This is a genomic window from Pseudomonas sp. MH9.2, from assembly GCF_034353875.1.
GTDB lineage: Bacteria > Pseudomonadota > Gammaproteobacteria > Pseudomonadales > Pseudomonadaceae > Aquipseudomonas.
Window position 1 is genome coordinate 1,090,199 of record NZ_CP133784.1, and the last position, 922,746, is coordinate 2,012,944.

The 922,746-nt window shown below is 56.9% G+C and carries 855 protein-coding genes, 17 tRNA genes, 1 other RNA gene, 17 pseudogenes and 2 riboswitches (2 of these 892 only partly in view); of the genes and pseudogenes, 326 read left to right on the top strand and 564 right to left on the bottom strand.

What is annotated here, in order from left to right; all coding sequences use genetic code 11:
* Positions 1–19, bottom strand: partial view of a 4-phosphoerythronate dehydrogenase PdxB gene (gene pdxB, locus RHM55_RS04995; protein ID WP_322179866.1) — the start only. It extends 1,124 nt beyond the left edge of the window; the window shows 19 of its 1,143 coding nt (coding positions 1–19); the start codon lies at positions 17–19; its stop codon lies beyond the left edge, outside the window.
* 139 nt (positions 20–158) lie between these two features.
* Here pdxB and RHM55_RS05000 point away from each other — a divergent pair, with 139 nt between their 5' ends.
* Positions 159–1,559: an MATE family efflux transporter gene (locus RHM55_RS05000; protein WP_322179867.1), complete on the top strand. Its 1,401-nt coding sequence runs from the start codon at positions 159–161 to the stop codon at positions 1,557–1,559.
* A gap of 36 nt (positions 1,560–1,595) precedes the next feature.
* On the opposite strand, the gene tusA is transcribed toward RHM55_RS05000, so the two are convergent.
* Positions 1,596–1,850 (bottom strand): sulfurtransferase TusA, encoded by a 255-nt coding sequence (gene tusA, locus RHM55_RS05005; RefSeq protein ID WP_219060542.1) that lies wholly within the window; start codon positions 1,848–1,850, stop codon positions 1,596–1,598.
* A gap of 80 nt (positions 1,851–1,930) precedes the next feature.
* Positions 1,931–2,995 carry a 23S rRNA (cytidine(2498)-2'-O)-methyltransferase RlmM gene (gene rlmM, locus RHM55_RS05010; protein WP_322179868.1) on the bottom strand — a complete coding sequence of 355 codons (1,065 nt, stop codon included), beginning with the start codon at positions 2,993–2,995 and terminating at the stop codon, positions 1,931–1,933.
* 222 nt (positions 2,996–3,217) lie between these two features.
* Between rlmM and acnA the strand changes: the two genes are divergently transcribed.
* The 4 genes from acnA (at position 3,218) to RHM55_RS05030 (ending at position 10,104) form a co-directional block, all read left to right on the top strand.
* Positions 3,218–5,959 carry an aconitate hydratase AcnA gene (gene acnA / locus RHM55_RS05015; protein ID WP_322179869.1) on the top strand — a complete coding sequence of 914 codons (2,742 nt, stop codon included), beginning with the start codon at positions 3,218–3,220 and terminating at the stop codon, positions 5,957–5,959.
* Between the two features lie 256 nt (positions 5,960–6,215).
* Complete coding sequence (locus tag RHM55_RS05020) at positions 6,216–7,007, top strand: CPBP family intramembrane glutamic endopeptidase (RefSeq protein ID WP_322179870.1); 792 nt, start codon at positions 6,216–6,218, stop codon at positions 7,005–7,007.
* A gap of 124 nt (positions 7,008–7,131) precedes the next feature.
* Positions 7,132–8,697: a PAS domain-containing methyl-accepting chemotaxis protein gene (locus RHM55_RS05025; protein WP_322179871.1), complete on the top strand. Its 1,566-nt coding sequence runs from the start codon at positions 7,132–7,134 to the stop codon at positions 8,695–8,697.
* A gap of 756 nt (positions 8,698–9,453) precedes the next feature.
* On the top strand, positions 9,454–10,104 hold the full coding sequence (locus tag RHM55_RS05030) for a hypothetical protein (protein WP_322179872.1): 651 nt from the start codon (positions 9,454–9,456) through the stop codon (positions 10,102–10,104).
* Between the two features lie 87 nt (positions 10,105–10,191).
* Here the strand turns inward: RHM55_RS05030 and RHM55_RS05035 are convergent, their stop codons facing one another.
* A complete protein-coding gene (locus RHM55_RS05035; RefSeq protein WP_322182746.1) occupies positions 10,192–11,730 on the bottom strand; it encodes an autotransporter outer membrane beta-barrel domain-containing protein in 1,539 nt (512 codons plus the stop codon).
* Positions 11,731–12,850: 1,120 nt separating this feature from the next.
* Between RHM55_RS05035 and RHM55_RS05040 the strand changes: the two genes are divergently transcribed.
* The 4 genes from RHM55_RS05040 to RHM55_RS05055 all read left to right on the top strand — a co-directional run bounded on the left by RHM55_RS05040 (position 12,851) and on the right by RHM55_RS05055 (position 19,913).
* Positions 12,851–13,741, top strand: a complete 891-nt coding sequence (locus tag RHM55_RS05040) for a hypothetical protein (RefSeq protein ID WP_322179874.1) — start codon at positions 12,851–12,853, stop codon at positions 13,739–13,741.
* Positions 13,626–14,702, top strand: coding sequence for a hypothetical protein (locus RHM55_RS05045; protein WP_322179875.1), 1,077 nt, complete (start codon positions 13,626–13,628; stop codon positions 14,700–14,702). The genes RHM55_RS05040 and RHM55_RS05045 overlap by 116 nt, the downstream gene beginning before the upstream one ends.
* Before the next feature lie 261 nt (positions 14,703–14,963).
* A complete protein-coding gene (locus tag RHM55_RS05050; protein ID WP_322179876.1) occupies positions 14,964–16,823 on the top strand; it encodes an addiction module component in 1,860 nt (619 codons plus the stop codon).
* A gap of 69 nt (positions 16,824–16,892) precedes the next feature.
* Positions 16,893–19,913, top strand: a complete 3,021-nt coding sequence (locus RHM55_RS05055; RefSeq protein ID WP_322179877.1) for a hypothetical protein — start codon at positions 16,893–16,895, stop codon at positions 19,911–19,913.
* Between the two features lie 61 nt (positions 19,914–19,974).
* Here the strand turns inward: RHM55_RS05055 and RHM55_RS05060 are convergent, their stop codons facing one another.
* Positions 19,975–20,664: an alpha/beta family hydrolase gene (locus RHM55_RS05060; RefSeq protein ID WP_322179878.1), complete on the bottom strand. Its 690-nt coding sequence runs from the start codon at positions 20,662–20,664 to the stop codon at positions 19,975–19,977.
* Positions 20,665–20,753: 89 nt separating this feature from the next.
* Here RHM55_RS05060 and ccoN (RHM55_RS05065) point away from each other — a divergent pair, with 89 nt between their 5' ends.
* The 15 genes from ccoN (RHM55_RS05065) to hemN all read left to right on the top strand — a co-directional run bounded on the left by ccoN (RHM55_RS05065) (position 20,754) and on the right by hemN (position 34,939).
* Entirely contained in the window at positions 20,754–22,178 is a 1,425-nt protein-coding gene (ccoN, locus tag RHM55_RS05065; protein WP_322179879.1) for a cytochrome-c oxidase, cbb3-type subunit I, read from the top strand.
* Between the two features lie 10 nt (positions 22,179–22,188).
* The gene (gene ccoO, locus RHM55_RS05070) at positions 22,189–22,797 is read left to right on the top strand and encodes a cytochrome-c oxidase, cbb3-type subunit II (protein WP_322179880.1); all 609 of its coding nucleotides are present in this window, start codon (positions 22,189–22,191) and stop codon (positions 22,795–22,797) included.
* 3 nt (positions 22,798–22,800) lie between these two features.
* Positions 22,801–23,004: a cbb3-type cytochrome c oxidase subunit 3 gene (locus RHM55_RS05075; protein ID WP_322179881.1), complete on the top strand. Its 204-nt coding sequence runs from the start codon at positions 22,801–22,803 to the stop codon at positions 23,002–23,004.
* The gene (gene ccoP / locus RHM55_RS05080) at positions 23,001–23,951 is read left to right on the top strand and encodes a cytochrome-c oxidase, cbb3-type subunit III (RefSeq protein WP_322179884.1); all 951 of its coding nucleotides are present in this window, start codon (positions 23,001–23,003) and stop codon (positions 23,949–23,951) included. The genes RHM55_RS05075 and ccoP (RHM55_RS05080) overlap by 4 nt, the downstream gene beginning before the upstream one ends.
* A 189-nt stretch (positions 23,952–24,140) precedes the next feature.
* The gene (locus tag RHM55_RS05085; protein ID WP_322179886.1) at positions 24,141–24,320 is read left to right on the top strand and encodes a hypothetical protein; all 180 of its coding nucleotides are present in this window, start codon (positions 24,141–24,143) and stop codon (positions 24,318–24,320) included.
* A gap of 136 nt (positions 24,321–24,456) precedes the next feature.
* Complete coding sequence (gene ccoN, locus RHM55_RS05090) at positions 24,457–25,899, top strand: cytochrome-c oxidase, cbb3-type subunit I (RefSeq protein WP_322179887.1); 1,443 nt, start codon at positions 24,457–24,459, stop codon at positions 25,897–25,899.
* On the top strand, positions 25,899–26,507 hold the full coding sequence (ccoO, locus tag RHM55_RS05095; RefSeq protein ID WP_322179888.1) for a cytochrome-c oxidase, cbb3-type subunit II: 609 nt from the start codon (positions 25,899–25,901) through the stop codon (positions 26,505–26,507). The genes ccoN (RHM55_RS05090) and ccoO (RHM55_RS05095) overlap by 1 nt, the downstream gene beginning before the upstream one ends.
* A 5-nt stretch (positions 26,508–26,512) precedes the next feature.
* Positions 26,513–26,704 carry a cbb3-type cytochrome oxidase subunit 3 gene (locus RHM55_RS05100; RefSeq protein ID WP_219060523.1) on the top strand — a complete coding sequence of 64 codons (192 nt, stop codon included), beginning with the start codon at positions 26,513–26,515 and terminating at the stop codon, positions 26,702–26,704.
* A complete protein-coding gene (gene ccoP, locus RHM55_RS05105; protein ID WP_322179890.1) occupies positions 26,701–27,678 on the top strand; it encodes a cytochrome-c oxidase, cbb3-type subunit III in 978 nt (325 codons plus the stop codon). Before RHM55_RS05100 ends, ccoP (RHM55_RS05105) begins: the two co-directional genes overlap by 4 nt.
* Positions 27,679–28,061: 383 nt before the next feature.
* A complete protein-coding gene (ccoG, locus tag RHM55_RS05110) occupies positions 28,062–29,477 on the top strand; it encodes a cytochrome c oxidase accessory protein CcoG (RefSeq protein ID WP_322179891.1) in 1,416 nt (471 codons plus the stop codon).
* Positions 29,478–29,489: 12 nt separating this feature from the next.
* Complete coding sequence (locus RHM55_RS05115) at positions 29,490–30,029, top strand: FixH family protein (protein ID WP_322179892.1); 540 nt, start codon at positions 29,490–29,492, stop codon at positions 30,027–30,029.
* Between the two features lie 9 nt (positions 30,030–30,038).
* Positions 30,039–32,486 (top strand): heavy metal translocating P-type ATPase, encoded by a 2,448-nt coding sequence (locus RHM55_RS05120; protein WP_322179893.1) that lies wholly within the window; start codon positions 30,039–30,041, stop codon positions 32,484–32,486.
* A 25-nt stretch (positions 32,487–32,511) separates the two neighbouring features.
* Positions 32,512–32,742, top strand: a complete 231-nt coding sequence (gene ccoS / locus RHM55_RS05125) for a cbb3-type cytochrome oxidase assembly protein CcoS (RefSeq protein WP_322179894.1) — start codon at positions 32,512–32,514, stop codon at positions 32,740–32,742.
* Positions 32,735–33,418, top strand: coding sequence for a sulfite exporter TauE/SafE family protein (locus RHM55_RS05130; RefSeq protein WP_219060517.1), 684 nt, complete (start codon positions 32,735–32,737; stop codon positions 33,416–33,418). The genes ccoS and RHM55_RS05130 overlap by 8 nt, the downstream gene beginning before the upstream one ends.
* 138 nt (positions 33,419–33,556) lie before the next feature.
* Positions 33,557–34,939, top strand: a complete 1,383-nt coding sequence (gene hemN / locus RHM55_RS05135; protein WP_322179895.1) for an oxygen-independent coproporphyrinogen III oxidase — start codon at positions 33,557–33,559, stop codon at positions 34,937–34,939.
* 48 nt (positions 34,940–34,987) lie between these two features.
* On the opposite strand, the gene RHM55_RS05140 is transcribed toward hemN, so the two are convergent.
* Positions 34,988–35,413 (bottom strand): hypothetical protein, encoded by a 426-nt coding sequence (locus RHM55_RS05140; protein WP_322179896.1) that lies wholly within the window; start codon positions 35,411–35,413, stop codon positions 34,988–34,990.
* Between the two features lie 155 nt (positions 35,414–35,568).
* Here RHM55_RS05140 and fnr point away from each other — a divergent pair, with 155 nt between their 5' ends.
* Both fnr and RHM55_RS05150 read left to right on the top strand, forming a co-directional pair.
* The gene (gene fnr / locus RHM55_RS05145; RefSeq protein WP_219060514.1) at positions 35,569–36,303 is read left to right on the top strand and encodes a fumarate/nitrate reduction transcriptional regulator Fnr; all 735 of its coding nucleotides are present in this window, start codon (positions 35,569–35,571) and stop codon (positions 36,301–36,303) included.
* Positions 36,304–36,368: 65 nt separating this feature from the next.
* Positions 36,369–36,917: an adenine phosphoribosyltransferase gene (locus tag RHM55_RS05150; protein ID WP_322179897.1), complete on the top strand. Its 549-nt coding sequence runs from the start codon at positions 36,369–36,371 to the stop codon at positions 36,915–36,917.
* Between the two features lie 45 nt (positions 36,918–36,962).
* Here the strand turns inward: RHM55_RS05150 and RHM55_RS05155 are convergent, their stop codons facing one another.
* The 5 genes from RHM55_RS05155 to dnaX all read right to left on the bottom strand — a co-directional run bounded on the left by RHM55_RS05155 (position 36,963) and on the right by dnaX (position 42,685).
* Positions 36,963–38,111 carry an acyl-CoA dehydrogenase family protein gene (locus RHM55_RS05155; RefSeq protein ID WP_322179898.1) on the bottom strand — a complete coding sequence of 383 codons (1,149 nt, stop codon included), beginning with the start codon at positions 38,109–38,111 and terminating at the stop codon, positions 36,963–36,965.
* 109 nt (positions 38,112–38,220) lie between these two features.
* Complete coding sequence (gene recR, locus RHM55_RS05160) at positions 38,221–38,823, bottom strand: recombination mediator RecR (RefSeq protein WP_322179899.1); 603 nt, start codon at positions 38,821–38,823, stop codon at positions 38,221–38,223.
* A gap of 61 nt (positions 38,824–38,884) precedes the next feature.
* Entirely contained in the window at positions 38,885–39,919 is a 1,035-nt protein-coding gene (locus tag RHM55_RS05165) for an NADP-dependent oxidoreductase (RefSeq protein WP_322179900.1), read from the bottom strand.
* 204 nt (positions 39,920–40,123) lie between these two features.
* The gene (locus RHM55_RS05170; RefSeq protein WP_219060509.1) at positions 40,124–40,450 is read right to left on the bottom strand and encodes a YbaB/EbfC family nucleoid-associated protein; all 327 of its coding nucleotides are present in this window, start codon (positions 40,448–40,450) and stop codon (positions 40,124–40,126) included.
* 66 nt (positions 40,451–40,516) lie between these two features.
* Positions 40,517–42,685 carry a DNA polymerase III subunit gamma/tau gene (dnaX, locus tag RHM55_RS05175; RefSeq protein ID WP_322179901.1) on the bottom strand — a complete coding sequence of 723 codons (2,169 nt, stop codon included), beginning with the start codon at positions 42,683–42,685 and terminating at the stop codon, positions 40,517–40,519.
* Positions 42,686–42,850: 165 nt separating this feature from the next.
* On the opposite strand from dnaX, the gene RHM55_RS05180 reads away from it, so the two are divergent.
* The gene (locus RHM55_RS05180; RefSeq protein ID WP_322179902.1) at positions 42,851–43,621 is read left to right on the top strand and encodes a transporter substrate-binding domain-containing protein; all 771 of its coding nucleotides are present in this window, start codon (positions 42,851–42,853) and stop codon (positions 43,619–43,621) included.
* Positions 43,622–43,762: 141 nt separating this feature from the next.
* Positions 43,763–45,463, top strand: a complete 1,701-nt coding sequence (locus RHM55_RS05185; protein ID WP_322179903.1) for an acid phosphatase — start codon at positions 43,763–43,765, stop codon at positions 45,461–45,463.
* A gap of 29 nt (positions 45,464–45,492) precedes the next feature.
* Here the strand turns inward: RHM55_RS05185 and RHM55_RS05190 are convergent, their stop codons facing one another.
* Both RHM55_RS05190 and RHM55_RS05195 read right to left on the bottom strand, forming a co-directional pair.
* Positions 45,493–45,732 (bottom strand): DUF2789 domain-containing protein, encoded by a 240-nt coding sequence (locus tag RHM55_RS05190; protein ID WP_322179904.1) that lies wholly within the window; start codon positions 45,730–45,732, stop codon positions 45,493–45,495.
* A gap of 62 nt (positions 45,733–45,794) precedes the next feature.
* Positions 45,795–46,256, bottom strand: coding sequence for an aminoacyl-tRNA deacylase (locus tag RHM55_RS05195; RefSeq protein WP_219060504.1), 462 nt, complete (start codon positions 46,254–46,256; stop codon positions 45,795–45,797).
* Between the two features lie 255 nt (positions 46,257–46,511).
* On the opposite strand from RHM55_RS05195, the gene RHM55_RS05200 reads away from it, so the two are divergent.
* Positions 46,512–47,093 (top strand): Spy/CpxP family protein refolding chaperone, encoded by a 582-nt coding sequence (locus tag RHM55_RS05200; protein WP_322179905.1) that lies wholly within the window; start codon positions 46,512–46,514, stop codon positions 47,091–47,093.
* 31 nt (positions 47,094–47,124) lie between these two features.
* Positions 47,125–47,571, top strand: a complete 447-nt coding sequence (locus RHM55_RS05205) for a hypothetical protein (protein WP_322179906.1) — start codon at positions 47,125–47,127, stop codon at positions 47,569–47,571.
* Between the two features lie 121 nt (positions 47,572–47,692).
* Here the strand turns inward: RHM55_RS05205 and ffs are convergent.
* Positions 47,693–47,789, bottom strand: an RNA gene (gene ffs / locus RHM55_RS05210) — signal recognition particle sRNA small type.
* Between the two features lie 211 nt (positions 47,790–48,000).
* Between ffs and RHM55_RS05215 the strand changes: the two genes are divergently transcribed.
* On the top strand, positions 48,001–48,510 hold the full coding sequence (locus tag RHM55_RS05215; protein ID WP_322179907.1) for a GNAT family N-acetyltransferase: 510 nt from the start codon (positions 48,001–48,003) through the stop codon (positions 48,508–48,510).
* A gap of 17 nt (positions 48,511–48,527) precedes the next feature.
* Here the strand turns inward: RHM55_RS05215 and RHM55_RS05220 are convergent, their stop codons facing one another.
* From RHM55_RS05220 to RHM55_RS05240, 5 genes are all read right to left on the bottom strand, one after another.
* On the bottom strand, positions 48,528–49,694 hold the full coding sequence (locus tag RHM55_RS05220) for a zinc-binding metallopeptidase family protein (protein ID WP_322179909.1): 1,167 nt from the start codon (positions 49,692–49,694) through the stop codon (positions 48,528–48,530).
* 114 nt (positions 49,695–49,808) lie between these two features.
* Positions 49,809–52,169: an NAD-dependent DNA ligase LigA gene (gene ligA / locus RHM55_RS05225; RefSeq protein WP_322179911.1), complete on the bottom strand. Its 2,361-nt coding sequence runs from the start codon at positions 52,167–52,169 to the stop codon at positions 49,809–49,811.
* Positions 52,170–52,290: 121 nt separating this feature from the next.
* The gene (zipA, locus tag RHM55_RS05230; protein ID WP_322179913.1) at positions 52,291–53,145 is read right to left on the bottom strand and encodes a cell division protein ZipA; all 855 of its coding nucleotides are present in this window, start codon (positions 53,143–53,145) and stop codon (positions 52,291–52,293) included.
* 274 nt (positions 53,146–53,419) lie between these two features.
* Positions 53,420–56,908 carry a chromosome segregation protein SMC gene (gene smc / locus RHM55_RS05235; RefSeq protein WP_322179915.1) on the bottom strand — a complete coding sequence of 1,163 codons (3,489 nt, stop codon included), beginning with the start codon at positions 56,906–56,908 and terminating at the stop codon, positions 53,420–53,422.
* A 4-nt stretch (positions 56,909–56,912) separates the two neighbouring features.
* Entirely contained in the window at positions 56,913–57,572 is a 660-nt protein-coding gene (locus tag RHM55_RS05240; RefSeq protein ID WP_322179917.1) for a GntR family transcriptional regulator, read from the bottom strand.
* A 278-nt stretch (positions 57,573–57,850) separates the two neighbouring features.
* Between RHM55_RS05240 and xdhA the strand changes: the two genes are divergently transcribed.
* From xdhA to guaD, 4 genes are read left to right on the top strand one after another with little or no spacing between them, the layout of a single operon-like run.
* Positions 57,851–59,305: a xanthine dehydrogenase small subunit gene (gene xdhA, locus RHM55_RS05245; RefSeq protein ID WP_322179919.1), complete on the top strand. Its 1,455-nt coding sequence runs from the start codon at positions 57,851–57,853 to the stop codon at positions 59,303–59,305.
* The gene (gene xdhB, locus RHM55_RS05250; protein WP_322179921.1) at positions 59,298–61,730 is read left to right on the top strand and encodes a xanthine dehydrogenase molybdopterin binding subunit; all 2,433 of its coding nucleotides are present in this window, start codon (positions 59,298–59,300) and stop codon (positions 61,728–61,730) included. Before xdhA ends, xdhB begins: the two co-directional genes overlap by 8 nt.
* A 10-nt stretch (positions 61,731–61,740) precedes the next feature.
* A complete protein-coding gene (gene xdhC / locus RHM55_RS05255; protein ID WP_322179923.1) occupies positions 61,741–62,580 on the top strand; it encodes a xanthine dehydrogenase accessory protein XdhC in 840 nt (279 codons plus the stop codon).
* Between the two features lie 7 nt (positions 62,581–62,587).
* Positions 62,588–63,940, top strand: a complete 1,353-nt coding sequence (gene guaD / locus RHM55_RS05260) for a guanine deaminase (RefSeq protein ID WP_322179925.1) — start codon at positions 62,588–62,590, stop codon at positions 63,938–63,940.
* On the opposite strand, the gene RHM55_RS05265 is transcribed toward guaD, so the two are convergent.
* The 4 genes from RHM55_RS05265 to uraH form a co-directional block, all read right to left on the bottom strand.
* Positions 63,937–64,701 carry a GntR family transcriptional regulator gene (locus RHM55_RS05265; RefSeq protein ID WP_322179927.1) on the bottom strand — a complete coding sequence of 255 codons (765 nt, stop codon included), beginning with the start codon at positions 64,699–64,701 and terminating at the stop codon, positions 63,937–63,939. The genes guaD and RHM55_RS05265 overlap by 4 nt on opposite strands.
* 278 nt (positions 64,702–64,979) lie before the next feature.
* Positions 64,980–66,038, bottom strand: a complete 1,059-nt coding sequence (locus RHM55_RS05270) for a hypothetical protein (protein ID WP_322179929.1) — start codon at positions 66,036–66,038, stop codon at positions 64,980–64,982.
* Positions 66,025–69,060 (bottom strand): dermonecrotic toxin domain-containing protein, encoded by a 3,036-nt coding sequence (locus tag RHM55_RS05275; protein WP_322179931.1) that lies wholly within the window; start codon positions 69,058–69,060, stop codon positions 66,025–66,027. The genes RHM55_RS05270 and RHM55_RS05275 overlap by 14 nt, the downstream gene beginning before the upstream one ends.
* Positions 69,061–69,210: 150 nt before the next feature.
* Complete coding sequence (gene uraH, locus RHM55_RS05280) at positions 69,211–69,564, bottom strand: hydroxyisourate hydrolase (protein ID WP_322179933.1); 354 nt, start codon at positions 69,562–69,564, stop codon at positions 69,211–69,213.
* Positions 69,565–69,939: 375 nt separating this feature from the next.
* On the opposite strand from uraH, the gene puuE reads away from it, so the two are divergent.
* From puuE to RHM55_RS05320, 8 genes are all read left to right on the top strand, one after another.
* Positions 69,940–70,872: an allantoinase PuuE gene (gene puuE, locus RHM55_RS05285; RefSeq protein ID WP_322179935.1), complete on the top strand. Its 933-nt coding sequence runs from the start codon at positions 69,940–69,942 to the stop codon at positions 70,870–70,872.
* Positions 70,869–71,384, top strand: a complete 516-nt coding sequence (gene uraD / locus RHM55_RS05290; protein WP_322179937.1) for a 2-oxo-4-hydroxy-4-carboxy-5-ureidoimidazoline decarboxylase — start codon at positions 70,869–70,871, stop codon at positions 71,382–71,384. The genes puuE and uraD overlap by 4 nt, the downstream gene beginning before the upstream one ends.
* 43 nt (positions 71,385–71,427) lie before the next feature.
* Positions 71,428–72,423: an allantoicase gene (alc, locus tag RHM55_RS05295; protein ID WP_322179939.1), complete on the top strand. Its 996-nt coding sequence runs from the start codon at positions 71,428–71,430 to the stop codon at positions 72,421–72,423.
* A gap of 49 nt (positions 72,424–72,472) precedes the next feature.
* Complete coding sequence (locus tag RHM55_RS05300) at positions 72,473–72,997, top strand: ureidoglycolate lyase (protein ID WP_322179941.1); 525 nt, start codon at positions 72,473–72,475, stop codon at positions 72,995–72,997.
* Between the two features lie 26 nt (positions 72,998–73,023).
* Complete coding sequence (locus RHM55_RS05305) at positions 73,024–74,217, top strand: urate hydroxylase PuuD (protein ID WP_322179943.1); 1,194 nt, start codon at positions 73,024–73,026, stop codon at positions 74,215–74,217.
* A 246-nt stretch (positions 74,218–74,463) separates the two neighbouring features.
* Positions 74,464–75,072, top strand: coding sequence for a TetR/AcrR family transcriptional regulator (locus tag RHM55_RS05310; RefSeq protein ID WP_322179945.1), 609 nt, complete (start codon positions 74,464–74,466; stop codon positions 75,070–75,072).
* A gap of 225 nt (positions 75,073–75,297) precedes the next feature.
* A complete protein-coding gene (locus RHM55_RS05315) occupies positions 75,298–76,131 on the top strand; it encodes an ion transporter (RefSeq protein WP_322179948.1) in 834 nt (277 codons plus the stop codon).
* A 111-nt stretch (positions 76,132–76,242) separates the two neighbouring features.
* Entirely contained in the window at positions 76,243–77,241 is a 999-nt protein-coding gene (locus RHM55_RS05320) for a sulfate ABC transporter substrate-binding protein (protein WP_322179950.1), read from the top strand.
* 56 nt (positions 77,242–77,297) lie between these two features.
* On the opposite strand, the gene RHM55_RS05325 is transcribed toward RHM55_RS05320, so the two are convergent.
* The 10 genes from RHM55_RS05325 to ccmA form a co-directional block, all read right to left on the bottom strand.
* Positions 77,298–77,705, bottom strand: a complete 408-nt coding sequence (locus RHM55_RS05325; protein WP_322179952.1) for a hypothetical protein — start codon at positions 77,703–77,705, stop codon at positions 77,298–77,300.
* Between the two features lie 12 nt (positions 77,706–77,717).
* Positions 77,718–78,959, bottom strand: a complete 1,242-nt coding sequence (gene ccmI / locus RHM55_RS05330) for a c-type cytochrome biogenesis protein CcmI (RefSeq protein WP_322179954.1) — start codon at positions 78,957–78,959, stop codon at positions 77,718–77,720.
* Positions 78,956–79,426: a cytochrome c-type biogenesis protein gene (locus tag RHM55_RS05335; protein ID WP_322179956.1), complete on the bottom strand. Its 471-nt coding sequence runs from the start codon at positions 79,424–79,426 to the stop codon at positions 78,956–78,958. The genes ccmI and RHM55_RS05335 overlap by 4 nt, the downstream gene beginning before the upstream one ends.
* Positions 79,423–79,959, bottom strand: a complete 537-nt coding sequence (locus tag RHM55_RS05340) for a DsbE family thiol:disulfide interchange protein (protein WP_322179958.1) — start codon at positions 79,957–79,959, stop codon at positions 79,423–79,425. Before RHM55_RS05340 ends, RHM55_RS05335 begins: the two co-directional genes overlap by 4 nt.
* The gene (locus RHM55_RS05345; protein WP_322179960.1) at positions 79,956–81,929 is read right to left on the bottom strand and encodes a heme lyase CcmF/NrfE family subunit; all 1,974 of its coding nucleotides are present in this window, start codon (positions 81,927–81,929) and stop codon (positions 79,956–79,958) included. Before RHM55_RS05345 ends, RHM55_RS05340 begins: the two co-directional genes overlap by 4 nt.
* Before the next feature lie 4 nt (positions 81,930–81,933).
* The gene (gene ccmE, locus RHM55_RS05350; RefSeq protein ID WP_219060474.1) at positions 81,934–82,401 is read right to left on the bottom strand and encodes a cytochrome c maturation protein CcmE; all 468 of its coding nucleotides are present in this window, start codon (positions 82,399–82,401) and stop codon (positions 81,934–81,936) included.
* Positions 82,398–82,574, bottom strand: a complete 177-nt coding sequence (ccmD, locus tag RHM55_RS05355; protein WP_322179963.1) for a heme exporter protein CcmD — start codon at positions 82,572–82,574, stop codon at positions 82,398–82,400. The genes ccmE and ccmD overlap by 4 nt, the downstream gene beginning before the upstream one ends.
* A complete protein-coding gene (locus tag RHM55_RS05360; protein WP_322182748.1) occupies positions 82,571–83,356 on the bottom strand; it encodes a heme ABC transporter permease in 786 nt (261 codons plus the stop codon). The genes ccmD and RHM55_RS05360 overlap by 4 nt, the downstream gene beginning before the upstream one ends.
* Before the next feature lie 79 nt (positions 83,357–83,435).
* Complete coding sequence (gene ccmB, locus RHM55_RS05365; RefSeq protein ID WP_219060472.1) at positions 83,436–84,107, bottom strand: heme exporter protein CcmB; 672 nt, start codon at positions 84,105–84,107, stop codon at positions 83,436–83,438.
* Positions 84,104–84,739, bottom strand: a complete 636-nt coding sequence (gene ccmA, locus RHM55_RS05370) for a cytochrome c biogenesis heme-transporting ATPase CcmA (protein ID WP_322179965.1) — start codon at positions 84,737–84,739, stop codon at positions 84,104–84,106. Before ccmA ends, ccmB begins: the two co-directional genes overlap by 4 nt.
* Positions 84,740–84,936: 197 nt before the next feature.
* Here ccmA and RHM55_RS05375 point away from each other — a divergent pair, with 197 nt between their 5' ends.
* The gene (locus tag RHM55_RS05375) at positions 84,937–86,514 is read left to right on the top strand and encodes a flagellar hook-length control protein FliK (protein ID WP_322179967.1); all 1,578 of its coding nucleotides are present in this window, start codon (positions 84,937–84,939) and stop codon (positions 86,512–86,514) included.
* Positions 86,514–86,837, top strand: coding sequence for an EscU/YscU/HrcU family type III secretion system export apparatus switch protein (locus RHM55_RS05380; RefSeq protein WP_322179969.1), 324 nt, complete (start codon positions 86,514–86,516; stop codon positions 86,835–86,837). Before RHM55_RS05375 ends, RHM55_RS05380 begins: the two co-directional genes overlap by 1 nt.
* Positions 86,838–86,854: 17 nt before the next feature.
* Here the strand turns inward: RHM55_RS05380 and RHM55_RS05385 are convergent, their stop codons facing one another.
* The 66 genes from RHM55_RS05385 to RHM55_RS05710 form a co-directional block, all read right to left on the bottom strand.
* A complete protein-coding gene (locus RHM55_RS05385; protein ID WP_322179971.1) occupies positions 86,855–87,283 on the bottom strand; it encodes a DUF2802 domain-containing protein in 429 nt (142 codons plus the stop codon).
* A complete protein-coding gene (locus RHM55_RS05390) occupies positions 87,284–87,763 on the bottom strand; it encodes a chemotaxis protein CheW (protein ID WP_322179973.1) in 480 nt (159 codons plus the stop codon). It lies immediately after the preceding gene.
* 54 nt (positions 87,764–87,817) lie between these two features.
* Entirely contained in the window at positions 87,818–88,636 is an 819-nt protein-coding gene (locus tag RHM55_RS05395; protein ID WP_322179975.1) for a CheW domain-containing protein, read from the bottom strand.
* A 105-nt stretch (positions 88,637–88,741) separates the two neighbouring features.
* Positions 88,742–89,530 (bottom strand): ParA family protein, encoded by a 789-nt coding sequence (locus RHM55_RS05400; protein WP_219060466.1) that lies wholly within the window; start codon positions 89,528–89,530, stop codon positions 88,742–88,744.
* A 44-nt stretch (positions 89,531–89,574) separates the two neighbouring features.
* Positions 89,575–90,462 (bottom strand): flagellar motor protein MotD, encoded by an 888-nt coding sequence (motD, locus tag RHM55_RS05405; protein ID WP_322179978.1) that lies wholly within the window; start codon positions 90,460–90,462, stop codon positions 89,575–89,577.
* 10 nt (positions 90,463–90,472) lie between these two features.
* Positions 90,473–91,213 carry a flagellar motor protein gene (locus tag RHM55_RS05410; protein WP_322179980.1) on the bottom strand — a complete coding sequence of 247 codons (741 nt, stop codon included), beginning with the start codon at positions 91,211–91,213 and terminating at the stop codon, positions 90,473–90,475.
* Positions 91,213–92,355, bottom strand: a complete 1,143-nt coding sequence (locus RHM55_RS05415; protein ID WP_322179982.1) for a chemotaxis response regulator protein-glutamate methylesterase — start codon at positions 92,353–92,355, stop codon at positions 91,213–91,215. The genes RHM55_RS05410 and RHM55_RS05415 overlap by 1 nt, the downstream gene beginning before the upstream one ends.
* Positions 92,356–92,406: 51 nt before the next feature.
* Complete coding sequence (locus RHM55_RS05420) at positions 92,407–94,623, bottom strand: chemotaxis protein CheA (RefSeq protein ID WP_322179984.1); 2,217 nt, start codon at positions 94,621–94,623, stop codon at positions 92,407–92,409.
* A 33-nt stretch (positions 94,624–94,656) separates the two neighbouring features.
* Positions 94,657–95,445 (bottom strand): protein phosphatase CheZ, encoded by a 789-nt coding sequence (locus RHM55_RS05425; RefSeq protein ID WP_322179986.1) that lies wholly within the window; start codon positions 95,443–95,445, stop codon positions 94,657–94,659.
* Between the two features lie 19 nt (positions 95,446–95,464).
* On the bottom strand, positions 95,465–95,839 hold the full coding sequence (locus RHM55_RS05430) for a chemotaxis response regulator CheY (RefSeq protein WP_322179988.1): 375 nt from the start codon (positions 95,837–95,839) through the stop codon (positions 95,465–95,467).
* A 263-nt stretch (positions 95,840–96,102) separates the two neighbouring features.
* Entirely contained in the window at positions 96,103–96,843 is a 741-nt protein-coding gene (gene fliA / locus RHM55_RS05435) for an RNA polymerase sigma factor FliA (protein WP_322179990.1), read from the bottom strand.
* On the bottom strand, positions 96,840–97,673 hold the full coding sequence (fleN, locus tag RHM55_RS05440; protein WP_322179992.1) for a flagellar synthesis regulator FleN: 834 nt from the start codon (positions 97,671–97,673) through the stop codon (positions 96,840–96,842). Before fleN ends, fliA begins: the two co-directional genes overlap by 4 nt.
* Before the next feature lie 111 nt (positions 97,674–97,784).
* On the bottom strand, positions 97,785–99,107 hold the full coding sequence (gene flhF, locus RHM55_RS05445; protein ID WP_322179994.1) for a flagellar biosynthesis protein FlhF: 1,323 nt from the start codon (positions 99,105–99,107) through the stop codon (positions 97,785–97,787).
* Positions 99,108–99,118: 11 nt separating this feature from the next.
* Entirely contained in the window at positions 99,119–101,248 is a 2,130-nt protein-coding gene (flhA, locus tag RHM55_RS05450) for a flagellar biosynthesis protein FlhA (protein WP_322179996.1), read from the bottom strand.
* 112 nt (positions 101,249–101,360) lie between these two features.
* Positions 101,361–102,497 carry a flagellar biosynthesis protein FlhB gene (flhB, locus tag RHM55_RS05455; RefSeq protein ID WP_322179998.1) on the bottom strand — a complete coding sequence of 379 codons (1,137 nt, stop codon included), beginning with the start codon at positions 102,495–102,497 and terminating at the stop codon, positions 101,361–101,363.
* A 1-nt stretch (position 102,498) separates the two neighbouring features.
* A complete protein-coding gene (gene fliR, locus RHM55_RS05460; RefSeq protein WP_322182750.1) occupies positions 102,499–103,227 on the bottom strand; it encodes a flagellar biosynthetic protein FliR in 729 nt (242 codons plus the stop codon).
* Between the two features lie 61 nt (positions 103,228–103,288).
* On the bottom strand, positions 103,289–103,558 hold the full coding sequence (gene fliQ, locus RHM55_RS05465) for a flagellar biosynthesis protein FliQ (RefSeq protein ID WP_219060453.1): 270 nt from the start codon (positions 103,556–103,558) through the stop codon (positions 103,289–103,291).
* A 19-nt stretch (positions 103,559–103,577) separates the two neighbouring features.
* The gene (fliP, locus tag RHM55_RS05470; protein ID WP_322180000.1) at positions 103,578–104,336 is read right to left on the bottom strand and encodes a flagellar type III secretion system pore protein FliP; all 759 of its coding nucleotides are present in this window, start codon (positions 104,334–104,336) and stop codon (positions 103,578–103,580) included.
* Positions 104,336–104,779 (bottom strand): flagellar biosynthetic protein FliO, encoded by a 444-nt coding sequence (fliO, locus tag RHM55_RS05475; protein WP_322180002.1) that lies wholly within the window; start codon positions 104,777–104,779, stop codon positions 104,336–104,338. Before fliO ends, fliP begins: the two co-directional genes overlap by 1 nt.
* Positions 104,780–105,244 carry a flagellar motor switch protein FliN gene (fliN, locus tag RHM55_RS05480; RefSeq protein ID WP_322180004.1) on the bottom strand — a complete coding sequence of 155 codons (465 nt, stop codon included), beginning with the start codon at positions 105,242–105,244 and terminating at the stop codon, positions 104,780–104,782.
* 63 nt (positions 105,245–105,307) lie between these two features.
* Positions 105,308–106,276: a flagellar motor switch protein FliM gene (gene fliM / locus RHM55_RS05485; RefSeq protein ID WP_322180006.1), complete on the bottom strand. Its 969-nt coding sequence runs from the start codon at positions 106,274–106,276 to the stop codon at positions 105,308–105,310.
* Between the two features lie 9 nt (positions 106,277–106,285).
* Complete coding sequence (fliL, locus tag RHM55_RS05490) at positions 106,286–106,780, bottom strand: flagellar basal body-associated protein FliL (RefSeq protein WP_322180008.1); 495 nt, start codon at positions 106,778–106,780, stop codon at positions 106,286–106,288.
* Between the two features lie 210 nt (positions 106,781–106,990).
* Positions 106,991–108,406, bottom strand: coding sequence for a flagellar hook-length control protein FliK (locus RHM55_RS05495; protein WP_322180010.1), 1,416 nt, complete (start codon positions 108,404–108,406; stop codon positions 106,991–106,993).
* 65 nt (positions 108,407–108,471) lie between these two features.
* A complete protein-coding gene (locus RHM55_RS05500) occupies positions 108,472–108,786 on the bottom strand; it encodes an Hpt domain-containing protein (RefSeq protein WP_407074674.1) in 315 nt (104 codons plus the stop codon).
* An 81-nt stretch (positions 108,787–108,867) separates the two neighbouring features.
* Positions 108,868–110,574 (bottom strand): fused response regulator/phosphatase, encoded by a 1,707-nt coding sequence (locus RHM55_RS05505; RefSeq protein ID WP_322180014.1) that lies wholly within the window; start codon positions 110,572–110,574, stop codon positions 108,868–108,870.
* 3 nt (positions 110,575–110,577) lie between these two features.
* Entirely contained in the window at positions 110,578–110,883 is a 306-nt protein-coding gene (locus RHM55_RS05510; RefSeq protein WP_322180016.1) for an STAS domain-containing protein, read from the bottom strand.
* A 91-nt stretch (positions 110,884–110,974) separates the two neighbouring features.
* Complete coding sequence (gene fliJ, locus RHM55_RS05515; RefSeq protein WP_322180018.1) at positions 110,975–111,424, bottom strand: flagellar export protein FliJ; 450 nt, start codon at positions 111,422–111,424, stop codon at positions 110,975–110,977.
* 6 nt (positions 111,425–111,430) lie between these two features.
* Positions 111,431–112,789, bottom strand: coding sequence for a flagellar protein export ATPase FliI (gene fliI, locus RHM55_RS05520; RefSeq protein ID WP_322182752.1), 1,359 nt, complete (start codon positions 112,787–112,789; stop codon positions 111,431–111,433).
* On the bottom strand, positions 112,779–113,615 hold the full coding sequence (gene fliH / locus RHM55_RS05525; RefSeq protein WP_322180020.1) for a flagellar assembly protein FliH: 837 nt from the start codon (positions 113,613–113,615) through the stop codon (positions 112,779–112,781). Before fliH ends, fliI begins: the two co-directional genes overlap by 11 nt.
* Positions 113,616–113,625: 10 nt before the next feature.
* Entirely contained in the window at positions 113,626–114,645 is a 1,020-nt protein-coding gene (gene fliG / locus RHM55_RS05530; RefSeq protein ID WP_322180023.1) for a flagellar motor switch protein FliG, read from the bottom strand.
* Positions 114,638–116,422, bottom strand: a complete 1,785-nt coding sequence (gene fliF / locus RHM55_RS05535) for a flagellar basal-body MS-ring/collar protein FliF (RefSeq protein ID WP_322180025.1) — start codon at positions 116,420–116,422, stop codon at positions 114,638–114,640. Before fliF ends, fliG begins: the two co-directional genes overlap by 8 nt.
* 14 nt (positions 116,423–116,436) lie before the next feature.
* Positions 116,437–116,763: a flagellar hook-basal body complex protein FliE gene (gene fliE / locus RHM55_RS05540; RefSeq protein WP_322180027.1), complete on the bottom strand. Its 327-nt coding sequence runs from the start codon at positions 116,761–116,763 to the stop codon at positions 116,437–116,439.
* A gap of 188 nt (positions 116,764–116,951) precedes the next feature.
* Positions 116,952–118,397, bottom strand: a complete 1,446-nt coding sequence (locus RHM55_RS05545) for a sigma-54 dependent transcriptional regulator (RefSeq protein ID WP_322180030.1) — start codon at positions 118,395–118,397, stop codon at positions 116,952–116,954.
* Positions 118,397–119,593, bottom strand: coding sequence for a sensor histidine kinase (locus tag RHM55_RS05550; RefSeq protein WP_322180032.1), 1,197 nt, complete (start codon positions 119,591–119,593; stop codon positions 118,397–118,399). Before RHM55_RS05550 ends, RHM55_RS05545 begins: the two co-directional genes overlap by 1 nt.
* A gap of 139 nt (positions 119,594–119,732) precedes the next feature.
* Positions 119,733–121,208 (bottom strand): transcriptional regulator FleQ, encoded by a 1,476-nt coding sequence (gene fleQ / locus RHM55_RS05555; protein WP_322180034.1) that lies wholly within the window; start codon positions 121,206–121,208, stop codon positions 119,733–119,735.
* A 172-nt stretch (positions 121,209–121,380) separates the two neighbouring features.
* Positions 121,381–121,677 (bottom strand): flagellar protein FliT, encoded by a 297-nt coding sequence (fliT, locus tag RHM55_RS05560; protein WP_322180036.1) that lies wholly within the window; start codon positions 121,675–121,677, stop codon positions 121,381–121,383.
* Positions 121,678–121,700: 23 nt separating this feature from the next.
* Positions 121,701–122,084: a flagellar export chaperone FliS gene (gene fliS, locus RHM55_RS05565; RefSeq protein WP_322180038.1), complete on the bottom strand. Its 384-nt coding sequence runs from the start codon at positions 122,082–122,084 to the stop codon at positions 121,701–121,703.
* Positions 122,085–122,212: 128 nt separating this feature from the next.
* The gene (gene fliD / locus RHM55_RS05570) at positions 122,213–123,628 is read right to left on the bottom strand and encodes a flagellar filament capping protein FliD (RefSeq protein ID WP_322180040.1); all 1,416 of its coding nucleotides are present in this window, start codon (positions 123,626–123,628) and stop codon (positions 122,213–122,215) included.
* 81 nt (positions 123,629–123,709) lie between these two features.
* Complete coding sequence (locus RHM55_RS05575; protein WP_322180042.1) at positions 123,710–124,060, bottom strand: flagellar protein FlaG; 351 nt, start codon at positions 124,058–124,060, stop codon at positions 123,710–123,712.
* A 73-nt stretch (positions 124,061–124,133) separates the two neighbouring features.
* The gene (locus tag RHM55_RS05580) at positions 124,134–124,982 is read right to left on the bottom strand and encodes a flagellin domain-containing protein (RefSeq protein ID WP_322180044.1); all 849 of its coding nucleotides are present in this window, start codon (positions 124,980–124,982) and stop codon (positions 124,134–124,136) included.
* Positions 124,983–125,270: 288 nt separating this feature from the next.
* On the bottom strand, positions 125,271–126,428 hold the full coding sequence (locus tag RHM55_RS05585) for a flagellin (RefSeq protein ID WP_322180046.1): 1,158 nt from the start codon (positions 126,426–126,428) through the stop codon (positions 125,271–125,273).
* A 388-nt stretch (positions 126,429–126,816) separates the two neighbouring features.
* On the bottom strand, positions 126,817–127,077 hold the full coding sequence (locus tag RHM55_RS05590; RefSeq protein WP_322180048.1) for a hypothetical protein: 261 nt from the start codon (positions 127,075–127,077) through the stop codon (positions 126,817–126,819).
* Positions 127,074–128,366 (bottom strand): motility associated factor glycosyltransferase family protein, encoded by a 1,293-nt coding sequence (locus tag RHM55_RS05595; protein WP_322180050.1) that lies wholly within the window; start codon positions 128,364–128,366, stop codon positions 127,074–127,076. The genes RHM55_RS05590 and RHM55_RS05595 overlap by 4 nt, the downstream gene beginning before the upstream one ends.
* A gap of 81 nt (positions 128,367–128,447) precedes the next feature.
* Positions 128,448–129,374: a ketoacyl-ACP synthase III gene (locus RHM55_RS05600; RefSeq protein ID WP_322180052.1), complete on the bottom strand. Its 927-nt coding sequence runs from the start codon at positions 129,372–129,374 to the stop codon at positions 128,448–128,450.
* 228 nt (positions 129,375–129,602) lie between these two features.
* Positions 129,603–130,655 (bottom strand): pseudaminic acid synthase, encoded by a 1,053-nt coding sequence (gene pseI / locus RHM55_RS05605; protein ID WP_322180054.1) that lies wholly within the window; start codon positions 130,653–130,655, stop codon positions 129,603–129,605.
* Complete coding sequence (gene pseG, locus RHM55_RS05610; RefSeq protein WP_322180056.1) at positions 130,648–132,156, bottom strand: UDP-2,4-diacetamido-2,4,6-trideoxy-beta-L-altropyranose hydrolase; 1,509 nt, start codon at positions 132,154–132,156, stop codon at positions 130,648–130,650. Before pseG ends, pseI begins: the two co-directional genes overlap by 8 nt.
* The gene (pseF, locus tag RHM55_RS05615) at positions 132,153–132,863 is read right to left on the bottom strand and encodes a pseudaminic acid cytidylyltransferase (protein ID WP_322180059.1); all 711 of its coding nucleotides are present in this window, start codon (positions 132,861–132,863) and stop codon (positions 132,153–132,155) included. The genes pseG and pseF overlap by 4 nt, the downstream gene beginning before the upstream one ends.
* Positions 132,860–133,480, bottom strand: coding sequence for a pseudaminic acid biosynthesis-associated methylase (locus RHM55_RS05620; protein WP_322180061.1), 621 nt, complete (start codon positions 133,478–133,480; stop codon positions 132,860–132,862). The genes pseF and RHM55_RS05620 overlap by 4 nt, the downstream gene beginning before the upstream one ends.
* A gap of 37 nt (positions 133,481–133,517) precedes the next feature.
* A complete protein-coding gene (gene pseC / locus RHM55_RS05625; RefSeq protein WP_322180063.1) occupies positions 133,518–134,687 on the bottom strand; it encodes a UDP-4-amino-4,6-dideoxy-N-acetyl-beta-L-altrosamine transaminase in 1,170 nt (389 codons plus the stop codon).
* Positions 134,684–135,685: a UDP-N-acetylglucosamine 4,6-dehydratase (inverting) gene (gene pseB / locus RHM55_RS05630; protein WP_322180066.1), complete on the bottom strand. Its 1,002-nt coding sequence runs from the start codon at positions 135,683–135,685 to the stop codon at positions 134,684–134,686. Before pseB ends, pseC begins: the two co-directional genes overlap by 4 nt.
* A 29-nt stretch (positions 135,686–135,714) precedes the next feature.
* Positions 135,715–138,645 carry a TIGR00180 family glycosyltransferase gene (locus tag RHM55_RS05635; RefSeq protein WP_322180068.1) on the bottom strand — a complete coding sequence of 977 codons (2,931 nt, stop codon included), beginning with the start codon at positions 138,643–138,645 and terminating at the stop codon, positions 135,715–135,717.
* A 55-nt stretch (positions 138,646–138,700) separates the two neighbouring features.
* Positions 138,701–139,429: a cephalosporin hydroxylase family protein gene (locus RHM55_RS05640; RefSeq protein ID WP_322180070.1), complete on the bottom strand. Its 729-nt coding sequence runs from the start codon at positions 139,427–139,429 to the stop codon at positions 138,701–138,703.
* A 29-nt stretch (positions 139,430–139,458) separates the two neighbouring features.
* The gene (locus RHM55_RS05645) at positions 139,459–140,124 is read right to left on the bottom strand and encodes an acetyltransferase (RefSeq protein WP_322180072.1); all 666 of its coding nucleotides are present in this window, start codon (positions 140,122–140,124) and stop codon (positions 139,459–139,461) included.
* Complete coding sequence (locus RHM55_RS05650; RefSeq protein ID WP_322180074.1) at positions 140,121–141,248, bottom strand: DegT/DnrJ/EryC1/StrS family aminotransferase; 1,128 nt, start codon at positions 141,246–141,248, stop codon at positions 140,121–140,123. The genes RHM55_RS05645 and RHM55_RS05650 overlap by 4 nt, the downstream gene beginning before the upstream one ends.
* A complete protein-coding gene (locus tag RHM55_RS05655) occupies positions 141,245–142,471 on the bottom strand; it encodes a class I SAM-dependent methyltransferase (RefSeq protein ID WP_322180076.1) in 1,227 nt (408 codons plus the stop codon). Before RHM55_RS05655 ends, RHM55_RS05650 begins: the two co-directional genes overlap by 4 nt.
* Positions 142,468–143,028, bottom strand: a complete 561-nt coding sequence (locus RHM55_RS05660; protein ID WP_322180078.1) for a dTDP-4-dehydrorhamnose 3,5-epimerase — start codon at positions 143,026–143,028, stop codon at positions 142,468–142,470. Before RHM55_RS05660 ends, RHM55_RS05655 begins: the two co-directional genes overlap by 4 nt.
* Positions 143,025–144,107 carry a CDP-glucose 4,6-dehydratase gene (gene rfbG / locus RHM55_RS05665; protein WP_322180081.1) on the bottom strand — a complete coding sequence of 361 codons (1,083 nt, stop codon included), beginning with the start codon at positions 144,105–144,107 and terminating at the stop codon, positions 143,025–143,027. The genes RHM55_RS05660 and rfbG overlap by 4 nt, the downstream gene beginning before the upstream one ends.
* Entirely contained in the window at positions 144,089–144,862 is a 774-nt protein-coding gene (gene rfbF, locus RHM55_RS05670; protein WP_322180083.1) for a glucose-1-phosphate cytidylyltransferase, read from the bottom strand. The genes rfbG and rfbF overlap by 19 nt, the downstream gene beginning before the upstream one ends.
* 214 nt (positions 144,863–145,076) lie before the next feature.
* On the bottom strand, positions 145,077–148,664 hold the full coding sequence (locus tag RHM55_RS05675) for a glycosyltransferase (protein ID WP_322180085.1): 3,588 nt from the start codon (positions 148,662–148,664) through the stop codon (positions 145,077–145,079).
* A gap of 116 nt (positions 148,665–148,780) precedes the next feature.
* Entirely contained in the window at positions 148,781–150,373 is a 1,593-nt protein-coding gene (locus tag RHM55_RS05680; protein ID WP_322180087.1) for a flagellar hook-associated protein 3, read from the bottom strand.
* Positions 150,374–150,386: 13 nt separating this feature from the next.
* Positions 150,387–152,429: a flagellar hook-associated protein FlgK gene (gene flgK / locus RHM55_RS05685; RefSeq protein WP_322180089.1), complete on the bottom strand. Its 2,043-nt coding sequence runs from the start codon at positions 152,427–152,429 to the stop codon at positions 150,387–150,389.
* A gap of 10 nt (positions 152,430–152,439) precedes the next feature.
* Entirely contained in the window at positions 152,440–153,735 is a 1,296-nt protein-coding gene (gene flgJ, locus RHM55_RS05690) for a flagellar assembly peptidoglycan hydrolase FlgJ (protein ID WP_322180091.1), read from the bottom strand.
* Positions 153,736–153,745: 10 nt separating this feature from the next.
* A complete protein-coding gene (locus tag RHM55_RS05695) occupies positions 153,746–154,855 on the bottom strand; it encodes a flagellar basal body P-ring protein FlgI (RefSeq protein ID WP_219060415.1) in 1,110 nt (369 codons plus the stop codon).
* Positions 154,856–154,868: 13 nt separating this feature from the next.
* Complete coding sequence (flgH, locus tag RHM55_RS05700) at positions 154,869–155,582, bottom strand: flagellar basal body L-ring protein FlgH (RefSeq protein ID WP_322180094.1); 714 nt, start codon at positions 155,580–155,582, stop codon at positions 154,869–154,871.
* Positions 155,583–155,675: 93 nt separating this feature from the next.
* Positions 155,676–156,464, bottom strand: a complete 789-nt coding sequence (gene flgG / locus RHM55_RS05705) for a flagellar basal-body rod protein FlgG (protein WP_219060413.1) — start codon at positions 156,462–156,464, stop codon at positions 155,676–155,678.
* Positions 156,465–156,510: 46 nt separating this feature from the next.
* Positions 156,511–157,251, bottom strand: coding sequence for a flagellar basal body rod protein FlgF (locus RHM55_RS05710; protein ID WP_322180096.1), 741 nt, complete (start codon positions 157,249–157,251; stop codon positions 156,511–156,513).
* A gap of 293 nt (positions 157,252–157,544) precedes the next feature.
* Here RHM55_RS05710 and RHM55_RS05715 point away from each other — a divergent pair, with 293 nt between their 5' ends.
* Positions 157,545–157,754 (top strand): hypothetical protein, encoded by a 210-nt coding sequence (locus RHM55_RS05715; protein WP_322180098.1) that lies wholly within the window; start codon positions 157,545–157,547, stop codon positions 157,752–157,754.
* Positions 157,755–157,793: 39 nt separating this feature from the next.
* On the opposite strand, the pseudogene RHM55_RS05720 reads toward RHM55_RS05715, so the two are convergent.
* From RHM55_RS05720 to RHM55_RS05750, 7 genes and pseudogenes are all read right to left on the bottom strand, one after another.
* Positions 157,794–159,606, bottom strand: a pseudogene (locus RHM55_RS05720) (flagellar hook-basal body complex protein).
* A 329-nt stretch (positions 159,607–159,935) separates the two neighbouring features.
* Entirely contained in the window at positions 159,936–161,255 is a 1,320-nt protein-coding gene (gene flgE, locus RHM55_RS05725; protein ID WP_322180100.1) for a flagellar hook protein FlgE, read from the bottom strand.
* A 28-nt stretch (positions 161,256–161,283) separates the two neighbouring features.
* The gene (locus RHM55_RS05730; protein ID WP_322180102.1) at positions 161,284–161,982 is read right to left on the bottom strand and encodes a flagellar hook assembly protein FlgD; all 699 of its coding nucleotides are present in this window, start codon (positions 161,980–161,982) and stop codon (positions 161,284–161,286) included.
* A gap of 15 nt (positions 161,983–161,997) precedes the next feature.
* The gene (gene flgC, locus RHM55_RS05735; protein ID WP_322180104.1) at positions 161,998–162,441 is read right to left on the bottom strand and encodes a flagellar basal body rod protein FlgC; all 444 of its coding nucleotides are present in this window, start codon (positions 162,439–162,441) and stop codon (positions 161,998–162,000) included.
* A gap of 3 nt (positions 162,442–162,444) precedes the next feature.
* Positions 162,445–162,852 (bottom strand): flagellar basal body rod protein FlgB, encoded by a 408-nt coding sequence (flgB, locus tag RHM55_RS05740; RefSeq protein WP_322180106.1) that lies wholly within the window; start codon positions 162,850–162,852, stop codon positions 162,445–162,447.
* Positions 162,853–163,118: 266 nt separating this feature from the next.
* Entirely contained in the window at positions 163,119–163,946 is an 828-nt protein-coding gene (cheR, locus tag RHM55_RS05745) for a protein-glutamate O-methyltransferase CheR (protein WP_322180108.1), read from the bottom strand.
* Between the two features lie 54 nt (positions 163,947–164,000).
* Positions 164,001–164,930, bottom strand: coding sequence for a chemotaxis protein CheV (locus tag RHM55_RS05750; protein ID WP_322180110.1), 930 nt, complete (start codon positions 164,928–164,930; stop codon positions 164,001–164,003).
* Positions 164,931–165,009: 79 nt separating this feature from the next.
* On the opposite strand from RHM55_RS05750, the gene flgA reads away from it, so the two are divergent.
* From flgA to RHM55_RS05770, 4 genes are all read left to right on the top strand, one after another.
* Positions 165,010–165,771, top strand: coding sequence for a flagellar basal body P-ring formation chaperone FlgA (flgA, locus tag RHM55_RS05755; protein WP_322182756.1), 762 nt, complete (start codon positions 165,010–165,012; stop codon positions 165,769–165,771).
* 142 nt (positions 165,772–165,913) lie between these two features.
* Positions 165,914–166,237, top strand: a complete 324-nt coding sequence (gene flgM, locus RHM55_RS05760) for a flagellar biosynthesis anti-sigma factor FlgM (RefSeq protein ID WP_322180112.1) — start codon at positions 165,914–165,916, stop codon at positions 166,235–166,237.
* 49 nt (positions 166,238–166,286) lie between these two features.
* On the top strand, positions 166,287–166,754 hold the full coding sequence (locus RHM55_RS05765; protein ID WP_322180114.1) for a flagellar protein FlgN: 468 nt from the start codon (positions 166,287–166,289) through the stop codon (positions 166,752–166,754).
* Positions 166,755–166,838: 84 nt separating this feature from the next.
* Positions 166,839–167,588, top strand: coding sequence for a flagellar brake protein (locus tag RHM55_RS05770; RefSeq protein WP_322180116.1), 750 nt, complete (start codon positions 166,839–166,841; stop codon positions 167,586–167,588).
* A 108-nt stretch (positions 167,589–167,696) separates the two neighbouring features.
* Here RHM55_RS05770 and RHM55_RS05775 read toward each other — a convergent pair whose 3' ends face one another.
* From RHM55_RS05775 to RHM55_RS05800, 5 genes and pseudogenes are all read right to left on the bottom strand, one after another.
* Positions 167,697–169,055: an MFS transporter gene (locus tag RHM55_RS05775; RefSeq protein WP_322180118.1), complete on the bottom strand. Its 1,359-nt coding sequence runs from the start codon at positions 169,053–169,055 to the stop codon at positions 167,697–167,699.
* Positions 169,056–169,136: 81 nt separating this feature from the next.
* Positions 169,137–169,792, bottom strand: a pseudogene (locus RHM55_RS25850) (hypothetical protein).
* A gap of 244 nt (positions 169,793–170,036) precedes the next feature.
* On the bottom strand, positions 170,037–170,948 hold the full coding sequence (locus RHM55_RS05790) for a class I SAM-dependent methyltransferase (RefSeq protein ID WP_322180122.1): 912 nt from the start codon (positions 170,946–170,948) through the stop codon (positions 170,037–170,039).
* A gap of 76 nt (positions 170,949–171,024) precedes the next feature.
* Complete coding sequence (locus tag RHM55_RS05795; RefSeq protein WP_322180124.1) at positions 171,025–171,747, bottom strand: TylF/MycF/NovP-related O-methyltransferase; 723 nt, start codon at positions 171,745–171,747, stop codon at positions 171,025–171,027.
* On the bottom strand, positions 171,744–172,610 hold the full coding sequence (locus RHM55_RS05800) for a hypothetical protein (protein ID WP_322180126.1): 867 nt from the start codon (positions 172,608–172,610) through the stop codon (positions 171,744–171,746). The genes RHM55_RS05795 and RHM55_RS05800 overlap by 4 nt, the downstream gene beginning before the upstream one ends.
* 633 nt (positions 172,611–173,243) lie before the next feature.
* Between RHM55_RS05800 and RHM55_RS05805 the strand changes: the two genes are divergently transcribed.
* The 11 genes and pseudogenes from RHM55_RS05805 to RHM55_RS05855 all read left to right on the top strand — a co-directional run.
* Entirely contained in the window at positions 173,244–174,275 is a 1,032-nt protein-coding gene (locus tag RHM55_RS05805; RefSeq protein WP_322180129.1) for a glycosyltransferase, read from the top strand.
* Positions 174,275–175,399: an FAD-dependent oxidoreductase gene (locus tag RHM55_RS05810; RefSeq protein ID WP_322180131.1), complete on the top strand. Its 1,125-nt coding sequence runs from the start codon at positions 174,275–174,277 to the stop codon at positions 175,397–175,399. Before RHM55_RS05805 ends, RHM55_RS05810 begins: the two co-directional genes overlap by 1 nt.
* Entirely contained in the window at positions 175,383–176,873 is a 1,491-nt protein-coding gene (locus RHM55_RS05815; protein ID WP_322180133.1) for a hypothetical protein, read from the top strand. Before RHM55_RS05810 ends, RHM55_RS05815 begins: the two co-directional genes overlap by 17 nt.
* Complete coding sequence (locus RHM55_RS05820; protein ID WP_322180135.1) at positions 176,866–177,669, top strand: pyridine nucleotide transhydrogenase; 804 nt, start codon at positions 176,866–176,868, stop codon at positions 177,667–177,669. Before RHM55_RS05815 ends, RHM55_RS05820 begins: the two co-directional genes overlap by 8 nt.
* On the top strand, positions 177,666–178,502 hold the full coding sequence (locus tag RHM55_RS05825) for a sugar phosphate isomerase/epimerase family protein (protein WP_322180137.1): 837 nt from the start codon (positions 177,666–177,668) through the stop codon (positions 178,500–178,502). The genes RHM55_RS05820 and RHM55_RS05825 overlap by 4 nt, the downstream gene beginning before the upstream one ends.
* Positions 178,499–178,855 (top strand): EamA family transporter, encoded by a 357-nt coding sequence (locus RHM55_RS05830; protein WP_322180139.1) that lies wholly within the window; start codon positions 178,499–178,501, stop codon positions 178,853–178,855. The genes RHM55_RS05825 and RHM55_RS05830 overlap by 4 nt, the downstream gene beginning before the upstream one ends.
* 14 nt (positions 178,856–178,869) lie before the next feature.
* On the top strand, positions 178,870–179,676 hold the full coding sequence (locus RHM55_RS05835; protein WP_322180141.1) for a glycosyltransferase family 2 protein: 807 nt from the start codon (positions 178,870–178,872) through the stop codon (positions 179,674–179,676).
* A gap of 176 nt (positions 179,677–179,852) precedes the next feature.
* Complete coding sequence (locus RHM55_RS05840; protein WP_322180143.1) at positions 179,853–180,920, top strand: diguanylate cyclase; 1,068 nt, start codon at positions 179,853–179,855, stop codon at positions 180,918–180,920.
* Positions 180,921–181,090: 170 nt separating this feature from the next.
* The gene (locus tag RHM55_RS05845; protein WP_322180145.1) at positions 181,091–181,444 is read left to right on the top strand and encodes a hypothetical protein; all 354 of its coding nucleotides are present in this window, start codon (positions 181,091–181,093) and stop codon (positions 181,442–181,444) included.
* Between the two features lie 116 nt (positions 181,445–181,560).
* Positions 181,561–181,890: a DUF6388 family protein gene (locus RHM55_RS05850; protein WP_322180147.1), complete on the top strand. Its 330-nt coding sequence runs from the start codon at positions 181,561–181,563 to the stop codon at positions 181,888–181,890.
* 79 nt (positions 181,891–181,969) lie between these two features.
* Positions 181,970–182,089: pseudogene (locus RHM55_RS05855) on the top strand (methyl-accepting chemotaxis protein); the annotation flags it as partial.
* A gap of 46 nt (positions 182,090–182,135) precedes the next feature.
* Here the strand turns inward: RHM55_RS05855 and RHM55_RS05860 are convergent.
* On the bottom strand, positions 182,136–183,632 hold the full coding sequence (locus tag RHM55_RS05860; RefSeq protein WP_322180149.1) for a succinate CoA transferase: 1,497 nt from the start codon (positions 183,630–183,632) through the stop codon (positions 182,136–182,138).
* Positions 183,633–183,863: 231 nt separating this feature from the next.
* Entirely contained in the window at positions 183,864–185,642 is a 1,779-nt protein-coding gene (locus RHM55_RS05865) for an acyl-CoA dehydrogenase (protein WP_322180151.1), read from the bottom strand.
* Between the two features lie 606 nt (positions 185,643–186,248).
* Here RHM55_RS05865 and RHM55_RS05870 point away from each other — a divergent pair.
* The 5 genes from RHM55_RS05870 (at position 186,249) to RHM55_RS05890 (ending at position 191,283) form a co-directional block, all read left to right on the top strand.
* Positions 186,249–187,268: an AraC family transcriptional regulator gene (locus RHM55_RS05870; protein WP_322180154.1), complete on the top strand. Its 1,020-nt coding sequence runs from the start codon at positions 186,249–186,251 to the stop codon at positions 187,266–187,268.
* 199 nt (positions 187,269–187,467) lie between these two features.
* Positions 187,468–188,145: a GntR family transcriptional regulator gene (locus RHM55_RS05875; RefSeq protein ID WP_322180156.1), complete on the top strand. Its 678-nt coding sequence runs from the start codon at positions 187,468–187,470 to the stop codon at positions 188,143–188,145.
* 84 nt (positions 188,146–188,229) lie between these two features.
* Complete coding sequence (locus tag RHM55_RS05880) at positions 188,230–188,964, top strand: SDR family oxidoreductase (RefSeq protein WP_322180158.1); 735 nt, start codon at positions 188,230–188,232, stop codon at positions 188,962–188,964.
* Positions 188,957–190,021: a phosphotransferase gene (locus RHM55_RS05885; protein ID WP_322180160.1), complete on the top strand. Its 1,065-nt coding sequence runs from the start codon at positions 188,957–188,959 to the stop codon at positions 190,019–190,021. Before RHM55_RS05880 ends, RHM55_RS05885 begins: the two co-directional genes overlap by 8 nt.
* The gene (locus RHM55_RS05890; protein WP_322180162.1) at positions 190,018–191,283 is read left to right on the top strand and encodes an aspartate aminotransferase family protein; all 1,266 of its coding nucleotides are present in this window, start codon (positions 190,018–190,020) and stop codon (positions 191,281–191,283) included. Before RHM55_RS05885 ends, RHM55_RS05890 begins: the two co-directional genes overlap by 4 nt.
* Before the next feature lie 254 nt (positions 191,284–191,537).
* Here RHM55_RS05890 and RHM55_RS05895 read toward each other — a convergent pair.
* Positions 191,538–191,614, bottom strand: a tRNA-Arg gene (locus tag RHM55_RS05895).
* Between the two features lie 324 nt (positions 191,615–191,938).
* Between RHM55_RS05895 and RHM55_RS05900 the strand changes: the two genes are divergently transcribed.
* The 3 genes from RHM55_RS05900 to RHM55_RS05910 all read left to right on the top strand — a co-directional run bounded on the left by RHM55_RS05900 (position 191,939) and on the right by RHM55_RS05910 (position 193,193).
* A complete protein-coding gene (locus tag RHM55_RS05900; protein ID WP_322180164.1) occupies positions 191,939–192,181 on the top strand; it encodes a hypothetical protein in 243 nt (80 codons plus the stop codon).
* 41 nt (positions 192,182–192,222) lie between these two features.
* Positions 192,223–192,408, top strand: a complete 186-nt coding sequence (locus RHM55_RS05905) for a PA3371 family protein (protein ID WP_219060380.1) — start codon at positions 192,223–192,225, stop codon at positions 192,406–192,408.
* Positions 192,409–192,863: 455 nt separating this feature from the next.
* Positions 192,864–193,193 (top strand): Arc family DNA-binding protein, encoded by a 330-nt coding sequence (locus RHM55_RS05910; protein WP_322180166.1) that lies wholly within the window; start codon positions 192,864–192,866, stop codon positions 193,191–193,193.
* A gap of 130 nt (positions 193,194–193,323) precedes the next feature.
* On the opposite strand, the gene mgtE is transcribed toward RHM55_RS05910, so the two are convergent.
* Positions 193,324–194,766, bottom strand: coding sequence for a magnesium transporter (mgtE, locus tag RHM55_RS05915; protein WP_322180168.1), 1,443 nt, complete (start codon positions 194,764–194,766; stop codon positions 193,324–193,326).
* 309 nt (positions 194,767–195,075) lie between these two features.
* Between mgtE and RHM55_RS05920 the strand changes: the two genes are divergently transcribed.
* Positions 195,076–195,603, top strand: a complete 528-nt coding sequence (locus RHM55_RS05920) for a cell envelope protein SmpA (protein ID WP_407074657.1) — start codon at positions 195,076–195,078, stop codon at positions 195,601–195,603.
* A gap of 19 nt (positions 195,604–195,622) precedes the next feature.
* Here RHM55_RS05920 and RHM55_RS05925 read toward each other — a convergent pair.
* The 7 genes from RHM55_RS05925 to ltaE all read right to left on the bottom strand — a co-directional run bounded on the left by RHM55_RS05925 (position 195,623) and on the right by ltaE (position 201,583).
* Positions 195,623–195,699 (bottom strand) — tRNA-Arg (locus tag RHM55_RS05925).
* Positions 195,700–195,772: 73 nt separating this feature from the next.
* Positions 195,773–195,849 (bottom strand) — tRNA-Arg (locus RHM55_RS05930).
* Between the two features lie 107 nt (positions 195,850–195,956).
* Positions 195,957–196,047, bottom strand: a tRNA-Ser gene (locus RHM55_RS05935).
* A gap of 62 nt (positions 196,048–196,109) precedes the next feature.
* Positions 196,110–196,298, bottom strand: coding sequence for a carbon storage regulator CsrA (gene csrA, locus RHM55_RS05940; RefSeq protein ID WP_020290522.1), 189 nt, complete (start codon positions 196,296–196,298; stop codon positions 196,110–196,112).
* A 183-nt stretch (positions 196,299–196,481) separates the two neighbouring features.
* Positions 196,482–197,717, bottom strand: coding sequence for an aspartate kinase (locus RHM55_RS05945; protein WP_322180171.1), 1,236 nt, complete (start codon positions 197,715–197,717; stop codon positions 196,482–196,484).
* A gap of 96 nt (positions 197,718–197,813) precedes the next feature.
* Positions 197,814–200,432 carry an alanine--tRNA ligase gene (gene alaS, locus RHM55_RS05950; protein ID WP_322180174.1) on the bottom strand — a complete coding sequence of 873 codons (2,619 nt, stop codon included), beginning with the start codon at positions 200,430–200,432 and terminating at the stop codon, positions 197,814–197,816.
* A gap of 146 nt (positions 200,433–200,578) precedes the next feature.
* Positions 200,579–201,583: a low-specificity L-threonine aldolase gene (gene ltaE, locus RHM55_RS05955; protein ID WP_322180176.1), complete on the bottom strand. Its 1,005-nt coding sequence runs from the start codon at positions 201,581–201,583 to the stop codon at positions 200,579–200,581.
* 216 nt (positions 201,584–201,799) lie between these two features.
* Positions 201,800–201,969, top strand: a riboswitch (FMN riboswitch).
* Positions 201,970–202,099: 130 nt separating this feature from the next.
* On the opposite strand from ltaE, the gene RHM55_RS05960 reads away from it, so the two are divergent.
* Positions 202,100–202,612, top strand: coding sequence for a 6,7-dimethyl-8-ribityllumazine synthase (locus RHM55_RS05960; protein WP_322180178.1), 513 nt, complete (start codon positions 202,100–202,102; stop codon positions 202,610–202,612).
* A gap of 93 nt (positions 202,613–202,705) precedes the next feature.
* On the opposite strand, the gene astE is transcribed toward RHM55_RS05960, so the two are convergent.
* The 14 genes from astE to acs form a co-directional block, all read right to left on the bottom strand.
* Entirely contained in the window at positions 202,706–203,716 is a 1,011-nt protein-coding gene (astE, locus tag RHM55_RS05965) for a succinylglutamate desuccinylase (protein ID WP_322180180.1), read from the bottom strand.
* A gap of 33 nt (positions 203,717–203,749) precedes the next feature.
* Positions 203,750–204,037 (bottom strand): topoisomerase II, encoded by a 288-nt coding sequence (locus tag RHM55_RS05970; protein ID WP_219064507.1) that lies wholly within the window; start codon positions 204,035–204,037, stop codon positions 203,750–203,752.
* A gap of 56 nt (positions 204,038–204,093) precedes the next feature.
* A complete protein-coding gene (gene astB / locus RHM55_RS05975) occupies positions 204,094–205,440 on the bottom strand; it encodes an N-succinylarginine dihydrolase (RefSeq protein WP_322180182.1) in 1,347 nt (448 codons plus the stop codon).
* Positions 205,441–205,670: 230 nt separating this feature from the next.
* Positions 205,671–207,140 carry a succinylglutamate-semialdehyde dehydrogenase gene (astD, locus tag RHM55_RS05980; RefSeq protein ID WP_322182760.1) on the bottom strand — a complete coding sequence of 490 codons (1,470 nt, stop codon included), beginning with the start codon at positions 207,138–207,140 and terminating at the stop codon, positions 205,671–205,673.
* Positions 207,137–208,162, bottom strand: coding sequence for an arginine N-succinyltransferase (gene astA / locus RHM55_RS05985; RefSeq protein WP_322180184.1), 1,026 nt, complete (start codon positions 208,160–208,162; stop codon positions 207,137–207,139). Before astA ends, astD begins: the two co-directional genes overlap by 4 nt.
* Before the next feature lie 80 nt (positions 208,163–208,242).
* A complete protein-coding gene (gene aruF / locus RHM55_RS05990; RefSeq protein ID WP_322180187.1) occupies positions 208,243–209,259 on the bottom strand; it encodes an arginine/ornithine succinyltransferase subunit alpha in 1,017 nt (338 codons plus the stop codon).
* Between the two features lie 152 nt (positions 209,260–209,411).
* Positions 209,412–210,632, bottom strand: a complete 1,221-nt coding sequence (locus tag RHM55_RS05995) for an aspartate aminotransferase family protein (RefSeq protein WP_322180190.1) — start codon at positions 210,630–210,632, stop codon at positions 209,412–209,414.
* Positions 210,633–210,911: 279 nt separating this feature from the next.
* A complete protein-coding gene (gene argR / locus RHM55_RS06000) occupies positions 210,912–211,892 on the bottom strand; it encodes a transcriptional regulator ArgR (RefSeq protein ID WP_322180192.1) in 981 nt (326 codons plus the stop codon).
* A 140-nt stretch (positions 211,893–212,032) separates the two neighbouring features.
* Complete coding sequence (locus tag RHM55_RS06005) at positions 212,033–212,797, bottom strand: ABC transporter ATP-binding protein (protein ID WP_322180194.1); 765 nt, start codon at positions 212,795–212,797, stop codon at positions 212,033–212,035.
* A gap of 26 nt (positions 212,798–212,823) precedes the next feature.
* Complete coding sequence (locus tag RHM55_RS06010; protein ID WP_322180197.1) at positions 212,824–213,936, bottom strand: succinylglutamate desuccinylase/aspartoacylase family protein; 1,113 nt, start codon at positions 213,934–213,936, stop codon at positions 212,824–212,826.
* A 3-nt stretch (positions 213,937–213,939) separates the two neighbouring features.
* The gene (locus tag RHM55_RS06015) at positions 213,940–214,638 is read right to left on the bottom strand and encodes an ABC transporter permease (RefSeq protein WP_322180199.1); all 699 of its coding nucleotides are present in this window, start codon (positions 214,636–214,638) and stop codon (positions 213,940–213,942) included.
* Positions 214,635–215,324, bottom strand: a complete 690-nt coding sequence (locus RHM55_RS06020; protein ID WP_322180201.1) for an ABC transporter permease — start codon at positions 215,322–215,324, stop codon at positions 214,635–214,637. Before RHM55_RS06020 ends, RHM55_RS06015 begins: the two co-directional genes overlap by 4 nt.
* A 96-nt stretch (positions 215,325–215,420) precedes the next feature.
* The gene (locus RHM55_RS06025) at positions 215,421–216,197 is read right to left on the bottom strand and encodes an ABC transporter substrate-binding protein (protein WP_322180203.1); all 777 of its coding nucleotides are present in this window, start codon (positions 216,195–216,197) and stop codon (positions 215,421–215,423) included.
* Between the two features lie 620 nt (positions 216,198–216,817).
* Entirely contained in the window at positions 216,818–218,773 is a 1,956-nt protein-coding gene (acs, locus tag RHM55_RS06030; RefSeq protein WP_322180205.1) for an acetate--CoA ligase, read from the bottom strand.
* A 407-nt stretch (positions 218,774–219,180) separates the two neighbouring features.
* Here acs and RHM55_RS06035 point away from each other — a divergent pair, with 407 nt between their 5' ends.
* Positions 219,181–219,447: a DUF2790 domain-containing protein gene (locus tag RHM55_RS06035; protein ID WP_322180207.1), complete on the top strand. Its 267-nt coding sequence runs from the start codon at positions 219,181–219,183 to the stop codon at positions 219,445–219,447.
* Between the two features lie 236 nt (positions 219,448–219,683).
* Here the strand turns inward: RHM55_RS06035 and RHM55_RS06040 are convergent, their stop codons facing one another.
* Complete coding sequence (locus RHM55_RS06040) at positions 219,684–221,234, bottom strand: sigma-54-dependent transcriptional regulator (protein WP_322180209.1); 1,551 nt, start codon at positions 221,232–221,234, stop codon at positions 219,684–219,686.
* 267 nt (positions 221,235–221,501) lie between these two features.
* Between RHM55_RS06040 and phhA the strand changes: the two genes are divergently transcribed.
* The 6 genes from phhA to RHM55_RS06070 all read left to right on the top strand — a co-directional run bounded on the left by phhA (position 221,502) and on the right by RHM55_RS06070 (position 225,910).
* On the top strand, positions 221,502–222,293 hold the full coding sequence (phhA, locus tag RHM55_RS06045; RefSeq protein WP_322180211.1) for a phenylalanine 4-monooxygenase: 792 nt from the start codon (positions 221,502–221,504) through the stop codon (positions 222,291–222,293).
* 14 nt (positions 222,294–222,307) lie between these two features.
* Positions 222,308–222,664 (top strand): 4a-hydroxytetrahydrobiopterin dehydratase, encoded by a 357-nt coding sequence (locus RHM55_RS06050; protein WP_322180213.1) that lies wholly within the window; start codon positions 222,308–222,310, stop codon positions 222,662–222,664.
* Positions 222,664–223,854 carry an amino acid aminotransferase gene (locus RHM55_RS06055; protein WP_322180215.1) on the top strand — a complete coding sequence of 397 codons (1,191 nt, stop codon included), beginning with the start codon at positions 222,664–222,666 and terminating at the stop codon, positions 223,852–223,854. Before RHM55_RS06050 ends, RHM55_RS06055 begins: the two co-directional genes overlap by 1 nt.
* Positions 223,855–223,959: 105 nt before the next feature.
* Entirely contained in the window at positions 223,960–224,217 is a 258-nt protein-coding gene (locus RHM55_RS06060) for a hypothetical protein (RefSeq protein WP_322180217.1), read from the top strand.
* Between the two features lie 146 nt (positions 224,218–224,363).
* The gene (locus tag RHM55_RS06065) at positions 224,364–224,552 is read left to right on the top strand and encodes a hypothetical protein (RefSeq protein WP_322180219.1); all 189 of its coding nucleotides are present in this window, start codon (positions 224,364–224,366) and stop codon (positions 224,550–224,552) included.
* Between the two features lie 149 nt (positions 224,553–224,701).
* Positions 224,702–225,910: an MFS transporter gene (locus RHM55_RS06070; protein ID WP_322180220.1), complete on the top strand. Its 1,209-nt coding sequence runs from the start codon at positions 224,702–224,704 to the stop codon at positions 225,908–225,910.
* Positions 225,911–225,961: 51 nt separating this feature from the next.
* Here RHM55_RS06070 and arfB read toward each other — a convergent pair whose 3' ends face one another.
* The 7 genes from arfB to RHM55_RS06105 all read right to left on the bottom strand — a co-directional run bounded on the left by arfB (position 225,962) and on the right by RHM55_RS06105 (position 232,935).
* Positions 225,962–226,375, bottom strand: coding sequence for an alternative ribosome rescue aminoacyl-tRNA hydrolase ArfB (gene arfB / locus RHM55_RS06075; protein WP_322180222.1), 414 nt, complete (start codon positions 226,373–226,375; stop codon positions 225,962–225,964).
* Between the two features lie 7 nt (positions 226,376–226,382).
* Entirely contained in the window at positions 226,383–227,792 is a 1,410-nt protein-coding gene (locus RHM55_RS06080) for an amino acid permease (protein WP_322180224.1), read from the bottom strand.
* 270 nt (positions 227,793–228,062) lie between these two features.
* The gene (gene rluB, locus RHM55_RS06085; protein ID WP_322180226.1) at positions 228,063–229,472 is read right to left on the bottom strand and encodes a 23S rRNA pseudouridine(2605) synthase RluB; all 1,410 of its coding nucleotides are present in this window, start codon (positions 229,470–229,472) and stop codon (positions 228,063–228,065) included.
* Positions 229,473–229,763: 291 nt separating this feature from the next.
* On the bottom strand, positions 229,764–230,537 hold the full coding sequence (gene scpB, locus RHM55_RS06090; RefSeq protein ID WP_322180228.1) for an SMC-Scp complex subunit ScpB: 774 nt from the start codon (positions 230,535–230,537) through the stop codon (positions 229,764–229,766).
* Positions 230,538–230,612: 75 nt separating this feature from the next.
* A complete protein-coding gene (locus tag RHM55_RS06095) occupies positions 230,613–231,311 on the bottom strand; it encodes a ScpA family protein (protein ID WP_322182762.1) in 699 nt (232 codons plus the stop codon).
* A 120-nt stretch (positions 231,312–231,431) separates the two neighbouring features.
* Complete coding sequence (locus RHM55_RS06100) at positions 231,432–232,061, bottom strand: L-threonylcarbamoyladenylate synthase (protein WP_322180230.1); 630 nt, start codon at positions 232,059–232,061, stop codon at positions 231,432–231,434.
* Between the two features lie 13 nt (positions 232,062–232,074).
* Positions 232,075–232,935 (bottom strand): PHP domain-containing protein, encoded by an 861-nt coding sequence (locus RHM55_RS06105; protein WP_322180232.1) that lies wholly within the window; start codon positions 232,933–232,935, stop codon positions 232,075–232,077.
* 66 nt (positions 232,936–233,001) lie between these two features.
* On the opposite strand from RHM55_RS06105, the gene RHM55_RS06110 reads away from it, so the two are divergent.
* The 11 genes from RHM55_RS06110 to RHM55_RS06160 all read left to right on the top strand — a co-directional run bounded on the left by RHM55_RS06110 (position 233,002) and on the right by RHM55_RS06160 (position 241,326).
* On the top strand, positions 233,002–233,598 hold the full coding sequence (locus RHM55_RS06110) for a septation protein A (RefSeq protein ID WP_322180234.1): 597 nt from the start codon (positions 233,002–233,004) through the stop codon (positions 233,596–233,598).
* A 2-nt stretch (positions 233,599–233,600) separates the two neighbouring features.
* Positions 233,601–233,900, top strand: coding sequence for a YciI family protein (locus RHM55_RS06115; protein WP_219064536.1), 300 nt, complete (start codon positions 233,601–233,603; stop codon positions 233,898–233,900).
* 124 nt (positions 233,901–234,024) lie between these two features.
* Positions 234,025–234,438, top strand: a complete 414-nt coding sequence (locus RHM55_RS06120; protein WP_322180236.1) for a translation initiation factor 2 — start codon at positions 234,025–234,027, stop codon at positions 234,436–234,438.
* Positions 234,439–234,445: 7 nt separating this feature from the next.
* Complete coding sequence (locus RHM55_RS06125) at positions 234,446–235,123, top strand: response regulator transcription factor (RefSeq protein ID WP_322180238.1); 678 nt, start codon at positions 234,446–234,448, stop codon at positions 235,121–235,123.
* A 132-nt stretch (positions 235,124–235,255) separates the two neighbouring features.
* Positions 235,256–235,675, top strand: coding sequence for an LTXXQ domain protein (locus tag RHM55_RS06130; protein ID WP_219064539.1), 420 nt, complete (start codon positions 235,256–235,258; stop codon positions 235,673–235,675).
* A 69-nt stretch (positions 235,676–235,744) separates the two neighbouring features.
* Complete coding sequence (locus RHM55_RS06135) at positions 235,745–237,082, top strand: HAMP domain-containing sensor histidine kinase (RefSeq protein WP_322180241.1); 1,338 nt, start codon at positions 235,745–235,747, stop codon at positions 237,080–237,082.
* A 391-nt stretch (positions 237,083–237,473) separates the two neighbouring features.
* Entirely contained in the window at positions 237,474–237,677 is a 204-nt protein-coding gene (locus RHM55_RS06140; protein ID WP_322180243.1) for a DUF3304 domain-containing protein, read from the top strand.
* Positions 237,662–237,982 carry a hypothetical protein gene (locus RHM55_RS06145; RefSeq protein ID WP_322180245.1) on the top strand — a complete coding sequence of 107 codons (321 nt, stop codon included), beginning with the start codon at positions 237,662–237,664 and terminating at the stop codon, positions 237,980–237,982. Before RHM55_RS06140 ends, RHM55_RS06145 begins: the two co-directional genes overlap by 16 nt.
* Entirely contained in the window at positions 237,891–238,217 is a 327-nt protein-coding gene (locus RHM55_RS06150; protein WP_322180247.1) for a DUF3304 domain-containing protein, read from the top strand. Before RHM55_RS06145 ends, RHM55_RS06150 begins: the two co-directional genes overlap by 92 nt.
* A complete protein-coding gene (locus RHM55_RS06155; protein WP_322180249.1) occupies positions 238,202–238,759 on the top strand; it encodes a DUF3304 domain-containing protein in 558 nt (185 codons plus the stop codon). The genes RHM55_RS06150 and RHM55_RS06155 overlap by 16 nt, the downstream gene beginning before the upstream one ends.
* The gene (locus tag RHM55_RS06160; RefSeq protein ID WP_322180251.1) at positions 238,744–241,326 is read left to right on the top strand and encodes a DUF2235 domain-containing protein; all 2,583 of its coding nucleotides are present in this window, start codon (positions 238,744–238,746) and stop codon (positions 241,324–241,326) included. Before RHM55_RS06155 ends, RHM55_RS06160 begins: the two co-directional genes overlap by 16 nt.
* Positions 241,327–241,390: 64 nt before the next feature.
* Here the strand turns inward: RHM55_RS06160 and RHM55_RS06165 are convergent, their stop codons facing one another.
* Entirely contained in the window at positions 241,391–241,951 is a 561-nt protein-coding gene (locus RHM55_RS06165) for a nitroreductase family protein (protein ID WP_219064195.1), read from the bottom strand.
* Positions 241,952–242,129: 178 nt separating this feature from the next.
* Here RHM55_RS06165 and RHM55_RS06170 point away from each other — a divergent pair, with 178 nt between their 5' ends.
* Positions 242,130–243,584 (top strand): TrkH family potassium uptake protein, encoded by a 1,455-nt coding sequence (locus RHM55_RS06170; RefSeq protein ID WP_322180254.1) that lies wholly within the window; start codon positions 242,130–242,132, stop codon positions 243,582–243,584.
* 2 nt (positions 243,585–243,586) lie between these two features.
* On the opposite strand, the gene RHM55_RS06175 is transcribed toward RHM55_RS06170, so the two are convergent.
* Positions 243,587–244,588 (bottom strand): AraC family transcriptional regulator, encoded by a 1,002-nt coding sequence (locus RHM55_RS06175; RefSeq protein ID WP_322180256.1) that lies wholly within the window; start codon positions 244,586–244,588, stop codon positions 243,587–243,589.
* Between the two features lie 134 nt (positions 244,589–244,722).
* Between RHM55_RS06175 and RHM55_RS06180 the strand changes: the two genes are divergently transcribed.
* A complete protein-coding gene (locus RHM55_RS06180) occupies positions 244,723–245,034 on the top strand; it encodes a DUF962 domain-containing protein (protein ID WP_322180258.1) in 312 nt (103 codons plus the stop codon).
* A 124-nt stretch (positions 245,035–245,158) separates the two neighbouring features.
* Positions 245,159–245,752, top strand: a complete 594-nt coding sequence (locus RHM55_RS06185) for an HD domain-containing protein (protein WP_322180260.1) — start codon at positions 245,159–245,161, stop codon at positions 245,750–245,752.
* Between the two features lie 14 nt (positions 245,753–245,766).
* Here the strand turns inward: RHM55_RS06185 and RHM55_RS06190 are convergent, their stop codons facing one another.
* Positions 245,767–246,612: a UDP-2,3-diacylglucosamine diphosphatase gene (locus RHM55_RS06190; RefSeq protein WP_322180262.1), complete on the bottom strand. Its 846-nt coding sequence runs from the start codon at positions 246,610–246,612 to the stop codon at positions 245,767–245,769.
* Between the two features lie 175 nt (positions 246,613–246,787).
* Between RHM55_RS06190 and RHM55_RS06195 the strand changes: the two genes are divergently transcribed.
* Positions 246,788–247,678: a DMT family transporter gene (locus tag RHM55_RS06195; RefSeq protein ID WP_322180264.1), complete on the top strand. Its 891-nt coding sequence runs from the start codon at positions 246,788–246,790 to the stop codon at positions 247,676–247,678.
* 4 nt (positions 247,679–247,682) lie between these two features.
* On the opposite strand, the gene RHM55_RS06200 is transcribed toward RHM55_RS06195, so the two are convergent.
* From RHM55_RS06200 to recQ, 4 genes are all read right to left on the bottom strand, one after another.
* Positions 247,683–247,973, bottom strand: a complete 291-nt coding sequence (locus RHM55_RS06200; protein ID WP_322180266.1) for a SelT/SelW/SelH family protein — start codon at positions 247,971–247,973, stop codon at positions 247,683–247,685.
* 85 nt (positions 247,974–248,058) lie between these two features.
* The gene (locus tag RHM55_RS06205) at positions 248,059–250,212 is read right to left on the bottom strand and encodes a FimV/HubP family polar landmark protein (RefSeq protein WP_322180268.1); all 2,154 of its coding nucleotides are present in this window, start codon (positions 250,210–250,212) and stop codon (positions 248,059–248,061) included.
* 152 nt (positions 250,213–250,364) lie between these two features.
* The gene (locus RHM55_RS06210) at positions 250,365–250,799 is read right to left on the bottom strand and encodes a MarR family transcriptional regulator (protein WP_322180270.1); all 435 of its coding nucleotides are present in this window, start codon (positions 250,797–250,799) and stop codon (positions 250,365–250,367) included.
* A gap of 120 nt (positions 250,800–250,919) precedes the next feature.
* Positions 250,920–253,049 (bottom strand): DNA helicase RecQ, encoded by a 2,130-nt coding sequence (recQ, locus tag RHM55_RS06215; RefSeq protein WP_322180272.1) that lies wholly within the window; start codon positions 253,047–253,049, stop codon positions 250,920–250,922.
* 222 nt (positions 253,050–253,271) lie between these two features.
* Between recQ and RHM55_RS06220 the strand changes: the two genes are divergently transcribed.
* Positions 253,272–253,859, top strand: coding sequence for a YecA family protein (locus RHM55_RS06220; protein WP_219064205.1), 588 nt, complete (start codon positions 253,272–253,274; stop codon positions 253,857–253,859).
* A 218-nt stretch (positions 253,860–254,077) separates the two neighbouring features.
* On the opposite strand, the gene RHM55_RS06225 is transcribed toward RHM55_RS06220, so the two are convergent.
* On the bottom strand, positions 254,078–255,262 hold the full coding sequence (locus RHM55_RS06225; RefSeq protein WP_322180275.1) for a thiolase family protein: 1,185 nt from the start codon (positions 255,260–255,262) through the stop codon (positions 254,078–254,080).
* A gap of 103 nt (positions 255,263–255,365) precedes the next feature.
* Positions 255,366–256,865 (bottom strand): polyphosphate:AMP phosphotransferase, encoded by a 1,500-nt coding sequence (pap, locus tag RHM55_RS06230; RefSeq protein WP_322180277.1) that lies wholly within the window; start codon positions 256,863–256,865, stop codon positions 255,366–255,368.
* A gap of 182 nt (positions 256,866–257,047) precedes the next feature.
* Here pap and mnmC point away from each other — a divergent pair, with 182 nt between their 5' ends.
* Positions 257,048–259,027 carry a bifunctional tRNA (5-methylaminomethyl-2-thiouridine)(34)-methyltransferase MnmD/FAD-dependent 5-carboxymethylaminomethyl-2-thiouridine(34) oxidoreductase MnmC gene (gene mnmC / locus RHM55_RS06235; RefSeq protein ID WP_322180279.1) on the top strand — a complete coding sequence of 660 codons (1,980 nt, stop codon included), beginning with the start codon at positions 257,048–257,050 and terminating at the stop codon, positions 259,025–259,027.
* Positions 259,028–259,133: 106 nt separating this feature from the next.
* Here mnmC and aceK read toward each other — a convergent pair whose 3' ends face one another.
* A complete protein-coding gene (gene aceK, locus RHM55_RS06240; RefSeq protein ID WP_322180281.1) occupies positions 259,134–260,867 on the bottom strand; it encodes a bifunctional isocitrate dehydrogenase kinase/phosphatase in 1,734 nt (577 codons plus the stop codon).
* Positions 260,868–261,007: 140 nt separating this feature from the next.
* On the opposite strand from aceK, the gene RHM55_RS06245 reads away from it, so the two are divergent.
* A complete protein-coding gene (locus RHM55_RS06245; protein ID WP_322180283.1) occupies positions 261,008–261,916 on the top strand; it encodes a DMT family transporter in 909 nt (302 codons plus the stop codon).
* Between the two features lie 44 nt (positions 261,917–261,960).
* Here the strand turns inward: RHM55_RS06245 and RHM55_RS06250 are convergent, their stop codons facing one another.
* Together RHM55_RS06250 and cysK are read right to left on the bottom strand one after the other, a co-directional pair.
* Positions 261,961–262,899 (bottom strand): aspartyl/asparaginyl beta-hydroxylase domain-containing protein, encoded by a 939-nt coding sequence (locus RHM55_RS06250; protein WP_322180285.1) that lies wholly within the window; start codon positions 262,897–262,899, stop codon positions 261,961–261,963.
* Between the two features lie 192 nt (positions 262,900–263,091).
* Complete coding sequence (gene cysK / locus RHM55_RS06255) at positions 263,092–264,066, bottom strand: cysteine synthase A (RefSeq protein ID WP_322180288.1); 975 nt, start codon at positions 264,064–264,066, stop codon at positions 263,092–263,094.
* Positions 264,067–264,191: 125 nt separating this feature from the next.
* On the opposite strand from cysK, the gene RHM55_RS06260 reads away from it, so the two are divergent.
* The 3 genes from RHM55_RS06260 (at position 264,192) to RHM55_RS06270 (ending at position 267,510) form a co-directional block, all read left to right on the top strand.
* Positions 264,192–265,262, top strand: a complete 1,071-nt coding sequence (locus RHM55_RS06260) for a DUF748 domain-containing protein (RefSeq protein WP_322180290.1) — start codon at positions 264,192–264,194, stop codon at positions 265,260–265,262.
* 202 nt (positions 265,263–265,464) lie between these two features.
* Positions 265,465–266,310: an AAA family ATPase gene (locus tag RHM55_RS06265; protein WP_219064215.1), complete on the top strand. Its 846-nt coding sequence runs from the start codon at positions 265,465–265,467 to the stop codon at positions 266,308–266,310.
* A 21-nt stretch (positions 266,311–266,331) separates the two neighbouring features.
* Positions 266,332–267,510 (top strand): VWA domain-containing protein, encoded by a 1,179-nt coding sequence (locus RHM55_RS06270; protein ID WP_322180293.1) that lies wholly within the window; start codon positions 266,332–266,334, stop codon positions 267,508–267,510.
* A gap of 46 nt (positions 267,511–267,556) precedes the next feature.
* Here RHM55_RS06270 and RHM55_RS06275 read toward each other — a convergent pair whose 3' ends face one another.
* The 6 genes from RHM55_RS06275 to RHM55_RS06300 all read right to left on the bottom strand — a co-directional run bounded on the left by RHM55_RS06275 (position 267,557) and on the right by RHM55_RS06300 (position 271,992).
* On the bottom strand, positions 267,557–268,477 hold the full coding sequence (locus RHM55_RS06275) for a biotin-dependent carboxyltransferase family protein (protein ID WP_322180295.1): 921 nt from the start codon (positions 268,475–268,477) through the stop codon (positions 267,557–267,559).
* Positions 268,474–269,178 carry a 5-oxoprolinase subunit PxpB gene (pxpB, locus tag RHM55_RS06280; protein WP_322180297.1) on the bottom strand — a complete coding sequence of 235 codons (705 nt, stop codon included), beginning with the start codon at positions 269,176–269,178 and terminating at the stop codon, positions 268,474–268,476. Before pxpB ends, RHM55_RS06275 begins: the two co-directional genes overlap by 4 nt.
* On the bottom strand, positions 269,175–269,927 hold the full coding sequence (locus RHM55_RS06285; protein ID WP_322180299.1) for a 5-oxoprolinase subunit PxpA: 753 nt from the start codon (positions 269,925–269,927) through the stop codon (positions 269,175–269,177). The genes pxpB and RHM55_RS06285 overlap by 4 nt, the downstream gene beginning before the upstream one ends.
* Positions 269,928–270,101: 174 nt before the next feature.
* Complete coding sequence (locus tag RHM55_RS06290) at positions 270,102–270,626, bottom strand: DUF2937 family protein (protein ID WP_322180301.1); 525 nt, start codon at positions 270,624–270,626, stop codon at positions 270,102–270,104.
* 13 nt (positions 270,627–270,639) lie between these two features.
* Entirely contained in the window at positions 270,640–271,413 is a 774-nt protein-coding gene (locus RHM55_RS06295; RefSeq protein WP_322180303.1) for a class II glutamine amidotransferase, read from the bottom strand.
* Between the two features lie 84 nt (positions 271,414–271,497).
* A complete protein-coding gene (locus RHM55_RS06300; RefSeq protein WP_322180305.1) occupies positions 271,498–271,992 on the bottom strand; it encodes an MFS transporter in 495 nt (164 codons plus the stop codon).
* Between the two features lie 153 nt (positions 271,993–272,145).
* Here RHM55_RS06300 and RHM55_RS06305 point away from each other — a divergent pair, with 153 nt between their 5' ends.
* The gene (locus RHM55_RS06305; RefSeq protein WP_322180307.1) at positions 272,146–274,221 is read left to right on the top strand and encodes a S9 family peptidase; all 2,076 of its coding nucleotides are present in this window, start codon (positions 272,146–272,148) and stop codon (positions 274,219–274,221) included.
* A 78-nt stretch (positions 274,222–274,299) separates the two neighbouring features.
* Positions 274,300–274,773, top strand: coding sequence for a cyclic nucleotide-binding domain-containing protein (locus RHM55_RS06310; protein ID WP_322180308.1), 474 nt, complete (start codon positions 274,300–274,302; stop codon positions 274,771–274,773).
* A 3-nt stretch (positions 274,774–274,776) separates the two neighbouring features.
* On the opposite strand, the gene RHM55_RS06315 is transcribed toward RHM55_RS06310, so the two are convergent.
* Positions 274,777–275,085, bottom strand: a complete 309-nt coding sequence (locus tag RHM55_RS06315; RefSeq protein ID WP_322180310.1) for a hypothetical protein — start codon at positions 275,083–275,085, stop codon at positions 274,777–274,779.
* Between the two features lie 97 nt (positions 275,086–275,182).
* Here RHM55_RS06315 and RHM55_RS06320 point away from each other — a divergent pair, with 97 nt between their 5' ends.
* The 4 genes from RHM55_RS06320 to RHM55_RS06335 all read left to right on the top strand — a co-directional run bounded on the left by RHM55_RS06320 (position 275,183) and on the right by RHM55_RS06335 (position 277,336).
* Positions 275,183–275,869 (top strand): spermidine synthase, encoded by a 687-nt coding sequence (locus tag RHM55_RS06320; RefSeq protein WP_219064226.1) that lies wholly within the window; start codon positions 275,183–275,185, stop codon positions 275,867–275,869.
* 58 nt (positions 275,870–275,927) lie between these two features.
* Positions 275,928–276,302, top strand: a complete 375-nt coding sequence (locus RHM55_RS06325) for a YajD family HNH nuclease (RefSeq protein WP_219064227.1) — start codon at positions 275,928–275,930, stop codon at positions 276,300–276,302.
* Between the two features lie 89 nt (positions 276,303–276,391).
* Positions 276,392–276,859 (top strand): RNA methyltransferase, encoded by a 468-nt coding sequence (locus RHM55_RS06330; protein WP_219064228.1) that lies wholly within the window; start codon positions 276,392–276,394, stop codon positions 276,857–276,859.
* Between the two features lie 99 nt (positions 276,860–276,958).
* Positions 276,959–277,336, top strand: coding sequence for a DUF2892 domain-containing protein (locus tag RHM55_RS06335; protein ID WP_322180313.1), 378 nt, complete (start codon positions 276,959–276,961; stop codon positions 277,334–277,336).
* A gap of 105 nt (positions 277,337–277,441) precedes the next feature.
* On the opposite strand, the gene RHM55_RS06340 is transcribed toward RHM55_RS06335, so the two are convergent.
* Together RHM55_RS06340 and RHM55_RS06345 are read right to left on the bottom strand one after the other, a co-directional pair.
* Positions 277,442–278,659: a hypothetical protein gene (locus RHM55_RS06340; RefSeq protein WP_322182764.1), complete on the bottom strand. Its 1,218-nt coding sequence runs from the start codon at positions 278,657–278,659 to the stop codon at positions 277,442–277,444.
* An 80-nt stretch (positions 278,660–278,739) separates the two neighbouring features.
* Positions 278,740–279,189, bottom strand: coding sequence for a YcgN family cysteine cluster protein (locus tag RHM55_RS06345; protein ID WP_219064230.1), 450 nt, complete (start codon positions 279,187–279,189; stop codon positions 278,740–278,742).
* Between the two features lie 239 nt (positions 279,190–279,428).
* Here RHM55_RS06345 and RHM55_RS06350 point away from each other — a divergent pair, with 239 nt between their 5' ends.
* Positions 279,429–280,022 (top strand): nitroreductase family protein, encoded by a 594-nt coding sequence (locus RHM55_RS06350; protein WP_322180315.1) that lies wholly within the window; start codon positions 279,429–279,431, stop codon positions 280,020–280,022.
* 70 nt (positions 280,023–280,092) lie between these two features.
* Here RHM55_RS06350 and RHM55_RS06355 read toward each other — a convergent pair whose 3' ends face one another.
* The 6 genes from RHM55_RS06355 to RHM55_RS06380 all read right to left on the bottom strand — a co-directional run bounded on the left by RHM55_RS06355 (position 280,093) and on the right by RHM55_RS06380 (position 286,681).
* A complete protein-coding gene (locus RHM55_RS06355) occupies positions 280,093–281,025 on the bottom strand; it encodes a D-2-hydroxyacid dehydrogenase (protein ID WP_322180317.1) in 933 nt (310 codons plus the stop codon).
* A 112-nt stretch (positions 281,026–281,137) separates the two neighbouring features.
* Positions 281,138–281,431 (bottom strand): YcgL domain-containing protein, encoded by a 294-nt coding sequence (locus RHM55_RS06360; RefSeq protein WP_219064233.1) that lies wholly within the window; start codon positions 281,429–281,431, stop codon positions 281,138–281,140.
* Entirely contained in the window at positions 281,428–282,561 is a 1,134-nt protein-coding gene (rnd, locus tag RHM55_RS06365; protein ID WP_322180320.1) for a ribonuclease D, read from the bottom strand. Before rnd ends, RHM55_RS06360 begins: the two co-directional genes overlap by 4 nt.
* 129 nt (positions 282,562–282,690) lie before the next feature.
* On the bottom strand, positions 282,691–283,383 hold the full coding sequence (locus RHM55_RS06370; RefSeq protein ID WP_322180322.1) for a class I SAM-dependent methyltransferase: 693 nt from the start codon (positions 283,381–283,383) through the stop codon (positions 282,691–282,693).
* Positions 283,384–283,456: 73 nt separating this feature from the next.
* The gene (locus tag RHM55_RS06375; RefSeq protein WP_322182766.1) at positions 283,457–285,106 is read right to left on the bottom strand and encodes a phosphoethanolamine--lipid A transferase; all 1,650 of its coding nucleotides are present in this window, start codon (positions 285,104–285,106) and stop codon (positions 283,457–283,459) included.
* A gap of 207 nt (positions 285,107–285,313) precedes the next feature.
* Positions 285,314–286,681, bottom strand: a complete 1,368-nt coding sequence (locus RHM55_RS06380; protein WP_322180324.1) for a glutamine synthetase family protein — start codon at positions 286,679–286,681, stop codon at positions 285,314–285,316.
* A gap of 522 nt (positions 286,682–287,203) precedes the next feature.
* On the opposite strand from RHM55_RS06380, the gene RHM55_RS06385 reads away from it, so the two are divergent.
* Positions 287,204–287,545 carry an FKBP-type peptidyl-prolyl cis-trans isomerase gene (locus RHM55_RS06385; RefSeq protein WP_322180326.1) on the top strand — a complete coding sequence of 114 codons (342 nt, stop codon included), beginning with the start codon at positions 287,204–287,206 and terminating at the stop codon, positions 287,543–287,545.
* 487 nt (positions 287,546–288,032) lie between these two features.
* Positions 288,033–289,325: a putative porin gene (locus RHM55_RS06390; protein WP_322180328.1), complete on the top strand. Its 1,293-nt coding sequence runs from the start codon at positions 288,033–288,035 to the stop codon at positions 289,323–289,325.
* A gap of 161 nt (positions 289,326–289,486) precedes the next feature.
* Here RHM55_RS06390 and RHM55_RS06395 read toward each other — a convergent pair whose 3' ends face one another.
* The gene (locus RHM55_RS06395) at positions 289,487–291,109 is read right to left on the bottom strand and encodes a GMC family oxidoreductase (protein WP_322180330.1); all 1,623 of its coding nucleotides are present in this window, start codon (positions 291,107–291,109) and stop codon (positions 289,487–289,489) included.
* Positions 291,110–291,237: 128 nt separating this feature from the next.
* The gene (locus RHM55_RS06400) at positions 291,238–292,926 is read right to left on the bottom strand and encodes an NAD-dependent malic enzyme (RefSeq protein WP_322180331.1); all 1,689 of its coding nucleotides are present in this window, start codon (positions 292,924–292,926) and stop codon (positions 291,238–291,240) included.
* Positions 292,927–293,429: 503 nt separating this feature from the next.
* Here RHM55_RS06400 and RHM55_RS06405 point away from each other — a divergent pair.
* Together RHM55_RS06405 and RHM55_RS06410 are read left to right on the top strand one after the other, a co-directional pair.
* Positions 293,430–293,711 carry a hypothetical protein gene (locus tag RHM55_RS06405; protein ID WP_219064245.1) on the top strand — a complete coding sequence of 94 codons (282 nt, stop codon included), beginning with the start codon at positions 293,430–293,432 and terminating at the stop codon, positions 293,709–293,711.
* A gap of 232 nt (positions 293,712–293,943) precedes the next feature.
* Positions 293,944–294,192, top strand: coding sequence for a hypothetical protein (locus tag RHM55_RS06410; RefSeq protein ID WP_322180333.1), 249 nt, complete (start codon positions 293,944–293,946; stop codon positions 294,190–294,192).
* A gap of 57 nt (positions 294,193–294,249) precedes the next feature.
* On the opposite strand, the gene RHM55_RS06415 is transcribed toward RHM55_RS06410, so the two are convergent.
* Positions 294,250–294,495 carry a hypothetical protein gene (locus RHM55_RS06415; RefSeq protein WP_322180335.1) on the bottom strand — a complete coding sequence of 82 codons (246 nt, stop codon included), beginning with the start codon at positions 294,493–294,495 and terminating at the stop codon, positions 294,250–294,252.
* Between the two features lie 750 nt (positions 294,496–295,245).
* Here RHM55_RS06415 and RHM55_RS06420 point away from each other — a divergent pair.
* Positions 295,246–296,118, top strand: coding sequence for an undecaprenyl-diphosphate phosphatase (locus tag RHM55_RS06420; RefSeq protein WP_322180337.1), 873 nt, complete (start codon positions 295,246–295,248; stop codon positions 296,116–296,118).
* A 152-nt stretch (positions 296,119–296,270) separates the two neighbouring features.
* On the opposite strand, the gene RHM55_RS06425 is transcribed toward RHM55_RS06420, so the two are convergent.
* The 5 genes from RHM55_RS06425 to dapA all read right to left on the bottom strand — a co-directional run bounded on the left by RHM55_RS06425 (position 296,271) and on the right by dapA (position 299,984).
* Positions 296,271–296,360 (bottom strand) — tRNA-Ser (locus RHM55_RS06425).
* A 93-nt stretch (positions 296,361–296,453) separates the two neighbouring features.
* Positions 296,454–297,164, bottom strand: coding sequence for a phosphoribosylaminoimidazolesuccinocarboxamide synthase (purC, locus tag RHM55_RS06430; protein WP_219064249.1), 711 nt, complete (start codon positions 297,162–297,164; stop codon positions 296,454–296,456).
* 49 nt (positions 297,165–297,213) lie between these two features.
* Entirely contained in the window at positions 297,214–297,972 is a 759-nt protein-coding gene (locus RHM55_RS06435; RefSeq protein ID WP_322180339.1) for an MBL fold metallo-hydrolase, read from the bottom strand.
* Positions 297,973–299,088, bottom strand: a complete 1,116-nt coding sequence (gene bamC / locus RHM55_RS06440) for an outer membrane protein assembly factor BamC (RefSeq protein WP_322180341.1) — start codon at positions 299,086–299,088, stop codon at positions 297,973–297,975.
* Positions 299,089–299,105: 17 nt separating this feature from the next.
* Positions 299,106–299,984, bottom strand: coding sequence for a 4-hydroxy-tetrahydrodipicolinate synthase (gene dapA, locus RHM55_RS06445; RefSeq protein ID WP_322180343.1), 879 nt, complete (start codon positions 299,982–299,984; stop codon positions 299,106–299,108).
* Positions 299,985–300,310: 326 nt separating this feature from the next.
* Between dapA and RHM55_RS06450 the strand changes: the two genes are divergently transcribed.
* On the top strand, positions 300,311–300,874 hold the full coding sequence (locus RHM55_RS06450; protein WP_322180345.1) for a glycine cleavage system protein R: 564 nt from the start codon (positions 300,311–300,313) through the stop codon (positions 300,872–300,874).
* A gap of 10 nt (positions 300,875–300,884) precedes the next feature.
* On the top strand, positions 300,885–301,358 hold the full coding sequence (locus RHM55_RS06455) for a peroxiredoxin (RefSeq protein ID WP_322180347.1): 474 nt from the start codon (positions 300,885–300,887) through the stop codon (positions 301,356–301,358).
* A 67-nt stretch (positions 301,359–301,425) separates the two neighbouring features.
* Here RHM55_RS06455 and RHM55_RS06460 read toward each other — a convergent pair whose 3' ends face one another.
* Both RHM55_RS06460 and RHM55_RS06465 read right to left on the bottom strand, forming a co-directional pair.
* Positions 301,426–302,496 carry an AI-2E family transporter gene (locus RHM55_RS06460; RefSeq protein WP_322180349.1) on the bottom strand — a complete coding sequence of 357 codons (1,071 nt, stop codon included), beginning with the start codon at positions 302,494–302,496 and terminating at the stop codon, positions 301,426–301,428.
* Between the two features lie 66 nt (positions 302,497–302,562).
* Entirely contained in the window at positions 302,563–302,814 is a 252-nt protein-coding gene (locus RHM55_RS06465; protein ID WP_322180351.1) for a sulfurtransferase TusA family protein, read from the bottom strand.
* Between the two features lie 153 nt (positions 302,815–302,967).
* Here RHM55_RS06465 and RHM55_RS06470 point away from each other — a divergent pair, with 153 nt between their 5' ends.
* Entirely contained in the window at positions 302,968–304,401 is a 1,434-nt protein-coding gene (locus tag RHM55_RS06470) for a M48 family metalloprotease (RefSeq protein ID WP_322180353.1), read from the top strand.
* Between the two features lie 80 nt (positions 304,402–304,481).
* Here the strand turns inward: RHM55_RS06470 and nadA are convergent, their stop codons facing one another.
* The 17 genes from nadA to RHM55_RS06555 form a co-directional block, all read right to left on the bottom strand.
* Positions 304,482–305,540, bottom strand: a complete 1,059-nt coding sequence (gene nadA / locus RHM55_RS06475; RefSeq protein ID WP_322180355.1) for a quinolinate synthase NadA — start codon at positions 305,538–305,540, stop codon at positions 304,482–304,484.
* Between the two features lie 126 nt (positions 305,541–305,666).
* A tRNA-Lys gene (locus RHM55_RS06480) sits at positions 305,667–305,742 on the bottom strand.
* A 58-nt stretch (positions 305,743–305,800) separates the two neighbouring features.
* Positions 305,801–306,475: a 7-cyano-7-deazaguanine synthase QueC gene (gene queC / locus RHM55_RS06485; protein ID WP_322182768.1), complete on the bottom strand. Its 675-nt coding sequence runs from the start codon at positions 306,473–306,475 to the stop codon at positions 305,801–305,803.
* Between the two features lie 16 nt (positions 306,476–306,491).
* Positions 306,492–307,139 (bottom strand): 7-carboxy-7-deazaguanine synthase QueE, encoded by a 648-nt coding sequence (gene queE / locus RHM55_RS06490; RefSeq protein WP_322180359.1) that lies wholly within the window; start codon positions 307,137–307,139, stop codon positions 306,492–306,494.
* A 190-nt stretch (positions 307,140–307,329) separates the two neighbouring features.
* Complete coding sequence (gene ybgF, locus RHM55_RS06495) at positions 307,330–308,157, bottom strand: tol-pal system protein YbgF (RefSeq protein ID WP_322180360.1); 828 nt, start codon at positions 308,155–308,157, stop codon at positions 307,330–307,332.
* Between the two features lie 6 nt (positions 308,158–308,163).
* The gene (gene pal / locus RHM55_RS06500) at positions 308,164–308,664 is read right to left on the bottom strand and encodes a peptidoglycan-associated lipoprotein Pal (RefSeq protein WP_322180361.1); all 501 of its coding nucleotides are present in this window, start codon (positions 308,662–308,664) and stop codon (positions 308,164–308,166) included.
* A gap of 52 nt (positions 308,665–308,716) precedes the next feature.
* Positions 308,717–309,967: a Tol-Pal system beta propeller repeat protein TolB gene (gene tolB / locus RHM55_RS06505; RefSeq protein ID WP_322180362.1), complete on the bottom strand. Its 1,251-nt coding sequence runs from the start codon at positions 309,965–309,967 to the stop codon at positions 308,717–308,719.
* A 47-nt stretch (positions 309,968–310,014) separates the two neighbouring features.
* A complete protein-coding gene (tolA, locus tag RHM55_RS06510) occupies positions 310,015–311,106 on the bottom strand; it encodes a cell envelope integrity protein TolA (RefSeq protein WP_322180363.1) in 1,092 nt (363 codons plus the stop codon).
* Positions 311,106–311,561: a protein TolR gene (gene tolR, locus RHM55_RS06515; RefSeq protein ID WP_219064274.1), complete on the bottom strand. Its 456-nt coding sequence runs from the start codon at positions 311,559–311,561 to the stop codon at positions 311,106–311,108. Before tolR ends, tolA begins: the two co-directional genes overlap by 1 nt.
* Before the next feature lie 23 nt (positions 311,562–311,584).
* Positions 311,585–312,280 carry a protein TolQ gene (gene tolQ, locus RHM55_RS06520; protein WP_219064264.1) on the bottom strand — a complete coding sequence of 232 codons (696 nt, stop codon included), beginning with the start codon at positions 312,278–312,280 and terminating at the stop codon, positions 311,585–311,587.
* Positions 312,270–312,737: a tol-pal system-associated acyl-CoA thioesterase gene (gene ybgC, locus RHM55_RS06525; RefSeq protein ID WP_322180381.1), complete on the bottom strand. Its 468-nt coding sequence runs from the start codon at positions 312,735–312,737 to the stop codon at positions 312,270–312,272. Before ybgC ends, tolQ begins: the two co-directional genes overlap by 11 nt.
* Positions 312,738–312,877: 140 nt before the next feature.
* Entirely contained in the window at positions 312,878–313,933 is a 1,056-nt protein-coding gene (ruvB, locus tag RHM55_RS06530; protein ID WP_322180382.1) for a Holliday junction branch migration DNA helicase RuvB, read from the bottom strand.
* Positions 313,934–314,542, bottom strand: a complete 609-nt coding sequence (gene ruvA / locus RHM55_RS06535; RefSeq protein WP_322180383.1) for a Holliday junction branch migration protein RuvA — start codon at positions 314,540–314,542, stop codon at positions 313,934–313,936. It lies immediately after the preceding gene.
* Positions 314,543–314,657: 115 nt separating this feature from the next.
* The gene (gene ruvC, locus RHM55_RS06540) at positions 314,658–315,182 is read right to left on the bottom strand and encodes a crossover junction endodeoxyribonuclease RuvC (RefSeq protein WP_219064268.1); all 525 of its coding nucleotides are present in this window, start codon (positions 315,180–315,182) and stop codon (positions 314,658–314,660) included.
* A gap of 128 nt (positions 315,183–315,310) precedes the next feature.
* Positions 315,311–316,057 (bottom strand): YebC/PmpR family DNA-binding transcriptional regulator, encoded by a 747-nt coding sequence (locus tag RHM55_RS06545; RefSeq protein ID WP_322180385.1) that lies wholly within the window; start codon positions 316,055–316,057, stop codon positions 315,311–315,313.
* A gap of 123 nt (positions 316,058–316,180) precedes the next feature.
* On the bottom strand, positions 316,181–317,956 hold the full coding sequence (gene aspS / locus RHM55_RS06550; protein ID WP_322180387.1) for an aspartate--tRNA ligase: 1,776 nt from the start codon (positions 317,954–317,956) through the stop codon (positions 316,181–316,183).
* Positions 317,957–318,193: 237 nt separating this feature from the next.
* Positions 318,194–318,541 carry a ribbon-helix-helix domain-containing protein gene (locus RHM55_RS06555; RefSeq protein WP_322180389.1) on the bottom strand — a complete coding sequence of 116 codons (348 nt, stop codon included), beginning with the start codon at positions 318,539–318,541 and terminating at the stop codon, positions 318,194–318,196.
* A 1,156-nt stretch (positions 318,542–319,697) separates the two neighbouring features.
* Between RHM55_RS06555 and RHM55_RS06560 the strand changes: the two genes are divergently transcribed.
* Positions 319,698–320,303, top strand: coding sequence for a cold-shock protein (locus RHM55_RS06560; protein ID WP_219061295.1), 606 nt, complete (start codon positions 319,698–319,700; stop codon positions 320,301–320,303).
* Positions 320,304–320,377: 74 nt separating this feature from the next.
* Here the strand turns inward: RHM55_RS06560 and RHM55_RS06565 are convergent, their stop codons facing one another.
* Positions 320,378–320,584, bottom strand: a complete 207-nt coding sequence (locus tag RHM55_RS06565; RefSeq protein WP_219061294.1) for a SlyX family protein — start codon at positions 320,582–320,584, stop codon at positions 320,378–320,380.
* Positions 320,581–321,012: an HIT domain-containing protein gene (locus RHM55_RS06570; protein ID WP_322182771.1), complete on the bottom strand. Its 432-nt coding sequence runs from the start codon at positions 321,010–321,012 to the stop codon at positions 320,581–320,583. The genes RHM55_RS06565 and RHM55_RS06570 overlap by 4 nt, the downstream gene beginning before the upstream one ends.
* 990 nt (positions 321,013–322,002) lie before the next feature.
* Between RHM55_RS06570 and RHM55_RS06575 the strand changes: the two genes are divergently transcribed.
* The 3 genes from RHM55_RS06575 (at position 322,003) to RHM55_RS06585 (ending at position 326,291) form a co-directional block, all read left to right on the top strand.
* Complete coding sequence (locus RHM55_RS06575) at positions 322,003–323,343, top strand: OprD family porin (protein ID WP_322180393.1); 1,341 nt, start codon at positions 322,003–322,005, stop codon at positions 323,341–323,343.
* A 188-nt stretch (positions 323,344–323,531) separates the two neighbouring features.
* Positions 323,532–325,247 (top strand): proline--tRNA ligase, encoded by a 1,716-nt coding sequence (locus RHM55_RS06580; RefSeq protein WP_322180395.1) that lies wholly within the window; start codon positions 323,532–323,534, stop codon positions 325,245–325,247.
* An 87-nt stretch (positions 325,248–325,334) separates the two neighbouring features.
* Positions 325,335–326,291 carry a hypothetical protein gene (locus RHM55_RS06585; RefSeq protein WP_322180397.1) on the top strand — a complete coding sequence of 319 codons (957 nt, stop codon included), beginning with the start codon at positions 325,335–325,337 and terminating at the stop codon, positions 326,289–326,291.
* On the opposite strand, the gene dinB is transcribed toward RHM55_RS06585, so the two are convergent.
* The gene (gene dinB / locus RHM55_RS06590) at positions 326,288–327,349 is read right to left on the bottom strand and encodes a DNA polymerase IV (RefSeq protein ID WP_322180400.1); all 1,062 of its coding nucleotides are present in this window, start codon (positions 327,347–327,349) and stop codon (positions 326,288–326,290) included. The genes RHM55_RS06585 and dinB overlap by 4 nt on opposite strands.
* Positions 327,350–327,598: 249 nt before the next feature.
* On the opposite strand from dinB, the gene RHM55_RS06595 reads away from it, so the two are divergent.
* From RHM55_RS06595 to RHM55_RS06610, 4 genes are all read left to right on the top strand, one after another.
* Positions 327,599–327,675 (top strand) — tRNA-Met (locus tag RHM55_RS06595).
* Between the two features lie 253 nt (positions 327,676–327,928).
* Positions 327,929–328,005, top strand: a tRNA-Met gene (locus RHM55_RS06600).
* 257 nt (positions 328,006–328,262) lie between these two features.
* Positions 328,263–330,905 carry a bifunctional lysylphosphatidylglycerol flippase/synthetase MprF gene (gene mprF / locus RHM55_RS06605; RefSeq protein WP_322180402.1) on the top strand — a complete coding sequence of 881 codons (2,643 nt, stop codon included), beginning with the start codon at positions 328,263–328,265 and terminating at the stop codon, positions 330,903–330,905.
* Positions 330,905–332,194, top strand: a complete 1,290-nt coding sequence (locus tag RHM55_RS06610; RefSeq protein ID WP_322180404.1) for a virulence factor family protein — start codon at positions 330,905–330,907, stop codon at positions 332,192–332,194. The genes mprF and RHM55_RS06610 overlap by 1 nt, the downstream gene beginning before the upstream one ends.
* 91 nt (positions 332,195–332,285) lie before the next feature.
* Here the strand turns inward: RHM55_RS06610 and RHM55_RS06615 are convergent, their stop codons facing one another.
* Positions 332,286–334,184 carry a potassium transporter Kup gene (locus tag RHM55_RS06615; RefSeq protein ID WP_322180406.1) on the bottom strand — a complete coding sequence of 633 codons (1,899 nt, stop codon included), beginning with the start codon at positions 334,182–334,184 and terminating at the stop codon, positions 332,286–332,288.
* Between the two features lie 269 nt (positions 334,185–334,453).
* On the opposite strand from RHM55_RS06615, the gene rimO reads away from it, so the two are divergent.
* The 5 genes from rimO (at position 334,454) to RHM55_RS06640 (ending at position 342,679) form a co-directional block, all read left to right on the top strand.
* Positions 334,454–335,791 (top strand): 30S ribosomal protein S12 methylthiotransferase RimO, encoded by a 1,338-nt coding sequence (rimO, locus tag RHM55_RS06620; protein WP_322180408.1) that lies wholly within the window; start codon positions 334,454–334,456, stop codon positions 335,789–335,791.
* A gap of 158 nt (positions 335,792–335,949) precedes the next feature.
* Positions 335,950–336,822 carry a DUF4123 domain-containing protein gene (locus RHM55_RS06625; protein ID WP_322180410.1) on the top strand — a complete coding sequence of 291 codons (873 nt, stop codon included), beginning with the start codon at positions 335,950–335,952 and terminating at the stop codon, positions 336,820–336,822.
* Complete coding sequence (locus RHM55_RS06630) at positions 336,819–340,355, top strand: toxin VasX (RefSeq protein ID WP_322180412.1); 3,537 nt, start codon at positions 336,819–336,821, stop codon at positions 340,353–340,355. Before RHM55_RS06625 ends, RHM55_RS06630 begins: the two co-directional genes overlap by 4 nt.
* A gap of 1 nt (position 340,356) precedes the next feature.
* The gene (locus tag RHM55_RS06635; RefSeq protein WP_322177723.1) at positions 340,357–341,550 is read left to right on the top strand and encodes a hypothetical protein; all 1,194 of its coding nucleotides are present in this window, start codon (positions 340,357–340,359) and stop codon (positions 341,548–341,550) included.
* Positions 341,551–341,887: 337 nt separating this feature from the next.
* Positions 341,888–342,679 (top strand): hypothetical protein, encoded by a 792-nt coding sequence (locus RHM55_RS06640; protein ID WP_322180414.1) that lies wholly within the window; start codon positions 341,888–341,890, stop codon positions 342,677–342,679.
* Between the two features lie 36 nt (positions 342,680–342,715).
* Here RHM55_RS06640 and RHM55_RS06645 read toward each other — a convergent pair whose 3' ends face one another.
* Positions 342,716–344,788: a type VI secretion system Vgr family protein gene (locus RHM55_RS06645; RefSeq protein ID WP_322180416.1), complete on the bottom strand. Its 2,073-nt coding sequence runs from the start codon at positions 344,786–344,788 to the stop codon at positions 342,716–342,718.
* Positions 344,789–345,087: 299 nt separating this feature from the next.
* Between RHM55_RS06645 and RHM55_RS06650 the strand changes: the two genes are divergently transcribed.
* Entirely contained in the window at positions 345,088–345,543 is a 456-nt protein-coding gene (locus RHM55_RS06650) for an acetyltransferase (RefSeq protein WP_322180418.1), read from the top strand.
* A 28-nt stretch (positions 345,544–345,571) separates the two neighbouring features.
* Here RHM55_RS06650 and RHM55_RS06655 read toward each other — a convergent pair whose 3' ends face one another.
* The gene (locus RHM55_RS06655) at positions 345,572–346,567 is read right to left on the bottom strand and encodes an alpha/beta hydrolase (protein WP_322180420.1); all 996 of its coding nucleotides are present in this window, start codon (positions 346,565–346,567) and stop codon (positions 345,572–345,574) included.
* A 194-nt stretch (positions 346,568–346,761) separates the two neighbouring features.
* Here RHM55_RS06655 and RHM55_RS06660 point away from each other — a divergent pair, with 194 nt between their 5' ends.
* The 3 genes from RHM55_RS06660 (at position 346,762) to tsaA (ending at position 348,766) form a co-directional block, all read left to right on the top strand.
* Positions 346,762–347,472 (top strand): rRNA pseudouridine synthase, encoded by a 711-nt coding sequence (locus RHM55_RS06660; protein ID WP_322180422.1) that lies wholly within the window; start codon positions 346,762–346,764, stop codon positions 347,470–347,472.
* Positions 347,473–347,549: 77 nt separating this feature from the next.
* Positions 347,550–348,014: a DUF1456 family protein gene (locus tag RHM55_RS06665; protein WP_219061277.1), complete on the top strand. Its 465-nt coding sequence runs from the start codon at positions 347,550–347,552 to the stop codon at positions 348,012–348,014.
* A gap of 53 nt (positions 348,015–348,067) precedes the next feature.
* A complete protein-coding gene (tsaA, locus tag RHM55_RS06670) occupies positions 348,068–348,766 on the top strand; it encodes a tRNA (N6-threonylcarbamoyladenosine(37)-N6)-methyltransferase TrmO (RefSeq protein ID WP_322180424.1) in 699 nt (232 codons plus the stop codon).
* A 74-nt stretch (positions 348,767–348,840) separates the two neighbouring features.
* Here tsaA and fpr read toward each other — a convergent pair whose 3' ends face one another.
* The gene (gene fpr, locus RHM55_RS06675) at positions 348,841–349,620 is read right to left on the bottom strand and encodes a ferredoxin-NADP reductase (protein ID WP_219061275.1); all 780 of its coding nucleotides are present in this window, start codon (positions 349,618–349,620) and stop codon (positions 348,841–348,843) included.
* A 121-nt stretch (positions 349,621–349,741) separates the two neighbouring features.
* Between fpr and RHM55_RS06680 the strand changes: the two genes are divergently transcribed.
* Positions 349,742–350,668: a LysR family transcriptional regulator gene (locus RHM55_RS06680; protein WP_322180426.1), complete on the top strand. Its 927-nt coding sequence runs from the start codon at positions 349,742–349,744 to the stop codon at positions 350,666–350,668.
* Between the two features lie 23 nt (positions 350,669–350,691).
* On the opposite strand, the gene RHM55_RS06685 is transcribed toward RHM55_RS06680, so the two are convergent.
* Both RHM55_RS06685 and erdR read right to left on the bottom strand, forming a co-directional pair.
* Positions 350,692–351,057, bottom strand: coding sequence for a diacylglycerol kinase (locus tag RHM55_RS06685; RefSeq protein ID WP_322180428.1), 366 nt, complete (start codon positions 351,055–351,057; stop codon positions 350,692–350,694).
* Between the two features lie 84 nt (positions 351,058–351,141).
* Positions 351,142–351,789 carry a response regulator transcription factor ErdR gene (gene erdR, locus RHM55_RS06690; RefSeq protein ID WP_219061272.1) on the bottom strand — a complete coding sequence of 216 codons (648 nt, stop codon included), beginning with the start codon at positions 351,787–351,789 and terminating at the stop codon, positions 351,142–351,144.
* Positions 351,790–352,012: 223 nt separating this feature from the next.
* Here erdR and RHM55_RS06695 point away from each other — a divergent pair, with 223 nt between their 5' ends.
* Entirely contained in the window at positions 352,013–352,909 is an 897-nt protein-coding gene (locus tag RHM55_RS06695; RefSeq protein ID WP_322180431.1) for a DMT family transporter, read from the top strand.
* Here RHM55_RS06695 and RHM55_RS06700 read toward each other — a convergent pair.
* Positions 352,904–353,614 carry a tRNA-uridine aminocarboxypropyltransferase gene (locus tag RHM55_RS06700; protein ID WP_322180433.1) on the bottom strand — a complete coding sequence of 237 codons (711 nt, stop codon included), beginning with the start codon at positions 353,612–353,614 and terminating at the stop codon, positions 352,904–352,906. The genes RHM55_RS06695 and RHM55_RS06700 overlap by 6 nt on opposite strands.
* Positions 353,615–353,868: 254 nt before the next feature.
* Here RHM55_RS06700 and RHM55_RS06705 point away from each other — a divergent pair, with 254 nt between their 5' ends.
* Both RHM55_RS06705 and RHM55_RS06710 read left to right on the top strand, forming a co-directional pair.
* Complete coding sequence (locus RHM55_RS06705; RefSeq protein ID WP_322180435.1) at positions 353,869–354,279, top strand: quorum-sensing-regulated virulence factor family protein; 411 nt, start codon at positions 353,869–353,871, stop codon at positions 354,277–354,279.
* Positions 354,280–354,579: 300 nt separating this feature from the next.
* Entirely contained in the window at positions 354,580–355,698 is a 1,119-nt protein-coding gene (locus tag RHM55_RS06710) for an LOG family protein (protein ID WP_322180437.1), read from the top strand.
* 42 nt (positions 355,699–355,740) lie between these two features.
* On the opposite strand, the gene recX is transcribed toward RHM55_RS06710, so the two are convergent.
* The 3 genes from recX to RHM55_RS06725 form a co-directional block, all read right to left on the bottom strand.
* Positions 355,741–356,208, bottom strand: coding sequence for a recombination regulator RecX (gene recX, locus RHM55_RS06715; RefSeq protein ID WP_322180439.1), 468 nt, complete (start codon positions 356,206–356,208; stop codon positions 355,741–355,743).
* 8 nt (positions 356,209–356,216) lie between these two features.
* On the bottom strand, positions 356,217–357,308 hold the full coding sequence (gene recA / locus RHM55_RS06720) for a recombinase RecA (protein ID WP_322180441.1): 1,092 nt from the start codon (positions 357,306–357,308) through the stop codon (positions 356,217–356,219).
* An 85-nt stretch (positions 357,309–357,393) separates the two neighbouring features.
* Positions 357,394–357,894 (bottom strand): CinA family protein, encoded by a 501-nt coding sequence (locus RHM55_RS06725; protein ID WP_322180443.1) that lies wholly within the window; start codon positions 357,892–357,894, stop codon positions 357,394–357,396.
* Positions 357,895–358,395: 501 nt separating this feature from the next.
* Here RHM55_RS06725 and mutS point away from each other — a divergent pair.
* Both mutS and fdxA read left to right on the top strand, forming a co-directional pair.
* Positions 358,396–360,963 (top strand): DNA mismatch repair protein MutS, encoded by a 2,568-nt coding sequence (gene mutS, locus RHM55_RS06730; protein ID WP_322182773.1) that lies wholly within the window; start codon positions 358,396–358,398, stop codon positions 360,961–360,963.
* A 237-nt stretch (positions 360,964–361,200) separates the two neighbouring features.
* A complete protein-coding gene (gene fdxA, locus RHM55_RS06735) occupies positions 361,201–361,524 on the top strand; it encodes a ferredoxin FdxA (RefSeq protein WP_322180445.1) in 324 nt (107 codons plus the stop codon).
* Positions 361,525–362,118: 594 nt separating this feature from the next.
* Here the strand turns inward: fdxA and rpoS are convergent.
* The 8 genes from rpoS to RHM55_RS06775 form a co-directional block, all read right to left on the bottom strand.
* On the bottom strand, positions 362,119–363,123 hold the full coding sequence (gene rpoS / locus RHM55_RS06740; protein WP_219061263.1) for an RNA polymerase sigma factor RpoS: 1,005 nt from the start codon (positions 363,121–363,123) through the stop codon (positions 362,119–362,121).
* 106 nt (positions 363,124–363,229) lie between these two features.
* The gene (locus RHM55_RS06745) at positions 363,230–364,075 is read right to left on the bottom strand and encodes a peptidoglycan DD-metalloendopeptidase family protein (RefSeq protein WP_322180448.1); all 846 of its coding nucleotides are present in this window, start codon (positions 364,073–364,075) and stop codon (positions 363,230–363,232) included.
* Between the two features lie 186 nt (positions 364,076–364,261).
* Positions 364,262–364,897 carry a protein-L-isoaspartate(D-aspartate) O-methyltransferase gene (locus tag RHM55_RS06750; protein WP_322182776.1) on the bottom strand — a complete coding sequence of 212 codons (636 nt, stop codon included), beginning with the start codon at positions 364,895–364,897 and terminating at the stop codon, positions 364,262–364,264.
* Positions 364,898–364,938: 41 nt separating this feature from the next.
* The gene (gene surE, locus RHM55_RS06755) at positions 364,939–365,688 is read right to left on the bottom strand and encodes a 5'/3'-nucleotidase SurE (protein WP_322180450.1); all 750 of its coding nucleotides are present in this window, start codon (positions 365,686–365,688) and stop codon (positions 364,939–364,941) included.
* Positions 365,676–366,734 carry a tRNA pseudouridine(13) synthase TruD gene (gene truD, locus RHM55_RS06760; RefSeq protein WP_322180453.1) on the bottom strand — a complete coding sequence of 353 codons (1,059 nt, stop codon included), beginning with the start codon at positions 366,732–366,734 and terminating at the stop codon, positions 365,676–365,678. The genes surE and truD overlap by 13 nt, the downstream gene beginning before the upstream one ends.
* Positions 366,731–367,204 (bottom strand): 2-C-methyl-D-erythritol 2,4-cyclodiphosphate synthase, encoded by a 474-nt coding sequence (gene ispF, locus RHM55_RS06765; protein ID WP_219061259.1) that lies wholly within the window; start codon positions 367,202–367,204, stop codon positions 366,731–366,733. Before ispF ends, truD begins: the two co-directional genes overlap by 4 nt.
* A 52-nt stretch (positions 367,205–367,256) precedes the next feature.
* Complete coding sequence (gene fghA / locus RHM55_RS06770; protein ID WP_322180455.1) at positions 367,257–368,102, bottom strand: S-formylglutathione hydrolase; 846 nt, start codon at positions 368,100–368,102, stop codon at positions 367,257–367,259.
* Between the two features lie 8 nt (positions 368,103–368,110).
* Entirely contained in the window at positions 368,111–369,223 is a 1,113-nt protein-coding gene (locus RHM55_RS06775) for an S-(hydroxymethyl)glutathione dehydrogenase/class III alcohol dehydrogenase (RefSeq protein WP_219061257.1), read from the bottom strand.
* Positions 369,224–369,328: 105 nt separating this feature from the next.
* Here RHM55_RS06775 and RHM55_RS06780 point away from each other — a divergent pair, with 105 nt between their 5' ends.
* Positions 369,329–370,225: a LysR substrate-binding domain-containing protein gene (locus RHM55_RS06780; RefSeq protein WP_322180458.1), complete on the top strand. Its 897-nt coding sequence runs from the start codon at positions 369,329–369,331 to the stop codon at positions 370,223–370,225.
* Between the two features lie 16 nt (positions 370,226–370,241).
* Here RHM55_RS06780 and ispD read toward each other — a convergent pair whose 3' ends face one another.
* The 23 genes from ispD to rpsB form a co-directional block, all read right to left on the bottom strand.
* On the bottom strand, positions 370,242–370,949 hold the full coding sequence (gene ispD, locus RHM55_RS06785) for a 2-C-methyl-D-erythritol 4-phosphate cytidylyltransferase (protein ID WP_322180460.1): 708 nt from the start codon (positions 370,947–370,949) through the stop codon (positions 370,242–370,244).
* Positions 370,946–371,224: a cell division protein FtsB gene (ftsB, locus tag RHM55_RS06790; RefSeq protein WP_219061254.1), complete on the bottom strand. Its 279-nt coding sequence runs from the start codon at positions 371,222–371,224 to the stop codon at positions 370,946–370,948. The genes ispD and ftsB overlap by 4 nt, the downstream gene beginning before the upstream one ends.
* A gap of 165 nt (positions 371,225–371,389) precedes the next feature.
* Positions 371,390–372,679 (bottom strand): phosphopyruvate hydratase, encoded by a 1,290-nt coding sequence (eno, locus tag RHM55_RS06795; protein WP_322180463.1) that lies wholly within the window; start codon positions 372,677–372,679, stop codon positions 371,390–371,392.
* A gap of 153 nt (positions 372,680–372,832) precedes the next feature.
* Positions 372,833–373,678 (bottom strand): 3-deoxy-8-phosphooctulonate synthase, encoded by an 846-nt coding sequence (gene kdsA / locus RHM55_RS06800; RefSeq protein WP_322180465.1) that lies wholly within the window; start codon positions 373,676–373,678, stop codon positions 372,833–372,835.
* 5 nt (positions 373,679–373,683) lie between these two features.
* Positions 373,684–375,315 carry a CTP synthase gene (locus RHM55_RS06805; protein ID WP_322180467.1) on the bottom strand — a complete coding sequence of 544 codons (1,632 nt, stop codon included), beginning with the start codon at positions 375,313–375,315 and terminating at the stop codon, positions 373,684–373,686.
* A 268-nt stretch (positions 375,316–375,583) separates the two neighbouring features.
* Positions 375,584–376,921: a tRNA lysidine(34) synthetase TilS gene (gene tilS, locus RHM55_RS06810; protein ID WP_322180469.1), complete on the bottom strand. Its 1,338-nt coding sequence runs from the start codon at positions 376,919–376,921 to the stop codon at positions 375,584–375,586.
* Positions 376,922–377,002: 81 nt separating this feature from the next.
* Positions 377,003–377,950, bottom strand: coding sequence for an acetyl-CoA carboxylase carboxyltransferase subunit alpha (locus RHM55_RS06815; protein WP_322180471.1), 948 nt, complete (start codon positions 377,948–377,950; stop codon positions 377,003–377,005).
* 136 nt (positions 377,951–378,086) lie between these two features.
* Positions 378,087–381,608: a DNA polymerase III subunit alpha gene (gene dnaE, locus RHM55_RS06820; RefSeq protein ID WP_322180473.1), complete on the bottom strand. Its 3,522-nt coding sequence runs from the start codon at positions 381,606–381,608 to the stop codon at positions 378,087–378,089.
* A gap of 99 nt (positions 381,609–381,707) precedes the next feature.
* On the bottom strand, positions 381,708–382,316 hold the full coding sequence (gene rnhB, locus RHM55_RS06825; protein ID WP_219061247.1) for a ribonuclease HII: 609 nt from the start codon (positions 382,314–382,316) through the stop codon (positions 381,708–381,710).
* A gap of 11 nt (positions 382,317–382,327) precedes the next feature.
* A complete protein-coding gene (gene lpxB, locus RHM55_RS06830) occupies positions 382,328–383,467 on the bottom strand; it encodes a lipid-A-disaccharide synthase (RefSeq protein ID WP_322180475.1) in 1,140 nt (379 codons plus the stop codon).
* Positions 383,467–384,243, bottom strand: coding sequence for an acyl-ACP--UDP-N-acetylglucosamine O-acyltransferase (gene lpxA, locus RHM55_RS06835; protein WP_219061245.1), 777 nt, complete (start codon positions 384,241–384,243; stop codon positions 383,467–383,469). Before lpxA ends, lpxB begins: the two co-directional genes overlap by 1 nt.
* Entirely contained in the window at positions 384,240–384,680 is a 441-nt protein-coding gene (fabZ, locus tag RHM55_RS06840) for a 3-hydroxyacyl-ACP dehydratase FabZ (RefSeq protein ID WP_322180478.1), read from the bottom strand. The genes lpxA and fabZ overlap by 4 nt, the downstream gene beginning before the upstream one ends.
* A 113-nt stretch (positions 384,681–384,793) precedes the next feature.
* A complete protein-coding gene (gene lpxD / locus RHM55_RS06845; RefSeq protein WP_322180480.1) occupies positions 384,794–385,849 on the bottom strand; it encodes a UDP-3-O-(3-hydroxymyristoyl)glucosamine N-acyltransferase in 1,056 nt (351 codons plus the stop codon).
* Positions 385,850–385,851: 2 nt separating this feature from the next.
* Positions 385,852–386,355 (bottom strand): OmpH family outer membrane protein, encoded by a 504-nt coding sequence (locus tag RHM55_RS06850; protein ID WP_322180482.1) that lies wholly within the window; start codon positions 386,353–386,355, stop codon positions 385,852–385,854.
* 45 nt (positions 386,356–386,400) lie between these two features.
* Entirely contained in the window at positions 386,401–388,773 is a 2,373-nt protein-coding gene (bamA, locus tag RHM55_RS06855) for an outer membrane protein assembly factor BamA (RefSeq protein WP_322180484.1), read from the bottom strand.
* A gap of 74 nt (positions 388,774–388,847) precedes the next feature.
* Positions 388,848–390,200 (bottom strand): sigma E protease regulator RseP, encoded by a 1,353-nt coding sequence (gene rseP, locus RHM55_RS06860; protein ID WP_322180486.1) that lies wholly within the window; start codon positions 390,198–390,200, stop codon positions 388,848–388,850.
* Between the two features lie 92 nt (positions 390,201–390,292).
* Positions 390,293–391,483, bottom strand: a complete 1,191-nt coding sequence (gene ispC / locus RHM55_RS06865; RefSeq protein ID WP_322180488.1) for a 1-deoxy-D-xylulose-5-phosphate reductoisomerase — start codon at positions 391,481–391,483, stop codon at positions 390,293–390,295.
* Positions 391,480–392,295 (bottom strand): phosphatidate cytidylyltransferase, encoded by an 816-nt coding sequence (locus RHM55_RS06870; protein ID WP_322180490.1) that lies wholly within the window; start codon positions 392,293–392,295, stop codon positions 391,480–391,482. The genes ispC and RHM55_RS06870 overlap by 4 nt, the downstream gene beginning before the upstream one ends.
* Positions 392,295–393,050, bottom strand: coding sequence for a polyprenyl diphosphate synthase (gene uppS / locus RHM55_RS06875; RefSeq protein WP_322180491.1), 756 nt, complete (start codon positions 393,048–393,050; stop codon positions 392,295–392,297). Before uppS ends, RHM55_RS06870 begins: the two co-directional genes overlap by 1 nt.
* Before the next feature lie 15 nt (positions 393,051–393,065).
* The gene (gene frr / locus RHM55_RS06880; RefSeq protein WP_322180492.1) at positions 393,066–393,623 is read right to left on the bottom strand and encodes a ribosome recycling factor; all 558 of its coding nucleotides are present in this window, start codon (positions 393,621–393,623) and stop codon (positions 393,066–393,068) included.
* Entirely contained in the window at positions 393,620–394,363 is a 744-nt protein-coding gene (gene pyrH / locus RHM55_RS06885; protein ID WP_322180494.1) for a UMP kinase, read from the bottom strand. The genes frr and pyrH overlap by 4 nt, the downstream gene beginning before the upstream one ends.
* Positions 394,364–394,566: 203 nt before the next feature.
* The gene (tsf, locus tag RHM55_RS06890) at positions 394,567–395,436 is read right to left on the bottom strand and encodes a translation elongation factor Ts (RefSeq protein ID WP_322180496.1); all 870 of its coding nucleotides are present in this window, start codon (positions 395,434–395,436) and stop codon (positions 394,567–394,569) included.
* Positions 395,437–395,621: 185 nt separating this feature from the next.
* Positions 395,622–396,365, bottom strand: coding sequence for a 30S ribosomal protein S2 (gene rpsB, locus RHM55_RS06895; protein WP_219061233.1), 744 nt, complete (start codon positions 396,363–396,365; stop codon positions 395,622–395,624).
* Positions 396,366–396,685: 320 nt separating this feature from the next.
* On the opposite strand from rpsB, the gene map reads away from it, so the two are divergent.
* The 4 genes from map to RHM55_RS06915 all read left to right on the top strand — a co-directional run bounded on the left by map (position 396,686) and on the right by RHM55_RS06915 (position 402,380).
* Positions 396,686–397,483 (top strand): type I methionyl aminopeptidase, encoded by a 798-nt coding sequence (gene map, locus RHM55_RS06900; protein WP_322180498.1) that lies wholly within the window; start codon positions 396,686–396,688, stop codon positions 397,481–397,483.
* Positions 397,484–397,530: 47 nt separating this feature from the next.
* Complete coding sequence (locus RHM55_RS06905) at positions 397,531–400,230, top strand: [protein-PII] uridylyltransferase (protein WP_322180500.1); 2,700 nt, start codon at positions 397,531–397,533, stop codon at positions 400,228–400,230.
* Positions 400,231–400,318: 88 nt separating this feature from the next.
* Positions 400,319–401,512: a succinyldiaminopimelate transaminase gene (gene dapC / locus RHM55_RS06910; RefSeq protein WP_322180502.1), complete on the top strand. Its 1,194-nt coding sequence runs from the start codon at positions 400,319–400,321 to the stop codon at positions 401,510–401,512.
* A 118-nt stretch (positions 401,513–401,630) separates the two neighbouring features.
* Entirely contained in the window at positions 401,631–402,380 is a 750-nt protein-coding gene (locus tag RHM55_RS06915) for a M12 family metallopeptidase (RefSeq protein WP_322180504.1), read from the top strand.
* Between the two features lie 8 nt (positions 402,381–402,388).
* On the opposite strand, the gene RHM55_RS06920 is transcribed toward RHM55_RS06915, so the two are convergent.
* Positions 402,389–404,035: a Na+/H+ antiporter gene (locus RHM55_RS06920; protein ID WP_322180507.1), complete on the bottom strand. Its 1,647-nt coding sequence runs from the start codon at positions 404,033–404,035 to the stop codon at positions 402,389–402,391.
* A gap of 738 nt (positions 404,036–404,773) precedes the next feature.
* Between RHM55_RS06920 and arnB the strand changes: the two genes are divergently transcribed.
* The 5 genes from arnB to RHM55_RS06945 all read left to right on the top strand — a co-directional run bounded on the left by arnB (position 404,774) and on the right by RHM55_RS06945 (position 412,335).
* Positions 404,774–405,922 (top strand): UDP-4-amino-4-deoxy-L-arabinose aminotransferase, encoded by a 1,149-nt coding sequence (arnB, locus tag RHM55_RS06925; protein WP_322180509.1) that lies wholly within the window; start codon positions 404,774–404,776, stop codon positions 405,920–405,922.
* Positions 405,919–406,935 (top strand): undecaprenyl-phosphate 4-deoxy-4-formamido-L-arabinose transferase, encoded by a 1,017-nt coding sequence (arnC, locus tag RHM55_RS06930; protein ID WP_322178223.1) that lies wholly within the window; start codon positions 405,919–405,921, stop codon positions 406,933–406,935. Before arnB ends, arnC begins: the two co-directional genes overlap by 4 nt.
* Positions 406,932–408,923, top strand: coding sequence for a bifunctional UDP-4-amino-4-deoxy-L-arabinose formyltransferase/UDP-glucuronic acid oxidase ArnA (gene arnA, locus RHM55_RS06935; protein ID WP_322178222.1), 1,992 nt, complete (start codon positions 406,932–406,934; stop codon positions 408,921–408,923). The genes arnC and arnA overlap by 4 nt, the downstream gene beginning before the upstream one ends.
* 247 nt (positions 408,924–409,170) lie before the next feature.
* The gene (gene arnT, locus RHM55_RS06940; protein WP_322180511.1) at positions 409,171–410,820 is read left to right on the top strand and encodes a lipid IV(A) 4-amino-4-deoxy-L-arabinosyltransferase; all 1,650 of its coding nucleotides are present in this window, start codon (positions 409,171–409,173) and stop codon (positions 410,818–410,820) included.
* 144 nt (positions 410,821–410,964) lie between these two features.
* Positions 410,965–412,335 (top strand): UDP-glucose/GDP-mannose dehydrogenase family protein, encoded by a 1,371-nt coding sequence (locus tag RHM55_RS06945; RefSeq protein ID WP_322180513.1) that lies wholly within the window; start codon positions 410,965–410,967, stop codon positions 412,333–412,335.
* Positions 412,336–412,585: 250 nt separating this feature from the next.
* Here RHM55_RS06945 and RHM55_RS06950 read toward each other — a convergent pair whose 3' ends face one another.
* Positions 412,586–413,185, bottom strand: coding sequence for a phosphatase PAP2 family protein (locus tag RHM55_RS06950; RefSeq protein WP_322180515.1), 600 nt, complete (start codon positions 413,183–413,185; stop codon positions 412,586–412,588).
* Between the two features lie 488 nt (positions 413,186–413,673).
* On the opposite strand from RHM55_RS06950, the gene RHM55_RS06955 reads away from it, so the two are divergent.
* A complete protein-coding gene (locus RHM55_RS06955; RefSeq protein ID WP_322180517.1) occupies positions 413,674–415,224 on the top strand; it encodes an ArnT family glycosyltransferase in 1,551 nt (516 codons plus the stop codon).
* A gap of 271 nt (positions 415,225–415,495) precedes the next feature.
* Here RHM55_RS06955 and RHM55_RS06960 read toward each other — a convergent pair.
* Positions 415,496–415,572, bottom strand: a tRNA-Asp gene (locus tag RHM55_RS06960).
* A 19-nt stretch (positions 415,573–415,591) separates the two neighbouring features.
* Positions 415,592–415,667, bottom strand: a tRNA-Val gene (locus RHM55_RS06965).
* 161 nt (positions 415,668–415,828) lie between these two features.
* Here RHM55_RS06965 and rdgC point away from each other — a divergent pair.
* From rdgC to sugE, 3 genes are all read left to right on the top strand, one after another.
* On the top strand, positions 415,829–416,749 hold the full coding sequence (rdgC, locus tag RHM55_RS06970; RefSeq protein WP_219061542.1) for a recombination-associated protein RdgC: 921 nt from the start codon (positions 415,829–415,831) through the stop codon (positions 416,747–416,749).
* A 68-nt stretch (positions 416,750–416,817) separates the two neighbouring features.
* Positions 416,818–417,783, top strand: a complete 966-nt coding sequence (locus tag RHM55_RS06975; protein WP_322180519.1) for a bile acid:sodium symporter family protein — start codon at positions 416,818–416,820, stop codon at positions 417,781–417,783.
* Between the two features lie 125 nt (positions 417,784–417,908).
* A complete protein-coding gene (gene sugE / locus RHM55_RS06980; protein ID WP_322180521.1) occupies positions 417,909–418,223 on the top strand; it encodes a quaternary ammonium compound efflux SMR transporter SugE in 315 nt (104 codons plus the stop codon).
* A 21-nt stretch (positions 418,224–418,244) separates the two neighbouring features.
* On the opposite strand, the gene RHM55_RS06985 is transcribed toward sugE, so the two are convergent.
* Both RHM55_RS06985 and RHM55_RS06990 read right to left on the bottom strand, forming a co-directional pair.
* Complete coding sequence (locus RHM55_RS06985) at positions 418,245–420,116, bottom strand: MFS transporter (protein WP_322180523.1); 1,872 nt, start codon at positions 420,114–420,116, stop codon at positions 418,245–418,247.
* Between the two features lie 138 nt (positions 420,117–420,254).
* Complete coding sequence (locus RHM55_RS06990) at positions 420,255–421,433, bottom strand: TDT family transporter (protein ID WP_322180525.1); 1,179 nt, start codon at positions 421,431–421,433, stop codon at positions 420,255–420,257.
* A 269-nt stretch (positions 421,434–421,702) separates the two neighbouring features.
* On the opposite strand from RHM55_RS06990, the gene RHM55_RS06995 reads away from it, so the two are divergent.
* The 4 genes from RHM55_RS06995 (at position 421,703) to RHM55_RS07010 (ending at position 429,503) form a co-directional block, all read left to right on the top strand.
* A complete protein-coding gene (locus RHM55_RS06995) occupies positions 421,703–425,179 on the top strand; it encodes a PAS domain-containing hybrid sensor histidine kinase/response regulator (RefSeq protein ID WP_322180527.1) in 3,477 nt (1,158 codons plus the stop codon).
* A gap of 89 nt (positions 425,180–425,268) precedes the next feature.
* Positions 425,269–425,937 (top strand): ABC transporter ATP-binding protein, encoded by a 669-nt coding sequence (locus tag RHM55_RS07000; protein ID WP_322180529.1) that lies wholly within the window; start codon positions 425,269–425,271, stop codon positions 425,935–425,937.
* 1 nt (position 425,938) lies between these two features.
* Positions 425,939–428,419 carry an ABC transporter permease gene (locus RHM55_RS07005; RefSeq protein ID WP_322180531.1) on the top strand — a complete coding sequence of 827 codons (2,481 nt, stop codon included), beginning with the start codon at positions 425,939–425,941 and terminating at the stop codon, positions 428,417–428,419.
* Positions 428,409–429,503: a lipocalin-like domain-containing protein gene (locus RHM55_RS07010; RefSeq protein ID WP_322180533.1), complete on the top strand. Its 1,095-nt coding sequence runs from the start codon at positions 428,409–428,411 to the stop codon at positions 429,501–429,503. The genes RHM55_RS07005 and RHM55_RS07010 overlap by 11 nt, the downstream gene beginning before the upstream one ends.
* Positions 429,504–429,593: 90 nt before the next feature.
* Here the strand turns inward: RHM55_RS07010 and RHM55_RS07015 are convergent, their stop codons facing one another.
* Positions 429,594–434,219, bottom strand: coding sequence for an NEL-type E3 ubiquitin ligase domain-containing protein (locus RHM55_RS07015; protein ID WP_322180536.1), 4,626 nt, complete (start codon positions 434,217–434,219; stop codon positions 429,594–429,596).
* Positions 434,220–434,462: 243 nt separating this feature from the next.
* Here RHM55_RS07015 and RHM55_RS07020 point away from each other — a divergent pair, with 243 nt between their 5' ends.
* Complete coding sequence (locus RHM55_RS07020) at positions 434,463–435,041, top strand: DUF4337 domain-containing protein (RefSeq protein ID WP_322180538.1); 579 nt, start codon at positions 434,463–434,465, stop codon at positions 435,039–435,041.
* 121 nt (positions 435,042–435,162) lie between these two features.
* Here RHM55_RS07020 and RHM55_RS07025 read toward each other — a convergent pair whose 3' ends face one another.
* The 8 genes and pseudogenes from RHM55_RS07025 to RHM55_RS07045 form a co-directional block, all read right to left on the bottom strand.
* On the bottom strand, positions 435,163–435,399 hold the full coding sequence (locus tag RHM55_RS07025) for a hypothetical protein (protein WP_322180540.1): 237 nt from the start codon (positions 435,397–435,399) through the stop codon (positions 435,163–435,165).
* Positions 435,400–436,126: 727 nt separating this feature from the next.
* Positions 436,127–436,549, bottom strand: a complete 423-nt coding sequence (locus tag RHM55_RS07030; RefSeq protein WP_322180541.1) for a hypothetical protein — start codon at positions 436,547–436,549, stop codon at positions 436,127–436,129.
* 351 nt (positions 436,550–436,900) lie between these two features.
* Positions 436,901–437,020: pseudogene (locus tag RHM55_RS25855) on the bottom strand (hypothetical protein); the annotation flags it as partial.
* A gap of 234 nt (positions 437,021–437,254) precedes the next feature.
* Positions 437,255–437,425 (bottom strand): lysis system o-spanin lipoprotein Rz1, encoded by a 171-nt coding sequence (rz1, locus tag RHM55_RS25860; protein WP_416152013.1) that lies wholly within the window; start codon positions 437,423–437,425, stop codon positions 437,255–437,257.
* Complete coding sequence (locus tag RHM55_RS25865; protein WP_416152014.1) at positions 437,400–437,510, bottom strand: lysis system i-spanin subunit Rz; 111 nt, start codon at positions 437,508–437,510, stop codon at positions 437,400–437,402. Before RHM55_RS25865 ends, rz1 begins: the two co-directional genes overlap by 26 nt.
* Positions 437,507–437,833: a hypothetical protein gene (locus tag RHM55_RS07035; protein WP_322180543.1), complete on the bottom strand. Its 327-nt coding sequence runs from the start codon at positions 437,831–437,833 to the stop codon at positions 437,507–437,509. Before RHM55_RS07035 ends, RHM55_RS25865 begins: the two co-directional genes overlap by 4 nt.
* Positions 437,834–437,888: 55 nt before the next feature.
* Positions 437,889–438,971, bottom strand: coding sequence for an HD domain-containing phosphohydrolase (locus RHM55_RS07040; RefSeq protein WP_322180545.1), 1,083 nt, complete (start codon positions 438,969–438,971; stop codon positions 437,889–437,891).
* The gene (locus RHM55_RS07045; RefSeq protein ID WP_322180548.1) at positions 438,961–441,864 is read right to left on the bottom strand and encodes an ATP-binding protein; all 2,904 of its coding nucleotides are present in this window, start codon (positions 441,862–441,864) and stop codon (positions 438,961–438,963) included. The genes RHM55_RS07040 and RHM55_RS07045 overlap by 11 nt, the downstream gene beginning before the upstream one ends.
* Before the next feature lie 1,979 nt (positions 441,865–443,843).
* Between RHM55_RS07045 and RHM55_RS07050 the strand changes: the two genes are divergently transcribed.
* The 7 genes and pseudogenes from RHM55_RS07050 to RHM55_RS07080 all read left to right on the top strand — a co-directional run bounded on the left by RHM55_RS07050 (position 443,844) and on the right by RHM55_RS07080 (position 450,007).
* Positions 443,844–445,382, top strand: a complete 1,539-nt coding sequence (locus tag RHM55_RS07050) for a cryptochrome/photolyase family protein (protein WP_322180550.1) — start codon at positions 443,844–443,846, stop codon at positions 445,380–445,382.
* Positions 445,379–445,519, top strand: coding sequence for a DUF2256 domain-containing protein (locus RHM55_RS07055; RefSeq protein WP_322180552.1), 141 nt, complete (start codon positions 445,379–445,381; stop codon positions 445,517–445,519). Before RHM55_RS07050 ends, RHM55_RS07055 begins: the two co-directional genes overlap by 4 nt.
* A 118-nt stretch (positions 445,520–445,637) precedes the next feature.
* A pseudogene (locus RHM55_RS07060) lies at positions 445,638–446,108 on the top strand (hemerythrin domain-containing protein).
* Between the two features lie 558 nt (positions 446,109–446,666).
* Positions 446,667–447,431 carry a hypothetical protein gene (locus RHM55_RS07065; RefSeq protein ID WP_322180554.1) on the top strand — a complete coding sequence of 255 codons (765 nt, stop codon included), beginning with the start codon at positions 446,667–446,669 and terminating at the stop codon, positions 447,429–447,431.
* Positions 447,432–447,460: 29 nt separating this feature from the next.
* Positions 447,461–447,898: a hypothetical protein gene (locus RHM55_RS07070; RefSeq protein ID WP_322180556.1), complete on the top strand. Its 438-nt coding sequence runs from the start codon at positions 447,461–447,463 to the stop codon at positions 447,896–447,898.
* Between the two features lie 106 nt (positions 447,899–448,004).
* Positions 448,005–448,670 carry a response regulator gene (locus tag RHM55_RS07075; protein WP_322180558.1) on the top strand — a complete coding sequence of 222 codons (666 nt, stop codon included), beginning with the start codon at positions 448,005–448,007 and terminating at the stop codon, positions 448,668–448,670.
* Positions 448,646–450,007, top strand: coding sequence for an ATP-binding protein (locus RHM55_RS07080; RefSeq protein ID WP_322180560.1), 1,362 nt, complete (start codon positions 448,646–448,648; stop codon positions 450,005–450,007). The genes RHM55_RS07075 and RHM55_RS07080 overlap by 25 nt, the downstream gene beginning before the upstream one ends.
* Here the strand turns inward: RHM55_RS07080 and RHM55_RS07085 are convergent.
* Positions 449,997–450,959, bottom strand: a complete 963-nt coding sequence (locus RHM55_RS07085) for an IS30 family transposase (protein ID WP_322178783.1) — start codon at positions 450,957–450,959, stop codon at positions 449,997–449,999. The two genes, RHM55_RS07080 and RHM55_RS07085, sit on opposite strands and share 11 nt — an antisense overlap.
* 169 nt (positions 450,960–451,128) lie before the next feature.
* Between RHM55_RS07085 and RHM55_RS07090 the strand changes: the two genes are divergently transcribed.
* On the top strand, positions 451,129–451,347 hold the full coding sequence (locus tag RHM55_RS07090; protein ID WP_322180563.1) for a hypothetical protein: 219 nt from the start codon (positions 451,129–451,131) through the stop codon (positions 451,345–451,347).
* A 946-nt stretch (positions 451,348–452,293) separates the two neighbouring features.
* Here the strand turns inward: RHM55_RS07090 and RHM55_RS07095 are convergent.
* From RHM55_RS07095 to RHM55_RS07305, 43 genes are all read right to left on the bottom strand, one after another.
* Positions 452,294–452,602, bottom strand: a complete 309-nt coding sequence (locus tag RHM55_RS07095) for a hypothetical protein (protein ID WP_322180565.1) — start codon at positions 452,600–452,602, stop codon at positions 452,294–452,296.
* 285 nt (positions 452,603–452,887) lie between these two features.
* The gene (locus tag RHM55_RS07100) at positions 452,888–453,145 is read right to left on the bottom strand and encodes a hypothetical protein (protein ID WP_322180567.1); all 258 of its coding nucleotides are present in this window, start codon (positions 453,143–453,145) and stop codon (positions 452,888–452,890) included.
* Complete coding sequence (locus RHM55_RS07105) at positions 453,142–453,516, bottom strand: hypothetical protein (RefSeq protein ID WP_322180569.1); 375 nt, start codon at positions 453,514–453,516, stop codon at positions 453,142–453,144. Before RHM55_RS07105 ends, RHM55_RS07100 begins: the two co-directional genes overlap by 4 nt.
* The gene (locus RHM55_RS07110) at positions 453,513–453,848 is read right to left on the bottom strand and encodes a DUF6527 family protein (protein WP_322180571.1); all 336 of its coding nucleotides are present in this window, start codon (positions 453,846–453,848) and stop codon (positions 453,513–453,515) included. The genes RHM55_RS07105 and RHM55_RS07110 overlap by 4 nt, the downstream gene beginning before the upstream one ends.
* Positions 453,845–454,282 (bottom strand): cell wall hydrolase, encoded by a 438-nt coding sequence (locus RHM55_RS07115; protein WP_322180573.1) that lies wholly within the window; start codon positions 454,280–454,282, stop codon positions 453,845–453,847. The genes RHM55_RS07110 and RHM55_RS07115 overlap by 4 nt, the downstream gene beginning before the upstream one ends.
* Before the next feature lie 243 nt (positions 454,283–454,525).
* On the bottom strand, positions 454,526–455,314 hold the full coding sequence (locus RHM55_RS07120) for a DUF2793 domain-containing protein (protein ID WP_322180575.1): 789 nt from the start codon (positions 455,312–455,314) through the stop codon (positions 454,526–454,528).
* Complete coding sequence (locus RHM55_RS07125; RefSeq protein WP_322180577.1) at positions 455,311–456,927, bottom strand: phage tail protein; 1,617 nt, start codon at positions 456,925–456,927, stop codon at positions 455,311–455,313. Before RHM55_RS07125 ends, RHM55_RS07120 begins: the two co-directional genes overlap by 4 nt.
* Positions 456,924–457,502 (bottom strand): hypothetical protein, encoded by a 579-nt coding sequence (locus RHM55_RS07130; protein ID WP_322180579.1) that lies wholly within the window; start codon positions 457,500–457,502, stop codon positions 456,924–456,926. Before RHM55_RS07130 ends, RHM55_RS07125 begins: the two co-directional genes overlap by 4 nt.
* A complete protein-coding gene (locus tag RHM55_RS07135) occupies positions 457,502–458,434 on the bottom strand; it encodes a hypothetical protein (protein WP_322180581.1) in 933 nt (310 codons plus the stop codon). Before RHM55_RS07135 ends, RHM55_RS07130 begins: the two co-directional genes overlap by 1 nt.
* The gene (locus RHM55_RS07140; RefSeq protein ID WP_322180583.1) at positions 458,434–459,447 is read right to left on the bottom strand and encodes a hypothetical protein; all 1,014 of its coding nucleotides are present in this window, start codon (positions 459,445–459,447) and stop codon (positions 458,434–458,436) included. Before RHM55_RS07140 ends, RHM55_RS07135 begins: the two co-directional genes overlap by 1 nt.
* Positions 459,444–459,851: an NlpC/P60 family protein gene (locus RHM55_RS07145; RefSeq protein WP_322180585.1), complete on the bottom strand. Its 408-nt coding sequence runs from the start codon at positions 459,849–459,851 to the stop codon at positions 459,444–459,446. The genes RHM55_RS07140 and RHM55_RS07145 overlap by 4 nt, the downstream gene beginning before the upstream one ends.
* Entirely contained in the window at positions 459,848–460,765 is a 918-nt protein-coding gene (locus tag RHM55_RS07150) for a DUF2163 domain-containing protein (RefSeq protein WP_322180588.1), read from the bottom strand. Before RHM55_RS07150 ends, RHM55_RS07145 begins: the two co-directional genes overlap by 4 nt.
* Complete coding sequence (locus tag RHM55_RS07155) at positions 460,762–461,355, bottom strand: DUF2460 domain-containing protein (RefSeq protein WP_322180590.1); 594 nt, start codon at positions 461,353–461,355, stop codon at positions 460,762–460,764. The genes RHM55_RS07150 and RHM55_RS07155 overlap by 4 nt, the downstream gene beginning before the upstream one ends.
* The gene (locus RHM55_RS07160) at positions 461,355–464,696 is read right to left on the bottom strand and encodes a phage tail tape measure protein (protein ID WP_322180592.1); all 3,342 of its coding nucleotides are present in this window, start codon (positions 464,694–464,696) and stop codon (positions 461,355–461,357) included. Before RHM55_RS07160 ends, RHM55_RS07155 begins: the two co-directional genes overlap by 1 nt.
* Positions 464,697–464,705: 9 nt before the next feature.
* The gene (locus RHM55_RS07165) at positions 464,706–464,963 is read right to left on the bottom strand and encodes a hypothetical protein (RefSeq protein WP_322182778.1); all 258 of its coding nucleotides are present in this window, start codon (positions 464,961–464,963) and stop codon (positions 464,706–464,708) included.
* 23 nt (positions 464,964–464,986) lie between these two features.
* Positions 464,987–465,343 carry a phage tail assembly chaperone family protein, TAC gene (locus RHM55_RS07170; RefSeq protein ID WP_322180594.1) on the bottom strand — a complete coding sequence of 119 codons (357 nt, stop codon included), beginning with the start codon at positions 465,341–465,343 and terminating at the stop codon, positions 464,987–464,989.
* Positions 465,343–465,840: a phage tail tube protein gene (locus tag RHM55_RS07175; protein ID WP_322180596.1), complete on the bottom strand. Its 498-nt coding sequence runs from the start codon at positions 465,838–465,840 to the stop codon at positions 465,343–465,345. Before RHM55_RS07175 ends, RHM55_RS07170 begins: the two co-directional genes overlap by 1 nt.
* Positions 465,841–465,898: 58 nt before the next feature.
* Complete coding sequence (gp17, locus tag RHM55_RS07180; RefSeq protein WP_322180598.1) at positions 465,899–466,264, bottom strand: tail completion protein gp17; 366 nt, start codon at positions 466,262–466,264, stop codon at positions 465,899–465,901.
* 8 nt (positions 466,265–466,272) lie between these two features.
* Positions 466,273–466,737: an HK97-gp10 family putative phage morphogenesis protein gene (locus RHM55_RS07185; protein ID WP_322180600.1), complete on the bottom strand. Its 465-nt coding sequence runs from the start codon at positions 466,735–466,737 to the stop codon at positions 466,273–466,275.
* Positions 466,730–467,068 (bottom strand): phage head closure protein, encoded by a 339-nt coding sequence (locus RHM55_RS07190; protein WP_322180602.1) that lies wholly within the window; start codon positions 467,066–467,068, stop codon positions 466,730–466,732. The genes RHM55_RS07185 and RHM55_RS07190 overlap by 8 nt, the downstream gene beginning before the upstream one ends.
* Positions 467,068–467,409: a head-tail connector protein gene (locus RHM55_RS07195; RefSeq protein ID WP_322180607.1), complete on the bottom strand. Its 342-nt coding sequence runs from the start codon at positions 467,407–467,409 to the stop codon at positions 467,068–467,070. The genes RHM55_RS07190 and RHM55_RS07195 overlap by 1 nt, the downstream gene beginning before the upstream one ends.
* 1 nt (position 467,410) lies before the next feature.
* Positions 467,411–467,671 (bottom strand): hypothetical protein, encoded by a 261-nt coding sequence (locus RHM55_RS07200; RefSeq protein WP_322180610.1) that lies wholly within the window; start codon positions 467,669–467,671, stop codon positions 467,411–467,413.
* 64 nt (positions 467,672–467,735) lie between these two features.
* Positions 467,736–468,929 (bottom strand): phage major capsid protein, encoded by a 1,194-nt coding sequence (locus RHM55_RS07205; protein WP_322180612.1) that lies wholly within the window; start codon positions 468,927–468,929, stop codon positions 467,736–467,738.
* Between the two features lie 69 nt (positions 468,930–468,998).
* Entirely contained in the window at positions 468,999–469,862 is an 864-nt protein-coding gene (locus RHM55_RS07210) for a head maturation protease, ClpP-related (protein ID WP_322180615.1), read from the bottom strand.
* 2 nt (positions 469,863–469,864) lie between these two features.
* A complete protein-coding gene (locus RHM55_RS07215) occupies positions 469,865–471,166 on the bottom strand; it encodes a phage portal protein (protein ID WP_322180617.1) in 1,302 nt (433 codons plus the stop codon).
* Positions 471,159–471,320, bottom strand: coding sequence for a hypothetical protein (locus RHM55_RS07220; RefSeq protein ID WP_322180619.1), 162 nt, complete (start codon positions 471,318–471,320; stop codon positions 471,159–471,161). Before RHM55_RS07220 ends, RHM55_RS07215 begins: the two co-directional genes overlap by 8 nt.
* A complete protein-coding gene (locus RHM55_RS07225) occupies positions 471,317–473,005 on the bottom strand; it encodes a terminase large subunit (RefSeq protein ID WP_322180621.1) in 1,689 nt (562 codons plus the stop codon). Before RHM55_RS07225 ends, RHM55_RS07220 begins: the two co-directional genes overlap by 4 nt.
* A gap of 58 nt (positions 473,006–473,063) precedes the next feature.
* Positions 473,064–473,249 carry a hypothetical protein gene (locus RHM55_RS07230; protein ID WP_322180623.1) on the bottom strand — a complete coding sequence of 62 codons (186 nt, stop codon included), beginning with the start codon at positions 473,247–473,249 and terminating at the stop codon, positions 473,064–473,066.
* Positions 473,250–473,738 (bottom strand): terminase small subunit, encoded by a 489-nt coding sequence (locus RHM55_RS07235; protein WP_322180625.1) that lies wholly within the window; start codon positions 473,736–473,738, stop codon positions 473,250–473,252.
* 159 nt (positions 473,739–473,897) lie between these two features.
* Entirely contained in the window at positions 473,898–474,218 is a 321-nt protein-coding gene (locus tag RHM55_RS07240; RefSeq protein WP_322180627.1) for an HNH endonuclease, read from the bottom strand.
* Positions 474,211–474,402 carry a hypothetical protein gene (locus RHM55_RS07245; protein ID WP_322180630.1) on the bottom strand — a complete coding sequence of 64 codons (192 nt, stop codon included), beginning with the start codon at positions 474,400–474,402 and terminating at the stop codon, positions 474,211–474,213. Before RHM55_RS07245 ends, RHM55_RS07240 begins: the two co-directional genes overlap by 8 nt.
* A 198-nt stretch (positions 474,403–474,600) precedes the next feature.
* Positions 474,601–474,882, bottom strand: a complete 282-nt coding sequence (locus RHM55_RS07250) for a phage holin family protein (protein WP_322180632.1) — start codon at positions 474,880–474,882, stop codon at positions 474,601–474,603.
* Positions 474,883–475,257 (bottom strand): putative holin, encoded by a 375-nt coding sequence (locus RHM55_RS07255; RefSeq protein ID WP_322180634.1) that lies wholly within the window; start codon positions 475,255–475,257, stop codon positions 474,883–474,885.
* Positions 475,258–475,498: 241 nt separating this feature from the next.
* Entirely contained in the window at positions 475,499–475,840 is a 342-nt protein-coding gene (locus RHM55_RS07260) for an antiterminator Q family protein (protein ID WP_322180636.1), read from the bottom strand.
* 10 nt (positions 475,841–475,850) lie between these two features.
* Entirely contained in the window at positions 475,851–476,165 is a 315-nt protein-coding gene (locus RHM55_RS07265; RefSeq protein ID WP_322180638.1) for a hypothetical protein, read from the bottom strand.
* Positions 476,166–476,169: 4 nt separating this feature from the next.
* Entirely contained in the window at positions 476,170–477,450 is a 1,281-nt protein-coding gene (locus tag RHM55_RS07270; RefSeq protein ID WP_322180640.1) for a tyrosine-type recombinase/integrase, read from the bottom strand.
* Complete coding sequence (locus tag RHM55_RS07275; RefSeq protein ID WP_322180642.1) at positions 477,447–477,818, bottom strand: endodeoxyribonuclease RusA; 372 nt, start codon at positions 477,816–477,818, stop codon at positions 477,447–477,449. Before RHM55_RS07275 ends, RHM55_RS07270 begins: the two co-directional genes overlap by 4 nt.
* On the bottom strand, positions 477,815–478,120 hold the full coding sequence (locus RHM55_RS07280; protein WP_322180644.1) for a DUF1364 domain-containing protein: 306 nt from the start codon (positions 478,118–478,120) through the stop codon (positions 477,815–477,817). The genes RHM55_RS07275 and RHM55_RS07280 overlap by 4 nt, the downstream gene beginning before the upstream one ends.
* Positions 478,117–478,326 carry a hypothetical protein gene (locus RHM55_RS07285; protein WP_322180646.1) on the bottom strand — a complete coding sequence of 70 codons (210 nt, stop codon included), beginning with the start codon at positions 478,324–478,326 and terminating at the stop codon, positions 478,117–478,119. Before RHM55_RS07285 ends, RHM55_RS07280 begins: the two co-directional genes overlap by 4 nt.
* Positions 478,319–479,011: a replication protein P gene (locus tag RHM55_RS07290; RefSeq protein WP_322180648.1), complete on the bottom strand. Its 693-nt coding sequence runs from the start codon at positions 479,009–479,011 to the stop codon at positions 478,319–478,321. The genes RHM55_RS07285 and RHM55_RS07290 overlap by 8 nt, the downstream gene beginning before the upstream one ends.
* Positions 479,008–479,793, bottom strand: coding sequence for a helix-turn-helix domain-containing protein (locus RHM55_RS07295; RefSeq protein WP_322182780.1), 786 nt, complete (start codon positions 479,791–479,793; stop codon positions 479,008–479,010). The genes RHM55_RS07290 and RHM55_RS07295 overlap by 4 nt, the downstream gene beginning before the upstream one ends.
* An 11-nt stretch (positions 479,794–479,804) precedes the next feature.
* Positions 479,805–480,554: a phage antirepressor KilAC domain-containing protein gene (locus RHM55_RS07300; RefSeq protein ID WP_416152003.1), complete on the bottom strand. Its 750-nt coding sequence runs from the start codon at positions 480,552–480,554 to the stop codon at positions 479,805–479,807.
* Between the two features lie 121 nt (positions 480,555–480,675).
* Complete coding sequence (locus RHM55_RS07305; RefSeq protein WP_322180650.1) at positions 480,676–480,924, bottom strand: helix-turn-helix transcriptional regulator; 249 nt, start codon at positions 480,922–480,924, stop codon at positions 480,676–480,678.
* Positions 480,925–481,033: 109 nt separating this feature from the next.
* Here RHM55_RS07305 and RHM55_RS07310 point away from each other — a divergent pair, with 109 nt between their 5' ends.
* The 8 genes from RHM55_RS07310 to RHM55_RS07345 all read left to right on the top strand — a co-directional run bounded on the left by RHM55_RS07310 (position 481,034) and on the right by RHM55_RS07345 (position 486,317).
* The gene (locus RHM55_RS07310) at positions 481,034–481,681 is read left to right on the top strand and encodes a LexA family transcriptional regulator (RefSeq protein ID WP_322180652.1); all 648 of its coding nucleotides are present in this window, start codon (positions 481,034–481,036) and stop codon (positions 481,679–481,681) included.
* 160 nt (positions 481,682–481,841) lie between these two features.
* Complete coding sequence (locus RHM55_RS07315; protein ID WP_322180654.1) at positions 481,842–482,093, top strand: DUF1654 domain-containing protein; 252 nt, start codon at positions 481,842–481,844, stop codon at positions 482,091–482,093.
* Positions 482,094–482,571: 478 nt separating this feature from the next.
* Entirely contained in the window at positions 482,572–482,928 is a 357-nt protein-coding gene (locus RHM55_RS07320) for a helix-turn-helix domain-containing protein (protein WP_322180656.1), read from the top strand.
* 66 nt (positions 482,929–482,994) lie between these two features.
* Positions 482,995–483,429, top strand: a complete 435-nt coding sequence (locus tag RHM55_RS07325; RefSeq protein ID WP_322180660.1) for a tellurite resistance TerB family protein — start codon at positions 482,995–482,997, stop codon at positions 483,427–483,429.
* A gap of 991 nt (positions 483,430–484,420) precedes the next feature.
* A complete protein-coding gene (locus RHM55_RS07330; protein ID WP_322180662.1) occupies positions 484,421–484,708 on the top strand; it encodes a hypothetical protein in 288 nt (95 codons plus the stop codon).
* On the top strand, positions 484,705–485,019 hold the full coding sequence (locus RHM55_RS07335; protein ID WP_322180664.1) for a hypothetical protein: 315 nt from the start codon (positions 484,705–484,707) through the stop codon (positions 485,017–485,019). Before RHM55_RS07330 ends, RHM55_RS07335 begins: the two co-directional genes overlap by 4 nt.
* 94 nt (positions 485,020–485,113) lie before the next feature.
* Complete coding sequence (locus RHM55_RS07340; RefSeq protein WP_322180666.1) at positions 485,114–485,461, top strand: hypothetical protein; 348 nt, start codon at positions 485,114–485,116, stop codon at positions 485,459–485,461.
* Between the two features lie 40 nt (positions 485,462–485,501).
* Positions 485,502–486,317, top strand: coding sequence for a DUF2303 family protein (locus tag RHM55_RS07345; RefSeq protein ID WP_322180668.1), 816 nt, complete (start codon positions 485,502–485,504; stop codon positions 486,315–486,317).
* Positions 486,318–486,407: 90 nt separating this feature from the next.
* Here RHM55_RS07345 and RHM55_RS07350 read toward each other — a convergent pair whose 3' ends face one another.
* Positions 486,408–486,620 carry a hypothetical protein gene (locus RHM55_RS07350; protein WP_322180670.1) on the bottom strand — a complete coding sequence of 71 codons (213 nt, stop codon included), beginning with the start codon at positions 486,618–486,620 and terminating at the stop codon, positions 486,408–486,410.
* A gap of 96 nt (positions 486,621–486,716) precedes the next feature.
* Between RHM55_RS07350 and RHM55_RS07355 the strand changes: the two genes are divergently transcribed.
* Complete coding sequence (locus tag RHM55_RS07355) at positions 486,717–486,971, top strand: hypothetical protein (protein ID WP_322180672.1); 255 nt, start codon at positions 486,717–486,719, stop codon at positions 486,969–486,971.
* Between the two features lie 392 nt (positions 486,972–487,363).
* Here RHM55_RS07355 and RHM55_RS07360 read toward each other — a convergent pair whose 3' ends face one another.
* Positions 487,364–487,846 carry a hypothetical protein gene (locus RHM55_RS07360; RefSeq protein ID WP_322180674.1) on the bottom strand — a complete coding sequence of 161 codons (483 nt, stop codon included), beginning with the start codon at positions 487,844–487,846 and terminating at the stop codon, positions 487,364–487,366.
* Positions 487,847–487,893: 47 nt separating this feature from the next.
* Here RHM55_RS07360 and RHM55_RS07365 point away from each other — a divergent pair, with 47 nt between their 5' ends.
* Positions 487,894–489,825, top strand: a complete 1,932-nt coding sequence (locus tag RHM55_RS07365; RefSeq protein WP_322180676.1) for a DNA cytosine methyltransferase — start codon at positions 487,894–487,896, stop codon at positions 489,823–489,825.
* Positions 489,826–489,883: 58 nt separating this feature from the next.
* Here the strand turns inward: RHM55_RS07365 and RHM55_RS07370 are convergent, their stop codons facing one another.
* Positions 489,884–490,162, bottom strand: coding sequence for a hypothetical protein (locus tag RHM55_RS07370; protein WP_322180678.1), 279 nt, complete (start codon positions 490,160–490,162; stop codon positions 489,884–489,886).
* Positions 490,163–490,257: 95 nt separating this feature from the next.
* Here RHM55_RS07370 and RHM55_RS07375 point away from each other — a divergent pair, with 95 nt between their 5' ends.
* Positions 490,258–490,896, top strand: coding sequence for a hypothetical protein (locus tag RHM55_RS07375; protein ID WP_322180680.1), 639 nt, complete (start codon positions 490,258–490,260; stop codon positions 490,894–490,896).
* 58 nt (positions 490,897–490,954) lie between these two features.
* On the opposite strand, the gene RHM55_RS07380 is transcribed toward RHM55_RS07375, so the two are convergent.
* Positions 490,955–491,233, bottom strand: coding sequence for a hypothetical protein (locus RHM55_RS07380; RefSeq protein ID WP_322180682.1), 279 nt, complete (start codon positions 491,231–491,233; stop codon positions 490,955–490,957).
* A gap of 127 nt (positions 491,234–491,360) precedes the next feature.
* Between RHM55_RS07380 and RHM55_RS07385 the strand changes: the two genes are divergently transcribed.
* The 6 genes from RHM55_RS07385 (at position 491,361) to RHM55_RS07410 (ending at position 499,231) form a co-directional block, all read left to right on the top strand.
* Positions 491,361–492,659: a hypothetical protein gene (locus tag RHM55_RS07385; RefSeq protein ID WP_322180684.1), complete on the top strand. Its 1,299-nt coding sequence runs from the start codon at positions 491,361–491,363 to the stop codon at positions 492,657–492,659.
* 261 nt (positions 492,660–492,920) lie between these two features.
* On the top strand, positions 492,921–494,111 hold the full coding sequence (locus tag RHM55_RS07390; RefSeq protein ID WP_322180686.1) for a tyrosine-type recombinase/integrase: 1,191 nt from the start codon (positions 492,921–492,923) through the stop codon (positions 494,109–494,111).
* A 36-nt stretch (positions 494,112–494,147) separates the two neighbouring features.
* On the top strand, positions 494,148–495,920 hold the full coding sequence (locus RHM55_RS07395; RefSeq protein ID WP_322180688.1) for an N-acetylglutaminylglutamine amidotransferase: 1,773 nt from the start codon (positions 494,148–494,150) through the stop codon (positions 495,918–495,920).
* A 3-nt stretch (positions 495,921–495,923) separates the two neighbouring features.
* The gene (ngg, locus tag RHM55_RS07400) at positions 495,924–497,672 is read left to right on the top strand and encodes an N-acetylglutaminylglutamine synthetase (RefSeq protein ID WP_322180690.1); all 1,749 of its coding nucleotides are present in this window, start codon (positions 495,924–495,926) and stop codon (positions 497,670–497,672) included.
* A 25-nt stretch (positions 497,673–497,697) separates the two neighbouring features.
* Positions 497,698–498,894, top strand: a complete 1,197-nt coding sequence (locus RHM55_RS07405; protein ID WP_322180692.1) for an osmoprotectant NAGGN system M42 family peptidase — start codon at positions 497,698–497,700, stop codon at positions 498,892–498,894.
* Positions 498,895–499,003: 109 nt separating this feature from the next.
* Complete coding sequence (locus RHM55_RS07410) at positions 499,004–499,231, top strand: YheU family protein (RefSeq protein ID WP_322180694.1); 228 nt, start codon at positions 499,004–499,006, stop codon at positions 499,229–499,231.
* Positions 499,232–499,237: 6 nt separating this feature from the next.
* Here RHM55_RS07410 and csrA (RHM55_RS07415) read toward each other — a convergent pair whose 3' ends face one another.
* The 4 genes from csrA (RHM55_RS07415) to RHM55_RS07430 form a co-directional block, all read right to left on the bottom strand.
* Positions 499,238–499,432 (bottom strand): carbon storage regulator CsrA, encoded by a 195-nt coding sequence (gene csrA / locus RHM55_RS07415; RefSeq protein WP_322180696.1) that lies wholly within the window; start codon positions 499,430–499,432, stop codon positions 499,238–499,240.
* Between the two features lie 178 nt (positions 499,433–499,610).
* Positions 499,611–499,943 carry a YnfA family protein gene (locus tag RHM55_RS07420; RefSeq protein WP_322180698.1) on the bottom strand — a complete coding sequence of 111 codons (333 nt, stop codon included), beginning with the start codon at positions 499,941–499,943 and terminating at the stop codon, positions 499,611–499,613.
* 99 nt (positions 499,944–500,042) lie between these two features.
* Complete coding sequence (locus RHM55_RS07425) at positions 500,043–500,858, bottom strand: SDR family oxidoreductase (RefSeq protein WP_322180700.1); 816 nt, start codon at positions 500,856–500,858, stop codon at positions 500,043–500,045.
* Positions 500,859–500,964: 106 nt separating this feature from the next.
* Positions 500,965–501,342, bottom strand: coding sequence for a DUF2784 domain-containing protein (locus RHM55_RS07430; RefSeq protein ID WP_322180702.1), 378 nt, complete (start codon positions 501,340–501,342; stop codon positions 500,965–500,967).
* A gap of 146 nt (positions 501,343–501,488) precedes the next feature.
* On the opposite strand from RHM55_RS07430, the gene RHM55_RS07435 reads away from it, so the two are divergent.
* Positions 501,489–501,647, top strand: coding sequence for a DUF3309 family protein (locus RHM55_RS07435; protein WP_322180704.1), 159 nt, complete (start codon positions 501,489–501,491; stop codon positions 501,645–501,647).
* Between the two features lie 122 nt (positions 501,648–501,769).
* Here RHM55_RS07435 and RHM55_RS07440 read toward each other — a convergent pair whose 3' ends face one another.
* The 3 genes from RHM55_RS07440 to RHM55_RS07450 all read right to left on the bottom strand — a co-directional run bounded on the left by RHM55_RS07440 (position 501,770) and on the right by RHM55_RS07450 (position 504,843).
* A complete protein-coding gene (locus tag RHM55_RS07440) occupies positions 501,770–503,428 on the bottom strand; it encodes a cation acetate symporter (RefSeq protein ID WP_322180706.1) in 1,659 nt (552 codons plus the stop codon).
* Positions 503,425–503,736 (bottom strand): DUF485 domain-containing protein, encoded by a 312-nt coding sequence (locus RHM55_RS07445; RefSeq protein WP_322180708.1) that lies wholly within the window; start codon positions 503,734–503,736, stop codon positions 503,425–503,427. Before RHM55_RS07445 ends, RHM55_RS07440 begins: the two co-directional genes overlap by 4 nt.
* 252 nt (positions 503,737–503,988) lie before the next feature.
* Positions 503,989–504,843 (bottom strand): glycine betaine ABC transporter substrate-binding protein, encoded by an 855-nt coding sequence (locus tag RHM55_RS07450; RefSeq protein WP_322180710.1) that lies wholly within the window; start codon positions 504,841–504,843, stop codon positions 503,989–503,991.
* Positions 504,844–505,212: 369 nt separating this feature from the next.
* Here RHM55_RS07450 and RHM55_RS07455 point away from each other — a divergent pair, with 369 nt between their 5' ends.
* Positions 505,213–506,766 (top strand): glycosyl hydrolase family 17 protein, encoded by a 1,554-nt coding sequence (locus tag RHM55_RS07455; RefSeq protein ID WP_322180712.1) that lies wholly within the window; start codon positions 505,213–505,215, stop codon positions 506,764–506,766.
* A gap of 572 nt (positions 506,767–507,338) precedes the next feature.
* Here RHM55_RS07455 and RHM55_RS07460 read toward each other — a convergent pair.
* Positions 507,339–507,710, bottom strand: coding sequence for a hypothetical protein (locus tag RHM55_RS07460; RefSeq protein ID WP_322180714.1), 372 nt, complete (start codon positions 507,708–507,710; stop codon positions 507,339–507,341).
* Positions 507,711–507,949: 239 nt separating this feature from the next.
* On the opposite strand from RHM55_RS07460, the gene RHM55_RS07465 reads away from it, so the two are divergent.
* The 3 genes from RHM55_RS07465 (at position 507,950) to RHM55_RS07475 (ending at position 511,114) form a co-directional block, all read left to right on the top strand.
* Positions 507,950–509,248: a serine/threonine protein kinase gene (locus RHM55_RS07465; protein WP_322180716.1), complete on the top strand. Its 1,299-nt coding sequence runs from the start codon at positions 507,950–507,952 to the stop codon at positions 509,246–509,248.
* Positions 509,241–510,044 (top strand): VacJ family lipoprotein, encoded by an 804-nt coding sequence (locus RHM55_RS07470; protein WP_322180718.1) that lies wholly within the window; start codon positions 509,241–509,243, stop codon positions 510,042–510,044. The genes RHM55_RS07465 and RHM55_RS07470 overlap by 8 nt, the downstream gene beginning before the upstream one ends.
* A 215-nt stretch (positions 510,045–510,259) precedes the next feature.
* Positions 510,260–511,114, top strand: a complete 855-nt coding sequence (locus tag RHM55_RS07475) for a pirin family protein (RefSeq protein WP_322180720.1) — start codon at positions 510,260–510,262, stop codon at positions 511,112–511,114.
* 126 nt (positions 511,115–511,240) lie between these two features.
* Here RHM55_RS07475 and RHM55_RS07480 read toward each other — a convergent pair whose 3' ends face one another.
* The 7 genes from RHM55_RS07480 to RHM55_RS07510 all read right to left on the bottom strand — a co-directional run bounded on the left by RHM55_RS07480 (position 511,241) and on the right by RHM55_RS07510 (position 519,764).
* Positions 511,241–511,423, bottom strand: a complete 183-nt coding sequence (locus RHM55_RS07480; protein ID WP_322180722.1) for a hypothetical protein — start codon at positions 511,421–511,423, stop codon at positions 511,241–511,243.
* 169 nt (positions 511,424–511,592) lie between these two features.
* Positions 511,593–512,759 (bottom strand): lactonase family protein, encoded by a 1,167-nt coding sequence (locus RHM55_RS07485; protein ID WP_322180724.1) that lies wholly within the window; start codon positions 512,757–512,759, stop codon positions 511,593–511,595.
* 111 nt (positions 512,760–512,870) lie between these two features.
* Positions 512,871–515,300, bottom strand: coding sequence for a glucose/quinate/shikimate family membrane-bound PQQ-dependent dehydrogenase (locus RHM55_RS07490; protein ID WP_322180726.1), 2,430 nt, complete (start codon positions 515,298–515,300; stop codon positions 512,871–512,873).
* A gap of 92 nt (positions 515,301–515,392) precedes the next feature.
* Complete coding sequence (locus RHM55_RS07495; protein ID WP_322180728.1) at positions 515,393–515,707, bottom strand: DUF5629 family protein; 315 nt, start codon at positions 515,705–515,707, stop codon at positions 515,393–515,395.
* Positions 515,708–515,812: 105 nt separating this feature from the next.
* Positions 515,813–517,396, bottom strand: coding sequence for an aldehyde dehydrogenase (NADP(+)) (locus RHM55_RS07500; RefSeq protein ID WP_322180730.1), 1,584 nt, complete (start codon positions 517,394–517,396; stop codon positions 515,813–515,815).
* A gap of 12 nt (positions 517,397–517,408) precedes the next feature.
* A complete protein-coding gene (gene araD1 / locus RHM55_RS07505) occupies positions 517,409–518,401 on the bottom strand; it encodes an AraD1 family protein (protein WP_322180732.1) in 993 nt (330 codons plus the stop codon).
* Positions 518,402–518,426: 25 nt separating this feature from the next.
* Positions 518,427–519,764: an MFS transporter gene (locus tag RHM55_RS07510; RefSeq protein ID WP_322180734.1), complete on the bottom strand. Its 1,338-nt coding sequence runs from the start codon at positions 519,762–519,764 to the stop codon at positions 518,427–518,429.
* 196 nt (positions 519,765–519,960) lie between these two features.
* Between RHM55_RS07510 and RHM55_RS07515 the strand changes: the two genes are divergently transcribed.
* Entirely contained in the window at positions 519,961–521,703 is a 1,743-nt protein-coding gene (locus RHM55_RS07515; protein ID WP_322180736.1) for an IlvD/Edd family dehydratase, read from the top strand.
* A gap of 106 nt (positions 521,704–521,809) precedes the next feature.
* Complete coding sequence (locus tag RHM55_RS07520) at positions 521,810–522,532, top strand: FadR/GntR family transcriptional regulator (RefSeq protein WP_322180738.1); 723 nt, start codon at positions 521,810–521,812, stop codon at positions 522,530–522,532.
* Between the two features lie 71 nt (positions 522,533–522,603).
* Here RHM55_RS07520 and RHM55_RS07525 read toward each other — a convergent pair whose 3' ends face one another.
* The 10 genes from RHM55_RS07525 to RHM55_RS07570 all read right to left on the bottom strand — a co-directional run bounded on the left by RHM55_RS07525 (position 522,604) and on the right by RHM55_RS07570 (position 536,763).
* The gene (locus tag RHM55_RS07525) at positions 522,604–524,991 is read right to left on the bottom strand and encodes an RND family transporter (protein ID WP_322180740.1); all 2,388 of its coding nucleotides are present in this window, start codon (positions 524,989–524,991) and stop codon (positions 522,604–522,606) included.
* Positions 524,992–525,018: 27 nt separating this feature from the next.
* On the bottom strand, positions 525,019–526,116 hold the full coding sequence (locus tag RHM55_RS07530; RefSeq protein ID WP_322180742.1) for a WD40/YVTN/BNR-like repeat-containing protein: 1,098 nt from the start codon (positions 526,114–526,116) through the stop codon (positions 525,019–525,021).
* Positions 526,117–526,435: 319 nt separating this feature from the next.
* Positions 526,436–527,794: a DUF1329 domain-containing protein gene (locus RHM55_RS07535; protein ID WP_322182783.1), complete on the bottom strand. Its 1,359-nt coding sequence runs from the start codon at positions 527,792–527,794 to the stop codon at positions 526,436–526,438.
* 32 nt (positions 527,795–527,826) lie between these two features.
* The gene (locus RHM55_RS07540) at positions 527,827–529,836 is read right to left on the bottom strand and encodes a DUF1302 domain-containing protein (protein ID WP_322180744.1); all 2,010 of its coding nucleotides are present in this window, start codon (positions 529,834–529,836) and stop codon (positions 527,827–527,829) included.
* Between the two features lie 416 nt (positions 529,837–530,252).
* The gene (gene pepN, locus RHM55_RS07545; RefSeq protein ID WP_322180747.1) at positions 530,253–532,910 is read right to left on the bottom strand and encodes an aminopeptidase N; all 2,658 of its coding nucleotides are present in this window, start codon (positions 532,908–532,910) and stop codon (positions 530,253–530,255) included.
* Between the two features lie 10 nt (positions 532,911–532,920).
* The gene (locus RHM55_RS07550) at positions 532,921–533,751 is read right to left on the bottom strand and encodes a DUF2797 domain-containing protein (protein ID WP_322180749.1); all 831 of its coding nucleotides are present in this window, start codon (positions 533,749–533,751) and stop codon (positions 532,921–532,923) included.
* Positions 533,748–534,008 carry a YeaC family protein gene (locus tag RHM55_RS07555; protein WP_219061586.1) on the bottom strand — a complete coding sequence of 87 codons (261 nt, stop codon included), beginning with the start codon at positions 534,006–534,008 and terminating at the stop codon, positions 533,748–533,750. Before RHM55_RS07555 ends, RHM55_RS07550 begins: the two co-directional genes overlap by 4 nt.
* 27 nt (positions 534,009–534,035) lie before the next feature.
* Positions 534,036–534,905, bottom strand: a complete 870-nt coding sequence (locus tag RHM55_RS07560; RefSeq protein WP_322180752.1) for a rhomboid family intramembrane serine protease — start codon at positions 534,903–534,905, stop codon at positions 534,036–534,038.
* Positions 534,902–535,873: a metallophosphoesterase gene (locus RHM55_RS07565; RefSeq protein WP_219061588.1), complete on the bottom strand. Its 972-nt coding sequence runs from the start codon at positions 535,871–535,873 to the stop codon at positions 534,902–534,904. The genes RHM55_RS07560 and RHM55_RS07565 overlap by 4 nt, the downstream gene beginning before the upstream one ends.
* A complete protein-coding gene (locus RHM55_RS07570) occupies positions 535,873–536,763 on the bottom strand; it encodes an NAD(+) kinase (RefSeq protein ID WP_219061589.1) in 891 nt (296 codons plus the stop codon). Before RHM55_RS07570 ends, RHM55_RS07565 begins: the two co-directional genes overlap by 1 nt.
* 144 nt (positions 536,764–536,907) lie before the next feature.
* Here RHM55_RS07570 and RHM55_RS07575 point away from each other — a divergent pair, with 144 nt between their 5' ends.
* Positions 536,908–537,897, top strand: a complete 990-nt coding sequence (locus tag RHM55_RS07575; RefSeq protein WP_322180754.1) for a DUF1853 family protein — start codon at positions 536,908–536,910, stop codon at positions 537,895–537,897.
* 33 nt (positions 537,898–537,930) lie between these two features.
* On the opposite strand, the gene RHM55_RS07580 is transcribed toward RHM55_RS07575, so the two are convergent.
* The 4 genes from RHM55_RS07580 to RHM55_RS07595 form a co-directional block, all read right to left on the bottom strand.
* The gene (locus RHM55_RS07580) at positions 537,931–539,148 is read right to left on the bottom strand and encodes an MFS transporter (protein ID WP_322180756.1); all 1,218 of its coding nucleotides are present in this window, start codon (positions 539,146–539,148) and stop codon (positions 537,931–537,933) included.
* A 187-nt stretch (positions 539,149–539,335) separates the two neighbouring features.
* On the bottom strand, positions 539,336–540,679 hold the full coding sequence (locus RHM55_RS07585; RefSeq protein WP_322180758.1) for an MFS transporter: 1,344 nt from the start codon (positions 540,677–540,679) through the stop codon (positions 539,336–539,338).
* Between the two features lie 150 nt (positions 540,680–540,829).
* On the bottom strand, positions 540,830–541,759 hold the full coding sequence (locus RHM55_RS07590; RefSeq protein ID WP_322180760.1) for a 1-aminocyclopropane-1-carboxylate deaminase/D-cysteine desulfhydrase: 930 nt from the start codon (positions 541,757–541,759) through the stop codon (positions 540,830–540,832).
* Between the two features lie 102 nt (positions 541,760–541,861).
* A complete protein-coding gene (locus tag RHM55_RS07595) occupies positions 541,862–543,898 on the bottom strand; it encodes an NADPH-dependent 2,4-dienoyl-CoA reductase (RefSeq protein WP_322180762.1) in 2,037 nt (678 codons plus the stop codon).
* 241 nt (positions 543,899–544,139) lie between these two features.
* Between RHM55_RS07595 and RHM55_RS07600 the strand changes: the two genes are divergently transcribed.
* Entirely contained in the window at positions 544,140–545,285 is a 1,146-nt protein-coding gene (locus RHM55_RS07600; protein WP_322180764.1) for a carbon-nitrogen hydrolase family protein, read from the top strand.
* Between the two features lie 4 nt (positions 545,286–545,289).
* On the top strand, positions 545,290–546,330 hold the full coding sequence (locus RHM55_RS07605) for an AraC family transcriptional regulator (RefSeq protein ID WP_322180767.1): 1,041 nt from the start codon (positions 545,290–545,292) through the stop codon (positions 546,328–546,330).
* 3 nt (positions 546,331–546,333) lie between these two features.
* Here the strand turns inward: RHM55_RS07605 and RHM55_RS07610 are convergent, their stop codons facing one another.
* Positions 546,334–546,471, bottom strand: coding sequence for a hypothetical protein (locus RHM55_RS07610; RefSeq protein ID WP_322180769.1), 138 nt, complete (start codon positions 546,469–546,471; stop codon positions 546,334–546,336).
* 582 nt (positions 546,472–547,053) lie between these two features.
* Here RHM55_RS07610 and ilvA point away from each other — a divergent pair.
* Positions 547,054–548,568: a threonine ammonia-lyase, biosynthetic gene (ilvA, locus tag RHM55_RS07615; protein ID WP_322182785.1), complete on the top strand. Its 1,515-nt coding sequence runs from the start codon at positions 547,054–547,056 to the stop codon at positions 548,566–548,568.
* A 77-nt stretch (positions 548,569–548,645) separates the two neighbouring features.
* Here ilvA and RHM55_RS07620 read toward each other — a convergent pair whose 3' ends face one another.
* Positions 548,646–549,455 carry a DUF2242 domain-containing protein gene (locus tag RHM55_RS07620; protein WP_322180771.1) on the bottom strand — a complete coding sequence of 270 codons (810 nt, stop codon included), beginning with the start codon at positions 549,453–549,455 and terminating at the stop codon, positions 548,646–548,648.
* A 318-nt stretch (positions 549,456–549,773) separates the two neighbouring features.
* On the opposite strand from RHM55_RS07620, the gene RHM55_RS07625 reads away from it, so the two are divergent.
* Positions 549,774–551,015, top strand: coding sequence for an FAD-binding oxidoreductase (locus RHM55_RS07625; RefSeq protein ID WP_322180773.1), 1,242 nt, complete (start codon positions 549,774–549,776; stop codon positions 551,013–551,015).
* Positions 551,016–551,058: 43 nt separating this feature from the next.
* Here the strand turns inward: RHM55_RS07625 and RHM55_RS07630 are convergent, their stop codons facing one another.
* From RHM55_RS07630 to RHM55_RS07705, 16 genes are all read right to left on the bottom strand, one after another.
* Entirely contained in the window at positions 551,059–552,153 is a 1,095-nt protein-coding gene (locus RHM55_RS07630) for a sensor histidine kinase (protein ID WP_322180775.1), read from the bottom strand.
* Positions 552,146–553,306 (bottom strand): FIST N-terminal domain-containing protein, encoded by a 1,161-nt coding sequence (locus RHM55_RS07635; protein WP_322180776.1) that lies wholly within the window; start codon positions 553,304–553,306, stop codon positions 552,146–552,148. The genes RHM55_RS07630 and RHM55_RS07635 overlap by 8 nt, the downstream gene beginning before the upstream one ends.
* 224 nt (positions 553,307–553,530) lie before the next feature.
* Positions 553,531–553,607 (bottom strand) — tRNA-Asp (locus tag RHM55_RS07640).
* Between the two features lie 129 nt (positions 553,608–553,736).
* Positions 553,737–553,813, bottom strand: a tRNA-Asp gene (locus RHM55_RS07645).
* Between the two features lie 47 nt (positions 553,814–553,860).
* A tRNA-Val gene (locus RHM55_RS07650) sits at positions 553,861–553,936 on the bottom strand.
* A 201-nt stretch (positions 553,937–554,137) separates the two neighbouring features.
* Complete coding sequence (locus RHM55_RS07655; RefSeq protein WP_407074659.1) at positions 554,138–554,902, bottom strand: SDR family oxidoreductase; 765 nt, start codon at positions 554,900–554,902, stop codon at positions 554,138–554,140.
* Between the two features lie 11 nt (positions 554,903–554,913).
* Positions 554,914–556,125, bottom strand: coding sequence for an O-succinylhomoserine sulfhydrylase (locus RHM55_RS07660; RefSeq protein ID WP_322180780.1), 1,212 nt, complete (start codon positions 556,123–556,125; stop codon positions 554,914–554,916).
* A 15-nt stretch (positions 556,126–556,140) separates the two neighbouring features.
* On the bottom strand, positions 556,141–557,646 hold the full coding sequence (gene purF / locus RHM55_RS07665; protein ID WP_322180782.1) for an amidophosphoribosyltransferase: 1,506 nt from the start codon (positions 557,644–557,646) through the stop codon (positions 556,141–556,143).
* A 12-nt stretch (positions 557,647–557,658) separates the two neighbouring features.
* Entirely contained in the window at positions 557,659–558,246 is a 588-nt protein-coding gene (locus RHM55_RS07670) for a CvpA family protein (protein ID WP_219061602.1), read from the bottom strand.
* Between the two features lie 86 nt (positions 558,247–558,332).
* Entirely contained in the window at positions 558,333–558,959 is a 627-nt protein-coding gene (locus tag RHM55_RS07675; RefSeq protein ID WP_322180785.1) for an SPOR domain-containing protein, read from the bottom strand.
* Positions 558,943–560,250: a bifunctional tetrahydrofolate synthase/dihydrofolate synthase gene (gene folC / locus RHM55_RS07680; RefSeq protein ID WP_322180787.1), complete on the bottom strand. Its 1,308-nt coding sequence runs from the start codon at positions 560,248–560,250 to the stop codon at positions 558,943–558,945. The genes RHM55_RS07675 and folC overlap by 17 nt, the downstream gene beginning before the upstream one ends.
* Positions 560,247–561,167, bottom strand: a complete 921-nt coding sequence (gene accD / locus RHM55_RS07685) for an acetyl-CoA carboxylase, carboxyltransferase subunit beta (protein ID WP_322180789.1) — start codon at positions 561,165–561,167, stop codon at positions 560,247–560,249. Before accD ends, folC begins: the two co-directional genes overlap by 4 nt.
* Before the next feature lie 279 nt (positions 561,168–561,446).
* Entirely contained in the window at positions 561,447–562,067 is a 621-nt protein-coding gene (locus RHM55_RS07690) for a phosphoribosylanthranilate isomerase (RefSeq protein ID WP_322180791.1), read from the bottom strand.
* A 63-nt stretch (positions 562,068–562,130) separates the two neighbouring features.
* On the bottom strand, positions 562,131–562,955 hold the full coding sequence (gene truA / locus RHM55_RS07695; protein ID WP_322182787.1) for a tRNA pseudouridine(38-40) synthase TruA: 825 nt from the start codon (positions 562,953–562,955) through the stop codon (positions 562,131–562,133).
* A gap of 240 nt (positions 562,956–563,195) precedes the next feature.
* Positions 563,196–563,921, bottom strand: a complete 726-nt coding sequence (locus RHM55_RS07700; protein WP_322180793.1) for an alpha/beta hydrolase — start codon at positions 563,919–563,921, stop codon at positions 563,196–563,198.
* A gap of 37 nt (positions 563,922–563,958) precedes the next feature.
* Entirely contained in the window at positions 563,959–564,111 is a 153-nt protein-coding gene (locus RHM55_RS07705; RefSeq protein WP_322180795.1) for a hypothetical protein, read from the bottom strand.
* Between RHM55_RS07705 and arsA the strand changes: the two genes are divergently transcribed.
* Both arsA and RHM55_RS07715 read left to right on the top strand, forming a co-directional pair.
* Positions 564,110–565,867: an arsenical pump-driving ATPase gene (arsA, locus tag RHM55_RS07710; RefSeq protein ID WP_322180797.1), complete on the top strand. Its 1,758-nt coding sequence runs from the start codon at positions 564,110–564,112 to the stop codon at positions 565,865–565,867. The genes RHM55_RS07705 and arsA overlap by 2 nt on opposite strands.
* Positions 565,868–566,092: 225 nt before the next feature.
* Positions 566,093–567,133, top strand: a complete 1,041-nt coding sequence (locus RHM55_RS07715; RefSeq protein WP_322182790.1) for an acyltransferase — start codon at positions 566,093–566,095, stop codon at positions 567,131–567,133.
* Between the two features lie 126 nt (positions 567,134–567,259).
* Here RHM55_RS07715 and RHM55_RS07720 read toward each other — a convergent pair whose 3' ends face one another.
* The 6 genes from RHM55_RS07720 to RHM55_RS07745 form a co-directional block, all read right to left on the bottom strand.
* Complete coding sequence (locus RHM55_RS07720) at positions 567,260–570,028, bottom strand: FimV/HubP family polar landmark protein (protein WP_322180799.1); 2,769 nt, start codon at positions 570,026–570,028, stop codon at positions 567,260–567,262.
* Between the two features lie 88 nt (positions 570,029–570,116).
* The gene (locus RHM55_RS07725; protein WP_322180801.1) at positions 570,117–571,127 is read right to left on the bottom strand and encodes an aspartate-semialdehyde dehydrogenase; all 1,011 of its coding nucleotides are present in this window, start codon (positions 571,125–571,127) and stop codon (positions 570,117–570,119) included.
* A gap of 106 nt (positions 571,128–571,233) precedes the next feature.
* A complete protein-coding gene (locus RHM55_RS07730; protein WP_322180803.1) occupies positions 571,234–571,794 on the bottom strand; it encodes a DUF1285 domain-containing protein in 561 nt (186 codons plus the stop codon).
* Between the two features lie 10 nt (positions 571,795–571,804).
* On the bottom strand, positions 571,805–572,407 hold the full coding sequence (locus tag RHM55_RS07735; protein WP_322180805.1) for a DUF4823 domain-containing protein: 603 nt from the start codon (positions 572,405–572,407) through the stop codon (positions 571,805–571,807).
* 128 nt (positions 572,408–572,535) lie between these two features.
* Positions 572,536–573,504, bottom strand: a complete 969-nt coding sequence (locus RHM55_RS07740) for a GTP 3',8-cyclase MoaA (RefSeq protein ID WP_322180807.1) — start codon at positions 573,502–573,504, stop codon at positions 572,536–572,538.
* 135 nt (positions 573,505–573,639) lie between these two features.
* Positions 573,640–574,281 carry a TetR/AcrR family transcriptional regulator gene (locus tag RHM55_RS07745; protein ID WP_322180809.1) on the bottom strand — a complete coding sequence of 214 codons (642 nt, stop codon included), beginning with the start codon at positions 574,279–574,281 and terminating at the stop codon, positions 573,640–573,642.
* Positions 574,282–574,359: 78 nt separating this feature from the next.
* On the opposite strand from RHM55_RS07745, the gene RHM55_RS07750 reads away from it, so the two are divergent.
* Positions 574,360–575,493, top strand: a complete 1,134-nt coding sequence (locus tag RHM55_RS07750) for an aminotransferase class V-fold PLP-dependent enzyme (RefSeq protein ID WP_322180812.1) — start codon at positions 574,360–574,362, stop codon at positions 575,491–575,493.
* 250 nt (positions 575,494–575,743) lie between these two features.
* Here the strand turns inward: RHM55_RS07750 and RHM55_RS07755 are convergent, their stop codons facing one another.
* The 13 genes from RHM55_RS07755 to RHM55_RS07815 all read right to left on the bottom strand — a co-directional run bounded on the left by RHM55_RS07755 (position 575,744) and on the right by RHM55_RS07815 (position 586,154).
* Positions 575,744–576,529 (bottom strand): TatD family hydrolase, encoded by a 786-nt coding sequence (locus RHM55_RS07755; RefSeq protein WP_322180814.1) that lies wholly within the window; start codon positions 576,527–576,529, stop codon positions 575,744–575,746.
* 13 nt (positions 576,530–576,542) lie between these two features.
* Positions 576,543–576,899 carry a PilZ domain-containing protein gene (locus RHM55_RS07760; protein WP_322180816.1) on the bottom strand — a complete coding sequence of 119 codons (357 nt, stop codon included), beginning with the start codon at positions 576,897–576,899 and terminating at the stop codon, positions 576,543–576,545.
* Positions 576,900–577,200: 301 nt separating this feature from the next.
* Positions 577,201–578,187 carry a DNA polymerase III subunit delta' gene (locus RHM55_RS07765; protein ID WP_322180818.1) on the bottom strand — a complete coding sequence of 329 codons (987 nt, stop codon included), beginning with the start codon at positions 578,185–578,187 and terminating at the stop codon, positions 577,201–577,203.
* Positions 578,180–578,812 (bottom strand): dTMP kinase, encoded by a 633-nt coding sequence (tmk, locus tag RHM55_RS07770; RefSeq protein WP_322180820.1) that lies wholly within the window; start codon positions 578,810–578,812, stop codon positions 578,180–578,182. Before tmk ends, RHM55_RS07765 begins: the two co-directional genes overlap by 8 nt.
* Positions 578,813–578,831: 19 nt before the next feature.
* Positions 578,832–579,971: an endolytic transglycosylase MltG gene (mltG, locus tag RHM55_RS07775; RefSeq protein ID WP_322180822.1), complete on the bottom strand. Its 1,140-nt coding sequence runs from the start codon at positions 579,969–579,971 to the stop codon at positions 578,832–578,834.
* 3 nt (positions 579,972–579,974) lie between these two features.
* Entirely contained in the window at positions 579,975–580,790 is an 816-nt protein-coding gene (gene pabC, locus RHM55_RS07780; protein WP_322180824.1) for an aminodeoxychorismate lyase, read from the bottom strand.
* Positions 580,790–582,034 carry a beta-ketoacyl-ACP synthase II gene (gene fabF / locus RHM55_RS07785; protein ID WP_322180826.1) on the bottom strand — a complete coding sequence of 415 codons (1,245 nt, stop codon included), beginning with the start codon at positions 582,032–582,034 and terminating at the stop codon, positions 580,790–580,792. Before fabF (RHM55_RS07785) ends, pabC begins: the two co-directional genes overlap by 1 nt.
* A 110-nt stretch (positions 582,035–582,144) precedes the next feature.
* Positions 582,145–582,381 carry an acyl carrier protein gene (gene acpP / locus RHM55_RS07790; RefSeq protein ID WP_219061625.1) on the bottom strand — a complete coding sequence of 79 codons (237 nt, stop codon included), beginning with the start codon at positions 582,379–582,381 and terminating at the stop codon, positions 582,145–582,147.
* A 193-nt stretch (positions 582,382–582,574) separates the two neighbouring features.
* Positions 582,575–583,318, bottom strand: a complete 744-nt coding sequence (fabG, locus tag RHM55_RS07795) for a 3-oxoacyl-ACP reductase FabG (protein ID WP_322180829.1) — start codon at positions 583,316–583,318, stop codon at positions 582,575–582,577.
* A 15-nt stretch (positions 583,319–583,333) separates the two neighbouring features.
* Positions 583,334–584,272: an ACP S-malonyltransferase gene (gene fabD, locus RHM55_RS07800; RefSeq protein WP_322180831.1), complete on the bottom strand. Its 939-nt coding sequence runs from the start codon at positions 584,270–584,272 to the stop codon at positions 583,334–583,336.
* A gap of 146 nt (positions 584,273–584,418) precedes the next feature.
* Positions 584,419–585,426, bottom strand: a complete 1,008-nt coding sequence (gene plsX, locus RHM55_RS07805) for a phosphate acyltransferase PlsX (RefSeq protein ID WP_322180833.1) — start codon at positions 585,424–585,426, stop codon at positions 584,419–584,421.
* Positions 585,427–585,430: 4 nt separating this feature from the next.
* A complete protein-coding gene (gene rpmF / locus RHM55_RS07810) occupies positions 585,431–585,613 on the bottom strand; it encodes a 50S ribosomal protein L32 (protein ID WP_219061629.1) in 183 nt (60 codons plus the stop codon).
* Between the two features lie 13 nt (positions 585,614–585,626).
* Complete coding sequence (locus RHM55_RS07815) at positions 585,627–586,154, bottom strand: YceD family protein (protein WP_219061630.1); 528 nt, start codon at positions 586,152–586,154, stop codon at positions 585,627–585,629.
* Between the two features lie 245 nt (positions 586,155–586,399).
* Here RHM55_RS07815 and RHM55_RS07820 point away from each other — a divergent pair, with 245 nt between their 5' ends.
* Positions 586,400–586,978 (top strand): nucleoside triphosphate pyrophosphatase, encoded by a 579-nt coding sequence (locus RHM55_RS07820; protein WP_322180836.1) that lies wholly within the window; start codon positions 586,400–586,402, stop codon positions 586,976–586,978.
* Positions 586,979–587,038: 60 nt separating this feature from the next.
* On the opposite strand, the gene sppA is transcribed toward RHM55_RS07820, so the two are convergent.
* The 3 genes from sppA to rluC are packed head-to-tail and all read right to left on the bottom strand — an operon-like array spanning position 587,039 to position 589,653.
* Positions 587,039–588,031: a signal peptide peptidase SppA gene (gene sppA, locus RHM55_RS07825; RefSeq protein WP_322180838.1), complete on the bottom strand. Its 993-nt coding sequence runs from the start codon at positions 588,029–588,031 to the stop codon at positions 587,039–587,041.
* Between the two features lie 19 nt (positions 588,032–588,050).
* Positions 588,051–588,707, bottom strand: coding sequence for an HAD-IA family hydrolase (locus tag RHM55_RS07830; RefSeq protein WP_322180840.1), 657 nt, complete (start codon positions 588,705–588,707; stop codon positions 588,051–588,053).
* Positions 588,697–589,653 (bottom strand): 23S rRNA pseudouridine(955/2504/2580) synthase RluC, encoded by a 957-nt coding sequence (rluC, locus tag RHM55_RS07835; RefSeq protein ID WP_322180842.1) that lies wholly within the window; start codon positions 589,651–589,653, stop codon positions 588,697–588,699. The genes RHM55_RS07830 and rluC overlap by 11 nt, the downstream gene beginning before the upstream one ends.
* Before the next feature lie 709 nt (positions 589,654–590,362).
* Between rluC and rne the strand changes: the two genes are divergently transcribed.
* Positions 590,363–593,560, top strand: a complete 3,198-nt coding sequence (gene rne / locus RHM55_RS07840; RefSeq protein WP_322180845.1) for a ribonuclease E — start codon at positions 590,363–590,365, stop codon at positions 593,558–593,560.
* 112 nt (positions 593,561–593,672) lie between these two features.
* On the opposite strand, the gene RHM55_RS07845 is transcribed toward rne, so the two are convergent.
* From RHM55_RS07845 to RHM55_RS07895, 12 genes and pseudogenes are all read right to left on the bottom strand, one after another.
* The gene (locus tag RHM55_RS07845) at positions 593,673–594,281 is read right to left on the bottom strand and encodes a nucleotidyltransferase family protein (protein ID WP_322180847.1); all 609 of its coding nucleotides are present in this window, start codon (positions 594,279–594,281) and stop codon (positions 593,673–593,675) included.
* Positions 594,278–595,264, bottom strand: a complete 987-nt coding sequence (locus tag RHM55_RS07850) for an XdhC family protein (RefSeq protein ID WP_322180849.1) — start codon at positions 595,262–595,264, stop codon at positions 594,278–594,280. The genes RHM55_RS07845 and RHM55_RS07850 overlap by 4 nt, the downstream gene beginning before the upstream one ends.
* On the bottom strand, positions 595,264–596,883 hold the full coding sequence (locus RHM55_RS07855) for a xanthine dehydrogenase family protein molybdopterin-binding subunit (RefSeq protein WP_416152015.1): 1,620 nt from the start codon (positions 596,881–596,883) through the stop codon (positions 595,264–595,266). Before RHM55_RS07855 ends, RHM55_RS07850 begins: the two co-directional genes overlap by 1 nt.
* A 204-nt stretch (positions 596,884–597,087) precedes the next feature.
* Positions 597,088–597,519, bottom strand: a pseudogene (locus tag RHM55_RS25870) (molybdopterin cofactor-binding domain-containing protein); the annotation flags it as partial.
* 62 nt (positions 597,520–597,581) lie between these two features.
* Positions 597,582–598,052, bottom strand: a complete 471-nt coding sequence (locus tag RHM55_RS07860; protein ID WP_322180853.1) for a (2Fe-2S)-binding protein — start codon at positions 598,050–598,052, stop codon at positions 597,582–597,584.
* Positions 598,053–598,320: 268 nt separating this feature from the next.
* Positions 598,321–599,346: a UDP-N-acetylmuramate dehydrogenase gene (gene murB, locus RHM55_RS07865; protein ID WP_322180855.1), complete on the bottom strand. Its 1,026-nt coding sequence runs from the start codon at positions 599,344–599,346 to the stop codon at positions 598,321–598,323.
* On the bottom strand, positions 599,346–600,110 hold the full coding sequence (gene kdsB, locus RHM55_RS07870; RefSeq protein WP_322180857.1) for a 3-deoxy-manno-octulosonate cytidylyltransferase: 765 nt from the start codon (positions 600,108–600,110) through the stop codon (positions 599,346–599,348). Before kdsB ends, murB begins: the two co-directional genes overlap by 1 nt.
* Positions 600,107–600,292: a Trm112 family protein gene (locus RHM55_RS07875; RefSeq protein WP_058437370.1), complete on the bottom strand. Its 186-nt coding sequence runs from the start codon at positions 600,290–600,292 to the stop codon at positions 600,107–600,109. Before RHM55_RS07875 ends, kdsB begins: the two co-directional genes overlap by 4 nt.
* A 26-nt stretch (positions 600,293–600,318) precedes the next feature.
* Positions 600,319–601,332, bottom strand: coding sequence for a tetraacyldisaccharide 4'-kinase (gene lpxK, locus RHM55_RS07880; RefSeq protein WP_322180861.1), 1,014 nt, complete (start codon positions 601,330–601,332; stop codon positions 600,319–600,321).
* Positions 601,332–601,763, bottom strand: a complete 432-nt coding sequence (locus RHM55_RS07885) for a biopolymer transporter ExbD (RefSeq protein ID WP_322180863.1) — start codon at positions 601,761–601,763, stop codon at positions 601,332–601,334. Before RHM55_RS07885 ends, lpxK begins: the two co-directional genes overlap by 1 nt.
* Positions 601,760–602,395 (bottom strand): MotA/TolQ/ExbB proton channel family protein, encoded by a 636-nt coding sequence (locus RHM55_RS07890; RefSeq protein WP_322180865.1) that lies wholly within the window; start codon positions 602,393–602,395, stop codon positions 601,760–601,762. The genes RHM55_RS07885 and RHM55_RS07890 overlap by 4 nt, the downstream gene beginning before the upstream one ends.
* An 83-nt stretch (positions 602,396–602,478) precedes the next feature.
* The gene (locus tag RHM55_RS07895) at positions 602,479–604,695 is read right to left on the bottom strand and encodes a DNA internalization-related competence protein ComEC/Rec2 (protein WP_322180867.1); all 2,217 of its coding nucleotides are present in this window, start codon (positions 604,693–604,695) and stop codon (positions 602,479–602,481) included.
* 137 nt (positions 604,696–604,832) lie between these two features.
* Here RHM55_RS07895 and RHM55_RS07900 point away from each other — a divergent pair, with 137 nt between their 5' ends.
* A complete protein-coding gene (locus RHM55_RS07900; protein WP_322180869.1) occupies positions 604,833–605,348 on the top strand; it encodes a DUF2062 domain-containing protein in 516 nt (171 codons plus the stop codon).
* 79 nt (positions 605,349–605,427) lie between these two features.
* Here RHM55_RS07900 and RHM55_RS07905 read toward each other — a convergent pair whose 3' ends face one another.
* From RHM55_RS07905 to RHM55_RS07915, 3 genes are all read right to left on the bottom strand, one after another.
* A complete protein-coding gene (locus tag RHM55_RS07905) occupies positions 605,428–606,219 on the bottom strand; it encodes an ABC transporter permease (protein WP_322180871.1) in 792 nt (263 codons plus the stop codon).
* Positions 606,216–607,148 (bottom strand): ABC transporter ATP-binding protein, encoded by a 933-nt coding sequence (locus RHM55_RS07910; RefSeq protein WP_322180873.1) that lies wholly within the window; start codon positions 607,146–607,148, stop codon positions 606,216–606,218. The genes RHM55_RS07905 and RHM55_RS07910 overlap by 4 nt, the downstream gene beginning before the upstream one ends.
* Positions 607,149–607,281: 133 nt before the next feature.
* Positions 607,282–607,905, bottom strand: coding sequence for a glutathione S-transferase (locus RHM55_RS07915; protein ID WP_322180875.1), 624 nt, complete (start codon positions 607,903–607,905; stop codon positions 607,282–607,284).
* A gap of 260 nt (positions 607,906–608,165) precedes the next feature.
* Here RHM55_RS07915 and RHM55_RS07920 point away from each other — a divergent pair, with 260 nt between their 5' ends.
* Together RHM55_RS07920 and RHM55_RS07925 are read left to right on the top strand one after the other, a co-directional pair.
* Entirely contained in the window at positions 608,166–610,613 is a 2,448-nt protein-coding gene (locus RHM55_RS07920; RefSeq protein WP_322180878.1) for an acyl-CoA dehydrogenase, read from the top strand.
* 74 nt (positions 610,614–610,687) lie between these two features.
* Positions 610,688–611,098 carry a PA2817 family protein gene (locus RHM55_RS07925; protein WP_219061650.1) on the top strand — a complete coding sequence of 137 codons (411 nt, stop codon included), beginning with the start codon at positions 610,688–610,690 and terminating at the stop codon, positions 611,096–611,098.
* 144 nt (positions 611,099–611,242) lie between these two features.
* On the opposite strand, the gene RHM55_RS07930 is transcribed toward RHM55_RS07925, so the two are convergent.
* The 4 genes from RHM55_RS07930 to RHM55_RS07945 all read right to left on the bottom strand — a co-directional run bounded on the left by RHM55_RS07930 (position 611,243) and on the right by RHM55_RS07945 (position 611,652).
* Positions 611,243–611,318 (bottom strand) — tRNA-Gly (locus RHM55_RS07930).
* Positions 611,319–611,321: 3 nt separating this feature from the next.
* A tRNA-Glu gene (locus RHM55_RS07935) sits at positions 611,322–611,397 on the bottom strand.
* A gap of 101 nt (positions 611,398–611,498) precedes the next feature.
* Positions 611,499–611,574: transfer RNA gene (locus RHM55_RS07940), tRNA-Gly, on the bottom strand.
* A 2-nt stretch (positions 611,575–611,576) separates the two neighbouring features.
* Positions 611,577–611,652, bottom strand: a tRNA-Glu gene (locus RHM55_RS07945).
* Between the two features lie 277 nt (positions 611,653–611,929).
* On the opposite strand from RHM55_RS07945, the gene RHM55_RS07950 reads away from it, so the two are divergent.
* Positions 611,930–612,688 (top strand): hypothetical protein, encoded by a 759-nt coding sequence (locus RHM55_RS07950; RefSeq protein ID WP_322180882.1) that lies wholly within the window; start codon positions 611,930–611,932, stop codon positions 612,686–612,688.
* A gap of 82 nt (positions 612,689–612,770) precedes the next feature.
* Here the strand turns inward: RHM55_RS07950 and RHM55_RS07955 are convergent, their stop codons facing one another.
* Positions 612,771–613,256: a GAF domain-containing protein gene (locus RHM55_RS07955; protein ID WP_322180884.1), complete on the bottom strand. Its 486-nt coding sequence runs from the start codon at positions 613,254–613,256 to the stop codon at positions 612,771–612,773.
* Complete coding sequence (locus RHM55_RS07960) at positions 613,253–614,143, bottom strand: ATP-binding protein (RefSeq protein ID WP_322180886.1); 891 nt, start codon at positions 614,141–614,143, stop codon at positions 613,253–613,255. Before RHM55_RS07960 ends, RHM55_RS07955 begins: the two co-directional genes overlap by 4 nt.
* Positions 614,144–614,229: 86 nt before the next feature.
* On the opposite strand from RHM55_RS07960, the gene RHM55_RS07965 reads away from it, so the two are divergent.
* On the top strand, positions 614,230–616,560 hold the full coding sequence (locus RHM55_RS07965) for a response regulator (protein ID WP_322180888.1): 2,331 nt from the start codon (positions 614,230–614,232) through the stop codon (positions 616,558–616,560).
* A gap of 19 nt (positions 616,561–616,579) precedes the next feature.
* Here RHM55_RS07965 and RHM55_RS07970 read toward each other — a convergent pair whose 3' ends face one another.
* A complete protein-coding gene (locus tag RHM55_RS07970; RefSeq protein ID WP_219061655.1) occupies positions 616,580–617,062 on the bottom strand; it encodes a glutathione peroxidase in 483 nt (160 codons plus the stop codon).
* Between the two features lie 112 nt (positions 617,063–617,174).
* Positions 617,175–617,570 carry a peptide-methionine (R)-S-oxide reductase MsrB gene (msrB, locus tag RHM55_RS07975; RefSeq protein ID WP_322180891.1) on the bottom strand — a complete coding sequence of 132 codons (396 nt, stop codon included), beginning with the start codon at positions 617,568–617,570 and terminating at the stop codon, positions 617,175–617,177.
* A 192-nt stretch (positions 617,571–617,762) separates the two neighbouring features.
* Between msrB and RHM55_RS07980 the strand changes: the two genes are divergently transcribed.
* The 3 genes from RHM55_RS07980 (at position 617,763) to RHM55_RS07990 (ending at position 620,828) form a co-directional block, all read left to right on the top strand.
* On the top strand, positions 617,763–618,974 hold the full coding sequence (locus RHM55_RS07980; RefSeq protein ID WP_322180893.1) for a pyridoxal phosphate-dependent aminotransferase: 1,212 nt from the start codon (positions 617,763–617,765) through the stop codon (positions 618,972–618,974).
* Positions 618,975–619,204: 230 nt separating this feature from the next.
* The gene (gene htpX, locus RHM55_RS07985) at positions 619,205–620,095 is read left to right on the top strand and encodes a protease HtpX (RefSeq protein ID WP_322180896.1); all 891 of its coding nucleotides are present in this window, start codon (positions 619,205–619,207) and stop codon (positions 620,093–620,095) included.
* A gap of 76 nt (positions 620,096–620,171) precedes the next feature.
* Positions 620,172–620,828 (top strand): DUF2959 domain-containing protein, encoded by a 657-nt coding sequence (locus tag RHM55_RS07990; protein ID WP_322180898.1) that lies wholly within the window; start codon positions 620,172–620,174, stop codon positions 620,826–620,828.
* Here the strand turns inward: RHM55_RS07990 and RHM55_RS07995 are convergent.
* A complete protein-coding gene (locus RHM55_RS07995; protein WP_322180900.1) occupies positions 620,805–621,470 on the bottom strand; it encodes a thiopurine S-methyltransferase in 666 nt (221 codons plus the stop codon). The genes RHM55_RS07990 and RHM55_RS07995 overlap by 24 nt on opposite strands.
* Before the next feature lie 103 nt (positions 621,471–621,573).
* On the opposite strand from RHM55_RS07995, the gene RHM55_RS08000 reads away from it, so the two are divergent.
* A complete protein-coding gene (locus RHM55_RS08000) occupies positions 621,574–622,341 on the top strand; it encodes a class III extradiol ring-cleavage dioxygenase (RefSeq protein WP_322180902.1) in 768 nt (255 codons plus the stop codon).
* 240 nt (positions 622,342–622,581) lie between these two features.
* On the opposite strand, the gene RHM55_RS08005 is transcribed toward RHM55_RS08000, so the two are convergent.
* On the bottom strand, positions 622,582–624,297 hold the full coding sequence (locus tag RHM55_RS08005) for a DEAD/DEAH box helicase (protein WP_322180904.1): 1,716 nt from the start codon (positions 624,295–624,297) through the stop codon (positions 622,582–622,584).
* 385 nt (positions 624,298–624,682) lie between these two features.
* Between RHM55_RS08005 and RHM55_RS08010 the strand changes: the two genes are divergently transcribed.
* Positions 624,683–625,474: a crotonase/enoyl-CoA hydratase family protein gene (locus RHM55_RS08010; RefSeq protein ID WP_322180906.1), complete on the top strand. Its 792-nt coding sequence runs from the start codon at positions 624,683–624,685 to the stop codon at positions 625,472–625,474.
* A gap of 13 nt (positions 625,475–625,487) precedes the next feature.
* Here RHM55_RS08010 and RHM55_RS08015 read toward each other — a convergent pair whose 3' ends face one another.
* The gene (locus RHM55_RS08015; protein ID WP_322180908.1) at positions 625,488–626,243 is read right to left on the bottom strand and encodes a spermidine synthase; all 756 of its coding nucleotides are present in this window, start codon (positions 626,241–626,243) and stop codon (positions 625,488–625,490) included.
* Positions 626,244–626,640: 397 nt separating this feature from the next.
* On the opposite strand from RHM55_RS08015, the gene RHM55_RS08020 reads away from it, so the two are divergent.
* On the top strand, positions 626,641–627,987 hold the full coding sequence (locus tag RHM55_RS08020; protein ID WP_322180912.1) for a class II 3-deoxy-7-phosphoheptulonate synthase: 1,347 nt from the start codon (positions 626,641–626,643) through the stop codon (positions 627,985–627,987).
* A gap of 172 nt (positions 627,988–628,159) precedes the next feature.
* On the opposite strand, the gene RHM55_RS08025 is transcribed toward RHM55_RS08020, so the two are convergent.
* Positions 628,160–628,396, bottom strand: coding sequence for a DUF1127 domain-containing protein (locus RHM55_RS08025; RefSeq protein ID WP_322180915.1), 237 nt, complete (start codon positions 628,394–628,396; stop codon positions 628,160–628,162).
* Positions 628,397–628,490: 94 nt separating this feature from the next.
* On the opposite strand from RHM55_RS08025, the gene RHM55_RS08030 reads away from it, so the two are divergent.
* Positions 628,491–629,345 (top strand): LysR substrate-binding domain-containing protein, encoded by an 855-nt coding sequence (locus RHM55_RS08030; protein ID WP_219061668.1) that lies wholly within the window; start codon positions 628,491–628,493, stop codon positions 629,343–629,345.
* Here RHM55_RS08030 and RHM55_RS08035 read toward each other — a convergent pair.
* On the bottom strand, positions 629,335–630,081 hold the full coding sequence (locus RHM55_RS08035; RefSeq protein WP_322182792.1) for a sulfite exporter TauE/SafE family protein: 747 nt from the start codon (positions 630,079–630,081) through the stop codon (positions 629,335–629,337). The genes RHM55_RS08030 and RHM55_RS08035 overlap by 11 nt on opposite strands.
* 210 nt (positions 630,082–630,291) lie before the next feature.
* On the opposite strand from RHM55_RS08035, the gene RHM55_RS08040 reads away from it, so the two are divergent.
* Positions 630,292–630,762, top strand: coding sequence for a MarR family transcriptional regulator (locus RHM55_RS08040; protein ID WP_322180918.1), 471 nt, complete (start codon positions 630,292–630,294; stop codon positions 630,760–630,762).
* A 111-nt stretch (positions 630,763–630,873) separates the two neighbouring features.
* Here RHM55_RS08040 and RHM55_RS08045 read toward each other — a convergent pair whose 3' ends face one another.
* Complete coding sequence (locus RHM55_RS08045) at positions 630,874–631,443, bottom strand: elongation factor P (RefSeq protein ID WP_322180920.1); 570 nt, start codon at positions 631,441–631,443, stop codon at positions 630,874–630,876.
* Positions 631,444–631,490: 47 nt separating this feature from the next.
* The gene (gene earP, locus RHM55_RS08050) at positions 631,491–632,624 is read right to left on the bottom strand and encodes an elongation factor P maturation arginine rhamnosyltransferase EarP (protein WP_322180922.1); all 1,134 of its coding nucleotides are present in this window, start codon (positions 632,622–632,624) and stop codon (positions 631,491–631,493) included.
* 125 nt (positions 632,625–632,749) lie between these two features.
* Between earP and RHM55_RS08055 the strand changes: the two genes are divergently transcribed.
* The 4 genes from RHM55_RS08055 (at position 632,750) to RHM55_RS08070 (ending at position 634,628) form a co-directional block, all read left to right on the top strand.
* On the top strand, positions 632,750–633,127 hold the full coding sequence (locus RHM55_RS08055; RefSeq protein WP_322180924.1) for a hypothetical protein: 378 nt from the start codon (positions 632,750–632,752) through the stop codon (positions 633,125–633,127).
* A 17-nt stretch (positions 633,128–633,144) separates the two neighbouring features.
* On the top strand, positions 633,145–633,627 hold the full coding sequence (locus RHM55_RS08060; RefSeq protein WP_322182794.1) for a GreA/GreB family elongation factor: 483 nt from the start codon (positions 633,145–633,147) through the stop codon (positions 633,625–633,627).
* A 122-nt stretch (positions 633,628–633,749) separates the two neighbouring features.
* On the top strand, positions 633,750–633,947 hold the full coding sequence (locus RHM55_RS08065) for a hypothetical protein (RefSeq protein ID WP_219061673.1): 198 nt from the start codon (positions 633,750–633,752) through the stop codon (positions 633,945–633,947).
* Between the two features lie 111 nt (positions 633,948–634,058).
* The gene (locus RHM55_RS08070; protein WP_322180927.1) at positions 634,059–634,628 is read left to right on the top strand and encodes a DUF1003 domain-containing protein; all 570 of its coding nucleotides are present in this window, start codon (positions 634,059–634,061) and stop codon (positions 634,626–634,628) included.
* A gap of 145 nt (positions 634,629–634,773) precedes the next feature.
* Here RHM55_RS08070 and mgtA read toward each other — a convergent pair whose 3' ends face one another.
* The 5 genes from mgtA to RHM55_RS08095 all read right to left on the bottom strand — a co-directional run bounded on the left by mgtA (position 634,774) and on the right by RHM55_RS08095 (position 642,862).
* Positions 634,774–637,539: a magnesium-translocating P-type ATPase gene (gene mgtA, locus RHM55_RS08075; protein WP_322180929.1), complete on the bottom strand. Its 2,766-nt coding sequence runs from the start codon at positions 637,537–637,539 to the stop codon at positions 634,774–634,776.
* Positions 637,540–637,732: 193 nt separating this feature from the next.
* A complete protein-coding gene (locus RHM55_RS08080; protein ID WP_322180931.1) occupies positions 637,733–639,010 on the bottom strand; it encodes a serine/threonine transporter in 1,278 nt (425 codons plus the stop codon).
* A 187-nt stretch (positions 639,011–639,197) separates the two neighbouring features.
* Entirely contained in the window at positions 639,198–640,688 is a 1,491-nt protein-coding gene (locus tag RHM55_RS08085) for a DASS family sodium-coupled anion symporter (RefSeq protein ID WP_322180933.1), read from the bottom strand.
* A 156-nt stretch (positions 640,689–640,844) separates the two neighbouring features.
* Complete coding sequence (locus tag RHM55_RS08090) at positions 640,845–642,176, bottom strand: ATP-binding protein (protein WP_322180935.1); 1,332 nt, start codon at positions 642,174–642,176, stop codon at positions 640,845–640,847.
* A complete protein-coding gene (locus RHM55_RS08095) occupies positions 642,173–642,862 on the bottom strand; it encodes a response regulator (RefSeq protein WP_322180937.1) in 690 nt (229 codons plus the stop codon). Before RHM55_RS08095 ends, RHM55_RS08090 begins: the two co-directional genes overlap by 4 nt.
* A 186-nt stretch (positions 642,863–643,048) precedes the next feature.
* Here RHM55_RS08095 and dsbD point away from each other — a divergent pair, with 186 nt between their 5' ends.
* The 3 genes from dsbD to dsbG are packed head-to-tail and all read left to right on the top strand — an operon-like array spanning position 643,049 to position 646,412.
* Positions 643,049–644,812 carry a protein-disulfide reductase DsbD gene (dsbD, locus tag RHM55_RS08100; RefSeq protein WP_322180939.1) on the top strand — a complete coding sequence of 588 codons (1,764 nt, stop codon included), beginning with the start codon at positions 643,049–643,051 and terminating at the stop codon, positions 644,810–644,812.
* A complete protein-coding gene (locus RHM55_RS08105) occupies positions 644,812–645,648 on the top strand; it encodes a prolipoprotein diacylglyceryl transferase family protein (RefSeq protein WP_322180944.1) in 837 nt (278 codons plus the stop codon). The genes dsbD and RHM55_RS08105 overlap by 1 nt, the downstream gene beginning before the upstream one ends.
* Complete coding sequence (gene dsbG / locus RHM55_RS08110; protein ID WP_322180946.1) at positions 645,645–646,412, top strand: thiol:disulfide interchange protein DsbG; 768 nt, start codon at positions 645,645–645,647, stop codon at positions 646,410–646,412. The genes RHM55_RS08105 and dsbG overlap by 4 nt, the downstream gene beginning before the upstream one ends.
* A gap of 273 nt (positions 646,413–646,685) precedes the next feature.
* Here dsbG and RHM55_RS08115 read toward each other — a convergent pair whose 3' ends face one another.
* Positions 646,686–647,639 (bottom strand): AraC family transcriptional regulator, encoded by a 954-nt coding sequence (locus RHM55_RS08115; RefSeq protein WP_322180948.1) that lies wholly within the window; start codon positions 647,637–647,639, stop codon positions 646,686–646,688.
* 242 nt (positions 647,640–647,881) lie between these two features.
* Between RHM55_RS08115 and RHM55_RS08120 the strand changes: the two genes are divergently transcribed.
* The gene (locus RHM55_RS08120) at positions 647,882–648,445 is read left to right on the top strand and encodes a TetR/AcrR family transcriptional regulator (RefSeq protein ID WP_322180950.1); all 564 of its coding nucleotides are present in this window, start codon (positions 647,882–647,884) and stop codon (positions 648,443–648,445) included.
* Between the two features lie 18 nt (positions 648,446–648,463).
* On the opposite strand, the gene fabF (RHM55_RS08125) is transcribed toward RHM55_RS08120, so the two are convergent.
* The gene (gene fabF, locus RHM55_RS08125) at positions 648,464–649,738 is read right to left on the bottom strand and encodes a beta-ketoacyl-ACP synthase II (RefSeq protein WP_322180952.1); all 1,275 of its coding nucleotides are present in this window, start codon (positions 649,736–649,738) and stop codon (positions 648,464–648,466) included.
* Between the two features lie 1,362 nt (positions 649,739–651,100).
* Positions 651,101–651,436 carry a helix-hairpin-helix domain-containing protein gene (locus tag RHM55_RS08130; RefSeq protein WP_322180954.1) on the bottom strand — a complete coding sequence of 112 codons (336 nt, stop codon included), beginning with the start codon at positions 651,434–651,436 and terminating at the stop codon, positions 651,101–651,103.
* A gap of 319 nt (positions 651,437–651,755) precedes the next feature.
* Between RHM55_RS08130 and RHM55_RS08135 the strand changes: the two genes are divergently transcribed.
* Complete coding sequence (locus RHM55_RS08135; RefSeq protein ID WP_322180956.1) at positions 651,756–652,112, top strand: hypothetical protein; 357 nt, start codon at positions 651,756–651,758, stop codon at positions 652,110–652,112.
* A gap of 161 nt (positions 652,113–652,273) precedes the next feature.
* On the opposite strand, the gene tnpB is transcribed toward RHM55_RS08135, so the two are convergent.
* The 22 genes from tnpB to RHM55_RS08245 all read right to left on the bottom strand — a co-directional run bounded on the left by tnpB (position 652,274) and on the right by RHM55_RS08245 (position 673,597).
* The gene (tnpB, locus tag RHM55_RS08140) at positions 652,274–652,441 is read right to left on the bottom strand and encodes an IS66 family insertion sequence element accessory protein TnpB (RefSeq protein ID WP_322180958.1); all 168 of its coding nucleotides are present in this window, start codon (positions 652,439–652,441) and stop codon (positions 652,274–652,276) included.
* Between the two features lie 256 nt (positions 652,442–652,697).
* Positions 652,698–654,692, bottom strand: coding sequence for a nucleoside-diphosphate sugar epimerase/dehydratase (locus RHM55_RS08145; protein WP_322182796.1), 1,995 nt, complete (start codon positions 654,690–654,692; stop codon positions 652,698–652,700).
* 73 nt (positions 654,693–654,765) lie between these two features.
* Positions 654,766–655,785 carry a glycosyltransferase family 4 protein gene (locus tag RHM55_RS08150; RefSeq protein WP_322180960.1) on the bottom strand — a complete coding sequence of 340 codons (1,020 nt, stop codon included), beginning with the start codon at positions 655,783–655,785 and terminating at the stop codon, positions 654,766–654,768.
* Entirely contained in the window at positions 655,782–656,750 is a 969-nt protein-coding gene (locus RHM55_RS08155; RefSeq protein WP_322180962.1) for an SDR family oxidoreductase, read from the bottom strand. Before RHM55_RS08155 ends, RHM55_RS08150 begins: the two co-directional genes overlap by 4 nt.
* Positions 656,747–657,658, bottom strand: a complete 912-nt coding sequence (locus tag RHM55_RS08160; RefSeq protein ID WP_322180964.1) for a glycosyltransferase — start codon at positions 657,656–657,658, stop codon at positions 656,747–656,749. Before RHM55_RS08160 ends, RHM55_RS08155 begins: the two co-directional genes overlap by 4 nt.
* A 55-nt stretch (positions 657,659–657,713) precedes the next feature.
* On the bottom strand, positions 657,714–658,619 hold the full coding sequence (locus RHM55_RS08165; RefSeq protein WP_322180966.1) for a glycosyltransferase family 2 protein: 906 nt from the start codon (positions 658,617–658,619) through the stop codon (positions 657,714–657,716).
* Positions 658,616–659,776: a hypothetical protein gene (locus tag RHM55_RS08170; protein WP_322180968.1), complete on the bottom strand. Its 1,161-nt coding sequence runs from the start codon at positions 659,774–659,776 to the stop codon at positions 658,616–658,618. The genes RHM55_RS08165 and RHM55_RS08170 overlap by 4 nt, the downstream gene beginning before the upstream one ends.
* Positions 659,773–661,230: a hypothetical protein gene (locus RHM55_RS08175; protein ID WP_322180970.1), complete on the bottom strand. Its 1,458-nt coding sequence runs from the start codon at positions 661,228–661,230 to the stop codon at positions 659,773–659,775. The genes RHM55_RS08170 and RHM55_RS08175 overlap by 4 nt, the downstream gene beginning before the upstream one ends.
* On the bottom strand, positions 661,227–662,501 hold the full coding sequence (locus tag RHM55_RS08180; protein ID WP_322180972.1) for an O-antigen translocase: 1,275 nt from the start codon (positions 662,499–662,501) through the stop codon (positions 661,227–661,229). The genes RHM55_RS08175 and RHM55_RS08180 overlap by 4 nt, the downstream gene beginning before the upstream one ends.
* Positions 662,498–663,625 carry a DegT/DnrJ/EryC1/StrS family aminotransferase gene (locus tag RHM55_RS08185; protein WP_322180974.1) on the bottom strand — a complete coding sequence of 376 codons (1,128 nt, stop codon included), beginning with the start codon at positions 663,623–663,625 and terminating at the stop codon, positions 662,498–662,500. Before RHM55_RS08185 ends, RHM55_RS08180 begins: the two co-directional genes overlap by 4 nt.
* Positions 663,622–664,086, bottom strand: coding sequence for an acyltransferase (locus RHM55_RS08190; protein WP_322180976.1), 465 nt, complete (start codon positions 664,084–664,086; stop codon positions 663,622–663,624). The genes RHM55_RS08185 and RHM55_RS08190 overlap by 4 nt, the downstream gene beginning before the upstream one ends.
* Positions 664,079–664,483, bottom strand: coding sequence for an FdtA/QdtA family cupin domain-containing protein (locus RHM55_RS08195; protein WP_322180978.1), 405 nt, complete (start codon positions 664,481–664,483; stop codon positions 664,079–664,081). The genes RHM55_RS08190 and RHM55_RS08195 overlap by 8 nt, the downstream gene beginning before the upstream one ends.
* Positions 664,480–665,046 (bottom strand): dTDP-4-dehydrorhamnose 3,5-epimerase, encoded by a 567-nt coding sequence (gene rfbC / locus RHM55_RS08200; protein WP_322180980.1) that lies wholly within the window; start codon positions 665,044–665,046, stop codon positions 664,480–664,482. Before rfbC ends, RHM55_RS08195 begins: the two co-directional genes overlap by 4 nt.
* On the bottom strand, positions 665,043–665,936 hold the full coding sequence (gene rfbA, locus RHM55_RS08205) for a glucose-1-phosphate thymidylyltransferase RfbA (protein WP_322180982.1): 894 nt from the start codon (positions 665,934–665,936) through the stop codon (positions 665,043–665,045). Before rfbA ends, rfbC begins: the two co-directional genes overlap by 4 nt.
* Positions 665,933–666,826, bottom strand: a complete 894-nt coding sequence (gene rfbD, locus RHM55_RS08210; protein WP_322180984.1) for a dTDP-4-dehydrorhamnose reductase — start codon at positions 666,824–666,826, stop codon at positions 665,933–665,935. The genes rfbA and rfbD overlap by 4 nt, the downstream gene beginning before the upstream one ends.
* A 1-nt stretch (position 666,827) precedes the next feature.
* Entirely contained in the window at positions 666,828–667,898 is a 1,071-nt protein-coding gene (rfbB, locus tag RHM55_RS08215) for a dTDP-glucose 4,6-dehydratase (RefSeq protein WP_322180986.1), read from the bottom strand.
* 218 nt (positions 667,899–668,116) lie between these two features.
* On the bottom strand, positions 668,117–669,628 hold the full coding sequence (locus RHM55_RS08220; RefSeq protein ID WP_322180988.1) for an MBL fold metallo-hydrolase: 1,512 nt from the start codon (positions 669,626–669,628) through the stop codon (positions 668,117–668,119).
* 84 nt (positions 669,629–669,712) lie between these two features.
* On the bottom strand, positions 669,713–671,071 hold the full coding sequence (locus tag RHM55_RS08225) for a Wzz/FepE/Etk N-terminal domain-containing protein (RefSeq protein WP_322180991.1): 1,359 nt from the start codon (positions 671,069–671,071) through the stop codon (positions 669,713–669,715).
* A 247-nt stretch (positions 671,072–671,318) separates the two neighbouring features.
* Positions 671,319–672,368, bottom strand: a complete 1,050-nt coding sequence (locus RHM55_RS08230) for an LPS O-antigen chain length determinant protein WzzB (RefSeq protein WP_322180993.1) — start codon at positions 672,366–672,368, stop codon at positions 671,319–671,321.
* Between the two features lie 221 nt (positions 672,369–672,589).
* Positions 672,590–672,829, bottom strand: a complete 240-nt coding sequence (locus tag RHM55_RS08235) for a LapA family protein (RefSeq protein WP_322180995.1) — start codon at positions 672,827–672,829, stop codon at positions 672,590–672,592.
* 24 nt (positions 672,830–672,853) lie between these two features.
* Positions 672,854–673,150 (bottom strand): integration host factor subunit beta, encoded by a 297-nt coding sequence (gene ihfB / locus RHM55_RS08240; RefSeq protein WP_322180997.1) that lies wholly within the window; start codon positions 673,148–673,150, stop codon positions 672,854–672,856.
* A gap of 165 nt (positions 673,151–673,315) precedes the next feature.
* Positions 673,316–673,597 (bottom strand): hypothetical protein, encoded by a 282-nt coding sequence (locus RHM55_RS08245; RefSeq protein WP_322180999.1) that lies wholly within the window; start codon positions 673,595–673,597, stop codon positions 673,316–673,318.
* Between the two features lie 497 nt (positions 673,598–674,094).
* On the opposite strand from RHM55_RS08245, the gene RHM55_RS08250 reads away from it, so the two are divergent.
* The gene (locus tag RHM55_RS08250) at positions 674,095–675,633 is read left to right on the top strand and encodes an IS3 family transposase (protein ID WP_322177118.1); all 1,539 of its coding nucleotides are present in this window, start codon (positions 674,095–674,097) and stop codon (positions 675,631–675,633) included.
* Between the two features lie 178 nt (positions 675,634–675,811).
* Here the strand turns inward: RHM55_RS08250 and RHM55_RS08255 are convergent.
* The 9 genes and pseudogenes from RHM55_RS08255 to mtnA form a co-directional block, all read right to left on the bottom strand.
* Positions 675,812–676,269, bottom strand: a pseudogene (locus RHM55_RS08255) (REP-associated tyrosine transposase).
* A 170-nt stretch (positions 676,270–676,439) separates the two neighbouring features.
* Entirely contained in the window at positions 676,440–678,131 is a 1,692-nt protein-coding gene (gene rpsA, locus RHM55_RS08260; protein WP_219063883.1) for a 30S ribosomal protein S1, read from the bottom strand.
* Between the two features lie 121 nt (positions 678,132–678,252).
* The gene (gene cmk / locus RHM55_RS08265) at positions 678,253–678,942 is read right to left on the bottom strand and encodes a (d)CMP kinase (protein WP_219063884.1); all 690 of its coding nucleotides are present in this window, start codon (positions 678,940–678,942) and stop codon (positions 678,253–678,255) included.
* Entirely contained in the window at positions 678,939–681,146 is a 2,208-nt protein-coding gene (locus RHM55_RS08270) for a bifunctional prephenate dehydrogenase/3-phosphoshikimate 1-carboxyvinyltransferase (RefSeq protein WP_322182798.1), read from the bottom strand. The genes cmk and RHM55_RS08270 overlap by 4 nt, the downstream gene beginning before the upstream one ends.
* A 28-nt stretch (positions 681,147–681,174) precedes the next feature.
* Entirely contained in the window at positions 681,175–682,287 is a 1,113-nt protein-coding gene (gene hisC / locus RHM55_RS08275; protein ID WP_322181001.1) for a histidinol-phosphate transaminase, read from the bottom strand.
* 15 nt (positions 682,288–682,302) lie between these two features.
* A complete protein-coding gene (pheA, locus tag RHM55_RS08280) occupies positions 682,303–683,397 on the bottom strand; it encodes a prephenate dehydratase (protein ID WP_322181003.1) in 1,095 nt (364 codons plus the stop codon).
* Entirely contained in the window at positions 683,397–684,482 is a 1,086-nt protein-coding gene (gene serC / locus RHM55_RS08285) for a 3-phosphoserine/phosphohydroxythreonine transaminase (RefSeq protein WP_322181005.1), read from the bottom strand. The genes pheA and serC overlap by 1 nt, the downstream gene beginning before the upstream one ends.
* 309 nt (positions 684,483–684,791) lie before the next feature.
* On the bottom strand, positions 684,792–687,566 hold the full coding sequence (gene gyrA, locus RHM55_RS08290) for a DNA gyrase subunit A (RefSeq protein ID WP_322181007.1): 2,775 nt from the start codon (positions 687,564–687,566) through the stop codon (positions 684,792–684,794).
* Between the two features lie 339 nt (positions 687,567–687,905).
* Positions 687,906–688,982: an S-methyl-5-thioribose-1-phosphate isomerase gene (gene mtnA / locus RHM55_RS08295; RefSeq protein WP_322181009.1), complete on the bottom strand. Its 1,077-nt coding sequence runs from the start codon at positions 688,980–688,982 to the stop codon at positions 687,906–687,908.
* Positions 688,983–689,119: 137 nt separating this feature from the next.
* Here mtnA and RHM55_RS08300 point away from each other — a divergent pair, with 137 nt between their 5' ends.
* The 5 genes from RHM55_RS08300 (at position 689,120) to RHM55_RS08320 (ending at position 693,898) form a co-directional block, all read left to right on the top strand.
* A complete protein-coding gene (locus tag RHM55_RS08300) occupies positions 689,120–690,466 on the top strand; it encodes a TRZ/ATZ family hydrolase (RefSeq protein ID WP_322181011.1) in 1,347 nt (448 codons plus the stop codon).
* Positions 690,467–690,526: 60 nt separating this feature from the next.
* A complete protein-coding gene (ubiG, locus tag RHM55_RS08305; protein WP_322181013.1) occupies positions 690,527–691,225 on the top strand; it encodes a bifunctional 2-polyprenyl-6-hydroxyphenol methylase/3-demethylubiquinol 3-O-methyltransferase UbiG in 699 nt (232 codons plus the stop codon).
* Between the two features lie 4 nt (positions 691,226–691,229).
* Positions 691,230–691,901 (top strand): N-acetylmuramic acid 6-phosphate phosphatase MupP, encoded by a 672-nt coding sequence (mupP, locus tag RHM55_RS08310; RefSeq protein WP_322181015.1) that lies wholly within the window; start codon positions 691,230–691,232, stop codon positions 691,899–691,901.
* A 70-nt stretch (positions 691,902–691,971) separates the two neighbouring features.
* A complete protein-coding gene (locus tag RHM55_RS08315) occupies positions 691,972–692,712 on the top strand; it encodes a YciK family oxidoreductase (RefSeq protein WP_322181017.1) in 741 nt (246 codons plus the stop codon).
* Between the two features lie 259 nt (positions 692,713–692,971).
* A complete protein-coding gene (locus RHM55_RS08320; RefSeq protein ID WP_322181019.1) occupies positions 692,972–693,898 on the top strand; it encodes a GGDEF domain-containing protein in 927 nt (308 codons plus the stop codon).
* Between the two features lie 35 nt (positions 693,899–693,933).
* Here RHM55_RS08320 and RHM55_RS08325 read toward each other — a convergent pair whose 3' ends face one another.
* The 7 genes from RHM55_RS08325 to RHM55_RS08355 all read right to left on the bottom strand — a co-directional run bounded on the left by RHM55_RS08325 (position 693,934) and on the right by RHM55_RS08355 (position 702,107).
* Complete coding sequence (locus tag RHM55_RS08325; protein WP_407074664.1) at positions 693,934–694,749, bottom strand: TenA family transcriptional regulator; 816 nt, start codon at positions 694,747–694,749, stop codon at positions 693,934–693,936.
* A gap of 21 nt (positions 694,750–694,770) precedes the next feature.
* Complete coding sequence (locus RHM55_RS08330) at positions 694,771–697,236, bottom strand: EAL domain-containing protein (protein ID WP_322181023.1); 2,466 nt, start codon at positions 697,234–697,236, stop codon at positions 694,771–694,773.
* Positions 697,237–697,469: 233 nt separating this feature from the next.
* Positions 697,470–699,269: an ABC transporter ATP-binding protein gene (locus tag RHM55_RS08335; protein WP_322182800.1), complete on the bottom strand. Its 1,800-nt coding sequence runs from the start codon at positions 699,267–699,269 to the stop codon at positions 697,470–697,472.
* A 10-nt stretch (positions 699,270–699,279) separates the two neighbouring features.
* Positions 699,280–699,882, bottom strand: coding sequence for a DsbA family protein (locus RHM55_RS08340; protein ID WP_322182802.1), 603 nt, complete (start codon positions 699,880–699,882; stop codon positions 699,280–699,282).
* Between the two features lie 36 nt (positions 699,883–699,918).
* A complete protein-coding gene (locus tag RHM55_RS08345; protein ID WP_322181025.1) occupies positions 699,919–700,857 on the bottom strand; it encodes a rhodanese-related sulfurtransferase in 939 nt (312 codons plus the stop codon).
* Positions 700,858–701,249: 392 nt separating this feature from the next.
* Positions 701,250–701,549 carry a BolA family protein gene (locus RHM55_RS08350; protein WP_322181027.1) on the bottom strand — a complete coding sequence of 100 codons (300 nt, stop codon included), beginning with the start codon at positions 701,547–701,549 and terminating at the stop codon, positions 701,250–701,252.
* Positions 701,550–701,576: 27 nt separating this feature from the next.
* Positions 701,577–702,107 (bottom strand): DUF2059 domain-containing protein, encoded by a 531-nt coding sequence (locus RHM55_RS08355; RefSeq protein ID WP_219063900.1) that lies wholly within the window; start codon positions 702,105–702,107, stop codon positions 701,577–701,579.
* 173 nt (positions 702,108–702,280) lie between these two features.
* On the opposite strand from RHM55_RS08355, the gene RHM55_RS08360 reads away from it, so the two are divergent.
* Together RHM55_RS08360 and RHM55_RS08365 are read left to right on the top strand one after the other, a co-directional pair.
* Complete coding sequence (locus tag RHM55_RS08360; protein ID WP_322181030.1) at positions 702,281–703,675, top strand: class II fumarate hydratase; 1,395 nt, start codon at positions 702,281–702,283, stop codon at positions 703,673–703,675.
* Positions 703,668–704,282 carry an NAD(P)H-dependent oxidoreductase gene (locus tag RHM55_RS08365; RefSeq protein WP_322181032.1) on the top strand — a complete coding sequence of 205 codons (615 nt, stop codon included), beginning with the start codon at positions 703,668–703,670 and terminating at the stop codon, positions 704,280–704,282. The genes RHM55_RS08360 and RHM55_RS08365 overlap by 8 nt, the downstream gene beginning before the upstream one ends.
* 58 nt (positions 704,283–704,340) lie before the next feature.
* On the opposite strand, the gene RHM55_RS08370 is transcribed toward RHM55_RS08365, so the two are convergent.
* Positions 704,341–705,300: a DMT family transporter gene (locus RHM55_RS08370; protein WP_322181034.1), complete on the bottom strand. Its 960-nt coding sequence runs from the start codon at positions 705,298–705,300 to the stop codon at positions 704,341–704,343.
* Positions 705,301–705,532: 232 nt separating this feature from the next.
* Here RHM55_RS08370 and RHM55_RS08375 point away from each other — a divergent pair, with 232 nt between their 5' ends.
* On the top strand, positions 705,533–705,736 hold the full coding sequence (locus RHM55_RS08375) for a DUF6316 family protein (protein WP_322181036.1): 204 nt from the start codon (positions 705,533–705,535) through the stop codon (positions 705,734–705,736).
* Between the two features lie 11 nt (positions 705,737–705,747).
* Here the strand turns inward: RHM55_RS08375 and RHM55_RS08380 are convergent, their stop codons facing one another.
* Both RHM55_RS08380 and RHM55_RS08385 read right to left on the bottom strand, forming a co-directional pair.
* Complete coding sequence (locus RHM55_RS08380) at positions 705,748–706,353, bottom strand: tRNA-uridine aminocarboxypropyltransferase (RefSeq protein ID WP_322181038.1); 606 nt, start codon at positions 706,351–706,353, stop codon at positions 705,748–705,750.
* Between the two features lie 10 nt (positions 706,354–706,363).
* Positions 706,364–707,257: a LysR family transcriptional regulator gene (locus tag RHM55_RS08385; RefSeq protein WP_322181040.1), complete on the bottom strand. Its 894-nt coding sequence runs from the start codon at positions 707,255–707,257 to the stop codon at positions 706,364–706,366.
* Between the two features lie 169 nt (positions 707,258–707,426).
* On the opposite strand from RHM55_RS08385, the gene speB reads away from it, so the two are divergent.
* The 5 genes and pseudogenes from speB to RHM55_RS08410 all read left to right on the top strand — a co-directional run bounded on the left by speB (position 707,427) and on the right by RHM55_RS08410 (position 711,321).
* Positions 707,427–708,377 carry an agmatinase gene (gene speB, locus RHM55_RS08390; protein ID WP_322181042.1) on the top strand — a complete coding sequence of 317 codons (951 nt, stop codon included), beginning with the start codon at positions 707,427–707,429 and terminating at the stop codon, positions 708,375–708,377.
* Between the two features lie 9 nt (positions 708,378–708,386).
* Positions 708,387–708,731, top strand: a pseudogene (locus tag RHM55_RS08395) (DUF4440 domain-containing protein).
* 25 nt (positions 708,732–708,756) lie between these two features.
* A pseudogene (locus RHM55_RS08400) lies at positions 708,757–709,258 on the top strand (hypothetical protein); the annotation flags it as partial.
* Between the two features lie 147 nt (positions 709,259–709,405).
* Positions 709,406–710,800, top strand: a complete 1,395-nt coding sequence (locus tag RHM55_RS08405; RefSeq protein WP_322181045.1) for a sodium:solute symporter — start codon at positions 709,406–709,408, stop codon at positions 710,798–710,800.
* A gap of 260 nt (positions 710,801–711,060) precedes the next feature.
* Complete coding sequence (locus RHM55_RS08410) at positions 711,061–711,321, top strand: hypothetical protein (protein ID WP_322181047.1); 261 nt, start codon at positions 711,061–711,063, stop codon at positions 711,319–711,321.
* A 128-nt stretch (positions 711,322–711,449) separates the two neighbouring features.
* Here RHM55_RS08410 and RHM55_RS08415 read toward each other — a convergent pair whose 3' ends face one another.
* From RHM55_RS08415 to rmuC, 3 genes are all read right to left on the bottom strand, one after another.
* Positions 711,450–711,572 (bottom strand): PA1414 family protein, encoded by a 123-nt coding sequence (locus RHM55_RS08415; protein ID WP_306823067.1) that lies wholly within the window; start codon positions 711,570–711,572, stop codon positions 711,450–711,452.
* A 210-nt stretch (positions 711,573–711,782) separates the two neighbouring features.
* Positions 711,783–712,706, bottom strand: coding sequence for a DMT family transporter (locus RHM55_RS08420; RefSeq protein ID WP_322181051.1), 924 nt, complete (start codon positions 712,704–712,706; stop codon positions 711,783–711,785).
* A 171-nt stretch (positions 712,707–712,877) separates the two neighbouring features.
* Positions 712,878–714,242, bottom strand: coding sequence for a DNA recombination protein RmuC (gene rmuC / locus RHM55_RS08425; protein ID WP_322182805.1), 1,365 nt, complete (start codon positions 714,240–714,242; stop codon positions 712,878–712,880).
* Positions 714,243–715,372: 1,130 nt separating this feature from the next.
* Between rmuC and RHM55_RS08430 the strand changes: the two genes are divergently transcribed.
* The 3 genes from RHM55_RS08430 to RHM55_RS08440 all read left to right on the top strand — a co-directional run bounded on the left by RHM55_RS08430 (position 715,373) and on the right by RHM55_RS08440 (position 717,864).
* Positions 715,373–715,597, top strand: a complete 225-nt coding sequence (locus RHM55_RS08430; protein WP_322181053.1) for a hypothetical protein — start codon at positions 715,373–715,375, stop codon at positions 715,595–715,597.
* A gap of 358 nt (positions 715,598–715,955) precedes the next feature.
* Complete coding sequence (locus RHM55_RS08435) at positions 715,956–716,435, top strand: hypothetical protein (RefSeq protein ID WP_322181055.1); 480 nt, start codon at positions 715,956–715,958, stop codon at positions 716,433–716,435.
* Positions 716,436–716,583: 148 nt separating this feature from the next.
* Complete coding sequence (locus tag RHM55_RS08440; protein ID WP_322181057.1) at positions 716,584–717,864, top strand: OmpP1/FadL family transporter; 1,281 nt, start codon at positions 716,584–716,586, stop codon at positions 717,862–717,864.
* Positions 717,865–717,974: 110 nt separating this feature from the next.
* On the opposite strand, the pseudogene RHM55_RS08445 reads toward RHM55_RS08440, so the two are convergent.
* From RHM55_RS08445 to cobO, 13 genes and pseudogenes are all read right to left on the bottom strand, one after another.
* Positions 717,975–718,181, bottom strand: a pseudogene (locus RHM55_RS08445) (glutathione peroxidase); the annotation flags it as partial.
* Positions 718,182–718,186: 5 nt separating this feature from the next.
* Positions 718,187–718,309, bottom strand: a complete 123-nt coding sequence (locus tag RHM55_RS08450; protein ID WP_322183158.1) for a hypothetical protein — start codon at positions 718,307–718,309, stop codon at positions 718,187–718,189.
* Complete coding sequence (locus RHM55_RS08455) at positions 718,306–719,514, bottom strand: MFS transporter (RefSeq protein ID WP_322181059.1); 1,209 nt, start codon at positions 719,512–719,514, stop codon at positions 718,306–718,308. The genes RHM55_RS08450 and RHM55_RS08455 overlap by 4 nt, the downstream gene beginning before the upstream one ends.
* 275 nt (positions 719,515–719,789) lie before the next feature.
* Positions 719,790–720,527 carry an adenosylcobinamide-GDP ribazoletransferase gene (locus RHM55_RS08460; RefSeq protein WP_322182807.1) on the bottom strand — a complete coding sequence of 246 codons (738 nt, stop codon included), beginning with the start codon at positions 720,525–720,527 and terminating at the stop codon, positions 719,790–719,792.
* 2 nt (positions 720,528–720,529) lie between these two features.
* Positions 720,530–721,099 carry an alpha-ribazole phosphatase family protein gene (gene cobC / locus RHM55_RS08465; protein ID WP_322181061.1) on the bottom strand — a complete coding sequence of 190 codons (570 nt, stop codon included), beginning with the start codon at positions 721,097–721,099 and terminating at the stop codon, positions 720,530–720,532.
* Positions 721,096–722,148 (bottom strand): nicotinate-nucleotide--dimethylbenzimidazole phosphoribosyltransferase, encoded by a 1,053-nt coding sequence (gene cobT / locus RHM55_RS08470; RefSeq protein ID WP_322181063.1) that lies wholly within the window; start codon positions 722,146–722,148, stop codon positions 721,096–721,098. Before cobT ends, cobC begins: the two co-directional genes overlap by 4 nt.
* The gene (gene cobU / locus RHM55_RS08475) at positions 722,145–722,666 is read right to left on the bottom strand and encodes a bifunctional adenosylcobinamide kinase/adenosylcobinamide-phosphate guanylyltransferase (RefSeq protein ID WP_322181066.1); all 522 of its coding nucleotides are present in this window, start codon (positions 722,664–722,666) and stop codon (positions 722,145–722,147) included. The genes cobT and cobU overlap by 4 nt, the downstream gene beginning before the upstream one ends.
* A 1-nt stretch (position 722,667) precedes the next feature.
* Entirely contained in the window at positions 722,668–724,143 is a 1,476-nt protein-coding gene (locus tag RHM55_RS08480) for a cobyric acid synthase (RefSeq protein ID WP_322181068.1), read from the bottom strand.
* The gene (gene cobD, locus RHM55_RS08485) at positions 724,140–725,147 is read right to left on the bottom strand and encodes a threonine-phosphate decarboxylase CobD (protein WP_322181070.1); all 1,008 of its coding nucleotides are present in this window, start codon (positions 725,145–725,147) and stop codon (positions 724,140–724,142) included. The genes RHM55_RS08480 and cobD overlap by 4 nt, the downstream gene beginning before the upstream one ends.
* Positions 725,140–726,048, bottom strand: a complete 909-nt coding sequence (cbiB, locus tag RHM55_RS08490; protein ID WP_322181072.1) for an adenosylcobinamide-phosphate synthase CbiB — start codon at positions 726,046–726,048, stop codon at positions 725,140–725,142. Before cbiB ends, cobD begins: the two co-directional genes overlap by 8 nt.
* A complete protein-coding gene (gene bluB / locus RHM55_RS08495) occupies positions 726,045–726,695 on the bottom strand; it encodes a 5,6-dimethylbenzimidazole synthase (RefSeq protein ID WP_322181074.1) in 651 nt (216 codons plus the stop codon). The genes cbiB and bluB overlap by 4 nt, the downstream gene beginning before the upstream one ends.
* Positions 726,692–727,987: a cobyrinate a,c-diamide synthase gene (locus tag RHM55_RS08500; protein WP_322181076.1), complete on the bottom strand. Its 1,296-nt coding sequence runs from the start codon at positions 727,985–727,987 to the stop codon at positions 726,692–726,694. The genes bluB and RHM55_RS08500 overlap by 4 nt, the downstream gene beginning before the upstream one ends.
* Before the next feature lie 10 nt (positions 727,988–727,997).
* Entirely contained in the window at positions 727,998–728,609 is a 612-nt protein-coding gene (cobO, locus tag RHM55_RS08505; RefSeq protein WP_322181078.1) for a cob(I)yrinic acid a,c-diamide adenosyltransferase, read from the bottom strand.
* A 104-nt stretch (positions 728,610–728,713) separates the two neighbouring features.
* Positions 728,714–728,937, bottom strand: a riboswitch (cobalamin riboswitch).
* Positions 728,938–729,157: 220 nt separating this feature from the next.
* On the opposite strand from cobO, the gene RHM55_RS08510 reads away from it, so the two are divergent.
* Positions 729,158–730,483 carry a sorbosone dehydrogenase family protein gene (locus RHM55_RS08510; protein ID WP_322181080.1) on the top strand — a complete coding sequence of 442 codons (1,326 nt, stop codon included), beginning with the start codon at positions 729,158–729,160 and terminating at the stop codon, positions 730,481–730,483.
* A gap of 45 nt (positions 730,484–730,528) precedes the next feature.
* Here RHM55_RS08510 and RHM55_RS08515 read toward each other — a convergent pair whose 3' ends face one another.
* The 6 genes from RHM55_RS08515 to RHM55_RS08540 all read right to left on the bottom strand — a co-directional run bounded on the left by RHM55_RS08515 (position 730,529) and on the right by RHM55_RS08540 (position 735,739).
* Positions 730,529–731,074 carry a C40 family peptidase gene (locus RHM55_RS08515; protein WP_322181082.1) on the bottom strand — a complete coding sequence of 182 codons (546 nt, stop codon included), beginning with the start codon at positions 731,072–731,074 and terminating at the stop codon, positions 730,529–730,531.
* An 84-nt stretch (positions 731,075–731,158) separates the two neighbouring features.
* Complete coding sequence (locus RHM55_RS08520) at positions 731,159–731,812, bottom strand: C40 family peptidase (protein WP_322181084.1); 654 nt, start codon at positions 731,810–731,812, stop codon at positions 731,159–731,161.
* A gap of 76 nt (positions 731,813–731,888) precedes the next feature.
* A complete protein-coding gene (locus RHM55_RS08525) occupies positions 731,889–732,653 on the bottom strand; it encodes an NAD-dependent deacylase (RefSeq protein WP_322181086.1) in 765 nt (254 codons plus the stop codon).
* A 7-nt stretch (positions 732,654–732,660) separates the two neighbouring features.
* Complete coding sequence (gene hda, locus RHM55_RS08530) at positions 732,661–733,365, bottom strand: DnaA regulatory inactivator Hda (RefSeq protein WP_322182809.1); 705 nt, start codon at positions 733,363–733,365, stop codon at positions 732,661–732,663.
* Positions 733,366–733,560: 195 nt separating this feature from the next.
* The gene (locus RHM55_RS08535; RefSeq protein ID WP_322181089.1) at positions 733,561–734,634 is read right to left on the bottom strand and encodes an AI-2E family transporter; all 1,074 of its coding nucleotides are present in this window, start codon (positions 734,632–734,634) and stop codon (positions 733,561–733,563) included.
* A 52-nt stretch (positions 734,635–734,686) separates the two neighbouring features.
* Entirely contained in the window at positions 734,687–735,739 is a 1,053-nt protein-coding gene (locus tag RHM55_RS08540; protein ID WP_322181091.1) for a DUF2066 domain-containing protein, read from the bottom strand.
* A gap of 349 nt (positions 735,740–736,088) precedes the next feature.
* Here RHM55_RS08540 and purM point away from each other — a divergent pair, with 349 nt between their 5' ends.
* The 4 genes from purM (at position 736,089) to RHM55_RS08560 (ending at position 738,999) form a co-directional block, all read left to right on the top strand.
* Entirely contained in the window at positions 736,089–737,147 is a 1,059-nt protein-coding gene (purM, locus tag RHM55_RS08545; RefSeq protein WP_219063933.1) for a phosphoribosylformylglycinamidine cyclo-ligase, read from the top strand.
* Positions 737,148–737,158: 11 nt separating this feature from the next.
* The gene (gene purN / locus RHM55_RS08550) at positions 737,159–737,809 is read left to right on the top strand and encodes a phosphoribosylglycinamide formyltransferase (protein WP_322182811.1); all 651 of its coding nucleotides are present in this window, start codon (positions 737,159–737,161) and stop codon (positions 737,807–737,809) included.
* A gap of 8 nt (positions 737,810–737,817) precedes the next feature.
* Positions 737,818–738,531 carry a DUF3108 domain-containing protein gene (locus RHM55_RS08555; protein WP_219063934.1) on the top strand — a complete coding sequence of 238 codons (714 nt, stop codon included), beginning with the start codon at positions 737,818–737,820 and terminating at the stop codon, positions 738,529–738,531.
* A 288-nt stretch (positions 738,532–738,819) separates the two neighbouring features.
* Positions 738,820–738,999, top strand: a complete 180-nt coding sequence (locus RHM55_RS08560) for a hypothetical protein (RefSeq protein ID WP_322181094.1) — start codon at positions 738,820–738,822, stop codon at positions 738,997–738,999.
* A gap of 212 nt (positions 739,000–739,211) precedes the next feature.
* Here the strand turns inward: RHM55_RS08560 and RHM55_RS08565 are convergent, their stop codons facing one another.
* From RHM55_RS08565 to cysM, 5 genes are all read right to left on the bottom strand, one after another.
* Positions 739,212–739,751 (bottom strand): DUF2058 domain-containing protein, encoded by a 540-nt coding sequence (locus RHM55_RS08565; protein WP_219063936.1) that lies wholly within the window; start codon positions 739,749–739,751, stop codon positions 739,212–739,214.
* Positions 739,748–740,572, bottom strand: a complete 825-nt coding sequence (gene mazG, locus RHM55_RS08570) for a nucleoside triphosphate pyrophosphohydrolase (RefSeq protein ID WP_322181096.1) — start codon at positions 740,570–740,572, stop codon at positions 739,748–739,750. The genes RHM55_RS08565 and mazG overlap by 4 nt, the downstream gene beginning before the upstream one ends.
* A gap of 34 nt (positions 740,573–740,606) precedes the next feature.
* Entirely contained in the window at positions 740,607–742,850 is a 2,244-nt protein-coding gene (gene relA, locus RHM55_RS08575; RefSeq protein WP_322181098.1) for a GTP diphosphokinase, read from the bottom strand.
* Between the two features lie 161 nt (positions 742,851–743,011).
* On the bottom strand, positions 743,012–744,367 hold the full coding sequence (rlmD, locus tag RHM55_RS08580; RefSeq protein ID WP_322181100.1) for a 23S rRNA (uracil(1939)-C(5))-methyltransferase RlmD: 1,356 nt from the start codon (positions 744,365–744,367) through the stop codon (positions 743,012–743,014).
* Positions 744,367–745,269: a cysteine synthase CysM gene (gene cysM / locus RHM55_RS08585; RefSeq protein ID WP_322181102.1), complete on the bottom strand. Its 903-nt coding sequence runs from the start codon at positions 745,267–745,269 to the stop codon at positions 744,367–744,369. Before cysM ends, rlmD begins: the two co-directional genes overlap by 1 nt.
* A gap of 310 nt (positions 745,270–745,579) precedes the next feature.
* On the opposite strand from cysM, the gene RHM55_RS08590 reads away from it, so the two are divergent.
* The 4 genes from RHM55_RS08590 (at position 745,580) to RHM55_RS08605 (ending at position 750,290) form a co-directional block, all read left to right on the top strand.
* Entirely contained in the window at positions 745,580–748,333 is a 2,754-nt protein-coding gene (locus RHM55_RS08590; protein ID WP_322181104.1) for a response regulator, read from the top strand.
* An 86-nt stretch (positions 748,334–748,419) separates the two neighbouring features.
* Complete coding sequence (locus RHM55_RS08595) at positions 748,420–749,409, top strand: 2-hydroxyacid dehydrogenase (protein WP_322181106.1); 990 nt, start codon at positions 748,420–748,422, stop codon at positions 749,407–749,409.
* A 42-nt stretch (positions 749,410–749,451) separates the two neighbouring features.
* Entirely contained in the window at positions 749,452–749,889 is a 438-nt protein-coding gene (locus RHM55_RS08600; RefSeq protein WP_322181108.1) for a hypothetical protein, read from the top strand.
* On the top strand, positions 749,886–750,290 hold the full coding sequence (locus RHM55_RS08605; RefSeq protein ID WP_322181110.1) for an META domain-containing protein: 405 nt from the start codon (positions 749,886–749,888) through the stop codon (positions 750,288–750,290). The genes RHM55_RS08600 and RHM55_RS08605 overlap by 4 nt, the downstream gene beginning before the upstream one ends.
* A 106-nt stretch (positions 750,291–750,396) precedes the next feature.
* Here RHM55_RS08605 and RHM55_RS08610 read toward each other — a convergent pair whose 3' ends face one another.
* Positions 750,397–750,864, bottom strand: a complete 468-nt coding sequence (locus RHM55_RS08610) for a TlpA disulfide reductase family protein (protein ID WP_322181112.1) — start codon at positions 750,862–750,864, stop codon at positions 750,397–750,399.
* Between the two features lie 115 nt (positions 750,865–750,979).
* Between RHM55_RS08610 and arsC the strand changes: the two genes are divergently transcribed.
* The 3 genes from arsC to RHM55_RS08625 are packed head-to-tail and all read left to right on the top strand — an operon-like array spanning position 750,980 to position 752,344.
* Positions 750,980–751,333, top strand: coding sequence for an arsenate reductase (glutaredoxin) (arsC, locus tag RHM55_RS08615; RefSeq protein ID WP_322181114.1), 354 nt, complete (start codon positions 750,980–750,982; stop codon positions 751,331–751,333).
* Positions 751,330–751,935, top strand: a complete 606-nt coding sequence (gene wrbA, locus RHM55_RS08620; protein WP_322181116.1) for an NAD(P)H:quinone oxidoreductase — start codon at positions 751,330–751,332, stop codon at positions 751,933–751,935. Before arsC ends, wrbA begins: the two co-directional genes overlap by 4 nt.
* Complete coding sequence (locus tag RHM55_RS08625) at positions 751,928–752,344, top strand: DUF2069 domain-containing protein (protein ID WP_322181118.1); 417 nt, start codon at positions 751,928–751,930, stop codon at positions 752,342–752,344. Before wrbA ends, RHM55_RS08625 begins: the two co-directional genes overlap by 8 nt.
* 32 nt (positions 752,345–752,376) lie before the next feature.
* Here RHM55_RS08625 and RHM55_RS08630 read toward each other — a convergent pair whose 3' ends face one another.
* Both RHM55_RS08630 and ttcA read right to left on the bottom strand, forming a co-directional pair.
* On the bottom strand, positions 752,377–753,048 hold the full coding sequence (locus tag RHM55_RS08630; protein ID WP_322181120.1) for a DNA-3-methyladenine glycosylase I: 672 nt from the start codon (positions 753,046–753,048) through the stop codon (positions 752,377–752,379).
* Between the two features lie 87 nt (positions 753,049–753,135).
* A complete protein-coding gene (gene ttcA, locus RHM55_RS08635; RefSeq protein ID WP_322181122.1) occupies positions 753,136–753,960 on the bottom strand; it encodes a tRNA 2-thiocytidine(32) synthetase TtcA in 825 nt (274 codons plus the stop codon).
* Between the two features lie 285 nt (positions 753,961–754,245).
* Between ttcA and RHM55_RS08640 the strand changes: the two genes are divergently transcribed.
* On the top strand, positions 754,246–754,848 hold the full coding sequence (locus tag RHM55_RS08640) for a Yip1 family protein (protein WP_322181124.1): 603 nt from the start codon (positions 754,246–754,248) through the stop codon (positions 754,846–754,848).
* A 132-nt stretch (positions 754,849–754,980) separates the two neighbouring features.
* Positions 754,981–755,475, top strand: a complete 495-nt coding sequence (locus tag RHM55_RS08645; RefSeq protein ID WP_219063952.1) for a SprT family zinc-dependent metalloprotease — start codon at positions 754,981–754,983, stop codon at positions 755,473–755,475.
* Between the two features lie 170 nt (positions 755,476–755,645).
* On the opposite strand, the gene RHM55_RS08650 is transcribed toward RHM55_RS08645, so the two are convergent.
* Both RHM55_RS08650 and RHM55_RS08655 read right to left on the bottom strand, forming a co-directional pair.
* Positions 755,646–756,827 (bottom strand): CaiB/BaiF CoA-transferase family protein, encoded by a 1,182-nt coding sequence (locus RHM55_RS08650; protein WP_322181127.1) that lies wholly within the window; start codon positions 756,825–756,827, stop codon positions 755,646–755,648.
* A 171-nt stretch (positions 756,828–756,998) separates the two neighbouring features.
* Positions 756,999–758,354 carry a dicarboxylate/amino acid:cation symporter gene (locus tag RHM55_RS08655; protein WP_322181129.1) on the bottom strand — a complete coding sequence of 452 codons (1,356 nt, stop codon included), beginning with the start codon at positions 758,352–758,354 and terminating at the stop codon, positions 756,999–757,001.
* A 341-nt stretch (positions 758,355–758,695) separates the two neighbouring features.
* Here RHM55_RS08655 and RHM55_RS08660 point away from each other — a divergent pair, with 341 nt between their 5' ends.
* Positions 758,696–759,694 carry an AraC family transcriptional regulator gene (locus tag RHM55_RS08660; RefSeq protein WP_322181131.1) on the top strand — a complete coding sequence of 333 codons (999 nt, stop codon included), beginning with the start codon at positions 758,696–758,698 and terminating at the stop codon, positions 759,692–759,694.
* A 50-nt stretch (positions 759,695–759,744) separates the two neighbouring features.
* On the opposite strand, the gene RHM55_RS08665 is transcribed toward RHM55_RS08660, so the two are convergent.
* The 3 genes from RHM55_RS08665 to RHM55_RS08675 all read right to left on the bottom strand — a co-directional run bounded on the left by RHM55_RS08665 (position 759,745) and on the right by RHM55_RS08675 (position 762,155).
* The gene (locus RHM55_RS08665; protein ID WP_322181133.1) at positions 759,745–761,091 is read right to left on the bottom strand and encodes an ATP-binding protein; all 1,347 of its coding nucleotides are present in this window, start codon (positions 761,089–761,091) and stop codon (positions 759,745–759,747) included.
* Entirely contained in the window at positions 761,088–761,765 is a 678-nt protein-coding gene (locus tag RHM55_RS08670; RefSeq protein ID WP_322181135.1) for a response regulator, read from the bottom strand. Before RHM55_RS08670 ends, RHM55_RS08665 begins: the two co-directional genes overlap by 4 nt.
* 126 nt (positions 761,766–761,891) lie before the next feature.
* Positions 761,892–762,155, bottom strand: a complete 264-nt coding sequence (locus RHM55_RS08675; protein ID WP_322181137.1) for a hypothetical protein — start codon at positions 762,153–762,155, stop codon at positions 761,892–761,894.
* Between the two features lie 183 nt (positions 762,156–762,338).
* On the opposite strand from RHM55_RS08675, the gene RHM55_RS08680 reads away from it, so the two are divergent.
* A complete protein-coding gene (locus tag RHM55_RS08680) occupies positions 762,339–763,127 on the top strand; it encodes a dienelactone hydrolase family protein (protein ID WP_322181140.1) in 789 nt (262 codons plus the stop codon).
* 232 nt (positions 763,128–763,359) lie between these two features.
* Complete coding sequence (locus RHM55_RS08685) at positions 763,360–764,088, top strand: 4'-phosphopantetheinyl transferase (RefSeq protein ID WP_322181142.1); 729 nt, start codon at positions 763,360–763,362, stop codon at positions 764,086–764,088.
* A 1-nt stretch (position 764,089) separates the two neighbouring features.
* On the opposite strand, the gene RHM55_RS08690 is transcribed toward RHM55_RS08685, so the two are convergent.
* Positions 764,090–765,700 (bottom strand): ATP-binding protein, encoded by a 1,611-nt coding sequence (locus tag RHM55_RS08690; protein WP_322181144.1) that lies wholly within the window; start codon positions 765,698–765,700, stop codon positions 764,090–764,092.
* A 4-nt stretch (positions 765,701–765,704) separates the two neighbouring features.
* Complete coding sequence (locus tag RHM55_RS08695) at positions 765,705–766,445, bottom strand: response regulator transcription factor (protein WP_322181146.1); 741 nt, start codon at positions 766,443–766,445, stop codon at positions 765,705–765,707.
* A gap of 723 nt (positions 766,446–767,168) precedes the next feature.
* Here RHM55_RS08695 and RHM55_RS08700 point away from each other — a divergent pair.
* Together RHM55_RS08700 and RHM55_RS08705 are read left to right on the top strand one after the other, a co-directional pair.
* Entirely contained in the window at positions 767,169–770,057 is a 2,889-nt protein-coding gene (locus RHM55_RS08700; protein ID WP_322181148.1) for a ribonucleoside-diphosphate reductase subunit alpha, read from the top strand.
* Between the two features lie 191 nt (positions 770,058–770,248).
* Positions 770,249–771,496 (top strand): ribonucleotide-diphosphate reductase subunit beta, encoded by a 1,248-nt coding sequence (locus RHM55_RS08705; protein WP_322181149.1) that lies wholly within the window; start codon positions 770,249–770,251, stop codon positions 771,494–771,496.
* Between the two features lie 289 nt (positions 771,497–771,785).
* Here the strand turns inward: RHM55_RS08705 and RHM55_RS08710 are convergent, their stop codons facing one another.
* Positions 771,786–772,076, bottom strand: a complete 291-nt coding sequence (locus RHM55_RS08710) for a hypothetical protein (RefSeq protein WP_322182813.1) — start codon at positions 772,074–772,076, stop codon at positions 771,786–771,788.
* 163 nt (positions 772,077–772,239) lie between these two features.
* On the opposite strand from RHM55_RS08710, the gene RHM55_RS08715 reads away from it, so the two are divergent.
* Both RHM55_RS08715 and RHM55_RS08720 read left to right on the top strand, forming a co-directional pair.
* Entirely contained in the window at positions 772,240–772,971 is a 732-nt protein-coding gene (locus RHM55_RS08715; protein ID WP_322181151.1) for an HNH endonuclease, read from the top strand.
* A gap of 187 nt (positions 772,972–773,158) precedes the next feature.
* On the top strand, positions 773,159–774,412 hold the full coding sequence (locus RHM55_RS08720; protein ID WP_322181153.1) for a ferredoxin reductase family protein: 1,254 nt from the start codon (positions 773,159–773,161) through the stop codon (positions 774,410–774,412).
* 108 nt (positions 774,413–774,520) lie between these two features.
* Here RHM55_RS08720 and RHM55_RS08725 read toward each other — a convergent pair whose 3' ends face one another.
* Together RHM55_RS08725 and RHM55_RS08730 are read right to left on the bottom strand one after the other, a co-directional pair.
* The gene (locus RHM55_RS08725) at positions 774,521–774,961 is read right to left on the bottom strand and encodes a DNA-binding protein (RefSeq protein ID WP_322181155.1); all 441 of its coding nucleotides are present in this window, start codon (positions 774,959–774,961) and stop codon (positions 774,521–774,523) included.
* Between the two features lie 2 nt (positions 774,962–774,963).
* Complete coding sequence (locus RHM55_RS08730; protein ID WP_322181158.1) at positions 774,964–775,554, bottom strand: nucleotidyltransferase domain-containing protein; 591 nt, start codon at positions 775,552–775,554, stop codon at positions 774,964–774,966.
* 150 nt (positions 775,555–775,704) lie between these two features.
* Here RHM55_RS08730 and RHM55_RS08735 point away from each other — a divergent pair, with 150 nt between their 5' ends.
* Positions 775,705–776,625, top strand: a complete 921-nt coding sequence (locus RHM55_RS08735; protein ID WP_322181160.1) for a restriction endonuclease — start codon at positions 775,705–775,707, stop codon at positions 776,623–776,625.
* A gap of 351 nt (positions 776,626–776,976) precedes the next feature.
* Here RHM55_RS08735 and RHM55_RS08740 read toward each other — a convergent pair whose 3' ends face one another.
* The 6 genes and pseudogenes from RHM55_RS08740 to RHM55_RS08765 all read right to left on the bottom strand — a co-directional run bounded on the left by RHM55_RS08740 (position 776,977) and on the right by RHM55_RS08765 (position 782,654).
* Positions 776,977–778,176 carry a hypothetical protein gene (locus tag RHM55_RS08740; protein WP_322181162.1) on the bottom strand — a complete coding sequence of 400 codons (1,200 nt, stop codon included), beginning with the start codon at positions 778,174–778,176 and terminating at the stop codon, positions 776,977–776,979.
* A gap of 137 nt (positions 778,177–778,313) precedes the next feature.
* Entirely contained in the window at positions 778,314–778,685 is a 372-nt protein-coding gene (locus RHM55_RS08745) for a cupin domain-containing protein (RefSeq protein ID WP_322181164.1), read from the bottom strand.
* 207 nt (positions 778,686–778,892) lie between these two features.
* Positions 778,893–779,600 (bottom strand): hypothetical protein, encoded by a 708-nt coding sequence (locus RHM55_RS08750; RefSeq protein WP_322181166.1) that lies wholly within the window; start codon positions 779,598–779,600, stop codon positions 778,893–778,895.
* Positions 779,601–779,913: 313 nt separating this feature from the next.
* A pseudogene (locus tag RHM55_RS08755) lies at positions 779,914–780,158 on the bottom strand (LuxR C-terminal-related transcriptional regulator).
* Positions 780,159–780,654: 496 nt separating this feature from the next.
* Complete coding sequence (locus RHM55_RS08760; protein WP_322181168.1) at positions 780,655–781,125, bottom strand: VOC family protein; 471 nt, start codon at positions 781,123–781,125, stop codon at positions 780,655–780,657.
* Positions 781,126–781,334: 209 nt separating this feature from the next.
* Positions 781,335–782,654 carry an MFS transporter gene (locus tag RHM55_RS08765; protein WP_322181170.1) on the bottom strand — a complete coding sequence of 440 codons (1,320 nt, stop codon included), beginning with the start codon at positions 782,652–782,654 and terminating at the stop codon, positions 781,335–781,337.
* 1,938 nt (positions 782,655–784,592) lie between these two features.
* On the opposite strand from RHM55_RS08765, the gene RHM55_RS25875 reads away from it, so the two are divergent.
* Positions 784,593–785,246, top strand: coding sequence for a methyl-accepting chemotaxis protein (locus RHM55_RS25875; protein WP_407074617.1), 654 nt, complete (start codon positions 784,593–784,595; stop codon positions 785,244–785,246).
* Positions 785,247–785,291: 45 nt separating this feature from the next.
* On the opposite strand, the gene RHM55_RS08775 is transcribed toward RHM55_RS25875, so the two are convergent.
* Positions 785,292–785,786, bottom strand: coding sequence for a GNAT family N-acetyltransferase (locus RHM55_RS08775; RefSeq protein WP_322181174.1), 495 nt, complete (start codon positions 785,784–785,786; stop codon positions 785,292–785,294).
* 202 nt (positions 785,787–785,988) lie between these two features.
* Between RHM55_RS08775 and RHM55_RS08780 the strand changes: the two genes are divergently transcribed.
* Positions 785,989–786,294 carry a PepSY domain-containing protein gene (locus RHM55_RS08780; RefSeq protein WP_322181176.1) on the top strand — a complete coding sequence of 102 codons (306 nt, stop codon included), beginning with the start codon at positions 785,989–785,991 and terminating at the stop codon, positions 786,292–786,294.
* Here the strand turns inward: RHM55_RS08780 and RHM55_RS08785 are convergent.
* A pseudogene (locus RHM55_RS08785) lies at positions 786,280–786,732 on the bottom strand (PQQ-dependent sugar dehydrogenase); the annotation flags it as partial. The gene RHM55_RS08780 and the pseudogene RHM55_RS08785 sit on opposite strands and share 15 nt — an antisense overlap.
* Before the next feature lie 63 nt (positions 786,733–786,795).
* On the bottom strand, positions 786,796–787,161 hold the full coding sequence (locus RHM55_RS08790; protein WP_416152004.1) for a hypothetical protein: 366 nt from the start codon (positions 787,159–787,161) through the stop codon (positions 786,796–786,798).
* A gap of 251 nt (positions 787,162–787,412) precedes the next feature.
* Between RHM55_RS08790 and RHM55_RS08795 the strand changes: the two genes are divergently transcribed.
* The gene (locus RHM55_RS08795) at positions 787,413–788,243 is read left to right on the top strand and encodes an AraC family transcriptional regulator (protein ID WP_322181179.1); all 831 of its coding nucleotides are present in this window, start codon (positions 787,413–787,415) and stop codon (positions 788,241–788,243) included.
* Between the two features lie 6 nt (positions 788,244–788,249).
* On the opposite strand, the gene RHM55_RS08800 is transcribed toward RHM55_RS08795, so the two are convergent.
* The 4 genes from RHM55_RS08800 to RHM55_RS08815 form a co-directional block, all read right to left on the bottom strand.
* Complete coding sequence (locus RHM55_RS08800; protein WP_322181181.1) at positions 788,250–788,837, bottom strand: LysE family translocator; 588 nt, start codon at positions 788,835–788,837, stop codon at positions 788,250–788,252.
* 197 nt (positions 788,838–789,034) lie between these two features.
* Positions 789,035–789,472: a nucleoside deaminase gene (locus tag RHM55_RS08805; protein ID WP_219064643.1), complete on the bottom strand. Its 438-nt coding sequence runs from the start codon at positions 789,470–789,472 to the stop codon at positions 789,035–789,037.
* Positions 789,473–789,559: 87 nt separating this feature from the next.
* Positions 789,560–790,063, bottom strand: a complete 504-nt coding sequence (locus tag RHM55_RS08810) for a hypothetical protein (protein ID WP_322181183.1) — start codon at positions 790,061–790,063, stop codon at positions 789,560–789,562.
* Positions 790,060–790,617 carry a GNAT family N-acetyltransferase gene (locus RHM55_RS08815; RefSeq protein ID WP_322181185.1) on the bottom strand — a complete coding sequence of 186 codons (558 nt, stop codon included), beginning with the start codon at positions 790,615–790,617 and terminating at the stop codon, positions 790,060–790,062. Before RHM55_RS08815 ends, RHM55_RS08810 begins: the two co-directional genes overlap by 4 nt.
* A gap of 463 nt (positions 790,618–791,080) precedes the next feature.
* Between RHM55_RS08815 and RHM55_RS08820 the strand changes: the two genes are divergently transcribed.
* Entirely contained in the window at positions 791,081–791,500 is a 420-nt protein-coding gene (locus tag RHM55_RS08820) for a GNAT family N-acetyltransferase (protein WP_322181187.1), read from the top strand.
* 111 nt (positions 791,501–791,611) lie between these two features.
* Positions 791,612–792,481, top strand: a complete 870-nt coding sequence (locus RHM55_RS08825) for a methyltransferase (protein WP_322181189.1) — start codon at positions 791,612–791,614, stop codon at positions 792,479–792,481.
* 20 nt (positions 792,482–792,501) lie between these two features.
* Here RHM55_RS08825 and def read toward each other — a convergent pair whose 3' ends face one another.
* The 3 genes from def to RHM55_RS08840 form a co-directional block, all read right to left on the bottom strand.
* Positions 792,502–793,041 (bottom strand): peptide deformylase, encoded by a 540-nt coding sequence (def, locus tag RHM55_RS08830; RefSeq protein WP_219064638.1) that lies wholly within the window; start codon positions 793,039–793,041, stop codon positions 792,502–792,504.
* Positions 793,042–793,088: 47 nt separating this feature from the next.
* Complete coding sequence (locus tag RHM55_RS08835; protein ID WP_322181192.1) at positions 793,089–794,048, bottom strand: YihY/virulence factor BrkB family protein; 960 nt, start codon at positions 794,046–794,048, stop codon at positions 793,089–793,091.
* A gap of 246 nt (positions 794,049–794,294) precedes the next feature.
* On the bottom strand, positions 794,295–794,486 hold the full coding sequence (locus RHM55_RS08840; protein WP_322181194.1) for a CsbD family protein: 192 nt from the start codon (positions 794,484–794,486) through the stop codon (positions 794,295–794,297).
* A 257-nt stretch (positions 794,487–794,743) separates the two neighbouring features.
* Here RHM55_RS08840 and RHM55_RS08845 point away from each other — a divergent pair, with 257 nt between their 5' ends.
* Positions 794,744–795,124 (top strand): hypothetical protein, encoded by a 381-nt coding sequence (locus RHM55_RS08845; RefSeq protein ID WP_322181196.1) that lies wholly within the window; start codon positions 794,744–794,746, stop codon positions 795,122–795,124.
* 127 nt (positions 795,125–795,251) lie between these two features.
* On the opposite strand, the gene RHM55_RS08850 is transcribed toward RHM55_RS08845, so the two are convergent.
* Positions 795,252–796,088: a S1 RNA-binding domain-containing protein gene (locus RHM55_RS08850; RefSeq protein WP_219064633.1), complete on the bottom strand. Its 837-nt coding sequence runs from the start codon at positions 796,086–796,088 to the stop codon at positions 795,252–795,254.
* A gap of 361 nt (positions 796,089–796,449) precedes the next feature.
* Here RHM55_RS08850 and RHM55_RS08855 point away from each other — a divergent pair, with 361 nt between their 5' ends.
* The 3 genes from RHM55_RS08855 to RHM55_RS08865 all read left to right on the top strand — a co-directional run bounded on the left by RHM55_RS08855 (position 796,450) and on the right by RHM55_RS08865 (position 798,208).
* Positions 796,450–796,638: a hypothetical protein gene (locus tag RHM55_RS08855; protein ID WP_219064632.1), complete on the top strand. Its 189-nt coding sequence runs from the start codon at positions 796,450–796,452 to the stop codon at positions 796,636–796,638.
* A gap of 183 nt (positions 796,639–796,821) precedes the next feature.
* On the top strand, positions 796,822–797,319 hold the full coding sequence (locus RHM55_RS08860; protein ID WP_322181198.1) for a hypothetical protein: 498 nt from the start codon (positions 796,822–796,824) through the stop codon (positions 797,317–797,319).
* A 163-nt stretch (positions 797,320–797,482) separates the two neighbouring features.
* Positions 797,483–798,208 (top strand): TorF family putative porin, encoded by a 726-nt coding sequence (locus RHM55_RS08865; RefSeq protein ID WP_322181200.1) that lies wholly within the window; start codon positions 797,483–797,485, stop codon positions 798,206–798,208.
* Positions 798,209–798,325: 117 nt separating this feature from the next.
* Here RHM55_RS08865 and RHM55_RS08870 read toward each other — a convergent pair whose 3' ends face one another.
* Positions 798,326–799,672 (bottom strand): DEAD/DEAH box helicase, encoded by a 1,347-nt coding sequence (locus tag RHM55_RS08870; protein ID WP_219064628.1) that lies wholly within the window; start codon positions 799,670–799,672, stop codon positions 798,326–798,328.
* A gap of 201 nt (positions 799,673–799,873) precedes the next feature.
* Here RHM55_RS08870 and RHM55_RS08875 point away from each other — a divergent pair.
* The 5 genes and pseudogenes from RHM55_RS08875 to RHM55_RS08895 form a co-directional block, all read left to right on the top strand.
* Positions 799,874–800,578, top strand: a pseudogene (locus RHM55_RS08875) (mechanosensitive ion channel domain-containing protein); the annotation flags it as partial.
* Between the two features lie 75 nt (positions 800,579–800,653).
* The gene (locus tag RHM55_RS08880; RefSeq protein WP_322181202.1) at positions 800,654–802,102 is read left to right on the top strand and encodes a site-specific integrase; all 1,449 of its coding nucleotides are present in this window, start codon (positions 800,654–800,656) and stop codon (positions 802,100–802,102) included.
* Positions 802,062–803,975 carry a hypothetical protein gene (locus RHM55_RS08885; RefSeq protein WP_322181204.1) on the top strand — a complete coding sequence of 638 codons (1,914 nt, stop codon included), beginning with the start codon at positions 802,062–802,064 and terminating at the stop codon, positions 803,973–803,975. Before RHM55_RS08880 ends, RHM55_RS08885 begins: the two co-directional genes overlap by 41 nt.
* Positions 803,972–805,945 (top strand): integrase, encoded by a 1,974-nt coding sequence (locus RHM55_RS08890; protein ID WP_322181206.1) that lies wholly within the window; start codon positions 803,972–803,974, stop codon positions 805,943–805,945. The genes RHM55_RS08885 and RHM55_RS08890 overlap by 4 nt, the downstream gene beginning before the upstream one ends.
* Positions 805,946–806,020: 75 nt before the next feature.
* The gene (locus tag RHM55_RS08895; RefSeq protein WP_322181207.1) at positions 806,021–806,461 is read left to right on the top strand and encodes a hypothetical protein; all 441 of its coding nucleotides are present in this window, start codon (positions 806,021–806,023) and stop codon (positions 806,459–806,461) included.
* Positions 806,462–806,893: 432 nt separating this feature from the next.
* On the opposite strand, the pseudogene RHM55_RS08905 reads toward RHM55_RS08895, so the two are convergent.
* Together RHM55_RS08905 and RHM55_RS25880 are read right to left on the bottom strand one after the other, a co-directional pair.
* A pseudogene (locus RHM55_RS08905) lies at positions 806,894–807,289 on the bottom strand (transposase); the annotation flags it as partial.
* A 229-nt stretch (positions 807,290–807,518) separates the two neighbouring features.
* On the bottom strand, positions 807,519–807,803 hold the full coding sequence (locus tag RHM55_RS25880; RefSeq protein ID WP_416152005.1) for a helix-turn-helix domain-containing protein: 285 nt from the start codon (positions 807,801–807,803) through the stop codon (positions 807,519–807,521).
* Positions 807,804–807,897: 94 nt separating this feature from the next.
* Here RHM55_RS25880 and RHM55_RS08910 point away from each other — a divergent pair, with 94 nt between their 5' ends.
* Both RHM55_RS08910 and RHM55_RS08915 read left to right on the top strand, forming a co-directional pair.
* On the top strand, positions 807,898–808,347 hold the full coding sequence (locus RHM55_RS08910) for a hypothetical protein (protein WP_322181209.1): 450 nt from the start codon (positions 807,898–807,900) through the stop codon (positions 808,345–808,347).
* 521 nt (positions 808,348–808,868) lie between these two features.
* Entirely contained in the window at positions 808,869–809,168 is a 300-nt protein-coding gene (locus RHM55_RS08915) for a hypothetical protein (RefSeq protein WP_322181211.1), read from the top strand.
* A 355-nt stretch (positions 809,169–809,523) separates the two neighbouring features.
* Here the strand turns inward: RHM55_RS08915 and RHM55_RS08920 are convergent, their stop codons facing one another.
* From RHM55_RS08920 to RHM55_RS09000, 16 genes are all read right to left on the bottom strand, one after another.
* The gene (locus RHM55_RS08920; RefSeq protein ID WP_322181213.1) at positions 809,524–810,765 is read right to left on the bottom strand and encodes an MFS transporter; all 1,242 of its coding nucleotides are present in this window, start codon (positions 810,763–810,765) and stop codon (positions 809,524–809,526) included.
* 103 nt (positions 810,766–810,868) lie between these two features.
* The gene (locus RHM55_RS08925) at positions 810,869–811,123 is read right to left on the bottom strand and encodes a heavy-metal-associated domain-containing protein (RefSeq protein ID WP_322181215.1); all 255 of its coding nucleotides are present in this window, start codon (positions 811,121–811,123) and stop codon (positions 810,869–810,871) included.
* Positions 811,124–811,174: 51 nt separating this feature from the next.
* Positions 811,175–811,723: a general stress protein gene (locus tag RHM55_RS08930; RefSeq protein WP_322181217.1), complete on the bottom strand. Its 549-nt coding sequence runs from the start codon at positions 811,721–811,723 to the stop codon at positions 811,175–811,177.
* 57 nt (positions 811,724–811,780) lie between these two features.
* Complete coding sequence (locus RHM55_RS08935) at positions 811,781–812,278, bottom strand: TPM domain-containing protein (RefSeq protein WP_322181219.1); 498 nt, start codon at positions 812,276–812,278, stop codon at positions 811,781–811,783.
* A 2-nt stretch (positions 812,279–812,280) separates the two neighbouring features.
* A complete protein-coding gene (locus RHM55_RS08940; protein ID WP_322181221.1) occupies positions 812,281–813,132 on the bottom strand; it encodes a YgcG family protein in 852 nt (283 codons plus the stop codon).
* Positions 813,129–813,761 (bottom strand): LemA family protein, encoded by a 633-nt coding sequence (locus RHM55_RS08945; RefSeq protein WP_322181223.1) that lies wholly within the window; start codon positions 813,759–813,761, stop codon positions 813,129–813,131. Before RHM55_RS08945 ends, RHM55_RS08940 begins: the two co-directional genes overlap by 4 nt.
* A gap of 774 nt (positions 813,762–814,535) precedes the next feature.
* The gene (locus RHM55_RS08950; RefSeq protein ID WP_322181225.1) at positions 814,536–816,932 is read right to left on the bottom strand and encodes a heavy metal translocating P-type ATPase; all 2,397 of its coding nucleotides are present in this window, start codon (positions 816,930–816,932) and stop codon (positions 814,536–814,538) included.
* A 22-nt stretch (positions 816,933–816,954) separates the two neighbouring features.
* Entirely contained in the window at positions 816,955–817,830 is an 876-nt protein-coding gene (ppk2, locus tag RHM55_RS08955; protein ID WP_322181227.1) for a polyphosphate kinase 2, read from the bottom strand.
* 312 nt (positions 817,831–818,142) lie between these two features.
* Positions 818,143–818,805 carry an isoprenylcysteine carboxylmethyltransferase family protein gene (locus RHM55_RS08960; RefSeq protein WP_322181229.1) on the bottom strand — a complete coding sequence of 221 codons (663 nt, stop codon included), beginning with the start codon at positions 818,803–818,805 and terminating at the stop codon, positions 818,143–818,145.
* Positions 818,806–818,807: 2 nt separating this feature from the next.
* Positions 818,808–819,077 (bottom strand): DUF2933 domain-containing protein, encoded by a 270-nt coding sequence (locus tag RHM55_RS08965; protein ID WP_322181231.1) that lies wholly within the window; start codon positions 819,075–819,077, stop codon positions 818,808–818,810.
* Between the two features lie 134 nt (positions 819,078–819,211).
* Positions 819,212–819,616: a DUF411 domain-containing protein gene (locus RHM55_RS08970; RefSeq protein ID WP_416152016.1), complete on the bottom strand. Its 405-nt coding sequence runs from the start codon at positions 819,614–819,616 to the stop codon at positions 819,212–819,214.
* Positions 819,617–819,767: 151 nt separating this feature from the next.
* Positions 819,768–820,706 carry a copper resistance protein B gene (locus tag RHM55_RS08975; protein ID WP_322181235.1) on the bottom strand — a complete coding sequence of 313 codons (939 nt, stop codon included), beginning with the start codon at positions 820,704–820,706 and terminating at the stop codon, positions 819,768–819,770.
* Between the two features lie 12 nt (positions 820,707–820,718).
* Positions 820,719–822,587 carry a copper resistance system multicopper oxidase gene (locus tag RHM55_RS08980; RefSeq protein WP_322181238.1) on the bottom strand — a complete coding sequence of 623 codons (1,869 nt, stop codon included), beginning with the start codon at positions 822,585–822,587 and terminating at the stop codon, positions 820,719–820,721.
* Between the two features lie 221 nt (positions 822,588–822,808).
* Positions 822,809–823,015 carry a co-regulatory protein PtrA N-terminal domain-containing protein gene (locus tag RHM55_RS08985; protein WP_322181240.1) on the bottom strand — a complete coding sequence of 69 codons (207 nt, stop codon included), beginning with the start codon at positions 823,013–823,015 and terminating at the stop codon, positions 822,809–822,811.
* Positions 823,016–823,621: 606 nt separating this feature from the next.
* Complete coding sequence (locus RHM55_RS08995) at positions 823,622–825,895, bottom strand: heavy metal translocating P-type ATPase (protein WP_322181244.1); 2,274 nt, start codon at positions 825,893–825,895, stop codon at positions 823,622–823,624.
* Positions 825,896–825,978: 83 nt separating this feature from the next.
* The gene (locus tag RHM55_RS09000; RefSeq protein ID WP_322181247.1) at positions 825,979–826,242 is read right to left on the bottom strand and encodes a DUF2933 domain-containing protein; all 264 of its coding nucleotides are present in this window, start codon (positions 826,240–826,242) and stop codon (positions 825,979–825,981) included.
* A gap of 356 nt (positions 826,243–826,598) precedes the next feature.
* Here RHM55_RS09000 and RHM55_RS09005 point away from each other — a divergent pair, with 356 nt between their 5' ends.
* The 6 genes from RHM55_RS09005 (at position 826,599) to copD (ending at position 832,698) form a co-directional block, all read left to right on the top strand.
* Positions 826,599–827,288 (top strand): heavy metal response regulator transcription factor, encoded by a 690-nt coding sequence (locus RHM55_RS09005; protein ID WP_322182820.1) that lies wholly within the window; start codon positions 826,599–826,601, stop codon positions 827,286–827,288.
* Positions 827,285–828,673, top strand: coding sequence for a heavy metal sensor histidine kinase (locus RHM55_RS09010; RefSeq protein ID WP_322181249.1), 1,389 nt, complete (start codon positions 827,285–827,287; stop codon positions 828,671–828,673). The genes RHM55_RS09005 and RHM55_RS09010 overlap by 4 nt, the downstream gene beginning before the upstream one ends.
* A gap of 313 nt (positions 828,674–828,986) precedes the next feature.
* Complete coding sequence (locus tag RHM55_RS09015) at positions 828,987–829,397, top strand: hypothetical protein (protein WP_322181251.1); 411 nt, start codon at positions 828,987–828,989, stop codon at positions 829,395–829,397.
* Positions 829,398–829,408: 11 nt separating this feature from the next.
* The gene (locus RHM55_RS09020; RefSeq protein ID WP_322181253.1) at positions 829,409–830,893 is read left to right on the top strand and encodes a multicopper oxidase family protein; all 1,485 of its coding nucleotides are present in this window, start codon (positions 829,409–829,411) and stop codon (positions 830,891–830,893) included.
* A gap of 473 nt (positions 830,894–831,366) precedes the next feature.
* On the top strand, positions 831,367–831,750 hold the full coding sequence (copC, locus tag RHM55_RS09025; RefSeq protein WP_322181255.1) for a copper homeostasis periplasmic binding protein CopC: 384 nt from the start codon (positions 831,367–831,369) through the stop codon (positions 831,748–831,750).
* 3 nt (positions 831,751–831,753) lie between these two features.
* Complete coding sequence (copD, locus tag RHM55_RS09030; protein ID WP_322181257.1) at positions 831,754–832,698, top strand: copper homeostasis membrane protein CopD; 945 nt, start codon at positions 831,754–831,756, stop codon at positions 832,696–832,698.
* Positions 832,699–832,734: 36 nt separating this feature from the next.
* On the opposite strand, the gene RHM55_RS25885 is transcribed toward copD, so the two are convergent.
* Positions 832,735–832,893, bottom strand: coding sequence for a hypothetical protein (locus tag RHM55_RS25885; protein WP_416152006.1), 159 nt, complete (start codon positions 832,891–832,893; stop codon positions 832,735–832,737).
* A 313-nt stretch (positions 832,894–833,206) separates the two neighbouring features.
* On the opposite strand from RHM55_RS25885, the gene RHM55_RS09040 reads away from it, so the two are divergent.
* From RHM55_RS09040 to RHM55_RS09065, 6 genes are all read left to right on the top strand, one after another.
* Complete coding sequence (locus tag RHM55_RS09040) at positions 833,207–833,584, top strand: hypothetical protein (RefSeq protein ID WP_322181260.1); 378 nt, start codon at positions 833,207–833,209, stop codon at positions 833,582–833,584.
* Positions 833,585–834,067: 483 nt separating this feature from the next.
* Positions 834,068–834,409, top strand: coding sequence for a hypothetical protein (locus tag RHM55_RS09045; RefSeq protein WP_322181262.1), 342 nt, complete (start codon positions 834,068–834,070; stop codon positions 834,407–834,409).
* 99 nt (positions 834,410–834,508) lie between these two features.
* A complete protein-coding gene (locus RHM55_RS09050; protein WP_322181264.1) occupies positions 834,509–835,765 on the top strand; it encodes a TolC family protein in 1,257 nt (418 codons plus the stop codon).
* Positions 835,762–837,246 carry an efflux RND transporter periplasmic adaptor subunit gene (locus tag RHM55_RS09055; RefSeq protein ID WP_322181266.1) on the top strand — a complete coding sequence of 495 codons (1,485 nt, stop codon included), beginning with the start codon at positions 835,762–835,764 and terminating at the stop codon, positions 837,244–837,246. Before RHM55_RS09050 ends, RHM55_RS09055 begins: the two co-directional genes overlap by 4 nt.
* Positions 837,243–840,401, top strand: coding sequence for an efflux RND transporter permease subunit (locus RHM55_RS09060; protein ID WP_322181268.1), 3,159 nt, complete (start codon positions 837,243–837,245; stop codon positions 840,399–840,401). The genes RHM55_RS09055 and RHM55_RS09060 overlap by 4 nt, the downstream gene beginning before the upstream one ends.
* The gene (locus RHM55_RS09065) at positions 840,398–840,760 is read left to right on the top strand and encodes a copper-binding protein (protein ID WP_322181270.1); all 363 of its coding nucleotides are present in this window, start codon (positions 840,398–840,400) and stop codon (positions 840,758–840,760) included. The genes RHM55_RS09060 and RHM55_RS09065 overlap by 4 nt, the downstream gene beginning before the upstream one ends.
* 91 nt (positions 840,761–840,851) lie before the next feature.
* Here RHM55_RS09065 and RHM55_RS09070 read toward each other — a convergent pair whose 3' ends face one another.
* Both RHM55_RS09070 and RHM55_RS09075 read right to left on the bottom strand, forming a co-directional pair.
* Entirely contained in the window at positions 840,852–841,325 is a 474-nt protein-coding gene (locus RHM55_RS09070; protein ID WP_322181272.1) for an antitoxin Xre/MbcA/ParS toxin-binding domain-containing protein, read from the bottom strand.
* Positions 841,326–841,481: 156 nt separating this feature from the next.
* Positions 841,482–842,156 carry a DUF5710 domain-containing protein gene (locus RHM55_RS09075; RefSeq protein WP_322181274.1) on the bottom strand — a complete coding sequence of 225 codons (675 nt, stop codon included), beginning with the start codon at positions 842,154–842,156 and terminating at the stop codon, positions 841,482–841,484.
* Between the two features lie 320 nt (positions 842,157–842,476).
* On the opposite strand from RHM55_RS09075, the pseudogene RHM55_RS09080 reads away from it, so the two are divergent.
* Positions 842,477–842,737 (top strand): annotated as a pseudogene (locus RHM55_RS09080) (transposase domain-containing protein); the annotation flags it as partial.
* A gap of 218 nt (positions 842,738–842,955) precedes the next feature.
* Here RHM55_RS09080 and RHM55_RS09085 read toward each other — a convergent pair.
* On the bottom strand, positions 842,956–843,198 hold the full coding sequence (locus tag RHM55_RS09085) for a hypothetical protein (protein ID WP_322181276.1): 243 nt from the start codon (positions 843,196–843,198) through the stop codon (positions 842,956–842,958).
* A gap of 14 nt (positions 843,199–843,212) precedes the next feature.
* The gene (locus tag RHM55_RS09090) at positions 843,213–845,060 is read right to left on the bottom strand and encodes a hypothetical protein (protein ID WP_322181278.1); all 1,848 of its coding nucleotides are present in this window, start codon (positions 845,058–845,060) and stop codon (positions 843,213–843,215) included.
* Between the two features lie 568 nt (positions 845,061–845,628).
* On the opposite strand from RHM55_RS09090, the pseudogene RHM55_RS09095 reads away from it, so the two are divergent.
* The 3 genes and pseudogenes from RHM55_RS09095 (at position 845,629) to RHM55_RS09105 (ending at position 847,563) form a co-directional block, all read left to right on the top strand.
* A pseudogene (locus tag RHM55_RS09095) lies at positions 845,629–845,848 on the top strand (hypothetical protein).
* A 241-nt stretch (positions 845,849–846,089) separates the two neighbouring features.
* On the top strand, positions 846,090–846,998 hold the full coding sequence (locus tag RHM55_RS09100; RefSeq protein WP_322181280.1) for a hypothetical protein: 909 nt from the start codon (positions 846,090–846,092) through the stop codon (positions 846,996–846,998).
* A gap of 361 nt (positions 846,999–847,359) precedes the next feature.
* Positions 847,360–847,563, top strand: a complete 204-nt coding sequence (locus tag RHM55_RS09105; RefSeq protein ID WP_322181282.1) for an AbrB/MazE/SpoVT family DNA-binding domain-containing protein — start codon at positions 847,360–847,362, stop codon at positions 847,561–847,563.
* Positions 847,564–848,264: 701 nt separating this feature from the next.
* Here the strand turns inward: RHM55_RS09105 and RHM55_RS09110 are convergent.
* Positions 848,265–848,783 (bottom strand): hypothetical protein, encoded by a 519-nt coding sequence (locus RHM55_RS09110; RefSeq protein ID WP_322181284.1) that lies wholly within the window; start codon positions 848,781–848,783, stop codon positions 848,265–848,267.
* A gap of 140 nt (positions 848,784–848,923) precedes the next feature.
* On the opposite strand from RHM55_RS09110, the gene RHM55_RS09115 reads away from it, so the two are divergent.
* From RHM55_RS09115 to RHM55_RS09125, 3 genes are all read left to right on the top strand, one after another.
* Entirely contained in the window at positions 848,924–850,111 is a 1,188-nt protein-coding gene (locus RHM55_RS09115; RefSeq protein ID WP_322181286.1) for a DUF5710 domain-containing protein, read from the top strand.
* Between the two features lie 909 nt (positions 850,112–851,020).
* A complete protein-coding gene (locus RHM55_RS09120; protein WP_322181288.1) occupies positions 851,021–851,836 on the top strand; it encodes a Hachiman antiphage defense system protein HamA in 816 nt (271 codons plus the stop codon).
* Positions 851,826–854,936 (top strand): DEAD/DEAH box helicase, encoded by a 3,111-nt coding sequence (locus tag RHM55_RS09125; protein ID WP_322181291.1) that lies wholly within the window; start codon positions 851,826–851,828, stop codon positions 854,934–854,936. Before RHM55_RS09120 ends, RHM55_RS09125 begins: the two co-directional genes overlap by 11 nt.
* A 115-nt stretch (positions 854,937–855,051) precedes the next feature.
* Here RHM55_RS09125 and RHM55_RS09130 read toward each other — a convergent pair whose 3' ends face one another.
* Complete coding sequence (locus tag RHM55_RS09130) at positions 855,052–855,330, bottom strand: hypothetical protein (RefSeq protein ID WP_322181293.1); 279 nt, start codon at positions 855,328–855,330, stop codon at positions 855,052–855,054.
* Positions 855,331–855,930: 600 nt separating this feature from the next.
* On the opposite strand from RHM55_RS09130, the pseudogene RHM55_RS09135 reads away from it, so the two are divergent.
* A pseudogene (locus RHM55_RS09135) lies at positions 855,931–856,497 on the top strand (mechanosensitive ion channel family protein); the annotation flags it as partial.
* On the opposite strand, the gene RHM55_RS09140 reads toward RHM55_RS09135, so the two are convergent.
* The 3 genes from RHM55_RS09140 to RHM55_RS09150 form a co-directional block, all read right to left on the bottom strand.
* Complete coding sequence (locus RHM55_RS09140) at positions 856,481–857,359, bottom strand: carboxylate/amino acid/amine transporter (protein ID WP_322181295.1); 879 nt, start codon at positions 857,357–857,359, stop codon at positions 856,481–856,483. The pseudogene RHM55_RS09135 and the gene RHM55_RS09140 sit on opposite strands and share 17 nt — an antisense overlap.
* Before the next feature lie 139 nt (positions 857,360–857,498).
* Complete coding sequence (locus RHM55_RS09145; RefSeq protein ID WP_322181297.1) at positions 857,499–858,098, bottom strand: FMN-dependent NADH-azoreductase; 600 nt, start codon at positions 858,096–858,098, stop codon at positions 857,499–857,501.
* A 168-nt stretch (positions 858,099–858,266) separates the two neighbouring features.
* Positions 858,267–858,581, bottom strand: a complete 315-nt coding sequence (locus RHM55_RS09150; RefSeq protein ID WP_322181299.1) for a 3-phosphoglycerate kinase — start codon at positions 858,579–858,581, stop codon at positions 858,267–858,269.
* Between the two features lie 48 nt (positions 858,582–858,629).
* Between RHM55_RS09150 and RHM55_RS09155 the strand changes: the two genes are divergently transcribed.
* From RHM55_RS09155 to RHM55_RS09170, 4 genes are all read left to right on the top strand, one after another.
* Positions 858,630–859,553 carry a LysR family transcriptional regulator gene (locus RHM55_RS09155; protein WP_322181301.1) on the top strand — a complete coding sequence of 308 codons (924 nt, stop codon included), beginning with the start codon at positions 858,630–858,632 and terminating at the stop codon, positions 859,551–859,553.
* 14 nt (positions 859,554–859,567) lie between these two features.
* Positions 859,568–860,368 carry an alpha/beta hydrolase gene (locus RHM55_RS09160; RefSeq protein ID WP_322181304.1) on the top strand — a complete coding sequence of 267 codons (801 nt, stop codon included), beginning with the start codon at positions 859,568–859,570 and terminating at the stop codon, positions 860,366–860,368.
* Positions 860,369–860,525: 157 nt separating this feature from the next.
* A complete protein-coding gene (locus tag RHM55_RS09165; RefSeq protein WP_322181306.1) occupies positions 860,526–861,095 on the top strand; it encodes a peptidylprolyl isomerase in 570 nt (189 codons plus the stop codon).
* Positions 861,096–861,209: 114 nt separating this feature from the next.
* Complete coding sequence (locus RHM55_RS09170) at positions 861,210–863,042, top strand: ABC transporter ATP-binding protein (protein WP_322181308.1); 1,833 nt, start codon at positions 861,210–861,212, stop codon at positions 863,040–863,042.
* Between the two features lie 27 nt (positions 863,043–863,069).
* On the opposite strand, the gene RHM55_RS09175 is transcribed toward RHM55_RS09170, so the two are convergent.
* The 5 genes from RHM55_RS09175 to fadD2 form a co-directional block, all read right to left on the bottom strand.
* Complete coding sequence (locus RHM55_RS09175; protein ID WP_322181310.1) at positions 863,070–864,194, bottom strand: GNAT family N-acetyltransferase; 1,125 nt, start codon at positions 864,192–864,194, stop codon at positions 863,070–863,072.
* 194 nt (positions 864,195–864,388) lie between these two features.
* A complete protein-coding gene (locus RHM55_RS09180; protein WP_322181312.1) occupies positions 864,389–865,510 on the bottom strand; it encodes a beta-ketoacyl-ACP synthase III in 1,122 nt (373 codons plus the stop codon).
* Between the two features lie 265 nt (positions 865,511–865,775).
* On the bottom strand, positions 865,776–869,687 hold the full coding sequence (gene hrpA / locus RHM55_RS09185) for an ATP-dependent RNA helicase HrpA (protein WP_322181315.1): 3,912 nt from the start codon (positions 869,685–869,687) through the stop codon (positions 865,776–865,778).
* Between the two features lie 186 nt (positions 869,688–869,873).
* Positions 869,874–871,565, bottom strand: a complete 1,692-nt coding sequence (gene fadD1, locus RHM55_RS09190; protein ID WP_322181318.1) for a long-chain-fatty-acid--CoA ligase FadD1 — start codon at positions 871,563–871,565, stop codon at positions 869,874–869,876.
* A gap of 382 nt (positions 871,566–871,947) precedes the next feature.
* Positions 871,948–873,636, bottom strand: coding sequence for a long-chain-fatty-acid--CoA ligase FadD2 (gene fadD2, locus RHM55_RS09195; protein ID WP_322181320.1), 1,689 nt, complete (start codon positions 873,634–873,636; stop codon positions 871,948–871,950).
* Between the two features lie 201 nt (positions 873,637–873,837).
* On the opposite strand from fadD2, the gene RHM55_RS09200 reads away from it, so the two are divergent.
* Together RHM55_RS09200 and RHM55_RS09205 are read left to right on the top strand one after the other, a co-directional pair.
* Entirely contained in the window at positions 873,838–874,782 is a 945-nt protein-coding gene (locus RHM55_RS09200; RefSeq protein WP_322181322.1) for an alpha/beta hydrolase, read from the top strand.
* Between the two features lie 64 nt (positions 874,783–874,846).
* Positions 874,847–875,317 carry a MaoC family dehydratase gene (locus tag RHM55_RS09205; RefSeq protein ID WP_219064124.1) on the top strand — a complete coding sequence of 157 codons (471 nt, stop codon included), beginning with the start codon at positions 874,847–874,849 and terminating at the stop codon, positions 875,315–875,317.
* A gap of 112 nt (positions 875,318–875,429) precedes the next feature.
* Here the strand turns inward: RHM55_RS09205 and ccoM are convergent, their stop codons facing one another.
* From ccoM to RHM55_RS09220, 3 genes are all read right to left on the bottom strand, one after another.
* On the bottom strand, positions 875,430–875,540 hold the full coding sequence (gene ccoM, locus RHM55_RS09210) for a cytochrome c oxidase subunit CcoM (protein WP_322181324.1): 111 nt from the start codon (positions 875,538–875,540) through the stop codon (positions 875,430–875,432).
* Positions 875,541–875,694: 154 nt separating this feature from the next.
* The gene (locus RHM55_RS09215) at positions 875,695–875,913 is read right to left on the bottom strand and encodes a hypothetical protein (RefSeq protein ID WP_322183160.1); all 219 of its coding nucleotides are present in this window, start codon (positions 875,911–875,913) and stop codon (positions 875,695–875,697) included.
* An 86-nt stretch (positions 875,914–875,999) separates the two neighbouring features.
* On the bottom strand, positions 876,000–876,338 hold the full coding sequence (locus RHM55_RS09220; RefSeq protein WP_322181326.1) for an aspartate-semialdehyde dehydrogenase: 339 nt from the start codon (positions 876,336–876,338) through the stop codon (positions 876,000–876,002).
* A 219-nt stretch (positions 876,339–876,557) separates the two neighbouring features.
* Between RHM55_RS09220 and rapA the strand changes: the two genes are divergently transcribed.
* Positions 876,558–879,404, top strand: coding sequence for an RNA polymerase-associated protein RapA (gene rapA, locus RHM55_RS09225; protein ID WP_322181328.1), 2,847 nt, complete (start codon positions 876,558–876,560; stop codon positions 879,402–879,404).
* A gap of 108 nt (positions 879,405–879,512) precedes the next feature.
* Here the strand turns inward: rapA and RHM55_RS09230 are convergent, their stop codons facing one another.
* A complete protein-coding gene (locus RHM55_RS09230) occupies positions 879,513–880,859 on the bottom strand; it encodes an MFS transporter (protein WP_322181330.1) in 1,347 nt (448 codons plus the stop codon).
* Positions 880,860–881,428: 569 nt separating this feature from the next.
* Here RHM55_RS09230 and RHM55_RS09235 point away from each other — a divergent pair.
* Positions 881,429–883,510: a hypothetical protein gene (locus tag RHM55_RS09235; protein WP_322181332.1), complete on the top strand. Its 2,082-nt coding sequence runs from the start codon at positions 881,429–881,431 to the stop codon at positions 883,508–883,510.
* A 214-nt stretch (positions 883,511–883,724) separates the two neighbouring features.
* Here the strand turns inward: RHM55_RS09235 and RHM55_RS09240 are convergent, their stop codons facing one another.
* Complete coding sequence (locus RHM55_RS09240; protein WP_322181334.1) at positions 883,725–884,030, bottom strand: DUF2288 domain-containing protein; 306 nt, start codon at positions 884,028–884,030, stop codon at positions 883,725–883,727.
* 339 nt (positions 884,031–884,369) lie between these two features.
* Here RHM55_RS09240 and RHM55_RS09245 point away from each other — a divergent pair, with 339 nt between their 5' ends.
* The 5 genes from RHM55_RS09245 to RHM55_RS09265 all read left to right on the top strand — a co-directional run bounded on the left by RHM55_RS09245 (position 884,370) and on the right by RHM55_RS09265 (position 889,371).
* Positions 884,370–885,497, top strand: coding sequence for a branched-chain amino acid ABC transporter substrate-binding protein (locus tag RHM55_RS09245; RefSeq protein ID WP_322181336.1), 1,128 nt, complete (start codon positions 884,370–884,372; stop codon positions 885,495–885,497).
* Between the two features lie 225 nt (positions 885,498–885,722).
* Complete coding sequence (gene livH, locus RHM55_RS09250; protein ID WP_322181338.1) at positions 885,723–886,652, top strand: high-affinity branched-chain amino acid ABC transporter permease LivH; 930 nt, start codon at positions 885,723–885,725, stop codon at positions 886,650–886,652.
* Positions 886,649–887,905 (top strand): high-affinity branched-chain amino acid ABC transporter permease LivM, encoded by a 1,257-nt coding sequence (locus RHM55_RS09255; protein ID WP_322181340.1) that lies wholly within the window; start codon positions 886,649–886,651, stop codon positions 887,903–887,905. Before livH ends, RHM55_RS09255 begins: the two co-directional genes overlap by 4 nt.
* The gene (gene livG / locus RHM55_RS09260; protein ID WP_219064133.1) at positions 887,902–888,669 is read left to right on the top strand and encodes a high-affinity branched-chain amino acid ABC transporter ATP-binding protein LivG; all 768 of its coding nucleotides are present in this window, start codon (positions 887,902–887,904) and stop codon (positions 888,667–888,669) included. Before RHM55_RS09255 ends, livG begins: the two co-directional genes overlap by 4 nt.
* Positions 888,670–889,371, top strand: coding sequence for an ABC transporter ATP-binding protein (locus tag RHM55_RS09265; protein ID WP_322181343.1), 702 nt, complete (start codon positions 888,670–888,672; stop codon positions 889,369–889,371). It begins immediately after the preceding gene.
* 71 nt (positions 889,372–889,442) lie between these two features.
* Here RHM55_RS09265 and RHM55_RS09270 read toward each other — a convergent pair whose 3' ends face one another.
* Positions 889,443–890,351: a LysR family transcriptional regulator gene (locus RHM55_RS09270; RefSeq protein ID WP_322181345.1), complete on the bottom strand. Its 909-nt coding sequence runs from the start codon at positions 890,349–890,351 to the stop codon at positions 889,443–889,445.
* A 106-nt stretch (positions 890,352–890,457) separates the two neighbouring features.
* Here RHM55_RS09270 and RHM55_RS09275 point away from each other — a divergent pair, with 106 nt between their 5' ends.
* From RHM55_RS09275 to RHM55_RS09285, 3 genes are all read left to right on the top strand, one after another.
* The gene (locus tag RHM55_RS09275; protein ID WP_322181347.1) at positions 890,458–891,057 is read left to right on the top strand and encodes a short chain dehydrogenase; all 600 of its coding nucleotides are present in this window, start codon (positions 890,458–890,460) and stop codon (positions 891,055–891,057) included.
* 59 nt (positions 891,058–891,116) lie between these two features.
* Positions 891,117–891,788 (top strand): hypothetical protein, encoded by a 672-nt coding sequence (locus RHM55_RS09280; protein WP_322181349.1) that lies wholly within the window; start codon positions 891,117–891,119, stop codon positions 891,786–891,788.
* A 96-nt stretch (positions 891,789–891,884) separates the two neighbouring features.
* Positions 891,885–893,495 (top strand): NAD(P)/FAD-dependent oxidoreductase, encoded by a 1,611-nt coding sequence (locus RHM55_RS09285; RefSeq protein ID WP_322181351.1) that lies wholly within the window; start codon positions 891,885–891,887, stop codon positions 893,493–893,495.
* Between the two features lie 26 nt (positions 893,496–893,521).
* On the opposite strand, the gene RHM55_RS09290 is transcribed toward RHM55_RS09285, so the two are convergent.
* Entirely contained in the window at positions 893,522–894,616 is a 1,095-nt protein-coding gene (locus RHM55_RS09290) for a PLP-dependent cysteine synthase family protein (protein WP_407074616.1), read from the bottom strand.
* A 301-nt stretch (positions 894,617–894,917) separates the two neighbouring features.
* Between RHM55_RS09290 and nhaA the strand changes: the two genes are divergently transcribed.
* The gene (gene nhaA, locus RHM55_RS09295) at positions 894,918–896,099 is read left to right on the top strand and encodes a Na+/H+ antiporter NhaA (RefSeq protein ID WP_322181353.1); all 1,182 of its coding nucleotides are present in this window, start codon (positions 894,918–894,920) and stop codon (positions 896,097–896,099) included.
* 81 nt (positions 896,100–896,180) lie between these two features.
* On the opposite strand, the gene RHM55_RS09300 is transcribed toward nhaA, so the two are convergent.
* Positions 896,181–896,645 carry a glycine zipper 2TM domain-containing protein gene (locus RHM55_RS09300; protein ID WP_322181355.1) on the bottom strand — a complete coding sequence of 155 codons (465 nt, stop codon included), beginning with the start codon at positions 896,643–896,645 and terminating at the stop codon, positions 896,181–896,183.
* 173 nt (positions 896,646–896,818) lie between these two features.
* On the opposite strand from RHM55_RS09300, the gene RHM55_RS09305 reads away from it, so the two are divergent.
* Positions 896,819–897,085, top strand: coding sequence for a hypothetical protein (locus RHM55_RS09305; protein WP_322181357.1), 267 nt, complete (start codon positions 896,819–896,821; stop codon positions 897,083–897,085).
* Here the strand turns inward: RHM55_RS09305 and pdxH are convergent.
* From pdxH to dinG, 5 genes are all read right to left on the bottom strand, one after another.
* A complete protein-coding gene (gene pdxH, locus RHM55_RS09310) occupies positions 897,082–897,729 on the bottom strand; it encodes a pyridoxamine 5'-phosphate oxidase (protein WP_322181359.1) in 648 nt (215 codons plus the stop codon). The two genes, RHM55_RS09305 and pdxH, sit on opposite strands and share 4 nt — an antisense overlap.
* Before the next feature lie 42 nt (positions 897,730–897,771).
* On the bottom strand, positions 897,772–898,812 hold the full coding sequence (locus RHM55_RS09315; RefSeq protein WP_322181361.1) for an OmpA family protein: 1,041 nt from the start codon (positions 898,810–898,812) through the stop codon (positions 897,772–897,774).
* Positions 898,813–898,934: 122 nt separating this feature from the next.
* Positions 898,935–900,080 carry a serine hydrolase domain-containing protein gene (locus RHM55_RS09320; RefSeq protein ID WP_322181363.1) on the bottom strand — a complete coding sequence of 382 codons (1,146 nt, stop codon included), beginning with the start codon at positions 900,078–900,080 and terminating at the stop codon, positions 898,935–898,937.
* 128 nt (positions 900,081–900,208) lie between these two features.
* Positions 900,209–902,536 (bottom strand): beta-agarase, encoded by a 2,328-nt coding sequence (locus RHM55_RS09325; protein WP_322181365.1) that lies wholly within the window; start codon positions 902,534–902,536, stop codon positions 900,209–900,211.
* A 119-nt stretch (positions 902,537–902,655) separates the two neighbouring features.
* Positions 902,656–904,800, bottom strand: coding sequence for an ATP-dependent DNA helicase DinG (gene dinG / locus RHM55_RS09330; protein ID WP_322181367.1), 2,145 nt, complete (start codon positions 904,798–904,800; stop codon positions 902,656–902,658).
* A gap of 111 nt (positions 904,801–904,911) precedes the next feature.
* On the opposite strand from dinG, the gene RHM55_RS09335 reads away from it, so the two are divergent.
* The gene (locus RHM55_RS09335) at positions 904,912–905,376 is read left to right on the top strand and encodes a CopD family protein (RefSeq protein WP_322181369.1); all 465 of its coding nucleotides are present in this window, start codon (positions 904,912–904,914) and stop codon (positions 905,374–905,376) included.
* A gap of 67 nt (positions 905,377–905,443) precedes the next feature.
* On the opposite strand, the gene RHM55_RS09340 is transcribed toward RHM55_RS09335, so the two are convergent.
* Positions 905,444–906,202, bottom strand: a complete 759-nt coding sequence (locus RHM55_RS09340; protein WP_322181371.1) for a collagen-like protein — start codon at positions 906,200–906,202, stop codon at positions 905,444–905,446.
* Complete coding sequence (locus RHM55_RS09345; RefSeq protein ID WP_322181373.1) at positions 906,195–906,470, bottom strand: DUF1145 domain-containing protein; 276 nt, start codon at positions 906,468–906,470, stop codon at positions 906,195–906,197. The genes RHM55_RS09340 and RHM55_RS09345 overlap by 8 nt, the downstream gene beginning before the upstream one ends.
* Before the next feature lie 400 nt (positions 906,471–906,870).
* Between RHM55_RS09345 and RHM55_RS09350 the strand changes: the two genes are divergently transcribed.
* Together RHM55_RS09350 and RHM55_RS09355 are read left to right on the top strand one after the other, a co-directional pair.
* On the top strand, positions 906,871–907,368 hold the full coding sequence (locus RHM55_RS09350; RefSeq protein ID WP_322181376.1) for a DUF6231 family protein: 498 nt from the start codon (positions 906,871–906,873) through the stop codon (positions 907,366–907,368).
* Positions 907,369–907,371: 3 nt separating this feature from the next.
* The gene (locus RHM55_RS09355; RefSeq protein WP_322181378.1) at positions 907,372–907,845 is read left to right on the top strand and encodes a YchJ family protein; all 474 of its coding nucleotides are present in this window, start codon (positions 907,372–907,374) and stop codon (positions 907,843–907,845) included.
* Positions 907,846–907,852: 7 nt separating this feature from the next.
* On the opposite strand, the gene RHM55_RS09360 is transcribed toward RHM55_RS09355, so the two are convergent.
* Positions 907,853–908,389 carry a hypothetical protein gene (locus RHM55_RS09360; protein ID WP_322181380.1) on the bottom strand — a complete coding sequence of 179 codons (537 nt, stop codon included), beginning with the start codon at positions 908,387–908,389 and terminating at the stop codon, positions 907,853–907,855.
* Between the two features lie 69 nt (positions 908,390–908,458).
* Complete coding sequence (locus RHM55_RS09365; protein WP_369124883.1) at positions 908,459–909,586, bottom strand: cation diffusion facilitator family transporter; 1,128 nt, start codon at positions 909,584–909,586, stop codon at positions 908,459–908,461.
* Positions 909,587–909,905: 319 nt separating this feature from the next.
* Here RHM55_RS09365 and RHM55_RS09370 point away from each other — a divergent pair, with 319 nt between their 5' ends.
* The 7 genes from RHM55_RS09370 (at position 909,906) to RHM55_RS09400 (ending at position 917,327) form a co-directional block, all read left to right on the top strand.
* On the top strand, positions 909,906–910,115 hold the full coding sequence (locus RHM55_RS09370) for an SEC-C metal-binding domain-containing protein (RefSeq protein ID WP_322181382.1): 210 nt from the start codon (positions 909,906–909,908) through the stop codon (positions 910,113–910,115).
* Between the two features lie 229 nt (positions 910,116–910,344).
* Positions 910,345–912,810, top strand: coding sequence for a penicillin acylase family protein (locus RHM55_RS09375; RefSeq protein WP_322181384.1), 2,466 nt, complete (start codon positions 910,345–910,347; stop codon positions 912,808–912,810).
* Between the two features lie 311 nt (positions 912,811–913,121).
* Entirely contained in the window at positions 913,122–913,904 is a 783-nt protein-coding gene (locus RHM55_RS09380) for a transporter substrate-binding domain-containing protein (protein ID WP_322181386.1), read from the top strand.
* Between the two features lie 81 nt (positions 913,905–913,985).
* Positions 913,986–914,714, top strand: a complete 729-nt coding sequence (locus tag RHM55_RS09385) for an ABC transporter permease (RefSeq protein ID WP_322181388.1) — start codon at positions 913,986–913,988, stop codon at positions 914,712–914,714.
* A complete protein-coding gene (locus tag RHM55_RS09390; RefSeq protein WP_219064159.1) occupies positions 914,711–915,421 on the top strand; it encodes an ABC transporter permease in 711 nt (236 codons plus the stop codon). Before RHM55_RS09385 ends, RHM55_RS09390 begins: the two co-directional genes overlap by 4 nt.
* Positions 915,422–915,431: 10 nt before the next feature.
* Positions 915,432–916,550, top strand: coding sequence for a succinylglutamate desuccinylase/aspartoacylase family protein (locus RHM55_RS09395; protein ID WP_322181391.1), 1,119 nt, complete (start codon positions 915,432–915,434; stop codon positions 916,548–916,550).
* A 12-nt stretch (positions 916,551–916,562) separates the two neighbouring features.
* A complete protein-coding gene (locus RHM55_RS09400) occupies positions 916,563–917,327 on the top strand; it encodes an ABC transporter ATP-binding protein (RefSeq protein WP_322181393.1) in 765 nt (254 codons plus the stop codon).
* Positions 917,328–917,399: 72 nt separating this feature from the next.
* On the opposite strand, the gene RHM55_RS09405 is transcribed toward RHM55_RS09400, so the two are convergent.
* Both RHM55_RS09405 and dcd read right to left on the bottom strand, forming a co-directional pair.
* On the bottom strand, positions 917,400–917,633 hold the full coding sequence (locus RHM55_RS09405; RefSeq protein WP_322181395.1) for a hypothetical protein: 234 nt from the start codon (positions 917,631–917,633) through the stop codon (positions 917,400–917,402).
* A gap of 108 nt (positions 917,634–917,741) precedes the next feature.
* Entirely contained in the window at positions 917,742–918,308 is a 567-nt protein-coding gene (gene dcd, locus RHM55_RS09410) for a dCTP deaminase (protein WP_219064163.1), read from the bottom strand.
* A 320-nt stretch (positions 918,309–918,628) separates the two neighbouring features.
* Here dcd and RHM55_RS09415 point away from each other — a divergent pair, with 320 nt between their 5' ends.
* Positions 918,629–918,838 (top strand): cold-shock protein, encoded by a 210-nt coding sequence (locus tag RHM55_RS09415; protein ID WP_014336857.1) that lies wholly within the window; start codon positions 918,629–918,631, stop codon positions 918,836–918,838.
* Between the two features lie 124 nt (positions 918,839–918,962).
* On the opposite strand, the gene apbC is transcribed toward RHM55_RS09415, so the two are convergent.
* A complete protein-coding gene (apbC, locus tag RHM55_RS09420) occupies positions 918,963–920,057 on the bottom strand; it encodes an iron-sulfur cluster carrier protein ApbC (protein WP_219064164.1) in 1,095 nt (364 codons plus the stop codon).
* Positions 920,058–920,244: 187 nt separating this feature from the next.
* On the opposite strand from apbC, the gene metG reads away from it, so the two are divergent.
* Together metG and RHM55_RS09430 are read left to right on the top strand one after the other, a co-directional pair.
* Complete coding sequence (metG, locus tag RHM55_RS09425; RefSeq protein WP_322181398.1) at positions 920,245–922,287, top strand: methionine--tRNA ligase; 2,043 nt, start codon at positions 920,245–920,247, stop codon at positions 922,285–922,287.
* Positions 922,288–922,415: 128 nt separating this feature from the next.
* On the top strand, positions 922,416–922,746 hold the 5' portion of the coding sequence (locus RHM55_RS09430) for an Rnf-Nqr domain containing protein (RefSeq protein ID WP_322181400.1). 257 nt of this gene lie beyond the right edge of the window; only the first 331 of its 588 coding nucleotides appear in the window; it begins with the start codon at positions 922,416–922,418; the stop codon falls past the right edge of the window.

Genomic DNA, 922,746 nt, shown 5'->3' on the forward strand with positions numbered 1-922,746 from the left:
CGTCGGCAACAATTCGCATGATGAGCTCCTGAGGTCGGCGGCAGTGTAGGCGCTAGGCCCCTCACTAGGCCAGTCATGGTCTTGCACAACTTCGATTCCTGACTCTTGTGTCAAGAGTGTAGAATGGCCGGCTTTCTGCGTCAGCTTCTGGATTTATTGTGAACTCTGCAACAACACGCTCCCCCGCCTTGACCCGTCCGGCGAGGGTACGCCTGGAACTGCGCACGCTGCTGGCGTTGGCGCTACCGATCATGATCGGGCAGTTGGCCTACACCGCCATGGGCTTCGTCGATGCCGTGATGGCCGGCAGTGTCGGCCCGCGAGATCTGGCCGCCGTGGCCTTGGGCAACTCGATCTGGGTCCCGGTTTACCTGTTGATGACCGGGATCCTGTTGGCAACCACGCCCAAGGTTGCACAGCATCATGGTGCGGGTCATACCGCAGAAATCGGCGCGTTGGTGCGTCAGGCATTGTGGCTGGCGTTGGCGGTCGGACTGATCGCGTCGGCGTTATTGCTGAGCGCCGAACCGGTACTGCACCTGATGAAAGTCGACCCGGTGTTGATCGAACCCTGCATGCAATACCTGCGAGGGATTGCCAGCGGTCTGCCCGCTACAGCACTGTTCTACGTGCTTCGCTGCTTCAGCGACGGCCTGGGCCGAACCCGACCAAGCATGGTGCTCGGCCTGTGCGGTCTGGCACTGAATATTCCGCTGAATTACATCTTCATCTATGGTCATTTCGGCATGCCAGCCTTGGGCGGTGTCGGTTGTGGCTGGGCCACGGCCATTGTGATGTGGGCCATTTTACTGGGCATGACCGGCTGGGTGCGGCGCGCAGTGGTATACAAAGCCAGCGAAGTGTTCAGCCGTTTCGAGTGGCCGCAATGGGCCGCGATCAAGCGCCTGGTCGATATCGGCCTGCCCATTGGCATCGCCGTGTTCGCGGAGTCGAGCATTTTTGCAGTGATTGCACTGCTGATCGGCAGCCTCGGTTCCAACGTGGTGGCAGGGCATCAAATCGCCCTGAACTTCAGCTCGCTGGTGTTCATGATCCCCTTCTCGCTGGGCATGGCCGTGACCGTGCGCGTCGGCCAGGCATTAGGGCGTAACCAGCCTCGGGAAGCGCGCTTCACGGCCGGGGTCGGGATGGCGACAGCCTTGGCCTATGCGTGCTTTTCGGCCAGCTTGATGATGCTCTCGCGTGAGTACATCGCGACGATCTATACGGCCGACCCGGTGGTGATCAAGATGGCTGCGTCGCTGATTGTGTTTGCTGCTTTGTTCCAGTTTTCGGACGCAATCCAAGTCACCGCCGCGGGTGCCCTGCGTGGTTATCAAGACACTCGCGTGACGATGATCCTGACCTTGTTCGCGTACTGGGGGATTGGTCTGCCCGTGGGTTATGCCTTGGGCCTGACCGACCTGCTCGGTGCCGCCAGTGGCCCAGCCGGCCTGTGGCAAGGGCTGATCGTCGGCCTGACCTGCGCAGCACTGATGCTCTCGATCCGCCTGACCGGCAGCGCGCGCAAGCGGATTCGGATCAGTTCAAACGCTTGAAAGCCGGCCGAATTTGTAATCGCAGGCGGTTACACATCAATCGAGCTTTTTGCGAATCCAGTACAGGTAAGTGCCGCCGTCTGCCTGTTGCTCGACCAGTTCATGCCCGAGAAACACGCAAAACTTGGGGATATCGCGACGGGTCGATGGATCCGTGGCGATGACTTTGAGCAAACCACCCGCCTGCAGGTCCCGAACCTTTTGGTGCAACATCATCACCGGTTCCGGGCAATTAAGGCCGCTGGCGTCGAGGATAGCGTCAACCGGCAAGGTATCGATGGGTTCAGACATAAAACACTCCAAAAACAGGCGGCCATTGTCGCTCAATTCATTTGATTCAGCCAAACCCTGTGGAAACCCACAGGGCTAATTCAACGCCGCTTGCCATCCAGACGCCGCAGATGGCACGTCACTTCTTCACGGTCGTGGTACAGCTGCTTGCAGCCGATTTCGACCCTGATGCCCCGCGCCTCGAAGCCTTCTTCAATGCGCAGCAGCAAGCGCCGCACTTCGGCATAACGCTGCTTCATCGGCAACTTCAAATTAACCACCGCCTCGCGACACAAGCCTTCGCCCAGCCAGGTCTCCAGCAACGCAGCGTTGCGCGCAGGCTTCTCGACAATATCGCAGACCATCCAGTCCACCGGATGACGCGGTTTGAAGGTAAAACCGTCCGCCATCAAATGCTGCACGAGCCCGGTGTCCATCAAGCTTTCGGCCATGGGACCGTTGTCGATGGCCGTTACCAGCATGCCGCGCCGGACCAATTGATAGGTCCAGCCACCCGGTGCGGCCCCCAGATCGACGGCGGTCATCTCGCCAGACAAGCGCTCATCCCACTGATCGCGGGGGATGAAGTGGTGCCAGGCTTCTTCCAGTTTCAAGGTCGAACGGCTAGGCGACTCCCGGGGGAACTTCAGGCGCGGAATACCCATGGGCCACATCGCCGAGTTGTCCGCGTCGGCCATCCCGAGAAATACTTCGCGTCCACTTTTGAAGGTCAGCAGCAGTCGCGGTTTATTCGCGTCTTCCACCAGCTTGCCGGCTTGGGTCAACGCCTTGCGCAAAGGTGCTTCGAATTTGCGACAGAAGTTCGACAACTCTTTGCCATCATTGGTATCGACCACCTCCAGCCACAGACTGCCACAGGTCGGGAAGTTCGCGAGCTGAGCCAGAATCACGCTGATGCGGTCGGTTTCCGGCAAATCGAGAAAAACGCCACGCGCCCATTGCCGGGGAAAGATCAACTGAGCGAAGCGCTGCCCTTTCATCAAGCGCTCGGCGCCATCGTCTTCGGTACAGACGAACTCGGCACAGGCGGCGTTGGTTTTGGCTTTGGCGTAACCCGCCACGTTCAGACGGGCAGCGTGCTCGGCGATCTCGGAACAGACTTCACCTTCGAAGCCTGGCCGGCAGTGCATAAACAGGGTGTTCATTCAATTCTCCTGGGCAGCGGCGAGACATTCAGCCACTGCGCGGCGCTCGGGGTCAGCCCCAACGCTTAAAACCGGCGCATGATAGCGGAATCAGGAACCACTGGCTCCGCTCTGCGGTCCAGTAATACTCATGTCATTAGCCAGAACCACCAATCAGAGCTAGTTTTAGATTCTGCTCGATTCCCTGGTCCGTACCGTGCGGACTCGTAAAGGAGTTATTTCATGCCCTCCCTCGATAGCCTGAAAAGCCTCAAAACACTAGAAGTCGACACTAAGACCTACCACTATTTCAGCTTGCCGGAAGCCGCTAAATCTCTCGGCGACCTGAGCAAGCTGCCGATGTCGCTCAAGGTGCTGCTGGAAAACCTGCTGCGCTGGGAAGACAACAAGACTGTCACCGGCGCCGACCTCAAGGCCATGGCTGCCTGGCTCACCGCGCGACGCTCGGATCGCGAGATTCAATACCGCCCGGCGCGGGTGCTGATGCAAGACTTTACCGGCGTGCCAGCAGTGGTCGATCTGGCCGCGATGCGCGCGGCCGTCGCCAAGGCCGGTGGAGACCCTCAGCGCATCAACCCGCTGTCCCCGGTGGACCTGGTGATTGACCACTCGGTAATGGTCGACAAATTCGGCGATGCCAGCGCTTTTGGCCAGAACGTCGACATCGAAATGCAGCGCAACGGCGAGCGTTATGCCTTTCTACGGTGGGGCCAGAACGCGTTCGACAACTTCAGCGTGGTGCCGCCGGGCACCGGAATCTGTCACCAGGTCAACTTGGAATACCTCGGGCGCACGGTCTGGACCAAGGATGAAGATGGCCGCACCTACGCCTTCCCCGACACCTTGGTTGGGACCGACTCCCACACCACCATGATCAACGGCCTCGGCATACTTGGCTGGGGCGTCGGCGGGATCGAGGCGGAGGCCGCGATGCTCGGCCAACCGGTGTCGATGCTGATTCCTGAAGTGATCGGCTTCAAGCTGATCGGCAAGCTCAAAGAAGGCATCACCGCCACCGATCTGGTGCTGACCGTCACCCAAATGCTGCGTAAAAAAGGTGTAGTCGGTAAGTTCGTCGAGTTTTATGGCGACGGACTGGCGGACCTGCCATTGGCTGACCGCGCCACCATCGCCAACATGGCCCCGGAATATGGCGCCACCTGCGGCTTCTTCCCCGTAGACGATGTAACCCTGGATTACTTGCGCCTGTCCGGCCGCCCGACCGAGACCGTGAAACTGGTGGAGGCCTACAGCAAAGCGCAAGGCTTGTGGCGCCTGGCCGGTCAAGAACCGGTATTCACCGACAGCCTGGAATTGGATATGGGCAGCGTCGAAGCCAGTCTCGCCGGGCCGAAGCGTCCACAGGACCGAGTCTCACTGCCGAATGTTGCTCAAGCATTCACCGATTTCCTCGGCCTGCAAATCAAACCCAACGGCAAGGAAGAAGGCCGCCTGGAAAGCGAGGGCGGCGGCGGTGTTGCCGTTGGCAGCGCGGACCTGATCGGTGAAGCGGACTACGAACACGAAGGTCAGACCTATCGGCTAAAAAATGGCGCAGTGGTAATCGCCGCGATTACCTCCTGCACCAATACATCCAACCCCAGCGTGATGATGGCTGCCGGGCTGGTGGCGAAAAAAGCGGTAGAAAAAGGACTGACCTGCAAGCCTTGGGTCAAGACCTCGCTGGCACCCGGCTCGAAAGTGGTCACCGACTACTACAAGGCCGCAGGTCTGAACCAGTACCTCGATAAACTGGGCTTTGATCTGGTCGGTTATGGTTGCACCACCTGTATCGGTAACTCCGGGCCACTGCGCGAGCCTATCGAGAAAGCCATTCAACAGTCAGACCTGACCGTCGCGTCAGTCCTGTCCGGCAACCGCAACTTCGAGGGCCGTGTGCATCCGCTAGTAAAAACCAACTGGCTGGCCTCCCCGCCGCTGGTAGTGGCTTACGCCTTGGCCGGCACCGTACGTATCGATATCAGCAGCGAGCCGCTGGGCAACGGCTCGGATGGCAAGCCGGTTTACTTGCGCGATATCTGGCCCAGCCAGAAGGAAATCGCCAAGGCGGTGGAAAACGTCAACACCAGCATGTTTCACAAAGAATATGCCGAGGTATTCGCCGGTGACGCGCAATGGCAAGCCATTGCAGTACCGCAGGCAGCAACGTATGTCTGGCAGTCTGACTCCACCTACATCAAGCACCCGCCTTTTTTTGACGATATCGACGGCCCTCCGCCCGTGGTCGAGGATGTAGCTGGCGCACGCATCCTGGCGCTACTCGGCGACTCGGTGACCACCGACCACATCTCCCCCGCAGGCAATATCAAGGCCGATAGCCCCGCAGGCCACTACTTGAGCGAAAAAGGCGTAGAGCCAAGGGACTACAACTCCTACGGCTCTCGTCGCGGCAACCATGAAGTCATGATGCGCGGCACCTTCGCCAACATCCGCATCCGCAACGAAATGCTCGGAGGCGAAGAAGGAGGCAACACCCTCTATGTGCCGACCGGCGAAAAACTGTCGATTTACGATGCAGCCATGCGTTATCAAGCCGACGGCACGCCGCTGGTGGTGATCGCAGGGCAAGAATATGGCACGGGCTCAAGCCGTGACTGGGCGGCCAAAGGCACCAACCTGTTGGGGGTCAAAGCCGTGATTGCCGAAAGCTTCGAGCGGATTCACCGCTCCAATCTGGTGGGCATGGGCGTATTGCCGCTGCAGTTCAAGAACGGTCAGAGCCGCAAAACGATGAAGCTGACCGGCAACGAAAAAATCGACATCACTGGCCTGACCAAGACCGAACTGCAACCGGGAATGAGTTTGAAACTGAACATCACCCGTAACGACGGCAGCCAGGAAACCCTCGACGTGCTTTGCCGGATCGACACGCTGAATGAGGTTGAATACTTCAAGGCTGGAGGGATTTTGCACTACGTGCTGCGCCAGCTGATTGCTTCGTAGCTGAACAGTCCTATTAGCAGGAAGACGCCTGGCGGTAACCCTGCTTTATAGAACACATCACGTGACTGATTGCGCTCCGTCTTCAATGGGGCGCAATCGCTCGGTAATCCTTCTTTCAGAAGCTCCTTACGGAAAAACTGGAATCCCCCTCCCCTAATCATCAGAAATATCCTTGCTGCGTCTGACAGGCTTGCGCACCATTCAGCGGTAGAATCCGCGCCTAAACGGATTTTGAATGGTCACAAGGAGCTTCCCCATGCCTGCATTGCGCTGGACAGGATTAACGTTACTCACCCTCGGATATGGCATGGCGCTGGCATACGGTTATCTGAACCTGTTTGCCTCGCTGTCAATCGCCCTGCTGATCATGGCCGGCCTGTGCGTCTCGCAGTTCAGCGACACCTATGTCCGCGCGTTCGGCCACGGGCTATTTCTCCTGCTGGCGTTGGCGCTGGCCACCCATTGGTTGCCGGGTTTTTACAGCGCGCGCGTGATCGCCGGTGTGCGGTTCACGCCCGAGGCAGCACCCTTTTCGATGTACCTGAACCTTGACAAGCCGCTCATCGGCTTCTGGATTCTATGGATATGCCCGTGGGTGCTGACCCGCACAGGTTTCACCCGATCAGCCATCGTCAGTACCATCGCGCTGGTTGCCACCAGCACCGCTTGCATGCTGGCCGCCGTGTCACTGGGCATGATCACGTGGGCACCGAAATGGCCGGCGCAAAGCGGGCTGTGGATAGTCAATAACCTGTTGTTGGTGACCTTGACCGAAGAACTGCTGTTTCGCGGCTATATCCAGGGCGGCTTTCACCGTCTATTCAAACAATTGCCCTACGGCAGTGGGCTGGCCATCGCCGCAGCAGCGACAGTATTTGGTCTGGCTCACATGGGGGCGGGTTGGCAATGGGTGCTACTGTCAGGGTTTGCTGGCATAGGCTATGGTCTGGCCTACCGCTTTGGCGGTCTCCAGGCAGCGGTCATCACTCACTTTGGTTTGAATCTGGTGCATTTCAGCCTGTTTACCTACCCCATGTTTGATCGATAATGACGGCCGCTATCAAAGACCGGCTCATGTCAAAACCTGCGACTCGTCGGTCATTAAAGAAACCTGCTCAATTTATCAATGCCTTGGCCGATACCCCGTCAAAGCCCAGCGGACTCGAAAGCTCATGCGTAATAACCAGCCCATCACCCAGCGCGAACGGACGTTTCCCGCTCAACAGCGGTTGATCTCCACCACCGACGCCAAGGGCGTGATCACCTATTGCAACGACGCCTTCGTTGAAATTAGTGGTTACACCTCAGAGGAACTGGTTAGAGCGCCGCACAATATCGTCCGCCACCCTGACGTGCCCTCGGCGGTTTTCGCCCACATGTGGAACACCCTCAAGCAGGGTCAGCCATGGATGGGAATTGTCAAAAACCGCAGCAAAAACGGCGACCACTACTGGGTTAACGCCTATGTAACACCCATATTTGAAAACGATCAGGTGGTGGGCTATGAATCGGTGCGGGTCAAACCGACCGCCGAGCAGATCCGTCGCGCTGAAGCCTTGTACACCCGTATCAATAACGGAAAATCGGCGATTCCTCGTCGGGACAAATGGCTACCCGTCCTACAGGACTGGATACCGTTCATCCTGGTCAGCCAATTAAGCTTCATGATCGGCGCTTGGCTTAACTCCAATTGGGGCTTCGCCCTCGCCGCTGCATTGTCAGTCCCCTTGGGGTTGCTCGGCTTGAGCTGGCAGCAACGTGGTATCAAGCGATTGTTGAAGCTGGCCGAACAAACCACCTCCGACCCGCTGATCGCCCAAATGTATACCGATAGCCGTGGGCCGCAAGCGCGCCTGGAAATGTCGATCCTCAGCCAACAGGCTCGCCTGAAAACCTGCCTGACCCGCTTGCAGGCTTCCGCCGAAGACCTGAACGACCAGGCCCGCCGATCCGACACCCTCGCCCACGCCAGCTCCGATGGACTTGAGCGTCAGCGTGTCGAGACCGAGCAAGTGGCCACCGCCGTCAACCAGATGGCCGCCACCACTCAGGAAGTCGCCAGCCACGTGCAACGCACGGCCGATGCCACCCAACAAGCCAACGAACTGACCCGTCGCGGCCGTGATATCGCAGGTGAAACCCGCGAAGCGATTCAGCGCCTGTCCACCGCCGTCGGTGAAACCGGCCTGACCGTGACGCAACTGGCCAAAGACAGCAACGAAATCGGCAGCGTCGTCGACGTCATCAAAGGCATCGCCGACCAGACCAACCTGCTCGCGCTCAACGCCGCCATTGAAGCGGCACGCGCCGGGGAAATGGGCCGGGGCTTTGCGGTGGTCGCCGATGAAGTCCGCCAACTGGCACAACGCACCACCGAGTCCACCGGGCAGATTCATGGCCTGATCGCCAAACTGCAAAAAACCGCCAACAATGCCGTGCAAACCATGGACGCCGGGCATCGCCAGGCCGAAGAAGGCGTCGCCCGGGTTATGGAAGCCGACAAAGCGCTGGTGGGCATCAGCGACGCAGTGGCCAACATCACTGACATGACCACCCAAATCGCCGCCGCCACCGAAGAGCAAAGCGCCGTCGCCGAGGAAATCAGCCGCAAGATCACCACCATCGCCGAACTGGCCGATAAAACCTCAGACGAAGCCCGCCGCTCGGCCGTACTGAGCGAAGAGCTGACCAGCACCGCGCGGTCTCAGTATTCGCTGGTGGAGCGTTTTAATCGGTAATAGGTAATTTGTTGTAAAAAGACCCTGACAGACTTTGTTTGTCGGGGTTTTTTATTGGGTGGCGTTTGGGAAATGTAGGATGCTTCTGAAATACGGCATTTGAACGGCTTGCAGACCACAACAACACGACAGGCCCACCCGAACAGCTTGACAGAACCTTGCCACCTCTATTAGTTGATTTGAAGGCAGCGAAAACAATAACTAATTACCACCCAATAATGATAATAAAACAACAATTGACTACTTCGTCACTGACCGCGCAGGCAACACATCCATCGCCTCGCACTGTGTAACCTTAACGCTGCAACTACAAGACACTCCTTCTCCCTCCATTTCCTCCACGCACCAACAAAACCCAGGCGGATTATCCGCCTGGGTTTTGTTTATTATAAAAAATAAGTACTCTCCTTTAAATATGTAGGAATTAATCCATACCTGTAGGTTGCATCCTACACTCCTTGCGCCTTCCCATCTAATTGACTATCCGAACGGGCCACTCTGATTGACAACCCGGCGAATACCCTATTACGTCGACATGCACCTAGTTAACACTAACGAGTCACACACAGCATCAATTGTTCACAACATGAAATCAATGGCAGAAAACCAAGCAACAACCGTGTAGTCTTCCGACCAACCCCGAGCCTCGTTACACGAAGCAATGTAATTCTCCAGGAATAAATCGCCATTGCAGCTTATAAATATTGTGTCGCCGCACTATCAACATTTATGTCCGCACTGTAAGGAGTATTGAATATGGATGATCAAAAGCCGCCTGGCTCTCCTCCCTTCAAGCCTGAAAAGCCTACGACGCAGGTTACGCGTCCGGCTCGGCGAGACAGCCCCACCAAACCGGGCGCTCCTCTGGGAACGCACTTGCTGGCAGAACGTTCGGACGGCGCTCCGAAGACCTCGTCAACCGGGGAAATGGCCTTTACCTACGCCCGCGTACTACGGGCTGAAGATAACTCGTCGGGCGAGCTTACCATCCTCATTTCCACCCACCTGGAGCCACCCTCCCTGGAAGGGATCAACCCCAAGTCAGTCTCGGAAGCGCAGATGAAAGCCGGGATCAACGTACTGATACCTGGCTCGTCCTATTTGCAACCCGGGGATGAATTCCACCTGCTGTGGGGCAGCAGAACCTACCCTATCCAGACGCTGGATGAAGAACACATCAACGATCCGATCATTGGGATGCAATGGGTCTCGTACAGTACAGATAATGTTGCCCCGCAGGGCAAAGTCGAAGTGTGTTACGACATCAATCGCGACGGACAACGGATTGGCACCTCCGCGATCCTCTATCTGAACGTGCATAGCTGTTACCGATCCAGCGCCAAACAACGCAACCGAGGACGATCCATCAGACGCAAACAGCAGCGACGCCCACCGCCGCAGCATTGAGGGTGTAAAGAAAAACCCCCGATGAGTGATCACCGGGGGTTTTTCTACGCTGGGCTTCAGAACCCCGAAGCGCTTGGACTCACCTCATCAAAAAGCAAACCGCACACCCACGTTTGCCCCCCACGGCTGCTCGACGTTATTGCCCTTCATGTAGTCGAAGTCCGCGTGCACTTGCAGGCGCTTCGACAGCGATACCGCCACCCCTGCACCCAACTCTGCACGCGAGCCAAATAGCTCATTGTTGAAACGGGTGTCGTTGACCGTCACCTCGTTGCTGCGCGCAAATTCGTGAGCGACAGCGACACGCACATAGGGCTGGAGTACACCGCCATCCTTAAGCGCGATGTTACGGCCGACCGAAGTACCCACCTTGCCCAGTACCGACTGAGTGCGGTTGTTCTTCGCTTCCAGGCCGTTGTCCAGAGTGTAATGGTCGCCCTGAATCACCACCGCCGCCATCTGCGCAAAGGGTTCAAGGAAGAAGTCATCGGCCAACTTGATGTGCTTGCCGACCTCCACCGAACCACCGATACCCGTGTTTTTATAACTGCCCTTGGCTTGAGTCTGGTCGCTCATCGCCACCTCCGACTCGTTGTTGAAGGTGTTGAGCTTGAGCACACCATCAACGTAATAGCCCTCCTCCGACAGCCAAGTACCGTAAGCGCCGACGTAATAGCTGTCGACATTGCCCGAGGTGCCGCGACTCAAGTCCAGATCGGACTTGCTATACCCACCGAGCAACCCTATCAGCAACTGACCGTTACTCACCGGAACCGGCGCATCCGCACCGAACGACATACCGCTCTGTCGCTGCTCATAATCGACACCTGCGCCGGTCGTGGCGTTGAAGCGATTGCCATACGCCCGAATCCAGCCGCCACCCTCGCCGCTGGTGCGCACTTCACCCATGCGACTGCGCAACGTCGACAGCTCGCTCATCCAGATATTGGGTGCAGCATTGAACAAGGCCAGCACACTCTGCGTCGAGGGGCTGATGGTTTTGCCCGAACCGACGATGAACCAGTCGGTGCCCTGCTCTTCCAGTTCGTAGGAATAGACGCCCAAATCCACCCGATTGCCCAGCAGGATGAACTGCGCATCGCCACCTTCGGTGTGGACCACCTGCAATGGCTGAATGTCGGGCGACACCGGTTCAACGCCCGTGTTCTTCACTTTGAGCGTGAAGTCGCCATTGGCCTCGCCGTTGACCTCCAATAAGTCACCGACACCAGCATCCAGATCAATGTTCATGGCAAATGCACCGCTACCGGACAACTCACCCAGCGACAGCGTATGAAACCCGTCCGCACCAAAGTTCACCCCGCCGCCGTTGAGGTTCAGCGTCTTGACTGCGTTATCACCCACCATCTGCCACTGCGCACCGGAATTGATCGACAAATTGTTGCCGTTGATCACATCGCCGGTGAGCTGCGCGTTGTTTTGCAGGGTGACATTCAGCGTGCTGGTGTCATCGGCGACCAGATTGCCAGTAAGGGTACTGTCGTCGACGGTGAATTTTACGGTGCTGTCGCCGTCGACTTCCAACAGATTGCCGTTACCGGACAAAAGGGTTGAGTGGTTTTGAAAGGTGATGTCGGCGACGGCACCAATAGGCTCGCTCACCATAGAGGGCGGTGTTGCTGTGACCTTGATTGCGGGACCGTTCAAACCCTGAACTTCAGACCCATCTATAACGACTACACTATTGATCGATTTAGGCACATCCGTAGCATTTCCCACATCAATGGAAATCAATAGGCCATTATTACTGCCCACAATTAAACTACCATTCGATGCGTTTACTGTAGCACCTGCAAGCACTACACCCAATCCACCAAAACTACCCCCACCAACCCCTGCCAATTGACTATTACTAACATTCAGTTCACTTCTACCACCAACATTGGCGCCAACCCCACCAGAAAGTGAACTATTGCTCACATTTGCCACGGAAATCGCATTACCACCCCTAATCACGGTCAACGCTTCTCTATCGCTGACAACAACGGATTGATTAATATTTACCACCCCACCAAAAGATTTAACGTCACCGCGGGCAGTGCTTGACTCCATATTAAGCGTACTGCCGTTAATATTAATATAACCAGTAGTAGCACCGCTAACGTTCAACACACCGCCATTCTGGACATTATATGAATCTTGCGGCGTCGCCCCATCCACATTCCATACAATGCCATCAACTAAAAGCCTCGATGTTTTAGGGTCTCTCGCCAACACTTGATTTCCATTAGGCGCACTGGGAAAACGGACTAACGCAGCATCAGCCATAGCGTCCTCAGCGACAGCGTACAGGCTCAACGAAGCGCCCAATGAAACGCCTACCGCCCCCAGCCCTATCCGAAAAATCGGGCGGCACGAACCAATCCTTTTCAATATGCAACTCCTTCATAAAATGAACTGACCCTATTTTAGAGTTCGCATTCAGTCCTGAAGAGCGTTATGGATATTATCCTTGTAGGACGCATCTGAAGAATTTGAAATATGAGTCTTACAGACAGCGGGTATTCCGTTTGGGCGCCTGAGACGAGCTCTATTAAATAAAATTCGAGCGATTGACAATCACCTTCAATTGCTATTGGTTCGATTTTAGACAGCACCCCCATAACTATGTACCACCCGATGGCTGTGGGGCCTGTTTCCAACGCAATGCTTTCAGACGAACGCTTATGAGCCGCTATCGATGACGCGACAGCGACAGGTGTCTCAAACCATCAGGAGAGTCAACATGCAAAACTACGACAACCAAACAGCTGGCACTAGAGGAACTTCCATGGAGCTGCCCACCATTTCAATTGCTGACCCTGTGGATGGACTTTTACAGCGTCGGGATTTAGAGAGCACTATCACTGTCAGCTTTCCAACTTGGCCGGATGCGATGGAGGGTGATTATTACCAACTGCTCATTAATAATGCTCTGAAGGGGGAACAAAAGCAGCTAGGGAGCAATCCGACGCCCGGTGAAATACTGACGTTTGAAATTTTTATTTCTGATCGCTGGGAAGAGGGTGCTCATACGCTGGCTTACCACACCAAGCGCTTCATCGGCGGCACCCCCAATGTATCTGCCTCCACCCCCGTCATCATTGACCGTACCCCTCCCGGCGGCGGCACACTCGCACCGCTGATGTTCCCGAGCGAAAGTGAAAACGGCCTGACCTCCGCCGAACTGTCGGCCATGGGCAACGTGCTGGTGGCGAACGTGCCGGGGTATTTCGACATGAAATGGGGGGATGTGATTCGCAGCTATTGGGCGGGCCAGCCAGGACCGGTCCATACGGTGCTGGCGGAAGAACTGACCGACCCGGCCATCAGCCTGAGCTTCGACCGCACCTATCTGGAGTCGCTGGAGGATGGCGAGGTCGCAGTGACCTACACCGTGACCGACCGCGCAGGCAATACCTCGGTGGTGTCGCAAGCGGCCAGCGTTGTGCTGCGCATCAAAAATACCCCGACCGATCTGCTGCCACCCATGGTGCCGCAGGCCGACGATGGGCTGATCGATGACACCGATGGTGCGGGTGGATATTCCGGCGTACACCCATGCCGAGGCCGGGGACGCCATAACCCTGCTATGGGGCAGCGTAGCCTTACCCGAGTATCGGCTGACTGCCGCTGAGCTCGGCCAAGCGGTGCTGTTCTCCATGGCGGTGGCCTATCCGAGTCTGGTGCAGGCCGGCGATGGCAAGATCGAGGTTCGCTATGAAGTACGCCGCGAAGGGCAATTGCTCGCCACCTCGCCGAGCCTGGAGGTGCAGGTGTTTCTGACAGTGCCGGGCCCGCAGGACGACTCGCCGCACACCTTGATCAACGAAGCGCTGGCCGCGCCGGTCATTAAAGGCAGAAGCGATAACGCCAATCGACAGGACAACGTCCTTGATGAAGACGATTACCTGCTCAGCGCCGACACGGTGATTGCCTGGCGTGGGGGGTTCAAGCGCTGCGACCTGATCAATCTGTTCTGGGGCGCCTCGACCGTGCCGGTGGTTCGGCCAATCAATCAGAACGACGTTGATACAGCAACCGATCTGCTGATCTGCCTGCCCAATCGGGTCATCACCGCTGAAGGCGTGTGCAAGCCGGTTTCAGTGCGTTACACCGTGACGCATGCGGGCAACCCCAACACCTCATATTCGCCAAGCCAACCGGTGAAGCTGGTGTCGAAAGGACAATTGCCGGGCGGTGAAACCGGCCTCGGTGCGCCGCTGTTTATCCAGGCCAATGCGTATTGCACGCTGGAACCGGCAGGCAGCCCGGACGGCAGCCCGAACGGCACCGCAGTGCACATCAACCCCTACCGGAACATGCAGGTCGGCGATGTTATTCAATTGTCGTTCACCGGGTTCGACGCCATGAGTGGCGGTGATCCGGTGGTGGCCGCGTCGGACCGTCAGGAACAGGTGGTGAGCGACAATGACCTGCTCAAAGGCTGCCGGTTCATGATTGCCCACACCTGTTTGATGGCCATCCAGCGGGGTCGAGCGGAAGCGCGCTACGAGGTGATCAATACCCATGGGCAGGCGAGTTCATTAAAGGCAGGCACTTATGTCGATATGCGCACGCCTGCGCCGGGGTGCTGAACGCGCTTGCTCGTTCAACAGATAAGAAAAAACTATTTATTTACCACCCACTGTTGACAGGTCACGAAAACCTCTATTAGTTCAATGACAGATAAAGCGTTTACACCGTTTATCTAACCGCCATTATCCCGCGTGATAACGGGCCCTATACATCGATAACCACGCAACTTTAACCCTAAAAGTTGTCGGGCTTTTATTGCCAAAAAAACGCGGAAAACTGCTCTTCAGCAGAATACCGCGCATTCACTCAGGAGAATAACCATGTGTACTTCAAATGCTTTGATTCGCCGTCATTCACATCGCGCACCGCGTGCATTAGTTCCACCGGTACTGCCCACTGCATTGGTCGACGGTCTTTTACCCGCTGCACTATTGACCGCACCAATCCCTGTAACATTCCCTGTATGGGACGATGCTGTCGAGGGTGACTACTACCAATTGCTGCTGGATAACGTACTTGTCGGCGTGCAAGGACAACTTCCGGCGAACCCGATCCCGGGCACTGAACTGACCCTGGATATTCCAGTTGATAGTTTGACCGGCGCGCAGGACGGTAACCACACGCTGGCGTACCTCTCTCGGCGTTTTATTGGTGGTACGCCCAATGTGTCGGCAGCAACTCCGATCGTGTTCGACCGACAGGCGCCAGGCGGTTCGCTGCTGTCGCCGCTGATTTTCCCGAGGGTCGTCAATGATGGCCTGACCTCGGACGAACTGACCGCGATGGCGGATGTGTTGGTCGGTGAAGTACCGGCCTACTTCGACATCAAACTGGGTGATGTCATCCAGACTTACTGGGCTGGCCAGAAAGGTCCGGAACATACCGTGCAACAGGCCGAAGTACCCGGCGGTGGCACGCAGCCTGAGCGGATCATGATCGGGTTTACCCGCGTATATCTGGAAGCATTGGGCGATATCAAAGAGGACGTGTACTACGTCATCACTGATCGTGCCGGTAACATTTCAGTGGATTCAGAACCGGTGGCGTTCCAACTTGCACTGCATGAATCCGCAGTCGATCTGCCCGCGCCGATTATCGCTCAAGCCGATGACCGTGTTATCAGCGATGCCGACGCGAAGCAGTCTGTGAGCGTAGACATTCCTGCGTACGACGGTGTGCAACCGGGTGATGAGGTCACGCTGTATTGGGGTGCCAATAGCCTGCCGATGCAGTCTGTTGAGGCAGGAGACGAAAACGAAGACCCTATTTTCACCCTGCTGGTGAACTACGCCACCGTCGCATTAACACCTGATGGCGACGTAGACGTGTACTACGAAGTGCGTCGCAACACCCTGTTGTTTGGCACTTCCGCAGTGAAGACCGTCAATGTCGTGCTGGATCTTCCAGGTCCTGTGAGTCCTGAAAAACCGATCATCCGTGGGGCCAGCACCAACCCCGACGATACCGACAACGTAATCGACGAAAACGATTACCTGCAACCGGCCACTGCCATCATCGCCTGGAAAAGCGGGTTTATTGAGGACGATCAAATCAGCCTGTTCTGGGGGCAGCAGCCGGTGCCGGTGCTATATCGGATCAAGCTTTCCGATGTCACGGCAGCAGCAGACCTGTCGTTGACGGTTCCTAACGCGTTGATCTCTAACGAAGGCACCGGCACGGACATTCGGGTCAATTACACCGTGACGCATACGGGTAATCCCAAGACAACCTACTCGGCGTCTCAAAGCGTGATTGTGAGACGCAAGGGCGAGTTGCCAGGCGGCGAAAACGGGCTGCAGCCACCGGAATTCCAGCGGGTGACTGAAAACGGCGGTATTGGGGCGATCCTCAACCCCGATGGTGCCACTTTATTGGTCAAGCCTTACGAGAATATTAAAACGGGCGACGTATTGAACTTTACATTCCTGGGATGGAAAGGTTTGTTCGAAGGCCCGCAAGTTCCAGAAGCAACGTACACCTTTACCACTGAGCCACTGACCGAACAACAAACTCGCGAAGATTACGAGTTCACCGTGCCGGATGCGAACCTGCGTCTGATTTGTTTCGGTCGCGCCGAAGCCATGTTTAAAATCAACAGTATTACCGGCCCTGCTACTTCCGGTATTGCAAAAGTCTTTATTGACATGGTCACCCCTGGCGAAGGCTGTGCAAAGCCTTGATCTCGCGTGTGGGCCGCCGAACAGCGGCCCACTTTCATTGTGACTAATACTGACCCTGTGAGTAACGACATGGATTCTTTAAAACAGACAACATTGCTGGCAAAACCAAAGCTGCACAGCACTAACGACCCCAGTGGCATCGGTCACCTCGATACGCTAGATCCTTCGGTCCCTGTACTGATCCGGATCGGTCCCTATATTGGCATGATGGACAGTGACTACATCGAGTTGTTTTGGGGCGACCAGGAAGGATCGATTGCTAATTACACAGTTAAACCTGGCGATACTGCCGAAGGGACGGGCTCTTTTGTCACGCTGCCGGTGGATCAACGGTACATCGTGCCACCTGCGGACATTAATCCACACTATCGGGTAGACACTTGGTATACGGTAAAAAGACTGGTGGGCGGCACGTTCAATAAATCCGAACGCCTGCCAATAACCGTAAAACTGACGGTCCCCGGCGGCATTGATAACACGCCTGACACGCCTTATATCAATGAGAACCTGAGCCTGTGCACGATAACGCCCGAGGGCACTATCGGTAACGGAGACCTCGATCAGGTGACGGTCAATATCGCAGCCTATCAAAACATGGAGATCAACGATGCGATCACCGTTTTCTGGCACGGAACACCCGTGAGGCACTCGCTGGATGAGCTTCCAGCGGCGGATCAACTCATTAGCGTGTCGATCCCCCGAGAAACCATTATTGGCGCGGGTGACTCCGACACACTGGTGGGAATGTACGAAGTTCGTGACACCGTAAACAACTGGTCGCGCTTTTCCCTCCCCACGTATGTCGAAGTCGAAGCTGGCAACTCCACCCTTCCCGCCCCGGTCGCACCACAAGCGGCCAATATGGAGTTGGACCTTGCATCCCTTGCCGGGGCCGATGTGCAGGCGCTGGTGCTGTCTTATCCGGGGATCAATGCCACGGACGAAATCACTTTCACCGTCGAGCGCAACACGGCGGAAGGGTTGGGGCTGGACCCTTATGTCGCGATGAAACCGGTGGGCACGTCCATCGGGTTTGTGCAGTTCCTGATTCCCAATGAACAATTCGAGCCGATTGCCCAAGGCCGGGCGCGGCTCAAGTACAAGGTCAGGAAAGTGTCCGGCGAGGAGCAGCGCTCCAAGAGCCTGCCGCTGACCATCGTGGGTGAGGCTCAGGTGCTGGCGCCACCGAAGTTGCCTGCTGCGGAGGAGAATAACGGTGTGCTCGACCCGACGGCGCACAATGTCATCGCCCAAGTGCCAGCGTATTACTTCATGGCCGATGGCAATGACGTCACTCTGGTGTGGATGGGCAAGACCGCCAGCGGTGCCAATGTGATTCATGAAGAGGTGAAAAACCTCAACAGTGATGACGTTGGGCAAACGGTGGCGTTCTTGATCCCTGACGATAAAGTCAGTGCGCTGGCGGGCGGTACGCTTGAACTTTATTACACGGTGACTACATTCGCCCGGGCGTTTTTCAAATCGCCTTCGCTGCAGGTGCAAGTCGGCACTGACGGGGGCGCATTGTTACCGTCCCCCTCTGTCGATGGCGCAAGTGCAGATGGTGTGCTTGATCCGGCGGACATCGTGCTAGAAGCCGTGGTTCGTGTCAGGCCATACGCGGGCATGGCGCCGCTGGACAAGGTCACGTTGCATTGGGATGGCAGCACGCCGGACGCCAGCTACAGCACTAGCACAACACTCAACAGCGGCATGTTGGGCAAGGACGTCATTTTCCGGGTCAAAAAGCACTATGTGGACGCCAACCTCGATGGCAGCGTTGCTGTGCGGTATGAGGTGGTGCGTGGTAATCGCACGCTTGCCTCGGAAACGCTGCTACTCAAAATCGGCGCCACGGTCATCACTCCCCTGCCCGATCCAACGGTCAAGGAAGCCAAAGAAGATGGCACCCTTGACCCTGTCGATACGTTCAATGGAGCAACAGTGGTCATTGACGCCAGCGCGAATCTGAAGGAAGGCGACTTCGTGACCGTGTCATGGCAATCGCCGGGCGGGAGGTACGCTAAAGATAAAGCCATCTCCGCCAGTCAAGCAGGACAAGAGTTGTTGGTGATTTTTTCGGGAACGATAGTTGCCAATGACCTCGGCAATAAGGTGCAGATTTATTATGTAGTCACCCGCGTCGACGGCACGATTGAACAGTCAAACGTCCTTGATCTGCTGATCGACACAGCCCTCTCTCACCTTCCCAAGCCGGCTGTCGCAGGTGTAGACGTTAATAACATCATGAACCTGGAAAACGTACCTGGTTATGGCGTACTGATAACAGTCCCCCGTTACACCGGCATCGATGAAAAAGACAGCATCGTCGTTAAATGGGACGGACCTCAAAACCACGTAACCCCTGCGAAAGAGGCTGGCACTGCGGCTAATATTGAATTCGTCGTGCCCAAATCCGTTGTGATCGGCAGCGCCGATGGTGCCGTTCAGGTCACTTACGAGGTGACTCGTAATAATGCTTTGCCGCTGGTTTCGCCGGCGACTGCGTTCAAGGTCGTGGCCGGCGCCAAGCCTCCGTTGATCATCGACACCTCTAAACTGGTGCTGAGCGCTCGGCACTTGCGAGCAGCGGCCACGCCTAAGTTTCCACCTGCCGGAGCGTTCGCGCAGCGAGTGGCCTCGGGTGGGGTCGCACCTTACCGTTACGAGTCCAGCGCACCAACGATTGCGGAGGTCGACGCAACGGGACGAGTCATCTCGGTCAGCAATGGCGCTGCCGCCATCATCGTCACTGACAGCGCGGGTCAACGCGTCAGCTATAACGTAAAAACCTCAAATGTCCTGACGTTTGTGTATTTCATCTTCCACACCTACACCGAAGCTATGAAACCGGTAAACAGCGCGGGTGCGCACATGCCTTCGTTGGCCGACTGGAATACATTACGTGCCAATTACGGCGGTGATCCGGGACTCAGCTACGAAGCAGGCCGAGATAGCCGCGCTTGGGCTGCGGACGTTGCCGGTTTAGGTAAACGCTGGGCGATTTTTCCCCGGGATGGCCGAACGTTAGCACTCAAAGACGTCGGTTTTGGCGGGGAAGCGGCTCACGCGTTCGGCATGAAGGGCTGATTGAACGACTAAGTTCCAAGTACTAAGCCTGCGATGCCGCAGGCTTAGTACTTTAAACGGACTACTTCATCAAAAAATCTACCAGCCTTTCGGCCGCTTGATCCAACACCGCATCGCTACTCACACCCGCCGACTTCAACGGTTTCAGGTCGTGATTGCCTGTCGGCACCCAATAAATATCGATAGCGCTGGATAATTCATACCCGTCTACCGCCTCCCGATTCCCCAACGCGTCCCTTTCCCCCTGCACGATCAAGGTTGACGTCTTCAATTCAGCCAAATGCGCCACCCGAGGTTTTTCCGGTTTGCCCACGGCATAGAACGGGTAACCCAGACACACCAGCGCATCTGCGCCCAGCTCATCAGCCACCAGACTGGCCATTCGTCCGCCCATGGACTTACCCCCGACAGCCAGGCGTCCAGCGACGTGTGGTCGCACCTGGGCATAGACCTGCCGCCAGCAGTCGAGCAATTGCGCTTGAGGGTTGGGGGGACGTTTGCGGCCGTCGAGGCGTCGTTGAGCCATGTAGGGAAACTCGAAGCGCATCACGTTGACACCCCGCACGGCAAGGCGTGCAGCCATGTCGGTCATAAATTCGCTGTCCATGGGTGCGCCTGCGCCATGGGCCAGGATCAGGGTCGGCGACGTGTCAAAAAACCTCTGAGGAGCGGGACTCCATAACCAGCCATTAGTTCGCGCCAGTAGTTCGCATTGATCCCCGTCAATACCGGCACTTAGTCCTTCTCTCATGCTTACCTCGCTTTTGATTAGTCTGCCTATAACTCGGTGCTATGACTCGGACCTCTGATCCGGACCAAAGAAGATGGGAACACACCTAAATGAACACAACTAACAGTACCGCCTACAACTATAAGGTGGTCCGCCAATTTGCCATTATGACGGTGGTGTGGGGCATCGTCGGAATGGGGCTCGGCGTTTTTATCGCCGCGCAATTGGTTTGGCCTGAACTCAACTTCAACTTGCCCTGGACTACGTTCGGTCGTTTGCGTCCACTGCACACCAATGCGGTGATTTTCGCGTTCGGCGGCTGTGCGCTGTTTGCCAGCTCCTACTACTCGGTGCAACGCACCTGCCAGACCCAACTGTTCGCGCCCCGACTGGCGGCGTTTACGTTCTGGGGTTGGCAACTGGTGATTCTGTTGGCCGCCATTACCTTGCCGCTGGGTTATACCAGCTCCAAGGAATACGCCGAACTGGAATGGCCGATCGATATTCTGATCACCATCGTCTGGGTCAGCTATGCCATCGTCTTCTTCGGCACGCTGAAGAAGCGCAACACCAAGCACATCTATGTCGGTAACTGGTTCTTCGGCGCCTTTATCATCACTGTGGCGATTCTGCACCTCGTCAACAACATGGAGATACCCATCAGCCTGACCAAGTCCTACTCCGTGTATGGCGGGGCGACTGATGCGATGGTGCAGTGGTGGTACGGACACAACGCCGTAGGCTTTTTCCTGACCGCAGGCTTTTTGGGGATGATGTACTACTTCGTTCCTAAGCAAGCTGAACGGCCGGTGTATTCCTATCGCCTGTCGATCGTGCACTTCTGGGCGCTGATCACCCTGTATATCTGGGCTGGCCCGCACCACCTGCACTACACCGCGCTGCCGGACTGGGCTCAGTCACTGGGTATGGTTATGTCACTGATTCTGCTGGCACCAAGCTGGGGCGGCATGATCAACGGCATGATGACGCTCTCGGGCGCCTGGCATAAATTGCGCGACGACGCGATCCTGCGCTTCCTGGTCGTGTCACTGGCGTTCTACGGCATGTCGACCTTTGAAGGTCCGATGATGGCGATCAAGACCGTCAACGCCCTCTCCCACTACACCGACTGGACCATCGGTCACGTGCACGCGGGCGCTCTGGGTTGGGTGGCGATGATTTCCATCGGTGCGCTGTACCACATGATCCCGAAAATCTTCGGCCGGCCACGTATGCACAGCGTCGGCTTGATCAACGCCCACTTCTGGCTGGCAACTATCGGCACCGTGCTGTACATCGCCTCGATGTGGGTCAACGGTATCGCTCAGGGCCTTATGTGGCGCGCAGTCAACGAAGACGGCACGCTGACTTACTCGTTCGTCGAAACCCTGGTGGCCAGCCATCCTGGCTTTATCGTGCGGCTGGTGGGCGGCGCGATCTTCTTCAGCGGTATGTTGCTGATGGCCTACAACACCTGGCGCACCGTACGGGCCTGCGTGCCTGCCGAAGCTGCCGCCGCAGCGCAGATGGCCTGAGGAGTTCGCCATGAAACACGAAACAATCGAGAAAAACGTCGGCCTACTGATGTTGTTGATGGTCTTGGCTGTGAGCATCGGTGGCCTGACACAAATCGTCCCGCTGTTCTTTCAGGACGTGACCAATAAGCCGGTTGAAGGCATGAAGCCCTACACCGCGCTGCAGCTGGAAGGTCGCGATGTCTACATCGCCAACGGCTGTGTGGGTTGTCACTCGCAGATGATCCGTCCGTTCCGTGCTGAAACAGAACGCTACGGGCACTACTCGGTCGCCGGTGAAAGCGTCTGGGACCATCCGTTCCTGTGGGGCTCCAAGCGTACCGGGCCTGATCTGGCACGGGTCGGTGGGCGTTACTCCGATGACTGGCAGCGCGCGCACTTGTACAACCCGCGCAACGTGGTGCCTGAGTCGAAAATGCCTGGCTATCCATGGATGGTGAACGAGCCTGTCGACAGCAGCCACACCGTAACCAAGCTCAAAACCATGCGCAGCCTCGGCGTGCCTTACACCGACGCCGACATCGCCGGGGCCGTTGAAACGCTCAAAGGCAAAACCCAGATGGATGCACTGATTGCCTACTTGCAGGTACTCGGCACCTCGATCAAGAGCAAGAGGTAAGCCATGGATATCGGAGACTTACGCGGTCTTGGCACGCTGGTGGTGGCAATCGCATTTATCGGGTTGGCCTTTTGGGTCTTCAACAGTAAACGCAATCCGGAGTTCGCTGAAGCGCGCATGGCGCCTTTCGCGGACGAACCGCTGCCATCTCACGCTGAAGAACAATCTGTTGTAGAGCACCCTGTTGAGCGGAGTACCCAGCCATGACCACATTTTGGAGTACCTACATCTGTGTACTGACCATCGGCAGCCTGATCGGCCTTACGTGGCTGCTGATCGGCACCCGTAAGGGCGAAACCAAAGGCAGTACCGATCAGACCATGGGGCACAGCTTCGACGGCATTGAGGAGTACGACAACCCACTGCCCCAATGGTGGTTCATGTTGTTTGCCGCAACTCTGGTGTTCGCGGTCGGCTACCTGATCCTCTACCCAGGCCTGGGCAACTGGAAAGGCATTCTCCCCGGCTATGCGAATGGCTGGACCAGTGTCAATGAGTGGCAAAAGGAAATGGACAAGGCTGACACCAAGTTTGGGCCTATTTTCGCCAAATTTGCTGCCATGCCCGTGGAAGCAGTCGCCAAAGACCCACAAGCGCTGAAGATGGGCGGACGACTGTTCGCCTCCAACTGCGCCGTCTGCCACGGTTCGGATGCTCGGGGGGCCTATGGCTTTCCCAACCTGACAGATACCATTTGGCGATGGGGCGGCAGCGCCGACACTATCAAGACCACCATCATGGGTGGCCGTATAGCCGGCATGCCAGCCTGGGGTCCGATTCTCGGTGAGGAAGGGGTGAAAAACGTCGCAGCGTATGTACGTCACTCCCTCGCAGGACTGCCATTGCCAGCCGATGAAACCGCCAATGTCGAAGCCGGACAGCAAGTGTTCAACACCAATTGCGTAGCCTGCCACGGCGCAACAGGTCAAGGCACGCAAGCGATGGGGGCGCCGAACCTGACGCAACCGACCGGTTTCATCTACGGCAGCAGTCTGACCCAGTTGCAGCAGACTATCCGTTATGGTCGTCAAGGTCAGATGCCAGCGCAGAGCGAGCAGCTGGGCAATGACAAGGTGCAGTTGTTAGCCGCCTATGTTTATAGCCTGTCACAGGGTACTGCTCAGCAAGAGGCGCCAACAGCCAAGGCACAATAACGATTCAGCAACCCGGACAATCTCTGGGCTGTGCGTGAATGCCGCTCCTGTTACAGGAGCGGCAACTCCTTTCCCTCCGCGACCAAGTGTCGCACCCGTCGTTAGTACACCTTCCCACTCCCGACATTCAGGACTAAGCTTGCCGGCATAGTGGACTGCCAACAGTGGGCCACAGGTCAAGTGATACGAATGTTTTCGGCGATTGTGCTCGATAACTTGCGCAAAAAGCTCATCTACAGCGGCTATGGTCCGCGGGTTGTTGGTTTTGCGTTTTGTTTCGTCCTTTTCCCGCTGCATTCCGCCAGCCTGGAACCCTCACTTTTTTTCGTCCACTGCGGCATTTCGTCACTGCGCCTGACAGCTCCCTGACCGTGCTGAAATGACCGCAGAATCAGCTTCAGGAAGCGGTTGCAAGGCGTTGATCGCATTGCAATGGCAACTCGCTTTCTCCATACTGCGGCCGCTTTTTTATCCCTAAAAAACACCCAAACCGTGGAACCTTAGAATGAGCACAGCAATCAGTCCGACTGCTTATAACTATAAGGTAGTCCGCCAGTTCGCCATCATGACGGTGGTCTGGGGGATCCTTGGCATGGGGCTTGGTGTCTTTATCGCCTCACAGCTTGTTTGGCCCGAGTTAAACCTCGGCCTTCCGTGGACGACTTTTGGACGCTTACGCCCGCTGCACACAAACCTGGTGATCTTCGCCTTCGGTGGTTGTGCACTGTTTGCCACTTCTTACTATGTCGTGCAGCGAACCTGCCAAACGCGACTGATCTCCGACAGCATGGCCGCCTTCCACTTCTGGGGATGGCAAGCAGTGATCGTCGGCGCAGGCATCACGTTGCCGCTGGGCTACACCACTACTAAGGAATACGCCGAACTGGAATGGCCTCTCGCCATTTTGCTGGCCATCGTCTGGGTAACCTACGCTGCGGTGTTCTTTGGCACCATCATGAAGCGCAAAACCAAGCACATTTATGTGGGCCTCTGGTTCTATGGCGCCTTCATCCTCGTGACGGCGATGCTGCATATCGTCAACCACGCGTCGCTGCCCGTGACCCTCTTCAAGTCCTACTCGGCCTACTCCGGTGCGACTGATGCGATGATCCAGTGGTGGTACGGCCACAACGCGGTAGGTTTCTTCCTGACCACCGGCTTCCTGGGGATGATGTACTACTTCGTTCCGAAGCAGGCCGAGCGTCCGATCTACTCCTATCGCCTGTCGATCGTGCACTTCTGGGCACTGATCACCCTGTACATCTGGGCAGGCCCGCACCACTTGCACTACACCGCTCTGCCAGATTGGGCTCAGTCGCTGGGCATGGCGATGTCGATGATTCTGCTGGCGCCAAGCTGGGGCGGCATGATCAACGGCATGATGACGCTGTCAGGTGCATGGCACAAACTGCGTACCGACCCGATTCTGCGCTTCCTGGTCGTATCGCTGGCGTTCTACGGCATGTCGACCTTCGAAGGCCCGATGATGGCCATCAAGACCGTCAACTCGCTGTCTCACTACACTGACTGGACCATCGGCCACGTACACGCCGGCGCTCTCGGCTGGGTAGCGATGATCTCGATCGGTTCGCTGTACCACATGATCCCGAAAATCTTCGGTCGCCCTCAGATGCACAGTGTTGGCTTGATCAACACCCACTTCTGGCTGGCTACCATCGGTACCGTTCTTTACATCGCTTCGATGTGGGTCAACGGCATCACCCAGGGTTTGATGTGGCGTGCGATCAACGACGACGGCACCCTCACTTACTCCTTCGTCGAAGCATTGCAAGCCAGCCATCCGGGCTTCATCGTCCGCGCACTGGGTGGTGCATTCTTCGCCAGCGGCATGCTGTTCATGGCTTACAACGTGTTCCGCACCGTACGCGCCTCGAACCCGGCTGAAGCTGAAGCCGCCGCTCAGATCGCTGTAGTTGGAGCTCACTGATGAGACACGAAGTAGTCGAGAAGAATATCGGCCTGCTGGCCTTCTTCATGGTTATCGCCGTCAGCATCGGCGGCCTGACCCAGATCGTCCCCCTGTTTTTTCAGGACGTGACCAACAAGCCGGTTGAAGGCATGAAGCCTCGCCCGGCGCTGGAACTCGAAGGCCGCGATGTTTTCATCGCCAACGGTTGTGTCGGCTGCCACTCGCAGATGATCCGTCCGTTCCGTGCTGAAACCGAACGCTACGGCCACTACTCGGTCGCTGGTGAAAGCGTCTGGGACCACCCGTTCCTGTGGGGTTCCAAGCGTACCGGTCCGGACCTGGCCCGCGTCGGCGGTCGTTACTCCGATGACTGGCAGCGCGCGCACTTGTACAACCCGCGCAACGTAGTGCCCGAGTCGAAAATGCCTGCCTACCCGTTCTTGGTAGAAAACAAGCTCGACGGCAAGGACACCCCGAAAAAAATGGAAGTCTTGCGTACGCTCGGCGTCCCTTACACCGACGAAGACATCGCCGGTGCAAGTGCTGCTGTGAAAGGCAAAACTGAAATGGATGCGTTGGTCGCCTACCTGCAAGGTCTGGGCACCATCATCAAAAGCAAACGGTGATATTGATGGATATGGGGATGATTCGCGGCCTGGGCACCGTCGTAGTGATGGTGGCTTTTATCGGCCTGGCATTGTGGGTATTCAGCGGACGACGCAAGGCAGAGTTCGACGAAGCAACTTTGCTGCCCTTCGCGGATGACCCCGAAGCCATCAAGCACGTTGAGCAAGAGCAAGCTTCTAGGAGTAACAAAGAATGACTACTTTCTGGAGTCTGTACGTCACAGTCCTCAGTTTGGGTACCATCTTCGCCCTGACCTGGCTGCTGCTGTCCACCCGCAAGGGCCAGCGCAGCGAAGCGACAGAAGAAAAAGTGGGCCATTCCTTCGACGGTATCGAGGAATACGACAACCCACTGCCAAAATGGTGGTTCATGCTGTTCGTGGGCACCATCATCTTCGCGCTGGGCTATCTGGTGCTTTACCCGGGTCTGGGTAACTGGAAAGGCCTGCTGCCTGGCTATTCCTACCTGGACAACGACAAGAAAACCGAATTCGCCAATGGCCAATCCGGTTGGACTGGCGTGCACGAATGGGAAAAAGAAATGGCTAAATCGGATGCTCGATTTGGTCCGATTTTTGCCAAATTCGCATCCATGCCGATCGAAGAAGTCGCCAAAGACCCGCAAGCTTTGAAGATGGGGGGCCGACTGTTCGCCTCCAACTGCTCAGTTTGCCATGGCTCCGACGCCAAAGGTGCTTACGGCTTCCCGAACCTGACCGACGAAGACTGGCGTTGGGGTGGTGAACCGGAAACCATCAAGACCACCATCATGGGTGGCCGCCATGCGGTCATGCCTGCTTGGGGTCCAGTCATTGGTGACCAGGGCGTACGCGACGTCGCAGCGTTCGTTACCACCCAACTGGATGGCCGCAAGCTGCCTGAAGACGCTAACGCCGATCCGGTTGCTGGCCAGAAACTGTTCGCTACCAACTGCGTGGCATGCCACGGTCCGGAAGGTAAAGGCACCGCTGCAATGGGCGCACCTAACCTGACTCACCCGGCGGCATTCATCTACGGTTCGAGCTTCGCGCAACTGCAGCAGACCATCCGTTACGGCCGTCAGGGCCAGATGCCTGCTCAGGCATTGCTGCAAGGCAATGACAAGGTTCACCTGCTGGCTGCTTACGTCTACAGCCTCTCCCATGGAGACAAGGCTGCTGCCGCTGAGTAAAGCGAACGCGTGACCGCAACACACAACGGCCCCGCCAGTGAAAACTGGCGGGGCCGTTGTGGTTTTAGCTGTCTGATGATTTAGCCATACAGACCCCTTCGAGAATAAATTCGCGTACGGGTGAGTAATCTGCGGGAGCGAACACATTCGCGAAATCGCGGTATATTCCCCTCTGTCATTACGCCCTACCCGTCAAAACCGACCATAATCCATAAGTCAATTGATTCAGGTCATTACACCAACATTCGCTTTCACCCAACGCGACCAAAGGTCGCACCCCCGGGCCAGAGCGAGAGGCGTATCATTGGCGCCTTAGCGACACTCTTTTGACCACAGTCGGCACGCACTGGCTGAGGCTTTTTCCACTGCCGTGGGACGCACTAATGAGCAACCAGATTCCGGTACACAATGTCACTCCGCCGCCTAAAAAAGACAGCAGCGGTGTCGATCTCTATGCTTCCCGTGAAAAAATCTATACCCGTGCCTTCACCGGCCTGTTTCGCAATTTGCGGATGATGGGCGGTGCCGGGCTATTCCTGCTGTACTTCGGTACGGTCTGGCTGAACTGGGCGGGCCATCAGGCCGTCTGGTGGAACCTGCCAGAGCGTAAGTTCTACATTTTCGGCGCCACCTTCTGGCCGCAGGATTTCATCCTGCTCTCCGGCATTTTGATCGTCAGTGCCTTTGGCCTGTTCTTCATTACCGTATTCGCCGGGCGCGTGTGGTGCGGGTATACCTGCCCGCAAAGCGTCTGGACCTGGATTTTCATGTGGTGCGAGAAGGTCACCGAAGGTGATCGTAATCAGCGCATCAAGCTCGACAAAGCGCCGATGTCCGGCAACAAGTTCTTGCGCAAGCTCAGCAAGCACAGCTTGTGGCTAATCATTGGCTTCGCCACGGGCCTGACCTTCGTCGGCTATTTCGCCCCTATCCGTGACCTGACCATTGATTTTTTCACTGGGCAGGCTGATGGCTGGGCGTATTTCTGGGTCGGCTTCCTCACCCTCGCCACGTATGGCAACGCGGGCTGGCTGCGCGAACAAGTGTGCATTTACATGTGCCCGTATGCGCGTTTCCAGAGCGTGATGTTCGACAAAGACACCCTGATCGTGTCCTACGACCCACGTCGCGGCGAAAAACGTGGCACACGGAAAAAGGATATCGATTACAAAGCACAGGGTCTGGGGGATTGCATCGACTGTACGATGTGCGTACAAGTCTGCCCGACCGGCATCGACATCCGCGACGGCCTGCAGATCGAATGCATCGGTTGTGCAGCCTGTATCGATGCATGCGATACCATCATGGACAAGATGAACTACCCACGCGGGTTGATCAGCTACACCACTGAACACAACCTGTCCGGGCAGACAACGCACAAACTGCGTCCGCGCCTGATTGGTTATGCTGTGGTGCTGCTGGTGATGATGAGCTTGCTGGCGACCGCCTTTTTCATGCGTCCGCTGGTTGGTTTCGACGTCAGCAAGGACCGCGTGCTATATCGCGAGAACGCAGAAGGCCGGATCGAAAACGTTTATAGCCTCAAGGTCATGAACAAGGATCAGGTCGATCACACCTACACTCTCGATGCCTCTGGCTTGCCTGACCTGAAACTGCAAGGTCGTCGCGAATTCAAGGTGCAGGCGGGTGAGATCATCAGCATGCCGGTCGAATTATCGAGCGCACCGGAGCAACTGCCGTCGAGTACCAACGAGGTGACTTTCACCCTCAAGGATGCTGACAACAGTGGCACCCACGTTCAAGCCAAGAGCCGTTTCATCGGCCCGCAAATTCGCTAAGAGAAGTTAGTCATGTCCGTAGCAAACGCCTCTAGCCCTTGGTACAAGCACCTTTGGCCATGGATAATCATCGGCATCCTCGCCTGTTCGGTGACGCTGACCTTGTCGATGGTGACGATCGCCATCAATAACCCGGATAACCTGGTCAACGATAATTATTACGAGGCTGGCAAAGGCATCAATCGCTCGCTGGACCGTGAACTGTTAGCCAAGAGCCTCAACTTGCGCGCCGCGGTGCACCTGGATGAGCTGACAGGTGAAACCGAGCTGCGGCTGACGGGTGACAGCCAGCCGGAAACCGTGGAACTCAACCTGATCTCGCCGACGCAACCGGAAAAGGATCGCAAGATCATCCTGGCCCGCAGTGCGTCCGAGCCTGGCCGCTACATCGGCCAATTGAGCGACAAGGTCGAAGGTCGGCGCTTTGTCGAACTCCTCGGCGTGCAGAATGGCCAAACCTGGCGCATGTTCGAAGAAGAGCAAGTGCTCAACGGGAAACAGCTGTTGCTGGGCGACGAGCCACTCCAGGGCGCGGAAGACCTGAAAAACTGATCTGACGCAATGACCACGCCAACCCCCTGCTACCATTGCGCGCTGCCGGTTCCTGCTGGCAGCCGCTTCACGGCTGTCGTGCTCGGGGAAACCCGCGAGCTGTGCTGCCCAGGTTGTCAGGCAGTGGCAGAGGCTATTGTCGCTGGCGGCCTGGAAAGCTATTACAGCCATCGCAGTGAAGCGTCGGCCAACCCGGAAACGTTGCCCGTGCAATTGGTCGACGAACTGGCCCTGTACGATCGCCCTGACGTACAGGCACCCTTTGTGCGCCATGAAGGCGAACAGGCCGAAGCGACTTTGCTCATGGAAGGTATCAGCTGTGCCGCCTGTGGCTGGCTGATCGAGCGTCATCTGCGCAGTTTACCTGCCGTGGCCGAAGCCCGACTGAACCTGTCCAACCATCGCTTGCATGTGCGATGGGCCGATAGCCAGCTGGCGCTGAGCCAGGTACTCAGCGAATTACGCAGCATCGGCTATGCCGCACACCCTTATCAGTCCGACCGCGCCACCGAGCAACTGGCCAGCGAAAACCGTCTGGCCTTGCGCCAACTCGGCGTTGCCGGGTTGCTATGGTTCCAGGCGATGATGGCAACCATGGCCACCTGGCCGGAATTCAATATCGACCTCAGCCCGCAGATGCACACCATCCTGCGCTGGGTCGCGATGTTCCTCACCACGCCTATCGTGTTTTACAGCTGTACACCGTTCTTTAAGGGTGCCGTGCGCGATCTACGTACGCGCCACTTGACCATGGATGTTTCGGTTTCCCTCGCCATCGGCAGCGCCTATATCGCCGGTATCTGGACGTCGATCACTGGCGTTGGCGAACTGTACTTCGATGCAGTCGGCATGTTCGCCCTCTTCCTCTTGGCCGGCCGCTACCTGGAACGCCGCGCACGCGAACGCACGGCGGCAGCCACGGCACAGCTGGTCAATTTACTGCCCGCCTCTTGCCTGAGGCTCAGCGCCGACGGTCAAAGCGAGCGAATCCTGCTCAGCGAACTGCGCCTGACCGACCGGGTGCTGGTGCATCCCGGCGCCATATTGCCAGCTGATGGCAAGATTCTCGAGGGCCAGTCCAGCATCGATGAATCACTGCTGACCGGCGAATACCTGCCGCAGCCGCGAACCGTAGGCGACGCGGTCACCGCAGGCACACTCAATGTCGAAGGCGCGCTGACCGTGCAAGTTCTGGCCTTGGGTCACGACACACGCCTGTCAGCCATTGTCCGCCTGCTGGAACGCGCCCAAGCTGAAAAACCCCGTTTAGCGGAAATTGCCGACCGCGCCGCCCAATGGTTTCTGCTGCTGTCGCTGATTGCCGCCGCCGTTATCGGTCTGATCTGGTGGGAACTCGACTCATCTCGGGCCTTCTGGATCGTGCTAGCCATGCTGGTCGCTACCTGTCCGTGCGCGCTGTCGCTGGCAACGCCCACGGCGCTGACCGCCGCCACCGGCACTCTGCACAAACTGGGCCTATTGTTAACCCGCGGTCATGTGCTGGAAGGTCTGAACCAGATCGACACCGTGATTTTCGACAAGACCGGTACGCTCACCGAAGGTCGATTGGCACTGCGCACCATCCGCCCTCTGGGGGAACTGGATGCGGATCGTTGCCTGAGCCTGGCCGCAGCCCTGGAAAATCGCTCCGAACACCCTATTGCACGGGCATTTGGGCGCGCGCCGGTGGCCGCTGAAGATGTCCACAGCACGCCGGGCCTTGGTCTGGAAGGCCTTGTCGGCGAACAGCGCTTGCGCATCGGCCAGCCGGGATTTGTCTGCGAGCTCAGCGCCTGCGCACTGCCACCGACGCCCGACGAAGCCGGCCAGTGGCTACTGCTTGGCGACACTCAGGGTGCCCTGGCATGGTTCGTCCTCGATGATCGTCTGCGTGCCGATGCTCCCGCACTGCTGCAAGCGTGCAAGGCGCGCGGCTGGAAGACCCTGCTGCTCTCCGGCGACACGTCTCCGATGGTCGCCAGCGTAGCAGCCGAGCTGGGAATCGACGAAGCCCGTGGCGGTCTGCGCCCGGACGATAAACTTCAGGTGCTGCAAGCGCTGCACCAGCAAGGTCGCAAAGTGTTGATGCTCGGTGACGGGGTCAACGACGTACCGGTACTGGCCGCAGCAGATATCAGTGTCGCCATGGGTTCAGCCACCGACCTGGCCAAGACCACCGCCGACGCAGTGCTGCTGTCCAACCGCTTGCAAGCGCTGGTGCACGCGTTCAGCCTGGCGCGGCGCACCCGCCGGGTAATCATTGAGAACCTGCTGTGGGCAGGCCTGTACAATGGCCTCATGCTGCCCTTCGCGGCGCTCGGCTGGATCACCCCCATCTGGGCAGCGATCGGCATGTCCATCAGTTCGTTGACTGTGGTACTGAACGCCTTGCGTCTGACCCGCATGAAAGGCCTGCAAGACGCCACCCTTCTCAACACCCGCCCGCTGCCAACATGAATCGGCGGCCGGCTTCGGAGGCTCCATGCCGGCTCTATACATAATGATTCCAGCGGCGCTGTTGATCGTCGCAATCGCCATCTACATATTCTTCTGGGCGGTGGACAGCGGCCAGTACGATGACCTCGACGGTCCGGCACACAGCGTTCTGTTCGACGATCAGGACCCTCAACATCTGGCCGCCATGGAAGAAGCCACCGGCCACAAACCGGTACCTCAGGCCGAAAACAAAGACCAGGCCCCGCCCCATGCTTGAACTGGCCCCCCTGCTGGTGTCGGCAATCATCCTCGGTCTGCTTGGCGGCGGCCATTGCCTGGGCATGTGCGGCGGCTTGATGGGCGCGCTGACCCTGGCAATCCCCAAAGAACAACGTAGCCGGCGCTTTCGCCTGCTGCTGGCGTACAACCTGGGGCGAATTCTCAGCTACGCCACCGCTGGCTTGCTGATTGGCCTCGCGGGCTGGGCAGTGGCCAACAGTCCAGGCGCGATGATCATGCGCGTGATCGCGTCGCTGCTATTAATTGCGATGGGTCTGTATCTCGCAGGATGGTGGAGCGGCCTGACCCGCATCGAAAGCCTGGGGCGCGGCCTGTGGCGGCATATACAGCCGTTTGCCAGCCGCTTGCTTCCGGTGTCGAGCATGCCTCGCGCATTACTGCTTGGGGCGCTCTGGGGTTGGCTGCCCTGCGGCCTGGTCTACAGCACCCTGCTGTGGTCGGCCAGCCAAGGCAACGCCCTCGACAGCGCGCTGCTGATGCTCGCCTTTGGCTTGGGCACCTGGCCTGTGCTACTCGCCACCGGGCTTGCTGCCGAGCGCACCACTGCCCTGCTGCGCAAACGCGGTGTGCGCATGGCCGGCGGCCTGCTGGTTATCCTGTTCGGTATCTGGACGATGCCTGGTCCTCACCAGCATTGGTTGATGGGTCACTAAGCCCTCATCACCAGGAATAAACCGACCCTCCGTCAACGATTTGCCGCCAGAACGCAGGCCGTTGACGCAAATCAACACCGCCCTGAGCACACTTCCCTAGACTCAACGACATTGCCAGCCTATTCGGGAAATACCCGCATGCTCGACGCCATTCGTTGGGATTCCGATCTCATCCGCCGCTATGACCTGGCGGGGCCACGCTACACTTCATACCCCACTGCGGTGCAATTCCAGACCAAGGTAGGGGCATTTGACCTGCTGCATGCTCTGCGCGACAGCCGCAAGGCTCTACGGCCTCTATCACTGTATGTGCACATACCGTTCTGCGCGAACATTTGCTATTACTGCGCGTGCAATAAGGTCATCACCAAGGATCGAGGGCGGGCTCTGCCCTACCTGCAACGTCTGGAGCAAGAAATCCAGATGATTGCCTGCCACCTCGACCCGAAGCAACAGGTCGAACAGTTGCACCTGGGCGGCGGCACCCCGACGTTCCTGAGTCATGACGAATTGCGCCAGTTGATGGCGCATCTGCGCAAGCATTTCAATTTGCTCGACGACGACTCCGGTGACTACGGCATCGAGATCGATCCTCGCGAAGCCGACTGGTCGACCATGGGCCTGCTTCGCGAACTGGGCTTCAATCGGGTCAGCATCGGTGTCCAGGATCTCGACCCGCAGGTACAGCGCGCCGTCAATCGCCTGCAAAGCCTTGAAGAGACCCGCGCCATCATCGAAGCGGCACACACCCTGCAATTTCGCTCGGTGAATATCGACCTGATCTACGGCCTGCCCAAGCAAACGCCTAAGTCCTTCGCCCGCACCGTCGATGAAATCATCACGCTGCAACCGGATCGCCTGTCCGTGTTCAACTACGCCCACCTGCCGGAGCGCTTCATGCCCCAGCGGCGGATCAATGCGGATGAACTGCCGGCGCCAGAGCAAAAACTTGAAATGCTCGAACGGACCATCGAACAGCTGACGGATGCCGGTTACCGCTACATCGGAATGGACCACTTTGCCCTGCCCGATGACGAACTGGCCATCGCCCAGGAAGAGTCAACGTTGCAACGCAATTTCCAGGGCTATACCACCCACGGCCATTGCGATCTGATCGGGCTCGGCGTCTCGGCAATCAGCCAGATTGGCGACCTGTACAGCCAGAACAGCAGCGACCTGAATGATTACCAGACCTTGCTGGCCGGCGACCAACTTGCCACCAAGCGCGGCCTGCTATGCAATGCCGACGACCGCGTGCGCCGAGCAGTGATCCAGCAACTGATCTGCCATTTCAGCCTGAACTTTGCTGGTATCGAATACGCGTTCAATATTGATTTCAGGGGCTATTTCAAAGAGGAATGGCCGCAACTCCTGACGATGGTCAACGACGGCCTGATCGAAATCGATGAGACGGGGATAACCGTGCTACCAGCGGGTCGTCTGCTGGTGCGCTCAGTGTGCATGGTGTTTGATGCCTACCTGAACCACCAAAATCGCCAACGCTTTTCACGGGTGATCTAACCCGATATAGCCCCCCTTTACCGATTGAAGGAGGGCAATACACATCGGTTACTTTGCAGCGGTTTTGGCGTTTTTCTCGATAAGCTTGATCAAGCTGGCGGAGGCCGTAAACAGTGCTGCAGTCAATTGCGCCAACTCCGACTGAATACTGCTCGCCTGTGTCTGCTTCTGCTCCGGGCTCAGGCTTTTGTTCGACATCACCGCCTGCAATCGTGCCTGCGCCTCGGCGATCTGCTTTTGCAGTTCTTTGATCCGTTTTTGGAGCATTTTGATGGGGTCGGTGCTGTCAGCGCTGTCGCTAGCTGCGGCCTTGGCCTTTTCTATTGCAGCGGTGGACAGCTCGACCTTCACGCTTACCGGCGCTTTGCCGGTACCCTCTTCGTCGGTCGACGCGGCTGCAGCAACCGCTCTGGTTTGCGGGGTTGTGGCTTGAAAGCCAGTGCTGCTGGACGCACTGAGGTTGACGGACAACATGAACGGCGCTCCTGAGTCAGTTAGGCCACCACTTGTTATCGGCAGTCGTGCGAAGAGCTTTATCGTCTTGCGTTAAATCTGCTGGCACTGGCCGGAACAGCTTGCGCTGGGTTACCCTTATGTCTTCTGTGTGTTTTCCCACAAGGATTGAAGTCATGTCTGAGCCAGTCAAACTGCGCGCACCTAACCAGGCCCATTGCAAGGATTGCAGTTTGGCCCCGCTGTGCCTGCCGCTTTCTTTGAATCTGGAAGACATGGATGCACTCGATGACATCGTCAAGCGCGGTCGTCCACTGAAAAAAGGCGAGTTTCTGTTTCGACAGGGCGATGCATTTGGTTCGGTGTATGCGGTGCGCTCCGGTGCGCTGAAAACCTTCAATCTCAGCGATGGCGGTGAAGAACAGCTCACCGGTTTCCATCTGCCGAGCGAGTTGGTGGGTCTGTCCGGCATGGACAGCGAAGCCTACCCGGTATCGGCTCAGGCACTGGAAACCACATCCGTGTGTGAAATCCCGTTTGAGCGCCTTGATGACCTGTCGGTTCAACTCCCACAACTGCGTCGGCAATTGATGCGGATCATGAGCCGGGAAATTCGTGACGATCAGCAAATGATGCTGCTGCTCTCGAAAAAAACTGCCGACGAACGCATCGCCACGTTTCTGGTCAACCTGTCGGCCCGTTTCCGCGCTCGCGGTTTTTCGGCCAATCAGTTTCGCTTGAGCATGTCGCGCAATGAAATTGGCAACTTCCTGGGTTTAGCCGTGGAGACAGTGTCGCGGGTGTTCACCCGTTTCCAGTCGAGCGAGCTGATCGCAGCCGAAGGCAAGGAAATCCAGATCCTCGATCCTATCCAACTCTGCGCGCTGGCGGGCGGCTCAATCGAAGGCTGAGGCATGCTATCCATGGCGGCTGCGCTGTAGACTAGCGTCAGCCAATACGCCTCAGGATCCTCTTGATGATTTTCGACGAATTCAGCTTCAAATCCCTTATTCGCCCGGTCATGGACTTCCCTAAACCTGGCGTTGTTTTTCGCGATATTACCCCGCTGTTTCAATCGCCAAAGGCCCTGCGCCTGGTGATCGACAGCTTCGTGCAGCGCTATATCGACGCCGAATTCAGCCACATTGGCGCCATGGATGCTCGCGGCTTCTTGATTGGCTCAATCGTCGCTTATGAGCTGAACAAGCCACTGATCCTGTTCCGCAAGCAAGGCAAACTACCGGCAGACGTGTTGTCCGAGCCCTACCAGACCGAGTACGGCGAAGCATGGCTGGAAGTGCATGCCGACAGCCTGTGTGAGGGCGATGCCATCGTGATGTTCGATGATCTGATTGCCACCGGTGGCACGCTGGTCGCGGCCGCCAACCTGGTACGCCGCATGGGCGCCCATGTCTACGAAGCCGCAGCGATCATCGACCTCCCGGAACTCGGCGGCTCACAGCGCCTGGAAGACATGTCCATCCCGACCTTCTGCCTGACCAACTTTGCGCTGAGCGATAGATAGCGACAGGGGGGAATCAAGCGCCTGCAGGTTTTCGAAAATACACAATCAAAGCCCCATCTGCTTGGCAATGATCTCGTTCATTACCTCACGCGTACCGCCTCCGATTGAAAGGATGCGGTTATCGCGGTACAGGCGCTCCACCAGGCTATCGCGCATATAACCCGAACCGCCAAGGATCTGCACCGCGTCGTAAGTGATGCGGTCGGCGGTGTCGGTGGCGAAGTTCTTCGCCATGGAAATCTCTTTGATCACGCTCTGCCCCGCTGCCATTTTTGCCGCCTGGCGGTAGGTGAATTCGCGTGACACTTCCAACTGCGTGGCCATTTCTGCCAACCGATGCTTGAGCACCTGGAACTTGCCAATCGGTTTGCCAAATGCCTCACGCTGCTTGGCCCAACTCAGGCTCTGTTCAAGCGCCAGTTGTGAGGTCATATTCGCCATCAGCGCCAGTGCCAGGCGCTCATACTGAAAGTTGCCCATGATGCAGGCAAACCCCATGTTCTCCGCGCCAATCAAATTGGCCATCGGCACCCGACAGTCCTCGAAAAACAGCTCAGCCGTGTCCGACGCCCACCAGCCCATTTTCTTCAGCTGCCGACCGACACTAAAACCCGGAGTGCCCTTCTCTATCAGCAACAGACTGATGCCCGCAAACCCAGGCTCACCGGTGCGCACTGCTACGGTATAAAAGTCGGCGCGTATGCCGCTGGTGATAAATGTTTTGCTGCCGTTGACCCGATAGCCGTCACCGTCTCGCACCGCACGGGTTTGCAGGTTCGCCACATCAGAACCACCCCCGGGCTCAGTGATCGCCAGCGCCATGATCTTTTCCCCGCTCAGCACCTGCGGGACAACACGTTCGCGTAGCGCCGGCTGCCCCCACTTGACCACCGGCGGCAAACCAATGTCCAGCGAACCCAAACCGGCGACCAGCCCGGCAGACCCGCAACGCATCAGCTCTTCGCTGGCCGCAACCTTGGCAAATACATCACCTTCATGGCTGCCGCCCAGCGCTTCGGGATAACCAATGCCCAAAATCCCGGCAGCGCCCGCCTTCAGGTAGAGCTCACGCGGAAAGCCTTCGGCCTCCTCCCACTCATCGACGAAAGGCAGTATCTCTCGCTCGACAAAGCGCCGCACGGCGTCGCGGATCAATTGGTGGTTGGGGTCGAAGTATTGCTGAAAGTCGGACATCGGCGCGCTCCACTGAGAGGTTCAGCGAACTTACCGAGCGCTTGCTTGGTTTACAAGCGCTAATCGTTCCTCACGCCGAAGCCTCGAACCGGCGCCGAGGAACGATCCATCACAATGCTATTGGCTTACGCCCTGCAAACGAATGCGCCAATGTACCGCCGTCCACCAGCTCCAGCTCACCCCCCAGCGGTACGCCGTGGGCGATGCGGGAGGTGATCAGGCCTTTGTTGCTCAGCAACTGGGCGATGTAATGCGCGGTGGCTTCGCCTTCGACGGTCGGGTTGGTGGCGAGAATAATTTCGGTGAAGGTGCCCTGCTGCTCGATGCGCGTCACCAATTGCGGAATGCCAATGGCTTCCGGCCCGAGACCGTCCAGCGGCGACAAGTGCCCCTTGAGTACAAAGTAGCGACCACGGTAGCCCGTCTGCTCCACCGCATAGACATCCATCGGCCCTTCGACCACGCACAGCAGTGTGTCGTCACGACGAACATCCGAACATTGCGGGCAAAGATCGTCTTCGGTAAGGGTGCGGCAGAGCCGGCAATGGCCGACGCCCTCCATGGCCTGACTCAATGCCAGCGCCAGGCGCGAACCGCCGCTGCGATCACGCTCAAGCAATTGCAGGGCCATGCGCTGTGCAGTTTTTTGACCGACGCCGGGCAATGTACGCAGAGCATCGATCAATTGGCGAATCAGGGGGCTGAAGCTCATGAGAAAGGTCCGACAAAACAACGAGACGCGGTTTATACCCGCGCCTCCGGTTAGCGTCAATTCAAGCATCAGCGACACGGACGACCAGCTTGCCAAAGTTGCGTCCTTCCAGCAGACCGATAAAGGCCTCGGGCGCCTGTTCGAGCCCTTCGACTATATCTTCACGAAACTTGATCTTGCCCTCTTTAACCCACGGGACCATGGCAGCGAGAAACTCCGCGTGGCGATCGCCATACTCCTCGAACACGATAAAACCCTGAATCCGTGCGCGCTTGGTCAGCAACGTGCGCATCAGCAATGGCAAATGATCGGTCCCTTCCGGCAGCGACTGCGCATTGTATTGGGCGATCAAACCGCATAAAGGAATCCGCGCACGGGCATTGAGCAGTGGTAGCACCGCGTCGAACACCTTTCCGCCAACCAATTCAAAATAGATGTCGATGCCATTGCCACAGGCTTTCGCCAGCTCATCGGCGAAATGTTCACTTTTGTGATCGATACACGCGTCAAACCCCAACTCATCGACCACGTACCGGCATTTTTTGGCACCGCCAGCGATGCCCACCACGCGCAAACCCTTGAGTTTGGCCACCTGCCCTACCACCGACCCGACCGCACCGGACGCCGCAGCCACCACCAGGGTCTCCCCGGCTTTGGGCTTGCCGATGTCCATCAGGCCCATGTACGCGGTCATCCCTGGCATACCCAGCACGCCGACGGCCATTGAAGGGCTGGGTAGATCCTTGGGCACCGACACCACTTGCGTACCATCGCAGATGCTGTGGGTTTGCCAACCGGTCATGCCTACGACCAGATCGCCCGGCTTGAAATGGGCATTGCGTGACTGCTCGACGCGGCTCACCGCCCCGCCCGTCATGACGTCATTGACCTGCACCGGTTCCGCATAAGACGGCGCGTCGCTCATGCGCCCACGCATATAGGGGTCGAGGGACAGATAGAGCGTACGCAGCAACACCTGACCCTCTTCCAGATCAGGCAGCGCCTCACGCTCCAGACGAAAATTCTCTGGCATGGGTGCGCCTTTGGGACGAGAGGCCAGAACGATGCGTTGGTTGAGGATCAATTCTTGCGCCATAGAGCAGTTCCTTAATCGATAAATTCAGGCTAATACAGAGCAGACCGTTTTGCTCGGCAGGCGTTCGGTCGATATCCAATAAAGCAACCCGTGCAGGCATGGTCTTGCCCACGATAAGCCGGGGACGCGCTCGACCCGCAGGACCTTCTTCGCAGCAAAAAAAAGCCAGGCACGGGGCCTGGCTTCCGGTCACGCTAAAACGTTTTAGAACGGCAGTTTCATGCCCGGTGGCAATTGCATGCCCGCCGTCATGCCAGACATCTTTTCCTGGCTGTTCTGCTCGATCTTGCGCACAGCGTCGTTCACCGCGGCAGCGATCAGGTCTTCAAGGATTTCCTTGTCTTCCTGCATCAGGCTGTCATCCAGGCTGATCCGTTTGACGTCATGACGACCGGTCATCACGACGCTGACCAGGCCTGCGCCCGACTGCCCGGTGACTTCGGCATTGGCCAGTTCTTCCTGCGCCTTGGCCATTTTCTCTTGCATCTGCTGTGCCTGCTTCATCAGGCCGGCCATGCCACCTTTCATCATGGGAATTCACCTCAAGTATTGATGGGTCATTTTTGCGTAGCGCCACACAGGCGCCACGCACGTCAGTTAAAGAGTCTGAGCCGCCGGAGCATCAACAGGTTCAATCGTATCCTCTCGAATCACCGCGCCAAACTGTTGCAGCATTTGCTGGATGAACGGATCGGCGTGGATCGATGCTTCTGCTTCGCTCTGGCGCTCGGCACGGCGGCGCGAACCCGCCTGAGCCGGGGTTTCCTGCTCGGGTTTGATCAGCTCGATGCTCAAGTTCAAGGTCCGCCCGTGGTATTGATTCAGGGCATCGTTGAGTCGGCGCAGTTGCGTTGTATTGAACAGCGCGCTGTGGGCCGGGTCCAGGTGCAGCAGCCAGTTATCGCCCTCCACGGCCATCAAGGTGCAATTGGCAGCGATACTGCCCGTCATGCCCGACACCGGCAGCTTCGGAAACAGATTCAGCCACTCCAGCGCCAGCCCTGTCGCCGGCATCAAGGCCGGTAACGGCTCGGGCTCAACGACCTCGGTCACACTGTCGTGGGCCAGTTCGTCCAGGTAGCTATAAGATGCGGGATCAATGTCCACCTCCACATCGAAGAAATCATCATCGTCCGGCGGCTCGTCATCACGGTCCATGGGCGCAGGAACGAATGCCACTGACTCTGGAACCGGCTCAACCATGGCCGGCGTCGCCACCTCCGTAGCAGCCTGTACGTCCTCAGGCTTAACTACGTCAGGCGCGTCGGGAACCGGGCTTGCGGGTGCCGGTATCGGCATGGGCGTCAGGTCCGGCTGTTCGGCCACGGTATCGAGCATCGGCTCGGGAACGGTTTCTACGACCGGCTCGGAATCGGATTCCGGCTCAGAGATCGACTCAACGTCGGCTTGTAGCTCTGGTTCAGGCTCAATTACCGGCTGCACGGCCCTGGGCTCATTCCAGGGTAAATCGACTTCTTCTGCCGGAGCAGGTTCAGGCATGATCGGCGCGGCAACAGGCTGAACAACCGGCTTATCCATAGGTGCAGGCACAACGGCAGCTACCGGGGCGGCTGCAACTACCGGCGCAACGGAAGTCGCGCCGGCCACTGGTTGCCTGGAATCAACTGTGGCCTGGTTGATCCCCACTGGCTTTAGCGGCTGCCTCGGCGCATCAGTGCTGTCAGCGGGGCGGAAGGCCAGCATCCTCAGCAGAACCATCTCGAAGCCACCCCGAGGGTCTGGCGCCAGCGGTAAATCACGGCGGCCGATCAGGCCCATCTGATAGTAGAACTGCACGTCTTCGGCGGGTAACGCCTGAGCCAGTGCCAGCACCCGATCCCGGTCGCCATGACCGTTATCGACGCCTTCGGGCAACGCCTGGGCAATGGCCACGCGGTGCAACACGTTGAGAATTTCCGAGAGCACACCATTCCAGTCCGGCCCTTGCTCGGCCAGATGTCGCACGGCTTCAAGCACCCCGCGCGCATCGCCATCAAGCAGCGCATGCAGCACGTCGTACACCTGGCCATGATCCAGCGTGCCCAGCATGGCGCGAACGTCCGCCGCCATGACCTTGCCTTCGCCGAACGCAATCGCCTGATCGGTCAGGCTCATGGCATCGCGCATAGACCCATCGGCAGCGCGGCCCAAGAGCCACAGCGCGTCGTCTTCGAACGGTACATTTTCGACCGTGAGCACGTGGGTCAAATGCTCGACCACACGCTCGGGAGTCATGTTTTTCAGGGAAAACTGCAGGCAGCGCGACAGAATGGTCGCCGGCAACTTCTGCGGATCGGTGGTTGCCAGGATGAACTTGACGTAGGGCGGCGGCTCTTCCAGGGTCTTCAACAGGGCGTTGAACGAGTGAGTGGACAGCATGTGCACTTCGTCGATCAGGTAGACCTTGAAGCGCCCGCGGCTTGGTGCGTACTGCACATTATCAAGCAGCTCACGGGTGTCTTCGACCTTGGTCCGGCTCGCGGCGTCGATCTCGATCAGGTCGACGAAACGCCCCTCGTCGATCTCCCGGCAGACCGAACAAGTCCCACAAGGCGTCGACGTGATGCCCGTCTCACAATTCAGGCATTTGGCGATAATCCGCGCAATCGTGGTTTTGCCCACGCCACGGGTGCCGGTAAACAAATAAGCATGGTGCAGCCGTTGGCTGTCCAGCGCGTTGATCAAGGCCTTGAGCACATGGGTCTGGCCGACCATTTCGCGGAACGAGCGCGGACGCCATTTACGTGCAAGAACCTGATAACTCATCGAAAACCGTCGCAACTGGGAAGCGGAAGACCGCCAATGCTAGCGGAGCAAGGGCAAAATTGCATCCGGTGTCATTCTCTAATATGACTACGCTGTTGAAATGGAGGAAACTTCGGCATCAAATTCATCCTGAATCGCATCGTATTGCCCACGCAAAGGAACCGAATGCGGCCGCTCTTGAGCACTTTGTTGTCACTCAGCTGCTTATGCTCGTGCTTCAGCTACGCCGCTGAGGCACCTTTGCGCTTTTCGATTGCCGACAGCTGGTCGATGCCATTGGTACAGATCGACGGCGCTCAGCCAACTGCCGGATTCCTGTTCGACATCATGCAGAGCCTGGCCCGACAGGTCGGCCGCCCCGCGGAATACCATGTATTAGCCCGTCTGCGCGTGCAAAACGCGCTGGACCGTGGCGAAGTCGATGTTCGTTGTTACGCCGCGCAATCCTGGGTACCCAACTTCTCCGGTGACTACACCTGGAGCCTGCCGCTGATGACCCAACGCGACCTATTGATCAGTACCGCTGACAACACAGCTCCGATCCGCGTCGACCAGCTTAATGAACAGATGATCGGCACCGTTCTGGGTTATACGTATCCGCGCCTGCAACCCCTGTTCGACAACCACCAATTACACCGTGAAGACGCCCGTAGCCAGGAACAAGTCCTGCAAAAACTTGGGGCAGGCCGTTATCGCTATGCCGTGGCCAATGAATGGTCGATGAACTGGTACAACCGCCAACTGCCACCGGACAAACAATTGCACAGTGTTTCCATCGTCGAAGAACAAGCGGTAGGCTGCATCGTGCGTAACGACCCGAACCTGCCGGTACAGACCATTCTACGTGCTTTGTTGCGCATGAAAATGTCAGGGGAGATTGATCGGATCATCGAGCGCTACGGCACTCAGGCATCACTCTCGCTTGAACGGAATTAGCCAGCGGCTCGCTAGCACCCGGACCGCGGCGTTAATCGCTAAACCCTTCACGCCTACCTTGTAGCATCAGCGTCACACTGCCTGACTACCCTCCTCCGAAATCATTTGTTACGAACTCAGCCAAACACGCAGGTAACCGCCATGAACAACAAAGACGACGACGCGTTGCAGCCGCCTGCTGGCGATAACCCACCCGATGCGGGTAGAAGACGTTTCCTTGGTGGCGTCGCGGCGCTTGGCGTCGGCGCGACCCTCAGCGCTTACGTTTCAGGCAACGAGCCGCCAGCCAAGCCCGACGACAAGCCTTTAACCGGTGCCGCGCTGGATCAGGCACTGCGCGATAACGTGAAAACGGTGGTGGTCATCTACGCCGAAAACCGTAGTTTCAACAATTTGTTCGGTGACTTCCCGGGTGTCGAAAAGCCGCTGGCTGCGCTCACCACAAACGATTATCAGCAACGCGACCGCGACGGCAGCATTCTGGAATCCCTGCCCCCGGTATGGGGCGGTATATTGCAGATTGGCCCACAAACCGTAGACGGCGTGACCTACCCCGCCGAAACCCAGTTTCAAGAGCACCTGATCAACGCGCCCTTCGCCCTTGAGGGGCCCAATGGCGAAGATCTGCCGCTAGGCTTGGTCACCCGCGACCTGTGGCATGTTTTTTATCAGAACCAGATGCAAATCAATGGCGGCAAGAACGACAGCTTCGTCGCCTGGGCAGACTCGGGTGGCCTGACCATGGGCCATTACGCGCAAACCCAGTACTCCCTGCGCCTGTGGGACGTGGCAACGGAGTTCGTGCTGTGTGACAACTTCTTTCAGGGCGCTTTCGGCGGCTCGTTTCTCAATCACCAGTACCTGGTGTCCGCTACTGTGCCGTTTTACCCTGACGCCGCGAACTCACCGGCCAAACAGCAAATCGCCACACTACAGAGCGATAATCCGCACGATACGCGGCTCAAGCCTCTGGAGAAGTCTCCCGCCAGCGCCATGACCGGCCCACCGCAATTCGGTCCAAGCGCATTGACGCCCGACGGTTATGCGGTCAACACCCTAGCCCCACCATACTGGCCGACCTGGCTGCGTGACCCCGAGCGCCCGGACTACTCAAAACCGGGTCTGGCCAACGTATTGGTGCCGCAAACCCATGACCATATCGGCGACAAACTGTCGAAGAAGAACATCGACTGGGCGTGGTACGCCGGCGGATGGCAGGCCACCATCGACCAGTTCAAAGACTCTCCCGGCATCCCGAAAATCCCGAATTTTCAGTATCACCACCAACCGCTCAACTACTTCAAAAAGCTCGGCCCCGACAACCCCGCAGAACGCAGCAAACGCCTGCGCGACGCAGGTTTGGGTGAAGAGTCCAGAACCAACAAATTCTTCGCCGACGCCGAAGCTGGCAAGCTGCCCGCCGTCACTTTCTACAAGCCCCAAGGCAACCTCAACATGCACGCCGGTTACGCCGACGTTGCCTCTGGAGACCGCCACATCACTCGCGCCATCAAAGTCCTGCGCAACAGCCCGCAATGGAAAAACATGGTCATCGTCATTGCGGTCGACGAAAACGGCGGCTGGTGGGACCACGTCGCGCCGCCAAAAGGCGACCGCTGGGGCCCTGGCACACGTATTCCGGCGCTGGTCGTCTCCCCCTTTGCCCGCAAAGGGGTTGTTGACCACACCGTCTATGACACCGCCTCAATCCTGCGTTTGATCACTCGAATACACGGGCTGGAGAAGCTGGATGGGCTGAAAGAGCGGGATGAAGAAATGCTGACCAGAGGCCAGGAGCCCATGGGGGATTTGACTAAGGCGTTGCAATTTTTCGAGGCCTAGCAACGCCTGCACCGAATGATCGGCGACATTCATCCCCTCTTTCGCAGCAAGAGATTAAGTTGATCGACCACCTCGGCCCAGTCGGCGTCTTCAAGGATCTCCTCGCGCAGAAAAGAGGCCTGTGCGGGGGTCCAGAAAAAAGCGTCCTCTAACGCAAGGTCGGCCTTGAGGGGTGAATGAGTGGCGAGGAAGGCGTCAATGCTTACCGGGTCGGCCGCAAGCCCCAACTGTTGAAAAAGAGCCGGCAAACTATGCACAGGTAATTCCATGAGTCCCTCCTTGAGCCAGGTTGAACGCACGCGGCACAACCTGGCTCGATCATTGACGCTCATTACTGGCAGACCTCACGCACCTCGGCATGCGGCACCAGTTTCAGGTATTGGTCCATGCGCATGTGGACCAAATAGTGGTGGTTACCAGCTTCCAGGTAGATGTCCTCCTGGCGGGTCAACATCGGATCGAGCAGCATCTTGATTCCATAGGCCTCACCCAGTGCCGGGATCGCGCCACGCTCACAGTCGCCGAACAGGTGCGGCAAGCCACTTTCGCGAGTGAGCTGCCAATCCCCACTGGTTTGTATTTTGCTCAAATCCAAATGCCGATCAGCGGGCAACACAGCCATCATGTAATGCCCGTGTTGATCATCGAGAATCACTGATTTAGCCAAGCGCTCCGCCGGAACGCTGGCCACCCGCGCGGACTCCAGACTCGTCGCCGAGTGCGGGTGAGCCACGATGTCATAATCACAGCGCGCCTGTTCCAGGCTACGTTGTACCGTTTTGGCCATACGCATGATGCACCTCCACGCCCTGCACGGAAGGGCAGAGCCGATATCTTTAACGTCAAGTTTAGGCAGCGCACGGCGTGGAGGCGATTGGATGGCAGTAACAGTTAAGACTATGCGGCACCGTCAATAGTCGAGAATGAACTAAGATCAGAACCTGCCTGCTCGCCCCTCTGTATGCCTACTTTCTGATGTAGATCAACCCCCCCTTAACACCGACTCCTATTCTTAAAACGGCACTCACGACGTTGATAGGAGCTGAAGATGAAAAAAGCAGGCCTGATCGGCCAATACATACTGATGGCAGCAAGTGCTTTACTGCTGCCATCAACCAACGTCTTTGCTAACCCGGAAACGCCACCATCAGGGGGGGTGGCCGAATACCGTCAGAATTTTGACTGGGTCAAGCACACGCAACAGACTCTGGACGAACTCAAGGGCAAGCTGAATCTAACACCAGCGCAAATGCCTGCGTGGGAGACATGGTCCGCCGGCTTGATGACGGATGCCCATCAGCAACTGGAAAAAGACAAACCCGGACATGAGGAAAAAGGGAGCACGGCGAAACCGGTGATTGACGAAACAACGCCGGAAAGAATGGCACAAGGAATAGAGCGTTTACACGCACAAATCACCTGGATGCAAGCACACGTAGCTCGTCTGGAAGCGGCTCAAGCTCGCACCAAAACGTTTTATGACACGTTGAGCACTGACCAAAAAACCATATTCGATCTGTTCTGGAACGGGATGCACCGCAGAATGCACGGGTACGGCGGCTGGGGCACACACATGCCCATGTCGAGCCCCATGATGGAAGAAAACCAAAGCCGAACACACGAAGAATAAGCTGCATTGCACAGTCTATTAGGTAGACATCATGAACATTGACTCGATAAAACGTTGCACGCTTATTGGCGTGGTTCTGATCGGTACGAGTCTTTCATTACCGGCCACCGCCGACTCGCATGGAGGCGGTCATGGTGGCGGCTGGCACAGCGGCGGCCCCGCATGGTGGGGCATAGGAATTGGTTTGGGCCTGGGCTGGGAAGCCGCGCACATTGCCGGCCCTTACTACTACCCTGCTTACCCGGTCTATTACTATCCCGCCCCTGCTTACTACTACCCTTACAGGCCGTCCACGGTGGTGATTGAGCCAACACCGTCGATGCCGCCCGAGAGGATAACGACGGGGGCGCCATCAAGCCCTCCACCCGCGCCCAATTGGTACTACTGCGACTCGGCCAAAGGCTACTACCCCTACGTACGCCAGTGTCCTGAACCGTGGCGCACAGTCCCGGCGACTCCACCCGGACCGACACGCTGACCTGTCCAGCGAGTGCGATTCGAGGAAGGAATTCTGGACGTGAGAAAACACCCTTTGAATCGCCTTGTAGCGAAAGAGTGGTTAGCTGTTTTAATCGAGGAATTTTGCGTTATGGAGGCAACCCCACCAGCCACACCCCGGCACACAATGTTCCCGCTGTGGCTGCTTCCTTCCGGATCTGACCAGGTTCACGGGTAATCGTTGCGGGGGGACCGATGGGGTCACCATAACGACGTTCACCTGACGGCGAACGGCGCCATTGTACCGGTCTGGCGAGAAGTTACAACCGTTGGTTTTGGATTAAAAATCCGAGGGGGCTCAAGCACTTGTGTGGCAGAGGCTGGCGGCTGTGTACGGTGGGCCCGACGTTGGGGCTTTTGCGTTACCCTATTCGGCCGTGACGCGATGCGTCCTCGCAGGATTCGATCGATGCAAACTAAATTGGTCTGTTATGAAGACCTGTCGGTTGTTCAACGCCAGCAATTGCAACACCTTGAAGTGCTGCCGGAGCAGAAGGCTTTTTCCGGGGATATCTACAGCGCACTGAATGCCCTGCAGGGTAAACCGAATGACGATATCAAGGGTTTTGTACTGATTGCCGACGACTATCCCATCGGTTTTTTTATGCTAAAGCGCGGGCCGTATTTACCGCACTGGGCAGATCAGGATGCCGCCACCCTGCATGCCTTGCAGATCGACCGCAGGATGCAGGGTCATGGTCTGGGGAGAGTCTGCTTGCAGGCGGTCCCGGACATGGCACGCTCGGTGTGGCCAGATGTGGCGCAGTTGATGCTGTCGGTGGATACGGACAATCAGGCGGCGCTTGGCCTGTATCTTGGTCAGGGCTGGGTCGATACGGGGGAAGCGTATCGGGGGCGGATTGGTTATGAGCGGCGGCTGTCGTTGGCATTGCGGGATGGCGCTACCGAGCGTCTATAAGGGGTGTGCGTGCCCCCTCACTGCGCCTGTAGCACCTCGTCCGCCCTGCCCCCGGCTTGCTGAATAACCAAGTGAATGAAGTGCAGCTTGGTAATGACTGCCGGAGACAGAACGAACGGGTAAAAGTCGGGTTGCCCCATGCTCCGGGACAGTTCGTTGAGCATCCCCGCCAGTTCGATCCAGGCGTTGACGAATGAGAGGAACGCAGGACCGCCGGGGTGCTGGGGGTCGTAGAGAGCTTCCAACGTGAATGGCGGATAGTCGAAGTCCATATCCCGTGCGCTCATGCCAAAACCGAGGGCGGTGTCGACGGCATCCATCATGTGCAGGTAGTGGGCCCAGGTTTCAGCCCAGTCTTCCCAAGGATGCATGGTGGCGTAGGCGCTGACAAAACCCTGTTGCCAGTCAGCCGGCGCGCCTTTCTGGTAGTGGTGCTCAAGAGCATCGGCATAACTGGCGCGCTCGTCGCCGAACAGGGTGCGATAAGCATTTTCCCATGGGCTGTCGGGGATCAGACGATCCCAATAGTAGTGACCCACTTCGTGCCGAAAATGCCCGAGCAAGGTCCGATACGGCTCGTGCATCTGCACGCGCATGGCTTCGCGGTGGGCGTCGTCGGCCTCTTCGATGTTGAGAGTGATCAAGCCGTTGGCGTGACCGGTGGAGGGGCACTTGCCTTCCTGGTCGACGCCAACGAAATCAAATGCCAAGCCAGTATCTTCGTCCTGCGCTTTTGGAATCACCTGCAAACCCAGCGCGATCAATTGCGCGACAAGGCGACGTTTGGCGGTTTCGACTTTGCACCAGCGATCCGGGTTTTCCGGAATCGACAGGTCGGGAATGGTTCGATTGAGGCTGCACGCGATGCAGAACTCACCCTGGTTGTGCGCAGGAAACAGCCAGTTGCAGGCAGCGGGCGTGTCGAGATTGGCGCAGCGTCGATAAAGCTCCGCACCGGGTTCTTCGATCAGGCGCCAGGTGCCTTGATCAGGCCCCGACTCGAGCGCGGCCAGCCGACCCTGCTCCGGCAAATAGCCCAGCGCTGCCGAACAGGCCAGGCACCGGGTATTAGGGAAGAAGATCGACTGTCCACAGTGGCACTGCCAGACCTTGCTATTACGTTTGGTCTCGCCCACGAACGGCGCGGCAATGCGGGAGCTGAGTTGCTCGAAGAAGCGGTACATGACGATCTCCTTTTGGCGTACTAGCACTGGATCATGAGTTGCATGACCGATTCCGTGTACATGAGGGTGAACCATGGCGCCCCCTTCGCAGACAAGTCAGCGCCTACAGATCTGTCAGCTCACTTCAATATTGTGTTTCTTCAGAAACACCACAAACGCTTCTTCATCCAACACTTTTAGCCCCAGTTCATTGGCCTTGGTCAATTTCGAGCCCGCACCAGGCCCGGCGACGACGGTGTGGGTTTTTGCTGAGACTGAGCCTGAGACTTTAGCGCCGAGGCTTTCGAGTTTTTCCTTGGCGATGTCGCGGCTCATCAGCTCCAGGGACCCGGTCAGGACCCAGGTTTGCCCAGCCAGCGGCAGGCCTTCGACGACTTTTTTCTCGCTCTGCCAATGCATGCCGAAGTCTTCGAGTTGCGCCTCGATCTCCAGTGCACGCTGGACGTGCTCTTTGATGTCGAAGAAATCACGCACGGCTTTCGCCTGTTTCTCGGCCAAGGCCTGACGCATGTCCAGCCAGTCGGCGTCGATGATGCCTTGCAGCGAGCCAAATTTGTCCGCCAGTTTTTGCGCTGCACCCGGCCCAATCGCAGGGATGTGCAGTTTGTCGATCATGCCCGCCAAGGTAGTACTGGCTGCGAATTCAGCACCCAGCTCGCCCTGATCCTGCAATTCCAGACCGCGCTCAAGCAATTGCTCGATGACCTTGATGTTGTGGCCATCCCTGAAGAAGCTGTGGATCTCATAGGCGACTTCCAGCCCGACATCCGGCAAATACGTCAACACTTCCGGCAGCGCCTGTTTAATGCGCTCCAGCGAGGCCAAAGAGCGCGCCAGTACCTTGGCGGTCTCTTCGCCAACGTCGGGAATGCCCAACGCATAGATGAAACGCGCCAGGGTTGGTTTTTTGCTGTCGCTAATGGCCCTGAGCAGCTTGTTGCTGGAGACCTCGGCAAACCCCTCAAGGCCGACGATCTGTTCGAACTTCAAGGTATAGAGGTCAGCCGGGGATGACACCAGCCCTTCATCCACCAACTGCTCGACGCTCTTGTCACCCAAGCCGTCGATGTCCATCGCCCGACGGGACACGAAGTGGATGATCGCTTGTTTGAGTTGCGCGCGGCAGGCCAGTCGACCGACGCAACGGTACACGGCGCCCTCGCTGATGGTTTCCTTGCCTTTGCTGCGTTTGACCAGCTGCGTACGCTCGACCCGAGAACCACAGACCGGGCAGGTTTCTGGAATATGCACCGGACGCGCGTTATCTGGGCGGCGGTCCAGGACGACCTGCATCACTTGCGGGATGACGTCGCCGGCGCGACGAATGATCACCGTGTCGCCGATCATCAAGCCCAGACGCGCCACTTCGTCCATGTTGTGCAGCGTGGCGTTCGCGACAGTAACACCCGCAACCTTGACCGGTTTGAGGCGCGCGACCGGAGTGACTGCACCGGTGCGGCCAACCTGGAATTCCACGTCAAGCAGTTCGGTGAGTTCTTCCATGGCCGGGAATTTGTGGGCGATGGCCCAACGCGGTTCGCGGGCACGGAAACCCAGCTCGCGCTGAGAGGCCAGGTTATTGACCTTGAACACTACACCGTCGATTTCGTAGGGCAGCGACAAGCGCCGCTCGCCAATATCGCGGTAGTAATCCTGGCATTCGTCTATGCCGTTAGCCAACTTCAGCTCATGGCTGACAGGGATGCCCCATTGCTTGAGCTTTTCCATGTTGCCGATATGGGTGTCGGCGAACTCTTCCGACACCTGACCCAAGCCGTAGCAGCAAAATTCCAGCGGACGGTTGGCGGTGATCTTCGAGTCCAGCTGACGCAAGCTGCCGGCCGCAGCATTACGTGGGTTGGCGAAGGTTTTACCGCCGACTTCCAGCTGTCCGGCATTAAGCCGTTCAAAGCCTGCTTTGGACATGAACACTTCGCCACGCACTTCCAGGGTTTGCGGCCAGCCGCTGCCGTGAAGCTTGAGCGGGATATTACGTACGGTACGTACGTTGACGCTGATGTCTTCGCCGGTAGTGCCATCACCACGGGTCGCACCGCGAACCAGCGAGCCATTCTGGTACAACAGACTGACCGCCAGGCCGTCGAGTTTCGGTTCACAGCTGTACTGAACGTGAGCGCCGTCGCCGAACAGGTCGCCCACCGGCAAGTCCAGGCCTTCGACGACACGGCGGTCGAATTCACGCATGTCGTTTTCGTCGAAAGCATTACCCAAGCTGAGCATGGGAATTTCGTGACGCACTTGGGTAAATGCCGACAGCGCCGCGCTACCGACCCGTTGAGTCGGTGAATCAGGCGTTATCAGCTGCGGGTTCTCGGCTTCCAGCGCCTTGAGCTCTTGGAACAGGCGGTCGTACTCGACGTCGGGGATGCTCGGCTCGTCAAGGACGTGGTAGCGGTAGTTGTGCTGCTCCAGTGCTGCGCGCAGTTCCAGGATTCGGGTTTCGACGGCGGTCATACGTGTTCTCTCGAAAAGCAAAAAAGCAGCCGAAGCTGCTCAATGTTGATTCGCCACCGCAGGAAGGTCGTTCCGACCTTCTCGCGGGCAAGCGCGCTCCTACAGGTTAAGCGGCGCGTATTTAGCGGCGCTGGGTCAATGCACGGCGTTCGAATTCGGCGATGCGCTGGCGGTAGTGTTCAATGGTCTGCGCGGTCATGACGCTGCGCTGATCATCTTTCAATTCACCGTTGAGTTCGTGGGCCAGTTTGCGAGCAGCGGCCACCATGACGTCGAAGGCCTGTTTCGGATGACGCGGGCCGGGCAAGCCAAGGAAGAAACTCACGGCGCGGGTGCTGAAGTGATCGATATCGTCGAGATCGAACACGCCCGGCTTGACCGCGTTGGCCATGGAGAACAGTACTTCGCCGTTGCCGGCCATGCTCTCGTGGCGATGGAAAATATCCATCTCGCCGAAACGCAAACCACTTTCCAAAATGTTCTGCAGCAACGCAGGACCCTTGAAGCCACTTTCGTCGCGGCAGATCACACTAATCACCAGCACTTCTTCAACGGGCGGCAGATCTTCGGTACGGCGCGTCGTATCGTCTGCACGTCGCCCAGGCTTGTTCTCGTCCGGAAAGTCATCGTCGCGACCGGCGTGCAGGCTTGGCCCGTCCAGATCGAGATTCAGATTCAGGTCGCCCTGATGCGGTTCGTCCTTGCGTTTGCGCTTGGCATCACGCGGGGTGACGTTCACCGACGGCAGATCGTGCTCATCCAATTGCGGTTCTTTCTGGTTGTCCAGCACACGCGGCGGCCCCAAGAGCTCGGCGGACGTGGCTTCGTCGTCATCCGGCAGATTGGAGAAGCTTCGGTCCAGCCTGAATTTCAATTTACCCTTGCCGCCGCGCATCCGGCGCCAGCCATCAAAAAGAATACCGGCAATGACAATAATGCCGATGACGATCAGCCACTCGCGCAGACCGATTTCCATGTAATCCAGTGCCTCTAATAAAAATGCTGAGAAATAAGGGCCGAAACCCCTTTAAAACGTGGCGCCAACTCTATGTTCTGACAGGCGTTTTACCCACGCAAAAGAAAAAGTGGTGATTAAACTAGCACGACCAAAGATAACTTTACACCGTCTGTTGCAAAGGGCCGGCCGCTCAAAAGTGGTCAAACGGCTTCAGACGCTTGATAACACCATGCATTCCCATAGCAAAGGGGCCACTAAAACGCCATTTCCCTTGCTGTACAAGGCCTGCACGCTAGGCATCCACCAGCGCCATCGCTTCCTCCACGTCTACCGCAACCAATCGCGAGCACCCAGGCTCGTGCATGGTGACCCCCATCAACTGGTCTGCCATCTCCATGGCAATCTTGTTGTGGGTGATGTAGATAAATTGCACCGTCTGCGACATATCCTTCACGAGTCGGGCGTAACGTCCTACGTTAGCGTCGTCCAGCGGTGCGTCAACCTCGTCGAGCATGCAAAACGGTGCCGGGTTCAACTTGAAAATGGCAAAAACCAGCGCCAAGGCAGTCAGGGCCTTTTCACCACCGGACAGCAAATGGATGGTGCTGTTCTTCTTGCCAGGTGGCCGCGCCATGATAGTCACACCTGTATCGAGTAAATCTTCGCCCGTCAGTTCCAAGTAAGCGCTGCCACCACCGAAAACTTTTGGGAAAAGTGCCTGTAAACCGCTATTTATCTGATCAAAGGTCTCTTTGAAACGATTACGCGTTTCCTTATCAATCTTGCGAATGACGTTTTCCAGGGTATCCAGCGCTTCGACCAAGTCGGCATTCTGCGCATCCAGATAACGTTTACGCTCGGATTGTTGCTGGTATTCGTCGATGGCCGCGAGGTTGATCGCACCGAGGCGTTGAATACGCTGAGCAATGCGCTCCAACTCTTCTTCCGCATGTTTTTCGTTGGCCTCGCTGGTCAGCGTAGCCAACACGCCATGCAGGTCGTAGCCGTCTTCGAGCAATTGGTCCTGCAGGGTTTTGCGCCGCACCGTGAGCGCCTGCCATTCCATGCGTTGCTGCTCGAGCTGGCCGCGCACCAGTTGCGATTGCTGTTCGGCCTGAGTGCGGCGTTTCTCGGCATCGCGCAGTTCACGGTCGGCGTCTTCCAGCGCCATTTTTGCCAGACGCATCTCGTCGTCGACAGCCATGCGTTTTTCCAGCAACTCTTCGAGCTTGAGGCGCAGTTCTTCGAGCGGCGCCTCGCCCTCTTCCAGATTAAGGCTTAGCTGCTCGCGTTTTTCGTTCAGACGCTCGGACTGCAACTCCAGCCGCTCAAGGGCCTGTCGGGTGGAATCGTGCTGCGCCTTGAGCGACCCTAGACGCACCGCCAATTGATGGGCGTGGTCCTTATGCTGACGGGCTTCCTGACGCACCCGGTCGAGGCGTTCGCGCAGGCTGTCGCGCTGAGCCAGGAGCAACTCACGCTGTTCGGTGTCGATGGCCATGCTGTCCAGCGCGCCCTGCAATTGCAGGCGAGACTCGCCGAGCTGTTCGTGTTCGATGGCGCGTTGCTCGCCCAATTCGCCCAGCTCTTCGTCCAGACGCGTGCGGCGCAGGGTCAATTGTTCAACCTTGGCTTTGCCAGCAGATAGCTGCGCCTTGAGTTCGCCTTGCTGACGCGCTTCATCCTGTAAACGCCGACGCAGCTGCTCGCGGGTGTCTTCTTGCTGCAACTGCTGCTCACGCAGGGTGACAAGCTGCTCTTCAAGGGCGCCCAGGGTGGCTTCGCGCTCCTCACGCTCCAGCCCCAGGCGCTGCAACTCCTGACCGCGAGCGAGCACTCCGCTTTCTGCTTCACTGGCGCGGCGCACCCTTAGAAAATGCCGACCGACCCAGTAACCGTCGCGGCTGATCAGACTCTGCCCTGCCCCAAGCTGACCGCGCAAGGCTAAGGCGTCTTCAAGACTGTCTACCGGTTTGACCTGACCCAGCCACGCCGACAAATCGACCGACGCTTCAACCTTGTCCAGCAAACTGCCAGGAATTCGCATCACGTCGGCCGACGGGCTGAGCAGGCGCAGGTCGCCCTGTTCGAAACCCGCAAGATCCAGTCCAGCGAAGTCATCCACCAGCACCGCTTGCAGGTCGGCACCGAGCACGGTTTCCACCGCCAGCTCCCAGCCCGACTCGACCCGCAGGCCTTCAGCCAGTCGCGGGTGCTCGGTCAGTTGCTGTTCACGCAGCCACTCAGCAGTACCGGTGCCCGGATCGAGCGCCGCTTGTTGCAAGGCTTCCAGCGAGGCCAGCCGACCGTTAAGGCGCTGTAGATCGCCCTGAGCCTGCTGCTGTGCCTGATTGGCTTGATGCAGCTCGCCACGCAGTTGTTCCAGGCGCTCGACCAACTGTTCTTCGCTGGCGTGCAACTCTTCCAGGGTCATTTCGCGGGTGGCGAGTTCTTCGCTGAGTTCAAGAATGGCCGCGTCTTCCGGGTCTGCGGCGAGCAACTGTCGCTCTTCGCCCAAACGCCGTTGCCGTTCGCCCAATCGCTCCATACTGCTTTCCAGCTGCTGGATGCGCGACTGCTGCACTTCGGCCTGACGCCGCGGTTCGGCAGAGTCCAGATTGAACGCGTCCCACTTCTCCTGCCAGCCGTGCATGGTGCTTTCGGAGTCCTCCAGCGCTGCGGTGGATTCTTCGGCGGCTGCGCTGGTGATTTCCTGTTCGGGCTCGAGCATTTCCAGCTCTTCGCCTAGCGTCGCCAGCAAGGTGCGGTCGTGGCCCAGATGCGACTCTGTTTCCAGCCGCGCGCGTTCCGACTCGCGCAGGTCGTCCTGCAACTGACGCAAACGCTGCTGGCCGTGCTGGATACTTTGCTCGACCCTGGCAATATCGCCGCCCACGGAATAGAAACGGCCCTGCACCAGATTGAAGCGCTCAGACAGGTCGTGATGACCGTCGCGCAGACGTTCAATGCTGGCGTCGGCATTGCGTTGCTCAGCCACCAGTGCTTCGAAACCGACTTCCTGATTGCCGATCACCGCTTCGCGCTGGCCGACTTGCTCATTCAACGCCTGCCAGCGCAGAGCCGACAGTTGTGCCTTGAGTTGACGCTCTTCGCCTTTGTATTCCTGGTACTTCTCAGCCGCCTGCGCCTGACGGTGCAAACGGTCGAGCTGGCGTTCCAGTTCGTCGCGCAGGTCGGTCAGGCGGGCCAGGTTTTCATGAGTGCGGCGGATACGGTTTTCAGTCTCGCGCCGACGCTCTTTGTACTTGGAGATGCCGGCGGCTTCTTCGATGAAGTTACGCAGCTCTTCAGGCTTGGACTCGATCAGCTTGGAGATCATCCCTTGCTCAATGATCGAGTAGCTGCGCGGGCCCAACCCCGTGCCGAGGAAGATGTCGGTGATGTCACGACGACGGCATTTGGTGCCGTTGAGGAAGTACGTATTCTGGCTGTCGCGGGTGACTTTTCGGCGAATGGAGATTTCCGCGTAGCTGGCGTATTCGCCCACCAGGGTGCCATCGGAGTTGTCGAATACCAGCTCGATGCTGGCCTGACTGACGGGCTTGCGACTGGTTGAGCCGTTGAAGATGACGTCGGTCATCGATTCGCCGCGCAGGTTCTTCGCCGAACTTTCGCCCATCACCCAACGCACGGCGTCGATGATGTTGGATTTTCCGCAGCCGTTGGGGCCTACCACCGCCGCCATGTTACTCGGGAAGTTGACGGTGGTCGGGTCCACGAAGGATTTGAACCCGGCCAGCCTGATGCACTTGAGCCGCATAGGGTCAGCCTGCAGTCAGGGCGGACAGTACCAACTTGCAACTGCGCTCGACATAGCTGCTCAGCACATTACGAATCTGCGCATGGTCGCGCGCCACGACCGAGTCGAGCAGTTGCGCGAATAGGGTCAGGTACTCGCTCATTTCCGCCTTGCGTTGGTCCAGCGCCAGGTAATAGTTACGGCTCATGGACGGCTGCAGGTTTTCGACTGTTTCTTGCAGGTACGGGTTATTGGCGAACGGGTAAGCGGCGCGCATTACGTTGAAGCTCTCTTCAACGAACATTTTCACGTCCTGAAGCTCGTAGCTGGCGGTCAGGCGCTGCTGAACCCGCAAAAACGGCGCAAGATCAGCATGCGTTTCCCAACGATTGGCCACGGCATTGGCAAGCAGGATGTACAGCTCGCCCATCAGCGCGCACAGGCTTTCAACGTTGTGCGCGTTAAGTTCGGTCACTTGGGCGCCACGACGCGGCAGGATCACGATCAGGTGGCGGCGCTCGAGAATCAGCAAGGCTTCACGCACCGAACCACGACTGACACTCAATGCTTGAGTGACTTTTTGCTCTTGAATGCGCTCACCCGGCTTGAGCTCGCCACGAACGATCCGTTCTGCGAGGTGGTGAGCGATTTGCTCGGCGAGGCTATCCGGCGCCTTGAACGTCATGGTTTTCCTTCAACTTCGGCTAAATCATACAAGCCGCGCAGTGTATCGCAATGGGCAGCCATGGCGCAGGGCCATGGGGGTTGAATCTGGCACGAAATAAGCAATTCTTTGAGCACTGGTCGGCAATTTTGTTACCGATCAGGCACACCGTTAATCGGCAAAACCGGGAAAAGCGATTTTTCCTGACTTAAGGGTCAGCAAATAATTGACCAAAAAGTCAGAGCTGATAAATTCAGTCCATGTGTCGATTACAAAAATAACGTGCAGAGGGGCCTTCCGTGATCCAACTCTTACTCAATCAGGCGCTACGCACCGAGCACGCCCTGGACCCGAATCTGACCGTGCTCAATTATTTGCGCGAGCATCTGGGCAAACCCGGCACTAAAGAGGGCTGTGCCAGCGGCGATTGTGGCGCCTGCACCGTGGTGATCGGCGAATTGAGCACCGATAACGATGGCGCCGAGCACCTGCGCTATCGCAGCATCAATGCCTGCCTGACGTTCGTTGCCTCGTTGCACGGCAAACAATTGATCAGCGTCGAGGACCTCAAGCATCAAGGCCAACTGCACAGCGTGCAAAAAGCCATGGTCGAGTGTCACGGTTCGCAATGTGGTTTCTGCACACCCGGGTTTGTCATGTCGCTGTTCGCGCTGCAGAAGAACAGCAGCGAAGCCAACACTCATCAAGCCCACGAAGCATTGGCCGGCAATCTGTGCCGTTGCACCGGCTATCGCCCGATTCTCGCCGCCGCCGAGCAAGCCTGCACTCAACGCGAGCCCGACCAGTTCGATCAGCGCCAGACAGAGACCATCGCCCGTTTGCGGGCCATCGCACCAAAAGAAACCGGCGAACTCAACAGCGGCGACAAACGCTGCCTGGTGCCGTTGACTGTCAGCAACCTGGCCGATTTGTATAACGCCTATCCGCAAGCGCGCTTGCTGGCCGGCGGTACCGATCTGGCGCTGGAAGTCACTCAACTCCATCGCACGCTGCCGGTGATGATCTACGTCGGCAACATCGAAGAAATGAAACGCATTGAGCACTTCGACGACCGTATCGAGATCGGCGCCGCCACCTCGTTGACCGACTGCTACGCAGCACTGACCGCTGAATACCAGGACTTCGGCGAGCTGCTTCAGCGCTTCGCCTCCTTGCAGATCCGCAATCAGGGCACCTTGGGCGGCAACATCGGCAACGCCTCGCCCATCGGTGACTCCCCTCCTCTGCTGATCGCCCTCGGTGCGCAGATTGTCCTGTGCAAAGGCGAAGTCCGCCGCACCCTCGCGCTGGAAGACTACTTCATCGACTACCGCGTGACGGCACGCCAGGAAAGCGAGTTCATCGAAAAAATCATCGTACCCAAGGCCAACGACAGACAGGCGTTCCGCGCCTACAAAGTGTCGAAACGGCTGGACGACGATATTTCTGCGGTGTGCGCGGCCTTCCGCTTGCAGGTCGAGAATGGCGCCGTTGTCGATGCGCGCGTTGCATTCGGCGGCATGGCGGCGATCCCTAAACGCGCCGCTGCCTGTGAACACGCGCTGATCGGCGCACCTTGGACCTCGGCCACCGTGGAGCGTGCCTGCGCGGCCCTGGCTGAGGATTTCACCCCGTTGTCAGACTTTCGCGCAAGCAAGGAATACCGCCTGCTGAGTGCGCAAAACCTGCTGCGCAAATATTTCATCGAGCTGCAAACGCCTCACATCGAAACGCGGGTGACCTCTTATGTCTAACCATGCCCCGGACCAAACCTTGGAAGACAGCCAAGCCGAAATGGCCGCGCTGTTTCAGCAGGACCTGAGCACGGGCGTGGGTCGCAGCGTCAAGCACGACAGCGCTGACAAGCATGTGTCCGGCGAGGCGGTGTACATCGACGACCGTCTGGAATTCCCGAATCAATTGCACGTGTATGCACGCCTGTCCGACCGCGCCCACGCGCGGATCATCAGCGTCGACACATCGCCGTGCTATGCCTTTGAAGGCGTGCGCATCGCCATCACTCATGACGACATTCCGGGCCTCAAGGACATTGGTCCGCTGCTGCCGGGCGATCCGTTGCTGGCCATCGATGTTGTAGAATTCGTCGGTCAACCGGTGATCGCGGTTGCCGCACGGGATATGGAAACCGCGCGCAAGGCGGCAATGGCCGCGATCATCGAATACGAGGACCTCGAGCCCGTTCTGGACGTGGTGGAGGCCTTGCGCAAAAAACATTTCGTCTTCGACAGCCATACCCATCAACGCGGTGATTCGGCCAGCGCTCTCGCCAGTGCGCCGCATCGCCTACAAGGCAACTTGCACATCGGCGGGCAGGAACACTTTTACCTGGAAACCCAGGTCTCGTCAGTGATGCCCACCGAAGACGGGGGCATGATTGTCTATTGCTCGACGCAAAACCCCACCGAAGTACAAAAGCTGGTGGCGGAAGTACTCGGCGTGTCGATGAACAAAATCGTGGTCGATATGCGCCGCATGGGCGGTGGTTTTGGCGGCAAGGAGACCCAGGCGGCAAGCCCTGCGTGCCTGTGCGCGGTGATCGCCGTGTTGACCGGGCTGCCGACCAAGATGCGTCTGCCCCGGGTCGAAGACATGCTGATGACCGGCAAGCGTCACCCCTTCTATATCGAATATGACGTCGGCTTCGATGACAGCGGACGCCTGCACGGGATTCAGCTGGAGTTGGCTGGCAACTGCGGCTGCTCACCGGACCTGTCCAACTCTATTGTCGACCGGGCGATGTTCCATGCCGATAACGCGTACTACCTGGGCGACGCCACCATCAATGGCCATCGTTGCAAGACCAATATCGCCTCAAACACCGCCTATCGCGGCTTCGGCGGCCCGCAAGGCATGGTCGCGATCGAAGAAGTGATGGACACCATCGCCCGTCACTTGGGCAAAGACCCGCTGGACGTGCGCAAAGCCAACTACTACGGCAAGACCGAGCGTAACGTTACCCATTACTACCAGACGGTCGAGCACAACATGCTCGAAGAAATGACCGCCGAACTGGAGGCCAGCAGCCAGTATGCAGAACGGCGAAAATCGATTCGTGCCTACAACGCACACAGCCCGGTGCTAAAAAAAGGCCTGGCGCTGACCCCGGTGAAATTCGGCATTTCCTTCACCGCCAGCTTCCTCAATCAAGCCGGTGCGCTGATCCATATCTACACCGATGGCAGCATCCACCTGAACCATGGCGGCACCGAGATGGGCCAGGGTCTGAACATCAAGGTTGCGCAGGTGGTGGCCGAGGTGTTCCAGGTTGATATCGACCGCATCCAGATCACTGCGACCACTACCGACAAAGTGCCGAACACCTCGCCGACGGCAGCTTCCAGCGGTGCAGACCTGAACGGTAAAGCTGCGCAGAACGCTGCTGAGATTCTCAAACAACGGTTGGTGGAATTTGCTGCGCGGCAGTACAAGGTCGGCGAAGATCAGGTGCAGTTTCACAATGGCCACGTGCGGATTGGCGAGCACATTCTGTCGTTCGAATCCCTAGCGCAACAGGCATGGGTCGGTCAGGTATCGCTGTCGAGCACTGGCTATTACAAGACACCTAAAATCTATTACGACCGCAGCCAGGCGCGCGGTCATCCGTTCTACTACTTCGCTTACGGCGTGGCCTGCGTTGAAGTGGTGATCGATACCCTGACCGGCGAATACAAGATGCTCCGCACCGACATCCTGCATGACGTGGGCGCCTCGCTGAACCCGGCCATCGACATGGGCCAGGTCGAAGGCGGCTTCATTCAGGGCATGGGCTGGCTGACCATGGAAGAGTTGGTGTGGAATGCCAAGGGCAAATTGATGACCAACGGCCCGGCCAGTTACAAAATTCCGGCAGTTGCCGACATGCCCCTGGACCTGCGGATCAAGCTGGTGGAGAACCGCAAAAACCCGGAAGACACGGTGTTCCATTCCAAGGCCGTGGGCGAGCCGCCGTTCATGCTCGGCATCGCCGCCTGGTGCGCGATCAAGGACGCCGTCGCCAGCCTTGGCGACTACCGACATCAACCGAAGATCGACGCGCCTGCGACCCCGGAGCGGGTGTTGTGGGGGTGCGAGCAAATGCGCACGTTGCATAGCGCGACGGCTGCGGCCGAGCGCGACCCTGGGCACATCGCTGGCGAGCCCGCGCCTACAAGAGCTTAGGAGACCGCACATGAACAACTGGATCAGCGCTCTCGCCGAACTGCAAAACCAGGGCGAACCCTGCGTACTGGTGACCATCATCGACGAGCGCGGCTCGACGCCGCGCAATGCCGGTTCGAAGATGGTCGTCACTGCCGGACGGATTTTCGACACCGTCGGGGGTGGGCACCTGGAATACAAGGCCATGCAGATCGCCCGCGAGATGCTCGCCAGCGGCAGTCAATACACGCGCCTGGAGCGCTTCAGCCTGGGCGCCAGCCTGGGTCAGTGCTGCGGTGGGGTGAACGTCTTGCTGTTCGAACCCATGGGCCAGCCTCAGGCACAGATTGCGGTATTCGGTGCAGGGCATGTCGGCCGGGCGCTGGTCCCGCTACTTGCCAGCCTGCCCTGTCGGGTGCGCTGGATCGATTCGCGAGAACAGGAGTTCCCCGCGCTGATCCCGGAGGGCGTTACACGGATCGTCAACGAAGAGCCTGTGGATGAAGTCGAGCAATTACCCACAGGCAGTTATTGCATCGTCATGACCCACAACCATCAACTGGACCTCGAGCTGACGGCAGCCATTCTCACGCGCAATGATTTCACTTATTTCGGCTTGATCGGTTCGAAGACCAAGCGGGTCAAATTCGAGAATCGCCTGCGTGAGCGCGGTTTCGATGCGGCACTGCTGCAACGCATGCGTTGCCCGATGGGCCTGGCCGAGGTCAAAGGCAAATTGCCCTTCGAGATCGCCGTGTCCATTGCCGCTGAAGTGATCGCTACCTACAACGCCAGCTTCGGCCAACACAGCAGCCATGCCGAACCTGTTGCGCACCTATTGCCGGTTTCACGCCGCAGCCAAGTTCAATGAGATTTCTATGACATCTGTATCTGCAAAAAACGGTAGCCACACCGTCACCAAAGCCTACCGTGCTGCCATCCTGCACAGCATCGCCGATCCTGCCGAGGTGGTGGTGGTCGAGGCGTCCTATGAGTATTTCGAAGACGGTTTGCTGGTGGTCGAAAATGGCAAAATTGTCGCCCTTGGGCATGCCGCGGACCTGCTGGGACAGCTCGGTGCCGATGTCGATATTACCGAATACCCTGACGCGCTGATTACTCCCGGCTTCATCGACATGCACATCCATTTGCCACAAACCGGCATGGTCGGTTCCTATGGAGAACAACTGCTGGATTGGCTGAATACCTACACCTTTCCCTGCGAGAAACAGTTCGCTGATCCAGCTCATGCAGCTGAAGTCTCGGACATTTTCCTTAAAGAATTACTGCGTAACGGTACGACCACCGCGCTGGTGTTCGGCAGTGTGCACAAGGCCTCGGTGGAGGCGTTTTTCACCGCAGCCGAAAAGCTCAATCTGCGCATGATTGCCGGCAAGGTGATGATGGATCGCAACGCGCCGGACTACCTGACCGACACCGCAGAATCGAGCTACATCGATAGCAAGGCGTTGATCGAGCGCTGGCATGGCAAGGGTCGCCTGCACTACGCGGTGACCCCACGTTTCGCTCCGACCAGCACCCCGGAGCAGCTGGCATTGGCCGGACAATTGCTCAGTGAATACCCCGACGTGTACCTGCAAACCCACATCAGTGAGAACCTGAAAGAAATCGAATGGGTCAAGGCGCTGTTCCCGGATCGCAGCGGCTATCTGGATGTTTATGACCACTTCAATCTGCTCGGCGAGCGCTCGGTATTCGCCCACGGCGTGCACCTGTGTGACGACGAATGCCAGCGGTTGGCAGAGACCGGTTCGGCCGTGGCGTTCTGCCCGACGTCGAACCTGTTTCTGGGCAGCGGTCTGTTCAATCTGCCAATGGCCGAGAAGCACAAACTCAATGTTGGCCTGGGTACTGACGTCGGCGCAGGCACCAGCTTCTCGATCCTGCAAACGCTGAACGAAGCGTACAAAGTGATGCAGTTGCAGGGGGCGAAACTGAGCCCGTTCAAGTCGCTGTACCTGGCGACATTGGGCGGCGCGCGAGCACTGCGCCTGGAAGACAAAATTGGCAGTTTGCACCCTGGCAATGAGGCGGACTTCCTGATCCTCGACTACCACGCCACCCCGCTGCTCTCCTATCGCCTGAAACAGACCAAGGATATCGAAGAGACGTTATTTGTACTGACGACGCTGGGGGACGACCGCGCGGTGCTGGAGACCTACTCGGCGGGGCAGTTGGTGCATCAGCGATCTTGCAGTCCCACCGCTTAAATCGTCGGACTGCGCCCCGGCTTTTTCTTGCTTTGCAGCAGGTGCGAAAACACCGCGTGCAAGTCGTCTGAGGCGCTCTCTTCGTCAAGGTTGAGTTTGCTGTCGATGTGATCTATGTGATGCATCATCAGGCTCACGGCCAGCTCGGTGTTACGCGCCTCGATGGCGTCGATCAACTGGGTGTGTTCATCGTAGGAGCAGTGCGAGCGGTTGCCGCTTTCGTACTGGGCGATGATCAACGATGTCTGGGAAACGAGACTGCGCTGGAAGCTGATCAGCGGCGCATTCTGCGCGGCCACCGCCAGCGTGAGATGGAACTCGCCCGACAAGCGAATCCCGGCACCTCGGTCTCCACGTGAAAAACTGTCGCGTTCATCACTGACCATTTGCCGCAATTGGGCAAGCTGCTCAGGCGTAGCGTGTTCGACCGCCAACTCAGTGATCGCTTTTTCCACCATGCGTCGGGCAAAAAATACCTGCCGCGCCTCCTCGACGCTCGGACTGGCAACCACCGCGCCACGGTTGGGCCGCAGTAACACGACTCCTTCGTGGGCCAGGCGTGACAGGGCACGACGAATGATCGTGCGGCTGACGCCGAAAATCTCCCCGAGAGCCTCCTCGCTCAGCTTCGTACCGGGGGCCAGACGCTGTTCGAGAATCGCCTCGAAAATATGCGCGTAGACCCTGTCGTCCTGCGTGCCGACACGGCCAGCCTTGACGGTTCTCGGCTGTTTTTTGAGGGGCTGCAACGGTTCGTTCATGGGCGCTCGTGTGCAAATCACAGATAAAGTACCGCCACATTGTACACAGTGCATGGGGGGTGAATAGGTGCGATCTTGTCTACAGCTTTACGCACACGACATCGAACATATTACGTACAACTTTAAAAAAATTATTAGGTTTTTTGTACACAAAATCACGACTTCGCTTATTGCGAGGCGCTGAGCTGGCGGTCAAAAAATCCGACAGCTCGGCGCGTTATTGCAAAGCAAACTCGGCCAACGCGTTCCCGCAAAAGCGTATTGAAAATCAACCTCCGTCAAATATCATCGGCGACCCTGACGACAAACAATTGTGTTCTAACACCCGACACCCTCGTGGTGTTTGTCCCGCCCACCAGCCTGATCAGACTCCCCTGCTCTTGGGCGGCCGCGATTCTTGTCGCTACCGACGTACCGGCATAGCGGTCCAAAAAGGCATCAAGCCACGTGCTGGACAGCGGAAATCCCAACGGTAGAGGTTGTAGCTCATGCGCCACCTGACTGTTGTGGACTCGCCGCACACTCATCATGTACAGCTTATCCAGTCCGGGCCGCTGAAACGTCAACGTGGGCGTGAAGTGCATCAAGTCCCCGCCGGGTAATAGCTCGTAACCGCTCGACGTCAACTGGCGGGTCATCAACTCACTCAGTTCCTGGGCACTCATCGCATCCGCCCCCCCTCTAAGCTTTGCCAGGTCTGACGGATCGCCGGGCAGGAAGTCCAGCCGATGAAAGGTGTCGAGCGAACTTTCATAGCTGATGTTCATGCTTTGATAGGTGCTGCCTGTAGGCCTTGCCCCATCAAGCATGGTCAGCGGATCGTTGAGTTTTGCCAATGGCGCAGCGTGCCCCTTCCTCCAGGCATTGAGCGTCGCTTTCATATTTATCAACCGGGTCGCCGTCATGCTGAGGCTGGTACTGTCGGCCAGTTGATAAAGCTTTTCCGCCAGCACTCGCTGGGAGATGGGGGTAAATGCCGGGCGAATATCAGCAATGAGGCTCTGGATTTTTTTCGAAAACAAAGGCCCATGAACCGTCCATTGGCCTGCCTTGAAAGAAGCCATCACCGGTTGATCGAACGGATTGACCCTGATGACCTCGTTCAACTCTGCGAAGCTGCCTCTGGAGTTCCCCGCTGCCGGGTTGCGCAGAAATACCATGCTCGGGCTTTGTGTCGAACCGGCAGGCAGGATATCGAAACACTCGCGGCCGATGACAACGACTTCGCGCTCAGGCGCACCGGTCACCCGGAAGATCGGCGGTTGTTGCCCGATGGGCTCCAGAACAGTCAGCTCGTCCAGCTCCTGGCCCCAGCCTTTCCAATTATCTGCTGGCACAGCGATGCTCCGACTGGTACCCGGAACCGGTTGCGGCGGCTGGCGATTGGTTTCGCTGGTTGAGGGTGCTGGGTGCTGGCTGCTTGCGTTTGCTTGCAACGGGAATGGGCAGGGGAGCGACCGTCTCACCTTGTGGTTGGCGTCGATGGGCCTCTGCCCAGCCTGGAACTGCTCTGTGGCTTTGGTAATGTACGGCCACGTCCAATTCAAGCCGTCGTTGTTGATCGACGGGAAACGCAAACTGATCAAGTAACTCGCGCGCCTGCTTGCGCGTAAAGCTGCCATCGGGATGGGCTTCACTAATCAGCGTCTCGGCAATACTCGATTTCACCCCTCCCTTGAGGCCGACATCCATGTGATAAACCCAGTCCCCCTGCGAGTCGAGACGCACCGGAGGTTCATACCCCTGACCCACCGTCTTTTGCAGACGAAGTGACTGCTCGCCTTTGCGCCTGTAGACCTTGTAAAACTTGCCTTGCCGTTGTATCCAGAGCTGCCCGTCTTTCAACGCCGTGCCCGCGTTGACCCCGTTCTGTTTGCTTGCTCCGACCGGTGAAACGTCGGCCTCATACCCTTTGAATGACGTGAGCACGTAGCGCTTGCGCGTGACCGAGGGCAGGGTGCCCGTCAACCGGGCAGCCTGGCGCAATTTTGTCGCGCGGCGGGCGACCTTGGCGAAGGCGGCAACCGTGGCGACACCGGGCACCACTGAGAGCAGGATGTCCAGAACGCTCAGGGATGCGCTTGCCGTCAGCACCTCGCCCTCGAACGTTCTGCCCTCTCTGAAAGCTGCAGCTGCGGAGTGGCCGTCATTCCAGCCGTCATGCACGCTGAACAGGGTCCCCATACCGGGCAAGAACGACAGGATTGCCTTGAAGTACGCCATATATGCCTGGCTTTCACGAAGGTCGTGTCCACTGCGGATGTCGGCGTTGCTACGCGCATCAAGCTTGGTGTGTACATGGATCAGCCTGGCACGTACATCCACCTGCTGAGCCGCTATTTTTAGAAAAAGAGCTGGGGTGAAGGTGATAAAACCGTCGAATTTGCGTAGCAATGCCTGTTCGATATAACGCGTATTAGCCGCTTGGCTGCCCTCTTCGCCAGCACGCGAAACCAGGTACTCGATCAGCGGCGGGTTATTGATGAGTTTGTTAATCAGCCGCGCCTTGGCTTCTTGCAGACTCATGGCTTCTATCAGCGAAACGCCAGTGGGTGCCTGGGGCAAATAGACCAATGTGGTCCCTGTTGTCTCGTGATGGATAACGCAGAGACCTGAAAGCGTCGCGCTTTTGGTTTCACCGCTTACCGCATGACCCGGGTTTAAAACGACCCAGCTCATTCGCAGTTGGGCTGCGTGCAAGTCCGCATTGGAACGTGCCTGCACCGCCTGCTCAAACACGCGATAGCCATGAGCGCTCAAGCGTTTTTCTTGCAGGGCAGCAAAACCTTCCAGCAGAATTTCCAGTTCATAGGGTTTGAGCAAAACATCGGGCGTGATCAGCGGCGACGTCTTCGTACGCGTCTGGAACACGCGGCCCAGCAACGCCCGGTACTGAGCGGCGATATTGACCAGAGGAATGATTCGGCTGATGTAATCGACTGTCAGGCCAATCGCCGTTCCAAGGTCACCGGCAGGCGAATCGATCCGGGCAAAGGTCAGTCGCGCCGTCATCTCTTCATCCTTGGGATCGATGTTATAACGAGCCCACTCAGCCACGGAGAACCTTACCCGCCCGGCACTTGCACTCCAGCTGTTGCCATGGCGAAGCACGCCGTACTGCGGATCGATATCGAAATCCCGAGTCGCGCTTTCGGGCAGATCGATAAAGACCTGATCGGCGTCGACATCAATGCCCAGATCGTCCTTGATCCGAGCCGCGAGCGTCTGGCGGGTGAATGCCTCGAATGACGGCAACACTGCGTCCAACTCGCGTTCCAGCAAGGCCGCCGCTGCATGGTATGCGCTCAATCGCTGGCCATGCTCACGGCGAATATCGACCGGGGCGTGCAACAGCCATTGCGGCATCTGAGCAACTAATTCACCGGTTCGCTGCTGCTCTGCCACACGGTCGATGGCCTGGTCCCGCGCGTCGTTGCGATGGACCTGCAGGTTGTCAGCCGACTCCAGATACAAACGACTCAGCGTGGCCTCCTCGTTGCTGGCGTCATCAAAAAATCGTTGACCATCGGTGGCCGCGCGAATGGAGGCTTCAAGGCTTTCAATCTGCACGTGCACGCTGTGGGTCATGGCTGGCGCAGTGGTGACACGGGTAATCAACTCCAGAGGGCCGGTCCTGGCCGCGCCCATTGCCGCACCTCGCGATGAGGCAGACACATGCCGCCAGAACGGCGTGTCCAGGCCCGACTGCAAGGTGAACTGCACGTCATCTTTGAGCGCCTGCAAAGACGAGAACTTCTGCAGTCCACCACCTTTCCCCGGCATGAATAACAACGCGGACTCTTCGGCATCAGGTGTATCGAGCGCCTGTTGCGTGGTAAAAATCAGGACGCCGCTCAAGGCATGAACCGTTTCGCCGACAGCGATGCACAGGTCAGTCACCCGCACTGACTCGGCAACAGGGTCAAGCGTGCCAACCGCTTGCTGGATGTGCGTCAGCTCGACAGCGCTGATCGAGCCCTCATAGGCCTGAAGCTGCGCTTCACTGAGCAACGCTTGCTCGCGATGCGCGATCAACCCGGCAGTGTTTTCATTGATAAGTTGCGCTGTACTGGCACCCAGGGTGCTCGTAATTGCTTGCATCGACACCGAGGCGCTATGCAATGCAGCGTGAAAACGGCGGTACTCGGCCAAGGGCTTTACGCGCTCGCCCTCCTCCCCGATCCATGCCTGAATACGGTTGCCATACAGCGCGACTTTCTCTTCGCACAAGGCGACGAAACGCGCGGGCGGCAAACTGCCAAACGATACGATCCGGCGGTACAGCAAAGCGTCGACAGACGGAATGTCTTCGCCCTCTTGTGTCAGGAGGTCTGCGGGGGCTAGCGTCATTGAAATCATGGATTATTCCAGAATTGATTAGACCCGGAAGTGTGCCCAAGCCCGCCGGCGCGCAATGACTACATAAATATCGGCTACCTGTTTTCCGGACAGAAAAAAGCCCGCAACGTGAGCGGGCAAGAGATGACGAGGGAAGCTACCCGGCAGCGACTAACTGCCGCGATACGTTGAGTAGCTGTAGGGCGAAATCAATAACGGCACGTGATAGTGGTCCTGCGCGGCATCAATCCCGAACCGCAGAACCACCACATCAAGGAACGGTTGATCAGGCAAATCCACGCCCCGTGCCCGGTAGTAGTCACCGGCATGAAATTGCAATTGGTAGACGCCCGAACGGTAATCATCGCCCTGTAACAAAGGACCATCGCATCGGCCATCGGCGTTGGTCACCGCAGTGGCAACCCGCTCCAGGCGTTCACCTTCGACCCGGTACAACTCGATTTTGATAGCGCTGCCCGGGCAGCCGTGGGCGGCATCCAATACATGCGTCGTCAATCGTCCCATTGCTCGTCAGCCCCTCGCGCAGTCAGTTGAAAGATCAGGCTGCCCCCTTATGGTGCCAGGATTGAGAGCGGCGAGCCGTAATTAAGACATTTGCTAAAAAAATTGTACACAATAAATATCGCTTTCTAGAGCGGCATGACGAGGATTACATCGAGACATCTGTTTCGGCCAACAATCAGGCGATTAAGCCCTCTTGCAGATATAAGCTGATCGCTCAGGCAAGTTTCTTGCAGGCACTAGCTCCTGGATAAACGCTAAAAACCAGGCTTACAAAACGATTTAAGAGTTGTATACAATCGAGCCATCGCGATGGCGCCGGCCTTGATTGCCCTGGCAACCGCCGCCACTGACAATACGCACATAAGGAAGCCTGCTGTGAGTGCTGACTACCCACGGGACCTGATCGGATACGGCAACAACCCGCCCCATCCTCACTGGCCGGGAAATGCCCGCATCGCGCTATCCTTCGTGCTCAATTACGAAGAAGGCGGCGAGCGCAATATTCTGCACGGTGATAAAGAGTCCGAATCTTTCCTGTCGGAAATGGTGTCAGCCCAACCGCTGCAGGGCGAGCGCAACATGAGCATGGAATCGCTCTACGAATACGGCAGCCGTGTCGGCGTGTGGCGCGTGCTCAAGTTGTTCAAAGCATTCGATATCCCGCTGACAGTTTTCGCCGTGGCCATGGCCGCGCAGCGTTACCCGGAAGTGATCCGCGCCATGGTTGCAGCCGGTCACGAAATCTGCAGCCACGGTTATCGCTGGATCGACTACCAGTACATGGATGAGGCTCAGGAGCGCGAACACATGCGTGAGGCGATTCGCATCCTTACCGAGATCAGCGGCGAACGCCCACTGGGCTGGTACACCGGCCGTACCGGGCCCAATACCCGCCGTTTGGTGATGGAGGAAGGTGGCTTTCTCTACGACTCCGATACCTATGACGATGACCTGCCCTACTGGGAACCGAACACCCCCACCGGCAAGCCGCACCTGGTGATCCCGTACACCCTGGACACTAACGACATGCGCTTTACCCAGGCGCAGGGCTTCAACAATGGAGAGCAGTTTTTCCAGTACCTCAAGGATGCGTTCGACGTGCTGTACGCCGAAGGTGCCGAGGCGCCAAAAATGCTCTCCATCGGCCTGCACTGCCGCTTGATAGGACGCCCGGCGCGACTGGCAGCGCTCAAGCGCTTTATCGAGTACGCCAAGGGCCACGAGCAGGTCTGGTTCAGTCGGCGCGTCGATATCGCCCGGCACTGGCACACCGAACATCCTTATCAGAATACCGAGATCACGCCATGAGCCGCTTTCAGACACTGACGCCATCGTCTCTGAGCCGTGAAGCGTTCGTCGCCGCCTTCGCTGATATTTATGAACATTCACCGTGGGTGGCCGAGCAGGCCTACGACATGGGCCAGGGCGCAGACTTGGACCATGTCGAAACCTTGCATGCCCTTATGAGCGACATTCTGTTGAACGCTGATCATGCCCGGCAACTGGCTGTGATCAACGCCCACCCGGACCTTGCCGGCAAAGCCGCCGTGCAGGGCCAACTGACTGAAGCCAGCACGTACGAGCAAGCGGACGCCGGTATCCACCAATGCTCGGCCGAAGAGTTTCAGCGCTTCACCGAGCTGAACGACGCCTACAAGGCCAAGTTCGCGTTCCCCTTCATCATGGCGGTGAAAGGCAGTGACCGACATCAGATCCTCGCCGCTTTCGAAACACGCATTCATAACCCGGTCGACACCGAGTTCGCCTGCGCGCTGGCGGAAATCAACAAGATCGCGATGTTCCGTTTGCAGCACTTATAGTCGCCCTATCCCACGCCAGTTTTTGCAGAGGCAGACAAGAACAATGAAAGCTTACGCCGCACCGTTCGAGAAGTTCGTCAACCTGGCCGACGCCCGTCTGGGCACCAAAATCATCTCGGTCACCGATGACTGGTTCGCCGACGCCAACCGTCTGTTCCAGCCGACCCCGGCCGTCTGGAAGGAGGGCGTGTTCGATGACAACGGCAAGTGGATGGACGGCTGGGAGTCACGCCGCAAACGCTTCGAAGGTTATGACAGCGCCGTGATCCGCCTGGGCGTGCCGGGCTCGATCAAGGGCGTGGACATCGACACCTCATTTTTCACCGGCAACTTTCCGCCCTCGGCCTCGCTGGAAGCGTGCTTCCTGACCACTGGCGAGCCGGACGAAAAAACCCCATGGACTGAAGTGCTGTCGGCCGTCGAACTGCAAGGCAACAGCCACCACTTCCACGAGATCAGCAACACTCAAGCGTTCAGCCACTTGCGCTTCAACATCTACCCGGACGGCGGCGTGGCACGTCTGCGGGTGTATGGCGTTCCGTTCCGCGATTGGTCGGCCGTGAGTGACAACGAACAACTCGACCTTGCTGCAGCGCTCAATGGCGGCCGGGCGCTGGCCTGCTCCGACGAGCATTACGGGCGTATGAGCAACATCCTGAACCCGGGCCGCGGGATCAACATGGGCGACGGTTGGGAAACCGCGCGTCGACGCACGCCGGGCAATGACTGGGTGATCGTCGCCTTGGGCCATGCTGGCGAAATTGAAAAAGTCATCGTCGACACCCTGCACTTCAAGGGCAACTACCCGGACACCTGTTCGATTCAGGCCGCGCTCGTCAAAGGCGGCACGGACAATCAGATCGAAACCCAGAGCCTGTTCTGGCGCGAACTGCTGCCGGCCCAGAAGCTGGAAATGCACGCCGAACACACATTCGCCGAACAGATAAGAGCCTTGGGCCCGATTACTCATATCCGCCTGAATGTGTTCCCGGATGGGGGCGTGAGTCGCCTTCGCGTGCTGGGTAAAGTCGCGAAATAAATACAATCCCCTACAGATTAATCGTGAACCTTAGAACAGAAGAAATAGCATGCGCACACTGATGATCGAACCCCTGACCAAAGAAGCTTTCGCCCCCTTCGGTGACGTAATTGAAACCGATGGCAGCGCGCACTTCATGATCAACAACGGTTCGACCCTGCGTTTCCATCGTCTGGCCGAGGTTGAAACCGCCGCGCCGGATGACAAGGCGATCATCAGCATCTTCCGCGCCGAAGCGTTGCAGATGCCACTGACCGTGCGCATGCTGGAACGACATCCACTGGGCAGTCAGGCGTTCATACCGCTGCTCGGCAATCCTTTTCTGATTGTGGTCGCGCCACATGGCGATGCACCTGAATCAGAGTGGGTCCGCGCCTTCATCAGTAATGGCAGGCAGGGCATTAATTACCATCGCGGCGTTTGGCACCACCCGGTGCTGACGATCGAAAAGCGGGATGATTTCCTGGTGGTTGATCGCAGCGGAACTGGCAATAACTGCGATGAGCATTTTTTCGATGAGGACCAGTGCCTGTTCCTCGACCCCCACCAACAAGGAAGGTCTGAGCGCCCTTAAGTGGTGACAGGCAAGAGGTCAATTCTGTGGAAGCACATTTAATGGAATGGCTGAACCTGAGCGTGCGCTGGGTTCATATGATTACCGGCGTGGCCTGGATCGGGGCGTCGTTCTATTTTGTCTGGCTGGAAAACAACCTCAACCGAGTCAACCCGCGTGACGGGCTGGCCGGCGATTTATGGGCCATTCATGGTGGCGGTATCTACCACCTGGAAAAATACAAACTCGCCCCGCCGACCATGCCCGACAACCTGCACTGGTTCAAATGGGAAGCCTATTCCACTTGGATGTCCGGCGTAGTGTTGATGTGTGTGGTGTTCTACTCCAACCCGACGCTTTATTTGCTCGCCCCTGGCAGCAGTCTTTCGGGCGTCGAAGGTATCGCCATCGGTATCGGTTCGCTGATCGCTGGCTGGTTCATCTATGACGTACTGTGCGACTCGCCACTGGGCAAGCGCCCCGCCCTGCTCGGCCTGATTCTGTTCGTGCTGCTGATTGGCGCCGCGTTCGGTTTCAGTAAAGTGTTCAGCGGTCGCGGCGCGTACCTGCATGTGGGCGCCATCATCGGCACGATCATGGTCGGCAACGTGTTCCGCATCATCATGCCCGCCCAGCGCGCATTGGTGGCCGCCATCGCTGCTGGCCGCACGCCGGACCCCAGCCTGCCCGCCAAAGGCTTACTGCGCTCCCGGCACAACAACTACTTCACCCTGCCCGTGCTGTTCATCATGATCAGCAACCACTTCCCTAGCACTTACGGCAGTCAATACAACTGGCTGATCCTGGCCGGAATCTCGGTACTGGCGGTTCTGGTTCGCCACTACTTCAATACCCGCCATAACAGCCACACATTCGCCTGGACCCTGCCCGTTGCCGCGCTGGGCATGATCTGCCTGGCGTATGTCACTGGCCCTGCGCAAGGGCCGACTGACGCGGCATCTGCAGCACGCGCCAGCGGTATCGATTTCAACAAGGTTCACAGCGTGATTCAAGAACGCTGCGCCGTGTGCCATTCGGCCAAGCCGACCAGCCCACTGTTCAGCACAGCGCCCGCTGGCGTGATGTTCGATACCCCGCAACAAATCCAGCAACTGGCACCGCGCATCCAGGCCCAGGCCGTGATTTCGCAGATCATGCCGCTGGGCAATATCACCCAGATGACCCAACAGGAACGTGATCTGATCGGCGCATGGATCGACAAGGGTGCGCAGACCAACTGATCGATTAATCCAAGGCACTTGAGCCGCGCGACTTGTGCCCGTATCCATTGCACCTTCCTGATAAGAAGCCAGAAGGTGTAAACCTTATTCAGGGCGAGTCAATCCCCTGAAAAAAGCCTGAACACTCAGGCTTTTTTGCTATAGACCGGTGACGCGCTGGACGCCCGTCCCGGGCAATCTTGAGCCTGCCGCAAAACCGGTGCTACCATGCGCAACCGCTGGCACAGGCAAGGAAAACTCTGGTTCATGAGCAGCATTCGCGAGCGTAACAAAGAACTGATCCTGCGCGCAGCCAGTGAAGAGTTCGCCGACAAGGGTTTCGCAGCCAGCAAGACCAGCGATATCGCGGCCAAGGCCGGGCTGCCAAAACCTAACGTCTACTACTACTTCAAATCCAAGGACAACCTCTACCGCGAGGTGCTCGAAAGCATCATTGAGCCGATCCTCCAGGCATCGACGCCGTTCAATCGCGACGGCGTACCGGCTGAGGTGCTGAGTGGCTACATTCGCTCGAAAATCCGCATATCCCGCGACTTGCCGTTCGCCTCGAAGGTGTTCGCTAGCGAGATCATGCACGGCGCACCGCACTTGACTGCCGAGCAAGTCGAACAGCTCAACAGCCAGGCCCGACACAACATCGACTGCATTCAGTCCTGGATCGACAGCGGTCAGATTGCACCGCTCGACCCGCACCATTTGATGTTCACCCTCTGGGCCGCGACCCAGACCTACGCCGACTTTGACTGGCAAATATCCACCGTCACCGGCAAAGCCAAACTCGACGACAGCGACTACGAAGCCGCCGCGCAGACCATCATCCGGTTGGTGCTCAAAGGGTGTGAGCCCGATAAGTGACACTGCGGCTGATACATAACCTGTAAGAGATCCCGCTCCGCCTTCGACACCGCGCAGGCGATACTGTGTGCATGCCCTGCCCACCTTGACCCCATCTTTTACCCCCGCTGGCTCTGTTAGTTCAAGCCAGCGCTTGCCTGTTACATCAGTCAGCGCTGGATCATCAGTTGCACTGGTGACCGGAAAGCTCCTAGGCTCTACGCATACTCAATTCGGAAATAGCCCATGGACAGCAACACCGGCTGGCGGGAACAGCTACGCATCATCATCTTTCAGACCGATACGGTCGCGGGCAGACGCTTCGACAAGACCTTGCTGCTGATCATTCTGAGCAGCCTGGTCGTGGTGATTATCGATAGCATCGAAAGCATTCATCACGACTACGCCAACCTGCTGGCAACTATCGAATGGGGGTTCACTCTGGTGTTCACCATCGAGTATGTCCTGCGTCTGTACTGCTCGCCTAAACCGATGCGCTACGCCTTCAGTTTCTATGGCCTGGTCGACCTGCTGGCGATTGTGCCCGGTGTTCTCGCGTTGTATTACAGCGACGCTCAATACCTGCTGATCATTCGTATCATTCGGATGTTGCGAATCTTCCGGGTGCTCAAGCTCGGTCATTACCTCAAGCAGGCCAACTACCTGCTCGCGGCGCTACGCGGCAGCAAGCAAAAGATCATCGTATTCCTGGCCACCGTCACTACCCTGGTCATCGTTTTCGGCACCCTGATGTATGTGATCGAAGGCCCTGAACATGGGTTCACCAGTATCCCCATCGGGATCTACTGGGCCATCGTCACGCTGACGACAGTAGGCTTCGGCGACATTGTGCCGAAGACACCGCTGGGGCAAATGTTGTCGTCGCTGGTGATGATCACCGGTTACTCCATCATCGCGGTGCCCACCGGGATCTTCACCGCCGAACTGGCCAACGCCATGCGTGGAGAACAACTGGAGCACACGTGTCCGGTCTGCGCCAAGAACGACCACCAGCCCAGTGCGGCGTTTTGCGCGCGGTGTGGCAATGCCTTGTTTCCGAAAAATGAGAACAAAGCATAAGCAAATTGCTTTTGAGTATTTAAATGACTATAGCCACCCGGCTATAGTCGCCAGCAATGAGCCACTCGCCCTATCAGCAGCCTCACCCACACCTCCAATAAGGAATGCGCAGTGAACAAATTCTTTGGCGCCTCACTTCTGGCCGCAGGCCTGGCCTTCGGCAGCGTGGCCCAAGCCGCCCCGACCCTGCTCAACGTTTCCTATGATGTGATGCGCGACTTCTACAAAGACTACAACAGCGCGTTCCAGAAACACTGGCAAGCCGAACACAATGAAAACGTCGCCCTGCAAATGTCCTTCGGTGGCTCAAGCAAACAGGCCCGCTCCGTAATCGATGGTCTGCCGGCTGACGTCATCACCATGAACATGGCCACCGACATCAATGCGCTGGCCGACAACGGTGGTCTGGTGCCGAAAGACTGGGTCTCTCGCCTGCCAAACAACAGCGCGCCGTTCACCTCAGCCACGGTTTTCATCGTGCGCAAGGGCAACCCTAAAGCCCTGAAAGACTGGCCTGATCTGGTCAAGGACGGTGTTCAGGTGATCGTACCCAACCCGAAAACCTCGGGTAATGGTCGCTACACTTACCTGTCGGCGTGGGGTTATACGCTGAAGAATGGCGGTGATGAAGCGGCCGCGAAAAAGTTCGTCGGCCAGTTATTCAGCAATGTGCCTGTACTCGACACAGGCGGTCGTGGTGCCACGACCACCTTCATGACCAACCAGATTGGTGATGTGCTGGTGACCTTCGAAAACGAAGCCGAAATGATCGCCCGGGAATTTGGTCGGGATCAGTTCGAAGTGGTTTATCCAAGCGTTTCGGCCGAAGCCGAGCCACCCGTGACCGTGGTCGATAAAGTCGTCGACAAGAAAGGCAGCCGTGCCCTTGCAGAGGAATACCTGAAATACCTCTGGTCCCCTGAAGGCCAGGAAATCGCAGCCACCAACTACCTGCGCCCACGTGATCCGACCATATTGGCCAAATACAACGACCGCTTCCCTAAAGTCGACTTCCTCTCGGTAGAGAAAACCTTCGGCGACTGGCGCACCGTGCAAAAAACCCACTTCAGTGACGGTGGTATTTTCGACCAGATTTACACGGTGAAATAAGCCCTGGCGCATAAACAAAAACGGCGACCCTGGGGTCGCCGTTTTTTTACGCCGACTCAATGACCGTACTGACGCCCCAGCCCCGGCGGCACGCCATTGGCATCTGTCACCTGCCATGGCCCGTTACGCCCGGTCGACCAACTCCAGCCGTTGTTCCAGCGGTAGTAAGTGCGCTGACGGTAGAAGGTGTCGGCCTCGTCATCCAGTACGTACACACCGAGGCGCGCATCCCAGTGGCAGTTACCACCCGGCGGTGGAGCGAAGTGGGCAGAGGTTTTGGGGCCAGTGGCGGGCGCCGGACGCTGGGGAGACGTCTGCGGCGCAGTGTGCGGTTTGCCGGATTGCGGTTTGCTGGGCAGTGTCGGAATCGACTCGCTGCTTTGCGGTCCCGTGGGGTGCTGGACGGCACACGCACTCAAGCCAAGGACCAGACTCAATAAGGTGATACGTGCGACAGCGGTCATGGGACATTCTCTCTACTGATCTGGACTGTCGATGGTCAATGCTTGCTGGGCCGTGGTGCTGCTGGCCAGTGGTTTGCTGCGACCGATCCACTCACCCTTGGTCGCCTGACCGGCACGGGACACCCGTGCAACCAGTTGGACTTCCGGAAAGTTCGACAGTTTCAGTTGCGGCATCATTGCATCGGCATCAGCCAATTCGACTTCGGCCGGCAGGTCCGCCACGGTCAGGCGTTTGACGGCCAGCGGCATCGGTGGGCCTGAGGTCGCGCGAGCAAAAATGAACACGCTATCACCCGGCTGGACGCTGGCTTTGACTGCTGCCGTCAGATCGACACGAACCTTGAGTAACCCGGCGACCTTGTTGTCGGCCGCTGGGGAACCCGCTGGTTTTGCAGCAACTGTCGGTGTCACGGCGACTTTGCCGCCGCTCGCCACCAACCTGTCACCGGCACGTGAGATACCGCCTTCGAGCGCAGAACGGGAAGGGTCTTCGGCAGGCAGTACAGCCAACAGACGCTTCCAGTAATCGATAGATTGCTGATAACGCTCGCCTTCAAATGCCTCGATCCCCAACAGCCCCAGGCTGGTGACTTCGTTAGGATCAGCTTTGAGTGCTTCATCGGTCAGGGCCTGAATCTGCGCCGACCATTGCTTGTTGCCCGCAAAATACAGCGCCTGAGCCCACTGTCCGAGCAGTTCCGGCTGACGTCCGGCCAACCCCACGGCACGTTCGAACATGTTCGCTGCATCGGCTGGACGCTCCTGAGCCATGTAGGTGCGGGCGAGGAAGTACATGCCTTCGGCCGAATCCGGCTGGGCTTTTACCGCGCGCTCCAAACGATTGGACATTTGATCCAGTGATGTCGGCGCCTGGGCAAACTCGCGAGTCAGTTCGACCTTGTCGCTGGCACCGAAATGCAGATACAGCGCCAAACCCAATACCGGTACCAGCAACGCAGCCAGCAACGGCAAGGGCTTACCCAGGCGTGAGGTGCGTGGGATGTCGGCGCCTTCGGTATCCGCCAGCAACTCACGGGCGGCCTCGGCACGGCCACTGTCCATCTGCACAGAAGAGAGCACGCCCTCCTCCTGCTGATCTTGTAGCTCGGCCAGGCGTTCCTGATACAGGGCAACGTTGAGCGCGGTACGATCCTCTTCGCTTTGCGCACGACGACCGCCGCGCAGAACAGGGATCAACAAGAAACTCAGGGCCACCAGCAACAGCAGGCCGGCAGCTAGCCAGAAATCAATCATTCGTGTTTTTTATCCAACAGTTGGTCGAGGCGCTGACGCTCCTCGTCAGAAAGAACGTCCGCACCTTCGGCACGCTTGCCGCGCCGGCGCATCACGATCACACCCATCACCAGCACGCCGCCAATCAGCAAGATCCCGGGACCGAACCAGAGCAGCCAGGTGCTTGAATTGAGCGCCGGCTTGTAGCGTACAAAGTCACCGTAGCGATCGACCATGAAGTCGATGATCTGCTGATTGCTCTGGCCTTCGCCAAGCATGCGGTAGATCTCTTTACGCAGGTCAGCGGCAATCGGCGCGTTGGAGTCGGCGATGTCCTGATTCTGGCATTTAGGGCAACGCAGCTCTTTGGTCAATTCGCTATAACGGGCGCGTTCGGCTTCATCACGAAACTCGTAGGCGTCAATGGCGGCCTGCGCCACATTAGCGAGCCCGACACTTAAAACAGCTGCGACTAACCAACGCTTCATGGTTTGGCCTCATCGACCAAGCCTTGATACAACCCAGCCAACTTTTCACGCCAGACGGTCTCGTCGATCACGCCGACGTACTTGTGGCGAATCACGCCCTTGCTGTCGATCAGGAAGGTTTCCGGTGCGCCATACACGCCCAGGTTCAAACCAAGACTGCCAGCGTCATCGCGAATGTTTATCTGATAAGGATTGTGAAACTCCTTCAGCCACTTCAATGCGTCGGCGTTCACATCCTTGTAGTTGACGCCGTAAATCACCACGCCCTGCCCCGCCAGCTTGTTCAACACGGGGTGTTCAACACGGCAGGAAATGCACCAGGTGCCCCAGACGTTGACCAAGGCAGGTTTGCCCAGCAAGTCAGCCTGGGTGATGATTTTGCCGCTCTGCACATCCGGCAGCGAGAACGCAGGAAAAGGTTTACCAATCATCGCTGAAGGCAGTTCGGCCGGGTCAAGGTACAGACCCCGGTAGAGAAACGCCGCCATACCCAAAAACAGCGCAAGCGGCACCAGCAGAATCCAGCGCTTCATACCGCAGCTCCAGACAGGCCCAACGCGTCGCGCACTTTGCTTTTGACCTTGACCCTGTAACGCCTGTCAGCAGCGGCCAACAGCCCGCCAAAGCCGGTGAACAGGCCACCGAACCAGATCCAGCGCACAAACGGCTTGACGTGAACCCGTACCGCCCAGGCACCATCGCCCAGCGACTCGCCAAGGGCAACGTATAGATCACGGCTGAAACCGGCGTCGATGCCTGCTTCCGTCATCATCGACTGCTGCACGGTGTACAGACGCTTTTCCGGGTGCAAGACGGTGACTTCCTTGCCGTTTTCAAGCACACGGATGGTGCCCTTGTCGGAGGTATAGTTCGGGCCCTGAACATGCTTGGCACCCTCAAAAACAAACATATAGCCACCCAGCTCCATCGATTCGCCCGGCGCCATGCGCAGGTCGCGCTCGGCACTATTCTGGCTGGACAGAACCACGCCCAGTGCGCAGATGGCAATACCGATGTGGGCCACTTGCATGCCCCAATAGCTACGGGTCAAGCTGCGAGCACCTTTGATCAAGCCTTTGTGCCGCGTCTTGTCCAGCAGGTCGCGCACGCCAGCCAGCAATACCCAGGCCGCAAGCATGAAGGTCGCCAGCACTGCCCATTGGAAATCACCGAGTACGAAGCAGGCAACGATGGCCAATATGGCACTGCCGACCAGCACCGGTGCAAGCATGCTCACCAGCCATTTAACCGGCGTGTCCTTCCAGCGCACCACCATGCCGACTGCCATCACGACCATCAGCAGGGCCATCAACGGCACGAACAACGCGTTGAAGTACGGAGGGCCGACCGACATTTTGGCACCGGTCAGTGCATCGAGTACCAGCGGGTACAGGGTGCCCAGCAGAATCATCGACGCAGCAACCACCAGCACCAGGTTGTTGCCGAGCAACAGGGTTTCACGCGACCACAGGGCGAAACCCACGTGGCTTTTGACCACCGGTGCGCGGAAGGCGAACAGCGTCAGCGAGCCGCCGACGACTGTCAGCAAGAAGATCAGGATGAACACGCCACGGGCCGGGTCGGACGCAAACGCATGCACCGAGGTCAGCACCCCGGAACGCACGAGGAAAGTGCCCAGCAGGCTCAGCGAGAACGCAGCAATCGCCAACAACACGGTCCAGCTTTTGAACACGCCACGTTTTTCCGTGACCGCCAGAGAGTGGATCAACGCAGTACCCACCAGCCATGGCATGAAGGAAGCGTTTTCCACCGGGTCCCAGAACCACCAGCCGCCCCAGCCAAGTTCATAATAAGCCCACCAGGAACCGAGGGTGATACCGATGCCGAGGAAGGCCCAGGCGACGATGGTCCATGGTCGCGACCAACGCGCCCAGGCGGCGTCAAGACGTCCGCCAAGCAAGGCGGCGATGGCGAAGGCAAAGGCCACCGAGAAACCGACATAGCCCATGTACAGCATCGGCGGATGCACGATCAGACCGATGTCTTGCAGCAACGGGTTGAGATCGCGGCCGTCGGCCGGTATTTGCGGCAGGATGCGCGAGAACGGGTTGGACGTGAGGATCAGGAACAGCAGGAAGCCGACGCTGATCATGCCCATCACCGCCAGTACACGCGCCAGCATCACTTGCGGCAATTGCCGGGAGAAGATCGACACGGCGAAGGTCCAGCCGCCAAGGATCAAGGCCCACAGCAGCAACGAACCTTCGTGAGCACCCCACACCGCGCTGAACTTGAAATACCAGGGCAAGGCGCTGTTAGAGTTATTGGCCACATAACCGACTGAGAAATCATCGGTCATGAACGAGTAGGTCAGGCAGGCGAAGGAGAATACGAGGAAAGCGAACTGCCCCCAAGCGGCCGGTTGGGCCAGGCTCATCCAAAGACGATCGCCGCGCCAGGCACCGATCAACGGCACGACTGCCTGCACGATGGCAAAGCACAGCGCCAGAATCATGGCCAGATGGCCGAGTTCGGGAATCATGGTTTCAGCCCTGTTTGGATGGTGTGGTGGACGTCATGGGCGCCGACTGGCCGCTGTCTTTCAGCGCTTTGGTCACTTCCGGCGGCATGTATTTTTCATCGTGTTTGGCGAGGACTTCATCGGCGACAACCACGCCATCGGCGTTGATTTTCCCCAGCGCGACGATACCCTGCCCTTCACGGAACAAGTCCGGAAGAATGCCGCGATACGTGATGGTCACCGACTTGTTGAAGTCGGTGACGATGAACCTGACGTCCAGTGAATCGCCGGAGCGTTGCAACGATCCTTTCTCGACCATGCCACCTGCGCGAATGCGCGTGTCATGCGGCGCTTCGCCATTAGCGATCTGACTCGGGGTGTAGAACAAGTTGATGTTCTGCTGCAACGCGTTCAAAGCCAGGGTCACGGCAATGCCGACCCCCGCCAGAATCGCGACGATGATCAACAGACGTTTTTTACGCAGCGGATTCACTTCTTATTCTCCCAGCGCAAACGTCGCGCCTCTTGTTGCAGGTAACGCCGACGCGCCAGCACCGGCCACGCCACGTTGAGGGCCATGACCAACAGGCTGATGCCATAGGCCGACCACACATATAAACCATGGTGACCCATGGCGAGAAAATCACTGAAGGAGGCAAAACTCACAGCGGGGCTCCTTTGACCGGGACTTGACCGAGGCTTTTCAGAACTTCGGCCTTGACCCAACTGCTGCGCGCTTCGCGCTTGAGCACTTCAAGGCGCATACGCAGCAACAGCACCGCGCCAAAGAAACAGTAGAAACCCAACACCATGAACAGCAACGGCAGCCACATCTCGGCCGGCATCGCAGGTTTCTCGGTGAGGCTGAAGGTCGCGCCCTGATGCAGAGTGTTCCACCACTCCACCGAATACTTGATGATCGGGATGTTGATCACGCCCACAATCGCCAGTACCGCACAGGCCTTGGCCGAGCTGTCACGGTTACTGATTGCCTGGCCCAATGCAATAAGACCGAAGTACAGAAACAGCAGGATTAACATCGACGTTAGTCGCGCATCCCAGACCCACCACGAACCCCATGTCGGTTTACCCCAAATAGCGCCGGTGACCAGTGCCACGGCGGTCATCCAGGCGCCAATGGGCGCGGCGCATTGCAGCGCGACATCGGCAATTTTCATCTTCCAGACGAGCCCGACCACACCACAGACCGCGAGCATTACGTAGCAAGACTGAGCGAGCATGGCTGCCGGGACGTGGATATAGATGATGCGAAAGCTATTGCCCTGCTGATAATCGGGCGGCGCAAAGGCCAACCCCCACACCAGGCCGATGCCGATCAGTAATACGGCGGCGATGCTCAGCCAAGGCAGCATTCGCCCGCTGATGCCATAAAACCATTTAGGTGAGCCCAGTTTGTGGAACCAGGCCCAACTGATGCTCGCTTTCATCACGTTGCCTTTCATCACGGTGCATCCAGGGTCTTTACTGATCGCCAGCCGTCGTATGCGGGCGTGATCAGAACCTCAATTATTCGCCGACGCTGATCTTCAGCCCAGCCGCTATTGCAAAAGGTGTCAGGGTCACTGCCAAGGCGGTCAGGCTGCCAAGCCAGAGCAGATAACCCGTTGCCGGCATCCCTTGCAGGCTCGCTTGCAACGCGCCACTGCCAAGGATCAATACCGGGATGTACAGGGGTAAAATCAACAACGCCAACAACAGTCCACCGCGTTTCAAGCCTACCGTCAACGCCGCGCCCACCGCACCCAGCAGGCTCAATACCGGTGTGCCCAGCAGCAGCGAAATCAGCAACACAGGGACACATTCACCGGGCAAACCCAACATCAGCGCCAGCAACGGTGCCAACAATACCAGCGCCAACCCGGAAAACGCCCAGTGTGCCAGTACCTTGGCCAGAACTAGAAGAGCCAGGGGGTGCGACGAAAGGACCCACTGCTCCAGAGAACCGTCTTCAAAATCACTGCGAAACAGCCCGTCAAGCGAGAGCAGGACTGACAATAACGCCGCCACCCAGACCAATCCCGGTGACAAGGTTTGCAACAATTGAGTCTCCGGGCCGACGGCCAGCGGAAACATGGCGATCACAATTGCAAAAAACACCAGCGGGTTGGCTAATTCCGCCGGGCGACGAAATAATAGACGCGCTTCACGGGCGACCAATAGGGTAAAAACGTGACTCATACAGCCCAATGCCCCAGATCAAGGTCCCGATAGCCGGCAGGAATCCGGGTCAGCGTGTGATGGGTGGTCAGAACTACCATGCCACCTTGCTCGCAATGTTTGGTCAAATGTTCTTCAAGTTGGGCCACACCTTGTTTGTCTAGAGCTGTAAAGGGCTCATCCAGAATCCACAAAGGCGGCCCTGCCAGATACAGACGCGCCAATGCCACTCGTCGTTGCTGTCCGGCCGATAAGGTGTGACACGGCACATCCTCAAAGCCGCGCAGGCCAACTGACTCCAGCGCCTGCATGATCGCATCGCGCTCGACAGGGCGGTGCAAGGCACAGAGCCAGGTCAGGTTCTCTTCCGGGGTCAACAGGTCCTTGATGCCTGCGGCATGACCTATCCAGAGCAGATTGCGTGCCAGCTCGGTGCGTTGCTGCGCCAGAGGTTGGCCGTTGAGCCGGACTTCACCTGAGGTGGGCTGCATCAACCCGGCCAACAACCGCAGCAGACTGGTCTTGCCGCTGCCGTTCGGGCCACTGATTTGCAGCATGTCACCGGCGGCAAGACGCAATTCGAGATTCTCGAAGAGCATCCGCCAGTCACGCTCGCAAGCAAGCGCCACGGCTTCTAGAAGAGGGCTGGGCATGGCTGACCTTTTCTTTTGATCAAGAGCTGAGCGGTTCAAGTCGGCTAAACAGCAGCCGTTATACTGATGACGATTAAATGAACATCCAGCCTGAAACCGTGGATCGCAGACGTTCTTATGCGCGCCACCGTAGACGGGGCGGCATTATACATGTCATGTCCTGATACCAAGAGGGCAATTTCGACAGGTTGTAACCCATGACAGGCGACATCAGCAGCCTTGCACCGCTTGCCCCGACCACCGCTCTGGTGAAAGCGGGCGTTACACCGAATGAAATTCTCAAATTGATACAACCTGTGGACGGTTTGGTGGCCGCTGGCGAGTCAGTCAAGGCCGAAGTCGTGAACCTGAAACCGGTCGATCAGGCATTTCAAGTGCTAATGCGGCTGACGCTGGACGGTGGCCGCCAGGCATTGGTAGAAGCCATCAGCCAGCGACCTCTACCCGCCGGCGCCAACCTGATCGTCACCCAGCCAACGCCGAGCAGTCTGGCAATCACTGTGCAGCAAAGCTTGAGCGCCGCCGTCGCCACCCTGACGAGTATCGACACCAAACAATTACCGGTGGGTACGTTGTTACAGGGCACCGTAATGAGCAGCCAGGCGCTCGCGCAAAGCGCGGGCCAACCGGCGTTGTACCGGAACGTGATCAGCCTGCTCAACACCCTGCTGGCCGGTGCCAGCCTGACCGTGGACAGCCCAAAGCCATTGACCGTCGGCAGCCTGCTCAGTGCGCAAGTCCAGGGAGCGCAGGCGCTGAACTTCGTGCCGCTGAGTGGTCGGCTCGACCAGTTGGCGGTTGCGCAACAACTGAGCGTTCAGCAAAGCCGCCAGGGTTCACTGGACGGGCTGATCAAAGCGCTGCAGACCGTCCAGCAAGACGGCGATCTGCCACCCAACCTGCGCGCCAGCATCGAGACCCTGTTGGACGACCTGCCGGATATCCGTCAACTCGCAGACCCAAAAACGCTCGCACAGGCGTTGAACGGCAGCGGACTGTTCCTTGAAGCCAAATTACTCAGTGGTCAGAACCCCGCCGCAGCCCCGGACTTGAAGGCCAACCTGATGCGCCTGATCGCGCAAATTCTTCCCGGCCTGCCCGGCAACAGCAATTATGACGCAGCCGCAGCCGCAAACACCCTGGCCCGCGTCATGCCCAGCATGATCCGCAGCGCCTTGGGAACGTTAGGCCTGGTCAGTCCTCGCGCGCAACCCAGTAGCTTCCCTCTGCCCTCGCGTACTATGAATGGCGAACATGGCGAAGACTTGGAGACCCTGCTCAAACTTGCCGCCGCAGCAGTGTCGCGCCTGCAAAGCCATCAACTGTCAGGCCTGGAACAGACCCGCACGACCGCCGACGGAACTCAATTGACCACATGGCAGTTGGAAATACCGATGCGCAACCTGCAGGACATTGTGCCATTGCAGGTCAAATTGCAGCGCGAGGAAACGCCGGACAAGGACCAGCCAGCCGACAAGGATGACAATACGGTCAAGCCTGCCAAGGAAAAACTGTGGCGAGTTGAACTGGCGTTTGATCTTGAGCCACTGGGACCATTGCAGGTCCAGGCGCAATTGATCAGAGGCAGCTTGTCCAGTCAGTTGTGGGCCGAACGCGCTGAAAGCGCGAACCTGATTACCCAGGAACTGGACCACCTGCGCGACCGCTTGATCGCATCTGGTCTGACTGTTGGCGAACTGGCCTGCCGTCACGGCACACCACCACAAGGGCCGCGCACCGCCCTGGAACAACGCTGGATCGACGAGACCGCCTGATGACTCAATCCGAACATACCCCGCGCCAGGCAATCGCCCTCAGCTACGACGGGCAACACGCGCCTACGCTTACCGCCAAAGGCAATGACCAGTTGGCCGAGGCTATCCTGACCATCGCCCGGGAATATGACGTGCCTATCTATGAGAATGCCGAGCTAGTCAAATTGCTGGCTCGCATGGAACTGGGTGACAGCATTCCCGAGGCCTTGTACCGCACCATCGCCGAAATCATCGCGTTCGCCTGGCACCTCAAAGGCAAATTCCCCGAAGGGCAGGATCCAGATGCACCGCCTGTGGAAAGAGATATAACGCCGACCGCCTGAAAACGACGCAGCACGGTTTAGTTGTCGGACTCTTCCATGCCCAATCTACGCCCGGGCGACTGGTGCATTTTGCTCATCAGCCGAGCTTCTGCCTGAGTCAGACCGCAAGACTGGGTCAGTTCATCGGCACTCGCACCCATGCCGACCAGTCGTGCTGCCTGGGCAAACGACAGGCTGGAGGGGTCGCGCTGTTCGAGCTGAATCAATTTGTCAGGCAAGGGCCCAACCACCGCGCGCAGTTCGTGCAGGTCTTCACCCATGCGAATGGTGCCGCTCTGGTAGTCATCCAGGCGCCTGGCCAACTCCTTGACCCGCTGATCGCGCAACACGTCATCTTCGGCCTGCTGCGCAACCAATAGCCGCTGGCGTTTGCTGTACGCAAGGAACAGCACCAGTGACAATGCCCAGAGAAGGCCCAGAAAAATGACAGCAGCCTCTAAGATCAATCAGATGTTCTCCAGATCCGACCACTCTTCTTCGGACATCATCTTGTCCAGCTCGACGAGGATCAGTAATTCACCGTTTTTGTTACACACGCCCTGAATGAACTTGGCTGACTCATCATTGCCTACGTTCGGCGCAGTTTCGACTTCGGACTGACGCAGATAAACCACTTCAGCCACGCTATCGACCAGAATCCCGACCACTTGCTTGTCGGCTTCGATGATCACGACGCGGGTGTTGTCGCTGACTTCTACCGGAGCCAGGCCGAAACGCTGACGGGTGTCGATGACAGTCACAACGTTGCCGCGCAGGTTGATGATCCCCAGCACATAGCTTGGCGCGCCTGGCACAGGGGCGATTTCGGTGTAGCGCAGCACTTCCTGAACCTGCATCACGTTGATGCCGTAAGACTCGTTGTCCAGACGGAAGGTAACCCACTGCAGGATAGGATCTTCGGAACCCTGTGCTGACGACCTATTCATACCCTAACCCCTCAAGTGTGTGCTGTGCAGACGGTGCTTTGCACCGCCCTATGATTATTTGATGGTGTGCATTTGCTTGACCGCGCCACTGGCTATCAGCTCGGCCAATTCGGAAACATCCAACAGCGCGCACATATGCTCGATCACTGTGCCCGCCAGCCAGGGACGCTGGCCTCGGTGGGTGCGCCATTTGATTTCGTTCGGGTCCAGGCGTAACGAGCGGCTGACCTGATGCACCGCCAGCCCCCACTCATAGCCTTGAACCGAGATAACGTATTGCAGGCCCTGACGTAAATCGTCGCGGTAACGGTCCGGCATGACCCAGCGTGCGGTATCGAGCACCTTCAGGTTCCCGCTCTGGCTGGGCAGAATGCCAAGAAACCAGTTCGGCTGACCGAACAGCGGCGTCAACTCCTGCCCTTCCAGCGAATAAATCGAGCCCAGACACACCAACGGCACGGCCAGGGTCAGCCCGGCGACATCGAATAACAGGCATTCGAACGGCTCGGCAGCCCATGCCGGCCTACCGTCAGCAGACGATGGCGGCGGCGTGCGATGACCGGCCGCAAGATGCACCTCGACCACAGGCTCAACCAAGGTCACAACCGGAGTCTCAACCGCCTCTAAAACAGGTTCCGGCAGTGCAACATCAGCGATAACGGCAACCGGCGCAGGCGTGGCAACCGCAACCACTGGCGAATTGAGCGCCGCGCGAACCACTGCATCGCGTGCCTGCTCTTCAAGTACCGCCGCCTGGAATTCGTCAAGACTGGAGCTGAGCGTCAGCTCTTCAGTCGCTTCCTGCAGCAAGGCATCCAGATAAGACTGCAGCGCCAATTGTGGCCGTGTTGCTATATCGACAGGGCGGCTCATAAGGGTGCCCATAAACAAGTACCGTAGAAATAACATTCACTGTTTATTGTTATCGGCTGCGCTGGCGCCCGACTTGAATGTGTCCGAGAGTCACGCACCAACACCTCAAGCGACCTGAGCAACAAGTTGCTGGGAAAGCAGGTCTTTGAGCAGCGCCCGATAGGCCACCACGCCACGACTTTTGTTGTCGAACTGCGAGGGCGTCAGCCCGGCCCGGCTGGCATCGCGCAAACGGGTGTCCACTGGCACGTACGCCTTCCAGATGTTTTCCGGGTAGTTGTCGCGCAGCACCCTCAAGGTACTCATGGACGCCTGCGTGCGGCGGTCGAACAAGGTTGGAACAATGGTGTAAGGCAGCGCCTGTTTGCGCGAACGATTGATCATCGCCAGCGTGCTGACCATGCGTTCAAGGCCCTTGACCGCCAGAAATTCGGTTTGCACTGGAATGACTAACTGCTGACTGGCCGCCAAAGCATTGACCATCAACACGCCGAGTAACGGTGGACTGTCGATGATGGCGTAATCAAAATCCTGCCAAAGCTGCGCCAGACTTTTTGCAATCACCAGCCCCAGGCCACTTTGCCCCGGCGACTGACGCTCCAGCACCGCCAGCGCTGTACTCGATGGCAGCAGGGAAATGCGCTCATCGCTGGTCGGCAACAGCAACTGACCGGGCAGACCATCGGGCACGACACCCTTGTGCAGAAACAGGTCATAAGCGCTGTGCTCCAGCGTGTCGGGGTTGTGCCCGAAGTAACTGGTCATGGAACCATGAGGGTCGAGATCGACAACGACCACGCGCTTGCCCGCCTCTGCCAGCAAGCCAGCTAAAGCGATGGAAGAGGTGGTCTTACCGACGCCACCTTTTTGATTGGCTACTGCCCAGACTCTCATTGTGCTTTTCCTCCCGACATGACGCTTGCCATACCGAGAATTGACTATAAGGCGGGTGACGGGGAATTGACGGCGTTCCCACTTACCGGCTGCGTACGGTGGGTCGGTGCAGTTTGTGTGCCAGCACGCTTCAACGCGGCATCCGGTTTTGCATTGGCAGTGCCGGAGCCAGTAAGACTGCGGCGTACCTCGAGATTGCGCGAAATCACCAGCACCACGCGCCGGTTATGGGCGCGCCCCTCGGCCGTGGTATTTGAAGCCACCGGCTGAAACTCGCCGTAACCCACCGATGCCATGCGAGCCGGGTTAACCCCATCCATCGCCAGCATGCGCACGATGCTTGCCGCCCGCGCCGACGACAACTCCCAGTTGGTCGGGTACTGCGCCGTGCGGATCGGCTGGTCATCGGTGAAACCTTCAACGTGCACCGGGTTGTCGAAGGGATGCAAAATCTTCGCGACCTTCTCTATGATATTGAATGCCATGTCACTGGGCATGGCATCGCCGCTACCGAACAACAGACTGGAGTTGAGCTCGATCTCAATCCACAGTTCATTGCCGCGAACCGTCAACTGATTGGACTTGATCAAATCGCCAAAGCCACTGCGCACATCGTTCGAAATCGCCTGCAGCGGGTCAATCGAGCTTGGCGACAAACCCGCATCGACCTCCTCGCTGTCCCGAATCAATGGTTCCGCCGGTCTGACCGTCAGGGGGCGCTCGTTACCGATAGGAATCGGTTTGAGACTGCGCTCGGCATCGCTGAATACACCATTCAAGGCCTCCGACAGAACTTTGTACTTACCCTCGTTGAGCGATGAAATCGAATACATCACCACAAAAAAAGCAAACAACAAGGTGATGAAGTCCGCGTAAGACACCAGCCAACGTTCGTGATTTTCATGCTCTTCGGGACGGCGACGGCGGGCCATGACTATTGCATCACTCCATGAAACCTTGCAGTTTCAATTCGATTGAGCGCGGGTTCTCGCCCTCGGCGATAGACAAAATGCCTTCGAGCAACATTTCGCGATAACGCGACTGACGCAGGGCAATCGCTTTGAGCTTGCTCGCGATCGGCAGCAAAATCAGGTTGGCTGAAGCCACCCCGTAGATAGTCGCGACGAATGCCACGGCAATCCCGCTGCCCAACTGACTTGGCTCGGCGAGGTTGCCCATCACATGAATCAAGCCCATAACCGCGCCGATGATGCCGATGGTCGGCGCGTAGCCACCCATGCTCTCGAAAACCTTGGCCGCCTGAGTATCGCGTGCTTCCTGGGTCATGAAGTCCACTTCCAGAATGCTCCGAATCGCTTCGGGTTCAGCACCGTCGACCAACAACTGCAAGCCTTTGCGCGAATAGGTATCGGGTTCCCCGTCGGCGATGGCTTCAAGCCCGAGCAGCCCTTCCTTGCGTGCAATCAGGCTCCAGTTGACGACACGGTCAATCCCACCCGACAGATCGATGCGTGGCGGGAACAGAATCCAGCCAACAATCTGCAGGGCTCGCATAAAAGAACTCATGGGAGACTGCAGCAGCGAAGCCGCCAGAGTTCCACCCAGTACGATCAAGGCTGCCGGACCATTGAGCAAGGCGCTCAGGTGTCCGCCCTCCAGGAAATTGCCGCCAATAATGGCGACAAACGCCAGGATGATCCCAATCAGGCTCAGCACATCCATCAGAGACAGGCCTCGACCAAATGCTTGCCAATCTCGTCCAGGCTGTACACCGCATCCGCCAGGTCGGCTTTGACGATCGCCATAGGCATGCCGTAAATCACACAGCTTGCCTCATCCTGCGCCCAGATATGGCTACCACCCTGCTTGAGCAGGCGAGCACCCTCGCGACCATCGGCCCCCATACCGGTGAGTACCACCGCCAACACCTTGTCACCGTAGGATTTGGCCGCAGAACCGAAGGTAATATCCACACAGGGTTTGTAATTCAAGCGCTCGTCACCGGGCAGGATCTTCACCGCGCCGCGACCATCGATCATCATTTGCTTGCCGCCAGGGGCCAGCAATGCCAGACCCGGACGCAAAATATCACCGTCTTCGGCTTCTTTGACACTGATCTGACACAGCTTGTCCAGACGCTCGGCGAACGCCTTGGTAAACGCTGCCGGCATGTGCTGAATCAGGACGATAGGTGCAGGGAAGCTGGCGGGCAGTTGCGTTAACACGCGCTGCAATGCCACCGGGCCACCCGTTGATGTACCGATTGCCACCAGCTTGTAGGCTTTGCGCTTTGGAGCAGGCGACGCATGCGCTGGCACGTGCGCCGAGGAAGCGTTTGTCGGCGAGCGTACGGGTACAGCGCGGGGAGTCGTCGACCCGACACTCAAAGCGCTACTGGAAGTTGCGCCCGATGACACAGCCACCTGCGGCGCCGGAGTCGGAGTGCTGTAGCCAGTGAAACGACGGTTGCTGCGCGAAATAGTGTGAATTTTTTCGCACAGCAGCTGTTTGACCTTTTCGGGGTTGCGCGAGATGTCTTCGAAGTTTTTGGGCAAGAAATCGACCGCACCCGCATCCAGCGCATCCAGCGTAACCCGGGCGCCTTCATGGGTCAGCGAGGAGAACATCAAGACCGGTGTCGGAATGCGCTGCATGATGTGACGCACTGCTGTGATGCCATCCATCATTGGCATCTCGTAATCCATGGTAATCACATCGGGTTTCAGCGCCAGCGCTTGCTCGATGGCTTCTTTGCCGTTAGTCGCCGTGCCGACTATCTGGATATTCGGGTCCGCAGAAAGAATTTCCGAGACGCGGCGGCGGAAGAAACCTGAATCATCCACCACCAGGACCTTGACTGCCATAAACACTCCGTTAGGTGCTGCGGGCACCAAAAGCGGCCCGCAGCCCCAGAATCAAATACGCCGTGCAGCGTAACGCTTGAGCATGCTTGGTACATCGAGAATCAAGGCAATTCGACCGTCACCGGTAATGGTGGCGCCTGACATACCCGGTGTTCCCTGCAGCATTTTGCCCAGCGGCTTGATGACGACTTCCTCCTGACCCACCAACTGATCGACGACAAAACCGATACGCTGGGTGCCGACCGACAGGATCACCACATGACCTTCGTGCTGCTCCTCGTGAGCGGCCTTGGCCACCAGCCAACGCTTGAGATAGAACAGAGGCAAAGCCTTGTCGCGCACGATGACCACTTCCTGGCCGTCGACAACGTTGGTCCGCGACAGGTCGAGGTGGAAAATCTCGTTTACGTTGACCAGCGGGAAGGCAAAAGCCTGATTGCCAAGCATCACCATCAGGGTCGGCATGATCGCCAGGGTCAACGGCACCTTGATGACGATCTTCGAACCCTGGCCCTTGGTCGAGTAAATATTGATCGAGCCATTGAGTTGGGCAATTTTGGTTTTCACCACGTCCATGCCCACGCCGCGCCCAGATACGTCGGAAATCTCGGTTTTGGTCGAGAAGCCCGGCGCGAAGATCAGGTTGTAGCAATCGGTTTCGCTCAAGCGATCCGCAGCGTCCTTGTCCATCACCCCGCGTTTCACGGCGATGGCACGTAACACGTTGGCGTCCATGCCCTTGCCGTCATCGGAAATCGACAACAGGATATGGTCACCCTCCTGCTCAGCCGCCAGAATTACCCGACCGCATCGGGCTTTCCCGGATGCTTCGCGTTCTTCCGGGGTTTCGATGCCGTGGTCGACAGCGTTGCGCACCAAGTGGACCAGCGGGTCGGCCAAGGCCTCGACCAGGTTCTTGTCCAGGTCGGTTTCTTCGCCGACCAGCTCCAGATTGATCTCTTTCTTCAGCTGGCGTGCAAGGTCGCGAACCAGTCGTGGGAAGCGGCCAAAGACTTTCTTGATCGGCTGCATGCGGGTTTTCATCACCGCGGTCTGCAGATCAGCCGTGACCACGTCAAGGTTCGACACCGCCTTGGACATGGCTTCGTCGCCACTGTTGAGACCCAGACGAACCAGGCGGTTCCGCACCAACACCAACTCGCCGACCATGTTCATGATTTCGTCGAGGCGTGCGGTGTCGACCCGCACCGTGGTTTCAGCTTCAGACGCCGCGTGCTTCTCCGGTACGGGCGCTTTGGCCGGAGCCTGGGCTGCAGCAACAGCCTTGGCCGGCGCAGGCGCCTTCACCACTGCGGCTTTAGCTACGACAGGTGCAGGGGCAACAGCTGCCACAACGGCTTCAGGCTCAAACTTGCCTTTGCCATGCAGCTCATCAAGCAACGCTTCGAATTCGTGATCGGAGATTTGATCGCCGCCCGCAGCACTGACAGGCGCCTTGGCGACGGCCACTGGAGCCAGTACCCCAGACTCCAGAGCATCGGCTACGAACGAGCCTTTTCCGTGCAACTGATCGAGCAGTGCTTCGAACTCGTCGTCGGTGATCTCATTGCTCGCTGACGCGGTCGCCACAGGCGCAGCCTGAACAGGCACGGCATCGGCGGCGAACTGGCCTTTCCCGTGCAACTGATCGAGCAGCGATTCAAATTCAGCATCACTGATCTCGTCGCTGGCATTGGGGTCAATAGCAGGCATCGCAACTACTGCTGCGGGGGCCGCAGCTGAAGCGGCCGCTTGCGCCTTGACGGCGTTGAGCGAATCGAGCAACTGCTCGAATTCGTTATCGGTGATGTCGCCTGCGGCCTCAGCAGGTGGCTCTTCGACGCTGGCGGGCGCTGCCGCAGCGATCTCATCGGCAGACGCTGGCGCTGCCAAACGTGCTAATGCAGCCAGCAATTCGGGCGTGGCCGGGGTCACGGTAGTGCGCTCACGCACTTCAGTGAACATACCGTTGACCGCATCCAATGCTTCAAGGACCACGTCCATCAACTCCGAGTCGACGCGACGCTCACCCTTGCGCAGGATGTCGAAGACGTTCTCGGCGATGTGGCAGCACTCCACCAGCTCATGGAGCTGGAGGAAGCCGGCGCCCCCTTTTACAGTGTGAAAACCGCGAAAAATTGCATTAAGCAAGTCCGCATCATCAGGTCGGCTTTCCAGCTCGACCAGCTGCTCGGACAATAGCTCGAGAATCTCGCCGGCCTCTACCAGAAAATCCTGAAGGATTTCTTCATCGGCGCCGAAGCTCATTGGGGTGCTCCCTAAAATTAACCATCAACCGACCTAGAAGCCCAGGCTGGATAGCAGATCGTCAACATCATCCTGTCCGGACACAACGTCATCACGCTTATCGGCATGAATCTGCGGACCTTCACCCTGAGACAGATGTTTTTCTTGTTCTTTTTCTACGCGTATCGATTGATGGTCATGTTCGATCCCGGCAAAACGATCGACCTGACTGGCCATCAGTACCAGTTTGAGCAGGTTGCTTTCGACTTCCGTGACCAACTGGGTCACGCGCTTGATGACCTGACCGGTAAGGTCCTGATAATCCTGAGCCAGCAAAATATCGTTGAGGTGGCCCGACACTTCCCGGGTTTCCTTTTCGCTGCGCGTCAAAAAACCATCGACACGCCGAGCCAGCTCACGAAATTCTTCGGCGCCGATTTCGCGACGCATGAAGCGTCCCCAATCGACACTCAAAGCAGCAGCCTCAGTGCCAAGCCCACCCACCAGCGGTGTACTGAGCTCCACCAGATCCATCGTGCGGTTGGCCGCTGCCTCGGTCAGCCTGACCACATAGGACAGCCGCTCGGTAGCATCATTGATCTGCGAGACTTCCTCGGCTTGCGGCGTGTTCGGGTCAATCTGAAAATTGACGATGGCACTGTGCAGTTCGCGAGTAAGTTTGCCGACTTCCTGATACAGGCCGCTGTCGCGGGCCTTATTAAGCTCATTGATCAGTTGCGCAGCGTCGCCGAACCGGCCCTTTTCAAGGCTATCGACCAACTCGTGTGCGTGTTTTTTCAGGGTCGACTCAAAGTCGCCCGATGACGAATCTGTGTGCTCCATAGAGCCCTCGCGGCAAACATCAGCTATTGACGCGCTCGAAGATCTTTTCGATCTTTTCTTTCAGCACTTGAGCCGTGAAGGGCTTGACCACGTAACCGTTCACACCGGCCTGAGCAGCTTCGATGATCTGATCACGCTTGGCTTCAGCCGTTACCATCAACACCGGTAGATGCTTGAGGCGTTCATCTGCACGCACATGGCGTAACAGATCGATGCCGGACATGCCAGGCATGTTCCAGTCAGTCACCAAAAAATCGAAGCTCCCGCTTTGCAGCATCGGCAGCGCGGTAACCCCGTCATCCGCCTCAGCCGTATTGGTAAACCCCAAGTCACGCAACAGGTTTTTTATGATCCGCCGCATCGTTGAGAAGTCATCAACGATGAGGATTTTCATGTTCTTGTTCAATTCGACCTCCAAGCAGTCTTTAACGCATTCAGCACCTGAATACGCTGTTCAATCAAAAACCGGCGCAGCACACAACGGCTGCACGAAAACGACGACGAGCTTGGTAAATCAACAGGTCGGGAAACGGGCACAGCAGGTCTTACAGGACCCTGACTGACCGGCTCCTGCCTAGTCCTATTTTCTTCGCACGCAACGCTTTGCACAGCCAGCCTGCAGATAGCGCGAAACCACCAAGGGCCACGCACTGCCTGTCAACGCGCTCGCCATTCCCCCAAACGCCCTCGCAAACGAGCTGCGCACTGGCTGTGTAACTGGCTGACCCGCGACTCGCTGACCCCCAATACCTCACCAATTTCCTTAAGGTTCAGCTCCTCGTCGTAGTACAGCGCCAATACCAGTCGCTCGCGCTCTGGCAAATTGGCTATCGCATCTGCTAACGCAGCCTGGAAGCGTTCATCTTCCAGATCGCGCGACGGCTCAAGGTGAGCGCTTGCGCCATCCTCGTGCAGCCCTTCATGTTCGCCGTCCTGCAACAGATCGTCGAAACTGAATAGCCGACTGCCCAAGGTGTCATTCAAAATCCCGTAATAATCATCGAGACTCAATTGGAGTTCGGCCGCAACCTCGTGATCTTTAGCGTCACGACCGGTTTTAGCTTCAATTGCCCGAATTGCGTCACTGACCATGCGTGTATTGCGATGCACAGAACGCGGGGCCCAATCACCCTTGCGCACCTCATCGAGCATGGCGCCACGAATACGAATCCCGGCATAGGTCTCGAAACTCGCACCCTTGGTGGCGTCGTATTTAGTCGAGACTTCCAACAAACCAATCATGCCAGCCTGGATCAGGTCTTCGACCTGCACACTGGCTGGCAACCGCGCCAGCAGGTGATAAGCAATGCGTTTAACCAGCGGCGCATAACGCTCGATCAGCTCGTACTGGGAGTCTTTTGACACCTTGCTGTACATGCGATAGCCGCTGGCTGTCATAGCACCGGTCCTGCACTCGCTGGATGTACGAGCCGCTCAACGAAAAATTCCAGATGCCCGCGCGGGTTGGCCGGCAACGGCCAAGTGTCAACTTTCTGTGCGATAGCTTTGAACGCTAGGGAGCACTTGGAACGCGGGAACGCTTCATATACGGCGCGCTGCTTCTGCACGGCTTTACGTACGCATTCGTCATAAGGCACGGCGCCGACGTATTGTAGGGCGACATCCAGGAAGCGGTCAGTGACCTTGGTCAACTTGGCGAACAGATTGCGGCCTTCCTGAGGGCTTTGTGCCATGTTGGCAAGCACCCGGAAGCGGTTCATCCCGTAATCGCGGTTGAGCAGTTTGATCAGCGCGTAAGCATCGGTGATCGAGGTCGGCTCATCACACACCACCAGCAATACTTCCTGGGCCGCGCGCACGAAGCTGACGACCGATTCACCGATGCCCGCAGCCGTGTCGATCACCAGTACATCGAGGTTATCGCCGATGTCGCTGAAGGCCTGGATCAGACCGGCATGTTGTGCTGCCGTCAGGTGAACCATGCTTTGGGTGCCGGACGCAGCCGGCACGATACGAATCCCGCCCGGCCCCTGAAGCAGCACATCGCGAAGCTCGCAGCGTCCTTCGATAACGTCGGCGAGGGTGCGTTTGGGGGTCAAGCCGAGTAACACATCGACATTAGCCAGACCCAGGTCGGCATCCAGCAGCATGACGCGCCGACCGAGCTCAGCCAGAGCCAGTGATAAGTTCACTGACACGTTGGTCTTGCCGACGCCACCTTTGCCACCGGTCACCGCGATAACCTGTACGGGATGCATGCTGCCCATGTTATTTCTTTACCTTGTGTTGCTTAGACCGAGGCCACATTACTGACTGCAAGTTCGTTGAGAGAACAAAGCAAGGCAGACCATGATGTAGGTACATTCCAGTGTCTTGCTTTACCCAACCCTTTTGTTCGGGCTGTGATAAAGATCCGCGAACATATCCGCCATAGCTTCCTCGCTCGGCTCTTCCTGCATTTGCACACTGACCGCTCGACTCACCAATTGGTGCCGGCGCGGCAAGTGCAAATCATCCGGTATCCGTGGCCCATCCGTCAGATAGGCCACCGGTAATTCATGACTGATTGCCAGGCTTAACACTTCACCCAAGCTGGCGGTTTCATCCAGTTTGGTGAGAATGCAGCCGGCTAGACCGCAACGTTTGTAGCTGTGGTATGCCGCGGTCAGAACCTGTTTCTGGCTGGTTGTTGCCAGCACCAGATAATTACGCGCCTTGATACCACGACCTGCGAGGCTTTCCAGTTGCAGGCGCAGTGCTGGATCGCTTGCCTGCAGGCCGGCGGTGTCGATCAAGACCACGCGCTTGCGTACCAATGGCTCCAACGCCTGACCAAGCGACTGGCCCGGGTCGATATGAGTGACCGGCACATTGAGAATACGGCCCAGGGTTTTCAGCTGTTCCTGGGCGCCAATCCGATAGCTATCCATGCTCACCAGTGCAATATTTTGTGGACCATATTTCAAGACATACCGTGCTGCCAGTTTCGCCAGCGTCGTGGTCTTGCCCATCCCTGCCGGACCGACCATGGCGATCACGCCGCCCTCCTCCAGAGGTTCGACGTCGGGCGTCACGATCATCCGCGCCAAGTGGGCCAGTAACATGCGCCACGCCTGACGGGGTTCTTCAATATCGGTGATCATCGCCAACAGGTCCCGCGACAACGGACCCGACAGACCAATGCGTTGCAGGCGACGCCACAGGTTGGCTTGCTGCGGACGGCTGCCTTGCAGTTGATTCCAGGCCAACGAACCGAGTTGCACTTCGAGCAGTTCGCGCAGACCGTTCAACTCAAAACGCATGGACTCATAAGCATGCTGCCCAGCGACGGGCTCAACGGCAGTGGCCGGAGCGGCTGGACGCGGCGGCTCGCTGAAGGTCGGCTCAATGTGCGAGTCGCCAGCGGTCAACGGCAGGCCGGAATAAAGCTGGCGATTGATCGATGAATCGCTATCGCCACGGGTGCCGAGTTCAGCCTGAGCAGAGACGATGCGAGATTGGGTTTTGCGCAGTTCGTCTTCGAGTTCAATGTTCGGCACACGCGGTGCCAGCGCGGAAAGTTTGTAATCCAGGGCAGCAGTCAGCTCTACACCACCGGCAATCCGCCGGTTGCCAATGATGGCGGCATCAGCGCCCAATTCATCACGGACCAATTTCATGGCTTGACGCATGTCGGCGGCGAAAAAACGCTTAACTTGCATGACTCACTACCTCAGCCGTTGGGCCCGACAGTCGCGACGATTGTGACTTGCTTATTGTCAGGAATTTCCTGATACGCCAGAACATGCATGTTCGGTACAGCCAACCGTCCAAATCGTGACAGCATGGCGCGAACCGGGCCTGCGACTAACAAAATCACTGGCTGCCCCTGCATTTCCTGGCGCTGAGCAGCATCAATCAACGAACGCTGGAGCTTTTCAGCCATGCTCGGCTCGAGAAGAACGCCCTCTTCCTGACCCTGACCAGCCTTCTGAAGACTATTTAGCAATATTTGTTCCAATCTTGGCTCAAGGGTAATGACAGGCAGCTCCGGCTCAGCCCCTACAATGCTTTGGACGATAGCGCGACACAGTCCGACGCGCACCGCTGCGACCAGCGCGGCAGTATCTTGACTCCGAGGTGCAGCGTTAGCGATGGCTTCGGCAATGCTGCGGATATCCCTGACAGGGACGTGTTCAGCCAGCAACGCCTGCAACACCTTGAGCAATGCCGAGAGCGAAAGAACACCTGGTACCAGCTCTTCGGCCAGTTTGGGCGAGCTTTTGGCCAATAACTGCATCAATTGCTGCACTTCTTCATGGCCAATCAGCTCATGAGAATGCTTGTACAGAATCTGATTGAGGTGAGTCGCCACCACTGTGCTGGCATCCACCACGGTGTAACCGAGCGATTGCGCCTGACTGCGCAGGCTGACTTCGATCCACACTGCCTCCAGACCGAACGCTGGGTCCTTGGCGGTGATCCCGTTGAGCGTACCAAAGACCTGACCCGGATTGATCGCCAGTTCGCGATCAGGGTAAATCTCGGCCTCAGCCAGGGTGACGCCCATCAGTGTCAGACGATAGGCGCTGGGCGCCAGATCAAGGTTGTCGCGGATATGCACGGTCGGCATCAAAAAGCCCAACTCTTGGGAAAGCTTTTTACGCACGCCCTTGATCCGTGCCAGGAGCTGACCGCCTTGATTGCGATCCACCAACGGAATCAAGCGGTAGCCTACTTCCAGGCCGATCATGTCGATGGCTGTGACATCATCCCAACCCAGTTCTTTCGAGTCCTGAGCTCGCGTTGGCGAAGGCAAGAGATCCTGCTGGCGCTGGACCTCTTGCAACGCATTGACCTTGACCATGCTCTGCTTTTTCCAAAGCAGATAAGCAACTCCAGCGGCCACCAGCCCCAGACTGATAAAGGACAAGTGGGGCATGCCCGGCACTAACCCCATGACTATCATCAAGCCCGCGGCCACCGCCAGCGCCTTGGGCGAGGCGAACATCTGCCGATTGATCTGTTTGCCCATCTCTTCCGAGCCGGACGCACGGGTCACCATGATTGCCGCGGCGGTGGACAGCAGCAGTGATGGCAATTGCGCCACCAAACCGTCACCAATGGTCAACAGCGCGTAAACCTTGCCGGCATCGGCAAAGGACATGTTGTGCTGGAAAATACCGACAGCCACGCCGCCAATCAGGTTGATGAACAAAATCAGCAGCCCGGCAATCGCATCGCCGCGCACGAATTTACTGGCGCCGTCCATCGAACCGTAGAACTCGGCTTCCTGGGCGACTTCCAGTCGACGATGTTTTGCCTGGGGCTGATCGATCAGGCCTGCGTTGAGGTCTGCGTCGATAGCCATCTGCTTGCCGGGCATCGCGTCGAGGGTAAAGCGGGCACTTACTTCGGAAATCCGCCCGGCACCCTTGGTCACAACAACAAAGTTGATGATCATCAAAATCGCGAAAACTACGATACCCACCACGTAATTACCGCCGATCACCACCTCACCAAAGGCCTGGATCACCTTACCGGCGGCAGCGTGACCGTCTTGACCGTGAAGCATGACCACCCGGGTCGACGCCACGTTCAGCGCCAGCCGCAACAACGTGGCAACCAGCAAAATGGTGGGGAATACAGAGAAGTCCAGTGGCCGCAGGGCGTACACGCAAACCAGCAGGACGACGATCGACAGCGCGATGTTGAACGTGAAAAACACATCGAGCAGGAATGGCGGCATCGGCAACATCATCATTGCCAACATGACCAACAGCAGCAACGGTACACCCAGCTGCCCACGACCCAGGCCCAGCAGGTTGCTGCGTGCAGCGTTGATTAATTGAGAGCGATCCACCAATTCTTTTCCTGCCTGCTAAATCAAACTTTTGACGCCATCAAGCGACGTAGCAAGGTCAGTGCAAGAAGCTTTCCAACTATGGGTTTGTTGCGCAAACTTGTACGCAGGCTCATGAATCACGTCGCAAATCGCCTGGGATAGGCATATCGCCCAATGGGTCCGGGCGCTTGCCCTTGCCTGCGCGATGCTGGCGGATTTGATAGACGTATGCCAATACCTGCGCTACTGCGAGGTACAGGCCAGCAGGAATTTCCTGATCCAGATCGGTGGAGTAATAAATCGAACGCGCCAAAGCCGGTGATTCAAGGAGGAGTATGTTGTGCTCGGCGCCGATTTCCCGAATCTTCAACGCCAGAAAATCACTGCCCTTGGCCAGCAACATCGGCGCCCCACCTTGCTCTGGATCATATTTGAGCGCCACGGCAAAGTGCGTCGGGTTGGTGATGATCACGTCGGCATCAGGGATCTTCGCCATCATTCGTCGCTGTGACATTTCACGCTGCAACTGACGAATCCGCTGTTTGACCTCTGGCCGCCCATCACTGTCTCGGTGCTCGTCACGCACCTCCTGCTTCGTCATCAACAGCTTTTTATGGCTTTCCCAGAGCTGAAACGGTACATCCACCGCAGCGATAATGATCAACCCACACGCCATCCATAACGCACTCCAGCCCACCACCTGCACACTGTGGACGATCGCCAACTCCAATGGCTCATGGGCGATGGAGACCAGATCCCCCCGGTCCTTGGACAGCACCACCAACGCCACCATCAGGATGATGAAAAACTTGGCAAACGCTTTGACCAGCTCGACCAATGCCTGAACGGAAAACATGCGCTTGATCCCGGAAAGCGGATTCATTCGACTGAACTTGGGCACCATCGTGTCAGTAGAAAACAGCCAGCCTCCCAGCGAGATGGGGCCGATGAGCGCCGCCAGAACCATGATCAGCATCAGCGGCTGGATGGCAACCAGCGCCGCTTTGCCGGCGTTGAGAAAATACAGGCCCATATAATGGTCATCCATGATCACTTCACGCGAAAGCGTGAAATTGACCCGCATCAACCCGAGCATCATTTCCGCCAGCTGGCCACCAAACGCCAGCAATCCGCCTGCACCCGCCATCATGATGACCAGTGTATTCAGTTCTTTGGAGCGGGCCGTCTCACCCTTGTCACGCGATTCCTTGAGCCGTTTGGACGTGGGGTCTTCTGTTTTGTCCTGGCCATTCTCGTTCTCAGCCATCTCAGCGGGCCCTGACCAGACTGCGTAGCAACTGCAAGGCTTCCACCGCCAGCGGTTGATACTGATTGAGAATATCGCCGAGAGTGATCCACAGAATCACCATGCCCAGCACCAACGTAAGCGGAAAGCCAATTGAGAAGATATTCAACTGCGGCGCAGCACGCGTCATGACCCCAAATGCAACGTTCACCACCAGCAACGCAGTAACGGCCGGCAAGACCAGCAGCAAGCCGGCGCCCAATACCCAGCCCATACGACCAACCAGTTCCCAAATGTGCGTGAGATCCAGCCCACTGCCGACAGGCAACGTGGTAAAGCTCTCCACCAGTACTTCGAAGACCACCAAATGGCCATTCATGGACAGAAACAGCAAGGTCACCAGCATGGTAAAAAACTGCCCGACCACCGCCACTGATACACCGTTGGTCGGGTCAACCATCGACGCGAAGCTCATGCCCATTTGCGTCGCAACAATCTGCCCGGCGATAACGAACGCCTGAAAAAACAATTGCAGGGACAAGCCCAGCATTGCACCGATGATGATCTGCTCACCAATCAGCAGTAGCGCGCTCAAATCCAGCGCATGGACCTCGGGAATCGGCGGAAGACCGGGGGCAATCACGACGGTAATCGCCACCGAGAAATACAGACGCACACGCTTTGGCACCAGCGTCGTGCCAAAGATCGGCATGGTCATCAGGACCGCCGCGACCCGGAACAACGGCAGCATGAAACTCGCTACCCACGTCCCGATCTGCGCGTCAGTCAGGGCAAGCACGGAGGGCACGTTGCTAACCGATCAACTGCGGAATACTGCCGTACAGCGACAGGATGTACTCCATGAACACCCGAACCAGCCAGGGCCCCACGACGATCAGGGTGATCAGCATCACCAATAGACGGGGCAGAAAGCTCAACGTCTGCTCGTTAATCTGCGTCGCAGCCTGAAACATGGCGACCAACAACCCCACGATCAGACTGGGCACCACCAGTATGGCGACCATCATCGTGGTCAACCATAACGCCTCGCGAAACAGGTCGACAGCGACTTCAGGCGTCATTGCGCACGCTCCCCGTCAGTCATGGCGAGACCCCGCCAAAGCTGCTCGCCAGGGTGCCGATGATCAGGGCCCAACCGTCCACCAGTACAAACAGCATGATCTTGAACGGCAGAGAGATAATCAGCGGCGACAGCATCATCATGCCCATCGCCATCAATACACTGGCAACCACCAGGTCGATAATCAGGAACGGGATGAAGATCATGAACCCGATCTGGAACGCGGTTTTAAGTTCCGAGGTCACGAATGCCGGAACCAGGATCGTCAGCGGCGCCTGATCAGGACTGGAAATATCGGTGCGTTTGGAGAGTCGCATGAACAAATCCAGATCGCTCTGTCGAGTCTGCGCCAGCATAAAGTCCTTGATGGGCACCTCAGCCTTGAGCACTGCGTCCTGCGCGGTAAGTTTTTCACTCAGATAGGGCTGCAATGCATCCTGGTTCACCCGGTCAAACACGGGCGCCATAATGAACATCGTCAAGAACAGCGCCATGCCGGTGAGTATCTGGTTCGACGGCGTCTGCTGCAAACCCAGGGCCTGACGCAAAATCGAAAAAACGATGATGATCCGGGTAAAGCTGGTCATCAGCATGACGAATGCAGGGATGAAACTCAGCGCCGTCATGATCAACAGGATCTGCAGGCTGACCGAATATTCCTGTTGACCGTTGGCACCGCTGGACAATGTGATCGCAGGTATCGACAGTGGATCAGCCGCGAATACCAAGGGCGCCGCCAGCACCAGCAGCAACGTCAAGATTATGCGCAACGCACCCATTACTTCTTATCCTTATAATCCTTGCCCAGCAGCTCCATCAGACGCTGGGCAAACTCCGGTGTTGCCTGCGAAGCGGCGGGCACTTGTAGCGGCTCTTTGAGCACATGCAAGGGCGTGATGCGTCCCGGCGTAATCCCGAGCAAAATCTGCTCGCTACCCACTTGCACCAGCACCAGCCGGTCTCGCGGACCCAGTGCGCGCGAACCCAGCAGCTCGATGAGTTGGCCGTTGCGCGGGCCGGCACCCTGCGCTCGGCGTAGCAGCCAGGCCAACCCGAAGATCAGGCCAATCACCAGCAACAGACCCAATACCAATTGCATCAATTGACCGCCCACCCCACCGCCCAGCGCACTGCTGACTTGCGGCGCAGCAGCCTGCACGGCAGGCTCCGCAGCCATCGCGCTTAAAGGCAAGACGAGCATCACACCGAGGAGCCTATTCATTCAACGCAACTTCTTGATGCGTTCACTTGGGCTGATAACGTCAGTCAGACGAATGCCGAACTTTTCGTTGACCACAACCACTTCACCGTGAGCAATCAGCGTGCCGTTGACCAGCACGTCCAGCGGTTCTCCAGCCAACCGGTCGAGTTCGATCACCGAACCCTGGTTAAGCTGTAACAGGTTGCGAATATTGATATCAGTACTGCCCACTTCCATGGAAATCGATACCGGAATATCCAGAATCACATCCAGGTTTGGACCCTCCAGGGTCACGGCCGCATTGTTCTTCGGCACGCTGCCAAACTCTTCCATTTGCAAGCGACTGGCAGAGGAGTTACCGGTATCGGCTGAAAGCAGAGCGTCGATGTCATCCTGGCTGGCATCGCCGGATTCACCCAGCGCGGCTGCCCATTCATCGGCCAATGCCTGATCTTCAGCAGACGTTATTTCGTTTTCATCAGCCATCAGTTGTCCTCGGCGGGCATTGATTCGTTAACACATCACATTTATTCACGCTGACGGCAAAGGTCAGCGACGTTCAATTGGTTCGATAACTTGCAGCGCCAGATGCCCCTTGTGGGAGCCCAGCTTGACCTTGAACGACGGCACGCCATTGGCACGCATGATCAGCTCTTCAGGCAATTCCACTGGAATCACGTCACCCGGCTGCATGTGCAGAATGTCGCGCAGGCGCAATTGACGGCGAGCGACGACGGCACTCAGTGGCACAGCGACATCCAGCAGGTCCTCGCGCAAGGCTTTGCTCCAACGCTCATCTTGGTCATCCAGGTCGGACTGGAAACCGGCATCGAGCATTTCGCGTACCGGCTCAATCATCGAGTAAGGCATGGTCACGTGCAGGTCGCCGCCACCGCCGTCGAGCTCGATATGGAACGTCGAGACTACAACCGCTTCGCTGGGGCCGACGATGTTGGCCATGGCCGGGTTCACTTCAGAGTTGATGTACTCGAAGCTCACTTCCATGATCGCCTGCCAGGCTTCTTTCAAATCGATGAATGCTTGCTCGAGCACCATGCGCACCACGCGCAATTCGGTTGGCGTGAACTCACGACCCTCGATCTTGGCGTGCCGCCCGTCACCACCGAAAAAGTTGTCCACCAGCTTGAACACCAGCTTGGCGTCCAGAATGAACAACGCAGTGCCGCGCAACGGCTTCATCTTGACCAGATTGAGACTGGTCGGTACGTACAGTGAGTGCACGTACTCACCAAATTTCATGACCTGCACACCGCCCACCGCCACATCCGCAGAACGGCGCAACATGTTGAACATACTGATACGGGTATACCGGGCGAAACGCTCGTTGATCATCTCCAGGGTCGGCATCCGCCCTCGGACGATGCGATCCTGACTGGTCAGGTCATAACTTTTGACGCTGCCGGGTTCGGCAACGCTTTCGGTCTGGACCAGACCATCGTCGACACCGTGCAACAGGGCATCGATCTCATCCTGGGACAGCAGGTCTTGCACGGCCATGTCGTGGTCCTACTGCAATACGAAGTTAGTAAAAAGCAATTGTTCAACCACCACCTTGCCAACCTCTTTCTGCGCCACTTCCTGAACGCTGGCGGTGGCCTTCTGACGCAGCATTTCCTGACCGATTGGCGTTGCCAAAGAGTCGAAAGTCTGCCCAGAGAAGAGCATGACCAGGTTGTTGCGGATAACCGGCATATGAACTTTCAGCGCATCCAGATCACCCTGATTACGTGCCAGCAGGGTGATACTGACCTGCATATAACGCTGACGGCCGTTCTGGTTGAAATTGACCACAAAGGCCGGTGTCATAGGCTCGAAAATCGCAGGAGCCTTGACGTTGCTGGCCGCTACGGCTGGCTCAGGTTTACTTTGGGACGAGTGCAAAAAGAACCAAGTGGCGCCAACCGACAAGCCGATCGCAAGCAACAATGCCACGACGATAATGATAATGAGCTTGAATTTGCCTTTCGCTGCGGGGTCTTTTACTGCTTCGGTCTTCGCCATGCCAATAATCCGTCACTATTCGGGGGTTCACCAATGCGTGACAGAGGCAGAGCAAGTGTTATGCCAGATGTGTGACCGGATCGGCGGAGGGGGTTTATTCTGTAGGCGCGATCTCACTCACGAAGGGCTTGAGGCGGCGTGTCGGGCACACCGCCATCACGGCTGAACGCACGGTCGCAAGCCCGCGCCTACCAATAGCGTGTTACAGCATCAAGCGTAGTAATCCACTTCGCTGGAGCCGATGATTTGCATAGGCTGACTGGCAGCCTGCACCACATCATGAATGGACCCGTCATCGAGGCCATTGACTGGATCAGTGCCACCACTCCTCGCGCCGCCACTTCGCTGCCCTTGGCTAGCCTGCTGCTGGTCCTGCCCCTGCCCATTCCAGCCACGGGACTGGTCAGACACATTGACGTCAACCTGGCCCAGTCCCTGCTGAGTAAACGAATCGCGCAGCTTGGACATCTGCGCCTCCAGCGCATCGCGCACACCGACATGGGCACTCATGAACGTAACCTGGGTTTGCTGGTCAGGTGCCATGTTGACGCGGATATTCAGGCGACCCAGCTCCGCCGGCTCCAGCTGAATATCTGCTGACTTCAAGTTCTGACTCGACATATACATGACGCGATCCACGACCCCCTCACTCCAACCGCTCTGATGCATGGCCAATGGCTGGGCCAACGACAAAGGCGAAGCTGCTTCCGCCGCCTTGGGCTGTACTGCCTGACTCAGGGCGGCTAGGCGATTGGCAAAATCATCGACCCGAGTGTCACTGGCCGGAGCTTTGACATTGCTCAAACCGTCTTCAATAAGACCTTTAAAAGCCTTATCGCCCCCCTCAGTACCTGCGCCACCCGCGGACGGTTGATCCGTGATGACCGTCAGGTTATTGGCAATGGCCTGCAAGGGGTCCGCATCGGCTTGAGCGGGAGATGCTTTCGCGACACTCGGAGCAGAGGTAGACGCGGTGGGCACTGGCACTGAGCCTGACGCCTTGGCGCTCTGCTCCAGCGCCATTTGCACGGCAGGCAACCCTGCCAGAGGGTCAGTCGCAGGGTCGAAACCAGCACCAGTGCCAGTGCCAACAGGAACAGGAACAGGAACAGCCGACTGCTGCGTGGCTACCGCTGCACTCACGGCTACCGGCACGACCTGAGGTTCAACGGCCGGAGCGACCGGCACCACAGACTCGGCAGCCGGCTGGACGACCAGCGCCTGCAAGGCCGCCGGATCCAGGGTCGGATCAACGGGGGCAACGTCGCTTAGCGCCGGGTCGGTCGTCTTATCCTTCGGCATATCCTTACCCGTAGCATCCGCTTTTCCGCTGACGTTATCGGCAGGCAAGGATTTGCCGCTATCGGCAACCGCCGAGGTGGAAGCGGCAGATTTATCGCTCACCGCTTGCTTGCCGTTACCTGCATCGGGCTTGTCGTGGACCGCTTTTGTACGGGTGTCATTGCTCACCACAGGCTTGGGCTGGGCATGTTTGGCAAACACTCGAGCAAAGCTGGAAGTGTCTTCCTTGCCCGTCTCAGCAGGTTTTGCCGCACTACTGGCGACAGCTGGCTGGGATTTGGCTACGGCGGCAGCCTGGAGAAGCGGGTGAGTGGCAAGGGGCATGTCAGTCTCCGTACGGGCACAATTGCCAAGTCACCAAGCAAGGGACGGGCCAGCTTCGGCTTATCTCAGCCTTGACCGATAAAACGCTGACGTTCAACGCTGAACAAACGCCGGACCGTGATGAATTCAACGTCGATTTTCCTGAGCAACTCATCGACTCCGGTCAGCTCATTGCACTGAGCACGCTCTTCGAGCTGCTGGCACAGCTCAGCCAACCGAGTAGCCCCCATGTTGCCACTGCTGCCCTTGAGACTATGAGCAGCCATGCCCAGCGCCGGCAAACCAGATGCCTGCGCAGCAAGGGCATGGTGCAACTGCACCAGGCGCTGTTCGGAGTCTTTAAGAAACGTGTCGAGCAAGATGGGATATTCGGCCTCCATCACTTCTTGCAAGCCGCCCAGTACACGGTAATCCAAATGAGTCACTGACACTTGTTCGCTCCTTGATCAAGAATCATTGGATTATGCCAGAGCCCCCCAGGAAAATTCCACGCACGCGGTACGTCCGTCCTGCGACCAATAGGAATGCTCACTCAATTCACGTATCAAGTTGAGGCCTCGCCCTGATAACTCATGAGTCTGCGCCGACAGCGCCAGAACACGATCGACGTCGAATCCAGCACCACTGTCTTCAACGCGTATCGTCAAATGACCACCCTGCCCGCGCGGCACAATCTGCAAATGCAGGCGCACATAACCCTCTTCAAGACTCGCCAAGTGCTCATTGCGCTCCCGGTAGTACTGGGCAAAACCAAGAGCATCGCGCTTTAGTTCCGAGTCGAGACCCAGCACGCCATGCTCCAGGGCGTTGGTGTACAGCTCGGAGAGCACGCTGTACAACGGCCCGCTCAGACTGCGCAGACCATGCACCTCCATCAGCAGCTGCAACAAGTAAGGCAAAGGATTGAAACGCTTGAGCGTCGTGGCGCGATACTCGAAGCTCGCCGACCAGTCCAGCGGGCTGGACTCACCACTGTCCGAATATGTCACCGACGGAGACCCCAGCAGGGCCGGGGCGATCAGGCTGATTTCGACCATGCTTACATCATCCCGCGCCTGCCCTCGAAAGCCGTCCAGGGCACGCTGAATCTCATTGATCAGTTCGTCCGGCTGGCGATTGGCGGCGAACACCGCCTGTAATCGCTCGACACCAAACAATTGATCATCGTTGTCACTGGTGTCGAGTACGCCGTCGGACAACAGGAAAATCCGGTCACCCAAGGCCAGCGGGTGCACTTCGGTCTTGTAATCGAAGCGAGCCGGGTCGAGCACACCCAATGGCAAATGCCGCGACACCAGCGGCGTTCGCTCCCCACTGGCAACGTGATGCAGATAACCATCAGGCAGACCACCGTTCCACACTTCCACTTGCTGCAAGCTGAAGTTCACGCTCAGCAAAGTCGCACAGCAAAACATGTCCACGGGCAAAATGCGTTTGAGCTTCGCATTCATTTCCCGCAAGGTTTGGGTCAGGCCGTACCCCTTGGCGGTCATGCCGTAAAACACTTCAGCCAAGGGCATCGCCCCTACAGCCGCAGGCAAACCATGGCCGGTAAAGTCACCCAATAAAACGTGCATGTTGCCGGCAGGCGTGTACGCAGCCAACAATAGATCGCCGTTGAATAAGGCATAGGGCGATTGCAGGTAGCGAATGTTCGGCGCACTCAGGCAGCCGGAATGCGCCACCTGATCAAATACTGCTTTGGCTACCCGCTGTTCATTAAGCAAATAGCCATGATGCCTGGCGATTTGGTCACGTTGTTCCAAGACCGTTTCCTGCAACCGTCGCAAGCGCTCCATGGCATTGATCTTCGCGGTGAGGATCGCCTCGCTGTAGGGCTTGGCGAGAAAATCGTCGCCCCCTGCGTCAAGGCATCGAACCAACGCCTCGCTTTCGCTCAGCGAGGTGAGAAAAATGATGGGCACCAGCGCTTCGCCTGCCACCTGTTTGATTCGGCGCGCGGCCTCAAAACCGTCCATCACCGGCATCAAAGCATCCATCAGCACCAACTGCGGACGCTCTTTTTCAAACAACGCCAACGCTTCCAGGCCATTGCTGGCGCTGAGCACTGTATGGCCCTGGCGACGGACGATGGTCGTGAGTAGCAAGCGATCACTGGCATTGTCGTCAGCAATAAGCACGCACAGGCTTTCGGGCAGGGTTAGCACACGTCAGCCGATCTGAAACAGTTTTGAGAAATTGGAGATGGTCAGGATGGTGTTCACGTCGGCGTTGCAGTTGATCAGATGGATCTTCGCATCGTCACCGCCGGCATGGTCACGCAGCAGTAACAGCATGCCAAGCGCGGAACTGTCCAGATAACTCGTGCCCTTTAGATCGACAACGAAGCGCCGAGGAGTGCCGGCAGCGTTCTCGTAGGCACCGCGAAAATCTTGATGCGCGGCGAAATCAAAACGCCCTTCGATGAAAATGGTCAGTTCTTGCCCGTCGTGGGAGAGCTCGGTGTTTACGGACATTGGAGGCTTCCTTGGGTTAACACAGACACGGTGTGAAAGATTTAGCATTCTGCTGCGCCAACAGCAACCCGAATGAATTCAATTACCTGCATTAAAATTGATCGTGGCGGGGTAAGCGCTGGGAAAGTTCGTCGAGAAGCTTTTGTTCGCGCTTGTCTTCAAGCTGCCGCGCTTCATCAATGTAGCGCTGAACCAGCTTGCGCAGACCCTCGACCCGCGCATAACACTGCTGCCAGGCACCCCGAGCCTTGTCGAGATTTTCCTGATGCCAGGCAAGGCTCTTCTGTTGCTGGGCCACAGCAGTTTCCAGCTGATTGAGAAAGCTTTGATAATTTATCAGCCACTGCCCCGACACCCCGCGACCGCCTTTGTCGATCCACTGCAACTGATACTCATGGCGAAAACGCTCGAGTTCGGCCAGCTTGGTCTCAGCCAGACTGACCTGTCCCTGGAAGTGCCCCAGGCGCTGAGCCGCTGCGCGCTCTGCCTTTTCGGCCATGTCCACCACCGGCGCCAGGCGTACCGCTCGACTTGAGGCCATGGCTTATCAGCCGCCTGCTGCGGGATTGAACACTGCGGCGAGGCGCGCCTTACTCTCCTGCAGGCTCTCGTTGTCATTGAGCCCTTGGCGCAGGTAGCGCACCAATGTCGGCTGCAAGGCGATCGCCATGTCGGTTTCCCGATCACCACCGGCCACGTAAGCACCAACGCTGATCAAGTCGCGACTCTGCTGGTAGCGCGACCACAATTGTTTGAAATGCTGAGCCTGCCCCATGTGTTCAGGACTGACCACCGAAGGCATGACCCGACTGATGGACGCTTCGATATCGATAGCCGGGTAATGTCCCTCTTCGGCCAGACGCCGGGACAACACGATATGCCCATCGAGCACACCCCGCGCGGCATCGGCAATCGGGTCCTGCTGATCGTCGCCTTCAGAAAGCACGGTATAGAACGCAGTAATCGAGCCGCCCCCGGCCTCGGCGTTACCGGCGCGCTCCACCAGTTTGGGCAACTTGGCAAACACTGACGGTGGATACCCCTTGGTGGCGGGCGGCTCGCCAATGGCCAAAGCGATTTCCCGCTGAGCCTGAGCAAATCGAGTCAACGAATCCATGAGCAACAGGACGTTTTTACCCTTGTCGCGAAAGTATTCGGCAATGCGCGTGCAATACATGGCCGCCCGCATCCGCATCAAGGGCGCATCATCGGCGGGTGAAGCCACCACCACCGAGCGTTTCAGCCCCTCTTCGCCGAGGATATGCTCGATGAATTCCTTGACCTCTCGCCCCCGTTCGCCGATCAGGCCAACCACGATAATGTCGGCTTCGGTGAAGCGCGTCATCATCCCGAGCAGCACGCTCTTGCCCACACCGGTACCGGCGAACAGACCGAGACGCTGACCACGGCCAACGGTCAATAGCCCATTGATACTGCGAATACCCACATCCAGAGGCTGGCTGATCGGATTGCGCTTGAGCGGGTTGATCGTCGGGCCATCCATTGGCACCCAGTCTTCGGCTTTCATTCCACCTTTGCCATCGAGCGCGCGTCCGGCGCCATCGAGGACCCGACCCAGCATTCCCATACCCATCGGCAAGCGACCGGTATCGGCCAGCGGCACAACCCGAGCACCCGGTGCGATACCGGCAACACTGCCCACCGGCATCAGGAATATCTTGGACCCGGAAAACCCCATCACCTCGGCTTCGACTTGCATCGGGTGATAGCTATCATCGTTGATCACCAGACACCGACTGCCCATCGCAGCCCGCAAGCCTTCGGCTTCCAGGGTCAAACCGACCATACGCAACAAACGACCTTCCACCACCGGCTGGCCTGCCAGCTCGATGGCGTCGACGTAGGAACCCAGACGCTTGCCGAAGCTGGTCCGGTCAAGGCGCATCGGGGCCTGCTTTTTCAGGAGAGGCGTCATCTGCGTCATCTGCAATGACCGGGGCGTCGACGACTGTACCCAGATCGAGGCTCATGTCCGCAGGCGCAGGGTGCAGAGCCTGATCGTGCAACTGATCGAACATTTTCGCCAATGCTTGAGAAATTCGAGTTTCGATGGTCGCATCGATTCGACTGTGCTCGGTTTCGACCCGGCAACCACCCGCCTGAAGGGTATCGTCTTCGACGATGCGCCAGGTTTCTTCATGGCGTTCACGCAGGGCTTTGACCTGAGCGAAGTCCTGAGGGTTGATGAAGATGCGTACATTCTGCGCGCCCATAGGCAACAACTTCAAAGCGTCACGCAATACCTGACCGATACGACTAGAGTCAGTGGTCAACTCGCGCTGAATGACTTGCCGGGTAATGTGCCCTACCAGTTCGACCAGCGATTTTTCAATCTGCGTGTCCTGCTCGGCGATAGGCTCGAACAGATGGACCATCAATTGCTCAAGGCTCGCAAGCTTGGCGCTCAAGGCTACGTCAGCCTCTTGCCGGACCTTGAGCTGAGTGCTGTGAAAACCCTCTTTCTCACCCGTGGCAAAACCTTCGTTGTAGGCTTCCTGACGAATGCCTTCCAGCTCTTCAAGGGTCAGCGGCTGGACTTCGTCCAGAGGTACTTCTTCCATCTCCGCCGGCTCGACCTCAACCGGTTCAGGCTCTGGCTCTAACAGCGCTTCACTGTGCGGGTCGAAACTAGGCAACGACCAGACATCAAAGCCGCCGACATCCTTGGCCCGGATCAGATCACTGGGCGGCTCTTTGTTGGAGCTAAACATGTAGTGATCCTCAGATCATCTCTTCGCCGCCCTTGCCACCGAGAACGATTTCTCCGGCTTCGGCCATACGGCGAGCAATAGTGAGGATTTCTTTCTGCGCGGTTTCCACATCGCTGACGCGCACCGGGCCTTTGGCCTCGAGATCGTCGCGCAACAATTCGGCAGCACGTTTGGACATGTTCTTGAAGATTTTCTCCTTGATTGCTTCGTCGGAGCCTTTAAGCGCCAACACCAGCACATCAGAAGACACTTCGCGCAGCAACGCCTGGATACCCCGGTCGTCGACATCGGAAAGGTTGTTGAAAACGAACATGAGGTCTTCGATCTGACCGGACAGGTCCCCGTCGACTTCGCGGATCGAGTCCATCAACTGGCCTTCGATGGAGCTGTCGAGGAAGTTCATGATATCGGCCGCACGCTTGATGCCGCCCAAGGTGGTGCGCGCTGTATTGGAGTTGCCGGAGAACTGCTTTTCCAGAATCTGGTTCAGCTCTTTCAATGCCGCCGGCTGCACGGTGTTGAGCGAGGAGACACGCAGAATGATATCCAGACGTACCTTGTGATCGAAATGACCGAGCACTTCGCCAGCCTGATCCGGGTCCAGATAAGCCACAACGATGGCCTGAATTTGCGGGTGCTCATAGCGGATCACGTCAGCAACCGCACGAGGCTCCATCCATTTCAGGCTGTCCAGACCACTGGTATTGCCCCCCAGCAAGATCCGGTCGATGAGGCCGTTGGCCTTGTCTTCGCCCAAGGCCTGGGTCAGCATTTTGCGGATATAACCGTCGGAGCCGACGCCGAGACTGGTCTGGTCGCCGACGATCTCGACGAACTCACTCATCACCTGCTCGACTTCCTCACGGTGCACATTGCGCATTTGCGCCATGGCGACACCGACCCGCTGAACCTCTTTAGGCCCCATGTGCCGAAGCACCTGAGCGGCATCGGTTTCACCGAGGGAGAGCAAGAGAATGGCAGCCTTGTCGACCTTGGTCATCTTGGCGGTAAGCGCTCGATTGTCACTCATCTGCGTTAATCCACTCTTTCACGACCTGAGCCACACGACCTGGGTCTTCAGCCACCAGGCTCTTGATTGCATTCAACTGTGCGTCATAACCCTCGCTCGGGCTAGGCAGCAAAATACTTTGCGGACCGCCAAGGCTGACGCGGTCATTGGACAGTTCACCACCCAGACCACCCATGCCACCGAGCTCGGCATCGCCGTCGACGCCAACCAGCTGCCGGTTCTTGCCACTGGTGATGTTGTTGAGTACCGGCCGCAGAACACCAAATACCAGTACCAGGATGAACAACACACCCAGCACTTGTTTGACGATGTCCCAGAACCACGGATGGGAATAGAACGGAATATCAGGGATCACTTCGCCACGATCGGTGGAGAATGGCACGTTTACCACACTGACGCTGTCGCCGCGACTGGCGTTGAAACCAACAGCGTCCTGCACCAGCCGGGTAAAGCGCGCCAATTCGTCGGCATTCCATGGCGTAAGGCTGGTCTCGCCTGTCTTGGGATCGACTTTGACCCGATCATCCACGACCACCGCCACAGACAAGCGATTCACCCGACCCTGCTGCTGCTTGGTGTGACTGATGGAACGGTCCAGCTCAAAGTTCTTGGTCGACTGCTTACGCTTGTCCGCTGGATAAGGTGCCAGCATCGGCTGACCGGTCGCTGGGTCCATGATCTGCTGACCATTTGCGTCGAGCAGCGGTTGACCTGGCTGTATGGAACCTGAGGCAGCTGCACCCGCGCCCGCCTGCTGAGGCGCACTGGCTGGACCGGGCGGCTGATTACTCAACGCACCCGGAACGCCCTGCGGACCGCCACCGGAGGAACGCTGTTCGTCGACCGACTGCTCGCTGCGCAACGCAGGTTGATCGGGGTTGAAGCTTTCCGCTGTCGACTCAACGGCGCTGAAGTCCACATCGGCCGAGACTTCGGCCTTGTAGCGATCATTGCCCAGAATCGGTTGCAGGATGTTCTGTACACGCTGAGTGAGCATGTTTTCCATACGGCGACTGTAGTCAAACTGCTTGCCAGCCATGGTCAATTCGGAGTTTTCACTCTGATCGGACAACAGCGTGCCCTTCTGGTCGACCACGGTAATCTGCGACTTGCTCAGTTCGGGAACAGCCGTTGCCACCAGGTTGATAATCGCCATGACCTGACCCGGCTCCAATGAGCGGCCAGCGTACAATTCGATCAGTACCGAAGCGCTCGGTTTACGCTCGTCACGCACGAACACCGAACTTTTCGGGATCGCCAGATGCACACGTGCACCCTTGACGTTATTGAGGCTGGAGATGGTCCGGGCAAGCTCGCCTTCAAGCCCGCGACGATAGCGCGTGGCTTCCATGAACTGGCTGGTACCCAGGCCCTGGTCCTTGTCGAGAATTTCGAAGCCGATGTTGCCGTCGCCTGGCGCTACACCCGCGCCCGCCAATTTGATCCGCGCACGCTGCAAATCATCAGCCTTGACCAGCAACGCGCCAGAATTTGGTTCGACGGTATAAGGGATGTCCGCGGCCGCCAACGTATCCATGACCTGTTTGGCGTCCATACCGGCCAGACTGCCGTACAGCGGCCGATAATCAGGCTGCTGGGACCAGAGCACCACGGCAAAACCAATAGCAACACTCGCTGCCAGACCGACCATAAGGCCAACCTGACGCAACATGGTCATCTCGGAGAGATTTTCCAGAAAGGACAAACCAAACAGCGGCGGCTTACCTTGAGGGGCACCCGATTTGGCCGGCACGTTATCGGTGACTGCTTCAGCCATGACTCAATACGTCCTTAAACCGGCATCTGCATGATGTCTTGATACGCTTGAACCAGTTTATTGCGGACCTGGGTCAACGCCTGGAACGAAACGCTCGCTTTTTGCGAGGAGATCATCACGTCAGTGAGGTCCACACCGCTTTTGCCGATTTCAAACGCATTCGACAATTGATTAGAGGCCTGCTGGGTATCGTTGACCTTGTTGACGGCCTGGCCAAGCATATCGGCAAAGCTGCTGGCGCCGATTTCCGGGGTGCTTATTGCTTTTGGCGTAGCCATGGCGTCCATTTGCATGGAGCGCATGTCCAACATCAAGCGATTAAATTCAACACCTTGGCTCATGACGTCTCTCTCACTAAAGGCCGCAGATTTTTGACACTCGTTAAGCGGCTACACATGGCAAAGCAACAACAGTGCCAGCCAAGTGATGGCCTTTAGCCGCAACTTGCATTCGAATGGTATGAAGTCTGCAGGAACACGCGCCAGCCTGCGAATAGTTTGATGCGATGCGCCTTATACACCACACGGCATCAAGTAGCGAATAGAGACGCTTCAACATCCATCCCCGCATCGCGCATCTGCGCCAGCTTGTAACGCAAGGTCCGGGGGCTGATACCCAAGCGTTCCGCCGCTTCTTTGCGACGGCCGCGCTCAGCGCGTAGGGTGTCGATGATTATCTGAAACTCACGACGCCGCAAGTCATCACCCAAGGCCCCGGCGGACTCTCCGACCTGATTATGTGATGCCGCACCATCGGCTGAAGGCACTGACACTGAAGGCATCGGTGTTGAAGCAACAACCTGCGGCTGCGTCGGAACACCTAACGCCGGCACTGGCGAAGCCGCTACCGGGCCAGACAAACAGAAGTCCTGTGCCTGAATCACCCCTCCCTGCTGCAGGATCAATGCCCGCTGAATCGCGTTATCCAGCTCGCGAACATTGCCTGGCCATGGGTAGCCGATCAGACAGGCTTGCGCGTCCGCCGACAATCGTACGGCGGCATGCTTCATTTTATTGACGTGTTTGGACAGCAACCGTTCGGCCAGCGGCAGAATATCGGCAGTTCGCTCACGCAGTGGTCGCCAAGCCAACGGAAACACCGAAATCCGGTAATAAAGATCTTCGCGAAAACGTCCTGCAGCTACTTCTGCGGCCAGATCGCGGTTGGTGGTTGCCAGCACACGAATATCCAAGATGATGGGTTTACGCCCGCCCACACGCTCCACTTCCCTTTCCTGAAGCACGCGCAGCAATTTGGCTTGCAGACCGAGGGGCATTTCAGAAATCTCATCCAGCAGAATGGTGCCGCCATCTGCCTGCTCAAACTTGCCCGCCTGCGCCGCGATGGCGCCGGTGAACGATCCTTTCTCATGACCGAACAACGTCGCTTCAAGCATGTTGTCCGGGATCGCCGCGCAATTGATCGCAATAAACGGCTTGCTAGCCCGAGTAGACTGCTGGTGAATAAAACGCGCCAACACTTCCTTGCCCGTACCGGACTCACCGGAAATCAGCACCGTCGAATCACTCCTGGCCACTCGACCGGCCAAATCCAGCAATTGTGCGCTGGCCGGCTCGAAGGCTACCGGCCCCTCACTGTCCGCAGGCCCGGGACGACCCAGTGCGTGCCGCGCTACCAACTCCATAAATGCTTTGGGCTCGAAAGGCTTGACCAGATAATCCGCCGCGCCCTGACGCATCGCATCTACCGCACGCTCGACCGCGCCGTGCGCAGTCATCAACAGTACAGGTAATTGCGCATAACGGCTGCGCAACACGCTCAACAATTGATGACCATCCATGCCCGGCATGTTGACGTCACTCACCACCAGACCGAAGGACTCTTCAGCCACGGCCTCAAGCGCCTCTTCAGCCGAACCGACGGCACGGAAGTCGTGCCCGGCCAACATCAAGGTCTCACCCAGCGCCTCGCGCAGTGAAGGATCATCCTCGACCAGCAACACCTTGATCGCCATCAGTTCACTCCCGCGTCACAAGCTTCCGGAATCAAAGGCAGAGTGACAATCGCGCACGTGCCGCGACCCGGACGAGAACGAAATTGCAGCTGCCCCTGGTGTGCACGGGTGACTGCGCCGACCACCGCCAACCCCAACCCGGTGCCGGTGGACTTGGTGGTAAAGAAAGGCTCTCCGATGCGCGCCAGTGCCGAGGCGTCGATCCCGCTGCCGTTGTCACTGATGCATAAGCGCAGCGTGTTATCGCGACTGTAGAGATGGATTTTCAAGCGCGTTTTTCCAGCGCTGGCCTGCACCGCGTTTTCAATCAAATTAAGCAGCGCCCCCACCAGCGTGTCTCTATTGCACAGCAACGCGCCTTCGCGACTGTCGCACTGCCAACGTACCGATAGACCCTGCACGTGGGTTTGCGCCGCCGCCTGCAAGGCCTGAAACAACAGATCGGGCGCAATACGATCGGTCATCGGCAACTCGCCACGTGCGAAGACCAGCATGTCGCGCACCTGATGTTCGAGCTCGTGCAAACGCTCTTTCAAGCGTCCGGCAAAACGTTGCTGAGTCGCCACCGGCAGCTCCTGCTCAGCCAAATGGCTGGCATAGATCAAGGCTGCGGACAGCGGCGTACGAATCTGATGAGCCAGCGAGGTGACCATTCTCCCCAGGGAGGATAGACGCTCGTGACGGGCTAGCTGCCCCTGCAGATGACGGGTTTCGGTCAAGTCGTTAAGCAGCACTAGCTGACCCGGCTCCGCGTCCAGTGAACGCGTTGCGATGGACAGACGTCGTCCATCCTTGAGAGACACTTCGTGACCATCATCTTCGCGCGGCGCGAAACACCGACTGATCACTTGTCGCCAAAGCATGCCCAGCAGTGGCTCACCTAACAGGTCGCATGCTGCAGGGTTGGCCTCACGCACCACGCCCTGACCGTCCATGACAATGACGCCGCCGGGCAACAGCATGAGCAAGTTTTGCAGGCGATTAGCCAGACGCTCTTTTTCCGCCAATTCCTGCATTCGCTGAGCACTGACGACCGCCAACTCCCCCTTGAGCTCCGTCACCCGCGCTTCGAGCAAGCTGTAGGAGTCACTCAACTGACTCGACATCTGATCGAACCGCGAGAACGCCTGCTCAAGCCCGGTCCGGCTTTCCGGCTCGAGGGACGGCTGCGCTTCGTAAGAAAGGGCAGAAGACATCTGGGCAGCCTGGGGCATAGTGGTCTCTCGCATGGCGAACCGTCATTAAACGGTATGTAGCAAGAGACATAGCAATACCCGTGCCGAAAAAAAACCCCTGACTTATCAGGGGTTTGATTATTCGAGAAGAGAAGAAGCGTCAATCCTCCGCCTGTTCTTCCCCATCACGACGGCTCATGCCGTATTTGCGCATTTTTTCCACCAGGGTTGTACGGCGAATACGCAGACGCTCAGCCGCGCGCGCCACAATGCCGCCCGCATCGTCCAATGCCTGCTGAATCAGGCCCTGCTCCAACCCTCCCAGATAGTCCTTGAGGTCAAGACCTTCAGGTGGCAACAAGGCGCCGGAAGCGAAGTTGGGCGTATGTCCATTAATAGCGACCCGCTCTTCCAGGTCAGTGCGAAAGCTATCAACCAGTTGCTCGTCTTCATCGTCAACGTAACGGAATTTTTTCGGCAACTCGATGACGCCGATCACCCCGTAGGGATGCATGATCGCCATGCGCTCGACCAGATTGGCCAGTTCGCGAACATTGCCCGGCCAGGCGTGACGACAAAGCGACATGATGGCCGCCGAGTTGAAACGGATCGAGCCACGTTTTTCGTGCTCCATGCGCGAAATCAATTCGTTCATCAGCAACGGAATGTCTTCGACACGCTCGCGCAGCGGGGCCATCTCGATCGGGAATACATTCAAACGGTAATACAGGTCTTCACGGAACGTACCGATCTCGATCATGTGCTCGAGATTCTTGTGCGTCGCTGCAATGATTCGCACATCGACGCTCTGGGTTTTGTTGCTGCCGACCCGCTCGAAGGTGCGCTCCTGCAGCACACGCAACAGCTTGACCTGCATAGGCAGCGGCATGTCGCCGATTTCGTCGAGGAACAAGGTGCCGCCATTGGCCAGCTCAAAGCGCCCGGCACGACTGGTGATCGCCCCGGTAAACGCGCCCTTCTCATGACCGAACAGTTCGCTTTCCAGCAACTCGGCAGGTATGGCTCCACAGTTGACAGGTACGAACGGCGCATCACGACGCTTGGAGTGATAGTGCAGATTGCGCGCAACCACTTCCTTGCCAGTACCGGACTCACCGAGGATCAGCACACTGGCATCGGTGTCGGCAACCTGCTGCATCATTTGCCGAACATGCTGAATCGCGCGACTGGTACCCACCAGACTGCGAAACAGGTTCGGCTCACGATGACGACCACGCTCACGGGCATGATCGTACATTTCACGATAAACCTGAGCACGGTGCAGGGAATCGAGCAGTTTGCTGTAGCTGGGCGGCATTTCCAGAGACGAGAGCACACGACGGCGCAAGTCCTCTGGCAGGTCAGTGGAAGAAAATTCTCCCATTAACATGACGGGAAGGAACTCATCCCAGGCGGCGATGGTCTTAAGCAGTCCTTGAAGAGTACCTGGAGCGCTCACTTCGCCCACCAGCACGCAAAGCACTTCTCGGGTAGAGGTCAGAGAACCGACGACCTGCTGCCAATCAAGGCTTGAGCAGGACAAATTTTCTTCGCCAAGAAAATTTAAAATGACCGCCATATCCCGGCGGCGCAGGCTATCGTCATCAATCAGCAAAATCTTGATTTCACGCCACATGCAATAGCAACTTCCCTAGTCAAACTCAATGCCCATGAAATGGGGGCAAGCTTGGCGTCTACGACCCATTTGGCGATTTAGACGTCAGAAAATAGTAAACCGCACTAGTTAAGTCAAAAATCCGCGCACAGTCAAATTTATGGCGAATTTCTTTTTTTCGATCAACTGAGTGTCAACCGAACAGATGGTAAACCTTTGCCGCGTTTTTCGCTTGCCGGATCTGCGTCATCTCGTCGACTATTGCTTGGCGCTCATCAGTAGCGACCTCAATCAGCTGTCGATACACCCCTAACAGGCGTTCAAGATTGCTTCTCACTTCGGTTTCGTTTAGCGGAGCCTCGCTGATCACATCGTCAACACAAGCGCGGCAAGCTAGATCCAGCTGCCCAATAGCTTCCCAGTCACGCTCAGCCAATGCACCGACCAACGCTTCACGGGTTTCTTCGATACGCTGCAATACAGCACTCATGGTGATCTCCTCGAAACAGCAGGCTATAGGGTCGCGATGCCATCCCAGCCATCCTTGACCGTACGCAGCAAATCGCTGACTTCGTCGAGGATTTTCGGGTCGCTCTTGATGTTGGCTTCCGCCAGACGCTTCATCATGTAAACGTAGAGATTGTCTAGATTCCCCAGAGCAGCTGCCGATTTCTCCAGGTCAAGACCTTCGCGCAGACCACCCACGATGCCAATGGCCTTGCCGATCAGGATACCCTTGTTAGGAATGTCCTTACGCTCCATCGCACCCCTGGCTTGAGCAATGCGGTCCAGACCGCCTTCCATCAGCATTTGCACGAGGCGGTGGGGACTGGCTTCGGAAGTCTGGGCTTGCGCACCAATCTTCTGATACTGCCGAAGAGCTAACATCGGATTCATGTTCTACCTCATCAAAACTCAAGAGTTCGTATACCCAAGGTATCGACACAACGTCACAAAACTTTAGGCCAGATGCCAAAAGCCCGACTGCGTTAAACGCAGCCGGGCTTTCGGTGCCGAGACAGTAATTAGCCCGTCTTCGATGCGCTCAACGAAGTGAAGTATGACGTGATACTGGTCGAAGTCGCCTTCATCTGCCCCACCAAAAGGTCCATCGCGTTGTATTTGGCTGTCAACGCGGCGGTCATATTGGTCACCCGCAGATCCAGTGCGGCCTGCTGGGTGGTGAGGGCATTCTTCTGCGTGGTCAAACTGCTCGAACGCGTATCAAGAATACCACCCGTCTGAGTATAAGGCGTAAGGACCGCACCCATCCGCGCCAGCAATCCGTTGGTACTCGTGGTACCGCTGAACAACTGCTGAACCTGCCCGCCCAGACTCTTGCTGGTCATCGCTGTCGTGAACTTGGTGCTATCAAAGGTCAGCGTACCGGCCTTCTGGTCCGTCTGGATACCCAACTGTGAAAGCACCGACAACTGACTGCCAGGACCAGGCGTAACCAATTGGTCACGCAAAGACGCCAGCAATGTCCTTGGCAGAGAATCACCGGTCATAGCAGCCGCTACCGTGAGATTACCCTTGCTGTCTGCGGTGGCCTTAGTCAAGGAGGTAATGGTCTTGACCACTGTGTTGTAGGCATCAACAAAGGTCTGCAACGAGGTTTTCAAGCCATCGGTATTGGTTGCAACCGTCACCGTCGAGCTGCCAGCGGCAACCAATGTCATGCTCAAACCACTGATTGCCTTGCTCACCGTGTTGGACGAGCTCTTGACCGCCAGCCCATCAATGGTGAGATTTGCATCCAATGCCTGACTGCCTATATAGCCAGCACTACCAGGAGTTGCTGAATTGAGCGCAGTATTCGCGGGTATAACCAACCCCGCAACGCTACTGGTGGTGGTGATATCCGAGCCAGCACCGGTGGTTGTAGAACCAAATACCAGACGCGAGGCCCCCGTGCTGTCCGTCACGATGTTGGCGCTGACGCCACTGGTGGCTGTCTGGGTGTTGACCAAATCACGAACCGACTGCAGCGTCGAGTTCGCCGGGATAGTGAAGCTGGTCGCAGTGGTATTTTGAGTGATAGTCAAGTTACCACTCGGAATAGCACTGGTAGCCCCTCCAGAGAAAGAGGCAGTCGCAACTTTGGAGCTGGTGGCCAGATTCTGAACAACAATATTGTAACTGCCATTGACCGCCGTATTGTCCGAGGTCGCAGCAAGGGTTGCCGGGGTAGACGAAGTCGCCGCAAAACCCGAAAAAGCCGGGTTTGTGGCGCTGCCAAGATTGGTCAACGCCGTCTGATAGGCAGTCAGAGCGCTTTTCAGCGAACCCACTCCAGAAATCTTGGACGTCGCGAGGGTCGTCTGACTGTTGATCTGCGTCTGCTTGGCCGACTTGTCGGCATTGACCAATGCGGTGACGATAGAACCGATATCAAGGCCAGAGCCAAGGCCTGTACTGGGGACAATTGGACTTGCCATGTGCATCTCCTTTCAGTTTTTCGTCGGTCTTTTGACCACTACAACGAATAAAAGAACATACAGACACTATTCATGCCAGCATCAAGCTTTTGCGTTGAACAACACGCTGCTTGCATTACTTAAGTTATCTGCCAATTTCAGCGCCTCCTCCGAGGGAATCTGCCTGACCACCTCACCCGTTTCACTGGCGATTACTTTTACCACAACCTTGCCGGACGTTTCGTCAATCGAAAACTCCAGATTGCGCTTGACCGATTGAACGAATTTTTCAATCTCCTGCACTGCCGCTTTCAACTTTTTCGAATCAGAGTCTTTACTCGCGGTCACTTCTGCCACGCTATCGACCAGAGGCGTCCCAGCCGACTTATTAGCAGCACCGCTCAGCGGTGTCACCGCCGGGTAAGACAAGTTCAGCTTGACGCTCATATCCATGTCCATCACCTCCTAAAGTAAAAAAGCGGGAGAGCACGACACGCGCACCCTCCCGCCAAAACTCATTCCAAAATTACTGAAGCAGTTTCAGTACAGCGGAAGGCAGCTGGTTGGCCTGAGCCAAAACAGCGGTCGAAGCTTGTTGCAGGGTTTGGCTCTTGGTCAACTGAGCAGTTTCAGCAGCGAAGTCGGTATCTTGTACGCGACCTTGTGCAGCCGTGACGTTTTCAGTGATGTTCTGCAAGTTGGAAATGGTGCTGGTCAGACGGTTCTGCGAAGCACCCAGGTTTGCGCGAGTTGCGCCGATTTGAGCGATGGCAGCATCAATTGCAGTGATTGCGTTATCGATGTTGGTACCAACAGTGGCGCTGGTACCGGTCAGCGCAACAGTAGCGCTGGCTACGGAAAGGCTGGCGGCGTCGAACTTGCTGCTCAGAACCAGGTCGATGTGGTTAGCAGTACCGGTGTTGGAACCCACTTGCAGGGTCATGGTACCGGCAGAACCGTCGAGCAGGTTCTTGCCGTTCAAGTTGGTGCTGGCAGAGATACGAGTCAGTTCGTCAGACATCTGAGCGAATTCTGAGTTAGTTGCGGTCTGGTCAGCGGTACCGTTGGTGCCGTTACGTGCCTGAACAGCCAGTTCACGCATACGTTGCAGAATGTTGGTAGATTCTTGCAGCGCGCCTTCAGCAGTCTGAGCCATCGAGATACCGTCGTTGGCGTTTTTCACTGCCACGGTCTGACCACGAATCTGGCTGCTCATACGGGTAGCAATCTGCAGGCCGGCAGCGTCGTCTTTAGCGCTGTTGATTTTCAGGCCGGAAGACAGGCGAGTCATGGATTGAGAAAGAGAACTCGCTGCGTTGTTCAAGTTTTTCTGAACAGCCAGGGATGTAACGTTGGTGTTTACGCCTAAAGTCATGATGAGTTCCTCAATGGTTGGGTACTGCGGCTTCCGGCCCTGGCAACCGCCGGGTGTGGCCTAGAGAACCTTCGTAATAGTTATCGTCGAGATAGCAAGGAGCTTGAGGGCTTTTTAAAAAAATATTGCCACTACTCTGACATCCCTACAGCTGTCGGGGGCTGCAGAGCATCTCACTCACTCTATTCAACGACCTACAACCTCACACCACCCCGACATCTCCAACCGTTTTGAGGCCTGGCATCCTTGACCGGATACCAGGATTCGACATGCGCCCGAAGGCATTCTTTATTGCAGAAGTTTAAGAACTGCGGCCGGTAGCTGGTTGGCTTGAGCCAAGACGGCCGTCGACGCTTGTTGCAGCGTTTGCTGCTTGGTCAGCTCGGCTGTTTCCGAGGCGAAATCGACGTCTTCGATTTGGCCGCGCGCAGCCGTGGTGTTCTTTACCATGTTGTTGAGGTTGGAAATGGTGCTGGCGAAGCGGTTTTGCTTGGCGCCCAGATTGGAACGAGCGGCATCAATGGTTTCCAGAGCCTTGTCGATGGATACAATAGTTGCCTCGATGTTGTCGGCAATGGCTTGATCGTTGAGCGGTTTGCTCTTTTTATCCAGTTCGGTTGCGTCCTTTAAAACTGTCGTCGCACCATCGGCTTCCGTTTTTGCGGTAGCCACAACGGCTTGTTGAGCCGTGTAGGCAGCAGGATCAGTAACCGCATCAATCGCACCCAGCGCAGCTTCAGCAGCAGCCAGTGCTGTATTTTTCTGTAGAGCATCATCGGTCATCTTTTCCGTCACATTGACAGGCAATAGATTTCGACTTCCGCTCCCATCAATCGCAAGCGCCGTGTACTCGCCCTTCACAACCGCTACGGAGCCGGTTGTCTTATCGTCGCCCGGTACAGCCGCAGCGCTTTTAGCCGCTACAAACAACGATTCGGCAGAGAAATCGTCCGAGAGCGACAGGCTGATCTCCTCGGTTCTCCCTACGTTGGCGCCCACATGAAACGTCATCGTCCCGGCGCTGCCATCCAGCAGCTTCAAACCACCACCAAACGTGGTGCTCTTCGAAAGACGGGTCAGTTCTTGAACCGACTGATTGAATTCGGAATTGAGTGCATCCCGCTCCTTTTGACTGTTGTCGCCGTTTTTTGATTGAATCGCCAGTTCTCGCATCCGCTGCAGGTTGTTGGTCGATTCCTGCAATGCCCCCTCCGCAGTTTGCGCAATGGAAATTGCATTGCCCGCATTTCTGGCCGCAACCGTCATCCCTTTAATCTGGGTCGTCAGGCGACTCGCGATTTGCATGCCGGCGGCATCGTCCTTGGCGCTGTTAATCCTTAAGCCTGAAGACAAACGCGCCATTGATGTGCTGACGGCATCGGAAGAGCGGTTCAGATTTCGCTGAACCGACAACGAAGCGACATTGGTATTTACGGTTAAAGCCATCGTGAAATTCCTCACAAAAAAAAGATTGCTGGCTTCCAAAAACGGGCTGCATCCGGCACGCCCTGAAAACCTACAAAATGTTTATCGGAAAAATTACAAGTGGCTTTAACTGGCTTTTTAAGACTGTTTGGGAATTACAACTATTAAATACCCGACATTTGTAGGGTATTTTGGTTATAAGCGTGGATTTTTAAAGGTTTAATTTTTTACGGATTTTTTTGCAAAAAAAGATGAAAAAAAAATCGAAAAGCCTCCTCCTCACACATTTTCCGAGCGGGGATAAGAGAAAAATTCGTGACGTATCTAGAACGGGGTCGTGACGGGGAGTCGAGAAAGGAACACATCCATGCAGAAGCGTCGGCGGGGCAACCTGAACGCGCTCGAACTACTATTCGCGCTCGAGTAACGCCACCAACTCATACTCTAGATAGTCAGCCAACCCCAACCAGTCCAGCCCTTCCTGGCAGGCCAGCATCGGCGGCAGTAGCTGCAACCATTGTTGTTGCGCTGCTGGCGAGCCCCGACTTAACAGACTCTGCGCGTGATCGAACACATCGACCATAGTCAAGGCCGCCTCGACATTACGCCCAAGACGAAACAGCCCGGCACACTGCCGACAGTCGATGACACACTGTGCACGGGGGCTCATTGCACAAACTCCAGGTTAAAGGCCGTACCGGCGATCATCGCACCTGCCCGACTACTGTTAAGAAAGCGCACCTCTGGATGCCCGGCAATGTAACGTTCCAGCTCGCCCAGATAGCGACGAAAATTGAGCTGCGTCTTGACTCGTTGTCCATGACCATCAAGCACCCAGTGCCTGGCGAGGTTAACGCCAGGCCCTAGATCACCGTCATTCCAGCCCGCGTGGGTCTTGTTCATCGGGAAAGCAAAATCAGCGCCGAACAAGGTGATTCTCGCTGCGCCCATTTTCACCGCCAAGTCTACCGCCGGATGAAGCACGCTGCCGCCGACGTACAACTGCGCTTTGGCAATTTGCTGGCGCAGCGCGGCATAGATCGGGCTGGCGGAATAGCCGGCATAGCGCAGGCCCTTCCAGGCCACGAGCACCTCCGGATCACTCATTGGCATATACACCAAGGGGATACTGTCGGAGTCCGACGGCGGCAAGTGCCGAGCCGTGATCCCCTTATCGATGCTCACCACCAAGTCCGGTTTGATGCCGTGCTCAATTAACGGCCGGTAAGCCGTATCGACACTGATAAACAGAGGCCGCTGCACCTGCTCACGAATAGCCAGAAGCTTTTCGAAGTGCTGCTCCAGGCTCGGCCCCGTACCAATCACATAGACTTCCTGCCCCGCCTGCGAGCCGAACAGCTCAGCGATATCACGGCCACTGCGCAACAGCTCGAGGCTGTCCTGCAAGCGCTGGAGAATCTGCGGGGATTGCGGATCGAACTCGCGATTATTGAAGCTCAGGTGCACTTCGCTGACCAGTCGATCACGAATCCTGGCATTAAACTCATCCGCTAATTCCAACTCGGACGGCAGCGCAAAGAACGGTAACTGGATCTCGCGGCAATCGGCGGCATAACTCAGTTCGACCCGTGGATCACTGAGCCAGGGCGTTTGGTCAAGGAGGCTGAGGACCAAAGCAAACAACCCACCGTTGAGAATGTGCACCTGCAACCGTCGTAGCTCGGGATTTTCCAGCAAGACCTGCTGCAAATCGCCCAGCCCCGTACCGTACACATGCAGCATCGGACTCTCAGGTGGCAGACTGGCTGCTTGCAGGCGGGCTTCAGCAGTGCGGTCATGGCGACTGGTCAACTGAATGCCGGCAATCCTCAGGGTTGAACCCAACCCTTCCACCAGTTCGACCTGCAATGATTCGCTATCTTCGGCCAACAACCGGGAGAACACCTCCGGCCAGCGCGCCTGTAGCACCTCGGCATTTTGCTGAAAGCTCTCGCTCATGCTGCCTCACTCAAAACGTGCGCAAAAAAATAGCGCTCAAGGTTAACTCACCTGAAGCGCTATTTTTAGAAGCTTATGCAATCACGAGCGATGAATGATCGCCGAGCCCCAGGACAAGCCAACACCAAAGCCACTCAACGCAACCCGATTCCAATCGCTGTCGAGCACGTGTTTTTCCAGCAACAAAGGAATGCTCGAAGAAACGGTATTACCGGTTTCCAGCATGTCCTTGAGAAACTTCTCCGGATCACCTTCAAAACGCCGGGCTACAGCATCGACAATCGCAGCACTGCCCTGGTGAATACAGAAGGCGTCGATATCGTCCGAATGCAAGCCAGACTCATCCAGCAACTCGTGCAGGTGCGCGGGCACTTTGAGCAGCGCGAAGTTGAAGACCTGACGGCCATTCATGAAAAACACGCCGTTACTGACCTTCAGGTGCGGTGCGCCGGAACCGTCAGTGCCAAATTTGGCCTTGCCCAGCTGCCAGTCAGCCCCCTCGCCCATCCACGTGGCTGTCGCAGCATCGCCAAACAGCATCGTGGTATTGCGATCTTCGGGGTCGACAATTTTCGAGTACGGGTCGCAGGTCACCAGCAGGCCGTTCTTCAGCCCTGCGGCGTCCATGAAGCCCTTGAGCGCATACAGGCCGTAGACGTAGCCCGAGCACCCAAGGGAGATATCGAACGCGGCCACATGGGTCGACAGGCCGAGCTTGTCCTGAACGATGGCGGAGGTGTGGGGCAAGGCCTCTTCGTCGCCGTTCTGGGTGACGACGATCAGCACGTCGATGGATTCGCGCTTGAGGTCGGGATTCTTGGCGAACAAGGCATTGACGGCCTCGACGCACAGGTCAGACGTTTCTTGCCCGGCGTCTTTGCGCGGCAGGAAAGCAGAACCGATCTTGCCCAGAATGAACTCTTCATCCTTGGCGAACTTAGCACCTTGTGCGTAGTTATCGACGCCGGCTACGGGCACGTAACTCGCTATGCTTTTTATGCCAATCATTATGGCTTCCCAATAATAAACAGCTGAATATCACCGTTCTCTGCAATCGAGAGCGCTGGCCAACAGAGATTTCCTGTCGTCCACAAGGAGCGACAGCGAAGGGAATAAGTGGCTATCGCCAGGCCAATAAAGAGCCAAGCGCCATCATTCCCTATTAATACAATACAGTGAAGATGCGCGTTATGACTCGCAGGTCACGCTATTTTGCCGAATCAGCCACAGAAGCTGCTATTCGACCAATGACCAGTCCAGGGGTGTACCCCGTTTCAAGGCCTGTCCCGCACGTCGCCCGATGAGCGCATCGCGGTGTTTTGGGGCCAATCCAAAGCCCGGACGGATTGCTCTCAGGTTGTCAGCACTGAAGACTTCACCGGCGACCATATCCTGAGTCACATACAGTGATCGACGATAGACCAGTGACGCGCGCTCGGCCTCTGTGACGCCATAATGCACGTGCCCCATGGCCTGCCAGGCACGTTCGGTTTCAATGACCAGGCTAGCCATTTCAGCCGGTTCCAGGGAAAAGCTCGCATCTACCCCGCCAGCGGCTCGATCCAGAGTGAAATGTTTTTCGATCACTGTCGCCCCGAGCGCTACGGCTGCCACGGAAACGCCAACGCCCATGGAATGATCGGACAATCCCACCTCGCAACCAAACAAATCGCGCAAATGCGGGATGGTGCGCACATGGCTGTTTTCTGGCGAGGCCGGGTAAGTACTGGTGCACTTGAGCAACACCAAGTCCTTGCACCCGGCAGCACGAGCAGCGCGAACCGTCTCGTCCAGTTCGGCGATACTCGCCATGCCGGTCGAGATAATCAACGGCTTGCCGGTCGACGCGACCCGGCGAATCAACGGTAAATCGGTATTTTCGAAACTGGCGATTTTGTAAGCCGGCACATCCAGGCTTTCAAGAAAATCCACCGAACTGTCATCGAATGGCGTCGAAAATGCCAGCATCCCCAGCGCTTTGGCCCGGGCAAAAATCGGCGCGTGCCACTCCCAGGGTGTGTGGGCTTTCTCGTACAACGCGTAGAGGGACGACCCCGCCCACAGACTATTGGGGTCCTTGATAAAAAACTCGCCGTGCTCAAGGTCCAGGGTCATGGTATCGGCGGTGTAGGTTTGCAGTTTCAAGGCGTGAGCACCGGCCTTGGCCGCCGCCTCGACAATCTGTAGCGCGACCTCAAGCGACTGGTTATGGTTGCCGCTCATTTCGGCGATGATGAACGGCGCGGTATCGGCACCAATCGAACGCGAGCCTATCTTGAAACTAGTCATTGGCATGATCCTTTAAAACGCGCTCGAAACGGCAGGCACTCTGCTGATAGCCCGCATCGCGAAACAGGTTGATCGACGCCTGATTGGCTGGCAGCACCTGCGCATCGATCACTCGTAGTTGCGGCCAGTGACGCTTGATGAATCGCTCCCCTCCGGCCAGTAGCGCCCTGCCCCAGCCCAGACCGAATCGCCCTTCGAACAGGTAAATCGATACTTCAGCCCTTGTATCCAGCCTGTCATAGCGCAGCACGCCCACCGGGCCGTCGACCGTTTCTGCAACCAACAGCAGGCGTTGGTCATTCACGAGGGTGGCAGCCAACCAGGTCAGATGACCGGCCCAATCAATGGCGTGCGATTCCACCGACCAGCGCCGGACCTCTTCAGCGTTGCGCCCATCGAACAGCAGACGTGCGTCGTCTATCGTCGCCGGGCGCAATTGCAGCACCTCACCGGCCAGGGCCGCTGCCACACGGCGTGCGCCACAGCCATCGACCAGCAGGCGAGAGCGCTTGGCAAAACTCCGACGCAACCCCTGATTGGCCAACAACACACTGATCGATTGACGCAATGACTCAACAGAAACCTGGTCACGCGGCCCCAGGTACAGGTGCGCACCGACTTCAGCCAAACGTTCAGCGTTGGCCTGTTGATTGGCCGCCACCGCGATACAGATCGTTGGCAGTCCCAAGGCTGCACGCTCCCAACTGGTGCCGCCGCCCGCGCCGACAAACAGATCGGCATGCGCCATCAGCTCAGCGAACTGGTCCGTGTGGGTTTGCAATCGCCAGGTGGAACGCCCTGAGGCCAGTGCCTGCATCCGCGTCCACTCGGGGTTACCGGTGCCCGCGATAAAGTCGACTTCCAACCCGTCTAGTTCACTCAACGCCAACATCGCCTTCCAGGTTTCCCCGGCGGCATCGAAGCCGCCGAAATTCACCAGAACCCGACGCGCCAGGGCCTGAATCGGCACCGGGTCGCGCTTGAACTCATCCCGAATCATGGCAAAACGTGGGCCGAACAACGTTCGGCACTCGGGTCCCACCCACGGTGCATAAGCGCTCGGCGTGCCGCTGAAGTTCTGGTCGAGCAACAGATCAACAGCGTGACGGCGGTTGGCCAGATCATCGATTGCTGCGATCCGTGGTGCCCATTGTCGGGCGGCGGTCTGCCAATGATGATCGAGGCCATAGTGATCGACGATGATCCAGTCGAACGCATCCTCTACCGTCAGCAACTGCTGCAGTGCCGCAATGTCCGCCTGCCAAGGCAACGCAGCTTCGATGTCTTGCCCTGCATTGGCTTGCTCAGCGTACGTCGCAGGTAACCCATAAGCGCGCCATCCCTGAGTCGCGAGATGCTCGAGCAAATGCCCAGGCAATAAGCGACAGGCAAAAGCCACGTCATGTCCGCCGTCGCGCAATACCTTGGCCAAGGTCAGGCACCGCGCAATATGGCCGCTGCCTATAGCGTGCGAGGCATCCGCCCGGATCAGCACTCTCACGACTCCAGCTCTCCACCCGCCAGCAACGCTGCGTAGAGGTACTCGGCGCGGGTCCAGTCCTCTTCGCTGTCGATATCCTGGACCAGATGCCGGGGCAAGATCACCGGCAAACTCTGATCCGAAAACAATACATCACCCCGCAACCATGCCTCGGTGCGCCCCCAATAGAACTGTCCGGCGTCCTGATAGGCCACGGGCAGGTCCTGGGATCGGGTTTCCCGGTACTGCGGATACAGCGGTTGCAGGGCGCCCTGCTCATTCAGACTCAGCGCACGCTGCACGGCAAAGCCAAAACCGCACACGGAAAAGGCAAAGGATTTCCCCGGGTTCTGCTCGAGGGCCGTCAAGCCTTCGCGCAGGTAGCGCCCTTGCAGCAAAGGTGCTGTGGCATAGATACAACAAGCGTAATCGAAGCAGTGCCCCTGCTCCTGCAGTGTCGCCAGCCCATGCATGATCACCGCCGCCGTACCGGTGAAGTCATCGGCCAGTTGCGCCGGGCGCATGAAGGGTACCCATGCACCGTGGGCCCTGGCGATCGCAGCGATTTCTTCATCGTCGGTACTGACCACAACCTGATCGAACAGGCCGCTCCGTAGCGCAGCCAGAATCGACCAGACAATCATCGGCTGGCCGTTGAACAGCTTGAGATTCTTGCGCGGGATCCGTTTACTGCCACCCCGCGCCGGGATGATTGCTACCGCTGTCACAGGCGCTTTTCCAATAGAAACCAGTTGATATCGTCGGTCGGGAACTGCGGATCGCGGTGATAGCTGAACCCATAGTCGAGCAGGTGCAGATCACTGTAGCGATCGAGCATTTCCCCGGCAAAATCACGCTTGAACAACTTGCCGCTGTTACCGCGATAGGACACCTCTACCGGCACCGGGTTGTAGTACTCGCAAATCAGGATATAGCGTTGACTCAGTTGGTACAGCTGAGCGTAAGCCGCAGGCAGCAGTTCAGGCGCGAGGTGAATCAGTACGCCTTTGCTCAGGGTCAACTGGAAAGTCCGATCATGTGGATAGTCGAACAACGAACCATGCCAGACGTCCGCAACCCCCAGCGCTTGCGCATAGGCCTGAGCCTGAGCATTGATCTCGACCCCCTGAAGCACACATGTTGGCAATAGCTGATGCAAAGCTTGCAGGTTATTGCCCGTGTTGGTGCCCAACTCCAACAGACTCTCTAGCCGTGAGGTTCGCGCCAGCGCTTTGGCAAACAACGCCAGGTTGGCTGCGATCAGCGGCTGCCCCTGATTGCGTCCCGCGTATTGGTCACCGAACTCGCCCCGCCAGAACTGCTCTTGCTCACTTAATTCACGCATGCACTACTCTCATCAACGGATCGCGGCAAGAAGGCACTTAGCCAAGCAGGCTACGCAACTGCTCGATCACATAGTCTTGTTGCTCGTCTGTCAGGTCCGGGAACAGCGGCAAGGTGACCGCCTCGTCGAAATAACGCTCGGCCTCTGGATAATCGCCATCTGTGAATCCTGACTCGCGGTAGTAAGGCTGTAGATGCACCGGAATATAGTGCAGGTTCACACCGATCCCTGCAGCTCTCAAAGCATCGAAAAGGTCTCGTTGGCTAAGTTTTACTTGATCAAACCGCACACGCACCACATACAGATGCCAAGCCGATTCGGCGCCTGCCTGTGCAGTGGGTAACACCAACGGAAGTTCAGCCAACAGTCGCTCATAACGCGCGGCCAATTGGCGCCGCCTCGCGATAAAACCGTCGAGCCTGGCCAACTGCGAAAGGCCCAATGCAGCGTGCAGGTCGGTCATTCGATAATTGAAGCCCAACTCCAGTTGCTGGTAGTACCAAAGCCCTTGGCTGGGTACCGACATCTGCGACGGATCGCTGGTAATGCCATGGCTGCGCAACCGACGCAAACGTTCGGCAAGCTCTGGCCGATTGGTCAGGACCATACCGCCTTCACCCGAGGTAATAATTTTCACTGGATGAAAACTGAAGACCGTCATCGTTGCATACGCGCCACAACCCACTGGGCGTCCGTCATAGGACGCCCCTACCGCGTGCGCCGCGTCTTCGATCAAGGTGAATGCGTAACGTTCGGCGAGCCCGGCAATGGCTTGCATGTCGCAGCTCTGACCAGAGAATGCCACCGCCACCACCACCTTCGGCAGTTTTCCGACGCGCTCGGCGGCTTCGAGTTTTTGCGCCAGCAAGCCGGCGTCGAGGTTCCAGGTATGCGGATCGATGTCAACGAAGTCCACATCGGCGCCGCAGTAGCGTCCGCAGTTGGCGGAGGCAACGAAAGTATTAGGCGTGGTCCACAGCCGATCACCGGGGCCCAATCCTGCCGCCAGACAGGCGATATGCAACGCTGCCGTGGCATTGCACACCGCAACCGCGAAATCCGCCTGACAGCGCTCAGCCATTGCCGATTCAAAGCGCTCGATGGTTGGGCCCTGGGTCAGCCACGGGGACTTGAGAACCTCAACCACCGCGTCGATATCCGCCTGGTCGATGCTCTGTCGCCCGTATGGAATCGAGTATGGAATCATGAATGCAGCTCAGCGTGCAGATCCGCGATCTGACCCACGCTCAAAAACTCTGGATTGGTATCGGAACGATACTCAAAGGTTTCGTCTACTTGAGCACCACACTCACCGAGGCCATTGACGGCATAGTCGACGTCGACGTTGGTAAACCGGATCGAGGGCTGGATGGTGTAGTGATCGGAGAACTCCAGGGTCATTCGCGCATCGTCGAGCGGCACCATCAACTCATGGAGTTTTTCACCGGGACGAATCCCGACATTTTTGTGCGGTAGATGCTCGGCCATGCCCACGGCCAGATCGATAATCCGGATCGACGGAATCTTCGGCACAAACACCTCGCCGCCGTGCATGCGCGCAAAGCTGTCGAGCACGAACTGCACACCATGATCCAGGGTGATCCAGAACCGCGTCATGCGCACGTCAGTGATCGGCAACTCCCGCGCACCGTCGCTAATCAATTTACTGAAGAACGGCACTACCGAACCTCGAGAACCCGCCACATTGCCATACCGCACCACAGCGAAACGCGTTGGCTGGTCACCGGCAATGTTATTCGCCGCAACGAACAACTTGTCCGACAGCAGCTTGGTTGCGCCATACAAGTTGATCGGGCTGGCCGCCTTGTCGGTGGACAAGGCGATAACCTTTTTCACCCCATTGTCGATGGCCGCAGCAATAATATTTTCCGCGCCGTTGACGTTGGTGCGGATGCATTCGGTCGGGTTGTACTCGGCGGCCGGCACCTGCTTCAAGGCTGCCGCATGCACCACATAATCGATCCCGCGCATGGCCAGACGCAGCCGCTCGGCATCGCGCACATCCCCCAGAAAATAACGCATACACGGCGCGTTGAACGTCTGTTGCATCTCGTATTGCTTGAGCTCGTCGCGGGAGAACACCACGACACGCTTGGGCTGATACTGCTCAAGCAAACGGCGGATAAAGTTGCGACCGAACGAGCCGGTGCCACCCGAGATAAAAATTGATTTGCCGTTAAACATGCCGTGAGTCCTTTTCCTGTCGACCAGACTTAAGCAAGCAACTGCGCCCAGTTCACACTGGTCGGGCTGCCAAGGGTAAAGCCCTTGCCGGTCAAAGCGAGGTTCTTGTTGTACGCCAAATCGTGCTGGAACGGTCCTGCCCACTTGTCGCGCAGAGCCTCAAGGGCGACTGGCAACGTTGGCAGGGTGCCTGGGTGAATTACTTGCACCTGCGGCGTCCAGACCGTCAGGTAGCCGGCCTGGGCGATTTTCAAGCACAGATCGACATCACTGAAGGCCTCGGAGAAGCGCTCTTCGTCCAGACCGCCAACGGTTTCATACAGTTCTTTACGGACCATCAGGCACGCAGCGGAGACCGCCGAGTAGTTTTGCTCAAGCACCAGACGATGCAAATAACCATTGGCTTTCACAGGTTCGCCGACAAACGCCGAGCCGGCCGCGTCATGCATGCCAAGAATAAGCCCGGCCTGAGTCACATTACCCTCACGATCAACCAGCTTTGGCCCTACCACGCCGACTTCCGGACGCTGCGCCTGATTGAGCAACGTCTCGATCCAGTTCGGGTTGACCATCTCGCTGTCGACCGCCAGCAAGATCAGGTATTCACCCTGCGCCTGCTGACAGGCTGCATTGTAAAGCGCGGACGTACTGAGGCTTTGCTTGGATCGCAACACCCGCACCTTGCCGGTTTTTTGCTCCTGGGCGTCAAGCCAGGCCGAGACCGCCGAGGATTGACTGTGGTTGTCGGCGATCAGCACTTCATAGCGCAGGTAGCGTGTTCTTTGCAGGACGCTGTCCAGACAACGTTCCAGCAGTGGGAGGTTGTCCTGACTCGGCACGATGATCGACACCAGCGGACGCTCAGTGTGGCGATAATCAATCTGCCAGGTACCGGGCGTCGCCGAACTGATTTGCGCCTTATAACCACGGTTCGCAAGATGCCGAATCAACGCCAGGCGCTCATGGGGATTTTCCTCTAGAACCGGCGCCTGGCAGATGAGTAACGGCTCATCCAGATGAGCCAGCCAGGCCATACCGCCTTGCTCAATCATCCGCAGCAGCAAATCAAATTCAAGTGCCTTACTGAAGTCCGCTGAGTAACCACCCGCTTCCACCAGTACATCGCGACGGATCAGCCAGTGTCGTGCCATCAGCGTCGGCAGGCTTTGCAACAAGTCGAGGTTGAAGCCTGGGCGGAACACATCGATCAGTGCGCCGTTGGGCTGTCGGTGAATTTCATCCGCAGCCACCGCGCGGCATTCGGGGGCCGCCAGCAGTTCCAGGCTGGCGCGCAACAAACCGCTGGCAGTGAACTGGTCTCCTGCCTCAGCCAGAAGCATCCAGTCGCAGGACGATTGGCGAGCCACTTGATTCAGCTTGTCTATGTAGTTGCCTGCGGTGACCTTGACAAAGTGCAGGACGTTTTGCGCAGTGGTAGCAGACTGCGGCTCACCGGTAGTGAACACCACAATTTTGAATTTTTTGCAGTATCCCTCTAACAGACTGTCGAGGGTAACTTGCAGTTTTTCGACGTTATTATCGAGGTCCAGTAACAAAATACCGAACTGCGGACCTCCTTCATGGACCGCCAGATGCCCTGTAATCGACTCCAGTTCTTCGGCATTCGGACGTCGCGCTTCCAACCACTTGAGCAAGCGACCCGAGAGCATATTGTCGAATGTTTGACGGTAGTCAGAAGGCGATACTGCATCCAGGCGCTGAGCCCAGTCGAGCATCAGTTGGGCCTCATCCTGCTCACCAATATTTTCAAGCTGTTGCGCCAGCTGCTTGACCACTCGCATATTGAACGGATTGCAGTCCTGCGCCTGCCACAGACGATCGACAATGCTCTCGGCGATATCATTGTTGTGAGGTCGCAGCAAATCTTCTTGCCGAGTCCATACGCCTTCAAGCGCCTGAAGCTGTACACGGCCAGCCGGCATGGCGTGGAGCAAAAACTCGAACCGGGTCAACTGATCGAAAAACGCCTGGTTGTAGAACGGCATTTCCACATATTGCTTGGGCCCGAAACGTCGCACCGGCTCCGCATGAGCGGCTGTCCATGTGGACTCGAAAATCAGCTCGGCCGCCAACGCATTGCCCGTACGCAAACTGGCGGTCATCGCCGCAAAACTCTCGAGCGCAAACTGCTTCGCCTGCTCATGGTCGAGGTCTTTGATGCCCGTGGGCAGCGATGCCAGGAATTCAGCAAACGCCTCGCGCTCGGCCACTGATTTGGAGTCGGTATAACAGAGTGAGGTATACACCTCAGTGTTATGGTCGGAATGAATGTAATTGATCTCACGCACAACATACGGAATCGGCAGAATCCGCGCCTTGGCGCGTGCCAGCATGTAGTACACGTGGCCGACTTCCTGCCACTGAAAGATAGTGCCTTCCGGCATGACGGCATACCAGTCGCGCAACAGTGCAGTGCGGTGAACGGCATAGAAAGGCGGGATGTACTGGCCCATGTAGTCAAGCACACGGTCCTGAGCGCGTTCGGACGAGTAGTCTTCACAGACCTTTTTGTCACGTCGGTAATAGCTCACGCTATTGGCCAGGGTCAGGTACATCAGGCAATAGCCGTGACACATCCCATAGTCCTGGTTCGCCTCCAGAAACGCTACCGAATCGCAGAGCGCGTCATGCACGATGAAATCATCGTCCGCAGCGAACACCATGTAAGGCGTGGTCACTTGCTCGACGCCGTAGGCCAGTTTGGCCTGAATCCCCCAGTAGCCGAACTGTGGAAGATGCCGATAGTCGACCGACGCTAAATGCCCTGCTATCCCCTCGGATGGCTGGATTGACGAATCCAGTACCAGAATCTTGCAAGGCAGCGAGCTGTAAAACTGCACAGCTCTGCGCAAAAAGGCCGGCCGGTTGTGGGTAATCAGCACCACTGTCAGCAGCTCACTCAGAGGTAACGCGTGTTCAGAACCATACTTGCCTTGCATAACTTTCCCCACACCCGGCGAATCGCAAAAAAATACTCAACGATGATGTTGCGGCTTAACCAACCCGTCGCAGATAACCATCCGGCGCGACGGTGATCAGCAATTTGCTGTGGATCGCGGAATCGATCTCGAAATCGCGATTTTCTTTCAAATAAGCCCAGACTGCAGTTTTCGGGTTATCGCCTTTGCCCCACGGACGATCTGGAAAGGCGTCTTCGGGCATATCTTCGACCACAGTGTCCATGACCACGCAATAGCTGCCGACCGAAACCAGCGGCGCGTATAGACGCAGTTCCTCAAGAACATGTTCGTGGGTGTGGTTGGAGTCGAGCACTACCAAGACTTTCTTACCGGCGATGCGCGCCCGCACTTGATCGACAATCGTCGGATCGATACTAGACCCCTGGATCATATGAATCCGATGGCTCATCGGATGCGCTTCAATCGCCTCACGGTTGTGCTGGCGGATATCGATATCGACACCCACCACTTCACCGTGTCCGATCAATTCAAGCATCGATGCATAAAACACCAGGGAGCCGCCGTGGGCGATTCCGGTTTCAATAATTACATCAGGCCGCTGCGACCAAATGATTTCCTGCATGGCGATCATATCCTGGGGAAATTGAATGATCGGCCGCCCCATCCAGCTGAAGTTGTAGGTGTACTTGTGTTTTGCCGTCGTACCTACCCAGCCCAGAGAAGTGGCTTGAAGCTCTTTGTCCTGCTCCAGTCCTTCGATATTTTGTTTTACTTCTTCACGAAACAACTCATGAGGATTCATAGGAAACTCTCCGAAAAATAGGGGCGGCTTTACTTGAAAACCCGGCCATCCTGATAGGAAACAGCATTCGACCTGATGATTCTGGCGGGATTACCCACCACCACTGCATAGTCAGGAACGTCTTGGGTGACGACCGCCCCGGCGCCAATAGTGACCCAACGACCAATGCGCAAACGGGGCAAAATGGTCGCATTGATACCGATGAAGGCACCGTCTCCGATCTCGACACAGCCGGCGATACAGACCCCAGGCGCCATGAACACTGAATGACCAATCCGGCCTTCATGCCCAATCACGCTTCCTGCACTGATACTGGTGTTGTCACCCAACGCGACGTCGGCCTGCATGATCACGCCCTCCTGCAGATAACAGCCAACGCCCATTCGGACCATCGTCAGATCAATGCCAGGATGCACAAAGTTACCCAATGTTCCGCCGGCCTCGACGATCTGGCAGGTTGTCTCGTAGCGAAGCTCGGTAGAGCCGGTAATCAGGTTGACGAACAGGGTGTCCGGCCCCTTCAGATCGGCCACACGATCAGTACCACCAACCACTGGAACACCAAAAAAATCAGCGCCCTGTTTGGCCGGATTATTGTCCAGAAACAAAAACTCGACGTTCGGGTTCGCGCGCTGCACCGAACGAATCATGCGTACGGCCTCAGGATTCGCCGCACCCAACAAGTAAATATTCACAGCAGCCCCAGCCCCCTGCTTGCGCAGACAGCGCGAACCACCGCAATGACCCGCTGCTGATCCGAGTCAGTCATATCGTGATAGCTCGGCAGATTGATCGCACGCTCCGACAGTGAAAAAGCCACCGGCGTATCGACATCCATCGCGCTGAACATCGGCAGCGACGACAATGGCCAGAAGAACACTCGCGCGTCGATATCAGCGGTTTTGAAAGCCTCGATCAAGGTGTCGCGAGTAATCCCGGTGCTCTCTTCAAACACCAACGTCGGCATCCAGTAGCCGTTGCGTGAGTGATCCGGCTGCGGGTTCATTGAAATACCCGGAATCTCCAGCAGAGCACTGGCGTAGTTGGCGAATATGGCGCGCTTGCGCTCAATCAGATCGTTGACCCGTTCAATCTGAGCACAGCCGATGGCGGCCTGCAGGTTGCTCATCTTGTATTTAAATCCAATGAAATCTGGCCAGAACTGACGCGTACTGCCGTTCACCCGACCATGATTGGACAAGGTCAGAACCCGCTCGTACACGGATCTGTCCGACGTCACAAACATACCGCCTTCACCGGTGGTGAGGGTCTTGGTGCCGTGAAAGGAGAACGCCCCAAAAGTCCCCAGCGAACCGGCAGGCTTGGCGCGCCACTGGGAACCGATAGCTTCGGCGGCATCTTCGATCACTGCAATGCCGAACTCGCGGCCGATCGCCAGTAACGCGTCCATGTCGCACAGATTGCCGTAGAGATGCACCGCGACAATGGCTTTGGTACGAGGGGTGATGGCTTGCCGGACTTTTTCCGGATCCAGGCACCAACTGTCCGGCGATACGTCGACAAACACTGGGGTAGCGCCAAGGTAGGTAATCGGCGCCGCAGAAGCGATCCAGTTGGTGTTGCCCAGAATCACTTCATCGCCCGACCCGATCTCGAGTGCCGCCATCCCCATGTGCAAGGCACCGGTGCAGCTTGAAGTTGCTATGGCGTAAGGCACGCCCATATGCTCGGCAAAGGCCTTCTCGAAACGGGTGATGTATTCATAGCAGCGCTCGCCCCAGCCGTTCTGTACTGCATCCAGTACATAGGATGCTTCCAGCTCACCCACACTCGGTTTGGTGTAATGAATTCTGCTCATCGGTAGCTCAACTCCGGAACCGCAACGACAAAACGACCACCCCACGTGCTCACGCAGGCGTACTGCTGAGTGATTTCATCCAGCAGATTCCATGGCAACACCAATACGTAATCCGGTTTTTCTTTCTCGATATGATCGGGAGAGACCACAGGAATGCGACTGCCCGGCAAGAACTTGCCCTGCTTATGCGGGTTGGCATCCGCGACCCAGGCCAGCAGATCAGGTTTGACCCCGGCATAGTTGAGCAAGGTATTGCCTTTGGCAGCGGCACCATAGCCGACCACGCGCTTGCCTTCGGCTTTGGCCTGCAACAGGAAGCGCAGCAGTTCATGCTTGATGCGTTCGGCGGCCGGAGCCAGCGTTGCGTAGAACCCGGGGGTTTTCACCCCGGCGATCAGCTCGACATCCAGCACATGCTGCACGGCCGGTTGCAGCGCACGGCGCACGCCATCAGCGCGCTGGACGAAGACCCGCAGCGAGCCGCCATGGGTCGGCAGTTCGCTGACATCGAAGACTTCCAGGCCATTGCGTTCGCACAAACGCTGCACGGCCGTCAGCGACAGATAAGAATAATGCTCGTGGTAGAGGGTATCGAACTGAGCCCCCGCCATCAGCGTCAGCAGGTGCGGGAACTCGAAGGTTGCGACACCGGTGGACTTCAACAACGTAGCAAAGCCGCTCAGGAAGTCATTGATGTCCGGGACATGCGCCAACACATTGTTGGCCGCCATCAGGTCCGCCGCCCAGCCCTCTTCAAGCAAATGCAAGGCGGTCTCTCGACCAAAGAACAGCTCGCGAATCTCCAGCCCCTTTTCCCGCGCTGCCTGAGCCGTGCTGTGGGTCGGCTCGACGCCGAGGCAGGCGATGCCGCGTTTGGCCACGTATTGCAGCAGGTAACCGTCGTTGGCGGCGATTTCCACCACCCGACTGTCAGTCGTCAGGCCAAAGCGCTCGACCATCTCCGCGACATAGCGCTCGGCATGAGCCAGCCAGGTGCTGGAATAGGAACTGAAGTAGGCATAGTCGGCGTCGAACAGGCTGTCGGCGCGGGTGTAGTCCTCGGTCTGGACCAGCCAGCACTCCTGACACACCTGCACCTTCAACGGCACCCATTGCTCGGACTGCTCCAGTTGCTCGGCCCGCAAGTACGCATTGGAGGGCGGCGACGTGCCGAGATCAATCAGCGACAAGGTCAATGGGGTGCCGCAACCTCGGCAGTTCATAGACGCACTCCAACGAACTGAGGATCGAGCAAGGGATGCGAGGCATCCCGTGCTGACAGATTTTTGACAACCAACGGCCAGGCTATCGCCAGCCGGGGGTCTAGTACTGAAAGACCGCCCTCGTGATCCGGGGCATAGTCGGCACTGTGCAGATAGAGCAGCTCGGCATCGTCGGTCAGGGTCTGAAAACCATGGGCAAAACCTGCCGGAATCAGCAGGCTACGACCATCCCCTGCGCACAAATGCTCGGCATGCCAGTTCAGGAACGTCTCGGAATCCGGCCGCAGATCCACCGCTACATCCCAGACTTCGCCCCGCAGGCAGGTAATCAGTTTGGCTTCCGGCTGTTCGGCTTTTTGATAATGCAGGCCGCGCACACTGCCCCGCTCGCGGGTGCAAGAATGGTTGATTTGACGAATATGAAACGACTGACCGAAGGCACTCAAACCACCTTCACAGAACAGCCGGGCGAAGTGCCCACGCTGATCCTCATGGCGCTTGTGCTGCACGTTGAACAGTCCGGTCAACGGTAGCGGGGTTAACAAAAACTCACTCACAACTGCCCCCGATACAGGTTCAGCTGAGCGAGCGTTACTTCACGCATGTCCTCGCCATTCTTCCAGGCCAAGTGCCAATCCAGCGTCTGCTCCAGGCATTGCTGCAATGACCAGCGCGGCTGCCACGCCAACAACTGACGGGCGCGGCTGCTGTCCAGACGTAACAAGCCGGCCTCGTGAAAATCGCTTGGTTCAATACGCAGCCCCGGCGCTTGCGGCCAGCGCTTGGCAAGCAGCTCAACCACCTCGCCGACACTGCACATATCGCTTTCACCGGGTCCGAAGTTCCATGCACCGGAGAACTGCGGGCCTTGTTCGTACAGGCCAGCGGCCAATTGCAGGTAGCCCGCCAATGGCTCCAGCGCATGCTGCCAGGGGCGAACAGCCTGTGGATAGCGCAGGGTCACCGGTTCACCAGCCGACCAGGCCTTGAGCACATCAGGGATCAAACGCTCGGGAGCAAAATCGCCACCACCGAGTACGTTACCGGCGCGCGCCGTGGCCAGTGCCAAACCGTGTTCGGCATAACGTTCGGCCGGAAAGAATGAGGCCACATACGATTGTGCGAGCAACTCGCAGCAGGCCTTGCTGCTGCTGTAGGGATCATGTCCGCCGAGGGGCTCGTTTTCACGATACGGCCACAGCCATTCCTGGTTGGCGTAGACCTTGTCGGTCGTCACCAGTACGCAAGCACGCACCCCACCGATCTGGCGAATCGCTTCCAGCAGGTTGAGGGTGCCCATGACATTGCTTGAATAGGTGCCAAGCGGGTCGCGATAGCCTTCACGCACCAGCGGTTGCGCCGCAAGATGCAGGACAATCTCGGGCTGGACCTCTGCGATCAGTTCAAGTAAGGCGCCGAGATCGCGCAAGTCACCGCGCTGATCATTGATGCCTTCAGTGACCCGAGCCAGTTCGAACAAGCTCGGCTCGGTCGAAGGATCAAGGGCAAAACCACTGACCTCGGCACCGAGGCTTTTCAACCACAGCGTCAACCAACTGCCCTTGAAACCGGTGTGACCCGTCAGCAGAACCCGCTTGCCGCGCCAGAATTCCAGATTCAGTCCCATTGCTTCCATGGGGCCTCCCCACTTTGCCACAGACTTTCAAGATAATTCTTGTCGCGCAGGGTATCCATCGGGTGCCAGAAACCATCGTGCTGGAACGCCGTCAATTGCCCTCGCTCGGCCAGACCGATCAAGGGCTCTGATTCCCAGACCGTCTCATCGCTGTTAATCAGGGATAAAACCTTGGGCGACAACACAAAGAAGCCGCCATTGATCCAACCACCGTCGCCACGGGGTTTTTCGGTGAACCCGCTGACCAGATTGCCCTCGCGCTCCAGCGCGCCATAACGACCCGGCGGCTGCACTGCCGTGACGGTGGCCAATTTGCCGTGGGAAAGATGGAAGTCCACCAGTTCGCCAATATTCAGATCGGAAACACCATCGCCATAGGTGAAGCAGAACGCCTCTTCATTTTCCACGTAACGGCTGGCCCGCAGCAAACGGCCGCCGGTCATGGTGTCCTCACCGGTGTCGATCAGTGTCACCCGCCAGGGTTCGCTATAGTTCTGATGAACGTCCATGCGGTTGTTACACATGTCGAAGGTAACGTCGGAAGTATGCAGGAAGTAGTTGGCGAAAAAGTCCTTGATCGCGTAGCCCTTGTAGCCGAGACAGATCACGAAGTCGTGAATTCCGTGAGCGGAATACTGCTTCATGATGTGCCAGAGAATTGGCTTGCCGCCGATCTCAATCATCGGTTTGGGCTTCAGGTGCGACTCTTCGCTAATGCGCGTGCCCAGGCCACCCGCCAAAATAACTGCCTTCATCTTGTCCCCTTTTATTCGTCACAGGGCTCAGCCAAGCTTTTACGGGCTTTGCAGGCCTTCTGTATAAAACCTTCAACGCCGCTCATGGCTCTTCTGGCAACGCCGGAAATGCATGTTTTATGACGATATACGGGGGACCTGCAGGAAACGCGCCAGCTCGGATTGCCCGAGCTGGCAGTTTACTGACTCAAAACAGCACTTAAATCCCTGGAGTTTAATCCGCCAACCAACCATTTTCCCAATACCGCAAGTTGTCCCCGCGCAGCATGTAATCGCGCAGTACCGTCTCACGCAGCTCATCACCCATACGGTAGCTGGCATCAGGGTCGGCCAGGTGCATGCGAATGGCCTGCAGCCATTCCTCTGTGCTGTTGCCGATGACCCGAGTACACGGCAGGTAACCTCGATAGGCGGCGGTGTCGGTGCACACCACCGGATAACCGCAAGCGCCATACTCCAGCAAGCGCAGGTTGCTTTTGCAGTCGTTGAAAATATGGAATTCCAGAGGCGCCAGGGCCAGGTCCAGATTCAGGCTGGCCAGCTTGGCCGGGTAGACACGCATATCGATCACCCCATGGAATTCGTGCAGATAAGGCCGCAACGCTTCCGGGCACATACCGAAAAACACCCAATCCACTTCATTGGCCAGCTCGCGAACAACCTCGGCAATGATCTCCAGATCCCCCGAGTGACTGGTGCCACCCCCCCAGCCTACCCGAGGTTTTTTTGACGTCCGGCGCTGGCTGGACAACCCGGCCCACAAATCCGGCGCCAGCATATTCGGCACGACCCGAATGTCGTGGTGCATGTCCGACAGGGCATTGGCCAGAGGCTGGGTCGAGACCACGACCCGATCACACAGGCCGATACCGCGCCGAACCAGACGCTCCATATCCGCACCGCCAGGCATATTACGAATGTGCGAATTTTTATGCGGAACGCTGATGACATAGTCATCCAGTTCGAAAATACGTAGCGCACGGGAGTAAGTTTTAAGGCTGATGATTTCGCTGATCGGCCCTTCGCTGTAGCGCCCTTGCAAAATGATAACGTCAGGCGACTGGCGTTCTACCTCTACGATTGATGGCATGTCATAGCTGATCCGCCCGACCGCCCTGCCCGCCGCCTGCAACTCGATAAGTGGCTGGGTCACACGATAATGCCCAATTGCCGAAGCATTGATTGGCAAGGCAAGGACATTGGGTAACTGGCGATTGGAAAAAGGGTTCCACCCCGTATTCAAACCGGGCTCCAGGCTAAAGCTTGAATTATTGAGGGCCAGGTTCGGGTTATACGCCGGATCCTTGGCAATAATCGGTAGCCAGCGCAGGTAGAACTTCTCCTGTTCCTTGGCCCGTCGCTCCTCGATAGTGACATCCCCCGCCGCAACAGGACGCGCGCCCAACGCCAGCTGGGCATGGGGCGTCCAAACGACTAAATAGTCCTTTTGGCGCACCCGCAAGCACAGATCCACCGCACTGAAAGTTTGCGCGAAGCTCACCTCATCCAGCCCGCCCACGGCGTCGAATACCTGCTTACGCACCATCAGACAATCGCCATCGACAGCGCTCAAATCGTGAGCGACTTGCAAGCGTTGCATGTAGCCAGCAGCATGCAGGGGCTCCCCGAAGAACGGGACCCCGGCCGGACCTTGAAGGCCGAGAATCAGACCCGCATGCACCACACAGCCATCAGGATTGAATAGCTTGGCACCCACCACCCCGACTTCCGGACGCTGCGCATGGTTGAGCAAAGCATCCAGCCAGTCCGCATTAGTGATCACCGCATAAGGGCTGAGCATCAGCAGGTATTCACCGCGTGCCTGCTGCGCTGCAAAGTTACGGATCGCCGCTACGTTGGCCTCCAGCGGATAGTCCAAGACACGCAACCTGTCGCTGCCCAACTGCGCCATGCTAGCCAGCCAGGCGCGGGCCTCGGCACCGTCACTGGCATTATCAACGATCAACAGCTCATATTCGCTGTAGGCCGTTTTTTCCAGCAGACTTTCCACACAGCGCTGCAGCACCGCCAGCTGATCCTTGCTAGAGATGATAATCGACACCAGCGGCCGTCTGGCGTGAAGGTAATCGACCCGATTGAGCAATGGCAGACTGCCGGGCCGAACTTCGTGAGTAATGCCCATACGCTGCAGATGCGCCGCCAGCACCAGAGGGTTTTGCTCGACCACTTCAGGCAAAGACAGCCACTGGGAAAGGGCGAACGGCGATTCCAGCATAATTTCGGCGATATGCTCTATGGCCTGAGGACCGTCATTCTCAATCAGACGCCAGAGCAGATCGTGTACACCAAGTTCGCCATAGAGCGGATTGAAGCCACCCAACTCGAGAAAGCGCTGGCGCTGGAAGGCTAAATTCCGCCCCACGTAGGGGTAGCTGCGCAGCAAGTCCAGGTTGAAATCAGGTTTGAACACCGGCTCGGCTGACTCGCCCTCACGCAAGGCACCCTCGTCGCTATAGACGCACAGCGCGCCTGGGGACATGGCAATGCGTTCGGCCAGCACCAGCAACGCCGGCTCTACCAGACGATCCCCGGCACGCAGCAAATAGAACCAGTGCGCGCCTTCGAGTTGCGACAGGAGCTCATTGAGTTGCTGCTGCCAGTTGTCCTGCAGTGGCAAACTGAAGACCCGTTCATCAAGCGAGGCCTCAGTACGAGCGCTGGACAACACCAACACCAGCTCCGGAGGATAGAGCTGCCCGGCAAGGCTCTCCAGGGTGACATCAAGGCCGGCACTGCTGGCCTGCTCATCGATAACAACCGCAACAATTTTCGGCTGCTGCGGCCAGGCGGCAAGGGTGTCCGGCAGTAATTTGCGCTGTGGTTCAGAAAGCGTACGGCACACCAGCCATTGCGCGTAAAGCTCGGCAAAGCTCTCGCTGGCGACGCCCACCTTCCACGACAAGGTGGATTGTTTGCTGCCCAACATCCGGTTCAGCGCCAATTCTTCCCAGTCTCGCGACAAGTCGCCCGCTTGCTTCAACGGCACATAACGAACCCAACCCTTGGCCGGTGCTGGCTCACCGCTACGCGCCTCAAGCATTTGTACCAGCCACTGCATTTCGGTCGCAGCCGCATCTCTCATCGGCTGCTGCCGACTCAGACGGCCCGGGTATAGGCGCTCGACACTCAAAATCAGGTTCAGCGAAACAATGTTTCCGCGACGCAACAGGCAAATGTACAACGCGAAATCGAGCATAGCGGCAAAACCATGGCCGGACTGAGTCAAGGCCGGCAAAAACTCCAAAACATCAAGACGACGCAGAAGGGCACTGCTGAAGCCACCCAGAAAGTTGAGGGGGAATGTCTCGAAAATCGACAGTAAATCCTCCCCCTTGAACAACCCATCGGTGGGCGCCAGCGGTGAGTTCTCCAGGCGTGGAGGCAGTTGAATATCGTCGGCATCCCAGAACAACCGCTGGGCCAACACCAAGTTGACATCCGCGTGTTCGATGAACACTTGCGCCTGACGTTCAATGCTCGCTGGAAACAGCTGATCATCGTCACACAGAAACTTGATGAACTCGCCGCGCGCCTCTCCCAGGCCAGCCTGTAGGTTGCCGACAAACCCCAAATGCTGCGGATTTCGCACGTAGCGCAAAGAGACGGTAGGGCTTCCCTCCAATGACTCGACGATACCCTCGATCTCATCACCGCAGCTGTCGTCACAGACAATGATTTCCAGGTTGCCGTAGCTTTGGTTCAAAGCGCTGACTAATGCTTTTTTAAAAAAACGCGGGTTGAAAGCAGGGATGACAATACTGACGAGAGGAACTGGATTCACGGCGCAGACTCACGAGCGGCGGGCGCCCACTCAGTCGAGTGAGCCCCATGAACCGCTAAAGAACGGTTATCGCTCGGTGGTTGTAGCGACGGATTCGCTACCTTCCGGGCAGACGTTTAAATTTTGCTGAACAGGTTCAATTGGGAGACCTGGGTAAAGACCAATTGCAAAGCCTGCAACATGGTTTTCTGCATCGTCAGACGGGCGATAGCGTCTACCGGGTCGGAAGCAGTGATCGCCGACTGATTCGTGGAATTGGATGCCTGCAGGCTGTCATTCGTGACGCCTTGACTAGTCGCCGCGTTTTGACGCGCGCCACCGGAGCTAATCGCCGTACTTATCTGCTCGGTGCCACTGGTCAGGTTGCCCAACGCAGAATCCAGTGCACCGCTCAATTTCTGCATGGCAGCCGGGTTGCCGTCGGCTGGCGTGTTCAGCGCGGTAATCACTGACGTCAGCGTGTTCAGAATATTCTGAGTCTGATGGGTATTGGCCTGGACCACGAATTGATCGCCTGCCGCTGGCGTGCCACTCAGCGTGAAGTTGACGCCGGACGCATTTGCAGTAGAGCCGCTCAAACTACCGCTGGAAACCGGCGTACTGCTGGCGGTAATGGGTGATGCATAGAGATCATAGTTAGTAGCGCTGCTGAACTTGAGAATCGCCCCGCCCGCTGGAAAACTGTTGTTATACGCGGTCATGTCCGAGGCTGTAGTACCCACTGATGCAGCAGTAATTGTTGCGGCAGAAGGATTACCAGCGCTACGCGACGTACTGATACTGCTCGGCGTAGAAGCCAACTGGAAGCTGTGCCCCGCAACAGCAGCATCTGCGGTGGCGGTGGTTGCCCGTTCGGCATCCGTCAGGTTGATGTTCAAATTCAAATTGACGCCGCGAAAACTGACAGTCTGATCCGAAGCATTTACCGAACTGAATGCACCCGCCTGACTGGCTTCAGCTGTTACATCGGCACCCGCCGCATCTGTGATCTTCAACTGCGAGCTGCTGAGGAAAGCCACGGTGTAGGGCTGACCACCCACAAACTTGGAATTGTAGGTTGTATTGGACCCCACAATGCCACCCGACAAAGCAACCTTGCCATCGTTCACAGCAGGCGACGTCAGACTGCTTGACGTGCGCGTGGTATTGATCGCCTGCTCGAAAGCATCCCAGCCCGTGGTATTGCTCGCCATAGAGAGCCCGTCGCCGATGGCCAGGTTTACCGAGGTCTGATCACCGCTATAGCTGTAGGTACCGTCACTGTTCAACGCATACGGTGGCGTCGTGGACTTGGAGCCGGAGAACAGATACTGGCCGTTGGCGTCCTGACTGCCCATCAACCCCACTATCTGAGCCTTGAGCTGAGTCAGCTCAGCAGCGTTGGCTTTACGGTCGGCATCTGTAAACGTCCCGTTACCCGCCTTGATCACCAATTCCTTGGCAGTCTGCAATGCATCAGTGATGCTGCTCAGTGCCGTTTCGGCCTGGGTCATGTTGGAGTTTACGGTGCTAATGTTGGTCTTGTACTGGTCGAGCATCGAGCTTTGTTGCGCGAGCTGAAGCACACGTGCCGCACCGACAGGATCATCGCCAGCGGTATTGAGCTTGACCTGACTGGAAACCTCATTACCGGTCGTGATCACGTTGTTGTAAGTACGCTGGTAGTTCGTAGCGCTGGCTTCGTAAAACTGGGCAGTGGAAATACGCATGGATTACGACTCCTTAAAGACTGTTGATCAGCGTGCTGAAAATGGTCTGCGCAGCTTTGATAATCTGCGAAGAGGCGGTGTAGTACTGCTGATACTTGACCAAGTTGGCAGCCTCTTCATCGAGGTTCACCCCAGAAACCCCATCTCGTGCGCTTTTGGCCTGAGTCAGGATTGCCGTGGTCGCAGAGCTATCGCTTTTGGCCTGGCTGGCTTGCGCCCCAACATTCTCAATGAGCTTGCCATAGGCCCCGGACAGGCTCATTCCGTTATTGGCCGAAGAAACATCCACCGTCTGCTTGGTCTGCAACGCTAACGCTGCCAGGGCGTTGCGGTTATCCGCAGAACCAGCACCTGTAAGGCTGATGCTATAAGCATCGTTCGAGCTCGGCGAGCCCGCCACTGTCATCTCGAATTTGTAGGCCTGAGCTGCGCCGGAGGAATCGGTATACCCCACTGACAAACTCAGCGCATTGCTCTGTCCCGGTACGATGGAGCCAGTAACCGCAGTCCCCGAGGCATCGAGCACCGGCTGCCCCTTGGCGTCGAGTAATCGATAGCTTTGAGCGCCGCCGCTGACTGCCCCGAAAACCAGTTTGACCGGCGTCGAGTCTTTCAAGGCCGTGCGCAGGTCCGTGCTGGTGGTCGAATTATAGATATCCAGGCTAGTCGTCAGCACGGGTTGGGTGATCGTGCCTGAACCCAGATTGCTGGCGCTGGCTGTCGCGGTCAGCGGCGCAGCAGCGGCAATGGTCTTGGCATCACTCATCACAGTCGCGATACCTGCCGCCGCATTACGAGTCGGGGTAAGTTTGAAGCTATCACCCGCGCTCACGCCACCGCCATTGAGCGACAGCGAAAAGCCGTCGATGACCGGAGGCGGAGTAGTGCTGAGGTCATAGGACCCCACACTTGAACCATCAGGCAGGCGCTTGACGTTGTAGCCGGTGCTGCTGGTGAAGGTGACTTGGTAGTCGTTCGCCGTCAGTTTGCCAGTATTGGCAATGGTCACGTCGAGGTTGCCCGACCCGGCGCTGTTGCCTGACGAGGCAAGGCTGCGCTGATTGATCTGATCAGCACCATTGATGCTGTTGAACAGATTGGAACCAAACTCGCCGTTGCTGTCGATACCCTGGTTCAGCTGACTGTTGACCTGGTCTGAAACGACCAACGCCACACGCCCCAACTCGTTGGCCGCCGGTGTCAGCACATCGCTACGGTAACGCAGCAGACCACCGATGGTGCCGCCGGTCACGACCGACGTCACATCAGAACTGGTCTGTGAGTAGTTCACTTTCAACGTGTATTGCGTAGCGTCGCTCGTGCCGGGCCCTGCAGACAAGGTATTGGCGGTCGTGCCACTGACCAGCGACTGGCCAGTACCAATGTACACATCGTAACTGCCGTTATTACTCACCACTTTCGCGCCAACCAGCACGTTCAGCTGACGTACTGACTCGTTGCGAGCATCAAGCAGGCTATTGGGTGTTGCCCCGCTGGCTGAGGCCTGAGTGATCTGCTGGTTCAAGTGCGCAATCGACGACGAAAGCGTATTGACCTGACCCGCCAGACTGGTCAGCTGGCTATTGATCGATGAGTTTTGTGCGGCCAATTGCGTAGAAATCGAATTGAACCGGGCACTGAGCGCGGTGGCTGTAGTTAAAAACTGTGCTCGTGCACTGGAGTCGGTTGCGGTCGTCGAGACGCCCTGCAACTGAGTGAAAAAAGTGGACAGCACGGTCGAGATCCCGGTGCTACTGTCAGACAGCAACGTATCAGTCGAACTGGCCTGCCCCAGGAAAGCCGTAGCGTCTGAGTTGAGCGCGGTACTGGATTGCAACTGGCTGTCGAGGTAACTGTTGTAGATGCGGCGCACATCGGACAGCGTCGTCCCGGTACCGATAAAACCAACACCGACGTTCTGCGAGGCCGAAGCAACGGTCATCGTCTGCTGACGAGAATAACCTGCGGTATCGACGTTGGCAGTGTTGTTACCGATCGTGTTGATCGCCGCACTACTAGCAGTCAGCCCTGAGAGCCCAATTGAAATCAGTGACATGATTCAAGCCTTATAAAGTCGTGGAAGAGCTCACTACCGCGTAGTTTTGGTAGCTCTTCATCTGCTTGGCAATTTGCGAAATCTTGCTGGCGTAGTCCGGGTCCGTGGCGTAACCGGCCTTTTGCAGCTCTTTCACAAACTGTTCCGGGTTATCGGCAGACTTCAGCACACCTTGATAGCGATTGTTGCTCTGCAGCAGGGTGACCAAGTCATGGAAGCTGTCGGAGTAGGAGTCGTAAGAACGGAAGTCCGCCGTCTCCTTGACCATCTGCCCATCACGAAACTCACTGGTGATGGCCCGCGCTTCCGGGCCCTGCCAGTTACCTTGCGCTTTGATGCCAAACAGGTTGTGACTGCTGCTGCCGTCCTGCTGACGCATGACCGATTTGCCCCAACCGGTTTCCAGGGCCGCCTGAGCCACCAACACAGTTGGGTCGACACCAATGCGCGCAGCAGCATCCTTGGCCAGCGGCAACATGGTCGCAACAAAGTCGTCAGCGTTACTGAACGCTTTACCCCCCGGCGCCAGCGGTGGCTGAGCTATTGTGCGACCCTGCGCGCGGGCCGCCAGGGAAAGGTTCGGGTCCTGAGTCCAATCGCCGTTCCCGGCGAATGTAGCGCTGTCGCCAGCAGCACCCGGTGCCGTAATTCGATTTTTCACACTGCTTTCGCTTGCAGCCGTGGTGGCCGGGACAATGCCAGCGAGTAAACGGTCAGCGAGCTTGCTTGGCAACGACAGTCGGCGCTGGTTGAGCTTTGCCACATCATTGCGCTCGACACCGCTGACCGAAGCAGCAGCGGCAGTCGCCGCATGTGACCGATCCACCGCAACCGACCGCGTGGCCCACAGCGGTCGCTGAGCGATATTGGTCGCCAAGGCGGTACTGTTCTTATCCGACTCCGTCGAAGCCGGGCTCCTATTGAGCGATGTAGTCGCTGTCAGATTGCCAGCCGCAGGTTCAGAAGGATGAGCGCCCTTGGTTTTAGACAGCTGTCGCATCAACACATCCTGCAAGCCGATACCGCGACCCTGCTTGGACAAGCTCACTGACAACTGCTGGTCATACATGTCCTGGTAATGCCGAGTCGCCGCCGTATTCATCGGGTTGTCCTTGGCCATCACCTCGTTGGCCGAGCGCATGGACTTGAGCATCTGACTGACGAACAGCGACTCGAACTCCTGGGCAACCTTTTTCAGGTTCGTGTCGCTATTCTTGTCCCCCGTTTTCAGGGCGTTCAGACGATTCAGGTCGGTATAAGCGCCTGAGTCGCTAGCCGACGACACTCCGCTTTTCGGCATGTCCATACTCAGCTCCTCAGATGACGATCAGGTCGGCTTGCAGCGCGCCGGCCTGCTTCAGGGCTTCGAGAATCGCCATCAAGTCACCTGGCGCTGCGCCGACCTGATTGACCGCTCGCACGATCTCATCCAGCGTGGTGCCTGGGCCGAACTTGAACATCGGGTGCAGCTCTTGCGCCGCGTTGATCCGCGAACGCGGGACCACAGCCGTTTGCCCGCCAGACAACGCACCCGGCTGGCTGACAATCGGGTCTTCGGTGATAGTCACGGTCAGGCTGCCGTGAGTCACGGCTGCCGGTGAAACCTTGACGTTCTGGCCAATCACGATGGTGCCAGTACGCGAGTTGATGATGACCTTGGCCGCTGCCTGACCCGGATCAATCTCCAGGTTCTCGAGAATCGACAAGTAGTCGACCCGCTGACTCGGATCCAGTGGCGCAGTCACCCGCACCGATCCACCATCCAGCGCTTTAGCCACGCCAGGGCCGAGCATGTCGTTGATTTTGTCGACTACGCGCTTGGCAGTAGTGAAGTCGGATCGGTTGAGGTTCAAGGTCAGGCTGTTGCCCTGGTTGAATCCACTCGGCACCGAACGCTCGACTGAAGCACCGCCCGGAATACGCCCGGACGAAGGAACATTGACCGTAATCTTCGAGCCGTCGCGGCCCTCGGCGTCGAAACCGCCGACCACCAAATTGCCTTGGGCGATAGCGTAGACGTTGCCATCGATACCTTTCATGGGGGTCATCAACAGGCTGCCGCCGCGCAAGCTTTTCGAGTTACCGATGGACGATACGGTGATATCGACCATCTGACCTGGCTTGGCGAATGGCGGCAGATCAGCATATATCGCCACTGCTGCGACGTTTTTCAGCTGTACGGTGCCCGAGCCACTCGGCACCTTGATACCGAACTGGGCCAGCATGTTGTTGAACGTCTGCAGCGTGAACGGGGTCTGCGTGGTCTGGTCGCCGGTACCGTTGAGACCGACCACCAGGCCGTAGCCAATCAATTGGTTGGTCCGAACGCCGGAAATGCTGGCAATGTCCTTCAAACGCTCGGCATGAACACCGAGTGTCGTGGATAACAGCAGTACCGCAGCCATCAGTTGCTTGAACGTATGCATGTCTATCCCGCGATCAGAAAGGGAACAACGGGCTGAGGAAGAACCGATCGAACCACCCCGGTTGACTGGTATCGGCGAACGAACCGGTACCCGAATATGTAATGCGTGCATCGGCCACTCGAGTCGACGACACCGTGTTATCGGTGGCGATATCGTCAGCACGAATCAAGCCAGCGATGCGCACCAGTTCATCGCCCGTGTTAAGGGTCAACCATTTCTCGCCGCGAACCGCGAGGATACCGTTGGGCAGGACGTCAGCCACCGTCACCGTCACCGAACCGGTCAGGCTATTGCTTTGGGCTGCCTTGCCATCACCCTTGGTGGTGCGTGCGCCGTTATAGCCAGCGTTGATGCTCAGATCGCCGCTGCCCATCGGGTTATTGGTGGTCATCCCGCCACCGAACAACGACGTCAGACCAATGCTGTTAGTGCTGTTTTTGGTCAGCCCGGAACTGGCCGCCTTGCTCGCTGCAGTTTTCTCGGAAAGCGTGATGGTGATGATGTCGCCGACCCGATAAGCCTTGCGATCGTCATACAGGTTTTGCTCAAACCCAGCCTGATAAATCGAACCGTTGTTCGCGGCAGCAGCCAGCGGCGTGCGCGGCAACACCGGCGCGTAATAAGGGTCATTGGGCTTGGCCACGGGCGCGACGCAGCCCGCCAGAAGAGCGATTCCGCAGAGCGAAGCGATCAGCGCGGAAAGCCGCAGAACAAGAAGCCGTTTCATGACACTTAAAACCTCGCGGTGTAGCAGGTGCCGACCGGGCACCCCGTCCAATTGATCAGGTGTATCGACAGGTCGAACAGGCCTATCAGAGCCTTACAGATTTTGCGTCACGTACTGCAGCATCTGGTCAGCGGTGGAGATCACTTTGGAGTTCATCTCGTAAGCGCGCTGAGTGGTGATCATGTTGACCATTTCCTCGACGGTGCTCACGTTGGAGGCTTCCAGGGTGTTCTGCTGTGTCGTACCAAAACCGTTCAGCCCCGGCGTACCCACCTGTGGAGCGCCGCTTGAAGCCGTTTCCAGGAACAGGTTGCTACCCACTGATTGCAGACCTGACGGGTTGACGAAGTCAGCGGTTTGCAAGTTACCAATCACCTGGGAGGTGGCATTGGCGCCTGCCAGGGTCACAGACACCGTGCCGTCCTGGCCCACGGTGAACGTCTGGGCCTGGGCCGGGACGACAATCGCTGGCTCCAGGGCGTAACCATTGGCGGTCACGATCTGGCCGTTGCTGTTCAGGTGGAACGTACCATCACGGCTGTAGGCCACCGTGCCATCGGGCTGCATGATCTGGAAAAAGCCGCGACCATTAACTGCCAGATCGAGCGGCTGATCAGTCGTTTGCAAGCTACCAGCCGAAAAGTTTTTCTGCGTCCCGACAATACGCACACCGGTACCCAACTGCAGACCAGATGGCAGTTCGCTGTCCTGGGTCGACTGAGCGCCTGGTTGACGTTTGATCTGATAGAGCAAGTCCTGGAACTCGGCACGATCACGCTTGAAACCTGTGGTCGATACGTTCGCCAGGTTGTTGGAGATCGTCGTCAGGTTTATGTCCTGAGCGGCCAGACCGGTCTTGCTTACATAAAGTGCCGGAAGCATTCTTTCTCTCCTCGAGCGCCTGATTATCGGCGCAAGCTGTCAATGTTTAGCTAATCTGCAAGACCCGAGCCATCGACTCGTCGTTTGTTTCAGCGGTCTTCATCATTTTGATGTGTAATTCAAATTGACGGGACAGCGTCAGCACCGATGTCATTTCCTCAACGGCATTGACGTTGCTCGCTTGCAGAAATCCCGACTCGACCTGGACGGTGCCGTCAGCACCGGCAGCCTTGCCGTCCTTGGTGTGGATCAGGCCATCGGCACCTTTCTCCATGTTTTTCATGTCAGGTTTAACCAGTTTGATTCGGTCCACCTGCGCCATCACCTTTGGACCTTCACCCATTGAACGAACGCTGATGGTGCCATCGGCACCGACCTCAATTTGTTGCTGGGGTGGCACGGCAATCGGCCCACCATTGCCCATGACCGGCAAACCATTGCCAGCCCGCAAAATACCAAGAGCATCGACATTCAGACTGGCGGAGCGCGTGTAAGCCTCACCACCGTCTGCGGTCTGTACAGCGATCCAGCCATCCCCTTTCACGGCAACATCCAGATCCCGCCCCGTGTCGACCATGGCACCGCCCGAAAAATCAGTCCCCGGACGCTCACTCATGGCATAGGCACGCGAAGGCATGACCTCCCCAAACACGGGGATTGAGCGCGCCTGTTCAAGGTCACGCTGAAAACCGTTGGTCGAGACGTTCGCCAGGTTGTTCGCATGAGCCTTCTGTGCGATAGCGTTCTCGGACGCACCGCTCATTGCCACGTAAAGCAACTTGTCCACAGTCTTTCCTCCCCTGACAGACGTTTGCCGCCTGTAGCTGTTCTAAAAACGTTGTAGCAATATTCGAACCAACTAATCTTTCACCACACAACATCTTGATTTTCCAGCGTTAACGGGGGAAAACTCGAAAACAGAGAGCGCCGCTCGGGCATACGCGGCGGCGGACTGCCGCATTTGGCCAAATGATGGGGATATTGCCGTCAGAAAACCCTCACCGAAGGAGAAAACAACAAAAGCGGGATAAAAAATGTGTTCGTCGCGATACCATTTGATTGGTACCCAACGAGGTTTATATGCCCCTTCAAACCCGCTTGATTCTTTTACTTGTGACCAGCCTGATCCTCATCCCGATCCAGGCCCAAGCCGCCACCGCGCCCTGGTACAAATGGCAAGGCGCGACACGGATTATTTGCAAGCAGTGGGTCAATCCCAAATCGGCATTCAAGCTGATTGGCGGCCCCTACAGAGATGCGAGTTGCCGATATCCAGGACGCCCTGGCTAAAGGCACCAAGGGACACCGCGCTAGCAGACATGCCTGGAATCATGTCGCCTGAATCAGCGTTTGCATCAGCGTCGCTTCTGTAGACAAGGCTTTTGAATTGGCCTGATAGGCAACCTGCGCCTGGATCAGTTCCACAAGCTCGTTGGTCAATTCGACGTTGGAGCCCTCAAGCGCACCCGAGACAATGCTGCCCAACGTACCGGCTTTTGGCGCATCGAGATTAGCAATGCCTGAGGCGTTCGTTTCCCGCCAGTGGGTGTGACTGTCCGGCTGCAAACCTTGCTCATTGGCAAAGCTGGCGAGCGTGACCTGGCCGATTTTCTTATGCAGCCCGTTCGTGAAGCCCGCACTCAGAACGCCATTCATATCGATGCTGATGTTGTTGATATTGCCTGCAGCATGCCCGTCCTGCTGAGCTGAAACGCGCGCAGACTCTGCGTTATGCTGGCTGAGTCTGTTCAAGTCAATGGCAATGCCACCCGAACTGCTCCGGGCACCGTTGGATACCCATTTTTCGTTACGGGTTCCCCCATCAATCACCTTGGCAGGCACCCACCCCTCAAGGGTCAATGTCCGGTTTGCCACCGCAAGACCTTGACTGCCGGTCATTGACTGAACCGACCCGTAGGAATCGAAGATTATCTGTGCCGAGACTGGATCGGCTTTCTCCGGGTTCGCCGGGTTTCGACCGTTGACGAGAACATGCATTTTCCAGCTGTTCGTATCATCCTTGACGAAGTATTGAGTCATCTCATGCTTGTTACCCAGGCTGTCGTAAACCGAGGTCGCAAACGACTTGTTAAACGTCGTGACATCGTTAGGGTCGAACATTGGAACACGCCGCGCCATCACGACGTCGCCCTCGTCAATTCCATTGATTGCACCGTCGTCTAACGAAAGCACAATCGATCCGTCGTTAGAGGCTGGACTGGCAGCCCAAATACCATTGAGTTGCTGAGCGGGCTTCCAGCCGTTCAGGGTGAACTCTGTGTCGGATGTTTTTTTGATATGCTCACCCTCGCCCGCCGATGACAGGCTGCCATCCGGTTTTTTTGTAATCATTACCTTCAGCGGTGTGGTCGCTGTGTGATCCACCGGATTACGCCCATCTATTAGCGTGTACATAGCCCATTGATCCGCATCGGTTTTAACGAAGTATTGCTTAAGTTCATGCTCCACTGGAGGAATGGCTGGCCGGGCCTGAATAAGCACTGTCTCATTCCCCTGCGCATCCTTGACCCTGACCTCCGCAACCGCGTCTACCCCTTTATCCTTAACCATTCTGCTGATCACTTTCGAATAGGTACCTGGATCATCCGGATTAAAAACCGGAAGTGCCGAGAGTGCGGATTGAGATGAGTCCAGGTTCATTGTTTCGAGAACTTCAGTGGTGGCCTTGGGCACCATATTAGAGGTATCGATCTTCAGGTCGGTCCGCCCCCCCATTAACGGCATCACCTTTAGCGTTTACACCATAGCCTTGCAAGCGGCTGCCTTCGTTATCAACGATATAATCGTTCTTGTCCATTTTGAACGCGCCAGCGCGGGTGTAGCTCAGCGCTCCGTTATCGCTTACCACGAAAAAGCCTTTACCCTGTATACGCATGTCCAGAACCCCGCCCGAACTGGCATCAACACCACCCTGACTGAAATTTTGCGAGACATTAGCCAGACGAACACCGTCACCGACTGCGTTGTGACCATTACCCAGTTGCGCGCTCAAATACAGTGCCGCAAATTCCGCACGGGATGATTTGAAACCATGAGTCCCAACGTTAGCGATGTTGTTGCCGGCGACCTCAAGTCTTTTATGGGCAGCGTGCAGCCCACTCAGGGAAACATTGAATGACATAAACACTCCTGTGCCGTATTGAACGACGCTCTCGTTAATGCATTTTTTCTCAGTAAAACTTTGCAACACTTAAACTTCAGTACCATCCGTTCCTTTCTGCGTTTTTATTCTCGCATTATCGAAAGTAGGAATTTTCTACATATGCAGTAGGAATCAGCTATAACTTTTACTTCTTAACCTTGGCGCAACTATCTACTTGAATCGCGCTCAAGGCGTGACGGCAAACTTCTATATCTTCTGGATAACCAATGACAGAAATACCAAATCGCGCCCAACAAAAAGCCCCTTCAAGAAGGGGCTTCGTTCGACACTGCATCACTGCATATTTATCACGCCATCTGGATGATGGTCTGCATGATGGTGCTTTGAGTCGAAATGGTTTTCGCGTTTGCCTGATAGTTGCTTTGCGCCTTGATCAAGTCGACCAATTCACTGGTCAGATTGACGTTAGAGTCTTCCAGCGCTTCACCCGTGAGACTGCCAAGTGTGCCTGACTCCGGCACTCCCGTGACCGGAACCCCAGACGCATAGGTTTCACGCCAGCTAGTACCGCCTGCCGGAGACAAACCCTGAACGTTGGCGAAGTTGGTCAACGACACTTGTCCAATGACCTTGGACTGACCGTTGGTGTAGGTGGCGAACAGGTTGCCGGTAGGGTCTACCGACATGGCCGACAACTGACCGGTTGCATAGCCGTCCTGAGTCTTGGTGATCGCGCCCGAGACCGAGTTGGTCTGAGTGGTCGCGAGCATGTCCAGCTTGACACCGCCAGTCTTGGCCGAAGCGCCGTTGCCTGCCCAGACGCCTGTGGTACCCACTTGCGCAGCCGGCACCCAGTTGTTCAGGGTAAAAGTGCCGTCAGCATTGACAGCCAGGTTACCCGTTGTAGCCAGCGCAGTAGTATCCAGCGAGCCGTCAGATTTGAAGGTCAGGTTCATCGAGTCAGCCACTACCGGCGTGGTCGCCGGGCTCGATGCATTGCGACCGTCGACCAGCGTGTACATCGTCCAGGCATTGGTACCCGTCTTGGCGAAGTACTGACTCATGGAGTGCTCGTTGCCCTGACTGTCGTAGAGCGGCGTACTGAACGTGTTGGTGTAGCTGTTCACGTCATTTGGGTCGAACGGCGTGACAGTCGGAAGTTTCGATGAAGAATTCAGATTGGACGCAATGGTGACGGTACCTGTCGGGCTAGGTGCCAGATTCGACGAGTCGATTTTAAGATCGGTCAATACACCGTTCACGACATTGCCTGCCGCATTAACACCGTAGCCCTGCAGCTTGTTGCCGGAAGCGTCGACGACATTACCACTCTTGTCCGGGTAGAACGCACCGGCACGGGTATAGAGTTTTTCGCCGTGATTGCTGACCATGAAGAAGCCGTTGCCGTTAATAGCCAAATCAAGGCTGCGGCCGGTGCCGGTGGTCAAAGTACCTTGCGTGAATTGCTGGGACACGGCGGCCGTGGTGACACCGCTACCCGCAGTGGTACCACCGGAAGTACCGCGAATCGAAGCAGCGTACTGGTCCTGGAACTCGGTACGGGACGATTTAAAACCCGTGGTCGCAACGTTGGCAATGTTGTTGCCGGTAACGTCGAGACTTTTGTTTGCCGCATAGAGCCCACTGAGGCCGATATTGAATGACATGCTCAACTCCTTTGCCGTCTAGTCGGCTCTATATTCCGATTGTTTGCACTTTGGACAAACCAACACTGCTGCCGCCTGCCAGGTTGAGCGTCATTTCCGCACCACTGACACCCATCGTCACACTGTTGACGGTGGCTGGCAGATAGGTGCTCAAGGCAGTGGCCGTACCATTGGCAGTACCTGTGGCGACGACGCTGTAAGTACCTGACGCCGCAGTCGTGCCATCGCTGTTCTGACCGTTCCAGGTAAAGCTGGTAGTACCCGCCGCCTGCGCACCAAGATCGATGGTGTCGACCAGGTTCCCACTCGCGTCGGAGATTTTGACCGTGGTCGACGAGTTCGACGCCGGGACGACCACTGAACCGGTCAGGCCCTTCGTGGTATCGACCACTGCCGAACCGCTGCTGACGATCACCGAACGCCCAACCAGAGAGGACGCCTGCAAGGCTTGGGACGACTGATAAGTACTGGCAATCGTATCAACCGTACTGCTCAGGTTCTGCATGCTCTCAAGGCTGCTGAACTGAGCCAACTGAGAAACGAACTGCGTGTTGTCCTGCGGACTGAGAGGGTCTTGGTTCTTCATCTGCGTAACCAGCAGTTGCAGGAATGCATCTTTGCCCAGTGAGGCAGTCCCCGTTTTGTTGGTGGTGCCTGTGTTGCTTGAGCTTGCCGTTTTCTGAAGCTGATCCAGAACCGACTGACCGACGCTGCTAGTAGTTGTCATCGACTGCGCCTCTTATCACTGACCCAGGGTCAGGACCTTCTGCATCATGGTTTTGGCGGTATTCATAATGTCCGCATTGGTCTGAAACGAGCGGCTGGCCGAGATCATGTCGGCCATCTCCGAAACAACATTGACGTTGGGGTAGTAGACATAACCGTTCTTGTCAGCCGACGGATGCGTTGGCTCATAACGTGCCTCGAGGTTGCTCGGATCTTCGATGATCCCGCTGACCTGAACACCCTGACCCGCTTCGTCCTGACTGCCGAACAGCGAACCACTGTCGCCGCTGCCCTGCCCCTGAAGCACGGTCGCAAACACGGGGTGACGGGTGCGGTAGGTTTGATCCATGCTCGACGAGACTGTTTCGGCGTTGGCAATGTTACTGGCCACGGTGTTCAGGCGCGTGGTCTGAGCACTCATGCCACTGCCGGCAATGTTAAAAACACTTGCAAGGGACATGAATTACTCTCCACGAAGGGCTGACACCAGCCCTTTGAATTTGCTGTTGAGCAGGGTGAAACTGGCCTGGAAGCCTACGGCGTTCTGTGCGTAGCTGGCCTGTTCAACCTGCGTATCGACGGTATTCTGGTCAAGCGAAGGTTGGCTAGGTGTGCGATACAGCAGCGCGCCGTCGCCACCGCTCAGACCCTCGGCGTCGATGTGCCGACTGTTGGTCGTTTTAAGGCCAAACGCGCCATTCTTGGTTTTATCGCTTTGCGCTGCGAGCACGGCCGAGAACTCAAGATCTCGCGCCTTATAGTTCGGCGTGTCGGCGTTGGCGATGTTGTTGGCCAAGACCTCTGCACGCTGAGCGCGAAAGCCAAGGGCTTGCTCATGGATGCCTAGCGCTTTATCGAAGCTGATGCTCATGTCGGGAAACCTTTAGCGGCTGACCTGAATTTCGTATCAGTCACAAAGCAATCAGCGTGCCAGCTTCGCCAGCGCCATAAATCAAGGGTTTGCGAGCTATCCTGGGGCGGCAACGACAGAAAAGCGGCAAGGCATTTCCGCTATAAAGGGATAAAGCGGCAAGCACAGCGCCGTTTTCTTGCCATTGCCGCTTCCTCCCAGAAGAGCCGCAACGGTTTAGCTGATGTAAAAAAAGAGACCCTAAGGTCTCTTTTTTAGCGCAGCGATCACTTCGCCTGGTAAATGATCCCAGGACTGCACTGAACCATCTGATAATGCTCAGGCAAACCATTCAGCGCTTCCGATGCCCCGAGAAACAGGTAGCCACCGGGCTTAAGCGTACTGTGGATACGCAACAGAATGTCCTTCTTCACCTCCGCCGAGAAATAGATCAGCACGTTGCGGCAAAAAACGATGTCGAATTTCCCCAGGCTTGCATAACTGTCGAGCAGGTTGAAAGAGCGAAACTCGACCCGGCTCTTGATGGGCGCCTTGATTGCCCAACGCCCCGCTTCTTTGGGATCGAAAAAACGCTGCAGACGCTCTTGGGATAGCCCTCGACCCAACGCCAGACTGTCGTATTCGCCCGTCTTGCAGTTGTTCAACATCAACCCCGAAAGATCGGTAGCGATGATCTGCACGCCCTGTTTTAGCTGACCGAGGTTGCTACGCTCGAACTCGTCGATCGTCATCGATAACGAGTACGGTTCCTGGCCTGAAGAACACGCCGCCGACCAGATACGCAGGCGCTGGTTCGGGCTGGCCTTGATCGCCTCTGGAAGCACTTTGTTCTTCATGACTTCGAACGGATAGGTGTCGCGAAACCAGAGCGTTTCGTTGGTGGTCATTGCATCCACGACCTGCTCGCGCAGACCACTGCGAGGCTGAGCCTGGATTCGCTGAATCAACTCCCCCAGCGACTTGATGCCTTGCTGGTCCATGAGTTTGTTGAGACGGCTTGAGACCAGATACTGTTTATTCTCTCCGAGCAAAATGCCACAGGCTTTTTCCAGGAAGACCCGGAACTGTTCGAAATCCAAATTACCTGTAGACAAAGAAACCGCCTCTTACAATCTTGCGTCCAGCCAAAGGGCGGCGCCCTTTGGCGATTATTTCACCGCGTTGATCCGATCAACTACCCGAGCGGCAAGCTCATCAGGCCGGAACTTGGCAAGAAAATCATCGGCACCGACTTTCTTGACCATCGCCTGGTTGAACACTCCCGACAAGGAAGTATGCAGGATGATGTGTATTTTTTGCATGCGCGGATCGTTGCGGATTGCCGAAGTCAAGGTATACCCATCCATCTCGGGCATTTCGATGTCTGAAATCATCATCAAAAATTCCTCTTCAGGCTTCTTGCCCTCTTCGACCATGCGTAGCAGGTAATCCAGCGCCTGACGACCGTCATTCAAGGCTACCACCTCGACCCCGACTGTCTGCAGACAGCGTGTCACCTGCTTACGCGCAACCGACGAATCGTCGACGGTCAGCACTCGAAGGGTCAGCGCTTTGGCCTGTGTTTCTTCATCGACAACACCGACCGAAATACTTTCCGAAGTCGGCGCTACTTCCGCGAGGATTTTCTCCACATCAATGATTTCGACCAACTGGTTATCGACTCGGGTCACTGCGGTCAGATAATGATCGCGTCCCGTTCCCTTGGGCGGCGGATGGATCTCCTCCCAGTTCATGTTGACGATGCGCTCCACCGAATGCACCAGAAAACCCTGAATTTTGGTGTTGTACTCGGTAATGATAACGAAGGTGTCATTCACACCCCGCTCCAATGCCTTCGCGCCTGTTGCCATCCCCAGATCGATGATCGGAATGGTCGCCCCACGAATATTTGCAACGCCACGCACCACTGGGTTGGACTTGGGCATCACGGTCAGTTTAGGGCATTGCAGCACCTCCCTGACCTTGAACACATTAATCCCGTAGAGCTGCTGGCCGTTGAGACGGAACAACAACAACTCAAGACGGTTCTGCCCCACCAGCTGCGTGCGCTGGTTCACCGAATCCATTACTCCAGCCATGCCCTTACTCCTGAATCAAAGCTTCGAACCCATAATTGCCAAAATGACTAAGCGGCACGGGCCTTGCTTTTTAACTGTTATGAATGCAAAAACGACATTTTCCCGACGCATGGCATCTGGCTACGGCAGCTTACGCTGCACTGTGGCCGTTTTGTGGCTTTTTAGTGGCGGCCAATTCGCACAGAGCGAGCCTTTGAGCCTTTCTGATCAACTTATCGGCGTGACCCAAGGGTTTCTTGAATTCTCCATAGAGGATTATCTGGCAACGACCCAAACCGAAGGCCGCTACCAAATTCAGGTCAACCAGCTCGATCCGCGCATGACACTGACACAGTGCGACAAGGAATTGACAGCGAGCCTCGAAAGTCCTGCTCAGCCTCTAGGACGTGTGACCGTCAAGGTTCGTTGCGAAGGATCATTACCCTGGACGGTATACGTACCGGCCCAGGTACATTTATTTCGTCAAGTCGTGATCGTCAAACGCCCGCTCAAGCGTGGCGGCATCATAGGCGAAGACGACGTATCCCTGAGCGAGCGCGATATCAGCCAGATGCCTCAGGGATATATCACGTCGCTTGACGAGGCGATCGGGCAGAAAATGACCCGACAAATGGTCAATGGGCAGATCATTACCCCGCTGCAGATGGAACAGGCAGAAGTGATACGCAAGGGCGATCAAGTTGTGATCATTGCCAAGAGCGGTACACTGCTGGTCCGCATGCCTGGCGAGGCATTGTCCGATGGAGGCTTGGGTGAACAGATCAGGGTACGGAACCTGAACTCGAAACGGGTGATCAAAGCGCGTGTAACAGCACCTGGGCAAGTTGAAGTGACCTTGTGATCGCTGGCGGGATGGCGCGGAGTTTCCTAAACTGACAGTCTGTGTCAGTGAGCGTTTTTATCGACTTCAATAACGCACCTAAAGTTTTCTTGTGTTTGGCCGAAAACATGGCAAGCGTCCAAACACCTAGAGGTTCTCAACCATGGTCATCGACTTTAGTCGTTTAAACAGCTCCCCCTCCGTGTCGACGAGTTCGCGTACCGGCAATGTCAAGGAGACCGGCAATGCCGCAACCTCCGCCAGCGCGAAAGCCACCACCGAAGCGGTCACCACGTCGAGTGGGGAAGCCGTGCATCTTAGTAACGAGGCTCAACAGTTGCAGACTATTAGCGACAAGCTGCGCGGTCAGCCCGTTGTCAACAGTGCCCGTGTGGCCGAGTTGAAACAGGCCGTTGCCGATGGCAGCTATACGGTCGACAGCGGTCGCGTAGCCAGCAAGCTGCTTAATTTCGAAGCCCAGCGCTAGCCGAAGGCCTGCGCCAGGGCTTTTGGACGCCTAAAACCCAGAGCATGCAATGCACGATACGACTCTATTGCAACTGATTACCGACGATATTGCACCGGCCCAACAGCTGTTGGAACTATTGCAAGCCGAATCCTTGGCGCTGCATGGTCGGGATATGTTCTTACTCGAAAATATTCTTGCGCAGAAACAGTCGCTGGTAATCATGCTTGAGCAGCATGGCCGCAAACGCAGCCAGATTCTTGCCAGCCTGAATCTGAGGCCCGATCGTCAAGGCCTTGAGGAACTGGCGAGTCATTCATCGATCGGTGAAGAGTTGCTCAGCCAAGGTGACGTACTCAGCGCCCTGATGAGCGACTGTCGGGCCAGCAACGAGCTCAATGGTCACTCGATCAAGCTTCAGCAGGCCTCCACGGCCCATCAGATGAGAATTATTACCGGCGGTGAAACGCCAATGTTATATGACAGCCGTGGGTCGACATCCAGCGTCCATAAGCCACGCCCGCTGAGCCAAGCGTAATTTTACTGTATCAAGGCACCCAACATGCTGGCAAAATGCCCCTCGATTACGTGCTGTCGTATTTTGCCTGGAGATGGATGAACCGTGTTCAATGCCTTAAGCGCGGAAGATGATCCGCAGCCACCAAAGGTACTCACCACACCTTTGGAAATTGCCGCAAATCTGCGGTTACTGCTAGACAGCCATGACCCCCTGATCATTACCTTTCATGAGCGCAGTCAGCGCTTTCAAAGCTACCTGATCGAGGTCAATCGCGACGGCAATGGGATTGCCCTCGACGAAATGATCCCTCGCGACGGCGAGCGTTTCTTGACCAGCGGCGAACCGTTTCGCATCGAAGGCTTTCATGACGGTGTTCGGATTGCGTGGGAATGCGAAGAGACGCTGACCATTGACGATCATGACGGTCATCGCTGCTATCGTGGCTCCATGCCGACGGAAGTGGTTTATCACCAGCGCCGCAACGCCTTTCGCGCAGCACTGAAATTGGCTCAACTGGTCAACGTTGAAATCAATGGCGACAAAATCAAGTCGGCGCTGAACGGCAAGCTCCTGGATATCTCTGCCACGGGCTGCAAATTGCGGTTTGAAGGTGATATTTCCGAGCAACTGCAACTGGGCCAAGTGTACGAACGCTTTGTTGCAGGCCTGCCTTTTGGCAACATGAGCACGCCTGTCGAGTTGCGTTACCTGCATTTCGAAGAAAGAATCAACATCACGTTCGCCGGTGTGCGCTTCCACAACATGAGCGGCCTGGTACAGCGCCAGGTTGAGCGATTCGTTTACCAGCTGCAGCGAGAAGCGCGGCGCTTCGATAAAGACGACGACTTCTGATCAGTATTTGCAGTATCAGCGATTGCGGTGAATAACCGCCGCAATCGCGCTATCCGAATACCGCTTCTCCCCCCGCAGCTCAATCACTCAATTGCGCAATCTCCGCTATCAAACAGGCTTGTCAGCGCTCTCTTCTGTAGAAGCCGTCGACTGCGATTCCGCTTGCCGCTCGCCTTCGGTTTCAGCCCCTTCTTGCGGTTCGACTGCTGTCTGCATCTGCTCCTGAACCACCTGTTCATCGACACGTGGGTCCAACGCGACCACCAACGGTGAGCTGGACATGCTGTCCGGCATCGCAACGTGTTGCAACGGCGCGTCCTCGACCTGGTGCAGATTGGTCACCGCCTTAGGCCGGATGCGCCAGACCAGAATCACGGCAGCAAAACAGACGAAAGCGTAGAGCATGTTGCTGCCGAACATCTTCATCAGTACGCCCGCAGCCAACGGGCCGATGCTGGCACCAATACCGTAGGTCATCAGCAACATGGCGGTCAGCGACACACGGCGCTCACCTTCAACGTGGTCATTGGAAAAGGCCACGGCCAACGGATAAAGACAAAACTGCATCAAAGATGCGAAGAAGCCGACCCCGAACAACACTTCCACAGGCACCTGCGGCATGACCGCCAAGGGAAAAGCCAACAAGGCCAGCGCGCCGGCAAAAATCCGAATCAACAAGGCACGGTCATAGCGATCCGATAAGGCGCCGAGCGGCCATTGCACTAACAGCCCCGCAAGAATGCAGCTACCCATGAACAAACCCACCGCCTCGGTAGACAAACCCTGCTGGGAGGCATACAGCGGCGCCAGACCATAGAACGAGCCGATGATCAGCCCTGCCCCCAATACGGTGCTCAACGATTGCGGCACCCGCTTAAGGAAAAAACGGGGTTCCAGCGGCGCCGGGTGCATGGGCGCCGGGTGAATACTGCGGGTCATCGCCACCGGCACAAGGCAAAGGGCAAAGCACAGCGCGACCAGCATCAGCAACTCGGGGCCCAAAGACGGGTGAATAACCAGAATCAGCTGACCCAGCACCAAGCCAAGGTAAGACGCGATCATGTAACCGCTAAACACAATGCCGCGTTGCTTGGCGTGTGCCTGCTCGTTCAGCCAGCTTTCGATGACCATGTACTGACACATCATCCCCAGGCCCACGATGACCCGCAGGAACAGCCACGCAGGCAACCAGTCGACCAGACCGTGCCCCAACACCGCAGCACCAACAATACCTGCGCACGTGGCGTAGGCGCGAATGTGCCCGACCCTGCTAATCAGCCGGTGACCGATCTTGCCGCCCAGTACCAGACCGAAGTAGTTGGCCGCCATTAAAGCGCCGACCCACAGACTATCGACTTGGTCGGCCGCCAGGCGCAAAGCAAGATAGGTACTTAACAGACCCGAGCCGATGAGCATCATCAGCGAGGCAAAATAAAGCGCTCGAAAGGACTTCCAGATTTGACGCATCGACGTTCCAGGCTTTCCACATAAAAGAAGAAGAGCAAAAGAATGGAGTCATCCAGACGGAAGAGTCCAAAACCAACGTTTCTAAGCCTGAGCAGCCAGCACGCGCCTTTCCCAGGGAGTAATTTCATCAAAAAAAGCTGGTCAGTTCCATACTCTTCGAAGCGATGTAGCCTTCGATGAACTCTTTACCAAACAGCTCCTTCGCCAATTGGCTACGCCTCAGACGCTCCAGAGCGGCATGCAAGGTACACGGCAATGACAATTCATCCGGCACTTGAATCTCACCCTGAATCGGCGCCGGTGGCTCCAACTCATGTTCAATACCATAAAGACCGGTGGCAAGGCTCGCGGCGATGGCAAGATAAGGGTTGGCGTCCGCACCAGGCAGCCGATTCTCCACCCTTCTGGCGACCGGCGCACTCGCCGGAATACGCAAGCCAGCAGCGCGGTTGTCGTAAGACCAGCAGGCATTATTGGGCGATGATCGCCTTGAGCTAACCACGCATCGAGAGACGAAAACCCTCCCCCGCCAGCTCATCCGCATCGCAAATTGTCAGCGCACGCGGGTGCTCACTTCAGGGCAAACGGTGAATCTGGGTCGGATCGGCAATCAGCGCCAGATCGCCGTCATCGCTACCGTAGAATCGCGCCGGCGGATAGCCGCCTATGATGCATTGCAACAACACGCCACGCGCAAGCTGCAAACGCCGCCCTTCGAGGAAACCCTCAGCGGTCATCACCCTGCCACGTGACACACCTTTCAAATCCGGCGTTACGCACTCAATCTCATCAATGCCCGTCAATCGCTCCGCAAGGGAACGGTGGTCATTAATTGTCATGATTCTAAATCCTTTATTGTTGTACAAGCCGTCCACCGGCAACCTGTACAAAATACGCATCACCCGTTCAAAATTTCAAGCGCGACGACAAAAATCCTTTTCCCATCAAAATCGTTAGAAACCGCAGCGCGTGCAGACGCAATCAGAGCACCGTATTGACGTACGGCGCTTTGGTCAGCGACAGGAAGTCTTTCCTGTAACCCTCGTTTTCCGGATCCAACGTCAGGGCCTGACGCAAAAACTCGATGCCCTCATGGGTGTAACCCAACTCGCAGCTTAGAAGCGAAGCCAGATAGAGCTTTTCCGAATCAAAAAAATTGAAGGACAACGAAACCTTGATCGCGCGGAGTGCATCGGCCAGTTTGCCTTCATTCACCAACTGATTAAATGACTCACTGAAGGCTGCGCCGTCTTGCCACACCGCACCGATAAGTCCGTCGAACTTTCTCAGCACAACCGTGTGCCCGTTACCGACCTTCGAGTCTGTCTCCTCGACACATTCGATGAGCCAGCTTCCTAATTCATTCCTGTTCAGGAAATTGATCGCCCGAATCATGCTCTGCAAGGAAAAAACCTGGTAATGCCCTCGCCAGTTCTCCTTTGGCATGATCGCCATGTCGAGCCCCTTCTCGTAGTCATCGACCATCTGCTCGACCGTTATCAATGGCCTCGTTGAGTCGTAAAGGGTTGCCGTACGCTTAGGAAAAATGCAGAAAAAAACACCGCCGTTCTTTAAAACCCGCGAGGACTCTATATAAGCCGCAAAGACGTTAGGAACATGCTCAATGACATGAGAACTGATGAGGTAGTCAAAGGTCCCATCACCAGCGGCTATCGACTGAAAATCGCCCAATAGATCAACGCTCTCCACTTCGCCGGATGTACGCATCTGCTCGTGATGATAGGCATTGAAATCGTCCATATCCTGAGGATACAAAAACAACCTGCCATCGCAGGGAGCCACCTTCAGGCAGTCTGGCAGATCGAAAGGGTTATGTGATGCTGCCCCCAACTCGACGCCAGTGCCTACACAGTATTGGGTGGCTAACGCCATGGTTCGTAGTTTCATCATGCCCCTATAACGTACAGAATCACCGATGACGCGAGTTCACTCGCAGTGTTGACGCCGGTCAGACGCGGAAATAACCTACCGTCGAATCGAACGGCAAGCGCTTGAGTTCAATTTTGTTCAGGTCCACGCACTCACGCAACGCGCTGGTTTCACCAGGGAAGTTGCGGTATGCAACTTCATCCAGAACGACGATCGCGCCTTTAGGCATGTAAGGCAAAAAGGTTTGCAGCGCGACTTTGGTCGACGAATAGAGATCGGTATCAAGAATCAGCATCGCCACCACCAGATCCGGGCGTGTTTTGACGAAAGCGGGCACGGTGTCAAGGATGTCACCTTTGACAATCTCGCAACGCGGAATCCGATTGACCGGACGCACCAGATCGTTGGCATCGATCATGTCCTGAATCAGGGTCTCGTCAGTATCCGAGAACATAGCATCGTTGATATCAGTGGGATCTTCTTTAGCGTCGATACCGGTGAAGCCAGAGAACGTATCGAAGCCGATGATCGAGCGGTTGATCGCATAAGGTTCGAGAATCATCGACAACTGCATGTACAGCATCAAGGAATTACCCTTGTAGACACCGCATTCGATAATGGCGCCGGGCACATCCTGAACCATTTTGAACAACTCGATGCGTGACAACGCTGCCGTGACCGTAATCCGATCTGCAAACACGAATGGCGCATCAGCGACGTATTTGGCGTCAACACGGTTGAGTACGCCCGCGCGTTTTTCGTTGTACTCGGTTTCAGCTGCGGTAAGGCGACGCTTGGTCATTGGTTGGTTCCTTGGAAATGCGAAAAGTCGCTGACATGGAAAAAATCTTTATACCCGGCTTCTGTGTCTGCGACACCGCTGTCGACGTTGACAGCACCACGCTGACTAAGAAGATCAGCGATGTGCACCAGGCGAAAATCAATGCTGAAACGGGTCTGTTCAGTATAGTTAGGCACCGTGCCGTGCAGGTGCGATCCCGAAAAAGTCAGAATCTCGCCAGCATTGGCGGCAATCCGGATTTCCGAAGCCGTTGAAATATCTTCAAGCGGAACGGGGTGAACGCGTAACTCTTCAATCACGTTTTCCTGAGCCAAAGGACGCTGCACGTTGATCCAGTCAGACAGACTCCAGTCCGCAGAGGAGTTTTTCACCGGCACTGAAAAATAGGCTGGATTGATCATCATCGTCTGGTCCGGTTGAATCGTGTAAACCGGCATCCAGGTATTGATCTGACAGTCGACACTGCCATACCACTTATCACGATGCGGTTTGTAGGCATAACTGACGCCAGCATGCAGATAGTCATAGTGAGGGACGACCCGAATTCGCGGAACGTCAAAAAGAAACTCACCAGGGTTTGCACCAATTTCCAGGACGAAATTGCGGATCATTTCTTTAACTTCAATACAGTTAGTGAACTGGCCCTTGAGCTTCGTCACCAACCCGATGAACTCTTGCACCGGCATCATCGTGTGCAACGCTTGGTGACGGGTCTCGCCGTCGAACGCCGCAGTGATACTTTCCCGGGCAAACGCGCAGAGGTCCTTAGGAGCATTCAGATCAGTATTCAGGAAAATATCGCCTGCATAGATCGCGTTCCTGAAATCATTCTTCTTCTGAAGCTGGTTGATATACAAATTCACGGTTTCCGCTCCTGAATCCTGGACTGACCTGATTATCGGCAGGTCGGGCCCAAACTGAAGGGACATTATGCGGGTTTGGCTGCGGCCCCGGACAGAGAGCCCGGAGGTAAAACTGGCAAAATGTATACACAAAAAACCGTCAGTCGCGGCTCAGCGAGAGGGTAATTGTGCCATTGCCGCCTACCCACCGCCACGCGAGCCTGGTTTCAACATTTCAAGCCTTTTTTCAGCGTTCGCCTAGCGAAGTGCCGGTCTCTGGTCTAGCCTGCCTCAGTAGCATAACGCCATGAAAAAGTGCAGCGCTCACGCGTTGGTACCTTTTTGTTTTCTGGATTGGACAACATCTAGCAAGCAGTCAGGGGTACTTTTTTATGACTATTTTGACCTTCCGGCCCCCCTTCATATTAAGCACTTCATCTCGACAATCTCCTGCTGTGCTTCGACTCATTCCAGACATCTGGCATAACCTTCGTCTGCCGTCAGCCCTTGCGGTAACTCTAACTTTCAAGACTGGCCAATGTGCCGGCATAGAGAGTGCCCCGCCCAACGACATTGATTCGATCCCGTTTAAGTGCTGCGTACGTCGTTTCAAGCAGCGCTCAAGGGTTCTTGACGTTTTAAAGGGGATTTAAAATGGCATTTTTCCCCTGTTTTTTGTCGGTGGTTTTCGTTGTCCGCAACGAGTCTGAGCGCATTGAAAGCATTCTGTTTGAGGCAACCTCGGTGATTGCCTCCATCGTCAGTGATTATGAGTTGATCATTGTTGACAATGCGTCGAACGATGACAGCATTTCCGTCATGAAGCGCCTGACGGGCGAAGATGGATTTGCCAATCTGCAGGTCTATGCACTGACCAAGGAGGTGGATGTCGACACCGCTTCATGGGTCGGGCTGGAGAATGCACTGGGTGACTTTGTAGCCGTCATTGATCCGATGATAGACGACATCAATTTTTTACCGCAAATGCTCAAAAAAGCCATTGGCGGCGCTGATGTGGTTTTTGTCAGTAACGAGCAAAAGCCTGTGCAAAGCCTTGCCTATCGGGTTGCTTTTGCCGTATTCCACATGCTCTACCACTGGTTCAATGGCATCCATCTCGCCAAAGAAGCGCCGCAGTACCGCATCCTTAGCAAAAGAGTGATCAACTTCATTCTTCAGCATCCCAAGCCAGCGATGACCTATCGCCATCTGCCCGCTACGGGTGGGTTTGCGCGCGCACACCTCAGCTACAGCTATAGCGCGTCACCCACATTCCAGCGCCGCAAACGTCTGGGAGACAGTATCGACCGTGGCATACGCCTGCTGGTGTCGACCACGCGCGCGCCGATGCGCCTTGTGACAGCACTCTCCTTGTTTGGCGCTATCGTCAACCTTATTTACTGCGGCTATGTGGTCGGCATCGGTTTTTTTAAAACCGACGTCGCGCCTGGCTGGATCAGCCTTTCGCTGCAACAGTCGGGCATGTTCTTTCTGATATCACTCGTGCTTCTGGTGCTCGGCGAATACATCCTGAACATGGCCAGCTTCTCGAATGAAGGTCCGCTCTACCATGTGGCCCAAGAGTTCACCAGCGCTCGCATGACGCGACTCGACAAACTGAATATCGAAGAGGTGTCGTCACCCCCCGCCAATACGACAAACTTGGCCCGGGGGGAAATGTCCTGATGCCAAGTGTCGACCCTAACTACGATGCGGTTATTATTGGCGGTGGGTTTTATGGCTCGGCCATCGCGGTCTACCTAGCGAAGCAGCGAGGCCTCAAGCGCATCATGCTGATAGAGCGTGAGCCCGCGCTAATGATGCGCGCCTCGTATAACAATCAGGCCCGCGTGCACAATGGCTATCACTACCCTCGCTGTTTCACGACAGCGTATCGCAGCCGGATAAACCTGCCCAAGTTCGTACGCGACTGGCCCGAAGCGGTAACACAGGATTTCACCAAACTCTACGCCATTGCCCGCCACAACTCGAAGGTCACGGCAAAACAGTTTGAGCGATTTTGCCGTGACATTGGAGCCAAGGTTCAGCCGGCAGCCCCTGCGTTGCGAGCCTTGTTTGAACCACGCCTCATTGAAAATGTGTTCCTGGTCGAAGAGTACGCTTTCAACTCCACCAAACTGGCACGTTGGGCTGAACGCGAGCTAGCAGAGTGCGGTGTGCAGATCTGCTACAAGACCCGAGCAACGGAGATTTCGAAAGGACCAGATGCAACACTGCAAGTCATCACAGAAACCGAGGACAGCGCCCAAGCTTCAATCTCCTGCCGTTATGTATTCAATTGCACCTACAGCGGCACCAATCAATTCAGGGGTGATTTCCCAGGAGTGCAAACGGGTCTGAAACAAGAGATCACCGAAATGGCCCTGATGCAGATGCCTGCACCTCTCGATGGTTTGGGGATTACCGTGATGGACGGCCCTTTCTTTTCGATGATGCCATTTCCCGCCCGCGGGCTGCATACGCTCTCCCACGTCCGCTTCACCCCGCACCTGCACTGGACCGATCAGCAAGGGATCGATCCCTACAAAAAACTCGAGCACCACGAACGTGCAACTCGTGTGGATCGTATGGTCAGGGACGTGGGCCGGTATGTCCCAGCTGTACTCAAGGCTAAGCATGTCGACTCATTGTTCGAAGTCAAAACGGTGCTTGTGAAAAATGAAGGCGATGACGGGAGACCCATTCTTTTTGAGAAGCACGCCGCGTTGCCCGGCTGTTATTCCGTGCTGGGGGGAAAGATTGACAATATTTATGATGTGCTGGAGAAGATGAATGAAGAAGTATTTTGATCTACCCACACTGTGCACGGGCATTGCCTTACTTTTTTTGGTGAGCATATTTTTATCGTTAGCGTCCCGCTCGGTATGGATTGATGAAGCCATGCTTCTGAAGAACATCATAGAGGTCAATACACTGAGTGGCTTTATTACACCACTGCCCTATTACGATCAAGCAGAACCGGTACCGGCTTCATTTTTCTTTAAGGCGGCGATGGCAATTTTCCACTATGACATCAAACCCCTCAGGCTGTCGGTACTGGCCGCGTCGGTATTAATGATCTTGCCCGTCTGTCTCCTGTTCAAGAAATATAAGTGGGGTCTTTTTGTTTTCCTGGTGGCGATCATCGGAAATACGTTTTCTTCCGGCTTTCACGTGACAGAGCTAAAATATTACTTCCTTGAAGTCAGCGGGAGTTTTCTGGCCATCTTTGCGATATGGGAGGCTGAAGAAAATAAAAATATTTTTTGGACTCTCTTAATTGCGGCAATCATCAGCCTCATCGGGTTTTCCACGCTTATCGTTTCAGGGGGACTGCTAGGCTATGCGTTTCTCTGGTGCCTGGCGAACAGAGAATTCCCCCGACGCAGCGCAACAATAGTTGCCTTTTTGTGCGCGGCCGCGTGCGTGGCTTTCTCATACCTCTACATGAAACACCTTACCATCTATCAGTTGAGTAACTACGCTGAGTACGGGGGAGGTAAATCTCTTTTAGTGTCAATGAAATCGTTGGGTGGCGCGATACTGGGGGCCTACGGAAAAGCCCTGTTAATCACGTCCTGCCTGTCGAGCATCGCACTGTTCGCCTTCAATAACAGAGGGTTTATTTTCAGGTTGAATTTATTTTTTTTTGCGCTGGTGTGTGTTGTCGTGGCAGGCAGAGTTTTTGGTTCTTATCCCGCCACCTACCCCCGACATGTGATTTGGCTGGTCCCCTTTAGTCTGGTTATTTCCAGCTGCGCGATTCTTGAGTTCACATCAAGCCAAGCCAAAACTTTCAAAGTATTGGGTTGGATTCTGTTCGTTGTCCTGGCACTCCAGGCAGGCAAAGCGTGTTACAAGAATCTCACAGGGGAGAATTATGAATACACGGCCAACAATAGCCTGTACGAGCACCTTGCGAAAATGGAGCCCAGCAATATTCTAGTTTACCCGGATGCTCAACCGTCTCTTGAATATTATTTACAGTTGGATGACCGGCTAAAAAAACACCACTATACCCGTGTACTGGATGAAACGACTCAGACCCGAGACCCGGCCATGGAAATGCCAACGTTCTTCTCAATGATCCGGACGTTATTTGAACTCAGGCCCGCCGGTGAGTTTTACTTATTACTGTCGCACCTTGATCGCCAGGACGACGACAAGGGAATTACCGCAGTGATTGAAACTGAAATCAAAAAATTTGACTGTCAGTACACCTCAGTTCTGCATGTTCACAATGCCGAGTTGCTCCGTATGCATTGCCGGGTGGATCATGAATAACATGAATAATTGTTTGATTGGGTTTAGTGGGTTTGTAGGGTCTACGATTGCAAAGCAGACTGCCTTTGAGTCAGTTTATCGATCAACCACTATAGGTCACATTGAAGGCCACTCGTTTAATACCGTTGTCTGCGCAGGCGCCCCCGCTCAAAAGTGGATTGCAAACCGTGAACCTGAAGCGGATCGGCAGAAAATCGAGGGGCTGATCGCCCACCTGAAAACCATTCAGTGCAACACCTTCATTTTGATCAGCACGGTCGATGTCTTCAGTACCGTCATGGGTGTCGATGAGGATACCCCTGTCGATGAGTCAGGCCTGCACGCCTATGGCCTGCATCGCCGGCTGCTGGAGACGTTTGTCGAAAGCCACTTCCCCAATCATTTAATCGTCCGTCTGCCTGGGCTAGTTGGACCCGGCTTACGCAAGAATGTCATCTTCGATTTTTTGAATGACAACAATCTTCAGGCCATCGATAGTCGCGGTGTCTTCCAGTTTTACCCAATGGTCAACCTCTGGTATGACATCCAAACCGCACTGAACGCCGGCTTGAAGTTGGTTCACCTCACTGCAGAGCCGATCAGCGTAGCGGATGTTTCGCAACTGGGTTTCGGCAGGCAGTTCACCAACGCCCTGGCTAACCCGGCAGCGACCTACGACATGCAGACCAAACACGCTCATGTATTTGGAGCAGCCGGGCGCTATCAGTACAGCGCCCGTGAAACGGTACAGGCGGTCAGGGCCTACGCTCAGTCCGAGCCGCTCACTATAAAAATCGATGAGGGAGCGAAAATATGAGGTTGGCTATTTCCAATATTGCTTGGGATGCCGCGGAAGATGAAGCCATCGCCACGCTCCTTCAGCGCTTTGCTATTGATGCGATCGATGTTGCACCCGGCAAGTATTTTCCTGTTCCCGCCAACGCTACGGATGAGCAGATTACTCAGGTCAAAGGCTGGTGGGCCGAGCGTGGCATCGACATCACCGGGATGCAGGCGCTGTTGTTCGGTACTACGGGGCTCAATGTATTTGGGTCAGCCCAAAGCCAGTCCGCACTGTTGAAACACTTGGCCGCCGTGTGCCGCATCGGCTCGGGTCTGGGCGCCACACGGCTGGTTTTTGGCTCACCAAAGAATCGTGATCGCACCGGGCTCGATGACCAGGAAACACTGGATGTGGCGGTGCCGTTCTTCAGACAACTGGGGGACATCGCTCAGGCCTATGGTGTAACAATCTGCCTTGAACCCAATCCCACCTGTTATGGCGCCAACTTCATGACCACCAGCGCTGAAACGGCCTTGGTGGTGACGCAGGTCGATCATCCCACCATCAAGATGCAACTGGACACCGGCGCGCTGGCCATCAATGGCGAAGATCCTTGTCTGGTGCTGCAAAACTGCGCATCTCTTATCGGGCATGTGCATGCCAGCGAGCCCGATCTGCTACCTCTGGGGGATGGCAGCACTGATCATGGGCTGATGGTGAGGGCCCTGGAGCGCTATCTGCCCAACCCTGTTGTGACCATCGAGATGCTCGCGACCAAGGATGAACCGCATGCTGTGTCGATTGAGCGAGCACTGAACGTGGCGATCCAGCATTACCGCAAACATCGCGTGGAGGGCCGCGTATGAAGTGGCTCATCCTGCTTGTCGGGATTCTCTCCAATGCTTCCGCCAGTGTTCTGGTGAAGATGGCCATGATGCCGCCGCGCAAGTTTCCGTCCCTCGGCGACCCTCTGGGCGCGCTGAGTAATTGGCCATTCTGGCTAGGTCTCGGGCTGTATGGCGGCGCCTTTTTACTGTATGCCGCAGCGTTGGCCCGCCTCCCTTTAAATGTGGCGCACCCGGTGCTGACCGCTGGGGCAGTAGCGACCGTGGCGTTGTCTTCGGTGCTAATTTTTCGTGAACCCTTCCACTGGACGACAGGGGCTGGGATCGTACTGGTAATTGCTGGCGTAGCGCTGATTACAGCGCGCGTTGCTTGATGGTAAACACAATGATGCCAACCGATATAACGCCTGACGGGCGTAAGACCTGGCAAGTGCCCTCCTTTCAAACCCCGCTATGGCTCGGCCGCCAGCACCCTTGGTGCGTGGTGATTCCGGTCATCAATGAAGGTGAACGGATCAAGAGCCTGTTGGCCAGGATGGCGGCCCTCAACATTCAAGACACTGCCGACATCATAATCGTTGATGGCGGAACCACAGATGGCTCGCTTGAGCTGCACGCGCTACAGCAGGTAGGGGTGCGAGGGCTGCTGCTCAAAACCGCTCCGGGAAAGTTAAGCGCTCAACTGCGTTGCGCTTACGCCTTTGCACTCGATCAGGGCTATGAGGGCATCGTCACGATTGACGGTAACGACAAGGACGATCCTGAAGCCATACCTCGCTTCATCGACGCGCTCAAGCAAGGCGTGGACTTCGTCCAGGCGTCCCGTTTTGTCTCGGGAGGCGTCGCAGAGAACACCCCTAAATCGCGAGACTTCGCGATCCGCTTTATCCATGCGCCAATGCTGAGTCTGTCTTCCGGTTTTAAATGGACAGACACCACCCAGGGTTTCCGTGCCTACAGCCGCAAACTGCTGTTGGACCCGAAGGTGGCGATATTCCGCGATGTGTTCATGACCTACGAACTACTCGCTTACCTCTCCTACCGCGCACCGAAACTGGGTTATCGCTGTGTCGAGCTACCGACCGTCAGGCGCTATCCAAAAGGCGAAGTACCGACAAAGATCAGCAGCGTCAAGGGCAACCTGTCAGTGCTTGAGGTGCTGTTTCGGGCCTGTTTTGGAGTTTACAACCCGTAGGCTGTAATCCGTACAGCTTATGGGCCACCAGAAGCATTCCCGCCGCAAACAATGGCATTTTGATATACAACTCGACAAGTCTGTTAAGTTATCGAACGTGCATAAATTTTCATGCTCGATTTGGCCAGCGCTTGAGCGAGGTCGTAGCTGCATAATCTCGATGTATGGATACAGTAATGACGAGTTCATTCGGAGCAAGGAACAGGAGCCAGGCCTTCGCAAAACGCGCATTGATGCCTCGTGCGATAGGGCTGGCCGCTGGTTTTTTCTGCGTCGCCGGGGTCTTTTGGGAGCAAGGTCGTCCGCCTTTCATATGGGCACTGCTCATCACTTTTTGCTTCGTTTGGCCGTGGATAGCCTTCGTACTGGCACGATCCGCCGAGCATCCCGCGGATATCGAACGGCGCAGTGTCCTGCTTGACTCAGCTTTTTCCGCGTTTTGGGTCGCCGCCATAGGGTTCAACTTGCTCCCCAGCGTGGTGATGCTCTCGATGCTGGCAATGAACAACGTCGCTACAGGCGGAATGGCCTTTGTATTACGCGGCTGGCTGGCCAAAATGGCGGGAATCGCTGTCTCCGTCGCAATGTTCGGCTTAAGTTTTTCACTTTATAGCAGTCCCTTAGTGGTCTATTCGTCGATGCCGATGATCATCATCCAGCCACTGGTCATCGGTTGGACGTTATACCGGCTGGCGCTTCGGCTAGGGCAGAACCGTAAAGTGTTGCGTGAGCTGAGTGAGACCGACAGCCTGACAGGTCTCTATAACCGTCGTTACTGGAACGCGCTGCTCGAAAACGAATATAAACGCTGCGGATATGGCGTCTCGAATGGCTGTCTAGCACTCGTAGACCTGGATCATTTCAAGCAGATTAACGACACGCATGGCCACCTTGTTGGGGATGAAGTCCTGCGACACGTAGCTTCCGCGCTCAGGTCTAACCTGCGTTCAACTGATATTGTCGCGAGATTCGGTGGGGATGAGTTTTGTGTGTTCCTGCCTGATACCGACAGGGCGACCGCCTTTCAGGTGCTTGACAGGGTGAGGGTAGAGATCGCTGACGCTGTGTTCGGTCAAAAACAGACGGCCATTGCGACCTTAAGCATCGGTCTAACCGCATTCGACAATCCAATGTTGTTCAATGAATGGTTCAAACAAGCGGATTTGGCACTGTACGAAGCAAAAGCGCGTGGACGCAACCAAGTCGCTTGTTTCGACGGTGACTCGATGCGCGCGAGTGCCTGACACGACTGCAGTGCTACCAGCATCCGCGCAGGAAGACGGGCCCCTGAAGTTCAGCGTACGCAAACAACCATCGACCATGGCCTGCCAGTACTCCTCCCCATCCGGGTGCTGCTCTCGAACAAATAGCCAGCGGCCCTTACGCTCTTCATGCAGCCGGCTAGCGCACTGATTTGATAACGGAAAACCACGGCAAGGAAAAGCAGCGACTAAAATCAAGGGGGCCGAGCACTTCAAAACAGATGATGGCCAATGGTTACAACACACTTTTTTGCCAAGGCGGCTTTATGAGAAAACTACAAAAAAATAGCTCGATGGAAAGCGATCTTGGTGATGTAGCTGACAATCTAAAGCAGACGATGAGTCAGCTTTCAGATTGTTCAACGCAGCTGATCGAAGGCGGCAATGAACAAGCCTCTCAGTTGATCGGGAAAGTAATTCTGTCGCTTCAAGAAGATGAATGCATGCTTCGCAGGTACACGGACAGTTTAAAAACCGGAAGGCTCGGACGAAGATCGGACGATTAAAGGTCTTCATGGCATTCAACACGGCAACGCAAGACATGCCGCCCGACCAGACCAGGGCGGCATAGAGGATGAGTTGATCGACCACAACGATACCCACAGCCGTTTAAGGACTTTGCATGATCCAAACTGAACAGCCGCACCAAATAGCACTGGATAAATTTCTTGCGGAGCACCCTGCCCTCCGCGAAGAGTTGGACAACCTGAATCCGCTCGAGGCCCAGGCCTCCGGCGTGCCGTTGGCACAATACCGCGATGAGCGACTGCACCAGGCGTTTGAGGCCGAGGCTGAGCGCTTGGGCTTCTTTGCCTGGGAACTGACCCTGCAATTGACGGCGGCGTCCCCTGAGGAATTTGAGGCGCAACGGATTGAGGTGCACAAGGAAGTTGCCGAGATGGCGGGCATGGAGTGGGCGGAGTATTGCGAGATGCACGGCCTGAAGGCTTGAGTGCCTGAAAGATTTGGTGTCCAGGGCAGGTTCGTGTTGCGTGGACGGCGCCAATGCCTATCCACCCGAAGACGTGCGCGGCGAGCAGGGACATGAATTTTCCGTGGTGACCGACGAAGTGCGCAACCTGGCGATGCGCACTTGGGAGTCGGCTCAGCAGATCCAAACCATGCTCAAAAACCACTCGCTCAGGGGCCGGCGAGGACCTTGAGCGGGTGGTTGTTCGAGACGCAGACTTCGGCTCGCTAGTGGGCCGCCAGCATGCTGCCCGTTTCGTTCAAGCGGATATGCCAGCTCAATGCTTGATTGAGGTCGTGAGGGGTATGCCCGCCTAGACGACAGGCGGCGGTGAAGTAATCATTGAGTGCCTCGCGGTAGTCCGGGTGTACACAGTGATCGATGATGATTCGCGCTCGCTCCCGAGGCGCAAGGCCCCGTAAGTCAGCTAGCCCTTGTTCGGTTACAAGAATGTCGATGTCATGCTCTGTGTGGTCGACGTGGCTGACCATGGGCACTACGCGCGAGATGTTCCCGTCCTTGGCAATTGATTTAGTCACGAATATCGATAGGTGGGCGTTGCGGGCAAAATCCCCCGAGCCGCCAATACCGTTCATCATGTGTGTACCGCCGACGTGGGTGGAGTTGACGTTGCCATACAGGTCGAACTCCAGCGCGGTGTTGATTGCAATGATCCCCAGGCGCCGGATTACTTCCGGGTGGTTGGTGATTTCCTGTGGGCGCAAGACCAGGCGCTCGGCGTATTTTTCCAGGTTCTTGAAGACCCGCTCGCCACAGGCGCCAGAGAGGGTGATGGAGCACCCCGAGGCGAATTTCAGCTTGCCGGCATCCAGCAGGTCAAAGGTGGAATCCTGCAACACCTCGGAGTACTGCACCAGGTCGTTGAACGGGGCGTCGATCAAGCCGCACATCACCGCGTTGGCGATGGAACCCACCCCCACTTGCAGCGGTGCCAGGTTTCTCGTCAGACGCCCCATTTCCACCTCGATCTCGAAAAACCGCACCAAATGATTGGCAATGGCCTGTGTGTCGTTGTCAGGCGGCAACATGGGAACGGCCGCCTCGGGTGTGTTGCAGATGACGATGGCGGCGATGCGTGACGGGTCGATCTCGATGGCATGGCTGCCAATGCGGTTGTTTGATTGGAGGACGGGGATCGGGCCACGGTGAGGGCGATTCTGGGGTTGGTAGATATCATGCAGCCCTTCGAAATGAGGGCTGCTCGCCAGGTTGAGTTCGATGATGATCTGTTTGGCGGCCAGTGCCAGGGTGGCCGAGTTGCCCACTGACGAGGTGGGCACGATATGCCCCTGTTCGGTGATGCACACCGCCTCGATAACTGCGATATCCGGGGTCGGCAGGTAGCCATCGCGCAACTGCTCGACCACTTCCGAGAGGTGCTGGTCGATAAACATCACCTTGCCTTCGTTGATGGCCTTGCGCAGCACAGCGTCGCCCTGAAACGGCATGCGTCGGGCCAACAGACCCGCTTCGGCCATCATCCCGTCCAGACCACGGCCAAGGCTGGCGCCGGTGATCAGGTTGATTTTCAGCGGGTCGTGCCTGGCCTGCTCGATCAAGGCCAGGGGGACTGCCTTGGCGTCTCCGGCACCGCCAAAACCACTGATGCCGATGGTCATGCCGTCTTTAATGAGCAGGGCGGCCTGTGTTGCACTCATGATTTTGTCGTGCAAGGAAGCCAGCCGGATACGCGCAGCGTGCATGGAAAAAACCTCGAATGTAGGGAATAGCAGGCGGGGCACCGGACATCTGCCGTTCAACCGGTACTCGCGCCCATACCGGGCAGTGCCTCTGAGAAGCACTGCTCGTCGGATTGTTCGTTAGTCTGGGCACAAGCAGAGGCCGAGACGATCAAGGCGGACGACGACGTTTAAACGTTGTCGCCACGGCTCATGGTGCGGGCCATCACGTGGGTCAATCAGGCCCGCGCAGGCTCAAAACTGCTCATCGTCCAGCGCCATGATGCTTTTGCTGCCACTGCTAATCGCCGCCAGCAGGGCGTGCACGCGAGGCAGCAGTTGCTCGGCATAGAAGTCGGCAGTGATCCGCTTGGCGTCCAGGAACTGCGGGTCGCCGTTGCCCGAGTCCAGCAGGGCTTGGGCTCTGAGTGCCGAGCGGGCCATCAACCAGCCCCCGCATAGGTAGCCGAACAGCATCATGAAATTGACGCTGATGCTGCCCGCCAGGTGGGCGTCGTTTTTGGCATTGTCGAGGAGCACGCGCAGAGCGGCGCGGCCAGCGCACAAGGCATCGTCCAGTGCCTCGGCCTGGTGGGCCAGAGTGGCCGAGCCTTGCAGCAGGGCGACGGTTTCACCGATTTCGTCCAGCAAACGGGTGAGCAGTTCGCCCTGATTGAGCAGAGTTTTGCGCCCAACCAGGTCCAGTGCCTGGATGCCAGTGGTGCCTTCATAAATGGTCAGGATACGGGCGTCACGGTAGTGCTGGGCTGCGCCGGTTTCTTCGATAAACCCCATGCCGCCGTGAATTTGCACACCGAGCGAGGTCACCTCTTGCGCCATTTCTGTCAGCCACCCCTTAACGATGGGTGTGAGCAGGTCGACGCGACCTTGATGAACCTGCGCGGCGTCGGCGTCATGCGCGTGGGCAGTGCGGTCCACTTCGGCAGCGGCCACCAACGCCAGGGCCCGCATCGCCTCGATGGACGATTTCATCTGAAGCAACATGCGACGGACATCGGGAAAATGGATGATCGAGAAGCGGCTGCCGTCCTTACGCGTCCCTTGCAGGCGATCTTTTGCGTACTGGCGCGCCTGCTGGTAAGCCCGTTCCGAGATGGCCAGCCCTTGCAGGCCAACGCTTTGCCGGGCGTGGTTCATCATGGTGAACATGCAGGCCAGCCCTTGGTGCGGTTCGCCCACCAGATAACCGATGGCCCCGCCGTTGTCGCCAAAGCTCATGACGCAGGTCGGGCTGCCGTGGATGCCCAGTTTATGTTCCAGGGAAATGCAGCGGGCATCGTTGCGTGCGCCGGGCTTGCCTTGAGCATCCAGCAGGAATTTAGGCACCACGAACAGGGAAATCCCTTTGACACCGGCCGGTGCATCCGGCAGCCGGGCCAGTACCAGATGGACAACGTTGTCCGTCATCTGGTGGTCGCCCCAGGTGATAAAGATTTTTTGCCCGCTGATGAGGTAGTGATCACCCTGAGGGATGGCTCGGCTCTTGATGGCGGCCAAATCCGAACCTGCATCGGGTTCGGTGAGGTTCATGGTGCCGGTCCATTCGCCGCTGACCAGTTTGGACAGGTAAGCCTCGCGTAGGGCGGGCGAGCCATGGTGCGCGATCGCTTCAATCGAGCCTTGGGTCAGCATCGGACAGAGGGCGAAGGCCATATTGGCCGAGTGCCAGATTTCACTGACGGCGGTGCCTATCACGTTGGGGAGGTTTTGGCCGCCCCAGGCTTCGGCTGCAGTCAATGAAGGCCAGCCGCCAGCCTGGAATTGGCGGTAGGCGTCGGCGAACCCTGGAGCTTCCTGCACGCCTTGCTCATTCAGGCGCGCGCCTTGGGTGTCGCCAATCCGATTGAGTGGTGCCAATACCCCGGAGCCCAGACGACCGGCTTCGGCCAGAATCGCGGACACCAGCTCATCGTTGATATCGTCCAGATGAGCCGACGCGCACAAGGCTTCAAATTCGACCAGTTCTTTGAGGACGAACGTGGTGTCGCGGTAGGGGTGGGCGTAATCACTCATTATGTTTCCTCTCTAAAACGATGCGTTAGGCAGGCCGCCTGTGTCAGCCACAGGGGGGCATAACGGGCGATGTTCGGTATCGGCCTGAGTCACGTCAGGCCTTGGCTAACAGCACCCGGTAATCGACTAAATTGGCCATATTCGCGGACCTCTTGCTTCAACCGTTACGCACTAGGTGGCGCTGGCAATGACCACTGCGTCGCAGGTGCAATTGCGCTCATCGGTGCCGGACTTGCCCGGGAACCGGTGCGGCGGTTGGCGCGTATCGGGAAGGCTGTGCGTCGTGCGGGCGTACGTACGCCCTACAACGGTGGCGCGCCCATTCGTTTAGCGTGCGGTTTTTCAGGCGGGATGCGCCTGTTCCGGGTGCCGTCACGTTCTGGTGGACGGTAACCGCGTCTGCTACTTGCACGTGCACGGACGGGCTTCCTTGGAGAGTCAGGCAATAACAGCGTTCTGGCCGGGTCAGACAAGCGTCTGCAGGTGGCGGCTAGCTTCTATCGGGAGGCCCCTTGGCGACAATAACGAAACCAGTCTAAAAATAGACATTAACGGACAGCGCTTAGGCGATAAACTGACCGCACATGCTGCAGGAATCTGCCTCCGATGGGCATCGAACGCTATTCAATCTCTATCCATTTCGCCCGAATGTTGATGAATGCCGGCCACCGTCTTCACCTCGACGAAGCGGTGCTGCTCAAGGAGGCGGGCCTTAACCGGCGCATGCTGGAAAATGCCCATCTGCGGATCACGCCTGACCAATTCAGCCGCCTGATGCGGGCCGTCTGGCGCCTGGCCGACGACGAGTTTCTTGGCATGGGCTCGCAACGCTGTCCACAGGGTGTCTTTGCCATCATGGCCAAGCAGGTCGTTCATTCGCACAACCTGCATTCGGTGTATTACAAGCTCAGCCACTTCTACAACGTGGTCAATGACTCCCTGCATCTGTCGCTCGACATCGTCGGCGATGAGGCGATTTTTTCGATGGCGCTCAAGGACCCGGCTAAAGACCCGGATTACTTGTTGAGAGGTTTCCTGTTGCTGCTGTGGCATCGGTTTCCCAGCTGGTTGGTTGGCCAGCGGATTCCCCTGAAATATGTCGCGTTTGACCATCCTGCGCCCAAACACCTGACCGAATACCGCTTGATGTTTCCTTGTCCGGCAATGTTCGACCAGGCCGTGACCTGCCTGGTATTCGATGCCGCGATACTCACGGCACCGTTGGTGCAAACGCCCGAGACCCTCGGCCATCACTTGAAACGGGCACCGGTCGACTGGTTCACTCGCCCGGCCTACTACCCGGTTTATACACGGCGGGTGTTGGATCATCTGGAGCGTTCCGAAGACCTGGCTGAGGCAACCACTCAGAGTGCCGCCCTTGAGTTGCACCTCACGGAGAGAACGCTGAGGCGAAAACTCGCAGCCGAAGGCAGCCAATTTCAACGACTCAAGGACGGAGTGCGTCGCGACATGGCGATCCACTACTTGAGCCAGACGTCGATGTCGATCAGCCTCATCTCCCAAATGCTGGGTTTTTCTGAGCCGTCCGCGTTCACCCGAGCGTTTCGGCAATGGACCGGGGAGTTGCCCAAAACCTACAGAGACGTCGCGCGCCAAAAGAAATAGCCCACAGTATCTTTTCGGACGGTTCAGGGGGCTTCGCGTTCTGTGGGTCTGAATCGATCGCGTGGGTGACCAAGGACGAAATCGAGTCGATGTTACCCAGCCAGTTGCGCACCGTTATCGCTACGCCAATTTCCGCAAAAGGCTTAATGCATCATGTTGTATAGTCTTTGGCCAAACAGCTCCATGCATTCGGTGATTCATGTCTTACCCCTTCGACGCTATCACTCACACTTATCTGGGCAGCAACGTTTACTCCAAACTGCGCAACGCGCTGATCACAGGCGGCCTCAAGCCTGACGATCGACTACGCATCCGGGAGCTGGCCAGTCAGTTGGGAACAAGCGTCACACCCGTGCGAGACGCCATTCTGCAACTGGCGAAAGAGAAAGCTCTGGTGCTCAAGACCCCCAAAGACATCCGAGTACCGGTGCTCGACAGTGCGGCCTATCTGGAAATCCGCACACTGCGGCTGAATCTTGAAGGCCTTGGTGCCGAAACCGCCGCGCGGCTTGCAACCTCAAACGACCTTAAGCGCATCGACGCCAACATTCAGCTCAACCTCGAAGCCATCAACAATAGCGACCTTCCTGAAGCGCTACGCCTGAATAGCGAGTTTCACTTTTTGATCGCGGAAGCTGCACGCATGCCTTTGCTGCGTAGCTATCTGGACAGTCTGTGGATGCGCGCAGGACCGTTGATCGCTCAGGCGTACGTGCATTTCTCCCTGACCATGGCCATCGAACACCATGTCGAAGTACTCAATGCCCTGCGTCAGCAGGATGCGGCAGCCGCCAAACACGCAATCCAGGCAGACATTCTCGACGGCAATCAAAAAATGCTGGAGTTCATAGCCGTCAACCAGGAAGCGGCTTCCTGACGAAACTTTCTCTCATGCCCCTATTGACTAGTTGCACGCCTAAAAACATGATGCATCAAACTTCAATTACGAAGGACCGTGCTCATGAGCGAGAAAAAAAAGCTACTGTTAACCGGCGCCAGCCGCGGCATTGGTCATGCGACGGTCAAGCATTTCAATGCGGCTGGGTGGGAAGTATTCACCGCTTCCCGGCAAAACTGGGTCGCTGAATGCCCTTGGACGGAAGGCTTGCTCAATCATATCCATCTGGATCTGGAGGACATCGACAGCGTCAGCGCCAGCCTGGCGACCATTAAGGAAAAACTGGGGGGACGCCTTGATGCCTTGGTGGACAACGCTGGCATATCGCCAAAAGGTCCGGAAGGCGGCCGACTCGGCGTGCTGGAAACCGATTACGCCACGTGGTTGAAGGTGTTCAATGTCAATCTGTTCTCCACCGCGTTACTGGCTCGCGGCCTGTTCGATGAATTAAAAGCCGCTCAGGGCAGCATCATCAACGTCACGTCCATTGCGGGATCCAAAGTACATCCTTTCGCCGGTGTCGCTTACGCGACCTCCAAAGCTGCGCTCTCGGCCCTGACTCGGGAAATGGCCTATGATTTCGGCCCGCACGGGGTGCGGGTCAACGCCATTGCCCCCGGCGAAATCGACACCGCCATCCTGTCTCCGGGCACCACCGACATCGTCGAGCGACTGGTGCCCATGAATCGCCTGGGCAAACCGGAGGAAGTGGCCTCGCTGATCTATTTCCTCTGCACCAGCGGCGCTTCTTACGTGAACGGAGCGGAAATTCACGTCAATGGTGGTCAGCATGTCTGAGGCGGTCATGGACAAGGGGGGCTGCACCGACCTGATGACGACGCAGGCGCCGACGGTGGATCTTGCCACGGCGCAGGAGATAGCTGATCGGGTATACGGCCTCAAGGGCACGCTAAAGCTACTGAATGGCGAACGCGACACCAACTTTCTCATACAGTCCAGGCAAGGCGCCTTCGTCCTGAAATTCATCAACCCAGCCGAAGATCCCAATGTCATCAGCTTCCAGACCCAGGCGTTGCTGCACATTGAGCGGCACGGCGCGCACCTGCCGGTTCCGCGTGTTCTGCCAGCACGCAATGGTGAGGTTGAACCGAAAGTGCTGGTGAGCGAGCAGCCACTGACACTGCGCACCGTCAGCTACCTGGACGGTATTTCGCAGAATCTTGGCCAACCCAGCGTTGCACTGATGCACGAACTCGGTACCTCCCTGGCCGAAGTCAACCTGGCCCTCAAGGACTTCCAGCACCCGGCCGCCCATCGCAACCTGCTCTGGGATGTCGGCCACGCCGAACGCGTCAGGCCTTATCTGGATTACCTGGAAGCCGATCAACTGCCGTTGGTTTCCACGTTGCTGGACCGCTACGCGACCTGCGTAAAACCGCGTCTGGCCACGCTCCGTGCGCAGGTGATCCACAACGACCTGAACCCGCACAACGTCATGCTCGACTGCGAAACCGCCAGCCGCGTTGCGGCCATCATCGACTTCGGCGACGCTCTGCACGCCCCGCTAATCAACGAACTGGGGACGGCTCTCTCATACCAGTTCGACGCTGACGCCACCGACCCACTGTGGCAGATCAAGGCCTTTGTCGCCGCCTACGACGCAAGGATCCCGTTGCAGCGCGAGGAGCTGGCTGTACTCGGCGAACTGATGGCCATGCGCATGGCCATGGCAATCACCATCGCCCGGTGGCGCGCCTGCCTGTATCCGGAAAACCGCACCTATGTGCTACGCAACCTGCGCACCAGCTGGCGCAATTTGCAATGCCTCACCGCTATGCCCGAAGGGCTGCTGACCCAAAGCCTGATCAATGCCTGCACCCCGGAGGTGCCATGAGTTCGCCCACCACCGCTGAATTGCTCGCCCGTCGCCAACGCGCACTGGGCGCCAGCTATCGATTGTTTTATGAGGAACCCTTCGCGCCGGTGCGGGGTGAAGGCGTGTGGCTGTATGACAAAGACAACACCGCCTACCTGGATGCCTATAACAACGTGGCGTCCATCGGTCACTGCCACCCTGCTGTGGTCGCAGCCATTGCCGAGCAAAGCGCCCTGCTCAATACCCACACACGCTATCTGCACCCATCGATCGTGGATTACGCCGAAGATCTGCTCAGCGAGTTTCCTCCACTACTCGATAACATGACCATGACCTGCACCGGCAGCGAAGCCAATGACCTGGCGTTGCGCATCGCGCGCTGCCACAGCGGTGGAACGGGCATCATTGTCACCCGCTGGGCCTACCACGGCGTGACCAGCGCCTTGGCTGAGGTCTCGCCATCACTGGCCACCGGCCTCCCCACCGCCAGCCATGTACGCTTGGTCGATGCTCCGGATTCCTACCGCCGATCCGCCGATTTCCTTGGCGACGTGAAAGCTGCGCTGCAAGATATGCACGCTCACGGCATCAAGCCTGCGGCGTTGCTGGTCGACAGCATTTTCTCCAGTGACGGGGTGTTCAGCCCCGCGAACGGCGAACTGGCCGCTGCCGCGCAATGCGTGCGAGACGCCGGCGGACTGTATATCGCCGATGAAGTCCAGCCGGGGTTTGGTCGCACCGGAGGGCAACGCTGGGGGTTTGCCCGCGACTCGGTAACCCCGGACCTGGTCACGCTCGGCAAACCCATGGGCAACGGCCATCCGGTTGCCGCCGTGGTCGGGCGCTCGGCGCTATTCGATCAATTCGGTCGCCAGCAGCGTTATTTCAATACGTACGGCGGTAATCCGGTGTCCTGCAAGGCTGCGCATGCGGTACTGCGCGTGCTGCGCGAAGAAGACCTGCAAGCCAATGCCCGCGATGTCGGCGGCTATCTCAAGGAGGGGTTGCGCAAACTGGCCGAGCGCCATGAAGTCATTGGCGATGTACGCGGCGAGGGCCTGTTCATCGGCGTTGAACTGGTTGTTGACCGCCAGGCGCAAACCCCGGCGACAACCGCCGCCGCCGCGGTCGTCAACGGCATGCGCCGCCGTCAGGTGTTGATCAGCTCGACCGGTCCCATGGCCAACATCCTCAAGATTCGCCCACCCTTGGTATTTGCCCGCGAGCATGCGGATCTGCTGCTCAAGCGCCTGGATGCAACCTTGAACGACCTGCGCTGAACGTCACTCATTACCGGCGCCGACTTGGCTGAGCCAGCATCGGCCCCCGCAGCAGGTCCTGATATGGGGTAATCCGTCATCCATTCAGGCGTCCAGGCACACTGCTGGGCGCCAGCTGCGCACATTCACCCCAATACTCCCAATCCAAGACAGGCAGCGATAAGGGGGGGGTGAGCAATGCAGAGGACATTTCGAATGCAGTGACCGAAAGCGGTGAACTGCAACAGCTGAAAATGAGAGAGTGGCAGGTTATATGGTGTCCCAGGGCAGGTTCGAACTGCCAGCCTTCCCCTTAGGAGGGGGATGCTCTATCCAATTGAGCTACTGAGACACGAGTGCTGGAGCACAGGAAAGGCACCAGCAAGGACGGCGTGCATGTTAACGGCACTGCATGACTTTGTCATGTCGTCCTTGGCTTTTTAAGCTGTAGTACTGCGCTGACGAGACGGTTCTGGATGACGCCCCCCTTTGCAATCATGCAAATTGCACTACTGCAAAAGGCCATCATTGCAAAGTGCAAGACGCACGCGCACCAATACAAGCATAAACTATTGATTTTTATCATATTTTGTATGATTTCCATTTGGCACAGAGCATGCAACTAGCTACTCATACAAGAAACCCCTGTAAAAAGTTTCAGGTGGAGGTACTTAATATGAACATTGCCCTTTCATTCCTCAATGCCGCTGCCCTCGTCGCGCTGGTGACATTTCAGTTTCAAGGCAACAGCAGCGACGATGAACAGATCAGTGCTCAGGTACAGACACACCACCTTATGCAACAGGCTTCGCATTTCGCAGTGATGACCGACCAGTCCTCAAACAGAGCTATGCTCACCAATGACAGCAATGACGCCATGCCGCTGTCGTTTGATCGTTCCGAACGTTGGGTTTTTTAGTCGCCCGATTTTTTCCGGTATCAATCCCTACGAGAACTGCCATGTCAAAATCCGCACTGTCATTTCTGGTTCTGGCATTGATGGCAATCGTCATCGATATGCTACTTCCGCTGGATGCGAATGCCATGAGCTCTTTGCTTAAAATCGCCAGTGGCCTGTTTATCGTGCTTTTCATTGTGGCGCTGGTCGTCGGCCGAAAAATCAAATTCGACCCGCTGCTGCGCTAACCCTCTTGCCTCTCTGCATCCCTCTGTAAAGGCAAGGAGGCAGCCGCTACCCTAAGGATCATTTGACCCGCGCGCAGGCTCAGAAACATCTCCCCCCCTCTTCATTTGCTTGATTTACCCGTAGCCCCTGGAAAATCGATCAAACCGCTCTACGCTCATGAGAAGCCTGTCGCGCACAACACGACGCCCGAATCGGCCAAAAACAGGACTTTCGGAGCGTCGGCAGCACGAATACTTTGCAAAGCAGCCCGCAATTCTGATAATTGGTACTGGCTAATCGCCTTTACCAAGCTCAATATTTGTCACATAATTGGCGCCAAGGAACTGGCAAAAGTCGGGCATGATGCTGACCTCTTTGACATTCAGGTTGAACATTTGCCCAAAAAGGCTGTCACAACATGACATCTTGCGGCCAATTGCTAAAACCGCTCCCTCTGAACTAACCGGTTAAATATATGAGCCCTATGAAACAGGCTACTTATTCCAGCCGCACGGCTGACAAGTTCGTAGTACGACTACCTGATGGCATGCGTGACCGCGTGTATGAGGTTGCCAAAAATCATCACCGCAGCATGAACTCCGAGATCATTGCTCGCCTTGAGCAGAGCTTGATTCAAGAAGGCGCGCTGGGCGACGAGCCAAGCCTGCGTCTCGACAGCCCGGAACTGTCCTTGCATGAGCGCGAATTACTGCAGCGCTTCCGTCAACTTTCTCATCGCCAGCAAAACGCACTTGTTTCGCTGATTGCTCACGATACGGACAACGCTGCCGACGACGAGTCCTGACAGCGAGATCAAGATATTCAGGCCAGCATTTAGCTGGCTTTTTTATCGATATTTTTATTATCGGATCGTTGTAGCACCTCTTTTTCAAGCTAAAAAAAACCGCCTTCCGGCGGTTTTTTATTAGTCGTATTCAAAGCAAGAAGACCGTCGCCAACCCCAGAAAGATAAAGAACCCTCCGCTGTCCGTCACCGCAGTAATCATCACACTCGCCCCCATGGCCGGATCTCGCCCCAGACGCGTCAGCGTCATCGGGATCAGAACCCCCATCAGCGCCGCAAGCAACAGATTGAGCGTCATGGCGGAGGTCATGACCACGCCCAGCGACCAACTACCGTACAGCAAGTAAGCCACCACCCCAATAACGCCACCCCATATCACGCCATTGATCAGCCCGACCGCCAGTTCTTTGCGCATCAGGCGCGATGTATTACCGGTACTGACCTGGTCCAGCGCCATGGCCCGGACGATCATGGTAATGGTTTGATTACCGGAGTTACCGCCGATCCCGGCAACGATCGGCATCAACGCCGCCAGCGCTACCAGTTTTTCGATCGAGCCCTCAAACAAACCGATGACACGCGAAGCGATAAAGGCAGTGATCAAATTGATCGCCAGCCAGGCCCAACGGTTGCGCAAGGACTTCCAGACGGAGGCGAAGATGTCTTCTTCTTCACGCAAACCCGCCATGTTGAGGACTTCGTTTTCACTTTCTTCTCGGATCAGGTCGACCATTTCATCAATGGTCAGACGCCCGATCAGCTTGCCATTCTTGTCCACCACCGGCGCGGAAATAAGGTCATAACGCTCAAAGGCTTGAGCTGCGTCGTAGGCATCTTCATCCGGATGAAAACTCACCGGATCGCTGGCCATCACCGCAGCCACCTGCTTATCGGGATCGTTGACCAACAGACGCTTGATCGGCAGCACACCCTTGAGCACACCGTCGTAATCAACCACGAACAGTTTATCGGTATGCCCAGGCAACTCTTTGAGGCGACGCAGATAACGCAATACTACTTCAAGGCTGACATCCTCACGGATCGTCACCATCTCGAAGTCCATCAGCGCACCGACCTGCTCCTCGTCGTAAGACAAAGCAGACCGTACGCGCTCACGCTGCTGGCTATCGAGAGACTCCATGAGCTCATGAACAACGTCACGCGGCAATTCAGGTGCAAGGTCGGCCAGTTCGTCGGCATCCATCTCTCTGGCAGCCGCCAGGAGCTCATGATCGTCCATGTCGGCGATCAGTGTTTCACGGACAGAATCGGAAACTTCAAGAAGGATATCGCCGTCGCGCTCGGCTTTTACCAACTGCCAGACAGTCAGACGCTCTGCGAGAGGCAAGGCTTCGAGGATGTAAGCGACGTCGGCGGAGTGAAGGTCATCGAGTTTGCGTTGCAACTCGACGAGTTTCTGCCGGTGAACGAGGTTTTCTACGCGGTCATGATGCTGACCTTCCTGACGGTGAGTCAGGTCTTCGACCACCCGCTGACGATGCAGCAGCTCAACGACTTGAGCGAGGCGATCTTGCAGGCTTTCTTGTGTTTTTTTTACTTCTATTTCGGTCATAGGCGAACTCCACCCCCAGCAGCGGAGCACGCCCGGGAGATCAATCAGTCAATTCATGATTGGTAAAACGTAATTCAGGGTAACTACTGGGTAAGTCCATGGAAGTATTCCACAAGCCCCGACGGGGCTGACGGGCGCAATGATACACCGCTTGAAAGCACCACACGCTACAAAACCTAGGCAAGAACAAGCGCTCGCGCGACAAAATTGAATCAATACATGTACGACGTTACATCTCGAGAAGAAAGTACGCACTCTGCCAAATAAGCATGGGCTAGCCTTGAATACAGCCGTCACGGAGGACGCTGAATGCCCGCCACTGCTCGAACGACCCTCTTGCTCACCCTGCTCTACTTTCCCCTGCCAACGCTGGCCACAACCGTTCAACGCTGCGAAGACGCCCAAGGGAATATCACCTTCACGTACCAGGGCTGCCCTAGCGGTCACAGCACGCACCTGCAAAGCACCTACAACGCACCACCAGGCAACGTAGTCCATCTGCTGCCTGAATCTACGCCTTCCTCAAGACAGGTCTTGGCGCCGCCGGACAATCGCCGAGCACACAAAGAACTGGTAGTTGTCGGCCAGAGAGACGACGGGTGCGAAAATCAAGTGAGTGGCGAACAACGGCGGCGGGCGATCATCAATCAGCGAGTCCGTGCAGGCATGAGTTTTCGGGACGTAGAAAGCTCACTGGGCAAGCCGGATAAAATAGCCGAAAGAAACGGAGAGACCCGTTATCACTACAACGAAAAGAAGGGCCGCAGCAATCAGGTTGTATTCGACGAGAACGGATGCGTAAAGGGCAAACGTCAGAAAGCAAAAAGCCCGCATTAAATGCGGGCTTTTTGGTGTTTGGTGCACTCGACAGGATTCGAACCTGTGACCGCTCGGTTCGTAGCCGAGTACTCTATCCAGCTGAGCTACGAGTGCAATTGGCGTTTGATAAACCAGACCACCGCTGGTTGAAGCAAGTTGCTTACATCACTGCAAACAACCCTTTAAATGGTGCACTCGACAGGATTCGAACCTGTGACCGCTCGGTTCGTAGCCGAGTACTCTATCCAGCTGAGCTACGAGTGCATTTGTTGCCGCGCATTATAGATCGTTTAATCATTTTGTCAAGCACTTTTACGAGTAAATTCAAACACTTACCGCTCAAGCCAGATTACAACGCCCTACATAAATAATGGCGGAGAGGGGGGGATTCGAACCCCCGACACCCTTTTGAGGTGTACTCCCTTAGCAGGGGAGCGCCTTCGGCCACTCGGCCACCTCTCCGCAACACGGGGCGTATAATAACCGCCTTTCCCCCGTTTGCAAAGCCAAAAATTCAATAAAAATTAATGGCTTGGTTCCTGGTCCTTCTCTTTCTTGATGCGCAGGTAAATTTCCTCACGGTGAACAGCCACCTCTTTGGGGGCATTGACACCGATTCGTACTTGATTACCTTTAACGCCGAGCACGGTCACTGTGATTTCACCATCACCAATGATCAGGCTTTCTGCGCACCGACGAGTCAGAATCAACATACTTTTCTCCTCACGCACTACTTTCAGGGACAACAGTCTGCAAAGCTAAAACAGCATTGGCCTACAACAAAATGAGCAATAGACCTACACCTGAGTATTGACTAGCGCAAAGAAAAGAACAGCCTTCCTACGCAGATCAAAAAAACGAAAGGCGCGGATAAACCGCGCCTTTCGGGCAACGCATCACTCGCCCTGTCGGGCCGGAGCGTCCAATTCAAAAGCGGTGTGCAACGCACGCACTGCCAGCTCCAGGTATTTCTCTTCGATAACCACAGACACCTTGATTTCAGACGTCGAAATCATCTGGATATTAATGCTTTCCTTGGCCAGCGATTCGAACATACGGCTGGCGACACCCGCGTGCGAACGCATGCCCACACCCACGATCGACACCTTGGCAATCTTGGTATCACCGACAACCTCACGAGCGCCAATTTCACGCGCCGTGTTTTCCAGCACCAGCAAGGCTGCCTGATAGTCGTTGCGATGCACGGTGAACGTGAAGTCGGTGGTGTTATCGTGCGCGACATTCTGCACGATCATGTCCACTTCAATGTTCGCGCCACTGATAGGGCCCAGAATCTTGAAGGCCACCCCTGGGTTATCCGGCACGCCACGGATGGTCAGCTTGGCTTCATCACGGTTGAAGGCGATACCGGAAATGATCGGCTGTTCCATGGATTCCTCTTCATCAATGGTAATGAGGGTGCCCGGACCCTCCTGAAAACTGTGCAGAACGCGCAGTGGAACGTTGTACTTGCCAGCAAACTCGACCGCACGGATCTGCAGCACCTTTGAACCGAGGCTGGCCATTTCCAGCATCTCTTCAAAAGTGATCTTGTCCAGACGCTGAGCCTGCGACACCACACGCGGGTCGGTGGTGTAAACGCCATCGACGTCGGTATAAATCTGGCATTCGTCAGCTTTCAACGCAGCCGCCAGGGCCACGCCGGTCGTGTCCGAACCACCGCGACCGAGGGTGGTGATATTGCCGTGCTCATCGACACCCTGGAAACCGGCGACAACGACTACCCTGCCCGCCTTCAGATCGGCACGAATCTTCTGATCGTCGATTTGAAGGATACGCGCCTTGTTGTGTGCGCTGTCGGTCAGGATACGTACCTGATTGCCGGTGTAGGACACCGCTGGCACGCCACGCTTGATCAAGGCCATGGCCAACAGGGCAATGGTCACTTGCTCGCCCGTGGACACAATCACATCCAGCTCACGCGGAACCGGTTGATCGCTGATCTGCTTGGCCAATCCGATCAGGCGATTGGTCTCGCCACTCATGGCTGACAACACAACCACCAGCTCGACGCCTGCATCGTGGAACTTTTTAACCTTGTCGGCCACCTGCTCGATTCGCTCGACAGAGCCAACGGAGGTGCCTCCAAATTTCTGTACGATCAAAGCCATCTCAAAGCAGCCTCAGCCCGTGAAGGGCGCCCATTAAACATTCAAACCCATCAAAGCGCCAAAGCCTGCCGTCAGGCGGCAGGCCTGGTGGACGATTTAAACACCCTGCTCGACAAAGGGTACGGTCAACGCCAGCGCTGCATCCAGTGCACCGGCATCAACACCACCACCCTGAGCCATATCAGGACGACCACCGCCTTTACCGCCTACGGCAGCGGCCGCTTGCTTCATCAAATCACCGGCTTTGAGTTGGCCAGTCAGGTCCTTGGTTACGCCTGCAACCAGTACGACCTTATCTTCATGGACACTGCCGAGCAGGATCACTGCGCGGCCGAGCTTGTTCTTCAACTGATCAACCAGCGCCAACAGGGCTTTACCATCCTGACCGTCAAGGCGCACGGCGAGGACTTTTACCCCTTTGACATCCAGCGCAGAGGACGACAGATCATCGCCCGCAGCACTGGCCGCCTTGGCCTGCAATTGTTCGAGTTGTTTTTCCAACTGGCGGTTACGCTCCAGTACAGCCGAGAGCTTGTCCAGCACGTTGTCGCGACTGCCCTTGATCAGCGTCGCGGCTTCCTTGAGTGTGTCTTCCGCCGCGTTGAGGTAGGCCAGCGCCGCAGCGCCAGTGACCGCTTCGATACGTCGAACGCCTGCTGCAACGCCACCTTCACTGATGATTTTCATCAGCGCGATGTCGCCGGTGCGATTGGCGTGAATACCACCACACAGCTCGACCGAGAAATCGCCACCCATGCTCAGTACGCGCACGTTGTCGCCGTACTTCTCGCCAAACAGCGCCATGGCACCTTTCTTCTTGGCAGTCTCGATATCGGTTTCTTCGGTTTCGACCGGGGAGTTCTTGCGCACTTCGCGGTTTACGATGTCTTCCAGAGCTTTCAACTGCTCCGGTTTGATCGCTTCAAAGTGGCTGAAGTCAAAACGCAGGCGCTGACTGTCGACCAGCGACCCTTTCTGCTGTACATGCTCACCGAGTACCTGACGCAACGCGGCGTGCAGCAAGTGCGTCGCCGAGTGGTTCAGGGATGTGGCGTGGCGAACCTCGGCATCGACCTCTGCATTGAGTTCGACACCCACTTTAAGACTGCCTGCAGCCTGGACGCCGTGGTGCAGGAAAGCGCCGCCGGTTTTGGTGGTGTCACGTACGTCGAAACGCACGGCACCCGCCGACAGATAACCGCAGTCGCCAATCTGACCACCGGATTCGGCATAGAACGGCGTCTGATCGAGGATCACAACACCCTCTTCGCCTTCGCTCAATTGCTCGACCGCCTGGCCGTCTTTATACAGCGCAATCACCTTGGCGACAGCGCGAGTAGCGGTATAACCGATGAAGCGCGTGGGCTCATCAACCTTGACCAGGCTGTTGTAGTCCATACCAAACGAACTGGCCGAACGAGCGCGCACGCGCTGGGCGTCCATTTCGCGCTCAAAACCTTCCTCATCAAGGGTCAGGTTACGTTCGCGGGCGATGTCACCGGTCAGGTCCATCGGAAAACCGTAGGTGTCATACAGCTTGAACACCACATCACCCGGCACCACGCTGCCTTTGAGTTCAGCCAGATCCTGCTCGAGGATCTTCAGACCCTGCTCCAGGGTCTTGGCGAATTGCTCTTCTTCAGCCTTGAGCACGCGCTCGATGTGCGCTTGCTGCTCGGTCAATTCCGGGAAAGCGCTGCCCATTTCCGCGACCAGCGCGCCAACGATCTGATAGAAGAAGCTGCCTGTGGCGCCCAACTTGTTGCCATGGCGGCAGGCGCGACGAATGATCCGGCGCAGCACATAACCGCGGCCCTCGTTGGACGGCAGCACACCGTCGGCGATCAGGAAGCCGCAAGAACGGATGTGATCTGCCACGACTTTGAGCGAAGGCTGCATGTCGTTGCTGCAACCGATGGCCTTGGCTGAAGCGACCAGCAGGTTCTGGAACAGGTCGATCTCGTAGTTCGAATGCACGTGCTGCAGCACGGCACTGATCCGCTCCAGGCCCATGCCGGTGTCCACCGACGGCGCTGGCAACGGATGCAGCACGCCATCGGCAGTGCGGTTGAACTGCATGAACACGTTGTTCCAGATCTCGATATAACGGTCACCGTCTTCTTCCGGCGAGCCCGGTGGGCCACCCCAGATGTCGGCGCCGTGATCGTAGAAAATCTCGGTGCACGGACCGCAAGGGCCGGTATCGCCCATGGTCCAGAAGTTATCGGAGGCGTACGGCGCGCCTTTGTTGTCGCCGATACGCACCATGTGCTCGACCGGTACCCCGATTTCCTTGGTCCAGATATCGTAAGCTTCGTCATCGCTGGCGTAGACCGTGACCCAAAGCTTTTCCTTGGGCAGGTTCAACACACCGGTCAGGAAGGTCCAGGCGTAGGTGATGGCATCGCGCTTGAAATAATCACCAAAGCTGAAGTTACCCAGCATTTCGAAGAACGTGTGGTGACGAGCGGTATAGCCGACGTTTTCCAGGTCGTTGTGCTTACCACCGGCACGCACGCATTTCTGGCTACTGACCGCACGGGTGTAGGCGCGCTTTTCCTGACCCAGGAAGCAATCCTTGAACTGGTTCATCCCCGCGTTGGTAAACAGCAGGGTGGGGTCATTGCCCGGAATCAAAGAGCTGGAGGCTACACGGGTGTGACCTTGCTCTTCGAAGAAGCGAAGGAAGGCTTCACGGATTTCTGCGCTTTTCATAGATTCTTCCACGGAGACGGCGGCCAGAGGCAAGTGCAAAGTGTTAAACGAGGGTGCGACTTGCAAAGGGCCGCATTATATAGGCGTTGCGCCGTCGGTACAGCGTGTTTGTACGATAGAAACAAGCAATTGGATCGTCGGCAACATCACCCTTTAGCGAACTCGGCAAATGCTGCCACGACCTGTTCGATCTGAATACGCGATACATCCAGGTGCGTAACCATCCGCAAGCGCGCTGCGGCACTGAGCTTGATGCCCCGTTCAGCGCAAAAACCCTTGAGCGCTTCAGCCCGATCATCGACCTGCACGTACACCATGTTGGTCTGTACCGGTTCGACCTGATAACCCAGCCTACGCAAGCCTTCGGCCAGAAATTGGGCATTGGCATGGTCATCGGCCAATCGCTCGACGTGGTGCTCCAACGCATACAGCCCGGCAGCAGCGAGAATCCCGGCCTGACGCATGCCGCCCCCGACCATCTTGCGCAAACGACGGGCCTTGCCAATCAGTTCGGTCGTGCCGCACAACACTGAGCCGACCGGGGCACCCAAGCCTTTGGACAGGCACACCGAGACAGAATCAAAGTACTGGGTGATTTCTTTGGCATCAACCCCCAGCTTCACCGCCGCGTTGTACACGCGCGCGCCGTCCAGGTGCAAGGCCAGACCCTGCTCATCACACAAGGCTCGAGCGGCAGCCAGGTACCACAGAGGTAAAACCTTGCCCTGCATGGTGTCTTCCAGTGCCAGAAGTCGGGTACGGGCGAAATGGAAATCATCAGGCTTGATCGCAGCCAACACCTGATTCAAATCCAGCGAACCATCCGCCTGGACGTCAAGCGGTTGCGGCTGAATCGAGCCCAATACCGCGGCCCCGCCGCCTTCATATTTATAGGTATGCGCTTGTTGGCCGACGATGTATTCATCGCCGCGCCCACAATGAGCCATCAAACCGAGCAGATTGCTCATGGTACCGCTGGGTACAAACAGACCCGCCGCAAACCCGAGCTGGCCGGCCAGATGCGCCTCGAGACGGTTCACAGTCGGATCCTCGCCATACACGTCATCGCCCAACGGCGCACGCGACATGGCGTCGAGCATTCCAGCCGTGGGCTGGGTCACGGTGTCACTGCGCAGATCAATTACCGTCACGATAGAGCTCCATGAGATGTTCAAAACCCGGACAGTGAACGCAAGAACAGTCCTGCGATCACTCATTACTGAGGCCATTGAGTACTTTATTCAAGGTCACACTTCATGAACCGACCACTTCGATATAAGAAAAAGTCAGGACACCCTGACTAAAGTGTCCATGCATACTCGAGAAAACTATGATAAAAAATGCGCGCCGGCAGAAGATGCTGTCGGCAACGTTCTCAGGGCGGGGTGTGATTCCCCACCGGCGGTAATAACGCAAAATGCGTTTAGCCCGCGAGCGCTTGTGGTGCAGGATGCTTCGGCTCCCGCCCTGACAAGGTCAGCAGACCCGGTGTGATTCCGGGGCCGACGGTCATAGTCCGGATGAAGAGAGAACGGGATTGGCACCAAAGGGCCGTATCGTGCGCATCGCCATGAACACTTTTGCATTCTGGCCATGATCTCGACGTACCCTTGAATCCCATTCGATCCAAAGCGCCCTGTTTTTTTTATAAACAGGAGTCAGAACAGATGCAACTCACCTCAATCGATAGCAAAAGCAAAAGCCACCCTAACGAGCGCATCGCTTTTATCCAGGCCTGCTGGCACAAGGATATTGTCGATCAGAGTCGTAATGGTTTTGTCGCTGAAATGGCAAACCATGGCTACGCCGAGAGCGATATCGATTTCTTCGAAGTCGGCGGCGCGTTTGAAATCCCTTTGCACGCCAAGCTGCTGGCCAAAACCGGACGTTACTCAGGCATTGTCGCGGCCGGCCTGGTGGTCGACGGCGGTCTTTATCGCCATGAGTTCGTCGCTCAATCGGTTGTCAGTGCGTTGATGCAAGTGCAGCTGGAAACGGAAATCCCGGTATTTTCCGTGGTCCTCACGCCGCATAACTTTCATGCCGGTGACGAACACCAAAAGTTCTTCTTCGAGCATTTCGTGCTGAAAGGCGCAGAAGCTGCAAAAACCTGTGTTGACACCGTGAACAAGTTGCGCAGCTTGCGTCGCACCGAGCCGCAACAGCGCGTCGCGGTTTAATCAGCAGCGCTTCGCGCAACAAACTGGGTCTAGGTAGCTGACTTGTCTGCGAAAGGCGGGGTCGCAAACAAGTCAGTTACAGATCCTTTGGCTTCAAGCCAATTCTTCGCCGTTACTGGGCACAATCAGAATGCCAGCGCGCAAGCCGTTCTTGACCTTGGGGTTAGGGAAGATGATACGTGCGCCCTGTTCTTCAACGACCCAGCGGGTATCGGCCAAGTCATTGGCCAACAGAAAGCCTTGGTCCAGTTCCGAAAAGTTCTCGATGTCCGCAGGCAAGTTCAGCTTGAACGCATCGCTGTGCTTGATGATTTCACGGGCAACGCTGAATAGCTGCAAACCGTTGAGTGGCTGATCGTCAAACGCTGGTTCCGTGCCTTCGATCATGTGTTTGAGACGCTTTTCGAGTAACTGTAGATTGACCTGTTGGTTTTCCCCGAACGGCCGCGCCTTACCCAATTCCAGGGTAAAGGACTCAGCACCTAACTTGTCGTAGGTGTAAGAACTGAAGACGATAGATGCCTTGTTTTGCAGCAACACTGCCTCCATCCCCGCCGCCTGCAAGCGCGCCAGTTCAAGGCGCGAGCGCTGACGACCTTCCTTCCACGGATACAGCGCGAATTGCTCGATCTTCGAACCACGAATGGCTGTGTGCAGGTCGTAATGCAACCGATAACGATCCGGCAGACTGAAGAAACTGGCCGCCAGACGCTCCAGCTCGCAAGCCCGTAAAGCCTCGAAGCCGCTGGTCTGTTCATGGCGTCCGTTGAACAACCGGTTCACATCCTGCTCGATATAACGCTCCCCGCGACGCATGGCCACGGGGTTGCCGAACAGGAACAAAATACGTGCCCGCGGTTTCAGATCGCCGCGTGCGATGTCACGAATCAATTGGTCCAACAGCTCGATAGGCGCGGTTTCGTTGCCGTGAATCCCGGCGGACAACAGCAAGTCCATGCCATTGTCCCGGGCTGCAGGCGGACGGACTTCAAGCGCCCCTTCGCTCATCCAGCGCATACGCACGCCTTCGACAGTCAGTTGAGTCTTTTCCGCTGGTTCATGACCAGCCAGGGTCAGTTCAAGCAGCTTGCCGAGAGCGAGCATACGTCGTGCTCCTTATTGAGCGGGCGTGGTATTTCAGTGATCGTGGGCGCAGTCAGGACCGTGAACGTGCTCTTCATCACCGACGTCTGCCGGTTCCATTTCCAGTTGCAGGCTGACCAGGTTGGTCGCCAAAGGACGTAACAGCAGGTTAGCGTATTCGGCGTCACCCTCTTCAACATCGACGCCAATCAGCAACTGACCACGGCCATCGTGCTGAATCCACAGCTCTTTGCCTTGCCACATGACCGCAACACGGGTGCAAGAGGTCTCCAGCTGGGTGCCGTCGGTGTCTTCAAGGATCAACTGCAGGGTGTCGCTCATAATCGGGTGCTCTTTAGAGAGGGAAATCGCGCGCCCCTCTTCAAGGGCGCGTACTTTCAATTGATTTGGGAGGGATAAACCGAGCCCAGTTTAAGGATTTTCGTCAGTTCATCCAGTGCCGCACGGCATTCAAGCAACAATCCGGGATCGGTCAGGTCGGTTTCGCTCATTCGATCGCGGTAGTGCTTCTCGACCCACTGGGTCAGCGTGTCGTACAAGGGCGCCGTCATGATAACCCCTGGATTGACTGCCGCCAGCTCGGTTTCGTTGAGTGCGACCCGCAGCCGCAGGCACGCCGGACCACCGCCATTCTGCATGCTTTGCTTGAGATCGAAGACTTTCACTTCAGTGATCGGGCCATCGTCAGCGATCAATCGCTGCAAATACTGCCAGACGCGCTCGTTGCCTCGGCACTCTTCCGGGACGATGAGCAGCATTGAGCCATCGGCACGGGACAACAACTGGCTGTTGAACAGATAGGAACGCACCGCGTCTTCGACCGCGACTTCAGCACGTGGTACGCAGATCGCACGGAAGCGCCCGCCGCGTCGCCCCAGCTTGTCGTGAAGTTCAGCCAACATGTGTTCGGTATTGAGGAATGCATCTTCGTGATAGAACAGTAGCTCGCCGTTGCCCACTGCGATCACGTCGTTGTGGAATACCCCTTGATCGATAACCGCCGGGTTTTGCTGGGCGAAGACCACACCGTCTTCGCTCAGACCGTGCAAGCGCGCAACAGCCTGCGAAGCTTCCAGGGTTTGCCGCGCCGGGTACTTCTGCGGCGCCGGGTAACGGGTGTCGAATGCACTGCGCCCAAACACAAAAAACTCAACGCCCGCTTGGCCATAGTCGTGGCAAAAACGAGTGTGGTTGGCGGCGCCTTCATCGCCAAATTGCGCCACAGCAGGTAACGCCGCGTGGTGGGCAAAGTGCTGCTGATCAGCGAACATCGCCTTTAATACGCGGGTGGTAGTCGGGTGTTCGATGCTGCGGTGGTACTTGCAATTGAGGTTGGCCGCAGTGAAATGCACCCGACCATCAGCCGTGTCGGCGCTCGGGCTGACCGTGGCAGCGTTAGCCACCCACATACTTGATGCCGAGCAACTGGCGACCAACAACGGCATGGCGTCTTTGGCGGCTTGCTGGATCACTTGCGCGTCGCTGCCACTGAAACCCAAAGAGCGCAGTGCAGCCACATCCGGGCGCTCCTGCGGGGCCAGCACGCCTTGGGTGAAGCCCATTTCCATCAGGGCCTTCATCTTCGCCAGACCTTGCAACGCCGCTTCCCTTGGATTGGAAAACTGCTGACTGTTGCTCTGGGACGCGACGTTGCCGTAGGACAAACCGCCATAGTTATGGGTCGGACCCACTAAACCGTCAAAGTTGACTTCATATGATTTCATCGGCGAGGCTCCATGGATCTGTTGTTATTGGCGTAAGTTCCGGGATTTCTGTAGGAGAGTTGCTCCATCTCCGACGCCGCGCTGTCGCGCAGCAAGCTCGATCAACTGCAGGAGCTGACTTGTCTGCGATAAGGTCGGAACGACCTTCCAGCGATAGTGCATTCACTATTTTTGCTAGCGTTCCGCACTAGATCGCAGCGGGACGCGTAGTTACGAGTCAGCTCCTACGGTTATGAGAGACGTATCCCCGGTGTCAACGCTGCCGGCAAACTGATACGAGGCGCTTCCAGCGAAGCCACCGGGTACGCGCAATAGTCGGCCGCGTAATACGCACTGGCGCGATGGTTACCCGAAGCCCCCACGCCACCGAACGGCGCACTGCTGGCAGCGCCGGTCAATTGCTTGTTCCAGTTGACGATACCGGCACGGCTCTCCAGCCAGAACTGCTCATAACGCGCTTCAGAGTCCGACAACAAACCCGCAGCCAACCCGTATTGGGTGGCATTGGCTTGCGCAATGGCCGCATCAAAATCAGCATAGCGGATCACTTGCAGCAGCGGCCCGAACAGCTCCTCATCGGGGCGATCAGCGACATCGCTGACATCCAGAATCCCTGGCGTCAGCAAGGCTGACTGCGCCTGTGGCTGGGTCATTTCCAACAACGCCACGGCGCCATTGGCCAGCAGATGTTCCTGAGCGTCGAGCAAAGCACGCGCAGCCCCCAAAGAAATCACCGAACCCATGAAGGGTGCTGGTTGCTGATCGAACGCGCCGACTTCAATCGTGGCGGTGACGGCTACCAGACGCGCAAGCAAGGCATCGCCCCACTCGCCTTCAGGCACCAGCAAACGGCGGGCACAGGTACAACGCTGTCCGGCGGAGATGAACGCCGACTGAATCACGGTGTAGACCGCCGCATCGAGGTCTTCGACCTGATCGACAATCAGCGGGTTATTACCGCCCATTTCCAGGGCCAGTATCTTGTCCGGGCGCCCGGCGAATTGTTGGTGCAACAGGTTACCGGTACGGCTGGACCCGGTGAAAAACAAACCGTCGATCCCAGGATTGGCCGCCAACGCAACGCCCGTTTCCCGCGCACCTTGCAAAAGGTTCAATACACCCGCTGGCAACCCGGCCTCAATCCAGCACTTGACCGTCAACTCAGCGACTTTGGGTGTCAGCTCGCTGGGTTTGAACAGTACGGCGTTGCCCGCCAGCAGCGCCGGAACGATATGCCCGTTCGGCAAATGCCCCGGAAAGTTGTAGGGACCAAAGACTGCTACCACGCCGTGAGGCTTATGGCGCAGCACAGCGGTGGCGTCGCCCAACGGGCTGCTCTTCTCGCCGGTGCGCTCACGGTAGCTCTGCACCGAAATAGCGATTTTATTGATCATGCTGGTAACTTCGGTGGCCGACTCCCAGAGCGGCTTACCGGTTTCTTCACCGATGCAATGGGACAGTTCGTCCGCATGGGTTTTCAGGCTCGCGGCAAACGCTTCCAGCACCGCGATTCGCTCGTCCAGTGAGCGCTTGGCCCAGGCTGGAAATGCCTGACGCGCAGCCCGCACAGCCTCATCGACTTGAGCGGCCGTTGCGCCCTGCCCGGTCCACACCACGTGCTGAGTGACGGGATTCAACGACTCAAAACGCTCGCCCTGCCCGGCTTGCCAGGCACCCGCGATATAAAGCGTACTCATCAGATAGCCTCCCTTGCAGCGGATAAAGGCACCGCACGAACTTGATCGCCTGCGCTCAATTGCAGGCGCTTTGCGGTCAGAGGGTCGACGACCAATGTGCCAGCAGCTAACCGTGCAGGCGCGGCGGTGATGCGACAGTCTTCGCGCTTGCGGTTGTGAATCAGGAATGGCGTGGCGTCATCGCCCGGCGTACCGACAGACAGCACCAACGCCTGGCTATCGTGCACGGCACGGATCTTCGAGGTTTCGCATTCCACAGCAGGGCCGGCGTCGAAAATATCGACATAGCCCTGATAGCTGAAGCCTTCGCTTTTCAGCATTGCCAGCGCAGGCTCGGTGTCGGGATGTACACGACCAATGATGTTGCGTGCCTCTTCGGAGAGGAAGCAGGTGTACAGCGGGAACTTGGGCATCAGCTCGGCGATGAACGCCTTATTACCCACGCCCGTCAGGTAATCAGCCTGGCTAAATTCCATCTTGAAGAAGTGCCGACCCAGGCTTTCCCAGAACGGTGAATGTCCCGCTGCGTCGGACATGCCACGCATTTCAGCGATGATCTTGTTGCCGAATAATTTCGGGAATTCGGCAATGAACAGCAATCGCGCCTTGGCCAACAAGCGACCGTTAAGGCCGGTGCGGGCGTCGCTGCGCAAGAACAGTGAGCACAGCTCGGAGTTTCCGGTCAGGTCGTTGGCCAGAAACAGCGTCGGAATTTCACGATAGATCTTCAATTCCTGAGACGCGCTGACCGTCAGGCCGACACGGTAGTTGTACCAGGGCTCACGCAGACCCACAGCACCTGCGATGGCAGAAATCCCCACCACCTGACCGTCATCGTCTTCGAGGACGAACAGATAGTCCGCGTCGGCACGCTCGGCCTCGCCGCGAAAGGTTTTCTCGGCCCAGCCGACCCGATGCGCCAGGCGCTCTTCATTGGCTGGCAGCGTCGTCAGGCCTGGACCTGTGGTGCGCGCCAGCTCGATCAGCTTCGGTAAGTCGCTGCTGCGTACGGGACGAACGATCATGCTATCTCCTCAACCGGACGCCCTTGGGAGCCCGCGAATCTCGCTAAACCTGCAAACCAGACACTGAATGGCCGGATCTGTTAAACCGCAACAATGCGTACGCTGGCACCTTCGCCGACGCCCAGGGCCTCGGCAGCTTCCAGACTCAAGTTCACCGGTTTTCCCGGCGCCCAATCGAGTTCCAGGAGCACGGCGCGGTAGTCCTGCAACTGGCCATTGGCAACCAGATACAGTCGTCCACCCTTGCCCATTTCACCCATTTTCACGGGCACCACTCGGCTCTGGGCAATCGAACGAATGCCGGATACTCGCGCATGCAAAGTCGGGCCACCGTCGAAGATGTCGATGTAGTGATCGGTCTCGAAACCTTCGCGCATCAGGATGTCGAAAGTAATCTGTGCGCGCGGGTGAACCTGGCCCATGGCCTCTTGCGCGGCATCGGGTAGCAGCGGTACGTAGATGGGGTAATGCGGCATCAGTTCGGCGAGGAATGTCCGGCTTTTCAGGCCGCACAGGCGCTCGGCCTCGGCATAGTTCAGGTCAAAGAAGTTGCGCCCGATGGCATCCCAGAATGGCGAGTCGCCATGTTCATCGCTGTAGCCAACGATTTCCGTCACCACCGAATCGGCAAAACGCTCCGGGTGGCTGGCGACAAACAGCAGTCGTCCACGAGAGTTGAGTTCCGACCAGTTTGTACCGACCAACTCAGGCACCACATAGAAACTGGTCAGCAGGCTGTTGCCGGTCAGGTCGTGACACTGCGACAGCACATGAATCTTGTTATGGATCTTCAGTTCACGCGACGCATGAACGAAGGTCTCATTTCGGAAACTGTAGAAAGGCTCGGAATACCCCGCCGAAGCGACGATCCCCGAACAGCCGACCAGCCGCCCGGTTTCGCTGTCTTCTAGGACAAAGAAATAGCTCTCTTCGCCGTTGAAGCTGACTTCAGCAGCAAACGATGCTTCCGAAGCCGCGATTTTGTCAGTCAAACGACCGGCATCATCCGGCAGGGAAGTGACACCAATCGGGCTGTCTGCAGCCAGACGCTGTACTTCGCCCAGATCAGCCATTTGCGCGGGGCGCATCACCAGCATGGTGTCACTCCTTACCAGAAAAACAGGCCGACATCAGTCAGCGCAGAAAAAATTACCGCGTGGCCTACAAAAGCCCACCCAGTACGAGAAAGAAGCCCGGTGCCGGCCTTTATGGCCAACGCCGGGGTACAGCATTGTGTATCAACCGTTCATCAAGCCTGAGTCAAGGTGGCGATGGCACGCTCGAAACGGTCCAGCCCTTCGTCGATATCGGCTTCGGTCACCACCAGACTCGGTGCGAAACGGACAACATCGGGGCCGGCTTGCAGGACCATCACGCCTTCTTTTTCAGCGGCGTTGAAGAAGTCTTTGGCCTTGCCTTTCCAGGCATCGCTGAGGACGCAACCTAGCAGCAGACCCAGGCCACGCACCTGAGTGAATACGCCGTATTGCTCACCGATGGCTTCAAGACGGGTCTTGAACAGTTCGCGCTTGGCTTTCACGCCCGCCAGGGTTTCCGGGGTGTTGACGATATCGATCACCGCTTCGGCCACCGCACACGCCAGCGGGTTGCCGCCATAGGTGGTGCCGTGGGTGCCGACGGTCAAGTGCTTAGCCAGCGCTTCGGTGGTGAGCATCGCGGCAATCGGGAAACCGCCGCCCAGGCTCTTGGCGCTGGTGAGGATGTCCGGGGTCACGTCGTAGTGCATGTAGGCGAACAGTTCACCTGTGCGGCCCATGCCGGTCTGCACTTCATCGAACACCAGCAGTGCATTGTGTTCGTCACACAGCTGGCGAGCGCCTTGCAGGTACGCCAATTCGGCAGGAATTACGCCACTTTCGCCCTGAACCGGCTCCAGTACCACGGCACAGGTCTTGTCGGAAATGGCTGCTTTCAATGCATCCAGATCGTTGTACGGAACGTGGGTAATCCCCGTAATTTTCGGACCGAAGCCATCGGAATACTTGGACTGGCCGCCCACGTTCACGGTGAACAACGTGCGACCGTGGAAGCTGTTGATCGCGGCAATGATTTCGTATTTTTCCGTGCCGTACAGGTCAAATGCTACTCGGCGCGCCAGCTTGAAAGCCGCTTCGTTGGCTTCGGCACCCGAGTTACAGAAGAACGCACGATCAGCGAACGTGGCATCAACCAGCTTCTTCGCCATACGCAAAGCGGGTTCGTTGGTGAATACGTTAGAGACATGCCACAGCTTATTGGCTTGCTCGGTCAAGGCGCTGACCAACGCCGGGTGGGCATGGCCAAGCACATTCACGGCGATCCCGCCGGTAAAATCGACCAGTTCGCGGCCCGATTGATCCCACACTCGGGAACCCGCACCGCGCACGGGGATAAAACCCGCAGGCGCGTAGTTAGGGACCATCACCTGGTCGAAATCGGTGCGTTGCACCTGAGCATGCTCAACGGACATCGGAGTCTCCTGAAGAGGAACGCCTGCCTGAAACTGGCAAGCGATGGGAGGATTGTAAGGACTGATTTCGGTCTGGCCTTGCCGCCAAGCGACAACTTGTTACAACGCCAAACCGTGTTTTTCCGTGGCTTTCGGCAATGCGACATATAGCGTCGGAAAAAAGCAGTTTAAACGTTTTAGTGGTGTGTCTGACATGCCGCCTTCGCGAATGAATCCCCGCAGGATATCTACGCAACGTGTGGGAGCTAATTCATTCGCGAAGGGGCCATCAGCAACAAATCACCCGCGCTCGGAAGGCACCGATGACAACTCGAACGGGCTACTGCTGCGGCGCTGGTTGCGGTCTTCGCGCGGGGTGGCGCCGAAGAAGTTGCGGTAGGCGCTGGAAAAATGCGGTCCTGATGAAAAACCGCAGGACAAGCCGATCTGGATGATCGACTTACTGGTCTGCATCAGCATCTGTCGTGCCTTGTTCAGGCGCAGCTCCAGGTAATACTGGCTTGGGACACGATTGAGGTACTGCTTGAAGATCCGCTCCAATTGCCGACGTGAAACACACACGTGTTGGGCTATCTCGTCAGTGGTCAACGGCTCTTCTATATTGGCTTCCATCAGCAGCACAGCCTGAGTCAGCTTCGGATGGCTGGAGCCCAAACGGTTTTGCAGCGGAATACGCTGACGCTCGCCACCCTCGCGGATGCGCTCTACCACCAGTTCTTCCGACACAGCGCCCGCCAGCTCGGCGCCATGATCACGCGCCAGCACCGCCAACAGCAGATCAAGCACCGAAAGACCGCCACACGCGGTCAGACGATCACGGTCCCAGTCGAACAGATGACTGGTGGCGATCACTTTCGGAAAACGCTCGGCAAAATCATCCTGCCAACGCCAGTGCACCGCAGCACGATAACCGTCGAGCAGACCGAGCTGGGCCAGTGGATAAACACCGGCGGATAAACCACCGATCACACACCCGGCACGCACCAATTGTTTGAGCGCACTGCTCAACACCGACGTCATTTGCGCCGGCGGCTCATCGGCCAGCAGAAACAGCTTCTGACAACCTTCCAGACGCCCGGCCCAAGGCTCGCCGGGCAATTGCCAGGCGCCTTCGACCGGCGGCTCAGCTTGCAAGAACAATAATTCGTAAAGCACTTCTGGATGGACGCGCTGTGCAACACGCAAGGCTTCCTCGGCCAGCGCCAGCGTCATGGCTTTAGTGCTGGGCCAAATCAGGAAACCAATTCGATGGGCAATCATGGCGTACAGTCCGAAACGTTTCGCGGTTGTGGGTCGAGCATCAGTGCGCTCGATCTTTATTAAGGTGAAACCAGGTCATGAATCAAGAGGGCCGAATCATGACCTGTTTTGGTGCGTAAGGCATCGTTAAAACGTTTAGATTATTTCAGACTGCCGGACAAGAATTGCTGAAGCCGTTCAGACTGAGGGTTGACCAATACTTCACGAGGATCGCCCTGCTCTTCCACCACACCCTGGTGCAAAAAAATCAACTGGTTCGACACTTCACGAGCAAAGCCCATTTCATGGGTAACCACCACCATGGTCCGGCCTTCCTGTGCCAGCGCCTGCATCACCTTGAGCACATCGCCTACCAGTTCCGGGTCAAGCGCAGAAGTCGGCTCATCGAACAGCATGACCTCCGGCTCCATCGCCAATGCACGGGCAATCGCAACACGCTGCTGCTCCCCGCCGGACATATGCCCTGGGTAAGCGTTCTTGCGGTGCGAGACACCCACCTTGGCCAGGTAGTGCTCAGCCTTTTCCAGCGCGTCCTTTTTCGACATGCCGAGCACATGGATCGGTGCTTCGATGATGTTTTCCAGGGCCGTCATGTGTGACCAGAGATTGAAGTGCTGGAACACCATCGACAGGCGCGAACGCATGCGCTGCAGCTGCTTGGGGTCAGCGGCCTTCAGGGCGCCATCCTTGCTTGCCACCAGCTTCAGCTCTTCGTTGTTCAGCAGGATTTTGCCTGCATGGGGCTGTTCGAGCAGATTGATGCAGCGCAGAAAGGTGCTTTTACCCGAGCCACTGGAGCCGATGATGCTGATCACGTCCCCAGCCTTGGCCGTCAGGGAAACACCCTTGAGCACTTCATGACTGCCATAGCGTTTATGCAGGTCTTGGACTTCCAGTTTGTTCATGCTTTCGGTTCTCACAAAACAGTCAGTCAGTCGCTGAGCAGGCGCCCGTGGCGGAGCGGTGTACGCCCTGCCACTTTGGCCAGCCAGAAACCAGGTTGGGCGTAACGTAGCCGTTCAGTTGCATACAGCACGCCGGACGTGCCGGCACACACCGTACTGACCCGATCGGACAAGGGATCGATGACTTCGAACAACGGTTCGCCGACGTCAACCCATACGCCTGCGCGGCGCAAATAAGTCACTACGCCGGGATGGGGCGCAAAGTGCAGGTACGTGCCTTCGAACGGCATCCCTTCGCACGCCTCGTATGCAGGTTGCGGCCAGTCACCGCCGATAAAACCCTGCTCGGCAAGGAACGCCAGAATGCCTTCGGCGTGTGCCTGAGCCTCATCCCTGCCGGTGTCGGCTTGCCCGCCCAATTCAAGGGTCGTGGCCAGACACGCCAACAATATCTGCGCCTCAGGAAAAATCTGTGACAGACGCAACCATGGCAGCGAACACGCTTCATCAAAGGAGCTGCCGCCAGACTCCTCCGCCAGCAAGGCGACGCTCACGTTCAAGTGCGCCGACAGCGACCGCCACTGCGGCCAGTGCTGCGGCAAGGCATACATATGCAGCGCCGCTTCGGCGTCGCAATGCAGGTCCAGCACCACATCGGCGGTACAGGCATGGCTCAGGAGTAAACGCTGCAGCCCCTGCAACTCGCTGCCCGGCGCCGGTAACGCGTCCAGAACGAAGGTCATTGCCTGACGGATCAGGCGGGTATTGGCATGCGGATCATCGCCCAACTGGCCTTTCAGCAGCTCGGCCACCGACGCGCCCAGTTCGGGAAAATCACGGTTGAAATTCTTGCCGCTGCCAAACTCGAAACGTCCTTGATGAGCACCTTGTAGCAACTGCCCCAGGCCAATGGGATTGGCCACTGGCACCAACTCGATGACACCCTTGAGCATCCCTTGCTCTTCGAGTTGCATCAGGCGTTTTTTCAGCTCCCAGGCTGTGCGCATGCCCGGCAATTCATCGGCGTGCAGGCTGGCCTGAATATAGGCCTTGCGCTCGCCGCTACCGAATCGGAACACGCTCAACTGACGCTCGGTGCCGAGGCTGCTCCACGGCAATGAATGATCGATACGTTGCATGGTTCAGGCCCTGCGTGGGGCTAGGTAGCCCAGCCAGCGACGTTCGGCCATCTTGAACAGTCGCACGAGAATAAAGGTCAGACACAGGTAGAACGCGCCGGCGGTGATGTAAGCCTCGAACGGCAAGTAGTATTGAGCGTTGACCGTACGCGCCGCGCCAGTGATGTCAATCAAGGTCACGATGGACGCCAGACTGGTGGTCTGCAGCATCATGATCACTTCATTGCTGTACTGCGGCAGCGCCCGGCGCAAAGCTGAGGGCAGCAGAATCCGCCGGTACATTTTCGAGCGCGACATGCCCATGGCCTTGGCCGCTTCGATCTCGCCAGCCGGTGTCGACCTTAAGCTGCCGGCAATGATTTCGGCGGTGTAGGCGCTGGTATTGATCGCGAAAGCCAGGCAGGCGCAAAACGTCGCACTGGACAGCCATGGCCAGAAGACACTGTCGCGCACGGCCTGAAACTGAGCCAGCCCGTAGTAGATCAAAAACAGTTGTACCAGCATCGGCGTGCCGCGAATCACGTAGGTGTACAGCCAGGCAGGCATGTTGACCCACTGCTGTTTCGACACGCGCATCAGGCCCAACGGCAAAGCGACGAGCAGACCGAATACCAGGGAAATGGCCAGTAACTTGAGGGTGATCAGCAGACCACCGAAGTACAGCGGCAAGCTTTCCCAAATGACGTTGTAGTCGAAGATCATAGATCAGCCGCCCTTACGCCTACCGAGTAGCGCTTCTCAAGATAACGCAGGGCGAGTAACGAAACGCTGGTGATCACCAGGTACATCGCCGCCACTGCCAGGAAGAAAGTAAAGGGTTCGCGGGTAGCATCTGCTGCCTGCTTGGCCTTGAACATCATGTCTTGCAGACCGACCACGGAAATCAGCGCAGTGGCCTTGGTCAGTACCAGCCAGTTATTGGTAAACCCGGGGATCGCCAGGCGAATCATCTGTGGCACCAGAATCCGGAAGAACACTTTGAAGCTGCTCATGCCGTACGCCATGCCCGCCTCAGCCTGGCCCTTGGATATAGCCATGAACGCACCCCGAAAGGTCTCCGACAGGTACGCACCGAAGATGAAACCCAGCGTACCGATACCGGCCAGCAGCGGGTTCAGGTCAATGTAGTCGTCATGACCGAGTAACGGTGCAATACGGTTGAGCAGAGCCTGGCCGCCATAGAAAATCAGCAGGATCAAGACCAGGTCCGGAATCCCGCGAATTACCGTGGAGTACAGGTCACCCAACCAGGCCAGCCAGCGCACCGGCGACAAACGCAATGCCACGCCAATCAAACCGAGGACGATCGCCAGGGCCATAGACGACAAGGCGAGCTGCAGCGTCAGCCATGCGCCATCGAGGATGACAGCCCCGTAGCCTTTCAACATGATTCAGGTCCTCAAGCATGAGAATGAAAAATGGCGCCAACCAGACAAGTGCAGAGCCACTGCTGCTAGCGCCATTGCGAGTGTTACGCGATGTACTTACTCGCCGTAGATATCAAAATTGAAGTATTTGTCCTGAATCTGCTTGTACTTGCCGTTGGCACGAATCGCAGCGATGGCCGCGTTGATCTTGTCCAGATCAGCCTTGTCGCCCTTACGCACAGCGATACCGATGCCGTCGCCGAAGTATTTGGTGTCGGTGAACGCAGGGCCCGCAAAGGCATAACCCTTGCCTGCGTCGGTATTGAGGAAACCGTCTTGCAGCAAGGTCGCGTCAGCCAGGGTGCCATCAAGGCGGCCAGCGGCGACGTCCAGGTAGATTTCATTCTGCGAGCCGTACGGCTTGATCTCGGCGCCCAGAGGCTCGAGTACTTCCTTGGCGAAACGGTCATGAATCGAACCGCGTTGTACGCCGATTTTCTTGCCTTTCAACTCAGCGAGATTTGCGCTGATGACGGTGCCGTCTTTCATGACCAGACGTGCAGGCGTGTTGTAGTACTTATTGGTGAAATCAACCGACTTCTTGCGATCTTCAGTGATGGACATCGAGGACAGGATGGCGTCGATCTTGCGCACTTTAAGCGCCGGGATCAGACCATCGAACTCCTGCTCGACCCACGTGCACTTGACCTTCATTTCTTCACACAGGGCATTGCCGATGTCGTAATCGAAACCAACGATGCTGCCGTCCGGGGCTTTGGAGGCAAAGGGAGGGTACGCAGCCTCGATACCGATTTTGAATGGTTTTTCATCAGCGAACGTCGGCTGTGCCAACACGGACAGCGCCAAGGCGCCGAGAAGCATGAGTTTCTTCATTATTAGGACTCCGTCGGTTTAGGGCGACAAATGGCAGAGTGAGCGATGGCCCAATATGCGAAGGGTCAGCATGGATAGCGACGCCGAGCCGGTCGTGTCGGACCTTTCACACGAAAAGTCACACGAAAAGCCTTTAGCGATTGATTGGCATTTTAACGACAGGCCCGAAGTCGATATTTCTTCAATGCGACAACTAGTTATAGAAGCACCGAGAAAGCAGACCCGAAATATTGACAGGCCTTGCAGATTATGCAAAGCCAAAAGACATAGAACCGATCTATATTGCAAATTGCGGGCCTATTATTGGCAAAGGCTTCTATTCCGGCAAGTCTGGCGTATCGACTTGTTTTCAGGGTGCTGGAAATTGCACCCGAATCCTGCGGGGCGTTCCTCTCGGCCCCGAAAGAGAGCAGACGGTTACACATTTGGTTACCTGGCTGCGCGCCGGTAACAAAGAAGAGGTGCCGGTGGTGAAGCCGATATATATCTCTTTCCGAGTTTGGATTTGTGGGAACAAATGTATTCTCGAATGGCTTTGCGCAACGCGCTCGGGCACCCAATAGCGCACACAAAAACGCCCCGCCAGGTTTACACCGGGCGGGGCGTTTCTCAGCCTGGGATCAGGCGGCATTCATAGTCTTGTGCTCATTGATCAACTGCTGCACGACACTCGGATCAGCCAGGGTAGAGATATCACCCAAGCCGTCGTATTCCCCAGTGGCAATCTTGCGCAGGATACGGCGCATGATTTTGCCAGAACGAGTCTTGGGCAACCCTGGCGCAAACTGGATGAAATCCGGCGAAGCGATCGGACCGATTTCCTTGCGCACCCAGTTTCTCAACTCCAGGCGCAGTGCTTCGCTTGGCTCTTCGCCGCCATTGAGGGTGACGTAGACATAAATACCCTGCCCCTTAAGGTCATGCGGTACGCCGACCACAGCGGCTTCGGCGACTTTCGAGTGGGCAACCATCGCACTTTCGATTTCAGCGGTACCCATGCGGTGCCCGGAAACATTGAGCACATCATCCACGCGCCCAGTGATCCAGTAGTAGCCGTCTTCGTCACGACGTGCGCCGTCACCCGTAAAGTACATGCCACGAAAAGTCTTGAAGTACGTATCGACGAAACGATCATGATCACCGTACAACGTGCGCGCCTGACCCGGCCAGGAGTCTAGGATGACCAGGTTACCTTCAGCCGCGCCTTCGATCAGGTTACCCAGATTATCCACAAGCCCCGGCACAACGCCGAAGAATGGTCGCGCTGCCGAACCCGGCTTGAGCGCGTGCGCGCCTGGCAGCGGGCTCATCAACGTGCCACCGGTTTCGGTCTGCCACCACGTGTCGACAATCGGGCAGCGGCCCTTGCCGACGGTGTTGTAGTACCACGTCCAGGCTTCCGGGTTAATCGGCTCACCGACCGAACCGAGCAGGCGCAGGCTTGAACCGTCCGCGTCTTTCACTGCCGCCTGACCTTCGGCCATCATGGCGCGAATGGCAGTCGGTGCGGTGTAGAGGATATTGACCTTGTGCTTGTCGATGATCTTCGACACACGCGTAATGTCCGGGTAGTTCGGCACCCCTTCGAACAACAACGTGGTCGCGCCATTGGCCAGTGGGCCGTAGACAATATAAGTGTGCCCAGTGACCCAGCCCACGTCGGCGGTGCACCAATAAACTTCACCTGGCCTGTAGTCGAATACACGCTCATGGGTCAGCGCGGCATACAACAGATATCCCCCCGTAGTGTGCTGAACGCCTTTGGGTTTGCCGGTGGAGCCCGAGGTATAAAGAATGAACAGCGCCTCTTCGGCACCCATTTCTTTGGGCGCGCAATGGCTGGACGCAACCTTCATCAGGTCTTCGTACCAAATGTCGCGATGCTGGTGCCAAGCGATGTCGCCGCCCGTGCGCTTGCAGACAATAATCTTCTGCACGCTGGCGGTTTCCGGATTGGTCAGCGCCAGGTCGACGTTAGCTTTCAACGCCGTGCGTTTGCCGCCACGCAGACCTTCGTCTGCGGTAATGACGACTTTCGATTTGCAATCAATGATCCGCCCGGCCAGCGCTTCGGGCGAGAAGCCACCGAACACGACTGAGTGGATTGCGCCGATCCGGGTACAGGCCAACATGGCGACCACAGCTTCGGGGATCATCGGCATATAAATAGTGACTACATCGCCGCGGTGCACATCCTGGCCGCGCAATGCGTTGGCGAACTTGCAGACTTCTTCGTGCAGCTCGCGATAGGTAATGTTGCGGTGTTCGGAAGGATCGTCGCCTTCCCAGATGATTGCGATCTGATCGCCGCGCTCGGCCAAATGGCGGTCCAGACAGTTATAGGAAACGTTCAACGTACCATCGGCGAACCATTTAATATCGACATGATGGTCATCGAAGGAGGTCTGTTTGACCGTGGTGAAAGGCTGAATCCAATCCAGGCGCTGGGCCTGCTCCCGCCAGAAGCCATCAGGATTGACCACCGACTGCTGATACATGGCCTTGTAGGTTGCCTCATCGGTCAGCGTTGTAGCCGCAACCTCTGGACGCACAGGATAGACGGAAGCCGCACTCATCGTTGTTACCTCGGTGGATAGTTGTTGTTTTATGATCCCGTTGTATCTTCCCTGCCCCATTCAGGCCATTCGACGATGGTCTTACCGGTCGCAAGCAAGCCTACTACTATAGACCCCTACTCTCCTGCGATGATATGCCACGCCTCTCCGCGACGATCTGTCGCGCCACTGATGATGGATGCCGTCATTTTTCGTGCCTCGATTGTTACAGGTTTCATCAATAGTCTTTATCAAAACACTTCATATATGAACCCACCCGACAGGCCTATAATTTATCTCGCCAACCGGCAAACGATTAACACGTAACAGCCCCCACAACGGCATGTTAATCAACGTGTAAACTTAGTGACACGCCTGGCTCCATAAGAGCCAGGCACTCCCTCACGACAGCAATAAGGACATTAGAAATGAAAGTTGCATTGATGGTCATGGCCCTGAGTAGTTTTAGCGTTGCTGTGATGGCGGCCGAAACAACCGCCGTGGCAGTCAACTCGACGTCTCCCGTGGAGGAATACACGTACGCCACTCATCTGGACATCGCCAAAGTCGTTTCGATGAGCGACATCCCGAACGTCTGCGAGGTCGTTCCCGCGCGTATGACGTACGAAGACTCGAAAGGTGTAGAGCACGTGCTTGAGTATCGCGTCATGGGTAACGGTTGTATTGATGGTTGATTCATCTGCACACTGCCCTCAGCTACCACGTCAACGCCTCTTGGAGCAATCCAATGTGGCGTTGACTGCATTTAGAATGCCCGTTTATTCAATCGACGTCTGATAGACATTTTTTGAGGCGCACCATTAACGTTTCCCACCGACATGCACGGTAAGTTTATTCGTACAGTGACTAATGCTCTTATTACTAAATAGGCACCAGGCTTTATAGCGTTTCACGCTTGCCCTGTTCATGTTTATTTATCCACGTGATATTCACGCAACTTGTTGGCGATGGTCGTGTGCGATACACCTAAACGCTTACCCAGCTGCCGGCTACTTGGGTATTCCGAATGGAGGCGTTCCAACACCGCTTTTTCGAAACGCCCGACGATTTCATCCAGCCCCCCTTCCAACGAAAAATCCCCCAATGGCTGGCGCATACCGTAGTCCGGAAGTCGTATATGTTCGGCGCGGACGATACCGTCTTCGCACAGAGAAACTGCCTGAAACAGGACGTTTTCCAGCTGCCGCACATTACCGGGCCAACGGTAATGGCTCAAACGCTCCATGGCGGCGGGCGCCAGTTTGGGCAAAGGACAGCCAATCTGCCGGCTTGCCTGATCAAGAAAGTAGTCAACCAGCAGGGGTAAACCGTCCAGACATTCGCGAAGCGGCGGGATGTGCAGCGATAGCACGTTGAGCCGATGGTAAAGATCTTGGCGAAACTCACCTCTGGCGCACAATTCAGACAGATCAACCTGCGTCGCACACATCACCCGCACATCCAGGTAAACCTCTTCATCGCTGCCGACCCGGCGGAAGCAGCCATTTTGCAGGAAGCGCAGCAGCTTGACCTGCAGGCGTGAACTCATCTCGCCGACACCATCAAGGAACAGCGTGCCGCCTGCGGTCAGCTCCAGCAACCCCAGCTTGCCTTCGGCCCGCGCACCTTCAAATGCGCCGGGGCCATAACCAAACAGCTCGGTTTCGGCCATGGATTCCGAGAGTCCAGCGCAATTGAGCGCCATCAACGGCGATTGCCCACGCGGACTGGCGAGGTGGCAGGCCCGCGCCAACAACTCTTTACCCGTCCCCGTTTCGCCTTCAATCAGCAACGGAGCGTCCAGGGGGGCCATGCGTCGAGCCTCGCGGACAACAGCGGCCATGACCCTGGAACTTTGAAAAATACTGTCGAAGCCGCGCAGTTCTTGTTTGCGCACCTGGTAAATCCGCTCGCCGACCCGATCTGCGCGGTGCAGGGTCAACACTGCACCGGCCATGGCTTCGCTGTCATCGTGCTCCGATTGCAACGGCGCGATATCGGCAAGAAACACATCACCCTTGACCTTGACCCGCAGCCCGTTGATTCGTGATTTGTTGGTGCGAACCAGTGCCGGCAAATCGAAATCTTCGGCGTAGCGCGACAATGCAATACCCGGCACTTCATCGACCCGCACACCCAGCAGCTGCGCCGCCGCGCGGTTAGCCGCGACGATGGAGCCGCGCATGTCGATAGACAACACGGGGAACTCCAGCGCGCCCAGCAGTGCATTAAGCTCCATGTGCCGACGTTCGCTGGGCATCAACCCGACGCGCTTCACTCCAAACACACCGCCAATTGCCTCGAACTTGGGACGCATCGCCTGAAATTGCAGATTGATCAGGTTTGGGCAATGCAGATAAATCGCGTTGCCATGCTCGCCGCCCACTTCACCACGCGCCACGTTGACCCCGTACTCGACCAACAGATTAAGGATGTCGCGAAGGATGCCGATGCGGTTTTGACAGTGCACTTTGATACGCATGAACGGTTCAATCCTGTCTGTCGGGCTGATATTTTTCAGTGTGCCTAAATTATCCGTAACGATTATCTGACAGCAAGCGTGCAAATCACATCATTCCGACGCAAGGATTACGGCGCAGCTGCGATTTCGTAAACTTATCGTTACGAAAAGCAGTCTATTCTTTAAGGCATACCCTATTCCACCTGCTGTCAGGACGAATCGTTTGCGTTATCTCTAGAGCCATAACAGCTCCTTATAACAACAACGAATTGCCCTCAGGAGAGCAACATGACGCAAACGCATTACGTCGCTCGCGAGCCCGACGCGAAAGGCTTTATCGACTACCCACCTGCCGAGCATATGGTGTGGAATACCCTGATCACTCGACAACTGAAGGTGATCGAAGGCCGCGCCTGTCAGGAGTACCTTGAAGGGATCGAACAACTCGGACTGCCCCTTGATCGCATCCCGCAATTGGGTGAAATCAATAAAGTCCTCGGCACGGCCACGGGCTGGCAAGTCACTCGCGTCCCGGCCCTGATTCCGTTCCAGACCTTCTTCGAATTGTTGGCCAATAGACAGTTCCCGGTGGCAACGTTCATTCGCAGCGAAGCGGAACTGGACTATCTGCAAGAGCCGGACATTTTTCACGAGATTTTCGGTCACTGTCCGCTGCTGACCAACCCGTGGTTCGCCGAGTTCACCCACACCTATGGCAAGCTCGGCCTGAGTGCTACCAAAGAACAGCGCGTCTACCTTGCGCGCCTGTACTGGATGACCATCGAGTTCGGCCTGGTCGACACGCCGCAAGGCCGTCGAATCTATGGTGGCGGCATTCTGTCTTCACCCAAAGAAACGGTTTACAGCCTGTCGTCCGCGCCGGAACATCAGGCGTTCGATCCACTGGATGCAATGCGCACCCCGTATCGGATCGATATCCTTCAGCCCTTGTATTTTGTCCTGCCAAACCTGAAACGACTGTTCGACCTGGCCCACGAAGACATCATGGGCATGGTCCAGCAAGGCATGCAGCTAGGTCTGCACGCACCGAAGTTCCCACCCAAACCCAAAGCTGCCTGATCAGGAACCCATTTATGAGCACTCTTAACCAAGCCCATTGCGTAGCCTGCCGCGCCGATGCCCCACACGTCAGCGATGAAGAATTGTCGATTCTGATCAAGCAGATCCCGGACTGGAACATCGAAGTACGCGACAGCGTGATGCAGCTGGAAAAAGTCTTCCTGTTCAAGAATTTCAAGTTCGCGCTTGCGTTCACCAACGCTGTCGGCGAAATTGCCGAAGCCGAGGGTCATCACCCTGGCTTGCTCACCGAATGGGGCAAAGTGACCGTGACCTGGTGGAGCCACTCGATCAAAGGGCTGCACCGTAACGATTTCATTATGGCCGCGCGTACTGACGAAGTGGCCAAAAGCGCCGAGGGCCGCAAGTAATGCATTTCAACGACATCCAGCGAGTGCCCGGTGACCCGATTCTCGGATTGATCGACGCTTACGCGGCTGATCCGAACCCGAACAAATTCGACCTTGGCGTCGGCGTCTATAAAGATGCATTGGGCCTGACCCCGATCCTGCGCTCGGTCAAGCTGGCCGAGCAGCGCTTGCTGGACACCCAAACCACCAAAACCTACATCGGCGGTCATGGCGAGCCTCGCTTTGGCGCGCTGATCAGCGAGTTGGTGCTGGGCAAGGATTCGCCGTTACTGGCAAGCAAGCGCGTCGGCGCGACCCAGACACCAGGCGGTACCGGCGCCCTGCGTCTGTGTGCTGACTTTATCGCTGACTGCTTGCCCGGGCGCGGTATCTGGCTGAGCGACCCGACCTGGCCAATCCATGAAACCATCTTCGCCAAAGCCGGGCTTATGGTCAGTCATTACCCGTACGTGGGCAGCGATAATCGCCTTAACGTCGAGGGGATGCTCGCCACCTTGAATCAGGTGCCACGTGGTGACGTCGTGCTGCTGCATGCCTGCTGCCACAACCCCACCGGCTTCGATCTGTCCCACGACGATTGGCGGCAGGTGCTGGACATCGTGCGCAGTCGCGATCTGCTGCCATTGATAGATTTCGCGTACCAGGGTTTTGGCGACGGTCTGGAGCAAGATGCCTGGGCAGTGCGTCTGTTCGCGGAGGCTTTGCCCGAGTTACTGATCACCAGCTCCTGCTCGAAAAACTTCGGCCTGTACCGCGAACGTACTGGCGCCCTGCTGGTGTGTGCCAGTACTGCGGACAAACTGCTGGATGTACGCAGTCAGCTTTCTTCAATTGCGCGAAACCTGTGGTCGAACCCGCCAGATCATGGCGCAGCCATCGTTGCCGAAATCCTCGGCGATCCCGAGCTGAAGAGCCTGTGGGCCGATGAAGTGGAAGAGATGCGCGGACGTATTGCGCAACTGCGCGCAGGCTTGGTCGAAGCGTTGACCCCACTGGGCCTGGGAGAGCGTTTCGCCCATATCGGCGTGCAACGCGGCATGTTCTCCTACACCGGCCTGAATGATGATCAGGTTGCGCGATTACGCCATGAACACAGCGTCTATCTGGTCAGTGCCGGGCGCGCCAATATCGCGGGGATTGATGCCTCGCGCCTGGATCTACTGGCCCAAACCATCGCTGCCGTTTGCTAAAACCGATCACTTGCCGCGTCAAACATCGCGCCCTATAGGGGCGCGACTGCGTTGTGCCGTTATGGTTCGCCATTCATCGTGCCGTGTGTCTTTAAGTGACAAAAGGTGGTCATAAAAAACCTGTTTGTCATTTCCAGTGCTGTATCCTGCCCAAGCTTTTTAAAAGCACTGATCTTTCCAGCAACCTTCAATCAGATCTTGCGCGGAGCGACGACGATGCATGAAATCCCGAACTTTCCTTTCCCAAGCCTGCCAAAACCTGAGCAGATCCCCTCAGCGCACCAAGAGCCAAACAAAAAAACCGAGTTGAAGGCCAGCCCTGCCAAAACTGAAGACAGCCGCAACGTCAAACACAGACACTGACGGCGACTTTTCCAGGCCGTATACCAAACCCGTGTTCTTTACCTGGTTTCATACGGCCTGTTATACCTGCCACACCCGCTGCAGATAGCGTCCCCAAACAAGACCACGCCCAAGCAAAACAGCCTTAAACAACAGTGGAACCTGCCATGACCGACCTCACCGACACCCACGCCAGCGTCGTAATGGGCATCACTGAGAAGATGATCGACATCTGGAGTCGCCTCAACGCCGAAAAAAAGGCGGCGCTGCTCAAGCGTTTCGGCACCCAGGAAAATGCGCTGGCAGCCTTGGTCGCTTCGCAATTGCTCGCACCCGCCAGTGACACCGCGTTATAAGCACGTTATTTCAACATTTTCCCTCCTCCCTCCCCTGCATCGCCTCAACCGCCGCTATCATAAGCAGCCTTCAGCGCGCCTCAAGCTGAAACGATTTTTCCGCTACACCTTGAGCATTTTCAACGCTGTCGCAACCGTGGATTTTACCCATGCAAGACACCCCGTCTGCTGCCTCACAACGACCTATGGCCGTTACGCTGCAGGTCGTTTCTATCGTCCTGTTCACGTTTATCGGTTATCTGAATATCGGCATTCCCCTCGCTGTCCTCCCCGGCTACGTGCACAGTGATTTAGGGTTTGGCGCCGTGGCCGCGGGCCTGGTGATCAGCGTGCAATACCTGGCCACGCTGCTTAGTCGCCCCTATGCAAGCCGCATCATCGACAACCTTGGCAGCAAAAAAGCCGTGCTTTACGGCTTGGCGGGGTGTGGTTTCAGCGGCGTGTTCATGCTGCTCTCGGCCTGGCTGCAAAGCATGCCGATACTCAGCCTGATCAGCCTGCTGATCGGTCGACTGGTGTTAGGCAGCGCGGAAAGTCTGGTGGGCTCAGGCTCGATTGGCTGGGGCATCGGCCGGGTCGGTGCGCAAAACACCGCCAAAGTCATTTCCTGGAACGGCATCGCCAGTTATGGCGCGCTTGCGATAGGCGCCCCCATGGGTGTGCTGCTGGTCCAGCAGCTCGGCTTATGGAGCATGGGCGTGAGTATCATCCTGCTCGCCGGTATCGGTTTCGCGCTGGCGTGGCCCAAGCAAGCCGCACCCATTGTTCATGGCGAGCGCATGCCCTTTCTGCATGTACTGGGCCGAGTGCTGCCTCACGGCACGGGGCTGGCGCTCGGTTCGATTGGTTTTGGCACCATCGCCACCTTCATCACCCTCTATTACGCAAGCCATAGCTGGCCGAACGCAGTGCTATGCCTGAGCCTGTTCGGCGCTTGCTTCATCGGCGCACGGTTACTGTTCGGTAACTTGATCAACCGCCTCGGTGGCTTTCGGGTGGCAATTGCCTGCCTGTCGGTGGAAAGCATTGGCCTGCTGTTGCTGTGGCTCGCGCCCACACCAACATTGGCGCTGGCCGGGGCCGCACTCACCGGTTTTGGCTTCTCGCTGGTGTTCCCGGCGCTGGGTGTCGAGGCTGTGAATCTGGTACCGGCCTCTAGCCGAGGGGCGGCGGTGGGCGCGTACTCACTGTTCATCGACCTCTCACTGGGTATTACCGGCCCCGTTGCTGGAGCGATTGCCGCTGGCTTTGGCTTTGCTTCGATCTTTCTGTTTGCCGCGCTGGCGGCCATGACCGGCCTGCTGCTCAGTGTCTACCTGTACCGACAGGCGAAGCCGATGCGGGATTACACGGTTTAGATTTTTGCTGCTGAGGAGATCGCCTTCGCGAAGGGCGTGATGCGGTCCTGCCTAGAAATCCACCTTGCCGCGCCCGGCCTTGATGCCGCCACGCTGGCTTTTGCTTTCAAGACGACGCTTTTTCGAGCCCAGGGTGGGCTTGGTTGGACGCCGTTTTTTTTCGACCTTGGCCGCATTGATGATCAACTCGCTCAGGCGTTCCAGTGCGTCGGCACGGTTCTGCTCCTGAGTGCGGTATTGCTGGGCCTTGATGACGATCACGCCGTCGCCGGTGATACGGCTGTCGCGCAACGCCAGCAACCGCTCCTTATAAAACGGCGGCAACGACGATGCATTGATATCGAAACGCAAGTGCGCTGCGCTCGACACCTTGTTGACGTTCTGCCCACCCGCGCCTTGAGCGCGGATAGCAGTCAACTCGATTTCGGCATCAGGCAGATGCACCGCGTTGGAAATCACCAGCATAGAAGCACTACGTCAACACCTTCAGGCTAGCCGCATCACTGCGCTTGTTTTTGACGTTGTAACAAACCCACATCACCAGCAACCAGACCGGTATTGCGTAAACCGACACCTGAATGCCTGGAATCAACAACATGATGCCGAGGATGAACACCACGAAAGCCAGGCACAGGTAATTGCCGTACGGATACCACAACGCCTTGAACAGCGGCGTCTGGTGCGTACTTATCATGTGTTGGCGGAACTTCAGGTGAGAGTAACTGATCATCGCCCAGTTGATCACAAGCGTGGCCACCACCAGCGACATCAGCAGTTCCAGCGCATTTTGCGGGACCAGATAGTTGAGCACCACTGCAACGAAGGTCACCAACGCCGACACCGCAATCGCCCGAACCGGCACACCACGCTTATCGACCTGCGCCAACGCTTTAGGTGCGTCGCCCTGCTCCGCCATGCCTAACAACATCCGGCTGTTGCAATAGGTGCCACTGTTATAGACCGACAAGGCGGCGGTCAACACCACGAAGTTGAGGATGTGAGCCGCCGTGTTGCTGCCCAGCATCGAGAACACTTGCACGAACGGGCTGCCGCTGTAGGCATCGCCGGATGCATTGAGGCTCGCAAGCAGGCTGTCCCACGGGGTCAACGAAAGCAGTACGACCAAAGCGCCGATGTAGAAAATCAGGATCCGGTAGATTACTTGATTGATTGCCTTGGGGATCACGGTTTTCGGTTGGTCGGCTTCTGCTGCGGTGAAACCGAGCATTTCCAGACCACCAAAAGAAAACATGATGATCGCCAATGCCATCACCAGACCTTTGACCCCATTGGGGAAGAAGCCACCGTGTTCCCACAGGTTACTCACTGCTGCTTGCGGGCCGCCGTTGCCGCTGACCAACAGGTAGCTGCCGAGGGCGATCATGCCGACAATGGCCACGACCTTGATGATGGCGAACCAGAACTCGGCTTCCCCGAACACCTTGACGTTGGCCAGGTTGACCGCGTTGATCATCACAAAGAACACGGCGGCCGAGGCCCAGGTCGGAATCTCTGGCCACCAGTAATGCACGTACTTGCCGACCGCCGTCAGCTCCGACATGCCGACCAAAATATAAAGCACCCAGCAGTTCCAGCCGGAGAGGAAGCCCGCAAAGCCACCCCAGTACTTGTGAGCAAAATGGCTGAAGGAACCGGCCACTGGCTCTTCGACGATCATTTCGCCAAGCTGGCGCATGATCATAAAGGCGATGAAACCGCAGATTGCGTAACCGAGAATCATCGACGGACCGGCCGATTTGAGTACGCCTGCCGAGCCGAGGAACAAGCCTGTGCCGATAGCGCCGCCCAGCGCGATCAACTGGATATGGCGGTTTTTAAGGCCGCGCTTCAGCTCGCCCGAATGTGAGTTTTGTTCACTCATTGATAGTCACCTGATTGTTATTGTCTGTGACGGAACCGAATCCACCGCGCTCATGACGCAGCGGAGTGCAACAAGGCGGATAGCCCTGAATGTGTTGGATGCGCAGTTACGCCGTTGAATCACAGAAAAAACGCGAGGTAGTGTACACCGCCGAAGTGACCCAGGCTTACTGGAAAGCTACTCGGTCGGTCAGCTATCGAGGGTAAGCGACAATCATCAAACAAAAAAAAGCCAATCTTTCGATTGGCTTTTTTTATTCACCGCACGCGATTACTGCGGCTTGCGACGACCAAAGCCAGGACGCTGACCAGAGCCTGCCGGCGGACCATTGCGCTTGCCCGAAGGCTTGCCATTGTCCACCAGAACAATGCCAGGGCGTTGCTGTTTAGGCTTGCCCGGACGCTTGCTCACATCACTAGGACGCTCGGCCACTGGCGTGCCACGGCTGTCGGAACGACCGGCAGCAGGGCGCGGAGTGCGTGGCGAATCGCCACGCGGTGCACGAGGAGAACGCTCGACAGAATCGCTGCGCGGAGTACGCGGAGCACTGTCACCGTCTTCACGCGGCTTGCGCGCTGGGCGATCAGCACCTTCGCTACGGCCACGCAACGGACGGTTAGCAGAGTCGGTACGCCCGGTAGCAGGACGTGGACCACGGCTCGACGAATCCGAACGCGGCCCTGCAGGACGCTGATCGCGACCCGTAGAATCCGCACGCGGACGATCACGTTCGCTGCCAGTCACCTGTGGTTGACGGGCTGGACGCTCGCCTGCCGGAGCCGGGTTGGCCGGACGCAACGTACGTACGCGCTCGCCTTTGCCCAGTGGGCGGGACGATTGACGCTGCAAACGTTCCATTTTGTCTTTGACCTTGGCGTTCATCTGCGGCTGAGCCACAGGCGTCAGGCCGACTTCGGCGCTGAGAACGTCGACTTCGTACTGGCTCATTTCGCGCCAGCGGCCCATCGGCAGGTCGGAGTTGAGGAACACTGGTCCGTAACGCACGCGCTTCAAGCGGCTGACCACCAGCCCTTGGGATTCCCACAGGCGACGCACTTCGCGGTTACGACCTTCCATCACCACGCAGTGATACCAGTGGTTGAAACCTTCACCGCCTGGCGCTTGCTTGATATCGGTGAAGCGTGCGGGACCGTCTTCCAGCACCACGCCGGTTTTCAGACGCAGCAGCATGTCGTCATCGACTTCGCCACGCACACGAACAGCGTATTCGCGGTCCATTTCAAACGACGGGTGCATCAAGCGGTTGGCCAACTCACCATCAGTGGTGAACATCAGCAAGCCGGTGGTATTGATGTCCAGACGACCAATGTTGACCCAGCGGCCTTCTTTAGGGCGCGGCAGGCGATCAAACACGGTCGGACGACCTTCTGGGTCGTCACGGGTGCAGATTTCACCGTCTGGTTTGTTGTAGAGAATGACGCGGCGTACCGATTCGGCGGTTTCTTCGCGCTTGATCACGCGACCGTCGATGGCGATGGCATCGTGCAAATCTACGCGCTGACCAAGGGTCGCGTCTTTGCCATTGACCTTGATTCGGCCTTGGCTGATCCAGGCTTCTACGTCACGGCGAGAACCTACGCCAATGCGCGCCAGAACCTTTTGCAGTTTTTCGCCTGCAGGACCGATTTCCTGGCTGTCTTGCTTGTCTTGTACACTCATCTGGGCACCTCCCGGTGTGTCGATAACAGATCGTGCTGAGAAATGGCGCGACCTGGTTGCTAAAATCTGATGACTTGAAGCCGTGCCTGATGACGAGGATAAATCGCCAAAAGGGCGCGAATCATACGCTCAAGGCGCGCGCTACGCATCAGAGACTCGTACAAATGCAGCGCCTTACTTCTTTTTCCGCCGACCGGTGGCGTTTAACCGGATCAATCGCAACACCGACTCTGCCAACACCGAGCGTTTATCGACCTTGCAGACGCTGATGCAAGACAGCCACGAGGATAATTATTTATCTTCAGGCACATCACGCTCATCTGCCTCAGGCTCAACCTCCTCACGCAACAAATCATCAAAGTCGGTCTTGAGACCCAGCTCCATCGAGTCGAGCTCGACCAGCAAGCTGCGGAAGCTGGTTTCATCACGCGGTGGCTCTGGCTCGGCGTCGGGGTCAAGGCTGGCATCGGCCAGGGCTTGCAGGCTGGCCGGAACCGGGGCGTCATCGAAATCGAGAATCGGCTCAGGCTCCAGTTCCCGCAGATCGGCCAGTGGCGGCAGGTCGTCGAGGTTTTTCAGGTTGAAGTGATCAAGAAACGCTTTGGTAGTGGCGAACATCGCCGGTTTCCCTGGCACGTCACGGTAGCCGACGATTCTGATCCACTCGCGCTCCAGCAGGGTTTTGACGATATGGCTGTTGACCGCCACCCCACGCACATCTTCGATCTCGCCCCGCGTGATAGGTTGGCGATAGGCAATCAGCGCCATGGTTTCCAGCATCGCCCGGGAATAACGCTGCGGCCGCTCTTCCCAGAGCCGTCCGACCCATGGCGAAAACCGCTCACGGATCTGCAAGCGATACCCAGAAGCCACTTCCTTGAGCTCGAAAGCCCGGCCTTCGCAAGATTTTCCCAGCAATTGCAGGGCTTTCTTGAATACCGGAGGCTCGGGACGCTCGCCCTCCTCGAACAGCTCGAACAGGCGTTCCAGCGACACAGGTTTACCGGAGGCCAGCAGAAAAGCTTCGAGCAGGGGGGCCAGCTCGCGCGGTTCGTTCAAATTCATCGTTTGGCTCTTTATCAGGCTCGCCGCGCTTCAGTCGTGCGCGTCTTTTATTTATTCAGCTATTCAGCTAAACCGCTATTCGACTCTCGCCCGGACATGGATCGCCGCAAAGGGTTCGTTCTGCACCAACTCGACCAAGGACTCCTTGACCAGTTCCAGAACCGCCATAAAAGTCACCACAACGCCCAAGCGCCCCTCTTCGGCCGTAAACAGCTCGGAGAACGGTACAAACCCGCCGCCCTTGAGGCGTTCAAGCACATCGCTCATGCGCTCCCGGGTCGACAGCGTTTCGCGACTGACTTGGTGGCTTTCAAACATGTCGCCCCGGTGCAGGACTTCAGCCATGGACATCAACAGTTCTTCCAGACTGACATCCGGCAGCAACCGGCGCGCACGCGCTTCGGGAGCATCCAGCCTGGGCACTACCACATCACGCCCTACCCGGCTCAAGCCATCGATACCTTCGGCGGCGGCTTTGAAACGCTCGTACTCTTGCAGACGACGGATCAACTCAGCGCGTGGGTCGTCTTCTTCCTGTTCAATCTCAGCCGAGCGCGGTAACAGCATCCGCGATTTGATTTCGGCGAGCATGGCGGCCATCACCAGATACTCGGCCGCCAGCTCCAGGCGCACGGTTTTCATCAATTCGACATAACCCATGTACTGACGAGTGATTTCCGCCACGGGAATATCGAGGATATTGATGTTCTGTTTACGAATCAGGTACAGCAACAAGTCCAGCGGACCTTCGAACGCGTCGAGAAAGACTTCCAGCGCATCCGGCGGGATGTACAGGTCCAGCGGCATGTGCATGACCGCTTGACCATAGACCATGGCGAACGGCAGCTCCTGCTGGGCATCCGCCTGGCTATCAACCGCCTCGGCCACTGTCATCTAAGGCTGACCCCCAAACGGTCGCGGATCGCCACAGCCCACCCGTATCACTTGCGGCTCGCCATCAGCCAGATTGATCACAGTGGAAGCCGAAATACCGCCGATGCCGCCATCAATGATCAGATCGACCTGATGCTCTAATACCTGACGCATCTCATACGGATCACTCAAGGGCACGGTTTCGCCCGGCATGATCAGGCTCACGCTCATCAGCGGCTCGCCCAGTTCCTCAAGCAGCGCCTGAGCAATGGGGTGGTTTGGCACGCGCAGGCCGATGGTCCGGCGCTTGGGGTGCAGGATCAACCGCGGGACTTCACGCGTGGCGTTGAGAATAAAGGTGTAAGGCCCGGGCGTGTGGTTCCGGAGCGCGCGGAACGCCGCAGTGTCGACCTTGGCGTAGGTCCCCAGTTGAGACAGATCGCAACACAACAGGGTGAAGTTGTGTTTGTCGTCCAGTTGACGCAAGCGGCGGATGCGCTCAATGGCGTTTTTGTCACCGATCTGGCAACCCAAGGCGTAGGACGAATCCGTCGGATACACCACCAGGCCACCGGCCTTGATAATCTCCACAGCCTGTTTTATCAGACGTGCCTGCGGGTTTTCCGGATGGACCTGGAAAAATTGACTCACGGTATCTTCCTGTTCAGACGGCAGTAGGCTGGTCATGTTTGAATCGACACCAAAGTGGCGGAAGATCCTCCGGTAACGGGCGATAAACGCCAATTTCGGACCAAGCGCCAGGAGCATGAAAATCACTGCCGGCAGTTACCAGCAGACCGAACTCACGAGCCAGAATGGCCAGACTACCCACCTGCTCCGCAGGTTGCAGACCATTAACCACCTCGATAGCGTGGCCGCCAGCCTCAATGTAGGCGGCGATCAGCTTACGACGTTTACTGCGGGTGAAATCATAATGCCAAGGGTGCGCCAGACTGACCCAGGCCCCGGACTCGCGTAAGGTCGCGACGGTTTCTTCCAGGGTTGGCCAATGCTGTTTGACGTCGCCCAGCTTGCCAGCGCCCAACCATTTGCGAAATGCCTCAGCGCGATCTTTGACAAAACCGGCACTCACCATGAAGTCAGCGAAGTGTGGTCGAGCCGGAGCATTACCGCTGTCACCCAGCGCTTGCTGGATCGCACGAGCACCTTCCAGGGCCCCTGGCATACCTTTGATCGCTAATTTTCGGCTTATTTCTTCGGCACGCAACCAGCGTCCATGGTGTAAACGGTCAATGGCATCGACCAATGCAGGGGCTTTCATATCAAAACCGTAGCCCAGAATGTGGACAGTTGCCCCACCCCAGGTACAAGATAATTCCACCCCGTTGACCAGCTGCATATCCAACGCAAGCGCCGCAGCACGGGCCTCTTCGAGGCCTTCAAGGGTATCGTGATCAGTAAGGGCCAGGACCCGCACTCCGTTTTCATAAGCACGCGCAACCAGGACCGCGGGCGCGAGGGCGCCATCGGAAGCGGTGCTGTGGCAGTGCAGGTCAACATTCATAGGAGGCGCTTTCGCTGTCATTGATGTTTGTTATTATGCCGCCACATCCTGCTTCTGGCTGCCATTGTGAAACAATTCATCGACTTCATCCCGCTGCTCCTGTTTTTCATCGTCTACAAGATCGAACCCCGCGCCGTCGACATTCTGGACCACAGCTTCATGGTAGGCGGAATTTTCAGCGCTACCGCGATGCTGATCATCAGCTCGCTCGTGGTCTACGGTATTTTGTTCATCACCCAGCGCAAACTGGAAAAAAGCCAATGGCTGACCCTGATCGCCTGCCTGGTGTTCGGCAGCCTGACCTTGGCTTTCCATAGCGAAGCCGTTCTTAAATGGAAGGCGCCAGTGGTCAACTGGCTGTTCGCCCTGGCATTCGCAGGCAGTCACTTCATCGGTGACCGCCCATTGATCCAGCGCATCATGGGCCATGCATTGACTCTGCCCCAGCCGATCTGGACCCGACTGAACATCGCCTGGGTCTTCTTCTTCCTGTTCTGCGGTGCAGCCAATCTGTATGTGGCCTTCACCTATCAGGAGTTCTGGGTAGATTTCAAAGTCTTCGGCAGCCTGGGCATGACCTTGCTGTTTCTGGTTGGCCAAGGGATATTCCTGGCCCGCCACATGCACGACGCGGACCCTTCCACTCCTAAAACCAAGGACTGACCATGCTTTACGCCATCATTGCTACAGACGTCGCCAATTCGCTCGAAAAACGCCTGGCTGCGCGGCCTGATCACCTGGCGCGGCTCGTCGCGCTCAAGGATGAAGGTCGAATGGTGTTGGCAGGTCCGAACCCGGCCATCGACAGCAACGACCCCGGCGCTGCGGGTTTCACCGGCAGCCTGATCGTCGCCGAGTTTGAATCCCTGAGCGCCGCACAGGCCTGGGCCGACGCCGATCCGTTCGTTGCAGCCGGTGTATACGCCAACGTACTGGTCAAGCCGTTCAGACAAACCCTGCCGTAACAGGCTTGCGCAGGCGCCGCGCGCAATCATCGCGGCGCTTGCCGGTTACCCTTTTCGCCTGTTCACTATTCTCGATAACCTGCCGACAACCTGCTGAACACTCAACAAAAATATAGGAGTTCAGATGCGTTCAGGTCCGTTGTGTCTGCTGTTGACCGTGCTAACCCTTGGGGTTACGGCCCAGGCTGACGAGTTATCCGGTGCCAACAACAGTGCCAAGCTTCTATTGCCGAGCGCCAGCAGCCAGGTTACCGAGTTGCAACAGCGTCTAAAAGAAAGCGAGCACCAGCGCGAAGAGTTGAGTAAGCAAATACAGAGTGTCGACACCGAACGCGAAAGCCCGCAACTCAGTCGCTTGCGCGTGGAGAACCAACGCCTCAAGTTGCAACTCAAAGAAGCACAGTCCGTCTTGCCTCCACGCATATTTACGGATGAGCAACAATGGTTCGTCGCCGGGGGTGGAGTTGCGATGATTGCCCTACTCTGCGGTATCTTTGCCAGTGGCTGGCGTAGACAGCGTCGCCAGTGGCTGAATTGAGTGAATCATGAGCGAACTGTTATTAATTGATGATGATCAGGAGCTCTGCGAGCTTCTGAGCAGTTGGCTGAGTCAGGAAGGCTTTCAGGTGCAGGCTTGCCACGACGGCCATACCGCCAGACGCGCATTGGCTCAATCGCAACCCGCAGCCGTCGTGCTGGATGTGATGTTGCCCGATGGCAGCGGCCTGGAACTGCTCAAGCAACTGCGTAACGATCACCCCGACTTGCCCGTGCTGATGCTGTCGGCCCGGGGTGAACCGCTGGACCGAATCCTCGGCCTGGAACTGGGCGCCGACGATTACCTGGCCAAACCCTGCGATCCTCGGGAGTTGACGGCACGCCTGCGCGCTGTTTTGCGCCGTAGCCATCCACCGGCAGTGTCCAGCCAGCTCGAACTCGGCGACTTATGCTTCAGCCCCGTGCGCGGCGTAGTGATTATCGATGAGCATGAGTTCACGCTGACCGTCTCCGAAAGCCGTCTGCTCGAGGCCCTCCTGCGCCAACCCGGCGAACCGCTGGACAAGCAAGAGCTGGCGCAACTGGCACTGGGTCGCAAATTGACGCTTTATGATCGAAGCCTGGACATGCACATCAGCAACCTGCGCAAAAAGATCGGGCCTCATGCCGACGGCCGTCCACGGATCGTTGCGCTGCGCAGTCGCGGTTATTACTACAGCGTCTAGGGCCTGCTTCTGTCAGTTTCAGGCCAGAAGCTCTTTACTCAAGCTTTACCGAGTGTTGACCGCCGCTGACCTTGATCTCCCTACACTGGCCTCAACCGGCAACGAGCCGGATTAGAGACAAGGAGATACACCATGCGCAAGACTTTAATCGCCCTGCTGTTCGCCGCTTCATTGCCTGCTATCGCGATGGCCGCGCCGCCAGAAGGCGGCATGGGTCATGGCGGCCCTGGCATGCATGGTCACAGCCCGTACAGCGAGCTGAACCTGACCCCGGACCAGCGCCAACAGATCGGCCGAATCATGTTTGAGCAAAAACGTAGCCGTGATGAAATCACCCAGCGTTATCTGCAAATGCTGCCGCCAGCACAGCAGAAAAGCATGCAGGATGAGATAGACGCCAAGCATACAAAGGCCCAAAGCGACGTCCGCGCACTGCTGAAACCTGATCAGCAAAAACAATTCGACGTGATACAGCAAAAAGAAGCTCAACGTCGTGCCGAGCATGCCGAGTTCCAGACCTGGAAAGCCCAGAAAGCTCAGCAAGCCCAATAACGGCGAACCGACTCCTTACCCGCCCGATACGCTCACGCGTGTCGGGCTTTTATCGTTTGAGGTATTCACGTGCGTTCATTGTTCTGGCGAATCCTGGCCAGTTTCTGGTTAGCCATCGCCTTGGTTGCAGGCCTGTCTATTTTGCTCGGGCATATGCTCAATCAAGATGCATGGATCCTCAGTCGCCATCCGGGCCTCGCCAACCTGGCGCAGAACTGGACCGAACTCTACGAAAACCAGGGTGAAGACGCCGCACAGGACTACCTGCAACAGAGTAAACGGCGCTATCACATTGACGTTCAGGTCCTCAACGAAAGCGGTGAGCCCCTGGTACGCGGGACGTTTCCACCCCGTGCGGCGGCATTTGAAGCGCGCCAACACAACGATCCCCGCCAATTACCGTGGCGTCGCCTGACCACCGAATACACCAGCCCGAAAACGGCTGAAACGTATTTGCTGATCTACCGGATTCCGCACCCGGAACTTGACGCCTGGCACCGCGAAAGCCTGCTTTGGCCTCTCAGCGCCCTGGGCATTGCTTTGGTGGTGCTGACGTTGTTCAGCCTGCTGGTGACGCTGTCCATCACCCGCCCACTCAGCCGTCTGCGCAGTGCCGTGGATGACTTGGGGCAAACCACCTATCAACAGAACAGCCTGGCGCAGTTGGCCAATCGCCGTGACGAGTTCGGCGTGCTGGCCACCGACTTCAACCGCATGGGCGCGCGCCTGCAGAGCCTGATCAGCAGCCAGCGTCAGTTACTGCGCGATGTGTCCCACGAACTGCGCTCACCGCTCGCACGGCTGCGCATCGCATTGGCGCTGGCCGAACGTGCCGAACCGGCTGAGCGCGAGAAGCTCTGGCCGCGTCTGGCCCGCGAATGTGATCGGCTGGAAGCATTGATCAGCGAGATTCTCGTGCTGGCACGCCTGGACGCGGATTTTGGCACCGCCGAGCCCGTCGATCTGGACGCGATGCTGCACCACTTACAAAGCGATACCCGGCTCAACGCCCCCGAACAGGAGGTGCGGGTTTGGGTACAAGACGGTGTTGAGTTGCAAGGCTGGCCCGACATGCTCGAACGGGCGCTGGATAATCTGTTGCGCAATGCCCTGCGCTTCAACCCGGCAGGCCAAGCCATTGACTTGAAAGCCCAGTGCGAGGGAGGGCGATTGCTGATCAGCGTACGTGACCATGGCCCCGGAGTGGCATCGGAACACCTGTCTCAGCTAGGTGAACCGTTCTTCCGCGCACCCGGCCAAACTGCGCCGGGCCACGGCCTGGGGCTGGCTATCGCCAAGCGTGCAGCCGAACGGCACGGTGGCTACCTGACCCTGACCAATCATCCCCAAGGCGGGTTCGTTGCCACTTTGGACCTACCGTTGGAGCCCGTTATCCCTGGTGCCTGAGCGCATGCCTTCGAGTAAGTTCGCAGGTCTTGGGCTGAATACCGATTCACTGTAGGTGCTGCCGAAGGCTGCGACAAGCCAGGGTCGATATCGGATGCCAGGGCACATTGTATTGTTTCCATTTCATTCACACTAAGGCCCCGCTCCCCCCAAAACCGCCGTTCTCACGAACGGCGGTTTTTTTATGAGTCAACATTTCAGACCTTTCCCGCAACACAACACGGATTTGGCCTACAGACGCTAAAAAACCTTTCGCCGAACATACCTTGGACAACTCTCCTTACAAAAGGCAGGACGTCGGAATGCCAGCGTTAGCTCATCAGCCAAGCTTTAGCCTGACCACCGCCAGGCTTGGACGGAATCCTTTTCATCTAATGCTTGGCGAGAGCGGATGAAAGAGCACCGCACTAAATACACCCGCCATCGAGCTGTTGTGAAGGTGGCGCCGTATGAAGAACTCGGCGTCATCGATGTTCATTTCTTACCCTGCAACAAAGTTGCCGTTTCGGCTGTCGCCGTTACTCCCGGTCAAGCCGGTTATCCCTTCAACTACCCCTCCAAAATGGAAGAGCCTGCCGTATGTCCCGCACCTTAAAAGCTGGCGCCCCACGCCGAAGGCCAGCGCTTTGGGCGGCTGCGCTCGCCTGCCTTGCGCTGCAAGCCTGCAGCCAATCACTGCCCGACCGACTGGGTGCGCCTATCGAGGGCTACAGCCACACCTCGGCGGCGATCAACTACTTCATGGTCAAACGGCAATGGCGGGCCGAACATCGGCCCTTACGGCGGGGGCGGCAAGCAGAACTGCTGCGTGAGCCTGCCCCGCAAGTGGCACCCCGGCCTGACCGTGGTGGTCGAGTGGGAGAAGGATCCGACGCCGCACGCCTACGGCAAATGGCCTGAACCCATGTTTTCTGATGCATGGCACGCCCGAATGAAGAAAGAGAAGCTCAACAACACCCGCCATCGCGCCATCGTGGAGGTGGCACCGTATGAAGAACTCGGCGTCATCGATGTTCATTTCCTGCCCTGCAACCAGGTTGCCGTTTCAGCTGTTGCGGTGACTCCCGGCCAAGCCGGTTATCCCTTCAACTACCCGTCCAGAATGGAAGAGCCTGCCGTATGTCCCGCACCCTAAAACCTGGCGCCTCACGCCGAAGGCCAGCGCTTTGGGTGGCGGCGGCGCTCGCCTGCCTTGCGCTGCAAGCCTGCAGCAAATCTCTGCCCGAGCGCCTCGGTATTCCCATCGAGGGGTACAGCCATACCTCGGCGGCGATCAATTACTTCATCGTCAACGGCGGCGGCGGGCCGAACATCGGCCCTTACGGCGGGGGCGGCAGCCAGAACTGCTGCGTGAGCCTGCCGCGCCAGTGGCATCCCGGCCTGACCGTGGTGGTGGAGTGGGAGAAGGATCCGAATGTCGGTGCGTCACGGTATTGGGGTGTCCCCCCGTTTTCTGATGCGTGGCGTGCACGAATGAAAGAACACCGATCCAAATACACCCGCCATCGCGCCGTCGTGGAGGTGGCACCGTATGAAAAGCTGGGTGCAATCACTGCGCATTTCATGCCCTGCGACCAGGTAAAGATCTCTGCGGGCCCTACCTATCTCGGCATGCCTGATCACCCCTACAACTACCCCCTCAAAATGGAAGTCCCTGCCAAATGTCCATTACCTTGAACTCAGGTTCTCAACGCCCGGCCCCGGCGCCTTTAACGCTGACCCCGCCGCTCCCAAAAGAGGGGCTGCTGCCGCGCACATCCGAGGATGTGGCGCTTAACTACCGCACACAGTATCGGCCCAAACTGTTGGCGGCCTATGCGGCTAAACGGGCCGCCAAGGCGGCGGGTGAAACCTATTCCGGCGCACCGTGCATCAATGTGCTGAACATCACCCTGTGTTTCGACGGCACCAACAACCACGAACCCTCGGACAAACTCGGTCAACCCCCGAGCACCAGCAACGTCGCGCGGCTTTACCACGCCAGCGTCGGTGCCGACTCAGGCACAGAGCAGAGCCGGGCGAACCAGATGGGTTTCTATCGTTATTACATGCAAGGGGTCGGCACCGAGTTCAAGGAAATCGGCGAGTTCGAACCACAAGACCTGGGGCTGATCGGCGCGGTCGGCGGCGAGAATCGGATCAACTGGAGCATCACGCGCCTGCTGGATGCGGTGGGCCGGGCTTGTGGCGAGCCGTATCTGGACCCTGACGTTGCCTACGAGCTGGTGCAAAAAATGGGCACCTCGTTCACTGAAGAGATGCTCGGCGCGACGCTGATCAAGAGCGGTGACAGCCGTCGGCGCGAGGCCTTACAGGCGCCGTTGCTGGCCCTGCAAAAAAAGGTCGACTTCGTGCATGTGCGCAAGACCCAACCCAGAATCATCGGCCTGCGCCTGTACGTGTACGGCTTTTCCCGGGGCGCCGCCGAAGCCCGGGCCTTTGCCACCTGGCTGGAGAGCCTGACCCAGGTCGAGGTCGAGGGTGAGACCTGTTATCTGTTTGCCGGCCTACCGATCTGCATTGCCTTCCTGGGCCTGTTCGATACCGTGGCCTCCACCGGCATGGCCTACGCGATGCCGTTCGCCGAGGGCCATATGGGGTGGGCCGATGACATCATGCGCTTGCCAGAGTCGGAGACGTTTCTGGAGCGCTGCGTGCATCTGGTCGCGGCCCATGAGCAACGCACCTGTTTTCCGGTGGACTCGATCCGGCGCAAGAACACCCCCGATGACCCGAATGGCCCTTCAACCTACCGCACTAACACTGCGGAATACCTGTACCCCGGCATGCACTCCGATGTCGGTGGTGGGTATTCGCCGGGCGATCAGGGCAAGTCGCTGGGCGGCCCTCAGGACGTGATGTCACAAATTCCGCTGCACCATATGTATGCGGAGGCCTATGCCGTGGGTGCGCCGTTGCAGGCGCCTCCCAATGCGCTCAGTGACGAACAGAAACAAGACGAGCCATGGCTGGAAATGGCTGAAGAAGTCCATGATGCCTTCGACATCTCCGAAACCCTCACCCTCCGCTTCAACACCTGGCTCGCCCACCATAAAACCGGCCCGCTGGAAGACGCCTTGGCCGGTGAGCAGGCGCTGCTGACGGGGTGGCGGATCAATCGGTATGGCAGTTTTCACTTCAGGACAACCTCCGCCTACCAGCATGTCAACGGCAAGGACATGACCCAGGAGGAATGGGATGCCCTTAAAGCGCTGCATGAGCGACAACTGGCCGAGAACAAGGCCAACCATGAGGGCCAACCGCTCAAGGAGTTGTCAGGCAGCACGCTGGCAACGCATCAGGAGTATCGGGCGCTCAAACAGGGTTATGAACAACGCGTCGGCTCGGAACGCCCCATCGACTTTAATACCCACAAAGCCTTTGAGCCCACGCTCGATCAGCGCCAGATGGACAGGGCCATGATCGAATTCGGTCGCGACTATGACCCGAGCAACTGGTCGCTGGCGTTGGCCGGTGACGCCATCAGTTGGGCGACCATTCCTCATCTGCTGTTCGGGGGGTTGATATACCTGACCAACGAGCAGGATGAAGCCCAGGAATACCGTGACCTGCGCACCTCTGGTAACCAGGCTTACCTGGCGCTCTATGACTTAAAAACCGCCGAGCCCCTGACCGACACCGCTCGCACGCTCACCGACTTTTTCGACGAGCAGGTCCACGATTCACGCGCCTGGTTCATGAACTCAACGGCCTTGGGCGAGCGCGAAGTGTTCAGTGATTACTTCCGCTACCGTGGCATCTTTTTCGACACCGAATCCAACAAGTCCCTGTCGCCGGTGGCGAGGGCCGGGCAAGTGATTGGGGTGGGTATTGCGGTGGCCAGTGTCGGTTTGAGCATCAAGCGCCACGACCCGCGTTATCTGGTGGGTCTGCTGATTCCATCGCTGGGCATCCCCGTGTTTCGCGGCAAGGTGGGCTTTCCGCAAGTCAGCGCGTTTGATTCTGTCACGGGCATCGCCCTGCCGATGCTGGACAATCTCGACAACATTCGGGCGTTCAGCAAAGACCCCGGCGATATGCTGAAAATGGTGAAGGCCTTGCCCACACCGCCGGCCCTCAGCGCAGAAACCGCGACCACGCCTGAGTTGCAAAAACTGCTCAAGGCCACGGAAGCGGCGAAGGCGTTGGCGAAGGTTAAGGACCTGCTCGACAAGTTGCCTGACGAGTCGAAGATGGGGTTGCTGGATCAAGTGAAAGGGGCGTTGGGCAGTGCAGGCGGCTGAGCCGCCTCTGGCTTCGATCTACTGCAAAAGCAACTGTCTTCACCCTGCCGAGTTTTAGGCCGGCTCAGCCCTGCCACTCACTGACAAAGTCAGCCGTGTCCAGCTTCGGTGCGGTGCGGGGGGGATGTTGTGGGGTGCCCAGGTAAAGGAACGCAACAACCTCCTCGTCCGCCTCCAACCCCAAACCCTTGGCGACCTGGGCCGAATACGACAACTCCCCTGTACGCCACACGGCACCGACGCCCAGCGCAAATGCCGCAAGCAATACCGCGTGGGCGGCGCAACCAGCGGTGATCCGTTGTTCTTGCTTGGGCACTTTGAGGTGATCCTGCAGTTTGGCGATCACCACCACCACCAACGGCGCACGCATAGGCCCCTGACGCACCTTGTCCAATGCTTGCGGTGTCGCCTCGGCATCGCTCTGTTGCAACGCTTGCACCAGCAACTCGCCCATCTGCTCGCGCGCTTTACCTTCGACCGTCAGGAAGCGGAATGGCCGCAGCTGACCGTGATCAGGTGCACGCAGGGCAGCGCTGAACAATATCTCCCGTTGTGCCGCGTCCGGTGCCGGGTCGATCAACCGGGGTACCGATACACGATTGAGCAAAGCGTCGAGCGCCTCCATTGAGCTGTCTCCTTTTAAAAATGATGGGCCATTCTAGGATGTGTTCACCCTCAATAACGAGCGCGCCGACCCTTTAATTACAATCAGCACTTACAACTGGTAACAAAAGCGTATCGACTTATAAAGCCTCGACCGCAGGTAGAATGGCGCCTTTCCACTCCCAAGTCAGAACCACTGCATGGCGTTGCCGACCCTTCGTATTATCGGTTTCATTATCGGCATTTTCCTGATCACCCTGGCTATCGCCATGGCTGTCCCCATGCTGACACTGGTGATTTTCGACCACACCAGCGATATCCGCTCCTTTCTCTGGGCGAGTCTGATTACGTTCGTTGTAGGCCTGGCATTGGTCATCCCTGGGCGTCCCGAGCACATTCATCTGCGCCCACGGGACATGTACCTGCTGACGGTGTCCAGCTGGGTTGTCGTCTGCATTTTCGCGGCGCTGCCGTTTTTGCTGTCCCAGCACATGAGCTATACCGATTCGTTTTTCGAAAGCATGTCCGGGATTACCGCCACCGGGTCCACCGTAATGAGCGGGCTGGACAGCATGTCGCCAGGGATTCTGATCTGGCGCTCGCTACTGCACTGGCTCGGCGGTATCGGTTTTATCGGCATGGCGGTGGCGATCCTGCCACTGTTGCGCATCGGGGGCATGCGCCTGTTCCAGACGGAATCCTCCGACCGCTCGGAGAAGGTCATGCCGCGCTCTCATATGGTGGCCAAGTACATTCTGCTGACCTATGTCGGCATCACTACCCTGGGCAGCCTGGCCTTCTGGGCGGCAGGCATGAGCCTGTTCGATGCGATCAACCATGCCATGTCAGCGATCTCCACCGGCGGCTTCTCCACCTCCGATCAATCACTGGCGAAATGGCAACAACCCGCCGTGCATTGGGTCGCGATTGTAGTGATGATCCTCGGCAGCTTGCCCTTTGCCCTGTACGTGGCGACCTTGCGCGGCAATCGACGGGCATTGTTCAAGGACGAACAAGTGCGCGGGCTGCTCGGTTTTCTGCTGGTGACCTGGCTGGTGCTCGGCACCTGGTATTGGGCAACCACCAGCATGCATTGGCTGGATGCCCTGCGTCATGTGGCGTTGAACGTGACATCGGTCATGACCACCACTGGGTTCGCCCTGGGCGATTACAGCCTGTGGGGCAACTTCGCATTGATGCTGTTTTTCTATCTGGGTTTCGTGGGGGGTTGTTCAGGGTCGACGGCGGGCGGGATCAAGATTTTCCGTTTTCAGGTCGCTTATATCCTGCTCAGAGCCAACCTCAATCAATTGATCCACCCCCGTGCGGTGATCAAGCAGAAGTACAACGGCCACCGCCTGGACGAAGAAATTGTCCGCTCGATCCTGACCTTTTCGTTCTTCTTCGCAATCACCATTTGCGTGATTGCGCTGCTCCTATCGCTGTTGGGCGTGGACTGGATGACCGCCCTGACCGGTGCGGCCAGTACGGTCTCCGGCGTTGGTCCGGGGCTGGGCGAAATCATTGGCCCGGCTGGTAACTTCGCCGGGCTGCCGGATGCGGCCAAATGGATTCTATCGCTGGGCATGCTGCTCGGCCGACTGGAAATCATCACCGTGCTGGTCCTCTGCGTTCCAGCGTTCTGGCGGCACTGAGATCACATCCGCGCGCGATATTCCCCCGGAGTCTCATCAAACCAACGACGGAAGGCGCGGAAGAAATTGCTGGGGTCGGCAAACCCCAACAGGTAGGCGATTTCCAGCAAGGTCATGTTCGGCTGCGTCAGGTATTGCTCGGCCAACTCACGGCGGGTGACGTCGAGCAAAACCTGAAAACTGGTGCCCTCTTCCTGCAAGCGACGCTGCAACGTGCGCTGGGACAGGTGCAGGGTTTGCGCGACCGTCTCACGCTTTGGCTCGCCCTGAGGCAATAACCGGCACAGCACCTGACGGGCCTGATGGGTGACGCGGCTTTCCGAGAAGCGCGCCAGGTATTCCCCGGCAAAACGATCATGCAACTGCGCCATGGCTTCATTGGCGGTCGGCAGCGGCGCTTCCATATCCGCGCGCTCGAACACCAGGGCGTCATAGGGCGCGTTGAACGTCATCGGCGCATGAAAGGCTTTTTTATAGGGCTCCAGGTCCTTGGGCTGATCGCCCTGAATCAACACCTCGCGCGGCTGCAACGTCCTGCCGGTCAACCAACCACAGAAGGTCAAGGCCGAGGCCAGTGATGCTTCGGCGCTTTGCCGGGTCGGTGGCAGATGATCGCCATGCACGGTCAGGATCAGTGCGTAACCTTCGGGCAGCAGACGAAAGCTCAAGTCGGCACTTTCAGCGATAATCCGCTGATAACGCACCAACCGCATAAAGCCCTCCTTGAGGGTCTGGCTGGACATCAACGCATAGCCGGCAACGTTGAAGGACGCCGGACGCACGACTTTGGCCATGTTCAAACCAATCGCCGGGTTGCCTGAAAGCTCCACTGCTCGCTGCCACAGCCGTGTCATGGAGTCCTGAGGGAAGCGCGCATCGGGATTGTCCAGATCGGCATAATCAAGCCCCAGTTCCTTAAAGAGCAAACGACAATCGAGACCATCCAGTTCCAATGACTTGACGATACCCATCGCCCAACTTGCAGAAGTCGTTCTTTCGCTCATGGCAGTTTCTTTCAAGATAAGCCACGTCCTGCGGCTACTGGCACAAGGATACTATTCTGGTGCTTAATGTCACTGGCCGGATGAATCAGCCACTTTACACTCAGCCCCTAAAACAAGAACCGAAGGTACACGTCGTGACAACCACCCAGTCGTTCACACGTTTCGCTGATTTCTACCCCTACTACTTGTCGGAGCACAGCAACAGCACCTGTCGCCGACTGCACTTCATCGGCACCACGCTGGTGATTTTTATCGCGGCCTTCGCGATGGGCAGCGCCCGCTGGCAGTTGTTATGGGCAGTACCCATTGCGGGTTACAGCTTTGCCTGGATCGGGCATTTCTTTTTCGAAAAGAATCGCCCCGCCACGTTCAAGCATCCGTTTTATAGCCTATTGGGCGACTTCGTCATGTACCGCGATATGGTGATGGGCAAAGTGCCTTTCTAGAAAACTTCACCCTGAATGGCACTCGGCGCGCAGGGCCAGCAATGCGTCTTTCACGGTCACTGCCGAAATCCCCTCGCGGCATAGACTGGGTCTTTGTTTACCCATAACAAAGACAGGACCGTCGATGAACACTCAGGCCCGCTTTACCCATATGAAGGAAGGTACTCAGGAGGATTGGGCAATCATTGCCCAGGACTTCAGTGCCTATGCCAAGCAGTTGCCGGGGCGAATTCTGACCCATCTTCGGCTGCTCGACGGTGACTTCGGTGGCTTTCCCGTTGATCGCCTGACCCACTCCCTGCAAACCGCCACACGTGCCTGTCACGACGGTCGCGACGAGGAGTACATCGTCTGCGCCCTGCTCCACGATATCGGCGACACACTGGGGTCCTATAACCACGCGGACATCGCAGCGGCCATTCTCAAGCCTTTCGTCAGCGAGGAAAACCTGTGGATGGTGGAAAAACACGGAATATTCCAGGGCTACTACTTTTTTCATCACCTGGGCATGGACCGCATGCTGCGCGAGCAATTCCGGGCGCATCCGCAGTATCAGCAAACCATCGAATTCTGCGCAAAATACGATGCCGCAGCGTTCGACCCTGCATACAACACGTTGCCATTGAGCTTCTTCGAGCCCATGTTGGAACGGGTTTTTACCCACCCGAAACGCTCGATCTATCAATCGGCCATAGAACAAGATCTTTCATCGTCCTGATGGCCGGACTGGCTTTAAACAACCGGTTCGCTGACCCGTCCCTCGTCTTCCTCGATCCGCTTCTGCCGGACTGGAACCCGCGCCTCGCGCAGATGAGCATCGGCCAGCCGGAACAATTCGATAGAGCCGTCTAAATGCTCAATCAGCGCAGTGCAGGATTCGACCCAATCGCCACAATTGAGGTACTCCACCTCGCCGACGTTGCGGATTTCAGCGTGATGAATGTGCCCGCAGACCACCCCGTCAAAGCCACGCTTTACGCACTCGTGAGCGATGGCCTCTTCGAAGTCACTGATGAAACTGACCGCCGTTTTGACCTTGTGCTTGAGGTACGCCGACAGCGACCAATAGCCGTAGCCATAACGCGCACGCCAGTGGTTCAGCCAGCGATTAAGGGTCAAGGTCAATTCATAGGCCGAATCACCGAGAAAGGCCAACCAGCGGTGGTAGCGCGTAATCACGTCGAACTGATCGCCATGCACCACCAGCAGACGACGACCATCAGCCGTGACGTGCTCGGCCTCGTCCACCAATCGGATATTGCCCAGGATCAGCGTCGAGTAACGCCGCAGGAATTCGTCGTGGTTGCCGGTGACATAAATCACTTCGGTGCCGCGCTTGCTCATGGTCAATAGACGGCGAATCACATTGGTGTGCGCCTGAGGCCAATACATGCCGCCGCGCAGCTTCCAGCCATCGATGATGTCGCCGACCAGATACACCTTGTCAGCGTGATACTGCTTGAGAAAGTTCGACAGATGCTCAGCCTGGCAATCACGTGTACCGAGGTGTACATCTGAGATCCACAAGGTTCTCACCCGTTGCTTGCGACTGGGTTTAGCGAGCTGAGCACTGCTCATGGACAACCTCCGGCAGGGTTTTAGCGAGCTTGCCCGGCGCTGGTTAATCGGAGATGACATTGGCGTGGCGATTGGATGACAAATGACCCAAAAACTGCAACAGACAACGGTCAGGCATGCGCTCTACACTTATCGGTCATCCCCGCACCGTAAAAGCTGACTGATAAGGACTGCAATGAATCACCGTTCTGCGCTTGGCGCCCTGCATATTGGCGCCCTGATGTTCGGCCTGACCGGGGTATTCGGCAAACTGGCCGCCGCCTCGCCCTCGATCATCGTGTTCGGCCGCGCAGCTTTTGCAGTGATCGCCCTGGGCTTTTTCGCCCGTTTCGCCAGCAATACCGCCTGGCAATCACTGCGCGGCAGTGATTGGCGTCGACTGGTTCTGGGTGGGTTACTGCTGGCCGGGCATTGGGTGAGCTTTTTCATCTCCGTGAAAGTTGCCGGCGTGGCCATCGCGACACTGGGCTTTGCCAGCTTCCCGGCCTTTACCGTGATCCTCGAAGGGCTGATTTTCCGCGAGCGGATTCGCAGCAATGAAATCATCCTGGTACTACTGGTCAGCATCGGGCTGGTGTTGGTCACCCCGGATTTCGACCTCGCCAGTCAGGCCACTCTCGGCCTGCTGTGGTCCGTATTGTCCGGTTTACTGTTCTCACTGTTGTCTCTGACCAACCGCGCCAGCTCCGGGCGAATTCCGGCCGTACAGGCGGCGCTGTGTCAAAATCTGGTGGTCGCGGCGTGCCTGTTGCCTGCCGCGGCACCGGGGCTGAGCAGCGTCACGCCCCTCGACTGGCTGTGGATAAGTCTGCTTGGGGTTTTCTGTACAGGTGTGGCGCATAGCTTGTTCGTCGCCAGCCTGGCGGTAATAAAAGCGCGCACCGCCGCGATGGTCTTTGCCCTTGAGCCGGTATACGGCATCACCTTCGCCTGGTTGCTGTTCGCCGAGCAGCCCACGGTGCGAATGTTGTTGGGTGGCGCACTGATCATCGTCGCGATCGTGGTCTCGAGCCGGCTGGGATCTAAAACAATCGAGCACAAAGCCGACGCCGCTTCAGCCCACTGAATGCTTACGCCTGCGGACGATCGTTATGCCCCAGGTCGCGCTGCGGGTCGATCTGGTCACGCACTCGCTGCTTGAGTACCTTGGCTTCAGGGAACCCGCCATCAGCCTTGCGCTCCCAGATCTGCACACCATTGCACGTGATTCGAAACGCCCCACCGGTCGCAGGCTCCAGCGAGACCTTGCCCAGATCGTCGGAAAACGTGCTGAGCAACTCTTGAGCGAGCCACGCGGCCCGCAGAAGCCATTGGCATTGGGTGCAATAGGTGATGACGATTTCGGGTTTGACGGCAGACATATCCTGACTCTCATTCCTCAAGGGTTGGCGTTAAAAGGCGCTTTATCTGAGTATGGGACCAATCTGCCCGCAACCACCCCCTCAATCAGCTTATTCCCGCCAACAAATCCCGAGCAGTCTGCTGCTGGTTATCGTCGGTTTCGTTGATCACTTCCAGCAGCAGCTCACGTGCACTCTGCAGATCACCGTCATCAATCAACACTTGAGCCTGGTTGATTTTACTCAGAGGCTCCTCGGTCAGGTCGAGCATATCGAAGCCCGCCGAATCATCCATGAAGCCTTCAAGAAACGCATCATCCAGACTGTCGCTGTTGGCCTGAAGAATAGGCTCCGGCTCTGAGAAGTCGCTGAGGAACTGCTCATCAGGCATTTCGAAGACTTCCGGCAACTCTGTGAGGTTGGACGCGAAATCCAGGTCCGCCGTCAGCGGTTGTTCCGGCTGGCCTTTGCTGCGTGCGGCTGGCGTAGTTTCGAAGGGGTCGACCAAATCCCAATCGGCGTCCATTGACAGATCTTCCAGGTTCAATTGGAATTCATCGGCAGGCTGCGTGCTCAAGGAAGAGGCAACAGGTTCATTGACGACAACTTCAGGCAGCACCGGCTCTGACGAAGGCAGCGGGATGGTCACCAACGCGGGTGACGGTGTCGCGAACAACTGGGGATGCTGCGCGCGTATTTCCTGCAATTTGTCCGCACTAAGCCCCTGCTCGAGCGCCGCTTGCTCCTCGCGGGCAAAACCGTCGGCGTCGCCCTGCTGGGCCAGTAACTCAAGAATTCTCAGGCGCAGATCCGTGCGCTGCGGCTGTGTCTGCAGTGCGTCACGCAAAATACCCAGCGCCTCACTGATCCGGCCGTAAGCGATATAAATGCTCGCACCGTCCATGGCATCGGTGGCAGTACCAGCCAACCGTTGGGTACCAGGCGCCGGAACCGCAACCACCGGAGCTGTAGGTGGAACGACCACAGAAGACTTTTCAACCATGGGCACAGCGGCCGTCATCGTGGGTCTCGGCGCAGGCGTGTCGACGATATTCTGCACCGGCAGGGCGTTTATCAACCGTTTGCGCCGTACGGAATAAGCCAGTACCAGCAATAACAGCAGCACCAACACTGCACCCGACAACAGCAGCATGTTGCCGGATGATTCCTCCGCTGGCGCCTCGGTTACTGGCGGGGCGGGCACCGCCGTTGGCGTCACGGCAACAGCTGGCACAACGGGGGTGACCGTTTTGGTTGTGGATAACTTTAGTTCAGCCAGGGCGGCATTCAGTTCGGTGAGTTGCTTGTCTTTACCCGAAATCTGCCCCTCAAGCGCTTGCATCTGCCCTTTCAGGTCGCCCACGGTTTTGGTCAGTTGCTGGTTCTCGATAACGGTGCTGGCCAGTTGCTCAGCGTTTTGCTGCAACCCATTCGCAGAAGCTGCTGCTTCACTTGCCGCCGAAGGGGGTGGCGTAGTTTGAGTGGCCGCCGCGACCGAAGGCGCCACCGTCGAACGCGGCAGGACCGCACTGTCTGGCAGCAGCAGGCTCTGTCCGACGTTCAACCGAGTGCTGTTACCGTTGGGAAACGCCTGGGGATTGAGCGCCTCGATACCTCGGGCCAGCTCACTGGCGGAAGTTTTGCTGCCCGGCCCTTGCAGACGCCTGGCAATCGTTCCGAGGTTATCGCCGCTGGCAACTGTGTAGCGATTACCCTGCACCGCTTGCGGCGGCGCGACAGGCATACGTGATTCACCACCGCTCTGTAAAGAAGGATCGGCCCGCCTGGAGCGCGACGCGGCTGCACCTATCGCCGAGTCAGGCGGATCGAGCAACACCGTATAAGCATGCAGCACGTCGCCATTAGGGCGAACCAGACGCACCAGAAAGTTAAGGTAAGGCTCAGTGACTGCCCTTCTCGACTCCACATGCACCACGCCATGATTGCCATGGACGATGGGAGTAAAGTGCAGATCGTTAAAAAAGAACAGACGTTCGATGCCAGCCCGGCTGAAGGCTTCCGGCGAAGCAAGACTCGCCACAATGTCATCCGCGCTCAGGCCTGCGGTTTCTACCAATTCGATATCGGCATTGAACGGCTGATTCAACGCCGAATGCAGGGTGATCTCTCCAAGCCCCAACGCTGGGGCCAGTGCCGAATAAAACAGTGATGTTGCGGCCGCAGCCACACACCATTGACGAACGACCTGCCGCAACGGGCGATCGGCGCGCGTTAACGCGGCCTGAGAACTCTTCAGCATGAAAATCCTTATAAAAACCAAAGCAGGCTTCTCAGCACATTCGCTGTCACACGCAGATAGCGCAAGTATGGGGGCAAATCGGGCCTGATGCTCGCACGCTTTCACCAATGCTTAAAGGGGTAAAAGCGCTTGAGCCACTGAATACCGGGTGTTCAGGATTTTTCCAGGTTCGCCAGGATCCGTGCGTGTACCCGCATGCAGATTCTCAGCTCGTCCTCGTCGATGCCGACGAAAAGTTCATGACGCAGCGCGGTGGCGATTGTCTCGATTTTGTCGATCAGCGGCCGCGCCGTTGCACATAGAACGATTTTTTTAGCCCGCCGATCTTCAACCACCGCCTGACGCAGAACCAGCCCCTGAGCTTCCAGACTGTCGAGCAAACGCGCAAGGGTCGGCCCTTCGACGCCAACACTCTGCGCCAACTCACGTTGCGTCGGTGCTTCTTCGAAGCGCGCAAGGTGCAACAGCACCAGCCAGCGCGCCTGCGACAGGCCCAGGTCAGCGAGGCGCCGGTCCAACTCGGCTCGCCAGCCACGTGACATCTGCGCCAATTGCATGCCGAAGCGGTGTTGATCAGTTAAAGGCATAGGAAACTCATGATTAAAGGCTTGTACTAATTATTAGTCAGCTAACCATGATGCCCGCACCGAGGCAAGTGTCACCCACTGTAACCAATCGTCGCAGGGGGGTATAAAACCTCAGGAAAATCAGACCTCGAACTCGGACTGCAGCGCCGCGCGCACGCAATACAGCACGCCGTCTGGCACGCGACCGGCGAATTGTGCGGCAACGGCTGCAACCGCGGGCAACTCTCCTTCGCCATCAAGGAACGCATCCTGAATTTCACTGAGCACGTCTTCAGGCAAATCCAGCGCTTGCTCCAGTGATAATTGCTGCTTGCCGATGGCCTCCGCGAGCATCGTGTAGACATTCTTTTCGGTGCACTGCAACTGACCGGCGATCTGCGCCGGCGTCATCCCGGCGCGGGCCAGGCTGATCAATTCGTGACGCACGTCAGCCACAACCCTTGGCGCCTCGGCTGTACCGCCGAGAACCTCGAGGAACGCCTCACCATAACGCTCCAGCTTGCGCGCACCGACGCCACTGACCTGGGCCATTTCCGGCAACGATCCGGGCTTGCTGCGCAACATCTCGAGCAGGGTCGAGTCGGGAAAAATGACATAAGGCGGCACCCCATGCTCTTCGGCCAATTTGCGCCGCAGGGCGCGCAAGGCCTCCCACTGTTCGCGCTCTTCGCCACGGACCAATTGACTGGCCGGGCTGCCCGAACCGCTTTTCGGGGTCGTTTGCGGTTTCAAATCACGACGTAGCTCAAGCGTGACTTCGCCGCGCAAGAGGGGCCGGCAGGTATCACTCAACCGCAGGCCGCCGTAGCCTTCCAAGTCGATATCAGCCAGGCCGCGCGCCACCAACTGGCGGAACAGCGAGCGCCACTCGCCTTCGGTACGCGCCTTGCCGACGCCGAAAACCGCCAGATGTTGGTGGCCAAAGCTCTTCACTTTATCGTTGTCGCGACCCAGCAGCACATCCACCAGATGGCCGACGCCATAACGCTGGCCGGTGCGATAAATCGCCGACAGTGCCTGACGCGCAGGCTCGGTGGCGTCCCAGGTCTGCACGCCGTCGACACAGTTGTCGCAATGACCGCACGGGTTAGGCATGTCTTCGTCGAAGTAGGCCAGCAGCGTCTGTCGACGGCAGCGGGTCTCTTCACAAAGCGACAACATGGCGTCGAGTTTGTGTTGCTCAAGGCGCTTGTGTCGCTCGTCGCCTTCGGAGTTTTGCAGCATCTGCTTGAGCATCAATACGTCTTGCAGCCCGTAGGCCATCCAGGCATCGGCGGGCAGGCCATCACGGCCGGAGCGCCCCGTCTCCTGGTAGTACGCCTCCAACGACTTGGGCAAGTCCATATGGGCGACGAACCGCACGTTGGGTTTGTCGATGCCCATACCGAAAGCGATGGTCGCGACCATGATCAGGCCTTCCTCATTGAGGAAGCGCTTCTGGTTGAAGGCACGTGTCTCGTTAGGCAGCCCGGCGTGGTATGGCAAAGCCGGATAGCCGTTGTCACACAGAAAAGCGGCGACTTCATCGACCTTTTTGCGGGACAGACAATAAACAATGCCTGCATCGCTGCGCCGCTCGGAAAGGAATGCCAGCAGCTGTTTGCGCGGCTGCTCCTTGGGCACGATGCGATAAAAGATGTTGGGGCGGTCGAAACTGGAGAGGAAGCGCTCGGCGTTCTGTAGATGCAGGCGCTCGACGATCTCTTCACGGGTGCGTTTATCGGCCGTGGCGGTCAGGGCGATACGCGGCACATCGGGGAACAACTCGGCAAGTTGCCCCAGTTTCAAGTATTCAGGACGGAAATCATGCCCCCACTGTGACACGCAGTGCGCTTCGTCGATGGCAAACAGGGCGATTTTCAGGTTCTGCAGGAAGGCCAGCATCCGTGGCTGAACCAGGCGCTCGGGCGCCAGATAGAGCATCTTGATCTCGCCCAACCGAATTCGGTTTGCCAGATCCCGCTGTTGCTCTGCGCTCAGTGTGGAGTTCAACGCGGCCGCCGACACACCCAGTTCTTCCAGGGTCGCAACCTGATCGTCCATCAAGGCAATCAGCGGTGAAACTACCACTGCCAAGCCTTCGCGCAGCAGGCCCGGGACCTGGAAGCACAAGGACTTGCCGCCACCGGTGGGCATCAACACCAAGGCATCGCCGCCATTGGCAACACGCTCAATAATGGCACCTTGGCGACCACGAAAGCTGTCGTAACCAAAGATGTCTTTAAGTACGCGTTGAGCCTGTTCGAGCATAAAAACCCCAAAATATTGCAGAAGCGACCCTGCTACAGCCTGTCGCAATCGCTATTGGCATCGCAAAGCGCGGCATTATACCCGAGGGGTTCCAGGCAAAGCACAAAGGCGATACCGGCGGTCGATATAAAAGACATAACAGCTTCTAAGCGCCTCTGTACTGGCGCGCAGGCCTTACACAGCCTAGAATTCAGCATTGTTTATTCCCAAGGTAGCCCGTCAATGTCCTTCGCTGAGCAACTACACCGCCTGCAAGCCTTCCTCGATGCCGATGAGCTGCATGACGAAGCGCTGGACTATGTGGCCGCCCACGGCTACCTGACCGCGCTGTCGATCTGTGCCGAAACGGTCCCTGAGCGTGAGTGGATCGATACGCTGTTCTCTGAGCCGCCGCATTACACCAGTGATGCCCAGCGCGAAGAAATCGAAGCCACGCTGATCCAGCTGCAGGCGCACATCGCCCGCCAACTGGCATCCGACGAAGAGTTCGAATTGCCGTGTGATCTGGACCTCGGTGACGAGCCGGATGACTCCGACCTCCGCGGCTGGTGCATCGGCTTCATGGAAGGCGTGTTCCTGCGCGAAAACGCATGGTTCGAAAGCGCCGAAGACGAAGTCAGCGAAATGCTCCTGCCGATCATGGTCGGTTCGGGTCTGTTCGACGAACAACCAGAATTTGCCGACATCGCTCAGGACGCCAATCTGATGGATGACATGATTGTGCAGATCCCGGAAGCACTGACCGCGCTGTACCTGCTCCTGCAGGCGCCAGACGAGAAGCCAGCGATTCTCAAGCCTCGCCACCACTGAGTCCACGCCTACGGCACAAGGCCCGAGACGCACAAGCAAACACTGCTTGTGCGTCGCGCACTTCAAGACTCTGGCTGGCTGGCTAGTGTGGCGCTGATGACGGCCCATGTCCTGCGGCACAGGCTTTAGGCGTTCCATCAGAGATGATGCACCCACAAAGGTCGCAAATACCCTGTGGGTGCACATTCACTCGCGAAGACGATCTATCCGCCAGCGCTCTATTTGAACGTTTCAAACAACCCAGTCGCCCCCATCCCACCTCCGACACACATGGTCACGATGCCGTAGCGCAGATTGCGCCGTTGCAGTTCACGGACCAAATGGCCGACCTGGCGCGAGCCGGTCATGCCGAACGGGTGGCCGATGGAGATCGAACCGCCGCTGAGGTTGTATTTGGCGTTGTCGATTCCCAGACGATCACGCGCATACAGACACTGCGACGCAAAGGCTTCATTGAGTTCCCAAAGGTCGATGTCGGCCACTTGCAAGCCTTTAGCCTTGAGCAATTTGGGCACCGAGAACACCGGGCCAATCCCCATCTCGTCCGGCTCGCAACCCGCCACCGTGAAACCACGGAAAAACGCACGCGGTTCGAGGCCCAGTTCCAGGGCTTTTTCCAGGCTCATCACCAACGTCATCGAAGCCCCGTCGGACAACTGCGACGAGTTGCCAGCGGTTACCGAACCGTCTTCTGCGAACACCGGCTTCAGGCCCGCCAGGCTTTCCAGCGTGGTGTCCGGACGATTGCAGTCGTCACGATCAACGATGCCTTCAACCAGGCTAATCGCACCGGTATTTTTGTCCTCGACGCGGTAGGTCACGGCCATCGGCACGATTTCATCGTCGAACAGCCCAGCAGCTTGGGCGGCTGCGGTGCGGTGCTGACTTTGCAAGGCGTAGAGATCTTGCTGCTCGCGGCTGACATGGTAGCGGCGCGCGACGATTTCGGCAGTCTGACCCATGGGAAAGTAAATCCCCGGCACCTGTTCCTTAAGCAATGGATTGATCAGGTTGTCGGTGTTGATGCTTTTCATCGTCAGGCTGATCGATTCGACACCACCGGCAACAATGATCTCGCTGCAACCGGAGGCGATCTGGTTGGCTGCGATTGCAATGGCCTGCAAGCCCGATGAGCAGTAGCGGTTGAGGGTCATGCCAGGGACCTGGATACCCAGCTTGGACAGCACCGCCACATTGCGCCCGATGTTGTAGCCCTGCGCGCCTTCGTTGGAGCCGGCACCGACGATGCAGTCCTCGACCAACGCCGGGGCCAGGCCATTGCGCGTCAACAGTGCGTTGACGCAATGGGCTGCCATGTCATCGGGACGGGTCTGGTTGAACTTGCCGCGAAACGACTTGGCCAATCCCGTCCGCACGCTATCGACAATCACCACTTCACGCATGACACACCTCCACTCTTATTGTTGATGAGAAGGCATTGAGCATAGGGCCAGATAATCCTTGTCCGCGATTATCATTCACTGGCTGTATGGAAAATCATGGTGGTTACTTAGACTTTGTGTCCTTTTCAAAAGCGGCTTCCAGCGCGTTATTGATCGTGCGTAACACCTTCACCCGCGCCCAGCGTTTGTCATTGGCCTCAACCAGGGTCCACGGCGCGATTTCAGTACTGGTACGATCAACCATGTCGCCCACAGCCGCGCGATAGTCCGGCCATCTCTGACGGTTGCGCCAGTCGTCCTCGGTGATTTTGAAGCGTTTGAACGGAATCTGTTCCCGCGCCTCAAAACGCTCCAGTTGAGTCAGCTCATCAATGGCCAGCCAGAACTTGACTACCACAGTGCCGGCATCGGTCAGCTGTTCTTCGAAATCGTTGATCTCGCTGTACGCCCGGAGCCAATCTGCCGAGCTGCAAAAACCCTCAACGCGCTCTACCAGCACCCGGCCATACCATGACCTATCGAACACGGTAAATTTGCCACGTGGCGGCATGTGCCGCCAGAAGCGCCAGAGATAAGGCTGTGCACGCTCGTCCTCGGTGGGCGCGGCAATCGGCACAATATTGTACTGACGCGGGTCCAGCGCCGCCGCGACCCGCCGGATGGCGCCGCCTTTGCCTGCGGCATCATTGCCTTCGAATACCGCTACCAGCGAGTGCCGCTTCATACGTTTATCACGCACGTTGCCCGCCAGGCGCGCCTGCTCGGTAATCAATTGTTCTTCGTAATCTTCTTTTTCCAGATGCTGAGTCATGTCGAGACTGTTCAGCAGGCTGAGGTCATCAATATTGGTCGGCAGTGGGCCAATGGTCAGCGGACCTTGAGCGGGTCTTTTATTGGCCAAGGCGGCCTGTAGCCCTTCGAGCAACAGGCGCCCGACGGTCAGGCTGCGATAATGCGGATCCACGCCTTCGATGACATGCCAAGGGGCATAATCATGGCTGGTACGACGCAGCACACGCTCACCGTAGCGAACAAATTTGTCGTAGGTTTTCGATTGTTGCCAGTCCAGCGGACTAATGCGCCAGCTGTGCAAAGGGTCATCCACAAGCAACTTGAGCCGAGCCTTCATCTGCTTCTTGGACAGGTGAAACCAGAACTTGAAAATCAGTGCGCCCTCATCACAGAGCATTCTCTCCAGACGTTCAGCCCCATTGATTGCCTGATCGAGCACGGCATCCTTGAAGTGGCCATGCACCCGCCCCTGAATCATCTGGCTGTACCAATTGCCAAAGAAAATCCCCATACGCCCCTTCGCCGGCAAATGCCGCCAATAGCGCCACGCGGGTGGTCGGGCCAGTTCTTCGTCAGTCTGCTGATCGAACGTACGCACCTCGATCAGCCGTGGGTCCATCCATTCATTGAGCAGCTTAATCGTCTCGCCCTTGCCCGCGCCTTCGACGCCGTTGATCAATACAATCACCGGAAAACGCGCCTGCTGCTTGAGTTCGAATTGCGCGTCGAGCAACGCCTCACGCAGCGCCGGCACCTCGGCGTCGTAAGTTTCTTTGTCAATGGCGTGACCGATTTCGGCGGATTCGAACATGCACAGCTCCCCTTCAAGATCGTCAAGACTAACGGATCGCATCAATCAATGCTGGGTAAGACAGCCATTCGTTGCGATGGGTCAATTGAACAGGCTTCAGGGACCCGCTTCTACCCCTTTGCGCCCTCACCGGTTCGCTGATTGCGTTAATATCCCGCGCTCCTGCTGCCGCCGAGCCGACCATGACCTTCACATCCCACGCCCAGATCGACTGGGACGAACAGGGAAATCCTCATTCGCGGGAATTTTCGGATGTCTATTTCTCCACCCAATCCGGTCTAGACGAAACACGCCATGTCTTTCTGAAACAGAACGATCTGACAAACCGGTTTGCAGCGCTGGCGGCAGGCGAGCGCCTGGTTATCGGGGAAACCGGCTTCGGCACCGGTTTGAATTTTCTTTGCGCCTGGCAGCTGTTTGCCGAGCATGCTGTTGCCGGCGCTCGCCTGCATTTCGTTAGCGTCGAGAAGTTTCCACTGAGCCGCTGCGACCTGCAACGTGCCCTCGCCTTGTGGCCGGAGCTGGCCACCTGTGCCGGGCAACTGCTCGATCAGTACATCGCCGTGCATGACGGTTTTCAGCGCTTGGTGTTCGACGGCGGTCGCGTGACCTTGACCCTGTTGATCGGCGACGCTTTAGACATGTTGCCGCAGCTGGATGGGCAGATTGATGCGTGGTTCCTCGACGGTTTTGCTCCAGCAAAAAATCCGGAAATGTGGACGCCCGAACTGTTCGCCGAACTGGCACGGCTAGCGGCGCCGGGTTCGACCATCAGCACCTTCACCAGTACCGGATGGGTACGTCGCGCGCTGAACGCCGCAGGCTTCAAAATGCGCCGCACGCCGGGTATCGGGCATAAATGGGAGGTGCTGCGCGGGGCGTTTGTCGGTTGGCCGGAAGACGTGCCCAGGCCTGCAGTCGTCAAGCCCTGGTTTGCCCGCCCGGCACCGATCACCACTCAGCGCAAAGCGTTGGTAATCGGCGCTGGCCTGGCCGGTTGCGCAACAGCTGCCAGCCTCGCTGCGCGGGGTTGGCAGGTCAGCCTGATGGAACGCCACGGCGATCTGGCGCAGGAAGCTTCGGGCAACCCGCAAGGGGTGCTGTACTTGAAGCTTTCTGCCCACGGCACGGCGTTGTCGCAGCTGATTTTGAGCGGCTTTGGTTACACCCGCCGCCACCTGGAATACCTGCAACGGGGCACCGACTGGGACGGCTGCGGCGTGTTGCAACTGGCCTTCAATGACAAGGAAGCCGAGCGCCAGACGCAGTTGGCGCACGCGTTCCCCCCCGAACTCTTACACGTACTGGATCAGCCAACCGCCGAAGCCCGAGCCGGTATTGCACTGTCTTGCGGTGGTTTGTTTTTCCCCGAGGGAGGCTGGGTACATCCGCCCGCGCTGTGCCAGTTTCAGGCCACGCACCCCAATATTCAGCTGTTGGCACATCATGACGTACTGGAACTGCGTCGTAGCGGCGAACAGTGGCAGGCCTGGGATGGAGAGCGATTGCTCGACGAGGCTCCGGTGGTGATATTGGCCGGCGCTGCAGAGGTCAAGCGCTTCCCGGCCAGCGCTGAATTACCCCTCAAGCGTATTCGTGGGCAGATCACCCGGCTTGCCCAGACCCCGGCAAGCGAAGCCTTGAGCACCGTGGTCTGCGCCGAAGGTTATGTGGCGCCCGCCCGGCTGGGCGAACACACGTTAGGGGCGAGCTTCGACTTCAAAAGCGATGACCTGACGCCGACCGCTGCCGAGCACCAGAGCAATCTCGAACTCTTGCAAGAAATCTCCGAAGACTTGCTCAAGCGGCTGGGCGCAGACGCGTTGGAACCTGAGTACCTGCAAGGGCGAGCCGCATTCCGTTGCACCAGCCCGGACTACCTGCCCATCGTCGGCCCGCTGGCGGATAAGCAGCGTTTTCTGGAAGCTTACGCGGCGCTGGGCAAAGACGCCCGACAAGTGCCGGATACCGTTTGCCCTTGGCTCGACGGCCTGTACATCAACAGTGGTCACGGCTCTCGTGGGCTGATCACCGCGCCACTGTCAGGCGAATTGCTCGCGGCCTGGCTGGACAACGAACCCCTGCCGTTGCCCCGTAGCATTGCCGAAGCCTGCCATCCCAACCGTTTCGCGTTGAGGGCGTTGATTCGGGGAAAGATATAAACACGGGATGACTGGCGTCAGTGCCCTGCTGACTAGCCATCAATCTTCATGCGACGGGCGCTGACGGCTCATGTCGACGCAGTCAGCGCACTGCCGCGCTGAAAACTCAGGCCAGCGTCTCATCCATGCGCCCTTTGCGCCGGTAGGGAAAGACATCAATGACCTTGCCCGCCCGAATCGCGTCTTGCAGGCTTTTCCAGTAATCAGCGTCATACAACTCACCGTGGAGCTCATTGAACAGCCGACGCTGGCCCATGTCGGCAAACAGAAACGGTGGAAACTCCTCAGGGAAAATATCCAGCGGAGCAATGGAATACCAAGGCTCCGAGGACATTTCATCTTCGGGCGTACGGGGCGCCGGGATGTGGCGGAAATTGGCTTCGGTGAGGTAACAAATTTCGTCGTAATCGTAGAACACCACCCGGCCGTGACGGGTCACGCCAAAGTTCTTCAGCAGCATATCGCCGGGGAAAATATTCGACGCAGCCAACTGCTTGATCGCCAACCCATAATCGTCCAGTGCTTCGCGCACCTGGGCTTCGTTGGCGTTTTCCAGATAGAGGTTCAACGGCGTCATACGCCGCTCGGTCCAGCAGTGACGGATCAGGACGGTGTCGCCTTCGACTTCAACGGTCGACGCCGCCACATCCAGCAGTTCGGCGAGGCACTCAGGATCAAACTTGCTCAACGGAAAACGGAAATCGGCGAACTCCTGGGTATCGGCCATGCGCCCTACCCGGTCGACACTTTTTACCAGACGGTATTTTTCGATTACCGTGGCACGGTCGACGTTTTTCGACGGCGCGAAGCGGTCCTTGATGATCTTGAACACCGTATTGAAACCCGGCAGGGTAAACACGCTCATGACCATGCCGCGCACACCGGGCGCCATGATAAAGCGGTCGTCGGTAGTGGCCAGATGGTTGATCAGGGCGCGGTAGAACTCGGACTTGCCATGTTTGTAAAACCCGATCGAGGTGTACAGCTCGGCGATGTGCTTGCCAGGCAAAATACGCTTGAGAAAGCCGATAAACTCTGCGGGCACCGGCACGTCGACCATGAAGTACGAGCGTGTGAACGAGAAGATGATCGACACATCAGCTTCATCGGTAATCAGCGCATCAATCTGGATACCTCGGCCTTCACGGTGCAGCAGGGGTATTACCAGCGGCCATTGCTCGTCTTGGGTAAAAATGCGCCCGACCAGATACGCCCCTTTGTTGCGGTACAGAATCGACGAGAACAGCTCCACGCTGAGCGCCGGGTCCTTGCACACCCAATCGGGCAGGTTTTCCCGCAATTGCCCTTCAAGCCGTTGCAGATCACCCGGCAAATCGGCAAACGGCACATCGAACTTATACTCGGCAAAAATCTGCTTGAGCATGCTCGACAGCTCGCCCTGGGGCCGATAAACGCGGGTTTGAGCCGCCTTGTCGTGGCGGCGCAAAGACGGACGCGTGGTGTGGACGAACATGCAGCCGTCGCTGATCAGGTCATGACTGAACAGGCCACAGAAAATCGAGTTGAACCAGGTTTCCGCCAGCTCATCGTCAAACCGTACATCGATCAGGTTGATATACGCGTTTTTGACCAGCGGCCAGCAGCTCACATCCAACAGGCCCTGGGCGTCGAACGTACCGTGCAAACGCTCGGTCACTTCGCTGACTTTCTCTTCGTATAGGTTGATCCGCGCTGCCGATGCTCGCTGAGCTTCCTGCCATAACGCTTGTTCGAAGCGCGCCTGAGCACCATCGGCAATCTGCCGAAAATGCTCTCGATAATCATCAAAACCGTCAAGAATCATTTGGGCGATATCGGCGGCTGGCCATTGCTGCGGCATAAACAGATCTCGTCAGGAATTCGGAAGCCCGAGCTTAGCCAGTGGACAGGCATAGGAGAAGCGTATTTTTCCGCTCTCGGTTGCGCTCAGCCCGCCGCCCCAGCGACACTCTCGCCCCGACCACCGGCCTGGAGCTGGATTTGAGACCCGCCGACACCCTGCGTTTATTAGCACTCGCCGCCATCTGGGGCGCCAGCTTCCTGTTCATGCGGATCATCGCACCCGTGCTCGGCACCGTACCGACGGCATTTTTTCGCGTATCCATTGCCGCTGGCGGCTTGCTGGTGATCCTCTGGCTGATGCGGATTGATTGGGATTTTCGCGGCAAATTCAAAATCTGCCTACTGCTGGGGATGATCAACTCCGGGCTGCCCGCGACCTTGTATTCATTAGCCGCTCAAGTATTACCCGCCGGTTATTCATCGATTTTCAACGCAACGACGCCGCTGATGGGCGTATTGATTGGTGGGTTGTTCTTCAGCCAAAAACTGTCCCCGGTGAAAATCGCGGGGGTGTTTCTCGGCTTGTTCGGTGTCGGCATCCTGACCCGTGCGGGGCCCGTGGCTTTCAATCGGGAGCTGCTGACCGGCGCTCTGGCCTGTTTGCTGGCAACGACAAGCTACGGCTTCGCCGGCTTCCTCGCTCACCGCTGGCTCGATCAGCAAGGTGGGCTCGACCCAAGGCTCGCCACCGTCGGCAGCATGCTCGGCGCCACGCTGTTATTGCTGCCGCTATTCGGCTACAGCGTCATCAGCCATCCACCCGCCAGTTGGGGCGGGAGCAGCGTGTGGCTGTCGTTACTCGGACTGGGACTGGTGTGCACCGCGTTCGCCTACATCCTGTTCTTTCGGCTGCTTAGCGACATTGGCCCGCTCAGTTCGATGACCGTGACCTTCATGATCCCGCCCTTCGGCGTACTGTGGGGCGCACTGTTTCTCGATGAACCGCTGTCGTGGGCTCATCTGTATGGCGGCGTATTGATTGCGGTAGCGCTGTGGCTGGTGCTGAAGCCTGTCGCAATGGCGAAGGCTTCAGCAGGTGAGCATTAACCTGCGTCAGGCGTGCGAAACACAAACACCCGTCCGACGTTGTATCAGCCGAACAGCCAATAGCCGAGCAAGGTCAGAACGATCACCGCCAATACCGGACGCATGACACGGTAGGCCTTGGGGTGACGACGCTTGAACTGTTTGACGCTGGAGCTCATGCCATTGCTAAAACGCTTGCTGTAGGCATACGCCTGGTTAATCCCGCCGACACGTTCATCATCTGTGTTCTGCGGCGCCGTGGCATGCCCCAAGACTCTGCTGACCCAACGATTGATGCGGGTCATGAGCCGAGAGCGCAGAGGGCGTTCGACATCACAGAACAGAATCACACGGGTGGTTTCGGTCTGGTTCTTGACCCAATGCACGTAGGTTTCATCGAACATCACATCTTCGCCATCGCGCCAGGCATACGCCTGTCCATCGACGTAAATGCGGCAATCATCCGAGTTTGGCGTCGACAGCCCCAAGTGATAACGCAGCGAGCCGGCAAACGGGTCGCGATGGGGATTGAGGTGGCTATCACCTGGCAAGAGCGCGAACATCGCGCCCTTCACGTTGGGAATGCTATTCACCAGTTCGACGGTCTTGGGGCACAACAGCACAGCCGACGGCAAAGCGGTGTCGTACCACTTGAGGTAGAAGCGCTTCCAGCCTTTTTTGAAGAACGAACCGAAACCGGCGTCGTTGTCCTTCTCGGCAGCGCGGATATATCCCTCGTCGAACAAGTGCATGGCTTCTTCGCGAATGACTTGCCAGTTGTCCTTGAGCACGTCCATCTCAGGAAATTTGGTGCGGTCCAGATAAGGCTTCGAAGGCACGCCGGAGAACAGATACATCAAGGCGTTATAGGGGGCAAACAACGCGGAATGGTTGACGAACTGGCGGAGCAATGGCAGTCGCGCTTTACCCCGCAGATGCACATACAACGTGCTTCCTACGAAAAGCATCAAAATCGAGGCTTTGGCGGCGAAAGAAAAGGTCATGAAACTCTCCTTGAAAATGGACAACTAATTGCACGCCGCGGCACTGTTTTAATTATCTGATACTGAAAGCGGCTGTTCGGGGAACAACCGCTCACGCATTCCGTCTTTGCAAAATGCGCGCACAGCGGGTTGGAAGCCGGCCATCATAAGCCTTCACGGGCCGGGTACAAAGCGACCTAAGACCAAAATGGGCTACTGCTGATTTTCCTGATCAGTAAACAGATCACTGAACAACATGCTCGACAGGTAACGCTCACCGGAGTCGGGCAGGATCACGACAATGGTTTTACCCTGCATTTCCGGGGTTTCGGCCATGCGTACCGCCGCGGCCATCGCTGCACCGCATGAAATACCACACAAAATCCCCTCTTCGCGCATCAGGCGCAACGCCATGGCCTTGGACTCTTCATCGCTGACCAGTTCGACCCGATCAATGATCGACAAGTCGAGATTCCTGGGTATGAAACCGGCACCGATCCCCTGAATCTTGTGCGGAGCAGGTTTGATTTCTTCACCAGCCAGCGTCTGGGTGATGATCGGCGAACCTATGGGCTCGACCGCCACCGACAGAATCGGCTTGCCCGCCGTGTGTTTGATATAACGCGAAATCCCGGTAATCGTGCCACCGGTACCCACACCCGCCACTAGCACATCAATGGCACCGTCGGTATCGTTCCAGATCTCCGGACCCGTGGTCTTCTCATGGATCGCCGGGTTGGCCGGGTTATCGAACTGTGAGGGCATGAAATGGAGGGCCGGATTGCTGGCGACCAGTTCTTCGGCTTTTTCGATGGCGCCTTTCATACCCTTGGCAGGTTCGGTCAGCACCAACTCGGCGCCCAATGCCTTAAGCACCTTGCGCCGTTCGATGCTCATCGACGCAGGCATGGTCAACACCAGCTTGTAACCCCGGGCCGCCGCCACAAAAGCCAAACCGATCCCGGTATTGCCTGAAGTCGGCTCGACGATGGTCATGCCCGGCTTGAGCTTACCACTGCTTTCAGCGTCCCAGATCATGCTGGCGCCGATTCGGCATTTCACCGAATATCCGGGGTTGCGCCCTTCAATCTTGGCCAGGATAGTGACCCCGCGCGGTGCGATACGGTTGATCTGCACCAATGGCGTGTTACCGATGGAATGGGCATTGTCAGCGTAGATGCGGCTCATGGCGGTATCCTTTGCACGTGCTTGAAAAAATCAAAGCGTATGCCGCCAGCAGGGGTGCGTCCAGTCGTAGCGAACGGATGCCGTGCCAGACAGTCAACAGCTCTACTGAACAGGACACCCTCAACATGAAACGTCGCTATAGCTGGCCACTTTGGACCGTTGCGGGAATCGTGGTCGTGCTGATTGCCGCAGACATCGCCCTGCCCTATCTGGTGCGTCACTATTTGAACGACAAGCTCGCCAATATGGGCGACTACCGTGGCCAGGTCACCGACGTCGATCTGGCCCTGTGGCGTGGAGCGTATCGAATCAATGGGCTGAGTATCGTCAAGGTGCAAGGCAAGGTGCCCGTGCCATTCGTCAATGCGCCGGTCATCGACCTGGCGGTGAGCTGGCATTCGTTATGGTATGACCGTGCCGTGGTGGCCCAGGTGGTCTTCATCAAACCCGAGCTGAACTTCGTCGACGGCGGCACCAACAAACAGGCTTCGCAGACCGGTCAAGGCACCGACTGGCGCGCCCAATTGAACAAGCTGTTGCCTATCACTCTCAACGAAGTACGTATAGATGACGGGCGCATCACCTTCAATAATTTCAACTCGACGCCGAACGTGAAGATCGAAGCCGATCACGTGAACGCCAGCCTGTTCAACCTGACCAATATCGCCGACGAAAAAGGCATGCACGAAGCCCGATTTGAGGGCAAAGCCCTGTTACCCGGGAACGCACCGCTGGAAACCTCGGCCACATTCGATCCATTCAGTAACTTTGAAGACTTCGACTTCCGCCTCCGTTCGATCGGGATAGAACTTAAAAGCCTCAACGACTTCGCTTCGGCCTACGGCAAATTCGACTTCAATGCCGGCAGCGGTGACGTGGTGATCGAAGCCCAGGCCAACAAGGGCAAGCTCAGCGGTTATATCAAACCGCTGCTGCGCGATGTCGAGGTGTTCAACTGGCAGCAGGATGTCGAGAACCAGAACAAAAGCTTCTTCCGCTCGATCTGGGAGGCAGTGGTCGGCACCAGCGAAACCGTCTTGAAGAACCAAAGCAAAAACCAATTCGCCACCCGCGTAGAACTCAGTGGCAGCGTGCACCAACAAGACATCAGCGGCTTTCAGGCATTCCTGCAGATCCTGCGCAACGCCTTCATTCAGGCGTTCAACACCCGCTATGACAACAGCAAAACACAGTAGCCAAGGTGGATTAGTGCTTTTTTCAACGGGGACAGGACTTAAACAATGGCTGATCTAATCTTGACCCAGTCAAATCGTGACGCGCCATTCAGAGACTGAATGGCGCCTCTGCGTTCACAGTCGCCCGGCCTGCGCGGTATAGTCGGCACATTAAGTACCTTTTTTTGCGCCGTTTCAGGCGATACCGTTCGAGGATTTTTAGATGAAGTTCGAAGGCACCAGCGCATACGTCGCCACTGACGACCTGAAGCTCGCGGTCAACGCTGCTATCACTCTGGAGCGGCCACTGCTGGTCAAAGGCGAGCCTGGCACCGGCAAAACCATGTTGGCCGAACAACTGGCCGAATCCTTCGGCGCCCGGTTGATTACCTGGCACATCAAATCCACCACCAAAGCGCATCAGGGCCTGTACGAGTACGACGCCGTCAGCCGTTTGCGTGATTCGCAGTTGGGTGTGGATAAAGTCCACGACGTACGTAACTACCTGAAGAAGGGCAAGCTGTGGGAAGCCTTCGAGGCCGAAGAGCGGGTCATCCTGCTGATCGATGAGATCGACAAGGCCGACATCGAGTTCCCTAACGACCTGTTGCAAGAACTCGACAAGATGGAGTTCTATGTTTACGAGATAGATGAAACGATCAAAGCGAAAGTACGCCCGATCATCATCATTACATCGAACAACGAAAAAGAACTGCCTGACGCCTTCCTGCGTCGTTGCTTCTTTCACTACATCGCCTTCCCGGACCGCGTCACCCTGCAAAAGATTGTCGATGTGCATTACCCGAACATCAAAAAGGATCTGGTCAGCGAAGCCCTCGATGTGTTCTTCGACGTGCGTAAAGTCCCCGGACTGAAGAAAAAACCGTCCACATCGGAACTGGTCGACTGGCTGAAACTGCTGATGGCCGACAACATCGGCGAAGCGGTGCTGCGCGAACGCGATCCCACCAAGGCCATCCCGCCGCTGGCCGGAGCCCTGGTCAAGAACGAGCAGGACGTGCAATTGCTTGAGCGCTTGGCGTTCATGAGCCGTCGCGGCAACCGCTAAGCACGAATAAGGGCGATCGCCATGCTGCTCAACCTGTTCAATGAAATGCGTGCAGCCAAGGTGCCGGTGTCTGTGCGCGAGCTGCTCGATCTGATCAATGCGCTGAAACAGCGGGTGACCTTCGCTGACATGGACGAGTTCTACTTTCTCGCCCGCACTATTCTGGTCAAGGATGAACGCCACTTCGACAAGTTCGACCGGGCGTTCGGCGCCTACTTCAACGGCTTGGAAAAGCTCGATGATCATCTCCAGGCACTGATCCCTGAAGACTGGCTGCGCAAGGAGTTCGAACGCTCCTTGACCGACGAAGAACGCGCGCAGATCCAGACCCTGGGTGGCTTGGACAAGCTGATCGAAGAATTCAAGAAACGCCTCGAAGAGCAAAAAGAACGCCACGCGGGCGGCAACAAGTGGATTGGCACTGGCGGCACCAGCCCATTTGGCTCAGGCGGTTTCAACCCGGAAGGTATCCGCGTAGGTGATGCCGGCAAGCGTCAAGGCAAAGCGGTCAAGGTCTGGGACCAGCGCGAGTACCGGAACCTCGACGATCAGGTCGAGTTGGGCACGCGCAACATCAAGATTGCGCTGCGCCGTTTGCGTAAATTCGCCCGTCAAGGCGCCGCTGAAGAGCTCGACATCGACGGCACAATCGACCACACCGCCCGTGATGCGGGCCTGCTGAACATTCAGATGCGCCCGGAACGGCGCAACACCATCAAGTTGTTGCTGCTGTTCGACATCGGTGGCTCGATGGATGCTCACGTCAAAACCTGCGAAGAGTTGTTCTCGGCGTGCAAGACCGAGTTCAAACACCTGGAGTATTTCTACTTCCACAACTTCATTTATGAATCGGTGTGGAAGAACAACCTGCGCCGTAGCGCGGAGCGCACTGCCACCCAGGACTTGCTGAACAAATACGGTGCCGATTACAAAGTGATCTTTATCGGCGACGCGGCCATGGCGCCCTACGAAATCACCCAGGCGGGTGGCAGCGTAGAGCACTGGAACGAAGAGCCGGGTTATCGGTGGATGCAGCGCTTCAAGGAAAAATACAAGAAGCTCATCTGGATCAACCCCTACCCCAAAGACACCTGGAACTACACCGCCTCGACCAACATCGTGCGCGATCTGATTGACGATCAGATGTTTCCGCTAACCTTGCGTGGGCTGGAAGAAGGGATGCGGTTTTTGGCGAAATAGCTGCCTGATCCATGGCCTCTTCGCGAAGAGGCCATTAGTTTCACCCTCAACCCTGAAAACGCTGCACATACTCCATATGCTGCTGATGCGCTGCTGTCTGCACAATCGGCTTGAGACTGACAGGTGCGCCCGGCAGGCATTGGGCCAGTCGGGCCAATGCCAACGGGGTCAACGCCCCAAGTCTTGGGTACCCGCCAATGGTTTGCCGGTCATTGAGCAGCACAATCGGTTGCCCGTCCGGCGGCACCTGAATCGCGCCCAGCGGGATGCCTTCGGAGATCAGCGGCGCGCCCTGATAAACCAGTTCCGGTCCCAATAAACGAATGCCCATCCTGTCGGCACGGCTGTCGAGGATCCACTCGCTGTTGAAGGCATCGAACAGGCTCAAGCCGCTGAACTGGCCAATTTGTGCGCCGAGCACAACGTCCAATGAACTGTTCAGGTTGAGGTCGGGGGTCAAATGATCCGGCAGAGCATGCAGGACGAACGCCGAACCGGCGTAAGACAGGTGATCCCCTTTGGCCAGTGCTTTGCCCATTCCATCCAGCCCGCCCAGTTCTTCACGCACGACCGTAGCGCAACTGCCGAGCACCGATGGCGCATCGAAGCCTCCGGGAGCCGCGAGATAAGCCCGTGCACCCAGGATCGGTTGGGTAAAGCGTAAACGCTCACCCTTGCGCATGAAAAAACTGCGCCAGGGTGCCAGCGGCCGACTGCCCAGCAACGCGCCGAGATTGGCACCCGCCAGCGCCAGGCAACAATCCTGTTCGGCGAGCAGGGTCAAGCCGCCCAGCGTCACCTCGATCACCGCCGCGTCCAGCTGATTGCCCAGCAGCTTGTTCGCCCAGGACATCGAGACCCAATCCGCCGCCCCGCCTTGGGTCACGCCCAAATGACGAACACCAAAGCGTCCGGCATCCTGCAGCAGGCACAACGGGGTGCTGGCTTCGATCAATAAGGCACTCATGCCTGCACCTCCAACGGCGTGTCATCGCCGCCCAGGCGCACGAATTCGGCATGATCGACGGGGGTAAAGCACACTCGATCACCCGGTTGCATCAAGCTGTAACCCTCGCGTTGGCGGTCGAACAATTTGCTGGGAGTACGGCCGATCAGGTTCCAGCCACCCGGCGACACCACGGGGTAAGCGGCGGTCTGACGCTCGGCGATGCCCACGCTACCGGCAGCCACACGCTTACGCGGTGTGTTCAGGCGTGGCGCGGCAAGGATTTCTTCGACCAGCCCCATAAACGCGAACCCAGGCGCGAACCCCAGGGCAAACACCTGATAGTCGCGCTCACTGTGATGCGCAATGACCTCGCTGATGCTCAAACCGCTGCGCCTGGCCAACAACGTCAGTTCCGGGCCGACGCTCAGGTCATACCAGACCGGTAACACATGGCGTTTGCCGATGGCCTGCGGATCAGGCGCCAGATCGGCCAGCGCCTGATGAATCAATTCCCGAGCCTGATCCGGACTCAACCGGGTCAGGTCGTAATGGACCATCAAGGTGGTGTAGGACGGCACCAGATCAATCAAGTGGCTGGCGAAGCGTTCACGCAAACGTGCACTGGCGGCCAGCATCCACGGCATATTCGCTTCGTCGATGGCATCGAACAGACGCACCATCAAACAATCGATGGCCACCACTTCTATGCGCAACGTCATGACGCTGATTGCTCACCCAACGCCCGGCGGATGCGCTGTACGGCACTCACCGAACTGGCGTTATCGCCATGCACACACAGGGTATCGGCCTTCAAGTGCAGTTCGCTGCCATCGCTGGCACGCAAGGGGTCACCACGGGACAGCGTGAGGGCCTGGCCGATGATGACTTCAGGGTCATGGTGCACGGCGCCCGGTAGTTGCCGTGACACCAGGCGCCCGGCGCTGTCGTAGGCGCGGTCGGCAAAGGCTTCGAACCACAACTGCACGCCGAATTCATCACCCAGCGCTTGCGCAGCACTGTTGTCGCGAGTGGCCATCAGCATCAGCGGTAATTGCGCGTCGTAGCGGGCGATGGCCTGGATCACGGCACGCAACTGCTCGGGGCTGGCCATCATGTCGTTGTACATCGCACCATGAGGTTTGACGTAGCGAACGCGGCCACCTTGTACCCGGCAAATGCCGTCCAGCGCACCGATCTGATAGTGCAGCAAGTCCTGGATTTCAGCCGGGGTACAGACCATTGAGCGCCGACCAAAGCCCACCAGATCCGGGTACGCCGGGTGGGCACCGATCATGACGTCATGGGCCAAGGCCAGGCTCACCGTTTTTCGCATGATCCCAGGGTCTCCGGCATGGAAGCCGCAGGCGATATTGGCGCAATCAATAAACGGCATCACTTCAGCGTCGAGACCCATGGTCCACGCGCCGTAGCTCTCACCCATATCGCAATTCAATAACAGGCGGCCCATAGGGAATGTCCTGTGTGCGTTGAAGTTTTGAGGAACTGGCCTCTGTAGAGCACATTTTTGAGTGTAATCGGACAGGGCGTCCAACGAATAAAACCAAGGTGCAGGGATAAGAAAAAGTGATGGAGCTTGTCAGGCAGGCCTTCGCTGCCTGACAAGCCGATGACGCAGAAGGGTTTAGCGCAGATCCCGATTCAGTAACGGCTTGCGTCGTCCGCCATTGATCACCCAGCCGATCAGCAGGAAGAAGCTCTCCACCACCAGCGCCAGCAGCAAGGCGCAGACGATACCCCAGGCGATGACCTCCGGGACCAGCAGGACTTGGTACGTGTAGGCATTGAAGGTTTCCCGACGAATGTCCGGATTGGCGGCAGAGACCACATGCCAGGCCTTGGCATACCAAGGGCCCTGCAAGGCCTGCCACTCGCGGTCGAGCAACTGATTGCGGGTCAGCAATAGGTTGAGGCTGTCGGCATCACTGCGAAACACCGGGTCTTCACTGCTACGGTAATGCGCGACCAACGCCTGTAAATCGCCCTTGAAGAAGCGTTCGGCAGTGTCGGAGTAGCCTTTGAGGCTTTGCTGCGCCTCGATCAAGTGCGCTTCCACGCGCTTGCTGTAATCGCTGATGAATCCCGGAATCTGCACACCGAGCAACAGACCCACCGTGAACAATACCAATCGCAGATAGCTTCGCAGCATAGGTCCCTCTCTTTCAGGTTCGGCCCTGGATTACGCACTCGCCGCGGCGCCAAAGGCTCCATTCCCCTGGCTCGTAACGCGTCCAGGTCTCGTTTTCGGTCAACGGCTCGGTGGCAATCACCGTCACCACGTCATTGGGGGTGGTTTCTGCCTGAAAATCGACGATCACATCGACATCTTTCAGGCGAGCCGGGCCGAACGGCGCACGCCGAGTGATGTGCGCCAGCTTGCTCGAACAGAAACAGAACAGCCAGTCGCCATCACTCAGCAGGCAATTGAATACGCCTTTACTGCGATACTCGGCACACGCTTCGACCAACGAAGGCAGCAGCTGCTCGATCTCGACCGGCTCGGAAAAGGCTTCACGGACCCGGTTGAGCAGATCACAGAAGGCCGACTCGCTGTCGGTATCACCTACCGGCCGGTAGAACGTTGCGCGTGGATTGAGTTGCGCCAACTGACCGTTATGGGCGAAGCACCAGTTACGGCCCCACAATTCACGGACGAAGGGATGGGTGTTGGACAAGCAGACCTTGCCGACATTGGCCTGACGGATATGACCAATGACCACTTCGCTTTTGATGGGGTAGCGCTGCACCAACAGCGCGACTTCCGACTCACTGCTCGCGGCCGGGTCCTGGAACAGGCGCAGGCCACGGCCTTCGTAAAAGGCGATGCCCCAGCCATCCCGATGCGGACCTGTACGTCCACCCCGTTGTATCAGCCCGGTGAAGCTGAACACGATATCGGTCGGTACGTTGGCGCTCATGCCCAGTAATTCACACATGCTTAAACTCTCGCTTCAATACGTTCAGCAATACAGGTCGCGCCGGCCTCAAGGCGAGGCGCATTTGCCAACGAAGCGGAAGTTCTACAGGCGCGGTTCAACCCGTATACGGCTGCTGGCGCTGCTGCCGGGAGCCGCTGCGGGTTTACGTCCATAACGATCACCGTCAACCGGAGCAAAGGGTTCGTCATCGTCGCTCTGCGCAGGCGTTGACGGCTCGGTCCCGGCCTGAGGCTGACGGGCTGTGCGGCGCTTTTCCAGCGGCCAGCGCACCAGCACAAAAAGAAGGTAAAGGCCAAAGGCGATCATGGCGTACATGGCCAGATCCGACACCGCTCGCCAGACGTTGTTGCCAACCTTGAAGGCCAGATCCAGCGCGGTGATTGCGACTGCCGGGGCGAATTTTTCCTTCACCGGGTCGATGATGGTCGGACTGAACAGCAAAACCGCACCCAGGACCCGCAGCGGCTCGCGCAGCCAGCGCCACATCCACCCAGTCAGCTTGAACCACACCCACAGGCAGCCCAGCGCAGCAAAAGCGTAAAGGCCCCAAGCAGTTAGATAATCGTTCTCGGTCATGACGTTCGTGGTAAGCCAGGCAAAGAGGCGCTTATGATAACGGCTTTTCGCTGACCCGGCCTCCCTGGTGTCAGTAATCGGTTGCCACCCAGCGGCAATCCTCGGCTGAATCAAGGTCTTTCACGGCCCGATTATTTTTATAGAGAGCCCCGCATGCCTTCATCCGCCACCCGCCCCACCGCGCCGATCGCTCGTAAAGACACGGGTTCCGACCCTTATGCGTGGTTGCACAACCGCGACGCCGAAGAGGTTCTGGACTACCTCAAAGCCGAGAACGATTACCTGCACGCGCAATTGGCCGACCAGGATGCCCTGCGCGAAACCCTGTTCCAGGAGATCAAGAGCCGCATTCTCGAAACCGATCTGTCGCTGCCCTCTCCATGGGGACCGTTTTTGTATTACACGCGCACCACCGAGGGCGACGAATACGCACGGCACTACCGCTGCCCGCGTCCGACGGACGACTCTCTGTTTATTGATGAACAGCAACAACAATTGTTACTTGACCCCAACGTGCTGGCCGCTGGCGGTTTTTTCTCGATGGGCGCGTTCAGCATCAGCCCCGACCATCAGCGCCTGGCCTACAGCCTCGACACCAACGGCGAAGAGGTCTATCAGCTCTACGTCAAAGAACTGAGCAGCGGCCAGGTCACCCATCTTCCCTTCGAGGATTGCGATGGCAGCATGACCTGGGCCAACGACAGCCAGACACTGTTCTTTGGCGAACTGGATGATACCCATCGCCCGCACAAACTCTATCGCCATCACCTGGGCAAGGACTCGGCGGACCTGGTTTTCAACGAACCGGACGGGCGCTTTTTCCTCAATTGCTACCGCACCAGTTCCGAGCGGCAGTTGGTACTGTTACTCAGCAGCAAAACCACCAGCGAGGCCTGGGTGCTGGACGCGGAAAAGCCCGATCAGGCGTTTATCTGCCTGGCGCCGCGCGTCGAAGGTCATGAGTACTTCCCGGACCACGGCCAAATCGATGGTGCATGGAGCTGGCTGATCCGCAGCAACCAAAGCGGTATCAACTTCGCCCTGTATCAGGCGGCTGAAAAAGCCAGCGGCGCACCCTCCCGTGAAGACTGGCAAACCCTGATCGCTCATCGCGACACGGTGATGCTTGAAGGGTTGAGCCTCAATGCCAAAGGCATGAGCCTGAGTTTGCGCGAAGGCGGTCTGCCGATCATTGAAGTGCATCCCCAAGGTCTTCCGTCTTATCGCGTGCAATTGCCCGATGCCGCGTACAGCCTGTATGTGCAGGACACGCTGGAGTTCAAGAGCGAAACGATTCGCCTGCGTTATCAATCGCTCAATCGCCCGTCGCAGGTGCGCCAATTGACGCTGGCCACGGGTGAGCAGGTGGTGCTCAAGGAAACCCCGGTGTTAGGCCCGTTCGACCCCGACGCCTACGTCAGCCAACGCCTGTGGGCAACTGCGGCCGATGGCACGCAGGTGCCGATCAGCCTGGTGGTCAAGCGAGAACTTCAGGGCAGCTCGACGCCCCTGTACCTCTATGGATACGGCGCTTATGGCGAAAGCCTGGATCCGTGGTTCTCCCATGCGCGCTTGAGCCTGCTTGATCGCGGCATCGCGTTCGCCATTGCCCACGTGCGCGGTGGCGGCGAATTGGGCGAAGCCTGGTATCGCGACGGCAAGCAAGAACACAAGCAAAACACCTTCGGCGACTTCATTGCCTGCGCCGAACATTTGATCGACAACGGCCTGACCACAGCCGGGCAATTAATCATCAGTGGCGGCAGCGCGGGTGGTTTGTTGATCGGCGCGGTGCTTAATCAGCGCCCGGAGTTGTTCAAGGTGGCGATTGCCGAAGTACCGTTTGTCGATGTGCTGAACACCATGCTCGATCCAGACTTGCCGCTGACCGTCACAGAATACGACGAATGGGGTAACCCGGAGCAAGCAGACGTGTATGAGCGCATCAAGGGTTACGCGCCGTATGAAAATGTCAGCGCCCAACCTTACCCGGCGACCCTGGTGATTGCCGGTTACAACGACACCCGCGTGCAATATTGGGAAGCGGCCAAGTGGGTGGCAAAATTGCGCGCCAACAAGACCGACGACAACCTGTTGCTGCTCAGGACCGAACTGGGTGCAGGACACGGAGGTATGAGCGGTCGTTATCAAGGGCTGCGCGACGTGGCGCTGGAATACGCGTTTGTTTTAAAAGTACTGCACTTGACCGAGGGAACTCCCAGCGTTTGATGGGTCTTAGAAGTGGGTCTGCGTCGCAGGCCCTTTCCATCGCCCCCCTTCTCCAACCAAAAAAAAGACTGTCGAGCCATGTCAGAACCCACCTCCCTGAACAATGAAATCCGCGACATGCTGATGGACTGCGGTCTGTTCAATACCTTGCTACCTGCCGACTTTCAGGCGGCAGCGGGCTATTTCAGTATCAGCACCATCGAGCAAGGTCAGGATATATTTAAGGAAGGCGATGCTGGCAGTTTCATGTGCATCATCCATTCCGGCAGGGTCTCGGTGCGCAAACTCAACAGTGATGGGCAATCGATCGAGATCGCCAACCTACGTAAAGGTCGCGCGTTCGGCGAAATGGCGGTGCTTGACGGTGAGCGCCGCTCAGCCAGTTGCTTCGCGGCCACCCCTTGCTGCTTGCTGAATATGGGCAAGGACTCGCTGGATAAAATGCTCAACGACGCACCCAAAATTGCCGCAAAAATCATTCGCGCGATTGCCGTCGCATTGTCCAAACGCCTGCGCATGGTCGACGGACAACTGCTTGCGCAGCAGGTCTGATCGCTACAAACTTTTTTGCGTGCTGTCTTTTTGCGACGAGTCTTCCGGGTGCTTGCCGTTTTGCTCAAGACCCGGCAGCGGCTGGTCCTTGGGCGGGCGCGGCATTTCTATTTTTGGCAGCAACGGCGCATTGCCGTCGTTCCCACCTACTCGGGGGATGCTGGGCGGCATCACCTGCGGATAGGGCGTCGGCGTTGCTGTACCCGGCGAACCGGGGGCCGGTGTCGTGGGAACAGGTTGCAGATTGTCTGCACAAACGGCAGTTACCGAGAGCGTCGCCAGGACAATCGCCGTTAGAATAGAGCGCTTCATCAATGGCCTCCGATGCCAAGCAATTTTCGTCAGGCTCAGGCTACTCCTTGCGCGACAAAGTTGCCCTCTCAAAAAGCTGTCTTTCAATGAGTTCTCAATGAAACGTTTCGTTCTGCTCGACACCACTCCGATTCCCGATAACGGCGGTGCCCTGTGCCTGTTCGAGTACGGTGAAGATTTCGTGATAAAAATTCAGGGCGGCGATGGCGGCCAGTTGATGAACACGCGCATGCACGGCTCCGAAGACGCGCTCGCCGAAATCCCCTGTAAAAAAGTCACCCATCGTGTGCTTCCACGGGTATTGATTGGCGGATTGGGCATGGGTTTCACCTTGGCCTCTGCGCTCAAGCACCTGGGCAAAAACGCTGAAGTCGTGGTCGCCGAGCTGGTGCCTGGCGTGGTCGAGTGGAATCGTGGGCCGCTGGGCGAAAAGTCGGGTAATCCATTGCTCGATCCACGGGCCAAAATTGTCGTTCAGGATGTCGCTCAGGTACTCAAAAGCGAGCCCCAGGGCTTCGACGCAATCATGCTCGACGTTGATAACGGCCCTGAAGGGCTGACGCAGAAGTCCAACAGCTGGCTCTATTCGTCTGGCGGCCTTAGCGCCTGCGCCCAGGCGCTAAGGCCTAAAGGCATCCTGGCGGTCTGGTCGGCCAGCGCCGACCAGAAGTTTTCCGACAAGCTGCGTAAAGCCGGTTTCAAGGCTGAAGAGGTGCAGGTGTTCGCCCACGGTAACAAGGGCACCCGGCACACTATCTGGATCGCGGAAAAACTCAAAGGCTGATCACGCAGCAAAGCGCTAGACTTGCATCCATTACCGATCAGTAAAACAGGTGAAACCCATGAGTTCGGCCAACCCACCCTCCCACACCGCCAAGCTGGACCGCATTCTGGCCGATAACCAGCGCGACCGTGAGATGGGTTATCGCGACAAAGCGTTAAAGATGTACCCCCATGTTTGCGGACGTTGTGCTCGTGAATTCGCAGGCAAGCGCCTGAGCGAATTGACCGTGCACCACCGCGATCACAACCACGACAACAACCCCCAGGATGGCTCCAACTGGGAACTGCTGTGCCTGTACTGCCACGACAATGAACACTCGCGGTACACCGATCAGCAGTATTTCTCCGAAGGCTCGACCAGCAGTCCGAAGATTGCCAAAGCCACCCACAACCCCTTCGCCGCCTTGGCGGGGTTGATGAAGAAAGACGAGTAGCCTGTAAACGATGATCGTGCCCTACCCTCTGCGTGGGAACGATCATCTATGCCGTATAATCGCCAGCTTTCCTTCAAGAGCACCGGCACGTGGCGAATAAACGGTACAGCTGCATTGGTTTGTATAACCCAAAATCCCCGGAAAACGTCGGTTCGGTGATGCGTGCGGCTGGTTGCTACGGCGTGGCTTCGGTGTTCTACACCGGCAAACGCTATGAGCGTGCCCGTGATTTCATCACCGACACCAAAAAAGTCCATCAAGACATTCCGCTGATCGGCATCGACGATCTGAAGAAAATCCTGCCTCTAGGCTGCGTGCCGGTCGCCGTGGAACTGGTCGAGGGCGCCCGCTCGCTGCCTGAATACACGCACCCGGATCGCGCTATCTACATCTTCGGCCCTGAAGACGGGACGCTGGATAAAAGCATCCGTGACTGGTGCGAAGACGTCGTGTACATCCCCACCACAGGCTGCATGAACCTGGCTGCCACCGTCAATGTCGTGCTGTATGACCGCATGGCCAAAGGCAACAACACCCGGTCCGGCCCCAAGTTCTGAATCCACCCGGCGACCGATGACGCCCCTCCCGATTGAACAGTTGTGTCCGGGGGCAGTCAGCTTTAATGAACTCACCTCATCTCATCATGGAGAACGATCATGAGCGACATCCCAGGTAGCGAACGCATTGACTCCACTCCTTTCGAGACTCAGCCCCAGCAAAACGTGCAAGGCTGGGAGCGCGCGGCCTCTTTGGCGGGTGGCGTACTGATGATGGGTAAAGGTCTGCGCCGTGGCGGCTTTTTGGGTTTGGTCCAGTTGGCCGTTGGCGGCGCGGTGCTGGCGCGCGGGATCACCGGGCACTGCGCGGCAAAAAGCCTGATCGAACAGAGCCGCAGCGACATGAACAAGGCCCGTTCACGTATCGAACGCGCCGGCGCAAAGCTGAGCCAGCTGAAAACCAATGCTGAGGTTGCGACTGAAGCGGCGGCGGTGACCGGCAATGATTCGTTGAAGCGTTCGAAAGCCGGGGTCTGATTCAAACCTTGCCGCGCCGGACTTGCCGCTTTCGCGAATGAATTCGCGCCCTCGGAGCTCCTGCTCTGGTGGAGCGAGTTTATGTGCGAAGAGCGCGCAACGCGTCTACTGCAACAACCCGCTCGCCAACACCGTGGATGGCCCACCGATCACGCTTTCACTGAGCTGGATGAATTCTTTGGTACTCACGGTATCGAGGCGCATCAAGCCCTGACTGACGTTATCCAGCGACTTCTCGTTGCGGGTCTGCTGGCGAATTTCGCGGTCCAGTTCCTGCAATAGCAACACGGCCCGAGCAACAGCCGCCGCGCTGATCCGCTCACCGCGCAGGGTCGTCACCTTGCGGCTGACCTTGGTCATATTCGCTTGTACGGTTTGATACCGCTCTTCGCTCATGCCCCCGGCTCGGCGCATCAACTCAATGGCGTAATACTCGGCCAAGCCATCGCCGATCCATTCGCTGCGCGGGTTGCCATTGATTCGGCTAAACACATGAACCAATTCGCGCACCAACGGGCTGGTCCCGCTTTCGCTGACCACCGGCCGGGCGCTGTTGAGGTAAATGGAGTTATTACCCGCCGTCGCCCCGCGCCACATCGGGTCAGCAGCTCCCACCACTAACAGCTTGAGCGGATTACGCGGAAACACCGCTTGCAGCTGCGGCCACACGAATGTCAGCATCGTCAATACGTCCATTCGGCGCATGCCTTGGCCCTGCGGGGCGGTCACCGTGACATCGGTTTCGCCCAAGCGGGTGCGACGGCTGCCAAGGGTACCGGCCAACATCCATCCTGTGGGGCGATCAAACAGCCGCGAAATATTGTCGATCCGAAAGCGATTTTTGCCAATGCGTGGCCAAGCGGTTTCCACACTGACCCAGCCGCTAGGCAGTTCGAACTCAAGGCGTGAGACCAGCTGGGTACCGTCCTGCTGATCAAGTCGGGCCGGAGGCACCAGATCCTCGCCGCGCATCAACGCCCAGGCTGGGGTCATCCGTGTGTCGAAACTCACGACCTTGCTTGAAGCCAGGCTTGCAGGCGTGTGTGCATGGCTGATGCGCACGCGATAAGTCAGGCTTGCCTTGCCACTGGCCGGCCGCCAAACCCCGCGTTGACTACCCACCGTTTGCCCGGCATTGGGCCGCCACTCGCCGTCAGCCTTGAAAGCACTGTAGTCACCCTTGTTACCCAAATCGAAATCAAGACTGCGCACCGCCTCTCCCTTCGACAGGGTCAGGCGCACTTCAGCCTGATCGCTCTGGGGCAGTAGTTTGACGTAGTAATCCAGATCAACATTCTTCGCCGCCAGCAACGGCGTGCTCATCAGCAAAGTCAGCAACAACAGCAAGGACAACGGCAGTGGATAACGCACAGGCTTACGACTCCTTGTTGAACATGACGACGTCAGCCTGCACGGAAAATCAGGTGTTCTTCCCAATCGTCTTCGGACACGCTGTTCTCGCTGAGCATGCGCCCGGACTGAGAGATACGCTCATGGTGGACCGCGTCGCGATCACCGCACACCAAATGGTGCCAGAGCGGCAGATCCTTGCCTTCACTGACCAAGCGGTAGCCGCAGGTCGGTGGTAGCCATTTGAATTCATCGGCCTGGCCTGGCGTCAATTGAATGCAGTCCGGCACTGACGCACGACGGTTGCTGTAATCGGTGCATTGGCAGGTTTTCAGGTCCAGCAACTTGCAGGCGATGCGCGTGTAATAGACGCTGTTGTCCTCTTCATCTTCGAGTTTTTGCAGACAGCACAGACCGCAGCCATCACACAGCGACTCCCACTCGTCTTGATCGAGTTGCTCGAGGGTTTTGCGTATCCAGAAAGGTTCGACTTTAGCGGCCATGGGTTTGGGCAATCAGCATCAAAGAATGAAAGGCCGCCAGTCTAGTGGCACAAGAGACGCGGGCCAAGCGTTGGCGACTGTCGGTAAGGCCGGACTTGTCAGATGTCGACCGGCAAAGTACTTTTATCAGCCTGATTTCGACGATGCCTGCCGTCCACGGCCCATCTCGCCACGCCCGGCAAGGCCTGATGAACGCTCTGCTGAGTTGTCTATTCCTTTGTCATTTAGCCAGGATATTCATGAGCATTAATCCCCGCATCGCCGATTACCCGATCGACCCACAATTTACCGATCGTTGGTCGCCACGCGCCTTTACCGGCGAGGCCATTCCCGAGGAAACCCTGCTGAGCTTTTTTGAAGCCGCACGCTGGGCGCCGTCGGCCTATAACTCGCAGCCGTGGCGCTTCTTGTATGCTCGCCGTGACACACCTAACTGGGAGCGCTTCCTCGGCTTGCTCAATGAATTCAACCGCGGTTGGGCACAGCATGCATCGGCACTGGTGATTGTGATCTCGAAAACCACCTTTACTGCGCCCGGCGCCACGGAAGAAACCCCAGCCCTGTGGCACACCTTCGACACCGGTTCAGCCTGGGGCCACCTCGCCCTGCAAGCCAGCCTGAGCGGCTGGCACACGCATGGTATGGCCGGCTTCGATCAGGAACTGACCCGCAAAGAATTGAAAATCCCTGAGGGTTATGCCCTGCACGCAGCGGTTGCGATTGGCAAACTCGGCGACAAATCGACCCTGGCGGAATACCTGCAAGCCCGGGAAACACCAAGCCCGCGTCGTCCGCTGTCGGAACTGACAGCCGAAGGCGATTTCAGCCTGTAAACCGATTGCACATATGCGTGCAGGCTGTGTGAGAGCGAATAGATTCGCTCTCACACAATTGCGCAGCGCCCTAATAACCTCTGGAAAAGTCCACTTCTCCGCGCAACGCTTCTCCCGCCTGAAATGCCCGCACGTTATCGACAAACAGCTGGACCATCGCCGCAGGCGAAGTAGGCGCCGAGCTATGTCCTGTCAATAACAGGCCCCAGGCCGTCCAGAATGGATGACGTTGCGGCAATGGCTCCTGACGACAGACATCGATCACCGCGCCCGCCAAGTGTCCTTCCTTCAACGCTTCGACCAAGTCCGCATCAACCACCGCCACACCCCGCCCGACGTTGATAAACACGCCCGTCGGCTTGAATTTTGCGAACAGTTTCGCGTCGAACAGGTCGTGGGTTTCCGGGGTGTTTGGCAGCAGGTTGATGACGTAATCCACTTCGCCGACCAGGCGATCCAGATCCGTCAGAGCGCCCACTTCAACGAACGGTGCCTGGGTACGCGGTGCAGAGGCAATGCCATACAGCTCTACGCCGAACGGCAGCAGGAACTGCGCCACGCTCTGGCCGATATCGCCAGCACCGACAATCAACGCCTTGCGCCCGGCCAGGCTCTGGCTCAATCGGTTATCCCATTTGCGCTCGACCTGGCTAACCAGCCGCGCCAGCACTTCACGCTCATGGCCCAGCATGTAAGTCAGCACAAACTCGGCCATGACCTGGCCGAAGACGCCCACGGCACGGGTCAACCGGTATTCCCGGGGCAGACCTTCAGCCAGTAATGGGGTGATCCCGGCCCACGTCGATTGCAGCCACTGCGGGGTATGCCCCTGGCGCAACAGGGTGGCCAGCAGGTCCGGTTGCCCCAGCCAGACCGGGCAGTCTGCGGCCATTCGAGACAGCTCGGCCGAATCGCCGGTGCTCATGACTTCCAGGTCGGGTGCAATCTGGCCCAGCAATTGGGTGTAAAGGGGGTAATCGTGTTCAGCAATCAGAACGCGCATGGCTCAAAACCTTTAAAAACAAAACATGCGTCTATCGACGGGGGCAGCCCCCATCGATATCAGTCGCACTCAAGAAGCAGTCCACTGCGCCGACGTGTCGGACGAGGGCTCTTTACAGAGGATCGTTACGGCGCAGCAGCTCTTCGGGAAGGTGCTCGATGTACTCGTCTTCTGCTGGCGGCATTTGCAGGTGATAGCCCTGCTTGTCGAGATTCTCAAGCACTTGATTGATGTCCTCGCGGGACAGCTTGCGCTCGGGGCTAAGCACCAGATCGAACGTATGGGTCGGCGGCCCGAAAGCGATCAGCAAGTCTGCGGGCACCTTTTTGAGCGCATCGCTTTTGAGCACGTACAGGTACATCTCGTTTTTACGCGGGCTTCTATAAATGGAGCAAATACGTTTCAAGGCTGTTCTCCAGCAGAGGCAAGGCTGTCGAGCAGCGCTTGGCCCATCAGTTCGCGGCGCCAGCCACGCAGCGAATCAGGCAATTGATAGGGACCATTGGGATAGCCACTTTTCAGCAACGCTTCCAGGGTCTTTTTGCGCAGCATCAGTTCAGGGGCCATGTTCAGCCTCTCAGCTTGTTGCTGGCCGATAACACGCAACGTCTTCAGAACCGCTGCAGCTTCGATAGGCAATGGCTCAGGCAACGCTTGAGGCCACTGATCAGGAGGCAGGCTGGCGGATTTCTTGATCAGGTCGATCAGAAACTCACCGTCCTGTCGCACGGTTTTGGGATGCATATCTTCAATTTTTGCCAGCGCAGAAAGGTTGTCCGGCTGGGTTTTGGCCAAGGGCCACAGTGAGTGCTCGCGGATAACCCGATTGCGCGGCAAGTTGCGGGCCCGCGCCTCACGTTCGCGCCAGGCACACAACTCGCGCAACACCGCCAGCTGCGAGCGGGACAACTTCCACGCCAGCTTGGCTTCGCGGTAAAGCTCGTCGGGATCGGTTTCGCGGCGCAGATTGGCGACCAACTCCGCACCGTCATCAAGCAACCAGGCGTGTTTCTCTTCGGACAGCTTGGGCTGCAGGATGCTGTAGACCTCAGCCAGATGCACTGCATCTTCCGCAGCGTAGCTGATCTGAGTCTCGGACAACGGACGCTGCAACCAGTCGGAACGGGTTTCGCCCTTGGGCAAGTCGATCCCCAGCACTTCCTGAACCAGACGTGAATACCCCATGGAAAACCCGAGATTCAAGTACGCAGCAGCCAACTGCGTGTCGAACAGCGGCGCAGGCAGACTGCCGGTCAGACGCAGGAGTACTTCCAGGTCTTCACTGCAGGCGTGGACCACTTTTATCACGGAGGGGTTTTCGAGCAGCGCGCACATTGGCCGCCAGTCGTTGATCAGCAACGGATCGATCAGGTAGGCGCGAGCACCATCACCGATCTGCAGCAACGCGGCAATCGGGTAAAAAGTATCGACCCGCATGAATTCGGTATCGAGGGCGACAAAGGGCAGTGACTGCCATTCGCGGCAATGTTGGGCGAGGCTGGCGTCGTCGCGAATCCAGTGAATATCAATGGCCACACGGCTCTCCCTTGAAGAATGGCGCGCAGTATATATCGCCCTCACCGGTTACCGCGCATCTGCACTGCAAGTCTTGAATAACTTCCTGCAATCCTGCGATGAAAACCCGACCGATGACCGGGTTGAAACTTATGATTTACGCAACACATAAACCCGCCACATCGCATAGCCGGGCAGAACATCATGATGGCCGAGGATCTGGAAACCAGCCTGTTCGAATTCAGCTTCTATAGCGGCCCGGCTTACGACAAAGCGATTCATCTTCGAGGCTATCGGTTCAGCGCTCGCGCGACCGCGCTCTAAACGCTTGCGCCGCCAGGCCTTGATGTTGCCATCCACCCACAAGGACACAATGACGGTGTCACGGGTCACCCTGTGGAATTCACGCAGGATTGCCGAGCGCTGATCACTATCAGCGACATGATGAAACAGACGCATACAGAAAATGCAGTCCACCGCATTGGCTGACAGGTCGATAGAGAGCGGCGATGTCTGAAAGGTCTTGATCCGTTTAAGCTTTTCAGCTGGAAAACTGGCCTCGGCAACGGCAAGCATTTCCAAGGAGGGGTCCGCTGCCAGGACCACCCGATTGGTATGTTCGGTCAGTACCGGCCAGAAACGGCCTGCCCCCGTGGGCAGAGCCAGAACCAACCCAGGGTCGCCAGCCACCTTCAAGGCGTGCCTGGCCAATTGCTCATCACGCCAATGGCCAAGTTGTCCTGAAAACCCAAGAGGATGTTTTTTCAGAGAGTGCCGAGCGAGTTCATGCTCGCGCCGCCTGGAAAATTCACGATCAATGGGTGGGGGTGGTTGCGCAGACATGGCCAGCAGACTCTTTATAAATGATCAGCAGATAAACGGCCAAAAGCCAAAACCAAAGGTATCCATTACAACGCTACTGACTGGCCAGCACACCGTCTGTCATCACCCCACGACAGCCCGCGAACATATCGAGGCTGGGGTCGTAGACGGTGCTGTCGACCTGCAACAAGCCGAGCATGGAGTGAAACAGGTTGTCTTGACTCAAGGGCGCATTTCGCTGTTGCTGCACACAGTTCGCATTGAGCGAAAACGCGTGTTGATACGCCTCAGAAAACCAGGCCACCATCGGCACATGTTTCTGTTGGTCCGGCGCCAGCAGATAGGGCGTGCCGTGCAGGTACAAGTTGTACTCGCCCAATGACTCGCCGTGATCGGACATATACAGCATGGCGGTATCCACCTTGCCCTGATTGCTGCGCAGGGTATCGATCAAGCTGGCCAAGACATGGTCGGTGTACAACAAGGTGTTGTCGTAACCGTTAACGATGCTTTCACGACTGCAATTATTCAGGGCGTTGCTTTCGCATACCGGCGTGAATTTTTCAAACGCCTTAGGGTAGCGTTTGAAATACTCGGGACCGTGACTGCCCATTTGATGGAGCACCAGGACCGTGTCCTGATCCAGGTTATCAATAAAATGCTGCAGCCCCTGCAGAAGGATTTCGTCGCGGCATTCGTTATTGGCACACAGCACCGGGTCCTGGAGCTTGCTCACGTCCTGGACGGTGACTCGATCACAGGTACCTTTGCAGCCTGACTGGTTGTCGCGCCAGACAACGTTCAGCCCTGCATGCTTGAGCACATCAAGAACGCCCTCTTGATTCTTGGCCTTGCTGGCGCTGTAGTCCTTGCGCGCCATGTTGGAAAACATGCAGGGCACCGACACAGCTGTCTCGGTCCCGCAAGAATGTACGTCGCTGAAAGCGATCACACCCTTCTCTTTCTGAAGCTGCGGTGTTGTATCGCGGTTGTAGCCAAGGATCCCGAAATTCTCGGCTCGCGCACTCTCCCCCACCACCAGTACTGTCAATGATTTTCGGGTGTGCAGGTCCCAGCCGGTTGACCGTTTGGCATCTTCGCCAATTTTCACGAACGGGCGTTGTGCCGAAACGACCTGCTCACGCAAGTACCCCACCGATGCACCGATATAATTGCTCGGCACCACCATCAAGCGCAGTTCGTGATGATTGCGAAACAAGGAAGACAAGCCCTGATAGTTCGCCATCGCGACCACACCGATCAGCCCGGTGCAGGCCACGGTGACCAAGGCTTTACTGATCAGATCATGGTGCCAGCGACGGTAGTTGATCGTGGTTTTCCAGAGTATCAAAGAAGGCACGATACCCAACAATACGATATACACAGCCATCTTCACCGAGAGCAAGTCACGCACTTCAGTGGCATTGGTTTCAGCAAAATTCCGCAGCATCCCAGTGTCGATCATGACGCCGTACTGGCTCATGAAATAAGCCACGCTGGAACTGACCAAAAACAAGAATATCAAGACGGGCTTTAATACACGTTTGAACGCCAAAAACGTCAACACAATATTAAAAATGCAGAGCACCATGACGCCGAAGGCAACGCGCATGGCGATGCCTTCCCAGTCCGCAGCCGTGATTGCAAAAAGATGCAGCCACAGGGTTACGTTGAACCCGAACAGCAAAAAACAGCTGGCAATCAGGGTGACAAGCTCAGGGCGTACAGCTTTGACGTTCAGAATGAGGCCTGCTTGATCAAAATAAAAAATACGCCGAAACAAACCTGATCACTGGCCACCTCCGACGTGAAAAATATTAATCAATCAAGCATCAATTTTTTGTGAAAAGGATGCGAGCGAAGGGTTCAGGATGGTTTCTTTTCCTGTAGGAAAACAAACCATGGCAGGCCAGAACCTTCCTTCACCATGCCTGTTGGCTACATTGCCTGCCTAAGCCTGATGTAAATACCAGCGCCAATCCTGTTCACCTACTTCACCCATGAACTGCCGATACTCGGCGTGTTTGACGGCAAGATAGACCTGCAGAAACTTGCTGCCAAATACATCTCGTGCCCAGCCAGAGGCTTCCAGCGCACGTAAAGTCGTCAGCCAGTCTGTCGGCAATAATTGCGCGGCCTGCGAATAACCATTGCCTTCGACCGGTGCGCCGGGGTCCAGTTGCTGGCGGATACCCAAATGAATACCCGCCAGAATCGCGGCCGCTGCCAGATAGGGATTGGCATCGGCACCGCAGATACGGTGCTCGATATGGCGGGTGTATGCTGGACCGCCCGGTACGCGCAGGCTGACCGTGCGATTGTCTACCCCCCAGGTCGCCGACAACGGTGCGTAGCTGTTGGTCTGGAATCGACGATAAGAGTTGGCGTTCGGACAGAACAGCAATAACGAATCAAGCAGCGTCGTGAGCATCCCACCCACGGCGTGGCGCAACAGTGGCGTGCCGTCAGCGGCCTCGCTGGCGAACAGATTGTTACCCTGTTCGTCCGCGAGACTGACATGCATGTGCATGCCGGTGCCGGCCAGGTCATCGAACGGCTTGGCCATGAAGCAGGCAATCATTCCGTGCTTGTGCGCGATGCCTTTGACCAATCGCTTGTAGCGGACTGCTTCGTCCATTGCCTGCAACGCATCGGCACGGTGCTCAAGGGTGATCTCTACTTGTCCCGGCGCATATTCGGAGATCGCTGTGCGCGCCGGAATCCCTTGCAACTTGCAGGCACTATAAAGATCGGCGAGAAACGGCTCAATCTGTTCCAGTTCACGCAAGCCGTACACCTGAGTCGCCACAGGCCGGCCGCCATCCACATCCCGGTGCGGCTGCGGACGGCCATTGCTGTCGCGTTGGCGATCAAGCAGATAAAACTCAAGCTCCGCCGCCATCACCGGGTAATACCCGTCAGCCTTGAGCCCATCGATAACCTTGACCAACAGGCGGCGCGGGTCCGCTACCGATGCCGGCATACCTTGTTCCGGGTGCATGCTGACCTGCACCGCCGCCGTGGGAATCTGCCTCCAGGGCATGCGCTGCAGACTGCCGGACACCGGATAAGCGCGGCAATCGATATCGCCCACATCCCAGACCAGCCCGGAGTTTTCAACGTCTTCACCATTGATGGTCAGGCCAAGAATCGTGCTTGGCAACGGCCGGCCGCTTTCATACACCGCGAGTAATTCATCACGGTGCAGCAACTTGCCGCGAGGTACGCCGTTGTTGTCGAGGATGAACAGTTCGAACATCTCGATATCGGGATTCAGCTCAAGAAAACTCAGGGCTTCTTGCAGGGGAGCAAAACTCATGGCGATTCACTTTTTCTTCCAGGCACGCGCTCGGGCGCTTGCCGGTTGGTAAACACACACGTTGCCGCACGCTAAAAAACGTCAGGCAAATGCGAATGAAGGTTTAACCAGAAAAAGAGCCATCCGGTGGACGCGCATGACGACAATGCCACAACGCCCAAAAGTCCAACTCGGAAGGGAGCGCGCAGGTACCTTGCACCGACATTGGCCGGGGGTGTTGAGACGGAACGCAGGTCACGGCTGTACCAGCCAAAAGTCCGTGCCTGATCCCTCCGTTCAACCCATCCATAAAAAATGCCGCCGACAATAGATGTGTTGCAGCGTCACACAGCGCTATAGGTCATTCAATCCAGTTTTAACAATGCTTGGTTACCTGAGGACTAAACATTCACCCTCTCCACCCTCATCAAATGCCCTACAGGACAAGTTCACTTTGATGGGGCAACGTCGTGGGCTACGATCACGCTTCCTGAACAGACGTTGATAGCGTTTCAGCGTTTGTCGAATGAACGAGAGTACGTGATGAGCAGCGAATTACAGGTCGTGGACATTCAACCCGGTGACGGCAAGGCAGTGGTCAAAGGTGCCCTGATCACCACCCAATACAACGGTTTTCTGGAGGACGGAACCACGTTCGACTCCTCCTATGATCGCGGCAAGCCTTTCCAGTGCGTCATCGGAACCGGACGCGTGATCAAAGGCTGGGATCAAGGACTAATGGGCATGAAAGTCGGCGGTAAGCGCAAACTCTTTGTGCCGGCCCACCTCGCCTACGGCGAAAGGCAGGTCGGCGCCCACATCAAGCCGAACTCAAACCTGATTTTCGACATTGAGTTGCTGGAAGTGCTGACGCGGGATGATTAATGACGCGACGTTCAGATCATTGCCAGCCGCTCGACGCAGGGTTGCACCTCTTATGGATTTGCAGACGGAAACCACCCAGTCCGTAAAGCAAATGATCGCCACTCTGCGCGGGACGTTGCTGTGGGTGAGCGCCTGACCCGCTTTGCTGAGCAGATCAGCGGCGACTCCCGCAATATCTGCAGATCACGATTGATCGAGTGAACCGCGACACCAATGTGTTCAGCCGCATCAAAACCCGAAAATGCGGAACGCCGCCTGGGCGTAATTGCGACTCTCGTCTATATCACCAACGGCTCTAGATCAAGCCTTTTCGGTCAAAATCTGTGTCACCTATCTGCTATAACCCTGCCACTTCTCTGTAATGATCTCCGGTAATACTGGCGCCAGTTTTTTGAACAAGGGGTTACCGCCCCACATGGCGCGAGCGGAAAGCGCCAGCTTTTCCTGAGGAGACGTATGTCACCTCATCATAAATTTGGAGATCATTATGCGTTTTGTTTCTACACGAATTGCAGCGGGACTTTGTGGTGGCATGGTGTTGGCCATGAGCGTTCCAGCCAGTGCCGCAGTCGATGCAAAACTGCTCGAAATGCTCAAGGCCAATGGTTCCATCTCGCCCGCACAGTATGCTGAGCTGCAAGCCGAGCTGAGTAAAGATCAACAAGCCCAGCAACAGGCTGTCTCCCAACAGGTCAAGAAAGAAGACCTGAGCGCGTTCGAGAAAAAAGTGGCTTGGGCTTCCAAGACCCAGTTCAAGGGCGATGTCCGTGTGCGCCAAGAGACCGTCAAGATCGACGGCGAATCCAACAACGGCGCCGACAAAAACCGCCAACGCATCCGGGCCCGCTTGGGTGCTTACAGTGAAATCAACCCGCAGGTTGACACCGGCATCCGTATTGCCACTGGTGGCGGAGATGATGCTCGCTCCACCAACCAAGACCTGAATGGCTACTTCGACAAGAAACAAATCTGGTTGGACCAGGCCTATATCGACTTCCACCCCAAGGCTGTGGAAAACCTTCACCTGATCGGCGGCAAAATGGTCCAACCATGGGTGAGCATGGGCGATGTCATCTGGGATAGCGACATCAACCCAGAAGGTTTGGCGGCCACTTATAAATACCCGCTTGGCGGCAAAACTGAGCTGTTCGGCAGTGCTGGTTACTACACGCTCAAAGACAACGTCGATGGCGAGGGCGTACAGTTCAGTCACGACCTGCGCCTGTACGCAGGCCAACTCGGTGCACGCTTTGCACCGACCGACAACCTCAAGGTCACCTTGGGCGGTAGCCTCTATACCTATGACAACGGCAGCGACAGTCGCTGCCCGACCACCGGCGCGGTAACCACGCCTTGCGCACTGGCAGTCAACGGCAACTCCACCAGCGACTTCCGACTGTACGAAGGCTTCGGTCAGATCGACATCAGCGGCCTGCCAGTACCGCTCACCCTTTATGGACAATATGTTCTCAACAACGGGACCAGCAGTGACCAGGACACCGCCTGGCTGACAGGCTTCAAGACACGCCTGTATGTCTTCAACCTCGATTACAACTACCGCGATGTTCAGCGCAACGCCGTGGTCGGAGCCTTCACCGACTCCGACTTCGCCAACGGCACCACCGGTTCGCGTGGGCACAAGTTCAAGGTGGGTTACGACATCGACAAGAACTTCGCAGTCGGCGCCACTTACTACATGGCTGACGCAGATTACGCCAGCCGCACCCAGACCGACGCCAAAACCAACACCCTGCAGTTGGATGTGGAAGCTAAGTTCTAAAGCCTGATCTCTCGTTGTGATTGGAACGCTGAAGTCATTCAGCGTTTTCCCTACAGGCTGGCGCTGGCGCGTTGATCCCCTCTCATCCGTCGGTTGCGCCATTCGCGCCAGCCTGCCTTTCAATCTCCCTTTTTGTTCGGCCTGGCGCGGGCGTTGCACCTTTACCCTGCTCTGATCGCGGCCCCATCAGCAAGAATCATCTCGGCAGCCTTCTCGGCGATCATCAGGGTCGGCGAACAGGTATTGCCTGACACAATCGTCGGCATGATCGACGCATCTACCACGCGCAAGCCACTGATACCCCGTACCCGCAGACGCTCATCGACAACAGCATCACTGCCCTGCCCCATCTTGCAGGTGCCGACAGGATGAAAAATCGTCGTGCCAATGCTACTGGCGGCCTGACGCAGTTGTTCTTCGCTTTGCAGATTCGCGCCAGGCAGATACTCCACCGGCTGAAAACTCGCCAATGCGGGCGCAGCGACAATCCGCCGGGTCAGGCGTATCGCATCGGCCGCCACATGGAGGTCGGCTTCATGGCTTAAGTAGTTCGGGCAAATCGAAGGCGGCTCATCCACAAGAGCAGAACGAATTTCGACCGTCCCGCGACTCAGGGGTCGCAGATTGCAGACTGAAGCAGTGAACGCGGCAAAACTGTGCAACGGCTCACCGAAGCGCTCCAGCGATAACGGTTGCACATGATATTCAAGGTTGGCCGAGCGCTGCTCAGGGTCCGAGCGGGCGAAGGCGCCCAATTGGCTTGGCGCCATCGCCAACGGACCGCTGCGATTGATCGCGTAACGCAGGCCCATGTTGATCTTGCCCCAAAGGCTGCCAACCATCTGATTGAGGGTCTTACCGTTACTGATCTGATAGATCAACCGCAGTTGAAGATGGTCCTGCAGATTGCTCCCTACGCCTGGCAGCTCATGACGCACACCGATACCGAGCTTCTCAAGCAAGGGTCTCGGGCCGATGCCGGATCGCTGCAACAACGTCGGCGAACCAATGGCCCCGCAGCACAGAATGATCTCTCGGCGAGCGCGCAAGTGTTGCTCGCACTGCTGAACATGCGCAACAACGGCACTCGCGCGGCCATTTTCGAATTCGATACGTGACGCTTCCACGCCTGTGAGGACTGTCAGATTCTTGCGCTGCGCAATAGGCCGCAAAAATGCCTTGGACGCATTCCAGCGTACGCCGCGCCGCTGATTGACCTGAAAGTAACTGCAACCTTCATTGTCGCCGCCGTTAAAGTCGTCGATAGACTCGATGCCAGTCTGCGCTGCGGCCTGGCGAAAGGCATCAAGAATGCCCCATGACAGCCGTTGCGGCTCCACCCGCCATTCACCCCCCGCGCCATGCATGGCAGAGTCGCCGGCGTAGTGATTTTCTGAGCGTTTGAATAACGGCAATACCTCTTTCCAACCCCAGCCCACATTGCCTTGAGCCGCCCAGTCATCATAGTCATGGGCCTGGCCGCGCATATAGATCATGCCGTTGATGGATGAACTGCCGCCCAGCACTTTGCCCCGGGGGTAGTTGAGCGAACGACCATTAAGCCCGGGCTCGGCTTCAGTTTTGAAGCACCAGTCCGTACGTGGGTTGCCGATGCAGTAGAGATAGCCGACCGGGATATGAATCCAGGGGTAATTGTCCAGCCCGCCGGCTTCGAGCAACAGCACGCGGTGTGCAGGGTTTTGCGAAAGCCGATTGGCCAGCAAGCAGCCCGCAGGTCCGGCGCCCACAATCACATAGTCATACGGCTCACTCGTCGCTTGCATGCAGCCCTCGCTGGTCTTCTTATTGTTTTGTTGTCCGAGGCCATCCTATGCTTTCTTCAAGAAAACGAAAGGCCGCTGCAAGTTGCCTTGCAGCGGCCTTTATCAACGGTTTTTAAGCCGGGTGACGATCAAACCGACTTGCGGCGATAGTCCCGGTAGTTAGGCATCCAGAAGTTGCGCTCGATAGCCGCAAGTAACATGTCTTCTGAGGTTTCCAGCGCCACGCCATCAGCTTGAGCTTGCTTGGCAACTGCCAAGGCAATTTTCCTGCTGACTGCCTGGATATCCTTGATCGGTGGCAGTACTGCATCACCCAGCCCCGTCACCATTGGCGAGCACTCCGCCAAAGCGTTGGACGCGGCCATCAACATCTTATCGGTGATTCTCGAGGCCTTGCTTGCGATGACGCCCAAGCCAATCCCCGGAAAAATGTAAGAGTTGTTGCATTGAGCAATATGGACCGTGCGGCCATTGATCGATACCGGAGCAAACGGGCTGCCGGTGGCGACCAAGGCATTACCATCGGTCCAGCGCAGGATTTCCTCCGGTGTGGCCTCGACTTTGGAGGTTGGGTTGGACATCGGCATCACCAACGGCTTGGCGCAATGCTTGTGCATTTCGCGGATTACCTGCTCGGTAAACAAGCCCCGCTGGCCCGACACACCAATCATGACGGTGGCATTGGCGTGGCTGACAACATCGAGCAATTGCGGGAATGCCTCGTCGCCTGCCCAGCCTGCTACATCCTCGGTTTTCTGTGCCAGGCGCTGTTGAAATTCCAGCAGGCCAGTCATGTTCTCGGTCAGCAAGCCATAACGGTCGACCATGAAAATGCGCTTGCGTGCTTCGCTCTCACTCAGCCCTTGTATCTGCATCGCTGCAATGATGTGTTCGGCAATGCCACAGCCTGCCGAACCGGCACCGACAAACACCACCACCTGCTCTCCAAGGGTCTCGCCTTTGGCTTTACAGGCCGCGAGTAACGTACCCACCGCGACCGAAGCGGTGCCTTGAATGTCATCGTTGAAGCAGCACAATTGGTCCCTGTACTTATTCAGCAATGGCATCGCATTCGATTGGGCAAAGTCTTCGAACTGCAGTAGCACGTCAGGCCAGCGACGCTGCACCGCCTCAATGAACATCGCGACGAACTCTTCGTACTCCTGACCGGTTACCCGCTCATGGCGCCAGCCCATGTACATCGGGTCGTCCAGCAACTCGCGGTTGTTGGTGCCAACGTCGAGCACAATCGGCAACGTGTAGGCCGGGCTGATCCCACCGCACGCGGTGTAGAGCGACAACTTACCAATCGGGATGCCCATACCGCCAATGCCCTGGTCGCCCAGGCCGAGAATTCGCTCACTGTCGGTGACGACGATGATCTTGATCTGATCCTTGGTCGCGCTGCGCAGAATGTCGTCAATACGGTCGCGCTCCGGGTACGAGACAAACAGCCCCCGATGGGTGCGATAGATTTTCGAGAACTCCTGACACGCTTGACCAACCGTCGGTGTGTAGATGATCGGCAGCATTTCATCCAGGTGTGAGTCGAGCAGACGGAAGAACAACGTCTCGTTGTTGTCCTGAATCGAGCGCAGGTAAATGTGCTTGTCGAGGTCGCTGGCGCATTGGTTGTATTGGCTGAAAACCCGAGCCACTTGCTCTTCTATCGTCTCCACGTTCTGCGGCAGCAGCCCGATCAAGTTGAACTCGACCCTCTCCTGCGGCGTGAAAGCACTGCCCTTGTTCAGCAGCGGCATCTCCAGCAGGGAAGGTCCAGCGTAGGAAATATATAAAGGACGCGAGGTTTTGCTCATTTTCAGTGATCGCCTTTTTCTGTTTACTCTGAAATTTCGATACGGAACCAAGACGGACAGCCGGAGCCTGACGGCTCTCTATTCAACCCGCCTCAGCAATCTCAAGGGACGAGATTGCGCTGCCTATCTTACTCGCGGTCGAGCCATTGCAGCAGGGTGATCATCGTACAACTTGATGACAGCGGAGATGGCACCCGCAACGGCAAGGTCGCCGATGCTCGAATCGACTACGGTGGTCCATCAAACAGTAGTCTTTTATACGCAGCACTGTCAGCCAGGCAGCGCGAAAAGTGCGCGCTAGAGCGGCAAAAACCGCCTATCGCAGAGAGGCTAATAACCGTTCAATTTTGTTTAATTCAGTGTAAAAATAGTGACTCATCGGGCGTCGCTTAGGAGCGAGTTGTCGTCTTTTACCAGGAAGATTCAACGGGTGGAATTTTTCGCCCAACGAAGGGTTTAACCCAAGTTAGAACGCCCTTCGAGATTGAAAAAAGGAGCTCAGAATGATTCACGATAAATTCAAGAAAGTCACCGGTGTCAGCTGGGAAGAAGCAGCAACAAGGAGCAACCAACTTTTCTTTGAAGCGGATCAACTTGATAATCATGCGTATTCGCTTCTAAAGAAAGAAACGCTGAATCCAGACGTCTGGAACGAATTTTCAACTGCAAAAAGAAGGGCCGAAAAAAAATACGTCGAAGCTCGCGTAGAGTGGCAACGCATTAAAAGCATTCTCGGTTCTATCAATAAGCCCGCTGGGAAATCTGCCAGGCAATCGGTGCATTAAAGGCATTCAGAGTGGAAAGGTTTAACGGGGCTGCACGCCGCACGTCACCTTTCCGCTAAAGACATTTTCAGGCCGGCACGGGGATGTGTCGGTCTCGCTTGATTATCCAACGCCAACGCCCCCCCCTCTCAGGTCAGGCTGCACGGGTTGCAGGTGTTCTCCACTGTCGCCAGAGCAGGCAACGACATTTTCGACGCAAACAGCCGTCGTCAATCTCAATGGAGAAGCCAGCATGTCCAGCAATCTGCCCAACGACCCCACCCTCGCCCTGCTCAACCGACTCAATCAAAACATCACCGCCCTCGGTTCTGCCGTGAATGAGATCCGCGCATGGATTGATCAGCATGGATCGACAGAGGTGTCGGCTGCCATCATGACGCAGCTCGCCGTGATTGAGGGAAACGCTGGCTTCATCGCCGCCGCCATGGCCGATCTGCAAGCCAGGCGCGAACCGGAAGACGAAATCGACCCGGAAGACTGAAGCTTGTCACGCGATGCCGCATCAGTGCCGACTAAACGTAGTGACGGGTCGACAGACCTAAAGCCGGTCTGCCTGATCAATCATATTGGTCGCCAATTTGATGCCTTGTTTTTTTGCGTCTTCAAAGCTCTTGTAAAGCGCTTTTTCATGAAGATTATGAATATTGTCCTCGGCGTATTTCACAGTAATACGAAGCCCTTTCGGGACTGGATCGCCTGGGTCGCCCCACTCGAAATCAATCATCGCGTCCCTGCCGTTTGGATGGACGTAATTAATCGAGTGCGGCCTGTCTACGAATGCCATTTCGCTCTCCCTGATCGTCGGTGATGTGCTCAACCTTAATCATTAGCCCACAAACTCGAATCACGCCAACCGGCAAGTGACATCCTCTCCGGGCGCAATCGTGCGGCGTTGCCAGGAGGAAGGGAAGGAAGGAGTAAAAGAGATCAATGAGCCCAATGCCCGCGTGCTGGAACAGCAGTTGGCCAAATGCGCAGCAATTTACCCTCGGGTCGGCATTCGGGCCCATTGATCATCACCCAACTCAATGTTGGATTGTTTCCATTTAGATAAATGGAGGTTGCTCGCCCGCCTACCACCCTGTTTCCTACCAGCTAGTTCAAGATGGGGCCGGGCAGGTATATTTTTAACAAAACACGTTTTAAGGGTCTAGTAACCTTTCGTCCTACCTTTATGAACGTAGGTCATATACAGCCTTAGGGCTGTCAGTGGGTGACTGCGCCCGCTCCCGTGCGAGAAAAACTCATTATTTTTTACCGGAGAGTCGCGTAAAATCTCAGCTAGACTCCGCCTGCTGGAGGAAGTCGTCGCCCTCTAAAACGCGCTTTCGCTGGCGCTCCGGGCTAACAATAATCATCTCAGCTGCAGGTAGAGAACCCTTTAAAAAAACCTATCATTCCAGCTCACAGTCACCATAAACGACCGCCGTACATAGCGGCTCAGCTCAGGATCCTTTGTCCACTACCGAGATTTTCCGAGCGTCGCTTGGTGTTTTCCGGAGAGTGGAGAAACCTTACTCTTTAGGAAAAAACTTTGACAAACGTCTGCTCCAGCGGCCTTGATATCGGCTTTGCTTCTCTGGATTACATGCAAATTGGCATCCTGGGCATCATTCAAGGCATCACCGAGTTATTACCCGTTTCATCCACTGCTCACATGCGAATCGTACCGGCCCTTCTCGGCTGGCCGGATCCCGGTTCGGCGTTTTCCGCCGCCATGCAATTGGCCGCACTGGCTGCGGTAGTCAGCTATTTCTGGCGTGACGTACGGGAAGTCGTCACTGGAAGCATCGGTGCCGTGCAACGACGTGACTTCAGCAACCAGTCATTCAAGCTGGCAGTTGCCATTGTGCTTGCGACCATCCCTATTGGCATCGCAGGCCTTGCCTTGTCCTCGACACTCAATGCGTGCGACTCACCATTAAGAGGCTTGATGGTGATTGGTATCTCATGCGTTGTGATGGCCGTTTTGCTGGCTGCGGCCGAACTCAGCTGCCGTCATCGCCGCACAGTGGGAGAGATGCGCCTGCGGGACGCATTAATCGTTGGCATTGCACAGGTTGGCGCGCTGATACCCGGTGTTTCCCGCTCAGGTTCAACACTCACCGCTGCGCTTTTCCTTAATTTCAAACGCGAAGAAGCCGCGCGCTTCTCATTCCTGCTTGGGCTGCCCGCTATCGCGCTGGCCGGGCTGAAAGAGCTGTGGGTGCTGTTTCATGCGCATATTCCGGCCGAAGCGTGGTCTCACCTGATTTTCGGCCTGGTGATCGCCAGCGTGTCGGCATTTTGCGCCATCTGGGGCCTGATGAAGTTTCTGGAAAAATTCTCTACTTGGCCCTTCGTTATTTACCGGGCAGCACTGGGTATCTTCCTGATTGTCGCGGTCAGCACCGGCTTTCTGAGCTAAATAACCTTTAAACGCCAATAGAGCCCAGCCCTGAGCTGCATCTCGAAAACCAGGGCGGGCGTCCAACTAAATGGGGTTACCCCATGAGTTCGACAGAAACGAAAAAGCCCCTGTAATCTTTACGATTACAGGGGCTTTGTCTTATTCAATAATGGCGGAGAGATAGGGATTCGAACCCTAGGTACTGTCGCCAGTACAACGGATTTCGAATCCGTCCCATTCGGCCACTCTGGCATCTCTCCAACGGCGCGCATGATAACAGCTCAGGTGCAGAAGGCGAACCCCCTGCGAGGGAAATTTTCGCGTGCTATCAGGCGCTTGCGTAACTTTTTACGTTAAAGCGGTACGCCGAGGCGTTTTGCGACTTCTTCGTAAGCTTCGATAACGTCACCGAGGCCCTGGCGGAAGCGGTCTTTGTCCATTTTCTTGCGGGTTTCTTTGTCCCACAGACGGCAACCGTCCGGGCTGAATTCATCGCCGAGGACGATCTGGCCGTGGAATACGCCGAATTCGAGTTTGAAGTCGACCAGCAGCAGGCCAGCGTCGTCGAACAGCTTGCTCAGGACTTCATTGACCTTCAGGGACAGCTCTTTCATTCGAACCAGTTGTTCGGCGGTGCCCCAACCGAAAGCCACTACGTGGGATTCGTTGATGAACGGGTCGCCCTTCGCGTCGTCCTTGAGGAACAGTTCGAAGGTGTAAGGGTTGAGCTTGGTACCCTCTTCGATGCCCAGGCGTTTGACCAGGCTACCGGCGGCGTAGTTACGTACGACGCATTCGACCGGGATCATCTCGAGTTTTTTGACCAGGCATTCGTTATCGCCCAGCAGCTTGTCGAATTGGGTTGGGATACCCGCCTCTTCGAGCTTTTGCATGATGAAGGCGTTGAACTTGTTGTTCACCATGCCTTTGCGATCGAGCTGTTCAATACGCTTGCCGTCGAACGCCGAGGTGTCGTTGCGAAACAGCAGGATCAAGCGGTCTGCGTCGTCGGTGGTGTACACCGATTTGGCTTTGCCGCGGTAGAGTTCTTCACGTTTTTCCATGATGGGCTCCGCTTGCTAAAGTAGTTGGGCCAGGCGCCCGTTTGGGACACTAGGCGATATATCGCCAGTCGAGCCCTGAATCTTGATCGGCCACTTGCAGCCAGTCCGGATCGCACCCAAGGGTGTCGACAAAACATTGCCGGGCCAGCTGCGGCAGGTTGTTCTTGCTGCTGAGATGGGCCAGCACCAGGTGCTGTAAATCCTGCCATCCCAATTCGCTCACCAGGTTGGCGGCCTGATGATTGTTCAAATGTCCCAGTTCGCCGCCGACCCGTTCTTTCAAAAAATACGGGTAACGACCTCTGGCCAGCATATCGCGGCAGTGGTTGGCTTCGATCATCAAAGCGTCCAGGCCGTGATAACTCTGTAGCACCGAGGCGCAGTAAGAGCCAAGGTCGGTCAGCAGACCAAATCGACGCTGACCGTTACTGAACACAAACTGCGTCGGCTCAAGTGCGTCGTGGGCAACCGACACCACATTGATGTGCAACGCCCCCAGCTGCAAGCCCTGACCGCCTGACAGAAACCCTGCGGCTTCTACAGGTTTACGCATCCCGCGAAGGGTGCCAGTGCTGAGGTACACCGGTAAATTGTAGCGCCGCGACAGCAAACCCACGCCATGCACATGATCGGCATGTTCGTGGGTCACCAGAATGGCACTCAACTGATGGGGACTAACACCCAGACGAGCCAGACGTCGCTCGGTTTCTCGCAAGGAGAAACCGCAATCCACCAGCACATATGTGTCGTTACTCGCTACCAGCGTGCCGTTCCCTCGGCTGCCGCTGCCTAGAACAGCAAAGCGCACTTAACCGAGGTTATCTTGAATGACACCCAATATGCGGCGCGCTACATCGGCAGGCGCTACGGTACTGATGTTCTTCTCGACAGTAACCTGCACGTTGTCACCCACTTTGCTCAAGCGGACCTGATAACGCTCGGCACGGGCTTCGATTTCTTCCTTCGCCGGTTTGCTACCTAACAGGCGACCAAAGAAACCAGGCTCGTTTTCAGGCTTCTGTGCCTTCTCTGCCAGGTTGATGTAGTAAAGACCCAGACTACGGTTGATGTCTTCCACACGCCACTCGCCATGATCCAGCGCACGGCCGACACTCGACCATGCACGGTCCAGATCGGCACCGAGGTTGAGTACCGGGTTACCGCTGCCGTCTACGCTCAACGCCACGCGGTTCGGCGTATCAAAGTCACGTGCGGCCAGCAGGGAAATAGAGCCACCCTTCGCGGCGCTACGGCTCATGCTGGCAAGCATGTCATCGGTCAGAGCAGAATCGAGGCCCAGATTGGTGGTACGCGCCGGAAAATCTGTATTGGCAGTGCTGCCGGCAGGACGATCAACGCTTACGACGTAGATTTCACTGGTATTGCGCTGCACGCCTGGCTCGATACGAACACGTACACGCGTTTCCGAATCGGTGGACGCACCGCTGGCAGTCAGGCGCTTGGCCATCGTGGCGGAAAGTTCGTCGATACGCTGCCAGGTGGTGTTGAATTCACCCGTCTGCGGACGATCTTCGGCAATGCGGAAACCGTTGTCTTCGAAATACTGATGCGCTACCGGCCAGACTTCGGCAGGCGCACGCTGAGCCAGAATCCAGCGAGAGTCACCGCTTTTTTGCAGGCTGAAATCGCTGGAATCGGCAGCAACAGACAAAGCCTGCGGACGAGGGACTACATATTCGCCCTTGGCAGTGTCGTCAGCCACGTTACGCGGAATCGGCAGCAGTGGGTCCAGACGCTTGGCGGCGGCGAGATCAGGTGGCAATTGCATGGGCGCCGTTTGGGACGCCTCCAGATAATCACTGCCGCGATCACGGAAGTAACCATCTTGACCCCACAGCCAACCGCAACCGCTGGTGCTGGAGATAATCAAGGCAAGTGCAGAAAGTCCGGCCATTCGCTTCATTGCGTAATACTTCCTCATTAAACCAATACGCCGGACTGGCGCAGGGCCTGACGCAGCGGTTCGTGGCAAGGCTCGCTGAGCCAGGTGAGCGGCAGACGAATACCGTCTGGTATCAAGCCCATCTCATGCAGCGCCCATTTCACGGGAATAGGGTTGGACTCAATAAACAGGGTTTTATTGAGCGGCATCAGTTTTTCGTGAATCGCCCGCGCCGTGACTGCATCGCCACGCATGGCCGCCGCACACAGATCACTCATGGCACGCGGAGCCACGTTAGCGGTCACCGAGATATTGCCTTTACCGCCCAACAACATCAGTTCGACCGCCGTGGCGTCATCACCGGAGTACACCAGAAAGTCGCTGCTGACGCGTGCAAGGATGTCTTTGGCGCGCTGCAGATCGCCTGTGGCTTCCTTGATGCCGATGATGTTCGGCACTGTGGACAAGCGCACGGCGGTGTCCGCCAGCATGTCGCACGCCGTACGGCCTGGGACGTTGTAAAGGATCTGCGGGATGTCGACCGCTTCGGCGATGAACTTGAAGTGCTGATACAGCCCTTCTTGCGTCGGTTTATTGTAATAAGGCGTTACCAGCAGGCACGCGTCGGCGCCAGCGTTTTTCGCATTATTGGTCAGCTCGACCGCTTCGCGAGTGGAGTTCGCGCCTGTACCCGCTATGACCGGGATACGCCCTGCAACCTGGGCTACCACGCGACGAATCACTTCGATGTGCTCGCTGACGTCGAGTGTGGCCGACTCACCAGTGGTGCCGACCGCCACAATGGCGTTGGTGCCCTCTTGCAGGTGGAAGTCCACCAGTTTGCTCAGGCTGTCCCAGTCGAGACGACCATTTGCATCCATGGGTGTGACCAGTGCCACCATACTGCCCGCAATCATGCAACCGCTCCTGCCGGAAAAAGAGAGCGGTAATGGTACTGGCGCTATCAGCCTTGTACAAGCGAAGTACCATGCTACGAGCATTCCCCTGAGCGATGCTTTTCGCTACCCTTCTGTCTTTGGTCGGTACTGGTCACCTGCGAAGCGTATTCAATCAGTCGATTTTGCCGCCAGAACCCATGCTCCAGCGTCGTCGCAACCTCCCATGGCTTAGCCATGAGGGCAAGCAGCGTCGGGGCTCGGGTCGAGGTTAGGGGCGAAGAGGCTGTCGAATCGGCCGTGCAAGCCAACGTATGTACTGACCGCTCATCGCTTAGGAATGTTGCATGTCGTCCATCCCCACAGTTCGCGAACAATTCCTTGTCATCAGTGCCCTTGGCGCAAACCCAATGGAGCTGACCAACGTGCTGTGCCGCGCCAGTCATGAAAACCGCTGCTCAGTGGTGAGTTCACGTCTGACTCGTCACGGCGAATGCAGCGCGCTGATTCTTCAGGTTTCAGGCAACTGGGATGCATTGGCTCGCCTGGAAACGACCCTGTCCAGCCTGTCGAAGAAACACGCCTTCACCGTCAGCGTCGTGCGTAGCGCCAGCCTCGAAACCCGTCCTGAGGCCCTGCCTTATGTGGCTTACGTCAGCTCGGTCTATCGCCCGGATATCATTAATGAGCTTTGCCAGTTTTTCATCGACCATAACGTCGAACTGGAAAATCTCATCTGCGATACGTATCAGGCGCCTCAGACAGGCGGCACCATGCTCAATGCGACCTTCACCGTCACATTGCCTGCCGGTATCCAGATCAGCTGGTTGCGTGATCAGTTCCTCGATTTCGCCGATGCATTGAATCTCGATGCGCTGATCGAACCTTGGCGCCCACAAGCTCCCATGTAAGGAAACACTAATGGCCGTCGCCCTAGACCAACCTGTCGCCGACTTTCAGGCGCAGGCCACCAGCGGACAGACCATCAGTCTGGCCGGGCTCAAGGGCCAGCAGGTGGTGATTTATTTTTACCCCAAAGACAGTACGCCGGGCTGCACCACAGAGGGTCAGGGGTTTCGTGATCAGCACGCCGCGTTCGAAGCGGCCAACACCGTGGTGTTCGGCGTCTCACGCGACAGCTTGAAATCTCATGAGAACTTCAAGCTCAAGCAGGCGTTCTCGTTCGAATTGATTTCGGACAAGGACGAAACCCTGTGCAGACTGTTCGATGTGATCAAACTGAAAAAACTCTACGGCAAAGAATACCTTGGTGTAGATCGCAGTACGTTTTTGATCGACAAAGACGGCGTACTACGCCAAGAGTGGCGCGGCGTGAAAGTACCTGGCCATGTAGCTGCGGTGCTTGAACAAGCCCAACGGTTGAATAACAGCTGATTGCCGCAGAAGACATTCGCTGCCAGCACACATTGAAGTAGCTTGCAGCGAAAGCGTCACCGCCCCCTTACAACAGCGGCGACACAGTAGGCTCTTTGCGCGGCCAGGCATCGATCACAGCCTTGAACAGGGTAGCCAGCGGAATCGCAAAGAACACGCCCCAGAAGCCCCACAGCCCGCCAAACAGCAACACGGCGCAGATGATCGCGACCGGGTGCAGGTTGACCGCCTCGGAAAACAGCAGCGGCACCAGCACATTGCCATCAAGCGTCTGGATCACGCCGTAGGCCGTCATCAGGTAAATGAACTGATCACTCCAACCCCATTGGAACAAGGCGATTAACGCGACCGGTACTGTAACCACCACCGCACCGACATAGGGCACCACCACCGACACACCCACCAACATCGCCAACAAGGCCGCATAATTGAGCCCCAGCGCGACGAACGCTATGTACGTGACACCTCCGCAGACGAATATCTCGATCACCTTGCCGCGAATGTAATTGGCGATCTGCCTGTTCATTTCCTGAGCCACTCGGGTAATGAGGGCCCGTTCACGCGGCAGATAACCACGAAACCAGCTTCCGATCATGTTGCGATCTTTGAGGAAGAAGAACACCAGGATCGGCACCAATACCAGGTAGATCATGATGTTGACCAACAAAGGCAGGCTAGAAAGCGAGAATGTCAGCGCCCACTGACCGAACTTGCCGATTTCACCGCGCGCAACCTCGATAGCCTGGAGCACCTGTTCATCCGAGACCAGATGAGGATAACGCTCTGGCAGTAACAGCAGCAGCGATTGCCACTTGGCGAGCATGCCCGGCAACTCATTGAACAGGGTGATCAATTGATGCCAGAGCAACGGCACCAACACCAACAAAAACACCAGCAGCACGCCCATGAACAACGCGAATACCAGCCCGACAGCGAACAGTTCCGGCACGCGCAGACGCACCAGAAAGTTGACCACGCCCTGCATCAGAAATGCCAGCACCATCCCCGCCAACACCGGCGCAAGCATGCCGCCGAGCGTCAGAACGGCCGTGAACGCCACAAATAACAATACCGCCAACACCACAGCCTCCTCATCGGAGAAGTAGCGCTGCATCCAGTCGCGTAGCACTTTGAACATCAAGAATCCTTCAGGCAGTCATCATGGGTAACAATCAATCGCACAACGATTTGACTGCGGGAATCATCAGGCTTTACGTAACCAGTAGCGATAAACCCCGACTTCAACCTCCTCGCGGAGCAAGGTATGGCCTGCAAGCCGGGCAAAAGTTCGGAAATCGCGCTGAGAACCGGCATCAGTCGCGGTGACTTTAAGGATCGCGCCACTGGCCAGGCGATTAAGCTCCAGCTTGGCCTTGAGCAGCGGCAGCGGACAATTCAGCCCACTGGCGTCGAGTTCAGCGTCACAGGCCTCGGGCCGCTCTACAGCGTCAGACATTGTTTCTCTCCAGACAGGCACATCGGATCGCGTTATGGCCGTCAAATAACGACGACGGATGTTTCGTACACAATTGCAAGAATACCCCACTCTGGTCAGCAAGCCATTGAGCCAGCTACAGTAAGGGTTCTTTGATTGCCTAGAGCTCTGTGCATGAAATTTTTGCGCCCTACCTTGTTGACGCTCGCGTGCCTGCTCGCCTCGCCGAGTTTCGCCGACGACCTGCCGTCACTCGGCGACGCCAGCTCTGCCATCGTCTCTCCACAACAAGAACATCAACTGGGCCGCGCATGGCTGAGCCTGCTGCGCGGCCAGGTCCCGCAACTGTCCGACCCACAGCTTAAGGATTTCGTCGAGACAACGGTCTATCGACTCGCCGAAACCAGTCAACTGCAGGATCGACGCCTGGAATTCATCCTGATCAATAGTCGGGAGCTGAACGCATTTGCCGCGCCAGGCGGAATTGTCGGGGTCAACGGCGGATTATTCCTCAATGCCCAGTCCGAAGCCGAGTATGCTGCGGTACTGGCCCACGAACTGGCTCACTTGTCTCAACGGCACTTCGCTCGCGGCATCGAAGCACAACAACACATGCAGGTTCCTGTCCTTGCCGCCATGCTCGCAGGGATTGTTATCGCAGCCGCAGGCGCGGGTGACGCAGGCATCGCAACGATCATGGGCTCGCAGGCGGCAGCAATCCAGGAGCAGCAGCGCTTCTCGCGGCAAAACGAGCAAGAGGCCGACCGCATCGGCATCATCAATCTGCAAAAGGCCGGTTATGACCCTCGCGCGATGCCGAGCATGTTCGAACGACTGATGCGACAGTACCGCTTCGATGCCAAACCGCCCGAATTTCTGCTGACTCACCCGGTCACAGAATCGCGTATTGCCGACACCCGCAACCGTGCCGAACAGGAAAAAACCGGCGGCAAAGAAGACAGCCTTCGCTATCAACTGATGCGAGCGCGCGTTGCGCTTTTCTATGAAGAGACGCCAGGGATCGCTGCAAAACGTTTCCGCGCCCAGCTCGACGAAAATCCAAAATCCGAGGCCGCACGCTACGGCCTGGCGATTGCCCAGATCAAAGCAGGCCAACTCAACGAGGCGCGGGAAAATCTCAAGCCGCTATTGGCTAAAGACCCGAACGACATTACCTACAACCTGGCGCAGATTGATCTGGACGTCACAAATAATCGAATGGCCGACGCCAAACAGCGGGCTGACCGGATGCTGGCGCTGTACCAGGACAATTATCCGCTGAATCAGGTTCACGTTGATTTGCTGCTCAAGCAAAACCACCCTGCCGATGCCGGAAAAGCGCTTGAAGTGTTATTGAAGGCGCGCCCTGCTGACCCTGACATCTGGAACCTCGTTGCAGACACACGCGGCCTGTCCGGCGACATGGTTGGCTCGAGCCAGGCACGCGCAGAATTTTTCGCACTGACTGGCGATTACAAGCAGGCCCTGCAGCAACTGGAGTTCGCCAAGCGTCGCTCGAACAACAACTTCCAGCTAGCGTCGCGCATCGACGCCCGGCAGAAGGAGTTGATCGAACAGGAGCGGATGCTCAAGGAAATGATGAACTAGGTACGATTTTCTGCCCGATTCAAAAAGCCCGACTCAATGGTCGGGCTTTTTTTTGCACTCTGACTTGTCCTGACTCAGGATCAGGCATTACCAGACAGCTTCAAGCGTGCTGCATGCGTGAAGTCCAGCATGCGCTGCAGAGGCTTCAAGGCACGCGGAATCAATGCGGGGTCGACGAAAACCTCGTTAGAGCCTTCGCGGAGACACTGCAAGGTGCGCTCAAGGGTGTTCATCGCCATCCAGGGGCAATGCGCGCAACTGCGGCACGCAGCACCCTCACCGGCCGTTGGCGCTTCGACAAAAACTTTGTCGGGGCACAACTGCTGCATCTTGTAGAAAATGCCGCGATCAGTCGCAACGATAAACATTTTGTTCGGCAACGTTTGCGCGGCTTTGATCAACTGGCTTGTCGAACCGACGGCATCAGCCAAATCGATCACGGCCTCCGGCGATTCGGGGTGGACCAAAATCGCGGCCTCCGGATACAGCGCTTTCATGTCGGCCAGCTGCTTGGATTTGAACTCTTCGTGAACGATGCAAGCACCGTCCCATAGCAGCATGTCGGCACCGGTTTCCCGTTGAATATAACGCCCCAGATGCTTGTCTGGCGCCCAAATGATCTTTTCGCCGTTATCCATCAGGCTTTCGACAATTTCCAACGCACAACTCGAGGTCACTACCCAGTCTGCACGGGCTTTGACCGCAGCCGACGTATTGGCATACACCACCACAGTGCGCTCGGGGTGCTGATCGCAGAACGCCGAGAACTCATCGACCGGGCAACCCAGGTCCAGGGAGCACGTAGCTTCCAGCGTCGGCATCAGCACACGCTTTTCCGGATTGAGGATTTTTGCCGTCTCGCCCATGAAGCGCACACCTGCGACCAGCACGGTTTTCGCCGAATGCTGGTTACTGAAACGCGCCATCTCCAGCGAGTCGGACACGCAGCCGCCGGTCTCTTCAGCCAGAGCCTGGATAACGGGGTCACAGTAGTAGTGGGCAACCAGCACCGCGTCTTGCGCTTTCAACTCGGCAGCAATCGCGGCACGGTAAAAAGCCTCTTCTTCAACGCTCAGTACTTTCGGCTGCTTGGCATCTAGATGGGCCTGGACCAGAAGCCGTTCTGAAATCTGCGTCATGTTCGCTGGACCTCAATGCGCTTGTGCGCGGATATCGAGTGTACACCTGAAAAAGACGCAAAAAAAAAGCCGGAAATCCTCATTTTCATGGGCCTTCCAGCTTTATAAATACGTCGACATAAAAAATGGTGGGTCGTGTGGGATTCGAACCTACGACCAATTGGTTAAAAGCCAACTGCTCTACCAACTGAGCTAACGACCCGACGTGGTGCGTATATTACTGATTTCTATGATTAATTCAACACCTATCTGAATTTAAATCAAAAATAACGCGTTGGGTCGGTTACACCAGCCGCTACAAAGCCCTCTGCGCGCAGGCGGCAGCTGTCACATTTGCCGCATGCACGGCCCTGATCATCGGCCTGATAGCAGGAAACAGTGAGCCCGTAATCGACGCCCAGACGCATGCCAGCCTTGACGATGTCGGCCTTGCTCAAGTTTTGCAGTGGCGCTCGAATAGTGAAGCCCTGCCCTTCCACGCCCGCCTTGGTTGCTAAATTGGCCAGGCGCTCAAATGCTTCGATAAACTCGGGACGGCAGTCTGGATAACCGGAATAATCCACTGCGTTGACGCCGATAAAGATATCCCGCGCGCCCAACACTTCAGCCCAACCGAGTGCCAGCGAAAGAAAAACCGTATTACGTGCTGGCACGTAAGTCACCGGGATACCTTCGCCAGGGGATTCAGGCACGGCGATGGAGCTGTCCGTCAACGCGGACCCCCCGATACCGTTCAGATCAAGACCGACAACCTTGTGCTCAACCACACCCAGATCGCGAGCGACGCGCGCTGCTGCATCCAGCTCGGCACGGTGACGCTGACCGTAGTCGAAACTCATGGTGTAGCAGGTGTAGCCATCAGCAAGCGCCATCGCTACCACGGTGGCCGAGTCCAGGCCACCGGACAATAGAATTACTGCTCTTTTCTCAGTCATCTGTAATTCACTCATATCAGCGTCCCGGCTCATCGTCCCAGAGGAGTTTATGCAGCTGCATTTGCAAGCGTACCGGCAGGTTGTCCGCCACGATCCAGTCAGCCAGGTCCCGCGCTTTCAACTCATGATGGCTCGGAGAGAACAATACCTCGCCGGCTCGCCGGTCCAGGCCGTACTGAATCAGCTTGGACACCGCCCAGTCGTAGTCTTCTCGGGAACAGAGCACAAACTTGACCTGATCGTTGGGCGTCAACAGCTCGATGTTCTCATAACGATTGCGCCCGACCTCTTTGGAGCCCGGTGTTTTCAGATCGACAACACGACTGACACGCGGATCGACCGCCGAGATATCCAGAGCGCCACTGGTTTCCAGTGACACTTCATAGCCGGCGTCACACAGACGCTTGAGCAGAGGGATTGCATTGGGCTGGGCCAAGGGTTCACCACCCGTCACGCATACATAGCGCGGACGGTAAGCGGCTACTTGTTCGAGGATCGCATCGAGGGTCTGAATGCTGCCGCCACTGAACGCGTAGGCGCTGTCGCAATACTGACAACGCAACGGGCAGCCAGTAAGACGCACAAAAACAGTGGGCAAGCCCGCAGTGCGCGTTTCACCCTGCAGCGAGTAAAAAACTTCGGTGATTCGTAATGTGTCTTGCATATGAGCCACGGGCGTAACAGCTAAACAGGCCGTCCGCCTCCGTTAGGCACTTCAAGGAACCTGCATGCGCATGATTCAGGGAAGCGAATGTATTGCCGGAATTTCGGGTGCGGAATTCTAACAAGAAAGCCGCGACAAGCGCGGCTTTCTTTAACAGAACAGGTGTCAGTGACCTCTGACGATACGCATATCACATGCGTTGCAGATCCCGCTGAGCCAACTGTGCAGCCGACGTACCCGGATATTGGGAGACAACCTGCTGCAAAATGCCTTTTACCTTATCGGTATGACCGAGACGACGCTCAACATCTGCAAGCTTATAGAGCGAGTCCGGGACTTTGGCATGCTTGGGGTACAGCTGACTGACCTTGGCGAAGGCTTGACCGGCACCTTGCAGATCACCTTTGGCCAAGTTCACTTCGCCCAACCAGTACTGGGCGTTGCCCGCATATTGGCTGTTCGGGTATTTGCGCAGGAAAGCCGCGAACGCCTGACTGGCTTTGTCGAAATCCTTGGCCTTGATCAGATCGAAGGCAGCGTCGTAATAGACCTTTTCCTTCGCCGGATCACCCGGTTCCGCATTTGCCGCAGGAGCCTGACTTGCAGGCGCCGCAGGCGTACCACCGGCATTTATATCGCCGCTGGCTTGAGAATTATTGGTAGCTGCTGCGGGCGCACCGCCAGCTCCAGTTCCAGCGCTAATGCGCTGATCGAGTTCCTGATAACGCTCCAGTGCTTCCTGCTTCATGCGCTGGATATCGTTTTGCTGAACCTCGACAGTACCGCGCAACCGCGCGATTTCGTCCTGCATTTGTTGCAACTGCATGAACAGCTGACCCTGTGCCGAGGCAGGGGCCGTAACCCCTCCCCCGGCATAGGCGCCGGACGTGCCATAACCCGCTGGCGGATAACTGCTGCTACCAGAGCCAGAATTGTCATCTACCACAGGAACCGCACCCCACGCAAAAAGCGGAAGGGTGAGAGTCAAAACGGCTAAAGCACGACGGCACGTTCGCATGTCAAATTACTTACGCAGTTCGACGCGACGGTTTTGAGCCCAGGACTGCTCGTCGTTGCCGGTAGCAACTGGACGCTCTTCGCCATAGGAAACCAATTCCAGCTGAGCTGGGGAAACACCTTGCAGTACCAGGTAACGCTGAACGGCTTTCGCACGACGCTCGCCCAGTGCCATGTTGTACTCACGAGTACCACGTTCGTCGGTGTTGCCTTCCAGAACGACGCGAGCGCCATTGGCTTTCAGGTCTTTAGCGTGAACATCCAGAGCGCGCATGGCTTCTGGCTTCAGGTCCGAGCTATCGTATTCGAAGTAGAAGGTGGTGATTGCGCGCAGAGCAGCTTCTTCGCTCAGGCTGCCATCAACAGCGCCAGTGTTAGCGCCGTAACCAGCGTTTGGATCTACAGCAGCGCCTGTACCGGCATTATCGCCGCCTTTGGACGAGCAACCTACAGCTACAGCCATGGCCAGAGCCAGCGCAGCAAATTTACCAAACTTCAGCATTTCCATCTTGAAACTCCTAATGAACCCCAGTGTGTTAAGTAAAACGTGTAGCGCCGCGTCAGTTCAGGTAAGGGGACCAGGAAGGTTCTCTGACTTCGCCTTGAGCGGTAGGAAGCGGGAGCCTTACGCGTCCATTAATGGACACGAGCATCAAGACTCCCCGGCCCTGCTGGCGGGTGGCGTAGATTACCATGGTGCCGTTGGGTGCGACAGTAGGCGACTCATCAAGGTTGCTATCTGTGAGGATTTTTACTGTACCGCGCTGCAAATCCTGCACTGCTACCTTGAAGTTTGTGAAGCCATCCTGACGATGAATCATTACCAACGTCTTTTCATCGGCCGACAGTTTAGGGTTGGCGTTGTAGTTACCTATAAAGGTCACACGCTCGGCACCGCCGCCGTTGATGCTGGTTTTGTATACCTGTGGCTTGCCACCACGGTCGGACGTGAAGTAGATCGTCGAACCATCCTTGCCGAAGAACGGTTCGGTGTCGATCGCCCCGTCATTGGTCACGCGACTCAATTGACGCGAGGCCAGGTTCATCACGTAAATTTCCGGGTTGCCGTCTTTGGAAAGCACGAACGCCAACTTGCTACCGTCCGGAGACCACGCAGGCGCGCCATTGAGGCCTTCGAAGTTGGTGATTTGTTCACGGCGACCCGTATCGATATGCTGGACGAAAATACGCGGACGCTTCTGTTCGAACGACACATAGGCGATACGCTTGCCATCTGGAGCGAAACGCGGCGACAGAATCGGTTCACGCGACTGCAACAGAGTCACTGCCCGCGCACCGTCATAATCCGAACGCTGCAGAGTGAAGCGCGTATTGTTTTCGGAGAAACGCTCGGCGGTGACGTACAGCATGCGCGTCGAGAAAGCACCCTTGATACCGGTGAGTTTCTCGAACGACTGGTCGGCGATGAAGTGCGCCATGTCGCGCAACTGATCGGTCGTGCCAGAGACGTTACCCGTCAACACTTGCTGCTCGGTCGCGACATTGAACAGTGCGTACTGGATCTGCAGACGACCGCCCGCAGGAACGATGCTGCCTACCATCAAGTACTGCGCACCGAGCGCCTTCCAATCGCGATAGATGACCTCGCTGGCCGAGGTCGGCAAGCTGATCATGTTCTGCTTTGGAATCGGTGAGTAATAGCCCGAGTTACGCAGGTCATTGCTGATGATTTCCGACATGTCCTCGGGCAAGACGTTACCGCCCTGCCAGCCAAAAGGCACAACGGCAATCGGAGTGGCACGGTCACTACCACTGGTGACCATGATGTTCTTTTCTTCTGCAGCGACCATTCCCGCTGCACAGCAAAGAACGACAAGCAGTCCTCGAAGGATGTTAATCACGGAGCTAGATCCTCTGGTGTGAATGTCATCTTGAATGAGCGATAGGGTTGGAAATCGGCTGGCTTCATACCCTGCATTTCGGTCAAACGACCAATGTTTTTAACAGCAGCCACGGCCGAACTGTCGTAAGACGCATCGCCACTGGACTTGGAAACACTGACCGATGTCACCGTACCATCCGGCAACATATTGATCTGCAGCACCACTTTCATGCCCTTGCGCGCCGACGGTGGGCGAGCCCAGCCTTCAGCAGCACGCGCACGAATCAGATCATCAAAGCTGCCCGCAGTTTCATCGCCCTGTTCATCTGCCAACGCCTGCTGCCGTTCCGTTTTATCGGAGAGCAATTCAGCCAAGGCTTGCGCCTTCTTGTCTTCAGCAGATTTACGCGCGGCTTCTGTTGCCTTTTTGGCAGCATCGGCAGTCGCTTTTTTCTTGGCGTCGTCGGTGGCTTTTTTCTTCGCGTCGTCAGCGGCTTTTTTCTTAGCGTCTTCCGCGACTTTCTTCTTCGCGTCATCGGCAGCCTGCTTCTTGGCTTCTTCAGCCGCGGCTTTCTTCGCGTCTTCTTCGGCCTTTTTCTTCGCGTCTTCTTCGGCTTTCTTCTTGGCTATATCAGCCAATTTTTTTTCTTCGACCTTTTTAGCATCAGCGGTCTTTTTGGCTTCGTCAGCTTTCTTGGCATCATCGGCTTTCTTGGCCTCATCAGCCTTCTGCTCTGCTTTCTGCGCGTCCTCAGCCTTTTTCTCTTCGGCTTTTTGAGCCGCCTCTTCTTTCTTTTGTTCCGCAGCTTTTACAGCTTCCTGTTTTAGCTGCTCGATTTTTTTCGTTTCCAGTTGCTCGACTTCAGTTTGCCGGGCAGCCGTTTTCTTCGCCTCACCGGCAATTTTCTGATTGGTCTGGGTCGTTGCCTGGCTTTTAGACTTCAACTGATACAGGGTCGCCTGAACGATAGGCCTGGCTTCCGGCAGATCCGGGGTCATGGCAAAGCTGACAAAGAGCATGCCAAATATCAGGATGTGCAGGGCCACAGCCCAGACGCTGGGCCAGAAGTAGCTTTCCGAGGCGGACGGCTCTCGCTGTTGGTGCATCAGGGCGCCTCGGTAATCAAGCCAACATTACCGACCCCTGCTTTCTGCAGCCCGCCCATTGCGCCCATTACAGAGCCATAATCAACGGTTTTGTCACCACGGATAAAGACCTGGGTCTGCTTGCCGCTTTCACGACCGGCGCTGATGATTTTGGTCACCGCGCTGGTCATCTGGGGCAACGTCATGGCTTTGTCCATCTGTTTATCGGTATCGACTTCACTGCCAAGGTTCCAGTAATAGGTCTTGTCAGCCTTGATCGAAATAGTCAGAACCTGAGTGTTGTTGTCCTGCGGCAAGGCCTCACTGGAGACTTTGGGCAGGTCGACTTTCACGCCCTGATTGAGCATCGGCGCGGTGACCATGAAAATGACCAGCAACACCAACATCACGTCGATGTAAGGCACCACGTTCATTTCGGCAACCGGCTTGCGGCGTTTGCGGCGAACTCGAGCGATTAAAGCCATTGGGAATTACCTGCTCACTCTTCGCTGGTGTGCACTTTACGGTGCAGGATCGCCTGGAACTCATCGGCGAACGTGTAGTAACGGCTGATCAACAGTTCACCGCGAGCGGCAAAACGGTTGTAGGCGATTACTGCCGGGATAGCGGCGAATAGACCAATAGCGGTTGCGACCAGGGCTTCGGAAATACCCGGTGCAACAGTCGCCAGGGTGGCTTGCTGGACGGTCGCCAGACCACGGAAGGAGTTCATGATCCCCCATACTGTACCGAACAAACCGATGTAGGGGCTGGTGGAGCCGACAGTCGCAAGAAAGGGCAGGCCCTGCTCCAGCTTCTCTTCCTCACGGGAAATGGCCACGCGCATGGCTCGAGCCACGCCTTCCATGACCGCATCAGGATCGACACCTGGCTGCTGACGCAGACGGGAGAACTCCTTGAAACCGGCGCGAAAGATTTGCTCAACGCCTGAGTCAGGGTCTGGATTGCTCCCGGCCTGACGGTAGAGTTTGGACAGATCAATACCCGACCAGAAACGCTCTTCAAAGCTCTCCAGTGCACGACGAGCTGCGCGCAGCATATTGCCACGCTGAAAAATCACGACCCACGAGGTGATTGAGGCACCCACCAGAATCAGCATGACCAACTGAACAACGATGCTGGCATTGCTGACCATACTCCACATGGAGGAATGGTCGACGACGTTAGCTTCCACGCTTTATCTCCTGCTCTAAATGTGTACCCGCGCCGCTCTGGCCGGCAAAGGCCGCACGCAAAGCTTCGGGAATGGCCCGGGGTTTCAAACTATCGGCGCGTACACACGCCACCAGAAACTGCCCCTCGCAGAGCAGTGTTTCATCCGCAGCCCGCCTGACCTGCTGCCGAAATCGCAGGCTGGCGCGGTTCAATTCAATGACGTCAGCGCTTATCAATAGCTCGTCGTCCAATCGCGCCGGCTTGTGATAGCGCGCCTCGCTGGAATGCACGACGAACAACAAGTTCTCCCCTGCAAGCTCCGACTGAGCAAAGCCCAACTCCCGCAGTCGCTCGGTTCGAGCCCGCTCCATGAACTTCAAATAGTTGACGTAGTAAACGATGCCGCCAGCATCGGTGTCCTCGTAATAAACGCGACAGCGATGTGCGAACGACTGAACCCCGTTTTGCGCGCGCATACTCTAGTGCTTACTCCTCAGGTTGCCAATCCGCCAGGCGACTGTTTTTCATTGTTTTTCAGCTAATTGCCGACCAGAACCGCACATCAGCCTGTCAGACCACCAAAACCCCGAATAAATCGGTGCCTTGATAGTTTTAATTATTCGCCCCCTTCGTCGACAAAATCGCTGGCGACTGGCATGTCCCCCATCCGTGACGGGATGTTCAAACCAAAGTGCAGGTAGGCGTGCCGGGTAACGACACGTCCACGAGGGGTACGCATGATATAGCCTTGCTGGATCAAATAGGGCTCGAGTACGTCTTCAATTGTGTGCCGTTCTTCACTGATCGCTGCAGCGAGGCTGTCGACACCCACCGGGCCGCCATCGAACTTCTCGATCATCGTCAGCAATAGACGTCGATCCTGGTGGTCGAAACCACGCTCATCGATATCCAGCAGGTTCAGCGCCAGATCGGCAATCGGCTTGGTGATATGACCGGTGGCACGCACTTCTGCGAAGTCACGCACACGACGCAGCAAGCGGTTGGCGATACGCGGCGTACCCCGAGCACGACGGGCAATCTCAAAGGCACCCTCGGGCTCGATAGGCAGCCCCAAAATACCGGCAGAGCGCATGACGATGGTCGCCAGATCAGCAGTGTTATAGAACTCCAGACGCTGAACAATGCCGAAGCGATCACGCAGCGGGTTGGTCAACATGCCCGCACGCGTGGTGGCCCCCACCAGCGTAAACGGTGGCAAATCGAGCTTGATCGAACGCGCAGCAGGACCTTCGCCGATCATGATGTCGAGCTGAAAATCTTCCATCGCCGGGTACAACACTTCTTCGACAATGGGCGAGAGCCGATGAATCTCGTCGATGAACAGCACATCGTTGGGCTCGAGATTGGTCAATATCGCCGCCAAATCACCGGGACGCTCAAGCACCGGCCCCGAGGTACTCTTGATGGAGACCGACATCTCCTGGGCAATAATATGCGCCAGAGTGGTCTTGCCCAGACCCGGCGGGCCGAAAATCAAGGTGTGATCCAACGCTTCGCTACGTCCACGCGCAGCCTGGATGAACAACTCCATTTGCTCGCGCACGGTGGGCTGGCCAATGTAATCGGCCAGGCTTAATGGACGGATTGCACGATCCAGCTGCTCATCACGATCACGGCCTGTGGAGGTTATCAAACGGTCAGCGTCGAGCACTTAAGCCATTCCTTTCAAAGCACGTCGAATCAGATCTTCACTGCTCAAATCTTTTTCCTTGATCGCAGATACCGCCTTGCTGGCTTCCTGAGGTTTGTAACCCAGGGAAATCAGCGCACTGACCGCATCGGCTTCGGCCGTCGCCACCAGTGGCTCGGCGTTAGGCCCGTTTGAAACCAGGGTAAAGGTGCCCGGCAAGGATTCCCACGCTTTGAAACGATCCTTGAGCTCGACCAGCAAACGCTCGGCGGTTTTCTTGCCGACGCCCGGAATCCGGGTCAAGGCCGAGGTGTCCTGAGCCTGAACGCAGCGAACCAGCTCATCCACTTCCAAGCCGGACATCAGCGCCAATGCCAGTTTCGGACCGACACCATTGAGGCGAATCAGCTCACGAAACAGTTCACGCTCGCGCTTTTCGAAGAAACCGTAAAGCAGGTGCGCGTCCTCACGAACCACCAGATGGGTGTGCAAGGTCACCGGTTCGCCAACATGGGGCAGCCGATACAGAGTCGTCATGGGCACTTCCAGCTCATAGCCGACGCCGTTGACATCCAGTACCAGGTGCGGCGGATGTTTTTCAGCCAAGAAGCCGCGTAACCGTCCAATCACGTATCAGATCCTTTCTCGTGGCCCGTCATAAGTATGACGTTGGCACAAATAATGGTCGCAATCATTACAGGAGTGAGAAGACCTGCAAGCTAAAAAGTTTGAGCCGATGATGCTATCAGAGACGCAGCCGCCCGCCGCGACTGCGTGCGGTATTCAAGCCGTGCGGTATCAGGCTCGAACGCGTATGTGCATGACACAGTGCGATAGCCAGGGCGTCGGAGGCGTCGATCTGAGGTTTCGTCGTCAGTTTGAGCAAATGCATGACCATCATCATTACCTGCTCTTTATTGGCGCCACCGGTCCCGGCCACCGCCTGCTTGACCTGAGTCGCGGTGTACTCGGCGATCTCCAGACTCTCTTCAGCACCGGCAACAATGGCCGCGCCACGCGCCTGACCCAGCTTGAGCGCGGAATCGGCGTTACGCGCCATAAACACTTTCTCGATACCCATGGTCACGGGACCGTACGTCTGAATGACCTCACGTACACCGCGATACACAATCTGCAAACGCTCGTGCAGCAGACCGCTGCCGGTGCGAATACAGCCCGAGGCCACGTACACACAGCCGCGACCGGTGTCCCGCACCACGCCATAGCCGGTGATTCGCGAACCGGGGTCGATACCAAGAATAAGAGTCATAACGCCTGCAGCTTAATAAGTGACGCACACAATTGAACGCAGCATAAAGGCAGAAGCCGGAGGCCGATAGCGCGTGAGTATCACGGCTTCGTACCTCCGGCCTCAAATCCAGAACTGACAGGCACCTATCAGCCGAGCTGTTCCATGACCTCGTCCGGAATTTCCGCATTGGAATAGACGTTTTGCACGTCATCCAGGTCCTCGAGCATGTCGATCAGCTTGAGTACCTTTTCAGCCGTTTCCAGATCGAGTACAGCGCTGGTCGTCGGCAACATGACGATTTCCGCGTCGAGTGCCTTGAAACCGGCAGCCTCCAGCGCATTCCGCACGGCATAGAACCCCGAGAAGGAAGTGAACACATCAATGGAGCCATCCTCATGGGTGACCACATCATCGGCATCCGCTTCCATCGCGGCTTCCATAAGCGCGTCTTCATCAACGCCAGGCGCGAATGAAATCTGCCCTTTACGATCAAACAGATAAGCCACCGAACCATCAGTGCCCAGGTTGCCGCCGCATTTTGTGAACGCGTGGCGAACAGCTGCGGCAGTGCGGTTGCGATTGTCAGTCATGGTTTCGACCATGACGGCCACACCACCCGGACCATAGCCTTCGTAACCGAGCTCTTCGACATCATCACCTTCGGCAGCGCCAGCACCTCGCGCCACGGCACGATCGATCGTGTCGCGCGTCATGTTCGCACCAAGCGCCTTGTCCAATGCCAGACGCAGACGCGGGTTCGACCCCGGATCACCCCCACCTTGACGGGCAGCGACAGTCAGTTCGCGAATCCACTTGGTGAAAATCTTGCCTTTCTTGGCATCCTGACGCTCTTTGCGGTGCTTGATGTTCGCCCACTTAGAATGACCTGCCATAACTCGCTCCGAATTCTTTTTGAAACACACTCACCTTTCGCCCAATGAACACGAGCAAAAAGCTTCAACAAAATCAGGACCCGACCCAGAGCGCATCATCAAGATGATGCGCCCTGCTCAGCGTCATTCAGCCTTGGGCTGCTCGCGCAAACGGATGTGCAGCTCGCGCAATGCCTTGGCATCAACCACGCCTGGGGCCTGGGTCATGACATCGGCAGCGCTCTGGGTTTTCGGGAACGCGATCACTTCACGGATCGATTGAGCGCCGGTCATCAACATCACCAGACGGTCCAGACCGAAAGCCAAACCACCGTGCGGTGGCGCGCCGAACTTCAGAGCGTCGAGCAGGAAGCCGAACTTCTCTTGCTGTTCGTCTGCTTCGATACCCAGCAGACGGAAGACCGCTTGCTGCATCTCCTTGCGGTGGATACGGATTGACCCCCCGCCCAACTCGGTACCGTTAAGGACCATGTCGTAAGCACGGGACAATGCCGTAGCCGGGTTGGCCTCAAGCTCTTCAGGGCTGCATTTGGGTGCAGTGAACGGGTGATGCAGCGCGCTGAAGCTGCCGTCATCGTTCTCTTCGAACATCGGGAAGTCGACAACCCACATCGGTGCCCACTCGCACGTGTGCAGCTTCAGGTCGTTACCGACCTTGATCCGCAATGCGCCCAAGGCTTCACTGACGATCTTGGATTTGTCTGCGCCGAAGAACACGATGTCGCCATCGACGGCACCCACACGGTCCAGAATCACCTTGAGGTTTTCCTCAGGGATGAACTTGACGATTGGAGACTGCAGGCCTTCGGCGCCCTTGGCGCGCTCGTTGACCTTGATGTAAGCCAGGCCTTTAGCGCCGTAGATGCTGACGAACTTGGTGTATTCGTCGATCTGACTGCGCGGCATGCTCGCGGCACCCGGTACACGCAGGGCTGCGACACGACCTTTAGGATCGTTGGCTGGACCGCTGAACACCTTGAACTCTACGGCGTTGAGCTGATCGGCAACATCGACCAGTTCCAGCGGGTTACGCAGGTCCGGCTTGTCGGAGCCATAACGACGCATGGCTTCTGCGAACGTCATGTGCGGAAAGTCGCCGAACTCCAGGTCCAGCACTTCCTTGAACAGCTGACGAATCATCTTCTCGGTGATACCGATGATGTCTGCTTCATTCAGGAAGCTGGTCTCGATGTCGATCTGGGTGAATTCCGGCTGGCGGTCAGCACGCAGGTCTTCATCGCGGAAGCACTTGGCGATCTGGTAGTAACGATCGAAGCCAGCGACCATCAGCAACTGCTTGAATAGCTGCGGGGATTGCGGCAAGGCAAAGAAACTGCCTGGGTGGGTACGACTCGGTACCAGATAGTCGCGAGCGCCTTCCGGTGTAGCACGGGTAAGGATCGGCGTCTCGACATCGAGAAAGCCGTTTTCATCCAGATAGCGACGGATGCTGGTGGTGATGCGCGAACGCAAGCGCAGCTTTTCCGCCATTTCCGGACGACGCAGATCGATGAAGCGATAACGCAGGCGCGTTTCTTCACCAACGTCGGAGAACTCGTTCAGCGGGAACGGCGGTGTTTCCGACTCGTTCAGCACTTCGAGCTCATAGCCCAGCACTTCGATACCGCCGGACGCCATGTTCGCATTAACTGCGCCAGCAGGACGTGCGCGCACCTTACCGGTGATCTTGACCACGTATTCGCTGCGCACGCGGTCGGCGGCAGCAAAGGTGTCAGCGCGATCAGGGTCGAACACCACCTGAGCCAAGCCTTCACGATCACGGATATCGAGGAAAATGACCCCGCCATGATCACGACGACGGTGGACCCATCCGCAAAGGGTAATTTCCTGACCTTCCAGGCTCTCGTTCAGTTGGCCGCAATAATGGCTGCGCATCATGATGGTGTTTTCACTTCTCGTAATTCGAAATTCGGTGGAGCTCTCGCCCTTCGCTTGCGCTCAATAGTGCAAGAACCTTGGCGTGCAGTTCAACCCGTCCGGCCTGCGCCACGTAGTAAGGCGGGGGATTATATAGGGTTAATGGACACTGTGCAGCCGCCCGACCTGATCACGTCAACATATGTGCCTTCCACCTGACGAGAGCCCTGCCTGCAGCCCATGATCGCCCGGACAAGGTCACGCCAGGACCGAGGAAAGCGCTGTCGCATCGTTTTTTTGCAAATGAGCGACGCACACCACGCGAATCAGCCCGCTGAAATTTTTCACACCGCCATGGCGTAGATGCACTTCTCGATCAACATAAGACAGGACTGCATTGACCGAGCAACTGTTGGAGCGGGCAATATCAGCCAAAATACCCCAGTACACTTCCTCCAGGCGCAAACATGTCGCCAACCCATTTAAGCGAACCGACCTCGAATGAGGACGCGCAAGGTTCATATTAAAATCCTCAACAAAGGGATCGTCTTGTATTTTTCCATAGCGGCCAGGATCTTGTAGCATACGCCCACTGCGTCGAATCATTACAGCCTCCTTCACGTGCCGTCCATCTAATGCACATAAGCTGGACATCAATAAATATAAGAACCACCTTTATGTAAAGCCAATTAAATATTTCTGACCAGCAGAACAAACACACCAAGCCTGTAGGACATTGCTGCATTTCAGTGAGGATTATCGAGCGCAGCTAACTCGCCAATCGCCCCCCTGTACGACGGCCCCCTTAACTATTCCATTCGTTGACTGCCCCCCGGAAAACAGGATAAGCAGCTATTTTTATGCACTCGATCATATAGAATATAACTCATTGAAAACAAAGGAATAATTTCGAAAAAAGCTGTCGTATCCAGATGATTTACTGGAAGAGAACGCAGACGAGCAACAAAGAAATGACGAGCAAACCACGCCAGTAACGCAAGCAGCGCAATTTGCAAACCACCATTATTTAATGTCAAGTAGCGAGCCAAGCATTCCTGCGACGCGCTCATGGGCTAACGAGCACTAAGCCACTACGTAAACGGCCAACTCACTATTCACTTTATCGACCCGCTGAAAGGTGCTCAACACTATTGACTGCACCGCCCTTTCAAATACCATGCACAGGAGACTTAACACCGAAACTCCGATACACCAATAAACGTTACGGGCTTTAAAATGAATCACATACGCTTCTGACAGTGAACAAGAAAGACTGTCCATAATCGACTGACGATCTTCTTCGCCGCTATCGATATCGACGACCATGCCCCCTTTTTTTTACAGAAGGGTTCTACCAACCCGATGCAGGACCGCGCTACAAAGAGAATCCGCAAACCCCGACAAATTGTTGCAGAAAGGGTGGCGTCACAGGCAAACCGACGAACAGCAGTCTCGCTTTCTGGAGCGAACCGGCTGCCATCCAGCACGATCCTGATGGCGACCGCTCTAAACCAGGTATCGGCACGCAAACCACCGCCCCACATCAAACCACCTGAGCATCAGGACCCAAGCAGCGCTAAGCGGTTGATTTGAGTAGCCCTCGGCTTTGCTGTTAAATAGACGCGTGTCGCTACTGACGTGCCGCTTGGCTGTAGCACATAGGCTGACTCGCCGTTCGTGCATTACGCCTCCTATTATTCAGAAGCGTACCGGGCGCAATCAGCTATTTCCTCGTGATCCGTCTTAATGTGAGTTTATTAAAATGTTGAAAATCGTCCACTTGCTAACAGGCGCAGCAGCCCTGCTCCTTTCCTTCATCCCTAGCCTGCGTAGTGAAGCCCTGTCTTCTTACCTCCTGCAACCCGATGCGCTTTACCTGGCGCTTTTCGGCTTGCTCAACCTGTTACTTGCCCCCGTAATCCCTTACTGGAACAGAGGCCCTCGTCATCAACTGCAAAATCTGGTCAGCGGTCTTCTCGTGCTTGCCGTCATCCTTCAAACCTTGACCCTGCTTGTTCCACTGCAAACCATTGCTGGCCAACCGGCGATCATTGTCAGCCTGATCAGTGTCCTTATTGCAGTGCTGCTGCATTTGGCCGTCAGCTTCTATCAATCGTCACCTTCGCCTGCGGCACAAAGCCACGACATGACCAACCGCGATACCGGGACCGTCAAGTGGTTCAACACCTCCAAAGGGTTTGGCTTCATTTCCCGCGACTCCGGCGATGATATTTTCGTCCACTTCCGCGCTATTCGGGGCGAAGGCCATCGCGTACTGGTCGAAGGCCAGCGCGTCGAGTTCTCAGTGATGAATCGCGATAAAGGCCTGCAAGCCGAAGACGTAATTGCGGCACTACCACGCCGCTAAAATCTCTCCCGCCCCAAAAAAAGAAAACCCGCCTCTCTTTACGAGATCGCGGGTTTTTTATCGACCAGAAAAAATCAGTAATGCGGAGGGGGCGCCTCCTCCTCGAACGTATCGAACTGATTGCCGGCTTCTTCCTGACGCTTAAGCAGTGCAGCCATCTGCAACTGCAAGCGCTCGACCACACGCTGCTGAGTGACCAGGACATCATTGAGCGACTGAATCGTGTCGTCCTGGAAGGCCAATCGACTTTCCAACTCGTTAATACGCTGCTCAAGGCTCATGCGTGTTCCTCCTCGAAATGGAAATTGTCTGTCAATACCGACTGTAGACGATCGCGGAGGTCGGACAGTTGTTGGCTAGTATAAGGCTGTGCCGGATGCTTACCCCAAATAGGCGCGGGCCACGCTGCATCTTTCTGATAACGAACGATAACGTGCATATGTAGCTGGCTAACGATATTCCCCAATGCCGCGACATTCAGCTTGTCTGCATTGAATGCATCACTGAGTGCTTGCGAGAGCGCAGTAGTCTCCTGCCACAGTTGCAACTGATCCGCCGCGTTCAGCTGGAACAATTCACTGATGCCCGCACGACGCGGCACAAGAATGAACCATGGGTAATTCGAATCATTGGATAGCAGCAAACGACACAAGGGGAAATCGCCAAGGGGCACAGTATCTTGCGCAAGACGCGGATCTAAAACGAACACCGCAAAACTCCTGATCAACTGGTTGGTTTTTAACTCGACGCCCCGAACCGCGGAGTCATCCAGCAATACCTCGCAGGATACGCGGGAATGTGTAGTCATTCACTGTCCACCCTCAACCTGGACACGCTGAGCCACCGACCAAAAACCCTTACAGACATCCGCAGGGCATGCGCAGCTGCCATCTGCACTGATTTGGCACACCGCGTCCCTCGCGGCAACGCCTGATACCGCTCCTTGAATGTAGATCAGTTTCCAACCAGGCAGCCCAAAAAATGCTGCCTGGTCATTTTTCGGCAACAAAAGGACAGCGAAACTGCCGTGCCTAATACCTTATAGTCGACCTCAAGGACCTGACATCAAGCACACTCGTAACACAGTGCACCAAAAAGACTCACTTTTCCTTTCAACCAGTACCAGCCATCCTGAATCTACCCAGCCCGCCAGACTGACCGGTAACGCTTCTTAGGTCCTCAGCGGATTCTCAAGCAATTCTCAGGTTTTTTTCCTGAAAAAAAATAGATTAAAAACCATATAAATCAATTACTTAGAAAAATATAGCGCTAAAGAATGATGTTTTGTGAAAAAAATGTCATCGTTTTTGATCTTTGTGCACGGTTGTTGCTTTGTTACACACCAGAGTCCGCCGATGTGCTTACTACCCAGCAGACACATCCGGAGATGAATAAAACGGCAGCGCATTATCCAGGGAGTGTTTGAGCGGCTGTGCATAGACTGTTTTCACCTATGCTTAAGCCCTCAAAAATAACGCCGTAGTTGTGGGGTTTGATAACAGGAGCTACACAATTGCGACATGGACAACCTACATTTGCGACACCACCGTAAAGATGCCGAAAGGATAGGTTTGTAACTATCGCCAACATGGTCAGCGTGATATAAATTTGCGCCGACACAAAAAGAAAGAGCCTCCCAGATAAAAAAACAGGTGGGATGGCGGCAACTTTTCTTAAAAAACCAAAGGAGCAAATCACGATGAGAGTGATGAAGTGGAGCGCAATCGCACTGGCCGTAACTGCGGGCAGCACCCAATTGGCAACGGCTGCAGCCTTCGTCAGTGATCAGGCCGATACCAAGGGCTTTGTACAAGACAGCACGCTGAATCTGCTGCTTCGTAACTACTACTACAATCGTAACAAGACCGATGGTGGGGTAGACGACAAAGACTGGACCCAAGGTTTACACGGTGTTTTCAACTCGGGCTTCACTCAGGGTACTGTCGGCTTCGGTGTTGATGCCTTTGGCTACCTCGGCCTGAAGCTTGACGGCTCAGACAAGTATGCCGGTTCGGGCAACCTGCAACTCGAGCATAATGCCGATGGTTCTATTAAAGGCAACGAAAGCAGCTACGGCAAATCCGGTGCGGCGCTTAAAGTCCGTATTTCCAAGACAGAGCTGAAAGTCGGTGACATGCAGCCGACCACTAGCCCGGTCTTCGCGGTGGGTGGCTCTCGCCTCCTGCCACAAACTGCTACCGGCTTCCTATTGCAGAGCAGCGAAATCAAAGGTCTTGACGTTGAAGCGGGCCATTTCACCTCCGCGACCAGCCAGGACACGACCAAGCATGATGGCGATCTTTATGCCACTTATGCTGGTGTCACAGCAAAATCGGCAGATTTCGTCGGCGGCAAATACGCCATCACCGACAGCCTGAGCGCTTCGCTTTATGCAGCTAAACTGCAAGACATCTGGAACCAGTACTACGCTAACGTGAACTACGTTATGCCTATCGCTGACACGCAATCCTTGGCGTGGGATTTCAACATCTACCGCACCACTGATGCAGGCGCCAAGAAAGCAGGCGACATTAGCAACACCGCTTTCTCCCTGGCAGCAGCGTATTCGTTCCTGACCGCACATACCCTGACCCTCAGCTTCCAGAAGGTCAACGGCGACACCCCATTCGACTACATCGGTGTGGGTGACAACAACCGCGGTGGCGACTCGATATTCCTCGCCAACTCTGTTCAATACTCCGACTTTAACGCACCTGGCGAAAGATCGTGGCAAGCTCGCTACGACCTGAACATGGCGTCCTACGGCGTACCGGGCCTGAGCTTCATGACCCGTTACGTTGCCGGCAGCCACATTGACGGGACGAACACTCCATCGAACAGCACCTATACCGACCTGTACGGTAAAGACGGTAGCCACCACGAGACCAACCTGGAAGCCAAGTACGTAGTACAAACTGGCCCAGCCAAAGACCTGTCCTTCCGTCTTCGTCAAGCTTGGCACACTGCCAACGCTGCAGAAGGCGAAGGCGATGTCCAAGAGTTCCGCCTGATCGTCGACTACCCGATTTCGGTTCTGTAACCGCAGTCAGCGTTTCGTAATCGAAAAAACCCGGCCCAGGCCGGGTTTTTTTACGTCGTTTTTTTCAGGCAACCTTTTTTAACCAGGCAGAACACCTTCCGTTGTGCCGGCCTTACCCTGTACGCAACGAGATCCCCCCCGTACAATGCGAGGTCATTTCTAGCCTCAGCAACCGACAACGGCCTACCATGCGTACCAGTCAATATTTGCTCGCCACACAGAAAGAAACCCCTTCCGATGCAGTGGTCGTCAGCCACCAGCTGATGCTGCGTGCCGGCATGATCCGCAAACTCGCTTCCGGCCTTTATACCTGGCTCCCCATGGGCTTGCGGGTTTTGCGCAAGGTCGAAGCTGTCGTTCGTGAAGAGATGAACGCTGCTGGTGCGCTCGAAGTATTGATGCCGGGCATCCAGCCTGCAGAGTTGTGGCAGGAATCAGGGCGCTGGGAACAGTACGGCCCAGAATTGCTGCGCATGAAAGATCGACATAACCGTGAATTCTGTGCGGGCCCGACCCACGAAGAAGTCATCACCGATCTGGCACGCAACGAGCTCAACAGCTATAAGCAGCTGCCGATCAACCTGTACCAGATCCAGACCAAATTCCGCGATGAGACCCGCCCACGCTTTGGCGTGATGCGTGGCCGTGAATTCATCATGAAAGACGCGTACTCCTTCCATGTCGACCAGGTTTCGCTTCAGGCTACCTACGACCGGATGCATCAGGCGTACTGCAACGTATTCACCCGCCTGGGCCTGAACTTCCGCCCGGTCGAAGCCGATAACGGCTCCATCGGCGGCGCGGGCTCTCATGAGTTTCACGTGCTGGCCGAGTCTGGCGAAGACGACATCGCATTCAGCGACAGCTCCGATTACGCTGCAAACATTGAAAAAGCCGAGGCCGTTCCACGCGAACAGTCACGCCAGGCACCCACTGAAGAACTGCGCCTGATCGACACACCACACGCCAAGACCATCGCGCAACTGGTAGAAGGCTTCAACCTGCCGATTGAAAAGACCATCAAAACTCTGGTGGTCCACGCAGCTGAAGAAGGCAAATTGATCGCGCTGATCATTCGTGGCGATCACGAACTCAACGAAATCAAGGCCGCCAACCTGCCTCAGGTCGCCAGCCCGCTAGTCATGGCATCCGAATCCGAACTGCGTGACGCCATTGGCGCTGGCGCAGGCTCGCTTGGCCCGTTGAATCTACCGCTGCCTTGCATCATCGACCGCTCCGTCGAACTGATGAGCGACTTTGGCATCGGCGCCAACATCGACGACAAGCACTACTTTGGCGTCAACTGGGAGCGCGATCTACCGGTTCCCGCCGTGGCCGACCTGCGCAACGTGGTGGCTGGCGACCCAAGCCCGGACGGCAAGGGCACGCTGGAAATCAAACGCGGTATTGAAGTCGGGCATATTTTCCAGCTGGGCACCAAGTACAGCGAAGCCTTGAAGTGCCAGGTGCTTGGCGAAAACGGCAAACCTGTAACCCTGACCATGGGCTGTTATGGCATTGGTGTTTCTCGCGTGGTGGCAGCTGCCATTGAGCAGAACAACGATGAAAACGGGATCATCTGGAACGATGCCCTGGCACCTTTTCAGATTGCCCTGGTGCCATTGCGCTATGAAACCGAGGCAGTGCGCGAAGCAACCGACACGCTGTACGCCGAACTGACCGCAGCTGGCTTTGAGGTGCTGCTGGATGATCGCGACAAAAAAACCAGTCCCGGCAACAAGTTCGCAGACATGGAGCTGATCGGTATTCCGCACCGCATCGTGGTCAGCGACCGCGGCCTGGCAGAAGGTAACCTTGAGTACAAGAGCCGTACTGAAGCCCAGGCGCAAGCCTTGCCTGTGGCCGACGCCCTGTCCTTTCTTCAAGCCCGCATCCGCCGCTGAGTCCGGGACGCGCACGTGAAAGCGTGCGCGCCCTCGCCATCGACGCATGACAAGGCAAGACCCGCACTTTCCGTATCAAGAGATCACATGCTCAAGCGAAATACCTTAAGCCTCGGTAGTGCCGCACTGTGCGGCACCCTGCTTGTCAGCGGTTGTGCCAACCACCTGTCACCACACAGCGAGCACGAAGAGCGCGTCGAGCGCAAATTGCTCAATCACAGCCTGCAAGTCGATATCGGTGAGCCCAAGATGCTTGAGCTTCCGCAACGTCGCGTGCGGATTCATGATCAGAAGACGTTCGAAGTCACCGAATTCGAAGTCACCCGCAACTATGATCGCTACACCCCTTACCAACCTTGGCGCGAGACCTATGAAATCCCGCTGGGTGCAGTTGCAGTGGTGGGCGGTATAGGCGCCAATATTCTCAACGTGGTCATGCTTGGGCGCTTACCGGACAGCATGACCAAAGACTGGATCAGTTACGGCTTTGCCGGACTCAATCCATTCATGAACATGCCGTCCCTTGGCAGGGCGCAGCAGAACCTTTCCAGTATTGATGAGGCTCAGCACGACAAGCGGATTGAGTATTCCAGCTTGCCCTGGAGCGAACGCCCGGTCGAGGTCAAGGCAGGCGCGCAAACTTACGATCTGACAACTGATCACAACGGGGTACTGCGCCTGAACCTGCTCGACAGCCCTTTTGCCGAACAGGAAATCAATCACATCACCCGCTTGCAGATCAGTGTCGCGGATGATCAAGACAATGTACGCGTCAGTGCTACCCTGCCGATCAGCAATTCATTGCGCGGCAAATTGCGCGAAGCTCACGCATTGATCTACGACGACCTGGAAGATGACGAAGTCAGCCAATGGGTACACCGGGTCAAACGTCTCTCAGAACTGGGACTCGAAGAAGAAGCCAGCGAGCTGGAACAAAGCCTGATCGAACTGACGCGCAATGACCCCGAACTGCAACAGCAATTTCTTAAATCGCTGACCAAAGACGCCGGGCGCCTGGTGGCCGATCCAGGGCCGAACAGCTAGCGCGTAAACAGCTCCAACTGCTCATGACCACCACGTAGATCCTGCAGACGCACGCCGATACCCAATAAGCGCACCGGCTTATCACCTCGAGCGAATGCCTGGGTCAGCAGCTGTTCAAAACCATCCAGATCACGCCCCGCGCCTGATTGCTCGAGGGTAGTTTGAGTGAAGTCATGAAACTTCACTTTGACGAAAGGCTTACCCGCTCTGTAGCTGTCGTCCACGCGCGCCATTCGCCCAGCGAGCGTCGCGAGTAACTCCGGCAGTTTTTCCAGACAGCTGGCCAGATCGGGCAAATCCGTATCGTAGGTGTTTTCGACACTTACCGACTGACGCCGACTGTCGTTCTGCACCGGCCGATCATCAATCCCGCGCGCCAGACTCCACAGCCGCTCACCAAACGTACCGAATTCTCGCACCAAGGCCAATTTGTTCCAATCGCGCAGATCCGTGCAGGTGGTGATACCAAGTCGGCCCAGCTTGCCCGCAGTTACCTTGCCGACGCCATGCAACTTGCTCACCGGCAATGTGGCGACGAACGCTTCTACTTGATCCGGGGTAATCACAAACAAACCGTTGGGTTTTTTCCAGTCACTGGCAATTTTTGCGAGGAATTTGTTTGGGGCCACCCCGGCTGACACGGTGATATGCAGTTGATTGGAGACACGACGACGGATGTCCTGAGCAATTCGGGTCGCACTTCCCGAGAAATAGTTGCTATCCGAAACATCCAGAAAAGCCTCATCCAACGACAGAGGCTCGATCAGATCGGTGTAATCGCGAAAAATGGTCTGGATTTCACGGGAAGCCTCTTTATAAGCTTCCATGCGCGGCTTGACGATGGTCAGGTCGGGGCACAGCGTCAAAGCATGCCTGGACGACATGGCCGAGCGCACGCCATAGGCCCGCGCCTCATAGTTGCAGGTGGCTATCACTCCGCGCCGGTCCGCCGAGCCGCCTACCGCCAGCGGCTTGGCAGCAAGACGCGGATCGTCGCGCATTTCGATGGCGGCGTAGAAGCAGTCACAGTCGACGTGGATGATTTTGCGCTGCGTCATGAGGTGCGGTTATGAATGCTGTGGGCTGCGCAGTATCTCACCCACGCTGAAATGTGGCACTCACGATACCGAAAGCAATGTACGAAAGGCCTGAGAAAATGACCAAAATAGCCCTATCAGGTCCGCGCTACGCGCCCTCAAGCCGATTCGTGCACTCAATTAGCATCGCTAAGCGATTGAAGGAAAAGAATTTTTCTGAAATTAACAATTGACAGCCCGGCGTTCCACTGTAGAATGCCGACACACAGACGCGGGATGGAGCAGTCTGGTAGCTCGTCGGGCTCATAACCCGAAGGTCGTCGGTTCAAATCCGGCTCCCGCAACCAAACATCAAAAAAGGCTACTCGGAAGAGTGGCCTTTTTTGTGCCTGCGATTTCATCACATCCAACCTTGCCCCTCCCCCTTCGCTGTGGAGCAGTCAGGAATAGACGGATGAGACATGAAGGACGCCCCATCAGGAAAACCCTTTGCGCACCGAACACTTAACCGATCCGACAAGCTATTTACGCTTATTTGTCGCTCATACCGCATTAACGGTTGACACCCCACCGTTCCACTGTAGAATGCCGCCACACAGACGCGGGATGGAGCAGTCTGGTAGCTCGTCGGGCTCATAACCCGAAGGTCGTCGGTTCAAATCCGGCTCCCGCAACCAAATATCAAAAAAGGCTGCTCGAAAGAGTGGCCTTTTTTGTGTCTGACCGAAAAGCATCGGAACAGTGGTCAGAAATGCTTGTCAGAATTGTCGATCCAGAGGATAGGTGTCTATCGGCTAAACAGCCGGCTGAAACGAATCCGCTACATTCGCCCTGTAGACTGTGACACGCTAATATCTCGAAATATTTTCTGCGTAGGGATTGGTAACTTGTCTGTATACCTCCATCCTGTCGCGCACGATCCAAGGAGTGATTGATGCGCGCCAATTCGTCCGATTCCAATGAACCTGTCACCGCCACTCAACCGATTGCGCCGACTCGTTTGCACTGGTTGGAACTGCTGAGCAAATATCGCCAACCCTTGGGCCTTGCGGTAACGTTGCTCCTGTTCTCTATTGCACTGATCGCCTGTCGTCATCTGTTGAGTGAGCTGGACCTCTACGCCCTGCACGATTCGCTGCTGAGCGTTCCGCTGCCCGCATTAGCCGGCGCCTTGGTCGCGACTGTCGTTGGCTTTGTGGTACTACTGGGCTATGAGTGGTCGGCCAGTCGTTACGCCAATGTTCAACTCCCTGCTCGTACGCTGGTCCTCGGCGGCTTTACCGCGTTTGCGATTGGTAACGCAGTAGGGCTGTCGCTGCTGTCTGGCGGGTCGGTTCGTTACCGGCTTTACGCTCGCCATGGTCTGGGCGCTGTAGAAGTCGCGCGCATGACCTTATTTGCCAGCCTTTCATTGGGCTGCGCCCTGCCCCCGCTTGCCGCCTTGGCGACCTTGAGCAATCTGCCGGCTGCTTCCGTTGCCCTGCATTTGCACACGTCAGTGCTTGCGTCGGTGGCCGTGACAATTCTCGCACTCAGTGCATTGTTAGCGGTGGGCATCTACCGCCGCCGTCTGCCCGAACAACCGATCCCGCATAACCTGCTGGTCCGTGCGGGGCGTCGCGCTCTTCGTCTGCCCGGCCTGAACCTGACGTTGATGCAATTGGTTATCACTGCGCTGGACGTAGGCGCTGCAGCCATCGTGCTCTATTTGCTATTGCCCGACGCCCCCCCCTTTGGTGCCTTCTTGCTGGTTTACCTGCTTGCTCTGGCTGCAGGCGTGCTCAGCCATGTGCCAGGTGGTGTAGGCGTGTTCGAGGCGATTTTACTCGCCGCCTTTGCCGACCAACTGGGCGCTGCACCCTTGGCAGCCGCCTTGCTGCTTTATCGCCTGATTTATGTGGTCCTGCCGTTATTGCTGGCGTGCGTGGCATTGCTGGTCACCGAAGCCCAACGCGTTTTGCCGACCCGCAAAGCTATACGCGTTGCTTCGGGTCTGGCTGCGCCGATCCTGGCGTTGCTGGTGTTTCTGTCGGGTGTGGTCCTGTTGTTTTCCGGTGCCACGCCTGAAATCGATACGCGCTTGAAACACGTTGGCTTTTTAATCCCACATCGCCTGATTGATGCCTCGCACTTCGGCGCCAGTTTGATTGGCGTATTGTGCTTGTTGCTGGCCCAAGGTCTGCGCCGGCGTCTATCGGCGGCGTGGATGCTGACGACGGTGTTACTCGTGGTCGGCGCAGTGCTGTCTCTGCTCAAGGGCTTCGACTGGGAAGAGGCCAGTCTGCTGACCCTGACCGCCGGGCTGCTGGGGATCTTCCGGCATTCGTTCTATCGGCCCAGCCGCTTGCTTGAGTTGCCATTCTCGCCGCTGTATCTGGTGGCCAGCACGTGCGTGCTGGGAGCGTCGATCTGGTTGCTCTTGTTCGCCTATCAGGACGTACCGTACAACCATCAGCTCTGGTGGCAATTCACCCTCAACTCCGATGCCCCGCGGGCCTTGCGTTCAGCCTTGGGCAGCGCGGTATTGCTGGTGATCGTTTCACTGACCTGGCTATTGCGTACCGCACGTCCGGTCATTACCTTGCCCAATGCCGAAGAACTGGGCAAAGCCGCCGAGATCGTGAATGCTTCCGATCAGCCCGATGGCGGCCTTGTACTGACCGGTGACAAAGCAATACTGCTACACCCTAGTGGCAAGGCCTTCTTGATGTACGCACGTCGTGGCCGAAGCCTGGTGGCCTTGTATGACCCGATTGGCCCAACACAGCAACGCGCAGAGCTGATCTGGCAATTCCGCGACCTGTGTGACATCCATCATGCTCGCCCGGTGTTCTACCAGGTGCGCGCGGAGAATCTGCCGTTCTACATGGACATCGGCTTGACTGCGATCAAACTGGGCGAAGAAGCACGGGTCGACCTGAAGCGCTTTGACATCGACGCCAAAGGCAAGGAAATGAAAGACCTGCGCTATACCTGGAACCGCGGTGGGCGGGATGGCCTGTCGCTGGAGATCTATGAGGTTGGTCAGGCGCCGCTGGACGAACTGAAGGTGATTTCAGATGCTTGGCTTACCGGTAAAAATGTCCGAGAGAAAGGCTTCTCCCTGGGCCGCTTCAGCCCGCAATACTTGCAACATTTCCGCATAGCGATCATCCATTTCGAAGGCAAGCCTGTAGCGTTCGCCAACCTGCTGGAAACATCTCGACATGAACTGGCCAGCCTGGATTTGATGCGCTCTCACCCCGACGCACCCAAACTGACCATGGAATTCATGATGATCGGCTTGATTCTGCACTATAAAGAGCACGGTTATGGACGCTTCAGCCTGGGCATGGTGCCACTTTCCGGCCTGCAGCCGCGACGCGGCGCACCCTTGACTCAGCGTCTCGGTTCTATGGTATTCCGCCGTGGCGAGCAACTGTATAACTTCCAAGGCTTGCGCCGCTTCAAAGACAAGTTCCAGCCTGACTGGGAACCCCGTTATATGGCCGTGCCCGCCGGACTTGATCCGCTCGTGGCGCTGGCTGACACTGCCGCCCTGATTGCAGGCGGCCTGACCGGATTGGTGAAACGCTGATGATTCAACGCTACTGGCGATTTTTGCTCGCAGCCCTGATTGTTCTAGCACTGGTACTTGGCTTTTGGTTGTGGAATCGCCCTGAGCCTGAAGCAAGTCTCGAACACCTGACACTCGAGAATGGGGCAGCCCTGACCCGGGTCTTGCCCGGCACTAGCGCTAACGCTTACGTTGCCTTGGCCGTCCTGGCGGATGAAGGCCTGACGGACAAGCAACTGCTGGCACTGAGTCAGGACGCCGACGCCGAAATCGTGCAGGTAACCCTGCCCAAGGACAACTGCGCCCTACAGCAGCAAACCCTCAACGCAGGCATAGAAAAGCTCAACGACGCACCCACACTGGTCGCGGGTATCGGCCCAGGCGCAACCCTGGCCTGGCGCTGGCTGGCGGGACAAACCAACGACAAGGCTCAAGCGATCTCGGTAGGCTTCTCTCTTGAGCCACCTGGCTGCAATGACGCGCTGCCAAAAACCGCCGCACATGGACACTGGCTGGTTGCCTGGAACGACGGCCCGGATGATGCCGCTGCAACCTTCGTTCGTGATCAACCTAATGCCGAGAACAGCATCAGCGACTACGACATCCACCTGCCACAGGTACTCAACAGTCAACTTCGCCACCAATTGGTCGCCGATGACAATGACGGCGGCCTGAACATTCCCGTGGTGGAGGTGCCCGCCGGACAGACGACTGACACCGTGACATTGTTCCTTTCTGGGGACGGTGGCTGGCGCGACCTGGACCGTGACGTGGCAGGTGAAATGGCCAAAATCGGCTACCCGGTAGTCGGTATCGACACCTTGCGTTACTACTGGCAGCACAAGTCTCCCGAGCAAAGTGCTCTGGACCTCGCCGAATTGATGGCGCACTACCGGCAGAAATGGGGCACCAAGCGCTTCGTGCTGACCGGCTATTCGTTCGGTGCCGATGTGCTGCCGGCGATCTATAACCGCTTGGCCCCTGATGAGCAAAAGCGCGTCGACGCTATCATCTTGCTGGCATTCGCGCGCAGCGGCAGCTTCGAGATCATGGTCGAGGGTTGGCTGGGGACCGCAGGCAAAGAGGCACCCACGGGGCCCGAGATGGCTAAGCTACCCGCTGATAAAGTGCTGTGCGTTTATGGTGCTGAAGAGGATGCCGAGAGCGGTTGCACCGAAACTACCGCCGTTGGCGAAAAGCTCAAGTTGCCGGGCGGGCACCACTTCGATGAAAACTACCCGGCCTTGGCCAGGCGCATGATCGATGCCATTGAGAAGCGCCAAGGGAAAACCTCAGCCAAACAAGGCTGACCCACACTGCCTTCGCGCCACACCAACAAAAAGTCCCCGCAGCTTTGCAGCTCGGGGACTTTTTTTGTTTCTGCACCTTACATGTCTACCCTTACATCTCTACCTGGGTGCCCAACTCAATCACCCTGTTGAACGGTAGATTGAAGAAGCGCAGATTACTGTTGGCATTCTTGAGCATGAAAGAGAACAGCCCTTCGCGCCAACGCGCCATACCTTCCAGCTTGGAAGCGATGACTGTTTCACGGCTGAGGAAGTACGTGGTGCGCATCGGGCTGAAGTCCAGCTCATCCAGATGGCACAGCTTCAGCGCAGCTGGCACATCCGGTTCGTCGATGAAACCAAAATGCAGGATCACCCGGAAGAACCCCTCTCCGTAAGCTTCGACCTCAAAGCGCCGGCTCGCGGGAACGCGTGGTGAGTCCTCGTAAACTACCGTCAGCAACACCACTTGCTCGTGCAACACCTGGTTGTGCAGCAGGTTATGCAACAGAGCATGCGGCACCGCATCGGCGCGCGCAGTGAGAAATACTGCCGTACCCTGCACGCGATGCGGCGGTTGTACACGAATACTGCTGATAAAGATCGGCAGCGGCAGCCCCCCCTCATCGATCCGATCCACCAGCAACTGTTTACCGCGCTTCCAGGTGGTCATCATGATGAACAAAGCAATCCCCGCCAAAACCGGGAATGCACCGCCCTGCACTATCTTCGGCACGTTAGCCGCAAAGAACAGCCCGTCGACCAGCAAGAAGCAAAGCAGTACCGGTACGGCCAACAACGGCGGCCATTTCCACAGTAGCAACACCACCGCAGCCACCAGTATCGTGGTAATCAGCATCGTCCCGGTCACGGCAACCCCGTAAGCGGAGGCCAGCGCACTGGAAGATTCGAAACCCAGCACTAGCAAGATCACACCCACCATCAGCGACCAGTTCACCGCGCCGATATAAATCTGCCCCTGGGCAGAGCTGGAGGTGTGCTGAATGTGCATGCGCGGGATGTAACCCAACTGGATCGCCTGCAACGTCATGGAGAAAGCCCCGGAAATTACCGCTTGCGAAGCGATCACCGTGGCCAGGGTTGACAGAACGACCAGCGGAATCAGCGCCCAACTGGGTGCCAGCAGATAGAACGGGTTACGCGCGGCTTCAGGATTGTCGAGCAGTAGCGCGCCTTGACCAAAATAGTTCAGCACCAGCGCCGGCAGCACCAGAATGAACCAGGCGCGGGCGATTGGCTTGCGACCGAAATGGCCCATATCGGCATAAAGCGCTTCGGCACCAGTCAGTGACAACACCACAGCACCGAGAATTGTCACGCCGATGCCCGGATGGACGACAAAGAAGCGCACGCCCCACGCAGGGTTCAGTGCGTTGAGCACCTCGGGATGCTGCATGATCCCGTTGATCCCCAACGCAGCCAGTACCAGAAACCAGATGACCATCACCGGACCGAACAGAATGCCAATCCGCGCGGTACCGTGCCGCTGAATCAGAAACAGCCCTACCAGCACGATCAGCGACAGGGGCACGACCCAATGTTCGACACCCTTGAACGCCAGCTCCAGGCCTTCCACCGCCGAGAGCACGGAGATGGCCGGGGTGATCATGCTGTCGCCATAAAATAGCGCCGCACCAAACAGACCGAAGACCACCAACGCACCGCGCAATCTGGGGTACGGCGAGGAGGCCCGCCGCGCCAGCGCGGTCAATGCCATGATCCCACCCTCGCCCTGATTGTCGGCCCGCAAGATGAACAGCACGTATTTAAGCGAAACAACCCAAATCAGCGACCAGAAGATCAGCGCCAGAATGCCGAGCACCCCGTCGTGGTCGACCTTTACCCCATACCCCCCAGAGAACACAGTTTGGAGGGTATACAGCGGACTGGTGCCAATATCGCCGTAAACCACACCGACAGCTGCGATCAGCAGGCCCAAAGGCTTTGCCGGATGGCGCTCTGCATCTGCCTGACTAATTGCCTGACCCATTAACCACTCCCACAACCATGACCTGGACTCCAAAAGCACGACACTGCGCCAGAGTGAGCCCCGTTTTAACAGATACCGATTAACACCATTGATGCGATTGAGCGTAACGCCGCGAAGCATAGCGCAGCACTCGTCGTAATTCTCTGCATAAAGCTGGTCAATCTACGGTCCCGCCGCTAGAATTGCGCACTTTTTGATCAGCGGCGTACCAAACGCCCAGTCGGCACCCCAGCCATTTGCCCGGGCGCCACCCAATACCGAGGTTCGCTATGTCCACCGTCACCACGCCGTCTGCCCCAAAGGTTGGCTTCGTTTCCCTGGGTTGCCCCAAAGCTCTGGTCGATTCTGAGCGCATCCTCACCCAACTGCGCATGGAAGGCTATGAAATCGTGGCTACTTACCAGGACGCCGACGTCGTGGTGGTCAACACCTGCGGCTTTATCGACACTGCCAAGGCCGAATCCCTGGAAGTGATCGGTGAAGCCCTCGCTGAAAACGGCAAGGTTATCGTTACCGGCTGCATGGGCGTAGAAGAAAGCGCGATCCGCCTGGTTCACCCTAGCGTGCTGGCCGTTACCGGCCCGCAACAGTATGAACAAGTGGTCAACGCCGTTCATGACGCCGTGCCGCCAAACCTCGATCACAACCCGCTGATCGATCTGGTGCCACCTCAAGGCATCAAGCTGACGCCTCGCCACTATGCCTACCTGAAGATTTCCGAAGGCTGCAACCACAGCTGCAGCTTCTGCATCATCCCGTCGATGCGCGGCAAGTTGGTCAGCCGTCCGGTCGGCGATGTGCTCGACGAAGCTCAGCGTCTGGTCAAGGCCGGGGTCAAAGAACTGTTGGTGATCTCCCAGGACACCAGCGCTTATGGCGTCGACATCAAATACCGCACCGGTTTCTGGAACGGACAGCCGGTCAAGACACGCATGACCGAGTTGTGCGAAGCCCTCAGCACCCTCGGGGTCTGGGTCCGCCTGCACTACGTCTACCCGTACCCGCACGTTGATGAATTGATTCCGCTGATGGCCGCCGGGAAAATCCTGCCGTACCTGGATATCCCCTTCCAGCACGCCAGCCCGAAAATCCTCAAGGCGATGAAACGCCCAGCCTTCGAAGACAAGACCCTGGCGCGAATCAAGAACTGGCGCGAAATCTGCCCGGATCTGATCATTCGTTCGACCTTCATCGTCGGCTTCCCTGGTGAAACCGAAGAAGACTTCCAATACCTGCTCGAATGGCTGACCGAAGCCCAACTCGACCGAGTGGGTTGCTTCCAGTACTCCCCGGTCGAAGGCGCACCGGCCAACGCCCTGGGCGATCACGTCCCGGACGAGATCAAACAGGACCGTTGGGACCGCTTCATGGCTCACCAGCAAGCCATCAGCGCAGCCCGCTTGCAATTGAAAGTCGGCAAAGAGATTGAAGTGCTGATTGATGAAATCGACGAAAACGGTGGCGCCGTAGGTCGTTGCTTCTTCGACGCCCCTGAAATCGACGGCAACGTCTTTATCGACAGTGACCAGGACCTCAAGCCGGGTGACAAGGTCTTGTGCCGAGTAACAGACGCTGACGAATACGACCTGTGGGCTGAAACGGTTTAAATCAGCCTGTCGCTCGAAAAAAGCCCTGCCCTTCAACTGGCAGGGCTTTTTTGCAACTTAGGGAAAAGTCTTACCTCCTCCCACGCCCTCCGCCGACATAACCCGCGCTCTATTCCCGTCATAGTCGTCGCTTTCGAGAAACGCGAAGGATTGTGCGAATGGGATCGGCCACTGCTAAACGGATCGCACTGCCAGAAGATTTCCCCTGGCAACAAAGCGTCGGCCTGCTGCTTGATGCGGTACAGGTCGAGAAGCTTTTGCCGCGTCTATTCGAGTGGGCCGAGACTCCAAGGGTAGACGTACTTTATCTCACCACTCGGCTTGCCGAGTTTAGAGACCTATCCCCTTGTCTTGTCCGCCTGAAAGGTGCGGGCGACCCTGCACTGGCGCAGTTCCTGGAAAATGTCGATCAGCTGTGGGGCTTCCTGCTCGTCAGCGATGAGCCTTGGGAGCAAGTGGTTGCGCATCTGCGCTGGTTGACCGTCATTGAGCATCCGTCCGGGCAAGAAATGCTGCTGCGCATGGCCTACCCGCCGGTGGCAGATGCCCTGTTTGGAACGGAATATCCAGACTCCATGCTGTTCGGTCCCTGCCAGCATATCTTCACCGCAGACCTTGCGCGTAGCGGCTGGCATCGCTACATCCGCCCCGGCGAAATGCCGCCCCCGAAACACGATGCGCCCTACCGGTTTAACGAAAAGCAATGGGACAGTCTCGACGACGCCAGCTTTCGCAAACGGGTGACCGAACTCTCCCGGCACATGAAGCACTACTTCCCTGACTACCAGGCTGAGTTAACGGATCAGCAGTATCGGGAGCATCTGCAGGCGTTGGCGCGCCGTGCTGTCGAGCACGGTTTTGACTGTGAAAAAGAACTGTACCTGTACGCCAATGCCCATGGCTTTGTGGACGAACAAGGGCTACGGAAAGACCCCGACATCGTCAGCCTTTTAGACCCTAAATCCAGTTTACCCAAGGCCCAGCGCATCGAACGCATTGCTGATCTGGCCCAGAAAAGGTGCCTGCCATGACCGATTTCATGACCCCTCGCGGTCATCTGGCCAATCTGGTCGCCCAATCCAAAAGCGCCACGCCCTTCGGCGAAGTCGGGGTTTGCCCACTCATGCAAACAACCATTCACCTGCTGCCGGTACGTTACGGCCTGGTTGAAGACGGTCTCGATCCGAGCGCTGATCTGGCGATGCCTTACACGCTGCAAAGCCGCCCCTTGGGTCTACGCATGTTGCGTGACGGTTATCTGTACGTGATCGACAGCGCCACCGGCCTGAACGAGTACAGCATCAAGCAGGGGTCATTGGAACACTGGCTGTTCGACGGCAAGGAGGTCAAAGAGGATCACCGGACCCTCGCCCTGGGCGATCCTCCCGAAATGATCTTCTCCAAGAGCAGCGTCCTGCATGTCGCCTACTCGGAGGTGCAGTGGACCGTCGCCAAGTGCCGGCAGGTGCTCGATAGCGCCACCGAGCGCGAGCACTTCATGCAGTGCATCGACCTTGCGCCGGTCAACAGCGAACACATCGTCGCGCCGCTGCTGCATGAGCGGCACGCGAAGAAATGGCTGGCCGAGGTGGTGCAGGATCACGATGCCCCTCATCAAGGCCTTACCCCGGAAGAAAACATTCCGTATCTGTGGGAACACCCACCGCTGTTTCGTCAGACCTTGATCGAGGAGCTGACCAGCCAGGTCAGCGATGATCACAAAAGCGACTTCCTGTTCCTCGCCGTGCGCGACGATATCGGCGTGATGCGCGACCTGGCGAACTATCAGGACAAGGTGGTGGGCTGGATCGATGACTGGGCCCGCAGCGGTCAGGAAGCGGGCCACACGGAGCGTGATTACTTGCTGGGCTGCTACATCGAATCGCTGAGCCAGATCAGTGCCGCCCACCTCAGCAAGATGGCCGAGAGCACCGATGACCCTGCGCTCAAGGCGTTATTGCTTGATCTGCAAACGCTGCCCGAACCCCAGCGTGGGGAGACACGGCAGGCATTGCTAGAGGTGCTGAGTCTTGATCCTGTTGCCAATCCGCTGCCAGACGCTTCCGATTCGGATCTGCCAGCCGACCTCAAGGCACAGCTAAAAAACATCCAGGCCAGACCTGCGCGAACTTATGGCTACATGGTCAACGAACTGAAAAAAACCGTCGAGCTGTATTACCTCAAGCAAAATCTCGCCACCGCCGACCCCGACTTTGTCGCCACCCACTGGCAAACCCTGGTCAAACTGCACCGAGAACAAGATAAGCGGCTAAGAGACCTGCTGTACGGCGCCCGCTGGGGCCAGCGCGGAATCAACGACCTGATCGACCGTCCGCGCATGGACGCTTTTCTTAAGGCGCAACGCCCCAAGCTCGCGCATTGGAACACCCTGCTTGATCGCATCATCCACGACCGACTGGAGATGCTCACCCTCAACCGTTTCCACCGCGCCGCCTGGTATTACGACGCCAACGATCTGGAGCAGATCGATCACGCCTTGCTCACCCAATACGACTGCTTGAAAGACCTGTGCCGCAGTGACACTGCCTACGACACCATTGTTGCCTGGCTGAACCGCAACCCGCAGCAGAGCCGCGCACTGTTTTTTACCTTGCCGCTGAGCGTACAGACCGAACTGGCCGCGCAATTCGCCTTGTTCACCAATGCGGGCTGGGGACTGCTTAAAAGCGCGCCGGAGTGGATCGAGAAGCTGAAAACGCTGTTTGCCGGCCACCTGCCGGACATCGAGACCCTGCCCCACCCCACGCAAGTCAATGCCACCGCCGCCTGGGGCACCCTCGCCCCCGCCGTGCAGTGGGGCGTGCAACAAGGGCTGCACGACTTCATGCAGGCCTTGGACAAAGGCCAGATGCCGGACATCGAGGCACTGTTTCGCTACCTGCCCAAGACCTTCGGGGTTTCGCTGCTCGACGCGGCCCGGCGCGAGAAGGTCAGTTTTCAAATAGCAGATGCCGATGACCTGAAAGCCTTGGGTGAGACGGTCAAGGAGGTGCAGGCGAAACGTAGATACCTGCGTTCCCTGAACAACAATGCCCGTCGCTATCGTGCGGAAAAAGATCACTGGCTGGCTCAAGAGTTGGAAAGCCAGCGGCCCGAGACTCAACAGAAACTTAACGTCCTGGAAGAACGACTGGCCCGGATGCTGAGCCCGATTCGTGAACTGCCAGAGGGCGCGGTGCACCTGCAAACAGCGACGGCCGGCACGCCGGGGTTGGCCTTGGTGTTTCCTCCCGAGCAGCAGGCGCAGGTGCGCTCGTTGCTGGATAACTATCGACAAGGAGTGAGGGCTGCGCCTACAGCGGGACTATTAGGGGATGGGGCTGGGCTGTTGGTGTTTGCGGCGCAGTTGGTGAATTTTGTGCAGGTGATCAGGGAGGTCAGAGCCCAACCGGGTCAGGAAAAAGACCTTGGTCCATTGTGGAGTCCTCTTTTCACTACAGTCGCAGCAGGCTTTGGGGCCGCGCAAGGGATTGCCGATACAGCGCTCGGTGCTCAAGCCGCTCAATTGGGTAAAAACCTAAAAGCGGCTGAGTTGAAGAGTATTCATGTGCAGATGGGCAAATTACACGTTGGGCTCGGACTTGTTGGATATACGGCCGGAATTGCCGCAGCCGCGATAAGTCTGAATAGCGCCCATAACAACTGGCTTAACGCCGCACGCGAGGGTAATAGCGCAGCACAAGCGGGCGCCACGCTGAGCATGGTGGGCAATAGCGGCTTTATATTGAGCAACGCCTACGGTCTTGTTGAAACAACGATAGCTGCCAGGAATGTCCTGTCCGTCGCATTTCAAACCGAAGCCCGCCTGGCAGCTTGGGCCGCAGCAGGCACACGTCTGTCCACGATATTTTTCCGCGTCAATATGGCCGGGATTCTGTTCACAGCTCTGGAGCTGTCAGGCACTTGGTTTTACAACCGCTATAACCTCAGCCGCCATGATCAATGGCTGCAGACTACTCCCTGGAGCAGAGATACGGATCGACGTTTGTCGCTGCCGCTAAGCGAGTACCAAAAAAATCTGCACGTTCAGGTCAAGGCCCCAAAAATCGAAGTATGGCCCGAGCAATCCGATAATCAGAGCACCCCATCGACGACCCGGATAGTGCTGCACCTGCCCACCACCTCCAGCGCCGATTTGATGAAGCCTTTTGGCAACAGCAAAGCCAAAACCGTGCTCCGGATAGGCGGCTATGAAGTCCGCACTCACACTACGCGAGTCAACCCGGTAGAGCGCTGGACTGTCGCGACTGACGCATTGATCCAAAAACTTCGGATCAAACAAGCGACACCCTTGGTTCTGGAGCTTGAGGCACCCACTCGCGAGTATCGCCCAACCGCCACCGAACGCGACGAGTTGGTGGTCACCGTTGAGCTCGGAGACTTTAGCCCCGAGGATGGCGCTTACTTACTCAACGTTTATCAATTCCGCGTACCTCTCGACGGCCAAGGCGGTGAGATCGCTGATAAGAACCTTGAACCTCAAGGGGAGAAATGCACTTTTTACCTGATTGATCCCCTCCAACTGCCGCAGGAAGATGACTGATATGGCTAAACCCTCCATTAAAGGGCCTCCGCCGATCAGCCGTGAACCGTATGCAGGGATGATTGAGTCTTTCCCCAGTGGCCAAGTCATTTATTTAGCCCCGGTTCCATTGCCCACTGACAGCCCGGCTCAGGACTATGGCAATGCTGTAGGTGAAGTCAATAACACCTATATGGACTTCGGCTTAGGGTTGCCAGCAGTATTTAGTTGGCAAGCAGGGCTAGGCGGTCCCACGAGCTTTTTTTTTATGACCGCTTTTTTAATGCCATTATTTGTTGGCTTGATCGTTCTGGGACTTGGCGGCGATCTAGAGGAGGCAATCGGCTTCATAACAGGCATGTTTCCTTCTGGCCTGGAATACGGTTCTATTGGCGCTGGGCTAATGTTTGGGTTGTTCATAGTCATCGCCCTCAACCACCTCGCCAAATACGAAACTCTCGTCCCCACCCGCTTCAACCGCCAGCGCCGTGAAGTCTGTTTCGTTCCCGCCGGTCAAACCGAACCGATCTTCGTCCCCTGGGAATCACTCTCCGCGTGGGTCGTCCAGGCCCGAGGTGTTACCCAATATGGCCTGAACATCCAGTACGCCATGGGCCTCGGTTTTTACCACCCACCTCACGATCAGCAATACACCCTGGAATTTCACTGCGCCGGTTTTGAGTTGGCCATCTGCAACTGGGAAGCCATTCGCGCGTACATGGAATACGAAGTTCACACCCTCAAGGAAATCCAGGACCCGCTCGACCTGCAAGGCCCCGACGATCCGCCGCATGAGGGGCTGCACACGTTCTACAACGCTCGCGAACGCATGCGCCGTCGGCGTAAAGCCGGGGAAGTGGGCTGGGGTTATCCGTTCTGGTGGTACCTGTACCACGTCATGACCCTCTGGACCCTGCCCAACCACCTCACTGAATGGGAAATCCGCCGCATCAAAAGCATGGGCCGCGCCGCCGTGCCCGAGGCGATGCAGGTGTGGTCCGCTCCGCTGCCGGAAGCTGAGTGGGCCAAACCCAGCGAGAAGTTGCAGCGCATGAGCAAAATGGTCAAAGACCTGCGCCAGCAAGAGCCGCAGGTCTCGTTGATCCAACACTTCGTTGAAGTGCAGATTGCTGAAGCGAAACGAGAGAATCAAGAAGAGGACCGCGATGACGCCCTGATTGATCACCTCCACCTGCCGCAGGAGGAGGACGACTGATATGGCTAAACCGCTCCTTAACGCGCCTCCATCAATCAGTCGTGAACCGTATGCTGGGATGATCGAAAACTTCCCCAGCGGCCAGGTTATTTATCTGGCCCCCGTTCCTTTGCCCACCGACAGGCCGGCTCAGGACTATGGCAATGCAGTGGGTTCGGTAAATGACACCTATATGGACTTTGGGCTGGGATTACCGACTGCATTTAGTTGGCAATTAATAGTGGGAGGTCCATTTTCATGCTTTGTTATGGTCGCTTTCTTGGCTCCGATGATCTTTGGTTTAATGGGATTATTCCTAGATGAGGATCTAAAAAGTTCTGTCGATTTTGCATTGGGTATGATCCCATCTGGCTTGCAAATCGGCGCGTGGGGCGGCGGCCTCGCTCTAGCCCTCGGCATCATCATCTCCCTCAACCACCTCGCCAAATACGAAACCCTGGTCCCCACCCGCTTCAACCGCCAGCGCCGTGAAGTCTGTTTCGTCCCCGCAGGCCAAACCGAACCGATCTTCGTCCCCTGGGAATCACTCTCCGCGTGGGTCGTCCAGGCCCGAGGTGTTACTCAATATGGCCTGAACATCCAATACGCCATGGGCCTCGGTTTTTACCACCCGCCTCACGATCAGCAGTACACCCTGGAGTTTCACTGCGCCGGTTTTGAGTTGGCCATCTGCAACTGGGAAGCCATTCGCGCGTACATGGAATACGAAGTTCACACCCTCAAGGAAATCCAGGACCCGCTCGACCTGCAAGGCCCCGACGATCCGCCGCATGAAGGGCTGCACACGTTCTACAACGCCCGCGAACGCATGCGCCGTCGGCGCAAGGCGGGCGAAGTCGGCTGGAGTTATCCGTTCTGGTGGTACCTGTACCACGTCATGACCCTCTGGACCTTGCCCAACCACCTCACCGAGTGGGAAATTCGCCGCATCAAAAGCATGGGCCGCGCCGCCGTGCCCGAGGCCATGCAGGCATGGTCAGCTCCGCTGCCGGAAGCAGAATGGGCCAAGCCCAGCGAGAAGCTGCAACGCATGAGCAAAATGGTCAAAGACCTGCGTCAAAAAGAGCCGCAGGTCTCGTTGATTCAGCACTTTGTTGAAGTACAGATCGCTGAAGCAAAACAGAAGTAAGGGCTAAAAATCAGCGGTGAAACGCCGCTTGTCACCTTAAACGCTCTTCGGGACCGGCGTGTTCATCTCGCACAACGGGCACGTCAGCTGTCCACTGAGGATTTTTTCGACTTGCCCCTGCGATGCAGCAACGCTGCCGGCAACCAGGGGCTGAACCTGCCCCGGCATCAATGGTATCGCCGCTATTCCCGGCACTGGCACCCCGCCCAACACGATCGGCACGCTGCTGAAAATCCCGGCAGGGCTGATGAGGATGTGTTGACCACCCGCTTTCAACGTAAGGCTGACGCCAGCATCAATGACGAGGTTAACGCCGGATTTGAGGTGCACCTCGAATCCGGCTTCTTTCACCAACACCTGACCCACACGGGTGTGGCTGCTGCCTGCCACCTGCAGGTGATCGCCCGCCAGCAACTGAACCTTGCGCTCGCCGGTGAGGGTCCGGTGTTCCTCACCGTTGAGTACCGAGGTGCTGTTGCCCTTGATGGTTTCCAGGCGCTGACCGCAAATTTCAGTCCGGCTGTCGTTCTGGATCAGCTGTTCCATGTCGCGCTGGGCACGCAGGTAGACCCGTTCCGCCCCGCTCTTGTCGTCAAAATGAACTTCGTTGAAACCGGTACTTGCACTGGAACTCCGGCTGCGAAAGATGCTTTTGGTCTTGTTTTCAGGCAGTCCGTACGCAACGGGGTTCAGGTTATTGGGCAAACAGCCGACGATAACCGGCCTGTCGGCGTCCCCTTCCAAGTAGGAAACCAGCACCTCCATGCCCACTCGGGGAATGGTGACGGCGCCATACCCATCGCCTGCCCAACTGGACGCAACCCGCACCCAGCAACTGGTTGTTTCATCGTCCTGTTCGCTGCGATCCCAGTGGAATTTGACTTTGACCCGACCGAATGTGTCGCAGTAGATTTCTTCATTCACAGGGCCGGTGACCCTGGCGGTCTGGATGCTGTGGATTCGCGGTTTCGGGTGCTCCAGCGCCGGACGGAACTGGACCGCTTCCGCAATGGCGGTGAAGGTGTTGCGGTACCCCTGAACGATGCGCCCGTCTTCAACCGGGCTGCTGTCGGCCAGCTCTTCGAGGACCTGCGGCTGTCTTGCTTCATGCTGTACAAAAACCAGCACCCAGTGGGTTTCAGGGGCGTAATCCTGAACCAGGTGCACGCGCGATCCACTGCGCAAAAGCGACGCATCACTCTCGCCATCCGCCAGGCGAAACCCGGTTTGATGGCGCTCAAGCGCACGCTTGGATAAAACGTCACCGCGCCTTTTTTCTTCGAAAATCCCGGGGTAGACGTAATCCTCCAGGTAGGGACCGTATTTGGGGACTTCGCCGCTCTCCCATTGCGCCTGGGTTCGCGTGGGGTTTTGCAGGCTCTGCAGCGGGATATGGGTCTGTTTGAAGTCATGGTCGCGCAGGGCGACATGGTTGGTTTGGGCCGTCAATCGCACGCCGAAGGCCTTGACCGCCGGACCTTCTGCCACCAGGCCGCTCCCCGGTTTGAACGGCAACACCTGCGGAGATTGCTGCGGGAATCGGGTTTCATCGTCGGCAAAGATCAGGCAATGACTGTCTGGCGTGTGCTCAAACCGATAGAAAATCCCCTCTTCTTCGCATAACCGGCTGAGAAAGTGCAGGTCCGACTCGTCGTACTGCACGCAGTAGTCGCGCGGCGCCACGCTCCCCGTGATGCGGTCGAACGATGCATCGGTGCCCTTCAGCATGCGATGCCCTTTCAGCACCTCAAGAATGATCTCCGGCACGGTCATTTTCTGGAACGAACGGCGATGGCTCGAATGTTCCAGAAAAGCCAGATAAGGCGCCAGCACCAGATGGTAATGGGTGAACGCCCCGCCTGTTTTGCCTTTGCGGATCGCATAAATATGACCGTGCAACCCCTGCCCTTGCGCCCCGAATCTCAGGTAGGCCGCTTTATGCAGCAAGCCGTCCAACGCGTGGGATGAGCGCCTGCTCACCAGTTCGATGTTGATTTCATAGGGTCGGCTCAGCGCCTCGGCCCCGTGAAAACTCAACACCTGCAAGTCAGTTTGCTGCTGCCCGTTGATGTCCAGAGAGAGCTTCGGGGTAAGGCCGGGATGAGACATGCGCGCATCTTCGTGTTGGAAGGGGCACGCAGTGTCATTGAAAACAGACTCAGCGAATGCCAGTCACACTGCAAGGAACACGTAAGACTCTTCCCGATATCGAGTGGGCTTGATCCGACACCGTCGAAACCTGTCAGGAAAACGTGGCAGACTCGACAATCAGAGCCCCTACAAAAAATCACCAACGAGCTGTTTTTTTTCTATTAGATTTAATCAACACAAGATCACACTTCAAAAAAATCGACATTAAAAAGCTGCCGAGTCACGGACCGACACTTTTGTCTAAGGAGACAGGTTGTATGCGCAGTCATTCGGTCATTCATACGCCACGACAAAGTGATTACCCGGAACTCGCCCGTATCTGGGAAGACTCGGTACGGGCCACCCATGATTTCCTGCCCAGCTCTTATATCTCGATGCTCAAGAGCATGGTGCTCAATCAGTATCTGGATGCGGTGATGCTGATTTGCAGCAAAGACACTCGGCAACGAATCACCGGTTTCGCCGGAATTGCCGCGGGCAAGGTCGAAATGCTGTTCATCGATCCTGAGCACCGCGGCCAAGGACTGGGCAAGTTGCTGCTCGCTCATGCTATTGAGCACTTCCACGCCGATCAACTGGACGTCAACGAGCAAAACCTTCAAGCGCTGGGGTTCTACCTCAAGCAGGGGTTTGAGGTAATCGGTCGTTCGGAGGTGGATGGCATGGGTCAGCCTTACCCGTTACTGCACATGCGACTGAGCAGGCCCCATTGAATGAAGCCTGCGCTGCATGCCCTGACGATCAGTCAAGCAAACTGTCAATCAGGGCCTTGTTGAAGTGCTCTGGGTCCTGGATTTGTGGCGCATGCCCCAGCGTGTCGAACTCAAACAGCGTTGCATGAGGAATGCGCTTGGCCACGGCCTTGCCTAGTTCGGGATAGTTACCCAATGTCTTGCGCAATGCTTCGGGGGCCAGGTCTTTGGCGATGGCGGTGTTGTCCTTTTGCCCGATCATTAACAGGGTGGGCATTTTCAGGCGTTCGAACGCGTAGAACACCGGCTGATTGAAAATCATCTCGTAGGTCTGTGCCGAGGCGCGGACCACCTCGTCACGCCCCTTGCCGTTGTACATGCCCGCTTGCATATCGACCCAATGATCGAACTCCGGGCGCCATTGGTTGGCGTAATAAGTCGCCTGCTGGTATTTGCGGATGCTGTCGGCATTGGTTTTCAAGTCGCGCGCATACCATTGCTCGAACGTGAGAGCAGGCACGCCTTTGGCTTTCCAGTCCTCAAGACCGATGGGGTTGACCAAGACCAGTTGGTCGACCTGTTGCGGGTACATCAATGCAAAACGGGTAGCCAACATACCGCCCATGGAATGCCCGAGCACAATGACGTGGTCTATGCCCAGATGGGTGAGCAGCGCGTTGGTGTTCTGCGCCAATTGCTCGAACGTATAGCGGTAATGTTCAGGTTTACTCGACCGACAGAAACCGATCTGATCAGGCGCAACTACCCGGTACCCCGCGTCGCTCAACGGTTTGATTGTCCCTCCCCAGGTCGCGCCACAAAAATTCTTGCCGTGCAGCAGCACAACGGTGCGCCCATTGGACGTATGGGACGGTTTGATGTCCATGTAGCCCATCTGTATCTGTTCACCCTGAGACTCAAAAGCAAAATTCTGTGCTGGATAGGGATACTCGAAACCTTGCAATTGCGGGCCGTAGGACGGCGTTTCAGCAGCGAACAACGGCAAGCTGACGCTCATTATCAATGCGGCAAGCCATTTGGACATAAACCAGACTCCAGGGAACACGCTTTAGCCAATCAGGACCAGGCGTCACCCCCGATGGGTTCCTGGATGGCCTTTCGCTAACGAAAAAGCACAGAACGACCACCTATCTTGAAGGCATTTTCAATGTGGCCGCGATTAACACTGCGTGCGCGGGTACAATAGCCGTCTTTCCCCTTAAGTAACGGCTCTTTGTCATGACAGACCCCATTCGCCTTTCCAAACGCCTTGTCGAGCTGGTCGGCTGCTCCCGCCGGGAGGCTGAACTGTTTATCGAAGGCGGTTGGGTCACGGTTGACGGTGAAGTCATTGAAGAGCCGCAGTTCAAAGTCGATAACCAGAAAATCGAGCTCGACCCCGAGGCAAAAGCAACTGCGCCGGAATCAGTGACCATTCTCTTGCATCAGCCGGCGAACTTAGACGCCGAAAGCGCGCTGCAACTGATCACCCCCGGCACCTTGTCCGAAGAGCATCGGTACGGTAAGCGCCCCCTCAAAGGGCACTTCATGCGCCTGTCGCCCATTTCGACCCTGCAAGCCAACGCCAGCGGGTTGATGGTCTTCAGCCAGGACTGGAAAATACTGCGCAAGTTGACCGACGATCGCAGCAAGATCGAACAGGAATACGTAGTCGAGATCGAAGGGACCATGGCAGCCCATGGTCTCAATCGCCTCAACCACGGCCTGACTTACAAGGGCAAGGAACTGCCGGCAGTAAAAGCCAGCTGGCAGAACGAAAACCGCCTGCGCTTCGCCATGAAGAACCCCCAGCCCGGCGTCATTGCCCAACTGTGTGAAAGCGTCGGCCTCAAGGTCGTGTCCCTTCGACGCATCCGCATCGGCGGTGTGTCCATGGGCAAGCTGCCAGAAGGCCAATGGCGTTACCTGTCCGGCAAGGAAAAATTCTAAGCCGGCGCGCCCCACATTTCAGCGTCGCACAGGCTTCCCGTGCGACGTTCACATCAGACTTATCAGGACCGTAAACAATGATGAACAACGACGTACTGCGTAGCGTTCGCTACATGCTCGATATCAGCGATGGCAAAGTCGTGGATATCATCAAGCTGGGTGGCCTGGACGTGTCCAAGGACGACGTGATCGCCTTCATGAAAAAGGACGAGGAAGAAGAAGGCTATCTGAATTGCAGCGATGAAGTCATGGCGCATTTTCTCGATGGCCTGGTGATCTTCAAGCGCGGCAAGGACGACAGCCGCGCCCCGCAAAAAATCGAAGTGCCGGTGACCAACAACACCGTGCTGAAAAAACTGCGGGTTGCTTTCGAACTCAAGGAAGACGACATGCACGCCATTCTCAAGGCGGCCGAGTTTCCGGTGTCCAAGCCTGAGCTGAGCGCGCTGTTCCGCAAGTTCGGCCACAGCAACTACCGGACCTGCGGCGACCAGCTGCTGCGCAACTTCCTCAAGGGCCTGACGCTACGCATTCGCGCCTGAGTCCCCTGCTTCAAAACGGATGACCCGACGGACCTCGACCCAAGATCATGACCATGACTTACAACGTCTCCCCCGTCGGCTTCATGCGCTCCTGCTTCAAGGAAAAATTCGCCATCCCCCGGCAGCCTCAACTGGTTCCCGCTGCGCGTGGCGTCCTGGAGTTGGTGGCACCCTTCGACCATGCCGACGCCGTGCAAGGGCTTGAGCAGGTCAGCCATATCTGGCTACTTTTTCTTTTCCATCAGACTCTGGAAGAAAAGCCGCGCCTGAAGGTTCGCCCGCCGCGCCTCGGAGGCAACCAGACCATGGGCGTGTTCGCGACGCGTGCGACTCATCGCCCTAACGGCATTGGTCAGTCGGTGGTGAAGCTGGAGAAGGTAGAGCCTGGGCGCCTTTGGGTCTCGGGCATCGACTTGCTGGACGGCACTCCGGTGCTGGACATCAAACCGTATGTGCCCTACGCCGATAGCGTCGAGGGCGCCACAAACACCATTGCCAGTGCCGCGCCGAAGTTGATTCCAGTGCAATGGGAAGGCAGCGCGTTGCTTCAGGCCCGTGAACACGCGCAACGTCTGAATGAGCCATTGGTCGAGCTGATTGAGCAATGTCTGGCGCAGGATCCACGCCCGGCTTACCAGGTACCGACACCAGAGCGCCGCTACGGCACACAGCTCTGGGATCTTGATGTGCGCTGGCATTACCCGCAAAACGGGCTGATACGCGTGCTTGAGGTCGTGCCTGCGACACAGTGAAGCAACATGCCGCAAAAGAAAAAACCCGCTCGGCCATTGACTGCCGAAGCGGGTTTTTTCTGAATCGGCTGACCTTACTTCTCGACGAAGGCGCGCTCGATCAGGTAATCGCCAGGCTCACGCATGCGCGGGGACACCTTCAAGCCAAAGCTGTTGAGAACTTCACTGGTCTCATCGAGCATGCTCGGGCTGCCACACAGCATTGCACGATCATCCTCAGGGTTGATCGGCGGCAGACCGATGTCCCTGAACAGCTTGCCGCTGCGCATCAGGTCGGTCAGGCGGCCCTGATTCTCGAACGGCTCACGCGTCACGGTTGGGTAATAAATCAGCTTTTCACGCAATGCTTCACCAAAAAACTCATTCTGCGGCAAGTGCTCAGTGATGAACTCGTGGTAGGCAACCTCGTTCACGTAACGTACGCCGTGGCAGAGAATGACCTTCTCGAAGCGCTCATACGTTTCCGGGTCCTGAATGACGCTCATGAACGGCGCCAGCCCCGTTCCTGTGCTGAGCAGATACAGGTGCTTGCCCGGCTTGAGATCGTCCAGCACCAGAGTGCCGGTCGGTTTCTTGCTGATGATGATCTCGTCGCCTTCCTTCAAATGCTGCAACTGCGACGTCAGGGGACCATCAGGCACCTTGATGCTGAAGAATTCGAGATGCTCTTCCCAGTTCGGGCTGGCGATCGAGTAAGCGCGCATGAGCGGGCGCCCGTTCGGCTGCTGAAGACCGATCATGACGAACTGACCGTTCTCGAAGCGCAAACCTGGATCACGGGTGCACTTGAAACTAAAGAGGGTGTCGTTCCAGTGATGGACGCTCAGGACACGCTCGTGATTCATGTTGCTCATGTACGGGGGCTCCGGAAAATTTCGCTCGCGCTGACTCTGAGCGCTATTGCGCGTCATTCTAGTGGCAAGCACAATATCTGTTAAATGAATTATTAAGATATGGGTTATCGGTTATATAGATATGCGATTTACTCTGCGTCAACTTCAAGTCTTCGTCGCCGTCGCTCAGCAGGAAAGCGTCTCGCGCGCTGCCGGGCTTTTGTCACTCTCGCAATCAGCGGCCAGCACCTCTATCACTGAGCTGGAGCGTCAATCCAGCTGCCAATTATTTGATCGCGCCGGCAAACGCTTGAGCCTGAACGCAACGGGCCGCCAGCTACTGCCACAAGCGGTAGCGCTGCTGGATCAGGCCAAGGAGATCGAGGACCTGTTCAATGGCAAATCCGGCTTCGGTTCATTGGCAGTCGGCGCCACGCTCACCATTGGCAATTATTTGGCCACGCTCTTGATCGGCAGTTTCATGCAGCGCCATCCCGAGAGCCAAGTGAAGCTGAGCGTGCAAAACACAGCGAATATTGTGCAGCAGGTTGCCCATTACGAAATTGATCTAGGTCTGATCGAGGGTGATTGTACCCATCCCGACATCGAAGTTCAGACGTGGGTCGAAGACGAACTGGTGGTTTTCTGCGCCCCGCAGCACCCTCTGGCTAAACGCGGACACGCCACCCTGGAGGAACTGACCCAGGAAGCCTGGATCCTCAGGGAGCAAGGTTCAGGCACCCGCCTGACTTTCGATCAAGCCATGCGCCACCACCGCAACGCCCTGAATGTGCGTTTAGAGCTGGAACACACCGAAGCTATCAAGCGAGCAGTCGAGTCTGGTTTGGGTATTGGCTGTATTTCTCGTCTGGCACTGCGCGATGCCATCCGCCGCGGTAGCCTAGTGGCGGTGGAAACCCCGGAGCTGGACCTGTCGCGGCAGTTCTATTTCATCTGGCACAAGCAGAAGTACCAGACCTCTGCCATGCGCGAATTTCTCGACCTGTGTCGCGCATTCACCGCAGGGGTTCAGCGTAGCGACGAAATAGTGCTGCCGAGTATTGCCTGAGCCATCCAGCTATCCGCGAACCATCAACCCAGCAGAATCACACCCCACACCAGGCCGATCATACCCAACGCAATGAATTGCGCCGCGCTGCCCATGTCCTTGGCGTTTTTCGACAATGGGTGCAAATCCAGCGAAATCCGGTCAATGGCCGCCTCAACAGCGGAGTTGAGCAACTCAACAATCAGCGCCAGCAGGCATACGGCAATCAGAACCGCACGCTCACCCCGACTGACATTGAACATGAAGGCCAGAGGTATCAGGATCACGTTGAGGAGCACCAACTGACGAAATGCAGCTTCACCTGTGTAGGCGGCACGCAAACCATCAAACGAATAGCCGGTAGCGTTGAAGATACGTTTCAGGCCTGTTTGGCCTTTAAAGGGCGACATAGATGGGTAACTGCGTAAAAAAGACAAGGAAGGCTAATTTAACAAAAGTCAAAAAAGCGTGAGCATCCGGGCCGAATACAGCATTTAGTTGGCCGGAATTGATTCCATTTGCTGCAAGAGCAAAGCAGCCTGTGTGCGAGTGCGAACATTGAGTTTGCGAAAAATCGCCGTGACATGAGCCTTGATCGTGGCTTCCGAAACACTGAGTTCGTAGGCGATCTGCTTGTTCAGCAACCCCTCGCAGACCATGGTCAATACCCGGAACTGCTGGGGAGTGAGACTCGCCAGACCTGCACTGGCAGCCTTGGCTTCAGCCGAAACGCTGATGGCTTCATTGACTTGCGGCGGCCACCAGACATCGCCATCAAGCACCGTACGTACGGCCTGCTGAATGGTCTCAAGAGAACTGGACTTGGGAATAAAGCCACTGGCGCCAAACTCGCGCGAGCGAACCACGATGGATGCCTCTTCTTGCGCCGACACCATCACCACCGGGATTTGCGGGTACTGTCCGCGCAACAGGACCAGGCCAGAAAATCCGTAAGCGCCAGGCATGTTCAAGTCCAGCAACACCAAGTCCCAATCTGCCTTATCGGTCAGACAGCTTTCAAGCTCGGCAATGCTTTCGGCTTCAACTAACTTAGCCTCAGGACCCAACCCCAGACTCAAGGCCTGACGCAGTGCACTGCGAAACAAAGGGTGGTCATCAGCAATCAGGATTTCGTATGTCATTTATCAATGATCCTGTTTAGGTGAGCACTAATGGATTCAGCGCTCACGAAGGCATCCATCGATGCCAGCAAACTCACGGTACCAACACGGTACGTTCAACGCCAAGACTTACAAAAACCAGCGTTCAAGCGTTATTTCGGTGACAAGGATGACGAGCGAAGTCGGGGTGGTCAAGTTCAACGCTTTACGGCAAAGTCTGCACCCTCCCAACTAGAGCGTCATCATGCGAAAACAAGCCCTGCGGGCCGACCTGTTAATGCTGATCACCGCAATGATCTGGGGCTCCGGCTTTGTCGCGCAAACTTCAGGCATGGACCATATTGGGCCATATCTCTATACAGGCCTGCGCTTCGCCCTTGGCTCGTTATGCTTGTTGCCCCTGCTGCTCCTCCGTCGCTCCGGCGCTGCAAAGCCCGAGCCTCTAATGACGCGCGGCCTACTGCTCGGTGGCATTGTGATGGGGCTGGCATTGTGCACAGGCATCAACCTGCAACAAGTCGGCCTACTGTTTACCAGCGTGACCAACGCCGGATTCATCACCGGTCTTTATGTCATTGTAGTTCCGCTCCTGGGCCTGCTGCTGGGCCACAAGACCGGAACAGGCACCTGGCTTGGCGCAGGGCTGGCAGTGGCGGGCATGTTCCTGCTCAGTGTCGGGGACAATTTCCACGTCGCCTCAGGTGATTGGTTGCAATTGATCGGGGCCTTTGTCTGGGGCGGACATGTAATCCTGGTCGGCGTTTTTGCCAGCCGCCACGACGCGATCCGCCTCGCGTTCCTGCAATTTCTGACCTGCTCGATCATCAGCCTGATCCTGGCGCTGATTTTCGAAGACATACAGTTGCAGTCGATCATCGCCGCCGGCCCTGCCCTGCTGTACGGCGGCGTGGTTGCCGTGGGGATCGGTTATACCCTGCAAGTCGTTGCACAAAAAGATGCTATCGCCTCCCATGCGGCGATTATTCTTTCCCTCGAAGCCGTCTTTGCCGCCATTGCTGGTGCGCTACTGCTGGGAGAGTCGCTGCACCCGAAGGGCTACCTCGGTTGCGCGCTGATGCTTGCGGGTATGCTGCTAGCACAGTTGTGGCCAAAAAAACCTGAGCCGGTAATGGCCCTATAAAAAAGCCTTGAGATGAGTATGCGACGCATCGTCGAGGTCGACCGGAAGCTGATGTTTGGCTGCCAGATAGTGTGCGGTGAAGACATCCAGATACGCGTCCAGCACGCCACCGGCGGTGTTGTCCTCGGCCAGTTCAAGGCACAGCGCCGCCACTTCAGCGGTGCAAAAATGATCATCACGCTTTGAGCGACGCAGTCGATAGCGGGAAATCTGTTCCGGCTCCAGGCTGAGCACAGGAAAATGATCCAGATACGGGCTCTTGCGAAACATCTTGCGTGCCTCGCTCCAGGTTGCGTCCAGCAGAATAAAAAGCGGGCGCTTGCCTTCTTCTAGCTTCACCTCGGTGACCACACGTTCGCTGGCGACAAACTCGCCGGGGAACACGATATAGGGTTGCCACTGTGGATCATTGAGCAATGCCGGTAATTCGGCATCGACTTCAGTCCGCGACCAACCGTACGCATGAGTTTCTTCGATGACATCGGCAATCAACCAGCCCGTATTGGTCGGTTTCAGCGGCTCGACGTCATACATCAACAGACACATGGCTGATTTGGCCGCCACCTTCGGACGCCAGGCGCACAGGCAATAGCTGAAAATCACCCGGCACCCCGGGCAACGCTCAGCCCTTGAGCCTCGAGCAGTAAAAGGCTTGATACTACGCGCCAGGCGTTGGGCTCGCAGCCGGGAAACGGCATGACTCATTGCGGATGACGCCGACAAATACAAAGTATCGACACAGCAGGATCTCGGCAGATAGAAAGTCGAAGCAGTTTATCAGAGGCCGATGTCGCGCCCTTTGTTTCCTTGCCCTTTGTTTACTTTATACTGCACGACCATTCGAGCCTGCCCAGGCAAACACGCTCTGCGTGTGATCGGTTTTGTCGTTACCGACCCCGGCAGTGAACGCACTTTCAAGTCGCTGGTCCAACGGCCAGTCACTGAATCAGGAGAGTTTCATGCTGCGCCTTATCGTCCCCTCCCTCTCGCTTTTGCTGGCAGTACCGTTCTGCGCCGAAGCGGCCTCCAAGCAGGATTTCGAACTGAGCAAAATGCTGGAAAAAGTTGCTATGGAAAGCAGCGTCGGCACACCGCGGGCGATCAATGAAGACATTCTGGATCAGGGTTACACGGTTGAAGGAAAGGTCTTGATCAATCACCTTAGCGTGCGCGAAAGCCACGCCATGAAGATGCGCAGCAACCCGGACGCAGTTCGCAGCCAATTGGGCGACAGCGTTTGCCACAACACCGGTTACCGTCAACTCATGGCCAAGGGCGCACTGCTCAAGTATGAGTTCACCGAATACAAAACCAACCGCCCGGTTGCGACCCAGGCTTTCAAAGCCGCTGATTGCGCGGTGAAGAAATAGTATCGGTAAAAAATTTCATACGGCGACAAGCAGGGTCTATACATTTAAAAGGCTTTTAAATTTTCAGGGCAAAAAGGGGGTTGCCCGTACTGTTACGTAGTACCCATGTTTTTCTTTTAACCCAAGGACATAAGCAGAATCAGTATGGATCACTCGGTAACGATATCCGTGCGAAACTGGCGCTCCAAAGCCAGCTGTAATGCTCGGGCAAATGTCTGGGCAGCCAGCGACACACGATGTGTCGCGGTCGTGTCGATCATGTCGGCACGATCAGTGGTTCTGCAGAAGGAGAAAGTCTGAATGCCTTATGAACCGAATGATTTTTTGTCTCGACACTTCCAGAGCAATGGTTTCGACCTCACCAGCAAGGTTGAAGAACATATCGGCCTGGTTGCTCCCAACAGCCCCAATCTACCGCTCTACCGCGACATGATGTTGACTGTTCTGCGCATGGCGCAGGACGACCGCAATCGCTGGAACGCCAAGATAACCCTGCAAGCATTGCGTGAACTTGAGCACGCCTTCCGGATACTGGAACAATTCAAGAGCCGTCGTAAAGTCACCGTGTTCGGCTCGGCTCGTACACCTGTAGAACATCCGCTGTATGCCTTGGCACGGGAAGTAGGCGCCGCCTTGGCGCGCTCCGACCTGATGGTGATTACTGGTGCCGGTGGCGGCATTATGGCCGCAGCACACGAAGGAGCGGGGCTCGACCATAGCCTGGGCTTCAATATCACCCTGCCTTTCGAGCAGCATGCAAATCCCACCGTTGAAGGCACTGACAACCTGCTGCCTTTCCACTTCTTCTTTATCCGCAAATTGTTCTTCGTTAAAGAAGCGAATGGACTGGTGCTATGCCCTGGCGGTTTCGGCACGCTGGATGAAGCGCTGGAAGTCTTGACGCTGATTCAGACTGGCAAAAGCCCACTTGTGCCTGTCGTTTTACTCGACACACCCGGTGGCAGCTTCTGGCAAGAGGCGCTTAATTTCATCAGCCATCAACTGGAGGCCAATCATTACATTTTGCCAAGCGACATGAAGTTGCTGCGACTGGTTTACAGCGCGGAAGAAGCGGTCGATGAAATCAACCAGTTCTACAACAACTTCCATTCCACCCGGTGGCTGAAAAGTCTGTTTGTGATTCGGATGAATCACCCGCTCAACCAGCAGTCACTCGACTACATACAAGAGGCGTTTGCCGACTTGCGGCTGAGTGACACCTTCCATCAGCATATGTACATGGGTGAAGAGCACGACGAACCGCAGTTCAGCCACCTTGTGCGACTGGTGTTTAACTTTAATGGAAGAAACCAGGGTCGCCTGCGCGAACTGGTCGATTACATCAACAAACCGGAAAGCTGGGCCAAAACCCCTCCTCAGCAACAAACCCGTGTACGTGAACCGCTAAAGGTCACGTAAGGGGTCCTGCCCCGGGCAAGCTCAGCGGCTTGTCCACTTCGCTCAGTCATCCGCACCCCGGCCGCTCAACAAGCGGCCGATCATGTCCAGCGGATAACCCCGATAGCTAAGGAAACGTCCCTGCTTCGCACGCTCGCGAGCGTCCACCGGTAGCTTCCCGGCAAACTTGCGTCGCCAGGTTTCTTCCAGCTGAGCCTGCCAGTCGAAGCCACTCTCGCGTAATGCCTGCTCTATATCTGCTCGTGGCAAGCCACGCTGCCCAAGCTCTTCACGGATGCGCAAAGGCCCTTGACCCGAGCGAGCACGGTAAGAAACGAAGCTTTCGAGGTATCTCGACTCGGACAACAACCCTTCTTCCGTAAGCCGGTCAAGGGCAGGTTCGATCAATTCAGGAGGGGCGCCGCGCTGACGCAACTTGCGCGCCAGCTCGACTCGACCGTGCTCGCGACGTGCGAGCAGGTCCATTGCAGTACGCCTTACGGCGACAGGCGTATCAAGCACCGCTGTCATAGGCTGTATCAGATATCGACGTCGGTTTCGGCCAGATCAGCAGCAGCCATTTTGGCACCTTTAACAGGTAATGCCTTGGTGTCGGCGGCAGGCGATGCCTTGGTATCGGCAGTCGGAGTCAGCAGCTTTTCACGAATCAGCTTCTCGAGGTTCGCACCAATTTCCGGATTATCCGCCAGGAACTTGGCCGAGTTGGCTTTGCCCTGACCAATCTTGCTGCCCTGATAGCTGTACCAGGCACCGGATTTCTCTACAAAACCGTGAAGTACAGCCAGATCAATGATCTCGCCGTTCAGGTAAATACCCTTGCCGTAGAGAATCTGGAACTCAGCCTGACGAAACGGCGGAGCCACTTTGTTCTTGACGACTTTGACGCGGGTTTCGCTGCCTACAACTTCATCACCTTCTTTCACCGCGCCAGTACGGCGGATGTCCAGACGGACCGAAGCATAGAACTTGAGCGCATTACCGCCTGTGGTGGTTTCCGGGCTACCGAACATCACACCAATCTTCATACGGATCTGGTTGATGAAGATGACCAGGCAGTTGGCGTTCTTGATGTTACCGGTGATTTTACGCAACGCCTGTGACATCAGACGGGCCTGAAGGCCTACGTGCATGTCACCCATTTCGCCTTCGATTTCAGCTTTCGGAACCAGGGCTGCTACGGAGTCGATCACAATAACGTCGACGGCGTTGGAGCGCACCAGCATGTCGGTGATTTCCAGCGCTTGCTCACCGGTATCGGGTTGCGACACCAGCAGGTCGTCAACATTGACGCCAAGCTTGCCTGCGTATTCTGGATCGAGCGCGTGCTCAGCATCGACGAATGCACAGGTAGCACCCAGCTTTTGGGCTTGAGCGATAACCGAAAGCGTCAGCGTGGTTTTACCCGAGGACTCCGGACCGTAGATTTCAACGATTCGGCCTCGTGGCAAGCCACCGATACCGAGGGCGATATCCAACCCGAGTGAGCCGGTAGAAATAGAAGGAATCGCCTGGCGGTCATGATCCCCCATGCGCATAACGGCACCTTTGCCGAATTGACGCTCGATCTGACCCAAGGCCGCAGCCAAGGCTTTCTTCTTGTTCTCGTCCATTGAAGTCCTCACGTAATCAATAAGGCCTGACGGCCACAACACCTGTATAAGTAGACAGTATTATTCCACAGGGTGGAGCGCTCGCCTACCCCCGTTTTAGTATTTCTCCAGCCGCGAGCTGTATCAGCCCCTCTAGCGCGGCCTTTACCGTTTGTCGGCGGACCTGATCACGGTCACCGTCAAACTGTCTGCGCTCGGAAACGAGCTGCTGTCCCGCGCCCCATGCAAGCCATACCGTCCCTACCGGCTTGTCCGCCGAGCCACCATCAGGCCCGGCAACGCCACTGACCGCGACAGCAAACTGTGCCCCGCTTTTTTCCTGTGCGCCCGACACCATGGCCTCGACCACTTCGCGGCTGACCGCTCCCACCGAACCGAACAGTTCGGCTGGCACGTTCAACTGACGGGTCTTTTGCGCGTTCGAATAGGTGACATAACCGGCCTCGAACCAGGTAGAGCTGCCGGGTATACGGGTAATCGCCTCGGCAATCCCTCCCCCCGTGCAGGATTCAGCGGTGGTTACTTGCGCCTTCAACGATTGCAGATGCTTGCCGAGTACAGCCGCAAGCTGGGTAATATCATCCACGACCTTCTCCGATTTTCAGCACGTCAGACGAGACACCGTACACGAGCTTTTTATACGTGCAAGGACAGAAGCATTCGACCACTCCGCCCCTTGGATCACGCGCGATTGAATGGCTACCGACCTCTCTTGACCGGTTTTTTAACGGTTTCAATCATTGTTTCTCTGGGGCGCTTTTTTGCCTCGTCGACAGAGATGAAGCGACCATTGACTGCATCTCGACCACGTTTATTCGACATAAGAACATCCTTGTTCCTGCTGTTCTCTGGAATGAAACAGCTTGAATGCAAGCGTAGCCATCTCTGCGCAATAGCCCATCGCAAAGTCGTAACCAGGCTTTTCGCCAGGCTCCACTCTGCGAGGCAAGATCGTGCGTGTTAACCTTGCGCCCATTGTAAAAACAGACGGGCACAGGACTTCATCCACGTCGATGAGCTCCGCAAGGCGCCCGACATCTGGCCCACACTTTTGACGAATTCGCCTAAAAAACCGATGAATAAAGCATTGACTGACCTGTCTTCCCACACCCCGATGATGCAGCAATATTGGCGGTTGAAAAATCAACACCCTGATCAGTTGATGTTCTATCGCATGGGCGACTTTTACGAAATTTTCTACGAAGACGCCAAAAAAGCCTCCAAGCTGCTGGATATCACGTTGACTGCGCGCGGCCAGTCGGCGGGACAGGCGATCCCTATGTGTGGGATTCCTTACCATGCGGCCGAAGGCTATCTCGCGAAGCTGGTGAAGCTCGGCGAGTCGGTAGTGATCTGCGAACAGGTCGGCGATCCCGCGACCAGTAAAGGCCCGGTGGACCGTCAGGTCGTGCGAATCATTACACCCGGCACGGTCAGCGACGAAGCGCTACTCGACGAACGCAGGGACAACCTGATTGCTGCGGTATTGGGCGATGAACGCCTGTTTGGCCTCGCTGTTCTGGACATCACCAGTGGCAATTTCAGTGTTCTTGAAATCAAGGGCTGGGAAAACCTGCTGGCGGAGCTGGAGCGCATCAATCCAGTCGAGCTGATGATCCCCGATGATTGGCCACAGGGCTTGCCCGCCGAGAAGCGACGAGGGACCCGGCGTCGTGCGCCGTGGGACTTCGAGCGCGATTCGGCGTTTAAAAGCCTGTGCCAGCAATTTTCTACCCAGGACCTCAAAGGCTTTGGTTGCGAGAACCTGACACTGGCTATCGGAGCCGCAGGTTGTTTGCTCGGTTATGCCAAAGAAACCCAGCGCACCGCTCTCCCGCATTTGCGCAGCCTGCGCCATGAACGTCTGGATGATACGGTCGTACTCGATGGCGCCAGTCGACGCAACCTGGAGCTGGACACCAATCTGGCAGGCGGACGCGAAAACACTCTGCAATCGGTCATGGACCGCTGCCAGACCGCCATGGGCAGTCGCCTGCTGACACGCTGGCTGAATCGCCCATTACGTGACTTGAGCGTGCTGCAAGCCCGACAAAGCTCGATCACATGCCTGCTCGAACGTTACCGCTTTGAACACCTGCAGCCGCAGTTGAAGGAAATTGGCGATATCGAGCGGATTCTCGCCCGGATTGGCCTGCGCAACGCACGCCCGCGTGATCTGGCCCGCCTGCGCGACGCCCTGGCGGCATTGCCCGAGCTACAACGAGCAATGACTGATTTGGAAGCACCGCACCTCCAGCAACTGGCGCTGACGACCAGCACCTACCCGGAATTAGCGGACCTGCTGCAAAGAGCTGTCATCGACAACCCGCCTGCAGTCATTCGTGATGGCGGCGTGTTGAAAACCGGCTACGACGCCGAGCTCGACGACCTGCAATCGCTCAGCGAAAACGCCGGACAGTTTCTGATTGATCTGGAAGCCCGAGAAAAAGCCCGCACGGGGCTGGCCAACCTCAAGGTCGGCTACAACCGGATTCACGGCTACTTTATCGAGCTGCCAAGCAAGCAAGCCGAGCAGGCGCCCGCCGACTATATCCGACGCCAGACGCTCAAAGGCGCCGAGCGCTTCATCACCCCTGAGTTGAAGGCGTTCGAAGACAAGGCGCTGTCAGCCAAGAGCCGCGCACTGGCTCGCGAAAAGATGCTCTACGAAGCGTTGCTCGAAGACCTGATCGGTCATTTGGCGCCCTTGCAAGACACGGCTGCGGCATTGGCTGAACTGGACGTACTGAGCAACCTGGCTGAGCGCGCGCTGAACCTTGACCTGAACTGCCCACGCTTCGTCGATGAGCCGTGCATGCGCATCGAACAAGGCCGGCACCCGGTTGTCGAGCAAGTGTTGACCAGTCCATTCGTCGCCAACGATCTGGCGCTTGATGACAACACTCGAATGCTGGTGATCACCGGACCGAACATGGGCGGTAAGTCGACATACATGCGCCAGACCGCCCTGATCGTTTTGCTGGCTCACATCGGCAGCTTCGTACCTGCAGCCAGTTGCGAGCTGTCGTTGGTGGATCGGATCTTTACCCGGATCGGTTCCAGCGACGACCTGGCAGGCGGCCGTTCTACCTTTATGGTGGAAATGAGCGAAACCGCGAACATTCTGCATAACGCGACCGACCGCAGCCTGGTATTGATGGATGAAGTCGGCCGAGGCACCAGCACATTCGACGGATTATCACTGGCGTGGGCTGCGGCAGAATGTCTCGCCCAGTTACGCGCCTATACGCTGTTCGCCACCCACTATTTCGAGCTGACTGTACTCCCGGAAAGCGAGCCGCTGGTTGCAAACGTGCATCTGAACGCCACGGAGCACAATGAACGAATCGTCTTCCTGCATCGTGTCTTGCCCGGACCTGCCAGCCAAAGCTATGGCCTGGCAGTCGCCCAGCTGGCGGGGGTTCCAGCCAAGGTCATACTGCGCGCAAAGGAACACTTGCAGCGTCTGGAAACAACGAGCCTGCCCCATGAGGCGCCCCGATCAGTCCCTGGCAAACCATCGACCCCACAGCAAAGCGATATGTTCGCCAGCCTTCCGCACCCGGTACTCGAAGAGTTGTCAAAAACCAAAGTAGACGACCTGACACCGCGCCAGGCGCTAGAGTTATTGTATGTCTTGCAGACGCGCATCTAACGGCAATCGCTGCAAGCTGTTAGAATCCCGCGCGGCTTGGGATGCTGCGGGTTTTTAGCCTGACTCCGCAGATTATCCGAGCCGCGTGAAAGCGAACGAACAACGGTAAGGCAAGGCGCGATGCCGTATAAGCGCCTTGCCACTGAATGTATTGGTTTCACACGGCCTGGGAAGTTCCCGAACTTAGCAGCCCTGCTGGAAGGGCTCAGCTACCGCCGCCTGAGGAGATAATTAGAAATGACCTTCGTCGTCACCGACAACTGCATCAAGTGCAAGTACACCGACTGCGTAGAAGTGTGTCCGGTGGACTGCTTCTACGAAGGCCCGAATTTCCTGGTGATTCACCCGGATGAGTGCATCGATTGTGCGCTTTGCGAGCCTGAGTGCCCGGCACAGGCAATCTTCTCGGAAGATGAAGTGCCTGAGGATATGCAGGTATTTATCCAGTTGAACGTAGAGTTAGCGGAAATCTGGCCGAATATCACCGAGAAGAAAGAAGGCCTGCCCGATGCTGAAGAGTGGGATGGCGTCAAAGACAAGCTCAAAGATCTAGAGCGCTAAGTCGTATTGCTCTTACAAAAGGCCCCTTCGGGGCCTTTTGTATTTTAAGTCTTTAAACAGGGTCCGCCCAACGGGCCCTGCTGCGCCGGCAGTTTTCCGCAGGCAAAAAAAAGGGCGGTATGACCCGCCCATATTGTCCTTAATCCCTGTAATCCCTTTCATCATCCTGATGAATCGCATCCTGCGATGTCCTTGACTGTCATCCTTAACGGCCTGTGTCTATCCCTGGACACAGTTCTTATCTTAGTGATTTCACCGCCAGGAGCAACCGTTAAAAGTTTTCAAAAAGAGTCTTGGCCGACCAGTCATTAAAATTAAATATCATTTAAAATCAACAAACTACACAAATAATAATAAAACAAAGACAATATCGCCCCCTTAAACTTACGATCACTTACACCACGCGTAAGCAAAGGCTTACATAAAAAACGCCCTATTGCTCGTCGCGCTAAACGTATGAAAGGCATCATCTAATAAATCATGGAACACCCGCAGCCACTTATCCACCTCGCGAATATAAAAACACCCCGACCCAGTCGAGGTGTTTTTATAAATCGGTCGCACAACGTCGCACACACTTGAGTCCATGCACTGCTATTGAAACAGAGACTCGCTCGACAGACCGTTCTTTTCAAGAATTTCACGTAAGCGCTTGAGGCCCTCGACCTGAATTTGCCTGACCCTTTCGCGGGTCAAACCAATTTCCAGACCTACGTCTTCCAAGGTACTGCTTTCGTGCCCTCGCAAGCCGAAACGCCTTATTACCACCTCTCGCTGCTTATCGGTAAGCTCGGAAAGCCACTGATCGATACTCTGGGAAAGATCATCGTCCTGCAGCAATTCACACGGGTCTGTAGGGCGATCATCGGTCAGCGTATCGAGCAAAGTCTTGTCAGAATCTGGACCGAGGGAAACGTCTACGGAGGACACCCGTTCATTGAGCCCAAGCATGCGTTTGACCTCGCCAACCGGCTTTTCGAGCAGGTTGGCGATTTCTTCAGGAGAGGGTTCGTGATCAAGTTTCTGGGTCAATTCACGAGCAGCACGCAAGTAAACGTTAAGCTCTTTGACCACATGAATGGGCAACCTGATCGTACGGGTCTGATTCATGATGGCACGCTCAATGGTCTGGCGAATCCACCATGTCGCGTAAGTTGAGAAGCGGAAACCGCGTTCAGGATCGAATTTCTCGACCGCCCGGATCAGGCCCAGGTTGCCCTCTTCGATCAGGTCAAGCAATGAGAGTCCACGATTGACGTAGCGTCGGGCAATTTTTACCACCAGCCGCAGATTGCTTTCGATCATGCGTTTGCGCCCTGCCGGATCACCGCTCTGCGACAAACGCGCAAAGTGGACTTCTTCTTCCGGCGAAAGCAGAGGAGAGAAACCAATTTCATTCAGATACAACTGAGTGGCGTCGAGCGCCCGGGTGTAGTCGATGTACTTGTGTTGCTTGAGCGTTGTGGAGTGTTTGGCTTTGGCGCGGGCAGGAGTTACAGCAGTTTCCTTGCTCGAAACCTTGTCCAGAACGATGCCGGGTTCCATAAGGAGCACCTCATCGTCGATGTCAAACTCCGGCGCTTCTTTGCTGAGAGCCATTGTTATAGTCCTTTGGTGAGTTCGACCTCAAGCCCTAGCGGCGCCTAACTTCCATGGCAACGCTTGAGCCTGTCCCCTCTACGCCAGGAAACAGGCTGGTAACCGATCAACGACGTGGCAGGAATTCCAGAGGATCTACAGGTTTACCTTGACGGCGAATCTCAAAATGCAGTTTCACCCGGTCAGTCCCCGTTGACCCCATTTCAGCAATTGTCTGTCCGACCTTGACCTGCTGCCCCTCCCGAACCAACAGCCTACGGTTATGTCCGTAAGCACTGACGTAGGTGTCGCTGTGTTTGATGATTACTAACTCGCCGTAGCCCCGCAAGCCACTCCCGGCGTACACCACCGAACCATCAGACGCAGCCAAAACAGGCTGTCCCAAATCCCCAGCGATATCAATTCCTTTATTCAAACTACCGTTTGAAGAAAATTTACCTATCAAAATGCCATTAGATGGCCACGCCCAACCCGCGGGTGAACGTCCTACAGCCTGTATCGGCGTTGTCGCAGGAGTCCCGGCAGGAGCAGGAACGATTACCGGGACAACCCCGATAGGGCGAGAGATCACTGTCGTTTTGATCGAACCGGAAGGGGCTACATCGGATGTGGAAGCGACTGACGTCGGCGCGGAACTTGACCGGCCATCAAAGCGAATTGTCTGCCCCGGGTGGATGGTATAGGGAGCAGGAATCTGATTGCGTTCGGCCAGCGCTTTCCAGTCCCAACCGTAACGAAATGCAATAGAGAACAGGGTATCGCTACGCCGCACCACGTACTGCCCGGTCGTAACCGCCTGCCGTTGGGGCGCCGTCTTGTTACGATCGACAACCCTCACCCCTCCAGAAGGCGTGCTGGAGCAGCCGGCCAGAAATATACCGAGGGCAATGCCAATCACCAGGCGCTGAAAGCTTGCTATGGACATACACTGTCGAATGACTGTGAGACTCACCCGCCACTCCCTTTACTGGTGACTGAATTTAAGTTGCCTATTGTGCCGTAATAACGGCTGGCAGCTAATACTTAACTGGTTACAAAACCGTGCGTTACAGCACTTATTCAAGATACTGCGTTAACCTGCTCGTCGGCTATAGGACCTTGATGACCGGACAGAATTCATTACGGGCCGTAACAAGCCTCACGCCAGTGGCCCATTGAGCAAGGGCACGAATCGCACCGCGCCCAGCACATGACGGGAAAAACCATTCTCCTCGCGGATGATCAACATCAATTGCTGGACCTCGCCTGAGCCGACCGGAATGACCAAGCGTCCACCCGGCGCCAATTGATCAAGCAAGGCCTGCGGAACATCGGTCGCCACTGCAGTCACTATGATGCCGTTGTAAGGCGCCAGAGCAGGCCAGCCTTCCCAGCCATCGCCCCAGCGAAAGACCACATTGCGCAGATTCAGCTCGACCAGTCGCTCCTTGGCGCGGTCCTGCAAAACCTTGATGCGCTCCACCGAAAAAACCCGCTCCACCAGTTGCGCCAGGACTGCGGTCTGATAACCCGAGCCGGTGCCTATCTCCAGCACCTTGTCCAGAGGACCGGCTTCCAGTAGCAGCTCGCTCATTCGCGCAACCATGTATGGCTGGGAAATGGTCTGGTTATGGCCAATCGGTAATGCGGTGTCTTCGTAGGCACGGTGTGCCAGCGCCTCATCAACGAACAAATGCCGTGGCGTTCGCCGGATCACTTCCAGCACCTGAGCGTTGGACAGGCCTTCTTCGTACAAACGTTGAATCAAACGCTCGCGGGTGCGTTGGGAGGTCATCCCGATCCCGCGTCGTAACAGATCATCTTGCTCGCGCGACATCAACCGAGCCCCTCTAGCCAGCCGTTGAGGCTGCTGAAACCGTCCTGATAGGTTCGGTCCAGCTGCAGCGGGGTGATCGACACGTATCCTTGCATGACCGCGTGAAAATCGGTCCCTGGTCCGCCGTCTTCAACATCGCCTGCCGCTGCAATCCAATAGCCGACCTTGCCACGCGGATCGACAACCTTGACCGGAGCAGCCGCGCGGGCGCGATGCCCCAGGCGGGTCAGTTGAATACCGCGGATATGCTCAAGCGGAAGGTTCGGGATGTTGACGTTTAGCACCGTGCGCGGCGGCAGGTCGAGCTGTTCATGGGCTTCGACCAGCATGCGGGCAAAGTGCGCGGCCGTCGGCAGGTTGTCTACCAGACGCGATAACAATGAGAACGCAAACGACGGGCGCTTGAGAAATCGCCCCTCCAGCGCGGCGGCCACCGTGCCGGAATACAGCACATCATCGCCGAGGTTGGCCCCCAGATTGATGCCCGAGACAACCATGTCCGGCTGCAGATCAAGAAGCCCGTTGAGCCCAAGATGCACGCAATCGGTTGGCGTACCGTTCAGGCTGATGAAGCCGTTGGCCAACGTGTGGGCGTGAAGCGGGCGATCAAGCGTCAGAGAGCTGCTTGCACCGCTTTTGTCTTGATCAGGGGCAATGACCACGCACTCCCCATAGCCCGTCAACGCTGCATGAAGCGCAGCCAAACCCGGTGTCGTAACCCCATCATCGTTAGAAATCAGAATGCGCATGAGCTGTCCGTCTGCCCCACCGCCACCAGATCGACGAGTTCACGCACCAATACGGTGGCGAAGCATCCGGCCGGAAGGACGAATTCTAATTGCAGAATGTCAGGCTCGGGATAATGCCACGTCAATCCACCAATGGGCAGCCGCAGGATACGACGTTCATGTTCCATGCCTGCTTTGATCAGCCAATCGCGCAACGCGGGTTCGCGATCAGCGACGGCTTGTTCAAGCATGCCCGTGACGCCGGTCGCAGGCGAATCACCCTCGCCCCACTGCGGCCCGGTCGGGTGCAGGTCAAGAATAGCCAGACGAGGATCGCTGCATTCAGCCTCGCCAGCAGGGAAAAAGCTGCGACTATCAGTGAACGCCAGCAGATCGCCCACTTGCGCCCGCTGCCAACTGCCATCCGCCACTCGCGCCGCCAACACCTGATTGAACAGATAGCTGCGAGCCGTCGACAACAGCCGCGAACGCACATTGCGTTGTTCCGGCAATGCCTGGCGCGATGCGTACTCACGGGCTTCGCCCAGATTACCGCCCTGCCAACCGAAGCGCTGGGCACCAAAATAATTGGGGATGCCGTGGCTGGCGATCAATTCGAGGCGCGCCTGCAAGGCCACGTGATCCGCCTGCAACTGGGTCAGGCGCAAGGTAAAGCCATTGGCCGCGTGAGCGCCGCGATTCAGTTTGCGTTTATGACGGCCAATCTTCAGGATTTTCAGGGTATCGTCCTGAGCCGCTGACAGATCAGGGTCAGCCTTGCCCGGCAAGTGCAAGCTGAACCACTGTCGCGTCAACGCCTGACGATCCTTCAAGCCCGCATAACTGACGGTTCGCAACGGCACACCGGCAGCACGCGCCAGGCGGCGGGCCGCTTCTTCGGTGTTCAGGCCTCGCTTCTCGACCCATAGCCACAGATGCTCTCCGTCGCCGGACAACGGAATATCCAGGACTTCATCGACCTGGAAATCTTCGGCCGTGGCTTTGAGTACCGCAGTACCCAAGGCGTCACCGTAGGCGCGCGGGCCAAGCAATTCGAGTTCCGTCATGCCGAGAGCAACAAGGCGACAGCATGAACCGCGATGCCTTCTTCACGGCCAACGAAGCCAAGTTTTTCAGTGGTGGTAGCTTTTACGTTCACTTGATCCAACTCGACGTGAAGATCCGCGGCAATCAGCGCGCGCATCGATTCGATATGCGGGGCCATTTTCGGTGCCTGGGCAACAATGGTGGCGTCGATGTTGCCGACTTTCCAGCCTTTGTTATTGACCAATGTGACCACGTGACGCAACAAGGCGCGACTGTCTGCGCCCTTGAATTGCGGGTCCGTGTCCGGGAAATGCCTGCCGATATCCCCCAACGCGGCCGCGCCGAGCAAGGCATCGCTGAGTGCATGCAGCAGCACGTCGCCATCGGAATGGGCGAGCAGCCCGAAGCCGTGCGCGATCCGCACGCCACCCAAGGTGATGAAATCGCCTTCAGCGAAACGGTGCACATCGTAGCCGTGGCCAATACGCATAAAAAAACGCCCCGAAAAAGTCAGGGCGTGATTCTACCTACTTTGTCGAACATTAGCCGCTTAGAGCGACCCCATGATGACGTAAGTGATCTTCGATAAAGCTCGCGATGAAGAAATAGCTGTGGTCGTAACCGGGCTGCATACGCAAGGTGAGTGGATGCCGAGCAGATTTTGCCGCCTGCACCAGCGCCTCAGGCATAAGCTGATTGGCGAGGAAATCATCACGATCACCCTGATCGACGAGGATCGGCAATTTTTCCGAAGCCTCGGCGATCAACACACTCGCATCCCATTCGCGCCAGCGCGAACGCTCATCCCCAAGGTAACGGGAAAAAGCCTTCTGGCCCCATGGGCAGTCCATCGGATTGCTGATCGGCGAAAAAGCTGACACTGATTGATAGCGCCCCGGATTACGCAAAGCGCACACCAATGCCCCGTGTCCACCCATGGAGTGACCACTGATTCCACGCCGGTCCGAGGCCGGAAAATGCGCCTCGACCAGTGCCGGCAGCTCGTTCACCACATAGTCATGCATGCGGTAGTTCTTCGCCCATGGTTGCTGGGTGGCGTTCAGATAAAAGCCGGCACCCAGCCCAAAATCCCATGCACCATCCAGATCACCCGGTACATCCGGCCCGCGCGGGCTGGTGTCGGGGGCGACGATAATCAAACCCAGCTCGGCCGCGATCCTTTGTGCCCCTGCCTTATGCATGAAATTTTCATCGGTACAGGTCAATCCAGACAGCCAGTACACCACCGGCAATTTACCGCCCTGCTCCGCTTGCGGTGGCAGGTAAACGGCAAACACCATGTCGCAGCCGAGCACATCGGAGTGATGCTTGTAACGCTTGTGCCAGCCACCGAAGCTTTTCTGGCAGGACAGGTTTTCCAGGCTCATGACAGACCTCAGAAATGGATGACGGTGCGAATGCTCTTGCCTTCATGCATCAGCTCGAAAGCCTTATTGATGTCTTCCAGGCCCATGGTGTGGGTGATGAAAGTATCCAACGGGATTTCGCCCTTCTGTGCCATGTCGACATAGCTCGGCAATTCAGTGCGACCCCGTACACCGCCAAACGCCGAGCCGCGCCAGACGCGCCCGGTGACCAGTTGGAAAGGTCGGGTTGAAATTTCCTGACCGGCGCCAGCCACGCCAATGATCACCGACTCACCCCAACCTTTGTGGCAGCACTCAAGCGCCGCACGCATGAGTTGCACGTTGCCGATGCACTCGAAGGAGAAATCCACACCGCCGTCAGTGAGATCAACGATCACGTCCTGAATCGGGCGATCGTAATCCTTAGGGTTGATGCAGTCGGTAGCGCCCAGTTGTTTGGCGATTTCAAACTTGGAGGGATTGATGTCGATGGCGATGATGCGCCCGGCCTTGGCCTTGACCGCGCCAATCACCGCTGACAAACCGATCCCACCCAGACCAAAGATCGCCACGGTGTCGCCCGGTTTGACTTTCGCGGTGTTCAGTACCGCACCAATCCCGGTAGTGACGCCGCAACCGAGCAGGCAGACTTTTTCCAGCGGCGCGTCTTTGGATATTTTCGCGACCGATATTTCCGGTAATACGGTGTATTCGGAGAAGGTCGAGGTGCCCATGTAATGGAAAATCGTCTGGCCTTTATAAGAGAAGCGCGACGTACCATCCGGCATCAAACCTTTGCCCTGAGTGGCGCGAATGGCTTGGCACAGGTTGGTCTTGCCCGACAGGCAGAATTTGCATTTACGGCATTCCGGGGTGTACAGCGGGATCACATGATCACCGACTGCAACTGAGGTCACGCCTTCGCCGATTGCTTCGACGATTGCACCACCTTCATGACCGAGGATCGAAGGGAAGATGCCTTCCGGGTCAGCGCCAGACAAGGTGTAGGCATCGGTGTGACACACACCGGAAGCGACGACCCGCAGCAGCACTTCACCGGCCTTGGGCATCGCGACATCGACTTCAACGATTTCGAGCGGTTTCTTGGCTTCAAAGGCAACGGCAGCACGTGACTTGATCATCAATCTTCTCCGACGAAGTAAAAACAAGCCTGAGAGTGTAAAGCAGTGCTGATTAAGGAATAATCGGGCTAAAAGCAAAACATTATTGCTGTACAGGGACAATCGATGTACGCCAATCGCTGGGAAGGGCTGGATGAGTTTGTGGCGGTGGCTGAATGCGGGCAGTTCACCGCTGCGGCAGAACGCTTGGGCGTTTCGTCATCACACATCAGCCGACAGATCGCCAGGCTCGAAGAGCGCCTGCAAACCCGGCTGCTGTATCGCAGCACCCGACGCGTAGCCTTGACCGAAGCCGGGCAGACATTTCTTCAGCACTGTCAGCGCCTGCAAGATGGGCGCGAAGAAGCACTGCGCGCGATAGGCGACCTCACCAGCGAACCTAAAGGCCTGCTGCGCATGACCTGCGCCGTGGCGTATGGAGAACGCTTCATTACACCGCTAGTGACCGGCTTCATGATGCTGTATCCACAATTGCGCGTGGATATCGAGCTGAGCAACCGCACGCTGGACCTGGTGCATGAAGGCCTCGATCTGGCGATTCGCCTGGGTCGTCTGCAAGACTCAAGACTGATTGCTACCCGCTTGGCGCCTCGGCGCATGTACCTGTGCGCATCGCCCTCTTACCTTGAGCGTTATGGGCGACCGCACAGCCTGTCGGAATTGAACCGTCACAACTGCTTGATCGGTAGTAGCGACACGTGGCAACTGCAGCAAAATGGTCGGGAATTCTCGCAACGGGTTCAAGGCAACTGGCGCTGCAACAGCGGGCAGGCCGTGCTCGACGCGGCGCTGCAGGGGATCGGATTGTGTCAGTTGCCGGACTACTACGTGCTTGAACACCTGAACAGTGGCGCGTTGATTTCGCTGCTGGACGCTCATCAACCCCCCAACACGGCGGTCTGGGCACTTTATCCACAGCAACGGCATCTGTCGCCCAAGGTGCGCAAGTTGGTCGAGCATTTGAAAGCCGGGTTGGCGCTGTGTAAAGAGTATCGCGATTAAAGCGACTTCGCCGGGCTCAACCTTTGAAGTCTCGACGTTGACGCAGCCATTCTAGGTCTTCGGGGCGCGTCACCTTGATGTTGTCTGAACGCCCCTCGATCAGCCTGGGAGACTGACCTGCCCATTCGATGGCGGAGGCTTCATCGGTGATACTGACATCCGATACCAGACTGTCAGCCAAGGCACGGTGCAGTGCGCCGAGGCGGAACATCTGCGGCGTATAGGCCTGCCAGATCAAGCTGCGATCAACAGTTTCCGTGACGCGCCCATTACTGTCCGCGCGCTTGAGTGTGTCGCGAGCCGGAACGGCCAACAGACCACCGACAGGATCGTCAGCCAATTCGTACAGCAGCGTGTCCAAGTCTCCGCGCGATAGATTCGGACGAGCCGCATCGTGAACCAGCACCCAGTCATCGTCATGAGCGCCTTGCGCGTGGAGATGCAACAGCGCATTGAGCACTGAGTCTGCCCGCTCCCGCCCGCCCGCCACGCGCTGGATCCGCGAGTCAGCAGAGCATGCCAGGGTCGGCCAATAGGGATCATCCACAGCCAGGCTGATCACCAGTCCCTTGAGTTGGGGGTGATCGAGAAAACAATTAAGGCTGTGTTCGAGAATAGTGAGTCCGCCCAGTTGCAGGTACTGCTTGGGCCGGTCAGCCGCCATGCGAGCGCCAACGCCCGCGGCAGGAATCACTGCCCAGAAGGCAGGTAGAACAGATGTCATTGGGCCAACTGATAAAGGGTTTCGCCGTCCTTGACCATGCCCAATTCGTGACGCGCCCGCTCTTCAACGGTCTCCAGGCCTTTTTTCAGCTCAAGCACTTCCGCATCAAGAACCCGGTTGCGTTCCAGTAGCGTATCGTTTTCAGCATGCTGATCAGCGATTTGCTGGGTCAGACTGGCCACTTGCGCCAGGCTTCCGTTGCCCACCCAAAGGCGATACTGCAGGCCGGCCAGCAGCAGAAGCAAGATGAGGAACAACCAGTTAGGACTGCGCATTGAATATTCAGGTACTCAGTGGAAAAGACAGCGATGCCGACACGTTGGAAATCGAGCGAGGGCATTGAGCCCGGCAAAACCAGGCTCAATCACTCATGCGCTGGCAGAATCGTCAGCTATGCCGACTTTTCTTACAGCGCCCGTTGTCTTTTTACCATCTCCAGCTCAGCCGCGAAACTCACCACGACCGTTGTATACAGCCTTGGCGCCCAATTGCTCTTCGATACGCAGCAGTTGGTTGTACTTGGCGATGCGATCAGAACGGCTCAGAGAACCGGTTTTGATCTGACCTGCGGCCGTACCGACAGCCAGATCGGCAATGGTCGAGTCCTCGGTTTCGCCGGAGCGGTGCGAGATGACAGCCGTATAACCCGCTGCCTTGGCCATCTGAATGGCTTCCAGGGTTTCGGTCAGGGTGCCGATCTGGTTGAACTTGATCAAGATCGAGTTGCCGATCTTTTTATCGATGCCTTCTTTGAGAATCTTGGTGTTGGTCACAAACAGGTCGTCGCCAACCAATTGCACTTTCTCACCCAGTTTGTCGGTCAGAACTTTCCAGCCAGCCCAATCGGACTCGTCCATGCCATCTTCGATGGAGATGATCGGATAACGGCTGACAAGACCGGCCAGGTAATCAGCGAAACCCGCCGAGTCGAACTTCTGACCTTCGCCAGCCAGATCGTATTTGCCGTCTTCGTAGAATTCGCTGGCCGCGCAGTCCAGCGCCAGGGTCACGTCGGTGCCTAGCGCGTAACCGGCGTTGGCCACCGCTTCAGCGATAGCACCCAAGGCGTCTTCGTTCGAAGCCAGGTTCGGTGCGAAACCGCCTTCATCGCCGACAGCAGTGTTCAAGCCACGGGCTTTGAGCACAGCTTTCAGATGATGGAAAATTTCGGTGCCCATGCGCAGCGCTTCGGAGAAGGTCTTGGCGCCAACCGGCTGCACCATGAACTCCTGGATATCGATGTTGTTATCGGCATGCTCGCCACCGTTGATGATGTTCATCATCGGCACCGGCATTGAGTACACACCCGGCGTGCCGTTGAGGTTGGCGATGTGCGCGTACAGCGGCAGATCCTGATCCTGAGCGGCAGCTTTGGCTGCGGCCAGCGACACAGCCAGGATCGCATTAGCGCCCAGGCTGGCTTTGTTTTCGGTCCCGTCCAGGGCGATCATGGCACGGTCCAGCGCTTGCTGGTCCAGCGGATCCTTGCCCAGCAACAGGCTGCGGATCGGGCCATTGATGTTAGCTACAGCCTTGAGAACACCTTTGCCAAGGTAACGACCCTTGTCGCCATCACGCAGCTCGAGCGCCTCACGCGAGCCAGTGGAAGCACCGGACGGCGCGCAGGCACTGCCGATGATACCGTTATCGAGGAGCACATCTGCTTCCACGGTGGGATTGCCACGGGAGTCGAGAACTTCACGACCTTTGATGTCGACGATTTTTGCCATTGTTGTAAACACTCCAAGATTGACGAAAGCGACACAGCTGAGGGAATCAATTATCGCCGTCAGGCGTTGTGCAGCGGGCAGGTCTGACGAGGATAAGCCTCTGGCCCGTGGGCCAGAGAAATACCGAGCGGCACTTTACCGGAGAAACCGGTTTTACGCGGTCTCTACCGTCGGAAAACTTTTCACAAGTTCATCCAGTGCCTTGAGCTGAGCCAGGAATGGCTCGAGCTTGTCCAGACGCAAGGCGCAAGGACCATCGCATTTTGCGTTATCCGGATCCGGATGCGCTTCGAGGAACAACCCGGCCAGACTCTGGCTGAGACCGGCCTTGGCCAGATCGAGGACCTGAGCCCGACGACCACCAGCAGAATCGGAGCGACCACCTGGCATTTGCAAGGCATGAGTCACGTCGAAGAATACCGGATACTCGAACTGCTTCATGATGCCGAAGCCGAGCATGTCCACGACCAGGTTGTTGTAACCGAAGCTGGAACCACGCTCGCACAGAATCAATTGATCATTCCCGGCTTCTTCGCACTTGGCCAGGATATGTTTCATTTCCTGAGGGGCGAGAAACTGGGCTTTCTTGATGTTGATCACCGCACCGGTCTTGGCCATTGCCACGACCAGATCGGTCTGCCGCGATAAAAACGCCGGCAATTGGATGATGTCGCAAACCTCAGCCACTACCGCAGCTTGCTCAGGTTCGTGCACATCCGTGATCAGCGGTACACCAAAGGTCTTTTTGATCTCTTCAAAAATCCGCATGCCCTCTTCCAGGCCTGGGCCACGGTAAGAGGTCACGGACGAACGATTGGCCTTGTCGAAACTGGCCTTGAACACGTAAGGGATACCGAGCTTTTCGGTGACCCTTACGTACTCTTCGCAGACCTGCATGGCCATGTCCCGCGATTCCAGCACGTTCATGCCACCAAACAAGACAAACGGCTTGTCGTTGGCAATCTCGATCGCGCCTACACGGATGATCTTTTGCGCCATAAAAGTCAGGCCTTCTTCTGATGTTGCGTCAAAGCCGCCTTGACGAAACCGCTGAACAACGGGTGACCGTCGCGCGGTGTCGAGGTGAACTCAGGGTGGAACTGACAGGCGACGAACCAAGGATGATCCGGCGCTTCGATCACTTCGACCAAAGCACCGTCACCGGACCGACCGGTCACTTTCAGGCCCGCTTCGACCAGGCTTGGCAGCAGCTTGTTGTTCACTTCATAACGATGGCGATGACGCTCGACGATCACGTCTTTAGCATAGCAATCGCGCACCAGCGAACCAGGCTCCAACTGGCAATCCTGCGCGCCAAGACGCATGGTGCCGCCGAGGTCGGATGTTTCAGTGCGGGTTTCAACGGCACCGGTGGCATCTTCCCACTCGGTGATCAGACCCACGACCGGATGGCCACTGGCGCGATCGAACTCGGTAGAGTTGGCGTCTTTCCAGCCCAACACGTTGCGCGCGAACTCGATAACCGCTACTTGCATGCCCAAACAGATACCCAAATAAGGGATCTTGTTCTCGCGAGCGAATTTTACAGCAGTGATCTTGCCTTCAACGCCACGCAAACCAAACCCGCCCGGAACCAGAATCGCGTCGACACCTTCGAGCAAGGCAGTGCCCTGATTCTCGATGTCTTCGGAGTCGATGTAGCGCAGGTTGACCTTGGTGCGATTGGAAATACCGGCATGGCTCATCGCTTCAATCAACGATTTGTAGGCGTCGAGCAGCTCCATGTACTTGCCGACCATGGCGATGGTGACTTCATGCTCAGGGTTGAGCTTGGCGTCGACCACTTGTTCCCACTCGGACAAATCAGCACTGCCGCATTGCAGACCGAAACGCTCAACGACGAAATCATCAAGCCCTTGAGCGTGGAGCATGCCCGGAATCTTGTAGATGGTGTCGGCGTCTTCCAGCGAGATGACTGCGCGCTCTTCAACGTTGGTGAACAACGCAATCTTGCGCCGCGAGGCAATATCCACGTGATGATCCGAGCGGCAGATCAATACGTCTGGCTGCAAACCGATGGAGCGCAGTTCTTTGACCGAATGCTGAGTCGGCTTGGTCTTGGTTTCGCCAGCAGTGGCGATATAAGGCACCAGCGTCAGGTGCATCAACATCGCACGCTTGGCGCCGACCTCGATGCGTAACTGGCGGATAGCCTCAAGGAACGGTTGCGATTCGATGTCACCGACGGTGCCACCGATCTCGACCATGGCGACGTCAGCATCGCCAGCGCCCTTGATGATCCGGCGTTTGATTTCGTCGGTGATGTGCGGAATCACCTGGATGGTCGCGCCCAGATAATCACCACGGCGCTCTTTGCGCAGGACGTGTTCGTACACACGCCCCGTGGTGAAGTTGTTGTTCTGGGTCATGGTGGTGCGGATGAACCGCTCGTAGTGGCCCAGGTCCAGGTCGGTTTCGGCGCCGTCATGAGTGACGAACACTTCACCGTGCTGGAATGGGCTCATGGTGCCCGGGTCCACGTTTATATAGGGGTCAAGCTTGAGCATGGTGACCTTAAGTCCCCGCGCCTCCAGGATGGCCGCCAGTGAAGCAGAGGCAATGCCTTTCCCCAATGAAGAAACAACACCGCCCGTGACGAAGATGTAGCGCGTCATGAAAAACCCTAGAAGTCTGCGTTAAAGCGGTCAGAGCCGCCGGGGAGAGCGAAGGAAGGCCGAAGCCCCCAATTACCAATTAATTTCACAGTGCACTCCTGAAAATTGCTGCGTTGGGACCGGCAGACTGAAAAAGCTCGCCTGTTGCTCGCTACATTTTTGAGAATCGCCCAGCAAAAACTGCCTGGTAATCGGCAACTTCCGTCGATTCAGAAGAATCCACAGAAGCTGTATCAAGAAGGGAGCGTAGTCTACCGGAAACGGCCTTTCAGCTCAAACTTTGGTCGTTCGTCGGCGCATGCCAGCGCAATCGCCAGTCGCCATGGGCTGTTCCGTCCAATTCTGGCAGGTTGGCAACCGCCAATAACTGCTCACCGCGATACACCAGCGGCAATCGGCCACGGGCAAACACCGGCAAACCACTCTCGTTGAGCAAGCGCTTGAGGTCTCGATGCCCTCGCCCCGGCAGATGCATGAGCTCACCGCCTTGGCGATAACGCACCTGCAACTCGCCGCCCAAAACCCCATTGTCAAACTCAAGCCAGCCATTGCCCGGCAAACTCAATGCCTCCCGAGGATCTGCCCAGACGATCGAGGCGTCTGGCTGCTGCAACCATGCACCCGACAGCCACCAGATACGCCCCTCGGCGCGGTGTAGCTCACCGTCGGCAAGACGCCAGATCGGTCGAGCCTCGCGGCCGGCGTCACGCAAACTGTCCCAACCGACCCAATGTTCGCTGTCCGGCAGGCGCGTCAAAGGCGCTAGCCAATGGCGCAATGCGTTGCGTTGGCGTGCCGGAGAAAGGGCTTTTAGAGGGTCGAGCGCCAACGACGACAAACCCAGCCAAGGGAAGGGTGCATCGGTACCCGCCCGCACCAGGTCCTGATCGGCCAATTCGTCGAGCAGCCCTTGCGCCTCCGCCAGATGCGCAGCGGTTCGCGCCATGTTCGCGGCAGCTTGAGGCCAGCGCTCGGTCAGTGAGGGCAGAATGAGCTGACGCAGGTAATTTCGGGAAAACCTACTGTCTTTATTGCTGGGGTCTTCGACCCAGCTCAATCCCCGTTCGCGGGCATACATCTCCAGCATTGCGCGCGAGACGTCGAGCAAAGGCCGCAACAACTGCCCTCTTCCCAGCGCGCGCTGTTCAGACATCGCAGCAAGACCCCGCACACCCGCCCCGCGCAGCAGACGAAACAGCAGGGTTTCGGCCTGATCATCGCGATGCTGGGCGGTCAACAGCACCTCGCCTGGCGCCAGCGCCTGACTGAACGCCGTATAACGCGCCTCACGAGCCGCACGCTCGATACTGGCGCCAGGCTCAACCTGCACAGCCATCACCTGCAGCGGCACACCCAAGGCCCGACACACCTGAGCACAATGCTCGGGCCACACATCTGCCGCAGCCTGAAGGCCGTGATGGATATAAATCGCAGATAAGGGCGGCAATGCTTCGCGGGTAGCGAGATCAGCCAGAAGGTGCAGCAGAACGGAGGAGTCCAGACCGCCGGAAAACGCGATGCGCCAAGCCGAAGCATTGCGCCAAGGCTCGAGAGTGCGAAGCAACCTGGAGCGCAGATCGTTATTGCAGTGCTTGAACGTAGTCATGGACGACAGCCGCTGTGCGCCTGATTGCGGATAAGCCCGTTCCTGCAAAGGAGCGGGCTTATCCGCGAATGCAATCTTGACTCAGAGACCGTAGCTCATCAGGCGCTCATAACGGCGCGCCAGCAACGCTTCGGTATCGAACTTCTTGAGCATCGCCAATTGGCTGCTTAATTCCTGACGGATCGAAGCCGCAGCCATCGCCGGGTCGCGATGGGCGCCGCCCAACGGTTCGCCGATGACTTTATCAACGATACCCAAACCTTTGAGACGGTCAGCGGTAATGCCCATTGCGTCAGCAGCATCAGGGGCTTTTTCGGCAGTTTTCCACAGAATCGATGCGCAACCTTCCGGCGAAATAACCGCGTAGGTCGAATACTGGAGCATGTTCAATTGATCGCAAACGCCGATAGCCAGCGCACCGCCAGAACCACCCTCGCCGATAACCGTGGCAATGATCGGAGTTTTCAAGCGAGACATGACGCGCAGGTTCCAGGCAATCGCTTCGCTCTGGTTACGCTCTTCGGCATCGATACCCGGGTAGGCGCCCGGTGTGTCGATGAAGGTCAGAATCGGCATTTTGAAGCGCTCGGCCATTTCCATCAGACGACAGGCTTTACGATAGCCTTCAGGACGTGGCATGCCGAAGTTGCGGCGAACTTTCTCGCGCACTTCACGGCCTTTCTGGTGACCGATCACCATCACTGGCTGGTCTTCCAGACGCGCAATGCCGCCGACGATGGCCGCATCGTCGGAAAAGTGCCGATCACCGTGCAGTTCGTCGAATTCGGTGAAGATGTGTGAGATGTAGTCCAGGGTATAAGGACGACGCGGGTGACGCGCCATCCGCGCAATCTGCCAGCTGGTCAGGTTGCCAAAAATGTTTTCGGTGAGCGTGTTGCTCTTTTCCTGCAGACGAGAAATTTCGTCGCCGATATTCAGCGAGTTGTCATTACCGACCAAGCGCAGCTCTTCGATCTTGGCTTGCAGGTCAGCGATCGGCTGTTCGAAATCAAGAAAATTCGGGTTCATAGGCATCCGTCTTGGGTCGACGGCCAAGAGGCCGGCCGGTTGATCCGTTAACGCCTTACCTTACGGGAACAGGCGTATTCAGGTCGAGATTAAAAATTATGGTTGAACGCAGGCTGGATTAACAGGCCCCGTGCTATCAACGGTATTGCAGGAAGACGTTCTCACGCCCGAACTGGTCACGCAGTGCTTGAATCAAGCTGTCCGCCGGATCGATTCGCCACCCCTCGCCAAACTGCAGCAAAGCCTTGGCATCCACCCCGGTGTAGTCCACGGTAATAGGACACGCACCGCGATGCCGCTTGCACAAATCGCCCAACCACCGCAGCCGATCGCCCTTGAGCGCATCGGCATGCACCTTCAAGCGCAGGCTTTCAGCGAGATTGGTTCGCGCATCTTCCAGGCTCATTACCCGTTTAGCACGCAAACGCAGGCCGCCGGAGAAGTCATCATTGCTGACCTCGCCTTCGACCACCACCATCGCATCGGTCTGCAACAGCGACTGTGCCGAATGAAAAGCCTCGGCAAACAGTGAGGCCTCGATTCGTCCAGAGCGGTCATCGAGGGTGATAAAGCCCATCTTGTCGCCCTTTTTGTTCTTCATGACGCGCAACGCAATGATCATACCGGCTACCGTCTGCGTGTCTCGCGCCGGCTTCAGATCGATGATGCGTTGACGAGCAAAACGGCGAATTTCGCCTTCATATTCGTCGATAGGGTGCCCGGTGAGGTACAAACCCAGGGTTTCTTTCTCGCCACGTAAACGCTCTTTAAGGCTCAGCTCTTTGGCCTTGCGATGGTTCGCGTAGACGTCGGCGTCTTCTTCGACGAACAAGCCGCCAAAAAGATCGGAGTGACCGCTGTCATGACTGCGAGCGGTCTGCTCTGCGGCCTGAATCGCCTCTTCCAGCGCAGCAAGCAGTACCGAGCGATTGCGGTCGATGTTGGCTTGATAGGCTTTCGGCTCGATTTCAAAATAGGGGCCAAGCCGATCCAGCGCACCGCTGCGGATCAAGCCATCGAGGGTCCGTTTGTTGATGCGTTTGAGGTCGACACGCGCGCAAAAGTCGAACAAATCCTTGAACGGCCCAGCCAAACGCGACTCGGTAATGGCTTCTACCGGTCCTTCGCCGACACCCTTGATGGCGCCGAGGCCATAAAGAATCCGGCCGTCCTCACTCACAGTGAACTTGTATTCGGAGGTGTTCACGTCCGGTGCATCAAGGCGCAACTTCATGTTGCGCACTTCTTCGATCAAGGTCACGACCTTGTCGGTGTTGTGCATGTCCGCCGACAGTACCGCAGCCATGAAAGGTGCCGGGTAGTGAGTTTTCAGCCAGGCGGTCTGATACGACACCAGGCCATAAGCAGCGGAGTGGGATTTGTTAAAACCATAACCGGCGAATTTTTCCACCAGGTCGAAAATGTTACCGGACAAGTCCGGGTCAATATTGTTGTTGGTACAGCCTTCGATGAAACCGCCACGCTGCTTGGCCATTTCTTCGGGTTTTTTCTTACCCATGGCCCGACGCAGCATGTCCGCACCACCGAGGGTGTAACCGGCCATGACCTGAGCGATCTGCATCACCTGTTCTTGATACAGGATGATGCCGTAGGTCGGTGCCAATACCGGCTTAAGGCCTTCGTACTGATAATCGATGTGCGGATAGGACAGTTCGGCGCGACCGTGCTTCCGGTTGATAAAGTCGTCCACCATGCCCGATTGCAGCGGGCCCGGACGGAACAATGCCACCAACGCGATCAAGTCCTCCAGACAGTCGGGCTTGAGCTTTTTGATCAGCTCTTTCATGCCGCGCGACTCAAGCTGGAACACGGCGGTGGTTTCGGCTTTTTGCAGCAGGCTGTAGGTCGCCTTGTCATCCAGCGGGATAAAGGCGATATCCAGCGGCGCTTCGTCGACCTTGGCGCGCTCACGGTTGATGGTCTTGAGCGCCCAATCAATGATGGTCAGGGTCCGCAGGCCGAGGAAGTCGAACTTCACCAGCCCCGCCGCCTCGACGTCATCTTTATCGAACTGGGTCACCAGGCCATCGCCCGCTTCATCGCAGTAGATGGGCGAGAAGTCGGTCAGTTTGGTCGGAGCGATCACCACGCCGCCGGCATGCTTGCCGACGTTACGCACGATACCCTCGAGCTTGCGGGCCATCTCCCAGATTTCCGCCGCCTCTTCATCAACCTTGAGGAAGTCGCGCAGGATTTCTTCCTGCTCGTAGGCTTTCTCCAACGTCATGCCGACTTCGAACGGAATCATTTTCGACAGTCGATCAGCCAGGCCGTAGGACTTGCCTTGAACCCTGGCAACGTCCCGCACCACGGCCTTGGCCGCCATTGAACCGAAGGTAATGATCTGGCTGACCGCGTTACGACCATATTTCTCGGCCACGTACTCGATAACGCGGTCGCGGCCGTCCATGCAGAAGTCAACGTCGAAGTCGGGCATGGAGACCCGTTCCGGATTAAGGAACCGTTCGAACAGCAGGTCGTATTCCAGCGGGTCGAGATCGGTGATCTTCTGCACGTAAGCCACTAGCGAACCAGCACCCGACCCACGGCCAGGACCCACCGGCACGCCATTGGCTTTGGCCCACTGGATGAAGTCCATCACGATCAGAAAGTAACCGGGGAAGCCCATCTGGATGATGATATCCAGCTCGAAATTCAACCGATCGACATAGACCTGACGCTTGGCCTCGTAATCCTCGGTCGTGTCCTTGGGCATCAGGACCGACAGGCGCTCCTCCAGACCATCGAAAGATACTTTGCGAAAGTATTCATCGATGGTCATGCCGTCAGGAATCGGAAAGTTGGGCAAGAAGTGAGTACCCAGCTTCACATCAATGTTGCAGCGTTTGGCGATTTCGACCGTGTTTTCCAGCGCCTCGGGCAGGTCGCTGAACAGTTCGGCCATTTGCGCCGCGCTTTTCAGGTACTGCTGATCGCTGTAGTTATGCGAGCGACGCGGATCATCCAGCGCCCGGCCTTCACCGATGCAAACCCGCGTTTCGTGGGCCTCGAAATCTTCCTGCTTGATAAAGCGGACATCGTTGGTCGCCACCAGCGGTGCGCCAAGACGATCAGCCAGGGCAACGGCAGCGTGCAGGTGCTCTTCGTCATTAGGGCGGTTGGTGCGCTGCACTTCCAGATAGAAACGGTCAGGAAAAACCGCCATCCATTCACGCAGTAACTGATCCGCCTCATCCGGATTACCGCCGAGCAGGGCCATGCCGATTTCGCCCTCTTTAGCCGCCGACAGTGCGATCAAGCCTTCGTTGGCCTCAGCAACCCATTCCCGCTCGACAATCACCTGGCCATTGCGCTGGCCTTCGATGAAGCCACGAGAAATCAGCTCAGTCAGATTGCGGTAGCCCTTGGCATTCATCACCAACAGGCTGATCCGGCTCAGCGCAGCATCTTCGTCCTTGTTCGACAGCCACAGGTCGGCACCACAAATAGGCTTGATACCCCCGCCCATGGCGGCCTTGTAGAACTTGACCAGCGAACACATGTTGTTCTGATCGGTCACGGCAACAGCCGGCATACCCATGCTGGCCAAGGTCTTGATCAACGGTTTGACCCGGACCAGACCATCGACCAGAGAATATTCAGTGTGCAGGCGTAGATGAACGAAAGAAGCCGGCATGTTGATCCTATAGCGCGAAATACAAAAAAACCAAGGCCCGGAGTGTACCGGGCCTTGGTCAAAACATCAGCCCAGTGAGACTGTCGTGAGCGGAATTTGCTACAGCAGCTCGCGGGCTTCGTACGCGGCCCGCACCGGGGCAAACGAACGCCTGTGAATAGGTGTCGGGCCGAGACGCGCCAGCGCTTCCAGATGAACGGGGGTTGGATAACCCTTGTGGCCGCCGATGCCATAACCCGGATAAATCAGCTCGAACGCCGCCATTTCGCGGTCCCGACTGACTTTCGCCAGAATCGACGCCGCGGCGATTGCCGGAACTTTGGCATCACCTTGAATCACCGGCGCGCTGGGCACGGACAATTGCGGGCAGCGATTACCATCGATCAGCGCCAGTTTTGGGGTAATGGTCAGCCCCTCGACCGCGCGTTTCATGGCCAACATGGTTGCGTGAAGAATATTCAGCTCGTCGATTTCTTCCACTTCAGCCCGGGCGATGTACCAGCACAGAGCCTTTTCGCAGATCTCGTCGTAGAGTTTCTCGCGGCGAGCCGGGGTGAGCTTTTTTGAATCGTTGAGGCCGAGGATCGGGCGGCGTGGATCGAGGATGACGGCAGCCGTCACCACAGCGCCACAAAGAGGGCCGCGACCGACTTCGTCGACGCCGGCAACCAGGTCTTCCACCAGATTGAAGTCCAAACCCATTTGCATTTATTGCGAACTCACTGTGAAGGCGACTGACCCAACAGGCCAAGCACCGCATCGGCGGCCTGATTGGAGGCGTCGCGGCGCAAGATCCGGTGAATGGCATCGAAACCTGCAGTCTGCGCTTCGCCGCCATCGAGCAGCGGCAACAGCGTTTGCGCAAGGGTCTCGGCGGTTGCTGCGTCCTGCAACAATTCCGGGACCAGCAAACGCTGGGCGAGCAGATTAGGCAAAGAAACGTAAGGGCTTTTCACCAGACGCTTGAGTATCCAGAAGGTAATCGGTGCCAAGCGGTAGGCAACGACCATGGGACGTTTGTACAGCAGCGCTTCAAGTGTCGCCGTGCCGGATGCGATCAACACCGCATCGCACGCCGCCAGTGCCAGGTGAGAGCCGCCGTCGAGCAGCAGCACCGGCACGTCGCGCCCTTGCAACAGTTGCTCGATCTGCGCACGCCGCTCCGGGCTGGCGCAGGGCAGCACGAAGCGAATACCAGGACGCAAGGCCATCAGACGTTCCGCGGCATCGAAGAACAGGCCTCCGAGGCGCCCTACTTCGCCACCTCGACTTCCGGGCATTAGCGCAACCAGCGGGCCGGCAGCCAAACCCAGTTGAGCTCGCGCCGCAGCGCGATCAGCTTCAAGAGGGATGGTGTCAGCCAAGGGATGACCGACAAACCGCACCGGTACGCCCTTCTCTTCGTAGAACCGAGCTTCAAAGGGCAGCAGCGTCAGCATCAGGTCGCAGCCTTCGCGAATTTTCAGCACGCGCTTTTGCCGCCAGGCCCATACCGACGGACTGACGTAATGCACCGTCTTGATTCCAGCGCGCCGTAGCTTGAGTTCGATATTGAGCGTGAAGTCCGGGGCATCGATACCGATGAAGACGTCAGGCTTTTCGCCGAGAAGCGTTTGAACAAGCTGCTTGCGCTTGGCTAACAACTCTTTGAGCCGACCCAGCACCTCGACCAGCCCCATGACCGCCAGACGCTCCATCGGGAAGTAGGAAACCATGCCTTCGGCCTGCATCAGCGGACCGCCGACACCGATAAACTCGACAGAGGGATGACGAATCTTGAGCGCTCGCATCAAACCCGCACCCAGGATATCGCCTGACGCTTCGCCTGCTACCAGCGCGATTCGCAGTGGCCTGATCATTAACGCGTGATGCCGCGGGTCGAAGCCTGAATCGACTCGAGGAACACGGCGACTTCAGGGAACAACGCAGCTGGTTCGGCGAGCTCGGCAATGGCTTGATCGACGGTCAGTCCCTGCCGATAGACCACTTTGTACGCACGACGTAGCGCGTGAATGGTCTCTTCGCTGAACCCACGACGGCGCATGCCCTCGAAGTTCATGCTACGCGCCTCAGCCGGGTTACCAAAAACGGTGACGAACGCTGGCACATCCTTGCCAATTGCAGTGCCCATGCCTGAAAAGCTGTGAGCGCCAATATGGCAAAACTGATGCACCAGTGTGAAGCCGGAGAGGATCGCCCAATCATTGACGTGCACATGTCCGGCCAACGCGGTGTTGTTGACCAGAATGCAATGATTGCCGATCACGCTGTCGTGACCGATGTGGGCGTAGGCCATGATCAGGTTATGGTCACCCAGGGTCGTTTCCGCACGATCCTGAATCGTCCCGCGATGGATGGTCACACCCTCACGAATAACGTTGTGATCACCGATCACCAGACGCGTCTCTTCGCCTTTGTACTTGAGATCGGGCGTGTCCTCGCCTACCGATGAAAACTGGTAAATGCGGTTGTGCTTACCGATCTTCGTTGGGCCCCTGAGAATTACATGCGGCCCAACGACTGTACCCTCGCCAATTTCCACACCAGGTCCGACGATCGACCAAGGGCCGACCTCTACATTGTCGGCCAGGATGGCCGTCGGATCGATGATTGCGCGAGGGTCAATCAAACTCATAGTTTACGTTCCGCGCAGATAATTTCTGCGGAACACACTGGCTTGCCGTCGACCGAAGCCTGGCACTCGAATTTCCAGATCTGACGCTTGCAGCTGATGAATTTAGCTTCAAGTATCAACTGATCACCCGGCAGCACCGGCTGACGAAAGCGCAGTTTGTCTGAACCTACAAAGTAGTAAAGCGTGCCTTCGGATGGCTTCACGTCCAGTATTTTAAAACCGAGGATACCAGCGGCCTGGGCCATCGCTTCAATGATCAGAACGCCCGGCATGATTGGGTGCTGAGGAAAGTGACCGTTGAAGAAAGGCTCATTAATGCTGACATTCTTGTACGCACGAATGCTTTTGCTCTCGACATTCAGCTCCACCACACGATCCACCAACAAGAATGGGTAGCGGTGAGGCAGGTATTCGCGAATCTCGTTGATGTCCATCATTTCGGGGGGGAAGCCTGTAGTAAAGAGTGGGAGTACGCGACTGAGGCGCAGCACTCCTGTTGCAAATCAAGGAGGCAGTCTATTGGCTGTGCACGCTTGATATCAAAAGAGCATCAGCCATCAGATGACTCATTACCGCCTGAGGTCACGGCTTCAACAACCTTTTCCAACTGTTGCAGGCGCCGCGCCATGTCATCCAACTGACGAATACGCGCCGCGCTTTTGCGCCATTCCGCAGCGGGCTGCATCGCAGTCCCCGAAGAATAGGCACCGCGCTCGGTAATCGAGCGGGTCACCATGGTCATACCTGTGACAAAAACTCCATCACACACTTCTATATGACCAACCATGCCGACACCGCCAGCGATGGTGCAATGCTTGCCAATCTTGGTACTGCCCGAGATACCGACACACGCCGCCATCGCGGTGTGATCGCCGACCTGCACGTTGTGCGCGATCTGAATCTGGTTATCCAGTTTGACGCCGTTGCCGATCAACGTGTCGGCTAACGCACCGCGGTCGACGGCCGTATTGACGCCGATTTCCACGTCGTCACCGATCAGAACACCCCCAATCTGCGCGATTTTCTGCCAAATCCCTTTTTCATTGGCGAAACCGAAACCTTCACCGCCGAGCACGGCTCCCGACTGAATCACAACGCGCTTACCAATGCGTACATCGTGATAAAGCGTGACCCGCGGGGCCAGCCAGCCACCTTCGCCAATTTCACAACGAGCGCCGATAAAGCAATGGGCCCCCACTGTGACCCCGGCCGCGATGCAGGCACCGCTTTCGATAACGGCAAAAGCGCCCACGCTGGCAGTGGCATCAACCTGGGCGTCCGCCGCAACCACTGCAGACGGATGCACCCCAGGCAGAGCCTTGGGCTTGGGGTCGAAAAAATGGGAAATCTTCGCGTACGCCAGATAAGGATCAGCCACTAATAACGCTTCACCGGCAAAACTCTCCGCATCCGCTGGCTTCAGCAGCACGGCTGCAGCATGACTATCGGCGAGGAACCTGCGGTACTGCGGATTGGCCAGAAAACTCAACTGAGCAGGGCCGGCCTCTTGCAAAGTGGCCAGCCCGGTAATCTCTTTATCCGCGGCGCCACGTAACGTGGCGCCGAGGAACTCAGCCAGTTGGCCGAGTTTAATGGTCGCAGTCATGATTACTTCAGCTGATTCATGCGCTCAATCACTTGGCGAGTGACGTCGTACTGAGGTTTGACATCAATGACAGCGCCGCGCTCGAATACCAGGTCATACGCGCCTTTCTTGATCACTTCTTCTACAGCCTGATCAAGTTTTGGCTTCAACTGCTTGAGCATTTCACGGTCGGCAACCGCTTTGGCTTCATTCAGCTCCTTGGACTGGAACTGGAAGTCACGAGCCTTTTGCTTGAATTCAAGCTCAAGACGCTCACGCTCAGGTTGCGCCATCTTGTCGCCACCGCTGACCAGACGATCCTGAATACCCTTGGCACTGCTTTCAAGAGTTTTGAGCTTGGTCAATTGTGGGCCGAATTTTTTCTCGGCATCCACGGCATATTTCTTTGCCGCGTCTGATTCGAGCAGTGCCATTTGATAGTTCAGCACTGCAATTTTCATTTCAGCAAATGCTGGAGTCGCTATCAAGGCCGTGGCCAAGATAACCAGCTGAGTCAACTTACGCACGATGCACTCCTACAAAATCCGTTGTCGTTATCGGTGATCAGACGATTAGAAGGTCTGACCGAGAGAGAATTGGAATATTTGGGTTTCCGCATTGTCCGGTTTTTTGACCGGCATAGCCACGGCAAAACTCAACGGGCCCAGTGCCGTAACCCACGTCACGCCGACACCCACAGAACTCGCCAATCCAGAAAGGTCGATATTACTGCACGTGACCTTGTTGCCACTTAACGTGAGTTTGCTGGAGTCACAATTGCTGTCGAATACGTTGCCGACGTCCCAGAACACAGAGGTCCGCAGTGAGCGTTGATCTTTGATGAATGGCAGTGGGAACATCAGTTCTACACCACCCTGGATCAGTACGTTACCACCGAACGGCAGCGGATTCTGATCCGGATCTGCCAATGTGCCTGGGTTAACACCCGTACTCGGGGTGCTACGCGGGCCCAAGGTGCTGTCCTTGAAACCACGAACCGAGTTGAAACCGCCAGCATAGTAGTTCTCGTAGAACGGCAGGCCCGAGGTTGACCCATAACCATCGCCATAACCCAACTCTGTGTGCAGACGCAGGGTGTAATTATCGGTTAGCGGGTGGAAATACTGACCACGGTAATCAAGCTTGAAGAACGACAGGTCGCTGCCCGGCGTAGTGGTTTCCAATACCAGGCTCTGGGAATGCCCACGCGTGGCGAGCACACCTTTGTTCAACGTTGACTCGGACCAACCCGCCGAAGCCTTGAAGTTGAGATACTTATCGCCCTGCGCATTAACGAAGTTGAAAATCTCGTCGACTGTGTAAACGCCGGTCTTGATTTGGTCCTCCTGCACGGTAAGGCCGAAGGTCAAACGTGAGGTTTCATTGATCGGGTAACCGACGCTCACGCCCGCACCCAAGCTGTCTACGGCATAACTGGCTACAGAAACGTTAAGGTTTTTGTAGTCAGTGGTACGGTAGAACGCGTTGTAACCTAGGCTCACGCCATCCGCAGTCCAGTAGGGGTCGACAAAGCCAAAGTTGTATCGGCTCTGGTATTGGCTGCGAGTCAGACCAATGCTGACCTTGTTACCGGTACCCAGGAAGTTGTTCTGGCTGATCGAGCCGCCGAGAATAAGGCCCGCGCTCTGGGCGAAACCAACGCTGGCAGTGATCGAACCGGACGCTTGTTCTTCAACGGCGTAATTGACGTCAACCTGATCGTCGGTGCCCGGAACCGCAGGCGTTTCGACGTTCACTTCTTTGAAGAAGCCGAGACGTTCAAGACGGGTTTTCGATTGATCGATCAGATAAGTCGAAGCCCATCCGCCTTCCATCTGACGCATTTCACGACGCAGCACTTCATCGGCAGACTTGGTGTTGCCACGGAAGTTGATGCGGTTGACGTAAGCACGCTTGCCCGGATCGACCACAAAGGTGATGTCGACTGTGTGATCTTCATTGTTCGGGGTCGGAACGCCGTTGACGTTGGCGAAGGTATAGCCTTCGTTACCCAGGCGACGAGTGATCAGCTCTGACGTAGTGGTCATGACTTTGCGCGAGAACACTTGACCCGGCTTGACCAGCAACAGGGCCTTGACCTGGTCTTCGGGTACTTTCAAATCGCCGCTCAGCTTGACCGACTTGACGCTGTACTTCTCGCCTTCATTCACGTTGACCGTGATGTAGACGTTTTTCTTGTCAGGCGTGATCGATACCTGAGTCGAGGCTATATCCATGTTGATATAGCCGCGATCGAGGTAGTAAGAACGCAGACGTTCAAGGTCGCCGGAGAGTTTTTCCCGGGCGTACTTGTCGTCGTTCTTGAAGAATGACAGCCAGTTGGTGGTCTTGAGCTCGAACAGACCGATCAGGTCTTCATCAGGAAAGACGCTGTTACCCACCACGTTGATGTGCTGGATAGCGGCAACCGTGCCTTCATTGATGTTGATCTTCAGACCGACGCGGTTCCGCGGCTGCGGCACAACCTCGGTGGCGACCTCAGCCGAATAACGACCTTGGGCAACGTATTGACGTTGCAGCTCGTTACGCACGCCTTCAAGGGTCGCACGCTGAAAGATCTCACCTTCAGCCAGACCTGACTGCTTGAGCCCCTTCATCAGGTCTTCGGTACTGATCGCCTTGTTGCCTTCAATGTCGATACTGGCAACAGAAGGCCGTTCGACTACAGTAATGACCAGGACATTGCCATCGCGGCCGAGCTGGATATCTTGAAAGAACCCGGTTTTGAACAGCGCACGAGTGGCATCCACCAGGCGACGATCATCCGCAGACTCGCCGACATTCAACGGCAAGGCACCAAAGACGCTGCCTGCGGATACCCGCTGGAGGCCATTGACACGGATATCGGAGATAGTGAAGGACTCAGCGTGAACTTCGGCGATCATCAGTACGGCAAGAACCGCAGTTAGCAGCAGACGTTTCATGAAGTCCTTTCTTATTCCAACTGGCAATAAACAAATTGCCGCAAAATGCGGCAAATTCGCAATTCAGCGAAGCTTTACAGTCGACCCAGATCGTTGATCAAGGCAAGCAACATCACCCCAACCACTAAGCTAATACCGATCTGAATCCCCCAACCTTGCACCCGATCCGATAGCGGACGACCCCGCGCCCACTCAATCAGGTAGAACAACAGATGCCCCCCATCCAATACTGGAATGGGCAACAAATTGAGAACACCCAGGCTAATACTCAGATAAGCGAGGAAATTCAGGAAGTCACCTACCCCTGACTGTGCAGAAGCGCCCGCCACTTTAGCAATGGTTATCGGTCCGCTCAAGTTTTTTACAGAGAGCTCGCCGAACAACATTTTCTTGAGTGAATCAAAGGTCAGCATACTCATGGTCCAAGTGCGCCTCGCGCCCTCTCCCACAGCGGCCAGAGGCCCGAAGCTAACCTCTCGTAACATCTCTGGTGGCCAATCGACACCTTTGACTCCGGCCCCCAGATAACCGGTCGCCGTTTTTCCCTCACCTCGCACCGCCAGCGTCAACGGCACATCAAGCTGAGCACCCTCACGTTCGATACGCAAAGAAATTTTTGCATCGGGTCGCAGGCGGACAGCGTCAACAACCTGCTGCCAATCACTCAACGCTTGACCGTCGAGCGCCACAAGCCGATCGCCGGCCTTCAGGCCTGCAGCTTGCGCCGGGCCTTTCGGATCAAGCTCCGCCAGCACCGGCGGCAAGGCCGGACGCCATGGGCGAATACCCAGCGAGCGTATCGGATCGGGCTCGTCAGCACCTTTGAGCCACTTATCCAGCGCCAGCTCACGAGGAGAATCGACGGCCGAGCCCTGATCACGCACGCTGAGAGCCACGGTACCGCTCTCGCCCAGACGCCGCACCAGTTGCAAGTTCACTGCCGCCCAGCCCGATGTAGGCTCGCCGTCGACAGCGACAATCTCTTGCCCTGCGCTCAATCCACCCTTGTCGGCGATGCTGCCTGACTCAACCGTGCCAATTACAGGACGCACCTGCTGACTGCCGAGCATTGCCAGGAACCAGAAAAAAACGATAGCCAGCAAGAAATTGGCAACCGGACCGGCAATCACGATTGCAATACGTTGATACACGGTCTTACGGTTAAAGGCCTGATCCAGCTGATCGGCTGGCACCTCGCCTTCCCGCTCGTCGAGCATTTTAACGTAACCACCCAATGGAATGGCTGCGATAACGTACTCAGTGCCTTTTCGATCATGCCAGCGAAGCAGCGGCATACCGAAACCCACCGAGAAACGCAAAACCTTGACGCCACAACGCCGAGCCACCCAAAAGTGGCCAAATTCGTGAAAGGTCACCAGCACACCCAATGCCACCAAGGTGCCGACAATCATATAGAGCGCGCTCATCAACTTTCTCCGGGTACCTGCCTTGTACAGTGTGAAAGCCGTGTATGGGTTTCACACCACCACAATCGCCTGCGCCGTCTAATCTACCGCCGTTACCGCCCGTTGCGACCGAGCCATTGCTCAGCCAAACCGCGCGCTTTTGAATCTATCTCGAATACCGCATCGAGCTCCTCTACCGCAACGACGGGCTCAAGATTCAAAACCTCATCAATGATACTCGCGATCTCCGGATAGCGGATGCGCCGCTCAAGAAACGCTGCAACGGCAACCTCATTGGCAGCGTTGAGCATCGCTGGCGCGCTGTTACCCGCCTCCGCTGCCTGCCGTGCCAGACGCAGGCATGGAAACCGCTGTTCATCCGGGGCCTGGAAATCCAGGCGCGCAATACTGAACAGGTCCAGCGGCGCAACACCCGAATCAATCCGATTCGGCCAGGCCAGCGCATGAGCAATCGGCGTACGCATATCCGGGTTACCAAGCTGAGCCAACACCGAACCATCCACATAGTCAACCATGGAATGGATCACACTCTGCGGATGAATAACCACTTCAACCTGATCGGGCCGCGCATCGAACAGCCAGCAGGCTTCGATCAATTCGAGCCCTTTGTTCATCATGCTGGCGGAGTCTACAGAAATCTTGCGCCCCATTGACCAATTAGGATGGGCGCACGCCTGTTCTGGAGAGACATACATCAATTCAGACAAGGGCGTTTCACGAAACGGACCGCCTGAAGCGGTCAACAGAATACGGCGCACGCCGACCGAACCCAAGCCACCGGCATAGTCATTGGGCAAGCACTGGAAGATCGCGTTGTGCTCGCTGTCGATCGGCAGCAGTACGGCACCGCTACGCTGCACAGCCTGCATGAACAACGCACCGGACATCACCAGCGCTTCTTTGTTGGCCAGCAGCACCTTCTTGCCCGCCTCGACAGCTGCCAGGGTAGGACGAAGCCCTGCTCCACCGACGATCGCCGCCAATACGGTATCGACCTGAGGATGAGCCGAGACCTCGCACAAACCGCGCTCACCTACCAGAACCCGTGTATCAAGGCCGGCAGCCGCCAGATCATCTTGCAGACCGCGAGCGAGATCAATGTCGGGCACCACGGCAAACCGGGGTGAGTGGCGCACACACAGCGCCAACAACTCTTTCAAGCGACTGAATCCTGTGAGCGCAAAAACCTGATACCGCTCAGGGTGACGAGCGATGACGTCAAGCGTGCTCAGTCCAACGGAGCCAGTAGCGCCCAGGACCGTTATTTGTTGAGGCTTACTCACAGCGTCCCCCAACTGGCAGCCCAGAGCAGTACCGCAAAAACGGGGATGGCAGCAGTCAAACTGTCTATGCGATCCAGCACGCCACCATGACCCGGCAGTAGACTACTGCTGTCCTTGATGCCGGCCTGACGCTTGAACATGCTTTCAGTCAAATCACCGACGACCGAGATCAATACTACGCTTGCGGCGCCCAGTAAGCCCATAAGGAGTTGCGAGCCAGACCAGCCGCGAACCATTCCGACAATCGCGGTGATCAGCAGACTGGCGATCAAACCACCGAACACACCCTCCCAGCTCTTGCCTGGACTGACCCTGGGCGCAAGCTTGCGCTTGCCAAAAGCCTTCCCGGAGAAATAAGCGCCGATATCTGCACCCCAAACCAACACCATGACCGCAAGGATCAACCCATTACCCAGAGGCCATTGCTTGATCAGAACCAATCCCTGCCATGCGGGTAATAGAACCAACAGACCGATGATCAACTTGCAGGCAGCGCCAGACCAGTAAGCACTGGTATCCGGATAGGTCAGCACCAGGATGGTTGCCACCAGCCACCACAGCACTGCAGCACCTAAAACCCAAAGCGCCAGACCTGGCAGCAAGTGCAGCAACAGCAGCAAGACGGCGATTAGCGCAGCATAGGCAACCCGTGCAGGCCGGGCAGCAAAACCCGCCAGACGTGCCCACTCCCAACCCCCCAAAGTCACCACTACGCCAATAAACAGGGCAAAACTTGCACCTTCGAGCAGAAAAAAACCGCATAAGGCAATCGGCAGCAGGATCAGTGCGGTGATGATTCGTTGTTTCAGCATTAAGCCCGGGCTCCAGCTTCTACCTGTTCGCTCGTTTTACCGAAGCGGCGTTGGCGGGAAGCGAAATCTGCCAGCGCAGTGCGCATGGCGTCGTGTTTGAAGTCCGGCCAGAAAAGGTCGGAAAAGTACAGCTCGGCGTAGGCGAGCTGCCAGAGCAAGAAGTTACTGACACGATGTTCGCCGCCGGTACGAATACACAAGTCCGGTAATGGCTGATCACCCGTTGCCAGACACGTCTGCAACAACTCAGGAGTGATTTCCTCCGGACGCAGACGCCCGGCCTGAACCTCGCGAGCCAGATGCTGGGCAGCCTGGGCAATATCCCATTGTCCGCCGTAGTTAGCCGCAATCTGCAGCACAAAACGACCGGGGCCGGCAGTCCGCTCTTCAGCTTCACGCATGGCAGCCTGCAGCTCAGGATGAAACCGTGAACGGTCACCAATGATCCGCAAGCTGATCGCGTTATCGTTCAAACGCCGGGTCTCACGGCGCAGAGCCGTGAAAAACAACTCCATCAAAGCGCCGACTTCCTCAGCCGGGCGCTGCCAGTTCTCACTGGAGAAAGCGAACAGGGTCAACACCTCGACCTTCGCTTCAGCGCACACCTCAATGACCGCACGAACAGCATCCACGCCTGCTTTATGCCCGGCGACACCGGGCAAAAGACGCTTTTTCGCCCAGCGATTATTACCATCCATGATGATTGCGACATGGCGCGGCACCGATGACGGTGCCGCCTGCTTGGTCTTATCCATAAACGCCCAGGCCCTTTATACAGCCATCAGATCCGCTTCTTTTTGCTTCACTGCCGTTTCGATATCCGCCACGAACTTATCCGTCAGCTTCTGAATATCATCGGCAGCGCGACGCTCTTCGTCTTCGCTGATTTCTTTCTCTTTGATCAGATCCTTGAACTGGCTCAACGCATCGCGACGGATGTTACGAACAGCCACCCGAGCATCTTCCGCAGCATCACGAGCTTGTTTTGTGAAGCCCTTACGGGTCTCTTCAGTCAAAGCCGGCATCGAGATCAGAAGCAGCTCGCCCAGGTTCGTCGGGTTGAAGCCCAGCCCGGCACTCTGAATAGCCTTGTCGACGGCTCCGAGCATATTGCGCTCGAATGCCACGACCTGCAGGGTGCGCGAGTCCTTGACGGTCACGTTCGCAACCTGATTCAGAGGGGTATCGGAGCCATAATAAGGCACCATCACACCGCCCAGAATGCTGGGATGAGCCTGACCAGTACGAATTCGGCTGAATGCGTGAGCCAGGGACTCCAGGGTTTTCTGCATACGCGTTTGAGCGTCTTTCTTGATTTCGTTGATCATTGCTCGCCTTCCTCGATCAGGGTTCCTTCAGCGCCACCATGTACGATATTCAGCAGGGCGCCGGGCTTGTTCATGTTAAATACGCGCAGCGGCATTTTATGATCGCGGCACAGACAGATAGCGGTCAGATCCATCACACCCAACTTGCGATCCAGAACTTCATCGTACGTCAGATGATCGAACTTCTCGGCATTTGGGTCTTTGAATGGATCTGCGGTGTACACACCATCGACCTTGGTCGCTTTGAGCACTACGTCGGCATCGATTTCGATCCCTCGCAGACAAGCGGCCGAATCGGTGGTGAAGAACGGGTTGCCAGTGCCTGCGGCGAAAATCACCACATCCTTGGCGTTGAGATGACGCATGGCTTTGCGACGATCGTAATGATCGGTCACGCCCACCATGGAAATGGCCGACATCACGATAGCCGAAATGTTAGCTCGTTCCAGCGCATCACGCATGGCCAGAGCGTTCATCACAGTGGCCAGCATGCCCATATGATCGCCTGTCACCCGATCCATACCGGCAGCACTCAAGGCCGCCCCACGGAATAGATTGCCACCACCAATAACCAGCCCGACCTGAACCCCGATACCGACCAACTGACCAACTTCAAGGGCCATGCGATCCAGGACTTTCGGGTCAATGCCGAACTCTTCGGAGCCCATCAGGGCCTCGCCGCTAAGCTTGAGTAGAATGCGTTTATAGCGAGCCTGATAACCACTGCCCTGCTGAGCCATTGCGAATCTCTCCTGCGGCGTTTAAAAAAATTCTGTGCGAGCTGTTTTCAGCCTGCGATTACTCTAGCTGACGGTACGACACCGTCAGGGGATGCAGCCTTGTAAGCCACTTCCCCAAGGAAAACAAATTCCTTTTACCTATTTGACGAAGAGGCCGCTCGCGTGAGCGGGCAGCCTCTTCGGGGCGACAGTGTGAAACCGTCTTATTGCTTGCTTGCAGCCACTTGTGCGGCAACTTCTTCAGCGAAGTTGTCGACTGGTTTCTCGATGCCTTCGCCTACTTGGAAGCGAGTGAAGGAAACGATTTCAGCGCCGGCTTTCTTGGCCAGTTCACCGACCTTGATTTCCGGGTTTTTGACGAACGCTTGTTCGACCAGACTTGCTTCAGCCAGGAACTTCTGAATGCGACCGCCAACCATTTTCTCAACGATTTCGGCTGGCTTGCCTTTGATCTTGTCTTCGTTGAGGCTCATGAACACGGCTTTTTCGCGTTCTACAGCTTCTGCGGAAACTTCCGAAGGCAGCAGGAACTCAGGGTTGCTGGCAGCAACGTGCATAGCGATGTCTTTGGCCAGGTCAGCGTCACCGCCTTTCAGGACAACAACAACACCGATCTTGTTACCGTGCAGGTAAGCATTGACCACGTCGCCTTCAACCCGAGCCAGACGGCGGATGTTGACGTTTTCGCCAACTTTCGCGATCAGAGCTTCACGGGCCAATTCCTGAGCGACGATCAGCGGAGCTGCGTCAGTCAGTTTTTCAGCAAATGCTTTTTCAAGGCTGTTGTTCACGAATTCTTTGAAGTCGTCCTGCAGGGCCAGGAAGTCGGTCTGCGAGTTGACTTCGAGGATCACTGCACTTTTGCCATCTTCGGCAACTTTGACAGCAATGGCGCCTTCAGCAGCAACGTTGCCTGCTTTCTTGGCGGCTTTGATGGCACCAGAGGCGCGCATATCGTCGATTGCTTTTTCGATGTCGCCGTCAGCCTTGGTCAAGGCCTTTTTGCAATCCATCATGCCTTCGCCAGTGCGCTCACGCAGTTCTTTGACCAACGCTGCAGTAATTTCTGCCATTTCAAATTCCTCTTGGATAGGTCTTAAAACCATTCCACCCGACCGAACGGGCGTTCAAATTCTTGAAAACCGCTGCTGGCTGCGGCGCATGACTGCAAGGCGGCGCCAACATATGGTTTCCGAGGGGGCAAAAAGGGGGCCAGGCCCCCTTTTTGCGTACCGAGTAAACGCTAGGCGTTTGCTACTCAGCCTTCAACGACTGCGGCAGCTGGAGCTTCTTCGACGAACACGTCGGTGCCGCCGTTAGCGTTGTTGCGGCCACGGATAACAGCGTCAGCCATCGAACCCATGTACAACTGGATGGCGCGAATGGCGTCATCGTTGCCTGGGATGATGTAATCAACGCCTTCCGGGCTGCTGTTGGTATCGACTACGCCGATAACCGGGATACCCAGCTTGTTAGCTTCGGTGATCGCGATGCGCTCGTGATCAACGTCGATAACGAACAGTGCGTCAGGAAGACCGCCCATGTCCTTGATACCACCCAGGCTACGATCCAGCTTTTCCAGATCGCGAGTGCGCATCAGCGCCTCTTTCTTGGTCAGCTTGGTGAATGTGCCGTCTTCTGCCTGAATTTCAAGCTCGCGCAGACGCTTGATGGAGGCACGGATGGTTTTGAAGTTGGTCAGCATGCCGCCCAACCAGCGGTGATCGACGTAAGGCGAGCCGCAACGTGCAGCTTCTTCAGCGACGATTTTGCCAGCGGAACGCTTGGTGCCAACAAACAGAATCTTGTTTTTGCCCGAAGCCAGTTTTTCAACGAAAGCTAGAGCTTCGTTGAACATAGGCAAGGTTTTTTCAAGGTTGATGATGTGAATCTTGTTACGTGCGCCGAAAATGTATTTACCCATTTTCGGGTTCCAGTAACGGGTTTGGTGACCGAAGTGGACACCGGCTTTCAGCATATCGCGCATGTTGACTTGGGACATGATAGTTCCTTGATAAGTCGGGTTAGGCCTCCACGTATCCCAATGACCAACCAACAGCTTCAAGCTGAGGGCACCCAGGTCATCGTGTCGACACGTGTGTGGGTTTAAGCTTCTGGGACATACCCAGGAAAGCGGCGCATTTTATACCATAAAAGGCCGGATAACGGAACACGAAATAAGCACCGCCGCAAACGTCCTTTTGCGCCGTACACGCGGGGCCACCTCGCGCATATATAAAGCGATGATCACCCGCAGCCTGACGGTCTGTTAGAATCGCGTTTTACGTGTTTAGCCGCGCCACACCGCGCCGAGAGAATTTTATGACTGTCACCATCAAAACCCCCGAGGATATCGAGAAAATGCGCATCGCCGGCCGTCTGGCTGCCGACGTGCTCGAAATGATCGGCGCTTACGTCAAGCCTGGCGTGACCACGGACGAGCTGGACCGTATATGCCATGACTTCATCGTCAATGAGCAGAAGGCGATTCCGGCCCCGCTGAACTACAAGGGCTTCCCCAAGTCGATCTGCACCTCGATCAACCACGTGGTGTGCCACGGCATTCCAAACGAGAAGCCGCTCAAGGATGGCGACGTCCTGAACATCGACGTCACGGTAATCAAGGATGGCTACCACGGCGATACCAGCAAAATGTTCCATGTTGGCAAAGTGCCAGAGTGGGCTGAGCGTCTGTCGAAAATCACGCAAGAGTGCATGTATAAAGGCATTGAGCTGGTTCGCCCAGGCGCTCGCCTTGGCGATATCGGCGAAGTGATCCAGAAACACGCCGAAAAGAATGGTTTTTCCGTGGTGCGCGAATACTGCGGTCACGGCATTGGCAAGGTCTTCCATGAAGAGCCGCAAGTACTGCACTATGGCCGTGCTGGCACAGGCATGGAGCTCAAGGAAGGCATGACCTTCACCATTGAACCCATGATCAACCAAGGCCGTGCCGAAACCCGCTTGCTGGGCGATGGCTGGACCGCGATCACCAAGGATCGCAAGCTGTCTGCCCAGTGGGAACACACGATCCTGGTCACGGCAGACGGGTATGAAATTTTCACCCTGCGGAGCGACGACACTATTGCCCGCACATCGACAGTAAGCGCGTCGGTATAAACCACGTCGTTAAAGTCAGGCCTGATAGATAGAAGGAAAGCCGTTCAATGCCGCAGGTGGATCCAGAATTATTCGACCGCGGCCAGTTCCAGGCCGAACTGGCCTTGAAAGCGAGCCCCATTGCCGCTTTCAAGAAAGCCATTCGCCAGGCCCGCGAAGTGCTCGACGGACGTTTCCGCTCGGGTCGCGACATCCGGCGCCTGATCGAAGATCGTGCCTGGTTTGTCGATCACATCCTGCAGCAGGTGTGGGAACAGTTCGACTGGAGCGACGAGGCGGATATCGCCCTGCTGGCGGTTGGCGGCTATGGTCGCGGCGAGCTGCATCCTTATTCAGACATCGACCTGCTGATCCTGCTGGACAGCGCCGACCACGAGGTTTTTCGCGAGCCCATTGAGCGCTTTTTGACGTTGCTATGGGATATCGGCCTGGAAGTCGGCCAGAGTGTGCGCTCGGTCGATGAATGCGCACAGGAAGCCATCGCCGACCTGACAATCATCACCAACTTGATGGAAAGTCGTACGATTGCCGGCCCCGAACGCCTGCGCCAGCGCATGCTTGATGTCACTAGCCCCGCCAGGATGTGGCCGAGCAAAGAGTTTTTCCTGGCCAAGCGTGCAGAGCAGAAAGCCCGCCATCACAAGTACAACGACACCGAATACAACCTGGAACCCAACGTCAAAGGCTCTCCTGGTGGCTTGCGCGATATCCAGACCATTCTCTGGGTCGCCCGTCGCCAGTACGGCACCTTGAATCTGCACGCGCTGGCGGGCGAAGGTTTTCTGCTGGAAAGCGAAAACACTCTGCTCGCCTCATCCCAAGAGTTTTTGTGGAAGGTGCGCTACGCCTTGCACATGCTTGCCGGCCGATCGGAAGACCGCCTGCTGTTCGACCACCAAAGCAGCATCGCCCGCCTGCTCGGCTACGAAGACGGCGATGCGAAGCTAGCAATCGAACGCTTCATGCAAAAGTATTACCGCGTGGTCATGAGCATTGCCGAACTGAGTGATCTGATCATTCAGCACTTTGAAGAAGTCATTCTTTCAGAGGAAGGGAGCGGCACGACTCAGCCGATCAATTCGCGCTTCCAGCTGCATGATGGCTACATCGAAGCCTCCCACCCCAATGTTTTCAAGCGCACCCCCTTCGCGATACTGGAAGTTTTCGTGCTGATGGCTCAGCACCCGGAAATCAAGGGCGTTCGCGCCGACACGATTCGCTTGCTGCGCGAACATCGGCACCTGATCAACGACGAGTTCCGTAACGACATTCGCAACACCAGTCTCTTTATCGAGCTGTTCAAGTGCGAGTTCGGCATCCATCGCAATCTGCGCCGGATGAACCGTTACGGGATTCTGGGTCTGTACCTGCCGGAATTCGGCCATATCATCGGCCAGATGCAGCACGACCTGTTCCATATCTATACCGTCGACGCGCACACCCTGAACCTGATCAAGCACCTGCGTAAGCTGCAATACACTCAGACCTCAGACAAGTTTCCGCTGGCTAGCAAGATTATGGTCAAGCTGCCCAAGCCCGAACTGATCTACCTGGCAGGGCTGTATCACGATATTGGCAAAGGCCGCGGTGGCGACCACTCGGAACTGGGCGCTATCGATGCCGAAGTCTTTTGCCAACGCCATCAACTGCCGATCTGGGACACCCGCCTGATCGTATGGCTGGTGCAAAACCATTTGGTGATGTCGACCACCGCCCAGCGCAAGGACTTGTCCGACCCGCAGGTCATCCATGATTTCGCCCAGTTCGTTGGCGATGAAACCCACTTGGATTACCTCTACGTCCTGACCGTGGCCGATATCAACGCAACCAATCCAACGCTGTGGAACTCGTGGCGCGCCAGCTTGTTGCGCCAGCTGTACACCGAGACCAAACGCGCACTGCGTCGCGGCCTGGAGAACCCTGTCGACCGTGAAGAGCAGATTCGTCGTACGCAAAGTGCCGCGCTGGACATTCTCGTTCGCAGCGGTATCGACCCGGATGACGTCGAGCAACTATGGGCGCAGCTTGGGGATGATTATTTCCTGCGGCACACCGCTGGCGATGTGGCCTGGCACAGCGATGCAATCCTGCAGCAGCCTGCCGATGGCGGCCCGCTGGTGCTGATCAAGGAAACCACTCAGCGCGAGTTCGAGGGCGGCACTCAAATCTTCATCTACGCTCCCGACCAGCATGACTTCTTTGCCGTGACCGTGGCCGCCATGGATCAGCTCAACCTGAACATTCATGACGCCCGCGTCATCACCTCCAGCAGCCAGTTCACCCTCGACACCTACATCGTGCTCGATAACGATGGCGGCTCAATTGGCGACAACCCTGTACGGATCAAGCAAATCCGCGAAGGGCTGACCGAGGCCCTGCGCAACCCCGATGACTACCCGACCATCATCCAGCGCCGGGTACCCCGCCAGCTCAAGCATTTTGCCTTCGCGCCACAGGTCACGATCCACACCGACGCACAACGCCCGGTCACGATCCTGGAACTGAGCGCACCTGATCGCCCTGGCCTGCTGGCGCGAATCGGCAAAATCTTCCTGGAGTTCGACCTGTCATTGCAAAACGCGAAAATCGCCACGCTCGGCGAGCGGGTGGAGGACGTTTTTTTCATCACTGACGCGAACAATCAGCCGCTGTCCGATCCACAACTGTGCAGCCGACTTCAGGACGCTATCGTCGAGCAATTGAGCGTCAATCATGAGCCTCACGCAGAGATGCGCCTCAGTATCTGAATGACGCCATTGCAGGCCCACCTTTACGTTTCGACTCAACGGCGCCCGGCCCACTCCCGGGCGCCACGCTCACTGAGACCTACACCCCATGAATAACGCCTTGCAGCAGCTCCAGCCCTACCCTTTCGAAAAACTCCGCGCCTTACTTGGCAGCGTGACGCCCAATGCCGATAAACGCCCTGTCGCGCTGTCCATCGGCGAACCCAAGCACCGCTCGCCTGCGTTCGTCGCTGAAACGCTGGCCGCCAACCTCGATCAGATGGCGGTTTACCCGACTACGCTCGGCATCCCGGCGCTACGCGAAGCCATCACCGCCTGGTGTGAGCGCCGTTTTGACGTGCCCACCGGCTGGCTCGACCCGGCGCGTCATGTGTTACCGGTCAACGGGACTCGCGAAGCCTTGTTCGCCTTCACCCAGACCGTGGTCAACCGCAGCGACGACGCACTGGTAGTCAGCCCAAATCCGTTCTATCAAATCTATGAAGGCGCAGCCTTGCTGGCCGGCGCACAGCCCCATTACCTGCCCTGCCTGGCGGAAAATGGTTTTAACCCGGATTTCGATGCAGTGTCCGCAGACGTCTGGAAGCGCTGCCAGATCCTGTTCCTGTGCTCGCCCGGCAACCCAACTGGCGCACTGGTGCCACTGGAAACCCTGAAAAAGCTGATCGCCCTGGCTGATGAACATGATTTTGTGATCGCCGCCGACGAGTGCTACAGCGAGCTGTACTTTGACGAACAGACTCCGCCACCAGGCCTGCTGAGTGCATGCGTGGCGCTGGGGCGCAAAGACTTCAAACGTTGCGTGGTATTCCACAGCCTGTCCAAACGCTCGAACCTGCCCGGCTTGCGCTCAGGTTTTGTGGCCGGCGATGCCGACATCCTTAAAGCTTTTTTGCTCTATCGCACCTATCACGGTTGCGCCATGCCGGTTCAAACCCAGCTGGCGAGTATTGCCGCATGGAATGACGAAGAGCACGTACGCGCCAACCGAACGCTGTATCGGGAGAAGTTCGACGCCGTGCTGGAGATCCTCGCCCCGGTGCTCGACGTACAGCGTCCCGACGGTGGTTTTTATCTGTGGCCGAATGTCGGGACCGACGACACTGAGTTCTGCCGCGACCTGTATATAGCCGAGCATGTCACCGTGGTGCCGGGCTCCTACCTGTCCCGCGAAGTCGACGGTTTCAACCCCGGCGCCGGACGTGTACGCATGGCGCTGGTTGCACCTCTGGCCGAATGCGTCGAAGCGGCCACGCGTATTCGGGATTTCATCAAAGGCTGATCACGAAATCTGTAGCGGCCAACACACTGGCCGCTACAGCGAACCGCGATAACTATGTACAGCCTCGGTCAGCTCGCCACAGAGAACAATGAGACTCCGCCTACCCTGGAGTTTCACCATGAACGAACTACGACTCTGCAACGCCCGCCGCTTGAGGGACCAACAGGTTTCCTATGAGACCGCCATCGAAGAGAACCCTGACAATGCCGGGGTATCTGTTCCCGGCAGTCGCCGCAAGCGGGCCGTCGGGCATTTTTCCAGGTTCTGGGCCAATGGCCGCACCCTGAAAATCGGTTTTACCGATGAGGACCTGCCCGAACCCCACAAACAAGCCATTATTGCCGCTATCAACCAGTGGCAAGCCTCTGTAAACCTGACGTTCGAGTTTATTGATGGCCGGGAAAACACGCCGGGCTATGGTAAAGGTGACATCCGAATCACGACTGCCTCCAGCGCGAACTACACCCTGATCGGGACCGATGCCAAGGCCAACGACCCGTGGACTCCTACGATGGTGCTGGGTGTAAAACCATCGGACCCGAAGTTCCGATACACCATCATGCACGAGTTTGGCCATGCGCTAGGGGCCGAGCATGAACATCAGCACCCGGAAGCCGATATTCCTTGGGACGTGTCGAAGGTGTACGAACACTACGCGAAAGCCGGTCATTCCGCCGAAGAAGTCGATGAATCGGTGCTTCGCAAATTCGAATCAGACAAAACGACCTACACCGCTTACGACAAGCAGTCGATCATGCATTATCCGGTGCCTAACACCATTACGATCGGCGATTGGGAAGTGGGCCTCAATGCGATGATCAGCGATAAAGACAAAGCCTTCATGCGCAAGGCTTATCCAAAAAGATAAGTTGATGGCTATTTAACCGGCCCCAGATTCGCCTCACTCAGGTCCAACTCACCCAATATCTGACGCAGCGCGTCGTCGCCGATCCGGTGATGACGGCGCAGGCTATAGAGTTCCAGGCGCTGCGCGCGCAACGCGTGCAAACGCAGGCGTCGTTCCAGCTGGTCCATTTGCCAAGCCAGCGCCTGCGCTTCGGAGGTGTCGTTGAACACCTCGAGGTGATGGCGGTATTCGGACATGATCCGCGCTTTGACTTCCATCGCCAAAGCGGCTTGCGCAGCGTCGGGGATGACGCCGGTGTCGGCCAGGTCCTCAGCTTCCAGGGCGTGAATCGCCGCTTCAGCGGTATGCTTCCATGCCTCTCGAACCTCGCGTTTCATCGCGTGGTCCGGGCTTTTAGCGACACCGCGCAGCAACAATGGCAAAGCGATGCAGGCTGCAATCAATGACAGCAGGATGACGCCTGCGGCGATAAAGATCAGCAGATCACGCTCAGGAAAGTCTGCCCCGGCACTGATCAACAGCGGCACGGACATCACACCCGCCAGCGTCACGGCCCCTCGCACGCCACCCACGGTCAGCAGCCAGCCAGAGCGCGCCGTCAGCTCAAGCGATGATTCGCCGCGATCACCCCAGCGCCGCAAGCCGACCATCAGCCGCCAGACGCTCTGCACCCACACATAACGTAACGCCAACAACACCATAAAAATCGCCAATACATCTAGGCAACGCCACAACAGGGTTGGCCAGAGCGACACTTCATGACTGGCGACGGCCTTGATGATGTCCGGAAACTGCAGGCCCAGCAGCAGGAAAATCAAGCCATTGAAAGCAAACTCCAGCAGTGCCCAGACGCTACGATTAAGCAGCCGCGTACTGGTCTGTCGCGGCAGCAGATCCAGCCAGCTTTGCATCATACCGGCGGCCACGGCTGACAGAATCCCCGAAGCGCCCAAGCGTTCAGCCAATACATAGGCAGCGAAGGGCAGGAGCAACATGAACACTACATGGGTCGCAGGGTCATCCCAGCCCCGGGCAATCATCCAGCCACGCAAACGCCCCACCAGCCAGCTCAGCGCTACGCCGATGGCCAAGCCGCCACAGGCGACCAGGACAAATGTCAGGCTGGCGCTGGCCAGCGAGAACACGCCCGTCACCGCCGCCGCCAAAGCAAACTTGAAGGTCACCAGGCCGGAGGCATCATTCATCAAAGCCTCGCCTTGGAGCATATGCATAATTGGCGCGGGCAGCCGATCCTGAGCAATCGCCGACACCGCCACGGCATCGGTCGGCGACAGCACGGCCGCCAAGGCGAAGGCCACCGGCAAGGGGATGGTTGGTATCAGCCAATGGATAAAGAAACCGGCGCCCACCACCGTGAACAATACCAGCCCCACTGCCAAGGTAAGAATCGGCCCGCGAAAACGCCACAACTCGCGCTTGGGCATACGCCAACCATCCGAGAACAGCAGCGGTGGCAGAAACAAGAACAAAAACAGTTCAGGGTCGAGCGCGACATGCAAACCCAGCGTCGGCCAAGCCAGCAACGCCCCGGCAGCGATCTGCAACAGTGGCAACGGCAACGGAATCAACCGGGCCACCAACCGCGACACACCGACCAACATCAGCAAAATAAGGACGGTATAGGCTGTTTGCATAAAGCGGTTTTCCTCGTCGTCCACTAACAGTCAAATGCATGCACCCAGGCAACTGCATACCTTCAAACTGACACATTGACGCTCGACCCCTCCACACTGCCGCACTTAGAGAACGGTCAATTCAATGCTCTTGATTGCAAGAACAGGGTAATCGCTCTGTTTCGCATTCGCCGACCAAGGTAACGTAACGAGAACGATTATTCATTCGACCTAGAGCAGGCTTATTAACTGATTCGCACAGGATCGTAACAGGCCACCCCCGAAAATACTTTTTTGCCCACGTTAATGAACGACCTTAAGCAGACCGGCTGTATTCAACACATCCTAGGGCACGATGCAAAAATATTTGCCGCTGGATGGACAGTATTTGTTCAGGTTAGCTCCGCTATTGTAGGAAAGGTCTGACGGTACAGTCTGCGCGCGGACTCAGTACTCTACTGAACTAGCTTGACGCGCATACTGCTGTTGCACCTTTTCGCGTTAAGTTAAACTGTCTCGTGCGAATCGCCCTGCGCTCGCAGCTCCGCAAAACGGTCATGTAATAGAGTTCGCGCCATCCCGCTGAAGGTAAACGTAATTTTCACGATTCCTGAACTATGCTTTGCGCGAACAATTGTGTCGCGGCGCCGTTACCGACCCTGTCAGAGCGGCCCCGTATTTTCAAAGTAAACAGTATCTGTGGATATTGCAGACGGCTCGCTTCTTAAGCCGCAATGCTTTCCTGCGCTAGAGGATCCTATGAATCAAAGTTTCCTGCCCTTTTCCCGCCCGAGTATCGGTGACGAAGAAATTGCCGCCGTCGAGCAGGTTTTACGCTCCGGCTGGATTACCACAGGCCCGAAAAACCAGGAGCTTGAACAGCAATTTGCCGAACGCGTGGGCTGTCGTCACGCCGTCGCGCTCTCGTCCGCCACCGGCGCGATGCATGTCACGTTGCTCGCCCTGGGCATTGGCCCTGGCGATGAGGTGATTACCCCGTCGCAAACCTGGGTGTCCACCGCCAACATGATCTGCCTGCTCGGCGCGACCCCGGTTTTCGTCGACGTCGACCGCGACACCCTGATGACTGACCTCGCCGCCATCGAAGCCGCCATCACCCCGCGTACCAAAGCCATCATCCCGGTGCATTACGCCGGGGCCGCCTTTGATCTGGACCCCCTCTACGCACTGGCCGAGCGTCACGGCATCATGGTGATCGAAGATGCCGCTCACGCAGCGGGCACTCTTTACCGGGGACGTGCGGTCGGCGCGCAAGGCACTGCCATTTTCTCGTTCCACGCGATCAAAAACATGACCTGCGCCGAAGGCGCGATGTTCGTCAGCGATGACGAGAACCTCGCCAACCGGGTCCGCATGCTCAAGTTTCACGGGCTCGGCGTGGACGCCTACGACCGCATGACCCATGGCCGCAAACCGCAGGCGATGGTCATTGAGCCAGGGTTCAAGTACAACCTGGCCGACATGAACGCCGCCATTGCCCTGGTGCAGCTCAAGCGCCTCGACGAGATCAATGCCAAACGCGAGGTCCTGGCCCAAGCCTACCTCAAGCGCCTGGCAGACTTGCCGGTCCAGCCGCTTCTGCTGCCAAGCTATCCGCAGCAGCACGCCTGGCACCTGTTCATTCTGCGCATCGATGCCGAGCGCTGTGGCCTGGACCGCGAGGCGTTCATGAAAGGCTTGCAGGAGCAGAACATTGGCACCGGCATTCATTTTATCGCCACCCACCTGCACACCTATTACCGCAAGCAGTTCCCGTCGGTCCAGTTGCCCAACACCGAATGGAACTCGGCACGCCTGTGCTCGATCCCGCTGTTTCCCGACATGACCCTCGACGACGTCGAGCGCGTTGCGTGTGCTATTGAAACCACTCTGGAACGAAGCCTGTGAAACCTTATCCGATTCAGTGCGTTTCGATCGTCATCCCGGTCTACAACGAAGAGCAGAGCCTGCCTGAGTTGTTGCGCCGCACCGAAGCGGCCTGTGCACAGTTGCACCATGAATTCGAAATCGTTTTGGTCGACGACGGCAGCCGCGACAACTCTGCGCAAATCCTTCAGGACGCCTCGGAGCGTGAAGGCAGCTCCATTGTCGCGGTGATCCTCAATCGCAACTATGGCCAGCACGCGGCCATCATGGCCGGCTTCGAGCAATGCAAAGGCGATGTCGTCATCACTCTGGACGCCGACCTGCAAAACCCGCCGGAAGAAATTCCGCGCCTGGTTGCCCAGGCCGAGCTCGGCTACGACGTGGTGGGCACCGTGCGCAACAACCGTCAGGATTCAGCCTGGCGTCGTTGGCCGTCGCGCTTGATCAATCTGGCCGTGCAACGCTCCACCGGCGTGGCCATGAGCGACTATGGCTGCATGCTGCGGGCGTATCGACGCACGATCGTCGACGCCATGCTGGCCTGCCGCGAGCGCAGTACGTTCATCCCGATTCTGGCCAACAGCTTCGCCCGCCACACCACCGAGGTGCTCGTCCCGCACGCCGAGCGCGAACATGGTGATTCGAAATACAGCCCGATGCGCCTGATCAACCTGATGTTCGACTTGATCACCTGCATGACCACCACGCCCTTGCGCCTGCTGAGCATCCTCGGCTTCAGCATGGCCTTTCTCGGCGTGCTGTTCGCCGTGTTGCTCATCGGTTTGCGCCTGATTTTCGGCGCCACCTGGGCTGGCCACGGCACCTTTGTTTTGTTTGCTGTGCTGTTCGTGTTCACCGGCGGCCAGTTCATCGGCATGGGACTGTTGGGCGAATACCTGGGCCGCATGTACAGCGATGTCCGGGCCCGCCCGCGTTTTTTCATCGAAAAAGTGCTGCGCAGCCCGTCCGCGACGTCCGCTGTAAATGCTAACAGCTCACACCCGTCTTCATCTTCCACTCAGGTCACGTTATGAATCCTAAAGCTGTCGTCTTTGCCTATCACGATATTGGTTGTGCTGGCATCGAAGCCTTGCTCAACGCAGGCTATGAAATCGCTGCCGTGTTTACCCATGCCGACGACCCGAAGGAAAACACCTTCTACGGTTCCGTCGCGCAATTGTGTGCACGCAAAGGCATTCCGGTGCACGCCCCGGAAGATGCCAACCATCCTCTGTGGATTGAGCGGATCAGCAAACTCAACGTCGACTACCTGTTCTCCTTTTATTACCGCCACCTGCTGGGCGAGCAATTGCTGGCCTGCGCGAGCAAAGGCGCCTTCAACCTGCACGGCTCCCTGCTCCCGCATTATCGCGGCCGCGCCCCAGCCAACTGGGTCCTGGTGAATGGCGAAACCGAAACCGGCGTGACCCTGCACCGCATGGTCAAGCGCGCCGATGCCGGCGCTATCCTGGCTCAACAGCGTGTGGCCATCGAACGTGCCGACACCGCCCTGACCCTGCACACCAAGTTGCGCAACGCCGCTGCCAACTTGTTGCGCGACGCATTGCCGCTGCTGGCCCAGGGCAAGTTGACTGAAACCGCCCAGGACGACACCCAAGCGTCCTACTTCGGACGCCGCACCCCGGCCGATGGCCTGCTGGACTGGAAGCGCCCGGCCGAACAGCTGTTCAACCTGGTGCGCGCCGTGACCCAGCCTTACCCTGGTGCTTTCTGCCCGGTTGGCGAACACAAACTGATCGTCTGGAGCGCCGACGTCGTTGCCGGCAATGAAGGCATCGCCCCAGGCCGAGTGATCAGTTCCGATCCCCTGCGCATCGCCTGTGGCGAAGACTCCCTGGTGATCACCGCCGGTCAGCGTGGCGACGCCGGGCTCTACCTCAGCGGCCCGCAACTGGCCCGCGAACTGGGTCTGGTCGAAGGCTCGCGCATGGTCGGCAGCGAGTCGGCACGTGCCGTGCGTCGCACCCGTGTTCTGATCCTCGGCGTCAACGGCTTTATCGGTAACCACCTGTCCGAGCGCCTGCTGCAAGACGACCGCTACGAAATCTATGGCATGGACATCGGTTCCGACGCCATCGACCGCCTGCGCAGCCACCCGAACTTCCACTTCGTCGAAGGCGACATCAGCATCCACTCCGAGTGGATCGAATATCACATCAAAAAATGTGATGTCGTGCTGCCGCTGGTGGCCATCGCCACCCCGATCGAATACACCCGCAACCCGCTGCGCGTGTTCGAACTCGACTTCGAAGAAAACCTGAAGACCGTGCGTTACTGCGTGAAATACAACAAGCGCGTGATCTTCCCGTCGACCTCCGAAGTGTACGGGATGTGTACCGACCCGAATTTCGACGAAGACACCTCGAACCTCATCGTCGGCCCGATCAACAAGCAGCGCTGGATCTACTCGGTCTCCAAGCAATTGCTCGACCGGGTAATCTGGGCTTATGGTCAGAAAGGCCTGCGCTTCACCCTGTTCCGTCCGTTCAACTGGATGGGCCCACGCCTGGACCGTCTGGACTCGGCGCGAATCGGCAGCTCGCGTGCCATCACCCAACTGATCCTGCACCTGGTGGAAGGCACCCCGATTCGTCTGGTCGACGGCGGCGCACAAAAACGCTGCTTCACCGATGTGGCTGACGGCATCGAAGCCCTGGCACGCATCATCGAAAACCGCGATGACAAGTGCAACGGCCAGATCATCAACATCGGCAACCCGGACAACGAAGCCAGCATCCGCCAGCTGGGCGAAGAACTGCTGCGTCAGTTCGAAGCTCACCCACTGCGCTCGAACTTCCCTCCTTTCGCCGGTTTCCGTGACGTCGAAAGCCAGTCGTTCTATGGCACCGGCTATCAGGACGTGACCCACCGCAAGCCAAGCATCGATAACGCTCGCCGCCTGATCGACTGGACCCCAACCATCGAACTGAGCGAAACCATCGGCAAGACCCTCGACTTCTTCCTGCGTGAAGCAATGCTCGAAATCGCGGATAAACGCTGAGGTTACTCTTCAACATCAAGCAGGAAAGCATGAGGCGCCATTTATGGCGCCTCATGCCCTTTAGTGACGGGTTGGACTATCAGTGCTGGAACTTCGACTCATTCAGTCCAGCGCTGAACGTCTTCAGCCTACATCCCTAAGTACAAGGATTTCTCATGGGCGACTATTTCCGTCAATTGCTGACTGTGGCACATCAGCAAACCAGGCTCTTTCAAACCAGGAGCCACTGGCAGGGAGCTCAACGGTCATGATTAAACGCTGGGGCATACCTCTTCTGTTACTCGCCTTTGGCCTGTTTTATCTGCTGCCATTGCCCTTTCACGGCCTCTGGATTCCAGACGAAACCCGCTATGCACAAGCCAGCCAGGAAATGCTCCTGAGCGGCAACTGGGCGGCGCCACACTTCATGGGCCTGCGCTACTTTGAGAAGCCCGCCGCCGGCTATTGGATGATCGCCATCGGCCAAGCGGTGTTTGGAGAAAACCTGTTCGGCGTGCGCATCGCCTCGGCCCTGAGCCTGGGGCTGAGTACCCTGCTGACTTACCTGATGGCTCGTCGCCTGTGGAATACCCCGCGCAAGAGCTTCACCTGCGCCACGATATACATGAGCTTTGGCCTGATCGTCGGACAGGCCGGCTACGCCAACCTTGATCCGCAGTTCACACTATGGGTCAACCTCAGCCTGGTGGCCTTGTGGTATGCCATCGACAGTACCGCACAGCGGGTAAAACTGGCCGCCTGGGCGGTACTCGGACTGGCCTGCGGCATGGGCTTCATGACCAAGGGCTTCCTGGCCTTCCTGCTACCCGTACTGATCGCCCTGCCGTACATGATATGGCAGCGTCGACTCACTGAAATGATGCGCTATGGCTTGTTAGCCGTGCTGGTCGCCGTACTGGTCTCGCTGCCCTGGGTGCTGACCGTACACATGCGCGAACCCGACTTCTGGTCATTCTTTTTCTGGCACGAACACATCCGCCGATTTGCCGGAGACGATGCGCAACACGCTCAACCCTGGTGGTTCTACTTACCGTTACTGATAGTCTCCAGCCTGCCTTGGGCACTGGCGCTGCCCGGGACTTTCAAGCATGCATGGCAGACAAAAAGCCAGCCAAAAATCGCATTTCTGTTGCTCTGGCTGGTGTTGCCACTGGCTTTTTTCAGCCTGAGCCGAGGAAAGCTACCCACCTACATCATGCCGTGCCTGCTGCCCTTAGCACTGCTGATCGGCCACACGCTGACCGGCTGGCTTGAGCAAGCCAGAACGGGGATAATCCGCGCTAACGGGCTGCTGAACCTGGCCCTTGGCCTGATTACGCTACTAACGGTGACTTACCTGCAATTCAAGCAGCCCATCTATGACAATGAGCCGCTTCATCTGACTTTTGTGCTCATTGCACTGGGGATATGGAGCATCGCCAACGCCCTGCAAGTCGCCAGACCATCGACCCTTTTTCTGGCGCCCGCAGTCGGGATGCTGGCGCTGGTCGCCTTGCTGCCTGCAGCACTGCCCAACACAATTATCTACAACAAGACACCTGACGTATTCATCTCCGAGCATGCCCAGGCACTTCGCGAGACCCGCTCGCTCTTGAGCAATGAGCTGGGGGCAGCCTCTGCCTTGGCTTGGCATACCGCACGCCCGGACATAACGTTGTACAACACCGTCGGTGAGACCCAATATGGTTTCACCTACCCTGACGCCAAGGGCCGCGCCGTGACATTAAGTACTGTCCAGCAATGGATGACCCAGGCTCGTCAGAAAGGCTCGGTCGGCGTGGTTATGCGGGTCAAAGATGACGGCGAAAGGCATGAAGTCGATCTACTGCCCAAAGATGGGAAGCGTTATGAACAGGGCAACATCGTGATTTTTATCTTTGCCCAAACGACACCATGACTGTATCCATTGCCGGAAGCCCGTTCTAACGCCTTCAATGACCATTTCCCAGTATTAAAGACGCGCGGAATGACCTTGGTCATTCCGCGCGTGATGACTATTAAATTACGACGCACACGCGGCAACAAACCTTAGGAACTGCGCATGAAAATCAGTGTATTCGGTAGTGGTTATGTCGGTCTCGTGCAAGCGACGGTGCTCGCCGAGGTCGGTCATGATGTCATCTGTATGGACATCGATGAGAACAAGGTCAAGCAGCTTTCCCAAGGCCAGGTAAACATCTTCGAGCCTGGGCTGGCCAATCTTGTTCGGGATAACCTTGAGAGCAAGCGCCTGCATTTCACCAGCGACGAAAAGCTCGCGGTCGAACATGGCGAAGTCTTGTTCATTGCTGTCGGGACACCCTCCGGCGACGATGGCTCGGCAGACCTCAGTTACGTTTTTTCTGTCGGCGATGCGATCGTCAGGCATCGGGTCACCCCCCTGATCATCGTCGAAAAATCCACGGTACCCGTCGGCACCGGCGACGCGTTGCGTGCTCATATCGAAAAAGCCCTGGCGGGACGCCCGCTGGAGTTCGATATCGTCTCCAACCCTGAATTCCTTAAAGAAGGCTCTGCGGTTACCGACTGCCGTAAACCGGACCGCATCGTGATCGGTTGCGAACGTGAAGAAGTGCGTGAGGTCATGCGCGACCTGTATGCGCCGTTCAACCGCAACCACGACCGCATCATGTTCATGGACCTGCGCAGTGCCGAGCTGACCAAGTACGCCGCCAACTGCATGCTGGCGACCAAGATCAGCTTTATCAACCAGATCGCCGAACTGGCCGAGCACCTCGGCGCCGATATTGAATCGGTACGTCTAGGCATCGGCGCCGACTCGCGCATTGGTTACGACTTCATCTATGCGGGCTGCGGTTATGGTGGTTCGTGCTTCCCTAAGGACATGCGCGCCCTGATCCACAGTGCCGACCAGGCTAACTGCTCCAACGATCTGTTGCAGGCAGTCGAAGCGATCAACGAGCGACAGAAGCACAAACTGTTCGATCGGCTCAACGCCTTCTACAAAGGAGACCTCAAAGGCAAGACCTTCGCCTTGTGGGGCCTGGCTTTCAAGCCCAACACCGACGACATGCGCGACGCCCCCAGTCGTGTCCTGCTGGAAGCCTTGTGGGCTGCTGGAGCAAATGTGCGCGCCTATGACCCGGAAGCCATGCAGCAAACCCAACTGCTCTATGGTGACCATCCGGGCCTTGCCCTCATGGGCACGCTGGAATCAGCACTCAGTGGCGCGGATGCGCTGGTCATCTGCACTGAGTGGCAGCTATTCAAGGCGCCCGACTTCGATGAAATTCACAAGCGCCTGAAAGCACCGGTGATTTTCGACGGCCGCAACCTGTATGACGCCGAACGCATGGCTCAAAAAGGCTTTACGTACTTCCCGATGGGCCGAGGCGAGTCATGCAACCTGCCAATCCCGCAACAAAAATGGGATTCCAGCAATCCTCTCTGATTGATTGATCCAGATGCCAGAGCCCTTGTACAAAAGCTCTGGCATCGTTGATCAAGTATTCAGCTATCTAACCCTGAAAAAGTTGACTCTTATTGATGAATAACCTTCTGTTCAAGGGAGGGTTATTCAAAACGTTTTTACAACACATAGACGAACATAGCGAAGCCCCATCATTGGCTGCCGAACCCTCTCCAACCTTGCAACGCCTCAACGTAGAAACAACTGTTCAGGCATAAACATCAGCCACTGATCAAGCCTGAACCCATCCTTTATTGATCGCAAAAGCGAACAGGCGCCGATACAGTCCTTCCAACCCCAGCAGCAGTTGCTGTTTGACCTGACCAACGCTTAGCCCTGTGATGACAACCCAACTACTGACGATGGCCACAAGAAAGGCGCCAATGATGTCGAATGGAAAATGCACGCCCAGGTAAACACGGGAGCCCCCCACAACAACACCGATCAACACAAGTAAAGTACCGACATTGCGCAAGGCGCTCCAGATAAGTGCCAGCCCCACCGAGAAAAACACCACCGCATGGTCGCTGGGGAAGGAAGATTCGGCGTCATGGCCCATGAACGTATGCCCCAACTGAATCATAAATGGCCGAGGGTGCATCCAGACGGCGGCAATCAACTGATTGCAACTCAGGGCAACCAGCAAACTCAGCGTGGCAACCAATACCGCCGCTCGGCGTTGCGGGCCTCCCCAGAGCCAAAATCCTGCCAGTAACAAGGGAACACCATAAATCAGCCACTGCGCGACGATAATGGCAACCCACAGCATCCCGGGGGCAGGATCCGCACCAGCATTGATCATTAAAAAAAGTGAAAGATTCAATGCTTCCATGTTGCGAGCCACCTTAATAAGTAAATTGCAAACAGACTATCAATACCCCCCAAACAAAGACCGGACACGTCCAGACACCGGCCTCATCAGGAAACTTAAACAGCACGCGGCCATTGAGTTCTACCGCGCAGCGTTACGAGCACATCGATAACAACATTGCGCACTCATCCGCAAACGCTTCAGCTCAATAATCTCTGAGAGGTTAGATCTGCCGCCGTGAAAAAAGAGTGAACACACGGTAAAGGAAAACGTCGATCTGAGAACAGACCGCACTCTCAGCGAGCCCCTGACCACGAGATTCACGGAAATAACATCCACACGAGCACCAACCGCCCATCAGCCATAAAAGTTGGCCGAATTATGCTTTTTTTTCGCCATCCCGACACCAATTTGACAAACCACCCTATAACATTGACGCGCCTTGTCGTGCCGTACGACAAGGCCCGAAATTCCAGGGGGCACTCGGTCGCGTTATGGAAATTATAAGAATGAAGTTTTGGAGAAGCGACAGGGGAGCATTGACACTGTTGCTCGCTGTATCGGCACTGATTCTGTTGCTGGGGCTCGGAGCAAGGGAACTCTGGGGCGCTGAAACCCGCTGGGCTAACATCGCCTTACAGATGATACAAACAGGCAACTATTTCGACCCCTACCTCAAAGGCGCACCCTATTACGACAAACCACTGCCCTCTTATTGGCTGATCACCGCCACGGCAAGTTTGATGGGCGGCCTGAACCACTGGTCATTACGACTGACGTCAGTGATTAGCGCCTGGCTAAGTATCTGGTTGGTCTATCTCATTGGTGAACGCCTCTTCCGCAAAGGCACCGGACTGATCGCCGGCTGGCTGCTGGCGACGACGTTCTTTTTCATCTTCTGGGCACGGGTAGCCACGGCCGATGTTCTTACCGTGTGCGGCGTGCTCGCGGCCGTCTGGTGGTATTGGCGCGGCCCGGATGACACTCGCCTGAGTCGCTACATAGTGTTCTTTGTATTGCTGGCGCTCACGTCCCTGCTCAAAGGCCTGATTGGTTTCATCCTGCCAGGGCTTATGCTGTTGCCGCACGTGCTCAGCGAGGGGCGCTGGAAGCGTCATCTCAACTGGCGCTTTTGCCTGGCGCTAGTGATCGCAGGCGCGCTCTATATGGTGCCATTCATGCTGTCGCACCTGTATGGCACGCCCAGCTACGCCGAGAGCGGCCTGGGCCTGGTCTTCAGGGAGAACGTAGTACGGTTTTTCCACCCGTTCGATAATATCGGCCCGATCTATACCTACCTGCTCTACCTGCCGATCTATACCCTGCCTTGGGCGCCGTGCTGGATACTTGGCCTGTGGCTGGCTCTGCGCAACTGGAAGCAGATCGAACCAAACACCCGCTGGCTGATCTGGGGCCTGGGCTTGCTGTTTGTGTTCTTCACTGCCAGCGGCAGTCGGCGCAGCTACTACGTATTACCTCTGGTGCCATTCGCACAGCTGCTGTCAGCCTGGTGGGTGACCCGACACATGGCCGAACGACGGGCGGCTGGCAAAATCAGCGGTCCAGGCTGGACGAAGGGCATCGCAGCTGCGGCGGTGACACTCTTGCTGGTGCTGGGCATTATCTACCCCTGGACCAACGGTGGTGGCGGCGTCATGCAGTTCACCGCAGACATAAAGGCGCAAGCCAGCAAAAGTGCGCCCTGGAGTCAGTGGCGCATGGTGCTGGTCGAGGTCGACAATAAACTGCCGATGTACCTGCAAAATAAAGGCGCACCTTTTTACTATGTTCCGGAAAGCGAGGATTTTCCGCGCGACGGTAACAGCGCCGCATTCATGGCATGGCTAGAGAAGAAAAGCGGCGAGACATGGGACCCGCAGCACACGATCATCATCACCCAGTATCACGATATTCATCAGCTGCCTCTTGGCTACCTGGCCGCCGACCATCAGGTAATTACCACTAAGCCGAATAACGGCGCCCGACTGTTCCATGTCCGCGAATCCGGCAGCGTTGCTTTTGTCCCGGGAACATCTGCCGCAGACGCACCCCTGCCGTGATCGAAAACGACCGCGACATCGGACTCACCAAAGGAGTGAACGATCAACGCAATTAGCCCGCCGATGGATTTCGGAAGTCTACCGGCCTGGAGCGGAGGTAGACTTTGTCGACGCGGGCACAGGGACACCCCTGATTGCTGGCTCCCGATGATAATCGGGAGCACAACCCCAAGCTTCAGCGATTAGTTTTGGGTATTTAGAAAGCAACAAAAAGCGACCCTAAGGTCGCTTTTTGTTGCTTCAAGGAGTTCAAGGGCCTTGAAGCTTAATATGGCGCAGCGGACGGGACTCGAACCCGCGACCCCCGGCGTGACAGGCCGGTATTCTAACCGACTGAACTACCGCTGCGCGTAACACTGAGAAGGATTGGTGGGTGATGACGGGATCGAACCGCCGACCCGCTGCTTGTAAGGCAGCTGCTCTCCCAGCTGAGCTAATCACCCTTCACTCTCGGTGTGGCGCGCATTCTATATAGCGACCCTATCTCTGGCAAGCACTTTTTTAAATAATTTTTATAATCCTGCCAAAGGCTTAGCACAGGGTTGGCCGCAGAGGCCGAGGAGCGAATAATGCCCCCACTTTGTACAAAGGAGAGATTCACCCCATGTGGTTCAAAAACCTGCTTATCTATCGCCTGACCCAAGATCTGCCTTTTGATGCCGAGGCGCTGGAAACCGCATTGGCGACCAAACAGGCTCGCCCTTGTGCCAGCCAGGAGTTGACCACTTACGGTTTCGTCGCACCGTTCGGTAAAGGTGAGGACGCTCCTCTGGTTCACGTCAGTCAGGACTTCCTGCTGATTGCCGCACGCAAGGAAGAACGCATTCTGCCTGGCAGCGTGGTGCGTGATGCATTAAAGGAAAAGATCGAAGAGATCGAAGCCGAACAAATGCGCAAGGTCTATAAGAAGGAGCGTGATCAGATCAAGGATGAAATCATCCAGGCCTTTCTGCCCCGCGCCTTTATTCGTCGCTCGGCGACCTTTGCTGCCATCGCGCCGAAACAGGGTCTGATTCTGGTTAACGCCTCCAGCCCGAAACGCGCCGAAGACCTGCTCTCCACCCTGCGTGAAGTGATCGGTTCGCTGCCGGTACGCCCACTGACGGTGAAAGTCGCGCCAAGTGCAACCATGACCGAATGGGTCAAGTCCCAGAAAGCGGCTGACCACTTCTTCGTCCTCGACGAGTGTGAACTGCGTGATACCCATGAAGATGGCGGCATCGTGCGCTGCAAGCGTCAGGATTTGACCAGCGATGAAATCCAGCTGCACTTGAGCACCGGCAAGGTGGTCACCCAGCTGTCGTTGGCCTGGCAGGACAAGCTGTCCTTCGTGCTGGACGACAAGATGGTGGTCAAACGCCTGAAATTCGAAGACCTGCTGCAAGATCAGGCCGAACAGGACGGTGGCGAGGAAGCCCTTGGCCAACTGGACGCCAGCTTCACCTTGATGATGCTGACCTTCGGCGAATTCCTGCCTGAGCTGTTTGAAGCGTTGGGCGGCGAAGAACTGCCACAGGGCATCTAAGCCATCAGCTGTCATGCGCTACCCGTTGCGGTAGCGCATTTCCCCTCTAATAAAAAAAGGAACAAGCCATGCGTGCGCTGGCTGCGTTGAGTCGCTTTGTCGGGAATACCTTCGCCTATTGGGTGCTGCTGTTTGCAGTGTTGGCGTTTGCGCTGCCCGAATGGTTTATCGGTTTAAAAAGCGCCATCGTGCCGCTCCTGGGCCTGGTCATGTTCGGCATGGGCCTGACGCTCAAGCTCGATGATTTTTCTGAAGTCGCTCGCCATCCATGGCGTGTGGCCTTAGGGGTGGTCGCGCATTTCGTGATCATGCCCGGCGTCGCCTGGCTGCTGTGCCAGGCGTTTCATCTGCCCGCGGAGATCGCTGTGGGCGTGATTCTGGTGGGTTGCTGCCCGAGCGGCACCTCCTCCAACGTCATGACCTGGCTGGCCCGTGGCGACCTGGCGTTGTCGGTCGCTATCGCCGCAGTGACCACCCTCCTCGCCCCGCTGCTGACACCCGCGTTGATCTGGTTGCTGGCCTCGGCCTGGTTGCCGGTGTCTTTCATGGACATGTTCTGGTCGATTCTGCAGTTGGTCTTGTTGCCAATCGTGCTTGGCGTTGTCGCACAACGCGTGCTCGGCCATCGAGTCAAAGCGGCGGTGGACGTCTTGCCGCTGGTATCCGTGGTCAGCATCGTATTGATCGTCGCAGCGGTGGTTGCCGCCAGCCAGGCGAAAATCGCTGAGTCAGGCCTGTTGATCATGGCGGTGGTGATGTTGCACAACAGCTTCGGCTTTGTGCTCGGCTATTTCACCGGCAAGCTGTTCAAGCTGCCGCTGGCGCAGCGCAAATCCCTGGCACTGGAAGTCGGCATGCAAAACTCCGGGCTGGGCGCTGCATTGGCCAGCGCCCATTTCTCGCCGCTGGCCGCCGTGCCCAGCGCGCTGTTCAGCGTCTGGCACAACATTTCCGGCGCCTTGCTTTCTACGTATTTCCGGCGCATGAGTGAAAAAGCGGACCGAGAACTCGCCACTCGGTCCGTTACCGACTAGCCACTTTATCGATACCTGACTTGCCCCCGAATCGTTTATGTGCAAAATACTGCGCACAGCCAGGACGACCTGACTGGTCCATCAGGAAAAACGATTCGGGGACGACCCCTTTATAGGAGGTCATCATGTCTTGGATCATTCTGTTTTTCGCCGGTCTGTTCGAAGTCGGTTGGGCCGTCGGCCTGAAATACACCGAAGGCTTCACCCGCCCTTTGCCTACAGCCCTCACCGTCGCGGCCATGTTGGTCAGTTTGGGCCTGCTCGGTCTGGCCATGAAAGAACTGCCGCTGGGCACTGCCTACGCGATATGGACCGGTGTCGGTGCGATAGGCACCGTGATCGCCGGGATCATTCTGTTCGGTGAGTCCACGGCGCTGTTCCGCCTGGCCAGTGTGGGCTTGATTCTGTGTGGACTGGTGGGGCTCAAGCTGAGTGCTTGAGGTTGCACTACGCCAGATCAACTACCGAACGGTGCCCCGCAACTCCGCAACTCGCGCCTGCAAACTCGCTGGTAACGCCGCCTCCATTGCCACGGCGGGCCCGGCCACCACGGTGATGCGCGACCACAGCCGACGAAAGACTCCCTTGTTCGGATCTCGGCTGAAGAAACTACCCCACAAGCCCTGCAAGGCCAGTGGAATCACTGGCACTGGGGTGTCTTGCAGAATCCGGCTCAGGCCACCTTTAAATTCATTGATCTCCCCGTCAGCAGTCAGCTTGCCTTCAGGGAAGATGCACACCAGCTCACCATTTTTCAGGTATTCAGCAATTTTTTTGAAGGCCTGATCGTAGATCGCCAGGTCTTCGTTGCGCCCGGCAATCGGGATGGTGCCAGCGGTGCGGAAAATGAAGTTGAGCACCGGCAGGTTGTAGATCTTGTAATACATCACGAACCGAATCGGCCGCCGCACAGCCCCGCCAATCAACAGCGCATCGACAAAGGACACATGGTTGCAGACCAGCAGCGCCGCACCTTCTTCCGGAATCAGCTCCAGGTTGCGATGCTCGACGCGGTACATAGAATGGCCGAGCAGCCAGATCATGAACCGCATGGTGAACTCGGGCACGATCTTGAAGATGTAGGCATTCACCGCGATGTTCATCAGCGAGATCACCAGGAACAGCTGCGGAATCGACAGTTTGACCACACTGAGAAGCACGATCGAGACGATGACCGACACCACCATGAACAGCGCATTGAGGATATTGTTGGACGCGATGACCCGCGAACGCTCGTTCTCGACGGTGCGCGACTGGATCAGTGCGTACAGCGGCACGATATAGAAGCCGCCAAAAACACCGATGCCCAGCACATCGCTCAGCACCCACCACGCCTGACCATAAGACAGCACCGTCAGCCAGTCATTGGCCTGAACGTTTTGTGGAAAGCCGCCCGAATGCCACCACAGCAGCAGCCCGAACACGGTCAGGCCCATCGAGCCGAACGGCACCAGACCGATCTCTACCTTGCGCCCGGACAACCGCTCGCACAGCATCGAACCCAGTGCGATGCCGATGGAGAACACGGTGAGAATCAGCGTGACCACGGTCTCGTCGCCATACAGCCACTCTTTGGCGTAGGCCGGAATTTGCGTCAGGTAAATCGCGCCGACGAACCAGAACCAGGAGTTGCCGACAATCGAGCGTGACACGGCCGGCGTCTGACCCAGTCCCAAACGCAAGGTGGCCCAGGATTGACTGAAGATATTCCAGTTCAGGCGCATTTCCGGCGAAGCCGCCGCTGCGCGCGGGATGCTGCGACTGGCGATATAACCCAGACACGCCACCAGCAAGATCGCTGTCGCAACGATCGGCGCGTAGTGCGCGGAAGACATCATGATCCCGGCGCCGATGGTACCGGCCAGAATCGCCAGGAAGGTGCCCATTTCCACCAGCCCGTTGCCACCGACCAATTCATCCTCATGCAAGTGCTGCGGCAGGATCGAGTACTTCACCGGCCCGAACAACGCCGAGTGCGTCCCCATGGCGAACAACGCCAGCAACATCATCCACAGGTGGTTGAGCATGAACCCCGCCGCGCCCACCAGCATGATCGCGATTTCGCCCAGTTTGATCAGGCGGATCAAGGCATCCTTGGCGTATTTCTCGCCAAACTGACCCGCCAATGCCGAGAACAAAAAGAACGGCAGAATGAACAACAGCGCACACAGGTTGACCCAAATCGAGCGATCGCCGTCGATGCTCAGCTTATAGAGAATGGCGAGGATCAATGATTGCTTGAGGATATTGTCGTTGAAAGCCCCGAGGGACTGGGTGATGAAAAACGGCAGAAACCGCCGTTTTCCCAGCAAACTGAATTGCGACTGACTCATCGTCCGTGTACTCGAATAGCGCCGGGGTCGGCTTTTTAATTGGAGTGTCTATGTCGACTCCGAGCCACATTGGAAACGTTACGCAAGCAGATGTCGATAGGACGCGTCTGGTTTGATCGTCTCCCACGTCTTTAATACTCACTTGACCCCAGCACCCAACCCCGCAATACAAGGTGAAACGAACAGCTCTCCTTTATAGGCACCACACACGGTCCGACTCATGACGATCAGCCACAATATCGCCAGACAGCACACCAACGCACAACCGGCCAGCGAGAAGAATGTCAGGTGCAGCCTTGCTGCAAGCTTTAGGGTCGCCAATGCGTAGACACCCAATGGAAAGGTGAATCCCCACCAGCCGAGGTTGAACGGGATGCCGGTGCGCAGGTAGCGCACGGTAATAAGCACGGCCATCAGCATCCACCACAAGCCGAATCCCCACAGTGTGATACCCGCCACCAACCCGATACCATCCGCCATCTCTCCGAGCCCGGGCAAACCGTTGGCCGCAAAAATCGCCGGTGCGTCTGCGCCCATCAACAACATGCCCAACGCTCCGGTGCCAATCGGACCCAACGCCAGCCAACTCGAAGCGGCCATGTTTTCGTGGGGCAATTTATGCAGGGCCATGCGCAACAACAGAATGGACAGGATGCTGAACGCTACGGGTACCGAGAACGCCCACAACACGTAGCTGGTGATCAGCACGCCGAATTGCGCGGAGGCGTCGGTCAGATGGGGTGCCAGCAGACCACCACTGGCTGCCGCCACCTCAGCCGCGACCACGGGTAACAACCACACGGCCGTCATCTGGTCGATACTGTGCTCCTGACGCGTAAACATCATGAACGGAATGGCCACCCCGCAGGCCAGCGCCATAGCCACGTCCAGCCACCACAGCGTCTCGGCAATAGGCACTATAGCTCCGCCCCATCGAGGTAGGCCGAAGAATAGAAAGCCGTTGATAATGGTCGCCAGCCCCATGGGGATGGTGCCGAAAAACATCGACACCGTAGAGTGCCCAAACACTCGCCGCGCCTCATTGAAAAACAGCACCCAGCGCGCCATATACACGAGACTGAAGAGCACGAAGAGCGCGATATTGAACAGCCACAACCCCTCGGCCAACAGGTGCAAACCCGGGATCTGCACGGGCAATTGCCCCAGCGTCAGGGCCAGAATGCCGGTACCCATGGTCGCGGCGAACCAATTCGGGGTGAATTGGCGAATCACTTCTCGCGGATGACTCAGCGTGTTCAACGGCAGATTACGTTGGTTGGCAACGGCGTATGGCGCAGGCGTATCAAGGCAAGGCATGCTCTTCTCCAGTCCTCCTATGAGGTGAAATGAGCTTATAGTTCGATTGCATATCTATATAACGGGTAATTTCTCTATAGGTCATCTATTTTACCTATATGCAACACCGCAGACCTCGTCCTGCGGCACCAGGCCGCGCCAAGACCTTGGTCGGCACTGACGAACCCTGAACATCATGCGAGACTGTCCAGCCGGAGCAGGATCGCTTCCGGTCGGTCATTTTTTAACGAGCGCTGTTGAGAGCTATCTAGCGCTACCTGGAGTTTTACATGTCGCTGTCCAGTGGGCTGATTGCTGCAGTCGCCCTGACCTATATGGCCGTTATGTTCGCCATCGCCTTTTATGGCGATCGACGCAGTGCGCCTCTATCGCCACGCCTGCGGGCTTGGGTCTACAGCCTGTCGCTGGCGGTGTACTGCACCAGCTGGACATTTTTTGGCGCCGTGGGCCAAGCGGCCGAGCAACTCTGGTCGTTCCTGCCGATCTATCTGGGCCCGATATTACTGCTGACGCTGGCGCCTTGGGTGCTGCAGAAGATGGTGATGATCAGCAAACAAGAGAACATCACGTCTATCGCTGACTTCATCGCCGCACGCTATGGCAAGTCGCAATCGTTGGCAGTGGTGGTTGCACTGATCTGTATGGTCGGTGTTTTACCGTACATTGCCTTGCAGCTCAAAGGCATCGTCCTGGGGGTGAACCTGCTGATCGGTGCAGTCGCCGAATCCACGGGCACCCGCGCCCAGGACACCGCACTCATCGTCTCGCTGATCCTGGCACTGTTCACCATCTTGTTTGGCACTCGCAACCTCGACGCTACCGAACACCACCGCGGCATGGTGCTGGCAATTGCCTTCGAAGCACTGGTCAAACTGTTCGCGTTTCTCGCAGTGGGCGCGTTCGTCACCTTCGGCCTGTACGACGGTTTCGATGACCTGTTCAGTCAGGCAATGATCGCCCCTCGCCTGGAAGAGTACTGGAAGGAAACCGTCAACTGGCCGTCGATGGTGGTTCAAACCGGCGTAGCGATGATGGCCATAGTGTGTCTGCCACGGCAGTTTCACGTGACCGTTGTCGAGAACATCGAGCCGCAGGATCTCAGGCTGGCCCGGTGGGTTTTTCCGACGTACCTGTCCCTGGCAGCGCTGTTTGTGGTGCCCATCGCCCTGGCCGGACAAATGCTGCTGCCCAGTTCGGTGCTGCCCGATTCGTTCGTGATCAGCCTGCCGTTGGCCCAAGCCCACCCGGCGCTGGCCCTGCTGGCGTTTATCGGTGGCGCCTCCGCTGCCACCGGCATGGTGATCGTCGCCAGCGTTGCACTGTCGACCATGGTCTCCAACGATATGCTGCTGCCGTGGCTGTTGCGCCGCAAAACCGCAGAGCGCCCATTTGAGGTGTTCCGTCACTGGATGCTGTCGGTACGTCGGATCAGCATCGTGGTGATTCTGTTGCTGGCTTACGTCTGCTACCGGTTGCTCGGCTCAACGGCGAGCCTGGCAACCATCGGCCAAATCGCCTTCGCCGCCATCACTCAACTGGCCCCAGCCATGCTCGGCGCGCTGTACTGGAAACAAGCCAACCGCCGAGGCGTATTCGCTGGCCTGGCAGCCGGCACCTTTATTTGGTTTTACACCTTGGTGTTGCCCATTGCGGCCAACAGCCTGGGCTGGGCGCTCACTCTGTTCCCAGGGCTGGCCTGGCTGCACGGTAACCCATTGCACTTACCGATTACCCCGCTGACACAGGGCGTGGTGCTGTCGCTTGCCGGTAACTTCACCCTGTTCGCCTGGGTGTCGGTGCTGTCACGCACACGGGTTTCCGAACACTGGCAGGCTGGACGTTTCATTGGTCAGGAAATCAGCGCGCGCCCCAGCAACCGTTCGTTGCTGGCAGTGCAGATCGAGGACTTATTGAGCCTGTCGGCGCGCTTCGTGGGTGAGGAGCGCGCGCGGCAGAGTTTTATTCGTTTCGCCTATCGTCAGGGCAAGGGCTTCAGCCCGAACCAGAACGCCGACGGGGAGTGGATAGCCCACACCGAGCGCTTGCTGGCTGGTGTGCTCGGCGCGTCCTCGACCCGCGCTGTGGTCAAGGCCGCCATCGAAGGCCGGGAAATGCAGCTCGAAGACGTGGTGCGCATCGCCGACGAAGCCTCCGAGGTGCTGCAGTTCAACCGGGCACTGCTGCAAGGGGCCATTGAAAACATCACCCAAGGCATCAGCGTGGTCGATCAATCGCTGAAACTGGTGGCCTGGAATCATCGTTATCTGGAACTGTTTAATTACCCGGAAGGCCTGATCAGCGTTGGCCGACCAATCGCAGACATCATCCGCTATAACGCCGAACGTGGTCTGTGCGGTCCCGGTGAAGCCGAAGTGCATGTGGCGCGTCGGCTGCACTGGATGCGCCAGGGTCGAGCCCATACCTCAGAGCGATTGTTCCCCAATGGACGCGTCATCGAGCTGATTGGCAACCCGATGCCCGGTGGTGGTTTCGTCATGAGCTTCACCGACATCACCGCGTTCCGTGAAGCCGAGCAGGCGCTCAAAGGCGCCAATGAAAGCCTTGAACAACGCGTCGCCGAGCGTACCCATGAGTTGTCACAACTGAACGTGGCGCTGACCGAGGCCAAGGGTACCGCGGAAACCGCCAACCAGTCGAAGACCCGCTTTCTTGCAGCGGTCAGCCATGACTTGATGCAGCCGTTGAATGCGGCGCGACTGTTCTCGGCAGCCCTGTCCCACCAGGAAGACGAGATCTCCAGCGAGGCCCAGCAACTGGTGCATCATCTGGACAGCTCGCTGCGCTCCGCAGAAGACCTGATCAGCGACCTGCTGGACATTTCTCGCCTGGAAAACGGAAAAATCACACCCAATCCCCAGCCGTTTCCCCTGAGTGCGCTGTTCGACACCCTCGGCGCCGAGTTCAAGGCACTGGCCCAGGAACAAGGTTTGAAATTCCGGGTACGCGGCAGCAACGTGCGGATCGACAGCGACATAAAGTTATTGCGACGGATTCTGCAAAACTTCCTGACCAACGCTTTCCGCTACGGCAAGGGTCCGATACTGCTAGGCGTAAGGCGTCGAGGCGCGCAGCTGTGCCTTGAAGTCTGGGACCGCGGCCCAGGTATTCCGGAAGACAAACGTCAGGTGATCTTCGAAGAGTTCAAACGCCTGGACAGCCATCAGACCCGTGCCGAAAAAGGCCTGGGCCTCGGGCTGGCCATTGCCGACGGACTTTGCCGCGTATTGGGTCATGAACTGCAAGTACGCTCCTGGCCGGGTAAAGGCAGCGTGTTCAGCGTCACTGTGCCCCTGGCCACTCATCAAATGCCATTGGCCGCCAGTCCTGCCGAGCCCAAGTCCCACCAGCCACTGAGCGGTACCCAGGTACTGTGCGTCGACAACGAAGACAGCATTTTGATCGGGATGAACAGCTTGCTCACGCGTTGGGGATGTCAGGTGTGGACGGCGCGCAATCGCAGTGAGTGCGAAGCCCTGCTGGGCAAAGGCGTGCATCCGCAGCTGGCGCTGGTGGACTATCACCTGGATGAGGGTGATACCGGCGCCGCGCTGATGGCCTGGTTGCGCACGCGACTGGGTGAGCCGGTACCCGGCGTGGTAATCAGCGCGGACGGTCGACCTGAACTGATCGCGCAGATCCACGCTGCCGGCCTCGATTACCTGTCGAAACCGGTCAAACCGGCGGCGCTGCGGGCATTGTTGAGTCGGCATGTCAGTTTGAGCTGAATCCAAAAAGGGGGCAGCGTAATCTGCCTGACACATGATGGCGGACACCCGCTATTCTTTGCCTACCCCTTTGTCAGGCGAGTGACTTCATGCTTCAGGTGCAAGGCGTGTTCAAGAGCTACGCGACGCCACAAGGCCCGCTGGCGGTGTTACAAGGGGTCGATTTACAGCTCGAACACGGCAGCAGTCTGGCACTGATGGGAGAGTCGGGTAGCGGTAAAAGCACCCTGCTGCACCTGGTGGCCGGGCTGGACCAGATCGATCGCGGCAGTATCCGCGCCGGCAGGCATCGTCTGGATCAAATGAGCGAAGCACAGCTTGCCCATTGGCGGCGCACCGAGATCGGCCTGGTGTTTCAACAGTTCAACCTGATCAGCAGTCTGTCAGTCGACGACAATCTGGCGTTCCAGGCGCGCCTGGCCGGACGTTATGATCCGTCCTGGCAAGCACAGCTGATCGAGCGGCTGGGACTCGGCGCGCGGCTCAAGCGCTACCCGGAACAGCTGTCCGGCGGCCAGCAACAGCGGGTTGCCATCGGCCGCGCGCTGGCCTCGCGTCCAGGCCTGCTGTTGGCCGATGAGCCCACGGGCAATCTGGACGAAGCCACCAGCGATGAAGTCCTGCAACTGCTCCTGGACCTGCTGAAAAACACCCCGACCAGTTTATTGATGGTCACCCACAGCCCGCGAGTAGCGGCTCGATTGGCAAGCAGAGTGGTACTGCATCGCGGGCGACTGGCCGATGTCGGCGAGCGCTGAGATGCGCGTATTTTATTGGACATTACACGCCCTGCTCAGCCATTGGCGTCAGCACCCGGTGCAGTTTTTCAGCGTGCTGACCGGGCTGTGGCTGGCGACCAGCCTGTTGACCGGCGTGCAAGCGCTGAACAGTCAGGCGCGGGAAAGTTACGCCCGTGCCAGCCAGTTGATCGGTGGCGAACCCCAAGCCAGTCTGAGCGCACCGAATGGCGCGTCCTTCTCTCAGGAGGTGTTTGTCAGTCTGCGCCGCGCGGGTTGGCCGGTGTCTCCAGTGCTGCAAGCACGCCTCTCGCTCAAGGGGCATGACGATCAGCGCCTGCAATTGATGGGCATCGAACCGGTGTCGCTGCCAGGCGGTTCGGCGGTGGCCGGGCAAGCCCTGGACATGGCGCAGATCGTTGGATTTTTCAGCCCGCCGGGCAGCACCTGGATCGCCCCGCAAACCCTGCAGGTCTTGGGTTATCACGAAGGTGACCAACCCCTGACCGAGAATGGGCTGGCCTTGCCACCGCTGCACAGTCAGGCCGACATGGCCCCGGGGTTACTGCTGGTGGATATCAGCTTCGCCCAACACCTGCTGGGCATGCCTGACCAAGTCTCGCGGCTGTTGTTGCCTAAAGACTTTGCGGCCACACAACCGGCATTGCCTGCTGAACTGGTCGGGCAACTGGTGCTCAAGAGCAGCGGTGAAGAAAACAACTTGTCGCGCCTGACCGAGAGTTTTCATTTAAACCTCGATGCACTGGGCTTTCTGTCGTTCGTGGTCGGTTTATTTATCGTGCATGCCGCCATTGGCTTGGCACTCGAGCAGCGGCGCGGACTGCTCAGGACTCTGCGCGCCTGCGGTGTCAGCGCCCGTATGTTAATCCTCAGCCTGGGCGTGGAGCTGGGTGGCCTGGCCTTGCTGGGAGGCCTCGCCGGGGTCGTCAGCGGTTACTTCCTGGCCAGCCTGTTGTTACCCGATGTCGCCGCCAGCCTGCGGGGCCTGTACGGCGCCGAAGTGGCCGGACAATTGAGCTTGAGCCCGTTGTGGTGGGCCAGTGGTGTGGGTTTGAGTCTATTCGGTGCATTGCTGGCCGGGGCCAGCAGCTTGTTGCGTGCAGCGCGGTTGCCACTGCTGGCCCTAGCCAACGCACAGGCCTGGCATCAAGCCTATGCTCGCTGGTTGCGACGCCAGGCGTGGGTGGCGGCCATCGCAGGCGTGACGGCGTTGTTGGCCTTGTTATTGGGTGACAGCCTGGCCAGCGGTTTTGTGCTGATGGCCGCCCTGATGCTGGGCGCGGCACTGAGCCTGCCGGTGCTCCTCAATGCGCTGCTTAAAGCCTTACTGGGCCGCAGTCGTTCGGTATTGGGCCAGTGGTTTCTTGCCGATTGCCGCCAGCAGTTACCGGCGTTGAGCCTGGCTCTGATGGCGCTGTTGTTGGCCCTGGCCGCCAATATCGGTGCGGGCAGCATGACCTCGGGATTTCGCCAGACATTCAATAACTGGCTGGAACAACGGCTGACCGCAGAGCTATACCTCAACCCACAGAACCCGGCCCAGGCACGTAGCCTCCAGGCCTGGCTCAACGAGCAGCCACAGGTGCAGGCCGTGTTACCCACCTGGCAGGTCTCGATCCAGCTACAGGGCTGGCCTGCGGATGTAGTCGGCGTGATCGACCACCCGACCTACCGTCAGCACTGGCCGTTGCTGGACACTCAGGCGGACGATCCCTGGGATCAACTGGCCCGGGACGACACCCTGATGCTCAGCGAGCAACTGGCACGCAGGCTCAAGGTTCAGGTCGGCGATCAATTGACGATTCCCACACCACAAGGTCAGTGGTCGCCGCGCATCGTCGCGATCTACGCCGACTACGGCAATCCCAAGGGCCATCTGCTGGTCAACGCTCAACACCTGCTGCGCTATTGGCCGCAGTTGTCGCCCAATCGCTTCAATCTGCGCATCGCCCCTGTGTCGGTGCCGCCGCTGGTGCGCGAACTTCAGTCGCGCTTTGCCCTGGAAGACAGTCGCATCGTCGATCAAAGTCGGCTCAAGGGCTGGTCCACACAGGTCTTCGAACGCACCTTCGCCGCCACTGCCGCGCTCAATAGCCTGACACTGGGGGTCGCGGGAGTGGCGTTGTTCATCAGCCTGCTGACCCAAAGCCAGAGTCGGCTCGGACAACTGGCGCCGCTGTGGGCACTGGGCGTGACCCGACGCCAACTGATGCTGCTCAATCTGGGACAAACCTGGCTACTGGCAGTGCTAACGCTGTCACTCGCATTGCCATTGGGTCTCCTGCTGGCCTGGTGCCTGGACGCGGTGATCAATGTGCAAGCCTTTGGCTGGCGCTTGCCGTTGCAGGTGTTCCCTGCCCAACTGGTGCAGTTGATGGGGCTGGCCCTGCTGGCGACCTTGCTGGCCTCGGCGTGGCCGTTGATCAAGCTGTATCGCAGTCGCCCGGCCGACCTGCTGAGGACCTTTGCCAATGAGGATTAGATGGCTATGGCTATGGCTATGGCTATGGCTCTTGCTCGGCACCCTGCTCTTGAGTGCCTGCGATGATCAAAAGCCGCCTGCCGATGGTTTTGCCGGGCTGGGTAACCAGGCCTCGACGTTTGCTCGGGTCGTCCCGGGCAAGGTGTTCAGTTTTCCTCGGGATCACGGCCCCCACGACGGTTTCCGCATCGAGTGGTGGTACGTTACCGCCAACCTCAAGGATGACCAGGGCCGGACCTTCGGCGTGCAATGGACGTTGTTTCGCAACGCGCTGAAAGCCAATACCCAGGTGCAGGGCTGGAGCAATCAAACGATCTGGATGGGCCATGCCGCAGTGACCTCGGCCAGCCGGCACTATGCCGCCGAACGTTACGCCCGCGGCGGCGTCGAGCAGGCCGGGGTTAACGCCTCGCCGTTCAAGGCGTGGATCGATGACTGGACATTCGACAGCCAGTCAGGCCTCGAAAACCCGCTGGCAAACATGCAACTGCACGCCCGTGGACAGAATTTCAGTTATCGACTGCAACTGACAACCAGCCAGCCGCTGGTGCTGCAAGGCGAGCAAGGTTTCAGTCAGAAGTCAGAACAGGGCCAAGCCTCGTATTACTACAGCCAGCCATTTTTCCAAGCTAAGGGCACCGTCGAAATAGACGGCAAGACGTATCAGGTAGCGGGCCCCGCCTGGCTGGACCGTGAGTGGAGCAGCCAGCCACTGACCGCCAATCAAACGGGCTGGGACTGGTTTTCCATGCACCTGGACAGCGGCGAACAACTGATGCTGTACCGGATGCGGCAGAAAAACGGCGAGCCGTATCTGACAGGCACCTGGATCAGCGCTGACGGCCAGACACAGGTATTGAAGGGGCCAGAGATCCAGCTCACGCCACTGACCTCGAGTGACGTCGCCGGGCACGCGCTGCCAACCCGCTGGGGAGTGAAAATCCCCGAAAAACACCTCGACATCACCACAACCGCGCTAAACCCCAATGCCTGGATGAACCTGCGCATCCCGTACTGGGAAGGCCCGGTGCAGTTGAGCGGAAGTCATTCGGGCACCGGGTATCTGGAAATGACCGGGTATTAAGTCGAGCGAGGGCTCACACCCGACACTTCCCGACAGCCGAAGGCACTTTGGCTGCCGGGCAGTCTGCGGGAGACGATCAAATGACCGTGATCAAATGCCTTCCAACGTCCACCGCTCCAGCAAGGTCAACTCGCTCAACACGCGCCGCTCTTCTTCCTCTCGCTCCTGGCGCAAGGCATTCACCTGATTGAGATACTCACCCTCCATTGCCGGGGGTGCCGCTGTGAGGTCTTCGAGTCGGAGATCGAAAGCCGCCAGTCGTTCCTCGAACCGAGCCGCATAGTGCTGGTGCAAGTAATCGCTCCAGAAGCGCTTCTGGATCATCGAGTCAACGTACTCAAGCGCCTGTTCACGCTGCAAAACGGTGCCTTCGGCGCTGATGATCGCATCCTCGCTCACCCCCGCTATCCGCCGATAATTCATGCCGTGGGGCTGTGCAGGCAAACCCAGCCGGTCAGCCAGATCCGTTCGATAAGCCAAACGTACCTCGGCTTCATCGACGAGCAATCTCATGCTCTTCCTGGTGGCGATATCTTTCTCGGCGATTGCTTCGACGGCCTCGAGACGAAACAGACTCTTACCCAGCTTGAACAAAACACCGCCTTTGCCTTCCTCGGGCACGTTCAACAGGGCATTTCGGCTGTAGACCTCCACCTGAACATCGCTGAACAGCAAGCGCGCACCGTCTGTGCAGGTTTCACAACCTTGTGCAGCTCGCGCATTCAGAGTGCCTCGCAACTCAGCGTCTTCTGCCGCAGCCTCCAGCACCCCAAGTACTTCAATGGTCAGTTCTTCACGGACCCGGTTGAAATCCTCGCTGCCTCGCAATTGTTGAATCAGCGATAGCAGGTCGGGGGCATCGTTGGTCTCCTCAACCCGTTGCCACGCGAGCTCGATTCGGCTGTTCAGTGAATCACTTCCCGGCACTTGCCAGAGATGCACACCCTCCGCGGCCTGCGGATCTGGAGTCGGTGGCTCCGAGTCTGAAGATTCAGGAGCGGAGAATAGATCGTCCGAAGCCTCAGACTCCGAGGGCGACGAGCGACGTGAGTGAAGCGCCCTGATGTCGTCCGGATAATCCGCAAGCAACGAATATCGCTGATTCCAGCCACTGTCATTGACCCATGCGGTCTGCAGATCGTCATGGGAAATCGGATTCCCGTAGGCCCTGACAGTCAAATGTTGGTTGCTGTGGCGTTGGTTCTGCAAAATATGATCGGGTAAATGCACGATCTGGTTATCGGATATGTCGAGTTCCTGCAGTGGAATGTCCTCGACCCACTGCGGCCATTCGGTCAACCCCATCGACTCAAGGGCTAACACGTCCAGTCTCAATCCGCTGCTACCGGCAAAGCTGCCCAATGTATTGCCCGACAGATCCAGCGTCAGCAACCGAGGCATAGCAACGAATATATCCATGGCCTGCTGATTGATCACCATGTCCTGACAAGCTATGGACACATAATTCAGTTGGGCGAACCCGGTCAGCCCCGCAGGCACACGTGAAAGCCCGCCGTTAGTAATAGACAGCTCTTTTAGCCCTGTAAATTTGCTCAAGAACACATCGAACTGCTCGGCATCAGCCGTCACATTGCTTAGGATGATTTCTTCGATTTTGCTGTAGTAATCCGGCAGATCCGGCAGATCGGAGAGGTCAGGCAAGGTAACGGAATCGAGACTAAACGTAGTGCGCGGCTCTGGCATGACGGCTATCACATGCTCGCTGTAGCGCCAGGCACGAGAAAGTTCGTCTGCGATTCGCCCTCTTGTTTGACGTTCCAGCGCAGTCAGCAGCGGATTGGACTCCGAAATATCGACCCAGCCGTCCAGCGCATTGCGCAAAGTGCCAAATGCTTGAATCTGCTCATTCAAACGCGCGCTGACCCGCGCTACATCTCGGCCGGCCAACCGGTCGACGTGGCCCGCATCAGCGCTTTCAGGATAAAACGTGCGCAGTCTTTCGCTGAGCGCCTCTGCGCTCTCTTGCTGGTACACAACAGCCGCTGCCATCGCCCCACGTCCACTCAACAGGTAGCCGATTCGGCTATTGGATAGACGGGACGGCACAGTGAAGCTCTGTTTGGCGCGCGATTGGCCGAGAACCCTGGCCGCGTGATCACGTTGACCCATGGCGACTGCGGCCAAACGCTCTCTGAACTGGCTGACGTTCCAGACGCCGGACACGCCAATCGACTCGCGGGCCGAGTCCGGCAACGCCTGCATGACCGCCGTAAAAAAATCAGCAGGCGCGTGTAGCTCGTTGCCCTCGCTGTCATGAGCCTGATAAGTCTTGCCACGCTTGACCAGCGTTTTAACCTGCGATGCCGTCGGGCTGCCGACACGATTAAGCAACTCGCCGCCCGTCGAGCCATGTCGGACCTCGATCATCAGGTCTGTCGGCCAGCCCGGCAGTTTTTCAAGCGAGACCAGCGCGAGCTTTAGGGTGTCTGGGTGCGCACTGCCCGAGGCAAGGAAAAAACCTTCATAGGCACGGTTCAGTTGTGTTTCCCGTACATAAACACGGGCTTGTCCCGCCAGTCGCGAAGGAATGCGTTGCTGCCCGGTCATCTGCGCAATTTCGGTCGCATTAGCCTCGACAATGATCTCCTTGGCGGCTGCCGTTGTAATGCTCGGAAAGTCCCGTTTGATCACATTGATGAGCGGATCGGCGGAGGCCTCGCTAGCCTGATACTGCGCGTTGAATATTGCGGGCAAGTCCTCGTGCGCACCGGACTGCACCAACTCTTGGTCCAGTCGAAACCGTTTTATGGTGTCCGCCAACTGTGGTGTCGGGGCCTGGTTTCCCAGGTGGATCCTGCGCAGCAGCGTTTCATCGGTCCCTGTGAGTGCCAGAATGTGCTCGGCTGTTTTTTCGGAAAAGGAATCTACCGAATACCCCAACCGCTTGAATAACGTGTTGATCTGCCAGCTGTGCGGGCTTTCGCCCTCGACCCGCCATGCGCCTGCGCCGTTATGTTCAAGGAGGGGCGAATACGTTTCGACATAGACCGGGGGCTTGAGCCGCCAGGTGTTGATCGCCGGATCAAGCGCTATCCGATAGAGTTTGTCGTTCAATGGCAGGTAGTCCTTGCCCTCAAGCGTGATGCGCCCTTCGGCATCCGCCGCGACCCAATCAGGCAGCAGTACGTCAGACTCAAACGGCTTGAGGTCAACCTTCCACAGACGGCTCTGACCATTGGCCAGTTTTACTTCGATCAGCGTGTCGATAAAGGCCGAACCTTCAACGGCCGGCACGTGGGACGCCCCGCTCGCCCCCAACGCAACGATCAAGGCGGCATTGCTTGCCACACCAAAAAGGTGCGCCAGCGCTTCCTCGACTTCCGCATGATTCCAGGCCTCGACACCTTCGAATAACTCGTTGAACAGCTGCGCGCCGGCGACCACCATCATGATTTCGCCCACACCCGGAACGAAAAAGGCCGCGAGATTCAGGACACTCAAACCAATGCTCAGAAACTCATCGTAGAAGGCCAGGCTGCTCTTGAAATCCTCATCGTCGGTGCGCACCACCAAGTAGCGCGCATCATCGAGCACTTGTTGCAGTTGCTGACGGTAAAGGGTCAAGAACAGGTTACCCACCAACGGCGTTTCGCCGAAGCTCAGGGTGGCATTTTTATCCAGCGTTTGCGTCCAGATGGCACTTGGACTGGGGAACATTCTCTTGATCAAGGACGTGCCAACTGCGCCCTTCTGCAGAACAGGGTCTGGGGTGAAGACGCGGTAAGGCAGCGAAGGGAAAAGACGTGTGTTCAGGGCTTTGAAAAAAGCTGGCCGCTGCCGTTGAGTGATAAAACGACTGAAGAACTGCTGATAATCCGCTGACCCCAAACGCTCGGTCAGCGCCTTGGCGAAATCAGCAGTTGAGGCGTACTCCTTCAACGGGTGCAGGGGGTCTCCCGGGATATACGCCACGCAGGGCAACGCCTTTCCATCCTCATGGCTTCGATCCGCGCTGATCACCACTATTTTATGGATCGGCGTCTCGAACAGGGTCAATCGTACGACACTCGGCAGTGACGCCTCCGAGCGCTGAGCGGCCACCTGCAACATCATCTGATGGGCGCTTTCGCTGATATCCCCTTTGATGCGCGCGACAGTGATTTCAACCGATAGCGCATCCCGCTCACTGACCAGGAACAGCGCTCGACGATTAGCACGTACCGCCACAGGGTTTTCATCCAGCCCGGTGTAGGGCTGAAATACCGAATCGAGGTGATCCTGATAGAGTTGCCCCAGGTTCAGATTGCGACAGGCACGGGCGAACTGTTCAGGGGTAATAGGCAGACGCTCTCCAGAGTGCTCATTGAGGAATACGCCAGAGCCTGTTTTGAAGGCGCCGTCTTTACCCTCGTGCGCTTCGAAGTTTTGCAGCGCAGCTTCGAGCAGACTGCTGCTGGATGTTCTGTAGTCGACGTTGAGGTTAAAGAATATCGCGGTGCGCACATCGACTTTCACGTTGAACCAGTCTTGCAACGCCTTGGTCAACAAAGGCTCGGCGAATGTGTCAATGCTCTGCAGTTCCTCAAGCACCTCGGCGACCCGCGTTCTCGAAAAACTACTGACTGCCATTTGCACCCGCAGGGTTTCACGTAGCGTGGGGTCTGCCTCTTTTAGCCAGGCGGGGGTATTGCTCTTGATGAAATGGAGGTTGGGTTGAACTGGATTTTTAGCGTTTGAACGAGGTGAAACAGTCATAAAACACAACCTGCTGGCATGAATAGGACTGACCACGTTATGCATTCGAAAGGTTTAACTGAGGTACACAATTAGCACCGACGAAATCAGCCCTTCTGTTTTGCATAACCGTGTGGGAATTGGCTAAACGCAGAGGGTGTGCTCTGGGTCGAAAAAATAGTGCCCGGCACGTCGAGAAATAGCGCCTTCGATGATGACTACCTTTACACTTCACCACTTATCCACTCCCAAAGACCAACGTCCATGTCTGAAGACTTCGAAGTCCCCAGTCCGCACGAACATCACCTGAAACACGTCAACGAACACGCCCATGCCAGCGGCGACAATTTCGCGGGCAAGATAGCGGTGATGACGGCGATTATGGCGACCCTCGGCGCATTGCTCAGCTATCAGGCCGGCTCCACGGAGAGCGAAGCGGCCATGGACAAAAACAACGCCGCGATCAAGAAAACCGAAGCGTCCAACCTGTGGAATTACTACCAGGCTAAATCCAGCCGGCAAAACCTCTCTGAACTGGCGATCCATATCCCCGGCCTCGATGCCGCGCATTACACCGCCGAAGCCCTGCGCTATAAAAATGAGAAAGAAATCGTGCGCAAGAACGCCGAGGCCCTCGAAACAGAGGCTCGAGAGTGGGATGAAAAGTCAGAGTTGGCACTGCATCAGCATCACCGCTGGGCGCAGGCGATGACTGCGATTCAGATCGCTATTTCGCTGGCGGCGATTACCTTGTTGACGCGCAAGGAGTGGCTCAAAAAGGTGGCGTACAGCGCAGTGGGTGTCAGTGTCGTGCTGGGCACACTGGCGTGGTTCCATATTTAAGTCGGACCAGAGTCCCTTCTTATCGTCGGCCACGGCAAAGGCCGATTCAATCATCGAGCCGTCCACCCCGCCAGCAAGAACAGCTGCTGGCGGCATGAGCCCTGTCATCAAACGTTCGGTTTCAGCGACCAAGCCAAGTGAACGCGAGATCAATACCGTGTCGCAAGGCCTCGCCGAAGGTGCGCCACTCGCCCATTTCCTCGCCGAGCTTTACCCTGTCATTGCCAGCCTTGAGCCAAATAGTAATTCCGATAGGCGCCATACTTTTTGGATCTCCCCAAATGAAGTCAATCTTTGCTTGCTCTCCGTTCGGATGGATATAGTCCACGGGATAAGGTCTTTCCACAACCAAATGCATGGCAATCTCCTTGAGCCGGCCCCGCGCCGGAATACACAAATAGACCATGAATTGAAATCACGCCACTCCGCGAAGTCCCCCTCTGCCCCATAAAAACAAGGTCCCCCCCCAAAAAACCGGGGCCAGAGTAGTGGAGCTTGTCGATTAATTTTCCGATGCATGTGACGCCCTATCCCCCTACGTCATTTCCAGGCGCTTTCTTATACCTGTCGCGCCCGGGAGCGTTGATGGCCCTGCGCGGCAGCGAGGTCGACCCGCGACAGCGAAACGCCCGAACCTGTCGGATACACGTCGATGAAAACGTCCGGGAAAAGCTCCCGACCAAAGCCACACGGGAAATTTTATTGAACGATCGGGCTCTGCATGCACTCGAAAAAGTCAGACCACTTACGGCGGCGCGCTCTGATGATGCGCTTGCGCCGGAGGGGACGGGTGAAAGATCAGAGCACTATGTCCGTTCCAAAACAGGACCTGAAACAGGCTGTGTGAAAACGACTGCGCTCGGCATGAAGCACCGCGGTGGTACGTGCCAAGCACCCATAGCCTTGGAGGGTCCGGAACACATAGGGTTTATGCACCATGTGCGGATTAGCTGGAGTATTAGGAAATGGGGATATAGGGGCTTTGCGGGGCAATAAACACCCCTGAAACCCCCTGAAAAAACCTCATTTGGTACAGAAAGTGGTACGAGCATGCTCGGGTTTTAGTTGTTTTCAAGTTTTAAATCTCATCCGTAGCGGCGCCCCAGAGCAGCCTTGAGATACCGGTGGAGCACGTTGGTTTTCTGCTCGCACATACTGATCAGTGTAGCGGCATCGTCATGCTGAAAATTGCGGAGATGATCCTTGTAAACATCCCCGAACTTTTCCCTGGGGAGCTGCTCCTCCATACCTTCGTCATCATCCTGGTCGTTTTCATAGGGTTCGCTCTCGACCATGTATTGACCGGCATACATCATCGCCACCAGATCCAGAGCCTGGTGATGACTGAGTTTATTGAGCGAATCCCGGAGCGCCTTTTCTTCTGGGCTAGGGTCTCCGAGGATGCTTTCTAATATTTGATCTCGGGTTTGATCCTGAGGGATCGCCGCTAGTCGTGCTTCCGACAAAATTATGATTTCGCGAACTGTTGCATCGGACAGATGTTGCATCACGGCTCCTAGCGTTCAAGATGAATGGCGAATAATACACCGCGCACGGCGCCTTGCTCCCTTTCCATGTCTTGGCTGGACGACAAAACCAGCTGCAAAATATTCCAAAAATTATTCCGGGCTGGGCAGCCTGCGATTCTGCGCAGGTTGACAGATTGGCAGATCAGCAATGACTTTAGGTTGGCAAAGGGCTGAATCAGCAATAATGGGATTCGGTCCGAACAACCAGCTTTACACTAGGTGTAAAGACGTAAAGATCGACTGGCAGGGAACCTGCACGGGCTACATGCTAATTTTTACGACCTACAATGTAGGCGCGAAAAATTAGCATGCAATTGCAGGAGTTGAGCCCTACTGACAAGCGCTTACCGCCGCCACCAACTCCTTTTCATAGCTAATATGCTGTCGACGCTCAGCCAGCAGTGCCCTCACCTTCTGCTCGAGACTTTCGGACTTATTCAGGTTGCATGCCAAGCAAAGGCTTGGCCTCCCCGGCGCCCTGCCGACCGAACACAATCCCTTCCTTTAACATCAGTCCGCCCAACATGCGATTCTGCGCAGGTTGACAGATAGGCGAATCAGCAATGAGGTCTGGTTGACAGATTCCAAAATTAGCAATAACTGGATTCGATCAGAGCGTCCGGATTTGCGCCCTCAGCGAAGTCGATCAGCGACACACATTCATCACATACGACTGCAGCGCCTTCAAGGCCGCTTGGTCGGCAATGATCCCGGCCCGGATGGAAAGAACAGTTGATCCAGAAGCTGGAGAGAGTTCGACGGTTCCTGCATCACCCATGCCGGAGCTGATGGCGGTGCCGGGCACGTTGCCACCAACGGCACGACAACTTCACGCGATGCGCAGCCGGCGAGCACCAGAGGCAATATCAGCGCGCAGCTTGTCATTTTCAGAGAGTGCTTTCGTTTTTTCCTCTGTGGCTTTCTGATCGAGAGCGGTCAGGGCCTGCTCGGCGGATTGCTGTTACCGATCATATCCCGCACTGAGATCTTCTTGATCAAAGGAGCTCCGCCAGCCCCACTCTTCTTCGCCTTGGGCTTTTTGAGGTTGCCGGGCATTTGAACTTCGCCTTCATAGGTGACAGCCGCCCTCTCGACGACTGTGGCGCGCACCATTTTCATCCGCTCGGACACAGACTCCGCTTTGATGAACTGTGGGCCTATGAACTCGCAGAATGCTACGAATACACGCAAGGGCTCTTCGTAGTTGAAGAAGCTGCTGAGAAAATGGTAGGTCCTCACAGACTTGGCGAGGAGGTAAGCCACAGAGGCGAGAGAACATTACACGCCGAATGCCATTTAGGTTGAGTCGTGGGCGATCCTAGAATGGTGATTTTATCGACGCAGACTCATCACCCAAGTGTTGCTGTAACGCATCTACCTGATCGAACAGCCCCTTGAATACTTCCAATAGCTCAGGGTCAAAGTGTCGGCCGGACTGCTCACACATATAGGATTGGGCCCGTTCCTTGGTCCAGGCTTGCTTGTAAGGTCGCTGCGAACGCAGGGCGTCGTAGACATCACAGATAGCGACGATGCGTGCCGCCAGCGGAATGGCCTCGCCTTTGAGCCCGTGCGGGTAGCCGCTACCGTCCCACTTTTCATGGTGGTACAAAGCAATTTCGGCGGCCAACTCGGTCAGCGGCGACACCTGCTCATCACGCAGGATTTCGTAACCGATACGTGCGTGTTCATTCATAACCACACGTTCTGCGGCGGTCAGTACTCCAGGCTTGCCAAGGATCGCGTCAGCAATGCCGATTTTACCGACATCGTGCATGGGCGCAGCCAAGCGTAATTGTTCTACCCATTCAGGCGGGTGGTCCATGGCGGTGGCAATCAATGCCGCCGATTCACCGATGCGCAGTACATGATTGCCCGTCTCGTTGTCTTTATAGGCTGCGGCCCGCGACAGGCTGCGGATCAGGGCTTGAAAGCTGCGGTTTAGTTGCGCCGTGCGTTCCTTTACCAGGTCCTCGAGTTGGTCACGCTCCTGATGCATGTTTTGGCTGGCCAGACTCAACTGCAAACTGTTGCGCACCCGCAAGACGAGATCGGACAGATCAACAGGCTTACTGATGTAGTCTTGAGCACCCATTTCTAGGCCCTTGCGCCGATCTTCGGCGCGGCTCAGGGCCGAGATGATAATCACGGGGGAGCGGCTCCGATCACGCGGCTCCAATTGCTGCAGAATGTCGAACCCGTTGGGTGTTGGCATGTCCAGATCCAGCAACAGGAGGTCCCATGGGTTCTCCTGCAGCCAGACGAGGCCTGCGGCCGAGTCACTGAATGTCTTGACGTGTACAAGGCTGAAGGTTTTCAAGCTGGATTCGAGCAGACGTAGATTGGAGGCCACATCATCGATAACCACTACACGCGAAAAGCGCAGTTCGTCAGATAACATCAACAGGTACCTCTGATAACAGTTCGCGCACCAGGGCGCGTAGTTCGTCCAGGTCCACCGGTTTGCTTAGCGTTCCCTGGCAATCCAGGGCCAGCAAATGCGCGATATCCGGGGCAGCGCTGAGGAGTACTATCGGCAGGTTGCGGGTGGAGGGGTGTGCTCGTAGCTGATTCAGCAGTGCAGCTCCATCCATATCTGGTAGATGTAAGTCAAGCAACATCAGTGCTGGCGGCTCGTCAAGAACTCGTTGTAGCGCTAGGTAGCCAGTGCCGACGACATGGACTTGGGCTAAATCAGCCAATGCCTTGCGCACCAGAAACTGGCTTGCCGAGTCGTCTTCTACATAGAGCAGATGAGGTAAGTTGACCTTAGTCAGTTGCGGTTCTGGACGCGATCCAGCAACTGGCAGGGCCACCCGGCCAAGCAGCGCTAATTCGATCCAGAAACGGCTGCCGATACCTGGCTCGCTGTGGAGGCCCATACGGCCCTGCATCCGCTGGGCAAATTCGCGGCACAGTGACAAGCCGATACCGGTGCCCGGGATCGCCGTGTTTTCACGGCCCAGGCGCTGGAAGGGTTCGAACAGTTTCTCTTGCAGGTGCGCATCGATACCGAGGCCGTTATCTTCGACCATCAAACGGACACAGCCGCCAGTCACTTGATAACTGAGGGTCACATGGCCTTCTGGCCTGTTGTATTTAATGGCATTGGATAAAAGATTGATCAGTACCTGACGCAATCGGTGCGGGTCGGCGCGGACCCGTAGCGGCTCATCCGGTAGAACAAGGTGGAACTGCAAGTGCTGTTCCTGCGCTTCGCCCCGGGTCAACTCGGCGCATTCGCTCATCAGGCTGCCGATGTCCACTGCTTGCAGGTCAAGGTGCACTTGGTGAGTCTGGATGCTCGACCAGTCAAGAATATCGCCCACCAAGTGATTGAGGTGTCGGCTAGCCAACAGAATTTCGTCCAGATAGTCCGTATCCTCGGTCTGCTCCAAGGCCTTACGCTTCATGGTCATTAGCTGAGCAAACCCCTGAATGGCGTTCAGCGGGGTACGCAGTTCATGACTCATGCTTGAAATAAAGCGCGACTTGGCCTCGCTTGCGGACTGCGCTTGCAGGGTAGCGTCGCGCAGCTGAGCTTCGATTTGCTTGAGTTCGTCAATATCCACATGAGTGCCGGCAATGAGGCTGGCCATCCCGCTGCTGGAATCATGCTCCAGCACTCGGCCACGGCTTAGCAGCCAGTGATAGCAACCGGAGGCATCGGAGAAGCGAAACTCCGACTTGTAAATATCATCATACCCATCGCGCACCTGTTCATAGGCCAGTCGGATGGACAACTGATCGTCGACATGCACACGCTGGAGAAACTGTTCATGGCTCAGTTCGGTATCTGGAAGGCCGAAACGTTGACAAAAATGCCTGCTCAGGGTGACACGACCGCTAATGAAACTATGCTCCCAAAGACCTTCAGTGGCGCTCTCAAGTACCAGATCGAGGCGCTGTTGGGCGATTGCCCGCGACTGTGCGCTTTGCTCCAGTTGCTCGCCCAATGCCGTGGCATGCCCGGCCATCTCGTTCAACTCGTAAATATGCGAACTGACTTGCACGGGCTGCCTCTGTCCTTGGCCTATCCCGCTCATCATCTGCGAAATTTTCGTGATGGGCGCTCGCAGTTCGCCGCTCAGTCGCAGAGCGCGCGTCCACATAAAGGCGAAAAATAGCAGATAGAACACAATCAGACCGGCAATCATCAAGTAACCAAGCTGCTGGTAGCGACCCGCCAATGCATTGGTTTGTTTGAAAATATCGGCCTCGTCGACCACTGTCAGCAGGCGCCAGCCCGTTTGTTTGATGGTGGTCCAGGCCACCCAGTTCACCCGCTCACCAAGAATGATCGATTGAATACCCTCTGGTTGGGCGGCAATGATCTTGGCCAGCTCGCGGGTTTCATTACGAGTACGTAGATTGAAGTCTTCTGGCTTGAACAGCTCGCTACGGATAGCCTCATCGTAGGAGTGATCGGTCAGTTCATCGAGCCCAAAATCGGCCTCTCCAGATTTGGGCATGGCCATGATCCGCAGATCATTACTGACCAGCATGGCATAACCACTCCATGGCACGGACAACTGCTCGATCTGCCGCAGGATGCTCCCCACCGTGATGTCCATCCCACTGACGCCTTCAAGGAAGTCGCCTCGGTAGACAGGGGCAATGGCCGACATCATCCACCCCTGTCCCGCCGGATCAAGGTACACATCGGTCCAGGCCACCTTACGCGCAGGGTTATGGCTCGCATCAGCCAGGTAGTAGAAGTTGTAGTCGGGGATCACCATGTCATGGGGGTACTGGTCCTGCGTACTGAACCATGGGTAGATATAGTTGAGGCTGTCCCAACTGTTGAAATACACACTGGCAACAAGCGGTTGGCCCTCCTTGAGCTGCTTCATCAGCGGGGCAAGGCTCGCCAGCCGAGCCACTTTCGCCAGATCCTGACGCGCGGGCAGCGTGCCGTTAGCGTAGAACACCGCAGCTGCACCGAGGTCTTTGGGGCTATAACGAACGCCATCGACCGTCAGCATCAATGCTTCGGCCGTGCCGACAGGTTCATCTTGCAAGGCTTTTGCGGTGAGGTTGCGGTAGAGATCTGTGAGAGCGCCCAGATTCGTCAACTGCTCATCGATGATGCGTCCCTCATGCTTGGCCGAGTACTGCAGATCGGTCAGGGCGTTCTCCCGCAAATAATCGATTTGCGCCTCGCGAATGGCACCGTTGGTCAGCAGGTACACGGCAATCAGCACCGTTTCTACCAACAGCAGGGGTATTAGGGCGCTTTTTGCAAAAGCTCCCCAGATCCACCGACGCAGGCTTATGAGGTTTGTTGCTGGCAAGGTACAGAACTCCATTGGATAGCCATTGAACAGAACCGTCATTGATATGATAGTAAAAATATTTATATTGCCATTAGACCGTCATCGCGCCATTTTTAATGACAATCTGCATGCTCCGCTCAAAGCTCTATTGCCTACCACCTTCTGCGCACGCTGTACAGCGTGCCTGGACCTGTACTGCCTATAAAGCAGGACCCAGCTTTTCTTACCAACTGGCGCCACTCAACATCGCTTATAAGCCTCTCTAGTTCCATCTTGTCTGCAACCTTCAACAACTCGTGGTATTGCTGCTCAGCGCTCATCCAGGCGGCCGGGTGTTCAAGGATTCGCCCCCATGACGCCAGCGCCCGCGCTCTCAACTCATCCTGCACATAGACCCCTTTTTGGGAATGATGTCACATTGACACTACACCTAAAAAAACCCAATCACTTATAGTCATCGCGACCAGAAACGCGCTACCTACAGAAGAACCCAGCAAAACTAAGCCGCTGTATAGCGGTGCCACCGTCAGCCATCGTAATTCACACCAGCTTGATCTGAGCTGCTGAAAGAGAAGTTTTTATACAGTGATGGCATTTTGACGTCAATTTTTTTGTGTCAGGCCTTGTTACACGCCGCACTGCGGATGCACAGGCGCCGATAGCCACTGTCGTGAATCGCTTACCTGATCAACCCGTGTTCGACTGCGGCATTTTTAGCCTCAGCAAAAAATACTGCAGATTGTGGGTGCCTCCGACAGTTGGACGACTTTCGATCACTGACCGCCCCGCCCCTACATTCAACAGGCCTAACACCGTATGAGCCCACAAACTCATAGCTACCTAGATCCAAAAAATCAGCGGGAGTAAATGTGGGAGTAATTTTCCAGGCATGAAAAAGCCTAACCTTTTCAGATTGGGCCAACCCCTTGAGTTATATGGTCGGGACGGAGTGATTCGAACACTCGACCCCTAGCACCCCATGCTGGGGACGGTAGCGAGCTAACCTATTGAATTAAAACGGATACCACCCCTTTTAAGGGTGGCAAAACATCCGTTTTTTTGTGCTTATGCAAACGTAAACTCGTGGCCTGCAGCGGAGGTTTTGCGCACCTATTCTTCAGGCTTCTAGCCGACCGGACACCGCGCAACTATTGATTGGCGGCTATGGTTACGACTCATATGTGTTCATGCCCAGGAGAAGATCATGACGAAATCTGGCGGAACAAAGAGTGGATCGGGAGGAAAAGGAACGGGAAGCGCGCCGAAGAGCGCTCCGGTTCCAAATCTGCCCAGCACAACAGGGAATAAATCTGGTGGCGGACGTGGGAATGCACCGCCGAAAGGTAAGTAGGTGCATCATTTCGGCGCCTTCGCGAAAGGCGCCGAAATTGTTTGAGCCACCATCATGTCAAGGTGACTTCTATTAAAGCCTATCCTATTGAATGTAAAAGAAAATATCTACTTTATTAGCTACCAAAAAAGCCCCAATACACACTATAAGAATCAATAACTTAGCGTTGTATTTTCATACAGTAGTAGCCCCTACTCCGGCGTCCTGCCGACCGAACACAATCCCCACCAAACACACCAACTGCTGTGCTGTTCACTCCACCGAGGAACACCAATGCCGAACTCTGACCTGCTCCCGCCCCTGCTCTCAAACTCTACGAAAACCAACTAGCCTTGAGGCTCCATCATTATGGCGTTGATCGATTAGGGCGAGAAGGTGACCTTCGCTCAAGATCGAGAAAGCATCTAGGGACTTTCCATCAGCGTTGGCGATCCTGATCCATCGCAATAAAACCGTTTGGAGCTAGCGGCTTGCGCATCCAATCTGAAAAGACCGCTGGCGTTTTCCAGCAAAGGCGATATAAAAAACTTGTACATTATTTTTTATTTGTACAATAATTCGCAACTTCCCTTCTCACAATACGTTCTGTGGATTAAAGCTAGGAAGTCCCTGGGCCTTTACGCTCACCTCAACTGGATTCTGTTTGATGAATACGACTCGCCAGCTATGCCTCGTCTTGGGCGACCAATTATCTTTCGACCTTGCCTCACTGCAGGGTCTGGATAAGGAGAGCGATACGGTGCTCATGGTCGAGGTGATGGAAGAAGCTAGCCATGTCCCACATCATCCGCAAAAAATCACCCTGATCTTCAGTGCTATGCGCCATTTCGCCGAGGCTCTGCAGCAGCGTGGAATCCGAGTTCAATACGTCACCCTTGATGATCAGCAAAATAGCGGATCGGTGCCGAGCGAGTTACGCCGCTGGCAGGCACTCCTACAGCCAGATGAGCTACACATGACTGAATGCGGCGACTGGCGTTTGGAGCAATCAATCAAGGACTGCGGCTTAGCGATCGAATGGCATTCCGATACTCGCTTTCTCTGCACGCGCACCGAGTTCTCTAACTGGGCGAAAGGCAAAAAGCAGCTGCGCATGGAATTCTTTTACAGAGAGATGCGGCGCAAGAGCAGGTTATTACTCAATGGCGACGGCAGTCCGGTCGGGGGCGCTTGGAACTTTGATACAGAAAACCGCAAGGCATTACCAAGGGGAGTTAGGCCGCCTTCGCCTGCCCGCTTCACGCCCGACGCAATCACCCAGGATGTGCTTGCGTTGGTGGCAAGACACTTCACCAGCCACTATGGCACCCTCGACACGTTCGACTACCCGGTAACCCATGCGGAAGCTCAGGCCCTATGGGATTACTTCCTCGACTGGGGCATGGCAGCTTTCGGCGACTATCAAGACGCCATGGCCAGCGACGAGCCCTTTCTGTTTCATGCCCGTATAAGCGCTGCACTCAATATTGGCCTACTGGATCTTCGTCAGCTTTGCAGCGATGTGGAGTCAGCGTACTGGTCGGGCAGCATTGCACTCAATGCTGCCGAAGGCTTTATTCGCCAACTAATCGGCTGGCGGGAATATGTCCGGGGCGTCTACTGGCTGAAGATGCCTGACTACGCCAATGGCAATGTGTTCGGTAACACAAGGTCGCTTCCAGAGTTCTACTGGACAGGCGAGACCAAGATGAATTGCATGCGCCAAGCTATCAGCCAAAGCCTCGAGCATGCCTATGCTCACCATATCCAACGGCTGATGGTGACCGGCAATTTCGCCCTGCTCGCGGGCATCATACCGAGTCAAATATGCGAGTGGTATCTGGCGATCTACATGGACGCCTTCGACTGGGTGGAGCTACCCAACACACTGGGCATGGTCATGCACGCCGATGGCGGTTACCTGGGCTCTAAGCCTTACTGTGCGAGTGGCCAGTACATCAAGCGGATGTCTGACTATTGCCGTGGCTGCGCTTACAAGGTGAGCGAAAGCACCACTGACGACGCTTGCCCCTTCAACTCGCTCTATTGGCACTTCCTGATGCGTCACGGCGACCGTCTGCGCGGCAACCAACGCATGAGCATGATTTATAAAAACCTCGACCGGATGCCTGAATTCAAACAGCAGGCGCTTTGGCAACGTGGCCAGTCATTGCTCGCCAAATTAGATGGAGATGAGTCATTTTGAAAAAGAGTGAACTCCCAGTCAAAACTTGCGTGATCTGCGGCCTCCCCTTCACGTGGCGGAAGAAATGGGCTCGCTGCTGGAAGGAAGTGTGCTACTGCTCGGAACGTTGCCGACGTAGTAAATGTCTAATGTATTGATAGTAAAGCTGATTGCTTAAATTTTTGATTGGCACAGCTAATGCATTTCTACCTAGGAAACAAAGCAGTGACGGCGACGACCGTCCCACGTCCTTCCGTGATAGCAGAGGCACGCAAAATGAACGCGATCGACCTTTTAAAAGCTGACCACGTACGAGTAAAGGACATCCTCGCCCAATTGAGCGAGTCGACTGATCGGTCCCAAAAAAAACGTACTGACCTGCCTGGTAGCCAAGCTCGAAATGGAAATCACCATCCACACCGAGCTGGAAGAAGAGATCTTATATCCCGCCTTCAAGGAAGCAGGTGGTAAGGAACAGGAGGAAATGTATTACGAGGCCAAGGAAGAACACCGCACTGTCGACTCTCTGGTACTTCCCGACCTCAAAGCGACAGACCTGAGTTTGCGGGTCGCACAAAGTTCGTTAAGGAGTTGATTGAGCATCACATTGAGGAGGAGGAAACCGAGATGTTTCCTCAGGCGAAAAAGCTGCTCGGCAAAGCGACATTGGATGCGCTGGGCGAGCAAATGGAAGCGATGAAAGCCGAATACAAGAAAGCTCTCGGCACGCCGAATAATGCCGCTTAACAGGCCAGCGTACAGCCCGGCCCAGCGCCGGGCTTTTTCGTATCCACGACATCCTTTTCACAAAATACTCACAGACTTTAGCGCAGATTGAGCGGTCAAAAAGGACTTGGCACCATTGGCCCAGAAACTGGCCCAACCTCTCCGGCGTCCTGTCGACCGAACACAATCTCAATCACGCGGCTTGCAATACCACGACTGCGCATAAAGAAAGCAGTCGATCTCTTCCACGCTACTCAGTGCGAAATTGCACTCCACTTGATTCCCGTGTTTGCATTTGATCTGACCAACGATTGCTTCGGATTTGACCAACACGCTTCGTAGCCATGATCGGTACAAAACTGCCGATCGGTTCCGATTCAGACAATTGCGCATGCCAACCTCCAGAATAGGCTGCGGAAGTAATATGTAACGTTCCCAAATCCGGAGTAATGCCTTCAGCGATCTACCCGGCAAAGGAACCGCGGCAATCGTATTGCCGTCCCTCAGCCTCAGCTAAGTTTCGCTAAGTATCTTCTCCCCTGCGCAAGTTCAGCGCCGCTCAGGAGAGGCTACCCGCACATGAATCCCGAAAAATCCGGATGGCTCAACAAAGTACCCGAAGTGACGCTGTCATTCTGGGTGATCAAGATTCTGTCCACGACGGTGGGTGAAACCGGCGCGGACTTTCTGGCCGTGGATGCCGGTTTGGGCGCTGGTTGGACGAGCATCGGCATGGCCGTCTTGCTAGCGCTCGCGTTGTGTTTTCAACTACGTACCAAGGCCTATTCACCCCGGATCTACTGGTTAACCGTGGTGCTGGTAAGCATCGTCGGGACACAGATCACGGACATCATGACCGACATGCTCGACATCAGCCTGTACACCAGCACGGCGGTCTTTGCCATTCTGCTGACGATCAATTTCCTGGTCTGGTACCGGGTGGAGCACAACCTGTCGATCCGCGAAATCGTCACCCCGCGAAGGGAGCTTTTCTACTGGACAACCGTGCTTTGCACCTTTGCACTCGGCACAGCAGCGGGCGACCTGGCCACCGAAGCGCTGGGCCTGGGTTTCACCCTTGGCGTCGTGATTTTCGGTGCGCTTATCGCCACGACTCTGCTGGCTTGGCGCTTAGGCGGCAATGTGGTGCTGACCTTTTGGATGGCATACATCCTGACCCGTCCATTTGGCGCCTCTCTCGGTGATTTGCTGACCCAAGCTAAAACTTATGGTGGCCTCGGCATGGGAGCCGCTTGGACGAGTGCCATCTTCCTGTGCGTCATTGTTCTTTTGGTCGCGGCCGCGCAAATCAGTGTTGGCAACCGTAAACCCGTCAATCAATAACCTGTCAAAAAGCCAATCAAGGAATCGTCATGCGTCCACTTCAAAATGTCATTCGCCACGTTGCCATCGTCTCGTCGATCTTTTTGCTCAGCATCGCCACCGGCTGCTCGAAACCTGCCGACAAACCTAGTGCTGGCACGCCGACCACATCGGCGAGCGCATCCGCCCAGCCAGGTTCAAAACTGGGTGATCTGTCTGAGTTCCGCACCATCGCCGCTGATGTTGCCGCGCTCGTCGATAAAAACGACCTGCCGGGGGCGAAAACCCGCATCAAGGATCTAGAAACGTCCTGGGACTCCGCCGAAGCTGGCATCAAACCCCGGGCTGCAAGTGACTGGCATGTGCTGGACAAAGCCATTGACCGGGCACTCGACGCCCTGCGCGCCAGCACACCGAAACAGGGCTATTGCAAGGCTTCGATGGATGATCTGTTGAAAGCCTTCGACTCCATGAAGGTGAAGCAGTGACCGACAGCCGCACATTGCGTTGATCCGGCGACGGACAAACGCCGACCCAGATGCTTCAATACAGGCGCGACGGTCATGATCGGCGCGCCTTTTTCTGGAGTGATAAATGCGGATATTGCTGGTCGAAGATGACCCGATGATTGGGGATGCCATTCAAGGCGCGCTGAACGATGCTAGCTACGCCGCAGACTGGGTAAAAAACGGACTCACCGCCCTTGCAGCACTGGAAACACAAGCTTATGACATGGTGCTGCTGGATCTCGGCTTGCCCGGCAAAGACGGGCTCGATGTGCTCGATGGCATTCGTGGACGCAACAACCCGGTGCCGTTGCTGATCATCACCGCAAGGGATGGACTCGATGATCGCCTGCGCGGCCTCGACGGCGGCGCAGACGACTTCCTGCTCAAACCCTTCGCCATGGCGGAGTTACTGGCACGCATCCGCGCCGTTTTACGCCGCAAAGGCGGCAGTGCCCAGTCAGTGCTGGACAACGGTGTAGTGTCGCTGGATTTGCTATCCAAACAAGCGGCTACTGCCGAAATCCCCGACATTCAACTCTCCAGCCGCGAGTTCGCCCTGTTACAGGCCCTATTAATACGACCTGGTGCCATTCTCTCGCGCAGCGAGCTGGAAGACCGTATTTACGGCTGGGGTAATGAAGTGGAAAGCAATGCGGTGGAGTTTCTGATTCATGCACTGCGGCGGAAACTGGGGAGCCATGTCATCAAGAATGTCAGGGGAATGGGATGGATGGTTTCAAAAAGCGCTTGAATGATTCGGTACAGATGCATTTGTCTGTAACGCTGTCGCTAGCCATCCTGATCGTGGCGGTACTGGCAGGTTTTTTCGCTTTTGTCTCTGCGATTAACGAGACGCACGAAATGCAGGACGAGACCTTGCGTCAAGTGGCCATCCTTTTTGATCGGCAAAAGATGACCTTCCACTATCCTGTGGTTGAACAGGTAGTTGGCGACGACGAAGAGTCCAGGGTTATCGTCCAATACCTGACCGACAGCAGTAAAGCGACCGGAAGTGATGACGCAACAACACCGTTACCCTTCCCGGTAAGACTAGCCGATGGCTTGTCGACCTTGAGCGTGGCAGGCGAAAATTTTCGCGTGCTGGTTAGAACAATGGTCGGTGGCGAACGCATCGTTGTCGCCCAAGAAGCTGACGTGCGTGAAAAAGAGGCGCGAAAGAGCGCTTGGCGTAGTCTGTTGCCGTTTCTCATTCTGTTTCCGGTGCTGTTGCTGGTGGTGAGCGATCTGGTACGCAAACTGTTCCGTCCCATAGCAACCCTCTCGGACGAAATCGATCAGCGCGACGAACAGGCGTTGCATCCTATCGACGATAACCACCTGCCAACCGAGATCCGACCTTTCGTCGTGGCCATCAATCGATTGTTGACGCGCGTTGCGCAGTCCATGGAAGCCCAGCGTCGCTTCATCGCCGATGCAGCCCACGAACTGCGCTCCCCGATGACGGCCCTGTCACTACAAGCCGAGCGACTGTCGGCCATAGAAATGTCGGCGGCGGCCTATGAACGTTTTTTGCCATTGTCTCGGGGAATTGAACGCAGCAGAAAACTGATCGATCAACTGCTGGCCCTGGCGGCAGCACAATCAAGCTCGGATCGATCACAGACATCAGTTTCAGTCCATGAAGTCTATCGACGGGTACTAGAGGACTTACTGCCGCTGGCAGAGCGCAAGCGCATCGATATCGGTGTTGAAAGCATCGAAGACGTACAGGTCAATATCAACGCAATGGATCTGTTAATCCTGGTCAAGAATCTGGTGGATAATGCTATCCGTTATACCTCCGTTGGCGGACGAGTCGACCTGACGGTAGAGTTGGCGCAGGAAACAGTGATCCTTCAAGTCAAGGACTCAGGCCCAGGCATCAGCGCGGAAGAACAAATGCTGGTGTTCGATCCGTTCTACCGAAGTTTGGGAACCGATGAAGCAGGCTCCGGGCTGGGTTTATCGATTGTAAAGGCGATAGCCGATCGTGCGGGGGCGCACATCCGATTGAGTTTTTCGGATGAGATGAAGAAGAGCGGATTATGTGTTTCGGTCTGTTTTAAAAGACCTGAATTCAACACATAAGTGCAACGCTCACCCCCGCATAGACTTCATACGGTGTCTTCCAGCCCAGGCGTTTGCGAGGGCGTAAATTTATTTGCGCGACCACACGGTTTACAGCAGCAACCGTCAGCTTGCTGAAGTCACTGCCTTTGGGAAAATACTGGCGGAGTAAACCGTTGGTATTTTCATTCGTGCCGCGCTGGCAGGACGAATACGGGTCGGCAAAATAGACCTGGCAACGGCTCTTGTTCGCGATGCGCTCATGGCCGGCAAACTCCTTGCCGTTGTCCAGCGTCAACGTATGCACCACATGCCCATTGAACTGTAAATTGATCGCCCGAGTGACTTGGCGGCTATCTGAGCGCTTGACCGGGTAAGCGCTCAGATAGCCGCTTTTACGCTCAACCAGAGTGACCAAATTACCGCCCACCCCATGCACTGTGTCACCTTCCCAGTCGCCCAGCCGTTCTCGAGTTTCGACCTCAGCAGGACGTTCAGTGATCGACACCCGATTTCGCAACTGTCCCCGCCGGTCGTGGCTTCCATAGCGTTTACGGTAACGCTTTCGACGGTGCCGCAGATGCGTATAAAGCTCGCCGCCGCCCTGTTTGTCGGTGGCAATAAACCGATAAATCCACTCATGACTGACCGCCTGATCTGGTCGCTCTTGCTTGAGCCGATGACAAATCTGCTCTGGGCTCATTCCATGGTTGAGCCATATCGCAAGGTGATGACTCAACCAGGTAACCGGTTTGCAAAACTTCCGAGCCCCAGCGCGCCGGACATCACTTTCATGGGTCGCCGAAACCGCCTCGTAAACATTTTCAGAACGGTTGCGGCGAACCTCACGACTAATCGTCGAAGGGTGCACGCCCACCTGTTTAGCAATGTTTGCTTGGCTCTCTTTAGCCCTCAGACCCGCTTCAATCTGGTAACGTTGGCCATGAGTCAGCTGCCGGTAAGGCGTGGTCATCTGCGCTTGAATCCTTTGGTGTGAGAGCCTGGATTCTACCGGTGGCTGGCTCTCTGCCTCTCGTTTCAAGCGTTGCAGTTATTCTATGAATTCAGGAGAGGTAAAACGTGAAGCTTTTGTGCTGGATTGTGAAGCGTCTCTAATATCCTGGAAACCATAACGAGCAGCTATGAGTCGACTTCTGCCGGTCAAGTCCGATGCAAAAGGCTGGTCAGGTCGAATGCTAACGGGTGGGCAAGTCAGTGCCATTACCCAACTCAGCGCGAATCCACCGGTAGCCATTCCTGACAGCCTGACATCGAGCAACGGGTTGAGCGGCTCCGGCCCGACCGGATTGCTCTTCCTGACGGTGGCTATCTCCGCATTCCGGTTCAACGCTTCGCACTGAGCTGGCTGGACATAGATGACTAAGTGATTCGAACACTCGAGCCCTAGCCTCCATACTGGGATTAAATACGCATAACATATTGTTTAATAAGGAATAAATACCATATTCAGAGTGACAAATTATCCGCTTTTGTGTGCTTATGCAAACGGTAAACCGTGGCCTGTAGCGGAGGTTTTGCGCAATCCCTCCCCCGGCGTCCTGCCGACCGGACACAATCTCATATCGACAAGCGCTCGTACCCCACCAATGCTCAGAACCTAAGACCGGCCTCACAACTTCCTCCCGTAAAATGAGAAACATTCTGTAATCCTATCGGACTTGTTCGTAGCTGATGACCATGTAATCAATAGAACTTTTCATGGAATATCACTATGCCTGCCGCACAAATCATCCTCGTCGCTATTTTCGGAGTGGCCATACTTGCCTGGGGTGTCCGCCTGGATATGAAGAACCATAAGAAAGAACAAGCTGAACGATCGAAGCCTAACGAAAGTACACGGTGAATTTTCAGATCCTTCGATTTTGCGCAAGTTGACAATGACTCACGCTTGACGAAAGGCGGAATCCCCCATAACGGGGTTCGGTCCGAACGACCAGCTTTACATCAGGTGTAACGGCGTAAAGATCAACAGGAAGCGCACCCGCACGGGCTAAATGCTAATTTTTCGGTATCCGTCCGGGGAATACACCTACCGGCCCCCAGCATTAAGGACGATTGTGCAGGCGTATTTTTAAGCGGACGCCATCACCCTTGCCTAACTGCTGCCGCATAGATGACAACCGGTTTAGTTGCGCAAGACCGGATGCCCGGACGCGTACGACTATCAGGCTTAGGTCCAGGAAGTCTCAAGCACGTAGCAGAAGTGGCGTATTACTGTGCGTTGAATGCAACTGGAAAACCTTGCTCGCACAGGGTTCGCCAGCCTTTTGCAGTGCATCCGGGAGATTACGCTTTAGTGTTTATGGTCTCGCCGGTTATCTGCCCGTTACCATTCACAACACCAGCCGTCGGGGCTGCCGTGTTTGCGGGTTGATGGTTCTGCTTTTGCATCAAACGCTGTGCCTGACGATCACCATGCCCCGCCTCTTGAGCGGTTTGCGCGGCAGTCTCAGTAGCTTCTTTCAGCGCTGCTGCGACATTACTGGCTGTGGTAGAGGCCTTTGCCTGATTTGCTTTCGCCTGAGGCTGACTTTGGGCAGAACTTAGCCCGTTGATAGTCACTGGATTTGAAGCTGATACGGATCCGATGGACATAGGTAACTCCTGAATGAATGGATCTCACGTGCGTTTTTAGTCATTGCGATTACGTCAACGTTACCCTTCGAGTCCCCGCTCTCAGGACTGCTTTGCTTACCCTCCTCGATATCAACCTATGGCAGCGCCCAGAGTAAGCACCCAGTTGTCTGGCCTCTGTCGGATAGATGTGAAAGTTTCGTTGTTTTCAGTGACGAGAGTACCGAGTTACTTGGGGATAACCACGCAAGGTATGTTGGGTAGACGCTTACGAAAAAATTAACATTCAGTCGTAGAAGTCGAGCTTTACTGGCAAGCGCTCACCGCCGCGACTAACTCCTTTTCGTAACCGATATGCTGCCGACGCTCAGCCAGCAGCGCCCTCACCTTCACCTCGAGCGAATCCGCTTTCTTCAAGCCAGCCGCAGCGAACACCGGCGCCGCAATGATTGGTGCCTTGCACGGAACCTGCACTGGAACCTCCACTCGCACAGTGCGTATTTCGGGTTCCTGCCCAGCGCATCCCGCCAGCAAAAACACCACCCCCATCAGCAGCAGTCTCATAACCCTAGTTCCTGATCAATGATCGACGCCGCAGCCATGGCCGGGTCACCGCCTGTATGTCCCTGCTGAATCGTGTTTGCCGCAGCATAGTCAGGCTTCGCCTCTTCCTTCGCCGTAGCCACTGCTATTTTGGCGGCCTCCTGTCGTTTCTCGCCCGCCTGCACCAACCCACCAAGCGCCAGCCCCTGCTCAGTGGTAAGCGCTAGCAGGTTGCCATTGACGGTCTTGGCCGAGGCTAGATCTGTCTCAGCGGTGTCGAGCAGCGGTCGATAATGTCCTGATGCCAGCCATGCTCCGCAACCGGCACCCAGCGCCAGCAGCAGTGCGATGGCCAAGCCCAGTCCGATCAACTTCCACGCGGAGTCCGTCATAGCCCCTCCTCGTCCCAATCAGGAATATCCACGGTCTGGCCAGCCAGGCCGTGCGTGCAATCGCCAAGAAACTGGATGCGGCCGTCAGTCACGAACGAATGACATATCCGGGCGGTGCGCCACTCCTTGAACTCTTCCCCCGCATCCGGGTTGGCTGGATAGCTCACCAGAATCGACGGCGTGAAGGTTGGTTTCTCAGCGTTTCCATTCCAACCCCAGCGCGGGCCAGATCCGGCACCATGCTGGATGCGATGCGCGCCATCGCAGCCTGGGCACCAGAACATCAGGCCATAATCGGCGCTGGATCGCAGCACTCTGGATAGGCAGCTCATGGCACATCCTTAAAGAAAATATGATGCCCCAGCTTCAGGGTCTGCTTGGCCTTCGACGCCCACGCTGGGGCCTTGGGCATGGTCGTGGCGTAGTAGTGAGTCGCACCGCCAGTTGGATCTGGCGCCGTACCATCGATCACCGTCGCCGCCGCACTCTGGCAAGTCGCAAACTCACCAGAAGGGATCGGCTTCGCGCCGATCAGGAATGGATAGTTCGGGTCGTTTTTGTTCCAGCAGCTGAACTGCCACGGGGCTTGGCAGACGCCGATATAGCCTTCGCCCCACCAGTCGGGCTTGCCGTCATTGTGCAGGTCGGTATCCACTCTGTTGCGGATAGACCAGGCCACGGCGATCATTCCGGCGAAGCCCTCCCCGCGCGCTTCACCCCAAAGTGTTCGGGCCACCACGTCTCTGTCGCGATCTGTTGCAGTCATCACTTTTCTCCAGGCGAAAAAAACCCGCTCAGTGGCGGGGGCGGTGTTCGACTTAAACTGTGCTGCTGTCAGCGTTGTTACTGGTCTCTGACGTTACCAATCCAGGTACTACTTACGTTGCCATACACTTCTGTTCGAGATTGTTGAGTGGTGTTGCTTGCACATCACGTTGCCCAGCAGGCTGGTGTAGCGCCTGTAGATGTGGACGAGACTGCCCCGCCAACCTCGCGTATTTCCCAGCAATCATGCGGCCACCGTCTGGCCGAGTACGTCCCAAACGTTGATCGCTACACGCTTGAGCGTGACGGTCATAGCCGCTGCCATGGTCAGCGTGCCGCCATTAGGGGTATTGAGCGTTACACCCGATGCGGGCGCCAACGTCAGCGTTCCCGCACCTGCGTGACGTATCGTTATCTCGGTGTTGTCGACCCACGCAATAGTTGCCTGCAGAGGCACCGTGATCGCAGGGGCTGCACCAGTCATTCGCAGGTATGTGCCAGCATCCGCAAGGATCAAGGTTCGCGCCGTGGCTGCCTCGATCACAACTGTTCCGTACGTTGAAGGTGCTGCCCACTCCAGGCCTTTAGCTGTGCGCGTCAAGACTTGCCCGGTTACACCCGCAGCAAGTCGCATAGGTGCGCCAGCAACGCCGCCAATAATCAGGTCGGCCGGTGCAGTCATTGGGTTGCTCAAGCCCGCAGCGGCTAACGGCGCCCATAGGTTACCGTTCCGCACATACAGGGTTGAGTCTGCCAAGTTGTAGCCGTACCGGGCCGCCTGAAAAGTCCAAAAACCAGGTGCCGCCGTCCAGCTTGCGATCATGCCCGCCTTACCCGCCCACAGACCCGTTGGCGCCGTACCGACTGCATAGCGTGCACCGTCAGCAGGTGACACTGCAGGCGCGTTCAAGCCGACGCTTACGAAAGCCAGTTGCAACAGCACGTCGATAGCAATCAGGGCGTTATTGATCCCGGCCGCTGGATCTATGGTGTTCTCTGGCACAAAGGGGATCGCGTTGCTTATCGTATTCATAGGGTGAGCGCCGTTGCGGGACCGGTGCCGGTCAGTTGATTGATTTGCGCAACGCTGATGATCACGCTGCCGCCTGGATCTGGAATGGTGAGAGTCCTTGCGATAGTTGTTTGGGTTACGCCGTTAATCGTCACCTGAAAGCCCTTGAAGAACGTACCCATGGCCACGTTTGCCCCGCCCCCGACTCTTCCGATTCCCTGCCATGCGATCACAATATTGCTGCCCACTCGGTGCGCAGTGAGATAGGCCGGAGCCTGCTCGGCCTGGGACATTCCGGTGAAGGTGTGGGTCGAGACGATTCCAGCCGATCCACCGTTGGTGGTGACGCGGAAGGTCAGCGCACGGTTGAGGCTGAACATCTCGGCATCGATGAAGAACAGACGATTGCGCTGAAGCATCACGAACCGTTCGCCTACAGGGTGCGCAGAGACGGGCGAACCCTTACGCCCGCGCAGCAGGTTGCTCAAGTCCCAGGTACCAGGGCTGGTTTCGTCGGCCTCGGCAAAGTTGATGATTTCGTTGCCGACCAATGCCAGATTCAGACGATTCATCATCCCGGCCAGGTTGGTGCTTTGCAGGTCGACGTCATCGCGCAGCAGTTTCACGCTGACAGTGTTTTGCAGATCGGAAGTAACCGGGCGGCTGTGATCACCAACTGGAGCAGTGAGCGAGCCCATGGTCGCCCGTATGCTGCCGCTGGAACGGTCGATGTAGTTCGCCCCACCATCAAGCGACAGCTCAATGACGGCGCCATCCCACGCAGGGGAAGTGCCAGATACAGCCACGTAGTAGCCGAGACAGTCATCAGAATCACGCAGGATGTGGCTGTCGATGAATTGCAACACTGTGTCGCCCACCACCAGTGTCGGCGGCTCAGCCTGTGGTGCTGCAGGAATACCGATAACGCTTGAGATGTATGCGCTGGCTCGGTCGAACGAGCATTTGTACTTCTGGAATCCCTCGTCGATTTCCACTGAGGTGATCCGCAGGCGCTCGCCGTCAAGCATGATGGTGTCCGCTACTGACAACCAGCACCATGAATCCGGCAAGCTGAATGCGTACTCGCCGCGCTGCTCTTCAATGGTGACCTTGTGCGTCACCACCACCGAACGAGCAGCGTCGTCAGCACGCATGAGCACGGTTGTTTCTGATTGCGCCTCTGACTTCGACCGGCTGTCCAAACTGCGGTCGCTGGTCTGTATATCAGCCTGAAGGCCGCCGTCGATGTCGAAGTACTGCAGGCTGAGCACTCGCGGGATATCGATAGCATCACGCCGGGTCAGCTTCTGGATGTCTTCACCGTCGTCGATCAGGTCGCCAATTTCAATCGTGGCAATCACCGGGCGCCCGCGAGGCACGAAATGCAGCGCTCCATCCCAGTTGGCCGCATCGAACAGAAAGACATTACCGAGGTTTTCAAGCCCGGTGAAGGCCCCATATTCGCTGGTCATGCTGAACCCGTCGCACATCCCGCCGAGGCCCGCCAAATCGATCTTGGCGGGCGGAATACCTGCGCGCTGGCAGATCTCGGCAACAATGGATGAAACGGCCCAACTTGCTTCCAGCGGAGCCAGGCCAAGGCCCGGCCTTGTCCACTCAGGAGGCAGACTCATCGGGCAACCTCCATCATGAATTGAAGACGCAACTGATCACTAAAGCCAATCCGCAGCAGGCTGGTGGTTACGCCGTCAGTGAGTAGTCGTTCAATCTGGTAGCGGTCGCGCTGTTGGCGGTAGTACAACCCCCCGCCGCGCACATAGGCGAGGATCACGTCGCAGCTGCTGGTCTGGGTTTGGCGCTTGTCGTCGAGAATGACCTTTGGCGTGATTGAGCCTGCCGGGAGGTCGGTAACAATCTGCGCGCCAACAGTTGGGTCATACCAGCGATAACGTGCGACACCGCCCTGCACGAACGCCAGCACCGGGCGCATGTTCTGATCGAACGTCAGGCTAATTTCCGTCAGGCCAGGCCCCGCAAACATCACGAATTCTGGCGTGTTTGGCGCGCTTACAAGCACTTGATCCTTGATTAGCAGCGCCTGCCAGATTTGGTACTGATTGCCACGGGTCGAGTCGTTAAGCGCTACGCCACCGTCCTCATAATCGACGATAGGTGTTACAGCGAGCGCACGGGCGCCCACTATATTGCCGCGCACTGTCTGAGACGAAAGCACGTTATCGGGCATCATTACAGGGTTTTCCTTGCCCATGAGTGTTTGACAACTAGCGTCAATACGTCTTCACTAGTTTTCATAATCTGAGGCGAAAACGAAATTTGACTAACACCAATACCATGCACAGTAATTATTGCACCGATGCCAGTAGCGTAGTTCGCTTGGTTCAAACCAAACGTTAACGTCCCTTCACGTGCGTAGCTCCCTGATGAATACGCGGCATCTGAGATAGATGATGCGGCTGTCACGTCGCCGGTAGGCGCGCCAGTAACAGGGCCAATTGTTCCGTCTGTAGCCTGATGCACACCAGGGTTACTCATAAGCCAAGCACCGCGCGGCATATACCAACCCTGGTATATGTTCATTGATGTAACCATTGCTGCGCGTGAAGTCCATGTATGGGTAACGCCGCGCAATACGATAGTGCCCATCACATCAGCAGTAGGCGCGTAGCAACGGAATTGATACGTTACATCCAGAATTTCGTCAGGCAATACGGTTATCGTTGTCGGGACACCCGAACCATCGACGATAAGTGCACGACTAAATAGCGACCCGGTTTCAGCCCAGCCAACGCCAACTTCCGACAAGTTGCCGACAGCCGTACCAATTGCAAATCGGTATGTCGTTGTTGCGCTGATGTAGTACGGCGCTGTTGATTGCATGGCCTGTACAGGGGTGGGGCCGCTAGCACTTCCAACACGGGCCGCTAGTGTTGTGTCGGATACGTTGGCAATAGTAGACCCGCTGCCAACTTGACAATACCATAGCCAGTCAGCGTATGCGCCCATCCTATCTAGCCCAGCGTTGGTGATAAGATTCCTGAAATCTGGAACAGGCTTGTGGCGTGAACCTTCAATCTCATTTCCATTACTATCGACTTTAAATTTCTCGACAGAAAACCAACCCTCAACAGCCTGCTCTGTATTTAGTTTAACTACACACATCAGCCTAAACTCCCACGCTGTATAGATTCGCCAGTGACGATAGCTTCTGGCGCATAATTTGCGTAACGTATAAGCGTTCGAGTCAGCGTGCCACTAACAAGTACACCGCTATCATTTACAGCTTCTGGCGCATAATTCGGATACGCTTTAAGTATTGAACGCAGTTCGGCGCGTATCAATGTTTCAGCGATAAGCTGGGTGCCCTCAGGCGCATAGTTTCGATACGTTTGAAGCATTGAACGCATCGAACCCGTGACTAATGATTCGCCCGAATCGACACCCTCAACCCGATTGATAAATGGTGCCCCGCGCAAACCAACCGTACCGTTTTCCTGGACTGCCTGGATATCCTCAATCGGATAAATACGCGATGTAAGCGGCATGCCCTCGGCGCGCTCAACCTCGAAAATGAACTGCGGAATTGCACCGCCCAGGTCGGTCAGGTCTTCGTCACTCATAGTCATGTAGCAGGTACCACGGTGAGCCGTGACCGCAGCTACGCCGAAGATCGATTGCAGCGCCGGCGATGGAAGCTGATCCCAGCCGCCCAGGTAGAAAGTGGCCTTGGTCAGGAACACACCATTATTGGTCGCGCCCCAGGCATTGCCGCGCCCGTCGTACACCAGCTTCGTGTTGCGCCAGACACGGCGTATGCCGGTGATTGGCCCCTCACAGATACGAATTGCGTAGGTGCGATAGACCGCATTGACCATCGTCTTTTTACTCTTGCTACCCCCGCCCTTCCCGCCGCTGTCTGTTTCGGACTCGATCTGACGAATGATCGGCTCGGAGGTGGCAATTATGTTGCCACCGATGGGCCGGACGATGCCCCATATGATCGGACGGGCCACCCCTTCCTTGCTGGTCTGCGATGCCATCTCACCCAGCGATGCACCTTGCAGTGGCTTGGCACCGAACTTCCTGTCCAGCCAGCCTGGAATGCCCAGGCCGAGGATGTTGGTGGCCTTGAATATCGCGCTGTCGCGGCCAAAGAGCGTTGCGCTGAGGCTCATGGTCGATAAACCTCAATGATGCGTTTGTGCCAGGCCTCGTCGATCCGGTGCTCGCAGACCGCGACCAGACTGTAGGAGTGAATCAGGGACAGTCCGCCCGGGTAATCGCCAATGACGCCGACGTGCGAAGGCTCGGCGCCGCCATCCCAACTGATCAGCGCGATATCGCCCGGTTGCCATGCCTCTACTGGCTCGCCAAGCTGGTCGCGCATCTCTTGCCGCAAGCCGTCATTCCACGGCTCACGACCGTAGTTCTGCCGGTCGACCATCTCAAGCCCGCCGGCAGCCACTGCGCGAATCACCAGACCGATGCAGTCCAGCGACCAGGGCTTGCGGCCGCGATGGCGCCATTTCACGCCGATGTAGCTGCGGGCCTCGGCAACGCGAAGCTCAGCGGGCGTCATTCGACCACCTGCGAACCAACGAAACCGCCTGCTATCTGGCCACCCGGTGTTAACAGAGGGACGCCGTCACCAATCGGAATCAGTGGCTCGCCCTTGTAGTTGATGAAGTTGCCGAAGGCAGTGCACGCCGTAGGGTTTTTGGGGCAGTCGCGGCGGATGTCGAAGGTGTCGCCGACCTGCACGTCGAACGGAAGCGGCTCAAGTAGGCCAATAGTTCCAGACACCGAGCTGTACGCCTCGATCTGATACAAGCGGCTGGCACTGGCATTGCGGCCGCCAGTCCAGCGGATGCGGCCAGGGATCGGCGAAGGGTTCAGCAGGAGCGCGCTGTCTGCAAATACTCGGCGTGGTTCATCACCCATGCCCGTCACAGCCGCCGACATCCATAGCACCTCGGCATTCACGCCGCAGCCGGTCTGTGTGTTGGCCGGAGTGCCGAAAGTTGCCCGGCAGGTCCGACTGTCCACATGCCCGATTGCCTGGCGCAAGCGCATCGCATAACTGAGCAGCTCAGGCATGTAAGCCACACCACTCTGGGTCGTAACCTCCCCGGTGTCGCCCGCATCAATGATCATGTGACCCATGTTCAGGTCGCGATAATTGATCAGCAGCATTTCCCACTGGGCATTGTCGAGCTGGCCAGAGACCACTATTTCAAGAGTAATGCCCAAGGCATCTGCCGACAGCAGCGCATAGCCTTCCGAGTTATCGACGCTCAGTCCGGCGTCCGTGGCGATCACGCTCGAGTCAAAGCCGTTGACCGATGAATAGGTGACGCCCTGGTACACAACATCCCGGTCAAGCGAGGTCAGGCCAAAGATGCGGCCGTCAGCCAAGATGAAGCGAAGGATGCGGCAGGTCGTGGTGACGGGTTGCTGCAAGTGAGCGCGTAAGGCTGTTGGAATAGTTCTCACTGGCGATCCTCCACAAGGTCAACATCTGCGGTCAGCACATACCCATTGCTGAATCGGGCGATGGGGTCGCAGTCGAGACGGTCAGATTCAAAGCGAACCGGAACATCAAACTCGCCTGACCAGGTGATCGGCGAACCCGGTGGGGCCGTGACGGTGACCATGCCGGTCGTGTAATTGACACTGGCTGCTACCGGCTGGCCACCCTCATAAATAACGATCGTCCCGGCCACCGGTTTGGTAATCGGACGGGCAAAGCTGATGGGACCAAAGGCATAAGACTTCGACAGGGCAAGGGTCTGTGCAACACCGGTGCCCTCCCCAATCAACTCATGTTCGCCGAGATAATCCGTCCAATCCTTGAACCGGAATGCAATCAGACTTCCCATACAGGCCATGTGTGCGCCGCGAACCAATAGATGGTCCTCAGGCTTTAGCGCCTGGTAGGTCACGCTGTATCTGCCCAATGGCAGAGCCCAATCCGCATTACGGCGCTCACGCCCATTACGCAACTGGGTGATGCGTGTTTTGAATTCCTGCCCGAACTGCGACCCGTAAGAGACGCAGTCCAACAGCCTGGTTTCGTTGAACATCAGCCAAGCCTCGCTTGAGCGATACGTTGTTTGCGGGCAGCGTCATTGTTGAGCTGTGTAGAGGTGCGGCGGTCTACACGACCCTGGACGTTGATGGTTTGGTTGACTACTGATTGGCGCCCGCTGTTGCCCTGGCCACCTGATGACTCGATACCCGCAAGGGTTTTGTCCAGCTTTGCGCTGGTCTGGGCAGTTGTGACGCGCTCGCCCTTTTGCAGGAGCCAGGTGCCGTCTTGCGGTACAGAGTCGATACCGTCGTGCGCCATACCCGAGAGTGCAGCGCCTTTGGCAACGGCGTTGGTTGCCAAAATACCGGCAATGGCTGGAACAGAGTTGCCACCGAAGGACGCGAGCGAAGCGGCGGCGGCAGCAGGCGCGTACGCCGTAGCGATTGCAGTACCTGTAATGCCTGCACTGGCGATGGCCGCGGTATCACCAACTCCACCAATAACCAGTTTTATGGCTTGATGGATTAGCCATTGCGCAATCATGTCGGCCAAGCCTTTGACCAGCGAAGTCACCATGCTGTCGACGATGTTCCGGAACGAATCGCCAAGGCTCTGGTTCTCAAGAATCATTGCTGAAATGGCATCGCCGAAACTGCCTTGCAGGGTATCGAGCTGACTTGATACCTGATCGTTTACGATTTGCGCGTAATCACTCGCCGTATCGGCATAGTTCGCCCACGCCTCAGAAACGCCATCAAGCCAATCGTTCTGTGCTTGGTCCTGACGCTCATAGTATTTTTCTTGCAGCTCCATGCGCTTATCGAGGTTTTCGCTAAGCAAGTCCGTCTCTTTAGCGTAAACATCATCTGATATGGCACCGCTGTTCTGCTGTTCTTGCAGGTCTTTAATGTCCTGCGCATATTGTTGACGAATCGCAAGGTCTTGCTTCAGTCGATCCCTGACCTTGTCACCCATGCCCGCCCCAGCCAGCTCCAGGTCGAAACCGTTTTTCTGGGTCTGGTAGGCAATGTCCTGCGCGGCCGCAAACGCTGCAACTTTGGCGGCGTCCTCGTTGGTTTGCTTTAACTGCTTCTTGATGTCCAGCTCGGCAGCAAGCCCTTTAAGTCGCTCCTGCTGCTCAGCATTGATCCCAACCAACTTTCCCGACTCAATTTCGAAGGCCAGCTGAGAGACTTCACTCGCCTTTTTTCGCTTATCGGTGGTGGTGTTGATCAGCTCAATTTCTCGCTCATATCCCTCCGCCGAGTTTTCGAAAGCGGTCAGCAATTTTTGCGCAGCCGCAGCGGCCGCCGAAATTTCTTTGTTGCTTTCGCGCTGACTGCTTATCAGCAGCTTATTGGCGGCGACCTGCGATTTGACAGCCGTCGCAGCCGACACAATGGCAACACGGTCAGTCTCGGAAAGATCGGCATGTTCTGCGATGTAGCGGTTCGCCTCTTTCACCGCATCGCCATTGTCTTGCAGGCTTCCGAGCTGTTTTGTCAGCGTATCGAGATACTTTTGCCCGGCCCCAGTAAAGCCAGCTTTGGCGATATTATTGGCATTTGCCTCGGCCGTGTTGCGGGCTAAAATATCGCTCTGAAGTGCCAACCTATCGTTAACTTGGCGCAATACAACGTCCGCGTCTGCCACGACGCTCGCTTGCGTTTCCCAACTTTTCAGCTGTGCCGGACTGATCTGCCCACTGGAGGCTGCTTCGCGAAGGATTGGCCCCAACGCTTCGCCATTCGCTTTCGCCTCATCCAGCTTTCCAATAAAGGCATCGTAGCTGCGAACCTGATCGGCGACTTTTGCCAGATCGACCATTTCAATGTTGGAAATGTCGACAAGCCCACTTTGGACGGACGTCTTTAGATCGGCATAGGCGTTATCCACGGCCATCGTGGCGCCCAGCTGCTTGTCGCGCCAGACATTCACCTGATTTTGCTGCTGGTCCGCATTTAACTTATTGAACTCAAGCCGTACTTGATCGACAGCGGTACCCAGGCTGCTCAGGTCCCCCTTCAGCTTGTCCGATTTGCTGCTGAAATCAACGAACGAAAGCGCAACAGCTCCTGCAATGAATGCCAGCCCGACTGGCCCCCCAAGCAGCGCGAGCAATCCCGAGCCGGCACGTACTAAGCCGGCGCCAGCTGCGCTTGCTGCCCGCAGAGCAAAGCCGTAAGCAGTTGTAGCGGATGCGGAGAGCGTTGCCGCAGTCGCTTCAGCTCCTCGTGCCCCAGAAAGTGCAGCACTCGCCGCGAGTGCCTTGGCCTTGGCCGCATCAAGCAGCCTCTCAGCAATGGCTATGTCATTCACGCTGGTAGCCAGCGCAAGATTTAGGCGAGCGTTGGTCACTGCGTTTTTTGCGGTGACTAGATCCACCTCAGCTTTACGCACGGCAGCCGCCGTGGCTACAGCGTTGGCGGCTGCAACTTCACCCATCGCGAGGACGTTCATGCCGGCAGCGATGGCTGTATTTGCAAAGCCGGCGGCAACTCGACCAAGGGCACCAACTAAGCCGACCCCCAGTACAGATACGATTTTTTCGATGTTGGCCGTATCAAGCGATTTGGAAATACTGACCAATGCGCCAGCCGCCTCCACCGAAACGCCCGTCAACTGATCCATGGTCCCGACAGTGCGGGTCACTGAGTTTTGAACGGTCGTGAAAGCATGCGCAATAGTGGTCTGTGCTTTAGCAAACGCCGCGTCGATTGCCTCCGTTTGCCCAAGAATCGCGTTAAATACTGCCTTGGATGTGAGCGTGCCTGCTGCACCCAGGGTGCGCAGCTCGCCAACCGTGACACCCATGCCTGCCGCAATAGCATTCGCCAGAGCGGGTGCTTGCTCCATCACAGAGTTCAGCTCTTCACCGCGAAGCACACCCGAGGCAAAGGCCTGGCCTAACTGGACCAAAGCAGCTGAGGCGGACTCAGCAGAAACACCTGATGCCGACATGGCTTTGCTGATCGATTCGGTCACCCGGATTGCTTCAGTCTGTGAGACACCCAGCACCTTGGTGCTGGACGCAATCCGCTGGTACAGCTCGGCGGTAGGCTCGAGCGCAGAGGTTGACCGCTGAGCAACGTCGAACACCGCCTGCGTGGCTACAGCCAGCTCCTGCTGAGTACCAGTGACTTGCTTCAACCTGTTTTGGACGGAGGTCCAGGTTTCGGCGTACTGAACGATCTGCTGCGTACCCAGGTAGCCAACAGCAGCCACCCCGATGGTTTTCAGCGAATTGGTAACCGACTGGCTAGCATTCTTGGCACTGCTTTCGATCTGGCCCATCGACTTTTTGGCGGATTCACCGGCCTTGTCCATTGGCCCGGTAAAGCCGCCGATTTTTGCTATGAGGTCGAGCGTCAGAGTGCCCAGCGAGCGAGCCATGCGCGTTCCTTACTGCCATGTTTCCATAGCGCGTTCGAGTGTCAGTTCTGGTAGGTCCATATGAGGCGCGAAGTCCTCAATGGCGAATGTTTTTTTGCCGGTTTTGACGTTGCCGTACAACGTCATGAAACGCGCTATCGCCACCTCGATACGCATCCCCTGATTCAACGATCCGCGCTTGCCGCGAAACTTGCACCAGATCATAAATTCAGGGTACGTAATGTTTTCTTGCGCTTCGGCGATGGTGCGGCCGCCGATTCCGTTCATCACCAGCTCGCACCATATTTCGTCTATTTTTTCGAGGTCGGCGTCTTTCCCAGGTTCTGCACTTCACCAATGGTGATCAGCAGAGCGTGAGTCAGCGAGTCGGCGATAGGCCCGCGCTCGGGGTCGTTTTCGCCGGTGAGGTCTGCCACGGCAAACACAGGCTTTCCGTCGCCATCACAGATGCTGGAGGCGATCCTTGCGGCTAAGAAATTGTCATTGCGAACAGAGCTGATATCACCCACGGCCGTGTGATAACCCAGCGGGCGGATATACGTTTTAAACTTGTGCTTCACGCCGTCATGTTCCCAAACGATTTCCTTGGGTACCGGCTTCGATGTGAACGCTTTGGACTTGGTGAGGTTTTCAATACTCAGGTCCATCACACGGCGACCTTACGAATCCAGGCTGAGCCGCCCGAGCGCTGGATGGTGGCTGCGGTGGTCACGACAGTGTTGGCTGCAAAGTCGAACGGAAAGTCGCTGACATAGCCATCGAAAACGAACCAGGTGCGCGTTTTGGGCAGCACGAAGTCATCGCCTTCAGTGCTGAGGGTTGGGGGAATATCTTTCCCATCAGACCAGCCAACAACCCAGTGCACACTTTCAATCGTGTCGTCTTCAGACAGCTGATACAAGCGCACATGGGATTCATTACGCGGGTCAGCATTGAGCGTCAGCGAGGCCTGACCAGGCGTGCGCAAGCCACGCATATAGCTGCGAACCATTGCGCTCAGGCAAGTGGTCTCGATCTGGTCAGCAGGATTACCGCCTGGACTGAATGCCGTTGCGCACTCGATTTCGATGACTTCCAGCTTTGCTGGGTCAGCTATGGTGGGTACGAGAGCATAGATCTGCGTGCCCTGGGCAAGAATGGACATAGGTGTCTCCTACAGACGAAAAAAAACCCGCATAGGGCGGGCAGAATTTGCGGGTGGGTTAACGCGGGACTAACCAGTCAACATCGAAGCTGTAGCGGTAGGTTTTGGTTTGAGGATCTCTCGACTCACCACCCCAGCGGATGATGTAAGCCTGCAACTCGATGGCGTCCCGGATGGCCGCTGCAATTGCTCGCACCTGAGAACCTGTCGGAGCATAGGCATCCACTTGCAGCGTGAAACCGTCCACGTCCGGGCGACCAGCCAGGTAGTTTTCCGGGCTGCCAGTGATCATTTGCCACACTGCGTAAGGGTTTACGGTGTCTTGGGGTGCCTCGCCAAATGGATAAAGTCTTGTCGGGCTGGTGCCCAGCAACGCGGTCACGCCCGCATCGGCAGCGCAGACCGCAAATATCGGTGCAAACATCGGCCACCTCAGACTAATCGATCAATTTCGCTACGAAGTTCGGCAGCAAGCTTTTCGGTCACCGCTGCGACATTGCTTTGCAGCGCGGGCCGCAAAAACGGATGAGCCTGCATGTGCTCTGTACCGAGCTCAATGTACCTCCAGTGCCGGGTGTCACCGCCGGGATTACCGGAAGCGTCCTGGCTGTACTGGTTTCTGCTGGCACCGCCACGAACGCCAACACGCATCATGATCCCGCCTTCGCGCTTGCCGCCGCGCGGAGACTCCTGGGTCACGATGTTTTTCCAGACCTTCTCCTTGGTTTGCGGATCATCGATCGCCTTGGCATTCGCTCGAGCAGCATCGCGGACGATGTTCATTGCTTTGCGGGAAGCACGGCGCAGACCTGTTTTTTGCAAGCGAGGCGCGAGGGTTTTCAGCTTTTCGATAACGCCATTGAGACCTTCAACTCTGAATTCAATGCTGTCAGCCATCATTCACCCCTGCAGCGACAAGCAAGGTCAGGTACTCCAGCCCTGATACCTTGTCAGGGAGTGGTAGGCCTTGGATGTTGTAGATCACGTCGCGGTGAAGGATGCGCATCGTCGGCAGGATGCCAGTCCGGTACCGGATAACGATCCGGGCGCTGACCTCTGACTGGCCTGCCTTAGCTGCGATGAGATCGCGAGCGCTGAGTGCCTCAATGGAAGCCGGAACCTTGCTCCAGACTAATGTCCAACCCTCAAGCATTTCACCTGTGGCCGGATCCTGCTGCAGACCTGGTGCTTCGAAGTCCAAACGATGCCGCAGTTTTCCTGAGCGCATCACACCCCCCAGCCAATACGATACGGCGTGAGCAGTGAGCGAGAACCCATCGGCAGTTGAGAAGAGGTCGCGCCCACAATGACGTCTTCCCTGCTCTCAAAAAGGCTGCCCAAGATCAGCAAGCAAGCAGCACGGACAGACGGATTTATCAGAATCGGATCAGTACCAGCAACGCCATCCAATACCGCTTGATCCAGCGCCTGCTGGTCAGCATAAAAATGTCTGTTAAGAAATTGTGCAGCGCTGTCCTCGGCAGCCTCGAGCAACAACACTACATAATCCGAATCTTCCTGCTCAGCCCGTAAGTGCTGCATGGCAACATCGACGGTGATAGCAGTCATTTCAAGCTCCCGGTTTTTCGTCAGTTGCCAAACCTTTGGCTATGAGCTGCGCAGCTTCATGCTTTGGCGACTCATATCCTTCACCTCCTGCGCGCTTGATCTCTTTACCATCCAGGTAGCTGCGCAACGGGTAAATCGTTACCCCCCGTCTCGCCCCTCCCGTTTCCGGCTGAGGCTCTTTGGCTTGAGGGGTTACCGAAGCTGTAACGCCCTGCTGATCTTGGGTACTTGCTGGAACATCACTCTTTGAAGTGCGAGCCATTTCCTCTCTCCTGCGTACAGCAAAGCCGCCCCGTGGACGGCTGGCTGTTGTTTCGCGGTGCGAATTAAGCCGCGGTCAAATCGCCAGTGACGAACGCTTCTGGGCGATAAACCGCGAAGGCCAAACGCTCTTCAGCACGGATGGTCACCATGTTGTTTTCGAAGTCCTTGTCGTTCTCGGTAGAGACCAGAACTTCGATGCCCATGCGGTCAAAAATCTGCGCTGCCAGATTGAAAGAGCCAACCAGGAACTGGTCCTGAACAATGGCCTGGGTCTCCACTACAGGCAGGTTCCACAAGCGTGGCGACGTGCCTTCCTGAGGCTTGCCGATGATGTAGCGGCCTTCGCCGTCCTTGAGCAGCTCAATAGCAGCCCAGTCAATCGGGTTGAGCACGATGCCTGTAGATGGGAACTCCGCCAGGGTGGCCTGCAGCAGCGCCAGACGAATACGGTCGATACGCTGCGCGGCTTCCACGGTGATGCCGATCGGCGCTGCATAGGCCTGAGCCTGGGGGATGATGCCGTGCAGGTTATTGCCAGTGCCGTTGCCGTAGAGCAACTGCGCTTCTTCGGCCAACAGCAGACCGTAACGAGCTCGGGCATCGATGTAGCTTTGCAGCGCCGCGGCGTCGTCCAGAATTTGGCGGCTACCTTTGAACAAGTGAGCGATGGTGCGAACGTTCGCGTTTTCCAGCGCGAAGGTCAGTTCACTGTAAGGCTTGGCCAAGCCCTCACCCACGATCGCCGCATTGTTGGTGAAGCCGGTTTCACGAACGTATTCGACAGCGTTGCTGCCAGTAGTCCCTGGTGCGAGCAGGTCGCGAATGGTAAGCCGGCGCTGAGGTGCCAGAATCACACCGACGCGATCAGGTGCAACCAACGCTCCACCAGAGGCCGGAGCCGAGGTGATGGCCGCGCGCGGAACTTCCACACGACGCGAGCCACGAAACGAGCTGGTCATACCCTCTTCTGCCAGCTTGGCCGCAACCAACTGACCGGCAGAAAGCTGTTGCTCAGGCTCATGCTGTTTGCCTGCATTGACCAGCTTCTGCTCGGCATCCTGCATTCGTGCTTGCAGTTCGCCTTGCTTGGAAAGCAGTTCGTCGACCTTGGCGCGGGTCTCGGTTTGCATTTCACCCGAGAGCTTGATTTCTTTCTCGGTACGCTCGGCGTAAGTCTTGATCTGATCGCCGACAGCTTTGAGGTCGGCCTGAGTTTGCTTCTGGGAAGCTTCGATTTGAGAAAGATCTGCGGGCATTTTTGTGTTCCTTTCAGAAATGAAAAAACCGCCACTCGGGCGGTTCGTAATCAATTGCGAGAACAGTTTTCAGCGAATGGGAAGCAGCCCTTTCAGTGCTGAAGCCTGGGTTGCGGTTTCTTCAAACGCGGATACATCAAGGGCAGCGCAAGGCGTACCCACAACGACAGCGCGGAGCGTGCCGTCACCAGCAGCGCCAGGCGTGCCAGTTTTGATTTCGGATAAAAGCTTTCGGCGTTCGCTGCGTGGCATCCCGGATTTAGCCAGGGCCGCGTCGAGCTTGCGGGCGGCGTGCGCTTGCGACTGCCCGTTATCGGGCGCCTCCGTAACCTCGGCAGCAGAGATAAGCCCCGTTGCAAAGCCCTTCTCCAAGGCGTTCGCACCATTCATGTAGGTCTCGGCGTCGAGCATCTTCTCTACGGCTTTTTCATCCTGCCCGCTTGTGTCGGAATACAGGCTGATCATCGCTCGGTCGAATTCCTCCATGGTATCGGCCAGTTCGCGAATCGCATGCCGGTTACCGGCGAAGTACGTCCAGCAGTTGTGGATCATCAGGAAAGCCGTCTTGGCCACCTCCCGCTTAGTGCCCGCCATTGCGATCACGGACGCGGCAGAGGCAGCCAACCCGAGCACTTTGATGGTGATCTCCTGCGAATGTTCGAGTAGGCGGTTGTAGATCGCGATACCTTCGAACATATCGCCGCCGGGCGAGTTGATGTAGACAGTGACTGGCTTGTCGCCAATAGCCCGCAGGGCAGCGTCGACACGCTTGAGTGTTACACCCTCTCCGTACCAGTCCTCTCCGATGATGCCGTACATGGTGATGGTGTCAGTACCGGCCTCCAGTGCAGCACGAAGTTCCGGGTTCCACATATCGAGCGCGCGAGGGCTCAGCTCACAGCGAAAGCTGCCGGCCTTGATGTTCAGCTGCATGGTTACTCCTGGTTCTGGCCAAGCCAGTTTTGTAGGGCGGCCTGCGCGGCCTGGCTATCGGTTGACTTGCCCAGCTGGTCGATGGGAGCCAGGTTGGTTTGTACGGTGAGCACCGCGGCATTACCGCCATGACGTGGAAGGTTCTCTTTAACTCGACACTCGTCACGGGTCATGATTCCGTTCTGGGTCATCTGGCTGTACCAGGCTGATCGCCCGGCGCTGTCCGCCTTGAGGAAAGCCTCCAGGGAGAACTCAGCGTAATAAGACTGGCGCTCAACCGGCGTGAGCAGCCGCTTGTTTACGCATTGCTGAATCTGGTTGGTAATGGAACTAATGCTGAAGGTCAGGAACGCAATCATCTGCTGCTCCAACCCCGTCCCCCAGTTGCTGCCAGAGTCCGTCTTGCCAACCATCCAGGGTGGGACGCCAAACCAGCGGCAGACCTCTTCAATGCTGTAGGCCCTGGACTCCAACAACTGAGCATCAACCGGGTTGATGCCAATGGACTCGGGCGTAATTCCCTGTTCGAGCACTGGTGAGCGCCCTGCGTTCAGTGCGCCTGATACCTGTTTCACGTAGTCGCGGAATTCTTCACGCTGTTCCGGTTTAAGTATCCGGTCGACCTTAAAGGCCACTGCCGGCAACAGCCCATTCTTGAAGGTGCCATTCGCCGCGTCGTCCGCCGACATCGCGGCGCCAAAGACGTCAGCGCCGTAACGGATAGCTGAAAGACCCACACGGCCATCAAGGCTAAAGGCTGGAATATGCAGCATGTTCTGGCGCTCGATCTGTCGGCGAGCACCCTTCCGTGGTCTGTACCAATATGTGATGCGCCCGTCGTCATCGAGGTCGAGATCAACGCGCGATGGCAACAGAAAATCCAAGGCCACAATGCGAGATCCGATACGCAGGATCTCTGCAAAGGCGTTTCCGCGCAGCAGCATTGCCGCGACCATTGCCTGCCAGAACTGGAACGCGGTCATGTCCTCGTTGGGGCTGTTATGGATGACGTCGTACAAGCCAAAGTCGCGAGCATCCTTCCTGCCGCCGTCTGCCTCGCGGAGATAGACCCCAAGCGGAAGCCCTGCGACCGATGTCGAAATGATCCGTACACAGGACCATACCGCCGATAACTGCATGGCGTTGTCGACGTTCACTGTCTTGCCAGAACTTGATTGTCCGCCGAGAAACTGTCCCCAGAACCCGCCATCGCCCAGCTTGATAGACTTTCCAAACCATTCGCCAATGGACGCACTGGGCTTGCTGGCAGCGCGACCTATCACGGCCGATAAGGATCTAGTCACCTGTCAGCCCCTTGCGTACAAAACCAGCGATGAGAAGTAACGAGCCTGCGCCCGCCAATAATGCCCAGCCCAAACCGAACAGGACGTATACGCCAGTAACAGCCAGGGCGAACCCGGACAAGGCGGTCAGAATGAATACGTACAATGGGTTCATACGATGATCGGATTCCGAATGGCGGCCATGAAGTCGTCATTGCCCCGACCTTCGGGGTTCAAGGAAATCAAGGTCACTGCGTTGAATAGAGCCATCAATGGATCGATCTTGGCCGACCCGCTGGCCTGCTTGGTGATCAGGATGGAGTTGGCCCGAGGCTCGACCTTTGCGTTGCTCACGCACCAGGCCATCAGCGGTTGGCCTCCGTGTTTCAAGCCACCCTCGGCGAGCTTGCGTTCAGCGGTTTTGATGGCTCCGCCCAGTTTCCAGCCCTGGCTGATCGCAACTATCTTCTCCGCCGGTATCTCCCTCTCAATCATCGCGTCGTAGATCGCGCCAATGCCCACCGGGTCGCAGCCGACCTTGTCGAGTAAGCCGGACGCCTCAATCTGCTCGACAAGGTCGGCGACGTCCGCCACGTCGTCACCAATGCGGATAGACAACGTCAAATCGCCGTCCTTCTCGAAGTCGTGGAACCGAGGCGCTTCGGCCTTGCGGCGCTCAAGCACTGAAGGGTGAGCCCAGGCGTGGGTCCAGATCAGCCAGTCACGCGTACGCTTGTCCCGGCCTACTGCTGCGAAACCCAACAAGTCGTCCAGGCCACCGCCATCAATACCCACATCAATCACTTCGGACATTGAGATAAGCATGTCGAGTGTCAACACCGGCACGGCCGCTGCAACCCAAAAGTCCGCGCCGGCCCATCGATCTGACCGCAGCGCGAGACCAATCTCGACGTTAAGGTGCTTGGACATGAAGCCCAGCACCTCAGCCTCTCCAGCCTCCTCTGCCTTTTTCATCTCCCTGATCAGGAATTTCTCGCTGACCGAATACCCCATGTTGGGGTTGGTGATGTAGAAGTTTTCAGGTTTACGATGTTCCTTGGCATCCAGGATGTGCTTCGGGAATTCGTAGATCACCGGCAGAAAGTTTGGATCGATGATCGTGCCGTCCCGAACTCCACGGGCGTACTGCAGCTTCTCCCGGAAAACCCCTGCTGGCGGTTGGTCGGACTGAGTGGTCAGGTAGATCACGAAACCTTCCGGCCTGGAGGCCAAACCGCCGGTGGCTTCCCGCAGCATGTTCGCCGCGTTCGGGTTCTTGCCGAACAGGTGAAGCTCATCCACAAGGACGACCGCTGCCTTCTTGCCGCCGACCGTGTTCTGGTCGGCCGCCACAACCTTCAGCGTAGCGCCGGACTCTCGGTGAGTGATCGTACGGAGGTGATCCTGAACATGCAGCAGCGCAGAAAGCTCTTCATCGTGCTTGACCATGTCGCGGGCTGGCGCGTAAGCGTTGTTCGCAACCTCAATCGTTGGCGCCAGGATGATGAACTCTGCCGACTGCCGCCAATTTCGGATTAGAACGGTGAGCATAATTGCCGCAGCGATTGTGCTTTTAGCGTTTTTCTTGCTGATGAGCAGGAAGAACTCTTGGATCAATCGCTCACCGGTACCGGCGTTGTAAGCCCCAAAGATGGCGCTGGCCAGGTCGTTAATCCAAGGCGCAGATGAATCGCCAATCAGAGGGCTGCCAGGAGCGTCGACAATTTTCAGATTGTTCAGGACCTGCATACAAGCTGCAGCCTCGCCCGGAAACAGCGGCGGGAACGGCACCAACGATTGTCGATTGACGACCCTCGACTCCCAGTCCGGGCACGAGGTGTCCCAGGTGGGTTCGTTCACTTATGTCACCTAGCGTAAATGAGATGGAGGCGGAGGCGCTGCGCAACGGTAGTGCCTGTCAATCGCTCGCTTCTTCCTCCTCGAAATCATTAAGCGACTCGTGGAAATAGGGCATCAAGGCCACTGCCGCAGCTAGCCGATCTGCCCGAGATGCGCTTGCATCGTTCATCTCTGCCAGCAGGTAGTCCATCGGATCGCTATGTACACCAGGTGCAGCCGTTTTCTTGTCTTCGTCACGATCCATCTATTTCACCGAGCGTAATTGGATGGGTGGTGGGGATGACTGGCCAAATCGGCCTTTGGCTGCCTTTTGCGCGTCGGCTTCTTTTGCGTCCTTTTTGCCAAAATCGGCCTTTTTCGGGTGATCGTACGGCATCAAGCCTAGGGCTATCTTGGCGGCCAGCTCTGGGTTCAGTTGCTCATTATCACGCGCAATCCGCTCAAGCAGAGCCCGACTATCGAACGTCGGCGCATCCAGAGTCAAAGCATCGTCGAGGTTAACTTTTTCAACTTCAGACTTAACTTTCTTAACCTCGGACTTAACTTTTTGCGGAGGGGCATTTGGTGCACTGCGCCGCTGGAGGTAGCCGGTCACGTCTTGGTCCTTGAACAGCTTGGAGCCCGCTTGTGGCGCGGTCTTCACGCTATAGCCAGCATCAATAGCAGCTTGGGATTTACTCACTCCAGACAAGAGAGCGTCAGCAAACCGGCGCTTTTTGTCAGTTAATGCCATTTAACTTTTCCTGAGCGAGGGGAAAAAATCTCTACGTGCGGTGGGGGGCGGTGTCCGACACAAAAGGCCCCATGGTTTCGACCCGCCCCGTGGGCGTGTGACGTGCCACACCAAACCGGTGCATTTTCCAGCTTTTCTAGCACGCCACTGACGTGTCAGTCACCAACCGCCACCCTGCGCTGCCTCGGCCGCCGTCTTGGCGTGGTGGCAGGGCACGCAAAGCGCCTGGAGGTTGGCGTCATCGTCGTTGCCGCCTTGGGCAATGTTGACGATGTGGTCGACCTCAAGGTCCAGCGTAACCACGCCGCACTTCTGACAGGTGTACTTGTCGCGCAGCAGGATCGACTCGCGCTTACGCCGCCATGGACGGCCGCCGCGACCTGAACCCCAGCCGCCCGCACACTCTGCGGGAGTCAATGTCCCGAGCTTGCGGCCCTCGACCTGGGTCATTCGTGACTTGAGTGTGGTCAGCCTACTCATTGACCGGGCTCCCATCCATGTAGGTCGCGGGCAGTGCATCAGGGTCCTCGCCATCAGGATCAGCCAGTGCCTCGATCAGCAGGATCTGCTGCTCTGCCAGGCGTTCGAGGATCGCCGTGTGCTTCACCTGCTCGCCCAGTATCTGGCTCAGCAGGTTTGCCAAAGAGTTCTGCTGCTCGCTCATATCCAACCCTCATCCACTTCTTGGCCCATTCGCGACGGGCGGAACATCCACTGCAGGCCATGGCCGCACCTCACTCAATAGAACAGGCAGGCCAAATCGACCGAGCAAAGGCCAGCGCATCAGAGTGGCTATGGTCTTCAGGCATGATCATGGGGAATGGTAGATAGCCTGGTGCAGTCACACGCCAAGACTTCTTCATCAATCAAGCCTCAGGATGCGCGCCACATTGCCCTTGGCCCGCCACACCAGCATGGCAGCCAAACAGTAGAACGCTGTGTTGAACCAAGACGCATCGGCAAAGTCATCGTGCAACACCATGCGACCAACCAGGCTCATGAACTGCATGCCGGTGATTGCGCATGCAGCCCAGGCCATGAGGCTGATCGCTGGTTTGTAGCGTGAGTCAGGGAGCGGGCGGTAGTGCAGGCCGATCATGATGAAGATCAGCGCACAGAGCGCGGCTTGTAGGATGGCAACCATTCAACCCTCCTTCCCGGCGAACCGGCTGAGGAACCATTGAAGCCAGCGCGGCATGGCGCCGGTCTGCATCCATTCGATAACACTGGCCAGTAACACGACGCAGAAGGCGCCGCAAAGGAATGCACTGAAACCTGCTGTCTTGGTCCAGGCCCAGCCCATGACCTCAGCAGACCCGAAGTAGCCGCCAATCCAGCCAGCGAACAGGTAGCCAACGCGCCGCCACGACGTGATGTCCTTGGCGAATACGACATAGAAGAAAGCCCCACCGAATGCCCCGACCAATGCGGCCAAGTCAATCTCAGGGAAGGCAGCACCCAGGCTCACGCTGCCAAGCACGCCAGCTACTGCGAGGGCGCCCGTGCTCGGTTCGGCCATAGGGTGTGCTCCATGAATAAAAAAGGCTGACTGCCAGCCAAAGGAATAGGTGCCTCCTATCTACGCGTTGCCGAAGCAAGAGGCTTGGAGGTCTTTTGGGGAAATCGAGAGCAATAAAAAGCCCCGCTCAATGGCGAGGCAGAAGGAATCATAGAAAGCAAAAAGCCCAACTCCAGGGTCGGGCTTTGCTCGCGGAAAAACCGCAAAGTAACGTGAAAACTATATGTAAGGACCGGGGCTGTCAAGCAGCCTTGCGACGAAAATCAAGCGCGCCATCAACCCATGCAACGCCGGCCTTCCAGAGCTGCCTGGTCTTCTCTTCGCCGAACCCAAGCTTCTTACCGACAACCATTAATGAAGTGTCGCGGGACGTGTAGTACTTGATGATCACGTTGCCTGACTCGGCATATCGATTACGTAGGCGGCCAACCAGGCTATCCATTAATAGAGCATCGTCGTCCGTGATCATTGGCTGGTGTAGGTCGTTCTCGCGGGATGCGCAGCAGGAGACGCCTGAGCCCAACACGACCCAGCGGCCCCAGTGTTCCAACAGGTCTTCAACGGTTCGGTCGTTCCTATTCATGGTCATCCTCTCAATCCCCAGTGTAGTTGGTACCGCCGGCACCGCGACGGTTGTTCTGTTCGTATTGCTGACCAGGGCCACTTGCTGGCCGCTGGAGTGATCGAATTATTTGCTCTGCCACCTGCAACTTCATATTCAGCTGCAGGACCAGATCGGTGAGCGGCAGCGCGGCGCCGGTCTCTGCGCAAATCCAGCCCGATGCATTGCAGGTGGCACACTCCATTTCGTGGAAAACACCCCGGACTACACCAACACCACGGCAGTCGAGGCATTCCCGAAGCGGCCTGAGCGCTTTGCGGAAGGCGGGACCGTGGCTCTTTTTCACGTTTTTAAACCTCGCCTATGGTGGTGTTGGCAACTGCGCCAGAGAGCACGCCATCCGTGGGCTGTAGCTGATTATCAGAATCTTCGAATCTAAAGCCGGTCAATGCGTGAATCAGGTCAAAGCCCCTCCCGTCTAGATGGGCGTTCCACTTCATCAGGGCATCACGCTTGCGGGCCATCACGCCCGACTGGACGTAAACCTTCACGTTGTGGCCCATGGCATGGTTGATCAGCAGCTCACCAATCAGGTGATCGATCCCTATGTCTGCCCAGCAGGTGCGAGCCAGTTTGCGCAGGTCATGGCTGGTCCACTCACCCTTCCCTACCCGAGCGAATACCGCACTGGCCCGGCCCTCACTGAGACCTTCACCGCCGCGACCGGGGAACAGGAACTGCCCGTCGTAGCCAGCGGCCTGCTGTTTGTCGCGGTACCAGATCAGCAATTGCCGCACCTGGTCTGTCAGTGGCAGATGATGCTCAACGCCGGTCTTGGTGTTCTCGCTGGGAACGAACCACTCGCGCTCAGCCAGGCTGATGTGGGACCACCGGGCCAGCCGGGATTCACCAATGCGCGTACCGTGACAGAGCATCATCACGGCTAGCATTCCGTCGTGGGGATTGGATTCGATGACGCCGGCCAGATGGTGAAGCAGCTCTTGCAGCTGGGTACCGCGCAGCCGGGACGCCTTGATCCCGACCTTTGCTGTTGAGAAGTCTTTGAACTTGATGTCTTGCATAGGGTTTGCCGATATCAGCCGCAGCTTGAATGCCTGCCGGAAGGCCAGCGCAAGCAGCTGGAATGCGGATCGAACGTAGTCGATTTCAACGGTTTGCTGCATCGGCCAAATTAAGCGGATGTCCAGCGTGGCTTTGTCGATGCTGGCCAAGGCTACTTCCCCCAAGCATGGTACGAGGTGACGCCTGAGCATCGACGCACTTGTGTCCTTGCGCTTTTTCGACAGGCTTCGGTCGCGCGAATACCGCTCGGCGAACCAATCAAGCAGCTCACCTGTGGTCGCCCATTTGGATAGTGTTGAGTTGGCACCTGCCTCGATGCGAAGGCGAATGCCTGGCAACGCCGCGACGACCTGCTTGGCACTCAGATCAGGGAAGCTGCCGACGAGGTTCCATTTCCCCTTGCGCACCAGGTACCACGACGCACGGGCGCGGTCCCGAGTGAAACGCAGATAAAGGCCGCGGTTCTCAACGTCGCGAAGATCCCGGACGGTGCAGGCGGCTTGCCGTTTGATTTCGGCGTCAGTGATCTTTACGGCGGCGGTGCTCATGCTTGAGCCTCAACGTAATCAGAAATGCGAACACGGACGGCGCCGCCCTTGATGGTTTCGGCACTGATCTGCAGCTGTGTCACGAATCGGCTGTCATCAATACCCAGGGCCTGCGCCACACCGTCACGCCCGGACTTGAACGCGGCGATGCAGTTGTCATCGTCACGGCGACGGCGATCTGGCGGTATGAATTCGAGCGACAGCAGCGCACGCCCGGCGGGCACCGGCAGGCCAGCGGCGCGGCACAGCAGGAAGCAAGCATTGCGGTAGGTCTTGGCGGCACGGCTTTTTGTGGCCCAGTGCGTACGCGCGTTGGGGCTGAGCACCTTGGGCGGCCACGGCAGCAGCAACTCCTGAACGACCGTCACGCAGCCACCTTCCCTTCAGCGACAAGAATGTCGATGGTTCGCACCATGCCCTCAAGGTGCATGACCCGGAGTTCGTGGTGGTTGTAGTCAGTGTTCCGTCGCGAGTCGACCGCGTCATGGCAGGCACTGCACGCCCAAGCACCCTGCAGGTCATTCGGCTTGAGGCCAACACCGCAGCGGGTGCCCGCCATCCGGAAGTGAGCCAGCACGGTCGTATCAGGGTCGCCATTGCACACGCCTGGAATGCGAACCTGACAATCACGACCGCGCGCAGCCTTGGTCAACTTCGTCTGCTTGCTCATTGATCGCTCACCTTGGCATCCAGCAGGTCGACAACCTGGAACGTGGTTGGCCACATCCTCACGCCGTAAGCACTTGCCATGTCTTTTTGAGCAAAGAGCGCGACGGCATGATCTGGATACGAGCTGAGATCCAGCTTGAAAGAGCAGCAGTGCACGGCATACCGGTATACGGCAGGGTCTGGCTTGGCCAGGCGCTGATTAACCACGGGCACCTCCAGCGCGCAGGGCGCGAAGCTCTGCCAGGGCGTTATTGCCGAACGTTGCGGTGCTGCGAGCCTCGATCCGGTCAGGCAGCGCAAGCGGCATCGATTGCAGCGGCAACCCGGCAAGTAGGCGGCGAACAGTGATTGCGTAGTTGCGCTCAAACAGCTTTAAGCTCAGGACGGTCTCCAGCTTGTTCAGGCTTTCAAATCCGCACTCTTTGGCTGTGTGCCATACCGCGTCGTGCGTCCACTTTCCCTGCCCAGCCATGCCTGGGTGAGCGTTGCGGATGGCTTCGCGGTGTGCAGCAGCCAGAGCAGGAAGCCCAAGCATTTCGGCGGTGGGTGTGCACCACTCGATGAATCTGCCAACGTTCGGAACGAAGTCTTTTGCGGCCTGACGAGCGCGCATCAACCCGAACTGCAGTTGCTCCTTGCTACGTATCCCCGCCTCGAGGAAGCCTTGCATCCACTGCTGCTTGGCGGCCTTGTACGTCGCCATGTCAGGCCATGCCTGCTTCCACGCAGGGAAGATTGAGCAGAGTTCGCGGAACAGTCCGTTGATGACCGTAGCGGTCTGGCGATTCAGATCCTCCTGCACCTGCGGCGTAACGATCTCGCCAGCGGGGATGAATTCACCGGTTTGGACTTTCGCCCACAGCCCGGTAGTAATCACGGAAACCTGTTTCATTTCGAACCCCCGTTGACCCAGTCGGTATCGTCATCATCGAAACTATCCGCGCCGCCCTGAGCCGTTGCACCAGCAGTCTTGACTCGCTCACGCTTGACCCAGGCAACCAGCCGGAAGCACCACCCAGCAGCGCTATCCACGGTGGAGGGCTTGGCCACATGAAAACCCTTGAAGCTAGTGATCTGGGCGGCTGTGGCTGAGTCAGCAGGCAGGCCAGCAATGGCGAGCTGGTCAGCCATGCCTTTCGCGTCAGGTTCCCAGCCGGCGAACATGGCGAAGCGTTGGCGGTCATCGGTAGGCTCGAGCGCTTTGAGTTCTTGCTCGGCGATGACGGCCAACATCTCGCGCTGCAGCTGCTCTTCGGTTACTTGATGGTTAAGTGGTGGTTTGGGTGCAGATTCTGCACCCCGTTCTGTCGAATTCTGCACCCCGTCCTGTTGTAGGTTGCACCCCGCTGCGTCAGTTGCACCCCGCTTTAAACGGGGTGCAGAATTTGCACCCCGCGACAGCTGAAGGTCATATACAACAGGGCGACGGTCATGCTGTTCGATGTAGACGGCTGCGAGAGCCTGGTTGCCCCGAGCGATCCAGCCGGCTTCACGCAACAGGTCCAGCTTGTAGCGAACGGTGCGCTCTGACAGGCCCGTGTCTTCGCTCAGGCGATTGGCCGATGGGAACGTGCCGCGACCGTCCGCACTGGCGTAGTTGGCCAGGCACAGCAGCACATGGCGTGCACTTGAATCAGGAAGGTCGGCCTTGGCGATCTGTAGCGCCCAGGACATTGCTTGAACGCTCACAGTGAAGCTCCAATATTCTTTTCGGCCAGACGTGCAAGGCCTTTCGGGGTGATGAGGGGTTGGAATGCAGCGCGTTCGGCGCCAGTCTCGGTATCAGGCTTGAGGGATGTGACCTTGTGGACAAGGAAGCCGGAAGTGATGCGGGGCTCCATGCCTATCCAGCGGGATGACCCGCCACGACGATAGATCCACCGATTCAGCGCCAGGTAGTCGAACAGAACCTTGGGGCGGACCTGTAAATGCTTGGCGGCATCAGTGATACAGATCGCGCCCTCGGCGGCAGCAAGACGCTTGATTGCGGCGACCTTGGGGGCCTGCTGCAGGATGACCAGTTGTAGGTGCTGGTTTTCTTTCGCCTGGTCGGCAGCGATCTGGAGCGCTTCGGCGTAAGTCGCTGGAATTTGAAATGGGCGTGCAACCTGCTCTTCCAGTTCCTGCCAACGATCAACCAGAGTTGCGGTGAACGAAGGGCTGAGCTGAGCAACGACGACGAAGCTGTCTCGCTTGCCAACCTGATACTGGATCGCCGGACGGCCAAGGCCATCTAGGTATTCCACCACTGGTGGAGTACCGATAAAGCCCTTTTCAGCCAGACGTTCAATGGTTCGCTTCACGCTGTCATGGCGGGAGCTGACAAGGTCGGCAATTTCACGCGACGACATTGTTACGGGTAGTGCCACGTTTTCGATTTGCGCGAAATGTGTCGCTCCGGGCCCGGTATTGCTTGAAGTGGTGATCGTGTTCATAATGGCCCCACGTTGATACACCGTTGTTGAAGAAGCCGACCTTGCCGTCGGCTTTTTTGTGTCTGCGATTTGGTACTGGATGAAACAACAGCTAATCAGCTGGACTATCTCGACCGCCCGCTTAGCCGGATAATTGGCTTATTCCGGACTGATGCGAATCAGCTGCCAGTAAGGGTGGAAAAACATCGTCCAAACTCACATCAGCCCCTGTGGCGTTAAGCGCAGCAACAATGCGGCGGCACTCATCCAAGCCAGGCTTGCGCCGGTCGTTTTCGTAATGGGCGATTGCGCCTTGAGTCAGGCCAACCGCCAGCGCAAGTGCGGCTTGGGTTATGCCGACCGTTTCGCGGATCGTCTTCATGTTGGACATTGAGGTTCTCCATACTCGTACGCAGATATTACGTTCAGTAATTATTGCGCGCAAGTAACATTACGTTCTGTCACTTGAACGGACCCATACATAGCGTAATGATGTGCACATGAAAAAATGGTATGAGCTGGCCAAAGCCAAGATGAAAGAATCGGGAATCACCCAAGAGAAGCTTGCAGAGCATCTCGGGGTGACTCAAGGCGCCGTGGCGCACTGGATGAGCGGCAGGCGTGAGCCGTCGCTGGATGTCATCGCGGGCGTCCTCAAATACGTTGGTCTGCCACCGATGACTGTTGAAGTGCAGAAACTGGCGAATACCGAAGAATCCAACGTAAAGATGGTCGTTCAGCCATCCCAGACTTATCGCTATCCGATCATCAGCTGGGTTTCCGCTGGATCTTGGGAAGAAGCAGTGCAGCCCTACCCCGATGGCTTTTCAGATCGGTACGAAATCTCGGATTATGACTCGAAGGGGCCAGCGTTCTGGCTGGAGGTCAAAGGCGACTCGATGACCTCGCCCAATGGCGTCAGCGTTCCGGAAGGAATGATGATCCTGGTCGATACCGAGGCAGATGTTCAGCCGGGAAAACTCGTGATTGCGAAACTAGCCGCCAGCAACGAAGCGACTTTCAAAAAGCTCGTGGAAGATGGCGGGATCAGATATCTAAAGCCGCTCAACCCCGCTTATAAGATGGTCGAGTGTGACGAGCAGTGCCGAATTGTCGGTGTCGCTGTCCGCATGACAGGGAAGCTGTAGCCCTACTCCACCTGGTAAAGACAGTCCTCGAATCAGCCCGGCCAAGTGCCGGGTTTTTTTGTGCCCTCGGCCAGAAAGAGCACACCTGTACTCTTTTTGATTGCCGTCCTCCTGCAAGTGGAATACTGTTTATATATACAGTCATGCCAAGGAGGATCACATGGCTATCAGCAGTACAGCTACACCCGCATCGCCAACTTCTTACGAGCTGGTCGGCCGGCGAATTCAGCGTGTCGTCGCAGACCCTAGCGTTCAGAAAATCCAGGCCGTCACCGTCAGCCGCCGAGAAGATGAGCCGCCAGACGCTTGGGCGCGCGTGCTTGACGACCTCGAAGCAACGGATGGAGTGGAGGTCGACCGCCTTACAGATGGGTCAGTTCGGATCGGGTGGAAGCGGTACATCGACAATTGAAAGAAGCCCGCCAAGCGCGGGCTTTTTCAGTTTTCAGCCACGTAATAATTACGACGCCCACCGATAAAATTACAGAAGCTCAAAAAAAACATTACGCAAAGTATTGAACAGTAATATTACAGCGCGTAATGTTAACCCATCGCAGCAACACACCGCTGCGATGGAGGCCAGCGGCCTCGCCGCTCTTTAACATCGATGAAGACAAACCCTGGCGCCATACGGCATTTGAGTTCAGGGACGACACCGAAACACTGCCCGCTTCCGTATCCGACTTTCGGTGCGCAAGGTCGGCTGAGCAAACAAAGTCATCACTGAAGCACCTTCGATGAGGGTGCTTTGGGATGACAACCGGAGTGTGAAATGACTGCCATCACCAAAAACCAAAACTCCCACCCTGGCGGTGAATGCATCGGATGCAACTGATGACCCATCGCCGTGTGTGCCCTTACGAGGCCACAAAATCATGACGAGGCATTACATGGAACGAACATTGATCAACGGCACATGGAAAGGCGAGCTGGGACTTGGGCTCGCTCCGCGGGAACTGGAGTTTGTACTTTCAGTAGCCCAAGGCCAGACAGCTAAACAAATTGCAAAGAGTTGCGGGATCTCGCCAGGGACCGTAGTGAAAAGACTTTCAAGCGCAATGCTAAAGCTCGGAGTGACCCGACAAACCGCAATGGTCGCCGAGGCAATACGCCGGAGGATCATCACGCCGGTATGCATTGCGCTGGCTCCGGCAATCGTCATCCATGCCGGATATATAGCTTCGGGACGTCAAACGGGCGACCCGATCCTGCCAGATGAAAGCGAAGACGGGATTTTCCTAGCCTGAAACTTTCACTGATGCAGCTTGGCAACAGGCTGCATTGGGAAAGCAACCCCACTCAGAGGTAACACCATGTTAGGCAAATTGTTCGGCAAGAAAACCGGTCAGGCTCGCGCCGCAGTGGCCAAGCTGGCAAACCGCGATCTGATGGAGGCTGTGGTTTACGGAGCAATCTACGTCGCTGCAGCTGATGGCGACCTCGAGGAAAGCGAACTGAGCAAGGTTGAGACCATTCTCAGCAACAACCCATCGCTTCAAGGCTTCGGTGCAGAGCTGTCGAACACCATCGACCGCGCCAAGACTGACTTCAAGTCAGGTGCGCGCATCCTGCGCCAAAACGCGGAGAAAGAACTTGGTGACCTAGCTCACAGCCCTGCTGAGGCGCTGACAGTGCTCAACATCATGCTCACCGTGGCAGAAGCTGACGGCGAGATCGAACCGACAGAAATGGTAGCGCTTGAGCGTAGCGCCAAGTTGCTCGGACTCAACCTTAAAGACCACCTGTAACCGTGCTGTGCGCGCTCAGCAACAAGGTCCGGCGCTGGGCAGCCTTCGGGCTTGCCGGCGGCGTGGTGTTCGTCGATTCAGCAAGTCGCATCCTCTCAATGGTGGGAGACCTGATCCTAGTGTCGCTACTGCTGATAGTGCTGATGGCCGGCAACTCAAAGAAAGGGTGATGACATGTTCAAGCTCTTGTCCAGGTTATTCGGCCGCAAGCCACCCGCCGTAACTCCCGCAGAGAAACACGCTCCGCCAGCCCGGTCGCCGCGAGGCACGGTAGGCAACCCCAGCCGCGCTGCTCGAAGCGAAAGCATCCTGTCGTCGACGGTCAGTCAGCCGAATCACGATGACATTTACACCAACCCCCTACACCCGCTGAACCCAACCAGTCAGATGATCTACAGCGCAAGCGACGACACGCCTTCACGCTCGCACTGTAGCGGGTACAGCGGCGGCGACAGTTACAGCAGCAGTGACAGTTCGAGTTGTTCGTCGAGCGATAGCAGCTCTTCCAGCTCAAGCAGCAGCGACTGATCAACCAGCGCCACGTCAGCCTGACGTTAACTGCCCGAGCACCTGGTACTCCCCAGCACCAGGCCGCATCGGAGTGTGATCTGTTTTGAAGTCCGCAGCAGGACGAGGATGAAGCCAGCGATCAAGCAGCCCCTGGCGGTGAGCTTTTGTAGCGTTGCGAGTTGAACGGCGGGCTGTTGAAGCGACCGCACCTCCGATCAGATCACACCCCGATGCGGACGAAATCGCGGCCTATAACCGCCCACCTTCATCAACTCCGAACAACCCTAAGAGGATTTACAGCCATGTAAACGTCAATTACCGGGTCCGCCATATGCGCGCCAGGTCAGGTTCACATACGGAGGTGTTAGTGAGCCAAACAGAGCCCAGTTACGACTGGGCTTTTTATTGCCCGCATTTATTCGAATACGCGCTCAGGTCGAGCAAGCATTCGAATAGACGTGAACCAACAAGAGGATCAGCCATGCACCCATCAATTCAGCAGAGAGTGGACGGCGTTAAAGCCCTTCACGTCCGCTCCAGTATCGCCACAGCAGCTTTCTACGCCTTGATTGGCAGGGACGCACCTGCACAAGCCGTTCGCTATCAGGTCACGACCAAGGGCCCGAAGGCATACCACATCATCGAGCTGTCGACCGGCAAGGTGAAGGGATTCCGGTTTAGCTGGAAGGATGCGGTCAACTTCGCTCAGCAGCTTGAGGCAAAAGCCGACGGCGTCGTTGTTGTGTTGTCGGAAGGTGCACAGCAATGATCGGCGTACCAATGCCTGACCCTCGGCACAAGACCATCGCTGACCTCAGCGCCCAGATCGACTACTTCCTTGCTACCGGCAAGAAGATTCAGGACATACCGCGCGGCGTCAGCGCCAGCGCGACATTCTCCGGTACCACCACCTACTCCGAAAAGCTTAGGGCGCGGCGCGATGCCAAAGCACCTGAACTGAGAAAGCATGCCGATGCCGGGCTGACCGTTGCGGAAGCAGCAAAGGCCGTGGGCATCCACGTAAAAACCGTAGCCCTTATTGCCAGGGAAAACGGCTTCACCTTCAGCAAGAAGACTTGATGCGCCGGATCAACACCAAAGTGCACCGCCGTCGTCGACAACCTCAACTCAATCTTCCACCCAGCGGGCTCAACGCCCTCCCGGAGAATCATCCATGCCCATCGCAACCGATACCGCCGAGTTCCTCGAGGAGCTGAATGGCGGCGCCTTCGCCAGCCAGATCGGCCACGCCCTTTCCGAAGTCGCCGCCGGTGTCGTTGACCACGGCAAGGTCGGGAAGCTGGTCATCACCCTGGACTTCGCCCAGATCGGCGAATCGAGCCAGGTGAAAATCAAGCACAAGCTCGACTACAAGGTGCCAACCAAGCGCGGTACCCGCAGCGAGAACACCAGCCTCGACACGCCGATGCACGTTGGCAGCGGCGGCAAGATAACGCTGTTTCCTGAGAAGCACGCCCAGCTGTTCAGCAAAGACCAGGCCCCGGTAATTCCCCGCACCTGATCATCCGCAATGCCCTCCCTTCCACATTGAGATTTGACGAATGTCCCTCACCCCTGAAGCAATTCAACTGATCACCAACACCGCGCTGATCGCCACCGGCAAACCGCTGGGTACGTTCATGCCGACCGCCATTCTTCCGGAAGGCGCCAAGATCTTTGACCTGGAGCGCTTCGCCGCTGGCCGCAGCCGCTTCCGTGGCACCTTCTCCACAAACTCCCTGCTGGACTTCGGTAAGTACGTCACCGACCGAGCCGTGGTAAATGCTCAAGGCTTCATTGATCAGGACGAAATGTCCTGCCTGGTGATGTTCAACATCGGCGACGCCGCGAACCCTGGTCACGCCGACGACCGCGCGGCGCTGAAGCTAAAACCCACGGCTGGTTACAAGGCAGTTCGGGAGATTGGCGGGCGCACCCTATCGCAGAGGGAATTGAGCGACTGGATCGAGGACTGGAACGCGTCGCTGACGGCTGTCGGTGAGGACCTGCAGGACATCAGTATCGTGAAGGCGATCGCAGCAGTGCGCACCATCACCATCAAGGCATCGTCGGAAAGCGATCATACCGTGCGTGAGACCGGCGCCAGCCGCAGCGCGATGGACGCTATCGAGGCCAGCAGCAAAGAAACGCTGCCTACTTCCTTGGTGTTCTCGGTGGTGCCGTTCGAAGGCCTCAGCGTGCGCGAAATCGTGCTGCGTATCTCGGTCATCACCAGCGGCGCGCAACCAGCGCTGAAGCTGCGCTGGATCGGCGAAGAGGTTCAGCGCGAGGAGATCGCCCAGGAGTTCAAGTCGGTGCTCGAAGCTCAAGTAGGTGAGGCGGCCAAGCTGGCACTTGGCACATTCAGCCCGAACTGACCCTCAGCGGCGCCCAATTGTAGATGGGGCGCCCCTCCCTTGCTCATCATTCAGAAAGAACCTAGCGACGAGATAATCGAGCAGAACTGATCAGCGGGACGAACTTTCAAAACTTCCAGGCAGCACAGGCGACCATTTTCCCTTTTTTTTCTTGGCTTTATTTCGGCGTTTATTGCTGGTCTTACGCATCAGAGCGGACAACGCCTCTTCCGGTGTGATCGCGAATTTCTCTGACACACCATTTAGCTTCACGCCTTTCAGGCGGCTAACCAGTATCTCTTGCTGCTCAAGCTTCGACTTCATCCGTGAACCTCAACATTGAAGGGTTTCCGACTCTATAGCACACCACCCACTGTCGCATCCGGTCACGGAGGGCGGCGCCTAACTGGAAATCCCCTCATGTTCCGAAAAACATTCGAGGCACCAGGAACTTTTGATGCTTGGAAAGCGGCACGAAAATGGCTAGAAGAAAACGGCTACAGCTGCAGCGACACTTCTGCGATGCATCCCGTGGCTGTGCTCAAGGGCGACTGGTTAATTGCGAAATGGAAGAACCTCACGAAAAAGGAAATCGCCCAACTCGACGGCATGGTCGATGGCAATTTCCGTGACGGGCCAGTCACGGTGACGCTGAAGGTCGAGCCAGCCGCCTAACTCTTCCTCACCTATTGCACCGAATGCAGTGACAAATCAGTGCTTTCTGCTTTTCCCCAAGCCGAACGCCCCGATGGTTGTAGTTTCCGTTGGCGCTTTGAAATCGCCTCTGCTGAATTCAGGTTCGCTTCCAATCAGGCACTTTATCCGCTTCTCGCGGATTTTGGCTGGAAGCATTGATGCCATAACTTTCGCGCACTTGATTACGTGATTTTCCCAACGAGCCGCTCGGATTGATTGCTGACAGCCAGGGCAAAGTTTTAGCGGTTTCGCCGTCGATTTCATCAGTATTCTCGCTTCAGGTGGAGCTGAACACAAATACCCCACTTCTACGAATCACGACATTCAAAATAGTGGGGAAGGTTGATTTGGGCTGAACGCAGCGAGTCCATTTAAGAAATACGATTGATCTCTTCGAGTAGTCGATTGCGTGCCAGAAAAATAAGCCTATACCACTTATCGTGTTCACTGCTCCCAAAATACAGCTCGATTCTGGGTTCGCCTTCAATTGACGACTCAGCAGCTTGAAGTGCGTCACGGATAGTAGATACCGGTTCAATCAAAGAGGCGTGCGGCAAACTCATCAAATCGATTTTTTTGAAGATCGATGAAACACCGACGAGCATTCTCGCCGCATCGCGTACGGTGATTTCTGCGGGATTTGGTTTTGCTGCCCTGAGCGCTCTATCGGAAATGACCTTCAAAAACTCGCAGTCGCGCTCGAATCTTATTCGTTCATTTTTAAGCTGCTCGCGTTTTTGACTTGAGGCCACGCGTACCGCAACTAGGATTGCAAGTATCGATCCTAGAGCCTGGACCCAAGACGCCAGGCCCGGGTGATGCTCAATCCAGTAAGAAATACTTTCCCAGCTCATAACCCACTCCCCTGCAGATCCCGGAACTATACCGGCGAGGATCCCCTATGTCCGCTTACCAGAAGAAACACCCCTTTGATTTCAAAACTCAGTACGGCCTTGGCTTCAACCCGCAAGACGATGAAATCCTGGTGGACTTCTTCTGTGGTGGCGGTGGCGCCGGTACCGGGCTGGAAATTGGCCTTGGCCGCGCAGTGACCGTGGCAAAAAACCACAACCCCGCAGCGATCAGCATGCACACTGTCAACCACCCGCATACCAGGCACTACACGACTGATGTGTTCGAGGGTGATCCCGACACCGAATGCGGCGGCAAGGCTGTTGGCTGGTTCCATATGTCGCCAGACTGTACGCATCACAGCCAGGCAGCCGGTGGCCAGCCGCGCAAGCGCGAGATCCGTAACCTGTCATGGATTGGCCTCAAATGGGCCGGCAAGAAGCAACCTCGGGTGATCAGCCTGGAGAACGTGAAGCAGATCCTTCAGTGGGGTCCGCTGATTGCGAAACGATGCAAAGACACTGGGCCCGTCGTTAAACTGGGCGGCGGTGTCGCTGTACCAGGTGAGGTCGTTCCGCTCGAGCAGCAATTCCTGATACCCGATCCGAAACGCAAAGGCCAGACCTGGTCGCGATTCGTTGCCGAGCTGCAGGGCATGGGCTACGTCGTCGAATGGCGCGTGATCAAGGCCTGCGACTTCGGCGCGCCGACCAGCCGTGAGCGCCTATTCATGATTGCTCGGTGTGATGGCCAGCCAGTCGTATGGCCAGAGCCAACCCATGCGAAGAAACCGGCAAAGGGTCAGCTTCCATGGCGCACCGCCGCCGAGTGCATCGACTTCAGCGACTTAGGCAAAAGCATTTTTGGACGGAAGAAGGATCTGGCACCCGCCACGCTCCGCCGTGTAGCGAAGGGCATGAAGAAGTTCGTCATCGACAACCCGAAACCTTTCATCGTGCCGATCGCGAACTGGTCGACCGAGACAGTGCAGTCGATGGATGAGCCGTTGCGCACTATTACCTCCTACCCGAAAGGCGGCGCGTTCTCCGTTGTCAGCCCGATCATCGCGCCAGCAACCCACCAAGGCAGCGACCGGATCAACGATCCGCTTGAACCGCTTCCGACGATCACTTGCGCCAACCGCGGCGAACTCACACTGATCAGCCCTACCCTGATCCAAACCGGTTACGGCGAGCGCAATGGTCAACAACCGCGAGTTCCGGGGCTTAACCAACCGCTCGGTACCGTTGTTGCTGGTGGCGTTAAGCACGCTCTGGTCAGCACCTTCATGGCGCAGATGAACGGCGGTTTCAATACCACCGACGCCAAGGGCGTCGATGAGCCCATGACCACCGTGACGAACACCGGCGGCCAACAGCAGCTGGTTGCCGCCAACCTGGTGCACTTTCGCGGTAACTGCGATGCCCGGGATCTGACCGAGCCTCTGCACACTGTAAGCGCAAGCGGAACTCACCACGGCCTGGCCAGTGCATTTCTCGAGCGCCAGTTCGGCGCCAGCATCGGCCAGTGCATTGACGAGCCAGCGCCAACTATTACGGCGGGCGGCGGCGGGAAGAGCTCTCTGGTTTCATTCCAGCTTTCACCCGAACACGAAGAAGGTGCCCTGCGGGTTGCGGCATTCCTGATCAGCTACTACGGTACCGAGAACATGAGTGGACTCAACAAGCCAGCGCCAACCATAACCACGAAGGATCGACTGGCCTTGGTCACCGTGATGGTGAAGGGGACGCCTTACGTGATCGTCGACATCCGCCTTCGGATGCTGCAACCGGCTGAGCTGTACCGAGCGCAGGGATTTCCCGCCGACTACATCATCGACAAGGGCGCAGACGGCAAGCCGTTCACCAAGACCCAGCAGGTGCACATGTGCGGTAACAGCGTCAGCCCTCCGCCTATGGCTGCGTTGGCCCGGGCGAACGATCCATGGCGAGCAACTCAGAGTCAGGCAGCCGCAGCCTGACCCACACTCTCCTATTGCGCAGAAAGCCGTAGCACTATCATTTCAACGAATCACGCAACTACCTGACATCTACCCAACCAAGAACATCAGAAAGATCGGCATAGAGACTAATAAGTTTGGATGCCAGGTCAATGCCGTGCAGCTTTGCATCTCTGAAGGTCTGCCACTCGCCAGTCGTTTCGCCGAGCTTTGCGTAACTCTCTCCATCCTTCACCCAAATGACAATTCCGATAGGCGCCACGCTTTTCGGGTCACCCCAGACGAAATCAATCTTTGCTTGCTCTCCAGTTGGATGGATGTAATCCACTGGATAGGGCCTTGCTGCATCTGAATGCATATCGTTCTCCCTGATCTGGATCCATGCTGAATTACATCAATAGACCACAACCTAAAATCACGCCAGTCCGGGCATGACCCGGTATAGGACGCCCCATGCCCACAGAAAACAAAATCGCTGAGCCACTGAAGGTTGAGCGTTCGACAGTGACGAAGCTGGTGATCACTGGCGCACCTCGGCTCGACCCGATCACCGTGTTCCTCGAGGACTTCGGCCGCCGCGATTGCCCGACCGAATCGAACCCGAACTATCAGACCGCCCAGGGCAAGATCACCATCAACTGCTGGGATAAGAGCTGGAACGCCTACTGGGGCGGGATGGGACCGCGCACTGTTTCAGAGTTCGTCGTCAACTGCGGCTGGGACTACGTCTTGAACTGCCTGGATCGAGGGATCAGCAGCACGCGATTCAACGGTGACGCGCTCCATACCTTCGCTAAAAAGTGCATCGTCCAGCGCCGTCGCCAGCAGACCGGGCGCCACGAATGGGAACTTGGCGAACTGAGCAAAAGCGAGGCCCGCGAGCTTTGGAATGATATCGGTGTTCTGAGTAACATCGAGACGCCAAACGAATGCTGGCATCACGGTAAGCCTCTGACAGAGCTATTCGGTGATGAATGGCATTACTCACTTGATGGTAATGCCATCGAGGAAAACCACGATTTCACATATCTGCGCCGTATCGTCGAAGCGGTACAGCAAGCGCTCGCAGAACCCGTTGCCACAGCCACATAACCTGGCCTCACCTATTGCGCTAAACGCCGGAGCGCTACCATTCCAACGAATCACATCACTACATGGCATCTGCAAAGCCAAGTACATTAGAAATACCAACATAGAGGCCGATCAATTGGAATGCCAGCTCAAAACCACGCGCCTTCGCCTCTCCAAAAGTCGACCATTTTCCAGTCGACTCACCGAGCTTTACATAACTCTCCCTATATTTGATAAGAATAATAATTCCGATAGGAGTCATGCTTTCCGGATCGCCCCAGACAAAGTCAATCTTTGCTTTCTCTCCGTTTGGATGGTCGTAATCCATCGGATAAGGCCGTTCTACACCTGAATGCATATCGATCTTCCTGATTCAGATCCGCGCTGAATTACAGCAATAGACCATAGCCTCAAGTCACGCCAGTCGGTGCACCAAACCCCTCCCCCAATTCAAAGTCAGCCGCTATAGCGGTAAGGACGAAGTCATGCCTGAAGAAACCGTTTTGATTCAACCTCTGCCAGTCAAGCGCGATGAAATGGGCTTCTGGACCCACCCAGCGTGGCCGCGCGATGGCGATGAAGACGCAATCCCGATGACCTGGTTCGCGGAGCACGGTCTTGAAGCCCTCTGTTTCGAGATGGAAAGCGACGGTCCGGAAGGTCTTTTCGAAACTTGGGCTGATGAAGGTCTCTGCGACTGCACTGCATGGGTGCCTAGCAACCCTGCTGGCGATGGCTGGTTCATCTTCTCTATCCACGATACCGAGGACGGACCGATCTGCGTATGGGTTCGACATGTGCCAAGCCTGCAGCATGAAATCGACGCAGTTGCAGCGGGCAAAGATTTCTGCGGGGCCTGCGGCGATGGCTGCGGCTCTTGCAAGGTGGACGAAGAAAGTCCATCGGCAATACCGTCCATTCCCAACAACCAGCACCCCACCATCTGTATTTACCACGGCAATTGTGCTGATGGGTTCGGCGCTGCCTGGGTCGTTCGCCGTGCCATGGTTGGGCGCGACATCGAGTTCTTTCCGGCAACGCACGGCCATCGCGCTCCCGACGTGACTGGCAAGAAGGTGATCATTGTCGATTTCTCCTATCCACTCGAAACGTTGATGGTCATGGCAGAAACGGCCGAATCTGTACTGGTGCTTGACCACCACAAGACTGCGCAGGCCGATCTAAAGGAAATACCTGCTGCTGGGCCTCACCACAAATACCATCAGGTGGCACCGCGACTGCACGCACTGTTCGATATGAACCGGTCAGGCGCTGGCATCGCTTGGGACTATTTCTTTCTCGGCGAACCCCGTCCGGCGCTGATCAACCACATCGAGGACCGCGACCTCTGGCTGTTCAAGCTGGACGGCACTCGCGAAATACAAGCAAGCCTGTTCAGTTTCCCTTACGACTTCGATGTTTGGGACGCGCTTTTTGAGGGTGACATTGAAACGATGCGGGCCGAAGGGGTGGCAATTGAACGCAAGCACCACAAGGACGTCGCGGAATTGGTCGGGGTGGCCAAGCGCCGGATGATGATCGGTGGCCATGACGTGCCAGTGGCAAACCTGCCGTACACGCTGACCAGCGATGCTGGGCACCTGATGTCTGCGGGCGAGCCCTTCGCCGCCTGCTACTGGGACACGCCGGAAGGCCGATCCTTCAGCCTGCGCAGCTCTGATGCTGGTGAGGATGTCTCAGCAATCGCCCGGCAGTATGGCGGTGGCGGTCATCGCAACGCCGCCGGCTTCCGCGTTCCGTTCGGCCACATCCTGGCTATCTAACCCCTCCCTACCTTCTGCCGCCATAGGGCGGCATGGAGATACACCATCGCGCCCGATACGGGCAGAGGTAGCCAACATGGCCGCAGCCGAAAACCTGCACGAAGACGCAGGGCACGACAAGATCACTGAAAAACGGATGGGAGAGTTGGTGGGGTGTACTGCGAAGGCGCTCCAACGCAAGCGGGAGAAGGGAGTCATCCCCAACTGGGTGTGGATGAAGATTGATGGTCGGATTATTTACAGCAAACGGAGATACGAGGAATGGGTAGAAAGCCTATGGACCTGCCAGCCGGGGTCGAGCTTATCGGGCAGTCAATCCGAATTCGTTTCTCCTGGAACAAGAAGCGGTGCTGTGAGACGCTCCCCCTCCCCCAAACTGCGAAAGGAATCTCAGCAGCAGCGAATTTACGTGCTCAAGTAAAGGGCCTAGACAAGCTCGGCGCTCTCACGCCAGAGAAGTATGCCGGGCTGTTCCCTAATACGCGCAGCGTGGCCGTGCAAGATCAAGTCGCACCTATTTTCTTTGACTACGCCCAAGACTGGTTAGACAGCCTCCAGATCGTCGACGGCACTCGCAGAAACTACAGGTCGGCCCTGCAAGTTTATTGGATTCCGTATCTAGCCAAAATGCCTATCGACACCATCACGTCGGTCAGATTACGCAAGATCATGAACGAGATTGAATGGACCTCGCCGGTGAGGCGCAAGGGCGTGGTCGGCTTATTGGTGTCGATATTCCAACAGGCCATGATCGACGAAATAGTTACCCGAAACCCAGCCCTGTCTATCCCCGGCGCGAAAGTTCCGAAGCGTGACGTTGACCCGTTTACGAAGGAAGAAGCAGATCTCATCATCGCCCACCTGTACAAAACGACGAGCGGATTGACCGCAATCTACGCGGCCTATTTCGAGTTTTGCTTTTACACAGGGATGCGCCCGGGTGAGGTGATGGCGCTGCGCTGGAGCGAACTCGATACCCGCAAAAAAACCGCACATGTTTGCCGAATTCAGATCCGTGGAATCATCGAGGATCGGACCAAAACGAAGAGGCCACGCACAGTTTTATTGAACGATCGCGCTTTGCACGCACTCGAAAAGGCTAGACCACTCACAGCGGCGCGCTCTGATTATGTTTTCGCGCCGAGCGGAACAGGTGAGAAATCGGAGTTGTACATACGCTCTGAGACTGGTCAAAAACGTTACTGGCTTACTGCTTTGCGGAAATTAGGAATTAGACGCCGCAGGATGTACGACACCCGCCACACGTACGCAACGATGTGCTTGATGGCCGGCATGAACCCGGCATTCATCGCCGCGCAACTCGGGCACAGCGTACAAGTGCTGCTTTCTACATACGCCAAGTGGATCAGCTCGCCGAACGATTGGGCAGAGCTTGAGAAGCTGAAAATGTTGGAAAGTGGTACGAAAGTGGTACGAGTAAAAAGCCAGTGATGCCAATTGTGCCGAAACACATAGGGTTTAAGCACCATGTGCGGATTAGCTGGAGAGTTACGTTTCGACCATCAACCGGCAGACATCGCGGCGGTTGAACGAATCACCCATCATTTGGCCCCTCGCGGCCCGGACGCCTGGGGTTTTCATAGCCAGGGGCCTATCGCTCTTGGTCACCGTCGACTGAAAATCATGGACCTGTCCGAAGGCTCGGCGCAGCCCATGGTCGACAATCAGCTGGGGCTGGCGCTGGCGTTCAACGGTGCCATCTACAATTTCCCGGAACTGCGCGCTGAACTGGAAGCACTCGGTTATCCGTTTTATTCCGGCGGCGACACCGAAGTGCTGCTCAAGGGCTATCACGCCTGGGGCGTCGATCTGCTGCCCAAACTCAACGGCATGTTCGCCTTTGCCATCTGGGAACGTGACACCCAGACCTTGTTTATGGCGCGCGACCGACTGGGCGTAAAGCCGCTCTACCTGTCACACACCGACAAGCGCCTGCGGTTTGCCTCATCGTTGCCTGCACTGCTCAAAGGCGGCGATATCAGCCCGATGCTCGACCCGGTCGCCCTGAACCACTACCTGAATTTCCACGCCGTGGTTCCAGCGCCGCGCACCCTGCTCGCGGGCATTGCAAAACTGCCACCTGCCAGCTGGATGCGCATCGACGCCAGCGGCAAGACCGAGCAGAAAGTCTGGTGGCATCTGCCCTATGGCCCGCGCGCCGATGAAGCGAATCTGACCCTCGAAGACTGGACTGACCGGGTGCTGGACAGCACCCGTGATGCGGTGGCGATTCGTCAACGTGCAGCGGTGGATGTCGGCGTTCTGCTGTCTGGCGGCGTCGACTCCAGCCTGCTGGTCGGCCTGCTGCGGGAAGTCGGGGTCAAGGAGCTGTCGACCTTTTCCATCGGTTTTGAGGATGCCGGCGGCGAACGCGGTGACGAATTTCAGTATTCGGATCTGATCGCCAAACACTACGGCACTCAACATCACCAGTTGCGCATCAACGAAAGCGAAATCATCGAGCAGTTGCCTGCGGCGTTCCGTGCCATGAGCGAACCGATGGTCAGCCATGACTGCATTGCCTTCTATCTGCTCTCGCGAGAGGTGGCCAGGCACTGCAAAGTGGTGCAGAGCGGGCAAGGTGCCGATGAGCTGTTCGCCGGGTATCACTGGTACCCACAAGTGGACGGCGCCAGCGACCCTTATGCGGCCTATCGCGCAGCGTTCTTCGACCGCACGTATGACGAATACGCCGCCACCGTGCAGCCCCAGTGGCTGACCGCCAATGACGCAGCCGGCGACTTTGTCCGCGAGCATTTCGCCCAACCTGGGGCCGACGCCGCTGTGGATAAAGCACTGCGTCTGGACAGCACGATCATGCTGGTCGATGACCCGGTGAAACGTGTCGACAACATGACCATGGCCTGGGGTCTGGAAGCGCGTACGCCGTTTCTCGACTATCGCCTGGTCGAACTGTCGGCCCGAGTACCGGGGCGCTTCAAGTTGCCCGATGGCGGCAAGCAGGTACTCAAAGAAGCGGCGCGAAGGGTGATCCCAGCCGAAGTGATCGACCGCAAAAAAGGCTATTTCCCGGTGCCGGGGCTCAAGCATTTGCAGGGCGACACGCTGAATTGGGTACGCGACCTATTGCTCGACCCGAGTCAGGACCGAGGCCTGTTCAACCCGGCCATGCTCGACAAACTGCTGACCGATCCCGAGGGCGAATTGACCCCCTTGCGCGGCTCCAAGCTATGGCAGCTCGCAGCGCTGAACCTGTGGCTCAGCGAACAAGGACTTTGATCGATGAAACACAATGCTTCGGCTTTTAGCCAACGCCTGTTGCGCGGCCAGGCGCCCTCTTATGAGCGCCTGCAAGCACGCTTCGCGGAAGACGGCAGCGAGCCTGACGCCCAACCTCTGGCCCTGCATTGCGGCTGGGGCCGGCTGCTGATCGGGCACACCTATCCTGACCCGGCGACGCTGGCTGACGACTTGCTCAATGAGAAGCTCGGCGAGCGTGACATCGCCCTGTATGTCGCGGCGCCCCAGCAGGTGCTGGCGCAATCGCCACAACAGCTGTTCCTCGACCCGTCCGATACCTTGCGCCTGTGGTTCAGCGATTACCGTCCGGCACAGCGGGTGTTTCGGGGTTTTCGTATTCGCCGTGCGCAGAACGATGCGGATTGGCAGTCGATTAACAACCTGTACCTGGCGCGGGGCATGCTGCCCATCGCCCCTGCCCTGCTGACCCCGCGCCATCAAGGTGGGCCGGTGTACTGGATTGCCGAAGATGAGAGCAGCAATGCCGTGATCGGCAGCGTGATGGGCCTCAACCATCAAAAAGCCTTTCATGACCCGGAGAACGGCAGCAGCCTGTGGTGCCTGGCCGTTGACCCGCAATGCACCCGGCCGGGTGTGGGCGAAGTGTTGGTGCGGCATTTGATCGAGCACTTCATGAGCCGTGGCTTGAGCTACCTTGATCTCTCGGTGCTGCATGACAACCTGCAAGCCAAAAACCTGTACGCCAAGCTTGGTTTCCGCAACCTGCCGACCTTCGCCATCAAGCGCAAGAACGGTATCAATGAATCCTTGTTTCTCGGGCCAGGACCACAAGCAGACTTCAACCCGTATGCGCGGATCATCGTCGAAGAGGCCCATCGACGTGGTATCGACGTACAGGTCGATGATGTCGACGCCGGCCTGTTCACCCTCAGTCATGGCGGACGTCGTGTGCGCTGCCGTGAATCCCTGAGTGACCTGACCAGCGCCGTCAGCATGACCCTGTGTCAGGACAAGAGCATGACCCACCATGCACTCAAGGCCGCAGGCTTGAATTTGCCGGCCCAGCAATTGGCGGGCAACGTCGATGACAATCTGGATTTTCTGAACGAGCACGGGCAGATCGTGGTCAAGCCGCTCGATGGTGAACAGGGTCATGGCGTCGCCGTGGACCTGCGCACGATTGAAGACGTCCAGAATGCCATCGAGCGCGCCCGCCCGTTCGACAGCCGGGTGTTACTCGAGAGTTATCACCCGGGACTGGACCTGCGCATCGTGGTGATTGGCTTCGAGGTGGTGGCAGCCGCTGTCCGCAGACCGGCCGAAGTCATCGGTGATGGTCACCATGCAATTGGCGCGCTGATAGAAGCGCAGAGCCGACGCCGTGAGGCCGCTACATCGGGAGAAAGCCGTATTCCGCAAGATGAAGAAACCCTACGCACAGTGCGCGACGCAGGGTTCGACTACAACACCGTGTTACCACCGGGTGAGCGCCTGGCGGTCCGACGCACCGCCAATTTACACACCGGCGGTTGCCTGGAAGACGTCACGGCAATCCTGCACCCCGTACTCGCCGATGCGGCCGTACGTGCGGCTCGAGCGCTGGACATTCCGGTGGTGGGCCTGGATTTGATGGTGCCCGCTGCCGACCAGCCGGAGTACGTGTTTATCGAAGCCAATGAACGGGTCGGCCTGGCAAACCATGAACCGCAACCGACCGCCGAACGTTTCGTCGACCTGCTGTTTCCACACAGCCTGCCGGCACACAGCTAACCGCATCGCTTCAGGAGCGCCCCTCATGACCCCTGCAAAAATCCTCGAACCGGATCTGAATTACCTGCAGAAAGTCCTGCTGGAAATGCTCGCGATCCCCAGCCCAACCGGGTTCACCGACACCATCGTGCGCTACGTCGCCGAACGCCTGGAAGAGCTGGGCATTCCCTTTGAACTGACCCGACGCGGGACCATTCGCGCCACCTTGAAGGGCAAGCAAAATAGTCCCGACCGTGCCGTCTCCGCACACCTAGACACCATCGGCGCCAGCGTACGAGCGGTGCAAGACAATGGGCGTCTGTCCCTCGCACCGATAGGGTGCTGGTCGAGCCGTTTCGCCGAAGGCAGCCGGGTCAGCGTATTCACGGACACCGGGGTGATACGCGGCAGTGTCCTGCCCTTGATGGCGTCAGGGCATGCGTTCAACACGGCGGTGGATGAAATGCCGATCAGTTGGGACCATGTCGAGCTGCGTCTGGATGCCTACAGCACCACCCGTGCCGACTGCGAATCGCTGGGCATCGGCATCGGCGACTTCGTCGCGTTCGACCCCCTGCCAGAGTTTACTGAAAGCGGGCATATCAGCGCGCGACACCTGGACGACAAGGCTGGCGTCGCGGCCCTGCTGGCTGCACTTAAAGCAATTGTCGACAGTGGCGCCGAGCCGTTGATCGACTGCCATCCGTTGTTCACCATCACCGAAGAAACCGGTACCGGCGCGGCAGGCGTACTGCCGTGGGATGTCAGTGAGTTCGTCGGGATCGATATTGCCCCGGTCGCCCCAGGTCAGCATTCCAGCGAACATGCAGTGAGTGTCGCGATGCAGGACTCAGGAGGCCCTTACGACTACCACTTGTCACGGCACCTGTTGCGCCTGGGAGCCGAGAACGAACTGCCGGTACGCCGGGATTTATTCCGCTACTACTTCAGCGATGCGCACTCTGCCGTCACGGCCGGGCATGACATTCGCACCGCCCTGCTCGCCTTCGGCTGTGATGCGACCCATGGGTATGAACGCACCCACATCGACAGCCTCAGTGCCCTGAGCCGTCTGCTGGGCGCCTACATGCTCAGCCCGCCGGTGTTCGCCAGCGATGCACAGCCGGCGAAAGGGTCGCTGGAGCGTTTCAGCCATCAGCTCGAACATGATGCCCAGATGGAATCCGACACCCGGGTACCGGCTGTAGAGAGCTTGATCGGTCAGCGCACCGAGGAGGTTTGAGGCATAGGGCGGTGGGAAACCTCCTGCCGCCCGGATGGAAGCATCGTCCTGGGATGTAGCCTGCTGACCTCAACCGCGCTAGCATCGCGGGAATTCATGCGAGAACCCCATGCTGATCCCCTACGACCAACTTGAAGCCGACACCCTTACCCGTCTGATCGAAGATTTCGTCACCCGTGACGGCACCGACAATGGCGACGAGACACCGCTGGAAACCCGCGTGCTGAGGGTGCGTCATGCCTTGGGCAAGGGTCGGGCGGTGATCGTATTCGAACCGGAAAGCCAGCAGTGCCAACTGATGCTCAAACACGACGTGCCCAAGGAATGGTTCGACTGATACCGGTCACGCCGTGGGCTCCGGCTCTTGCTCCGCCAAACGACTGGCGATGCGTCTGAAGACTTCCGCTCGATTGATTTTGATGTGCTTGGGTGCGGTAATTCCCAGCCGGACCTGATTGCCGTTCACGCTCAGAATTTGCACGGTGATGTCATCACCAATTGAAAAGGTCTCTCCAACTTCTCGCGTCAATATAAGCATTTTCCCTGCCCTCTTTTGTTACAAAGAGCAAAGACTGCACGGCGAAATCGGCCTCTTCAATGCATCTGCAGTAAATCAGTAATGCCCTTCATTCCGGCCAGACCGATCCTACGGAATAGGGCCACATGGCGATCAAAACCATAGGAGAAGTCAGCAACGCAGACAGGTTTTGGGTTTCTCAGGCGTTAGAAAATCGTGGGCCGAACAAGATGATGCTGGCGCCGATTACGCAGAGTGCGGCGCCCAGCCAATCGGACGTCAGTGGCCGAACCCGCTCGATCAGCCCCAGCCAACCAATGGATGCAACGATATAAATACCACCATAAGCCGCATAGGCACGTCCGGCGTATGTGGCTTCGATTCGGGTCAACAGCAACGCAAACAGTGTCAGGCTGAGCAGCGCCGGCAGCACCCATAACACGCTCTTGCCCATGCGTAACCACATCCAGAATGCATAACAACCGGCGATCTCGAACAACGCCGCAAGAAAAAACCACAGATAGTTGAGCACGTCGGCATCTCGTCAAGGTTGCTGGGGCAGATGCCGGCAACCCTAACTGCATGCTGGAGGCGGAGCAAGCCTTCGCGAAAACAGTGGCATGCGATCTACTTACTCGCGACCCGGCTTTGCCTTGGCGCGCATTTTTTCGGCCATGGAAATCATCTCGTCGTAGAGCATCTGCGGATTCTTCTGTTTCAGCTGCCAGGCCATGCGTCCTTGCTCGTGGGGCAGGATCATGAATTCGCCTTGGGCGACATGCTCAAAGATGTAGTCGGCAATATCGCTGGCGGTGATTGGCGAGCTTTCCAGCAGTTTGCCAACCTGGGCTTTCATCGCCGGGGTTGGACCACGGAAAGAATCGAGCAGGTTAGTCTGAAAAAACGACGGGCATACCACGTGAACACTGACTTCCTGTTGATGCAGTTCGACCAGCAGGCTTTCCGACAGCGCCACGACGCCGGCCTTGGCCACGTTGTAGTTGCTCATGGCCGGGCCCTGCATCAAGGCGGCCATTGACGCGATATTGATGATCTTGCCCTTGCTCGTTTCCAGCAACGGTAAAAACGCCTTGCAGCCCTTGACGACGCCCATGAGGTTGATCGCGATCTGCCAATCCCAATCCTCCAGCGACAGCTCGCTGAAAAAGCCACCGGAGGCAACGCCCGCGTTGTTGACGATAACGTCTATGCCGCCAAACTTCTCTTCGCACGCTTGGGCGAAGGCCGTCAGCTGGCTGTAATCCCGCACATCACAGCGTTGGATAAAACCGTCGCCGCCAACCTCGCGTACTGACTTAAGGGTTTCCTGCAAGCCAGGCTCATTGACGTCCGACAACGCCAACTGCCAGCCTTCACGGGCCCAGCGCAGCGCGATTTCGCGACCCAGGCCTGACCCGGCGCCGGTGATCATCATGCGATTTTGCATAGGGGAATGCCTTGTTGTTCCGGGGAAGATGAGTCGCAGTGTAGCGAAGGTCATCCCCGTAACACCTCACCATCCAATTGCTGAATACCAAGGGCAAACCCACGGCTTATAAGGCGTTGCGCTGACGCCAATGACGTCTTATCAAGCAGAAATAAACCACCCCATTGATCACCACAACCCCAGCGCCTAACCACAACTGGGTCTGCGGCGTAAGCCCCGCAGGGTAGATCAGCGGAATCAGGTAATGCTCGATAAACCCACCGCTGAAACCTTGATCACCCGCCTTCACGCGCAACTCGTTTTCCAGCGGTGTAAGCGGGCAGTACAGATGACATATCTCGACAGCCGCGCCCCATGCAACCGCCGGAAGGTGCAGTGCCATAAGCCAGCGCCAACGTATCGCCAGTAATCCACCGAACAAGGCAAAGAGAATAAACAGCACATGCATGAGGACAACGGCATCGGCGGCAATGTGATAAAGCACAGTTCTGCCCCCCCATGAAATATTACGACACAGACCACGGACTTTTTTCAAACAGCCGCAGTCGGATCATTTAAGCAGTACACACTTTACGCATTGGGCGTTAACTGCGTGAACTGCAGAAGCCACTCACCAAGAGGGAACTCGTCATGGGCATCGGCACAATTCTTATCATCATCCTGATCCTGCTGCTCGTTGGCGGCCTGCCGGTATTCCCGCACTCCAGAAACTGGGGTTATGGGCCATCGGGCATCATCGGGACTGTTTTGATCATTCTGTTAATCCTGGTCCTGCTCGGCAGGATCTAGTCCGCTGGCTGCAGAACGCCCCGCTTTATAGCGGGGTTTTTTATGGTTCAGCAAAAATAACCGTTTTCACGTCCATAAAAAAAGCAGCCCGAAGGCTGCTTTTTTCATGACATCAACAGACGTTAGTGAGCGACGGCGCCGGTGGCACCCAAGCCAGTCTGCGAGCGGACAAATTGCGGGAAGAACAAGGCACGTTCTCCCTCTGCCGCTTTGGACTTGTCGGTGATGGAGAAGAACCAGATACCGATGAACGCGATGGCGATGGAGAACAGCGCCGGGTATTCATACGGGAAGATGGCTTTCTCGTGGTGCATGATCGTTACCCAGATGGTTGGGCCAAGGATCATCAAACCTACTGCGCTGACCAAGCCCATCCAGCCGCCAATCATGGCGCCCCGGGTGGTCAAGTTTTTCCAGTACATGGACAGCAACAGGACAGGGAAGTTACAGCTTGCCGCGATGGAGAACGCCAGGCCAACCATGAACGCGATGTTCTGGTTTTCGAACAGAATGCCCAGGAAGATAGCCAGAACACCCAGTGCGAGAGTGGTGATCTTCGATACCCGAATCTCATCTTTCTCGTTGGCTTTGCCGCCCTTGATTACACTGGCATACAGGTCGTGAGACACCGCTGTTGCGCCAGCCAGGGTCAAACCTGCAACCACTGCCAGGATGGTAGCGAACGCTACCGCAGAGATGAAGCCCAGGAACAAGCTGCCACCGACTGCATCGGCCAGGTGAATCGCCGCCATGTTATTACCGCCCAACAGCGCGCCAGCAGCGTCTTTGAAGGTCGGATTGGTGCTTACCAACAGGATCGCGCCGAAGCCGATGATGAAGGTCAGGATGTAGAAGTAGCCGATGAAGCCTGTTGCGTAGAGCACCGACTTGCGAGCTTCTTTAGCGTCGCTCACGGTGAAGAAGCGCATCAGGATGTGTGGCAGGCCAGCGGTACCGAACATCAGTGCCAGACCCAGAGAGAACGCAGACACAGGGTCTTTCACCAAGCCACCCGGGCTCATGATCGCTTCACCTTTAGGGTGAACTTTGATCGCCTCGGAAAACAGGGTGTTGAAATCGAAGTTAACGTGCTTCATGACCATGATTGCCATGAAGGTTGCACCCGACAGTAGCAACACCGCTTTGATGATCTGAACCCAGGTAGTCGCCAACATGCCGCCAAACAGGACGTACATGCACATCAGGACACCCACCAGAATCACCGCGATGTAGTAGTCCAGACCGAACAGAAGCTGAATCAGCTTGCCGGCACCGACCATTTGCGCGATCAGGTAGAACGCAACCACCACCAGAGAGCCGCAGGCAGACAGCGTGCGAATCTGGGTCTGACCTAAGCGATAGGATGCCACGTCAGCGAAGGTGTATTTACCCAGGTTACGCAGGCGCTCGGCGATCAGGAACAGAATGATCGGCCAACCCACCAGGAAGCCGATCGAGTAGATCAGGCCGTCGTAGCCGGTGGTGAACACCAGCGCGGAAATCCCCAGGAATGATGCTGCCGACATATAGTCGCCAGCAATCGCCAGACCGTTTTGCAGACCGGTAATTTTACCGCCCGCCGAGTAATAATCTGCCGCCGACTTGGTGCGTTTGGACGCCCAGTAGGTGATGCACAGGGTGAAGCCGACAAACACCACAAACATGGCAATAGCAGCAACGTTCAGCGGTTGTTTTTGCACTGCACCGGTAAGCGCTTCAGACGCCCACAGAGTCGGTGCGAACACAGCAAGGCCAAGGGCCGTTAGTAGTCGCCGGATCATTGTTGGGCCTCCTTCAGAATCGCTTTGTTCAGGTCATCAAATTCACCGTTCGCACGGTATACATAGATCCCGGTGAGGATAAACGCTGAAAGAATCAGCCCGACCCCTATCAGGATCCCCCACGTGATTGATGATTCAGGGCTGATTTTGCCCCCGAGAACCTGTGGCGCATAAGCGATTAAAAAGATAAAGCCCGCATACAACCCAAGCATGATCGCTGAAAGAATCCAAGCGAACCGCTCTCTTTTTGAGACCAGCTCCTTAAAAAGGGGGCTGTTTTGAATCGAGATGTAAATGCTGTCGTTCATTATTTTTGTCCTCGCAGCACAGATGAGTTTGAACGAATTACACTTTAGTCTGGTCCTGAGCGCACTCCAGACGACCTTAGTATTAGAACGACATTAGCTACGATGCGCGACGACGCACGCTTATTTGAATAAAGCAGGGGGATGATTAAGCGAGAGGGCGCGGATGGCGGGCAGTTATAGTCAGGCAAAAGGCCATCTTGCAGTAATGCAAGATGGCCTTGAAAGGTGCGACGTAGACGCGTTTAAGCGCTTTTACTTAGTCCACTCGGCAACACGTTCCGGGTGCTTGGCAACCCAGTCTTTCGCGGCGACTTCAGGCTTGGTGCCGTCTTGGATCGCGAGCATGACTTCACCGATTTCATCCTTGGAGTTCCAGGAGAATTTTTTCAGGAAGGCCACCACTTCAGGTGCCTTTTTCTCTAAACCCTTGCTGCCGATGCTGTTCACTGTCTCGGCTGCGCCATAAACGCCTTTTGGATCTTCAAGGAAGCGCAGTTTCCACTTGGCAAACATCCAGTGCGGAACCCAGCCAGTGACGGCAATGGACTCATGCTTTTCTTCAGCGCGGGTCAACTCGGCAATCATTGCAGCGCCGGAACTGGCCTGCAATTTGTAGCCCTCCAGGTTGTAGTCCTTGATCGCTTGATCGGTCTTCAGCATCACGCCTGAACCGGCGTCGATGCCCACGATTTTTTTCTTGAAGGAGTCATCGGTTTTCAGGTCGGCAACACTTTGCGCTTTGACGTATTCCGGGACGATCAGACCAATTTTGGCATCTTTGAAGTTAGGACCGTAGTCGACAACCTTGTCCTTGTTCTTGGTCCAGTACTCGCCGTGCGTGACTGGCAGCCAGGCCGACAGCATCAGGTCGAGTTTACCGGTCGCAACGCCCTGCCACATGATCCCGGTCGCAACCGGCATCAGCTTGACGTCATAACCAAGCTTCTGCTTGATCACTTCAGCCGCCACATGGGTCGTGGCAACGCTGTCAGACCAACCATCGACATAGCCGATGCTAAGCGTTGATTTAGTTTCTGCAATCGCCAGCGTGGAGCTGATCGCAAGTACCAGAGCGGCACCTGCGCCAAGGATTCGTCGAATCTTCATCGTTACTTCCCCGAAAGTGCTAGGCCCGACGACATGTCGAGCATGTTTAACGTTGTTTTTAGGGACCGCAGTTCATGCCCGGCTTTGGAGCGCTGCCGCCCCTTCACGCTTCGCCTGTTCACCTGCACAGACACATTCACCGTGCTGGCACCTTGATAATCAACCTGCAGGGGGATGCCTCCTGCTCTGTCAGCGACCTCAAGGCACCGAGAAACGACATCACCAATCCATCAACGACAAACCACCCTAAATAAGTGGTCTAGTCCGCCCGAACTTTGCATGTCCCTCTTCAGGTCAGCGCCAAAGAGCTTCTCCTGCCCTGGAAAAATACAGGTAACATGCCGGCCTCAGCCCCATTACGGCCCCATCATGCCTGCGATTTCCCGCTTTCCCGTTGCACCTTATCTGTTCGCGTGTCTGCTTGGTCTGTTCGCCCTTTGCGGCTTCTGGTATGGACTGGGGAAGCCGGTGATTCTGCCGGACGCGGCCACGCCTACGCACAAATTGCAGTGCGCCTCGTACACCCCGTTCGACAAGGATCAATCCCCGTTCGACCAGCCCTTCAAACTTCGACCGGAACGGATGGATGCCGACCTGGCCCTGCTCGCCACCCGATTCCAATGCATTCGCACCTATTCCATGACCGGACTGGAAGCCATTCCGGCGCTCGCGCGCAAACACGGGCTGAAGCTGATGCTAGGCGCCTGGGTTAATGCCAATCCCGTGGACACCGCCAAGGAAGTCGATGCACTGATCGCTTCGGCCAATACCAACGCTGACGTGGTCACTGCGGTGATCGTCGGCAACGAAGCGCTGTTGCGCAAGGAAGTGACCGGCTCGCAGTTGGCGAAGCTGATTCTTCAGGTCAAGGGCCAGGTCAAACAACCGGTGACCTACGCCGACGTGTGGGAGTTCTGGCTGCAGTACCCGGAAGTCGCGCCTGCAGTGGATTTTCTGACCATCCATTTGTTGCCGTATTGGGAAGATGATCCCAAGGGCATCGACGACGCTCTGGAGCATGTCGCACAGATTCGTCAGATCTTCGGCAGTCGCTTTGCGCCCAAAGACATCGTGATCGGCGAGACCGGCTGGCCCAGCGAAGGTCGCCAGCGGGAAACCGCTGTGCCGAGCCGAGCCAACGAAGCACGATTCATTCGTGGTTTTGTCGCCATGGCCGAACAGAACGGCTGGCACTACAACCTGATAGAAGCCTTTGACCAGCCGTGGAAACGCGCCGCCGAAGGCGCGGTAGGCGGTTACTGGGGATTGTTCGATGCAGACCGCCAGGAGAAAGGCGTGCTCGCAGGCCCGGTTTCCAACCTGCCTTACTGGCCTTTCTGGCTGGCCGTCAGTGGGCTGTTATTCGCGATGACTTTGGCAGTTGCTGGCCGCGTGTCCACCACACGCGCGGCGTTGGTCTTACCGCTGCTGGCCGCGCTGGGTGCTTGCTGCGTCGGCACCTGGGGCGAGCTGGCACGGATTACTAATCGTTTTGCGGGCGAATGGGTCTGGGCCGTGCTGTTGGTTGGTTTGAATCTGCTGGTGCTGACCCATGCCGCGCTGGCGCTGTCGGCCAAAGACGGCTGGCGGGCTCGCGCATTCCTCTGGTTTGAGGCCCGCGCCGGTTGGTGGGTAACCGCCACGGGGTTCGCCGCAGCGGTGATGATGCTGGCCATGGTGTTTGACCCGCGCTACCGCAGCTTTCCCACGCCGACCCTGATACTGCCCGCCTTGTTCTATCTATTCCGGCCAGTGCGTGTTCCGCGCCGGGAAGTCGCGCTGCTGACGTTCATCGTCGGTGCCGGTGTCGCGCCGCAGTTGTTCCAGGAAGGGCTCGCCAGCCAGCAGGCATTGGGCTGGGCATTGGTCAGCCTGCTGCTGACCGCTGCGCTGTGGCGTTGTTTGCGGGTCCGTCACGCCTGAACAGGCTGGGAATGTACCCATTGTGTTACCGGCCACACAAAGGCCGGTACCCATTCGGGTAACACGGAAACAAATGCTGATGATTTTTATCGACCGCACCGATACGACTTTATTTAAGTTACTGATTTTAAAGGATTTCTATAAACTGGCACGGCTCATGCTATATCTCTTGCACAACAAAAATAAAAACAAAGCAGCAACCCAATAAAAACAATACGTATCGGCTCTGACATAACAAGAACAACACGGACAGAGACGCAGCTAACAGATTTTTTTGGAGTGGAAGGGCTTTACCGGGGTTTCGATCCCGCAACCGGGCAGAGAACAATAAAACTACCTCAGGTAGCTACCAACGGGTTGGGTCACATCAGTGATCAAAGCAAGTCAGCGCTCAAAAAAATACGTTTGCTCTTGATCCCCAATGGGATCGCACAAAACAGCAGTAAAGGGACAGGTCGCCAAAAACAAGAACAGGCCACCCTACAATAATAAAAAAAGAGCACGCAATACGATTAGAGGGGAGCTTCGGCTCCCCTCAGTGCTGTCTGGGGTTTGAGATTCTGGATGTTGAATCAACGCACAGCGCGCGGTGCTCTGACCAACCGCAACCCGGCAATCACTACGGCAAACACTGCAAGGCTCGCACTGTAGAGCACCAGCGCCGGAATCCCGAACAGCACCGCTAGCACTGCCAAACCCCATCCGGCCCGACCTGGCACACAAAAAGCGATGACCGATGTCACCAACGCCGCCCAGGCGATCACCCCGAAATGAATCATCAACCCAAGGCTCGAACGCATCTGGCATTCCCAGTTCAATGCCTCGTTGGCGCAGAGACCGACCCAGCGGGCATCCTCCATCAACGAATAACGTAAACCATAGCTGGCAGCGAGCCAGAGCGGCAGAACGATCAGCAGCACAATCAGTGGCAGACGGCGGGACATGCAATACTCCAGAAACCAACGCGGCCGAAACCGGAAACGGCGCCCAGCATAATCGCCCGACACCCGTATGCAAGGGGCTCCAGCAATAATAAGACTGGCTTTACTGTCAGTTAACGGTACAGAACGTGTATCGTCTCAAACCTATACACGGCGTTCGCTTGCAAGTACGGCACTTTGGCACTACCCCAGTGGTCATAACCTGCGTACCTCACTCAGCACTTTCCCCAAGGGATTTAGTCATGCTCCGTTTTCTGCGCTGCGCTGCCGTTTTCGGCGGCCTCATTTTGAGTGCGTCCGCTCTGGCGGTCGATGTCGACCCGACCAGTTATGGTTTCCCCCTGACCAACCCCTTCGAAGCGACCATTGCCACAACACCTGCGGACCTGCGTCCAGACCTACCGGCCGATGCCGATATCGATCAAGCCGATTACACCCTTAACTTGCGTCCTGAACGCGATTTCACGCTGCCTGACAATTTCTGGGCAGTGAAAAAACTGCGCTATCGTCTGGCCAAGCAAAATCATCCGGCTCCGTTGGTCTTTTTGATTGCGGGCACCGGCGCGCCGTACACCAGTACGCTCAACGAATTCCTGAAAAAACTGTACTACGGTGCTGGCTATAACGTCGTGCAGTTATCGTCGCCCTCCAGCTTCGACTTCATGAGTGCCGCCTCGCGCTTTGCAACACCCGGAGTTTCCAAGGACGACGCGGAAGACTTGTATCGGGTGATGCAGGCCGTGCGTGCCCAACAATCGAACGTGCAGATCACTGATTACTACCTGACCGGTTACAGCCTGGGCGCACTGGATGCAGCCTTCGTCGCCCACCTGGACGAAACCCGACGCAGCTTCAATTTCAAGCGGGTGCTGCTGCTGAATCCGCCGGTCAACCTCTACACCTCGATTACCAACCTCGACAAACTGGTACAGACTGAGGTCAAGGGCATTAATAACAGCACCACGTTCTACGAACTGGTACTGGCCAAGCTGACCCGTTACTTCAAACAGAAAGGTTACGTCGATCTTAACGACGCGGTGCTTTTTGACTTCCAGCAGTCCAAGCAGCACTTGACCAATGAACAGATGGCGATGCTGATTGGCAGCACCTTCCGTTTCTCGGTGGCCGATATCGCCTTCACCTCCGACCTGATCAACCGCCGCGGGTTGATCACCCCACCCAAATACCCGATCAGTGAAGGGACCAGCCTGACCCCGTTCTTCAAGCGTGCGCTGCAATGTGATTTCAATTGTTACATCACTGAACAGGTCATCCCGATGTGGCGTGCACGCACCGACGGCGGCAGTCTGCTGCAACTGGTGGATCAAGTGAGCCTCTACGCGCTCAAGGATTACCTGCACAACAGCTCGAAAATTGCCGTGATGCATAACGCCGACGATGTAATTCTTGGCCCTGGCGACCTCGGTTTCCTGCGCAAAACGTTTGGTGACCGCTTGACTGTTTATCCCTACGGCGGCCATTGCGGCAACATTAACTACCGCGTCAACAGCGACGCCATGCTGGAGTTCTTCCGTGGCTAAACATCTCTTGTTTATCGCTGCCCTGTTGTGCGCAGGCGTAACCCATGCGGCCGATGTCCCACCAGCGGCCCATCCCCCGATCGTTGCCAGGGTCTCCAATCCGGACGGTTTCACCGAACCGTTGAAGTCACTGAAATTCAACCCGGGCCTGGACCAGCGAGAGTTCGAACGCGCGACCCTCAACGCCCTCAACGTCTATGACCCGTTAGAGTCGTGGAACCGTCGGGTGTATCACTTCAACTATCGCTTTGATGAGTGGGTATTCCTGCCGGTGGTCAACGGCTATCGCTACATCACACCGAACTTTTTGCGCTCCGGCGTCAGTAACTTCTTCAGCAACCTGGGCGATATCCCGAACCTGTTGAACAGTCTGTTCCAGTTCAAGGGCCACCGCTCGCTGAACACTACGGGCCGATTGCTGCTCAACACCACGGTCGGCGTCGCCGGGCTGTGGGACCCCGCGACCATGATGGGCCTGCCACGTCAAAGCGAAGACTTTGGTCAAACGTTGGGCTTCTATGGCTTGCCAAGTGGTCCGTACCTGATCCTGCCAATCCTCGGGCCATCGAACCTGCGTGACACCGCGGGGCTGGTCTTCGACTTTACGGCCGAATCGCAGATCAACTTCCTCAATGTCGCCCAGGTCAGCGACAATCACCCGGAAATCTACCTGTTGCGGGCTATCGACCGGCGCTACACCAACAGCTTCCGCTATGGTCAGGCGAACTCACCGTTCGAGTACGAGAAAGTGCGCTACGTCTACACCGAAGCGCGTAAGTTGCAGATTGCCGAGTAAGCAACTGAGCAACTGAGCAAGCGTCATAAAACGGCCAGCCTGGGTAACAGGCTGGCCTTTTTATTGCCTGCTTTGTTATTGCCCATAACGATCAACTGCCGCTGACAGGGGAAAGCATCAGAATAATTGATAACCAAGGCATAAAAATCGCACCATTCCCTCAACGGGACAGGCATAACATAGTCGCCATTCCCACCTGATCAGGAGCTGCCGTGATGACTCAATTTCGCAACGTGCTGGCGATTCAAGCCGGTCAGCCTACTTCCGACGGTGCCGGCGTGCGCCTGACTCGTGTGTTCGGCGGCGAAAGCATGGAGCTGTTCGACCCGTTCCTGATGCTCGACGAGTTTGGCTCGGACAAGCCCGACGATTACATTGCCGGTTTCCCTGCGCATCCGCACCGAGGTTTCGAGACGGTCACCTATATGCTCGAAGGTCGGATGCGCCACGAGGATCATCTGGGCAACGTAGGCTTGCTCGAAGGGGGTGGTGTGCAATGGATGACGGCAGCCCGCGGGATTATCCACAGCGAAATGCCTGAGCAGGAGGAAGGTGTGATGCGCGGTTTTCAGCTGTGGCTGAACCTGCCGGCCAAGTCCAAGCTCAACCCCGCCAGCTATCAAGACATTCAACCGCAGAACATTCCCCGGTTGACCACGAAGGCTGGTGTGGAAGTGGTCGTGATCGCCGGGCAGTTCGACGACGGTCAGGTGCAACAGGCGGGTGCAGTGCAGCGCCCGGATACCGAACCGTTTTATTTCGACCTGCACATCCCCGCTGGCGCGAGCATCAGCCCGCAGATTCCACAGGGCCACCGCGTGCTGCTGTACGTTTACGAGGGCACCCTTGAACTTGCTGGTCAGCCACAAACAATCGACACCTGTCGTCTGGTACGCTTGTCTGACGTCGGTGAGTTGCAACTGCACAGCGCCTCAGGGGCAAAGGTGTTATTGATCGCAGGCAAGCCGTTGCGTGAGCCCATCGTGCAATACGGCCCGTTCGTGATGAACACCCGAGAAGAGATCGAGCAGGCATTGCGTGACTTTCGCGATGACCGCCTGACCGCCTGATCGACCGCGTAGTCGTTGGCATTGCAGAGACGGAGGATGACGCAGCATCCATAAAAATGTGGACGAATCCATTCCCCGTTATCGGTCTTATCGTTAACGGGGAATGGATTCATTGCAGAGAGGCGTTCATTGCTGGGTTTTGTGATCCAGTGCCGCGTAGAAATGGGCGCTTTGTTGCAGATATTTGGTGGTGTAGCTCTGGGTGACATTCGATTTTTTGTCGCTGATCTCGACACTGGCGCTGGCAGGCAGGGCGACAGCGGCGGAGATGGCGGATGCTGCAATGACAGAGAAGATATTGAAGTTCATGTCGTAAGCCTCGGATGTTCAGGTTGGGTAACTGCCGTTTAAGGCCGTGACTCAAACTTACGCCCGGGGGTCTGATCTCAGAAATGCTTTGTACTGGTAGCCCATATCAACTCAATTAATAACAGGCTGCAGCGCCCGGAAAACGGGGCTTAAGCCTATTATTCAGGGGTTAGCGGGTGAGGAATCTGAAGTCAGAGGGTGAGTCGATGTCCATTTTTTGCACGGTTTCGCCCAAAAGACCGGTCTTGGTGTCGCGGCGGAGGATAACGATCTGGTTGCTTTTCTGATTGGCAATCAACAGAAAATGACCACTGGGGTCAATGCTGAACTCGCGCGGCTCAGTGCCCTCGACCGAGCGCCGCTGGACTTCCTTGAGCTGGCCGGTCGCCGGGGCGATGGAAAATACCACTAGCTGATTGGCCTCTCCCCGATTGGCGACATACAGAAATTTACCGTCCGCCGAGCTGTGTAGGCCTCCTGCGCTATTTTTCTGCTGCATGCTCTTGTCAGCCAGATCAATCAGCTGGGTGCGCTTGAAAACCCCGTCGTGGTAATCGAACAGCGCCACCTGCGCCGACATCTCCAATGTCAGATAGGCGTGCTTGCCGTCGTGACTGAACAACACATGGCGAGGCCCGCTGCCCGCAGGTAATTCCACCGCAGGGTTCCTGGCGGGTTGAAGGGGTTGCTTGGCCTTGCTGTCGTATCGATAGACAAACAGCTTGTCGGCCCCCAGATCGCTGGCGATCAGGTACTTGCCGTCCGGTGTCGGTACGACCGAATGCACATGGGACGACGCTTGGCGCTCTGGATCGATATGGCTGGCCGGATGGCTGCTGGTTTGCGCAACGGCGGACAGCTTGCCCGACGAATCCACCGGCACCACTGCCAGCGCGCCGCCCGGATCGGGGTGCACGGCGTAGTTGGACACGAACAGGAAGCGTCCGTCAGGGCTCAGACTGGAATGGGTCGGCTCATCGCCCTTGCTCTCGACCTGATTGATCGGTGTCACTTCATGGCTTTTACCATTGATGGCGAAGCTGCTGACCTTGCCCACGGTGTTGCGCTGACCTGGACCGTTCTCATTGACCACGAACAGGCGGCGCTGATCGTCGGAAAGCGTCAGCCAGGACGGGTTTTCGCTTTTGATCACTTGGCGCGGGTGCAGGTCGATCTTTCCACTCTGACTGTCGAACCGGTAGCGGTAGATGCCTTCACTGTTACCTTGGGTGTATGACCCCACCAGCACATCGTACTCAGTGACATTTTGCGCTAAAACGGGGAAAGCGCTGATCCCACTCACCATCACCAGCCAGGGCAGAGTTTTACGGTTCATGAGCAGTTCTCTAATTGTTGGAGGTGTTGGGCGCCCTACTTGGCCAATCGCGCTATCGCCATCGATTCTATGACAGCGCCCGTGATGCAATCGTTTTATCGCGGCGTGTTATCAAGGTTTGGGCAGCGCGAATGCCATCACGTAATCGCCCTTCCGGGTGCCGAGCGAACCATGACCGCCAGCCATAATCAGCACGTATTGGCGACCGTCTCCACCGGTGTAGGTCATGGGCGTGGCTTGACCGCCCGCTGGCAGGCGGCCCTCCCACAGTTGTTTGCCGTTGCGGATGTCATAGGCCCGCAGGTATTGATCCAGCGTACCGCCGAGGAACGACACGCCACCGGCGGTGCTGATCGTGCCCCCCATGCTCGGCACACCCATGGGCAACGGAACCGGCAGCGGCGCACTGTCGCGAACTGTACCGTTCTTGTGTTTCCAGATCACTTTATGGGTGGTCAGATCAACCGCCGCAACGTAACCCCAGGCCGGTGCCTGGCACGGCAACCCCACGTGTGAAAGCAGTGGCGACAGGATCACCCCATACGGCGCTCCTTTGTTCGGCTGCACGCCTTGGGTTTCACTTTTGCGTGCAGGGCCGCCCTGCATGGCGGAGCGTGGCACCAGTGTCGAGGTGAAGGCCATGTAATTGGGCGAAAGAAAGGCAACCTGCCGCACCGGATCGACGGAGATGCCGCCCCAATTGAAGACGCCGACATTGCCTGGATAGATGATCGACCCCTGAGTCGAGGGTGGCGTGTAAATCCCGTCATAGCGCAGCGAACGAAACGTGATGCGACACAGCATCTGATCAATCGGAGTCACGCCCCACATGTCCGCTTCGCGCAGGCGCGGCGGCATCATGTTCAGCGCCGACATGGGCTGGGTTGGCGAGGTGAAGTCACCCTCCACCGCACCCTGCGGCACAGCGGTTTCCTTGATGGGCACAATGGGCGTACCGGTGCGGCGGTCGAGGACATAAATGCTGCCCTGCTTGGTCGATGCCAGCAGGGCCGGCTTGATCCCGCTCTCGGTCTTGAGGTCCATCAGTGTCGGCTGCCCGCCGACGTCCATGTCCCACAGATCATGGTGGGTGAACTGAAAGGTCCAGCGCACCTTGCCCGTGGCAATGTCCAGCGCGGTCACGCCGGCGCTGTACGGCTCAGGCTGCTGGCGATCACCGCCCCACTGATCCGGCGTATGGTTGCCCATGGGCAGGTAGAGCATGCCCAGCTTTTCGTCGACGCTCATCACCGACCACATGTTGGGCGAGTTGCGGGTGTAGGTCAGGCCGGGCAGGATTGGCTCGGTGTTGTCGGGGTTGCCGCTGTCCCAGTTCCATACCAGCTTGCCGCTGCGCACGTCGAAGGCACGAATCACCCCCGACGGCTCGTCGATGGATTCATTGTCGGTGACATGCCCGCCAATGATCACCAGATCGCGGGTGACCGCAGGTGGCGATGTAGAGTAATACCCGCCCGGGGTGAAGTCCCCGATATTGCGGGTCAGGTCGACCGAGCCTTGATCGCCAAACTCTTCGCACAGCGTGCCGTTATCCGCGTTCAGGGCGATCAGCCGGGTATCTGCGGTGGGCACAAAAATGCGCCTGGGACAGGTGTTCTTCACCGCCACGACGGCTTTGCCAGAGGGGGTTTTGCCAGAAAACGCTTTACCCTCAGGGCTTGAGGGATACGCCCCGACATCATGGTAGGCCACTCCACGACAGGTCATGTGCGCCCAACCTTTAAAGTTGGCGGCATTCTGCGTGCTGAGTTTGGGATCGAAGCGCCAGATTTCTTTGCCGGAATCCGGGTCCAGGGCAATCACCTGGCTGTGCGGAGTGCACAGATAGAGCATGCCGTTAACCTTGAGCGGGGTGTTCTCGGCAGTGGTTTCCTGCGGATCGTTGGGACCCGGCAGATCGCCAGTGCGAAAAGTCCACGCGAGTTGCAGCTGATGCGCATTGTCCGGGGTAATTTGCGCCAGAGGTGAATACCGGTCACCGAACGCACTGCGCCCGTATGACTGCCAATCGCCGTCAGGCTGCTTTGGCGCACTCTGCTGCACACCCGCATCGGCACGTGCCAACTCACCCTTGATTTCATCGTACTGCGTGTATTGACTGGCCCATGCTGCAGCACCGGCAACCAACACTGCCAGGCTCAGACTGGCAGTGGAAAACCGTTGATGTTCCGGCCTCAAAGGACGCCGAACAGCCGGCAACAACAGTACGATGCCCAGGACAAACCACAAGGACAAGCGCGGAACCAGCTGCCACCAATCCAGCCCGACTTCCCACCACGCCCACAGCGTGCTGACGAGCAGCAGCACGGCATACAGCCCAATCGCCGCACGCCGCGCCAGAATCAGCAACACCCCGCTCAACGCAAAGCCGGCCCCGGCAAGTACGTAATAAAACGACCCGCCCAACTGCGCCAGCTTGACGCCCCCGGTCACCATGACCAGTCCTAACGCCAGCAACACCGTCCCGACCAGAGTCGGTAACAGGCCCGCACGTTTCTTTATTGCACCTTGGGTGCTCATAATGGATCTCCCTATCGTTTGTGGCTCAAATCCGTTGAGCCGATGTGAAACGCAGTATAGCTGCCGTAAGAAACTCGACCCGTCGACGCGAATCAGTCCCGCCCGGAAGCGTCGTCGACGTCGACGTCTTCGTCCACATCATCATCGCTTGGCGTAAACGCGCTGAGGCACACGATCCGGTGATCAGCACTACCATCGCTGAGGGTCCAGCTCTGCAATTGCGTATCAAACGTCGCTGCCTGCACCTGCGCAAGGCTGAAACGCCAGATTTTGCGCTCGCGACCGTCTATTGCCTCAACCTCCAGATGTTCGTCGCCCAGAGAAAACTCCCAGGCATGCAGCCCGTCAATTTCCAACATGTTGGCCGTTTGCAAGGCCGCAAGCAGGGTTTGGTTAGTGCTGGTCATAACGTTCAATCGCCTGAGTTAAAGGACGAATGATAGGCCAAACGGCGGGACGTTCCCACGCACTGCCAATCTCTGTTTATGAACGACCCTGAATTCCCCACCGAATCAGCCCATCGCAGCCGTTGACGCCACCCCATCCACCAATCGCTGAATGCCCAGCGGGTTGGCGTTTTTTAGGGCGGCGGGCAGTGCGCTGTCCGGGTAGTTCTGGAAACACACCGGGCGCAGGAAACGATCGATCGCCAACGTCCCCACCGACGTCCCACGGGCATCGGAAGTCGCGGGATAAGGCCCGCCGTGCACCATCGAATCGCACACCTCGACCCCGGTCGGATAACCGTTAAGCAGGATACGGCCGACTTTCAGTTCCAGCAGCGCAGTGAGTTCGCTGAACTGCTGCAGGTCGCCCGGTTCGGCGATCAAGGTCGCGGTGAGCTGACCGTGCAAGCCGTGCAGGGCTTCGCTGAGTTGGGCTTGATCGACGACTTCCACCACCACGGTGGTCGGGCCGAATACTTCTTCCTGCAACACCGCGTCGCCGTTGAGCAACAGGCTGACATCGGCCTTGAACAGTTGTGGCCGGGCCTGATTACCCTGCTGTTCACTGCCTGCCAGGTGCGCGATGCCAGAGTGCGCCTGCAATGCCTGCAAACCTTTGGCATAGCTGCCTAGCGTGCCCGCATTGAGCATGGTTTGCGGCGCTTGATCGTTGATCTGCGCGCTGAGCTGTTGCACGAATTCGCTGAACGCGGGCGAGCGCAGACCAATGACCAGACCGGGATTGGTACAGAACTGACCACACCCCTGAACCACCGACGCAGCCAGTTCGCCGGCAATGCTTTCGCCGCGTGCAGCCAGGGCCTCGGGAAGGATGATCACCGGGTTAATGCTGCTCATCTCGGCGAACACTGGAATCGGTTGTGGGCGCGCTGCCGCCATGTCGCACAGGGCGCGGCCACCTTTGAGCGAGCCGGTGAAGCCCATGGCCAGAATCGCCGGATGTTTGACCAGCGCTTCACCCACGCCGGCGCCGTAGATCATGTTGAACACGCCGGCCGGCATGCCGGTCTTTTCCGCCGCGCGGATGATCGCATCAGCGACCTGTTCGGCGGTTGCCATGTGCCCGCTGTGGGCCTTGAACACCACCGGGCAACCGGCCGCGAGGGCCGAAGCGGTATCGCCACCGGCCGTCGAGAATGCCAGCGGAAAGTTACTGGCGCCGAACACGGCAACCGGGCCCAGGCCGATGCGGTACTGACGCAGGTCCGGGCGTGGCAACGGTTTGCGTTCCGGCAGCGCCTGATCGATTCGCGCACCGTAGAAATCTCCACGGCGCAGGACCTTGGCGAATAAGCGCATCTGGCCACTGGTACGTCCGCGTTCGCCCTGGATACGCCCGGCAGGCAGCGCGGTTTCACGGCAAACCATGGCAACGAAGTCATCGCCCAGCGCGTCGAGTTCATCGGCGATGGCGTCGAGGAATTCAGCCCGTTTCACTGCGCTCAATTGACGATAGATCGGGTACGCGGCAGCGGCTGCCTTGGCGGCGCTGTCGACTTCTTCGAGGGTGGCCTGATAGAAGTCGTGGGGCAGCTTTTCGCCGGTGCTGGCGTCGACGCTGTGCACGATGACCTGGCCGGCAGCGCTACGCTGGCCGCCGATGTAGTTGTAACCAAGAATGTGGGACATGAACGGTGCTCCTTAAAGGGTGCCAATGGTGCCGGGCTGAAAAGCAGCTTCAGCCGGGGCGATGCCGTTGATCAACGGGGCGCCGAAGTCGGCCTGACTGATTTCGAACGTATCCCCTGGCCGAGCGCACACGCCGTCGGCAAAAGACAAGGTCGCGGTGCCGAAGAAATGAATGTGCACATCGCCCGGACGCAGGAATTGGCTGTACTTGAAGTGGTGGTATTCGAGGTTCTCGAAGCTGTGGCACATGTTGGCCTCGCCACTGAGGAACTCTTTTTCCCAGAGCACCGTGCCGTCACGAAGGATCCGGCTGGTGCCCGACAGGTGTTGCGGCAGTTCGCCGACCCGTAATTCCGGGCCAAATGAACAGGCGCGTAATTTGGAGTGCGCGAGGTACAGGTAGTTCTTGCGCTCCATCACATGGTCGGAAAACTCATTGCCGATGGCGAAGCCCAGACGGTACGGCTTATGGTCAGGACCAATCACATACAAACCGCTCAACTCCGGCTCTTCGCCAGCATCTTCAGCGAACGGCGGCAGCGGGAACGAACGCCCTGGGCGAACGACGATGCCGCCGTCGCCTTTATAGAACCATTCTGGCTGCACTCCGGCCTGGCCAGCGGTCGGTTTACCACCCTCAAGACCCCATTGAAAAATGCGCATGCTGTCGGTCAATGTCGCGTCATCAACCGTGTGCTGGTGCATTTTGTCCCGCGTCGCAGCACTGCCCAAATGCGTCAAGCCAGTACCACTAACCAGCATGTGTGCCGGATCGGGATGGTCCAGCGGTGGCAGAATGCGCAGGTCTTGCAGCAGTTGCGGGTAATCGTGATCGGTACCCAGCCCTTGGCGTTCGACCTGTTGCACCAGACTGACGCCCGCCTCAATGGCGGCCAGCGCCAGTTCGCGAACGCTGGCAGCGCCCACCACTTCGCGCACCCGCTCGCCGTCCACCACGCCAACCCGACGCTGGCCATTGCTCAATTCGAACTGTACTAAACGCATGTGCATGCTCCCTTCTTTGCAGGCTTCAAGGACGACTGACAGGCTGAGCCCTTTGGCTTCGGGCGCTGGCAGCAAATTCGGTCGGAGCCAGAGCGTGTTTACGCTCCAGCAGGCGGTAGACGACGCCGGTCAGAAACAAGCCGAAGACCATGACGCCAGACAGGAAGTACAGGCCCGACGCAAGGTTGCCGGTGTACTCCTTCAGCGCGCCGATCACGAACGGTCCGATGTAACCGCCGAGGTTGCCGACCGAGTTGATCAGGGCGATACCGGCCGCCGCGCTGGCCCCGGCAAAGAAGCGTCCCGGCAAGGTCCAGAACACTGCCGTGCAGGAAAACAACGCGAACGCCACCAGGCACAGGGCCGCCAGTTGCAGTACCGGCATCGTCAGCCAGGCGCTGAGAAACAGGCCAATAGCGCCGAGCACATACAGCACTGCCAGATGCCCGTAGCGGTCATTCAATCGGTCGGAGCTGCGCGGGATGATCAGCAAACCAATGATGCCGAAGATATAAGGCACCGCCGAGACGAAGCCGGTGGTCAGGTCGCTACCGCCGAACTGCTTGATCAAGGTCGGCAGCCACAAGCCCAGTCCATAGATGCTCAGGGTCACGGGCAGGTAGAACAGCGCCAGCAGTAACACTCGCTTGTCTTTAAGGGCATGCAACGGATTGCCATGGCGGGTCTGGCCGTACTCTTCCAGGTCCTTTTTCAGCTCACCGGCCAACCAGTCCTTCTCGGTCTGGTCCATCCACTTCACCTGTTTCGGACCATCCGGCAACCAGCGCAAGACCGGCCAGGTCAGCAGAATCGCCGGGGTGCCGATGACGATGAACAGCCACTGCCAGCCGTGCAGACCCAACACGCCATCCATCCCCAGCAATCCACCGGAAACCGGCCCGGTGATCATCATGGCAATGGGTTGCGACAGGATGAACAAGCCGAGGATCTTGCCGCGATGGCGAACCGGGAACCATTGGGTGATGTAGTACAGCACCCCCGGAAAGAAGCCCGCCTCCGCTGCGCCCAGCAGCAAGCGCATCACGTAGAAACTGTGCGGCCCTTGGACAAACGCCATGCCGATGGTGATCGCGCCCCAAGTGATCATGATGCGGGCGAACCAGCGGCGGGCACCGAAGCGCTCAAGCATCAGGTTGCTGGGGATCTCCAACAGAAAGTAGCCGATAAAAAACAGCCCGGCGCCCAACCCGTAGGCCGCGTCACCGATGCCCAGGTCCGCGCCCATGTGCAGCTTGGCGAAACCGACGGCAGAGCGATCCACGTAAGCGATCAGGTACAGCAGGATCAGGAAGGGAATCAGTTTCAGGGTGATGCGGCGTATAAGCCTGAGTTCCTGGCTCATGAAGGTGGTCTCCAATTGTTTTTGTTATGGAACCTCGGGGATCGCCTCTGCACCTTACAGCACTGGCAGGGTCGTCCCTCACTGGAAATCGACTATATAGTATTACTATTTAAGCCACAACTCTTCCAAAGATAGGTTTTTAGGCTTATTTTAACCAAGGTAAACGCCATTAAGTCTTACAATAAGAGTAATAACCATGTCTGATTCCGAGAAAAAACCACCCCTGCGTTCTGCCCAATGGTTTGGTACTGCCGACAAAAACGGCTTTATGTACCGTAGCTGGATGAAGAACCAGGGCATCGCCGATCATCAATTCCATGGCAAGCCCATCATTGGTATCTGCAATACCTGGTCGGAACTGACGCCGTGCAACGCACATTTCCGGCAGATCGCCGAGCACGTCAAACGTGGGGTAATCGAAGCCGGCGGCTTCCCGGTGGAGTTCCCAGTGTTTTCCAACGGCGAATCCAACCTGCGCCCTACCGCCATGTTCACCCGTAACCTGACGAGCATGGATGTCGAAGAAGCGATCCGGGGTAACCCTATCGATGGCGTAGTGCTGCTGACCGGCTGCGATAAAACCACCCCGGCACTGCTGATGGGCGCCGCCAGTTGCGACGTGCCTGCCATCGTCGTCACCGGCGGCCCGATGCTCAACGGCAAACATAAAGGCAAGGACATCGGCTCCGGCACCGTGGTCTGGCAACTCAGCGAACAGGTAAAGGCCGGGCAGATCAGCCTCGACGACTTCCTCGCAGCTGAAGGCGGCATGTCCCGTTCGGCAGGCACCTGCAACACCATGGGCACCGCCTCGACCATGGCCTGCATGGCCGAAGCCCTCGGCACTTCCCTGCCCCATAACGCGGCGATTCCCGCAGTCGATGCACGACGCTACGTGCTCGCGCATATGTCGGGCATGCGTGCGGTTGAAATGGTCCGTGAAGACCTGCGTCTGTCGAAAATCCTCACCAAAGAAGCCTTCGAAAACGCCATTCGGGTCAACGCCGCCATCGGTGGCTCGACCAATGCGGTCATTCACTTGAAGGCGATTGCCGGACGTATCGGCGTCGAACTGGACCTCGACGACTGGACCCGCATGGGTCGCGGTATACCGACCATCGTCGACCTGCAACCCTCGGGGCGCTTCCTGATGGAAGAGTTTTACTACGCGGGGGGGCTGCCTGCGGTGCTGCGTCGCCTCGATGAAGCCAATCTGTTGCCCAACCCGGATGCCCTGACCGTCAACGGTAAAACCCTACGCGACAACAACAAAGCCGCGCCAATCTATGGCGAAGATGAAGTGATCCGTACAATCGACAACCCGATTCGCGCCGACGGCGGCATCTGTGTGCTGCGCGGCAACCTTGCACCACTGGGGGCCGTACTCAAACCTTCAGCCGCCAGCGCCGAATTGATGCAGCACCGTGGCCGGGCCGTGGTGTTCGAGAACTTCGACCACTACAAGGCACGGATCGACGACCCTGAACTGGACATCGACGCCAGCTGCGTCATGGTGATGAAAAACTGTGGACCGAAGGGTTATCCAGGCATGGCCGAAGTCGGCAACATGGGTTTGCCTGCGAAACTGCTGGCTCAGGGCGTGACCGATATGGTGCGCATCTCCGACGCGCGCATGAGTGGCACCGCCTATGGCACGGTGGTCTTGCATGTGGCACCGGAAGCCGCTGCGGGCGGACCGTTGGCGGTGGTGCATGAAGGTGACTGGATCGAACTCGACTGCGCCAACGGCCGTTTGCACCTGGACATCTCCGATGCTGAACTGGCCGGGCGCCTGGCCGACTGGCAAGCGCCAGAGGGATTACTGCTGGGCGGTTATCGCCAGCTGTACATCGACCATGTGATGCAAGCCGATCAAGGCTGCGACTTCGACTTCCTGGTCGGCTGTCGTGGCGCCGACGTGCCACGTCATTCGCACTGAGTTTGCGGGATAAATAACCGGGCGACGATACTATCGTCGCCCTGTATGCCCCCCTGCGCGATGCTATTATGCGCAGCACTTATTGCTCAGGAACGACTCGCCCCTCATGGACTACCGTAAGCCCTCCGTCCGCAAAAGCATGCATGCCCGAATCGTTCAGGACATCGGCATGCAGATCGTATCCGGCCGCTTCAAGCCCGACGATAAACTGCCTGCCGAAACGACCCTGTGCGAAGAGTACGCAGTTAGCCGGCCGGTGCTACGTGAAGCCACGCGGGTGTTGGTCGCCAAAGGTCTGGTGTATTCCCGGCCGCGGGTCGGCACAGTGGTCAAACCACGTCGCGAATGGCATTTGCTCGACCCGGACGTGCTGCATTGGGTCATGCAAAGCAGCCCGCAAAATGAATTCTTCAACCTGCTGACCAGCGTGCGCAGCATCATCGAGCCCGCTGCGGCCGCCCTCGCCGCCCAATACGCAACCGATCAGGACATTGCTTCGATTGGCGAGGCCTACCAACGCATGGAAGCCGCGCCGACGCCTGAAGCACTGTTGCAGCCAGACTTGGACTTCCACAGCAGGATCGCCGACGCCACCCATAACGACCTGCTCGCCCACCTGTGCAACATGCTGTCGCTGGCCCTGCGCGAAGCGTTGAAACACTCCAACCAACGACCAAACCTCCATGAGCTGGCGATGCCGCGCCACAAAGCGATCCTGACCGCCATCGAAAACCGCGACGCCCTCGGCGCACGCCATGCCACGCTGGTACAACTGGATGACGCAAGAAGCGCCCTGAACGTGGTGTTGGGGCAGGATGTGGCGTTGTAACAGAAACCAATCCTAACTCGGCAATAAAAAACCGCAGCCCTTGAGCTGCGGTTTTTTTATTGCGGACGACTTCAGTGAGAGAACAACGAGTTCCCGACCTTGCCCGCCATGCTCTCCGGTTTGATCAGGAACCGCGCCAGTGCTGGCAGTAGCCACAGGGCACCGAACATGTTCCACAGGAGCATGAAGGTCAGCATCAGGCCCATGTCAGCCTGAAACTTGATTGCCGAGAAGATCCAGGTGCAAACCCCGATAGAGAGGCACAAGCCGGTAAACAGCACCGCTTTACCGGTGGACTTCAAGGTCTCGTAATACGCTTCCTGCAGAGGCAGACCGGCACGCAGGAAGCTTTCCAGACGGCTGTAAACGTAGATCCCGTAATCCACACCGATGCCCACACCCAGTGCGACCACCGGCAAGGTCGCGACTTTCACCCCAATGCCCATGAAGGCCATCAAGGCGTTGCCCAGTACGGACGTCAGCACCAGCGGCAGGACGATGCACAAGGTCGCCGCCCATGAACGGAAGGTGATCATGCACATGGTCGCCACGCAGAGGTAGACCAGGATCAGAATCGTCAACTCCGACGCCTTGATCACTTCGTTGGTGGCCGCCTCGATCCCCGCATTACCCGCGGCGAGAAGGAATTGCAGACCATCCTTGTCGTTGTCCCTGGCGAAGTCCTTGACTGCATGCACCGCGCGATCAAGGGTTTCGGCCTTGTGGTCGTTGAGGAACACCAACAGCGGTGCCAGCGAGCAATCGTTGTTGTACAGGCCGTCAGCGCGGGAGATGGAGTTGTTCAGCACGTCCTTGTTACGCGACAGGGATTCCCATTTCAGGTTGCCCTCGTTCATGCCCTTGATCATCTGCTTGGACACGGTCACCAGGGAAATCGCCGACTGCACGCCTGGGGTGTTCTCCATCTTCCAGGTCAGTTCGTTGATGGCAGACATCGTCGGATAGGCCGAGCAGCCTTCTGGCGGGGTCTTGACCATCACCACCAAGACATCCGAGCTGGTGGAGTAGTTTTTGATGATGAAACTGTTGTCTTTGTTGTAGCGCGAGTCCGGACGCAGTTCCGGCGCCCCCTGATCGAGGTCACCGATTTTCAGGTTCTGGCTGTACCAGAGCCCACCACCGAAGGCCAGCAACGCCAGGCCAATAGACACCGGCGCAACTTTTGCGCTGGCGAAATTCGACAGCAGGCGCCAGAACGGATGCTCACGCACCGCATCCTTTTTACTGCGTTCAACGGCTTTCTTGCTGATGCCGACATAGGAAATCGCCACCGGCAACAGGATCAGGTTGGTGAAAACGATGACCGCGACACCAATCGACGCGCCGATGGCCAGCTCGCGGATCACGCCGATGTCGATAATCAGCAAGGTGATGAAACCCACTGCGTCGGCAAGGATCGCGATCATCCCCGGCAAAAACAGTTGGCGGAACGTCCGTCGAGCAGCGGTCAAGGCGTTGTCGGCATCGCTGGACTGCATGGCGATGCCGTTGATTTTTTGTACGCCGTGGGAAATACCGATGGCGAAAATCAGGAACGGCACCAACATCGAATACGGGTCCAGGCCGAAGCCCACCACGTGCATCAACCCCAATTGCCAGACCACCGCAATCAGCGTGGTGCTGAGCACCGCGATGGTGCTGCGGATACAGCGCGTGAACCAGATGAGCAGCACCAGGGTGATCAGGAAAGCCACACCAAAAAACAGGACCACCATGATCAGGCCATCGATCAGGTCGCCGACTTTCTTGGCGAAACCGACGATGTGCACCTTCACATTAGGGTTCTGCGCCTGGAACTTGTCGCGAATTTTCTCTTCGAGCTGATGGGAAAACTGCCGGTAATCGAGGGCAAGCAGCTTGCCTTGATCATTCGGGTCCGGGTAGGACTCGAGCAACGGAATATCCACGATGCTCGATTTGAAATCGTTGGCCACCAGTCGACCGACCTGACCCGACTTGAGCACGTTGTTGCGCAGTTGATCAAGGCTGTCTTCGGACCCGTTGTAGCTTTGCGGGATGACTTCACCACCAGCAAACCCTTCTTCGGTCACTTCGGTCCAGCGCACGCTAGGACTCCACAGCGACTTCAACCCGGATCGATCAACGCCGGAGATGTAGAACACCTCGTCATTGATCAGTCGCAGGGTCTCCATGTACTCCTTCGTGAAGATGTCGCCGTCCACCGCTTCCACGGAAACCCGTACGGTATTGCCGAGGTTGGCCAGATCGTTGCGGTGTTCAAGCATCTTCTGGATGAAGGGATGCTCGAGCGGAATCATTTTTTCGAAACTGGTCGAGGGCCGAACCAACGTCGCCTGATAGAACAGAAAGGTACTGACCAGCAGGCAGATAAAGACCACTACCGGGCGATTGTTGAAAATCAACCGTTCAAGGAACGTCGCCTTGTCTTGATGATGAAGTGGTTGATGATTGGTCATGCGAAAACTTCCTCGCCTTAATAGGTCTTATTGTTGGACCAGCTCAGCGCCGGTTGGCGAGGTAACGCGAACGCCACCCTGTCCTACCAGAATCAGATCGCCCTTATCGTCGGCGGTCACGCCTGCCAGGGAGATGCGGTCAGGACGATTGGACACCTTGAACGAAACGCCGTCGTCAGTGCTGCGCATCACACTGCCGCCATTGCCCACCACTACCAGCGAGCCGTCAGACAGCAGGGCCGCATTCGACAGGCCGAACTCCAGCGGGCCACGTGCGCCCTTGAGTTCGATGGTGGTCCAGGTAGTGCCGAAGTCAGTGGACCGAAACAGGTTACCGCGCAGGCCGTAGGCCAACAGCGTGTCGGATCTGGCAGTGCCGATCACACCGAACAGGGAACCCTGATAAGGGCTTTGTACGCGCTCCCAGGTTTGTCCCTCGTCGGCAGAACGGAACATGCTGCCCATTTCCCCAACAATGAACAGACCCGAATCCTTGACCTGGGCGATGCCGTTGTAGTGGTACTGGTCCTGGTTGTCGATTCGGTCGCTGACATCGGCCCAATGCGCGCCGCCATCAGTGGTCGTCAGCAAGGCGCCATAGGCTCCCACGGCAAAACCTGTCTGGGCGTCCTTGAACCAGACATCCAGCAAGGGTGCTTCGCGGTTGAGGTCTTCGAATTGCTTGGTCCAAGTCGCGCCTGCATCGGCACTGGCAAGAATCTGTGCATCGTGCCCGACTGCCCAACCATGCGTGTCGTCGACAAAATAGACCGCCGTCAGCAACTGCCGGCTCGGCACTTTGGCCTGAGTCCAGGTCTTGCCCTGATCATCGGAATACAGAATGTGGCCCCGGTCGCCCACAACGATCAGCCGCGCACCGGCATGGGTCACGTCGAGCAATAACCCGTGAGAGGATTTGGGCGATTCGATGGAAAAAGTAGAGTCTTCAGCCGTGCTTTGCGCAGCCTGCAAGGGCGCGGCAAAACCAGATACCGACAGCGCGCCGAGCAGCGAGATGGTCACTGAGAGTGCCGCCGCCAGGGACTTGCCTTTACGTAACGCCGATGGACGACCTATAGCCGCATCCACATCGGACTGGGTGCGCCGATTTACAGGCTCACTCATAGACCTCTCCCCCGTTATTGTTATTAGGTCGACCTCAAGGTGTTCCAGAGGGCCGCAACCGCTCTAGAAAAACCCTTTGGAAGCAGACCTATCCTATCCAGCTTTAGAAACGTATGACAATCGACATGACGTTATCTTTTGTTAAGCCGGGCATGCGTGATTGATGGCTTATTCGTTTGCTTGATGACCAGGGTGCGAGCGGACATACCCTATCAAGAAGGGCACGCCTGATTGCAAGACTGCCCGTCCCGGCAGATCGCGCACCTGTGTGGTGACACGCGAGACTGCGATGAAGGGGCCAGGGCAGTCTCACTGCCCCCTACCGGGTACCGCGCCGGCGCAAGGCAGCTGGTTTGAACTCGCTTTCATCAGGGCTGATCTGGCTGAAGTCGATGGTATTAGGCTCCTCATTGTCCAGGTTCTGCACGTGATAGCGACGGGCCTGAAGATCGTGAAATACGTCCAGTGCAGACCAGGTGGTGGGCAGTTCGTAGTAGTTTTTCAGGTAGGCCATCGATACCCGCCACAATTCGCCGCGGCTGTCGTACTGATCGACCACCGCCGCTTGCCAGCTGTCCTCATCCAGATACAGGGTCCGTCTGGAATAGATATGCCGTGCGTTCGGTTTGAGCGTGCCCTCCACCACCCACACCCGATGCAACTCGTGACGCGTATAGGCAGGGTTCAAATGGCCCGCCTGCAACAATTGCTTGTAACTGACCTCCGGGCTGGACACCTTGTAGTTGTTGTAGGGGATGTAAATTTCCTTTTTGCCCACCAGCTTCCAGTCGTAACGGTCCGGCGAACCGTTGAACATGTCGGTGTCATCAGCCGTGCGTAAACCGTCGGCAGCGGGGATTGGCGTGTCATAAGCCAGATTCGGTGCGCGCCGCACCCTGCGCTGGCCTGCGTTATACGCCCAGGCCTGACGTGGCTCCTTAACCTGATCAAGGGTTTCATGCACCAGCACCGCAGAACCGGCAAGACGCGCCGGGCTTTTGGTGAACGACAGGTAATAGAACATCACGTTGCCCAAGCCGGCGTAAGAGCCATCGGGTTCATAAAACTTGAACTTGGCCTCCTGCTGCGACGTGATCGGACTGAAACTGCCATTACGCTGTACAGCCACTTCCGACGCACGACGCACCACATAGGTACCGCGGTAGCGGGCAATGTGGTTCCACAGCACTTCAACCCCGCTTTGCGGCATCGGGAACGGAATACCTCCGTATGCATCGACAAAGCCGTTGCCGCCACCGATCAATTTGGCGCTGCCGGCGTTCTTGCGGGTGTTGTCATAGACCCATTGCGGTGCCGCTCCGGTGCGGCGAGTGGTGTAAACCGGCATCTGGTAGCTGTTCGGGTACGTTTCGAACATCGCGATCTGACCCGGCGTCAGACTTACTTTGTATTGGTCTAGATTGGCCTTGGTGATGGTGAACAACGGCGTGTCTGTGCCAAAGGGATCGACATGCGGTTTGCCGGGGCCTTTGTAACCCGCAGGCGCTTGGGTGAGACCACCACTCCAGGCCGGAATGGTGCCCGCCGCGTTGCCAGCCTTTTCAGCGCCCAGTGGGGTCAGGCTTTTATCCCACGCAGCAGCGTCCGCGGCCTGGACAGTGTTGGCCGTCAGCGTCAGGACAAAGGCGACTGCCATTGACCGATGCGTCTTGAGCATCTGTTTCATGAGCATCTGCACTCTCCTTGATTTCAAAACGAATATTTGACGTTCAACCCGATGTTGTCCCGGTCGCGAATGGCACTGTTCTGCCCTGCCCCGTAAAACTCGGTGTATTGCAGCTCGGCTTCCAGACGGTTCTGGTAGTTGGCCCTGACGCCGAGGGTGTAAGCCTTGCGTCCCTCAATGAAGTTGCCGGTCTGGTGAGAGTTGCCCTCGAAGTCATCCTTGTAGATAACGAAGGGCGACAGGTTGACCCCCGCATACGCATCGTTCCAGGTGCCCTGGAACATCAGCGTGTAGCCAAAAGCATTTTTGTTGACCTGGTCGTCCCGGCCATGGCCATTGATGTACGGAACGTTGCCACGGCTGGAGTAATAACGAGTGCTGCCATCCCAAGCGGTATATTTCAAGCTGCTACCGCGCAAGTGTTCGGAAGACAGCTCGGCGACGCCGGTCAGCGAATCAAAACTCATCCGTGGGCCGAAGTTGTAGATCGTGCCCAATGAGGTGTTGAACATTTCGACGCGTTCGGCGTTATGGATCCTGTCCCCCAGCCCGACGTCATTACCGCCGATATTGACCAGAGCACCCGAGGCCATTTGTGGGGCCTGCATCAGTAAATCGCCGAGCAAATCGCTGGTGGTGGCGATACCAATCGGCATGTTCGGCCGATAAGCCAGTTCCCCGAACAACGAGGCGTCACCCAGAGTCGTATTGAAGCTGACACCAAACATGCGGATGTCTTCAGCGTATTCGCGACGCCCCTGGACCTGATTGGCGACGTCCATGGTGGCCATTCCCCCCACCGCCGAGGTCAGGGTGCTGCGATAGGCTTGGGCCAGTGGCGAATTGGGGGCGGCAGCCAGTGCCGCCTGCAATTGCGCCACGCTGATACCGGCCTGAGCGGCCACCGCCTGTTGAATCGCAGGCGTGGTCGCGGCGGTCAGCTCGGCCAGATTCAACCCACTGTAGCTGCCCAGGTCAGCGTAAATGGTCGGTTCTTTGGCGTGATAATTGACGAAGTAAAAGCCGAATTCGGTGGCGTTGAGCTGTTCGGCCAGATAGCGGAAAGCCACGCCGTATTGCCCGTCGTTTCTCGCGTTGATATCAGGCCCGATCGAGGCCACCTTGAAATTGCCGACGGCGTCAGCACCACCTCCGCCTTGCAGGCCCCCGGCACCCGCCGCACTGAGGCCCTGATACAAACCGTTGAGTGTGCTCAGCTGCGGCATCACCGCATAGGCCGTATTGCCACCATCGGCAAACAGATCGGTTTCCGAAAAATAGGTGCCCACCGGATCAACCTGGGTTTCCTTCCAGCTGAATTGGTAGAAGGTTTCCATCGACAGGTTGTCGCTCAACCCCACGTTGAAATTCAGCGCCTCGATGGGCACCAGTACCTCCTTGAGTTCAGAGCCAGGCAACCGGAATTGCGCAGCATTGATCGGGTTGGTGGTGTTGACTCCACCTCGATAGAAAAGCCCCTCGCCCCAGTTGAATACTTGTCGGCCCAGACGCGCCGTCAGCGGCAAATCACCGACCTCCCAATTACCGTAGACATAGGCATCGAGAATTTGTGCATCGCGCCCGGCACTGTGACGAGTGGCATAAGTGAAGCTGTCGTTATGCGGAAAGTTCTGACTGGGTTGCGACGGATTATTGTTACCCGAGTAATCGGTGCGCTTATCCATAATCTGTGTGTCATAGAACGCCGAGCCACGTACGAAAGCTCCATAGTTCTTGTAGGAAACTTCCAAGTCACTCGTAACTTTATAAACCTCCGAGACCAATCCGGTATCAAAGTTACGATTACCGTCATTGATATTGACATCATCATTAGTCTTGTCCCGGCCTTGCACTCGCCACAGCTGCCCATAAGACAATGTGGTATCGAACGAGCCTTTGATTTCATCATCGGCGAAACTGAACTCGACAGCCTCGACCTCCACGCCGCCCAGCAAGGGCAAAAGCCCGGCCAAGGTAAAGCCCGCAACCCTTGGTGCGAAACGCAACCGCGCCCTGACAGGTCCCTTCTCCATAATGACTTACTCCCTGAAGTTACTTATTTACATGCATTAATTATTTTTATAAGAAACATCCCTTTAGCTTGTAGGAAATTTCACAAGTTAAACGCACGCAAGCCGTTCTCAAGTTAAAAACCCGCAATCCGGATGCCAAATGTAATAACAAAGGAGAGGATAAGTGTTACAGAACAAAAAACCAATCATTAAGGCAATAACATACGCCGTTCAACGCACGGAGAATATCCCAAGCAGTATTTCAGGAGCGAATACAATCCGACACACACCGAAAAGTTAGTAACTGCATGTGAGTTATCCGTCCAAGACAGGCCGTCGATACTTTCTTTACGCAAAAAAATGTTACCCCATTGTTTGCGGGTAACACTTTTCAGAGGGGACTATCCATTGTGCCTGTTGCTGGCGAAGGCGATGAATTAAGCCAGACTTTTGCTCACCACCTCATACACGTCGCTCGACAGATCGCCCGAAGCACGAATGCGCTCCAGTTCGGCCTTCATCAGGGCCTGACGGGCGCTGTCGTATTTGCGCCAGCGTGTCAGCGGTGCCAATTGGCGCGAGGCGATCTGTGGATTGAAGGCGTTCAGCTCAATCACCAGGTCCGCCAGGAAGCGATAGCCCGAGCCATCCGCCGCATGGAAGTTGATCAGGTTCTGACCGGCGAATGCGCCGACCAACGCACGAACCTTGTTCGGATTTTTCATCGTGAAGGCCGGGTGCGCCATCAACGCTTTAACCCGTTGCAGGCCACCGGGCAAGGTGCTTGCAGCCTGGACGCTGAACCATTGGTCCATGACCAGCGGATTGTCCTTGAAGTTGTCGGCAAACGTGGCCAGGGCCTTGGCTTTCTCTTCGGCGAATGGCGAGTTCACCAACACCGCGAGCGCAGTCAAGCGCTCGGTCATGTTGTCGCACGTATCGAACTGCTCAAGGCAGGCCGCAAGCACCTGCGGTTTGCCACTGAGCATCAGGTACGACAGGGCGATGTTTTGCAGGCCACGACGGGCAAAATGCTCGGCCTCGGCGACATAAGCGGTCTTTTTCGACAGCTCGCGGTTGGCCTGGTAACGCTGCCATAAGCCCTCGAACAGGCTGTCGGCCAATTGCTTGCGGGCAAACTCGCGGGCGGCATGGATCGCGTCCACGTCGGCGACTTCGCTGATTTCTGTCAGATAGGCCTCGCCCGGCAACGACAGCATCTCGGCAACCATGGCCTGATCAAGCTGATCGTCAGCCAGCACGCTATTCAACGCAGTGACCAGACGCTGATCGAGCACCAGGGCCTCACCCTTCTGGTGTTGGCCGATCAATTCCTGCAGCACCTGTACCGACAGTTGCTGGCCTGCTTCCCAGCGATTGAAGCCGTCGCTGTCATGCTGCATCAGGAACATCAGTTGGTCACGGTTGTACGGGAAGCTCAGTTTCACCGGTGCCGAGAAACCACGCAGCAACGACGGCAGCGGCTTTTCAGCGATGTCGACGAAGGTGAAGGTCTGCTCGGCTTCGTTCACCGAAATCACCCGCGAGGTGCCCGACGCCGTTGCTTCGCCGGACAGACGCAAGGCTATTTCGCCGCCCTGCGCATCCAGCAAGCCGAGCGCCACCGGGATCACGAAGGGTTGTTTTTCCTGTTTGTCCGGGGTCGCCGGGTAGCTTTGACGGAAAGTCAGGCTGTAGGTTTTCGCCGCGCTGTCATACGCCTCGCTCACCGCCAGACGTGGGGTGCCCGCCTGGCTGTACCAGCGTTTGAACTGGGTCAGCTCGACGCTATTGGCGTCTTCCATGGCTTTGATGAAGTCATCACAGGTCACGGCTTGACCGTCATGGCGTTCAAAGTACAGGTCGCTGCCTTTACGGAAGCCCTCGGTACCGAGCAAGGTGCGCAACATGCGCACCACTTCCGAGCCCTTCTCGTACACGGTCAGGGTATAGAAGTTGGAAATCTCGATGAAGCTGGCCGGGCGCACGGCGTGGGCCATCGGGCCGGCATCTTCGGCGAACTGGTGGGTACGCAGGTAAGCGACGTCTTCGATGCGCTTGACCGTGCGCGAGTTCATGTCGGCCGAGAACTCAGCGTCACGGAAGACCGTGAAGCCTTCCTTCAACGACAGCTGGAACCAGTCGCGGCAAGTCACGCGGTTGCCCGACCAGTTGTGGAAATATTCGTGGGCGACCACCGCTTCGACCCGCTGGTGCGCGGCATCGGTGGCGGTTTCGGCGCGAGCCAGCACACAGCTGGAGTTGAAGATGTTGAGGCCCTTGTTCTCCATGGCGCCCATGTTGAAGTCGTTGACCGCCACGATCATGAAGATGTCCAGGTCGTATTCGCGACCGTAGGTCTCTTCGTCCCAGCGCATGGACTTCTTCAGGCTGTTCATGGCGTGCTCGCACTTGTCGACGTTTTCAGGCTCGACATAAATGCGCAGTGTCACGTCGCGCTGGTTCATGGTGGTGAACACGTCTTCGATGCACCACAGATCGCCGGCCACCAGCGCGAACAGGTACGCCGGCTTCATGAACGGATCTTCCCAGGTCGCCCAATGCCGACCGTCCTCTCCCGGGCCACTGGCAATCGGGTTGCCGTTGGACAGCAGTACCGGATAGCTGTGCTGCTCGGCGCTGACGGTGGTGGTGAACTTGCTCATCACGTCAGGTCGGTCGAGGTAATAGGTGATCTTGCGGAAGCCTTCGGCCTCGCACTGGGTGCAGAACATCCCGCTGGACTTGTACAAGCCTTCCAGCGCGGTATTGGTTTCCGGGTGAATCCGTACCGAGGTGTCGAGGGTGAATTGCGCAGCCTTGGGTTGCACGGTCAGCTGGTCGGGAGTCTGTTGGTAGTCGCCGACACCCAGTTCAGTGTCGTCGAGCTTGAGCGACAGCAGTTCGAGCAACTGCCCATCCAGCACCAGCTGCGGCAGACCGGCACCGCGCGCCGGGTTACGACGCATCACCAGTTGCGCATGGACCAGAGTGTGGTCCTCGAACAGTTCGAAGGTCAGGTGCGTCTCGTCAATGAGGTACTCAGGCGCCTGATAGTCTTTCAGATAGATCATTTTCGGTTGTTCTGTGCGCATGCTGGAGTCCTTACTGATGCACGGCGAGCTGATAAGCCGTGTACTTACGAATATTGATCACGCCGGTATCGAAGATCAGGTACTGCCCCTTGATCCCCATCAGCGTGCCTTCAGCGATCGGGTTCTTGTCCAGATTGAAGCTGACGATCTTGGTCGGATAAGCCTCGACCGGGTAACGAATTTCAATTGGCTCGACGTCATGCAAGAGTTGGACGGCCTGCAGGCCGAATCGTTCTTGCAAGCCGAGCAAGCCTTCGCCACAGGTGTCGAACAGTTGCTGGCGAACGGCTTTAAGGTCCACCGGCGGTGCATCGCCCTTGAGCAAGGCACGCCAGTTGGTACGGTCGGCCACCTGACTGCGCAACAGGTCTTCGACAAAACCGGACTGCTGCCGCGTCGCGACGCGCACAATCGGCACCGCCTGACTGGCCCCCTGATCAAGCCAGCGGGTGGGCAATTGCGTGGCGCGGGTGATGCCGACCTTGACCCCGGAAGAGTTGGCCAGATAAACCACATGATCGGTCATGCAGAACTGCTCGCCCCACGCCGGATCACGGCAGGTTCCCTGTTCGTAGTGGCATTTTTCCGGGCTCATGATGCAAATATCGCATTGCGCCAGTTTGGTCATGCACGGGTAGCAATACCCTTGGCTGAAGCTGGTCTTGGTCTTGCGCCCGCAATGGGTGCAATTGATCGCGCCCAGGTATTCCAGGCGCACCGTCTTGCCGATCATGGGATTGACCGGTATGTCCGTGTCGCCCAGACGAAAACCGTACTGCACCCACGGCGCGTCGAGACGCGCCGACATTTTGCTGATTGCACCGCGGCCAATCTCGATCAATGGATAGCATCCGACTTGAACAGGATGTTAGGCACTGTTATCGATTTTGAACTGCATTCCTGCGGTCCCATATAGCCGGTGCGTTGTTCCTCGGGCAAGTTCTGGACTTCCCAGGCGATCAACGCTTGCAAGGACAACTCACGCTGTTCCTGGGACAGCTTGCGACCGTCGGACCACTTGCCGATTTCCACTGCCAATTTCAGGCTTTGGTAAATGTCCGGGGTAATGTTTTCGATCATTTCAACAAAAGAGGACATATCACTCTCCACAGTAAGGACACAATTTTAACCAGCCCGGCGAGCTAAAGCTCCGCCTACAAGACCCGTAACACAACCGATGATCAGGCCGCCGACATGAGCGCCGTTGGCGATGGCGCCGAAGCCCAGCATGCTGATCAGACCCGACAGGCACAGCAGCAGCCAGACCAGCATCATGATCAGTACGCCGCGAGGCAGACGATAAACAGGGTTCGGCGCCAGCCACTGGAAGATCCAGCAATGGCCGAGCAGGCCGTAGAGTACTCCCGAAAGCCCGCCAAACAGGGTCGGCCCACTGACCAGATATTGGGTGTAGTTGGACACCAGGCTGAACAGCAAGGTCAGCCCGAGCAAGTGCCAACTGCCCTCGCGCGACTCGATCCGCCGCCCCAGTTCCCAGTACCACATGCCGTTCATCGACAGATGGAGAATACCGAAATGCACCAGCATCGGTGTGACCAGCCGCCACCACTGCCCCGCTGCCAGACTGTCGGCCAGTGGCATGAAGGTGATGTAGTCACCCCGCACGCGGAAGTCGAGAAAAGTCAGCCAGCTCAGGGTGTCAAACCGGTCACCGAGCAGGGTGACGGCGCCAACCACCAGGCACAGCAGCAATACCAGTGTCGTAACCGGGCTGTTGCGCAATTGTTGGACAAAGCCCGGCCGGGCGTAGGTCGCCCCCAGCTCGACAGCGGGCAATTCATAGGCGGGATCGCCTTCGGGGAAGCGTTGATACAGCACTCGGATGTCATCTGCCAATTGCGCATTTGGCACCCACAAAACTTGCTCACCCGCCTCTTCACTGACCCGATGGGGCACGCGCAGGCGTCGCAACAAGCCGACGAAGCCGCTCAAGTCAGTGGTCAACGGCAAGCGTAGTACTGCAACAGGACTCATTGCACAGCCTCTGGACGTTCAACATCAACCCAGACGAATTTGCGTGGGTCGATGCAGGTTTCCTGGTCCAGCCGATAGGCGACCAGCTTGCCGTAAAGCACGGCGCTGTAATCCAGACAGGCCAGGTTCGGCCGGATTGGGGCGGGGTTGCCACTGCGCCAATAATGGCCAACGAACAGCAAGGGTTCGTCGATGCCGTAGCGTAACAAGGCATTTTTTTCGAGTGGCGACAACGGTGTCTTCGCGACCAGATCAGGCAAGGCGTCCGGCTGAAACACGACGTCGCCGTACGTTTGCGGGTCGTCTTCCCAAAACTTGGTGCGGAAAAACGCACGGGTCAGGCCATCGCCGCCGGTCAGGGTCAGGCCATGCGGCAGGCGCATGTCTGTCCCCCGCAGCAGACGGTCGAAGACGTTGCTGGCGAAACTGCCGGGCTCGGCGGACGCCTGAACAAAGTGCTCATCTATACAACCGTCGCTGTACTGCGCCCGTAGCGGCTCGATCAAACCCGCGTCCCAACAGGCGTGAACCATGCGAAACCGCCCGGCATCGATAAACAGCGGCATCGTGTAGAACCACGCGAGGAAGTCATGCCAGTCCTGAGGATGCTGGTCGAACTGGCTCAGGGTTTCCTCAAGCAGCCGCGCGTGACGCGGCGTATGTTCGCGCACGAATTGCTTGTGGCTGCCCGGCAAAGCTGGCGTGCTCCAGCCCAGCGCATTGAATTCATGGTTGCCCATGATGCAGTGGGCCTGGCCCGCTTCGACCATGTCATGAACGATGTGCAGCGCTTCGCGGATTCGCGGGCCACGGTCGATGATGTCGCCAAGAAACAGCGCGATACGTTCAGGGTGGCGCCAGACGCCCGCCTGAAAACGGTAACCGAGGGTGTCGAGCAAGTGCTCAAGGGTATGGGCACAACCATGCACGTCACCGATCAGATCATAGCTACGCGCGGGATCGAGCATCAATCGCCTCCACCACCGAGCCGGCTGCCCCAGCCAAGCTTGGTGCGGCAGACTTCGTAATAATTGTGATCAAGCGGATGAATCAACCGCAGCTTTTGCGGCTTCTTGCTGATGTTGATCGTATCACCGGGCGCGCAGGTGAAATGGTTCTGCCCGTCACACGAGACTTGCGGGTAGATCTGCATGTCTTTGGACACGACGATCTTCAATTCGCTGTTGCCATCGACCACGATCGGCCGGCCTGACAGGGTGTGCGGGTACATTGGCACGATGACGATCGCGTCGAGTTTGGGGTGCATGATCGGCCCGCCCGCCGACAGCGCGTAGGCAGTCGAACCGGTCGGCGTGGCGACGATCAGGCCGTCGGCCTTCTGGCTGCAGACGAACTGGCCGTCGATATACAGCTCGAACTCGATCATCCGCGTCGATTTACCGGGGTGCAGTACCACATCGTTGAGCGCATCACCCTGACCAATGGCGTCGCCATGGCGCCGTACTTCGGCCTGAAGCAGGAAGCGGTTCTCCACCAGATAGTGGCCGTCGAGCACTTCGGCGACTTTCACTTCCAGCTCATCGGGACGGATATCGGTGAGGAACCCCAGGCTGCCCCGGTTGATCCCCAGCACCGGCACGTTATGACGCGCCAAGGCCCGGGCAGCACCCAAAAGGCTGCCATCACCGCCGACGACGATGACCATGTCGCAGACTTCGCCCAGCATTTTACGCGTCGACGTCTGCAGACCATGCCCCGGCAAGACTTCGGCGATGGTGTCTTCGAGGATCACGTGCATGTGCCGCTCGAGCAGAAACGCCTTCAGTCGGCGAACGGTATCAAGCACCTGCGAACTGCCGAGGCGACCAATGATGCCGATATTGCGAAATTGCTCCATGGGGCTCCTGCGGGATTCGATACGACTCAAAGAAAGCGATTATGGGTGAAAGGCCTGCCCAGCGGCAAACCGGTGCGGATTATTTGCCTGCCCGGACATCCTCGCGAATGACCCAACCCCTTCAACACAGGCTATTCTCGCTGAATGACTTTATTCCCGAGCCTACTCGACCTGCCCCGCCAGTTGCGCCACCCCGAAGTGCGCGACCTGGCGTGGGTCATCCTCGCACCGCCGATGCTTGCCGAAACGCCCTGGCCCCAGCGTCACCCCCTGACGGGCAGTGATTGGGTGCAAGCGCCGCACACCCTGGCCGACTGGTTACTGCGTCTGGATCAGGACAGCAGCGCCCTGAATCACTGGCTGGCACTGGGCGCGACCCGACGCCTGGGTCTGTATTACGAGCGGCTGTGGCAATTTGCCGTGCAGCAGGCACCCGGCGTTGAAATGATCGCCGCCAATTTACCTATTCGCCTGGCCGGTCACACGCTGGGGGAGCTGGACATGCTTCTGCGTGACCGGGACGGCGTGCACCACGTGGAGTTGGCGATCAAACTCTATCTGGGGCCGCAACGGGGCGATGGCAAGGACCCCGCGCAATGGTTGGGGCCCGGTTGTCATGACCGACTGGACCGCAAGCTCGCGCACCTGAGCCAGCATCAACTGCCAATCTCGGCACGACCCGAGGCCCGTGAAGCCCTTGATGCGCTGGACATTCGCCAGTTCAGCGCTGAACTGTGGCTGGGGGGTTACCTGCTTTATCCATGGCCCGGGAAAGCACAATCACCGGCGGGCGCGCACCGTCAGCACCTGAATGGACGCTGGCTGCATCAGCATGACTGGGCAGATTTCATCGCGCAAAGCCCCGCAGGTCGTTGGCAACCCCTGCCGCGCCATGCCTGGCTGGCTCCCGCCCATTACAGTGAAGCGCAGACCTGGCAGGCCGATCAGTTACAGGAGTGGCTGCTGCAACTGGACCCGCTGGCGCCAGCACAGCTCTTGGTGCGCTTGACCGAAAACGGTGGCGGCGATTGGGAAGAGGCCGAGCGCCTGTTCCTGGTCTCGGATCAGTGGCCCTATCTAGGGAATACCACCAACGCCGTCGCCTCAGTCGCCGTACCAATGCCGCCGGCTTGAGCGTTCGGCCGGAATCTATGCAGTGATAGGTGATCAGACTTTTTTGGTATTGGGCAACAGAACCGTAAAAATCCCCAGCAGTGGCAGGAACGAGCAGAGCGAGTACACGTAGATGATTCCGTGGATATCGGCCAGGTAGCCGAGCAACGCTGCGCCAATCCCACCGAAACCGAACATCAAGCCAAAGAACACCCCGGCAATCATCCCCACGTTGCCCGGCACCAGCTCTTGAGCAAACACCACAATGGCGGAAAACGCCGAGGCCAGAATGAAGCCGATGATCACGCTCAGCACGCTGGTCCAGAACAGGTCCGCATAGGGCAGCATCAAGGTGAACGGCGCCACCCCAAGGATCGAGAACCAGATCACCGTTTTACGCCCGACTTTGTCGCCTATAGGGCCGCCAAAGAACGTACCGGCGGCTACCGCACCGAGAAACAGGAACAGGTGCAGTTGCGAACTGGCCACCGACAGGTCGAATTTCTGGATCAGGTAAAACGTGAAATAGCTGGTGAAACTGGCCATGTAGAAGTATTTGGAAAACACCAGAAAGCCGAGGACCATCAACGCGCCGGTCACCCGCTTTTTCGACAGGCCATGGGTCGCTTGCTGCCCTGCCTTGAGTTTGAACAGGTTCAGGTGCGCGCGGTACCAACGACTGATCGCGTACAGCAAACCGATGGCAAACACCGCGAACAGCCCGAACCAGGCGACATTGCCTTGGCCAAACGGAATGATGATGGCTGCAGCCAGCAGTGGGCCAAATGCCGACCCTGCGTTGCCACCGACCTGAAAGGTAGACTGAGCCAGGCCAAAGCGGCCACCCGAGGCCAGTCGGGCGATACGCGACGCTTCCGGGTGAAATGTCGAAGAACCAACGCCGATCAATGCCGACGCCAGCAGAATGAGCGGAAAGCTGCCGACCATCGACAGCATGACAATCCCTACCAGCGTACAAATAGCACCGGCCGGCAATAGCAGCGGGTTCGGATGACGATCCGTGTAATAACCCACCCAAGGCTGCAACAGCGACGCCGTGATCTGAAAGGTCAGGGTAATCAATCCGACCTGAGTGAAGGTCAACCCGTAGTTGGCCTTGAGCATTGGATAGATCGACGGCAGTACCGCCTGAATCAGGTCATTGATCAAATGCGCCAGAGCCACGGCACCAATGATGCGCATGACCAGAGGACTGCTTTGGCTCGCTGCCAAGGGCGGGACCGGGCTGGACTGAATATTGCTGATAGCCATGAAGATCATCCGTAACAATGGGTATGCGCTTTACAACCGTGATTGCAAAGGATGCCGCCAACAGTGGCGGCGCCAATGTGCCACTTTTTAGCGCATGAATGCCATTTTTTGTTGCGGACTCTGCCTGGCTGGCAAAATTTATCCTCCCTGATGCCAGTGCATCCAAAAGCATCAGTAGAGGTATTCGCTAAGCGACAGATCCCTGCGGCGACACTTCGAATTCATCTGAGCCATCAGCCCCGTGCAAGGAAACCTTCGACGTCTCCGGCAACGCCAATCCGCCCGCCAGCGCCAGCACTGCGACGGCCATCAGGTAAAAAGCCGGGGACAGGTTGCTGCCGGTCGTGGTGATCAGCCAGGTGGCAACCAGTGGCGCGGTACCACCAAAAATCGTGTAGGCCATGTTGTAGGTGATCGCCGAGGCGGTGTAACGCGTACGTGTAGGAAAGGTTTCGGAGAGCAAGGCCGCCGTGACCACACCACAGAGCACTGCTCCCACCGCCAACAACATTACGCCGAAGATCGACGCAATGAACGAGCCGGAACTGGCCATCAGGAATGCGGGATACACCACCACAAGCAACAACACGCCAGCGCTCGCTATTGTCGCCCGCCGCCCGACCCTGTCGGAAAACATCCCGGCCAATGGGCAGATTGCGGCGGCAAAAATCAGCGCAACCACCGACACCAGCAATGCCGTAGCCCGGCTCAGACCGCCTGCGACTTGCAGGTACGTGGCGAAATAGGTGGTGAACATATAAAACGAAAGCGCCGTCAACGACACGAACGCGCCCAGGCAGCAGATCGCGGCACCATGGGTACGCAGGGTTTCGCGCAATGGGGAATGGGCCACTGCAGCCTCGTTGGCGACGGCTTGAAACGCCGGGGTTTCATCCAGTTTCCAGCGCAGATACAGCCCGACCAACCCCAACGGGGCTGCCAGCAGAAACGGCAAACGCCAGCCCCAAGTGCTCATGGCGTCCAGCGACAGCGACGACTCCAGCGCATAGGCCACCACCGCCGCGCAGGCAAAGGCGGAGAACGTCGAGACCGGCACAAAGCTGCCATACCAGGCGCGCTGGGTGCGCGGTGCATGCTCCATCAGATAAGCGCAGGCGCCAGCGTATTCACCCCCGGCGGAAAACCCCTGGGCACAGCGAATCAACGTCAACAACACCGGCGCCAGCACGCCAATTGCCGCGTAATTGGGCAGCACGCCAATCAACGTCGTCGCACCCGCCATCAGCAGGATGGTCAAGGCCAGGGTTTTCTTGCGCCCTACCCGGTCACCGAGCATGCCGAAGAAAATACCGCCCAAGGGCCGAAAAGCGAACGCCACAGCAAAGACAGCGAACGTCTTCAACAACGCGGCGCTGGGGTCGCTGCTGGGGAAAAACTGCTGAGCGATAGTCGTCGCCAAAAAGCCGTACACCGCAAAGTCGAACCACTCGACAAAATTGCCAATGGCCGCCGCACAGATCACGCGTCTCAAGGTGGCAGGGTCTACAGCCTTCATTGCTTGGGTTGTCATGCTGACCTCGGCGCGCTCATCAGGAAGGTATCGATTAGAAGTTATCGATTATCCGGGCCGCGCCGAGATGTACGTGCTCCACATGTGTCATCCGCATACTCAGGGCCGACCCGTTACCAAATGAGATTCGCAGGATTCATGCCATGAGACTCAGAGCGTGGTCCTCGCCGCCATCCCGCGCCGCCCCTGCAAGCCGCCGGTGTGCACAAAAATCAAGCGAGTGCCTCGGGCCAATAACCCTGCTGCCACCCGATCATGCAAAGCCAGTAGCGCTTTGCCGGTATACAGCGGCTCCAGTGGCAGGCCGCTGTCGGCTTCACTGACGGAGATGAAGTCCAGCAAGTGCGGATCGGTCCTGGCAAAGCCGCCGCGGCTCGCGTCCAGCAGGTAATAGCTGCAATGGCGCTCGTTAGCCCGCTCGATGACAGCAGAGACGTGCTCGGCGACACCGTGGTCGTCCGGCACCGCCAGAGCGCCATAGACCGGGTGGGCGCCCGTTTCAGCCAGGACCAGCCCGGCCAGGGTGGTTCCGGTGCCTGCCGCCAACCACCAGGCGTGATAATCGTCCCAACCCAGTTGACTCAATTGGCTGCGCGCTTGAACCACCAAATCGGCACAGCCCAAAGCACCGGGCAATCCACCACCGCCTTCCGGTACCGGGTGCAGGTGCGGGTAAAGTGCTTGCCATGGCAACCAGAAATCCGCCTGATGCCGAGCCCGATAACCGGCGTAACCCAACCAGTGCAGCTGCATGCCAAATGCCTGCAAATCAAGACTTGTCGGGGTGTCTTGCGCATGGCCGCGCAGCAGGCCGACGGTGGGGAAACCGAAGCGTTTGCCCGCTGCGGCCAAGGCATGCAGGTGATTGGAATGCGCACCGCCGAGGCTGATCACGCCTTCAGCACCGGCCTCGGCTGCCGCCGCCAGATGATGAGTCAGCTTGAACCACTTGTTGCCGGAGATCAGCGGGTCGATCAAGTCCAGACGAAGGACAGCCACCTCGACACCAGCCTGTTTTAGCCAAGGCAGATGCAAGGGTTGGAGGGGGGCGTTGGGCGGGTGGGGTATTGGGGGAAACATGAGGTTGGAGTCAGTAAACAAAGAGGCCGCAGTTTAGCATTGCGCCCTCTTTGGTTTTTTCAGGCAGACCGGCGAATCGGGTTCATTCGCGACAACGGGGCATTAGAGCTCGGCCGCCAACCGCGAACCCTGATTGATTGCGCGCTTAGCGTCCAGCTCGGCAGCGACGTCCGCGCCGCCGATCAGGTGCACGTTCTGCCCGGCTTCGACCAAGCCGTCATACAGTTCGCGCAGCGGGTCCTGACCTGCGCAAATGACAATGTTATCCACAGGCAATAGCTGCGGTTCACCTTCACCGATGCGGATGTGCAAGCCAGCATCATCAATGCTCAGGTATTCGACACCATTGAGCATTTGCACCTGCTTGTTCTTCAGACCCGTGCGATGAATCCAGCCAGTGGTTTTACCCAGGCCGTCACCGACCTTGGTTTTCTTGCGCTGCAAGAGGAACACCTGACGCGCAGGAGCCTGCGGCTCGGCCTTGATTCCGGCGACGCCACCACGCGCCTCCAGCGTCGCGTCGATGCCCCACTCTTTCCAGAACGCAGCGCAGTCGAGACTCGTGGACACGCCCTTGTGCACCAAATATTCCGACACATCGAAACCGATACCGCCCGCGCCGATCACTGCGACGCTTTTCCCTACTGGCTTACGCCCCAGAATCACGTCGAGGTAATTCAGCACTTTTTCATGCTCGACACCGGGAATAGCCGGCGTACGCGGGGCAATGCCCGTCGCCAGAATAATCTCGTCGTAACCGGCACCCAGCAGATCGCTGACAGCCACCCGGGTGTTCAAGCAGACCTCGACACCGGTGGTTTGCAGCTTGCGAGAAAAATAGCGCAGGGTTTCGGAGAACTCTTCCTTGCCCGGCACCCGTTTGGCAACGTTGAACTGGCCACCGATCTCGCTGGCCGAATCGAACAATGTCACCTGATGCCCGCGCTCGGCAGCCACCGTTGCCGCGGCCAGACCCGCTGGACCGGCACCGATCACCGCGATTTTCTTGATCTGCTGCACGGGCAGGTAGTTGAGTTCAGTCTCGTGGCAGGCGCGCGGATTGACCAGACAACTGGTCAATTTGCCACCGAAGGTATGGTCCAGACAGGCTTGGTTGCAGCCGATGCAGGTGTTGATTTCATCACTGCGACCGGCGGCGGCCTTGTTGACGAAATCCGCATCCGCCAGAAACGGCCGCGCCATGGACACCATGTCGGCATCGCCCTCGCTGAGTATCTGCTCAGCAATTTCCGGGGTGTTGATGCGGTTGGTGGTGATCAGTGGAATGCTCACCGAGCCGCGCAATTTAGCCGTGACCTTGCTGAAAGCCGCCCGCGGAACCTTGGTCGCGATAGTCGGGATTCGTGCCTCATGCCAACCGATACCGGTGTTGATCAGGGTTGCACCCGCCGCCTCGATGGCTTTGGCCAGTTGCACGATTTCTTCCCAGACGCTGCCACCTTCCACCAGATCGAGCATCGACAGGCGATAGATAATGATGAAGTTCGGGCCTACCGTCTCGCGCACGCGACGGACGATTTCCACTGGCAGGCGCATGCGATTTTCATAGCTACCACCCCAGCGATCAGTGCGATGGTTGGTGTGAGCGGCCAGGAACTGGTTAATGAAATAACCTTCCGAGCCCATGATTTCAACGCCGTCGTACTCGGCGATCTGCGCCAGGGTCGAACAGGTGACGAAATCCTGAATTTGCTTTTCGATGCCCTCTTCGTCCAGTTCTTTGGGCTTGAACGGGTTGATCGGCGCCTGAATCGCGCTTGGAGCGACTTGCCTGGGGCTGTAGGCATAGCGTCCGGCGTGGAGGATCTGCATGCAGATTTTGCCACCGGCTTCATGCACTGCCTTGGTGACGATGCGATGTTTGTCCGCTTCTTCAACCGTGGTCAACTTGGCTGCGCCGGAATACACCGCGCCTTCATCGTTGGGGCCGATACCGCCGGTCACCATCAGGCCAACACCACCACGGGCCCGCTCAGCGAAGTAAGCCGCCATGCGTTCGAATCCGCCGGGCTTTTCTTCAAGACCTGTGTGCATCGAGCCCATCAGGGTGCGGTTGCGCAAGGTGGTGAATCCCAGGTCCAGCGGGGCCAACAGGTGCGGGTAGAGAGCGGCGGCCATAAAAACTCCATCGAACGTCATCACGGGATGCGGGGGCCTCTATGGGCTCCCGTCAATTATTCAGGCAGGAGGCAAACTCACTGATCTGTCCATGGCACAAACATTAAAGAGCCAACCGGTCACACTCAATGACTCAAAGTGACAAGTTATTGATCCAAACGAACAGCGAGGGTTGGCAAGCGCGGCTCATCGCCCTACCCTAGTCGGTGAATCCTGCTCACGGCTGCTCTCTGTGTCTCCCATGCGCAAAATTTTCAATGTCTCCGTTGCCCTGCTGTTGATCGCCATGATCACCGGTTACGCCGTTTGGACCGGGCAACGCCCCGTAGGCCATTATCTTTCGGATCTGCGCATTCAACTGGCAGTGAATGACGGCCAACCCGGCGAGCGCGGCAACCTGCTGGGTATCCAGCCGGAGCTGTTCCCCACCGATTATCAAAGCCTCGAACATCTGCACCGCAAGCTGGCGGCCTACCTGCAACAAGCCCGTGACCAGGGTCTGCTTAACGACAAAACCATCGTGGTGTTGCCTGAGCACATCGGTACCTGGCTGTTTGCCAGAGGCGAGAAAGATGAGTTGTATCAAGCCACGACGATCAATGAAGCCATGAACTGGCTGTCGGTCAGCAACCCCCTGCAATTCCTCAACGCGCTGATACGGGCCAAGGGCAGTAACCGGCTCGACGACGCTCATCTGCGCATGAAAGCACGGGCCATGGCCAAGGATTACCAGACGCTGTTCGGCGGTCTGGCCAAAGAGTTTGCCGTGACCCTGGTGGCAGGCTCAATCGTATTGCCCGAACCGAGCATCGATAACGGCCAACTGCACATCGGCCCAGGCCCTCTGTACAACAGCAGCCTGGTATTCAGCAGCGACGGCCTGCCGATTGGCCAGCCGCAGCGTCAGCTGTACCCGACGTTCGCGGAACGCAATTACATCCAGCCAGCGACGCAGGCTGCGCTGAATGTCGTCGACACCCCGGCCGGACGCCTGGGGGTGCTGATCGGCAGTGACAGTTGGTATCCGCGTAATTACGCACAATTGAACAACAACGGCGCCGAATTGATTGCCGTGCCTGCGTTCGTCGTGGGCCATGGTCTCTGGTCCAAACCTTGGCAAGGCTATAAAAGTGCTTCGACACCTGAGGGCGTCAGCCTCAAGCCGGGAGAAATCAGCGAAGGTGCGGCCTGGCGCCGCCTGACCTTGACCGGCCATGCACCGGCCAGTACCGCACGTGCTGGGATTAGTGTGTTCATGCGTGGCCAGTTCTGGGATCAGGACAGCTCCGGCGACAGTTTTGCCAATCGCCAAGGGCTGACCGGCACCGATCAAATCAGCGCCGACCAGCCTGGGCACGGTGCGCGCTTGATTAACCTCTGGCTGTGAATCGATGACTTCGCCACGGGTGCGTTTGGGTGATTTGTCAGTAGGCTTCGTGCACAGCCTGGCCGACGCTGTACGCAGTTTCGGCCAGGACCCGGAGCCGTTGCTGGAACAATACGGGCTGGACCCGGCACGCTTGGCTGAGCCGGGTGCACGCCTGTCGATCCCGCGTTACATGCGCCTTGGGCACGCCGCCATCCAGCTGACTGGCGAACCGGGGCTGGGCCTGCGCATGGGCCAGTTGAGCCGTATCAGCCAGGCAGGACTGGCGGGCGTGACCGCCGCGCAGGCGCCCACCGTGCGCGAGGCAGCACGCTGCCTGATCCGCTTTGAAGCGCTTTTCGGTTCGAATTACCGAGGGCGGTCGAGCTTTCATGAGGACGCTCAAGGCGCATGGCTGCGTTTCTATTCCATCAGCCCGTACAACGCCTACAACCGCTTTGTGGTGGATTCGATTCTCGCCAGCTGGATTCAGCAGCTTTCGAGTCTGGCCGGCTGCCGCCTGCGTGCGGAAAAGGTCGACATCGAGTTTCCCGCGCCGGCTTACGCGGGGTCTTACAGCGACTTGAGCGATAACCCTGTAAGTTTTGCTGCCGACATCAATCAACTGCGCCTGAGCCTGTCGAGCCTCGGGCTACGCAACCCGGAGCACTGCCCCAGCACGTGGCGGCACTTGTTGCAATTGTGTGAGAAGGAACTGGAACAGCTCACCCGCACCCGCAGCCTGCGAGAGCGCATCACTCAGTTGCTCGGGCCGTTATTGAATGGTGGTCGGGAACCGGATCTGGAAGAAGTGGCCGCACGACTGAAGCTGCCGACTTGGACATTGCGTCGCAAATTGGCTGACGAAGGCACGCAGTTTCGCGCCATTCTCAATGACACCCGCCGCGACCTGGCGATGACCTATATCCGTGATACAGAACTGGCCTTCGGCGAAATAGCCTACCTGCTCGGCTTTGCCTCGGCCGAGGCTTTTCAACGCGCCTTCAAACGCTGGAACGGGCATACCCCGGGAGAGTTCCGCCGCAGCCAGCGTCAAGCCGGTTGACGCTTACAGCTCGGTAGCGTCGTCGGCGGGTTCCACTGGATCAAGTTCAAAAGCCTGATACTCAAGCAGTTCTTCCTGGTATTCGTCCATTACGCATGCCCTCTTTGGCTGATGCTCACTATTGGTTTTATGACTGACCACGGTTTTCACCTTAAAGTGCCAACGTGACGAAAAAATGAATGCGTCGCCCCCTAGGGAAAGGGATACCTGGTTCTGCGATCATCGGTACACCTGACACGACGCCATCGCGGCGGGACGCGTCGTTGCAAGCGCTTCTATCAAAAAACGTGTAACCAATTGAAAAATAAATAAAATTTCAAGATAAGCGCTGATCCCTGTAGGAGCTGACTTGTCTGCGAATAAGCCCGGGACGGGCTTCTGGTGGGGCTGGGTTTAACCCACAACTTGCGCTTGCGCGGTGAGGGTCAAGACGGTATCTACGCCCTCCGAGCAAAATCCCAACCCGGTTTGCTGCGCGACAGCGCGGCGTCGACGACGCGGCGAGGCCTCCTACATAGCCCGTGTAGGCTTGACTTGCCCACGCCATCCGAAATAGTCTTCGATACATGAACCTGACCCAGCATGTCGTCCGCCCGATTATTATTACCGCCATTCCTATCTTGGCGGGTTAGCTGACGGCTGCACCCAACCCGCCCTCGAGGCGGGTTTTTCTTCTGTCTCCTGGGCAACACCTCTCGTACCAGGAGCCCATCAATGAGCGATTTGCTCAAGCAGTACGTCAAGAAAATCCTCACCTCGCGCGTCTATGACGTGGCCGTTGAAACCCCCTTGCAGCAGGCTCGCCAGCTGTCCGAGCGCCTCGGCAATCAGATATTGCTCAAGCGCGAAGACTTGCAGCCGGTGTTCTCGTTCAAGATTCGCGGCGCGTACAACAAGCTGACGCAACTGAGCGAAGCCGAACGGGCCAAGGGCGTGGTCACCGCGTCGGCCGGCAATCACGCGCAGGGGCTGGCGTTGGCGGCCAAGGTATTGGGGGTCAAAGCCACCATCGTCATGCCCAAAACCACCCCCGAGATCAAGGTCGAAGGCGTGCGTTCGCGCGGCGGCAAGGTGGTATTGCACGGCGACTCGTTCCCCGAGGCGCTGGCGTTCTCCCTGAAACTGGTCGAAGAAAAAGGCTACGTCTACGTCCACCCGTATGACGACCCGGACACCATTGCCGGGCAAGGCACCGTGGCGATGGAGATCCTGCGTCAGTATCCGGGTCGTCTGGACGCGATTTTTGTCCCGGTGGGCGGTGGCGGTTTGATCGCGGGCATCGCAGCGTACGTGAAATACCTGCGCCCGGAGATCAAGGTGATCGGCGTCGAGCCTGACGATTCCAACTGCCTGCAAGCGGCCATGGCCGCAGGCGAGCGCGTGGTGCTGAGTCAGGTCGGTCTGTTTGCCGATGGTGTGGCGGTGGCGCAGATTGGCAAGCACACCTTTGATATCTGCAAGGATTACGTCGACGAAGTGATCACCGTCAGCACCGACGAAATCTGCGCGGCGATCAAGGACATCTACGACGACACCCGCTCGATCACTGAGCCTGCCGGTGCATTGGGCGTGGCCGGGATCAAGAAGTACGTCGAGCGGTACGGCGTCAGTGGTCAGACCCTGGTGGCCATCGACTCCGGGGCCAACGTCAACTTCGACCGTCTGCGCCACGTTGCCGAACGCGCCGAGCTGGGCGAAGGCCGCGAAGCGATCATCGCGGTGACCATTCCCGAGAAGCCGGGCAGCTTCAAAGCCTTCTGCAAAGCCATCGGTAAACGCCAGATCACCGAATTCAACTACCGCTATCACACCGATCGCGAAGCGCACATCTTCGTCGGCGTGCAGACCCACCCGAAAAACGACCCGCGCGCCGCGCTGCTCAGCAGCCTGACCGAACAGGGCTTCCCGGTGCTGGACCTGACCCACAACGAACTGGCGAAGCTGCATATTCGGCACATGGTCGGTGGCCATGCGCCAAGGGTCAGCGATGAAGTGGTGTTCCGCTTCGAATTCCCCGAGCGTCCCGGCGCACTGTTCAACTTCCTGAACAAGCTCGGCGGCCAGTGGAATATCTCGATGTTCCACTACCGCAACCACGGCGCTGCAGATGGCCGCGTTATGGCGGGGCTGGTGGTGCCGGAAGAGGAGCGTCACCTGATCCCTGCGGCACTGGCCGAGATCGGTTATCCGTACTGGGATGAAACGGATAACCCGGCGTACAAGCTTTTTCTAAGCTGAGGAACGCTGCCCATCAAAAAGCCGCTGAACGGAGAAGTCTCAGCGGCTATTGGGCACCGGATGCTGCTTGCCAGACGCTAAGGTGTCGTTGCCTCCGGCTGAACAGGTGTCGGCGCAGGCGCTACAGGTTCGACCTTAATAGACTCGTGCTCAGCCGGTGCTGGCGCTGGTTCACTTCCATTGGCGGCAGCAGGAGCCGTCTCCGGAGAGGATTCTTTCGCAGGTTCTGTCGCAGGTACCGCCTCTGGAGTCGCAGGCTTGGTCTCGGCCAGCGCTGCCGGCTTTATCGCTTGAGCAGCCGGTTCTGGTATGCCCAGATCGGTTTTCGGTTTTTCAGGGATATGGGCGGCTTTTTTCACTTCAGGTGGCAAGAAGATTTCTACCAGCGTAAAGAAGCGATCATAGAACGTGGGTGACGAGACCGTCTCGCTGGCAACCTTGACCATCGAATCGTCAGTGGAGCCAATCGGCATCGACACCGAACCCAGTACGCCAACACCCACGCTCGCCGAATTGTTGACCTTCTTCAGCGCATAACGGTCCTGCAACGCATTGGCGAACATCGTCGCCCCATTAGCGGCAGTACCATCAGACGCGCAGACCACACTGAAGCTGATCTCCATATGGGTTTCACCCGTCTGCTGGAAGCTTTTGTGCCCGCTGATCACTTTCGGGTCACTGCTACTGATGATGTAGCCCTGGCTGAGCAAGGCTCGACGCGCCGCCTCACAGGACGCGGAATCGCTGACCGGGTAGTTTCTCGAAAAAGTACCGGAATCGTCGAAATTTTCATGCTCGTAGACCGCCGGCTTGGGCGATGAGCAGCCTGCGGCAGCCAGCAGGGTGGTGACCCAGCATGCGGTACGAAAGCTCAGTAATTTAGACATTGAAAATCCTGGGGAAAATAGCTGTCAGTAGAACTACAGTCCTGAAACGAGGGGGTAAGTCTGCAACAAGGCTGGCGTTCGATCAACGCAGTTTGGAGGTATGGTCGATTTGACTGACGCCTGGGGATTCTACACCCGTTCGGCTCACGCGCCGACGTTGATTATCCAAGGCGCCGATGGGCGTGACGAAGTGGAGCTTCTCCCGTAATGTCGACACTGTGCGACGCTGCCCAAGTTAATCGAAGGCCGCCGGGCCCTGATTTGAATTGAACCGATTTTTCCAGGCTGTGATTACGGCCCGCGTATCAAGGATTTCCCATGCATTGCGACACCATCGTTCTGGGCGCCGGGATTGTCGGCGTCAGTACCGCCCTGCAGTTACAGGCACGCGGCCGCAACGTGGTATTGCTCGACCGAGAGCAACCCGGCAACGGCACGAGCCATGGCAACGCCGGACTGATCGAGCGCGCCAGCGTGATCCCCTATGCGTTTCCGCGCCAGCTGTCGAGCCTGCTGCGCTATGCCCTCAACCAGCAATCCGATGTGCGCTACAGCCTGCGTTATCTGCCTAAGGCAGGTCCGTGGCTGCTGCAATACTGGCGTAACTCGGGACCCAAAGGCCTGGCCGTCGCGACTCGCTCCATGCTGCCGTTGGTCGAGCGCTGTGTCAGCGAACATGACCTGCTGTCGGAACCGGCAGGCATGGGCGGGCTGATCAAGGACAGTGGCTGGATCGAGGCCTTCCGCAACCTGCCCGCGTTTGAAAAGGCCAAAGAAGACGCGGCGGCGCTCAAAAAGTACGACTTGAACTATGAAGTGCTTGATCAGCAGCAGGTACACGAGCGCGAGCCCGGGCTGCATGCCAACGTCGTCGGCGGTATTCACTGGCTCGACCCGAAGACGGTCAGCGATCCGGGCGGTCTGACCCGCGGCTATGCTGAACTGTTCATTAAGCGCGGCGGCGTATTCGTGCTGGGTGATGCCTTGAGCCTGAGCCAGCGTGCCGACAAATGGGAGGTGCAGAGCGAAAAGGGCCTAATCATTGCCAACGAAGCCGTGGTGGCCCTCGGTCCTCAGGCCAGGGGCATTTTCGAGCCGCTGGGTTACCGGATTCCGCTGGCGGTGAAACGCGGCTACCACATGCACTACGCAGCCAAACCCGGTACTCAGTTGCATCACCCCATCGTTGACCGTCAGGGCGGTTATGTACTGGCACCGATGGTGCGAGGGATTCGTCTGACCACCGGCGTCGAGTTCGCCGACAGCGACGACCCTATCAATGAAATCCAGCTGCGCCGTTGCGAAAAGCTGGCACGCGGCTTCTACCCCCTTGGAGAACGTCTGGATGCCGAACCCTGGCTGGGTCGACGTCCGTGCCTGCCGGACATGTGCCCAGTGATCGGTCCGGCCAACCGTCATCCGGGGCTGTGGTTCAACTTCGGCCACGCCCACCACGGTCTGACGCTGGGCCCGGTCAGTGGCCGCCTGCTCGCAGAGCTGATGACCGGCGCCGAACCGTTTACCGACCCAGCCCCCTATAGCGCCGAACGCTTCCACTGATCGCCGGGGGCGGCAACTACCCGCATGAGCGTTACATCGCGGATCAACCCAGCGCTGAGGTCATTGGAAACTCAAGGGTAAACACCGCCCCGGCGCCGGGCCCGTCACTGTGAACCGTCAAGGTGCCGCCCATCTCCTTGGCGGCCAACGCGCAGCTGTGCAGGCCAAAGCCATGGCCCTCTTTGCGTGTCGTAAAGCCATGAACGAAAAGCTGCGGCAGATGCTCGGGGGCGATGCCTTCGCCGTCATCTTCCACACTCAATTGCAAACGCCTGCCCTCGCTGTTCTTGACCACCCTTGCGCGCAGGGTGATCGGGCCTGTCAGGTCATCGATAGCGTCCATGGCCTGCCTGGCATTTCGCAGCAAGTTGACCAAAATCTGGATAAACCGCGACTTATCCAGGAGCAACGCGGGCACATCAGAATACTCCTTGAGCGCGAGAACCTGATGCGCACCTACGACCCCGGCCCCCAAACGCAGGACATCCTCGATCGCGACATCCAGATCGACATCCTCGATAATGCTGGCCGAGCCCGCATGGGACTGCTGGGTCGCGACAATACTTTTGATGTGGTTGATGTTTTGGGTCAATGAGCCGAGCTCATCCAGCACGTTGCGCTGCTCGGCGGACAACGCGGCCGCCAGCTTGAACAGGTAAGGCAGCAACAGCTTTCCTTTTTCATCTCGCGCCAGAAACTCACCGATGTCGTCCGAGTGCTCCTGGATAAGCTCCACGACATTACTCAGGCTGCGAACCTTCGACTGGCGCAGCGTGGAACACACGATATCGGCCGAGATATTCACGCTGTTAAGCACGTTGCCGACGTTGTGCAGGACATTGTTTGCGATTTCGGCCATACCGGCCAGGCGCGCGGAGGTCACCAACTCCCCCTGGGTCGCTTTCAGCTCGCGGGTGATGCTTTCGTTATTGCGCAGCGCGGTTTCCAGATCCTGTGTGCGCTCATGCACCATGTCTTCCAGCATGACAGTGGTCTGAAACAGATCGAAATCGGAACCTTGACCGTTGGTCCCACGTTCGGCGCGGTCCATCAGGACCTCGATGATCTTGTCCTTGCGAGCGATCTCGGCGTACAGACGCTTTTCGTCATCGGCGGACAGCTGGGTTCGCTCAAGCATGATCCACCTCGGGCAGCGCTGCGCCAATCGCGATACCGGTCAATGTCTGGTTGACGTGCACTCCGCGAAATTGCTCACCATAGGTCGTGAACCCGGTGACATTGTTGCTGCGAAAAATATCCTCAACGGCGTCATCAAGGCCATTGAGGGTGATTTCCATCCTGCGCAGGACGCAGTCGAACCCCAGAACCAACTGCGGTGGCCCGATTTCCGCGTTGAATGCGGCAAAGGACTGCTGGAGGTTTTCCACCAGATCCTCGCCATGCGCCAGGCGTAGCACCAACCCTTCCTCGATGGCACAGAAAAACGTCAGGCTCCCGTCACTGTTGGCCGACTGAATGGCACGCACATAGCTCGTCTCGCCGATCACCACCACCAGGGGCGACGCGGCGAAACTCAACGGGGTCAGGTCGCTTACCTCAACACCGATATAGCGGGCATATTCCTCGGCGGCGGGCAATCCGTTGATTTCTTTCACCACGCGATGTGCGGGGTCGGCCGCGGTCACCACCAGCCTTTTGGACGTCGGTACAAAATGCTGGATTTTAAACAGTTTGAACGGCAACGGGGTACTCAGCAGGACCACGACCGCGCTATCGCTGTGAAATGTCCCGTCGAAGTAGACGTAGGTATGGCCAAAAGACAACGCATCGGCTGCAGACCCACCGATCAGTGGCAACTTGCCCAGGGACCGTTGCAACGCGTTAGCCAGCGGCTCTTCACGCACTGAAAGGCCATCGGTCAGGAGCAGCGCAAAACCACTTGGGTCCACCACCCCTGACGCCTTGATCGTGAGCCTCTGTAACTGCCGTTGCGCAAACTCCATGACCTTGGCCGCTTCAAGTTGCTGCAGGTGGTCAATAGCACCCACCACCGCCACAAAATCACTTTCAGGAAAACTGACTCCGGTGATGCTGTCGGTGCAATAACCGACAGGGCCAATCTCCCCCGCCGTCGAGCAGCCAACAACGTCTACGCCTGGGAACAGACGCGCCATTTCTTGCGCGACTATCTCCCGGTCATAGGTCGGCGAACAGAAGAACAGCACCAGTGCCATGTCGTGCTGAACGACCCCTGCGTGAAACTCACGCACCGCCTCTCGTGTATCGGAAGCGAATGACTGCGCCCTGCGAATACTGCCTTGAGACTTCATGAGTCACTCCCTTTCACCCCACCAAGGCCGCAACCGATGCCAAAACGCCTTCACGCTTCGAGCATAACCTAATCCCGGAGCATGGAAGAAACAGAAGCGCTCACCGCGTGAGTGCTGGCGATGGCGATGGCGATGGCGTCCTGTAAAATGACGGACGCAAAAAAGCGACCCTAAGGTCGCTTGTTTGTTTGCTTCAAGGAGTTCAAGGGCCTTGAAGCGGGATATGGCGCAGCGGACGGGACTCGAACCCGCGACCCCCGGCGTGACAGGCCGGTATTCTAACCGACTGAACTACCGCTGCTTGTCGCTCGAGCTTGCACCCGATGAACTCATTTGAAACGGGCCTTCGAGAGCCTGTTTCGTTGTAACCCTGACTGATCAACCTTGCGGCTTTCCAGTCTCAGACCGGGCGAACCCAATCTGAAAAATATGGCGCAGCGGACGGGACTCGAACCCGCGACCCCCGGCGTGACAGGCCGGTATTCTAACCGACTGAACTACCGCTGCTTGTCTGTGGACTTTCGTCCTGTTCTCGTTAAAGAACACTCAATAAATGGTGGGTGATGACGGGATCGAACCGCCGACCCGCTGCTTGTAAGGCAGCTGCTCTCCCAGCTGAGCTAATCACCCTTTGCTTCGTTGAGGCCGCGAAATTTACGCAGGTATCGAACCTAAGTCAATACCCTGCTTGAAGTTTTTTTGAAAAGTACCATTTTGAATCAATCGTCTGACATCGTTTTACCGAATCACATTTGCGGGAGCGTATCTATCCGCGAACAGATCGGCACATTCAGGTCATGCCGGTTTGATGCAGCGCTTTCGCTGAAAACCTCAATCCTGATAAACCATCTTCCTGGTCATGCCGCCATCGACCACAAACTCCTGGCCGGTGACGAACCCTGCATTTTTCGACAGCAGCCAGACCACCATCGCAGCCACGTCTTCAACCGTCCCCACCCTGCCCACCGGGTGCTGGGCATGGTCGCTATCGGACAAAGGCTCTGCACGCCGCACTGACGGATCACGGGCATCGATCCAGCCAGGGCTGACAGCGTTTACACGAATTTCCGGCCCCAAACTGATGGCCAGAGCATGGGTCAACGCCAACAGGCCGCCCTTGCTCGCTGCGTAGGCCTCTGTGTCCGGTTCCGATTGTGTGGCACGGGTCGAGGTCAGATTGACGATGGCGCCACCGTGAGCGCGCAGGTAAGGCGCGCAATGCTTGGCCAGCAGCATCGGCCCACTGAGATTGACGGCCAGTACCCGATTCCAGTCATGAAGACTCAAGCTTTCCAGTGTTGCATTGTGTGGATCGGCAACGGCCGCATTGCACACCAGCGCATCAAGGCGACCGAACTGCCCCAGCACTTCAGCCACACACAGCGCCACTTGCTCTTCACTGGACACGTCCATGGCAATGAACCAGGCGTTTTCGCCAAGCACCTTGGTCACTTTCGAACCACGAACACGATCCCGGTCCGTCAACACCACCTGCCAGCCTTCGCTGACCAGCCAGGCGGCAATGCCCAGACCGATACCGCGAGCAGCCCCTGTGACCAACGCGACCCGGCCATTGCTGGCTGGGGCCGCTTCCACCGCCCACTCACTCACAAAGCCGCCAGCCCGCGTGCCAGATCCGCCTGCAAGTCGGCAACGTCTTCGAGACCCACCGCAACCCTGATCAAGCTGTCACGAATCCCGGCAGCTTCCCGCTCTTGCGGCGCCAGACGCCCGTGAGAAGTGGTGCTCGGGTGGGTGATCGTGGTTTTGCTGTCGCCCAGGTTGGCGGTGATCGAAATCAACCGCGTAGCATCGATAAAGCGCCAGGCGCCTTCTTTGCCGCCTTTGACTTCAAAACTCACCACCGCACCAAAGCCCTTTTGCTGACGTTGCGCCAAGGCATGCTGTGGATGGCTCTTGAGGCCTGCGTAATGAACCTTTTCGATGCCGTCCTGCTGTTCCAGCCACTCGGCCAGAATCTGGGCGCTGGCGCAATGAGCGCGCATACGCAGACTCAAGGTTTCCAGGCCCTTGAGAAAGATCCAGGCGTTGAACGGGCTCAGCGTCGGCCCGGCGGTCCGCAGGAATCCCACTACTTCTTTCATCTGCTCGCTACGACCAGCAACCACACCGCCCATGCAACGGCCCTGGCCGTCGATGAACTTGGTCGCCGAATGCACGACCACGTCGGCGCCCAACAACAAAGGCTGTTGCAGCGCAGGCGTGCAGAAACAGTTGTCGACTACCAGCATCGCGCCTTTGGCATGCGCAATTTCGGACAGTGCAGCGATATCCACCAGCTCGGCCAGAGGATTTGACGGCGACTCGACGAACAGCAACCGGGTGTTGGCCTTGATCGCTGCATCCCAGCCAGACAGATCGGCCAGCGGAACATAGTCGACTTCGACACCGAAGCGCTTGAAGTACTTCTCGAACAGGCTGATGGTCGAACCGAACACACTGCGCGACACCAGCACGTGATCACCGGCGCTGCACAAGCTCATCACTACAGCAAGGATCGCCGCCATGCCTGTGGCGGTGGCGACGGCCTGCTCAGCACCTTCGAGTGCGGCAATACGCTCCTCGAAAGAACGCACGGTCGGGTTGGTATAACGCGAATAGACGTTGCCCGGCACTTCACCGGCGAACCGCGCCGCCGCATCGGCGGCAGTGCGGAACACGTAGCTGGACGTGAAGAACATAGGATCGCCATGCTCACCTTCCGGCGTGCGGTGCTGACCGGCACGCACGGCAAGGGTGTCGAAACCCACGCCGTCGAGATCACTGTCCAGCCGGCCTGCATCCCATTCGTGAGCCATGCCGCCTACCCCTTCTTAGTTGTTGTACAAATCGATAATGGCACTGACCGCCTGAGTCTTGACCTTGGAGGCGTCGTTGCGCGCCTGCTCGATCCTGTTCAGGTAATGCTCGTCGATATCGCCGGTCACGTACTTGCCGTCAAATACCGCGCAGTCAAAGTTTGCGATCTTGACCTTGCCGCCGCCCACTGCATCGATCAGGTCACTGAGGTCCTGATAAATCAGCCAGTCGGCGCCGATCAGGTCCGCAACGTCCTGCGTCGTACGATTGTGTGCGATCAGCTCATGAGCACTCGGCATGTCGATGCCGTAGACGTTCGGGTAACGCACAGCCGGTGCCGCAGAACAGAAGTACACGTTCTTGGCCCCGGCTTCACGGGCCATCTGAATGATCTGTTTGCAGGTGGTACCGCGCACGATGGAGTCATCCACCAGCATCACGTTCTTGCCACGGAATTCCAGGTCGATAGCGTTGAGTTTCTGGCGCACGGACTTTTTCCGCGCAGCCTGCCCCGGCATGATGAACGTGCGACCGATGTAACGGTTCTTGACGAAACCTTCGCGGAACTTCACGCCCAGGCGATTGGCCAGTTCGAGCGCTGCGGTACGGCTGGTGTCAGGAATCGGGATGACCACGTCGATGTCGTGATCAGGGCGCTCGCGCACGATTTTGTCCGCCAGCCGCTCGCCCATGCGCAGACGCGCCTTGTACACCGAGACGCCGTCGATGATCGAGTCTGGACGCGCCAGATAAACGTGCTCGAAAATGCACGGTGCGTATTGCGGGTTGGTCGCACACTGGCGAGTGTGCAGCTTGCCGTCTTCGGTGATGTAGACCGCTTCGCCCGGCGCCAGATCACGGATCAGTGTGAAACCGAGCACATCCAGCGCAACGCTTTCGGAAGCGATCATGTACTCGACGCCTTCGTCGGTATGACGCTGACCGAAGACGATAGGACGTATGGCATGCGGGTCACGGAAACCGACGATGCCATAGCCAGTGATCATGGCGACCACGGCGTATCCGCCACGGCAACGGTGGTGCACATCGGTCACGGCCGCGAAGACGTCTTCTTCTGTCGGCTGCAACTTGCCGCGCTGGGCCAGTTCGTGAGCAAAAATGTTGAGCAACACTTCCGAATCGGAGTTGGTGTTGACGTGGCGCAGGTCAGATTCGTAAATCTCCTTGGCCAATTGCTCGACGTTGGTCAGGTTGCCGTTGTGCGCCAGAGTAATGCCATACGGCGAGTTGACGTAAAACGGCTGAGCTTCGGCCGAAGTCGAGCTGCCTGCGGTGGGATAGCGCACATGGCCGATACCCATGTGACCTACCAGGCGCTGCATATGGCGCTGGTGGAACACATCACGGACCAACCCATTATCCTTGCGCAGGAATAACCGGCCGCCATGGCTGGTTACGATACCGGCAGCGTCCTGGCCGCGGTGCTGGAGGACGGTTAGCGCGTCATACAGCGACTGATTGACGTTCGACTTACCGACGATACCGACGATGCCACACATGCGACGCAACCCCTACTTAGTGGAACTGGATTTACCGAACACTTCTTGCGGCATTGTTGACGGCAGGAGGTGTTCCTTGAACGGGAGATCAGCGGGTACGCTGATACCGCTGGCTAGCCACTTGCTGGACAACCCGAGAATCAGGTTTTTCGACCAGTCAGCGACCAATAGAAATTGTGGCATCAGTTTAGACTGCTGCCACCATTGATCTTGCTGTACGGGGCCCAGGCTCAACAGCCCGACCGCGACAACCACTAGCAAGCCTCCGCGCGCAGCGCCGAAGACCATACCCAGAAAACGATCGGTCCCGGAAAGCCCGGTGACGCGAATCAGTTCGCTGATAAGAAAGTTGACCATGGCGCCTACCAGCAAGGTGGCGACAAACAGGATGGTGCAGCCGGCAATCACGCGAGCTGAAGGTGTCTCGATGTAACTGACAAGGTACTGCGAAAGCGAGCCGCCGAACATCCAGGCAACAACACCGGCAATGATCCAGGTGAGTAACGACAATGCTTCCTTGACGAAGCCGCGTTTCAAACTGATCAAGGCGGAGATGGCAATGATCGCAATGATCGCCCAATCAACCGGGGTAAATGGCACGTTGAAGCCTACGGACGGATAAGGCGGCGTATTTTAGCAGAGCACCAGCCCGCCCGTAAGCAGCTATTACCGATTAGATGACGGACTCAATTTCGCTCAGGCTGAAAGCGCACCACCAAACCGTTGAGTTTCTGCTGTTTGCTCAACTGATCACGCAAACGATCAGCCTCGGCACGCTCAATCAGCGGCCCGACAAACACTCGGTTCAAGCCGTCCGAGGACCGAATATAAGCATTATAACCCTGAGCACGCAGGCTTTTCTGCAACGTGTCGGCACTGGCGCGATTGGACAGACTGGCCAGTTGCACCGACCAACTGACCGACAGGCCATTGGCATCCACACGACTGGGGTCCGCAGCGGGTTTGGCGGGCGCCTGAGCCGCTGCCGGCTTGACTGCCGGGACTGGCTGCGTGGTCGCGACCGACGGGGTCACAGTGGTTATTGGCACAGGCACTGAAGAGGCCTTGGGCTGAGCAAGGTCTTCGTCCGTCGGCACAGGCTCCTGCGGCAACGACTGAGGCTCTGGAACCGCTACGGGCTCGACCTGCACTTGAGGCGTCGCCGGTGTTTGCGGCGTGGCGGGCACATCGACCGACACGCGACGCGTTTCATCCTGGCGCGAAAACAACATCGGCAAAAAAATCACCGCCAATGCAACCAATACCAGTGCACCGACCATCCGCTGCTTGAACACGTTATCCAGCAAAGCCATTTGCAATGTCCTCCTTGGCGCGCCGGGCCAGCCATTCCAGGGCCTCGGCGACGCAATAAAATGATCCGAACAACAGAATTTCATCTTCGGCAGTCGCTTGATCGCACTGCCCTTCCAGCGCCAGTGCGACACTCTGATAAGACGTCACGCTTGCGCCAAGGTTCTGTAGCGCGGCCTGCAACTCGCCAGCCGAACAGCTACGGGGCGTCGGTAAAGGTGCAACAGCCCACTCCTGAACGCTGCCAGCCAGCTCGGCCAGTACGCCCTTGAGATCCTTGTCCGCCAGCAATCCGAAAACTGCCAGGCGTTTACCAGCCAGCGGCCGACTTGCCAGCCGCTGCGCCAGATAGTGTGCCGCATGAGGATTATGGCCGACATCCAGCAAAAGCTTCAGTGGCTTGCCATGCCAGTTGATCTGGCGCCGATCCAGACGACCGGTCAACCGCGTGCTGCTCAAGGCTGCACTAATGTGTTCCTGCACCCAGGGAAGATCCAGCAGCAGATAAGCCTGCAACGCCAATGCAGCATTTTCCATCGGCAGGTCAAGCAGCGGCAAGTGGTGCAATTCAACCAATTGGCCGCGCGCATCATGTCCCTGCCAATGCCAGTCACTGTCGGTCACCGCCAGATCGAAATCACGACCGCGCAACAGGAACGGGCAACCGAGCGCCTTGACGCGTTCGAGCAATGGCGCGGGAGGGTCGAGGTCGCCGCACAGGGCTGGACGCCCCTGACGCAAGATCCCGGCCTTTTCGAAGGCGACCGACTCTCGGGTATCACCCAACCAGTCAGCGTGATCAACGCCAATACTGGTGATCACGGCCAAATCGGCATCGATCAGGTTCACCGCATCCAGACGTCCACCGAGGCCTATTTCAAGGACCACCGCATCCAGCGCCGCACGCTCGAACAGCCAAAACGCCGCGAGCGTGCCCATTTCGAAGTAGGTCAGGGAGATGTTACCGCGAGCGGCTTCTACCGCCGCGAAGGCCTCGCACAGCTGGCTATCGGTGGCTTCAACACCCTGGACCTGCACCCGTTCGTTGTAACGCAACAAGTGCGGCGAGCTGTAAACACCCACCTTGAGCCCCTGCGCCTGCATCAATGAAGCAATGAACGCGCAGGTAGACCCCTTGCCGTTGGTCCCTGTAACTGTGATCACCCTGGGTGCCGGCCGGGTCAATCCCAGCTTGCCCGCCACTTGTTGCGAACGCTCCAGCCCCATATCGATGGCCGATGGATGCAGTTGCTCAAGGTAAGCGAGCCAGTCGCCCAAGGTACGCAGGGTCATACAGTGGCCGGTGCCGGCGGAACGATGATCGGTTCCAAAGGTGCGGCGATGAATTTAGGTGTCGGCAAGTTCATCATTTGGGCCAGCAGATTACCCAGACGCGGACGCAGTTCTTGACGCGGAACGATCAAATCGATAGCGCCATGTTCCAGCAGGAACTCACTGCGCTGGAAACCTTCTGGCAGTTTTTCACGCACAGTCTGTTCGATCACACGAGGACCGGCGAAGCCGATCAGCGCTTTAGGCTCGGCAATGATCACGTCGCCCAGCATCGCCAGACTGGCGGAAACACCACCGTAGACCGGGTCGGTCAGGACCGAGATAAACGGCAAGCCTTCCTCGCGCAAACGCGCCAATACCGCCGACGTCTTGGCCATTTGCATCAGGGAAATCAGCGCTTCCTGCATCCGCGCACCGCCGGAAGCAGCGAAGCAGACCATTGGGCAGCGATTTGCCAGTGCGTAGTTGGCCGCGCGGACAAACCGCTCGCCGACAATGGCACCCATCGAGCCGCCCATGAACGAGAATTCAAACGCGCAGGCCACGACGGGCATCCCGAGCAGCGTGCCGCTCATGGAGATCAGTGCATCTTTCTCGCCGGTCTGCTTCTGCGCAGCGACCAGGCGGTCCTTGTACTTCTTGCTGTCGCGAAACTTCAGTCGATCCACTGGCTCAAGGTCGGCGCCCAGCTCTGCACGCCCTTCCACATCGAGAAAGATGTTCAGACGAGCACGCGCGCCAATGCGCATGTGGTGATTGCACTTGGGGCAGACGTCCAGGGTCTTTTCGAGTTCCGGACGATAAAGCACCGCTTCACAAGACGGGCACTTATGCCAAAGCCCTTCTGGTACCGAGCTTTTTTTCACCTCGGAACGCATGATCGAAGGGATCAGTTTGTCTACCAACCAGTTGCTCATGCTTTCTTTCTCCAGTACCGGTGACTCGATCGCGCTAGCGATTCACAGTCCCGCGTATGCCCTTGAGCTAATTCATGTGTACAGCGGCGACAAGCACTTCAGGGATCGGCATACCGCCGGACCTGCCTGAACCGAACCTCGTCACTCGCCATTGTGACGACGCGCATCAGCGTCGTCGCTTATTCAATGTCGACCCGCGCGCTTATCGCTACGCCAGGCTTATGGACGGTGGCTAAACACTAACCGTCACATCAGGCAAACAACCTGTCAACGGGCGGATCAAGAACCCCGCACCGCGTGCATGAACGCACGGATCTTGTCGTGATCCTTGATGCCCTTGCTCATTTCAACTCCGCCGCTGACATCCACCGCATAAGGTCGGACCTGAGCGATGGCTTGCGCGACGTTGTCTGGCGTCAAACCGCCCGCCAGAATAATCGGTTTGCTCAGCGTGTGCGGGATCAACGACCAGTCAAACGCTTCGCCTGTGCCGCCCGGCACGTCGGCAACATAAGTATCGAGCAGGATACCGCTGGCCCTGGAATAGGCCCGGCAACTGGCGGCGATGTCGTCACCCGCCTGCACGCGCAACGCCTTGATGTAAGGTCGATGATAGCCGTCACAGTCTTCGGGCGTTTCGTCGCCATGAAACTGCAAGAGATCCAGAGGTACGATTTCCAGTATCTCGGTGAGCTCGCAACGGCTGATATTGACGAACAAGCCGACGGTGGTAATAAACGGTGGCAAGGCAGCAATAATTGCACGCACCTGCTCGACGCTGACGGCACGAGGGCTTTTGGCGTAGAACACAAAGCCGATGGCATCGGCCCCGGCATCAACCGCGGCCAACGCGTCTTCTATACGGGTAATCCCGCAGATCTTGCTGCGAACGCCTGACATGCAGTGAAAACCTCAAGCCTTGTTCGGGAAAGTCCCGGATGTTAGCAAATGCTTTTCCGGGCGTCAGCCGCCAAGTTCAGAGAAGCCGGTCAAGAAGTGCGGGCCGACGTAACGTTCCGGCAGGGCAAACTCATCGTGGTATTCCACTTTCACCAGGTAAAGCCCGAACGGGTGCGCGGTCACGCCACCGGTCCGACGGACCCGGCTCTCCAGTACTTCCCCGGCCCATTCGATTGGCCGCTCACCGGTGCCAATGGTCATCAACACGCCGGCGATATTACGCACCATGTGGTGCAAAAAGGCGTTGGCGCGAACGTCGATGACGATCATTTGACCGTGACGCGTCACCCGCAGGTGATGCAGCTGCTTGATCGGTGACTTCGCCTGACATTGCCCGGCACGAAACGCACTGAAATCATGGGTGCCGACCAGGTACTGAGCAGCCAGCGCCATGCGCTCTGCATCCAGCGGGCGGTGGTTCCAGGTGATTTCCTGGCCCAAGTGCGCCGGCCGAATCGGATCATTGTAGATGACGTAGCGGTAACGACGGGCAATCGCCTTGAACCGCGCATGAAAATGCGCCGGCATGACTTGGGCCCAGGTCACGCTGACATCGTGAGGCAAATTGATATTGGCGCCCATGACCCAGGCTTTCAGCGACCTTTCGGCCTGAGTATCGAAGTGCACCACTTGCCCACAGGCGTGAACACCCGCATCGGTACGCCCGGCGCACAACAATGAGACGGGGGACGCAGCAACTTTGGACAATGCGTTCTCAAGGGTTTCCTGAACGGTCAGTACGCCGGAAGCCTGGCGCTGCCATCCGCAATAACGCGAACCTTTATACTCGACGCCTAATGCGATTCTGGAAAAGCCGGCGGCAGCCATCTCGGCTGCCGCAGTGGTCATATTTTTCAATTTGTTACGCCAATATCGTTTTCGCAGTGGCGGCCATTATACGCACCTGAAAGCTGAGTACCACGCAGGCCAGCCTTCCTTTATAGAGCGCTCCGTGGCCATCGAAGAAACAGCGGTTTGCCAGCCAGCAACCCAACAACCTCTTCACGCGCTATCTGGTTGCTCTTTTTTCGCCACCCTATTTTTTGCAAAAAAGTAACATTAAGGTGCTCAAGCGCCGCGATCCATCTGTTCCAGCCAATGCTTGAGGTCGGCCACCTCAGCTTCATTGATCGAATGCCCCAAGCCGGGATAGGCATGAAACTGCACCGTGACCGAACCACCCTTCAAGAGTCGATCCGCCTCGATAGCCAAAGCGAAGGGCAATGTCCCATCGGAAGTGCCATGACCGATGAACGTGGCCGGCATTCCCAGAGGCTTGCCCGGTTCCACTTCAGCGCGCAGAGAGGGCAGCATCGTTCCGCTCAGCGCCGCAATTCCGCCGATAGCCTGCGGATGGTGCAGCGCAACGTAGTAACTCACCATTGCGCCCTGGCTAAAACCTACCAGATACACCTTCTTCGCCGAAGTCCGGTATTTCTGAATCGCCGCAACGACAAACTCGGCGATCAGCCGCTCACTGTTTTTCACCTGCGCGGTGTTGCCGTCATATTCACCGGTGCGATTAGTCTTGTCGAACCATTGGAAGACGCCATCGGCCAGGGTCATCGGCGCGCGAACAGACAGGTAAGTGTAGCGGGCAGGTAACGATTCTCTCAGCCCGAACAAGTCATTCTCGCTACCACCATGACCGTGGAGGAAAATGACCAGAGGTTGATTGTTCGAACCTGGCTGGGTCTGTTCCAGATAGCTAAGCGGCAAGTCGCGTTGCACAGCCTCTTCGGCATAAACCGGAGACGAGCACAGCAGAACCATCAATGCGAGCCACTTACTCATTATTCACGACCTGGGAGGATGAAAGAGGCTAAAAAGATTAGCACGTCGGGTACACGGTATTGCACGCAATGGCGAAGACCACACGTTGTAGGCGATCATGTTCAAGCCCGATAAAATCGCCAACCGCCTTCATGTGTCGTACGTTCTGAGCGACACACATGGCCACTTGAACCTTGACGGAGTCGCTCATGCAGTTTCTCGAGAACGCACCACGCTTTCTGTTTTTTACTGGCAAGGGGGGTGTAGGTAAAACGTCGATTGCCTGCGCCGCGGCCCTGGAACTGACGGCACGAGGGAAACGCGTACTTCTGGTGAGTACCGATCCTGCATCCAACGTTGGCCAGGTATTTGGCATCAGCATTGGCAACCGCATAACCCCTGTACCCGCAGTTGCTCATTTATCTGCGCTCGAAATCGACCCGCAGGCGGCAGCCCAAGCCTACAGAGATCGCATTATCGGGCCTGCACGCGGTGTGCTGGACGCCAATGTCGTGAAGGGCATGGAAGAACAGTTGTCCGGGGCATGCACAACAGAAATCGCCGCCTTCGATGAATTCACAGCGCTATTGGTGAGCGCCACGTTGCTCCATGACTATGATCACATCATCTTTGATACAGCGCCTACCGGGCACACCATTCGCCTACTCCAACTGCCTGGCGCCTGGAGTGGATTCCTTGAAGCAGGTCAAGGCGATGCCTCTTGTCTAGGGCCATTGGCGGGGCTCGACAAACAGCGTGATCAATATCACAAGGCGGTTGAAGCCTTGTCCGATCCGGCACTGACTCGACTCATCCTGGTCGCTCGTGCCCAGAACGCCACGCTACGCGAAGCTGCACACACCCACGAGGAACTTGCGAGTATCGGCCTGCGCCAGCAATACCTGGTGGTCAACGGGATTTTGCCCAGGACTGAAGCTGATAAAGATCCTTTGGCTGCCGCAGTATATGCACGGGAACAAGAAGCCCTTGCGCAGATGCCGGACGCGCTCAAGGCGTTGCCCGCTGATCAACTCCCCCTGAAAGCTTTCAACCTGGTTGGGATTGATGCACTGAAACAGTTGTTACGCGAAGACGACGGCGCGGCTGAAACGCTTGACTCTCCAACTACCGAGATTCATGCGCCCAGCTTGAGCGACCTGGTGGATGACATTGCGGCTGATGGCCATGGACTGGTGATGGTCATGGGTAAAGGCGGCGTCGGTAAAACAACACTGGCGGCGGCGGTGGCCGTCGAGTTGGCACACAGAGGATTGCCCGTTCACCTCACCACGTCCGACCCGGCGGCTCATCTAGCAGAAACCCTGGACGGTTCAATGGCAAACCTCACCCTCAGTCGCATTGATCCTCACGTTGAAACCCAGCGGTATCGCGATCAAGTGATGGCCTCTAAAGGCGCGCATCTGGATGAGCAGGGAAAAGCGCTTTTGGCGGAAGACCTTCGCTCTCCCTGCACCGAAGAGATCGCGGTCTTCCAGAGCTTCTCGCGCATTATTCGGGAGGCTGGCAAGAAGTTCGTGATCATGGATACTGCCCCAACCGGTCACACCCTTTTGTTGCTTGATGCCACCGGTGCCTATCATCGCGATATCGCCCGGCAGATGGCAGGCAGCAACACCCACTTCACGACGCCGATGATGCAGCTTCAAGACCCCAAGAAAACCAAGGTCTTACTTGTCACGCTGGCTGAAACAACCCCCGTGCTAGAGGCTGCCAATCTGCAAGCCGACCTGCGACGGGCGGGTATTGAGCCTTGGGCCTGGGTGATCAACAACAGCATCGCGGCAGCCAAGACCCAATCCCCACTGCTTCGTAAGCGGGCGACAAATGAGCTCAAGGAAATTGATCATGTAATCCACGAGCATGCTCACCGCTATGCCGTAATCCCGCTGATGGCTGAGGAGCCTGTCGGGGTAGAACGTTTGCTTGGATTGAGTGCAGCACTGTAGTTTTTCTGCTGTTTCTCCCCTTTACCCTGCAGTGCCATGCGCAGGACACGCCGCAATCTCCAGAGCCCTTCCACGCCCAAACAAGACCCGGTTTGGCGGACGAAAGGCAACGAGACCGCGGCGTGGTTATCTGCGCCTGGGAACTGGCACAAACCTGATACCCGACTAAGCTTGCGTTTGCCGATCGCCAGCAGTAAACATCCACACTACACAGGCGTTTTTACGATGAGGGACAGAAGCTATTGGGTTGATTACGCAAAAGCGATAGGTATCATTTTAGTTGTATATGGTCACGTCGCCAGAGGCGTTTACAGTGCCGGGCTGCCTATCGATGCCTATACATTTCGAATGGTAGACAGCATTATTTACAGCTTCCACATGCCGCTGTTTTTCTTCCTGTCAGGCCTGTTCTTTTACGAGTCGCTCACGAAGCGTGGCGCGGGCGGACTGATCGTCAACAAAATTGATACCATCGCCTATCCATTCATTATCTGGTCTTTGTTGCAAGGCAGTATTGAGTTTGCACTGTCGAATTACACCACCCACAGCACCTCTTATTTCGATGTGCTTTCTTTTGCCTGGAATCCAAGGGCGCAGTTTTGGTTCTTGTATGCTCTTTTCTGGATCTTTGTTTTAAGTGCGCTTATTTATTCGCTGGTCAGCAAGGCTTATTCGGCACTGTTGCTCTTGTTTTTCGCTGTCCTGTTTGTGGTCAGCAAAGAACTGCACGCAGGGGTCATCGTATATTACATAGCCGGAAATACCGTTTTCTTTGTCTTCGGCATTGTATTCAACGATATAAAGGATTTTTTCGAGCGGCGCTGCAAGGCATTGGCGATGGGCCTTGGTATTGCTTTTCTGGCGGGGCAATACATTTTTCACTTCGTACTGGGACTGACCTACGACGTCGTCGGCGTTACGGCATTAATGCTCGCGGCGGTCTCGATTCTGTTTGTTGTGTCGTTGTCCATGTGCCTGGATAAAGTTCGCCTGGAATGGTTCATGTTTTTAGGGACGTCCTCCATGGCGATCTATCTAATGCATGTTCTGGCCGGCAGCGGTGCACGGATAATCCTAGTGAAGGTCGCCGGAGTACAGGCTGCGTCCGTTCATTTGGCGGTAGGAACTCTGGTTGGCATAACCGTACCACTGCTCGCCCTCACGCTCATTGAACGCTACAAATTAAACTTCCTCTTCGTACCCCCTCCGTCCATTTCTGCAACCTGTCTGATCGGAAGGCTGAGTAAAAAGGCCAGCTCAACTTAAACCCTGAGTCACCGGGGGCACGCCTCAGGGAGGATGCCCCACACCGTCCATGACGAACCTGCCAAACGCCATAAACGCAAACGACCGCCAAGGCGGTCGTCATACGGTAAAACCAGGAGCATCGACTCAGAGCAAGCGCGCCAGCATCTCCTGTGCTTCGGTTTTCTGGGTTTCATCACCTTCGCCGACCACTTCGTCGAGAATATCGCGGGCGCCATCGTTGTCGCCCATCTCGATGTAAGCCCTGGCCAGATCAAGCTTGGTCGCAGCCTCATCCGTACCCGCCAGGAAGTCAAACTCAGGCTCGTCGTCCGAGAGAGCTGCGTCCTCTGCGGTAACGCCCGGGGCTTCGAACGGCTTGGCGATCGGTGGGTGCTCAAGGCTCTGGGACAAACGATCCAGCTCGGCATTGACGTCGTTGAGTTCCGAATCGAAAGCATCGGGCGCTGCTTCAGCGTCAATTTCATCGGCCAACGACAGGTCGAAATCAGCCGGCAATTCCAGATCGTCCGCAGACGACTTATCGACGACGGGTTGATCCAGGGTCGGAGCGTCATCAAAAGCGGGAAGATCTCGCAGGTCATCTTTGAGGCTGAGCAGGAAGTCATCCTCGGCACTCAACGATGGCTGCTCTTCCGGGAGATCCAGGTCGAAATCTGCCAAATCATCGGACGGGGCTTTCCTGGCGTCCGTCTGTTGTTGCAACACCGCGTCAAAATCCAGGTCATCATCAAGCAACGCGTCGTTCACCAAAGGCGCATCAAGGTTCAGATCGTCGCCCAAAACAGGCACATCATCGAGCGTCGACTCGACCGGGTTTTTGATGATCGCAGGCGAGGCTTCTTCCAGATCATCCAGACTCAGGTCGAAATCCTGGTCAAAATCATCGAGATCATCGGACTCCGCGACAGGCGCCGGAGCTGGAACCGGAGCAGGTGTTGGTGTTGGTGTTAGAACTGGAGCCGGAGTTGCTGCCGGAGCAGGCGCTTCAGGCTCGTCAAGCATCAGGTCCTTGACGTAGTTGGCGTCTAGTTCGGCTGCCAGGGCCGCAGCGCTCAAGCCAGCAACTGCTGCCACCAGCATCGTCGGATAGCGGCTTTTCAGTTGTTCGACTTCAGCGTGATTTTTGCCGGTGGCCACCAACTTGCGTTCCTGGCCAGTAAAGCCACTGCGATTACCTTGCTCTGCATAGACTTCCATCAGTTTCAGGCGCAGGTCGCTGCGTTGCGGCTCTTCCTTGATGGCCTCTTCCAGAAGTTCGGCAGCCTGATTGAGACGACCGTTGGCAAGATGAACCTCTGCCTGACCAAGAACATCAGCCGATCGTTCACGCACCGGCTCAACGGCAGGTACTGGCACTGGCGCCAGCATGACGCTTGGCGGCGGAACATCGACACCGTCGAAACTGTCTTCAGGCAAATCCATGTCAGCCGCAAACTGGGTTTCTTCGGCCAGCGCCCGAGCCATACGTTTATGTTTGTCAGACGCTTGCCGAGCATTGCGACGTCGCGCCAGGAGCAGCAGCAAGAGCAGCGCAATCAACAGCGCGCCGCCACCCAACAACCCCAACATCAGCGGGCTGGCAAGCAATTGATTCAATGCATTATCTGCATTTTCTTCTGCTGCGGGCGCGGCAGGCGCAGGAGCGATCGGCGCGGCATCCGGCGCTGCGCTGGCTTGCGCAGCACCCGGTGGCAGAGCATCTTCGGGCGCAATCTCGCCCGGGACCTTCGCAACCATATCAGCCGCGACCAGTTCAGCAGGTAGCGGTGGCACGGTATTAGTGGCGCCAGGTGCGGTCGCCCCATCAGCCTGCATCTTCGCCAACTGATTATTTTTCAACTGGATCAAGCGCTGCAACTTGTCCAACTGGCTTTGCAAATCAGTCATGCGGCTTTTCAGTTCCGCATTATCACGACGCGTCGTGTCGAGGTTTTCCTTGGCTACCGCCAGCTTGTTGCTGAGCGCCTTGCTATCACCCGAGGCACCTTTGCCGCCCGCCTTGGAGCTGCCCGAGACCAGGCTCAAGTTATCCTGCGCGTCGACCTTGGAAGGTGCGGCGTCGGCACGAGCGCGACGGGTCGCATCAACCTGACGCGCGGCTGCGGGCAAACTGCGACGCTGACGCCAGGCCACATTTTGCTCCGCCACCTGAGCGACGGCCTGCGGCTGAGGGAGCGTGGTGATTTGCTGCTGATCGGGAAGACGCAACACTTGACCGGTTTTCAGCCGATTGATGTTACCGCCAATAAACGCATCCGGGTTCAGCGCCTGAATGGCCAGCATGGTCTGCTGAACCGACCCACCATTGCGCACGCGGGCGGCGATTTCCCACAACGTATCGCGTTTACTGGTGGTGTATCGAGCAGGTTTAGCCTCCGCGACCGGGGTCGGCGCAGGCGCCTCTACCGGTGCAGGCGGCGTTGCGGCCGGTGCTTGAGGCTCGGCGGGCGCAGTGGCCGGAAGTTGCGCAGCAACGGCCGCTTCCGGCGTAGCCTTCGGCGGATCGAGTAACAGGCTGTATTCGCGCAGCAACCGGCCGTTAGGCCAGAGCACTTGCACGAGGAATTTCATGTAGGGGTCACGAACCGGCTTGCTCGACGTAATCCGCAGAACGCTTTTACCGCCGGCATTCAGCACCGGGGTAAACGTCAGATCATCGAGAAATGCCTGCCGAGCAACGCCAGCCTGGGCGAAATCAGCGGATGGCGCCAAGCTCGGCACTACCTGCCCGGCATTCAGGTCTCGCGCATCAAGCAACTCGATCTCGGCAACCAGAGGCTGGTTCAGGGTCGACTTCAATGTCAGGTCCCCGAGCACCAACGCATGCGCCATACCGGACGACAACGCCGAAGCGGCAGCGATTGCTAAAACCAGTTTGCGAACCTGAACCATAGCCCATCCCTTGTTTGAATATTCCTCGGCAACCGAGAAGGTAAAGTCTGAAAGCTAAAACGATTCTTGAATTGTTGCCAAGTATCTTTTACACAAGGTCTTTTATCAACAATTCAGCCACTTGCACAGCGTTCAACGCCGCACCCTTGCGCACATTATCAGACGTGATCCACAGATTAAGTTCCTCCGGGTCGTCGATCCCTGTACGCACTCGTCCTACATAGACGACATCCTGACCCACGGCATCACCAACCGCCGTGGGGTAATCGCCCGCTTCAATCAGTTCGATTCCCGGTGCAGCCTCCAGCACAGCATTGACTGCCGCTAGATCGACCGCGCCCGATAGCTGCAGCGAAACGCTAAAGCTATCGCCAAAAAATACAGGAGCTTGAACGCAGGTAGCGGACACCTTAAGCAATGGCATGGCAAGCAACTCGCGCAACTCTGTGACCAAACGCTTTTCCAACGGCGCATGGCCTTGGGTGTCGGGCGTACCGACCTGAGCCAGCAGGTTGAACGCCATCTGCCGATCAAAAAAGCGTGGTTCCATCGGTCGCACATTGAGCAGCTCAGCGGTTTGCCGAGCCAGCTCCGCCACCCCTTCGCGGCCCTGACTGGACACTGCAAGGCAGGCAGTGACATTGACCCGGACGACGCCGAGCAGCGCACGCAACGGCGCGATCACCACTGCCAATGCCGTCGCCGACGGGCTGGGACTGGCAATTTGATACGGCTTTCTCAGCGCGCCAAGCAGGGCCGCGTTGACTTCTGGAATAATAGTGGGCGCCTGCTCAGCCGGCAAACCGCCCGACAGATCGATCACCGTGCAACCCGCCGCTGTCGCCCGCGCTGCATAGCTGCGGGTAATGGCTGGGCCAGCGGCAAAAAAGACCAGCTGGACTTTGCTGAAATCGAATTCATCCACTTCACGCACGCGCACGTTCTTGCCCTTGAACGGCACCGAATGGCCCGCCGATTCGATGCTCGCCAACAAGTGCAGACTGGCCACCGGAAACTCGCGCTCTTCAAGAATCTGGACGAGGGTTTCGCCAACAGTGCCGGTGGCGCCGATCACGGCAATATCAAAGGACTGCTTCATGCAAAAACCTCAAGCAAAAACGGGGAGCGGCACTTTAACCGTCGAGGTACCGACAGGCAATTAACCGCAGGAACAGAGACAGGTCCAGAACTGCTGACAACCCACTTCAGGGTTCGAGTCCGATTCGAAAAAATTCGCCACCACTCCATACGCCCAACCAACGCTGGCCATCTATTTCTCGCGTTACCGCCAGATCAACCAATTGATAGAACACATTGCGGTGCATCAGCGCTTCCAGATTGACCCGCACATGGACATAAGGCGCTGGTTCCTGAGTGAGCGGGTCAATTTCTACCCGTATCGGATGCTCGGGCCCCGCCTCGGTCTGATCCTCGACATTGGTGGTGAAGCGCAAACGCTGATCTTCGCCCTGGCCTTCCACTTCAAGGCTGACTGCAACAAAAGGTGCGTCATCCACCCTGATCCGGACCTTCTCCACGGGAGTGATCAGAAAGTAGTCGTCGCCGTCACGGCGCATGATCGTGGAGAACAGGCGCACCATGGGCTTACGTCCAATGGGCGTGCCGAGGTAGTACCACGTGCCGTCACGGGCGATACGCATATCTATATCGCCGCAAAAATCGGGATTCCACAGATGAACAGGCGGCAACCCCTTCGACTTGGGAATCTGCGCGAATAGATCGTTGGCATTGCCGGGACCACTCATGCCTTTCTCCTTAGCGACTCATGCCTAACAGACTGCGAGCGTAGTCCTCCAGGGGTGGACCAAGCAAATCTTCGGGCTTGGTGTTGCGCAGTGTCAGCAATCCGCCGCGGGTGTGAATCCGTGCGGTATCGATCAAATAGCGGGTACTGGTTTCGATCAGCATCAGCTGAATCACGCCGCTGTCGACGCCCAGCCGATCCACGGCTTGCTGGTCGTGCCATTCGTCAGTGTTGCCAATCCTGTCGTCAGCTTTGGCGAAACGGGTGTACAGCAAATAATGCGCACCCGCCGCGCGCGCCTCGCTTAAGGCTGCATCCAGACCAATCGGCGCTCGGGCCCGACGAACCATAGGGAAGTATTCGACAAAGCCGTGAAAGGCTTCTTCCGCCACGACATTAGGCCGCGGATAGGCATTGCCGGGGGGAACGAATGAGCCCTGGGCAATATAGATAAAGGAGTCTGCCTGTATACGCAGATTGTTCGCGCGACTCGTGTTGCTGTGATCGAGTAAGCCCGCATCACTCAACTGATCGTGAGCGCCCTGCCCCATGTCACTGACACTCATGCAGCCACTCAACGCCAGAAGCGTCAGTAGCAAAACCAGACTACGCATCATCCACTCCCTCGTGCCGGTGACGGAAAACCGGCGAATGGGCACAAGATGCAGCTTCCGCGCCATCAAGCAGTGTATGAGCGACGATGATGGACAGTTTTACGTGGGAACGCCGGGATGCGAGAAGCTTAGCCGCCAATAATTTTCATGATCGTGGCGCCGCCGGAAAACGCGACTTCTTGCTTGTCGCCCAAGGCTCTGACCAGCAAACGCTGGAGCGCTGGCAACGCTTCGTGGCGTGGCTTATCCAACAGATCGCCTACGTAATGGCGGTTGCTGGAGGACAGGCAACCGTGCAACCAGCCCGTGGAAGAAAGGCGCAAACGTGAGCAGGTACGGCAAAACGGTACGCTTTCGTTGGCAATCACGCCGAAAAAACCAAGGTCGGGAATTTGATAGCGGACAGCTGTAGCATCGACTGGCGCGTCGGCTTGCAGGTACTCATAACGCTCGCCGATCAATGCCAGCAATTGTTGCAGACTGACAAACTGCTGCAGGAAGGCATTCGAATCGTTGGCCAGATGGCCCATGCGCATCAACTCGATAAACCGCAGCTCGTATCCGCGCTCAAGGCAGTAGTCGAGCATCGGCATCACCTGATCCAGGTTTTGCCCGCGCAGCGGCACCATATTGACTTTGATTTTGATCCCGGCGGCGCGCGCCTGATCCATGCCGTCCAGCACGCTGGCCAGATCCCCGCCACGGGCAATCTGGCGGAAGGCCACAGGATCAAGGGTATCGAGGGACACATTGAGCCGACGAATACCCCCATCGACCAGCAATGGCAGCTTGCGAGCGAGTAATTGTCCATTGGTGGTCAGGCTGATATCAGCCAGCCCCAATTGACCGACTCGCCCCATGAACGCTTCCAGCTTCGGGCTCACTAGTGGCTCGCCGCCAGTAATACGCAAACGCTCAATGCCCGCGGCTTCGATCAGATAGGCTACGCCACGCGCCATGGCATCGGCCGACAATTCATCCTGCGCAGCCACCAACCGCTTGCCGTTGGGCACACAGTAGGTACACGCATAGTTGCAGGCTGAAGTCAGGCTGATTCGCAAGTTGCGGAAACGCCTGCCTTGACGGTCAACGATCATGAGCGACTCCGGCTAAGAAATTAGGCCGGTAAAACATGACTGGACATCACGTTTCAACCAACCCCGGGGCCCAGTATATTCCCGCACCAACGATCCCTGCATTCACTACCTGACGCTATAACGGTACCGAATATATCAGCTGCCTGGCGGGGTATCGGTATCACGCTTGCGTTTGTTACCCATACGCACGCCGATGTCCATCAGGAACTGAAAAAAGCCCTCCTGATCTTCCAGCACATTGCTCCAGAACGGCGAGTGATACAGGGCCACGGCGCCATGCACCAGTGCCCAGGACGCACAGTAATGAAAATAAGGCGGCACATCTTCGAGCTTGCCTTCGCTGATCCGCCCCTTGATCAACAGGGTCAGGCGCTCGAAGTTCGACGCGCGAATCCGGTGCAACTCCTCGATCATCTCCGGCACCTGATTGCCCTTGACCACTTTTTCTTCCAGTCGATCGAACAACCGGTAGCGCTGAGGATCGCGCATGCGGAATTCGAAGTAGGCGCGGGATAAAGCTTCCTTATCCTTGTCGACGTCGGCAGAGTGGAGCAACTCGTTCAAATCGCGCTCGTAGTCGAGCATCAGGCGCAGGTAGATTTCCGCCTTGGACTTGAAGTGCTTATAGATGGTGCCTTTGCCGATACCCACGGCATCAGCGATCATCTCGACGGTGACACTGTCTTCACCTTGATCGAGGAACAGCTTTAGCGCGGTATCGAGAATTTCTTGCTCGCGGCGACGAAACTCACGGACCTTACGAGGTTCTTTTTGCATAAGAAAAGGTCTGTAGGGGTCAAAATCGAAGCCGCGTATTATGCCTAACTTGCGCCAAATTGCACGGATCATCCGACCATGTCTACGTTTCTTGATGAATTTGCACAGGCCCCGGGCCTGCGATATTTAAACCACGCTGCGGTCGCCCCCTGGCCAAAACGCGCCGCGACCGCCGTCAGCCGCTTTGCCCAGGAGAACGTTTTATTGGGCGCGAGGGACTATCCAGACTGGATGGTGGTAGAGCAACGCTTGCGTGAACGCCTGATGCGCCTACTGAACGCACCGTCGACCGATGACATCGCTCTGGTCAAAAATACCTCGGAAGCGCTGTCATTCGTTGCATTTGGACTGGACTGGAAAGCCGGCGACCAGATCGTTATCAGCGATGAAGAGTTCCCATCCAACCGCATCGTCTGGGAGGCGCTGGCGCCCCAAGGCGTCGAAGTCATCCAGGTCAGCCTCAAAAACGACGACCCTGAGGCGGCGCTGCTCGCCGCCTGCGGTGCTCGCACACGCCTGCTGTCGATCAGCGCGGTGCAATACGCTTCGGGCCTGCGCCTGGATCTGGAGCGTCTGGGCCAGGGCTGCAAACAACGCAGCGTGCTGTTCTGCATTGATGCTATCCAGCAACTGGGCGCCCTGCCCTTTGATGTTCAGGCAAACCAATGCGACTTCGCCATGGCAGACGGCCATAAGTGGTTGCTGGGCCCGGAAGGCCTGGGCGTGTTTTATTGCCGCAGCGAATTGCGACCACAACTGAAACTCAGTGAGTTCGGCTGGCACATGCTCGAGCACATGGGTGACTACAACCGCACGACATGGGAGCCCGCCCTGTCTGCGCGCCGCTTCGAATGCGGCAGCCCGAACATGCTTGGCACCATGGCATTAGAGGCCAGCCTTTCGCTGCTCGAAGACGTCGGCATGGACGCAGTGGGGAAGGCCATTGCCGAGCGCATTCTCTGGCTCGAAGACGGGTTGAGCGCCATTCCAGGTGTCCGCTTGCACACTCCAAAAAACCCTGAGAAACGCGCGGGAATCCTGAGCTTCAGCCTGGACGGTATAGCGAACGCCCACGTATTCGAGCACCTTAAACGGGAACAGGTGGTGTGCGTTCAACGTGGACCCGGCGTCAGATTTTCCCCACACTTTTATACTGAGTCGCGGGTGATCGAAGAGACATTGGCCATCGTACGCACGCTGGCGGCTCATTGAGAACTCAACAGAAGCGGATGTATTCCAAATCTGTTTAAAAAATGAGCATCTGCGACTGGACGCCCGCCAATCATGACCAATACTAAGATAGTTGACGCGACATCTCCCCCAAGTGACGCGTCAATGAAGGTGCCGATGGACCGAGCGCCTTTGTTTTACTCCTAATGGTCTTAACCCGGATTCCCCCCCCAGAGCCCGGGTTTTTTTTGCATGAAAATACCCTGCAGGGCAGCGCTCGAGAAAAGAGTGCCTAGCGCTTCACGTGCGCCAGAGGGAACAGCCGCCTAAAGTTTTCAGTGGTCTGCTCGGCAAAACGCTCGTAGGACTCACCACGCAACATCGCCAGAAACTCTGCCACTTCCCGCACATATTGCGGAAGGTTGGGTTTGCCTCGATAAGGAATCGGTGCCAGGTAAGGTGAGTCGGTCTCCACCAGTAATCGATCGACGGGCACCTGACGTGCCACGTCTCGCAGAGCATCGGCATTACGGAAGGTGACGATCCCGGACAACGAGATATAAAACCCCAGGTCCAGCGCCGCCCTGGCCATCTCCCAATCCTCGGTAAAGCAGTGCAGTACGCCAGCGTGCGGCAACGCAGCTTCTCGCAACAGGTTCAAGGTGTCGGCGCGAGCGCCACGAGTGTGCACAATAACCGGCTTGCCCGTGATGCTGGCCGCCTGCAGGTGCAGACGAAACGATTGTTGCTGAAGCTCGGCAGCCTCAGGCTCATAGTGGTAATCCAGTCCCGTCTCGCCAATGGCCACCACCCGCGGGTGATTCAGCTCATCCAGCAGCCAGTCCAGTGCCGGTGCCTCGCCCGGCTGCAGGTCCAGCGGATGAATACCCACCGAACAATCCACGTCGTCATAACGCTCAGCCAAGGCTTTGACCGCACCGGCATTCTCGGCGCTGACACCGATGCACAGAAAATGCCCGACGCCCCGCGCCCGTGCAGCGTCAAGGGCTGCATCGAGCGAACCTGCATGCACAGCGAGATCGAGACGGTCGAGGTGGCAATGGGAATCTACAAGCATGGCAGGATGGCAACTACATGGTATGGGTTGGACGGTCGGATTTCAGGGCTCCGGCCAGGTACGTTTCAATCTTGTTCCGGGCCGTGTTGTCGCCATCATTGAACTGGACGCCAACTCCCGCCGCCCGATTACCCTGAGCGCCCTTGGGCGTTATCCAGGCAACCTTGCCCGTCACCGGGATTTTTTCCGGCTCGTCCATCAGGTTGAGCAGCATGAACACCTCGTCACCCAGCTTGTAGCTTTTGCTGGTAGGGATGAACAGCCCGCCATTTTTGATGAATGGCATATAAGCGGCGTACAACACGGATTTGTCCTTGATCGTCAGGGACAAAATGCCGTTCCGTGGGCCTGGACTCAGCGGCAAGTTCATTGCAACTCCTGGGGACATGATCCGAATAATAGGGTCTGTTGACGTTTGTTGGCGAACCGCGTTGCGATGCCAACGTGTGCGAGGCAAGGCGCGGGATGCCGCTAATGGTTGTTCCCTTGGCAAATCCCGCAACGCAGCCTCGCGCACGTTGGCGCGCAACCCGAAGGGACGGGGCCCATTTGGCGCAGGGCTGCGTTGCTCGGAACTTATTTGGAACAACCAAACCGCGTTCCTCGCGCCTCGCCCTGCGCCAAATGGGCCTCCGTCGCGGTCGTCACCAAACGTCAACAGACCCTAGAGTCTAACCTTGTCCGAGCAAGCCTGCCCACTGCACCAACAACGCTTCGAGCAACAACACCCGGTTAAGACTGGCTTTGGACATGACTTTCTGACGCTGGGCCAGCACCCAGTCCTGAATCCCGAGGACCTTGCCCTGAGTGGATTTCTGCGCCAGGTATTGCAGCACCTTACGCATATCCCCCAAGCCTAGCCCCGCTTCATCCTGGGTCAGCTGATAGCGCAGAATCAGATGCGACCAGTCGCAGAACCAGTCGAACAGCAACAACAGCGGAATATCTTTCCAGCCTTCAGCCAGCTGAGTGGGTGATTGCTGGTGTTTAAGCAGTTTTTTCACACCGTCCACCACCAGCGCCCGCTGCTCCCGTACGCCCTGAGCCTGCAGGCTGACTGCCGCCAAGGGCGAACCGGCGGCCAGCGCCAGCAGTTCGACACGCTCATCCTCCGCGCAATCGGGCAACGCGCTGGCCAGCCAGTCCAGGCTCATCGCCTCACTGGGCAGCGGACAGGCCTGTTGCACGCAACGGCTTTTGACCGTCGGCAACAAACGGCTCGGCTGATGACTGACCAGCAACAGCACGGTATTGCCGGAAGGTTCTTCGAGACTTTTGAGCAATGCGTTAGCGGCGTTGACGTTCATCGACTCGGCAGGCTCGATCAACACCACTTTGCGACCGCCCATTTGCGCGGTCTGCACGACGAAGCTGACCAGATCGCGAACCTGATCGACCTTGATTGCTTTGTCCGCCTCTTCCGGCTCCAGCACGTAATTATCCGGGTGACTGCCCGCGACCAGTAGCAGGCAGGACTTGCACTGACCACACGCGTCCAGTCCTTCAGGGCGCCGACACAACAAGCGAGCCATGAGGCGCTCCGCCAGTGCGCGCTTGCCGATGCCCGCAGGCCCATGAAGCAAGTAAGCGTGCGCGTGCTGGCTACGCCCGGCCAGTTGCTGCCAAAGACTTTCTTGCCACGGGTAGGCCTCAGCCACGTTGAAGCTCCAGCAACTCGGGCAGCAAGCCATCAAGTGACTGCTGAACCTCCGACAGCGACAACGCTGCGTTAACCAGACGGTAGCGCTCAGGACTGGCGGCCGCACGTTTCAGATAGGTACTGCGCACGGCATCGAAGAACGTCCGACCTTCCTGCTCGAAACGGTCGAGCCGCCCACGGGCCGTCGCACGCGCCAGACCCACTTCCACCGGCAAGTCGAACACCAGGGTCAGATCGGGACGCAGATCACCCTGAACAAAATGCTCCAGGACGGCGATTCGCTCATGGGACAAGCCACGGCCACCCCCTTGGTAAGCGTAGGTTGCATCTGTAAACCGATCACACAGCACCACTGCCCCGCGAGCCAGTGCCGGACGAATGACTTCAGCCAGATGCTGGGCTCTGGCAGCGAATACCAACAACAGCTCGGTATCGGCGTTCATCGGTTCATCGCTCGGCGCTAACAACAGCTCGCGAATCCGCTCAGCCAAAGGCGTGCCGCCCGGCTCCCGGGTCAGCACAACATGGACACCATGGGCGCGCAGGCGCTCGGCCAGGTATTCGCGGTTGGTGCTTTTACCAGCGCCTTCCGGACCTTCCAGGGTAATAAACAAGCCAGTCACAGGCAGTCCTTAATCAAATTCATTGCGGGCTCTGCTCGCTTTTGTCATCTGGCGTGGCAGTGGGTGCGGGAGTCGGAGCCGGTACGACCTCTGGCTCCGACGTTGGCATGGAGCCCGGAGCGGGAACAGGCGCCGGACTGGAACGATAGTCCGCACGTCGTTTGAGCTGAAACTCGCGAACCGCGTTGTTATGGGCGTCCAGATCAGCAGAAAACACATGACTGCCGTCACCGCGAGCAACGAAATACAAGCTGCTGCCAGGCACTGGATTAAGCGCGGCATGGATGGCTTCGCGTCCCACCAACGAGATCGGGGTCGGCGGCAAACCAGCGATGACATAAGTGTTATAGGGCGTTGGCTCTTTCAGGGAAGCACGGGTCAACTTGCCGTTGTAACGCTCACCGAGGCCGTAGATCACGGTAGGATCGGTCTGCAACAACATCCCCATCTGCAGGCGCCGGACAAAAACGCCGGCGATTTGCGCACGCTCCTGAGGCACGCCGGTTTCTTTTTCGACCAGCGAGGCCATGATCAACGCATGATACGGGTCGACATAAGGCACGTCAGCCGCACGTTTGGTCCACTCCTCCGCCAGGACTTCATCCAGGCGGTTGTACGCCTGCTTGAGCAAGTCGACGTCGCTCATGCCGCGTACGTAACGGTAGGTGTCAGGGAAGAAACGACCTTCAGGGAATACATCGGCGTGGCCCAGCCTGGCCATCAACTCCGTGTCGCTCAACCCGGCCAGGTTCTGCTCAAGCTTGAGCTGCTTGGCCAAGGCCGCACGGACCTGACGGAAATTCCAGCCTTCAACCAGTGTCAGGCTGTATTGCACCACCTCGCCACGATGCCACAACCCCAGTAGCGCCTTGGCATTCATTGCGGGTGTCATGCGGTATTCGCCGCTGTGGAACGATTGATCCGACAGATTAAAACGCCAGTAAAGACGCAACCAGAAGGCGTCCTTGATCACCCCGTCGGCCTGCAAACGATTAAGCACGCCAGTGGGCGTGGAGCCTGCGGGGACGTCGAGTAACTGTTCCTGAGTCAGGTTCAAGGGCTGCTTCAGCGCTGCATCCTGTTGCCAGACAGACAGGCCCAGCAGTAACCCTGCCAGGACCAGACAACCTTCGAACAACACCAATAATTTACGAATCACCGATCAAACATCCAGAAGCGCGCGAGCAATGCCCTGCAGTTTACGGGTGAGCGGGCCAACCGGCCAGTTCAGCCGTGCAACCCCTCGCACGGGCCACACACCGTAGACACTGTTGCTCAGAAAAACCTCGTCCGCCTGCTCCAGATCGAGCCACTGGATGTCGCGTTCTTCAGTGCCAATGCCCAGCGTCCGGGCTTGAGCCAGCAGTTCTGCGCGCATCACACCGGCCACGCCGCAACGGCTCAGGTCGGCGGTCAGCAGCACACCCTCCTTGATCAGAAAGACATTGCTGTACACACCCTCGATTATCCGCCCGGAGGTATCGCACATCAGCCCTTCGGCGTATGCGCTGTCCTGCCACTCGCTACGCGCGAGCACCTGCTCCAGCCGATTCAGATGCTTGAGCCCGGCCAACAGGGGTTGTTCAGATAAACGAGTAAGGCATTCAAACAGGCAGATACCCTGCTCGGCATGAGCCGCCGGATAGGCTGGCGCCGCGCCGCCCTGAAGGATGCGCCGTGGCTCGGCCATGGGTGCGGGTGCGTAGCCACGCAAGCTGTCGCCACGGGTGAGAATCAACTTCATCACGCCCTCGCCCAACTGCGCAGCAAACGCCAGCAATTCGCTGCGGATCAATGATTGATCCGCAGCAATCGCCAATCGACTGCAACCTGTCGCCAGGCGCTGCAGGTGACGTTCGAACAGCAAGGGTCGCCCGGCCTTGACGGCAATGGTTTCAAACAAACCATCGCCGTAAGCCAGACCCCGATCCGTCACGGGCAGGGTCTCAGCTGGACGACCATTGATCCAGCTCGGCATCAATCAGCGTACCGACGGAACACCAGCGAGCCATTGGTGCCGCCAAACCCGAAGGAGTTGGAGAGCACGACATCGATAGGCATGCTTCGAGCCTCGTGCGGGACAAAGTCCAGATCGCAGCCTTCGCCCGGCTCATCAAGGTTGATCGTCGGCGGCGCAACCTGGCCGTTGATCGCCAGAATACTGAAGATCGCCTCGACCGCCCCTGCGGCACCGAGCAAGTGGCCGGTCATCGATTTGGTCGACGTGATGGCCAGCTTGTAGGCATGGTCGCCAAAGACAGTCTTGATCGCCGATGCTTCGGCCAAATCGCCCGCCAGGGTCGATGTGCCGTGAGCGTTGATATGCTGCACTTCATCGACATTGATCCTGGCGTCACGCAGCGCGTTGGCAATGCAACGTGCAGCGCCGGCACCGTCTTCGGGTGGCGAGGTCATGTGATAAGCGTCGCCACTCATGCCAAAGCCGATCAGCTCGGCATAGATGGTCGCGCCACGCGCCTTGGCGTGTTCCAGCTCTTCAAGCACCAAGGCTCCAGCGCCATCGGACAAGACGAAACCATCACGGCCTTTGTCCCACGGACGGCTTGCCCGTGCAGGGTCGTCATTGCGGGTAGACAGCGCCCGCGACGCACCAAAGCCACCCATGCCCAGACCACAGGCAGCCATTTCCGCGCCCCCGGCGATCATCACGTCAGCTTCACCGTAGGCGATGTTGCGTGCGGCCATACCAATGCAATGGGTGCCGGTGGTGCACGCCGTTGCGATGGCGTAGTTAGGCCCCTGTGCACCCAGATGGATCGACAGGAAGCCAGAGATCATGTTGATAATCGAGCCCGGTACAAAAAACGGAGAAATCCGCCCCGGCCCTTGCTCATGCAAAGAACGACTGTTGTTCTCGATATTGGTCAAGCCACCGATGCCCGCACCCATGGCAACGCCAATGCGCTCACGGTTAGCGTCGGTCACTTCAAGCCCGGAGTTGCGCACGGCTTGAAAGCTCGCGGCCAAACCGTACTGAATGAAAAGGTCGAGACGCCGCGCCTCTTTGGGCGCCAGATATTCCTCAACGTTGAAGCCTTTTACCGAGCCGCCAAAACGGGTGGTAAAGGCCGAAAGGTCCGTGTGTTCGATCAGACCAATGCCACTGCGACCAGCCAGAATGCCCTGCCAGGAACTCGGAACGTCCGTGCCCAATGGCGACAACATACCCATACCGGTGACTACGACGCGTCTACGCGACACAGCACTCTCCTTTAATCTATTGACGACTCTTTACATCACTTCTAAAGAAAAAACCGCACGCCGTGATGGCAGTGCGGTTTTTCCCGACAGCAAGCGACGACTACAAACCATTACGCCTGGTGGGCAGTAACGTAGTCGATAGCTGCTTGAACGGTAGTGATTTTTTCGGCTTCTTCGTCAGGAATTTCGGTCTCGAATTCCTCTTCCAGAGCCATCACCAGCTCCACGGTATCAAGGGAGTCAGCGCCCAGGTCTTCAACGAAAGAAGCAGCATTTGTCACTTCCTCTGCCTTGACGCCAAGTTGCTCCATAACGATTTTCTTGACGCGCTCTTCGATGGTGCTCATACCTTGTTTTAACTCCTAGTGGACAAATTCAGGCAGCTGGCCGGTGGGTAAGTGTATCGAAGAGGTTTTACGCATTTCAAGCTCAATGCTCATCCTCTGTAACCACACCCGCCTTCCGCCTATTAATAGATTGCAGCTTTATAACGGATTTTAGACCGCCCGTATGACATTTTTTTGAAGCGATCCGTCACATTCAACTCATGTACATGCCGCCATTCACCGGGATTGTAGCCCCGGTAACGTAGGCCGCACCTTCAGATGCAAGAAAAGCGACCACGTGTGCGATCTCTTGCGCCTGCCCCAAACGTCCCAAAGGAATCTGGGTAATCAATGCGTCACGTTGCGCTTCTGGCAGCTCGCGAGTCATATCAGTATCGATAAAACCAGGCGCAACCGCGTTCACGGTGACCGCACGCGAACCGACTTCACGGGCCAGGGCCCGGCTGAAACCTTCCAGACCAGCTTTCGCAGCCGCATAGTTTACTTGGCCTGCGTTGCCCATGGCACCCACTACCGAACCAATACTGATAATTCGACCCCAACGAGCCTTGGTCATGCCACGCAAAACACCCTTGGACAGCCGAAATAGACTGTTCAGGTTGGTGTCGACAACGTCATGCCATTCGTCATCTTTCATTCGCATCATCAGGTTGTCACGGGTGATACCAGCGTTGTTGACCAGAATCAACGGGGCGCCAACGCGCTCCTGAATCAATGCCAGTGTCGCACTGACCGACGCATCGCTGCAGACATCGAGCGCCAGCCCGAAGCCTTCAATGCCGTTTTCCTTGAAGGTCGCACTGATACGCTCGGCGCCGGACTCGGACGTTGCCGTCCCGACCACGGTCGCACCGTTACGTCCCAACTCAAGAGCAATGGCTTGGCCAATACCGCGGCTCGCACCGGTGACCAGTGCAACTTTACCTTGCAGGTTCATGCAAGCTTCTCCTAATCAGGCCAATGCCGCACGGGTGGCGGCGAAGGCGTCTGGGGTATTGAGGTTGTAGGTTGTCACACCTTCGGCGCAGCGCTTATTCAAACCCGCCAACACTTTTCCCGGCCCGCACTCGACCAACCGGGTCGCGCCATGGGCTGCCAGGAACTGGATAGATTCGACCCAACGCACAGGTTTGTACAATTGTTCCAACAGATCGCGCTTGAGGGTATCGAGGTCGGCCACCGATGACGCGCTGACATTCTGTACCAGCTTGATCTGCGGTGTCTGCCAGGCAATCGCCGCGATGGATTCGGCGAAGCGCTCAGCGGCCGGACGCATCAATTCGCAATGCGACGGCACACTCACAGGCAGTGGCAATGCACGCTTGGCGCCACGGGCCTTGCAGGCCTCAATGGCACGTTCGACAGCGGCGGCAGAACCGGCGATCACGACCTGGCCCGGCGAATTGAAATTCACCGCGCTGACGACATCGCCCTGGGCAGCCTCGGCGCACGCCGCCAGCACATCGGCATCGTCCAGCCCCAGAATGGCAGCCATACCGCCCTGGCCCGCAGGCACAGCCTGTTGCATCAACTGACCCCGACGCTCCACCAACTTGACCGCATCGCTCAAGGTCAGGCTGCCTGCCGCTACCAGCGCGCTGTATTCACCCAGGCTGTGCCCGGCGACATACGCAGGGCGCAAAGCGCTTTCAGACAACCACAGGCGCCACAGCGCCACAGAGGCTGTCAGGATCGCAGGCTGGGTTTTATCGGTTTGATTGAGTTGTTCTTCCGGCCCTTGCTGGGTCAGCGCCCAGAGGTCGTAACCCAAGGCTTCGGAAGCTTCACTGAAGGTCTCGAGGATCAGTTTGTGCTGAGCGCCCTGCTCGGCGAGCATGCCGAGGGACTGCGATCCTTGACCCGGAAAGACGAATGCGAGGGATGCAGACATTGATCAAGCCCCTAATGATTTGTCGTCGAAAATTGACGCCCAGCCAGGCCAGGCGCGAAACTCAAAATTAACTGTCCGTGAATGGACAGTTGGATGACTGACCAGTCACCAGCGTCACATTTGCGCAACTCGCGCCCGGAGACAGCCTAAAGCAGCCCCTCAAGACGCCCACCCAAGCGTTGCGGGAGGTTTTCCTGTATTTCGATCAGCGCTCGTTGAATCGCGCTCTGGAAGCCTTGCACGCCTGCGGCGCCGTGGCTTTTCACGACAATGCCCTGCAAACCCAAAAAACTCGCGCCATTATGCCGTGCAGGCGCCAGGTCGGCCCGCAAACGCTTGAGCATGGGCAACGCTAAAGCACCCACCACCCTTGTAAATACATTCTGCTGGAACAGCGATTCGATCCGTGCGCCGATCATTGTCGCCAGCCCCTCGCTTGACTTGAGCAGGATATTACCGACAAAACCGTCGCACACCACAACATCAGCCTCGCCACGGTACACCCCATCACCTTCGACGAAGCCGATGTAGTTCAAACCCGGCGCAGCCTGAAGCAGAGTAGCCGCCAATTTGACCTGCTGATTACCCTTGATGTCTTCGGTGCCAATATTGAGCAACGCCACCCGAGGCCGGGGAACGCCCAAGGCCTCAGCCGCGACAGCACCCATGACGGCGAACTGATAGAGGTTTTCGGCACTGCAATCGACATTTGCTCCCAGGTCCAGCAACTGGCAATAACCACGCTGAGTCGGGATGGCTGCGATCATCGCGGGTCGATCAATGCCTGGCAAAGTCTTGAGCACAAAGCGTGACAGCGCCATCAGCGCCCCGGTATTACCCGCACTCACACAAGCCTGAACCTGGCCCTCGGCCAACAACCCCAACGCCACCCGCATCGACGAATCAGGCTTACTGCGCAAAGCCTGCGAAGGCCGCTCATCCATGGCGATCACTTCGCTGGCGTTTACAACACGCAGACGTGAGCGATCCACACCGGAATGGCGAGCAATCAATTCTTCAAGAAGGGGGGCTTGACCGACGAGGGTCAGGTGCAGCGAGGGCGTAGCGAACAAACAAGCGATACTGGCCTGCACAATGCTGCGGGGACCGAAGTCCCCACCCATTGCGTCAATCGCGATGATCGGAGCGGACAAGAAATTACTCGTCAGCGCCCTTGTCGATCACTTTGCGACCACGATAAACACCTTCCGGCGATACGTGGTGACGCAGGTGAATTTCACCTGTGGTTTTTTCTACAGACAGAGTGCTTGCCACAAGAGCGTCGTGCGAACGACGCATGTCACGGGCAGAGCGGGATTTTTTGTTCTGCTGAACAGCCATAATTGATTAACTCCTAAACGTTTGGGTCACGCTTTAACTGCGCCAATACACTGAACGGGTTGGACCGCGTTACCTCGTCCACGCTCGGCTCGGACTCGTTAAGGTCCGCCGGCTGCTGGCATTCTTCCGGATGATGAGCAGGCACAATGGGCAAGGCGAGCAACAGCTCCTCCTCGATCAATGCCAGCAGATCCAATGGATCTTCGCCCAGTTCCAGCACGTCATAACCTTTCGGTAACGACTGGGTATTCGCACCCTCTTTCACCACAGCGTAACTGCATTCGCTGTGGATCGGCAGGGTGACCAGCTCAAGACAACGCTGGCAAACCATTTTGACCTCGGCGTCGATGGAACTGTGGATGACCACAGATCTGCGCTCGTCTCGCTCAAAAATGAATTTAGCCTGCACCGTACCGAGGTTATCGGAAAGCGGGTCGCAGAGTCTCTCCAAATCAGCCAGCAGTACTTCTCCCTGAAGAGTAGTGCCACGATCAGCTAATTTGCGCGGGTCAACGTGAGGTGGAATCGGGTCATTCAACATAGGCGCAGCATTCTAGGGACGAGCCCTCCCTCTGTCAAAGGAAATTCAGGCCTTTCAATCTGTTGAAACTACTGCACTCGGCAATGCTGCGTTGAGAGCAGGCTCGAAATGCTCATTTACAGCCCGTAAACTCCGCATTCTCGCCTGCTCTCGCCTTGCCTTGCCTTCGCTCGCTACGTTTCAGCAGACTGAAAGCTCAATATTGAGTGCTGACTAGAATGACCTTTCACCTTTCGGAGAACAGCATGCCACCCCTGCTACTCGCATCGAGCTCGCCCTACCGCCGTGAATTACTGGCTCGCCTGCGCCTGCCGTTCACCTGCTGCTCACCTGATATCGATGAAAGCCGCCGACCTGAAGAGCCCGCGATCGAACTGGTTCAGCGCCTGGCTCGAGAAAAGGCGCTGGCGCTTGCCGACAGCCACCCAGACCACCTAATCATAGGCTCGGATCAGGTCGCGGTCCTCAACGGCCAGATTCTAGGCAAACCCCACACATTCGAACGCGCCCTGGAGCAGCTGTCAGCAGCCCGCGGCGCCAGCGTGACGTTTCTGACCGGCCTGGCACTGCTCAACAGCCGTACAGGCCACTGCCAGGTCGATTGCGTGCCGTTCACCGTCCACATGCGCGATCTGGATCAGGCCAGCCTTGAGCGCTATCTGCGCGCCGAGCAGCCCTACGATTGCGCAGGAAGCTTCAAGGCCGAAGGGTTGGGTGTAAGCCTGTTTCGCAGCACCGAAGGCAGCGACGCTACCAGCCTGATCGGCCTGCCCTTGATTCGCCTGATCGACATGCTACTGATGGAAGGGATCGCGATTCCTTAATCGTTGAAATGAAGAAGCCCGACCAATGGCCGGGCTTCTTTGCACGTACCGCTGATTTCGTTAACGCAACGACGGCCCCTGGAAGCCCATCCACATCGCTATCTGGTTAGCCATGCTGACACCCAGCTTCTTGGAGAAGCGATCAAACGATGACTCTTCGATGGTGTAATCGACTATTTCCTTCTCACCGATGATCTCACGCGCCACATAGCTGGCACTGCCGAGACCATCAACCAGGCCTAGCTGTTGCGCCTGCTCACCGGTCCACACCAACCCGGAGAACAACTCGGGATGGTCCTTGTCCTTCAGGCGATCACCGCGACCCTGCTTGACGCTGGCGATGAACTGGCGATGAGTGGTGTCCAGCACGCCTTGCCAGAATTGAGTTTCATCAGCCTTCTGTGGCTGGAACGGATCAAGGAACGCCTTGTGCTCGCCCGACGTGTAGGTACGACGATCAACGCCCAGCTTGTCCATGATCCCGACGAAACCGAAGCCGGCCGCCGTCACCCCAATGGAACCCACGAGACTCGCCTTGTCGGCATAAATCTGGTCGGCGGCACTGGCAATGTAATAAGCACCCGAAGCGCCGAGATCGGTGATGACCGCATAAACCTTGATATCCGGCTTCTCGGCGCGCAGCCGACGTATTTCGTCATAGATGTAGCCGGACTGTACCGGGCTGCCGCCTGGACTGTTGATACGCAGGATCACGCCCTTGGTCTTCGAATCCTCGAATGCCGTACGCAGACTGCCAACGATGTTATCGGCGCTGGCCGTTTCCTTGTCCGCGATCATCCCCCGCACTTCAATCAACGCAGTATGGTTCTTCCCGCGAGAAACACCTTTTTCGACATCCATCAGCGGCGTAAACAACATCAACGCACCAATGAGATAAGCGAATGTCAGCAGCTTGAAGAAAATGCCCCAGCGTCGTGAGCGGCGCTGCTCTTGCACACCGGCCAACAAGGTCTTTTCCAGCAGTTTCCAGCTTTTGTCGTCGGAACTACCGCCCTCGACTTCAGCCTTGCTGCCTTTCCATTCGTCCGACATGTTCAATCACCCTAAAAAATCAGCGCGCGCCCAACCAGGCGTGCAACTCTGGAAAACTCTCGATAGCCAGACGCGGCTCGAATTCGCGCAGCGATGCCAGTGTTTGCGCACCGTAACCCACCGCCACCGAATCCATGCCAGCGTTCCGCGCCATCAATAAATCAAACGATGAATCGCCGATCATCAGCGCTTCCTCGGGTGCGACATCGCAGTGCCGAAGGATCTCGTGCAGCATCAAAGGGTCCGGCTTGCTCGCGGTCTCATCGGCGGCACGCGTGATCTCGAAGTAATCCTCCCAACCATGCGCGCTCAGCACCCGGTCCAGGCCACGGCGCGACTTCCCCGTGGCAACTGCAAGCTGATACCCCTGAACACGAAACGCCTCGAGCGACTGCACGACACCCGCGAACAACGGCGAAGGCTCAGCCTCCAGCGCGATATAACTTTGCGCATAGTGATCACGAAAAGCTGTCATCAGGCTCGGAGAAATTTCGGGGTACAACGTGCGAATCGCTTCAGGCAAACCCAGACCAATGATGCCCTTGATCGAAAAATCATCGCGCGCGGCCAGATCACTAAGATGCGCCGCAGTACGCATTGCCTCGACGATACGACCAATGGAATCGGCCAGCGTGCCGTCCCAATCGAAAATCAGCAATTTATAATCAGGGCGCACTCAAACGCTCCACGGTTTTGGCCCACATGTCATCGACTGGCGCTTGCAGCTTCAGCTCACCACCGTCGGGCAACGGCACGGTCAGCATGTAGGCGTGCAAGAACAGGCGCTTGCCGCCCAGATCACGAATTTCACGACTGAAGTCTTCATCGCCGTATTTGGTGTCGCCTGCGATGCAATGTCCGGCGTGCAAGGTGTGGACACGAATCTGGTGCGTACGCCCGGTGACGGGTTTAGCCTCGATCATGGTGGCAAAATCACCGAAGCGACGCAGCACCTTGAAAATCGTCAGCGCCTCCTTGCCCTCATCGTTGACCTCGACCATGCGCTCGCCGGACCGCAGGTTACTCTTGAGCAATGGTGCGTTTACGCGCTTCTGAGCCGTCTCCCAGCGGCCACGGACCAAGGCCATATAACGTTTATCAACACCATCACCGCGCAATGCTTCATGCAGATGACGGAGCATGCTGCGTTTTTTTGCAATCATCAGCAGGCCAGACGTGTCCCGATCGAGCCGATGGACCAGCTCCAGCTCCTTGGCGTCCGGACGCATCTGACGAAAGGCTTCGATCACCCCGTAATTCAGACCGCTACCGCCATGCACAGCGATGCCGGCAGGCTTGTTCAGCACGATCAGCGCCTTGTCTTCGTAGACAATGGCCGCCTCCAGGCGCTGTAACAGCCCCTGAGCCACAGGCACGGGTTCGTCACGCTCAGGCAGGCGCAAAGGCGGGACGCGAATGATGTCGCCACCTTTCAGCTTGTACTCAGGTTTGATCCGACCTTTGTTCACCCGCACTTCGCCTTTGCGCAAAATGCGATAAATCAAGGTCTTGGGAACGCCCTTGAGATAGGTGAATAGAAAGTTATCGATGCGTTGACCGGCAAGTTCCGGCGCAACCTCAACCAGCTGGACGCCGGAGGTTGGGGGGGCAATATTCGTCATGCGGCAAATCATAACAATTTTTATGGATTTGAAGCACTTAATGATTACTGTTATAGTCGCGAACGTCGCCAAAAGCGGCCTGGCCAGCGGACAAACGGTATAACCACCGGCCCTGACCATCGCAATTACAAGGACGCAAGGCCGTCCGACGGGGCTTTCGCTGGATAACGGAAGGTCTGGAAACGTAACGAGCGCAGGTGACATGAGGCCTGAAACAAGCCAGATCGCAGAGTTATCACTCGCCTTCGGAGCCCATATTCACGGCCAGTTCACAAAGTGCAGTCGTTTGCAGACACTCAAGCGAATGCTTCGGAAATAAAGCCTCTAGCAATGATGCGCGATCTTCCCTATCGAAGACCGCGGTAAATGCCAACCCGTTGCGGATTCTGCGCGCGGCAGCACCCGAATTATCAGGGATACGTGCGGGGTGGAGACGCACAACCATCGGACCGTGTAGCACTAGGCTTTATTCAAGACGCTTCATATCGTCCGCTGCCGATGGTTGATTCCTCCTCCTGACAAAGCTTTTGCTGACAGGGTGTCTTTTGTCACCACAGCAAGCAGGAAACGTCGTCGCGACTCCGACCCCTCTGGTCGAAACTCGTTAGACACGGAGTGGCCAACCACTCCTGACGCGCCCTGACACCGACCGTGAGAAGTCGTGTGTGCCGAACGCCGTTTCCGGCAGCCCGGAAACCGACGGTACTACATGAAAAGAATGCTGATTAACGCAACCCAACCCGAAGAGTTGCGTGTTGCACTGGTAGATGGCCAACGCCTCTACGACCTGGACATCGAATCAGGTGCGCGCGAGCAGAAGAAGGCCAACATCTATAAAGGCCGGATTACTCGCATCGAACCAAGCCTCGAGGCTGCCTTTGTCGATTTTGGCTCTGAGCGCCATGGCTTCCTGCCACTCAAAGAAATCTCCCGCGAATACTTCAAGAAAGCACCTGAAGGCCGCGTCAACATCAAGGACGTCCTGACCGAAGGCCAGGAAGTTATCGTTCAGGTCGAAAAAGAAGAACGTGGCAACAAGGGCGCAGCCCTGACCACCTTCATCAGCCTGGCCGGTCGTTACCTGGTGCTGATGCCGAACAACCCGCGTGCCGGCGGCATTTCGCGCCGCATCGAAGGCGAAGAACGCAATGAATTGCGTGAAGCGCTGAATGGCCTGATCGCTCCGGCCGACATGGGCTTGATCGTGCGCACTGCCGGCCTTGGCCGCAGCAGCGAAGAAATGCAGTGGGACCTCGACTACCTGCTGCAACTCTGGACCGCTATCAAAGAAGCGTCGCTTGATCGTTCCGCGCCGTTCCTGATCTATCAGGAAAGCAACGTCATCATCCGCGCCATCCGCGATTACCTGCGCCAGGACATCGGCGAAGTGCTGATCGACAGCGTTGAAGCTCAGGAAGAAGCCCTGACCTTTATCCGCCAGGTGATGCCGCAGTACGCCAGCAAGATCAAGCTCTACGAAGACAGCGTACCGCTGTTCAACCGTTTCCAGATCGAAAGCCAGATCGAGACCGCTTTCCAGCGGGTCGTCGAATTGCCTTCCGGTGGCTCCATCGTCATCGATCCGACCGAAGCTCTGGTGTCCATCGACATCAACTCGGCGCGCGCCACTAAAGGCAGCGACATCGAAGAAACCGCACTGCAAACCAACCTGGAAGCGGCTGAAGAAATCGCCCGCCAGTTGCGTCTGCGTGATATCGGCGGCCTGATCGTCATCGACTTCATCGACATGACGCCAGCCAAGAACCAGCGCGCCGTGGAAGAGAAAGTCCGCGAAAGCCTGGAACAAGACCGTGCCCGCGTCCAGGTGGGTCGCATCTCGCGTTTCGGCTTGCTGGAAATGTCCCGTCAGCGCCTGCGTCCATCGCTGGGCGAAAGCAGCGGCATCGTTTGCCCTCGTTGCAACGGCACCGGCATCATTCGTGATGTTGAATCGCTGTCGCTGGCAATCCTGCGCCTGATCGAAGAAGAAGCCCTGAAAGATCGCACTGCAGAAGTTCGCGCTCAGGTGCCAATCCCGGTGGCGGCGTTCCTGCTCAACGAAAAACGCAACTCGATCACCAAGATCGAACTGCGTACTCGTGCTCGCATCGTCATCCTGCCGAACGATCACCTCGAAACGCCGCACTTCGAAGTGCAGCGTCTGCGTGATGACAGCCCGGAAGCCCACACCAACCAGTCCAGCTACGAAATCGCTGCGGCTGCCGCTGAAGTGGAAGAAGTGCCGCCAGCCCCGGCCGCGACCCGCACCCTGGTTCGCCAGGAAGCTGCAGTCAAAACCGCTCCGCCGCGCGCCAACGCGCCGATGCCGGTTGAAGCCGTTGCCGTTGCACCGACACCTGCTCCCGTTGCTCACGAACCAAGCCTGTTCAAAGGTCTGGTGAAGTCGCTGGTCAGCCTGTTCGCCACCAAGGAAGAGCCTGCAGCACCGGTCGTGGTCGAAAAACCAGCCGCTGCTGAACGTCCTGCTCGCACCGAAGAGCGCCGTAACGGTCGTCAGCAGAGCCGCAGCCGCACTGGCCGCCGCGATGAAGAACGCAAACCACGCGAAGAACGCGCCCCTCGCGAGGCCCGTGAAGAACGCGCACCGCGCGAAGAGCGTGCCCCTCGTGAAGAACGTGCGCCACGTGAAGTGCGTGAAGTGCGCGAAGAGACTACAGCCCCTCGCGAAGAGCGCGCACCTCGCCCGCCTCGTGAAGAACGCGCTCCACGTGCGCCACGTGAAGATCGCAAGCCACGCGAAGAGCGTCCGGTCCGCGAACTGCGCGAGCCTCTGGATGCTGTTGCTCCAGTTGAAGTCCGTAGCGAAGAGCGTCCTGAGCGCGCACCGCGTGAAGAACGCCAACCGCGTGCACCGCGTGAAGAGCGTCAGCCACGTGCCGAACAGGCCGTAGCTGTCAGCGAAGAAGAAGTGCTGCCTAACGAAGAGCTGTTGCAGGATGACAATCAGGATGACACCGAAGGTGATCGCCCTCGTCGTCGTTCACGTGGTCAGCGTCGTCGAAGCAACCGTCGCGAGCGTCAACGTGATGCCAACGGCAATGTGATCGAAGGTTCGGAAGGCGCTGAAGAAAGCACCACCGAAGAAACCACCTCCGATCTGGCTGCCGGTCTGGCAGTCACTGCCGCCGTTGCCAGCAGCGTGATCAGCGCACCGGCCGAAGCCGATGCACACCGTCAGGCTGAACGCGCCACTGCCGCAGTAGAAGCAAGCGATGCGCCAGCCGTCGAGACCCCAGTGGTTGAAGCGCAGGCCGCAGACGTTGCACCGAGCGCAGCAGAAGCCGCTCCGGACGTTGAAGTCCAGGCTGTAGTACCACGCGAAGAGCCCCCAGCACCGGTTGAACAACCAGCAGCCGCTCAGGCTGAACTGTTCAGCGCACCGGTCGTCGAGCACGCAGCGTCGTACCACAAAGCACCCGTAGCGCCTGTTCAGGAAGAGGTTCAGGCAAATGAATCGTCAGCACTGCCGACCGAAGCACCTGCTGCGCCGGCCGTCGCTGAACCTGTCATCGCCGAACCCGTGACGCCTGCTCCGGAAGTCAAAGCCGAACCAGCACCTGAAGCAGTGGTTGAAGCCATCGCTGAAGAAGCCCCGGCTCTTCCAGTCAGCAGCACTGGCCGTGCGCCGAACGATCCTCGCGAAGTGCGTCGTCGCAAGCGTGAAGCCGAGCGTCTGCTGAAAGAAGCTGAAGAAGCAGCTGCCAACGCTCCACAGGTTGTCGCTGTAGAACCGGCTCCAGTCGTTGCTGAAATCGAATCGACCCAGCACGTTGAAAGCACCGAACAAGTGCCGGTCATCGATGAGAACCTGCGTTCGATTGAAGACGTTGTGAAGCAGCACCCTGAAGTACTGGAAGAAAGCAAAGAGCCTAAACCGCTCGCTTAATCCCGGCTGATGAAAAAGCCCCCACCTGCGCGAGCAGATGGGGGCTTTTTCATGCCTGCGAAACGGGTTTACCCAGCGGACGCGAAGGTGGTAATCCAGGCACATCAGTCAATCAAGGCGTGAACACCAACGATGCAGGTGTATCGACGTCCCACAGCACGCCGGGGTCGTCGACCGGCACTTCCCGCACCCGCCCAGCCTGAAACAAGCGTCTTGCGCCCCGCTCGCCCGCCAATGCCATCAACGGCAGGCAAAACTGACGGCCGAATGCTACGGGATGACCGTATTCTCCAGCGCTGACCGGCACACTGACGGACCCTTCTTCCAGCGAGCCAATCACCCGAACCAGGGTGTCGGGCAAGATAAATGGCATATCCCCCAACACAACCAGCCAACCACGATGATCGGGCTGAGCGGTAACCGCCGCCGCGATGCTGTCGCCCATACCGCCTGACGCCAGCAACTCCACCTGGCAGCCATAACGCAGTCCCAGCTCAATGACCTCAAGACGCTCGGGACGGGTCAGTAGCACACAGTTATCCACAGCCCCTTTTTCCACAGCCGCTTGCAAGTTCAGCAACACCTGCTCAAGCACCGGGCGCACAATTCCGTCGCGCCCGACACACGGAGCCAGTAACTTATCTTGATCCGCACCGGCAACGGCCCGATAGCGACTGCCCTGCCCTGCGGCAAGCACCACAGCACACAGGGTTGTGCTCAATGCGCCGTCTCTGCGCTGAGGGGTTTTTTCTGCTTCAAGGGAATGCCGTTTTTAAGGGCCACGATCTCTGCCATCAATGACAGCGCGATTTCTGCGGGGGTATGGCTGCCAATGTGCAGACCGACAGGCCCATGCAAACGTCCGATAATCTCAGCATCCATGCCCAGTTGAGCAAGATTTTCCCGGCGCTTCTGGCTGGTGGCCCTCGACCCAAGCGCGCCCACGTAGAACGCGTTGGAACTCAATGCCGTGAGCAGGGCCATATCATCCAGGCGCGGGTCATGGGTCAGGGCAACGATGGCGGTGCGCTCGTCGGGCTCGATGGTCAACACGGCATCATCCGGCATTCCGGGCACGAAGCGCGCTTGCTGATCCTCCCAACCGTAGGCAAATTCTTTGCGCGGATCACAGATCAGCACGTCGAAATCCAGCAGACGGGCGATCTCGGCGACATACCGCGACAATTGCCCCGCGCCAATCAACATCAAACGCCAGCGCGGCCCATAGATTGTGCGCAGGGTCTGCCCATCGAACGTCACCCCCTCTTCACGACTGGCCGGGTGCAGGCTGACAGCGCCAGACTGCAGATTCAGCTCGCGAGCGACGATCTGGTGATCCCCGCAGCGCTGCAATACGTCGGCAACCCACTGCACATCGCCGACCCACTCTTCGGCCAAACGCAGCGTGCCGCCGCACGGCAGACCAAATCGGGCGGCCTCTTCGCGGGTCACGCCATAGGTCACCAGGTGCACGCCATTACTGGCGTGTACACGCCCCTCCTGCAAGCGCGCGATCAGGTCGTCCTCGATGCAGCCACCCGATACGGAGCCGATGACTATGCCGTCTTCGCGCAAGGCCAGCATCGCGCCGGGTGGCCGAGGCGCGCTGCCCCAGGTCTGCACCACGCTGTACAACAGCACGCGATGCCCCGCGCGGCGCCATTTGAGCACGCTGCGCAGGACATTCAGGTCAACGCTGTCCATCAGACTTTGGCCTGTTTCGCCTGCCAGCCGTTGAGCTGATGGCGAATCGGCAGGCTGCGGATCCGTTGGCCTGTGGCGGCGAAGATCGCGTTGCACAAGGCCGGCGCAATCGGCGGTACACCTGGCTCGCCAACACCGCCCAACGGCACCTCACCGGCAGGCGTCACCAGATGCACGGCGACGTGCTTGGGCGCCAGCGACATGCGCGCAACTTCGTACATGTGGAAGTTGTCCTGCTGAACCTTGCCGTCCTTAAAGCTGATTTCCCCCAGCACTGCGTTGCCCAGGCCCATCACGCAAGCACCTTCGAACTGCGAGCGAATCCGCTCCGGGTTGATCTGCGGCCCGCAATCCACGGCGATGTCGGCTTTGTGCACGATCAAGGTCCCGTCATCCTTGACCTCGACCTCGATCACTGCCGCCACATAGGTGACGAAGCTGTAATGCGCGGCCAGGCCAAGGCCACGGCCCTTGGGCAATTTACGCCCCCAATCGGCTTCCTTGGCGGCCCGCTCGATCACTGCACGCAAGCGCGCGGTATCAATCGGGTAACGCTCTGGCGATTCACCGTAATTCCACTCTTCACTGAGGGTACGTGGATCGATCTGCCGATCCGGGCCCAGGAGTTTGAGCTGGTACTTCAAGGGGTCTTGCTTCGCTTTGGCTGCCAGTTCATCGATAAAGCTCTGCACCGCAAACCCGTGGGGGATGTTCGATACCGAGCGGTACCAGCCCACACGGGTATGCGCCACGGCCTCGGGGTTTTCCAGGCGGACATTGGGGATTGCGTACGGCATGTTGGTGAAGCCCATGCCCAGTTCGAACGCACCTTCGTTCTTGACCCCCGGCGCAAACAGCGCGGTGATGCTCGGCGCTACGGTGCGGTGCAACCAGCCAGACGGCATGCCGTCCTTATCGAGGCTGGCCTTGAGGTATTCCGCCGACACCGTGTGGAAGTAAGAGTTATGAACATCGTCTTCCCGCGTCCATTGGACCCGCACCGCTTTACCGGGCATGGCTTTGGCAAGGATCGCCGCTTCGATCACGAAGTCCGGTTTCGACTTGCGCCCGAAACCGCCGCCCAGCAGGGTGACATTGACCGTGACCTTGTCGAAGTGGATGCCCAGACGGTCCGCGATCCGCGTGCGGGTCACTTGCGGCGCCTGGCTCGGCGCCCAGGCTTCGCATACGCCATCCTGGAAACGGGCAATGGCAACCATCGGCTCCATCGGCGATTGCGCCAGATGCGGCAAGTAATACGAAGCGTCGAGCGTGCTATGAGCCTTGCTCAGGGCGGCGTCGATATCACCCGTGCTGCGGACTACTTTGCCTGATTTCTGCGCGGCAGCTTCAATTTCCTTGCGGTAAGCGACCGAGTCGTAACTGGCGTTGACGCCATCATCCCACTCGATTTTCAGCGCATCACGGCCTTTGATCGCAGCCCAGGTGTTGCTGGCGATCACCGCCACACCGCCCAGCGGCTGGAACTCGGAAGGCAGCGGGCTGCTCTCGATTTCCATGACTTTGATCACACCGGGCACTTTCAGGGCAGCGCTGGAGTCAACGGATTTAACCTTGCCGCCATACACCCGTGGCCGCGCAATGGTGGCGTAGAGCATGCCGTCAAAATGCACATCAGCGCCATAAATCGCCCGGCCATTGACGATGTCATCACCATCAAGGGCGCGCGTTGCTTCCTTACCGATATAACGGAACTCGGAAGGCTGCTTGAGGCGCAAGCTGTCACGGGCAGGCACGGCCAATGCACCGGCCGCCGTGGCCAACTCGCCATAGCCCAACTCACGGCCTGTCGGCCTGTGGATAACTTTATGCAGCTGCGCGTGGCATTCGGCCAACGGCACTTTCCATTGATCGGCAGCGGCCTGTTCAAGCATGGTCCGCGCGGCAGCACCGCAGCGGCGCATCGGCTCATACCAGTGGCGCATGCTGCGCGAACCGTCGGTGTCCTGGTTGCCGAAGCGTACCTCGTCACCGGGTGCCTGCTTGACCTTGACCCGCGTCCAATCGGCTTCCAGTTCGTCCGCGACCACCATGCTCAGGCTGCTGCGAATACCCTGGCCCATTTCGGAACGGTTGCACGTCACCGTCACAGTGCCGTCGGCGTCGATGCTGACGTAGACCTTCGGGTCATCGATCCAGCCGTGCGGCATGCCGTCGGCGCCGAACTTCTTCTCATCGGCGAAAGCATCCTGCCAACCCCAACTGGCAGCCAGTACCAGCGCGCTGGTTGCGCCGACACCTTTAAGGAAGCCGCGACGGCTCAAATTATTCAGGGCGAAATCGTTCAGGGACTGGCTCATGCCTTGGCCTCCTTCAGGTGAGTCGCGGCCTGATGGATCGCGGTTTTGATCCGGTTATAGGTACCGCAACGGCAGATGTTGCCAGCCATATAGTCTTCAATCTGAGCATCGCTAGGTGCCGGATTGCTCTTGAGCAAGGCGGTCGCGGACATGATTTGCCCACCCTGACAGAAGCCGCATTGGGCCACGCCATTATCGAGCCAGGCTTGCTGTACCACTTGACCGACCGGATCGCTGTGCAGGTTATCGATGGTGGTGACCGGTTGACCGACCACGCTGCCAATCGGGGTGACACATGAGCGCGCCGGCTCACCATTGATGTGGATGGTGCAGGCACCGCACACGCCCATGCCACAGCCGAATTTGGTCCCGGTGTAACCCGCGATGTCCCGGATAGCCCACAGCAGCGGCATATCCTCAGTCGCATCCAATTGGTGATCTTTGCCATTGAGATTCAGGGTAATCATGGAGCACGCCGCCTATTTTATCAGGGGTTCGAGACGAGCGATCTTTCTCTGGATTCAGCTCTTTGGCTGAGGCAGATCGGCTCAGGCTAATACAGGACCGTGTCGCACAGCCCCTCGGTTCGGATGCATCAACAAGTCGCTCGCCTTACATCGATAGCAAGCTAACTAAAAAGCGTTTAAGCGAACGAGTCCGCCTCAGGGATTCTGATGGTTCTAATGAAACAGGAGCAAAGCGAGGGTAGAGAATAGCCCTAAAAACAACCGAACCTTAGTAAAGGTTCGGCTCCATTTCCAATTGCACGTTATAGCGCTGGGCAATGTCATTTTGAATACGTTGCGCCAGGTTCAGCAGCTGCAACCCGGTGGCGTTGCCATAATTGACCAACACCAGTGACTGCAGGCGATGTACCCCCGCCCCGTTGCCCGCGTCGCGATACCCTTTCCACCCCGCGTGCTCGATCAGCCAGCCCGCAGCCAGCTTCACTTGACCATCAGCCTGTGGATAAGCAGTCAGACCCGGATATTGGCGCTTCAGTTCAGCTGCCAATGAAGCGGGTACCAATGGATTTTTGAAAAAACTGCCCGCATTACCCAAGACGGCCGGGTCCGGCAGTTTTTCGCTGCGGATCGCACAGATCGCCAGACTGACATCCTTGGGCGTCGGCTGAACGATGCCCTGTTCATCCAGACGCTGACGTACAGGCCCGTATTCCAGATGCAGGTGCGCCGCGCGACTCAGTAAAAAGCGCACGCGCAGAATCACCCAGTGCCCCGTGTCGCGCTTGAACACGCTGTCGCGGTAAGCGAAAGCGCAGTCGCCAAGGGAAAACTCACGCAGCTCACCTGTCTGGCGGTCCAGCGCAGTCAGGCTGTGGAATACATCCTTGATTTCGACACCATAGGCACCAATGTTCTGCATCGGCGCAGCGCCCACGGTGCCAGGAATCAGGCTGAGGTTTTCCAGGCCGGACAGGCCCTGCTCAAGGCTCCACAGCACAAAGGGATGCCAAGCCTCACCCGCCTCGGCTTCCACGATGACCTGCTCGCCATCGTCGGCAAGTAGACGAACGCCGCGACTGGTCATGCGCAGCACCAGTGCCTGAATATCGGCCGTCAGCAACAGATTGCTGCCGCCGCCAATGACCAGCAATGGCAGCCCGTGTTCAGCCGAAAACGCCAATGCCTGGCGCACCTCATCGTCGTTGTGGGCTTCGGCGAACACTTTGGCGCTCACGTCCACGCCAAAGGTGTTGAACGGCTTGAGGGAAACCGCGGACTGCACCTGCAAGGCCATCAAACCTCCAGCAAGCGGCGCACGCGCTCAAGGTCTTCAGCGGTGTCGACACCGGCTGGCGGCGCTTCCACTGCATCGGCGACGTGAATACGCACGCCATGCCACAGGGCACGCAGTTGCTCCAGGCTCTCTGTATCTTCCAGCCAGCACGGGCCCCAACTGACGAAGTCGTGAAGGAAACCCGCACGGTAGGCGTAGATCCCGATATGTCGGCGATACGGGACGCCGGCCGGCAACTGATCGCGATCCTTGGCCAGGGCGTCACGCGTCCACGGCAATGGTGCGCGACTGAACGTCAGGGCCAGGCCATTGAGATCAGCCACGACTTTGACCACGTTCGGATTAAACAGGCTGGCCACATCGTCGATCGGTTCGGCCAGGGTCGACATCCGCGCTTCCGGGTGTGCCGCCAGGTTGTCCGCCACTTGATCGATCACCGCAGGCGGGATCATCGGCTCATCACCCTGCACGTTGACCACGATGGCGTCGTGCGCCAGGCCCAGTTGAGCGGCGACTTCGGCCAGGCGGTCGGTACCGGAGTTGTGGTCGTCACGGGTCAGCAGCACTTCGGCGCCAAAAGCACGGCAAGCCTCGACGATGCGCGCATCATCAGTGGCCACTACCACGCGCTCAGCGCTGCTTTTACGCGCCTGTTCCCAGACGTGCTGGATCATCGGCTTGCCAGCGATCATTTTCAGGGGCTTGCCGGGGAAACGGCTGGAGCCGAAACGCGCCGGAATAACAACCGTGAACGCTGCAGTCATTTATCCAGACGCTCTTCGGTGGACAGGGTGCGCGCTTCGCTTTCCAGCATCACCGGAATGCCATCACGAATCGGATAGGCCAGGCCCGCGCCTTTGCTGATCAGCTCGGTTTTGTCGGCGCTGAGCTTGAGCGGCCCTTTGCAGATCGGGCAAGCGAGGATGTCGAGCAATTTGGTGTCCATAAAAAATCCTGTGGTGTTGCTGTTATTTACGGAGAAAGTGGCGAAATGGGCAACAGGCGTAACAACTGCGAATCGAACCAACTGACGAAGGCGGCTGAAGGCTGCGCATCCACAGCCAGATACCACCAATCGTCAGCGGCGAAGGTCCGGCACTTCACGGCATCCTTCTCGGTCATGATCAGCGGCAACGACGGTGTGAACGTCAACGCCTGCGCACTGTAGACTGCGTGATCGGCGAACGCGTGGGGAACAGGCTGCCAGTGTAGCCCTTCGAGGGTGTTGAAGAAACGTTGTGGATTGCCAATTCCGGCCACCGCATGCAGCGCTTGTCCGGCCGGAAAGTGATCCAGCGGCAGACGCTCGCCGCTACGCAGGTTGACCAGGGCGGTGGGTTTGAGAACAAATGCGAAGCCGTCCTCGCGGTCGCTGGCGGCGCCGTTATAAAGCACCGCATCGACGCTGTTCAGGCGCTCCATCGGTTCGCGCAAGGGGCCTGCGGGCAGGCAGCGGCGATTACCCAGGCCGCGAACGGCATCGATCAATACCAGTTCCAGATCCCGGGCCAGGCGATAATGTTGCAGGCCATCGTCGCTCAGGATCAGGTCCAGCGGCTCGGCATCGAGCAAGGCACGCACGGCGCGACTGCGGTCCGGGTCGATCATCAGGGCTACGCCGCTGCGCTGCACGATCAACAACGGTTCGTCACCGGTTTCGCTGGCACTTTGCCCGACACGGACCCGCCACGGGAAACTCGGCGGTGTAGCGCCGTACCCCCGGCTGACCACCCCGACCCGCAGACCCTGGTTGCGACAGTGCTCGATCAACCACAGGATCATCGGCGTCTTACCTGTACCGCCCACCGTGACGTTACCCACCACCAGCACCGGGACCGACGCCTTATAGATGTCGCCTTCACCGGCCAGGAAGCGCGCCCGTTTTTTCTGCACCACTCGCCGGTACACCCATTCCAGCGGGCGTAGCAGGCCAAGCGCAGGATGGCCGGTGTACCAGGCATTGAGTAAACGGTCGGTCAGCGCCATCAGTTAGCCGTTGGCGCCTCGACGGTGGTCATGCGCAGGTGGCTGAAACCCAGCTTGCCCGCTGCATCCATCGCTGTGATAACGGCTTGGTGAGGGGTTTTTCCGTCGGCGCTGATCGAGAGCGGCAGTGTCGTATCACCAGCCGACTCCTTCTGCAGCGCATCGATCAGCGTTGCCAGATCATTCTTGGGCAGCAACCGGTTATTCAGCGAATAGACGCCATCGGCACTGATTGCGATGTCCAGGTGTTTAAGTTCTGAATCGGCTTCCGGAGTGCCGGTGACCGCTTGCGGCAATTCGACGCGCAACTGGGTCTCACGGGTAAACGTGGTGGTGACAACGAAGAACAGCAGCAGGATAAACACCACGTCGATCAACGACACGAGGTTGATGTCGATGATCTCCCGCGGTTTACGGCGGCGGAATTTCACGCTTTACCCTCGGTCAGATCGACGTCACGGTCGCCCTGCACCACTTCGACCAGCTTGATCGCTTCCTGCTCCATGCCCACCACCAGTTCATCGACCCGACTTTGCAGGAACCGGTGGAAGAAGATGGCAGGAATACCGACCATCAGGCCGGAAGCGGTACAGATCAGCGCTTTGGATATACCGCCAGCCAGTATCGCCGCATTGGTGGTCATGCCTGAGTTCACGAACGAACCAAAGATATCGATCATGCCCAGCACCGTCCCCAGCAAACCGAGCAACGGCGCCATGGCAGCAATGGTGCCCAACGCACTCAGGTAACGCTCGAGTTCATGAATGACCCGCGCCGCAGCCTCTTCGATGCACTCTTTCATGATCTCGCGACCATGTTTGGAGTTCGCCAGACCCGCCGCGAGAATCTCGCCCAGCGGTGAGTCGGCGCGCAGCTCTTTGAGCTTGTCGCTGTTAAGTTGCTTGTCTTTGATCCAGCGCCACACCTGACCGAGCAAATGCGGCGGGGTGATGCGGCTGGCACGCAACGTCCAGAGCCGCTCGATAATGATCGCGACAGCAGCGATGGAACTCAGAATGATTGGCAGCATCATCCAACCGCCTGATTTGACCAGTTCCCACACAGTGACGACCCCTTGAAAAAAGTGGCGTCACTCTACCATAGGGCCGCCCGCACGCCGAACCCCGCGATGAATAACCGCCCTGATCAATCGCGCCAGAAGCGCCGTCGGGCACGCTCTCCTTGCGCCTCACCGAATACCCCCAGTTGCAGACGAATCGCGCCCAGTTCGGCGCTGTCATAAGGCTGCACGGCCAAGGCTGCATAGCGCGCCATTACCTGCGGGTGCGGGTGCCCGAACGCATTGTTGCGCCCACGGGAGATCAATACTCTTTCAGGCGCCACCGCCTTGAGAAACGCCGTGGATGAGGAACTGCGGCTCCCATGATGCGGCGCCTGCAACCAATGCGCGCGAACATCGAACCCGCTGCCGAGCACGGCACGTTCGGCTCCGGCTTCAATATCGCCAGTCAACAACAAACGCTCACCATTGGCCTCGACCCGCAGTACGCAGGAAGCCTCGTTACTCTCTGTCGCGTGTTCCCAGCGCCAGGTCGAGAAATGCACACCATCCCACTGCCATTGCTCACCGTTCTGACAGGACTGAGCCTGCAAGAGTGGCGGCAACTTGGCTACCTCGCCAGCCAGTACGCGGGCAACAGGCAAGCTTTTATAGACGGCCTGCGCCCCACCCGCATGGTCGGCATGCGCATGACTGATCAACATCAAATCGAGCTGGCGTACGCCGGTCTTGCGTATCGACGGCAGCACCACGCGCTGGCCAATATCGAAATCACCGAAGCGCGGGCCTGCGTCATACAACAGCGTGTGCTGGCGCGTCCGCAACACAATCGCCAGGCCCTGTCCCACATCCAGCTGCATCACCTCGACCTGACCATAGGGCACGCTCTTCACTGGCGGGAACACGCACAGCAGCAACAGCGGCCAGCCCAACAGACGCAATGGCACGCCCTTGGGCAGCAGCAACAAGACGCCGCCAAGCATGCTCAGCCACCACGCCCACCACGGCACCGCACTGCCGATCCAGGCCGGGACCCACCCAGCGACCCACGCCAACCCCTGAAACAGCCACCCCAGCAGACCTCCAGCCAGCCACAGCAAACCCTCGCCAATACCGGGCACCGGCAATAACACAGTGCCGAGCAGCGCCAGCGGCAACACGACGACGCTGATCCATGGCACCGCGAGCAAATTGGCCAATGGCCCGCTGAGACTGACCGGCAGGTTCAACGCGAGCACTACCGGGAGCAACCCGATGGCGATCAACCATTGCGCACGGGTCCAGCTTTGCAGCCAGCTCCAGGCGCCCAGCCGACCACTGAATACCAGAATCAGGATCGCGACGGCGGCAAAGGACAACCAAAAACCGGGTTGCAAACTGACCAGCGGTTCGACGACCAGTACCGCGTTGAGTGACAACAACAAGGGCCACCACACACCCAGGTGACGGAAGCGCAGACGCCAGAGCAGGACCATACCGATCATCGTGCAGGCTCGGCGCACCGGCACTTCAAAACCAGCCAGCAAGCCGTAACCGAGCGCTGCGGCAAACGCCAGGCCACACGCACAGGGCAACCACGGCAAACGGCGCGGCCACAGCCCCCAACGCGCCAGCCCGGCGACCAGCGCGTAAATCAACCCGGCCAGTAACCCGATGTGCTGGCCCGAGATCACCAGCAGATGCACAGTGCCGGTGTCCTGCAGCACTTGCCAATCAGCCGGCGTCAGCCCTGAATCGTCGCCCAGCACCAGCGCCGCCAGCCCGCCTTGACGTCCTTGTGCATCGACTGCCAGCAACCGCTGACGCACCGCATCGCGCCAGGCTGAACGCGCAGGCGCGAGCAATTGCCCATCCGCCACGGTACCGGTCGCGCCAATGCGCTGCGCCAACAACCAGGCTTCGTAGTCGAATGAATCAGGATTAATCAGGCCCGCCGGACGTTTGAGCTTGACCGCCAGCCGCCAGTGCTCGCCGCTGCGCACACCAGAGCCGCCGTACCACGCCAGACGCATATGCTCAGGCAACCGGGCACGACGTGATTGCGCACCGTCGAGTTGAAAGCGCACCACGCCGTCACTCGACTGCGGCAAGCCGACCACCTTGCCTTGCACCCATAGCGTTTGGCCGTCGAGTCGAGGCAGCAGGCGATCATCCAGCGCCCATTGCGCCGACACACACGCCCAACTGAAGCCGAACAGAAAAAACGCCAGCGGATAACTTCGAAACGGCAACAGCATCAGCGCCAAGACGGGCGTCAACAGCAACAGCCAAAACGGTGGCAATGCCGGCATGAAACGAATAGCCAAAAGACCCAGCGCGAGCGCCACCATCCCTGTGCGCATAAGTCTGTCCTTGAGAAGTCCATCCCTTGGATTAGCGCACCCTGCCAGACCCCGCTTTTATTAATTGTCACAAAGTCTGAATTTGATGTAGGCAGAATCTAGGCATACTGACCCACACACCTGGGACGAGACCCCCTATGCCGCGTCGTCTATTCAAACGCTACATGCCTGACCCGACCCGCATCAGGGAACACAAATCCTTACGCTTTCTCGGTCGTCTTCTGCATGATCCGAACCTCTGGCACCTCAATCGCCACTCCGTCTCGCGTGCGATGGGCATCGGGCTGTTCGCAGCATTTATGCCCATTCCCTTGCAGATGTTGTTGGCGGCCATGCTGGCCATCGCGGTGCGCGGCAATATGCCGATTGGCGTCAGCCTGGTCTGGCTGACCAATCCAGTCACGATGCCTCCGGTGTTTTATTGCACGTACCGGATCGGTGCCTGGCTGATGCAATTGCCACCACGCCACCTGCCGCCTGAACTGTCCTGGGAGTGGATCAGCGGGCAGTTATCAACCTTGTGGCAGCCCTTCTTGCTGGGCTCTGTAGTGACAGGCATCGTATTTGGCACACTGGCATACGGCCTGACCCAGCTGTATTGGCGCTGGTGGGTCAGCAGGCAGTGGCGTTTGCGGAGAGAGAAGAGGAAGTGAAGCTGTCAGGCTGACGCAATCCGTGGGGGCAAATAAATTCGCTCCCACGGATTGAGTACACAGCCTGTACAGAGGAAGACTACTGACGCATCCCGCGCCCGCTGATCAGCAGACGCGCACAGCCCAGGTACAAAATAACGGTCGCCACGACCATGAACGTCAGGGCGATGCTGATGCGGATGTCCGACACACCCAGGATGCCGTAACGGAAGGCGTTGACCATGTGCAGCACCGGGTTGGCCATGGACACGGTCTGCCAGAACGGCGGCAGCAGGTTGATCGAGTAAAACACCCCGCCCAGGTAGGTCAACGGCGTCAGGACGAAGGTCGGAATAATCGAGATATCGTCGAAGTTGCGCGCAAAGACGGCGTTGATGAAGCCCAGCAGCGAGAAAATCGTTGCCGTCAGCACGACCACCACTATCGTGATCCCCAAGTGATGGACCTGCAGGTCAGTAAAGAACATCGACAACAGGGTCACGATCAGGCCCACCATCAAACCGCGCAGTACGCCCCCAAGGGTGTAGCCGATCAGGATGGTGTGCGGCGAGACCGGCGAGACCATCAACTCTTCGATCGAACGCTGAAACTTGGCGCCGAAGAAGCTCGACACAACGTTGCCATAGGAGTTGGTGATCACCGACATCATGATCAGGCCCGGCACGATGTACTGCATGTAGGTGAAGCCACCCATGTCGCCAATCTGCCGGCCGATCAGGTTGCCGAAGATCACGAAGTACAACACCATGGTGATCGCTGGCGGCAGCAACGTTTGCGGCCAGATACGGGTGAAACGACGGATCTCGCGATAGACGATGGTTTGCAGGGCAATCAGGTTGGGACGCAGCTCGGAGCCAGGATTGGAACTCATACCGCCACCTTCGCCAGGTTTTTTTCCACCAGAGAAACGAACAGCTCCTCAAGGCGATTGGTTTTATTGCGCAGGCTCAGCACTTCGACTTTCTGCGCGGCCAACTGACCGAACAGCGCGGTGATGCCAACGGTCTTGTCCACTTGCACTTCCAGGGTATGGCTGTCGACCAACTTCGCCGGGTAACCAATCAAGGTCGGCGCCACCTGATACGCATCCCTCAGATCAAGCAAAAACGTCTCGACGTGCAGCGTATTCAGCAGTTGCTTCATGCCCATGTTCTGGACGATGACGCCGTGATCGATGATCCCGATATTACGGCACAGGTGCTCAGCCTCTTCCAGGTAGTGCGTGGTGAGGATGATGGTGATGCCTTTCTCGTTCAGCTCGGTGAGGAAGGTCCACATTGAGCGACGCAGCTCAATGTCCACGCCCGCCGTCGGCTCATCAAGAATCAACAGACGCGGTTCGTGGATCAACGCCCGAGCGATCATCAGACGGCGCTTCATGCCGCCGGACAACGCACGCGATGGCACGTCGCGTTTGTCCCACAAGCCCAGTTGAGTCAGGTATTGCTCGGCCCGCTCTTTGGCGATTTTGGGTGGGATACCGTAGTACCCGGCTTGGGTTACCACAATGTCGAACGTCTTTTCGAACTGGTTGAAATTGAATTCCTGCGGCACCACACCGATGCACCGCTTGAGCGCTGCGGGCTCGCGATCCAGGTCATGACCAAAGATATTCACTGTACCGCTGGTTTTGTTGACCAGGGTCGAGATGATGCCGATGGTGGTGGATTTTCCGGCGCCATTGGGGCCGAGCAATGCGAAGAAATCACCTTCAGCGACATCCAGATCGATACCACTCAGGGCCTGGAAACCGTTGCCGTAGGTTTTGGTTAGCTGCCGGATGGACAGAGCGGAACTCATATCTGAAATACGCACCAAGAAGGGGGAAGGAAGAATAAATAAGGTCGAGCGCAATCAATAACAACTGCGGCCAACCGGACAATGGTGCTTGGCAACGCCGCGCAAGTACAGCGACATGTGTTGATAGTCAGTATTAACTCAACGCGGTCATCACTGCTTTTCGATAGGCCGGCCGCGCTTTCAAGCGCTCATACCAGGCTTGAAGATGGTGCATCGCGGGGCGTTCAATCGGCATCTCGAACCAGGCATATATAAAGCTGCCCAAGGGAATATCGCCCATCCCCAACACCTCTCCAGACAAGTAAGGCTGTTTGGCCAACGTGTCGTCGACGACGGCCAGCAACGCCTGACACGTTTTGATCGCACCGTTGATCTGCACCCAGTCCTGCTGATCCGCCGGGGTGCGCAACACGCCCCAGAACACGCTCTTGAAGGGTTCGGCAAACGTTGAGGTGGTCCAATCCATCCATTTGTCCGCCGACGCCCGCGCGGTCAGGCTGTCAGGGTACATGGCCGAGCCCGGCGCATAACGAGCGGCGAGATAGCGCACGATGGCGTTGGATTCCCAGAGTACGAAACCATCATCCTCAATGACCGGGATCCGGCCATTGGGGTTCATCGCCCGGTATTCGGGTTGATCGACAATGCCAAATGCGCCACCGGCATCAATGGCTTCATACGGCACCGCAACCTCTTCTGCACACCACAGCGCCTTGCGCACGTTGGACGAGTTTTTCCGACCCCAGATTTTCAGCATGCCATTCCCCTTGTCAAACCCGTGATGACTCAATCGTGCATCAGTTTAATCCGAGCACGCCCCTCTAAATCCAGCGATCTATTATAGAAATTGATCGCCTGCATCTCTGGGCTGGAGCTGAAACCGAGTTCATGCCCGGCGAACTCCGCCACGGCCGGGTGGTCACTATCGATGCACTCGCTGTTGTCGCCATCTTCACCTGATGCCGACTAAGCTCTTGATGGCGGATTTTTTGCCGCTGTCGTCACGGAGGATTACCTATGCTGTTGTTGTGGATACTGGTTCTGGTGGTCGGGGTTGCTTATCTGGCCCACCGACGCGTCGCACCCCTGCCCTGCTTGGGTGTGGTCGCTGTCTTTTTGCTGGCAATGGGCGCCTTCAGCCACGCGCCGGGTTGGCTGCTGGTAGTGCTCTGGGTGTTGTGGCTGGCAGTCGCAGTGCCGTTGGCCCTGCCAGATCTGCGCCGCACGTACCTCACTGCGCGGTTGTTCTCATGGTTCAAGAAAACCTTGCCACCTATGTCGCAGACCGAGCGCGACGCCATCGACGCGGGCACCGTCTGGTGGGACGGTGAACTGTTCAGCGGTCGCCCCGCCTGGAACACGCTGCTGGCCTACCCCAAAGTCCAGCTCACAGAAGAAGAACAGGCGTTCCTCGACGGCCCTACCGAAGAGTTGTGCGCGATGGTCAGTGACTGGCAGATCGGCCAGTCAATGGACTTGCCGCCTGAAGCCTGGGAACACATCAAGCAGCACGGCTTCTTCGCCCTGATCATCCCCAAAGAATATGGCGGCAAAGGTTTCTCGGCCTACGCTCACTCCCAAGTGGCGATGAAACTGGCCACCCGCAGCGGCGACCTGGCGTCCACGGTCATGGTGCCCAACTCCCTCGGCCCTGCCGAATTGCTGCTGCATTACGGCACGGACGAACAACGCAATCACTACTTGCCACGCCTGGCACGCGGCGACGACATTCCGTGTTTCGCCCTGACCGGCCCGCTGGCGGGCTCTGATGCCGGCGCCATGCCGGACACCGGGGTGATCTGCAAAGGCCAATGGCAAGGCAAAGAAGTCATCGGCCTGCGCCTGAACTGGGAAAAACGCTACATCACCCTCGGCCCGGTCGCCACCTTGCTGGGTCTGGCGTTCAAGGCATTCGACCCTGAGCACTTGCTCGGCGACAAGGAAGACCTGGGCATCAGCCTGGCGCTGATCCCGACCGATACCCCCGGCGTGGAAATCGGGCGCCGCCACCTGCCACTGGGCGCCGCGTTCATGAACGGCCCCAACAGCGGCAAGGACGTGTTCATCCCCCTGGACCTCCTGATCGGTGGTCAGGACATGCTCGGCAAAGGCTGGATGATGCTGATGAACTGCCTGTCGGTGGGTCGTTCAATCTCCCTGCCTGCGGTCGGCACTGGCGCAGCCAAGTTCACCAGCCTGGTCACCGGGCAATATGCGCAGGTGCGTGAACAGTTCAATGTGCCGCTGTCGGCTTTCGAAGGTATCCAGGAAGCCCTGGCGCGGATCGGCGGCAACGCCTGGCTGATGGACAGCGCGCGGATGCTCACCGCCAACGCCGTGGACCTGGGGGAAAAACCCTCGGTGTTGTCGGCGATCCTGAAATATCACCTGACCGAACGTGGCCGTGAATGCATCAGCCACGCCATGGATGTGCACGGTGGCAAGGGCATCATCATGGGCCCGAACAACTATCTGGGCCGCAGCTGGCAGGGGGCGCCAATCTTCATCACCGTAGAAGGCGCCAACATCCTTTCGCGCAACCTGATGATCTTCGGTCAGGGCGCGATTCGCTGCCATCCGTTCGTGCTCAAGGAAATGGCCCTGGCCGGCCGCGAGGATCACGAACGCGCGCTGGTGGAGTTCGATGGCCTGCTGCTCAAGCACATCGGTTTTGCGGTCGGCAACGCAGCCAGTACCTTCATTCTCAACCTTGGCCTTGGACGTTTCGAGACCGTACCGGGAGACAGCCTGAGCCAGGGTTACTTCCGCGCACTGAATCGCCAGGCCGCCGCTTTTGCCCTGCTGGCCGACTTGAGCATGATGCTCCTGGGCGGCGAGCTCAAACGGCGGGAACGGCTGTCTGCCCGTCTCGGCGATGTGCTGAGCCATCTGTACCTGGCCTCCGCCGCGCTCAAGCGTTACCACGACCTCGATTCGCCCGACCACATGCGCCCCCTGTTTCGCTGGGCCATGGAGGAAAGCCTTGGCGAGTCCGAGCGCGCACTGGATGAGCTGCTGAGCAACTTCCCGAGTCGAGTAATGGGTTGCCTGCTGCGTGTGGTGGTGTTCCCGTTCGGTCGTCGGCACACCGGGCCATCGGATGCACTGGATGCCGAGGTCGCCGAAGTGATTGGTCGCGCCAAAGGAGATCCGGCCCTGGAAGAACTGCTTGCTGGCTGCTATCGCCCGCAATCGATAGATGATCCGGTCGGCGCCCTGCAACACGCCAGTGACTTGCTGAAAGCCAGCCAACCGCTACAACAAAAGCTGCACCACGCACTGAAAAGCGGTCAGTTGAAACCGGCGGCAGGTGAGCACGTTATCGATGCCGCCCTGAGCGTCGGCGTGCTGCTACCGGCCGAAGCACAAACGCTACGCGTGGCAGAGGCGGCGCGGCGCACAGTGATCGATGTCGATGATTTCGATAAAGAGGAACTGACGCTGGCCGAGGGCAAGACTCGCTAGTTGACCAGAGGTAAGACAGCGGGCGCACAGGGCTTTATACTCGTGCGCCCGTTTTTGCTTTAGAGGACTCCATCATGGCCGACGCCACGCTCGACCACCAACTTGCCCTGCTCGCGCACCTGCGCAGCATCCTGGTCGCCCTTGGCGAGGCCGAACAAGTTCCCGAAGAAAGCCATGAGCTGTTCATGGAGCGCTTCGACGAACTGGTCGCGCTATTGCCGCAAGACCCCATCGAAAGCCAATACCTGGGCCAGGAAATGCTCTGCCAGGTCATTCAGCGCTACCCGCAAATTGCCCACCTGGTCCCCCGCGATCTGTTGTGGTTCTTCGCTGGCGACTGCCTGCACTTCATGCCCGATGATGAGATCGACCTGTATCAGGCACTCGAAGAACGCCGCTACGAAGCCGAGCAGAATGAAGAACCGTTCGACTGGAATCAGGAAAAACAACTGATGGCGCTCTCGCTACAAGACAGCAGGCACTGATTGATCGGCCTTCACCTTTGAGCGCCCACCCGCAATGAGCTGACGCGTAGTTACACGTCAGCTCCCGGGGCCACACCAAAAAACGCACACCAAAAAACGCACACACAAAAACGCCGCTCAATGAGCGGCGTTTTTGTTTGTATATGGAGCGGGAAACGAGACTCGAACTCGCGACCCCGACCTTGGCAAGGTCGTGCTCTACCAACTGAGCTATTCCCGCAAATGGCGTCCCCTAGGGGACTCGAACCCCTGTTACCGCCGTGAAAGGGCGGTGTCCTAGGCCACTAGACGAAGGGGACGCTGCCCGAAACATACTAGGTATGTTCCAGTGTCCAAAACATGATCCGAAGACCGTGCCCTGGTTTCACCAGCCCTGCCCGAAAGCAAGACTGCTTAAAAATGGAGCGGGAAACGAGACTCGAACTCGCGACCCCGACCTTGGCAAGGTCGTGCTCTACCAACTGAGCTATTCCCGCAATGGCGTCCCCTAGGGGACTCGAACCCCTGTTACCGCCGTGAAAGGGCGGTGTCCTAGGCCACTAGACGAAGGGGACACACGTACAACTTCACTACTTATCTGCGTTTCGCTGTGTGCTTTACGCTGTAAGTGGCGCGCATTCTATGGATGCTGGGGCAAGTCGTCAACCCCCATCTATAAATATATCTAAATCAACGACTTCCCCGCGCATTGATATCTTGGCCCACACGCACAGGCGCCTGAATTACCACGCCGTTAGTTTGACGAACGACCGTTACACCTATCGGCAAAAATGCTTAACCACTACACTCGACACAAACTACCCGAATGAGGTTTCAACGGTGACACCACTCATGATCACCCTGCTGATAGTCGCTGGCATCGTCATTCTGATTGCCATCGGCTTCCTCAACCACGTATCCGAAAACAAGAAGCTGGAAAAGGCTCGCCTTAAGGTCGAGCTGAATGATCGTCTGCGCCGCTGCGGAGAGATCACCGAAACTTTTCCCGGCCAGTTGATGACGCCCGCTCTCAAGCTGCTACTGACGCGTCTGGAACTGAACGTGAACCAGCGCCTGCTCGCTCTGAACAAGGGCAACAGCGCGCTCAAGGCACGTATAGATGAACTCGCGACACTGGTGAATCAGGGCGACGCGATCCCGATCAGCAACCCACCCGGCCCGATCCTGACCGAAGCCAAGGCCAAGGACGTGCGCTTTCTATTAGAAGCCATACACGGCCAGGTGACACGCGCCGCACACGATGGCTTCTTGCCTACCAACGAAGCCAAGTACTGGATCAAGGAAATCCGCAATATTCTGGTGCTGCTGCACATCGAGTTCTTCAATAACCTGGGGCAACAGGCGTTCTCCCACGAGCAGCCCGGTCAGGCGCGACTGGCGTTCGAACGCGGCGTGCAGTACCTGCGTAAACAGCCTGACCCAGCCGTTTATCAGGAACAACTCCGGTACATGGAAAGCATGCTGGCCCGCGCGAACTCAATGGTATTGACCAATACCGCGCCTGCCGAAGGCGAAGTAAACGAATTGACCGACGGATTGAAGACTGTCGAAGCAGACGGCGACTGGAAAAAGAAAGTGGTCTACGACTGAGGCTCTGACTACAAGGCAGACAGGCGCAAAGCCTGTCTGCCGATAAACTCACCGACTCTGCAACCGCCACACCATCAGGCAATCAATCGCACGTGGTCAGCCTGAGAAAGATGGCCACCAACTGTTCCATGCCTGCCTGATCCTGCTCGGAGAAGCGCCCAACACTTGGGCTGTCCAGATCCAGCACACCAATCAATCGCCCGCCCTTGACCAATGGCACCACCAGCTCGCTGTTCGATGCGCTGTCGCAGGCGATATGCCCGTCGAACGCGTGGACATCTTCGACCCGCTGAGTCTTGCGGGTCGCGGCCGCCGCGCCGCAAACGCCACGGCCGAACGGGATTCGCACGCAGGCGATTTGCCCCTGAAAAGGTCCCAACACCAACTCTTCGTTGCGCGCCAAATAGAAGCCAGCCCAGTTCAGGTCATCAAGCTGACTGAACAAAAAAGCAGAAAACTGTGCGGCATTGGCAATGAAGTCACGCTCGTCCGCCAGCAACGACTCCAACTGTGCGGCGAGCAAGCCGTAGCCGTTCAGGCCAGCGCCGGTGTTTTGTAAATCGATCATGCTTGTTGCTCCAACAATTTTAGCCCTACCCAATAACGCGCAAATTGATAAGCACAACGACCGTTGCGATTACCGCGCCCGGTCGCCCAACGGACCGCCGTGATATCCAGTGCCTCATCGCGCTGCCACTCAAGGCCCGACGCTGACGCCAATTGACCAATCCAGTGTTCGACCACGCTCAGAAAGTGTTCCTGAGTGAAGGGATAGAACGATAGCCACAGGCCAAAACGGTCAGACAAGGCAATCTTGTCTTCCACCGCCTCGCTGGGGTGCAGCTCGCCGTCGACCCGCTGCCAGTTTTCGTTATCGCTTTCCTTCTCCGGCACCAGATGGCGACGGTTGGACGTGGCGTACAACAGCACGTTGTCCGGCGCCTGTTCGAGCGAACCGTCCAGCACGCTCTTGAGCACGCGGTAATCGCTCTCGCCCGCTTCGAACGACAGGTCATCGCAAAACAGTACGAAGCGCTGAGGCAATTTCTGCAATTGCTCCACCACACGAGGCAGATCGCCCAGGTGATCGCGCTCAATCTCGATCAGACGCAAACCGCACTGATGATTTTCAGCCAACAATGCACGGACCAGCGATGACTTGCCGGTCCCTCGCGAGCCCCAGAGCAACGCATGGTTGGCCGGCAGACCATCAATGAACTGCCGGGTATTGCGCGCCAGTTGATCGCGCTGTTTATCGACACCGATCAGGTCAGACAAGCGCGTGTCCAGGCTGACGTGGAGTGGCATCAAGTAACCACTGCGACCTTCCTGCACCCAACGTGCGGCCAGGGAGTGCGCCCAGTCGACGGGACGACGAGGTGCCGGCAATAGCGGCTCCAGACGGGCCAGCACCGCATCGGCGCGTTCGAGAAATGCATTTAACCGAGAGTCCACGGTGTCTCCTTAATTAAACTGAATAAAGGCAAGGCCTGATCGGCTATGATTTCCCGGCGAAGAAACACGAGGAATGGCTTTACCCCATGGATATATCGTTCACCAACCGTCTGTCGTTCAAACAAGCGCGCCTGACAGTGCTGGTCGGTTTCGCGCTGGGAACCGTGCTTAGCCTGATTCAAATCACCCTCGATTATGCCAGCGAAGACGCCTCCATCGATCGCGAAATTCGCTCCCTGCTGGAAATCAGTCACAACCCCGCCTCGCGAATCGCTTACAACATTGACGCCGAACTTGCTCAGGAACTGACCCAGGGCTTGCTGCGCTCCCCCGCCATCATGGGCGCGAAGCTCAGTGACAACAATAATGTGGTGCTTGCCGACGTCGAACGCCCACGGGCGGAGAGTCGCTACCGGATGATCAGCGACTTTCTTTTTGGCGAAAGCCGCCAGTTCGAAGATATCCTGCACCTGAACCACATGCCCAACGACTCGATCGGCACCTTGCACCTGGATGTCGACACCTTCGCGTTTGGCAGCCACTTCCTGCAACGGGCCGAAATCACCCTGATCAACGGGTTTGCCCGCAGCCTGCTGCTGAGCGGCATTTTATTAGCGATGTTTTATTTCACCCTGACCAAGCCACTGGTGGGAGTGATCCGCGCACTGAGCCGTAGCGACCCGCACAGCCCCGAGCAAACCCGGTTACCGTGCCCGCCGTGTCATGAGCAGGACGAGATTGGCGTTTTGGTGCAAGTCGCCAATGAGCAGCTTGAAACAATAGCCAGCGAACTCGCCCAACGCCGGACGGCAGAAAACCGCCTCACCGACCACCTGAGCGAGCTGGAAAACATCGTTTCAGCACGGACGACCGAACTCAAAGCCAGTAATACCCGGCTCAGCCAGTCCAACGAGGAACTGCAGATAGCGCGCAGCACCGCTTTGGACATGGCCCAGGCGCGCTCAGCCTTCCTGGCCAACATGAGCCACGAAATCCGCACTCCGCTCAACGGCCTGCTGGGCATGCTCGCGCTGTCTCTGGACAGCCCCCTCAACGCCGAACAGCGTCAACAGCTGTCCATTGCGCATGACTCGGGCAAGGTACTGGTGGAGTTGCTCAACGATATTCTCGACCTGTCGAAGTTTGATGCCGGCCAGCTGGAGCTTGAGCATATCCCCTTCGACCTGGGTGCTTTAATCGAGGACACCGCCAACCTGCTGTCGCAAAACGCAGCACCCAGCGTCGAGCTGACCTGCCTGATTGATCCGCACTTCCCGGCATTGGTACTCGGCGACCCCACCCGGGTTCGACAAATCGTCAGCAACCTGCTGTCCAACGCATTGAAATTCACCCGCCTTGGCCGCGTCGATGTGCGCCTGAGCACCCACGCTGACGGCGTACGGATCGAAGTCCGCGACACCGGCATCGGCATCGCCCATGACGCCCAGGCAAAAATCATCCAACCGTTCATGCAGGCTGCAGCGGGTATCACCCGGCAGTTTGGTGGCACCGGTCTTGGCCTGGCACTGACCCACAATCTATGCGGTGCCATGAAGGGCTATCTGAGCATTGAGTCTCAAGTCGGTTTCGGCAGCCAGTTCAGCGCCGAGCTACCCCTGCCCAGCTACGCCCCGGCACAGGTGTTCGCACCGATCAAAGGGCAAGTGATTGTCGTCAGTCCTGCAAGCAGCGGCTTGGCGGAGTTGCTGAGCAGCCTGCTGCCCAGCTGGGGCATCGCATACCGGCGCTATAGTATCGGAGACAGCCTTTATGGCCTTGAACCCGACCTGCTGATCACCGACTGTCCGGAATGCCTGTTCGGCCTGCGTCCCGCGATCAAAGCACCGATCCTGCTGATCACGGCATACGGTAACTTCATGCCCCGCGACCAAGTCATAGCCCTCGAACCCCTGCAACAACAAGCCCGCCCGCTGGCACGCAATGCGCTGTACCAGACCTTGCGACGGGTGCTGCACGCAGACGAATCCGGCCACCGCGAACTGTCGCTCGGGAATCAGGCAACGGCGCGCAGAGCGCGAATCCTGCTGGTCGAGGATAATCCGGTCAATCAACTGGTGGCCAAGGGCATCCTCAGCAAACTCGGCTGCGAGGTGGTTGTCAGCGGGCATGGTGCCGATGCGCTCGAACGGCTTGAGCATCAGACCTTCGATCTGGTGCTGATGGACTGCAACATGCCGGTGATGGATGGCTACGAAGCCAGTCGGCAGATTCGCCAGTCCGGGCGTTGGCAACAGCTGCCGATCATTGCCCTGACGGCCAACGCCATGCCCGAAGAACGCGAACACTGTCGCGCGGCGGGCATGAGTGACTACCTGGCCAAACCCTTCCGCCGCGAAGAACTGATCAGCCTGCTGGACAAGTGGCTGCCCGTCGCCCCTGGCGGAGCCCCTCTGTAGACACCGGCCTGCCTGCGCCCTACAGCAATGCTTCGATTTCGCTGGAGAGATCCTCTGGCTTGGTCAGGGGTGCAAAGCGTTTGACCAGCTTGCCGTCCTTGCCAATCAGAAACTTGGTGAAATTCCACTTGATGCGTTTCGAGCCCAGCAGGCCCGGCGCCTGTTTTTTCAACTGGACGAACAATGGGTGAGCGTCGCTGCCATTGACATCGACTTTCTTGAACAGCGGAAAACTGACCCCGAAATTCAATTCACAAAACTCGGAAATAGCCCCTTCGTTCCCCGGCTCCTGATGGCCGAACTGATTGCAGGGGAAGCCCAGCACCACCAAACCTCGGTCCTTGTAACGCTGCCAAAGCTGTTCCAGGCCTTTGTATTGGGGGGTGAAACCGCATTTGCTCGCGGTGTTGACCACCAATACGGCCTTGCCAGCAAAATCTGCCAACGTCTTTTGCTCGCCCTTGATGGTCGTGCACGGAATGGACAGTAAATTTTCGCTCATGGCAAAGCCCTCAAAGGCTGGAGTGTGGGGGAAACATAGTGCGCAATTTAATTGCGCGCAATCTAATTCACCTCATCAATATCACAGCATAGGCAAATAGCCCGGCGGTGCGTTATTCCCGAGGAACCAGGTCCAGGCACACCGAGTTGATGCAATAACGCAGGCCAGTCGGCGGCGGGCCATCAGGGAACACATGCCCCAAATGGGCATCACATTTGGCGCAAACCACTTCGGTGCGAATCATGCCGTGGGTCATGTCGCGAATCTCGACGACCGCACTGCCCTCCAGGGGCGCGTAGAAACTTGGCCAGCCGCAACCCGAGTCGAACTTGGTCGAAGAATCGAACAATGCCTCATTGCAGCACACACAGTGATAGACCCCTGCGGTTTTGGTGCTGTTGTACTTCCCGGAAAAGGGCCGCTCGGTCGCTTTCAGGCGACACACGTTGTACTGCTCTGGATCGAGCATCGCTTGCCATTCTTCACGGGTTTTTTCCAACTTTTCCACGGGTACACCTCCACAGCTTAAAAAGCCCGATCTGTATCTTTTCCGCTGATCGGGCGGCACGTATCATTGCGCCTCGTTAGACGTCAGTCTGGCATCCGTGTTTCGCGCATACAAATCCATTTTCATGGCGCTATGCTCGGCAACCCAGGCTATGTGAATACAGTGGATCGTCCATTTTCGGGATCAATCGCCATGCAGGTCAGCAAATCGAACAAGCTCGCCAACGTCTGTTATGACATTCGCGGCCCAGTGCTCAAGCACGCCAAACGCCTGGAAGAGGAAGGCCATCGCATCCTCAAGCTGAATATCGGCAATCCCGCGCCATTTGGTTTCGAAGCGCCGGACGAAATCCTCCAGGACGTCATCCGCAATCTGCCGACCGCACAGGGCTACAGCGACTCCAAAGGCCTGTTCAGCGCACGCAAGGCCGTCATGCAGTACTACCAGCAAAAGCAGGTAGAGGGTGTCGGCATTGAAGACATCTACCTGGGCAATGGTGTCTCCGAACTGATCGTGATGTCGCTGCAGGCCCTGCTCAACAATGGCGATGAAGTGCTGATCCCGGCACCCGACTACCCACTGTGGACCGCCGCCGTGTGCCTCGCAGGCGGCAGTCCGGTTCATTACCTGTGCGATGAACAGACTTATTGGTGGCCTGACCTGCAAGATATCAAGGCCAAGATCACACCGAACACCAAAGCCATGGTGATCATCAACCCGAACAACCCGACCGGCGCGGTCTACCCCAAAGAAGTGCTGATGGGCATGCTGGAACTCGCGCGCCAGCACAATCTGGTGGTGTTTTCCGACGAGATCTACGACAAGATCCTTTACGACGACGCCGTGCACATCTGCACCGCTTCACTGGCGCCAGACCTGCTCTGCCTGACGTTCAACGGTCTGTCCAAGTCGTACCGCGTCGCGGGCTTCCGCTCAGGCTGGGTTGCCATTTCCGGGCCCAAGCACAACGCCCATAGCTACATCGAAGGCATCGACATGCTGGCCAACATGCGCCTGTGTGCCAACGTGCCGAGCCAGCACGCGATCCAGACCGCGCTGGGCGGCTACCAGAGCATCAACGACCTGGTGCTGCCACAGGGTCGCCTGCTGGAGCAGCGCAACAGGACCTGGGAACTGCTCAACGATATTCCCGGTGTCAGCTGCGTCAAACCGATGGGCGCGCTGTACGCCTTCCCGAGGATCGATCCGAAAGTCTGCCCGATCCACAACGACGAGAAGTTCGTTCTCGATCTGCTCCTGTCGGAAAAGCTCCTGGTGGTTCAGGGCACAGCCTTCAACTGGCCATGGCCGGACCATTTCCGCGTAGTGACCTTGCCGCGTGTCGATGACCTGGATCAGGCGATTGGGCGCATCGGCAACTTCCTCAAGACCTATCGCCAGTAAGCTAACGAGTCACGCACTGCCTTGCGTGGTCTGAACGGGCCACGCCGCCAGCCTACGGGGCTTTTCGCGCTAGCGGAGCCCTGGATCGCCCAGGTGTGGGCTATGCTGAATGGGCGAAGGGAACAGACAGATGACACAGTTTGAAATAGTCCCCCTGTTGAATAGCCGCGTGCATCCCCTTATATACCCCGCATCACGTTACATACTTTCATGAGGAGAACGTTTCAACCATGATGCGCATTTTGCTGTTCTTGGCCACTAACCTGGCGGTCGTGCTGATTGCCAGCATCACGCTGAGCCTTTTTGGCTTCAACGGGTTCATGGCGGCCAATGGGGTTGATCTGAACCTCTCTCAGCTGCTGGTTTTCTGCGCGGTATTCGGTTTCGCCGGCTCGCTGTTCTCGCTGTTCATCTCCAAGTGGATGGCGAAGATGAGCACCAGCACCCAGATCATTTCCCAGCCACGCACTCGTCATGAGCAATGGCTGTTGCAAACTGTTGAACAGTTGGCACGCGAAGCGGGGATCAAGATGCCTGAAGTCGGCATCTTCCCGGCCTATGAAGCTAACGCCTTCGCCACGGGCTGGAACAAGAACGACGCACTGGTCGCCGTCAGCCAGGGTTTGCTGGAGCGCTTTTCGCCCGACGAAGTAAAAGCAGTCCTCGCGCACGAAATCGGCCACGTTGCCAACGGCGACATGGTGACCCTGGCGCTGGTACAAGGCGTGGTGAACACCTTCGTCATGTTTTTCGCGCGGATCATCGGCAACTTCGTCGACAAGGTGATCTTCAAGAACGAACAGGGTCAGGGCATGGCCTATTACATCGCGACCATCTTTGCCGAACTGGTATTGGGCTTTTTGGCTAGCACCATCGTCATGTGGTTCTCGCGCAAACGCGAATACCGGGCGGACGAAGCCGGTGCACGCCTGGCAGGCACCAGCGCCATGATCGGCGCCCTGCAGCGCCTGCGCTCGGAACAAGGCGTGCCGGTGCAAATGCCGGACAGCCTGGCAGCATTCGGCATCAACGGCGGCGTTCTCAAGCACGGTCTGGCGGGTCTGTTCATGAGCCACCCGGCACTGGAAGACCGCATTGAGGCGCTCCGTCGTCGCGGCTGATAAGCTTCAGGCAGTGTTACGAGAGGGCGACGCGAGTCGCCCTTTTTGTTTTATCCGGATCAGAGAATAAACCGTCATGCGCTCGCTCGCCCTCGCCCTCGCCTGCATCACCGTGTTCGCCCTGAGCGGCTGCCAAAGCGCGTACTTCGCCGCCATGGAAAAAGCAGGCATCCCAAAACGGCAAATGCTGGTCAGCCGGGTTAATGACGCACGCGACGCACAACAAGATGCCAAGCAGCATTTCAGCAGCGCGTTGCAGAACTATCGCAGTGTGGTGCAACTTAATGGTGGCGACCTGGAGAAACGCTACAACGCGCTGAATGATGATTACCAAGCCAGCGAAAAAAGCGCCGCCGCCGTACACCACCGCATCGGCGCCATCGAAACCGTGGCCGATGTGTTGTTCGACGAATGGAATGACGAACTCGATCAATACAGCAACAAAGACCTGCGCGCCGCCAGCGCCAAGGAGCTGGCTCGCACCCAGACCGAATACCGAGAGTTGCTACAGAAAATGAAAACAGCTGAAAGCCGCATCGAGCCGGTACTGAGCGTATTACGCGATCACGTCCTGTTCCTCAAGCACAACCTCAACGCCCAAGCGATTGGCGCGCTCAAGGGTGAGCACAGCAACCTGCAAGGCAATGTCGACCAACTGCTCAAAGACATGCAGCGCTCAATCGACGACTCCGATGCGTTTGTTCGCCACCTACAGGGCAGTGCGACGCAGTAGGCGATAGGCCCGCTCCTCAAGCCGCGTAACGCCACCCTGCAAAAATCTCCAGCTCTTGCCCAGCACATCGCACTCATCAAGGGTATCCAGCTGCCAGTCGGCTGCCAGCAACTGCTGTACTTCAGCATCAGGCACTGAAAACGGTGGTCCGTCGATTTGAGTCTGATCGTAATCCAGGGTGATCAATAACCCTTGGCACCCGCGAGGCAAAATCTGCGCGAGGTGTCGCGTATAGCGTTGGCGCATCTCAGGTGGCAGCGCGATCAAGGCCGCACGGTCATAAAGCCCGACACACTCGCCGACGTCGTCCGCCGTGAGCGCGAAAAAATCGCCGCACCACAGCTCAATCGACTCAACGCTGTAGACCTTGAACGGCCCGCGCTGACTGATCTGCGCATCCAGGTGCTGTTCGCTAAAGAAGTCCTCCACGGCCTTTTCCGACAACTCGACACCCAGCACGTGAAATCCCTGGCCGGCCAACCAGGCCAGATCCAGGCTTTTACCGCACAGCGGCACCAGCACCCGAGCATGCTTTTTGAGTTCAAGGTCAGGCCAGAAGCGTTGTAAATAAGGATTAACCTCGCCAAGATGAAAACCGATCTGATTGAGTGCCCAGCGCTTGTGCCAAAAGTCCGGCTGCATAAATACTCCTGATAATTCGATAAAAAGACGCGAAAACTTATATTAGATTTAGATCAATGTTCTGCCTGAAGATAACCCCATCTTAACGCTCAGGACTCTCGCTATGTTCCCCAGCTTATTTATCTCTCATGGCTCGCCGATGCTTGCACTCGAACCCGGCGAAAGCGGCCCTGCACTTGCTCGCCTGGCCGCCGAGCTGCCCAGGCCGCGAGCCATTGTGATCGTATCAGCCCACTGGGAAAGCCAGGAGCTGCTGGTCAACGCCAACCCGCATCCGGAAACCTGGCATGACTTTGGGGGCTTCCCGCCGGCCTTGTTTGCCGTGCAGTACCCGGCACCCGGCTTACCCGAACTGTCAACACAGGTGGTCGAACTCCTCACCGCTGGCGGCCTGGCGGCGAAAATCGACAATCAGCGACCGCTTGATCATGGCGTCTGGGTGCCATTGTCGTTGATGTACCCACAGGCCGATATTCCAGTGGTGCAGGTTTCGCTACCCACCCGCCAAGGGCCTGCCCTGCAAACCCAGGTAGGACGTGCACTCGCCAACCTGCGTGAGCTAGGTGTGCTGGTGATCGGTTCTGGCAGCATCACCCATAACCTGCGTGAACTGGACTGGCACGCAGGACCGGAAAGCGTCGAGCCCTGGGCCAAAGAGTTTCGCGACTGGATCATCGACAAGCTGAAGAACAACGACGAAACCGCTCTGCACGACTATCGCCGCCTGGCGCCCCACGCCGTTCGTAGCCACCCCAGCGATGAACACCTGCTGCCACTTTTCTTTGCCCGCGGTGCCGGAGGCGAATTCAGCATTGCGCACCAAGGCTTCACCATGGGCGCGCTGGGGATGGACATTTATCGGTTTGGTTGAGATAGAACCTGTGCAGGCTGAGCCACAGCGAAGCCCCGTATGGAGGGGCAAGCGTTTTTGGTTACTTTTTTGTGGTCCGGCATTCCGGCGCCTGTAAAAAGTGACCCTCCGTAAGGCCGGAACCGTAACCCCAGTACCCGCAAATGCTGGATATACACGCCGAATTCATCAATCCACAAACAAAAAAATCCCCGAACCAGTCGGGGATTTTTTTGTTCAGACGATCAGCTCAAGAGCAGATCAATCTTCGCGATAGCGACGCAGCTTCAACTGCTTGCCAGCAACGCGGGTGTCTTTCAACTTGGTCAGCAGACGCTCAAGGCCATCTTCCGGCAGTTCTACCAGACTGAAGCTATCACGCACCTGGATGCGGCCGATTGCTTCGCGGGCCAGGCCGCCTTCGTTGAGGATTGCACCCAACAGGTTTTTAGCAGCGATACCATCACGCGCACCCAGCGCGGTACGGCAACGAGCACGGCCTTCAGCCAATGGAACCGGAGCACGACGCTCACGATCAGCACCGCTGCGCTCAGGACGATCACCCGAAGATGAACGATCGCTACGCTCACGTGGCGCGCTGGTCGGAACCAGTGGGCGATCACGTTCGATGGCTGCCAGGGTCAATGCTTGACCGTTGGTAGCTTTGCGCAACAGAGCGGCGGCCAGGGCACGTGGGCTGCAACCGATATCGGCGGTCAGGCGATCAAGCAGATCACCGTGGGTCGATTCAGCATCAGCAACCAGTGGAGCCAGGCTGTTAGTCAATTTCTTGATGCGAGCATCGAGAACTGCTTGAGCATCCGGCAGGCGGACTTCAGCAACTTTCTGACCTGTAACACGCTCGATCACTTGCAGCATGCGGCGCTCACGTGGAGTCACCAGCAGCAATGCACGACCTTCGCGACCGGCACGGCCAGTACGGCCGATACGGTGAACGTAGGACTCTGGATCGTAAGGCATGTCCACGTTGAATACGTGGGTGATACGCGGAACGTCAAGACCACGGGCAGCAACGTCGGTCGCGACCACGATGTCCAGACGGCCATCCTTGAGCGATTCGATGACGCGTTCACGTTGGTTCTGAGCAATGTCACCGTTCAGCGCAGCGGCTTTGTAGCCTTTGGCTTCCAGGGCGCTGGCCAGATCCAGAGTCGCTTGCTTGGTCCGCACGAACATGATCAGTGCGTCGAAGTCTTCCACTTCCAGCAGGCTCAGAACAGCCGAGGTCTTCTGGTCAGCGTGAACCAACAGGTGAGCCTGTTCGATCGCGGTAACGGTCTGGGTCTTGGTCTGAATCTTGACGTGCTTCGGATCGCGCAGATGGCGCTCAGCGATGGCACGGATCGATTGAGGCAAGGTGGCCGAGAACAGAACGGTCTGGCGGGTTGCTGGCAAGGCCTTGAAGATAACTTCGAGGTCGTCCATGAAACCCAGCTTCAACATTTCGTCCGCTTCGTCGAGAACCAGGTGGTTCACGGTAGAGAGGACTTTTTCGTCACGGCGAAGGTGATCGCACAGACGACCCGGCGTGGCGACAACGATCTGCGCGCCATTACGGATAGCTTTCAATTGCGGGCCCATCGGCGCACCGCCGTAGACAGCCACAACCGTTACGCCCGGCATTTGCTTGGCGTAGGTTTCGAAAGCGGTGGCGACTTGCAGGGCCAGTTCGCGAGTCGGCGCAAGAATCAGCGCTTGTGGTTCGCGTTTGGCCGGGTCGATGCGATGCAGGATCGGCAGGGCGAACGCGGCGGTTTTACCCGTACCGGTTTGCGCCTGACCAATCATGTCGTGACCGGCCATGATGATCGGGATAGATTGCTGCTGAATAGCCGAAGGCTCTTCGTAGCCAGTCGCGATAACGGCTGCAAGAATATTAGGGTGTAGTTCAAAAGCGGCGAAGCCGCCGATTTCCTGGGTCATGGGTCTGCCTCTAGTGCATCCGCAAAGACCCATGTTCCAAAGCTGCGCGTGCCGTGTAAGACCCTAGAGTCGCCCTGGCTGCTTTGTCGGCGGGGATTTGCGAAAACGTTTGAATGAATGGATCGTCAAGGATAGTCCGCAGAGCGAACAAGCAGCCGAAGCTGGCTTCGGGAAATTGCAATACCTGTACGAGGGCCCTGTTAAAGGCCGGCGCGCACTATACCGGAATTACGCACGAAAGTGAGGGTTTTTTAACAAAATAATAGCTGCGCGTTCGTCCGTCGCAGGCTTTGCGCAAATCCATTGCAGTGTCTATTTTGCAAAGGCCCGGTATCGCGGGGCCACGCTGCTTAAACGGTTCACTGATCCAGGTGTTCACCGCACGTCCAATGCCACTCAGCGCACAAGGATTATGCCTATGCCCTCCTCCTCCACCGGCCGAGTCAGTCGCGAACAGCGGGGTCATATCATGTTGATCGGCCTGGATCGCGTCGCCAAACGCAACGCCTTTGATCTTGACCTGCTCAATGACCTGAGCCTCGCCTACGGGGAGTTCGAACGCAACGATGCGGCGCGAGTGGCCGTGGTGTTTGCCCACGGCGATCATTTCACGGCAGGCCTTGATCTGGCTGCGGCGGGACCGACCCTGGCCAGCGGCTGGGAAGTGCCCGAGGGCGGCTGCGATCCGTGGGGCGTGTTCATCGGCCCCAGGGTCAGCAAGCCGGTGATCGTCGCCGCTCAGGGTTACTGCCTGACCATCGGCATTGAGCTGATGCTCGCCTCGGACATCAACCTGTGCGCCAGCAACACCCGCTTTGCGCAAATGGAAGTGCAGCGCGGGATCTTTGCGTTTGGTGGCGCCACCTTGCGCCTGCATCAACGGGCGGGCTGGGGCAATGCCATGCGCTGGTTGCTGACTGGCGATGAGTTCGACGCACATGAGGCTTATCGAATGGGCCTGGTCCAGGAAGTGATGGCCAGCGAGGATTTGCTACCTCGCGCGATCAAACTGGCCGGACGCATCGCCGAGCAAGCACCGCTAGGGGTCAGGATTACCCTGGCTTCGGCCCGTCAGGCATTGCTGGAGGGGGAAACCGCAGCGGCGAAAAGCTTGCCAGAGCTCATTCGTAGCGTGATGGACAGCGAAGACGCCAAAGAAGGCGTACGGGCGATGCTGGAACGCAGGCCCGGCGACTTCAAAGGCAACTAGCAGCCCCGGACAATCACGTCGCCGGGCGGATGGCTTTGATCAACGGCAGCAGCGAATAACCGAGGCGCGGCGCGAGGGCTTCGGCGCGTTCGGTCAGATGCTGCAAGTCCAGCGTCTGCTCCAGATTCGCCGGCACCATCAGAATCACGTTGCCCTCCTTCACCGGCAGTTCCCAATAGTGGCGGTGATAAAGACCGCGCAACAGCGCAGCGCCCAAGGGTTTACCGTCATCGGTCGCCCATTGATTGATCACCAGCCAGCCACCCGGATTGAGGTGCTTCTGACAGTTTTCCAGAAATTGCCAGGCCAGATGGCCGACACCCGGGCCCAGATCGGTGTACAGATCCACGAAGATCAGGTCGGCGGTTTCGGCAGTGCCGAGCAATTCAAGGGCATCGCCAATGCGTATGTACAGGCGCGGGTCATCATCCAGACCGAGAAACTCGATGGCCAGCCGCGGTACGTCAGGGCGCAACTCGATGGCTTCGACGTCTTCGAGCGGCAAAAACTTGAGGCAAGCCTGGGTCAATGTCCCCGCGCCAAGGCCCAGAAACAGCGCGGTTTCCGGCGCTTCGTGGCACAACGCGCCAATCAGCATGGCGCGGGTGTAGTCGTACTCCAGCCAGCTAGGGTCGGCGGTGAACGTGCAGCTTTGCTCGATGGCGTCGCCGAATTCAAGGAAGCGATACTCGTCCACTTCCAGCACGCGAATCATGCCGAAATCATCGTGTACTTCAGCCAGTACACGCTCCACCCTCTCCTCAGTCATTGCCGCTCCTATCAAAAAACAAGTAACCAATTGAAAAATAAAGAATAAGTGCCATCAAATTCCCAGCAAAACGCTGCCCCCTGTAGGAGCGACCGAGACGTAGTCTTGTCTGCGATCTAGCCGGGGTCGCGTCCGACCGAAGCGCTAGCAAAAATAGTGAATTCACTGCCGTCGGAAGGTCGTTCCGACCTTTTCGCAGACAAGACTGCGCGTCCCGGTCGCTCCTACGCCCTCCGGGCAGAATCGAGACCGGGCTTGCTGTACGAAAGCGCGGATTGTCCGCGAACAAGGCCCGAGAGGTCACGTTAATTATTGATTGATCCTACGGCCCCTCCGCTGGCACCCAGGCACTGAACTGCTAACATGGCCGTCCGACCGTACTGACTTAGAGTTCACCATGAGCCAACCCTGGAGCCCCGACAGCTGGCGGGCAATGCCTGTTCAGCAGCAACCTCAATACCCCGACGCCGCGCACGTGTTGCGTGTCGAGCAGAGCCTGGCCGGTTATCCGCCGCTGGTGTTCGCCGGGGAAGCCCGAGAGTTGCGGCGTCAGTTTTCCGAGGTGACCCAGGGTCGTGCGTTCCTGCTGCAAGGTGGCGACTGCGCAGAAAGCTTTGTCGAGTTCTCTGCAGCGAAGATTCGCGACACCTTCAAAGTGTTGCTGCAAATGGCCATCGTCATGACCTTCGCTGCCGGCTGCCCGGTGGTCAAAGTCGGACGTATGGCCGGCCAATTCGCCAAGCCTCGTTCCTCCAACGACGAAACCATTGGCGGCGTGACGCTCCCGGCCTACCGGGGCGATATCGTCAACGGCATCAGCTTCGATGAAAAAAGCCGCGTGCCCGACCCAGACCGTCTTTTGCAGGCTTATCACCAGTCCACCGCCACCTTGAACCTCCTGCGCGCATTCGCTCAGGGCGGTTTTGCCGACCTGCATCAGGTGCACCAGTGGAACCTCGACTTCATCGCTAATTCAGCGCTGGCCGAAAAGTACAGCCAGCTGGCCGGCCGCATCGACGAAACCCTGGCCTTCATGCGTGCGTGCGGCATGGACACCTCGCCGCAATTGCGTGAAACCAGCTTTTTCACCGCCCACGAAGCCTTGCTGCTGAATTACGAAGAAGCGTTCGTGCGCCGCGACAGCCTGACCAATGATTACTACGACTGCTCGGCACACATGCTGTGGATCGGCGACCGCACGCGGCAACTGGACGGTGCGCATGTCGAGTTCCTGCGTGGGGTCAAAAACCCTATTGGGGTCAAAGTCGGCCCGAGCATGGACCCGGAAGACCTGATCCGCCTGATCGACACGCTCAACCCGGACAATGATCCAGGTCGCCTGAACCTGATCGCCCGCATGGGTGCGAATAAGGTTGGCGATCACCTGCCGCAACTGATTCGGGCGGTCGAACGCGAAGGTCGCAAGGTGCTGTGGAGTTCCGACCCGATGCACGGCAATACGATCAAGGCCAGCAGCGGCTACAAGACCCGTGACTTCGCGCAGATTCTCACCGAGGTCAAACAGTTCTTTCAGGTGCATCAGGCCGAAGGTACTTACGCTGGGGGCATCCATATCGAGATGACCGGGCAGAACGTCACCGAATGCATCGGCGGCGCACGCCCAATCACCGAAGACAGCCTGTCGGATCGCTACCACACCCACTGCGACCCACGGATGAACGCCGACCAGTCGCTGGAATTGGCGTTTTTGATTGCCGAGACATTGAAGCAGGTTCGGCGCTGATTGATCCGTTTCTAATGTAGGCGCTGCCCAAGGCTGGGATCGACGCTGGCGGCTGGCGCCCGTTGAATCCCTGGGCGGCCAGCGCCATGCGCCGTGCCTGTGAGCGATAGACCTGCGGACATACAGAACCTCCTGTTCAGTCCACAACGCTACCTGATCGACCGCCGTGCTGTCAGCGTTTCATTGGGTCATTCCAGAACGGCAGCTCTGCCTCCTGCTGGATATCGGCACGACTCAAACCCAAGTCCTTCAAAGCAGCATCGCTCAGGCTCGTCAGCTGCTGACGTTGACGATGCAGTTCATACCAGCGCAACAACTGACGCTTGATCATGCTGATCAGGCGTGTACCCGATGAACTGCGATTCACGCTGCCCCGCACCCACACATAACCTTTTTGACCTTTCATCATCTTGCCCTCCAAGTGGGGATGACTTAAGTCTCGCGTCAGCGCTAAGATCAATCCAACGAATGTTTCTTATGCGCTGCATCTGGGAGATTGATGAATGGCCACCTACCCGAGCATCGACAGCGAGCTGTTGCGCACCTTTGTCGCGATTGCCGATGAGGGTGGGTTCACCCGTGCCGGAGAGGTGGTCAACCGCACGCAATCGGCGGTCAGCATGCAGATGAAACGCCTGGAAGAAGACATTCTTCAGCGCTCGCTCTTTCAAAAGGACGGTCGCACCGTCAGCCTCACCGTCGAGGGTCAGGTGCTGCTCGGTTATGCCCGACGCATCCTCAAACTGCACAGCGAAGTGTTCAACACCTTGCGCGAACCGCACATGGTCGGCGTGGTGAAAATCGGTTCACCGGACGATTACGTGATGCGGTTTCTACCGGGGATTCTGTCGCGCTTCGCTCAGGCCTATCCACTGGTGCAGGTGGAAGTTCACTGTGAACCCTCCAAGCAACTGCTACAGCGCCAGGACTTGGACTTGAGCATCGTCACCCGAGAACCGGGCACCGAAATTGGCCAGATTTTGCGTCAGGAGCGCTTCGTCTGGATGGAGGCGCGAGGTTTTTGCCCTCACGAGCAAACGCCGCTGCCGCTGGCGATGTTCAATACCGACTGTTTTTGCCGGATATGGGCCTGCAATGCGCTGGACGCGATGCAGCGCGAGTACCGTATCGCTTACACCAGCGCCAGCCTGTCGGCGATCAGTGCCGTGGTCACCGCAGGCCTGGCGGTGACTGCGCAACTCGAGAGCTTGCTCACCCCGGACCTGCGCATCATCGGCGAGGCCGAAGGAATGCCGCAGTTGCCGTCCGCCAGCATCGTGCTGCTGCGCAATCCGAAAAACACCTCGCCGGTCACCGAATGCCTGGCCGAACACATCGCTGACGGCTTCAAACTTTAAACGCGAGCACCACGGCGCAGATCACCAGAAAGCCGCAGAACAACGAACGCAGGCGTTTTTCCGGCAGCGAATGGGCGAGCCTCACGCCCCAACTGATGCTCAGCAGGCCACCCACTGCCAAGGGAATGCCCATCTGCCAGTTGACGTGGTCATGCACCGCGTAAGTGACCAACGTAATGGCGGTACTGGGCGCTGCCAACGCCAGCGCCAACCCTTGAGCCGCCACCTGTGTCGCGCCGAACACGCCGGTCAGAATCGGGGTCGCCACCACCCCGCTACCGACGCCGAACAGGCCGCCTGTCATCCCCGAGCCGACACCCAGCAGCCATAGCCATTTAACATGACGCAATTCGCTGCTGGCCTGGCCCTTGTGCCAATACATTTGAATCAGGTTAAACAGCGTCAGCACAATCAAGAACGCGACGAAGCCCAAACGCATAGTGTGCGCATCCAGGCGCACCGCCCACAACGACGTCAGCCAGGCGAAGCAAAAACCGGGAATGATCAGCATCAGGGCATTGCGCAGGGAAATCCGGTTGCGCTGGTGATAACGCAACAATGCCAATAACACGTTAGGCAAGACCATGAGCAACGCCGTGCCTTGTGCCATTTGCTGATTCAGACCAAACAACACCCCCAGCGCAGGAATCGCGACCAGACCGCCGCCGATGCCAAACAACCCACCCAACGTCCCCATGACGGTGCCCAACAAAACATACATCCCGATTTCAATCACACCGCGTCCCCAGTCAATCCATGGGCGCATGCTACGCAGTCCGATGACGTAGGGAAACGCAAAGGCAGCCGCAGCGCCTTCACATTCCATGCACAGAGGCTTCGCCTTTCATGAATGCGACGGCGACTGACGCTGAGCCGTAGAATTTATCTGGTGCATTAAAGATCGCGGCACTAAATTAGAGCGCATTACCGCACACAGGACTCTCACATGAGCGCTGACGACAGCTCCACCCCCAACGCAGACAATGGCAACCATCTGCTGCTCGACAGTCAGCTGTGCTTCACCCTGTACTCGACATCGCTGATGATGACCAAGGTCTACAAACCTTTGCTGCAAGCGCTGGGCCTGACTTATCCACAGTACCTGGCGATGATGGTGCTCTGGGAACACGACGGCATGACGGTGGGTGAAGTCAGCACGCGACTGCTGACCGACCCGGGGTCCCTGACCCCCTTGCTCAAACGCCTTGAAGGCGAAGGCCTGCTGAGCCGCACCCGGAGCAAGGAAGACGAGCGTGTTGTCCACCTGCACCTCACCGAACAAGGCCGTACGCTGCGCGAAAAAGCCAAAAGCGTGCCCTCCTGCATCTTCGCCGCCACAGGCACAACACTAGACACACTGAAAAACCTGCAACGCGAACTGCTCGCCCTGCGCGGGAATTTGCACGACAACCTTTGATAAATCTGCAGGCGCTGACTTGTCTGCGAAGACCAGACTTCACCGATCAACGCATGCAAAAAAGCCCGACTCGATGGTCGGGCTTTCGTGTGTTGCGGAACAAGACAACGCTTATTTAGCGCGGCCTTTGTAAGAACCGCCATCACGTGTGTCGATCTCGATCCTGTCGCCGATGTTGACGAAGTCAGCAACGCTCAGCTCGGTACCGTTTTTCAATTTGGCTGGCTTCATCACCTTGCCCGACGTGTCGCCACGTGCGGAGCCTTCGGTATAGTCAACTTCACGAACGATGGTGGTCGGCAGCTCAACGGAAACCAGACGGTCTTCGAAGAAGATCGCTTCGCAAACGTCAGTCATGCCTTCTTCGATGAACGGCAGAACGGCTTCCAGGTCTTCAGCGTTCAGCTCGTACATGGTGTAGTCGGTGGTGTCCATGAACGTGTAGGTATCGCCGCTGATGAAAGACAGCGTGGCGGCCTTGCGATCAAGGATCACGTCGTCCAGTTTGTCGTCGGCGCTGTAAACGATCTCGGTCTTGTAACCGGTCAACAGGTTCTTCAACTTGGTTTTCATGATCGCGCTGTTGCGACCGGACTTGGTGAATTCAGCTTTCTGAACCAACCAAGGGTCATTCTCGAGCCGAATCACGGTGCCGGGTTTCAGTTCTTTACCAGTTTTCATTACGAATATCCGAATTTGGATGGATTTACAAATATCTAGGCCGCGCATCATATCCAATTTCGGTAAAACTGTACTAGAGCCGCTGCAAGATCTACCTGCGAAGCCTGTTCCTGACACCAATATTCGGCGTGCAGGGTGACTTCCGACCAGTGTTGCAGCACATCAGACCAGCTTTGACCCATGTCCTGTCCGGCATTCCAGGCTCGCCAAACATCCCTCAGTGCCTGGGCAGCCGCAGGCGAGAGGCCCTGGAGATAGAGATCGAGGAACGCGTCGAGCTTGACCCAGTGTGCATCGTCATCTTGTTCATAGATGTGCCAGAGGAACGGTCGACCGGCCCATTGCGCACGAACAAACGAGTCTTCCCCGCGCACGGCGTTGAAATCGCAGCACCACAGGAGGCGGTCATAGTCCTCCTGTCGGACGAATGGCAGCACGTGGACCGTCAGCGAATCACGGACTTCCAAGGCTCCCGGCCGCAAATCCTCGACGCCCAGCCAACGCTGCAGGTCGCCCATAATTCGCCCTTCCGGCACCAACAAGTGGGTCGGTCGGCTATCGGCGGCCAATGCATCCAGCCAACTGGCGAGCCCGGCGTTTTCATAGGCGAACAGCGACATCAGGCGCGCGCCTTCGTCCGGAACCACGCCCAAGCCTCGTAAAAAGTTTCGCTGCAGGGCTTGGTCCTGCTGGAAAGCGTGGCGCTGATCGAGCAAGCCGGCTTCGCGTAACAAGCCCCCGGTCGCCTGACGAAACCCGGGAAAGAAGAAAATCTTGCGCAAGCCGTTGGATTGCGGTGATGGCAACGCATGGCAACCGGACACCCACTCCTCGGCGCTGAGGTAGTCCAGATTCAGCCACAGCGGCGGGCGCATGCGCTGAGGCATGGCGTCCCGATAAGCCTGTGGCAAACGGCAGGCAAACGACTCGATCACCACGTCCGCCGGTTCGGTCGGCTGCCAGTCTTTGGTCCAATGGCAGACGCTGACCCCCTCCTGCCACTGCTGCGCGGCATCCACCTGAGCCCCCGGACACAACCGCACAAAGGGCTGCAAATCATCCACCCACAAACGTACCGCGAAGGGGTACTCTGCCGCCAATTGCCGGGCCAGACGCCACGTAACCCCGATATCGCCGTAGTTATCGACAACGTTGCAAAAAATATCCCAGGAGACTTTCATGCCTGGTTCCCTAAAGAAGAAACGCTAAAGCTGCTGATTGTCTGTCATAACGGCCTGCAAGCTCCAGCTTCGGCCGTCTGTCGTGCGACAATCGTTGGCATCGATGGTCACACCAGGAATTTTCAATGCTCTCTCACCCCCTGAAATTGATTATTTGCATTGCCGTGGGCGTCTGGCTCGGTTTCATTGCTATCGCGGTGACGGTGGGACTGGCTTACACCACGACGCTCGCCAGCCAGGTCAGCGCATTGAACAGCGTTGTCAGCCAGTTCAAGGCTTCTATCCTCAGCTCACGTCCTCCGGCGCAACCGGCGTCGGAAAACCCGATGTTCGACAAGTACAAACAAAACCTGCAGGACAGCCAGGCCCAGCAAGCCCAGGAACAGAATCAGGCCGCTCAGGAAAAACGCCTCAGCGCGCCGAAATGCCAATTCTGGTTACAGCAGGATCAAACTGCGCCCAGTGAAAAAACCCGGGCCAATGTCAGTCAGTTTTGTGGTTAGGCCTGATGCAATCAATCCTGAATAAGCAGTCTGTACTCGAACTGATCATCGCCAGACTCGTCATTGATCTGGACGTTGCGCAACGTGCAGCCCAGACCGCCTACGAAACCGCGACCCACGAAGAAAATATCGCCGAGAACAAGTACGACACCCTTGGCCTGGAGGCGTCGTACCTGGCAGCGGGTCAAGCACGGCGCGTCGAGGAAATCCGTCAATCACTGGTGCTGTTCCAGAACCTGAGCCTGCGACCTTTCGACGAGCAACGCGGGATTCAAATCGGCGACCTGCTCAGCCTGGAGGCCGGCAACGGCAGCCAGCAGCAATTGTTCCTCGGGCCCGATGCCGCCGGCTTGAAGATCTACCTGGGCGACGTATTGATCACCGTCATCACGACCCGCGCACCGCTGGGGCAAAACCTGCTCGGCAAAGCGGAGGGGGATGTTGTAGAAATCACCATCAACGGCGCGCGCCAATCGTTCGAAGTCACTCAAGTGATGTGAGACCTATCCGTTTGCAGGGTTGATCCCCCCAACTTTTTCTGGGTAAGGTGCACTGTCGCTACATCACCAGTGGCCTGGACAGACATCCGGGAACAAGGACTCAATACGCAAGGAGATTTTTCATGACGAACGTCATCACTTTCCCTGACGCCCATGAACGTGATCGCCTCAAGTCCGATGACCATCCTGGGTTGTTATATCTGAGTAAGAAAGAGCGCCTACTGATCGAGGAGCTGCGACTGACCAGCCATGCGGGTCGGCAATATGTGTACGACTATGCGCACATCATGCAGGTGTCCAAGCCCCTGCACCCTGATTAAGGCCGACCGGCGGTATCGGCTCGCCGGACATATCGAGGCGACTGGCGTGCGGCTATAGTGGCGGCAAGGGCGTTATTGCCCGTCCGTTTACTTGAGCATCAGGAATTTTTCATGACTGCCGCCACGCCCGACGCCCCCGTTTCCGATCCCGTCGCACCGATTGCGCCGAAGAAAGCGCAGGTCGATCATCTGCGCTTCCACAAGCAGCATGCGCACCTGTCGACAACCTTCGGCAACGACAGCTTTGCCCTCAAGGCTGAAGCATTCGCACGCTTCTTCGGCACGCCAATGTTTCTTGGCGGGCAAACGTTGATCGTTGTGTTGTGGATCGGGGTCAACCTGAGTGGCTTCACCCAATTCGACGTCTATCCGTTCATCCTGCTCAACCTGGCATTCAGCCTGCAAGCGGCCTACGCCGCCCCCTTGATCCTGCTCGCCCAGACCCGTCAGGCCGCACGGGACAAAGCCCACGCCGATGCCGATGCGCAGCACCGGGAAGCACTGGCGTTAGCCAATGAGCAACGCATGGCAATGGCCGCACAGAGCTCTGCGCAAATGCTCCAACTGCTTGAGCAGAACACCCGCCTGACCGAAATGACCAAAGCCCTGACCGAGCGAGTCGAGACCCTGACCGTGGAAATGCACGGGCACTTCGTCAAAAAGAAAGTGGACCCTGTGTAGCGCACTATTGCGCAGCAAAATCGGGCTGGATTCCGCCCAGAGAATCCAGCCATTTTGCGACTGCTGCGCAGCCGATCGCAGACAAGTCAGCTCCTACCTGTCAAAAGCATTGCAACTTGTCTGCGAAGACCTTCAACGAGGCCTGTCACTGCCAGCCGAAGCGTCGGATGTAGAAGCCTTTCACCGCTTGGGTCAGGCCCATGTAAGCCAGCAGAATCACCGGCAGGAAGACGAAGTACAGCGACGGCAACGCTTGCAGTTTGAAGTAATGCGCCAACGGTCCCATCGGCAGGAAGATCCCCACAGCCATGATGACGAAGGTCATCACCATCAGCGGCATGGCCGCGCGGCTTTGCAGGAACGGGATCTTCGGCGTGCGGATCATGTGCACGATCAAGGTCTGGGTCAGCAGCCCGACGACAAACCAGCCCGACTGGAACAGGGTTTGATGGTCTGGGGTGTTGGCGTCGAACACGTACCACATCAAGGCAAAGGTGGTGATGTCGAAGATCGAGCTGATCGGGCCGAAGAACAGCATAAAGCGCCCGACATCCGCAGGCTGCCACCGCTGCGGCTGTTTGAGCATTTCCTCATCGACGTTATCGAAGGGGATGGCAATCTGCGAAATGTCGTACAGCAGGTTTTGCACCAGCAGATGCATGGGCAACATCGGCAGGAACGGGATAAACGCGCTGGCCACCAGCACCGAGAACACGTTACCGAAGTTGGAGCTGGCGGTCATTTTGATGTACTTGAGCATGTTGGCGAAGGTCCGACGGCCTTCCAGTACGCCCTCCTCCAGGACCATCAGGCTTTTTTCCAGGAGGATGATATCCGCCGCTTCCTTGGCGATGTCCACCGCGCTGTCGACTGAAATACCGATATCAGCCGTGCGCAACGCCGGGGCGTCATTGATGCCGTCGCCCATAAAACCGACCACGTGCCCGTTGGCTTTGAGCATGCGCACAATGCGTTCCTTGTGCGCAGGCGTGAGCTTGGCGAAGACATTGGTGGTCTCCACCGCGACGGCCAATTCAGCATCGCTCATGCCCTCGACATCCCCTCCGAGCAGCAGCCCTTGTTGCTCGAGGCCCACCTCACGGCAGATTTTCGCGGTCACCAGCTCGTTATCGCCGGTCAATACTTTTACTGCTACGCCATGGGCGGCCAACGCCTTGAGCGCCGGAGCGGTGCTTTCTTTGGGTGGATCGAGGAATGCCACATAACCGATCAATGTCAGCTCTTGTTCATCCGCCAGACTGTACGTGTCTCGACCCGGCGCCATCGAGCGAGCAGCCACCGCCACAACCCGCAGCCCCTCTTCGTTGAACGCCGCAGTCACCTGACGAATACGCGCCAGCAGTTCAGCGCTCAGCGCTTCATCCTCATCGCCATGGCGAACGCGCTTGCACACCGCCAGCACTTCCTCCACCGCGCCTTTGCAAATCAACACATGCGCCTGATCCTGCTCGGCCACCACCACCGACATGCGCCGGCGGGTGAAGTCGAAGGGGATTTCATCGACCTTCTGAAACGCGGTGGCGACTTTCAGCTCGCGGTGCACTTCAACGTGCTCCAGCACCGCCACGTCGAGCAGGTTTTTCAGGCCCGTCTGGTAATAGCTATTCAGATACGCCATTTCCAGAACGTCGTCCGACTCATCGCCCCAGACATCAACGTGGCGAGCCAGGAAAATCTTGTCCTGCGTCAGCGTGCCGGTTTTGTCCGTGCACAGCACGTCCATGGCGCCGAAATTCTGGATCGCGTCGAGGCGTTTGACGATGACCTTCTTGCGCGACAGGAACACCGCACCTTTGGCCAGGGTCGAGGTGACGATCATCGGCAACATTTCCGGGGTCAGCCCGACGGCGACGGACAGCGTGAAGAGCAGCGCCTGGGTCCAGTCGCCCTTGGTGAAACCGTTGATGAACAGCACCAGTGGCGCCATCACAAACATGAAGCGAATAAGCAGCCAGCTGACTTTGTTAACCCCGGTCTGAAACGAGGTCGGAGCACGGTCGGTAGCGCTGACCCGTTGAGCCAGCGCGCCAAAATAGGTGTTATTACCGGTGGTCAGAATCACCGCAGTGGCGGCACCGGACACCACGTTGGTGCCCATGAACAGAATATTTTCCAGGTCCAGCGGGTTGTGGGTGCCTGCATCCTGCTGACGGGCGTACTTCTCGACCGGCATGGATTCACCCGTCATCGCCGCTTGGCTGACGAACAGGTCCTTGGCGCTGAGCACCCGGCAATCGGCAGGGATCATGTCACCCGCCGACAACACAATCAGGTCACCGGGTACCAGTTGCTTGATTGGCAATTCGATCCGCGATGCTCCCTGGACCGCTGCTGCCGCACCATAGAACCTGGCGAACATCGGCGTCGCCTCTTTGCTGGTCCCCCGACGCATGACGGTCGCGGTGTTGCTCACCATCGCCTTGAGGGCATCGGCGGCCTTGTTCGACTTGGCTTCCTGCCAGAAACGCAGCAACGTCGAGAGCACCACCATCGAGAGAATCACGGTGGCAGCTTTCATGTCATCGGTCAGCCAGGAGATGACCGCCAGCAAGGTCAGCAGCAGGTTGAACGGGTTTTTATAGCAGTGCCACAGGTGAACCCACCATGGCAGCGGTTGCTCGTGCTCGACTTCGTTGAGGCCGTATTGCTCGCGCAGTACTTCAGCTTCGCTGTCGCTCAGACCTTCGTTGTGGCTGCCGAGCTTTTCCAGCAAAGCACCCACATCACTGTTGGCCCCCGCCACCAGGGTTTGTGCCAGGGTCGGCGGCACCTCGCGGCTGACGGGGGCATCGGTCAGGCTGTCCAGCAGTGCCAATCGACGGAAGTGCCGGGAGAAATGTCGAGTCCGCAGAAAGCCTGCGAAAAATTCTTTCAAAAGGGCGAGTTTCATCGCTATTCCCCTAACGGTTTACGGCAGGAACCTATTGGCAGGCTCGGCCGACCTTAAGCCCTGCTCGACTTGTCGGCAAGGCAGGTCTGGCCCGCATATCGAAAACGACACGCGCGTCCGCAGCACCGCGGTGATCGACTCGGGGCTGGTCGCGCCAAAACGCCCATATGAGCGCGATCCCCCCTGATACCGATCAGTCGATCAACGAATAAACCAACGCCGAAATCGCTACCAGACCGACCACGGTCACAAAAACGTTGGACGCCTTGCCAGCGTAACGACGCATCGCCGGGATTTTGTGGATGGCGTACATCGGCATCAGGAACAACAGCGCAGCAATGACCGGCCCGCCCAGGGTTTCGATCATGCCGAGGATGCTCGGATTCAAGGTCGCCACCAGCCAGCAGACCAGCAACATGAACGCCGCTGTCAGCCGATCCAGGGTGCGTGGCGCCGGACGATGCCCGGTTTTGACGACCAGGCCTTTAAGGCCTTCGCTGGCGCCGATGTAGTGACCCAGAAACGACTTGGTGATGGCGACAAAGGCAATCAGCGGCGCGACAAAAGCAATCGTCGGGTTGCTGAAGTGATTGGCCAGGTAGGACAGGATCGACAGGTTCTGCGCCTTGGCTTCGGCCAGCTGCAGCGGCGACAAGGTCAGCACGCAACTGAACACAAAGAACAGCACCATCACCACCATCAGCCCGTGGGCGCGCGCGAGAATCTGCGAACTGCGCACTTCGGCGTGGCGGCCGTACTGGCGTTTCTGGTCCACGGCGAAGGCCGAGATGATCGGCGAATGGTTGAACGAGAAGACCATCACCGGAATCGCCAGCCACAGGGTGTGCAGCAGCGCCGACGGTTCAGGCAGCGTGGTCGCGGTGGCCAGAATTCCGCCGTTCCAGTGCGGGATCAGAAACACCGCCAGGAACAGCAACGCAACGATGAAGGGGTAAACCATCAGACTCATTGCCTTGACGATTGCCTTCTCGCCACAGCGCACCACCGCGAGCAGCCCGACGATCAGCAAAAACGCCAGCAGCGCTCTGGGTGGCGGCTGCACATGCAGTTGATGCTCGAGAAAACTGCCCACGGTATTGGTCAACGCCACGCTGTAAATCAGCAGGATCGGGAACACCGCAAAGAAATACAGCAAGGTAATCAGCGCGCCAGCGGTCTTGCCGAAATGCTGCTCGACGACCTCGGTGATATCGGCACCTTCGCGTCCGGACAACACAAACCGGGTCAAGCCACGGTGGGCGTAGAACGTCATGGGGAACGCCAGCACCGCCAGAATCAACAGTGGCCAGAAGCCCCCGATACCGGCGTTGATCGGCAGAAACAACGTGCCCGCACCGATTGCGGTGCCAAACAGGCCCAGCATCCAAGTGGTGTCATGGTGGCTCCAAGAGGCAACGCCCGCTGGCACCGATTCAACGCGTTCATCGACGCTGGTGGCCTGGTCATTCATCCGTTCGACATCTCCGATAGCCAGTCATTACTGCAAGGTCGGGGCGGATCACAACACTGTACAGTCAGCGCCCCCAACCTTAAGAGGGGCGCGATTGTCCGGGATTAGGCTTAAGAATCAAAGCCCTGCCTGAGGAACGGTCTTCAGCGCGTCAGCACAACAGTGCTCAACGATTCGCGAAAACCCCTTACATCCAGCCCAACCACTTCCAGTAGGTCGCGCCGAACACCAGCATCAGCAGGTACCCAATCAGCGTCACGACCAGGCCGACACGGGCAAATTGTTTGGCGGTGAAGGTTTCCGTGCCCAGGCACACCATGTTCTGCGGTGCATTGACCGGCAGGATGAAGCCATAGCTGACCGCAAAGCCCAGCAGCATGGTCATGCCCAGTCGATTGAAATCGCCGGGCAAGGTTTGCAGCACGGCAATCAGGATCGGCAACATGGCCGAGGTCAGCGCGGTCGCACTGGCGAACCCCAGGTGAATCAAAATCAGAAACGCCCCGAGGATTGCGAAGACGCCCAGCGGGCCTACTTGGTCCAGGCCGGTATGGCTGACCACCTGAGTGCCGAGCCATTGACCCGCGTGGGTGGTCAGGAGCGCCGTACCGAGGCTGATCCCCACCCCGAACACAATCACCGTGCCCCATGGAATCCGCGACTGCACGTCCTTCCAAGTCATGATCCCCCAGCGCGGCAGGAGCAAAATTACCAACCCTGCATAAGTCGTCGAGGTGGTGTCGAAGCTGTGCAGTTTGCCCTCGGTGGACCAAACCAGGAGCAGCAGTATCGAGACGGTCAACAGACGTTTCTGCGCGCCGGTCATGGGCCCGATATCGGCCAACGACTTGGCAACCGCCTCCTTGCCACCGGGAATGCTGTCGCTTTCAGGCGGGAGCATCTTCAGCACCAGAAACATCAGTACGCCAGACATGATGATTGCCCACGGAGCGCCGGCAATCAGCCAGTCGATCCAGGCCACGCGTTGGCCGAGCATCTTGTCCATGAACCCGGCTGTCAGCAGGTTCTGCGCGGCGGCGGTCTGAATCCCGACGTTCCAGATGCTGGTGCCCTGCGCCACGATGATCATGATCGCGGCGGCGATATTCGAGCGCTTATCCACACCGAATGCCGCGATGACCCCCATCATGATGGGTACGACACAGGCACTGCGCGCCGTCGCACTCGGGACCACAAGGCTCAGTAAAATCGTCACCACGATGGCACCGAGCATGATGCGTCGGGTGCTGGTGCCGATCCGCGACAGCGTGACCAGCGCAATGCGCCGATCCAGCCCGGTATGGGTCATGGCCGCAGCGATGAACAGCGCGCCCACGACCAGCGCCAGCGCAGAGTTGGAAAACCCGGTCAAGGCCATGGTAATCGCGGCAGAAGAGCCGTAAATCACCGAAGGGTCCTGAAGCGTCGGCGCCGTCCCCAGCAAAAACGCCATGAGCGAGGTAATCATGATCGCACTGGCTTCGTACGACACGGCCTCGGTAATCCAGACAACCACGGCGAACGCCAGAATCGCCAGCATCCGATGGCCTGCGACGGGCAAGTCGGTCGGCAACGGCAAGAGCAGCACGCCCACCATTACCAGCGCGGCAACCACCAACCCCACAGGAAATTTGATGCGGGCCGCAGGCTGCGCCGGCACGGTCTCGGGTGCGTTCATGTCCATCCCCCTGATCCTTCATGACCTGACTCAGACAGACATCCGCAACACCGCGAGCATCCAGCTACCGCGCGCAGAATAGCAGCACACCCGCCGACAGGCCTTGACCCGAGTCAACGGGCCCGGACCTGAGCCCTGATCCATCAATGCAGGGGGCTACTCCGCCTGATTGCTCCGCAGTGGCACCCGCAGCTCGACGCGCAAACCATCCGGCTGACTGTCGAATGTCAGGGAGCAGGCGCAGCGCTGAACAATGGCCTGGACGATGGCCAGGCCCAGGCCGCTTCCAGGGCTTTTACCGTTGCGCCAGAAACGTTCGGTGAGGTGCTGCAGGTCCTCGCTCGCAATGCCAGGGCCGTGGTCGCGCACATGGAAGCAGGCGGTATGCACATCGGCCTCAAGGCTCAGCTCGACATGCGCATCGGCAGGCGTGTGGCGCAACGCGTTATCCAGCAGATTGCGCAACGCGGCAACGGCCAATACCGCGGGCATCTCCACCGCCGCGAGGGAGAGATTTTTCGGCATGTGCAGTTCGATGCGCGAACTATCGCCCGGGCTAGCGTCGTGGATGGCCAACCGCGCAACCTCTTCAGCACTGCACTGCACCCCATCATCAAACGACAGACTGCCCTCCACCCTGGCCAGTAACAGCAATTGCTCCAGGGTTCGGTGCAGACGGTCGGCCCCCTCTTCCGCGTGGGCCAATGAGCGATCCCGCACCGGACCTTCGGTCATGCGCGCCACTTGCAGGTGGGTTTTGATAGCGGTCAGCGGACTGCGCAGTTCATGGGCGGCATCGCCGGTCAGGCGGCGCTCGCGCTCAAGGGTCTGGGCGATGCGCTGGAACAATTGATTCTGGGTGTCCAGTAACGGCTGCAGCTCGCTGGGCAGATCGGGGACGTGCAACGGCTCGACGGAATCCGCACTGCGCCGCTTCAAGGCATCGCGCATTCGATTGAGCGGCGCCAAACCCTGACCAATGCCCAGCCACAGCAACGCCAGGCTACCGAACAAGGCCACCGCCACCGGCACCGACGCCGCGAGCAAGATGGAATGCTGGAGGGTGTCGCGTTCAGCCTGTCGATCCGCCGTGGTAATGCGCAGATCCCCCTGGGTCAGGGTGAAACTGCGCCAGTGTTCGTCATTGATCAATTGATCGTGAAAGCCGGACTGCTGGGCGTCGAGGGCCTGATCGGGGTCGGCATGACTGCGCACCAGCACCTCCCCCCGCAGCGAACTGACCTGGCACGCGAGCCCGCCGGGAATACCCAATTGCTCGGCACTCAGCGGCGTGCCGTCACTTTTGCCGGGGGTCGGCAACTGCTCGAGCAGACCGGCAACCATGTGCGCCGACGCGCCCAGACGCTGGTCGAGGGACAGCATCATCTGGCTGCGCAAATCGCAGAGCATCCAGGCCGCCGCCAGGGCCCAGATCAACACGAATACCGACCCGAGAATCAGGCTCAGGCGCACCCTTAAACTCATCATGGCGCCTCCGGCCCGGCGCTCTTGGCATCCGCAGGACCGAGTCGATAACCCAAGCCACGCACGGTTTCGACAATCGTGTGGCCCAGTTTTCGACGCAGGTGGTGAATGTGCACGTTGAGCGCATTGCTCTCCACGTCATCGCCGAAACCATAGACGCTGTCCTTCAGTTGCTCGCTGGACAACACCCGACCGCGGTTATGCAACAAGGCATGCAACAGCGCCTGCTCGCGACGGGAGAGGTCCACCGGCTGCCCAGCCAGCACGGTTTCGCGGCTGCTGGGGTCGTAGGTCAGGCAGCCGTGTTCGATCAGGTTCACCGAACGCCCCGCCACCCGACGGATCAGGGTGTGCAAGCGAGCGCTTAACTCGCGCAGATCGAAGGGTTTGAGCAGGTAATCGTCAGCCCCCGCCTGCAAACCGGCGACCCGATCAGTCACCGTGTCCCGCGCCGTGAGAATCAGCACGGGCAATTCAAGACCGTTCTGGCGCAGTTGGCGCAACAGCGTCAGGCCGTCTTCATCGGGCAAGCCGAGATCGAGAATCAACACATCGAACTGCGCCGCCAGCACCATCGCCCGCGCAGCCGCCGCCGTGGCGACATGGTCCACCGTCAGCCCTTGGGCATTAAGGCCCGCGACAATGCCGCTGGCGATCAAGTCATCGTCTTCGCAAAGCAATACGTGCATGGTGGACTCGGGAAAAAAAGCTATTAAAGCAGAACACGATTAACCCGCGATTAATGATCCCGTGTCCACCCACCCCTGCAGGAGACTCCGCGGCGTCGAAGACGGTGCCCACGCTCCGCCATTAACGCTCGCTTAATCGACATGCCGCATCCTTACCCCACCTGTCACTTCAAGGCTTTTTTGTTCATGCGGATTTTTTGGCTGTTTATCTTTTATCTGATACCCGCCCTGGCCCAGGCACTCCCGAGCACCGACCCTTTCGCTCAGGCGGACTTTCTGCCAGCGGACAAGGCGTTTACGTTCAGCTCCGAGCGCATGGCCTCGGGCGAGACGCGCCTGCACTGGCGCATCAGTGAAGGGTATTACCTGTATCAGCAGCGTCTGAAATTCGAGGGCCTGTCGCCAGACAACAGGCCCGTACTGCCTGAAGGCGAGCCCCACAGCGATGAGTATTTCGGCGCGCAGGCCGTGTATCGCAACACCTTGGACTTGATGATCCCCGCCGCTGCCAGCGGGCAAGTGAAGCTGAGCTGGCAAGGGTGTGCCGACGCCGGGCTGTGTTATCCACCGCAAAACAAAGTGCTCGATCTGGGCGGCAACAACAACAACAACAACAACAACAACAACATCAATTCAGGCATTTCTCAGGCGCCGGACCAAGCACTGGCAAGTAGCCTGCAGCAACGCGCATTCGGCTGGAGCCTGTTGATTTTCTTTGGCCTGGGCTTGCTACTGGCCTTTACCCCCTGCTCGTTACCGATGCTGCCGATTTTGGCCGGTGTGGTGGTCGGCAGCGGTGCGAGTCCCAAACGCGGGCTCGCCCTGGCCAGCAGTTATGTGCTGAGCATGGCGCTGATCTACGCAGGTCTCGGTGTACTGGCTGCGCTACTGGGCGCCAACCTGCAAGCGCTGTTGCAACAACCCTGGCTACTCGGCAGTTTCGCCGCGCTGTTTGTGATACTGGCGCTGCCGATGTTCGGCCTTTTCGAACTGCAACTGCCCGCCGTCCTGCGTGATCGGCTGGGAAGTGCCGGGCGCCAGCGTCAAGGCGGGAGTCTGGTGGGTGCCGGGGTGTTGGGTGCCTTGTCCGGGCTGATGGTCGGCCCTTGCATGACCGCACCGTTGGCCGGCGCGTTGCTCTACATCGCGCAAAGCGGCAATGCGCTGCACGGCGGCCTGGTGTTGTTTGCCATGGGCTTGGGCATCGGTGTGCCACTCTTGCTGCTGGTCACGATGGGCAATCGCTTCCTGCCGAAACCGGGCGCCTGGATGAACCTGCTCAAAGGCGTGTTCGGCTTTCTGTTCCTCGGTACCGCATTAATCATGGTACGACCGCTACTGGATGAGTCGCTGTGGGTCGGTATGTGCGGTGTTCTGCTATTGGTCGCAGCCTATGCCGCCGTGATGCAGGCCCGGCAACTCAAGCGCGCCGCGATCCTGTTCGGCCCCGGCGGACTGGTGATCGGGCTCTGGGGAACCTTGATGCTGATCGGCGCGGCAGGCGGTGCCGAAGATCCGTTGCGCCCATTACAGGTGTACAACGCCACGTCGGGGGCTACGGTGCAGAACGCCGTTGAACATAACGCGTTCACCACAGTCAATGAACCCGAAGCCCTTCAGCGCGAACTCGACGCTGCAAAGGCGCAAGGTCAATGGGTGTTCCTCGACTACTATGCCGACTGGTGCGTGTCCTGCAAGGTCATGGAGAAACAGGTGTTCGCAAAAGCCGAGGTGCTGGCCGCATTGAAAGAGGTCCGCCTGCTACGCCTGGACGTCACTGCCGACAACGCCGCCAGCCGCGAACTTCTCAGTCGCTATCAAGTACCGGGGCCGCCGAGCCTGCTGTGGATAAGTCCTACGGGCGAAGAACGGCGTGACCGACGCATCACCGGCGAGGTCGACGCCCAGCCCTTTCTGCAACACTGGCAAGCAACCCGGGAGCGTGGCTGATGTTGAGTTTCTCGATTGGCCCCTTCGCCCTCGCGATGAACCACGTGCTGCTGATCGCCGCTCTGGGGTTGGCAACCCTGGTCGGCTGGCGAGTCGCCAAGCGTGGCGGGATCAATCCCGAGTCAGCGCTCTTTAGCCTGTTCGTGCTCGGTCTACTCGTCGCTCGGCTGGGGTTTGTAATCGCTTACTGGCCACAGTTCCGCGAAGAACTCTGGCAGATCGTCGACATTCGCGACGGTGGTTTTCTGATCTGGCCCGGCGTGCTCGCAGTGATACTGGGCGGCCTTTGGCGCGGCTGGCGTCAGCACGCGTTGCGCCGACCGCTGGGGTTGGGCTTGAGCAGCGGCTTGCTGTTCTGGTTGCTGGCAACCATGGGCCTGAACATCTACCAGGAAAGCGCGCGCCTGCCTCAGCTGACCTTGCGCAATGCCGCCGGAGAATCGGTGCAGTTGGCCGATTACACAGGCAAACCGTTGGTAATCAACCTGTGGGCAACGTGGTGCCCCCCGTGTCGCCGGGAAATGCCGGTGCTGCAAAAGGCGCAGGCAGAACGTGAGGACGTGGTCTTCCTGTTCGTTAACCAAGCCGAAAGCCAGCAGACCGTCACCGGTTTTATCGCCGACCAAGGCCTGCATCTGCGTAACGTGTTGTTCGATGGCAGCGGCAAACTGGCGCAAAGCGTCGGCTCCATGGCCCTGCCCACCACCATTTTCTATACCGCCGATGGCCGTCTGCGCGGCAGCCACCTCGGCGAATTGTCCAACGCCAGCCTGGCGCGTTACCTCGATAACGTCGACAGCGATGCACCCTCTTCATACTCAAGGACTGCCCCATGACACTACCCCGTCACTTTTTAGCCGTCTCCATCAGTCTGCTCGCCCTGCAAAGCTCGCTGCTGCATGCCGAAACATGGCCCGAACCGATCCGGGCGATGGAAGCCAAGGGCGCGCGCATCGTCGGCAGTTTCGATGCCCCGGATGGCCTGCGCGGGTATGCCGCCGAGTATCAGAATCAAGGCATGGCGTTCTACCTGACAGCGGATGGCAAACATGTGCTGGCCGGCAATCTGTATGACGAAAAAGGCAAGGACTTGAGCAAGGCGCCGCTGGACAAGCTGGTGTATGCGCCGATGGCGAAAGAAGTCTGGAACAAGATGGAGAACAGCACCTGGATCGCCGACGGCAGCAAGACCGCACCCCGAGTGGTCTACCTATTCAGCGACCCGAATTGCCCCTACTGCAACATGTTCTGGGAACAGGCACGGCCGTGGGTCAAGGCCGGCAAAGTGCAGTTGCGGCACATCATGGTCGGTATCATCCGCGAAGACAGCGCCGCCAAATCCGCCACGCTCCTGGCCGACAAATCCCCCGAAGTCGCGCTGAACGCTCACGAAAGCGCTGGCAAAGGCAGCCCGCTCAAACCCCTGGCAACCATCCCGAAAGATATCCAGACCAAGCTCGACGCCAACCTGCAATTAATGACCGATCTGGGCCTGTCCGCCACCCCGGCCATCTTCTACCTCGACGACCAAGGCCACCTGCAACAGCAACAAGGCGCACCATCGCCCGAGACCTTGAACAAAATAATGGGCCCCAAATAAACCTGGCAGGATATGGAACTGACTTGCCTGCGAAAAAGCCGGGGTCGCGTCCGACCAGGAGCACCTTCATGCGATGGTGAACCCAGCTATTTTGCGACGGCTCCGCAGCCGATTCGCAGACAAGTCTGCTCCTACGGCCTAGCGGCCAGAGGCTGAGACAGTGTGGGCAATGCTTTTGATAGGTAGGAGCTGACCGGGACGCGTAGTTTTGTCTGCGAATAAGCCCGGCACGGGCTTCCAGCTAGCACGGCAGCGCGGGATTTTCCACAGAGGTCAGCGGCGTTTCAACGTCACCGACGGCAATTCACCAAATTGATTCTTGTAGTACTCGGCGAAGCGGCCCAGATGGAGGAAGCCGTAATCCAGAGCGATTTCGGTCAGGTTGCGCACGCCCTGGCTCGGGTCAGACAAACTGGCCTGAATGCGTTCGAGCTTTTTGCTGCGGATGTAGTTCATCGGGGTGGTACCGGCATGGCGTTCGAACAGCGCATACAGCGAACGAATGTTCATGTGGCTCAACTGCGCGAGTGACTCGACGGTGATGTCTTGCTTGAGGTTCTGCGCAATGTACTGGGCCAGTCGTTCGAATGGCGCGGACTGCACGTCAAGCGTCTCACGGTTGACGTTGGTGCCCAGCAGCGAGAGCAGTTTGCTCGCAATGATCTGGGTGTAATGCTCACGAACCCGAGGCAACACCAAGTCCGTTTCCGCTTCCTGACAGACCAATCCCAACAGGCTCATAAAACCATCGAGTTCGGCCAGCTTATGGCGATTGGAGGCAAAACGAATGCCTTCGCTGGGCTTATGCCAGCGTAACTCGGCGCAGGTCAGGTCGAGCAAAGGCAGCGGCAACTTGAGAATGAATTTTTCGCAATCGGCGGAATACATCAGGTCCACCGGATCGTCCGGGTTAATCAACAGTAACTCGCCCGGCGCGAAGTAATGCTCCTGCCCATAGGATTTGGACAGGCACTGACCCCGCAGTAGAATTTGCAAGTGATAGATAGTTTCAAGCGCGGGAGACGTCACGTGAACACTGGCGCCATAACTGATACGGCACAGGTCGAGACTGGCGAACTTAGTGTGATTCAGACTGGCCTGCGGTCTTGATGTTGCAGGCAGCCGGATGCAGTGGGAACCGACATGCTGATTGACGTATTCCGACACCGCGTAAGGGTCGGCGCGCTCAAACACCATGCTCTTTTCGTTAAGCAGAAGGCTTTGCATACACCGCACACCCATCTTGTTTTTATAGTTGCTCACAATGCCCGGAAGACCCGGGCATTGGCACTATCAAGAGGGTACTGGAGATAGCGGGCAAACAACAGACGACTGTCCGATCACCGAACACTCTCTGCAATCAACTGATAGCCGGGCAACTGTCCAGTGAATGTTTGATGCGGCATGTTACGCATCCATGTGAAAATGACATACACCATCTCACGAGCCCTAATCGGGAGGCTCCAGCAATGCGCTACTCGGAAGACCATAAAGCCCAAACTCATCAACGGATCGTCAACGAAGCGTCTGCGCGCTTTCGGCGTGATGGCATCGGCGCAACAGGCCTGCAACCGCTGATGAAAGCCCTGGGCATGACCCATGGCGGCTTTTATGCTCACTTCAAATCCAAAGATGACCTGGTTGAACAATCACTGCGCAAAGCTGCCGACGATGTGACTGTTCGTTGCAACGGCCTGTTCGCAGAGGAAAACCCGCTGGCAGCTTTTATAGACAGTTATCTGTCGTCTGAGCATCGCGCATCGCCAGATACAGGCTGCCCGCTGCCGACCATGTCCGCCGAGCTGGGCCAACGCGGACAGGCCAGTCCGACGACCGATGAATGTATCCAGTCCCGGCTCAAATCCATCGAAAACACCCTTCCCGATCAAACCAATGCCAGCGAACAAAGCATCGTCATGCTCTCGACCCTGGTCGGTGCATTGCTACTGTCGCGTAGCGCAAATGACCCCGCGCTATCCGATCGAATCCTCGACACCACGCGTGAGTGGCTGAAACAGCAAGCCACCGCATGACTATTCACTTACACCCACTCAATCATGCCAACGCCGAAACAGTACGCTCGCATTGACCCCGCCAAACCCAAAACCGTTGGACAAGGCATATTCAATGGCCATCGGTCGTGCCGCGCCATGGACAATATCCAGGCCCTGCGCCGCTTCATCGGGATTGTCGAAATTGAGGGTGGCTGGCGCAATTTGATCGCGAATCGCCAATGCCGTAAAAATCGCCTCGATCCCGCCTGCCGCGCCGAGTAAATGTCCGGTGGCTGACTTGGTCGACGTCACTGCAATCGACGCCTGATCACCAAACACCGCCTTGATCGCCGCCATCTCACCCAAGTCACCCACCGGCGTGGACGTGGCGTGCGCATTGAGATGCTGGATCTCGGAAGGTTGAATCCCCGCCTGACGAATCGCCGCCTGCATCGAGCGCCGAGCCCCACTGCCATCTTCCGGCCCGGCGGTCAGGTGATAGGCATCAGCCGTGGTGCCATACCCCACCAACTCGACAATCGGCTTGGCCCCACGCGCCAACGCATGTTCCAGCGACTCAATCACCAAAATCCCTGCGCCCTCCCCCATCACAAACCCATCGCGATCACGATCAAACGGACGCGACGCACGCTCCGGCGTGTCATTGAACGCACTGGACAGCGCCCGTGCCGCTGCAAATCCGCCAAGGCTCACGCGATCAATCGCCGCCTCAGCACCGCCACAGACCGCTATATCCGCCTCACCGCAACGAATCATCCGCGCTGCATCGCCAATCGCCTGAACACCCGCCGCGCACGCAGTCACGGGTGCGCCCAACGGCCCCTTGAAACCATGCTGGATCGAAACATTGCCCGCCGCGAGATTGACCAGAAACGAAGGGATCGTGAACGGCGACAAACGGCGTGGGCCACGGCTGTCCGTGATCCTCACCGCCTCGGCAATCGCACTGAACCCCCCCACGCCAGAACCAATGATGGTCGCCGTGCGCTCCTGAGCTTCTTCGCTGTCAGCAACCCAACCCGCCTGAGCCACCGCCTCCTTGGCCGCCGCCAGCGCGTACAGAATGAAGCGGTCCATCTTCTTCTGCTCTTTAGGAGGCGCAGCAGCGTCCACATCGAACCCAGCCTCCGCGTCATCGGCAATTAACGGCACAACCCCACCGACCTTGCCCGGCAAATCGGCCACCACCTCTTCCGGTAACCGAATCACCCCGGAGCGGCCCGCCAACAAGCGTTGCCACACCACCTCCACGCCACAGCCCAAAGGTGACACCAGGCCCATGCCCGTCACTACAACTCGGCGTTCGCTCATGCAATAACCCTCAACGTTGAAATAGAAGCTCAAGCAACCGGAGCTTCGTAACGAGCCGCATCAAGCTGAATCATACGATCCAGATCGCGCGCAACTAACAACAAATCGTAGCCGCGTTTGGCGAAACGGTCGGCATAAGTGTCGATTGTTTAATAGGACTGTCGCACAGCCAACCGGGGCGCGCTCAACTCGGACGACCTTCATCCGATGGTGAATCCAGCCATTCTGCGATTGTTTGATAGGAGGCCTCGCCTTGTCGCACCGCAAACACAACCTCGATTCTGCCCCGCGGGCGTAGGAGCTGACTTGTCTGCGAATAAGGGCGGCACGACCTTCATCCGGTGGTAAACCCAACCATTCTGCGACTGCTATACAGTCGGACGCGACCCCGGGTCGATTCGCAGACAAGTCAGCTCCTACAAATAATCTTATATTTAAAATGGTTATCGATTGTTTGATAGGAGGCCTCGCCTTGTCGCACAGCAAACACAACCTCGATTCTGCCCCGCGGGCGTAGGAGCTGACTTGTCTGCGAATAAGGGCGGCACGACCTTCATCCGGTGGTGAACCCAACCATTCTGCGACTGTTTCAGTCGGACGCGACCCCGGGTCGATTCGCAGACAAGTCAGCTCCTACAAATAATCTTATATTTAAAATGGTTATCGATTGTTTGATAGGAGGCCTCGCCTTGTCGCACAGCAAACACAACCTCGATTCTGCCCGGCGGGCGTAGGAGCTGACTTGTCTGCGAATAAGGGCGGCACGACCTTCATGCGGTGGTGAACCCAGCCATTCTGCGACTGCTATACAGTCGGACGCGACCCCGGGTCGATTCGCAGACAAGTCAGCTCCTACAAATAATCTTATATTTAAAATGGTTATCGATTGTTTGATAGGAGGCCTCGCGTTGTCGCCCAACAAACACAACCTCGATTCTGCCCGGCGGGCGTAGGAGCTGACTTGTCTGCGAATAAGGGCGGCACGACCTTCATGCGGTGGTGAACCCAGCCATTCTGCGACTGCTATACAGTCGGACGCGACCCCGGGTCGATTCGCAGACAAGTCAGCTCCTACAAATAATTTTCTATTTCAAATGATCATCGATTGTTTGATAGGAGGCGTCGCACTGTCGCGCAGCAAACACAACCTCGATTCTGCCCGGCGGGCGTAGGAGCTGACTTGTCTGCGAATAAGGGCGGCACGACCTTCATCCGGTGGTGAACCCAACCATTTTGCGACTGCTACGGTCGGACGCGAGGTGTCTTCTGACTTTTTTTGATAAAACCATGCAACAACCCCATTTCACACACCCATTAAAAAAGGCCAGTCAAAAGACCAGCCTTTCATCCACCGACGCCTGTTTAGTTAATGCCGACCTTGTCGCGATTTTTTTCAAGGATCGCTTTGCCGATGCCTTTCACCTCAAGCAGCTCATCAATCGACGTAAACTCGCCGTTGGCTTCACGGTAAGCCACGATGGCTTTGGCCTTGGCTTCACCCACTCCAGCCAATTCACGCTGAAGCATCTCGGCATCCGCAGTGTTGAGATTGATTCTTTCACCCTGCTCGGCCTGCATCATGGCTGGAGCGCTGGCAGGGACCGGCGCGGAAACCTCGGCAACAGGCGCGGCACTCACAGCGACCGAAGCAGTGGTGAACAAGGCAAACAAGAAGGACGAGAGGACAGAATTACGCATAAGTGACGCTCCATGTTATCCAGGGTGAGGGCAGCTTTCCGAAGCTGCCTCTCAAAGGTAGCCGAGCCCCGCCCCCCGTCAAAAACCGAAGCGTTACCGAATATTTGATCGCGCATGCAAAGCCATAGCGAACGTCAGCCCCGCCCAAAAACGCCCTTCGAGGTCATTTGAAACAATTATTTCTCGAACCAACGCTTTCCTCTGCTTGAGCGACGTAATTATGTCGAAGCACGACAACCCAACATCTTCCCGTGCTAGTACCATGAAATCATTCATTTAAATAAATGCCAAAAAACCGCCAAAACAGAAAAGCGTCAACTTGCCGGCAATCACACAACATCAACCCCAAAAAAAACAAACGAAGGCCGTTTTTTTGACGACAAAAATAATGGCTTTTAGCTTGAACAACTTAATTTTAGAGGTAAATTTAGTTCAGGAGTTTTTTGACGCTCAGCAAAAAAGGCTCAAATCCGCGTTTGTTCGGACAAAGAAATACCGAATCAGGAGCAGCAAAATGTTAACTTTTTTTCTGTGCTGGGGCGCTGCTTCGGTAGTCGGCACTTTAATCGCACTGAGCCTTATCTGGAGCGGGAAACGCGCCAGTCAAGAAAGCAGCGAACTATCATCACGTACTGCCGCTAATTCGGCGGTGGCGCCAAGAACGTTGCGGGCCTGAACATCTAGCTTTCAACTTCTGCAATTTCATTGATGATTCATTAAACAATAAGCCATCAGTTGATACTGGGCGGCACTCAGCTCCTGCAACCGTGGTCGGTTACGCCAAAGATCAAATCCGTCGAGCAGCCAGTTCAATTCCTGGACAGTTAACACTTCGGCCTACAGGCGCTTGAGCCAAAAAAAGAAGCCGTTGCGCTGCCAGTAGAGGATTTTCACCCGGTTATGGTGGCTACTCAGAAAAACGAAAAGCACCGGGGCGAACATGGCAACGTTGATACCCAGCTCCACCAGCGCAGCCAAGCCGTCGATGGATTTTCGGAAGTCCACCGGCGTGGGGTAGAGGTATACATTTCGACTTTAGCGTCGGAGCGCATCATGGTTGTAGGCTCCTGAAAGAGATCAAGAGCACAGCATCAGGCTTCAACTGGCACGGCGCATCGCTTACCGTGGAACTGCACGCCGCAAACTCCAAGATAGCCATAGATCCCCACCGTTAAAGTGTCGGGATTTATAGAGTACCTATAATGAATTAGCCGTACAGTCAACTAGACCGGCAGCGGGGCATTAGCATTTTAATTAATGTTTATGGCTCCAGGCGCCGCTTTTGATATATCCAGTCAACAATTTCACCGTCTGGCGCATAACCACTCACAGTTTCCCGTAGTAACTGTCGGACCTTGGTGTAGTCGTCCTCATTAACGGCGAAGACCAGTTCCGATAGCTTTTGCTTGAGTACATCCCATTGAAGGTAATCTTCATGGGCGCTCATAATCATCGGATGTCCGGTGGCAGTGGCGTTATCACCAATCAGCAACTCCTCGTATAACTTTTCTCCAGGACGCAGCCCAGTGAACTCTATGGCAATATCGCCATGAGGATTTTTCTCAGAACGAATACTAAGGCCTGATAAGTGCACCATCTTCTCCGCTAGCTCAACGATCTTCACTGGCTCCCCCATGTCGAGCACGAATACATCGCCACCCAACCCCATCGAGCCAGCCTGGATGACCAATTGAGCAGCCTCGGGAATGGTCATGAAGTAACGGGTGATTTTAGGATGGGTGACAGTGATCGGCCCGCCTGACTTTATTTGCTTGTGGAAAAGCGGTATGACGGACCCTGATGACCCCAAGACGTTGCCGAAACGCACCATAGTAAAACGAGTTTTGTTGACTCTGGAAACATTGCTCTTATCGCCGAACATGACCGCTGCACTTTCCCGGCTCAAGGCTTGCAGGGTTAACTCAGCCAAACGCTTGGTACTGCCCATGACGTTGGTGGGCCGTACCGCTTTGTCAGTGGAGATTAATACAAAGTTCGCAACGCCTGCTTTTAACGCTGCCTGAGCAGTATTAAGCGTGCCAATGACGTTATTCAAGACACCTTCTGCGATGTTGTGTTCGACCATTGGCACATGTTTATAGGCCGCAGCATGGTAAACAGTATCTATATTCCACGTCTTCATGACGTCAACCAACTTTGACTCATTACGCACAGAGCCTAAAATTGGCAGCACCCTCACCGGCAAAGACTCGCGCGTTACACGCTGTTCAAGCTCCGACAAGATGGTGTAGAGGTTGAATTCGCTGTGCTCAAACAACAGTAGGGTTGTCGGCTTGAGCATTAGAATCTGCCGGCACAACTCAGACCCAATTGAGCCGCCCGCTCCAGTCACCAAAACTGACTGGCCAGAAATGCATCGCTCCAACAAGTGTTCCTGCGCCGGTACAGCATCACGCCCGAGAAGGTCAGCGATATCGACTTCCTGAATATCGTCGACCTTGACCCGACCACTAGTCAGATCCATAAACCCTGGAACGCTTCGGACATGCAGCGGAAATTTCTCGAGAAACCCAAGTATCTCCCGACGCCGAGTACGACTCGAAGATGGAATCGCCAACAACACCTCTTGGGCGCCTGTTGCTTCAATCATCCGTTGGATGTTCCGCGGCTTATAGACGTGTAGTCCAGAGATTACTCTGTCAACAATACTCGGATCATCATCAATGAACGCGACCGGTCGCATTATACGGCCCATACGCAACGCTGCGACCAACTGATTACCCGCCGCACCTGCGCCATATATCGCCACGCGGGGAAGACCATTGTCACGATTGGTAAACGGGACATGTTGCGCTGCAGCGAACCAATCGCCGAGAAAGTACTGGCGCATGCCCAAACGCAGCCCGCCGATCATGATCAAACTCAACCACCAGTAGTTGAAGATAATCGAGCGAGGAATGACATTCTCATGGTTGCTGTACCAATAAACTACCACACCCAGAATCAGCGACGAAAGACTCACCGCCTTGACTATCGCAATCAGAGCATCGTTACCGAAATAGCGCATGACCGCCCGATACATGCCAAAACGGACGAAGAGAGGGATTGCTACGACGGGAGCAGCCAGAAACAGCCACAGGTGATGAGCTATCGGATTCACCATCTCGTCAAAGCCAAGACGAACCACAAACGCCAACCACATCGCGCCCCAGACCAAAAAGAGATCCGCTACCACTTGTATCAGGCGTTTTTGATGACGTGGCAACGCCAACAAAAACGTCCGAATCCGGGTCATAAAGCCATCCATCGTTCAATTCCATTCTGCTAGCAGACCCGCATCGCAGGTCTTGTATTGAGTTAACTGCCGATCAAGCTGACGCTTCCAACTGCCCAGCCTTGTATTTGAAGGCCAACGCAACAAGAGGAATATACGCCAGCACTAACCCTAATGCGCCGTCGAGGTGGTGCAAGCCTACGCTCATCGCAATCGGAAGTAACCACACCAGGTTGATGCCGGTGACGGCAAGTGTCACCCGTTTGTGGCTGCCATAAGCCCTTGAGGCGAATTGATAAGCATGGCTGCGATGAGCTTCGTATACCTTGTCGCCCCGAACCAGACGACGAGTCAGCGTGAACGTGGCGTCAACCACAAAAACACCCAACATGATCAGCCATGCAAAAAAATACTCGGAGCCAGCCCACGCAGCCTGAATAGACAAGCAACCCAAAATGATACCCAGAAAACCGCTACCGGCATCCCCCATGAATATCCTTGCTGGCGGAAAGTTCCAAAATAGAAACCCTCCAACCGCCATCGCCAACAGCAACGGCGCCCATATCGCACTAGTCTGCCCCACCAGCCAGTAAATCAGACAAAGCCCTAGGCAACTACAAATCGCTTCAAGACTGGCAATGCCATCAATACCGTCCATGAAGTTATACAAGTTGAGCATCCAGACCAAATAAAAGGTAGCCAGAACACCGCCAATCCAACCGAGGTCAATGCTCAAGCCAAAAGTGCTGACGGGCGGCATGCCGCCTAGCCAAAATAAGGCCCAGGCAGCCGCTAGGAAATGTCCTAATAATCGCCATCTGGCCGCAATGTGCCCGTGATCGTCCATGAAGCCAATAAGAGCAATTAACGTTCCGGCACCTAAATAAGCCGTAAGAATCGGCCATACTTCAATACCAAAAACACCAAGCAACACCAACGCGAGCAGAAAGGCGATCACAATTGCAACGCCTCCCCCTCTCGGTGTTGGCACAGAATGCGAGCTTCGCGCGTTAGGGATATCGATAATGCTGTGACGCAGCGCGTAACGCCTGAGGACTGCCGTCAGCAATAAGGATAAAATCATAATGGCAGGCAATACGTACCAAAATCTCATTTAACACGCTCATTCAAGAAGTAGTCGGCGGTCTTTTTCAAACCTTCGTCCACAGTGACCACAGGTTGCCAACCCAACAATGAACGGGCCTTATGGATATCAACCTGCAGCGATCCGCACAAACGCTGGGACAATGAGTTTTTCCCAAAAAGCCCCGCTCCTAGAGCAAGTAAACGAGCGGGAACAGGCAACAATCGTGCTGGAGAGTGCAAAGCACTGCCCAACCTCTGAAGCAGCTCGGTAGTCGATACGTCTTGCCCGTCGCTGATCAGAAAAGTCTGGTCAGCGGCCGCAGGATGCTCAGCGCATACCTTGATGAAGCTGACCAGATTATCTAGCGCCACTAGGCTGCGTTTATTGTTCAGCGAACCAAAGGGTAAAGGAACGCCTTTACACAGCCATTTCATCATGTTCTCGAAGTTAGCTTTGACCCCTGGCCCGTATACCAAGACCGGACGAATGATGACGACTTGCAACCCCGTCTGCGAGGCGATGGTTTTCAAACCCTTTTCCGCTTCCATTTTGGAAATGCCGTACGGATCAGCGGGTGCCGGGGTATCGGATTCACGATAAGCCTGGCCTGGCGCGGTCCCTTCACCGTTTACCTTTACCGAACTTACAAACACGAATCGCTTCACACCAGCTGCTGCTGCACTGCGCGCCAACTGGAGCGTATGCCCAACATTTACACGTCGAAAAGCCTCGAGAGGGTCGGGGTCGCTATCGTTCATGATGTGAACGCGAGAGGCCAAATGCACGACAACCTGGATGTCTTTCAATGCAGGGTGTAAAGCGTCGATCTCTGCAAAATCGGCGACCACGACGAAATCGTCAGGTGCTGGTGCCTTCTCAGGGAGGCGCCGCACCAGCATTCGGATATCTGATGCAGGATCTTCGCGCAGGTGAGCAACCAGCTGCCTGCCGACAAATCCAGTACTGCCGGTGATCAATAATTTGGTTTTCATTTCTTATGTTTCACCAAAGCGAGTGCAAGACAAAGACCAGCAAACACAAGCTTGTCTCTCGGCCGTCTGCGACATCGGGAACTGTTCAACGCCAAGCGCAATAATTGAATACGACCCAGATTGATCCAGTCCCGGACGAAAGGCTGATCAGACACACCTACCAAATTAGCGATTCGCACGGCCTGATTTAAATACCAACCGTCGAACACTTGCGACAAACGAGACCTGAAAGCCTTGATACCACGATTGACGCCAACTTGATTGCTTGCGTGCTGCCGGTACTGCATGCCCGGAACATTATCGATGTGCCAACGATAGCCCTTTGCTCGACTGAAGGCGTAGAAATACCAATCATGGAGGGTTACCTCCTGCACCCCTGCAAAGTGACCTACGACGTGGTTCTGCAGTTCGATAAACAAATCTCGAGTGAACACATACGTACATCCCGGGCCGGCGGCTTCAAATAGAAAATCATAAGAAACTTGTGGTTGCGACTTGACGATTGCATTAGTACGCCCATCGGGCCAGAACGCGGTCACATCACCGGAATAGCCGTCTACTCGTTGCGAGTTGATCACGTGCACGGCACGGCTGAATTTGTCCGGATGCCAGATATCGTCCTGATCTGCCAATGAAAAATAGTCAAAGTCTGCTGAAGATGCGTCTTTGATAAGGCGGAAAAAATTGCGCGCTGCCCCGCCGAATTTTTCTCCAAACGGTAATGCGATCACTCTCGTGTCACGCGTTGCCATCTCAGCGACCCACTGCTCTGTACCGTCAGTGGAACTGTCGACACTGATCAGCAACGTGACAGATACATTCTGCTGAGAAAGAATTGATTCAACCTGCTCTGAAATCCATTTCATGCCGTTGTAAGCGGCTAGCAGTACCAAAAAACGCGGCTGCATAAATCTACCTTAGATATCCTGGCGACCTCGCGGTCCAAAATGGGAAACTCGATGGTTAGTGGACAGGACCCAAGCTCGTTTTGAGACCATGCCGGATGCCTCGAACCATCATGCGAAGCGACTTGGCGCGGTCGGTATCAATAAGAAGGTTCACAGCAAAGCGTAGCATCAGCGCCATGATCATCCTGCGTTTCCAGCAGCCAGGCGTGTGCTTCATGCGGCAAACAGCAACCGTGTTGCGGAAAAAGAAATAGCGGCGAACGGGAGAGTAGCGGAAAAAGCTGAGCCCCAGAATTTTGACGGGGGGGGCATCGGAAAGCGCATGGCCCATTTCGACTTTTAAGCAGCCATAAAGACTAAAACCGCGATCACGGACTCGAAAACACCACTCAGTATCGGTGAAATCAACAAACATGCCGTCGTCGTATTTGATGCCCTTTTTCCAAGCGCGGGTATCGACTAACATCCCCGACGTAATTAAAGCGTCAGCCTTGACGAGGCCGTGTTCGTCGTCGCTTTGAAATATGGCCCTAATGGCACCGCTGCTGGAGCTGTAGAAAGGAAACTTTATTTGTTTCCCGTCTCGACGATCAAAAAATGTAGGACTTACGGCGATAGCATTACCATCCATTAATTTCGCTTTACACATCGCTTGGTGCAACGTGGAAATAAGATCAGATTGCGCATGACTGTCTTGATCGAACGTAACGACATAATCATTTCCTTCGTCAATAGCGCAAGAAAACCCAATATTTAGCGCAAAGCCTAATCCTTTATTTTCTCCCAATGGAATATAGCGTATCCGATCACGAATGGTTGGTGATGATTCAAGAAATAATGACGCGCCGCCATTATCCACTAACACCAGCAAGTCAACCTGATCGACTAATGAGGCCAACAGACTATCCAATACTTGTATATCTGGATTGTACCCAACCACTACTGCTGCTACACCTTTCAAATTAACCCCCTAGGTTGCGGCATCAATGCTACTGTGGGCTGCCCCTTGATGATTACTGACCAGTACCACAAAATCACTAAGAAGCCGAATGAATTAAATAAAACAGGGTTACTCATCGACATCAATAAATAAAGCAGCATAATAATCCCCGTTGGCCGAAGCTCTTTCGATGCAAAGATTTTTTTGACTGGAAAAAGAATTGAACCGAGTAATAAGACAGAAAGGGGGACGCCTACAAACCTTACGGAGTCCATCCAGGTGATTTCAGTCTGTGATACAACCGTTCCATATCCCTCCGTATAAAAATAGGATCCCAACCCCTTTCCAAAAAAAAGCATACTCCAATCAGCCGTATTAAAAAAAGAAACAACGTGACCTATCTTTATATTGTTTGACTGTTCATCCGCACTTAAAACACTCGTCTCATTCACCAGGTACGTAAACGCTGATAGGCCTAAAGGAACCGCAGCCATCAAGATCAAAACCCTAAGAGGCCAAGTCTTATAGTTAAAATACAAAACAAATAGAGATATGGCGGCCATAGCCATGAGTGCGCGAGAAGCAGAACAAACTATAGAGACCAAGATCAACCCTATAAAAAACAATGTCAATAACTTACGAGAATTCAAATAATCCATGAAGAGTAAAGACAAGGGAACGAGAAGAAATGGAGAAGATCTGTGATGCAGCATGAAAAGCTGTAGATTACCAAAGTTACGCACCCCATAATATCCAAGCTCATTAGCATTATAGTATTCTAAAAGTACATCGCCCAAGAAAAATCCTGGCATCATCATAAGCATGAATGACAAACCACACATTATAGCTGCCAAGGTTACACCAGACGCTTTCAAAGCGAGTCCCATGTCGACATTATAGGCAATAACTACATAAATCAGAAACAGCGAGAAAGCGCCAAGAAGCATCTGGCGACCCAGAGCCAAATCGGCTTCACCTGTCAAAGAAATAACAAATCCGTATAAAAAAATCAGAATTACTATCCATGGAGCCAATGTCTTTATTGGCTTCAAAAACATGAGTACTACAGACAAAAAAAACAACGGAAAAAACAATAGTTTATTCAAAATAAACACAGGCACTAAAACTGTAGCAAGGCAATAACCGAGCATCAAAAAACGCACAATTTTAGAATTCATATTACATCCAATCTAGACGACCTAGTTTTTTTATATTTTGCCAATAAAACCTTCAACAGAAGTTTTAACTTTTTATCAAATCGCAGACTCAAAAGCAACTTGATAGCGAGCCTGTAGTTCAACTTCTTCAATGCAAAGTAAGCTGAAGTTGATACATCGACTGCTAGAGCACCATCTTTCTGTCTAAACAACCCTACATCACCGCTCCAGTCACAATATGAGTCAAGCAAATTTTGACAAATTATTCCGTCCTCAACACAGCGAAGATATCGGGATTCCACATTAGCTGTTGAATTCACCTTTACGATCAGATCGTGAATTTCTGTTGAAAATTTATAATCTGCAATTGAGTTCATGACTTGATCGACAGTTGTTCTTTTCAACCTATCAGCCGGCGAGTAGCCTTGTAATGGCGATACAAGCCCTACGCACCGACGCCCTAAAACAAACTGTTCGGCGAACGCGGTACCGCCTGGTATAGGATAGCTATCCACAAAAAAATCGGCTCCCTGCATTGTAGCCAAGTATTCAGAATGCGGCATGATCGGAATAACTAAAAACCGTTTTTTATACTTAACTTTAAGCAACCACCACCAATAAGCAGTCTTAATGTTAGATCCAATAACGGAGACTTTACAGTTAGGATATTCAGTTAAAATCCTGTTTAACAGTACAGTCAAACTCAAACCTTTGACAGGTTTGAATTTAATATCGCTAGCGGCAGTAATAAAATGTAATGATTCACTATTAAGATGCACCTTGGCTGACTCATATTTTTTTTCAGGTACGTCAATTGGAATACCTAAAAAACTTTTTACGCCTTTGATTTTTTTCAGTGCATCCAAACGACGACCGTAACTGCTTAACTCAAAATAGTAGTCTGCAACCGAACAGCCAAAAGAAAAAACGTGATCCGCATGATTCACGAAAAATACTTTCTGCTCAGCCCTGCGATTTAGAAGTCCGCATGCTACAACTGTATAGATATCATCCGGGTGAAGATGGAGAACAATTTTTTCATATCTTGATAGGACGTCTGTAGTTTTAAAAACCCGTTCAAGAGGAGTACACAAACCAATCTGGACGACACTTTTGAAATATCTAGAAACGCGATCTAATGCAGCCTTTGAAGCCCTTTTAGTGATAAGCAAATCAACGGGGCGGTCATGCATGCCAGCGAGCTTCTCCATCAATCTGGTATGGCCACCGGTTACATACGGTTCAGTAACTACATGAATTACGGCCCCCCTGACAACTGCATCTACGTCAACGACAACCCGGTTCGGCGTAGCAGTGCATCTCGATATCAACTCTTGCTCAAGATCTGACGCGTCGTAAATCCCAACGTCTGCGAACCACAGGAGATTTCCATAGATGTGCGCTAGCTCCAGAGCTGCATCCAATTCCGGCTCGGATAGTATTGCACTTTGAATCTCTGTAAATATCATATTCAAGCCTCAACACTTAACTTAGCATTATTTTTCTCAAGGCTTAAATAAACAAAAAAATACATCATCAAACAATATATAAAATAGTTAAACGCATAAGCCCAGGTAACAGCTTCAACTCCCCACACCTTGGTAAAAATAAGGGTAAGCATATATAGAGAGGCACAGGAAATAATTTCCGTTATGATAAACCGCTTAACCATAGCTTTACTAAGCATAACGTAGGCGATTATCCAGCTGACTATTTTCAGACTATCTCCTATGACTTGCCCAGCAAAAAAAATCCGCATCGGATGAAACGCTTCGGTAAATAATAGCGAAATAATAAAATCTCGGAACAAGTACGTCATTAGACCTGCGAACATTGCGACCGGAAGTATGTACTTGTAACCTTGTATGATCTCCGCCCGGATATCGCCAGCGACTTTTAACTCCGAGAGTTTTGGCAAGTAATAAACGCTCAATGTAGTCGTAACTAATAGGAGATAGGCGGCACTTAGCCGTGACAGCGCTTCCCAGTATCCGGCAACTTCCCAGCCGAATGTATTACCCAGGTAATTCCTGACCAAAATCTGGCCAATAGGAATGCTTGCCGCAGATACAACAGCCATCAAAAAATAGGCAAGAAGTTTTTTCGCGACTACTTTATTGAACGAACCAAACATATAGCTAAACTTAAACCATGACATACGATTACAGACAAGCAGAGTTACAAAAAAACTGAACGACTGGTACATAACTAACGCAATCAACGCGCCATGTAGCCCATAAATAACAGTTAAAGCTACCGTCAACCCAAGCGCTATCAAGCTCCCTGCGATATTTGAGATAACATAGAGTAGTATTTCCTTTTTTCCATTTAAAATAGCCAATAAAAACGTATTTAAAGAAAAAAACAAAATCCCAGCAGCAAACCAATAAAATATGTCACGCAAGTTTTTATCGTGAAGAAAAAAACCTGCGAGTTCGTGGCTAAAAACGACTACCAGAATTGCAACTACTAAACTACTAAGTATAGTAATAGTACCCGCAACTTTCCAGATCTGACGTTGAGCCTGTTCGTTATCGGCATATTCGGCCGTATATTTTACAACGCCGTTAGTTATCCCCCCTCCGGTCAAAGTTGTTATCATTTGTAATGCGTTTTGAAATTGGCCAATTGCTGCGAATCCCGTTGGACCGATGTAAACCGCCAATATTTTATTTAAGCCCAACAGCGTCAACATTTTAACAACTACAGCTATGCCATTCAGCAAACTGGTTTTAATCAGGTTCATAGTTTTCCTGACTGAAAGCTATTGCATGCCTGAATGACGGTTTCTGCATCCGCGGTAGAAAGCGTCGGGCCCATAGGAAGACTCAATATCTGACTATGAATCTTTTCAGACACAGGGAGCGAAAGTCCCGCCCACTCTACGTAAGCTGCCTGATGATGCGGCGGAATTGGATAGTGAATTAGCGTTTGAACGCCAAGATCTGCGAGGTGCTTTTGCAGTGCTTCTCGGTCATCGCAGAGCACGGTGTAGACATGCCACACATGTCCTTCATTGGTAGCAGCATGGAACGCCAGGTCAACGGGGAGCTGGATTGAGGGGTTGTTTATGCCTTGAGTATACAGCTCCGCTATTTGGCGACGATGCTCGGTTTGCTCGTCGAGGTATTTCAATTTCACGGAGAGGCAAGCGGCTTGCAACTCGTCTAGCCGGCTATTTACGCCACGATAGAGGTTCTCGTATTTCTTGTGAGAGCCGTAGTTACGTAAAGCCCTCAAAGTACTTGCGAGCAAATCGTCGTTTGTTGTGATAGCACCCGCATCGCCCAACGCACCAAGGTTTTTGCCAGGGTAGAAACTGAAGCCTGAAGCATGCCCCCAGTTACCTGACCTTTTTCCATCGATGCTTGCGCCATGAGACTGAGCAGAATCTTCGAGCACCAACAGGTTATACCGGTCGGTCAGCGCCATAATCGCGGGCATGTCGGCAAGACGACCATAAAGGTGCACAGGCAAAATCGCCTTGGTTTTGGACGTTATTGCAGCTTCAGCGTTGACAGGGCAAATGTTGAACGTAGATTGATCAGGTTCAACCAGAACTGGAACCAAGCCGTTCTCGGATATGGCCAGAATACTTGCGATATAGGTGTTAGATGGCACAAGAATTTCATCGCCAGCCTGCAGATAACCAAGCTCTTTCCACGCACGGATTACCAGCGCTAAAGCGTCCAAGCCGTTTGCAACACCGATGCAGTGCTTGGTGCCACAATACTCAGCAAAACTGTCTTCGAACGTCTTAAGTTCTGCCCCGCCGATGTACCAACCAGAATCAATAACGCGAGTGCAGGCTGCGATTAACTCATCCCGGCAACCACTATTGACTTCTTTCAAATTTAGGAAACTTATCATTTATTCACATACCTAATAACTTTGGCGGGATTACCCACCACAACAGCACGGTCCGGCACATCGACCACCACTACGGCCCCGGCACCGACCATGGCCTCTGTGCCGATAGTCACGCCTGGCAATATGGTCGCATTAGCACCGATGCTAGCACCCCGTTTAACTGTGATTCCGGAGAACTTCTCTGGATAAATTTTTGAGCGAGGCATCGCATCATTGGTAAAAGTCGCATTCGGGCCAATAAACACATCATCGGCAATGACGGTGCCTTCCCAGAGATATACCCCAGACTTGACAGTAACATTGTTGCCGACTGTCACGCCTTTTTCGATTAGTGTGTGTGCGCAAATATTGCAGTTCTCTCCAATCACGGCACCGTCGAACACCACCGCGTATTGCCACACGCGAGTATCTTTGCCTATATGGGAGCTTTTCACATCGGAAAGCGGATGTATTTTAGGCATGCTTGATTATCTCCAAGAAACTAGAGTACTCGCGTATGTAATCCGCCTCATCGTAAAAGTCACTCGCTAACACAAGCAATACGCAGTGCTGACTAAAATCATGCATCTCGTGCCATATCATTTTGTCAATAATGATCGCCTTATTAGGAGCGTCGAGCCAGACTTCTTCTTGATTGATACCGTCGTCCATCTTCATAAGACATCGGCCGGATACACAAACTGCGACCTGAACGAGTTCTTTGTGCGCATGGAAGCCGCGCGGCACGCCCGGCTGCGTATCAGTCAGGTAATAAACGCGTTTTACGTCGAACGGAATATTTTTGTTGTTTTCAAGCACAACCAAATGCCCGCGCTCATCACCTAAAGTCTTTAGATCAAGAAAAGTAATCAGACTCATGAGTTTATCGCCGGCAAACTATCGACAGCAGGAGCATCACTGTCTTTTTCATTGATTATAAAATCGCTTGGCTGAGGCCATTTAATACCTAATGCTGGATCCTTCCAAAGAAGAGCACCTTCCGACGACTTATCGTAGTAATCCGTAGTTTTGTACATAAAGTGCGTATCGTCTTCCAGTGCAACGAAACCGTGAGCAAAACCCTCTGGAATCCATAACATACGGTTGTTTACAGCGCTCAACTCGACCCCGACCCACTGCAAATAGGTGGATGAAGCTGGACGTATGTCCACGGCCACATCATAAGCAGCACCCTGAATGACACGTACAAGCTTGCCCTGAGCATGAGGCGCGCGTTGATAATGCAACCCGCGCAAAACACCTTTGGCAGAGCAGGAATGATTATCCTGAACAAAAGCTCGAGGAGTCGGTAAATCTAAAGCTTGTAGCGCCGTATGAAATTTCGCCTCATTAAAACTTTCCATAAACCACCCTCGGTCATCACTGAACACTGTGGGCTCAATAATGACGACGTCGGGCAGAGAGGTCTGAATCAATTTCATGCGCTTTCAGCCTCAGCCAACAACTTCAGCAGATACTGACCATAACCTGTTTTTTTCAGTTTCTCGGCCTGCTCTTTCAACTGCGCAGGCGAAATCCATCCGTGAGCGAATGCAATTTCTTCGAGACACGCGACCTTGAGGCCCTGCCGATGTTCAATCGTGTGTACGAATTGGCTAGCCTCCAGCAAGGACTCATGGGTACCCGTATCTAGCCAGGCAAAACCACGCCCGAGCATTTCGACCGTGAGCGACTTGTCTTCAAGATACACCCGGTTAACGTCCGTGATCTCAAGCTCACCGCGATCCGACGGCTTGATACGCTTTGCAATGTCCACCACACGGTTGTCGTAGAAGTAGAGGCCAGTCACCGCATAGTTGGACTTCGGCGTCGAAGGTTTTTCTTCGATGCTCAATGCCCGCCCAGTACTGTCGAACTCAACCACGCCAAAGCGCTCTGGATCGGATACGTGATAGCCAAACACCGTTGCGCCTGACGTCTGGGACATTGCGGCGCTCAGGTTTTCAGAGAAATGGTGGCCGTAAAAAATGTTGTCCCCGAGTATCAGGCAGCAAGGATCCTGACCGATGAACTCTTCACCGATTAAAAACGCCTGCGCCAAGCCATCCGGGCTCGGCTGCTCTGCGTAGGTCAACTCGATTCCGTATTGGCTACCGTCCCCCAACAGCTTTTTGAAACACGGCAGATCTTCTGGGGTGGAGATGATCAAAACTTCCCGCATGCCCGCGAGCATCAACACCGAAAGCGGATAAAAAATCATTGGTTTGTCGAAGATCGGGAGCATTTGCTTCGACACGCCAAGTGTCAGAGGGTGCAGGCGTGTGCCTGAGCCGCCAGCGAGAATGATGCCTTTGCGTTTGATGACCGTCATCTGACTAACACTTCCTTCAACATCCGGGTTACTCCACTCTGCCAATCGGGCAGGTGGATAGAAAAAGTCCTGCACAGTTTATCTGTGTTGAGCCGTGAGTTCAGCGGCCGACGCGCCGGCGTCGGGTATTGTTCCGTTAGGATAGGCGTGATGCATTGAACAGCTAGAGTTTCCTCGGCGGCGCGACCGCAGTCGATGACCAGTGTCGCGTATTCATGCCACGAAGTGAAACCCGACGCTGCAAGATGATAAATGCCACACACCTTGTCGTCACCACGCGCGTGACGAATCGCAACAGTAGTTACGTCGGCGATCAGGTCTGCCCCTGTTGGTGCTCCAATCTGATCAGCAATGACGTTTAATTGAGTACGATCAGTGGCTAGCTTCAACATCGTCTTCGCAAAATTGTTACCTCTTGCACCGTAGACCCAACTGGTCCGAAATATAAGGTGCTTGCAACCTGAAGCAAGGATCGCCTGCTCACCAGCGAGCTTGGTTGATCCATAAGCGTTGACAGGAGCAACCTGATCTTGCTCCTGCCAAGGCTCCGAACCCGAGCCGTCAAACACGTAGTCGGTAGAGAAGTGAACCAGCAGACAACCCAGTCGGGCGGACTCTTGCGCCAGAAGTTCCACCGCGTCAGCGTTTATCAACCTTGCGGTATTGTGATCAGACTCAGCCTTATCGACCGCGGTGTAGGCCGCGGCATTCACGATAACGTCAGGGGCCACGTGCCGAATGGTCTCACGTAAAGCCTCAAGATTTGCGAGATCACCGCTGAGCCCGTTTCCCTCATGCCGATCCAGTGCGACGAGGTCGCCAAGCGTCGCCAATGATCGTTGCAGCTCCCAGCCGACCTGACCGCTTTTGCCAAGCAATAATACTTTCATATCAGTTCGAACGCTTTGCGTAGTTCTGATCAATCCAGTTCTGGTAAGTGCCGCTTTTTACGTGTTCTACCCACGCATGGTTGTTCAGATACCACTCAACCGTCTTGCGGATGCCTGAATCAAAGGTTTCGGCAGGCACCCAACCGAGTTCACGCTGGATCTTGCTTGCGTCAATAGCATAGCGCTGATCATGGCCCGGCCGATCTTGAACATAGGTAATCAGTTGTGCGTGCGGCACAAACTCTGAGGCCGGACGTAGTTCATCCAGCAATTCGCAAAGTTTCAGAACGACGTCGAGATTTTTCTTCTCGTTGTGACCACCGATATTGTAAGTCTCACCGTCCACGCCTTCTGTTACTACACGGTATAAAGCCCGAGCATGGTCCTCCACGTAAAGCCAGTCACGTACTTGGTCACCTTTGCCATAAATAGGCAGCGGCTTACCTTCCAGTGCGTTGAGGATAACCAGGGGAATCAGCTTTTCCGGAAAATGGTAAGGCCCGTAATTGTTCGAGCAGTTGGTCACTACCGTTGGCAACCCGTACGTGCGACTCCAGGCGCGTACCAGATGGTCAGAGCTGGCTTTGCTTGCAGAGTATGGGGAGCTGGGTTGATACGGGGTCTGCTCAGTGAAGAGATCCTCAGGCCCGTCAAGATCGCCGTATACCTCGTCGGTGGAAATGTGGTGGAAGCGAAAATCGTTTTTCTGCTTCTCAGCCAACCCGTTCCAGTAGGCCCGAGTAGCCTCCAGCAATGTGTAGGTTCCAACGATGTTGGTTTGTATGAAGTCAGAGGGACCGATGATCGATCGATCCACGTGTGACTCGGCGGCCAGGTGCATGACCGCATCAGGACGATGATCCTTGAAAACCCTGTCAAGCTGCTCTCTGTCGCAGATATCGACTCGTTCGAAGGCATAGCGCTCGTTTTCGGCAACGTCCAGCAGCGACTCGAGGTTGCCTGCGTACGTTAGCTTGTCCACGTTCACTACCGAATCAGTGGTGTCGGCGATGATGTGACGCACAACTGCCGAACCAATGAAACCTGCACCGCCAGTTACTAAAATCTTCAAAGCATTCATCCTGGTGTCAATTACGGACGCTTGCGCTGTCCGTCGTTAGTTTCTGCACGACTGGCCACGACTTTCTGACAGCTCTTCGCCGGGAATGCCTATGGCATTTCCGCAGCACGAACATTCAGGAAATATGGGCAGTCTTGCTTCGATCCTTTTAAACAGGAAAAGCGAGAACTCTGCGTATATCGCCTAGTTGATACTTACAGTTATCGTCCCTATACAGAAACTGGTAAACCAACCCTTACGGGAATGCTGACTACCGAAGAAGCCTCCTTGAGGCTGATTTTTCTGTACAGGACTTCACACAAAACGTTCTTCGAATGAGCGTCACCGTGGACGAGTCGGATTTCCGATGGCCATTCAGGCATCCCCTCGACAAAAGCGACTAGTCCTTGCTGGTCGGCATGCGCCGAGTAGCCGGCCATCGATGTCACGCCAGCGTTGATCGTGTAGCGTTCCTGTTCTAGCTCAACATATCCGCCTTTTGGTCCATAGCTTTGAATTGCGGCACCCGGCGTGCCTTTGGCTTGATAGCCCACAAAAAGCACATTATGCCTGCTGTCACCGAGCATGGCTTTCAGGTAGTTGACGATTCGACCACCGGAGCACATGCCGCTGCCCGCGATGACGATAGCGGGGCGGCCGCTGCTGGCAAGGTAGTTGACCGTTTGCATATGCTTTGCATGGGTGTCGATGGTAATCAGTTGGTCGAATCGTAGCGGCTCGCGCCCGTTGTCTAGTCGCTGTTTAGCTTCGGCATCCCAGAAGTCATCAAGTTCCTGATAGACCTTGGTAAAACGGCTGGCCAAGGGTGAATCCAGGATGATCGGTAGCTGAGGCCAATCGATGGGTAGGGAGCTGCCTGGATCTTGCTCGGATGCGGGGCTTTCAAACGCCACCCCCTCATTGGCGGTGTTTGGGTTCCGCAGCGCTTTGCGATGGAGAATATCTTCGATTTCGTAGAGCAATTCCTGAGTGCGCCCGATGCTGAATGCGGGAATCAGTACCGTGCCATGATCTGCCAAAGCCCTGTCAATGACCTCTTCCAGTCGCGACAGGCGTGTAGCCCGGTCTTCATGCAGGCGATCACCATAGGTGCTTTCCAGCACCAGTACGTCCGCGCGTTCTGGGGATTTTGGACGAGATAACAGTGGCGTGTGCGAGGCGCCCAGATCACCCGAGAAAACGATACGCTTATTGCGGCTTTCGACGGGGTAGTCGATATCGCATTCGACATAAGCCGAACCAAGAATATGCCCAGCACGCTGCAGACGAACTCTGCAAGAAAGCTCAGGGGTTTTTGCCAGGCTAAACCAGGTGTCGAAGGGCAGCGCAATGATCCTCGACTCGATTAGCTTGAGATAGCGCTCGACGTGTTGTTCGTCTCGCCCGTATTCGAGCTTGTAGGCGTCTTCCAGCACCAGCGGCAACAATTTAGCCGACGGCTCGCTGCAGAGAATCGGACCTTTAAAGCCAGCGGTCAGGAGATTAGGGATACGCCCGACATGGTCAGCGTGCACGTGCGTAACGATCAGGGCTTTGATGGTTTCGATGGAAAAGTCGATGGCCGATGAATCGGCCCCGACGATACCCTGCTTGCTGGTTTCCAATCCCTGAAATAAGCCGCAGTCGATCAGCAGGCTGCTTGTTGCATCCAGTTGCAGTTGATGGCAAGAGCCTGTGACACCCTCAATGGCGCCGTGGTGGATGATTTCCGGGTAAAGCATGAGAGTCCCTCTCGGTCTTGCTACATGAAAGACGATGTTCGCCCATAAAAAAACGGTCCAGCTTAGCCGGACCTTGGGCGTTGATCAGTCTTTAACGTTTTGCAAACCTTGTCCGTTGCTGCCTTGCAGGGTGCCATTCAATGCAGGTGCTAACGCCTGATGATGAACAACCGATAGGCGCCGTGCGCTGACGAAATGGCGGATCAATGCCAACAGTACACCCAGCATCGCGCCCATTATCAGGCCAAGAATGACAATCAATACCTTTTTAGGTTTGACGGGCCGTTGAGGCTCCAGAGCCTTACGGTCGATAGTGACCAATTTTAGGTTCTGCAGATCGATGTTCAAGTTACGCAGTCGTGCACCCTCTTCACGTAGAGGCTCGATGCCGGTCAAGAAAATGTCTTCGTTTTCACGCTTGCTCAGCACTTCAACCTGGCGGTTGTTCTGCAGCAGTAGCAGTTCCTTGGCGATCTCGGCAATTCGGTGTTCGGTGAAATCGTCAGATTTACGCTGCTGCAAGGCATTACGCTCCGCCTCCAAGGCTTCTGTGCCCATGAAGTACAGGGGAATTTGCTGATTATTGACTTCCGTACGCATAACACTGTTAGGGCCTGTGCGCTCAGTGTCACCCAACGAGGACGGAGTGGTAGGTCGCTTGATACCCAATGATTTGGCAATACCTATGGCTTCACTCAACTGAGCCATTCGATCACCGCGCTGGGTTTTTAACTGCAAGCGTAGGGCTTTTAGCTCGTCCTGCAGTTGCGCACGCTTTAGGTTATCCGCCTCAAGCAGCACCGCGATTTTCGATTCTTTGTCGGTATCGTAGCTGGCACGCGCGGCATCAATTTTGCCTTTCAACTCATTCAGACGGTTATTGACGATCACATCCATGTCCGCCGAAATCTGCTCACGCTCAGCCTGAATCCCGTAGTCAATAAAGCCGTTCAGGATTGCAACACCATCTACACCTTTCGGATAGTTCAACTCCAGGCCAATAGAAGCGCTGAGGACATCCACTCTCTTGGGGTCTGGCAAAACCAGCCTGATTGAGTCGCGGTTGAACTCCTCAAAGCTTTGCTCAAGGGTTTGACCTGGGCGCTTGAATTCTTTGAATAATCCTTGATTTGCGCGGAAAAAGCCTAAACGTGTGTCATAAGATTCCAACGAAGCCCCCACTTTGAGAAGGGCATCTTTAGGAGGAAGCTTGTAGATATCCGAGCGGTTCAGGGCATCGAGTTCGTTGATCGCCGCCGGGCGCAGAACGCTGCTGACTTGATATTCCGGGGTAGTAAGGAACGCGTAGGCTGCGGCGATCAGACCGGCGACGATAGCCACTGAGACGATCAGCGCTTTCTGACGCCAGATGGCATGAACTAACGCAAATAGATCGATTTCATCGTTAGGGGTAGTCGAGGGAATACGGGTAATGCTACTCACAACCAAGGCCTGCCTTCAAAAGAGAAACTGCGGGCTCGTTATGCAGACAGATAGCTAAGTGCTAGTAGTTATTATTAATTCTGGTCATTGACGCGAGCTTCATGCTCGCGTCAATGACGCACAAAAGACTGACTGGTAATCGAGAACTTGCGGCATTCTGCCACTAACCTAGCTCATTACAAGTCTTGACAATTTGTAGGATAGTTCCTACAAAACGAATCGGCATGAGGATTTGAGTCTAGATGCTTCAAACCCTACCTTTCCTGGTCAGTACGAAATGGCGAACCAGCGCGATCATGAAACCCACCATGCCACCCACGACCAGCCCTAGCAGTATGATGAGGCCTTTTTTGGGTTTGATGGGACGATCAGGCTGCTCAATGGGACCATCCTGGCGATAGACAGAGACGGCGTCTGGGCTTACCTGTAAATCTGTGTAAAAACTTTGCTTGATTTGCAGTGCTCTTAAGTTCCCCGTGAAAGGATCGTCAGATTTACGACTTTCGAGGTTCTGAATTTCTGCTTTCAGCGCTTTGCTGCCACGCATATATGTCAACTGCCCGTCCATGCTGGCAGAGACTTCCGCTGAAATATTGCCAGAAACGATGGGTGGATTTTGCAGGCCAATGGCCTCAGCCACCGCCAACGCCTCACGCAGCTGGGTGATGGAGTCCTGACGAATTCGGCTTTGTGTTTCTTGTAAGGTAGTGATCTGCTGGCTAAGGTTACGCGCCCGCACTTCGGCTTCACGGGTAACGTTGCTGATCATTTCTTTTTCCGCTGCGGCACCCGCTCTGGCTGCAAAAGCCTTCACCCAATCGGCGGCTTGGGCAGGATCCTCGCCTTCAACGATAACGGAATAACGATCTGGCTGCTCTTTGCTCGGAAGACCTATGGTCAATGTTCTTAAAAAATTGGCGTACAACACATCTTGCGACCCGTTACGCACGGACGCTGGTAGCGAAGGCAAATAAACTTCATTGAAGAAGGCTCGTCGCAATGATTCACTCTGTAAGTTACGGGTGAATACCTCGTACACATCTTTGGTCGTAAAGGGCGTGAGCTCTGCATCTCTGGTTCGGCCGTAGTTGAAATCAGCGATGCCGTTCAAGGTTGGCGGCTGCAAATAAACACGCGCTTCATAAATAGGCTTACTGAGAAAAGCATACGTTGCTGCTGCCAGGGTTGCGACCAAAGCGACACTGATTATCAGAAGCTTCTGAGCCCATAACGCCACAACCAATTCAAACAGGTCGATCTCATCCGCGTCCTGCGTCGTTGCCGGGGTGTTCGCCATATCAGGTCTAACCTTTTCAATTTTTATAGTGGGTTGGTCGACGCTCTGAATATCTTGAGCGTCCTTGCCAAGCATGACTATTTGAGGTTAGACAATACTTTGATGTTCTGAGTGTCGAAGGTGTAAACAATTGAGATCTCTTGAAGAGAACCCGGAAAAAGTGCGCACTCCGCGCCCTCTTTCTCTTTCCGCTCGCTGATCATCCAGAATCCGGACTGAACTCAAACCAATCGAGGCGGTTTTTGTTTTCTCCGGAAGCTCACAATCCAGCCAAGCAGCGGGCCGATCATCATCCCGATCAGCAAGGCTACAATCACAGGGACAGCCACCGACAGCTCTGGCGCTGACCAGCCGAGAAAGACCAGAGAAACGGGTTGCTGATTTTCCAGCACGAACACTACCGTCGCCAAAACGATCAGCAGGATGATTACGACCAACATTACGCGCTTGAAGTTCCGCATCTGCCGCTCCTTTTGTTGGGGGCGTTAGACGCCCTCTTCTTCGTCTTCGTTGACTCGATCACGCAATTCTTTGCCCGGTTTGAAGTGAGGGACGAATTTGCCGTCCAGGCTCACGGATTGGCCGGTTTTTGGGTTGCGTCCTACGCGCGGTGAGCGGTAGTGCAGAGAAAAGCTGCCAAAGCCCCGAATCTCGATGCGATCACCGGTAGCGAGGCATTGAGACATTTGCTCAAGCATGGTCTTGATAGCCAGCTCGACATCCTTGGATGAGAGCAGCCCTTGATGGGTAACAATTCGATCGATCAACTCCGACTTCGTCATATTTTTCCCTTCTTTTTCAAGCAGCTAGATAAGCGCTCCGAAGGTTTTAGCATGACTGGAAGGATTTGAACAGTCCGAGTATTGACTTATGTGAAGGATGATTGGCGGCCCGTGAAGTTCCCTTCATTTATGACATTTTCTGGTGCATATCCAGGATTAAAACGCTCAATTACAGACCACGAGCATGCTCCTGGTGAAATAGCCGGCTGGATTCCACCCGAATGGATAGTCCTCTGGATCTTCTTTGACGTCGCTGGATTTGCCGAGGACTTTAAAGCCACCCGGTTTGCATTCACGGGTAGCGCGGGCGTAGCAACTGTCCCAACTGGAGTTCATGCCGGAGCATTCGACCATCAATCCGCTTTGACCACGTATTACTTTGGTTTTATGGGAGGTGGCACAGCCTGTGAGGGCCAGCATGGCGACAACAATGATGATGCGGCGCATGTATTTCCTTATGCGGGGCGCGTGCCCTGCGACAGCTCGTAGACGATTCAGTCTAGTCTCGGCTTGAAGGGCTTGTCTTGTTGAAAAGACAGGAGGGGGTGATGTGTTGGTGGTATGACCGTGTGGGGCAATGACAGACGCGAAAGACATGGTGCATTTCACGGCGAAAATCACCTATGGCAGGAGGTTGATCGGGATCGAGGGGCAGCAGGTAGACCGCGCCGCATGGTCTTCGCAGACAAGTCTGCTCCTACGGCCTTGGGGCCAGAAGCGGAGACCGTATGGGCAATGATTTTGATAGGTCGGAGCTGACTCGTCTGCGAATAAGCACGGCACGGGCTTCCGGCGGGTTTGGGCTTGACCCTGCAGCCACGATCGGGATCGAGGGGCAGCAGGCAGACCGCGCCGCATGGTCTTCGCAGACAAGTTGTCAGTACCGATGCAAAACTGACCCACCGGGGATGCGGCGGAAATCTTGGACTACCTGGAGGTAGTTCATGTATTCATACGAAGACCGTATCCGAGCGGTCAAGCTCTACATCAAACTGGGCAAGCGAACCGGGGCAACTATTCGTCAGTTGGGCTACCCGACGAAGAACTCTTTGAAGAGCTGGCACGCAGAGTATGAGCGATGCCTCGACCTGCCGCGTGGCTACGAGAACTCGAAGTCGAAGTACTCACTGGCCCAAAGGGAAAAGGCTGTCGGGCACTATCTCGAATACGGTCGCAACATCGCCGCTACCATCAAGGCGTTAGGCTACCCCGCGCGGGATTCGTTGCGTGCCTGGATTTACGAAATGCACCCCGAGTTGCATACGCGTGTTGTCGGTCGATCAGACGGGTTAGCCCGGCCGCCAGCGGTGAAGCAGGCAGCGGTCATCGCGCTGTGCACGCGAAAAGAAAGTGCGAAAGCCCTGGCTCAAAAGCTGGGCGTGTGCAGGCCGACCTTGTACAACTGGAAAAACCAGCTACTCGGCCCAGAGGTATCCCCATCCATGAAGTGTCGACTTGAACCCTCATCGTCACCGGAACGAGAGGAGTTGCAGCGGCAACTCGAATCTCTCCAGCTCGATGTTCGCCGTTTGCAGCTTGAACATGACCTGTTGATGAGGGCGAATGAACTCATAAAAAAAGAGACGGGCATCAACCGGCAAGTCCTGACCAATCGGGAGAAGACATTGCTGGCTGATGCCCTGAGGCAGACATACTCCTTGTCAGAGCTGCTTGAAGCACTGGGCTTGGCCCGAAGCTCCTATTTCTATCATCGAGCCCGAATGCAGGTCGCGGAAAAGTACACCGAAGTGCGTCGTGCCATGGCGGACATATTCGAGCGCAATCATCGTTGCTATGGCTACCGTCGGATGCGAGCTTCGTTAAGCAGGCAGCGTGTGCGCCTTTCAGAGAAGGTGGTGCAGCGCTTGATGAAGCAGGAGTGCCTAGTCGTCGCCAAGCCGAAACGGCGTCGATATGCTTCCTACCTCGGGGAGATCAGTCCGGCGCCGGAAAACCTCCTCAACCGCGACTTCACGGCTCTAGCTCCGAATGAGAAATGGCTGACCGACATCTCGGAGTTCCAGATCCCGGCCGGTAAGGTGTACCTGTCCCCCATGATCGACTGCTTCGATGGAAAGGTCATCAGTTGGTCGATCGGCACGCGTCCCGACGCCGAGCTTGTGAACACGATGCTGGATGCCGCTATCGAAACGGTGGCCAGCAACGATAAACGGCCTGTTGTTCACTCCGATCGTGGCGCTCACTACCGCTGGCCCGGCTGGTTATCGCGCATCGCTGATGCGAAGCTGATTCGTTCGATGTCGCGCAAAGGCTGCTCACCAGACAACGCGGCTTGTGAAGGTTTCTTCGGCCGACTGAAAACGGAACTGTTCTATCCTCGCAACTGGCAGTCAACGAGCATCGAGCAGTTCATTCAGGCCTTGGATTCATACATTCGCTGGTACAACGAAAAACGTATAAAGATTTCCCTCGGCGCGCTCAGTCCCATTGAGTATCGTGAAAGCCTGGGCTTCGCGGCATAACCAGTCCAAGTTTTTGTCCGCATCCCCGGTGGGTCAGTTTTCAACCGGTATTGACAACAAGTCTGCTCCTACGGCCTTGCGGCCAGAAGCGGAGACCGTATGGGCAATGATTTTGATAGGTGGGAGCTGACCGGGACGCGTAGTTACGAGTCAGCTCAGCGGCTGGGATAGTGTGATGTTAAAGCCATATGGCGTCCCACAGTGGGTAGTCACCTATTCGCTTGACCAGCCCGGCTCGCAGGGGGTTTGCGACGATGTAGCGGGCGAGTTTTTTTAGGTCGTTTTCGGGGCGGAGGGTTGTATCGTGGTATCCGCGTTGCCATACACGGTTTTGGCTTGGGTGGCTTTGTTGATTGCGATAGCGCTTCGGGCTTTGATTTGTTGCATGACGCGGGAAAGGGAGTTTTGCTTTAGCTCGATGAGCCAGTGCAGGTGATCGGGCATCACTACCCAGGCTAATGACTGAACCAGGCTTTGCTCTTCGGCGCGTTTTAGTTCGGAGACGACCAACCGTCCCAGGCGCCAGTCTTTGAAGAGGGGGTGGCGGTTTTGGGTGACGGTGGTTAACAGGTAAATTTGGCTGATTTCAGAGAGTCGGCCATGGCGTAGGCTATGGCTGTGCGCGTGTTTGGGCATTCCGTTGCCCCTCCCGTTGGGTAATCAGGTGTATGTCCCAGATTAGCCAAGTGTGGGGTGGTGTGCAGGGAGGTATGTTTGGCGAGGTGTGTCAGAGGGATCGTGATGGGCTTTTCGCAAGCACAAAAAAGGGCGACCGAAGTCGCCCTTTTTCTATGGTCAATCAGAACTTAGTTCTGTTTTTCCATTTGTGCGCGAAGCAGGTCACCGATGGTGGTAGGACCTGTGCTTTCCGCAGTTTCTGGCTTGGCGCGCAGGCTTTGGATAGCTTCTTTCTCGTCTTCAACGTCTTTCGACTTGATGGACAATTGGATTACGCGGCTCTTGCGATCAACGCTGATGATCTTGGCTTCAACTTCTTCGCCTTCTTTCAGAACGTTACGCGCGTCTTCAACGCGGTCACGGCTGATTTCGGAGGCTTTCAGAGTAGCTTCGATGTCGTCGCCCAGAGTGATGATGGCGCCTTTGGCGTCAACTTCTTTAACGATACCGCGAACGATAGCGCCTTTGTCGTTGACCATCACGTACTCGGAGAACGGATCGCTTTCCAGCTGTTTGATGCCCAGGGAGATGCGTTCACGCTCTGGATCAACAGACAGGATCACGGTGTCGAGCTCATCGCCCTTCTTGAAGCGACGTACGGCTTCTTCGCCAACTTCGTTCCAGGAGATGTCGGACAGGTGAACCAGGCCGTCGATGCCGCCGTCCAGACCAATGAAGATACCGAAATCGGTGATCGACTTGATGGTGCCGGAGATTTTATCGCCCTTGTTGAACTGGCCAGAGAAATCTTCCCATGGGTTAGATTTGCACTGTTTGATACCGAGGGAGATACGACGACGCTCTTCGTCGATGTCCAGAACCATAACTTCCACTTCGTCGCCAACTTGTACGACTTTCGAAGGGTGGATGTTTTTGTTGGTCCAGTCCATTTCGGAAACGTGTACCAAGCCTTCAACGCCTTCTTCCAGCTCAGCGAAGCAGCCGTAGTCGGTCAGGTTGGTAACACGGGCTGTTACGCGAGTGCCTTCTGGGTAGCGAGCTTTGATAGCGACCCATGGATCTTCGCCCAACTGCTTCAGACCCAAGGAAACACGATTGCGTTCGCGATCGTACTTCAGGACTTTTACATCGATCTCATCGCCAACGTTGACGATTTCCGATGGATGCTTGATGCGTTTCCAAGCCATGTCGGTAATGTGCAGCAGGCCATCGACGCCACCCAGATCGACGAATGCGCCGTAATCGGTGAGGTTTTTGACGATACCTTTGACTTGCTGACCTTCTTGCAAGGATTCCAGCAGAGCTTCGCGCTCAGCGCTGTTCTCGGCTTCAAGGACGCTACGGCGGGAAACGACAACGTTGTTGCGTTTCTGGTCGAGTTTGATGACCTTGAATTCGAGCTCTTTGCCTTCCAGGTGAGTCGTGTCACGCACTGGGCGGACATCAACCAGAGAACCAGGCAGGAACGCACGGATGCCGTTAACGTCGACAGTGAAGCCGCCTTTAACCTTACCGTTGATAACGCCCTTGACCACTTCTTCAGCTGCGAAAGCCGCTTCCAGAACAATCCAGCACTCAGCACGCTTGGCTTTTTCGCGGGACAGCTTGGTTTCGCCAAAGCCATCTTCGACCGCGTCCAGTGCAACGTGCACTTCGTCGCCGATCTTGATGGTCAGCTCGCCAGCGTCGTTGTGGAACTGCTCCAGCGGGATGAGGCCTTCAGATTTCAGACCGGCGTGAACCGTAACCCATCCAGCCTGGTAATCGATATCAACGATGATCGCGGTGATGATCGAACCGGCCTGAAGGTTGAGGGTCTTTAGGCTTTCTTCAAAAAGTTCTGCAAAGCTTTCGCTCATTTTAATTCCTGTTGATCAAGGGCGAAGAATACGCCCATCTGCCACGTTCCAGACAACGTGGGTTTCGTTCAAATAAAAGAAGGCCTGTGGGACTATGCCTGGTCTCCCACACGCTTCCTTGTCATCCGGCGAGATCGCGAAGTGCGATTTCACTCAAAATGCGTTCCAGCACCTGCTCGATGGATAATTCAGTGGAATCCAGCTGTATGGCGTCATGCGCCGGCTTGAGCGGGGCTACCGCTCGCTGGGTGTCACGCTCATCGCGTGCACATATCTCATCTAGCAGACTCGACAGACTAACATCATCGCCTTTTGCCTTCAACTGCAAGTAACGGCGACGTGCACGTTCCTCGGCGCTGGCGGTCAGAAAAATCTTCAGCGGCGCATCCGGGAACACCACAGTGCCCATGTCGCGACCATCGGCTACCAGGCCCGGCGGCTCCTGAAACGCGCGCTGGCGCTGGAGCAAGGCATCGCGCACCGCGGGCAGTGAAGCCACTTGCGAGGCGCCATTGCCGATCTGTTCGTTGCGGATGGCGTGGGTGACATCTTCGCCTTCCAGAGTAATCCGCTGCCCGTGATCATCGGTGCCGACGTTGAACTGCACATCCAGATGAGCGGCCAGCAGCTTCAGGGCCTCTTCATTCGTCAGGTCGACGCCGTGGTTACGCGCGGAGAACGCCAGCAAACGATAGAGCGCTCCGGAATCCAGCAGACACCAACCCAGATGCTTGGCCAACCGGCCAGCAACGGTGCCCTTGCCTGAACCGCTAGGTCCATCGATGGTGATGACTGGCGCTCGAACTCTCATGACTGCGCCTCTTCTGCTACACGCATGCCGACTTGAGCGCAGAGCGCGAGGAAGTTGGGGAATGAGGTCGCGACGTTGGCGCAATCATGGATGCGGATCGGTGCCGATGCGCGCAGGGAGGCCACGCTGAAAGCCATGGCAATCCGGTGGTCGCCGTGACCGTGAACTTCGCCGCCGCCGATCAGGCCGCCATCGATAATGATGCCGTCCGGGGTCGGCTCGACTTTGACGCCCAGCGCCAGCAAGCCGTCGGCCATGACCTGGATACGGTCGGACTCCTTGACCCGCAGCTCTTCGGCGCCGCGCAGGACGGTGCGCCCTTCTGCACAGGCTGCCGCCACGAACAGTACCGGAAATTCGTCGATTGCCAGCGGGACCAGCTCTTCAGGGATTTCGATGCCCTTGAGTTTGGCCGCGCGTACACGCAGATCTGCCACGGGTTCGCCGCCGACTTCGCGCTGGTTTTCCAGGGTGATGTCGGCGCCCATCAGACGCAGAATATCAATGACGCCGGTACGCGTCGGGTTGATGCCAACGTGCTCAAGCAACAGGTCAGAGCCTTCAGCAATAGACGCGGCGACCAGAAAGAAGGCTGCCGAGGAGATATCAGCAGGCACTTCAATGTGGGTCGCGGTGAGCTTGTGACCCGACTCTACGGAAGCGGTGCTGTTCTGAACGCTGACCGGGTAGCCAAAGCCGCGCAGCATGCGTTCGGTATGGTCACGCGTCGGTGCAGGTTCGGTGATGCTGGTCTTGCCATCGGCATACAGGCCAGCCAGCAGCAGGCAGGATTTCACCTGTGCGCTGGCCATTGGCAAGGTGTAGGTCAGGCCGGTCAGACGATGGCCGCCGCGAATGATCATCGGTGGACGACCTTCAGCGGCGGTCTCGATCACGGCGCCCATTTCACGCAATGGATTGGCGACGCGGTTCATCGGCCGCTTGGACAGCGAGGCATCGCCGGTCAAGGTGCTGTCGAAGCTCTGCGCGGCCAGCAAACCGGAAAGCAGGCGCATCGAAGTGCCGGAGTTGCCCAGATAGATAGGGCCCGGCGCGGCTTTCAAGCCATGCAGGCCAACACCATGGATGGTCACGCGGCCATTTTGCGGCCCTTCGATCACAACACCCATGTCACGGAACGCCTGCAAGGTTGCCAGCGCGTCTTCACCTTCGAGGAAGCCCTCGACTTCGGTCGTGCCTTCGGCCAGCGAGCCGAGCATGATCGAGCGGTGGGAAATCGATTTGTCGCCTGGAACGCGGATACGTCCGCAAACGCGTCCACCAGGATTAGCCAGGAAAATCAGGTCGTTGGTGTTCATAGCGTCCACATAAGCCCGGCGGGCAAGGATTTTACTGAAATGCTCGCGAGCAACACGGGCGCGAGTGAATACGCCCAGTAATTGAAGCCCATCCCCTGCATCGACCGCGTCGCGCAAGGCGTCGAGGTCTGTGCGAAATGTATCCAATGTGCGTAACACCGCCTCGCGATTAGCGAGAAAAATGTCGTGCCACATCACCGGGTCACTGCCCGCGATCCTTGTGAAATCGCGGAAACCGCCCGCTGCGTATCTAAAGATGTCCAGATTCTCGTTGCGCTTAGCCAGTGAGTCCACCAGGGCAAACGCCAGCAGATGCGGCAAATGACTGGTCGCCGCCAACACTTCATCGTGGCGTTCGACCTGCATATGCTCGACATCCGCGCCCAGCTCAGACCATAAACGGTCAATCAGGGCCAACGCTGCCGGATCGGTTTCGGCCAGCGGTGTCAAAATCACTTTATGCCGACGGAACAGCTGGGCGTTGGAGGCTTCCACCCCGCTCTGCTCGGACCCGGCAATTGGATGCCCCGGCACGAAACGCGCGGGCAAACCGCCAAACGCCAGACGCGCAGCGCGCACCACGTTGCCCTTGGCGCTGCCGACATCGGTCAGCACAGCATTGCCAAGATCAAGGGTCGCCAACAACGTCAGTAACTTTTCCATTGCCAGAATAGGCACAGCGAGCTGGATAACGTCAGCGCCGCGACAGGCGGCAGCGATATCTTCCTCGCACCGGTCGACCACGCCCTGCTCTACCGCCAGCTGGCGCGAGCGCGGATTCAGATCGACACCCACCACTTCCCGGCACAGGCCACTTTCACGCAGGCCTTTGGCGAACGAACCACCGATCAAGCCGAGGCCGATCACCACCAGGCGCCCGATCATAGGTTGAGTTGATTGCACGGGCATGACATCAACCACGTGCCAGAACCTTGGCCAAAGCCTCAAGGAAGCGCGCGTTTTCGCCCGGCAGACCGATGCTGACCCGCAGGTGGTTTGGCATCCCATACCCCCCGACCGGGCGCACGATCACGCCTTCACGGAGCAGGCCTTGATAGACCGACGCACCTTCGCGACCGAGATCAATGGCAAGGAAGTTGGCCTTGGACGGAATCCAGCTCAGGCCCAACACACGCAGACCTTGTTCAAGCTGTTGCATCCCGGCTTCGTTCGCACGGCGACTTTGGGCCACGTACTCGACGTCATCCAGCGCAGCACAAGCCGCCGCCAGCGCAAGACTGTTGACGTTGAACGGCTGACGTACACGGTTCAGCACATCAGCAACAACCGGCGAAGACACGCCATAACCGACGCGCAGCGATGCCAGGCCATAGGCCTTGGAGAAGGTGCGCGATACCAGCAGGTTTGGGTAATCCGCCAGGTAGTTCAGGCCATTTGGCAGTTCCGCGCCTTCGGCGTATTCGATGTAAGCCTCGTCCAGCACCACCAACACGTTTTCCGGCACGGCGGCGAGGAAGTCAGCCAAGGCACTCGGACCGAACCAGGTCCCGGTCGGGTTGTTCGGGTTGGCGATAAACACGACGCGGGTGTTGCTATCGATAGCCGCGAGCATTGCCGGCAGGTCATGACCCCAGTCTTTGGCGGGCGCAACGCGAGCGTCGGCGCCAACAGCCTGAGTGACAATAGGATAGATGGCGAACGCATGCTCACTGAACACCGCATTCAGGCCCGGCGCCAGATACGCACGAGCGACCAACTCCAGAATGTCGTTGGAGCCATTACCCAAGGTGACTTGATTGGCTTGCACACCGCAGCGCTCTGCAAGACGCGCCTTGAGATTGAAACCATTACCGTCCGGGTAGCGGGTCAACTCGGCGAGTTCGTCGCGAATCGCGGCCAAGGCCTTAGGGCTGGAACCCAGCGGGTTTTCGTTACTGGCCAGCTTGATGATCCGGGCCGGATCGATGTCCAGTTCGCGCGCCAGTTCGTCCACGGGTTTGCCCGGGACGTAAGGCGAAAGTTTTTGCACGCCCGGCTGTGCCAGGGCGAGGAAGTCGACGCTCATGTAGTGCTAACCCCTTTAGAGAACCGCTTTCGGGTAGGAACCCAGCACCTTGAGTGCCACCGCTTCCTGACTGATCTGTTCCAACACGGCCTTGATCAATGGATCACGGTGATGGCCGACGAAGTCGATAAAGAACACGTAGGTCCATTTACCGCTGCGTGAAGGTCGGGTTTCGATACGGGTCAGGTCGATTCCGTTCTCATGGAAGGGCACCAGCAATTCATGCAGCGCGCCTGGTTTGTTGCTCATCGACACGATGATCGAGGTCTTGTCGTCGCCAGTCGGCGGGACTTCTTGACTGCCGATGATCAGGAAACGCGTGGCGTTATCCGGGCGATCTTCGATTTTTTCTGCGATACGGGTCAGGCCGTACAGCCCTGCCGCCATATCGCCGGCGATGGCCGCCGAGTTCCACTCACCCTTGACCCGCTTGGCCGCTTCGGCGTTGCTGGCAACGGCGATGCGCTCGACATTCGGGTAATGCGCGTCCAGCCACTTGCGGCACTGGGCCAGCGACTGGGCGTGGGAGTAGATGCGGCTGATGCTGTCGGTCTTGGTATTTTCACCGACCAATAAATGGTGGTGAATACGCAATTCGACTTCGCCACAGATGACCATGTCGTGTTCGAGAAAGCTGTCGAGGGTGTGGTTGACCGCGCCTTCGGTGGAATTTTCCACCGGGACCACGCCAAAATTCACCGCGCCGGCTGCGACTTCACGGAACACTTCATCAATGGCACCCATCGGCAAGCTGATGACAGCGTGACCAAAGTGCTTCATGGCTGCAGCTTGGGTGAAGGTGCCTTCAGGACCGAGGTAAGCCACTTTCAGCGGCTGCTCCAGCGCCAGGCACGAGGACATGATTTCGCGGAACAAGCGCGCCATTTCCTCGTTGCCCAACGGCCCCTTGTTGCGATCCATGACACGCTTGAGCACTTGGGCTTCGCGTTCTGGACGGTAGAACACTGGCACTTCGCCTTCAGTGAGCGTGGCCATTTTCACCCGCGCAACTTCTTGCGCACAGCGCGCACGCTCACTGATCAACTCCAGGACTTTCTCGTCCAGGCTGTCAATGCGGATGCGCAGCGCCTTGAGTTCTTGCTCAGACATTAGCCGTGTTCCTTCTCGAACTCTGCCATGTACGCCACCAGGGCGTTGACCCCATGGATGTCGACGGCGTTGTAGATGGAGGCACGCATGCCGCCAACCGAACGATGGCCCTTGAGGTTGAGCAGACCACGTGCTTCGGCGCCGACCAGGAACGGCTTGTCCAGACGATCATCGGCCAGACGGAACGGCACGTTCATCCACGAGCGATCGGGTTTGTTGATCGGGTTGCTGTACAGGCCGCTGGCGTCGATGAAGTCGTACAGCGTGCGCTGTTTGATGTCATTGAGCTTGCCGATGGCTTCGACGCCACCCTGCTCTTTGAGCCATTCGAACACCAGTCCGGACAGGTACCAGGATAGAGTCGGCGGGGTGTTGTACATCGACGCGTTGTCGGCGGCGACTTTGTAGTTGAGCATGGTCGGACAGATTGTACGGGCACGACCGAGCAGGTCTTCGCGAATGATCACGACGACAATACCGCTCGGGCCGATATTTTTCTGGGCGCCCGCGTAGATCATGCCGAACCTGGAAACGTCCACGGGGCGCGACAGGATGTCCGAGGACATGTCAGCCACCAGCGGGATATCGCCGGTTTCAGGAATCCAGCTGAATTCCAGGCCGCCAATGGTTTCATTGGGTGCGTAGTGAACGTAGGCAGCGTCTTTGGACAGCTTCCACTCGTTCTGGCCAGGAATGGCGAAATAGTCGTAAGGCTTGGCGCTGGCAGCGATGTTGACGTTGCCGAAGCGCGATGCTTCTTCAATTGCTTTCTGCGACCAGATACCGGTGTCGATGTAATCGGCACTGGCGTTTTCCGGCAACAGATTGAGCGGAATCTGGGCAAATTGCTGGCTTGCGCCGCCTTGCAGAAACAGCACTTTATAGTTTGAGGGGATGCTCATCAGGTCGCGCAGATCTTGCTCGGCCTTGTTGGCAATGGAGACGAACTCATCACTGCGATGACTCATTTCCATGACGGACAGGCCTTTGCCATGCCAGTCCAGGAGTTCTGCCTGGGCACGCAGCAGAACAGCTTCAGGGAGCGCAGCAGGACCTGCGCAGAAGTTAAAAGCTCGCTTGCTCATATCCACTCTCGTCAATGCTTGGGTCTGTACGCGTTGCACGTGTATCAAATCTGTAGGAGCTGACTTGTCTGCGATAAGCCGGGGTCGCGCTCGACTCGGTACGACCTTCCGACGGTAGTGAATTCACTATTTTTGCTAGCGCTTCGCACTAGATCGCAGACAAGTCAGCTCCTCCAGGAATTCGTGTTCGGCCGGGCATCTGTTTCTGGCCGAAGGCCGTAGGAGCTGACTTGTCTGCGATAGGGGCATACCTGATAGATACACCGCGTCAAACCATTCGCAGACAAGTCTGCTCCTACAGGTATCGCATTACTCTTCTTCCGGGGCGTCGACTTGCTGGGATTCGTCGATGTCGCTGACATCCAGCACTTCGCCTTCAAGCACTTCGCCTTCCAACACCTCACCCTCTTCGAACTCTTCGCCTTCGACTTCCGATGGCTCCTGAACACGCTCCAGGCCGACCAGTTTTTCGTCGCTGGCGAGTTTGATCAAGGTTACACCCTGGGTATTACGACCCAAACTGGACACTTCATCAACACGGGTACGAACCAAGGTGCCCTGGTCGGAAATCAACATGATTTCTTCGCCGTCGAGCACTTGTACCGCACCGACCAAACGGCCATTACGGTCGTTGCTGACCATGGCGATAACGCCCTGACCGCCACGTTTGTACTCAGGGAACTCGGTAATCGCAGTGCGCTTGCCGAAACCACGCTCGGACGCGGTGAGAATCTGGCTGCCTTCTTCCGGGATCAGCATGGAAATCAGCTTCTGACCTTCTGGCAGACGCATGCCGCGCACACCGCGAGCGGTACGGCCCATGGCACGAACGTCGGACTCTTTAAAGCGTGTCACTTTGCCGCCGTCGGAGAACAGCATGACTTCGCGTTCGCCGTCAGTGATGGCGGCGGAAATCAGGATGTCGCCTTCGTCCAGCTCCAGCGCGATCAGGCCAACACTGCGTTGACGGCTGAATTGCACCAGCGGGGTTTTCTTCACGGTGCCGTTGGCAGTCGACATGAAGATGAACGGAGCTTTCTTCCTGTCTTCCGCCTTGATGCGGGCCTTTCTGTCTTCTTCGCTCTCGTCGCTTGCTACGTCGTCCAGTTCTGGAGTGATGACATCGTCACCGCCTTCTTCTTCGGACTTCTTGCGCATGGCTTCCATGTCTACCGGCAGCATGGTGGTGATGTATTCACCCTCACTCAGCGGCAACAGATTGACCAACGGACGACCACGGGCAGCACGCGACGCTTCCGGAATTTCGTATGTCTTGAGCCAGTACACCTTGCCTTTGCTGGAGAACATCAACAGCGTGGTGTGACTGTTGGCGACCAGCAGGTGAGCAATGTAGTCCTCATCCTTGACGCCGGTAGCCGATTTGCCTTTACCGCCACGGCGTTGAGCCTGGTAGACGGCCAACGGCTGAGTCTTGGCATAACCACCGTGAGAGATAGTAACGACACGCTCTTCTTCGGTGATCAGGTCGCCGAGGGTCAGGTCCAGACGCGCATCGAGAATCTCGGTGCGGCGCACATCGCCGTATTCAGCGCGGATCAGCTCCAGCTCTTCGCGGATGACTTCCATCAGACGTTCGGCGCTGTTGAGAATACGCAGCAGTTCGCCGATCTGGGTGAGGATTTCCTGGTATTCGGTCAGCAGTTTTTCGTGTTCGAGACCGGTCAGACGGTGCAGACGCAGTTCCAGAATCGCCTGAGCCTGTTCCGGCGACAGGAAATACTTGCCGTCACGCAGGCCATATTGCGGGTCAAGGTTGTCCGGACGGCAGGAATCTGCGCCGGCACGCTCAACCATTTCCACAACAGCACTGGATTCCCACGGTGTTTCGATCAGCGCTGCCTTGGCTTCAGCCGGTGTCGGCGAAGCTTTGATCAACGCGATAACCGGGTCGATGTTCGACAGGGCGACCGCTTGACCTTCGAGCAGGTGACCACGTTCACGGGCTTTACGCAGTTCGAAAACGGTACGGCGGGTGACGACTTCGCGACGGTGGCGAACGAATGCTTCCAGCAGATCCTTAAGGTTGAGGATCCGCGGACGGCCATCGATCAGCGCTACGATGTTGATACCGAAAACGCTTTGCAGCTGGGTCTGGGCGTAGAGGTTGTTGAGGATCACCTCAGGCACTTCGCCACGACGCAGTTCGATCACTACGCGCATGCCGTCTTTGTCGGACTCGTCGCGCAGTTCAGTGATGCCTTCGAGCTTTTTCTCTTTGACCAGCTCGGCGATCTTCTCGATCAGACGTGCTTTGTTCAGCTGGTACGGGAGTTCGGTGATGACGATCTGCTGACGACCACCGACCTTGTCGATGTCTTCGACCATCGAGCGGGCACGCATGTAAATGCGCCCACGACCGGTGCGATAGGCTTCGACGATACCGGCACGACCGTTGATGATCGCGGCCGTCGGGAAGTCAGGACCCGGGATGTATTGCATCAGCTCATCGATGGTCAACTCAGGGTTGTCGATGAGCGCCAGGCAACCGTCGATGACTTCACCGAGGTTGTGCGGCGGAATGTTGGTCGCCATGCCCACGGCGATACCGCTCGAGCCGTTGACCAGCAAGTTGGGGATACGGGTCGGCATGACCGCAGGGATCATTTCGGTGCCGTCGTAGTTCGGCACCCAGTCCACGGTTTCTTTATGCAGGTCGGCCAGCAGTTCGTGGGCCAGCTTGGTCATCCGGACTTCGGTGTATCGCATGGCTGCGGCGTTGTCGCCGTCCACCGAACCGAAGTTGCCCTGGCCGTCTACCAACAGGTAGCGCAGGGAGAATGGCTGAGCCATCCGTACGATAGTGTCGTAAACAGCAGTATCACCATGCGGGTGGTACTTACCGATAACGTCGCCGACCACACGGGCAGATTTCTTGTACGGCTTGTTCCAGTCGTTACCCAGTTCGCTCATCGCGAAGAGTACACGCCGATGCACGGGCTTCAAGCCATCACGCGCATCCGGCAGTGCCCGTCCGACGATTACGCTCATCGCGTAGTCGAGGTAGGACTGTTTCAGCTCGTCTTCGATATTGACCGGGAGGATTTCTTTGGCCAGTTCGCCCATGAGAAGCCTGATTCCTTTTTCTGGTGAAACCTCGTCACATCCATGCGGGACGAACGAAGCTCGCCGCTGCAGGCATTTGCCATGCAACGACTTACGACAAATCAACGAGTTATGCCATGGATCTGCGCAGTAAAGGCAGGCGCATCGCGCTACCCTGGAAACCGCCGAATGTTATCACAAACGCGATCAGGGACCTATCCCCTGGATAGCCTGCCAAAACACTAATCGACCAACGATCGGCCTTTATAGCGCCTCTGAGGGCCCTGCATGCGTTTTGACGATCCCGCCCTGTGTCGATTTCGATTCTGATCGAAGGTCTGCAGGAGGGCCCATATAAGATCAATGCAACCGCTTGCGGCACATCAGTTGCGCCATTTTGGCGGTGTCGGGGCGCTCGACGATGCCTTTCTCGGTCACGATGGCGTCGATCAAGTCTGCTGGCGTCACATCGAACACCGGGTTGAACGCGTCGACATCAGCCCCTACACGCTGGCCGCCGAGCTCCAGCAACTCTCGACCGTCACGCTCTTCGATGGGGATGTCTTCACCACTGGCCAAGGCCATGTCGATGGTCGAACTCGGCGCCACTACCATGAAGCGCACGCCGTGGTGCATGGCGGCAACGGCCAGTTGATAGGTGCCGATCTTGTTCGCCACGTCACCGTTGGCGGTGATGCGGTCGGCGCCGACGATGACCCAGGTAATGCCTTTGGTGCGCATCAGGTACGCCGCGGCCGAATCGGCAGTGACGGTGACAGGGATGCCCTCATTCGCCAGTTCCCAAGCCGTCAAACGCGAGCCTTGCAGCCATGGCCGGGTTTCATCGGCGTAAACGCGCTCGATCATGCCTTCCAGGTACGCCGCACGGATCACCCCCAGCGCGGTGCCGAAGCCGCCAGTCGCCAGCGCGCCCGTGTTGCAGTGGGTCAGCACGGTTTGCAGATTGCCCTGATGCTTGCGGATCAGGTCGGCACCGAGCTGGGCCATAGTCAGGTTGGCTTCGCGATCACTCAAGTGAATCCCCACTGCTTCCGCTTCGAGCGCCGCCAAAGGTGATTCGCTGCCCTTCAAGCGCTGCAGACGGTCGCGCATGCGATTCAGCGCCCAGAACAGGTTGACGGCGGTGGGCCGCGACTCGGCAAGCACGGTGAAGTCTTCTTCCAATGCTGCCTGCCAGTCGCCGCCAGCGGCAAAACGCTCGCGCGCTGCCAACACCACGCCATAGGCCGCACTGATACCGATGGCGGGCGCACCGCGCACGACCATCGAGCGAATGGCCTCAGCCACGCCCGCCGCGCTGGTGTACGTGTGCCAGGTTTCCTCGAAGGGCAACACGCGCTGATCAAGCAGATGCAGAGCGCCATCCCGCCAATCGATGGCCTTCACCTTCTCCGCAGCCAATAGTCGATCGCGCATTCCACACCCCATGTACTTAAAAATAGAAAGCCAAGATCGAGAGCAAAGCATAAAAAGCCGCTGATTATAGCGAGCCGCCCAAGAAGACGCTCGGGTATACTTCGCCGGCCCTGAATATAAGCTCTGGATGTCCTGCCATGCCCAATCCTGCTGCCCCGCTCGACCTGCTGCTCCTGCCCACCTGGCTGGTGCCGGTCGAACCTGCTGGCGTGGTCCTCAAAGAGCACGGCCTGGGCATTCGCGACGGCCTTATCGTGTACATCGGCCCCAGAGCCGAAGCGTTGAAGCAAACCGCGCTGCAAGTGCGCGAACTGCCTGGCATGCTCCTCAGCCCTGGTCTGATAAATGCCCACGGGCATGCTGCCATGACCTTGTTTCGCGGTCTGGCCGACGACTTGCAACTGATGACCTGGCTGGAGCGGCATATCTGGCCTGCCGAAGCCAAATGGGTCGATGAAGCCTTCGTCCGCGATGGTACTGACCTGGCGATTGCCGAGCAGTTGAAAGGCGGCATCACCTGCTTCTCTGATATGTATTTCTTCCCCAAGGTGGCCAGCGAACGTGTGCACAACAGCGGCATCCGCGCACAAATCACCGTGCCGGTCCTGGACTTCCCTATTCCCGGCGCACGCACCCCCGAGGAAGCACTGCACACTGGCGTCGAGTTGTTTAACGACCTCAAGCATCACCCACGAATAAACGTCGCCTTCGGCCCCCATGCACCCTATACCATCAGCGATGAAAACCTGGAAAAAATCCGGGTCCTGGCTGACGAACTCGACGCGATGATTCACATGCACATGCATGAAACCGCGTTCGAAGTTGAGCAATCCGTCGAGCACCGCAATGAGCGGCCTCTGGCACGTCTGGGCCGACTGGGTCTTTTGAGCCCACGCTTTCAAGCGGTACACATGACCCAGGTCAGCGATGAGGACATGGCTTTGCTGGTAGAAAGTAACGCCAGCGTGATCCACTGTCCGGAATCGAACCTGAAACTCGCCAGCGGCTTTTGCCCGGTAGAGCGCTTGTGGCAGGCTGGAGTCAATGTCGCGGTGGGCACCGATGGCGCAGCCAGCAACAACGACCTGGACCTGCTCGGCGAAACCCGCACTGCGGCCTTGCTGGCCAAGGCTGTCGCGGGGTCGGCTACCGCACTGGACGCGCACCGCGCCCTGCGCATGGCCACCCTGAACGGCGCCCGCGCCATGGGTATCCAGGCGCAAACAGGCTCGCTGGAGATCGGCAAGGCTGCGGATCTCGCCGCCTTCGACCTGTCCGGGCTGGCCCAGCAACCGGTGTATGACCCGGTATCGCAGCTTATATATGCCACCGGGCGCGACTGCGTAACCCACGTCTGGGTCGCTGGCAAGCAACTGCTCGAGGACAAGTGCCTGACGCGGATGGATGAACAAGCGCTTATTGAAACGGCTAAAAGCTGGGGCCAGCGCATTCATGGCCATAAAGAGCAGCAGAAAACAGAATAAAGACCGTCCGAACCCTCGTTCGAACGCTCGCCAGCATTATCAAGTTTAAGAGGACATCCCATGAGCAACGTTGACCACGCTGAAATCGCCAAATTCGAAGCACTGGCCCATCGCTGGTGGGACCGCAACAGCGAATTCAAGCCGCTGCATGACATTAACCCGCTGCGGGTCAACTGGATTGACGAGCGCGTCCAGCTGGCCGGTAAAAAGGTGCTGGACGTCGGTTGCGGCGGCGGCATTCTCAGTGAAGCCATGGCCCTGCGTGGCGCCACGGTAATGGGCATCGACATGGGCGAAGCGCCGTTGGCGGTCGCGCAGTTGCACCAATTGGAATCGGGCGTGACCGTCGACTACCGGCAGACCACCGCCGAAGACCTCGCGGAAGAAATGCCCGAGCAGTTCGACGTGGTGACGTGCCTGGAGATGCTGGAGCACGTCCCGGACCCGTCGTCGGTGATTCGCGCCTGCTTCCGCATGGTCAAACCGGGTGGCCAGGTGTTTTTCTCCACCATCAACCGCAACCCCAAGGCGTACCTGTTTGCCATCGTCGGCGCGGAGTACATCATGGGCCTGTTGCCACGCGGCACCCACGACTTCAAGAAATTCATCCGCCCTTCCGAGCTGGGTGCCTGGAGTCGCGAAGCCGGTTTGCAGGTCAAGGACATCATCGGCATGACCTACAACCCGCTGACCAAGCATTACAAGCTGGCGTCCGATGTCGACGTCAATTACATGATCCAGACACTTCGAGAGGCATAAGGACATGCGTTTGAGAGCGGTTTTATTCGACATGGACGGCACGTTGCTCGATACCGCGCCGGATTTCATCGCGATCTGCCAGAGCATGCTTGCCGATCGCGGCCTGGCGTCGGTGTCGGACAAACTGATTCGCGATGAAATTTCCGGCGGCGCCCGGGCGATGGTCGCGGCGACGTTCGCCCTGTCGCCGATGGAACCTGAGTTTGAAGCGCTGCGCCTGGAGTTTCTCGAGCGCTATCAGACCAACTGTGCCGTCCACAGCACGCTGTTCGATGGCATGGCCGAGTTACTGATCGACATTGAGAAAGCCAATCTGATCTGGGGTGTGGTTACCAACAAGCCCGTGCGCTTTGCCCAACCGATCATGGAGCAACTGGGTTTGGCCGAGCGCTCGGCAATCCTGATCTGTCCGGACCACGTGACCAACAGCAAGCCACACCCGGAGCCTTTGATTCTGGCGTGCAGCATGCTCAACCTGGACCCGGCCAGCGTGCTATTCGTCGGCGATGACCTACGTGACATCGAGTCCGGACGCGACGCTGGCACCAAAACCGCAGCCGTGCGTTATGGCTACATTCACCCCGACGACAACCCCGATCATTGGGGTGCCGATGTAGTGGTCGATCATCCACTGGACCTGCGCAAGGTGCTGGATAACGCATTGTGTCGCTGCTGAAGAATAGACTGATCTGCTTCCGGCCATAGGCTGCAGGAGACGGGTGCCTTTTTAATTGTTGAGGTTTTTAATGTTTGATTATTCCGCTCGTCCCGAACTGCTCAAGGATCGGGTGATTCTGGTCACCGGCGCTGGCCGTGGCATTGGTGCGGCTGCCGCCAAGGCCTTCGCTGCACATGGCGCCACGGTATTGCTGTTGGGCAAGACCGAAGCCAATCTGACTCAGGTCTATGACGAGATCGAAGCCGCGGGCCATCCTCAGCCAGCCGTGATCCCCTTCAATCTGGAAACTGCCCTGCCGCACCAGTATGACGAACTAGCCGCGATGATCGAGACTGAATTCGGCCATCTGGACGGTTTGCTGCACAACGCATCGATCATTGGCCCGCGCACGCCGACCGAACAGTTGTCCGGCGAGAACTTCATGCGCGTGATGCACGTCAACGTCAACGCGATGTTTATGCTCACCAGCACCTTGCTGCCACTGCTCAAGCTGTCCCAGGACGCCTCGGTGGTGTTCACCTCCAGCAGTGTCGGGCGCAAGGGTCGTGCTTATTGGGGCGCTTACGGGGTGTCCAAGTTCGCCACTGAAGGCTTTATGCAGAGCCTCGCCGACGAACTGGAAACGGTCTCTTCGGTGCGCGCCAACAGCATTAACCCGGGCGCCACACGCACCAGCATGCGTGCGCAGGCTTACCCAGGTGAAAACCCGCTGAACAACCCGACCCCCGAAGAAATCATGCCCCTCTACCTGTACTTGATGGGTCCTGACAGCACCGGCATCAACGGCCAGGCTTTCGACGCTCAGTGAAAGCCGTTGCGCTGTAGCAAAGCAAATCCAATCGAAGAATCGGGCTTGATATTGAGGTGACATAATTCTGTCACCTCAATCAGTTTGGTGGCCGAAGGCTACCAATCGAGTCAAGGAACCGCCTACCCTGCAACACCTCCCCGTTTTATAGTTCCCTAACTAGCTGAATATCAATGCATTTAATTAAATGAACTGTTTGGCACGACTTTCGCTCTAAAACACCAGCTAAGACTGCGTTATGTGTTTTAGGAGTAAAAACATGAATTCTTCTACCCAGACCAACGCAATCGACTTCGACAGCGCTAAATTGCAACGACTGGGATTTGGCCAACAACACAACGCCGCCCAGCGGCCTGTCGATTTGGCACAATTGCGCCATCAGCTTGGCCTGCAATTACAAACCAGCCTTGAACCGGAAAGAATCCTGACGATTTTTTTTCGCGGCATTCAGCGCATGATCCCGCTCATGGCACTGAGTTACGAACACCGCGCCAGCGACCTGCACCTTAAAGTGGGTGAGCGTGGGCACCATCGTGTCAGTTACAGTTTGAGCAATGAAGGCGAACACCTGGGCGAACTGGTCTTTCAGCGTAACCAGCGTTTTTCCGAACGCGAATTGGCCCAGTTTGAATCTTTGCTGCCTTGCCTGTTATTCCCTCTGCGAAACGCCCTGCTCTATCGCGAGGCGACACTGAGTGCCCTGCGCGATCCGTTGACCTGTACCGGCAACCGAATCGCCATGGATCAAACCCTGTCTCGGGAAATCGAAGTCGCCCACCGTCATAAACACCCGCTGTCCTTGCTGATGCTCGATATCGACCACTTCAAGCGGGTCAATGACGATTACGGCCATAGCACGGGCGATGAAGTGCTCAAAGCCGTCGCAAACTCAATCAAGGCCCAACTGCGCAATATCGATATGGTGTTTCGTTTTGGGGGTGAGGAGTTCTTGATCGTGCTCTCGAACACCGGGCGCGAAGCCGCTGCAATGGTCGGCGAGCGCCTGCGTCTGGCGGCGACCCATCTGACCTATCCAATGCTGGATCACCCGATTGAACTGAGCGTCAGCCTGGGGTGCGCCACGCTGTTGCCGGCCGAGTCGGCCGAAAGTATTCTGCGCCGCGCAGACAGCGCGCTGTACGTAGCCAAGCGTCAGGGGCGCAACCGTCTGGCGATGGCGGGCTAAGCTCGATTAACTCGTTTGCCAAGCCTGCCCGTCACTCAGTTTTCAACCAGCATCATGTGTTCACGCGACTGCGTCGCCTGCTCCAGCTGCATGCAGCGTTCCAGAAACAGGTACATGTAGTCGTAACTCTTGGTGACTGCCTGACGCAGCTCAGTCTGCAATTGGATACTGGGGTTGTTACCGGCCAGCGTGCAGATAATTTCCAATGCTTCCCAAGGATGCGAGTCGTCATATTGAGCGTGCATTTTCAGCCATTTCATGGCGCGCTTACGCTGATCTTCCGGGAAAGCGTCGGCATACACCCCGTTTGAGCAGACAAGTGCCGACCATTCACCGGTGGCGCCTTCAATGGCATAGTTAGTCGCCGCAATAGCGACGATCAGCGAGTCAGACGAACTGGAATGCCAACACCAATGGCTCAGAGCATGCAATTCAGGTGGAACTTGCTGGGCCTGCAACTCTTCAAGGCTGACCCCGTGGGCCAGGCTCCAGTTCACCCAATAATCAGCATGATTGAGTTCGACGCGAATATTGCGCATTAACCAACGACGCGCCATGTCCTCACCCGGATGACGGGCGAAGCGGGTTTTTGTCAGGTTCTGCGCCATGTACAGGGCGAACTGTTCAACCACCGGCCAGCCACCGATCAAGTACTGCCGCATGGTTTTCGAACTCAGGCGGCCATCGCGCATCCGCTGATATAACTCATGCCCTACCACTCGGCGCTTGGCTTCACTGCACTCTTGAATCAACTGCTGTGCCCACGCCGGATAACTGGTTGCTTCCATGAGCGGACCAGTTCTGCAGAAAGTATCGATCACTGTTTTGGCCTCCTTTTTTTGTGGTGTCATTGTTCGGTCGCGCACTGCGTTTTAGCGGAATGCTCCTGGCACCCTGAACAACAAAGGTGCTGGGCGAACCGGCCGGGAATACAGACTTTCACACGTAAACACTTGCGGGCGCTGGATGATATAGCCCTGCGCGAAATCGACGCCGATCTCTAGCAGTGCCTGTTCAATCTGCGGCGTTTCGACAAACTCGGCAATGGTCCGTTTGCCCATCACATGCCCGATATGGTTGATCACTTCAACCATCGCGCGATTGACAGGATCATCCAGCATGTCCTTTACAAAACTGCCATCGATCTTCAAAAAGTCTACTGGCAGATGTTTGAGGTAGGCGAACGACGACATCCCCGCACAAAAGTCATCCAGCGAGAACAGACATCCCAAGCCTTTTAGCTCATTAATAAAGCGGATGGCACTGCCCAGGTTTGAAATGGCACTGATCTCCGTGATCTCAAAACAAATCAGGTCGGGCGGTATTTGGTACGTATCGAATTGCTCTTTCAGGTACGCCAGAAAAGCATCATCGCCAATACTGGTCCCCGACAGGTTGATCGCGCATATCGCCATCGGCCCGCTGTGCTTTGCCTCGCGCAGGCATTGCGCGATGACCTTGAATACGTTCTGCACCACCCAGCGATCCAGCGTGGTCATCAGGCCATAGCGCTCGGCAGCCGGAATAAAGCTGTCCGGCAGAATCATCTGACCTGTTTCATCGCGTAGTCGCAGGAGAATTTCGATGTGCCCTCCCGCATGTTCACCGACATTCCCCAAGTCGGCGATTTCCTGGGAATACAGGCAGAAACGATTCTCTTCGAGGGCCATGTGCAGCCGCTGCACCCAGGCCATTTCGCCGAAACGCATGGACAGCTCAGAGTCGTCTGCGTGGTAGACCTGCACTCGGTTGCGGCCCTTCTCTTTGGCCATATAGCACGCCATGTCGGCCGTACGCAGTGAGGCCTCGAGGGTAGTCGGCACATGGGTAATGTGCACCAACCCAATACTGATGGTGGTGACGAAAGGCCGACCCTTCCAGACAAAATGCAGGCTTTGCACGGTTTGGCGCAAGCTTTCAGCAATGATTTCGGCTGTTTCCTGCGGGCAGTTCTCCAGAAGGATGCCGAACTCATCACCGCCCAGTCGCGCCAGGGTGTCGCCTTCGCGCAAGCCCTGTTGCAGCAAGGTACAAATGTGCCGTAGCAACTCATCCCCCGCAGCGTGACCACTGGTGTCATTGACCAGCTTGAATTGGTCAAGATCGAGAAACAACAGCGAATGGCGACCGGCATGACGCGCCAGATTACTGAGCGTCTGCTCCAGTCGATATTCAAACTCGCGCCGGTTGGCCAGCCCGGTCAATGCATCGTGGGTCGCCTGCCAGGACAGATTGGCGATGTATTGCTGCTCTTGGGTCATGTCATGCAGAACCAGCACGGCACCGCTGACTTTGCCGCCGGACTGGATCGGCGACCCCACCAGCGCTACTGACACCGTGGAGCCGTCCAGACGCTGAATAGACTGCGAATGTTCGCTGGCGCTACTCAGCTTGCCGCCCAGGATGTGTTCTATCAGGGTGAAACTGTCTTTCTGGTCGTTCTCATCCAGCAGATTGAACAGCGCAGCCAGCGGCAAACCACTGGCCTGCTCGCTCTTCCAATGGGTCAGGTGCTCGGCTGCCGGGTTCATGTAAGTGATCGAGCCCTCGACATCGGTGGTGATCACCCCGTCGCCTATGGACTCCAGCGTGATTTGCGCCCGCTCTTTTTCCAATTGCAGCGCACTGGCGAAAGCGTGCCGCTGTGTCAGCAATTTATGCGTGCGCAGCAGGGCCAGAAGAATCAGCACCACCGCCGTTGCCAGGTTGGTGATCAGCAACAGGCGCAGAATGAACCGCGAACCCTCCCCCAGCGCATCGCTGAAGGCTTTGGCTGCGGGAGTCACACCCTCATTGATCGCATTGATCTGAGACTTCCAGCCACGCACATCATCGTTGGTCGCACTGCCCTGGCTGATACGGGTGTGCATCTGCCGGGCAACGGCATCGAGTTGTACCAGGTAGCCGTCACCGACTTTCCACAACTCAATGGCTTTTTCCATGTAGCTGAAATGACGAAAGTTCAAATACAGCCAGATGATACTCGGGACGTCATCCGGGTGGTTTCCACCTTGCAGAATACCGAGACGAGCTGCTCCGATCTCAGGGATCGGTCCGTCGAGCGCGATCCGTAGATCATGACTACCCTGCGGAATGGCAATGGCTTGCTGGTACTTCTGATAGTGCTGCTCATCCCGACTGTTGGCATACAGGTTGAGGTAGTAAATGGCATCCTTTTGCCCTTTGGACCACATGCTCTCGCCGGCGACATACCCGCGAACGGCAGACAGCACATACAAGCTCACGCACCCCAGAAGCGTCTGGAACAGCACGACCGCTATAAATGGCCAAACAATGCCCAGCAAACGGGGCCTCTCCAGAATCCGCTTTTTCTTCATGGTTTCCCTTACATGAGCGTTTCTGATACTCACCCTGCAGCTTGAGTGATAGTCCTGGAAAGAGCCTAGGCTAAAACCGGACAAGACGGCAGACCATTTTCTCAAGTTTGAGACGCAATACCGCCCGGTGGCGCCCTTTCGTTGGCAGTCTATATAGAAGATAGAGGATGTATAAGAAATTCGTAGCGCTACGATTTATTTATAACCGGGTCTTCAGCAAGACCGTTTGGTTATTATATTTGCTGCAGATGACCGTACAGCTTTGCGTACAGGCCGCCCTCGGCGATCAATTGGTGGTGGTCGCCCTCTTCGGCAACGCGTCCGCCATCGAACACCAGGACCCGATCTGCCTGTTTCACCGCTGACAAGCGGTGGGCAATGATCAGGGTTGTCCGGCCGCTGAGGAAGTGCGCCAAGGCTTGGTGCAGGTTGTATTCAGTCGCTGCGTCGAGTGCCGAGGTGGCTTCGTCGAGAATCACCACTTTGGGGTCGGCCAAGACCATGCGCGCAATCGCCAGCCGCTGACGCTGACCACCGGACAAGCGCACGCCAGAACGCCCGACGATGCTGTCCAGCCCCTGCGGCAGGGCGCTGATGGTGTCGTCGAGCTGGGCGATTTCCAGCGCACGCCAGCAGGCTTCATCGGTGCGCTCACGGCCCATGGTCAGGTTGGCGCGTACCGTGTCGTTGAACAACGCCGGATGCTGGAGCACCACCGCGACGTGTTCGCGCACGGTTTCCAGACCGATCTCCTGCTGGCTTGCGCCGCCAAACCGGATGCTGCCCGCTTGAGGCGTATACAGTCCCAGCAGCAATTGGACCAAAGTGCTTTTGCCACCACCACTGGCGCCTACAATCGCAACCTTCTCTCCTGGGGCAATCGACAGGTTCAATTGATCCAGCACCAGTTCTTCGCCATACCCAAAACTCAGGCCACGCACCTCGATATCGACCGTTTCCCGCCCCGTGAACGGGTCTGTACCGCCAGGGTATTGCGGCTCATCGGCGCGCGCCAGCAACTGATTGATGCGGGTCAGCGCTCCGCCTGCGGCGTAGTAGGCGTATTGCAGATTGAGTAGTTGTTCCACCGGGCCGATCATGAACCACAGGTAGCTGAACACCGCGAGCATCTGGCCGATGGACAGGTCGGAAAACAATACGGTGAGCATCGCTGCCGCGCGGAAGATATCAATGCCGAACTGGAACAGCAGCCCGCTGGCCCGGCTTGAAGCATCGCTTTTCCATTGGGAGGCGATGGCGTAGTTGCGAACCTCTTGCGCCCGCACCCCCAGGCGCCCCAGAAAGAAGCCCTGGCGATTGCCGGCACGCACTTCCTGAATCGCATCCAGGGTTTCGGTCAGCGCCTGGGTGAAGCGAGAGGTGCTGTCGTTCTCGAGTTTTTTCAGGTGTTTGACCCGCTTGCCCAACTGCACCGTGGCGTAAATCACCAACGGGTTGAACAGCAGGATCAGCAGCGCCAACTGCCAATGCATCCAGACCAGAATGGCGGCGGTGCCGGTCAGGGTGAGCGTGGCGACGAGGAAACGGCTCAGGGTTTCGCCAACGAATTTGTCCAGGGTGTCGAGGTCGGTCACCAAATGCGTGGTGACCGTGCCGCTGCCCAGACTTTCGTACTCGCTGAGGGAGATGCGTTTGAGGCGCTCGATCAGACGTATCCGAATGCGGTAAACGATGTCCTTGGCCAGCCGGGCAAACAGGCGCGCCTGCAGCACATTGAACACCAACGCCCCCAGGCGCAGGGCAAACGTCACCAGCAACATCAGGCCGATGTAGCCCACCGCCTTATGCAGGCTGTCGGGCAGCAGGTGGTTCATGAATTTAAGCGCTGAATCGCCATGCCCGAGCAGCACTTCATCGACCAGCAAGGGCAGGAGCAAGGGGATTGGCACACTGCACAAGGTCGCCAGCACAGCCACGCCGTTGGCGATCCACAATGCCTTTTTATGATGAAGTGCCAGACGGCGAATTTCGGCCCAGCTTAGTCGATCAATACGAGGTGCAGCTTCAGGCAGGCTCGGTTGCTCATGCACAGGCAGCGCGCTCCAGCCAACGGCCGAGCAACGGAGCTAATTGGTCAAGAGGTTGATAACCGTTGGTCAGTAACGCCAACTGACCGTTGCGCTCGGCGAGCAACGTCGGAAAACCGGCGATGCCCAGATCCTGTACCCAGGTGAAATCCGCTGCCGTGGCCGCGCGCTGTTCAAGACTGTCGAACGCTTCAGCAAATTCGATTCGGGGCAAACCGGCCTGTTCCGCCAGCTCCACCAGAACCGAGGCGCGGGTCACATCGCGGCCTTCGACGTAGAACGCCTGCTGAATCAATTTGACCAGCGTCCAGGCGCTCTCCGGATCGAGGTCTCGCGCCGCGACCAGTGCGCGGCAAGCCGGCTCGGTGTCGTAGACAAAACCGTCCGGCAGCGCGCCCTCAAAACGAAATGGCTGACCGGTGGTGTTCGCCACCGCTTGCCAGTGTTCGAGGATATAACGCTTCGTGGTGGGTTCCAGCGCGGCACCGCTGCCCGTGCGCAACCCACCCGCTACCAGATGCAATGCAACGCCCGCCGCTTTCGCCTGCTGCACCAGAGCCTCGGCCACCGGAGCAAAGCCCCAGCACCATGAGCACATGGGGTCCATCACGTAGAGCAGGCGGGCTTGCATGTCTCAGGCCTCTGTTGGCAGTCGGTAGTTGCGACCAATCGGGTGCGGTTGATTGCGTGCCTTGGCCAATTCGATCTGCTTTTGCCGATCAATGGCGCTGCGGCGGGTCTTCTCGCTTAATTTATCCCAGCAGTGCGGGCAACTGATACCCGGTGCGTAGTGTTCGCTGGCACGGTCCTCAACGCTGATCGGGGTCCGACAGGCGTGGCACTGATCGTAATCGCCTTCGCTCAAGTCGTGGCGCACGGTGACGCGGTTGTCAAAAACGAAGCAGTCACCACGCCATAAGCTGTCTTGCTGCGGTACTTGCTCAAGGTATTTGAGGATGCCGCCCTTGAGATGATAGACCTCATCGAAGCCCTGACCGAGCATGTAGCTCGAGGCTTTTTCGCAGCGAATGCCACCCGTGCAAAACATGGCGACTTTCTTGTGCTTGGCTGGGTCGAAGTGGGCTTTGATGTAGTCCGGAAACTCGCGAAAACTGGTGGTTTTCGGATCGATGGCGCCTTCGAAGGTGCCAATCGAGACTTCGTAATCATTGCGGGTGTCGATCAGCAGGACTTCCGGATCGCTGATCAGCGCGTTCCAGTTTTCCGGATCGACGTAGGTGCCGACACTCTTGTTCGGGTCGACGCCTTCGACGCCCAAGGTGACGATTTCTTTCTTGAGTTTGACCTTGGTGCGATAGAACGGCTGATCATCGCAGTACGATTCTTTGTGATCGATATCGATCATGCGTGGATCGTTTTTCAACCAGGCCATCAAGCCGTCGATGCCTTCGCGGGTACCGGAAACGGTGCCGTTGATGCCTTCTTCAGCGATAAGCAGGGTGCCTTTGATGCCGTTATCGACCATCGCCTGCAACAGCGGCTCGCGCAGGGCGACGTAATCGGTGAGGGTGACGAATTTATACAAAGCCGCCACGACAATCTTTTGATTCATGCTGCGTCTCCAGGTGGGTGCTCTCGCAAAGAGCCGACCCGATGCAAAAAAAACGCGCCGGCTAATGCGGCGCGTTGTGGATTCTAACAAAACTGCAGAGGCATGGCTTGTTTCAGGTCATCGCGTGCGACCCGATTGGACCCGAGTCTGATACTGTCCGTCGGAGTCTTCTGTCAAACAACCTATAACCATCTGAAATATAAGATCATTTGTAGGAGCTGACCTGTCTGCGAATAAGCCCGACACGGGCTTCCGGCGGGTTTGGGTTTGACCCTGCAGCCATGATCTGGATCGAGCGGCAGCAGGTAAACCGCGTTGAATGGTCTTCGCAGCGGGACGCGTAGTGACAAGTCAACTCCCACGCCGGGCAGAAGCGCGACAGCAACGATCTGTCAGTGTTTGCTACCACCGGCGCAGGTCGGTGAATCTGGGGCCGCGCCGGTTTTCGCCCATTCTTCAGGCGTGTAGGTGTGCAGCGCCAGAGCGTGGAACTCGCTCATCAAATCACCCAGCGTGGCGTAAACCTTCTGGTGACGCTTGACTGCATTCAACCCGGCGAACTGATCACTGACCAGTACCGCCTTGAAGTGGGTCTGCAGACCACGGCTGTGCATGTGGCTTTCATCAAGCACTTGCAGATGCTGCGGCTGCAAGGCGGCCAAAGCCGCCTCGATTCGCTGTTGCATGGTCATGTCTGCCTTCATTTACGCCAACTGCGCTTATGGCTTTTTGGCCGGAGCAGCAGGAGCAACGGCTTTTGCCGGTTCCAGTTCTGCGGTCATGTCAGCCAGCAATTTGTTGACGACAGGCACTGCGCTTTCCAGTTTGCCCTGGGTCAATTGAGCCGACTGCTGAGTCAGTTCAGGCATCTTGGTCAGCACTTTCTTGCCCAATGGGGACTGATAGAACGCGACCAGATCCTTCAACTCGCTTTCGGTGAAGTTGGCGGTGTAGAGCTTGACCATGTCTGGCTTGAGCTTGTCCCAGCCGATAGCGCGGTCCAGGGCTGCGTTGGCTTTGGCCTGATAGGTCTCAAGCAGGGCCTTTTTCGACTCAGGGGCTTTGGTTTCGGCAAAGCGCTGCTGGAACATTTGCTGCACTTGCATGTAAACCGGTGTGCCCAGTTTGTCGGCATGAGCCAGCTTCAGGAATGTTTCAGCACTGGCGTTGTGGCTGGCGGTGTCGGCAAAAACCTGGCCGCTGGCGCATACCAGAGCAACCGCGGTACAGATGGCACGAAGACGGGTCATCGAGTTTCCTTATCATCTAGCAGGCGAGGCAGAACCCCAAGACCGGTCATTCTGCGCCCATGTCTGCTTACGGCTCAACCCCCGACTGGCGAGCGGTTAAAAACGGAGCTTAGGGAACCCAACCCGGTTAACTGAGCCTAAACTTCGCAATCAGACCTTAAGGAGTGAGCCCGATGAGCCGTATCGAGACCGACAGCATTGGCCAGATAGACGTACCTGACGATGCTTACTGGGGGGCACAGACTCAACGCTCACTGATCAATTTCGCGATTGGCAACGAGCGTATGCCGCTGGCCGTGTTGCACGCCCTGGCGCTGATCAAGAAAGCCGCCGCGCGGGTCAACAACCGCAACGGCGACCTGCCTGTCGACATCGCGCGCTTGATCGAACAATCGGCTGACGAGGTACTCAGCGGTCAGTTGGACGAGCAATTCCCCTTGGTGGTCTGGCAGACCGGCAGCGGCACCCAGAGCAATATGAATGTCAACGAGGTGATCGCCGGCCGCGCTAACGAGCTGGCCGGCAAAGGGCGCGGCGGCAAGGCGCCGGTGCACCCCAACGACCATGTGAACCGCTCCCAGAGCTCCAACGATTGTTTCCCGACGGCGATGCACATTGCGGCGGCGCAGGCGGTTCAAGAGCATCTGCTACCCGCGATTGCCGAGTTGTCTGGCGGGCTCGCCGAACAATCGGCGCGACACATGAAGCTGGTCAAAACCGGGCGCACCCACCTGATGGATGCCACACCGATCACCTTCGGCCAGGAGCTCTCGGCGTATGTCGCACAGCTCGATTACGCCACACGGGCAATTCGCAATGCATTGCCTGCCGTGTGTGAACTGGCTCAAGGCGGCACCGCTGTCGGTACTGGCCTGAACTCGCCACACGGGTTCGCCGAAGCGATTGCCGCCGAACTGGCTGCCCTTTCCGGTCTGCCGTTTGTTACTGCGCCGAACAAATTTGCCGCGCTGGCCGGTCATGAGCCGCTGACCACGTTATCGGGCGCCCTGAAAACCCTGGCCGTGACCCTGATGAAAATCGCCAATGACCTGCGCCTGTTAAGTTCTGGACCCCGTGCCGGGCTGGCCGAAGTGAGGCTCCCGGCCAATGAACCCGGCAGTTCGATCATGCCCGGCAAGGTCAACCCGACTCAGTGCGAGGCATTGTCGATGCTGGCCTGTCAGGTGCTGGGCAATGACGTAGCCATCGGCTTCGCGGCCAGTCAGGGCCATCTACAATTGAACGTGTTCAAGCCGGTGATCATCCACAACCTGCTGCAATCGATTCGTCTGCTGGGTGATGGTTGCAGCAATTTCCAACAGCATTGCGTTGCCGGCATGGAACCAGATGCCACGAAAATGGCGGAACACCTGGAGCGCGGTTTGATGCTGGTAACAGCACTGAACCCCCATATCGGCTACGACAAATCGGCGCAGATCGCCAAGAAAGCCTACAGCGAGGGACTGACCTTGCGCGAAGCGGCCCTGGCATTGGGTTATCTGACCGAAGAACAGTTCGACGCCTGGGTGCGTCCGGAAAATATGCTGGAGGCAGGCAGCAATGGGTGATCCGAAAAGCGGCGCCACTCCACTGGAAGGGGACGGCAAACGCATCCTGATGATTTTTGGTACGCCGAAAACCATCAGCCTCTGCCACGCATTGGGCGAAGCATATGCCCGAGGCGCACGCAGCGAGGGGCATGTGGTGCGGATGCTCAAATTGGGTGAGTTGGAGTTCGATCCGGTGCTGCGTTATGGCTATGAACAGAGCCAAACCCTGGAGCCAGATCTGCTGGAGGCTCAACGACAGATTCATTGGGCCCAACACGTGGTGTTTGTTTACCCCATCTGGTGGGGTGGCCTACCAGCGTTGCTCAGCGGTTTTTTCGACCGGGTATTTTTACCCGGATTTGCGTTCAAGGCCCATGGTCGCAAACACCCTTCGAACGAGCTGCTCAGGGGGCGCACCTCCGAGATATTGGTGACCATGGACACCCCGCCGCGCTACTTTCGCTGGGTCTATGGCGCCCCGGCGCACCGGCAGTTGGTGCGTACGATTCTGGATTTTTGCGGGATCAAAAACCAACGCTTGAAAGAGTTCGGCCCGGTGCACAGCTCGTCTGAAGAGCAACGACAGAAGTGGTTGCGAGAAGCTGAACAGTTGGGCCGGGTTTAGGAGGCGGCTTTTTCGGGAAGCCTTCACGAAAGGACCAACACGCCCCACCTGATACCGATCAAACCCCGGCTATCCTGGCCCGCCGTGCCCGCAAGCCCGCCATCAACGACGGACCGAGGGCCGTGAGGGCTGAGCCGAGCACCACCAACACCGCACCGCTGTAGCCCAACCCATTGATGTCTTCGGCCTGGACATAATCAGGCCATAACCAGGCGGCGGTCGCCACGGAAGCAAAGGTCACCAACGGCGTAATCGCCAACGTCGCACTCACCCGAGACGCTTCCCAATGGGCCAGCGCTTCGGCGAAAGCACCATACGCCACCAGCGTGTTCAGGCAGCAGGCCAGCAATAACCAACCTTGCAACGGACTCAGCTGTAACGCCTCCATCGGATGCGCCCACGGCGTCACCAACAGTGCGCAGAACAGGTAAATCACCATCATCACTTGCAGTGAGTTCCACACCGTCAACAATTGCTTCTGGCTCAAGCCATAAAACGCCCAGACAGCCGACGCCAGCAGCACCGTGAGAATCCCGGCCGTGTAGTCGCCCAACGAGGTCAGCAACTCGATCAGCCGCTGGTTGAAGAACAGGCCAAAGCCGATCAGCAGGACCAGTAAGCCTACCCCCTGCCCCAGACTGAAACGCTCCTTGAACAGGAAAATACTGCTGATCAGCAGCAGGACCGGCCCCATCTGGATCACCAGCTGTGTGGTGCCGGGACTGAGCATTTTAAGGCCGATCAAATACAGCACGTAGTTGCCCACCAACCCGCACACCGCAAGCGCCACGAGCCCTTTGCCCTTTCGCCCCAGCACGTTGAAACTTGGCAGGCGCCCCACCGATGCCAGCCAGATAAACAGCAGCGAGCCGGAAACCAGTAGCCGAAACCAGGTCACCGTGACCGGATCCATCACTTGCAATACTTGCTTGAGCTTGACCGGCAGGATGCCCCACAGCACCGCGGTCACCAACGCCAGTGACAGGCCGTACAACCAGCGTCCAGAAGAGACATGCATCGCAGATAATCCTATAAACGAGCCGTGAAAAGGCAGTACAGCAGAGCCGCTATTCTAGACGCGGTTTGGCCTGCGACACAGGGACAGTTGCGCGCAGAGATTTCCGGAAAGTGTGTTAATTGATGGCCGCCGGCCACTTATCCGATGTATTCCTGCCCGCTATTGGCAAGATTTAAACTAGGCTTTGTCCGCCACCACAGCTGTCCACTACGTCCAATCCCAGGAAACGACCATGTTCGGAAAGCGCGCACAAGATCCAAACCCGACCGTCCACTACCGCTGTGATCGTGTTTCGCTGGTCAATGGGCAGTACTTTTTCAGCACCCGGGAAAACACCCTGGAAGGCCCATTCCCAAGCCGCACCGATGCGGAGCGTGAAACCGATGCCTATATCCAGCGAATGCAGCGGATCAAGGCAGAGCACAGTCCTCACTGAACGGCTGATGCTCAAAGATGGTTGCGCTGATAGGTGTCCTCGCCCATCGCTGCAATTTGCCCGTCGATCAGGGCCTCGAAAGGCCGCAATAGCGCGTCGAACGTTTTTGGCGCCTCCAACGTCTGCAATGCCTGGACAATGGCTTCTACTGTCGACAACGCACCCGGCCCCGGCGCTTTACGCAGTCGATAGCGTGAAGGCACGGTTTGCGCCAGGGTCACCCGGGGCAAGGCCGCCAGCAGTGGATTGAGGTGCAGTAACTTGCGCGCCTTGCGCCAGGTGCCGTCCGGTACGACCAACAACATCGACATACTTCCCGTCTCACCGCCTTCGCTCCGGTAAGCCTCCAACGGCTGCGCATCGTCGGCGGGGAACAGCAGCCTTGCCTGATAACCGGGCGGGTTCAGTAGTGCAGGCAAGTCATCGAATACTTCCCCCACAATCAATTCGGCATTGTTCAGCCCAAGCGCCGCCAGCCGTGCGGTGTTCAGGGCGTGATTGACTTCGCTCGGGTGCTGCAAAATCAGCACCCGGGTGCGACTGTCGAGTTGCGGGATCAGCGCGCACAGGCAATGAGTTTCAGGTCGCAGGCAGCGGGCGCATTGGGCGCGGGACATGGTGTTCTCCTCAGCTCTGATTGAGCTGTGCCTTGAGCAAGTCGCGGAAAGTCTGGATCAACGGTTCGCGACTGCGCCCACGGCGCACGATCATCGAGAACGGCGCCTGGTAGCCGAACGTCGCTGGCAACAAGACCCGCAGATGACCGGAGTCTGCCCAGGCTTGCGCGTAATGCTCCGGCAGGTAGCCAATATAGGCGCCGGACAGCACCAGAATCAGCTGTGCTTCCATACTTTCCACGGTCGCGGCGCTGTGCTTGAAACCATGCCGCGCCAGCTCGGCCTGGCTCCAATAACCACGCCCGACCATGCGCTGCTGAGTGATGACTTGCTCGGGGATGCGCCGCTCGGTAAACAATGGGTGGCGATTGCTGCAATACAGCCAGTGTTGCTCGCGGTACAACGGCTGATAGACCAGCCCACTCATGCGCGTGGAGAAGGCGCCAATGGCCAGATCGAGGCGATTGTCCTGCACGCCGAGCTGCAATTCGTAGGGACTCATCACTGACAAGTGCAGATGCACCGCCGGATACTCATGACTGTAGGCGCCAATGGCTTCGGCGAACGGCAGTGCGCGATCACTGACGGTGGAGTCGATTACCCCGAGGTTGAGCGTGCCACGCAGTTCGCCTTTGAGGGCGGCGGCGTATTGCTCGAAATCCTCCAACTCGCCGAGCAGACGCAGGGTCTCCTGATGGAACAGCTCGCCCTTGCTGGTCAAGCTGAAACCGCCCCGCCCACGATGGCACAACACCAGCCCCAAGGCCGCTTCGAGCTGACTCATGTAGGTGCTGATGGCCGAGGTCGACAAGTTGAGTTCCTGCTGAGCGCTGGCAAAACCCTGATGCCGCACCACGCTGACGAAGATGCGTAACAGTTTCAGGTCGGGTAACGCGTTGGCCATGAGGGTTCCGGGTGATTAGCAGGAAGACACATATCCCCCTGTAGGAGCTATGTCACAGTTTAAGCGATAGTTTAGAAAACTCTGAACTAAGTATTTTGCCTCAGCGATTCTTTCAATCCTTTGTACTTTGCAAAATCCGCCTAAATCACAACAACGATGAGGCAATCCCGTGGAAAAGATTTTTCACCAACCACTGGGCGGCAACGAAATGCCGCGCTTCGCCGGCATCGCCACCATGATGCGTCTACCCCACCTGCAATCGGCTGCTGGCCTGGATGCGGCCTTTGTTGGCGTCCCGCTGGACATTGGCACGTCACTACGCCCTGGCACCCGTTTCGGGCCGCGTGAGATTCGCGCCGAGTCGGTCATGATTCGTCCGTACAACATGGCCACCGGCGCTGCGCCTTTTGATTCCCTGTCCGTGGCCGATATCGGCGACGTGGCGATCAACACCTTTAACCTGCTGGACGCTGTGCGCATCATCGAAGAGTCCTACGACAAGATTCTCGAACACGATGTCATCCCTCTGACACTGGGCGGTGACCACACCATCACCCTGCCAATCCTGCGCGCCATCCATAAAAAACACGGCAAGGTTGGCCTGGTGCACATCGACGCCCACGCTGACGTCAACGATCACATGTTTGGCGAGAAAATCGCCCATGGCACAACCTTCCGCCGCGCAGTAGAAGAAGGCCTGCTCGATTGTGATCGTGTGGTGCAAATTGGTCTGCGCGCTCAGGGTTATACCGCAGAAGACTTCAACTGGAGCCGCAAACAGGGCTTCCGTGTGGTTCAGGCCGAAGAATGCTGGCACAAATCCCTCGCCCAACTGATGACTGAAGTCCGTGAAAAAGTCGGCGGCGGTCCGGTGTACCTGAGCTTCGATATCGACGGTATCGATCCCGCGTGGGCACCCGGCACCGGCACCCCTGAAATCGGCGGCCTGACGACTATCCAGGCAATTGAAATCATCCGTGGCTGCCAGGGCCTCGACCTGATCGGTTGCGATCTGGTAGAAATCTCGCCACCTTACGACACCACCGGCAATACCTCGCTACTGGGCGCTAACTTGCTGTACGAAATGCTCTGCGTACTCCCCGGCGTTGTGCACCGCTGAGGGATGACCATGAGCGACCGCGATGATGTCCTGCAAGCCGCCGCCGACCTGGTGACGGCGTTTGTAAACAATGATCGCAGCCTATCAGGCGTTGTGGGACAGCTGGCGGCTGGAGGGATTTGAAGTACTCCGCTGCGTTTCCAGTAATGCTCACGTCATTCTGCAAGGCGACGTCGCGATTTTTATCCATGACGTTGCCACCGAGCTGCGCATGCAAGGGGAGCAAAGCCTTAGCCAAGAGCGCGAAACCATTGTGTTCCGCCGACAACACGCCACTTAAAAACAACAAGAAGGCCGCTGGCTGGCCTGCCACGAACATTTGTCCGCACTCCCTTAAGGCTGCCACCCCCTTAGCCCAATGAAATGATCGGAGCAGATCATGAATAACAACAAAAACGACCAAAGCATCAACAGCATCGAGACGTTCGGGGTTGAACAGATCCCCGATCACGCACGTACCGCAACCCCCCGCGACCTGTTCCAGATGATTTTTGGTGGGTCCAATACCTTCTGGTTTGTTCACGATTCTAGTGCTGACCGTGTGCATCTATGGCTTCCGCTTCCTGCTGTGGGTCAACAAGATCGCCGTGTGGAGCGCCAGCCTGTTATTCCTGCTCGGCATCTTCGCCTTCGCCGGTCCATTCGACATCAACTTTGCCGGCAGCGTCAGCCTCGGCAAAGAAGGCTTCTGGGCAGCCTTTATCGGCTCTGCATTGGTGGCCATGAGCAACCCGATTTCCTTTGGCGCGTTCCTCGGCGACTGGTCGCGTTACATACCCCGCGACACGTCGAAAACCAGAATAATGCTGGCCGTGATCATCGCTCAGGCTGCCACGCTGATTCCATTTCTGTTTGGCCTGGCATCGGCGACCCACGCCGCCAAGACAACAAAGCCGCTGATACCGCCACACTGCGACAAACCGTCTGATCCATCAACGCTCGCGGCGAGCCTGCCTGTGTGACCCTGCCCGCCGCGACGCCGCGTCAGATTTGCGCTTCAACATAAAAAAAATAATAGGAAACCCTCCATGGCTTTAGATATTTTCGTCGTCCTCATTTATGCCGCTGGCATGCTGGTGCTCGGCTGGTACGGCATGCGCAAAGCGAAAACCCACGAAGACTACCTGGTCGCCGGGCGTAATCTGGGCCCAACCTTATACATGGGCACCATGGCGGCCACCGTCCTCGGCGGCGCGTCCACCGTCGGCACTGTACGGCTGGGATATGTGCACGGGATTTCCGGTTTCTGGCTGTGCGCGGCCTTGGGCCTGGGGATCATCGCGCTGAACCTGTTCCTCGCCAAACCGCTGCTCAAACTGCGAATTTTCACTGTTACTCAAGTGCTGGAAAAGCGCTATAACCCGATGGCCCGTCAGGCCAGCGCGGTGATCATGCTGGTGTATGCACTGATGATCGGCGTGACCTCAATCCTCGCCATCGGCACCGTGATGCAAGTGCTGTTCGGTTTACCGTTCTGGGTATCGGTATTACTCGGCGGCGGTGTCGTGGTGGTGTACTCGGCGATTGGCGGCATGTGGTCGTTGACCCTGACCGACATCGTTCAGTTCGTGATCAAGACCGTTGGCCTGATGTTCATCCTGTTGCCGATCTGCCTGTACCGCGTTGGCGGCTGGGATCAACTGGTCGCCAAGCTGCCAGCATCGAGCTTCAGCTGGACCACCATCGGCTGGGACACCATCATCACGTACTTCCTGATCTACTTCTTCGGCATCCTGATCGGCCAGGACATCTGGCAGCGTGTGTTCACCGCACGCACTGACAAGATCGCCAAGTACGCGGGCTCCATCGCCGGGGTTTACTGCATTTTTTACGGTCTGGCCTGCGCCCTGATTGGCATGGCCGCTCATGTATTGCTGCCGGACCTGGACAACGTCAACAACGCCTTCGCCGCCATCGTTAAAGTCTCGTTGCCCGACGGTCTGCGTGGCCTGGTCATCGCCGCAGCCCTGGCCGCCATGATGTCCACCGCCAGCGCCGGTTTACTCGCAGCATCGACGACCCTGACCGAAGACCTGCTGCCACGCCTGCGCGGCGGCAAACAGTCGAGCCTGGGCATCAACCGCCTGTTTACCCTGCTCACCGGCCTTGTGGTACTCGCCATCGCGCTGGTCGTGAACGATGTTATCAGCGCCCTGACCCTGGCCTATAACCTGCTGGTAGGCGGCATGCTGATTCCATTGATCGGCGCAATCTACTGGAAGCGGGCAACCACCTCGGGGGCGATCACCAGCATGGCACTGGGCTTCCTGACCGCGCTGGCGCTCATGCTCAAGGACGGTTTCGACGCCAACACGCCGATCTACTACAGCCTGTCGGTCGGTTTGATCAGCTTCGTGGTGGTCAGCCTGTTGTCACCCCGGCCCGTGACCATGGCTAATACGGTCAAGCCCCGCGCGGCGTGAATCCGGATTACCTTGAGCGGGTGGACCGATCCGCGCGGTGCACCGCGGCCACTTCCCAAGCTTTTCAGGGGCGCGCCTGCGGGAGTTGATCGACCTGTGGATGCACGAGCACGCGGCCCGGTAAATCCTTGCACCTGATACAACGCGGATTGAGCTAGCCTGATGGAGTAGTGGTCTACCCAAGCGATGGACCGCGCACGATCCCCTGGTTTCGGCAGTACCGGGTTAACTCTCTGGACATCGCAGAAACAGGGGCTTTCATGGAGCGGCCAGACATTCAGCAACGCGTCTACAACACCTTGGGTGTCATGCTGATCGATAAATCCGAGATACGCGAAAACGCAACGCTCAGAGACTTGGCGCTGGACGATCTCGAGGTAGAGGATTTACTCGATCAGCTGGAATTTGATTTCGACATCATCTTCCCGGCCCGCATCAAAGACCGAATCTACAAAGTACCGGAGCATCTGACCCTGCAAATCCTGGTCGACGTGATTTTGGTGCTAAGCACAAACGATTGAAATCAAAAGGATTTTTGCGAGAGATTTTAACGTAAGGGCCTGGTTCTGCGATTGATTTAATCAACAGCGAAACCGGGCCTTTTTAATGCCTGCAGATGAAGCACTGTGACAATGAAACCGTCGATCACTTACCGACGCGGGCGCCGCCGTTCATCATCAGTGCGGATAGGAATGGGCTGGAGTTTTGGCCGTTCGATCAGGCCCAGGGCAACTCCGAGGTCATGGAGCCATTCTTGCAATTTACTGTTCATCACGCCCCCCTTCAGGGAAATACTCAACGACTGACATCCGCTAGCCGCGTCTTATTCATCATAGTTCCGGGACCTACTTTACGCCTGCTACAGAGTATCGCGGAAAAGAATTTGTGACATATAACCTCATTTTACGCAGTGCTCGCCGTTTCGCAGTTCAAGGCGTCTGTCGCAGAGAGGTAAGCCCGGTCTTTCTGATCACCTGGTCAATCAGGCCCAGGGCTTAAACCGGCGGCGTATCCACTGCTCGCCGCTGACCAGCGTAATCCCCAACAGCACCAACACTGCTCCGATCACGAAGTTGAAGCTCAGCGGTTCATTAAGCAGCAGCACGCCGAAGGTCACGCCAAACAGGGGTGTCATGAATGAGAACACCGCCAGATTTGACGCCAGGTAACGGCGCAGCAGCCAGAACCAGATCAAATAGCTGAAGAAGGAAACAACCAGCGCCTGAAACAGCACGCTGGCGACTGCGACAGGCGTCAGGGTCACATGACTGACCTGCCCATTGCTGACGGCAATCAGCAGCAAGGCGACAAAGCCGACCATCAGTTGATAGAACAAGGTCAGCGTCACCGGTGCTTCAGACAGCCGCGACGCCCGCACCACCACCGTGGTTGCGCCCCACGCCATGCCCGCAAGAACACCCAGCGCGTCGCCGATCAGCATATTGCGGTCCATGCCACTCAATGACAGGCCGCCAACAAAGGCCGTGGTGATACCTGCGAACGCGAGAAAAATGCCCATCCATTGCAAGGTGCGCAAGCGTTCGCTGGGCAGCAACCAGTGCAGGCCCAACGCAGTGAATACCGGAGCGGTATAAAGAAACACCGACATGTGCGCCGCCGAGGTCAATTGCAGGCCCTCGGAGATAAACAGAAACTCCAGTGCAAACAAGGCACCGGCGAGTAGACCGCCGCGCCAGGTACTGCTCATGTGCCGCAGACCACCGCGCCAGACCATAAGAATGCCCACCAGCAGCGCGGCAATACCCGAGCGGCCAGCAGCCTGCATGATGGGCGCGATATCCGGCGCAGCCCACTTGATAATCACTTGTTGCACGCCCCAGATCAGACAGAGGCCCAGCATGACTTGCAGGGCAAAAGCATCGGCACTTTTACGCGGCACACTCATGATTGAAGGTGATACAAGCTGAACATGGCAGATCCAGATAGGCAAAATGTTATGGATTATTGATCAGTCGGTCGGAAAATGTATGGGCAAAAGCGACATCAGTTTATTTAAAAGGATCGATTACGACGGAGGAGATTGTCTTCGCGCACTGGCTGTCACTCTCTCCCAGGATCATTCAGGCAACTGCACCACCCCATCATCATCGGTCATGGCCCTTTCAAGCAGGTCCGCTGGCAGGTTTTTACTGGCGCGGGCGCCCAGTAGTTTCAGTTGCTCGCTGCGGCTGACCAGATTGCCGCGCCCTTCGGTGAGTTTGTTGCGGGCAGCACCGTACGCTTTGTCCAGCTGTTGCAGGCGATTGCCAACTTCGTCCAGGTCCTGGATGAACAGCACAAACTTGTCGTACAACCAACCTGCCCGCTCAGCGATTTCCCGCGCATTCTGGCTCTGACGTTCCTGCTTCCACAGGCTATCGATCACGCGCAAGGTGGCAAGCAAGGTGGTCGGGCTGACGATCACGATGTTGCGATCGAACGCCTCTTGAAACAGGTTTGGCTCCGCCTGCAACGCGGCGGAAAAAGCCGCTTCGATGGGCACGAATAGCAACACGAAGTCCAGGCTGTGCAGGCCTTCGAGTCGTTTGTAATCCTTGCCCGACAGGCCTTTGACATGGTTGCGCAAGGACAGCACATGCTGCTTCAACGCGGCTTGACCAATCACCTCGTCATCGGCGCTGACGTACTGTTGGTAAGCGGTGAGACTGACCTTGGCATCGACTACCACTTGCTTGTCGCCGGGCAACATAATCAGCACATCCGGCTGAAAGCGCTCGCCATCCGGGCCTTTGAGACTGACTTGCGTCTGGTACTCACGCCCTTTTTCCAGCCCTGCATGCTCAAGCACCCGCTCAAGAATCAATTCCCCCCAATTACCCTGGGTCTTCTGGCCCTTGAGTGCGCGCGTCAGGTTGGTGGCTTCATCGCTCAAGCGTTGATTGAGCTGCTGCAGGCGCTCCAGCTCTTTGCCCAACGAAAAACGCTCGCGAGCTTCTTGCTGATAGCTTTCTTCGACACGTTTTTCGAAGGACTGAATCCGCTCTTTCAGCGGGTTGAGCAATTGCCCCAGTTGCTGTTGGCTGGTTTCGGCGAAGCGCTGTTCGCGCTCATCGAAGATTTTCCCGGCCAGCTCGGCGAACTGCGCACGCAATTCATCACGCGACCCTTGCAGGTCGCTCAGACGCTGTTGATGGCTTTCCTGCTGCTCGCGCAATTCGGCGCCCAGCGACGCGCAGCATGCGTCAAGACGGCGCAGTTCGGCTTCTTTGCCGGCACGCTCCAGGCTCCAGCCTTGAGCGGCTTCATGGGCGTTATCGCGCTCCTGACGCAGCAACTCGACTTCCCGGCGCACCGCCGCAAGGTCAGCCTGTTTGGCCGCATTGGCGTGGCTCAGGTCACTGATTTCATCACGGCTGGCGTCGAGCTGGGCGCCAAGACCATCTTGAGCCAACAGCGCAGTACTCAGACGCTCGTCGAGCAACGCCGCGTCGGCCTGCTGCCGTGCCAGCCGTCGCTGCAGCTGCCAAGCCAAGGCCAACAACGGCAATGCCGCGCCAGCAAGGCCAAGCAGGAGGCTGGTCAGGTCCAATGCCATAAAAACTCCGGGGGTTATAACGTCTATGCACTGAGGGGTATCGTGCCGGGCATTATGCTTAGAACAGACCGCCACGGCGACAGTCGGTATCCTCATCCGAACCTGTTAATTCCAAAAAGAAATAGCAAACACCGCTGATAAACGATCCTCTTCATGGAGGATTTTGTGAATTCCCCTACGCCAACCATGGCACCCGCGGACTAGAGCAAGCGCTTGGGACAATCCACAGAAGCTGTGGATAACTCAGTGGACAACCCACCGTGAACCTTCGCAAACGCCTATAGAACGTGGCCTGCGTTCAAACTGACGCTTTTTTCACCAATGAAAAAAAACGATGTTTTTCATTGACTTAATAATTCACCACAAGAAATCAAGCGCTTGGGATCGGATGTGACAGTGGCATGACAGGTTGTTGCGCCAGTGTGTACAACTCGATCACTGGCAGTTATAACGCGACCCTCGTTTTGACCCAACATCTGCATAGAACTCGGCGGACGACATTGCCCCCTATCTCAGCCTGCCCCACACACCTGCAATTAATTTTATTAGCTGGCTTCCAATCCAGGACTCGATCCGCTATCATCGCGGCAGTTAGTACCAAGCTGAAAGTCAATTCTGGTCGAAACAGTCCCCCGGCAAACGCTTTTCCAATGTGAAAGTGTTGCCGACCACACGGGATCGACCACCTAGATGGTTTCCAGGCATGAACTCGACACACGGCCTTCCTCAATGACGGGAAGGGTGTAGCGCAGCTCTCATGCTCTGACTCAACCAACCTGCAGATTGATCAGGAACTTCACCCCGGGCCTCGAACCTTTGCCCTTGTTGTGTTGCCTGCCCTCCTAAGTACCTACCAGTCAGCCCAAGCGCCATACGATAAAGCGCGCTTCAAACTGTCTGCTTTGTTCCAGTCAGGTTCTTCGCCCCGCCGTGCCTTGCACTGGCCCGCGGTTTACTGGAACGTTTTTATTTTGCACGGTCTTATACCGTGTCGCTTGTAGGAAACACCCATAACCATGACTACTCATATCCAGACTCAGGATGCCATTCGCACCCTAACCAGCGCATTTGCTCCAATGAATTGCCTGATCATGGCCGCTCGCAAAGGCTGCTTCAGCTTCACCATCGTCAACGAACACGGCATCGCTCGTCACAGCGAACGTCTGTACCCCGATCAGTATTCCAGCGCCGAGCCGCTGCAAGCCGTGATCGAGCGTACACGCCAGGCACTGGTTGCCTGACGGAATGCCAGCCGCTGGCTGAATCGCCCCATCAAAAAACCTCGCCTTTCAAGCGAGGTTTTTTATTGCCTGTGATTTACCCAGCGCCTGGACTGGCGGTTTCCAAGCCTGCTTTCCGCCTGGATTTTTGATCCTTTATCACCCGAGCAATAAGCATGAGCTAAGCACAAAGGGATATATACGCCATAAGCCGCCGGCACAAATATTTTAAAAACAGCCCTTTACGCCCGAAATATGACACTACACTTCAACTCAAGCGGCCCTGGCTGCTTCCGGCGAGCCTGATCCGATTCACCGCTGCCACGCGCCACGGCCTCGCCGGCTCTAATTGCTTTACAAGGGATGTCACGAGGGCTTTATGGGAATCGCCGCCAGTGAACTGTGTCGATATGTGATCCGCCCCACGCTGATCTATCTTGGACGTTATTGCTCTACTGCCGAATCCTTGCTGCTCGGGGTCGCCGCCAGCCAATCGGCACTCGGCGAGGCACTGGACAGCCGGCGCGCTCATGGGCTGTACCGCATCACCGAAGTTCGTCACCAACATCTCTGGGATGACTACCTGGCACTGGACCCGGAACGAGCCAGTCTCGTTCGAGGCCTTGCAAGTCAGCATGCATTTCTCAAGGGACCGCACCTGGAACTGACCGTTAATCTGCGTTATGCCACCGCCATCGCCTGGCTGTTGATCGAAGCACAAGGTAAACCCTTGCCCGCTGAAAACGACGTGCTGGCCATGGCAAGAATTTGGCGTCAAACCTTCCAGCCACAGGGTCGTTTACGCGATTTCACTGCGGCCTGGCACTCCTGCGTAGCCCCTCTTCATCACGTTGCCTGAGTTTTTTCTCCAGCTGCAAGATCGCTGCAGATCGACGCACTTGGACAAATTGTCCTACAAGAAGGCTCTATCTCGGGCCATCTAGGCTATGGCGCTTAGACGAAAATGTTGGTAATTTCCGACCCGTGATCAACACGGAGTTCTAATAATGAAAAAAGTAATGCTCAAGACCACACTTAGCCTCGCCATCGGCATGGTATCCACTCAAGTTTTTGCCTCAGGCTTCGCGGTCAACGAGCAGAGCGTCAGCGGCATGGGCACGGGTTTCGCCGGTCGCTCTTCTTCTGCCGAAGACGCCAGCACTGTGTTCGGTAACCCGGCCGGTATGTCGCGCATCAAGCGTGAACAGGTCAGCCTGGGCGCTGTAGCTCTCGACGCAAAAACCGATATCCATGACGGTGTCGGCCGTCCATTCGGCGGCAGCAATGATGGCGATATGGTTCCACTGATCGCCGTACCCATGGGTTACTACGTAAAGCCTATTGATGATCACTGGACCTTTGGTGTCGGCATTTACGCCCCCTTCGGCCTGGTCACCCAGTATGAACATGGCTTCGCCGGTCGCTACTACGGTAAGAAAAGTGACGTAAAAGTCGTTACTTTGCAGCCTACTGTCAGCTATGCGTTCAATGACAAAATCTCCATCGGTTTTGGTCCGACCATCAACCGCATCGACGGCGAATTGACCTCGGCCACCCCGACAGTCACCCGTGCAGGCGTAGGCCCTGACGGCCAAGTCAGGATCAAGGGCAACGACACCGCCCTTGGTTACAACATCGGTATCCTCGCTCAAGTCACTGACCGCACCCGTGTAGGCCTGACCTACCACTCAGTGGTCGACTTCAAACTTGAAGGCCATACTGAGATTGATGGCGCAGGCTTTGGCCCGTACAGCGGCAGCAAGTACGACGCTTCACTCAGCCTCAAGACACCTGAGTCCACGGACTTTTCGGTCACTCACGAATTGAACGACGACTGGACCCTCTACGCAGGTACCACCTACACCCGCTGGAGCCGTTTGCAAAACATCACCGTGAAGAACAGCGGAGTCGCAGCGGCGTTGGGTGGCAGCGCAGGCCCGATCGGCACGATCACCGAGGAGCAGAACTGGCACGACACCTGGGCGCACGCCATCGGTGCCGCGTACAAGCTCAACAAGCAGTGGACCCTGCGCACCGGCTTCTCGGTTGACCAGTCGCCCACCAACAACACCGACCGCTCCCCGCGCATCCCGACGGGTGACCGCAGGGCCATCAGCTTCGGTGCCGGTTATAGCCCGACAGACGATTTGACCATCGACGTGGCTTACTCCTACCTCAAGGAAGAAGACACCACCGTCAATCTGTCTAGCCCGACCAAGGGTACCTATAGCTCCACCTACAACAACAGCGCCCACGGTTTCGGTACGTCTGTGACTTACCGCTTCTAATGAGCCCGTTCGCGACGAGCTGAAAGGCTCGTCAGCCGAATACGAAAAAGCCCTGCAGTTCAATAATGGATGCAGGGCTTTTTCATGGTTGCAGCTTAAGGCTCAGACCATCAGGGTTTGGACGCAATGGCTTTCTCGACAGCCGCAACGAAAGCGGCATCATCGGGTTTGGTCAGGCTGGAAAAATGGGCGATTACGTGGCCTTGACGGTCAATCACGTACTTATAGAAATTCCAGCGCGGCTCGCTGCTCTGCTCGGCCAGCACCTTGAACAGGTGGGTGGCATTCGGGCCTTTGACCTGTTGTGGCTCGATCATGATGCCTAGCAGGTACTCATGCCCAATTGCAGCGCACCCAGACCAACGTGCTGCCAGCCCCACCACACCAGCGCCAGCAGCAAAAACCCGAGGGTTATGCCGCCGAGCCAAGGCCAGACGCTGTTCACAGCACCACGCCCTGAACCTGCAACCGCGCCACCGGCCGCTCGCGCACCGGCCAGTTCAGGGCAGCAGCCAGCAGGCTGAGCAGGATCGACACGTGCCAGATCAAATCGTAATTCCCCGTGCGGTCATACACCACGCCACCCAACCAGCCACCGAGGAAGGCACCCAATTGGTGGAACAAGAAGACGATACCACCGAGCATCGACAGGTTGCGCACCCCGAACAGAGTGGCGACCGTACCGTTGGTTAGAGGCACGGTGGAGAGCCACAGCAGGCCCATGGCGACGCCAAACAGGTAGGCCGTGGTCTCACTCAGCGGCACCCACAGGAACAAGGCAATCACCACAGCGCGAATCAGGTACAGGCTGGTCAGCAAGCGTGGTTTGGACATACGCCCGCCCAGCCAACCGGCCGTGTAAGTACCGAAGATATTGAACAGACCAATCAGGGCCAACACCGTGGTGCCGACTTTGACGGGCAGGTGTTGATCGACCAGATACGCAGGTAAATGCACACCGATGAAAACCACCTGAAAACCACAGACGAAAAAACCCAGGGCCAAGAGCCGGAAACCCGAGTGGGTACAGGCTTCATGCAGGGCTTCACGCAGGGTTTGTTCGCCTCCAGTGAGTGGCGTCGGCACATCTTTGATCATTGCAACCAGCGGCAGAATCATCGCTACCAGCACGCTCAGCACCAGCAATGCCCCCGACCAGCCAAGCCAGCCAATCAGGCCGAGGGAGCCGGGTAACATGGCGAATTGACCGAATGAACCGGCCGCACTGGCGATGCCCATGCCCATGCTGCGTTTCTCGGGTGGCAGCGCTCGACCGACCACGCCCAGAATCACCGAAAATGAGGTGCCGGACAAACCGATACCGATCAACACACCGGCGCTCAGGGATAGGGACAACGGCGAATCGGCCATGCCCATGCATGCCAGGCCCACGGCATAAAGAATCCCGCCGACAAACACCACTTTCGCCGCACCGAAGCGATCCGCCAGTGCGCCTGCGAACGGCTGGGCCAGGCCCCAAATCAGGTTCTGGAATGCAATCGCAAAGGCAAATACCTCACGCCCCCAACCGAACTGAGCACTCATGGGCGCCAGAAACAAACCGAAGCCATGCCGCACACCCAGGGACAACGCGAGGATCAACGCACTCCCCAGCAAAATCCAACCACTGGTACGCCAGACCGATGTCATTCTTATTCTCCGGCTCGCTCATCAAGCCCTGCAAAGTAGGCGTATTAGGCCCGTAATCCAACCGACGAAAACTACGCTTCACGCACAACGACTGTCAATGCATCAGACAGAGAGGGAGATGTGACTGGCGAGACGCCTTCGCAGCGGGACGCGTAGTTTTGCTTGCGAATAAGCCCGGCACAGGCTTCAGGCGGGGCTGGGCTGGGTCTCCCACAGAGAATGCGATCAACCACACAATTTGAGCTGAGACAGGAACACTGTGGAATCAGGCTTGCCTAGGCATAAACCAGCGCCAACACCACCAGCACTGCCACTTCCAGCAATTCCAGGAGCGCGCCGGCGGTGTCGCCGGTGGTGCCGCCGAGTCGGCGTAGCATCAGGTGGCGTAGCCAGAAGAAACAGACACACGCCACCAACAGGGCAATCAGACCGCTCACTCCCGCCACGAGCACGCACCCCACGGCGCTCAACAGCAAAACCTGCTGGCCCAGTGTGCGTGGCAGGTGATCGGCCAGTGCTTGTCCCAACCCACCCGCCCGTACATACGGTGTGCCCAGAAACAAGGCGAGCATGGCGCTGCGCCCGATCAATGGGGCCAGCAATAAGGCCACGCTCTGCCGGTGTTCGATCACTGCCAGCAGGGCACAGAATTTGAGCAGAAGCACCAGCACCAGGGTAACGACCGCGATCGGTCCACTGCGCGGGTCTTTCATGATGCTCAGGGTGCGTTCGCGGTCACCAAAGCCACCGAGCCACGCATCAGCGCTGTCGGCCAATCCGTCCAGGTGCAGGCCGCCGCTGAGCACTACCCAGGCGGTCAGCAGCAAGGCCGCATGCAACATCGACGGCGTACCGCTCAACAGCGCATTGAGGCCCATCAGCACCAGCCCGAACAGCAGCCCCACCAACGGATAAAACAACAACGACCGCCCTAACGCTTGCGGCTCCGGCATGCCCGGCAGGCGAATGGGCAGGCTGCTGAGAAACTGCAGGGCAATCCAGAAGGGCGACAGGTTCATTCGCTCAACACGCAGCCGCTGCCGACCTGAAGCGTCAGCAGTGCACCATGCCCAACTTCAACCTGAAGCAGTTGCTCACGGGGCAACCCCCGAGCCTGAGCCAGCAACAGGCGCATCACCCCGCCGTGACTGATCAGCAACACGCGCTGACCGGCATAGGCCTGATGCAAACGCTCGACCGCCGCCAATACCCGCGAGGAAAACGCCGTCAGCGGTTCAGCCTTGGGCGGGGTGAACGCATAAGGATTGGCCCAGAACAGCCCCAAACTCTCCGCGTCGGTCTCCATCAGTTGGGCAGCGCTGCGCCCTTCCCATTCACCGAAGTGCAGCTCCTGCAGATCGGCGTCCATGTGCAGTGGCAGGGCCAACTGGTCAGCCAGCTCTTGGGCAAAGCGTGCGCAGCGTTGCAGCGGCGAGCTGACGATTCGATCCCACGGTCCACCCTCAGCCACCGCCACGCGCATCTGCGCCCAGCCAGCAGCCGTCAGAGCGTCGTCCAGGCTGCCACGCAGGCCACCGCCGAGCTCGGTTTCGCCATGACGCAGCAGATCGAGGCGCAAGGTCATGCCGGGCGGTCCGCCACTGCCGCCTCGGCGAACGTCGCCATGCCGTTGTGCAGTTCACAGGCCAGACGCAGCAAAGGCACAGCCAACGCTGCACCACTGCCCTCACCCAGGCGCAAGCCCAGGTCGAGCAAAGGTTCGGCCTGCAAGACTTCCAGCACGTGCCGGTGGCCTGGCTCGGCGCCCCGATGGCCGAACAACAACCAGTCACGACACGATGGATTCAAGCGCACCGCAACCAACGCCGCAACGCTGCAAATAAAGCCGTCGACCAGCACCGCGATACCTTCCTGAGCACAGGCCAGGTAGGCACCGACCAGCGCTGCAATCTCGAAGCCGCCCAGACAGAACAAAGTGCGCAGCGGATCGCCAGCATGCCCGGCATGCAGCGCCAACGCACGCTCGATGACCAACGCTTTGTGCGTGACGCCCGCCGCATTGAGCCCAGTGCCCGGCCCAACCAGCAACTGTGCCCGGCATTCGAGCAAGGCGCATCCCAATGCGCTGGCCGCTGCGGTGTTGCCGATGCCCATCTCGCCGCCAATAAACAGCTCCGCGCCCGACGCCAGTGCACGGCGAGCACTGTCACGCCCAGCCTCCAGCGCGAGCAAACCCTGCGCCTCGGTCATCGCCGGCCCTTCGACGAAGTTCGCGGTGCCCGCACCCAACTGCAAATGCCGGACACCCGGCAGGTTCAACGGCGATACCGTGCCCAGATCAACCACTTCCAACTGCGCCGAAAGCTGACGGGCCAGCACGCTGATTGCCGCACCGCCAGTCACGAAGTTATGCAGCATTTGCCCGGTGACTTCCTGCGGAAAAGCCGAAACCCCTTCTGCAACCACGCCATGATCGCCCGCAAAAATGGCGATCCACAGGTTGTCGACACTGGGCTTGAGCCGCCCCTGCAACCCGGCGAGCTGCACCGCTACCCGCTCTAGCTGCCCGAGAGAGCCGGCCGGTTTGGTCAACTGCTGCTGACGGGCCAGAGCCTCTTCACGCACCTGACTATTGATTGCCTGCGCCGGCTTCAGCCACCAGGAATTGCTCATATTGCGGGTCCTTTCAAGGTCAAGGGCAGGCCAGCGACGGTCAACACCACGCGTTGGCAACGTTCGGCCAGGGCTTGATGCAGCCAGCCGGCCTCGTCGACGTAACGCCGGGTCAGTTCACCGAGGGGCACGACGCCCATCCCGGTTTCGTTGCTGACAAAAATGATTTCACAGGGCAACCCGGCGAGGCAGTTCAACAGCGCCTCGCGCTCAAGGGCCAGGCGCTCAGGGTCTTCGAGCATCAGCAGATTGGTCAGCCATAAGGTCAGGCAATCCACTAACAGGCACCGCTGGGCACTGGCCTGCTCGACCAGGACACGGGCCAGTTCGAGCGGTTCTTCAATCAGGCCCCAGCTGTCGGGGCGGCGCTGACGATGGATCGCCACGCGCTGGCTCATTTCGCCATCCAGCGCCTGGCTGGTAGCGATATAGATGACGTCGAGGCTACTGTGGGTGGCCAACTGCTCGGCCAGTCGACTTTTGCCCGAACGAGCGCCGCCTAGAATAAGTTGCAGCATGTCAGTTGCCCTCTAAACCAGCGTCGTCCAAACCACACAGGGTTCGCAAAAGCGCGCCGTCCAAGTGGTTCTCAACCAGGTCCGCCAGTCGCTCGATGTCGCGTTCGCGCAGCGCGTGGTAGTCGACGTGCTGCACATTCTCCAGGCCCGCCCAGCGCAGTAATGCAGCACACGCTGGCGGCGACTCGAACAGGCCGTGCAGGTAGGTGCCGAGAATTTGCCCGTCGGCACTCTGTGCACCGTCATGGCGACCATCATCAAGGCGCACGGCGGCATGCTCCAGCGCCGCGCCAGTGGTCACCCCCGCGTGAATTTCGTAACCGCTCACGGGCGCGTCTTCAAGCGCGAGATGGCCACGCACATTGCGCAGTTGTTTCTGTTCTTCCAGCACGGTGTTGATGTCCAGCATGCCCAAACCGGCGCTGGAACCGGGCGCGCCTTCGAGCCCCAGCGGGTCATGCAGCTGCTGACCGAGCATCTGCAAACCACCACAAATGCCCAACACCTTGCCGCCATAGCGCAGGTGCCGGGCGATGGCGATGTCCCAGCCGTGGCTGCGCAAGAACGCCAGATCGCTGCGCACGCTTTTCGAGCCAGGCAGGATAATCAAGTCCGCAGCCGGGATCGGCTGGCCAGGACCGACGAACTGCAGATTCACCTGTGGGTGCAGGCGCAACGGGTCAAAGTCCGTGTGATTGCTGATACGCGGCAATACCGGCACCACCACATTCAGCACCTGCTCGACCTTGTCGGTCTGGCGCTGATCGAGACCATCTTCGGCCTCGAGGTGCAAATCCATCACATACGGCAGCACGCCGATCACCGGTTTGCCGGTGCGCGCTTCCAGCCAGTCGAGGCCCGGTTGCAGTAAGGCGATATCGCCGCGAAAACGATTGATGATGAAACCTTTGACCCGCGCCTGCTCACTCGGGGACAGCAGTTCCAGGGTGCCCACCAAGTGGGCGAAGACCCCGCCGCGATTGATATCGGCAATCAACAGGACAGGGCAATCCACCGCTTCGGCGAAGCCCATGTTGGCGATGTCGCCAGCACGCAGGTTGATTTCGGCAGGCGATCCGGCGCCTTCGACCATGACCACCGGATAGGCCGCACTCAAGCGTTGGTGCGAGGCCAGCACCGCCTGCATCGCGACCTCTTTATAGCCGTGATACGCCACCGCGTTCATGGTGGTCACCGCCCGGCCGTGGATGATGACCTGCGCGCCCGTGTCGCTATTAGGCTTGAGCAACACCGGATTCATGTCGGTGTGTGGCTCGAGCCCAGCGGCCTGGGCCTGCACCGCTTGCGCTCGGCCGATCTCGCCACCGTCCGCCGTCACTGCGCTGTTGAGCGCCATGTTCTGCGGCTTGAAAGGCACCACGCGAACGCCCTGACGGGTCAACCAGCGACAGAGCGCGGTCACCAGCGTGCTTTTACCGGCGTCTGACGTCGTCCCCTGCACCATCAAGGTGGTCATGGTATTTCCTTGGTGTAGTCGCTAAGAGCTCGTTCGAACCGTTGCCAGTCGACTTCTTCAGCCGGCAGACCGAAACGCAGGGCGCTGTGGTGGGGACTGCCGGTGTTCAAAAACAGCCGCAGCAGAATCCCGCGCCGGGCACAGAACTCATAAACCTGAACAGCGTGCGGAGTCGTCAACCATTGAAACAGCGCGCAACCACCCTGAGGTTTCAAGCCATACTGGCTCAGCAGTTCAGCCAGGCGCTGGCTGGCGTGTTCGGTACGCAGGCGTTGCAGGCGATGACCTTCGACATCGCTCAGGCACACTTGCCCCAGCACACGCGTTGGCCCGCTGACGGCCCAAGGGCCAATCTGCCGCGCCAGCAATTTGAGCAGCTGTGGTTCGGCAATCACAAAGCCCAAACGCACGCCCGCCAGCCCGAAGAACTTGCCGAACGAACGCAACACGATCAAGCCGACGCGCCAGGCTTCGGCGGTCAGGCTCAACTGCGGCGTGTTGTCCATAAAGGCTTCATCGACCACCAACCAGCCACCGCGCTGGGCCAGGTGCGCGTGCCATTCCAGCAGGCGCTCCGGGGCGATGCTCAGCCCGGTGGGGTTGTTCGGATTGACCACCACCAGCACATCAAGGCTGTCGATGAAAAAATCCACTTCGTGCTCGAACACTTCGCGCACCCGAAAGCCGTTGGCACGCCAGGCTTCGGCATGTTCGGCATAACACGGCGATAACACACCGACCTTGCCCGCACGACGCAAACGCGGCAACGCCTGAATCGCGGCTTGCGAACCGGGCACCGGTAGCACACGAGGGGCGCCATAGTAGGCGCAGGCTGCCAGTTCCAGGCCATCGTCGGTTTCCGGCAGCCGCGCCCAGGCTCGCGCCGGGATTTCCGGAATCGGCCAGGGCCAGGGCGAGATACCACTGGACAGGTCCAGCCACTCGGCTTCAGCGATGCCGTAGTGCAATGCCGCATCTCGCAAGCGACCGCCGTGCTCAAGCATACAGTTCAGCCCCCACGCACAGGACCAGCAACCACAACCAGACACCGCGCTGGACCAGTTGCCAGCCACGATCGATCGACTGAGCATCAGCCGGCGCGCCTTCGCCCAATTGCGGACGCTGGTGCAGTTCACCGTGATAAATCGCTGCCCCACCCAACTCCACGCCTAGCGCGCCCGCACCGGCGGCCATCACCGGACCGGCATTCGGACTGTCCCAGCCAGGTGCTTGAGAACGCCAGCAGCGCAGGGCCAATCGGGTGTTGCCCAGCAGCGCGTAGGTCAACGCCACCAGGCGTGCCGGAATGTAATTCAAGACATCATCGATTTTTGCCGCCGCCCAGCCAAACCGTTCGAAACGTTCATTGCGATAGCCCCACATAGCATCCAGGGTATTGCTCAAGCGATACAACACCACCCCCGGCGCACCCGCGACAACAAACCAGAACAAGGCGGCGAACACTGCATCGCTGCCGTTTTCCAAGACTGATTCGGTGGCCGCGCGGGCGACTTCAGTCGAGTCCAGCTCCGTTGTCTGCCGACTCACCAGATAGCCCACGCGACGACGGGCTTCGTCCAGGTCACCGCTGCGCAAGGCCTGCGCCACCGGCTCGACGTGCTCGCCAAGGCTGCGCAAACCCAGCGCGCAATACAGCGCCAGAACCTCCACCCACCCGCCTATATAGGGCAACCAGCTGAAAAAAGTCACCAGCAGCGTCAACGGGATCACCGCGATGAACCAGGCGGTGACCCCATGACTGCGCCAACCGCGCCCAGCCGAATTGAAACGCTGTTCGATCCGGTCGGCAAAGCGCCCGAACGCCACCAGCGGGTGCGCCCGTTTCGGCTCGCCCAGCAGCGCATCCAGCGCAACCCCGGCGACGCTCAACAACGCCATGCTCATCGACTCACTCCCCACTGGTTTTCGTAGAGCAATTCGCTCAGCGGACGCGCCTGCGCCCACCCTTCCAGCACCAGCATGGGCGCCGGGTAAAACTCGGCCACCGGTCCCAGACACAGAATCGCCAAGGGTTTTGCCCCCGCCGGCATGCCCAGCAGGTCGGCCAGCGCTTGCGGTTCGAACAGTGAAACCCAGCCCATGCCCAACCCTTCGGCACGCGCTGCCAGCCACAAATTCTGAATCGCGCAGGACAAGGACGCCATGTCCATTTCCGGCAAGGTGCGGCGCCCGAAGATATGCCGCTCGCGATCATCCATCAGCGCCGCGACCAGCACTTCCGCGCAATCGTTAATGCCTTCGACTTTGAGCTTCATGAAATCGTCGGAGCGCTCACCCAAGGCTTCTGCGGTAAGAATCCGCTCTGCCTCGACCTGTGCCTTGATGCTCTCCCGCAGCGACCGGTCACTGATGCGAATAAAGCGCCACGGTTGCATCAACCCGACGCTGGGCGCCTGATGCGCCGCTTCGAGCAATCGCGCCAGCAGCTCCGGCGCCACGCTACCACCGATGAAGTGGCGCATGTCGCGACGCTCGGCAATCGCTCGATACACCGCCGCACGTTCGTCGGGGCTGAACGCCTGATCATTCATGGTTTGAAAAGCGCCGCAACCGCTTGAGGATTAGAAGGGAAATAGAAGTGTACGTAAGACGCGGTCATGCGCCCGTCACGATAGACCGCCTCGGCGCCGCGCCCACCGTTGGGGCTCACGCCGCGAGCGATGGGCTGCAACTCAGTGCTGGTCAGCGAGTGGTGATAGGTGTGTCCACGCAGCAAGCCTTCCGGCAGCTCGACCGCTTGCAAAGCCAGCGCCGCCAAACGTTTCTGCATCACGGCTTCGCCAGTCAGCAGCCCCACCAGCTCCGCTCGCTGACCGTCGACATCGGTCAAGGCATCCAGCAGGTAAAGCATGCCGCCGCACTCAGCCAGCAGGGGTTTACCTGCTGCATGATGGGCGCGAACGGCGGCCAGCATCGGTAGGTTTTGACCCAGCGCGACGTGGTGCAGTTCGGGGTAACCGCCCGGCAGATAAAGGCTGTCGGCATCGGGAATGAAGGTGTCGTGGATCGGCGAGAAAAACGACAACTCGGCGCCCATGGCCCGCAGCAGGTCAAGACTGGCGCCGTAGGTAAAGGCAAACGCTTCGTCCCGAGCCACGGCAATGCGCACCCCCTCAAGCAAGGGTTCAGCCTTGACGATGTCGGGCGCGGCGAATTCGACAGCCGGCGGCAAGGACACCTCGCACGTGCTGCCTAGGGCGGTGGCGGCGGCGTCGAGGCGTGCATCCAGATCATTCAGTTCGCTGGCCTGGACCAGGCCCAAATGACGGCTCGGCAACTCGATCCCGGTTTCTCGTGACAACGCGCCGTACCAGCGTAAGCCCTCGGTCAGGCTGCCTTCGAGCAGTTGCGCGTGGCGCACGGTGCCGACGCGATTGGCCAAGACCCCGGCAAACGGCAGGTCCGGCTGATAACGCGCCAGGCCCAGGGCCAACGCGCCAAAAGTCTGGGCCATCGCAGTGCCGTCGATCACGCCCAGAACCGGTACGCCGAAATGGCGCGCCAAGTCTGCGCTGGACGGCGTACCGTCGAACAAGCCCATGACCCCTTCAATCAGAATCAAGTCGGCTTCGCCCGCCGCCTCCCACAACAGTCGGCGGCTTTCATCGGCGCCGACCATCCACAAATCCAGCTGATAGACCGGCGCGCCACTGGCGCGTTCGAGAATCATCGGGTCGAGAAAGTCAGGGCCGCATTTGAACACCCGAACCTTGCGCCCTTGATTGCGGTGCAGTCGGGCCAACGCGGCCGTCACGGTGGTCTTGCCCTGGCCGGAAGCCGGCGCAGCGATCAACACCGCCGGGCAGTGACGCGGCGCTCTCATGAAGGACTGCTCATAGCTCGATGCCTTTCTGCGCACGGATACCGGCCTGAAAGGCATGCTTGACCACGGCGATCTCGGAAACCGTGTCCGCCAGATCAATCAGCTCGGGTTTCGCGCCGCGGCCCGTCACCAGCACATGCTGCATCGGCGGACGACTTTGCAGGTCGCTGAGGACCTGCTCCAGATCCAGATAACCGTGTTTGAGGGCGATATTCAGTTCATCGAGCACGATCAGGCCGATGTCTGGGTCGCGCAGCATTTCCCGGGACACTTCCCAGGCAGCTTCGGCGGCGGCGATATCGCGCTGGCGGTCCTGGGTTTCCCAGGTGAAGCCCTCGCCCATGACGTGATAACGCACCTGCTCGGGGAAACGACGGAAGAACAGCTCTTCACCGGTGCTGTTGCGACCCTTGATGAACTGCACGACGCCACACTGCATTCCGTGGCCCATGGCGCGGGCAAGCATGCCGAACGCTGAGCTGCTTTTGCCTTTGCCGTTCCCCGTCAGGACCAGCAACAGCCCGCATTCATTCGGCGAACTGGCAATGCGCTCGTCCATGACGGCTTTTTTACGCAGCATGCGCGCCAGATGGCGTTCGTCACGTTCGGGGGATTCGTTCATCTCAGCTCTCCGTTTGAGCAGGGCACGCGAAAGCAAACGGAAGGCACAGGAATTGACTGCCAGCACGGTCAAAAAAGACCCTGCGCAGAGCATCGCCCGCCGTGATGCTGTTGGATGGTTCAGGCCGGTCTCCGGACTCATGAGCGGGCTTTGCCCCCACTGCGCGCCTTCCCACATTTTTTACGATGCAGTGACTGAATGCGCAGCTTTGACTCATTTACCGTTGCGGGGGCAGCGCCGGAATCGGTCGCTGGACGCGTCCTCACCGGCTTCCCTGTTTCACTCAGCCCATCAGCGATGGCTGAGCACCTGAAACACGTCGCGAAGGGTAGAGGGTTGGGGATAGAGCGTCAATCGAAGCGCCCTTTCCTTTCGCGTAATAAAGCTGTTTGACCCGTGCGAGTCATATCGATTGATATTAAACGACAGCCATCCCGCGCCACCTACTAAGCTTGCTGACTATCAACTCACCTGCAAAAGGTTGAACCTCAACAGCCCACCCTCCTCTACTGCTTTACGCGCACTTTTCGCTTTTCATGGAGATCGTCATGTTCACACTCAGACCTCAGTTGGCAGTACTGCTTGTACTGATGACCGGCCTTACCGCTTGCGGCGAGACTGCCAGCCTGCAAGTAGCGGAAGGCACGGGCCCGCAGCCGAAGCTGCCTGAACCGAACAAAACACTGATCCCGACCGTGAACATCGCCCCTGCCGTGGGCTGGGCAAAGGGTGCAAAACCTGTCGCTGCACCAGGCACTCAGGTGTCAGCGTTTGCCGAAGACCTGGATCACCCGCGCTGGCTGTACGTGCTGCCTAACGGCGATGTACTGGTCGCTGAAACCAACTCGCCGGCCAAGCCCGATGACAGCAAAGGCATTCGGGGCTGGATCATGAAAAAGGTCATGGGGCGTGCGGGGGCGGGCGTAGCGTCCGCCAACCGGATCACACTGCTGCGCGACAAAGACCATGACGGTGTTGCTGAAACCCGTACCGTGTTCCTGCAAAACCTTAATTCACCCTTTGGCATGGCCCTGGTCGGCAACGACTTCTATGTCGCCGACACCGATCAACTGCTGCGTTTCCATTATGAAAACGGGCAAACCTCGATTACCGGCAAGCCAAGCAAGGTGACAGACCTGCCTGCAGGGACACTCAATCACCACTGGACCAAGAACGTCATTGCCAGCAAAGACGGTAAAAAACTGTACGTGACCGTGGGTTCCAACAGCAATGTCGGTGAGAACGGCCTGGACAAGGAAGAAGGTCGAGCCGCGATCTGGGAAGTCGATGCCGCGACGGGCGCGCATCGGATCTTTGCCTCTGGCCTGCGCAACCCCAATGGCATGGACTGGGAACCGCAGACAGGCACGCTGTGGACCGCCGTCAATGAGCGCGACGAAATCGGCAGCGATCTGGTACCCGATTACATTACGTCAGTGAAGGATGGCGCATTTTATGGTTGGCCTTTCAGCTACTACGGCCAGCATGTGGATGTGCGCGTCTCACCCCAAAACCCGGCTTTGGTGGCCAAGGCCATTGCACCGGATTACGCCGTCGGACCCCACACCGCGTCGTTGGGTCTGACCTTCAGTGACGGAAAATCGCTGCCGGCACCGTTCACCCAAGGTGTATTCATCGGCCAACACGGTTCGTGGAACCGCAACCCCCACAGCGGTTACAAGGTGATATTCGTACCGTTCACCAACGGCAAACCCAGCGGCGCCCCCGTCGACCTGTTGACCGGTTTCCTCAACGCAGACGAGAAGGCCCAGGGGCGTCCGGTGGGCGTGATCAATGATCAGCATGGCGGAGTGCTGGTGGCCGATGACGTGGGGAATAAAATCTGGCGGGTGACGGCGGCAAAGGCGCAGTAAGCCCCGCTTTCGACGGGGCAGGATTTACTGCACGATCACATCAAATCAGGGGTTATTACGCGCCAGATGCTCTGGCTGAATGACGCGCTTGGCGTTGAGGTAGGTTTTTTGCCAATAGCTGTTGTCGAGGCTGTCCAGGCGCACTGTGCCGCCCGTTGCCGGCGCATGCACAAAGCGCCCTTCCCCAACGTAGATCGCGGCGTGACTGACCTGCGAGCCGCCTGACGTGGCGAAGAACAACAGATCACCAGACTGTAAAGCGTTGCGCCCGACGTCCGGCGCGCGCATCACAATCATCTCTCGGGTCGAGCGTGGTAGCGCGATACCGGCCGCGTCACGGTAGACATAACCAATCAACCCACTGCAATCGAAGCCCGAATCAGGCGTATTGCCGCCCCAGCGATAAGGCGTGCCGACCAAACCCAGCGCGCGAATTAGCACGTCTTCAGCAGCAGGCGAGGAATAATCGGAAGTCATTGGCGCAACGGGTCGAACAACCCATTGTTTTGAAGGGGGTGGAGCGTGGCTTGCGCAAGCGCCAAGAAGCGCAGCAGCCAATGTAATCAACCCTAGGCGTACCGTAATCGACATAAACACAACAACCTGATCTGGATGCGGCTTACTCTGCCGGGAGCCCGAACTGCGTGTAACTTGAGTTACACGCTCCGGTAATGACTAGCGTTGGCTTTGGATTGTAGTCGGCGCCATCGCTAACGCACGTTTAGCTTCGATGAAGGTCTTCTTCCAATAGCTGTCATCCAGGCTATCGACCCGAACACCACCGCTGCGGCTGCTGCTGGAATGGATGAATTGATCATCGCCCAGATAGATGCCGGCATGGCTCACACGACCGCGACCCTTGGTGCTGAAGAACAGCAGATCACCCGGCTTCAGGTTGTTGCGAGCAACCAGTGGAGCCTTCAAGTTGATCATGTCGCGAGTGGAGCGTGGCAACGTCATGCCCGCTTCTTCACGGAAAAGGTAGTTGATGAATCCGCTGCAATCGAAACCTGCTTCGGACGTACCGCCTACGCGATAACGGGTACCGATCAGGGACATGCCGCGTTCCAGGATGCTGTCGGCAAGAATCGGCATGCGGTACGGCTTGCTGTCAGCAAACTCGGCCAGTTCTTTTTCGGTGATCAACTCTTCGGACAACACGGAGTCAGATCCGTCGGCCATCTGGGAGGAGCGTGCAGACTGCGCAGTAATCGAGGCATGAGCCTGATTCTGGACCTGCTGCTGGTTCGAGGCAGGCATGTTAGCCGCGCAACCAAAAAGGAGTGAAACCAGTGCGAGGGGCACGAGGGGTGCGAAGCGATTTAGCATGGGCACGACCGTGGCTAGTGATGTAAAGGAGATGAGACTATGCCTTCTATCACCCTGATTTGCAAATTCAATCGATCTAAATGTGACTTACCAGTTCCTCCATAACTTCTAAGGCTCTACAGCCCAGGAAAACATCCATGGCGGCGCTGTGGTCGGTCGGCGTCGGATTTATCTCGGCGGTAAAGCCCCCCGACACCCGCGTACGCAGGACCGGCTCGTGAATATACGGGAAGCTGGCAGTGGTGCCGATGCTCAATACAGCGTCGAAACCCTTGGCCATTTCTTCGTACAACGTTTCCAGCGCCCGCTCGGGCAACATTTCCTCGAACAACACCACTCGCGGGCGCAATACCCCATGGCAGTGCTTGCACAAGGGCGGCAATGGCCGTTGCAGGTGCTCGCTCAGTTCCGGGTCGATGGCGCCACAGGATTGGCAAAACAACGGCGCCAACTGCCCGTGGATTTCAATCAAGCGCTCAGGTGGGCTGCCAGCGGCACGATGATAGCCATCGACGTTCTGCGTCAGGACCCAGCATTCAGGCTTGAGTCGCTGCAACTGAGCGATGGCGTAATGGGCGGCATTCGGTTGCGCACCGAGACAAGCCTTGCCCAGTTCGGCGATATATTTCCAGCACAGCGCAGGGTCGCGGCGCAACATCGGGCCAGACAGCGCCATTTCGATGGGCAGCCCGTCCGAGGTCTTTGCGTTATACAGCCCGCCAACGCCCCGGTAGGTCGGGAGGCCCGAGTCGGCCGACAAGCCAGCGCCGGTAATAATCAGGATGCGCCGGGCATGACGCAACGCCGCTGCTGTTTGCAGCAATAGCTTGCGATCTACCACGGCCGCGCTACCAACCCAACGTTTCCTTCAGGAAAGGAATGGTCAGCTTGCGTTGCGCTTGCAGTGACGCTTGATCGAGACGTTCGAGCAAGTCGAAGAGCGCACTCATGCTGCGGGTACCGCGAGTCAGGATGAAATGACCGACCTCATCAGTCAGGTGCAGGCCACGGCGCGAAGCGCGCAACTGCAAGGCGCGCAGTTTGTCTTCATCGGACAGACCACGCATCTGGAACACCAGGGCCATGGTCAGCCGTGATTTGAGGTCGAGAAGTTTGACCGGCAGCTCCCGTGGAGACTGGGACGCGGCGATCAACAGGCGACGGCCGCTGTCGCGCAGGCGATTGAACAGGTGGAACAGCGCCTCTTCCCACTCCGGCTTGCCAACCACCGCTTGCAGGTCATCCAGGCAAACCAGCTCGTACTGCTCCAGATTATCGAGCAGCTCAACGCCTTGATCCATCACATCCGCCAAGGGCAAGTAAACCGCCAGCTCGCCCAACTGCTCGAAGCGCAGGCAAGCGGCTTGCAGCAAGTGAGTACGCCCGACGCCATCCTTGCCCCAGAGATAAATCAGGCTTTCGGTCCAGCCAGCATCGGCTTCGCACAGACGCTCAACATAGCCGAGTGCTGCGGCATTGGCGCCGGGATAGTAATTGATGAAGGTGGCGTCATCACGCAGACGCACACCCAAGGGCAGCTGAATCGGTTTCATGCTGGCTGAACGGCTCAAGCGAGCCGCTAGGGGCCTCAGTATAAAGTGGGCAAAGTTTATACCGGTGACGCTGGGTGCACAATGCGGCAGACCACAAGCAAAATCAAAGGTTTGCGTTTACTTCCGGTCATGCGCCGCATCGGTGCACCTGATCCAGTGCGAATAGACCAGGATCCGACGTAACAGGCAGATCACCTACAGATCAGGATCTACCGTGCCACCGTAAATATCCGACTCTTTATAGAGGTCATGCACATGGCGCACCAAAACCATGATGACGGCCGCCACCGGTAGCGCCAGTAACACACCCGTGAAACCGAACAGCTCACCGCCCGCTAAAATCGCGAAGATCACCGCCACCGGGTGCAGACCAATCCGGTCACCCACCAGCAATGGGGTGAGAACCATGCCTTCCAGGGCCTGACCGACCATGAACACCGCGACGATACCCATCATGGGGTACACGTCGCCGCCAAACTGGAACAGCCCGGCGATGACGGCGGCACCGATGCCGATTACAAAACCCATGTACGGCACAATCGCCGCAAGACCCGCAATCACTCCGATCAGCAGGCCCAACTCCAGGCCCACCAGCATCAAGCCGGCGGCATAGATAAAGCCCAGCGCAACCATGACCAATAGCTGACCGCGAATAAAGGCACCGAGGACTTCATGGCACTCGCTGGCCAGCTTGACGATCTGCCCTTCACGATGGCGCGGCAACAGACTGCGAATCCTGGCCATCATCAGGTCCCAGTCGCGCAGCAGGTAGAAGCACACCACCGGGATCAGCACCAGATTGGTCAACCAGCCGATCAACGCCAGACCGGATGCCGTCGCCTGAGCCAACACCACACTGACAATATCGCCCGTCTGCCCCATGTGCTCGGAAATGGCGGCCTTGACCTTGTCGAACTTCCAGAAACCATCAGCCAGGCCCAGCTTGGCCTGGGTCCATGGCAATGCCGTGTGCTGCAACCAGTCGAGTATCTGTGGCGCCAGTTCATACAGGCGGAACAACTGTTTGGCCAGCATCGGCACCAGGACCAGCAGCAGCGCCATCAGAATCATCGTGAACAAACCGAACACCGCGACCACACCCAAGGTGCGCGACAGCCCGGCAGCTTCCAGCCGATCGACCAAAGGGTCGGCCATATAGGCCAAAAGCAGCGCAATCAGAAAGGGCGTCAGAATCGGATGCAGCAAAAACACAAACACACACAGCAGGACAACCCCGCCAATCCAGAACCAACGACGTGAGTCAGCCATTACCGCCCCTCAAACCCAAGAATAAAAACCAACCCGAAGCACCGTCCCGCCGTTACCAACGAAAGTGCAACTGCGGTGCAGAAGACGGTTGAGTCACGGGGGCAACGCCATCGACCGGAGGTTGTTGTGCCGGCGTTGCAGCACTCACCTCGCCCGCTGGAACTTCCTGCAATTTGGCCAGGGACAATTGCGAACGAAGTTGATCGGCACTGCCATTGACCTCGTAGGTAATGCGATCACCGCTCACCGTTTTCAGCTTGGCGCCAAATGGATCGAGCAAGCGACTCAACTGAGCGTAACGTTCAAGGTTCATGCCCTGCACTTCCAGCACCAGCGCGGTCGACGCACCGGGCTTGACCACATAGCGCGGCGCCAGACGTTCGCTGACCGCCAGCAGGACAGCATCGGCCAAGGCTCCGCTGTCCGCGCCGGTGGCCGTGCCCTGCTCACTCTGCTGGCCCAGCCACAAACGCCATTTACCCTGCCATTGACCGTTCTCTTCACGGGCATGCACCGCCAGCAAACCATCGGCGCCATACCGCTCGGAAGCGGCCCTCAACGGCGCAGAGTCGGTGCCTTCGATGTTCTTGGCCGTTCCTACAATTTGCTCACTCAAATCCGCCAAAGGCAGACGCAGCGGCAAACCCCGGTGCTGCGCCGCGCGACGCAAGGGTTCGGCCGCGCTCTGACCATCACCCACCAGATTGGAGCCATCAGTGGCATCACTCAACCACCAACCAAGGATCGTCGGACGATTGCTGCCCCACACAGACAAGCCTGCCTGATGCAGCGAGCGCTCGGTACTGGCTGGATCGAAATCAACCAGCAAGCTCTCTGGCGGACCCGCTTCGTAGCCGTACTTGGTGATGATCTGTTGCGGGTCCTTACGCAACCCGGCCAGGCCAGCGCTTTGCGGGGCCTTGGGATCACCTGTCAGCCGCAGAATCAAGGTTTCCAACGCGTGTTGCGTGGCCTGAGTGCGCTCATCAGGGGTTTGCCCACTGACTGTTTCACGCACTTGGTACAAGTTGCTCATGGTTTCAGCAACGCTGGGCAGACTGATCAATGACAGGCAGCCCACAAACAACAATTTAGAAAGACGCATGGAAGGTTCCCGACGAGCAAAAGCGGCATGAAAAAAGCCGCGTGAAAACGACTGATATGGTTGAGACCACACATCGAGCCGAATCATTCATACAGAATCATAGCGACACCTTATACAGCCGCCGACAAACGAGCCAGCTTGAGCGCATGCATCGATTATTTTGGGTTCTAATAAGCCTGCCCGTCGGCCTAAGGATGGCCGCTGCCCTGTAAGCCTGATAAAATCGCGCGCCTTCGCAGACTGGCGATGGCGGTGGCCCCTGAAAACGCAGCATTCCTTGTATGCAGCGTTTTTCGAGAGGCCCTGCCGACTTCGGTCGACCCCCCGAATCCCCTTAAAGGCCTGGATTATGAGCAAGCAACCCTCCCTGAGCTACAAAGACGCCGGTGTAGACATCGACGCCGGTGAAGCATTGGTCGAACGCATCAAGAGCGTGGCCAAGCGCACCAAGCGTCCGGAAGTCATGGGCGGCCTGGGTGGCTTCGGCGCCCTCTGCGAAATCCCGGCCGGCTACAAGCAGCCTGTACTGGTCTCCGGCACCGACGGCGTGGGCACCAAGCTGCGCCTGGCGCTGAACCTGAACAAACACGACACCATCGGCATCGATCTGGTCGCCATGTGCGTCAACGACCTGGTGGTTTGCGGCGCAGAGCCATTGTTCTTCCTCGATTACTACGCCACTGGCAAACTCAACGTCGAGACCGCGACTCAGGTCGTGACCGGCATCGGCGCTGGCTGTGAGCTGTCCGGCTGCTCGCTGGTAGGCGGCGAAACCGCAGAAATGCCCGGCATGTACGAAGGCGAAGACTATGACCTGGCCGGCTTCTGCGTCGGTGTCGTGGAAAAAGCCGACATTATCGACGGTTCGAAAGTCGCCGCCGGTGACGCCCTGCTCGCCCTGCCGTCTTCCGGCCCGCACTCCAACGGTTACTCGCTGATCCGCAAGATCATCGAAGTGGCCGGTGCCGACATCGAAAACATCCAGCTCGACGGCAAACCGCTGACCGACCTGTTGATGGCGCCGACTCGCATTTACGTGAAGCCATTGCTCAAGCTGATCAAGGACACTGGCGCAGTGAAGGCTATGGCCCACATCACTGGCGGCGGCCTGCTGGACAACATCCCGCGCGTACTGCCAGCAGGCGCTCAGGCGGTGGTCGATGTCGCCAGCTGGCAGCGTCCTGCCGTGTTCGACTGGCTGCAACAGCAAGGCAATGTCGCTGAAACGGAAATGCACCGCGTCCTGAACTGTGGCGTGGGCATGGTCATCTGCGTCGCTCAGGAACACGTCGAAGTGGCCTTGAACGTGCTGCGTGAAGCCGGCGAGCAACCTTGGGTCATCGGTCAGATCGCCACCGCTGCCGAAGGCGCTGCACAGGTCGAGCTGAAAAACCTCAAGGTACATTGATGTCAGTGCAGATACCTGCAACGTGTGACGTGGTGGTGCTGCTGTCTGGCACCGGCAGCAACCTGCAAGCCATGATCGACAGCTTCAAGGGTGTCGACAACCCTGTCCGTATCCGCGCGGTGATATCCAATCGCGCCGATGCGTTCGGCCTGCAGCGCGCCAGGGACGCAGGCATCGAAGCCCGCGTCCTCGATCACAAGGCGTTCGAAGGTCGAGAGGCCTTCGATGCTGCGCTGATCGAGCTGATCGACACCTTCCAACCCAAGCTGGTGGTGCTCGCCGGATTCATGCGCATATTGAGTGCGACATTCGTCCGTCACTACCAGGGCCGCCTGCTGAATATTCATCCTTCTCTGCTGCCGCTTTATAAGGGCTTGCATACTCACCAGCGAGTGCTTGAAGCTGGTGACAGCGAACACGGCTGCAGCGTGCATTTCGTGACAGAGGAACTCGATGGGGGTCCACTGGTCGTACAGGCAGTAATCCCGGTAGAGTTGAACGACTCGCCAGCCACCCTGGCACACCGGGTTCATGCTCAGGAACACGAGATTTATCCGCTGGCAATACGATGGTTTGCCGAAGGAAGACTAAGCCTCGGCGAACAGGGCGCATTACTGGATGGCCAGTTACTCCCGGCCAGTGGCCACTTGATTCGAATCTAGGAGATATTATGCGTCGCGCTTTGCTCTTCGCTTTCGCTCTGCTCGCACTGCCAGCTGTTCAGGCCGCAGACCTTCAGCCGTTTTCCGCCAGCTACACCGCTGACTGGAAACAGCTGCCCATGAGCGGCACCGCCGAACGCAGCCTCACGAAAAACGCGAACGACACCTGGACCCTGAGCTTCAAGGCTTCCATGATGATCGCCAGCCTGACCGAGGTCAGCACCCTGCGTGTCGACAAGGGCACCCTGCTGCCACAGTCCTATAACTTCGAACGCGGCGGTCTGGGTAAAACCAAAAAGATCGACATGGCGTTCGACTGGAGCAGCAAGGTGGTAAGCGGCACGGATCGCGGTGACGTGATCAACCTGCCCATCAACCCCGGCGTGCTCGACAAGTCGACCTACCAGCTGGCGTTGCAAAAAGACGTGGCTGCCGGCAAGAAGAGCATGAGCTACCAGGTGGTCGATGGTGACTCTGTAGACACCTACGACTTCCGCGTACTCGGCTCGGAAAAGGTCGATACCAAGGCTGGCAAGATCGACGCCATCAAGGTCGAGCGTGTACGCGACCCGACGCAAAACAAACGCATTACCGTGATGTGGTTCGCCAAGGATTGGGATTACCTGCTGGTTCGCCTGCAACAGGTCGAAACCGACGGTAAGGAATACAACATCATGCTGTTGAACGGCACCGTCAATGGCAATGCGGTCAAAGGCAGCTAACAGGCCTGAGTTCGCCAGCAAGACCCAAGCCTCCGCTTTTCAGCGGGGGCTTTTTATTGCGCGCGCTGCGCAGGACCAAGGCAAAACTGAACGTAACCTGTCCGAGACGCCGACACCCCACACCCGCGACCTCCGCGACACCCATACCGTCCGCGCCCCGGAGTTATTCCTTCACTTTATGCAAAGGTGTGTTACAGATTTCAGTCATTTACTTAGATAGCTAGCTAACGATATAACAGAGGCCTGCGACGTGTTGCCGCAGCTACCTAGAGTCAGGAGCTTACAAAGATGACCGTAAAAGTTACTGAACGCGACGCTTCCCATATCTCCCACGAAAGCAACGCCGCGGGCGTGCAGATATGGGATGTGCACCAGCAGGATTTGCTGGTCGGGATGTTCCATAACGAGACGGACGCTCATCAATACAAAGCCGAACTGGAAACACTGGAAAGCCAACGCCCCCAGTAAGACGCCCTTTAGGAATCGCTGTAAAAACAAAACCGCACAGACTGTGTGAAAACGCAGCGAGCGAAGGCAAGACAAGGCAAAAACAGGCGAGGAAGCGGAGTCTACGTGTTGTAAATGAGCATTCCGAGCCTGTTTTTAACGCAGTATTGCCGAGCGCAGTAGTTTTCACACAGCCTGAGCAGAAGCGGGTTTTGTTTGTCCAGGACCTGGGCTTACCACATCAGGTCGTCAGGCACCTGATAAGCCGCGTACGGATCATCGGCATCCGGTGCTTCGGTCGGTGTATTGAGCAGCACGACCCGGCGTGGGTCGCGTTCCTGGATCTTCAGCGCGGCTTCACGCGGGATGATCTCGTAACCGCCGCCATGATGAACGATGGCCAGTGAGCCGCTGCTGAGCTTGTTACGCATCAGCGTGTTGACCGAGATGCGCTTGACCTTCTTGTCGTCGACGAAGTTGTAGTAGTCCTCGGTAGTCAGCTTCGGCAGCCGAGAGACTTCGATCAACTGTTTGACCTGAGCGGTACGGGCTTTGAGCTCGACCTTTTCCTGCTGCTGGCGATTGAGTTCCTGATCACGCTTGGCTTTTTCGGCCATGGCGTCCTGCGCCGCACGCTTTTGCGAGTCATCGGCTTCGATCTGGCCCTTATGCACCAGACGTTGTTCTTTTTGCTTGTCTTTGCTGACCTGCTTGGCCTGCTTTTGGTTGACCAGACCTGCTTTGAGCAACTGGTCGCGAAGGGAAATGCTCATGATGCGTTCTTTTCCTGACGTTTGGCTTCGCCCCAGAGAGCGTCCAGTTCTTCGAGGGTGCAATTTTCAATGGGACGATGGGTCTGGCGCAATGCCTGTTCGATAAATCGGAAGCGTCTTTCGAATTTAGTGTTCGCCGCACGCAAGGCGCTTTCAGGATCGACCTTAAGGTGCCGGGCCAGATTCACCACCGCAAACAGCAGGTCACCGACCTCATCCGCGATGGCCGGGGCGTCATTGTCCGCCATGGCTTCCAGCACTTCATCGAGCTCTTCACGCACCTTGTCGACCACCGGCAAGGCGTCTGGCCAGTCGAAACCGACCTGCGCCGCGCGCTTCTGCAACTTCGCCGAGCGGGACAAGGCTGGCAGCACGCCGGGGACATCATCGAGCAGGGACAACTGCTCAGGCACGTCAGACTTGGCCGCTCGCTCTTCGGCTTTGATTTCCTCCCAGCGCTGCTTGACCTGGGCCTCGTCCAGCTGCGGCGTTTCCAGCGGCGCATACAGATCGCCAGTAGGGAACACATGCGGGTGACGGCGAATCAATTTTCGGGTGATGCTGTCGACCACGCCATCGAACTCGAAGCGCCCTTCTTCGCGCGCCAACTGGCTGTAATAAACCACCTGGAACAACAGATCGCCCAGCTCGCCCTGCAAGTGATCGAAGTCACCGCGCTCAATCGCATCGGCGACTTCGTAGGCTTCTTCAAGCGTGTGAGGCACGATACTCGCGTAGGTTTGTTTGACATCCCACGGGCACCCGAACTGCGGGTCACGCAGTCGGGCCATCAGGTGCAGCAAGTCTTCGAGTGTGTACATCAATTGTTCTCATTCAAACCAAAGCTGCAAGTACTCAGGGTGTGCGGTTACGCCGTGTCTCGATGATGTTCGGCAACTGGGAGATCCGCCCCAGGAGTCGTCCTAGCGCATCCAGGCCCGGAATTTCGATGGTCAGCGACATCAGCGCGGTGTTGTCTTCCTTGTTCGAGCGGGTATTGACCGCCAGCACGTTGATCCGCTCGTTGAGCAGAACCTGAGAAACGTCACGCAGCAAACCGGAGCGATCATAGGCACGGATGACGATGTCCACCGGGTAGGTGAGCACCGGCACCGGGCCCCAGTTGACCTGGATGATCCGCTCCGGCTCGCGACTGCCCAGCTGCAGCACTGCCGCGCAGTCCTGGCGGTGAATGCTCACGCCACGGCCCTGCGTGATGTAGCCCACAATGGCATCGCCGGGCAGCGGTTGGCAGCAACCGGCCATTTGCGTCATCAAGTTGCCGACGCCCTGAATCTGGATATCGCCACGCTTGCCGGGCTTGTAGCCGGTGGCTTTGCGCGGGATCAGCTCCAGTTGTTCGTTGCCGCGTTCCGGCTCGACCAGTTGCTGCGCAGCATTGACCAGCTGCGTCAGACGCAGGTCGCCAGCACCCAGAGCGGCGAACATGTCTTCGGCGGTTTTCAGATTGGCTTTTTCGGCCAATTTGTCGAAATCCACCTGTGGCAATCCCACGCGCGCCAGTTCACGCTCCAGCAGGGTTTTACCCGCCGAGACGTTCTGGTCACGCGCCTGCAATTTGTACCAGTGGACGACCTTCGCCCGCGCCCGCGAGGTGGTGATATAGCCAAGGTTCGAGTTCAGCCAATCGCGACTCGGCGTACCGTGTTTACTGGTGATGATCTCAACCTGCTCACCGGTCTGCAGGCTGTAGTTGAGCGGCACGATACGCCCGTTGATCTTGGCGCCACGGCAGTTGTGACCGATTTCGGTGTGCACCCGATAAGCGAAGTCCAGCGGCGTCGAGCCTTTGGGCAGATCGATGGCATGGCCATCCGGGGTGAACACGTACACCCGGTCGGGCTCGATATCGACCCGCAGTTGATCTGCCAATCCGCCGATATCACCCAGCTCTTCATGCCACTCGAGCACCTGCCGCAGCCAGGAAATTTTCTCTTCGTATTGATTAGAGCCGGATTTGACGTCGGTGCCTTTGTAGCGCCAGTGCGCGCATACGCCCAGCTCTGCCTCTTCGTGCATGGCGTGGGTGCGGATTTGCACTTCCAGCACCTTGCCTTCGGGGCCAATGACCGCAGTGTGCAGCGAGCGATAGCCGTTTTCCTTGGGGTTGGCGATGTAGTCGTCAAACTCCTTGGGGATGTGCCGCCAAAGCGTGTGCACGATGCCCAGCGCGGTATAGCAGTCGCGGATTTCAGGCACTAACACGCGCACGGCACGCACGTCATAGATCTGGCTGAACTCCAGACCCTTGCGCTGCATTTTGCGCCAGATCGAATAGATGTGTTTAGCCCGACCGCTGATATCGGCTTTCACCCCGGTACTCAGCAGTTCGTTTTCCAGTTGGCCCATGACCTCGCTGATAAAACGCTCGCGATCAAGGCGGCGCTCATGCAGCAATTTAGCAATCTGTTTGTACTGTTCGGGTTCCAGGTAGCGGAAGGACAAATCCTCCAGCTCCCATTTGATGTGCCCGATACCCAAGCGGTGCGCCAGTGGCGCATAGATGTCGAACACTTCCCGGGCCACGCGGTTGCGCTTTTCTTCGTCGGCATTCTTGACCGCACGAATCGCGCAGGTGCGTTCGGCCAGCTTGATCAGCGGGACGCGCACGTCATCGACCATCGCCACCAGCATCTTGCGCAGGTTTTCTACCTGGGCCTGAGACCCCATCACCAACGACTCGCGAGGGCTCAGACTGGAACTGATCGCCGCCATGCGAAGCACGCCGTCGATCAGTTTAGTCACTGTCTGACCAAAACGCTGACTGACGTCCGCCAAGGGGATCTTGCCCTCGCGCACGCCACGGTAGATCACGGCAGCGACCAGTGAGTCCTGATCGAGCTTGAGATCTGCGAGGATCTCGGCGATTTCCAGGCCAGACTGGAAACTGGAGGCCCCTTCTGCCCATAAATTCTTTGAGGCGTTGTCCTGTTGCTCGGCATGGCGGGCAAACTCGCAAGCCTCTTTCAAGGCCTGTCGGTCCAATGCAAGGTCAACGCTGACTATATGATCGAGCCATGCATCAAGATTGATACTGCCATCGGTGTTGATCGGCTGGTGCGCTCTCACCTGTACCATGTTGCTTACCTTCCCTACGGCGCGATAAAAAGCGCCTTCAGTCGCTGGGCTTCTTGAGCAAACGCTCCTTGCTGGGCAGGCAAGGGCTGTGCGTCCGCGGTCCAGTCGGATTAAACGAGATTCCCTGTGAGCGGCTGACTCATTTCCTTAAGCCGTGTCGCTCACTTACTCGCTTCAAATAAAGCCATCGCCTCGACATGAGCCGTTTGCGGGAACATATCGAGAATTCCGGCGCGTTTTAATCTATAGCCCTGCTTGATCAATTCGACCGTGTCGCGCGCTAAAGTTGCAGGGTTACATGAAACATAAAGTAACCGCTTGGCACCTAATGTCGACAGCTTGCGCACCACCTCAAAAGCACCGTCACGCGGGGGGTCCAAAAGTACCGCAGAAAAGCCGTTTTCGGCCCAGCTCGCGTGTGCCAACGGCTGCATCAAATCGGCCTGAATGAACTGCACATTGTGCAGTTCATTGCTCATTGCATTACCCGTGGCACGTTCGACCATGGTCGCAACGCCTTCTACCGCCACCACTTCACGGGCCTGTCGGGCCAATGGTAAAGCGAAGTTACCCAGCCCACAGAACAGGTCCAGAACCCGCTCGTCCGCCGTGGGCGCCAGCCATTCCAATGCCTGCGCAACCATCGCGGCATTAACCGCGGCGTTGACCTGAATGAAATCCCCCGGCCGGTAGGCCAATTGCAAATTCCACGGTTCCAGTCGATAGCCCAATTGCTGACTCGGGTCGACCGGTTGCGGCTCACCCTCGCCGTGCAGCCAAAGCTGGGCATCGTGGGTCTGACAGAAAGCGATCAAGGTCGCCAGATCGGCCTCGGCCAACGGCGCGGTATGGCGCAGAAGCACCGCCGTCGACGAACCGCTGAACAACTCGACATGCCCGACGACCTGCGGCTTGCTGAAACGACGCAGCATGGCCGGCAACTCGGTCATGATAGGTTGCAAGGCCTGTACCAGAACCGGGCATTCGTCGATGGCGACGATGTCCTGACTGGCCGCGGCCCGGAATCCCACATCAAGCCGTTTGGCCTTGGCATCCCAGCGTACGGCGATGCGCGCCCGACGTCGGTAGGCGAACTCTGGACCGGTCAAGGGGGCTGCCCACTCTTCAGGCTCGACACCTGCAACCCGGGTCAACTGCTCGGCGAGCATGCGCTGTTTCAGGGCAAGCTGTTCGCTATGGGGCAAATGCTGGACGCTGCAACCGCCACACCGACCGAAATGCACGCAGGGTGCCGGCCGGCGCAGAGGACTGGGCTGGAATACACGCTCAGTGCGGGCTTCCACGACTTTGCCGTGGGCGTTGAGTACCCGCGCCTCGACCTCTTCACCGGCCAGACTGCCGGCCACAAACCAGGTGCGGCCTTCGACGAATGCGATACCGCGTCCGTCATTGGCCAGGCGCTCGATGGTCAACCGCTGCTTCTTCCCAGTCGGCACCTGGGGCACCTTTGTGCCGCCAGTGGGCTGGAAGCGCAGGCCTCTCTCTTGCTTAGCCATCAGTTAGGCACATCGTAGACGCCGGTCGACAAGTAACGGTCGCCTCGGTCACAAATGATAGCGACCATGACTGCATTCTCGACTTCGCGGGACAAGCGCAACATCCCGGCAACGGCACCACCGGACGACACACCACAGAAAATGCCTTCTTCGCGGGCCAGTCGGCGCATGACGTCTTCGGCTTCGGCCTGGGCCATATCGACGATCCGGTCGACACGGTCGGCCTGGTAGATCTTCGGCAGATATTCTGTCGGCCAACGACGGATACCGGGGATGGAGGCCCCGTCCATCGGTTGCAGGCCAATGATCTGCACCTTGGGGTTTTGCTCCTTGAGGTAACGCGAAACACCCATGATGGTGCCCGTGGTGCCCATGGAACTGATGAAATGGGTGATGGTGCCGCCAGTCTGCTGCCAGATTTCCGGGCCGGTGCTGACGTAATGCGCTTCCGGGTTATCCCCGTTGGCGAATTGATCGAGCACCTTGCCACGGCCTTCGGCCTGCATGCGTTCAGCCAGGTCGCGGGCACCTTCCATGCCCTCGTCCTTGCTGACCAGAATCAGCTCGGCGCCATAAGCGGTCATCGCCGCCTTGCGTTCGGCACTGGAATTATCCGGCATGATCAGAATCATCCGGTAGCCTTTGATCGCGGCGGCCATGGCCAGCGCGATGCCGGTGTTGCCGGAAGTCGCTTCGATCAGGGTATCGCCCTGATGGATCTGCCCGCGCAATTCGGCGCGAGTGATCATCGACAGCGCCGGGCGATCCTTGACCGATCCGGCAGGGTTGTTGCCCTCAAGCTTCAACAGCAAGGTATTAGTAGTCTCACCCGGCAGGCGCTGCAAACGGACCAGCGGGGTGTTGCCGACGCAGTCGGCGATGGTTTGATACTGCAGGGTCATGACGTCTTCGCAATCCAGACTGCGGGGGCGCCTATCATAACGGCAAACGCCTAAACCCCATATCACGCAAAGTGCGCTGCATAGGGCGAAAAGATATAAGCAGTCAATACGGGCTCAGCTGCGTTATATAAATAGCCTTCGCGAATGAAACAGCCGACCGTGGTGGCTGCCTAGAGCGTGCCTTCCCATTTGGGCCGACGTAGAAGTGGGTAATTTGCCGAGATTGCCCGCGAGCAACTCGCTACACTGCCGGAATATCGATCGCTGGATGCGGTCTTGAACAAAGTGGCGTGGCTGCTGGAGAAATAGCGTGCTGAAAAAGCTGGGTATCAAAGGCCGTGTGCTGCTGTTGACCATTGTCCCCGCTCTGCTGATGGCAGTGGTGTTGGGCGGTTACTTCACCTGGATGCAACTGTCCGACCTGCAAAGCCAGCTGCTGCAACGCGGTGAAATGATCGCCGAAGAACTCGCACCGCTGGCCGCCCCGGCGCTGGGCCATAGCGACCGCGCGCTGCTCGAACGCATCGCCGGGCAGGCGCTGGAGCAAACAGACGTGCGCGCCGTGTCCTTTCTCGGCCCCGACCGCGATCTGCTGGCCCATGCCGGGCCGAGCATGATCAACCCGTCCCCCATTGGCAACAGCACTCACTTGCTGCAGCGTTCCGGGAACGACGCCACCCGCTATCTGCTGCCGGTGTTCGGTCGCCAGCGCCACCTGAGCGGTGCTCTGATCCCTGAGGAGGCCGACCGTCTGCTCGGCTGGGTCGAGCTGGAGCTGTCCCATAACGGGACCTTGTTGCGCGGCTATCGCAGCCTGTTCGCCAGTCTGCTACTGATCGTTACGGGGTTGGTGTTGACTGCGATTGTGGCGATCCGCATGAGCCGAACCATCAACGAGCCGATCAGCCGGATCAAATTGGCGGTGGCGCAACTCAAAGACGGCAATCTTGAAACACGCCTGCCGCCACTGGGCAGCCTGGAACTGGATGAGCTGGCTTCCGGTATCAACCGCATGGCCGCGACCTTGCAGAATGCCCAGGAAGAATTGCAGCACAGCATCGATCAGGCCACTGAAGACGTGCGGCAGAATCTGGAAACCATCGAAATCCAGAACATCGAGCTGGACCTGGCGCGCAAAGAAGCGCTTGAGGCCAGCCGGATCAAATCCGAATTCCTCGCCAACATGAGCCACGAGATTCGCACCCCGCTCAATGGCATTCTCGGCTTCACTCATCTGCTGCAGAAAAGCGAGCTGACCCCGCGCCAACTGGATTATCTGGACACCATCGAAAAATCTGCCGACAACCTGCTGGGCATCATCAACGAGATTCTCGATTTTTCGAAAATCGAAGCCGGCAAGCTGGTGCTCGACAGCGTTCCGTTCAACCTGCGCGACCTGCTGCAGGATGTCCTGACCATCCTTGCCCCGGCCGCCCATGCCAAACAGTTGGAACTGGTCAGCCTGGTGTACCGCGACACACCGTTGTCGCTGCTCGGCGATCCGCTGCGGCTCAGGCAGATCCTGACCAATCTGGTCAGCAATGCGATCAAATTCACCCGCGAAGGCACCATCGTCGCCCGCGCCATGCTCGAAGATGAGCAAGAAGACAGCGTGCAACTGCGCATCAGCGTGCAGGACACCGGCATCGGTCTGTCCAGCCAAGACGTGCGGTCGCTGTTTCAGGCGTTCAGTCAGGCAGACAATTCGTTGTCGCGGCAACCGGGCGGCACCGGGTTGGGACTGGTCATTTCCAAACGACTGATCGAGCAAATGGGCGGCGAAATAGGGGTCGACAGTACGCCGGGTGAAGGTTCCGAGTTCTGGATCAGCCTGAACCTGCCCAAAGCCCGCGATGACCTGGAAGACCTGCCATCCCCGCCCCTTCTCGGGCGTCGGGTCGCGGTGCTGGAAAATCATGAACTCGCACGTCAGGCCTTGCAGCACCAGCTGGAAGATTGCGGTCTGGAAGCGGTGGTTTTCAACAACCTGGAAAGCCTGATCAACGGGGTCACTGCTGCGTATCAAACAGCACAGGCTATCGACCTGACGGTGCTGGGCATCACCGCCCACGAACTGCCGCCCGAACGGCTGCGCCAGCATATCTGGGACCTTGAAAACCTCGGCTGCAAGGTCCTGGTGCTGTGCCCGACCACCGAGCAGGCGCAATTCCAGTTGGCCGTGCCCAACGCCCACAGCCAGTTACAGGTAAAACCGGCCTGCACGCGCAAGCTGCGGCGCAGCCTGTCCGAACTGATCAGCCCCAAACAACAGCGCATCGATACCTCTACCCCCCTGTCCAGTCGGCCACCGCACTTGCTCTGCGTCGATGACAACCCGGCCAACCTGTTGCTGGTGCAAACACTGCTTGAAGACATGGGCGCCAAAGTGCTGGCCGTCGACAGTGGTTATGCCGCGGTCAAGGCGATACAGAAAGAAACCTTCGATCTGGTGCTGATGGACGTACAGATGCCCGGTATGGACGGGCGCCAAGCCACTGAAACGATCCGGGCCTGGGAGGTCGAACAGCAAAGTACTTCGCTACCGATCGTGGCCCTCACCGCCCATGCCATGGCCAACGAAAAGCGTGCCCTGCTGCAAAGCGGCATGGACGACTACCTGACCAAGCCCATCAGTGAGCGGCAATTGGCCCAAGTGGTGCTCAAATGGACCGGTCTGGCACTGCGCAATCATGTGCCGAAACGTCACAGCGAAAGCACACATCACGGCATCGACCTGCAGGTGCTCGACCCTGAAGAAGGCTTGCGCCTGGCAGCGGGCAAGCCTGACCTGGCAGCGGACATGCTAGCGATGCTTCTGGCCTCGCTGGACACCGACCGTGACGCCATCCGCGATGCCCGCGATGCCCACGACAAACTGGCACTGATCGAAAGGGTCCATCGCCTGCATGGCGCAACCCGTTATTGCGGGGTGCCGCAACTGCGCGCAGCCTGTCAACGCAGTGAAACCTTACTCAAGCAGGATGCACCCGAGGCCAACGCCGCCCTCGACGAACTGGACATGGCTATCACACGGCTGGCCGTCGAAGCACGAGTGACCGCTTGAAGGGTGATCCGTTTGCATGAACGTCCTTCTGACGTTATAGCGGGCAAGCGGGCTCCTGCAAGGGAGCATCGCCACAAGGAGATTTTATGCGCATCCTTTTATTCAGCAGTCAGAACTATGACCGCGAAAGCTTTCTCGCGGCCCGTTTACCGGCGGGTGTGGATCTGCATTTCCAACCGGCACGCCTGAATCTGGACACGGTTGCCCTGGCCAACCACTACCCAGTGGTCTGTGCCTTCATCAATGACGACCTCAGCGCGCCCGTACTCGAACAACTGGCCGCAGGCGGTACGCGCCTGATCGCCTTGCGCTCGGCGGGTTATAACCATGTAAACCTGGCAACGGCGCACGCCCTCGGGCTCAAGGTCGTGCGCGTGCCGGCCTACTCTCCGCACGCCGTGGCCGAACATGCCGTGGCCTTGATTCTGGCCCTTAACCGTCATCTGCACCGTGCGTACAACCGCACCCGCGACGGTGACTTCACCCTGCATGGGCTGACCGGCTTCGATCTGGTGGGTAAAACCGTGGGCGTCGTCGGCACCGGGCAGATCGGCGCGACCTTCGCCCGGATCATGTCCGGGTTCGGCTGCACGCTGTTGGCTCATGACCCCTACCCTAATCCGCAGGTCGAAGCCTTGGGCGCGCGCTACCTGAGTTTGCCGGACTTGCTGGCGCAGGCGCAGATCATCAGCCTGCACTGCCCGCTGACCGCGCACAGCAAACACCTGATCAACAGCACGTCCCTGGCGCAGATGCAGCCCGGTGCGATGCTGATCAACACCGGTCGCGGCGCGCTGGTCGACACACCGGCGCTGATCGAAGCGCTAAAAAGCGGGCAATTGGGTTATCTGGGGCTGGATGTGTATGAAGAAGAAGCGCAATTGTTCTTCAAAGACCGTTCCGACCTGCCACTGCAGGACGATGTGCTGGCTCGCCTGCTGACGTTTCCCAACGTGATCGTTACCGCTCATCAGGCTTTTCTGACCCGCGAAGCGCTGGGAGCCATTGCGCAGACCACTCTGGACAATATTGCCGCCTGGGCCGAGGGTTCGCCGCAGAATCTGGTCGAGGGTTAATAACAGGCTGCATGATAGGATGCGCGCAGATTTGGAGGACCCATGGTCGAACACGATTTCCGCTACACCCTGTTTAACCCACAACACACGCTGATCGAATGCCGCGCGCTGGCCCCTGGTCGTTATCAAGTCACCGGCAACGGCGGCTCGATCCACGCGGATGACGTGCTTTTGGTCACGCTCAAAGGGAGTAAGGACTTGTCCATGCGCCTGACCGTGGAAAAAGTCCGGCACCTGATCAACCCTCGCGGCCAATGGGTCGCGGTGGCGCAGGGTCCGGTCTTCGCTGAACTGGCGATTCATCAGTGGAAGGCCAGTTGCAACGGTTGCGCGACCGAGCTGAACGTCGAGTTCGCGGTCGATGCCAAGCTCGGCATCAAAGCACAAAAGCCGGCTGCCGCCGCTCGCATTGCCGAGCTGGGCTGGAAAACCGAAGGTGACAAGCACTTTTGCCCGAAATGCCAGGAGAAAGCCGCATGATTCGCGCCGTCCTGTTTGGCCTGCTCGGCAGCACCCTGATGGGCTGCGCCGCCAAGCCGGTAGAATTGACACGCGATCGGGGCTACATGCTGGAATGGATCGGTGAAAATCCGCTGATCGACCGCAGCCACCTGACCATGACCCTTGGTGAGGACGGTCGTGCCTACGGCACTGCAGGCTGCAACCATTGGTTCGCGCCGTATACGGTGGAGGACGACACGATCAGCTTCGGCATGGTCGGCAGCACCCGCAAGATGTGCGCGCCCGCCCTGATGGAGCAAGAACAACGCTTCCTCGACGCACTGACCAAAGTGCAGCGCTGGGACATCTCGCCGATCGACCAACTGCGCCTCTGGCCTGCCGAAGGCAAACCGCTACGGTTTTGGCTGGAAGACAGCTGATTCAATAGCGGCTGTACCGCCTTCTCGAATAAATTCACTCTCGCACAGATACCCAATCTCGCGGGCGTGAATTCATTCGCGAACGGCTCGCGGTGACTGACCTGCGTTACCCCTCGCCCCGCAATACCGCCAACCGCTGACTCACACCTGCCGCGGTCTGCTCACCAAGCAATTGCTCCCGCACCTTGCCCTTGTCATCAATGATGTACGTCACCGGCAGCGCTTCGCTGTGGGGCAGGTCGAAACGTTCGGCCGGGTCCAGAGCCAGGACAGTGAAGGTGATACCCAGCGCGGCAGTGGCGGACTTCAGGTCTTCGCCTTGCAGGCCGTCGAAGTTGACCCCGAACACACTCACCTGCCTGTCTTTGAGCTGATCGGCCAACGCGTTGAGTTCCGGGATCTCCGTCCGGCATGGCCCACACCACTCAGCCCAGTAATTGATCACCAGCCAATGCTTGTCGACACGCTCGCTGGCAACCTTCTGCCCGTTTTGATCAGGCCCCAGGTCTGCGCCACAACCACTGAGCAGCAAACTGCCGATGAGCGCTGCTATCGCTGCCAATCGCCTTGTCATGTGCCCTTCCTTATCCAGAGATTCACTTTAACTGCGACCAATCACCGCCCAAGGTTCAGGAGCAGTCCTCACACAGGTAGAATAGCCGCCACCTTACGCAAGATGCGACCCGCAAATGACCGATCTGACGCTTTATCACAACCCGCGCTGCTCGAAATCTCGCGGCGCGCTGGAACTGCTTGAGGCCCGCGGCCTGACGCCGACCATCATCCGCTACCTGGACACCCCGCCAGACACCGCGCAATTGCGCGACCTGCTGGGAAAACTGGGCATCGGCGCCCGGGAACTGCTGCGGACCGGTGAAGATGAATACAAAGCCCTGAGCCTGGCGGACACCCACCTGAGCGACGAGCAACTGATTGCCGCCATGGCCGCCCACCCGAAATTGATCGAGCGGCCGATTCTAGTGGCTGGCGACAAAGCCGTCATTGGCCGCCCACCAGAACGCGTGCTGGAGATCCTGGCATGAGTGCCCCGTACATCCTGGTCTTGTTCTACAGCCGCAACGGCTCGACCAGCGAGATGGCTCGGCAGATTGCCCGGGGTATCGAGTTGGGTGGCATGGAAGCGCGACTGCGCACCGTGCCCGCGATCTCGTCCGAAATCGAAGCGGTCGCGCCAAGCATCCCCGAGCAAGGCTGCTTATATGCCAGCCTCGACGACCTGAAAAACTGCTCCGGCCTGGCTCTGGGCAGCCCGACGCGCTTCGGTAACATGGCCGCGCCGCTGAAATACTTCCTCGACGGCACCAGCACCCTGTGGCTGACCGGCGCCTTGGTGGGCAAGCCCGCCAGCGTGTTCACGTCCACGGCCAGCCTGCATGGCGGCCAGGAAACCACGCTGATGTCGATGCTATTGCCGTTGCTGCACCACGGCATGCTGGTCGCAGGACTGCCCTACAGTGAAGCCGCGTTGCTGGAAACCAGCGGCGGTGGCACGCCTTATGGCGCCAGCCACCATGCCGGTGCCGATGGTAAACGCGCGCTGGATCAACACGAAATCACCCTGTGTCGCGCGCTCGGTCAGCGCCTGGCTAAAACCGCTTTATTGTTGGAGACGCCTCGTGGCTAAAAAGCCTAAAGTCCTGCCCGCGCTGGAATGGCTGGAGCCGCGAGTGCGCCTGAGCCGGATCGCCAGCCTGATCTGTTTTTTCGGCCTGATCTTGCTGCTGGCTGCGTACTACCTGATCTTCGCCGACCTGCATGGCGCGCGCCCCTGGGTGATCCTGCTCATCGAACTGGTGCCATTGATCCTGCTCGCTCCTGGCATGATCAGCGGCAGCGCCCGCGGCCATTCGTGGACCTGCTTTGTGATCAACCTGTACTTCATCAAAGGCGCACTGGCCGTTTACGACCCGAACCGCAGCCTGTTCGGTGCACTGGAGATGCTTTCGAGTCTGGCAGTGTTCGTCAGCGCGTTGCTGTATGTGCGCTGGCGTTTTCAGTACAACCGCAAGCTGGCGGGGGAAGGCGCCGTCTGACAGACCGTCATCGCGAATGGCTTGATGCGATGTCAGTGGTTGACCGTATACGCCAGCATCAACGACAGCTGACACATCGGCCGCCCACTCTCTGCGTGCCACTGGTTGAACGCACCTTGCACGGTGGCGAGGTCCTTGAGGCTGGTGGGCACTTTGTCGATGATGCCCTGTGCGTTGAGCCCGGCGACCACGTCGTAGGTCGGGATGAACGTGTCCTTGCCGACCATGCGCAGAAAACTCGGCGCTGACATCCCGCCCAATTGATGCCCGTGTTTGGCCAGGTACTTCCACAGGCCGACGATATCGGTCACTGGCCAATCGGCGATGAAATTACCAAAGCTGCCCTTCTCCTTACTGATGTCCAGAATCATCTGCGCATTGCGTGGCACACTTTTCAGTTTGCCCAAATGGCGAATGATTCGTGCGTCCTGCATCAGGCGCTCCAGGTGCTCGGCGCCCATCAGCACGACCTTCTCGGGATCGAAGCGAAAGAACACTTCTTCGAACATCGGCCATTTGGCGTCTACCAGGCTGTGCTTGAGGCCGGCGCGAAACACCCGTCGGGCGAGGGCCGACAGGTAACGGTCATTGCTGATTGCGCGAAGTTGCGCCGGGGAATTGGGCACGGGCAGATGTGCTTCAAGCGCCGAGGCCGAGCCAAAGCGGTTCAGGCAATATTCATGAAGCCATTTGTAATCGCGCATGCCCTTTCCTACTGACAATTGATAGAGGTCTGACATTTCGCCGAGGCTAGGTGTCAGGCAGCAAATAGAACAGAGTGTCGAGATCGATCAGAGGTTCACGACATTGACGAAGCGCGAGGCTGCGGTTTCATCGATCCGCAGGTTGGCGAAGTCGAACAGAGTACGGTCCGCCAGTTGCGACGGCTGCACGTTCTGCAACGCACTGAAGATGCTTTCGGTACGGCCTGGGGTCGTGCGTTCCCACTCCGACAGCATGTCCTTGACCACCTGACGCTGCAGGTTTTGCTGAGAACCGCAGAGGTTGCACGGAATGATCGGAAACGCTTTCAGATCGGAAAAATCCTGAATATCACGCTCGTTGCAGTACGCCAGCGGACGAATCACCACATTACGACCATCGTCAGCCCGCAGTTTGGGCGGCATGGCCTTGAGCGTGCCCGTGAAGAACAGGTTGAGAAAAAAGGTCTCGATGATGTCGTTGCGGTGATGCCCCAGCGCCATCTTGGTCGCGCCGATTTCATCGGCAAAGGTGTACAACGTGCCACGGCGCAGGCGCGAACACAGCGAGCACGTGGTCTTGCCTTCGGGGATAAGCTTTTTGACCAGCGAATAGGTGTCTTTTTCGACAATGTGGTACTCCACACCCAACGCCTTGAGGTACGCAGGCAGTACATGCTCGGGGAAGCCTGGCTGTTTCTGGTCCATGTTGACAACGACGATATCGAATTTGATCGGCGCCACTTTCTGAAAATGCAGCAGCACATCAAGCAGGGTATAGCTGTCTTTACCGCCCGACAGACACACCATGATCTTGTCGCCTTCCTCAATCATGTTGAAGTCGGCCACTGCTTCGCCCGCGAGCCGACGCAGACGTTTCTGCAGTTTGTTCTGATTGACTGAAAGGGTGCCCATGGCGCAGATATCCGCTAACGATGACTCGGTAAAAGGCCGGCATTTTACGCGACAAGGATCATAGGCGCATGCCGATTTATTGTTGGCACTCAAATAGCGCATTGCGATTAACAGCAGTCTCTCGAGCACAATTTACTCTAAAGGGCTGCGTCTTCCCTTCCTATACTGCGTCATAGGGTCGCACCCATTCCTGTATCGAGGCTGTGGCCTTACACCTGCCGTGGCACTTAGGCCCGACAGGCGCTCCGCTGGGGGGCGACGGTAAAACAAAAAGGAGTGACCGGCATGATCCATCACGTTATCGGACTGTTCACCCATCCTGATCAAGAATGGCAGCAAATACGTGGCGAAAAAGAAGAAAGCATCGGCCACATGTACCTCACGCATACCCTGATTCTTGCGGCGATTCCCGCAGTTTCGGCTTATATCGGCACCACTCAGGTGGGCTGGGTGATTGGCAGTCGAGCGGCGGTCATGCTGACCCCCGTAAGCGCGCTGTGGATGACCATCATGTCCTACATTGCCATGCTGGCTGGCGTGGCCGTCATGGGAGCATTCATCCACTGGATGGCGCGCACGTACGACGCCAGTCCGAGCCTGGCGCGCTGTGTCGCCTTCGCCACCTACACCGCAACACCGCTGTTCATTGGCGGGCTGGCGGCCCTGTATCCGCATATGTGGCTGGGAATGATCGTCGGCCTCGCGGCCGTTTGTTACACGGTCTATCTGCTATACGTCGGCTTGCCGACGTTCATGAACATCCCTTCCGATGAAGGCTTCATGTTCTCAAGCTCCGTATTGGCCGTGGGCCTGGTGGTGCTGGTTGCCATCATGGCGTTCACCGTCGTCCTGTGGGGCGTCGGTGTAGGGCCTGAATATACTAACTGACTGACAGTTAACCGTTGACCATGAGCCGCCTTTGAGGCGGCTCATGCGTTTAACCATGACCATTGGGCGCCTTCAGTTTTCGGCAGGCCAGGGCTTTACGGCATACTGGCCACCTCTGGAGAGCCTTTAAGAATGCCCGAGCAGCTCAATACCCGCGTCGAAGTCTGTTATCAGCAAGCCGAAGCCTTTTTCAAACGCCCCTTCAAACGGCCGGTGGTCAGCCTCAAGCTGCGCGGTCAAAAAGCGGGTGTTGCCCATCTGCACGAGAATCTGTTGCGCTTCAACCCGCAGCTGTACCGGGAAAACAGTGAAGATTTTCTCAAGCAGACGGTCGCCCACGAAGTCGCGCACTTGATCGCCCATCAATTGTTTGGCGAGCGTATTCAGCCCCACGGCGAAGAATGGCAATTGATCATGCGCGGGGTATACGAACTCCCGCCCAATCGCTGCCACACTTACGCGATCAAACGTCGCCGCATGACCCGCTACATCTACCGCTGCCCCTGCGCAAACAGCGATTTCCCGTTCTCCGCCCAGCGCCACCTGCTGGTCGGGAAAGGCCGACGCTATTTGTGCCGTCGCTGCCGGGAGACCTTGGTGTTCAGTGGAGAAGTGCGGGTCGAGTGATGAGAGAGTCAGGTACTCCGCGCACAGCCATTCTCGCCTATCAAAAAACCCATAACCATTTGAAATAGAACATTATTTTTAGGCGCTGACTTGTCTGCGAACAAGCCCGGCACGGGCTTTGAACTGCGCCTGTGTGCAGGCGGTGTGGGTGAGTTCACTCGCGAAAGCGGTCAGGCAATAACCCCCGCCGCCCGCAATTCAGCGATCCGCTCAGCGCTGTAACCCAACCCCGCCAGCACTTCCTCACTGTGCGCACCCAACGTCGCACCGATATGCCGGGGCTCGGGCAGGCCGTCGGAGAACTTCAGCGGGCAGGCCATCTGCGCCTGCAAGCTGCCGTCTTCACGGGGCACTTGGCAGACCAGCTCACGCGCCTGTAATTGTGGATGCTCGATTGCCTCGGCAACGCTCAGCACCGGTTCGACACACGCATCCAGACCGGCAAAGCACGCGCGCAGCTCTTCAAAAGAGCGTTTCTCGAATTCAATTTTCAGCTCGTCCTTCAATGAGGCCTGCACCTCGGGGCTCGACGACAGGCCGAGCGCGGCCAACTCCGGGCGACCCAGCGCGACGCACAAGGGTTGCATGAACGCTGGTTCCAGGCTGCCCACGGAGAACCAGCGGCCATCTCGACAGCAGTAATAATCATAAAAACTGCCGCCATTGAGCATCTGGCTTTCCCGGGCCGGCTCCACACCGCACGCCAGATAACCCGCCCCGGCCATGGCATTCAGACTGAACACACAGTCAGTCATGCTGACATCCACATATTGCCCGAGCCCGGTTTGCTGGCGTGCGACCACGGCGGCCAGCAGACCCACCACTCCATGCAGCGACCCTCCCGCCACATCCGCCGCCTGAATGCCCAACGGCACCGGACCACTGTCCAGGCGCCCGGTGTAGCTGGCGATGCCCGACAGTGCAAGGTAGTTGATGTCATGCCCGGCGCGATCCCGATAAGGGCCTGTCTGGCCATAGCCGGTGATCGACACATAAATCAGTTTCGGGTTGATCGCCTTCAACGCCTCGTAGCCCAGCCCCAGGCGTGCCATGACACCCGGTCGAAACTGTTCGAGCACGATGTCGTATTCAGCCACCAACTGGCGGATCACCTCGAGCGCCTGCGGTTGCTTCAAGTCGAGGGCGAGGCTGCGCTTGTTGCGATTGAGGTAGGCGTGGCTGGCTGACGTCCCGTGATCGTGAGGCGGCAACAGTTTCAGAAGGTCCATGCGCGTCGGCGATTCGATGCGCAATACGTCGGCCCCCATGTCGGCGAGCAGCAACGAAGCGAACGGTCCCGGCAACAAGGTGGAAAAATCGAGAATCTTGAGCGATGACAATGGCCCTTGCATGCTTACTCCCTTAGCAGTTCTGTAACCAGACCTTACACCTGAGGCCTTCAGAGTAAGCAACCACGAGCCACCCTTCAATGGCCGCGCCACTCATCGTCGCTGACTGATTCGATCAATCGGCAGGTATAAAAAAACCCATCCGAAGATGGGTTTTTTTATACCTGCGCCGCGTTATGCAGTTTTAGGCGCGGTGCTGGATACCGTCGCTGGAATCGGGCCTTCATTCACGCCCAGATCATCTTCTGGACCTGTGTTGGAGATCCCGCGACCACCGGAAGCCAGTTCGATTTGCAGCTTGTCTTCGTCCAGCTCGTTAACCCACTTGGCCACAACCAAAGTCGCAACAGCGTTACCGACCAAGTTGGTCAGTGCGCGGGCTTCGGACATGAAGCGGTCGATACCCAGGATCAGCGCCAGACCGGCAACTGGCAAGTGGCCAACGGCGGACAGGGTGGCGGCCAACACGATGAAGCCACTGCCGGTAACGCCGGCTGCGCCCTTGGAGGACAGCAACAACACCACCAACAAGGTGATCTGGTGAGTGATGTCCATGTGGGAGTCGGTCGCCTGGGCGATGAACACGGCAGCCATGGTCAGGTAGATCGCAGTACCGTCCAGGTTGAAGGAGTAACCCGTCGGAATAACCAGACCGACAACCGACTTCTGCGCGCCCAGGCGTTCCATCTTGATCAGCATGCGCGGCAGAGCGGACTCCGAAGAAGACGTGCCCAGCACGATCAGCAACTCTTCACGGATGTAGCGGATCAACTTGAGTATGCTGAAGCCGTGAGCGCGAGCGATACCACCCAGCACAATCAGTACGAAGAGTGCGCAGGTGATGTAGAAGCACAGCATCAATTGACCGAGTTGCACCAGCGAACCGACACCGTAAGCGCCGATGGTGAAAGCCATCGCGCCAAAAGCACCCAGCGGAGCCAGCTTCATGATCATATTGATGATGTTGAACATCACGTGGGCGAAACGATCGATGAAGTCGAGCAGCGGTTTGCCGTAGGCACCCAGGCGATGCAAGGCAAAACCGAAGATCACCGAGAACATCAGTACTTGCAGGATATCGCCCGTCGCAAAAGCGCCAACGATAGTGCTTGGGATAACGTTGAGCAGGAAGCCGACGATGCTCTGGTCAGCGCCTGCAGCAACGTAGGCCGCGACCTTGGAAGCATCCAGCGTCGCCACGTCGATGTGCATGCCAGCACCCGGCTGAACGAGGTTAACCACGACCAGACCGATCAGCAGCGCGATGGTAGAAACGACTTCGAAGTACAACAGCGCATAACCGCCGGTTTTACCGACTGACTTCATGCTCTGCATGCCAGCGATACCGCTGACGACCGTGCAGAAAATGATCGGAGCGATGATCATTTTGATCAGTTTGATGAACCCGTCACCCAACGGCTTGAGCGACACACCGGCTTGAGGGTAGAAGTGGCCGATCAGAATGCCAATGACAATGGCTACGATGACCTGGAGATACAGGGATTTATACAGCGGCTGACGAGTCGTCATTGCAAGTTCCTCAAGAGCATCGCCGGTCATCATCCATCTGATGCGTGCGACGCCATAAAGCGCTAACCCTCCTGCACTGGAGGGATTTGTTTTGGCGAGTTGCGCGGGCAGCCCCTTCGCAAATCTCTACCGGTATTATTGCAGGGCGCGTGCCACTTTCGACAAAACCGCTCTAGATCAACTAACCCGTAAGCTATGACGCACCTTACACATTGGTAATGGCTGAAAACATGGCGGATTTCCGCCATATACCGCAAAAATACCCCCTGCATTGGCGGGTATCCGCCTTGTCCGTTGCCCGTGCGATGACTACCATCGGCCGTTCCCAGGATGAGCACCTTATGCGCCAACGTACGATCGCCAGTCACTTCGCCCGCGCTGCTCTCGGTGGCATGCAACGACGTGGCATCGATTGTTCGAGCTTGCTGCAACAATCGGGGATCCAGTCTGAGCTGTTGAGCGAGCCTCGTGCCCGCATCGCTCCGGAACAGTTTGCTCGCCTGATTCAATTGGTCTGGCAGCAACTGGACGATGAATACATGGGCTTCGGCCATGGCCCGAGCAAGCGCGGCACATTCGCCATGATGTGCCATGCGCTGATTCACTGTCGCAGCCTGGAGAAGGCACTCGCACGCGGTCTGTTGTTTTATGGCTTGTTCCCCGACGCGCCGCGCCTGAGCTTGCGTCGAGAAGGGGATTGGGCGCGGCTGAGCCTGGACGACTCGGCACTGCGCGACCCGGACCATTTTCTCAGCGAGTGCCTGCTGGTGATCTGGCACCGGCTCGGCAGTTGGCTGATCGGCCAACGCATCCGCCTGGAGCACGCGACATTCAGTTATGACAGGCCGGAGCACAGCGGCGAATATGACCTGCTGTTCCCGTGCCCGATCCTGTTCAACGCCGAGACCAGCAGTCTGCTGTTTCACGCACGCTACCTGAGCATGCCGCTGCTGCAGGACGAACGCACGCTCAAGCATTTTCTCGAACGCTCGCCCGCCGATCTGCTGGCCCGTCCCGACGATGGCGACAGCCTGAGCAATCAGCTGCGACGCTTGCTCAGTCGTGACTGCAACCGCTGGCCCGATCTAGACGGCGTCGCCGAGCAGATGCACATCAGCCCACAGACCCTGCGCCGGCATCTGCGTGAAGAAGGCACGAGTTTTCAGGGGTTGAAGGATCAACTGCGCCGCGACATGGCGATTTATCACTTGAGCCGCGCCGACCTGTCATTGCAGCAGATTGCCGAACAGCTCGGTTTTTCCGAGCCGTCGGCCTTTCATCGCGCGTTCAAGAAGTGGATCGGACTGACACCCGGGGCTTACCGGGCTCAGGAGGTCTGACGGTTCGCATGATGGAGGCGTGAAGCCATTCGCGAATGCGGCAGGACGCTTCATCTGGCCGGAAAATGAATCCGGAATGCGGCGCCACCCAAAGGAGAGTCCTCCAGGGTCAGGCGAGCGTTGTAGCTTTCAATGATGTCTTTGACCACAGCCAGGCCAATGCCCTGCCCCGGATTCTGCCGATCCAGCCGCTCACCACGCTCTAGAATCCGCGCCCTCTGACTCTCTGGCACGCCGGGGCCATCGTCTTCGACGCACAACTCGTCACCGGACAGCGATGCGCGCAGGCTGATGCGTATTCGGCCCAAACAGAGGCGATAGGCGTTTTCCAGCAGATTACCGAGCATTTCAAGCAAAGCGCCCTGCTCCATCGCCACTTGGCATCCGTCGGGCAGATCAAGGCAGACGTTGACCTGCTTGTCGCGATAGACCTTGTCCAGGGTATTGCACAGGCTTTCGACCACCGGCCGCAACACCACATGGTGCCGCACCAGGCCACTTTTGCGCAGGCTGGCGCGCTGCAACTGGTAACTGATCTGTTGACTCATGCGTTCGATCTGCGATTGCAGGAGGCGTGCCTGCTCCAGGTCTTGCGGACGCTTGGCCATGGTTTCGCTGACGCCTTGCAGCACCGCCAGCGGCGTTTTCAAGCTGTGGGCCAAGTCGCCCAGCGAGTCGCGGTAACGGATGCGCTGCTCGCGTTCGCTGAGTAGCAGGCGGTTCAGTGAGCCGGTCAGGCGCAATAACTCCAGGGGGTGCTCCTCACTCAGGCTTTCCCGCTCGCCGGTTTCGACCTGATCCAGCTCCTGACTCAATCCCCTCAACGCTTTAAGGCCCCAGGTCAGGCCCATCCAGAGCAATGCGAGCAAAACCACCAGGGCCGCACCGAAGCCCAGATAGAGTTTCTCGCGTAGCGCGGAAATGATCACCTGATACTCGTGCACCGGCTGCAAAGCGACGATGCTGAACGCTGCGTTTCTGCCACCGAGCAGTTTGATTTCGACGTCATAGACGAAAAACTCATCGCCCTTGGCGTTCTTGATTTTACCGAACTGATTCCCCGTCCCGTCATAACGCGGGCGATAATCGATACCTGCCAGTTCGGTGGCACGCGAACGCCATACCAACTCACCATTACGGTTGTAGATATAACCGAACAGGCGGCTGTCTGACAGATTGAATTGCTCGCCCGGCAACAGCAGGGGCATCAACAAACGATTGTCCTCGACCCGGGCCGCGGAAATCATCGTGGTCACGTCCGAGGCCAGGCGCTGCTCAATGGAGTCCTGCAGGGCCAGGCTGTAGGCGCCCTGCAACGCGGGCAACAGCGCCAGCATGAAGATCACCGCCAACAGCGCGGCAGCCATCATCAACCGCAGCCGCAGCGAACGGATCATCGGCAGCGCTCAGTGAACAGATACCCCAGACCGCGCACCGTTTCGATAGGCTTGAAACCCAACGAGCCTTCCAGCTTGCGGCGCAAGCGTCCGACCAACACCTCGATCACGTTCGGATCACGCTCATCATCGTCGGGGTAGAGCTGCTCCATCAAGCGCTCCTTGGCCACCACCTGCTGATGGTGACGCATCAAGTATTCAAGAATCCGGTACTCATAGGCCGTCAACGCCAGCGGCTGTTCTTCGAGGGAGGCCTGCTTGCGGTTCAGGTCCAGCAGCAAGGGCCCGGCGGTGATGGTCGACTGGATAAAACCGCTGGAACGGCGCAACAGGGCATTAAGCCGCGCCTCCAGTTCTTCGAACTGAAACGGCTTGACCAGATAGTCGTCCGCCCCGGCGGCCAGCCCTTCGACTTTGTCTTGCCAGTTGCCACGGGCCGTGAGGATCAGAATCGGAAATGCCTTGCCATGGGAGCGCAGTTGGCGAATCAAGTCCAACCCACCCATGCCCGGCAAACCCAGGTCAATCACCGCCAGGTCATGGTTGAACTGTCCCGCCTGGTACAGTGCTTCCTCGGCATTGGCCACGGCCTCGACCACATGGCCGCTCTCGGCCAATCGGGTTTGTAAGTGATGGCGCAATAATGCCTCATCTTCAACCACCAGCAGTTTCATGAGGCTCTCCCAGGCAAAATCATTCCTCTCAAGATTAAGGCAAATACAACATGACCGGTTGAACAGCGCCTCGCCTGTTAAGTGTGCGGGCTGGGCGAAAAATGTCCAGCGCCAGTCTGTTAACGGTTAAAAGATGTAGTTGGAGGGCAGGCCAGGGTCAAAGCTGCCGAGCAAGATGGCTTGGCTCAGCTGAATACCGTTATGCGTACCGGAGACGTTGGGATAACTCGAGTAATAGTGACCCGCGACGGCTCCCAGATAGGCGCCGTATGCATCGACGCTCCCGCCGGTCTTGCCCTGGACGAGCTTGCTGGTACCGTCAGTGGTCTGTGCGGTAGCGCTGCCGCCGAGAAAAGCCAACGCAAAAAAGAGCTTATTTAAGGTGAGCATGGGAATGTCCTCTTGCGCCGGGCGCTGTTGGGGTACGCCACAAGACTAATCACCGGGCCCTGAACCCCCACTGAACGCGGCCTGAACTTAAGCTGAACGGACCCACCACCTCTAAGGCCGAACAATCGTCTAGGCTCTTTTGACGTAATCTACTTTCCCTATCGATCACAGGAGAAACCCACCATGCGTTTCTGGACTGCGTTAATCATGATGAGCCTGGCCGGGCTGGCTCAGGCCGCGATCAAGACTGAAACCATCGACTATCAAAGTGCTGACGGCACCAAACTGATCGGCTATTACGCCTACGACGACGCAATCAAGGGTCAGCGCCCCGGGGTCCTGGTGGTGCATGAGTGGTGGGGCCTGAACGAATACGCCAAACGCCGCGCCCGCGACCTTGCGGCACTGGGTTACAGCGCCATGGCCATCGACATGTACGGCGAAGGCAAGCACACCGAGCACCCAACGGACGCCATGGCGTTCATGCAGGAGGCGACCAAAGACAGCGCAGCCTCGGCCAAGCGTTTCGATGCAGGGCTTGAACAGCTGAAAAAACAAGCGCAAACCAATCCGGCCAAGATCGCCGCTATTGGTTACTGCTTCGGCGGCGCGGTGGTTCTCAATGCGGCCCGGCGTGGCGAACCGCTGGCCGGCGTGGTGTCTTTCCACGGCGCGCTGTCGACCCAATCACCGGCCACCCCCGGCAGCGTCAAGGCGCCACTCCTGATTGAGCATGGCAACAGCGATAGCATGGTCACCCCGGACAGCGTCATCGCCTTCAAAGCGGAAATGGACAAAGCCGGTGCCCACTATAAATTCGTCGGCATCGATGGCGCCAAACACGGCTTCACCAACCCCGACGCCGACCACCTGAGCCACGGCGACCATGCCCCCGACATCGGCTACAACAAAGCCGCCGACGAGAGCTCGTGGGCAGACATGAAAGCATTCTTGAAGAAAGTGTTTGGTTGAGTACTTGATCCTGTCAGCCTCAATCTAATGTGGGTGACTTGCCTGCGAATAACTTAACGCGGTGTATCTGGCACACCGCCTTCGCGGACAAGTCCGCTCCTACAATTAATCTATGCCCGACGCAGCCCCAGCGACACACACCAGAGATCGGATGGGTGTCCAACTTCTGGGGCGCAGTTCAATTAATCTGTGCCCCTACCCAGCCCGCCTCCGACACGGCAAAATGCAAGGCATGACTCAACCCCCAGTACTCCCCGCCTGCTGCCCCGTACTCGACACTCATTGGCCGCTGCCCCAAGCCCTGCCCGGCGTGATCCTGGTCAGTGGCGTGTTCCATCCGCACCATCTGGCTGATGGCGATTTTCAGCGTTGCCTGATCGAGTCGCCCCACAGTATTCAGCGCTCCGTCGCCAAGCGTCAGGCCGAGTTTCTGGCGGGACGTCTTTGCGCTCGGGAAGCCTTGCAGCAGTTGGACGGCCGGCACTATGTACCCAGCATCGGCGAGGACCGCGCGCCGGTCTGGCCAGCAGATGTCCGGGGCTCGATTACCCACAGCCACGGCTGGGCGGCGGCCATTGTCGGCCACCAGCAGCAATGGCGCGGCCTGGGCCTGGACATGGAACCCCTGCTCGACCACAAGCGCGCCCAGCGCCTGGCCGGGGAGATTCTGACTGACGACGAATTGCAACGCATGGCCGCAGGCCCGGATGCGCAGATTGCACTGCTGGTTACCCTGACTTTCTCTGCGAAAGAGAGCCTGTTCAAGGCGATCTACCCCCTCGTGCAAAAGCGTTTCTACTTCAAAGACGCGCAATTGCTGGAGTGGTCAGACAGTGGCAGTGCCCGCCTGCGTTTGCAGATCGACCTGTCCAGCGAGTGGCGCAACGGCACAGAGCTGGACGCGCAATTTCGCGTGGACAATGGCAAATTGCTGAGTCTGGTCAGCGTCGCGGCCCTGTGACTCAGGGCTTTTCCTGCTGGCGCGGCCACGCCAGACTGAAGCAAGCACCGCCTAGATTTTTGCTTTTACTGATCAACGCCCTACCGTTGTGCCAGTAAATGATTCGACGAACGATCGACAAGCCCAGGCCATGCCCGCCCGACGCCCGGGTGCGACTGTCATCCAGACGCATGAAGGGCGTGAATATCCGCTCCCAAGCGCTTTCCGGGACGCCGGGGCCGTCGTCCTCGATGTCGATGCGACAGCGTAACTGACCGACCTGATAACTGACGCTGACCCTGGATTCGGCGTGACGCATGGCGTTGCTCACCAGATTCTGCAAGGCCCGATGCAAATAGCGTGGCTCAGCCTCGACCCACGCCCCGTCGTTATCAGACGCCGCCAGGCATTGCCCGCGCGTGACCGCGACATTGGCGCGCAACGGTGCCAGCTCGGCGATCACCTGATTGACCAGCGCATCCAGATCGATGCGCTGAAAGCTAAGGGTCGGCGAACCCTGCTCCAATCGCGCGTACGTCAACATCTCGTCCACCAGCTTGTCGAGGTCCTGAATATCGCTATCCATGCCGAGCCTGTATTTATCCCGAGCCTCTTGCGTGGAGGCCTGGCCGATCATTTCCAGGCCAAAGCGCAAACGCGCCACCGGCGTACGCAGTTCATGGGAGACCGCACGTACCAGCTCTCGCTGCATCGCCAGTGAACGTTGCAAATGCTCAGCCATGCCATTGAACGCTGCCGCCAGCCGCCCAACCGAGTCAGCCCCGGCCGTTGGCTCGCGAGTTTCCAGGCTGCCCTTGGCGATGCGGGTGGCGGCCGATTCCAGGCCTAAAAGGCGGCGCTCAAGCCGACGCACCAACAAGTAAACCACCACCCCGATAAAACACAGGCCCAGAAACGCAATCAGCACCAGCAGCTCAGGCGGGTAAGGGTTCATTTGGTAAAGGGGACCGATCTCCAGGACCCACGGCGTGCCGACCATGCCGGCGAACACACGGATCGAGTCTCCGCCCTTGCCCAGCGCCATCACGGTATCGCCTTCATCGACCCGACGTCGCTGGTCCTCATCGACATCAGCCTGCTCCAGACGGATCAGACTGATGTCGAAACCAAAGCCCTTGTCCCGCTTCAAGGCGGCCAGGCGACTGGGTTGTTCATCGATGGGGAAGCGCACCAGTTCGTCGGTCAGCAGATAAATCGTCGCCCGCGCCAGTTGTTCACTGATTTGCTGCACCTCCCCGGTCAACACCCACGGTTCCGCGTCGCTGACCAGTCGGTACACCTTGGCTGCATGGGGCCCGGTTTGCTCGACCACCACCTGCCCACGCAGCAGGCGACTATGGTCACCGCTGTCGAGACCGGCTTCGCTGAGTGTTTGCAGGGTCAACGGAATCCCCAGCAAACGCTCCCAGACCGCCAGCGAACGATTACGATCAATCGCGTTCATCGGTTGCAGGTTGTCGGCCATCAGGGTGAAGGTGCCGTGGGCCAGGCGCTCGCGGTACTGCTCGCCGCGCACCTGATTGACCAGGTGCAGGGCCAGCACGCCGAGCAACGCCACCAGCACCAACACACCGAGCATGCCGCCGTAGATACGCAGGAAGATGGAGTTCATGGCGTCAGGTGTTCAGCACGTAACACGTTGGGTCTTGCGCCGCTTCCGGGACGAACAGATACCCTTTGCTGCGAATGGTCTTGATCAGGCGCGGATGAATCGGATCGTCGCCGATCTTGGGTCGAATCCGTGAGATGCGTACATCAATGGAGCGGTCCTGGCCGTCATAACCAAAGCCGCGCAAGGCCGTGAAGATCTCTTCGCGGGAAAGAATCCGCCCTGCGTTGGCCACCAGCAGCCATAACAAATCAAACTCGGCACTGGTCAATTCGATGCTGTTGCCTTGCAACCAGGCTTCACGCAGGGCGTTGTCGACCACCAGAGGGCCGAACACCAGCCGCCGCGGGTTCGTTGCCGCCTCGGGTTCAGGCCCTTCGCTGCGCCGCAACAACGCATGAATGCGCGCCAACAACACACGAGGGTGCACCGGCTTGCAGACAAAATCGTCGGCGCCCATGTCCAGCCCCTGAATTTGATCGGTGTCATCGGTGCGCGCCGTGAGCATCAGAATCGGTCCGTCATAGCGGTCTCGCACCTTGCGACAAATGCTCAGGCCGTCTTCACCGGGCAGCATCAGGTCGAGAATCACCAGATCCGGCTGCTCGGCAATGATGCGTTCAGCGGCGCAAGCACCATCACCTTCAAGGGTTACCCGCAGGCCATTACTCTGAAGGTAGTCACGAGTCAGTTCAGCCAGACGCTGATCATCCTCGACAATAAGCACCTGCCAGGCTTCTTGCTCCACGGGTTACCTCTGCTGCCATTGTTCTTATTAATAGAGACATCTTTTGTCGAATCATCGCGCAAAACACCCGGTGTCAGGGCGAGATCGAAGGCGATTGTAGCAACCGCTCGCGCCAAGCACACGACATGCCAGAATACCCTTGTTATCTGTGTTTTTTGTGATAGGGTTCGCGCCCGCAAAAACCCGCGAAAACAGTAAAAAGCAGTGACAAGCGGTGCAGTCCAGCAGCGGCGCGGCCTACAGCCGACTTCCCTGTTTCATACACAATATACCCACAGCTTTATCCACAATGACCACGTTGCAATCCATCCCCAAAACGCTTTATCTTGTATCTCGCCGCAAAAAAAACCCTACATGTAGGGTTTTAGGCCAAAAAACCAAACACATTTCAACCTAGAAACTCAAGCAGTTTTCTTGTGTCGGTTTGGTTGAACTTAAGCATTTTTCAGTACACCAACCGCTGATGCGGATGGTCGCTGCTCTGCCTCAACCATCGGGGCAAAACGGCACACGTGTTGCAACAAATAGCGAGCATCCTCCAAAAGATTTCCGGTAGCGGGCATTGACCCGAAACCATCGACTTCAAAGCCAGGGAATGGCGGCAAAAGCCTTCCTTATCCGTTTTGAAGTCTTTTAGCTGACGTTTGTCGGCTGACTGCCTCAAGACGGAACGGTGGGCACGTATTCAGTGCCCAAACAAACATAGAGAACGTGGAGACACCCATGCAAACCGACACAACCCGCGAGAACCCGCAGGCCACTGCGCCGCAGGCTGGCGAATCCCATCAGGATCTGTCCGCTACGGCACCTGGTCAGCTGCGCGTGATCAAGCGCAACGGCACTGTCGTTCCTTACACCGATGACAAAATCACCGTCGCCATCACCAAAGCATTTCTCGCAGTTGAGGGCGGCACCGCTGCCGCCTCGTCGCGTATCCACGATACCGTTGCGCGCCTGACCGAACAGGTCACTGCCACGTTCAAACGTCGCATGCCTTCTGGCGGCACTATCCACATCGAAGAAATCCAGGATCAGGTCGAACTGGCCCTGATGCGTGCTGGCGAACAAAAAGTCGCCCGCGACTACGTGATCTACCGTGATTCGCGCGCCAAAGAGCGTGCTGTTCGCTCTATCGAAGACCCCGTACAAGCGCACCCGTCGATCCGCATCACCCGCGCCGACGGCAGCCTTGCGCCGCTGGACATGGGTCGCCTGAACACCATCGTCACCGAGGCCTGCGAAGGCCTGGAAGAAGTCGATGCGAACCTGATCCAGAGCGAAACCCTGAAAAACCTCTACGACGGCGTAGCGCTGAAAGACGTCAACACCGCCCTGGTGATGACCGCGCGCACCCTGGTAGAGCGCGAGCCTAACTACTCGTTCGTGACTGCTCGCCTGCTGATGGACACCTTGCGTGCCGAAGGCTTGAGCTTCCTCGAAGTGGCCGACAGCGCCACTCACCACGAAATGGTCGACCTGTACGCCAAGGCTCTGCCGTCCTACATCGCCAAAGGCATTCAGCACGAATTGCTGAACCCGATTCTGGCCACCTTCGACCTGGAAAAACTGGGCAAGGCGATCAACCACGAACGCGATCAGCAGTTCACCTACCTGGGCCTGCAAACCCTGTACGACCGTTACTTCATCCACAAGGATGGCGTGCGTTTCGAACTGCCGCAGATCTTCTTCATGCGCGTGGCCATGGGCCTGGCGATCGAAGAAAAGAACAAAGAAGATCGCGCCATCGAGTTCTACAACCTGTTGTCGTCCTTCGACTACATGTCGTCGACCCCAACCCTGTTCAACGCCGGCACCCTGCGTCCACAGCTGTCCAGTTGCTACCTGACCACCGTACCGGATGACCTGTCGGGCATTTACCACGCCATTCACGACAACGCCATGCTGTCCAAATTCGCAGGCGGTCTGGGTAACGACTGGACGCCGGTTCGCGCGCTGGGCTCTTACATCAAGGGCACCAACGGCAAATCCCAGGGCGTCGTGCCGTTCCTCAAAGTGGTCAACGACACCGCTGTAGCAGTCAACCAGGGCGGTAAGCGCAAAGGCGCGGTCTGTGCTTACCTGGAAACCTGGCACATGGACATCGAAGAGTTCATCGAACTGCGCAAGAACACCGGTGATGATCGTCGTCGTACCCACGACATGAACACCGCCAACTGGATCCCTGACCTGTTCATGAAGCGCGTCTTCGATGACGGCCAGTGGACCCTGTTCTCGCCATCGGAAGTGCCAGACCTTCACGACCTGACCGGCAAGGCCTTCGAAGAGCGTTACGAGTACTACGAAGCCCTGTCCCAGTACCCAGGCAAAATCAAACTGTTCAAGACCATCCAGGCCAAAGATCTGTGGCGCAAGATGCTCTCGATGCTGTTCGAAACCGGCCACCCATGGTTGACCTTCAAAGACCCGTGCAACCTGCGCAGCCCGCAGCAGCACGTCGGCGTGGTCCACAGCTCGAACCTGTGCACCGAAATCACCTTGAACACCAACAAGGACGAAATCGCCGTTTGCAACCTGGGCTCGATCAACCTGCCGAACCACATCGTCAACGGCAAGCTTGACACCGCCAAGCTTGAGCGCACCGTCAATACCGCCGTGCGCATGCTCGATAACGTGATCGACATCAACTACTACTCGGTGCCGCAAGCGAAGAACTCGAACTTCAAGCACCGCCCAGTCGGCTTGGGCATCATGGGCTTCCAGGACGCGCTGTACCTGCAGCACATCCCGTACGCCTCCGACGCTGCGGTCGAGTTCGCCGACCGTTCGATGGAAGCTGTCAGCTACTTCGCGATCCAGGCTTCCTGCGATCTGGCCGATGAGCGTGGCGCTTACCAGACGTTCCCGGGCTCGCTGTGGTCCAAAGGCATCCTGCCGCTGGATTCGCAACAGATCCTGATCGAACAACGTGGCCAGAAATACATCGACGTTGACCTGAACGAAACCCTGGACTGGGCGCCTGTCCGTGCCCGTGTACAGAAAGGTATTCGTAACTCCAACATCATGGCCATCGCACCGACCGCAACCATCGCCAACATCACTGGCGTGTCGCAGTCAATCGAACCGACGTATCAAAACCTGTACGTGAAATCGAACCTCTCCGGCGAGTTCACCGTGATCAACCCGTACCTGGTTCGCGACCTCAAGGCTCGCGGTCTGTGGGACTCGGTCATGATCAACGACCTGAAGTACTACGACGGTTCCGTACAGCAAATCGACCGCATCCCGCAGGAACTCAAAGACCTGTACGCCACTGCGTTCGAAGTCGACACCAAGTGGATCGTCGACGCCGCCAGCCGCCGCCAGAAATGGATCGACCAGGCGCAATCGCTGAACCTGTACATCGCCGGCGCATCGGGTAAAAAGCTCGACGTGACCTACCGCATGGCTTGGTACCGTGGCCTGAAAACCACTTACTACCTCCGTGCCCTGGCCGCGACCAGCACCGAGAAGTCGACCATCAGCACCAGCAAGCTCAACGCAGTCTCGAGCGGCAACCACGGCGACGACTCCGTACTCGCCGCCCCTGCCGGTCCAGCGCCAGTGCCTAAAGCCTGCGCTATCGATGAGCCGGATTGCGAAGCCTGCCAATAATTCATCCGGGCGTCGCACGAGTCTGAGTGGCGCCCGCGTTGTTTTGCAGTGCGGGTATTGAAAGCAACATCAAGGGCCTCTGAGCCCTACAATTTTATGTTTTTTGCGTGCAGCAAACGTAACGCAAGCAACACACCTAAAGATCCACAGGCCAGTCCAGCAGACTGGCCCTCACGCAGGAGACGAACATCATGCTGAGCTGGGACGAATTCGATAAAGAAGACGGCGAAGTAGCCGCCAAAGCAACCAACGCCGGTCACGCCAACGAAGCCAACATGGACCGCCTCGACAGCGCTGGTGGCGCCGCCGCCCTCGCCGCCCGTGCAGTCACGAACACCGACTCGGCCGCGATCATCCGCGCCAAGGCGGCTCTGGACAGCCTCGACGTCGCCGAAGGTCTGGCTGAACTCGAAGGCGCCAGCGCCCGCGTTGCCGTTGACGAAAAGATGATGATCAACTGCCGCGCCGACCTCAACCAACTGGTCCCGTTCAAATACGACTGGGCTTGGCAGAAGTACCTCGACGGCTGCGCGAACCACTGGATGCCGCAAGAAGTCAACATGACCGCCGACATCGCTGTCTGGCGTGATCCGGAAGGCCTGACCGACGACGAACGCCGCATCGTCATGCGCAACCTTGGCTTCTTCTCCACCGCCGACTCCCTGGTTGCCAACAACCTGGTACTCGCCGTATACCGCCTGATCACCAACCCGGAGTGCCGCCAGTACATCCTGCGCCAGGCCTTCGAAGAAGCGATCCACACCCACGCCTACCAGTACTGCATCGAATCGCTGGGCATGGACGAAGGCGAGATCTTCAACATGTACCACGAGATCCCATCGGTCGCCAAAAAGGCCGCCTGGGGCCTCAAATACACCCGCTCGATCTCCGATCCGAAGTTCGAAACCGGCACCGTCGACACCGACAAAGAACTGCTGCGCAACCTGATCGCCTACTACTGCGTGCTGGAAGGCATCTTCTTCTACTGCGGCTTCACCCAAATCCTCTCCATGGGCCGTCGCAACAAAATGACCGGCGTCGCCGAGCAGTTCCAATACATCCTGCGCGACGAATCCATGCACCTGAACTTCGGCATCGACGTGATCAACCAGATCAAAATCGAAAACCCACACCTGTGGGACGCTGAAATGAAGGAAGAAGCCAGCCAAATGATCCTCCAGGGCACCCAACTGGAAATCGAATACGCCCGCGACACCATGCCTCGCGGCGTACTGGGCATGAACGCGGCAATGATGGAGGACTACCTCAAATTCATCGCCAACCGTCGTTTGAGCCAGATTGGCTTGAAGGAAGAATACCCAGGCACAACCAACCCGTTCCCATGGATGAGCGAGATCATGGACTTGAAGAAAGAGAAAAACTTCTTCGAAACTCGGGTTATTGAGTATCAGACCGGTGGGGCTTTGAGCTGGGATTGATCGCTCGATTTACTTAGCTGATGTTTGAAGTGGAAAAGCCAGAAGCGGTTGCTTCTGGCTTTTTTGTTGGGGTGACTCGACAGTGATGCACCCGATACAAATCCTCTGTAGGAGGACCGCTTCGACGTCGCGCTGTCGCGTAGCAAACTGGGTCTCGATTCTGCCCGAAGGGCGTAGGAGCGGACTTGTCCGCGAAGACTGAATAACAAACGCCCCACAGTGCCACGGGATGCTATGCCCTCCCGGACGGGAGGAATACTCTGAAATCAGTTTTCAGCAATGTGTTCGGTCATGCCTTCAGTCGCCGACGATAATCCTCAACCATCTCCTTAGAAACATCCTCTTTAAAGCAAAGCGGCGCATACCCACCAGCACGGTTATACGCGCTACGCTTGCCGCAACGGCTACCGTTTCTCGCAGAGTTATATGGACACGGACAATTGCCTGGGTATGACGATATCGAGTCGTCAATGAGGGTCTTGATGATTGCTGAATCTGAAAGATTGACGTCCTTGCCAGACACCGAAAAAGCACAGAGCAGCGACAGCACTGCGATAAACCCTATCCCTATTTTTTTCATGGCAGTTCCTTCGCTTGCGGATGACATATCCAGCAAACTTTTTACCATGATGACTAAAAGCCATCAAACATCACCGCTTCATCTTCTGTAGGAAAGATCCCTTAATAGACACAGATTCGTCCTACACGTATCTTCGCGCTGGCATTTCAATATCGGCGCCGTTATGACGAAAAAAACATCGACTCGCTGGAACGATATCGAGCTAGAGGCCGCTGTAGATGCGTACCTCGGCATGCTTCAAAAGGAGAGGGTGTCTGAGCCGTTCAACAAAGCGGAAATAAACCGAAACCTACGTGAAGGTGCGCTTTCCGCACGAGGAAAGTCTTCCGTAGAGATGCGCATGCACAACCTTTCCAGCATCTTCATTGCTATGGGGTTGCGACGCGTCGAGGGCTATGTCCCTCGGGATAACGCGGGGACAAACATCCGCAGTAAGATCCAAGCGATTCTAGAAAGCAAAGGCGTATCCACATCAACTAGTTACGTTGCATCGACCGACATCAAATCACCTAATCAGAAAACTGAGGAGTCCTCTACTGACTTCCTAAGCCCACCGCCACCAGGCAACAAATATCCAAAGTCTGTAACGAGTACAACGACTACTTATGAACGTGATCTTAAGGTTCGAGACTGGGTGCTCAAAAACGCAAAAGGGAAATGCGAGGGTTGCGGGCAGGACGCACCGTTTTTGCTCACCGACGGTGCCCCTTGTCTTGAGGTCCATCATGTTCGTCGCTTAGCTGATAATGGCAGCGACAGAACAACGAACGCCGTCGCGCTCTGCCCGAATTGCCACCGACGCTGTCATTTGTCAGCAGATGGGAAAATGTTTACAGCATCGCTCTACGAAAGACTTAATCGTTTGATTATCGAAGATCCAGATGTGAATAAATGAGCCCATAAAGCCCGGTCCAGAGCCTTGCGCCAATTAAGACACCTGACTAAAGCGATGACAGAGGTCAGGGTCACACAGCACTCAATGCCGTAACATGGCCTACTTCAATTCTGCTTTCTCCCGGTTTTTCCGGTCAGTATTTATTCAGAATTATCGTTAAAGCCGTAAATGGCTGGAGCATGCGTCCTTGAAAAGCTGGCACTGTATCGTTGGCATCCTGCTGATCACGGCAACGACCCTGCTCATCGAGATTCCTTCCGACACGTGGCTGACCTCGGCAACGCTGAGTCTGATCCTAGGCACTGCGGCGCTGGCCTATATGGCGGTTGCCGCCTTGCTGTCCAGCCGCTGGCGTGCCGTTGAGGTTTTGTTCGGGGGCCTGGATAGGGTCTATGAAACCCATAAATGGCTGGGTATTTGGGCGCTGGTATTTGCCTCTCACCATTTTGTGTTCAAGGCCTATCTGGACGTCTGGCACAGCGTGCCGATCCTTGAGATGTCTAAATACTGGACGCGTCTGGTACGCCAACTGAGTTACGTTGCACTGGGCATGATTGTGTTGCTCGCCTTGAACCGGAATATCCCCTATGGCCTGTGGCGCTGGTGGCACAAGCTGTCAGGCCCGCTGTTTGTGATCGTCATCCTGCATTGGCTGAGCTTCAAGTCGCCTATGACGTTGAGCAACCCCGCCGGCATCTGGTTAGCGCTGTTGTGTGGCACGGGTGCGCTCGCGGCGTTCTACAAACTGCTGCTTTACCCCTTCATCGCTACCGCTGGCGAATACAAGGTGTCGGCCGTTTCCCTTGGCAAGAATTCCCTGAGCCTTGAGCTTGAGCCGATCCATAGCGGCTTTACGTTCAAGGCAGGGCAGTTTGCGTTCCTGGCCATGAAGGAGAAAGGCTTGCGCGAGCCTCACCCGTTCACTATTGCTGCCGCCCATTCCGACAGTGGCCGTATCAAGTTTGTGATCCGCGCCTTGGGGGACTACACGCAGAAACTGCGCGATCAGGTCAAGGTTGGGATGCTGGCGGATATCTATGCACCGTACGGACGCTTCAAGCGTCAGCCCGGCGCGGAGCGGGAAATCTGGATCGGCGGAGGTGTGGGTATTTCGCCATTCATCTCTTGGCTGCAGGACACGTCTGCCAGCCACTTCGACAATGCCACTCTGGTCTATTGCTTTAATCCGTCGCGAGCGTTCCCGAGCGTCGAGCTTTTGCAAGGTATGGCCGAAAAGCGTGGGGTCGAGTTCGTTGGCAATGGCGGGGGTGCCGATCAGTTGGCTGAAACCGTGCGTCAGGCAGCCACCCAAACAGATCCGGCACAGATCCACGTTAGCTTCTGTGGTCCCAAGGGCTTGATGTCACGCGTCCGTGAACTGATGCGCGAAAGCGGGATTCCTGAAGGTAATCTCCACTACGAATTTTTTGAGTTCCGCTGAAGCGAAGTCATGGCTAAAAACCACCTCACTCGGCGATCTCTTCACCATCGCTGGCGAAGTCCCATGATGGGTGGACACAGTGATTGCTCAATCCATGCAACACGCCACTCACCCAACCAAATGTCGTTTGTTAGCGTTCAGCCAATGCTCAACCTGGACTAGCAAAGCCCGAGCATGAGCGATTGCTTCCAGCGCCATGCTTTCACTAACCGGATCTCCAGAGTAGTCACTGACATTGCGCTGCTTGCGAAGACCATCCAGGACGATCATGGTTTTCGCATCCAGACCAATAGTCAGAGGCAAGCTCTGGATCATCGTCTGATGATGTCCGGGCTTGCTCGTCAACGTTCGATACCCATTGGCCTGCAGAGCCGAGTTGGCAGCTTGCATGATGGCTTTGTACGCCATGTCGAAACGACCTTCGCTACTCATGTTCGTCAACTGAGCATCTGCCAGGCTGCGCCGTGCCGCATCCATCAAGCGGCTGATGCTCGCGGCATCAGGCTCGACCTTCTCCAGTGACAGTCCCAACAAATTCGCCAACGTCATCATTACGCCTCATCAACCACCAGATCTTGCTGATGCCCAATCACAAATAGCTTTGGCTTGCTCAACACGTCCCGCACAAACGCGCCCTTCTCTTCTATTAGGCGGCGCCATTCACTGATCGAGTACTGCTTGGGATTAATCTCCCTGCCGAGCGCCTCCTGAAGCGGATAGAGGTGGGTAATCAAGTCGCTAAACCTTGCGTCACCGATAACCATCAGATCGATGTCACTGCTTGAACCCGCTTTGCCGCTGGCCATGGAGCCGAATACAAAAGCCACCTTGATAGAATCTGCCAGCGGTTCCAGCGCTTCTGCCAGCGACTGAATCCAACCCTCCGTTTTGCGAAGGATACTGGCTAACTCTTCGAAAACCGGACATTCCAGATTGGCTTTGTATTGCACTTGGTTACCGACACGCATTTTTTCTAGCAAACCCGCTTCCACCATCTTGGCTAGCTCACGACTCAGGGTGCCTGAAATGGTATCGGTGAGACGGGCAATCTCACGTTGGTGATAACGTTCGTCGGGGTGGAGCAACAACAACGCCAGCACCTTTCTGCGGTAATCGGAAAATAGAAACGTACTCAGCGACATGGCAACGCCCTTATATGCTGCTTTTAAGGCAGCAATTGAAGCCTAAAAAGCAGCAATATTCAAGCATTGCAGGACGAGACAGATCGCACTCCGTAGACACCGAATCACCCTGCACGCATCTTCAGATGGCCTTTCAATATCAGCGAAGTCATGGCTAAAAAAACCTCCCCTTTCGAAGACCTCTTTTACATCGCCAGCAAACTCCCATGGTGGGTCAGTGCAATGATCGCCATCGCGTCAGGTGTGTATCTGCATTCGATCGCCATCGCCCAGACACCGATCTATTCGGGCATGCAGCACCTGGATTCAATGATCTTCAACACCGCCTTCAAAACTTTCGCCACCTTCGGCCAGTACCTGGTCCCGCTGATTTTTCTCGGCGGTGCTGCGGCGTCGGTGTTCGGTCGACGTAAACGGCGTCGGTTGCTGGCGGCGGTCGCGATGCCGGGTGGCAAGACGCTTGAAGGCATTACCTGGCAGCAGTTCGAGCTGTTGGTGGGTGAGGCGTTGCGGCATCAGGGCTTTAGCGTTCAGGAAACCGGTGGTAACGGGCCGGATGGCGGGGTCGATTTGGTTGCTCGCAAGGACGGAGAAAAGTACCTGGTGCAATGCAAGCAATGGCGCTCGCTGCAGGTTGGCGTGCCGACGGTTCGTGAGCTGTATGGGGCGATGGCGGCAGAGGGTGCGACGGGCGGATTTGTGATCACCAGCGGCCGCTTTACTGGGCCAGCGAAGCAGTTCGCTTCGGGACGGAACCTGCGGCTGGTGGATGGGGAGCTGCTGAACCAATGGATCGCAGCGACCAAGCGCCCAGGGCCGCGGCCTACTTCGGCTGTCGTAGAGGAACAGGTGGAGCCGGTCATTGTTCCTGAAGTTGCCAAAGCGCCCCCGGTTGCTGAGCCATCGGCCAAACCATCCCCAGCTAAACCGGTAGCGCCTGCTTGCCCTCATTGCAGGAAGCCGATGGTAATCAGAGTCGCCCGAAGTGGCGCTAATGCGGGGGGTGACTTCTGGGGGTGTTCTTCATATCCAGGGTGTAAGGGTATTCGTCCTATATTCCGGCCTCTGTAAGATGGCTCTTGTTAAACAACTTATAAGCAATTGAAATTATTGGATTCACCACCGCAGGAAGGTCCTTCAGCCCTTATTCGCAGACAAGTCAGCTCCTACCTGGGCCCGGCTTGCTGCGCGACAGTCCTATCAAACAATCGATAACCATCTGAAATAGCACATTATTCGTAGGAGCTGACTTGTCTGCGAATAAGCCCGGCCCGGGCTTCCGTCAGGTTTGGGTTTGACCCTGCAGCCATGATCACCTGCTGGCGGGTGTTGGATCGAGGTGCGGCAGGTGGTCCGCGCTGGATGGTCTTCGCAGACAAGTCAGCTCCCACGAGAATCGAGACCTCGTTTGCTGCGCGAGCCTTAGTCCGGTAAATCCAGCGCCATGCCACCGGGGTGTTGTTTGATTTCGCTGTAAGGCACCACCGACCACTCCGGACTTTCGCAGGCGCGCATCACGCGGGCGAAGGATGGGCCGAAATACAGGCCGCCGGGTTTGAAGTACCAGGCCGGGAAGCTCCAGATGCTCGGATCGCTATAGTTGCAGTCTTCGTCTTTTGTCGCCGGTTTTTTCATTTTTTCCGGGGCGGAGATTTTTAGCTGACTCACGATCCAGGGCGCGAACTGTTTGTTGCGGTAATTAGAGAAGGTGTCAAAACTCACGCTGGATGTGCCTTTCCCGTTAGCCTCCTCTCGATCATCGTAATGGAAGGCTTTGCCTTTACCGATCCAGAGCACGTCTTCCATCGATAGCGATTTACCCGTGTTCACATCGACACTGATTGGCGAGTCGCCGAAGTCCGGATGTGCACCGCCACAGTTATAGCGAGTGAAGATATTCACGCTGACGATGCCGGGCGACAGCAGCTCGGGAGTGACTGTTTGCTGAAAGTCCGCGCCGAAGCGGCTGCCCTGGAGCAGGCAGGCGTGGTAACTGACCACTTCATTCCACAGACGGGCGCGCAGTTGTTGATTGATGCGATCACGCTGCTCCGGTGTGTAGCCCGAGGTAATCTCGAACAATGAGAGTCTGGATTCCGGTTCCGTCCACCATTGCAGGGTGTAGCCCATGAAGGTCTGCATCCTGTCCGGCTTTAGCGGCAAGCCTTGCAGGCGCAGGTAATCATAGGGCGACTGTTGATAGATCGTCTGCCAACCCGCCTCAACACCTTTGGACGGTGGCGGTACTTGTGTTTCGGTCAGTTTAACCGTGAGGGTTTTACCCCCAGGCCCCCTCCATTCACCTTGCCAGTCTGATTGTGCCCCTTGATGCAGGAGCAGCTCGGGGAGAGCGTTACCACTGTTATCGTCCAGGCCCTCCTCGAGGGTGAGCTCCTTCCCGCTCAAGACGCCGCTGAGCGGCAAGTCGTTGTGGTGTTTCTCGTAGAAGTACCGACCGCTGACCACCATCGGATCGCTCAGATCCAGCTCCAGCACAATCGGCATATTGCCCAGTGTGCCGGTGAAGACGTGCAGGGATTCACTGGCGTGAAGGGTGAATGGCAGGAATGCACAGAGGAGAAAGGCGTACGCAGGACCGGAGCTGAACAATCCTTTGGTCATGAGGCAATCCTTTAGCAAAGGGATAGACGATCCACGAACTCTAGATACAAAGCTCATTTCGTGCCCGAACAATCGCAAAAGGGGCTGACTCATTGATCATCAATGAGCCGCCCCTTTTACCCTCGTTTCGAACAAGATCAAACCTTCCTGGCGTAGTTGGTTGCACCAAACCAGTCGACCAGCACGACCGTTTCGTTGCCAACGACCCAGGCATCATGGCCTTGGGGTAACGAGGTGATGTCTCCTGGCCCGGCGATAAACTCTGTACCGTCATCCATGCGAATGGCGATTCTGCCCGTGACGTGGTACTGGAAGTGCGGCGCCTGGCAGCTGGCTGTTTTGGCCAGAGGCTTGATGTCATTTGACCAGCGCCAACCGGGTTCGAAGGTATATCGGCCCACTTCTGCGTCACCGATTTTGAGGATTTCAGCTTTGCCGTGACCAAACTCGCGGACTTCATCGGGTTTGGAGAAGGACTTGTGTTCGGTTTTTTGCTCGTGAGTGTGCATGACAGGGTTCCTTGATCGAGTGACTGGATAACCCCAAGCCCCGGAGCCTATGTTCTGGCAGCTACAAGGCTTAGGGTTCGCCCCCAATAAAGTACCTAATCAGTTTAGTACCGAATTCTGCCCCCCCCATTGATTGATCTTCCGACCGGTGACGTTCGGTTGGCATTGGCTGACGTGCGTTTGGCGATCGGCGTCGGTTGAATGCGTTCATCCGCGTGCACCCAGGCTTACCAGCAGACTTTCGGGTGTTTGTTCAGCAAAAATCACACTCAGTGGTTTGCCCAGAGTCAACTTGCCGTAAAGCTGCTCCTCACGATCCAGATAGCGTTGCTGCACGTCTCTATAGCCTTCCGGATAAATGCTCTGCTCTACCGGCAGCAAAGCGTCGAAATGTTCAAGCAGGCCTTTAAAGACCACCCTTCGCTCAACCGTTTCATGGGTTGTCGCGATCAAGCGGGCGAAAAACTGGCCATCGAAGGTCCTGAGTTCCTCACTTGCGGCATAACGCTCAGCAAGGTTATAGGGGCCCAAATCGTCATAAACGATACAGCACAGCGGAGCCCTTGGCAGGTCGGCGAAAGGGTTCTCGCCAGACGCTCGACGCTGGTGGCAACCCAGTGCAAATTCCAGCGCTTTTTCAGCCAGCATCAGCCGCGTTGGATCAGAGCTTTCAGGCAGTATTTGAAGGTAGGGCGCCTGCCGCCCCTGCTCAGCCACCTGGATGGAAAAAGCGGCCAAAATACCTCGCGGACCCACGATTCTTCCTTGCAGGTCCTGCAGTTCAGGTTTCGACAACCTCGCCTGCCGTGCGGCCAACTGCGAACAGTCCATTGGCAAACACTCATCGATATTGCAGAAGTCGATCCATTGCGGGGTATGGACGATTGCATCAGCCGCGGTCATGGAAAAATTCACGAGTGTTACTCCACTTGTTATTAACGAAGACATCCTGCTTTTGTATTTTTTTTTGCACTCACTCATTACCCCACTACTGCCGGCCAGCAATGAAACGCCTCAGCCCCTGCGAGTAGATGAGTCAATGCGTGTTCAATACCCGCCACTATCGTTAGCCGACAACGTGAGTATTAACGTTTATTCAAGACAGCCGAACGCCCGTCAAGACAAACGCAATCCAGACAATAAACTGACAACTAATATTGACGACCGCTAATAGCAGCGAGCAGTGCTCAGATCGGCACAACGGCCCATACGGACTCAGAGATTAGTATTATGAACACACTGACTTCACACACAATCCTACAGATGTAGGGGGTCATGTTTATTTTGAATTTTTCTGGACATATACTCCACCATCAACGCAGCGCGGGTCTTGACTCCATTTTTTTTCAGCAGAGACGAGACATGATCACGAGCGGTATAGCCACTGATACCAAGGGCCTCAGCGATTTGCTTGTTGGTTTTACCGCGCAGCAGAAGGGACAGGACATCACGTTCTCTCCGTGTTACCCGCATAGGTTTCGAGCCTTTTATTATTGAGCATCTGACACACACAGACAGAAAGCTTGTTGCTGCCTCCTTTCCTGACCTTAAACAGTAAGTCGGCACATCGACCCATTTATTTAGAATGTTTTCACGCAAATAAATATCAGGCATATTTTTATGATTGTTCGCTACAGCACTAGGCACTTAAAGAATATTCCTACAATAAAACAGGACCTAGCACGTAGGCCAGATACTAAAGCCGCACATAAAATCCGCGCAAAAAAATCCTCATCGATCATTTACCTATTCAGGCAAATGATCGATGCACGAAAGCATTTCGACATCAGTTGTATAGACAGGCAGAATAAACTTCAAGAATGATAATTACAATCATCTGTTACAAATAACGCTGTAACAAAACAGTACTTCCATTGTCGAACATAGCGGTTTGACGAGGCATGGCACAGACCAGCACGCCGAGCTGACGGGGGTCAGACTGGCGACGTGCTGATTATTGCGGAGACCGTCAGGCCTGCATTTGTTTGAAGGCCACTTCGGCACGTCTGCCGATTTGTTCGGGCGTCAGGTCTTCCTTGTGGGTAGCGATGAACCACAAGTGCCCAAAAGGATCTCTCACAGCGCCAGAACGGTCACCGTAAAACTGATCCTTGACCTCACTCACGACCGTGGCCCCGGCGTCGACGGCGCGCTTGAATTGCGTGTCGACGTCGGGCACATACAGGTACATGCCAAATGAAGTTTTACTCATCGGATCGGCGCTGTTGAACCCGCCCTGATCACATGGATCGGCGAGCATCAGCCTGGAATCGCCGATCTGAATGTCGGCGTGCCCGACTTTACCGTCCGGGTTGTTGAGGTGGAAATTCTCAGTGGCGCCAAATGCCTTTTTGTAAAACTCGATGGCCTTGGCTGCATCTTTGACGCCCATGTACACGGTCAGGCTATGGAAGCCCTCCGGGATTGCTTTGACGCTCATGTCCATTCTCCTTTTTACGAAGATAGGTACGGCTTACAAAGACAGGTACGCCGGTTGGTCAACTGAAGACCAGGTCCGTTCGTTGCGGCAGATCAAACGCAGTTGGCCGTCCTTAAGGCGGGCCTGTCGTTCGAGGCGGTTTCTGCCCCACGACGTCGCTGCTCACTGCTGCTTTATTCTATGACGCATTCGGTTGCCTCGAAAGGTCCTCAGCGTGCGGCTCTTACCGCCATGACACCATCAACCTCGACGCCGCGCTGCAGGCCGAAAAAAGTCGCCGTCAGCACACCCACGCCCCCCATGATTGCGCAATAGCCTACGCATACCCAAGGGCTCCACGGCATTAGCGCGATCAATATCAACGGCGTGGTGCTGGCCCAGAGTGCGTAGGCGATGTTGTAGGTGAACGAAATACCCGACACACGGATATGCGCCGGGAACAGCCCGACCATCACCGACGGCACCACACCGACGATGCCGCAGGACAACCCCGCGATGGCATAGGCAAGACCGGGTGAGAGCCAGCCGCCGATCAGGCTGGCATACAACAACGCGATCCCCAGCGGCAACAGCAGGCTGTACAGCACCACGCCGCGCCAGGCGCCAAAACGATCCACTACCAGACCGGCCAGGACGCAGCCAATGTTCAGAAAAACAATCCCCAGTGCGCTCAGGGCGAACGTGTGGCTGGCGGTCATGCCGAATCGTTGCTGCATCACTGTCGGGGTGATCACCACCAGCACCACGACTGCAGAGGTCAGCACGCATGTCAGCAACGCCGCTGGTAATAATGCCTGGCGATGTTCGCGCAGCACCGCTCGCAACGGAAACTCGGGCTGGGCTTCACGCTGTGCCTGCAGGGCCATGAACACCGGGGTTTCGCTCAACCAGCGCCGAAGCCAGACACCCACCACGCCAAACACACCGCCCAGCAGAAACGGAATGCGCCAGGCGTAATCGAGAATTTCCGCAGGGCTGAACACCTGCGCCAGCCAGGTCGCCGTCAGCGCGCCCAGCAAATAGCCAAACGTCAGCCCGGCTTGTAGCACGCCCAACGCATAGCCACGATGACCTCTGGGCGCATGCTCGGCGACGAACACCCAGGCGCTCGGGACCTCTCCACCCACTGCGGCGCCTTGCAGGATACGCAGGGCCAACAGAATCAGCGGCGCCCAGTAACCTATCTGGGCATAGGTCGGCATCACCCCGATCAGCAGGCACGGGAGTGCCATCAACAAAATGCTCAGGCTGAACACGCGCTTGCGGCCCAATCGGTCAGCGAAGTGCGCCATCAGGATGCCGCCCAGCGGCCGAGCCAGATAACCGGTGACGAAAATGCCGAAGCTTTGCAGCAAGCGCAGCCATTCAGGCATGTCTGGCGGAAAAAACAGCTGACTCAAGGTCAGCGCGAAGAACACAAAGATGATGAAGTCATAGATTTCCAGCGCCCCACCGAGCGCCGCAAGGCCCAAGGTTGTGTAGTCAACCCGGGACAGCGGCTGGAGGCGTGGTCGAATAATGGCTGTCATGAGCAATCCAAAACGTGAAGTGATTAAGGCTCGACCGTCACGACAGGTCGCTCCATTGAAACTGTCACGCGACGCTTTTCGCCCGGACGCTGGACGCGAAGCATAGCAAAGCGCACTTGATTGGCAGCACATACACGGCGCAAATGATGGCGCCGTCCCAGGAAGGCCCGGCGCGTCAAGCCATTCGCGGCCACCAAGATGTCCCCGACACAGGAGTCTACATGCTCGATTGCGCTCTCTGATGGGCACCCATATCAGAAAACGCACTTCTATAGAGCATAAAAACGACACTTAAATAGGGTAAACCGCCAAAAAACGACTGATATGCCTGCATTTTTTGTGAAAACCGCACTTATTACAGGGAATGGCTCGGTCCTTGCCTGTTCACCCGTATCTTTGATGCCGTTGTTTAAGGAGTCCGGCATGACCCTGCACAGTGATTCAATGCAGCTATCCACCGCTGAAAAGCATTGGCTGCCCTGGTTCGGCAAGACAGGAAAACTGGCCATGAGGCGCTCCTGTCGTATGAACAAGTCCATTTACTCTGTGATCGAAGGCACGTTCGAATCGATCGCCGAAACCCGCGTCAAATTGCTCCAGCATTGGGCTCAAGAGTATTGGGAACACTTGAGCGAACTGAGCACCAACGTCGCACGCGACCTTACCCGGATCGATGCCTCGGTACTGGTGGAGAAGCTCAGCCAGGCGTCGGACTTTTCCGAGCTCTTTGTCGTCGATATTCAGGGCGAGGTGCTTGCCTCGACATGGCCAGCGCATTGCAACGCCAAGGATCTGGACCCTCGTGCGCTGGCAGAAGGCCTGAAAAAGCCATTCTTGCACGGTCCATACAGCGATCCGCTGACCTTGAAAATTGGTCCGTCGTCCTCACGCTTCCATGACGAAGTTACCCTGATGTTCTATCAGCCGCTCTTGCTCGATGGCAAAGTGCTGGGCTGCCTGTGCGGGCGGGTACCCAACGATGTGCTTGGGGATTTGATCCAGCGCGAAGCCGGGCATATCTACCCTGAGTCTGGCGATAACTACCTGTTCATGGTCAAGGCCGGCTTCGACCGCGCCCTGCAACCCGGCATCGCACTGTCACGCTCGCGCTTCGAAGACAACGCATTTACCCACGGGGAAAACCTCAAGACCGGCGTGCACACCGCTTGGGGCTCGGTGAAGATCCAGCGTCACACCGAGCTCGAATTGCGTTTTATCGATCCTGCCACTCAACAATTGCACCCCGGCGTGCGCGAAACCATTCGCACCGGCTCCAACCTGTTCGTCACCTATCCCGGCTATTCCGACTACCGGCACATCCCGGTGATTGGCAAGGGCGTGACCTTCCAGCTGCCCGGCTCGGCGGATCACTGGGGCATGATGTGTGAGGCCGACCTGGAGGAAGTCTATCGGCGTCGTTCTCTGAGCTACGGCCTGATGAAACCCTATCTGGCAACCATGGGTGGCCTGTTCACCTGCAATTATCTGGTCCAGCATTACAGCGGCCTGGGTCAGTTGCAGATCGACGGCATCGAGATATTCAGCATGGCGATCACCGCCCTGCTGTTCTCATCATTCGGGCCTAAACGCCTGGCGGTGCGCCTGAGCGACATGACGCAAGTGATCCGCACCATCGCCGAGGGCGAAGGCAACCTGCGTCAGCGCCTTGATACCGAGAAGATGGCCAACGACGAAACCGGTGACATGGGCCGCTGGATCAACAGTTTCATCGACAATCTGGATGCGGTGGTCGGTCAGGTGATCCACGCCTCCAAAAGCATGGGCAAGACTAATGCACTGATGCTCGGCAGCAGCCAGGAAGCCGGTTTTACCTCCACCGAAGTGGCTGAAGCGGTAAACCGCATGATGCTGATCGTCGAGGGGCAACTGAGTGAAATCAACCAGGCGTCATTGACGGCCGAGCAGATGAAGCAGGCCATGGACGACGTGGTTCGACGTGCCCGCGAGCAGTTTGAGGCGGTCCGCGTGGGCACCCAGTCGATTCGCGACGTGGTCGAGCGCTCGGCTTCCAGTGTGCAGTTGCTCGACAGCCGAATGTCGCAGATCAGCCAGATCGTCGGCCTGATCACCAACATCACCAATCAGACCAACCTGCTGGCGCTCAATGCCGCCATCGAAGCCGCTCGCGCCGGTGAACACGGTCGTGGTTTTGCGGTAGTCGCCGATGAAGTACGCAGCCTGGCAATCCGTACCGCCAGTGCCGCCGATGACATTAAACACATGGTCGAGGGGCTGCAAAGCGAAACCCAACAAGCCGTGGCCTTCATGGAGAGCGGCGTGCAGGACGTCGACAACCACCTGCGAACCACCGAAGACGCTTCATCGGAAAACGCTCAGCTGCACCATGAGGTTGAAAGCATGATCAGCATCATCCAGCAGCTCAGCGACCGCAGCCTGGATTATGGCAAGACCATCAAGCGCGTGGACCTGGCCTCAGGCGAGATGCGCCAGACCGTAGTTGTGTTGCAAAGCAGCGCGGAAACCGTACGCCTGAATGCCAACAAACTGCAAAAGCTGGTGGGCCAGTTTGAAGTCAGCAGCGGGCGGGAGAGAAGCGCTTTGGCTTCGTAGATATACGGCCTCACTGATGCTTCGACAAGGACGTCGTCCCCTCAGTTACCGCCCAGGCGTAACTGCCGACTCTGGCAGCACCTTCTCCATGTACAGACTGCGCAAGATGATGCCGCTGGGATGAACGTATTCCTCGTCCCTCATCGCGATAAACCCGGCCGCCTGATAGAACGCAACAGCATTCAGCGAGGAAAACAGATATACGCGCCTGAATGCGTGTTGCAACGCCAGTGCTTCGATGCCCTGCAGCAAGTGTTTGCCGATGCCTTTTCCGCTGTGGTCCGGGTCGACGAAGATGGCATCGACTTCGCCGGTTTGCAGGTCGAGGATCGCATAGCCCCGCAGTTGGCCGTCCTCTTCGGCGATCAACGCGCCTTGGCTGGCAATCAGTCGGAGGTACGTCTCTGGCGCGGTCGTCGCACTCCAGATATCGATCTGTGCCGGCGAGTAATGGCCCGCGCAACTGACCCGCACCGCGCGGGTTCTGAGCGCCCACAGGCGCGGTATATCGTCGATGAATGCCGGTTTGAGTTCGATCATTGCCTTGTTCACACACCCTGTCGAGAAGTTGTTCAACTGCGTTTGGCTCGACGTGCGGCCGCTTGCCCTTGCACGGAAAGATCCCTGTCACCGTCGTCATGGCACAACGGTATTTCCAGCGAACCGGAGACAATTAAGCCTGAATTAAGTCTGAGTGGTTACTCTGGACTCAACCAAACAGTTGAACCCAAAGGAAAATCCAATGAAAACCTTGAATGCCATGTTCGCCATCCTCGCCCTGACGGGTGTCGCGGGCCTCGCACAGGCGGATATCGGGCCCGATGAAATCGTTCGCCTGCACAAGGCTGGCACCGTAATGGACTTCGAAGTGTTGAACAAAGCAGCGCTGGTCAAACACCCTGGCGCAACCCTGCACAGTACCGAACTGGAAAACTCCTACGGTCGCTACATCTACCAAACCGAAATGCTCGACGCTAAAGGCGTCAAATGGGATGTAGACCTGGACGCCAAGACGGGTGAAGTACTGAAAGACAAGCAAGATACCTGAGTGAGCATCATTGTTGCCCGGCCAACTTTCGAATTGCGGACGAATCAACGTCTCTGCCGCCAGCGCCCCTATAAACAGATTGTGGTTCCAAGGCTTGAAGCGATTGGAATCGTAGAACGCCATGCCGCTGATGGCTGGGGACTTTTCCCATACATGGCTGGGCGCCACGGTGCCTTCGACGGTTTTGCCCTTGGCCTCCGGCGCTCTGCCGTCAGGGAAGATATGCACGACCTTGCCTTGCAGCTTGTCCAGATCCTGAGCCGTCGGGCGGTTGTTGTTTTCGCCCAAGGTGATGAACAGATAGCCATCGCGGTCGAAGACCATGCGCGAGCCGAAGTGATTACCCGTCGACAGTTTCGGTTCCTGACGGAAAATCACGTTGAAGTTCTCCAGCCCGCTCATGTCGAGGGAGAGCCGGCCACGACCTACAGTCGTGCCGCCAGCAGGCTGAACAAGGCACTGGCACAGAGTGTCGCGATCAATGTTTCCGTCGCACGCAGTTCAATTCAGGTCCCCGCGCTGGATTTTCGTGGCGCCCCCGGACGGTTGCTGGCGGTTCGGATAGCCATTGCGGATGCCACCGTTCTCTAGAGTGGGGGGGCGCGGATTGGGGACCGTGTTTGGCCCGCGTACCGGAGGAGTACTGGATTCCGTGCCTTGCCGACTATTGGGATTGGCGCGACGGATAGGGCTGTTATAGGGGTTATTTTTGCTGTTCTCGAGCATACCCGGTGAACTGGCACCCGCGAGCATCAGGTCACGATCCATAGGGGCTGAAGCGGTTTGGGAGTGGGCCATGCTGGTCATGCCCATCCCCAGAAACCCACTCAGCGTCAGTGTTGCAATACTGCGCACTAGACTATTCATCGCTTACCTTCTGTTCGAAACGGTCACGACACAGACGTTTGATAACCGTTGCGTCTCTAGGTTCGTCCTCAAACTGCAAACAGATCAACCTATGCGGGAATCAGTGTGTAACAACAATAGTCTGCGCCACTGCACGGCTCCTATTCCAGTGGCAAAGCGTTCCTGTCATGCGCCGATTTGACTGAATGCGGTTACAGTGATCGGCACGGATTCTGATCCTGTCAGCCCGAGATGAAGGAGTGGTGGCAATCATGGAAAAAACAGCCGAACAAGAGGTCACAGGCCCACAGTTTTGGCGCGATGAATACCTGCCATTCATCGAAGCCCGGTCGATTCAGGATGGGCGGCAGATCTGCTATGACCGACACGCCCATGAAACTTTTTCCATCGGCGCGGTTACAGGCGGGCGCAGCACGTACCTGAACGGGCGCTCGCAGGAGCGCATCGGAGCCGGAGTGGTAGTGCTCATGAACCCAGACGATGTTCATGCCTGCAATCCGCTGGATGATCATCCGTGGTCTTATCGAATGATGTACGTGGATGTTGCTTGGCTGACGCGCCTTCAACATGAACTGGGCTTTAGCGAAAATCAGGACTTCAGAGCGTTTTCGGCGATCATGAGCACGGAGCCTGCGCTATATGACGGGCTCAATCGCCTGTATGCGATGCTCATCGACGCCCAAACCGATACGTTGCATAAGCACACTGCCGTTATCGAGTTTTTCACCCATGTACAGCAGACACTCAACCCTGCTCCGGCCTTGGCCAAAGATGCCAACTTCAAACTTAAACGTGCTGCGGACTTCATCAGCGAGCACTGCACGCGATCATTGAGTCTGGAAGAAATCTGCGCGTCGGCTGACTTGTCGGCCTCCTACCTGATCCGCGCGTTCAAGCAGCACTACGGCATGACGCCACATGCATACCTGATAAACCGCCGCCTGCAATTTGGCCGCGCACAGCTCAAACGGGGTCATCGGATTGCGGATGTCGCCCTTGAGGCGGGCTTTGCCGATCAGGCGCATTTTCAGCGGGCATTCAAGCGCTTCCATGCCGCCACGCCACGCCAATACCGAGGCTGACGGGGGTCAAGCGACCAGCAGGTACACGGCGCTGCCGGCCAACAACAATGCCATCGCACGATTAAACACACGAACCCGCGCCGGCACCTGTAGATAGCTGCGCAGGCAGGTGCCCGCATAAGCCCAGCAGGCAATCGAGCCGTAGCAAACCACGAAGTACACCCCCGCAAACTGCCAGATCAACAGGTCTGCGCCATTGGCCGCATACGCTCCCATGCCTGCCAGCGATGCCAGCCACGCCTTGGGATTGAGCCACTGCATCGCTGCCCCGTATAAAAATGACGGGCCCTTGACCTGCTTCCCGGCGCCCAACGTGCCGTTATCCACCGCTAGCTTGTAAGCCAGGAACAACAGAAAAGCCACGCCCGCCCACTGGATGACCTGGGTCAGGAACGGCCAATGGCTAGACAGTTCATGCAACCCCAACCCAATCATCAACAGCAACACCGTGAAGCCCACAGTCGCACCACTCACATGCGGCAGACTGGCACGAAAGCCGAACTGCGCACCGGAACTCAATGCCACTATGTTCACTGGCCCTGGCGAAATAGAAGACGCCAACGCGAACGCGGCCATGGATATAAGCATGCTCATTTAATACCTTCATTTTTTACGGCGTTTTTTGAGATAGCCGTACGAAGGTAAAGACTGAGCGCCCTCGGTTATTGAACAAAATAACCCTGTGTCGCGATCAATACGGCAGCTGAGCGCGGGCTTGCCTGCGAAAAGGCACTTTTTCAGAGAGCCATGACACTCACTTGCCTATGTTTTTTATCTAATGCATGGCGGGCTTATTCGCCGATGTCTTCGTTCCACAACTCAGGCTTGCTGGCGATAAAGCCGCGCATCAACTCGATGCAGGTGTGATCCTGGACCACATCGACCTCCACGCCTCTGGAGCGCAACAATGCTTCCTCACCCATGAACGTCTGATTTTCGCCCACCACGATTTTTTGAATGCCATACAGCAGGATCGCGCCGCTGCACATCGCACACGGCGACAACGTGGTGTAAAGCACGGACTCTTTATACGTGCGCGCCGGTAAACGACCCGCGTTTTCGAACGCGTCCATTTCCCCGTGCTTGATCGCACTGCCCTCCTGTACTCGCCGATTGTGCCCACGGCCAATGATCTGGCCCTTGTGCACAATCACCGAACCAATCGGAATCCCGCCCTCGGCCAACCCCAGTTGAGCCTCTTCAATCGCCGCTTGCATGAATGGGTCCATGATTCCCCCTGCTGTTGACCAGATAAAAAGAACAGATCCGACCACCGCGGCTCACCGACAGTTTGCCGGTGCGTGATGGTCTGAACGCTAATGACTGACGGTGTCCTGCGCATCAAGCAGTGCTTTGGAGACGAAGGTCTCAAGCAGTTCGTCAGACTTTGCTTTCATGCTCATTCCGACATCCTTCTGTCTGGCGCGGAATTTATTGGCCAGCGCAGACGAAGGGCTTCCTTCATTCAGCTCGCGCAGTTCGTCAGGAGTGAAGGACTCCGCATAAGCGGCGGCCATGTTGCTGTTCCACTGCTCCTGGTAACGCGGCTGAAGGTGCTGCAACGCATCCTGGACCGTGGTTTGCGCCTGGGTCTTGCCCACCTTCTGCACAAGGGTTGCAAAGGCCACGGTGCGCGAGGCGACCTGATAACCGAGCCAGGCAAGGCTGTCGCCCAAGTGGCGCTGCTGAACGAATGCCAGCGCGACATCATTGCCCTGTCCGGCCAGCGCACTGCGCGGGCCTGCCAGCAACACAAGGATCAGCAACCCAAGGATCACATTGCATGCCGTCTGCGAAAACGATGTGCGGTATTTCGTCATGTCGCCCTCTTGGCAACAGCACTGGGTGAGTTCCAGTCCGGCAGCGTCATCCGATAGATCTTGACCCCGCGCCGATGGTATTGGCTGTGGATGAACGTGTTGAAGCCTAGCTTCTCAATCACATTCACCGACGCGATATTTTCCGGCTCGACAATCGCGATCACCGAATCGATGCTCAGCGTTTCGAACGCGTAAGTCAGGGTGGCCATGGCCGCCTCCGTCGCCAAACCCTTGCCCCAGAAAGCACGGCCCAACCGATAGCCGATTTCCACTTCCTCGGCACCTTCCACGGGTTCGGCATTCAGACCGCAGAATCCGACAAACGCCGATGAACACTTCTCGACCACCGCCCACGGACCGAAGTCATTGGCCTGATATGAAAAAAAACACCCGGCCACGAACTCACGCGTCGCCTTCTCGGTCAACACACCCCTGACCGAATGCCGCATAACCTGTGCATCACCCAAAATCAACGCGAGGGCGGGCACATCCTCGGCCGTCAACTCGCGGATAATCAGTCTGTCGGTTTCTAAATGCAGTCCTGTCCTGCCCATTTGTGCCTCGTTGTCGCACGCATGGGGTGGATTTACGCACATCATCCAGCCCTTATGCGAGCGCTTCGCACCGAGCCGGGTGCGACGCGACCTAATGGCTGAGCGTCTGGTTGAAGGCGTCGACGGGGAAATCGACTTTAGGGAAGAGTCGCAGATAAAAACGGAGCCTGATAAGGCTCCGCAGGATTGGATCAATGACCAAAAGCACCGGCATCGGATTTTTTGGCTTTTTTATCAGCGCGTTTTTCATCGAGGGTTTTAGCCGGTTTCTTCTTCGCGGCTTTCTTTGATTCCATGCCTTTGCTCATGATGCGCTCTCCACTGTGAGTGATCTTGCCTCAGTTATACACCTAATCGGATGCCACACTGGTACCGATTGCCGCGCGCTATGATGCGCTGCCCGTAAGGCCGTCTTTATAGATTAGGCCTTCTTTGATTTGTTGCCGCCGTGCTATCGAGCCTCATGTCCGCCACTCAGTTCTACGTGTTGTCCGAGCTGTCCAGACCACTGCTGGACAAGTTCTATCGAGCACACAAGTCACCGATGCGTGCTGGCAAAGACGCGCAATTGTGGGTGGCGAAACAGACTGAAATCATCGGGGCAATGTGCCTGACGCCGGTCGCCAACGGGCATTGGCTGACCGGTTTGTTCGTCGCCCCCTTATTGCGCGGCCAAGCCATCGCCAGTCGCTTGCTCGGCGAAGCCTTGACGCACACTCGCGGACCGGTCTGGTTGTTTTGCCATCCGGAGTTGTTGGCTTTTTATCAGCGCGCAGGGTTCGAAGCGATATCTGTCTTGCCAGAACCGTTGTCAGATCGATTCGAGCGCTACACTCGCACCAAGGCCTTGATAGCGATGAGCCGATCAAACCTCCAGCCATAGAACCTTTAGTTCAGTGGCATGCGCAAAAATGTGTGATCGCAGGGGGTAAATCTGCGTGGTAGCCTCCGAGCTGGATGGGCTCGAGTCGGGCCTGGACGACAAGGACTGGTAATGAAACGTCAGCTTATCGCTTACTCCCTCACCACCCTGCTCGGGACCGCTCTGGTCCAGGCCGCCGAAAACCCTGCAACCACACACCCTGAAACACTGCCCGCGCTTGCTTTCGCCGTCACGGCAGAGCAGTTTTCCAGGGTGTTATCGGGGGCATGGAGATCACCGGAAAATCGTGCAAGGGATCAATATCGTCATCCGCAACAAACCCTGCAATTCTTCGGTGTGCGCCCCAATCAGACCCTGATTGAAATTACCCCCGGCAACGGCTGGTACAGCGAGCTGCTGGCGCCGTTGCTCAAGGACGAAGGTCATTACATTGCAGCTGTACAGACACCTGCCAGCGGCGATTATTACCGTAAGGCCGCCGACAGCCTGAAACAGAAGTTCGCCGCCGATCCAGCGCGCTATGGCAAGGCGCAGATCATTGAGTTCGACCCGCAAGCACCGGTCTTCGGCAAACCGGCGTCTGCGGATACTGTGCTGACGTTCCGTAATGTGCATAACTGGGTGATGGCTGACGACGCGCCAGCGATGTTCAAGGCGTTTTACGCGGTACTGAAACCGGGCGGTACCTTGGGTGTGGTCGATCATCGGGCCAAAGAAGGAGCCTCACTGGAGGCCATCAAACAGAGCGGCTATCTGCCCACCACGTACGTGGTCAAGCTGGCCACCGAAGCCGGGTTCACCCTAGCGGACGAAAGCGAAATCAACGCCAACCCAGCAGATACCAAGGACTACCCACAAGGGGTATGGACCCTGCCACCGTCCTTGAGATTGGGAGAACAGGACCGGGCCAGGTACCTGGAAATTGGCGAGTCGGACCGAATGACTCTGCGCTTCATCAAGCCGGTCCAGATCGCCCACTAAACATTCGCCTACCCGCAGACTCACTCGTCCGCGTCGGGGTCCATGTCCGGAAACAGCACTTCAGTGTAACCAAACTTACTGAAGTCGCTGATCCGCGAGGGGTACAACCGGCCGATCAGGTGATCACATTCATGCTGCACTACGCGGGCATGAAAGCCATGAGCAATGCGCTGAATCGGGTTGCCATCCGGATCGAAACCTTCGTAACGAATATGCTCGTAACGCTCCACAGCGCCGCGTAAACCCGGTACTGACAGACACCCTTCCCAGTCCTCTTCCAGGAATGGGCTGAGGGGTGTGATCAACGGATTGAGCAGAATGGTTTGCGGCACGGCATCCGCTTCCGGGTAACGCTCGCTGTGCTCGAAACCGAAGATCACCAATTGCAGATCGATACCAATTTGCGGTGCCGCCAGACCTACTCCGCCGACGCTGTCCATGGTCTCGAACATGTCTGCAATCAAGGCCTCAAGTTCCGGCGTACCGAACAGGGCTTCAGGTACCGGGGGCGCGATTCGCAGCAAGCGCTCGTCGCCCATTTTCAGAATTTCTCGAATCATAAAAAGCCTTATAGGTCAGCCAAGGGCACAATCGTGCCACATCATGCTCATGATTCGTCAGCCTTCACAGGCATCGGGATGGAATGATCACGCCCGAGCCCGGAGATGTGATGCTTGTCATCAGGCTGATGGCTAGCGCCGAATGCTTTGTCCCCCGGATTCTTGCCCTCGGCGGACATGTGTTCGATCACCGCATTCATTTCCGCGCCGAGCAACAGCACCGCCGCCGAAATATAGAAATACAGCAACAGCACAATGATCGCGCCGATGCTGCCGTACATGGCGTTGTAATCGGCAAACGTTTTCACGTAATAACCAAAGCCCAGAGAGGCCACAATCCAAACCACCACGGCCAGGACCGAACCGGGAGTAATGAAGCGAAACTTCTGCTCCACATCAGGCATGACGTAGTAAATCAACGCCACCGCCACCATCAACAACATGATGATCAAGGGCCAACGCAGGACGGTCCACAAGGTGACGATAAAGTCCTCCATGCCGATCTGCCCGGCCAGCCAGTTCATCACTTGCGGTCCGGTGACCATGAACGCAGCGGCGGCCAGCAACATTCCGGCAATACCCACGGTGTAGAGAATCGACAGAGGGAAACGCTTCCAGATTGGCCGCCCTTCCACCACATCGTAGGCGGCGTTCATGGCACTCATCATCAAGCGCACACCCGCCGAGGCGGTCCATAGCGCGATAACGATACCGACCGACAGCAACCCGCCCTTGGACTGCTGCAACTGATCAATCACTGGATTAACCTGCTCAAGCGCCTGTGGCGGCAACACCAGTTCCGATTGCAGGCGCAGCCAGGAGAAAAAGTCCGGCAGGTGCAGAAAGCCGATCAGGGCGATGAGAAACAACAGAAACGGAAAAAGCGAAAACAGCATTTGATACGCTAATGCCGACGCATAGGTCGACATTTCATCATTAATGAACTCGTTGACGGTATGCACCATCACCTTACCCAATGGAAGCTGGCGCAACTCCGGAAAAATCATCGTATCTCCTTACCCTACAACTCAAGCCGACTTCATTGATCGATAGGTGGGCGCTTCAACTGCTCAGCCTTTCTGTCCACAGGCAGGCGTTCTACCTTAAGGTAGCCCAATTGGCGACGCCAAAGAGGTATCAATCCTTTTCCGGTTATTCGGCCCATTACTCAAGCCCTGTAAACAGCGTGATCAGATAGAGCAACGGCCATCAAAAGATGACCGTTGCGATTCACTGCTAGCTCACTTACATACTCAGATTTTATCGACACCCTTTTTCACCGCATCCTTTGCTTTGCCTACGGCTTCCTGGGCTTTACCTTTGATTTCCTGGGCCTTGCCTTCAGTCCTGAGTTTCGGGTTGTCAGTGGCTTTGCCAATGCCTTGCTTGACGTTACCCACTGCTTCGTTGGTCATGCCTTTGATTTTATCGCCACTGCTGCTCATGGTGTTTCTCCAGGGTAGGAAAATAAGCGTCATAACCTCGACATAAGGATTGACCCACCTCCGTCGCGCAGAGTTTCAAAAAATTTCCCAGTCGGTCTTTCCGTTCGTCGCAGACTCAATGCTCTAAAACCCGGCCATTTCACCGCGTAATGCAGGTTTAACTTTAAGTTTGCGCGACAACCCCCGAGAATGCGCAACGCAGTCAGGCTGTGGTGGTCAAGGCCACCGCGCTGTACACACAGATCCACAGGAACGTTATGAAACTCGATAAAAAGCTGGCCATCGCTCGTAGGAACCAGGAACTCGGCGGTGCCGTGCTCGGTGTCAACAACACCCATTTCACGGTGCTGAACACCAACAAGAACATCTGGTGGTTTGACCTGCCCATGAGCCGCCTGAAGATCGGTCAATACGAGTGGGTGCACTTGCTACTGCACACACCGAGCACCGATGAACTGCTGCACTTGAAAGTGCCAACGGTGTATCTGCGCGATCATATGGAAGGCCTGGTGGTCCGCAACAAGGACAAACGCAACTCGAGCCTCAGCCTGGAACTGAGCGCCGACAAGGACTCGTTCCTTAAAGACGTTCGCCCTGCGGGTGCCAATGTGCCGTTCGCGTCCTTCGTGCAGAAATAGGCCCCACGAGACATCCCTGTGAGATTGAGCCGACGGCTTGGGCTTTTTCCTCGAATGGGCCGCGGACCGAACGCACTGCAGGGCCACACCGTGGCCTGTCGGCATTGCGTTCGGAAAGGCTGAGCCTTCAGACCAGCTCGATGCGATCCGCGTGAATAACGATCTGGCCCTGCTTGTACAGCGCACCAATCGCTTTCTTGAAGTTACCTTTGCTGACCCCGAACAAGCCGCTGATCACTTGCGGATCGCTCTTATCGCTGACCGGCAGCACGCCGTTGTTTTCCCGCAACTTGGTGAGGATCTTCGAGTTCAGACTGCTGGCCGCTTCCTCACCCACCGGTTGCAGGCTCAGGCTGATATTGCCGTCCGCGCGAATTTCTTTGATGAAGCCTTTCTCTTCTTTGCCCGGGCGCAAGAATTTGAACACTTCGTTCTTGTGAATCAGGCCCCAATGCTTGTTGTTGATAATGGCCTTGAAGCCCATGTCCGTCGCTTCAGCCACCAGCAAATTGACTTCTTGTCCGACCTTATAATCGGCGGGCGTCTTGTCCAGATAGCGATCCAGCCGGGCGGTAGCGGTGATCCGGCGCGTGTGCTTGTCCAGATAAACGTGGACCACGCAATAATCGCCAGCCTGCAACGAATGCTTTTCTTCGGAGTAAGGCAGCAACAGATCCTTGGACAGGCCCCAATCAAGGAAAATGCCAATGCTGTTCACTTCAAGGACTTTCAAGCTGGCGAACTCACCGACCTGGACCTTGGGTTTCTCAGTGGTGGCAATCAGCTTGTCGTCACTGTCCAGGTAAACGAAGACATTGAGCCAGTCTTCATCTTCGCTGGGAATATCTTTCGGGATATAGCGATTGGGCAGGAGGATTTCGCCGTCCTGAGCGCCGTCCAGATACAAACCAAAGTTAGTGTGTTTTACCACTTGCAAGCTGTTGTAGCGCCCGACTAAAGCCATTTCCAAATACCCTCATTACGTGGGCGGCATTCTACCCGAGTTTGCCATTGTGTTCGCGGCTCCCGCCGACGAGGCGCGAGGCCGATCAGAAAGACTATAACAATCAATGATTTGCTCATAACGCCGAGCGTCCCGCGCCTCCGCTCGTCAGATCAATAGAGGCCCTGGCCCCACCGCTCTATTCCAGGTAAATCCGCTCATGAAATAACTTCTCAGTTAAAACAGTCAGTTGCGGCCAAATACCGTGACAACCTGTCCAACAGGAGAGGCCCAAACCCATGCGTTTCAGAGCTATATTTACCAAGCAATTGTCAAGCATTTCATATACAATTGCTGGCCGTATTGAATTTTACATAGGTTAATGGAAGCCATGCGCGTAAAAGCATCCAACTCGAAACCAAAGGCAGCTCCAGCCGTTGAGACCAGCGACTCGATCAACGCACAGATTGCTACGTTCCTGAAATCTGGCGGTCAGATTCAAGAGATTGCTAAAGGCGTCAGCGGCCAGACTTTCGGCCCGTCCAAGCAAATCACCCTCGGCAAGAAGTAATACCCCCGCCCCAGTTGTCGATCTCTATGCGCTTTGTTTTTCAAGGCGCTAGGGCTATCGATCCTTCGTTGCATGATCTTTTTCTCAAGCGTTGCCTTGCCCTTTGATACAGCTACGTTGCACAGCCGTAGCGGGACAGGCAGGATGATGACCTGACGGTCAGTTCCTTCCGCGGAATCCACTATGAACAAATGGATGCTTTTCTGCGCACTGCTTTGCCTGGGTGGTTGTGCATCACATCGTTGCGACACCTCAACCCGCTTCGACGAACCGTCCAGCGACACCCCCTGTCGCTCAGCGCATCTGCTTTATCAGAACGACATGCTCCAGGCCAAGCTGATGATCAGCGCAGGCGGTAGCGACAATATCGAACTGGCCAAGGCATTGCTCGAGCGCGCGGCCAGCCAGGATAGAAGCGGTGAAGCAGAGTTTTATCAGGCCGTCCTGTTGCTGCGTGCGAACAGCGATAACGCTGAAGCCATCGACCTGCTCGAACTGGCAGCCAAGCGTAATCATCCACTGGCAATCGCCCTGCTCGCCCAGCAACTGGCCAGCAGCGACGCCAAAAAAGCCGAACAGTACCGCGCCGACTATGCCGACCTGGATGTCGCCAAGAGCGGTTACCCGTCGTTCGATCAAGCCCTCCATGTAGCCAACGGCTTGATCACTCCGGCGCTCTAATCTCACAACAATTCGCCCGGATCGACGAACGGTCCGCGTCTTCCGTATTTCGCCGGTATCCTTGCACGGCTCTATTTCGCGGGTTCCGCGTGATCCTGCGCGCAAATCCAGAGGCGCGCGAACGTCACCCCTGACACTCCTTCGCCTTTTTCAGGAGTGAAGCATGTTCACGTACACCTATCGAGCGCTGGCGCTCAGCGCCTTGCTGGTCTGCCAGTCGGCCTCCGCGCAACTGCTGGAGCGCGACCTCGGCGACTTCGACCTCAAGCTCGGTAGCACACCGGCGCGCAGCATGGCGCAAGGCCTGGTGAAGCCTACCGGTGTCGGTTCGTTCCATGGCGGGCTGGACCTGACCCACGACAGTGGCTGGTACGCGGGGCAATGGTCACCCAGCGTGGGCGCCACCTCCAGCGCTGCCCTGGAAGTGGATTCGTACCTGGGCTTCAAGAAACCCTTCGATAAAACCCTGGGCTATGAACTGGGGATGATCCGCTACACCTACCCGGACGCAAGCCAGACCGACAGCCACCAGTTCTACGCCGGACTGACCGTGCTGGGCAGCCGCTTTGGCGCTGCACTGAGCAACGACCCCGGAAACCGCAACAGCACCTTGTTCGTTGACCTGGGCACACTTCAGCCGCTGGGTCTTGGCCTCCGGGTGCAGTACGCCAATCATCAGTTCGATACACCGCAATTGATCAGCGACGGCAGCGCGGTCAGCGCCTTCAATGACTGGTCACTGAATGTCTCGCGCCCCTGGTTTGGGGTCGACCTCAATCTGACTTACAGCGACTCCAGCCTGAGCGGCAACAGCTGCAGTGCTTACACGGGGCATAATACCCAATGCGAGGGAATGTTCACGCTCAAGGCAGTGCGCTCGTTTTTCTGAGGGACTGAACGGCTGTATTCCGGTAAGTGCCATTACAAAGAGCGAGTGCATCGCCCATAAAAAAACCGGCCCCCTTCAAAACACAAAGGGCCGGTTTTTTTGTGGGTTGCTTAACGCTTACTCAGCTGCTGGCGCTTCTGGCTTGCGTTTTTTCAACGGAGCCTTGCCGTCTGCACTGACCAGCGACAACGCGTCGGTTTTTGGCCGGTTGGTTATCTTGCGTTTGGTCGGCGCCTTCGCGCTGCCTTTCTTGTCGGTTTTCTTGTCGCCGGTCTTTTTCTTCTTCACGCCGACAGCCTTGCCCGACGCCTTGACCTTTTTCGGTCCGCCGTAGGTGCCTTTGACTTCCTTGATCACACGACGCTCGAAGCTCTGCTTCAAATAGCGCTCGACGCTGGACATCAAGTTCCAGTCGCCATGGCAGATCAGCGAAATCGCCAGACCTTCGCCACCGGCACGGCCAGTACGACCAATACGGTGCACGTAGTCATCGCCGCTGCGTGGCATATCGAAGTTGATCACCATGTCCAGACCTTCAACGTCCAGACCACGGGCCGCCACATCAGTGGCTACCAGGATCTTCACGCCGCCCTGCTTCAGTCGGTCGATGGCCAGCTTGCGATCTTTCTGGTCCTTGTCGCCGTGCAGAACAAATGCCTTGTACTCCAGCGCGACCAAACGACCATAAAGGCGGTCGGCCATGGCGCGGGTGTTGGTGAAGATAATAGCTTTTTGATACGTCTCGTTGGCCAACAGCCAATGGACAATCTTCTCTTTATGGCTGTTGTGGTCGGCAGTGATGATCTGCTGACGCGTACCCGCAGCCAGCTCACTCACGCTATTGACTTGCAGGTGCTGTGGATCCGTCAGGATCTTGCTGATCATTTCGCGCAGGCCGGCACCGCCGGTGGTTGCCGAGAACAGCAGGGTTTGCTCGCGATTCTTGCACTCGCCGGCCAGACGTTCGACGTCTTCGGCAAAACCCATGTCGAGCATGCGGTCGGCTTCATCAAGCACCAGCACTTCAACCTGCGACAGGTCCAGGTTACCGGCGTTGAGTTGCTCCAGCAGGCGCCCAGGGGTGCCGATCAGGATGTCCGGAACCTTGCGCAACATGGCAGCCTGGACCTTGAAGTCCTCACCGCCAGTGATCAGGCCGGATTTAATGAACGTGAACTGGGAGAACCGCTCGACTTCCTTGAGGGTCTGCTGCGCCAGTTCGCGGGTCGGCAGCAGAATCACTGCGCGAATGTCGACGCGAACCTTGGACGGGCCCATCAGGCGATTGAGGATTGGCAGCACGAAAGCCGCAGTTTTGCCGCTGCCGGTTTGGGCAGTCACCCGCAGGTCATGCCCTTCCAGCGCCAGCGGGATGGCTGCTGCTTGCACAGGCGTAGGCTCGACAAATTTAAGCTCGGCCACGGCTTTAAGCAGGCGTTCGTGCAGGGCGAATTGGGAAAACACGGGTGCTACCTCGACGAAAAACAAAAAAACAGTCGCATAGCCTAACGGTTTCGAGCGCCGAGGCCGAGTTTCTTTACGACATAAGGGCTATTTCTTTAATAAAAGGTGAGTTTTTTGTTACTCGATTTGCACACGACGGACGATCAGGGGGCAGGAATGTTCTAATTGCTGACCCTAATGACAGGACTATCACTCGCGCCCATGGACATTCAAACGGTATGGCTACGCACCCAGGAACTCTGGGGCATGCTCGATCAACACCCTGTATTGCATGCTGGTTTGGGGTTGGTACTGCTGTTGGTTGTCGCGCTCGCGCTAGGCCGAGTGGCGCGTTTCGTTATCCTGCACATGGCCAAATTACTGGGCCGACAACCGGCTATGCACTGGATTGTCGATTTACTGCACAACAAGCTTTTTCATCGGCTGGCGCAGATGGTGCCCTCTCTGGTCATCCAGTTCGGCCTGAACCTGGTGCCGGAACTGAGCAATGCCAGCAAGCACTTCCTCGGTAATGTGGCGCTGGCGTTCACCATCCTGTTCCAGGTGCTGGCCCTGGGCGCCCTGCTCAATGCCCTGCTGGATATCTACGCCCGCACCGATCACGCCCGCACCCGCTCGATTAAAGGCTACGTGCAACTGGCGAAGATGATTCTGTACATTTTTGGCGCAATCATTATCGTCGCGACGCTGATAGACCGGTCGCCGCTGCTGCTGTTGTCGGGTCTGGGCGCAATGTCGGCAGTGATTCTGTTGGTCTACAAAGACACCCTGCTGTCATTCGTCGCCAGCGTGCAGTTGACCAGCAACGACATGCTGCGGGTCGGCGACTGGATCGAAATGCCGCAAGTCGGTGCCGACGGTGATGTGGTCGACATCACGCTGCACACGGTCAAAGTGCAGAACTACGCGTGAGTTCCAGTTTCTGGACAGATTTCGTGAGCTGGTCTTAAATGGACAGACACCGCTCATGAGATCTCGCCCATGGAATCGATACCCCAACTGAAACCCAACAGATTCGAAAAAATCTGTCTTACCAATGTCCGCGTCTGGGCTCGGGCGCAGGCGAATGACAAGGCCATAGACTGGTTGGATGGTGAAGACTCAGGTGAGATCAGGGTCCCTCCCTACGCCATTACCTCGGTCCCCTTTTCCCCTGAAAGCATCCCAAGGGCATACGTCATGCTCAAGCCCGATGGCAGCCTGTGGAAAGAGGGAACTTTGTACCTTTATGAACGAGCACTACAGCAAGGGACAAAATCTACCACGGCTTCAAACATCGCGGGGGATCTAGCTCATTTCATGAATGCCATGAGAGACAGTAACAAAGACTTTCTGGACTTCGAGGGCCCTTCGTTCAGGCGCCCGACCTATCGGTACAAGATAACACTGCAAAACTCCATTAAACGAGGCGAACTCAGCAGACTTACTGCAAATAGAAAGATTAGCAGTATGATTGGACTGTATAGATGGTTAACTGAAACAAGAAATTTCAAGCCACAGCAAAGTATGTGGACATCAAAAATCCGAAACATCAGTTACGAGGACCGTTTTGGATTTCGCCATACAAAGGCTCAGCTATGTACCGACTTAACTTTTAAAAACGCACAAAGTATATCTACGGGGGAATACATAGAAGATGGAGGCAAGCTCTACCCAATCAGTCGAGATAATCAGACCTCCCTAATGAAGGCGCTTGTAAACCTAGACAACCCAGAAATGCTATTAGTGCATGTAATCGCTCTTGTTACCGGCATGAGAATCCAATCCATTTTGACCCTGAGGCACCACTCTATAAAACAAAACTTAACAGAGAAGGATGATAAAACTCTTACAGGACTCAAAATAGGCATGGGTAGTTCAGTTGAAGCTAAAGGCCAGAAAGCACAAACAGTTTTAATACCTGGCTGGCTGCATAATCAGTTAAGCATCTACATCAATTCGGAACGTTATAAGGAGAGAATGATGAAATCTAGAATTAAGGGATTGGATGGCCAATACCTTTTCACCACTAGAACAGGCCGCCCATACTATATCGCGGAGGAAGACAAGGAACTTTATGACTATAGCTCTGAAGCTGGATCAGCCATTAGGTTTTTCAAGACACGAATAAAGGAGGAGTTAAAAAGAATGGGCGAGCATTTTAACTTCCGGTTTCATGACTTGCGAGCGACGTTCGGCATGAACCTCATTGAAGACTACCTTGCAAACCCCAACAACAATATAAATCAGCTGGCTCTTATCGACCTAGTAAAATCCAGGCTAAATCAAAATAGCATAGTTGTGACCATGCGGTATCTGAAATTCAGAGAGACCCATAGTCTAGTGGCTCAAGCTCAATCCGAGTTCGAGGACCACTTGCGCGACATCGTCATAGCTCAAAGGAGCAAGTATGGACTCGAAGACCCGCCAAATTCACGCTTTGATAACTGAACAGGTAGACATTGAACAATTCCATCAAGAGATGGATTCACATCCCTTCGAATCATTGATAGTGGAATACCAAGATAGACGCCAAGTCGATTTGGGTGCACTTTGCTATACAAGTCGCGTTTCTTATAAAAAAAATGTAGTCCTCAAAGTGGACCAAAGTACATTGCGCCCTGAGCGGAGCCACGCCTTACGGAACTGGTTGAGCGCCAAAGCGACAATATACTACTCCGGAGGCCGCATTCGCACTTTTCACAGTAGCAGCAATAAATTTAAGATGTTCCTTGACTGGAGCGATAAACACGACTGTCAAGACGTATTGCAGTCAGCAAGTGCATTTCATTCCGCTCTGAAAAAATTCAGTCATAACTTACTTCAAAGACTCGCAACAGGGACAAGCAAACCACAGCATTTTTACAACTTACAGACCGAAGTTCAAAAAGCGGGCTGGGAAATTTTTCCAAACTCAAATATTAATTTCTCCGTTGATGTCCCTCGTATTCCTTATTCCGGCGGCCACACTAATACTACGCTGACACCGTCGCAAGAAGATATGGCCTCACACCTGACGTTGTGTGATTTTCTTTTTAGGGACATCACAGCTTTTATTCTTGAATTCAAAAAATTTCCTTTTACCGTAATGTTTCTTGACCAGCGCGTACTTTTGATGCCTGCGGAATATGTAATTTCGACATCAGCATTGTTGGCTGTTACCAGAAAGAAAATAATGAGCAGCATATATTGGGACTATGAACGTGGCGGATTACGCACTTTCGAGGATTGCAAAATTAGGTCGCATACCGCTAACAAAGACGGTGCGATTCGATATCAACTGGAAATAAAGCGCCGCGTGCTACAAGCATCAAATAGCGACCTCAGACATTCCAAACGCTTGGAACTTGCCAAACTAAGTCACGATGCATTCTTGTCGCTGTTTGTGGCTAACACGGCATTCAACGAGGAACAGGTGCGTAATCTTCCCTGGACGGGGAATTTTGCTGTGAAAAGTTCAAAAAATCACGGATTCCAAACTATCAAATACCGGGCCGCAGGACGCAACATTAAAATCGAGATAAAAAAAACCTTCATCAAAGATTTTAAATTGTTCCTAAAACTACGAGACTACATTTGCGAGCGAACTGAGCATCCATATCTCTTTGTCGGGATGAGATCCTATCTCAAGGACTCACACCTCACAACTTCAATGTTACAATATAACGCTATTGCTCGCTTCAACAAAACCATTAAAGACACCATAGCCCCAAACCATAAAGGACTGGGTTATCGCGAGCTTAGAAAGTATAAAAGCAGTTACTTGCTTGCACAAAATTACCCTATCCAAGTCGTATCAGCAATTATGCAAAGTGGCGAACAATCCATACGTAAAAGTTATGCTGATGGCCACGAAAAATCAGCCATCGATGAAATTTCGGCAATGCTAAATCGGCTCACCAACTTACTTGAAAACTATAATGGCGAACAAACACCGGCAGGAGACTGCTTAGACAGCGGCAGTCCAAAACCTGAAATTGAAGCACCTTCTGGCTACGAGCCTAACTGCAACAGCTTTGTAGGCTGTATTTTCTGCGTTCACTTCCAAACACATGTTGACGAAGAGAGCATTAGGAAGATCTTAAGCATGCGATTTTTTATCCACGAATATATAGCGCTATGCGAAGATGCCGAGCAGTTTCAGAAAACTCATGGCGGGGCCATATTGCGAATAGACATGATAATGGAACAACTACTGCTAGATCGGCCAGAGATTAAAACCCTAGTGAACACAATCTCAGAAGAGATCACCTCAGAATATAAGCTTACCCCCTACTGGAACCGTCAGTATCAACGCCTTCTCAATATAGGGTCTTCGAGATGAAAAAGCCTAGCGTTTTTAATTTGCATCCATCGAACTATCATCAGTTAGCGACCGATGCTTATTTTGGTATGTCATTCGGTAGAATCGGACCAGGCCTTATCGTCTCTAGGGACAGTCAAGGCAACCCCCTGTCACTGTTTGAGCACAATGAATGGCATTTTTCACAGTACGCTTACGCCTCAACTGATAACCCAAACGTTAGTTTTTCTGGGCTTATAAAACCCGCACTACACAATGCGGAAAATGTCGAATTATGTAAAAAATTATTCATAATAAGAATGTTCTCTCCACAATCGAAGTCCGGCAAAGAAATCCGACTCTCCACAATGCAAACAAACATGAATGTGTTCTCTTCAATATGTCGTTTTGCAGACCATGCGGATCTGAGACTCAAGGATTTACTAGAGTCTTCCACAAACCTTAAATCATTTATAGATCTCGCTCCAAAAACAGTTATCAAACAGCTTAAAACTATTTTTTCGACGCTCAACAAAGTCAATCCTGAAGAGCTTGGCTTTATGATTGGCGGCAGTACTATCTCCATCACCAATAGCAAAGCTAAGGAAAGCTCATCTACCTCGAATCAGACCCCAGTAATACCAAGCCGAATCCTCTGGTTAAAACACAACCAATACAAAGACGTGTTGAACGACTTCCAGAAAAATGAACACAACCTGGTCTCTTTCATTACCCAAGCGAACGAAAACCCATTTTATGCGCGAGGGCCATCTTTCTCCGAAGATACAAAAAAGAAACACAAACTGATTCCAGAACGCACTCGAAATAACTTCAAGCATTCCGCAAAGCTGTTTATTGAATCCATCAAAGACCACAACTTGGAGCACCTAGCTCATAAATATAAATGGAAGCATGTTGTAAATGTTGCTGGCTTTATATCCTTGACGCAGCATTGCTCTCGATCCCTGATCCATATGTTCACTCTCATGAGAGACCAAGAGGCACTGTCGCTCACAACAGACTGCGTTGAACCTGTTCGCGGATGGAACAATGAGGCCGTTTACGTTCTTGGGATCTCGACAAAGCTTAACAGTTCACCTGTCGTCGAGAAGTGGATTACCACCGATGCGGTATTGCAACCTATTAATGTCCTTACTTCTATCAACAAGGTAATAGCACCTTATGTAAGAAATCCGATTCTTCGAGACCGCTTGATGGTAGGTGTCGCGGCGCTGCCTATTTCCAATTGTGGTGAGGCCACCCAAACTCAAATAACACGTAAGTGGTTGGAACATAAACTGCCACCAATTTATCTTACTGAAGACGACATCGTAGAGCTGGAAATGATTGATCCGGTCAGAAACTGGCGCGCAGACTCACGCTTCAAGAAAGGTAAACCCTGGCGATTGACATCTCATCAATTCCGCAGATCGATAGCGGTATTCGCGGGACAAACGGGGCTCATTACCCTGCCATCTCTCAAACGACTACTCCATCATCTCACCAAAGTGATGAGTATCTACTACATGAAAGGGTGTTCAGCTAGCAATTACATGCTCAAGATTCTGAATCCAAAATTAGCTGATGAGATGAAGGCGGCTAAGCAGGCGGCTGACGCAGCTGTGTATGTCAGAGACGTGCTTCGCGCCACCGAACGACTTCATGGATTCCATGGTCAGCGAATCATGCAAACCCGTGAATCTGTGTGGCGGTATGAGACCGCTGAGGAAATTATTCACAAGGTCAAACGTGGTTTGCTTGCATATCAACAGACCCCGCTTGGTGGCTGCACCTCCACTGGACCATGTGACAAGCGTGCACATGCCAATTTCACGACATGCATCGGATGCAAAGATGCCACCATCATCCCCTCTCGCTTGATCGAGACCATCGAATTGATTGAGTGGGATATCGCCGAACTGACGCCCGGTACCATCGAGTACAAGGCTGAGGTGCGCAATCTGGAGGATTACAAGGCGACTTATGATCGTCTGGCTACCAAGGAGCCATAGCCCCGATGGTTCGCCTTCGCTATGCTCGGTACAGAGCCAACGCATGAATTGATCGGTTATTGGTAGGAAGTAGCCATGCTAGAACACTATGAACGGACCCCCACATTGCTGCCCTATTACGAGGCCTTGGAGCGTCTCGTCAACGGCGCAGGGAAGATCCTGCCTAAGGGCACCAAAATCACGCTGAACGCGGTTGCACTGGAGGCGGGCAAAACAGAAGGGAGCATCAAGAAAAGCCGGTCTGTGTATGCCAATCTCATCGAAGAAACCAAGCGGCAGTCTAAGCGCCAACAAGAGCTGACCGCACCAGGGGTACTGGACGTCCGCACCGCTAGGGCCAAAACTGCGAAGGCGAAAGCTGAATCTGACGATTTTGAAGACAAGTACAAGGCGTCATTGGCTCGTGAGTTGATGCTTTTGGTCCAGCTTGACAATGTGGAGGAGCAACTTCGAAAAATCCATAACGTTGTGCCCATCAGGCCTGGCAAACAGCAGACGCGTATTGATCCTAGCTGAACGCCATCATGTACTGATTCGGGCTGAGAGATCTCTCTGACGTCAGCTCAACCAGCGATGCTCGGAACAGCCGTCACCGGATGTTGAAGGGGCCGGAGGTGGCCTAAGGATTCCAGCCGAAGCGTTAGTTCATCAACCAGACCCGATGAGCTATTGGTCCCTGGGGTAATGAAGGCCAAGCGTCACCAGCAGTGAGGGTCATACCTCCAGACGCTTGCACAACTCCACGACCTTTTCGAATGATGGGGAATGGAGTCCACGCTCGACTTTACTGATATAGACCCGACCGTTAGGGTCGAAATATTCTTGGGTTAATCAATTTGGCTAAAGCAGATGAAGAAGCGCCAAGCCCATCCCTAGGGACTCTCCGAACAAGTCCTCAAATGTGCTGAATACACCCTCACCGCCTGACCCGAGCTTCGCATAAGCCACACCGTGATGCTTGTAGCTGCTTGGCCGTGCTGCAATCGACCAGATAACGTCCCGTTCAGCATGCTCCGGTGGCTTGGCTGCACTGGTGTATCTAAAACATACCGAGACATAGGGTTCGGCACCGTGCAGCAGTTTGTCGACCGGAGTGACATCTGCCACGTTGGCGGCCGTCCCTACCAGGCTGCGCACCAGCCCGGACGTGGCGTCAACACCAATGTGGGCCATCATACCGAAGTGCCACTGATTGCCTTTTTTGGCCTGAAGCATCTCAGGATCGCGCTTACCGTCTCGGTTCTTGACCGAGGGCGGGGCGGCAATCAAGGTGGCATCGACGATAATGCCTTCCTTGAGCAGCAGACCACGACTGGCCAGATGCTGGTTGATCGTTTCAAACAGCCCCGGCCCCTCTCCAAGTTAAGCACACGTCGAAGCCCGGCGATCCATGAATAACGCTCTCACGCGCGGGCGCAGTTTTGCAGGAGTGGCTGTCGGCATTGGTGCAACTGTGTTTTTCGAGGTAGGAGGCGAAATCACCTAGGCATTCATTGGCAAGCAGACAGCACCTCACATCAGGAAGTGCTCCGAAAGAAACACCCTAATCAATCCGAACCTGCCTCATAGCAGTCTACTGGTCTAGGTCTATTCCTAGATCGCTCGCTATGGTGACCATCAGATCCCGCAACTCTGATGCATCGCCAGCGCGCTCGAACGCTTTGGCGAGCAACGAAATGGGGTGAATTCCGAGCACACCCGCGAGATCGCGAATCAGTTGCAGATTGGGCTGGCTAACTCCCCGCTCAAGCCTTGATAGGTGCTCACGTGAAACCACGCGTACAAAATCTTGCTGGCTTAGCCCTTGCCGGAGACGCAAAGATCGTAGCGCCTCGCCGAAAGCGTTTGTGCTTTCCATTTTTTAAAGCCGCAAAATCTTTACATGACATCAGAAAAGAGAGAATATTGATGTGACATCAATGTCACATCCGCATTAGTTAAGGCAATATTATATGTTTCTGATCCACGAGCAAGGCCGCGTCGGTGGGGACCATCGCGAGGACGGCGTTGTACACCATCGCTTTTTCACTATGACTGAACCATCGTTCATACTGCTCGCGCACAAAGTCTATGCCCAGGAGCATGACAGAGCGGGAAATGCCCTTTGGGGGCTTGCGCTTCCTAACGATATTGAGGCACTGGACTGTCAAGGCGCTGATAGAACGGGCTGGTGGGTGAAGCGGATTTGCGTCGCCGCCCTCAGCGACACAAATGGCTCTATGGAGCTGGTGACAGATGTGGTCATCGAGATCAAAAAAACCTCCTACATCCGCTCAACTAGTGCGCCAAAAAATTCGTACGAGTTTCTTACTGCAAACGGGCGCGTTTTTTACTCTGATGACAAGCGACCACCGGGTATCCCTATACCTTATGTGCTTTATCGAGACATCAGCGCGGGATAGACACCGCTACGTGTAGTATAAAAACGTCAGATTAGAAACGATTCCCCGGAGAAATCAAATGAACGAGATAACTAAGGACTCACTCAACGAACAGTACCCATCCATTTTCACAGATACGTTTCGTGGCTTCGAAATACCGGATGGATGGCTTGCGTTACTAGCCGCAACTTGCAAACAGATTCAGGTGCACATCGACGCAACCCCAGGCGTACCTCAACTCGAAGCACTCCAAGTGAAATCAAAATTCGGTCTGATGCGCTTTTATAGACAAGGCGGGGATGCATATTGCGACGGAGTTATCAGTATGTCTGAGGCCGTTTCACGAACATTGTGTGAGCTATGTGGCAATAAAGGTACGCAATTGAAAACACGGGGTTGGATCATAGTCCGGTGCACCGCTCATCTCAACGTCGACAATTTTTAGCTACTAGTGCTGCGTGCAATTTGGTCTCAAAAAACGCAGAGACATCGGCAACCACCGAGACTAGGGATCAAAATTACGGATAGAGTTTGGAGAAGTGATGAAAATTAGGGCTGTCCGGCCAGTTGAAATCGTAATCGACGTTCTATGCGATGTTTGTGCCGAAAGCACCTGTGCCGAAGATGGCGGGGCGGAGTTTGGGACATTGCAAGCAAGTTGGGGATATGGCTCTCAGCATGATGGAGAACGGTACAAAATCGCTTTGTGTGAATTCTGCTTTTTTCACACTCTGAGCCACCTCCGCCGCCTGCGATTACAAAATACTATGTTTGATGAGCAGCATACCGATCTCGCAGAGTTCGGCCGTGTTGCGCGGGATGATTTCTGGCGCGAGATCTGAATAGGGGGGATCGCAGGTGTGAACTTCTTACAGCCAAGAGCTGCGGATTATTTGTTACCGCTGCGTTACTTAGCTCACTGCAAAAACTGCGTGGATACGGATCATTTTTCTCCGACCGTTCAAATCAAGTTATCTCGTCATCAGAGAGTAAACCTGTTTTTGAGTAAACAAGGACCGTTTACGCAAAGCAGGTTTACGTTGTCTGAATAAGTACAGGTTTAGCCGACAGCCCCTGGATTGTTACTCGAACATCCGAACTCCAGCATCACAAACATTCCACTGTGCATCAATTCGTGAGCGGGATCAGCGCATTTTTTCTGCGAGGAAAAACCGGACTTCGGCGCTTTTCTCATGTTCATTTTTTCGTGCTAAATCTCACGGGTATCGGACGAGAGCATAGAGTGGAAGTCATGAGTAAACGCGGCAACCCGAGGCTTAACAGGAAACCCAGCACTGCAAGGCTCGCGCTCAAGAAGAAAGAGGTGTCTGGCAGAAAGACAGTGCTGTAGAGGACTCCACCCGCAGCGGACCCCAAGGTTGTCCCAAGACTAGATGATGCCGTTTGCTTGCCAAGTTCCCAGCCCTGCGCGCTTCCGGCTTTGGCCGAGATCCAGTACGTAAGGATCGGCGACAGAATGCCAGCACTGGCCGCAACCGCACCGATCACGACCAGCATCAACTTAAAATCAGATGCCCATGGCACGAGAAACAATCCGGCAGCCAGCACAGAGAGCGCGGGCGCGATAAGCCAGCGAGTGGTGTCCGGCTTGAACCAGGGCGAAAATGCGATTGCCTGCATCACAAACATAACCAAGCTGCACTCGGTAAACATGAGGGCAATCTGATAGGGACTCAAGCCGAGTTCCTGTTTGCCACGCAGTGCGAGCCCGACCTCGAAGACCCCTACCCCTACTGACACGATAAAAGTGAGGACAAGGAGTTTCGGTACGAGCCATGCTTTCTGATCGCCCGAGGCCCTAGCGGTCTTCGGTGGCCGACTATGGACTTGATCATTCGGCACTGAAAACGCGACTGAGCTGGCCACAAGAAAGGCAAGCAGCGCTGTTGCCGCGAGCGGAATCGCGACGGATCCGGGCGGCAAGGCGAGATTGAAGGTAGCGGCAGAAAATCGCGTTACGAACACGCTAAGCATCGGCCCAAGCAGGAAGCCGCCAATTCCGGTCACACTGACGAACGCAAGCCGACGGGCTCGCCCCTGTTCAGTCGTCGTGACGCTTCCTATCACCGCCGCAGCTACGGGCGTCACCGCTGCGGCGAACATCCCACTCAGAAAACGCTCGGTGTATAAAGCGACGAGACTCTCAACAAACGAGAAAACCAACATGGTTACGCCAAAACCGAGGAGTCCAATAAGCAGCACACCACGTGGGCCGCGTTGATCGGAAAGTCGACCCCACAAGGGGGCGAATAGAAAAAGAGAGAAGGTATACACAGCCGTCAGTAGTCCCGTGTGCCGGGAAACCTGAACAGCATCACCTCCCGCGCCCAGGAGTCGCTCAATCAGGTAGGGTAAAAGTGGAAGCATGATTCCAAAGCCAACCGATACAGTAAACACGCCAAGCATCAGCGTGGCCATAGTCGCGACGGGGAAACCGGTTGAGCGCACGATGATGGCCTCATGTGACCGCAGGCGATCGAGTCATGCCTGCGGTCCGGTTGCTGAGTATCATTGGGGCGAGTTAACCGCAGCAGCCGCCCTTGGATTGATGACTGGACGTGGCCTTAGCCATGCCCAGACCATAGCCCGCGCCTTTCACGGCTGATTCCAGTTGATTCGGCGAGGTCAGTTGCTCGTCATAACGTACCGCAACCTCGCCAGTCGAGAGCGACACGACTACGTCATCGACTCCGGAAATTGCTTTCAGCGCGTTTGCCACTTTGGTGACGCAGCCGCCACACGTCATACCTGTTACGTTCAACGTTTGATTTTGCATGGTGATGCTCCTTTTCATAGTCATGAATACAACCATCGCGTTAATACGCTTTTAGCCTGCTGCATGGGTCTTCACATTCTCATGCAGATCAATACTTGCCGGATTGCTTGACTCAAGGATCGCCTTGGATCTTGCCATCTCGTCCGTGCCTCCATGTGCTACAACAAGGAATCCATCAGCTTTGACGGCTTGTTCGTACTGGATGACGCTGTCCTTCGGAATGCCTATGCTGTAAAGCGCTGCGCCAAGCGCGCTCAATCCGCCAACCAGAATGGCACCCTCAACAGCGGCAACGACGATTGCAGCCAGGTGACCCAGCACCATGACAGGCCCGATCACAGGGATGGTCAGAAATACTCCGCCGAAGAACAGGCTCCACAGACTGCCCCAAAATGCGCCCTTCTTGCCCCAAAATTTAATTCGATCGCCGACGTTGTAGAAGCCCATAACCGTCTCTTCGGAATGAAAACCTTGTCCGACGATACTAAAATGCGTCATGTCGAAACCACTGCCAGCCAGTTTGCGGACAGCGTCCTCCGCATCCTGATGGTGAGCAAATACAGCGACTACAGCGTCATGTTGATCCGGCTGGAGGGTCATGTTCTGTTCCTTGGCTGAGTGTGTTTGAGGTTTTGGTGGGTGTCCGCAATGGAGGGCTCAGAGCACTACAGGTGTATCCGGCAATTCATTCCGGTGACCGCCGACAGCGGGAAAGTGCGTCATCAGATGCTGTGTAACCGTCTGAATACCGCTAACCACGCCGTCTTCGTAATTACCGTGTTTAAATGCAGCTTCCATCTGGCGGCAAATGCTTTGCCATTCTTCAGAGCCCGTCTTCGCGTGAATTCCGCGATCGGCAACAATCTCCACGTCTCGGTCAGCGAGCAAAAGATAAATCAGCACACCATTATTGTGGGCGGTGTCCCATATACGCAGTTGCGAAAACACATCAACAGCGCGTTCTCGCGCGGATTGGCCTTTGAAAAGCGGCGTGCTGTCCAGTGCGCCCTCCACGACGAAACAAATTTCTCCGACATGTGCGGTCTCACCGGCTTTGATCGCTTGCTCGATCGCGAACATCGTTTTGCGAGGGAATGCCCGGGTGACCTCCCAGTGGGTCATCACGAGGTGTTTCATAATGCGTATGATATTCATCGTCACCACCTCCCCGAGGCGCCGCCGCCGCCAAACCCGCCTCCGCCTCCGCCTCCGCCGAAGCCACCACCGCCTCGACCGAATCCTCCACGATGTCCTCCCATTCCATATCCGCCCATACCACCGCCTACCAACGTAAACAAAAGCGCCATCACGCCTGCGCCCAACGCGATGAACACTGCGCCGGCAACCAACCACGCGATAATAGCCACAACCCCGCCAGTGATGAGGGCGCCTGGAAATCTGCCCAGAACTGGGCGCAGCACTCTACCTATCACGAGCGCAAGAATAAAAACCAACGGACCATACTGCCGAATATCTGCACTACCGCCGATAGGTCGTCCTTTGGGTGCCGGCAACGGCTCGCCATCAACTACCTGGATCATCTGGTTGAGCCCAGCAGCAATGCCACCATAGAAGTCTCCTTGCTTGAAACGTGGCGTAATGATCTCGCTGATGATGCGCTTGCTGGTGGCGTCATTGAGTGCGCCCTCAAGTCCGTAGCCAACTTCGATGCGAAGCGTTCGGTCGGTCTTGGCGATGACCAGGATTGCGCCGTCATCCACATTTTTTCGACCTAACTTCCATTGCTCCGCAACACGCAAAGCATATTGTTCGATCGCTTCCGGCTGGGTGGTGGGGACAATGAGAAGTGCGAGCTGAGTGCCTTTTTTGGCTTCAAACGCCCGTAAAGTTTGCTCAAGACTTGCAGTCTGGTCTGCGGTGAGCGTAGCGGTCTGGTCAGTGACCCGGCCGGTCAGGGGAGGGACTGCGACCTGAGCACCCACGAGGAAAGACCAGCAAAGAATAACGACAAACAATGCCGTTGCGCTTGTCTTGCGCATCGTCGTCATTTAGCCGCTCCTTGAGGCCCACTTGAGGGAACAGTAGGCGCCGCTCCAAAATCTACGGCGGGTGGCTTAGCGATTTCTTTTTCATTTCCGACCGTAAAATTAGGCTTCTCTTTGTATCCGAATGCCATCGCCGTCAGGTTAGAAGGGAAAGAGCGTACCGTGACGTTGAATTCCTGCACTGACTTGATGTAACGGTTGCGCGCCACTGCGATGCGGTTTTCGGTGCCTTCCAGTTGCGCCTGCAAATCGCGAAAACCAGCGTCTGCTTTCAGTTGCGGGTAGTTTTCGCTCACTGCCAGCAACCGGGACAATGCTCCGGAAAGCTCGCCTTGCGCAGCCTGAAACTTGGCAAAGGCGGCCGGGTCATTGAGAACCTCTGGCGTCACTTGTATGGAACTCGCCTGAGCACGCGCTAGCGTCACTTGGGTCAATACCTCTTTTTCATGCGAGGCATAACCTTTGACGGTATTGACCAGATTCGGTACCAGATCCGCGCGGCGTTGGTATTGGTTCACCACCTCAGACCAACTCGCCTTGATTTGCTCGTCGTTGCTCTGGAACGTGTTGTAGCCGCAGCCATTCAGGTTTAACGCCACCAAAGCTGCCAAGATTACCCATAATTTGCGCATTTTATTTTTCCCGAAACAGGTTTTAAAACCGGACAACATTGTGACTGTTGCGTCTTTTCGGCAAAATTCTTGCCATGTCTTGGTTGCGATAACTAAGTGTTACTTATAAGAAGTCATCGCTACTGTGCAGTAATGCCTCACATCGCATTGCTGCCGATGAGACTCAGTTGGATCCATCACCGTATGCATTTTTTGTGCATCGTTTGCAGCGACGCTATTGTGGGTTCGCGAATTCACACCCATGCAGTTTAGGTTAGACATGTGCATCCCGCATCTCGTTCATGTGTTCGGCCATCAACGTATCACGCTCTTCAGTTATTTTTTCCGCTGAAACCTAGATGACGTCGGTCATACTGGCTGAGTCAGATGCAAGCTGATTGGGTACAGCAAGAGTAGCTATAAATCTTAGGGCAAATCTAAGCTTCGTGAACTCTCTCTTTTTTATTATTGCGGATAAATTTATAGTACAAAGAGGAAGATGAAGACAGATTGATCCAGGTCAAAATATCTAGATATGTACTTCCTCCGCTCGTCACTCGTAATCCGCACGTGCTGGGTGGATTAAAATGCTCAGGGCCGCGACAAATAACGAGTCTGGAGTCAGGCTGGTACTGCGATAGCTCTGCAACAAGCGAGATCCAAAAGTGTGTCATCCCGAGAAAAAATCAGTGTTAATTTTGGTTAAAATTGTATATCAGTGACGATTCTAATCAGTTTTTCTGCATCGTCTGGTGGACGCGGCGGTGAATTTTGCAGATGTTTTACAGATTATCATTACATAGGTGTGATTTGTGGCCTTACACGCTTGATACCGGCGAGTTTAGTCCGTTTGAGTAGCAACGCGTTGATCGCAACGACGGCCGAACTACCCGACATTGATAACGCAGCGATTTCTGGCGACAAAGTAAACGGGTAGAAGACGCCGGCTGCCAGCGGGAAGGCAATCAGATTGTAACCAACCGCCCACCATAGGTTCTGATGCATCTTGTGCAGGGTGGCGCGCGACAGTTCAATAGCACCGACGACATCGTACGGGTCGCTTTTCATCAAAATGACCTGCGCGCTTTCCATAGCCACGTCAGTGCCGGCACCGATCGCGAAACCTACGTCGGCCTGGGTCAGGGCCGGTGCGTCATTGATGCCGTCGCCTACCATGCCAACTTTGTGCCCCTGCTCTTGAAGCTCCTTAATCTTGGATGCTTTCTGGCCTGGAAGCACGTCGGCCAGCACTATATCAATACCGAGTTCCTTGCCGATGCGATCGGCCGTGGCTTGATTATCGCCAGTAATCATCGCCACCTTTACGCCGCGCTCCTGCAACTTGGCGATCGTCGCCATGGAGGTCGGCCGCACGGCATCGGCGATGGCGATTAGACCGATCAGCTTTCCTGCGCGAGCGACATACACCACGGTTCGGCCCCCACCCTGGAGTCGGATGGCTTCTGTGGCCAGCGCCTGCAAAGGGATGACTTCGGATTCCATGAGTTTGAGATTACCGAGCAGTACCTTCTCACCGTCGATCATCGCGTGAGCACCTTGACCATCGATGTTGGTAAATCCCGTTGCGACCTCGGCCGGTGAGGTCCCCAGTCTTTTGAGCACCGCCAACGCCAAGGGATGCTCCGAAAACTTCTCCACCCCCGCAGCGGCAGCCAGCAACTGAGCTTCGGTGACGCCTTGGGCAGTGACCATCTCTACCACGTCAGGCTGCCCTAGGGTGAGTGTGCCAGTCTTGTCGAAAACGATGATGGTTAGCTTGGTAGCGTTCTCAAGTGCAGCGGCATTTTTGAACAAAATACCGTTCATAGCGCCGAGCCCTGTACCGACCATTATGGCCATCGGGGTGGCTAGGCCCAGAGCGTCGGGGCAGGCAATAACGAACACCGTGATCGTTAGCGTCAAAGCGAACAGCAGTGGCTGGTCCAGGACCCAGAACCACACACCGAAAGTGAGCACGCCAATGGCAATGGCTGCCAGAACCAGCCACTGCGAGGCCTGATCAGCGAGTAGCTGCCCGGGCGCCTTGGAGTTTTGGGCTTCCTGGACGAGTTTAACAATCTGGGCCAACGCCGTATTGGCGCCAACCTTGGTGGCCTTGTAGCGGAAGCTACCGCTCTTATTGATCGTGGCGCCAATGACGGGATCACCAAGAGCCTTCTTCACGGGCATCGATTCGCCGGTCAGCATAGACTCATCAACCTCAGAGCTACCCTCGATGATTTCGCCATCAACCGGAATCTTGTCACCCGGCTTAATGATGACCGTCTCGCCTGTCAACACCTCCGAGGTGGCCACCTTGATCTCGACGCCAGCGCGTACCACCGTTGTCATCGGCGGGGCCAGATCCATAAGGGCGCGGATCGCATCTGAGGCTCCTGCGCGTGCACGCATCTCAAGCCAGTGACCCAATAGAATGAAGACCAGCAGCACGGCTGCCGCTTCGTAGAACACCTCACCTTCGTATAGGAAGGTGGCCCCCACACTGAATAAATACCCAGTGCCGACCGAGAGTAAAACCAGAGTCGCCATGTTGGCCACCCGGTTGCGCGCAGCACGCCAGGCGGCGATGAAGAAAGGCCAACCCGGATAGGCGATCGCGCCAGTGGCGGCGATGAACAAAAAAACCTTCCGATTAAGGTCGAACGGGGTTGCGAAATCGCCGAACATCTTGCCCATCGGCGAGTATAGGAAGACAGGAATCGCGAACAACAGAGCAACGAAGAAGCGATTACGCATATCGTTGGCCATGTCCTGCATCGACATGCCAGCTGCATGCCCCATATCGTGCGTCATGTCGCTCATCGGTTGCTCGGGCTTGACGCTGTGATCCGCACTTGGATCACTCCCCGGCTCCATTTCCTTCGGCGTATGTCCTTTGCTACCGCCATGTGTCATGTGACCTTTGTGCACGTCTGCGATCATCTTGTGATCTGTAGGTTCGCAGACGTGATCGGGAACGAGTTCACCACGGCAGTGGTAGCCGCAGTCAATGATGCGTTGTCGGATCTCTTGAGGCGACGCTTTCGCTTCATCAAAATGCACAGTGGCACTGCCGGCCACATAGTTCACGTCGACATGATGGACACCCGATAGCGTTGCGATCTGTCGGTGGACGCCGGCCGCGCTCAGGGTGGAGATTAACTCCCCCACTTCGAAGGTGCTGGTTTTCATGTTCGCTCCTGAGGCGCAGACATCAGTTCGCCAGTTGCCTAGCGTCGACACAATTGGGCGTGAACTCGAATACGATGTCTCGATCCGGCTCGACGAGTTTGTTCTTCTTGCCTGCGTAATGCAGTCGCGAGAGGACGTCGCGTATGAGATTTAGGCGCGCCAACCGCTTGTTGTCAGCCCGTACGATGCGCCACGGTGAGATAGCGGTATGCGTTCGCATCAGCATTTCATCGCGCGCGGCGGAGTACGCCTTCCACCGTTTGATGGCGACAGCATCAATCGGACTCGTTTTCCATTGCTTGAGCGGATTACGTTGCCGATCGTCTAGTCGGCGCCGCTGCTCGTCCTTGCTGATATCGAGGTAATACTTCAGCAGCTTGATACCCGAGTTAACGAGCACTTCCTCGAACTTCGGCACCGATTGCATGAACTCCTCATGCTCGTCCTTCGAGCAAAAGCCCATCACATGCTCGACGCCGGCACGGTTGTACCAACTTCGATTGAACAGAACTAGCTCCCCAGCCACGGGGAGATGGGCGACGAAACGCTGGAAGTACCATCCACTACGCTCGCGGTCAGAGGGTTTGTCGAGTGCCACGACGCGCGTTTCGCGCGGGCTTAGGTGCTCGACGATGCGCTTGATGCTGCCGTCCTTGCCGGCGGCGTCTCGCCCCTCCAGCAGCACGAGAATCCTATCGCCGCAGCCGATAAAGTGCCTCTGTAGCTTGACCAACTCAATCTGCAAAACACGAAGTTGAGCTGCATAGTCATTATGTGAGATCAACGCCTCGGTTTGCCCCCTACTGACGATGAGCTCAGCCGGCGTAATACCTGTGCCGCCTGCAACTGGCAGAGCGACGGCATCATTTCCCCTGGCATTTTTTTTCTTTTTGCTCATAGACGTACTCCATCGTCCAGCTCGGTCGTTCGATCCTTCAGGGTAAAACTGATCTTGACGCCCACCGATTCGAACGGGATCGGTGTCACGGATACAAAATTTTTAGGCGCTTACGCACTGCTTGCACACGCACGCGATACGGGCACCTCCCTCGACACTAGGCGCCTTTCTGTTGAGGTACTAGGCCCGTGCAATCAACAGATAGAGGCCTTGAGGCGATTACTTGTCTGCGTCACTGGACCCGCTAACACAACTCATGTGTTGATCCATAGACGACTGAATAAACGAAGTTAAAGGAGTGCCAGCGATCCTTCAGGAAACCTTGTTTCGGGGGGGCGATACCCGCTTGCGCAGCCACGGAAAGAAGCGTGGCGTCCTCGCCGCATAATCTTCGAATTCCGCACCGAACTGCTTACGCATCTCCGCCTCTTCTGTGATAGCCAGCCGCGCATACATCACTAGCAAAATAGGAAACATCAGCAAGGTCAGCAACGTCGGCCACTGGAGCAGAAAGCCCAGTAGAATAAGCACGAACGCAACGTACTGCGGATGGCGGATATGCGCATACGGGCCTGAAATGGCGAGACTTTTACGCCGCTGAGCGTGGTACAGGACATTCCACGCGCTGGACAGTAAATAGAAGCCGAATCCGAGGAACACATAGCTGGCAATGTGCAGCACACCGAAGTGCGGATCGCCCTTGTCACCGAGTAACGTCGACCATAGGTGGCCAGTGTTGTGGGAAAATAGGTCGAGGCTCGGAAACTTCGTCTGAAGCCAGCCCGACATCAGGTAGATGGTCAGCGGAAAACCATACATCTCGACGAACAGAGCTACTACGAAGGCTGCGAACGCCCCGAAAGTGCGCCAGTCGCGCGCGGTCTGAGGCTTGGAGAAACTGAACGCGAACATGATGAAGATGGCCGAATTGAGGACGACAAGCGTCCATAGTCCGTAGGCCGGCGTGTCGTGCATGACTAATCTCCACTCTTAGGCGGCTGCGATGGTCCTGATGGAGGCGAGCCCGACGGGCCTTCTTGATGGTGACCGTGTCCGCCGTGCATGAAGAAGTGCATCAGCGGGCACGCCAGCAGCAGCAGAAACGGCAGTGCGCCGAAGAAATGGGCACGGTGCTCGCTTAACAGGAAATACGCAGCAATGGCGCCAAAAACGATCAGACCGATCGAGTAGCGCGAACCCCAGAAGCCTGGTGGCTCGGAGTTGTGTTGAAGGTGCTCGTGATTCACTAGATTCTCCTTAAGTAGCGAAAGCAGATAAAGAACATCTCTACATTTGCTCGTATAGGCTAAGTCTTAAATGAACTTTTACGTTTCTAAGCATTGGACAATGCGTAGCACTGGAAATCGAACAAGTTCGAAGATTAGTTCACAGGATACTGCGCAATCACTTGATCAATCCCTGCCTTGGTCAGGCCGATAACCTGATAACCCGCCTGTTTCCCGCTGACCTCCATACCTGGAGAGCCGGCCGGCATGCCGGGTACAGCAATCCCGATAAGGTCGGAACGCTTGCTCAACGCGATTATTTGCTCTGCGGGTACATGGCCTTCAATGAATTTTCCATTGAATACTGCGGTATGGCATGACGATAAGCGTGGCACTACGCCCAGTTCCTGCTTGACCACGCTCATGTTTGCTTCCACGTGATCAATCACGGTGAAGCCGTTCATCTCAAGGTGCTGAATCCACTTTTTGCAGCACCCGCAGCTAGCGTCACGATGAACATCAATCGTCGGAGCCTCTGTTGCATAGGCAGTTGAACTCATGAACAGAGCCGTGAATGTTGCTACACGCAGTGCCCGACTGGAGAGAAAGACGTTATTTCGCATGAATATGCTCCTTGCCATCGGCAGGGGTGCGAGTTGCTGGTTAATCAGCTGCTCTGCACCCGGTTATGATTGTTTTCATATTACAAACTTAAAACCACATTCGAATACCGACTACAAATCGAGCCTCGTTTGTATCGTTCCCTTCATCTCTAACCAAATCGGCGGTCTTACCGTAGGAGCGATTCCAGGTAACCCCAATATAGGGGGCAAACTCGCGGACTATCTCGTAGCGCAGTCGAAAACCAGTTTCGGTGTCAGCCAAACCAGAACCTATGCCGCGCCCCGGATCGTTCTCCCCATAGAGGTTCATTTCGACTCTGGGCTGCAAGATCAGGCGATTGGTGAGCAGAATGTCGTACTCGCCTTCTAGCCGAGCGGCGGTCTGACCGTTCTCGCCAATGAAAGCGGTCACTTCAGACTCGAAGTTATACAGGGCCATACCCTGGATGCCGATGGCGCCCCATGTCTGTGGCGAGCCGGGCTTAAAGTCCTGACGCACACCAGTGACAACGTCCCACCAAGGGCTGATTGCGTGCCCCCACAGCGCCTGAATTTCGGCGTGCTCAGTCACCCCGTTAGTCCGCTCACCTTCCGATCGCAGCCACAAACGATCGACGTCACCCCCTATCCACCCCTTCGCGTCCCAATTCAGCGTGCTGCCGTTTTCAGCACCCTGATATTCGAATTGATCAAGGAGGAAGAAGGTGTTGAGTTGCATGTCATGAACACCGTGACCTGCAACGTCAGGAAACGCCGCCTGGCGATCTGCGTCGGTCAGTACCGGTATGGGCGTTCGACTGGTGCTGGTCGGTTGCGAATCCCTATTCATCACTTTGCTGTGATCCATCGTCTCCATCTGACCAGCGTCCATGGTGTCCATGGTATCCATCGAACCATGAGCCATCTTTGCGTGATCCATCTGGCTGCCTTTGGTGGGCATCGACGGATCCATTTCCTCGGCTGTGGCCGCCAGGTTAACAACAGCTGCACTGACTGAAACCGTCAGAGCCATCAAATACTTACTCATAACCAGCGTCCTTTACTCATCAACCCGTACTTCACGGACCATGCCCATTTCCATGTGAAATAGCAGGTGGCAGTGATAGGCCCAGCGTCCTAGCGCATCGGCTGTTACCCGATAGCTGCGTTTAGTCCCGGGTGGCATGTCGATGGTGTGTTTGCGCACCATGAAATTACCGCTCTCATCCTCAAGATCGCTCCACATGCCGTGAAGGTGGATGGGGTGAGTCATCATGGTGTCGTTCACTAATGTTATACGCACGCGTTCGCCATACTTGAGGCGTATTGGCTCAGCATCAGAAAACTTAATGCCGTTGAACGACCAGGCAAACTTCTCCATATGGCCTGTCAGATGCAGCTCAATGGTGCGATTGGGTGTACGGCCATCGGGGTCTGGAAAGGCGCTCTTCAAATCTGCGTAGGTGAGTGCGCGACGGCCGTTGTTCCTCAAGCCAATGCCAGGGTCGTTCAGCTTGGGCGTCGCAGTCATAGCCTGCATATCGACCAAGGGATTGTTCGTTTCGGAAGCGGGGTGAGACTGCATATCTCCCTCCATACCACTCATTCCGGCCATCCCTGACATATCGCCTTGTTTCATGCTGCTGCCGGCCATCCCGGCCATCCCGGCCATATCACCTTGTTTCATGCTGCTGCCGTCCATCCCAGCCATGCTGCCGTGATCCATCCCAGCCATCCCGGACATATCACCTTGTTTCATGCTGCCGCCGTCCATCCCGGCCATGCTGCCGTGATCCATCCCGGCCATACCGCCCATGCCCATGTCATCCATAGTGATGAGTGGACGTGGATCGGTCGCGGGTACCGGCGCGCTCATCCCTTCACGTATGGCCAAGGTTCCGCGTGCATATCCGGTTCGGTCCATGGACTGGGCGAAGATGGTGTAAGCCTCTTCACTCACAGGCTCCACAATCACGTCATAGGTTTCTGCCACTGCGATACGGAACTCATCGACGCTGACAGGGTTGATGTGCTGACCATCGGCGGCCACGACGATCATTTTCAAACCGGGGATGCGAACATCGAAGTAGCTCATGGATGAGCCGTTAATGAAGCGCAGACGGAGCTTTTCGCCGCGTTTGAAAATGCCAGTCCAGTTGCCGTTGGGCGCCTGACCATTCATGAGGTAGGTATAAGTATCCCCACTCACGTCCGCGAGATCAGTGGGGCTCATTTTCATCTCGGCCCACATCTTCCGATCGGCCACCGTCGCAGCCCAGCCTTTCTCGCTGACATCCTCGATGAAATTGCCAACGGTACGTTTATGATGGTTGTAGTAGTCTGACTGTTTCTTGAGCTTGGCCATGACACGGTCGGGATCTTCATCGGTCCAGTCAGTCAACATCACCACATAGTCGCGGTTGTATTGAAAAGGTTCGGGGGCTTTCGCGTCGATTACAATCGGCCCGTAAACGCCTGCTTGTTCTTGCAAACCCGAGTGACTGTGGTACCAATAAGTACCGTTCTGATTGACCTTGAATGTGTACTCGTACATGCCATCGGGCGCGATGCCATGAAAGCTCATGCCTGGCACGCCGTCCATATTCGCCGGCAGGATAATCCCGTGCCAGTGAATAGAAGTGTCTTGATCAAGGCGGTTTTTCACTCGTAGAGTGACCGTCTCACCTTCACGCCAGCGCAGCAATGGCCCCGGCAAAGAGCCATTAATCGTCATGGCTGTACGTGGCGAGCCGGTGATGTTCACCGGAGTTTCACCAATGAACAGATCAAACTCGTTGCCGGTCAGTACGCTCGGCATTCCGGGGCTGGTTACCGCCCATACCGGGGTGCGCCACAGACCAAGACCGCCGAGAATGCCACCAGCGGCCAAGCCTTTGACGAAGGTCCGCCTAGAGGTTTTGGAATGCATACCGTTTATGTCCAATCAGTCAAAAGGGAAACCGTGCGAAACAGCCACTGCGTTATGCTTTCAGGTTGACGGCGCCGTATCAGGCGTTCATTACACAGCCTGATGACCCTTGCCGTCGCCGCTAAAGACAAAACTCATACAGCAGACGAAGCAAAGAAGCTGCCACATTTGAACCACCTCTGTGATTACATTTCTGTCAGCTTGGGCGCGCATCAAACTGCTCAGCATTTAACGTGGTCGTCCTCTTTAGGATTGCTATCTGCTACCGGGGTTTGAGTGCCTTGCTTTTGAGCCACTTGGTAAGCTTCCATTGAGACCTGCCTGGCCGCTTCCATGCGGGCGAATGCGCGATCACCACCGCCTTCGGCCATCGCCACAGAAGAGAGTGTCAGAGCTGCAACGACCAGCAGGGTTTTTATGGATTTCATAGGGGGATCCTCGGATGAGATGCAGTGACCCCATTCAAATCAAGACGACGTGAAGGGGCGGAGTTCGAGACGCGACGTAATCTTAAAACTTGCCCCCTGTCAGAAACCTTAAGCGAACATTACAGTTGTGTCAGGTTGTCACTGCCCTCTTGAACAGCAGAGGACTTACTGCGTAAGGTCTCACTCACCCAAGCAATATCGCACCGCAATTAATCGCATTAAAATTTATATATGACAATTTTGTAAGCTTCCAGTCACTTCCAAAGAGGGCTAGTTATTTCAACTCCGACTGCCCTAAGCTTCAGCTCAGACGCTGCACTTGGAAGGAAAACCCAAAGCGTCAACAAGGGTGCGAACGCGCTCTGGGCTTCCGTTGCTTTCGACGTTGACCTTACCGGTAGTACGATCCACCGAAACCGTTGCCTCGTTATCCAGCCTGGTGCCTTTGCTGACGCAGCCTCCGCAACCAATTTCTGACACCTCTAAGATGAACATAGGTATTCCTCTCGTGTTGAGCGCCCTATTTAGCCGCAACTACAGCACCGACATTGACTTCATAGGAAGGTCAAGAGTTGTCTGTATCGTAACTTGAATAGGGCCCGGATCTCAGTCTATGCGGGTATTCTTCAGTCTTAGCGCATTGAACACGACGGATGCGGAGCTAACGCTCATGGCAATGGCTGCGATCATCGGCGATAAGAGATGCCCGGTCAGGGGATACAACAGGCCTGCCGCCAGAGGGATGCCCATCGAGTTGTAGACAAAGGCGAAGCCCAGGTTCTGTCGCATATTTTTTACCGTCGCGACAGAAAGCGCCCGCGCCCGGAGAATCCCCATCAAATCACCCTTTACGAGCGTGAGCTGTGCGCTGTTCATCGCAACGTCTGTGCCTGTCCCCATGGCGATGCCTACATCTGCTCGGGCCAGAGCAGGAGCATCATTAATGCCGTCGCCGGCCATGGCAACGCGCCGCCCCGATTTCTGGAGGTCTACAACCAGACGCTCCTTGTCCTGGGGTTTCACCTCACCATGCACCTCTTCAATACCCATTTCCTTGGCAACAGCACGTGCAGTAGTGAGGCCGTCTCCGGTGGCCATAATGATCTTTACATGGTCGGCTTTGAGTTTGGTGACAGCCTCCTTGGAGGTCGGCTTGATCGGGTCTGACACTGCCAGCAACCCCGCCAGTATTCCATCGACTGCCAGGTAGATGATGCTGATGCCCTCAAGACGCAATTGCTCAGCGCGTTTTTTTAGAGGGCTGATGTTCACACCAGCCTCTTCCATCAAGGCGGTATTACCTAGCTGGATTTTCTTGCCATCTACTAAGCCGCTGACCCCGATTCCAGAACCGGACTCGAACGACTCAGGTGTGGTCAGGACAAGGTTTTCAGACCGGGCATAATCAACAATGGCATGAGCCAGCGGATGCTCACTGCCTTGATCAAGGCTGGCGGCCAGTTGGAGTACATCATTGGAGGCGAACTTTTGCGTGGCCTCGACACTGTGAAATACCGGACGGCCCTCTGTCAGGGTGCCAGTCTTATCCACGATCAGCGTGTCGATCTTGCACAGGTTCTCGATAGCGCCAGCATCTCTGAACAGCACGCCCATACTGGCCGCTTTCCCGGTGGAAACCATGATTGACATCGGTGTCGCGAGCCCCAGCGCGCAGGGACAGGCAATGATCAGCACAGCGACCGCGTTGATCAGGCCAAAGACCCAGCTAGGTTCAGGACCAAACAGCCCCCACCCCAAAAAAGTCAGTATGGCAATCACGATGACGCCCATTACAAAGTAACCCGCGACGGCGTCAGCCATGCGCTGCATCGGCGCTTTAGAGCGTTGGGCCAGGGCAACCATTTGCACAATTTGCGACAGCATGGTTTCGGAACCAACTTTCTGCGCTTCCATGATCAGGCTGCCATGGGTATTGAGCGTGGCACCGATCAGGCTATCTCCGCTTCTTTTCATTACAGGTACGGGTTCGCCGGTCAGCATCGACTCATCCACTGCGCTTTCACCTTCCAGCACGGAACCGTCGACAGGAACCTTTTCTCCCGGTCTTACCCGCAGGTGATCACCTTTGTGTACATGGGTGAGCGGGATATCCTCCTCTTCGCCATTGGCATTGATCCTGCGTGCGGTTTTCGGAGACAGGCCAAGCAAAGATTTAATAGCCGAAGACGTTTGTGACCGAGCTTTGAGTTCAAGCATCTGCCCGAACAAGGTCAGCGAGATGATCACGGCTGCGGCTTCAAAATAGACGCCAATGCGGCCATCCTGCAAGAAGGTAACGGGAAAACTCTGGGGAAACAGTGTGGCTGCGACACTGTAAAGATAGGCTGCCGCCGTGCCCAGGCCAATCAAAGTCCACATATTGGGGCTGCGATGACGAACCGAATCAATGCCCCTCACAAAAAACGGCCAACCTGCCCATAAGATGACGGGGGTTGCAAGACTAAGCTCGATCCAGTTCTGGGCAGCCCCGTGGAAGAATTGCAACGAGTGTCCCGCCATGGCGAGTACGGTCACGATCACAGTTAATGGCAACGACCACCAAAAGCGACGGGTGAAATCCTTGAACTCAGGATTTTCATCCTCTTCTAGCGCGGGCATGACGGGTTCCAATGTCATGCCGCATTTAGGGCAGGTGCCGGGGCCCGGCTGACGTATCTCCGGATGCATAGGGCAGGTGAACTCGGTAACTTCCTGTGTTTCAGCTGCTGGAACGGTGTGGCTAGAGTGATCGGTATCCGACAGGGCAGCGGCATAGCGCGGGGGTTCTGCTCTAAACTTCTCCTGGCACTTCAGGCTGCAAAACTGATAGGTCTGCCCCTGATAAGTCTCGCTGAACTTGATCGGCGGGGTAACAGCCATGCCACACACCGGATCGCGTAGACCTTCATCCAGGACCTTCGCAGGATGGGTTTGGTCTTGGTGACTTATGGCACTAGGCATGGCTATTTTCCTTTCTCATCCTTGTTGGTTTCTGACGGATCGACATGTTGACCGCGCCCCCCGTGTCCGTGTCCGAAAATATGCATCAGCGGGCAGGCGAACAGGATCAGATAGGGCAGGTAAGTCAGATAAGGTGAAAGATGACTGAAGTGTTCCCTAACCAGATAGAAGGCGCCAATCGCAACCAGCATGGTGAGTACGACACCTGTTTTGCTCCTCCAGAAGGGTAGCGAGGCATTTTCAACCGAATGCTGATGAGGGCTCATGATTTATCTCCCATTGTTTTGGCAAAAGTTGCCATAAGTCTGATACTTGAGAGTAGCCCACGCTCACTTTAAAACGGTGATCTCGATCAAGTCATGCGTACTCACTTCAGCGGAGCAACCATTAAGTCCAATGATGGCTCGGTAGGGCCGATGCTTACATGAAGGTCTCGATGGACTCTTTTGTAACACTTGTCTGATCAAATTACTATTTGGTGACGAACGTGTCGGGTGAAAACAGGTAAGTATTCATGCGGGTTAACATTTACCTGACGCCAAGATTACATTTATGTCAGTTTCAGATCAGAGAGACTTATTTGCTGCACACTCAGCCTAATGGTCACATTGAGATTCACCCCATGAAACTTTTGGTTGCTGAAGACGAACCGACATTAGGTATCTATTTACAGCAGGGCCTGACCGAGACCGGGTTCACTGTTGATCGATTCACCGACGGCAGTGAGGCCCTTCAACACGCCTTAAGCGAGGCATACGACCTGCTGATTCTGGACGTGATGATGCCAGGCATGGATGGGTGGGAACTCCTTCAAAAGGTGCGTAGGTCGGGTAAAGAGGTGCCGGTGCTTTTCCTGACGGCGCGAGACAGCATTGAAGATAGGGTCAAGGGCCTAGAGCTGGGGGCAGACGATTATCTGATCAAACCTTTCGCTTTTTCTGAATTGCTGGCTCGCGTCAGAACCTTGCTGCGTCGCGGTAATAGCGCTCCCGCGCAAACCCATATGAAAGTGGCCGATCTTGAGGTCGACCTACTCAAACGCAGGGCAATTCGGGGAGGAAAACGCATAGACCTGACGGCTAAAGAGTTCGCGCTGCTGGAGCTACTGCTGCGGCGCAGAGGCGAAGTGCTATCAAAGTCACTCATTGCCTCTCAAGTCTGGGACATGAACTTCGACAGCGATACTAACGTGATAGAAGTGGCGGTAAGAAGGCTCAGGGCGAAGATTGATGACGACTTCGAGGTCAAACTGATCCAGACCGTTCGAGGCATGGGTTACATGCTGGACTCACCAGACTCGGATCAGGAATGAACCGCCTATCCCTTACAACACGCCTGAGCTTGATGTTCATGCTTTCGGTGACCGTCGTGCTTACCGTTGCCGGCGTTAGTTTTAATCACCTCAGCCAGCGTCATTTCAAGATGCTGGATCAGCAAACCCTGAACGAAAAACTCAGCTCAACCCAAAGGATCTTGGGAGAGCTGCACAGCGTCGATCAATTCAGTGAGTTAAAACCACAGCTAGAGGCTTTGCTGGGGGCACACCGTGATTTGACCGCTATCATTCTGAATAGCGATGGAAAGCTGTTTTTCGCTAGCCCAAGGCCGGTCAGGGTGCCAGAGCAGCTCCGCACGCTCGAAAGCAACGCGATGTTGGAGTGGCAGGACCATGAGCAGATTTACCGAGGCGTCATGGCCCCGGCAATTGTTCCCGGGCAGGATAAGCCGCTGACCGTGATCTTGATCTTTGATGTGACGCAGCATATGTATTTCTTCGAGACCCTTCAGCGATGGTTTTGGATAGGGTTGGTGATCAGCGCGCTAGTCAGTGCCGGGCTGGGGTGGATGGTTGCACGCAGCGGTATGCGCCCTATTCGGCAGGTGACGATGGTCGCGGCCTCGATGTCTGCCGGCTCACTGAAAGAACGCATCCCGTTGGCGCCCGTGCCAAAAGAACTCCAGCAGATGGTGTCATCGTTCAACGCAATGTTGTCCCGTCTGGACGATGCATTTGTCCGGCTTTCGAATTTTTCCGCAGACATTGCTCATGAGCTGCGAACGCCTGTCAGTAACCTGATGACCCACACTGAGGTAGTGCTCTCACGAAAAAGGAACATTGAGGACTACGAAGACAATCTGTTCTCAAATCTTGAGGATTTGAAGCGCATGTCTCGCATGATCGATGACATGCTTTTCCTGGCCAAGTCCGACAATAAGTTGATCAAACCAGAGAACAGCCAGATAGAGCTGCGGGAGGTGGTGGGGAAACTGCTCGAATACTACCGCCTGCTGGCTGACGAGCGAGGCATTGAGCTTTGCGTTTCAGGTGTCGGAAGTGTCAGCGGTGACGTATTGATGCTGCGCAGAGCCATCTCGAACTTACTTTCGAATGCGCTACGGTACACGCCAGAGGGGAAAACCATCCGTGTGGATATCCGTCAGACAAATACGTCGACGGTGGTGACGGTGCAAAACCCTGGGAAGACCATTGCGCCCGAACACCTTGAGAAACTTTTTGATCGCTTTTACCGCGCAGACCCTGCGAGGCGCGAAGGGAGCCCTAGCAACGCAGGACTGGGGCTGTCGATTACCCGGTCGATCATTGAAGCTCATGAGGGCAGAATCTGGTGCACTTCATCCAATGGAACAACTGACTTTCATATTGAACTCCCTAGTGCCAGCATGAAACGCGCCTAAGCTTGGAAACGTTCCTCGAATCAACGCCGAGTCCAAGAGCCCACTCTTGCAATACCAATAGTAGTAACGGGAGTGCGGTTATGTTTGACCTATGTCAACAACCCCCATTAGGCGAGCGCTACTATTACACATGGCAGGGTGGTCAATTAACCGGAGTATGTTCCGTGGGTAGTGACCTCCTCTCTTGCAGATGCCGTTGCGGTTTACCGTTGGTAGTTGGTTGCCAGACGCCCTGTTTGCATACTGCTCGACTACATACTGATTCGGCGCGGTTCAACCGTGCGAGCTTTTCCCCTTCGTCTGGAGATTTGTCATGCAAGCACCACTGAAGTTGGTTTTAGCCGCTCTACTCACGAGCACTGCCTTATTCGCCAATGCCACGGAAGCTCATCATCCGGATGACGCCACGCCACCCGCCGCCGAGACAAGCACTCAGGCCCAGCCTGCCAGCAATCAAGCCATGACTGAGCAAATGCAAAAGATGCAAGCCGCCCGCGACAAGGTCTCCGCCGCCAAGACGCCAACCGAACGCCGGGCCGCTATGCAGGAGAGCATGCAGACTATGAAGGGCTCCATGGAGATGATGCGTGACATGCACGCAGGCAAGGGCTGTAAAGAAATGGGCATGTCTGGCTCAGAAAATGGCGGCACGGGAATGATGGACATGATGATGAAGATGATGGATCAGCAGTCGAGCATGATGAACATGCAGATGTCCAAATGAAGGTGCACTTGATGCAACGGCGCACCTTCCTTGGAGGGTTGGCGTTGACAGGGCTGGCTGGCCCTTGGTTACAAGCGTGGTCGGCAGACACCATGACCTCCTCATCGACACCTCCTGGATTGCCTTTGCTGGCATCAGATATGCTACCGGCTGGCGGCTCACTGCGCGAAATCCCCAAACTGGCCAACGCCAGCAGCGTGCCAGGCCACTTTCAGGCGACCCTGACCGCTGCGCCACTAGCGGTTCCCTTTATCCCTGGACAAGCCGCAACCGAATTCTGGGCATATAATGGTGGCCTGCCTGGCCCCCTGATCGAGCTGTTTGAGGGCGACACGGTCGCAATCACCTTCGTCAACAATCTCAAACAGCCGTCTACTATCCACTGGCACGGCTTGCCGATACCGCCAGAGCAAGACGGCAATCCGCATGACCCGGTACCACCAGGCGGACGCCGTACTTACAGTTTCAATTTGCCCGAGGGCAGCGCCGGCACCTACTGGTATCACCCGCATCCTCACCAAAACACAGCGGAACAAGCGTTCCGAGGCTTGGCAGGCCCACTGGTGGTAAGGTCGCGGCATGACCCCTTGGCCGGGTTGCCAGAGCGATTGCTGGTGGTCTCCGATCTCAAACTAGACCGTTACGCTGCCATCGCCCCGAACGAAGCCAACGACTGGATGAACGGTCGCGAAGGTCAGTTCGCCTTGGTCAATGCCCAGCACCAACCCGTCTTGCCATTCGCCTCTGGAGGTCGTGAGCGCTGGCGCATTTGGAACGCCTGTAGTGCCCGCTACCTGCAACTCGCTCTGCCCGGTAGCACGCTGACTCTGGTCGGCACCGACGGTGGTCTGCTGGAAGAGCCACAGTCTGGGTTGACCGAATACCTGTTGGCACCGGGTCAGCGGATCGAACTGATAATCGACGCAGGCCGCCGTCGCGACCGCGTGGAATTGAGCGCCAATATCTACGCGCGCGGCAAAATGGGCGATGTGACGCCTGATCACATCATGCCTCTGCTGACGGTTGATTTTACGACGGTCACAGCCACAGAGCAGGCAGCCCTGCCGCTTAAGCTCGGCTCAGTGCCCGACCTTGGTGCGGCCGCAGTACGCAAACAGGTGGTGTTCAGCGAAAAAATGAGCATGGCCAATGGTCGCCATGGCGTGCAGTTTCTGGTCAACGACCAGGAATACGACATGCAACGTATCGATCTGGTGAGCCGAGTCAACGAGGTCGAGCTATGGGAAATCGTCAATCATTCTGACATGGACCATCCCTTTCACCTGCACGGCACTCAGTTCCAAGTGGTTGAGCGGGAGTTTGACGGCGTAGTCACACCGGTATCTTTCCGTGCCTGGCAAGACACGGTCAATCTGCGCTCAAGTGAAATCGTACGCATTAAAACGGTACAGCGTTGGCCCGGCCTGCGCATGTTTCACTGCCACATCCTCGAACACGAAGCGATGGGCATGATGGGGCAGCTCAAGGTGGTTTGATCAAGAGCGACAATATCGCCCTAGGCCGCATGCTCTCCTGACTCGAACAAACTGAAAAATTGCTCGGGCCGGGAGAGGGCGCGACGTTCCTCGTCGGTTAGCGCGTTCCCCCATCAAATTGAGGAGCCGACGGGGCCTGACTGTAGGTTAGGTAGCGTTTACACATGGGAAACACACTCTCTGATCCAACGGGTAAGCGATCGCGCGAGTGAAAGTGACTAAAGCCATCCTCAGTGCTGAACCCAAGAGCAGGCACAAAGCTTACTGAATTGTAATCGACCGGCCCGCTGTCATGTGGCATCGTGTCCCAGCTCTAGCACACGAGAATATTTAATCTATTGCCTGAGTCAGTCCTTACATAACGCAGCAGACGCTGGGTATTCGCATGCCGTTTTAACCGGAATCGATAAGTAGAAAGCTAGATCGCCCCCACCAAACTTCGAACCGACAGCTTATGCTGTGAGGAGTCTTGCATGTCATTTTTTAAAACTACAACTTTAGCGGCTGCACTTACTGCCGGATTGCTCTTGAGCGCTGTAGCCCAATCGCATCCAAAGTTAACCTCCTCAAACCCTGCGGACGGCTCGGCCTCCGTAGCTCCTTCCAAGATCGAGCTGCACTTCTCGGAAAACCTCACTACTCAGTTTTCGGGAGCGAAACTGATAATGACAGACATGCCGGGCATGCCTAATTCACCCATGGGTGTGAAGGCGAGTATTTCAGGCAGCGATGATCCGAAAACGATGGTCATCACACCCGCCTCTCCGCTCACCACGGGTTCTTATAAAGTCGAGTGGCGAGCGGTCTCTTCAGACACTCACCCCATGACAGGCAATTTTTCTTTCAAAGTGAAATGATCCATGAGCGACTCAATCAACATAGCCCTTCGCTTCGCTCTTTATATGGACCTGATGCTGCTATTCGGCCTGGCAACTTTTGGCCTGTATAGCCTAAGGGGCAAAGAGAGGGTGTCCGGTTCTGTTCTAAACTTTGAGTCGCTGCTTTTCGGTACGGCAATTACCGCCTTAGCCCTATCACTTTTCGCTATGTTATTACTTGCAAAGATGATGAGTGGTGTTTCAGATTTTATGGAGCTTCATCATCATATTTTTCAAATGGTACTGATGGGGACAGATGTTGGGCTGACGTGGATGGTCCGGATAATAGCCCTTGTACTGGCGTGCATAGCCGCCACCCTGAACAAACGCTTTCCGACGCCAAGTTTATGGGCGGTGGCGATATTGAGTGCTGTCGCCCTTGCTACTCTCGCGTGGACAGGACACGGCGCCATGGATGAGGGCAGTCGTCGTTATATGCATTTCACCAGCGATATTTTTCACCTTTTGGCAGCAGGTGGCTGGTTAGGTGCTCTCGCTGGATTCGCTTTACTGCTGCGAGCGAGGATACTTAAAGGCGAACAGGAGGTGCGGATTCTGGCAAGAGCCCTGACCGGGTTCGAGTCAGCTGGGGCGCTGATCGTAGTAACTATAGGTCTGTCCGGAATAGTAAACTATCTTTTCATCGTCGGACCTACCTTAGACCAAGTGATGCTCAGTACCTATGGCGTACTTCTATTTTTAAAAATCCTATTGTTTGCAGGAATGATTGTATTGGCATCCCTTAATCGCTTCCATTTGAGTCCATTATTAGAGCGATCAATTAAGAAAGGACACTACGCAATTGCCGTCAATGCATTGCGACGCAGCATGACCCTGGAGTTCTCCATCGCGACAGTCATTGTGTGCCTTGTGGCCTGGCTAGGAACCTTGAGCCCCGAGATGGACATGTCAGCTGCGGCTGGGTAGTCAGGCTCCTATACCAGCCTCCTCGTATAACGTTATCTACTCCTTGAGCCGGTACCCATCCATTTCAGCGAAGCCATTCCGATCGCCGTAGTCGGCTTGGCTGTAAATATCGCCAGTGCCTGGCTGCTGAGCGGTGCAGGTCATGGGCATGATCACGGGCACAGCCATGGACACCGTCGCGGGCATGATCATCATGAAGAAATGCAGCGGATTGTCACTTCAAAGGGAGTCTTCGAGCTGTCGATCTTCGAAGAGGGTGTTCCGCCTGTGTTTCGTTTTTCCACCGAAGGCTCAGGCCCCTTGCTCTCACCAATCGATGTCACAGTGACGACGATACGGGAGGACGGCTCGCGGTAAGTGTTTAACTCAGCAGAAAGCCGGCTTTCTGGAATCCACCAGCAACATTCCGGAGCCGCATGTTTTCAAGGTAGCCGTTACCCCGCCATCTGGTGAACAGATCGTCGAACTCACGGAGCATGCTCACGACAACCATGGTGTGGACGCGGCCGTGTCAGTTATGGCCATCATCGGCCTGCTGCTGGCCCAGTCATTTGGCTGGCTGTGGATGGACCCGCTGGCCGGTATCGTTGGGGCACTCGTAATCGCCAACTGGTCCTACGGTCTGATACGCCAGACCGGTGCGATCTTGGTGGATGCCAGTGCAGACACTCGGATTGAAGGCAAGATCAGGACAGTCATTGACGAGGCCGGTGACAAACTGGTGGATCTGCATGTTTGGCGGCTTGGCCCTGGGCACCTTGGAGCGGTGGTTTCGGTCGTCACACGCGAGCCGAAGCGCGCCTCGCAGTTTTACCATCAGCATATTGCCCAATTCAAAGGGTTATCCCATATCACTGCTGAAGTGCATCCAGAAGCAGCGGTCTGAGCAATGGCTCTAAAACCCCCTTGGACCGAAGTCTGTAAGTTCGATGGCAAGACCACCCTTTGCATAGGCTGTTTGCGCACTTGAGAGGAAATTCGCGGCTGGAAAAAAATGACGAATCACCGCCGCCATCAGATATTCAACGAGCGTTCAAAGCGGTGAGCGAAATTGCAGCGAGGAGCGATTTCCAGGTAGCAGCGCTGGTTTTCAGCTTCTACTGGTCGATAATCGCGGTAAATGAGGGACGATGTGTTCTCACGCTCTCGTTCTGACGATCAGCAGTCGCCGCTCACGAAAGACCGGAGTCTGACCCAATCGCGAAGTCACCACTGGCCTGGAAAAGCTCGTCATACGCCTTTATTTTGTGCCGGTAATGCTGACTTAATTTAGGTTCGGTGATGTCACCTAGGTTAGCGCCTCTCTGGCAGGCTGCTGATGACATGAGACCAATTGTAAGAGCCATTTTCAACTACTACACTCCAGCCCATGAAATGCTACCTGCGGTTTTGCATCATCTTCCTGATTAGCTTGGCGCTTCCCCTCAGCGGGATGGCGGGCGTTCAGGCACCGACAGAACCTTGCCCGATGAAAACGATGGGTATGGCGATGATGGGTGATATGGGGCAGGACTGTTGCCATGACATGAAAAGCACCTCCGATCATGGTAAGCCCTGCAAGCCGGGCCAGGAATGCAAGACTGGTGGCATGTTGCAAGTCTCGATCATTAAGCCTCCTGTCACCTTATCCAGCCCCGTTGTACTTTCTTTCTTCGGTGACTTCCTGCCCGTACAAACTCCTTCAGGGGTATGGCGACCGCCTCGCGTTTGATTCCTGTCCCACATTGACCCTCATTCCGCGTTAGCGGGATGGCATATCTGCGCGCACGTCTGATGAGGCGCGCAGTGGATCATCACAGGAATCGTGAACATGAACTCCAAGTGCTATTGCACAGGTTGGTCCCTCGTGGCCGCCCTGGCGGCAAGCGGACTGGCATTGCCGAGCCTCGCTGCCCCATTGACACTCGATGAAGCGTTGCGGCTGGCCGAAAACAATGCGCCGTCGCTGACTGCACAAGACGCAAAAATTCAGGCTGCCAGCAGCGCTGCCATCCCCGCCGGTGAACTACCCGATCCCAAGTTACTACTGGGCATGCAGAACTACCCCATTGGCGGTCCGGATCGCTGGAGCATCGACCAGGACTTTATGACGATGCAAGTGGTCGGGGTCAGGCAGGAAATGCCCAACAGCGACAAGCGCAAAGCACGCATCGAGGTCGCCAATGCGGCCGTTGATCGAGCCGCTGCTGAGCGTCGAGTCGAACGTCTGAACGTCCGCCAGTCCACTGCATTGGCCTGGATCAGCAGCTACTCCGTTGAGCGTAAAGACGCTCTGTTCCAGGACTTTTACAAAGAAAACCGCCTACTGACCGATACCGTCCGTGCCCAGATTGCCGGTGGCCGCGCTCAACCCGCCGATGCGGTGACACCCAAACAGGAAGCGGCTCAACTGGCGGAGCAGCAGGACAATTTGATTCGCCAGCGCGCACAGGCCCGAGCGGCCCTCAAACGCTGGATTGGCTCCACAGCCAACGATAAGCCAGTGGGCAGCTTGCCTGAATGGCCCGTCGATACCTCAGGCTACTCACATAAGCTGCAACACCACCCTGAATTAGCGGCGTTTGCGCCGATGACCCGCGAGGCGCAAGCCAAGGTCCGTGAAGCCGAGGCGGAGAAGCAGTCGGACTGGAGCTGGGAACTCGATTACCAGCATCGCGGCCGTCAGTTCGGCGATATGGTCAGCGTGCAGTTCTCCTTTGACCTACCGCTGTTTCCTGACTCCCGCCAAAACCCCAAGATTGCGGCTAAGCACGCTGAACTCAACCAGCTTGAGGCCGAGCGTGAGGCCCTTTCACGCGAACATACCCAACAACTGGAGGAAGAGCTGGCCGACTATGAGCGCCTGAACCGTTCTGTGCGCCGAAACCAAGAAAGTCTGTTGCCCCTGGCCAAGGAAAAGGTCGAACTCAGTATGGCCAGCTACCGCGCCGGCAAGGGCAACTTGAACGCTGTTGTATCTGCCCGTCGCGAACTCATCGAAGCCCGCCTCAAACAGATTGATATTGAAGAGCAGCGTGCTCTCACCCGTGCTCGCCTGTATTTCGCCTATGGGGAGTCTGGTCAATGAGTCCTAAAAACTGGAAAGGGTCTTTACTGATCGGTGTCTCAATTACCGTGGGTGTTGTCGGTGGTTATTGGCTCGCTCAGCCCCGCGTGATAGGGACATCGGGTGTAGCCCCTGAGCAGGGCCTCAAAGCGTCAGCGGAACGCAAGGCGTTGTACTGGTATGACCCGATGTACCCGCAGCAGAAGTTCGATAAGCCGGGTAAATCCCCCTTTATGGACATGCAACTGGTGCCCCAGTATGCCGGTGGCGCAGGGGATCGTGCGACCGTCAGCATCGATCCGAGCCTGACCCAGAATCTCGGGCTGCGTTTTGCGACAGTCACCCGTGGGGTGCTTGGCTCCAGCCTCGATGTGACAGGTGTCTTGGCATTCAACGAACGTGATGTCGCGGTGATTCAAGCACGCACCGCTGGCTTTGTGGAGCGGGTCTATGCCCATGCCCCAGGCGATGTGCTCAACGCTAATGCAGCATTGGCGGATATCCTGGTGCCGGAGTGGGCTGCTGCCCAGGAAGAGTTCCTTGCACTGAAACGCAACGGTGATGCTGACTTGTTGGCGGCGGCACGCCAGCGTCTGCGCCTCACAGGGATGCCGGCGGTACTGATTGCCCAGGTAGAGCGTGGCGGTAAGGTCCAGCCAAACCTGACCCTCACCAGCCCCATTGGTGGGGTGCTGCAAGAATTGAACGTGCGTGCGGGTATGACCGTGGCGGCTGGCGAGACTCTGGCGCGCGTCAATGGCTTGAGTAGCGTCTGGTTAGCCGCGGCCGTTCCAGAGTCGGAGGCCGGATCGATCACCGTGGGACAGGCGGTTGAGGCCCGCCTGCCCGCCTTCCCAGGGACAGTGCTCAATGGCAAGGTCAGCGCGATTCTGCCCGAAACCAATTCAGACAGCCGCACCCTCCGCGTGCGGGTTGAACTACCCAATCCGGACGGGCGTCTCAGACCGGGTTTGACGGCGCAGGTACACCTGAATCGTTCGACTGAGCAACGTGTGTTGTGGGTGCCGACCGAGGCGGTTATTCGCACTGGCCGACGTGCGCTGGTAATGCTCGTCGAAGACGCCGGCCGCTATCGTCCAGTGGAGGTGCAACTTGGGCTGGAAAACGATGACAAGACCGCGATTTTGAAAGGTCTGGAAGAAGGCCAGAAGGTGGTTACATCTGGCCAGTTCCTGCTCGACTCTGAGGCCAGCCTTAAGGGCATTGTTGCGAGCACAGGGGAAAAGTCATCGCCCAGCGCAGCAGCCTCCAGCTTTCATGAAGCGGATGGGCAGATCGTTGAGATCAACGACAAAGAAGTCACGCTCGCCCATGGCCCCTTCAAGACGCTGGGCATGCCTGGCATGACGATGACTTTCCCACTCGCCAATCCGGCTCTGATGCAGGGCCTAAAAACGGGCGACAAGGTTCGGATCGCGGTTAGCCAGACCGATAATGGTTTGCGTGTTGAGCTCCTGGATAAATCGGGGAACCAGCCATGATCGCAGCCCTGATTCGTTGGTCGGTAGCCAATCGCTTTCTCGTGATGCTGGCGACATTGTTCGTCACCGCCTGGGGCATCTGGTCGATTCAAAGTACACCTATCGATGCACTGCCAGACTTATACGATGTGCAGGTGATTATCCGGACTCCTTATCTAGGACAAGCGCCACAGATCGTCGAAAACCAGGTGACCTATCCGTTGGCGACTACCATGCTCTCGGTACCTGGAGCCAAGACCGTGCGTGGTTATTCCTTCTTTGGCGACAGCTTTGTTTATGTGCTGTTCGAAGACGGGACCGACTTGTACTGGGCTCGCTCGCGGGTGTTGGAATACTTGAGCCAGGTACAAAGCCGCTTGCCGGCCAGTGCCAAGCCAGCCTTGGGGCCTGATGCGACGGGCGTGGGCTGGATTTTCCAGTACGCGCTGGTAGACCGCAGTGGGGGACATGACTTGGCGCAATTGCGCGCCTTGCAGGACTGGTTCCTCAAGTTCGAACTCAAGACTCTGCCGAACGTTGCCGAAGTGGCTACGGTGGGTGGCATGGTCAAGCAGTACCAGGTGCAGCTTGATCCGCTCAAACTGGCCAGCCTCGGCATCACTCAAGCTGAGGTGACCGAAGCTATCGGCAAGGCTAACCAGGAAACCGGTGGTGCCGTGCTGGAGATGGCAGAGACCGAGTTCATCGTACGGGCTTCCGGCTATCTGAAGACGCTCAATGACTTTCGGGCGATCCCGCTTAAGCTGGGTTCGGGTGGTGTGCCAGTGACCCTTGGCGATGTCGCCACGATCCAGTTGGGGCCGGAAATGCGGCGTGGCATCACCGAACTTGACGGCGAAGGCGAGACCGTTGGCGGCGTGGTAATTCTGCGTAGCGGTAAGAACGCTCGCGAAACCATTGCGGCGGTCAAGACCAAACTCGACGAACTGAAAAGCAGTCTGCCAGCCGGGGTGGAAATCGTCACTACCTACGACCGTAGCAAGCTGATCGACCGCGCAGTAGAAAATCTCAGCCACAAACTGCTCGAAGAATTCATCGTGGTCGCGTTGGTCTGCGGGATATTTCTCTGGCACTTGCGCTCATCCCTGGTGGCGATCATCTCTCTGCCAGTGGGGGTGCTGATCGCCTTCATCGTCATGCGTCATCAAGGGATTAACGCCAACATCATGTCCCTGGGAGGGATCGCCATCGCCATAGGCGCTATGGTCGACGCTGCTGTAGTGATGATTGAGAACGCCCATAAAAAAATTGAGGCCTGGCACGCAGCCAATCCTGAGGAAGAGCTGAGGGGTGAACGTCACTGGCAGGTGATGACCGAAGCAGCGACCGAGGTAGGTCCAGCCCTGTTCTTCTGCCTGTTGATCATCACCTTGTCATTTATTCCAGTGTTCACACTGGAGGCGCAAGAGGGGCGGCTGTTCGGTCCATTGGCGTTCACCAAGACCTACGCCATGGCCGCAGCGGCCGGATTGTCGGTGACCCTGGTGCCGGTGCTGATGGGCTACTGGATTCGTGGTCGGATTCCCAATGAACAACAGAACCCGCTGAACCGTTGGTTGATCAGGATTTATCAACCGGCCCTGGACGCGGTGCTACGTCGGCCCAAAATCACCCTGCTGGTAGCACTACTGGTTTTTCTCAGCGTGCTATGGCCGATCTCTCGCTTGGGTGGTGAGTTCCTTCCACCGCTGGACGAGGGCGATCTGCTCTATATGCCTTCAGCTCTGCCGGGGTTGTCAGTACAGAAGGCGGCGCAGCTGTTGCAGCAGACCGACCGCCTGATCAAGACGGTGCCCGAAGTCGAGCACGTCTTCGGTAAGGCCGGCCGTGCCGAAACCGCTACCGACCCGGCGCCGCTGGAGATGTTCGAAACCACCATCCAGTTCAAACCACGCGAGCAATGGCGACCCGGACTGACCCAGGAGAAGTTGGTAGAAGAGTTGGATCGGGTGGTGCGTGTTCCGGGGCTAACTAATATCTGGATACCGCCGATTCGTAACCGCATCGACATGCTTGCCACCGGGATCAAGAGCCCGATAGGGGTGAAAATTTCCGGCACCAACCTGACGGAGATCGATGCGGCGACTCAGGCCGTCGAGCGCGTAGCCAAAGACGTGCCCGGTGTCAGCTCGGCGCTGGCCGAGCGACTAACTGGTGGCCGCTATATCGACGTGGATATCAACCGCAAGGCCGCCGCCCGCTACGGACTGAATATCGCCGATGTGCAGTCCATTGTGGCCGGCGCTATAGGTGGTGAAAATGTCGGGGAAACCATTGAAGGGCTCGCACGCTTCCCGATTAACGTGCGCTATCCACGGGAGTGGCGTGACTCGCTCGGCGCCTTGGAGCAATTACCGATCTACACCCCGTTAGGCAGCCAGATCACCCTTGGCACTGTGGCGAAGGTCAAGGTCACGGACGGGCCACCGATGCTCAAAAGTGAAAACGCACGCCCTTCGGGCTGGGTGTACATCGACGTGCGCGGACGGGACATCGCTTCCGTGGTCGCCGACTTGCGCCGGGTTGTCAGTGAGCATGTCAAGTTGCAGCCGGGAATGAGCCTGAGTTACTCAGGACAATTCGAATTTCTCGAAAGGGCCAACGCACGCCTCAAACTAGTGGTGCCTGCCACTCTGTTGATCATCTTCGTGCTGCTTTACCTGACTTTCGCCCGCTTCGACGAGGCCTTGCTGATCATGGTCACTCTGCCGTTCGCACTGACTGGAGGGGCGTGGTTCCTCTATCTGCTGGGATTCAATTTGTCTGTGGCCACCGGGGTCGGCTTTATCGCCCTGGCCGGTGTGTCTGCCGAATTTGGCGTAATCATGCTGCTTTACCTGAAGAATGCCTGGGCCGAACGTGAAGACATCGGTGATAACACCGAGCGTGGATTGATCGCTGCGATTCGTGAAGGCGCGGTACAGCGGGTTCGCCCCAAGGCCATGACAGTGGCCGTCATCATTGCCGGCCTGTTGCCGATCCTTTTGGGCAGTGGCACCGGTAGCGAAGTGATGAGCCGCATCGCCGCGCCCATGGTCGGCGGCATGGTCACCGCACCCTTACTGTCCCTGTTCGTCATTCCGGCAGCCTACCGCTTGATGCGCCGCCGGCACCTCCCAGTTGACCCCACCAACCCTCAAGGAAAAGTCGTATGAAACTGACCCTGATCGCCGTTGCAAGTATCGTAATTGTGTTGTTTCTTCCTGCTCAGGCAGAGGACATGCCGGGTATGAAAACGGACGAGATGCCTATGGAAGGCACGCAGATGAAGCCTGAGGCGAAACATGCCCCAGTAGCCAAGGCCGAGGGCACAATCAAGGCCATTAATTCCGAGAAACACACAGTGACTATCGCTCATGGCGCCGTTCCGGCCGTGCAGTGGCCCGCTATGACTATGGCTTTTTCCGCAACGGCAGAGCAACTGGAGGCACTGAATGCCGGAGATCATGTGACTTTCGAGTTCCGATCTGAGGGAGGGACAGCCAAAGTTGTGTCCATTGAAAAGGTGAAATAACTAGAGGACGCCTAGCACCCCCTCTCATACAATTTAAGTGGGTAGGGGGCTTGGCGTCTGGCTTCGCCCGGCTAACGTTAAACTGACGAGGTTACACAAAGACGCCGTGCTCAATACGGTCAATCAAATCCAACACTGCTTTTGTTCCTACGTAGCTTGACAACATCTCTATCGGTTTCGAGCCAGCAAGGGCAGGCATTGGCCGGAAAAGCCAGGTTTGCGCCAACCCGAGGTCCCCCTCAAATAGGCTAATCGCTGCGATTAGGGCTGTGGCAAATAGATAAAAGCGATCACTTTCTAACATCGTGAAACGTCCGACTTGCGCCCTTCGTCTCAGCGTCCGAGACGAAATTGCTGCATAGCCCGCCAATTCAGCCTGTGAAATTCCGTAAACCGAAGATAGACGCGCTAAAAAAATGAATGGGAAGCCGCCCTTCACTTCTTCATGCAGCGTCATCCCGCAAGATGGCAGTCCAAGCAAACACCAAAGCCGCTCTTCATCCACCAGGGATGGTTGGCCTTCTAATGAGATATCTGGATGGGGTGTAAACGTCCTTTCGAGCATTGGTCCCTTTCAGTTCTGAGGTCTGAGGAGTGCTAGTTAAGAGATCCAATGCCGAAGGCGCTGAGAGAGCCAGCTACTCTTCGGAATCAGTGGCATCTAGAGGAGAGCAAAGTAGATCTGACCCTTTTCCGGGGACGTATTTATTTCCAGCGATAGTCATCCACCCTCGCGCTGCATATAACCCATGAAGTCGTCGGTTGTATACCCGACGCCGCCGTTGGCATCAAAGCGTTCGTTCACTTCGTGCAGGATCATTCCACTTGCCTCTGTCGGTGAGGTAGGAAAGAACGCTCCACCCGGCTCAGAATGCATATAAAAATCCCCTAGCTTGGCAGCGCAATGTTCGCAGTGGTTCATGTAGTAAGTAACCCCTGCGGTCTTGCTATAAGCGGGCTTATAGCACTCGGTATGCAAGCGAAGCTGGTTGATGACCGGTCGGGACAGACCGTGCAGACTGGACATCGTCCCTCTGTACCCATGGCACACCCAGTAGCCCGGATTACTGGTCAGAGCGAAGTCCTCATCATCGTCTTGCGCATACTCGAATTGCTCGTGCTGCTCCGGAAGCATAAATGAGAAAACACGTGTGAGGCGGCTGCATTTCCAGCAGTCCGTTGCAGACTCCAAAACAAAATAATGAGGCGAGCGAATGCCAAACTCAGGTTCATGCTCTGGGTCGGAACCGTTCGCCGAAGGCAACCAACAAGCGAATAACTCTGCGTTAACTCCACTTGGTACATACCAAACCTTGGCCAGAGAGTCCCAACGCGCACCTAGCGACTTGGCCTGATCTTTCTCAGCGAAGGGAACATTCAAGTCAACTCGTGCCATTTACTGAACCCGTCATCAATGATTTTCTTGAACGATGGGGCGGATTTCCAACGGCAGGCTTCCGTTCCCACTTGAGCAGCAGCATAACAAGACGAGGCGCATGCGTCCTCTCCGGATCTAAAACAGACGTCTCCCGATGTCCATTTCGGGTCCAGGCTGTGTGAAAACGCCGCCGAGCAGATGTGGCGCTCAAAAGTAGAGAAAATTTCTCACGTCTACGCAAAATCCGCTCACTCGCTAAACGTTCGCAGATTTTACGTAGAAGCGCGGAGTTCAAATCAGTGCCCGCGTTTTCACACAGACTGGGTCGAAAGCGGCGCTTTTTACCCATCGACAACAACGTCGCCGAAAGAGCAGTAAAGCCGTTTGTAATAGGCCGCAAGGCATGGCTGTTCAGCGATACGCCCAGAGGTGCGACGGCCAGTGCCCAGATCTACAGCCTGGTCGAAACTGCCAAGGCTAACGGCCAAGAGCCCTATACGTGGCTGCGCCATGTACTGGAACGCCTGCCACAAGCCTCGTCGGTAGAAGACTTCGAAGCCTTGCTGCCATGGAACTGCTCGCCAGAGATGCCAAGGTAAACATAAAGCCCATCTAACGGTACGTGGGGTTTATGGGTCGCTTACCAGTCAACTCTCTATCCAGGTGGAAAGTCGACTCCGAGTAACGGAAAATTGGCCGTTTTCTGCCTGTAGTGAACGGCTGAAAACGGCCGATTCTGTTGAAAACAGTCGGCCTCGGTTTTTAAGGAAGAAAAGTACGCGTCGTAGATTGAAATCCTTAATATTGGCAGAGGTTTTCAGGCTGAGATTTCACGCAGAAGCGTGCTAAAAGGCGGCTTTTCCGACCAATCTTTCGGCAGTTCTAAAAAATCGACTTTTTCAACAAAATCGGCCAGAAGCGGCCACTCATAAACGACCGCTACCTTACGGTTGCGGAGTATAGAAATATAGGGAGAAATCAGTCGCAGCGTGCAGCGAGGCCATAGTATATCGGAGGTGCTACTAAAGCCGACCTTGATCGGCTCTGTTGAGCAAGCCATACGACATATCTGGTTCAGATATCAAGGCCCTCCGCCTTGCACTGTTCCACAAAATGTAACCGATTTAAGAACTCAGTGTAGGTATCACGACTTCCTGTAGTCATTGAGACGAGGCTAGCCATGTGCTTAAAAAAACCTCCAGGAGTGTCTGAGTTTTCCAACACCATAATTATCTGCGGAATACTCATAAATAGAGAATTGTAAAATGGAATCCTGCCCTTAACTCCAATCTCCCCGCTCTCGCCTGCAAGCCGCTTCAATTCGGCCGAGTGTTTCCTCCATTTCTTTAGATTTTCATCTATTTTTTTGTCAGGATGTCTTACTTCGCTGAATACAGCAATGGTGAGGATGCGCTGCAAAACGGTTTTATCTTGCAATGCTCCGAAATCATGAAGGCTTACCGAAACTCTAGTCACAGCGCGGCCATTTAAATAGACAGTTTTCTCATTTCCGTCGTTGGCCAAGGTGATTGATCCATTATTTTTGAGCACATTCTCTATGCGCATTGCTTGCACATGAGTCGCTAGCAAGCTATCAGCGAGATCAGAAAGTATTTTCGGCTCATCTCCCGACAACGCTTGACGAGTCAGTCCTTTCTTTTTCATTTCAAATATATAGATTTTATCGTTTGTTTCGCATATCAGATCTGATTCAAGTTCCAGTTCGCCACCAATCCGATTCCCATGGAAAATGCTTATACCTTTGCGTATTAATTTATCTCTTAGAAAATCTTCAATTGCGTAGCCTAAAACACTATCCTTCGGATTTGACCATTCGTCGTCAGGTCTTGATATGCAATTGCAAACTGCGTTTAGTGCCCCTAATGAAGCTATACTTTTTGGAAGAATTCTATATTGATTTCCGACCTTGATGATTGGTTTGAAGTAGTGGTCTATCGCGAGACTTGAGGGAGGGAACACCAGTTCTGAGTTGGCCGAGCCTGACGCGGCACTCAGCACCCGCGCCACTACTTCCTGGACTTTAAACTCTGAAATTCCAGTTTTTGATGCAATTTCCTTGGCGGTCACTGTGGTAAACCGCCTGGTGTCAGACAACGAAATCAGCGCTAGGGCGACCCTAGTCACATCTTTGATTTTTACATTATGTGAATAGTAGTTGGCCTCGGAAAATTTTGTATGCACAAGCTTTATCAAGTCGAAAGCGCAACTTGCTTTGATCTGAGGAAGTCCCACTAAACTGTCATAAAGCATATTTTTTTTAATAAAATCCAGCATGACTTCTTCACCGAGATGCATAGCCTCGAACTGAGAATAAGGTTGGATCTCAAAAATAACTATTAGATCAGATATGAAAATCAGCAAATGATCAAAGTGCGACGAATCTCTAAAGTCTTTTGACCCTGCATGCTTGACTCCCAGCGCGAAGAGGTACCCGAACGGCAAAGCTGCCTGCACTGATGTTGTACCCATTGAGACACGGCGGTATTCCATGAACCGCCCAGTTGTGCTGTTAAATGTTTTGCCTAATCGTTGGGTTAGAGCGACTAGCATGTTATCGCCGCCATAGGCTGCGCACAGACGCTCAATCTCGGACTGTATTATTCTGTAGCTTTGCTCAGATATGTAAAACTGATAGTCCCTCTCTACAATCTCAACGCCAAAACTAGTGAGCCTTTGGTAAGAGGAAGCGAATGTGTCCAGTTTTTCGTCCAGAGGTGACGATGCAGGACCATCAAAAAAACAAAGCTCTTTTCGATTTTCAATTACTATCTTGAGCAGCTCACTCCAATCTGTTTCTAGTGGCACCGGCATTCCCTGTGCGGGAGCTTGTCTTGCTGCGTCTCGAATCGCATCTAGAACTGGGAAGTATTTTTCATGGTTGAGTTTTTGCTGATGACGCATAATTACCATCTTCTGTCGAAGATAAGTACATGCTCGAAGAACCGTTTTCGGGTCACCGATATTATGCCGTGCTAGTGAGTATATTTTTTCATACCCATTCAGGGTGCGATACCCAGTTGCTTCATACTCTGCAAAGTATTCATCGCATTTAGAGATAAATTTTGAGACTTCCAAACTTTGCCCTCGCGAGATGCAGTAAGATTTTGTCGTTAGTCTAGCATTTTGATTTCAGTCTCACTATGAAGGCCCCGCACTGTTTACGGAAACACGAATCTCCGCACTTTCGAGGACTCGTAGCCGGCGGCTTCTGTTGGACGCGGTCGTCGGTGACCAACTGGTTATTCTTGCCCGTCTACTGATGGGCACAAGGGGCTGCAATGGGTCGTTCTCTGCCGGTCATGATCACGAATTGTACTGGTCAAATCCAGTGCAAATGACTGATCAGGTCGATTGTAAATGGGGGGCCAGTCAGTGCAATTACCTAGGTGTCAGCGGATCTTTAAAAGTGCTCCCCAACCAGCGGCGAGATGATCTAGGCTTCCCGCACCATCACTCAAGGACGATAGCCATGTCAGATAATTCAAAAGCAAACGTAGCCACAGCGGACGCGCTAACCCTTCATTTTGCATAATCAGCACGCTCTAGCTGCTGCGATGGAAGAGGTTACCAAGTGGCTCTCAGAAAACGGAGTGGGGAGTGTCGCCGCTAACGCATTGGAAGCCATGGAAACGCTGGACTCGAATGCTCAAGGAATCATTGAAGCCATCATGCGGCTACGCCAGTCATAGGCACATCTACGCCCTTCCGTCCCTCCTTCAAGAGTAAGTCCCCATTCAATGCGGGAAAATGGGATTCTGTGGAAAGTGGGAAATCACATCCCACTTGGTTTCCCATTTGCATTGCCACTGACCAGTCAATTGCAAAAGCAGTCATTCGAGCGTGTCAATATAATGCGGGACGACTCAGTTGATAGCCACATGCCATACGGATAGGCTTCGCCCATCACACCACCTGCACAAAGGATTTGAAATGCACCGCAGCCGCCTTGCCTTGGCTCTAATGACCTGTCTCGCAATACCCGGCTTCGCCTCTACCGCAACTGCCAAAAAGGGCACAACGAAGACTGAACTGCCTGATTGTTCAGCCGTAAAGTTCGATGGGTCCAATCTCACAGAGGAAGAGAACGAATACTTTTTCTCTAACCAGAAGGACATTTCGACAGCAGAGATTCTGCGCTTCGCGCTTGGTAGGGATGCGATTTTGGCCGACTTCTACGCACGCCGGAAAGGCACAGACTTCAATGCCGATGTTCTGAAAATCAAGGATCTAGCTAAGCAGAAAGGGCTTGCATTGCAGATGACCCATGACCTTACCGTGGCTGAAAATGCGCGCATTGAGCAGAACAAGAACCATAAGTGGACCAAGGACACCGCCGATACTCTCTTCTGCGGTATAGGCGCCATTGGCGACACCGTGACGAACAGCTACAACACCTATGCCACAAGCTACCTCAAAGGGCTTAAAGCGAAGCAGGAAGCCATGCATGATCAAGTTGGCTACTTCGATGTGACGGTTAATGACTGCACCATCAGCAAATCCATCGACACTGGCAACCGCTACTCCGCCGTGAAGCCAGATCCTGATGCGCGATTCCTCACCGTGAACGCGACCTTCAAGAATACTGACAACGAAGGTCGGCTGCCACTCGAAGGCAGCTTGTTCATCAGCAAGGATGACAAAGATTTCAAATTCGATACGACTGAAACCATCATGAGCGATGGCTACGGAATCCGTTTGCGGTCGCTGAACCCTCTCATCAAGCTCAACACGAAGATCGTCTACAAGGTGCCTAACGAGCTGTCTGGCGAGGTTTATTGGAAGCCCGGTAGGAATGCCGAGGATAAGAAGCTCTGGTGTACCTACCTCCCGTCAGCCTGATTCGTGCCATAGCCAGCCATCTGTTGGTTACGGATTTATGTTTACAATTTGGCAGACTGCTGCTGGACGTGAGGGGCTGCTACGGGTCGTTCTCTGCCGATCATGTCCACGAATCGTGCGGGTCAAACCCTAGCGGACTTCAGTGAAGCTGCTCGTTGAGAAAGCCGCTACGCGGAAACTGGCCAGCGGGTTTCACTTTCCCTCAGGAGGTGCTGACTAACCCCTGTCATACAGCGTCAACCTGGGTATGTGGTGCAACCGTAGCTATGCAGCGTCGACTGAAAGCACCATCGATATGGGTTGGATTGCGACGAGCATGAAGGCTACATTGCACCCAATGTGGAGTGGATGATTCGGAAGCATGCACGTGACTGAAAAGAGAAAATGGCAAACTAGCTGCGTTGATGTAGCAGATGGCTCTGGAGACTTGCTCGTTGAGATCCCGCCCGATCTGCTTCAGGAGCAAGGCTGGGAAATGGGGCAAGAGTTTGATTTGCAACTGATTGAGGGTGCGATCATTTTAACTCCCAAGACACATGGAGTGGCTGCCGACGCAGAAGGCTAGACAGATCGGGGAGTTACTGCCGCGTAAGGGTGGCCGGATGGCCGTGGAATCCGCAAAAATAGAGGCAGAAGCGTGAACTCTCCTCATAACGACATTGGGCGATGTGTCGATACCTGATGCGCAATGGCTTTCCATACAACATCAGGCCAGCATTCGTCGGATGGTGAGCTAGCTCCACCAGCCGCAGGTTAGCCCCCCGTAGTCGACACCACGCTAAAAGAACGACCAGCAGCTGAACGAAGTTCAAGTTCTTTACATCATTTTAGATCCGCAGGCATGCTGATGATGAGCACAGTGCTCAAATGTCACCATGAGGATAAAAAATGACCCACGACATTTCGCTGTACTTTCTGCCCGCTGCCTACAGTCTCGCTTTGGGACTGCTGATCTGGATGGCGGTTTTCTCGGATTCACCTAGCAACGGCGAAATACCAGGTGACTGGCCTGACAAGCCGAGGCAAGGTGAATACTGAGGGCAAGATGCCGGAATGAATCCCGGTTAGAAGTTACGGGATATTGATAGGCCCCCTCGCATCAATGAGGGGGCTTTTTTTATGGGAACCCGTCGTTGGCGCCTGCGAACCTGATCTACCATAATCCATGTGAATTGTTTGGGGGACATCTCCTTCAATCAACACAGGTGCTCACGAGACCATTTCAGCAATCGTGAGTCAGTAGATCCTACTAACCAGCAATGACCGTCACGTTACAACATAGGTCATCGTGGAGCCCACTTCACCCGGCTGGACACCAATTCCTAATTGATCACAAAGCCTCACGTACCCGGCGATGCTGTGGACGATTTTCTGGAGTTGCTGCACGTTCCCCTCAGCAATCTCGCGACAGCAGTAGAACCGTTCAGACTCCCAAAGCACATCTTTTTTAATATCATCAGCAATGCTCGCTTCGATCAGTGCTTTCTGATCAGCTACGTACCGAAAATCTTTCAAGGAACGCACCTGTCCGCCAGTAAGGCCGCCGACAAGATAACTAAACTCACCAAGATCCGAGCCTTCGACCGAATTTTTTCCGGGCCAATAGAACTCAATTCTGTGGCGGCGAACAAATTCGTCCAAAAAGCTGGGTGCAGGCTTGGATTTTTTTCTAAAAAGCACTTTGAACAATGCAGTAAGCATTTTTGGTTGGCCTCTAAGGCTGGTCAGAGTGTTCAAAAGGATCGTTTTCGGCCGCGTAGCCATGAAAGCATCTGAAGCAACCATCAAAAATACGCCTCAAGTGCTCCAGTGCTAGCCGAAGCCAGCACCGAGGTAACCAATCGGACGGTTGCTCGCTACAATACTTGCATTCTCGCCCCAACGTTGACCAGCAAAGGGACGTAAATCAACTGAGATACAGGCAAATGTCCGAGCGTATTGATTTAGCTGTGCCCTTCGAAGAGAAGGATGAGGCAAAGTTGTTCGATGTCGAGTGGGACGATGAAAATCGAGTTTGGTGGACTACAGAAGATCGCATGTGCGAGGGGCTGATGCGCTGGCTTCCCTACGCAGCTACACCGGATGAGGTAATTCAGTCTCATCCCGACTACAGATCGACAGAAGTCGAACGGCAACATATAAAGATGCTGTCTCAAACCTGTGAGTTTAGGGAGTGGATGCTCCTCATGTTGCCAGGTGGTTTGTGGGGGGCCTTTTTGGGGGATGACATAAACACTCCCGCTGCAACAGCTGTTGTCGCAGGCGATTATGCAAACGGATGTCAATTCATCTCCAGTAAACCGAGTGAGACTATTGCCTATATGCGGGACAACCGCATCTATTCAGGCCCACTGCCCTTGGAGGAGCGAGACTGGACGAATAGAACAGATGAGCCCGAGGAGCTAAGCGAGGTTAACCCGTTGATGTCCTGTGTTGGTCAACTGACAATCGGCAACAAGACCATCGAGATTCAGCTTCCTTGGGCTTGCCAACAACTAGTTGAACATCTCGAAGAAGGTACCCCGATCCCTGCAATGAACAGCAGGCTGTCCTCAGAGGTTTTCGGTTACCTGGATCGACATACACCTGACACCGTCAAATACCCGCTTGCGAAGCAGCTGAACCTGGCCGAAGAAATATCGCAGAAACTGCGAATTCCAATGTCTCGGTCTGAGCGCGAAAATCGGGCCGCGTGCCTAACCTTCATCGATGCGCATAAAGCTGACCTCACGATGTATCGAGCTATCCACAGAGATCTGGACCGTGGATCTTGGCCAATGACAAAACGCATCAACAATTACGTAAAGTGGTCAAAAGCGCGAAACATGCTTTCTGGTGGAATTCCGTGGGAATCCATCGCTGAGTTGCTAGGGGTGAAAACAAAAGCAACCATCGAGAAATACGCGACCCAAGCCACTGAAGCCGAGCAGGAAACGCCTGAACTGCTTACCGTACCGCTTTTTCAAGATCTGATTAAGCTGGGCATGACAGACGGGAACATTGATCACGCAGTGAACCAAATGGTGAATGCAGAAACTTGGGAGGAGTTCAGCCGCGAACGACAGGTGAGAGGAATACTGCGAGAACACCATGCTTGCGCTACTCAGGCTTAGACTCTAACACCGGAGGTTGTCGCTCCTCGACGGCGTGTAGCGGTCAACCTTCTGTGGCCAGCAGGACTGCGTTTTCCCTTAGGTCTTGCGTCTTCCACTCACTGAGGCCTAGGTAGTACATACCCAACGCCATGCTTTGCATTGTACTGCGTGGTGGAAACGGTTGGAAATTTGAGATATCCGTCCAACGATTTATTAATTACCTGTCCGCAAAAACCCTCTAAGCTTTTAGCGTAGGTGCTGCCAATAGTCATCCGAGGCAGGCCATTGTCGATTAGCCCGTGGGGCTAGAGTGAACAGAGGCTAACTGAGAAAGCGAAATGACTGACGACAAGAAAAAAACTGAGTCAATGCTTGCCCTTGTGAAACGGGTTCAAAGGCTGCTAGGGCATAAAAGCACAGCAACCACAGAAGCATATTTGCAGTGGGTACCTTCAGCTGGGGAGGCAAAAAGCCCCAGTCAAAAACCGACACTTCACTAGCCCGCTAAGAGCTACCGCAACGTAGTAACTTGATGGAAGCTACTGGTCGGCTGCTCCCGGTCGCGAATGGGGATCGGCCAAGAGCTTTCATCAGCCCTGTACCGTTAGAGCCATTCACATGTAGCAAAGGCACCGGAGATGTGTTCGCCTGAGGCTACTTTTCATGAACCCGGGCTATTTTCGGAAAACTGGTTAGCGGCAGACAATAAAACGTGGTCAGAGGATACGGATGAGCTTTGAGTTCAAGCACAAAAAAATCCCCATCTCCATGGCTCGTCTAGGTCAGCTTCATAAGCCTATTCAAACCATAGATCCAAGTGGCAATATGCTGGCAGACTCATCCATGCCGAGGTGAGTCGGGATCTAGTCTCCAGGTCGCTGGACCTATAGGGTAGAGAGGAGAAAGGGCCTCGACACAGGATGTGAAATGTCATCAATAGCAGATCACTTAGGTTGGCTCGAAGACTCGGGGACAGTCATCAAGTCCATGTGTGGTCGAGACATACCCGTTTTGAAATTGAAATACGATACGTCAGATACGGCAATGATGTCTTCCTGGGCTAAACACTTCCGAAATCATTACTGCCGAGACGAAGAGCTACCTTTCATAAAAAACCCGACGAAAACAAACCAGCAGTATTTATTGACTGAAAAGTTCCCCCACCAGCTAAACGCGCCAGGACCTAGCATTAGAGCTGGGGATTTCGCAGAGATTTTAATCGCGGATTATCTAGAATATATACGAAACTATCAGGTGCCCAGGACTCGCTATGATCGCAAAGGAATTGCTAATGAGTCGACTAAAGGCTCAGATGTTCTAGCATTTAAAAAAACAAAAGGGGTCATCAGTGATCAGGATGAGCTTTTGATATTCGAGGTAAAAGCCAAGGCCTCTGAAAAATCGAAATCGAATGTTTTGCAAAATGCCATCAATGACTCTATGAAAGATGAGATTAGGCTTGCTGAATCTCTAAGTGCCATGAGACAAAAACTATTCGATAGAAAAGACATGGATGGAGTAGGTCTTGTTGACCGATTCCAAAGAGAGCCGGACCATCCTTGTAAGCGCCGCTACGGTGCTGGTGCAGTTTTTACAGAATCATCGTATGACGAAGAACTAATCGCAGAATCTGATACGAGCTTGCATCCAAACCAACATCATCTTGAGATGATTGTGGTCAGCGGCGAGCTGCTAATGTCCCTAGTCCACGAGCTTTATCGGAGGGCAGCGAATGAAGCTTGAGACAAATGCCAAAGTGATTCTTGACGTCACTCGGGCCAAAGCTAAGCAGTATGAATTCGGTATAGATGAAAGCTTTCACTTAGAGCTGTCACAAGATCCAAAGAGACTTTTGGTTTTCACAATTGGGATACTGGGAGAGCTGGCAGCCTTAGAGGCCAGGCCGCATGATGACAGGGACGCCTATCGGGAAGAGCTGAAGGCCCAACTAATTTTAGTAAGCCAATATTTTGAGGCTTTAAGCTCTGCCAAGCTGACGCCGGAAATTGACGAATACCTTAGAACATTAAGCTCAGCATCATATTACTTAGCCGATATGCCAGGGAGTTCATTGGTACTTGCTCGAAAAATTGCGGACGCACCATTTAGGATCACAGAGAGCTATCTAGAAGGATTTTTAGTCTGGATTTTAAAGGGCGACCTTACAGATACATATTGTCAATTTCCTGACGGACGTTATAACGAGGAAATTCATGATGTTTTCATCGCTTATGTTAATTTCTTTGATCAAAACTCTGAAACATTCTTAGTAAACAAAGCAACCCAAAACCTGCGTGACGCAGTGTATAGCCAGGGTAGTGATCGAGAGTTGCTTTTAGTCGATACCATTGTCGCGTTAGTACTTCGAAAAATCAAAAACTCATCACTCGCTTGCTTACCTCTGTATACGGATATGGACTTGGATGTATGGAGCAAAACACTAGGCAATGATGGATTTATAAAAGAATTTTGGCCAGGCCAGAGATTGGTCGGAGAACTAGGTGTTTTAAGAGGGAAATCGGCAGTAATGCAAATGCCGACCAGCGCAGGAAAAACAAAATCAGCCGAGTTAATTATTCGGAGTGCATTCCTGTCCGGGCGTGCCAAATTAGCAGTAATAGTAGCGCCATTCCGAGCGCTGTGTAGAGAAATTTCAAAAGACTTTGAAAAAGCTTTTGAAAGCGACTCAGTAAATGTCAATGAGTTGAGAGACATTACGAACATTGATGGGGACGAGCAGGATTTTCTAAAGTTTCTCTTAGGTGACGCCTATAAGGGAGGACATGAATTTACCATCATGGTTTCCACCCCCGAGAAACTCGTGTACCTATTGCGATATAAACCTGAATTAGCGGAAAAAATCGGATTATTGATTTTTGATGAAGGTCATCAATTCGACACCGGCAAGCGAGGCGTAACATACGAACTATTAATTGCCTCTCTTAAAGCAACGATACACCCTGACGCGCAGAAAGTCTTGATTTCCGCAGTAATGGCTAATGCGCAAACTATTGGCGAATGGCTGAATGGTGAGCGCGGAGTAAACATTCAAGGAAGCAAAAACCTACCGTCCATAAGAAGCATAGCCTTTTTTAGCTGGGTCACTGATATGGGTCAGCTAAGTTATCTATCTCAGGACAACAGACGAGATAGCGGCCTCTACGTACCAAGAATCGTGCAGCAAATTAACCTAGGGGTTAAAGGTGCAGAGAAAAATGATAGGTTATTTCCTGAAAAGAAAAAGCCTCAGTCCATTTCTTGCTACCTAGGCCTCCGTCTGTGCCCTCAAGGGCCCGTCGCTCTATTCTGTGGTGACAAGAGAGCCTTAATATCCATTAGTAAAATTCTTATCGACTTCTACTCTAGAGGCTTGGAAACGCCCAAACCGATAGAAGGCGCTGACGAGACTGAAATTCTCAAAATCGCATACCTTTCCGAACTTCATTTTTCGAAAGATCATCCTTTCTCAAAAGTAATTAGAATGGGCGTCTTGCCACATAGTTCAGGAGTCCCAAATGGTATTAGATCAGCCGTTGAATGGGCGATGGAAAATGGTAAAGCAAACTTTGTTATATGCACATCGACCCTCGCACAGGGCGTCAACCTACCGATTAAGTATCTGATTGTGTCCAGCACAATGCAGGGCCGTAACAGGATCTCCACGCGTGACTTTCAAAATCTCATCGGCAGAGCGGGACGCTCCGGGTACCATACGGAAGGTAGTATTATCTTTTCCAATCCCTCGATCTTTGATGACAGATCCACTCGCTTTGGACAGCAGAAATGGCAGGCTGCCCTATCATTGCTTGACTTCAACAATGCTGAAGCCTGCTTAAGCAGTTTGAAAGATATTATCAAACCCTTCAGGTTCGAAAAAGCTGAAAACGATGTCCACAATTTTTTAAAAGACCCTTCACGCCGAAGATCACAATGGATAAATTGGGGAACAGTCAATAATATTGACGTTTCTGAGTTAATGGATGAAATGGACAACAGGGAACAGATCTTGGTGGCTATTGAAAGCTATTTTCTTTCCGTACTCAAAGATAATCCCGATGCGTTAGACAAAGATACTTTTAGCGCCCTGATCAGCCAAACGCTTGCATTCTACTTGGCAGATGCAAATGAACGCGACGCTCTTCTTGCGATTTTTGAGTTAATCTACGAAAGACTGGCAACAGTGCCACCCGAAAAATACAGCTACTATGGTAGAACACTGCTGGGCTTAGATCAGCTTTCATACATTGAAAACTGGATTGATGCTAATCTATTCGAACTACAACTAACAGAATCCCCTGAAGACTTACTGAATCTATGCTGGGGGTTAATTTCCGACTTTTCTACCAGTAAGATAATAACCAACATCCAGCCCCCTTCTCTCTCGACTGAACTGGCTGTCCTGTGGATACGAGGGGAGAGTTATGCCGCCATTTTGAAATATTCGAAACTTCAAGCAGGCAAGTGTAAAGCCAAGTCTCAGTTAAGAGCTATCACTCAGGACCACATAGTCGATCATTGCTCTGCACTTGCTTATGATGGCATGCTGATTATTGGAGGCATGGCAGACATCATTGAGGGGAAAGGCATGAGTGACGATCTTTTGTCGATGGCTAGATCGCTTCAAAATAGACTAAAACTCGGCCTAGCCAAAGAATTTGATATCTGGCTGTATGGCCGAGGTTATACCGACCGAGAGGTCTGCAAATATATATCCAAGGCGTTCTCGCCTGTCAGGCTGAGTGACAACATTATCGATTATGGTATTCTCAGAGACAATCAGGAGCTTTTGTTAGAGACGCTAGGGATGCTCCCTTCGGTCTATTCGAACCTTAAGGACCGATAATGCGAATCTCCCTAAGAGTCCGCTTATTCAAGACTATGTTGCCACTATTCTCAGACAGCGAGAATGATCAGCTGTAATCCTCAGAGCCCAACATTAAGAGACCATCTTGAATCGATCAATTACGGCGCTTGAGATCAGGTACGTTCCATTGCATTTGATCGTCAAGCATCACGTGACCATCCTCCACCAAAGCCAAGGCAGTAGTTATTTCTTGGTGGCTTAGATTGGTTTCAATTTCAACCCCTATATCAGGATGGGTTGAGTCAGGTACTATCAGAATTTTTCGAAGTAAATGTATTTGAGGCAACGCCAAGAACTGAAAGATGTCGTTGCTGTATTCTGCGCGGTAGAAATATATTTGCATGGGAGGAACTTTTATACTTTTCTTTATCATACGAAAACCCTCATAACATTGTTAGCTGACCGTATTGGATAAATCGAGAATCTAATTGTCGCCAAGTGCCCTCTGGCATCTTCCCGTCCTATTGCAAAAAGACATAAATCGTATCAAACACCTGCTCAAGTTAGGCTGGTTCAGCTCACTGATTGCGGTAAATGTTATATGACAGTGACACTCAGTGCGCGATGTCAAACTGACCTGAGTCAATTGGGTTTCTATATAACGGCCGCACACTTTCGCAGGAGGCATTCGGCATTACCATTTAAGCTGCGATTTCCCAAATACCGGTTCTGTACCAGCGGCGGATGAATGGAGCTTTAGGCGCAAATTGTGGTGGTTTTTTGCCTTAATGGCGTGGTTTAGAAAAAGCGGGGGGGGGCGACGACGTCGACCTGTGCCATGCACAAGTCTAACTGGCCCTCTACAGCTTTCTCTCCAACACATATTTTCAGATATTACAGGGCGTCAACCAATCCGGTGCGGCAAACAGTCCATCAAAAATTAAAGAAATGGACGGACAGTAAAAAAACATAAGCCAATGATTTAATTGATATCCACTGTCCATTTTTCTGTTTTAACTCACTAATACTATTTTTTGATAAAACCATCGTCTCGATTCCGACTTGGCGAATGATGTCCGAGTCGTTCAAAAACTGGCGCGGCATGCAGCAATCCGGCGGACGCCGGATCAAACGCAGCCTGTTCATTGATGCCAGCGGCGTGCGTTTCGTGCGCGATGACGAAGAGCTCAAACTCACCCAGATCCATCTGCTGACTGATTACATCGGCCGTAAACAGGCCGAACTGAAGAGCTGGAACGAAGCCCAAGGCAACGTCGCAGCACTGTCCGCCAACCGTCGACGCATGACCAATATCGGTACATTCCGCGCCTATGCGCTGGCTTATCTGCACAGCCACCCGGATATCCAGCCGGACATGACCTGCATGGTCCGGCAGATGCAGGCCACCGCACAGGGCATCCCCCTGGAAATCTACTGCTTCACTCGGACCACCGCCTGGGCCGACTACGAGCGAATTCAGGGCGACATCTTCGATTACCTGCTGGCGGTGATGCCAGAGTTTGGCCTGAGCCTGTATCAACAGCCCAGCGGTATGGATTTTCGGGCTGGATGGACAGGCAACGCTAAATCAGCCGATTAGCAACGGCACCCTGGCGCCTGGCGCCCCATCGACTGATCCACACCGACCCCACGATGACCATCCCGCCCACGAACAACCGGCCCAGGTTTTCGTGCTGATTCCACAGCAACAGGTTGATCAGCAACCCCACCGGCACGTGCAGGTTGTTCATGACCGCCAGGGTGCCGCCGTTGACCAGGCACGCGCCTTTGTTCCACCAGTACATGCCCAGCGCTGTAGAGCACAGCCCCAGGAATAACAACACGATCCATTGTTGGGGAGCTTCGGGCAAATGCTGCGTATTACCAAACAACAGGAACGCCGGCAAGGCGACGGCCAGTGCCCCCAGGTAGAAATAGCCGAACCTGCGGTAATGAGGCAGATCACTCGGGTAGCGTGCCACCAGATGCTTGTACAACACTTGCCCGGCGGCGTAGGTGAAGTTGGCCACCTGCAACAACAGAAAACCGCCGAAGAAGTCAGAGTCGATCCCGTCGTAGCGAATGACTCCGGCGCCCAGTACAGCGACCAACGCCGCCAACAAGGCCCAAGGGTTGAAACGGCGATTCAGTGCGTCTTCGATCAGGGTTACGTGCAACGGCGTGAGAATGGTGAATAACAGCACTTCGGGCACGGTCAGCACGCGAAAGCTCAAGTACAGGCACACGTAGGTGACCCCGAACTGCAAGGCGCCAATCAGTAGCATGCCGCGCATGAAGCCGGGTTCGACCTGACGCCAGCGTGTCAGCGGAATAAACACTAACCCGGCCAAGACCACCCGAATCAGCACCGCGAAGTAGCTGTCAACGTGCCCTGCCAGGTACACGCCAATCAGGTTGAACGAAAACGCCTGAATCAGCGTCACGAATAATAGATAGCCCATGCTCGCCCCTTTTCAGTGGCGGCGACCTTAGCGTTTCGGGATCAGACAGGCAATAAAAAGCCCGATCAGCACAAAAGGATGATCGGGCAGTGCACCTAAGGAGCAACAGGTACCAAGGGAAGTCGGTGGAGCGCGGGGGTCAGGCGACCTGGGCGAGTTTTGCTTTGGCCTGATTCAGGCCTTTCTCGAGGAAGTCACCGCCCATGTTCAGGCCTTCGGCGTGGATGAAGGTGACGTCGTGGATGCCGACAAAACCGAGCACTTGACGCAGGTAGGGCTCCTGATGGTCGAGGCTGCTGCCCGCATAGATACCGCCACGAGCGGTCAACACATAGGCACGTTTGCCGATGAGCAGCCCCTGAGGACCTGTCTCGCCGTATTTAAAGGTCACGCCAGCACGCAGCACATGGTCGAACCAGGCTTTGAGGGTGCTGGGGATCGCAAAGTTGTACATGGGCGCGGCCAACACCAACACATCGGCTGCGACCAGTTCATCCGTCAGCTGAGTGGAGCGCTCAAGGGCCAGTTGCTCGGTTTCATTGCGTTGCTCGGCTGGTTTCATCCAGCCTCCGAGCAAGGTTGAATCCAGATGCGGCACAGGGTTGATCGCCAGGTCACGCACGGTTATCTGATCCGCCGGATGCGCAACCTGCCATTGGCTGATGAATTGCTGGGTCAATTGGCGTGAGACCGAGTCTTGCTGGCGGGCGCTGCTTTCAATGATCAGTACGCGGGACATGGGATGTTGCCTCCATCGAAGAGTGTCTTGAGTCGATGGAGTGAAGGTTAAACAGGAGCGAATCGATTAAAAAGCGTAAAAACCTGCTACAAACCATCTAATAAATTGTTTTATCGAAAACGGGGCATTACTCTCGCTCAAGAGCGGAAGCAGCCCCGAGTGAGCGTTCTATTTAGGCGCGCAGGTCAGCTTGATCCGCAGTTTGATGATGCTGCGGCTGAACTTGGCTGAGACATCCACACTGCTTTTAGGAGGGATCTGCACCCGCCGAGTACGTGGTGCTTCGGGGCCATTGCTGAACACCACCGTGCACTGCGCATCAGAAGCACCATAGTTGTGCAGCGTAATAGCGCCCATGTCGTAGTCGGTATCGTGGCTTGTGTAGTCGACCTGGGCACCGTTGTATTCCTTTTCCACGTCAATCGGATACGCGAAAGCAGTGACGGGCAACAATGCCAACAACACACAACAGAATTTTTTCATTCGGCAGTCTCCAATTTGGAGTGCCAGCTTAGACAAGAGGAGCGAGTGATGAAAGCGCCCCGCGTGACCCTGGATCAATGGCGGACACTGCAAGCGGTGGTCGACCACGGTGGCTTCGCCCAAGCGGCCGAAGCCTTGCACCGCTCACAGTCTTCCGTGAGCTACACCGTGGCCCGGATGCAAGACCAGCTTGGCGTGCCGTTATTGCGTATCGACGGGCGTAAAGCGGTGTTGACCGACGCTGGCGGGGTGCTCTTGCGTCGCTCCCGGCAGTTGGTCAAGCAGGCCAGCCAACTGGAGGACCTGGCCCACCATATGGAACAAGGCTGGGAGGCAGAGGTACGGCTAGTGGTCGATGCAGCCTACCCTAACGCGCGACTGGTGCGTGCCTTGACCGCGTTCATGCCGCAAAGCCGTGGCTGCCGCGTGCGGTTACGCGAGGAAGTGTTGTCCGGGGTCGAAGAAGTGCTCCTTGAAGGCGTCGCCGATCTGGCCATTAGCGGCTTCAGTATCCCTGGGTACCTGGGGACCGAAATGAGCGCCGTCGAGTTCGTCGCCGTCGCTCACCCTGAGCACCCGCTGCATCAAATGAATCGCGAGTTGAATTTCCAGGACCTGGAAAGTCACCTGCAAGTCGTGATCCGCGACTCCGGCCGTCAACAGCCCCGCGACGTCGGCTGGCTGGGCGCTGAACAACGCTGGACGGTTGGTAGCCTAGCAACCGCCGCAACCTTCGTCAGCAGCGGTTTGGGCTTCGCCTGGCTGCCACGGCACGTGATCGAGCGTGAACTCCAGGAAGGCACACTCAAAGCCCTGCCGCTGGATCAAGGCGGCAGCCGTCATCCGGTGTTCTATCTTTACTCGAGCAAGGACAAATCGCTGGGGCCCGCGACGCAGATTCTGATCGACCTGATCCGCACCTTCGACACGGCCCCGCTGAGCGCCGCATTTGCGGCCCCACAACAAGCCTGACAGGGAAATCGACCATGGCCTTTTTTGAGCATGACGGCTGTTCATTGCACTACGAAGAATATGGTCAGGGTTCGCCGCTGCTATTGGTGCACGGCCTGGGTTCAAGCTGCCAGGACTGGGAATACCAGATCCCGACCCTGGCCGCGCGCTACCGCGTCATTGTCATGGACATGCGCGGCCACGGTCGCTCCGACAAGCCCAACGAGCGCTACAGCATTCCCGGTTTCGCCGCCGACGTCGAAGCGCTGATTGAACATTTGCAGCTGGGGCCGGTGCACCTGGTCGGATTGTCGATGGGCGGTATGATCGGCTTTCAATTGGCGGTCGATCACCCGTCCTTGCTCAAAAGCCTGTGCATCGTGAACAGCGCGCCACAAGTCAAACTCAAAACCGCCAACGACGGCTTGCAATGGGCTAAACGCTGGGGCCTGGGGCGGCTGTTCAGCATGTCCGCCATCGGCAAGGGCCTGGGCCAGACCCTGTTCCCCAAACCCGAGCAAGCCGACCTGCGCAACAAAATCGCCGAGCGCTGGGGGCAAAACGACAAACGCGCTTATCTCGCCAGTTTCGATGCCATCGTCGGTTGGGGCGTGCAGGAAAAACTGTCACGAATCAGTTGCCCGACCCTGATCGTCAGCGCTGATCACGATTACACCCCGGTGGCCTTGAAAGAAGCTTACGTGGGCCTGATCCGCCAGGCTCGACTGGTGGTGATCAAGGACTCCCGGCACGCCACGCCGCTGGATCAACCTGAAGCATTCAACCGGGAACTGCTGGCATTTGTCGATGACGCTGAAGCGGCTTCAGGGCGATGAGTGAACCGTAGGGGGCACCTCCATCCGGGCGCTATCCGTTCGGACAGTGCGCCCGGCACTGTCCAAAAAAACCCAAACGTGCTTACCTTGTGCCCTTGATCGCACCCGCATGAATTGCTTTTTTGCAGTCGAAACCACTACCCAGGATCACTGACCCATGCTGAAAAAAATCGTCCTCGCCGCTTGTTCCGTGCTGTTCGCCGCCAATCTGATGGCCGCACAACCGACCGCCAAGCCGACCCACGTGCTGCTGACCACCGACATGGGCGAGATCGTCATCGAGCTTGAAGACACCAAGGCGCCGATCAGCACCCAGAACTTCCTGGGCTATGTCGACAGCGGCTTCTACGCCAACACCATCTTTCACCGGGTCATTCCGGGCTTCATGATTCAGGGCGGCGGGTTTAATCAGTACATGGTACAAAAACCGACCAAAGACCCGATCAAGAACGAAGCCAACAACGGCCTGCACAACGTGCGCGGCACGATCGCAATGGCGCGGACGTCGGACGTAAACTCGGCCACTAGCCAGTTTTTCATCAACCACAAAGACAATGACATGCTCGACAACGGCGCTCGCGACTTCGGTTATGCGGTGTTCGGTAAAGTCATCAAAGGCATGGACGTGGTCGACCAGATCGCTCAGACGCCTACCAGCACCCAAAAAGGCATGCAAAACGTACCCTCAACCCCTGTGTTGATTAAGTCAGCCAAACGTATCGACTAAGTCGATGCACATCGGGCCGCCTGAAACCGCCGTGAGCAACGTCGGAGGCAGGCGGTGTGATGAGGGAAGTTTTTCACCTGCAAGGAGAGCCCGCCGCGGCGGGCGTCAGAACCAATGTTCTATCGTCGTTTTGAACAACTGATCGATATTTTCCGCGACGCCCCCACTGCCGCCCCACCGAACCAAGTCCTGCCGTTTTACATCTATTACCTGCGTCAGGTCTGGCCGAGTTTCGCCGCGTTGTTGGTGGTCGGGCTGATTGGCGCCCTGATCGAAGTCGCGCTGTTCAGTTACCTGAGCCGGATCATCGACCTGGCCCAAGGCACCCCCAATGCCGATTTCTTCAGTGTGCACAGCACTGAGCTGATCTGGATGGCCGTGGTTGCGCTGGTGTTCCGACCGATCTTCGTCGGCCTGCACGACCTGCTGGTGCATCAGACCATCAGTCCTGGCATGACCAGCATGATTCGCTGGCAGAACCACAGCTATGTGCTCAAACAGAGCCTCAACTTTTTCCAGAACGACTTCGCCGGACGCATCGCCCAGCGGATCATGCAGACCGGTAACTCGCTACGTGATTCTGCGGTGCAAGCGGTGGACGCGTTGTGGCATGTGCTGATCTACGCCATCGGCTCGCTGGTGCTGTTCGCCGAAGCCGACTGGCGCCTGATGATCCCGCTGTTGGCCTGGATCGCCTGCTACATCCTCGCCCTGTGCTACTTCGTGCCGAGAGTCAAAGAACGCTCGGTGGTGTCGTCGGAGGCCCGCTCCAAGCTGATGGGTCGGATTGTCGACGGCTACACCAACATCACCACCCTCAAACTGTTCGCTCACACTAATTTCGAGCAGCAATACGCTCGGGAAGCGATCAGAGAACAGACCGAAAAAAGCCAACTGGCCGGTCGGGTGGTCACGTCCATGGACACGGTGATCACCACCATGAACGGGGTGTTGATCGTCAGCACCACCGGCCTGGCGCTGTGGTTGTGGACTCAATCCTCGATTTCGGTCGGCGCCATTGCCCTGGCAACCGGGCTGGCGATCCGCATCGTCAACATGTCCGGCTGGATCATGTGGGTGGTCAACGGCATTTTCGAGAACATCGGCATGGTCCAGGACGGCCTGCAAACCATTGCTCAACCGGTCAGCGTCACCGACCGCGAGTCAGCGCCTGCATTGAAGGTCGAGCGCGGCGGTGTGAAGTTCGAGCATGTCGATTTCCACTACGGCAAAAGCAGCGGCATCATCCACGGCCTGAATCTGGACATCAAACCCGGTGAAAAAATCGGCTTGATCGGGCCATCCGGCGCGGGCAAATCAACGTTGGTCAACCTGCTCCTGCGCCTGTATGACCTACAAGGCGGGCAGATTCTGGTCGATGGGCAGGACATTTCTCACGTTGCCCAGGAAAGCCTGCGCGAACGCATTGGCATGATCACCCAGGACACCTCGCTACTGCACCGTTCAATCCGTGACAACTTGCTCTATGGCAAACCCGACGCCACCGATGCAGAACTGTGGGAAGCGGTGCGCAAGGCTCGCGCCGATGAGTTTATTCCACTGCTATCCGACGCTGAAGGCCGCACAGGCTTCGACGCGCATGTCGGCGAGCGCGGGGTCAAACTGTCGGGTGGTCAACGGCAGCGGATCGCTATTGCCCGCGTACTGCTCAAGGACGCGCCCATCCTGATCATGGACGAGGCGACCTCAGCCCTGGATTCGGAGGTTGAAGCGGCGATCCAGGAAAGTCTGGAAACCCTGATGCAAGGCAAAACGGTGATCGCCATCGCCCACCGGCTCTCGACTATCGCCCGCATGGACCGCCTGGTGGTTCTGGAAAAAGGCCAGATCGCCGAGAGCGGCACCCATGCTGAATTGCTGGCCCATGGCGGCCTGTATGCGCGGCTGTGGCAGCATCAGACTGGTGGGTTTGTCGGAATTGATTGAAGGTGGCTCGATCAGCTGCCTTGAACCTCAATCCTGCCGATACGGCAACGCTGCTCGAGCCTCTTCGGCGTAGGCCAGGATGCCTTCGCTCTCCTGGTCGAGGAAGTCGCTGACCGCCGCCTTCAACCCTGGATGCGCCAGGTAATGCCAGGAGTGGGTGATGACCGGTTCAAAGCCTCGAATCAACTTGTGTTCGCCCTGAGCGCCGGCATCAAAACGCTGCACCCCATGGGCAATCGCGTAATCCATGCCTTGGTAAAAGCAGGTCTCGAAGTGCAGCCGGTCGAACTCGGCCAGACACCCCCAGTAGCGCCCATAGAAACTGTCGCCGCCAATCAGGCTGAACGCCATCGCCACCGGCCTTGAGCCTTGCTTGGCCAAGACCACTCGGATCGCTTCGGGCATACGCTCTGCCAGGAGGCTGAAGAACTCGCGGGTCAGGTACGGCGTTTGTCGACGTACTGCATAGGTGTTGGCATAGCAGGCATACACGAAGTCCCATTGCGCTTCGCTCAGTTGATGGCCTTCGAGCCATTCGAACTCAATGCCCTGCCCCGCCACTTGTTCGCGTTCTTTGCGCATCTGCTTACGCTTACGGGAACTCAAGGCGTCGAGAAAGTCCTGGAAGTCGCGATAACCACGATTCTGCCAATGAAACTGGCAACCCAGCCGCTGCAACCAACCCTGCTGTTCCGCCAGCAAGGTATCGGCCACCGGATCGGTGAAGTTGATGTGCACGCTCGACAGCTTTTCGATTTCGATATAACCGGGCAGGCTCGCCAATAGCTCAATCCCGGCTTCCGGGGTCGCCGAGAGCAAACGCGGCCCGCTCACCGGGCTGAACGGCACGGCGACCAACAGCTTCGGGTAATAGTCGATACCGGCGCGTTTGCAGGCATCGGCCCACGCGTGGTCAAACACGTACTCGCCATAGGAATGCCATTTACGGTAGCTGGGCAGCGCCGCAATCAGTTGGCCGTTTTCGTAGTGCAGCAAGTGTTCTGCTCGCCAACCTGAATGTGGGCCGAGGCTGCCGCTGTCTTCCAGTGAGCTGAGGAAGGCGTGGCGTAAAAAAGGCTGGGCAGTGGGCACCAAGGCATCCCACAGCTCAGGTGCCAGCGCTGAAAGGCTGTCCAAACGTTGTAGCGGCATCAGCATTCCCCACGCGTTATCGCACACAAGCCTGGCGAGTATCGCGCATCCTCTGAGTAAGCCGAAATAAAAAAAACGGACGAGACAGCGCCGTTACCACGTCTAAATCCTTGCCGAATACCTGCTGCCCATGCACCAGGTGTCGGCCGATCTAACCCGAATAGGCAATCGGCGCCTCAAAGAGACATCGTCGATCAATGCTTACGCAGAATTACGCTGCCGATTGAGTAGCCAGCACCGAACGAGCTGAGCACGCCCAGTGCGCCACTCGGCAAGTCGTCTTGGTATGTGTGCAGCGCGATCACTGAACCGGCCGAGCTGGTATTGGCGTAAGTGTCGAGAATCACTGGCGCCTCTTCCAGCGAGGCTTCGCGGCCCAGCAGTTTTTTCACAATCAAGTGGTTCATGCTGAGGTTGGCTTGATGCAACCAGAAACGTTTGATGTCCCTGACGTCCAGAGCGTTTTCCTGCAAATGGGTGCCGATCAGCTCTGCCACCATCGGGCACACGTCACGGAACACTTTGCGGCCTTCCTGAACGAACAGCTTGTCCGGGGCACCGATGCCCTCTTCTGCCGCGCGATTGAGGAAGCCGAAGTTGTTACGAATATTGTTGGAGAATTTGGTCAGCAGTTTGGTACTGACAATGTCGAACTGATGCGGTGAGGTCGCCAGGTCCGCGCGTTCAATCACCACCGCCGTAGCGGCGTCGCCGAAGATAAAGTGGCTGTCGCGGTCACGGAAATTCAGGTGGCCGGTGCAGATTTCCGGGCTTATGACCAATACCGCCCGGGCCTGGCCCAACTTAACGGTGTTGCACGCTTGCTGGATGCCGAACGTCGCGGACGAACAAGCAACATTCATGTCAAAGCCGAAACCCTGGACACCCAGCGCTTCCTGAATTTCGATAGAGATCGCCGGATAAGCACGTTGCAGGTTGGAGCAGGCGACAATCACGCCGTCGATATCGGCAGCGGTTTTGCCTGCACGTTGCAAGGCTTGTTCGGCGGCAGCGACGCCCATCTGGCAGAGGATCGACCACTCGTCATTGGAGCGCTCTGGCAAACGCGGCGCCATGCGCAGCGGATCGAGAATGCCTTCCTTGTCCATGACGAAACGGCTTTTGATGCCGGATGCTCTTTCGATAAAAGCTGCGCTCGACTCTGTCAGCGCCTGAACGTCTCCACGCTCAATCGCTGACGCGTTTTCGGCATTGAACAGGGCGACATAGGCATTGAAGGACTGCACCAGCTCATCGTTGGAAATGCTGTTGGCCGGGGTATACAGGCCAGTGCCACTGATGACGACGTTATACACGGTCGTTCCTCTCTTATTGATCGTTGCAAGCAACGACTTGCTGGGCTTGAAGATTGGTACAAACGTACCAATACGTACGAAAAACTGTCCCGTTAAGGCACGGGTTTCAGGTTGGATCACTTGGCAGGCGGGCCGACCTTCGGCGACTGAGCTTCCGTTTTCGCGAATTCACTCGCGAAAACGTCGGCACGGTCAGCAACGTTCTATCAGACAGCCTGCGGACAATGGTGCGAAGTGTGCCATATCGGCCCGATTTTCGCGCTATTCAGCCATCCACCTGGCTCCATTGCTTACTCAGACGCTTGTCCGAAACCGGAATTTTTGTCCCCAACTGCTGGGCAAACAGCGACACGCGATACTCCTCCAGCCACCAGCGATACAGCACCAACTCAGCGTCGCGCTTGCCTTCCTGGGCATGCTTGCTGGCGCGGGCCTGATACTGAGCCCACAAGCCCGCCAGTTCGATGCTCCAGACCCGGTCTTTCTGCACTTGGCCAGGTAGTTTTTCCAGGCGCATTTCGATGGATTTCAAATAGCGCGGCAGCTCCTTGAGCCACTGTGCAGGCGTTTCGCGGACGAAGCCCGGATACACCAGATACTTCAACTGCGACTTGATGTCGTTGAGCGCTACCGCCTGCGCCAGATCAATCTTGCCCTTGAAGCGCTTTTGCAGGCCATGCCACAGGGTCAGGATATCCAGTGTCAGTTTCGCCAGGCGCTCAGCATGCTCGGTCCAGCCGGCACGTTTGCGTTCGGCCAGTGCTGCCAGCCCGGCACCGTCACGCGGCAGGCTGTCTTCGCCATCGAGAATGCAGCTGTCGAGGCTGGCCAACAGAATGTCTTCGATCAACCCATCGACCCGGCCCAGCTCGCGGTGGAGCAACGCCAGTTCGGTCTGCCCCGGCAATTTGCTGCGCAGGAACTTGGCGGGTTCGGCGAGTTGCTGCAACAGCAGACGCTGCAAGGCTCGGCGGTGTTGATACTCGGCCTCAGCAGGCGTCGAGAAGCGCCCTTCCTTGACCGTGCCCGACTCTTCGACCAGCGCCGGGTAAACCGTCATCGACAGGCCCGCGATGTTTTGTTGGGTTTTTTCGGCTACCGGGGCGAAGATTTTGGCCTCGACAGGCAACTGGCTTTTCGAGGTGTGCGGCGCAGCCAATGCCGCTTGGCTGGCCTCGGCGAAACGCGCGGTCAACTCGGCCAAATCACGCCCTTCGCCGAGGAATTTCCCGCTGCCGTCAAGGATTTCCAGGTTCATCTTCAGGTGATTTTCAAGCTGCTGGGTCGCTTCGACCCAGGCTTCGTCCGTCACTCGCGCGCCGGTCATGCGCAGCAATTCACGACCCAGCGCATGGGGCAACGAGCCCTCGCCGAAGGTGATGCGCTGCAGGGCCGCCTTGATGAAGTCGGGCACCGGCACAAAGTTTTTGCGAACCGCCTTGGGCAGGTTGCGCACCAACGCGATGCATTTGGTTTCCAGCAACCCCGGTACCAGCCATTCCAGACGCTCGCCAGGCAATACCGGCAGCAACGGCGCGGGCACCCGCAGGGTTACCCCGTCGCGCGGATGATTGGGCTCGAAGTGATAACTCAGGGCCAGGGTCAGATCGCCCAGGCGCAGGGTGTCCGGGTAATACGCGGCCGTGATTTCGCTGGCTTCGCGGGCCAGCACGTCTTCTTCGCGCATGATCAGCAGCTGCGGATTTTTCTGGCTTTCGACCTTGTACCAACTGTCGAAGGTCGCGGTTTGATGAATCTCCGCCGGGACCCGTGCTTCGTAGAAACTGAATAGCGTGTCTTCGTCGGCCAGGATGTCACGACGGCGGGCCTTGGCCTCCAGTTCGTCGAGTTGTTCCAGCAACTGAGTGTTGGCGGTCAGGCATTTAGCCCGCGAAAGAATCTCGCCACGCACCAGCCCTTCACGGATAAACAGTTCACGGGATACCTGAGGATCGATCGGCCCGTAATGCACCGGACGCCGACCGACCACGATCAGGCCGAACAACGTGATCTGCTCGAACGCAACGACCTGGCCGCGCTTTTTCTCCCAATGCGGCTCGAAATGGTTCTTCTTGATCAGGTGCCCGGCCAACGGCTCGATCCAGTCCGCATCGATCTTGGCCACCATGCGCGCGTAGAGCTTGGTGGTCTCCACCAGCTCGGCGGCCATCAGCCATTGCGGGCGTTTCTTGCCCAGCCCGGACGACGGATGAATCCAGAACCGCCGCTGGCGCGCGCCGAGGTAATCACCGTCTTCGGTCTTCTGCCCGATTTGGCTGAGCAAGCCCGACAGCACGGCCTTGTGCAACTTGGTGTAATCGGCCGGTTCGTGGTTGACCGTTAACTGCAGGTCACGGCAGATCAGGCTCAATTGCCGATGGGAATCGCGCCACTCGCGCAGGCGCAGGTAGTTGAGGAAGTTTTTGCGGCACCAGTTGCGTAGCGGGCTGGCAGTCAGGGCCAGGCGTTGTTCTTCAAAACCGCGCCACAAATTGACCAACCCGGCAAAGTCGGAATCGATGTCCTTCCATTGCGCATGGGCCTGATCCGCCGCCTGCTGCCGCTCGGGCGGACGTTCTCGTACGTCCTGCACGGACATGGCGCTGGCAACGATCAAGACTTCCTGCAAGCTGCCTTGTTTGGCCGCCTCCAGCAACATGCGCCCCATGCGCGGGTCCACCGGCAAACGTGCCAACTGGCGACCCAGCGGTGTCAGTTGGTTCTCGCGGTTGACCGCCGACAGCTCTTGCAACAGGTTGAAACCGTCGCTGATGGCCTTGCCATCGGGTGGCTCGATAAAGGGGAAGTCGGTGATCTCGCCCAGACGCAGATGGAGCATCTGCAGAATCACGGCCGCCAGGTTGGTCCGCAGGATTTCCGGATCAGTGAACTCCGGTCTGCCGTTGAAGTCCTCCTCGCTGTACAAGCGCACGCACAGCCCCGGCTCGACCCGGCCGCAACGGCCTTTGCGCTGGTTGGCGCTGGCTTGCGAAACCGCTTCGATGGGCAGACGCTGAACCTTGGCGCGATAGCTGTAACGGCTGATCCGCGCAGTACCGCTGTCAATCACGTAGCGAATGCCTGGCACCGTCAACGAGGTTTCGGCAACGTTGGTCGCCAGCACCACACGCCGTCCAGGATGGGACTGGAAAATCCGCTGCTGTTCAGCCGGAGACAGGCGTGCGTACAACGGCAGGATTTCAGTGTGTTTGAGTTGGGCCTTGCGCAGCATCTCGGCGGCATCACGGATTTCCCGTTCGCCCGGCAAAAACACCAGCACATCGCCGGGGCTCTTGCGTTCGCTACGCTCGAACGCTTCCAGTTCATCAAGGGTCGCCAGAATCGCCTGATCGACCGTCAAGTCGTCCTCGACCGCATTGCCCTCTTCGTCCTGCTGGGACGTCAGAGGGCGGTACCAGGTTTCCACCGGAAACGTGCGACCCGAGACTTCGACAATCGGCGCGTCATTGAAATGCTCGGAGAAACGCTGCAGGTCGATGGTCGCCGAGGTGATGATGAGTTTCAGGTCAGGGCGACGCGGCAGCAGGGTTTTCAAGTAGCCGAGCAGGAAGTCGATGTTCAGGCTGCGTTCGTGAGCTTCGTCGACGATGATCGTGTCATAGCGTTCCAGGTAGCGGTCGTGCTGGGTTTCAGCCAGCAGAATACCGTCGGTCATCAGCTTGATCAGGGTGTTGCTGTCACTTTGATCTTCGAAACGCACTTGATAGCCAACCAGCGCGCCCAGCGGCGTCCCCAGTTCTTCGGCGACCCGGCTTGCCACGCTGCGGGCAGCGATCCGGCGCGGCTGGGTATGACCGATCAGGCCGTGCTGCCCACGACCGATTTCCAGGCAGATCTTCGGCAACTGCGTGGTTTTGCCTGACCCGGTTTCGCCCGCAATGATCAGCACCTGATGCTTGAGCAACGCCGCTTTGATCTCGTCGCGCTTGGCGGCAATCGGCAGGCTGTCGTCGTAGCGAATCACCGGCAGGCTGTCGCGCCGGGCCGTGACCTGGGCAAAAGACGCCTGCACGCGCGCCGTCCACTGCGCCAGCTTGGCCTCGTTGGGCTTCTTTTGAAGCTCATGCAACTGACGACGAAAGCGATGACGATCAGAAATCATCGCGTGGTCGAGGTTTCTCAGCAATTGGTCGATGGAGGGCGATTCGTCAGTCATCAGATGCGCAGAGTCTTTTGATGGGTGCAAAGGCGGGGATTGTCGCACAACACAATCCCTGTAGGCGCTGCCGGAGGCTGCGATTGGCCGCGAAGCGGTCATACGGACCTTATCGCGGGCAAGCGCGCGCCTACAAAAACAATCAAGCCCCGCATCGGCGGGGCTTGGGGTGTAGCGCTGCCTGGCTTATTTTTTCAGCCCGAGTTTTTTCAGTTCTTCATCACGCAGTTCCCGGCGCAGGATCTTGCCGACGTTGGTGGTCGGCAACGCGTCGCGAAATTCGACCGACTTCGGCACTTTATAGCCCGTGACATTGGCACGCATGTGTTCCATGACCTGGTCTTTGGTCAGGGTCACACCCGGCTTGACGACGATGAACAGCTTGATCGCCTCACCAGATTTTTCGTCAGGGATACCGATGGCGGCGCACTGCAGGACGCCGGGCAACATCACCAGCACGTCTTCAAGTTCGTTGGGGTAGACGTTGAAACCGGAGATCAGAATCATGTCTTTCTTGCGATCGACAATGCGCAAGTAACCGTCTGGCTGGATGATCGCGATGTCGCCGGTTTTCAACCAGCCCTCGGCGTCGAGCATTTCATCGGTGGCTTCCTGATTGTGCCAGTAGCCCTTCATGACTTGCGGGCCTTTGACACACAACTCACCGACCCCGCCCAACGGCAACTCATTGCCTTCGTCGTCGATCACCCGGCACAACGTGGATGGCACCGGAATACCGATGGTGCCCACCTGTATCTTCTGGATCGGATTGACCGTGGCCACCGGGCTGGTTTCGGTCATGCCGTAACCTTCGCAGATTGCGCAGCCGGTCACTGCTTCCCAGCGCTCGGCGGCGGCCAATTGCAGGGCCATGCCGCCGGACAGGGTGACTTTCAAGGCAGAGAAGTCGAGTTTGCGGAACGCTTCGTTATTGCACAGCGCCACAAACAAGGTGTTGAGGCCGACAAAACCACTGAACTTCCACTTCGACAGCTCCTTGACCATCGCCGGCAGGTCGCGCGGGTTGCTGATCAGGATGTTGTGGTTGCCGATCAGCATCATCGACATGCAGTGAAAGGTGAAGGCATAGATGTGATACAGCGGCAGCGGCGTGATCAGAATCTCGCACCCTTCATGCAGGTTGGAGCCCATCAGCGCCTTGCATTGCAGCATGTTGGCGATCAGGTTGCGGTGGGTCAGCATGGCACCCTTGGCCACACCTGTGGTGCCGCCGGTGTACTGCAACACTGCGACGTCGCTACTGACAGGCGAAGCGTCCTTCACCGGCTGACCACGGCCCTTGCTCAGCACATCGTTGAGTTTGATCGCCTTGGGCAAGTGATACGCCGGGACCATTTTCTTCACGTACTTGATCACGCTGTTGATCAGCAGACGCTTGAGCGGTGACAGCATATCCGCCACTTCGGTAACGATGACGTACTGAACCTGGGTCTTGGGCACCACTTTTTCGGCCAGGTGCGCCATGTTCGCCAGGCACACCAGCGCCTTCGCGCCAGAGTCGTTGAACTGATGTTCCATCTCCCGCGCGGTGTACAGCGGGTTGGTGTTGACCACGATCAAGCCGGCGCGGATAGCTCCAAACACAGCGATCGGGTACTGCAGCAAATTGGGCAACTGCACGGCGATACGGTCGCCCGGTTGCAGGTTGGTGTGCTGCTGCAGATAAGCAGCAAACGCACCCGATAATTCATACAGCTCACCGTAAGTGAGGGTCTTGCCCAGGTTGCTGAAAGCCGGTTTATTGGCGAAACGCTCACAAGACTGCTTCAATACCGCCTGAATATTTGGATACTCGTCAGGATTGATATCGGCAGCAATGCCAGACGGATATTTATCCTTCCAGAAATTTTCGATCATGGAAGCCGACTCCTCAGCGACAGCGAATTCTACACACCGCTTGAATGCGATTATTTTTTTGTGTTTTGTTGCGGGCTTTTTTGCTTGCCAATGGGGCAAAAAGCGGGCCGAGAGTAGCAGCTTTGCCATGGGTCGACTAGAGCCAATAGCGGCCCATATAGTCACAATTGTGACTTTTTAATATGCTCAGGTCACATTTAGAGCAAAGATACTATTCAGCGAGAACCGGAGTGTCAGGGACACCGCGATGGCGGTATTTCAGGTATTCCGCGTCAAACCGCTCGCCAATAAATTCGCGCCCACAGATTTGTGAATAACCTGTGGGCGCGAGTTTATTCGCGATGTCGATGTGTCTGGCACACCGCTTTACGGGACTAATGTCTCAGGCAATATCACGCAACTCACGGCGCAGGATTTTGCCCACAGGGGTCATCGGCAATGAGTCGCGCAGCACGATGTGTTTGGGCACTTTGTAGGCGGTGAAGTTTTCTTTGCAGTAGGCCTTGAGTTCTTCAACACTCACGCCCGACTCCCGCGCCACCACGAACAGCTTCACCGCTTCGCCCGAGCGATCGTCCGGCACGCCGATCACCGCACAACTGGCGACCTGGGGGTGTGCCATGACGACATCTTCGATTTCATTGGGGTACACGTTGAAGCCGGAGACGATGATCATGTCTTTCTTGCGGTCGACGATGCGTACAAAGCCGTCCGGATCAATGACCGCGATGTCGCCGGTCTTCAACCAGCCGTCAGCATCCAGCACCTCGTCGGTGGCCTCAGGTCGCTGCCAATACCCCTTCATCACCTGCGGGCCCTGGATGCACAGTTCGCCACGCTCTCCAATCGCCAGCTCGACCCCGTTGTCATCGATAATTTTCAACGCCGTACCGGGGACAGGAATCCCCACCGTGCCCAGCCGCGCCTGATCGCCGTATGGGTTGGTACAGGCCACCGGGGAGGTTTCGGTCAAGCCGTAACCTTCAACAATTCGGCAACCGGTAAGTTGCTGCCAGCGTTCGGCCGTGGCCTTGACCAGCGCGGTGCCTCCGGAGTTGGTGAGTTTGAGGTTAGAGAAGTCCAGGCTTTTGAAATCAGGGTGCTCCATCAAGGCCACGAACAATGTGTTCAGCCCCAACAACGCCGAGAAGCGCCATTTTTTCAGCTCCTTGATGAAGCCGCCGATGTCCCGTGGGTTGGTGATCAGTACGTTATGGTTGCCGCTGACCATCATGCACATGCAGTTCGCGGTGAAGGCATAGATGTGATAAAGCGGCAACGGCGCGATCATCACTTCGCTGCCCTGTTTGAAAAGTTGGCTGCCGTCCGGGCCATGCTGCGACATGCAGGCATAAACCTGCTGCATGTTCGCCACCAGATTGCCATGGGTGAGCATCGCGCCTTTGGGCAAACCGGTGGTGCCACCGGTGTATTGCAGCACCGCAATATCGTCACTGCTGACCTTGACCCCTTGCAAATGATGGCCGCGCCCCAGCTTCAATACGCTCTTGAACGGGACGGCCTGCGGCAGGCTGAACGCAGGGACCATCTTTTTTACTTTGTCGACCAGGGTATTGACCAACCAGCCTTTGGCCGCAGGCTGCATATCGCCCATTTTTACTTCGATCAGGTACTGGATATCGGTGTCAGGCAGAACGTCCTGCACCAGCTTGCCGAAAATATTCAGGTAGACCAGTGCACGGGCACCTGAGTCCTTGAACTGATGGCGCATTTCGCGAGCGGTGTACAGTGGGTTGGTGTTGACCACGATCAGGCCGGCACGCAACGCGCCAAACACCGCAATCGGGTATTGCAGCAGGTTGGGCATTTGCACCGCGATGCGATCACCCGGCTGCAGGTCAGTCTGTGTTTGCACGTAGGCGGTGAACGCCGCCGAGTAACGTTCCAGCTCGGCGTAAGTGAGGGTTACCCCCATATTGCTGAAAGCCGGGCGATCAGCGAACGTCTTGCAGCAGCGCTCGAACACCTCGTTCACTGACCTGTAAGCGCCGAGGTCCACCTCAGAGAGCACGCCTGCGGGCCGTTTGTCGTTCCAGAATTCAGGTTGCATTGTTTTTTTGTCCTTTTACCTGAGTGTGTCTGGCCCGCTGCATTAAAAGCGGGGCTTGCCGGACGTTAGCAGCTAACACCCACAAGGCAAATAGCGCGCAGTGCGTCATCAACAACGTGAATCTTACTGCTGGTCGGTCTGCAATTTGTCGATGCGCTATACACTGCAAACAGTCGGTCACGCAGGGCATAAGGAATCGCCATGAGTCATGATGCTTTCTGGCTTGATACCCACGATCACAGTCGCCTCTACGTCAGTCATTGGCAGCCATCTGTCACGCCCAGGGCAGTGGTGATGCTGTCGCATGGAATGGCCGAGCACAGCGCTCGCTATGAGCGGTTCGGCACAGCCTTGACTGCCGCGGGTTTCGAGCTCTACGTCCCTGATCAGCGGGGGCATGGTAAAACCGCCGCCCACGGCGTGCTTGGGCACTACGCCGATAAAAACGGCTGGAACAAAGTGGTGGGTGATCTGGCCTGTCTGAGGCAGTACATCGCCCAGACGCATCCCGACCTGCCGGTATTCCTGATGGGCCACAGCATGGGCAGCTATATTGCCCTGGCGTATCTGTTGCTACACAGCGCCGGCCTGCAAGGCGCGATTCTCAGCGGGTCGAACTTTCAGCCGGTTTCGCTTTATCGCAGCGCCCGCCTGATCGCCTGGTTGGAGTGCTGGCGCCAAGGGCCAACCGGGCGCAGTGCGTTGATCGAATGGCTATCATTCGGTTCGTTCAATAAAGCGTTCAAACCCATGCGTACGGCGTTCGACTGGCTCAGCCGCGATCCGCAAGAAGTCGACCGCTACGTCAACGATCCGTTATGCGGCTTCCGCTGTACCAACCAATTCTGGCTCGACATGCTCGCCGGGTTGCAGCACATCAGCAAACCGGCGAACCTTGAACAGATTGATCCAGGCATACCCCTGCTGGTGGTCGGCGGCGAATGTGATCCCGTCAGCAATGGCACGCGTCTCAAAGACCTTGCCGACGCCTTGATTTCGGCGGGCAATCAAGCGGTAGAGCTGAAAATTTACCCACAGGCGCGGCACGAACTGCTCAATGAAACCAACCGCGATGAAGTCACTCGTGATTTACTCACATGGCTGGAGCACGCTCTGGCCAATCCACGACCTCCGCGCACCGAATGAATGAATCGGTTTTTTCAAGACATCGATACGTAAATCGTCAACCAACACGCCACAGGATTATTCAATGACTCAAGTCACCAATACGCCTTACGAAGCTCTCGAAGTCGGCCAGACTGCCAGCTACAGCAAAACTGTCGAAGAGCGTGATATCCAGTTGTTCGCTGCGATGTCGGGCGATCACAACCCGGTGCACCTTGATCCTGAATTCGCAGCCCAAAGCATGTTCAAGGAGCGTATCGCTCACGGCATGTTCAGCGGCGCACTGATCAGCGCGGCAGTCGCATGTGAGTTGCCTGGACCGGGCACTATTTATATCGGTCAGCAAATGAGTTTTCAGAAGCCAGTGAAAATTGGCGACACCCTGACCGTGCGCCTGGAAATTCTGGAAAAGCTGCCAAAATTCCGCGTGCGCATCGCTACCCGTGTATTCAACCAGCGGGATGAACTGGTGGTTGATGGCGAAGCAGAGATCCTCGCCCCTCGCAAGCAACAGACGGTCACCCTGCCGACCTTGCCGCCTATCAGCATCGGCTGAGGTCACCGCGCCCGCACTTTGGTGCGGGCACGACTAAAGTCGAAACGAAAAAAAGGCGACCGAAGTCGCCCAAAGTGCCTTGCGTGCTCATGTACCGAAACGACTCTCAGCCTTACTTGCGCTTATGCGAGTCCTTCCAGATAAAAACTCCCAGGCCTGCGAAAAACAACACCATCAAGCCCACGGTGACAACACCGGCGACAACCACATTATCGAGAAACATAACCGCCTCCCCTGACCTGCCTTGTTCGATAGGGCTAGGTTAGCCAAGGTGACGGTGGGGGAAATTGACCCAGATCAAGCGCCACCGCGACAGCCCACGGCAGGTCGCTAATAACTGATCTGTGTCAAAAAACAGGAGGGAGGGAAGCCAGCAATCAGGGTTTTTTCGGTTTGCCCTTGGGCTTTTTCTTGCCTTTGCCCATCGGCAGCGCCTGCTCGAAAGCCTTGCGCACTTCGTTGAGGCGCTTGTCATTGAGGTCGTGCGTGCGTTTGGCGCGTTCAGCGCCCAAGTCTATCAATTTGTCGTCTTCGCTCATGGTCTGCACGTCTTGACTACGGGGATGCTGCCAATAATGCGGGGTGACGGCGGCCATGACCAGTGGTGATCTGCCTTCTTACACGACAAAACCGTTCAGCGTGACCAGGCATGCAGAGAACCTGGGAAAGACGTCCGAACAACTCAAACCTCTACATCCACCCATAAGCCCTGCCTTGGCTCATCATCCATCAACGCCACCACTGGCACAGTGTTGTCGGCGTTCAATGAATCGCCCGGAACGGCCAGCGGTTCTTCCTGTGCATCCTGATGACCTTTGCCGCGTTGCCGTTCGCGCTGACGCCGCTGCTCTTCACGCAACATGATCGCGGTCTGTTCGGGATCGCGTTTGCGCAGGTCGATAGTGCTTTCGTTAGAACTCGGCTGTACCGGCACCACAGGCGGGATTTCCGGCCTTTGCTTGACGGGGTCGAGTTGCGAGGTGACTGGCACTGCACTCAGCGGAATCATTGGTGGCAGCATGTGTGGTTGTTCTCCTTATTAGCAAGCTGTCGGCTGCCGGTTCGTCGACTTGAGCCGCTTGACGCAAGACTTTCGACTATGTTCCGGCCCACAAGTGCCTTGCACGACCCTGTGCGAGGGCCCGTATCCAATGAATACGGGCTGTTTTGACGGGGCGCTTTGGTTTGGGCGCCCTGATCCGTTAATATAGTCGGCTTTTCACGGCGGGAGTCAGGCAGCATGGCGCAGCAGTATCAACCGGGGCAACGCTGGATTAGTGACAGCGAAGCCGAGCTGGGTTTAGGCACCGTTCTGGCGCAAGACGGCCGCTTGTTGACCGTGCTCTACCCGGCCACTGGCGATACCCGCCAGTACGCACTGCGCAATGCACCGCTTACACGCGTGCGCTTTTCGCCAGGTGACGTGATCACGCACTTCGAAAGCTGGAAGATGACCGTACGCGAAGTCGACGACGTCGACGGCTTACTGGTCTACCACGGCCTCAACGCCCAGAATGAACCTGTCACCCTGCCGGAAACCCAGCTGTCGAACTTCATTCAGTTCCGCTTGGCCTCTGACCGCTTGTTCGCCGGACAGATCGATCCGCTGGCCTGGTTCTCGCTGCGTTACCACACACTCGAGCACACCAGCCGCCAGTTGCAGTCCTCACTGTGGGGCCTGGGCGGCGTTCGTGCGCAGCCCATTGCTCACCAATTGCACATCGCCCGCGAAGTCGCTGACCGTATCGCGCCACGGGTTCTGCTGGCAGACGAAGTAGGCCTGGGTAAAACCATCGAAGCCGGTCTGGTGATCCATCGCCAATTGCTGTCTGGCCGCGCCAATCGAGTGCTGATCCTGGTTCCGGAAAACCTCCAGCACCAATGGCTGGTGGAGATGCGTCGCCGTTTCAACCTGCAAGTGGCGTTGTTCGACGCCGAGCGCTTTATCGAAAGCGATGCCAGCAACCCCTTTGAAGACACGCAACTGGCGCTGGTCGCGCTGGAGTGGCTGGTCGACGACGAAAAGGCCCAGGACGCGCTGTTTGCCGCTGGCTGGGATTTACTGGTGGTCGACGAAGCTCACCACTTGGTCTGGCATGAAGAACAAGCCAGCCCTGAATACTCACTGGTCGAGCAGTTGGCGCAAGTCATACCCGGCGTTCTGTTGCTGACCGCCACCCCGGAACAACTGGGTCAAGACAGCCACTTCGCTCGTCTGCGCCTGCTCGATCCGAATCGTTTCCATGACCTGCACGCGTTTCGTGCAGAAAGCGAAAACTATCGCCCTGTGGCCGAAGCCGTGCAGGAGTTGCTCGATCAGGGCCGCCTGTCACCTAAAGCACACGAAACCATCCACGGATTTCTGGGTGTCGAAGGCGAAGCCCTGCTGGGCGCGGTGGCTGACGGCGATACCGAAGCCAGTGCACGCCTGATCCGCGAATTGCTTGACCGCCATGGCACCGGCCGCGTGCTGTTCCGCAACACCCGGGCTGCCGTGCAAGGCTTTCCGGAGCGCAAACTGCACCCGTATCCCCTGCCCTGCCCTGCCGAATACCTGGAATTGCCGGTGGGCGAACATGCCGACCTGTACCCGGAAGTCAGCTTCCAGTCGCAGCCAGACGTCACTGAAGAAGAACGCTGGTGGCGCTTTGACCCGCGGGTCGACTGGTTGATCGACACCCTGAAAATGCTCAAGCGCGTCAAAGTGCTGGTGATCTGCGCTCACGCCGAAACCGCGATGGACCTCGAAGACGCGCTGCGCGTGCGTTCAGGTATCCCCGCCACCGTGTTCCACGAAGGGATGAACATCCTCGAACGTGATCGCGCCGCAGCGTATTTCGCCGATGAAGAGTTTGGCGCGCAAGTGCTGATCTGTTCGGAAATCGGTAGCGAAGGCCGCAACTTCCAGTTCGCCCACCACCTGGTACTGTTCGATCTGCCGGCGCACCCAGACTTGCTGGAACAACGGATCGGTCGTCTCGACCGGATCGGCCAGAAGCACATCATCGAGCTGCATGTACCGTATCTGGAAACCAGCCCGCAAGAGCGTCTGTTCCAGTGGTATCACGAAGCGCTGAACGCCTTCCTTAATACCTGCCCGACCGGTAACGCTCTGCAACACCAATTCGGCCCGCGCCTGCTCCCGCTTCTGGAAAGTGGCGATGACGATGAGTGGCAAGCCCTGGTCGACGCGGCACGCGAGGAACGCATCCGCCTGGAAGGTGAACTGCACAGCGGTCGCGACCGATTGCTGGAGCTCAACTCTGGCGGTGCTGGCGAAGGTCAGGCGCTGGTTGAAGCAATTCTCGAACAGGACGATCAGTTCACCCTGCCGATCTACATGGAAACCCTGTTCGACGCCTTTGGTATCGACAGTGAGGACCATTCGGAAAACGCGCTGATCCTCAAGCCAAGCGAAAAAATGCTCGACGCCAGCTTTCCGCTGGGCGATGACGAAGGCGTGACCATCACCTACGACCGCAATCAGGCGCTCGCGCGTGAAGACATGCAGTTCATCACGTGGGAACACCCGATGGTCCAGGGCGGCATGGACTTGGTATTGGCCGGTTCCATGGGCAACACCGCCGTAGCGCTGATCAAGAACAAGGCGCTGAAACCCGGCACCGTGTTGCTGGAACTGCTCTACGTCAGTGAGGTGGTTGCACCTCGCTCGTTGCAGCTGGGTCGCTACCTGCCTCCAGCGGCATTGCGCTGCTTGCTCGATACCAATGGCAACGATCTGTCGGGCCGTGTTTCGTTCGTGACCTTGAACGAGCAGCTGGAAAGCGTACCGCGTGCCAGCGCCAACAAATTCATCCAGGCGCAGCGCGATGTGCTCAACCCGCAGATCAATGCGGGCGAAGCCAAGATCGCGCCGAAACACGCCGAGCGCGTGGCTGAGGCGCAACGTCGACTGGCCGCCGAGACCGACGAAGAACTGGCACGCCTGACCGCTCTGCAAGCGGTCAATCCGACCGTGCGCGACAGCGAACTGGTCGCGCTGCGTAAACAACGCGAACAGGGCCTGGCCATGCTTGAAAAAGCAGCGCTACGTCTGGAAGCGATTCGGGTGTTGGTAGCCGGTTGATCTGCTGACTGCTTGAACGACAAAGCCCGCTGATGCGGGCTTTGTCGTTCAAGCACATGACTGGCGATTGAGCTGGCACCGCCTTCGCGAATAGACCGAAGGGGTGTTTCAGGCCGTCACCGCAGGCATATCCGGCTCATCCGCCACCATTCCCACTTTCATCCGCTCGGCATCTCGAGCGAAGCAGCGCGACGCCTGGAGCAGGAACAACAGCGTCAGGAACAGCGCCACCGGAATCAGATACATCGCGTCGTGCAAGCCATCGGCCTTGAACACTTCGCTCATCTCCCCGGCACCCGCCGACAACATCGCCGAATGGGCGAAATAGTCGGACAGCAGTCCGACTACCACCGGCCCAAGCCCTCCTCCCAACAGATACAACCCGGCGAAGAACAACGCCATGGCGGTGGCCCGCAGGCGCGGCTCGACCACATCCTGGATCGCCGTGTAGACGCATGTGTAAAAGTTGTAGGAAAACAGCCAGCCCACGCTGAACACGCCGACGAACAGGCCTATTTCAATGCGTCCAGAATGCAGCGCGTACCCCGTAGCGATGGCCGCAACCAGCATGCTGACGGCGGCAAACAGCAGGCGTCCATTGGCGACACGCTGATGGATCTTGTCGGCGACCCAGCCGCCAAGGGTCAGGCCGAACAACCCCGTCACACCCACGATCAGCCCGGTCGCCATGGCGGCATCCTGCAACGGCAACAAAAAATAGCGCTGCAGCATGGGCACCATGAACGAGTTGCAGGCGTAGGTGGCGAAGTTGAACGTCAGGCCCGCCAATACCAGCCAGCCAAAGGTAGGAATCGATAACACTCGACGAATCGGCTTGTCGATTTTCTCTTCGGAGATCCGCATGCTTTCGGCGGCACCGCGCTTGGGCTCGCGGATAAAAAACATGAAGATTGCCAGGAGCAAACCGGGTACTGCCGCAATGAAGAACGGCGCGCGCCAACTGCCGAATGCCTGGACCAACGCACCGGTAGTGAAGAACGCCAATACCAGCCCCAGCGGTAGACCAAGCATGAAAACACCCATGGCCCTCCCGCGACGGTGGGCCGGGAACAGGTCCCCGATCAGCGAGTTGGCCGCCGGTGCGTAGCTGGCTTCACCGATACCAATGCCCATGCGCACCAGCAGGAACGCCCAAAAACTCCCAACCAGGCCATTGGCCGCTGTCAGCCCGCTCCACACCGCCAGGCCCCAGCCCATTAATTTGCGCCGCGAACCGGTGTCGGCTATCCGACCTAACGGCAGCCCGGCAATGGCATAAACCACGGTGAATGCGGTACCGATGATGCCGATCTGAAAATCGCTCAGATGCCATTCCATGCGGATTGGCTCGATGATGATCGCCGGAAGGGTGCGGTCGAAGAAATTGAACAGATTTGCCAGGAACAGCAGGAACAGAATGCGCCAGGCATTCTCCGCTTGGGTCGAGTTCTGCATGTGGGGTCCGTCTCTTTTATTGTTATTCAATTGGCTTTCAACACACCCAACCGACAACGAGCTTACGAGCTTCAAGCCTGCTGCAGCCGAGCCTGGAAGTTCCAATCTAGAACCCGCAAACACAACTGTCTGTAAACATTCGTCACGCTGATAGGGGGTAATGGGCAGGGCACGCAGAACACCCCCAACCCCAACCCGACAGCCTGGTGACCGGGTGCGAATACTACCGAAAACCTGTTGACCAAGACCCTTGACGGCCTCGTCAGCGCATCGATTGCGCACTCTGCCGACTGACCGTACACCGTCACCACGAGCATTCAGCCGACTACTGGGTGCTTGAGACTACGCAATACCCTAGACCCACTAGGGGTAACCCCTATCGATCAAGCTCAAGACGCACTGTAAAGTCGTAATTTCTTTCTCTGTGATGGCCCGATAACACTAGTCGAGCAGCCATCCTTTCCAGGCATATGGCGCACGATGACAAAAAAAACGATCCGGCCAGCGCGGCATTAGAGTTCCCGTCTATTGCTCCTCTCGCCCCGCGCGGCGTTTACAGTCCGCAGCCAATGCCAGCGCACCAGTACCTGTATTTCACCGAGACTGACACTGATCGTATCCTCGATAATCTGGACGGTCTGCGTGACATCGTGTTCCCACCTTCGATTCACATCGATGACCAAGACGAATTGCGCCGCGACCAACAGTTCCCGTCGGTGTGCCTGATCGGCCTGGGTCGTTGCGGGTCGAACATTGCGCTGGATGTCGCCGAGTTGGTGTACAACGCACGGAAGTTCTACCTTAACCAGTTCAGCAATGAAGACCGTCTGGCAGACGAGAAAGGTTACAGCCCGGCCCGCTGGATTCGTAACAACCTGCGCCTGGTACAAAACAAGTCGGCCAAACCGGTATTCCTGGTGGAGCCGCTGGTGATGCTGGGTGACCTGGACAAGGACATCGCCGGGCGCATCCGCTTCTCCCGCAAGGGCGAAAAAGGCGGCTTCATCAATGACTACAGCAAAATGAAAATAATGGACCTGTCCGAGGTCCATGCGGGCGGCGCTGGTAACGCGCCGATTCTCGGTCAGTACCTGGCCAAGATCATCCTGAACAAAGACACGCAAAACTTCTCCAGTACCGACTGGAAACTGATTCACTCGTACCTGATTGATTCCTGCGGGATCAAGGCCAACCAGTCGCGCCTGTATTTCTATATCTTCAGCGCCGGCGGTGGCACCGGTTCAGGCATGGCTTCAGAGTTCGGCCTGGCACAGCAGTACTCGTACATGAACAAGACGTTTGACACCAAACCGATGGGTGAAAACGACGGCAAGCGTGGCCGCTCCTTCGTCTTTGAACCTATTTTCACCAGCGGCATCTGCATCCTGCCGAACATTTCCGACCACCGCAGTGAAATGTCCGAAGCCCTGCACATCAACGCCGGACGACTGCTGTGCAAGTATCTCGCGGAAGAATGGGACTTCTCCTACAACTTCGAGAACGAAGACAGCAGCGAAGCCAGCGTCATGGGCCGTATTCGTCCATGGAACGCGATGATGCTGATCTCCAACGACATCATGCGTTACGCCGAAGAAAGCGATGACGGCAATATCGAGAACATCGACGTCAACGCCATGGAGCGGCACGCCAACCAATACATCTCTCAGCAGATTTTCAACATTCTGACGGCGCAGGCGGTCACCACTGACTACGACCAGAACTACTTCCGTCGGGCCGGGATCGACATCGGCGAAACCATTCGCCTGGATGCCAACGACTTGTTCATGAGTCTGGCCGGGCCCGTAGCGATTGCCTACGCAGAATCCGTCGTACCGGAAACACCGGCACCGAGTTCGGACAAGTTGAAACTGTTCGAAAAAGAACCGGCACGGCTGAACATCGACGACCTGTTCTTCCGCTCCATCGACCTGCCGCACTTCAACAAAGTAACCCAGGCCATCGAAGGCATCAGCCTGCTACCGATCGAGTCCAAGCGTTATCGCGCGGCGCTGGAGCAGTACAAGGCCTCCGGCTATGACGCGGCGGCCCTGCACGACCTGCACTTCTTCAAGAATTGCTCGTCAGTGGTCTCAATCGTTTCGTTACCCAAGGACTACAAACTGTCCTACATGGACCTGAACAGGCTCAAGACTCACCTCAACAGCCTGTTTCCCAATACCACGCTCAAGCGCTATGCGTTGGTGATCGGCGCTTCGGCCAACCTGTCGCTGACCACCCTGATCGCGAAAAGCCCCTGCCTGTCCGATGACTTCCTGACGCTGATCGTGGCGTTCATCAAGCGCTGCTTCGCCCGGACCGAATACCGTTTCGACGACACACTGGACAACGCCATTATCGAGTTCATCGTCAACGACGAGTTCAACGAAAGGAGCATCGACGCGTTACTCAACGAATACGAAAACCCGGCGAAGATCCTCGACACCAACTGGTACGCGATCAAACCGATGTACGAGAAGAAGTACCGCGAGCTGATCGACGACAAATCCAAGTTCGTCTCGATCAACGACATCCGCCTCTCCCGCGATAGCGTAAAGAAAGCAGTCAAATACCTGCGCGAAATTTACCGTCACCGCATCGGCAAAACACGGGTCATTTCGCTTAACCGTCACACGGGCAAAACCGAGCATTGAGCCTAATCCGCTGACAAGCCTGCTCTCCCAATGGAATGCACACTTCTGTGCAGGCTTTATGGGGGCAGGCTTGCCGGCAAATGGCTTGACCCGGTATGCCTGCCAAATCCTTAAATCAGATGGGATTTTTCGCTACGGCACTTCGCCATCCTTTATCGCTCGGTTACCGAGCTACCCACTCGCCAGCCATTGCGCACCAATAAAGAGCGTCAGATCAGACCTGCGCCCTGTCCTGGATCAATACCCAAGGCGCCACGACAACCGCCCAAAGAGGTGGATCGCGCTCAAGAAGATCCAGCGCCCGTGATTCAGCCACCTTGCTGACCTCCCCCGCAGCAAGCCAGGCAGCCACTTTATCGGCCTGATTTTCGGCCACTGCGTGCGCCACTTCGATCAAATCCAAGGGAGCTTCGACCCACAACAGGGCACCCCTCGCAAAGAATGGTTGCAATTCACTCCAAGTGATTGCGGCGGTTTCGCCAAGCAGTTTGGCATAGAGGGTGCTAGCTTCTTTCGTCATGGGTTTCACCAAAGAGAAAATCGGCGCAATCATAACGCCGCAATTTCGACAGACAAACCCAGATTTAAGTGGTTGATTGCACGACAGGTTCAGAAACGATCGGGGGTGCGGACGGACATGTGCAGCTCGCATGCTCAAGAAGCCGGTTAGATTCTGTATCTTTCTTTCAATTAAGCGACATCATACGGTTTTCCCCCCAGTAGCCAGCTTTTCAAGCGACAAACCGGCGCTCTACACTGTACCGGTACAGTTGCCAGGGGGATGACCGGGCGTTTCTAATCCGGTCCTGCAGCTTTGGCCGCCAGGATTATAAAAATTAAAACACAAGAGTGGAGCATCATGACTAAGGGTACTAAGCAGATTTCCAAGCTGTTTGCCGCATTGGTTCTGGCAGGGGTTGCCAGCCATTCGTTCGCTGCAGATACCATCAAGATCGGTATCGCCGGCCCTAAAACAGGTGCTGTTGCCCAATACGGCGATATGCAGTTCAGTGGCGCAAAAATGGCCATCGAGCAAATCAACGCCAAAGGCGGCGTTGACGGCAAGAAACTCGAAGCTATCGAATACGACGATGCCTGTGATCCGAAGCAAGCGGTCGCGGTCGCCAACAAAGTCGTCAACGATGGCGTGAAATTCGTTGTGGGCCACCTGTGCTCCAGCTCGACTCAACCGGCTTCGGACATCTACGAAGACGAAGGCATCATCATGGTGACCCCGGCCGCTACCAGCCCGGAAATCACCGCACGTGGCTATAAAATGGTCTTCCGCACCATTGGTCTGGACAGCGCCCAAGGCCCGGCGGCCGGTAACTACATCGCTGATGTCGTCAAACCGAAAGTCGTTGCTGTCATCCATGACAAGCAACAATACGGTGAAGGTATCGCGACCGCAGTGAAGAAAACCCTCGAAAGCAAAGGCGTGAAAGTCGCCCTGTTCGAAGGCATCAACGCTGGCGACAAAGACTTCTCGTCGATGATCGCGAAGATGAAGCAAGCCAATGTCGACTTCGTTTACTACGGCGGCTACCACCCTGAATTGGGTCTGATCCTGCGTCAGGCGAAAGAGAAAGGCCTGAAAGCCGGCTTCATGGGTCCAGAAGGCGTGGGTAACGCGTCGATCTCCCAGATCGCTCAGGATGCTTCCGAAGGCCTGCTGGTGACCCTGCCTAAATCTTTTGACCAGGACCCTTCCAACAAGGCACTGGTAGAAGCATTTGCGGCGAAGAAAGAAGACCCAAGCGGCCCGTTCGTATTCCCGGCTTACGCAGCGGTTGAAGTGATCGCAGACGGCATCAAGAACGCCAAGAGCGAAGACACCGCCAAAGTGGCTGCGGCGATCCGTGCAGGCACCTTCAAGACCCCGACTGGCGACCTGAGCTTTGATAGCAAGGGCGACCTGAAAGACTTCAAATTCGTGGTCTACACCTGGCACAAAGACGGCACAAAAACAGAAGCTCCGCTGAAATAACCGGCACGCTTGTGACTCACCCAAAGCCCACTGCATCCACAGTGGGCTTTGTTTTACAAGGTAACGGGAAGAGCGCTGCGCTATAGCACCTCTTCCTCCCTGAAAATCTTGAAACCGTCACCAGTGATTCACTGGGCTCACGTGAAACGTGGACAAATACCACGACGCGCGAGCGGGAAACGACTTCACCAGTGGAACACTCAGTAGGTTTTTAGGAGCGCTGTAATGCCTGAGATAGATATCTATCACTTTTTCCAACAGCTGATTAATGGCCTGACCATTGGCAGCACCTATGCCTTGATCGCCATCGGCTACACCATGGTTTACGGGATCATTGGCATGATCAACTTCGCCCACGGCGAGGTGTACATGATCGGTTCGTACGTGGCGTTCATCGCCATCGCCGGCCTGACCATGCTCGGTCTGGACAGCTTGCCGCTGCTGATCACCGCCGCATTCGTCGCAAGCATCGTCGTCACCAGTGCTTACGGCTACGCCATCGAGCGTGTTGCCTACCGCCCGTTGCGCGGCAGCAACCGATTGATCCCGCTGATCTCAGCCATCGGGATGTCGATCTTTCTGCAAAACACGGTTTTGCTCTCTCAAGACTCGAAAGACAAATCGATCCCCAACTTGATCCCTGGCAACTTCGTGTTCGGCACCACCAGTACCCATGAGGTGGTGATTTCGTACATGCAGATTCTGATTTTCATCGTCACCCTGGTCGCCATGCTCGCACTGACCTGGTTCATCTCACGCTCTCGTCTGGGCCGCGCCTGCCGCGCCTGCGCTGAAGACATCAAGATGGCCAACCTGCTCGGTATCAACACCAACAACATCATCGCCCTGACCTTCGTCATCGGTGCCGCGCTGGCTGCGGTCGCTGCGGTATTGCTCAGCATGCAATACGGAGTGATCAACCCCAACGCCGGTTTCCTCGTCGGGATCAAGGCATTTACCGCCGCAGTACTGGGCGGCATCGGCAGTATTCCCGGCGCGATGCTGGGTGGATTGGTATTGGGCGTAGCTGAAGCCTTTGGTGCCGATATTTTCGGCGACCAATACAAGGATGTGGTGGCCTTCGCTCTTCTCGTCTTGGTGCTGTTGGTCCGGCCGACCGGCCTGCTTGGCCGTCCGGAGGTTGAAAAAGTATGACCAGGAATCTTAAATCGGCGTTTTTCAGCGCCTTGCTGGTGCTGGCAGTCGCCTACCCGATCCTCGGCCTCAAGCTGGAAATCGTCGGCGTCAATCTGGCTGTCATTGGCACCAGCACCACAACCTTGTTCGCCATTTTCGCCTGCGCTGTTGCGATGTTCCTGCGGGTATTGTTCCACGAACCTATCGCCGCGGCCTGGCGTTCGACGCCAAGCATGCCGCTGATTCCAGCCAAGGCCAGCAACTTCCTGACCCTGCCTTCGACTCAGCGCTGGATCATCCTTGGCTTGATTCTGGTGGCGCTGGTCTGGCCGTTCTTCGGCTCGCGCGGGGCGGTGGATATCGCCACACTGATCCTGATCTACGTGATGCTCGGCCTTGGCCTGAACATCGTGGTCGGTCTGGCCGGTCTGCTCGATCTGGGTTATGTCGGCTTCTACGCCGTCGGCGCCTACACCTATGCCCTGCTCTCGCATTACTACGGACTCGGTTTCTGGATCTGCTTGCCGATTGCCGGGATGATGTCAGCGCTGTTTGGCTTTCTCCTCGGTTTCCCGGTGTTGCGTCTGCGCGGTGACTACCTGGCGATCGTGACCCTCGGTTTCGGCGAGATCATCCGTCTGTTGCTGCGTAACCTGACAGGCCTTACCGGTGGCCCGAACGGCATCAGTAACATCCCGAAACCGACCCTGTTCGGCCTGACGTTCGAGAAAACGGCGGCTGAAGGCATGCAGACCTTCCACGAGTTCTTCGGCATCGCCTACAGCTCGGTGAACAAGGTGATTTTCCTGTATCTGGTCGCGCTGTTGCTGGCCCTGCTGGCGTTGTTCGTCATCAACCGCTTGCTGCGCATGCCCATTGGTCGTGCCTGGGAAGCCTTGCGTGAAGACGAAATCGCCTGCCGCGCACTGGGTCTTAACCCGACCATCATCAAGCTTTCGGCCTTCACCCTTGGCGCCTGCTTTGCCGGTTTCGCCGGTAGCTTCTTCGCGGCTCGCCAAGGTCTGGTGACCCCGGAGTCATTCACCTTCATCGAGTCGGCGATCATCCTCGCCATCGTCGTGCTGGGAGGGATGGGCTCGCAACTGGGGGTAATCCTCGCCGCCGTGGTGCTGATCCTGATGCCTGAATTGATGCGTGATTTCAGTGAATACCGAATGTTGATGTTCGGCGCCCTGATGGTGCTGATGATGATCTGGCGTCCACAAGGTCTGCTGCCCATGCAACGTCCCCATATGGAGCTGCAGCGATGACCCGTCCGATTCTGCAAGTCAGCGGCCTGTGCATGCGCTTTGGCGGCTTGTTGGCGGTCAATGGCGTCGGCCTGACCGTTAATGAAAAACAAGTGGTGTCGATGATCGGTCCGAACGGTGCCGGCAAAACCACCGTATTCAACTGCCTGACCGGTTTCTACAAACCCACGGCGGGCAGCATCCTGCTCGACGGCGAAGCGATCGAAGGCCTTGCCGGCCATCAAATCGCCCGCAAAGGCGTGGTGCGTACCTTCCAGAACGTGCGTCTATTCAAGGAAATGACGGCAGTGGAGAACTTGCTGGTTGCCCAGCATCGTCACCTCAACACCAATTTCCTGGCAGGCCTGTTCAAAACCCCGGCGTTCCGCAAGAGCGAGCGTGAGGCGATGGAATACGCGGGGCACTGGCTGGAGCAGGTCAACCTCAAGGAGTTCGCCAACCGCCCTGCCGGCACCCTGGCCTACGGTCAGCAACGCCGTCTGGAAATCGCCCGCTGCATGATGACCCGCCCGCGCATCCTGATGCTCGACGAGCCGGCAGCCGGTCTGAACCCGCGCGAAACCGAAGACTTGAAAGCGCTGATCGGCGTGTTGCGCAATGAGCACAACGCCACGGTGTTGCTGATCGAACACGACATGAAGCTGGTCATGAGCATCTCCGACCATATTGTTGTGATCAATCAGGGCTGTCCCCTGGCAGACGGCACGCCTGCACAGATCCGTGATAATCCTGAAGTAATCAAAGCCTACCTGGGGGAAGCGTAAATGCTGCAATTCGAAAACGTTTCCACCTTCTACGGCAAGATCCAGGCCCTGCACTCGGTCAACGTCGAGATTCGTCAGGGCGAGATTGTCACCCTGATCGGTGCCAACGGTGCCGGCAAATCCACCTTGTTGATGACGTTGTGCGGTTCGCCGCGCGCTCACAGCGGCAGCATTCGCTACATGGGCGAAGAACTGGTCGGCCTGGACTCGTCGCAGATCATGCGTAAAAGCATCGCGGTGGTGCCAGAAGGCCGCCGTGTATTCGCACGGCTGACCGTGGAAGAGAACCTGGCCATGGGCGGGTTCTTCACCGCAAAAGGCGACTATCAGGAGCAGATGGATAAAGTCTTGCACCTGTTCCCGCGCCTGAAAGAACGCTTCAATCAACGCGGCGGTACCATGTCCGGCGGTGAGCAGCAGATGCTTGCCATCGGCCGTGCGCTGATGAGCAAACCCAAGCTGCTGTTGCTCGACGAACCGTCCTTGGGCTTGGCGCCGATCATCATTCAGCAGATTTTCGAGATCGTCGAACAACTGCGCCGTGATGGTGTAACGGTGTTCTTGGTGGAACAGAACGCCAACCAGGCCTTGAAGATCGCCGACCGTGCCTACGTGCTGGAGAACGGCCGTGTGGTCATGCAAGGCACCGGTGAAGAACTGCTGGTCGATCCGAAAGTGCGGGATGCCTATCTGGGCGGCTAAGCCTGCGCTTCAAAAAAAAACGGCCTGCGGGCCGTTTTTTTATGCGCAACGCGCCACTCGGGACGGCTGCTTCAGAGCCGTTCCAATGCGGTGCTGCTGCGCTCGAACCAGCCCAAGAGGTAATCCGCCAGTACTTTCGTGCGTCGGGGCAAGCCGCCTTCATAGGGATGCACCAGATACAACGGTGAACTGCGTGTCTGATAATCGCGCAGCAGCCAGCGCAGGCGACCGTCATTGATCTCGGCATGCACCATGTAGGAAGGCAGTCGCGCTATTCCTGCACCCACCAGTGCGCCCTTCTTCAACAGGCTATAGTGGTTACTGGCAAAAGGACCGGCCACGTGCACGCGCATCAATTGGTGCTCTTGATGGTAGAGCCACTCCTCGCGCCCCTTGTAGTGGCTGTTTAGCAGGCAACGGTGCTCACTCAACGCCATGGGATGAGTCGGCTCCCCGCAACGCTCAAGATAGGCCGGGCTGGCACAGGTCAATTCCTGCATGGCCAGCAGCGGTTTGGCGACCAGGCGCTCATCGCTGCCTACGCTGGAGCGAATGGCCAGGTCGAATCCATCCCGGTGCAGGTCGCGAAAACCGTTGTTCAGCTCCAGTTCGACCTGCACCAGTGGGTACTCTTGGGAAAACTCCATCAGCAAACCTTCGAAAAACGTTTCGCCCAACGACACTGGCACCGTAATCCGCACCGCACCGGACACTTCATCCTGCAATCGGGCCAGTGCTTGCCGGGCTCGCTCGACCTGTGTGATCAGCGCCCTGGCTTGGGGCAACAGGGCAGCACCCGCTGCGGTCAGGCTCAAACGACGCGTGGTGCGATGCAGCAACACCACTGAGTAACTGGTTTCCAGAAACTTGATGCGCTTGGACAACTGGCCTTTACTGCACCCAAGCCGTTGCGCGGCCAAGGTAAAACTGCCCGCTTCGATCAAGACGGCAAACGCCGCCAGATCATCCATTTCACTCATTCAATTGTTTCCTTTTGAAAACCAAAGGTTGCCCATTAGCACGCTTATCGACGGGAAAAAGCCACCTTACACTGCAGCTTCATCCACTCTCTTAAAGGACTGCACGATGAAAATTCTCTTGATTGGCGCCAACGGAACCATTGGCTCAGCGATCTACCAGGAACTGGCCTCGCGTCACGAGGTCGTAAAAATCGGCCGTACCAGCGGCGATTTCCAGGTGGATATTAGTGACAGCGCCTCAATCAGAAAACTATTCGAACGGACAGGTTCATTCGATGCACTGGTGTGCGCGGCCGGGAATGTAAACTTCGTGCCCTTGGCAAAAATGACTGAAAAAGACTTTGCATTGGGTCTTCAGGACAAATTGATGGGCCAGGTCAATCTGCTGTTAATCGGCCGCGACTTTGCCAACGACGGTGCCTCGTTCACCTTCACCACTGGCATTACCAGCCACGACCCGATCCGTACTGGCGCGTCGGCCAGCCTGGTGAATGCTGCAATCGATGGTTTTGTTTGTGCAGCGGCCATCGAACTGCCTCGCGGCTTACGGGTAAATTCAGTCAGCCCGAACGTGGTGCTGGAGTCGATGGCGGGTTATGCGCCCTACTTCCGCGGCTTCAAGCCGGTTCCGGTAGCGGATGTGGCGCTGGCTTACGCGAAAAGTGTCGAAGGATTGCAGACGGGGCAGACCTATCACGTCGGCTGAAGCCCTTGTGATCAGGCAGCAGGGTCAGTACCGTGGCGCAACTTGTTTGGAGACCGACCATGTTCGCCGCCCGTTCCGTTTTGATGTTTGCCCTGCTGCCAGTCTTTGCCGGGTGTCAGATGTTCAACGCAAAGCCCGAGACCCCCAATGCCGGCCTGCCTCGTATGCAAGGCGACCTGATCGGCGAAGGCGGTCAGTTGCTGTTCCAGCCGTGCAATGAACAGCGCCGGTTTGTGGTCAAGGACGGTGGCAATACTGGCGTTCTCCAGGAAGCCGCAGGTCTGGCGGCTCGCAAAGGCAAGCTGTTCGCTGACCTGCGCGGCAGTTTCGCTGCGGGCACAACGCCCGGCACCGATGGGCAACTTAATCTGCAACAACTCTATCGTGTCGAACGTTCGGGGGCGGCCTGTGACGACGCCAACTTCAAACGCCTGACCCTGCACGCCAATGGCAATGGCCCGGCGTGGAACATCAACGTCAGCGGCAAGGGCATGGTCCTTGAGCGCGAAGGCAAAGAGCCGTTGGCCCTGCCCTTCCTTGAAGAGCAATTGCCGGATGGCCGTTTCAACCTGAGCAGCGAAGCCAATGATCAGCACATAGAGCTGTGGGTTGCGCCCCAGCGTTGTGTCGATCCTGTCGACGGTTCTGTGCAGCATTTAACCGCCGAATTGCGCATCAATGGGCAGATCCAGCGTGGTTGCGCCTATTACGGTGGCTTACGCAACGACTGATTCCGCCGGTTGGCCGCTTTTTGCCTGACGGAAACCCCGCGAACCGGCTTATAATTGCCGGTTCGCGTAAAGCTGGCCCGGATACTGGACCCTGTCATGTTACGAATCACCGAATTCAAGCTGCCAATCGATCACCCGGAAGAAGACCTGCGACCTGCACTCTTGCAGCGCCTGGGCATCGACAGCGATGAACTGCTCGACTTCACTCTGTTCAAGCGCAGCTACGACGCGCGGAAAAAATCCTCTGAGCTGTGCTTCATCTACACCATCGATTTCACCGTGCGTGATGAAGCCGCTCTGCTGCATACGTTCGCCGATGATCGTCACATCGGTCCGGCGCCGGATGTCAGCTACAAGGTCGTAGGACACGCACCAGAAGGCTTGAGCGAACGGCCGATCGTGGTCGGCTTTGGCCCCTGCGGGATTTTCGCCGGATTGCTGCTGGCGCAGATGGGCTTCAAACCGATCATTCTGGAGCGCGGCACTGAAGTCCGCCAGCGCACCAAGGACACGTGGGGCCTGTGGCGCAAGAATGTGCTCAACCCTGAATCCAACGTGCAATTCGGTGAAGGTGGCGCCGGAACCTTCTCCGACGGTAAGCTTTACAGCCAGATCAAGGACCCGAAATTTCACGGACGCAAGGTGCTGCACGAGTTCGTCAAAGCCGGTGCCCCCGAGGAAATCCTCTACGTCAGCAAACCGCACATCGGCACCTTCCGCCTGACCGGCGTGGTCGAACACATGCGCCATCAGATTGAAGCACTCGGCGGCGAAGTGCGCTTCCAGCAGCGAGTCACAGACGTCCTGATCGATAATGGACAGTTGCAAGGCGTGGTGCTCGGCAGTGGCGAGCAAATCAACTCGAAGCATGTGATTCTGGCGCTGGGACACAGTGCGCGTGACACCTTCCGGATGCTCCACAGCCGTGGCGTGTACATGGAAGCCAAACCGTTTTCGGTCGGGTTCCGTATCGAACACCCACAATCGCTCATCGACCGCGCACGCCTGGGCAAATACGCCGGCCACCCAAAACTGGGGGCGGCCGACTACAAACTGGTGCACCACGCCAAGAACGGTCGGTCGGTGTACAGCTTTTGCATGTGCCCTGGCGGCACCGTGGTGGCCGCGACTTCCGAGCCCCACCGCGTGGTCACCAACGGCATGAGCCAATACTCACGCAACGAGCGCAACGCCAACTCCGGGATTGTGGTCGGCATCACGCCGGAAGACTATCCAGGCGGCCCGCTGGCAGGGATCGAGTTGCAGGAGCGACTGGAGTCCCACGCGTACATTCTGGGCGGCAGCACCTATGAGGCGCCCGCGCAGCTGGTGGGCGACTTCATTGCCGGCAAGGCCTCCACCGCGCTGGGCAGTGTTGAACCGTCCTACAAACCCGGCGTAAAACTGGTGGACCTGGCCGACGCCCTGCCCGCTTACGCCATCGAAGCGATTCGTGAAGCGTTGCCGGCGTTCGACAAGCAGATCAAAGGTTTCTCGCTACACGATGCGGTGTTGACCGGGATCGAGACCCGCACCTCGTCGCCGCTGCGCATTACCCGTGACGCCACCCTGCAGAGTCTGAACGTCAAAGGTCTGTTCCCGGCCGGTGAAGGCGCCGGGTATGCCGGTGGCATTCTGTCTGCCGGGGTCGACGGTATTCGCGTTGCCGAAGCGCTGGCGCGGGATATGTTGGGAATCGTGGAGTAAACACCCATACGGGAGCGGGCCTGGATTCAAATCCCCGCCCGCAACACCCCTTCCGGCAAGGCCTCGCCCCGTTCGGCGCAGGCCGTCACGCTGTCGATCAATCCAGCCAAATCATAGCCTTGGGCCCGCAACCAGTCCTGATCGTAATAGGTCGTCGCGTAGCGCTCTCCTCCATCACACAAAATGGCCACGATAGACCCGGACTCTCCGGCGTTGACCATTTCCCGGGCCGCCAGCAGTGCACCGATCAGGTTGGTCCCACTCGATCCGCCTACCCGTCGGCCTAAACGCAGCGCGAGGTAGTGCATGGCCGCCAGCGACAAGGCATCAGGCACCTTGACCATCGCGTCGATCACCTTGGGCAGGAACGAGGCTTCCACCCTGGGCCGGCCAATGCCTTCGATCCGCGAGCCGCAGTCCAGGCGCAAGCTCGCGTCACCGCTCCGGTAATAGTCAAAGAACACTGACCGCTCGGCATCAGCGCACAACACCCGCGTGCAGTGCTGGCGATAGCGCACGTAGCGCCCCAGCGTCGCGGTGGTGCCCCCTGTGCCAGGACTTGATATCAACCAGCTGGGTTCGGGGTAACGCTCGAAGCGCAGCTGCTGGAAGATCGACTCGGCGATGTTGTTATTCGCCCGCCAGTCGGTGGCTCGTTCAGCATAGGTGAACTGATCCATGAAGTGCCCGCCGCTTTCATGGGCCAGACGCTCGGACTCGGCATAGATCTGCGTCGGGTCCTGCACCAAGTGGCTTTTGCCCCCATAAAAGGCAATTTGCGCGATCTTTTCCTGGGACGTGCTAGCGGGCATGACCGCAATGAACGGCAAACCCAGCAAGCGCGCAAAGTAGGCCTCGGAAATCGCCGTGGAACCGCTGGACGCTTCGATCACCGGGGCCCCGGCTTTAAGCCAGCCATTGCACAACGCATACAGGAACAGCGAACGCGCCAAGCGATGCTTGAGGCTGCCGGTCGGGTGACTGGACTCGTCCTTGAAGTACAGTTCGATGCCGGGCAAGCCGGGCAATTCCACAGGGATCAAATGGGTGTCGGCGCTGCGCTGAAAATCCGCTTCGATAATGCGGATCGCTTCACGGGCCCAGTGACGGTTATCGCTCATTATCAGGTTCTCTTTGAGTCAAACATGTTCAAGGGCACAACAACACGTTACACCCTGAGCCGCAGAGTAAAAGAAGTGGCTGCAGGCTGACTCACAACCAGAATCCGGACACCAATTCTAAGAAAGTTCCCACAAGTGCAACAGGTACAGTCGCGACGCAATTAGTTACATAACTGCTAGGCTTTTTTTGACTTCTACTCGCACGCACACATATATAACAAAAAAGAATATAACTTTTGTTTTAACAACTAACGGTAAGGGTTAGGGTGTCAGTCCTTTTGAACCATCATGGAGAGTGACCTTGCCTCTGCGTAGCACATTCACGCGTTTCTTTCAGATGGAAGCGGCCAGCGGCCTGTTACTGATCGCTGCGGCAGCGCTGGCCCTGATCATCAACAATTCACCCTTGGCCTGGTTGTACAACGGCCTGCTAGACGTACCCGTGGTTGCACAGGTCGGCGCACTGAAAATCGCCAAGCCTCTGCTGCTGTGGATCAACGACGGGCTGATGGCCCTATTCTTCCTGCTGATCGGGCTTGAGGTCAAACGCGAGGTACTGGAAGGCCATCTGTCCAAAGCATCGCAAATTGTCCTGCCGGGTGCAGCAGCAATCGGCGGCATGGTGGTCCCCGCCCTGATTTTCTGGGCCCTGAACAAGGACGATCCCTCAGCGCTCAGCGGGTGGGCAATCCCGATGGCCACCGACATCGCTTTCGCCCTGGGCGTGCTGGCGTTACTCGGCAAACGGGTGCCGGTATCGCTCAAGCTGTTCCTGATGACCCTGGCGATCATCGACGACCTGGGGGCGATCATCGTGATCGCGCTGTTTTACTCCGGCGAAATGTCGAGTTTGTCGCTGATGTTGGCAGCGCTGTCCATCGTCGCCTTGATTGCGATGAACAGATTGGGGGTGATCAAGCTCGGACCGTATCTGATTATCGGATTGCTGCTCTGGGTCTGCGTACTCAAAAGCGGCGTGCACGCGACATTGGCCGGTGTGGTGCTGGCTTTCTGCATCCCGTTGCGAACCAAAAATGCAGAGTCCTCGCCGCTGCTGACCCTGGAGCATGCGCTGCACCCGTGGGTCGCCTTTGGCATCCTCCCGCTCTTCGCGTTCGCCAATGCGGGCTTACCGCTCAGCGGCGTGACACTCGAGAGTTTCACTCATCACGTGCCAATGGGCATCGCTGCGGGCCTGTTGCTGGGCAAGACGCTGGGCGTGTTCGGCCTGACCTGGCTGGCGGTGAAAACCAGCATGGCCACGCTGCCGACCGGGGCGAACTGGGGGCAAGTGTTCGGCGTGTCGATTCTGTGCGGGATAGGCTTCACCATGAGTCTGTTTGTAGGCTCCCTGGCGTTCGTACCCGGCGCCAGCGAATACGCCGGCATGGACCGCATGGGCATCCTCACCGGCTCGATTCTCGCCGCGTTGATCGGTTACGCGATAACCGCCATGGCCAGTGGTAAAAACCATAAGGCCTGATACCTGGCGTTCACCCGCTCAAAAAAAGACCCCGGCCAATAGCCGGGGTCTTTTTTATGGGTAACGTAAACGCTTTAACGCTTAGTGAGAAACACGGCTCGTGCCATTCACGCTCATGATGCGTACGCGCTCGCCGACCCGGAAAATTTCGTTTTCAGCAACTGCCTGCACATAGGCGCGCATGGTGCCGTCATCTTCGCGTACGGTAATTTCCACACCTTGCGTACGAGTCAGCCCCTCTTCCGAGGCAGCACCCAACATACCACCGGCTACCGCGCCAATGACTGCCGTGATAATACTGCCGCGACCACCACCGACCGCGCTACCCGCCACACCGCCGACGACTGCGCCAGCACCTGCGCCGATTGGGGTTTTGGTGCCTTCAATTTTCACCGGACGCAGCGATTCGATGGTGCCCATACGTACGGTCTGTACTGTTCGGGCCTCATCGCGAGAGTAGGAATCCCCGGTCAGACTTGAGGAACAGCCGCCCAGTGTCAATGCCAAGGCAGAGACCGAAGCAACCAGCAGAACAGACTTACGCATAAGATCATCTCCAAAAGGACAGATAGCCATTAGACTCCGCGACAAGAACGCTGTCACGACCCCGCAGAGAGAAATTTACTTTCATTCAGCGGAAATACAGTAACGCGTTGTTCCTGATTGATAGACGGCTGTGCTGACATTTAATTCAACGTACTACCGCGAGAAAGGATGTTATGGACTATTTCATCATTGCAGTCGCCACCGTGTCCGCCCTGTACTTCCATTGGTGGCTGCACAGACGGATCAAGCGCTGGATGGATCGCGACCTGGCGTTATCACTGGCGGGCAGTGATCCCGAAAAGAGGACGTTCATGCTGCAGCGCCTGGAACAGGCGCAGCAGCAGAAAATCAAACGCCGCGATTTAGCCGCTTGGCTGCAAGCGGCTGCCGGGCAGGCTCCAGAGGTCCAGGCAGCGCAGAAAACGCCGCAAGGCGATTAAGGGGCCAGCCGCTCGCGAATCCACTGCTGGTTATCCAGACGATAATTCAGGCGGTCATGCAGACGGTTTGAACGACCTTGCCAGAACTCGATTCGTTCGGGTAACAAGCGATAGCCACCCCAATGTTCGGGGCAATGCGGCTGACTGTCGCTGAAGCGTTGTTCGGTGATTTTGAGCAACGCTTCAAGCTCGGCGCGGTCAGCAATGACCCGGCTTTGCGGGGATGCCCAGGCGCCCAGACGACTGCCCAGCGGGCGGACCTGAAAGTAAGCGTCCGAGTCTTCAGGGCTGACCTTGACCACTCGTCCCTCGATCCGGACCTGTCGCTCCAGAGTCGGCCAGAAAAACGTCATCGCGCCAAAAGGACGCGCTGCCAATTGCTGGCCTTTATCACTGTCGTAATTAGTGAAGAAGGTAAAGCCCAGCTCATCCAGCCCCTTGAGCAACAGAATCCGGCAATGCGGTCGCCCGTCTTCATCGACAGTGGCCACGGTCATGGCGTTGGCTTCTACCGGCGCCTGCTCGGTTTTCACCGCCTCGTCGAACCATTGGCGGAACAAGGTAAAGGGTTCGTCCGGCGCCAGGGCCTCGGTCAAACCATCACGGACATACTCACGGCGCATATCGGCCAACGCTCGGGTCATGACGTGCATCCTCGCTGAAAACCCCGGGACTCGGGGCTTACCTTAATTGGACTTGGCTTGGTCAGGGACTGGCTCAACTTTCTTCGCCGGTGCTGCAGCCTTGGTCGGAGCGACCTTGGTCGGGGCAGCCTTTTTAGCGGGTGCGGCTTTTTTCGTGGTCGATGCTTTCTTAGTACCTTTCTTCGCCAGCACGGCCTTCTTGGCGGGCGTAGCCGCTTTGACGTCAGGTGCCACAGGCATCACAGGTTTAGCCGCGACCAGAATTGGAGCAGGCGCCGGCATATTATATTTGCTGAGCAAGGCCAGCATGGTGACCCGTGGCGTCATGACGATCTCGACCCGACGGTTCAACGAACGGCCTTCGTTACTGTCGTTAGCCGCTCGCGGCATTAACGCCCCCATACCACGCAGGTTCAAACGATCACGTTCCAGACCACTGAGACGGAAAATCGCTGCCACTGACTGGGCACGGTCCTGGGTCAACTTCTGATTATCAGGGTCGGCGCCGATGCTGTCTGAATGGCCCAGTACGAGCACTGCAGTTTTCGGGTCGCTTTCAACTATTTTGGCCAGGCGAGTAATAGGGCCCAAGCTCACCGGCAGCAACATGATCGGGCGTTTTGGGTTGAACGAACTGTCCGCCGGAGCGGTAATCACCAGCACGTTCTCATGGCGTTCAAGTTCGAAGGGGCTATCTTTGATGGCCAGACGCAAGCGCGGCTCATAATCATCAAGCCAGGCCTGGGTAATTTTCGGGTCAGGCATCGGGATTGCAGCCACGGCCGGGGAGGCCTTCACCTCGTCCTTTTTAGCCCCGAACGGCCACCACCAATGGCTATCGGAATCGGCCCTGGCGACAACCGGCGCGGGCTTGGCATCAGGTTTAACTACCGCAACTTCGGGTTTTGGCGCTATGGGTACGGCCGCTTTGGGTGCGGCAGTTTTATCAGGGCCAGACTGGGCAACCTTGTCGGCCCCAAAGGACCACCAATGGCCGCCCTCTGCGGAATCATTCTGGGGAGTTTGAGCGCAGCCGGTAATAGCCAGGCACAAAGCAAAGGCGACACTTTTGTTAGATGACATTGTTGACCCACAAAAATAATTAAGCAGTAATCGGGCTTGAAAGAAGCTCATTGAAACAATGCTCTGAAAGCAATCCGGCACTCAAGTTCCCTGAACGCGGCCTTAACAGACAGCCGGCCGGACTATACACACTCGCCCAACACGCGCGCCAGCTTCTGTGCGCGTGGGTCCATCAAGACATAAGGGCCGAGCGTATTGGTCACGAAACCGAAGGCGACCTCGCGCTCAGGGTCGGCAAAACCTACGGAACCGCCTGCGCCGGGATGGCCGAAGGCTTTAGGGCCCAGGCCAAACGTGGCATTCGGCACGTGCGGTTGATCAAGCATGCATCCCAGGCCGAAACGGGTCTGGGTCAGTAAGGTTTTGTCATGCCCGACGCTGTGTTCACGCGTCAACTCACCCAGCAGTTCGGCTTCCAGCAAACGACCATCAAGCAGGCCGCTGTAGAAACCCGCCAGACTGCGGGCATTGCCATGACCATTGGCGGCAGGTTGCTGCATGCGCCGCCATTCAGGTTTATTGGTGCTGGTCATGATCGACGGAGGATTGGTGAAGGCCCGTGCGGTCATGGACGTCGGTTCGCGCATGACTGCGTGCAGCAGGCGCTGCGCAGCTTCATCACCTACGCTGCCCTTGCCACGAGCAATATAGGCGACACGGTGAAACTCTTCATCCGCCAGCCCGACATGAAAATCCAGCCCCAGGGGACGTGCAATACGGGCCACGATGGACTCTCCCGGACCACGCCCATCCGCACGGAGCAGCAACTCACCCACCAACCAACCATAGGTGATGGCGGCATAGCCATGACCATGACCGGGTGCCCACCAGGGCTCTTCCGCCGCGAGCGCATCCGTCATGGCTTGCCAGTCGTACAGCGCTTCGGCCGGCATGATGTAGCGCAGCGCTGGCAAACCCGCCTGATGGCAGAGGAACTGGCGCAACGTGATTTTCTCTTTGCCAGCGGCAGCAAACTCGGGCCAAAGCTTGGCCACAGGTTCGTCCAGACTCAGCTTGCCTTCGCCCACCAGTTGCAAAGCGGTGACCGCAGTGAATGTCTTGGTGCACGAAAACAGATTGGCGATGGTGTCGCTGTGCCACGCCTCAGCGCCATCCCTGTCGGCCGTGCCAGTCCAGAGGTCGAGCACGGTTTCCCCGCCGATCTGGATGCACAATGCACCCCCGCGCTCCTGGGGATCATCGAAGAGCGCAGCGAAGGCTTCACGCACTGCTTCGAATTTAAGCTCGAAATGACCCTGAATCTGCACCCGCTCGCTCCCAGACAACTAATCTACAAAGTGGCGTGTATTGTTCCAGCGATTGAACGCTTTGGGAACAGACTCAGGCAAGAGGATGGCGATTAGCCGCTCGCAAGCAACGCCCTCCTCATTGATCACTATTGCTTGCCGCCATCGCCTTTATCGGACGCTGCCGGAGCCGAGTGTGTTTTGGCTTTTGCCGCAGCGCTGGCCCGAACCTCTTTCTTAAGGACGTCGGCCACCTGCCCGTTGCTTTTGCGCACGGCCTCGACAAAGCCCTGAAACGGCACATCGGTGATGCCGACCAAGCCCACATGACCATTCTCACCATCGAGCAAACGGCCCGTGACGGGCTGATCAAGGTACTGGAACCAGTGCACGCCGACGATTGAAGGCTCTGCCAACGCTTGCTTGAGGAAGTTGGCGTAAGCCGGACCGCGATCTTCTTCTTTGGCAACTTCCATCATGCCGCCCCAGAACGGACCGCGATCACGCGAGCCAAAATGGAATTCGCCAACCAGCACAGGCTTGCCCAGTTCGCGCAACTGGGCGAAGTCATAACCGTCTTGAGGTTTTGGCGTGTAGAAGTTGAAGCTCAGCACGTCGCAATACTCGGCGCAAGACGCCACAGCTTCTGGAGTGCTGACGCCAAAACGCCCGCCCAATAACAGGTGATTGGGCGCGTGCCATTTCAACGCATCGGAAATGGTCTTGAAGTACGTGTCGGCGAATACGCGCTGGAAGTATTTGAAGTCAGCTTCTATCTCGGGGTGTTCCGCGCTCGGCAGCGGTGGCTCGAACCCTGGGTCTTCCATCAGTTCCCAAGCGGGCAGTTCAACACCCCAGGCTTTGGACAGGCCCTGCTGATTGCGGTACTTGTCGCGCAACTGCTTGAGAAATGCCCGTTTGGCCGGAGCATCGGTGGTCATTTTCAAGGTGCCGTACGCTAAGGCGTAGCGCGATTTCGGGTCATCGCCGGGGCCCGCCCAGGCCAGTTCATTGTCGGCAAAATAGCCCACCAGCCACGGATCATCGCGATGATCCCGAGCGGCGATGGCCACGGCACGCTCGGTGGCCATGGCGAAACGTGGATCGAACGGATCCGGCATGCCACCCCACCAGTCCTTGCCCGTGCTGATGCTGCTGTAATCGCCGACGATGGACAGCGGCAAGGTATACGGCACGCGTTCATTCACGCCCAGTTCCGGAGCACTCCAGTTGCCAATCGTGTTAAAGCCCCAGGCTTGCAGACGATCCAGCGTGTGGTGGGTCCAGCGTTTGGCGTCGACGGCAGGCGAGGCGCAATCAGCAGGGGTCGCTGCGGCCACCGGCTGATCCGGCGCAATCGCGTCGGCCTTGACGCATTTTTCCTGGCCATACGTGCGGTGCAGGTTAGCGCCATAGAAATCGAACCAACGGCCGTGATTGAAACTGCGGTCCTTGTTCGCACCTGTGTTCTTGCGGTTGTCGGCCTTGCCATAAAACACGGCCAGGGGATCGGTATCTGCCGGCAAGCTCGAGAACATCCGCTCCCGACCTTCAACATAGGTCCGGCTGTCTTCCGCCGTCACGGCGTTCACACCCAGGGAGTAGAACGGATGACCTTCAGGGGTGACCAGGTACCAGCGCCCGTCGAGTTTCTCGGTGCGGAAGAAGCCCTTGGCCTCAAAGACCGGACCACCGAGCCAACCGCCAAACGGGTCCTGCTTGGGCCGATCGGCCAGCCAGGTCTTGAGCTGCTGCTGTTCCTTGACCGATGAGGCTTTCAGTTGCTCATCGCTGACAATTTTTTCCGGCCATTTGGCCCGGGTGAACTGACCATAGGCATCGACGATATTGTCGTAGGCCGCTTTCTGAACCGCATTACCTTCCTGCACACCGAAACGCTCGAGCAGGATGCTTTGTGCAACATTGGGCTGGCTCATTGCTACGGTGACCGAGACCACTTTGCTGCGATCCAACTCACCCGTGGCGCTGGCCAAGAGCACGCGCTGCCCTTCGTAAGTCCACGGCATCGGTGGTCCGGCACGCATGCCCTGACTCAGGGGCGAGCTGGTTTGCAGGGGGATGAACAAGGTCTGAGCAGGTCCTGCGGGCAAATCGACACGACTGGTGATCACTTTGCCATCAGCGCTTTGAATCCGCACATCAAGGGTCAGCGCCCAATCCATGGCGTTCTGGATACGCAGCGTCATGGCGCTGTCGCCGGACCAATCCCACACGCCGGTCTGTGGTGTCAGACTCAGGCTGGGACGAGCCACTGGATTGAAGGTAACCCGGCGCAATACTTCGCCTTCGGCCGTCTGCTCAGCGTTGGATTGCGGCAGGCTGGCATCCTGCGTCGCAACCTGAACCACATCGGCGGGACGAACGAAGTTGAATAACGTCTGTTGTCCATCCGTAGCCGCCAACAGCGGACCGGAACACAACAGCGCAAAAACCGTGGACAGCGAACGGCGAATCATTTGATTAAGTGCTCCTAAACGACCCGTTGATGGCCAGACTTCAGAGTGACAAACAACGTGGCAAACATGGACCGGACCGGGATAAGACCCGATCCGGTGCAAATGATGCCCAACAGCTGTCAGGAAATTTCGCGGCGGAACGGCGGCAGCGCGTTGAGGATCGCTTTGCCGTAACGCTGGGTGACGACGCGTCGATCAAGCAACGTGATGGTGCCGCGGTCTTCTTCAGTCCGCAGCAAACGTCCACAGGCCTGGACCAGACGCAACGACGCGTCAGGCACGGCGATTTCCATGAACGGATTGCCGCCACGGGCTTCGATCCACTCCGCCAACGCCGCTTCCACCGGATCATCGGGGACCGCGAACGGGATTTTGGCGATGACCACGTGTTCGCAGTAGGCACCGGGCAAATCCACCCCTTCGGCAAAACTGGCCAGGCCAAACAGCACGCTGGACTCGCCACTGTCGACCCGTGCTTTGTGCTTGTTCAGGGTTTCCTGCTTGGACAGATTGCCCTGAATGAAAACCTGCTTACGCCAGTCGCGCTCAAGGCCGTCGAAGACTTCCTGCATCTGTTTGCGCGAGGAGAACAGCACCAGCGTGCCACGGGAGCCTTCTACCAGTTTCGGCAGTTCGCGGATGATAGCAGCGGTGTGCGCCACGGCATCACGAGGGTCTGCCTTGAGGTCCGGCACGCGCAACACACCCGCATCGGCGTGATGGAACGGGCTTGGCACCACGGCGGTCACCGCGCCTTTGGGCAGACCTGCACGCATGCGAAAACGATCGAACTTACCCAGTGCGGTCAAAGTCGCCGAGGTCACCAGTGCACCATAGGCAACGTTCCACAGGTTACGCCGGAGCATTTCCGCCGCCAGAATCGGGCTGGCGTTGACTTCGATATCGAACAACGAGCCGCTGTCGGCCAGGGTCAACCAGCGCGCCATGGGCGGGCTGTCTTCTGGATCTTCAGCCGTAAAGGCCGTCCACAACTCCCAGTTGCCATGGGCGCGGGCCAGCAAGCTGCCGAACAGCGGGTACCACTCTTCAGCCTGATGGCTGGCAATGCCGATGTTGACCTCGCCATCCATGCCTTCCTTGAGCAGCTCGGTCAGGCGCGTAAACAGGTCATCCAGGCGGGAAAAACCCTTCTTCAACTCGATGCCCATGTCGCGCATGTGCTCGGGCACCACGCCACCGATGAAGCGGTGACGTGGGCGCTCGCGGCCTTCCATGTCTTCACCGGCCTTGAAATCGGCTAACTGCTCACAGGCCGCGAACATGAACTGTTGCTGGGTCTTGATCTCACGGGCCAGTTCCGGCACCTGCTCGATAAACTTGCCTAGGTCGCCCGGTAAAGGGTGCTGGGCCAGCAGTTTAGCGAGGTTCTTGGCGGTCTGCTCCAGCCAGTCCGACGTCGAGCGCAGGCGCGTGTAGTGGGCAAAGTGGCCGATGGCTTTATCCGGCAGGTGATGGCCTTCGTCGAACACATACAAGGTCTCACGCGGGTCGGGCAACACCGCGCCCCCGCCCAACGCCAGGTCTGCCAGCACCATGTCGTGGTTGGTGACAATGACGTCGACTTTACTCATGCCCTCGCGCGCCTTATAAAAAGCACATTGGCCGAAGTTCGGGCAATGGCGATTGGTGCACTGGCTGTGGTCGGTGGTCAGGCGCGCCCAGTCCTGGTCTTCCAGTGCTTGCGGCCAGCTGTCACGGTCGCCGTCCCATTTATTGCCGGCGAGCTTTTCGATCATGCTGGTAAACAGCTTCTGGCTGGCCTCATCGACTTCGATCTTGAAGCCTTCTTCTTCGAAAAGCTGAGCAGTGGCGTTGGTTGCATCACCTTCCTGCAACAGCATGTCGAGCTTGGACAGACACATATAGCGGCCGCGCCCCTTGGCCAGGGCAAAGCTGAAGTTCAATCCACTGTTGCACATCAGGTCAGGCAAGTCTTTGTAGACGATCTGTTCCTGCAGAGCGACGGTCGCCGTGGCGATCACCAGGCGCTTGCCCGCCGCCTTGGCAGTCGGAATGGCCGCAATGGCATACGCCACAGTCTTGCCGGTGCCGGTGCCCGCCTCGACGGCGACCACTGCCGGGTCGCCCGAACGCCGGCCTTCTTCGTCAGTGTCGATGTCGCCCAGCACTTTGGCGATCTCGGCGATCATCAAACGCTGGCCATAGCGCGGCTTGAGGCTCTTGGCTTCGAGGAAACGCGAATAGGCGCCCTGGATCTGGGATTTGAGTTCGTTACTGATCATTGGCTTAGGGCGCTACGAATGCTGAATGAAGGTGCTGGATAAATTTTCAGTGTTTCTGAGAGGCCGCTATCATACCGTGCTAATTCCTCTCGCGCAGAATGGAGTACCCGAATGACCGCTTTCGCCCTTGTCTACACGTTGCACGTGCTGGCCGCCCTGATCTGGGTCGGCGGCATGTTCTTCGCCTGGATGGTCTTGCGCCCGGCAGCCGGTGTCGCCCTGGAAGGTCCTGCGCGCCTGAAATTGTGGGTCCAGGTGTTTCCGCGGTTCTTTCTTTGGGTCTGGGTGGCGGTGCTGGTATTACCCATCACAGGCGTAGGCATGATCCATCTGCAGTTCGCCGGTTTTGAACTGGCGCCGCGTTACGTGCAGGTGATGATGGGCTTGTACGTGGTGATGGTAGCGCTGTTTATTCGCATCCAGGCACTGCAATTGCCTGAACTGCGCCGTGCGGTGGTTGCCGAACAATGGCCTGAGGGCGCTGCTGTATTGGCCCGTATTCGCCGCTTGGTTGGGATCAATCTGATTGTGGGGCTGGTGCTGGTGGCCGTGGCCGCGACTCGATTTGGGTTTTAATGGTTGAAGCGGTGTGTCAGGCACACCGCTTCAACCCACTCGCAAGCCCATTAAGGCGTGTATTCGCTTACAACCGCTGCAAGGTCATCGCACCATTAGGGCCTGCCGCACCAGGCTGGCCCGGTTGACCTGGCTTACCGGATTTGCCGCCGTCAGCACGGTAGACCACGCAGCCCTTGGAGGCTCCGCCCTTGCCAGCACGCCCCCCCTCACCCGCCAGACCACCCGCACCGCCGTTGACCTGTACTTTCACACGCTCTGCCGGAAAGCTTTGCGGCAGCTCGACACGGACTTGCGCACCCGCAGCACCATCATGACCGTTGCCACCGTTGTCGCCATCGTACCCGCGACCCGCCTGGCCCCAGGTGCAACCCGGAGCCTGACCATTCGCGCCGTCGAGGCCGACAAAACCAGGCGCGCCCGAACCACCACGGGCATCGACCGATAACGCTTCTGCCGTCAGATTTTCCAGACGCAAGGTCAGGTTACGGCCCGGCAATGCGGGTTTGAGAAACGTGCCGGGAGCGCCACGGGCAGTGATTTCGCTACCTGACGCCAACTGACCACGGCCTACCACCAGATTGAAGCTCTGCTCGCTGGGCACAATCGCAATCCGCGCCTCGTGGCCCAGTATCAATTCACCGACCTTTACTTCAGCCAGGCTGGAGGGAATCAGCAAGGTGCCGTAATCGGCGACTTCCAGACGTTCCAGTTGCAAGACCCTGGTTTTACCGGGCAGACGCATCAGCGAATGCGACTCGACCGTCACCACTTGGGCGATAGCCATTGGGCTGCACAATAAGGCCAACAGGCAAAGATTACGCATGAGCAACCTCCGCCGATGGGCGGGAAATGGATTGGATGTGAAAGATACCGAACATAAGAACCAGCAGGCGATCACGCCATGGATGGACGCGCCGGCGCAGGTTGCTATTGAATAGCATCAGTTCAAGCAGGTGGGTCAACAATGCCAGGCTGCCAGCCAGACGGAGCAACACATCGAAAGGACTTGGCAGCGCAGTGGCCATATTGACCAGCACCATCAGCCAGAATCCCAGTGTCATCGCCTTCCCCAACCCCCAAAACAACTTCATACATGCCCCTGGCAGTTATTCTTTCGCGCACAGTAACGGCTTCTGCGCGAGATTTGCCAGCGTGCATTTAAAAATGTTCGAGCGCCCCGATTAGAGGTGCTGTCTGCACCGCGAAAATGCCGGGCGACACACACGCATCGACCCGCACGTCTCTTAGCCGTGCCTAGGCACTTGTCGCAACCGTCCGGGACATTATCATCGCCGCCGATCAACACACCATAGCCCGTGAAAGTGGCGTTTTGAGTCGCCCCTGATCACACACCAGTTACGCCACCAACTGCAGCAGACACAGACCAGTCGGTTTTTTTTGCAAACCTGCACGTCCTGCAGACGTGCTACGCATAGGACTAGGCCATCTCGCTACAGCAGGCTAGTCTTGCAACTCAATTGAGGATTTTCGATGACTGAAGGCTTTTCTATACGCACGCCCCAACAGGCGCTGGCCGCATTACTTGATCGTTACGCCCCCAAGCGTTTGTTGTTGATCGGTGCTGGAAGTTTTCCCGCACTTGAGGCATTTCAGGCTGCTCACCCGGAAACCGAACTGGCCCATGCCGCCCCCGGCGCCTTGCCAGCCGAGCTGGCGGCGCAACGTTTCGATCTGGCACTGGTGGTCGATTGCCTGGAGCATTTGCCTAAACGCATCGGCCTGGAACTACTGGGCGGGATCCGCAACCTTAACGCCAGCCGTATTGCCGTGCTGGCAGATCTGCCCGCGTGCGGCTGGCAGGACACCGACTTTTATTCACTGGCACTGCAAGCCAGTGAACGCTTTGCCCGTGACGAGCAGATCCTGACCTTGTTCACTTACGACCTGCGTGAATACAAACAAGTCCCCGACTGGCTGAATGCTAAGTTCTGGGCCAACCCAGAGAACTTCGGCAAATACTGGTGGTAAATCATGAGTAGCTCGATCTGCCCGTGTGGCAGCGGCAATTTACTGGACGCCTGCTGCGGGCATTATCACGCGGGCCTCCCGGCCCCGAGCGCGGAAGCCCTGATGCGCTCGCGCTACAGCGCCTATGTACTGGGCTTGATCGACTATCTGCTGGACACCACATTGCCTGCGCAGAAGGCAGGTCTGGATCGTCAATCGATCAGTGACTGGAGCGCACAAAGCACCTGGCTGGGCCTGAACGTCGAGCACGTGGAAGTGTTCGGCGGTAAACCCGAGCATGCGCTTGTAACCTTTGTTGCTCGCTGGCATGACGGCAGTGGCGAACACAGCCATCGTGAGCGCTCGGCGTTCGTGCAGAATGAGGGTCGCTGGTATTTCATCGATCCCACTGTGCAGCTCAAGGCGGGACGCAACGATGCTTGCCCCTGTGGCAGCGGGCAAAAATTCAAGAAGTGTTGCGCCGGTTATCTGGGCTGAATCAGGTTCAGCTCAACTTAAGGTGCGATGTGTCTGGCGCAGGTCCTGGCTTGGGCCTCTCAAGCTGGCCCATGTCACTGCCCACCGGCGCCAGGCTGATTTGTGATAAATCCAGACGCGGCACTGGCGCCTCGGCTTTCGGGTCTTGCATATCGCTACCCACCTCGGCAATCGAGAAATCAGGGGCATCTACCGCCGAAAAAGCCGCCATGTAAGCGTCTCTTGGGGCCACTTGTGATCGGTGACTGGGTTGAGCCGGGCGGTTAAAGCCAGGCGCATCGGGCGGCGGCGCCAGCTCCACTTCCTCCATATCGACCTGCATGTCCACCTTTTCGGCCAGTGCCCCGGCGCGTTCAAGGATCGAACGATATTTCTCTGCCGCAGCCTCATCGAGATTGTTCTTGAGCACCAGACGCCGTCCGGAAAACAGCAGCTCGATGCGCTGGGCATCCGCCTGAAACAACTTCGCCAGATTCGCCTCGACCCGCTCGCGCTGGGCGCCGGGGACCAATTGGCCCGTAAAGACAATTTCGTAAAGGTTCATTGGCCATACTCCTACTGCACATGCCCCGAGTATGGCGCAAGCCCACGCTAACAGGTCAAGAGGAAGTGCTCAGAGCCCTGCTGGCTTGGGGAGATCCATATGGTCGAGGTCTGGCTTGCTCCAGGGATCGACATGCGTCATCAGGTTTAATACTCGATGACGCTGCATCACATTCTGACGCGCCTCAACTGCAATCTCATGCCCCTCTTCAACGGTAATCGAAGCGTCCACTTCTATATGCGCGTCAACAATAATCATGTCGCCCATTTTACGCGTGCGGATATCGTGAACACCCTTGATACCGGGCGTTTCAATAAGCGTATTGCGAATCATGGCGACTTCTTTCTCGTCCGCGGCACGGTCCATCAGGTCATGCAAGGCATCCCAACTAAACGACCACCCCATCTTGGAAACCATGCACCCGACAATCAGCGCAGCGATTGGATCAAGGATCGGATAACCCGCAAGGTTACCGACAATGCCGATCCCCACTACCAGCGATGAGGCGGCGTCTGAACGTGCGTGCCAGGCGTTCGCAACCAACATGCTTGACTTGACCTTCTTGGCAACAGCCAGCATGAAACGAAACAGCAACTCTTTAGCGACAAGCGCTCCGCCAGCGACCCATAAAGCAATGACATGCACGGTCTGCACGGTCTCGGGTGCTTCGAGCTTGCCGACGGCCGACCAAATCATGCCAACACCGACGGCCAGCAACAGTAAACCCAGCACCATTGATGCGGCGGTTTCAAAACGCAAATGCCCATAAGGATGGTCTTCATCCGCGTCCTTCTTACTGTTGTGGCTGGCGAACAGCACAACGAAGTCTGCCACCAGATCCGACAGTGAGTGAATACCATCGGCGACCAGGCCTTGAGACTTTGACAGTATCCCCACCGCAATCTGAGTGAACGTCAGAACGAGGTTTACGCCAACACTTACCCATGTGCAGCGAGAGGCAGCCGCTGCCCGCTCAGCAGGGCTATGAAGCTCGTCCTCTGGATCGTCAGCGAACTCTGGATGACTCATGTATAGCTTCTCCTGTGTCTGTAGAGGAAGGTGTGCTGCCCATAGTGAGTTCAGTGTGAATTCAGGAGCATCCCATGCGGATATAACACGCACTGAACGGCAACCTAAATGAACACAGCATTCAACACCCGGGCAGACCATTAAATAGGCGTTTAACAGGGCGTACATGCGAACGATTCAAAGTATGCAAACATTCTTATTTAGCAGGCCGCTATTTTAGATGACGGGCTTCTATTGAGACAAGCGCATTACTTCATATAAAGCTTAAGGTTTCCTGAACATACGTTAATTTTATATTCATAAGGGGACCTGTAATACAGGTACTGTTTATTAAGTGTCCGCTCCAGCAGGCGGCTCTTTTTACTTCAGCGGCTGAGTCTCTTTAACGACCGCCTGACCCGACAAGGATGGCCGCCCTCCGGGAAAATATGACGCTACGTGGAAATTGGGCGATAATTCCTGCCGAATTTATTCTGGAGTGACCTCGATGAACCAAGAAACCCACGTTCATGGCCCCGACTGCAACCACGACCACGACCATGATCACCACCACGACCACCAGCACGCACACGTCCATGGTCCAGACTGCGGCCACGCGCCCCAGGAACCAGTGCGCAATACCTTGAAGGATGTTGGCCGCAACGACCCATGCCCTTGCGGCAGCGAGAAAAAATTCAAGAAATGCCACGGCGCTTAATGTAACCGCCGCATCGCCAACCGCGCTGCGAGCCAACGCGTGCATGCGTTGGTCGATAAGGTCAATCCGCCGAAGCCTTGAATGCCCGGCGCCTGAAAGGGCGCCTTCGCAGGCAACGTAGTCCACATCCCTGGATAAATCCGCACATTAGCCGCGATGGCTGCTTGCGTGGCGCGTGCCGGCTCACTAACGTAGCGCCTTTCCACGCCACCCCCGCAGGAGCTTTGCCATGGCCTCGCCAGCCCTCTCATATTTTCTACCCCGGTTCGGCGTTGCCGCAGCAGTCGCTGGAGCCCTGAGCCTGGCCGGTTGTCAGCTCAACGGCGGCGGCAGCGACACGCTGCCACCGACCTCTGGGGTGTACCCGCTCAAAGGGTTGGCGCAAAATGTTTCGGTGCGCCGCAACAACCTTGGCATGCCGCTGATCGAAAGCAGCACCTTTCACGACGCGCTCTTTACCCTGGGTTATGTTCACGCCAGTGACCGCATCAGTCAGATGGTCGGCATGCGTTTGCTGGCCCAAGGTCGCCTGTCCGAAATGGACGGCCCCAGCGCACTGGAAATCGACCGCCTGATGCGCTCGATCAACCTGAAGAAAAGCGCCAGCGAGCTGTACAACGGCTCTTCGCCGCGCCTGAAACGTTTCTTTGAAGTCTATGCGCGCGGCGTTAACGCCTACCTGTTCCGCTACCGCGACAAACTGCCGGCGGATTTGGCTGCGTCTGGTTATCACCCTGAATACTGGAAGCCGGAAGACTCTGCGCTGATCTTCAGCCTGCTGAACTTCGGCGTGTCAAAAAACCTGCAGGAAGAACTGTCATCCCTGGTATTGGCGCAAAAAGTCGGCGCGGACAAACTCGCCTGGCTGATCCCGACCTACCCCGATGAAGAATTACCGTTCGCTGAAGCCGAGAAGCTCAAGGGCTTGAACCTTGGCCAGGTGTCCGGGCTTAGCGATCTGAATCGAGTCGCCAGCCAACTGTCAGACCTGAACATGCTCGGTGTGGCGGCTGCCAACAACTGGGCGATTTCGCCACGGCGCAGCAGAAGCGGCAAAAGCCTGATGGCCAACGACATACACCAGAGCGCAAAACTGCCTTCGGCATGGAACTTCGTGCAGATCCGCGCCCCGAAATATCAGGCTGCCGGCGTCTCCATTGCAGGCCTGCCCTTGGTGATGGCGGGCTTCAACGGCAAGCTGGCCTGGAGCATGACCGAGGTCATGGGTGACAATCAGGACCTGTTCCTCGAGAAGCTCAAGCGCGAAAACAACAAACTGTTCTATATGGCCGATGGCAAATGGCAGCCCGCCACTGTTCGCAATGAAACCTTCTTCGTTAAAGGTGAGCGCCCCGTTCGCGAAACCATCTACGAAACTCGCCACGGACCGCTGCTCAACAGCGCGCTGGGCGAACGAACAAGCCCACAACAACCAGTGCAACTGAACAGCGGTTTTGGTTTGGCCCTGCAAACGCCAGACTTCAAAGACGACAAAAGCATGGACGCACTCTTCAACCTGTCCCGCGCGCAGAACGTCGAAAAGGCTTCCGATGCCAGCCGCGAAATTCGCGCGATAGCCCTGAACATGGTATTTGCCGATGCACAGAATATCGGCTGGCAAGTCACCGGGCGCTTCCCGAATCGCCGTGAAGGGCTTGGCTTGCTGCCATCGCCAGGCTGGGACAGTCGTTTTGATTGGGACGGTTTCGCCGACCCGATGCTCCACCCCTACGATCAAGACCCGGTGCAGGGGTGGATAGGCACCGCCAATCAGCGCACCGTGCCTAAAGGTTATGGCATGCAACTGTCGAACTCCTGGAACTACCCGGAGCGGGCCGAACGCATCGCCGAAATGGCAGGCAGCGGTAAGCAGGACACCCGCAGCATGATCGCCATGCAATACGACCAGACCACGACCTTCGCTGCCAAACTGAAAAAAATGTTCGAAACGTCGGGCATGGCTCAATCGCTGAAACAGGCAATCGAAGCCCTCCCTGCAACTGATCGCGCCAAGGCACACGAAGCGCTCACGCGCCTGCTGGCATTCGATGGCAAGCTCTCCGCCAACTCGGCCGATGCGGCGCTGTATGAGCTGTTCCTCCAGGAAAGTGCCAAGCAGATATTCCTCGACGAGCTGGGCCCTGAAACCAGTCCGGCCTGGAAAGCCCTGGTCGAAAGCGCCAACCTCTCCTACTCCGCCCAGGCCGACCACCTGCTGGGAAGTGAGGACAGCCCGTATTGGGATGACACCCGAACGCCGCAAAAAGAAGACAAACCGACCATCCTTGCCCGCAGCCTGGCAGCGGCCATCACTGCCGGCGAAAGCCAACTAGGCAATGATCACAAGGCTTGGCAATGGGGCAAATTGCACCATTACGCCTGGACCTCGGAAGGTAGCCGACGCAGCCCGATTCCCGCAGGCGGCGATCACAGCACCCTCAACGAGTCGGCCTATAACTGGGGGCAGGATTTCGACACCCGACTGATCCCGGCCATGCGATTTATCGTCGACTTTGGTCAACAGGAACCGATGATAGGACAGAGCACTGGCCAGTCCGGCAACCCGGCCAGCCCGCATTACGCCGATGGCATCGACCCTTGGCTCAAAGGCCAATACATGAGCATCCCGATGCAGCCGCAGAACTTCGACAAGACCTATGGCAAGCAGAGACTGACGCTGATACCTGGTAAATAATGGGATGCGGCGTGCCAGGCACGCCGCATCGCCCCACGATGGAGCAACGTCCGTGCCTGTTCCCGGAGGACGACTCCAGCGTGCTCGTTTTAGTGGCATATTGGCCTGCGAAGAAACTCGTCTATCCTGTAGCTCGTTCTGAGCTGGCAATGAGCACTTCTCCATCAAAGTCATCATTGCGACAACTCCGTACATTTAAAACGCACGTTCGTCTCTTTGGTTCAAAAATTGCTATCTTCTTCGGGTCTGGCGCTCGCCGGTAGCAAGCCTCGCGTGTTCCCAACGCTCATTTTGGTTTTAAGGACTGATCAATGAAAAAAGCATGGCTGACCCTTTCCGCACTGGCTATTTGTCTCGCCGCTGGTAGTGCAATGGCCAAGGAATACAAGGAACTGCGTTTCGGCGTCGATCCTTCTTATGCGCCTTTCGAATCAAAAGCCGCCGATGGCAGCCTGGTAGGCTTCGATATCGATCTGGGCAATGCGATTTGCGCCGAGCTGAAAGTTAAATGCAAATGGGTCGAGAGCGATTTCGACGGTATGATTCCCGGTCTGAAAGCCAACAAATTCGACGGCGTTATCTCGTCGATGACCGTAACAGATGCGCGGATGAAGGTTATCGACTTCTCCGAGGAACTGTTCTCTGGCCCAACTGCACTGGTGTTCAAGAAAGGCGCGGGCGTAACGGCCGACCCTGCAACCCTCAAAGGCAAGAAAGTTGGCTATGAGCAAGGCACCATTCAGGAAGCCTACGCCAAGGCCGTATTGGACAAGGCGGGTGTAACAACCCAGGCCTATGCGAACCAGGACCAGGTCTATGCTGACCTGACTTCCGGCCGTCTCGATGCTTCCGTACAAGACATGCTGCAAGCCGAACTGGGCTTTTTGAAGTCACCAGCAGGTGCTGGCTTCGAAGTCAGCAAGCCAATCACAGATCCACTGCTGCCGGCTAAAACCGCAGTCGGTATCTCGAAAGGTAACAAAGAGCTCAAGGCGTTGTTGGATAAAGGTATCAAAGCGTTACACGACGATGGTAAATATGCAGAAATCCAGAAAAAACACTTTGGCGATCTGAACCTGTACAGCGGTAAATAACATCCCAACGCCCGTCGATTTCAGGTGAAAATCTACCACCCGATTCGATGGGCGTTTTTTTGACCGCAAAAGGCTTGATCCATGTTTGACGAAATGCTGCAAACCCTTGGATTGTCCGCCTTCAGCTTGAAAGGCTTCGGCCCGCTGCTGCTTCAAGGCACCTGGATGACCATCAAATTATCGTTACTGTCGCTGCTGGTGAGCATCGTGCTCGGCCTGATTGGCGCCAGCTGCAAACTTTCGAGTCTGCGCATATTGCGCATACCGGCGCAGCTCTACACCACCTTGATCCGCGGCGTGCCCGATCTGGTGTTGATGCTGCTGATTTTCTATAGCCTGCAAACCTGGCTGACCGGTCTCACAGAAGCAATGGACTGGGACTACATCGAAATCGACCCGTTCGCGGCCGGGGTCATCACCCTCGGGTTTATCTATGGCGCCTACTTCACAGAAACGTTCCGTGGCGCGATTCTCTCCGTCCCACGCGGACAGGTCGAAGCCGCCACCGCGTATGGATTGAAGCGCAGCCAACGTTTCCGTTTTGTGGTGTTCCCGCAAATGATGCGTTTCGCCCTGCCGGGCATTGGCAACAACTGGATGGTGATGCTCAAGGCCACCGCCCTGGTGTCGATCATCGGCCTCGCCGATCTGGTCAAAGCCGCTCAGGATGCAGGCAAAAGCACGTATCAACTGTTTTTCTTTCTGGTCGTGGCCGCACTGATTTACCTTCTGATCACCAGTATTTCCAACGTTGCTCTGCGCTGGGCCGAACGACGCTATGCCGCAGGTAGCCGGGAGGCACAACGATGATCGAACTTCTCCAGGATTACTGGCGGCCCTTCCTTTATAGCGACGGCTACCACATCACCGGTCTGGCCATGACCATGTGGCTGCTCAGCGCTTCGATCGCTATCGGCTTTGTGGTATCGATCCCGCTGTCTATCGCCCGAGTGTCACGCAAGTTCTGGGTGCGCTTGCCGGTACAGTTCTACACCTATCTGTTTCGTGGGACACCGCTGTATATCCAGTTGCTGATTTGCTACACCGGTATCTACAGCATCGCAGCCGTGCGTGCCCAACCATTGCTGGATGCGTTTTTTCGCGACGCGATGAACTGCACGATTCTGGCATTCGCCCTGAACACCTGCGCTTACACCACGGAGATTTTTGCCGGGGCGATTCGCAGCATGCATCATGGTGAAGTCGAAGCAGCCAAAGCCTACGGACTCAGCGGCTGGAAACTCTATGCCTACGTGATCATGCCGTCAGCGCTACGGCGTTCGCTGCCGTTCTACAGCAACGAAGTCATTCTGATGCTGCACTCGACCACCGTGGCCTTCACCGCGACCGTGCCGGACATTCTCAAAGTAGCGAGGGACGCCAACTCGGCGACGTTCATGACCTTCCAGTCCTTTGGTATCGCCGCCCTGATTTATTTGACTATCACCTTTGCCCTGGTCGGCCTGTTCCGATTGGCCGAGCGCCGTTGGCTAGCCTTTCTGGGCCCGGCTCACTAGGACTTTTTACATGCGCCATCACACGCACAATCTGCTCGCCCCGCTACCAGGGACCGCGCGGCAGATCCACAGTTTTCATTACGGCCCGGAAAACACTGGCCGCAAGGTTTATATCCAGGCGTCCCTGCATGCGGACGAATTGCCCGGCATGCTGGTGGCCTGGTACCTGAAGCAGCGCCTGGCCGAGCTGGAAAGCGCCGACCTGCTGTTGGGCGAAATTGTTGTCGTCCCGGTCGCCAACCCCATCGGCCTGGAACAAGTGCTGATGGATATCCCGCTGGGTCGCTACGAACTGGAGAGTGGGCAGAACTTCAATCGCCTGTTTGTCGATTTGAGTCTGCAGGTAGGTGACGATGTCGAAGCGCGGCTCAACGATGACCCGCAGCACAACCGTGAACTGATCCGCAGCAGCCTGCGCGCGGCGCTGTCTGCTCAGATCGTCGATACGCAGTTGCAATCGCAACGGCTGACCCTGCAACGCCTGGCTTGCGATGCCGACATGGTGCTGGACCTGCATTGTGATTTCGAAGCGGTGGAGCACCTTTACACCACTCCCGAGGCCTGGCCTCGAGTCGAGGCACTGTCACGCTACCTGGGCGCTCAGGCTAGCCTGTTGGCCACCGACTCCGGCGGGCAATCGTTCGATGAATGCTTCACCCTGCTTTGGTGGCAGTTGCAACAGCGCTTCGGCGCACGCTTTGCAGTTCCCATGGGCAGTATTTCGGTGACCCTGGAATTACGCGGCCAAGGCGACGTTAATCACGCCTTGGCCAGTCGCGACTGTCAGGCACTGATCAACTACTTGACGCTGTATGGCGTGATCGCCGGAGATCCGGCGCCCCAGCCAGAGCTGTTGTACCCGGCAACACCGCTGGCCGGTGTCGAGCCGGTCGCAACGCCGGTCGGCGGCCTACTGGTGTTCTGCGCCCAACCCGGTGAGTTTCTGGAAGCCGGGCAAAAAATCGCTGAAATCATCGATCCGATCAGTGATCGGATAACGCCAATCCACACTCTCAATTCCGGCTTGTTGTATGCCCGCTCCTTGCGGCGCATGGCGACCGCTGGCATGGTCATCGCTCACGTCGCAGGCACCGAAGCCTACCGTAGCGGTTACCTGCTTTCTCCTTAAGGACTGCACGGCATGTACAAACTGACGATCGATGGCCTGCACAAGTGCTATGGCGACAACGAAGTGCTAAAAGGCGTATCGCTCAAAGCAAGCACGGGCGACGTGATCAGCCTGATCGGTGCCAGCGGCTCGGGTAAAAGTACCTTTTTGCGCTGCATCAACTTTCTGGAAACACCCAATAGCGGCACCATGACCCTGGACGGCCAGCCCGTGCGCATGGTCAGCGACAAGCATGGTATGCACGTCGCAGACCCCGCCGAACTGCAGCGCATCCGTACTCGCCTGGCAATGGTGTTCCAGCATTTCAATCTATGGAGCCACATGACCGTGCTGGAAAACGTCAGCATGGCCCCGCGCCGTGTGCTGGGTGTTTCCAAACGCGAAGCCGAAGACCGGGCGCGCAAGTATCTGGACAAAGTCGGCCTGCCGACACGCGTTGCCGAGCAATACCCGGCGTTCCTCTCCGGCGGCCAACAACAACGCGTGGCGATTGCCCGTGCGCTGGCGATGGAGCCGGAAGTGATGCTGTTCGACGAACCCACCTCGGCACTGGACCCGGAGCTGGTCGGCGAAGTACTTAAAGTGATTCAAGGCCTGGCTGAAGAAGGCCGTACCATGATCATGGTTACCCACGAAATGAGTTTTGCCCGCAAAGTCTCGAATCAGGTGATGTTCCTGCACCAGGGCCTGGTCGAAGAGCAAGGGCATCCTGACGACGTACTGGGCAACCCGCAAAGCGATCGGCTGCGGCAGTTTTTGAGCGGGAATTTGAAATAGCGGGAAAGGCTTTTCACGCAGCAACGCGAACCGAAGACACACGCCACTCATCACGCTCCAGCCTTGGTGCATTCAAACGACGGGCTTGGGTGGCGCCTCATCAGGAAGGGTTGGCACGCCTGGCTCAGTGGGATCTGTGGGTTCGTCGGGCTGTTCGTTCGGGGAATCGGGGTCGGGCTGCCCCGGAATGCCGCCGACCCTGTTGATGTTGATCTGGGGATAAGCGAGCAACGACCACGCCAGAAGGCCCACATGATTGTGGTCGCTGACTCTTGCGGGGGCGATGCGTTTCGAACTTGACGTCATAGGGCACTCCTGAGTGTTGACTCCCCTCGCTCGGCGCGAGAGGGAACAGTCCTGACAATAGAGTGCCTGAATGGGCACTAATTCCCTGGGCGCCCGATCAACGGCAAATCAAGTGCGCGGCAATGTCACGCCGCGTTGACCCTGATACTTGCCGCCACGGTCTTTATAAGAAATTTCACACTCTTCGTCGGATTCCAGAAACAGCATCTGGGCCACGCCTTCATTAGCGTAGATTTTCGCCGGCAAGGTGGTGGTGTTGGAGAACTCCAGCGTCACATGGCCTTCCCACTCGGGCTCGAGTGGCGTCACGTTAACGATAATTCCGCAACGTGCATAAGTACTTTTGCCCAGACAGATGGTCAGCACATTACGCGGAATGCGGAAATATTCGACCGTGCGTGCCAAGGCAAACGAGTTTGGCGGAATGATGCAGACATCACTTGTCACGTCGACGAAGCTCTTTTCATCGAAATTTTTCGGGTCCACCGTCGCCGAGTTGATGTTGGTAAATACCTTGAATTCAGCGGCACACCGCACATCGTAACCGTAGCTCGACACACCGTAGGAGATCAGCCGGTTAGCGCCTTCACCGCGAACCTGGCGCTCTACAAAGGGCTCGATCATCCCGTGCTCTAGCGCCATGCGGCGAATCCACTTGTCCGATTTGATGCTCATGGCGGTGTCCTGAATAGCGAGGTGGAAAAAGATGTCTGGCATCTTACCGGGCCGGGCCTTCGGGTTCAAAGACTCTAGAGGTCACGGCCATCGATCCAAACCCGTGTTTAAGCATGAATGAAAATAATCCTGAACAAGGCATTGGCACTTCTCGAAAAACCAGTTAAGGTGACGTCACTGTGTTGCTTGTGTCACTGAGAATCTCTACACGATGTTGAATTTCGATCCAACCATCTCCAAGAATTTTTCCTGCTCTTTGCACTCAGTCTCGGCCAGGGTTCTTCCTGTGTCGCAGTTAACTTTGTCCAAGGAGATACACCATGTCTAATCGCCAAACTGGTACCGTTAAGTGGTTCAACGATGAAAAAGGCTTCGGCTTCATCACTCCACAATCCGGTGACGACTTGTTCGTTCACTTCAAAGCTATCCAATCTGACGGCTTCAAAAGCCTGAAAGAAGGCCAACAGGTTTCTTTCGTCGCTACCCGCGGCCAGAAAGGTATGCAAGCTGAAGAAGTTCAAGTTATCTAACTTGTACTGAATCGCTTAAAAAAAGCCTCGCCCTCAAAAGCGGGGCTTTTTTACGCCCGTAGAAAATGTAAATGCTTTACGGCGACAGCGTGAGCACCCAGCGGATGCCCACGGCAATACACAATCAGTCGTCGCTAATGGTGATGTTCGGCATCGCCTGCGCCTGAGCTTCCTGCAAGACGATTCTCGCGCCCACGTGACGGGCCAGTTCCTGATAGACCATGGCAATCGGGCTTTCTGGATCAGCGATTACCGTCGGTTTACCACCATCGGCCTGCTCGCGAATCACAATCGACAGCGGCAATGACGCCAGCAGCTCGACATCGTATTGCGCCGCGAGCTTCTCGCCACCACCCTCACCGAACAAATGCTCCGCGTGACCGCAATTGGAGCAGATGTGCACGGCCATGTTTTCCACAACACCCAACACCGGAATGTTGACCTTGCGGAACATTTCGACGCCTTTCTTGGCATCCAGCAATGCCAGATCCTGTGGAGTGGTGACAATCACCGCTCCGGCCACAGGGACTTTCTGCGCCAGCGTAAGCTGGATATCGCCCGTGCCGGGCGGCATATCGATGACCAGATAATCCAGATCATTCCACGCCGTTTGCGTAATCAGTTGCAGCAGCGCACCGGAAACCATCGGCCCGCGCCAGACCATCGGCGTGTTGTCATCGGTCAGGAACGCCATGGACATGACTTCAATACCGTGCGATTCGATGGGCACGAACCACTTCTGATCCTTGATCTTCGGCCGCGTGCCTTCGGGGATGCCGAACATCACACCCTGGCTCGGGCCATAGATATCCGCATCGAGAATACCGACCCGTGCACCTTCGCGAGACAACGCCAGCGCCAGGTTTGCGGCGGTAGTGGATTTGCCCACGCCGCCTTTACCAGAAGCGACCGCGACGATGTTCTTCACATTGGCCAGGCCCGGGATTTGCCCCTGAGCCTTGTGCGCGGTGATCACACTGCGCACCTCGACCTTGGCCGAGGACACACCCTCCATCCCCTCTATAGCCATTTGCAGCATTTGTGCCCAGCCATTCTTGAACAGGGCGGCGGCATAACCCAACTCAAGCTGAACGCTGACGCGATCGCCTTGAATATCAATGGCACGCACACAGCCCGCGCTGACAGGGTCCTGGTTCAAATAAGGGTCGGTATATTGGCGAAGCACGGCTTCCACCGCTGCGCGATTGACGGCGCTCATGGCTACTCCCGGTAAAAAGACTGAGTAAAACAGACGGCTATCCTACCCCTTCTGAAAGGTGCCGGCATGCTTTCACAGCATGCCGATATGTTGGCTGATCACGGGCAATGCTCGCCAACGGGGTGAAATATATCGTCCAGACCTTTATAGTGACCGACCTCCGTTTCACTTCAAATAGCCGAGCCCCATGTCCGAGCCACGCAAGATTCTCGTCACCAGCGCCCTGCCCTATGCCAATGGATCGATCCACCTTGGCCATATGCTTGAGTACATCCAGACCGATATGTGGGTGCGTTTCCAAAAGCATCGCGGCAATCAGTGCATCTATGTCTGCGCGGACGACGCTCATGGCTCGGCAATCATGCTGCGCGCTGAAAAAGAAGGGATTACCCCGGAACAGTTGATCGACAACGTCAAGGCTGAACACAGCGCCGACTTTGCCGACTTCCTGGTGGATTTCGATAATTTCCACTCGACCCACTCCGAAGAAAACCGTGAGCTGTCGAGCCTGATCTATACACGCCTGCGCGACGCCGGCCATATCGCTACCCGTTCGATTACCCAGTATTTCGACCCGGAAAAGCAGATGTTCCTGGCCGACCGGTTCATCAAGGGCACCTGCCCCAAATGCGGCACCGAAGATCAGTACGGCGATAACTGCGAAAAATGCGGCGCGACCTACGCCCCGACCGACCTGAAAGACCCTAAATCGGCGATTTCCGGGGCGACGCCAGTACTGAAAGAGTCCCAGCACTTCTTCTTCAAGCTGCCAGACTTCGATGCCATGCTCAAAAGCTGGACCCGCAGCGGCACATTGCAGGACGCCGTGGCGAACAAAATCGCCGAATGGCTGGATGCAGGCCTGCAACAGTGGGACATTTCACGCGATGCACCGTATTTCGGTTTCGAAATTCCAGGCGAGCCGGGCAAGTATTTCTACGTCTGGCTGGATGCGCCAATTGGTTATATGGCCAGTTTCAAGAACCTGTGCGCCCGTCGCCCCGATCTGGACTTCGATGCTTACTGGGCCAAAGATGCCAGCACCGAGCTGTACCACTTCATTGGCAAGGACATCATCAACTTCCACGCCTTGTTCTGGCCAGCCATGCTCGAAGGTGCAGGTTTCCGTAAGCCAAACGCAATCAACGTCCACGGTTACCTGACCGTCAACGGCCAGAAAATGTCGAAATCGCGCGGCACCTTTATAAAGGCCCGCACGTACCTGGACAATCTGTCACCGGAATACCTGCGTTATTACTATGCGGCCAAGCTCGGCCGGGGCGTCGACGACCTGGACCTGAACCTGGAAGACTTCGTGCAAAAGGTCAATTCCGACCTGATCGGCAAAGTGGTCAACATTGCCAGTCGTTGCGCCGGCTTCATCCATAAAGGCAATGCCGGCGTACTGGTCGCAGGCAATGCCGCGTCAGAATTGACCGACGCTTTCCTTGCCGCCGCACCCAGCATTGCCGACGCGTACGAAACGCGTGACTTTGCTCGCGCCATGCGCGAAATCATGGGCCTGGCCGACCGCGCCAACGCGTACATCGCAGAAAAAGCACCCTGGTCTCTGGCCAAGCAGGAAGGCAAGCAAGACGAAGTCCAGGCCGTTTGCGCGCTGGGCATCAACCTGTTCCGCCAACTAGTGATTTTCCTCAAGCCCGTCTTGCCGCTGCTGGCAGCCGACGCAGAGGCCTTCCTGAACGTCGCGCCGCTGACCTGGAACGACCACCAGACGCTCCTGAGCAATCATCAGCTCAATCCGTTCCAGGCGCTGATGACCCGAATCGACCCCGTAAAAGTGCAAGCCATGACCGACGCCTCGAAAGAAGACCTGACCGCCAGCCAAACTTCTGTTGCCCCGCAAGGTAATGGCGAACTGGTCAAAGAACCCTTGGCCGCCGAAATCGACTTCGGTGCATTCGAAGCAGTGGACCTTCGCGTGGCCCTGATCCTCAAGGCCGAACACGTTGAAGGCGCCGATAAGCTCCTGCGCCTGACCTTGGACATTGGCGACGAACAGCGTAATGTCTTTTCCGGAATCAAAAGCGCCTATCCGAATCCAGCCGAGCTGGAAGGTCGCCTGACCATGATGATTGCCAACCTCAAACCGCGCAAAATGCGCTTTGGCATCTCCGAAGGCATGGTGATGGCTGCGGGCCCTGGTGGCGAAGAAATCTACCTGCTCAGCCCCGACAGCGGCGCCAAGCCTGGTCAACGCATCAAGTAAGCCCGGCAAAAAGCCCGCGAACAGTGCTGTTCGTGGGCTTTTTTATGGAAGAAGTACGGCCTGCGTCCTTGCCGGGTACTATCTTTCTTAAAGGCTCCCTCGCCTGATCGCTCACTCCCGGCACGACCATGACCGACTTCATCCTCACCCTCATCAGCGCCGCATTGATCAACAATCTCGTATTGCAGTTGCCGCTGGGTGTCGACCCGCTACTCAAGGCCTCGCGCCCATCTGACTTCACCCGCTCGCAAGTACATGCATTGGGCATCGCAACTACGTGGATAATGTTTTCAAGCACACTCATCAGCTACCTGCTGTACCGCTATTTGCTGCTGCCGCTGGAGCTGACGTACCTGCGTTTGTTTATATTCCTGCCGGTAAGCGTACTGTTAATCACGCCCTGCATATCCATGTTGTCTCGGTTCTTGCCGCGATTGTCCTTCGACGGGCTGTGGCCAC

Bases quoted from the DNA above. Each gene is read 5' to 3' on its own strand.
- arsC (WP_322181114.1), top strand. From the start codon at position 750,980: ATGACCGATCTGACGCTTTATCACAACCCGCGCTGCTCGAAATCTCGC.
- tilS (WP_322180469.1), bottom strand. From the start codon at position 376,921: ATGACTACGTTCAAGCACTGCAATAACGATCTGCGCTCCAGGTTGCTT.
- RHM55_RS07010 (WP_322180533.1), top strand. From the start codon at position 428,409: ATGAGGATTAGATGGCTATGGCTATGGCTATGGCTATGGCTCTTGCTC.
- RHM55_RS08910 (WP_322181209.1), top strand. From the start codon at position 807,898: ATGTTTCTGATCCACGAGCAAGGCCGCGTCGGTGGGGACCATCGCGAG.
- RHM55_RS05805 (WP_322180129.1), top strand. From the start codon at position 173,244: ATGGCATTTTTCCCCTGTTTTTTGTCGGTGGTTTTCGTTGTCCGCAAC.
- RHM55_RS05040 (WP_322179874.1), top strand. From the start codon at position 12,851: ATGCAAAACTACGACAACCAAACAGCTGGCACTAGAGGAACTTCCATG.
- RHM55_RS06660 (WP_322180422.1), top strand. From the start codon at position 346,762: ATGACAGACCCCATTCGCCTTTCCAAACGCCTTGTCGAGCTGGTCGGC.
- RHM55_RS07585 (WP_322180758.1), bottom strand. From the start codon at position 540,679: ATGACAACCCAAGCAATGAAGGCTGTAGACCCTGCCACCTTGAGACGC.
- RHM55_RS05910 (WP_322180166.1), top strand. From the start codon at position 192,864: ATGAGCCCTATGAAACAGGCTACTTATTCCAGCCGCACGGCTGACAAG.
- RHM55_RS07315 (WP_322180654.1), top strand. From the start codon at position 481,842: ATGGCTATCAGCAGTACAGCTACACCCGCATCGCCAACTTCTTACGAG.
- RHM55_RS08150 (WP_322180960.1), bottom strand. From the start codon at position 655,785: ATGAGATTTTGGTACGTATTGCCTGCCATTATGATTTTATCCTTATTG.
- RHM55_RS05870 (WP_322180154.1), top strand. From the start codon at position 186,249: ATGGGCATCGAACGCTATTCAATCTCTATCCATTTCGCCCGAATGTTG.
- RHM55_RS08985 (WP_322181240.1), bottom strand. From the start codon at position 823,015: ATGAAATCCATAAAAACCCTGCTGGTCGTTGCAGCTCTGACACTCTCT.
- RHM55_RS07560 (WP_322180752.1), bottom strand. From the start codon at position 534,905: ATGAGTCCTGTTGCAGTACTACGCTTGCCGTTGACCACTGACTTGAGC.
- RHM55_RS08685 (WP_322181142.1), top strand. From the start codon at position 763,360: ATGACTCAACCCCCAGTACTCCCCGCCTGCTGCCCCGTACTCGACACT.
- RHM55_RS08405 (WP_322181045.1), top strand. From the start codon at position 709,406: ATGGCTTTAGATATTTTCGTCGTCCTCATTTATGCCGCTGGCATGCTG.
- RHM55_RS05170 (WP_219060509.1), bottom strand. From the start codon at position 40,450: ATGATGAAAGGTGGCATGGCCGGCCTGATGAAGCAGGCACAGCAGATG.
- lpxD (WP_322180480.1), bottom strand. From the start codon at position 385,849: ATGACTGCGACCATTAAACTCGGCCAACTGGCTGAGTTCCTCGGCGCC.
- RHM55_RS07495 (WP_322180728.1), bottom strand. From the start codon at position 515,707: ATGACCAGCACTAACCAAACCCTGCTTGCGGCCTTGCAAACGGCCAAC.
- RHM55_RS06335 (WP_322180313.1), top strand. From the start codon at position 276,959: ATGAGCGACATCCCAGGTAGCGAACGCATTGACTCCACTCCTTTCGAG.
- RHM55_RS08645 (WP_219063952.1), top strand. From the start codon at position 754,981: ATGCCCGAGCAGCTCAATACCCGCGTCGAAGTCTGTTATCAGCAAGCC.
- RHM55_RS06780 (WP_322180458.1), top strand. From the start codon at position 369,329: ATGTACGCCAATCGCTGGGAAGGGCTGGATGAGTTTGTGGCGGTGGCT.
- hrpA (WP_322181315.1), bottom strand. From the start codon at position 869,687: ATGACTGACGAATCGCCCTCCATCGACCAATTGCTGAGAAACCTCGAC.
- RHM55_RS08835 (WP_322181192.1), bottom strand. From the start codon at position 794,048: ATGATTTTTCCGGAGTTGCGCCAGCTTCCATTGGGTAAGGTGATGGTG.
- RHM55_RS08520 (WP_322181084.1), bottom strand. From the start codon at position 731,812: ATGCTAAATCGCTTCGCACCCCTCGTGCCCCTCGCACTGGTTTCACTC.
- RHM55_RS08370 (WP_322181034.1), bottom strand. From the start codon at position 705,300: ATGCATGTCTCTTCTGGACGCTGGTTGTACGGCCTGTCACTGGCGTTG.
- RHM55_RS09015 (WP_322181251.1), top strand. From the start codon at position 828,987: ATGCAAGCACCACTGAAGTTGGTTTTAGCCGCTCTACTCACGAGCACT.
- ccoS (WP_322179894.1), top strand. From the start codon at position 32,512: ATGCCGGCTCTATACATAATGATTCCAGCGGCGCTGTTGATCGTCGCA.
- fnr (WP_219060514.1), top strand. From the start codon at position 35,569: ATGTCTGAGCCAGTCAAACTGCGCGCACCTAACCAGGCCCATTGCAAG.
- RHM55_RS08230 (WP_322180993.1), bottom strand. From the start codon at position 672,368: ATGGCGAACACCCCGGCAACGACGCAGGACGCGGATGAGATCGACCTG.
- ccoM (WP_322181324.1), bottom strand. From the start codon at position 875,540: ATGTTTCTCGATAATGTGGTTGTCGCCGGTGTTGTCACCGTGGGCTTG.
- aceK (WP_322180281.1), bottom strand. From the start codon at position 260,867: ATGCCGCAGCAATGGCCAGCCGCCGATATCGCCCAAATGATTCTTGAC.
- gyrA (WP_322181007.1), bottom strand. From the start codon at position 687,566: ATGGGCGAACTGGCCAAAGAAATCCTCCCGGTCAATATCGAAGACGAG.
- RHM55_RS07620 (WP_322180771.1), bottom strand. From the start codon at position 549,455: ATGTCTAAATTACTGAGCTTTCGTACCGCATGCTGGGTCACCACCCTG.
- dcd (WP_219064163.1), bottom strand. From the start codon at position 918,308: ATGAGCATCAAATCGGACAAGTGGATTCGCCGCATGGCGCTAGAGCAC.
- RHM55_RS08510 (WP_322181080.1), top strand. From the start codon at position 729,158: ATGTTCACACTCAGACCTCAGTTGGCAGTACTGCTTGTACTGATGACC.
- RHM55_RS08105 (WP_322180944.1), top strand. From the start codon at position 644,812: ATGTTGAGTTTCTCGATTGGCCCCTTCGCCCTCGCGATGAACCACGTG.
- RHM55_RS08820 (WP_322181187.1), top strand. From the start codon at position 791,081: ATGTCCGCCACTCAGTTCTACGTGTTGTCCGAGCTGTCCAGACCACTG.
- RHM55_RS07235 (WP_322180625.1), bottom strand. From the start codon at position 473,738: ATGGCATTAACTGACAAAAAGCGCCGGTTTGCTGACGCTCTCTTGTCT.
- cobD (WP_322181070.1), bottom strand. From the start codon at position 725,147: ATGCTTGAGCACGGCGGTCGCTTGCGAGATGCGGCATTGCACTACGGC.
- RHM55_RS07730 (WP_322180803.1), bottom strand. From the start codon at position 571,794: ATGAGTGGTCCCGGCAATGCCAACGATCTATTCGCGCAGATTCCCAAG.
- RHM55_RS07245 (WP_322180630.1), bottom strand. From the start codon at position 474,402: ATGAGCGAGCAGCAGAACTCTTTGGCAAACCTGCTGAGCCAGATACTG.
- RHM55_RS07205 (WP_322180612.1), bottom strand. From the start codon at position 468,929: ATGCCCGCAGATCTTTCTCAAATCGAAGCTTCCCAGAAGCAAACTCAG.
- RHM55_RS09160 (WP_322181304.1), top strand. From the start codon at position 859,568: ATGGCCTTTTTTGAGCATGACGGCTGTTCATTGCACTACGAAGAATAT.
- tolA (WP_322180363.1), bottom strand. From the start codon at position 311,106: ATGCACCAACAGCGAGAGCCGTCCGCCTCGGAAAGCTACTTCTGGCCC.
- RHM55_RS07525 (WP_322180740.1), bottom strand. From the start codon at position 524,991: ATGACCAATCATCAACCACTTCATCATCAAGACAAGGCGACGTTCCTT.
- RHM55_RS06975 (WP_322180519.1), top strand. From the start codon at position 416,818: ATGCGTGCGCTGGCTGCGTTGAGTCGCTTTGTCGGGAATACCTTCGCC.
- RHM55_RS06470 (WP_322180353.1), top strand. From the start codon at position 302,968: ATGAAATTTTTGCGCCCTACCTTGTTGACGCTCGCGTGCCTGCTCGCC.
- RHM55_RS07905 (WP_322180871.1), bottom strand. From the start codon at position 606,219: ATGAGTTCCAATCCTGGCTCCGAGCTGCGTCCCAACCTGATTGCCCTG.
- copD (WP_322181257.1), top strand. From the start codon at position 831,754: ATGAGCGACTCAATCAACATAGCCCTTCGCTTCGCTCTTTATATGGAC.
- RHM55_RS06300 (WP_322180305.1), bottom strand. From the start codon at position 271,992: ATGACCGAGAACGATTATCTAACTGCTTGGGGCCTTTACGCTTTTGCT.
- RHM55_RS07370 (WP_322180678.1), bottom strand. From the start codon at position 490,162: ATGCATTCAGATGCAGCAAGGCCCTATCCAGTGGATTACATCCATCCA.
- RHM55_RS08180 (WP_322180972.1), bottom strand. From the start codon at position 662,501: ATGAACCTGATTAAAACCAGTTTGCTGAATGGCATAGCTGTAGTTGTT.
- RHM55_RS08700 (WP_322181148.1), top strand. From the start codon at position 767,169: ATGCAAACCGACACAACCCGCGAGAACCCGCAGGCCACTGCGCCGCAG.
- motD (WP_322179978.1), bottom strand. From the start codon at position 90,462: ATGGCCCGCCGTCGCCGTCCCGAAGAGCATGAAAATCACGAACGTTGG.
- RHM55_RS09340 (WP_322181371.1), bottom strand. From the start codon at position 906,202: ATGCGTAATCTTTGCCTGTTGGCCTTATTGTGCAGCCCAATGGCTATC.
- fadD1 (WP_322181318.1), bottom strand. From the start codon at position 871,565: ATGATCGAAAATTTCTGGAAGGATAAATATCCGTCTGGCATTGCTGCC.
- RHM55_RS05730 (WP_322180102.1), bottom strand. From the start codon at position 161,982: ATGACAACTACTAGCAGCGTCGGTCAGTCGGTTCTGGATCAGCTTCAG.
- RHM55_RS07125 (WP_322180577.1), bottom strand. From the start codon at position 456,927: ATGAGTCTGCCTCCTGAGTGGACAAGGCCGGGCCTTGGCCTGGCTCCG.
- RHM55_RS07455 (WP_322180712.1), top strand. From the start codon at position 505,213: ATGCCTGCGATTTCCCGCTTTCCCGTTGCACCTTATCTGTTCGCGTGT.
- arnA (WP_322178222.1), top strand. From the start codon at position 406,932: ATGAATCCTAAAGCTGTCGTCTTTGCCTATCACGATATTGGTTGTGCT.
- RHM55_RS05585 (WP_322180046.1), bottom strand. From the start codon at position 126,428: ATGGCTTTAACCGTAAATACCAATGTCGCTTCGTTGTCGGTTCAGCGA.
- RHM55_RS06010 (WP_322180197.1), bottom strand. From the start codon at position 213,936: ATGCAACGTATCGATCATTCATTGCCGTGGAGCAGCCTCGGCACCGAG.
- kdsB (WP_322180857.1), bottom strand. From the start codon at position 600,110: ATGACTGCAGCGTTCACGGTTGTTATTCCGGCGCGTTTCGGCTCCAGC.
- RHM55_RS09045 (WP_322181262.1), top strand. From the start codon at position 834,068: ATGAAATGCTACCTGCGGTTTTGCATCATCTTCCTGATTAGCTTGGCG.
- RHM55_RS07260 (WP_322180636.1), bottom strand. From the start codon at position 475,840: ATGAATAGGAACGACCGAACCGTTGAAGACCTGTTGGAACACTGGGGC.
- RHM55_RS09200 (WP_322181322.1), top strand. From the start codon at position 873,838: ATGAGTCATGATGCTTTCTGGCTTGATACCCACGATCACAGTCGCCTC.
- RHM55_RS05860 (WP_322180149.1), bottom strand. From the start codon at position 183,632: ATGCACGCTGCGCGTATCCGGCTGGCTTCCTTGCACGACAAAATCATG.
- RHM55_RS05180 (WP_322179902.1), top strand. From the start codon at position 42,851: ATGCGGCCGCTCTTGAGCACTTTGTTGTCACTCAGCTGCTTATGCTCG.
- RHM55_RS07030 (WP_322180541.1), bottom strand. From the start codon at position 436,549: ATGCAACATCTGTCCGATGCAACAGTTCGCGAAATCATAATTTTGTCG.
- RHM55_RS07335 (WP_322180664.1), top strand. From the start codon at position 484,705: ATGATCGGCGTACCAATGCCTGACCCTCGGCACAAGACCATCGCTGAC.
- RHM55_RS05335 (WP_322179956.1), bottom strand. From the start codon at position 79,426: ATGAAGCGTTGGTTAGTCGCAGCTGTTTTAAGTGTCGGGCTCGCTAAT.
- RHM55_RS08765 (WP_322181170.1), bottom strand. From the start codon at position 782,654: ATGACAGCCATTATTCGACCACGCCTCCAGCCGCTGTCCCGGGTTGAC.
- RHM55_RS05775 (WP_322180118.1), bottom strand. From the start codon at position 169,055: ATGCGTCAAATCTGGAAGTCCTTTCGAGCGCTTTATTTTGCCTCGCTG.
- RHM55_RS07530 (WP_322180742.1), bottom strand. From the start codon at position 526,116: ATGAGTGAGCCTGTAAATCGGCGCACCCAGTCCGATGTGGATGCGGCT.
- serC (WP_322181005.1), bottom strand. From the start codon at position 684,482: ATGAGCAAGCGAGCTTTTAACTTCTGCGCAGGTCCTGCTGCGCTCCCT.
- RHM55_RS07090 (WP_322180563.1), top strand. From the start codon at position 451,129: ATGAGTCGACTTCTGCCGGTCAAGTCCGATGCAAAAGGCTGGTCAGGT.
- RHM55_RS09155 (WP_322181301.1), top strand. From the start codon at position 858,630: ATGAAAGCGCCCCGCGTGACCCTGGATCAATGGCGGACACTGCAAGCG.
- fleN (WP_322179992.1), bottom strand. From the start codon at position 97,673: ATGGGCAGCATGCATCCCGTACAGGTTATCGCGGTGACCGGTGGCAAA.
- RHM55_RS08130 (WP_322180954.1), bottom strand. From the start codon at position 651,436: ATGCGTAATTCTGTCCTCTCGTCCTTCTTGTTTGCCTTGTTCACCACT.
- mgtE (WP_322180168.1), bottom strand. From the start codon at position 194,766: ATGACCGAAATAGAAGTAAAAAAAACACAAGAAAGCCTGCAAGATCGC.
- fabF (WP_322180952.1), bottom strand. From the start codon at position 649,738: ATGAGCGAACGCCGAGTTGTAGTGACGGGCATGGGCCTGGTGTCACCT.
- RHM55_RS05680 (WP_322180087.1), bottom strand. From the start codon at position 150,373: ATGCGTATTTCCACTGCCCAGTTTTACGAAGCCAGCGCTACGAACTAC.
- RHM55_RS08235 (WP_322180995.1), bottom strand. From the start codon at position 672,829: ATGCGGAACTTCAAGCGCGTAATGTTGGTCGTAATCATCCTGCTGATC.
- RHM55_RS08930 (WP_322181217.1), bottom strand. From the start codon at position 811,723: ATGACCCTCCAGCCGGATCAACATGACGCTGTAGTCGCTGTATTTGCT.
- RHM55_RS06165 (WP_219064195.1), bottom strand. From the start codon at position 241,951: ATGGAGGCGCTCGACGCTTTGCTCAATCGTGTATCGGTACCCCGGTTG.
- RHM55_RS06320 (WP_219064226.1), top strand. From the start codon at position 275,183: ATGAAACGTTTCGTTCTGCTCGACACCACTCCGATTCCCGATAACGGC.
- tsf (WP_322180496.1), bottom strand. From the start codon at position 395,436: ATGGCAGAAATTACTGCAGCGTTGGTCAAAGAACTGCGTGAGCGCACT.
- RHM55_RS07380 (WP_322180682.1), bottom strand. From the start codon at position 491,233: ATGCATTCAGGTGTAGAACGGCCTTATCCGATGGATTACGACCATCCA.
- wrbA (WP_322181116.1), top strand. From the start codon at position 751,330: ATGAGTGCCCCGTACATCCTGGTCTTGTTCTACAGCCGCAACGGCTCG.
- eno (WP_322180463.1), bottom strand. From the start codon at position 372,679: ATGGCAAAAATCGTCGACATCAAAGGTCGTGAAGTTCTCGACTCCCGT.
- RHM55_RS06990 (WP_322180525.1), bottom strand. From the start codon at position 421,433: ATGCCTTGCCTTGATACGCCTGCGCCATACGCCGTTGCCAACCAACGT.
- RHM55_RS07875 (WP_058437370.1), bottom strand. From the start codon at position 600,292: ATGGACACCAAATTGCTCGACATCCTCGCTTGCCCGATCTGCAAAGGG.
- RHM55_RS08500 (WP_322181076.1), bottom strand. From the start codon at position 727,987: ATGAGAGCGCCGCGTCACTGCCCGGCGGTGTTGATCGCTGCGCCGGCT.
- RHM55_RS09065 (WP_322181270.1), top strand. From the start codon at position 840,398: ATGAAACTGACCCTGATCGCCGTTGCAAGTATCGTAATTGTGTTGTTT.
- RHM55_RS08885 (WP_322181204.1), top strand. From the start codon at position 802,062: ATGGACTCGAAGACCCGCCAAATTCACGCTTTGATAACTGAACAGGTA.
- RHM55_RS09005 (WP_322182820.1), top strand. From the start codon at position 826,599: ATGAAACTTTTGGTTGCTGAAGACGAACCGACATTAGGTATCTATTTA.
- RHM55_RS05265 (WP_322179927.1), bottom strand. From the start codon at position 64,701: ATGAACGAACCGTTGCAGCCCCTCAAAAAACAGCCGAGAACCGTCAAG.
- RHM55_RS06290 (WP_322180301.1), bottom strand. From the start codon at position 270,626: ATGCTGCGAAGCTATCTGCGATTGGTATTGTTCACGGTGGGTCTGTTG.
- RHM55_RS06955 (WP_322180517.1), top strand. From the start codon at position 413,674: ATGAAGTTTTGGAGAAGCGACAGGGGAGCATTGACACTGTTGCTCGCT.
- RHM55_RS07040 (WP_322180545.1), bottom strand. From the start codon at position 438,971: ATGTTATCTGACGAACTGCGCTTTTCGCGTGTAGTGGTTATCGATGAT.
- RHM55_RS08040 (WP_322180918.1), top strand. From the start codon at position 630,292: ATGAGCGCTGACGACAGCTCCACCCCCAACGCAGACAATGGCAACCAT.
- RHM55_RS09165 (WP_322181306.1), top strand. From the start codon at position 860,526: ATGCTGAAAAAAATCGTCCTCGCCGCTTGTTCCGTGCTGTTCGCCGCC.
- RHM55_RS07595 (WP_322180762.1), bottom strand. From the start codon at position 543,898: ATGGCCGCCGCTCTCTACCCGCACCTGTTGGCCCCGCTGGACCTGGGA.
- RHM55_RS08865 (WP_322181200.1), top strand. From the start codon at position 797,483: ATGTTCACGTACACCTATCGAGCGCTGGCGCTCAGCGCCTTGCTGGTC.
- RHM55_RS05240 (WP_322179917.1), bottom strand. From the start codon at position 57,572: ATGACGTTCAAGGCGCCGGATAGCCTCGCCGAGCAAATCGCTCACCAC.
- RHM55_RS06655 (WP_322180420.1), bottom strand. From the start codon at position 346,567: ATGTCCAAATGGCTTGCCGCATTGATAATGAGCGTCAGCTTGCCGTTG.
- RHM55_RS09255 (WP_322181340.1), top strand. From the start codon at position 886,649: ATGACCAGGAATCTTAAATCGGCGTTTTTCAGCGCCTTGCTGGTGCTG.
- RHM55_RS08850 (WP_219064633.1), bottom strand. From the start codon at position 796,088: ATGGCTTTAGTCGGGCGCTACAACAGCTTGCAAGTGGTAAAACACACT.
- RHM55_RS08740 (WP_322181162.1), bottom strand. From the start codon at position 778,176: ATGACCAAAGGATTGTTCAGCTCCGGTCCTGCGTACGCCTTTCTCCTC.
- RHM55_RS07850 (WP_322180849.1), bottom strand. From the start codon at position 595,264: ATGGACAGCGTTGACCTGAATGTCCTGCGCAGCGTGCTCAAATGGCGC.
- RHM55_RS09385 (WP_322181388.1), top strand. From the start codon at position 913,986: ATGTTTGACGAAATGCTGCAAACCCTTGGATTGTCCGCCTTCAGCTTG.
- RHM55_RS06640 (WP_322180414.1), top strand. From the start codon at position 341,888: ATGATCCCATCTGGCTTGCAAATCGGCGCGTGGGGCGGCGGCCTCGCT.
- RHM55_RS07715 (WP_322182790.1), top strand. From the start codon at position 566,093: ATGAGGGACAGAAGCTATTGGGTTGATTACGCAAAAGCGATAGGTATC.
- RHM55_RS07860 (WP_322180853.1), bottom strand. From the start codon at position 598,052: ATGATTACCCTGAATCTCAATGGCAAAGATCACCAATTGGATGCGACT.
- RHM55_RS07925 (WP_219061650.1), top strand. From the start codon at position 610,688: ATGGCCGACGCCACGCTCGACCACCAACTTGCCCTGCTCGCGCACCTG.
- RHM55_RS05575 (WP_322180042.1), bottom strand. From the start codon at position 124,060: ATGGATATGAGCGTCAAGCTGAACTTGTCTTACCCGGCGGTGACACCG.
- RHM55_RS08540 (WP_322181091.1), bottom strand. From the start codon at position 735,739: ATGCGTCTTTCTAAATTGTTGTTTGTGGGCTGCCTGTCATTGATCAGT.
- RHM55_RS06170 (WP_322180254.1), top strand. From the start codon at position 242,130: ATGGCGTTGCCGACCCTTCGTATTATCGGTTTCATTATCGGCATTTTC.
- ccoO (WP_322179888.1), top strand. From the start codon at position 25,899: ATGAGACACGAAGTAGTCGAGAAGAATATCGGCCTGCTGGCCTTCTTC.
- guaD (WP_322179925.1), top strand. From the start codon at position 62,588: ATGACATCTGTATCTGCAAAAAACGGTAGCCACACCGTCACCAAAGCC.
- RHM55_RS06125 (WP_322180238.1), top strand. From the start codon at position 234,446: ATGAGCGAACTGTTATTAATTGATGATGATCAGGAGCTCTGCGAGCTT.
- mnmC (WP_322180279.1), top strand. From the start codon at position 257,048: ATGACCTTCACATCCCACGCCCAGATCGACTGGGACGAACAGGGAAAT.
- RHM55_RS07575 (WP_322180754.1), top strand. From the start codon at position 536,908: ATGACTTTATTCCCGAGCCTACTCGACCTGCCCCGCCAGTTGCGCCAC.
- dinG (WP_322181367.1), bottom strand. From the start codon at position 904,800: ATGATCAGTAACGAACTCAAATCCCAGATCCAGGGCGCCTATTCGCGT.
- relA (WP_322181098.1), bottom strand. From the start codon at position 742,850: ATGGTACAGGTGAGAGCGCACCAGCCGATCAACACCGATGGCAGTATC.
- fliI (WP_322182752.1), bottom strand. From the start codon at position 112,789: ATGCGCCTTGACCGGACCAGCTTCGGCAAGCGTCTGGGTTCCTACGTC.
- RHM55_RS06775 (WP_219061257.1), bottom strand. From the start codon at position 369,223: ATGATCAAGTCACGTGCTGCCGTTGCCTTTGAAGCCAAGAAACCGCTC.
- RHM55_RS06450 (WP_322180345.1), top strand. From the start codon at position 300,311: ATGTCGTCCATCCCCACAGTTCGCGAACAATTCCTTGTCATCAGTGCC.
- arnB (WP_322180509.1), top strand. From the start codon at position 404,774: ATGAATCAAAGTTTCCTGCCCTTTTCCCGCCCGAGTATCGGTGACGAA.
- RHM55_RS05050 (WP_322179876.1), top strand. From the start codon at position 14,964: ATGTGTACTTCAAATGCTTTGATTCGCCGTCATTCACATCGCGCACCG.
- RHM55_RS05765 (WP_322180114.1), top strand. From the start codon at position 166,287: ATGCACGATACGACTCTATTGCAACTGATTACCGACGATATTGCACCG.
- phhA (WP_322180211.1), top strand. From the start codon at position 221,502: ATGACGCAAACGCATTACGTCGCTCGCGAGCCCGACGCGAAAGGCTTT.
- RHM55_RS09280 (WP_322181349.1), top strand. From the start codon at position 891,117: ATGTTCGCCGCCCGTTCCGTTTTGATGTTTGCCCTGCTGCCAGTCTTT.
- ybgF (WP_322180360.1), bottom strand. From the start codon at position 308,157: ATGCGAACGTGCCGTCGTGCTTTAGCCGTTTTGACTCTCACCCTTCCG.
- RHM55_RS06035 (WP_322180207.1), top strand. From the start codon at position 219,181: ATGAAAGTTGCATTGATGGTCATGGCCCTGAGTAGTTTTAGCGTTGCT.
- RHM55_RS08975 (WP_322181235.1), bottom strand. From the start codon at position 820,706: ATGAGTAAGTATTTGATGGCTCTGACGGTTTCAGTCAGTGCAGCTGTT.
- RHM55_RS07500 (WP_322180730.1), bottom strand. From the start codon at position 517,396: ATGTCCCACATTCTTGGTTACAACTACATCGGCGGCCAGCGTAGCGCT.
- tsaA (WP_322180424.1), top strand. From the start codon at position 348,068: ATGACTTACAACGTCTCCCCCGTCGGCTTCATGCGCTCCTGCTTCAAG.
- RHM55_RS05595 (WP_322180050.1), bottom strand. From the start codon at position 128,366: ATGAGCGAGAGCTTTCAGCAAAATGCCGAGGTGCTACAGGCGCGCTGG.
- RHM55_RS09090 (WP_322181278.1), bottom strand. From the start codon at position 845,060: ATGCGTCATCAGCAAAAACTCAACCATGAAAAATACTTCCCAGTTCTA.
- ispD (WP_322180460.1), bottom strand. From the start codon at position 370,949: ATGACATCTGTTCTACCTGCCTTCTGGGCAGTGATTCCTGCCGCGGGC.
- ftsB (WP_219061254.1), bottom strand. From the start codon at position 371,224: ATGCGCAGTCCTAACTGGTTGTTCCTCATCTTGCTTCTGCTGCTGGCC.
- RHM55_RS07980 (WP_322180893.1), top strand. From the start codon at position 617,763: ATGCAGGTCAGCAAATCGAACAAGCTCGCCAACGTCTGTTATGACATT.
- RHM55_RS08410 (WP_322181047.1), top strand. From the start codon at position 711,061: ATGGAGCGGCCAGACATTCAGCAACGCGTCTACAACACCTTGGGTGTC.
- RHM55_RS05920 (WP_407074657.1), top strand. From the start codon at position 195,076: ATGCCCGCCACTGCTCGAACGACCCTCTTGCTCACCCTGCTCTACTTT.
- RHM55_RS09350 (WP_322181376.1), top strand. From the start codon at position 906,871: ATGACTGAAGGCTTTTCTATACGCACGCCCCAACAGGCGCTGGCCGCA.
- RHM55_RS05830 (WP_322180139.1), top strand. From the start codon at position 178,499: ATGAAGTGGCTCATCCTGCTTGTCGGGATTCTCTCCAATGCTTCCGCC.
- RHM55_RS06555 (WP_322180389.1), bottom strand. From the start codon at position 318,541: ATGATTCGACGCAGTGGGCGTATGCTACAAGATCCTGGCCGCTATGGA.
- RHM55_RS06145 (WP_322180245.1), top strand. From the start codon at position 237,662: ATGTCCCGCACCTTAAAAGCTGGCGCCCCACGCCGAAGGCCAGCGCTT.
- RHM55_RS08730 (WP_322181158.1), bottom strand. From the start codon at position 775,554: ATGTCGCTGAGTACGTTTCTATTTTCCGATTACCGCAGAAAGGTGCTG.
- RHM55_RS08915 (WP_322181211.1), top strand. From the start codon at position 808,869: ATGAAAATTAGGGCTGTCCGGCCAGTTGAAATCGTAATCGACGTTCTA.
- RHM55_RS08690 (WP_322181144.1), bottom strand. From the start codon at position 765,700: ATGAACTCCATCTTCCTGCGTATCTACGGCGGCATGCTCGGTGTGTTG.
- ccoN (WP_322179887.1), top strand. From the start codon at position 24,457: ATGAGCACAGCAATCAGTCCGACTGCTTATAACTATAAGGTAGTCCGC.
- RHM55_RS08890 (WP_322181206.1), top strand. From the start codon at position 803,972: ATGAAAAAGCCTAGCGTTTTTAATTTGCATCCATCGAACTATCATCAG.
- RHM55_RS07965 (WP_322180888.1), top strand. From the start codon at position 614,230: ATGGATATATCGTTCACCAACCGTCTGTCGTTCAAACAAGCGCGCCTG.
- RHM55_RS07625 (WP_322180773.1), top strand. From the start codon at position 549,774: ATGCATTGCGACACCATCGTTCTGGGCGCCGGGATTGTCGGCGTCAGT.
- RHM55_RS07105 (WP_322180569.1), bottom strand. From the start codon at position 453,516: ATGACGGACTCCGCGTGGAAGTTGATCGGACTGGGCTTGGCCATCGCA.
- RHM55_RS08155 (WP_322180962.1), bottom strand. From the start codon at position 656,750: ATGAAAACCAAATTATTGATCACCGGCAGTACTGGATTTGTCGGCAGG.
- RHM55_RS05820 (WP_322180135.1), top strand. From the start codon at position 176,866: ATGAATAACATGAATAATTGTTTGATTGGGTTTAGTGGGTTTGTAGGG.
- dnaX (WP_322179901.1), bottom strand. From the start codon at position 42,685: ATGAGTTATCAGGTTCTTGCACGTAAATGGCGTCCGCGCTCGTTCCGC.
- pseB (WP_322180066.1), bottom strand. From the start codon at position 135,685: ATGTTTAACGGCAAATCAATTTTTATCTCGGGTGGCACCGGCTCGTTC.
- RHM55_RS09070 (WP_322181272.1), bottom strand. From the start codon at position 841,325: ATGCTCGAAAGGACGTTTACACCCCATCCAGATATCTCATTAGAAGGC.
- RHM55_RS08065 (WP_219061673.1), top strand. From the start codon at position 633,750: ATGACGAACGTCATCACTTTCCCTGACGCCCATGAACGTGATCGCCTC.
- RHM55_RS09230 (WP_322181330.1), bottom strand. From the start codon at position 880,859: ATGCAGAACTCGACCCAAGCGGAGAATGCCTGGCGCATTCTGTTCCTG.
- RHM55_RS05655 (WP_322180076.1), bottom strand. From the start codon at position 142,471: ATGAACTGCCGAGGTTGCGGCACCCCATTGACCTTGTCGCTGATTGAT.
- RHM55_RS06015 (WP_322180199.1), bottom strand. From the start codon at position 214,638: ATGATCTTCGACTACAACGTCATTTGGGAAAGCTTGCCGCTGTACTTC.
- rfbD (WP_322180984.1), bottom strand. From the start codon at position 666,826: ATGAAAGTATTATTGCTTGGCAAAAGCGGTCAGGTCGGCTGGGAGCTG.
- RHM55_RS09000 (WP_322181247.1), bottom strand. From the start codon at position 826,242: ATGAGCCCTCATCAGCATTCGGTTGAAAATGCCTCGCTACCCTTCTGG.
- cobU (WP_322181066.1), bottom strand. From the start codon at position 722,666: ATGCTGCAACTTATTCTAGGCGGCGCTCGTTCGGGCAAAAGTCGACTG.
- RHM55_RS07915 (WP_322180875.1), bottom strand. From the start codon at position 607,905: ATGCTGAAAATCTGGGGTCGGAAAAACTCGTCCAACGTGCGCAAGGCG.
- RHM55_RS07660 (WP_322180780.1), bottom strand. From the start codon at position 556,125: ATGGCTCACGAATGGGATGCAGGCCGGCTGGACAGTGATCTCGACGGC.
- RHM55_RS07080 (WP_322180560.1), top strand. From the start codon at position 448,646: ATGGATGGTTTCAAAAAGCGCTTGAATGATTCGGTACAGATGCATTTG.
- RHM55_RS08045 (WP_322180920.1), bottom strand. From the start codon at position 631,443: ATGAAAACTGGTAAAGAACTGAAACCCGGCACCGTGATTCGGCTCGAG.
- ybgC (WP_322180381.1), bottom strand. From the start codon at position 312,737: ATGCGCGCGCAAAACGGGGTTCAGTCGTTCGCACATCGCTGTCGCGTT.
- ccmI (WP_322179954.1), bottom strand. From the start codon at position 78,959: ATGATTGATTTCTGGCTAGCTGCCGGCCTGCTGTTGCTGGTGGCCCTG.
- RHM55_RS08715 (WP_322181151.1), top strand. From the start codon at position 772,240: ATGACGAAAAAAACATCGACTCGCTGGAACGATATCGAGCTAGAGGCC.
- RHM55_RS09370 (WP_322181382.1), top strand. From the start codon at position 909,906: ATGAACCAAGAAACCCACGTTCATGGCCCCGACTGCAACCACGACCAC.
- RHM55_RS08680 (WP_322181140.1), top strand. From the start codon at position 762,339: ATGCGTTTCTGGACTGCGTTAATCATGATGAGCCTGGCCGGGCTGGCT.
- def (WP_219064638.1), bottom strand. From the start codon at position 793,041: ATGATTCGAGAAATTCTGAAAATGGGCGACGAGCGCTTGCTGCGAATC.
- fpr (WP_219061275.1), bottom strand. From the start codon at position 349,620: ATGAGCAACATGAATCACGAGCGTGTCCTGAGCGTCCATCACTGGAAC.
- ubiG (WP_322181013.1), top strand. From the start codon at position 690,527: ATGAGCAACGTTGACCACGCTGAAATCGCCAAATTCGAAGCACTGGCC.
- fliO (WP_322180002.1), bottom strand. From the start codon at position 104,779: ATGAATAGGCTCCTCGGTGTGATGCTCGTCTTGCCTTTAAGCGCGATG.
- astB (WP_322180182.1), bottom strand. From the start codon at position 205,440: ATGAAATCATATGAAGTCAACTTTGACGGTTTAGTGGGTCCGACCCAT.
- rne (WP_322180845.1), top strand. From the start codon at position 590,363: ATGAAAAGAATGCTGATTAACGCAACCCAACCCGAAGAGTTGCGTGTT.
- RHM55_RS08345 (WP_322181025.1), bottom strand. From the start codon at position 700,857: ATGAATCAAAAGATTGTCGTGGCGGCTTTGTATAAATTCGTCACCCTC.
- RHM55_RS08120 (WP_322180950.1), top strand. From the start codon at position 647,882: ATGCGCTACTCGGAAGACCATAAAGCCCAAACTCATCAACGGATCGTC.
- RHM55_RS06185 (WP_322180260.1), top strand. From the start codon at position 245,159: ATGAACACTCAGGCCCGCTTTACCCATATGAAGGAAGGTACTCAGGAG.
- dsbD (WP_322180939.1), top strand. From the start codon at position 643,049: ATGCGGATTTTTTGGCTGTTTATCTTTTATCTGATACCCGCCCTGGCC.
- RHM55_RS07535 (WP_322182783.1), bottom strand. From the start codon at position 527,794: ATGCTCAAGACGCATCGGTCAATGGCAGTCGCCTTTGTCCTGACGCTG.
- RHM55_RS07970 (WP_219061655.1), bottom strand. From the start codon at position 617,062: ATGAGCGAAAATTTACTGTCCATTCCGTGCACGACCATCAAGGGCGAG.
- pheA (WP_322181003.1), bottom strand. From the start codon at position 683,397: ATGTCTGAGCAAGAACTCAAGGCGCTGCGCATCCGCATTGACAGCCTG.
- RHM55_RS08385 (WP_322181040.1), bottom strand. From the start codon at position 707,257: ATGGCCAACGCGTTACCCGACCTGAAACTGTTACGCATCTTCGTCAGC.
- RHM55_RS07600 (WP_322180764.1), top strand. From the start codon at position 544,140: ATGCGCAAAATTTTCAATGTCTCCGTTGCCCTGCTGTTGATCGCCATG.
- RHM55_RS05155 (WP_322179898.1), bottom strand. From the start codon at position 38,111: ATGTCCGACTTTCAGCAATACTTCGACCCCAACCACCAATTGATCCGC.
- RHM55_RS25880 (WP_416152005.1), bottom strand. From the start codon at position 807,803: ATGGAAAGCACAAACGCTTTCGGCGAGGCGCTACGATCTTTGCGTCTC.
- fleQ (WP_322180034.1), bottom strand. From the start codon at position 121,208: ATGTGGCGTGAAATCAAGATTTTGCTGATTGATGACGATAGCCTGCGC.
- flgC (WP_322180104.1), bottom strand. From the start codon at position 162,441: ATGTCCCTTGCAAGTGTTTTTAACATTGCCGGCAGTGGCATGAGTGCT.
- acpP (WP_219061625.1), bottom strand. From the start codon at position 582,381: ATGAGCACCATCGAAGAGCGCGTCAAGAAAATCGTTATGGAGCAACTT.
- RHM55_RS09010 (WP_322181249.1), top strand. From the start codon at position 827,285: ATGAACCGCCTATCCCTTACAACACGCCTGAGCTTGATGTTCATGCTT.
- uraD (WP_322179937.1), top strand. From the start codon at position 70,869: ATGAGCCGCTTTCAGACACTGACGCCATCGTCTCTGAGCCGTGAAGCG.
- RHM55_RS07950 (WP_322180882.1), top strand. From the start codon at position 611,930: ATGATCACCCTGCTGATAGTCGCTGGCATCGTCATTCTGATTGCCATC.
- RHM55_RS05215 (WP_322179907.1), top strand. From the start codon at position 48,001: ATGCAAACTAAATTGGTCTGTTATGAAGACCTGTCGGTTGTTCAACGC.
- xdhC (WP_322179923.1), top strand. From the start codon at position 61,741: ATGAACAACTGGATCAGCGCTCTCGCCGAACTGCAAAACCAGGGCGAA.
- RHM55_RS08840 (WP_322181194.1), bottom strand. From the start codon at position 794,486: ATGAGCAGCAGTGGCGATAAAATCAAAGGCATGACCAACGAAGCAGTG.
- RHM55_RS09110 (WP_322181284.1), bottom strand. From the start codon at position 848,783: ATGGTTGCTTCAGATGCTTTCATGGCTACGCGGCCGAAAACGATCCTT.
- RHM55_RS06560 (WP_219061295.1), top strand. From the start codon at position 319,698: ATGTTGAAAATCGTCCACTTGCTAACAGGCGCAGCAGCCCTGCTCCTT.
- RHM55_RS06995 (WP_322180527.1), top strand. From the start codon at position 421,703: ATGTCGCTGTCCAGTGGGCTGATTGCTGCAGTCGCCCTGACCTATATG.
- csrA (WP_322180696.1), bottom strand. From the start codon at position 499,432: ATGCTTATATTGACGCGAGAAGTTGGAGAGACCTTTTCAATTGGTGAT.
- recQ (WP_322180272.1), bottom strand. From the start codon at position 253,049: ATGCTCGAACAGGCTCAACGCGTACTTAAAGACATCTTTGGTTACGAC.
- RHM55_RS07405 (WP_322180692.1), top strand. From the start codon at position 497,698: ATGACCCCTGCAAAAATCCTCGAACCGGATCTGAATTACCTGCAGAAA.
- RHM55_RS06610 (WP_322180404.1), top strand. From the start codon at position 330,905: ATGATTCAACGCTACTGGCGATTTTTGCTCGCAGCCCTGATTGTTCTA.
- accD (WP_322180789.1), bottom strand. From the start codon at position 561,167: ATGAGCAACTGGTTGGTAGACAAACTGATCCCTTCGATCATGCGTTCC.
- RHM55_RS07995 (WP_322180900.1), bottom strand. From the start codon at position 621,470: ATGCAGCCGGACTTTTGGCACAAGCGCTGGGCACTCAATCAGATCGGT.
- RHM55_RS06805 (WP_322180467.1), bottom strand. From the start codon at position 375,315: ATGACGCGCTACATCTTCGTCACGGGCGGTGTTGTTTCTTCATTGGGG.
- RHM55_RS08245 (WP_322180999.1), bottom strand. From the start codon at position 673,597: ATGCGCCGCATCATCATTGTTGTCGCCATGCTGGCCCTCACAGGCTGT.
- RHM55_RS05960 (WP_322180178.1), top strand. From the start codon at position 202,100: ATGCAACTCACCTCAATCGATAGCAAAAGCAAAAGCCACCCTAACGAG.
- aspS (WP_322180387.1), bottom strand. From the start codon at position 317,956: ATGATGCGCAGCCATTATTGCGGCCAACTGAACGAGAGCCTGGAAGGT.
- RHM55_RS07305 (WP_322180650.1), bottom strand. From the start codon at position 480,924: ATGTCCAACATGAAGACGATCCGCGAAACGGTCGGCATAACCCAAGCC.
- RHM55_RS06680 (WP_322180426.1), top strand. From the start codon at position 349,742: ATGCGATTTACTCTGCGTCAACTTCAAGTCTTCGTCGCCGTCGCTCAG.
- scpB (WP_322180228.1), bottom strand. From the start codon at position 230,537: ATGAATTTGAACGAACCGCGCGAGCTGGCCCCCCTGCTCGAAGCTTTT.
- RHM55_RS06460 (WP_322180349.1), bottom strand. From the start codon at position 302,496: ATGTTCAAAGTGCTACGCGACTGGATGCAGCGCTACTTCTCCGATGAG.
- RHM55_RS08950 (WP_322181225.1), bottom strand. From the start codon at position 816,932: ATGAAAACCAGCACCTTCGAAGTGGGGGAGTTAATCTCCACCCTGAGC.
- RHM55_RS06625 (WP_322180410.1), top strand. From the start codon at position 335,950: ATGGGATCGGCCACTGCTAAACGGATCGCACTGCCAGAAGATTTCCCC.
- fliR (WP_322182750.1), bottom strand. From the start codon at position 103,227: ATGCTGCCGTTGTTCCGGGTCGCGGCGGTCCTGATGACCATGCCGATC.
- flgA (WP_322182756.1), top strand. From the start codon at position 165,010: ATGAATGCAAAAACGACATTTTCCCGACGCATGGCATCTGGCTACGGC.
- RHM55_RS05835 (WP_322180141.1), top strand. From the start codon at position 178,870: ATGCCAACCGATATAACGCCTGACGGGCGTAAGACCTGGCAAGTGCCC.
- RHM55_RS07490 (WP_322180726.1), bottom strand. From the start codon at position 515,300: ATGAGCACCCAAGGTGCAATAAAGAAACGTGCGGGCCTGTTACCGACT.
- rpsB (WP_219061233.1), bottom strand. From the start codon at position 396,365: ATGTCCCAAGTCAACATGCGCGATATGCTGAAAGCCGGTGTCCACTTC.
- bluB (WP_322181074.1), bottom strand. From the start codon at position 726,695: ATGAATGATCAGGCGTTCAGCCCCGACGAACGTGCGGCGGTGTATCGA.
- fliA (WP_322179990.1), bottom strand. From the start codon at position 96,843: ATGACAGCCAGCGGCTATCGCATGTACAGCAAGGTGTCAAAAGACTCC.
- mprF (WP_322180402.1), top strand. From the start codon at position 328,263: ATGCGCGCCAATTCGTCCGATTCCAATGAACCTGTCACCGCCACTCAA.
- RHM55_RS08095 (WP_322180937.1), bottom strand. From the start codon at position 642,862: ATGCACGTATTGCTTTGCGAAGACGATGACTTGATCGCCAGCGGCATT.
- RHM55_RS05890 (WP_322180162.1), top strand. From the start codon at position 190,018: ATGAGTTCGCCCACCACCGCTGAATTGCTCGCCCGTCGCCAACGCGCA.
- ppk2 (WP_322181227.1), bottom strand. From the start codon at position 817,830: ATGAGCAAAAAGAAAAAAAATGCCAGGGGAAATGATGCCGTCGCTCTG.
- RHM55_RS05315 (WP_322179948.1), top strand. From the start codon at position 75,298: ATGGACAGCAACACCGGCTGGCGGGAACAGCTACGCATCATCATCTTT.
- RHM55_RS07745 (WP_322180809.1), bottom strand. From the start codon at position 574,281: ATGCAAAAAGAACCTCGTAAGGTCCGTGAGTTTCGTCGCCGCGAGCAA.
- RHM55_RS05495 (WP_322180010.1), bottom strand. From the start codon at position 108,406: ATGCCCCTTGCCACTCACCCGCTTCTCCAGGCTGCCGCCGTAGCCAAA.
- RHM55_RS09240 (WP_322181334.1), bottom strand. From the start codon at position 884,030: ATGACGAAAGAAGCTAGCACCCTCTATGCCAAACTGCTTGGCGAAACC.
- RHM55_RS07590 (WP_322180760.1), bottom strand. From the start codon at position 541,759: ATGTTTCCCCCAATACCCCACCCGCCCAACGCCCCCCTCCAACCCTTG.
- RHM55_RS08710 (WP_322182813.1), bottom strand. From the start codon at position 772,076: ATGAAAAAAATAGGGATAGGGTTTATCGCAGTGCTGTCGCTGCTCTGT.
- RHM55_RS08320 (WP_322181019.1), top strand. From the start codon at position 692,972: ATGAATTCTTCTACCCAGACCAACGCAATCGACTTCGACAGCGCTAAA.
- RHM55_RS07065 (WP_322180554.1), top strand. From the start codon at position 446,667: ATGAATCCCGAAAAATCCGGATGGCTCAACAAAGTACCCGAAGTGACG.
- RHM55_RS09085 (WP_322181276.1), bottom strand. From the start codon at position 843,198: ATGGCTTGCTCAACAGAGCCGATCAAGGTCGGCTTTAGTAGCACCTCC.
- RHM55_RS09245 (WP_322181336.1), top strand. From the start codon at position 884,370: ATGACTAAGGGTACTAAGCAGATTTCCAAGCTGTTTGCCGCATTGGTT.
- metG (WP_322181398.1), top strand. From the start codon at position 920,245: ATGTCCGAGCCACGCAAGATTCTCGTCACCAGCGCCCTGCCCTATGCC.
- dapA (WP_322180343.1), bottom strand. From the start codon at position 299,984: ATGATTGCGGGCAGTATGGTGGCACTGGTCACACCCATGGATGCAAAT.
- acnA (WP_322179869.1), top strand. From the start codon at position 3,218: ATGCCCTCCCTCGATAGCCTGAAAAGCCTCAAAACACTAGAAGTCGAC.
- RHM55_RS05885 (WP_322180160.1), top strand. From the start codon at position 188,957: ATGTCTGAGGCGGTCATGGACAAGGGGGGCTGCACCGACCTGATGACG.
- RHM55_RS08845 (WP_322181196.1), top strand. From the start codon at position 794,744: ATGAAACTCGATAAAAAGCTGGCCATCGCTCGTAGGAACCAGGAACTC.
- fliE (WP_322180027.1), bottom strand. From the start codon at position 116,763: ATGAGCCAAGGTGTTGAATTTAATCGCTTGATGTTGGACATGCGCTCC.
- RHM55_RS08660 (WP_322181131.1), top strand. From the start codon at position 758,696: ATGCGCCAACGTACGATCGCCAGTCACTTCGCCCGCGCTGCTCTCGGT.
- RHM55_RS05945 (WP_322180171.1), bottom strand. From the start codon at position 197,717: ATGGCTTTGATCGTACAGAAATTTGGAGGCACCTCCGTTGGCTCTGTC.
- RHM55_RS07135 (WP_322180581.1), bottom strand. From the start codon at position 458,434: ATGTGTGTAGTTAAACTAAATACAGAGCAGGCTGTTGAGGGTTGGTTT.
- bamC (WP_322180341.1), bottom strand. From the start codon at position 299,088: ATGAAGCGAATGGCCGGACTTTCTGCACTTGCCTTGATTATCTCCAGC.
- RHM55_RS08010 (WP_322180906.1), top strand. From the start codon at position 624,683: ATGCCCTCCTCCTCCACCGGCCGAGTCAGTCGCGAACAGCGGGGTCAT.
- RHM55_RS08600 (WP_322181108.1), top strand. From the start codon at position 749,452: ATGGTCGAACACGATTTCCGCTACACCCTGTTTAACCCACAACACACG.
- RHM55_RS05120 (WP_322179893.1), top strand. From the start codon at position 30,039: ATGACCACGCCAACCCCCTGCTACCATTGCGCGCTGCCGGTTCCTGCT.
- RHM55_RS07270 (WP_322180640.1), bottom strand. From the start codon at position 477,450: ATGAGCACCGCCGCCGTAAAGATCACTGACGCCGAAATCAAACGGCAA.
- pxpB (WP_322180297.1), bottom strand. From the start codon at position 269,178: ATGACGTTGCGCATAGAAGTGGTGGCCATCGATTGTTTGATGGTGCGT.
- RHM55_RS05390 (WP_322179973.1), bottom strand. From the start codon at position 87,763: ATGAATAGGTCGTCAGCACAGGGTTCCGAAGATCCTATCCTGCAGTGG.
- RHM55_RS07170 (WP_322180594.1), bottom strand. From the start codon at position 465,343: ATGGACCTGAGTATTGAAAACCTCACCAAGTCCAAAGCGTTCACATCG.
- RHM55_RS06225 (WP_322180275.1), bottom strand. From the start codon at position 255,262: ATGCGTGAAGTGGTGATTGTCGATAGCGTGCGGACGGGATTGGCCAAG.
- astE (WP_322180180.1), bottom strand. From the start codon at position 203,716: ATGCTCGCTCTCGGCAAGCTGCTTGAACTGACCCTGGCTGGTCATGAA.
- RHM55_RS07075 (WP_322180558.1), top strand. From the start codon at position 448,005: ATGCGGATATTGCTGGTCGAAGATGACCCGATGATTGGGGATGCCATT.
- RHM55_RS08815 (WP_322181185.1), bottom strand. From the start codon at position 790,617: ATGGGCAGGACAGGACTGCATTTAGAAACCGACAGACTGATTATCCGC.
- RHM55_RS06050 (WP_322180213.1), top strand. From the start codon at position 222,308: ATGAGCACTCTTAACCAAGCCCATTGCGTAGCCTGCCGCGCCGATGCC.
- RHM55_RS07815 (WP_219061630.1), bottom strand. From the start codon at position 586,154: ATGTTGAATGACCCGATTCCACCTCACGTTGACCCGCGCAAATTAGCT.
- acs (WP_322180205.1), bottom strand. From the start codon at position 218,773: ATGAGTGCGGCTTCCGTCTATCCTGTGCGTCCAGAGGTTGCGGCTACA.
- RHM55_RS08960 (WP_322181229.1), bottom strand. From the start codon at position 818,805: ATGCACGACACGCCGGCCTACGGACTATGGACGCTTGTCGTCCTCAAT.
- fliH (WP_322180020.1), bottom strand. From the start codon at position 113,615: ATGTTTAGCTCCAACAAAGAGCCGCCCAGTGATCTGATCCGGGCCAAG.
- RHM55_RS05115 (WP_322179892.1), top strand. From the start codon at position 29,490: ATGTCCGTAGCAAACGCCTCTAGCCCTTGGTACAAGCACCTTTGGCCA.
- RHM55_RS05715 (WP_322180098.1), top strand. From the start codon at position 157,545: ATGCCCCTTCAAACCCGCTTGATTCTTTTACTTGTGACCAGCCTGATC.
- RHM55_RS07345 (WP_322180668.1), top strand. From the start codon at position 485,502: ATGTCCCTCACCCCTGAAGCAATTCAACTGATCACCAACACCGCGCTG.
- RHM55_RS05810 (WP_322180131.1), top strand. From the start codon at position 174,275: ATGCCAAGTGTCGACCCTAACTACGATGCGGTTATTATTGGCGGTGGG.
- RHM55_RS07115 (WP_322180573.1), bottom strand. From the start codon at position 454,282: ATGACTGCAACAGATCGCGACAGAGACGTGGTGGCCCGAACACTTTGG.
- RHM55_RS05360 (WP_322182748.1), bottom strand. From the start codon at position 83,356: ATGAAAGCGAGCATCAGTTGGGCCTGGTTCCACAAACTGGGCTCACCT.
- RHM55_RS07955 (WP_322180884.1), bottom strand. From the start codon at position 613,256: ATGATCGATTTACAAAACACCGGCGCTGGCCTGAACGGCTACGGCTTG.
- RHM55_RS08925 (WP_322181215.1), bottom strand. From the start codon at position 811,123: ATGCAAAATCAAACGTTGAACGTAACAGGTATGACGTGTGGCGGCTGC.
- RHM55_RS05635 (WP_322180068.1), bottom strand. From the start codon at position 138,645: ATGCAAGGCAAGTATGGTTCTGAACACGCGTTACCTCTGAGTGAGCTG.
- RHM55_RS05400 (WP_219060466.1), bottom strand. From the start codon at position 89,530: ATGAGAGTCTGGGCAGTAGCCAATCAAAAAGGTGGCGTCGGTAAGACC.
- RHM55_RS06340 (WP_322182764.1), bottom strand. From the start codon at position 278,659: ATGAGCACGCCGTTGCTGGCGGCGAAGAATGTTGATCTGGATTACTAC.
- RHM55_RS08340 (WP_322182802.1), bottom strand. From the start codon at position 699,882: ATGTGCTCATGGTGCTGGGGCTTTGCTCCGGTGGCCGAGGCTCTGGTG.
- recR (WP_322179899.1), bottom strand. From the start codon at position 38,823: ATGAGCTTCAGCCCCCTGATTCGCCAATTGATCGATGCTCTGCGTACA.
- RHM55_RS07435 (WP_322180704.1), top strand. From the start codon at position 501,489: ATGGGCATCGGCACAATTCTTATCATCATCCTGATCCTGCTGCTCGTT.
- frr (WP_322180492.1), bottom strand. From the start codon at position 393,623: ATGATCAACGAAATCAAGAAAGACGCTCAAACGCGTATGCAGAAAACC.
- RHM55_RS08015 (WP_322180908.1), bottom strand. From the start codon at position 626,243: ATGACTGAGGAGAGGGTGGAGCGTGTACTGGCTGAAGTACACGATGAT.
- fliP (WP_322180000.1), bottom strand. From the start codon at position 104,336: ATGGGTGCGTTGCGCATAATCTTGACGTTGCTGCTGGTGCTGGCGGCG.
- uppS (WP_322180491.1), bottom strand. From the start codon at position 393,050: ATGGATAAGACCAAGCAGGCGGCACCGTCATCGGTGCCGCGCCATGTC.
- dnaE (WP_322180473.1), bottom strand. From the start codon at position 381,608: ATGCCGGCTTCTTTCGTTCATCTACGCCTGCACACTGAATATTCTCTG.
- RHM55_RS07605 (WP_322180767.1), top strand. From the start codon at position 545,290: ATGACTTCGCCACGGGTGCGTTTGGGTGATTTGTCAGTAGGCTTCGTG.
- cobO (WP_322181078.1), bottom strand. From the start codon at position 728,609: ATGAACGAATCCCCCGAACGTGACGAACGCCATCTGGCGCGCATGCTG.
- RHM55_RS08480 (WP_322181068.1), bottom strand. From the start codon at position 724,143: ATGACCACCTTGATGGTGCAGGGGACGACGTCAGACGCCGGTAAAAGC.
- RHM55_RS06580 (WP_322180395.1), top strand. From the start codon at position 323,532: ATGCGTACCAGTCAATATTTGCTCGCCACACAGAAAGAAACCCCTTCC.
- RHM55_RS06210 (WP_322180270.1), bottom strand. From the start codon at position 250,799: ATGCCTTTAACTGATCAACACCGCTTCGGCATGCAATTGGCGCAGATG.
- RHM55_RS09335 (WP_322181369.1), top strand. From the start codon at position 904,912: ATGACCGCTTTCGCCCTTGTCTACACGTTGCACGTGCTGGCCGCCCTG.
- RHM55_RS07395 (WP_322180688.1), top strand. From the start codon at position 494,148: ATGTGCGGATTAGCTGGAGAGTTACGTTTCGACCATCAACCGGCAGAC.
- RHM55_RS07760 (WP_322180816.1), bottom strand. From the start codon at position 576,899: ATGAACTTGCCGCTGAGTCCAGGCCCACGGAACGGCATTTTGTCCCTG.
- RHM55_RS06390 (WP_322180328.1), top strand. From the start codon at position 288,033: ATGCGTTTTGTTTCTACACGAATTGCAGCGGGACTTTGTGGTGGCATG.
- ccoN (WP_322179879.1), top strand. From the start codon at position 20,754: ATGAACACAACTAACAGTACCGCCTACAACTATAAGGTGGTCCGCCAA.
- RHM55_RS07240 (WP_322180627.1), bottom strand. From the start codon at position 474,218: ATGAGTAGGCTGACCACACTCAAGTCACGAATGACCCAGGTCGAGGGC.
- RHM55_RS07450 (WP_322180710.1), bottom strand. From the start codon at position 504,843: ATGAAGATTCGACGAATCCTTGGCGCAGGTGCCGCTCTGGTACTTGCG.
- RHM55_RS07910 (WP_322180873.1), bottom strand. From the start codon at position 607,148: ATGAGTTCCGCTCTGTCCATCCGGCAGCTAACCAAAACCTACGGCAAC.
- RHM55_RS09060 (WP_322181268.1), top strand. From the start codon at position 837,243: ATGATCGCAGCCCTGATTCGTTGGTCGGTAGCCAATCGCTTTCTCGTG.
- RHM55_RS06705 (WP_322180435.1), top strand. From the start codon at position 353,869: ATGCTGCGCCTTATCGTCCCCTCCCTCTCGCTTTTGCTGGCAGTACCG.
- flgK (WP_322180089.1), bottom strand. From the start codon at position 152,429: ATGTCACTGATTTCAATTGGGCTCTCAGGGCTGACTGCTAGTAGTGCG.
- RHM55_RS05415 (WP_322179982.1), bottom strand. From the start codon at position 92,355: ATGGCAGTCAAGGTCCTGGTGGTGGATGATTCAGGTTTCTTCCGCCGC.
- RHM55_RS08560 (WP_322181094.1), top strand. From the start codon at position 738,820: ATGACCGTAAAAGTTACTGAACGCGACGCTTCCCATATCTCCCACGAA.
- rapA (WP_322181328.1), top strand. From the start codon at position 876,558: ATGGCGCAGCAGTATCAACCGGGGCAACGCTGGATTAGTGACAGCGAA.
- RHM55_RS09315 (WP_322181361.1), bottom strand. From the start codon at position 898,812: ATGTCATCTAACAAAAGTGTCGCCTTTGCTTTGTGCCTGGCTATTACC.
- copC (WP_322181255.1), top strand. From the start codon at position 831,367: ATGTCATTTTTTAAAACTACAACTTTAGCGGCTGCACTTACTGCCGGA.
- flgJ (WP_322180091.1), bottom strand. From the start codon at position 153,735: ATGGACATGCCGAAAAGCGGAGTGTCGTCGGCTAGCGACTCAGGCGCT.
- RHM55_RS07095 (WP_322180565.1), bottom strand. From the start codon at position 452,602: ATGTCCATCGGATCCGTATCAGCTTCAAATCCAGTGACTATCAACGGG.
- RHM55_RS07555 (WP_219061586.1), bottom strand. From the start codon at position 534,008: ATGTCCTCTTTTGTTGAAATGATCGAAAACATTACCCCGGACATTTAC.
- RHM55_RS07340 (WP_322180666.1), top strand. From the start codon at position 485,114: ATGCCCATCGCAACCGATACCGCCGAGTTCCTCGAGGAGCTGAATGGC.
- RHM55_RS07515 (WP_322180736.1), top strand. From the start codon at position 519,961: ATGTCTGATTCCGAGAAAAAACCACCCCTGCGTTCTGCCCAATGGTTT.
- RHM55_RS09395 (WP_322181391.1), top strand. From the start codon at position 915,432: ATGCGCCATCACACGCACAATCTGCTCGCCCCGCTACCAGGGACCGCG.
- RHM55_RS08080 (WP_322180931.1), bottom strand. From the start codon at position 639,010: ATGAATGACCAGGCCACCAGCGTCGATGAACGCGTTGAATCGGTGCCA.
- RHM55_RS09390 (WP_219064159.1), top strand. From the start codon at position 914,711: ATGATCGAACTTCTCCAGGATTACTGGCGGCCCTTCCTTTATAGCGAC.
- RHM55_RS07460 (WP_322180714.1), bottom strand. From the start codon at position 507,710: ATGTCCCGCCGTCTGCCACTGATTGTGCTGCTGATCGTTCTGCCGCTC.
- RHM55_RS09305 (WP_322181357.1), top strand. From the start codon at position 896,819: ATGGACTATTTCATCATTGCAGTCGCCACCGTGTCCGCCCTGTACTTC.
- RHM55_RS07070 (WP_322180556.1), top strand. From the start codon at position 447,461: ATGCGTCCACTTCAAAATGTCATTCGCCACGTTGCCATCGTCTCGTCG.
- RHM55_RS06310 (WP_322180308.1), top strand. From the start codon at position 274,300: ATGTCAGAACCCACCTCCCTGAACAATGAAATCCGCGACATGCTGATG.
- RHM55_RS06380 (WP_322180324.1), bottom strand. From the start codon at position 286,681: ATGAGTTTTGCTCCCCTGCAAGAAGCCCTGAGTTTTCTTGAGCTGAAT.
- ngg (WP_322180690.1), top strand. From the start codon at position 495,924: ATGAAACACAATGCTTCGGCTTTTAGCCAACGCCTGTTGCGCGGCCAG.
- RHM55_RS06545 (WP_322180385.1), bottom strand. From the start codon at position 316,057: ATGGCAGGTCATTCTAAGTGGGCGAACATCAAGCACCGCAAAGAGCGT.
- RHM55_RS07475 (WP_322180720.1), top strand. From the start codon at position 510,260: ATGACTCAATTTCGCAACGTGCTGGCGATTCAAGCCGGTCAGCCTACT.
- arsA (WP_322180797.1), top strand. From the start codon at position 564,110: ATGCAGTTTCTCGAGAACGCACCACGCTTTCTGTTTTTTACTGGCAAG.
- RHM55_RS08270 (WP_322182798.1), bottom strand. From the start codon at position 681,146: ATGATCGGGCGCCTGGTGGTGATCGGCCTCGGCTTGATCGGTGGTTCG.
- pdxH (WP_322181359.1), bottom strand. From the start codon at position 897,729: ATGACCCGAGCGTTGGCCGATATGCGCCGTGAGTATGTCCGTGATGGT.
- RHM55_RS08725 (WP_322181155.1), bottom strand. From the start codon at position 774,961: ATGACGTTGGCGAATTTGTTGGGACTGTCACTGGAGAAGGTCGAGCCT.
- queE (WP_322180359.1), bottom strand. From the start codon at position 307,139: ATGCAAGACACATTACGAATCACCGAAGTTTTTTACTCGCTGCAGGGT.
- RHM55_RS05970 (WP_219064507.1), bottom strand. From the start codon at position 204,037: ATGAGCGACACCCTGCAGTTGATCCTTGAAGACACCGACGGCACCCAG.
- hemN (WP_322179895.1), top strand. From the start codon at position 33,557: ATGCTCGACGCCATTCGTTGGGATTCCGATCTCATCCGCCGCTATGAC.
- RHM55_RS08185 (WP_322180974.1), bottom strand. From the start codon at position 663,625: ATGATAAGTTTCCTAAATTTGAAAGAAGTCAATAGTGGTTGCCGGGAT.
- RHM55_RS09300 (WP_322181355.1), bottom strand. From the start codon at position 896,645: ATGCGTAAGTCTGTTCTGCTGGTTGCTTCGGTCTCTGCCTTGGCATTG.
- RHM55_RS06205 (WP_322180268.1), bottom strand. From the start codon at position 250,212: ATGCTGAAGAGTTCTCAGGCCGCGTTAACGCGCGCCGATCGCCCGTTG.
- mazG (WP_322181096.1), bottom strand. From the start codon at position 740,572: ATGTACACACTCGAAGACTTGCTGCACCTGATGGCCCGACTGCGTGAC.
- earP (WP_322180922.1), bottom strand. From the start codon at position 632,624: ATGAAAGTCTCCTGGGATATTTTTTGCAACGTTGTCGATAACTACGGC.
- RHM55_RS07100 (WP_322180567.1), bottom strand. From the start codon at position 453,145: ATGAGACTGCTGCTGATGGGGGTGGTGTTTTTGCTGGCGGGATGCGCT.
- RHM55_RS08605 (WP_322181110.1), top strand. From the start codon at position 749,886: ATGATTCGCGCCGTCCTGTTTGGCCTGCTCGGCAGCACCCTGATGGGC.
- RHM55_RS07145 (WP_322180585.1), bottom strand. From the start codon at position 459,851: ATGACGCCCGCTGAGCTTCGCGTTGCCGAGGCCCGCAGCTACATCGGC.
- RHM55_RS06120 (WP_322180236.1), top strand. From the start codon at position 234,025: ATGCGTTCAGGTCCGTTGTGTCTGCTGTTGACCGTGCTAACCCTTGGG.
- RHM55_RS07185 (WP_322180600.1), bottom strand. From the start codon at position 466,737: ATGGCTGACAGCATTGAATTCAGAGTTGAAGGTCTCAATGGCGTTATC.
- RHM55_RS07220 (WP_322180619.1), bottom strand. From the start codon at position 471,320: ATGAACCCATTGTACGTATTCATTCTGACCGCCTTGTCCGGGTTCGCC.
- RHM55_RS08420 (WP_322181051.1), bottom strand. From the start codon at position 712,706: ATGAGTGTGCCGCGTAAAAGTGCCGATGCTTTTGCCCTGCAAGTCATG.
- rfbG (WP_322180081.1), bottom strand. From the start codon at position 144,107: ATGGAAGCAATGGGACTGAATCTGGAATTCTGGCGCGGCAAGCGGGTT.
- ccoO (WP_322179880.1), top strand. From the start codon at position 22,189: ATGAAACACGAAACAATCGAGAAAAACGTCGGCCTACTGATGTTGTTG.
- rlmD (WP_322181100.1), bottom strand. From the start codon at position 744,367: ATGGCTAAGCAAGAGAGAGGCCTGCGCTTCCAGCCCACTGGCGGCACA.
- RHM55_RS06070 (WP_322180220.1), top strand. From the start codon at position 224,702: ATGCAAGACACCCCGTCTGCTGCCTCACAACGACCTATGGCCGTTACG.
- uraH (WP_322179933.1), bottom strand. From the start codon at position 69,564: ATGGGACGATTGACGACGCATGTATTGGATGCCGCCCACGGCTGCCCG.
- RHM55_RS05500 (WP_407074674.1), bottom strand. From the start codon at position 108,786: ATGGAGGCCGAATATCCCATCTTGCTCGACACGTTTCTTAAAGACTCC.
- cobC (WP_322181061.1), bottom strand. From the start codon at position 721,099: ATGACCTTGCGCCTCGATCTGCTGCGTCATGGCGAAACCGAGCTCGGC.
- fabG (WP_322180829.1), bottom strand. From the start codon at position 583,318: ATGAACCTGCAAGGTAAAGTTGCACTGGTCACCGGTGCGAGCCGCGGT.
- RHM55_RS06750 (WP_322182776.1), bottom strand. From the start codon at position 364,897: ATGACCTCCCAACGCACCCGCGAGCGTTTGATTCAACGTTTGTACGAA.
- RHM55_RS09170 (WP_322181308.1), top strand. From the start codon at position 861,210: ATGTTCTATCGTCGTTTTGAACAACTGATCGATATTTTCCGCGACGCC.
- RHM55_RS05025 (WP_322179871.1), top strand. From the start codon at position 7,132: ATGCGTAATAACCAGCCCATCACCCAGCGCGAACGGACGTTTCCCGCT.
- RHM55_RS07485 (WP_322180724.1), bottom strand. From the start codon at position 512,759: ATGAACCGTAAAACTCTGCCCTGGCTGGTGATGGTGAGTGGGATCAGC.
- kdsA (WP_322180465.1), bottom strand. From the start codon at position 373,678: ATGGCGCAAAAGATCATCCGTGTAGGCGCGATCGAGATTGCCAACGAC.
- RHM55_RS05875 (WP_322180156.1), top strand. From the start codon at position 187,468: ATGTCTTACCCCTTCGACGCTATCACTCACACTTATCTGGGCAGCAAC.
- RHM55_RS05545 (WP_322180030.1), bottom strand. From the start codon at position 118,397: ATGGCGATCAAGGTGTTGCTGGTCGAGGATGATCCTTCACTGCGCGAG.
- RHM55_RS07855 (WP_416152015.1), bottom strand. From the start codon at position 596,883: ATGCTCTACGCCACCATTGCGCGGCCACGGGTGTATGGCGGCAAGGTT.
- RHM55_RS06305 (WP_322180307.1), top strand. From the start codon at position 272,146: ATGCCTTCATCCGCCACCCGCCCCACCGCGCCGATCGCTCGTAAAGAC.
- pseC (WP_322180063.1), bottom strand. From the start codon at position 134,687: ATGATTCCATACTCGATTCCATACGGGCGACAGAGCATCGACCAGGCG.
- livG (WP_219064133.1), top strand. From the start codon at position 887,902: ATGACCCGTCCGATTCTGCAAGTCAGCGGCCTGTGCATGCGCTTTGGC.
- RHM55_RS07000 (WP_322180529.1), top strand. From the start codon at position 425,269: ATGCTTCAGGTGCAAGGCGTGTTCAAGAGCTACGCGACGCCACAAGGC.
- RHM55_RS07520 (WP_322180738.1), top strand. From the start codon at position 521,810: ATGGACTACCGTAAGCCCTCCGTCCGCAAAAGCATGCATGCCCGAATC.
- fliL (WP_322180008.1), bottom strand. From the start codon at position 106,780: ATGGCGAAGACCGAAGCAGTAAAAGACCCCGCAGCGAAAGGCAAATTC.
- RHM55_RS06260 (WP_322180290.1), top strand. From the start codon at position 264,192: ATGAAACGTCGCTATAGCTGGCCACTTTGGACCGTTGCGGGAATCGTG.
- cmk (WP_219063884.1), bottom strand. From the start codon at position 678,942: ATGAGAGTTCGAGCGCCAGTCATCACCATCGATGGACCTAGCGGTTCA.
- RHM55_RS08790 (WP_416152004.1), bottom strand. From the start codon at position 787,161: ATGAATAGTCTAGTGCGCAGTATTGCAACACTGACGCTGAGTGGGTTT.
- RHM55_RS09175 (WP_322181310.1), bottom strand. From the start codon at position 864,194: ATGCCGCTACAACGTTTGGACAGCCTTTCAGCGCTGGCACCTGAGCTG.
- fliQ (WP_219060453.1), bottom strand. From the start codon at position 103,558: ATGACGCCTGAAGTCGCTGTCGACCTGTTTCGCGAGGCGTTATGGTTG.
- RHM55_RS08365 (WP_322181032.1), top strand. From the start codon at position 703,668: ATGGGTGATCCGAAAAGCGGCGCCACTCCACTGGAAGGGGACGGCAAA.
- RHM55_RS05300 (WP_322179941.1), top strand. From the start codon at position 72,473: ATGCGCACACTGATGATCGAACCCCTGACCAAAGAAGCTTTCGCCCCC.
- lpxB (WP_322180475.1), bottom strand. From the start codon at position 383,467: ATGATCAGGCCACTGCGAATCGCGCTGGTAGCAGGCGAAGCGTCAGGC.
- RHM55_RS09050 (WP_322181264.1), top strand. From the start codon at position 834,509: ATGAACTCCAAGTGCTATTGCACAGGTTGGTCCCTCGTGGCCGCCCTG.
- RHM55_RS08860 (WP_322181198.1), top strand. From the start codon at position 796,822: ATGAACAAATGGATGCTTTTCTGCGCACTGCTTTGCCTGGGTGGTTGT.
- RHM55_RS07325 (WP_322180660.1), top strand. From the start codon at position 482,995: ATGTTAGGCAAATTGTTCGGCAAGAAAACCGGTCAGGCTCGCGCCGCA.
- RHM55_RS09375 (WP_322181384.1), top strand. From the start codon at position 910,345: ATGGCCTCGCCAGCCCTCTCATATTTTCTACCCCGGTTCGGCGTTGCC.
- araD1 (WP_322180732.1), bottom strand. From the start codon at position 518,401: ATGCGTTTAGTACAGTTCGAATTGAGCAATGGCCAGCGTCGGGTTGGC.
- RHM55_RS08665 (WP_322181133.1), bottom strand. From the start codon at position 761,091: ATGATCCGTTCGCTGCGGCTGCGGTTGATGATGGCTGCCGCGCTGTTG.
- RHM55_RS08195 (WP_322180978.1), bottom strand. From the start codon at position 664,483: ATGAGTCTGATTACTTTTCTTGATCTAAAGACTTTAGGTGATGAGCGC.
- RHM55_RS05865 (WP_322180151.1), bottom strand. From the start codon at position 185,642: ATGAGTGATTACGCCCACCCCTACCGCGACACCACGTTCGTCCTCAAA.
- rimO (WP_322180408.1), top strand. From the start codon at position 334,454: ATGTCCACCGTCACCACGCCGTCTGCCCCAAAGGTTGGCTTCGTTTCC.
- RHM55_RS07310 (WP_322180652.1), top strand. From the start codon at position 481,034: ATGAAAAAATGGTATGAGCTGGCCAAAGCCAAGATGAAAGAATCGGGA.
- RHM55_RS07725 (WP_322180801.1), bottom strand. From the start codon at position 571,127: ATGAAGCAGTCCTTTGATATTGCCGTGATCGGCGCCACCGGCACTGTT.
- RHM55_RS07690 (WP_322180791.1), bottom strand. From the start codon at position 562,067: ATGTCAGGCGTTCGCAGCAAGATCTGCGGGATTACCCGTATAGAAGAC.
- RHM55_RS08595 (WP_322181106.1), top strand. From the start codon at position 748,420: ATGCGCATCCTTTTATTCAGCAGTCAGAACTATGACCGCGAAAGCTTT.
- fliM (WP_322180006.1), bottom strand. From the start codon at position 106,276: ATGGCCGTGCAAGACCTGCTGTCCCAGGATGAGATCGATGCCCTGTTG.
- RHM55_RS08170 (WP_322180968.1), bottom strand. From the start codon at position 659,776: ATGAATTCTAAAATTGTGCGTTTTTTGATGCTCGGTTATTGCCTTGCT.
- RHM55_RS08670 (WP_322181135.1), bottom strand. From the start codon at position 761,765: ATGAAACTGCTGGTGGTTGAAGATGAGGCATTATTGCGCCATCACTTA.
- pal (WP_322180361.1), bottom strand. From the start codon at position 308,664: ATGGAAATGCTGAAGTTTGGTAAATTTGCTGCGCTGGCTCTGGCCATG.
- RHM55_RS07190 (WP_322180602.1), bottom strand. From the start codon at position 467,068: ATGCGCTCAGGAAAACTGCGGCATCGTTTGGACTTCGAAGCACCAGGT.
- alaS (WP_322180174.1), bottom strand. From the start codon at position 200,432: ATGAAAAGCGCAGAAATCCGTGAAGCCTTCCTTCGCTTCTTCGAAGAG.
- rluB (WP_322180226.1), bottom strand. From the start codon at position 229,472: ATGAGTGTACAAGACAAGCAAGACAGCCAGGAAATCGGTCCTGCAGGC.
- RHM55_RS06200 (WP_322180266.1), bottom strand. From the start codon at position 247,973: ATGTCTGCCGTCAAACCCGAAATCGTCATCACCTATTGCACCCAATGC.
- RHM55_RS08780 (WP_322181176.1), top strand. From the start codon at position 785,989: ATGAAAACCTTGAATGCCATGTTCGCCATCCTCGCCCTGACGGGTGTC.
- rlmM (WP_322179868.1), bottom strand. From the start codon at position 2,995: ATGAACACCCTGTTTATGCACTGCCGGCCAGGCTTCGAAGGTGAAGTC.
- RHM55_RS08145 (WP_322182796.1), bottom strand. From the start codon at position 654,692: ATGACCCGGATTCGGACGTTTTTGTTGGCGTTGCCACGTCATCAAAAA.
- RHM55_RS06400 (WP_322180331.1), bottom strand. From the start codon at position 292,926: ATGAGCAAAACCTCGCGTCCTTTATATATTTCCTACGCTGGACCTTCC.
- RHM55_RS08630 (WP_322181120.1), bottom strand. From the start codon at position 753,048: ATGCGCGATTACAAATGGCTTCATGAATATTGCCTGAACCGCTTTGGC.
- RHM55_RS06915 (WP_322180504.1), top strand. From the start codon at position 401,631: ATGAACGAACTACGACTCTGCAACGCCCGCCGCTTGAGGGACCAACAG.
- htpX (WP_322180896.1), top strand. From the start codon at position 619,205: ATGATGCGCATTTTGCTGTTCTTGGCCACTAACCTGGCGGTCGTGCTG.
- RHM55_RS08430 (WP_322181053.1), top strand. From the start codon at position 715,373: ATGACTACTCATATCCAGACTCAGGATGCCATTCGCACCCTAACCAGC.
- RHM55_RS07510 (WP_322180734.1), bottom strand. From the start codon at position 519,764: ATGAGCCAGGAACTCAGGCTTATACGCCGCATCACCCTGAAACTGATT.
- RHM55_RS06370 (WP_322180322.1), bottom strand. From the start codon at position 283,383: ATGTCTGCGCAACCACCCCCACCCATTGATCGTGAATTTTCCAGGCGG.
- RHM55_RS08555 (WP_219063934.1), top strand. From the start codon at position 737,818: ATGCGTCGCGCTTTGCTCTTCGCTTTCGCTCTGCTCGCACTGCCAGCT.
- RHM55_RS08735 (WP_322181160.1), top strand. From the start codon at position 775,705: ATGGCTAAAAAAACCTCCCCTTTCGAAGACCTCTTTTACATCGCCAGC.
- RHM55_RS05220 (WP_322179909.1), bottom strand. From the start codon at position 49,694: ATGTACCGCTTCTTCGAGCAACTCAGCTCCCGCATTGCCGCGCCGTTC.
- RHM55_RS07540 (WP_322180744.1), bottom strand. From the start codon at position 529,836: ATGGAGAAGGGACCTGTCAGGGCGCGGTTGCGTTTCGCACCAAGGGTT.
- RHM55_RS06455 (WP_322180347.1), top strand. From the start codon at position 300,885: ATGGCCGTCGCCCTAGACCAACCTGTCGCCGACTTTCAGGCGCAGGCC.
- RHM55_RS07025 (WP_322180540.1), bottom strand. From the start codon at position 435,399: ATGCATTTGGTTGTGGAAAGACCTTATCCCGTGGACTATATCCATCCG.
- cobT (WP_322181063.1), bottom strand. From the start codon at position 722,148: ATGAGCAATTCCTGGTGGCTGAAGCCGGCGCAGGCAATCAATAGTCAG.
- tusA (WP_219060542.1), bottom strand. From the start codon at position 1,850: ATGTCTGAACCCATCGATACCTTGCCGGTTGACGCTATCCTCGACGCC.
- RHM55_RS08775 (WP_322181174.1), bottom strand. From the start codon at position 785,786: ATGATCGAACTCAAACCGGCATTCATCGACGATATACCGCGCCTGTGG.
- pap (WP_322180277.1), bottom strand. From the start codon at position 256,865: ATGTTCGAATCCGCCGAAATCGGTCACGCCATTGACAAAGAAACTTAC.
- queC (WP_322182768.1), bottom strand. From the start codon at position 306,475: ATGACTGAGAAAAGAGCAGTAATTCTATTGTCCGGTGGCCTGGACTCG.
- RHM55_RS07390 (WP_322180686.1), top strand. From the start codon at position 492,921: ATGGGTAGAAAGCCTATGGACCTGCCAGCCGGGGTCGAGCTTATCGGG.
- RHM55_RS08675 (WP_322181137.1), bottom strand. From the start codon at position 762,155: ATGCTCACCTTAAATAAGCTCTTTTTTGCGTTGGCTTTTCTCGGCGGC.
- RHM55_RS06005 (WP_322180194.1), bottom strand. From the start codon at position 212,797: ATGAACAAACTGGAAGTCCAAGACCTGCATAAACGCTATGGCAGTCAT.
- lpxK (WP_322180861.1), bottom strand. From the start codon at position 601,332: ATGGCGCTGACCGACCGTTTACTCAATGCCTGGTACACCGGCCATCCT.
- alc (WP_322179939.1), top strand. From the start codon at position 71,428: ATGAAAGCTTACGCCGCACCGTTCGAGAAGTTCGTCAACCTGGCCGAC.
- RHM55_RS07290 (WP_322180648.1), bottom strand. From the start codon at position 479,011: ATGAAACAGGTTTCCGTGATTACTACCGGGCTGTGGGCGAAAGTCCAA.
- RHM55_RS08055 (WP_322180924.1), top strand. From the start codon at position 632,750: ATGCTCTCTCACCCCCTGAAATTGATTATTTGCATTGCCGTGGGCGTC.
- RHM55_RS05085 (WP_322179886.1), top strand. From the start codon at position 24,141: ATGTTTTCGGCGATTGTGCTCGATAACTTGCGCAAAAAGCTCATCTAC.
- zipA (WP_322179913.1), bottom strand. From the start codon at position 53,145: ATGGAAATCGGTCTGCGCGAGTGGCTGATCGTCATCGGCATTATTGTC.
- RHM55_RS07990 (WP_322180898.1), top strand. From the start codon at position 620,172: ATGCGCTCGCTCGCCCTCGCCCTCGCCTGCATCACCGTGTTCGCCCTG.
- RHM55_RS09270 (WP_322181345.1), bottom strand. From the start codon at position 890,351: ATGAGTGAAATGGATGATCTGGCGGCGTTTGCCGTCTTGATCGAAGCG.
- RHM55_RS05375 (WP_322179967.1), top strand. From the start codon at position 84,937: ATGACAGGCGACATCAGCAGCCTTGCACCGCTTGCCCCGACCACCGCT.
- RHM55_RS09365 (WP_369124883.1), bottom strand. From the start codon at position 909,586: ATGTACGCCCTGTTAAACGCCTATTTAATGGTCTGCCCGGGTGTTGAA.
- RHM55_RS05840 (WP_322180143.1), top strand. From the start codon at position 179,853: ATGACGAGTTCATTCGGAGCAAGGAACAGGAGCCAGGCCTTCGCAAAA.
- rfbF (WP_322180083.1), bottom strand. From the start codon at position 144,862: ATGAAGGCAGTTATTTTGGCGGGTGGCCTGGGCACGCGCATTAGCGAA.
- RHM55_RS08880 (WP_322181202.1), top strand. From the start codon at position 800,654: ATGGAATCGATACCCCAACTGAAACCCAACAGATTCGAAAAAATCTGT.
- RHM55_RS06945 (WP_322180513.1), top strand. From the start codon at position 410,965: ATGAAAATCAGTGTATTCGGTAGTGGTTATGTCGGTCTCGTGCAAGCG.
- RHM55_RS09115 (WP_322181286.1), top strand. From the start codon at position 848,924: ATGTCCGAGCGTATTGATTTAGCTGTGCCCTTCGAAGAGAAGGATGAG.
- ccoP (WP_322179890.1), top strand. From the start codon at position 26,701: ATGACTACTTTCTGGAGTCTGTACGTCACAGTCCTCAGTTTGGGTACC.
- RHM55_RS07635 (WP_322180776.1), bottom strand. From the start codon at position 553,306: ATGAAGTCTCAAGGCAGTATTCGCAGGGCGCAGTCATTCGCTTCCGAT.
- RHM55_RS06020 (WP_322180201.1), bottom strand. From the start codon at position 215,324: ATGTTGAAAGGCTACGGGGCTGTCATCCTCGATGGCGCATGGCTGACG.
- RHM55_RS06195 (WP_322180264.1), top strand. From the start codon at position 246,788: ATGAATCACCGTTCTGCGCTTGGCGCCCTGCATATTGGCGCCCTGATG.
- mupP (WP_322181015.1), top strand. From the start codon at position 691,230: ATGCGTTTGAGAGCGGTTTTATTCGACATGGACGGCACGTTGCTCGAT.
- gp17 (WP_322180598.1), bottom strand. From the start codon at position 466,264: ATGTTTGCACCGATATTTGCGGTCTGCGCTGCCGATGCGGGCGTGACC.
- RHM55_RS05905 (WP_219060380.1), top strand. From the start codon at position 192,223: ATGTCAAAATCCGCACTGTCATTTCTGGTTCTGGCATTGATGGCAATC.
- RHM55_RS09130 (WP_322181293.1), bottom strand. From the start codon at position 855,330: ATGATAAAGAAAAGTATAAAAGTTCCTCCCATGCAAATATATTTCTAC.
- RHM55_RS08995 (WP_322181244.1), bottom strand. From the start codon at position 825,895: ATGGCTGTTACCCCGCCGATCAAGTTCAGCGAGACTTATCAGGGGCAG.
- RHM55_RS08515 (WP_322181082.1), bottom strand. From the start codon at position 731,074: ATGTCGATTACGGTACGCCTAGGGTTGATTACATTGGCTGCTGCGCTT.
- flgM (WP_322180112.1), top strand. From the start codon at position 165,914: ATGGTCATCGACTTTAGTCGTTTAAACAGCTCCCCCTCCGTGTCGACG.
- RHM55_RS05140 (WP_322179896.1), bottom strand. From the start codon at position 35,413: ATGTTGTCCGTCAACCTCAGTGCGTCCAGCAGCACTGGCTTTCAAGCC.
- RHM55_RS09325 (WP_322181365.1), bottom strand. From the start codon at position 902,536: ATGATTCGCCGTTCGCTGTCCACGGTTTTTGCGCTGTTGTGTTCCGGT.
- RHM55_RS05880 (WP_322180158.1), top strand. From the start codon at position 188,230: ATGAGCGAGAAAAAAAAGCTACTGTTAACCGGCGCCAGCCGCGGCATT.
- RHM55_RS06465 (WP_322180351.1), bottom strand. From the start codon at position 302,814: ATGTCTGACGCTGTAGAGCGGCCCGAGGCCTGTGACGCTGAACTCGAC.
- RHM55_RS05190 (WP_322179904.1), bottom strand. From the start codon at position 45,732: ATGGAATTACCTGTGCATAGTTTGCCGGCTCTTTTTCAACAGTTGGGG.
- RHM55_RS07355 (WP_322180672.1), top strand. From the start codon at position 486,717: ATGTTCCGAAAAACATTCGAGGCACCAGGAACTTTTGATGCTTGGAAA.
- RHM55_RS07015 (WP_322180536.1), bottom strand. From the start codon at position 434,219: ATGACTGTTTCACCTCGTTCAAACGCTAAAAATCCAGTTCAACCCAAC.
- RHM55_RS05200 (WP_322179905.1), top strand. From the start codon at position 46,512: ATGAAAAAAGCAGGCCTGATCGGCCAATACATACTGATGGCAGCAAGT.
- RHM55_RS06395 (WP_322180330.1), bottom strand. From the start codon at position 291,109: ATGCAAGCGACGAGTGAGCCGTATGACTATGTGATTGTGGGCGCCGGA.
- rpmF (WP_219061629.1), bottom strand. From the start codon at position 585,613: ATGGCTGTTCAGCAGAACAAAAAATCCCGCTCTGCCCGTGACATGCGT.
- aruF (WP_322180187.1), bottom strand. From the start codon at position 209,259: ATGCTGGTGATGCGCCCCGCGCAAATGGCTGATCTGGGCGAAGTACAG.
- argR (WP_322180192.1), bottom strand. From the start codon at position 211,892: ATGATTGCCCATCGAATTGGTTTCCTGATTTGGCCCAGCACTAAAGCC.
- fliT (WP_322180036.1), bottom strand. From the start codon at position 121,677: ATGAGTGCTGTATTGCAGCGTATCGAAGAAACCCGTGAAGCGTTGGTC.
- RHM55_RS07120 (WP_322180575.1), bottom strand. From the start codon at position 455,314: ATGAATACGATAAGCAACGCGATCCCCTTTGTGCCAGAGAACACCATA.
- RHM55_RS07465 (WP_322180716.1), top strand. From the start codon at position 507,950: ATGCTCCGTTTTCTGCGCTGCGCTGCCGTTTTCGGCGGCCTCATTTTG.
- RHM55_RS05750 (WP_322180110.1), bottom strand. From the start codon at position 164,930: ATGGCTGGAGTAATGGATTCGGTGAACCAGCGCACGCAGCTGGTGGGG.
- cbiB (WP_322181072.1), bottom strand. From the start codon at position 726,048: ATGAGCATGGCGTTGTTGAGCGTCGCCGGGGTTGCGCTGGATGCGCTG.
- RHM55_RS05130 (WP_219060517.1), top strand. From the start codon at position 32,735: ATGCTTGAACTGGCCCCCCTGCTGGTGTCGGCAATCATCCTCGGTCTG.
- rfbC (WP_322180980.1), bottom strand. From the start codon at position 665,046: ATGAAATTGATTCAGACCTCTCTGCCCGACGTCGTCATTATTGAGCCC.
- RHM55_RS06685 (WP_322180428.1), bottom strand. From the start codon at position 351,057: ATGTCGCCCTTTAAAGGCCAAACAGGCCTGAAACGTATCTTCAACGCT.
- RHM55_RS05205 (WP_322179906.1), top strand. From the start codon at position 47,125: ATGAACATTGACTCGATAAAACGTTGCACGCTTATTGGCGTGGTTCTG.
- RHM55_RS06025 (WP_322180203.1), bottom strand. From the start codon at position 216,197: ATGAAGAAACTCATGCTTCTCGGCGCCTTGGCGCTGTCCGTGTTGGCA.
- RHM55_RS06665 (WP_219061277.1), top strand. From the start codon at position 347,550: ATGATGAACAACGACGTACTGCGTAGCGTTCGCTACATGCTCGATATC.
- RHM55_RS09265 (WP_322181343.1), top strand. From the start codon at position 888,670: ATGCTGCAATTCGAAAACGTTTCCACCTTCTACGGCAAGATCCAGGCC.
- RHM55_RS08980 (WP_322181238.1), bottom strand. From the start codon at position 822,587: ATGCATTCCAAAACCTCTAGGCGGACCTTCGTCAAAGGCTTGGCCGCT.
- RHM55_RS06055 (WP_322180215.1), top strand. From the start codon at position 222,664: ATGCATTTCAACGACATCCAGCGAGTGCCCGGTGACCCGATTCTCGGA.
- RHM55_RS07700 (WP_322180793.1), bottom strand. From the start codon at position 563,921: ATGAGTAAGTGGCTCGCATTGATGGTTCTGCTGTGCTCGTCTCCGGTT.
- RHM55_RS08085 (WP_322180933.1), bottom strand. From the start codon at position 640,688: ATGAACGCACCCGAGACCGTGCCGGCGCAGCCTGCGGCCCGCATCAAA.
- RHM55_RS07570 (WP_219061589.1), bottom strand. From the start codon at position 536,763: ATGGAGCAATTTCGCAATATCGGCATCATTGGTCGCCTCGGCAGTTCG.
- ccoG (WP_322179891.1), top strand. From the start codon at position 28,062: ATGAGCAACCAGATTCCGGTACACAATGTCACTCCGCCGCCTAAAAAA.
- flgH (WP_322180094.1), bottom strand. From the start codon at position 155,582: ATGAAACGGCTTCTTGTTCTGCGGCTTTCCGCGCTGATCGCTTCGCTC.
- RHM55_RS08810 (WP_322181183.1), bottom strand. From the start codon at position 790,063: ATGACGAAATACCGCACATCGTTTTCGCAGACGGCATGCAATGTGATC.
- truD (WP_322180453.1), bottom strand. From the start codon at position 366,734: ATGACGGAACTCGAATTGCTTGGCCCGCGCGCCTACGGTGACGCCTTG.
- RHM55_RS06115 (WP_219064536.1), top strand. From the start codon at position 233,601: ATGCTTTACGCCATCATTGCTACAGACGTCGCCAATTCGCTCGAAAAA.
- RHM55_RS07895 (WP_322180867.1), bottom strand. From the start codon at position 604,695: ATGCGCACAGGGATGGTGGCGCTCGCGCTGGGTCTTTTGGCTATTCGT.
- RHM55_RS08375 (WP_322181036.1), top strand. From the start codon at position 705,533: ATGTTCGGAAAGCGCGCACAAGATCCAAACCCGACCGTCCACTACCGC.
- RHM55_RS06295 (WP_322180303.1), bottom strand. From the start codon at position 271,413: ATGTGTGAATTACTGGGCATGAGCGCCAACGTACCGACCGATATCGTG.
- RHM55_RS08745 (WP_322181164.1), bottom strand. From the start codon at position 778,685: ATGCACACTCACGAGCAAAAAACCGAACACAAGTCCTTCTCCAAACCC.
- ccoP (WP_322179884.1), top strand. From the start codon at position 23,001: ATGACCACATTTTGGAGTACCTACATCTGTGTACTGACCATCGGCAGC.
- RHM55_RS06140 (WP_322180243.1), top strand. From the start codon at position 237,474: ATGAAAGAGCACCGCACTAAATACACCCGCCATCGAGCTGTTGTGAAG.
- RHM55_RS05275 (WP_322179931.1), bottom strand. From the start codon at position 69,060: ATGATTTCAATGACGCTAGCCCCCGCAGACCTCCTGACACAAGAGGGC.
- RHM55_RS07110 (WP_322180571.1), bottom strand. From the start codon at position 453,848: ATGAGCTGCCTATCCAGAGTGCTGCGATCCAGCGCCGATTATGGCCTG.
- RHM55_RS06275 (WP_322180295.1), bottom strand. From the start codon at position 268,477: ATGAGTGCCTTATTGATCGAAGCCAGCACCCCGTTGTGCCTGCTGCAG.
- RHM55_RS08355 (WP_219063900.1), bottom strand. From the start codon at position 702,107: ATGACCCGTCTTCGTGCCATCTGTACCGCGGTTGCTCTGGTATGCGCC.
- RHM55_RS06040 (WP_322180209.1), bottom strand. From the start codon at position 221,234: ATGCGTATCAAAGTGCACTGTCAAAACCGCATCGGCATCCTTCGCGAC.
- RHM55_RS07020 (WP_322180538.1), top strand. From the start codon at position 434,463: ATGTCTGAAGACTTCGAAGTCCCCAGTCCGCACGAACATCACCTGAAA.
- RHM55_RS06080 (WP_322180224.1), bottom strand. From the start codon at position 227,792: ATGAGTGAACAAAACTCACATTCGGGCGAGCTGAAGCGCGGCCTTAAA.
- astA (WP_322180184.1), bottom strand. From the start codon at position 208,162: ATGATCGTTCGTCCCGTACGCAGCAGCGACTTACCGAAGCTGATCGAG.
- RHM55_RS08920 (WP_322181213.1), bottom strand. From the start codon at position 810,765: ATGGCCACGCTGATGCTTGGCGTGTTTACTGTATCGGTTGGCTTTGGA.
- erdR (WP_219061272.1), bottom strand. From the start codon at position 351,789: ATGACATACGAAATCCTGATTGCTGATGACCACCCTTTGTTTCGCAGT.
- RHM55_RS05020 (WP_322179870.1), top strand. From the start codon at position 6,216: ATGCCTGCATTGCGCTGGACAGGATTAACGTTACTCACCCTCGGATAT.
- RHM55_RS05195 (WP_219060504.1), bottom strand. From the start codon at position 46,256: ATGCGTATGGCCAAAACGGTACAACGTAGCCTGGAACAGGCGCGCTGT.
- rnhB (WP_219061247.1), bottom strand. From the start codon at position 382,316: ATGCAAATGGGTTTGGACTTCAATCTGGTGGAAGACCTGGTTGCCGGC.
- RHM55_RS09020 (WP_322181253.1), top strand. From the start codon at position 829,409: ATGCAACGGCGCACCTTCCTTGGAGGGTTGGCGTTGACAGGGCTGGCT.
- RHM55_RS05790 (WP_322180122.1), bottom strand. From the start codon at position 170,948: ATGGCGTTAGCCACCCAATACTGTGTAGGCACTGGCGTCGAGTTGGGG.
- RHM55_RS05590 (WP_322180048.1), bottom strand. From the start codon at position 127,077: ATGAGCCCCCGTGCACAGTGTGTCATCGACTGTCGGCAGTGTGCCGGG.
- RHM55_RS05100 (WP_219060523.1), top strand. From the start codon at position 26,513: ATGGATATGGGGATGATTCGCGGCCTGGGCACCGTCGTAGTGATGGTG.
- fdxA (WP_322180445.1), top strand. From the start codon at position 361,201: ATGACCTTCGTCGTCACCGACAACTGCATCAAGTGCAAGTACACCGAC.
- RHM55_RS07330 (WP_322180662.1), top strand. From the start codon at position 484,421: ATGCACCCATCAATTCAGCAGAGAGTGGACGGCGTTAAAGCCCTTCAC.
- RHM55_RS09360 (WP_322181380.1), bottom strand. From the start codon at position 908,389: ATGAACCTTTACGAAATTGTCTTTACGGGCCAATTGGTCCCCGGCGCC.
- RHM55_RS09205 (WP_219064124.1), top strand. From the start codon at position 874,847: ATGACTCAAGTCACCAATACGCCTTACGAAGCTCTCGAAGTCGGCCAG.
- purM (WP_219063933.1), top strand. From the start codon at position 736,089: ATGAGCAAGCAACCCTCCCTGAGCTACAAAGACGCCGGTGTAGACATC.
- RHM55_RS09405 (WP_322181395.1), bottom strand. From the start codon at position 917,633: ATGACGTCAAGTTCGAAACGCATCGCCCCCGCAAGAGTCAGCGACCAC.
- RHM55_RS05185 (WP_322179903.1), top strand. From the start codon at position 43,763: ATGAACAACAAAGACGACGACGCGTTGCAGCCGCCTGCTGGCGATAAC.
- RHM55_RS07445 (WP_322180708.1), bottom strand. From the start codon at position 503,736: ATGAACGACAGCATTTACATCTCGATTCAAAACAGCCCCCTTTTTAAG.
- RHM55_RS05310 (WP_322179945.1), top strand. From the start codon at position 74,464: ATGAGCAGCATTCGCGAGCGTAACAAAGAACTGATCCTGCGCGCAGCC.
- RHM55_RS06270 (WP_322180293.1), top strand. From the start codon at position 266,332: ATGCTGCTCAACCTGTTCAATGAAATGCGTGCAGCCAAGGTGCCGGTG.
- RHM55_RS08650 (WP_322181127.1), bottom strand. From the start codon at position 756,827: ATGCAAGGGCCATTGTCATCGCTCAAGATTCTCGATTTTTCCACCTTG.
- fliF (WP_322180025.1), bottom strand. From the start codon at position 116,422: ATGGCTGAAGCAGTCACCGATAACGTGCCGGCCAAATCGGGTGCCCCT.
- RHM55_RS08535 (WP_322181089.1), bottom strand. From the start codon at position 734,634: ATGGCTGACTCACGTCGTTGGTTCTGGATTGGCGGGGTTGTCCTGCTG.
- rluC (WP_322180842.1), bottom strand. From the start codon at position 589,653: ATGACGAATATTGCCCCCCCAACCTCCGGCGTCCAGCTGGTTGAGGTT.
- dsbG (WP_322180946.1), top strand. From the start codon at position 645,645: ATGACACTACCCCGTCACTTTTTAGCCGTCTCCATCAGTCTGCTCGCC.
- fabD (WP_322180831.1), bottom strand. From the start codon at position 584,272: ATGTCTGCATCCCTCGCATTCGTCTTTCCGGGTCAAGGATCGCAGTCC.
- RHM55_RS07320 (WP_322180656.1), top strand. From the start codon at position 482,572: ATGGAACGAACATTGATCAACGGCACATGGAAAGGCGAGCTGGGACTT.
- RHM55_RS05850 (WP_322180147.1), top strand. From the start codon at position 181,561: ATGATCCAAACTGAACAGCCGCACCAAATAGCACTGGATAAATTTCTT.
- RHM55_RS06920 (WP_322180507.1), bottom strand. From the start codon at position 404,035: ATGCAAACAGCCTATACCGTCCTTATTTTGCTGATGTTGGTCGGTGTG.
- RHM55_RS06160 (WP_322180251.1), top strand. From the start codon at position 238,744: ATGTCCATTACCTTGAACTCAGGTTCTCAACGCCCGGCCCCGGCGCCT.
- RHM55_RS06220 (WP_219064205.1), top strand. From the start codon at position 253,272: ATGTCCTTCGCTGAGCAACTACACCGCCTGCAAGCCTTCCTCGATGCC.
- RHM55_RS07750 (WP_322180812.1), top strand. From the start codon at position 574,360: ATGTCTACGTTTCTTGATGAATTTGCACAGGCCCCGGGCCTGCGATAT.
- arfB (WP_322180222.1), bottom strand. From the start codon at position 226,375: ATGCTGGTGATTTCCAACGCGGTGCATCTGCCTGATGCCGAAATCGAG.
- pepN (WP_322180747.1), bottom strand. From the start codon at position 532,910: ATGCGCACAGAACAACCGAAAATGATCTATCTGAAAGACTATCAGGCG.
- mtnA (WP_322181009.1), bottom strand. From the start codon at position 688,982: ATGCGCGATCGACTATTGGCTGCGGAGAAGGTGAAGGCCATCGATTGG.
- RHM55_RS08025 (WP_322180915.1), bottom strand. From the start codon at position 628,396: ATGATGAAAGGTCAAAAAGGTTATGTGTGGGTGCGGGGCAGCGTGAAT.
- RHM55_RS06345 (WP_219064230.1), bottom strand. From the start codon at position 279,189: ATGGCCGCTAAAGTCGAACCTTTCTGGATACGCAAAACCCTCGAGCAA.
- RHM55_RS06105 (WP_322180232.1), bottom strand. From the start codon at position 232,935: ATGAATGTTGACCTGCACTGCCACAGCACCGCTTCCGATGGCGCCCTC.
- RHM55_RS08250 (WP_322177118.1), top strand. From the start codon at position 674,095: ATGTATTCATACGAAGACCGTATCCGAGCGGTCAAGCTCTACATCAAA.
- RHM55_RS08415 (WP_306823067.1), bottom strand. From the start codon at position 711,572: ATGAACAGTAAATTGCAAGAATGGCTCCATGACCTCGGAGTTGCCCTG.
- RHM55_RS07050 (WP_322180550.1), top strand. From the start codon at position 443,844: ATGAATACGACTCGCCAGCTATGCCTCGTCTTGGGCGACCAATTATCT.
- RHM55_RS07385 (WP_322180684.1), top strand. From the start codon at position 491,361: ATGCCTGAAGAAACCGTTTTGATTCAACCTCTGCCAGTCAAGCGCGAT.
- RHM55_RS08030 (WP_219061668.1), top strand. From the start codon at position 628,491: ATGGCCACCTACCCGAGCATCGACAGCGAGCTGTTGCGCACCTTTGTC.
- RHM55_RS09075 (WP_322181274.1), bottom strand. From the start codon at position 842,156: ATGGCACGAGTTGACTTGAATGTTCCCTTCGCTGAGAAAGATCAGGCC.
- flgE (WP_322180100.1), bottom strand. From the start codon at position 161,255: ATGTCATTCAATATCGGCCTCAGTGGGCTCTATGCGGCAAACAAAAGT.
- RHM55_RS07410 (WP_322180694.1), top strand. From the start codon at position 499,004: ATGCTGATCCCCTACGACCAACTTGAAGCCGACACCCTTACCCGTCTG.
- RHM55_RS05430 (WP_322179988.1), bottom strand. From the start codon at position 95,839: ATGAAAATCCTCATCGTTGATGACTTCTCAACGATGCGGCGGATCATA.
- RHM55_RS06405 (WP_219064245.1), top strand. From the start codon at position 293,430: ATGATTCACGATAAATTCAAGAAAGTCACCGGTGTCAGCTGGGAAGAA.
- RHM55_RS08090 (WP_322180935.1), bottom strand. From the start codon at position 642,176: ATGATGAGTTTAAGGGTGCGCCTGAGCCTGATTCTCGGGTCGGTATTC.
- fabZ (WP_322180478.1), bottom strand. From the start codon at position 384,680: ATGATGGACATCAACGAGATTCGCGAATACCTGCCTCACCGCTACCCA.
- cysM (WP_322181102.1), bottom strand. From the start codon at position 745,269: ATGACCCTGCAGTATCAAACCATCGCCGACTGCGTCGGCAACACCCCG.
- RHM55_RS05795 (WP_322180124.1), bottom strand. From the start codon at position 171,747: ATGACCAAGCGTCGCCTTACCGCAGCTGAAACCGAGTACAACGAAAAA.
- hda (WP_322182809.1), bottom strand. From the start codon at position 733,365: ATGAAACCGATTCAGCTGCCCTTGGGTGTGCGTCTGCGTGATGACGCC.
- RHM55_RS07360 (WP_322180674.1), bottom strand. From the start codon at position 487,846: ATGAGCTGGGAAAGTATTTCTTACTGGATTGAGCATCACCCGGGCCTG.
- RHM55_RS09055 (WP_322181266.1), top strand. From the start codon at position 835,762: ATGAGTCCTAAAAACTGGAAAGGGTCTTTACTGATCGGTGTCTCAATT.
- RHM55_RS05620 (WP_322180061.1), bottom strand. From the start codon at position 133,480: ATGCGTGAATTAAGTGAGCAAGAGCAGTTCTGGCGGGGCGAGTTCGGT.
- RHM55_RS08655 (WP_322181129.1), bottom strand. From the start codon at position 758,354: ATGACGACTCGTCAGCCGCTGTATAAATCCCTGTATCTCCAGGTCATC.
- ccmA (WP_322179965.1), bottom strand. From the start codon at position 84,739: ATGCCCAGCCCTCTTCTAGAAGCCGTGGCGCTTGCTTGCGAGCGTGAC.
- RHM55_RS06565 (WP_219061294.1), bottom strand. From the start codon at position 320,584: ATGAGCCTTGAGCAGCGTATTAACGAGTTGGAAAGTCGATTGGCCTTC.
- RHM55_RS06630 (WP_322180412.1), top strand. From the start codon at position 336,819: ATGACCGATTTCATGACCCCTCGCGGTCATCTGGCCAATCTGGTCGCC.
- ispF (WP_219061259.1), bottom strand. From the start codon at position 367,204: ATGCGTATTGGCCACGGCTACGATGTGCACCGTTTCGCTGAAGGCGAT.
- RHM55_RS07255 (WP_322180634.1), bottom strand. From the start codon at position 475,257: ATGGCCGAACCGAGCACGGGCGCCCTCGCAGTAGCTGGCGTGCTTGGC.
- dapC (WP_322180502.1), top strand. From the start codon at position 400,319: ATGAATAACGCCTTGCAGCAGCTCCAGCCCTACCCTTTCGAAAAACTC.
- RHM55_RS09145 (WP_322181297.1), bottom strand. From the start codon at position 858,098: ATGTCCCGCGTACTGATCATTGAAAGCAGCGCCCGCCAGCAAGACTCG.
- RHM55_RS08970 (WP_416152016.1), bottom strand. From the start codon at position 819,616: ATGAGTTCAACTGCCTATGCAACAGAGGCTCCGACGATTGATGTTCAT.
- RHM55_RS06415 (WP_322180335.1), bottom strand. From the start codon at position 294,495: ATGGCATTCGTAGACAGGCCGCACTCGATTAATTACGTCCATCCAAAC.
- RHM55_RS06815 (WP_322180471.1), bottom strand. From the start codon at position 377,950: ATGAACCCGAATTTTCTTGATTTCGAACAGCCGATCGCTGACCTGCAA.
- RHM55_RS09105 (WP_322181282.1), top strand. From the start codon at position 847,360: ATGCACGTGACTGAAAAGAGAAAATGGCAAACTAGCTGCGTTGATGTA.
- RHM55_RS05035 (WP_322182746.1), bottom strand. From the start codon at position 11,730: ATGGTGAGCGAGCCTATTGGTGCCGTCGCCGACATCACCTTTCAAAAC.
- RHM55_RS07580 (WP_322180756.1), bottom strand. From the start codon at position 539,148: ATGGCTATCAGCAATATTCAGTCCAGCCCGGTCCCGCCCTTGGCAGCG.
- RHM55_RS08800 (WP_322181181.1), bottom strand. From the start codon at position 788,837: ATGAGCATGCTTATATCCATGGCCGCGTTCGCGTTGGCGTCTTCTATT.
- RHM55_RS08005 (WP_322180904.1), bottom strand. From the start codon at position 624,297: ATGGGTCTTTGCGGATGCACTAGAGGCAGACCCATGACCCAGGAAATC.
- ruvC (WP_219064268.1), bottom strand. From the start codon at position 315,182: ATGACTCTTATTCTTGGTATCGACCCCGGTTCGCGAATCACCGGCTAT.
- RHM55_RS25875 (WP_407074617.1), top strand. From the start codon at position 784,593: ATGGACGACGTGGTTCGACGTGCCCGCGAGCAGTTTGAGGCGGTCCGC.
- lpxA (WP_219061245.1), bottom strand. From the start codon at position 384,243: ATGAGTTTGATTGACCCTCGCGCAATCATCGATCCGACGGCCATCCTG.
- bamA (WP_322180484.1), bottom strand. From the start codon at position 388,773: ATGAAACGTCTGCTGCTAACTGCGGTTCTTGCCGTACTGATGATCGCC.
- fliN (WP_322180004.1), bottom strand. From the start codon at position 105,244: ATGGCTGATGAAAACGAAATAACGTCTGCTGAAGATCAGGCATTGGCC.
- RHM55_RS06645 (WP_322180416.1), bottom strand. From the start codon at position 344,788: ATGTCTCATCCCGGCCTTACCCCGAAGCTCTCTCTGGACATCAACGGG.
- pabC (WP_322180824.1), bottom strand. From the start codon at position 580,790: ATGCCGAGCTGGATCAATGGTCGTCCAGCTGAGACCCTGCCCGTGACG.
- pseI (WP_322180054.1), bottom strand. From the start codon at position 130,655: ATGACTAGTTTCAAGATAGGCTCGCGTTCGATTGGTGCCGATACCGCG.
- RHM55_RS07675 (WP_322180785.1), bottom strand. From the start codon at position 558,959: ATGGCTTTGCTGGATAACGTGTTCAAGCAGCGGATGGTCGGTGCACTG.
- fliD (WP_322180040.1), bottom strand. From the start codon at position 123,628: ATGGCAAGTCCAATTGTCCCCAGTACAGGCCTTGGCTCTGGCCTTGAT.
- RHM55_RS09400 (WP_322181393.1), top strand. From the start codon at position 916,563: ATGTACAAACTGACGATCGATGGCCTGCACAAGTGCTATGGCGACAAC.
- hisC (WP_322181001.1), bottom strand. From the start codon at position 682,287: ATGAGCGTCGACTTCCTCGCCCTGGCACAGCCGGGCGTGCAAAAACTT.
- flgG (WP_219060413.1), bottom strand. From the start codon at position 156,464: ATGCTTCCGGCACTTTATGTAAGCAAGACCGGTCTGGCCGCTCAGGAC.
- flgB (WP_322180106.1), bottom strand. From the start codon at position 162,852: ATGAGCATCAGCTTCGATAAAGCGCTAGGCATCCATGAGCAAGCCCTT.
- RHM55_RS07165 (WP_322182778.1), bottom strand. From the start codon at position 464,963: ATGAACGGAATCGGCGGCCGCACCATCGCCGAAGCGCAAGAAAACATT.
- RHM55_RS05345 (WP_322179960.1), bottom strand. From the start codon at position 81,929: ATGATTCCCGAACTCGGCCATCTGGCCATGATTCTGGCGCTGTGCTTT.
- RHM55_RS05900 (WP_322180164.1), top strand. From the start codon at position 191,939: ATGAACATTGCCCTTTCATTCCTCAATGCCGCTGCCCTCGTCGCGCTG.
- RHM55_RS08705 (WP_322181149.1), top strand. From the start codon at position 770,249: ATGCTGAGCTGGGACGAATTCGATAAAGAAGACGGCGAAGTAGCCGCC.
- RHM55_RS07375 (WP_322180680.1), top strand. From the start codon at position 490,258: ATGCCCACAGAAAACAAAATCGCTGAGCCACTGAAGGTTGAGCGTTCG.
- RHM55_RS07900 (WP_322180869.1), top strand. From the start codon at position 604,833: ATGCCGCGTCGTCTATTCAAACGCTACATGCCTGACCCGACCCGCATC.
- RHM55_RS07160 (WP_322180592.1), bottom strand. From the start codon at position 464,696: ATGGCTCGCTCGCTGGGCACTCTGACGCTCGACCTCATAGCAAAAATC.
- RHM55_RS05420 (WP_322179984.1), bottom strand. From the start codon at position 94,623: ATGAGCTTCGGCGCCGATGAAGAAATCCTTCAGGATTTTCTGGTAGAG.
- nadA (WP_322180355.1), bottom strand. From the start codon at position 305,540: ATGACGCAGATTTCAGAACGGCTTCTGGTCCAGGCCCATCTAGATGCC.
- RHM55_RS05600 (WP_322180052.1), bottom strand. From the start codon at position 129,374: ATGATTGGCATAAAAAGCATAGCGAGTTACGTGCCCGTAGCCGGCGTC.
- fliJ (WP_322180018.1), bottom strand. From the start codon at position 111,424: ATGGCCTCAAGTCGAGCGGTACGCCTGGCGCCGGTGGTGGACATGGCC.
- RHM55_RS08440 (WP_322181057.1), top strand. From the start codon at position 716,584: ATGAAAAAAGTAATGCTCAAGACCACACTTAGCCTCGCCATCGGCATG.
- RHM55_RS05380 (WP_322179969.1), top strand. From the start codon at position 86,514: ATGACTCAATCCGAACATACCCCGCGCCAGGCAATCGCCCTCAGCTAC.
- RHM55_RS05395 (WP_322179975.1), bottom strand. From the start codon at position 88,636: ATGAGCCGCCCTGTCGATATAGCAACACGGCCACAATTGGCGCTGCAG.
- RHM55_RS06615 (WP_322180406.1), bottom strand. From the start codon at position 334,184: ATGGGTCAGGCAATTAGTCAGGCAGATGCAGAGCGCCATCCGGCAAAG.
- RHM55_RS05650 (WP_322180074.1), bottom strand. From the start codon at position 141,248: ATGAGCAGAATTCATTACACCAAACCGAGTGTGGGTGAGCTGGAAGCA.
- ligA (WP_322179911.1), bottom strand. From the start codon at position 52,169: ATGACCGCCGTCGAAACCCGAATCCTGGAACTGCGCGCAGCACTGGAG.
- RHM55_RS08160 (WP_322180964.1), bottom strand. From the start codon at position 657,658: ATGCAGCCGCGTTTTTTGGTACTGCTAGCCGCTTACAACGGCATGAAA.
- RHM55_RS07210 (WP_322180615.1), bottom strand. From the start codon at position 469,862: ATGCAGCTGAACATCAAGGCCGGCAGCTTTCGCTGTGAGCTGAGCCCT.
- RHM55_RS05325 (WP_322179952.1), bottom strand. From the start codon at position 77,705: ATGACCGCTGTCGCACGTATCACCTTATTGAGTCTGGTCCTTGGCTTG.
- RHM55_RS07350 (WP_322180670.1), bottom strand. From the start codon at position 486,620: ATGAAGTCGAAGCTTGAGCAGCAAGAGATACTGGTTAGCCGCCTGAAA.
- sppA (WP_322180838.1), bottom strand. From the start codon at position 588,031: ATGTCGGACGAATGGAAAGGCAGCAAGGCTGAAGTCGAGGGCGGTAGT.
- RHM55_RS06155 (WP_322180249.1), top strand. From the start codon at position 238,202: ATGTCCCGCACCCTAAAACCTGGCGCCTCACGCCGAAGGCCAGCGCTT.
- RHM55_RS07300 (WP_416152003.1), bottom strand. From the start codon at position 480,554: ATGAACACGATCACCACTTCAAGCAATACCGGGCCCGGAGCGACACAT.
- RHM55_RS06315 (WP_322180310.1), bottom strand. From the start codon at position 275,085: ATGAAGCGCTCTATTCTAACGGCGATTGTCCTGGCGACGCTCTCGGTA.
- RHM55_RS09120 (WP_322181288.1), top strand. From the start codon at position 851,021: ATGTCATCAATAGCAGATCACTTAGGTTGGCTCGAAGACTCGGGGACA.
- fliS (WP_322180038.1), bottom strand. From the start codon at position 122,084: ATGAATCCGATGTTAGCTCTTCGGCAGTATCAGAAGATTGGTGCGCAA.
- RHM55_RS06985 (WP_322180523.1), bottom strand. From the start codon at position 420,116: ATGAGTCAGTCGCAATTCAGTTTGCTGGGAAAACGGCGGTTTCTGCCG.
- RHM55_RS08895 (WP_322181207.1), top strand. From the start codon at position 806,021: ATGCTAGAACACTATGAACGGACCCCCACATTGCTGCCCTATTACGAG.
- RHM55_RS05550 (WP_322180032.1), bottom strand. From the start codon at position 119,593: ATGTCTTCTGCCCTTTCTTACGAAGCGCAGCCGTCCCTCGAGCCGGAA.
- RHM55_RS07440 (WP_322180706.1), bottom strand. From the start codon at position 503,428: ATGATCCGGCGACTACTAACGGCCCTTGGCCTTGCTGTGTTCGCACCG.
- rdgC (WP_219061542.1), top strand. From the start codon at position 415,829: ATGTGGTTCAAAAACCTGCTTATCTATCGCCTGACCCAAGATCTGCCT.
- RHM55_RS07155 (WP_322180590.1), bottom strand. From the start codon at position 461,355: ATGTTCAACGAAACCAGGCTGTTGGACTGCGTCTCTTACGGGTCGCAG.
- RHM55_RS05150 (WP_322179897.1), top strand. From the start codon at position 36,369: ATGATTTTCGACGAATTCAGCTTCAAATCCCTTATTCGCCCGGTCATG.
- RHM55_RS05030 (WP_322179872.1), top strand. From the start codon at position 9,454: ATGGATGATCAAAAGCCGCCTGGCTCTCCTCCCTTCAAGCCTGAAAAG.
- dinB (WP_322180400.1), bottom strand. From the start codon at position 327,349: ATGACGCAGCGCAAAATCATCCACGTCGACTGTGACTGCTTCTACGCC.
- RHM55_RS06905 (WP_322180500.1), top strand. From the start codon at position 397,531: ATGCCGCAGGTGGATCCAGAATTATTCGACCGCGGCCAGTTCCAGGCC.
- RHM55_RS07705 (WP_322180795.1), bottom strand. From the start codon at position 564,111: ATGAGCGACTCCGTCAAGGTTCAAGTGGCCATGTGTGTCGCTCAGAAC.
- recA (WP_322180441.1), bottom strand. From the start codon at position 357,308: ATGGACGAGAACAAGAAGAAAGCCTTGGCTGCGGCCTTGGGTCAGATC.
- flhF (WP_322179994.1), bottom strand. From the start codon at position 99,107: ATGCAAGTTAAGCGTTTTTTCGCCGCCGACATGCGTCAAGCCATGAAA.
- RHM55_RS09100 (WP_322181280.1), top strand. From the start codon at position 846,090: ATGCACCGCAGCCGCCTTGCCTTGGCTCTAATGACCTGTCTCGCAATA.
- RHM55_RS08935 (WP_322181219.1), bottom strand. From the start codon at position 812,278: ATGAATATCATACGCATTATGAAACACCTCGTGATGACCCACTGGGAG.
- RHM55_RS05510 (WP_322180016.1), bottom strand. From the start codon at position 110,883: ATGTCCGTAAACACCGAGCTCTCCCACGACGGGCAAGAACTGACCATT.
- RHM55_RS05340 (WP_322179958.1), bottom strand. From the start codon at position 79,959: ATGAAGCGCTGGATTCTGCTGGTGCCGCTTGCGCTGTTTTTGGGTATG.
- RHM55_RS07230 (WP_322180623.1), bottom strand. From the start codon at position 473,249: ATGGATCGTGACGAAGACAAGAAAACGGCTGCACCTGGTGTACATAGC.
- RHM55_RS08330 (WP_322181023.1), bottom strand. From the start codon at position 697,236: ATGAAGAAAAAGCGGATTCTGGAGAGGCCCCGTTTGCTGGGCATTGTT.
- RHM55_RS06265 (WP_219064215.1), top strand. From the start codon at position 265,465: ATGAAGTTCGAAGGCACCAGCGCATACGTCGCCACTGACGACCTGAAG.
- RHM55_RS09125 (WP_322181291.1), top strand. From the start codon at position 851,826: ATGAAGCTTGAGACAAATGCCAAAGTGATTCTTGACGTCACTCGGGCC.
- RHM55_RS08380 (WP_322181038.1), bottom strand. From the start codon at position 706,353: ATGTCCCGCGCCCAATGCGCCCGCTGCCTGCGACCTGAAACTCATTGC.
- RHM55_RS07425 (WP_322180700.1), bottom strand. From the start codon at position 500,858: ATGCAAAATCGCATGATGATCACCGGCGCCGGGTCAGGCCTGGGTCGC.
- xdhB (WP_322179921.1), top strand. From the start codon at position 59,298: ATGTCTAACCATGCCCCGGACCAAACCTTGGAAGACAGCCAAGCCGAA.
- RHM55_RS05815 (WP_322180133.1), top strand. From the start codon at position 175,383: ATGAAGAAGTATTTTGATCTACCCACACTGTGCACGGGCATTGCCTTA.
- RHM55_RS06870 (WP_322180490.1), bottom strand. From the start codon at position 392,295: ATGCTGAAACAACGAATCATCACCGCACTGATCCTGCTGCCGATTGCC.
- RHM55_RS08220 (WP_322180988.1), bottom strand. From the start codon at position 669,628: ATGCTTTACCCGGAAATCATCCACCACGGCGCCATTGAGGGTGTCACA.
- flhB (WP_322179998.1), bottom strand. From the start codon at position 102,497: ATGGCTGAGAACGAGAATGGCCAGGACAAAACAGAAGACCCCACGTCC.
- map (WP_322180498.1), top strand. From the start codon at position 396,686: ATGACTGTCACCATCAAAACCCCCGAGGATATCGAGAAAATGCGCATC.
- RHM55_RS08565 (WP_219063936.1), bottom strand. From the start codon at position 739,751: ATGAGCATTTCCCTTCGCGACCAGTTGCTCAAAGCAGGTCTGGTCAAC.
- rseP (WP_322180486.1), bottom strand. From the start codon at position 390,200: ATGAGCGCGCTCTATATGATTGTCGGCACCTTGGTGGCATTGGGTGTG.
- RHM55_RS08360 (WP_322181030.1), top strand. From the start codon at position 702,281: ATGAGCCGTATCGAGACCGACAGCATTGGCCAGATAGACGTACCTGAC.
- csrA (WP_020290522.1), bottom strand. From the start codon at position 196,298: ATGTTGATTCTGACTCGTCGGTGCGCAGAAAGCCTGATCATTGGTGAT.
- RHM55_RS09415 (WP_014336857.1), top strand. From the start codon at position 918,629: ATGTCTAATCGCCAAACTGGTACCGTTAAGTGGTTCAACGATGAAAAA.
- RHM55_RS08325 (WP_407074664.1), bottom strand. From the start codon at position 694,749: ATGACACCACAAAAAAAGGAGGCCAAAACAGTGATCGATACTTTCTGC.
- RHM55_RS06410 (WP_322180333.1), top strand. From the start codon at position 293,944: ATGTCCAGCAATCTGCCCAACGACCCCACCCTCGCCCTGCTCAACCGA.
- RHM55_RS07280 (WP_322180644.1), bottom strand. From the start codon at position 478,120: ATGAGCAAGCAGACGAAGTTGACCAAGGCTGCGCGCGGTCGTGATTGT.
- RHM55_RS08855 (WP_219064632.1), top strand. From the start codon at position 796,450: ATGGAAGCCATGCGCGTAAAAGCATCCAACTCGAAACCAAAGGCAGCT.
- RHM55_RS06700 (WP_322180433.1), bottom strand. From the start codon at position 353,614: ATGAGTCATGCCGTTTCCCGGCTGCGAGCCCAACGCCTGGCGCGTAGT.
- RHM55_RS05695 (WP_219060415.1), bottom strand. From the start codon at position 154,855: ATGCATACGTTCAAGCAACTGATGGCTGCGGTACTGCTGTTATCCACG.
- RHM55_RS06710 (WP_322180437.1), top strand. From the start codon at position 354,580: ATGCCTTATGAACCGAATGATTTTTTGTCTCGACACTTCCAGAGCAAT.
- RHM55_RS06065 (WP_322180219.1), top strand. From the start codon at position 224,364: ATGACCGACCTCACCGACACCCACGCCAGCGTCGTAATGGGCATCACT.
- RHM55_RS08825 (WP_322181189.1), top strand. From the start codon at position 791,612: ATGAAACGTCAGCTTATCGCTTACTCCCTCACCACCCTGCTCGGGACC.
- fadD2 (WP_322181320.1), bottom strand. From the start codon at position 873,636: ATGCAACCTGAATTCTGGAACGACAAACGGCCCGCAGGCGTGCTCTCT.
- RHM55_RS05580 (WP_322180044.1), bottom strand. From the start codon at position 124,982: ATGACTTTAGGCGTAAACACCAACGTTACATCCCTGGCTGTTCAGAAA.
- RHM55_RS06355 (WP_322180317.1), bottom strand. From the start codon at position 281,025: ATGCGCGTTCTGATTGCTGAACACGATTACCCCCTTTACACCCAATTG.
- RHM55_RS06695 (WP_322180431.1), top strand. From the start codon at position 352,013: ATGCGAAAACAAGCCCTGCGGGCCGACCTGTTAATGCTGATCACCGCA.
- RHM55_RS07480 (WP_322180722.1), bottom strand. From the start codon at position 511,423: ATGAACTTCAATATCTTCTCTGTCATTGCAGCATCCGCCATCTCCGCC.
- RHM55_RS06250 (WP_322180285.1), bottom strand. From the start codon at position 262,899: ATGACCTTTTCTTTCGCCGCCAAAGCCTCGATTTTGATGCTTTTCGTA.
- RHM55_RS06175 (WP_322180256.1), bottom strand. From the start codon at position 244,588: ATGAGCGAAAGAACGACTTCTGCAAGTTGGGCGATGGGTATCGTCAAG.
- RHM55_RS06575 (WP_322180393.1), top strand. From the start codon at position 322,003: ATGAGAGTGATGAAGTGGAGCGCAATCGCACTGGCCGTAACTGCGGGC.
- rpsA (WP_219063883.1), bottom strand. From the start codon at position 678,131: ATGAGCGAAAGCTTTGCAGAACTTTTTGAAGAAAGCCTAAAGACCCTC.
- RHM55_RS07820 (WP_322180836.1), top strand. From the start codon at position 586,400: ATGCCACCCCTGCTACTCGCATCGAGCTCGCCCTACCGCCGTGAATTA.
- RHM55_RS09235 (WP_322181332.1), top strand. From the start codon at position 881,429: ATGCCAGCGCACCAGTACCTGTATTTCACCGAGACTGACACTGATCGT.
- RHM55_RS06650 (WP_322180418.1), top strand. From the start codon at position 345,088: ATGCGCAGTCATTCGGTCATTCATACGCCACGACAAAGTGATTACCCG.
- RHM55_RS08350 (WP_322181027.1), bottom strand. From the start codon at position 701,549: ATGACCATGCAACAGCGAATCGAGGCGGCTTTGGCCGCCTTGCAGCCG.
- RHM55_RS08435 (WP_322181055.1), top strand. From the start codon at position 715,956: ATGGGAATCGCCGCCAGTGAACTGTGTCGATATGTGATCCGCCCCACG.
- rpoS (WP_219061263.1), bottom strand. From the start codon at position 363,123: ATGGCTCTCAGCAAAGAAGCGCCGGAGTTTGACATCGACGATGAGGTG.
- surE (WP_322180450.1), bottom strand. From the start codon at position 365,688: ATGCGCATTCTGATTTCTAACGATGATGGGGTTACGACACCGGGTTTG.
- RHM55_RS06385 (WP_322180326.1), top strand. From the start codon at position 287,204: ATGAGCAGCGAATTACAGGTCGTGGACATTCAACCCGGTGACGGCAAG.
- apbC (WP_219064164.1), bottom strand. From the start codon at position 920,057: ATGAGCGCCGTCAATCGCGCAGCGGTGGAAGCCGTGCTTCGCCAATAT.
- RHM55_RS05410 (WP_322179980.1), bottom strand. From the start codon at position 91,213: ATGGATGTGCTGAGCCTGATTGGGATCATCCTGGCGTTTGTCGCCATT.
- RHM55_RS07365 (WP_322180676.1), top strand. From the start codon at position 487,894: ATGTCCGCTTACCAGAAGAAACACCCCTTTGATTTCAAAACTCAGTAC.
- RHM55_RS06635 (WP_322177723.1), top strand. From the start codon at position 340,357: ATGGCTAAACCCTCCATTAAAGGGCCTCCGCCGATCAGCCGTGAACCG.
- RHM55_RS07200 (WP_322180610.1), bottom strand. From the start codon at position 467,671: ATGGCTCGCACTTCAAAGAGTGATGTTCCAGCAAGTACCCAAGATCAG.
- rfbA (WP_322180982.1), bottom strand. From the start codon at position 665,936: ATGACGGTCATCAAACGCAAAGGCATCATTCTCGCTGGCGGCTCAGGC.
- recX (WP_322180439.1), bottom strand. From the start codon at position 356,208: ATGACAGCGGTGCTTGATACGCCTGTCGCCGTAAGGCGTACTGCAATG.
- RHM55_RS09345 (WP_322181373.1), bottom strand. From the start codon at position 906,470: ATGAAGTTGTTTTGGGGGTTGGGGAAGGCGATGACACTGGGATTCTGG.
- RHM55_RS07920 (WP_322180878.1), top strand. From the start codon at position 608,166: ATGCTGTTGTTGTGGATACTGGTTCTGGTGGTCGGGGTTGCTTATCTG.
- RHM55_RS09355 (WP_322181378.1), top strand. From the start codon at position 907,372: ATGAGTAGCTCGATCTGCCCGTGTGGCAGCGGCAATTTACTGGACGCC.
- purC (WP_219064249.1), bottom strand. From the start codon at position 297,164: ATGGAAAAACGTGAAGAACTCTACCGCGGCAAAGCCAAATCGGTGTAC.
- pyrH (WP_322180494.1), bottom strand. From the start codon at position 394,363: ATGGCTCAGCAGGGCAGTGGTTATCAGGCTCGCTATAAACGCATTCTA.
- RHM55_RS05055 (WP_322179877.1), top strand. From the start codon at position 16,893: ATGGATTCTTTAAAACAGACAACATTGCTGGCAAAACCAAAGCTGCAC.
- RHM55_RS05045 (WP_322179875.1), top strand. From the start codon at position 13,626: ATGACACCGATGGTGCGGGTGGATATTCCGGCGTACACCCATGCCGAG.
- mgtA (WP_322180929.1), bottom strand. From the start codon at position 637,539: ATGAAACTCGCCCTTTTGAAAGAATTTTTCGCAGGCTTTCTGCGGACT.
- RHM55_RS07565 (WP_219061588.1), bottom strand. From the start codon at position 535,873: ATGCTCGATCCCGCGCGTAGCTATGATCTGATCGGTGACGTGCATGGT.
- RHM55_RS06325 (WP_219064227.1), top strand. From the start codon at position 275,928: ATGAGTTCGGCCAACCCACCCTCCCACACCGCCAAGCTGGACCGCATT.
- RHM55_RS07085 (WP_322178783.1), bottom strand. From the start codon at position 450,959: ATGACCACGCCTTACCGGCAGCTGACTCATGGCCAACGTTACCAGATT.
- RHM55_RS08610 (WP_322181112.1), bottom strand. From the start codon at position 750,864: ATGACAAGGCGATTGGCAGCGATAGCAGCGCTCATCGGCAGTTTGCTG.
- RHM55_RS05075 (WP_322179881.1), top strand. From the start codon at position 22,801: ATGGATATCGGAGACTTACGCGGTCTTGGCACGCTGGTGGTGGCAATC.
- folC (WP_322180787.1), bottom strand. From the start codon at position 560,250: ATGACCCTGCGTACCTTGGGCGACTGGCTCGCTTACCTTGAGCAACTG.
- RHM55_RS07250 (WP_322180632.1), bottom strand. From the start codon at position 474,882: ATGGTTGCCATCCTACAAGCCGCGCTCTGTGCGCTGATCTTCATCATG.
- RHM55_RS06950 (WP_322180515.1), bottom strand. From the start codon at position 413,185: ATGGAAGCATTGAATCTTTCACTTTTTTTAATGATCAATGCTGGTGCG.
- RHM55_RS09275 (WP_322181347.1), top strand. From the start codon at position 890,458: ATGAAAATTCTCTTGATTGGCGCCAACGGAACCATTGGCTCAGCGATC.
- RHM55_RS05640 (WP_322180070.1), bottom strand. From the start codon at position 139,429: ATGAATCCTCATGAGTTGTTTCGTGAAGAAGTAAAACAAAATATCGAA.
- arnT (WP_322180511.1), top strand. From the start codon at position 409,171: ATGATTAAACGCTGGGGCATACCTCTTCTGTTACTCGCCTTTGGCCTG.
- cysK (WP_322180288.1), bottom strand. From the start codon at position 264,066: ATGAGCCGCATCTACGCTGACAATGCCCATTCCATCGGTAACACGCCA.
- RHM55_RS07720 (WP_322180799.1), bottom strand. From the start codon at position 570,028: ATGGTTCAGGTTCGCAAACTGGTTTTAGCAATCGCTGCCGCTTCGGCG.
- tolB (WP_322180362.1), bottom strand. From the start codon at position 309,967: ATGGTCGCTGCAGAAGAAAAGAACATCATGGTCACCAGTGGTAGTGAC.
- RHM55_RS05060 (WP_322179878.1), bottom strand. From the start codon at position 20,664: ATGAGAGAAGGACTAAGTGCCGGTATTGACGGGGATCAATGCGAACTA.
- RHM55_RS08795 (WP_322181179.1), top strand. From the start codon at position 787,413: ATGGAAAAAACAGCCGAACAAGAGGTCACAGGCCCACAGTTTTGGCGC.
- RHM55_RS25885 (WP_416152006.1), bottom strand. From the start codon at position 832,893: ATGATGATCATGCCCGCGACGGTGTCCATGGCTGTGCCCGTGATCATG.
- RHM55_RS09215 (WP_322183160.1), bottom strand. From the start codon at position 875,913: ATGGCCGCCGTCACCCCGCATTATTGGCAGCATCCCCGTAGTCAAGAC.
- RHM55_RS06190 (WP_322180262.1), bottom strand. From the start codon at position 246,612: ATGAGCAGTGCTCAGCTCGCTAAACCCAGTCGCAAGCAACGGGTGAGA.
- RHM55_RS08070 (WP_322180927.1), top strand. From the start codon at position 634,059: ATGACTGCCGCCACGCCCGACGCCCCCGTTTCCGATCCCGTCGCACCG.
- RHM55_RS07740 (WP_322180807.1), bottom strand. From the start codon at position 573,504: ATGATCGTTGACCGTCAAGGCAGGCGTTTCCGCAACTTGCGAATCAGC.
- RHM55_RS05425 (WP_322179986.1), bottom strand. From the start codon at position 95,445: ATGGAGCACACAGATTCGTCATCGGGCGACTTTGAGTCGACCCTGAAA.
- RHM55_RS06130 (WP_219064539.1), top strand. From the start codon at position 235,256: ATGCGCAAGACTTTAATCGCCCTGCTGTTCGCCGCTTCATTGCCTGCT.
- RHM55_RS09150 (WP_322181299.1), bottom strand. From the start codon at position 858,581: ATGAAAAAATTCTGTTGTGTGTTGTTGGCATTGTTGCCCGTCACTGCT.
- RHM55_RS08020 (WP_322180912.1), top strand. From the start codon at position 626,641: ATGAGCCAACCCTGGAGCCCCGACAGCTGGCGGGCAATGCCTGTTCAG.
- ihfB (WP_322180997.1), bottom strand. From the start codon at position 673,150: ATGACGAAGTCGGAGTTGATCGATCGAATTGTTACCCATCAAGGGCTG.
- RHM55_RS09290 (WP_407074616.1), bottom strand. From the start codon at position 894,616: ATGAGCGATAACCGTCACTGGGCCCGTGAAGCGATCCGCATTATCGAA.
- RHM55_RS07175 (WP_322180596.1), bottom strand. From the start codon at position 465,840: ATGTCCATTCTTGCCCAGGGCACGCAGATCTATGCTCTCGTACCCACC.
- smc (WP_322179915.1), bottom strand. From the start codon at position 56,908: ATGCGGCTCAAGTGCATCAGGCTGGCCGGGTTCAAATCCTTCGTGGAC.
- RHM55_RS08190 (WP_322180976.1), bottom strand. From the start codon at position 664,086: ATGCCTAAAATACATCCGCTTTCCGATGTGAAAAGCTCCCATATAGGC.
- ttcA (WP_322181122.1), bottom strand. From the start codon at position 753,960: ATGGGCACCCTTTCAGTCAATCAGAACAAACTGCAGAAACGTCTGCGT.
- RHM55_RS07195 (WP_322180607.1), bottom strand. From the start codon at position 467,409: ATGACTGCTATCACCGTCGATGTTGCCATGCAGCACTTACGGGCTGAG.
- sugE (WP_322180521.1), top strand. From the start codon at position 417,909: ATGTCTTGGATCATTCTGTTTTTCGCCGGTCTGTTCGAAGTCGGTTGG.
- fghA (WP_322180455.1), bottom strand. From the start codon at position 368,102: ATGAGCCTGGAAAACCTGTCCTGCCAGAAAAGCTTCGGTGGCTGGCAC.
- livH (WP_322181338.1), top strand. From the start codon at position 885,723: ATGCCTGAGATAGATATCTATCACTTTTTCCAACAGCTGATTAATGGC.
- RHM55_RS07140 (WP_322180583.1), bottom strand. From the start codon at position 459,447: ATGAGCCTCAGCGCAACGCTCTTTGGCCGCGACAGCGCGATATTCAAG.
- murB (WP_322180855.1), bottom strand. From the start codon at position 599,346: ATGGCCTTGCAGGTGCAGTCCGCGGTTTCCCTCAAGCCGTTCAACACC.
- RHM55_RS08640 (WP_322181124.1), top strand. From the start codon at position 754,246: ATGATCCATCACGTTATCGGACTGTTCACCCATCCTGATCAAGAATGG.
- RHM55_RS08000 (WP_322180902.1), top strand. From the start codon at position 621,574: ATGTTCCCCAGCTTATTTATCTCTCATGGCTCGCCGATGCTTGCACTC.
- fliG (WP_322180023.1), bottom strand. From the start codon at position 114,645: ATGAGTGACAATCGAGCGCTTACCGCCAAGATGACCAAGGTCGACAAG.
- RHM55_RS08315 (WP_322181017.1), top strand. From the start codon at position 691,972: ATGTTTGATTATTCCGCTCGTCCCGAACTGCTCAAGGATCGGGTGATT.
- RHM55_RS06350 (WP_322180315.1), top strand. From the start codon at position 279,429: ATGAGCATTAATCCCCGCATCGCCGATTACCCGATCGACCCACAATTT.
- RHM55_RS09380 (WP_322181386.1), top strand. From the start codon at position 913,122: ATGAAAAAAGCATGGCTGACCCTTTCCGCACTGGCTATTTGTCTCGCC.
- RHM55_RS05825 (WP_322180137.1), top strand. From the start codon at position 177,666: ATGAGGTTGGCTATTTCCAATATTGCTTGGGATGCCGCGGAAGATGAA.
- RHM55_RS05995 (WP_322180190.1), bottom strand. From the start codon at position 210,632: ATGTCCGTTGAGCATGCTCAGGTGCAACGCACCGATTTCGACCAGGTG.
- RHM55_RS08805 (WP_219064643.1), bottom strand. From the start codon at position 789,472: ATGGACCCATTCATGCAAGCGGCGATTGAAGAGGCTCAACTGGGGTTG.
- RHM55_RS08940 (WP_322181221.1), bottom strand. From the start codon at position 813,132: ATGACGACGATGCGCAAGACAAGCGCAACGGCATTGTTTGTCGTTATT.
- RHM55_RS09285 (WP_322181351.1), top strand. From the start codon at position 891,885: ATGTTACGAATCACCGAATTCAAGCTGCCAATCGATCACCCGGAAGAA.
- purF (WP_322180782.1), bottom strand. From the start codon at position 557,646: ATGTGTGGCATCGTCGGTATCGTCGGTAAGTCGAACGTCAATCAGTCG.
- RHM55_RS07005 (WP_322180531.1), top strand. From the start codon at position 425,939: ATGCGCGTATTTTATTGGACATTACACGCCCTGCTCAGCCATTGGCGT.
- RHM55_RS08300 (WP_322181011.1), top strand. From the start codon at position 689,120: ATGCCCAATCCTGCTGCCCCGCTCGACCTGCTGCTCCTGCCCACCTGG.
- RHM55_RS05165 (WP_322179900.1), bottom strand. From the start codon at position 39,919: ATGGCGCAAGAATTGATCCTCAACCAACGCATCGTTCTGGCCTCTCGT.
- ccmB (WP_219060472.1), bottom strand. From the start codon at position 84,107: ATGAGTCACGTTTTTACCCTATTGGTCGCCCGTGAAGCGCGTCTATTA.
- RHM55_RS07630 (WP_322180775.1), bottom strand. From the start codon at position 552,153: ATGCTTGAGCGAACCCAGCTGTCCGCCGATGACGAAAAGCGTCTGTAC.
- RHM55_RS07295 (WP_322182780.1), bottom strand. From the start codon at position 479,793: ATGTCCTGGGCGCTACAGATCGCCAAGGCCGACCTTCCTGATTCAAGT.
- RHM55_RS08455 (WP_322181059.1), bottom strand. From the start codon at position 719,514: ATGACATCGGTCTGGCGTACCAGTGGTTGGATTTTGCTGGGGAGTGCG.
- RHM55_RS08115 (WP_322180948.1), bottom strand. From the start codon at position 647,639: ATGCAAAGCCTTCTGCTTAACGAAAAGAGCATGGTGTTTGAGCGCGCC.
- RHM55_RS08945 (WP_322181223.1), bottom strand. From the start codon at position 813,761: ATGCGCAAATTATGGGTAATCTTGGCAGCTTTGGTGGCGTTAAACCTG.
- RHM55_RS07755 (WP_322180814.1), bottom strand. From the start codon at position 576,529: ATGCTTGTAGATTCCCATTGCCACCTCGACCGTCTCGATCTCGCTGTG.
- RHM55_RS06585 (WP_322180397.1), top strand. From the start codon at position 325,335: ATGCTCAAGCGAAATACCTTAAGCCTCGGTAGTGCCGCACTGTGCGGC.
- RHM55_RS06285 (WP_322180299.1), bottom strand. From the start codon at position 269,927: ATGGGCCGCCTGTTATTGAATTGCGATATGGGTGAGAGCTACGGCGCG.
- truA (WP_322182787.1), bottom strand. From the start codon at position 562,955: ATGGCTGCCGCCGGCTTTTCCAGAATCGCATTAGGCGTCGAGTATAAA.
- RHM55_RS07130 (WP_322180579.1), bottom strand. From the start codon at position 457,502: ATGATGCCCGATAACGTGCTTTCGTCTCAGACAGTGCGCGGCAATATA.
- RHM55_RS08760 (WP_322181168.1), bottom strand. From the start codon at position 781,125: ATGAGCGTCAAAGCAATCCCGGAGGGCTTCCATAGCCTGACCGTGTAC.
- RHM55_RS07735 (WP_322180805.1), bottom strand. From the start codon at position 572,407: ATGCGTAGTCTGGTTTTGCTACTGACGCTTCTGGCGTTGAGTGGCTGC.
- RHM55_RS09140 (WP_322181295.1), bottom strand. From the start codon at position 857,359: ATGGGCTATCTATTATTCGTGACGCTGATTCAGGCGTTTTCGTTCAAC.
- RHM55_RS09220 (WP_322181326.1), bottom strand. From the start codon at position 876,338: ATGCTGCCACCAATGATTCCGCTGAGTGCAGTGCCAGTCACCTCGCAA.